This window comes from Microbacterium sp. ANT_H45B, assembly GCF_008369345.1.
Lineage (GTDB): Bacteria > Actinomycetota > Actinomycetes > Actinomycetales > Microbacteriaceae > Microbacterium.
This window is the reverse complement of the sequence record NZ_VOBK01000003.1, coordinates 1-885,521: the sequence shown is the minus strand read 5'-3', so window position 1 is coordinate 885,521 and position 885,521 is coordinate 1. Positions and strand designations below refer to the sequence as shown.

Below are 885,521 nucleotides of genomic sequence, written 5' to 3'. Positions count from 1 at the left end.
GCGTCGGCGGCCGCGTCGTCTGCAGCGAGTGCGGATGCGTCGGCGGCTGCGTCGGGAGATGCGTCGGGAACGTCGCAGTCTGCCGCTCAGGCCGATGCCTCGTCCTCGTCTTCTGCTGATTCCTCGGCTTCTGCTGATTCCTCGGCTTCTGCTGATTCCTCGGCTGATGCTGATGCGTCGGGCAATGTGAATGCGGCGGCGTCTGCGGCTGCGGATTCGAATGCGAATGCTGCGGCGGTTGCTGCGGCGAGAGCTGATGCGTCGGGGACGGCGTCGGCGGCTGCGGATGCGACTGCTGAGGCGGCTGCGGCTGCGGCGGCCGATGCGGATGCGTCGGCGGACGCGTCGGGAGATGCGTCCGGTGGGTCGCAGGGCGCGGCGCAGGCTGCGGGTAATGCAGATGCGTCGGGAACCTCGAACGCTGCTGGTTCGGCTGCAGCGAGTGCGGATGCGTCGGCGGCCGCGTCGTCTGCAGCGAGTGCGGATGCGTCGGCGGCTGCGTCGGGAGATGCGTCGGGAACGTCGCAGTCTGCCGCTCAGGCCGATGCCTCGTCCTCGTCTTCTGCTGATTCCTCGGTAAACGGAACAGCAACGGCACAGGGCGCCAACGCCTCCGCTAGCGCGGCGCCGGAATCCAGCGGCCCTCTTGCGACCACAGGAATGGACAGCCTGCCCTCGCTGCTCCTCGCAATGGGAGCGCTTGGGGCTGGGCTCCTCGGTTGGCTACTCATCGGCAGGAGTCGTCGTTTGACGGACGCAAACGCCGAATTGACTGACTAACCAGCACGCAGGGGGGAGGCGGCAGTGATCGCTTCCCCCCTGCGCTTCTCGTCGTCGAAAGGTCAGAGGTGAGCGTGGGGAGCGCGATGAAGAAACATAGTGGCCGTCAGACGCGGTCGCCCTGGGTGCGCGTTGTGACGGTAGCAGCCAGCATCCTGGCTGCCATCCATATCTGCGCAAGCTTCCTGTGGATCGCGCCGTACTCGGCGGGAGCACGAGCACTGTTTCCCGGGGGTCAGGAGGGGCTGAGTGCGTATATGCTGCCCCTCTTCGGGCAGTCATGGAGCGTCTTTGCACCAGCGCCGATCAACGGGGACTACGCGATAAGCGTTCGGGCCGTGGTTGAGGAAAGCGGGGCGGAGAGAACGACCGACTGGGTGGATGCCACAGCGATCGAGGTGCAGATGCTGACGGACAACCTCTTCCCACCTCGAGCAGCAATTCAGTCGGTCGAACTCGCATCAAGATTTGCTACGGCCTGGCAAGGTCTCTCGGCCGACCACAAGGTCATCCTCGAACTCGGATACTACGAAGGTGGAGACTGGCTCGAGCGGCTGAGGGAGAAGCTCGTGTCCTATGGCGGACAGGACGACGTCGAAGCCTACCTCGAGAAAGAGCAACAGGTCCGGCGGTATGCCACTCAAGTCGCAAACGCGGTATGGGGGAGTGACGTCGTGGCAGTCCAGTTTCAGGTGCAGCGTCAAAACGTTCCTGAGTTCGAAGATCGCGACGGGGTGTCCCGCAGTAAAACACGCCCTTCGCCATCGGTCTACGCCACCGGTTGGCGGGCGCCAGATGTAGCGGTCGATCAATCTGAGGATAACTTCTCGGAGGTATTTCTCCCGTTGTACCACCGCTGGATGTCCGACAATGAAAGTAAATCTCGTGAATGAGCCACCAGGCCGGAGAAACGCATCACCATCGAAAGCTAGCGATCTTCTCGTGTCGTTGCTGCAGTGGTGCTGGCATGGCAGCATTGATCTTCTGCGTAAATTGCTCGCCGGTGCGCAAGAATCTCTGGGGAAGCTAGAGAGTAAACTCACTGAACGCAAGCTGGCGCTGGTCGGAATATCGATCACCCGGATGCTGATAGGTGCTATAGCGTTGGGTTTGCTGGCTGCAAACTACTCAACGCGGCTTTACTCTTTTGGTCCTGGGTCAGCGTGGAATGGCGAAATCAATGCGCCCCAGAGCGAGCTGTCGAAGCTCCCGATCATTGACGCGTTTCGGCTTGCTTCCGGTGACGGTGCTCTCTATACCTTCCTGTATATGGTCGTTATGGTGCTCGCGGCGTTGCTGTTGCTCGGCTGGCGAACGCGGCCGGTTCTGATCGTCTTTGCAATCCTTTGGGTCAGTTTCATCGAGGCGAACGATCTCTTGGGCGATCAGGGCGACAACATGTATCGCATCATCCTTGTCCTGCTGATCTTCACCAATTGTTCATCGTGTTTTTCTCTTGACTCGAGACGGAGGGGGAGAAGGTCTGAACCCGAATCGACGAACTCGCGAAGTCTACTATCGACCCTGTTTCACAACTTGGCAATTATCGTGTTGGCCTGCCAGGTGTTCTTCGTGTACGTGGCTGGCGCTTTGTACAAAGCCGGCGGAGCGCCATGGCAAGATGGCACGGCAATATATGCACCCCTCGCAACTGAGAGATTCGGGACCTGGCCGTGGTTGAGCGAGTTGGTCACATCCGACAGCTCCGTCGTAGCAATTCTCACGTGGGCGTCACTACTGTTGCAGATGTCCTTCCCGTTCATGCTCCTGGCCGCACCGACACGCAGAATCGCCCTGGTTGGCATTTGGGGCTTCCATATTGGTATCGGCGTTTTGATGGGACTACCGTGGTTCTCGCTCACGATGATCGCGGTTGACTTCATCTTCGTTCGTGATGCATCATGGCGGAAGGTGGGAACCTGGTTGCGTAGCTCTCCTCGCCGGTTCGAAGTTCATCGGTCGCTCCGCTTACAGGCAGACGGCGTCAAACCTGACAGCGAGTCTGGCGTTCGTCAACAGAAGCGAGACGAATCGACTCTCGACGGCATTGGAGTTGTCAGTGCAAGAAATTAGCGGGCAACCGCTCGATGGGCCGACTCGTGTGATGATCATCGACGATCACCTGGTGGTTCGGTCAGGTGTCAGGATGCTACTTGAGTCTCTCGACTCGATTGCAGTGGTCGGAGAGGCCGCAGACAGTTCGGAAGCACAGGACATGATCGCGCGCTTGCGGGACTCGGATCTTGGACCCCAGGTCGTGCTGATGGACGTGCAGATGCGTGAGCGGGATGAGGGTTTTGACGCCACGGCGAAGCTGATGACTCGCTGGCCTGAGATCGGCATCTTGATATTTACCTCATTCGATACCGAAGAGTCAGTGGCTCGGGCTATCTCCGTGGGGGCGCGTGGTTACCTCTTGAAGGACTCATCTGCCGAGATGATCGAGCATGCGATTCGGGGGGTGCGTCTTGGGCAGGTTGCGTTCTCCTGGTCTGCGATGCAGCGTCTGAGCCAATCGGCACTTGAGAGCAGGGCGCCTCAAGTGACTCTGACGGCTCGGGAAGAAGAGATCGTGCAGCTGGTTGCGAGGGACCTCACCAATAGAGAGATCGCAACCATGCTGTTCGTGAGCGAGGCCACCGTGAAAACACACGTTGCGAATCTGCTCACCAAGCTCGCAGTTTCCACGCGGGGAGATGCGGTGATCGCGGCGCGTGAGTTCGGAATACTGGATTGATCACCTAGGCGTCGCGCACCATTCATAGGGCGGACGCGGTATCCCCATCGTGCGCCGTTGTCACCTCGCTGACATGAGGGCAGCGGCATCGACCGCCTGTATCAAGTCCTCTAGGCCGCGGATGTCCACTCGAGTCCCATTGACATACACGCTTGGCGTCGACCGCACACCGAGGCTTGTCGCCGCAGCAACATCTTCCTGGACCGCGGCGAGAGCTTCTGTACTGCTTGCCGCTGTCGCCCACTTGGCCGTGTCCAAACCCAGCGATTCAGCGAGGTCCTGGAAATACGACATGGCCTGAGCCTGGTCGAGTCGAGACCACTCGCTCTGCGTGGCAAACAGAGCTTCATACATGCTCGGAAATGCGCCTTGCGACGCCGCTGCCTCGATGGCGAGTGCCGCCGGCAAGGAGTTGGGATGCATCGCAAGCGGCAAGTGCCGGACTGCGACGTTGACTGTGCCCTGGCGGGATTCAGCTAGGGCGCTTATCGCTGGAGCGAGGCGACCGCACGGCGGGCACTGAAAGTCGACGAACTCGACCACAGTCACGAGCGCAGCATCATCTGCCGGCTGGAGGTAGTGCGGGGACAGACCCAAGACAGTCGACGCCGGTGTTGAGCTCTGGGCCGCAACACTGCCTGAATCTCCCGTCGATGGATCTTGAGAATGAGTACACCCTGTCAATAGAAAAGTAGCACCGGACGCAAAGACCGCGCTGGTGATGAAAGCACGACGGAGGCGCTCACGCACGAGCAGGGATGAAAGAAATGGCATACACAGAATCGTACGCGACGACGGCTACCGCGATCTGCGCAGCCGCTGTGGAGGTTAATCCTGGACGATGCTTGATGTCATCAGGATTATTTTCTGGCCGAGGGACGTCATCCGGAATTCGATCGGAGTGAAAGGACCTCACGCAGGCTCACCTGTGCCCAAGTGATTAGAGTAAGGTGACTGAAATATATTCAGTTGCACGCATGCGCCTGCGCCCGATGAATGGACGGAACTAGTTGACGCAATTGCAATCACATCACGCTTCGAAGGCATATAGTTCGAAATATCTGAGGCCAACTCTCGCGACGGTGGCGGTCCTGATGCTACTTTCGGCAATCGGCATCTTTCTTGCGTTGCGGCAGCATGATGGTCTTCCAGCTCAGGAGGTCACTATCGACGAGTTGGAAAAAGATCGATCCGCCTCCGGTCAAGCTCTGCGAGATCCCGCTGATTTTGCCGCTGTCGGTGCTCTAGATGCGCCGGTTGTCATCGTCGGATACACCGACTACCAGTGTGCTTACTGTGCCAGCTTTGATACTGAGACGCTCCCCGAGCTCATGGAGAAATATATCGATCAGGGGCTTGTTCGCTTCGAAGCTCGTGATTTCCCCGCCCTCGGGGAAGCATCCTTCAATGCTGCTGTCGCCTCCCGAGCGGCTGGCAATCAGAATATGTTCTGGGATTACAGGGCGGCATTATTTGACGCCACTCTAAAAAGAGAGTCGCTATCCCCGGAGAGACTCATGGCTATAGCCGTAGAGATAGGCGTGCCGGACATCGAACTCTTTGAGGCGGATCTGGAGGAGTGCCGGGAAAGTGTCAGCCAAGCCGCGGAGGAAGCGCGGACGCTCTCCTTGTCGGCGGTGCCCTATTACTTTATCAATCAGCGCCAGCTTCAGGGAGGGCAATCATCTGAAGTCTTTGTGCGGGTTGTCGAAGACGAACTGGCGACGCTGAGGGATCTCGATCGTTAGGCTTCCGACCATCAGCCCTTCGGAGGCCTCTTTCCGCGCATGTCACAATGTGCGTGGACAGAGGCCCCCGGGTCTCTGTATCTTCGTGTCAGTCTGCGAGGGTGTCGATCACGTGAAGTGCACTTCCGATACTCGTCAGGTAGGCGTCCTCATCGATGTTGGCGCGTGTGTCGCAGGCCTGGTGGTAGCACGCGGCGAAGAGGATGGCGCCGTCGTCGTCGACCTCCTGGTCCGCCCCCAACATGCCGATTCCGGAGTACGGAACAGTCCCGTCGGCCAAGAAGGGAAGAGTGTCAGAGTTTGCCAGCGTCATGATTTCGCTTCGCAACTCGAACCCGTCAAGATTCGCAGCGCGGTAGAAATCCCATAGAGTCTGCTCCACCCGGGTCGAATCGGAAGCCACATCCGCACCTGAGTACATCTCTGACAGAAGATCCCTGATCTCTTCGGGTTGCTCATCGATACTGGACAAGTCAGAGTCGATGATTCCGACGTACCCATCGATCGTCGCGGTCATGTCGTAGTTGACATAGGCCGTGATTTCCTCTTTCTCCTCTGCCGGCAGTTGTTCCACATACGCGCTCGAGCCAAGGATGCCGATCTCTTCGGCGTCCCAGAAGGCGAATCGCACAGTAGCAGAGCGCGCAGAGTCGCGCTGCGCCTCGATCAGCGCGGTTTCTACGAGAGTACCGACTCCGGAAGCGTTGTCGTTGAGTCCGGGACCCATCGTCACTGAGTCGAGGTGAGCCCCAAGAAGAACAACGTCGTCGCTTGTTCCGGGGATTTCTGCGAATAGGTTCTCGCCGGTGAATCCGTTCGACGAAACGAAAGGCTCGCGAGTCACCTTCAGCCCAGCATCCTTCAGTGTCTCTGCTACCAGGTCTCTGCTTGCCGCTGCGCCGTCCGTGCCTGCGGCTCGGTTGCCGTCGTGAGCGTCTGCAACGGCCTGAAGGTCATCGAGGAACGACAGGGCGCGTCGTTGATTGATCAACGACATGATGCTCTCGACGTCAGGCGACGATACCGCCTCGGAAGAAGGCGTCGTTGCCCCGGGCATCGGGGGCACCACCACTGAGGTGTCGATGGTGCACCCCACCAACATCACTCCGACGATGCTGGAAGCCATGAGCGCGGCTACGTGTCGGCGGCTGGCACGGCGGGAGAACGATCTGCTTATTTTAGGAACCATGAATTCAATCCTGACGCGCTGGAGTGCGCGCGATCCTCATCGAGGGGCGGATGTTCGAGTCAGGCTGGTTGAGATATTCAGGGACTGATGACTAGTTCATGTCGTCTGCGTCCACTGAACGTCGTCGTGTCAGCGCGTGTGCTGGGTGGCAGAATCCATTTTTGGGGCGTCCGGCAGCGAGATCACGTCATCCGGCTCTGCCCCGGGTCCCTCGACGATGTCTTGGGCGGTGCGGCGGGATGCTCCATGAGCGCATCGTTGATGACGTCGTCCTCATGAATGATGCGCACTCGCAGGCTGGCATAGTCGGGCGAGCCCTCGGTACCTCCGCCTCTGCAACGGTCGCCGGCCTGTGAGGGGTACTTGTCTTCTCGGCTATCGACGCCCGTGAGGGCATCGGGCATCGGCCGCCGATGAGGTCGGGGCTCTCCGTCAGACTGTCGTGCGGCGGTAGCCGCCCTCATGCGGTTCGACGGCTCCGGCCCGCACGAACTCGTCGATCCAGCCGCCCATCGGCCACTCGCCCCAGCGTTCGGCGAACAGCGCGCCGTTGCGGAGGATGTCGTCGAGATGGCGCCATGGCGGCGTGCCGGCCGGATGCCACTGGTGGTACGCATGGGCGCCGCCGACCCAGTGCAGCGGGATACCGAGCGATCGCGCCCGACGGCCGAGGTCCGTGTCCTCCGCGCCGTATCCCTGGTAGAGCTCGTCGAACCCGCCCAGACGTCGCCATGTCGACGGCGTGAGGGCGAACGACAGCGACCAGAAGAGGTCGTATTCCGCAGGGGCCGCCGTCTCGACGACTCCGTCGGCGGGGCTCGGGCGCACCGGATGCGGCCGCGTGGTCGAGGCGAGATCGTCGGGGGATGACGGTCGCTGGACGCTCTCGAGATACGTGACGGGTCCGCAGAGCAGTCCGTCGGGGTGGGTGCGCGAGGCCTCCACGTAGCGCTCGAGCATGCGGGGCCCCGGAAGGCAGTCCACGTCGAGGAAGACGAGCAGGTCGACGCCCTCCGCCAGCGCCCTCTCGGCGGCCGCATTGCGTGCGGCGCCGACGCGCATGCCGTCGGATCCCGGAGGCACGTGGACGTGCACGGCGCCGTCGAAGGCAGCCGGTTCGGAGAGATCGAGCCACGCCTCCACGCGCACGACCTCGAGCTCCGGCGGCGTCACCTCGCGCAGGAAGCGGCGCTGGCGATGCAGGTGCGCGAGACGGTTCTCGGATGCCGGGGTGATCACGCCGATCCGTGTGGTCATGACGCCGCCTCCTCGATCGCGGCGGCGGCCCGCGCGGCCGCACCCGTGACGCCCCATCCGCCCCAGTCGGGGGTCGATGCGGCGGCCCGCTCGACGAGCTCGACCACCTCGGCGGGCGAAGAATCGGCCCACCCCGTGCAGGCGTAGCCCTGCTCCTGCAGCACGCGGCCGGTGTGCTCCTGCTCCCCGAAGGGGCGGTCCTGGGCGAGCACGACCGCACGTGCGCCCGCCGCCGCGAGGTCGGCCACGCCGTTCTGACCTGCCGCGCTCACGACGACGGTCGCCCGGCACAGGAGCGGCCACACGTCATCGACGCGGTCGTCGTCGCCCGCCCCGGCCGTCTCGACGATCCAGCCGCGCGCGCTCAGCAGACGGATGGTCTCCGCGAGACGTGCGGGGTCGAGGGTGCGGCTGAGGAAGAGCACGCGGCGAGCATCGTCGTCGTGGCCCCCCGTGCGATCGCGGCCGTCGTATCGCGAGATCGCCCCGACACGGCGCACGTGCTCGTCGCGGTCGTCGAGCTCCCGCGCATCGATCGTGCCGTCCGCCCAGGGCGCCACGATCCGGTCAGCGACGTCGTAACCGAGCCGATGCGGAGAATCGGTGCGGTCGCCCGGCTGCGCGAAGACGACCGTGGGCACGCCGAGGAGGCGGACGAAGGCGGTGACCTCGACGCTGACGTCGACGACGAACGCCGACACCGGGGTGCGCGCGATCCACTCGGCGATGATCGCCAGGCGCTGCTGATGGCCGGGGTGGGCGATCGGCGCCCAGTGCAGCGCACCGCCCGCGGTGACATCTCCGAGCTCGTGCGCCTCGCGGCGCACCCCGTCGGACGCGGTCACCGGCCCGGAATCCGAGGGCAGCCGAACCCATGTCGTCCGCTCGTCGAGGGTGTCGGGGCGCGGCAGGCTCGAGAAGACCGTCACCTCGTCGTCGACGAGGTGCGGGCGGATGGCCTGCATCCGCGTCACATGTCCCCACCCGTGGTGATGCACGTACCAGCCGATCATGCGCCGACCGCCTCGACGACGTCGCCGGTCCGGATCGCCTCGCCGGTGTCGATCGGCTCGTCCGCACGGCCCACGCCCTGGGCGGCCATCGCGAGCACGCGTTCGATCTCGCGGTGCCGCCGAGCGACCGAGTGGCGGGCCGCGGCTCCGGCACGCACATGGTCACGGATCGTCGCGGACTGCGAGCCGTGCGCGAGCGCGGTGGCCGCCCGCGCCAGGGCGTCCACGTCGGCGGCGGGGACGACCGTGCATCCCGGGAGTCCCGCCAGAACCTCGCTCGCACCGCCCGAATCGAAGGCGACGACGGGAGTGCCCGTCATCAGGGCCTCGGCCATCACGAGCCCGAACGGCTCGGACCACACGGGCGTCACCAGGGCGACCGACGAGGCGCCGACCAGCTCGCAGAGCTCAGGCTGTCGCAGCGCGCCGAGATACTCGATGCCGTCACCGAGGCGGGGCTGCACCTCGCGCGCGAAGTACTCCGGGTCGCCGATGCGGCCCGCGATCCGCAGCCGTGCACCGGCGCGACGAGCGGCCTCGATAGCCAGATGCGGGGCCTTCTCGGGGACGATGCGTCCGAACCAGACCCAGCCGTCGCCGCCCGGGCCCCGACGCCAGTGGCTGCTGTCGACGCCGTTCGGGAACACGAAGGCATCGACGCCCTCTGCGGACCACGCGCGTGCCGTGTACTGGCTGACCGCCAGGAACCGGTGCGGTGCCGAGCCCGGCAGCGAGCGGGCGGCCTTCACCATCTCGGGGAGGGGCGGCGTGTGCAGGGTCGTCACGACCGGGACCCCCGAATCGCGGCTCCACAGGATGGGATCGCTGTGCAGGCTGTGATTGTCGACGACGTCGACGCGCCTGCGGGGATCGGCGAGCCGTCGTTGCACGCGCGCGAACGCGTCCGTCATCCGTCGGCGGTGTCCCACCGGGTTGTCGGAGTCGGAGACGTCGCCTGCGCGCTCCCAGCGCGGACTCGGCAGCAGGAAGTCGGCCGTGCTGCCCAGGAAGTCCGACCCCTCGGCCGCGCACAGCTCGACGTCGTGGCCTCGACGGCGCAGCCACCGCACCCGGTTCCAGACGACGGCCTCCAGCCCGCCCGCGTGCGGCTGGCGGAGCGGATGCCGCTCCGGCGCGACGACCAGTACGCGGAGACGCTGCACCGCGCTCATGCCGAGACCTCGGTCATCACGGTCGAGTAGAGGCGGGCGTGGGCGTCGCGCACGGCCTGCCGTTCCGCGAGGCGCTCCGAGCGCCGCCGCGCGAGCCGGCCGTCGTCCGGGAGCACGGCCGCTGTCGCGCGGGCGGACGTCACCGCGTCGACGAGCGTGCGAGGGTCGTCGAGATCGATGACGGAGAACTCCGACGGATGCTGCGACCGGATGTGCCCGACGTCGGTTCCCGCCACGGGGACCCCCAGGTCGTAGCAGAGCTCCACCCACCCCGAATGGGTGCCGTGCCGGTACGGGAGCACGAACAGGTCGAGGCCGCTCAGCCACTGCTCGACGTCCGCATCGCTGAGATACGGGGTCCGACGCACCTGCACCGCCGCGCTGTCCCGTGCGGCCGCCACCACGCGCGCGGCGGCATCGTCGTCGCGCACCCGCTCGTTCATCAGCACCTCGAACCGTGCGCGGAGCTCGAACCCGTCGAGCAGCTGCGCGGCGTCGACCATCGCCTGGACGGCACGCTCGGCGTCGATGTTCGGACGCAGATCGCGCAGGTGCATGCCGACGCGGATGCCGTCGTCGTGGCGACGTGCGGGCGGGGTGGTGCCCGCGGTGAGCGTCGGATGCGGCACGACCAGGCTCGAGCGCTGCCAGCGTCGATCGATCTCCGCCGCCGCCGTGTCGGTGAGCGTGACCAGGCGGTCGGCTGCGGAGACGATCACATCGAGCAGCTCGCGATACGGCGCCTGATCGACCAGCTGCGGGTTGTCGAGGTCGTGGACCGTGAAGATCACGGGGCGGCCGGCCAGACGGGCGGCGTCGAGGCCGGCGCGTACCTGGGCGGGGGAGAAGGACTCGAGTCCGAAGTGCACGTGCAGCACGTCGTAGTCGCGCGCATGCGCGGCGAGCCACTCCGGGGTCATCGCGACCGGCGGCCACCACTGCCCGTCGGGCGCTCCCGGCACCGGGGGGTCGGGAAGGACGCGGACGAGCTGCGGATCGGTGATCGCGTGGATGTAGGGGTGCGCGGCAGGGATGGAGGCGACGCGGATGGGGGTGGTGACTGTACCGATGGAAGTCTTCCTTGCAGGGCTGAGCGCTCTGAATGCACGAATCGAAGGGGGCGGAGGCGCCGGAATGCAACGGGGTGAGGCAGAAAAGGGGGGAGGTATACGTTCGAACAATGAACCCTCCTCCCCCCGACGTCACGACCATTGCGCCCTCCGGGTCGGCGGTGCTAGGGCGCCGGATGCACTACGGGGAGTTCTACGGCCTGCGCCCTCTGCCGGAGAGTTTCGGGGTGGTGCTCGGCAACTGCCAGGCGGAGTCGCTGCGACTCGTGATAGATGCTCTCGAGCGCCGCTACGTGCGGGTGCCGCCCGTGCACGAGATGACGGCAGAGGACGCCGCCCGCCTGCACGAGCTGGTCGCGTCCGCGCACACCGTCGTGACCCAGCCGGTGCGCGACGACTATCACGACCTGCCGCTCGGCACCCGACAGGTGGCTGCCGCGACCGCCGCGCGCGTGTTGACGGTGCCGCCGGTGCGCTTCGCAGGGCTGCACCCGTTCCAGGCCGCGATCCGCGTCCCCGGTGTCGAGGAGGAGCCGCCCCTCGTCGCCTATCACGACATCCGCACGCTCGCGGCGGTCGCCGGCATCCCTGTCGCTCGATCCCTGCCTCCGGCGTCCGTCCGGCAGATCGGCCGCGCGTCGGTCGACGTGCTGCGCACGCGCGAGCTCAGCACCGACGTGCGCGTCGCCGATCTGTACGACGCCGTGACCGCCGACCACGCACGCACCGTCAACCACCCCGGAAACGCGATCTGGCTGCCCCTCGGGGCCCGGGTGCTCGAGGCGCTGGGCGTCGACGGGGGACCGGTGGATCCGGGACGGCCCCTGCTCGACGCCGTGCGCGCGCCGCTCTCCCCCGAGGTGGTCGAGGCCTGGTCGCTGCCCGACGACCCGCGCGCGGAGTGGATCGTCGAGGGCGAGATGCTCGACGACGCGGAGGTGCGCGATGCCCACGAGGCCTGGTACGCCGCGCATCCCGCATTCGTCGCTGCCGCGGTCGACCGTCTGGCTCCGCTCGTCGCCGTCTGGCGCGAGGCGTGACCGGGGTGCCGCTGCTGCTCGTCCACCACGGAGATCACGGCGTCGCCGTGTACGCCAGGGAGCTCGCGTCGGCGATCCGCGAGCGGAGCGACGAAGTCCGTACGGTCGACCTGCCGGCGCTCACGAGCCTGGCCGAGGGGACCGCCGTGCATGCGCACTTCACCGATCGTCTCTGGGGAGACTCTCCCGAAGAGGCGGCGCGCACGTTCGGGGCCCTCGCCCGCAGGCTCCGGATCAGCGTCACGCTGCACGACCTGCCGCAGGAATCCGATGGTGAGCAGAACCTGCCCCGCAGACGCCGGGCCTACGCCCTCGTCGCGGCCGCCGCGACCGGCGTGACGGTGAACAGCGAGCACGAGCGCGCGCTGCTGCAGGAGGAGGGGGTGTGGACGGGCCCGGCCACCGCGATCCCGCTGCCCGTCGAGTTGCAGGCGGATGCTGTGGAGCAGCCGTCCGACGGGTCGATCGGGGTGCTCGGCTACTTCTACCCCGGCAAGGGGCACGATGAGGCCGCGCAGGCTGCCGCCACCGCCGGGATGACGAGGATGACGGTGCTCGGACGTGCCTCCGACGGGCACGCCGCCGACCTCGATGCGTTCGTCCGACGGGCGGCGGATCTGGGCGTCGAGGTCGAGGTGACCGGCTGGCTCGATGACCGGGAGATCGCCCGACGCGGTCGCGCGGTGGCGGTGCCCGTCATCGCGCACCGGCACATCTCCGCATCGGGCTCGCTCGCCTCCTGGATCGGGTGGGGCAGGCGCCCGGTCGCGGTGCGCAACCGCTACATCGACGAGATGGCGACACTGCGTCCGGGCACTCTCTCGCCCGTCGACGCGACCGATCTCGCGGAGGCCGTGCGCCGGGCCGTCGAGGGGCCCCGCATCACCTGGCACGGGCTCGAGCGGCTTCCGCTGTCGCGCGCGGATGTCGCGGACGCCTACCTGCGCGTCTGGGAGCGGGGGCAGCGGTGACACAGCCCTGGGTCGTCGGCAACCGGTGGGATGCCAGGGACGGCCACCGCCCCGACCCCCTCCCGCTCGTGTCGGTGATCGTGTCGCACTTCGACCAGCCCGCGGAACTCGCCAGAACCCTGCACGCGCTCGCCGCCCAGGACTACCCTCGCCATCTGCTCGAGGTCGTCGTGGCGGACGACGGGTCGCCCGGCGCCGTCGACGTGCCTGAGGGCGTGATCCTCGTCCGTCAGGAGGATCGGGGCTTCCGGCTCGCTGCGGTGCGCAACCTCGGAGTGCGAGCGAGCAGCGGCGAGGTGCTGTGCTTCGTCGACGCCGACACCGCTCCCGAGCCCGGGTACGTGCGCGCGCTCTCCCGGCTCCCCGCGCTGCTGCCCGAGGCCGTGACCGTGGGGCGCCGTCGCCACGCCGACTTCTCGGACCTGCCCGTCGACGTCCCCGTGGTCGAGGCGGCCCGGGGGCGCGAGCTGGCCGAGCCCGCGTGGCTTGCGGAGGAGTACGCGAGGAGCCGCGATCTGCTCGACGCCGACGACCGGTCGTACCGGTTCATGATCGGCGCCGTGATCGGCTGCTCGCGACGACTGTTCGACGAGGTCGGGGGCTTCGACGAGTCGTTCACCTCTTACGGGGGCGAGGACTGGGAGTGGGCGCACCGCATGTGGCGGGCCGGAGCGGTGTTCGCTCACGTGCCTGACGCGGTGGCGTGGCACGACGGACCGGAGTGGGCGGATCGCGACGGGTCGGGGATGGATCGGGCCAACGCCCAGACCCTGCGCCTGCAGGCGGCGATCCCGGTGCCGGGCTCGGCGCCGCGTGCGGTGTGGTCAGGCGCGGCCGACCTCGTCGTGCGCGTGCAGGGCGACCACTCCGCCGCCGCCCTGTTCATCGCGGCGGACTCGCTGTGGGGCGCCCTTCCGCGGGCCCGGCTCGTTCTCGACGCCGTGCCTGACGTGTTGCAGGGGGATCCGCGGGCCGTCGTCGCGAGCGCTGGCCCGAGCGCCGGGGTCGATGCTCGGGTCACCTGGCTGCTGGAGCGTCCGGTGGTCGTGCTCGATCCGGCGTGGATCGTCGACGTCGTGCGCCGCCTCGGCACGGGCGACGTGGGGGCGGTCGAGCTGATGGCCGACGACGGCTCGTCGCTGGGGGTGCTCACGTCGCGCCGTGCGGCGCGTCGCGCGGAGCGCTGGGGTGACTCGCGGGGATTCGAGACCGCCCGGATGCCGGCGGTCGGCGTGCACGCGCTGCGAGCCGATCCGCGGGTCGAGGCCTGGGTCGGCGGGTGGGGCGGCGTCGAGTCCTTCTGCTAGAGGCGGTCGACGCCCGTCACCGTCACGACCGCGGCACCCTGCTCGTCGGATTCGGCGAGATCGACGGTGGCCGAGATGCCCCAGTCGTGGTCCCCCGCCGGGTCGTCGAGGATCTGCCGGACGGTCCACTCCGTCCCGCCCTCCGTCAGCAGCAGCAACTGCGAGCTGCGAGCGTTCGCTCCGGTGAGGATCTCGTCGTGATCGGCGAAGTAGCCGTCGAGCGCGTCGGACCACGCGGCGGCACCGAAGGACGGATCGAGCTCGGCGAGAGCATCCACGTCCTCGCGCGCGGCGAGCTGCACCCGGCGGAACAGCTCGTTGCGCACCAGGGTGCGGAACGCGCGCACGTTCGTGGTGAGCCGCCTGGGAGCCGGCGGGACGATGGGCGCGTCATCGCCGTCCGGCCCCTGAGCGAGCGCGCCGTCCGGTCCCTGAGCGAGCGGAGCGAGACGAAGGGTCTCCCACTCGTCGAGCAGGCTCGAGTCGACCTGGCGGACGAGCTCCCCGAGCCACTCGATGAGGTCGCGCAGATCCTCGTCCTTGGCCTCTTCGGGGATCGTCTGCGACGCGGCGCGATAGGCGTCGGACAGGTAGCGCAGCACCACGCCCTCCGACCGGGCGATCTTGTAGAACGCGACATATTCCCCGAACGACATGGCTCTCTCGTACATGTCGCGCACGACGGATTTCGGATGCAGCTCGAAGTCGCGGATCCACGGCTGGGCCGCGCTGAACGTCTCGAACGCCGCGCTGAGCAGCTCGTCGAGCGGCTTCGGATACGTGATCTCCTCGAGCAGCTCCATGCGCTCGTCGTACTCGATGCCCTCGCGCTTCATGGCGGCGACGGCCTCGCCGCGTGCCTGGAACTCCTGCTGGCCGAGGATCGCGCGGGGGTCGTCGAGCGTCGACTCCACGATCGAGATCATGTCGAGGGCGTACGACCCGGTGCCGGTGCCCGTCGTCCCCTCCTGGGCCCCTGAGCCTCCCGAAGGGTCGAGCAGGTCGAACGCCGCGAGAGCGAACGGCGACAGCGGCTGGTTCAAGGCGAAGTTCGGCTGCAGGTCGACCGTGAGGCGGATCTCGCCGGCATCCGTCTGCTCGACGACACCCGACTCGATCAGGGTCCGGTAGATGCCGATCGCACGGATGGCCAGCTCGCGCTGACGCGCGCGGGGCTCGTGGTTGTCGTAGACGAGGGCCCGCACGTTGCCGAAGACGTCGCCACCGCGCCCGATCACGTTGAGCAGCATGGCGCTGGTGATCTGCATGTGCGAGGTCAGGGTCTCGGGCTCGGCGTCGATCAGCTTGCGGAACGACGGCTCTCCCCACGAGACGAAGCCGTCCGGCGCTTTCTTGCGCACGATCTTGCGCTTCTTCTTCGGGTCGTCGCCGGCCTTCTTGACGGCGGCGACGTTCTCGGACTCGTGCTCGGGTGCCTGCGCGACGACCGTGCCGGCGGTGTCGAAGCCCGCGCGTCCCGCCCGTCCGGCGATCTGGTGGAACTCCCGGGCGCTGAGCTGCCGCATCCGCGTGCCGTCGAACTTGGTCAGGGCCGTGAGCAGCACCGTGCGGATGGGCACGTTGATGCCGACCCCGAGCGTGTCGGTGCCGCAGATCACACGCAGCAGACCGCGCTGCGCGAGCTGCTCGACCAGGCGGCGATACTTCGGCAGCATGCCCGCATGGTGCACGCCGATGCCTGCACGGAGGAAGCGCGACAGGGTCTTGCCGAACGCCGTCGTGAAGCGGAACCCACCGATCAGTGCCGCGATCTCATCGCGCTGCTCCCGCGTGGCGACCTTGACGCTCGACAGCGCCTGGGCGCGCTCCATCGCCGCGGCCTGCGAGAAGTGCACGATGTAGATCGGCGCCTGTCCGGTGCCGAGCAGGTCGTCGATCGTCTCGTGGATCGGGGTCGTCTCGTAGAAGTAATGCAGGGGGACCGGACGCTCGACACCGGTGACCGATGCCGTCTCGCGGCCCGTCCTCCGGGTGAGATCGCTCGAGAGCTGCGACACATCGCCGAGCGTCGCCGACATCAGGATGAACTGCGCCTGCCCGAGTTCGAGCAGCGGCACCTGCCAGGCCCATCCGCGGTCGGGGTCGGCGTAGAAGTGGAACTCGTCCATGACGACCTGGTGCACCGCGGCATCCGTCCCGTGACGCAGTGCGAGGTTCGCGAGGATCTCGGCCGTGCAGCAGATGATCGGCGCGTCGGGATTGATCGACGAGTCCCCCGTGATCATGCCGACGTTCGAGGCGCCGAACACGTCGACGAGGGCGAAGAACTTCTCGCTGACCAGGGCCTTGATCGGTGCCGTGTAGTACGAGCGGCGTCCCTGCACGAGGGCGGCGTAGTGCGCGCCGACCGCCACGAGCGACTTTCCGGTGCCGGTGGGGGTGGAGAGGATCAGGTTGTGGCCCGAGACGATCTCGATGACGGCCTCGTCCTGCGCCGGGTAGAGGCTGATGCCGGTGGACTCCGCCCATTCGACGAACGCCGTGTAGACGGCATCCGCATCGGATCCGTCGGTCAGTGTGGTCGGGTCGAGGATCGCAGGCATGGTCTGTCGATCATCCCATCTCCGGCACGCGCGAACCTTGTTCCGTCTTCAGCACGGAACCGTCGGAGGCGGCCGAGATGACGGGGATTCGAGCGATCAGCGAGATCTCATGCGGAATCGCGAACGGCTCAGACCGAGGTCGCGGCGCGCAGCGCGATGCGGATCATGTCGCCGAAGGTCTGCTCCCGCTCCTGCGCGGTGGTCTGCTCGCCGGTGACGATGTGGTCGGAGACCGTGCAGATCGCGAGGGCCCGACGGCCGTGGAACGCCGCGAGGGTGTACAGGCCGGCCGCCTCCATCTCGACGCCCAGTGCGCCGTGCTGCACGAACGGCGCCGTCAGCTCCGGCCGGGTGCTGTAGAACTGGTCGCTCGAGAAGAGCAGTCCCACGTGCACGGCGGAGTCCGAGGGCTCGGCCTCGCTCGCCTCGACCGCCGCCCGCAGCAGGCCGAAGTCCGCGACGGGAGCGTAGTCGAGCCCGTGGAAGCGCACCCGGTTGATGCCGGAGTCCGTGCACGCGCCGTTCGCGATGACGATGTCGCGCACCTTCAGCTTCTCCGTCAGGGCGCCGCATGATCCGACCCGGACGATCGTCTGCACGTCGTACTCCTCGAACAGCTCGCTCGCGTAGATCGCCATCGACGGCTGGCCCATGCCCGAGCCCTGCACCGAGACGCGGTGTCCCTCCCAGGTGCCGGTGAACCCCAGCATCCCGCGGGTCTCGGAATAGAGCTCGGCGTCATCGAGGAAGGTCTCGGCGATCCACTTCGCGCGCAGCGGGTCACCGGGGAACAGGACGATGGGGGCGATCTGACCGGGCTGTGCGGCGATGTGCGTGCTCATGCACCCAGCGTACGAGGACCATCGATGAGGATGCTCAGCCTTCGCGTCGCCGGCATGCCTTCGTGTGAGCCTGTCGGTCTTGTCAAGGCCCGCGTCTCGGAGCGCCGCTCACCGTAGCCTCGCCCGATCAGCCCCACACCGACGAGAGGAACACGATGCACAGCGAGACCGACATCAGCACCGACCGCACCGACATCAGCAGCGAGCCGTCGCCCGGTGCGGAGGAGAACGACAACCTCGGCACCGAGGACAACAAGGGTGAGCCCGCGGCCGCCCCGTCCGGCCCTGCCTCGGACGACGACGGCGACATGCTCGCTGACGACCCCGACGCCGACTGACCCGGAAGTTCCCGTTCACGACTCAGCATGAATCCCGCAGCGGGCCCCGGAATGGCGCCGGAGCTGCCTGCGGTGCAGTTCTGTGCTGAGTTGTGAACGCGCTCCCGCGCGCCCGCGCTCACTCCTCTTCGACGAGCTCCCCGCGGATGCGACGCAGGTCTTCCATGAGGGAGCCGATGAGGATCCAGTGCATCGACGACGGAGGGCGGATCACCAGCGGCGCCGTGAGCGCGGGGATCGCCGAGGTCAGCGCCTCGGGCTCGGGGGAGACGTCGGCGATCTGCACCGCGAGCCGCACGTCGTGACCGGCCCGGCGCAACTGCTCGGCGATCGCCGCGACCGCGGGTTCCTGTCCGATCGAGTCGTCGTAGTGGTCGAAGTAGGCGCGGGTCATGCCGATCGTCTGGGTGACGATCGGTGAGAGTCGTTCGAGCAGCGTGCGCATCTCGACGAGCTCCTCGCGGTGGGTCGAGCGCCGCGGGTTCAGCGTCAGTGATTCCTCGCCGGCAGCGATCGAGGCCTCCGCGACGTCCTTCATCGGACGCAGCAATCGGGCCTCGAGCATGAGCTCCTGCAGCTTCGCCGGCGCCTGCGGCTCGGGCAGGGCGTCGGCGAGCCGGTCGAGGCTCGCGGCCAGCTCGCTGCCGAGCAGTCCGAGATCACGGCGGGCGGGCGCGACGAGCACGGGCGGCACGATCAGGGCGTTCACGACGATGCCGATGACGACCCCGATGAGGGTCTCCAGGATGCGGGCGATCGCATAGTCGGGGGTCGACCCCAGAGCCAGCACGAGCATCGCCGAGATCGCGACCTGGTTGCCGGTGCCCGGGGTCGCCCGCAGCGCCCAGGCCACGAGCATGGCCACGACGATGGCGAGCAGCACGATCCAACTGGGCGACCCGAGCAGCAGCCCCAGCGCGACGGCGATCAGCACCCCCACGATGACGCCGATGCTGCGCTCCAGCGCCTTCGACAGCGACTGGTTCACGCTCGGCTGCACGACCAGCAGGGCCGCGATCGCGGCGAACACCGGCAGCTGCCCCGGCACCACCCATCCCGCGAGCATCCACGCGGCGATCGTGGCCGCGGCGGACTTCACCACCTGCAACAGGGGCGAGCGCTTCGAGGCGCGGATCGCGGCATGGATGCGCATGCCGTCAACGCTACTCGGGAAGCGCCCCTTCGCCGTCGGTCTGTCAACCCCGTCGCGAAGACCCGGCCTCTCGCGCTGAATAGAAGGACACGAACGACGACTCAGCAGAGGAGCATCCCATGGTGCAGATCATCGAGACCATCGACGTCCACGTTCCGGTCGACATCGCGTACAACCAGTGGACCCAGTTCGAGAGCTTCCCGGAGTTCCTCGACGAGGTCGAGTCCATCACGCAGATCGACGACACTCACAACCACTGGGTCGTGAAGGTCGGCGGGGCGACGCGCGAGTTCGACGCGGAGATCACCGAGCAGCACCCCGACGAGCGTGTGGCGTGGAAGAGCGTGGGCGGCGACACCGAGCACGCGGGTGTCGTGACGTTCCACAAGCTCGAGGAGCTCACGACGCGGGTGACCGTGCAGATCGACTGGGAGCCCGAGGGGCTCCTCGAGAAGGTCGGCTCGCTGGTCGGCGCGGGCTCGCACGCGGTGAAGAAGGACCTGAAGAACTTCAAGGAGTTCATCGAGAAGCGCGGAGCCGAGACCGGCTCCTGGCGCGGCGACGTCGAGGCCTGAGCGACGAGACCCGAGGCCCGGGCGGAGATCTCGCATCTCCGCCCGGGCCTCGTGCTGTCCGGAGCGGGAGGTGATCTCGCGAAGATAGGGCATCCTCCCGATGCCGGACGGGTACCTCAGAGCGGAGTGTGGAGACATCCCGATAGAGGAGATGTCATGTACGAACACCCCTACCTCGCCTACGCCGTCACGGAGTCGCAGCAGGCCGAGATCCAGCAGGCCGCCGATCGCCGCCGCTTTCTCATCGAGCACGCCGACCAGATCGTCCCCCGGGCAGCCGGGCCGCTCCGTCGACTCGGACAGCGGATGCTGAGGATCGCCCGCTCCGCTCGCGCGACGTCGACCCGCCGCGTGAGCTCGGGCTCCCGCACCCCGGACGCCGTCGGTCACAACCCGATCGACCGTCCGTCGGTCGCCGGCTGCGAGCCGGCATCCGCGCGGTGAGCCGCGCCTTCTCATCGACGGGCAGCAGAACCGGGCACGAGGTCGGAGGGGAGTGGCACGATGAATCCGTGCCCCCTTCCGTTCCGAGCTCAGCGATGGTCGGCCGCGACGCCGAGCTGGCGGCGATGCGCGGGCATTTCGAGCGCGTCCTGGAGGGTGCTCCGACGGCGTTGCTCGTCGAGGGCGAGGCCGGCATCGGCAAGTCCCGACTGCTGCGCGAGTTCTCCGCAGCGGTGCACGGACGCGCCGATGTGCACGTCGGCTGGTGCCTCGACCTCGGAGCATCCCGCACGCCGTTCGGACCGGTCACCGGCATCCTCCGCTCGATCGTCGCGAGGATGGGCGCCGAGAGCGTGCGCGAGGGGCTCGGCGCCGGAGCGGAGGCACTGGGCATGCTCCTGCCGGAGCTCACTCCCGCCGAGCGCTCGCAGACGAGCCCCGATCGCCTGCGTGACGCGATCGCCTCGCTCATCGAGGCGGCGGCCGAGCGCGCACCGCAGGTCCTGGTCGTCGAAGATCTGCACTGGGCCGACGAATCCACGCTCGCACTCCTCTCGTTCCTGCTGCGGGCGCTCACCCGCGCGCGCATCCTCCTCGTCATCACCTGCCGCAGCGACGACGTCCGCCGCGGTGATGCGGTGAGTCGGTTCATCGGGGAGTCCACGCGTGCGCGGCTTCTCGAACGGATCGCGCTCGACCGGCTCCACCCGTCGGCTGTCAGGCAGCTCGCCGAGGGGATCATCGGGACGCCGCTGTCCGATGCCGCGCTCGATCGCATCCACCAGCGTGCCGAGGGGGTGCCGTTCTTCGTCGAGGAGATCGCCGGATGCTCCACCGGTCCGATTCCCGGAAGCCTGCGCGACCTGCTGCTCGCGCGGTTCGACCGACTCGGTGACGATGCGAAGCGGGTCGTGCAGGTCGCGTCGGGTGCCGAGCGGCCGCTCCCGCATCCGCTCGTGATGCGGCTCGCCGGGCTCCCTGAGGCCCGGTTCGACGATGCCATGCGCGAGGCCACGCGCAGCGGCATCCTCGTCGTGGTCGACGACGACTACCGCTTCCGCCACGCGCTGTTGCGCGAGGCCGTGCACGACGACCTTCTTCCTGGCGAGCGTGCGAGGTTGCACAGGTCGTACGCCGAGACGCTCGAGGAGCGCGGCCAGGGGGCCGAGGGGGCGGATGCCGCGGCACTCGCGTACCACTGGCAGCTCGCGCAGGACGATCGCCGAGCGCTCGCCGCCGTCGTCGTCGCGATGCTCGACGCCAAGTCGCGGTTCGCGTTCGCCAGCGCCGCGCGCTTCGGCGAGCTCGCCCTCGATCTCTGGGGCCGGGTGCCTGCCGCCGAGGATGTCATCGATCTCGACCGGTTCGAGCTGTTGCGCACCCTCGCCTCGGTGCTGCGCAACGCCGGTGATGGGGAGCGGGCGCTCGCGGTGGTCGACGCCGCGCTCGCCGAGGCCGATCCTGCTCTGATCGATGCGGGGATGCACGCGCGCCTCCTGCGCGACCGGGCCTACTATCTGATGAACCTCGGGCGCGCGGGGTCGATCGGGCTGCTGCAGCAGTCTCTCGGCATCCTCGACGGCGCGGTCGATGACGACCGCCTGCGTGCGTCGATCCTCAACCAGCTCGCGAGCCGTCTCATGATCACGGGGAGGCTCGAGGAGGCGATCGAGCTCGCCACGGAGGCGGGGGAGCGGGCGGTGCGCGCGGGATCCGACGACGAGGCGTCGATCGCCGCGAACGTGCGCGGAGGTGCGCGTGCCCACCTCGGCGACCTCGAGGCCGGGCACCGCGAGTACGCGCTGGCGCTTCGGCTCGCTCGCGGGACCAACGCGGAGATGCGCTATCGCGTCAACTACTCCGATCTGCTCGGCCTTCTGGGACGCTACCGTGATGCGGTGCACGTCGCCGAAGACGGGCTGGCTCCGGCACGGGCGTTCGGCGTGGAGCGCACGACCGGTGCGCTGATGACCCAGAACATGGCGGTGCCGCTGCTCGAACTCGGCGAGGTCGAGCGCGTCGAGGGCATGCTGGCTCGGGAGCTCGCCCAGCGGACGCTCCGGATCTCGCACATGTACTCCACGATGACACGCGTGCGGGTGCTGTCCTGGCGCGGTCGATACGACGACGCGGCCGACCTGCTGCGCGAGTGGCTGCCGTCGTTCGAGGAGACCGGTCGCGTGGAACGCCAGATCTGGTACGACGGTGTGATGATGCGCGTCGCGGTCGCCGAGGCCCGTGCCGACCATGCCGGTGCTCTCGCGGAGATCAGGGCCATGCTCGCCGACGAGGGTCCGGTCTTCCTCCACCAGCGCCGACTCATGCTCGAGGCCGCATGGCTGATCGCCGAGCGTCGGGCGGCCGGAGACGACGTGCGCGATGCCGCGGAGCAGGTGCGAGCAGCCTGGCTCGCGCAGTCGCCGCAGCTTCTCGGTGACCGATGGGGGATCATCCTCGAATCACTGCTCTCGCCGTCGATCCCGGCCCTGCATGAGGCGGTCGACCTCGCCGACGGCGACGACGTCCCGGTGACCTTCCGCATCACCACGCGGCTCGAGCTCGGTCGTCTGCTCGTGGACACGGGTGCGCGCGCCGAGGCCGCTGCGGTGATGGCGCAGGCGCGGAATGAGGCGGAGCGTCTCGGACACGTGCCCCTGGCGCGGGTCGTCGGGGAGTTCTCCGCGGCGGCCGGGCTCGCGACGGGGCTCGCGACGGCATCCGGGTCCGGGCGGTCCGATGACCCGCTCGATACGCTCACCGCCAGGGAGCTGCAGGTGCTGGAGCTCATCGCCGAGGGGCTCAGCAACCGCCAGATCGGCGACAGGCTCTTCATCAGCGCGAAGACCGTCAGCGTCCATGTGTCGGCCGTGCTGCGCAAACTCGAGGTCGGCACGCGCACCGAGGCTGCTGTCGTGCAACAGAAGCGGCGGTTAAGGGCGGATGGTCAGGGAGCCGTGATACGTTGAGCATGCGCGTATGTCGGACGTTCCGGCACGGCGCGGGTCGCGTAAGCGGCCGTTTTGAAAACAGAAAGTAGAAAACACATGGCCACTGGCACTGTGAAATGGTTCAACGCGGAAAAGGGCTTCGGCTTCATCGCTCCCGATGACGGCACGGACGACCTTTTCGCCCACTACTCGGCAATCACCGGCTCCGGTTTCAAGGAGCTCCGTGAGAACCAGAAGGTCGAATTCGACGCTGAGCGTGGCCCCAAGGGCATGCAGGCGGCGAACATCCGCGCTCTCTGAGCGCGCATAGGCTTCCTGAAACCGGTCGGATCCTCACGGATCCGGCCGGTTTTTCTATGCCCGGGGGGCTTTGGTGTGGGGCGGGGTCAGTTCGGCATCCGGATGCTGTGCGGGGTCAGTTCGGCATCCGATTTGCCGGTTCGGGGTGTGCAACTGGCCCCGCTCGGCAGCGCGGTGCGCAATTGACCCCGCTCGGCTCCGCTGGCCAGCGCGGCGCGGGGTCAGTTCGGCATCCGGATGCTGTGCGGGGTCAGTTCGGCATCCGACTCGCCCGTTCGGGGTGTGCAACTGGCCCCGCTCGTCCCCGCTCGACCGCGCGCCACGGAAAACCGCGGCGAGCGCCGCCCGGCGCGGAGGCGAAGGAGGAGTGCGACAGGAGAATACCGAGATGAGGGTCGCCTAACAATCTGTTAGATTAGGCGAGGCTTACCAAAGCCCGGCGCACTCGCGCCGCACACCCCCACGCCAACCCGAAGGGCATGCCTGTGCGCACCTCTCGTCTCCTCGCCGCCGGTGTCGCCGCGGCGCTCGCCATCGGCCTCACCGCCTGCGCGACCTCCTCGAACGACAACGCGTCGGACTCGGCCGGTGGAAACCCCGCCGACGACAGCGCCTTCCCCGTGACGATCGAGCACGTCTACGGCGAGACCACGATCGAGTCGAAGCCCGAGCGCGTCGCGACGGTGGCCTGGGCGAACCACGAGGTTCCGCTGGCCCTCGGCATCGTGCCGGTCGGCATGAGCAAGGCGACCTGGGGCGATGACGACGACAACGGCATCCTGCCCTGGGTCGAAGACAAGCTCGACGAGCTCGGCGCCGACGCACCCGTGCTGTTCGACGAGTCCGACGGCATCGACTACGAGGCCGTGGCCGACACGAACCCCGACGTCATCCTCGCGGCATACTCCGGACTGACGCAGGAGGAGTACGACACCCTCTCGAAGATCGCTCCGGTCGTCGCGTACCCCGAGGTCGCCTGGGGCACTCCGGTCGACGAGATGATCGAGATGAACTCGAAGGCTCTCGGACTCGAAGAGCAGGGCGAGGCCCTGATCGAGGAGCTGCACGCCGACGCCGCGAAGGCGCTCGACGAGAACTCCGCACTCAAGGACAAGAAGGTGCTGTTCGCCTACCTCGACCCGAGCGACCTCAGCCAGGTCGGCTACTACACCGCCGTCGACACACGCCCCGGCTACCTGCACGACGACCTCGGTCTGCCGCTGCCGACGCTCGTCGAGGACAACGAGGACAGCGACGAGTTCTCGCTCACGGTCAGCGCCGAGGAGGCCGACAAGTTCGACGACGTCGACGTGTTCGTCACGTACGGCGACGACTCGACGCTCGCGATGCTGCAGGGCGACCCGCTGCTGTCGAAGATCCCGGCCGTCGCCGCCGGCAACGTCGTCATCCTCCCGAACTCGACTCCGCTCGCCGCATCGGCGAACCCGTCGCCGCTGTCGATCCAGTGGGGTCTGTCGGACTACCTCGCCCTGCTGGCGTCGCCGTTCACGAAGTGACCTTCGGCGTCACCTTCGCGCACTGAATCCCCGTGACCGCTGTCACCCTCCCCACGCCGGGCACCGCAGACCTGCGGCGCCCGGCGTGGGCGCGCTCGCTCTGGCTGCTCGTCGGAGTGGGCGTCGTGCTCGTGCTCTGCGTCCTGTCGATCTGCTTCGGCGTGCGCGCGGTGAGCATCGACGACGTCTTCGCCGCGCTCGCAGGTCAGGATGACACGCTCGCCCAGGCCGCGATCATCAAGCGCCTCCCGCGCACGCTGCTCGCGATCCTCGTCGGCGCGGCCCTCGCGCTGTCGGGCGCGACCATGCAGGCGGTCACCCGCAACCCGATCGCCGACCCCGGCATCCTCGGCGTCTCGAACGGAGCGTCACTGGCCGTCGTGATCGGACTCGCCTTCCTCGGCCTCACCGACGCGTACAGCCAGATGGCATTGGCGATCCTCGGCGCGGCCCTCGCCGCCGTGTTCGTCTACACCGTCGGGTCGCTCGGCAGAGGCGGCGCCACCCCCCTCAAGCTCGCGCTCGCGGGGGCGGCGACCTCCGCCGCCTTCGCCTCTCTGATCAGCGCGGTCATGCTGCCCCGCGTCGATCTGCTGCAGTCGTTCCAGTCCTGGCAGATCGGCGGAGTCGGGGGCGCGGAATGGCCGCGCATCGCGATCACCGCACCCGTGCTCGCGCTCGGGGCGCTCATCTGCGTCCTCAGCGCACGCGGCATGAACTCCCTCGCGCTCGGCGACGACATGGCGAAGGGCCTCGGCGAGCACGTGTTCCGCACGCGGTTGATGTCGGCCGTCGGCGCGGTGATCCTCGCCGGAGCCGCCACCGCGATCGCCGGTCCGATCGGATTCGTCGGCCTCGTCATCCCGCACGTGTGCCGGATGCTGATCGGCACCGACCACCGCTGGCTGCTGCCGTTCTCGGCCGTCGCCGGAGCCGCGCTCCTGCTCGCGAGCGACGTCGTCGGCCGCGTGATCTCCCCGTCGTCGGAGGAGATCCAGGTCGGCATCATCACCGCGATCATCGGCGCCCCGTTCTTCATCTGGATCGTCCGTCGCCAGAAGGTGCGTGAACTGTGAGCACCATCGACCGCCCCGCCGCCCCGATGACCCCGGGCGCCGACGACGCCCGCGCCCAGGTCGACGCGATCATCGCCGGACGTCGATCGCGCCATCGTCGCCACTCCGTCGCCACGATCGTGCTCGGCGCTCTGCTGGTCGCGCTCTTCACCACCGCGCTGATGATCGGCAACACCTTCTATCCGCTCGATGCGGTGATCCGCGTCATCCTCGGCGACACCGTGCCCGGCGCATCGTTCACGGTCGGCGAGCTGCGGCTGCCCCGCGCGATTCTCGCCATCCTCGCCGGGTTCGCATTCGGCATCGCGGGTGTGTCGTTCCAGACACTGCTGCGCAATCCGCTCGCCTCCCCTGACATCATCGGCATCTCGAACGGCGCGGGTGCCGCGGCCGTCGTCGGCATCGTCGTGCTGTCGCTCGACGGGCCCCTCGTGTCGCTGTTCGCCCTCGCAGGCGCGGTCGTGACGGCGGGGGTCATCTACCTGCTGTCGATCAAGAACGGCTTCGCCGGCACCCGCCTGATCCTCATCGGGATCGGTGTCGCCGCGATGCTGCAGAGCGTGATCTCGTACGTCCTGTCGCGGGCGGCGAGCTGGGACATCCAGACGGCCATGCAGTGGCTCACCGGCAGCCTGAACAACGCCTCTTGGGAACGAGTGATGCCGCTGGCCCTCGCCTCGCTCGTGATCGTGCCGCTCATGCTGCTGCAGGGGCGCGCCCTCGGAGCGATGCAGCTGGGCGACGACTCGGCCTCCGGGCTCGGTGTGCGGGTCAACACCACGCGACTGCTGTACATCCTCGGGGCGGTCGCCCTGCTGGCCTTCGCCACCGCGGCGACCGGACCCATCGCGTTCGTCGCCTTCATGGCAGGACCCATCGCCGCCCGCATCACCGGGCCGGGGGCGAACCTGCTGGTCCCCAGTGCGTTCATCGGCGCGGTGCTGGTGCTGGGTGGCGACCTGCTGGGGCAGTTCGCGTTCGGCGACCGCTACCCGGTCGGCGTCGTCACCGGAGTGCTCGGCGCCCCGTATCTGATCTACCTGCTCATCCGCACCAACCGCTCGGGAGGTTCCCTGTGACCGAGGCGCACACCCTGACGGCGGAGTCCGTCACCCTCGCCTACGGCGACCGCACGATCATCGACGGGCTCGACCTCGCTATCGCTCCGGGCAAGATCACGACGATCGTCGGGGCGAATGGATGCGGCAAGTCGACGCTGCTGCGTGCGCTCGCCCGCCTGCTGTCGCCCACCGATGGGCAGATCGTGCTCGACGGCAGGTCCGTGCACGCGCGTCCGACCAAGGAGGTCGCACGCATCCTCGGGCTCCTGCCGCAGTCGCCGGTCGCCCCCGAGGGGATCGCCGTCGCCGACCTGGTCGGTCGCGGTCGGCACCCGCACCAGAAGATGCTCGCCCGCTGGAGCGCGCACGACTACGAGGTCGTGGCGGATGCTCTCGCCGCGACCGGCACGACGGATCTCGCCGACCGCAGTGTCGATGAGCTCTCGGGTGGTCAGCGCCAGCGCGTCTGGATCGCGATGGCGCTCGCGCAGGAGACCGACATCCTGCTCCTCGACGAACCGACCACGTTCCTCGATGTCGCACACCAGGTCGAGGTGCTCGACCTGCTCACCGATCTGAGCGTCTCGCGCGGCACCACGATCGTCATGGTGCTGCACGACCTCAACCTGGCCGCGCGCTATTCCGACGAGCTCGTCGCGATGAAGGAGGGCAGGGTGCACGCCACCGGTGCTCCGCAGGACGTCGTGACCGCCCAGCTCGTCGAAGAGGTCTTCGACCTCGCCAATCAGATCACCACGGATCCGGTCTCCGGAAAGCCGATGGTCACACCTATCGGGAGGCACCATGTCCGCTGAGACCACCACCGAACGCCCCACCTACGTGCTGGCGCGTGCCGAGGTGCGCGGCGTCGCCCGGGTCTCGCCGAACTTCGTGCGCGTGACCTTCGGGGGCGACGACCTGTTCGAGTTCGCCACGCCGGGAGACGTCTTCGACTCCCGGATCAAGCTGGTCTTCCCGCCGGCATCCGGCATCCTGCCCGATCTCGACCGCGATACCGACGACTGGTGGGGATCCTTCCTCGCCGTTCCCGAGGGCGAGCGCGGGTCCATGCGCACCTACTCGGTGCGTGACCTTCGCGTGACCGACGCGGGCACCGAGATCGATGTCGACTTCGTGCTGCATCTCGCTCCCGGGCTCACCGGACCCGCGTCGCTGTGGGCCAGCACGGCCGAGGTGGGCCAGGAACTGTTCCTCGTCGGGCCGCGTCGAGGTGTGGCCGCCGCAGCCCACGGCGGAGCCGAGTACGAGCCGGGCTCGGCCTCCTCGGTCGTGCTCGTGGGCGACGAGACCGCCGCTCCGGCGATCGCTCGCATCCTCGAGGACGCCCCGAGCGACCTGCGCGGCTGCGCGTTCATCGAGGTTCCGTCGCCCGCCGACGTCTTGCGCATCGACGCCCCCGTCGGTGTCGAGGTGCGCTGGCTGCCCCGCGACATCGGCGAACCCCACGGCGTGCGTCTGATCCCTGCCGTGCTCGGCTACCTCGGAGATGCGGATGCCGCCGACGAGATCGACGTGAAGGACATCGAGTCCGAAGACCTGCTCTGGGAGACGCCCGACTACTCGGGTCTCGGCGAAGACATCGCGGCGACGGATGCTCCCGCGGAGCGCTACTTCTGGATCGCCGGCGAGAGCGGCGTCGTGACGACGCTGCGCCGGCACCTGGTCAAGGACCTCGGCATCGACCGCGGGCAGGTGGCCTTCATGGGCTACTGGCGCCGCGGCGTCGCCATGCGCGGCTGAGGCCTTCTGCCCGGGTCGTGCTGTTCTCCGCCGGCTGCGGCGCTCACGGTGGACGTCGATCACGGCAGAGGTCAGACTGGGCGGATGGAGTACGCCGGAGTAGTGCCGATGGACGCCCCGACCCGAGGGGCGAGTCCGAAGCTCGCGTTCGAGATCTCGCCTTCCCCGTGTTCCAGCTGCGGCCGCAGCCGTCACTCACGCGCATATCGGGCGCGGGGTTCATGCAGAGCAGCGGGCCGACAGGCGTGACGGAGTCGTCGGTGTCTTTCAGCTACACGCTGTGGCGGCATCCGGAGGACCACTCCGACCCCCGCAATGAGATCGAGCTGGATGCCGCGACTCGACGCTCGCTCGAGGAGGAGCCGCCCTGGGGTCGCCCTGCCTGGCTGATCGAGCAGGCTCAGGTCTTCAAGTACCCGATGCTGTGGGAGGCGGTGCGCACCAGCTGGCAGGCATCGCCGGATCCCGAACGGCATTCGCTCGCGCAGCAGCTCGTCGACCACACCAGCCACGTGCTGCGCAATGGCTTCCGCGAGGAGCTTGGGCTCCCCGACGGGCCGAGCGACGGCGACGGCGGATGGGAGCCGAGGCTCTCAGCGGTGACCCGAGCATCCGTCGACGTGGACGGCAGCGAACGGGACGCTCTCCACATCGACACCGATCCGTTGGTCTACGCGGTCGGGTTCCGCGTCGAGGAGAACGTCGTCTGCACGACGGTCGTCTCTCGAGACAGTCTGCCTCTGATCGCCCTCGCCCTCACGACCTACGAGTGAGGCGGTCGTCGTCGCCGACTGTCACCGCGCGCCGGCGCTTCGCATGACGCGCTCGACGTGAGCGGCGACCCATTCCGCATCGAACGGTCGGCTGCGCAGCAGCCAGCGGTGGAAGATCGGTCCGACGAACAGTTCTGCCACATCCTCAGGGGCCCGCACTCTCGCCTGGCGCAGGCGGTCGGAGATCCCGCTCACCTGCGGCTCGAGCAGCAGGTCGCGATATTGCGCTGCGAGGCCGTCGTCCGACTGCAGCTCAGCGGTGACGGCTCTGAGCAGCCGTTCCTGCGTGGGGTCGACGAACTCGTCGATCATGCCGGTCGCGAGCGCCGCGAGGTCGAGGGCGAGATCGCCGGAGTTCGGCACGGTGACCCTGCCGTTCTCGTCGAGGCTGCGAGCCAGGAGCGCGTCGAACAGGATCTCGCCCGTCGAGGACCATGACCGGTAGAGCGTCTGTTTGCTGACTCCCGCTCGTGCGGCGATCCCCTCCATCGTGATCGCCGCCACCTGACGCTCGCCGGCCAGAGAGAGCGCAGCGGCGTGCACTTTGGTGCGGGTTCGTTCACGGGCCATGCGGACAACGATACTCGAGTAAACGAGACGGAGCGTCCAGTTCGCGCTACGATCTTCCCATGACTTCACCGCAGACATGGTTCATCACCGGCAGCAGTCGGGGCCTCGGGCGGGCGCTCACCACTGCCGCCCTCGACGCGGGTCACGCCGTCGTGGCGACGGTCAGGGGCGACCACGCGCTGCCCGACCACGAGCGGCTGACCGTGATGACTCTCGACGTGCGCGACCGCGATGCGGCGCACGAGACCGTTCAGCGCGCCACCGACCTGCTCGGAGGAATCGACGTGCTCGTCAACAACGCGGGTCACGGCATGATCGGAGCGCTCGAAGAGGCGTCGGAAGAGGACGCCCGGGCGATCGTCGACACGAATCTGCTCGGCCCCCTGTGGCTGAGCCAGGCCGTCATCCCGATCATGCGCCGCCAGGGTGGCGGACACATCGTGCAGATCTCGACGGTCGGAGCCGTCGGGACGATGCCGATGCTCGGCCTCTACAACTCCACCAAATGGGGCCTCGAGGCGTTCAGTGAGGCGATGGCGGCGGAGGTCGAGAGATTCGGCATCCGCGTCTCCCTGATCGAGCCGGGGGCGCTGGATACGGAGTGGGCCGGTGCGAGCATGCGATTCAGTGCGCCCCTGCGTGCGTACGACGAGCAGCGGATCGAGATGTTCGGCACCGCGGATGTTCCGTGGCCTGCAGGCGAGCCGAGCGGCGGCACGGCACCCGAGGATGCCGCGCGGGTGATCCTCGCCCGAGTCGCGGCACCAGACGACCCACGGCTTCGCGTGCTCATCGGCGACGATGCTCCCGCCCAGGTCGCCGCGGCGCTCGAGCTGCGGCAGAAGGACTACGCTCTCGACCCGCGCTTCCCGACCGCCTGACGCGCTGCTTCTCGCTCACCGTGCGCTTCGCATCCTGCGGTTACGCTCTCGGGGTGACCACAGACGACGAGACCGTCATCCACGTGACATCGGATGCCGCGTGGCTGCCCCGCCACGGCAGGGCCGAGGTGATTCGCCGCCGCACCCCTCCTCGCCCGATGAGCATCGTCCGGCTGCTTCTGCGACGGGACGACCGGGTCTTCTGCGTACCGAGATACGAAGACGGTCGTATCGATCTGCCGCATCGGATCGTCGGCGTGGGCGACCCGACCGGAGAGAGCGCGATCGTCGAACTCGCCGAGCAGGTGACCGGATCCCGGAAGTCGTTGACGTTCGCGGGCGCGGTGCGGAACGTCGTCGACTCGCCCCGGAGCGACTATCCCTGGCCGACGCCGCGCGCCCACTTCGGAGTGTGGATGTCGGAGGGTGATCCCGTCATCGAGGGATCCTGGGTCGCGGTCGGCGGTGGGTCCGTCCTGCGCGACCGGCACTGGTTCCCGCTGCTGGGCTGAGCGGAAGACGACGACAGGAGCAGAGCGCGGAGAGATCTACGCGCTCGCGCGCACCACGAGCTCGGTGTCGAGGATGACGGAGCGAGCGGGAGCTCCGGCGATGACCTCGAGCAGCACGGCGACCATCTGCGCGCTGATCTGATCCCAGGGCTGACGCATGGTGGTGATCGGCGGCTCGTGGGTGGCGGCGAGGCCCGAGTCGTCGAAGCCGGCGATCGCGATGTCCTCGGGCACGCGGCGTCCGGCGCGGCGGGCGGCGGCGATGGCGCCTGCGGCCATCCGGTCGGAGGCGGCGAACACGGCGTCGACGTCGTGGTCGACGTCGTGGTCGAGCATCCGGGTCATCGCGTTCAGACCCGACTCGTACGAGTAGTCGCCCCGCTCGACCAGCGCCTCGTCGTACAGGTCGCCGAGCTCCTCGCGGAACCCGACCAGTCGGTAGCGCCCTCCGGGGGTGTCGTCGGGGCCGGCGATCATGCCGATCCGGCGGTGTCCCTGCGACACGAGGTGCGCGGCCATCGCCCGAGCCGAGGCGATCTCGTCGACGGAGATCGTCGAGAGGTCGCGTTCGTGGCCGAGGGGGACGCCGCAGCAGACCGTGGGGATGCCGACCTCGATCAGCTGATCGAGCAGCGGGTCGGATTCGTGCGACGAGATCAGCATGACGCCGTCGACGTGTCCGGCGCTGAGGAACTGCGCGACGCTCGCGCGCTCGGCGGGCGTTCCGGCGACGAGCAGCACCAGGGTCATCGCCCGCTGGGCGAGGGCTTCGGCGGCGCCGCGCAGCAGCAGCGCGAAGGTCGGGTCGTCGAACAGCAGCTGCTGAGGTTCGGTGAGCAGGAAGGCGAGTGATCCGGCGCGACCGGTCGCCAGGCTGCGCGCGTGATGGTTGGCGGTGTACCCCGTGGCGAGGATCGCCTCTTCGACGGCCTGCCTGGCGTCGGGGGACACCCAGTGCCCGCCGTTGATCACGCGCGAGACCGTGCTGCGGGACACCCCCGCCTGCGCCGCGATCTGGCGGATCGTCGGCTTGCGCTTCGCGCTGACATCACTCATCGCCTGTGACTCTACCCACAGCATCCGCTGCGGCGGTAGTCCGGGCTGGGACCGGTCTCAGTTCGGTAACGGGTGTTGTGATCGAGACGAGACCTGGGGTAGAACTGAGACCGGTCCCAGTCACGTTCCTGTGACAGGCTGAGACCGGTCCCAGTCGAATGAGCGACAGCAGCACGGGACGCGCACCACGACCGCACCGACCCGATGGAGTGCCGATGACCTCCCCCCACGCCTGGCCCGCTCTGCGCGGAATCGCCTACGGCGGCGACTACAACCCCGAGCAGTGGTCGCCCGAGACCTGGCGCGAGGACGTCGTCCTGATGCGCGAGGCCGGAGTGAACCTGGTCAGCGTGGGCATCTTCTCGTGGGCGCTCATCGAGGTCGCCGAGGGGGAGTTCGACTTCGCCTGGCTCGACGAGCTGCTCGACCTGCTGCACGAGAACGGCATCGCCGTCGATCTCGGCACCCCGACCGCATCGCCGCCCGCCTGGTTCTTCGCGAACCACCCCGACGCGCGGGTCATCGATCGCGAGGGACGCACGATGGGCTTCGGATCCCGCGGCATGGCCTCGCACTCGGCGCCGGCCTACCGCGAGGCGATCGTGCGGATCGCGGATGCTCTCGCGTCCCGCTACGCGCAGCATCCGTCCGTCGTGCTCTGGCACGTGCACAACGAATACGGCGTCCCCGTGGGTGAGGACTACTCCCCGCACGGGGTCGCCGCCTTCCGTCTCTGGCTCCAGGAGAAGTACGCCACGCTCGAGGCGCTGAACAGCGCCTGGGGCACCGCCTTCTGGGGCCAGCACTACTCGGCATGGGAGCACGTCGGTGCCCCGGCCATCGCCCCGAGCGTCGTGAATCCGGCCCAGCGCCTCGACTTCGCCCGCTTCACCGACCACCAGCTGCGTGCGTGCTTCATCGCCGAGCGCGATGCGATCCGCGCGCACGCCGACCAGCCGGTGACCACGAACTTCATGGCGAACCAGAGCTGGACCACGGATCTGTGGGCGTGGGGCCGCGAGGTCGACATCGTCTCGGACGACCACTACCTGTGGGCGGCCGATGAGGACGCGCACATCGGGCTCGCGATCGCCGCCGACCTCAGCCGCTCGGTCGGCGGGGGCAAGCCGTGGATCCTGATGGAGCACTCCACCTCGGCCGTCAACTGGCAGCCGCGCAACATCGCGAAGCGCCGCGGTGAGATGGCCCGCAACTCGCTGACGCATCTGGGGCGCGGAGCCGACGGCATCCTCTTCTTCCAGTGGCGGGCCGGACGCTCGGGCGCCGAGAAGTTCCACTCCGCGATGCTGCCGCATGCCGGCACCGAGTCGCGGGTCTTCCGCGAGGTCGTCGACCTCGGTGCGGCGCTCGGCCGCCTCGACGAGGTGCAGGGCAGCGCGGTGAAGGCCGACGTCGCGATCCTCTGGGACTTCGAGTCGTTCTGGGCCCAGGATCTCGAATGGCGCCCCTCGGAGGATGTCACGCACGCCGCCCAGGTGCGCCGCTTCTACGAGCAGCTCTGGCGCGACGGCATCACCGTCGACTTCGCGCTGCCGGGGCAGGACCTCTCGGGCTACCGCCTGGTCGTCGCCCCCGCGCAGTACCTGCTCAGCACCGCGGATGCCGCGAACCTCACCGCGTACGTCGACGGCGGCGGCACGCTGCTCGTGTCGTTCTTCTCGGCGATCGTCGACGAGAACGACGCCGTGCACGAGGGCGGCTTCGTCGCTCCGCTGCGCGATGCGCTCGGCCTCACGGTCGAGGAGTTCCTGCCGCTGCGCGACGGGGAGAGCCACGGGCTCGACTGGGTCGACCACGAGGGCATCATCGCCGACGTCTGGCAGGAGGACATCGCGCTCGAAGGAGCCGAGGTCATCGCCAACTTCGCCGGCGGACCCGGTGAGGGCGAGCCGGCGATCACTCGCAACATCCACGGGTCGGGCACCGGCTGGTACGTCGCCACCCGACTGGACCCCGCGGGCATGCGCGCCCTCCTTCACGAGGTCTACGCCGATGCCGGCATCGCCCCGGCTGGCACGCCGGACGGCCTCGAAGTCATCACCCGGCACGGCGCCGATGCGGACTACCGCATCGCCGTCAACCACCGTGAGGACGCCGTCGAGCTCGACGCCTCCGGTGTCGAGCTGCTCACCGGCGCCGAGGTCTCGGGCGCCCTGACGATCGCAGCCGGCGGCGTCGCCGTCATCCGCACCTCCCACTGATCGCCCGACGTCTCGCTCCGCCCGCTCAGGGCGCGGGTCGGGACCACAACACAACCGCACACCGAAAAACCACCGGTCGCGATGACGCGAAGCGCATCGTCGGCCACAACAGATAGGAAAACGCATGCGCAAGCACATCGGAGTCGGCGCACTCGCTCTCGCCGCGGCCGTGGTCCTCGCGGGCTGCTCGGCCGGCGCACCCGACGGCGGCGACGACGCCGCGACCGGCGAAGGAGCCGAGCTCGTCATCTGGACGGATGCCGAGCGCGAAGCCGCGATCACCGCAGCCGCCGAAGCCTTCGAGGAGGAGACCGGAGCCAAGGTCACCCTCGTGCAGAAGAACTTCGAGGACCTCCGCAACGACTTCATCGCCCAGGTCCCCACCGGCGAAGGCCCCGACATCACCGTCGGCGCCCACGACTGGCTCGGCGCGCTGGTCGCGGCCGGAGTCGTCGACACGATCGACCTCGGCGACAAGTCCTCGGAGTTCGAGCAGGTCGCGCTCGACGCGATGACCTACGACGGCCAGCTGTACGCGATGCCGTACTCGCTCGAGACGATCGCCCTCGTGCAGAACGTCGACCTCGTCGGCGCGGACGCACCGGCCACCTGGGACGACCTGATCGCCAAGGGCCTGGCCGCGGGCACCGAGCGTCCTGTCGTCATCAACACCGCGGGCGAGACCGGTGACGGGTACACGATGTACGGGCTGCAGACCTCGTTCGGCGCTCCGGTCTTCGTGCAGGACGAGACCGGGTCGTACACGACCGAGGTCGGCATGGGCGGGGCGCCCGGCGAGGCCTTCGCGAGCTGGCTCGGCGCCAACGGCTCGAACGGCACCGGGTACATCTCGACCACGATCGACTACGACATCAACAACGAGCTGTTCGCCTCGGGCAAGGCTCCGTACACGATCCAGGGCCCGTGGGCGATCAGCGCCTTCGACGGGGTCAACGTCGCCGTGAACCCGATCCCCTCGGCCGGTGGCGAGGCCGCCGCGCCGTTCGTCGGCGTGCAGGGCTTCTACCTGTCGAGCAAGAGCAAGAACGCGCTCCTCGCGCAGGAGTTCCTGGTGAACTACCTCGGCACGGAAGACGCGCAGCGCGCGCTCTACGAGGCTGACCCGCGCATCCCCGCCTGGACCGCTCTCGCCGAGGAGGTCTCGTCCGACCCGATCACCGCCGGATTCGTCGCCTCCGCCCAGGGCGGCGTGCCGATGCCGTCGATCCCCGAGATGGGCTCGGTGTGGGATCTCTGGAACGCCGCCCAGGTGCAGATCATCAACGGCGCCGACCCCGCGTCGACGTGGAACACGATGGTCAGCGACCTCGAGACGACGCTCGCCGGTTGATTCTGCCGGGACCCTTCGTCTCGCTTCGCTCGCTCAGGAGTCGGTTCTGTTCACGGCCGTCTCCTGAGCGAGGAGCCGGTTCTGTTCACGGCCGTCTCCTGAGCGAGGAGCGCAGCGACGAGACGAAGGGCACCAGCGATCCGCAGACAGGATGCACACATGACGATCCAGGCCCCGCCCTCGCCGGCTTCCGCCCCCGCACCCACACCCGTGCTGAAGCCGTCGCGCGACTCCCACGCCCGCCGCTTCCGCGGCCTCGGCTGGGGGTTCCTCAGCAAGCTCGCCCTTATGGCGCTGGTCAACGCCTTCGGCATCATGACGGCGATCTCGGCATGGAGCGCCGAGTCGTGGATCGTCCTCGGCGTCGTCGTGCTGCTGGTCGTCATCGCCGACTGGGTGTACTTCACCCGCCGAGCGCTGCCGCTCAAGTACCTGATGCCCGGGCTGATCTTCCTGCTCGTCTTCCAGATCTTCATCTTCGGATACACGGCCTACATCGCGTTCACGAACTACGGCACCGGACATGTCGGCACCCAGGAGCAGGCGGTCGACGCCGCCCTGATCCAGGGCGAGCGCCGTGTCGAGGGATCCGCCGACTATCCGCTCTCGATCGTCGAGCGCGGCGGCGAGCTGGGCTTCGCGATCGTCGATGACGACGGCGACGTGCAGGTCGGATCCGCGACCGAACCGCTGTCCGACGTCTCCGGCGCCGATGTCGGTGCCACGGGTGCCCCGAGCACCGTGCCGGGCTGGACGGTCATCCCCCGCGCGACCGTCCTCACCGACCCCGCACTCGGTGCGAGCATCAAGGATCTGCGCGTCCCCGTCTCCGACGACCCGAACGACGGCTCGATCCGCACGCGCGAGGGATCCACCGGTTCGGTCTACGAGCCGACGCTGGTGTGGGATGCGGGACCGCAGACGATCACCGACACGCAGTCGGGCACGGTCTACACCGCCACGGATCTGGGCGCGTTCGTCGCCGAGGACGGCACGGCGCTGCCGACCGGCTGGTCGGTGAACGTCGGCTTCGCGAACTTCATCACCCTCTTCACCGACTCGGGGCTCGCGGGCACCCTGCTGAGCGTGACGGTGTGGACCTTCGCCTTCGCGATCCTGTCGGTGGTGCTCAGCTTCGCCGTCGGCCTCGGTCTCGCGATCGTCTACAACGACCCTCGGGTCAAGGGACGCCGGTTCCTGCGGGCGCTGTTCATCCTTCCGTACGCGTTCCCGGCGTTCATGGCCGCACTGCTCTTCCGCGGCATGTTCAACGCCGAGTTCGGTGTGATCAACGACCTGCTGTTCTTCGGCTCGCACATCAACTGGCTCGGCGACCCGTGGCTCACCCGCGGTGCGGTGATCTTCGTCAACGTGTGGCTCAGCTATCCGTACTGGTTCCTCGTGTGCACGGGTGCTCTGCAGTCGCTGCCGGGGGAGACGCTCGAGGCCGCCGAGATCGACGGCGCGAACAAGTTGCAGCGCTTCCGCGCGATCGTGCTGCCGCTGCTGCTCGTGTCGACGGCCCCGCTGCTGATCGCCTCGTTCGCGGTCGCGTTCAACAACTTCACCGTGATCTACACCTTCAACAACGGCGGACCGGCCATCGCCGGGGCGCCGTACGCACTGGGCTCGACCGACATCCTCGTCTCCGCCATCTACGACGTCTCGGGCGTCTCGGGGGGTGCGGCCGACTACGGCCTCGCGAGTGCGCTGTCGATCATCGCCTTCATCGTGGTCGGTCTCATCTCCGCACTGAGCTTCCGACAGACCCGCAAGCTCGAGGAGTACCAGTGATGAGTGAGACCAGAGTCATCGTGACCGGTTCGTCGAAGGATGCCGAGGCCGCCCGCGCCGGTGCCCGCCGGCGTCGGTGGTGGGGCGATGTCGGCTGGAAGTACATCCTCGCCGTCGTGGTGCTGTTCTTCGCGGCGTTCCCGCTCGTCTACGTGCTGTCGGCGTCGCTCAACCCGAACGGCAGCCTCGCGGCATCCAGCGCCCTGTTCAGCGCCTTCGATCCCGCGAACTACATCGCACTCGGTGAGAGCCGCTACTGGGTGTGGTTCGGCAACACCCTGCTGATCGGCGGGGTGACCGCCGTCGGGTCCGTGCTCATGGGGGCCTGCGGAGCGTATGCGTTCTCGCGCTTCCGGTTCACTGGGCGACGGGCGAGTCTCACCACGCTGCTGGTGCTGCAGATGTTCCCGCAGGCGCTCGCCTTCATCGCGATCTTCCTGATGCTGCAGACGATCGGCGATGTCGTTCCCGCCCTCGGCATCAACTCGAAGATCGCTCTGATCTGCGTCTACCTCGGCGGCGCGCTCGGCGCGAACACGTTCCTCATGTACGGCTTCTTCAACACGATCCCCGTCGAGATCGACGAGTCGGCGAAGATCGACGGTGCGAGCCACGCGCAGATCTTCTGGCGGCTCATCATGCCGCTGGTCGTGCCGATCCTCGCGGTCGTCGCGTTGCTGGCGTTCCTCGCGGCGTTCGGCGACTTCATCCTGTCGAAGATCATCCTCACCTCCGAGGACAACTGGACCCTCGCCGTCGGCATGTACCAGTGGGTGTCGAATCAGCTGACCTCGCGCTGGGGGCTGTTCGCCGCCGGTGTCGTCGTCGCCGCCGTTCCCGTGCTCGCGCTGTTCTTCTCGCTGCAGAAGTACATCGTGGGCGGGCTCACCCAGGGGTCCGTCAAGGGCTGACCCTCCCGATCTCGCTCGGCGCCGCGTTTCGTCTCGTCGCTGCGCTCCTCGCTCAACGGGCGAGGCGTGGTGTGTCGTCAGTGAGACGAAACGCGCCCCGCCTGTTGAGCGAGCGGAGCGAGACGAAACGCGGCGCGGATCCCAGAGTGGTGAACTCCGGCATCCGCACCGCGTTTCGTCTCGTCGCTGCGCTCCTCGCTCAACGGGCGGAGGGTCGCAGTGCCGCGCTCCTCGCTCAACGGGCGGAGGGTCGCAGTGCCGCGTCTCGTCGCTCAACGGGCGGAGGGTCGCAGTGCCGCGTCTCGTCGCTCGGCGAACGGAGGACTACTTGCTGAGGAAGTCCTTCAGCGCGGCGTTGACCTCGTCGGCGTGCGTCCAGAGCAGACCGTGCGGGGCGCCCTCCACCTCGACATAGGTGGCCTCGGGCACCGCCTGGTGGAAGCGGCGTGCCGTCGCGTCGATCGGCAGGATGTTGTCCTTGGTGCCGTGCAGGATCAGGGTGGGCTTGGCGGCGGCGGCGACGGCCTCGACGTCACCGCGGAAGTCCTCGATCCAACTCGGGACGACGGCATAGGCGGCGACGGGGGCGCTCGTGATCGCGACGTTCCAGCTGCCGGTGACGGCCTCCTGGCTGATGCGCGACCCGAGGTTCTCGTCGAGGTTGTAGAAGTCGTTGTAGAACTGCGTGAACCACGCGAACCGGTCGCCCTTGGCCGCGGCCGCGATGCCGTCGAAGACATCCTGCGGCACGCCCTCGGGGTTGTCGTCGCGCTGCACGAGGAAGGGCTCGAGCGAGGCGAGGAAGGCGAGCTTGGCGACGCGCTCGTGCCCGTACTTCGCGACGTACCGGGCGAGCTCGCCGGTGCCCATCGAGAAGCCGACGAGCACGACATCGCTCAGGTCGAGAGTCTCGAGCACGGTGTGGAGGTCGGCCGCGAAGGTGTCGTAGTCGTAGCCCTCGTTCACCTTCGACGACTGGCCGAACCCACGGCGGTCGTAGGTGATGACGCGGTAGCCCTGGGCCAGGAGCTCGCGGGTCTGGCGCTCCCAGCTGTGTCCGTCGAGCGGGTAACCGTGGATCAGGACGACGGGCTGGCCCGAACCCTGGTCTTCGTAGTAGAGCTCGATCGGGGTGCTGTTCTCGTTTCCGACGGTGATGTAACCCATGATCCTGATCCTTCCGGTTTCGACGAGAACGATCGTTCTCGGCTGATGTGTCCCACAGTAGAGAACGATCGTTCTCATGTCAAGTACACTGAGAGCATGACCGACGGAACAGTGCGTGAACAGATCCTTGCGGCGGCGGATGAGCTTTACTACCGCAAGGGATACGCGGCCGTGGGCATGGACGAGCTGCGCACGGCCGCCGGTGTGTCGCTGCGTCGCCTCTACGCGCTCTTCCCGTCGAAGACCGACATCGTCGCGGCGGTTCTCGCGCGCAAGCATGCGGAGTGGGAGGCGGGGCTGACCGGGGCGGTGGCGGATGCCGGTGCCGACCCCCGCGACCGCCTGCTGGCCGTCTACGGCTATCTCGAGGACTGGTTCTGCACCGACGACTTCCGGGGTTGTGCGTTCATCAACGCGTTCGGCGAGCTCGGCGGCACGAACCCCGAGGTCGCGGCCATCGTCCGTGACCACAAGGCATCGTTCCAGCGGTACATGGCGGGGCTCGTGGTGGATGCCGGAGCCCCGGCATCCCTCGCCGCCCAGCTGTCGATCCTCGCCGAGGGTGCGCAGAGCACCGCGGCGATCGCCGCCGATCCGCAGGTCGCCGTGCAGGCGCGCAACGCCGCCGAGGTGCTGATCGACGTCGCCGTCGCGGCCTGACCCGAGCGGCCTGACCTGGGTGCCTTGACCTGGGTGCCTTGACCTGGGTGCCCCGACCTGAGCGCCCCGGTGGGCGGAACTCTCGGCGTCGGGCGGACGGATGCTGCGCAAGGCTCCGCCCTACGGGGTGTTCTCCGCCCGACGCGTGGCGGGTGGCCGCAGGGGCAGGGATGCGTTTTTGCTAGCTTGGCTAGCGTTTCGGGCGAGCAGTGTCAAGGCTCGTGCGCATCGGCCCGCACGCGCGTAGGTTTCGACCATGGAATCCCGGATGCAGGACATCGCGCGTCAGTCGGTCATCATCGCCTCGGCCACCTTCATGCTGATAGCCGCGGCCGTCGGATCCGGTGCGTTCGGCGGCACCTCGGTCAGCGAGCTGCAGGATGGAGCTCTCTCGGCGCAGGGGTCGTACCTCGCCCCGGCCGGTCCCGCCTTCTCGATCTGGTCGCTGATCTACGTCGGTCTCATCGCTTACACGGTGTGGCAGGCGCTTCCCGCGCAGCGGGCGGATGAGCGTCAGCGTGCGGTCGGCGGATGGATCGCCGCGTCGATGATCCTGAACGGGCTCTGGCTCGTGACCGCGCAGTTCCTCTCGCTGCCCCTCACGGTGCTCGTGATCGCCCTGCTGGTCGCCACGCTCGCCAGGGTGATCGTGATCCTCGGACGCAGCCGCGCCCGCACCTGGCCCGAGCGCATCGTCGTCGACGGAGCCAACGGCCTGCACTTCGGATGGGTGACGATCGCGACCGTCGCCAACGCCAGCGCGTGGTTCACGCAGATCGCTCCTGCGGCCTGGGCCGATCAGGCGGACATCTGGGCCGTCGCCGTGCTCGCGGTCGTGCTCGTGATCGGCGTCACCGCGGCGATCGTCACCAAGCGCATCGCCCCTGCCCTTGCGACGGCGTGGGGTCTCGGCTGGCTCGCCGTCGGCCGCTTCACCGGAGAGCCCGAGAGCATGATCACCGGAATCGCGGCGATCATCGTCGCCGTCGCGCTCGTCGCCGCCGGTGCCGGGGGAGTCCTGCGGCGTCCTCGCGCCGACGTCGCGGTCTAGTCACTCCGCGGTTCCGACCACGACCCGTTCACGATTCAGCACAGACTCCAGAGGAGCACGGCCGCAACCCGCTGATTCCTGCCGCATGAAGGATCCATGCTGAGACGGGAACGCTCCACGGCCGAGACCGAGGTCAGAGCACCAGCCGGTAGCCCATGCCCGACTCGGTGAGCAGATGCACCGGGTTGCTCGGCGACGCCTCGAGCTTCTTGCGCAGCTGCGACATGTACAGGCGCAGGTAGCCGGAGTCCGAGACCTGCTCGCTGCCCCAGATCTCCTTCAGCAGGTCCTGTCGGGTGACGAGGGCGCCGGGATGCCGGGCGAGGTGCTCGAGCATCCGCCACTCGGTCGGCGTGAGGTGCACCCGGGCTCCGGCCCGCGTCACGGTCTTCGTCACGAGGTCGACGACGACGTCGCCGAACCCGACGGTCGACTCGCCGCCCACCGGAACAGCCCGTCGTGACAGGGCGCGCAGACGCGCCAGCAGCTCGTCGACCTGGAAGGGCTTGGTGACGAAGTCGTCGGCGCCGGCATCCAGGGCATCGACCTTGTCTGCGGATCCGGTGCGGCCCGACACCACGATGATGGGCACGTTCGTCCATCCGCGCAGCGCCTGGATCACCTCGATGCCGTCGAGTCTCGGCATCCCCAGGTCGAGCATGATGAGGTCGGGGTGCGTCTGCGCGGCGACCGCGACGGCCGCGGCGCCGTCGGACGCGACGACCACCTCGTACCCGTGCGCGGCGAGGGTGATGCGCAGGGCGCGCACCATCTGCGGATCGTCGTCGGCGATGAGGAGCTTCACTCCGTCTCCTCCTGCAGGGGATCGGGGTCTTCTGCCCGCGGCAGTGAGACGACCATGGTGAGTCCACCGCCGGGGGTGTCCTCGGGTGTCAGAGTACCGCCCATGCCCTCGGCGAATCCGCGCGACAGGGCGAGGCCGAGCCCGAGACCGGTGGTGTTGTCGGTGTCGCCCAGCCGCTGGAACGGTTGGAAGATGCGGTCGCGCTGTTCGGCGGGCACGCCTCGACCCCGGTCGATGATGCGGATCTCCACGCGCTCGGCGAGCGAGCTCGTCGACACGATCACGCGGCTGTCGGCGGGGGCGTGACGGTGCGCGTTCGCGATCACGTTCACGAGCACGCGCTGCAGCAGCACCGGGTCGGCCGACACCGGCGGCAGCTCGCCGTCGAGCACGAGCTCGACATCTGCGGGGCCGAGGCCGAGCTCGTCGACCGCGGCGAGCACGGGGCCGGCCACGTCGAGCGGCATGCTCGACACCGCGAGCACCCCGGCCTGCACGCGGCTGACATCGAGCAGATCGGTGACGAGCGACGACAGGGTGGCGAGACTCTCGTCGGCCGTCGCGAGCAGCTCGTCGCGATCGGATGCCGACAGGCCGTGCGCCCCGCGCAGCCCGCCGATCGCCGCGACGGCCGAGGCGAGCGGGCGGCGCAGATCGTGGCTGACCGCCGAGAGCAGGGCGCTTCGTACCTGGTCGGTCTCGGCGAGGGCGGCGACCTCGCGGGCGGTGGCGCGAAGATCCGTGTGCTCGATCGCGGCGGCGAGCTGCGCGACGATCGCGTCGAGCAGTCGCCGTGCGGGGGTGTCGAGCGGCTCCCCGTGCAGTTCGAGCAGCGCGGGGGCCGAGCCGCCCGAGCCGACGGGAACGGTCGTCGCGCGACCGTCGGGAACGGGTTCGCCGTCGCTCGCGAGCACCTCGCCGTCGGGGGCGAGCAGGCGGACGCCGCTGAGACCGAACGCCTCGCGGGTGCGACTGACCAGGGCGAGCACGGCGTTGTCTCCTCGGAGCACGTTGCCGGCGACCGCAGCGAGCAGCTCCGCCTCGGCGACGGCGCGCTGGGCGGTGCGGGCGCGCCGCGCCGCCTGATCGACGATGATGCTGACGAGGATCGCGATCACGACGTACAGGATGAGGGCGAGCACGTGCAGCGGATGCGCGATCGTGATGGTGAACAGCGGCGCGACGAACAGCAGATCGAGGGTGATGCCCGAGAGCACGGCTGCGAAGACCGCGGGGCGGATGCCGCCGATCAGCGCGACCACGACGACGAGCAGCTGGTAGGCGAGCACCTCGGAGGTGATCGATTCCGGGCTGCGGAACGTGAACATCAGCCACGACAACAGGGGACCGAACACGAGGGCCACCGCCAGCCCGAGCACCTGACGCCGCCAGCCGAGCGCACCGCCGGTGATGCGGGGCAGGGCGACGCGACCGCCCGCGGCGGCGTGCGTGACGATGTGCACGTCGATGTCGCCCGAGCGGCGGATGACCTCTGAGCCGATGCCCGGACCGGTGAGGGCGGCCGCGACACGTCCGCGGCGGCTGACGCCGATGACGAGCTGCGTGGCATCCGCTCCCTGAGCGAACGAGACGAGCGTGCCGGGGATGTCGTCGCCGACGATCTGGTGGAAGCTGCCGCCGAGCGACTCGACGAGGGCGCGCTGGGCGGAGAGGGCTCCCGGCGTCTGGTCGCGGAGTCCGTCCTGGGTGGCGACGTGCACGGCGAGCAGCTCTCCACCGGCCGACCGCGCGGCGATGCGGGCGCCGCGGCGCAGCAGCGTCTCGCCTTCGGTGCCTCCGGTGAGGGCGACGACCACCCGCTCGCGCGCCTGCCACGTGCCCTCGATCCCGTGATCGGCGCGGTAGCTGCGCAGGGCGCTGTCGACCTCGTCGGCGAGCCACAGCAGGGCGAGCTCACGGAGCGCGGTGAGGTTCCCGAGCCGGAAGTAGTTCGACAGGGCGGCGTCGATGCGTTCGGCGGGATAGACGAGACCGGCCGAGAGGCGGTCGCGCAGCGACTGGGGCGCGAGGTCGACGACCTCGATCTCGTCGGCCGCCCGCACCACGGCATCCGGGATCGTCTCCTGCTGCGCGATGCCGGTGATCTTCTCGACCACCGCGTTCAGCGATTCGATGTGCTGCACGTTCACGGTCGTGACGACGTCGATGCCGGCGTCGAGCAGCGCGTCGACGTCCTGCCACCGCTTCGAATGCGTGGATCCTGGGGTGTTGGTGTGTGCGAGCTCGTCGACGAGGGCGATCTCGGGGCGACGCGCGAGCACCGCCTCCAGATCCATCTCGCTGAGCGGCACCCCACGGTGCAGATCGGTGCGTCGAGGGACCTCGGGGATGCCGATCGTCTGCGCGGCCGTCGCGGCACGGTCGTGCGTCTCGACGATCGCGATCACCACGTCGCGCCCCTCGTCGATCAGCCGTCGGCCCTCGACGAGCATCTCGAAGGTCTTGCCGACACCGGGGGCGGCGCCGAGCAGCACGCGGAGTCGGCCGCGTCGCGGCATCCGCTCTGCCGTCATCAGCCCTCCTGCTCGTCGAGCGCGAGATTGAGTTCGGCGACGTTGATGTGCTCTTCGCCGAGGAATCCCAGATCCCGCCCTTGAATCCTAGACTCCACGAGGTCGCGCACCTTCTGCTCGTCGAGGCCGCGTTCGGCTGCGACCCGCGGCACCTGCAGCAGGGCGTAGGCGACGCTGATGTGCGGGTCGAGGCCCGAGCCGGATGCGGTCACGGCGTCGGCCGGCACATCGGCCTCCGCCACGCCGTCGCGCGCGGCGATGGCCGCCCTGCGCTCGCCGATCGATGCGACGAGGTCGGGGTTCTCGGGGCCGAGGTTGCTGCCGCTCGATCCGGCGCCGTCATAGCCGTCGCCGGCGGCGGAGGGGCGCGACTGGAAGTACTGCGGCAGGGCCTCGCCGTCGGCATCCGTGAAGGACTGACCGATCAGCGAACTGCCCTTTCCGTCGGCCAGTGGCGAGCCGTTGGCCTGGAACGGCAGCAGCAGCTGGCCGATGCCGGTGACGACGAGCGTGTAGCCGACGCCGAGCACGAGGGTGAGCACGAGCATCGTGCGGACGGCGACCCCGACGGTGCGTGCCGTGGTGCGGGAGGAGGACATGGTGGCCTTTCAGTGAGTGTGTGGGGCGGACGGGGTCCGCATTCTGAGCGAGGACCGGGACGCTGGGGGTGAAGGAGGTGGGCCCTTCGTCTCGCTTCGCTCGCTCAGGGACCGGGGTCGGCATCCTGAGCGACCCGGGAGGTCGGCATCCTGAGCGGGTTTCGCCAGTCCCGCACCCTGAGCGAGGAGCGAAGCGACGAGACGAAGGGCGTGGACACGGTCAGAAACCGGGGATGAGGGTGATGACGAGGTCGATCAGCTTGATGCCGAGGAACGGCGCGATCACCCCGCCGAGGCCGTAGACGAGCAGGTTGCGCTGCAGGATCTGCGACGCGCTCGCCGGCCGGTACTTCACGCCTCGGAGCGCCAGCGGGATGAGGAAGACGATCACGATCGCGTTGAAGATGATCGCGCTGGTCACCGCGGATGCCGGCGAATGCAGCTGCATGATGTTCAGCGCCGCGAGTCCGGGGAAGACGCCCATGAACATCGCCGGGATGATGGCGAAGTACTTGGCGATGTCGTTCGCGAGCGAGAACGTCGTGAGCGCCCCTCGGGTGATGAGCAGCTGCTTGCCGATGCGCACGATGTCGATGAGCTTGGTCGGGTCCGAGTCGAGGTCGACCATGTTGCCGGCCTCCTTCGCGGCCGACGTGCCGGTGTTCATCGCGACGCCGACGTCGGCCTGGGCGAGGGCGGGGGCATCGTTGGTGCCGTCGCCGGTCATGGCGACGAGCCGGCCGCCCTGCTGCTCGCGTTTGATCAGCTCGAGCTTCTGCTCGGGTGTGGCCTCGGCGAGAAAGTCGTCGACGCCCGCCTCCTTGGCGATCGCGGCGGCGGTCAGCGGGTTGTCGCCCGTGATCATGACCGTGCGGATTCCCATGCTGCGCAGTTCCTCGAACCGCTCGCGCAGGCCGTCCTTCACGATGTCCTTGAGGTGCACGACGCCGAGGACCTCGCCGGCGCCGGCCGCACGCTTCACGGCGACCACAAGCGGAGTTCCTCCGCTCGAGGCCACGCCGTCGACCAGGCCGGTCAGCTCGGCATCCGTGTCGAGTCCGAGCCAGGCGGTGATCGCCGAGCCTGCGCCCTTGCGGATCTGGGTGCCGTCGGCGAGGTCGAGACCCGACATGCGGGTCTGCGCGGTGAACGGCACGACGACGGCATCCGCCGGCTCTTCGACGTGGATGCCGCGGCTCCTCGCCAGCTCGACGATCGATGCCCCCTCGGGGGTCGGATCGGCGAGCGACGACAGGGCCGCGATGCGCAGCAGCTCGTCGGTCTCGACGCCACCGAGTCGCAGCACCTCGTGGGCGCGGCGGTTGCCGTAGGTGATGGTGCCGGTCTTGTCGAGAAGCAGGGTCGTCACGTCTCCCGCGGCCTCGACGGCGCGGCCCGACATCGCGAGCACGTTGCGCTGCACGAGACGGTCCATGCCGGCGATGCCGATGGCCGAGAGCAGGGCGCCGATCGTCGTCGGGATCAGGCAGACGAGCAGGGCGATCAGCACCGGGATGCTGACGGGCGACGCCGCGTACGAGGCGATCGGGTTGAGCGCGAGCACCACGACGACGAACACGATCGACAGGCTCGCGAGCAGGATGTTCAGCGCGATCTCGTTCGGCGTGCGCTGACGGCTGGCACCCTCGACGAGGGCGATCATGCGGTCGACGAACGTCTCGCCGGGCTTCGAGGTGATGCGCACGACGATGCGATCCGACAGCACGCGGGTGCCGCCGGTGACGGCGCTGCGGTCGCCACCGGATTCGCGGATGACGGGGGCGCTCTCTCCGGTGATGGCCGATTCATCGACGGTGGCGATGCCCGCGATGATGTCGCCGTCGCCCGGGATCAGGTCGCCGGCCGTGACGATCACGACGTCGTCACGCTGCAGCTCGGCCGACGAGACGTCCGCCGTCTCGGTGCGCTCGGCCGTCGCATCCGCTGCCGCGTCATACCGCACGACGCGTCGGGCCATGGTGCTCGTGCGGGTCTTGCGCAGGCTCGCCGCCTGGGCCTTGCCGCGGCCTTCGGCCACGGACTCGGCGACGTTGGCGAACAGTACGGTCAGCCACAGCCAGATCGCGATGCCCCAGGTGAAGGGTGCGGGCACGGGGGTTCCGCCCGAGTCGGCCGGGCCGCCGAGGAACGGCTCGGCGATCGCGAGCACGGTGGTGAACGCGGCGCCGACCCAGACGAGCAGCATCACGGGGTTGCGCACGAGAGAGGCGGGGTTGAGCTTGCGCAGCGCACCCGGCAGTGCCTGCGTCAGCTGTGCCCAGCCGAACGAGCGCGGCGGTTCTGCGGGGGCGGATGCCGCAGCATCCTGCTGTTCTGGGGGCGTGGTGATGAGTGTCATGTCAGACGAGTCCTTCAGCGAGGGGTCCCAGTGCGAGCACGGGGAAGTACGTGAGTGCGGTGATGATGACCGCGACGGCGGTGAGGAGGCCGACGAACTGCGGTCGGTGCGTGGGCAGCGTTCCGGTGTTCTCCGGCACGCGCTGCTGTGCGGCGAACGATCCGGCGAGAGCCAGCACGAGCACGATCGGGATGAATCGCCCGAGCAGCATCGCGACGCCCAGCGCGGTGTTGAACCACGGGGTGTTCGCGGTGAGCCCGGCGAAGGCGGAGCCGTTGTTGTTCGCCGCGGAGGTGAAGGCATAGAGCACCTCGCTCATGCCGTGCACGCCGGGGTTCAGGATGCTGGTCGCCTCGACGTCGGCGCGGATGCCGGGTATCGCGAAGCTCAGCGCGGTGCCGGCCAGCACGAGGGTGGGCGTCACGAGGATGTACAGGCTCGCGAGCTTGATCTCCTTCGGACCGATGCGCTTGCCGAGGTACTCGGGCGTGCGGCCGACCAGCAGTCCACCGACGAACACGGCGATGATCGCGAGCACGAGCATGCCGTAGAGGCCTGTGCCGACGCCGCCGGGGGCGACCTCGCCGAGCATCATGTTGAGCATCGGCATCATGCCGCCGAGTGCCGTGTACGAGTCGTGCATCGAGTTGACCGCGCCGGTCGAGGTCAGCGTGCTGGCGCTGCCGAACAGGGTCGAGCCGAGGATGCCGAAGCGCACCTCCTTGCCCTCCATCGCGGCACCCGCGAGTTCGGGCGCCGAACCGCGGCCGGCGAGCTCGAGGGCCGAGAGCGCGAAAGTCGAGACGAGGAAGATCGTTCCCATCACGGCGGCGATCGCATAGCCCTGACGGTGGTCGCCGATCATGCGGCCGAACGTCCGGGGGAGGGAGAACGGGATCACCAGGATCAGCAGGATCTGCAGCAGGTTGGTCCACCCGGTCGGGTTCTCGAACGGATGCGCGGAGTTGGCGTTGAAGAAGCCTCCGCCGTTCGTGCCGAGGAGCTTGATGGCCTCCTGCGACGCGACAGGTCCGCCGGGGATGGTCTGCGTGCCGCCCGAGACCGTCGTCACATCGGTGAAGCCGGCGAAGTTCTGCACGACACCGCCCGCGATCAGTGCGATCGCGGCGAGCAGTGCGATCGGCAGCAGGATCCGGCCGAGTCCGCGGATCAAGTCGACCCAGAAGTTGCCGATCGTCGTCGACCCACGGCGGGCGAATCCGCGGATGAGGGCGACGGCGACGGCGAGCCCCACCGCCGCCGACACGAAGTTCTGCACCGTGAGACCGGCGAGCTGCACCGTGTAGCCCATCGTCTGCTCGGGCGAGTACGACTGCCAGTTGGTGTTCGCGACGAAGGACGCCGCGGTGTTGAAAGCGAGGCCCTCGGGCACCGCCGGCAGTCCGAGCGACTGGGGCAGGAACGCCTGCAGCCGCTGCAGACCGTAGACGAGCAGCAGGCCGACCACTGAGAAGGCGAGCACACCGCGGGCGTAGGCCCGCCAGGTCTGCTCGGATTCCGGGTTCACGCCGATCAGGCGGTATACGCCCCGCTCGAGCTTCAGGTCGCGGGGCGTGCTGAAGACGCGGGCCATGTAGTCGCCGACCGGACGGTACAGCAGCACGAGCGCCACGATGAGGACCGCCGCCTGCAGGATGCCGAACCAGAGTTCGGCCCCTGTCGACATGCCGGCGCCCATCAGAACTTCTCCGGGGCGACGAGAGCCACCACGAGATAGACGACGGCGGCCACGGCGAGAGCGGCCGCGATGATCTCGAAGACGATCACAGGCGTTCCACCCCCGCAGCGATCGAGGAGACGAGGGCGAACAGCGCGAGAGTCAGCGCGATGTAGATGATGTCGAGCACGAGAGTCGATACAACTCCCGTGCAGGGGGACATCGTGCGATCCTCACGCTTCCCCTACGGCGGTGAGCGCGATGCATGCGGGATGCTCACGGCCTTCGCATCCCCGTTACGCGTTCGTGATGTGCTGTCTATCGCGCTCGAGGCTGAGTATCCGCTATCTCTTAGCTATGCGGCAAAGTGGCCGCGGTTCGATGGGGGAAGGAACTGCGGTGCGCCGACACGCTACTGCTGTGCTCGCTTGTGCTCTCGTGGTGGCTCTCGCCGTCATCACCCCAGAATCTGCCGCAGGAAGGGCCGGGCTCATGCCCGGCGCGCGAGTCGACCGGGCGGGTCAGTAACCATGACGGTCGGGTTCGCCGTGCGAGTCTTGTTCCGCAGAGGCCGTCGATACGATGACTTAGTTCTCTACCAAAGCGACGCGCAGATCTGGGAAGGCGTCGAAGCGCCCTCCGGGGGCGAGCTCCGACTTCTTTCGAACGAGCCCATATCGGCGCCTGAATGGGGACCGACCCTCGTTGTCGACCGAACTGTCCCGACGAATCTCGATGACCCCTCGGCCTGGATCGACGCGGCCACCTCCGGGTTGATTCCGGATTTCCGCACGACAGATTTCAGGCGCGAAGAGATGTCCGACTCGCAGTTCTGGGGGATTGTGTCAGAGTTGGGCGGCGTGATCGATGACGAGGGCGTCGAGCGCATCACCAACGCACTGAGTGATCTTCGGCACCCTGAGGTCGTCGCATTTCGAGATGCTCTTTGGGTGAAGCTTCACAACCTGGATCATCCGATGAATACGGTCCGGACAGAGGGCGCTGAGGGCGGAATCATCAATGCTGATGATTCTCTTTACTATCGTTGCGAAATCATCGCGCGAGGCGAGAAGTCGTATTGCTCCGCCCTTGAAACGCCGCGGCTCGCCAGCGACAGCGATGGGGCGAGGGGAGAAGAACTCCTCTGGGTCGCCGACAACGCCTCGCTGTACGAGCTGCCTCCCACCGACGTCGAAATAGAAACGGGCCGTAACCGAGAGTTCTGGCCGGAAGCCGAGCCCGCGGACCGCCCCTGGGAACGCCTGCCGAGCATCAGCGCCTTCTCGAATCGTGTCCTCGCGTCCCAGGAGGAGCGGGGTGCTGACCTCATCCTTCGGCGGCTCCACTTCACTTCCTTCGTGGCGTACGCGATCGACAGAGAAGGAAGGGTTCGCGAGTTGATGGGATGTGTGATGACCGCATCCTTCGACCTCGCGAGGAACGAGGTCACAGCTTCTTGGAGTCCCGATTGAACGACGGAGAAGTCCTCGATAAGCGCATCCGGATCTGGCAGAGTGGGGCCGCGCGACCGATGACCGGCGTTGCAATGACAGGCAGCAGTCGTCGAAGCTCACTGAAGATCGACGAGTTCATCGATCTCTATTACGACGGACACCGCAGATGGTGACTCCCGTTGTCGATGCGGCGGATGCGTTCACGAACGGGCGCTACCTTCGATTCCTCGAGCTGGTGCGTGACGACCGGGGTCGGTATGACCTGTCGACGGTAGAAGAACTCATTCCGCTGGCGGAGGTGCCTGTCCGGGAGCTAGACGGTAAGTCGCCCAGCTCGGCGCTCCTGATGCTCGGCAGGTACGTGTGGGATGTCGACGAGCGTCTCGCGATCGCCATGTTCTGCGAGGCGGCAGAGGCCGGAGCCGAGGGGGCGTCTGCCATCTTGGGGGAGAGTCTCACCTGGATGGGTGATCACGCTGAGGCGGTGGAGCGGTTGGTTCGAGCTCTCGAGCGTGGGGAGGGAAACCCCTCCCGCGTGCAGGGCCTCCTCGGGGAGAGCCTCTGGAAAGGCGGGGAAGAATCTGAAGTGGGCCGGATCGAAGCCCTGCTGAGAGCAGGAATGGAGAGTTCTTCTGAGTTCGGCATTCCCCTCGCGCGGCTGATGCTGCAGCAAGAGCGGGATGACGAGGCAGCGAGTCTATTGACGGACCTCGTCGATGCAGGCGTCTACGGTGCGGCATTGCTGCTGGGGAACGTTCTCTCCCACTCTCCAGGAACTCGGGCAGCAGCGCGGGCCGCGTACCTTGCCGGCATCGCATCGGGAGATGCGCACAGCGCACACAATCTTGCGGCGATGCTCCTCGAGCAGGGCGACGAAGATGGCGCCCGGCATTATCACCGGCGTGCGCAAGTGATGGGTGATCACTCCGCACTCGGGCCATCCTCAACTACTGATGGCGTGGCCTGATCTTGGATACCTGAGGTTGGGCGCAGGACGCGCAATCAGGTTCAACTTCTACGGGTGATAGGTCACGATGGATTCGAGTTGTGTTCCGTCCGGAATTTCGTACGCGATCATGGTCGGGTTCGCGATCGCTCTCGGCGTGCTCAGCCCCTGGCTGGTGCTGTTGGGGCGGGCCGTGTACCGAGACGGCCCTGCGCTCCAACGATGGATCTGGAATGCTGCGCCGCTGTGGGGGCCAGTAACGACCGGCGTCGTGTTGTTGCACGGCGTCGGAACGATGTTCGGGGAGTGGTCGGGTCTCTGCCTCCCACACCGGGAGTGGAATGCGACCGGCGTGGTGATCATCGGGATCGGGTTCGCTGTCGCGTTGATCGCGGCGGCGCAGATGGTCTTCGGGCGAGTCCGGGTGGGAGACAGGACCAGGAAGAACGAGAACAGCGGCGACACGAGCGAGAGCGGCGTCGAAACGAGCCCGCGACGATCACCCGCCGACGAAGTCGCCCCGCCCGCCCGCAGACGCAACATGCCCATCGAGCAGCGGCGCGTGATCGTCGCCTACGTCCTCACCTACGTCCCGGCCGCTATCGTCATCATCGTGGGTGTCGGGTTGCTGTGAACCGGCAACTCCCCGTGGCATCAGGAGGCGTTGAAGCCGTCGGAGTCAGTGGGCTCGATGTCGAGCAGGAAAGTCGATCGGAGCGATGAGGGACCGTTCATGCAGCTTGAATACGTGGTGCGAACCGATACGGACTTGCGCAGCGTCTCTTGGGCCACCGTCTCCGAGAGTGATCTCCGATACAACTGCTTTCTCGGTGATGTGATTCTCACCGACGGGATCGTCGATCTCAGCGCGAGGTGGGGGTGGATCAGTGTCTACGACTTTGCACTCTCCATGCAATGGGTCCTTGCGGATCTCGCACGCACGGGAGAAGCGGTGCTGACATTCACCGAATCCGATGCCACTATCCGTTTCACGCGAGCAGAGGAGCGCGTCGAGATATCGACGTCCTACGCCCCCGGCTTTGTGCGAGTGGCCATGAGTGACCTCGAGCACTCTTCGCGAGACTTAGCGACGCGGCTTTCGCGCGACGGTGAGCACCGGCATCCGGATCTGACGGGGAACCCTCACTGGCTTCGGCTACGACACGCCTGACGAATCGACGGTGAACGACGCGAGCCCACCGGATCTACACTCAGCGAGTGAGTGCAACGCGACACCGACTCGGCACGGGGACGATCATCGTCCTGGCGCTCATCGCGGTGGCGGCGGTATGCATCGTCTCCGGCATCCTTCCTCCCACGGATGCCGAGGCACTCGGCGCCCGCATCGCTCCGGTGCTCGGGTTCGTCATCGCGATCACGATCGTCGCCGAACTCGCACGGGACGCGGCGGTCTTCGATGTCGTCGCGCAGCGCCTCGCGCGCTGGGGGCATGGCCGGGTGATCCTGCTGTGGGTGTCGGTGGTGGTGCTCGCGGTCATCAGCACCGTGTTCCTCTCGCTCGACACCACGGCGGTGATCGTGACGCCGGTGGTCGTCGTGCTCGCGCAGAGCGTCGGCATCCCGCCCCTGCCCTTCGCGCTCGTCACGGTGTGGCTGGCGAACACGGCATCGCTGGCCCTGCCCGTCTCGAACCTCACCAACCTGCTGGCGGCGCGCGCGATCGGCGACGACCCTTTGTCGTTCCTCGCGCTGAGCTGGGCGCCGACGCTCGTCGGTGTGCTCGTGCCCGTGCTGATCCTCACCCTGCGCCACCGACGCACCCTGTTCGGCGCCTACTGGGTGCCCTCGGGCGGACAGCCCTCCGACCGCGTGCTGTTCTGGGGCGCTGCCGCGACGCTGCTGCTGCTCATGCCGCTGCTCGCCCTCACTCACGAGGTGTGGATCCCCGCCACGGTCGCCGCCGTCATCCTCGTCATCCTGTTCGGCGTTCGCCGCCGTCACGTGCTGCGCCTGTCGCTCGTGCCCTGGCAGGCGATCGGTCTCGCCACCGCGCTGTTCGTCGTGGTCGAGGCGGCGCACGCGAACGGCCTCCTCGACTTCCTGTCGGTGCTGGCCACGAGCGGCCATGCCCCCGGCGAGCTGCTGCGCCTTTCGGCGGCTGGCGCGCTCGCGGCGAACGGGGTCAACAACCTGCCCGCCTATCTGATCCTCGAGCCGACGGCGGGTGATCCGGTCGCTCTGATGGCATTGCTGATCGGAGTGAACCTCGGCCCGCTCATCACGCCATGGGCGTCGCTGGCCACCCTGCTGTGGCACCACAGGGTGGTGTCGCTCGGTGTCGAGATCCGTTGGGGGAGCCTCATGCTCTGGGGCGCGATCGTGGCCGTGCCGACCGTGCTGGTGGCGACGCTCGTGCTCGCGCTCGTCTCGGGCTGACAGGTCCCCTCCGCTGGCGTCGGGTCGGAGATCACGACGTGTTCAGGAACCCGTGACCGGCCACTCTTCCGCGAGGATGCCGTAGTTCATGCCGTCGAGCCACTCGCCCGACCGGTGCAGCGCGGTCTTGCGGCTGAACTCCTCGCGCCGCATGCCGAGGCGCTCCATCAGGCGCCACGACGGCTCGTTGTCGGCGAAGCACCCGGCGTGCACGCGGCGCAGCCCGAGGGGGCCGAAGCACACATCGATCACCGCGCGGATCGCCTCGGTCGCATAGCCTCGTCCGGTGTAGCCGGGATCGAGCACCCAGCCGAGCTCCGCCTCGACGCTCTTCACCCGGTCGGCGACCTCGAGCTGACCCCAGCCGTCGCCGATCCTGATCATGATGTCGCCGATCGGGGTCGCCTCACCGTTCACCGCGACCAGCTCGACGATGTACATCGCGGCGAGGCGCTCAGGGTCGAGGTAGCGCTCGCGGAAGGCCACGATCGTGTCGGGCGCGAGTCCGAGCCAGCGGTTCACGTCGGGGAGCTGCCGCCACTCCCACATCGCATCGATGTCGGATGCGGTCATCGGACGGATCTGCAGGCGCTCGGTGCGGACGGGCCAGACATCGGCGTGCGGCGTAGCGGTCATCGCTCCAGCCTATTGAGCGGCTGCGCGCCGTGCCTCAGTTCTCGGGCGGTCCCTCGGGGCGGTGCGCGCGGCGCCCGGCCACGACGACCGGACGTCCGGCGCGCTCCTGGCCCGGCAGCGGCCGCGAGCGTCGGCCGTAGATGAGCTCGGACGAGTCGAGCAGCCACGGCACGAGCGTCACCGACACCCCGTGCACCAGCATCAGGTGGTTGGCGAGACGGCGGGAGCGCCGGTTGTGCAGGAACGTCTCCCACCAGTGCCCCACGATGTACTGCGGCAGGTAGACGGTCACGACCGACGAGCCGTGCTTCTCGCGGTACTGCCGGATGAACTGTGCCACCGGCTGCGCGAACGACCGATACGGCGACTCGACGATGACGAGCGGGATCGGCACGAGGTGATCCGCCCAGTCCTTCTGCAGCTGGGCCGCATCGTCGGTCGCCACCGCCACGTGCACCGCGAGCGTCTTGCCGTGCTTGGCGGCGACGGCGTAGTCGATCGCCTTCACGACGGGCTTCTGCAGGCGGTTGACGAGCACGATCGCCAGGTCGCCCGTCGCCCCGAACTTGGTGGTGTCGTCAATCGCGATCTCGTGCTCCACGTCGCGGTAGTACCTCTTGACGCCCATCATCAGGAAGGCCAGCACCGGGATCGCGAGGAACACCAGATACGCGCCGTGCGTGAACTTCGTGATGGTCACGATCAGCAGCACGGCGACCGTCATCGCGGCACCCACCGAGTTGATGACGAGACCCACCTTGGCCGAACGGCGATCGGATGCCGATGCGCCGTCGATCCCGGCTCCCGGCGTGGTCTCGGCGGGGCCCCGCAGCACGCGCCGCCAGTGCCGCACCATGCCGATCTGCCCCAGTGAGAACGACACGAACACGCCGATGATGTACAGCTGGATCAGCGTGGTCAGTCGCGCCTGGAACACCACGAGCACGGCGATCGCGGCGATGCCGAGCACGATCATGCCGTTCGAGAACACGAGGCGGTCTCCGCGGGTGTTCAGCGACTTGGGGGCGTAGCCGTCGCGGGCAAGGACCGATCCGAGCAGCGGGAACCCGTTGAACGCGGTGTTGGCCGCGAGCAGCAGCACGCATGCGGTCGCGGCCTGCACGATGAAGAAGAGGATGCTGCCGCCGCCGAACGTCGCGGCCGCGATCTGCGCCATGAGGCTGGGCTGCGGGTTCGAGCAGTCGAAGCCGATCAGGTCGCAGGGGTTCTCGGCGTAGTGCACGCCGGTGATCAGGGCGAGAGCGGTGAGGCCGGCGAACAGGCAGGCGGCGATCGATCCCATCAGCACGAGGGTCGATTGCGCATTGCGGACCTTCGGCGTGCGGAACGCGGGAACGCCGTTCGAGACCGCTTCGACGCCGGTGAGGGCGGAGCATCCGCTCGAGAAGGCACGCAGGATCAGCAGGATCACCGCGGCCTGGCCGAGGTTCTCGGAGTGCACCGCGAACTCGGCGCTGGACGCGACCGGCGCGTCGCCGAGGAACGTGCGGATGAGTCCCGTGACGATCATGAATCCGACCGAGGCGATGAACACGTAGGTCGGGATCGCGAAGACGAGCGAGGCTTCGCGCACCCCGCGCAGGTTCACGATGATGATCAGGATCACGAAGCCGACCGCGAGTTCGACCCGCAGCGGGTCGAGACCGGGGACGGCCGAGATGATGTTGTCGACACCGGAGGCCACCGACACGGCGACCGTGAGGACGTAGTCGACGAGCAGAGCGGCCGCGACGATGACGCCGGGGATCTCGCCGAGGTTCTTCGACGCGACCTCGTAGTCGCCGCCGCCCGACGGGTACGCCTTGATCAGCTGGCGGTAGCTCAGCACCACCACGATCAGCAGCACCACGACCGCGGCGGCGACGAGCGGAGTGAATGACAGGAACGTCAGTCCGCCGATGAGCAGGATCATCACGAGTTCCTGCGGCGCGTAGGCGACCGAGCTCAGCGCGTCGGACGCGAAGATCGGCAGGGCCATCTTCTTCGGCAGCAACTGATCGTCGACCTGCTCGCTCGTGAGCGGGTCGCCGATGAGGATGCGCTTCACGCGAGGGGGAGCGTCGGTGTTGTCCCTGGTTTCATCTGACACGTCCGGCGACATTACGCCCACCAACACCTTCCTCACGCGTTCCTCACGGAATCCCTACGGTGTGTCGAGCGTCCCTCACGGAATCCTTACGGGCCGGAGTGCGGCGCTCGATCGATCAGTCCTCGTGCGGACGCGGCATGTACCACTCGGTGAACTCTGTCGCCCGGCCCTCGTCATCCAGGCGCACGATCCAGAGGTTGAGATAGTCGCGTTCTGCGGGGTACTTCGTCCGGCCCTCGATCACCACGAAACCGGCGTCCTCTCGGACGATCCACCACTCGAACGACCACGTGTCGGGGTCGTCGAGATCCTCGAGCCAGCCGGCGACGATGTCGGCTCGGCCCACACGGGGCTCGGAGTCGGGGTTCGTCAGGTACCTGGCGTCTTCGCTGAAGAGCGCCGCGATCTGCGCGGGGTCGTTCGACGTCCAGGCCCCGACGTACGCTGCGGTCCACTTCTCTCCTGCTGTCGTCATGCCGTCCGTTCTATCCCGGGGTTCCGACATCGTCAATGAGGATCCACGCGTTTTCTCATCGACGATCCACAGCCACTTCCGATCACCGGCGCGTAACGTCGGATCCATGACGTCCCTCCAGGTCACCGACGACGCCATCCAGCAGACTCGGGAGCTTCGCGATGAGTTCCAGCGCTTCCTGCGCGAATACGAGTTCGGGATGCGGGAGGTCGAGACGAAGATCTCGATCCTTCGTGACGAGTTCACCCACCACCACGCGTACAACCCGATCGAGCACGTCAAGAGCCGGTTGAAGACTCCCGACAGCATCGTCGAGAAGATCGCCCGCAAGGGCATCGCCGAACCCGACTTCGCACGCATTCGTGCCGAGATCACCGACATCGCCGGTGTGCGCGTGACCTGCAGCTTCGTCGCCGACGTCTATCGTCTGTTCGATCTGCTCACGGCCCAGGACGACGTGACGGTCGTCACGGTCAAGGACTACATCGCGACGCCGAAGAGCAACGGGTACAAGAGCCTGCACGCGATCATCGAGGTGCCGGTCTTCCTGTCGACGGGTGCTCTGTCGGTGCCTGTCGAGGTGCAGTTCCGCACCATCGCGATGGACTTCTGGGCCAGCCTCGAGCACAAGATCTACTACAAGTTCTCGAACCAGGTGCCCTCGCATCTCGTCGACAGCCTCACTGATGCGGCCGAGGCCGCGGCCGAGCTGGACAGCCGCATGGAGCGTCTGCACCGCGAGGCCCACGGAGTGCCGCAGCGTCAGCTCGCACCGCCGCCTCCGCCGCACGTCGTGCAGGTCTGACCCGCGTCTTTCGGGCGTTCCGGAGCGCAGTCACGCGCCGAGCCCGTTCACAATTCAGCAGGGGCTGCTCACAACTGTCTGTTTCCGTCGCCGTCTCGCGGGTTCCATCCGTTTCGTGCTGAGTTGTGAACCGTCGCCGGACGCACCGGTGTGGGCGCGGCGGTGTTGCGCGCGGCCGCACGAGCCTGGGAACATCGGCAGGTGGTGAAAACGCACGACGCATCCGACGTCGCAACCGAACGAGTCGTCGACGTCGACCGCACCGTCGAAGAGATCGCCGGCCTCGACCGCGGGCGCCAGCTCTGCGAGTGCGATCACGGTGACGACGAGGCGTATGCCGCGTGCGGACGCCGAGCGAAGTGGCGCGTCTCGATCGACTGCGTCTGCCCCGAGGATCACCCGCGGACCGTCGAGATCCTCTGCTCACGGTGCCTGCGCACCCTGCGCCAGGCCCAGGGACGCGATACGGTCACCGCTCGACCGCTCTGACACCATCCGTTCCCGGCTCGGCTCCGAACAACCGAGGACCACACCGTCCTCGGTGCGAAGGAGCAGACCATGGCACAGCGCAGCACCGCAGAACAGCGAACCACGCCCACCCGACGCCGCGGTAAGAGATTCCTCTTCTGGGCTGCCCTCTCGGGGGTCATCAGCGGACTGGTGTTCCTGGCCACGGCCGAACTCTTCGCGCTGATCTTCGCGCGCTCGGCCAGCCCGATCCTCGCGGTCGGCGGCTTCGTGATCGACATCGTCCCGCAGCCGTTCAAGGAGTTCGCGATCGCGACCTTCGGCGAGTACGACAAGATCGCGCTGCTGGTCGGACTCGGTCTCGCGGTGGTGATCGCGTCGGCGATCGCCGGCATCCTGCAGTTGCTGCGTCCCCCGCTCGGCGTGATCGCCCTGGTGGTCGCCGGCGCGCTCTCCACCGCGGCGATCGTGACCAGGGCCGGCGTCACCGCGCTCGCGTTCCTGCCTCCGGTGCTCGGCACGATCGCAGGGTCGATCATCATCGTCCTGCTCATCCGCCGCCTCACGGCGTGGAAGGCATCCGCCGTTCCCGCCGCGATGGTCGATCGCAAAGGCGAGAAGACCGAGGCCGACGAGGCGAAGCCCTCGAAGGCCCTCGGCCGTCGGCAGTTCTTCCTGCTCGCCGGGATCGCCGGCGTCTCGGCCGTCATCGTCGGCATCGCCTCGCGCACGGTCAGCATGACCGTCGGGTCAGTGGCGACGATCCGCGAGGCTCTCAAGCTGCCGGCTCCGAAGTCGAAGGTCACGGTGCCGAAGGGCGCGGAGCTCGACATCCCGGGACTCACGAAGCTGATCACGCCGAACAAGGACTTCTACCGCGTCGACACCGCCCTGACGGTGCCGACGATCGACCCCAGCACCTGGCGCCTCGTCATTGACGGAATGGTCGACAAGCGCGTCGAACTGAGCTTCCAGGACATCCTCGACATGGGTCTCGACGAGTACGCGATCACGATGACCTGCGTCTCGAACGAGGTCGGTGGCGGACTGGTCGGCAACGCGATGTGGCTGGGAGTGCCGCTGCGCGATGTTCTGAAGAAGGCCGGCGTGAAGTCCGGCGCCGACATGGTGCTCTCGAAGAGCGTCGACGGCTACACGGCGAGCACGCCGCTGTCGGCTCTCACCGACGACAACCTCGACGCGATCCTCGCAGTCGGCATGAACGGAGAGCCGCTGCCGCTCGAGCACGGCTTCCCGGTGCGGATGGTGGTACCGGGGCTCTACGGCTACGTCTCGGCGACCAAGTGGCTCACCGAGCTCAAGGTCACCACGTTCGAGAAGGACGAGGCCTACTGGACACCCCGCGGATACAGCGCCGAGGCGCCGATCAAGTTCGCCTCGCGCGTCGACACCCCGAAGGTCGGGCAGGCCGTCGATGCCGGGCGCATCCCGATCGCGGGCGTCGCGTGGGCGCAGACCGTGGGCATCGAGCGCGTCGAGGTGAAGATCGACGAGGGTGACTGGATGCCGGCGACGCTGTCGGCGCCGATCAACGAGAACACCTGGGTGCAGTGGTTCATGGAGTGGGATGCCACCCCCGGCACCCACTACGTGGCCGTGCGCGCGATCAACAAGAACGGCGACACGCAGATCGAGGAGCGGGCGCCGATCGCGCCGAACGGCTCATCGGGATGGCAGCGTTCTCTGGTCCGGGTGAACTGATGCCGGTGCGGCCGGTTCGGCCAGCCCCTATCGTGGAGCCATGACGTCGCTACCCGCGTGTGTGATCACCGTCTCGGACCGCTCGTTCTCCGGAGAGCGCGAGGACCGCGGCGGACCGATCGCCGTCGGGCTGCTCCGCGAGGCGGGCTGGCACTGTCCCGACGCCGAGGTCATCGCCGACGGCGAGACATCCGTGGCCGATGCGCTGCGGCGTGCGGTCGCCCGGGGGGTGCGCCTGATCGTGACCACCGGCGGAACCGGGGTCGGACCCCGCGACGAGACGCCCGAGGGCACCCGACGCGTGATCACGCGCGAGGTCCCCGGCATCGCCGAGGAGCTGCGACGCAGCGGCCTCGCCGACACCCCGCTGTCCGTGCTGTCCCGAGGGCTGGCCGGTGTCGTCGATCCGGCCGGGACGCTGGTCGTGAACCTCCCCGGATCCACGCGGGCCGTGGCATCCGGTGTACCCGTGGTGCTGACCGTCGCGAGACACGTCGTCGACCAGGTCGAGGGCGGTGACCACTCGTGAACGAGGTACGGATCGCCGCCATCTCCACCGAGCCGCTCGATGTCGAGACGCACCTGGCGGCGGTGGACGACCCCGCGCTCGGCGGAGTCACGACGTTCATCGGCCGGGTGCGCGACAACGACCCGGATGCGCAGACCCCGGTCGTGGGGCTCGAGTACAGCTCGCACCCCGACGCCGAGACGGCGCTGCAGACGATCGCGCAGAATGCCGCAGCGGATGCCGTCGGCGACGCGAGGGTCGTCGTCGCCGTGAGTCACCGCATCGGCCGGCTCGATGTGGGCGACGCGGCCGTCGTGATCGCCGTCGCCGCGGAGCACCGGGCCGAGGCGTTCGCCGTCTGCCGCGCGGTCATCGAGGACATCAAGACGTCGTTGCCGGTGTGGAAGCGTCAGGTCGAATCCGACGGCACCACGTCGTGGAAGGGCATCGGCGGCTGAGCCGGAGCCGTGCGCACGCCGTGTGGCGCGGCGCTGCGCGAGCTTCGCGCGACGATCAGCCGCCGGCGAAGGGCGGGAGCACGTCGATCAGCTGGGCGTCGTCGAGGGCGTGGTCATCGTCGCGACGCACGCCGTCGACCATGACCGCGCAGCGCGGCAGGATGTCGGCGAGATCCGGATGCTCGGCCATGACCGCCAGGCGGAGCTCTGCCAGCGAGCGCTCGCCGCGTTCCTCGGAGTCGACACCCGCGGCCTCGGCGGCGGCGGCGAAGTAGCGTACCCGGGTCGCGGTCATCGGGTCTCTCCCTCGCGCAGCCAGTCGCCGGTGCGCCCGCCCGACTTGGCGACGATGCGCACATCCTCGATGACCACCGAGCGGTCCATCCCCTTGATCATGTCGACGATCGCCAAGGCGCTCACCGACACGGCCGTGAGGGCCTCCATCTCGACGCCGGTGCGGTCGGCGGTGCCGACCGTCGCCTCGACGTGCACGCCGTCGTCGACGACGTCGAGTTCGACGCCGGCTCGGTGCACGCCGATCACGTGAGCGAGCGGCAGCAGCGTCGGGGTCGACTTCGCCGCCTGGATGCCGGCGATGCGGGCGACCGCGAGCACGTCGCCCTTCGGGGCGGTGCCGTCGCGCAGCGCCGCGATGACCTCGGGACTGCAGCGCACGAATCCTCGCGCGGTCGCGGTGCGGACGGTCGGCTGCTTGGCGGTCACATCGACCATGTGCGCGTGGCCGGACGAGTCGAGGTGCGTGAAGCTCATTCGACCAGCATGACATCGATCACGTCGCCCACGGCGACGGCCTCGACCTCGGCCGGCACGATCGCGAACGCGTGCGCCCTGGCGAGACCGCCGGCGAGGTGCGATCCCGAGCCGCCGGCGGTGGCAGGACGCACCGTGCGGGTCGAGAGGTCGACGACGGCGGGAAGGTACTGGCGGCGTCCGGGCGGGGTCGTCCACGCCGCATCCGCCGTGAGGGATGCGCGGGCGCGATGGATCTCGGTGCGCCCCTGCAGCGCGAGCAGAGCGGGTCGCACGAACACCTCGAAGGAGACGGCGACGCTGACCGGATTGCCGGGCAGCCCGAACACGAGCGTTCCGGAGTCGAGCGCCCCGAATGCCTGCGGTTTGCCCGGCTGCATCGCGACGCTCGCGAACTCGACGGCCCCCCGTCCGTCGAAGGCACCGCGCACCGGTTCGTAGGCCCCGGCGCTGACGCCGCCCGTGAAGACGATCACATCGGCGCCGCGTTCGACGGCGGTCGCGGTGACGGCGCGCACGGCGTCGGCGTCGTCGGCGACACGCGTCACGAGGACGACCTCGGAATCGGCATCCGCGACGAGCAGTTCGAGCAGGGGGCCGTTCGAGTCGGGGATGCGGCCACGCGCGGCATCCTCACCCGGTGACAGCAGTTCGCTGCCCGTCGAGACCACGGCCACGCGCGGTGCCCGCGTCACCGAGACGGTGTCGACGCCGGCGGCGACGGCGGCCGCGAGCTGGAACGCGCCGAGGCGCTCGCCCGCGAGCACGACGGCGTCCCCCGCGTGCAGGTCGGCGCCGCGACGGCGCACGAAGGCTCCCGGCGTCGCCGGTGCGCGCAGCACTCGCACCTCGCCGAGCGAGTCGGCGAGTCCTCCGGCGGTGTCCTCGAACGGCACGATCGCATCGGCGGCGCTCGGCGTCGGGGAGCCCGTCATGATCCGCGCCGCGTCACCGGCATCCAGAGGCGGATCGTCGGAGACCCCGGCGGGCAGATCGGCGACCACGCGCAGCACCACCGGGTGCTCGGCGGATGCCGCGGCGACGTCGGCTGCTCGCACCGCGAAGCCGTCCATCGCCGAGTTGTCGAAGAGCGGGATGTCGTGGGCCGCCGTCGCGGGTTCCGCGAGGGTGCGCCGTGCGGCCTCCCGCACGGCGCGGGTCTCGATCGGGAGGACGCGTACGGCATCGAGCACGAGGGCGAGCTGCTCCTCGACCGTCCGGCGGCTGCCGTTCGCGGCGCTCATGCGGCCACCGCCGAACGGATCGCGATCTCGTGCTGTCGCGCCGTGAGGGCGTCGATCACCGCGAGGCGACCGAGCAGCGGCTCCCCGGCGCCGGTGATGAGCTTCACGACCTCGCCCGCCAGCATCCCGCCCACCTGCACGCACAGCGCACCCAGGACCCCGACCTGTGCACAGCTCGGCGGCTCGCCCTCGGTGCCGAGGGGGAAGAGGTCGGTCAGGACCACCGGCGCCGCTGTCGGCGGATCCGACCAGAACACGGTCGCCTGTGCGTGCCACTCCTGCACGGCGCCCCAGACGAGGGGGACGCCGAGGGCTTCGGTCGCGGCGGCGACGTCGCGTCGGGTCGCGAAGGAGTCGCTCGTGTCGACCACGATGTCTGCCCCCGCGAACAGGCGCTCGGCGTTCTCGGCGTCGAGCCGCTCGGCTGCGGTGACGACCTCTGCCCCGGGCGACAGCGCGGTGATCGCGCGCGCCGCCGAGGTGGTCTTGGGTCTGCCGATGTCTTCGACGCGGTGGGCGAGCTGGCGCTGCAGATTCGTCAGTTCCACGATGTCGTCGTCGATCACCGTGATGCTGCCCACTCCTGCGGCGGCCAGTGCGAGGAGCACGGGCGAGCCGATGCCGCCCGCGCCGACGACGGTCACGTGGGCGGCTGCGAGGCGGCGCTGCCCCTCCTCTCCGATGCCGGCGAGCACCGCGTGCCGGGCGGTGCGGACCAGTTCGGCCGGGTCGAGAGCGGGCGCGGGGGCGACGAGCGGCTGCATGCCCCCAGGCTATGCCCGGGGCTCGCCGTTGCAGCGGACGCACGGGGATTCGCTGGGAGTTCGGAGGCGGCTGATGCTCGGCGAGCATCGCGCCTCCGCGGATGCGGTTGTTTACTGTCTGAGCATCCGCTTCTGCGGTACTGTTCACGCATGCAGAACTTTCGGATCGCGCGCGCGGCACAGCTGCTCGGCGTGAGCGACGACACGGTGCGGCGCTGGATCGATCAGGGTCTGCTGCCCACGACCGACGCCGTTCCGGCCGAGGTCCCCGGAGACGCGCTCGCCGCACGCGCCGTGGCGCTCGCCGAGGAGGCGCAGGAGTCGAACCATGCGCTCTCGAGCGCACGCAATCGCTTCGTCGGCATCGTGACCCGTGTGCAGATCGACGGGGTCATGGCACAGGTCGACCTGCAGTCCGGACCCCACCGCGTCGTCTCGCTCATGTCGGCCGAGGCCGCCCGCGAACTGCAGCTCGAGGTGGGCTCGCTCGCCACCGCATCCGTGAAGGCGACGAACGTCGTCGTCGAAGTGCCGAAGGGCTGACCCATGAACCGCCGTCTCCGCCGCATCGTCATGGTCGCCCTGACCGCCGCGGCTCTCACCCTCACGGGGTGCGCTGCCGGTGCGGAGTCGCCGACGCCGACCGCCACCGCCGACGCATCCGGGAGCACCGTGAGCGGCACGCTCACGGTCTACGCGGCGGCGTCGCTCTCGGGCGCGTTCGACGAGATCGGTGCGGCGTTCACCGAGGCGAACCCCGACGTGGACGTCAGCGGTGTGTACGACGGCTCCTCCACGCTGGTCACGCAGCTGCGCGAGGGCGCCCCGGCCGACGTGTTCGCGTCGGCCGACGAGGCCAACATGCAGAAGCTCGAGGATGCCGCGGTCGATCCGACGCTGTTCGCGTCCAACACGCTCGTGATCGCCGTGCCGACGGGCAACCCCGGCGGCGTCGAGACGCTCGCCGACCTGGCCGACGTCACCACCGTGCTGTGCGCCCCCGAGGTGCCGTGCGGGGCCGCGTCCGCCACGCTGCTCTCGAACGCCGGCGTCGCGGTCGAGGCGGCGAGCCTCGAGCAGAACGTCACCGCCGTGCTCACCAAGGTCGCGGCCGGCGAAGCGGACGCGGGCCTCGTGTACGCGACCGATGTGATCGACCGCGACGACGTCGAGGTGATCGTGCCCGACGGTGCAGGCGAGGTCGTCAACCACTATCCGATCGCCGCGCTGTCCGAGGCGCAGAACCCCGCGGCCGCCGAGGCGTTCGTCACCTTCGTGCTCTCCGACGAGGGTCAGCGCATCCTGGCGGACTTCGGGTTCGGCGCACCGTGAGCGCCGCCGGAGCGCGCGGATACGCGCCGCGTGCCCTGGCCATCCCCGCCCTGATCGGTCTCGCGTTCCTCATCCTCCCGCTCGCGGCCCTGGTCGCCCGTGTCGAGTGGTCGACGTTCATCGCCGACGTCACGTCGGAGTCCGCGCGCTCGGCGCTGCTGTTGTCGCTGGGCACCGGTCTCATCGCCACCCTGCTGTGCATCGCGATCGGCGTTCCCCTGGCGCTGACGATCGCTCGTTCGGGCCCGCGCCTCGCCGCGGTGCTGCGCGCGGCCGTCACGATCCCCCTCGTCCTGCCGCCCATGGTCGGCGGCATCGCCCTGCTCTACCTGTTCGGGCGGGCGGGGTGGCTCGGCGGGCTCGGACTGTCGTTCAGCACGACGGCCGTCATCCTCGCACAGACCTTCGTGGCGCTGCCGTTCCTGGTGCTCGCGGTCGAGGGGGCCGTTCGCACGTCGGGTGTCGACTACGAGCGCACCGCAGCCGCCCTCGGCGCCGGGCGCTGGACGATCCTGCGCCGCATCACCCTGCCGCTCGCCGCACCGGGGATCGTCGCCGGTGTGGTGCTGTGCTTCGCCAGGGCCATCGGCGAGTTCGGAGCGACCGCGCTGTTCGCGGGCAACCGCCCGGGTGTCACCCAGACGATGCCCCTGGCGATCTACACGGCCTTCAACGGCGCGGGAGTCACCCAGGGCGCGGCGGTCGCCCTCGCGCTGCTGCTGCTCGCCACCGCGATCCTCGTGCTGCTGCTCGTGCGCGGCTGGCGTCCGGGGGCCGCGCGATGAGCGCCGTGGAGGGCCTGCGCGCCCAGGTGGTCGTGCCTCGGGAGCACTTCACGGTCGATGTCTCGCTGCAGGTGCAGACGGGGGAGACGGTCGCGGTGATGGGGCCGAGCGGCGCGGGCAAGTCGACGCTGCTGCAGGCGCTCGCCGGGCTCGAGCCGCTGGGCGGCGGAGAGATCTCGGTCGAAGGTCGAGTCGTCGACCGCGTCGCGAAGCCACGGGTGCGCACCGAGCCGATGCGCCGCGGTGTCGTGCTGCTGGGGCAGAAGCCGCGGCTGTTCCCCCATCTGTCGGTGCGCGAGAACGTGGCGTTCGGGCCGCGTGCCGCGGGCGTCGAGGCTCGTGCGGCGCGAGCCGGTGCCGACGACTGGCTCGCGCGGGTCGGGCTCCCCGGCTCCGGAGGGCGGATGCCGCACGAGCTGTCCGGAGGGGAGCAGCAGCGCGTCGCCGTCGCTCGGGCGCTCGCCGCATCGCCTCGTGTCGTGCTGCTCGACGAGCCGCTCGTCGCCCTCGACCCCGAGACGGCCGGAGACATCAGGCGGATGCTGCGCGACCAGCTCGCCTCGACCACGACCGTCGCGGTCACGCACGATGCTGCGGATGCCGTCGCCCTCGCCGACCGGCTGCTCGTCGTCGAGGCGGGCCGCGTGACCCAGTCGGGGCCGGTGCGCGAGGTGCTCGCCGCCCCGGCATCCGGTTTCGTCGCCTCGATCGCCGGGGTCAACCGTCTGGTGGGCATCGCGAGCGGAGGATCGTGGCGCTGCCGTGAGGTGCTGCTGACCAGCACGGATCCGGCCTCGCGTGCACTCGCGGCGACCGACGGTTCAGCCCTCGCCGCGGTCTTCCGGCCGGGCGATGTGCGGGTCGCCGAGGCTGGCCCGGAGTCATGGCCGGCCGAGGTGACGCGCATCGAGCCCACGCTGGGCGGCGTGCGCGTGCACACGGATGCCGGTGCGGTCGACCTGTCGCTGGATGCTGCCGGAGGGCTGGCGGTCGGCGACCGGATTCGGTTGCGGGTCGACCCGGAGCTGGTGCGGTTCGTCTCCGTGCCCTGAGCTGCAGCCGCGCGTTGAAAGGCGCTCCGCACGACTGTCCGGTTCTTTCGTTTCGGAAGAGGGAAACCGAAGCCCGACGCACCTGCTGAGTCTCGTGCCCGAGCACCGACATCTCGGCCAGCAGCGCTACATACCGGCATACGTCGTCGGCTGGTTCTCCTCCATCGAAGGACGGTACTGGTGTATTCAGTGGCGCACGAGCCGATGAGGCCGGCTCGCGAGAATCCTGTCCCCCAGATGGCCTACAGACGATCTCGCGGTGGGCGTGGAGGATGAAGGCTCGTTGCCGTCAGTGTTTCATTCGGGCGTGGTCAATAAGACCAGAACTCGTCTCCGAACGGTAGCGGTGGGACCTTGGGAGGGTCTTGCACCAGCGTCGGTGCGAGGAAAGGAGATGGTGACGATGTCAGACATGTCGAGAGAGGCGACAGTGGGGGACACCATTGCAGTGCGCGGACTCGTCCGGCAGGACGAACCCAACTCGTGGTTGATTCCGGTGGTCTCGCTATCACCCGAGACCCGCCTTGCTATGGACGATGCCAGGATTCACCTGGAAGCATCTTCAGATCTCGGTCGCTTGGCCCACGGCCACGTCGAGGTGCGAGGAGTGTGGGTCCGCGAGGGAGCTGTCGCGGTCCGGGACATCATTCCGGTAGCTGAGGATGCCGCAGTCCTTACGCCGCCGCCGTCATTGGGTACGCAGGCTCTTCTGTCTTTGCCTTCCGCTGCTGGCAGCCGGGCCGGGATCGATCTCTCCCTCGCTCGGTCGGTCGCTGGGGAGCTGGTCGAGAAAGAAGCAGCATTGCATTTCGTCGTGGTGGACGACGCCGAGCATTTCGCAGTCGTTGTCGCGGCCACTGATGTCGATCGCGTTGATGCTGAGCTGGGGCCGCTTCTGGGCCCTTACCTCGTCGTTGTCCACTCGCAGAACACCCCGGCCATGCTCCGACGTGCGGACGAAATTCTCGCCGATGAGGACCGGGACAACAACCTCCTCCTGGCAGGAGAGGCGATGAGTCCGAATGGTGACTACCGCGTCGTCGGCATCGTCAAACACTGGACATCGGCGCTGAGTACGGCGCCTGCAAGCGCGCTCGAGGTGCGGGCGTGGATCCACCCATATGAATCAAAGGAGATCTCATGAACAAGAAGATGGCAGCGCTTGCGGTGCCAGCAGCCGCAATCCTGGGAATCGCTTTGCTGACAAGTCCCAGCTAGGCCGCAACCGGTGGCGTTACCTCCCCCTCCGAAGCGGTTATCGTCGCCGCCGTCGGAAACACGGACTACGTGTCATCCATCCAGCCGATGACCCCGTACCCGTGGGGATACTACGCGACGAAGGCGAAGTGCCAAGCGGCCGGCAAAGCACACATTGCCAACAACCCCGGTGCGTTCTACGGGTACTACTGCGTGATGGGAACGGGCGCGAATCGAGACAAGTGGCAGCTCTACATGGACGAGAAGGACTGCCTCGATCGAGTTGCACCCACTCTGACCCGCGAGCGTCTGGCCGCCGTGTGACGAAGCAGCAACGAGCGACGCGCCGGTGCACCATCGGCGCGTCGCTCGCGATCGTGCTGTGCGTCGCGTCGGCCGGGTGCAGTACTCCCGATCAGCAGATTCTCCCGGTGACGGTCAACGGCACAGAGTTCACGACGACGTGGAGGGATGTTGCCGATGGCACCGACCTTCTCGGGGTGGCGGTGTTGTTCAGTGAGGGAATCGGCGCGAGCGATGAGACCTTGAAAGAAGAACTCCACCGTTCCGGTCTGGCAACAGTCACGGTGAGCACGGACAACGCCGTTGATCCCGCCGACGTGCAAGGAGTGCTCACCGAAATCGAGAAGAACGCCGTCGCTCGGCCTGTGTGCGTCATCGGGGTAGGCGACGCGGGGACTCCGATCTGGAGCGCCCTATCCAACGCGGATGCCTCGATAATTGCAGCGGTTCTTGTCGCCGCATCACTCCCGAGCGCTGCGGTCGACTACGCGTCTTTCAACCAAATCTCCGTCCGCGGCATCTATGCCGAAAACAGTGACGCATACGACAACGATTTTCAGATCAACCATGAAAGCATGCAGGCGGTCAGCACTCCTCACGACTTTCTCATCTTCGGAGGGACAGCGGTGATCGATTCTTCGACCCCAGCTCTTCTGGCTTTCACGGTCCCACAGTGACCGCAGCAGTAGACGGCATCGCAGACTGGTGCGCGGCGAGGATCACCCTGGGTCGAGTCGAAACCGCTGAGCACTCGCACTGAAGGTCGGCGACCTGGCAATATGCCGGTCGTCGTGCCCGCACGGGCCGCGGTGTCGGCGGCGGGGGTAGTCTCGGAACATGTCGGGGAGAGGGAGACGGCGATGACGGCTGTGCCGGTCGTCATCGGGATGCGGGCGCCGAGCGCCGCGGTCCTCGACGACGTCGCGCCCGCGTCGCAGGGACTCATCGACACCCACGGGCGCGTGCACCGCGATCTGCGCATCTCGCTGACCGACCGCTGCTCGCTGCGCTGCACCTATTGCATGCCCGAGCAGGGCAACGAGTGGCTCGCGCGCACCAGCATCCTGTCGACCGACGAGATCGTCGAGGTGGCGCAGGTCGCCGCATCGCTCGGCATCCGCACGTTCCGCCTCACGGGCGGCGAGCCGCTGCTGCGCGCGGACATCATCGACGTCGTGCGCCGGGTCTCGCGCATCGAGGGGGATGAGGGCCCCGTCGAGGTCGCGATGACGACGAACGGCATCACGCTCGCGAAGAAGCTCCCCGATCTGATCGATGCGGGCCTCACGCGTCTGAACATCAGCATCGACACGGTCGACCGGCAGCGCTTCGCCGACCTCACCCGCCGGGATCGCATCGACGACGTGTTCGAGGGCATCGCAGCAGCGGCGGCGTCCGACCTCCGTCCGCTCAAGCTCAACACGGTCGCCATGCGCGGCGTGAACGACGACGAGCTGCCCGACCTGGTCGCCTTCGCGATGGAGGTCGGCGCGCAGCTGCGTTTCATCGAGCAGATGCCGCTCGACGCCGGGCACACGTGGGATCGCGCCTCGATGGTCACGCGTGAGGAGATCCTCGAGAAGCTCAGCGCGCGGTGGAGCCTCGAGCCGGTTCCCGGCCGTGGAGGCGCGCCCGCCGAGAAGTGGCGCATCGACGGCGGACCGCACGAGGTCGGCGTCATCGCCTCGGTCACGGCTCCGTTCTGCGGCGCCTGCGACCGACTGCGGCTCACCGCCGACGGTCAGCTGCGCAACTGCCTGTTCTCCAACGCCGAGTACGACCTCATCGATTCCCTCCGCGGGCCGGCTGCGTCCGATCCCGCCCAGCGCGCCGCGGCGATCGGAGCGATGCTGCGCTCGTGCGTGCACGGCAAGCTGCCGGGGCACGCGATCAACGATCCGTCGTTCCTGCAGCCGGCTCGCGGCATGAACGCCATCGGCGGCTGAGTCTCAGCCGAGGAACTCCCGCGCAGCCGATGACAGCGCGGTCACGCCGACCTCGATCGTCGGGTGGATCTCCGGCGCGAAGAACGGCGAGTGGTTGGTGGGGATGTCCTTGTCGAGCGTTCCCGCGGCCGCCGATGCCGCGAACTTCACGGGGTCGACGCCTCCCCAGAACCAGAACACCAGCGGTGCACCCGTGTCGCGGGCGAACCACGAGACGTCCTCGCTGCCCGTGAACATGCCGGGGTCGACGACGGCCGCCTCGCCGAGCGCGCGCTGCAGCGCGGCGGTCACGCGAGCGGTGGCCTCCGCGTCGTTGATCGTGGGCGGCAGCGTGTGATCGGTGCGGATCTCGGGCTCGCGCTCGGCTCCGGATGCCGCGGCCTCGGCCCGCACGATGCGCTCGACGCTCGCGAGCACCTTGTCGCGCATCTCGTCGTTCGGGTAGCGCAGGCTGAGTTCGAGCTTGGCCTCAGCGGGGATGATGTTGTTCTTGAGCCCGGCGTGGATCGAGCCGACCGTCACGACCGCGACGTCGCGCGGATCGACCTCGCGAGAGGCGACGGTCTGCAGTCGCATGACGGTCGCCGCGGCCATCACGATCGGATCGATCGTGGAGTGCGGTCGGGATCCGTGTCCGCCCCGGCCGTGCAGCGTCACGGTGAGGCCGTCGGATGCCGCCATCTGCGTACCGGGGCGCACGCCGATCGTGCCGGCGGGCAGCGGGGTGACGTGCTGACCGAGCACGATGTCGGGAGTGGGGGCGATGTCGAGGAGTCCGCCGTCGAGCATCGCGCGCGAGCCCGCTCCGTACTCCTCTGCCGGCTGGATCAGCACGACGAGGGTGCCCGCCCACTCGCCGCGTTCTGCGACGAGCTTCTCGACCGCCCCGATCATCGCGGTGACGTGCATGTCATGCCCGCACGCGTGCATCACGGGAACGGTGTTCCCGGCGGGGTCGATGCCGGTCGCGGTGCTGGCGTAGGCGAGGCCGGTCTCCTCGCCGACAGGCAGTGCGTCCATGTCGGCGCGCACCCAGACCACGGGGCCGTCGCCGTTGCGCAGGATGCCGACCACCCCGGTGACCCCGATGCCCTCGTGCACGTCGAGCCCGAGATCACGCAGGTGGCCGGCGGCGATGCCGGCGGTGCGCGTCTCCTGGAACGAGAGCTCGGGATGCTGGTGCAGGTCGGTGTAGAGCGCTTCGAGGTCGATCGTCATGGCCCCGAGCCTACTCGCGCACGTACGACTCCAGCGCGGGTCCGGGGTGCAGGACGCCGTTGACGATCGCCCTGATCGCGAACTCGCTCGCCTCGCCGAGGTCGACGACGTCGCGGTGCAGCAGCCACTGCAGCTGCAGGCCGTCCATCACCGCGAGGATGCTCGCCGCGCCGGTGGCGATCGTGTCGGGCTCGTCGACGCCCTCCTGCGCGCAGAGCAGTTGGAACGCCTCGGTCACCTCGCGGCGGAGCGTCGTGTAGCGCTCTTCGAAGTACTCGCGGCCGGGGTGGTTGTCGGTGACCGACTCCGACGAGAGCACGGTGTACGCCTGCACGATCCCGGGGCGAAGCTCATTGGAGATCGCGGTGCGAACGAGGTGCAGGAAGAGCTCGGGGCCTCTCGGGATGCGCTTCTCGGCGAGCTCGGCGACGTCGGCCTGATCTCGGTAGGCGAGCACCTCGAGCAGCAGGTTCTGCTTCGAGCCGAAGTGGTGCAGCACGCCCGCGTGGGTGATCCCCACCTGTTCGGCGACGTCGGCGAGGGTGCCGTTGGTCGACCCCTTGTTGCCGAAGATCTCGACGGCGGCTTTGAGGATCAGCTCGCGCTTCTCGCGCGTGGCCGGACGCACGTTCGCGGGTGCGGCGGAGCCCTTCGCCATGGTCACTCCTCTCCTGCACCGGTGCCTGATCTGGATCGTACTTGCCAACTCTACTTACCAACGAGTAACCTCGCACCAGTTTACTTTCTCGTCAGTAAGCTAATTCGTCGGATGCCCGTGCAGCCGACGGTCACACAGCACAATGACCCGTGCCCAAGGAGAAGCAATGAAGCTCAGAAAGTCCCTGATCGCTGTCGCGGCGATCTCCGCCCTGGGAGTCTCGGCCCTCGCCGGCTGCGCTGCCGGAGGAACGAACGACAGTGGTGGCGACGGCTCGGCCGCGCTGACCATCGCGAAGCCCGACGGGGCGATCACCACCGAGTCCAACAACCCGTATGTCGGCGACTCCTCCGCCTCGAAGTACGGCTACGGCAAGGTGATCTTCGAGACGCTCGGCCTCGTGAACCAGACCGGCGACCGCGAGGTCACCCCGTGGCTGGCCGAGAGCATCGAGTGGAACGACGACTTCACCGCTGTCACGGTCGTGCCGCGCAAGGACGTCACCTGGAGCGACGGCGAGCCCTTCACCGCCGATGACATCGTGTTCACGTACGAGCTCGTCTCCACGCCCGAACTCGACACCGCGGGCCTCAAGTTCGAGGGCGCGACCGTCGAGGGCGACGCCGTGACCCTCACCTTCGGGGAGTCGAAGTTCGTGAACCAGGCCCGCGTGCTGCACGTGCCGATCGTCCCTAAGCACATCTGGGAGAAGTTCGACGAGCCGGCGACCGATCCGGTGAAGGGTGACGACCTCGTCGGCACCGGTCCCTACGCGATGTCGAACTGGTCGACCGAGTCGGTCACCCTCGAAGCCCGCGACGACTACTGGGGCGGAGACCTGGCGGTCCCCGAGCTGCACTACGTCTCGTACGGCGACAACACCGCGCTGACCACGGCGCTCGCGCAGGGCGAGGCCGACTGGGCGCAGGCGTTCATCCCGCAGATCCAGGAGCAGTTCCTCGACGCCGACCCCGAGCACAACAAGTTCTTCGTCGCGCCGACGACCGGGTCGGCGACCCTGTTCATGAACCTCCAGCAGAAGCCGTTCGACGACGTCGTGTTCCGCCAGGCGCTCGCCTGGGTCATCGACCGCGACGCGTACGTCGACATCGCCCGCGAGGGCGCCAGCGAGCCGGTGTGGTCCGTGACCGGGCTCTCGTCGATCCTCGACGACGAGATCCAGCCGGAGTTCCAGGGCGAGGACTACTCCGTCGACGCCGAGAAGGCCCGCGGTCTGCTCGAAGACGCCGGATACACCTGGAAGGACGACGCACTGATCGACCCCGACGGCACTCCCGTCTCGTTCACGCTCTCGGTCCCCTCGGGGTGGAGCGACTGGAACACCGCGCAGGAGCTCATCGCCGAGGATGTGACCGAGGCGATCGGCGCCGAGGTCAAGATCGACATGCCCGACTGGGGCGGCTGGGCCGGACCCCGCGACGAAGGCACCTTCTCGGCCATCATCCACTGGCTCGAGGACAGCGGCACGGCCTACGGCCTCTACACGTCGACCATGGACCCGCGGTGGATCTCGCCCGAGGGCATCGCCGGATTCAACTTCGGACGCTTCGACGACCCGGTCGCGACCGAGGCGCTGAACGCCTACGCGAACGCCTCGTCCGACGACGTCCGCACGTCGTCGATCACGACGCTGGAGCAGATCTTCGTCGACCAGGTCCCGGCGATCCCGCTCGGTGCCCACCCGCTTCTGGGTGAGTACAACACGCGCAACTACGTGGGGTGGCCGTCGGAGGACGACCCGTACGCCTCGGGCGACCCGACGCAGCAGAACGTCGTGATGATCCTCACCAAGCTGAAGCCGGCCGAGTAGCCCTTCGTCTCGCTCCGCTCGCTCAGGGACCGGGACTGCGGTACCGGACCGGGAGCAGGACGACCGGCCAGTGGCCCTTCGTCTCGCTCCGCTCGCTCAGGGACCGGTGCTTAGGCTCCGGTTCCTGCGCGGGACCGGGACTGCCGCTCCGGTTCGGGACTGGGACGTCTGGCCAGTGGCCCTTCGTCTCGCTCCGCTCGCTCAGGGACCGGTGCTTAGGCTCCGGTTCCTGCGCGGGACCGCTCGTCGGTACCGGTTCCTGAGCGAGGAGCGGAGCGACGAGACGAAGGACCCAGACGAAGGAAGACCCCATGTCAGAACCACTCCTCAGCGTGCGCGGCCTCTCGGTCGTGTACGACGTCGATCCGCCCGTCGAGGCGGTGAAGAACGTGACCCTCGAACTGCGGCGGGGCGAGATCCTCGGTCTCGCCGGTGAGAGCGGATGCGGCAAGACCACCCTCGCCTACGGGGTGCAGCGTCTGCTCCGCGCGCCGGCCGTCATCTCCGGCGGCAGCGTCACCTTCCACGACGCCTCCGGCGTCGACGTCGACATCAACGCCCTCGACGTGGATGCCATGCAGCGCTTCCGCTGGGACAAAGTGTCGATGGTCTTCCAGGGCGCGATGAACGCGCTCAACCCGGTCGCGACGATCGGCTCGCAATTGGAGGACGTGTTCGAGATCCACCGACCGGACATGACCCGCAGGCAGCGTCGAGCGGAGGCCGAGGAGCTGCTCGAGATCGTCAAGGTGGGGCGTCAGCGCATCCGCTCCTTCCCGCATGAGCTCTCCGGCGGCATGCGCCAGCGCGTGATGATCGCGATGGCTCTGGCGCTCCGTCCGCAGCTCATGGTCATGGACGAGCCGACCACCGCACTCGACGTGCTGGTCCAGCGTGAGATCCTCAGCCAGATCTCGCAGCTGCGTCACGAGTTCGGCTTCTCGGTCATCTTCATCACGCACGACCTTCCGCTGCTGCTCGAGATCAGCGATCGCATCGCCATCATGCGCGAGGGCGAGATCGTCGAGTTGGCCTCGGCCGAGAAGATCTGGACCGATCCGCAGAATGACTACACGAAGACGCTGCTGTCGTCGTTCCCCCGTCTCACCGGCGCGCGAGGAGTGCTGACACGATGACGACCCTCGAGTTCACCCATGTCACCAAGACGTACAACGTCCGCGGCGCCGGGCGCCTGAAGGCGCTCGACGACGTCAGCTTCACCCTGACCTCGGGGCAGACGATCGGCCTCGTCGGCCAGTCCGGCAGCGGCAAGTCGACGATCGCGAAGATCCTCACGCAGCTCGAGACGCCCACCAGCGGCGAGGTCCGCCTCGACGGCAGTCCGATCCCGCGGCGCGGCCGAGGTCTGCGCCGTTACCGGCAGCAGCTGCGCATGGTGTTCCAGGACCCCTTCGCCTCGCTCAACCCGTACCACTCGATCCGCTACCACCTGGAGCGTCCGATCCGCCTCGACGACGTCGTGCCCAAGGATCAGACCGAGGCGGAGGTGCGCCGACTCCTGGCGCGGGTCAGGCTCGACGCGGATGCCGTGATCGACCGCCGTCCGCACGAGCTGTCGGGCGGACAGCGCCAGCGCGTGGCGATCGCCCGCGCGCTCGCCTCCCGCCCGTCGCTGCTCGTCGCCGACGAGCCGGTGTCGATGCTCGACGTGTCGATCCGCCTCGGGGTGCTGAACCTGCTCGCCGATCTGCAGCGCGAGGAGGGCCTCGGCGTGCTCTACATCACTCATGACCTCGCCACCGCGCGGCACTTCAGCGACAAGATCATGGTGCTCAACCAGGGTCGGGTCGTCGAGTACGGCGACGCCGACGACGTCATCCTCAACCCGCAGGACCCCTACACGCGAGAGCTGCGGGCGGCGTCGCCCGATCCCGACACGCACTTCGCGACCGCCGGACCGCACGGAGGTGCACAGTGACCACCGCATCGCCCGAGCTCGGGCAGTTCGAGCAACAGGACCGCGACGCTCTCGAGGTCGGCACGACCGCGACCACCGCCGAGAAAGGACGCGTACTCGTGCCCTGGCGGTTCTTCGCGGGGCGGGCGGGCTTCTACCTGTTCACGCTCTGGGCCGCCATCACGATCAACTTCTTCCTGCCGCGGTTCATGAAGGGCGATGCGGTCAGCTCCTACCTCGCCCGCAACCGCAACATCAGTCCCGAGGCGGCCGATTCGCTGCGCATCCTGCTCGGCATCGACACCGACAAGTCGATGTGGCAGCAGTACATCGACTACTGGGCGATGCTGTTCCGCGGCGACCTCGGCATCTCGACCCTGCACGGGCTGCGCCCCGTCGCCGAGGTGCTCAGCTCGGCCCTTCCCTGGACGCTCGGCCTGGTCGGACTCGCGACGATCATCTCGTTCGCGCTCGGCACCGTCGGCGGGGCGATCGTCGGCTGGAAGCGCGGCAGCAGGCTCGACGCGCTCATCCCGATCACGACGTTCTTCAACACGATCCCGTACTTCTGGCTGGGGCTGATCGCGATCGCGATCTTCTCGTCGACCCTCAAGTGGTTCCCCTCGTCGCACGCGTACGGCAAGGGGCAGTCGCCGGAGTGGAGCCTCGACTTCATCGGCCAGGTGATCGTGCACGGCACCCTGCCCGCCGTGACGATCATCATCGCGTCGCTCGGCGGCTGGATGCTGGGCATGCGCAACATGATGCTCACGGTGCTCGACGAGGACTACATCACCGTCGCCCAGGCCAAGGGCATGCCCAACCGTCGCGTGCTCTGGGCGTACGCCGCTCGCAACGCGGTGCTCCCTCAGGTGCAGAGCTTCGCGCTCTCGATCGGCTTCATCGTCGGCGGCACGATCGTGATGGAGATGGTGTTCAGCTACCCCGGTGTCGGCAAGCTCCTGCTCGACGCCACCAATGCGAAGGACTTCGCCCTGATGCAGGGGGTGTTCCTGGTGATCACGCTGTCGGTGCTGGTCGCCAACATCCTCGCCGACATCGTCTACGCATACCTCGACCCGCGCACGCGCCAGACGGAGGCCTGACATGAGCGTTCCCACCTCGACCGAGAACACCGCCCCAGACGGACGCATGATCCCGACGGGGATGCCGGAGACGGCGACGTTCCGCACGCCCGGTGACACGGCACCGCCGCGCAAGACCTTCTGGACGCAGCTGGTGCAGGCGTTCGCGATGTTCCGCAATCCGAAGTCGATCGCCGGGCTCATCATCCTCGGGGTCTTCGTGCTGGTCGCGATCTTCGCTCCGCTGCTCGCCCCCTACGGCCCCACGCAGAAGGACCGCACAGCACTGCGCCAGGCGCCCTCCTTCGACCACTGGCTCGGCACCACGCACATGGGTGAGGACGTGCTCAGCCAGCTCATCTTCGGCACGCGCGGCGTGGTGGTCGTCGGATTCCTCTCGGCGATCATCGCGACCGTCATCGCGATCACGATCGGCGTCATCGCCGGGTACGTGCGCGGATGGAAGAGCGAGTCCCTCTCGGCGCTCACGAACGTGTTCCTGGTGATCCCCGGCATTCCGCTGATCATCATCGTCGCCTCGCAGTTCGAGAACCCGCCGCTCATCGTGATCGCCGCGGTGCTGGGCCTCACCGGATGGGCCTGGGGCGCGCGCGTGCTGCGGGCGCAGACGATGTCGCTGCGCAACCGCGACTTCATCCAGGCGGCCCGCGCCAACGGCGAGCCGCTGCACCGCATCATCACCGTCGAGATGCTGCCGAACCTGATGGCACTGATCGCGTCGAGCTTCGTCGGCACGGTCACCGCGGCGATCCTCGGTCTCACCACCCTCGCCTTCATCGGCGTGATCCCCGTGAGCAATCTCAACTGGGGCACGATCCTGTTCTGGGCGCAGCAGAACGGCGCGTTCCCGCGCCTGTGGTGGTGGTACGTGCCGGCAGGTCTCTGCATCGCGATCATCGGCGTCGCACTGTCGCTGATCAACTTCGGCGTCGACGAGTACGTGAACCCGAGGCTGCGGTCGGCGGGTGAGCGTGCCCGCGCCATGAAGAAGAAGGGGCTCGACGTGAACGCCCCGGTGACGGCGGTGCGCGAGGTGCCGGTCGCGGGCGCCGACCCGGCGACCTCTCAGACGACCCAGATCCAGAACCCGAATACTCAGAAGTGATGACCTCTCAGACACTGACCGAATCCCTGCCCTACCTCGATCCCGAACTGCCGGTCGCCGCCCGCGTCGCCGACCTCCTCGACCGCATGACGGTCGAGGAGAAGGTCGGGCAGATGCTGCAGCTCGACGCGCGCGACGACCTCGACGACCACGTCCTCGGTCGCCACGTCGGCTCGATCCTGCACACCTCGCCCGAGCGCATCGTCCGGGCGAACGAGCTGACGTCGCAGACACGGCTGCGCATCCCGCTGCTGGTCGGGGAGGACTGCATCCACGGCCACTCGTTCTGGCCCGGGGCGACGATCTACCCCACTCAGCTCGGCATGGCGGCGACGTGGGATGCCGACCTCGTCGAGCAGGTCGCCAGGGCCACCGCGGTCGAGGTCGCGGCGACCGGCGTGCACTGGACGTTCTCTCCGGTGCTGTGCATCGCGCGAGACCTGCGCTGGGGGCGCATCGACGAGACCTTCGGCGAAGACCCCTTCCTGATCGGGGAGCTCGCCTCGGCCATGGTGCGCGGCTATCAGGGGCGGGGGCTGGAGGACCCGACCGCGATCCTCGCCACGGCCAAGCACTTCGCCGGGTACTCCGAGACCCAGGGCGGGCGCGACGCCAGTGAGGCCGACATCTCGCGACGCAAGCTGCGGTCGTGGTTCCTGCCTCCGTTCGAGCGGGTCGCCCGCGAGGGGTGCCGCACGTTCATGCTCGGCTACCAGACCACCGACGGCGTGCCGATCACGGTCAACGACTGGCTGCTCAGCGACGTGCTGCGCGGCGAATGGGGCTACACCGGCACGCTCATCACCGACTGGGACAACGTCGGGCGCATGGTGTGGGAGCAGCAGGTACAGCCCGACTACGTGCACGCGTCCGCCGCGGCGGTGCGCGCCGGCAACGACATGATCATGAACACGCCCGGTTTCTTCCAGGGAGCCCTCGACGCGGTGGCGAACGGGATGCTGGCCGAAGACGCGTTCGACGACGCCGTCGCCCGCATCCTGACCCTGAAGTTCGAGCTCGGCCTCTTCGAAGACCCCCGTCTGCCGCAGGACGGGCTGGATGCGGTCGTCGGCAGCGCCGCGCACGCCGCGCTCAACCTCGAGACGGCCCGCCGCTCGCTGGTGCTGCTCGAGAACGACGGAACGCTGCCGCTCGACGCCGCAGCGGCGCTGAAAGTGGCGGTGGTGGGGCCGCTCGCCGACGACGCGCAGACGCAGCTCGGCGACTGGGCCGGCGGATCGGGTCAGGCCGGCTGGCTCGACGGCCAGCCGCGCGAGATGATCACGACCGTGCTCGACGGAGTCGCGGGCGTCGACGGATGGGCCGTCAGCCACGCCCGTGGCGCCGACATCCTCACCCTCGAGGAGGATCCGCTCGGTGCGACCTTCCCCGACGGGCAGCCCCGGCCGCCTGTGGTCGTGCCGGCCGAGGCGAACGAGGCGCTGATCGCGGAGGCGGTGGCGGACGCCGAGGCATCCGACATCGTGGTCGCGGTCGTGGGCGACCGCATCGAGCTCGTCGGCGAGGGACGCTCCACCGCGACCCTCGAGCTGATCGGCGGGCAGAACGCGATGCTCGATGCGCTGATCGCCACCGGAACGCCGGTCGTCGTCGTGCTGCTCGCATCGAAGCCGCTCGTGCTCCCGGCATCCGTCTCGCGCGCTGCCGCCGTGATCTGGGCCGCGAATCCGGGCATGCAGGGCGGTCGCGCGCTCGCCGAGGTCATCACGGGCGCGGTCGAGCCGTCGGGGCGCCTGCCGATCTCGTTCGCGCGCCATGTCGGACAGCAGCCGACCTATTACAACCAGATCCGCGGACAGCACGGCGACCGCTACGCCGATCTCACCCAGTCCCCGGCCTGGGCGTTCGGCGAGGGGCTGTCGTACTCGACGGTCGACTATTCGCAGCTCGTGCTCGCGGCGGATGCTCTCGCGCTCGGCGATACCGTCGTGGCAGACGTGACGGTGACGAACACCGGCGCGCGTCCGGTGCGCGAGACCGTGCAGGTGTACGTGCGCGATGTCGTGACGAGCGTGAGCTGGACCGACAAGGAGCTCAAGACCTACCGGCAGGTCGATCTGGCGCCGGGGGAGAGTCGCGTCGTGCGGGTCGAGGTGCCCGTGGCCGACTGCTCGATCGTCGATGCCGCGGGAACGCGCCTCGTCGAGCCCGGAGAGTTCGCCCTCCTGGTCGGACCGAGCTCCCGCGACGACGTGCTGCTGAGCGCCGCGTTCTCGGTGGCCTGAGTGGTGACGGGGGCGCTCAGGCGTCCTCGTCGCCACTCAGGCGCCGGGGTCCTGCACCCTGGCTGCCGAGCGCGTCGTCGGGGTTGAGCAGCCCACACGCCTTCATCGACAGGCAGCCGCAGCCGATGCATCCGGTCAGCTCGCGCTCGAGCCGCTCGATGCCCTCACGGCGCTTCTCGAGCTCGCGCTTCCACCGGCGCGATGCGCGCTGCCAGTCCTCGTGACTGGGTGTCTGCGTGAGGGGGACGTCGGCGAATGCGTCCTGCACGTCGGAGAGAGGGATGCCGAGGCGTTTCGCGACCGTGATGAGTGACACCCGGCGCAGCATGTGGCGCGCGTAGCGGCGCTGATTGCCGGCCGTGCGCGTCGATGCGATGAGCCCGAGGCCCTCGTAGAAATGCAGGGCTGACGGCGCGACGCCCGTGCGTCTGCTCATCTCGCCGATCGTCAGCGGCTCGTCAGGGCCGTGGAGGGCACGATCGGAATCTGTCTCTGCGGTCATCTCGACCTCCTCGATTTGACCTCAAGCGTACTTGAGGTCTTACGGTTGCACATGTGACCGCGACAGGAAGTGACCGATGACATACGTGATCGCGCTACCCTGCGTCGATGTCAAGGATCGTGCATGCATCGACGAATGTCCGGTGGACTGCATCTATGAGGGCGAGCGCTCGCTGTACATCCACCCGGACGAATGCGTCGACTGCGGCGCGTGCGAGCCGGTCTGCCCGGTCGAGGCGATCTACTACGAGGATGACCTGCCCGACGAGTGGCGGGACTACTACAAGGCCAACGTCGAGTTCTTCGACGAGCTGGGATCCCCGGGCGGCGCCGCGAAGCTCGGCGTCATCGAGCGGGATCATCCGATCATCACAGTCCTTCCGCCCCAGGGCGCACCAGAATGAGCAGGAACCCGAATGAGCACTGACCAGCATCCCGCGGCCCCGGTCCCCTCCCCGGTCGGTGAGGGACTCAAGGCCGCCTTCCGTGCGCATCCGGCAGGGGTCGCGATCATCACCGCGATGACCCCTGCGGGCCCGGTCGGCCTCACGGCGTCGAGCGTCGCATCCGTCGCGGTCGACCCCGCCGCGATCGTGTTCTCGGTGACCAGGGCCACCGGCAGCGCGGGCGCGATCCTCAACGCGGAGTCGTTCGTCGTGCACCTCATCGATGACGAGCATTCGGCTCTGGCGCAGAGCTTCGCGGTGAGCGGGGCCGACCGCTTCACCCCCGAACAGGGGTGGAGCACCCTTCCGACCGGGGAGCCGTACCTCGCCGAGGCACGCGCCGCGATGCGCGGTCACACGATGTCGACGGTCGCGGTCGGCTCATCGACCGTCGTGGTCGCCGAGATCGACGAGGTGCTGCTCGGGCGGCCGGGTCGACCGCTCGTCTACCTCGACCGCCGATTCCACACGCTGCCGCACGACGAGAACTGAACGCACCCAGAACTGAAATCCGAACGAAAGGAACACGCATGACCACTCCGTACACCCTCCCCGAGCTGCCCTACGACTACTCGGCCCTCGCCCCGCACATCTCGGGCAAGATCATGGAGCTGCACCACTCCAAGCATCACCAGGCTTACGTGACCGGTGCCAACACGGCCCTCGAGCAGCTGGCCGGCGCGCGCGAGTCGGGAGACTTCGCCGCCGTGAACAAGCTCGAGAAGGACCTCGCGTTCAACCTCGGCGGACACATCAACCACTCGGTGTTCTGGGAGAACCTGTCGCCCGACGGCGGCGGCAACCCCGAGGGCGAGCTGGAGGCCGCGCTGACCGATGCCTTCGGATCGATCGACGCGTTCCGCGCGCACTTCACCGCGACCGCGCTCGGCGTGCAGGGCTCGGGCTGGGCGGTTCTCGCCTGGGACAGCGTCGGTGCTCGACCCGTCATCTTCCAGCTGTTCGACCAGCAGGGCAATGCACCGCTCGGCGTCACCCCGCTGCTGCAGCTCGACGTCTGGGAGCACGCGTACTACCTCGACTACCTCAACGTGCGCGCCGACTACGTCAAGGCGTTCTGGGAACTCGTCAACTGGTCCGACGTGCAGCGCCGCTTCCAGTCCGTGCAGGAGAAGACCGCAGGGCTCATCGTCGCCCGCTGACCTGCTCGCGGGAGATCCGGTCAGCCGTTCATTCGGCTGACGGAATCCCGCGGGGCTGGCGGATGCCGCGGCATCCGCCAGCCCCGCGGGAAATGTTCAGCCATCCGTTCCGGGTGCGCCGGTGCCGGGTGCGTCAGGCGAGCAGCTCGCCCGCGAGCGCCTCGATGCGGCGTCGAATGTCGTCGCGGATCGGTCGCACGGCGTCGATGCCCTGACCGGCCGGGTCGTCGAGCTCCCAGTCCTCATACCGTGTGCCGGGGAAGAACGGGCAGGCGTCGCCGCATCCCATCGTGATCACGACGTCGGATGCCTGCACCGCCTCGGTCGTCAGCACCTTGGGCGCCTCGGCGGTGATGTCGATGCCGAGCTCGCCCATCGCGGCGACGGCGACCGGATTGATCTGGTCGGCGGGCATGGATCCCGCTGAGCGCACCTCGATGCGGTCGCCGGCGATCTCGCGCAGGAACCCGGCGGCTATCTGCGAGCGCCCGGCGTTGTGCACGCACACGAAGAGGACGGAGGGCATGGCTGTGGTCGTCATGATGTCTCCAGGGTAAGCGAGCGGGCGGGGTCGAGGACGCGTGCAGATGCTGACGGCATCCAGCCGACCCCGGATAGGCTTGCGGTGTGGCCCTCCTCTCGATCGCCGGTTCGGCGCGCGCTCCGCATGAGCTGCGCTCGGCGACGCCGATGAAGGAATGGATGCGCGTCGTGATGCACCCGGGCACGAACGGCTGGACCAGTGTGTGGGGCACTCTCTCGCACGGCGAGATCGCGGGCTGCCCGCCGCCACGCGGCTAGACCACGCCTCATCCGGGGCGGTGGTCTCCTGCGCCATCCACCCCTTCTTCCGCGTGAGGTCTTCCCGTGTCCACTTCTCCCACCCGTCCCCGCCTCCGTCTGGCTCCGCACGAGCTGTGGCGGGGCATCCGCTCCAACGCCCGCAGCGACGTTCTCGGCGGATCGTTCCTGCTCGCCGCCACCGTCGCGGCCCTGATCCTCGCCAACACCCCGGCGGTGTCGTGGTACGAGTCCGTGCGCGACGTCACCTTCGGCATCCCCGAGCTGCACCTCGACCTCAGCGTCGGCGCCTGGGCGGCCGACGGTCTGCTGGCGATCTTCTTCTTCGTCGTGGGCCTCGAGCTGAAAGAGGAGTTCGTCACGGGGCGCCTGCGTGATCCTCGTCAGGCGGCGCTGCCGATCGCCGCGGCGGTCGGGGGTGTCATCGTACCCGCGGTCATCTTCGCGGTGATCAACGCCGGCAACGGTGCAGACGCTTTGCGCGGGTGGGCGATCCCGACCGCGACGGACATCGCCTTCGCCGTCGCGGTGATCGCCGTCGTCGGCAGGTTCCTTCCTCCCGCGCTCCGGGTCTTCCTGCTGACCCTCGCGATCATCGACGATCTGATCGCCATCACCATCATCGCGACGTTCTACACCGACACGATCAGCCTGCCCTGGCTCACCCTCGCGCTGCTGCCTCTCGCCGGTTTCGCGTTCCTCGTGCAGAAGGGCGTGCGCGCGTGGTGGATTCTGCTGCCGCTCGCCGTCGCGGTGTGGGTGTGCATCCATGCCGCAGGGATCCACGCCACCGTGGCCGGTGTCCTGCTCGGTTTCGTGGTCCCCGTCGTGCCCACGGAGCGTGCACGCGTGCAGGTGGGAGAGGACGCCGAGGGCGAGCCGCTGTACGACGGCCTCGCACCGCACTTCGCCGATCGGTGGGGTGTCGTCGCGACGCTGTTCGCGGTCCCGGTGTTCGCCTTCTTCGCCGCGGGTGTGACGATCGGCGGCCTCGACGGGCTGCGGTCGGCGCTGACCGATCCGATCGCGATCGGCATCATCGTCGGACTCGTGGCGGGAAAGCCGATCGGCATCCTCGTGACCACGTTCCTGTTGAGCCGCATTCCCGCCCTGCGCCTCGACGAGACGCTGCGGTGGCGGGATCTGACGGGCATGGCCTTCATCGCCGGAATCGGGTTCACCGTCTCGCTGCTGGTCGGCGAACTCGCGTACGGCGCCAGCTCGGTCGCCGACGAGCACGTCAAGATCGGCGTGCTTCTCGGGTCGCTGATCGCGGCGGTGATCGGTGGCAGCATCCTCGCGACGCGCAGTTCCCGTGCCCGTCGCCGGCAGCTCGACCCGGGCGGTCACGACCTCTGACCGGCTCGGCTCGGCTCACACGAGTCGCGCTGTCGTGCCTCGCACGTTCAACTCGAAGGGGAGCGCCGCGGGGATGCCGGCGGCCTCGCCCTCGGTGAGCTTGGCGAGCACGGCGTCCGCCGCCCGCTCGCCCTGGCCCAGGGGGAACTGGTCGACGGTCGTCAGGCGGAAGAACTCGCCGAGCTCGTGCCCGTCGATCCCGACCACCGAGAGGTCTTCGGGCACGGCGAAGCCCAGGTCGCGTGCCGCGAGGATCGCGCCGACCGCCATCTCGTCGGATGCGGCGAACACCGCGGTGGGGCGCGGACCCGGGCGACCGAGCAGCTGCTTCGCGGCGCGGTAGCCGCCCTCGACGGTGAAGTCGGCAGGTTCGAGGAAGGCCGGATTCAGCGGGATGCCGGCCTTCGCCAACGCCTTCTCGAAACCCAGTCGACGGTTCGTGGGGATGTGGAAGTCGAGGTCGAACTCGGGGTTCGCGCCGATGTGCGCGATGTCGCGGTGACCGAGAGCGATCAGGTGCTCGGTCGCGAGCTGTGCGACGGCCACATCGTCGACGGTCAGGGTGTCGAGCTGGGAGTTCGGACCGCCGATGACGATCACCGGCAGCCCCAGATCGAGCAGGTGCTGCGTCTCGTCGTCGTCGAGCTCGATCGACACGGCGATCACCGCATCCACCCGCTGGCGGCGCAGGAACGTGTCGAACACGTGCCGGCGCACATCCTCGTCGGCGGTGATGTTGTAGAGCGTGATGTCGTAGCCCTCGCGCATCAGCGCGGCCGAGACCCCCGAGAGCACGGTGCTGAAGAACCAGCGGTCGAGGAAGGGCACGATGACCCCGATGTTGCGCGTGCGCCCGGATGCCAGACTCGAGGCGCGCGACGAGACGACGTAGCCGAGCGCCGAGGCGGCCTCCTGCACGCGCAGGCGTGCCGACTCCGACACGTGCCCGCGACCGCTCAGGGCACGCGAGACCGTGGCGGTCGAGACACCGGCGAGCCGGGCGACCTCATCGATGCTCGTCATGGGGTTCCTCTCCGAGCCGTTCCTGTCGCCGCTCGCGCAGCCGGGCGATGCCGGGGCTGTGCGAAACGGCGACAGGGCGGGATGCCGCGTTACGCCGTGGTGTACCAGACGGCCGTGTCGACCGGCACGGATCCACCGTCGAACGGCTGGCTCTGCAGGAGCACGAAGGCGTCGGCCGGCAGCGGGATCGGCTCGGTGCCCAGGTTCGCGAGCACGTGCACGGTGCCGCGGCGGAAGGCCACAGCATCCGCTCCTGCGTCTTCCCAGACGAGGGATCCGCTGCCGAAGCCGTACTCGCGGCGTCCGGCGAGCAGGCGCTTGTAGAGCGCGAGCGTGGAGGCGGGGTCGACCTCTTCCACGTCGCGCGAGTACGTGGCCCAGTCGGCGGGCTGCGGCAGCCACGAGGCGCCGGTCTCGTTGAAGCCGAAGGCCGGGGCCTCCGCCTCCCACGGCAGCGGCACGCGGCATCCGTCGCGTCCGTACCGTTCGCCGTTCGTCCGGAACCAGGTCGGGTCCTGACGGAACGCGTCGGGGATCTCCATCGCCTCCGGCAGGCCCAACTCTTCGCCCTGGTAGAGGTATGCCGAGCCCGGCAGCGCGAGCATCACGGTCGTCGCCGCCCTGGCACGGGCGAGCCCGATGGCGGTGTCGGGCTTGTGCGGGGTGTTCGGACCGATGCCCTCGCCCTGCGGGTTGTCGTCGGTGAGCGCGAGGCGCGAGGCGTGACGCACCACGTCGTGGTTCGACAGCACCCAGGTGCTGGGGGCGCCGACCGCGCCGAAGGCGTCGAGCGACTCGCGGATGACGTCGCCGAGCGCCTTCGCGTCCCACTCCGTCATCAGGTACGGGAAGTTGAACGTCTGGTGCATCTCGTCGGGGCGCACCCACAGCGCGGTCTGCGTCAGCGTGGGCATCCACGCTTCGCCGCAGAGGGCGCGGTCGCCGTCGTACTCCGCGAGCACCCGGTGCCAGTCGCGGTAGATCTCGTGCACGCCGTCCTGGCCCCAGTAGGGGACGTCGGCTTCGCCGCCGCCCATCGAGTCGGCGTCGGCCGGCGGGGTGTAGTCGGGAAGGCCGTCGGCCTTGATCATGCCGTGGGCCACGTCGACGCGGAAGCCGTCGACGCCGCGGTCGAGCCAGAAGCGCAGGATCGAACGGAACTCCTCGCGCACCTCTTCGTTGTTCCAGTCGAAGTCGGGCTGCGTGGGGTCGAAGATGTGCAGGTACCACTGGCCGGGGGTGCCGTCGGCCTCGGTCACGCGCTCCCACATGCCGCCGCCGAACACGGACTCCCAGTTGTTCGGGGGGAGTTCGCCGTTCTCGCCCTTGCCGTCACGGAAGATGTAGCGCGCGCGCTCGGGGCTGCCCGGGGCCGCCCTCAGCGCCTCCTGGAACCATGCGTGCTGGGCCGACGAGTGGTTCGGGACCAGGTCGACGACGACACGGATGCCGCGGGTGTGCGCCTCGTTCAGCATCGTGTCGAAGTCGTCGAGCGTGCCGAACAGGGGGTCGACGTCGCGGTAGTCGGCGACGTCGTAGCCGGCGTCGCGCTGCGGGCTCGTCATGAACGGGCTCAGCCAGATCGCGTCGACGCCGAGCTCCTTCAGGGAGTCGAGTCGGCTGGTGATGCCGGGCAGGTCTCCGATGCCGTCGCCCGAGGCGTCGGCGAACGAACGGGGGTAGATCTGGTAGATGACCGCGCTGCGCCACCACTCGGAACCGGGGGCTGCGATCTGCTCAAGCTGTGCCATGTCCTCAGAGTAGTGCAAACGCTTACAGCTATGCCAGGACTGAGATCGAATCGATTCGGCACGGATGTCGGGAAGGGGTCTGGGCGCTCGGCATCCGTGCCCGGAGCCGTCTGCAGGACCCGGGCGCGGATGCAGAGATGAGTGACGGTTTTCGACCCTGCATCCGTGCCCCGATCCTGCACGCGGACCGTGCCGGAGGAGGTCGCGACGACATGGCTCGGAAAAGTGACGCGACACGCCGGTGAAACGAGAAACTGGCCTTTCGTCCACTTCCGTGCGTCTCGCTGATATGCGAGCATTTTCAGTGTGACCTCCTGGTCGCCTGCGGGGCCCGCACTCGGACCGCTGTTCCGACCGAGGGAGTCACGATGCACGGGTCGTTGCGCCGTCCGGCGAGACGTACGGTCTCGACGGTTCTCGTCGCCGCCGTCGTGCTGGCGGGTGCCGTGTCCGTGGGCATCGGCGCCTCCGCCGATGCGGACCCGTCGACCGACGCGGGAACACCCGACCCCACTCTCTCGGTCTCGCTCGCCTACGAGTTCCTCGACGCGCGCGTCGACCAGTTCTGCGACGGCGAGGGCCGCTGTCTTCCACGGAGCTACGAGGGCGGATTCTTCACCGACCTGCCGACCTGGGACTTCACCCCCTCGTTCGTCTACGACGACGCACTCGTGGTGATCGCATACACCGCTCGCGGCCTGCCCGACGACATCCGCCGCGCACAGGCGATCGGCGACGCGCTGCTGTTCGTGCAGGAGAACGACCCCATCGGCGACGGGCGCACCAGGGCCTCGTACGAGCCCCACGGCATCCGCCAGGGGCGGGTCGAGATCACCGGCCCCGGCTCCTTCACCGGCAACCAGGCGTGGGTGGGCATGGCCCTGACCCGACTGTTCCACGCGACCGGCGAGCAGAGGTATCTCGACGGGGCGCTGCGCACCGCGCAGTGGATCCAGACGAACACCGCCGACATGGTGCGCGCACCCTACGGGTACACCGGCGGCCAGCTCGAGGACGGCACCTCGCTCGAGTGGAAGTCCACCGAGCACAACAGCGACATCGCGGGATTCTTCACCCAGCTCGCGGAGCTCTCCGGCGATCAGATCTGGGCGGACCGTGCGGCGGTCGCGGCCGACTTCGTGGCGGCCATGCAGAGCGGCGACGGTCACGTCGACACCGGGACGCTGCTCGACGGGAGCACCGTGAACACGCGGCCTGTGCCACTCGACTCGCAGACGTGGACCTCGCTCGCGACCGGTGATGCCCGCTACGACGCGGCCGTGGACTGGGCGCTCGCGCACCTCGTCGCCACCGACGGTCAATACCAGGGCCCCTCGATCAGCGACAGCGACGTGTCGAAGGTGTGGTTCGAGGGCAGCGGGCATCTGGCGCTCGCCCTGAAGCTGCGCGGCGCAGACGGTGACGCCGCGCGGGCCGAGGCGCTGCTCGACAGCATCCGCCTCGGGCAGCGAGACGCCGAGAACGGCGACGGCAAGGGCATCGTCGCGACATCCACCGACGGCCTCGACTCGGGCTTCGGGGATCTCTACTACGCGAGCCTGCACACCGGAGCGACCGCCTGGTACCTGCTCGCCGCCGCCGGCGACAACCCGTTCGCGCTGTCCACGCCCTGACCCACGCGCGTCGCGGCGCACCTCACGGCATCTCCCGCGCCCGTCCTGATCGGTGCGGGGTCAGTTCCGCACCCGCGGGTCGCTGCGGGGTCGAAATCGCATCGCCCACGTGGTGCGGGGTCGAATTCGCATCGGATTCGGGTGATTCGGATGCGGGATTGACCCCGCGCGCGTACCCGGATGCCGAACTGACCCCGCCCGGGCGCGGATGCCGAACTGACCCCGCCTGAGTGCCCGGATGCCGAACTGGCGCCGCTCGGCGCGAGGGTTGGCATCGCCCGGTACCACGGTGTGGTGCGGGGCCGAAACCGCATCCGATTAGGGCGATTCGGGTGCGGAACTGACCCCGCGTGTGTGCCGGATGCGGAATCGAGCCCGCCTGAGTGCCCGGGTGCAGAATTGACCCCGTGCCCGGGCGCGTGGGCCGGCGTCTTTCCAGCACCCATAAGGTGCGGGGTCGAAATCGCATCGGATTAGGGCGATTCGGATGCCGAACTGACCCCGCGTGCGTGCCGGATGCGGAATCGACCCCGCCTGCGCAGGGCGCGGATGCCGAACTGGCGCCGCCTACGCAGGCCCGCGCGTGCGTCTGCGGCTCAGGCGGCGACGCGTGCGACCGCGGCGATGGCGCTCGCGAAGAAGTCGACGCCGTCGATGCCCGAGCGCATGGCCACCGAGGTGTCGGGGCCGAAGCCCGCCTCGGTCGCGTGTTCGGGGTGCGGCATGAGTCCGACGACGTTGCCCGCCTCGTTGGTGAGTCCGGCGATGTCGCGCAGCGAGCCGTTCGGGTTCACGCCCGCGTAGCGGAAGGCCACGAGTCCCTCTCCCTCGATGCGGTCGAGCGTCTCGTCGTCGGCGATGTATCCGCCGTCGGCGTTCTTGAGCGGGATGACGATCTCCTGGCCGGTGCGGAACCGGTTGGTCCAGGCCGTGTCGGAGTTCTCGACCGTGAGCTTCTGGTCGCGACGCACGAAGTGCTGGTGGTCGTTGCGGATCAGGCCGCCGGGCAGCAGGTGCGCCTCGACGAGCATCTGGAAGCCGTTGCAGATGCCGAGCACGGGCATTCCCTTGGCGGCGGCATCCTTCACCTCGGACATGATCGGCGACAGGGCGGCGATCGCACCGGCGCGCAGGTAGTCGCCGTAGCTGAATCCGCCGGGGAGGACGAGCGCGTCCACGCCCTCGAGGTCGTGCGAACCGTGCCACAGGGCGACGGGCTCGGCGCCCGCGATGCGGACCGCGCGCTGTGCGTCGCGATCGTCGAGCGAGCCCGGGAAGGTGACGACCCCGATGCGGACGGTCACTCGGTGACCTCGATGCCGACCACGTCCTCGATCACGGAGTTGGAGAGCACCTCGTCGGCGATGCGGCGGGCCTCGGCGAGCACCTCGTCGGTGACCTCGCCTTCGACGGTGAGCTCGAAGCGCTTGCCGATGCGGACATCGGAGAACCCCGTGATGCCCAGGCGGGCGAAGGCGCCGGAGACGGCCTTCCCCTGCGGGTCGAGCAGTTCGGGCTTGGGCATGACGTCGACGACGATGGTGGGCATGAACGGCTCCGGAAGTCGCGGGCGGACGGGCGCGACCAGTCTACCGGCTCGCGACTCGCCCGATTCCCTGGGGTCGGCCCTCAGGCGTGGAACACGGTGTGCAGATCGCCGATGGCGTCGCGCCCACCCAGTCCGTCGATCTCGAACAGCACCGAGATGCCGACCACATGGCTGCCCAGGCGTTCGACGAGCTGGCGTCCGGCCGCGAGGGTGCCTCCCGTGGCGAGGACGTCGTCGATGAGCAGCACGCGGGACCCGGCGGGCAGATCGTCGTGCATCTCGATCGTCGCGGTGCCGTACTCGAGGGCGTAGTCGACGGATGCCGCGGGGCGGGGCAGCTTGCCCGCCTTGCGGATCGGGATGAGTCCCACACCCGCTGCGATCGCCGCAGCCCCGGCGAGGATGAACCCCCGTGCCTCGATGCCGGCGACGACGTCGAACTGCCCGGCGAACGGGGCGATGATCGCCTCGGTCGTGGCCTGCAGCGCCTCGGCGTCGGCGAGCAGCGGCGTGATGTCGCGGAAGATGATCCCCGCCTCCGGGTAGTCCGGGATGCTGCGGATCAGCGATGCGGCGCGGACGAGAGCGGGGGAGAGTTCGGTGTCGGGCACTGGACAAGGGTACGCCGCGTTCACAACTCAGCAGAATCACGCCGGACTCGGGGACGACGGCGACGAGCGGGAGCTTACGGAGCATTCGTGCTGAGTCATGGACGCGACGAGCGGGGCTTGACTTTCGTGGGAGCGCTCCCATAGAGTCGCTCATCAAGCGTGGGAGCGCTCCCACGAATCGTGAGCGCCCCACCATCGCACCACCTGCACCCCCTGCACGACCCACCACAAAGGAGTGAACTGTGAACACACGTGCCCGCACCCGGATCCTGACGGCGGCAGCCGCAGCATCCGTCGCCGCCCTCGCACTCGCCGGCTGCGCCCCCGCTGACGGGAACGGAGGCGACGGTGCCGCGAGCGACGCGGATGTCACCCTGACCGTCACGACCTTCGGCACCTTCGGCTACGAGGACCTCTACGACGAATACGAGAAGGCGCACCCGAACGTCACGATCGAGGCGAACAACATCGACACCGGCGGAAACGCCCGCACCGACGCCTTCACCAAGATCGCCGCCGGATCCGGACTCAGCGACATCGTCGCGATCGAAGAGGGCTGGCTCGGCGCCATCATGGACGTCTCCGACACCTTCGTCGACCTGCGCGACTTCGGCATCGAGGACCGCAAGGCCGATTGGGTCGACTGGAAGTACGCGCAGGGCACGGATGCCGACGGTCGCGTGATCGGCTACGGCACCGACATCGGCCCGAGCGGCATCTGCTTCAACGGTTCCGCTCTCGAGGCGGCGGGACTCCCCAGCGACCGCGAGGGCGTCGCCGAACTGCTCGACGGCGATTGGGAGAACTTCTTCACGGTCGGCGCCGACTACACGGCCAAGACCGGGAAGGCCTGGTACGACCACTCCGGATTCGTCTGGAACGCCATGGTCAACCAGCTCGACGAGGGGTACTACACCGCTGACGGAAAGCTGAACGTCGAGGGCAACGACGAGCTCGAGGAGCGTTTCGCGCTGCTCGGTGCGGCCACCGAGGGCGGCCAGTCCGCTGCTCAGAAGGCCTGGGACTGGAACGGCGGAAAGTCGTTCGTCGACGGCACCTTCGCGGTGTTCGTGTGCCCCGGCTGGATGCTGGGCAACGTCAAGGGCTCCGTCGAGGCCGGTGGCGGCGACGCCGAGACCGGCTGGGACTTCGCCGACGTGTTCCCCGGAGGAGCCGCCAACTGGGGTGGCGCGTTCCTGTCGATCCCGGAGAGCTCGACGCACCAGGAGGCGGCTGCGGAGCTCGCCGACTGGCTGACGCAGCCCGAGCAGCAGGTGAAGCAGTCCGCGGCGGCGGGCAACTTCCCCTCGACGCTGAAGGCGCAGGAGACGCTCGCCGCGGAGGCGACGCCGAACCCGTTCTTCAACGACGCTCCGACCGGTGCGATCCTCGCCGAGCGTGCCAAGGGCGTGGTCGCGCAGTTCAAGGGCGCCGAGGACTCGGTCATCCAGGAGAACGTCTTCGGACCCGCTCTGAAGAGCCTCGACCTCGGTGAGGTCGACACGAAGGGCGCGTGGGACAAGGCGCTGGGGCTGCTGAACGACCTGGTCACCCAGTGATCCACGGGGCGTCTCGTGTCGTTCGGCGGTGCCGAGCGGGACGAGACGCCCCTCCATCCACACGCCCAGGGACCCAGGTTCCGGAAACCAGGAAACTCTCATGACCCTCACTGAAGAGCGCCGGTCGACGGCATCCGCTCCGCAGCAGAAGACGGATGCCGCGTCGAAGCGCCCCTGGCGTCACCGCGTCTCACGGTTCGATCAGCGCGCGTCCCCGTACTTCTACATCTCCCCGTTCTTCCTGCTCTTCGGGCTGGTCGGACTCTTCCCGCTGCTCTACACGATCTGGGTCGCCGTCCACGACTGGAACCTGCTCAAAGGGCAGGGCGACTTCGTCGGCGTGGGCAACTTCGCCAAGATCCTCGGCGACGGGATGTTCTGGAACTCGATCTTCAACACCCTGAGCATCTTCCTGCTCTCCGCGATCCCGCAGCTCACGGTCGCCCTGTTCATCGCCTACCTGCTGGACCGAGGTCTGCGCACGCCGACGTTCTGGCGCATGAGCGTCCTCATCCCCTTCGTGGTCACGCCCGTCGCGGTCGCGCTCATCTTCTCGAGCATCTTCAACGAGGCCGACGGGCTGGCCAACAACCTCCTGAACCTCGTCGGGATCGCCGACCAGCAGTGGAAGGAGGACACCGCGCTCTCGCACATCGCGATCGCGGTGATGGTGAACTTCCGATGGACCGGGTACAACGCGCTGATCCTGCTCGCCGCCATGCAGTCGGTGCCGCGTGAGCTCTACGAATCCGCCGCCATCGACGGCGCGGGATCCGCGCGACGCTTCTTCTCGATCACGATCCCGACGATCCGTCCGACCCTGATCTTCGTGATCATCACCTCGACGATCGGCGGTCTGCAGATCTTCGCCGAACCGAAACTGTTCGACGTCTCCACCGCAGGTGGCATCGGCGGCAGCGACAGGCAGTTCCAGACGACGGTCCTCTTCCTCTGGGAGCTGGCGTTCTTCCGCCTCGACCTGGGCAAGGCCTCCGCCGTCGCGATCCTCCTGTTCCTGCTCATCGTGGGATTCGGGCTGCTGAACTTCGCGATCTCCCGCAGCATCTCCACCGGAGACGACCGCCGCAACCGCGCCGCGCGCCGCCGCGTCCGCTCGACCGACAAGGAGGGGGCGCGATGACCGCCACCCAGGCACTCAGCGTGCCGGAGAAGATCCGCCGCCGCGCCGTCGCGGGAGGAACCGCCGGCATCGGCAGCCGCCCCGGCTTCCTCACCTACGGCCTCCTCGCCGCCTTCATCATCGGCAGCGTCTACCCGCTCTGGTGGTCGCTCGTCGTCGCGAGCGGCACGAACTCGACCCGCGGCGAGACCCTGCCGCTGATTCCCGGCGGCAACTTCCTCGCGAACGCCGCCAAGGTGTTCGACGCGATCCCGTTCTGGCTCGCGCTCGGCAACTCGTTCCTCATCTCGAGTGTGATCACGCTCTCGGTCGTGACGTTCTCGACCCTCGCGGGCTACGCATTCGCGAAACTGCGGTTCAAGGGACGCGACGGACTGATGATCTTCGTGATCGCGACCATGGCGATCCCGACACAGCTGGGCATCATCCCGCTGTTCATGCTGATGCGCGAGCTGGGCTGGACCGGGTCGATCGGTGCGGTCATCGTCCCCACGCTCGTCACCGCCTTCGGGGTGTTCTTCATGAGGCAGTATCTGGTCGACGTCATCCCCGACGAGCTGATCGAGGCCGCACGCATGGACGGGGCGAACCAGTTCCGCACGTTCCTCACGGTCGCGATCCCGGCCGCGCGTCCGGCCATGGCGATCCTCGGTCTCTTCACCTTCATGACCGCGTGGACCGACTACCTGTGGCCGCTGATCGTGCTGTCGCCCTCGAACCCGACGCTGCAGACGGCCCTCAGCCAGCTGCAGTCGGGGTACTACATCGACTACTCCATCGTGCTCGCCGGTGCGGTGCTCGCGACCCTTCCGCTCCTGGTGCTCTTCGTGGTCGCCGGACGGCAGCTGGTCAGTGGCATCATGGCGGGCGCGGTGAAAGGATGACCTCTGTGACCCGTGCCTTCCCCCAGAACTTCCTGTTCGGTGCCGCGACCGCGGCCTATCAGATCGAGGGGGCGGCGTTCGAGGACGGGCGCACCGCATCCATCTGGGACGCGTTCTGCCGTGTCCCCGGCGCGGTGATCGGCGGCGACGACGGCGATGTGGCGTGCGATCACTATCACCGGCATCCGCAGGACGTCGCGCTCATGAAGGACCTCGGGCTGCAGACCTATCGGTTCTCGACCTCGTGGTCTCGGGTGCGGCCCGACGGCGGAGCCGTGAACGCGAAGGGCGTCGACTTCTACGAGCGCCTCGTCGACGAGCTGCTCGCGAACGACATCCTGCCGTGGCTGACCCTGTACCACTGGGACATGCCGCAGGCGCTGCAGGACATCGGCGGCTGGACGAACCGCGACACGGTCTCGCGCTTCCTCGAGTACGCCGGAACCATGCACGACGCGCTGGGGGACCGGGTGAACGTGTGGACGACGCTCAACGAGCCGTGGTGCTCGTCGTTCCTCTCCTACACCGGCGGCGAGCATGCGCCGGGGCACACCAGCGTCGCCGAGGGGCTGCTCTCGGCCCACCACCTGCTGCTCGCCCACGGTGAGACCGTGCGCGAGCTGCGCGGTCGCGACGCGAGCCTGAACCTCGGGATCACCCTCAACCACACGGTCGCCGACCCGGCAGACCCGACGAACCCTGCCGACGTCGACGCCGCCCGGCGCGTCGACGGACAGTTCAATCGCTGGTTCCTCGATCCGATCTACCGCGGGGAGTACCCGGCGGACATCGTCGAGGACATCCGGATCGTGGACCCCGAGGCGGTGGCGCGGTTCCACGAGGCCGTGCGCGACGGCGACCTGGCCACGATCGCGCAGCGCATCGACACGCAGGGCGTCAACTACTATCACGGCGACCTTCTCGCAGGAGAGGCTCCTGAACGTGCCGCCGTCGAGAGCGTGCCCGACACCGGCCGCGCTGTGCGCAGCCCGTACCCGTCATTCGAGCGCATCCACGCCGTCGAGCGCGGTCTGCCACGCACGGCCCAGAACTGGGAGGTGCAGCCCGAGGGGCTCACCCGACTCCTGCAGCGGATCTGGAGCGAGTACGCGGAGCCTGCGGGTGTCGTGCTCTCCCTGACCGAGAACGGCGCCGCGTACGACGACGTCGCCGTGGTCGCCGACGGCGAGACCCGTGTGCACGACGACGACCGCACCGAGTTCCTGCGACTGCATCTCGCGGCGGTGCTCGACGCGGTCGATGCCGGAGTCGATGTGCGCGGCTACTTCTACTGGTCGCTGTTCGACAACTTCGAATGGGCCTGGGGATACGACAAGCGGTTCGGCATCGTGCGGGTCGACTACGACACCCAGGAGCGGAGCGTGAAGGACTCCGGGCGGGAGTACGCTCGCATCATCGCCGCTCGCGCTCTCTGACGCCGGTCGGCGGAGTTCGGGAGCATCCGGCGTCGCCGCCGGCAGAGGGGAGAGTCGTGTCGTCACGAGCGACCATCGAAGAGGTGGCATCGACCGCCGGGGTGTCCCGGTCGACCGTGTCGCGTGTCGTCAACGGGTCGACGGCGGTCAGCCCCGAGGCACTGCTCGCCGTGCAGCGGGCGATCGAGGAGCTCAGTTACGTGCCCAACCGCGCGGCGCGCTCCCTGGCGTCCAAGCAGACGCACGCGATCGCGCTGATCGTGCCGGAGGACACCACGCGCTTCTTCGGCGACCCGTTCTTCGCGGCGATCGTCGCGGGCATCACGGGCGCGCTGCGCGGCTCGGACTACCTGCTGAACCTCCTCATCGCGAGCGATGATCCGGGCGACAAGATGACCAGCTTCGTCCGCAACGGCGGCGTCGACGGCGCGCTCATCGTGTCGCATCACACGAGCGACGCGTTCATCGAGCGCGTCGCCGACGCCGTGCCCGTCGTCTGGGGCGGCCGTCCGGTGCGGCTGCGTGAGGGCGACTACGTGGTCGACGTCGACAACGTCGCCGGTGCGCGCGTCGCGACGAGGCACCTGGTCGACACCGGGCGCACCCGGATCGCGACGATCTCCGGTCCGATCACGATGGTCTCCTCCGCCGACCGCGTGCAGGGCTTCCGCAGTGCGCTGGCCGATGCCGGGCTCGTTCCGTTCGCTGAAGAGGCCGGCGACTACAGCGAGGCGAGCGGAGCGGATGCAGCGCGCCGCATCCTCGCCGTCGGGCGTCCCGACGCGATCTTCGTCGCCAGCGACCTCATGGCCCGCGGAGCGCTGACCGCGCTGCGGGCAGCCGGCATCCGCGTGCCCGAGGACGTCGCCCTCGTCGGCTTCGACGACTCCTCGGTCGCGGTGAGCACCGACCCGCCGCTGACGACCATGCGTCAGCCCATGTACGCGCAGGGCGAGGCGATGGCGGGCGTCCTGCTGTCCCGACTCGCCGGCAGCGATCCGGCGCACACGACGATCCTGCCGACCGAGCTGGTCGTCCGCGCCTCGTCCTGACGACCGACGCCCCGGCGCGCGCTCGGTCGGGCGCTGACACGGATGCGGACCCGACGCCCCTCCGGCAGGGTCCGCATCCGTGAGTCCGTGTCGTCAGCCGGTTCGCCGCGATGTCGAGAGGTCCTGGGCCGTGCGCCAGGGGAGCGCTGCCCACGGACCGCGCCGGCTGCTCAGAGCCGTCTTGAGATCGCGCCAGCCGTCGCCGAACTTCTCGATCGCAGTCTCGTCGACCGTGCCGTCGCTCCAGTGCATGATCCGTCCGGCGAGGTAGCTGAGGCCGAAGTCCGCCCACGATTCGAACGAGGGTCTGGCCTCCGTGCTGATGCGATGGATGATCTGCCGTGCCTCGGCGATGTCGGCGTAGCCGAGCGCGACACCCCAGGTCGTCATCGCGACGGCCTGCCCCAGCGCGTAGCCGTCGAGAGTGCGCACGAACAGATGCGGGGCGATCAGGTCCTCTCCCACCGATCTGCGCACCTCGCGCTCGATCAGCTCGAGACCCGCCACGAAGGGACGCGCATCGCTCACGTCTCCGCCTTCGTGGTCGATTCCGGCCAGCCATTCCTGTGTCCGTGGCGGACGCCCGAGGGTGGCCGCCCGCTGGTTGCGCGCCGACAGGTGGAGCATCCACGCGTGTCGGCGCCGCCGCTCGATGCTCAGGAAGTCGATCATGCTGAGCCAGTCCGTGCGGGAGCCGACGTCCCACTGCTCGACGATCATCTCGCGCTCGACCGCTCCGAGGCCCGGGGCGGTCGGGTCGTTCCATGGGCCGGACGGCAGGGTGCAGATCTGCAGCAGACCCATCGCGATCCCCTCGGCGTCGATGCCGGTGGTGGAGTAGCGGGGTGAGGCGTTCATGGTGATCGCTGGGGCGATCCGCAACGGGGGCATTACACTCCTCACTGTGCGAGTCTGGGGGGACTCATAGCCTGAATGTCTGTTCAAAGTGTAATATATAGCGTTCGAATAGCAACCCGAAAGCGATTCGAAAGCGATCCGACCCTGGGGAAGTGATTGCGACATGGCTCGGTCCGAGGAGCACAATCGCAGTGCGAGCGCGCGAGCGCGGGAGGCCATGCTGGCCGCCGCCATCGAGCTCTTCGCCGAACGAGGGGTGAACGGCGCGAGTGTCGCCGAGATCACCCAGAGGGCGGGTGTCGCCCAAGGACTGATGAACTACCATTTCGGCGGCAAGCAGCAACTGATCTCCGCCGTGATCGATCGGTGGTACGAGACGCTGTTCGCGTTGCCGCAGGCGGATGGGTCGGCGGATGTCCGGCTCGCGGGGATCATCGACGGGGCGCTCACCGCGACCGGCTACGCCATGCCCCTGCAGCGGACTGTGTTCGCCATGCAGCTCCAGCCCGACACGCACCGTCTGTTCGCAGAGTCGGAGGGCAGATTCGACGAACAGACCTGCACCTCGGAGGACATCGTGCGGCAGATCTTCCGTGATCGGGGCGCCGCGGACCCGCCTCTCGAGGAGATCATGCTGCGGACCACTCTCGAAGGAATCTTCCTCAAGTACGCCGTCTACGGCGACACGTTCCCGCTCGAGGACTCCCGTCGCTGGATGCATCGTCTCTACGGTCTGCCGGAACCGGAGGCACCCCTGCCGCTGCGGCTGGCCCCACGCAACCCCGATGCCCGCACTCGTGCGGCGCGGGCGTGACATGCGCATGACCGACCGCTGAGACGCGAAGATCCCGGATGCCGCGACGTGCGGCATCCGGGATCGTGGTCGCGTCGGTCAGGCGCGGGCTTCGCCGTCGGTCAGGCGGGGTCTCCGCCCAGCGGACCCACGGCCTCGAGCGGACGCGGGTCGTCGGCTCCTGTGCGCCGCGCTCGGGCGATCAGGTTGCCCACGTGGTAGATCAGCAGGGCGGCGACCGTGCCCAGCACGATCCCGCCGAACGAGAAGTCGCCGAGCTGCATCGAGAAGCCGGCGATGCCGATCACGAGCGAGACCGCGGCGGTGTACTGGTTGACCGGCCGCGAGAAGTCGACGCGGCTGTCGACCCAGATCTTGATGCCGATGATGCCGATCAGGCCGTAGAGCGCGGTGGTCGCGCCACCCAGGACGCCGGCGGGGATCGAGTTGAACACCTCGCCGACCTTGGGTGAGAACGCCAGCAGGATGGCGAAGAGGCCGGCGACCCAGTAGACGGCCGTCGAGTAGACGCGCGTCGCGGCCATGACACCGATGTTCTCACCGTAGGTCGTGGTGCCCGAGCCGCCGAAACCGCCGGCGATCGTGGTGGCGATGCCGTCGGCGATGAGCGCACGCCCGGTCTGCGTGTTCACGGTCGGGTCTTCGGTCATGCTCGCGACGCCGCGCACATGGCCGATGTTCTCCGCGACGAGCACGAGCACCACGGGCAGGAACATCGCGATCGTCGACCAGGTGCCGGGCTCGACGAAATCGGGGAACTGGAACTCGGGCAGGCCGATCCAGGGCGCATCCGCGATGAGCTCGTTCGGGGTCTTGCCTCCGCGCAGTGCGTTGGGGACGTCGAACGACCCGTTGACCGCCGCCCAGACGAAGCCGACCGCAACGCCGAGGAAGATCGAGATGCGGCCGAGGAACCCGCGGAAGAGCACGGCGAACACGATGATCGCGATGAGTGTGATCGTCGCCGTGACCGGGTCGAGCGCGAAGTTGCTCCACGCGGTGGGCGCGAGGTTGAAGCCGATCAGGGCGACGATCGCGCCGGCGACGACCGGCGGCATCAGCGCATCGACCCAGCGCAGTCCCGCGAACTGCACGACGAGACCCACGATGGTGAGCAGGATCCCGACGGCGACCACGCCCGCGAGTGCCGAGCCGAAGTTGCCCGACGCCGTCGCGGCGGTGATCGGGGCGATGAACGCGAACGACGAGCCCAGGTAGCTGGGAAGCCTGTTCTTCGTGATGAGGAGGAAGAGCAGGGTGCCGAGACCGCTGAACAGCAGCGTGGTCGAGACAGGGAAGCCGGTCAGCGTCGGCACGAGGAATGTCGCGCCGAACATCGCGACGACGTGCTGCGCGCCGATGGCGATGGTGGCGGGCCAGTTCAGACGTTCGGCGGGGGTGACGACGGCGCCGGCTTCGACGGTGCGGCCGTTGCCGTGGATCTTCCACAGGGGCATGCGGGCTCCTCAGGATCGGGGGGAGGGGAGTGCTGGAGCAACACTACCGATTCCTGTGTGTTCCCTGGGTGCCCGGGGCGCCCTCCGTCCCTGGGCGCCCTTCGTCTCGTCGCTGCGCTCCTCGCTCAGGGTCCGCGGTTTAGGCTGCCGGTCCCTGGGCGGGCGAGTCGCCCCCCGCTCCCTGAGCGGTCTACACCCCGGTCCCTGAGCGAGCGGAGCGAGACGAAGGGCGCCCTTCGTCTCGTCGCTGCGCTCCTCGCTCAGGGTCCACGGAGCGAGACGAAGGGTCAGGCCCCCAGTCGCTCGATGAGCTCGCGGTAGCGGGCGGCCGTGCGATCGACGATGTCGTCGGGAAGCACGGGCGGCTCTCCCTCTTTGTCCCAGTTGGCGGCGAGCCAGTCGCGGACGATCTGCTTGTCGAAGCTCGCCATGCGATCGGTCGGCGTCGAGCCGGTGCGCCACGCCTCGGCATCCCAGTATCGCGAGGAGTCGCTCGTGAGCACCTCGTCGGCCAGACGCAGGGAGCCGATGGCATCCGTGCCGAACTCGAACTTCGTGTCGGCGAGGACGAGCCCGCGCTCCTCGGCGATCGCGGCGGCGCGGGTGTAGAGCGACAGCGACACGTCGCGCAGTTCGGCCGCCCGCTCGGCGCCGACGAGCTCGACCGTCTGCGCGAAGGTGATGTTCTCGTCATGCTCGCCCATCGGCGCCTTGTAGGCCGGGGTGAACAGGGGTTCGGGAAGCCGGTCGCCGTTCTGCAGGCCTTCGGGCAGCGGGATGCCGCACACGGTGCCGCTCTCGGTGTACTCGGCCCACCCCGACCCCGTGAGGTAGCCGCGTACGACGCACTCGACGGGCAGCATCTCGAGCGACTGCGCGAGCATGGCACGGTCGGCGACGCTCGCGGGGATCTCGCCTTCGGCGAGGTGGTTCGGCACGTCCGCCAGCTGGTCGAACCACCAGCGGCTGAGTCGGGTGAGCAGTGCGCCCTTCTCGGGGATGCCGGGGGAGAGCACGAAGTCGAACGCGCTCACGCGATCCGACGCGACCACCAGGATGCGGGTGTCGGCGGCATCGTCCGAGGCGTACAGGTCGCGGACCTTGCCCGAGTAGATGTGGCGCCAGCCGGGGATGGTCTGCGCGTTGTTCTCCGAAGGTGTGCTCACCCGCCCATTATCGCGGAGCGCGAACGGATGCCGCGTCAAGCCCCGTCCGTGGCCGCGGGGTATGAGCGAAGCTCTCAGTGACACGACGGAGAGGGCGCACCATGGCGAAGGAACTGTCCACGGGTGATCGGGTGAGCTGGAACACCCCGCAGGGACGCACGCGCGGCACCGTGCAGCAGAAGAAGACGACGGACTTCGAGTTCGCGGGTCAGCATTTCGCGGCATCCGAAGACGAGCCGGCGTTCATCGTGAAATCCGAGAAGAGCGGAGACGAGGCGGCGCACAAGGGGTCGGCCCTGCGCAGGCTGAAGAGCTGAACCGCGTCCCGATGTCGGCGGTCGTGCCTACCGTGGGATCATGACCGACGACATCCTCACCGAGCGGTTGCGGCTGTCGCGCCCACACCCCTCCGACCTGCCCGAGGTGTTCGCGATCCAGAGCGATCCGCGGGTGTGGACGCACTACCCGAGCCTGCGTCACACCGATCCCGCGCAGAGCGTCGCGATGATGGAACGCTGGGAGCGCAGTTGGGAGGAGGCCGGTCTCGGATCGTGGGTCGCCCGTCTGCGCGACACCGGCGAGGTCGTCGGCAACGGCGGTTGCACCGTGCTCGGGGGAGAAGTGTGGAACATCGGCTACCGCATCGCCGGGGATCACCACGGCAAGGGGTACGCGACCGAGCTCGCGAGGGCCGGGGTCGAGCAGGCGCGCGCGCGGGATCCGCAGAGGCCCGTGATCGCGTATCTCGTCGAGCACAATCGCGCATCCGCGAATGTGGCCGTCAAACTCGGCCTCGAGCTCGTCCACCGAGCGCCGGACGTGGGGAATCCGGATCCCACGGTCATGAGACTCGTCTTCGCCGACCGTGAGCTCACCTCCGCACAGCTCGCGGCGGCGCTGCGGTGAGCCGCCTTGTGGGAGCGGCGCGCACGGGCGTATAGTCCACATGGACTAATCGGGATGGAGGATCGCCGTGAAGAGCCCCGTCGACACACTCACCTCGATGGGTGTCATGGTGCTCGCGCTGCTGCGCGAGGGCGACATGCACCCCTATGAGATGGTGCGTCTGATGCGCTCCCGTCGCGACGAGCGCCTGCTGAGCATCACCAACGGCACGCTCTATCACACGGTCGGCCGACTGCAGCGGGAGGGGCTGATCGACGAGGCCGGCATCGACCGCGACGGCAATCGCCCCGAGCGCACCACCTACACGCTCACGGACGCGGGGACGGATGTCCTGGTCGACTGGCTGCGGCGGGAGCTCTCCGTCATCGACCGGCCCGCCGAGTTCCGCATCGCGCTCGCCGAGGCGCACAACCTCGAGCGGGCGGACGTCATCGCAAGTCTTCGCTCCCGACGCGACGCCCTCGACGAGGGGCACGTGGCGCATCGCGACGGACTGGTCGACGCACGCGCCAAGGCCGTGCCCGAACAGGTGCTCGTCGAGTTCGACCGCCAGGAGGTGCTGCTCGGCGCCGAGCTGCGCTGGCTCGATTCTCTCCTCGAACGCCTCGAGTCCGAGGAGTTCGCCTGGGGCCCCAAAGCTTTCGAGAACACAGACCGCTACCTCGCTCAGCGAAAGGCTGCACAGCAATGACCGAATCCCGCCAGGCGACAGGGCCCGACACGGGCACCTTCGCCGCCGGACAGCGCCCTGCGAGCCCCTGGCCAGCCCTCTGGGCGCTCGTCATCGGCTTCTTCATGATCCTCGTCGACACGACGATCGTCTCGGTCGCGAACCCCGCGATCAAGGCCGCGCTCGATCCGACGACCAACAACCTCGACAACGTGGTGTGGGTCACCAGTGCCTACCTGCTCGCCTACGCGGTGCCGCTGCTGATCACCGGACGCCTCGGCGACCGCTTCGGGCCCAAGAACATCTACCTCATCGGCCTCGCGATCTTCACCCTCGCCTCGCTCTGGTGCGGACTGTCCGACTCGCTCGAGATGCTGATCGCGGCTCGCGCGGTTCAGGGTCTCGGCGCCGCATTCATGACGCCGCAGACCATGGCCGTGATCACGCGCACGTTCCCGCCCGAGCGCCGCGGCGCCGCCATGGGCCTGTGGGGTGCGACGGCCGGTGTCGCGACGCTCGTCGGGCCGCTCCTCGGAGGTCTCCTCGTCGACGGATTCGGCTGGGAGTGGATCTTCTTCGTCAACATCCCCGTCGGCGTCGTCGCGTTCGTGCTCGCGTGGCGCCTCGTGCCGAGGCTGCAGACCACCCCGCACCGCTTCGACGTCCTCGGCGTGATCCTCAGCGCCGTCGCGCTGTTCCTGATCGTCTTCGGGCTCCAGGAGGGCGAGAAGTTCGGCTGGGGCGTCATCTGGGGGCCGATCTCGGTGTGGGGCCTCATCATCGCCGGTCTCGTCGTGCTCGCGGTGTTCATCGTGCAGCAGGCGCGAACCCGCAGCGAGGCGCTCGTTCCGCTCGACCTCTTCCGCGACCGCAACTTCTCGGGCGCCAACGTAGCGATCGCCGCAGTCGGCTTCACGGTCACGAGCATGTCGCTGCCGATGATGTTCTTCCTGCAGACGGCACGAGAGCTCACGCCGACCGAAGCCGCACTGCTGCTGATCCCGATGGCTGTGCTGTCGGGAGTGCTCGCGCCGTTCGCCGGCAAGATGCTCGATCGCGTCGATCCGCGCATCATCCTCATCCCGGGCCTGCTCTGCGTGGGCGTCGCCCTGGTCTGGTACTCGGCTCTGATCAACATGGACACCCCGATCTGGATGTTCCTGCTGCCTTCTGCGCTGATGGGCCTCGGCAACGCGGGCATGTGGGGACCGCTCGCGACGACCGCGACGCGCAGGCTTCCTCGGCATCAGGCCGGTGCGGGTGCCGGCATCTACAACACCACTCGCACCATCGGATCGGTGATCGGCTCGGCATCCATCGCCGCGTTCATGCAGTCGCGTCTCGAGGCGAACCTTCCGGGTCTCTCCGACGCCCCGTCGGGCATCAGCGGTGGCGGGTCGTTGCCTCCTCAGGTCGCCGAGGGCTTCGCGGCCGGCATGTCGCAGGCGATCCTGCTGCCCGCCTGCGTGATGGTCGTCGCCCTCGTCGCGTCGCTGTTCCTCGGCCGCTACGACAAGGCGGATGCGGCGGCATCCGCTCCCGTGGAGGCCCCCGAGCCCGCGGCGTGACCCAGCCCTGACAGCGAGCCGGGTCTTCTGCACGATCGTGCGGAGGGCCCGGCTCTCCCCGGTTCACGGGAGGGCATCCACGGGGACACGCTCGACGAGGACCTCTTGACCGCGGGGCTCCTGCACCGAGGCTGACCGGTTTGCGACGATCATGCTCGCTGTGATGTCATCGGGCATGACGATCGAGCTCCTGAGACCCTCCGCAGCCCTGTTCGACTCCTGGGCTGCCGCTGTCTCCGAATTCGGTGACGGTCATGTCGACGGATCGGGTCTGCGGGCACCGGTCACGCCGGACCGGGCGACGCTGGACGCCCTGATCGAGAAGTCGACTCTCTGGGCCGACACCACAGCGCCGTTGCCCGACGACATCGTGCACAACGACCTGTACTGGATCGTCGATGACGGCGAGGTCGTCGGCTTCCTGTCGTTCCGTCACGAGCTCAACGACCACCTGCGGGAGGTGGGCGGTCACATCGGCTATTCCGTGCGGGAGTCCCGGCGACGTCAAGGCTACGCCTCGGCCGCGTTGCGCCTCGGCCTCGATCGGGCGCGCGAGATCGGACTCGAACGGGTCATGGTGACCTGCGATGACGACAACATCGGATCCTTCCGCACCATCGAGAGTGCGGGCGGGATGCTGCAAGACGTCCGCGTCGTGCCCGAGCACGGCGACACCCCGGTGCGCCGGTACTGGATCTCGCTCTAGCCGGCGGCCGTCCCGAGCACTCGCGGACGCGGCGACACGCCGTCCCCGGTTAGGGTTGATCGTCGACGACCATCCCGGTGGCAGTGTCCTGCCGCCCACCCGATCCGAGGAGCATCCGTCGTGATCCCACATCCCTCTCCTGCGTCCGCGCGTCTGCGCACGCTCGGACGAACCGTCGGAGCGATGGTGCTCACGGCGTTCATCGCCGCCGGTGCGCTGCTCGGCGGTGCGACCGCGGCATCCGCCGACACCACCGGTGAGACCTACGTCATCGGCACCGACACGACGTTCGCGCCGTTCGAGTTCACCGACGAGAACGGCGACCTCGTCGGCATCGACATGGATCTGCTCCGCGCGATCGCCGAGGATCAGGGCTTCGAGGTCGAGATCCGCCAGCTCGGATTCGACGCCGCTCTGCAGGCCCTGCAGTCGAACCAGGTCGACGGCGTCATGGCGGGCATGTCGATCACCGAAGAGCGACAGCAGACGTTCGATTTCAGTGATCCCTACTTCACCAGCGGCGTCCAGCTCGGTGTGCTCGAGGCCAGCGACATCCAGTCGCTCGACGATCTCGACGGCAAGGCCGTGGCGGTCAAGACCGGCACCCAGGGGCAGACCTTCGCCGAGGACAACCAGGACGAGTTCGGCTACCGGATCACCCCGTACTCCGACACGACCGACATGGTCGACGCCGTCAAGGCCGGCCAGGCGGTCGGCTACTTCGAGGACTTCCCCGTGCTCGCGTACGGCATCCAGCAGGGCTCCGGCTTCCGTCTGATCGGCGAACCCGAGCTCGGCGGGGAATACGGCTTCGCCGTCAACAAGGGCATGAACCCCGAGCTGATCGAGATGTTCAACGCCGGCCTCGCGAACCTCCAGGCGTCGGGCGAGTACGACGAGATCGTCGACACGTACCTGAGCGCCGGCGAGACGACCACGCAGCCGACCGACATCATCTCGGTCGCGGTCAAGTACTGGCCCGCACTGATGAGCGGTCTCGGGCTCACGATCCTCGCGACGCTCGTGGCCCTCGTCGCCGCATTCATCCTCGGCATCGTCTTCGGCTTCGGGCGCATCTCGAAGTTCCTGCCGTTCCGCTGGCTCGCCACCGCCTACGTGTTCGTGTTCCGAGGAACACCGATCCTCGTGCAGGCCTTCTTCGTGTTCTTCGCGATCCCGCAGCTGTTCCCCGGGCTCACGTTCGACCCGTTCGTCGCGGGGGCGATCACGCTGTCCCTGAACACCGGCGCCTACATGACCGAGATCATCCGCGGCGGCATCCAGGCCGTCGATCCCGGTCAGAACGAGGCATCGCGCTCGCTGGGTCTCGGCCACTGGAAGACCATGCAGAAGGTCGTGCTCCCGCAGGCCTTCCGCATCATGATCCCGTCGTTCGTGAACCAGGGCATCATCACGCTCAAGGACACGTCGTTGATCAGCGTCATCGGGCTCGCCGAGCTGACCTTCCAGTCGCGGCAGATCATCGCCTCGACCTACCTGTCGGCACAGGTGCTGACCATCGTCGCCATCATCTACTTCGTCGTGATCACGCTGCTGACGCTGCTCGCGAACCGCCTCGAGAGGAAGTTCAACGCATGAGCAAGATCGCCGTGCAGAAGCTGCACAAGTCCTTCGGTCAGAACGAGGTGCTCAAGGGCATCGACCTCACGGTGGAGGACGGCGAGGTCGTCGCCGTCATCGGGCCGTCGGGTTCGGGCAAGTCGACGCTGCTGCGCTGCCTCAACAAGCTCGAGGAGCCGACGTCGGGCAAGGTCGTCATCGACGGTGTCGACCTCACCGACAAGAGCGTCAAGCTCGACGAGGTGCGCCAGCGCATCGGCATGGTGTTCCAGCACTTCAACCTCTTCCCGCACATGACGGTGCTCGAGAACATCACCCTCGCCCCGATCGAGCTGGGCAAGTTCTCGAAGGCGAAGGCCCGCGAGCGGGGGATGGCGCTGCTCGAGAGGGTCGGCCTGACCGAGAAGGCGGATGCGAAGCCGGCATCCCTCTCCGGTGGCCAGAAGCAGCGCGTGGCGATCGCCCGGGCGCTCGCGATGGACCCCGAGATCATGCTCTTCGACGAGGCGACGAGCGCGCTCGACCCCGAGATGGTCGGCGAGGTGCTGCAGGTCATCCGCGACCTCGCCTCCGGCGGGATGACGATGGTGCTGGTGACCCACGAGATGGGCTTCGCGCGCGAGGTCTCCGGCCGCACCGTGTTCATGGACGACGGAGTCGTCGTCGAAGAGGCGACGCCCGCCGAGCTGTTCGGTGCTCCGAAGAACGAGCGGCTGAAGGACTTCCTCTCGAAGGTGCTCTGAGTCCTCACCTGTGACGAAGGCCCTCGCCCGGTTTCCCGGACGGGGGCCTTCGTCTGCTCCCGGGCAGCGGGCCCGGGCCCGGTCTACTCCGCGACGCGGGCGGCGATGTCGGTGCGGAAGTGCGACCCCTCTAGCGTGATCCGGCCGATGGCCTCGTACGCGCGCTTGCGGGCGGTGGGGAAGTCCGCCGCCACGGCGACGACGTTCAGCACGCGGCCACCGGTCGCGATGAGGGATCCGCCGGGGGCGTCAGGGCTCGCGGTCGCGGCGTGCACGAGACGAACCCCCTCGACGGCCGCGGCGTCGGTCAGGCCCTCGATCGGGCGACCTGTCTGCGGTGCGTCGGGGTAGCCCTCGCTCGCGAGCACGACGGTGATGGCGACGTCGTCGCTGAAGGCCGGATGCGGCTGGTCTTCGAGAGTGCCGGATGCTGCGGCGAACAACAGCTCCGACAGGGGGGTTGTCAGCCGTGGCAGCACGATCTGTGTCTCGGGGTCGCCGAACCGTGCGTTGAACTCGATCACGCGCACGCCGGCCGGGGTGAGGATGAGCCCCGCGTAGAGCAGGCCGATGAACGGGGTGCCCTCGCTGTCGAGCTGACGGATCACCGGCAGCGCGACATCGCGGGTGACCTCCTCGACGAATGCCTGCTCGCTGCCGAAGTCGTCGGCGAGCCAGGGGAGAGGCGAGTACGCGCCCATCCCGCCGGTGTTGGGGCCTTCATCGCCGTCGAGCGCCCGCTTGAAGTCCTGCGCGGGGCTGAGCGCGCGCACGGTGTCGCCGTCGCTCAGGAAGAACAGTGACACCTCGGGGCCGGAGAGGAACTCCTCGATCAGCACGGGGCCGGACGGCAGGTAGTTCTCGGCGTGGGCGAGCGCGTCGCCCCGATCGGATGTGACGACGACGCCCTTGCCCGCCGCGAGACCGTCGGCCTTCACCACGTAGGGGGCGCCGAGGTCGTCGAACGCGGCCTCGACCTCTGCGCTGGTGGTGGCGCGGACCGCGCGACCGGTGGGCACGCCCACGGCATCCATGATCCGCTTCGCGAACGACTTCGACCCCTCGAGCTGAGCCGCCGCCTTTCCGGGGCCGAACACCGGGACCCCGTGCGCGCGAAGCACGTCGGCGACGCCGGCGACCAGCGGGGCCTCGGGGCCGATGACGACGAGGTCGATGCCCTGCTCGTTGGCGAAGGTGGTCACCGCGGCGCCGTCGAGCACGTCGAGCGTGACGGGGATCGCGTCGTGCGCCATGCCCGCGTTGCCGGGGGCGACGAAGACCTCGTGCTCCGCCTTCTCTGCTCGCAGAGCGAGGATGATCGCGTGCTCACGGGCACCGGAACCGAGGACGAGAATCTTCACGCATCCAGACTACCGAGGCCCGCGCGCGGGTTTCGGCGGGATGCGAGCGCGTGCACGACTCCGCACAGAACCGTGCACGGGGCCTGGACCGGACACATTCGCGGCCGGTGAGCACATCGGTGCTGAATCGTGAACGTGAAAGAGGCGAGGACTCAGAGGTCGATCGGGCGCTCGAGCGACCGATCCCACTCCCGCGTCCACCCGGTCGCGTCGAACAGCGCGTCGAGCACCATCGCGGTGAACCCCCACACGATCGTCCCGTCGACGTCGAAGGCGGGGCCCTTCCAGGTGCGCCCCAGGCGGTGCAGCGTCGAGGTGAACCGGGTCGCGGGGTCGAGCAGCTGAGCCACCGGCACCCGGAACACGTCGACCGTCTCGGCATGATCCACCGCCGCGACGCGTGACGGTGAGCGCCACCACCCCAGCACCGGGGTCACCACATGATTGCTCGCCGCCAGCGGAAGCTCGGCCAGCGTCGCGAGCACGTCGACGCCCGAGGGATCCAGACCCGTCTCCTCCTCGGCCTCACGGAGGGCCGTGGCCACGGCATCCGCATCCTGCTCCTCACGTCGGCCGCCCGGGAAAGACACCTGCCCCGGATGCGACGACAGGGTGGCGGCGCGGCGCTGCAGCAGCACGTCGAGGTCGGCGGCGACGGTCAGCTCGTCGGTCTGCGCCGGGATGCTGTCGAGCCGGCCGAACAGCACCAGCACGGACGCCGCGTGGGCGGGGCCGACGATCGGCGGGAAGGGGCGAGACCAGGCATCCGCACTCCGGGCGGCGGCCAGCAGCTCGGCGCGTGCGCCGGGCAGGGCATCGGAGGTCTGGCTCATCGCCTCGAGCATATTCCCGTGTGCGCGAGGTGAGGCGGTCGGCGCGTCGACGATCCGGAGCGGGCCCTCCGTTCCGCACAGCGCGGCGTAGCCTGGGCACATGCCCCCGAGGAAGATCGACATCATCGACGGACGCGCGGCCCTCGACGCGGTGCGACGAGCGGATGCCGTGGGCGAGAAGCCGGCGCGCACGGCCCTGGCCACGGCGGTACGCTACCTGCTGCAGCTGCTCGACGAGAAGGCCCCGGGCAACAGCGTCGAGGTGCGCGTGCCCCCGTTCGGCGCGGTGCAGGTGATCCAGGGCCCGCGGCACACGCGAGGAACGCCCCCGAATGTCGTCGAGATGGATGCCGCGACCTGGATCGCTGTGTCCACGGGCACGGAGCACTGGGCGGATGCTGCGACATCCGGTCGTGTCAGTGCCTCCGGCACCCGCGCCGACCTCTCCGACGTCCTGCCGCTGCGCCCCTGAACGCGTGGTGCGATTCCGATCGCACCACAGGCCGCGCGCAAGGTCGGTGTGCGGCGCGACCTGCGCCGGGAGCGACGTGGCGACTCGTCAGACACCGCGACGAGCGACCACCAGAGGAACGCCCGTCGCGGGATGCGGGAACACGTCGACCGGCTGGCCGTAGACGGCCTCGATCCGCTCGGCCGTGAGGACGTCGGCGGCCGCACCCGTCGCGGCGACCCGGCCCTCCGACAGCAGCGTGACCCGATCGGCATGGGCGAGCGCGGCGTTGAGGTCGTGCAGCACGATCGCGACGGCGATGCCGGCATCCGCCTGGGTGCGGATCAGGCGCATCACGTCTTCGTGGTGCTTCAGGTCGAGCGCCGCCGTCGGCTCGTCGAGCAGCAGGATGCCGGTGCTCTGTGCGATGACGCGAGCCAGCGCCACGCGTGCGCGCTCGCCACCCGACAGCGAGGTCACCGCGCGCGACGACAGCGCCCGCACCTCGGTCGACGCCATCGCGTCGGCGACGATCTCGTCGTCGTCATCCGCAGCTCCCGTGCGCGCCCACGGTGCGCGGCCCATGCGCACGACCTGTTCGACGCTGAACGGGAACGACACCGCGTTCTCCTGCAGCAGCACCGCTCGGGCTCTCGCCATCTCCTGCGCGCGGATGCCGCCGATCGGCGCCCCGTCGAGTGCGACCTCGCCGGATGACGGGCTCACGTCGCCCGCGAGCACGCCGAACAGCGTCGACTTGCCCGCGCCGTTGGGGCCGACCAGCGCGTGGATCTCGCCCGCCCTGACCTCGATCGACGCGTCGTCGAGGATCGCGCGCTCGCCGCCGACGAGCACGGTGACGCCGGTCGCCTGGAGGCGGGTCGTCGCGTCGACGGCGCTCATGCCCATCCTCCTGACCGACGGCGCGTGCGCACGAGCAGCCACAGGAAGAACGGCCCGCCGACGAGTGAGGTGATCATGCCGATCGGCAGGTCGGCCAGCGGCACGGCGGTGCGTGCGACGAGGTCGGCGACCGCGATCAGCAGCGCTCCGCCGAGCGCCGAGGCGGTCATCAGCGGAAGGTGCGCGGGGCCGATGATCATGCGCATCAGGTGCGGCACGACGAGGCCCGCGAAGCCGATGATGCCGGCGAAGGCGACGGCGGCGCAGACCAGCACTGCGACCGTGACGATCACGACCATCCGCAGCAACTCGACGTTCACCCCGAGGTGACGGGCGGTGCGCTCGCCGAGGGCGAAGAGGTCGAGCTGCGGCGACACGATCAGTGCGACGACGATGCCGATGGCGACGAGCGGCGCGACCAGGGCGACGTTCGACCAGAGTGCGCCGTTGAGTGACCCGAGCTGCCAGAACACGATCTGCTCGCGCGTCGACGTCGTGCCGAGGAAGGTGAGGAAGGCCATGCCGGCGCCCGCGATCGCATTGATCGCGATGCCCGTCAGCAGCAACGTCACGACCTCGGTGCGACCACCCGATCGGCTGATGAAGTAGACCGCCAGCACGGCCGCGAGCCCGCCGAGGAACGCGAATGCCGGGGTGGTCCACATGCCGAAGGAGGCGAGTCCCAGCGTGATGCTCGCGGCGGCGCCGAGCGCGGCACCGGACGAGACGCCGACGACTCCGGCATCCGCGAGCGGGTTGCCGAAGATCGCCTGCATGAGCACGCCGGACACGGCGAGGGCCGCGCCGACGAGGAGTCCGAGCACGAGACGGGGGAGGCGCAGGTTGTAGATCACTCCGTAGTCGGTGGTCTCAGTCGGGGCCCACGCGGTGTCGATCCCGATGCCGCGAAGCAGCACTCCGATCAGGTCGGTCGGAGAGAGCGAGTACTGACCGCTCGTGATCGACACGATGCAGGTCACCACGAGAGCGGCGACGAGGCCGACGATGACGAGCGTGAAGCGCAGTCCGCGGTGCCTCGACGGCGTGCGGGTGACGACCTCGGCGCTCACTTCGCGGTCTCGGCGGTCGCGAGCCCTGGAGCATAGAGAGCGCGGGCGATCGCACCGATCACGTCGGCCGAACGGGGGCCGAAGCTGAGGATCTCACTGTCGGCCATGTCGATCACGCGACGGTGGGCGCCGGCGGGGGTCTCGGCGATCGCCGGGATGCGCTCGATCAGCCCGTCGATGCCGTCGACCGACTCGAGGCCGTCGGTCATCATGACGAGCACGTCGGGCTTCGCGGCGACGAGCGCCTCGGCGGTCATCGGCTTCATGCCCTCCCAGCCGATCTCGGCGGCGACGTCGACCCCGCCGACGGCGTCGATCAGCGAGTCGGCCCCGGAGTCCTCGCCGAAGATGTAGTAGATGTTCGCGTTGCCGCGCACGTAGAGGAACAGCATCCTCGCCCGGTCGTCGGCGTCGGACGGTACGACCTCGGCGATCTCGGCCAGCGCATCGTCGAGGTCGCCGTCGAGGCGCTCGATCAGCGCGGCCCCGCGCGAAGGCACGCCGAGCGCCGCGGCGATCTCGGTGACGAGCTCGTCGGTCGTATCGAGTCGCCGGTCGCTCGAGATGACGACGATCGTGATGCCGGCGTCGCGCAGCTGCTGACGGATCTCCTTGGGACCGATCGTGGTGTCGGTGAGGATGACGGTCGGCGCCAGCTCGAGGATCGCCTCGGCGTTCAGCGTGTGGCCGGTCTTGGTGACCACGGGGAGGTCTTCGGTGTCGGCGAACATGGTCGACGAGTCGCGGCCGACGACCTGATCGCCGAGGCCCAGGGCGAAGACGGTCGAGGCGATCGTGCCCGAGATGTCGATCGGCAGGATGCGGTCGACATCCGTGATCTCGACCTCCCGGCCCTCGCTGTCGGTGACCGTGACGGGGAGTCTAGGCGCGGTGTCGTCGGCGACCGGCTCGATCGCGTGGCTGGAGAGGCAGGCGGTGGATCCGCCGGTCGCGCTGCGTACGTCGGCGACGAGATCGAGGTCGGCGAGCGGAACGGATGCCTGGGGGCAGGTATCTGCAGTGTCGCTCTGGTGCGGTGCGGCGGAGGCTCCCGGGTCTGCGCACGCGGCAAGGCCCACGGCGAGAGTGGCAGCGAGGAGAAGGGCTGGGGCGCGTCGCATTAGGCAAGGCTAACCTAAAACTTGACTCTGCCTCGCGGCCGCCTCTATTCTCAGGAATCGAGCTTACTTAGCTGAGCCTAACCAACAATCACCCTCTCGCCCGACCGCACAGCGGCACCGCCGGCGCGCACCGATTTCGCGCGCCTCCGAGCCTGGAGAATCGTGAACGCCACAGCCACAGCATCCACGGGGAGCAGCCGCATACGCGTGCTGGTCGCCGCCTTCGTCTCCCTCCTTCTGATAGCGGCCGGTGCGGTGATCGTTCCCCCCGCTCATGCGGCCGGCGGATCCGTCGTCGCCTCGGTGACCTCCGCGAGCACCACGGGCATCACGGTGCAGGTCGACGCCTCCGGTCTTACCGATGTCGCGAGCGTGTATGCCGCGCTGATCGTGAAGGGCACCGAGAGCGGACTCTCCGGCCCCGGTGGGGGATACGCCGCCTTCGCGCAGCCGTTCCCCGCAGTGGCCGCCGGTGCGAGCTCGTTCTCGCTGACGGCACCGGCCGGCTCGCTCGACCGCACGAAGGTGTACGAGGTGCTCATCTGGCAGCAGCACTCGGTGCCGGACGCTCAGACCATCTATGCCCGGGGCGACGTCGCCATCTCGGGCGCGCAGTGGGATGCGGTCTTCGGCGTGGAGTCGACCGACCCGGGCACCGACCCCGGTACCGATCCGGGCACGGACCCCGGTACCGATCCGGGCACGGACCCGGGTACTGATCCAGGAACCGACCCGGGCACGAACCCCGGAACCGGCCCCGCTTCGCCAGCGATCGAAGTCTTCCTGGCTGACGGCACGACGCCGGCCGGCACGACGGCGCTGAAGGCGGGCGACAAGGTCATCGTGAAGGGGTCGGGTTACGATCCGACCGCGAACGTCGGGGGCCGCGGTGTTCCGATTCCGGCGAACCTCCCGCAGGGCACGTATGTCGTTTTCGGCAACTTCGCTTCGACCTGGCAGCCCTCCGCGGGCGCCGCGGGCGCAACGCGCTCCGTCGGGGCTCAGGCGTGGGCGCTGTCCGAGACAGTTCTGAACCAGGTTCCGGCGCAGTTCCAGGGCGCGATCCGCGCACAGTGGGTGAACATCACAGCCGACGGCACGTTCGAGGTGACGGTGACGCTGAAGGACACCCCGACGACCCCCGGCGCCTACGGCGTCTACACCTACGGCGCCGGTGGCGTCACCAACGCCGCTCAGGAGAAGAGCGTCGCCCTCAACTACTCGGGCGCACCCAAGGTCACTGTCGTTTCGGCGGTCGCGACAGGTGACCCCGGAATCACCACGACCGTGACCGGCTCCTCGTTCGGCTCGGCGACGGGCGTCTACGCGGCGGTCATCGAGAAGGGCACCGAGGCGAACGTGACTGCAAGCGGCGGGTTCGCCGCCATGCACTACGTTCGCGGCATCACGGGTGGTGCGTTCTCGGTCGATCTCACGGCGAAGGCGGCAGATCTCGATCGCACCAAGAGCTACGAGGTGATCGTCTGGACGCAGCACACGCTGCCGAACGCCCAGACGATCCTCGCTCGCGCGGCGGTCACGGTCAGTGACGCGGACTGGGATGCCATCGAGCCGACGGCTCCGGCCGAACCTGCGATCCAGGTGTTCCTCGCTGACGGCACGACTCCGGCCGGTGCCCACGCGCTGAAGGCGGGTGACAAGGTCGTCGTGAAGGGCTCGGGGTATGACCCGACCGCGAACGTCGGTGGCCGCGGCATGCCGATCCCCGCGAACCTTCCGCAGGGCACGTACGTCGTGTTCGGCAACTTCGCCTCGACCTGGCAGCCCTCGACGGGCGCGGCCGGCTCGACGCGTTCGGTCGGCTCGCAGGCGTGGGCGCTCGCAGAGAGCGTGTTGAATCAGGTTCCCGCGCAGTTCCAAGCCGCGATCCGCGCGCAGTGGGTCGACATCGCCGCCGACGGCACCTTCCAGGCGACCCTGACGCTGAAGGATGCTCCCGTGACACCGGGCTCCTATGGCGTGTATACCTATGGCGCCGGCGGCGTCACCAATGCGACGCAGGAGAAGAGCGTCGCCCTCAACTACGGCACCGCCTCGGCCTCGCTCACATCGACCGTGAAGTCCGCGACGGCGGCTGACGGTCTGACCGTCACTGCCGCCGGTTCGAGACTCGGTGACGTGACGGGTGCGTATGTCGCGCTGATCGAGAAGGGCGCCGAGGCGGATGTCACCGCCGGCGGCGGCTTCCTGGCGATGGAGTACGTGCGGAACATCACGGGTGGCGCGTTCACCGTCGACCTCAACGCGGCGGCCGAGAGCCTCGACCGGACGAAGACCTATGAGGTCATCGCGTGGCAGCAGCACACCCTCCCGACCGCGGACACGATCCACGCACGCTCGACGGTGAAGATCACGGATGCGCAGTGGACGGCCCTGCTGGGTGCTCCCGTTGAGCCGGATGCTCCGGCTCTCACGACCGCGGTGAAATCCGCGAGCGCGGCTGACGGTCTGACCGTCACTGCGTCAGCGAAGAATCTGGGCGACGTGACGGGTGCGTATGTCGCTCTGATCGAGAAGGGCACCGAAGCCGACGTCACGGCCGGTGGCGGCTTCCTCGCGATGGAGTACGTTCGCGGCATCACGGGTGGCGCGTTCACCGTCGACCTGACTGCGGCCGCTGATGCTCTCGATCGTTCGAAGACCTATGAGGTCATCGCGTGGCAGCAGCACACCCTCCCGACCGCGGACACGATCCATGCACGCTCGACGGTGAAGATCACCGGTGCGCAGTGGAACGCGCTGTTGGGCGCGCCGGATGCTCCGGCTCTCACGACCGCGGTGAAGTCCGCGACGGCGGCTGACGGTCTCACCGTCACTGCCACCGGTTCGAGACTCGGCGACGTGACGGGTGCGTATGTGGCTCTGATCGAGAAGGGCACGGAGGCGGATGTCACGGCTGGCGGCGGCTTCCTCGCGATGAAGTTCGTGAAGGGCATCCAGTGGGGCGCGTTCTCCGTCGACCTCAACGCGGCGGCCGAGAGCCTCGACCGGACGAAGACGTATGAGGTCATCGCGTGGCAGCAGCACACCCTCCCGACCGCGGACACGATCCACGCACGCTCCACCGTCGAGATCACGGATGCGCAGTGGAAGGCGCTGTTCGGCGAGAAGCCCGAGACCCCGCCGACGCCCCCGAACCCGACGACTCCGACGTCGCCAGCGGTCTCGGTGCCCGGCGGCTCGCTGCGGTGGGGCATCTCGACGTCCTTCACGGAGTATGTCGTCGGCGGTATCGCCAAGGGGTCGATCGACGTCTCCGGCGGGGCGACCCGTTCGAACGGCGTGTTCCAGTTCGGCCAGACGGTCGGGGGTGACTACAACGCGGCGACCGGTCTCGGCAGTGTGATCTATCGCGGCTCGGTGCGCTTCACCGGTCACAGCGGTGTCCTCGATGTCACGGTCTCGAACCCGCAGGTCACCGTCACCTCCGCAGGCGCGGCGACGCTGTCCGTGACGCATGGCGGCGCCCAGGTGCCCTTCGCGACGCTCGACCTGTCACGAGCCGCCATCACGACGGCGAACGGCGCGGTGAGCTACTCGGGCGTGCCCGCGTCGCTGACGGCCGAGGGGCGTGACCGCGTGCTTGCGGGCTTCTCGACCAATCTGGATCCCGTGTCGTTCACGATCGGCTCGGTAGCGGCGGCTCCGACCGGCACCACCGGCACGGTTGCGGCCGCCGTGGTGCAGCCGAAGGCCACGCTCCCCAGCACACCGCCGGCGACGACGGGCATCGAGATCACCGACGAGGATCTCGCGGCGTTGCAGTCAGGAAAGTCGGCGACGTTCTCGGCATCGGGATTCCAGCCGAACGAGACCGGCATCAAAGTCGTCGTGTACTCGACGCCCGTGCTGCTCGATACGATCTCGGCGGATGCGTCGGGTATCGCGACCTGGACAGGGTCACTGCCGGCCAGCCTCGAGGACGGTCCGCACACGCTGACCCTGCAGGGGTCGGTCGTTCGCGGGCTCGAGTTCACCCTGACGCGGCAGACTGCGGCGATCGGGGCGTGCACGGTCGACGGCGCCACTCTCGAATGGGGATACAAGGAATCGTTCCGCACCTACATCGAGGGCATCGCGGCCGGGGGCTGGACGTTGACCGACGTGGTCTACGAGTACCCCGACTTCGTGTGGTCGAACGGCGCGGGTTCGTTCGACGACGAGACCCTCGCGGGGCTCGTCGGGTTCGGCGGCAGCATCAACTTCACCGGTCATGAGGGCGCGCTGAACACGACTCTGGCCAACGCCCGCCTCGAGCTCGCTGGCGATACCGGCTATCTCGTGTTCGACGTGATCGGCACCACGCAGGACGGACAGAGCGTCGACCAGAAGGATGTCCGTCTCGCCGAGTTCGCGCTCGGAGACACGACCGTCGTCGACGGGATGCTGTCGCTCGACGAGATTCCCACCTCCCTCACCGAGGCAGGTGCCGCCGCCTTCGGCACCTACGCCGCCGGCGAGGAGCTCGACCCGGTGACGGCGCAGATCCCTGTCGCGGCCGAGTGCGGTGTCGTGGCTCCGGCAGAGGACGAGCCCGCCGAGTCCCAGGACGCGGCAGCCGCCGCATCCGTCACGGCTGCCGCGGACACCGACAGCGTCCCGGTGTGGCCGTGGATCGTCGGAGGCCTGGTGATCGTCGTGCTCGCCGTCGGCGGAGGCGTGCTGATCGGGCGCCGCACTGTGGCGAAGTCGACCGACGCCGAGGTCCCGACCGAGGTCTGATCCTCTGCAGGGCAGCACCGCCCTCCCCGCAGCGCACGCGGGGAGGGCGGTGCCCTGCGCAGGTGGGGAGCGACCCACAGGCAACGGTGGGACAATGGACTCATGTCCTCCCCCGATTCCCCCCAGACGGTCGAGGCGACCGTCCGCCGCGTGCCGCGTTTCGGCGTGTTCATGGGCATCGGCGTCGTGCTCGGGATCATCGCCGCCGGCATCCTCACGATGGTGGGCAGCTACGAGCCGTCCGACGCTGTCAACGTCGTCTACCCTCCGGGCCAGGTCTTCGGCTTCCTGCTGCTGTGGACGGTGCCGATCGGCTTCGCGCTCGGCAGCGTCGTGGCCCTCATCCTCGAGCGCACGGCGCGACGGCACGACCGGGTCGTGCACGTCGAGCACGAGACGATCATCGAGAGCGACTGACACCCGCCTCGCGGATCAGGCCAGCTCCGCGATGATCGGTCGGATCGCCGCGTCGAACGACACCACATCGCGTCGCAGGCCGTCGGTCACCGCGACCGTCAGGGCGCCGACCCACCAGATGCCCCGCTGCGAGAACGGCAGCACCTGGACGTTGAGCTCGAACGAGTGCGCCCGCCGACCGACGTCGCGCTCGAACTCGGCGATGGCGCTCGCGTAGGCGCGGTACGCGTCGCCGCCGATGGTGCCGCCCGTCGAGCGGTTCCCCATCGAGCTGCGGATCGAGGCGACGTACCTGTCGTGCGCCACGCGTGCGAAGTGCAGGGCAGAGTCGGCCTGCGGTGCGATCGCCGCGGTCAGCTCCTCGGCGCCGGTCGCGGGGAGGGCGACGAGCGTGTCGAACCCTTCGACGAGCTCGAGCGGCACCCCCGAGGGATGCGCTCTGGGCTCGACCGTCATGTCCCAGTACTCGCGCCACTGCTTCTCGAGCGTGGGTGTGACCTCGGCGGCGTCCGGCGCGCGCACCGGCAGGTCGCGCAGGCTCGGGAGGTCTTCGGGAACCCGGATGCCGAGCGACTGCCGCAGCGCGAGCGCGACGAGGACGGGAACGCTCGCGTCCTCGCGGATCAACCATTGCGGCTTGTCGGCCATGGCCCCATCGTAGGAGACGCTCACGTCATCACGGCAGTGTCGACCGAAGAGGGCTCGGGCATCCGCCTGCCGGCCGACGGGGAATGATGGAGAGGCGCAGGATCACATCCGGACGATGGCTCCTGGTGAGACCCGTCGCCTGCCGGGCGCTAGGCTGGAGGGGTGGCTGCCTCCCCCACCAATCCCTATTCCGAAGCCGGCGTCGACACCGCTGCAGGTGATCTCGCCGTCGAGCTGATGAAGTCGTCCGTGCGCGCGACGCACGGTCCTGAAGTGCTGGGCGGTGTGGGCGGCTTCGCCGGCCTGTTCGACGCCAGCGCGCTGCGCGACTTCCGCCGACCGCTGCTCGCCACCAGTACCGACGGCGTCGGCACCAAGGTCGCCATCGCGCAGGCCATCGACAAGCACGACACGATCGGCCAAGACCTGGTCGGCATGGTCGTCGACGACATCGTCGTGGTGGGAGCGAAGCCGCTCTTCATGACCGACTACATCGCCTGCGGCAAGGTCTTCCCGCAGCGCATCGCCGACATCGTGCGCGGTATCGCCGAGGCGTGCACCGCCACGGGCACCGCGCTCGTCGGCGGCGAGACCGCCGAGCACCCCGGGCTCCTCGGACCCCGCGACTACGACGTCGCGGGTGCGGCGACCGGTGTCGTCGAGGCCGACGGCATCCTCGGCGCCGATCGCGTGCAGGACGGAGACGTGGTCCTCGGGGTCGCGTCGAGCGGTCTGCACTCCAACGGCTACTCGCTCGTGCGTCACATCGTGACGAACGCGGGCATCGGCTACGGCGACAACGCCGCCGACTTCGGCATGACGTGGGGCGAGGCCCTGCTCGAGCCGACCCGTCTCTACACGCTTCCCCTGCTGCGTCTCATCGAGAAGCTCGGCCCTTCGACAGGCTCAGGAACTGGTGGCGTGCATGCGCTCACCCACGTCACCGGTGGCGGCATCGCGGCGAACCTCGCCCGTGTGCTCCCTCAGGGCAGCTGGGCCGAGGTCGACCGCAGCACGTGGTCGCCGAGCCCGATCTTCCGGGTGCTCAGCGACATCGCGGGTTCGACGCTGGAGTCGGCCGAGGGCACCTGGAATCTCGGCATCGGCTTCCTCGCGATCATCTCGGCGGATGCGAAGGATGCGGCGATCGCCGCCCTCGCGGCCGAGGGCATGCCCGCATGGCAGGTCGGCACGGTGGGCTTCGGAGCCCGCCCGTCCGGCGAGTTCGAACAGGGCGCCAAGGGCGTCGACGGCGGAGCGGTGCGCCTGATCGGCGCCTACGCGGACGGAGCGAAGTAAGAGTCCATGTGCGGCATCGTCGGAATGGTGGGCTCTGCCCCGGTCAATCAGGACATCTACGACGCACTCCTGCTGCTGCAGCACCGCGGCCAGGATGCGACGGGCATCGCCACCGCTGAGGCGAACGGCGTCATGCACAACGCCAAGGCGCAGGGCATGGTCCGCGAGGCGTTCCGCACCCGCGACATGCGCGCGCTGCTGGGCAACGTCGGACTCGGACACGTGCGCTACGCGACCAAGGGCACCGCGTCGAACGAGGAGGAGATGCAGCCGTTCTACGTGAACGCGCCGTACGGCATCATCCTCATCCACAACGGCAACCTCACCAACACCCGTGAGCTCACCGCCGACATGGCCCAGCGCGACCGTCGCCACCTCAACTCCTCCAGCGACACCGAGCTGCTGCTCAACGTGCTCGCCGGCGAACTGCAGAACACCACGTCGACGGTCGACCTCGACTCCGAGCGGATCTTCGAGGCGGTCGAGCGCACGCACGAGCGCATCGAGGGCGCCTACGCGGTGATCGCGGTGATCGCCGGGTACGGTCTGCTGGCGTTCCGCGATCCCTTCGGCATCCGTCCGCTGATCCTCGGCCGTCGTCCGTCGACGGTCGTCGGAGCGGAGGGGCGCGACGAGTGGGTCGTGGCCAGCGAGTCGCTCGTGCTCGAGAACGCCGACTACGAGGTCGTGCGCGAGATCGAGCCCGGCGAGGCGATCTTCATCACGAACGAGGGCGAGCTGCACAGCCGCCAGTGCGCGAAGGATGCCACGCTCGCACCGTGCGCGTTCGAGTACGTGTACCTCGCGCGTCCCGACTCGGTCATGAACGGCGTCTCGGTCTACGAGTCGCGTCTGCGCATGGGCGACAAGCTCGCCGACACCATCGCGAAGCACGTCCCCATGGACAAGATCGACGTGGTCATGCCGATCCCCGATTCCTCGCGTCCCGCGGCCATGGAGGTCGCGCGCAAGCTGGGCATCGAGTATCGCGAGGGCTTCTACAAGAACCGCTACGTGGGTCGCACCTTCATCATGCCGGGGCAGGCGGTGCGCAAGAAGAGCGTGCGGCAGAAGCTCAACGCCATGTCGACGGAGTTCCAGGGCAAGAACGTGCTGCTGATCGACGACTCGATCGTGCGCGGCACGACCTCGAGGGAGATCATCCAGATGGCCAGGGATGCCGGCGCCACGTCGGTGACGTTCGCCTCGGCGGCGCCCCCCGTGCGGTATCCGCACGTCTACGGCATCAACATGCCCTCGCGTCACGAGCTCATCGCGCACGGCCGCACCATCCCCGAGATCGCCGCCGAACTGGGCTGCGACCACCTGGTGTACCAGGAGGTCGAGGACCTCAAGGCCGCGATCACCGAGGGGTCGGTGCTCGACGATCTCGACATGAGCTGCTTCGACGGCCGGTATGTGACCGGCACCGTCTCCGACGAGTACCTCGCGTGGGTGGAGGGGTCGCAGACCTCGTGACCTCGGGTGCGCAGCCGCTGTGGCGTGGACGCGCGCTCGCCCTGATCGGCATCGTCCTGGTCGCGTTCTCGCTGCGATCGGCCGTCGCCTCGCTGTCGCCGGTGATCGACCATGTCGCCGAGGACTTCCCTGTCTCGTCGGTCGTCGTCGGCCTCATCGGGGCCGCTCCGCCGGTGTGCTTCGCCGTGTTCGGCCTGCTCACTCCGCTGTTCGAGCGGCGTTTCGGTCTCGAACGCGTCGCGGTCGTCGCGATCGCACTGATCGCGGCCGGTCTGCTGCTGCGCAGCCTCGCCGTCGACTCGACGTCGCTCCTCGCCGCCACCGCCGTGGTGTTCGCGGGCGTCGGCTCGGGGAACGTGCTGCTGCCGCCGCTGGTGAAGAAGTACTTCCCCGATCGCCTCGGGCTGATGATGACCGTGTACTCGACCACCATGGCCGTGTCGACGTTCGTCCCGCCGCTGGTCGCCGTTCCCCTCGCCGACACGGCGGGATGGCGCGTGTCTCTGGGGCTGTGGGGCGTGTTCGCCGCGATCGCCCTGGTGCCGTGGGTGACCATGCTGCTCGCGCACCGCACGACGGGCCCCGCGGCGAGCGTGCCGGCGTCGGGTTCGGCGTCGACGGATGCAGAGGCGGATGCCGACGCTGATGCCGCCTCGCTGGCGACCGGCCCGATCGGCACGTCGCCCGCCAACCCCCGGGTGTTCGGTCGACTGTGGCGCCTGCCCCTGGCCTGGTCGATCGCGCTGGTCTTCGGGGCCTCGTCGACCGTGGCCTACGTCTCGTTCTCGTGGCTGCCCACCATCATGATCGACGTGGGCGGGGTCTCGCCCTCGAACGCGGGGCTGCTGCTGTCGCTGTTCGGCCTGATGGGGCTGCCGTGCTCGCTGATCGTCCCCGTCCTCATCGTGCGCTTCCAGGCGACGCGACCGGTGTTCTTCTTCGCGATCACCTCGGGACTGATCGGCCTCGTCGGATTCCTCTTCTTCCCGACCGTCGGGCTCCCGCTCTGGGTCGTGCTGTTCGGCCTCGCGCCGGCACTGTTCCCGCTCGCGCTGGTGCTGCTGAGCATCCGTGCCCGCACGCCCGAGAGCGCCGTCGCGCTGAGCGGTTTCGTGCAGAGCATCGGGTATGCCGTCGCGGCCGTGTTCCCCCTGCTGATCGGCCTGCTGCACGACGTGACCGACAGTTGGGTGATCCCCCTGTGGGTCCTGGTCGGTGCGCTGATCGTCGTCATCCCCGCGGGCTGGGTCGCCGGTCGGCGACGGACGATCGAGGAGGACTGGGAGCGCCGATACGGACGGTGGTGACGCGCGCCTGACGGTGCTGCGGGGTCAGGCCGGCGCGGGAGTTCCCTGCGCGGTGGGCAGACGCACCTCGTCGCCGAGCCGGATCGTGCCGGACGAGACCGAGCCCTCTAGCGTCGCGGGAAGCAGCAGGCGTCCCAGCGTCGGGTCCTCCTGAGCGAGGGCGCCGGTGAGGGTCGTGAGCACCTTGGCGTCGCGGACGCCGGTGTCGGGGTTCGCATGTGTCGCGAGACACCGCACGATGGGTCCCTCCGTCTGCAGTGTCACCTCGCCGATGCGCACCTCGCCTGACCAGTAGAGCTCCTCCCAGGCGTCGACGCCGTCGATCACGATGTTCGATCGGAAGCGGCGATCGTCGACGTCGATCCCGAGTGCGCCGCCCAGTGCGAGAGTGCTCGCTCGTCCGTGCACCGAGACGAAGCCGCGAGCGCGGTCTTGGAAACGCGCCGTCTCACCGTCGCCGACGAGCACCAGCGGCAGACGACCCGGGCGCGAGAGCTTGCGGCCCTCGGGGCTGGCGAGGACGAACTCGGTGACGGCCTCGGCCAGCGCGGTGCGACCGTCGGCGTCGAGGCCGGCCTCGACCAGCAGGTCGCCGCCGTGTTCGATCCGCACCCGACCGGAGGCATCGTCGTATCGGGTGCGGAGCGCGGCCACCGAGGGGAAGTCCTGCAGTGAGAGACCCCGCGCCTTCGGCCAGTGGTCCAGACCGTCCTCGCGCCGTTCCGGTGTCGCAGCGTCCGCGAACCGGAAGGCGAGGACACGGTCGCCGGCGACCCTGCCGTCGGACTGCACGTGCAGCTCCTCGACGGACTCGGCGGTGAAGCCCTTGAGGGGATGGCGGTACAGGGCGACCACGTGGGGCATCAGGGCATCCTCTCGGAGGGGCGACGACACGGGGAACCGGTCGCCGGGTACGACGAAACCCCCGCAGGTCGTGCGGGGGAGAAGTCGAACAGAGGGGCGATCAGGCCTTCTCTAGTTCATCCTCGTCTTCGTCTGCGTACTCGTCGGCCCACTTGTCGACGTACGCGTCTTCCGAGTCACTCGGGTGCGCGAGCTCACGTTCGAGCGCCGAGTAGTTCACCGACGGACTGAATGACTTCAGTTCGCGAGCGATCTTGGTGTGTTTCGCCTTTTGACGGCCACGGCCCATGCGCGAGACCCCCTCACGAGTTAAGCTGCGGGCAACGAAAGCCCGAGTCATTCACGACACCGGCTGAAGGCCGGTAAGAGTAGCATTCAGAATAGCACGCGGGCGGACCGACCTGGCCCGTCGGCAGGCTGGTGAAGGGAGCGATCCTCATGACCGAGAGCAACGCCGAGCACGCCGATGAGGCGGCGCAGAACGCGACACTGCAGAAAGCGGTCATCGTCGGGATGCAACCGGGCCAGGCGCCCAGAGTCATCGAGGAGGCCGCGCGCTACGCCCGACTGTTGCGCGTGCCACTGGTCGTGACCCATGTCGACGTCACACGTTTCGTCACCTACGAGGATCCTGACGGATACGTGCATTCCGCCCCCATCGACGTCAACTTCGACGCCGGTACGGCCGAGTTCGAGGCGGTGCAGGCTCAGGCTGCCGCAGTGCTCGACGGATCGGGGCTCACCTGGACCGCGAGACAGCTCGTCGGAGATCCCGCCCTCGCCATCAAGCAGCTCGCCCACCGCCTCGACGCGCAGCTGATCGTCGTCGGCACGCGCAAGCGGGGCATCGGCGAGTCGATCAGGGAGTTCTTCACGGGTTCGGTGGCGGCGCGACTCGCGCATCGTCAGCATCGGTCCGTGCTGGTGGTCCCACTCGAGGAACCCGTGCCCGACACACAGCCGGAGATCTGGACGGAGTAGGACGCGCGTTTCGTCTCGTCGCTGCGCTCCTCGCTCAACGAGCGGAGTGGATCCGGTCGTTGAGCGAGCGGAGCGAGACGAAACGCGCAGTACGTCAGCGCCCCAGCGAGGCGAGTGCGGTGGTGATGCCGCGGGCGGCGGCATCCAAGCCGTCCTCGAGCTGCGTCACCACGGATGCCGGCAACGTGCCGCCCTTCGCGATGTGGGTGCGCAGGTCTGTACGCACCCGGGCGCGGAAGGCGTTGATGACGGCATCCGCTCGGTGCATCTCCTCGCGGGTGAGGGAGCGCTCGTCGTCACCCGCACTGCGGGGACGGGACGGCGATGCGGCGCGATCGTCCTTCGCCGCGGTGGCGAGGTCGGCACGGAGACTCTTCATGGCCTCCTTGACGCTCTGGCGCACCTCGTTGGCGATCAGCCGCACCGAATCGGTGAGCCCCGCTTCGATGCCGGCGAGGTCGCCTTCTCGTGAGGCGAGCTCGGCGCGTCCGGCGTCCGTGATCGCGTAGATGGTCGTGCGACCGTCAACGGTCTTGCTCACGAGACCCTCCTCCTCGAGCTTCGCCAGCCGGGGGTAGATCGTGCCGGCGCTGGGCGTGTACGTCCCACCGGTGCGGTCCGTCAGTGCCTGGATGATCCCGTACCCGTGCTGAGGTGCCTCGGCGAGCAACGAGAGGAGGTAGAGCCTCAGGTCGCCGTGCGAGAAGACCGCAGGACTCATGCTTCCCACTCCGCATCGTCGGTGATGGATGCCGGCGAGCGGCGGAGCACCGTCACGCCGCCGGAGACCGAGTTGGCGCGCAGGTCGACGAAGCGCCCGGCGAGCTCGCCGGTCGAGCCGGTGTAGTTGCTGGGGCCCGACGTGTTGCGCTCCACGCCGTCGATGAGGAGGCGCCCGCTCAGCGAGCGGATGACGTAGTTCGCAGCGAGCGACTCGTCGAGGCGCACCGTGGTGCCGCCCGACACGGAGTTCACAGTGATGGTGTTGACGTCTCCCGCGGCGTCGACCAGCGTCGAGCCGGACACGATGTCGACGGTCGCGCGACGGACGGTGCCGGTGACGGCGACGTCGCCCGAGACGCTGTTCGCGCTGATCGATCCGGTCAGCCCGCGCACCTGCACGTCGCCGGACACCGAGTTGACCGTGAGGTCGCCGATCAGGGTGTCGACGATGAGGTCGCCGGAGACGGTGTTCAACCGTGCGTCGTTGCGGATGCCCGACACCAGTGCGCCGGCGCTCACGACGCCCAGGTTCAGGGCGATCGAGCGGGGGACCGCGACGCTGACCTCGGCCTTGGGTCCTCCGGAGCCGAAGTTGCGGAACACCTCGAGGAAGTTGTCCCAGCCGAGCTGCGGGTGGTCGATCTCGACCTCGCCGTCGTTCGCCTCGATGCGCAGGTCCTTGGTGGTGACACCGTGCACCTCGATGCGGATGCCGGGTTCGTCGTGCGCGATCACATCGACCTGACCGCCGACCAGGCCGATCTTCAGTCGGGTGACGTTCTCGATGTCGATCACGCGTTCTTCGCCGGGGGCGACGAGCCACTTCTCGGTCATGTCTGCTTCTCCTGTGTTGAGCGATCACGATATATCGTGTTCGGTCAGCGTAACACGATATATCTCGAATCTGTCAACCCCTCATTCGGCCTGCGTCTGAATCCGCCGGCGTCGGGAGAGGATGACGGAGAGCACCGCTCTCCCGTCACCGAAGATCGGGACGAGGAAGACGGCGTGCGCCAGGTACCAGAGGTGCAGGTGCGACTGCGGGGCCAGCAGCAGGAGCGCTGCGCCCACGGCGACGCAGGTGCCGGGCCCGGCGAGCGCCGCGAGAACCGCATCGCGCCCGCTGATCCGGCCGTGCGCACTGACCGACAGCCGCCAGAGTGTGCGCTCGAGGGTGATCGCCGTGACCCCTTCTGCGCGCGAGAGCACGAACAGGTGCCCGAGCTCGTGCAGGCCGAAGGAACAGCAGAGTCCGAGGACGTACTGCACAGCGAGTGCGGCCACTGCATCCGCTATCCCCGTCTGCTCGGTGACGGCGGCGAGGGCGGCGGTCGCCGCGACCAGCGCGCCGAAGGCGAGGTGAAGAGGCCAAGCCGCGAGGAGAAGCCAGCGGCAGACGAGGCCCGCGCCGACTCGCTCGGCACGGGCCGACCACATCTCACCGACCCCCGGCGAGGAGGTATCTGCGCCGCTCGACGAGCGCATCGTGCACGGCGAACACGGCGAGGATGAACACCGTCACCACGACGATGCTGAGGATGATCGGCAGCGGGTCGTTCAGCCCTGCTCCCAACTGGGTGGGCCCGTCAGCGCTCGGATGCACCTCGACGAAGACCGCCCCGAAGAAGCCGAGCCGTCGGCCCTCCGTCGATCCTTCCGCGAACATCAACCAGATCGCGGTGGCGATCGCCGCCCCCGCGGTGACGACGAGCGCTCCGACCGCGCTCACGGCGGTCCTCAACAACCACTTCATGACGAGCGGTCCTTTCTGTTCTGTCCATCCCTGCGATGGAGAGTGCGGCGGAGAGGAGAGTGAGGAAGACCATCACCCCGACGGTGAACGGAGCCGGGAGCCCGAGGAGGTTCGTGCCGAGCATGATCGTCCCCACCACCAGCCCCGCGATGGCGACGCCGGCGATCACGGAGAACGGGTTGCCCTTCTCGGGAGGGAAGGCGATCCCGGCGAGGGTCAGGACGACGATGTTGGACGCCGCGAAGCCGATGACGGTGAGGATGGCGTCGGCGGGCGCTCCGGTGAGGGCCGAGAGAGCGCTCATCGGGACTGCGATCAGCGCGAGAGTCGCCAGCTGCGGGCCGAGGATCAGGAGATAGCGCATCGACGGGCCGTGCCGCCGTGGCCCGGTGGCACGCAGCGACTCGGTCGAGACGAAGGAGTAGACGGACTGCACCGAGACGGCGATGAGCAGGAGGGGCGGGAGGCGGACGTTCGCGAGGAAGAGGGCGTACGACCCCGCCAGCGCCAGGCCGATCACGGTGATGGTCTCGATCGCCCGGATGTGGGCCGAGAAGTAGACGCCGAATTCCGTCGACCCGAACAGACGGGGAACGACGGCGAAGCGCCGCGTCGGCTCGAACTGCCGAGGCGCCATCGCGATGACCGCGAGCATGAGCAGCGCGACGCAGGGGGCCCACACCGAGAGCGCGGCGATCAGTCCGTGCGCTGCGGCGATGTCGGCGAACACGAGCGAGGGGGCGAAGTAGTCGTCGCCCTGACCCACCGCCGCGAAGAGCACCGGCTCGGACTGCGCCGACACTCCGAGATAGACGACGGCCATGGCGGCCGCGAGCGCCACCGGCACGAGGAAGGCGCGGAGCCGGGCGAGACGGATGCGCAGGAGCAGCCGCTCGAGCGCCAGGTACGCGACGCTCGTGAGCAGATAGGCGACGACCGCCGGCAGGACCACACAGGTCAGGATGTCGTCGAGGATGCTGACGCCGCCGATCGAGAGTGCTCCGGAGACGACGGCGCCGAGCGCGAACGTGACGGCGATCGCGACGAGCAGTGTCTCGAAGAGCAGCACGCCGAGGCCGCGCGCCCGATTGGTCAGCGGGAAGGAGAAGGTGAGCTCGATCAGATCGCCGGCCTTGAGGAACAGCACCCGCACGACGGTGAACGCCGTGAGCACCCAGAGCGGTATCGAGACGCCCACGACACGCAGCAGGGGAGGGAGCTGCTCGGGCTCGACGATCAGCTGTCGCAGGGCGAGCACCCCGAACGCGCAGAAGCCCACGAACGCCGCCGCGACTGCGGCGACGAGCACCCAGCGGACGGCCGTGACGCGGAGCATGCCGCGGCGGAGGATGCGTCGGACGAGGAATGTCCAGAGGAATCCGGCCAGCTGCAGCGACGGCCTCATGGCGATTCCTGCGTGCGGGCGATCGCGATCGCCCGCCTGACCAGCGCGTCGACCGATCCGACGTCGTCGAGTACGCGTGCGGTGGGGAGGTCGAACGCGATCTCGCCCCGGCACAGCACGATCACGCGGTCGCAGACGTTCTCGAGGAGGCGGAAGTCGTGGCTGCACAGCAGCAGTCCCCGGTCGTCCGCGATGCGGGCGGCATCGATCTCGAACTCGAACAGCGCGTCGACGTCGACGCCGTTGAGCGTCTCGTCGATGATCGTGAGGGGTCTGCCCAGCGAGAGCGCCGAGACGAGCTGGATCTTCTTGCGCATCCCGTGCGAGTAGTCCTCGATGAGGTCGAACTGCCGCGCCCCCATCTGATAGCGATCGAGCAGGTCGTCGACGGCGGCGGCGTCGGGAGTCGTCCGGTAGAGACGATGCATCAGTTCGATGTACTCGCGGCCGGTCAGGAACTGCGGCAGGGTGTCGTTGCTCGCGATGTAGCAGAGCAGTTCGCGCGACGCACGGGTATGGTTCGGGCGGCCGTCGATGGTGATGCTGCCTCGCCGCACCTGCAACAGGTCTGCCACGAGGCGGATGAGCGTCGACTTGCCCGAGCCGTTCGGCCCGACCAGACCGACTCTCTCGCCCGGCGCGAGCGAGAACGAGATGTCGCGAAGGGCCGACGCCCGCGCCGAGTACCCGAAGGTGACGTCGGCCACCTCGAGCAGGGCCCGGGCATCGGGAAGCGGAGCGCCGTCGCCTCCGTGCATCGGCACCGATGCACGGAGGCGACGTGGGTCTAGACGCATTCGATCCACACGGAGACGCCGGTCTTGCCCCACTTCCAGTTGCCGCTGAATCTGCGACCACCGGCGGAGAAGAAGCACCACAGCGCCAGGGCCGCCAGGAACGCGACCCCGAAGACGAGGATCGCCGCCATCAGCACCAGCCACCACGCGTCCATCCGCAGGATCGCATCGTCGATCGCGTCCTGCGCACGCCGACGCATCATCGTCGGTTCGATTGCCGCCAGTAGGGACATGTACACCACCTCCATAAATTCGTTACAGCGAGAGGCTGTGCTGCCTCTAGAACGTAAACATAGTCATATGAGAGCAGAATGCTGACATACGTTGACGCTGGGTGCAACTCGGTTGACCTTGACGCTGCGTCAACTCCTAGCGTGGGGACATCGCATGACGGACCCACGAGAGGAGCAGTGATGGCAGGGAGGGAGTGGGCGATCCAGGAGGTCGCAAGACTCGCGGGCACCACGAGCCGGACGCTGCGCCACTACGACGCGATCGGGCTGCTGCCCCCGTCGCGTGTCGCCCGCAACGGGTATCGCCAGTACGACGAGGCCGCGCTGCTGCGTCTGCAGCGCATCCTGCTGCTGCGCGAACTCGGGCTCGGGCTGCCGCAGATCGCAGAGGTCCTCGACGCGTCGACCTCTCGTGGCGGCGAGCAGTCCGCACTCAGGACCCACCTGGCGCTGCTGCGCGAGGAGCAGGGCCGGCTGGCGCGACAGATCGCGTCGGTCGAGACCACCATCGAGACACTGAGAGGAGGTGAGGAACTCATGGCAGAGAACATGTTCGACGGGTTCGATCACACCCGGCACCGGGATGAGGTCGAGCGCCGGTGGGGCCGCGAGGCATACGCCGACAGCGACCGCTGGTGGCGGGGGATGACCGAGGGCGAGCGCGCCGACTGGCAGCAGCGCGTCTCCGACCTCGGCCGGGACTGGATCGCCGCCGCCGAGCGGGGCATCGATCCCGCATCCGACGAGGCCCAGGAGATCGCGCGACGTCATGCGGCATGGCTCACGAGCATCCCGGGCACGCCTGCGGCGGTGCCGGACGGCGACGTCAGGGGCTACGTGATCGGCCTCGGCGAGATGTACGTCGCCGATGCGCGCTTCGGCGCGAACTACGCGACGTCCGCCGGCGGCACGCAGGGAGCGGAGTTCGTGCGCGACGCGCTCCGCGTCTACGCGGAGAGCAGCCTGTGACCCGCAGGGATCCGCCCCGCCGTGGCAAGACCGAGATCGGATGCCGCGGCGGGGCGTAGGGTCGTGCCATGGCCCCCCGCCGCAGACGCACCGATGCCGCCCCGCTGTTCGCGGTGGCTGCGGGAGCCTATGCCGCGAACGTCGCGCTCGGGTCGGCCGTCGCCGCCAAGCTGATCGACACGAGTGGCTTCCGCTGGCTGCATCACGCGATCTACATCGCGACCTGTGTGGCCTCCGCCGCCGCGTTCTCGGCGCTCGTCTGGGGCCGACCGAGGCACGCCAGCCGCCGCGCGGCCCTCGTGCTCGCCCCCGCCGTGGCACCGCTCGCCGCCATCCCGTACCTGGGCACGCACAGCAGGCGGCATCCGCTCGTCGCGCTCGCCGCAGCGCCCTTCATCGTCGCGGGCCTGATCTGCTCGCGTCTCGTCACCGACCGGAAGTGAACGCATGGAACTGCTCGACGCCATCCGCCGCCGCAAGACCACGAACGGGCCGTTCCTCCCCGACCCGGTGTCGGAGGAGCATCAGCGCATACTGCTCGAGGCGGCGGGGCGGGCGCCCTCGCAGCTGAACAGCCAGCCGTGGCGCTTCGTGGTCATCGAGAACCGCGACACGATCGACAAGATCGCCCGCATCTCCGGCGAGAGCATGACCGAGGCGATGTCGAACGGCACGTTCTTCGAGCGGTACAAGCCGTACTTCCGCTTCAGCCAGGCCGAGATGGAGGAGAAGCGCAGCGGGATGCTGTTCGACAAGCTCCCCGCGGCGCTGCGGCCCTTCACGAGCCAGGTCTTCACCAAGCGCGGCCAGAAGCTGATGAACACGTTCGGCGTGCCCAAGACGCTGGGGGAGGAGAACCACAAGCTGGTCGGCGGATCCCCGTTGCTGCTCGGAGTGATGCTCGATCGCAGCGAGTACCGTCCGGGCCAGCTGTCGTCGTTCTACTCGGTGTTCAGCATGGGCGCGGCGATGGAGAACGTCTGGCTCACCACCGTCGAACTGGGCATGGGCATCCAGTTCATCTCGTTCCCGATGGAGGTGCCGGGGCGCTGGGACGAGATCAACGCGCTGCTGCGCGTGCCCGACGACCTGGAGCTCATGGCCGTCTACCGGCTCGGCTATCTGCCCCCGGAGCAGCGCCGGCCGGCGATCGACTGGTCGAGCCACCAGCGCAAGCTCGTCTCGCAGTACGTGTTCCGCGAGAACTGCGACGAGCCCCAGCAGGGGTGGGACTCGCCGCCTCCCGGGGCCGGCGCGCCGCCCCGGGACTGAGCGTCACCCGCCGCTCGTGCGCGGGAGCACCGTGAGGTCCTGAAGCGCGGGCCCCTCGATACGGGTGCCGTCGGGGGCGAAGCGCGAGGCGTGCAGCGGGCAGTCCCACGTGCATTCGGCGTCGTTCCACGCGAGCACGCCGCCGAGGTGCGGACACACGGCCGAGACCGCGCGGGTCACTCCGTCGACCGTCGAGATCGCGACGGGGCGCCCACTGCGTTGCGCGACGACGCCTTCTCCCTCGGCGGGCCTCGGCACGGGAACGGGACGGGACTCGGCGTCGATCCACCCGGTCGTCGCGGCCGCGGCGACCTTGGCCCCCTCGACCGCGCCGCGCGCGAGATCCGCGGGGACGGTGAGCCTCGTGCCGATCTTCACCATCCAGCCAGGACGATCGTGCCAGCTCGCCCCCAGGATCTCGGCGGTGAGTCGCAGGGCGGCGGCGGGGGCGTTCGACAGGCCCCACTTCGCGTATCCGGTCGCGAAGCGGATGCGGCCGAGCCCGCGCGGCATCGCGCCGACGAAGGGGATCTGGTTGTGCGACTCGTAGTCCTGGGCCGACCAGCGGTGGGTCTCCTCGGCCTCCGGGAAGCACGTGCGCGCCCACGACACGAGATCGTCGACGGCCGCCGCCTCGCCGTCGGAGCGTCCGACGGGGTGTCCGTTGCCGCCGACGACGAGTCGCGCGTCGCCGCCTGGTCCGTCCGCGGAGGACACCGGACGGATCGAGCGGGTCGAGCCGTCGACCGAGATGAAGGTGCTCTCGGGCACGTCGCCCGGCACGCGGAACGAGACGCAGTACGAGCGGAACGCGCGCATCTTGGCGAAGTACAGACCGCGGTCGAGGATCGGAGACCCGGTGGCGATCACGATGTGCTCGGCGAACAGGGGGCCGACCGGAGTCTCCACGCGCGGTTCGGGCAGAGCGTGGGTCGCGGTGACGCGGACGCCGGTGTGCAGGGTTCCGCCCGCGGCGAGGAACTCCGCAGCGAGGGCGTCGGTCACCAGGGCCGGATCGATCGTCACCTGCTCGTCGAGCGCCACCGCCCCCGCGAGGGGGAACGCGGTGGACGACAGCTCGGACCGCGAGAGCATCCGCGTCGGGAGTCCCGCCTCGCGCGCCGCCGCGTGCACCTGCCGCACCGCGTCGACTCCGCTCTCGTCCTGGGCATAGGAGTGATCGGTGCGCCGCTCGTACGAGACCCCGGCGTGATCGGCGAACGCGACCAGCCAGTCCATGCCCTCGCGGTTGCCGTCGACGTACGCCTGCACCAGCGAGGCCGGGTGGTGCGCGCGGATCTCGGCGAGGCGCTTGCCCTGCAGCAGGTTCAGCTTGCCGGTGTTGCCTCCCGTGGCGAGCTCGGCGACCTCTCCCGCCTCGATCACCGCGACATCGAGTCCGGCACGCGCGAGCATGACGGCGGTCGTCAGGCCGGTCAGGCCCGCACCGACGATGATGACATCGTGTCGCGCCCCCGGGTCGAACGGTGTGCCGGTGGGCGGGGTCCGGTCGAGCTTCCACAGTGGCTTCATGGCCCCAGTCTTCGTGCCGGGGCTCTCGATCCGCACCCGGTTGACAATCGCCGATCGCCTTGCCATGGCGAGGCTAGAGTTGCCGCGTGACCTCTCGCTCGCTGCTGCTCGTCTTCGCCGGCGGCAGCCTCGGCACGGCAGCACGGCTCGCCGTCGGACTCTGGATGCCGGATGCAGGCGGCGTGCCCGTCGCCACTCTCCTGGTCAATGTGCTCGGCGCGCTGCTCATCGGCATCCTCGCGGCACGGCTGCCGCAGACCACGGGTCTGCGGGTGTTCCTCGGCACGGGTGTGCTCGGCGGTTTCACCACGTACAGTGCGCTCATGACGAGCACGGATGCGCTCTGGGCGCACGCCCCGCTGCTCGCCGCCGCCTACGCCGGGGTCAGCCTCGTGCTCGGTCTCGCGGCGGCAGTGCTCGGGCTGCGGATCGGACGCCCTCGCTCGACCGTTCGCCGCGCAGGAGTCGACTCGTGAACCCCCTGTTGTTCGTCGCAGCGGCGCTCGCCGGGGGTGTGGGTGCCGTGCTGAGGTACCTCGTCGATCTCGGCGTCGCGACGGTCGCCGGTCGTCGCTTCCCCTGGGGCATCTTCGTCGTGAACCTCACCGGCTCGTTCGCGCTGGGCGTCGTGACTGCGGCGCTGCCCGATCAGGCGTTCCTCCTCGGCGCCGGTCTGCTCGGCGGCTACACGACCTTCAGCACCGCGATGCTCGACACGGTGGCGCTCTGGCGCGACGGCGAGCGCAGGGCATCCGCTTTCAACGCTGTCGGGATGCTGCTGCTCGGTCTGCTCGCGGCCGGTCTCGGGCTGGTGCTCGGCTCGCTGCTCTGACCTCGCTCTCCTGACACTGCCGCCGCGGGGTGGAGTCTGATGCTTGCGCCGTTCGCGCGCTCGGGCTAATGTCTTGCTAATCGTTTAACAGTTAATCGTTTAACACCCGATCCCGCTCGGCGCGATGCCCTGCACCCGTCAAAGGAGACACCGATGCCCCGCACCTTCCGCCGCACCCTCGCCGCGCTCGCCGCCTCTGCGGCAGCCGTCCTCGCGCTCAGCGCCTGTGGGTCATCGACCGGGGGAGAGAGCTCGTCCGGGGGAGACGTCACCCTCAGCTACGCCATCTGGGACGAGAACCAGAAGCCCGCGATGGAAGACATCGCCGCCGCCTTCCAGGAGGAGAACCCGAACGTCACGATCGACATCCAGGTGACGCCCTACAAGGAGTACTTCACCAAGCTGCAGACTGCGGCCACAGGTGGATCCGCCGCCGACGTCTTCTGGATGAACGGTCCGAACTTCCCGCTCTACGCCTCGAACGGCCAGCTCGCACCCCTCGACGACGCCGATATCGATGCCGCCGACTACCCGCAGGGCCTCATCGACCTCTACACGTTCGACGGGAAGCTGTACGGCGCCCCCAAGGACTTCGACACGGTCGCCCTCTGGTACAACAAGGAGCTCTTCGACGCCGCAGGCGTCGACTACCCGACCGCCGGCTGGACATGGGACGACTTCACCGCGGCGGCCGCTGCGCTCACCGACCCGGCCACCGGCCAGTTCGGTGTGGCCGCGAGCCAGTACGGCCAGGAGAACTACTACAACTCGATCGCGCAGGCCGGTGGCGAGGTCATCTCGGCCGACGGCACCGAGAGCGGCTACGGCTCGCCCGAGGCGCTCGCGGGCATCGAACTGTGGACCGACCTGATCGAGGCCGGGTCGTCTCCGACGGCGCAGCAGATGACCGACACCAACCCCGAGGATCTCTTCCTCTCGGGCAGGGTCGCGATGTTCCAGAACGGTTCATGGGCGGCCATCGCCTACGGAGACAACGACGACATCGCCGACAAGGTGAACGTGGCGCCGCTCCCGGAAGGGCCGGAAGGCAACCAGAGCGTGATCCACGGTGTGGGCAACGTCGCCAACGCGAAGAGCTCGCATCCTGCCGAGGCGCAGGCGTTCGCCGCCTTCGCGAGCGGTGAGAAGGCGGCGCAGATCCAGGCCGAGTCCGGCACGGTGATCCCCGCGTTCAACGGCACCCAGCAGGCATGGGTCGACGCCCAGCCGAAGTTCGACCTGCAGGTCTACATCGACGCCCTCGCCACCGCAGTGCCCTACCCGGTCTCGAAGAACACATCGGCGTGGACGAGCATCGAGAGTGAGGTGCTGTCGCAGGTCTGGTCGGGCGCCGTCGCCCCGGCAGCGGGTCTGAAGGACCTCGCCGAGCAGATGCAGGCAGCGCTCGATGCGGAGCAGGAGTAACCGGACGTGACCGTCATCGCGTCACCCGCGCACGCCCAGACGGACCGGATGCCGGCGGCGTCCAGCCCCGGTCGCCGCCGTCGCCGACGCAACCCGGGCGCATCCCCCTGGTGGGCTCTCGTCTTCCTCGGCCCCACGGCCCTCGGCATCGCCGTCTTCTACCTGTGGCCGACCGTGCGCACGCTCATCATCTCGTTCACGAAATCGGGCCCGTTCGGCGGCGCGGAATGGGTCGGGATCGAGAACTACGTCCGCCTGTTCCAGGACCCGGAGCTGATCGGGGCACTGCGCAACACCGCCGTCTACACGGTCATCGCCCTCATCGGCATCCCGCTGGCCGTCGGAATCGCCGCCCTCCTGAACACCGCAGGGCTCAGGGGGCGCAGCGCCTATCGGACGCTGTACTTCATCCCCGTCGTCACGATGCCCGCGGCGATCGCGCTGGTGTGGCGCATGATCTACAACGGCGACTACGGCGTGCTCAACGCCGCACTCGGCTCGGTCGGCATCGAGGGCCGGAGCTGGCTCACCGATCCGCACACAGCCCTCGTGGCCATCGCGGTCGTGGGCATCTGGGCGGGCCTCGGCACCAACATCGTCATCTTCCTCGCGGGCCTCCAGGGCATCCCCGACACGATCATGGAGGCGGCCGATCTCGACGGTGCGGGTCCGGTGCGCAAGTTCTTCTCCCTCACCATCCCCCTGCTGTCGCCGTCGATCTTCTTCGTCAGCGTCATCAGCGTGATCGGCGCCCTGCAGGTGTTCGACCTCATCTACATGATGCTCGGACGCAGCAATCCGACGATGCCCAACACCCGCACGGTCGTCTACCTCTTCTACGAAGCCGGGTTCCTCGACAACGACCGGGGCTACGCCGCCGCCGTCGCCTTCCTGCTGCTCGTGATCATCCTGGTGCTCACGGTCGTGCAGTTCCGTCTGCAGAAGAAGTGGGTGCACTATGAGTGAGGTCTCGCTCGACACGCGCGCCATCGTCGGCGCTCCGACCGGTCGCTCGGCCGCCGGTCCCGGAAAGCCCCGCAACAGGGCGCTCTGGATCGTCCACGTCGTACTCCTCCTCGGCGCGATCCTCATGGTCTTCCCGTTCCTCTGGCAGCTGCTGACCTCGTTCAAGACGCTGTCGGACTCGGTGCAGGTGCCGCCGAGCCTGCTGCCGCGAGAGTGGGTGTTCACGAACTTCGCCGAGGTCTTCGACTCGATGCCGTTCGCGCAGATGTTCGCCAACTCGGTGCTGCTGACGGTCGGCCGCACGGTCGGACAGGTGGTGCTGTGCACCATGGCCGGGTATGCGTTCGCCCGCATCCCGTTCCCCGGACGCAACGCGTTGTTCGTGGTGTTCCTGTCGGTGCTCATGGTGCCCTCGCAGCTGTACCTGCTGCCGCAGTACGAGATCATCCAGTCGCTCGGGTGGCTGAACACCCTGCAGGCGCTGATCGTGCCCGGGATCTTCAGTGCCTTCGGCACGTTCCTCATGCGTCAGTTCTTCATGTCGATGCCGGCGGAACTCGAGGAGGCGGCCCGCATCGACGGGGCGAATCCGTGGCAGACCTTCTGGCGGATCATGGTTCCGCTCGCGAAGCCTGGCATCATCGCTCTCGTGGTGTTCACTGTGCTGTGGTCCTGGAACGATCTGCTCTGGCCGTTGATCGTGACGACCGACCCCGCCAAGATGCCGCTGTCCGTCGGGCTCTCGCAGCTCGTCGGCATCCACGGCACCGACTACCCGGTGCTGATGGCGGGAGCGCTGCTCGCGACCCTGCCGATGCTGGTGACCTTCATGATCCTGCAGCGGCAGTTCATCCAGGGCATCGCCTTCAGCGGATCGAAGGGCTGACCGATGGCAGAGCGCAGGCAGCAGTCGACGACCTCACGGCGTCCGACGCTCCGGATGGTCGCAGAGCGCGCAGGCGTCTCGACGGCCACGGTGTCGTACGTGTTCTCCGGACGCTCGGGCGCGGCGTCGGGGGCGGGCGTCGCCGAGGCCACCGCGGCCAGGGTGCTCGCGGCGGCCGACGAGCTCAACTACCGGCCCAACATCGCGGCGCGGACGATCCGCACCGGGCGCAGCGGCATGGTGCAGCTCTCGCTGCACATGCTCAGCGACCCGTGGTCGCTCGCGGTGGCGGATGCCGTGAACGTCGAGGCGAACAGGCACGGCCTCACGACGCTGATCCTCGCCGACGGCGACTGGCATGCGGCTCTCGACCGGGTGGAGAGCGACGTCGCCTATCTCGACGGCGTGGGGATCGACGACGATGCCGAGCGCAAGCTCGCCGACCTCGTGCAGCGCGGACAGCGACTCGTCGTGTTCTCGGAGCACCTCGAACCCGCCGGATTCGACGTCGTGCGCTCGGACGCGATCCCCGGGTGCGAGCTCGCGATGGACCATCTGCTCGAACGGCACGTGCGGATCGGATGTCTGGCCGCCGAGGGGGCCGTGCGCCTCGCGCCCACGCAGGTCACCCGGTACACGCCGTACCTCGAGAAGATGGCGGATGCCGGCCTCGAGGTCGATCCCGAGTGGACGGTGACCTACACCGAGGGCCAGGCGAGCGCCTTCGCGCAGGCGGTGCGACTGCTCTCGCGCGACGACCGGCCGGATGCGATCTACGCGACGACCGACTTCGCGGCCATCGCGGCGATCAATGCGGCGCACATGCTCGGACTCCGCGTGCCGCACGACGTCGCGGTGATCGGCGTCGGCAACACCCCCGACGCGCAACTCATCGCCCCCACCCTGACAACGGTCGGCCCGACCGACTTCTACGACCGGCAGGCGCGCATCATCATCGACCGCGCTCTCGCGGCGGACGACTCCCCTGCGCGGCTGTACGAGTTCGCCTGGTCGCTGTTCCCCGGGGCGTCGACGGACCTCGACTCCTCCACCACTCACGTGCGCTGACGCAGGCGTCCGCGCACCCACGATTCGACTCTCAGAAGGACCACCGTGGATCTCACCATCGGAATCATCGGCTTCGGCGCGCGCGCCACCCTGCGCGAGGAGGTGCACCGCCCCGGTCAGGGGTCGCGCATCACCGCGATCTGCGACCCATCGGAGCGTGCTCGCGACGACGCGCGGCGGCTGCTCCCCGAGGCCCTCGTCACCGACTCGCTCGACGACCTGCTCGCCTCGGGAGTCGACGCCGTCATGGTGCTGACGCCCGACGACACGCACGCCGCCCTGAGCATCCGCGCCCTCGAAGCCGGTGTGGCGGTGTTCTGCGAGAAGCCCCTCGCCATCGACCTCGCCGACGCCGACGCCATGCTCGAGACGGCCCGCCGCACCGGCAGTCCGCTCTACATCGGGCACAACATGCGCCACATGCCGGTGATCACGCTCATGCGCGGCCTCATCCAGGACGGACGGATCGGTGCCGTCAAGGCCGTGTGGGTGCGCCACTTCGTCGGACACGGAGGCGACTACTACTTCAAGGACTGGCACGCCGACCGTCGCCGCACGACGGGGCTGCTCCTGCAGAAGGGGGCGCACGACATCGACATCATCCACTGGTTGGCCGGCGCGTACACCGAGCAGGTCGCGGCGATGGGCGAACTCAGCGTCTACGGCGGCATCGCCGACCGGCGCGATCGCACCGGAGAGCGGATGCCCGACTGGTTCAGCGTCGACAACTGGCCGCCCGCATCGCTCACGGGTCTGAACCCCGTGATCGACGTCGAGGACATCTCGATGGTGAACATGCGCCTGTCAGGGGGCATCCTCGCGTCGTACCAGCAGTGCCACTTCACCCCCGACTACTGGCGCAACTACACGGTGATCGGCACCGAGGGGCGCATCGAGAACTTCGGCGACACCGCCGGCAGCGAGGTCAGGCTGTGGAACCGTCGGCACCGAGGTGCGGCAGAGGCCGACGAGACGTTCGTCGTTCCCGAAGCGGAGGGTGCAGGGCACGACGGCGCCGATGCGCTCCTGGTCGCGGAGTTCCTGCGCTTCGTGCGTGACGGGGGAGTGACCGAGACGTCACCCGTGGCCGCTCGCGAGGCGGTGGCCGCCGGCATCCTCGCGACCGAGTCCCTGCGCGCAGACGGTTCGGCGATCGCGATCCCCGCACTGGAGCCCGACCTCGTCGCGTACTTCGAGCGCGGTCAGGTCGAGTAGCCGGACGCTGAGCGCCTGCACCGGGCGAATGCCCAGGTTCGCCGCGCAGAATGTACAAACGTACATGTACGTGCGTACAGGCATGACAGCGCAGGGGGATCCGGATGAGCGAGGGCACACGCCGCCGCCGCGACCCTGAGGCACGCCGTCTCGAGATCATCACGGCCGCCGCCGAGCTCATCATCGAGGTCGGCGTCGACGCTCTCACGCACCGCAAGGTCGCCGCCCGCGCCGGTGTGCCGCTGGGGTCGACCACCCAGTACTTCGCCACCCTCGACGACCTGCGCGAAGCGGCCATCGGCGCGCTCGCCGCCGAGGTCGAGGTGCGTATCGACGAGACCAGGCGAGCGGTGGCCGCAGAGGGTGTGAGCCCCGAGGGCATCGCGCGACTCGTGCACCGCAGCCTCGAGGACGCGAGGGCGGTGCAGGCCGACCGCGCGGTCGTGACCGCGGCCGTGCACGATCCCCGCGTCCGCGCCTTCGCCCGGCGCTGGTCCGAGGAGATCGTCGGCTTCATCTCGCCTGTCCACGGAACGGATCGCGCACGGGCCGCCGCCGCCTTCATCGACGGCGTACTGTGGCACTCACAGATCCACGACGAGCCGCTCGACGAAGAGCTCATCCGCGACGCCCTCGCCGGGATCCTCATTCCCTCTCCGGCGTCCCCCTCCGCATCCGCCGCCGCAGCATCCGCCTGATCCGATCGAGAGAGAATCCGCCTTGTCGAACCTCGCCGTCCTGAGTCTCAAGAACCGCGCACTGATCGCGCTCATCACGATCGTCGCCGCCGTGTTCGGCGGACTCGCTCTGACGAACCTCAAGCAGGAGCTCATCCCGTCGCTCGAACTCCCGAACCTCGTGGTGCAGACGACGTACCCCGGCGCCTCGCCCGAGGTCGTCGAGAACGACGTGTCGACCCCCATCGAATCGGCGATCCAGGGCGTGCCGGGGCTCGAGGCCACCACGGCGACGAGCACCACCAATGCGTCGATCGTGCAGGCCACCTTCGCGTACAGCACGAACCTCGCGACAGCCGAGCAGAAGATCCAGCAGGCGATCAACCGCATCTCGGGTCAGTTGCCCGACGACCTCAGCCCGCAGGTCCTGACGGTGTCGATCGACGACTTCCCGGTGATCCAGGTCGCGGTCACCGGCTTCGACGACGCCGAGAACGCCCAGGCCGAACTTCAGAACATCGCGATCCCCGACCTCGAGGACGTCGACGGGGTCAACGCCGCCCAGATCATCGGCGGCGTCGGACAGCGCATCACGATCACCCCCGATCTCGCGAAGCTCGCCGCCGCAGGACAGAGCACGCAGGCGATCAGCACGGCTCTGCAGCAGAACGGCACACTGTTCCCGGGTGGAGACATCACCGAGAACGGCCAGACGCTCACCGTGCAGACCGGCGCGAAGATCACCTCGGTGGAGGAGCTCGCAGCCCTTCCCCTGGTCGGCTCCGACCAGTCGATCGGCGATGTCGCCACCGTCGTGCAGGAGTCCGACCCGGTCTCCTCGATCTCTCGCGTCGACGGCAAGGACGCGCTCTCGATCTCGATCACCAAGCTGCCCGCCGCCAACACGGTCGACGTCTCGCAGGGCGTGATCGCCGCTCTGGACGAGATCGGCAAGACGTTCCCCGATGCCGACTTCACGATCATCTTCGATCAGGCGCCCTTCATCCAGCAATCGATCGAGACACTGGCCGTCGAAGGACTCCTCGGTCTCGTGTTCGCCGTGCTGGTCATCCTGGTGTTCCTCTTCTCGATCCGCTCGACCCTCGTGACGGCGATCTCGATCCCGACGAGCGTGCTCATCACGTTCATCGGACTGCAGGCGTTCGGGTACTCGCTGAACGTCCTCACGCTCGGCGCCCTCACGATCGCGATCGGTCGCGTCGTCGACGACTCGATCGTCGTGATCGAGAACATCAAACGCCACTACGTCGGCGACGCCGACAAGGGAGACGCGATCCGCCTCGCGGTGCGCGAGGTCGCGATGGCGGTCACTGCCTCCACCATCACCACGGTCGCGGTGTTCCTGCCGATCGTGTTCGTCGGCGACGTGGTCGGAGAGCTCTTCCGTCCGTTCGCGGTCACCGTGTCGATCGCGATGGTCGCCTCGCTGCTCGTCTCGCTGACGATCGTCCCGGTGCTCGCCTACTGGTTCCTCCGCCCGGGCAAACCGCTGCTCGACGAGAACGGCGTGCAGATCGACCCGGAGCACCAGGATGCTCCTCCGACCCGACTCCAGCGCGGCTACCGCCCGATCCTGGCGTGGACGCTCAAGCACTCCGGCATCACGGTGATCCTCGCCGTCATCGTGCTCGGTGCGACCGTCGCGGCGGCGCCGCTGATGAAGATCAACTTCCTCAGCGACTCCGGTCAGAACACGATGACCGTCACGCAGGACCTCGGACCCACGGCGAGCCTGGAGACCAAGTCCCAGGCGGCCATCGCCGTCGAGGACGCACTGCTGGACATCAAGGGCGTCACCCACGTGCAGGCATCGATCGGATCGAGCGGCTCGGCGCTGCGCGACGCCTTCTCGGGCGGCGCCGGCGTGACCTACTCGGTGCTCACCGACGGCGACGCCGACCAGGAGAAGCTGCGCGCGTCGGTGCAGAGCGCGATCGAGGACCTCACCGACGTCGGCGAGGTGTCGGTCGCGGCATCGGCCGGACTCGGCTCCAGCGACATCGAGATCACGGTCTCGGCATCCGGCTCCGACGACCTTCAGACCGCGACGACGGCCGTCATCGACGAGCTGAAGGACCGTGACGGCATCGGCCAGATCACCGACAACCTCGCCGCCGCTCTGCCGTACCTCGCCGTGGTCGTCGACCGCGACGCGGCCGCCCAGCGCGGTCTGTCCGAGGTCGCCGTCGGAGCGATCGTGTCGAACACGATGCGCCCCGAGCAGCTCGGCTCGATCGAGATCGACGACACCGCGCTGACCGTCTACCTGGCGTCGTCCGAGCCGCCCACCACGGCGCAGGCGCTGCGCGAGCTCGCGATCCCGACCGCCCTCGGCGTCGTGCAGCTGCAGGACATCGCCTCCGTCGAGGAGCGCAACGGGCCGACGTCGATCACCACTGAGCAGGGACGCCGCACCGCGACGATCACCGTGCCTCCGGCATCCGACAACCTCGCCACCGCCACCGCCTCGGTGACCGCGGCGCTCGCTGCGGTCGACCTGCCCGACGGTGCGTCGGCCGAGGTCGGCGGTGTCGCCTCGCAGCAGGCCGACTCGTTCTCGCAGCTGGGCCTGGCGATGCTGGCGGCGATCCTCATCGTCTACGTGGTGATGGTGGCGACGTTCAAGTCGCTGCGCCAGCCACTGCTGCTGCTGGTGTCGGTGCCGTTCGCGGCGACCGGAGCGATCCTGCTGCAGATCGTCACGGGCGTGCCGCTCGGCGTCGCCTCGCTGATCGGTGTCCTGATGCTCATCGGTATCGTGGTGACGAACGCGATCGTCCTCATCGACCTGGTGAACCAGTACCGGGAGAAGGGTCTGTCGACGATCGATGCCGTCAAGGCGGGTGGTGAGAAGCGTCTGCGGCCGATCCTGATGACGGCCCTCGCGACCATCTTCGCGCTCACCCCGATGGCGCTCGGCATCACCGGGCACGGCGGATTCATCTCGCAGCCGCTCGCGATCGTGGTGATCGGCGGACTCATCTCCTCGACCGTGCTGACGCTGATCGTGCTGCCGACCCTCTACAACCTCGTCGAGGGTGCGAAGGAGCGGCGTCGTGCCCGCAGGGCGGGATCGGGCGACGACGGCTCAGCGTCGGCCGACCACGAGCCGTCCGACGGCCCTGTACCTGCCGGCGATGTGGCACTGGCCGGTGCCGGTGCCGGTGCCGGTCTGCCGCATGCGCCGCAGCTGACGCGTCGGGAGCTTCGCGAGCGCGGCGAGTGATCGCCGCCCCGTCTGCGATTCAGCATGGCTGAGCCCGATGCCCGCCCGGAAGCGATTCCCGGGCGGGCATCGGCGTATCGGTGCTGAATCGTGCCCGCGGCGCCGGGGACTCAGTCGAGCGTGATGCCCCACTCGAGCGTCCAGGTCTCGCCGGGATCGAGGCGGCGGATGCCGGCGCCGCTGTTCAGCGCGTCCGCGGGGGCCGTCATCGGCTCGATCGCGACCGCCAGCGGCTGTCCGGGGTACTTGTCGGTCGTGAACACCTGCGCGAAGTCGAAGCCGGCCCCCTGCCAGACCGTGAGGCGGCGACCGTCCGGCGCGGTGAGCGAGTGCCGGACGAGTCCGTCGGGGTCGCGATCGAGATCGGCGAACCCGGTGTCGAGGCTCGTGTCGCCCAGGCGGATGCCGTCGCGCAGCGCCGCGTCGACCGGGCGCGATCCGGTGGGCAGCATCCGCTCGTCCGTATCGAATGCCGTCTGCGCCGGAACGCGCAGCACGAGATCCTGCGTGTCCACATCGCCGATCATGAAGAAGGGATGCGTGCCGAGGGCGACCGGTGCCGCAGTGGCCGACCGGTTCGTGAGGGCGTGCGTGACGTCGATGCCGTCGGCCCGCAGCACATAGGTCACGCTCGTCTCGACGAGGTACGGGTAACCGGTCTGCGGCACGATCGTCGCGGTCAGCGTCGCCGCTGATGCGGTCTCGGAGATGTCGTAGGAGGTGAAGCGCAGCAGTCCGTGGCTGGCGTTCCGGAACTTCGGCTCGGTGATCGCGAGCTGCCGCTCCGTGCCGCGGTCATCCCACCGTCCGTCGCGCACCCGGTTCGGCCAGGGGGCGAGCACGACCCCCGAACAGGAGGGTGTCGGAGCGTCGAGCGGATACGGGGGGATCAGATCGACCGCGCCGATGCGGAGGGCGCGGAGCGACGCGCCGACCTGAGCGATCTGGGCGCTGACGTCGCCGAGCTGGAGGTGCACCTGGATGCCGGTGGGGGAAGCGGAGTTCACCTCGCCATCGTATGGCTCGCCGCGAGCCGGACTTGGCACTCTTTCAGGCGTGCCCGCTACACTTGTGCGGTCGGCTTCGGACACCCGCGCATGGCGCGGACGTTTTTGTGTAAGAAGTGTGAGTCCAGGGGCCGATGGTGAGCGTCGATCGACGTAAATCAACCATCACATGAATGGCCCCGGCCGCTGACAGTCCGGAACCCCGAGCTCGATCACTTTGGATCAGGCACAGGGTGCTCGCGCGTGTGCGCAGCGCTGTTCTCGTGCGAGAACTCAGAAGGACGCATCCATGCCCAAGAACAAGAAGCCCCGCGGCGGACGCCCCGCCGCCAACTTCGAGCCGCGCTACGGCGCGAACAAGACCTCGTTCCACGACCGCCACACCGGCGGCCGTGACGCCGGGCGTCCCGAGCGCGGCGGACGAGCGGATGCCGGCGAGCGCCGCAGCGCTCCCGCCGCAGGCGGCTACGACCGTCGCCCCGGCAGCCGCAGCGTCGGACACCGCGGATACCGCGCGGCCGAGGCCGAGACCGGCGCTCCCAAGCAGCGCTGGAGCGCGCAGGAGCGTGCGGGTCGCGACGAGGCTCGCGGCATCCGCAACCGCGCCGAGTCCGGCCGTCGCGAGGCGCCGCATCACCGCGGCGACGAGCGCACCGAGCGTCCCCGCTTCAGCGACCGCGCCTCGACCGGTGCGCGTCGATTCGACGACCGCCCGACCCGCGCCGGCGGACGCGACGAGCGTCCTCGCTTCGACCGCGACGACCGCCCGCGTCGTGACGACCGTGGCGGCCAGCGCCCCACCGGTCCCGGCACCTACCGCGACGAGCGCGGCGGCCAGCGCGACGAGCGTCCGCGTCGCGACGACCGCGGTGCCGGCACGCAGCGCCAGGGCTTCCGCGACAACGACCACCGCGATGGCGGCCGTCCCGTTCGCGACGACCGTCGCGGCCAGCGTCCGACCGGTCCCGGAAGCTACCGTGACGAGCGCGGCAGCCGTGACGACCGCGGCGGTCAGCGCTTCGGTCGCGACGAGCGTCCGCGTCGTGACGACCGCGGTTCCGGTGCGCCGAGCCGCGGCGCGGAGCGCCCGGAGCGCTCCTACGATGCCGACCGTGCCCGTCGCGCCTTCGATCGCGACCGCACGCAGCGGTCGTTCGAGGGCGGTCGCGACGAGCGTTCGCGTCCGTCGACCGGTGGTGCGTACCGCACCGACCGTGTGCGCCCGCTGACCTCCGACACCCGCGGGCGTCCGAGCCGCAACGAGCGTCCGAGCCGCAACGACTGGAACGCGACCCCCGCCGCCGCGCCGAGCAAGAAGTTCGAGCAGGGCGATGACGTCGTGCACGAGCGCCTCGAGGCGAAGTCGGTTGCAGCCGTCGAGGTCGATGGTGTGACCTTCGGCGATCTCGGGCTCGGCTCCAACATCGTCGACACCCTCGTGGGCATGGGAGCGGCCACGCCGTTCCCGATCCAGGCGGCCAGCATCCCGGCCGTGCTCGCGGGCCGCGACGTGCTCGCCCGTGGCCGCACCGGCTCGGGCAAGACCATCGCCTTCGGTGCACCGCTGGTCGAGCGCGTCCTGCAGTCGCAGGCCGGCAAGCGTCGTGAGTTCGGACGGTCGCCGCGTGCGATCATCCTCGCGCCGACCCGCGAGCTCGCGCTGCAGATCGACCGTACGATCCAGCCGATCGCGCGCAGCGTGGGTCTGTTCACCACCCAGATCTACGGTGGCGTGCCCCAGGGACGTCAGGTGGGCGCGCTGAAGAAGGGCGTCGACATCGTCATCGGCACGCCCGGTCGCGTCGAGGACCTCATCAACCAGGGCAAGCTCGATCTCTCCGACTGCCGCATCGCGGTGCTCGACGAGGCCGACCACATGTGCGAGCTCGGATTCGTCGAGCCCGTGCAGCGCATCCTGCGGCACACCGCCGACGGCAGCCAGAAGCTGCTGTTCTCGGCCACGCTCGACCGCGAGGTCGCGGCGCTGGTCGACGAGTTCCTCGTCGATCCTGCCGTCTACGAGGTCGCCGGTGAAGACCAGGACTCGAGCACCATCGAGCACCGCGTGCTCGTCATCGAGCACCGCGACAAGGCCGACATCCTCACCTCGCTCGTCGACCGCGACGGCAAGACCCTCGTCTTCGCCCGTACCCGCGCGTACGCCGACATGCTCGCGGAGCAGTTCGACGATGCCGGCATCCCGGCCGTCTCGCTGCACGGCGACCTGAACCAGGCCAAGCGCACGCGCAACCTCGAGCGTCTGACCTCGGGCCGCGTGAATGTGCTCGTCGCGACGGACGTCGCCGCCCGCGGCATCCACGTCGACGACATCGACCTGGTCGTCCAGGCCGATGCTCCCGACGAGTACAAGACGTACCTGCACCGCTCCGGCCGTACCGGTCGCGCCGGTCGCTCGGGACGTGTGGTCACGCTGATCACGCGCCAGCGTCAGCGCCGGATGACGGAGCTGCTGGAGCGCGCCGAGATCGAGGCGCCGTTCGAGAACGCGCGCCTGAACGACGACCTGATCGAGGAGATCGCCGGTCGCGTGCCGACCGCGGCAGATCTCACGGCCTGATCCGCTCGAAGGCCCCGTCTCCGCATCTGCGGGGACGGGGCCTTCGTCATGCCGTGCGCCGTCTCTCCGGGAGGAGATCCACGCGTCGGGAGGAGGATTTCAGGCAGCGAGTCCTCCCGACAGGCAGTTCTCCTCCCGACGCGGTGCACGGCGCGGTACCGGCGCAGGGAGGAGGAGCCCGCGTCAGCCGAGTCGGTGCTCGTGGATCGCGGTGGTCAGCGTCGTGCCGTTGAGGTCGAGGTAGAGCACCTGCTCGGTGACGGTGAGGGTCATCGTGTTGCGACGCTCGAGGAGGGGCGCGGCCGAATCGACGAAGCCGGGGTCGAAGCTGAAGACGCGCAGGTCTTCGGAACGGTGGATGCGCTTGTCGGCCCACGGCGCCATGACCTTCGCCGGGTCGCGATGCGTGTACACGACCGTGCGCTCGGCGAGCCGGGAGCCGTAGTGCAGGCGTTCGGCATCCGGCGCTCCGACCTCGATCCATGCGGTGGTGCTGCCGGTGAGGTCGCGCACGAGCACGGCCGGCTCATCGGTCTGCGAGATGCCGCCGCCGAAGGCGATGCCCTCGGTGAATTCGAGTCCGTACGCCAGTACGCGCGTCAGCATGTAGGCGTCGGTCTCTGACGGATGCCGGGCGACACGCAGCGAGTAGTCGTCGTAGACGCCACGATCCATGTCGGCCAGCTGGACGTCGAACGTGTGCATCGTGGAGCCGGTAGCCATAACGACCGAGCCTACGCGCCCTGGACGCGCTCTCCGGACCTCACCCGATCGATCGACCGGCAGCGTCCTCGCGCGAGGGCGTCTGCGCCTTCCCTCGATCGCCGAGAAGCACGATCCCGATCAGGACGAAGGAGGCACCGAGGGCGGCCGCCCCCACCATCGCGAGCGTCGAGCCGCCGCCGAGCGGCAGCAGTGTGCCGTAGACGGTCGCGGCGAGACCGGCGAGGAACAGCAGGGCGACGTATCCGCGGAACATGCAGCCCAACCTAGCGGGATGCTCGGCGCACACGCCCGGAGGGCCCGGAGAGTCCGCCGGAACGCCGTGCGCCGGAACCTCGGATCATCGGCACGTCAGAACAGCATCGGCTGCGCGGGTGCGGCAGGCGCCGCGACGGCGGGTGCCGGGCGCCCGTGCGGGGCGGACGAGCGGATGCCGCGCACCGGATAGTCGTCTTCGTGCTCGGCGTCGAGACCGTGCATCCGGATCAGTGGACGTACCCTCTTGCCCAGCCATTGCCGATAGCCCTTCGGTGCCTCGGCGGAGACCCCCGGGTACAGTCCGCGATACGACGAGACGAGATCCGGGCGGTACTCGCCCAGCCACTGCATGAACCACGGCTTCACGCCCGCGCGAAGGTGCAGCGCGCCGTAGACGACGCGGCTCGCGCCCGCCTCCTTGATGCGGCGCAGTGCGGTGTCGAGCGCCTCCACCGAATCGGTCATGTGGGGCATGATCGGCATCAGGAAGACCGTGACCCGGAACCCTGCGTCGCGCAGAGCCCGCACCGTATCGATCCGCGCCTGCGTCGTCGGCGTACCCGGCTCGATGGCCTTCTGCAGCTCGTCGTCGTACATCGCGATCGACATCTGGATGTCGACGGGCACGCGCTGTGCGGCCGCGACCAGCAGAGGGATGTCGCGACGGATCAGCGTGCCCTTCGTGAGGATCGACATCGGTGTTCCCGACGTCGCCAGCGCGTCGATGATCCCCGGCATCAGTCGGTAGCGCCCCTCGGCCCGCTGATACGGGTCGGTGTTGGTGCCCAGGGCGACGGTCTCGTGTTGCCAGCTGCCCTTGCGCAGCTCCTTCTGCAGAATCTCGACCACGTTGGTCTTGACCACGATCTGCGAGTCGAAGTCGGCTCCGCCGTCGAGGTCGAGATACTCGTGCGTCCCTCGAGCGAAGCAGTAAACGCATGCATGGCTGCATCCCCGATACGGGTTGATCGTCCAGGCGAACGGCATCCGCGATGCGCCGGGGACGTGATTGAGCGCGGACTTCGACAGCACCTCGTGGAAGGTCATCCCTGCGAAGTCGGGCGTGGTCACGGTGCGCAGCACGCTCGAGCGGTCTTCGAGACCCGGGAGTGCCCCGGAGTCGACGTCGCCGACCTTCTGACCTTGCCACCTCATGCAGACAGTCGAACATAAGAACGACTATCACGTCAACCCGGCTGAGACATATGTTCGAGGCGAGTTAAGCGACAATGGAGGCATGCATCTTCTGCCGCAGCCTCAGCATGCGGCGACCCGGTCCCCGGTCCGAGGGCCTGCGCTTCCGGTCGGACTCGCGGTGACCGCCATCGGCATCCTGCTCTCAATCGCCTCGGCGCCGATCGCGACCTCCGCGTCGGACGATCCGGGGATGCCCGAGCCGAGCGTGGTGCAGGAGGTGCCGGCCGTGGAGGTCGGCGCGACCACCGCGGCCGACCCGTGCGCCGAGCCGAGCGTGCTCGAGGCGATCTCGGTCGCCGATGACGCGGCGATCATCGCCGGGTTCGGTGGCGGGGAGGGCTTCCGGGCGGCCGTGATCGCGGGCAACGCGCCGTGCATCGCGCTCGACGACCCTGCGCACGTGTGGGTCGTGGTCAACAAGGCTCGTCCGCTCGCCCCCCTCGATTTCGCGCCGTCGTCTCTCGCCGACATCCCGGTGCAGATGACGACGCGTTCCGGCCAGGCTCGTGCAGACGTCGCCGCGGCGGTGGGCGAGATGGCCGCGGACGCCGACTCCGAGGGAGCGGGGCGCATCGGAGCGAACAACGGCTACCGCTCGTACGACCTGCAGGTGGCGACCCACGCCGCCCATGTGCGCAGCGACGGGCAGGCCGGCGCCGATGCGTCCTCGGCTCGGGCGGGCCACAGCGAACATCAGACCGGGCTCGCGATCGACCTCGTGGCGTGCGACTCGTCGTGCGGTGCGATCGAGTCGTTCGGAGCGACCGCGCAGGGCGACTGGATAGCGGCGAACGCCTGGGAGTACGGCTTCATCGTGCGCTACGAGCAGGTCGGCTCGGGGATCACCGGATACAAGCCGGAGCCCTGGCACCTCCGCTACGTCGGTCGGGAGCTCGCCGCGGCCTACCACCAGGGCGGCTATCACACGCTCGAGGAGTTCTTCGGGCTTCCCGCAGCCCCCGATTACCTGCACTGATCGCCCGCGGATGCCGGTCTCGACGACTTCGTTGCGGCATCCGACAATCGCGATACCCAGTGTCACCGATTGTGGGATGCATTCTCACAACGTGCTGTCGTGGTGTCGGTGAACCGGCATAGACTCGCCGGAGCAAAGACGCACGAACGTTCAGGAGGACGCCATGGAACGCGACATCTACGAAGAGGATCACGAGGCATTCCGCGACCTCGTCAAGGACTTCGTCAAGCGCCACGTCACGCACGAGACGATCGAGAAGTGGGACGCCGACGGCGAGGTCGACCGCGCGACCATGCTGGCGGCCGGCGAGGCCGGCCTGATCGGGCTGTCCGTTCCCGAGGAGTTCGGCGGTGCGGGCATGCTGCAGGACTACCGCTTCCGCACGATCGTGATGGAAGAGGTCATCGCCGCCGGCGCGGGCTCGCTCGCGGGTGCTTTCGGCATCCAGGACGACCTCGCCGTGCCGTACCTGGTGCACATGGGCACGCAGGAGCAGAAGGCGAAGTGGCTGCCCCGCATGGCCACCGGCGAGGTGATCGGCGCGCTCGCGATGACCGAGCCCGGCGCCGGATCGGACCTGCGCGGCATCAAGACGACGGCGAAGAAGACCGACGGCGGGTACATCGTCAACGGTGCGAAGACCTTCATCTCGTCGGGTGCCACCGCCGATCTCGTCGTCACGTTCGTGAAGACCGGTGAGGGCAACCGTCCCGATGCGTTCAGCCTGGTGCTGCTCGAAGACGGGATGGAGGGGTTCGAGCACGGCAAGAAGCTCCACAAGATGGGCTTCCAGGGGCATGACACCGCCGAGCTCTCCTTCAGCGACGTCTTCGTCCCCGACGAGAACCTCATCGGGGGAGTCGAGGGAAAGGGCTTCGTGCAGCTGATGATGAACCTGCCGCTGGAGCGCCTGTCGATCGGTGTCGCCGGTGCCGCAGCCGCGCAGGCCGCACTCGACTGGACCGTCGCCTACACGAAGGACCGCGAAGCGTTCGGCGAGCGGATCATCGACTTCCAGAACACCCGTTTCAAGATCGCGGACATGGCGACGACGGTCGACGCGCTCTGGGCATACGTCGACCGTGCGCTGCTGGCCTATTCGCAGGGCAAGCTCTCGGCCGAAGAGGCCGCGAAGGTGAAGTTCTGGGCGACCGAGCGCGAGTGGGAGGTGCTCGACACCGGCGTGCAGCTCCACGGCGGCTACGGCTACATCACCGAGTACCCCATCGCGCGCGCCTTCCTCGACGCCCGCGTGCACCGCATCTACGGCGGCACGAACGAGATCATGCGCGAGATCGTCGGTCGTCAGATCGCCGGCAAGCGCTGACGCCGATCACGAGAGGGGCCCCGGATGCCGACATCCGGGGCCCCTCTTCGTCTGTCGGCCGTCGGACGGAGTGAGACGGACCTGTGCCACAGGGCGACCGGCCCGCCCAGGGCGGCCAGGGCGACCAGGGGCCGGACGGGGTCGGTCAGCGGGGTAGGCGACGGCCGACGCCCGCGCGGCGCAGCCGATCGGCGATCAGGATGCCGAGGGCGGTGGCCCCGAGGCAGCTCGCGAGCGTGATCGCGAAGAACGTGATCTGCAGGCCGAGATCGAACGTGCCCAGGTTGAACGACGTCCAGGCGAGGATCGGGTAGACGATGCCGACGATCGCCGCGCCGAGGTAGTGCAACCAGGTTCCCCAGTAGCGCCAGAGGACGAACAGGAACGGGAGTTCGGTGAACGCCGCCCACCAGAGGTTCGTGGCCACGCTGCTGAATCCGTATCCGGAGAACGGCACGATGACGAGTCCGGCGAGGAGCCCCACCAACAGGCCGACCAGCGGACGGCGCAGCAGTCGCAGGGCGATCACCGACGGCAGCAGCCACAGCCCGGCCAGCGCGACGCTGGCGAAGGGGACGCCGAGGAACAGCACGGTCGAGATCCAGTTCGCGGGTGCGAGCAGGACGCCGCCGGCCACACCGAGCGCCGCACAGGTGAGCAGAATGGCGGTCGGCAGACGGAAACGCGAGCGGCCGACGCCGCTGCGGGGTCGAGTCTGCACCGCGGAGGGCGATCCGGCGTGCGTTGCTGGCCCCGCATCGGGGGCGGGGTGCGTCTCTGGCCCCGCACCGGCGGTCGGCGACCCCGCACCGACCGACGCATCTGCGTAGGGGTTCGGGTGCGCGTCATCCACCCCGCTCATGCGCGGGGCTCCGCCGACGCGTCCCGCGTGGCCTTCGACGCGGGCGAGCCCGTGCTGATCTTCCAGTAGCCGCAGAAGCTCACGCTGTTCTTGTCGACCCCGCGTTCGCCGACGAGATGCTTGCGGGCTCCCGAGGCGAGAGACTGCTCGCCCGCGGCGTAGGCGTGGAACGGAACCTCGGGCAGCTCCAGATCGCTCAACCGGCCGAGGGCGAACGTGCCGGGTGCGAACTCGTGCGGACGCACCAGCCAGACGATGTCGACTCCCTGCGGATGCGGGAACGTGAGGGCATCCTCCTCGGAGGGAACCTCGATGAGGGCGGTACCCGTGGCATCGTCCGGCAGCGAGGCGCAGATCGAGGCGATGGCGGGGAGCGCCGTCTCGTCGCCCACCAGCACCACGCGCGCGGTTCCGCGCTGCGGGTTGAACGTGATCCCCTCGTCGAGGATCAGCACGGGCTCGCCGGGCTCGCAGGTCTCGGCCCACCGCGACGCGGGTCCGGCCGTGCCGTCCTCGGCCGATCCGTGCAGCACGAAGTCGACATCGATCTCGGCGCCTGCGCCCTCCGACGCGGGCCGATACGCGCGCACGCTGTAGTTGCGCATGACCGGGCGCTCGCCGCTGGGGATGCGCAGGAACCTGAGGTACCCGAGCAGGCTGTTCGCCTTGGCGGGCACACGATCGAGTCCGGCTTCGCCCCCGATCGGCAGGAACAGTCGGAACCACTGATCGAAGCCCATGGGCCGGAACCTCTCGATCTCGCCGCCGCCGAGAGTCACCCGCATCCAGTGCGGTGAGAGGCGTTCGGTGCGCAGCACCTCGAGGTGGAGGAGCTCGGACGAGTCGGGCTTGACCAGTTTGCTGAACGCCATGCGCGTACCTTTCAGGGAAGCTGCCAGGGGAAGAAGATCACGAGGATCGCAGCGGATGCGGCGAGGCAGCATCCGATGAAGACCGTGTCGCGCACGCGGAACGGCACGAGGTGGCGCTCGGTGCGCGAGGTGTGCGCGCCGAAGGCGCGGGAGTCCATGGCCAGCGCGACGCGTTCCGCGTGCCGGATCGCCCCCGCCAGCAGCGGCACGATGTACCCCCACCCCCGGGCCATGCGCGCGAACGGTCCGCTGCCGCCGTGATGTCCGCGCACGCGGTGCGCGGCGCGGATCACCGACAGCTCGTGCCCGAAGCGCGGAACGAAGCGGAACGCGGCGAGCGCCGTGTATCCGATCCGATACGGCACCCGCAGCTGCTGCACGCTCGCCCGCACGAGATCGGGGCCCGTGGTGGTGAGTCCTCCGATCAGCGCCAGCGCGATGATCGAGCCGAGGCGCAGGGCGGTGGCGGCGCCGATCGCGAGAGCGCCCTGGAACAGCGTCCAGTCGCCGATCCGAGCGACCGCGGGGGTGTGGGCGACGAGAGCAGGGTCCACCCACAGGGAGAAGCCGAGGGCGATCGCGACCATCCCGACCGGCAGGGCGAGGAAGAGCAGGGCCGCACTGCGTGCGGTGAGTCGCGCTCCGACGACGATCAGGATCAGCGAGAGCAGCAGAAAGGCCGCCGGTGTCGCGAGATCGCGCACGAAGATCAGCACCACCATCGCGGGCGCGACTCCGGCGACCTTCGCGAGCGGGTTCAGCGCGTGGAGGAAGCGGCGGGGCGAGGTCTCGGCCACCGCGGCATACGGGTCGAACGTCTGCACGCTCATGCCAGCGCCTGCCCTGCCGCGGCGAGCACGCGCTGGAGGGCCGGGAGGCGGAGCCCGGCGTCGACGAACGGCCGCTCGTCGCGGAAGAGATCCGTGGTGCGGCCGACGGCGTGTACGCGTCCGTCGGCGAGGATCACGGTGTGCGAGGCGTGCGCGGCGACGAGCGCGAGATCGTGCGTGACGATGAGGATCGTGGTGCCCTCGTCGCGCAGATCGTGCAGCAGCGCGAGGAGTTCGGTTGCGCGTGCGCGGTCCTGCCCGAAGGTCGGCTCGTCGAGGGCGAGCACCCGCGGGCGCGTGATGAGCGCGGTGCCGACCGACAGACGACGCTTCTCCCCTCCCGAGAGCAGGAAGGGGTGCACGTGCGCCTTGGCTTCGAGGCCGAACCGCTCGAGCATGGCGTCGACGCGCACGGTGACCTCGGCATCCGGGGTGCGCCGCAGCCGAAGGCCGTGCGCGAGCTCGTCGAAGACGGTGTGTGCGATGAACTGGTGCTCGGGGTTCTGGAAGACGAAGCCGATGCGGTTCGCGAGCTCCCGGGGCGACGCGGACCCCGGGTCCATCCCGTCGACCGAGACCTGCCGTCGCGGCGGAGGCACGACTCCGGCGAGCGCCTGCAGCAGCGTGGTCTTGCCCGCTCCGTTCGCCCCGACGATCGCGGTCAGAGTGCCGGGGGCGATGTCGAGGTCGAGGCCGTGCAGGATCTCGGTGCGGTGGCGGCGGACGGTCAATCCCCGGGCGCGGATGATCGGGGACGGCGACCCGCTGACGGCATCCGACTCGTCGATCGAGGGGGCGATCGGGCCCCACGCCCGTGCGGCCTGCAGGATCGAGGCACGGATGTCGGGTCGATCCACCGGCTGCGGTCCGGCATCCGTGCCGTGGTCCTGCAGGCGGACGGAGGGCCGGTCCGCCAGCGCCGACGCGAGCTCCGCGGGCGTGAGCGGAAGCTCTGCGAAGTGCGCGCCGGCGTCGCGCATCCGCAGCGCCGCCAGCGTGGCCGCGGGGAGCCACACCCCCATCGCGACGAGCTCGTCGGCGTGCCTGCGGATGACCTCGTCGGCTGGACCGTCGAACGCGACGCGGCCCGCGGCATCGAGCACGATCGTGCGGGTCACGAACCCCATCGCCGCGTCGAGGTTGTGCTCGACGAGCAGGATCGCCCTGTCTCCGGCGGCGATCACGTCGGTCAGCGCGGCGTACACGTCGTCGATGCCCTGGGGGTCGAGGTTGGCGGTCGGCTCGTCGAGCACGATCAGCGGGGATCCCATCGCCAGAGCGCAGGCGATCGCGAGGCGCTGGCGGCCACCGCCCGAGAGGCGGTCGGGGTTCTCGTCTCGGCGCTCCCAGAGGCCGACGCGTCGCAGGGCGTCCTCGGTCCGGCGGTGCACCTCGTCGAGGGGGAGCCGCAGGTTCTCGGGGCCGAACGCGACCTCGTCGTAGCCCGTGCCGGTGACGATCTGCGCATCCGGATCCTGGAACACCATCGCGACGCGCGTGCTCAGCGAGGCGGTGGGGGTGTCGGCGGTGTCGAGTCCGCCGGCCACGACCACCCCCGACATGGTCGCGGGGACGGCATGCGGGATGAGCCCGTTGAGGGCGAGCGTCAGTGTGGACTTGCCCGAGCCCGACGGGCCGAGCAGCAGCACGACCTCGCCGCGGTGGATGTCGAAGGAGACGTCTGCGGGGGAGGGGTGCGCGGCGTCCGCGTGCGTGAGGGAGAGGTCACGCACGCTCAGCAGGAGCGCAGAGGAGCGCACGGCATCACCCCGGTTCAGCGGATCGGTTCGGCATTAACTTAGCTGAGCCTAACCTGATTCGCGTCGCGGGTGAAGCGTCGGGAGCGGCGCGAGGACAGCGCCAGCACCCTGCGTCCGCACCTGTCGCCAGGGCATACCGCCCGCGCGGGCGGCTGGATGCAGGATCAGCGCCGGGAGACGCCCGCGCGGCTCAGTGCCGTGCCGATCGCGAGTCCGACGGCGGTCCACGCGATCGGTCCGAGCACCGAGATCACCAGGTAGGCGATCTGCGCCCAGAGCGGCATCACGGCGAGGTGCGCCGCGAAGAACACGACGACCGCGACGATCACACCGATCACACCGGCCGACAGGAAGAAGCGCCACGCGCCCCAGGAGCGGTAGCGCGTGAGCGCGGCGATGCCCTCCTGGATCGCGCCGAAGAGCAGGGCGGTGCCGATGAAGCGCAGTGTCCACGCCGGGTTGAACGCGCTCGAGATGAGAGCCGCGATCACGTGCGTGACGAGCGCGACGAACGGACGCCGCAGCACCTCCTGCGCGATGATCCCGGGCAGGACGTGCGACCCGAGCACCAGACCGTACAGGAACGCCGGCCCCGCGAGGACAGGGAGCGTGATCCAGCCGGCGACACCTCCGAGAATGCCCGTCGCGACGCCGATCGCGGCGCAGACGAGCAGCACGCGAGTCGTCAGGACGGGGGAGGATGCCACCCCTCCAGCCTACTTGCGGGTCGAGGGGGCAGCGGCGGCCGGGGCCGGGAAAAACCGCCGCCGCGGCATCCGTTCGTCGCGTCGTCCGTGCCGTTCGTCGCATGTCCTGCGTCTCGGGCGGGTAGAGCGCCCGGATGCTTCCTAGCGTGGGGGAACGCAAAGACGCGCACCCCGAGGAGACCCCCATGACTGCATCTTCGTCGCATCGCCGCGGCGGGACCGGCCGCGATCGCGCCGGACGCCACGGCGACACCGCGATCACCACCGATCCCTCCCTGCCCCCGGTCGCACTGACCGACGAGCACCACGAGAAGACCGCCCGCTGGACCTGGCCCAAGATCGTCCTCTGGTCGGCGATCGCCCTGCTCGGGGCGGTCGCCTGGACGATGCTCGCGATCGTGCGCGGCGAGACCGTGAACGCGATCTGGTTCGTGTTCGCCGCCGTCTGCACGTACCTGATCGGCTATCGGTTCTACTCCAAGGTGATCGAGAAGTACATCACCCGACCCGACGACCGGCGGGCGACCCCCGCCGAGGTCAAGCAGGACGGCAAGGACTACGTCCCCACCGACCGCCGCGTGCTGTACGGGCACCACTTCGCCGCGATCGCCGGTGCCGGCCCGCTCGTCGGCCCGGTGCTCGCCGCGCAGATGGGCTACCTCCCCGGCACCATCTGGATCATCGTCGGCGTCGTGCTCGCGGGTGCCGTGCAGGACTACACCGTGCTGTTCTTCTCGATGCGCCGCGGCGGCCGCACGATCGGTCAGATGGCGAGGCAGGAACTCGGCAGGATCGGCGGGACCGCCGCGATCGTCGCCTCGCTGCTGATCATGCTCATCATCGTCGCGATCCTCGCCCTCGTCGTCGTGAACGCGCTCGGCGAGAGCCCCTGGGGCGTGTTCTCGGTGGCGATGACCATCCCGATCGCGATCTTCATGGGCATCTACCTGCGCTACCTGCGACCGGGCAAGGTCACCGAGGTCTCCCTCATCGGCTTCGCGCTGCTGATGGCGGCCATCATCGGCGGCGGCTGGGTCGCCGGCACCGAGTGGGGTCAGGCGATCTTCCACCTCGACCGCACCACGATCGCGTGGGGCATCATCGTCTACGGCTTCATCGCCGCAGTGCTCCCCGTCTGGCTGCTGCTCGCCCCGCGCGACTACCTGTCGACCTTCATGAAGATCGGCGTCATCGTCATGCTCGCCGGCGCGATCGTGCTCGTGCGCCCCGAGATCACGGTGCCGGCGGTCAGCGTCTTCGGCGAGAATGGGATGGGGCCGGTGTTCGCCGGTCCGCTCTTCCCGTTCCTGTTCGTGACGATCGCCTGCGGCGCCCTGTCGGGCTTCCATGCGCTGATCGCATCGGGCACCACCCCGAAGCTCGTCGAGAAGGAGCGCCAGACGCGCTTCATCGGCTACGGCGGGATGCTGATGGAATCCTTCGTCGCGATCATGGCCCTCGTCGCCGCGATCTCGATCGACCAGGGCATCTACTTCGCGATGAACGCCCCGACGGCAGCGACCGGAGGCACGGTCGAGGGTGCCGTCGCCTTCGTGAACTCCCTCGGGCTCACGGGGGTGAACCTCACACCCGAGATGCTCACCGGCACCGCGCAGGCGGTCGGCGAGGAATCCATCGTCTCGCGCACCGGTGGCGCGCCGACCCTGGCGCTCGGTCTCGCCCACATCATGCAGCAGGCCCTCGGCGGCCAGGCGCTCATGGCGTTCTGGTACCACTTCGCGATCATGTTCGAGGCGCTGTTCATCCTCACCGCGGTGGATGCCGGCACCCGCGTCGCCCGCTTCATGCTGCAGGACTCGATCGGGGCCTGGTTCCCCAAGTTCCGTGACGTGTCCTGGCGCCCCGGGGTCTGGATCTGCACCGCGATCATGGTGGCCGGCTGGGGAGCGATCCTCATCCTCGGCGTCACCGACCCGCTCGGCGGCATCAACACGTTCTTCCCGCTGTTCGGCATCGCGAACCAGCTGCTCGCCGCGATCGCGCTCGCCGTGGTGATGGCCATCGTCGCCAAGCGCGGCAAGAGCTACATCAAGTGGCTGTGGATCATCGGGCTGCCGCTCGCGTTCACCGCCGTGGTGACGATCACCGCGTCGCTGTACAAGATCGCCTCCCCCGTGCCGGCCATCGGCTACTGGGCGAACCACTTCCGCTACGTCGCGGCGCGGGACAGCGGCGACACGTCGCTGGGCGCCCCCGAGGTGCTCGAGGCCGTCATCCGCAACACCGCCGTGCAGGGCACCCTGTCGATCATCTTCGTCACCCTGGCGATCATCGTGATGGTCGCCGCCGTGGTCGTGACGGTCAAGGCCATCCGCAACGGCGGCGGGGAGAACACCGAGGAGACCCCTGTCGCCTCGCGGCGGTTCGCCCCGGCCGGATTCCTCCCGAGCCCGGCCGAACGCGAGCTGGAGAAGGAATGGGAGCCGATCCTCGCCGACGAGCGCTCGACGTCGGGGCACTGAGATGACCGACATCGCGAACCGGACGGATGCCGCGACCACCCTCCTGCGGACGCTGCTCGGCGCCGCGGGGCGGGTGGGCCGCGGCATCCGCTGGTACATCACCACCCTGATGGGCGACAGCGCCTACGCCACCTATGTCGCCCATCAGCAGCGGCAGCATCCGGGCGAGGAGCCGATGACCGAGAGGCAGTTCTGGCGGCAGCGGATGGACGATCAGGATCGAAACCCGGGTGCACGCTGCTGCTGACCGTACGCCCTTCGTCTCGTCGCTTCGCTCCTCGCTCAGGGGGCGGAGGGCTTCGGTCGAGTCCGCCGCTCCCTGAGTGTGCGCCCTTCGTCTCGTCGCTTCGCTCCTCGCTCAGGGGGCGGAGGTGGCGAGGGCGCTCCTCGCGGAGGCGGGGGCGGCGAAGGCGGAGCCGGACACGCGGATCTAGGCTGAGGGCATGAACGACGTCGTCCTCGCCGCGATCCTCGGCGTGCTCGGCGGCATCGTGCTCTCGGTGCTCCTGCTGCTCGCGCGGCGGCTCGCCCGTGGGTCGGCCGACCTCGGCAGCGATGCCGAGCGTGCGGCACTGCAGGCTCTGCATCAGGCGAGCCTCGCCGCCCCGCATCTGCGCGCGGGGCTCGCCGGCCCCGATGTCGTCAAGGCCGCCAGACACCTGCGGGTGCTGCTCGGCAGCGCGGCCGTCGCGATCGTGGGCGACGACGACGCCCTGTCGATGGACGGGGCCTCCGAGGGGCTGGAACCGGCCGCCGTGCGCATCGCCCAGCAGGTGCGCGGCTCGGGCCGGCGACAGGTGTTCCGCTCACCGGACGGGCGGGCCGACGACCTCGAAGGCGTGGGCGCGCCGATCGTCGTCGACGGGCGGGTCATCGGCGTGGTCGTCGCCTTCGCGTCGCCGGTGGGCGCCGCTCTCGTGCGCGCGGCCCAGGAGGTCGCCGACTGGTGCGCGGCGCAGGTCGAGCTCGGCAGTCTCGACGCCTCGCGCACCCAGCTGGCCGAGGCCGAGCTGCGGTCGCTCCGCGCGCAGATCTCGCCGCACTTCATCTACAACGCGCTGACCGCGATCGCGTCGTTCATCCACACCGATCCGGTGCGCGCGCGCGACCTCGTGCTCGAGTTCGCCGACTTCACCCGGTACTCGTTCCGACGGCAGGGGGAGTTCACGACGCTCGCGGAGGAGCTCGGCAGCATCCACTCCTTCCTCGAACTCGAGCGCGCCCGGTTCGGCGAACGTCTGCGGGTCACCCTGCGGATCGCGCCGGAGACACTCGCGACCGTCATCCCGTTCCTCTCGGTGCAGCCGCTGGTCGAGAACGCCGTGCGTCACGGCATCGAACCGGGGGAGGGCGGCGGAGAGATCCGCATCGTCTCGCGTGATGACGGGACGCACACCGAGGTGACCGTCGAGGACGACGGCGTGGGCATGGACCCCGACGGACTGCTCGCCACGCTCACCGCGGCGGACGACGGGCTGCACGTGGGGCTGCGCAACGTCGACACCCGGCTGCGCCAGCTGTACGGGCCCGACGGCGGCCTCGTCGTCGAGACGAACACGGGCGCGGGTACCCTGGTGCGCATGCGGGTGCCGAAGTCGCAGCCGCAGCACGACCCGGACAACGACTGAGGCTTCGATGACGACCGAGATGCGCATGATCGACGTGCTCGTCGCCGACGACGAGAAGCCCGCCCTCGACGAGCTCGTGCATCTGCTGCGCCTCGATCCGCGCATCGGGGAGGTGCTCACGGCGACCTCGGGTGTCGACGCCCTTCGTCTGCTCTCGCAGCGCGTCGTGCGCATCGCATTCCTCGACATCCACATGCCGGGCCTGCGGGGGACCGAGCTGGCCCGCTCGCTGCTCACCCTCGCGACGGCGCCGGCGGTCGTGTTCGTCACGGCCGACGAGGCCCGCGCGGTCGAGGCCTTCGAGCTGCGCGCCGCCGACTACCTGCTCAAACCCGTGCGCATCGAGCGCCTGCGCCGCGCCATCGACCGCGTGATCGATCTGGGCGAGGTCGCCGCCCCCGCCGACGACGAGACACTGCCGGTGACGGTGGGATCAGCGGTGCGCTTCGTCCGGCGCAGCGAGGTGCGCTGGGTGCAGGCGCAGGGGGACTACTCGCGGCTGCACACCGCCGACGGCGGACATCTCGTGCGCATCCCGATCTCCGAGCTGGAGGCCCGATGGACGGATGCCGGCTTCCTGCGCATCCACCGCTCCACCCTCGTCCGTTCGGCGGCGGTGACCGAGGCGCGGCTGTCGGGGACGGATCCTGCGGTCGTGGTGGATGCCGCGGTGCTGCCCGTGAGCAGACGTCTGGTGCCCGCGGTGCGCGATGCCCTGTTGCGGGTGGAGGGCGCACCGTGACCGAGGCCCCGAAGCGCGTGCGGGTCACCGCTCACGACCCGACGCGGCGTGCGGCACCGTCGACGCGCGGCATCGCGCTGCCCGGTTCCCCTGTCGACGAGGCGGATGCGGTGTTCGTCCGCGCGCTGATGCGCAGCCAGCTGCGGCTCGCGCTCGGCACGGTCGCGGGCTTCGTGCTGGTGGTCGTCGCGCTGACCCTGGCCATCGCCCTGATCCCCGAGATCGATCGATTCGTCGTGTGGGGGCTGCCGCTGTCGTGGCTGCTGCAGGCGTATGCCTTCTATCCGCTCATCCTCGTCTTCGCAGTGCTCCACGTGCGCACGGCGGCCCGCAACGAGCGGCGCTTCCGTGCGCTGCGTGACCGCGAATGAACGCCGTGCTCGACCTGGTCGGCATCGCGCTCGTCGTGGTCGCGACCCTGCTGATCGGCGTGTACGGGTTGCGCATCTCCCGCACCACCGGAGACTTCTTCGTCGCCTCGCGCACCGTGCGGCCGGTGTGGAACGCCTCGGCGATCAGCGGCGAGTACCTCTCGGCCGGCACGTTCCTCGGACTCTCCGGGCTCGTGCTGCTCGACGGCGCACGGGGCTTCTGGTTCCCGATCGGCTATGCGGCCGGCTACCTGCTCGTCCTCGTGTTCGTCGCGGCGCCGCTGCGGCGCAGCGGCGCGTACACGATCCCCGACTTCATCGAGGCGCGACTCGAATCGACGGCGGCTCGCCGGGTGACCAGCATCGCGGTGCTCGTGATCGGCTGGCTGTACATCGTCCCGCAGCTGCACGGTGCGGGCATCACTTTGCTCGTCGTCGCGGGCGTGCCCGAATGGGTCGGCGCCGTGCTCGTCGCGGTGCTCGTCGCCGCAGCGGTCGCCGCCGGAGGCATGCGGGCGATCACGTACGTGCAGGCCTTCCAGTACTGGCTCAAGCTCACGGCGCTGCTCGTGCCCGTCGTGTGCATCGCGTTCGCACTGAGCGGCGGACCGCACGACTTCGACCCCGCGCTCGTGTTTCCCGCCGAGGCGGGGCCGTCGGGGTTCGACGCGTACCAGACGGCATCCCTGCTCATCGCGCTTCTGCTGGGGACGATGGGTCTGCCGCACGTGCTCGTGCGCTTCTACACGAGCCCGACCGGGGTCTCGGCCCGGCGGACCACCGTGATCGTGATCGGAATGGTGAGCGCGTTCTACGCGGTGTCGAGCACCATGGGGCTCCTCGCACGCATCGCCGCCCCCGATCTCGCGGTGCCCGGCGTCGCCGACACCGTCGTGCTGCTGCTCCCGTCGAGGGTGTTCCCCGGCTTCGCCGGCGAGCTCCTGACGGCGCTCATCGTCGCCGGTGCGTTCGCGGCCTTCCTCGCGACCTCCGCCGGCCTCGTGGTGTCGCTCGCCGGCGTCATCAGCCAGGACGTGTTCTCCGGGTCGGTGCGCTCCTTCCGCCTCTCGGCCGTGCTGTGCGCGCTGGTGCCGCTCGCGGTCGCTCTCCTCACCGCACCGGCCGGACTCGGTTCGAGCGTCGGCGTCGTCTTCGTGGTCGCGGCGTCGACGCTGTCGCCGGTCGTGCTGCTCGGGGTCTGGTGGCGCGGTCTCACGGCTCGAGGGGCGGTCGCCGGGATGCTGTCGGGCGGCGTCGCCGCGGGCCTGGCGCTGCTGGTCCACGGGCTGATCGGCGGTGTGGGCGCGGCCGCCCCGTACCTCGCCCAGCCGGCGGCGTGGACGATCCCGCTTGCGGCCGTCGTCACGGTCGTGGTGTCGCTGCTCGATCCGCGGGGGCCGTCTCCGCGCACCCAGAGATTCCTCACCCGGGTGCACTCGCCCGAGCGTCGTTGAGGCTCCTCGCGCGGTGCGGCGGCCCTGGCGCACGTCGCTGATCGACCATTGGCGAGTCCTCTGGCCGTTCGTCCAGTAATCGTCCCCGACCCTGGTGTGTGGCCGAAAGTCGGGCGTACGTTGAGCGGCGGTGCGGCAACACCTCCGTACCCTGATCACCGGGAGAAGCACATGGGTCGAACACCCCTCCGGATGGCAGCCGCCACCACCCTGGCCACGCTGTTCATCGCCTCGACGGCCACCGCAGGTTACGCAGGCACGGAGGAGGTGAACCCCACTCCCGTCGACGGCACACCGGGTCATTACATCGTCGTGCTGAAGTCCGACCCGCTCGCGAGCTACACCGGAGAGGTCGACGGCCTCCGGGCGACGAAGCCCGCCGAGGGGGAGCAGCTCGAGACGGAGTCCCAGGACTCCCAGCGCTACGTCGAGCACCTCGAGACGGAGCAGCGGACGGTGGCCGAGGAGGCCGGCGTCACCCCTGATATCAGCTACCAGGTCGTCCTCAACGGGTTCAGCGCCGAGCTCACGGGCGAGCAGGTCGACACGCTGCGCGCGTCGAAGGACGTGTACGACGTGTACCCCGACTTCATCCGCCACCCGGATGCCCAGACATCGACGGACTTTCTCGGTCTGGGTGACGACAAGAAGGGCCGCGGCGGGATCTGGCAGCAGACCGGCGGCGTCGAGAAGGCCGGCGAGGGCGTGGTCGTGGGCGTCATCGACACGGGCATCGCCCCCGAGCATCCGTCGTTCGCGGGCAAGAAGCTGAAGAAGCAGCCCAAGAAGGACAAGCGCCACAAGGGCGGCGAGCCCTACACCGACGGCACGTCCGTCTACTTCGACAAGTCCGACGGCGGCCAGTTCCGCGGCGAGATGGTCGAGGCGCAGGAGTGGGACAAGGGCGACTACTCGTCGAAGCTCATCGGCGCCCGGTACTTCTTCACCGGAGCGCAGGCGGCGGGCTTCGACTTCCAGTACGACTACCTCTCGCCGCGCGACGGCGACGGCCACGGTTCGCACACCGCGAGCACCGCGGCAGGAAACTTCGGCGTGAAGGCATCGATCGAGGACGTCGACTTCGGCAAGATCTCGGGTGTCGCCCCCGGCGCCAAGGTCGCCGCCTACAAGGCCTGCTACGTCGGACCCGATGAGACCGTCACCACCGACGACATCTGCGCCGGCAGCGACCTCATCGCCGCGATCGACCAGGCCGTCGCCGACGGCGTCGACGTGATCAACTACTCGATCGGCGGCGGGGCGGCATCCACCGTCCTCGCCCCCGAGGACATCGCATTCTTCAACGCGGCAGCCGCCGGCGTCTTCGTCGCGGCGAGCGCGGGCAACGACGGACCCGACCCGGTGACCGCCGACCACGCCTCGCCCTGGTACACCACGGTCGCGGCATCCACCATCCCGACGTGGGAGGGCACCGTGCAGTTCGACGGCTTCGCGCAGGCGGGTGCCTCGGTGAGCGTGCCGTTCGGCACGACCGTCACCGGACCCTCCGTCTACGCCGGGGACGCGCCCGCCGCAGGGCAGACGGCCGCCGACGCGGCGCTGTGCCTGCCGGGAAGCCTCGATGCGGCGAAGGTCACCGGTCACATCGTGGTCTGCGACCGCGGTGGCAATGCGCGGGCCGAGAAGTCCCAGGTCGTGAAGGATGCCGGCGGATCAGGTGTCGTCCTCGTGAACGTCCCCGGTGGCGCCGACTCGCTCGACAACGACTTCCACGCCGTGCCCACCGTGCACCTCGCCTCCGCGTACCGCGCCGCCGTGCTCGGCTACGTGCAGGGCGGCGTCGACCGTCCGATCTCCCTCGTGGGCAAGAACACGACAGGCGTGACGCCGCCGGTGCCGCAGATCGCCGGGTTCTCGAGCCGTGGGCCCATGCTCGCCGACGGCAGCGACATCATGAAGCCCGACATCGCGGCTCCGGGTGTGGCGATCCTCGCGGCGACGCAGAACGCGCCCGGAGAGACGCCGACCTTCGGCATCCTGTCGGGCACCTCTATGGCGTCTCCGCACATCGCCGGCCTCGCCGCGCTCTACCTGGGCGAGCGTCCGAACGCGAAGCCGGCCGAGATCAAGTCGGCCATGATGACCACCGCGTACGACACGGTGAACGCCGACGGATCGCCGAACACGGATCCGTTCCAGCAGGGTGCGGGTCAGGTCGACCCGAAGCGCTACTTCAACCCGGGGCTGCTGTACCTCAACGATGTGGCCGACTGGACCGCGTACCTCGAGGGCAAGGGCCTCGCCGACTTCCCCGGAGAGCCGATCGACGGCAGCGACCTCAACGTCGCGTCGTTCTCGATCGGGTCGCTGGCGAGCGCGCAGACCGTCACCCGCACGGTCACGGCGACCGAGAAGGGCACCTTCACGGCATCCGTCGACCTGCCGGGTGTGAACGCGACGGTGCAGCCGTCGACGCTGAAGTTCACCAAGCCGGGCCAGACCGCGACGTATACGGTGACGTTCGACAATGAGAGCGCGCCGGTCGAGCAGTGGGCGACCGGATCGCTCACGTGGACGAGCAAGAAGAACACGGTGCGCTCACCGATCGCGGTCTTCCCGGTCACGGCGGATGCTCCGGCCGAGGTGTCCGGCACCGGTGTCGACGGGTCGACGTCGGTCGAGATCACGCCGGGCGTCGACGGGGATCTCGCACTCGGACTGTCGGGTCTCACGCCGTTCACGCTGCTCGAAGACCCGGACGGCCGCGTGGTCGGGCACTCGGGCGACGAGGCGTCGGGAGACGCCGACAAGAACGTGTCGTGGATCGTCGACGTGCCCGAGGGAGCCGCGCTCTCGCGCTTCGATCTCGACTCGTCCGACGACACCGGAAGCGACCTCGACCTCACGGTCTACCGCGTGGTCGGCCCTGACGACCTGAGCTACTACGAGCGCTGGCAGTCGGCGACGGGCTCGGCAGACGAGCAGGTGACGCTGACCGCACCGACGGCCGGTACCTACCTGGTGGTCGCGAACGTGTACTCCACGTCGGCGTCGATGACGTGGGACATGACCTACGCCACCGTGCAGGCCGACGGCGAAGGCGCGTTCACGGCGAACCCGAACCCCGTCCCCGCTGTGCGCGGACAGGCGACGACCTACGAGCTGAGCTGGACCGGCCTGACCGCGGGCACCCGCTATCTCGGACTCGTGCAGTACGGCGACTCGGCGGTGCAGACCGTCGTCACGGTCGACACGCCGTAACAGTCAACACGCCGCTCAGGTCGTTGAGCGAGCAGCTGAGCAGCGAGACGAAACGCGGTGGGTATGCAGCATCGGCTCACCGCGTTTCGTCTCGGTCGACTCCGTCGTCCTCGCTCAACGACCGGGGGAAGGGAGGATCAGATCCGGCGGCCGCGCGGCATCAGTCGCACGTCGGGCAGGGGAGGAGCGGGGATGCGCACATCGTGACCCTCCACGGTCCCGAAGCGCGGGGATGCTGCTTCCCAGTCGGTGCGCGCGTCGACGATCTCCTCGTGCGTGCGGCCGGCGAAGTTCCACCACATGACGATCTCGTCGTCGAACGGCTCCCCGCCGATCAGGAACAGCAGCGCTCCCTGGGTGCTCGTGACCTCGACCTCGTCGCGGGAGTCGCCGAGGTAGAGCACATCGTTCGGCGTCATCCCGTGCGTCGCGACCTGCGCGTCGCCCTCGACGAGCATGATCGCGTGCTCCCAGTCCGTGCGCAGCGGCAGACGGACGCGGGTGCCCGCCGGCACCGCGATCTCGGCACCGACGATGGGCGTGTGCACGGTCGCCGGCGACACGACCTCGGCGAACTCCCCGAGCACGACGGTCGCCGTGGCATCCGGGCCCTCCTCGGCCGGAAGCGTCAGGGTGGGCAGGTCGGCGTGGCGTTCGAAGCCGCCGACGCCCTGCCGGGCGCCCTCAGGCAGCACGACCCAGAACTGCAGCGCATCGAGCGGGATCGGCTCCTCACCGATCGAGTACTCCGAGTGCGAGATCCCGTTGCCCGCGGTCATCAGGTTGAGCTGGCCTCGGCGCAGGTCGGCATCGCTGCCGAGCGAGTCACGATGCCGGATCTCGCCGATCAGCGGCCAGGTCACGGTCTGCAGTCCGATGTGCGGATGCGGCTCGACGCGCATCCGGGTGTCCGCCGGACCGAACCGATCGAGGAAGCACCAGGCTCCGATCGTGGGGAGGTTGCGGTGCGGCAGTACGCGCAGCACGCTCATGCCCCGCACGCCGCCGAGCGGGACCTCGCGCGGCTCGAGGACGATGCGCCGCTGTCCGATCATCACGCCTCCGCCGGGGCGGTGCCGGGACGCTTCGGCCAGCGGATCTCGGCGCCGGGGATCTCGTGGCTCTCGAGGTACCTGGCGATGTACGGGCACAGCGGCACGATCGCCTCGCCGGAGGCGGCGGCATCCGTCAGCGCCCTCTCCGCCAGGATGCCGGCGAGCCCCTGTCCCTGGAAGGCCGGGTCCAGTTCGGTGTGGGTGAAGCGGATCGCGCCGGGCCGGAGCTGGAACTCGGCGTAACCGGCGAGCGCGCCGTCGGTGCGGATCTCGTAGCGGGACTCGTCGTCGACGCGGGTGACGGTGATGTCGGTCATCGGAGGCTCCTTCGGGCGTGTGGATCCAACCTACGCCCGGCGGGACGCGGTCGGGGCGCCCCGGCGTCGGTGGGGATCGTTACGCTGGAGGGATGCCGCAGACTCCCCGAGACCCGTACGAGGATCTGCCCTACGCCGATGAGCCGTGGGACGCCGCGGGGTGGGAACCGTCCGAGCCGCCCGAGCCGATGGACTGGGAACCGCAGGGCGCCGGGTTCGAGCCTCCGCTCGACTGGGGGCCCGGTCCTGTGACGCCGGTGACCACGAATGCCGGGCGGTCGGCGACCCGCCGGGCGGTATCCTCCACGGCACCCGCCCCCGCGGCACGCCGTGCGGCGCCGAGCCGGTACCCGACCGCCGCCGAGGCGCTGCACACGGTCTTCGGCTACGACGAGTTCCGGGGCGACCAGGCGGCGATCGTCGAGCAGGTCATCGCCGGCGGCGACGCGGTCGTGCTCATGCCCACCGGCGGCGGCAAGAGCGTCACCTACCAGGTGCCCGCGCTGGTGCGAGAGGGCACGGGCCTCGTGATCAGCCCGCTGATCGCCCTCATGCACGACCAGGTCGACGCTCTACGCGCGAACGGCGTGAACGCCGCCTACCTCAACTCGACGCAGGCGATCGACGAGCGCCGCGAGGTCGAGCGCGCCTACGTCGCGGGCGAGATCGACCTCCTGTACGTCGCTCCCGAGCGGCTGTCGTCTCCGCAGACCACCGCTCTCCTGCAGCGCGGAACCCTCAGCGTCATCGCCATCGACGAGGCACACTGCGTGTCGCAGTGGGGCCACGACTTCCGCCCCGACTACCTCGCGCTCGGCGATCTCGGCGAACGGTTCCCCGGCGTGCCGCGCATGGCGCTCACCGCGACCGCCACCCGGGCCACGCACAAGGAGCTCACCGAGCGACTGCACCTCGACGAGGCGAAGCACTACGTCGCGAGCTTCGACCGACCCAACATCCAGTACCGGATCGTGCCGAAGGTCGATCCGCGCAAGCAGCTCGTCTCGTTCATCCGCGCGCAGCCCGAGGGGTCGGTCGGCATCGTCTACGCGCTCAGCCGCAAGTCGGTCGAGCAGACGGCCACCTACCTCGCCGCGCAGGGATTCGACGCACTGCCGTATCACGCGGGTCTGCCCGCCGAGGTGCGCGCGACCAATCAGTCGCGGTTCCTGCGCGAAGACGGCGTCGTGATGGTCGCCACGATCGCGTTCGGCATGGGCATCGACAAGCCGGACGTGCGGTTCGTCGCCCACATCGATCTGCCCAAGTCCGTCGAGGGCTACTACCAGGAGACGGGTCGCGCGGGTCGCGACGGAGAGCCCTCGATCGCGTGGATGGCGTACGGACTGGGCGACGTGGTGCAGCAGCGCCGCATGATCGATCAGAGCCCCGGCGACCGCACCTTCAAGATGCGCCTCGGCCAGCACCTCGACGCGATGCTCGCGCTCTGCGAGACGGTGGAATGCCGTCGGCAGAACCTGCTCGGATACTTCGGGCAGGAGTCGCAGCCGTGCGGCAACTGCGACACGTGTCTCGACGAGACCGAGACGTTCGACGGGCTGGTCCCTGCGCAGAAGCTCCTGTCGACGATCGTGCGGCTCAAGCGCGAACGCAATCAGTCCTTCGGCGCCGGGCACCTGATCGACATCCTCCGCGGGGCCTCGACCGAGCGCATCCGCCAGCAGGGGCACGAGAAGATCGCCACCTACGGCATCGGCGCCGACCTCACCGACCAGGACTGGCGCAGCGTGGTGCGTCAGCTGCTCGCACGCGGCATCATCGCGGCGCAGGGCGATTACGGCACGCTCGCCCCCGGCGAGCTCGCCCCGGGCGTGCTGAAGGGCGAGGTCGCGGTGCCGCTGCGCAAGGACACGATCGGGCGTCCGACGTCATCCCCGCGAGCCCGCAAGGCGAGTGCGGCGGATGCTCTCGATGCCGGCGACCGCGGTCTGTTCGAGGCGCTGCGCGCCTGGCGGGCCGAGACGGCTCGCGAAGAGGGGAAGCCGGCGTACATGGTCTTCGGCGACGCGACGCTGCGCGCGCTCGCCGAGCATCGCCCCGCCTCTCTCGCCGACCTCGACGGCATCACCGGCATCGGCGCGAAGAAGCGCGACGGCTACGGCGAAGGCGTGCTCGCGGTCATCGCCTCGGCCTGAGCGCGGCCGGCGCCGGCTCGGACTCCACTTTCCCGTGGGGCCCGACTCGTCTGCGCCTACGCTCGTGCGGAGGGGAGCAGATCGGCGAGATGCGCGCGAAGGTGGCTCGCGACATCCACGGCCTCACGGTCGTACAGCCACTGGTACTGCAGGCCGTCCCACATCGCGATCAGCCAGATGGCCTCGTGCTCGGGGTCGCGGTGCGCCGACAGGTCGCCGTCGCGCTGGGCGAGACGGAAGAGCTCGGCGAAGTAGTCGATGGCCCGCTCGAAGCGCTCGGCGAAGTAGTCATGGGCGGGGTGCGCCGACGGCACCGCCTCGCACGACAGCACCGCGTACACCTCGATGAGGCCGGGCTCGTCGAGTGCGCTCACGGTCGCCCCCTCGGGCAGGACCCGCAGCGCGTCGCTCGCTCTCTCGGGCGGTGCGCCGTCGGCGCCGTCCTGGATCGCACGGTCGCGTTCCGCGAGCACCGCCCTCAGCAGCAGCTCTTTGCTCGGGTAGTGGTGCAGCAGCGTGGACTTCGACACCCCGACCGCCTTCGCGATGTCGCTGAGGCTGGTGTCGCCGTACCCGCCGCGGGAGAACAGCCGCATGGCGTCGGCGACGATCTGCGTGCGGCGACGCCGTCCCGACGCGTAGCCGGGTGCACCGGCGGCGTCGCTGTCGACCAGCGGCACCTGCAACGAAGGCAGGGGCCCGGACGGCATCGTGGTCGGCGCCGGCTGATCGGGCTCGCGCCAGCCCGGGGGCAGGGCCCACAGCGACTCCCGTTCCTCGAGCATCCGCACGACGTCGACGCGCGCGGGCAGATACTGCGAGACGAGCTGCAGTCCGTCCCATCCGGCCATGTGCCGGGTGGTCTCCTCCGCCACTGCGCGGTCGGGGTCGATCGTCCCGTGCAGGGCGGCGTCGGACATCACCTCCGTGCTGAGCCCGCGCAGCCTCTCGTAGCGGTCTCGCATCCGCTCGTGTGCGGGATGCTCGGGGGCTGACGCTTCGCCGGTGAGTGCGGCGAAGAGCTCGAGGTAGCCGGGTGTGCCGGCGTTGCGACGCGCGACATCGGCGAAGATCAGTTCGCCGGACTCGGCGGCGGCGGCGAGGAGGTCGAAGGACCTCTCGTTGTCGGATTCGAAACCGGCCACGACCTCGGCCAGCAGGTCGTCCTTCGACGCGAAATGGCCGAGGAGTCCGGGGTGACTGACCGAGGCGGCCGCAGCGATGTCCCGCAGCGAGGTCGAGCGATACCCGTGGGCGACGAAGAGAGTGCGCGCCGCGTCGACGATCCGCTGCCGGGTCGCAGCCGTGCGCGCCTGGCGCGAGCCCGTCATGGCTTCCGTCGTCATCGCCGCCCCCTTCCCTCCATTCTCTCTCATTACCAATCGGTAGACGTTCACTTACCAAGCGGTCGATATTCGTGTATCGTCGTGCTCGAGCCGAGTCGCGGATGACCGGCGAACCCGTGCCCGAAAGGACCCCCCCGTGACAGAGCTGTCATCGGCCGCCACCGCGGCTGCCGCCGGAACAACCGGTGTGAAACTGCCCGGAACCACCCCGCGCAAGACGCCGCGCGGCTACACCCCCGGACTCGCCGCCGTGAACTTCGGCGTGTATCTGGCGCTCCTCACCCCCGTCATGGTGTCGATGGCCTTCAAGATCCAACGCCTCGACCCGGTGAACACCGAGGGCAGCCTCGGACTCGTGATGGGAGTCGGCGCCGCCTTCGCCCTCATCGCGAACCCGCTCGTCGGCCGACTGTCGGATCGCACCACCTCTCGGTGGGGCATGCGGCGACCGTGGATCCTCGGCGGAGCGATCGTGGGTCTCGGCGGCTTCGTGATCATCGGCGCCGCGACGTCGGTGCTCGTCGTCATGCTCGCGTGGTGCCTCGTGCAGGCATCCATGAACGCGGTCCTCGCCGCGGCGAACGCGACCCTGCCCGACCAGGTCCCCGTCTCCAGCCGCGGCAAGGTCTCGGGAATCGTCGGCATCACGACGCCCATCGGCATCCTCGCCGGCAGCTTCATCGTCAACTTCCTCCCCGGTGACTTCGAGCGGTTCGTCGTGCCCGCCGTCATCGCGCTGATCCTCGTCGTCGTCTTCGTACTCACGCTCAAGGACCGCCGCCTCACCGAGAAGCCCGCGACCCCCTTCACGATCGGCACGTTCTTCGGCTCCTTCGTCTTCAACCCCCGCAAGCACCCCGACTTCGGCTGGACCTGGCTGACCAAGTTCTTCGTGATGTTCGGCTACGCCGGCATCGCGACCTTCCTCCCGCTCTACCTGGTGACCAAGTTCGGCCTCGACGAGCAGGGCGCCGTGAGCACGATCCTGATCGCCAATCTCGCCTCGATGGCGGCGATGGCCGTCTCCGCGCCGCTCGGTGGCTTCCTCTCCGACAAGATCGGCAAGCGCCGGCCCTTCGTCGCGGTCGCCGGACTGATCATGGTCGTCGGCCTCGTGATCCTCGCCGTCGCCCCCACGATCGCCGTGGTGATCGTCGCGCAGGCCATCATTGGTCTGGGCGCAGGCTCGTTCCTGTCGGTCGACCTCGCTCTCGCGACCGAGGTGCTTCCCAACCCCGACGACGTGGCCAAGGACCTCGGCGTGCTCAACATCGCCAACGCCCTGCCCCAGTCGATCGCACCCGCGATCGCGCCGAGCATCATCGCGCTCGGGGCCGCCACCCCCCTCGGCGGATACACCACCTGGTACCTGTTCGGCGCGCTCGTCGCGCTGGCCGGCGCCGTGCTCGTGTACCGCATCAAGGGAGTCAAGTGACCATGGCCGCGGCCGATGCGATCACCGCTCGCCCCTGGCTCGACGCGAGTCTCCCGGTCGACGAGCGGGTGCAGCTCCTCCTCGAGGAGATGACGGTCGAGGAGAAGGCGGGCCTCTTCTTCCACACCATGATCGCCATCGGCGATCTCGACGAGACGAACCCCGTCTTCGCGACCCCGAGCGCACGCGAGTTCGTGCACGTCAAGAACATGACCCACTTCAACCTGCTGGGTGCGGCGCCGACCGGCCGGGAGATCGCCGCGTGGCAGAACGCCCTGCAGCGGCTCGCCGCGAGCACCCGGCTCGGGATCCCGGTGACGCTGTCGACGGATCCACGGCACTCGTTCAGCGAGAACCCCGGTGCCTCGATCCTCGCCGGTCCCTTCTCGCAGTGGCCGGAGACACTCGGGCTCGCGGCGACCAGAGACCCCGATCTGGTGCAGAGGTTCGCTGATATCGCTCGACAGGAATATACGACTGTCGGGCTCCGTGTCGCCCTGCACCCGCAGGTGGATCTCGCGACCGAGCCGCGCTGGGCGCGGCAGACCGCGACCTTCGGAGAGGATGCCGAGCTGGCCGGTATTCTCGGGGCGGCATATATCCGAGGCTTCCAGGGCGAGTCCTTCGGACCGGGATCCGTGTCGACCATGACGAAGCATTTCCCGGGTGGGGGACCGCAGAAGGACGGAGAGGATCCGCACTTCCCGTACGGCCGGGAGCAGGTCTATCCGGGTGGTCGGTTCGAGCTGCACCTGAAGCCGTTCGAGGACGCCCTCGCGGCCGGTACGCGGCAGATGATGCCCTACTACGGCATGCCCGTCGGCACCGAGTTCGAGGAGGTCGGATTCGGCTTCAACAGGTCGGTGATCACGGGACTGCTCCGCGAGCGGTTCGGCTTCGACGGACTGGTGTGCACCGACTGGGGGCTGATCAACGACGCGGAGATCTTCGGCCAGCCGTTCCCTGCCAGGGCGTGGGGGGTCGAGGACCTGACGCCGCGGGAGCGGATGCTCAAGGTGATCGACGCGGGCGTCGACCAGTTCGGTGGCGAGGACTGCCCTGAGCTGCTGCTCGAGCTCGTCGCCGACGGCTCGGTGACCGAGGAGCGGCTGGACGTCTCGGCCCGACGGATCCTCCGCGAGAAGTTCGAGCTCGGTCTCTTCGAGGACCCGTTCGTCGATGAGGATGCGGCCGACGAGGTCGTGGGGCGAGCCGAGTTCCGCGCGGCAGGGGAGGCCGCCCAGCGGGCGTCGGTGACAGTGCTCACGAACCGGGGCGCTCTGCCGTTCGCAGCCGGACTGCGTCTGTACGTCGAGGGCATCGAGGCCGACGTCGCGGCTGCCTACGGCGAGGTCGTGGCGAGTCCCGCGGAGGCGGATCTTGCGATCATCCGGCTGCAGGCCCCGTTCGAGCAGCGAGCGACCACGTTCGAGAACTTCTTCCACGCCGGCTCTCTCGAGTTCGCGGAGGAGGTCGTCGCCCACGTGGGCGAGATCGCCGCCGCCGTGCCGACCGTCGTGGACGTGCTCGCGGATCGTCCCCCGATCCTGCAGCCGATCGTCGACGCCGCGGCCGCGGTCACGGTGAACTGGGGGGCGTCCGGCGCCGCGCTTCTCGATGTCCTGACCGGGGTGGTGCCTGCGCGCGGTGCCTTGCCCTTCGACCTCCCGCGCTCGATGTCGGCGGTCGAGCGATCGCGACCCGATGTGCCGTTCGACACCGCCGATCCGCTCTTCCGATTCGGTCACGGTCTCACCCTCTGACGAGCGCTCCGCTCCGTCACCGGCACCGTCCGGCAACATGCGACGACCGCCCCGCAGGTTCCACCTGCGGGGCGGTTTTTCGTGCCGGCGGGGTCTCTCTCTCCCGTGGCGATTCGTCTTCGAGCGTCGCGCCTGAAGGGCAACCTGTGGAGCGGTTCTCGCAAGACGTGTATGAACGTCTCCCAATATGACGCTAGCCGAACATTCACTGGACGATTTCTGGACTTAACCCGAGACTTGCCGCAATACTGTCTGGACATGCGCTCGGTCGACACCTGTCGACGCCTGGGGAGGGCCTTGTGAAGCGGAACATCTGCATCACGGGAGAGGCGAATGGAAATTCTTGAGGGGAAGGCTCTGCGGCGACGCAGGGCCATCGGGGGAGGCATCGCCGGCGTGACCGTCGGCGCCGTGATCCTGGCGAGTGCACTGATACCCACAGCGGCGAATGCCGCTCCTGGCGACGAGTCCGCCTCGAGCTCACGATTCCTGAGCGGGAGCCTCCTGCTCGGGGGAGTGCCGCTCGACGACGTGGTCTCGCTCGGCGGTGTGGAGACGAGCAACAACGGCGTTCCGACGCCCGACACCGACACGGGCTCGCTCGATCTGACGGCGTTGAATGCTCTGAACCTCGAGATCCCGGGTGGCCTCAGCGTGCCGCTCAGCGGTTTCCTCCAGCTCGGCGCCGTGAACCAGTACTCGCAGTCGTCGGATGCGGGCGTCTCCCGCGCCGCGACCGGTGCCGTGAACGACAGCGGTGTCGTCGACACCACAGGCGGCGGCGCGTATCCCGCGAACGCCTCGCTGAACCTCCAGGGTCTGCTCGGCTCCACCGTCACCGCAGCGGTCGCCGACCTCGACATCTCGCTCGAGGCGATCAGCTCCGAGGTGTCCCTCGACGGCACCGGCGTCGTCGCACGCGACTACAACGTCGCCGGCGGAGACCTGCAGCTGACGCTGCCCGCGGTCGGCGGTCTGGCGACGACGCTCACCGGTCCCGGTGGTGTGGCCTCGACGGTCGACTCTGCCGTGGCGACCCTGGCCGGCCCTAACGGGCTGCTCGCCGGGGCGCTGGCAGGTCTGAACCCGGTGCTCGCGCCGATCCTCGGCGGCAGCGGTATCGACATCGCGATCACCACCGATGTCGCCGGCGCGCTCAACACCGTGCTCGACACTCCCGTCGGCGACGGCGTGATCACGGTCAATCTGCGCACGGGTGCCGTCGGGGCAGACCTCGACGCCCTGCTCGCCGACACGACCGGCCACGGCCTCAACGGGCTCGGAGTCAACGAGGAGGTGCTCTCGACCGCGGTGCTGAACAACCTCATCACCCGCGTGGGCAACGTCCTCGAGACGGTTCCCACGCTCGTCCAGACCGCGCTCACCTCGACGCTCAACGCCGCGACACTGAACGTGAACGTCGCCGCCTGCGTCGTCGGCACGGGCCCGACCTGCACGGTGCCCGTCGTCGACGTCGGCACCGGCCTGCAGGTCTCAGTGGTCAACCAGACGCTGGGCAGCGTCGTCGCGGGCACCGCGTCGGCGACCGTGGCGCTCAAGGTCGCAGGCGCGCAGGTCGCCGTCCCCGTCGGAACGCTCCTCGGTGCGCTGACCGGGCCGCTCAACACCACCCTGTTCGGACCGACCGGCGTGATCGCGACGGTGATCCCGACGGTGACCACCGCCGTGACCTCGATCGTCACGGCGCTCGACCCGGTGGTCGGGCTCCTGAACGGCGTGGTCTCACTGCGCGGCAACGTGCAGCCGGACAACGGTCCGATCTACAGCCAGGAGGCGTTCGTCCTCACCGTGGGTGATGTGCTCGGAACCGGCGGAGTCGGAACCATCGTCCTCGCACACGCGCAGGCGGGGCCCAACGCCCTCGCGGCAGTCGTCCCGACGGTCGACGCGGCGCCCACCGTGCAGGCGGGCACCGCCCTTCCCGTGACCGGCTCCGGCTGGCCCGCGAACACCGACGTGGCCGTGACGGTCACCGCCCCGGGCGGCGGCGCGGTCGCAGGTCCGGTCACGCTGACGACCGACGGAGCGGGGGGCTTCACAGGATCCGTCCCCATCCCCGTGGGGACGACCCCCGGTGCCGGCTTCACCGTCACCGCCACGGACGGCACGAGCACCGCTACCGACACGACCGAGGTCACCGCAGCGGCGGCGATCGACGCGGCACCCGCTGTGCAGGCAGGCACCGACCTTCTCGTCTCCGGAACGAACTGGCCCGCGAACACGCAGGTCTCGGTGCAGCTCACGGCCCCAGGCGGGGGCGCGAACATCGGCGGTCCCGAACCCGTCACCACCGACGGCTCCGGCTCGTTCACGCTCGACTACCCCGTACCCGCAGGAACTCCTGCGGCGGCCGGCTACACGGTCACGGCCACCGTCGGCACTCTGACGGCGACGGACACGACCGAGGTGACGGATGCTCCGGTCGCGGCGATCGATGCCGCGGCGACGGTGCAGGCCGGAACGAACCTCGCGGTCTCGGGAACGACCTGGCCCGCGAACACCCTGGTGTCGGTGCAGCTGACCGCTCCCGGTGGCGGCGCGAACGTCGGCGGTCCTGAGACGGCGACCACGAACGGCGCCGGCGAGTTCACACTGGACTACCCCGTGCCCGCTTCGGCGGTTCCCGGCACCGCGTACACGGTCACGGCGACCGCGGGTGCGGTCACGGCGATCGACACGACGGAGGTCACGGCCGCCGCGGCAGTGGACGCCGCGGACACCGTGCAGGCAGGAACCAGCCTTCCCCTCACAGGCACCGGCTGGCCGGCGAACACCGACGTCACGGTGCAGCTGACCGCACCGGGCGGCGGCAACGTCGGCGGCCCGGAGACGGTGACGACGGACGGAACCGGCGGCTTCACGCTGGACTACCCGGTCCCCGGTGGGGCAGTCCCCGGCACGGGATACACGGTCACGGCGACCGTGGGCACCCAGACGGCGACTGACACGACCGAGGTGACGGCCGCGGCTGCGGTCGACGCCGCCGACACGGTGCAGGCGGGCGCGAGCCTTCCGATCACCGGAACCGGCTGGCCGGCGAACACCGATGTGACGGTGCAGCTGACCGCCCCCGGCGGAGGCGCGAACGTCGGCGGTCCGCTGGTGGTGACCACCGACGGCTCGGGAGGCTTCACGGCGGACTATCCGGTTCCCGCGAACACCGCGCCCGCCACGGGCTACACCGTGACGGCCACCGTCGGCGGTCAGACCGCGACCGACACGACCGAGGTCACGGCCGCGGCGACGGTCGACGCGGCGGCGACCGTCGAGGCGGGAACGAACCTCGCGGTCTCCGGTACCAACTGGCCGGCGAACACCGATGTCACGGTGCAGCTGACCGCGCCGGGTGGCGCGCTGATCGGCACCCCGCAGGTGGTGACGACGGGTGGGCTCGGCGGCTTCGCGCTGCAGTACCCGGTTCCTGCCGGCACTCCCGCAGGCACGGGCTACACCGTGACGGCGAGCGTGGGTGCGCAGACGGCGACCGACACGACCGAGGTCACGGCGGCTCCTGTCGTCGTGGATGCGGCCGCATCGGTTCCCGCGGGCACGAACCTCGCCGTGACCGGTACGGGGTGGCCCGTGAACTCCTCGGTGTCGCTGCAGCTCACGGCACCGGGCGGTGGCGCGGACGTCGGTGGTCCGGTGATCGCGACGACCGACGGATTCGGGGCGTTCACGGTGAACTACCCCGTTCCCGCCGACACGGTTCCGGGCACGGGCTACACGATCACGGCCACGTCGGGTGCGTTCAGCGCCACGGACACCACCGAGGTGACCGCGGGTGACCCGGGCGACGTCAACACGAACGCGGCGGCCTCGGCATCCGCATCGGCTGACGCGACCGCAGACGGCGACCCGTCGGCGCAGGCGGCGGCAGAGGCTGCCGCTCTCGCCGATGCGACGTCGGATGCCTCCGCGGCGGCGACGATCGACGCGACGTCTGCGGCCCAGGCCGCGGCGACGACGGACGCCTCGACCACCGCATCCACCGACGTCACCTCCACGGCCAACGCTTCGGCGGCGGTCGCGGCGCAGGCGGCGGCTCAGGCGGATGCGTCGGACGACGTGAATGCGGATGCCTCCACGGCGGCGGATGCGAACTCGGCGGCGTCGTCGGAGTCGGCGGCGACGGCGGATTCGTCGACCAACGCCTCTTCCGAGGCCTCGGCCAACACCAACGCGGCGGCCTCGGCATCCGCATCGGCCGACGCGACCGCAGACGGCGACCCGTCGGCGCAGGCGGCGGCGGAGTCTGCGGCGTTCTCGGATGCGACAGCGGTCGCCTCTGCGGCGGCGGATGCCAGTGCGGAGTCGGCGGCAGAGGCCGCGGCACTCACGGCGGCCTCGACGGATGCGTCGACGACCTCCACCTCCACGGCCAACGCTTCGGCGGCGGTCGCGGCGCAGGCGGCGGCGCAGGCGGACGCGTCGGACGACGTGAACGCGGATGCCTCCACGGCGGCGGATGCGAACTCGGCGGCATCGTCGGAGTCGGCGGCGACGGCGGATTCGTCGACCAACGCCTCTTCCGAGGCCTCGGCCAACACCAACGCGGCGGCCTCGGCATCCGCGTCGGCGAACGCCGACGCCTCGACCGATGCGATCGCAGAGTCGGCGGCCCAGGCTGCGGCCTTCGCGGACGCCACGGCCGAGGGTTCGGCAGCGGCCGACCCGGCAGCGCAGGCCGCGGCGGAGTCGGCGGCGACGGCGACGGCGTCGACGGCTGCCACCGCGGACGCCACCTCCGAGGCGAACGCCGGTGCGGCGATCGCGGCGCAGGCGGCGGCGCTGGCGGATGCGTCGACGGACACCGCGGCTGAGGCCTCGGCGGCGTCGGACGCGAGCACGAGTGCGGCATCGAACGCGAGCGCGGCGGCGATCGCCGACGCGTCGACCGACGCCTCCTCGGATGCGGTCGCCTCGGCGGACGCCTCTGCGGCGGCCGACCCGTCTGCCGAGGTCAACACCAACGCCTCGGCATCCGCATCGGCATCGGCGCAGGCCGACGACGACAGCAACGCCTCGGTGGAGGCGGCGGCGGTCGCTGCGGCACTCGCCGACGCGACCAGCACCGCCTCGGCGGCGGCCGACGTGACGGCAGACGCCTCGGCGGCCGCCGCAGCGACGGACGATGCATCGACCGATGCCTCGACCACGGCCACCACGGATGCGAACGCCTCGTCGGCGGCCGCAGCCCAGGCGGCGGCGCAGACCGATGCGACCTCGACGAGCGCGGCGAACGCCTCGGCTTCGGCCGATGCCGACCCGAACGCGTCGGCGGCCGCAGCGGCCAACGCCTCGTCGTCCGCGACGGCCTCCGCCTCCGCGGCGGCCGATGCGTCCGCGACGGCCACGGCATCCGCTTCTGCGGACGCCACGGCAGCGGCGTCCGCCTCGGCGGATGCGGCAGCGGATCCGACCGGACGGATCGCCATCACGATCAAGGTCCCGGTGCTGGAGCGCGGAGCGCTGCAGACCGCGGTGGGCACCGGGTTCCAGCCCGGCGAGACCGTCACCGGTGTGATGACGTCCGACCCGATCGCACTGGGGACCCAGGTCGCCGATGCGCAGGGCACGGTCACCTTCACCTGGAAGGTCCCGTCCTCGACGGACCTCGGGACGCACGTCGTGACCCTGACCGGAGCGAGCTCCGGCAGCGTCTCGGCCGACTTCCGGGTCGTCGCCTCGGGCCTGGCCACCACGGGTGGCGAGATCCAGGGCGGATGGATCGCACTGGCGGCGCTGCTGCTGATGCTCGGCCTGGGGGCGACGCGCATCGCGCGCTCGCGCAGGCCGATGGTCCAGACGGAGTAGATCGCAGCGCGGAGCACGGAGAGGTCGGGGTCGTCGGAGCGACGACCCCGACCCTCGGTGACGAGAGAGATGTGGATGGCACGATGTCGGGTATCTCATCGATGGAACACGAGGCGGCGGATCGGATCGACCAGGTCGCCGCGCGACCGCGGCCGACCTGGTGGGTCAAGCTCATAGCCTTCGCGGCCTGTCTGCTGACACTGTGGCACGTGGGAGCGTCGTTCCTGTGGATCGCGCCGTACTCGGCGCTGCGGGAGATCCCGACGCAGCAGGTGCTGTCCGGGTACATGCTGCCGATGTTCGGTCAGTCGTGGAGCGTCTTCGCCCCCGAGCCGATCAACGGCGACTACCACTTCAACGTCCGAGCCGTCATCGAGAAGGACGGCGAGCAGGTCGAGACCGGCTGGGTGAGTGCGACCGACGTCGAGCTCTCGATGATCCGGTACAACCTCTTCCCGCCCCGCGCCGGCATCCAGTCGAGCGAGGTCGCCAGCGGTCAGATGAACGCCTTCAACAAGCTGAATGCCGATCAGAAGGCCGTCGTCGCGCTCGACTTCGCCGAGGGTGACGGGGAGGAGTGGATGGTCCGTTCCTTCGACGAGCTCGAGGGCGACAACCCGTCGACCGAGGCGTACATGGCCGAGGAACACCTCTCCACCGCCTACGCCACCCAGGTCGCCTACGCGATCTGGGGCGCGGATGCCGTGATCAAGGTGCAGTACCGGGTGAGCCGCCAGAACGTCGTCCCGTACGCGGATCGCAACGACCCGGGCGCCCAGCGACCGGATCCGACGTTCTCGACCACCGGGTGGCGACTCCCTATAGAAGAGGAAGGGCAAAGCCGCGAGAACTTCGCGAACACCTTCCGCAGCCAGTTCGAGAGGACCCAGCCGTGAGCGCACCGACCAGGACCGCGTCCTCCACGGCGAAGACGAAGAAGAAGGCGCCGGCGACGAAGGGGGCGGCATCGACGCGGGCCACGATCACCGCGCCCGCGACCGCGCCCGTCGCTCCCGCCCCCGCCCCGACGGCTCCCGAGCCGACGGCCCCGTCGCCGTCCGGCGCTCCGGACGGAACGCCGCCCCGGTCCTTCCTCACCCGCCTGCTGAGCTTCGCCTCGTCGATGATCGCCGGACTCTGGGCGATGGTGCTCTCGGCCATCGATCGCATCTCGGCCTTCATCGGCGACTGGCTCTTCTCCGGCAAGAAGGCCCTGTACGGGCTCGCCGTCACCCGCATCCTGTTCGGCGTCACCGCGCTCGGCCTGCTCGCCGCGAACTTCGGCACGCGTCTCTACACGTTCGGATCGGGATCGGCCTGGAACGGCGAGCTCGCCGACCCCGTGAGCGAGTTCCCGAAGATCTGGGTGTTCAGCGCGTTCCACGCGGCGATGGGCAACGACGTCCTCTATACCGCGCTGTATCTGCTGCTCGGCGTGCTCGCGGTGCTGTTCGTGCTGGGCTGGCGGTTCCGCATCGTGCTGCCGGTCTTCTTCTGCCTGTGGATCGGCTTCGTCGAGGCCAACGACATGGTCGGCGACCAGGGCGACAACATGTTCCGCATCGCGCTGCTGCTGCTGTTCTTCGCCGATCCCGCCGCGCGGTGGTCGCTGGATGCGAAGCGCCGGGCGAAGAGCGGCGAGTGGTTCAGGCCGAACAGTCAGCCGGCGCTGCTGGGCACGGTGTTCCACAACCTCGCCCTCGTCGCCCTCACCGCGCAGGTGTGCTTCGTGTACGCCTCGGGCGCGCTGTACAAGGCGGGCGGCGCTCCGTGGGAAGAGGGGTACGCGGTCTACAACCCGCTGCAGACCGCGCGGTTCGGCACCTGGCCGGTGCTCAGCGACCTCGTGACGTCCTGGGGACCGATGGTCGTCGCGGCGACCTGGGGGTCGATCATCCTGCAGGTGGCCTTCCCGCTCATGCTGCTGACCCGACCGACGCGTCTGATCGGGCTCGTCGGCATCCTCTCCTTCCACGTCGGCATCGGCGTGCTCATGGGGCTGCCGTGGTTCTCGCTGACGATGATCGCGATCGACTCGATCTTCATCCGCGACCGCACTTGGGCGCGCCTGAGCTCGGGCACCCGGCGGAGATGGGAGCAGACGAGGACCTCGCCTCCACCCGGAGCATCTGTGGGCTGACCACAATCGTGTCGGTCCACAGGATCGGTACGGCTTGGAGGATGGGTACAGGCGACTTCTTCGGATGTTGTCGCAGACCTACCATGGAGGCACCCCTACTTCCCTCTGAGAGGAACGCTCATGGTCGACGCCGCCGTCCGTCCGAAGACGACCCGCCCTCATTCCCGCACCAGCGACGCGAATCTGCGGATCGACGTCGCCCGTGTCACCGATCTGCTGATGGGCACCTGGGCGGACACCCGCCGCGAGGCGCGAGAGATGATCAAGGACTCGGCGTTCTGGCGCGACGACGCACTGGGCAAGGACGAGCACCGCGAGCGTGTGCTCGGTCAGCTGCACCTTCTGGTGGAGAAGAAGGCCGTGCACCGCGCGTTCCCCAAGGCGCTGGGCGGCGAGGAGAACAACGGCGGCAACATCGCGGGCTTCGAGGAGCTCGTCGTCGCCGACCCCAGCCTGCAGATCAAGTCGGGCGTGCAGTGGGGGCTCTTCGGTTCGGCCATCCTGCAGCTCGGCACGGCCGATCACCACGCGAAGTGGCTGCCCGGTGTCATGGATCTCTCGATCCCTGGCGCGTTCGCGATGACCGAGATCGGCCACGGATCCGATGTCGCCGCGGTGGGGACGACCGCGACGTACGACCCCGCGACCGAGGAGTTCGTGATCAACACCCCCTTCCGAGGTGCCACGAAGGAGTACCTCGGCAACGCGGCGCTGCACGGCATCGCCGCGACCGTGTTCGCGCAGCTGATCACGAACGGCGTCAACCACGGCGTGCACTGCTTCTACGTGCCGCTTCGCGGTGACGACGGCAACGACCTCCCCGGCATCGGGCGCGAGGACGACGGCCTCAAGGGCGGCCTCAACGGCATCGACAACGGACGCCTGAGCTTCGACCACATCCGCATCCCCCGCACGAACCTGCTGAACAAGTACGGTGACGTGGCTGCCGACGGCACGTACTCGAGCGCGATCGACAGTCCAGGTCGCCGCTTCTTCACGATGCTGGGCACGCTGGTGCAGGGACGGGTGTCGCTGGACGGTGCGGCCTGCTGGGCCTCTGCTCTCGGACTGGACATCGCGATCACCTACGCCACCCAGCGTCGTCAGTTCGACGGCGCCGACGGGCAGGAGGTCGTGCTGCTCGACTACGGCAAGCACCAGCGCCGCCTGTTCCCGCGTCTGGCGACGACCTACGCGCAGATCTTCGCGCACGACGAGTTCCTGCAGAAGTTCGACGGCGTGTTCTCGGGCCGCATCGACACCCCCGAGGACCGCGAGGATCTCGAGACGCTCGCCGCAGCCCTCAAGCCGCTGTCGACCTGGCATGCCCTCGACACGCTGCAGGAGGCGCGCGAGGCCTGCGGCGGTGCCGGCTTCATGTTCGAGAACCGCCTCGTCGGACTCCGCGCCGACCTCGACATCTACGTGACGTTCGAGGGTGACAACAACGTGCTCCTGCAGCTGGTCGGCAAGCGTCTGCTGACCGACTACGCCCGGCAGTTCACCGGCAAGGATGCCGCTGCCCTGGCCAAGTTCGCCGTCGGGATGACCGCGGGCAAGCTGTTCCACGGCGCCGGTCTCCGCCAGTTCGGGCAGTCGGTCGTCGACCTCGGGCAGGTCTCGCGGTCGGTCGAGAACGGGCTGCGCGAGGAGCAGCAGCATCAGCTGCTCGCTGAGCGCGTGCAGCAGATGGTGGCCGACATCGCCGGCCGGCTGCGCCCTGCGGGCAAGGACAAGGCGCTGGGTGAGCGGCTGTTCAACGAGAACCAGGCCGAGCTGATCGAGGCGGCGCGGGCCCACGGGGAGCTGCTGCAGTGGGAGGCGTTCACCGACGCCCTGCGGCGCATCGAGGATGCCGACACCAAGAAGGTGCTCACCTGGCTGCGCGATCTGTTCGGGCTGCAGCTCATCGAGAAGCACCTCGCCTGGCACCTCATCAACGGTCGGCTGTCGACGCAGCGTGCCGCCGCGGTCTCCCGCTACATCGACCGCCTGTGCACGCGCCTGCGTCCGCACGCTCTCGACCTCGTCGACGCGTTCGGCTACGAGCCGGAGCACGTGCGCGCACCGATCGCCTCGGGTGCCGAGCGCCGGCGCCAGGACGAGGCGCGTGAGTACTACGCCGCGCTCGCGGCATCCGGCGAGGCTCCGGTGCTGGAGAAGACGCTGAAGAAGAACGCCAGGCGCTGACCTCGGGCCAGGAGCGCGTTCACAATTCAGCAGGAACGGCCCCGCACCTCGTGTGCGGGGTCGTTCCTGCATCCGGGGCTGATGTTCGTGCGGAATCGCGCACGGGAGTCCCTCCGGAGCCGTAGCACCACGGTACCGATACCCACGTCGGGATCGACACAGGTTCGGCCCGTAAGGTCGACGGGTTCTACCCGAATCCACCCGAGGAGCCCATGATGACCCGTGTCCACGCTTACGCCGCACCCAGCGAAGCCGCACCGCTCGAGAAGACCGTCATCGAGAGGAGGGAGCTCGGTGCCCACGACATCCTGATCGACATCGCCTTCGCCGGCATCTGCCACTCCGACATCCATACGGTCCGCGGCGACTGGGGTCCGCAGAGCTATCCGCTCGCACCTGGTCACGAGATCGCGGGAACCGTCGCCGCTGTCGGCTCCGACGTGACCAGGCACTCCGTCGGCGACCGCGTCGGCGTGGGATGCCTCGTCAACTCCTGCGGCGAGTGCCGCAACTGCGAGCGCGGCGACGAGCAGTTCTGCTCCCGCGGCGCCGTCTTCACCTACGGCAGCACCGATCGTGACGGCTCGATCACGCAGGGCGGCTACTCGGAGCAGGTCGTCGTGACCGAGTCGTTCGCCGTCCGCATCCCCGACGCTCTCGCGCTCGATGTCGCCGCTCCGCTGCTCTGCGCGGGCATCACGACCTACTCCCCGCTTCGTCACTGGAACGTCGGACCCGGCTCGCGCGTCGCCGTCGTGGGTCTCGGCGGTCTCGGCCACATGGCCGTGCAGATCGCCCATGCCCTGGGCGCCGAGGTGACGGTGCTGTCGCAGACCCTGAACAAGAAGGATGACGGACTGCGCCTCGGCGCCGACCACTACTACGCGACGAGCGACCCCGAGACCTTCGCGTCGCTGGGCGGCTCGTTCGACGTGATCCTCAACACCGTGAGCGCGGTCGTCGACCTGCGCGCCTACCTCGGGCTGCTCGATGTGGGCGGCTCGATGGTCTGCGTGGGGGCGCCCGCCGAACCTCTGCCCGTGCAGGTGATGTCGCTGATCGGCGGTCGCCGTTCGCTCGCCGGCTCCAACATCGGCGGCATCCGCGAGACGCAGGAGATGCTCGACTTCTGTGCCGAGCACGGCATCGCCTCGGAGATCGAGGTCATCACCGCCGCGCAGATCAACGAGGCGTACGACCGCGTGCTCGCCTCCGACGTGCGCTACCGCTTCGTGATCGACGCCTCGACGTTCGCGGACTGACCGCAGCGCCTTCCCGTTGGCCCCCGCTCGGTGAGCGGGGGCCATCTCTGTGTGAGGCGGTGGGTCTGTGTAGCGGCCGGGCCTGTGTGGCGGGCCTGTGTGTGGCGACTGGGGGGTGTGTCGGCGGGTCTGCAGGCGGCGGCGATCTGTGTATGGCCGCCGGGCTTGTGTGCGGCGCCGGATCTGCGTATGGCCGGTGCGGCCTGGGTGCGAAGCCGGTAGCTTCCAGTTCGGTGTCGCGACCGTGCGCCGTTCTATGCGCGGCGGCCGGCCGAGCCTCCGGTTCGCTGTCGCGACCGTGCGCTGTTCCGAGAGATCGAAATACTGCTTCTGACCGGGGGTATTCGGTCGCCCTTCCGGGCTGCGGATGTCGGTGGCCCCGAGTTGACTGAGCTCATGACCAGCACCGCAGAGCTCCTGGACCGGGTCCTCGCCGACCTCGACACGGTGCTGTCTGACGACGGGCTGGCAGCGCTGAGCGATCCGCAGAGAGTCACGGTTCTGCAGGTAGCGGGAGCGGTGTTCCGTCGGGCGGAGGCGGTGGTCGTCGAGACGATCGCCTCGGGTGACCTGGGCGACCTTCCGCACGCGGCGGGGTGCCGTGGGATGAACGAACTGCTGCAGCGCACCCTGCGCATCGATGCGCGAGCAGCGGTCCGCGTCGACAGGGTCGTCGAACGAGTGCGCAGGCCGCTGAGTCTGGCGGGGGAGAGGATGCCCGCGCGCTGGCCGGAGCTGCGCTCGGCGCTGCTCGACGGTGCGATCGGAGTGACCGGCTTCCTCGCGGCGTCGGGGCCGATCGAGCACGTGTGGGATCGCCTCACGATCGATCAGCGCCTCGCGACGGACATCGCCCTGGCGGGTGCCGCGCGCGGATACGGTCTCGATTCCACCGATGATGACGACCTCCCTCCCGACCCCGCCGATGACGAGAGCCGGCGCTTCGACGACGGCTCCGACGCCACAGGTCCGGCGCCGACCGCGCAGGATCTGTCCTATCTGGCGCAGGATCTGGCGTCGATGTTCGATCCCGACGGTGAAGAGCCCAAGGACGACGAAGCGTGCCGACGGCGGGGCATCACGTTGGGTCGTCTGCACGACGGAATGCACGCGATCCGCGGCTACCTGACACCGGATGCCGGGGCACAGCTGCAGCTCATCCTCGATGCGATCCTCAATCCGAAAGTCGACGGCGCACCTCTGCCCGGCGTCCGCTTCACGGCCGACGAGAGCCCGGCGGGTGCGGGCGACGACGATCCCTTCAACTCCGACCCAAGGGCGGTGCTCGACGACCGCACCGCTGCACAGAAGCGGCACGATGCGCTCGCGGCCGCTCTCGGCATCGCGGCCCGGCACAGAGACATGCCCACTCTCGGTGGGGCTTCTCCGGTTCTGGTCGTCATGGTCGAGGCGAACGACCTCGCTGCGCACGCCGCTGTTGTCGCCGCCCATGCCGCCGGTGTCGCCCCTCATGCGCCGGATGTCGTCCCGGTCGGCACCAGCGGTCGTGCCGAGGGCGCCGGGAACGGTGGATGGGCAACGATTCCGGGATCCGGTGCGCACCTCCCCGTGTCCGTCGCGGCGCAGGCAGGGTGCCACGGCGCGATTCAGCGCGTCCTGATGGACGAGGGGCGGGTCGTCGCGATCACGACCACGGACCGGGTCTTCACCGTGCACCAACGGCGGGCGATCATCGCCCGCGACAAGGAGTGCCTGATTCCCGGATGTCATGTGCCCGCATCGTGGTGCGAGATCCATCACGTCACCGAGCATGCGAAAGGCGGTGCGACGCATACGGACAACGGTGTGCCGTTGTGCTGGTGGCATCACCGGTCCCTCGGCACCTCCGGGTGGGAGATCCGGATGCATGACGGCGTCCCGCAGGTGCGGGGGCCGGAATGGTGGGATCCCGACCAACGATGGCGCACCCCGAGACTCAGCGCGCAGGCAGCACTCCGCGTCCGGCGACGAGTCGGTAGATCGCAGCGGGACAGTGCGCCGGAACCGGACGGTGCTCTGGGACGGGTCAGTGCTTTGGAGCGGGTCAGTACTTTGGAGCGGGTCGGTGCGCCGGAGCGGGACGATGCGCCGGAGGATGCGGGCAGGCCAGAGCGTGCCCGCGACATGTCCGCCGTCGCCGATAGCGTGAGCGCATGACCTCCCTGATCACCGCACCCGATGGCCGCGCTCGCTGTGCCTGGGTGGGAGACGACCCCGAGTACGTCCGCTACCACGACGAAGAGTGGGGAACGCCGCTGCACGGCGACCGCCCGCTGTTCGAGAAGATGTCGCTCGAGGGGTTCCAGGCGGGCCTCTCGTGGATCACCATCCTGCGCAAGCGTCCTCGCTTCCGCCAGGTCTTCGCCGGCTTCGACGTCGATACGGTGGCGGAGTTCGACGACTCCGATGTCGAGCGGCTCATGGGCGATGCCGGCATCATCCGCAACCGGGCCAAGGTGCTGGCGACCATCGGCAATGCCCAGATCGTGCGCACCATGGCCGAAGGAGAACTCGACCGACTCATGTGGTCGTTCGCGCCGCACCCCTCGGGCGCCCGGCCGAAGACCCTGTCGGACGTTCCCCCCGTCACTCCCGAATCCACCGCCATGAGCAAGGAGCTGCGTCGCCGCGGCTTCCGCTTCGTCGGACCCACCACCATGTACGCCCTCATGCAGTCGAGCGGAATGGTCGACGACCATGTGGAGGGATGCTGGCGGGCATGACCGGGGCGTGACGCGCGGGCATGATCGGGGCGTGACGCGCGGTCATGATCAGCGCTCGGCGCATGCCGCTCGCGCGAAGGTCACAGAGGCGTGCGAACGGCCCCTCGACTATGATCCGATGGGGGGATGCGCGCACTCTGCTGACGCGGCACGGCGTTCTCTCGCTGTCTGTTCACTTCGGGAGGGAAGCGCATGGCCAAGCGCACCATGTCTGCGCCACCGGTGCTCTCCGGTTACAGCTACGTCCGGCCGCTGGGCTCGGGCGGTTTCGCCGACGTCTTCCTCTACGAACAGGATCTCCCTCGACGCGTCTCCGCCGTCAAGGTGCTTCTCGCCGACGCCGTGAACCCCGAGATCCTCCGCACCTTCAATGCGGAGGCGGACATCTCCGCCCGTCTCAGCGCGCACCCCGCGATCGTGACGATCTACCAGGCCTCGATCTCGTCCGACGGCCGTCCGTACATCGCCATGGAGTACTGCCCCGACAACATGAGCGCCCGCTACAAGCGGGGCCCGCTGCCGGTCGCCGACGTTCTCGACACCGGCGTGCGCATCGCCGGTGCGCTCGAGACCGTGCACCGTGCAGGACTCCTGCATCGCGACATCAAACCCTCCAACATCCTCGTCAGCTCGCTCGGCAGCCCTGTGCTCGCCGACTTCGGCATCGCCGCGGCCGTGCTCGACGAGGGCGAGTCCGACACCATCGCGATGTCTGTGCCGTGGAGCGCCCCCGAGGTGCTGCAGGAGAAGGTGTCGGGATCCGTGGCCAGCGAGATCTGGAGCCTCGCAGCCACCCTCTACACGCTGTTCGCCGGCCGTACACCGTTCGAGGTCGACGACCGGTCGCAGAACTCCCGCGACCGCCTGACCCGCCGCATCGTGAAGGCGCAGTACACGCCCGTCCCCGTCGCCGGGTTCCCCCGCGGAGTCGACGAGATCCTCTCCACCGCGATGCAGCGCGATCCCGAGCGCCGGTTCGCGTCGATGACCGAATTCGCCGAGCGTCTGCGCTGGGCGCAGTACGAGCTGCGCATCGCCCCCACCGCCTTCGAAGCGGCATCCGCCGACTGGGCGGCGGCCTCGCCCGTCGACTTCTCCGACGCCGCCTCCCGCGGCCCCGTCGTCACCACCGTCGACCCCGCCTCGCGCCGCGCCGCGCGTGCGGCCGCGAAGGGAACAGGTCCGCGTGAGGTCTACGCGCAGCCGGCCCCGAAGCGGGAGCGCTCGCCTCTCGTCTCAGGACTCATCGGCGCCGGAATCGGCATGGTCGCGCTCGGCGCGGTCGGGGTCACCGTCCTCATGATGACCGGAGTGATCTGATGGCGATCGGTGACCGCAGCAGAACCGCGACGCCGCCGCCCTCGCGTCGACGGCTGATCGCATCGATCGCCGGTGTCGCCGCCCTCGCGACCGTGGTGGCCGTGGCCGTCACCGCCCAGGGCTACGAATCGCAGGAGGTGCCGCGCCTCGAGTCGTCGGTCTGGGTGCTCCGGGATTCGGGCCAGTACGCGCGCGTCAACACCGAGCTCGCCGAGATCGACACCGTGCGCAACGTCGACGCGCCCGACGCCGTCTGGCAGAGCGGGGCGGAGGCGGTGCTCTACAGCCAGGGCTCCCGTCAGCGGTGGGATCTCGACGCCGCGGCACCTCAGAACCTTCTCGCCGACGCCGGCGAGGAGGGCACCGCGTCGGCCTCGGAGCCGACCCCCGCCGGCACCAGGGAGATCGTCTCGGCCGGCCCCTACGTCGCGTACCGCTCCGACACCGGGCAGGTCTCGGTCTCCACCCTCAGCGCAGGCGCGTCGACCGCACTCGTCGACCCCTTCGCCGAGGTCGAGGTCGAAGAGGGCGAGGACAGGCCCACCTACACCGCGGATGCGATCGGCCTGTCGCCGGACGGCATCCTCGCGCTGTACTCCGGTGACGAGGGCGCGGTGCGCCGCTTCGACATCGACGAGTACGCGTTCATCGGCGACGCGCAGGCGATCGACTCGGCGCCCGAGGCCGGAACCGACGTCACCATGACCGTCGTGGGCGACCGCTGGGCGCTGCTGCAACCGGGCGACGGACAGCTGTGGACGGGTGGCGGAGAGCCGCAGAGCCTTGACATCGCCGACGACGCCATCCTCCAGGCAGGCTCCGCCGACGCGGAGAACCTGCTCATCGCCGATTCCGACGGCCTGGTCTCGGTGCCGCTCGGAGGCGGCGAGGCGACACGCACGGTGGAGGCATCCGGCGTTCCCGCCGTTCCCACCTTCGCCGGCGGGCAGGCCTATGCGGCCTGGCTCGACACGGGCTCCGGAACCCTCTGGGCCGACGGCGACACCGTCGATCTCACCGTGCCGGACAAGGCTCTGGAGTCCGGGTCGATCCGCCCGGTGTTCCGCAGCAACGGCGATCGCGCGGTGCTCTCCGAGGTGGGGACAGGGCTGATCTGGACGGCTCCGGAAGGTCGCCTCATCCCGCTGGACCAGTGGGCGGTCGAGAAGGAGACCGAGCAGGAGGAGGGCACGGTCGTCGTCGAGGACATCGCCGAGCAGATGCCACCGGTCGCCGTCGACGACGCGTTCGGCGTGCGCAGCGGCCAGCAGGTCATCCTGCCCGTGCTCTACAACGACCACGACCCGAACCGCAAGGACGTGCTGTCGGTCGACGCGGCATCGCTCAGCGGCCTCTCGAATCCCGACTTCGGTGATGTGTCGCTCGTCGCGGACGGGCAGTCCCTCGTCGTCACCGTTCGCGCGGCGTCGGGGCAGGCCAGTTTCAGCTACGCGGTCACCGACGGATCCGCCGTGTCGGAACCCGCGACCGTGACGCTCACGGTCGTCGATCCCGCGTCGAACTCCGCTCCCGTCTGGTGCGGTGTCGAGGCGTGTCAGCAGGAATGGCCGACCCCGCAGCTGCTGCCGGGAGGCAGCACGATCGTCGCGGCGCTGTCGGGCTGGGTCGACCCCGAGGGCGACCCCTTCGTGCTCAGCGACGCCTACGAGACCGACGCGGCGGCGCCCGTCATGGTCGTGCCCATGGACGACGGCCGCGTCGCGATCCGCCACACCGACCCGAACGCCTCCGACGCCGTGATCTCCGTGACGGTCGTCGTCGAGGACGCTCAGGGCGCCACCGCCGAGAAGGTCCTCGACGTGCAGGTGACCGCCAACCCCGCACTCGTCGCGGCCCCCGTGGCGCTGAATGCGCTCGTGGGCGAGCCGCAGTCCATCGAGGTCGCGGATCACCTCTCCGGCGGATCCGGCTCCTACCGGCTGCTCGATGCCGTGCAGACGTCGGCCTCCGCCGACGGTCTCGAGGTGGCACCGAACACGGCAGCAGGCACGGTCGAGCTCACGGTCGCCCAGCCGGGTCAGTACGTCGTCACGTACACCGCGCAGGACGCGGTGACTCAGGCCGAGCGCTCCGCCGTGATCCGCGTCACCGCCGTCGACGGATCCACCGCCCTCGCGATGGCGCCCCTCACCGCCTTCGTCCGCGAGGGCCAGGACACCACGGTGGACGTGCTCCGCGGGGTGCAGAACAACACCGGCCGCGTGCTGCTGGTCTCCGGCGTCGAGAGCTCGACCTCCCTGCTCAACGTGGGGGTCGTGGGCAACGAGAGCATCCGCGTCAGCGGCACGACCGCCGACGGAGAGCCCGGCGTCATCGGCTCGGCATCCGTCACGATCGCCGACGGCGCGGGAGGCGCCGTGAAGGGCACGGTCACGGTGTTCCTCACCTCGCCGTCGACCGTCACCAGGCCCATCGTGTTCGCCGACGCCATCACGGTGCGCGCGGGGTCCCTCTCGCGCATCCCGGTCACGGCCAACGACGTCGCGCCGCGCGGCGAGCCCCTCCTCGTATTGCCGGAGGTGACCGGATCGGACCAGCCCGACGAGCTCGTCTTCGCCGACGGCAACGCGCTGCGCTACCTCGCCCCGAAGACCCCCGGCACGTATCGGCTCACCTACTCCGTCGCGCTCGAGCGCAACCCCTCGCTCTCCGACAACGGCACGGTGCTGGTGACCGTCGTCCCGTCGGGCACCAACCGCGCGCCGACGCCGATCACGCTCGAGGGTCGAGTGCTCAGCGGCCAGACGGTCTCGCTCAAGGTTCCGCCGACGGGGATGGATGCCGACGGCGACAGGGTCTCCCTCGCCGGTGTCGCGCAGCCGGGCTCGGGCAAGGGCACCGTGACCATCTCGCCCTCGGGCGACGCGATCGTGTACCGTGCCCCGGCGGGCGGAGTCGGCGACGGCCAGGTCAGCTTCGACTACACGGTCAGAGACACGCAGGGAGATCAGGGAACCGGCACCGTGCGGATCGGCGTCCTCGACGCCGCGATCGACGACACGGCCCCTGTCACGTTCAGCGACTACGTGCGCGTGCGCGTCGACTCGTCCACGCCGATCGTGCTCGATCCGCGTGCCAACGACATCGATCCCGCCCAGGGCGAACTCGAGCTCGTCGAGCTCATCCCGAATGCGCCGACGGCGCCGGGCAATCCCCTCTACGAGCGCCTCGACCGGCTGATCGACGATCAGACGTCACTGGACGACGGCCGCGTCGTGCTGCAGGCCGGAGACACCGCCGGCACGAACTCGTACATCTACACCGTGCAGTCCACACGCACCGGAAGCACCTCGCAGGGCCTCATCGTCGTCACCGTCACCGAAGACGACGTCGCCGACCAGCCGACGGTCACCGACACGGTGCTCACCGCCCGCGACAGGGCAGAGCTCTCCAGCGGCGGGATCGACGTCGTGACCGATCGGGTCCGGTGGACCTCGGGCGACGTCGGCGAGCTCACGCTCAGCCTCTGGGGCGACCAGCCGGGATTCTCCGTGTCCGGCGACCGGATCACGGGCCAGGCTCCCCCCGAAGGCGCCCTCGTCCCGTTCACGCTCAGCGGCACCGTCGGCGGGCGCGACATCGTGGGGCACGGCTTCCTGCACATCCCGGCCTTCGACGACCTCCGAGTGCAGACCCTCCCCGGTGCCGAGCCCGTCGTGGTCGACGAGGAGGCCACGGCGCAGTTCGACGTCGGCGACTATGTCGACCTCTCGAGCTCCGATCCCTTCGACGTCGGCACCGACCTGAGCGCGCAGCGGGCCTCGGCGATCTGCTCGGCGACCGGCAAGACCGGCACGTACCAGTCCGGCACCGGCGCACCCTGGTCCGACACCTGTCTCGTCCCGGTCCGGCTCAAGGGTCAGCAGAGCTGGTCGTACATCGAGGTGCCGATCAGCATCCGCCCCGCGGCGCCGCAGGTGAACCTCGCGCCCATCGCGCAGACCATCGCGCCCGGCGCCGCCGCGACGATCGACCTCTACTCGGGAATGGTCTCCTGGGAGGGCGGCCGCTCGGGCGATCCCTCGACGCTCCAGTACGGCATCGACTACTCGGGATCCGCGTTCACGGTCACCCGCGACGGCGCCACCCTGACAGTCGAGGCGCGAGCCGACGCGCAGCCCGGCACGCGCGAGGAGATCGCGGTGAGCGTGGCGGAGTACGGCGGCGCATCGTCGGCGATCCGTCTCGTCGTCGGCATCGCCCCGCCCGACGCCCCGCGGGGCGCGACCTTCACCCAGCAGTGCATCGTCACCACCCCCGGATGCTCGGTCGAGGCCGTCGGCATCGTCGGCGAGTACGACCCGTTCCAGGGCAAGGTGGGTGCCGGTCTCACCCTCACCTCGATCGGTGCCGGAGCGCGGTGCGACGTCGCCAGCGTCACCGTCGCCGGCAACTCCCTGGCCGTGAGCTGGCCCGGCGGCGGAAACGCCCCCGGCGGTCAGTGCATCATCCCGTTCGTCGTCAGCGACGCGCAGGGGCGCACCGGCACGGGCACCATGACGCTCGACCTGCAGGGCATCTCGCAGCCGCCCGCGAGCGTGACGACCGCGGCGTACACCCGCACCACCGTCACACTCGACGTGCCTCTCGGCGAGGCCGCGCGCGCGCATCCCGCAGTGACCGGCGTGACGATCCTCCGAGACGGAGCGCCCTCGAACGCGGCGTGCACGCCGAACGCCGGGTTCTACCGCTGCACGGTGAGCGGTCTCGTGAACGGCGAGCCGCACGCGTACACGGCGGTCGCGGTGAACGCTGTCGGCTCGTCGACCCCGACCTCGGCCCACACGACGTGGGCGTATGCGGCCCCGGAGATCTCCGGCGCGGCCGCCGCGCCCGTCTACCGAGCCGGTGTCACGACGACGTCGCAGGGCGTCGCCTCGCTGTCGATCACCGCCGGCGACGACGCGGCCTCGTTCCGCATCGAGGGCTCGGGGCAGGTCATCCCGCGATCCGGAGCCACCACGACGGTCGATGTCACGCTCCCCCCTGGTGCTCAGACCATCACGATCGTCCCGATCAGCCAGTTCCAGCCTCCGACAGGCGGCGGCAACGAGGGCGGGGCGTTCCAGGCGTCGGTGACCGTCGCCGGAGCGCCGATCATCGGCTCGGGCACGGCGGCGGCCGCATCCTCGAACTCGTCGATCGCGGTGAGCGGCCCGACGTCGGCGAACGGCAACGGCAGCGCGCGCCCGATCACCATGAAGTACCTCGCGTGGCGTTCGGGCACCGCGACGTGCACGGCGAACCCCGACGGCACGCTCTCCGCGAACGCGGAGCGTGTCTCGGACACGTCCACGCTCTCCGATCTCGAGGCGTACAGCACCTACAACGTCAAGGTGTGCGCGTCGAACGGCTACGGCGTCGCCGAGTCGTCGCCGACGTCGGTCTTCGTCTTCGAATCGATCGGGGGCCCGGGGGGAGATCTGACCTGGGCCGTCTCCAACACGTACACGCAGATCGGCAACCGGTACTCCTACGTGCTCGCCAAGTCCCCGACGGTCGAGGCGCAGCCCAACTTCGCCCCGCAGTTCCGGGTGTACGGCAGCTGGGAGGGCAGCTTCTCGCTGTCCCCCAATTCCGCGCCGTCCAATGCCAAGGCGCGGACGTGTCATCAGACCTTCACCTGGGCCTGCTCGCCGGAGGTGGCACTCACCCCCGCGTCAGGCAGCGCCCCGACGACGGTCTCCGTCGACTTCGCGCCGTGCGTACCCGCCCAGCCGCAGAACGCGGCGACGATCTCGACGGCGGCGAACGGTTCGGCGAACATCACCGCGAAGCCGATCCAGACCGACCCCCTCCAGCCCCGGCGCTACGAGGTCACGATCTCGTGGAAGGGCGCGTTCTCCATGCTGCAGCCCATCACGCGCACGATGGACGGCTGCCCGGTGCCCTGATGCGCGTGCGAAACCCCTGCCCGCCCCACGAAGAAGGACGACGATGACCCCGCCGGTTCGAACCCAGGGCCTCACGCCCAATACTGTTGCCGTATGCCCGCTTCTGCCGCCGCTCCCATGACCATCGCACCCGAACAGGCATCCTGGTTCGCTGAGACCTTCTCGATCCTCGCGGGGAACGTCGAGCAGGCGATCCTCGGCAAGCGCCATGTGGTCGAGCTCGTGCTCGCCGCCGCCGTCAGCGGCGGACACGTGCTGCTCGAGGACTTCCCCGGCACGGGCAAGACGGCGCTGGCGCGCGCGATCGGGCAGACCATCACCGGCACGAGCTCGCGCATCCAGTTCACCCCCGACCTGCTCCCCGGCGACGTCACGGGAATCACCGTGTACGACCAGAAGCAGGGCACGTTCGAGTTCCACGCGGGCCCCATCTTCGCGAACATCGTGCTCGCCGACGAGATCAACCGCGCGAGCCCGAAGACGCAGTCGGCTCTGCTCGAGGTCATGGAAGAGGGGACGGTCACGGTCGACGGCGTCTCGCGGCCCGTCGGCTCACCGTTCCTCGTCATGGCGACGCAGAACCCGATCGAGCAGGGTGGCACCTATCGGCTGCCCGAGGCTCAGCTCGACCGCTTCATGATCAAGTCGTCGATCGGCTACCCCGACGGCGCGGCCACCATGCGCATCCTGCAGGGGGCGGCAGCCCCGAAGCCCCCGCTGAACGGCATCGTCGGCACGGACACGATCCTCACCATGGCCGAGATGGCGCGCGGGGTGTACGTCAACCCGCTGATCTCCGACTACATCATGCGCATCGTCGACGCGACGCGCCGCGCCTCCGAAGTGCGACTGGGCGTCAGCGTGCGCGGAGCCCTCGCACTCTCGCGCCTCGTGACGGCGTGGGCGGCGAAGTCGGGACGGACCTTCGTGACACCCGACGACGTGCGCGACCTCGCCGTCGTCGCCTTCGCCCACCGCCTCGTGCTCGAGCCGGAGGCCGAGTTCGACGGAGTCACCGCCGTCGCGGTGATCGGCCAGATCCTCCTCGACGTCGAGCCTCCGCGCGAGAACGGCTCTGCGTGAGCTTCAACACCGAATCGCGCCTGACGCGCACCGCCGCGCGCACGAGCACATCCACCCGCACCTCGACGGTGACGCGTTTCGAACGCACGCACCGGGGGCCCGTGCGGGGAGCGGTGTTCGGCGCGCGTCGGATGCTGCGCGGAATCGCGCGCACGGCGAAGGGCACGCTGTCGTGGCTGAACGACACCGTGACCACCGCGGGTCTGCTCGTCGCCGTGGCCCTCGTGCTCGGGGTCGTCGGCGGTCTGCTGCTGGGCTGGGTCGAGGCGTGGGCCGTCGGGACCATCGCGATGGTGCTGCTGATCGCGTGCGTGCCCTTCATCCTGGGCGCCCACGACTACAGCATCCGCCTGGAGCTCGGACGCGACCGCGTCGTCGCCGGCTCCGACATCGGCGCGGTGCTCGACGTGCGCAACACCGGCACGAGACTCGCCCTCCCCGGCGTCGTCGACGTCCCCGTCGGCGAGGGCCTGGTCGAGGCGCACGTGCCGCTGCTGCGTCCGGACGGGCACCACACCGAGCAGCTGACGATCGCCGCGCATCGCCGCGGCATCATCGACGTGGGCCCGATGACGATCACTCGCGGCGACCCGATCGGCCTGCTGCGCCGCGAGCAGCGGTGGCCCGAGGTGCAGCGCATCCACGTGCACCCCGTCACCGTGCGCATCCCCAGCACGAGCGCCGGCCTGATCCGCGACCTCGACGGCACCCCCAGCACGAGACTGGTCGACGCCGACCTGTCGTTCCATGCCGTGCGCGAGTACGTCGTCGGCGATTCGCAGCGGCACGTGCACTGGAAATCCACCGCGAAGACCGGCACGCTCATGGTGCGCCAGTACGAGGAGTCGCGGCACGCCCGCATTGCGATCATCCTCGACCTCGCGGCCGACTCCTACGAGAGCGACGACGAGTTCGAGACCGCGGTGAGCGCCGCCGCATCCCTCGCGCTCCAGGGCGTCACCGAGGGGCGGGACGTGCTCTTCGTCGTCAGCGACGAGATCCCCGAGCACTCGCGCAACGAGGTGCTCGCGATCCGCACGCTGCCGACCCTCACCCCGAAGTCGATGCTCGACGCGACGTCGACCGTCGATGCCGCAGACAGCGTGATGCGCATCGAGGCGGTCACCGCCCTGACCGTGCAGTCCTACCCCGATCTGTCGATCGCGTTCCTCGTGACGGGATCCCGGATGCCGGTGGACCGACTCCGTCGCTCGGCGATCGCTCTCCCCGCCGCGGTCGAGGCCGTGGCCGTCCGCACCGAACTCGGCCAGGAGCCGACCATGCGCACGGCCCGCGAGCTGTCGGTGATGACGCTCGGAGCGCTGGGCGACCTGCCGCAGATGCTCGCCAGAGGAGCGCTGCGGTGAGCGCTGCGGTGAGCGCGCGGGACGCGCTCCGGCGTCTTCGCGAGCTCCTCTCCGCCCTCAACATCTGGGGTCTGGGCTACGTGCTGCTCGGCATCGGCCTCGCGACCGTCGCGGCCTGGCCGCTGTACGCCGCACCGCGCGCGCTGGTCGTCGGCATCGTGGGCGGCCTGCTCGGGATGCTCGTCGCCGTCGTCGCGCGCGTGCTCCGCTGGAATCTCCTGATGTCGGCGCTCGTCGCCGCCGGCGTCTATGTGGTCGCGGCCGCTCCGCTCGCCGTGCCCTCCTCCCTGACATCGTTCCCCGCCTTCTTCCTCGGTGTCCGCGACGCGGTGCTCGGCGTCGCGCTCGGATGGAAGCAGATCCTCACCCTGAATCCGCCGCTCGGCGAGTACCAGGCGGTCCTGGTGCCGCTGATGGTCGTCATGCTGTTCGGATCCTTCGCCGCCACCCTGCTCGTGCTCGAGGGCGGTCGACGCGCGGCATGGGCAGTGGCCGTCGTGTCGACCATGAGCGTGTTCGGCATCGCCTTCGGACTCATCGGAACCAGCTCGGCGATCACGCTCTGGGGCATCGCCCTGCCGGCTCCGCGTGAATGGCTGCTCGGCATCTCCGTCTTCCTCGCCGGACTGGTCTGGCTCATCGGTCGCGCGCGGCTGCGGCGCGCGCAGGCGCTGCGCATCGTCGCCGCGCAGAACGTCACTCGCAGTGCGGCGCCGGTGTGGCTCGGCATCCGTCGTCATCTGCTTTCCGGCGTCCTGCTGATCGTCGCGCTCGTCGCCGGCGTCGCCGTGGTCCCGGCCGCGGCCCAATGGTCCGATCGGACGGTCCTGCGCGACGACGTCGAGCCGATGGTGGTCGTGCAGCGGCAGATCAGCCCGCTCAGCACATATCGCTCCTGGTTCACGACGTCGATGCTCGACGAGCCCGTCGTCTCGATCTCGGGTGACACGGGCGATCTCGAGCGCATCCGCATCGCCACGCTCGATGCGTACGACGGGGAGGACTTCCACATCTCGCCCGACGATCGATTCAGTCGCCTGCCGCGCACGGCGGCCCCCGACGCAGGGCGGCTCTCGCTCGAGTTCACGGTCGGCGAGGCCTACCGCGGCATCTGGGTGCCGGCACCCGCAGGGCTCGCGCAGGCCCCGACCTTCGAGGGCGCGCGCGCCGAGAAGCTCGCCGACGGCTTCCACGTCGATGACGAGGGCGATACCGCGATCACCATCGCCGAGACGTCCGACGAGCGTGAGGGTCTCGAGCCGGGAGACCGCTACGGGGTGCTCGTGGATGCACCCGCCGAGACGCCCACACTGACCGATGTGCGCGGTGGCGATTCGCTTCTCGACAGCGAGGCGTATCCGGCGCTCGCCGAGTGGGCGACCATGCAGGAGCAGCCGCGCACCGGCGCCGGCTATCTCGAGGTCATCGACCGTCTCAGGGCCCGCGGCTACCTCTCGCACGCCCTGCTCGAGGACGACCAGGCCACGGGATGGATCTCGGCGCTCAAGAGCGCAGGGGGATACTCCTTCGCCCCGACCTACGCGGGGCACTCCGCCGCGCGGATCGAGGAGCTCTTCACATCGCTCGTCGACCAGGAACGTCGGGCCGGGGCGGATGCCGATCCCAAGATGCTGGTCGCTGCGGTCGGCGATGACGAGCAGTTCGCCGTCGCGGCGGCGCTGCTCGCCGAGCTCTGGGGCCTGGAGTCCCGGGTCGTTCTCGGAGCGCGTCTTCCCGCTGCCGAGGAGGTCCCCGGCATACCCGCCTGCGACAACGCCTGCACGGGCGCGAACATGACCGCGTGGGTGGAGGTGCGGTCGTCGGGCGGTGACTGGACGGCCGTCGACGTCACGCCTCAGTTCGCGATGCTGCCGAGCACGATCACCGAGGGCGAGCAGCTCCCCGAGCATCCGACCGTTCCCGAGCAGCTGCGCTCCGAGGCGCTCGATCCGCCCCAGGCGCAGAGCGATTCCCGCAACACCGATGCGCCGCCCGAGGAAGGCGGCTCCGACACCTTGGCGTCGCTGCTCGCCGTCGCGCGCGTCCTCGGGCTCAGCCTTCTCGCGCTGCTGCTCCTCGTGCTGCCGCTGCTGGTGGTGGTGGTCGCCAAGAACATCCGGCAGCGCACGCGCCGTCTCGCGGGCGATCCGGAATCGCGACTCGTGGGTGCGTGGGAGGAGCTCGTCGACGTGTACGCCGACGACGAGCGCCCGACGCCCTGGTTCGGAACCCGCGTGCAGGCGGCGGTCGCCGTCGATCGGGAGGCGGCCACGCGACTGGCAGAGCTCGTCGATCAGGGCGTGTTCGCCGCGCATCCGCCCACCGAGGCCGACGCGGAAGCCGCCTGGACGATCGTCGACGAGGAGCGCGCGGCGATCGCCGAGCGTCGAACCCGCTGGCAGAACGTGCGCTCGCACCTGCGTCTGCGCTCGTTCGTGGCCAGGGTGGCGCCCCGACGCGCGCGTGCATCCTCGGACCATCGGCTCGCAGTCGGTACGCTCGCAGTGGCCGGCGCAGGCGCAGGCAGGCAGGAGGAAGACGCATGAACGAGGTCGCAGACCGGGTGCACCTGGCGGTGGACGGTGCAGGGCCCGCTGTCCTGACGACGCTCGTGGCCGCGCTGGGCGTGGGCGCAGTCCTCGGCCTCGCGCTCTATGTCTGGTACGCGCTCGCGCTGTCGAAGCTCTTCACGCGCCTCGGAGTCGAGGGGTGGAAGGGCTGGGTCCCGATCCTCAACGAGGCGACGATCCTCACGCTCGGCGGCAAGCCCGCGTGGAACGTCGTGTTCTACTTCATCCCGATCGTGCAGATCTACGGCCTCATCGTGAAGATCCAGGCCGTCCACAGCATCAACGGTCGCTTCGGCCGAGGCGCCGGATCGACCGTGCTCGCTGTGCTGCTGCCGCCGGTGTGGGCGTCGATCCTGGCCTGGGGTGTTCCGCCGTATCCCGAGGGCGACAGGCTCGCCGCGCTGCAGCCCGGCCCCCGCCGTCAGGGGCCGCCGCAGGACGCGCCTCCGCACGATTCGTCGAGGGGTTACCTCGCCCCTCCGATCCTTCCGCCGGGGGGCGAGAGCGCGCACGGAGAGCCGGCATCGTTCGCCCCGGATGCTCCGGCGGCACCGGCTCCGCCCGCCTTCGTCTCGCCACCCCCGGCGACGCCGAACTTCGAGCGGCCGGCGCCCGCGTTCCCGCCGGCGGCACCGACGTTCGAGCGGCCGGCACCCGCGTTCCCGCCGGCGGCACCGACGTTCGCGCCGCCTGCACCGACCTTCGCTCCGGCGGCTCCCCCCTCCGCCGACGCGGCTGCACCGGCTGCACCGGAATCCCTGATCGTCGGGGTCCCCGGTGTCGAGCGTCCCGCACGCACCGAGTCGGCTCTGCCGTTCGTGCCTCCGTCGATCCCGTCGGCCACGGCACACGATGTCGACGGCGTCCGCCCGCCGACCGATGACGTCAGCGCGCCGGTAGAGGGGGCCTCGGACCCCGTTCTGGAGACGCTTCCCCAGCCACCCGCGCGAGCAGTCGGCGCGGCCGAGCAGTCGTCGGCATCGACCGGGCAGACCGAATCCTCCGACGACCCGCAGGTGAGCGTCGGTTCGCTTCCCGATCGGCTGGGAGCGGCTCCCGCGCCCGATGCCCGCGCGCCGCGATTCACCGCACCGGTACCCGTTCCGGTCGTCCTGCCGGTACCGGAGCCTCCGCGCGCGGCACCGCAGCCCGCCGAGGCGAGCCCGCACACCGATGCGGAGATCGACGTCGATCAGACCCTGTCCGGCGCTGCCCCGCTCTGGGCCGCTCCGGCCGCGGACACGATCGATCCGCCCACTCCCGTCGCGGACACGGTCGATCCTCCCGCTCCCGTCGCGGACACAGTCGATCCGCCCGTACCGGCCCCCGCGGTCGGCATCCGGCCCGCGCCGATGATGTCCGCGCCCCCGCTGACGCAGCCTTCGCCGCCGATCGATCTCGCCGCGCCGGCAGCCGACGCCGGTGAGGATGATGACGACGTCGAGGCGACCGTCGTCGTGTCGCGTCGACGCGGCGTGCGCCGGGTTCTCGTGCTCGACGACGGCCGCTCATTCGCCCTGTCGGCGACGAGCGTCGTGATCGGGCGCAATCCGACCGGCGAGCCGGGGGAGCAGCGCCTGGCGATCGCCGACAGCACACGCACCCTCTCGAAGACGCACGCGCGCCTCATCGTGCAGGCAGACGAGTGGCGCCTCACCGACCTGCACTCCACGAACGGAGTGGTGGTCGTCGCGGATGACGGCGCCGAGACGCTGCTCGACCCCGGTGAGAGCGTGATCGGCGCCGGACGGTTCGTCCTCGGCGAGGTCGGCATGCACGTCGAGGTGGGGACCGATTCGTGACCACCTCCGCTGTCGTCCTCAACGTCGCCGCCCTCACCGACATCGGCCTGACGCGGGCGATGAACGAGGACTCCGTGCTCGCGGCGTCGCCCGTGTTCCTGGTGGCCGACGGGATGGGCGGCCACGACGCGGGTGACAAGGCGAGTGCTGCGGTGGTCGCGGCGTTCGCGCCGCTGGTCGGCACCGAGGTGACCACCGCCGAGATCGGCGCGGCCCTCGCGCGTGCGAACGAGACCGTCGAGGCGATCGCCTCCCAGCACTCGCGCGGCGCGGGGAGCACCCTCGCCGCCGTGGCGCTGGTCGAGCACGACGGCACGCCGCACTGGCTCGTGTTCAACGTGGGCGACTCGCGCGTGTACCGGCTCTTCGCCAACGAGCTCGATCAGCTCACCGTCGACCACTCGCTGGGACAGGAGCTCGTCGACGCCGGGGAGATGCGCCGCGAAGACCTCGCCGGCTTCGCGCAGCGCAACGTCATCACCCGGGCCATCGGAGCCTCCGACAACATCGCCGACAGCTGGCTGGTCCCGGTGATCGACGGCGAACGGCTGCTGCTGTGCTCCGACGGGTTGAGCGGCGAGGTGGGCGACGAGAGCATCCGCGCGACCCTGACGATGGCGGGGCGCCCCGAGACGGCCGCCGCCGCGCTCGTGCGCCGGGCGAAGCAGTCCGGTGGACGCGACAACATCACCGTGATCGTCATCGACGTCGTCTCCGGCGGGCTGCGCGGGGGATCCCTCGACTCGACCGACAGTCGTCGATCGATGTCGATCCACACCGAGACGATGCTCGAAGGCACGACGGTTCCGGCGAGGGGGCGTCGCTGACATGGTCGATCACGAGGACCCGGTCGAGGAGACCGTGATGCTCACCCGCCGCGCGCGCCGATCGCGTCAGTCGGATGCCGCGCCGACCGATCCGCCGGTCATCGGGACCCCGGCTCAGGCGTCGGAGGCGCAGGCGGACGGGTACGCGGATGCCGCAGACGACGGGGTCGACGACCGCACGATCGCGGTGCCGCGCGAACCCGACGACGGGGTCGACGACCGCACGATCGCGGTGCAGCGCGAGCCCGCGCCGTCTGTGGAGGATCACACGGTCGTCGTCGCGAGACGACGCTCCGCGGGCGATCGTCCCGTTCTCCCCCCGGCGCAGGACGACCTGGAGGACCGCACGGTGGTCGTCGATCGGGCGGCGGATGCGGACGCGGCTGCCCCGACCCGCGAGCCCGTCGAGGATGCGGAGGACCACACGGTCGTGGTCGGCCGTACGGTGCGGCCGCCGGCACCCGATCCACCCACGGATGACGCCGAGGACCTCGACGCGACGATTCCCGCCGCACCCGCTCGACGGGTCGAGATGGAGCCGCTGCCCGCCATCTACAAACCGCGCCCTGCCCCTCTGCGCCCGTCGCGTCCACCGACGGTGGAGGGCGGGGTCGCCCCCACGCGGGTGGTCGACGACGGTGCGGCCTCGGTCTCGGTCTCGCGAGCGGCTCGACGCACCAGCGTCCGGGTGCTGGCCGCCGTCGCCGCAGCCTGCGCGGTGTCGGTGTGCGGCCTGGTCGCTCTGGCCTTCGTCGTCTTCACCTGACGCCGTCTTCCGCCGCCGGAGTCCGTGCCGTCGTCGTGGGCAGAAGTGCCCATCGGTGCTGACGCGGGCGCCGGTTAGACTCATGTGATGCGCTGCCCTGCCCGTCGATCGGGACGGACGGATGAGAGAGCGCGCGGGGGAGAGAGCCGGCATGAGGGTGCTGTCGTGGATGCGAGCGCGGCCGAAGATGCTGGCGTCCGCCGCCGTGCTGTCCGTCGGCGCGGTGGCGCTCACGACCATGGCCTTCGCCTACGAGGGCAACCCCACCACGCAGGTCGATCTCAATGACGGCGGCGTCTGGCTGACGAAGAGCTCGAACCTCCTCGTCGGGCACTTCAACCACGAGTCGACGCTGATCGACGGCGGCCTCCGCACGGCCAGCGACGACTACGACATCCTGCAGGACGAGAAGAACGTCCTCGTGGTCGACCGCAGCGCGGCGACGCTGACCGCGGTCGACCCCGCTCGCGTCGCTCTGGGCGACTCGACCGCGATCCCCGCATCCGCGAAGGTCGCGCTCGGCGACAAGACCACGGCGATCCTCGATCCCGCGTCGGGCAACCTGTGGGTCGTGGCGGTGAAGAGCCTCGCGGCCTTCAAGATCGAGGGTGCGACGCCCACGGTCGAGCTCGGCGACGACGCCGATGTCGCGGTCGCCGAGGACGGCACCGTGTTCGGCCTCGCCCCGTCGCGAGGCGAGGTCGTCACCATCCCCGTCGACAACGAGGGCCAGCCGCTCGACCCCTCGACGGAATCCGTCGGCGAGATCGACAGCACGGAGGCGCCCAGCATCACGGCCGTCGGCCGCACGCCGATCGTCCTCGACGCCGCCGCGGGCGTCGTCACGACCCCCGGAGGCTTCCGCACCCCCGTCTCCAACGCCGCCGACGCCGTGCTCCAGCAGCCCTCGGCTGCGAACGACGACGTCGTCTTCGCCACCCGGGCAGCGCTCGTGAGCGTGCCCCTCGACGGCGACGAGCCGGTCTCCGTCGACACCGGATCCGAGGGGGCACCGGCGACCCCCGTCTCGCTGCGCGGCTGCTTCTACGGCGCCTGGGCGGGGTCCGCGGCGTTCATCCGGGACTGCCCGGGAGACGCGAGCGATGTCAACGACACCATCGACGGCGCGGAGGACTCGACCGCTCTGACCTTCCGCGTCAATCGCGACGTCATCATCCTCAACGACCTCGTCGACGGCTCCGCGTGGCTCGCGGACGAGAGCCTGCAGCAGGTCGACAACTGGAACGACCTCACTCCGCCCGAGGGCGAGACCGAGAACGAGGAGGACACCACCCAGGAGACGGTGGAGACGACCCTCCCCGATCGCAAGGAGGAGAACACGCCGCCGGTCGCGGAGGACGACTCCTTCGGCGTGCGTCCCGGCGCCACCACGCTCCTGCCGGTGCTCGACAACGACAACGACACCGACGGCGACGTGCTCGTGGCCGAGCTGGTCGACGCGCAGCCGTCGATCGGCACCGTGCAGCCGATCCAGAACGGCGGTGCCCTGCAGATCGCCGTCGACGAGAACGCGTCCGGCGCGTCCTCCTTCACCTACGAGGCGAGCGACGGACGCGGGGGCACCGACACCGCGGTCGTGACGCTCCTGGTGCGCGACCCCGAGACGAACGGCGCACCGACGCCCAAGCGCAAGACCAGCCTCACGGTCGAGAGCGGCGGCACGATCTCGTACAACATCCTCCCCGACTGGATCGATCCCGACGGCGACGACATCTACCTGAAGTCCGTGATCGCCGCACCGGGCGACGAGGTCGACTTCAGCACCGACGGTCAGCTCACCTACAAGGCGACGGCGAGCCTGCAGGGGCAGAAGTCCGTCGACGTCACGGTCGCCGACGCGTTCGGCGAGATCGGCACGACCACACTCACGCTCGATGTGCGTCCGCCCGGCAGCACCGACCCCAAGACCAATGCGGATCACGTGGTCACGCGCGTCGGCGAGCAGGTCACGATCGCCCCGCTCGCGAACGACACCAGCTCCGGCCGTGAACCGCTGCGCCTCGGCAGGGTCGACGAGCAGGTGCCGGGGGCCTCGGTCGTCCCCGACTTCACGAACAAGACGTTCACGTTCTCGGCGGCGACGCCCGACACGTACTACGTGCAGTACCTCGCGACGGCCGGTCCGAAGAACGGCGAGGGACTGGTGCGCGTCGACGTGCTCGATGCCGCCGAGAGCGATCTGCCCCCGGTGGCGGTGCGCGATGTCGCGCTGCTCCGCTCCGGCGGCGACGTGCTCGTGGGGGTCCTCGCGAACGACTCGGATCCGGGCGGCGGAATCCTGGTCGTGCAGTCCGTCTCCCTCGAACCGGGCTCCGGGGTCTCCGTCTCGGTGATCAACCACGAGACGCTGCGCATCACGGATCAGGGTGCGCTCACCGAGCCGGTGCGGGCGACCTACACGATCTCCAACGGCACCAAGTCGGCACAGGGCGAGGTGGTGATCATCCCGATCCCCGCGCCCGAGGAGATCCTGCAACCGGCCGCCAGCCCCGACACCGCCTACGTGCGGGCGGGAGACGTGGTGACGATTCCGGTGCTCGACAACGACACCCACCCGAACGATGACGTGCTGCACGTCGCCCCCAAGCTCATCGAGCCCTTCGTCGACCCGGATGACGGTGAGGCGTTCGTCTCGCAGGACACGGTGCGCTTCAAGGCCGGGCCGGAGGCGAAGACGGTCTACCTCACCTACGAGGCCGTCGACGAGCACCAGCAGAAGTCCGCGGGCTTCGTCACCATCCAGATCATGCCGGCCGACCCGGAGACGAATGCGGCGCCGCGCCCGCAGGACATCGTCTCGCGAGCGCTCGCCGGCACGACCGTCAGCATCCCCGTGCCGCTCGACGGGATCGACTCCGACGGGGATTCGGTCGAGCTGCTCGACATCGCGTCCAACCCCACCAAGGGGCGGATCACCGAGACGGGAGCGAACTACTTCCGCTACGAGGCGTTCGAAGGCTCGGCAGGCGTCGACACGTTCAAGTACCGCGTGCGCGACCGCCTCGGAACCGAGGGAGAGGCCACGATCCGGGTCGGGATCGCACCCCCGGAGCAGGTCAACCAGGCGCCGTATGCGGTGAAGGATGCCGTCGTGGTGCGTCCGGGGCGTGAGATCGCCGTGCCGGTGCTCGACAACGACTCCGACCCCGAGGGCGAGGACATCATCCTCGTCAGCGAGAAGAACGACGGACTCGAAGTGCCCGACGTCGACGGCCTCTCCGCCCGCGTCTCGGGCGATCGCGTGCTCGTGGAGGCGCCGGACCGTGCGCTCGAGACCTCACTGCAGTACACGATCCGCGATTCGCGAGGTGCGACCGCATCCGCCGTGCTGGCCATCACCGTCGACGAGAACGTCCCGCTGCAGGCTCCCGTGGCGCGCGACGACAGGGTGCGCCCCGAAGATCTGAACGACGGCGAGCTCACGGCCGACATCGACATCCTCAAGAACGACGAGGACCCGGACGGCACGAGGGAGTCCCTCGAGGTCGTGCTCGGCGACGGCGCCGAGGCGGTCGAGGGCGGCAAGGTGCGGGTCACCGTCGGCGAGGAGCAGCAGCTCATCCGCTACACGCTCACCGACATCGACGGCCTCGAGGCCTCGGCGTTCATCTTCGTCCCCGCCGTCGCCGGCCTCCGTCCGGCGCTGAAGGACGGCACCAAGCCTGTCGAGGTCATGAGCGGTGAGACGATCTCGCTGCCGCTGTCGGACTACGTCATGGTCGCGGGCGGCGGCACCGCCCGCATCACCGAGCACGCGAAGGTCAGCGCGATCCATGCGGACGGCGCCGACCTCGTGACGGATGAGACGACCCTCGCCTACACCTCCGCACCCGGCTACTTCGGGGAGGACGCGCTGACCTTCGAAGTCACCGACGGCACGGCACCCGACGATCCCGAGGGGCGCAAGGCGACACTCACGATCCCGATCACCGTGCTGCCGCCCGACAACCAGCAGCCGACGTTCGTCACCGGCGAGGTACAGGTGGCACCGGGGGAGGACGCGAGCACACTCGACCTCGCGGCGCTCACCGCCGACCCCGACCCCGAGGACGAGCATACGTACACGCTCCTCGGCGGCACGGGCAACGGCGTGAGCGCGCGCACCGAGGGCAGCACGCTGTTCGTCGAGGCGTCGTCGAATGCGAAGAAGGGCACCGCGCTCACCCTGCAGCTGCGGGTGAGCGACGGCGAGACGGAACCCGTCGAGGGCACCGTCTCGGTGGTGGTCTCCGCCTCGACGCGGGCGATGCCGGTGGCCAACACCGACACGGTTCCGCAGGCCGATCAGGGCAAGCCTGTCACGGTGCCCGTGCTCGCGAACGACTTCAACCCGTTCCCGGAGACGCCGCTCAAGATCGTCTCCCAGGTGGTCGAGTCCGGCGGCGGAGACGTGGCTCTCGACGGCGACCGGCTCGTGGTCACCCCGGCGGCGGACTACGTCGGATCCCTGGTGGTGCGCTACCGCATCCAGGACGCCACGGAGGACGCGGATCGCGAGGTCAACGGTCAGGTCGTCGTGACGGTGCAGGGCGTGCCCGCGGCACCGGGGACGCCGACCGTCACGAGCGTGCAGGACCGCAAGGTCGTGATCTCGTACGGCGCTCCGTCGAACAACGGCGCCGAGATCACGAAGTACACGGTCACATCGGTGCAGGGCAGCGCGTACCGCAAGGAATGCCAGTCGACGACGTGCACCCTCGACGGGCTCACCAACAACGTCGAGTACACCTTCCAGGTCACGGCGACCAACCGCGTCGGCGAAGGCGAGAAGTCGGGGGCCTCGCAGGTCGCCCGTCCCGACGCCAGGCCCGACACACCGAACCCCCCGACGCTGAAGTTCGGCGACAAGTCGCTCGCCGTCGCCTGGACCACCCCGACGACCCCGGGGTCGCCGGTCGAGCGCTACACGCTCGAGATCTCGCCCGCCCCGCCGTCCGGCATCTCGCAGAAGGAGGTCACGGGCAACTCGATCGTCTGGGACGGTCTCGAGAACGGCTCGAACTACCAGGTGCGCGTCCAGGCCCACAACAAGGCGCCCGAGCCGTCGAGCTGGAGCACCTGGTCGGCATCCGAGATCCCGGCGGGCCCGCCGCTCGCGGCAGCGGCACCGAGCACCCAGGAGCTCGCGCCGGTCGGCAACCAGGCGCAGATGCAGGTGAACTGGGCGACCCCGAACAACAACGGCGACGCGATCGACAGCTACCAGCTTGAGGTGTACGAGGGTTCAACGCTCGTGCGCACGATCACCCCCGGTGCCGCCGCGACCAGTCAGGCCGTGACGGTGCCGACCTCGGAGACGGCGTACACGTACCGCATCCGCGCGCACAACAAGGCGGGCTGGGGCGAGTTCAGCGCGTCCTCCCCGCCGCGTCGCGGTGTCACCGCACCCGGCGCCCCGAGCGGTCTCACGGCGGCCCCCGGTGACGGCTTCATCGACATCGCGTACACGGCAGGCTCCCGCAACGGCGCCAGGGCCGACGAGATCTCGTACGAGTTCCGTCTCAACGGCGGCGGATGGCAGGGGCTCCCCGGAACCCGCATCTCGGGTCTCGCCAACGGCACGAACTACAGCATCGAGGTGCGCGCGGTCGCGTCGGTCGACGGGTCGACCTACGCGGGAGCGGTGTCGAACGCGGCGTCCGCGGTGCCGTTCGGTGTGCCGTCGGCGCCCCGCGCCACGGCCAGGAACCTCGGCACGCAGGTGGAGCTCACCTGGGACGCGACGCGCTCGCCCAACGGGCGCGACATCGCGGTCGTGCAGATCAGCGTCGACAGTGGCGGCTGGCAGAACGTCGGCATCTCGGGCTCGCGCACGATCGGCGACGGATACCAGCAGAACCACGACATCAAGGTGAGGGCGCAGGACACCGCCGGTCAGTGGTCACCCGAGGCATCCGATGCGGCGCGTACGAGCGATCCGCCCGCCGAGGTGCTGCGCACCGAGAAGGGCGCATCGGGCTCCTGGCCCGACTGCAATACCTCGTCGTGCGCGAAGGTGCGCCTCACGGTCGAGAACTTCCGCAGCCCCGGCAACTACTCGCTGCAGTGCGACGACGGCAACAAGTACGGCGGCAGCTCCAAGCTGTACGTCCCCGAGAACGGCAGCGTCGATCTCAACTGCTACTACGGATACCCGGGCAGCTCCATCCGTGTCTACATCAAGGAGCTCGACAGACACGCGAGCGCCTTGACCTGGTACTGACCCCGCTCCGCCCGCAGCACCCGCAGCCCTGCACCGACGAGACACAGGAAGCCCCATCGCATGACAATGACCTCCGAACAGGCCGCGTGGTTCCACGGCACCTTCACCCGCCTGGTCGACAACGTCGACCGGGCCGTGCAGGGCAAGCGCGAGATCGTCTCGCTCGTGCTGGCAGCGATGCTCGCCGAAGGGCACGTGCTGCTCGAAGACGCCCCGGGCACCGGCAAGACCAGCCTCGCCAAGGCACTGGCCGCCACCGTGCAGGGCACGAGCTCGCGCATCCAGTTCACGCCCGATCTGCTGCCGTCCGACGTGACCGGTGTGACGATCTACGACCAGCAGAACCACAAGTTCGAGTTCCATCGGGGTCCGATCTTCGCGTCGATCGTGCTCGCCGACGAGATCAACCGCGCCTCGCCGAAGACGCAGTCCGCGCTGCTCGAGGTGATGGAGGAGTCCCGTGTCACCGTCGACGGCGCCGCTCACGAGACCGGTCGACCGTTCCTCGTGATCGCGACGCAGAACCCGATCGAGCAGGCGGGCACGTACAAGCTGCCCGAGGCGCAGCTCGACCGGTTCCTCATCAAGTCGTCGATCGGCTACCCCGACCTGGCGGTGACCGAGAGCATCCTCGCCGGCGCCGCTCAGCGCAACCCGTCGGCGGCCCTCACCCCCGTCATCACCACCGGCGCCGTCGCGGACATGGCCGATCTGGCCTCGACCGTGCACGTCGAGCCCGCCGTGCTCCGCTACATCGCCGAGCTCGCCGAAGCGACGAGAACGGATCCGGCGACCCGACTCGGGGTCTCGGTGCGCGGCGCTCTCGCCATGGTGCGCATCGCCAAGGTGTGGGCGTCGTCGCAGGGACGTCACTACGTGCTGCCCGACGACGTCAAGACGCTCGCGCGCCCCGTGTGGCTGCACCGGCTGCTGCTCGACGCCGAGGCGGAGTTCTCGGGCACGAGCGGTGAGACGGTGATCGCCCGCGTGCTCGACCGCATCGCCGCACCGCAGGCCCGATAGGACAGCGGGAATGACCACCCAGGCTCCCGATCAGGTGCCCGCACCGCCCACGGCCGACGCGCGATGGCGTGACGTCGTGGCGGTCGTCGGCGCGCGCCTGCTCGCGCGCCTGCGGAGGGTCACCGACGCGATCCGTCCGCTCGCGTGGGTGCTCATGGCGCTGGCGGTCGGACTGTGGATCCTCGGACAGTCCGCCGGGTGGGCGGAGTTCACGATCGCCGCCGCCGTCATCGCCCTCACCGTCGCGCTGTGCGCGCTGTTCCTCATCGGTCGCACCGCCTACGACGTCGCGCTCGATCTCGCGCGCACGCGGGTGGTCGTGGGTGAGCGGGCGATCGGCGGCCTCACCCTCGCCAACAACGGGACCCGTGCGATCCTGCCCTCCCGCGTCGTGCTGCCGGTGGGCGCGGGTCGCGGCGAGTTCGGCATCCAGCGGCTCGCCCCGGGCGAGGAGGCCGAAGAGCTGTTCGCCATCCCCACGCAGCGCCGTGGCGTCGTGAAGGTCGGACCGGTGAGCGTGGTCCGCGGCGATCCCCTCGGCCTGTTCGAGCGCGCGCATCGCCGAGACGACCCCGTCGACCTGTACGTGCACCCCCGGACCATCGCGTTCGAAGGGCAGTCGCTCGGATTCCTGCGCGACCTCGAGGGGATGCCCGCGACCGACCTCTCGCGGGACGACGTCTCGTTCCACGCCCTCGTCGAGTATCAGCCGGGCGACGACCTGCGTCATGTGCACTGGCGCTCGACCGCGCGCACCGGCACGCTGATGATGCGGCAGTACGAGGAGACGCGGCGCTCGCACTTCGTCATCGCCCTCTCTCGGGCCGCGTCCGACTACGCCGACGACGAGGAGTTCGAGCTGGCGATCTCCGCCGCGGGCTCGATCGGTCTGCGGGCCATCCGCGATTCGCAGCGGGTGGAGGTGCGGGTCCAGGGCCGGGATCTCGCCGCAGGATCCGGCAAGCAGCTTCTCGACTCCCTCGCGGCGGTGACGCACTCCCGCCCCCGATACGGCGGCGTGGACGCGCTCTCGGCGGTCATCGCCCGAAACATGCCGCTCGCCAGCATCGTGGTGCTCGTCTGCGGATCGAAGGTGCGCGGAGAGGATCTGCGCTCGGCATGCGCGCGGCTGCCGTTCGGAGCGCGTGTTCTCGCCGTCGTCGCCGATCGTGCGGCGACCGCCCCCTCGCTGCGGCGCATCGGCGATGCCGACGTCGTCACCGTCGGCGCGCTCGAGCAGGTGCCGCTCGCCCTGCAGCGGGTGCTCGCATGAGCGCCTCCGTCGTGCTGCCGCTGCGGCGATGGATCCTCGACCTCGCGGCGACCGCCGTGCTCGGCGGCGTCGCGCTCGCCGGGATGTGGCCGACGTTCGCCGGCGGCAGCTACCTGCCCGCGGCGATCGGCGGCATCGTGCTCGGACTCGCGATCGCGGCCGTGTGCGCCTGGCGCGGCTGGGGCATGCTCATCACGGCCGGAGTCACGGTCGCGGTGTACTTCCTGCTCGGGGGTGCGCTCGCGCTGCCGCACACCGCACTGTTCGGGGTGATCCCGACGCTCGACACGTGGCAGCGCCTCGCACTGGGCACGGTGACGTCGTGGAAGCAGATGCTCACGACGGTCGCGCCGGTGTCCGCGTCGGACGGTCACCTGCTCGTGCCCTTCCTGGTCGGTCTTTTCGGAACCGTGCTCACGGCATCCCTCGCCCTGCGTCTGCGGAACGTGGCCTGGGCCCTGCTGCCCGCCGGGGTGATGCTGATGCTCGCGATCCTCCTCGGAACGCCGGAGCCGGCGTTCCCGCTCGCCCAGGGTCTCGTCTTCGCGGTGCTCGCGATCGCCTGGCTCGCCCTGCGTCAGCTCTGGGATCCGCACAACGCCGCCGTGTCGGTGAGTGAGATCAACCCCGCACGTGCGGCCCGCATGAGGATGCGTCGGCTGCTCGCCGGAGCGGCGGTGCTCGCGATTGCCGCTGGTGCCGGAGTCGCGACGAGTGCGTTCGCGCAGCCGGTGCAGCCCCGTCATGTGTTCCGTGACGTGGTGATCCCGCCGTTCGATGTGCGGGACTACCCGAGCCCGCTGCAGTCGTTCCGCAAGAACGTGCGCGACCAGTCCGCGGAGACGCTGTTCACGGTGCAGGGGCTGCCCAAGGGCGCGCGGATCCGCATCGGGGTCATGGATCAGTTCGACGGCATGGTCTACAACGTCACCGACGGCGGCCCCGATTCATCGAGCGCCTTCACTCCGCTGCGCTCGAACATGTCGCCGGATGCGAAGGGCCTGCCGGTGACGCTCAAGGTCGAGATCGGCGAGTACTCCGGTGTCTGGCTGCCGGATGCCGGTGCGGTGTCGGACATCGTGTTCACCGGTGATCGCGCGGATGAGCTGCGCCGGTCGGCGTTCTACAACCCCGCGACGGGAACCGCTGTGGTCACCGCGAAGCTCGCCTCGGGCGACACCTACACGGTCGACACGATCATGCCCGCGTCGGTCGAGGACCGGCAGCTCGCAGACGTCGACTTCGGCAAGGTGCCGCTGCCGACGCAGAGCAACGTGCCGGAGGAGCTCACCTCGCTCGCGGCCGAGACCGTGTCGGGGGCCGAGACGCCGATCGAGCAGGTGCGCGCTCTCGAGACGTTCCTGGCGGAGGGCGGATTCTTCAGCCACGGTCTCGAGGGCGAGGTGCTCTCCCGGGCCGGCCACACAGCCGAGCGCATCTCGACGCTCGTCGGCGGCGACCAGATGATCGGCGACGACGAGCAGTACGCGGTCGCGATGGCCCTGCTCGCCCGAGAGGTCGACATCCCCGCTCGCGTCGTCATGGGGTACTACCCCGACGAGGAGAGGGCGGGCGACGCCACGTTCGACGCCACCGGCGACGACGTGCACGCGTGGGTCGAGGTCAACTTCGCCGGCATCGGCTGGATGAGCTTCGACCCGACGCCGCCCGAGGACAAGGTCCCCAACGATCAGAACACCAAGCCGAAGGCCGATCCCAAGCCTCAGGTGCTGCAGCCACCGCCTCCTCCGCAGGAGCCGGTCGATCTGCCGCCGACCCTTCCGGACGACCGCAAGGGCGAGGAGGAGACCTTCGACGTTCTGGGCCTCATCGGGATCATCCTCGCCGTCGGTGGCATCGTGCTCGGGATTCTGCTGCTCGTCGCCGCGCCCTTCATCGTCGTCGGCGCCTGGAAGGCGGCCACGCGCCGAGCCCGCCGGAACGCCGCCGAACCCACGGATCGCATCAGCGGCGGCTGGGACGAGGTCACCGACCGCGCCGTCGACTACGGCGCGCGGCTCGACACGGGCGGCACGCGGATCGAAGAGGGGGCGACGCTCGCGGCGACGCTCGAGCTGCCGCGGGCGGCGCGCCTCGCCGAACGCGCGGACGCCGTGATCTTCGGCCCCGACGATCCCACCCCCGAAGACGTCGAGGCGTTCTGGGCCGAGGTCGACGTCATCGTCGGCGGACTCGGCGCGGACGCCGGGTTCTTCCGGCGGCTCCGGGCGCGGCTGAGCCTGCGCTCGCTGCTCGGCGGGACCGCCGTCGGCGCCCGCCTCGCGGAGTGGCGGGACGCCGCGATCGCGCGCCGCGGCAGCCGACCTGAGACGATCGGACGCCGCACTCGACAGCCGTCCACCTCCCCACTCGAGAGCGAGAGATCATGACCCAGCCCGCGATCGACAGCAGCGCGCCGGTCTCGAGGCGCGCCATCGCCTACCTGATCGACGCCCTCATCGCCGGAGCCATCGGCACGGTGGGCGTCGTGATCGCCGCCCTGATCACGTTCGCACCGAGGCCCGTCGAAGAGCTCCTCCTCGTGGCGCCCCTCGCCTACGGCACGGTGCTGCTGGTGCTGCTGGCGTGGTTCGTCGTCTACACGCTCATGCAGACGCGCGGCGGCTCGATCGGCATGCGCGCGCAGGGCGTGCGGCTCGCGTCCGCCGCCGACGGGACGCCGCTCGGCTTCGGCCGGGCACTGCTGCGCAATGTGGTGTTCGGGGCGGCGGCCGGCATCGTCGTCGGGTACTTCACACCGCTGTTCGACGGATCCGGTCGCTTCCAGGGATGGCACGACAAGGTGTCCAAGGCGGTCGTCCTCGACGCGCGCACGTCGGCTGTGCCGGCCGGTCGTGCGCAGGCGAGCGCCGGGGCCCCGCAGAGCACCGCCACGCCCGGCAGGGGCATCGGCGTGCCTGCGCAGCCGACGACCGTCGGCCCGCCCCCCGTGCCGCTTCTCCCTCCGGCTCCGCTGGCCGGCGGATACGCCGCGACGGTCTCCGCTCCTCCCGGATACCCGGCCTCGGCAGCGCCGGTTCCGGCCGCCGACCCCGCGTTCTCCGCTCCTCCTGCAGTGTCCGCTCCTCCCGCGGCGTCCGCTCCTCCCGCGGTGTCCGCTCCGCCCGCGGTGTCCTCGCCGCCCGCGGTGTCCTCGCCGCCCTTCATCGGTGATGCGCCGGCGCCGGCGCCGGCGCCGGCGCCGTCGACGCCGGGCGCCGCGTCGGCGTTCTCCGTGCCGTCCGGCGGCACTCCGTTCGCGGTGCCGTCGCTGCCGCCGAGGTCGTCCGCCCCCGAGCCGGCGCACCCCGATGCGTCCCCCTCCGGTCAGCCCGTCGCTCCCGCGTCCCCCTCCGGTCAGCCCGTCGCTCCCGCGCCCGGAGGCGACGCGCTGATCGCTTTCGTCCCCGGTGTCACGCCGGCGGCATCCGCGGCACCCGCGGCACCGGTGATCCCCGTCATCGACCCCGCGGGTTCCGTGCCCGGTGCGCCGGCGGCGCACGACTCCGTCGACTCGGGGCCGGTCGCCGTCGAGCTCTTCGAGGAGACGATCGTGCAGCCGCGATCGACGCCGGAGCAGCTCGAGGACGAGCTCGAGTCGACGCGCATCAGCATCCCGGGTCATCGTCTGCTGTTCACCTGGGACGACGGCACGCGCGTGACCGTCTCGCGCCGGACGCTCTTCGGGCGCAACCCCGCGCACGAGGACGGCACGGAGCGGGTGACCGTGCGTGACGAGACGCTGTCGCTCTCGAAGACCCATTTCGAGGCCGCGGCGGAGGTCTCCGGCGGCTGGGTGCTCGACCGGCACTCGACCAACGGCATGACCATCGTGCGCGATGGCGAGCGCATCGACTGCCCGCCCGGGCAGCGCGTGCCCGTGCGCCTGGGCGATGCGATCGAGATCGGCGACCGGATCCTCACGATCGGCGGGTACGTATGAGGTCCGCTCTGGTGGTCACGTCGGGATCCGCGACACACATCGGGCTGCGGCGTGCGCTCAACGAGGACTCCCTCCTCGCCGAGGCGCCCGTCTTCATCGTCGCCGACGGGATGGGCGGTCATGAGGCCGGAGAGCACGCCAGCGCCAGGGTCATCGAGGAGTTCTCCCCGTTCATCGGGCGCAGTTCGCTGACGCTCGGCGAGGTCCGCGGCGCGCTCGACCGCGCGAGGGCCGGGGTGGAGGATCTCTCGACGGGTGGCAACGGCAGAGCCGGTACGACACTGAGCGGCGTCATGGTGGCCTCCGTCGACGGTACGGGGTACTGGCTGGCGGTCAACATCGGCGACTCGCGCACCTATCGGCTCGCCGGCGGCGAGCTCGAGCAGATCAGTGTCGACCACTCCGTGGTGCAGGAGCTCGTCGAGTCGGGAGAGCTCACCCCCGCCGAAGCCGCGACCGACCGGCGGCGCAACATCATCACCCGCGCGATCGGGGGGAGCAGCACCGGGGATGCCGATTACTGGCTGTTCCCCGCCGAAGAGGGGGATCGCATCCTCGTGTGCTCCGACGGCATCACCTCCGAGCTCCCGGATCAGCGGATCGGCGAGATCCTCTCCCGCGTCTCGGACCCGCAGCTCGCCGCCGATGCCCTGATCGCCGAAGCCCTGCAGTCGGGCGGGCACGATAACATCACGGTCGTGATCGTCGACGCGGTCCGAGTCTCCTCCCGGCCGGGTGCGGGACTCGAGTCCGACGAGTTCGACATCGATGTCGACACGCTGCCACGCGCAGCAGGAGGGGTTCGCTGACATGCAGACGATCTACCGACCGGGGCAGTGGTACCTCATCGTGATTCCGGGTGCTCTCGTCGCACTGCCGCCCGACGTACACAACGACCTGGTCTCGCGGCTGTGGGAGCGCCTCCCCGTCGAGAAGACGCTCGCGAGCGTCATGGACGTGCTCACGACGGCCGCGGGCGGATCCTTCGTCGCCCTGCCGCCGTTCGCCGCAGCGGTCGTCGAGGGTTCGGCTGTGCGCATCGCTCTGCGCGGCGGAGTCGTGGCCCGCGTCAGCTCCGAGACCGGCGCGGCGTACGAGCTGTCCGGCGCCGAGGTGACGACCTGGAGCGAGCACTTCGTGGGCGATGCCACGCGCATCGAGATCACCGTGGAGGAGACGGATGCCGCGGCCGTGCTGCCGGTGCAGAGCGGCATCGTGCGCGCGGCCGCCGCGAGCGCCGAGCTCGAGGTCGACGACGCCGCGCCGATCGCCGCCGCGCTCGGGTCGACCCCCCGGATCGACCCGGTCGAGTCGGGTGCCTCCGCCGCGGCTCTCGCCGGAGGTGCGGCGCCTGCGCTGGCGCTCTTCGGCGGTCCGTCGTCGCCGAGTGTCGACGGAACCCCCGATCTCCCCGGCGCGGCGACATCTGCAGCAGTGGCGGAGCCGGCGAAGCCGGTGGCGGAAGAACAGACCGAGCCGGATGAGCCGACCGGACCGGAGGAGCCGGCCGTCGAGGAGCCGGCCGAGCCCCAGGCAGACGAGCCCGCCGCCGACGAGCCCGCCGCCGACGAGCCCGCCGCCGACGAGCCCGCCGACGAGTCTGCCGCCGACGAGTCTGCCGCCGACGAGTCTGCCGAGGGCGAGTCCTTCGATCTTCCCGAGGAGACCATCGTCTCGGCGCCTGCCGCACCTGTGGCCGCGGCAGGCGCCATTCCCCCGCCGCCCGCGATCCCCGATCTTCCGAGCGCACCCCTCCTGCCCCCGCCCCCGCTTCCCGACGACGCACGTGCCGACGAGACGATCGCGGGCGAGAACGGCCTCGACGAACACACCTGGGAGCCGCCGCAGCGCAGCTCCGCCCCGCAGAACGACCTCGACGAGATCGAGCAGCTCTTCGATGAGACTCTGCAGGGCGGATCGGACGGGCCCGAGGGCTCCGAGGTGCCGCCCGCCTCGACGGTGGCACCGGCACCCGCTCTGGGAGACCACGACGGCGCCACGATCACCTCGGCCGAGCTCGATGACCTCCGTCGACGCCAGTCCGCCTCCGACGACGTCGCCACGCAGGTCCTCGACGCGGTGCCCGCCGGTCACGGACGCATCCGGGTGTCCTCGGGTCAGGTCGTCGAGCTCGACCGTACCGTCATCATCGGACGCCGACCGCGATCGACCAGGGCGAGCGGACACGACCTGCCGCACCTCGTCGCGGTCGACAGCCCGCAGCAGGACATCTCGCGCAACCATCTGGAGATCCGACCCGACGCCGGCACGGTCGTCGTCATCGACCTGCGCACGACGAACGGCTCCACCCTCGTGCGGCCGGGAGCCGAGCCGATGCGCCTGCACCCGGGTGAGCAGACCCTCGTGCTGTCGGGCGATGTGGTCGACCTGGGAGACGGGGTGACGGTCCTCTTCGAGGACATCCCGTGAGCCGCCGGCCGTCTCCGCCGCCGCAGCTTCCCGGATTCCGCTACCTCGAGCACCTCGGAACCGGTGGCTTCGCCGACGTGTTCCTCTACGAACAGCAGATGCCCCGCCGCCGCGTGGCGGTGAAGGTCCTGCTGGCCGACCGCCTCGAGACCGGTGCAGCGCAGGAGTTCACCGACGAGGCGAACGTCATGGCGATGCTGTCGACCCATCCGGCGATCGTGACGATCTACCAGGCGGGGGTCGCCGTCGACGGCAGACCATACCTGGTCATGGAGTTCTGCCCCCGACCGAATCTGCAGGTGCGTGCCAGACGCGAGCAGTTCTCGGTCGCGGAGACGCTGCGGGTGGGCATCCAGGTCGCCGGCGCCGTCGAGACCGCGCACCGGGCCGGTGTTCTGCACCGCGACATCAAGCCCGCCAACATCCTCGTCACGGAATACAACCGGCCCGCTCTCACCGACTTCGGCATCGCGTCGACCACGGCCGCGGCCACCGAGTCGTCGGGGATGTCGATTCCCTGGTCGCCGCCCGAGTCGTTCGCCGACCCGCCGCAGAGCGGCCCGCGCACCGATGTCTGGGCGCTGGGCGCGACGCTCTTCACCCTGCTCGCCGGACGCTCGCCGTTCGAGCGCCCGGGCGAGCGGAACACCGGAGCCGATCTCATCGAACGGATCGAGCGGGCGGCCGTGCCGCAGCTCGGCAGACCGGATTCGCCGGAGAGCCTGCAGCGAGTGCTCGAGCGGGCGATGGCGAAGAATCCGGATGCCCGGTATCCCAGTGCCGTCGCGTTCGCCCGCGCACTCCAGAAGGTGCAGATCGAGCTCTCGCACTCGGTGACGACCATCGACATCGTCGACGAGCATCCGCTCGATGAGACGCCGGGCGACGACGGAGACGGACTCACGCGGGTCCGCGACGTGCACTCGATCAGCCCTGAGAGCCCGACCGCCACCCGCCCGTCGGCGACGACGCAGCGCAAGCATCCGGTGGGTGCCGTCGATGTGCCGAGGTTCGAGCGGCCGCCCGCGTCGGATGCGCTCGACGAGACCCAGCACCGCACGCCGGCGACGCCGGCCTCGTCGGCCTCGTCGGCCGCCCCTCCGAGCGTCGCGCCGCCTCCGCCGTCGTTCGACGATGACGTCACGGCCGTGCGCGGCCCGACCGTCGTCACCCCTGACGTGCCGTGGTCGTCTCAACCGCAGACCGCGCCGGCCGGCGCCCCGCCGTCGCTCGGCGCCCCGCATCCGGTCGCGCCGCAGTTCGCTCCTGCGGCGCCGTCGACGGCGGAGGACGCCTCGGCGGCACGCCGCTCCGGAATGCCCTGGTGGGGCTGGCTCCTCGGAGTCGTCGCCGCGGCGACGGTGGTGGGGGGCATCGTGCTCGTGAGCAGTCTCGCCGGCTCTCTCGTGCCGGCTCCCGAGCAGACCGCGCAGGCGCCGGAGCCGCAGGATCCGCTCGTCTCCGGCCCCGTGCCCGAGGCAGAGGATCTCACGGGGACGAACACCGCCGGAGTCGTCTCGTTCACCTGGACGAATCCCGACCCGCAGCCCGACGATGCGTACATCTGGTACGAGGTGACGCTGGACGGACCGCAGGAAGCGCATATCGTTGAACAGACCGACGTCACTCTGGAGGGGGATCGTTCGGGGCGCACCTGCATCGAGGTGCTCATCAAACGGGCTGACGGGCGATCTTCGCCCGAGCCGATCAGGGGGTGTGTGGGCTGATGGAGATCACTGTCGAATTCGCCGGAGAGTACTTCGAGTTGACACCGGGAGAGCCGTTCTACGTCGGCCGACAGGGTGATCTCGAACTCGACGACAATCTCTTCCTTCATCGTCACTTCCTCGAGATCGCCGACAAGGACGGCCTGTGGTGGCTGTCGAACGTCGGGTCCCGTCTGACCGCGACGGTGACGGACTCGTCGGGCGGGGTCAACGCCTGGCTCGCCCCCGGTGCCCGACTCCCGGTGGTGTTCGAGCAGACCACCGTCGTCTTCACCGCAGGACCGGTGACCTACGAGCTCACGATCCACTCCAAGGGCCCCACGTTCCACCTCGACCCCCGCGAGAATGCGGAGGACGGGCAATCGACGATCGGGCACGTGCCGCTCACCGCGCGACAGCGACTGCTGATCCTCGCGCTCGCCGAGCCGGCGCTGAAGCGCGACGGCACCGGGGCGAGCGAGATCCCCAGTTCGGCACAGGCCGCCGCGCGTCTAGGATGGACGAGCACGCAGTTCAACCGCAAACTCGACAACGTGTGCGACAAGTTCGACCGCATCGGCCTGCAGGGCATGCGGGGCGGGCAGGGCAAGCTCGCCATGAACCGCAAGGCGCGTCTGGTCGAGTACGCGGTCTCGAGCCGTCTGGTCACCCGCGACGACCTGGCGCAGCTCGATGCCCCGATCGACGACCTCGAGGACGACGAGGAGTCGTGAGCGGGTCGCGCCGCCTCCGCAAGCCGACCACACGCACGATAGTGTGAATCCGCGTGTCTGACGAAAGCAGGATCTGATGTCGCCCCAGTCGACGGCTGTCGCTTCCTCGCAGCTCGTGCGCCTCTCGGTGCAGTGGGAGTCCGAGCGGATCGACGTCGGTGTACCGGGCGGAGTCCCGGTCGCCGAGGTGCTCCCCTCGCTGACCCGCCGTCTGCGCATGCTCGACGGCGCATCGGCGTCCGCGGGGTTCCGTCTCGTCCACGCCGACGGCACGCCGCTGGAGGCCGACCGCACGCTGGCGGCCCAGGGGGTTCAGGACGGCGACTTCCTCGTGCTCGAGCAGGGCACGGCGGCCGCGCTCGCCAAACGCTACGACGACCTCGTCGAGGCCGTCGCGGATGCCGTCGAGACCAACGCGCCGTCGTGGTCGACGCAGAACTCGGTGACCACGGCCACCGTCGTCGCCTCCGTGCTGCTGCTGCTCGGCCTGGTGCCCGCCGTCTGGGCCTGGGTCGACTCCGGCACGATCGTCACCGCGGCCGGAGCGGGCGCCGCCGCGATCGTGCTTTTGATCTGCGCGCTCGTGATGGATCGCACCGCAGCCCCGCAGCAGGCGACCATGTCGCTCGCGCTCGTCTCGTCGGTCTACGCGGGCGCCGCCGGATACACCCTCCTTCCGGATGCCGACGGCTGGGGCCTCGCGCTCGTGATCGGCGGCGGCGCGATGCTGGCGTTCGGTGCCGTCGCACTGCTCGCGCTGAAGCGTCAGCGCGAGTACAGCCTCATCCCGGTCGCGGTGGGGGGCATGCTGCTCGTCATCGGCGCCGTCATCTCCTGGTTCGCCGCCCCGGTCGCCGCCACGCTCGCCGCGGCCATGGCGGTCGCCGGCATCGCGGGACTCGGCGCTCCGTGGGTGGCTCTCGCTTCCGTGCCGCTGCGCGTCGTGTCGGCGAGAGACGAGTCCGAGGTCTATGACGCCCCGTCGCACATCTCGCCGGAAGAGGTCGCGCGGCTGTACGCCCGCGCCCATCGCTACCAGGTCTCGCTGCGCATCTCGCTGTGCGTGATCGTGCTCGTCGCGACCGCCCCCGTCGTCGCCTCGGGCTTCTGGGGACTCCTGCTGTGCGCGGTGACCTTCATCGGGATGTTCCTCGGCACGCGTCAGGTCTATTCGCGCTTCGACATCGTCGCGGTCTCCTCCGGTGTGCTCGCCGGTGTCGCGCTCGGCGTGACCACGGCGATCCTCAGCCACCCCGATTGGATCGGCGGTCTGGTCATCGGGCTGGCCGCGATCGCCGTGTGCATCATCGTCGTCGTGCTGCTGAACCCGAAGACGCGCATCCGTCTCACCCGGTTCGCGGACTTCGCCGAATGGGGGACGATCGCGCTGCTGCTCCCGCTCGCCATCATCACCGGGGGCTGGTTCTGATCCATGGCATCCAAGTCAGAGCTGCTGCAGGCGCAGGCCTTCAACCGTCGCCGTCTTCAGCGCGCGTTCGTCAGCGGTGCGCCCGGCGGGCGTGAACTCGCCCCGGGCAAGCCGCTGCGCGGCGTCGTCGTCAGCGTCGCCCTCGGAATCCTGACCATCATCGTCTCGCTGCTGATTGGCACCTTCACCGGAAGTCTGCCGAAGGACTGGCAGAAGGGCGCGATCATCGTCGTGCAGGGTGAGGGATCCCGCTACGTGGCTCTCGACGGCACGCTCTACCCGGTGAAGAACCTCGCGAGCGCCCGACTGCTCGTGGGCTCGGCGAAGATCACCTCGGTGCCGGCCGACAAGCTCGACGGCATCAGCCGCGACCCCTCTCCGGTGGGCATCGACGGAGCACCCGACTACCTGCCCGCCCCCGACCGTCAGTACGAGGGGGCGTGGCTCAGCTGCGTCGCGAGCGACAGCCCGCTCGAGATCTCGACGCGGCTGCTCGACGACCCGGTCGGAGCAGCCGACCAGGCGGCCCTCGTGAAGGACGACGACGAGGACTACTGGTTCGTCGAGGGGGACAAGCGCTATGCCGTCAGCGACGATAACGTCGCGGTCGTGGCGAGCGTGTTCCTCGGGATCGACGATGTCGACTCCGTGCCGACGGTCTCGGCCCTGTGGCTGAATCTGGTCACGCCGGGGTCGCCGCTCGAGGTGAACCTCGGCGCGGAGCTCGGAGAGAACGCCGGCGCCGCCGGTCTCGTCGTGGGCCAGGCCGTGCAGACGCAGTCCGACGGCGACGTCGTCAACGAGTACATCGCCGACGGCGACGGTCGGCTGGTTCCGGCGACGCCGTTCGCCCGGCAGCTCCTCACCGCCTACGTGGGCATGGAGCCGGTCGTGATGACGGTCGCCGAGGCGACCGACCTCGTCGACGTGAACTCCGACGCGATCCCGGCCGACTGGCCGCGGACCGTCTCGTCGTCGTCGACGGACGGGGGAGAGACGGCCTGCCTGCAGATGACGCCGAGCGCCGACGGCCCCGTGGTGTCGGTGACGGCCACTCCCGATGACGCCGAGCTCGGAACGAGCGTGACCCCGGGTGCGGGTGCGGCGATCACGGCCCGCTCGAGCGGCGAGGGGGCCACCTACGGCTTCGTCGCCGAGTCCGGCGTCTACTTCCCCGTGGAGACGGCTGAGGACCTCGCTCTGCTCGGGTATTCGACCGAGAGCTCGCTCACCGTCCCCGCCGCCTGGACGCAGCTGCTCGAGCAGGGCCCCACCCTCAGCCGGACGATCGCGCAGAGGACGTCGGGGCAGGGCGGCTGATGGGTCTGCGCACCGTGCGGAGAGCAGCCGCGGCGCTCGGCGTGGCCGCGTTGCTGGGGTCGGGGGCCCTCGGTGCGCCGGGTGCGGCGATGGCATCGATGCCGACGGCCGCAGCATCGACCTCGACGCCGTCGATCGATGCGGGGGAGCAGTGCACCCCTGGCGACCGCGTCTTGGTCTCGGGAGCGAGCTACCTCGTCGACCGACTGGGTCTCGAAGCCGCATGGACGCTGAGCCGCGGGCGGGGCGTCACGGTCGCCGTCGTCGACTCCGGCGTCGAGGCGGGCAACGCGCACCTCTCGGGCGCCCTCGTGCCGGGCGCGAGCACGTTCGGCGACGGCACGGCCCCCGCCGATGACGATCTGTTCGGCCACGGCACCGCGATCGCCGGCCTCATCGCCGCGCGGCGGGTGGAGGGATCGGGGGTGGTCGGCATCGCGCCCGAGGCGCGGATCATGCCCGTCCGGGCGTTCGAGGCCGCGCCGGAGGACGGGCAGTCTTCCCGGGACATCGCCGGGCCGTCGGCGGCGTCCGTGACGGCCGGCATCCGCTGGGCCGCCGATCACGGTGCGCAGATCATCAACGTGTCGCTCTCCGACGACCAATCCGCCGATCTCTACGCGGGCGCCGTCTCCTACGCCCATGCGCGCGGGGCCCTGGTGATCGCGAGCGCGGGAAACCGCAACACCGCGAATGCGAACCGTCCCGATCCGGAGCACTTCTACCCGGGGGAGCTGACCGGAGCGCTCGCCGTCTCGGCGGTGCTGAAGGACGGCACGTGGGATCCGGACTCGTCGTACTCCGGAGCCCACGTCGACATCGCCGCCCCCGGGCAGTCGATGCCCTCGGCATACATCTCGGGCGGCGACTGCGTGTTCAACGGCGACTCCGCATCGTCGAGCTACGCGACGGCCGTGATCTCGGGTGCTGCGGCTCTCGTCGCCGCGCGTTACCCCGACGAGACCCCCGATCAGTGGGCGTTCCGTCTGCTGCAGTCGGCGATGCGCGTCGCGCCGACCGAGCCCACCGACACGGTCGGGTGGGGCGAGGTGCGCCCGGCCGAGGCGCTGGCCCTGGTCGACGACGGCACGCTGCCCGGCCCGCCGTCCCCGGCGCATCCGGCGGGGGAGCCGGAACCCGAGGTCACCAGGACGATCTCGATCGAGCCGGACGCCGATCCGCTCGACCCCGCCCGGGCGATCGTCGGATGGGCGCTCGGCGGGGCCGCGACGGTCTCGGCGATCATGCTTCTGCTGGCGCGAGGACGGGCCCGCAGCACCGCGATGTGAGCGCCGAGCGCGACGCTATGGGGACTTCTCCCCCTATGGTCGCGACGCCTCGCTTCGTAGTATGAGGTCAAGGTCAAAGGTCTACGGAAGAGGAGCGCATGGTCAGCATGGATATGGCGGATGCCAATCGCCTCATGGCGGAACTGCGCCAGACGGCGGGTGAACTGCAGCACGAGCTGCGCTCGCTCGCGTCGGCGTCGGAGCAGCTGGCCCCGGTCACCGTCAAGGATGACGCCGGCGCCGTCACACTCACACTCGCGGCGAACGGCGCGGTGCAGTCCCTCGCACTCGATGAGGACTGGCGCGACACCATCGGCGAGGAGGCGCTCGGACTCGTCATCAGCACGTGCTACCAGGACGCGATCGGACAGCGGGCGGGTCAGTGGATGAAGGCCTATTCCGAGACCGCCGATCAGGGTGAGGCAGCTCCGCTGCCGGAACCCGCCCCGGTGCAGCTCGGCGACCCGAGCGTGTCATGGGGTATCGATGCGCGGGAGCAGCTGCGCGACATGTACGCCGCGGCCGACGCGCAGCAGCAGGACTTTCTGGCCCATCGTGCGCAGCGCGCGCGTCAGGAGCGAGACGGCGTCAACGCCGCGAAGACGATCATGGTCACCCGCGAGGGAGACACCATCACCGCGGTCAAGGTCGACGAGCGCTGGGTGCGCAACACGAACGACGAGGTGATCGAGAAAGAGGTCGTGCGCGCGCTGAACAACGTCATGGCCATGTCGGCACGCGAACGTGAGAACAAGTACGAGGGGTTCCCCGCGATCGAGCAGCTCATGCAGCTCGCGCACAACCCCCAAGAACTGATGCGCCGCATGGGCGCCATCCGCTGAGTCAGGGAGAACGACAATGGGATTTCTGGATGCAGTGGGCGACGTCGTGGACGCCGTCAACCCGGTCGACGAGATCGTCGATTTCGCGGGCAACGTCGCCGACGGTGACGTCATCGGTGCCGTCGGCAACGTCATCGACGCCAGCACTCCGCTCGATGAGATGTTCAGCGCGGGGAACAACCTGTTCGGCGGCGGGAGCGGGGGAGGGGTCACCACGGGAGGCGGAATTCAGCAGCCGACGACGGCCGCTCCGCTCGACGACACCCCGGGCGAATCGATCCTGCCCGAGCCGCCCCCGCAGCCGAGCGCGTCGTCGTTCGGCGCCGAGGGCGAGGTCGACGTCGAGACGGAGTACCTGCGCAAGGACGCGAGCGCCTTCGAGTCCGCCGCGGGCTCGTACGGCAGCATCACCTCTGCAGCGCAGGGGCTGACCATCCCGGCATCCGCCTTCTCGTTCATCGGGGGCCAGGCGTCGGCGGCGTACAACACGTTCCAGGCGACCATGGCGCAGCTGCTGGGCACGGCACCCGCAGCTCTGACCGGTTTCGCCGACTCGCTGAGGCTCACCGCCACGGCGTACGACGACAACGAGGCGGAAGAGGCCGCGAACCATCAGCCCAATGACAGCACCGAGGTGCCGTCGACCAACGGCGGTTCGAGTGGCGGAGACGGTGCCAGCTCGGGCGGCGGAACGGGCGGGGGCTCAGGCGGCGGAACCGGCGGCGGCGGAAGCGTCGGCGGCGGTGGCGGCGAGAACCCGCAGATCGACGACCCGCGAGTCGACGGCGACACCGACGGTGAGACCGGCGACGACGAGGCCCGTGCCGAGGCGGATGCCAAGGCCGACAGGATCGACGGTCGTGCCGACGCGCTCGACCGGCAGGCCGATCAGGCCGATCAGCACGCCGAGAAGGCTCAGGAGCAGGTCGAGACGATCGACAAGCAGATCGACGCGCTCGAGGACCGGGCTGCGGAGCTCGACCGCAGCGCCACGGACGGCGAGCGTCGGGCGACCGAGCTCGATCTCAAGGCGACGCAGCAGGAGCAGGCCGGCGACTCGGCCGGAGCGCTGCAGAGTCGCTCCGAATCGGCCGGCATCCGCGCCGATGCGGCAGCCCAGCGGGCGGAGGCCGCGGAGATCCGCGAGCAGATCGAGACGCTCGAGGACACCCGCGACGAGGCCATGGAAGAGATGACCGATGCGCGCGAGGACGCTGCAGAGCTGCGCGACAAGGCAGCCGACCTGCGCGACCAGGCCGCGCAGCTTCGTGACGAAGCCGCGGGCACCGACTCCGCAGGCACCGGGTCGCAGGTCGACTCCGACGTGATCACCGACGGAGGCTCGGAGACGGGCGGAGACAGCTCGACGCCGACGACCGACGGCAGCGTCGACGGCACCGATGGCGCCGGAGTCACGGATGGTACCGATGGTGCAGGAGTCACAGATGGCACGGATGGTACCGATGGTGCCGGCGTCACGGATGGCGCCGGAGTCACGGATGGCACCGACGGCACGGACGGCGACGGCGTGACCGAGGGCACGGACGGTACCGAGGCCGTGGATGGCACCGAGACTTCCGTGGTCGACGGCATCGGCGGTGACGCGCCGACTCCCGTGATCGATGGCGACGGCGGTCCCTCGATCCTGAAGGAATTCGACGCGGATGGTGTCCGCGCCGAATCCCAGCCGCAACCGACACCGTCCTGGCAGACCCGGCTGAACAGCTGATCCCCGACCTCACGACTGGAAGAAGACGACATCATGGCTAGGTTCCCCTCTCCTCCGTCCCCGCCCCGCCCACGCCCTGACGCTCCCAGCGGCAACTCGTCGCCCGGTCCGTCCGGAAGCCACGGCCCCTCCGGAAGCCACGGCTCGTCCGGAAGCCACGGCGGTCGCGACAACGCCGGCGACGTCGAACGCTCGCGCTCGAAGTTCCAGGAGTTCGTCGACGGCGCGGACTCGGTCATCGGCATCATCAACGGCGTCCTCGAGCTCGCAAGCCACATTCCGTTCATCGGCGATCTGATCGACCGGATCAACCAGCTGATCCAGCGGATGTTCGAGAAGGTCAACGAGGCGATCCAGCGGACCACCGAGATCTTCGCCTATGTCGGCAGCCCCACCACGCTGCGTCAGACCGGTGTGAGCTGGGTTCAGAACGTGGGCACCCCGGCCACCGTCGCGACCTCGACGGTCGTCCTCTCGGCGCTCCCGAGCACGGGGCACTGGGAGGGTGCGGCGCACAATGCCTATGCGGCACGGGTGGAACTGCAGAACCCGGCGTCCGACAGCATCTACGCCAAGTGCACGATGATCGACGAGCAGCTGAACACGTTCGCCGACGCGATCGTCGACTTCTGGGTCGCCTTCTCGATCGCGGCCATCACCACGGCGATCGGCGTCGCCCTCGGCATCGCCGAGATCGTCTCGGTGTTCGGGGCGCCGGGCGGTGTCGCGACGATCATCGTCGAAGTGCTGGCGTTCATCGCCGATGTCATCGGCCTCGTGAACATCATCCTGACGGCCAACCAGGCTGCTGCCGACTTCATGACCCAGGTGACGGCCGAGCTCGGCGCCGTCAGCGCGTTCCCCGGTGGGGCGTGGCCCCGTCACACGGCAGCATGACCGTGGTGGACGCGGGAGGGTCGGGGGGCGCCGCGGTGGGCGGTGCACTGGTGCTGCAGTTCGGCGATCGACGCGAGGAGATCCCCGCGGGGAGCACCTTCGTCCTGGGCCGCAGTGCCGACCTGTCGTTCGATGAGAACCAGTACGTGCATCGGCGCTTTCTCGAGATCGAGCAGCGCGAGGGCATCTGGCGACTGACGAACGTCGGGTCGGGGCTCACGGCATCCGTGGCGTCGGCCGACGGGATGGCGCAGTCGTGGCTGGCGCCGGGAGCGTCGATGCCGCTGGTGTTCGCGACCACGGTCGTGATGTTCACCGCCGGATCCACGACCTACGAGTTCTCGTTGACCGCCGAGTCGCCGTTCTACGAGGTCTCGACGCTGTGGTCTCAGCCGTCGGGCGGTGCGGGCGTCGCTGATCTGCTCTCGCCGATGCAGCGCATCCTGCTGACGGCTCTCGCCGAGCCGATGCTGCGGCTGAACGTCCCAGGCGCGGCAGAGCTGCCCGATCTCGACCAGGTGGCGCATCGGCTGCGCTGGTCGTTCGAGAAGCTCGAACGTCGTGTGAGCAGTCTGTGCGACAAGTTCTCCCGACGTGGCATCCGAGGCCTGCAGCGCGACGCGGAGGGGCGACTGCCGGATTCGGCGCGTTCGCGTCTCGTCGAGCATGCGGTGGGCGCGCGCATCGTCACAGCCGACGACCTCGAGCTGCTCGACGCGTTCATCGCGCAGGACGCGCTGGTGGGCGTGGGATCCTGATCATCGCGTCGCGTCGCGTCGCGATCCGACACGGCGCGAACGGGCAGGGTGGCGTGCGTAGGATGGTTGCTCGCACGGCGGTCGCCGTGATGACGAGGAGGGTGCGCAGATGAGTATGCCGGCTGGATGGTACGACGACGGTTCTGGGCGTCAGAGATGGTGGGACGGCGAGAAGTGGAGCGAGCACGTCGCGCCCGAGCAGGGTGGCGGCACCTCCGCTGCTGATCAGCCTCCGACCGGGCCGTCCGCGCCGAGCGCGACCGGCTACGCGGCGGCCACGACGGGGCAGCCCTCATCGCCTGACCGGGTCGCGCCGGTGCTGGGATTCGTCGGTCTCGGGCTGGCCGTGCTCGGCACGGTCCTCGCCTGCATTCCGGTGACGTTCGTCGTCGGCGTGGTGGTGCTGATCGCGGCGTTCGTCGTGTCGCTGGTCGGGGTGTTCAAGAAGAACACGGCGAAGTGGCCGTCGATCGTGGGCATGGTCCTCTCGGTGATCGGCGGGGTGATCGGCACGGTCGTGACTCTGGTGATCGTCGCGGCCGCCCTCGTGGGACCGACGGGTCCGATGACTCCCACCGTCGCTCCTCCCACACCGAGCATCAGCGCGCAGCCGTCGTCGGAGCCTTCCCCCTCGTCACCGCCCGTCAGTGAGCGGCCTTCGGCAGAGCAGATCGCCGCCGAGGTGCAGAAGACGTTCCAGGGCGAGGGAATGACGAACTACGACGACATGCCGGACTTCTACCCGTGCATGGGAGAGCAGCTCTACGCATCGGATATGTCGGACGAGACGCTGTCCGCAGTGATCAGCGGAGGAGAACCGCTCGAGGCCGAGCGCGCCTCGGCGGAGAAGGCGATCACCGACGCGGTCCTCTTCTGCGACCCGAACGGCGAAGGCGCCTTCTAAACGGGCGCCCGGCAGGGGCGGGATCCGTGCCGTGCGCCGGAGCCATGGGGACATCTCCCCATGGCTCCGGCGTCGTTGTCGGGCTAATATCATCGTGCGCAGGATAGTCGGAGGGGGCGCCAACAATGTCCGTGAAAACAGTTCCATTCAAGATGGACCCGCAGACCGCCGAAGCACAGGCGAAGCTCGTCGAGAAGGCGATCGCGACGCTCGAGGAGTCGCGCGAGCTGCTGCAGAAGCTGGGCGAAAGCCAGAATGCCACGCTGTGGACCGACGACGGCAAGTCGATCGCACTCGCTGCCGCTCTGAGGTCGAAGTACGATGCGGCGCTCAAGTGGTACGAAGCGATCCGACTCGATCTCGATGAGGCGGCGAAGAACCTGCTGAAGGCGATCGAGGAGACCACCGAGCTCGACGAGACGTCGAAGCAGAACTTCCGGACGCTGCTCCACCGCGCCGAAGGTCCTTCGGGCCTGAGCAAGACGATCGCGGTCTGAGAGGAGAAGTCATGGGACAGCACATGGAACGCCTGGGGCGTCTGCAGGCGAACAGGTCCAGCTTCATCGGCAGCGCGGCTCGAATCGCGCAGACCGTGCAGCGCTCCGTCGCGACGCAGACCGCCGGGGCCGTATCGGCGGGCGTCCGGAGGGCGGCGCGGACGACAGGCTTCGAGGGAGACCTCGGAGAGCGGATCGAGAGCAAGCTCACGCAGATCCACGCGAGCCTGGCGGACTTCGTCGAGTACCAGAAGGCGCTGAACGTGGCGATCGACAAGGCGAACGACGCCCTCGACACCACGGCAGGCGGTATCGACGGAATCCCCGACGCGGGTCTGTCGCCGGCGCAGCAGAGCACCATCGACATGGCGACGCAGACCGACAGCCCTGTGCAGGTGCGGCCCGGAGTCACGATGACCCCCGCTCAGGCCCAGCAGTACTACCTCGATCAGGCCGCTGCCGCGCAGGAGGAGCAGGCGCGCAAGATGAACGAGGCTCTCGATACGCGCCTGCAGGAGATCATCGACGGCATGCCGACGAGCGAGTACGACGAGACGCCGCCGGCGGACGATCCCATGGATCACGACGGCCCCGGCGGCAACACCCCGGTGGGCTACCCCGGTGGCGGTTCGGGTGGGGGCTCGGGCGGCGGCGGAGACTACGAGGGCCCCGGCATCGTCGGCCCCGGCATCGACGACAACGGAGGGAACGACGGAGACGGAGACGGAGACGGTGACGGGGACGACGACTCGAAGATCGATCCTCCTCGCGTCATCGAGCCGCCGCGCGTGTACCCGCCGGTCGAGCCCCCGGTGTATCCCCCGCTGCCTCCCGACCGGACGTGGCCGGACCCTGACGGCACGGGGGGAGATGACACCCCGCGGGTCGACGGCGGCACCGACGGCGTGACCGGCGGCGGCGGCGGATCGGGCCTCACCGGTGGGGTCGGCGGCACGAGCGGTGGCGGTGGCGGTGGCGGCGGAACCTCCGGGTCGGTCGGCGGCGCAGGAGGCCTCGTCGGCGGTGGCGTCGTCGGCGGCGCGGCCGCGGGCCTCGCCGGACGTCTCGGCGCTGGCGGCGGGCTCATCGGCGGCGTCGGTGGAGTCGGCGGAGTCGGCGGAGTGGGTGGCGTCGGCGGTACCGGGACGGGTGCAGGCGCGAGCGGCGTCGTCGCCCAGTCGGGTGCCGCGAACGGCGGACGCGGTGGCATGGTCGGCGGAGCGGCCGCCGGCGGCGGAGCCGGGGGCGGCAGCGACAAGCGCAACCGCCGCCGCGGACAGGACCTCCTCGCCTTCGAGGTCGAACCGGATGACGACCAGATCGCTCCCGATCTCGGCGCCGCTGGCGCTGCCGGCCGCTCGGCGTCCGACGGACGCGAAGAGCTCGGCTGGTAACGAAGAACTCTCGACCGGGGCCTCACGTCCTACAGAGAAAGCCGCTCACCCTTTGGGGCGAGCGGCTTTTCTCGTATCAGCGCGTGAGCGGACCCGTCAGCGCGTGAGCGGACCCGTTGGTGCGTGAGCGGATCCATTGGTGCGTGAGCGGACCCGTCCACGCGAGCGCGAGCTGTCCGAACGGAAGTGGATGCCGTCGTCGTCAGACCGCGACGATCTGGATCAGGCAGTCGCCGACCTGCAGGGTCATGCCCGATGTCAGCCCGAATCGCTGGTGCGGAGTCATCGGCCCCGACCGGCCGTCGGCCGTGCGCAGCGACGAGCCGTTGCCCGAGCCGAGGTCCTCGAACCACGGCTGACCGTCGACCACCCCGAAGCGACCGTGGGTGCGCGACACCGAGCGGTCTCCATCGGGCACTGCGACGAGCACGGCCTCGGCATGCTCCCCTTCGGGCACACGCGGGGCGCGACCGATGTACCCCAGCCCGGTGATCGGCACGGTCGTGCCGTCGGTGAACTGCAGGGCGACGACCGCCTGCGGAGCCTCGGAGGGCACGGGGGATGCGGTCGGCTGCGCATCGGTCGGCGCAGGCGGAACAGCGGCGGCGGCGGCCGGAGTCGCGGGCGCCTGGGAGGCCGGAGCGCCTGCCTGCGTCAGGCGCGCGGCCGATCGCGTCGTGGGCCTCTCTGCAGGCGCCTGGGTCACGGGCGGTGCCGATTCCGCGGCCGGCACCGCATCCACGACGGCGGGGGAAGGAGATCCCAGGGGCGTCGATTCGACAGCCGGCGTCACGACAGCCGGCGTCACGACAGCGGGCGCCACGACCGCGGGTGTCGGCACCGCAGGCTCACTCGGCGTGGCCGGCCCCTCGGTCACGGGTGTCGCGGGTGTCGAGGGGAGTGCGGACGGTCGGGCGCCGCGTCCGGCCACTCGGCGATACGCGAGCTCCGCGTCGCCGCCGAGCACCAGCACGTCGCCCGGCACGAGGAAGTACGGGTTGTGCGCGCTCAGCTCGGTCTCGCTGCCGCCGAGGTGCCGCACCGCCGCACCGTTCGCCGAGCCCAGGTCCTGCACCCACAGCTTCCCGTCCTCCACGCCGAAGGCGGCGTGGGTGCGCGACAGCGAGCGGGTACCGTCGGGCACACGTACGAGGATCGCGTCGGGAATGGTCTCCGGGGCACGCGGCGCGCGACCGATGTAGCCGAGGCCGGTCGCCTCGATCACGGTGCCGTCCGAGAGCTCGAACACGGCCACGCTGCCGGCATCGACGGGGTCGGCGACCGGTGCCGCGACGACGGGCTGCGACGGCGACAACGGCGTCTGGCTGATGACCCCCGGCGCGGCCGTGATGACCCCTGCTGCCGAATCGGGCCCGGTGACCCTGGCCTCGAGATCCGGCGCGATGAACATGCCGTCCGTCGCGGCGCTGCGGGTCTTGCGCACATCGATGACGCGGGCGCGCCCCAGGCCGTCGAGAACCCCTGCAGCTGCGAGGCCCACGGGCAGCAGGACGGGGATCACGTGCGCGAGGCCCATCACCAGGTTGCGCAGGAACAGGCCGCGCGCACCGACGCTCGCATCCTTGTCGCGCTGCACGGTGCGCAGGCCGCAGATCAGGTTTCCGGGCGTCGCCCCGGTGTGGCCCTCCCACACCCAGCCGATGGCCCAGAGCTCGACCACGGTCACGGCGACGAGCACGAGCGATCCGGTGAGCACCCAGACGAGCGTCGCGATGACCGCGATGATTCCGATGTCGATCAGATAGGCGCCGGCGCGCTGACCCGCGGTGGCGCGCACACCCGGCGCAGCCGTGCGGACGGGCGACGCCGGTGGCCGCAGCCGCGAGGCGGGAGGGGCGATGGTCATGAGAAGACCTCCAGGATCTGCCCAGCGATGCCGGAGCCGTACAGCAGCGCCGCGGGGGCCAGGGCGAGGAACAGGCCCTCGACGATGTCACCGGTGCGGGACCAGCCGAGGGAACGCCAATCCCGAGCCAGCGGCACGGTCAGGGATGCGACGATGGCGCCGGCGATGATCACGACGGCGGCGACCAGCAGGGCGCTCAGCTGCAGGGCGATCACCAGGGCCGCCGCAGAGGTCACGGCGACGACGGTGCCTGTGACGAGCGCAGCCGCACGGGCGACCCCGTCGCGCAGCATCCGTGCGGTGAGCAGGAAGTAGCATCCGACGCCCAGCGCTCCGCCGAGGACGCACCACGTCTCGACCGAGGGCCCGGAGGTGTCGATCGACGTCGCCGTGACCACCACCGTGTAGATCGTCGACAGCAGGGCGAGTGCGCAGGCGATGACGATCCCGGCCTCGGATCTGCGGCGAGCGAGCTGGAACTGTCGACGTGCGGTGTCGGCGCCGACGGGGGAGGGCTCCCGCGGAGGCGTCTGCCGAAGACCCTGCGCGTCGCGGATGACGTAGGGCGTGTCGATGAGCTCGCTCGCGTCGACGTCGAGGGCGGCGGCCCGGATGAAGTGGAACACCGGCACGGCGCAGGCGACCTGCACGGCCGTGATCACCACGGCGGGGACACCGGCGAGGAACGCGGCGGCGTTCAGCACTGCGAGCACCGACCACATCACCGCGATCACCGCGGTGGTCGCCGCGGCCAGCCGTCCGCGCATCAGCGCCTGCGCGTGACGCACGCAGGCGATCGTCGCCCCCATCACGAAACCCGCGGCCATCATCGCGCCGGTGTCGTGGAACACCGAGAGGGCGACCGCGCCGGCGGCACCGCCGAGCACGGGCGCGACGAATGCGACGTAGACGGTGGAGTCTCGTACCGGCTGGGCCAGCAGCGTCAGCGCGCCGACGAGCAGCAGCACCGTCGCCACCGAGACGACGGTCGTGGTGGGCATGATCACCGCGCACGACACGAGCACGATGGTGATCGCGAGCAGCAGGGCGAGCAGCAGGGTGTTCCTGCGCGGTTGCCCCGCGGACGCCGCATCCTTCGCGGACGTGTCGGAGCCGTCGGCCGACGCCGTCGCAGTGCGGTCGAACAGCCAGATCACGCCGCCGTCGCCGGGGATCACCGACACTTCGCTGTCGAGGTCGATCGCCGCCCCGGAGGTGGTCGTGCCGACGTAGCGTCGCAGGTCGACACCGCCGACGGTGAGCAGTTCGGCGACCGTCGAATCGGCGGGGACGACCAGGTCATTGCGCCCGTTCGCATCAGCTACGGTGAGGCGTATCGTCTTCGCTGACATCCCCGCCTCTCGATGTTCCGACGCACAATGCCGGTTCCGCGCGGCATCCTGACACAATAGTAGGTGACTCGAGGAGGGCCAGTCGTGAGCATCACCAGCAACCGCCGCGCGCCGAAACCGCCGGCAGGCGGACAGCTCACGCTGCAGCAGGCACCTGAGCTGCCCAAGCCCGAAGGTGCATCGAACACCCTGATGATGGCGCTGCCGATGGTGGGAAGCCTCGGCTCGGTCGCGGTGCTCTCGCTCACCCAGGGCGGAGACGCGACCCGCACGTACATCATGGGCGGTCTGTTCCTCTTCATGGCCCTGTCGATGGTGGGCGGGCAGATGTGGCGGCAGAAGTCGCAGCACTCGACCAACGTCGAGAACACGCGACGCGAGTACCTCGCCTACCTCTCCGAGACGCGAGACGCGGTGCGCGAGGTCGCCTCGCGGCAGCGCCGGTACGAGGAGTGGATGCTGCCCGCACCCGACTCCCTGCCCTTCGTCGCCGAGGAGGGATCCCGGGTGTGGGAACGCCCCGCCGGTGACCCGCAGTTCCTGGTGACCCGTGTCGGCACGGCCACGCAGCCCCTCGCCATGACGCTCGACGAGGCCCCCATCCCGCCGCTCGCCCAGCTCGACCCGGTGAGCGCATCCGCGGCGCACCGCTTCGTGCTCACCCACGACCAGGTGCCTGACCTGCCCCTCGGACTCAACATCAGCACGTGTGCACGCATCGAGGTCGTCGGCGACATCGTGCGGGGCCGCGGGCTGGCTCGCGCCATGGTCTCGCATCTCACCACCTTCACCGCGCCCGAGGATCTGCAGGTCGCCGTCATCGCCTCGGCGGCGGACCTGCCGTACTGGGAATGGTCCAAGTGGCTGCCGCACGCACAGTCCGACAGCCGCAAGGACGCTGTCGGCGGTGCCCGCCGCATCGGCTCGTCGTGGGCCGAGGTCGAGCCTCTGATCGCCGACATCCGCTCGCGCGGTCCGGTCAGCGGTCGCGGCGGGGGCGCGATGCCTCACATCGTCGTCATCCTCGACGGCGTCGAACTGCCCCCGGGCAACCTCCTCGACGAAGAGGGCGGCGTCGACGGCGTCACGGTCATCGACATCGCTCGCGAGTGGGCGGAGCTCACCGACCCGCTCACCGTCCGCCTGATCCTCGACGGCGCCGACGGGGAGAAGCTCACGGTCGCCCGCCGCAGCATGGGCATGGTCCCCGCGACGCCCGACTTCCTCGGAATCAGCTCGGCCGAAGCGGTGGCGCGGCGCCTCACCGGTCTCGGCGAGAGCGCGCAGGACGAGGAGGCGGGTGGCGCTCGCACGATCAGCGCCGAGCTCACGGATCTGCTGAACCTGCCCGATGTGAGGGACTTCGACCCGGATGTGGCGTGGAAGCCCCGCTCCGCTCGCGACCGCCTGCGAGTCCCGATCGGGCTGACGAGCACCGGCCAGCCGATGATCCTCGACATCAAGGAATCCGCCCAGCAGGGTATGGGACCGCACGGCATGCTCATCGGCGCCACCGGCTCGGGAAAGTCCGAGGTGCTGCGCACGCTGGTGCTGTCGCTCGCGATGACGCACTCGTCCGAGGCGCTGAACTTCGTGCTGATCGACTTCAAGGGTGGCGCGACCTTCGCGGGCATGGCGGACATGCCGCACGTCTCGGCCGTCATCACCAACCTCGGTGACGACCTCACGCTGGTCGACCGCATGCAGGATGCGATCCAGGGTGAGATGACCCGGCGGCAGGAGCTGCTGCGCGATGCCGGCAACTTCGCCAACGTCACCGACTACGAGGCCGCCCGCAAGGGTGGTCGTACCGACCTCAAGCCGCTCCCCGCGCTGCTGATCGTCGCCGACGAGTTCTCCGAGCTGCTCGCCGCGAAGCCCGACTTCACCGAGCTGTTCGTCGCGATCGGCCGACTCGGTCGATCGCTGCAGGTGCACCTCCTGCTCTCGACCCAACGGCTGGAAGAGGGCAAGCTGCGCGGACTCGACTCCCACCTGTCGTACCGGATCGGTCTGAAGACGTTCTCCGGTGCCGACTCGCGCGCGGTCATCGGCGTCCCCGATGCGTTCACGCTCCCCGGCGGTGGCGGCCACGGCATCCTGAAGTCGGATGCCGAGACCCTCACGCAGTTCCGTGCCGCGTACGTGTCGGCCCCGCCCAAGACCCGCCGGCGCAAGCCGGGGGCGACGGCCGAGGCCGACGGTTCCGGGGCGGAGGTCCGGGCGATCGAGGCCAGGTCGTTCACGGCGGCACCCGTGCTCGAGCAGGAGAACTCCGAGGATCAGGCTCCCGCCCTCGACGTCGTGCGGGGCGAGGCGCCCGAGCAGCGGGTGACCTTCGACATCGCCGTCGCGCAGATGAAGGGGCGCAGCATGCCCGCCCACCAGGTGTGGCTGCCTCCGCTCGACGTGCCGGCGACGTTCGACGAGATGCTCGGCGATCTGGTCGAAGACCCGCAGCTCGGACTGATCTCGCCGCGGTGGCGGCAGGCCGGCCCTCTCACGATTCCGCTGGGCACCGTGGACCGACCGCTCGAGCAGCGTCGCGATCGGCTGACGCTGACGCTCACGGGTGCGGGCGGCCACCTCGCGATCGTCGGTGGCGCGCGCAGCGGCAAGAGCACCCTCGCCCGCAGCGTGCTCACCGGCATCGCACTGACGCACACTCCGCAGGAGGTGCAGTTCTACGTCATGGACTTCGGCGGCGGAACGTTCGTGCCGTTCGCCAAGATGGCGCACGTCGCCGGTGTCGCCGGCCGCAACCAGCCCGACGTCCTCCGACGTATGTTCCAGGAGGTCGTCGGCATCGTCAACGCGCGCGAGCGCTATTTCACGGCCAACTCGATCGATTCGATCGAGACCTATCGGCGTCTGCGCGCGCAGGGGCGGGCCGATGACGGCTACGGCGACGTGTTCCTCATCATCGACGGCTGGCCCACGATCCGCGCCGAGTTCGACGAGATGGAGTTCGAGATCCAGTCGCTCGCAGGGCGGGCGCTCACCTTCGGTGTGCACATCGTGGCGACGACCTCTCGGTGGATGGACTTCCGCACCGCGATCCGCGACACGTTCGGGTCGAAGCTCGAACTGCGCCTCGGCGACACCAGCGATTCGGAGATCGACCGCAAGGTCGCCGTCAACGTGCCGGTGAGCCGTCCCGGTCGCGGACTCGCGCCGTCGAAGCACCACATGCTCACCGCTCTGCCGCGTGTCGACGGGTCCGGCGATCCCGACACGCTCAGCGAGGGCGTCGAACACCTGATCGAGCGCGTGAACGCGGCGTGGAAGGGTCCCCGCGGCCCCAAGCTGCGTCTGCTGCCCGAGATGCTCGAGCTCTCGACGCTGCAGCAGCTGGCTGCCGGCACCCCGCTGCAGAACCAGGTGCTTCTGGGCGTCGACGAGGCGGCGCTCGCCCCCTCCGCGTTCGACGTGCGACGCAACCCGCACCTGTATCTGTTCGGCGACAGCCAGTCGGGCAAGTCGAGCTTCCTGCGCACGTTCGCGCACGAGGTGATGCGCACGACGACTCCTCAGTCGGCGCAGATCTTCGTCGTCGACTACCGGCGTGCGCTGCTGTCGGAGATCCCCGAGGAGTACCTCGCCGGGTACTACACGACCGCGCAGCAGGCGTCGGAGGAGCTGGGCGGTCTCGCCGAGTACCTGCGAGGGCGGATGCCGGGGCCCGACATCACGCCTCAGCAGCTGCGCGACCGCTCGTGGTGGACGGGCGCAGAGGTGTACGTCCTCGTCGACGACTACGACCTGGTCAACACGCAGTCCGGCAATCCGATCGCCGTGCTGCAGCCGCTTCTGGCGCAGGCGACGGACGTCGGACTGCACCTGATCATCGCCCGCCGCTCGGGTGGCGCATCACGGGCGACGTTCGAGCCGGTCATGCAGACGCTCCGCGACCTTGCGGCTCCCGGCATCCTGCTCTCGGGCAGCCCCGACGAGGGGCCGCTGATCGGCAACGTGAAGGCGACGCCGGCAGTGCCGGGGCGCGCCAGGGTGATCACCCGCGAACGCGGGCTGCAGACCATGCAGCTCGCCTTCGCCCCGTCGTCGCACCCGTAGCGAGCAGTCGGCACGCAGGGTGGGCAGAGCTACCCATGGGCATACGCGCACGAGCGCCGTATGGTGTTACTTGTCACCGAAACATCGGCGGCACGGCCCTCCGGGGCTGACTCACACAGGGCGGTTTCGCCCATACGACCAGGAGGTGACCGTGAGCGGAGAGATTTCTGCAGCGGATGGGGCCCTGCAGCGGGGCGCCGGGATCGTCAGCAGCTCGAAGCAGGACATCATCGGCGAGCTGAACTCGATTCAGTCTCAGCTGTCAAGCATCGGATCGTCGTGGCAGGGCGCGGGGGCCGCGGCGTTCACGCAGACCTTCCAGGCGTGGCAGGAGAAGTCCCGCCGCATCACGAACGCTCTGGACGAGTTCGAGCAGAACCTGCGCGACTCGCAGTCGGCCTACACGCAGACCGACGACACGTCTGCGCAGTCGCAGAACAAGTTCATGGGCCGTCTCGGCTGAGACCGGAGGGAAAAAGATCATGAGTGGTAACGGATACAAGATGCAGTTCGGCGCCGTCGACACGGCGGGTGCCGACCTCGTTCGCGGCGCGAACAACATCGACAACAAGCTCTCCCAGATGGAGGACGCGCTCAAGCCGCTCCAGGCGGACTGGACCGGTTCGGCCTCCGAGGCGTACATCCAGGCCAAGGCCAAGTGGAACGCGGCCCTGACCGAGATGAAGGCGCTCCTGAACGACATCGGACGTCAGGTCTCGCAGGACTCGCAGGACGGTCAGGCAAACGAGAACAGGAACATGAACCGCTGGTGATCATCACCCGGTGAGAGTTCGAGCCGGCTGTCGCCCCTCACGGGGTGACAGCCGGCTCTCTCTGTGTCTACGGGGCTGCGGGTCGGCGGCTGTGCCCGGGGTGATGTGCCGCGCGGCTCAGCGGGCGGCGTCGGCCAGGTGGCGGGCGTCGTGGCTCAGCACCTTGACGATGATGCCGTGGCTGCGCAGCTCCTTGGCGGCGCGCACTCCCTCTTCGGCGTCGCGTCCGAGGGCGTTGATGTTCGCCACGACGAGGACGTCGCCGGGCTTCAGCGTCGCGATGAGGCGCGAGAGCCGGTCGCTCCAGGACTCGAGGATGTCGGGGGCCGGGTGACGGAATCCCTCGATGGGAACCCCGAACCGGGTGAGGTCCTCACGCTGCTCGACGACCGAGGGCATGCCCTCTCGCGAGACGACGAGCCCGACCAGGCGCGACCCGTCCGGGCGCGCGACCCAGAAGTCGCGGTTCTGCTGCAGCTCGGTGAAGCACTTCGGGCACTCCGCGGCCGCGTGCGGCAGGTGCAGCGGACTCGTCAGGGCCTCGTCGACGGATGCCGTCGCCTTCATCGGATCGATCGTCTCGCTCATCGCGCACCTCCGGGATCCATTCTGCCCTGCCGGAGCCGTCCGTGGCGACCGTTCAGAGCATCCCGAGGGCTCGTACCGCCTCGCGCTCCTCGGCCAGCTCGGCGACGGAGGCGTCGATGCGCGATCGTGCCCAGTCACCGACGTCGAGGCCCTCGACGATGCGCCACTCTCCGTCGACCGCGCGCACCGGGAACGACGAGATCAGGCCCTCGGGCACGCCGTACTCGCCGTGCGACACGACGCCCGCCGAGGTCCAGTCGTCGGTGCCGTGCACCCAGTCGCGCACGTGCTCGATCGTCGCGTTCGCGGCCGACGCCACCGACGACGATCCGCGCACCGCGATGATCTCGGCCCCGCGCTTCGCGACTCGGGGGATGAAGGTCTTTTCGAGCCAGGAGGGGACGTCGCCGACGATGCGCTCGAGCGCCTCCGTCACCGGCCGGCCGGCGACGGTCGCGTACGACACGTCGGGGAACTGCGTCGCGGAGTGGTTGCCCCAGATCGGGACTCGGCGCACCGTGTCGACGGGCACGGCGAGGGTCTGCGCCAGCTGCGCCCTCGCGCGGTTCTCGTCGAGTCTGGTCAGGGCACTGAAGCGCTCGGCGGGGACGCCGTCGGCCGCGGCTGCGGCGATGAGCGCGTTCGTGTTGGCCGGGTTGCCCACGACCGTGACGCGCACGCCGTCGGCGGCGTGCGCGGCGATCGCGGCACCCTGCGGTCCGAAGATGCCGGCGTTCGCGGCGAGGAGGTCACCGCGCTCCATGCCGGGGCCGCGAGGGCGGGCGCCGACCAGCAGCGCCAGGTCGGCGCCGTCGAATCCCACGGCGGGGTCGTCGGTCACCTCGACGTGTTCCAGCAGGCCGAAGGCGCCGTCCTGCAGCTCGAGCGCCGCCCCCTCGGCCGCACCCAGCCCCTGAGGGATCTCCAGCAGTCGCAGCCGCACCTTCTCCTCCGGCCCGAGGAGGTCGCCGGCGGCGAGGCGGAACAGCAGCGCGTATCCGATCTGTCCGCCGGCACCGGTCAGTGTGATCGTGGTCGTCATGACCCGAGCCTACGTCCGGGCGAGGCGGTCCGGGCGGGGCGTCGTGCGGAGTACCCTCGTGGCATGACCTTCAACCCAGACGCCGACGTCTCCGGCAACACCGCTCGCCGACGGGGCCGCGGGGCCGTCGTGGCAGGGGCGGGCGGGGTCGGCCTGCTCGGCCTCATCGCCCTCATCGCCGGGCCTCTTCTGGGCATCGATCTGACCGGTCTGCTCGGTGGCACGGGCACCCCCGGCGGCGGCTCCGAGCCCGAGGGCGGCAGCGTGATCGAGAACTGCCTGACCGGTGAGGACGCGAACGAGGACGTCGACTGTCGGGTGGCGAGCGCGCAGCTCGCGCTCGACGGGTTCTGGGAGGATCGCGTCGACCAGTACAGTCCCCCGCAGCTCATCATCGTCGACGGCGCGACCTCGACCGCCTGCGGCACCGCGTCGAACGCGGTCGGGCCGTTCTACTGCCCGCCCGAAGAGACGGTCTACGTCGACCCGACGTTCTTCGACCTCATGCAGCAGCAGTTCGGAGCATCCGCGGGGGATCTCGCGCAGCTGTACATCGTGGGCCACGAGTGGGGCCACCACATCCAGTACATCACCGGCGTGATGGACCGGTACCCGAACAACGGCACGGGCCCGGACAGCAACGGCGTGCGCATCGAACTGCAGGCCGACTGCTACGCGGGTGCCTGGATCGGACGGATGACCGAGGAGAAGGACAAGAACGGCGTCCCCTACCTGCAGACTCCCACCGAGGCCGAGATCACCGATGCTCTGAATGCGGCGAACACCGTCGGTGACGACAACATCCAGCAGCAGTCGTCAGGATCGGTGAACCCTGAGAGCTTCACGCACGGCACCAGCGCGCAGAGGCAGGGGTGGTTCGCCAGCGGCTACAAGTACGGACTCGACGTGTGCGCCGATCCGCTGACCGTGTCCGGCGCAGAGCTCTAGGGCGACGGCGATGGACCTGGACGCACTGTATCCGCCGATCGAGCCGCACGAGACCGGCGAGTTGCTCGTCGGCGACGGGCATCGTCTGTACTGGGAGGTCAGCGGCAATCCCGAGGGTAAGCCCGTGGTGTTCCTGCACGGCGGGCCCGGGAGCGGCACCTCGCCCTGGCAGCGGCGGTTCTTCGACCCCGCCGTGTATCGGATCGTGCTGTTCGACCAGCGCGGCTGCGGCCGCAGCACCCCGCATGCGAGCGCGCCGGACGCCGATCTGCGCTTCGTCACGACCGCGCACCTGATCGCCGACATCGAGCTGCTGCGCAGGAATCTCGGGGTCGAGCAGTGGCAGGTGTTCGGCGGGTCGTGGGGGAGCGCCCTCGCCCTCGCCTACGCGCAGGCGCATCCGGATGCCGTCAGCGAACTCGTGCTGCGCGGCATCTTCACGCTGCGTCGCGAGGAACTGGAGTGGTTCTACGAGGGCGGCGCGGCGGCACTGTTCCCCGATCTGTGGGAGGAGTACATCGCCCCCATCCCGGTGCTGGAGCGCTCGCACCTGATCCGGGCGTATCACCGGCGGCTGTTCGATCCCGACCCCGCCGTGCACGAGCCCGCCGCCGTCGCGTGGTCGCGGTGGGAGGCGTCGACGGTGACCCTGCGTCCGAATGCGGCGCAGATCGAGGCGATGTCGGACCCGCGCACCGCGACGGCGTTCGCCCGCATCGAGAACCACTTCTTTGTGAATCGCGGCTGGTGGACGGAAGGGCAGCTGATCGCCGGCGTCGAGGGCATCCGACACATCCCCGCCGTCATCGTGCAGGGGCGTCACGACGTCTGCACGCCGATGATGACCGCCTGGGATCTGCACACGGCCTGGCCGGAGGCGGACTTCGTGGTCGTCGACGATGCCGGTCACTCGGCGGCCGAGCCCGGCATCCAGCGTGCGCTGCGGGCAGCGACCGATCGCTTCGCCGGCTGACGTCGACATCGGCCGGCTGATCCCGATCGTCAGGCGCGCAGCGCCGCCGTCAGGGTCTTCAGGAGTCCGAGGACGCCGCCGTCGGCACGGAAGCGGGTCAGTCCTTCGCTGACCGCCGCGCCGGTGCGGGACGACACGAACCACGGCGGCTTCGGCAGGATCGTGAAGCGTCCGCCGCCGTTGGCGAGGGGCAGTGATCGCGGGAACGGCCGGAACGGAGCGCGGACGACCGACCGCTCGACGTCGTCGAGCAGCAGTGCGTTGTGCACGACGCCGATCCCGCTGCCGACATCGTCGATCGTGCTTCCGGGGAACGCGCCCCAGGTGAGGGTCGGCGTGAGGAAGCCGAAGGCCGTCCAGCCGTTGACGGCGATCGAGCCGTAGCGCAGCGCCGCCACGGAGCGGTCGAACCCGGCGCCGAGCTTCTTCTCGGTCGCCGGGTCGATCAGGAGGTTCGCGCCGAGCGTGCCCTGCAGCTGCTCGTTAGCGTAGGCGACGGCGGTGTCGAGGAACTCCTGCCCGGTGCCGGGAACGGAGACGACGCCGAGGACGGGCGCGAAGTACTCGGTGCGCTGCAGCGCCGCCGCATCCTCGCCCTCCGCGATCTCGACCAGCAGCCGATCGCCGAGGACGAGAGCGTCGGGGTAGGCGTCGGTCGCGAGGTCCATCCGCGACGTCGCGCCCGGATACCAGGTCGGCCGCTCGGGGGCGTTCGCGTACGCCCGTCGGAGTGCCGTGCGGAAGTCGTCTGCCTGCGCCCAGTCGGACGACAGGATCACCACCTGGCCGGCGATGCAGTTGTGGCCGCTGTTCTGCAGGCGCATGGTGGCGACGTGCTCCGCCTGATAGGCGAGGTCGGCATCCGTCCACTCGCCCGGAACGATGATGATCGGCGACACTCCACCGAGCTCCGCCGTGATGGGCTTCTGCAGTCGGGGGGTGTTCGTGCGGCGGCGCTCGACCGCATCCGCCCCCGTCCCCCAGACGATCGCGTCGAAGGTCGCCGCCGACCCCGTGATGTGCACGTGCACCAGCTCGGGATGCCCGGTCAGGTAGGCGCCGACCGCCGGGCCGCCCCGCACGATGCGCAGCAGTCCGAGGCCGATCAGCGGGGCGAGTGCGCGCTTGTACACCGGCACGAGGGCGTCCTGTGTCGGGTTGACCTTCAGCAGGGCGACGCGGTTGTGGGCGAGCAGCTCGTACAGCACGTCGAGCACGGGGATGGAGGTGATGTTGCCCGCTCCGAGCACGAGCCCGACGCCCCCGGATTCCGACGGCGTGCGCTGCGCGAGTCCGGCCGTCGCCCTGGCGCGGCTCGGGGTGGTGCCGGGCTTCAGCCACACCTCGCCGGTGTAGCCCGAGAGCAGGATGCGGTCGATCCCGGTCAGGGGGAACGCGTGCACGCGGGTGCGTCCGCCGGGCGCACGGTCGATGCGCACGCTGTCGAGCGGATTCGTCCCGTGCGCCAGCCGGGAGAGCGTCTCGATGCAGGCGTCGAGGGCGCCCAGCACGCTGTACGGTCCGCTGAGCCACTCCTCGCCGCGCAGCGGATGGCGTCCGTCGAGCCCTTTCGAGGCGGCGGCGGTCCTGGCCCAGTCCTCGGCGGCGGTGGCCACACCGGTACGCACGCCGCGGAGCAGGGTGACGCGCTGCGCGAGGGTCAGCGCCGCCCAGGTGCGGCTGCCCGCCTGCAGCTCGCCGATCGCCTCATCGAGGCGGGCCCGCTCTCCGTCGTCCAGCTCCGGGCTCATCGATCCGGTGGGTGCGGTCGCGGAAGTCATCGGCGTCTCCTTCTGACGGGATCCCAGCTTAGGCCGCGCCCGCGAGTCACGCGTCGATGCCTCACGCCTCGATGTCGGAGCGGCGCAGCCGGTATCGACGCAGCGTCAGCAGGCTCGCGAGCATGAGCACCGCGGGCAGGATGCTGAAGCTGATCACGATGCCGACGACGGCGGCGTCGGGCTGCTGCGCGGTCGTGCCGGCGACGGTCGAGATGTACCCGGTGGCCGCGAGCGTCAGGGAGACCGTCGTCGCACCGAGGGCGAAGCCGATGGTCTCGCCCGCGGTCCACACGCCCGTGAAGGTGCCGGCCCGGCCCTTGCCGCTGCGCTGCTCGTCGTGCGAGATCACGTCCGGCAGCATCGCCATCGGCAGGGACTGGAGCCCCGCGTACGCGATGCCCGCGATCCCGATCGAGCCGTACATCCACCCGCCGGGGAGCCAGGCGGCGATCACGAGCGTCGCCGAGGCCGCCGTGAACAGGATGCTCGCGATGGCGAACGCCCGCTCCTTGCCGATCCGCCGGGAGACCGCGGTCCATGCGGGGGTCGCGACCAGGGCGGGGCCGACCAGCGACAGGAACACGAGGGTGACCGCATCCTCGCTGCGCAGCACCCAGGTGGCGACATACTGTGCGGCGGCGAGCATCGTCCCCGTCGCGAGAGCCTGCAGGAGGAACGTGCCCAGCAGCGCGCGGAAGGGCTGACTGCGCCGCAGCGTCTGCAGGCCGGCCGTGTAGGGGGCGCGGAACCCGGTGGCGGTGACGGCCGCCTCGGGCGGTGCTTCCGCGCCGGGCAGCGGGGCGGCATCCGCGGTGCGGGAGGCGATGAGCATCCCGACCCCGATCGCGACGCCCGCGACGACGCCCATCAGCAGGTACCCGGCGACCGGGTCCGCGCCGGCACGGCGCAGCTCGGGACCGCCTGCTCCGAAGAGCAGGATCGCGGCGGTGAGCACGACGACCCGCCAGCCCAGCAGGCGCGTGCGTTCGTCGTAGCCGCGGGTGAGCTCGGCGGGCAGCGCCACGTAGGGCACCTGGAAGAGGCTGAACGAGGTGGCGGTGGCGAGGAACGCCAGGAACACGCAGATCGCTCCGGCGGTGGGCCCCCAGGACGGCGGCACCGCGAAGGTCAGCGCGAAGAAGAGCGGAAGCGTGAGCGCCCCCACGACCATGAACCCGCGACGCGAGCCGGTGCGCGCGTACTGGCGGTCGGAGGCCGCACCGATCAGCGGATCGATCACGACGTCCCACACCTTCGCCGCCGTCACGATCAGGCCCGCGACGAGGGCCGCGACACCGAGGTTGTCGGTGAGGAAGTAGGTGAGGACCAGCCCGGGAAGGGTGGCGTAGCCGCCGGTGCCGAGCGAGCCCACCGCGTACAGCGCGATCGTGCGCGGGGAGAGACGGACGGATGCGCGTTCCGGCCGAGCCACGGAGCTCATCGCGCCAGTGTAGCGGTGGGGGACTCCCCGCCTGAGGGGGAGTCTCCGGTCAGATGAGGGAGAGCTCGCGCAGCTTCGCCTCGACGTCGGCGTTCGACGGCTCGACGTGGTGCGAGGTGTCCGGGTAGACCACGACGGGGATGTTGGTGCGCCCCGAGATCTCCTTGGCGACATCGGCGGCCGCCGGCTCCGCGACGAGGTCGATGTAGGTGTACTCGATGCCGAGCGAATCGAGCTGCTTCTTGGTGCGGATGCAGTCGCGGCACCAGTCGGCGCCGAAGAGGGTGATCGTGGATTCTGCGGAGGTCATGTCCTCCAGGGTACGTCCGCACGGCTGAGCGGGCGCCGAAACGGGCATCGGGCAGCGCGATCGCGCACCAGGCGTTGCGTACTAAGGGTAGCCTTACCTATGCTGGATTCATGACCACTGGCTGCGAACACCTCGAGGATCCGGACTGGGAGAACATCGACGGCGTGGTGCTGATCGCGGGCGACTCGACGGACGCCGCCATCGCCGCGATCACCGCACGGCTGCCGTGGGATGCGGAGGGCGTGGTCCTGATCGAGGCCGCGGCGCGCATCCAGTTCCGGCACATCGACGTGCCCGAGGGCATGTCGGTGCGCTGGCTCCTCCGGGGCGACGGCGCGCGACAGCACGCCAAGGGCGAACGACTGGCCAACGCCGTGCACTCATGGTGCGTCGAATGGACGTGCGCGGAGCCGCCGCTGCAGTGGACCGTCTGGCTCGGCGCGCACACACCGGCGCACGTCGCACGGATGGCGCGGAGCCTGCTCGGCGTCGCCAACTGAGAGCGACGCCGTCGCGTCCGCGCCCACATCGTCGGGGGAGCGGACGCGCCGGCGCCGGATCCGCGTGTCAGCGCGTCGCGAGGACGGGCGTGCCACCGACCGTGGCGCCCGCCGAGATCGCGTCGAGCGCGCGCCGCAGCGACGAGCTCGACGTGTGCGCCGTGTACGGGAAGTAGACGACCTCGACACCCACCTCGGCGAAGTCACGCTCGAGGCGCAGGCCCTTGTCCGTGCCGCGCCAGTCGTCTCCCTTGAAGAAGTGCGTGAACCGCACATCGTGCCAGGAGTCCATCTTCGACGGAGTGGTCTCGACGTACACGTCGTCGACGAACGAGATGTGGCGCACGATCTCCGCGCGCTCGGCGGTCGGGATGACGGGCTCGATGCCCTTCACCTGCCGCAGCATCTCATCGCTGACGACACCCGCGACGAGGACGTCGCAGTGCTGCTTGGCGTGACGAAGAAGGTTGAGATGCCCGACGTGAAACAGGTCGAAAGCACCCACGGCATAGCCGATGCGCGTCCCCATGATCTCCCCAGATCAGTAATTCCCCAGAGGCGGATCCCCATCCGCCAGCGACTCCCACAGCCGCACCGGAGCGAGTGTAGCAGGTGCCGGTTTCCTCCCGCACAGGAACCCGTGGAACGATGGATCCCGCAACGCGGGCTCTTCGGTCTGCACAGGGGGAAGGGAAAGGCTCGTGGCGACACCGGTCACGGTCATCGTGCCGACCTACAACGAGCGCGACAACGTCGCAGAACTCGTTGCGCGCACCGCGGTCGCGCTCGCCGCGTACGACGCGGAGATCCTCTTCGTCGACGACAGCGGCGACGACACCGCATCCGAGATCGCCAGGGTCGCGGCGGATGCTCCGCTGCCCGTGCGGGTCATCCACCGTGAGCACAACACCGGTGGTCTCGGTGGGGCGGTGCTGGTCGGGCTCGAGGCCGCGGCCGCCGACCTCTGCATCGTCATGGACGGCGACCTGCAGCATCCGCCCGAGCTCCTGCCCGCCCTGCTCGCCCGTCACGCGGACGGCGATGCCGACGTGGTCGCCGCGTCGCGGTACGTGGGCGGCGGTGACACCAGCGGTCTCGGCACGGCGGTGCGTTTCGGCGTGTCGCGGCTGGCGACCTGGCTGACCCGCGCGATGTTCCCCATCCGGCTCGCCCGCAGCACCGACCCGATGACGGGGTTCTTCCTCGTCGATCGGAGCCGACTCGACCTGGCGGCGCTCAAGCCGCAGGGCTTCAAGATCCTCCTCGAGATCCTCGCCCGCACGGATCTGCGCATCGCCGAGGTGCCGATGGAGTTCGGCGAGCGCAGACACGGCACGTCGAAGGCGAGTCTGCGTCAGGGGGGCACCTTCATCGCCCACCTCGCCCGACTGCGTTTCGGCAAGATGTCGCTGTTCGCCCTGATCGGTCTGATCGGCGCCGTCGCCAACCTGGGCATCATGTGGCTGCTGACCCTGACCGGAGTTCCCTACATCTGGGCGGCGATCATCGGCGCCGAGGTCACCATCATCGGCAACTTCCTGCTGCAGGAGCGCTTCGTCTTCGCCGACATGCGCACCGACGCCCGCGGCATCGGCGGTCGCTTCGCCGCCTCCTTCGCCTTCAACAACGCCGAGGCCGCTCTGCGCATCCCGGTGATGGCGCTGATGGTCGAGACCTGGCACATCTCCAGCGTGCTCGCCACAGGGCTGTCGCTCATCGTCGCGTTCGTCGCGAGGTTCCTGTTCCACTCCCTGGTCGTCTACGCGCCGCGCAGGACCCGCCCGTCGGATGCCGCCGCCGAGCCGAAGCCCGACACAGCGACGATCCGCATCATCCGCGCGATCGATTCCGAGGCGATGAAGCCGGGCGAGCTGTAGGACTCGCGCACCCCCGCTCGCGTGCGAGGATGTTCGGCGGGGAGGCGAGATGAAACGCAAGGCTCTGGGGGCCGTGATCGCGCAGGCCGCGCAGGCCGGCATCGGTCTGCTGCTGCAGATCCTCGTCGCGCGCCTGCTCGGCATCGAGGAGTACGGTCGCTTCGCGATCCTCTACGGAGTGGTCATCGTCGCGACCGCCGTCGTGACCGGTCTCGTCGGCGACTCGCTCGTCGTGCTCGAACGGTCGCAGCGGGCGATCCGCGCCGGGCTCGAGCTGATGCTGCTCATCACCTCGGTGCTGCTCGCGGTCGGGTCCTTCCTCATCGCCTGGCTCACCGGATTCTCCGACGTGCTCGAATCGGCTCTGTTCGCCCTGGCGCTCGCGGCGTTCGCGGTGGAGGAGATCGTGCGCCGCATGCTCATCGCGCACCTGTCGTTCGTGCGCACGGCGCTCACCGACCTGGCGGGCTTCGTCGTCGCGCTCGCCGTCATCCTCACCGTCCATGCCACGGGCACCCTGACGCTCGCCGCCTTCCTCGGCGGCATCGCGGCAGGTCAGGTCGCCGCCGCCTTCATCGGCTGGCGGCTCATGCCCCGCAGCGAACGTCACCTGGTGGGTCTGCGCGGAGCCGACCTCGCCGCCGTCTGGCGCTACGGCATGTGGCGCGGGCTGCAGCAGGTGCTGCGACCGAGCCTGTTCACGGTGCTGCGCCTGCTCGTGCTCGCCGGCGCGGGGCTCACCGCCGTCGGTCTGCTCGAAGCCGCGCGCACCTACACGTCGCCGCTGATCCTGGTGATCAGCGGACTGTCGTCGTTCCTCTTCGTGCGCTTCGCCGACCAGCACAAGGCGGGTGCGGGCGGCTCGGTGCGCGAGGCCGATCGCGTCGTGCTGTTCCTGCTGCTGGGCACCGTGCTGATGAGCGTCGTCGCCGTGGTGCTGATCCCCTGGGTGAGCCCGCTCCTGTTCGACGTCCAGGTCGATCCGCTCGCGGTCATCGCCTGGCTCGCGTACGGGATGTCGGTCGCGATCGTCACCCCCTACGGAGCGCTCGGCGCGGTGGGAGGGCGGCAGATCGCGGTCTTCGTGATCCGCCTCTCCGACACGATCCTCGCGATCGCCGCGGCCGTCGTGATGATCGCGCTCGGCGCCGAGGCATCGACCCTGCCCTTCGCCCTCGCCGTCGCATCGATGCTCGGCGGTCTCGGTCTGCGCGCGCTCGTGGTCTCGCGCGGCCGCCCCGAGCGCCCTGCCCCGTAACGGCCGCCCCGGCGGCCAGTGATAGGTTTATGCCCTGTCTTCGACTGAGGGGGTTGGCGATGGAAGATGTCCCTTACGGACGGATCCTGCGCGAGGGATGGGTGGTCATCGTCGTGCTCGCCGTGCTCGGTGCGGGCATGGGGTGGCTCGTTACCAAGCTGCTTCCCGAGACGTACGCCGCGACGTCGACCCTGCTGCTGCGGGTCGACTCGACCGAGGCCTCGCTCTTCGAACGCAACCAGTTCAGCCTCGCGCGCATCAAGTCGTACCCGCCGCTGGTCGACAGCCCCGAGGTCATCGACGCCGTGCGCGACGACCTCGACCTCGACGAGGACGAGTACCCGGATCGCGACATCCGGCGGATGCTGTCGGCCGAGAACACGGCCGACACCGTGCTCCTCGTCGTCCGCGCCGACGCCCCGACCGCCGCGCTGGCCACCGACATCGCCAACTCCGCCGCGACGCACCTCTCGGAGCTGATCGGCGAGACCGAGAACGACGAGGACGACGCGCGGTACACCGTGGCGCTCGATCAGGTGCTGCCCGCGGTCGCCCCGCTCGCTCCGATCTCTCCTCAGGTCACGGCCGTCACCGGCCTCGGCGCCATCGCGGGCCTCGCCCTCGGTGCGATCGTCGCGGTCTACCGCACCACCACCAACCGCAGGCTGCGCACGATCTCCGACGTGCGCCGCTACTCCGGTCTGCCCGTGATCGGCCAGATCCCGCGGCGCAGCCGCCTGCATCCGGACTCGAACTCGGCGGCGATCGTGGCGTACGAAGAGGCGGCGGGCAACCTCGTCGCCCTCGCCGGCGGCGGTGTGCGCACCCACATCGTGCTGCCCACCTCGGACGGCTCGATCGATGACGACGCAGTCGCCGGGATGCTCGAGGCGCAGCGCCTGATCGGCGCCACCGCCTGCGTCATCGACACCAGGGAGACTCACGTCACCGGGCGCGGCCGCACGCTCAACGAGGTGCTCGACGACGTCTCCACCGACGACGGGGAAGAGGGCGATGCCGTCTTCGTCGCCGCGGAGCCGCTCTCGCTCGAGACCCTCGCCGCCGAGATGCCCGTGGCTCTCGCCGTGCTGCACGACCGGTTCGACGTGGTGATCGTCATCTGCGAGCCCGGTGCATCCGCGCTCATCGAGCGTCTGGTCGGACCCGGCGCGGGAGTGATCCTCAACGTGCGCAACAACTCGACGTCGGCGACCGATCTCGTCTCGGTGACCACGCGTCTGCGCGTGATGGGCATCCACCCCGTCGGAGTGGTGATCGTGAATGCGGGAGCGAAGTCGCTCGGGTCCATCGCCGAGTCCTGGCGGATCTCCGACCGTGACCCGGCCATCGCGGGTGCGGGAGACTCGCATGTCCGCTCCGACTGACACCTCGCGAGCGCCGCGGCAGCAGTCCGCGCATCACCCGAGCACGGCGCGCATGGTCGCCGTCGGCGGGCTGTACGCGGTGCTCATCGTGAGCGTGATCCCGTGGCGGAGCGCGACCATCTACAGCGGCGGCATCGATACGGTGGTGATCGCGAAGGCGCTGCTGGCCATGATCGCGCTCGGTGCCACGGTGATGCTCGCCGCGAGGACGCGCGAACGCGTGTCCGTCGGCATCGCGCCCGCCGGGATCATCGCCGTCGCTCTGCTCGTCAGCGCGCTCGGCTCGACCCTCGCGGGCAACGACTCGTCGACCATCGTGCTGGTGGGCAGGATGTTCGTGGTGATGGCGACCATCCTGTTCCTGCTCACGACCGTGCCGTGGGTCACCAGCATCGTGTGCCTGCTCTCGGCCATGGCGGCCGTCGCCCTCGTCGCCGCCGTGACCGGGGTGCCGACGCTCGCCGCGAGCGGGAGGCTGGGTGGGGGCATTCCCGAGATCCATCCGAACGAGCTGGCGGGACTCGTGGGAGCGCCCCTCGTCGGGCTGGTCATCCTGATGCTCCGCGACGGGGTGCGCGCGTGGCGGCTGGTCGCCACCGTCGTGCTGGTGGGGATCGCGGTCGCCACCGGATCGCGCATCGGCCTGCTCGCGATCGCGATCGGCATCGTCGCGGCGGTGCTGGTCAACGGCATCCGCGATCGCAGTGTGCTCTACCTGCTCCTCGGCGCCCTGCCCCTCGGCTACGCCATCGGCTCGTTCACCGACGTCTTCGGCAGCCTGGCCACGCGAGCAGGCTCGAACGACACGTCGACGGCCCTGGATTCGCGCTTCGACGTGTGGCGGGTGGTGCTCGGCTGGGACTGGTCCGAGTGGCAGAAGTGGATCGGGATCGGGCTCTCGGCCAAGGAGATCCCGGTCGACATCAAATGGCGCGACACCCAGGTGCTCGACAGCAGCTGGGTCTCGCTGCTCGCGCAGACCGGCCTGATCGGCACCGCCCTGATCGCCGCGCTCGTCGTGTGGTGCGTCGCGAGCGCTCTGATCTCGGCGCGGCGTCGCTGGCTGCTCACTCCGCTGCTCACCCTGGTGATCGTCCGATCGATCACCGAGAGCGGCCTGGTCGACAGCGCGATGGCGTTCATCCTCTTCTTCACGGTGGCCTCGCTGCTCACCCATCGCTCCCGACATTCGGACGACCCGGACGGTCTGCGTCTCGATCGGGTCGAAGAGCCCCGCTCTCGGCAGACGGCTCTGACCTAGAATGACGGATGTCCGCGTCCTCGACGCAGGGCATCGGCGTGCGGAGGAGGAGACCTGTGGCGCAATCACGCACGGAATCGCAGCGGCGCATGGGCTGGCGCGGCTGGGCCCTGGTCGCGCTGATCGGCGTCCTCCTCGTCGGCGGGATCGTCTGGGGGGTGATCGCCAACGGCGGCTCAGGACAGGCCGGTCCCGGTGCCGGAGCGACCTCCGGGCCGGCCGCGACGCCGACGCCCCAGCCGACCGAGTTCGAGACGCCGACCCCGGGAGCCACCGACACGGTGGCCAAGCCGGATGACGCGGCGGAGGTGCCGCTCGACGAGCCCGCCCCCGCTGTGGAGGGAGTGGTGGCCGAGGTCGTCGCCATCGAGTCCGTCACCGCCGGAGGAGACATCCCTGGAGAACCCAGCGGTCCGGCCGTGCAGGTCACGCTGCGACTCGTGAACGGCTCGGATCAGGCGGTCGACACCGCCGGGGCGAACGTCACCATGACCTATGGCGGCGACGACCGGCTGCCCGCGTCGGGCATCACCGGCGAGGGCACCTCCATCTGGCCGCCGACGATCGCCGCGGGCGGCAGCGCCGACGCAGTATTCCAGTTTGCCGTTCCCTCTTCTCCCGAGGGGGACGTCCGTGTTATCGTCGATATATTGGCCTCTGCGCCAAACGTCGTCTTCGTCGGACCGCGACCTTAAGTCACCTCTTCCGAACGACGATTCACTGGGGAATTATCGTTCTGTGCCGAAGTAGGGGTCGCGCACGAACGGTCCATCATCTGGGGAGATGAACGATGGGCACTACAGCAATGTCTTGGGGACGCCGCGCACGTGGGGGTTTCGTCGCGATCGCGATGACGCTCGCCGTCGCATTCGGATCGCTGGTCGCGATCGCGCCGGCACAGGCGGACGTGAGTCCGCCGGCAGGCGAGGCGAAGACGGTCACCGCCGATTCGCTGCCGACCGTGCAGATCAACGGCATCGTCTGGGATCAGGCCGTCGTCGGCAACGTGGTCTACGCGGCAGGCAAGTTCACCAGCGCCCGCCCCGCAGGGGCCGCCGCCGGCACGAACGAGACGCCGCGGTCGAACCTCCTCGCCTACGACATCCGCACCGGTGTGCTGATCACGTCGTTCGCGCCCTCGATCAACGGGCAGGTGCGCCAGATCGAGGCGTCGCCCGACGGCACGCGCCTCTACATCGTCGGCGACTTCACGACCGTGAACAGCCAGACGCGCAACCGCGTCGCCGCGTTCGATCTTCCGAGCGGAACGCTCTCGACGTTCAACCCGAACTCCAACGGCGTCACGTCGGGCGTCGCCGCGACGAACGACACCGTGTACATCACCGGCACATTCGGACGCATCTCCGGCAACGACCGCTCGGGTGCGGCGGCCTTCACCCGCAGCGGATCGCTGCTGCCCTGGGCGCCGGTCCTCGAGCAGCGTCAGGGCAAGGTCGTCACGGTCTCTCCCGCGGGCGACAAGGTCGTGCTCGGCGGCAACTTCCAGACGGTCAACGGCAGCTCCAACCCCGGATACGGCCTGGCGATGGTGTCGGCATCCGACGCCACGCTGCTGCCCTTCGCGGCGAACAACGTCGTGCGCAACGCAGGACTCGACGCCGCCATCCTCTCGCTCAAGTCCAGCGGCGACGACATCTACGGCACCGGATACGTCTTCGGCAACGGCGGCAACCTCGAGGGGTCCTTCCGTGCCTCCTGGGCCAGCGGCGACCTCGTGTGGGTCAACGACTGCCACGGCGACACCTACGACGTCCAGCCCATGGGCGACACGGTCTACGCGGCCGGCCACTCGCACTACTGCGGCAGCCTCGAAGACGGCTTCCCGCAGAGTGACCCGTGGTCGTTCTACCGCGGCATCGCCGTGTCGAAGGACGTCGCGCGCACCACGCCGTACGGCCTGAACCTCGGATACCACGAGTTCGGCGGAAACCCCGCCCCCAAGCTGCTGCACTGGTTCCCCTCGTTCAACGCCGGCAACGTCAGCGGCGCATCGCAGGGACCGTGGTCGGTGAGCTCGAACAGCGAGTACCTCGTCTACGGCGGCGAGTTCACACGCGTCAACTTCACCGGACAGCAGGGCCTCGCCCGCTTCGCGGTGACCGAGAAGTCCACGAACGCCCAGGGCCCGACCCTGTGGAACACGGCATGGCCGGCCTCGGCGCTGGCGCTCACCGGCGGATCGATCCGCGTGAGCTGGCCCCTCAACTTCGACCGCGACAGCGAGTTCCTCAAGTACGAGGTGCTGCGCGACAACGTGGTCGTCAAGACCTTCGAGAACGTGCGGTCGAAGTCGGCCGACTGGGGACTGCCCCCGATGGCCTTCGTCGACACCACCGTCACGAACGGCACGAGCTACACCTACCGGGTCAGAGCCACGGACAACGAGGGACATTCGATCCTCGGTGGAACCGCGACCGTGACGGCCACGGGCTCCGCGGCTCCGAGCGCCTACCGCACCGCGGTCCTCGACGACGCGCCGCTGAACTACTGGCCGCTCGACGACTCCTCGGCCACGCTCTCGTACGACTGGGCCGGAGCCTCCGACCTCGCCGTGCGCAGCGGCGTGACCCGCGGCACCTCGGGCGCGATGCTGTCCGACACCCGACCGGCCTCGTCGTTCGACGGCTCGGGTGAGGGCTTCGCCTCGACCACCACGGCGATCGCCGGTCCGAACACCTTCGGCCTCGAGGCCTGGTTCAAGACCACGGCGACCGACGGCGGCAAGATCGTCGGCTTCGGCAGCAGCTCCACCGGCACGTCCGGCAGCTACGACCGTCACGTCTACATGGAACCGGGTGGACGGGTCACCTTCGGCGTGTACCCCGGATCGTCGCAGACGATCAGCTCGGCGGAGTCCTTCAACGACGGTCAGTGGCACTACATGTCCGCGGGCCTCAGCGACGGCGGCATGGTGCTGTACATCGACGGCGTCCGCGTGGCGCAGCGCACCGACGTCACGTCGGGACAGGCCTACAACGGATACTGGCGCGTCGGCGGCGACACCTCCTGGGCGGGTGCGGCCTTCTTCCCCGGTCAGATCGACGATGTCGCCGTCTACGGCGCTCCGTTGACCCGTGAGCAGGTCGCGTCGCACTACACGGCATCCGGTCGCGAGCTCGAGGGCGCGACCGCGCCCGCCGACGCGTACGGTGCAGCCGTCTACGGCTCCGACCCCGCACTGTACTGGCGACTCGGCGAGTCGACCGGCACCGTCGCGGCGGACGCCTCGGGCTACAACCAGAAGGGCAACTACGTCGGCGGCGTGAGCAAGGGTGCGCCGGGCGCACTCGCCGATGTCGCCAACACCTCGGCGTCGTTCGAGGGCGGCCAGGTCATCAGCCGGAACGCCTTCACCAACCCGCGGTCGTACTCGCTGGAGGCCTGGTTCAAGACGGGCACCACCACCGGCGGCAAGATCATCGGCTTCGGCAACAGCCCGGACGGCAACTCCTCGGGCTACGACCGTCACGTCTACATGACGCCGGACGGCAAGCTGATCTACGGTGTCTGGGTCGGGTTCGCCGAGACCCTGCAGACCTCCGCGTCGTACAACGACAACCAGTGGCATCAGGTCGTCGCCACACAGGGCGCGACCGGCATGCGGCTCTACGTCGACGGTGTGGAGCAGGGATCCAACGGTCAGACCGGCGCCCAGGACTACACCGGGTACTGGCACGTCGGCGGCGACGTCACCTGGGGCCCCGGCGACTGGGAGTTCGACGGATCGATCGACGAGGTCGCGGTCTACCTCTCGCCGCTCGCGGCGGGGACCGTCGCCCAGCACTACGCGCTGGGCACCACGGGCACACCCGCGAACGTCGTGCCGACGGCCAGCTTCACCTCGGCGGTGACGAAGCTCGGCCTGTCGGTCGATGCCTCGGCCTCGACCGACACCGACGGCACGATCGCCGGCTACAGCTGGAACTGGGGCGACGGATCGCCTGACGGCACGGGCGCCACGGCGACCCACACCTACGCGGTGGCCGGGTCGTACACGGTGACCCTGACCGTCACCGACGACAAGGGCGCGACGGACACCGAGTCCACGATCGTCCAGGCCGTGGCCAACCAGGCTCCCGTCTCGTCGTTCACCTCGGCGGTCAGCGACCTCAAGGTCGACGTCGACGCCGGCGCCTCTCAGGACTCCGACGGCACCGTCGCCGGGTACTCCTGGAACTGGGGCGACGCGAGCCCCGCAGGCTCCGGCACGGTGGCATCGCACACCTACGCCGCCGCCGGCACGTACACGGTCACCCTCACGGTGACCGATGACGAGGGAGCCACCTCGCAGACGACCGCGTCCGTCACCGTCACGGCACCCGTGGGAGCGACCACGTACGCCTCCGATTCGTTCAACCGCACGGCGGCGAGCGGACTGGGCACCGCCGACACCGGTGGTGCATGGACTCTGTCGAACACGGCATCCAACTACCTGGTCAGCGGCGCCTACGCCGCCTTCCAGCAGCCCGCCGGAGGAGCCCAGAGGTACGCGTACCTGACCGGCGTCTCGTCGACGGACACCGCGGTCGACGTCGATGTGGTCCTGCCGCAGCGGCCGACCGGCGGCAGCGCCTACTACACCGCCTCGGCCCGCAGGGTCGGCACGGAGGACTACAAGTCGCGGATCATCGTCTCGGCCACCGGCGGCGTGCAGCTGCAGCTGCAGCGCACGGGAACGGTGCTGACGAACGTGGCCACCGGCCTCACGGTGAACGCGGGCGATGCGCTGCACCTGCGCACCGAGGCCACCGGCACCTCGCCGACGACTGTACGGGCGAAGGTGTGGAAGGCCGGCACGACCGAGCCCACCACCTGGACCTCGACCACGACGGACTCCACCGCGGGACTGCAGTCGGCCGGACACGTCGGAATCGGCGTCTACCTGGGCGGCTCCGTGACCAACGTGCCATTCCAGACCAGGTTCGACAACTTCTGGGCAGGATCGACGGCGGGTGGCCCGACGCCCCCCGCGAACCAGGCACCGGTCGCGGCGTTCACCAGCGCGGTGAGCGGTCTGGCGGCCACGGTCGACGGCTCGACGTCGACCGACGCCGACGGCACGATCGCCTCGTACGCCTGGGAGTTCGGCGACGGCGGCACCGCGACGGGAGCGAAGCCGGCAGCGCACACGTACGCCGCCGCGGGCACCTACCAGGTGAAGCTGACCGTGACGGACGACAAGGGCGCGACGGCCACGGTGACCAACCCGGTCACGGTGACGGCTGCTCCGACCAACCAGAACCCGGTCGCCTCGTTCACCGCCACCCCGACCGCCCTCACGGTGGCGCTCGACGCCTCCGCATCCACGGATCCGGACGGCACGATCGCCTCGTACGCCTGGAACTTCGGTGACGGCGCGACGGGCACCGGGGTCACCGCCTCGCACCCGTACGCTGCGGCGGGCACCTACACGGTGACCCTCACCGTCACCGACAACGCCGGCGCGGTGAACGTCTCGACCAAGGCGGTCACGGTGGTGGCTGCGGCGGCCGCCGGGTTCGCCGCCGACGACTTCGGTCGTGCCAACGGCATGCTGGGGACGGCGCAGACAGGCGGCGTGTGGACGCAGACCAGCGGTGTCGCGAACGTGTCGATCGACAACGGCGCGGCGAAGTTCACGACGCAGGCCGCGGGGCAGACCCGCACCGCGACGCTGAACTCCGCCACCTCGACCAACACGGACATGACGTTCACGGTGAGTGCTCCGGCTCTGCCCACGGGCGCCCGCGTCTACGTCACGGCTCTCGCGAGGGTCGTCGGTTCGGACGACTACCGCGCCCGGTGGCTCATCGCCGCAGACGGATCGGTGCAGGCGCAGCTCGCCCGCGGCGGTACGGCGCTGGTGTCGCAGAACCTGACCGGGTTCACCTTCGTCCCCGGGACGGTATATAACGTGCGAGTGCAGGCATTCGGCACCGGGACGACGACGGTCCAGAGTAAGATCTGGGCGGCGGGATCGCCGGAACCGGCCACCTGGCAGGTCTCCACGACCGATTCCACCGCAGCGCTGCAGAGTGCAGGCTACGTCGGACTGTCGACCTACGCGGGATCCGGTTTCACCAGCGTCCCGTACACCGTCACCTTCGACAACTTCATCGCACGAGGAGTGACCCCCTGAGTTTCTCAGACGCCTACCGGAGCCTGGCCGCCGCACAGAAGGGCCGGGCCCGTGGGGCCCCCGCGTACTCGGTCTTCGTCAACCGTCCCGTGGGGCGTGTGATCGCGGCCGCGGCGTACACGGTCGGGCTCACGCCCAATCAGGTCTCGCTGATCAGCGCGGCGTTCACCTTCACCGGGATCGTCCTGCTGGCCACGGTCCCGCCGTCGATCGTCCTGGGCGTCGTGGTGTGGCTGCTGCTCGCGATCGGCTACGCCTGGGACAGCGCCGACGGACAGGTGGCTCGGCTGCGCGGCGGGGGCTCTCTCGCGGGGGAGTGGCTCGATCACGTGCTGGATTCCACGAAGCTCGTGGCTCTGCCGATCGCCGTGGCCATCGGCTGGTACCGGTTCTTCCCGTTGGCCTCCGATCTCTGGCTGCTGATTCCGCTGGGGTTCGCGGTGGTCTCGACCGTGACCTTCTTCGGGATGATCCTCAACGATCTGCTCCGCGGCAAGCGAGGTGTCCCTCAGGCGGCGGAGTCGGGTGGCTTCTCGCTCGTCAGGTCGCTGCTCGGACTGCCCACGGACTACGGCGTCCTCTGCGTCGCCTTCGTGTTCTGGGGATGGGCGCCGGGGTTCGTGGTGGTCTACAGCCTGCTCGCCCTCGCTGCGCTCCTGTATCTGGCGGCGGCGCTCGCGGTGTGGTTCCGCAAGATGTCCGCGCTCGGCTGACGGAGTCGGGCTCTTCTCTTCGCGGACCGTGTTGCTCTCAGTTGATGCACAGGTATCATTCAGGGCATATCTTTATAGTCCGCCGTATCATCCGCCACCGACGTCGGATGTCTGCGCTGCTACACCCGACCCTTGCAGTGAAGAGAAGCACATCGGAGCTCCCCCATGCGTTCACGTACCCTCCCGCTCGTCGCATCGCTGTCCGCACTCCTTCTGTCCGTCGCGACCGTGTCCCCCGTCGCGGCCGCTGAGCCTACCGACGTCGTCCTCCTGCAGGACGCCATGAGTCGCACGGTCGTCAAGGGCCTCGGCGCCGCGGCGACCGGCACCACGTACGAGGTGTCCAGCACGGCATCCTTCTCGGTCGACAATGGCAGGGCGAAGATCGGAGCGGTGGCGGCCGGCGCCACCGCCACGGCCCGCCCGGTCGGGATCACGGCCGCGGATTCCACGCAATCGACGGTCTTCACGCTGCCGCAGCTGCCCAAGTCGGGTGCCGGCGTCTATCTCAGTCTGCAGTCGCGTGTGACCACCGGCGGGTTCTATCAGACGCAGCTCCGCATCGATCCGAAGGGCGTCGTGCTGCTCGAGACGCAGCGCGTCAACGCGGGCGTGCAGACGACGCTCGGGCACACGACCGTGCCGGAGCTGCGCGTCAAGGCGGGCATGCCGTTCGTGCTCGAGACCCGGCTCTCGGGGTCGACGGCCGTCGCCGTCGATGCGCGCGTGAGTGCGGTCGGCGCGAAACCCACCACCTGGAAGCTCTCCGTCACGGATCGCTCTGCGAAGCGCCTCACCGCCAGCGGGCGGATGGGGGTTCGCGTCTACGTGTCGCGAAGCACGCCGACCCTCACGACGCTGTTCGACGATCTGCGGGTGACGACGAAGAAGGCGACGACGCCGACGCCTCCGACCAACCCCACCAACCCGACCAACCCGACACCGCCGAAGCCGCCGACCAACCCGACTCCGCCGACTCCGCCGACTCCGCCGACTCCGCCGACGACTCCCGCCGGCAACGCTCCGGCGTGGAACGTGACGGGCGCGCGAACCGGAGCGGGATCCGCGGCGGTGGGCACGACGACGTACCCCGTGCCCGCGGGCGCGCTGTTCGTGAGCCCGACCGGCAAGTCCACCGGCACCGGTACATCGGCGGCGCCGTTCGCGTCGGTGCAGGCGGCGGTCGACCGGGCCGCCTCCGGAGCGACGCTCGTCCTGCGGGCGGGCTCGTATGCCGAGTCGGTGGTGGTCCCCTCCGGCAAGAAGATCACGATCCAGTCGTACCCCGGTGAGGCCGTCTGGTTCGACGGCGCCACGACGCTGAAGAACTGGCAGTCCTCCGGTGGTCGCTGGTTCAGCGCCGACTGGAAGTACGACTTCGATTCGACGCCGACCTTCACTCGGGGCGAGTCCGACGGCACCGCCGCCGGGTGGAAGTGGCTGAACCCGGCGTACCCGATGGCCGCCCACCCCGAGCAGGTGTGGATCGACGGCGTCGCCCAGGCCGAGGTCGCGTCGCTCGCAGCCCTCAAGGCCGGCACGTTCTTCACCGATGTCGCAGCCGACCGACTGTACCTCGGCAGCGATCCGACCGGTCGCACGGTACGCACCTCCACCCTCACGAAGGCGCTGTCGTTGCGCGGCGAGGGTGCGGTCGTGCGCGGGATCGGCGTGCGCAACTACGCGACGTCGGTCTGGATGATGGGTGCGGTCACCGTGGAAGCGCCGCGGGCGACCCTCGAGAACGTCGTCATCTACGACACCGCGACGACCGGGCTCTTCGTGGGTGCCGCGAACGCGACGATCCGTGATGTCACGCTGGCGCGGAACGGCCTCATGGGTCTCGGAGCGAACTACGCCGACGCCCTCGTCATCGACGATCTGCTCTCCCTCGAGAACAATGCGGAGCACTTCAACACCGCACCCGTCTCGGGGGGCGTGAAGATCACGAAGTCGCGTGGCGTCACCGTCACCGATTCCGCCATGCTCCGCAACGACGGACCGGGACTCTGGCTCGACCAGTCGGTGTACGACGTGCGGATCGCGGGTTCCGACTTCGTGGAGAACAAGGGAGCGGGAGCGTTCCTCGAGCTCTCGAACAAGATCGACTTCGTGAACAACCTGGTGCTGCGCAACGTCGGCAACGGCGTCAAGATCAACAACACCGGCGCTGTGAACCTCTGGAACAACACGATCATCGGTGGCGATCGCGCGGTCAACATCGTGCAGGACAGCCGCAGCTCGACGGATGCGGCGGTGCCGGGTCACAACTCGCGACGTCCGTTCCCGGACGCGACGATGCCCTGGCTCATCCGCGACATCTCGATCGGCAACAACGTGATCGGCGAGAGCTCGGGCAACTGCACGGTGTGCATCGAGGACTACACCCACCGGTACACGCCCGCCGAGCTCAGGATCAGCTCGGACGGCAACGTGATCCAGCGCAACAGCGCCAGCGCACCGACCTGGTTCGTCGTGTGGTCGCGCGGCACCGCCAACGTGGACCCCTATGTGTTCACCACCTGGCAGAGCTACCGCTCCACGACCGGACAGGATGCGAACTCGACGGCCGTCGAGGGACGACCGGTCACCGACCCCTCCGGGCGACTGCTCGCGGGAGTGACGGCGGCGACCCGTGGTCTCCCGGGCATCGTCGCGAGCATCCTCGGCTCTTCGACGCCGACGATCGGGGCGCGGTTCCCCTGATCCACGCCCGCACGGGATGACGTGAGGGGCCGGGGTGCATATGCACCCCGGCCCCTCACGCGTCGTCCCGGACCGCGCCTACTGCGCGGGGCCGGCCCAGAAGTCGTCGTACGTGTACACCACGGGCACCGCCGTGGCGCTCGATGACAGGTAGCTGTTCACGCCCACGTACCCGGGGGCCTGGAGGGCGGCGGTGGCATCCGTCGTCGTGGCCGTCCATGCCGCGGGTTCCGTGGCGGACGTGCGCCAGATCTTCGCCTTCAGCGTGGTCGGGTTGGTCCCGGTCGCCTGGAACCTCACGCTCAGCTGGTCCGCGGCCGTGACGGAGAGTCCGCTGACCGTGGTCGTCGTGAGGATAGTCTCGGTGCCGCCGATGGTCTTCGTCAGCCACAGCGTCACGACGCCGTTGGAGGCGACACGCACCTTCGCTCGGTAGTCGTTCGCGCTGTCGATCTGACGTGCGATCGCCGAGAAGTAGAATCCTCCGCCGGTCGAGGGCTGGGAGAACGCGAGCGTGAACCGTTCCTCGGTGTTCGTCGACGCCGTCGAGCCCGCCAACGATGCGGTGTAGTTGTTCCCCGCCGAGAGCGAGACGGTCCCGCCGGTGCCGTTGACCGCGAACTTGCTCAGTGCCGTCGAGGTGTTCGGGAACGTCGTCCAGGCGCCACCGGTGGTCGTCGCCGTGCCCCACCCGTTGGTCCCGGTGCGGGTGAAGGCGTCCTGCGCCCACACCTGCGGAGCTGCGGTGACCGTGACCGTCTTCGTCGAGGTGGCCGTCGCGCCCCGGTCGTCCGTGACCGTCAACGTGACGGTGTAGGTGCCACCGGCCGTGTAGGTGCGGGTCGCCGTGGCGCCCGTACCCGTGCTGCCGTCGCCGAAGTCCCAGGCGTACGAGGCGATCGCCCCGTCGGGGTCGGCGGATCCGCCGGCGTTCACGCTCAGCGCGAGGTTGGTCGCCGCCGTCGTGAAGGCCGCGGTCGGCGCCTGGTTCGGAGCCACGGTGACGTCGTGCGTGAGCGTGGAGGTGCCGCCGCGGTTGTCCGTCACGGTGAGCGTCACGGTGTACGTGCCCGCTCCCGCGTACGTGTGAGCGGCCGTGACCCCCGTGCCGGTCGCCCCGTCGCCGAAGGTCCACGCGTACGACTGGATGGTGCCGTCGGGATCGGTGGAGGTGGTGGCGTCGGTGCTGATCGCGAGAAGGTCCGTCGAGGTCGTGAAGGCCGCCGTCGGATCCTGGTTCGGAGCCAGCGTGGTCGTGACCGCGCGGGTCGTGCTCGCGGTCGTCCCGTTGTCGTCGGTCACCGTCAGGGTCACCGTGAACTCGCCCGCAGTGGCATACGTGTGCGATGCGGTCGCCCCCGTGCCCGTGGCTCCGTCGCCGAAGTCCCAGGCGTAGCTCGCGATCGTCCCGTCGGCGTCGGCCGAGGCCGAGCCGTCGAAGGCGACGTCCAGGTGAGCCGCCGTCGCGCTGACGGCCGCTGTCGGCGCCTGGTTCGGCACCACTGTCACCGATCGCGACACCACGTTGACCAGCGACGTGCTGTCGGTGACCTTGAGAGTGACCGTGTAGGTACCGCCCGTGCTGTAGGTGTGCGAGGCCGTGGCGCCCGTCGCGAGCACGCCGTCGCCGAAGTTCCACGCATAGGTGAGGGGGCCGCCGTCGGCGTCCGTCGAGGTGCTCGCGTCGACGTCGAGCTTCAGCTTGTTCGCCGCGGAGGTGAAGGCTGCCACGGGTGCCCGACCGGGGACGGTGCGACCGCTTGCGGCGAAGTGATCGCGGATGCTCTGCTCGGAGAGCGCCGTGGGATACACGGCGACCTCGTCGAGCGTCGCGGCGATGTAGTTGCTGGACGTGCTGCCCCAGGTCTTGTCGCCCCCGATCCGCCAGTAGCCGCGGTAGTTCTCGGACGCAGCCATGGAGTTGCTGCCTACGAGCTGCGTGTCGAGCCAGAGCTTCATGCCGGAAGCGCCCTGCGTGGCGACCACGTGGTGCCACTGGCCGTCGTTGTACGCCGTCGGCGTGAGCAGCGTGGTCTGCGGCTGGCCGCTGCCGAACTGGATCTTGCCGTCGTTCTGCATGATGACGTGCCGATCGTACTGCGTGCTCAGACCGCTCGACGTGTTGCCGAAGCCGATCAGTGTGCCGCCCCTGGTCGTCGTCGTCTTGAACCACAGCTCGGCACTGTACGTCGTCGGAGCGTTCCAGCTCTCCTGGGCGACCACGAGAGCGTTCGATCCGTTGAAGGTCGTCGCGGTACCGGTGCCGATCGCCGACGTCTGGCCACGGGTCACCGTGCCGCCGAGATTGCCGGTCGAGCCGCCCGCCGCGGAGTCGGCGATCGTGCCCGCGGCGGTCTCGTTGAGACGCCAGTACACGTCGGGCTTGTCGGTCGACACCGCAGCGCCGTACGCATCGGTCGGCGCCGCGCTCCAGGCCGCGGAACGCCCGCTGGAGAGGTAGTGCGACCGGATGTCCACCGGGCTCAGCGCGGTCGGGTAGACCGCGACGTCGTCGATCGAACCTGCGAGACCGGCGTTGGTCGGCTTGTTGGCGAAGCCGTTCGTCTGGTCGGCGCCGATGCGCCAGAAGCCGTTGTAGATCTTCGGCGACGTGCGCGCCTGGTCACGGTCGACCCGCTTGCCGTCGACGAACAGCTGCATGCCCTGACTGTCGACCGTGCCGACGAGGTGGTGCCAGTTGCCGTCGTTGACCGCGGAGCGGCTGAGGACCGTGCGGTACGAACCGTCGTTGATCGCGAAGTTCGCGCGCCCCGACGTGTCGAGGTAGAGCACGCGGTCGGTGTTCCCCGATGTCGAGGTGCCCGTCGCGGAGTCGCCGAACCCGACGATGCGTCCGCCGCGGGTGTTGGTCGTCTTGACCCAGGCCTCGACGGTGACCGCCGCGGGCGCCGCACCGACATCCTGCGTGGTCATCTTCGGGGAGCTCCCGCCCGCGGAGGTGATCGCAGCGGTGCTCTCGTTCTGCAGGGCGCCGCCCGTTCCGAGGGTCAGCCCGCTGGCGGTGCCCGGTGCGTCGCCGACGTCGTCGGAGAGGCGAGTCCCGGTCGCCTCGTCGAGGCGCCAGTAGTGGTTGGCCCCGCTCGAGCGGACCGCAGCGCGGTAGGCCGAGGTGGGTGTGCCGGACACGGTCACGTAGGGCGACCAGGCGCTCCACTGCACGTTGCCGTCGGCATCCTTCGCCCTGACCTGGTAACGCACCTGCGCGCCCGGCGTCTGTCCGCTGTCGGTGATGCTGATGTTCGGGAGGTTCCAGAACCGACCGTCGGTGCGGGTGACCGTGGCGATCTTGACCGAGGGGCTGCGGAACACGTCGTACGTGATCGTCGCGTTGTCGCGATCCCACGCGCTGTTGAAGGGAACGCGCACGACGCCCGACTCGTTCGAGTACGGAGAGGGGGTGAGTCCGGCGTTGTAGACGGGCCCGACCGCGTGCGGGGAGACGTTCGCCTTGCCGAAGCGCACCAGACCCTGCTGGGCCACGTTGTTCACCTTCGGGAACTCGCCTCCGAGGACGACGTAGTTCGCGTTGCCGGTGACCGACCACGCGGCCTGACGGGAACTGGTGTACGTGCCGAACTCGAGGTCCGGGTACCAGTTCAGCTGCTCGGTGTAGGGCAGGCCCGTGAAGTCCCAGCCGTACGCGTCCTTCTGCGTGATCACGCCGGTGGGCGTCGTGCTCTCCGCGAGCGCCTTCTGCCAGCGCGACCGCGGGTTCGTGTCGCCGAATCCACCGACGACGCTGCAGTCGTGCTTGTGCGAGACCGAGTACAGCACCCCGCCCTGCGGGAAGCTCGCGTAGGTGTCGCCGAGGCAGTCGTTGAGCCAGGTGATCTGACCCGAGTACGGATCGGCGGCGAACGTGCCCTCGAACGACGCACCGGCGCCGAACGCGTAGCCGGTGCCGTACACCTGGGCGCCGTCGGTGGTGAGGCTCGAGATCGCACCGTTCAGGCCGGCGGACTTGATGCGGTCGGTGGCGGCCCAGGTGAGCGTCGCACCGGTCGCGGCATCGATCGAGGCCATGCCGTACGCGCTCGCGTCGTTGAGCGTGGTGAAGGATCCGCTGATGATCACGCGGGAAGAATCGGGGCTCGTGAGCATGTCCCACACGAAGCCGTCGCCGGCAGCGGAGGGCGCCCAGGCGGTGAGCGACTTCGTCGTCGAGTTCCATGCCGCCAGTTCGCTGCGCGGCTGACCGCCGCTGGAGCGGAAGTTCCCGCCCACGTAGACCGTGTCGCCGGCGAAGGCGAACCCGCGAACCTGTCCGTCGGCGCGCGGGGCCCAGTCGAGCATCGCGCCGGTGGCGACGTCGAACGAGGCGACGTGGGCCCGTGCCTGTCCGTCGACCGTGGTGAAGTCTCCACCGAAGTAGACGGTCTTGCCGTCGGGGGTCGCGCGGACCACGAGACCCTGTCCGTCGAACGAGTGGCTGAAGTTCGGCACCGGGTTGCCCGTGGTGATGTCGAACGCGAACACGTTGTTCGCATCGATCTCACCCGTGCCGCCGACCGGGACCCCCGGCGGGCGGGCCTTCGTGAAGCTGCCGGTGACGTAGACGGTGTTGCCGACGACGGCCTGGCTCCACACGACTCCGTTGATCTGCCAGGTGGGCAGCACGTCGGCCGTGACCGTCTCCGGCTGGCCGGGCGTATCGGCGCTCGCCGAGTCGGCGGGCAGAGCGACGAAGGCGATGGTGGCCAGAGCGGTCGCCGCCGTGGCGATCGTGGCGAGCACGCGGCGGAGACGGTTCGTCCCGCGGGTGGTGCGTGTCATGGAGGTTCCTCGTGTCGAGAGTCGTGCGGGACGGGCGGTGTCGGGAGTGCGGGCGGTGCGCATGTCAGTCCAGCCCTCCGCGGAAGACGGCGGAGGTGTGCTCGCCGTCGAAGTCGACGACGACGGTGACCTCGTCACGGGCATCGGCGGGTATGGCGAACGCATAGCTCGCGGTGGCGGTGTCGCCGGGGGCGAGGGCGCCGGCGAAGTCGACCGTGTCGGCCTCGGCGGCGTAGACGCGGACCGCGGCGGCGCCGCTCGCGTCGAGCACGGTGAGCACCGAGGTGCCCAGGTCGATCGGGTCGGTGGAGCCGTTCTCGATCGACAGCGTCAGACGCGCGTATTCGCGGCCGGGAAAGCTGCCGGGCCCCTGCGACGTCTCGGCAGCGAACGAGACGTCATCGATGCGGACGCTCACGTCGTCGCCGTATTCGACGGGCTCGTCGGTGTCTGCGGGGTCCGCCGTCACCGACGGCGCCTCCGACTGACCTGCGCGCTCGACCTTGACGACCGGCTGATCGGGATCGGTCGATCCCGCGTTCGGCGTCGGTGCGGTGCCCACGGTCGGAGAGGCGTCAGGCGACGCCGACGACGTCGCCGCCGGCTTCGTCGCTTCGGACGGATCCGTCGTCGCCTCGGCCGAACAGGCCACGAGACCCACGCACAGTGCCAGCGCCACGATGGGCGCGCATGCTCGAACAATCCCCACGATTGTCTTTCCCCAGTTTCCCCAGCGGGGAGCTGCGTCAGACCGAGACCGACCAGACCGCGTGACACCATACCCCTATGGCGCACTCCCCAATGAGGTGATCATAGCGTGTCGCTCTCGCGAGCGCTACGGGAATCTCTAGATCGCGACGTTCTCCTCGCGGCGGCGGGAGGCCGCGGCCGCGATCTCCCGCGAGTACCTCTCGGAGGAGAACGCCTCGGCGACCGTGACCACATCCGATGCGGCCTTCTCGCGGTACTCCTCCCACCCGTCGGAGATCCGGGCCACGGCGTCTGCGAGCGCTCCGGCATCGCTCGGCGGAACGAGGATGCTGCTGCGGGAGCGGCCGCTCGCCTCGGGAAGGCCGCCGACGTCGCTGACGATCGCCGGTCTTCCGGCGAGGGCCGCCTCCACCGCGGTGTTGCCGAAGGGCTCGTCGACCGTGGACGGGATGAGGACGATGTCGCTCTGCGCGATGTCATCCCATACCGACGCCTTGAACCCGAGGCTGTCGACCCGATCCCGCAGCCCGTGGCGTTCGATGAGCGCCTGCAGCTCGTCGGCGTATGCCTCGTTGCCGGGGAAGACCGCGCCGAGGAGCGACAGATGGGCATCGATGCCCCGGCGGGTGAGCTCACTCAGGGCCTCGACCGCGACGTGCGGTCCCTTGCGATGCGAGAGTCGACCGACGTAGAGCAGCCGGACCGGTCCGTCGAGGTGAGCGCGAGCGGGGACCACCGTCTCGGGGCCGCTGACGGCGTTGTAGATGATGTGCGTGCGCGCAGCCAGCCAGGGTGCGGCGTCCTCGAGCACGTCGAGGCTGAACCTGCTGTTGATCAGGACCCGGTTGGCGAAGACGAGCGGCACGTACAGCGCCCGACGCAGCGGCCCGGTGACCGAGGCCTCGCCCTCGTGCACATGGCAGATGGTGTAACGACCGCCGAGGCGGCTCAGCGCCAACCACAGGGGAGGGGTGATCGTGTTGACGATGACCGTCCCCGCACCGGACTCCCGCAGCACCCGAAGGCTCGGCAGGATCGACCGCACAGTCTCGCCGACGAGAGTCAGGAGTCCCCGCGGACTCAGCAGCCCTTTGCGGATGATCGGCGTCGGACACTCGACGACCTCGGCGCCCGCCGCCTCCAGCAGGGCGACGAGGGGACCGGGGCCGGGCACCGTGACCACGACGCGCCGACCGTGCTGGACGAGCCCGCGCACGGTCTCCACCGCCATCCGGTCCGAGCCGTAGAGGTCGGCGCCGGGGTTGGCGAGGAGTACCGTGCGCCTGTCGCGCGTCACGCCCGCGCGCCCGCCTGCGGCCAGAACTCCTCGACCAGGCTCACCGTGGAGGCGATGTTCGCGCGGCTGGAGGCGCCGAACACGATCGATTCGAGGTTCGGCAGCGAGGTCACCCATTCGATGGCCTCGCGCGGCGGGATCGCACCGCTCGCGTACACCGACATCGCGACCGCGCGGAACGGGCGCTTCTCCATCGCGTCACGGTAGGCGTCGACGCCGCCGGACATGCGGAATCCGAGCTTGTTGATGTTCGAGCACACGATCGGGTTCTCGACGCCGGCCTTGTCGAGGTCGTCGAGCAGGCGGGGCAGGTTCATCGTGATGAAACCGGGCTCCGCGTTGTAGCGCTTGCGCACGTGGTCGGCGAAGATCCGGAAGGCGTCGGTGAAGCCGAGTCCGGAGAGCAGGTCGACGACGACGTTCTGCAGCCAGATCACGGGTGTCGACAGGCCCTCGAACATCTTCATCTCGGCGTCGATCAGCAGCGTCGTGATGCCCTCGATGTCCTTGCGGGCGAGCGAGGAGGTGCCGCGGGCGATGCTGTCGAGCAGTCCCTCCTCGGGGAGGAACTTGCGGATGGCGCCGAGGAAGCCGTCCTCCGTCACCGCATTCGCGTATTTGTGCGCGTAGGGCATGCACGGGAAGAACGTCATGTCCGCGTAGCGCTCCGGCTGGGTGCGGACGTGGTCGGTGACCTCGGCGATCCGGTCGTGGGTCGTGCACATGAAGGTGTGCACGCCCTCGTCGTACGCCGCGTCGAGCACGCTCATGATCGCGTCGGTGTCCTGGAAGCGCATCTGCTGGGCGCGCGCCTTCTCTTCGGACATGTGGTTCACGCCGAAGAACTGGTTGTCTCCGAACAGCAGTCGGTCCATGGTGCGGGTGGATGTCGTCATGGTCATTTCCCTCCGCGCAGGGCGGTCAGTGCTGCCGCGATGCGCCCCTTCGGTGCCGCCTGGACGGCGAGATCGGATGCTGCCTCGGCGGTGAGCCGCGAGTCCTCGCGCACCGCGTCCTCGCTGATCATGGAGATCACCCGGTCGGTGACCGCCGCGGAGGCGAAGTCGTTGGTGCCGGCAGACGAGCCGGCCTGAGCGCGCTGCACGAAGGCGTCCAGCTGCGCGCTGTACTCCTCGCCGCGCAGGTAGAACCACGGGGCCTCGGTGAGGTCGGTGGTGTACCGGACGTTCCAGCCGGCCCGGTATCCCTCGGGGATCGTGGCGGTGTCGCGCAGGTAGACGTGGATCTCCTGGCGGTCGGCGTAGATGCGCCCGTTCGTGCCCCACAACGTGATCTTGGTCGTCATCTTGCGCTGCGACTCGTCGGACCAGTTCGAGATGATCTGCGCGGTGCCGTCGGCGTAGTGCAGTGTGCTCGCGACCGCGTCGTCGATCTGGGCCGAGAAGATGCTGGTGAGCTGGCTCCCGCTGACCGACTGCGGTGTCCCGAGGTACCAGGTGAGCAGGTTGAGGGGGTGCGCGGCATAGTCGTAGAGGCAGCCGCCGCCCGTCGCCCGCTCGCTGCGCCAGGTGCGCCCGGCCGGCTTGAGGACGACGGGGCCGTAGGCCTCGGCGAGTGCCGTGTTCACGGTTCCGATCGCGTCGAGGTCGAGCAGACGCTTGACCTCCATGAACGCCCCGACGAAGCGGTTGTGGTACCCGACCTGGGTGACCAGGCCCTTCTGCTCGGCGAGGGCGGAGAGCTCGATGCTGTCGGCGGGATCGATCACGAGCGGCTTCTCGCAGAACACGTGGATGCCGCGCTGCAGCGCGTTGCGGATCATCCCGGCGTGCAGGTGCGTCGGGGTCGCGATGATGACGGCCTGCGGGCGCGCCTCGTCGAGCATCTTGTCGAGATCCTTGTAGGTCTTCACCCCGGTGTACTTCGCCAGGATGTCGAGCAGGTATCCCGTCGCGTCGCACACCCCCACCAGATTCACGTCGGGGTGCGCCTTGATCATCGACAGATGAGACAACCCCATCTTCCCGAGTCCGACCACTGCGACATCGATCATGCGTGTACCCCTGTCTGCTGCTGTGCGTGTCCGTGCCGCGCGAGCGCGGTGCGGAGTGAATGCTCGTACTCCGAGCCGATCTTGGCCCAGGTGAATTCGGCGCGGAACCGAGCGCGGCTCGCGGCTCCCATGCGACGTCGTCTGTCCTCGTCGGAGAGCAGCTCGTCGAGCAGGGCGGCGAGATCGTCGGCTCCGCGGAAGTAGGCGTTGTCCTCGCCGGCGACCCAGGTGTTGTACGGGTTGTCGTGAGCGACCACGGCGTTCCCGGCGGCCATCGCCTCGACGAGCGAGGGATTCGTGCCGCCGACCGTGTGCCCGTGCAGGTACAGGGCGGAGTGGAAACGCAGCGACTGCAGGCGCTCGGCGTCGAAGATCGCCCCGGGGAACAGCACCTCGTCGGAGGCGGCTTCGCGCACGGCCACGTGGTACGGGTCGTCATCGCCGTACGGCCCTACGATCACCAGCGGCATGCCGCGTCGTGCGGAGGACCATGCCTGGACGATCTCGAGCACCGAGTTCTCGGGGATCGGCCTGCACACGACCATCCCGTACCGGTCGGGGGTCAGGCCCAGTTCCTCGACGGCGGCGGTCGGTGCATCGACGACCTCATGGGCGCCGTAGGTGATCGTCTGCACGCGGCGGCGGCCGAAGTGACGGCGCAGATAGGTCGCGATGACGGGATGGTCGGCGATCAGCACGTCGCCGACGAGGCCCGCGAGGCGCTCATTGGCGAGCAGGATGCCCTGCTTGAGGATCCCCCAGCGCTTTCGCGTCCACTCCATGCCGTCCATGTTGATGACGTTCGGGATGCGGCGGAGCCGCGGCACGATGTCGAACACGCCGGTGTTGTAGCCGAAGGTGAGCCAGACGTCGCCGTCGACGTGCTCGCGCATCGCGTGGCGGATCGAGGTGAGGTCGAAGGCGGACGTGCCCTTCCAGCCCTCCCGGGGCTCATGGATCAGCACCCGCTGCAGGCCGTTCCAGTCGTCGACGGTCGTCGGTCCCTCGCCGGGGATCTGACAGTAGACGATGACGTTCCAGCCCTCATCGCGCAGGTAGAGGCCGACGTTCTCGGCCGCGGTCTCGAATCCGCCGTAGGCGGCGGGCACGCCGTGGGTGCCCAGGATCCGCACGGTTGATGGCACGTTGATTTTCCCCTCATTGCGGATGCTCGCGCATCCATTCGCTGCGTCGCGGTCTCCTCCGCCTCCCCGGCGAATCGGACCCACAGCATTCTGTGACTAGTATGCCCCGCTGGGCTGCACCATGACCTTGGCCGTGCGCCACATGATCTGGAGGTCGTTCATGACCGACCAGTTCTCGACATAGCGCAGGTCGAGGCGGACGCTCTCATCCCACGACAGGTCGCTGCGGCCGGAGACCTGCCACAGTCCGGTGATGCCCGGCTTGATGTACAGGCGGCGGAAGACGGTGCCGTCGTACGAGGTGACCTCCGAAGGCAGCGGAGGCCGCGGGCCGACGACGCTCATGTCTCCGATGAGGACGTTCCAGAACTGCGGCAGCTCGTCGAGCGACAGCTTGCGCAGGATCCGGCCGACGCGGGTCACGCGAGGGTCGTCCTTCATCTTGAACAGCAGCCCGGCGCCCTGGTTCTGCTCCTTCAGTGCAGTGAGCTGCTGCTCGGCGTCGGTCTTCATCGAGCGGAACTTCATGATCCTGAACGTCCGGCCGTCGCGCCCCACGCGCTCCTGCGAGAAGAACAGGGGACCCGGCGAGTCGAGCTTCACGAGCACGGCGAGCACCGGGGTGATCAGCGCGATCGGGATCAGCGCGACAGCGGCGACGATGATGTCGAGCGCACGCTTGAGCACGTGCACGCCACCCTCGTACGTCGGGATCTTCACCTGGATGAGCGGCAGTCCGTCGACCTGACGCAGCGAGACACGCGGTCCCGCGACGTCGGTCAGACGGCTGGAGAGTACGAGCTCCGCAGCGGTGCCCTCGAGCTGCCAGCTCAGGTGCTTGACGAATTCGGGGTCCCCCTCGGGGCGGCTCGCCACGATGATGGTGTCCGCCCCGAGTTCCACCGCCGCCCCAGCGACGGTGTTCAGGTTGCCCACGCTCGGGTAGGTGCTCTCCCCGAGCGTCAACGTGCCGGCTTCGCGATCGAACAGCGTCGTCCCCACGACGTTGTACCCGTTCTCTCCACCCTTCTGGAGAGAGTTGATCACGTACTCGACATCGTCCGTCGCGCCGACGACCAGGGTCCTCGACGCGTACTCGCCGCGCAGACGGCGGTGCTGCAGCCAGCGACGCCAGCTCCACCGTCCGAACAGCAGTCCCAGCGTGCCCACCGGGAGGGCGACGAAGAACAGCGGCTGCAGTCCTTCCCACTCCAGGAGGACGCCGAGGATCGCGATGACGCCGAAGGCCAGGCCTGCCGCGTGAGCGACACGACGGTATTCGGTCGCACCGGATCCGAGGATCGTGCCCGCCCGAGTGCCCAGTGCGGACAGCGTGACGAACCACGCCAGCGACAGCAGCAGACCGTTGCGCAGGGCCTCTTCCCCCACGACGCCGGTCAGCAGCTGCACGGCCGCGGTGGCTCCCATGGCGACCAGGATGACGCTCGCATCCGTGATGCGCAGTCGCAGCCGGTACCGGCGCTCCCACTGTCGACGTCGCTCCAGCGTGGCCGACACGCGTGGCGTGACGACGGTCTGCATGACCGACTTCGTCGCCCGCGGTGCCGCGACCGGTGTGAAGACCGAACCCGTGCGAGTGATGCTCAGCGCATCCTCGACGGAGGTCATGCTCGTGCCTCGCGCGTCACGAATGTACGCAGAATTCCCCAGTGCGCCATGTCATCCCCAGATTTTCCCCAGACCACGGACCCCACGTCCATGGCATCGTCCGCATACCCGACCCCTCGGGTCCTGCTGCACTCGTGATCCCACATCACGGGTTGCCCTCACCGTCCCACACGGTGGTTCTGGCAGCAGGAACTGCAGACATCGTTCACTGTAGCGGAACCTTCCGTTCAACGGAAGGTAATTCCGGCGTGTGGACGAACCAAGATTCCGATAGTCATTCCGAGGGGTCGCGCGACGCCGATATTCTGACCGCGTGACCACCACCTCGGAGCCGCGATTCCGGCTGCAGCGCATGCTGCCCCGTGACCCCGCGCAGCCGCATCGCACCGCCAGCACGCTCGAGCTGTTCTTCGATCTCGTCTTCGTCGTCGCTGTCAGCATCGCCTCGGCCGAGCTGCACCACGCCCTCAGCCACGGCGACTTCGTGCACGGCATCACCTCGTACGCCATGGTCTTCTTCGCGGTGTGGTGGGCGTGGATGAACTTCACCTGGTTCGCCACGTCGTTCGACACCGACGACTGGCTCTATCGGGTCACGACGATCGTGCAGATGGGAGGTGTGCTCGTCTTCGCCGCGGGGATCCCTCCGGCGTTCGAGCGCGGCGACTTCACCCTGCCCGTGATCGGCTACATCGTGATGCGCATCGCGATGGTCGTGCAGTGGCTGCGTGCCTCTCGCGGCGCGGGCGAGCTCCGCGCGGCGACGATACGTTACGCGGTCGGCATCGCGGCGGTGCAGGTGCTCTGGGTGCTCTTCCTCCTGATCCCGTCGGGAACGCTCCAACTGATCGCCTTCGTGGCGTTCGCTCTGATCGAGGTCAGCGTGCCCGTGTTCGCCGAATACCGCAGGCAGACGCCATGGCACCCGCATCACATCACCGAGCGCTACGGGCTGTTCACGCTGATCGTGCTCGGCGAGAGCCTGCTGGCCTCGGCGAACGCCATCATCGACGCCGGCCACGAGCTGGAATCTCTCGTGCCCCTCATCTCCATCTCCGCGCTGACGCTGGTGGTCACGGCGTCGCTGTGGTGGATCTACTTCTGGGCGCCGCATCACCGCGCGATCACCAGCTTCGGCAGCTCGCTCCGGTACGGATACACGCACTACGTCGTGTTCGGTGCTGCTGCGGCGTTCTCCGCAGGGATCGAGGTCGAGCTCGACGTCCTCACCGGCGAGAGTCACCTGTCGGGGATCGCGGCATCCTTCACCGTGACGATCCCGATCGCCGTGTTCCTGATCGGCATCTGGATCGTCGCCATCCGCGCCAACGCCGACCGCCTGGTCAACACCGTGGTCCCGCTCGGGGCGCTGGTCGTGCTCCTCGATCCGATCCTGCCGATCCCGGTGGCCATCACCGCGCTGGTGCTCGTCGCGATCGTCGCGGTGCTCGTGCTGCGTCCACCCGTCGACAAGAGTCCATAGCTTTCACATAGAAGACGCATGGTCTCCTGATCGCCTCCTCCGTGACCCTGGGTACATCGACATCGACATCGACATCGACATCGACATCGACATCCCGAACCTCTCGAGAGGAGCACGATCATGGGCCGCATCCCTGAACCCGTCCAGACCCCTGAGGGCCCCACCTATGAAGGGCGCCTGCTCGACCGGGCGGATGAGGAGGTCGTCGATCAGGGCGCCGCCTTCGACATCCGCACCCTCGTGACCCGTCGCGGTGTGCTCGGCCTCGCCGGTCTCGGCATCGGAGCATTCGTCCTGGCCGCGTGCGCCCCCGCAGCGACCGGCACGTCGAGCGTCAGCAGCAGCGACCCCACGGCGAGCACCGACGGAGACACGCCGACCGGCGCCGCGACCGCGGCGGGGGAGATCCCCGACGAGACCGCCGGCCCCTACCCCGGTGACGGGTCCAACGGCCCGGACGTGCTCGAGGAGTCGGGCATCGTGCGCCAGGACATCACGACCTCGATCGACGGCTCGGCCACGGCCGACGGCATCCCGCTCACCTTCGAGTTCCAAGTGCTCGACCTGGCGAACGGGGGAGTGCCGTTCGCGGGCGTGGCCGTCTACGCCTGGCATTGCACCGCCCAGGGGGAGTACTCGATGTACTCCTCCGGCCTGGAGGACGTCACCTACCTGCGCGGTGTGCAGGTCGCGGACGCCGAGGGGAAGGTCTCCTTCACGTCGATCTTCCCCGGGTGCTACTCGGGCCGGTGGCCGCACATCCACTTCGAGGTCTATCCGGATGTCGATTCGATCAACGACTCGACCTCCGCGATCGCCACGTCGCAGCTGGCGCTGCCGGAAGACGCCTGCAGTGCCGTGTATGCGGATTCCCGCTATGACGGCTCCTCGCGGAACCTGTCGCAGACGAGCCTCGCCGGAGACAACGTCTTCGGCGACGACTCCGCCGCCCTCCAGCTGCCTACCATCACGGGGGACGCGACCCGCGGCTACGCGACGACCCTCGTGGTCGGCGTCGACACCACGACCACTCCGACCGCAGGCTCCGCCCCCTCCGGCGGCGACGGCGGGCCCGGTGGCGGCGGAGGTCCAGGAGGCGGCGGCACGCCGCCGACCGGTTGATCGCACTGCTCGCACGGGGTCGCGATCCTCATCGCCCGGCTCCCGAGGACTGCGCCGTCGCGGCCGGATGTCGACTCTGCTATGCTTGACGAGCTTCGTGTGTTCTGGCCGCCCTCTCGGCCACCGCGCAGCCACTGATCAGGGCCATCACGGACCACGCGCATCGATGCGCTCGGCATCCGCCCACGATCTCACATCTTGCGGGTCGCGACATCGCGCGCCCGCCGCACAGCAATGAGTACCAGCATGACCATGACCACCTTTCCGCCCTCCGATCCCTTGACCTGGAAGCAGGCCGACACCGACGTGCACGTCGCGACCCGCGCCGGTGAATTCGCCGGCTTCGTCGAGTTCGACGGCACCGCGTACCTCGCTCGCGACAACCGGGGCATAGACCTCGGCTCGTTCGCGTCGCTCGGCGATGCGCGTGATGCTCTCGAAGGACAGATCCCCGTCGAAGCCCGCCCGTGGAGCTTCACCGTGTCGCTTCCCCGCGCCCTGCGGCGCCGTCCGCGACGCGCCCGCGCCTGAGTCTGGAACGGGTGAACCTGACCGGTTCCCCCCCGGGTTCTGTGAATATTCCGGGGATGCCGACGTATTCCCCAAGCCGCATGCGGTGCGGGCTAGCCTGAGGTAAGCGTTGGGCGATCTGCCTTGGGCTTTCACAGCCCAAGGGCTCCAATCGACAGGAGAGCAACATCTCCATTTCGCAGGTCGAAAAGACCGCAGGCCAGCTCGGACCCGTGCGTCAGACGTACTCCGGCAACGCAGAGTTCCCCCCGATGGCACAGGCCTACAAGCAGGTGTCGCAGGTCGTCAAGGAGACCGGACTGCTGCGACGCGCAGGCTGGTTCTACATCTTCGTCGGGACCGCCCTCGCCATCGCCCTCGGCGGCGTGGTGACGGGTTTCATCCTCCTCGGTGACAGCTGGCTCCAGCTCCTGATGGCCGGCGCGCTCGGCATCATCCTCACGCAGGTCGCCTTCCTCGCTCACGAGGCGGCGCACCGGCAGATCCTCTCCTCGGGCCCGGCGAACTTCCGTCTCGCCCGCATCCTCGCCGCCGGAGTCGTCGGCATCAGCTACTCCTGGTGGGACTCGAAGCACACCAAGCACCACGGCAACCCGAACCAGGTGGGCAAGGACCCCGACATCGAGGTCGACACGGTCTCGTTCCTCGAGACCGATGCCGCGAAGTCCCGTGGTCTGGTCCGTCTGATCACCCGCAAGCAGGGGTGGCTGTTCTTCCCGCTGCTCACGCTCGAGGGGCTCAACCTCCACTACCTGGGCGTGAAGCACCTGGTCACGAGCAAGAAGGCCAAGGGCCGCTGGATCGAGCTCGGCCTCATCGCGCTCCGCTTCGCGATCGTGCTCGTCCCCGTGTTCCTGATGCTCCCGCTCGGCATGGCGTTCGCCTTCATGGGCGTGCAGCTCGCCGTCTTCGGCGTGTACATGGGCGCGTCGTTCGCGCCGAACCACAAGGGCATGCCGATCATCGACCCGAGCGCCCGCCTCGACTTCTTCTCGAAGCAGGTGCGCACCTCCCGCAACATCCGCGGCGGATGGTGGGCGACCTGGCTCATGGGCGGCCTGAACTACCAGGTCGAGCACCACCTCTTCCCCAACATGCCGCGCCCGCACCTGTCGAAGGCTCGCGAGATCGTGCGTGACTACTGCGTCGCGAACGACGTGCCGTACACGGAGACGAGCCTCGGCCGGTCCTACGCGATCGTCATCCAGTATTTGAACCGCGTCGGCCTCGCCGCCGGTGCTGACCCGTTCGACTGCCCCGCAGTCGCGCAGTTCGGTCGAGCCTGATCACCACGGCCGCACTGCGGTCGGATCGAAAGGCCCCATCCTCCGGGATGGGGCCTTTCGCGTATGCGGCGTCTAGAGCAGGCCGAGTTCCAGGGCGAGGGTCACGGCGCGCGTGCGATCCGAGACCTCGAGCTTCTCGAAGACGTGGAGCAGATGCGTCTTGACGGTCGCCTCGCCGATGAACAGTTCGCGGGCGATCTCGGGGTTGCTCCGGCCGGCCGCGACGAGGCGCAGCACCTCGCGCTCACGGGGGCTCAGCGGTGGCCTGCTCGGACGATCGCTGCGCATGCGCGACACGAGAGTCGTGGCGATGCGGGGTGCGAGGACGGTGTGCCCCTCGGCGACCGCACGGATGCCGGCGAGGATCTCCTCGTGCGGTGCGGCTTTGAGCAGGTAGCCGCCGGCACCCGCCTCGATCGCGCCGATGATGTCGTCGTCGCTCTCGTAGGTGGTCAGCACGAGCACACGCACGGTCGGCTGCTCGGCCGCGAGGCGCGCGGTGGCCTCGATGCCGGATCCGCCCGGCATGCGCAGATCCATGAGCACGACGTCGGGATGCAGTCGCGCGGAGAGCTCCACGGCCTCCGGGCCGCTCGCCGCCTGTCCGACCACCTCGAGGGAGGGATCGAGGTCGATGAGTCCGACGATCCCGGAGCGCACGATGGGATGGTCGTCGGCGACGATGACACGGATCATGCGGTCTCCTCGTTCGGATGCAGGGGGATGCGGACGGCGAGGCGGGTGCCCGTGGCGCCACCGCTGTCGTCGCGGGTGTCCTGCACGGTGAGCGTGCCGCCGACGAGGGCGACCCGGTCGCGCATGCCGGCGAGCCCGAATCCTCGGTCGTCGTCGATGGTCACCCCGCCCAGACCGCGGCCGTCGTCGCCGACGGTGAGCTCGGCGTCGTCTCCGACGGTCAGACTCACGCGCGCGGAAGCCGCCCCGGAGTGCTTGCGCACGTTGGCGAGGCCCTCCTGGGCGCAACGGAGCAGAACGACCTGGATCTCCCGCGCCAGCACGGCATCCGATACCGCGACGTCGACCCGCACCCCGGTCTCGCGAGTGAAGCGGTCGCCCAGACGCTGGAGGGCATCTCCCAGAGAATCGGCGGACGGGGCGGGGGAGGCCACCGCGACGAGCGTCCTCGCCTCCAGCAGCGCCTCGCGCGCCGCGCCCTCGATCAGCTCGAGCGCCGCGGGCGAGCCGTCGACACGGGCGCGCTCCGCGAGCATCACGATGCTCGTCAGGCTCTGCGCGATCGTGTCGTGCACATCGCGGGCGAGGCGCGCACGCTCCTCGAGCGCCCCGGCCTCCCGGCTGGCGGTCTCGAGACCCGCCTGTGCGGCGGTGAGCTCGGTCAGCAGGGTCTGCCGCTGCACGCCCCACTGCGCGATGCGGGTGATCCACAGGCCCAGCGCCAGGCTGAACGCGGCGGAGAGTGCGGTGGTCACGACGCCGGCGCTCACGGCATCCGCAGAGAAGTCGCCGGCGTACGCATAGGCGAGTGCGAGGACGATGCCGTTGCCGATGGTGACGAGCACGGCCTGCATGGTCGAGCGCGACGTCATCCAGATGAGCGGCAGCACGAGCGTCTGCAGCAGGAGCATGCTCGGCTCGATCGCGGTACCCGCGGCCAGCACGGCGACCAGCCCGATCTGCAGGAGCGCGGAGGCCAGAGGGGAGGGATCGTCGACCCCCTCGTGGATGCCGACGTAGGGTCGAGCGCCGAGCGCGTAGAGCAGGTAGACCGCGAGGGCGACGCCGATCAGCATCCAGCGGGATCCCGCGAAGCTCTCGCCGTCGGCGAAGATGAGCGCGACGACCGCGATGAGCAGCGCGGTGGCCGCGAGATCCCATCCGAGGCGCTCGCGGCGGATGGTGAGGCTCATGTCCTCCACTCTCCCACCCCTGCGAACGCGCGGATCCCCGGCGCCGTCGCGCGCGTCATCCGTTTCGTCGGATCCAGCGGAACGTCGCGCGGCTCAGGAACACCCCGACGACGAGCCACAGCGCGAGCGCGATCGCCACGAGCCCGAGCTCCCAGCTCCCGTTCGGCTCCGCCGCTCCGAAGGACTCCGGCAGGATCGCCGCGCGCATGCCCTGCGCGATCCATTTGAGCGGGAACACCGACGCCACGTTCTGCAGCCACTCCGGCAGCGTGGTGAAGGCGATGTACACGCCCGAGATGAACTGCAGGAGCAGCACGACCGGGATGACGACGGCCGATGCCGTCTTGCCGGATCGGGGGACGGACGAGAGGGCGATCCCGAGGAGCGCGCACGCGAGCAGGCCGAGCACGAAGACCCATGCGAAGCGCCCCCACGACTCGGCATCGGCGGGCAGCTGCACCCCGTAGAGCACCACCGCGACGGTCAGGAGCAGCGCGATCTGCAGGATCGCGGTCACGAAGACCTCGCCGATCTTGCCGATGAAGTACGTGGCGGGGGAGATCGGTGTGCTGCCGAGGCGCTTGAGCGTGCCATCGCTCTTCTCGACCGCGATCTCGATCGACAGCCCCTGCACGCCGGAGAGGAAGATACCGCCGGCGACCAGCCCGGGCAGGTAGTAGGTGGCCATGCTCACGTTGTCGGCGCCCTGGCCCACATCACCGGTGAAGATGGTGGCGAAGATCAGGTACATCACCGTGGGGAAGAGGAAGGTGAAGAACACCTGGTCGCCGGCGCGGAAGTACTGGCGCAGCTCGAAGCCGATGCGCCGGACGCCGAGCCGCACCGTGCGGGCGGCGGTGAATCCCGTGGGTGCGGTCACGGCGGTCACGGCGGTCATGCGGGCTCCTCTGCGGTGGCGGATGCGGACGTGACGGAAAGAGATGCGGATGCGGCATCGTGCCGGCGGATGAGATCGAGGTAGATGTCCTCGAGCGTCGGTCGGACGATCTCGAGCGCATCCGGCTCGCCGTGCGTGCGCTGAAGTTCGGCGACCAGAGCCCCGGGGGACGATGTGCGCTCTTCGCGGCGTGTGCCGGTCGAGTCGATCCAGCGGACCATCGGGGTGCGGGCGTCCTCGCCGCCGATCTCGTCGATGGCTCCGATCGCGGCGATGCGACCGCCCACGATGACGGCGGCGCGGTCGCCGAGCTGCGCCGCCTCGTCGAGATAGTGGGTGGTGAGCAGGATGCTGGTGCCCTCGGCCTTGAGCGTTCGGATGAGCCCCCAGAACTGCCGTCGCGCCTCGGGGTCGAATCCCGTCGTCGGCTCGTCGAGGAACAGCAGCTCGGGGTGCCCGATGATCCCCAGCGCCACGTCGAGACGTCGCTGCTGCCCGCCCGAGAGTCTGCTCGCGCGCGTGCGCTGCTTCTGCTCGAGCCCGACGGCCGCGATCACCTCGTCGACCTCGCGCGGAGCGGGGTAGTAGCCCGCGAACTCGGTGAGCAGCTCACGGACGGTGAAGGACCCCGCCTCGCCGGTGGACTGCAGGACGATGCCGAGGCGCGCCTTCCAGTCCAGCCCTCCCCGTTGCGGATCCACGCCGAGCACCCGCACGTCGCCGGAGGAGCGGTGCCGGTATCCCTCGAGGATCTCGATGGTCGTCGACTTGCCCGCGCCGTTGGGGCCGAGCAGCGCGAACGTCTCACCGCGGCTGATGTCGAAGCTGATGCCGTCGACGGCGGCATGGCCGCCGTACTCCTTGCGGAGGTCGCGGACCTCGATCACGCTGTCTGTCATGACTCCAGCGTGGCCGTCGGCGCCGCCGAGCGGTAGCCGTGGAGCGGCGGAGCCCGGCATCCACCGATCGGGGGATGCCGGGATCACGACGCGGGGCGCACGCGGATCATCCGCGTGCGCCCCGAAGGTGTCGGTGGAGCGGGCTCAGCGAGCCGTGTCGTCGGCCTCGACGACCTCGATCGTGATCTTCCCGTCGATGGTCTCGGCCTCGTCGTCGAGGTACTCGTCGTCGAGAGCCTCGTCCCCGCGGAACTCCGAGACGGGTGCGTCGTCGGCCTCGACATCGCCGTCGTCGATCAGCTCCGCATCGAGGGCGTCGTCGTCGGCCGCCAGAACCTCGCCGGCGCCGCTCGTCGCGGCTGTCGAGGACGCCGCGGTCTTGCCGGCCTCGTCGCTGAAGATGCCGTCGGGGCGGATCAGCTCGCGCACCTCGGCCATGAAGCTGGCGAGCTGCTGCTGCTGCCAGCGCAGCTGGCGGGCGTGGTCCTCGGCGTCGCGCAGCACCGACGAGGTGTGGCTCGTGACGGAGTCGACGATCTTCTGCGACTTCACCCTGGCGCGGTCGAGCGTGTCGCGTGCCCGCACCTGTGCGTCGGCTTCGATCGTCTGCGCCTGTGCGCGCATCAGACGCTCGTAGTCGTCGGCCTTGCCGGAGATGCGCTGCGCGTGCTCCAGCGATGCCGCGACCTGCTCGTTGGCGTCGGTGGTGATGCGCTCGGCGTGGGCGACGGCCTGGTTGTGCAGCACCAGGAACTCCTGCTGCGCGTCGTCCTGGCGGCGGGTGAGCGTCTCCTCGAACTCCAGCACGCGGGCGTTCATCTCCCGCACCTCGCGCTCGGCATCCGCGCGCAGCTGCGTGGTCTCGCGGGTGACGAGCGAGCGCAGCGCCGCAGCGCCCTTCTCCGCCTCGGTGCGGATCGCGGTGGCCTCCTGCGTCGCCTGGTGCACCTTCTCGGCCGCGTGCGCCGCCTCGCGCTCGATCGTCGCCTCGTGGGCGGTGTACTCGGTGTCGATCTTCAGGCGCACCTGATCCGCGTCGTGCTGCGCCTGCGCGATGATGCGCTCGACGTCGGCGTCGGCATCCGCGCGCTGAGTGGTCACCTCTTCGCGGGCTGCGGCCATGAGGCGATCCGCCTGCACGGCCGCGTTCTGGATGAGCACGTTGGCCTGCTCCTCCGCGACCCGCAGAATGGCTTCGAACTGCTCGCGCGAGGGGGCCTCCTGGCCGTCGGCACGCGGGGTGTCGACGAGCTCGTTGGTCAGCGTCGCGACCTGCTGCTCGGTCTCGGCGGCCTTGGCCTTCGCGGTGAGGAGCTCGGCCTCCAGATCCTCACGCGCGATCCGCTCCTGCTCGCGGAGCGACTCGACGTCGTCTTCGTGACGCGCCTCGGCGGCGGCGAGATCGGCCTTCGCCTGCTGCAGCTGGTTGCGCAGGGTGCTGAGAGCGGAGTCGACCTCGGCCTTGTCGTAGCCGCGGAACGATGCGGTGAACCCGGACTGCTCGCGGGGGTTCTCCTCGATCAGCTTGTCGAAGAAGTCGGGAGTCCGGTTGTTGTCGGGGGATTCACTCATTGATCAGCCTTTCCGGCGCAGGTCACAGGCACGGGATCTGTGATGAGAAGAGGTGCCGTCGCAGTCCGACTGCAGCACGGCGCAGAGCGCCGTCGGCAGTACCACAGCCTAGTTGCGACGGCTGTGAGATGCACAGGGCATCGAGTCCGGCGACTCACTCGCTTTCGTCGGACCGGACCCATGATCCGTCGTCTCCCCGCCGGTGGGGCAGTGGCGGTCCGGGATGCGCGTCGATGCCCCTGGCCTCCGCCGCCGATGCCGCACGGGTGCGCAGGTCGGCCCAGGCCTCCGCGGTGTTGGGCCGGCCCAGGTGCTCCCGGAACCCTTCGACCTGCATCCTCGTCCCCTCGGCATCGGCGTGGAGCCGGATGACCGCATCATCCGGCTCCACGAAGCGGATGCCGTAGCGGCCGCCGTCGAGCATCGCGAAGCGTCGCGGCTGCTGCACGACGAGGCCGTCGATGATCTCCCGCACCGTGGGCTCCGGTGCCTGCAGGACGACGGTCGTGGCGAGCTCGTCGAGGATCGGCGCGAGCTGCGCATCGGCGAGTCTGCGCTCGGCTCTCCGTCCGGCCGCGCCCGCGGAGCCCCGCACCCATCGCGGCAGCAGCGCCGCGAGCACGAGCAGTGCGACGATCACGGCGAAGAAGATGAGCGGGTTGTCCACGGGACAACCCTAGAGCGCCCGCCGATCGACCCTTGGAGGAATTTAGCTACAGTGCTATGTTCGCATCATGAGGATCATCCGCGATGTCCGCGCACAGCTTCGTCGTCGACTCCTGATCAGCTATCGCGTCGACCCGGCGGTGGCCGCAGCGCTGCTCCCGGACGGATTCCGTCCGCAGCTCGTCGACGGTTCCGCGGTCGCCGGGGTCTGCGTCCTGGGTCTCGAGGACATCCGTCCCCGCTGGGTCCGGCGTCGGATCGGCCTCCGGTCTGAGAACGCCGCCCATCGGATCGCCGTCGAGTGGGACGGGCCCGACGGAGTCGAGAGCGGGGTGTTCATCTTCGAGCGCCACAGCTCGGCGTGGCATCCCGTGCTGTTCGGCGGACGCCTGTTCCCCGGGGTGCATCGCAGGGCGCGATTCCGGATCGCGGAATCGCAGGATCGCTTCGCCCTCACGATGGCGGCGGGCGTGCACAGCCTCGACGCCGACGTCGAGGTGGGAGGGGAGTGGTCGAGCACGCTCTTCCCGTCGATCGAGGTCGCGTCCGCGTTCTATCGCTCCGGACGGGTGGGCTGGTCCCTGGCGAGAGACGGGCAGAGCGTCGAACCGGTCGCGCTCGCCGCCGACCGGTGGAGGGTCGAGGCGGCGCGACTGCACCGCCTCCGGTCGTCGTTCTTCGACGCCTTGCCCGAGGGGGCTGCCGTGTTCGACAGCGTCGTGGTGATGCGCGACCTCCCTCTGCTGCTGTCGGACACCCGTATCGCGCGCACCGACGAGGTCGGCGCAGGAGTCAGCCCAGCAGGAGCATGATGCCGATCAGCACCGGCAGGCAGCCCACCGTGGTGAGGAAGACGGTGTCGCGGGAGATCGTCTCGCCGATGTCGTACCGCTGCGAGTAGTTGAAGACGTTCTGCGCGGTCGGCAGCGCTGCGAGGATCACCACGATCAGCACCTCGGCCGAGGAGAGCCCGAAGACGAATTCCGCCACGACCCAGGCGATCAGCGGCATCGCGAGCAGCTTCAGCGCGGTCGCGAGGATGATGTCCCGTCGATGGCCCGGGGCGCCGAGCACGCGCTGACCGTGCAGCGAGATGCCGTAGCTGATGAGCAGGACGGGTACGGCGGCATCGGCGATCAGCTGCGCGGGCTGCATCACGATCGGCGGGACGGTGATGTCGAGCACCGAGACGAGCGTGCCGAGGATCGAGCCGATGATGATCGGGTTCGTCGCCGTGCGCACGAGGGTCTTGCGCAGCGAGACCCGGTCGCTCGTCACCGCATCGAGGATCGTCAGCGAGATCGGGGTGAACACCAGCAGCTGCATGAGCACGACCGGCGCGGGGTACGCGGCGCTGCCCAGCAGGTAGAGCGAGAGGGGGATGCCGATGTTGTTCGAGTTCACCTGGCCCGCAGACAGAGCGCCGATCAGCGTCTCGCCGACGGGACGCTTCCACCACAGCCGTGCGACCAGCGTGTAGATCGCGATGATCGTGACCGCGGCGATGGCGGACACCGGCAGCAGCGAGGAGAACAGCATCTTCGCGTCCGCGTGCGCGAGCACTGTGAAGAGCAGGAACGGCGACAGCACGAAGAAGATGAGCCGGCCCAGCACGTGCCGGGCGTGCGGGCCCAGGAGGTCGATGCGGCCGAGCACCCAGCCCAGCGCGATCGCGACCCCCACGACGGCGAATCCGGTGAGCGTCTCGATCATTCTCCGAGCGTAACCGTGGTGCGATCCGGTTGCCGCCACGACCGCTTCTCCCGCGCATAGCAGTCAGTGTCACCCCGCGTCAACGGACGGACGAAAATGAGTGTCCGCGAGCCGTCCGTCTTACGCTGGTACCACGACGAGCCGGCTCTGCCGCTCTGCGTCGGTCGAACCAGACGGTGCCCTCGATTTCTCTCGGTCTCGAGCGCCCATCGGGGGTGGGTGCGCATGCGGACCTTCTCATCGACTGCTCCGGTCCTCCCCGTTCGGGCGCGGGAGGACCGGAACCAATCTCTTCCGCGGCGACGATCTTCCGCAGCGGCGATCTTCCGCAGCGATCGGCTACTTGAGTCGGAGCATCTGCTGCACGGCGCGCACGCCGGCGTTCGCGCTGCGGGCCCGCATCGCCGATTCGAGCTCCTCGAGCGACTCCTTCGTGTTCACCCTGGGCTCGCCGAGGTAGAGGTCGCGGAAGACCAGGTACCAGAAATCGCTCAGCATCAGTCGATAGAGGTCATTGAGCGCGCGGTCGGTGAGGAACTCGAACAGCTCGACGTGCGTCTCGATCCAGCCCTTTCCGGACTCGACGGACTCGATCGCGTCGTGGATCAGCTCGCAGGCGATGACGAGGTCCTGCTCGGAGAGTGCCAGCGCGGCTTCGCGGATGATCTCGCCACCCTGCGATGCGGCGAACTCGCGCGTGATGCGCGAGCGCTCGTCGGTGATGTCGGTGACCATCGAATAGCGATTCGCGTGCACCTCCATGAGTCCCGCGCGCGCGAGGCGCTGGACGGCCTCGCGAACAGGGGTGCGCGTCACGCCGAGGTCCTCGGCGATCGCCTTGTCGCTCAGCTTCGCGCCCGGTGCATACGTGCCGTCGGCGATCGAGGTGGCGAGCCGACGGAAGAGCTCCTCGGCGCCGAGGTTGTGTTGCGCCCCAGGCACAACAGGTGATTCTGGTCCCATAGTGCAATTGTACGCGTCGAAGTCCTGGAAATCGCTGACGATTACCAAGGTTTCTGCACCACTCATCCCGCGCCGGCGGTGCGCTCCTCATCAGAGTTCGGGGTCCAGCCGAACCAGCCGTCGTCCGTGGGAATCACGCTCCAGTCGCCGCAGAGGAAGACCGTCTTCGCCTTGTAGGGGTCGGGCGCATCGTCCAGAACCCACGAGGGGGCGGAAGAGCGCTCGACCTCTGTGCACTCGTCGGACAGCGATGACGAGCTGGTGAGCAGGATGACGGCGTCCGGCGCCTTCTCGATGGTGGACGTGCGTTCGGTGATCGCGGTGGCATCGGCGGGCACCCAGCTCGCATCGAGTTCGGCGCCGTCGCGGAACGCCTCGACGTCGTCGAACGTCGACGTGGACTGCTTGTGGACGATGCTGTCGACGGCGGAGCATCCGGTCAGGGACAGCAGGCCCACGGCGATCAGAGCGGGGACGAAGAGGGTGGTCCGTGTGTTCATCTCCTCAGCATCGCCACCCGGCGACGGTCCGGCATCGGGCGGCGGAGGTATCGGCATCCGTCTGCAGGATGATCCGAGCCGGAGCGTTCGGGCGCAGGTACGCTGGGGGTATGAGCGATCCTGACCGGGCCACCTCTCGTCCCCTGTGGGCGAGCGTGGCCGACGGCTTCTACGTCGGCAGTCAGGACGGATCGTTCCTCGGATACGTCGACCGGCAGGACGATGGGGCATGGCGGGCGTTCGACGCGGCGTCGCGCGCGGTCGGCGACTTCTCCGACCACCACCGGGCCATGGCCGCGGTGACGGAGATCGGCGCGGTCTCGGTTCCCGCCGGCGAGGTCGAGACCCCGGGAGCGATCCGCTGATGGCCCCGCACAGTTCGCTCGTCTCGCTCGTCTACAGCAGCACCGCGACCCGCCCCTTCGACGACGACGAGCTGGCTGCCCTCCTCGCCGTGAGCCGCGTGAGGAACGCCGAGCGGAACATCACCGGGATGCTGCTCTACCGAGAGCGCGAGTTCATCCAGATCCTCGAAGGCGCGCGCGCCGACGTCGAGGCGCTCATGGCCGACATCGCAGGGGACCCGCGCCACAGTGACGTCCGCGTGCTCCTCGAAGAGCCGCTGCACGAGCGACGCTTCGATCAGTGGACCATGGGGTACCGACCGCTGGTCGCTGCCGAGCCGGAGATGCTCGCCGGCTACCGAGACTCCTTCGACGACCTCCGCATCGGCGACCACGACATGATCGGCCGGGCGCTGATGGAGCTCACCATGTGGTTCCGCGTCCGCGAGGCGGCGCCCGGGCGGTCGTCGGTGCGGACGCCGTAGGTCCGCTCCGACGTGCTGCACTCAGCCGCAGGACTCGTACGGCGGCTTCTCGAGGGTCGTCGCCGTGACTGCCCAGATGATGTCGCTGCCTGCCGTGTAAGTCAGGAATACGGAACCGGTGCCGGTTTCCGACTCGATCGCGAGGTACCGGCGATCGCCGACGCTCTCGATCTCCACCGCGTCGGGATATGCGGCCAGCGCCTCGTCCATCCGGGAACCGACACCGATTCCCTCGGCCGTCACCGGGCCGACGGCTGGCCCGCCTTCGAGCTCGGCGGGGGAGGCGGACACCTGCACGAGGTCGACCGCGGCGGGGTCCTTTTCGGGGATCTCGGGGCGCTGGAGGGTCAGCGTGTACCCGTCGGCCTCGGCGGAGGCCAACCATGGGCACGCTTCTGCCGGGGTCGCTCCCGCCATCGCCACCGCTTCGTCGTAGGAGGTTCCCAGTTCGACGTCTCCGATGCCCGACGGAGTGGCGCCCGCGGTCGGGGCGGAGGCGCTGGGTGATGCGCTCGGCGTGGGATCGGCGGGCGCCGTCACCGTCTGCGTGACCGTCGGGGCCGGCGAGACGGGGGCGGCGCACCCGGCCAGAAGTGCAGCTGTGGCGGCCATCCCGAACAGCGGCGTGAGGATGCGTGCACTGCGAGCCCGAGGTCGTATCGTGTCGATATCCATCCCTCGACGCTATCGGCGGGGCCGAGCGTCGTGCATCGATTCCCACGGGACTCCCAGACCGAGCCGATAGCAGATCTGCGGCGTCCCGCAAGGCGTTGTGGTCCGGGATCGAGGGTTCATAGTGTGGAGCGATGGATACTCGCCATCGCACTCGCGCCGTCGCCATCGTGCCCGCCGGGCTGGTCGCGCTCGCCTGCGTCATCACCGGCTGCACCTCGGGCGACGCTCCCGAGCCGATGGCGTCGGAATCGACATCCGCGCCGTCGCCGTCCGCGACGTCAGTGCCTCCCGCGGAGGCATTCGCCTACCCCGACAAGACCGATCCCGCTCAGGTCGGCATCGCCCTCAAGTACGAGGAGGGCAGCGATCCGTCGGGCGAGATCATCGCCGGGCCCGCTGTGCTCGTCGCGGATCGACAGTTCACCGTCGAGGGGCAGTGCGAGGGCGACCGCGTCGAGTTCGAAGTGGTGACCGCCGACGCCGAGAAGCGGGTGCTCGCCGAGGGAGGCTTCGCCTGTGATGACCCGCCGGCCGGCGAGTTCTCATACCGGTTGCCGTACGCCGGAGTGGTGCAGGTGAACCTCATGTCGGCCGATGACGTCGACCGGGCCTGGGTGCGCGTCGTGCAGCGCTGAGCCGCGATTCCCGGAGAGAAGAACTGCCGGAGAAAAGCGGAAACCCGGCCGGCGGCTTGACGGTGCTTGCTTCAACCGATGGCAACCGCTCTCCAACGGGATCCACGGCATGGCCGTCCGACAGATTTTACGGCTGGCGCTACACCGATCCTGTCCCGTCTGCATCCGATCTTCTTTGCGGGTTTGCGACGCGGATTCAGATCGCACCGTCACCACCACGGAAAACCCGAGAAAGCACCTCGATGCGCAGAATACCTCCCTTCCACTACAAAGTGCAGTATCGTTCCCATAGACGGGGCTGAGAACTATTCTGCACATGGAGGTCTGAGGATGCCGCAACTGCCCACCGGAGCTGCCTTCCCCGCGTTCGTCCGCGGCGCACGCCTGCGCGCGAACATGACGCAAGACGAGCTCGCCCAGAGCGTCCGTAAGAGCAGGCGCTGGGTGCACGACCTGGAGTCTGGCAAGGTGGACCCCTCGCTCGGGGCCGCGATAGATGTCGCCGCGGTCCTGGGATTCACCGTGTCGCTGGATCCCAGTAAGCGCTCGGACGTTCTCGACGAGATGTTCGAGCACCTCTGATGGCCGACGCTCTCGACCTGTGGCTCGACGGACGGTTCGCCGGCAAGCTCATGCGGGGTGAGACGGATCAGGTCGAGTTCCTCTACGACGAGGACTATCTCGACCTCCGAAGCCCCACCCCGCTGTCCGCGACCATGCCTACGACCCAGATCGGGCATGGTCCCGATGTGGTGATGCCCTGGCTGTCGAACCTGCTTCCGGATGCCGACGAAGTTCGCAGCCGGTGGGCAGCGAAGTTCGGGGAACACCGTACGGATCCGTTCACGCTCCTCGCGCACATGGGTGAGGATGCCCCAGGCTCCGTCCAAGTCGTGCCCGAGGAAGTGGTGCCGTCCGACGCCGGAGAGCTGTCTCCAATGTCCGAACGCGACATCGCACGGCGCGTGCGTGCCATCCTCGATGACCCTGACCAGTGGGTCGACGACACGGACGACGATGAGAGCCGGTTCTCGCTCGGCGGACAGCAGGGCAAGTTCGCGCTCGCACAGATCAACGGCGAGTGGTTCGAGCCGAACGGCCGTGCGCCCAGCACGCACATCGTGAAGCCGGGCATGGTGCTGAAGTCCGGGCATACGGACGATCATGTCCAGGCCGTGGAGTTCGTCACGATGCGCGCAGCGCGCGCCGTCGGCGTTCGTGCGGCGCAGGTGGACATTCTCGACTTCGCCGGCGTTTCCGCTTTCGTCACCACGCGCTTCGACCGCCGCACGACGAGAGGGGGAGATGTCGTGCGGATCCACCAGGAGGACTTCTGCCAGGCGCTCGGCATTCGCCCTGCGCTCAAGTACGAGGAAGATGGCGGCCCGACGATGGCTGACATGGCGAGCCTGGTCAATGACACCTCATCGCCGGCGTACCGGATCGAGGACCAGATCATCCTTAAGAAGCTGTTCGTCTACAACCTGCTCACCGCAGGCGTCGACGCACACGCCAAGAACCACAGCATGCTGCACCTGAGCGGGATCACGCGGCTCGCCCCTGCCTACGACCTCATCTCCGCACACGGGCTCTGGAGCGAGGATCGCGTGATGTTAAAGGCGAAGGCCGCGGTGAAATACGGCAAGGAGCGTTCATACAGGCAGATCCACGGGCGAAACCTCGCGCGGACGGCCGACGTGCTCGGTACGCCCCGGAGCGCCTTCGCGATCGTCGTAGAGGACATGGCCAACGAGCTTCCCGGCGCGTTCGACGCGGCCATCGCCGAAGTTCCCGAGAGCATGGTGACCGATCAGCTGCGCACCATACCTGATCGCATCGATCGGTTCGCCGCCGAGTTCGTCAAGCGATGGGATGGCGACGACCTCGGCATCGATGCTCTTCCCCGGTTCCAGGGCAGCTCGTCTGTCGCCCGTCCCGACACGGGACGGATCTGGGAGCCCGGTCACTGGCGCGGCGGCAGATGGGTCACGGGCAGGTATCGAACCCGATCCGCCCGCTGATAGCGTTCTTCGCGACCCCCGCCGCCTTCGAGGTCGCGGGGGTCTTCTTCCTGGTCGTGCTCGTCCTCCTAAACGAGAGGATTCAGAACTGATGTGAGAGCCTGTCGGGCCCGGGTGCTCGTCGAGGCCGTCGATACGATCGGCGCGGGGGACACCTTCATGGCCTCGTCGATCCGATCGGTCCTCGAACACGGAAGCCGAGGGCTGGGACAACGGGTGCTCGAGCGCGTCGGACACGATGCTGTGTGCGCTGCGGCGATCACCGTCTCGCGCGCCGGAGTCGATCTGCCATGGGAGTCGGAGCTTCGTCAGACGAACCAGTGATCAGTTCTCGGGGTGCAGGCCAGCGCTCCACCCGGTGGACCGGATCCACCCGGCGAAGTCGAGGGCGGCGGGCTCGAACGCACGCACCACCGAGAGGTCCGACGGGTGTTCTGCCATCTTCGCGAACTGTCGGAACATCGCCCGGTCGAGCTCGCTGGGAAGCATGCTCACCGGGACGGCCTCGTACCGTGCCGGCAGCCCGGCGTGCGCGCCGAACGCCGCGGCCATCTGAGGTCCCGTCAGCTCGTCGCCGACAAGCTCGACGGCTCCGCCGGGAGCCTCCGCGGCCCCCAGTAGGAGCGCGGCGGCCACCCGGCCGATGTCTCTGAGCGAGATCATCTTCACGGCGACGTCCTCCGGCAACGGCAGCCGCAGCACGATCTCTCCGTTCTCCAGGCTCGGCGACATCACTTCCATGAACGGGGTCGGTCGCATCATCGTGACTCTGAGGCCGGACTCGGTCAGGTGCTGCTCGATCGCGCGCTTCGAGTCGTGGTGCGGCACACCCGACTCCTGGTCCGCGCCGAAGACAGAGTTGAACACCACGTGCGGCACGCGAGCCGCGGCCGCCGCGTCGACGAGCGCGGTTCCGATCCGGATCTCGGCCTCCACCTCTTCGAGGGTGTTGGCCTCCGGGGTCATGAAGGAGAACGCCTCGACCTCCGTCAGTGCGCCGACCAACGACCCGGAGTCATCGGTCCGGATGACCGCCAACTCGATGCCACGGGCGGCCAGCGCGCGAGCGCGGTCGGACCGCGGATCGCGGACGAGCGCCCGCACGGGAGCCCCCTTGTCCAGCAGAGCGTCGACCACCGCCCCACCCTGGTGCCCGGTCGCGCCGAATACTGCGATCTTGCCGGTCGTCCGTGTGCTCATCGCTGCCACCCTTCACTAGTTCATGGCATGAATCAAACTAGTTCATGCCATGAACTAGGTCAAGGTGAAGGCTTGCGAACTCTACTGTGCGACGGTCGGATTCGAGGTCGATGGTGACAGGGGGGAGGTGTCCGCTATGGCGGTGGCCACTCGCGCGAAGTCGCGCTGGTCGTCGGCGTCCAGGTCTTTCGCGATCTCGGGGAGGCGCCGGGAGATCTCGGCGAACACGGCCTCGGCGAGAAGCTTCCCCGCAGGCGTCGTGCTGAGCATCACGACCCGTCCGTCCTGCTCTGAGCTCGCCCTGGTGACCAACTCGAGCCGCGAGGTGCGATCGACCAGCTGGCTCAGAGCGTTCTTGGTCATGCCCAACGACGCGGCGAGGTCGGCCATCTGCCGCGGCGCGTTCCTGACCGCGCAGATCAGAGTGGCCTGCGAGGGGGTCAGATCGAACTCGGCGCAGACCTGCGCGTACTTCCGTTGGATCACGACCGAGAGCCAGAAGAGCTTGTCGCCGTAATCCACGTTGGCCTCCCCGTTCATCGACGAACGATCAGCCTACTGGTCACGGCAGGCGGATCGCGGCGCACTCGAATCGCCCCGCGCAGATCGGCGAGCGGCCGGAGGTCAGCTCGTCGGGATCGCCTTCTCGTCGTGTTCGCCGCAGAACTCGCGCCACCTCGCCGCTCAGCGTCGAACACTCGAACACGGGCAACGCCCTATCCGCTTGACTGCCGGAGCTGGGTGGGCGGCCGAGTGCCGGGGTGGCGTGACCGATACCTACGAGAGGGTGAAGCGGCGAGCGCATGCGAGCTACGAATTCCTCCGCGAGGCGTGTGGCGGAGACGTCGGCTGTTGTGGCCTTTCGGCCCGCCGATGCCTATTGCTCACCCGCGAAGGCCTTCTCGGAGCGGTCGCTGTGCGCTCATTTCGGCTGGCTGGGAAGCCGATGACTCAGGTCGTTTCGGCTAGGTCGAGCTCCAGGGCGAGTTCCATGCACCGCCAGCGTGCGGGGGAGAAGTCGTAGGGCATCATTCGGACGGCCTCGGCGAGGGTCGTCGACCCGCGCGACGCACCGGTATCGGCGGCAGCGGGGTGCGCCTCGTCCCAGGTGTCGAGCCGGGCGTGGTCGGCCTGGGCCAGGCCGGCGCTCTCGATGACCGTGCGGAGGGCGGTCTCGAAGGCGTGTCGGTCGGCGGCCACCTCCGCGACGCGGGGGTCGTCGATCGCGACCGAGTCGTCGAGAGCTTCTTCGGCGGCGTTGATGCGGTCAGAGTCTTCTCGCAGGTCTGGGTGAGTGGCCAGGGCGATGAAACGCGATGCCTGAACGGACGCGACGGGGGCGCCGAAGATCCGCTCGGTCACGAGCAGGGTGTCCAGGTCGTCCTGCCGCAGGGCGTCCTCGGGTAGGTCTGCGAGGCGGTCGCTCACGACATCGGAGAGCACGCCCAATCGGCTGCCCTGCGCACGCATTCGCTGCACGGCGGTCCGCTGCTGCTCGATCTCGGCCTGCCGGGCGACGAGGGACTCCTCCAGCCGGTCCAGGATGCGCGCGACGTCGACGGCGCTGTCGTTGTCGCTGTGGGTAGCGTCGGGTGCGAACGTGAAAGCGTCGCGGATGTCATCGAGGGCGATGCCGGCGTCGGCCATGCGTCGTATCCACAGCAGTCGGGTCATCTCGTCGTAGCCGTAGCGGCGGCGGTCATCGCTCCCGCGCTCGGGCTCCGGAAGCAGACCGATCTGGTGGTAATGACGGATCGCCCGCGGAGTGGTGCCGACAAAGGTCGCGGCATCCCCGATCGCGACTCGGCGAGGGGGGATGAATGACGAGAACATGTGTGGAGCCTTTCCTCGGTGGACGGGATGCATCCACTGCACCACATGACGCTACGGAAGGTGCAACTCCGCGCTCAGCGCCTCGGGCCGATCCTCCCCGCCGCAAAAGAACGTTCCGTTGCGGTCAGCCGCTGCATGCTCGGTATCGACGACATCCGGTCGCCGTCGCTCCCTCGAGATCGTCGCACTGATCGATCGAGTACGCTCTGTACCAATCGGTAAAGAGCCGGTGGTGACATCGAGGAGCGACTCATGGACGCCCGTCCGCCCCTTCCCCCCTTCACGGCAGAGACCGCAGCACACAAAGCGAGAGCGGCCGAGGATGCCTGGAACACCCGAGATCCCGAGCGAGTCTCTCTGGCCTACACCGTCGATAGCGCCTGGCGGAACCGTGACCAGTTCGTGAGCGGACGCGCCGAGATTGTGACGCTGCTCACCGAGAAGTGGAGCCGGGAGCTGGACTACCGGCTCATCAAAGAAGTCTGGGCATACGAGGGCAACCGGATCGCTGTCCGCTTCATCTACGAGTCTCACAATGCAGCTGGGCAGTGGTTCCGCTCGTTCGGAAATGAGAACTGGGAGTTCGACGAGCACGGTCTGATGCGTCGCCGGCTTGCGGCGATCAACGACGTTCCGATCAACGAGACCGACCGGCTCCTCCATTGGCCCCTCGGCCCGCGACCGGCCGACCACCCGGGACTGACTGAGTTGGGCATATAGCGGCCGTGGCCAAGCCCTCGACGACGCGCGAGGCCGTGATCCCACTCTTGGCAGAAGCGTTCCGCGAGCACGGGTACGAGGGGGCGAGTATGGCCATTCTTCAGGACGCGTCCAGCCTCGGCCGCGGGAGCCTCTACCACTTCTTTCCCGGGGGTAAGGAAGAGATGGCCGCGGCGGTCCTCGCCGACATCCAGGCGTGGTTCGACGAGCGGATCTTCGCGCCGCTGCGCGCCACCAGCACCAGCAAGGAGGACGCGCGTCAGGGCATCCACACCATGTTCGATGAGGTGCGGGCCTACTTCCGCTCCGGTCGGCGGGTGTGCCTCCCCGGCGCATTCGCCGTCGGTCGAGAACGCGACCGGTTCGATCAGGCCGTGCGCGGCTATTTCACGGAATGGGTCGACGTGCTCACTGCCGCTCTGGATGCCACGGGAGCATCGGAGTCCCGCTCGCGCGCGCTTCAACTGATCGCTACTGTTCAGGGCGGCATCATCCTCGCCCGCGCCCTCAACGATCCGGACGCGTTCGACACCGCTGTCAACTCCGCGCGAGATCCGCGCGATCTCTGAACCCGCGTAGTTGTCGATCTCTGCGGTCGTGAGCTCGAAGGGCGCGTCGTCGAAGTCCGAGAGGGGACCTTGGCGCTGAAGGAGCATCGCCGACTGGGCGAGCGACACTTCGACGCCTGGGTGGCCTGATCCCGTCCTCCGCGTTCGATCGAAGGCGGACGCGAGCTCGCTGCATGCTCGAGCGCGGGGAGGCGAATGGCTTCGCGGGGACCTTTGTTCAGCTCTTGGCACGGCGCGCGTGCGTGCGCGCCTTCATCCTGTTGCCGCAGACCGCCATGGAGCACCACTTTGCGGTGCCCGGGCGGCTGTGATCGACGAGAAACTGGGTGCATTCGTCATTCGCGCATGCACGGAGGCGACCGGGGAACTCTGTGATGACGTTCGACCAGGCCAGCACGACCCCCGCCACAAGGCGGTCGTCTTCGGGAATGTGAAGTTCCCAGACCACGCCACTCGGGGTTATGCGCGGCGTCCGCACGGCATCGTCGAGGACGCCCGCGAGCTCGCCAACAGCTGTTCCATCATCTTCGCGGACGATGGTCTGTAACGCCCGTCGCACTCGTGTCAGGCGCGCTACCTCATCCGCGGACCCTTTTCCGCCCCAACTGCGCGCGAGCTCTCGCCCGGCTGCTCCTTCGAGACCGTCTGTTGGCACGCCCTCGATGACAGGCGCGCTATTGAGCAGGGCCAGCAGCAGCTCCTCGTCTCGAAGCATCTCTTCTCCATTCTCTCGCGACGCCTGGCGTCGTGAATCTATGTTAGCGTCTTGCTAACCAGTAAAACAATCTAAAGGGGTTAGCAATGGTCACTGTCCACCACCACACCGTCTCCGTCGACGGGCTCGACGTCTTCTACCGCGAAGCCGGCCCTGCTGACGCCCCCGTGCTCCTGCTCCTGCACGGATACCCGACCAGCTCCCACATGTTCCGGCACCTCATCCCGGCACTGGCCGACCGCTACCGCGTCATCGCTCCGGACCACATCGGGTTCGGACGCTCCTCTGCGCCCTCGGTGGGCGAGTTCGAGTACACCTTCGAGGCACTCGCACGAGTAACCGCCCGGTTCCTCTCCACCCTCGGGGTGACGCAGTACACGATCTATGTCCAGGATTACGGCGCCCCTATCGGCTGGCGCCTGGCCCTTGCCGACCCTGCTGCCGTCGTCGGGGTCATTTCTCAGAATGGCAACGCGTACGAAGAGGGCTTCGTGCCGAGCTTCTGGAACCCGATCTGGGCCGACGCAGCCGAACGGACCGCCGAGACGCGTGACGCGCTCCGTCCCGCCCTCGGGCGGGAAGCGGTCGAATGGCAGTACACCCACGGCGTGCCGGACCCGACGACCGTCGACCCGGACGCATGGGAGCACGACCTCGCGCTCCTCGCCCGACCCGGACAAGACGACGTGCAGCTGGCACTCTTCCGCGACTACGCCACCAACCGAGACCTCTACCCCGCGGTGCAGGCCTGGCTCCGCACCTCCCACGTGCCTGTTCTTGCGATCTGGGGGCGCAGCGACGAGATCTTCGACGCCGCCGGCGCCAGGGCGTTCACCCGCGACGCCCCCAACGCTCGCGTCGAGCTCATTGACGGCGGACACTTCCTGCTCGAATCTGATCTTGACCGCGTCGCTGCAACGATCAAGAGCTGGCTCGGGAACGAGTGACCACAGTGCGGGAGGCGCCTTGATCTATCAACTGTCGGGCCGCTGAGCGATCGTGACCTGGACCAGCTTCTCGTCGTGCTTTCCGCAGGACTCGCGGACCACGAGTTCGAACGATGCAGTTTCATGCACCGGGGTCTCCGTTCGCTTCGCCAGCAGTGTGAGCACGCGCTCTGCCATGTCGGCCACCGGCTGGCGCACGGTTGTCAGCGGGGGAAAGGTGTAGGCGGAGTGCTCGGTGCCGTCGAATCCGGTGACGGCGATGTCGTCGGGGATGGCCAGGCCGAGGCGGTGGCAGGCGAACATGACGCCGTGCGCCTGCTCGTCGGTCGAGCAGTAGAAGGCGCGGGGTCGAGACGGGCGAGCGAGGATGTCGAGCGCGACCTGAGCGGCGTGGGCCCGTGATATCTCGGTCTGGAGCTCGACCGTCTCCACGGGCTGCTCATGTGCCTGGACCGCCCGGAAGAAGCCCTCGCGGTGCTGACGGGAGCCTGCCGATTCGTGTGGACCGTTGAGGAGCGCGATGGAGCGGTACCCGTGCTCGAGAAGGTGTGCGGTCGCCGCCTGCGCTGCAGCGCGGTAGTCGATCGATATCGACGATGTCTGTTGTCCGGGATCGACGGGATGCAGGACAGCGATCGGGATACCTGCTTCGGTGAACGGGCGGAGATCTGGTGTATCGGAAAGGGACACCATGACCACCGAGTCGACCCGCCGCTCGACGAAGGCCGCCACGTGTGACTGCTCCCGTTCGAGGTTGAGCCCGGAGTCGCCGATCAGGAGAAGGTTGCCATGGGTGGCCGCTGCCTCCTCGAGCGCGCGGGCGAGCTCGCCGAAGAACCTGTTGGCGATGTCGGGCACGATCAGCCCGACCGAAAGGGTTCGACCGAAACTCAGCGCGCGAGCAAGCGCATTGGGGTGATAGTTGAGTTCGGTGGCGGCGAGCAGCACCTTCTCGCGGGTGGTCGGCGCCACGTTGCGGGGGCCGTTGTTGAACACATAGCTGACGACCGCCGTCGAGGTGCCCGCCCGATCCGCGACGTCCTTCGCAGTGACCACGTGTTCCCCCTCCACTAAGCGGTTAGATATCGAGAGGTCAGCGTAGCATCGCGCGCATGCTGACCTCTCTTGATTCGGATGCAATCAGCCGCTATAGTCCATCTAACCGCATCGTCTAACCGCATAGATTCATGCATGTTCGAAGGAGAAAAGCAGATGAAGCGACACATCGCCCTGATCGCCGGGCTGGGCGTTGCCGCCCTTGCGCTGTCGAGCTGCTCGGGCTCAAACGCCGGCTCGCAGGACTCCGAAGACGCGTCGGGTGTCGTCAGGTTCCTGGGACCCGAAGACCCCAAGACGTTCGCCCCGGTGATCGCCGCGTTCGAAGAGAGCCACCCGGATATCACGGTCGAGTATGCGCAGGTGCCCTTCGACCAGTACGCGAGCACACTCCAGCAGCGGCTTTCGGCCAAGGACGACACCATCGACGTGTTCGCCGTGGACCAGCCGAACCTTGCGCAGATGGCGGCGCAGGGCTTCCTGGAGGACCTGAGCGCCCTGAAAGACGACGCGAAGGAGGCGACGTCTGAGGCGCAGTACAACATCAACATCTACGACGACAAGATGTACGCGCTGTCGATCTGGAACTCGACGCAGATGATGTTCTACAACAAGGATCTTCTGGCCGCAGCGGGTATCGAAGGGCCCTCCGCCGATCCGGCGGAGAGGTGGACCTGGGAGCAGACGGTCGACGCCGCACGCGCAGCCCAGGAGGCCGGGGCCGAGTCCGGCCTTCTGCTGGAACAGGTCGAGGCGTACTACCAGCTGCAGCCCCTCATCGAATCCGCCGGGGGTGGCTCTGGCATCTCAGGACCGGAGATGCTCGACCTCGACGTCACCGACGACGGCTGGGAGAAGGCGCTGTCCTGGTACGCGGAGTCGTTCGAATCGGGTTTGTCGCCTCGCGGCGTCGGCGGATTCCAGACGAGTGCCGTCTTCACCGACCAGAAGGTCGCGTTCTTCGTGGGCGGTCCATGGGACGTCGGCGGATTCGCCGCCAACGCGACGTTCGACTGGGGCATCGCCCCGCACCCGTATTTCGAAGGCGGAGCAGAGGTGACTCCCACAGGCTCATGGTCGTGGGGCATCAACACCGCATCGAAGAACAAGACTGCTGCGCAGGAGTTCCTCGAGTTCGCCGCTCTCGACCCGACCGGAAGTCTCGCCACCACAGCGGCGACGACGATCATCCCCGCGAACTCCGAGGCGGCCGCGGAGTATCTGCCCACGCTCGAGGGCCTGGCAGGAGATCACGGCGTCGGTGTCGGGGACCTCATCTCCTTCGAGATCGACAACACCGCCGTCGCTCGCCCGGTATCGGTGGGGTACGTCCAGTTCGAGTCGCTCATCAACAAGGCCTTCGCGGACATCCGCAACGGTGCCGATGCAGCGGAGCGTCTCGAGCAGGCGCAGACGCAGATCGAGGATGCCTGGAGCCAGCTGCAATGAGCATCACGACAAGGGGTGCGGAAACTGTCGACGACAGTTCCCGCACCCACGGGGCGGGCGAGCGACGTCGGAGAAGGAGCGTGGCCGGGGTGGCCCTGCTCTTCCTCCTGCCCGCACTGGTCGCATTGTTGCTGCTGAGACTGGCGCCGGCCGGCGTCGCGCTCGTCGACAGCTTGTCCCGGACGACACTGCTGGGGGGAACCTCCTTCGTCGGGCTCGGGAACTACCTCGAACTCTTCGCCAACGCCGACTTCCAGAACTCCCTGGCCGTGACCCTTCTCTTCGCGGTCATCATCAACCCTCTTCAGATCGCGGCGGCGTTCCTCCTCGCCATCCTCTTCACCCGCCGAGCGGCCGGCTCGAAGTTCTGGCGCTCGATGGTGATCCTCCCCATCGCCGTGCCGCCCGCGGTCTCCGCCGTCGTCTGGAGTGTCATCTACCGCCCGGATGGACTCGCCAACGGGTTCCTCGCGGTCGTCGGCATACCCCCGCAGCCATTCCTCACCTCGCCATACCAAGCCCTGCTGTCGATCATGATCCTGCTGTCGTGGATCGGCGTCGGGTACTGGATGATGTTCCTCATCGCAGGCCTCAACGACATCCCTGCCTCGTACTACGAGGCGGCATCTCTCGACGGAGCCTCCTGGTGGCGGCAGACCTGGTCGATCACGCTCCCGCTGCTGCGCAGACCGCTCGCCTTCGTGCTCGTGGCCGACACCGTGTCGAACTTCCTCGTCTTCGCTCCGGTGCAGATCCTCACCAAGGGCGGACCGAACGGCTCCACCAACCTTCTGATGCACGATCTCTACACGCGGGCGTACACCTTCGGTGACATCAACAAAGCGCAGGCCGAGGTCGTCATCCTCGTGCTCATCACCGTCGTGATCGTCGCCGCGCAGTTCCGCCTGCTCAAGACGGAGGACCAGTCATGACCACGATGACCTCCACGCGACGGAGCTTCTCGCGCCAGACGATCCTGCTCATCTGGTCGACCCTCCTCGCAGTTACCGTCGGCATCGCGTTCCTCATCCCGCTGTGGTGGACGTTCGTCAATTCTCTCCGCCCCGGCTCGGAGACCTTCAGTTATCTGAATCCGCTGCAGTGGCAGACGTTCTTCACCACCACCCCCACGCTGGACAACTACGCCGCGCTGCTCGACAGCGATCTCGGCCGGGCGATCCTCAACTCGCTGTTCGTGAGTGTCGTGACCGTCATCGTCGGTCTCATCGTGTGCGCCACCGCGGCCTTCGGCCTCTCGGCGTTCCGGTTCCGGGGACAGGCGGCGCTCTTCTCGGTCGTCATCCTTTCCTTCCTCATCCCCTTCGACGCGATCGCGATACCCCTCGCCGCGATGTTCCGGGACTGGCAGCTGCAGAACACCTTCCTCGGCCTCATCCTCCCGGGTATCGGCAACGGGATGGCGATCTTCCTCTTGCGGACGTTCTTCCTCGCGATACCGGAGGAGCTCGTCGAGGCGGGACGTCTGGACGGCCTCGGCTGGTGGGGCATCTTCACCCGCATCTATCTGCCGCTGTCGCGCCCCGCACTCATCGGCGCGGGCCTGATGCTCTTCCTGTTCCAGTGGCAGGCCTACGTGTGGCCGCTCCTGATGGGCACCGACGAGGGCCACATCCTCGGCCCGGTCGCTCTCTCGAACATGCAAGGACAATTCCAAGTCGACTACGGCGTTCTGTTCGCCGCATCGATGGTCCTCGTCCTCATCCCGCTGGCGATCATCCTCGGTTTCCAGCGGTACTTCATCCAGTCGGTCAGCACGACCGGGCTGAAGTAGCCCCCGATCCATGAAAGGCACACACCAGATGTCTGCAGCCCACCGCGTCATCCTCGACACCGACATCGGAACGGATGTCGATGACCTGATGGCCCTGGCGCTGATCCTCGGCTCACCGAGTATCGACCTGATCGGCGTCACCACGGTCTACGGCGACACGACGCTGCGCGGTCGGATGACCAAGCGCATCGCCGAGATCGCGGGCGTCGATCTGCCGGTGCATGCGGGCGAGACCGCAACGCTCTCGGGTCGCGAGGTCTGGTGGGCGGGACACGAGGCGAAGCTCTACAACGACCTCGATCGCCACCGGCTCGACGGGACCGACGCGGTCGGCCAGCTCATCGACGCGGTCTGCGCTGTCCCGAAGACCGTTGATGTCATGGCCATCGGTCCGTTGACCAATATTGCTGCGGCGATCGAGAGGGACTCGCGGTTCGTCTCGTCCGTGCGACATCTGTGGGTGATGGGCGGTTCCTTCTCCGATGATGAGCCGGAGCACAACTTCCGCAGCGATGCCGCAGCGGCATCGATCGTCTTCGACTCCGGCATCCCCATGACGATCGCGGGACTGGAGGTCACTCGCCTCATCGAGATAGGCCGAGATGCGCTCGCCCGGATGAGTGCGTCCGGGCCGCTGGGGCGGACCATCGAGGCCGAGATCACCCAGTGGTGGGAGTTCTGGGGCACGGAATGGAACGTCCCTCATGATCCCGTGACAGTGCTGACCATGACGCACCCGGAACTCTTCGAGTTCTCGCCGGAGGGTCGGGTGGAGATCCTCCGAGGCGATGGCGATGAAGGCATCAGCAGGTTCCACGCGGGGGAGGGCCATACCCGAATCGTGACCGCACTCGATGCGGCTGCAGTCGCCGATGCGGTCGTGTCGGGCATCGCCGCAGCGTCGAGTCGGTCGCAAACGGGAGACCGCGTATGAGCGGGCAAGTGAAGCTTGCCGTCATCGGAGCGATCAATGTCGATCTCACCGCGCGGGTGGGCAGGGCGCCCGAACGGGGTGAGACGGTCGGAGACGGTCGTCTCACCCGAGAAGCGGGCGGCAAGGGAGCCAATCAGGCGGTCGCAGCCGCGCGTCTCGGCGCTTCTGTCCGCCTTCTGGGCGCCGTGGGAGACGACCCCGACGGTCAAGAGATGCGATCTGAGCTCAAGCGGGCAGGGGTCGACATCACCTCCGTGCAGAGCGTCACCGCGGCTACTGGCACGGCGCTGATCGTCGTCGACGCGAAAGGTGAGAACTCCATCGTGGTGTGTCCCGGCGCCAACGCGAGTATCGACGCCGGCGAGCTCCGTGTGCCTCCGGGGGAGTCCGTTCTCGCTCAGCTGGAGGTCAGCGATGATGTCGTCGTAGCGGCGGCGATGCAGGCGACAGGATTGTTCGCGCTGAACGCGTCACCCGTGCGTGCGATCCCGCCGATCATTCTTCGGAGGACGGATCTCTTCATCGTCAACGAGACCGAGTTCGCACAGCTGCCGGAACTGCATGATGCGCCGCTTCTCGCCGTCACCCTGGGCGCGGAAGGCGCTGTGCTGTTCGAGCATGGAACGGAGATCGCGCGCGCAGCGGGGCACGCCGTGGAGGTACGGAATTCTGTGGGAGCGGGCGATGCCTTTGCCGCAGCGCTCGTGATCGGCATCGCCCGCGGTGACTCATACTCCTCCGCGCTGCAGCGCGCTTGCGCAGTCGGAGCTGCTGCCGTCGCCGATGACCGGTCGCAGCCGGAACTCCAGGCGCTGGATTCTTATGCCGTGTGAGGCGACTGAACCACTTGCTCGGCCCGTCTTCATCGACTGTGACACGGGCATCGACGACGCTCTTGCGATCGCGTATCTCATCGCCGACCCACGAGTGGAGATCGTCGGCATCGGCACGGTCTCAGGAAACGTGTCAGCCGCGGGGGCTGCCGTCAATACGCTCCATCTCTTGGCGGACGCGGGTCGCCCGGACATCCCCGTCGCACTCGGGCACATGCATCCGCGCGTCGGGCAGTTCCAAGGAGGTGCGCCCCACGTGCACGGTCGCGACGGCATGGGCGACATCGACCGTCGTCTTCCACCGGGAGATCTGGAAAGCGGATCCGCGGTGGCGCTCTTGGAGCACCTCGTCGGCGAGCACCCGGGTCTGTCCGTGCTGGCCCTCGGGCCGCTGACCAATCTCGCCGACGTCGTCGAGTCGCGTCCGCACGTCGTAGACGCGATCAGCCGGGTAGTGGTGATGGGGGGTGCTTTCGAGCACCCCGGCAACGTCAGCCCCGTCGCGGAGGCGAACATCTCGAACGACCCGGAAGCCGCTGCGCTGGTGTTCTCAGCCGGCTGGCCGGTCACGATCGTACCGCTCGACGTGACGATGGGGCACGCACTGACTGCAGAGCATGTCACTGAGCTGGCGTCGATGCGGGGAGCCATCCCCGCGACGCTCGCTCAGATGCTCGAGACGTACCTGGACTTCTATGCCGGCGTGTACGGAACTCGCCAGTGTGCGTTGCACGACCCGCTGGCCGCGATGATCCTCTCGGGTGCGCTCTGCGTCACCGAGTCGGTGAACAGCGGTGTCGAAACGCTGCTCACCGGCGCAGACCGCGGCCGAACAGTGCTCCAGTCTGCGCCCCCCTCTGACGAACGAGAGATCGTGTTGAAGGTGGATCGAGAAGGCGCGGAGTGTCTGTTGTCAACGCTGAGCGCCCACTCCTGGCCGGAGGAGTGACCGCGTCAGGCTCAGGCGGCTGCAGCTCGCGGTGATCGGGATCGATGACGTCGAAGAGGGTCGCTTCACCCGCCCGTCGCTCAGCACAACCCGTCACTGCCTGCAGGCGCAGGAAGATGACGCGCCCTCGTTTCAGACCGGACCTCGCGAACTCGTCTGTCCGATCAGGTGTTGTTGAGGACGAGATCGTGGATGTCGCGGCTGCGCAGCACGTTCGCGGCATAGCGTTCGGCGAGCGGTCCCGTCACGGGTTCGCTGATGATCAGAGGGACGAGCTGTTCATAGCGGCCGCCGTGCGAGCGCAGGGCACTGTGGAGCTGCGTGAGATCGTGGGCGGACGCGGTGCGGCCGAGTGCGGTGTCCGCCGCGGCAGTGACGGCGAGGTCGCCGATGCGATCGAGAGGATGTTCGTAGATCGTCGCTGAGGCTTCGCGGTCCCAGACCTCCTCGATGCCAGGGATCGCGGCGAGGGCCTGGCGGGCGCGTTCGCGATCGGCGTCGTCGAGGTAGATCCAGGCGAAGGAACCGAGCGCTCCATGGTGCTTGGTGTACGGGTCGGTGATCGGGAGCACGATCTCATTTATGCGAATGCCCGCGTCGCGTAGCGCGTCTTCCAGGTAGATGACCCGCGCCTCTCCGTTGTCATCGTGCTTGCTGTTCATGCCATGATCGGCGGTGATCGCAACGAGGCATCCCGCATCGAGGTAGTCGCCGAGGAGCCGGTCGAACTCGATGAAGAAGTCGTCCGCGAGCTCCTCACCCGGCGCGGACGCGTGCTGAACGCGGTCGGTGAGGGAGACGTAGATCAGCTTCAGCTGAGGGGCGCGCTGCAGAGCTGCGAGGCCGATGCGCATCGCGTAGTGGCTTGCGCGCGGTTTGTAGACGCCGGGTGCGGCCTCGCCGACGAGCTCCTCTACGTCCTCGATGCCGTAGGCGGCGAGGCTGGCGCCGGCAGCGCGTTCCACGCTGACCGAGGGGACGCCTCCGTTTCCGAGCAGCAGGCGCAACTTGTCTTTGGTCGTCACCATCAGCGTGGGCACGCCGGCCGCCTCGAACGCCGCGTGGATGCTCGGGGATCGCAGGAATCGAGGGTCGTTGAGCAGTTCGAGCGTGCCGTCGGGGAGTCGGCAGTAGTTGCCGGGGATGCCGTGGATCGCCGGAGAGACGCCCGTGACGATCGAGATGTTGTTGGGGTTGGTGAGGCTGGGCATCTCGGAGGCGCCGAGGGCGTACGAGCCCCCGTACGCGAGCATCGCGGCCAGGCGAGGCATGATGTCCCGCCTGAGGGCGTCATCGAAGTAGCGCGGGTCTCCGCCGTCGACGGTGAAGACGACGGTCGTGCGCTCTGGGATCGTGTAGGTGCGGTCGTTGACGGTGACGGTGCTCATACGGAGCTGCCTTTCTTCAGGTGAGCGAGGAAGAGCTCCTCGATCAGGTGCGGTGTGCGGTTCGGACGGCGGATCAGAGAGATGGGGCGCGCCGGAACCGGGGTCGGGAGCTCTATCTCAGCGACGGCGCCGGCCCGCAGGTGGATCTCGACGACGGATCGGGAGAGGCAGGTGATCCCGAGCCCGTGCGACACGGCCGCGAGGATCGCGGAGGTGCCCGTGAGCGTGCTGTGCTGCGCGGCAGGGATCTGCCACTGCTCGGCGAGTCGAAGCTGGTGCTCGCGGGTGCCGGATCCGCGTTCGCGGAGCAGGAGACGAGTGCCGTGCAGTGTCGCCGGGTCGACCCTCTGGCCGGCCAGGAGATGGTCCGGCGCGATGATGACCGCCTGCTGCTCCATCGCGATCGGCTCGCAGACGAGGCGCGGATCATCGCTGACACCTGCGATGAGGGCGAACGGCAGAGCACCGTCGATGACCTGAGCGACGATGTGCTCGGTGCGGGCGACGACGACATCGACATCGACATCCGGGTAGCTCGTGAGGAAGCCCGCCAGCGCGCGGGGGAGGGCATGTTCGGTGGCTGTGGTGGTCGCTCCGGCACGCAACATGCCGCCGACGGGCGCGTCGCGGGCCCTGGCGACACCGTCGAGCACCTCGTCCGCGCTCGCCAGCAGGGCTCGGCCGTGATCGACGAGCGTGCGTCCTGCATCGGTGACCTGGAACCGTCGTGCATCGCGTTCGATGAGACGCGCCGCGACGTCTGTCTCGAGGTGGCTGACCGCCGCGGAGACGGATGACTGCGCTATTCCCAGCGCGCGTGCGGCGGCCGTGACGCCACCGAGATCGACGACGCGGATGAAGGTCTGCAGGCGCTGCAGGTTCAGGGTCACTGCGAGATCCTCTCGACCAGAACCGGTCCGCGCGCGGCGGGATCGTCGAGCTGATCGTCCGAGACCGGCATCTCCCGGCCGCTCATGATGGCGTTGGCCGCGGATGCGGAGATCTCTCCCTGCCAGCGAGCGATCACCAGACCGGCGACGGCGTTGCCCAGCGAGTTGACCACGGCGCGGCATTCCGACATGAAGCGGTCGATGCCGAGCACGAGCATGGTCCCGGCGACGGGGATGAGACCGGTCGATGCCACCGTCGCGTTCAGCATCACGAAGCCGCCGCCGGTCACACCTCCCGTGCCTTTCGACGAGAGCAGCATGATGGCCAGCAGGAGCAGCTGCTGTCCCAGATCGAGGTCGATGCCCAGTGCCTGGGCGATGAACACCGTCGTGAGCGACAGGTAGATCGAGGTGCCGTCGAGGTTGAAGGAGTAGCCGGCGCTCACGCTGACGCCCGCTGTGCCCTTGTCGACGCCGACGCGCTCGAGCTTGCGGATGATTCCCGGCAGGGCGACCTCCGATGAGGAGGCGCCGAGTGCGAGGAGCACCTCCTCGCGGAAGTAGCGCAGGGTGTGCAGCGGGTTCAGGCGGGTGAGGAGAAGGGCGCCGCCCAGGACGATCACGATGAAGAGTGCGGAGGTCGCGTAGAACGTGCCGATGAGCTTGAGCAGTCCGGTGATCACCGCCGCACCGTGGGCGCCGACCGTGTACGCCATCGCTCCGAACACGCCGATCGGTGCGAGATAGGTGACGAAGCGCACGATCGTGAACAGCACGGTGCTGAGTCGCTCGACACCCCGCGCGACGACCCTCGCCGGCTCTCCGACGACGGTGAGCGCGATACCGAACAGCACGGAGAAGACGAGGATCTGCAGAATCGAGCCGGTCGCGAAACTCTCGACGATGTTCGACGGGATAAGCGGGGTGAAGTAATCCGACCACCGCATTCCCTGCGCTGCGTCGATCCGCTCCGCGGCGTCCGCCGACACCTCGAGGGACGCGGGGTCCACCCGTAGGTCCGCACCGGGACGCACGACGTTGACAGCGACGAGCCCGAAGATCATGGCGATCGTCGTGACCACCTCGAAGTAGATCAGGGAGCGCATCGCCACCGCGCCGAGCTTTCGCAGATCACTGACGGCGGCGATGCCTGCGACGACCATGCAGAAGATGATCGGGCCGAGCAGCATCGTGATCAGCGCGATGAACGCTTCTCCGATCGGCTCGAGAGACGCCCCGAACTCCGGGGCGAGAAATCCGACGACGATGCCGGCGAGCATCCCGGCGACCACCCAGACATACAGATGCTGGAACCATCGGGACCGCTTCGGCGACACGGATTCACGAGACACGGCTACCCCCAGAAGGATTCGACCCGAGACGTTCGGGCGGTACCCAGGATCTGCGGACGCCGAGGCATGGAGGAGTACGCGGGACAGCTCGTCGATCAACGAAAGGTGAACGTGCTGCGAACCGCTGCTGTCTCCCATCGGCTGAGGCGATGATCCGCATGGTCGCCAGCGGCGATTCCGCGGGCGTCTCGCCTGTCCGACGTCGTCGACGAGGCTCGTGGATAGACTGCCTCGGCGGGGGCATGGGGGGAGGGAGCGCGGATGGACGGTGCGAGAGGCGAAGATCGGGTGATCCTCGTACACGGGTGGCCGGGGCTTGCGTCGGACCATGACGCGGTGAGAGGTGCGCTTCAGCCCGCGACGGTGATCGTGCCCGATCTCCGCGGATTCGGAGCGGCATTCGACGGCGACCTCCCGCTGGCGGAGGCCACGGCCGACGCGCACGCGCGTCGTCTTCTCGAGGTGCTCGAGGATGACGGTGCGGGTGGTCGCACCGTCATCGCCGGATACGACATCGGCAGCCGCATCGCTCAGGCGGCCCTCCGCCTCGACCCGTCGCGTTTCGACGGTGCCGTGCTCACTCCGGGGTATCCGGGTATCGGAGACCGAGCTGCGGCGCCGGCCCTCGCGCCGGTGTTCTGGTACCAGCACTTCCATCGCGAGCCGATCGCCGTCGAGCTGATCGACGGCAACCCCGACGCGGTGGCTCGGTATCTCGACCATCTCTGGAGCGCCTGGAGCGGCCCCGCTGCGCCGACGGCCCACCCGCACCGCGAGCACCTCATCGAGGCCTACTCGCGACCGGGAGCGTTCGCTGCGAGCATTCAGTGGTACCTCGCCAACCGTGGGTATGCAGGCGATCCTCCGCCGATCGAGACACCCACGCTCATGCTCTGGCCGACGGAGGACCCGCTGTTCCCGATCGAGTGGGCCGACCGGTTGAGCGACCACTTCACCGACATCGCCCTCCGACCCGTCGACGGGAGCGGGCACTTCGTGCCGCTCGAAGCGCCGTCGGCATTCGTCGACGCGATCCGCTCGCTCCTCGCCCGCTGACCCGACGTCGAGCGGACGGGCTCACGCTGCTCTGGTCGAGGTGCGGATGCGGTAGAGACTGCTCGTGGCTGCGATGAACAGGTCTGTGCCGTCGTCGCCGCCGAAGCAGAGGTTGGCGACGACCTCCGGCACGGCGATGAAGAGGAGCTCCGTGCCTTCTCTGTCGAACACATGCACACCGTCGCCGGCAGAGGACCACACCCGACCCTCCACATCGACGGCGATCCCGTCGGGCAGACCGACCTCGATCGAGGCGAAGTGCCGACCCCCGCTCGCTCGTGCTCCGTCGACGTCGTAGGCGCGGATCCAGTGCCCTGGCCCGTCACCGAGACCTGCGGCGGTGTCGGTGACGTACACCGTGCGTCCGTCGGGCGAGAACGCGATGCCGTTCGGGCGATCGATGTCATCGATCACTGCCGTGAGACCGTCCTGCGCCGACCAGCGGAAGACACGGCAGTCGCCGTACTCGCGGACGCCGGGATGCCCCTCGTGCGGTTGCACGATCCCGTAGTCGGGATCCGTGAACCAGTACGAGCCGTCGGGCGCGACGGCGACGTCATTGGGGGAGTTGAGGCGGTTTTCCCCCCACCGGGCGACGATCTCGGTGACCGTTCCGTCCGGAGCCTCCCGCTCCAGGCGTCGTCGCCCGTGCGAGCACTGCACGACACTGCCGTCACGGTCGAGTGCGCGCCCGTTGGTGAACTCCACCTCATCGCGGTGCACCTCGACCGATCCCGTCGAGGCATGCCAGCGCAGAATGCGGTTCCCGGGGATGTCGCTCCACCGCACCACGCGCTCGTCGGGGATCCAGAGCGGTCCCTCGCTCCAGGTCGCCCCCGAGCCCAGGAGCTCGATGGCCGCGCCGGGGCGGATCAGATCGGTGTCAGTCGTCATCGGTGTTCTCCTGGATCTCGGTGTAGGCGACTCGCACGGCGCCGGCGATGCGACCGGCGTCGGGGTAGTGGGGGAGAAGGGCATCGGTGATCTCTGCCACGGTGTCCTCGACCGTGCGGCCGGCCGCGAGCGCAGCGGAGGTGCGCCGATGCACGTCGCGGAAGTAGAGACGGTACCCTTCGATCAGTTCGCCGCCCCCGACGGGGCCGTGGCTGGGCACGATGATCCTGGCGGACATCTCCCCGAGCACGTCGAGGCTCCGCACCCAATGGCGCATGCTCGACCGGGAGCTCGCGAAGGCCGGCGGCGGCTTCATGGCGATGTCGCCGGAGAACAGCACCGCGTCTTCGACGACGTGGGCGACGGTGTCACCCGGCGTGTGGTTCGCACCCATCGACCTCAGCAGGACGCGAACTCCTCCGAGGTCCAGCTCCAGAGCATCGTCGAACACGATGTCGGCGTCGCGGAAGGCGGCACCCTCGAGCAGGTCGGCGTAGTCGCTCGATCGCCGACGGAAGTCGGCCGCGATGCGCAGGCCCTCCTCCGCGATCTCCGCGACCTGGCTGCGCGTCCGGATCATCACCGTCTCGGTGGGGAAGGCACCTGCTCCGAGGTCGTGCTCCGGATGGACATGCGTGGTCATGAGTCGTTGAGGACGGCCGGGCGCGACCGACATCACGGCGTCGAGCACGCGGCATCCGTTGCGTTCTCCGATTCCGGTGTCGATGACGAGGACGGCCCTGTCGCCGACGACGACCCCGACGTTCGGAACCCCCGGCACGCTCTCGTCGGGGATGACATGCACGTGCTCGGTCAACTGCACGAGGTTCTCCGGCCGCACGAGGGGAGCGGGCCAGCCCGACACCGTCATGAGGGCAGCACCGACGTCGATTCGCGGACGACGATCTCGCAGTCGTGCGCGATCTCGCCCCGGAGGTCGTTGCCCTCGAGGATGCTGAGCACCGCCTGCGCGGCGACCCGACCGAGCTCGTCGAGCCGCGGATCTATCGTCGTGAGCATCGGGCGCGAGGCGAGTGCCATGACGTCCCAGTTGTCGAAGCCGACCACCGACACGTCCTCCGGCACCCTGATCGATTCCTGTTGAAGCTGCTCCACGACGCCGCGCGCGATCTGATCGCTGCCGCAGAACACCGCGTCGAAGGGGGTGTCGGACCGCGCGAGGATGCTCGCGGCCTGGCGTCCCCACGCCTCGCTCCATTCGCCCCACATGACGGCGCCCTCGGTGTGTTCGATGCCCGCCTCCGTGAGCTGCGCCGTCATCCCCGCGTGACGCAGCCGCGCCGAGAGGTGCTTCTGTGGGCCCGAGACGTAGGCGATCCGCCGGCGACCGAGTGACAGCAGGTGTGTCACGGCGAGGCGTGCGCCCTGCTCGTCGTCGATGACGATGGAGAGATCCTCCGGCCGCTGTGAGGGGGACAGCACGTAGCAGACCGGCACACGCGTGGGGATGCCGATGGGTGCCCGTGCCTCCGCGCGTCGACCGGTGACGATGATCGCGTCGACACGGCGGGCGAGAAAGGTCTGCAGGTGATGGTTCTCGCGGATCGGATCTCCGCGCCCGTCGGCGAGCAGCACGGATATGCGTCCCGCGCTCAGCGCATCTTCGACGCCGAGCATCATCGGGATGGCGAAGCGCGTGAAGCTGTCCGTCGTCAGGAGGCCGATCGTGTACGACCGTGTGGCGCGGGGCTCCCGGCGGCGTGGTCGAGCCGAGTAGCCGAGGCGTTGCGCCACGTCGACGATCCGCGCTCGAGTGTCCTCGCGCATCCGGCCGCTTCCGCCCAGCGCCTTGGACACGGTGCTGATGGACACGCCTGCTTCGCGGGCGACATCCGAGATGGTGGGATGAGAAAGATCCGGCATCGTTGCCCTCCTTGCGCAAGAGTTTTCTCTCTATTCACAACAGAGTCAATCCTCATTTTTGGGAAAGTAGAGGAAAAAGCTTGGTGCTCAGGTCAGCGTGGCCCGAAACTGACATCACAGCCGGTCCATCTCAATGAGGAGTAAAAATGACTGCAGTACGAAGGGTTATCGTCGGCGGTGCCGGTCTGATGACTGCCGCCCTGATCCTGACCGCATGCGGCGGCGCATCGACGTCGGGGTCGGAGGATGTCGACGAGCTCACGATGTGGGCGCGGTCTTCCACCCAGGACTACACGCAGGCGCTGGTCGATGCGTACAACGAGACTCATGACACGCAGATCGCGCTCACCATCGTCGCGTCAGACAGCTTCCAGCAGAAGGTCGGTGCCGCAGCCGGTGCCGGGTCGCTCCCCGACATCCTCGCCTCCGACGTCGTCTACGCGCCGAACTATGCGAAGCAGTCCGTCTACATGGACATCACCGACCGGATCGCCTCGCTGCCCTTCGCGGACGACCTCGTCTCGGCGCACGTGGAAGCATCGACCTTCGACGGAAAGACCTATGCGGTGCCGCACAAGGTCGACTCCAGCTTCATCTTCTACAACAAGGATCTCTTCGCCGCCGCGGGTCTCGATCCCGAGAGCCCGCCCACGACCTACGACGAGATCTACGAGGCGGCGAAGGCCGTCACCGCTCTCGGTGGCGACACCTACGGCTTCTACTTCCCCGGCAACTGCGCAGGGTGCAACGCCTACACCTCGTTCGGCGTGGCTCGCGCCGCGGAGGAACTCCCCATCAGCACGGACGGGAAGACCGCCGACATCGACAGCGACGCTCTGACGGAGTGGTTCGGTCTGTACCAGAGGCTCTTCGCTGACGGGCTCGTCCCCTCCGGTGCGACGACGGGAGACACCACCACCCAGCAGGAACCCTTCCTGCAGGGCAAGGTCGCCATGTGGCCGAACGGCTCGTACTCGATCCCGACCGTGAACGAGACCGTCGACTTCGAATGGGGTTACATGCCGCTGGCGACCGCGGACGGCTCGGCCACCGGCACATTCGTCGGAGGTGACGTCATCGGAATCTCCAGCACGACGAAGAACGCGGATGCCGCCTGGGACTTCATCGAATGGACGCTCGAGGACGAAGCGCAGGTCGACATCGTCGCGAAGGACGGCAACCTCCCGGTCCGCGTCGACCTCTCCGACAACGAATACACCGCGGCCGATCCTCGTCTTACGGCGATCACCGAAGGCATGGAGAACGGCTACACGCCGTCGACGCTCCCCTACGGCGAGGCGATCAACTCCCCGAACGGACCGTGGTTGACCGCGATGCGCGGCGTCGTCTTCAACGACGACCCCGATGCTCTCGCCCAGGGACAGAAGGCCGTGCAGACACTGTTGGATGGAGCGAACTGACCGTGTCCGTCGTCACCACTGCTCCGGTCGGGTCGGCGCGCACGCGCCGGCCCGACCGGAGCCGCGGCAGCATCCGCCATCAGCTCGCCGGATGGGCGTTCATCGCACCCACCGCCGTCACCATCCTGATCCTCTTTCTCCTTCCCCTGGCGATCGTGCTGTTCATGTCGCTGAGCGACTGGCCGCTGCTGGGTTCTCCCACGGTGATCGGAATCGGGAACTACGTCGAGATCTTCAGCGACCCCGGGTACATCGGCGCCATCCTGTTCACGCTCGGTTACACCCTGCTCGCGACCGTGGCCATCTTCGTCCTGGCGCTTCTGCTGTCGGCGTTCCTGAACTCCTCGCGACGCGGGTCGAAGTTCTACCGCATCGCGATCTTCGCCCCCTACGTCGTCGGTCTGTCCACGGCGAGCCTGATGTGGGTGGTCAACTACAACGACCAGGTCGGCATCTACGCGCACGCACTGCGCTGGCTCGGCATCGTCGACGGCCCCGTCGGGTTCTTCGACACCCCTCTGAGCGCGACGCTCGCCGTCACGGTCATGATCGTGTGGAAGTTCGTCGGGTTCCAGGTCATCATCCTCCTCGTGGCGCTGCAGTCGATCCCGGCCAGCGTCAACGAGGCGGCGATGATGGACGGCGCCTCCTCATGGCAGCGCTTCTTCAGCATCACGCTGCCGTTCCTGCGTCCGACGCTGGCACTCCTGCTGGTCCTCTCCGTCACGGGATCGCTGCTGGCGTTCGACCAGTTCGTGGTCATGACCCAGGGAGGTCCGGACAACTCCACGGTCACGCTGGTGATGTCGATCTACAACACGGCCTTCACCTCGTTCGATCTCGGCAAGGCGGCCGCGCTGTCGATCATCATGCTCATCGCACTCGTGGTCATCAACGGCCTCCAGATGAAGTTCGTGAAGGGCTCTGACAAATGACTCTCCTCAACCGGACTCCGACCTCCACCACGGACACGCAGCTCCTGACGACCCTGAGTGGGCGCCGTCGATCGAGCACGCGGCACACCCTGCGGGGAATCCCGTACCACATCACGGGAATCGTGCTCGCGCTCGTGTTCCTGTTCCCCCTCGTGTGGTCGACGCTGAACTCGTTCAAGACCCCGGCCGAGGCGAGCTCCTCCCCTCCGACGCTGTGGCCTCAGCAGCTCAGCGGCGAGAACTACGAAGAGCTCATCGCGAACGGCGAAGGACTCGGGCAATACGTCGGCAACTCGCTGGTCGTCGCCGGCGTCTCGGTGCTGCTGACCATCGTGATCGCCACGCTGGGCGGCTACGGCTTCGCCCGCTTCCAGTTCCGCGGCAAGAACATCGTCTTCCTGGCGGTCATCGCCGTGCTCATGGTGCCGCATGCGACGCTCGTGCTTCCGCTGTACTTCATGTTCGCGAGAGCCGGAATGCAGGACAGCCTCGTCGCGGTCGGCCTCGTGCTCACCGTATTCCAATTGCCGTTCAGCATCTTCCTGATGCGCAACAGCTTCGAGGCCATCCCGGTCGAGCTCGAAGAAGCCGGCAGGGTCGACGGAGCGAGCTCGTTCGGAGTGTTCCTGCGCATCTCGTTGCCTCTGGTGCTGCCGGGGGTGGTGACGGTCGCGCTGTTCGCGTTCCTGGTGTCGTGGAACGAGTTCTTCATTCCGCTGCTCCTGCTCAACGACGGCTCGAATTTCACTCTGTCGGTGATGCTCGTCAACATCCGAAGCGGTGCCTACGGCTCGATCGACTGGGGCCTGCTGCAAGCGGGAACCACCGTCGCCATCCTGCCCTGCCTCGTCCTCTATCTCGTGCTTCAGCGCTTCTACATCGGTGGGCTCACCGAGGGCGCGCTGCGCGGCTGACCTTCGTCTCGATCCGGGAGAACATCCATGTCATCCATCCACTCCGCATTCTCACCCTTGCCGCTCGGCGCCGTGACGCCTTCGGGCTGGCTCCGCCGCCAGTTGCAGATCCAGGCCGACGGACTCTCCGGTTCCATCGAAGAGCTGTGGGACGACCTCGGCTCCGACTCCGGCTGGCTCGGTGGTGACGGCGAGAGCTGGGAGCGCGGGCCGTACTACCTCGACGGTCTGATCCCGCTCGCTCACGTCCTCGGCGACGAGGCGCTGATCGCCAAGGGGCGCAAGTGGATCGAATGGATGCTGCAGAGCCAGCAGCCCAGCGGCCAGTTCGGCCCCTCCAGCAACGACGACTGGTGGACCCGCATGGTCGCCGCCAAGGTGCTGCAGCAGCACGCTGAGGCGACGGGCGACGAGCGGGTGCTGCCGTTCCTCGAACGCTACTACGAGTTCCAGCTGCGCGAGCTTCCCGGCCGTCCGCTGAAGAGCTGGGCGCAGGCGCGCGCCATCGACAACGTGCTCGCTCTGGCCTGGGTGCACGAACGGAGTCCCCGCCCCGAGTGGATCGAACTCACCCGTCTCCTTCTCTCTCAGGGGCTGGACTGGGACGACGCGCTGGGCGACGGTCTCATCACGGGGCGCGCGATGGGCTTCGACCATCGGACCCACGGGCCGAATGTCGCGATGGCGCTGAAGAATCCGGTCGTGCGCGCGATGATGCTCGGCGAGGGCGAGCCGCACGCGGAGACCCTGCGCGCACTGGCGAACCTCGACCGCTGGCACGGCATGGTGCACGGCATGTTCTCCGGAGAGGAATGGCTCGCAGGCCGCGAGGCCGCCAGGGGTGTGGAGACCTGCCAGGTCGTCGAGTACATGTTCACCATGGAGATCGCAGCCCGCGTCACCGGAGAGGCCGCCTATTCGGATCTGCTGGAGGGGGCGGCGTACAACCTGCTCCCCGCGTCGTCCGACCCTCTGATGCGTGCGCATCAATACCATCAGCAGGCCAACCAGATCGAGGCGTCGACCGCGGACCGGAACTGGGCGTACAGCACCAACGGCGCCAACGTCTTCGGACTGGAGCCGCATTTCGGATGCTGCACGGCCAACTACCACCAGGGGTGGCCGAAGTTCGTCGCCGCGCTGTGGATGACGGCGGACGACGCCCTGTCGGTGACCGCGTACGGACCGAGCAGGGTCGAGGCCCCCGTCGGCGGTGGCGTGCTGACGATCGTCGAGGAGACGGACTACCCGTTCGACGAGACGATCGTGTTCCGCGTCGAGGCCTCCACGGCGGAGCGCGACGTCGCCCTGCGGCTGCGCATCCCCGAGTGGGCCTCTGATGCGACGTTGGCAGTGAACGAGACGAAGATCTCCGTCGACGCGGATCCTTCGGGGTACGTCCTCGTCTCCCGTCGGTGGAGCGCCGGCGATGAGGTCGCACTGACGCTGCCCATGCGGCCCCGCCGCGTCAAGCGGGAGCGTCAGGCCGTCGGCGTGCGCCTCGGACCCCTGGTCATGGTCGCGACCGGCGGGGAGAACTGGTACCCGGTTCCCGATGCGAAGGGGATGGGGGAGTGGGAGGTCTTCCCTCGACGCAGCTGGAACTTCGCGCTCTACCCGGACGCCACGGTGCCGTTGGAGCAGTGGTCAGTGCTGCGCTCCGACGTGCCGGACGTGCCGTTCGGGCGGGACGGCGTCCCGGTATCCATCCAGGCCGCGGGCGTTCGCGACCTGGCGGAGTGGCAGCGTGACGGCGCGAATGCCGGGAATCCGCCGGACAGCCCGGTCGCCGCGCGATGGATCAACCTCGTGCCGCTCGTTCCCTACGGCAGTGCGACGATCCGCATCACCGAGTTCCCCACCGTGGTGCCCGTGGTCGGGGCGAAGATGCCGGCGGAGTTCGGGCGATGACGAAGGCAATCGCCCTCACCGCGGGTGACCCCGCCGGCGTGGGTCCCGAGCTTCTCGTCAGGCTGCTCGTCGAGCTGCGCGTCGACCCCGCGGAGGACGTCGTCGTCATCTCTTCGCGCGAGGAGCTCGCCGCGGGGATCGCCGATTCCGGAATCGACACGGATGTGGACGCCTTGCTGGATCCGGCGCATGTGCGGCTGATCGAGATGGACCGCCCCTGGCCGCCGGCGCGCGGTGAGGTCGGCGCAGAGGCCGGGCGCTGGGCGCTCGAGGGGCTGCAGCGAGCTCTCGCGCTGCATGAGGCGGGCGAGGTCGCCGGACTCGTCTTCGGCCCGCTGAACAAGACGTCGCTGCATCTGGCCGGCATGACCGAGCCCGACGAGATGCGGTGGTTCGAGAACCGCCTCGGTGCCGCCGCAGCGGTCTCCGAAGTGAACGTGAGCACCACGTTCTGGACATCTCGCGTGACCTCGCACGTCGCACTGCGGGAGGTGGCAGACCTGGTGACCCCGCAATCGGTGCGCGAGTCCGCCCTGCTGCTGCATCGGCTGCTCGTCGCAGCCGGAGTCGCGTCGCCTCGCCTGGCCGTCTGCGCACTCAATCCGCATGCCGGTGAACATGGTCTGTTCGGTGACGAGGAGATCACCGCGATCGCTCCCGGCGTCGCGCTCGCCGCCGAGACGGGCATCGACGTCGTGGGGCCGTTCCCGTGCGACACCCTGTTCCGGAGAGGGTTCGACGGGACCTTCGACGGCATCGTGACGATGTATCACGACCAGGGGCAGATCGCTCTGAAGACGGCCGCGTTCGACGGGGGAGTCACGCTCGAAGCGGGGCTCGTCCTACCCATCTGCACTCCCGCGCATGGGACGGCGTTCGACATCGTCGGCACGGGCAGTGCCAGCCTGGACTCGACGCGCAACGCCTACCGACTGGCGCGAAAGCTCGTCGCCGGAGTGTGGTGACGATGAGGCAGTGTGTCGTCGTGCTCGACGACGACCCCACCGGCACACAGGCGGCGAGCGATGTCACCGTGCTCCTGAGCATCGACGCGGAGGCTCTGACGGAGGCTCTGCGCCAGGCGGACAGCGTCTACATCCAGACGAACAGCAGGGCGCTGAGCGAGGAGGACGCGGTGGTTCTCGCGCGCGAGATCCGCGCGCATGCCGACGACGCGGCGACGCGGCTCGGCGTCCGCATCCACATCGTCCTCCGCGGGGACTCCACGCTCCGAGGACACGTCGTGGCCGAGTCCAGGGAGATCGGCGGCGACGAGGCGGTGATGGTGTTCGCGCCGGCCTTCCCCGAAGGGGGCCGGGTCACCCGTGATGGGGTGCACTACCTCCGCGCCCGCGAGACGTTGGTCCCGGTCGGCGAGACGGAGTACGCCCGCGATCCGGTCTTCGGCTTCGGAACCAGCGACCTCGTCGCCTTCGTCCGCGAGCGTTCTCGGAGTGATGTGCACTGCGTGCGGGTGCCGCTCGACGTCGTGCGAGCGGGGGGCACGGAGCGGGCGATTCTCGACGCGCCCTCGGGCGCGGTGGTGCTGCCGGATGCCGAGACGGACACGGACATCGACGCGATCGCCGTGGGCGTCGCGGGCGTCTGGAACCGCAGGCCGGTGATCGTCCGTTCCGCGGCTCCGCTCGCCGCGCGTCTCGCGGGGGTCGTCAGCGTCGGCCGACTGGACCCGTCGACCCTCCACCGCTCTGGCTCGACGCTGGTGGTCTGCGGTTCGCACACCGATGGCGCGAGAGCGCAGGTGGCGCGGCTCGCCGAGCTCATCGGCGCCCCCTCCGTCATCGACGCGGTGCGTGCGGTGCGCGACCCGGACGTCGAAGGCGAGCGGGCGGCGGCCGAAGAAGCCGCACGGCGACGCCCGGGGGGCGTGCGATTCCTCGCCACCGGGAGAGATCGACGGCGGGACCACGGCGGTCTCGACCACGGCGCTGCCGTGATGCGGGCGCTCGTCACCGCCGCGCGGCGTCTCGCCGACGACGAGGTGACCACAGTCGTCACCAAGGGGGGCATCACCTCCGCGGAGGTGATCGGCCGCGGCCTCGGCGCTCGTGAGGCTCGCGTGCTCGGGCAGGTGCGCGCGGGAATCAGCGTCTGGCGCGTGTCCCGCTCCGGCCTCGATCCTGCCCACGCCTCGATCGACGGGACCCTCGACTGCGTCATCGTCCCCGGCAACATGGGCGACCCGGAGATCCTGGTGGATGCCGTCTGCTGGACCGATCGAGCGCGAGCCCGGACCGAGCGCCTCTCAGGCTGAGCGCAGCGTGTATCCGACCCCGTAGACGGTGATCAGACGAGCGGGGTTCTGCGGGTCGTCCTCGATCTTCGCGCGGAGGTTCTTCACGTGGGTGTCGATCGTGCGGCCGCCGATCCAGCGGTCGGTGCCGTGGAGTCGATCGAGCAGACGGGCGCGGCTGAGGACGATTCCCGGCTGCACGGCGAACTCTTCGAGGAGGTCGAACTCGGCGCGGGTGAGGTCGAGTGTCCGTTCTGCGATCGTGGCCTGCCGTCGCTCCGGATCGATCTCGAGATCGCCGACGGCGATCACCGTGGAGGTCGGCGTGGCGCGGCGAGCGCGTCGGAGAAGGGCGCGGACTCTGGCGACGAGTTCGCGCGGGCTGTAGGGCTTGGCGAGGTAGTCGTCGGCACCGAGCTCGAGTCCGAGCAGGAGATCGTTCTCGGTGGAGCGGGCAGTGAGCAGGAGGATCGGGATCTCGTATTGCTCCTCGCGCAGGGTGCGGCAGACCGTGAGCCCATCGGCGCCGGGGAGCATCACGTCGAGAACGAGCAGGTCGGGCGGGGAACGACGCACCGCGGCGAGAGCGTCGGCACCGTCGGCGAGCACCGTCACCTCGTGGCCCTCGCGTTCGAGGTAGCGGCGGACGAGCTCGGACTGCAGCGCATCGTCCTCGACGATCAGGACTCGGGTCACGGTTCGATCCTAAGCACCGGGCATGAGCGTGGTCGGCCTCCGGACCGTTCCTTCACAAGTCGCTCACATTCGGGGCGGAGTGTGGGTGACAGCCACTCACGACATCAGGAGGAACCGTGTTCCGAACCACCCGCAGATCCCTCATGGCCGCAGCAGGCGCGATCGCGCTTCTGGGGGTGCTCGCCGCCTGCTCCGCGTCCGCGGCGGAGCAGGGCGCCGACGGCGACCCGCAGGTCGCCACGCTGGAGACCGAGGCTCCGGCGCCGACGGAGAGCGTCGATCCGCTCTTCGCCGAATACGGCGAGCCCGTTCGGGAGCGTCTGGACATGACAGACGAGGAGTCATTGGCCGCATGGGCGCCCCGTGATCGCTGTGTCGCCGACCACTCCTCACCGCAGGGACCCTCGGAGGGGGGAAGCGGTGGTGGCAGCAGTGCCACCGGCGCGGCGACCGGGGACCCCGAGAAAGCCGCCGAGGCAGAGGCGATCTGCCTGCCTCTGGCACCGATGCCCCCGTGGGAGGTCGACGTCAAGAACCCCGATGCGCCGCGGTTCATGCAGCAGGTCGTGGACTGCCTGCGCGAACGCGGCGTCCGCGAGGTCGAGATCGGTGACGCCGGTCAGTTCGGCAGGATCGGCATCGATCTCGGCGGTGAGGGCAACGACTCCTCGTCGGTCTCGCTGGGGATGCAGTACATGGACGAATGCATGGCATCGGCATCCGACGAGGTCGCCCCATGACGCGGTCGCGGCGTCGCACCGTGATCGTCAGCGTCGTCGCGCTCTGCCTGGTGCTGGCCGCGGGGGGCGCGGGTGCTGTCCTGCTGCTCCAGCCCGCTGATGCCGCCCCCGTCGAGAAGACGGCCGCTCCGTCGACAGCCGTCATCGAGCGCGGCGTGCTCTCGCAGTCCGCCCGCCTCGACGGCACCGTGGGCTTCGGCACGGCGGCGCCGGTGTCGGTGAAGGCCGACGGCATCATCACCGAGCTGCCCGCTGTCGGTGCGCAGCTCGACCGCGGCTCCGTGGCACTGCGCGCGAACGAGCGTGCGGTGCCGGTGCTGATCGGCGATGTGCCGCTCTACCGTGCGGTCGACGGCTCCGGGCTGAAGGGTGCGGACATCAGCATGGTCGCGGCGAACCTCATGGAGCTCGGACACCTTCGTCGGAGCGACCCGGCGACCTTCACGACGGGACCGCAGTTCGCCGAGGCCGTGCGCGATTGGCAGGAGTCGCTCGATCTGGAGCGTACCGGCGCGCTCGGCCCCGCCGACGTGATCGTCCTGAGTGCGCCGAGCCGCATCGCCGCTGTGTCGGCACGACCCGGCGATCCCGCAGCAGGCCAGCCGTTCACGGTCACGGCCACGGCCAGGATCGTCGAGGCCTCGGTGCCTGCTCAGGATGCCGGAGCCGTCGGGGCGGGCGCGAGAGCGACCATCGAACTGCCCGACGGGCGTACCGTCGAGGGTTCCCTCGTCACGGTGACGACGACCGGTGAGGGTATCGATGCCAAGGTCCAGGCGGTGGTCTCGATCGATGATCAGGCGGCGGTCGACGGCATCGATGCCGCGGCGGTGACGGTCCGTGTCGTGACGAGGAGCGTGGAGGACGTGCTGTTCGTGCCGGTCGCCTCGCTCGTCGCCCTCGCAGAGGGCGGCTATGCGCTCCAGGACGAAGAGGGTGCACTCCACGGCGTCGAGATCGGTCTCATCGCCGATGACCTCGTCGAGGTGAACGGCGCGGGAATCGACGCCGGCATGACGGTGGTGACGGCGAAGTGACCACGCCTGCGCTCGAACTCGACCACGTCAGCCGCATCCACCCCGGCGGTGTCGCCGCCCTCGATGATGTCTCCCTGCAGATCGCTGCGGGGGAGCTCACCGCGATCGTCGGACGCTCCGGCGCCGGCAAGTCGACGTTGCTCAACGTCCTCGGCACGCTCGACCGACCGACCGAGGGCTCCGTTCGGATCGGAGGTGTCGACACCCGCGATCTCACGGATCGGCAGCTCTCGACTCTGCGCGGCAAGACGATCGGGTTCGTGTTCCAGGGCTTCCACCTGACCGACGGCGTCAGCGCCGAGCAGAACGTCGCGACCGCTTTGCTCTACAACGGAGTCCCTCGGCGTGAGCGCCGCGGGCTCGCGCGCGCGGCCCTGGAGCGCGTCGGACTCGGTCATCGCATCGGGCATGCGGCGCAGGATCTCTCCGGCGGTGAACGGCAGCGGGTCGCCATCGCCCGCGCGATCGTGACCGACCCGCTCGTCGTCCTCGCGGACGAACCGACCGGCGCTCTCGATACGGCGAACGGCGAACGCGTGCTCGCTCTTCTCGAGCAGCTGCACGACGAGGGCACCACGGTCGTGGTCATCACACACGATGTCGAGCTCGCCGCACGACTGCCGCGGCGCATCGAGCTGCGCGACGGACGGATCATCACGGACTCGGACACCCGTACCGATGCCGAGGAGGTGGCGCATGCGTGAGCGTCGTCCCCGACTCGACATCCGGGATCTGTTCGGGGTCGGCACCGTCGGGCTCCGCACCCGCCCTCTCCGCGCCGTGCTCTCGGCGATCGGAGTGGCCATCGGCATTGCCACGCTGGTGACCGTCACGGCGGTGCCCGCGTCGTCTCAGGCTGCTCTGGACGAACAGCTCACCGCGCTCGGCGCCGACCTGCTGCGCGCGGATCCCCGTGCGGGTGCCGACGGTGAACTCGTGCCGTTTCCGGCCGAGGCCGTCGGCATGCTGGAGCGCATCGGCACCGTCACCGGAGCCGCATCGGTCGGCAACACGCATTCCCCCGTGCGCAGCAACGAACTCCGCGGCTACCCCGAGAGCGGCCTCACCACGCTCGCGGTGGGCGGAGATCTCGCGAGCGTGGTGCGCGCAGAGGTGACCTCCGGTCGCTGGCTCGATGGCAGCGACCTGCCGACCGCGGTGCTCGGTATCGATGCCGCCGAACGACTCGGCCTGTCGCAGCTTCCGGACCGGCCGGTGACGATCGACCTCGGGGGTGTCGCGTTCACGGTCGTCGGGGTGCTGGCGGAGACCCCGCTCTCGGCCGACCTGCAGTCGGCGGTTCTCGTCGACGATGCGGCCGCGCGGCGCTGGCTGGGCTTCGACGGTGTGCCCACCGTCGCCTACGTCACCGGTCTCGAGTCTTCTATCAACGCGCTGCGTCCTGTGATCGCGGCCACACTTTCGCCGGGGGCGAGCGGACTCGTGCAGGTGGGTCAGCCCTCTGCCGTGCTCGCCGCGAAGGAGGCTGCCCGCTCCAGCTTCGACGGGCTGTTCCTCGCGCTCGCCGCCGTCGCGCTTGTGATCGGGGGGATCGGCATCGCCAACACGATGTTCGTCTCCGTGCTCGAGAGGCGCAGGGAGATCGGACTGCGCCGGGCTCTCGGTGCGCACCGTGGTCAGATCCAGGCGCAGTTCCTGGTGGAGGCGATCGTGCTCTGCGCGCTGGGCGGAGCCGGCGGAGTGATGCTCGGGCTGCTGGCGACGGCCGCCTGGAGCGGCGTCCAAGGGTGGCCGCTGGTCGTCCCGGTGGCGACGGTGCTGTCGGGCATGGCCGCAGCGCTCGGGACGGGCGCTGTCGCCGGCCTCGCTCCGTCGGTCCGCGCCGCCCGGCAGTCGCCGACCGCGGCGCTCGCGGCCACGTGAGCGAGCGAGGGCGGAGAAGCGAAGGACGGATGCGCGCTGCGGGAGGAGTCGATGAGAGCATTGCAGGCGAGATGGGTGAGACGACGAGACGCGCAGCCGGAGGCGGTCGACGTGTGCCACGGCTGCTCATCCGTTATCTGGCCGCGTGCCTGCTGCTCGTCCTCGCCTCGGTGGTCGGAACCGTCTGGCTGGCCCAGACCTCGGAATACCGATATGACCAGCAGGTGTCCGATCTGAATCTGGCCCGCGATCAGCAGGTGATCGACGCGCTCACCATCTGGGCCGGGAGCCACGCCGACTGGGACGACGTCGGTCCGATGCTCCTCCGGCTCAGCCAGGAGACGGGGCGTCGCATCGCGCTCGTCGACGGCGCGGGAAAGGTGATCGCCGACACGGCACCCGGTCTGCCTCGTCCGCAACCGGCGACGCGGCTGCTCGACCCGTTGCAGATCCTCGCGGATCCGCTGACGCTGGATTCGCGCCTGCACGAGGGCGTGAACGGTCCCTTCCTGCTCGATGACGCGCAGCGAGGGCAGCTCGCGCGCCAGGCGAGCGCTGTCGTCGAGTGCCTGGGGGATGCGGTCGTGGAGACGGCGGTCTGGGGGAGCGGCCGACCCGTGGTCGCCGGATTCGACGATGCTCCGGACTGCGGCCGAGCTGCGCTGAACAGTCCGCTGCCGACCGAGAGAGCCGCTCTCGACGACGTCCGCGACCGCATGAACGTCTGCCTGCTCGCCGCTGGAGAGCCACCCGTCACGGACGTCGAGCTCGATCTGTCTCCGTCGATCGTGCCGTCGTATCTGGCGCTGCGCAGCATCCGGGCCGCCGGTGACGTCGTCGACGACATCACCGTCGACTGCCTCATGCAGGCACGCAGTGCACAGGCAGCGGCGACGACGGCACCTGCCGTGCATCTGGTGATCACCGACGAGCGCGGCGACGAGCGGGGGCTGCTCGACGCAAGCCCGGGGTCGATCGCCCGCACCGCTGCGGTGGTCGCCGCGCTGTCGGCACTTCTCGCGGCGGCCGCGGCGCTGATCATCGTGCCCACTCTGCGCAGCGCTCGCCGCCTCGAGGTGGCCGTCGATCGCTTCAGCGCGGGCGATCGTGACGCGCGCACGGGCCTGCGGGCCCGCGACGACCTCGCCGATGTCGGTGCTGCCTTCGACCGGATGTCCGCGGAGATCGCGGGACACGAAGCATCACGACGGCGCCTGCTCGGCGACATCGCCCATGAGCTGCGCAGCCCTCTCACGAACATCCGCGGCTGGGTCGAGGCGGCGGACGACGGCCTCGGTCTCGATGACGCGGAGCTGCATCGGCTCGTGCTTGACGAGGCGGGGCGGATGGAACGGATCACCGGCGACCTGCAGCTTCTCGCACTCGCCGAGTCCGGCGACCTCCAGCTCGAGCGCACCACGTGTGACGCGGCGGGGATCGTGCGGGAGCTCTTCGATGCGCACCGAGCGCGCGCGGCCACCGCGGGGATCACGCTGACCGTCGACGCCCCGCCGGTGCTTCCGCTGCGGACCGACCCCGCCCGCTTGCGGCAGATCCTCGACAACCTGCTCGCCAACGCCCTCCGTCATACCCCGACGGGCGGACACGTCTCCCTCGAGGCGAGAGTGTCGGAGGGCCGAGTGCGTATCGCCGTCGTCGACGATGGCGAGGGCATCCCGTCCGCAGACCTTCCTCGGGTCTTCGATCGGCTCTGGCGGGGCGAGCCGTCCCGGGTCCGTGCCGGGGAGAGCACCGGCCTCGGCCTCTCGATCGCCCGCGGCCTCGCCGAGGCGCTGGGTGGCACGCTCGACGCGCAGAGCACGCTGGGCGAGGGGAGTCGGTTCGAGCTGTCGCTGCCTGCGCAGGCCTAGCGCGGCCGACGCTCGCGCGGCGGAACCTGTGCGTCGGTGCGAGTCGTGCCCTGCGGTGTCGGGTGAGGCTGTGCGATCAGCAGCCCGGTGATGGCGTCGAGGTCTCTGCTCGGTGTGTCGGCGAGAGGTGAGTCGGTCGAGACGAGCGCCACGATCGATTCGCGTGCCGTGCGACCGCGTGCCGTGAGCTCGATCACGCGCTGACGCTTGTCGGACGGCGATGTCCGTCGTTCGACCAGCCCCCGGGCCTCGAGCTGATGACACATGAACGTCACGTTCTGGGGAGTGCAGTGCGTCAGTCGGGCGACCGTGCGCATGGACGGAGCCGGTTCGTCGGGGTCGATCGCCCAGAGCACATGCGCGGTCGTCGCGGTGATCCCATACTCGCGCAGGGCGGGCGCGAGAGCCTCATCGGTGCGTGCGACGAGATCGTAGACGGCGAAGAGCGCCTCCGACAGCTGCTGTTCTCGCGAAGGGGCCATGCGCTCAGCGTATCGGTCTTCACTTCAAGGACTGTACTATCGGAGGGAATGCTTCAAGTATTGAATCAAAATGACGGAAAGAGAGGCTGCGCATGAACCTGTCGCGACTCGACGGACACACGATCCTCGTCACCGGTGCCAGCGGAGGCATCGGCTATTTCATCGCGGAAGGGCTCGCTCGCCGGGGCGCACGCCTCATCGTCGCCGCGCGCTCCGCGACCAGGGCGCGGGTCGCCATCGATCTGCTGCCCGAACCGAGCCGACATCGTCACCTGGAACTCGACCTGTCCGACCGGGAATCGGTCCGAACGGCCGGAGCGCTCATCGGCGAGGAGGGCACGCTCGACGGGCTGGTGATGAACGCGGGAGTCATCGCCGCGTCCCCCACCTCCACGACCGGCGCCTTCGGGGTCGAATCCACCGTCGACGTGAACGTCGTGGCGCACATGGAGTTTCTGCGCCTCGCGCTGCCCGCGCTCCAGCGTGCTGGCGCCGCGCGCATCGTCAGCACCGGCAGCATGCTCACGAGAGAGATCCCCTTCGACCTCGACAACTGGCGTGCGCAGACCTCGTACCGCCCCCGTGTCGCGTACGCCATGTCGAAGCATGCCGCCGAGATCCTGGGATTCGAGCTCGACCGGCGCCTCATCGCGTCGGGTTCGCGCATACGGTCCGTCGTCTCTCATCCGGGTGGGGCGATCGATGCGCTCACCCCCGACAGGCCGCCGCTGCATCAGCGGTCGACGGCCGTGCGTCTTCTGGCGCCTGTCATCGCGCCGCTCTTCTCGCGAATCGTTCAGGGCAAGGAGTCCGCCGCGCAGTCGGCCATCGCCGCCGTGGCGATGACGACGCCGGGCGTGCGTCCCTACATCGGCCCCCGACGTGTCGCGACGGGCACACCGCATCTCGCCACGCCCGTGCCCAGCAGCTCCGACGAGATGATCGGTGCCGCACTGTGGACCGAGATCGAGGGCATTCTCGGTGCCTCCGTCCTCCCGCGGGGCTGAGGCGCCCATGCGCGAGGATCCGGCGCGCGACGACTACGCGACGGGTCCGGTGTAGCGCATCCAGAAGTCGATCTGCTCCGGCTGCGGGCGCGGGGCGAGCCGGCTGCCGCGGTCGAACTCCATCACCTGGTCGGGGGCGTCGGTGAAGGGTGGCCAGGTGGGGAGCGCGCCGCCGTTCGGGTCGCCGGTCTTCACGAAGTTGAGCCAGTAGCTCGTCATCTGATCGCGCAGTGCGTAGTCATCGGCGCCGTAGCGTGCATCATCACCCGCCTCGAGGTTGTCGTAGGCATACAGCACTTCGGCGCCGTGGTAGGCGCCGAAGTGCTCGAGGCGTGGATCGGGCGGAACGTGAGAGAAGAAGTAGAGGAACGTCGGGGATGACGCGTGCTCGCTGTGCAACTGCGCCCACTGGTGCATTCCTGCCGTCATGACGCGGTCGGTGTCGGCCTGCGCCTTCACCTCCGGCGCATTCTCCTCCGTCGCCGGATACAGTCGCAGGAACTCCTCGGCATCCTCGCCGTACGTCTCGTGGGCTGTGCTCCGGAAATCCTCCAGTGACCCTCCGAGCGGCACCGCGAGTCCCAACGAGGCCTCATCGGCGTTGCTGCCGAGCAGATGCGGGACGTCCAGCTGCTCGCCCCGCTCATAGATCTCGACGGGCGAGCGCTCGAGCACGTGACCGTCGACGGACGGCCGCCAGTGTGCCGACAGATCGGCCGCCGCGCGCTGCAGCTCGTCGGCGGGCATCTCGCGCATCTCCGCGATGCTCATGTCGAGCTGTTCGGAGAGGCGCTCACCGGCCTGCTCGGCGACGGCACGCGTGTCGCCCTGGTCTCCGGTCTCTGCGTCGCCGGTCGTTCCCATGCACGCGCCGCTCTCGCCGATGATCCCGTCGACCAGCCCGGCGGCGAGGGGGGTCGCGCCCAGGATGCACACCGCCTCGCCGCCCGCCGACTCCCCGGCGATCGTCACACGGGTGTTGTCCCCGCCGAACGCTGCGGCGTTCTCGTCGATCCAGCGGAGTGCCGCCAGCTGATCGAGGGTGCCGAAGTTGCCCGAAGCCCCGTCGGGGGACTCGGCGGCGAGGTCGGGGTGAGAGAGGTAGCCGAAGACGCCAAGGCGGTAGTTGATGGTGACGACGATGGCATCGCCGTGCGCGGCGAGGTTCGCGCCGTCGTAGAGCGGCACGGCGCTGGATCCGCCCTTGAACCCCCCGCCGTGGATGTACACGAGGATCGGTCGCGGCTCCGTGCTGGGCCGGGTGCTCCGCCAGATGTTCAGTGTGAGCGCGTCCTCGCTCATGGGCGAGGTGCTGCGCAGTCCAGGACGCAGCGGGAAGGGGATGATCTTGGGGAGCGCCCGGGTGATGAAATCCGAGCCGTCCTGCATCGCGATGTCGGAGAAGTGGTCGGCCTCGAAGACCTCCTTGCGCGGGGCGGGGCGTTCCGGGGCCTGCCACCGCAGGTCGCCGATCGGCGGCTTCGCGTAGGGGATGCCGGCAAAGACTTCGACTGCTCTGCTGCCGTCGATGACGCCGGCGACAGGACCCTCCGTCGTGAGAACGGTCGCTGCCGACGGCACTCCGCCCTCGGAGGCCGGAAGGGGGCGGAGTACCGGCCCGGTGCTGATCGCGGCCGTCGCGGTGAGCGCTGCTCCGAGCATCCAGGCGGTGGCGCGCAGCCACCGGCGGCGCGTCAGGGGCACCATGAGCACGTTGGCCGTCAGGGCGACCGGCACGCCGGCGAGCAGCCACCCCCACCAGGGCGAGTCGTTCAGCCAGGCGAACAGGACCCCGATCGCGGCGAGCACGGCGATGGCGATCGACCGGCACACCACGGTGCGGGTGCTCACCCGCGCCGTCTGAGGCGTGGGTGGTGGTGCGTCCTCGGCGAACATGGGGCCTCCGATGGCGAGGGGATGGATGCTTCCAGCCTTGTCGCACATCCAGTATTAGTCAAATCTGACTAATATTGCTCGGAGAGCACCTTCTCCCGCCAAGCGCTGCGCCGCACCTTCCCCGCATCATCGCGGATGGCGCTGGCCGTCCAGGTGTACGTGCGAGGGATCTTGTACGGCGTCAGCCGCTCGCGCAGATGCGCGATGAGCTCCTCCGCGGTGAGCGGGGACGATGCCTGCACTATGGCATGAAGGCGGCTGCCGTACTCGTCGTCCGGGAGCCCGATCACGCAGCTCGACTGCACGCTCGGATGCTCTTCGAGCGCGGCTTCCACCTCGGCGGGGTAGACGTTGCTCCCGCCGACGATGATCATGTCCGAGGCCCGATCGGCGAGGTAGACGTATCCGTTGCGGATGCTGCCGAGGTCACCGACCGAGTCCCACCCGTCATCGTCGCGTCGCGCCTGGGCGCCGAGGTATCGGTAGGGGATGGGCTCCGTGGCGCCGCGCCGCATCCACAGCTCGCCGACGGTCCCCTCCGGGACCGCGGCGCCGGTGTCGTCGCGGACCTCGAGTTCGCCCACCACGACGCGGCCGACCGAGCCGGGGTGCGAGCGCCACGTGCCTCCGTCGGCGAGCGCGATCACCTGGTTCTCGGTCGTCGAGTAGAACTCGATCATCCGCTCGGGTCCGAGACGATCGGCCCAGAACTCCTTCAGGCGCTGCGGGCATGCCGAGGCGCCGACGGCGACGGCCTCCAGGCTCGACAGATCGGCGAGACCGCCCTCGGTCAGCAGCCGCTCCGTCCGGTGCAGCATGGTCGGCACGGCGATCGCCCAGGTCGCCCGTCGTTCGTCGATGACCCGCACGAACGACTCCGGTGTGAACCGGGGCAGGATCACCACCTCGCCCCCGGTGAGCAGAGTCAGGGTTCCGAAGAGTAGTCCCATGTTGTGCGACAGCGGTGTCGGGATGATGCTGATTCCCTGCGACCTCATCCGCACCAGGGGTGCGAACGGGGCGAGGCTCCCATAGCGTGCCGGCAGAGTCGAGACGATCAGCTTCGGCGCACCCGTGCTGCCGCCCGACAGCGGTGCCTTCCAGGATGCCGCGACGACACCCGGGCGACGGTCGCCGCCGCTCTCGCGGCCGCCTTGGAGAGGAAGGTCGATGCTCGGAACCCCGTCGACACGTCGCCCCACGACCAGCGCGGGCTTCGCCAGCTCGAGGACCCGTGCCAGCTCGGCATCGGGGCTGCGTGACGACACCGGCTGGGGCGTCGCACCGACCTTCCACGCCGCGACGACGGCTGTGAAGAAGGCCACCTCGTTCGGCAGCGCGATCGTCACGAGGGAGCCGGCGCGCACACCCTGTGCGGCGAAGGCGTCGGCGAGGGCGTCGCTGTCGGCGTCGAGCTGCGCGCGCGAGAGCGTGCGGTCGGGATCGGACACGGCCGGCCGGTCGGGGGCGTGCTCGGCCCAGCGTCGAAGCACCTCCACGAAGGGGGTCGTCGCGTCGAACTCCGGCTCATGGACGCTCATCGTCGCTCGCCCTCACGTTCGCGCCAGGCGGCGAGCTGCGCATCGCGCCGGCGGTCGACCACCTCGGAGCGCTCGGCACCGAAGACCATGGTCGGTCGGTCGGCATCCCATTCTCGCCAGCCCGGGTCGCCGGTCTTCGCGAAGCGCACCCACGCGGCGTGCACCTCGTCGGCCAGCCGCTGCGGAGCCTCGGTCCCGATGAAGTTCCTCCAGTCCGGAGAGTCGAGCGTGTCGAAGACGAACGGGAGCTCGACCGCGTGCGTGGCGCCGAGGCCGTCGAAGGGGCTGCCCCAGTCGAACTCGTAGAACCAGGTGCGTGCTCCGCGTCGGCGACGCCCGTCCGCGATCCTGTTCATCGGCAGACGAAGGATCTTGTCGATCGTCATGATGACCATCAGCTCGGCGCGAGTCGCCGTGGGGTAGGCGCGGCGGTAGGCCCGGACGACGCGGGGGCCCGCGGCGGCCTTCAGGCAGGCCAGGGCGAAGAGGATGCGCCCGACGGGGGTGTCGATGCGGAAGAAGGTGTGCTCCTCCGACGTCCATCCGGCGAGCACCCGCACCCCGTCGGCCGCCTCGGTCAGGGCGACGTCCATCGGGTCGTTCTCGACGAAGGGGCCGCCGATCGTGGCGTTCCAGCCGGCCTCCTTGATGCGACGGTCCGGGTGATCCTTGGTCTCGCGATCCGCCTCGATCATGCGCTCCACGGGCACGGCGGCGAACGCATCCCGCGTGGCGGGGATGCCCAGCACACGACTCAGGGCGCGCGTGGCTCCCGCCGACTCGCCGGGCTTCGCCGCAGCGGGCATCCCGCTCTGGACGATCACCTGGTGGAAGAGACTGCCGGCGTGAGCGCCGACCATCAGGTTGCTGACGATGACCGCGCCCGCGGACTCCCCGAAGATCGTCACCGACTCAGGGTCGCCGCCGAACGCGGCGATCTCGGCCTGCACCCAGCGCAGGGCCGCGACCACGTCGCTGTACCCTACATTGAGCGGAGCACCCTCGATCACCGAGAAGCCCTCGAAGGCGAGGCGGTAGTTGATGCTCACGAGCACCACACCGTCGCGGGCGAATGCCGTGCCGTCGTATCCGTCGAGTGCGTTGGAGCCGTGGCGGAGGGATCCGCCGTGGATCCACACCATCACAGGGCAGTCCACCGCGTCGGCGGGTGCCCAGACGTTGAGGTTCAGATACTCGTCGCCCAGTGCGACGACGTTCGGCAGGTACCGCGCCGACAACGCCGACAGCTCGTTCTGCGGAGCGGTGGGTCCCATTGTCGTCGCGTCGCGCACGTCGTCCCAGGGCTCGACCGGTGCCGCGTCACGGAACCGCAGTTCTCCGATCGGCGGCGCGGCGTACGGGATCCCGAGGTAGCTGTCGACACCTCCGATGCGCTGGCCCCGCAGGTCACCCGTGCTGATGCGGGCGGTGGTCGTCGTCGTCTCGCTCATGCGTCGGCCTTCCGGTGCTCGAGTGCCTGCAGTCGACTCGGACCGACGTGCGCCAGGGTCGGATCGCCGTTCTGCACGAGAATCCGACGTCGATCGCCGTCGCGCATATCGAACCAATTGTCGCTCAGCCGCGTCGTCGGCTCGGGGTGCGAGATGCGGATGCCATAGCTGTAGCCCTTCGAGACGATGTCGAGGTACGGGCCGTCAACGCTCCATGAGACGCTCGGCGGATCGATCTGCAGCGCACCGGGGTCGACGAAGTGCGTGCGGGCGATGGGGAATGCGTCGTCGGGACTGGACGCCCAGACGTAGTGCCGCTCGTCGGCGGCGGCGACGGTCGTCGACCACACGAGCACCGACGTGGCCGCCTCTGCCTCTCCGATGACCTGCTGACGGATGCGATCCGCCCCGTCGAACGTGCCGATCTCGACGTCGATGGGCACCCGCTGGTGATGACGGGTGTTGTTCACGAGCCAGACCTCCACACCGCCTTCGCCGTCTTCGGCGATGCTGACCGCCAGGGGGGCACTGGCCCGCGCCATCGCGTAGTACGCGGCCTTGGGTGTGCTGTCGACATCGAGGAGCGACCAGGTCATGCCCGGCCAGCAGTCGTTGAGCTGCCAGACCAGCGTGCCGGCGGTGCGGGGCTGCCGGCGCCGGAAGTGCTCGACCGCGAACAGCATCGCCTCGGCTTGAACCGTCTGGCTCGAATCGATGTACTGCTCGAGATCGTCGGGCAGACCGGTGGCGATCTCCATGATCTGCTCGATCTTGTCGCCGGGGCGATCGGTCAGGTGGGTGTCGAAGACGTCGTCGTGCAGCTGGGCTCCCGGCATCCATCGGTCGAAGGTCTCGCGGTTCGGAGCCGAGAGGATGCCGAACTCGGTGATGAACCGGCCCGTGTCGGCGGCGTAGCGACGCCAGTGACGCACGTCGCCGGGGCGGTCGCCACGGTCGGCGAGCTCGGTGAAGAACGGACCACCGTCGCGTCCGTGCCAGACCTCCCAGGCGTGGCGATCTCCGTCGAGGAAGCCGTTGAGTTCGTCGGTGCTCCCGCCCCACGGGCTCCCCGGCCAATAGGCGGTGACGTCGTCGAGTCCGTCGAGCGCTCTGGGGAGAACGGTGTGGAAGAGGTGGTGCCCCCACTCGCCCGCCGAGGTGCCGGAGTCGTGCTCGAAGATGGCCGCGAGGGCCTCTGTCTCGTTGTTGCCGCACCACAGCGCCAGGCATGCTCGGCTGCGCAGGCGTCGGATCTGGTGCCGTGCCTCGACCTCGACCTCCGCGGCGAAAGCGGGGTCGTCGCCCGGGTAGGCGACGCAGGCGAACATGAAGTCCTGCCAGACGAGGATGCCGAGCTCGTCGCACGCGTCGTAGAAGACGTCGTGCTCGTAGATTCCGCCTCCCCACACGCGCAGCATCGACATCCCGCCCTCGGCGGCGCGCTGCACCAGCTCGCGCCGCAGGGGCGCGTCGACGACACCGACCAGGGGACTCGGCGGCACCCAGTTCGCACCGCGGGCGAACACGGGCACGCCGTTCAGGATGAACTGGAAGAGTCGCCCTCCGTCGATCGGATCGATCGGACGCGACAGATCGATCGTACGGATGCCCACTCGAGAGGCATGCGTGTCGACGATGCCGTCGGCGCTGCGCAGGTCGACGCGCAGGTCATGCAGGGCGGGTCGGCCCAGGTCATGCGTCCACCACAGGTCGGGGTCGTCGACGACCAGCTCGACCGTGGCGCTCGCGTCGACGACGGCGACGGACTGCGCGTGCGCGGTGCCGCCGGGAGAGGTCAGGACCGCATCGACCGACAGCGGCGTCTCGCCGGCGGCCCCCAGGTTCTCGACCTCGACGCTCACGATCACGCGCGCCTGCGAGTGGTCGGACGCCAGGAACGAGGTGTGCGCGTGAGGCGCGGCGAGCCGGGGACGTGCGGCGCGCTCCACGATGACGTCGCCGGAGAGGCCGATCGAGGGCAGACGCGGACCGAAGTCCCACCCCCACGAAAAGGTCGCCTTGCGCAGACCCGCCGCCACCTTCGCGGCCCCCTTGTTCCCGTTCTCCTCCGCTTCGGGGCTGTGCGGCAGCGGGCGCGAGAAGCGGATGAGCATCACGTGCTCGCCACCCGTCTCGAGCGTCACGTCGAACTCGGCGGGACGGAACTGGTTGGCGTGATGGCCGATCGATCGCCCGTCGATGAAGAGCTCGGCGATCGTGTCCAGCCCGTCGGCTGTGATCCGGACGTCACCTGCCTCGGCGTCGAAGCGTGCGCGATACCACCAGTCGCGGTTCTCGATCCATCGGTGCTTCGAGAGGTTGTCATCCGCGAACGGGTCGGGCAGGCGCCCCGCCGCGATGAGCGTGGGGTGCACGCCGCCGGGGACGACCGCGGCGAGCCACTCCTGCGAGTCGCCGGTCGAGAGCGCCAGCGCATCGCCCAGGCCCTCGGCGGTGTCGCGCAGCTCCCACCCGCCGATCACCAGGGTCATCGTGTCACCGTCAGCTGTGCCCATCGCGGGTCTCCTTCTTTTCCGAGGTCAGGCAGCCGCATCACCAGCAGGCCGCCGATCACGCCGAGGACGGCGAGCAGCAGGTACAGCAGGGTGAAGCCGCCGATGGCGAGCAGGAGCGGCGCGATGAAGGGGATGGCCGAGGCGGGGATCGTTCCCGCCAGGCTCATCACGCCGAGGTCCTTGCCGATGGTCTCCGCGCGGGGAAGCATCCGCGAGCTGAGCGCGGTGTCGACGGACAGGAAGATGCCCGCGCCGACGGCGCTGATCGCGGTGGACAGGTAGACCGCGGGAAGTGCGTCGGCGAAGGCGAGCACCACGAGTCCTCCCGCGCCGAGGAAGCCGCCCGCCATCACAAAGGGCTTCTGCACCCGCATACGATCGGAGACGATGCCGGCGAGGAGGCAGGCCGTGCCTCCGACGCCGACGAAGATGATGGAGATGCCGAGCACGGTGGAGGCGAGTTCTTCCGTCGTGGTTCCGATGCGCTGCAGGAGGAAGACGCCGTTGTACGCACCGGCCGCTCCGACCGCACCGACGAAGAGCTTCACCATCCAGGCGTAGGCGAACGCCGGGTGGCGACGCGGGCTCACCCAGAACGAGGACAGCAGCTCGCGCACGCCGATCTTCGAGGGCTTCTCCAGCAACGGGCTCTCACGCAGCAGAGTGACGGCGATCAACGCGCCGATCACCGTGAGCGAGGCGAGCACGATCCATTGCGCGGCTCCGCTGAGCGGGGTGATGATGGCCAGACCGATCAGCGGACCGGTGGCGACGATCAGGCCGAGCGCACCCGAGATGGATCCGCGCTTCGCCGCGGGCACCTGATCGACCATCAGCGCACCGGTCACGGACATCTGGAAACCGATGAAGATCTCGACCAGGCACCAGAGGACGACGATCTGCCACACCTCGGTCGTCAACCAGATCGCCGACAGCGCGCTCGCCCCGGCCAATCCGCCGGCGAGGATCCACGTGCGCCTGCGCCCGAAATGCAGCTGCGTGCGGTCGCTGATGCGACCCGCGATCGGGTTGACAAAGAAGCCCGTCGCCGCACCGCATCCGGTGATCAGACCGAGCGCCAACGGCACACCGTCCTGACCGACCATCTCGACGAGCTTGAGTGTCAGCAGCACCGATACCGGCACTGCCAGCGCGACGATGCCGCCGAGGTACGACGCGATCATCGCCGCCATCACCCGCCCGAAGGGGGTGGTCACGGTCGGGGAGGGGGGAGCCGTGGGGCCGTCGACGTCGACGGCCGGCTGGGGGATATCCATGGGGTTCATCTCGATCCGATACGTTCAGCCGCGCCAGCCGCCGCCGCAGACGAGGGTCTCGCCTGTGACGTAGTCCGACTCCGGCAGACAGAACAGCAGCACGGCGCCGGCGGCGTCGACGGGTGTGCCGACTCGACCGAGGGGGATGCTCTCCCTGGCTCGGTCGAGCACGGTACGGTTCACGCCCACGCGGATGGCGGAGCCGGCGACGTCGATCTCGGCGTCGTCGTCTGCGGGGGCCGTGAGGCGGGTCGCGATGAGCCCGAATGCCACGGCGTTGACCGTGACGTTGTAGCGGCCCCATTCGCGGGCGAGTGTGTTCGTGAGTCCGCTGATCCCTGCTTTGGCCGAGCTGTAGGCGACCTGGCCGGGATTTCCCGACAGGGCGGAGACCGAGGACACGTTGACGACCTTGCGGCAGCGCGCGCTCCCCGTCTCGGCCTGTTCGGTCTTCGCCGCTGCGGCGAACACGGGCTGCGCGGCGCGCAGCAGACGGAACGGCGCGGTGAGGTGCAGCGCGAGCATCTCCTCCCATTGTTCGTCGCTGGTCTTCTGGATGACCGAGTCCCAGGTGTATCCGGCGTTGTTCACGATGATGTCGAGGCCGCCGAAGTGCGAGACCGCGGTGTCGACGATGCGACCGGGAGCGTCGGCGTCGGTGATCGACCCCACGCTCGTGACGGCGGAGCCGCCGGCGGCATGGATGGCGGCCGCGGTCTCGTCGGCCGGGCCGGCGTCGAGGTCGTTCACGATCACGCGCGCGCCCTCTCGAGCGAGGCCGAGAGCGATCTCACGGCCGATGCCGCGCCCCGCGCCGGTGACGATCGCGGTTCTGTCCTGCAGCTTCATCGGTGTGTCCCCTGTCGTTCGTAAAGTGTCACGACGGCGGCGCCGCCCAGGCCGATGTTGTGCTGGAGTCCGAGGCGTGCGCCCTCCACCTGCCGCGCGCCGGCTGTTCCGCGCAGCTGCCAGACCAGTTCCGCGCACTGCGCGAGTCCCGTCGCGCCGAGAGGGTGTCCCTTCGACAGCAGCCCGCCCGACGGGTTGGTCACGACGCGGCCTCCGTAGGTGTTGGCGCCGTCGTCGACGAACGCGGCACCCGTGCCTTCGGGCGTCAGGCCGAGGGCCTCGTAGCTGATCAGCTCGTTGGTCGCGAAGCAGTCGTGCAGTTCGACGACGGGGATGTCGGACGGATCCACACCGGACTCCTCGTAGACCTGCTGTGCCGCCCGTCGGGTCATGCCCGCACCGACCAGCTCGCGGCGATCCCCCGAGGAGAAGGTCTCGGCCGTATCGGTGGTCATGGCCTGAGCGCGGATCGTCACGGCGGTCGACAGCCCGTGTGCGGCGGCGAACTCCGGTGTGCACACGATGGCGGCCGCGGCCCCGCACGTCGGCGGGCAGCTCATCAGGCGCGTCAGGGGGTCGGATACCGCGGGGGATGCCAGCACCTCCTCGACCGTGAGAGGAGACCGGAACACGGCGTACGGATTGTTCGCGGCGTGGGATCGCGCCTTGACGGCGATCTTGGCGAACGTGGATGCGGACGTTCCGTAGCGCTCCATGTGCTCCAGACCCGCGCCGCCGAAGAGTCGGGCGACGACGCCGTCGGCTTCGGAGCCAGGGGGGAGCGCGTCGGTCAGCGCGGTCATCGGCGACGTGCGGTCCTGAAAGGTCTCGCGGAGGGCGCCCGGGGTCATCTGCTCGAAGCCGAGCGCGAGTGCGCAGTCGACCGCGCCGCTCTCGACGGCCTGCCGGGCCAGGAAGAGGGCGGTCGACCCGGTCGCGCAGTTGTTGTTCACGTTGACGATCGGGATCCCCGACAGGCCGACGCGATAGAGCGCCACCTGTCCGGCCGTCGAGTCGCCGTACACCCACCCGACGTACGCCTGCTGGATCGATGAGTAGTCGATGCCCGCGTCCGACAGTGCCAGGACGGTCGCCTCCGAACCCATCGTGTCGTACGACGCCCCCGCTGACGGCTTGGTGAACGGCACCATGCCCACTCCTGCGACGACGACCTGGTTGCGGTGGGTCACGTGAACTCCTCGTTGTGTTCCGACCTCCTCACTATGACCGCGTCGAGAGAATTAGTCAAGTCTGACTGTTTATCGTGGGTGCGTCGCTCGCGAAGCCCACGCTCATCGCCGTCAGGGCGTGAGCGTGGAGTTCGGGGAGGAGACGTGATCTGCAGCATCCTCGCTCGCGTCCTCCTCGCGGATGGGTCGCGGGTAGCTGCGGAATCCACGGGAGATCACACCGAGATAGATCACTCCCACTCCGAGCCACGCGAGGCCGAGAAGTTTGGCGTGGGTGTCGATGCCGATCCACAGCACGACGTTGATGGCGATGCCGGCGAGGGGCATCACCAGGAAGCGCAGCACATCTCCGCCCGATCGGCGGCGCTCCCGGATGAAGTAGTGGCCGATGACGGCGACGTTGACCATGATGAAGCCGGTGACCGCTCCGAAGCTGGTGAGCGAGGCGGCGCCGAAGAGATTGTCCGCGTAGAAGATGGCGGTCAGGGCGATGGCCGAGGTCAACAGGATGTTGTTCACCGGGGTGCCGAAGCGGGGGGACAAGCGTCCGAAGAATCGCTGCGGCAGGATCCGGTCGCGGCCCATCGTGTACAACAGGCGGGAGACTGCGGCGATGGCGGCCATGGCGGCCAGGATCGTGGCGGACTGATCGGTGACGAAGAAGGTCAGGCCCAAGGCGTCGCCGCCGAGCCGCTGCAGCAGCTCGAAGACTCCCACGTCGGGATCTGCCAGGTCGCGATACGCAGTGGGCCAGGCGAGCTGCAGGAAGTAGGAGATCAGGGCGAATGCGGCACCGGCGCCCAGGCAGACGATGAGCACGGCGCGGGGGACGTTCTTGCGGGGCTCTTCGGCCTCTTCGGCGAGGGTCGACACCGCGTCGAAGCCGAGGAAGGACACGGCGAGGATGGACGCCGCCCAGAGCAGTCCGCCGCCATCGACGCGGGCGACGTCGAGGATGGCCTGCGGCACCAGTAGGCCGCCTGCGCCGTCACGGTTCACCACGAAGGTGACGATCAGTCCGACAAGGAACACGCAGAACAGGATCTGCGCACTCACCACGATCACATTGAGGCGGCCGGAGATCCTCGCGCCGAGGATGTTGATGGTCGCGCCGAACGCGGCGGCGATCACGACCCACCCCCAGACGGGAACGAAGGGGACGTATTCGTTCATGTAGACGCCGAACAGCAGGTAGCAGATCATCGGCAGGAGCAGGTAGTCGAGCAGCATGATCCAGCCCGTGCCGAACCCGAACCAGGGGTTCACGGAGCGCTGCACGTAGGAATACGCCGATCCGGCGATCGGATACGCCTTCACCATCTGGGCATACGAGTAGGCGGTGAAGAACATCGCCGACATCGTGATCAGATAGGCGAGCGCCATCATCCCGCCGGTCGCGGTGGTGGCGATGCCGTAATAATTGAACACGACGGTCGGCGCGAGATAGGCCAACCCGAAAGCCACGAGGTGACGGAGCTTCAGCACGCGACGGAAGGAGCCCTCCACGGCGGGTGATTCCTGGGCGGTAGCGCTCATGAGACCTCCATCTTCGGGGCCTGCGATGGCCTCAAATAGTTTTACAACGCTGACAATATAACTTCGGGCAGACGCGATCAAGAGATCAGGGCGGAGACATCCCATGGGGCGGCGAGATCTGAGCGACGAACGCAGACCGCAGATCGTCGCGGCAGCCAAGCGCGCGATCACGAAGTACGGCGTCGACGGTGCCACCCAAGAAAGGATCGCCGAGGAGGCGGGGATGAGCCGGGCGCTCATCCGGCACTATCTGGGCAACCGTGACGCCGTGCTCGACGCGGTGTGGGACGAGACCGTCGGCGAGTATCTGGTGGCCGTCGACGAGACCACCAGCGTCACGGAGCCGCCGGCCGAGGTGGAGCGCGCCGTCGGCCGATTTCTCGAGAGCTCCTTCGTCTACCAGGAGGATGATGCGATCATCCTCGCGTTCCTCCACGAATCGAGGAAGAACGAACGCATTCGAGCCCGCACGCACGCCACCTATGCACGCGTCGAGGACAACGTTGCTCGCCTCATACGCGCCGCCTCGCCCACGATCGCAGACGCCGAGGTGGCGACGCGCGCGCACGCGCTGATGGCGTTGTCGATGGGGGCGCTGATGCTGGATCTGCTGAATCCGCGAGGGGCGCGTGCGGATCGACTGACCGGACTCGCCTCCTCCCTGTTTCCTCGCGCCACGGCGAGCGAGACGGCCACCGAGGGGTGAGCGGCCGACGCGTGGTCAGATCGCGCCGGCGACGACGTCTCCGCGGTACATCACGGTGACGGGACGGATGCGGGCGATCTTGTCGACATCCACCGCGAAGGGATCGTCGCTCAAGATCACGAGGTTCGCATCCTTCCCCGGCTCGAGCGATCCCACCCGATCGTCGATGCGCAACTGCCGCGCCGCGTCGATCGTGTATCCCCGGATGAGGCGCTCCATGGTCAGACGCGACCGGGCGCTGGGGCGGACGCTGCCGGGATAGTGCGCCGGGTCGAGGGGCACCTCCGGATCGATACGGGTGACCGCGACCTGCATCCCGAAGAACGGGTTGCCGCGATTCGATTCGTACTTCGTCACCACATCGCTCGAGAAGGTCAGTGTCGCCCCACTGTCGGCGATCGCGGTGAAGTCGTACATCCGGTTCCAGCGCTCATCGCCCAGATACGATCTGGCCTCTTCGCCGAAGTAGCCGCCGGACCAGTGGGGGGTCCAGTTGACGATGATCCCGAGCGCGGCGGGGCGCCCGACGTCGGCGGGATCGATGAGCTCGCAGTGGGCGAAGGTGACCTGGAGCCGCCAGGGCTCGCCCTCCGCGGCACTGCGCCCTCGTGCCGCCTCGACCGCGTCGCAGGCCTCGCGGAAGGCGCGGTCGCCGACCAGGTGGATGTGCAGATCGATCTGCTCACGGTTCATCATCAGCATGCACTCGGCGAGTTCATCCGAGTCCATCTGCATCTGTCCGAGGTCGGCTGACGCCGGGTCGTTCACGAACGGCTCGATGACCGCGCTGTTGCCGTTCTCGTTTGTCCCGTCCAGGAACAGCTTCAGAGTGCGGATGCGCACCCGCTCACTGCCGTGGTCGCGGTCATAGCGGCGGGCGGTCGCGATCGCGTCGGGCAGGTCGGCGAGCGTGCGGAACCGCGGAGCGCCCTCGTAGTCGAGCGGCAGTCGGTCCGAGCGATCGAGACGCGCAACGCTCGCGAGCGCCCCCTCGTCCTCGATGAGCGCCTCGAAGAGCCCGGTGACACCGTGGCGGGTCATGAAGTCGAAGAACTCGCCGATGCTGTCCTCGGTCACGACGGGAGGGCGCCACTGGAGGGTGTCGAACATCCGGTCGAGGAAGTGTGTGTAGGCCATCTCCAGGGCGAGGCCGGTGGGCTCGCCCTTCGCATCGCGGATGAACATCTCGAGTCCCGGCACCGGGTCGCGCGTCTCCGCGGTGACGCCGAGCAGTTCGAGCATCCGACTGTTCAACCAGTGCGCGTGCTCGCTGAAGTCCTGGAGGAGCACGGGGCGATCGGAGACCGCGGTGTCGAGGAGTTCCTTCGTCGGTGTGCGCTCGCCGAAGATCGTGCTCGGGTAGTACTCGAAGTAGAGGAACGGGACCTCCGCCGCCGGGTGTGCTAGGGCGTACTCCCGCACGAAATCAAGGATCTCATCGAGATCATCGGTCTTCGGCAGTGCGACGTGCCAGGCGCTGTGCGTGACCATGGCCGGATGGGTGTGGGCGTCGATGATCCCCGGGAGCACGGTCTTCCCCCCGAGGTCGTGCTCCGTGACGTCGCCATCCGGATGCCAGTCTTCGACGCGCCCGACGAACACGAGCTTTCTCTCGCGGATCACGAGGGTGTCGGCGAGCGGCGTCCTGTCGTCCGATGTCACGATCCTCGCGTTCGTCAGCACAGTGTCCATGTCCACCTCTCGGAAAAATTTTACAGAGTTGACAATCTATCGCGGCCGGGGGGTTCTCGCCATCCGTTCGGTCGAGCGTCTCGCGTTAAATAGTCAGGCTTGACTAATTCAAGGTGTTCCGTCACGCTGAGATCGAGCAGTCCCACGAGGCGGCCGAGCTGGTGCGGCGAACACCCCGAGCGCACATCACCCTCAAGACCCGCGCATCGTTGCGCACCCACGTGTCAAGGAGGACACAATGAAGAAGATCCGATCACTCGCCCTCGTCGGCGCGCTGGCATTGGTCTCCACCGGATGCTCGGCCACGGGAGGCGCGACCGGTGCCGATCAGCCCGCAGCCACGGGGCCCATCGATGTCTGGTTCTCGAACAACCCGCAGGAGCTGGCGTGGGGTGAGGCCATGGTCGAGGCCTGGAACACCGAGCATCCCGATGAGCAGGTCACTGCGCAGCCGCTTCCCGGCGGATCGACATCGGAGGAGGCCATCACCGCCGCCATCACGGGTGGGACAGCTCCCTGCCTCGTCTACAACATCTCGCCCGCGGCCGTGTCGGACTGGGTCAAGCAGGGCGGTCTCGTCGATCTCAGCTCCCTCGAGGGCGGTGACGACTACATCGAGAAGCGCAGCGGTGACGTGGAGTCGTACGCGATCGACGGGAGCTTCTACCAGCTGCCGTGGAAGTCGAACCCGATCGTCGTGATGTACAACAAGGCCCTGTTCGTCCAGGCCGGGATCGACCCGGAGGATCCGCAGATGCAGACGCACGAGGCGTTCCTCGACGGGGCGCGCACGCTCGTCGACTCCGGCGTGCGGAGCGCGATCTGGCCGAAGCCCACCAGCGAGTTCTACTGGGCGTGGGGCGATTTCTATCCGCTCTATCTGGCCGAGACCGACGGCACGATGCTCGTCGAAGACGGGAAATCGACGTTCGACTCGGATGCCGGGCGCGCGGTGGCCGAGTTCTGGGCGACCATGTACGACGAGAAGCTCGCGCCCAACGAGACCTCGACCGACAACCCGATGGTGGTCGGCACCACCGCGATGCAGATCGGCGGCCCCTGGGCGATCCCGACGTATGGGGATGCCGTGGATGTGGGCTTCATGCCGGTGCCGACGAGCGACGGACGCGAGGCACCCATCTCGTTCGCCGACTCCAAGGGCGTGTCGATGTTCACGGCCTGTGAGAACCAGGACACGGCGTGGGAGTTCCTCCAGTTCTCGACCAGCGAGGAGGGCGATGGGAGCCTGTTGGAGCTGAGCGGACAGATGCCGATGCGCACGGCGCTGATGGACACCTATCCCGAGTACTTCGACGCGCACCCCGAATCGGTGTACTTCGCCGAGCAGTCGGAGGCCACCCGCGGAGTGCCCAGCATCCCGAACTCGGTCGAGGTCTGGCAGACCTTCCGCGACGAGTACTCGTCGTCGGTGATCTTCGGCAAGGAGTCCGTCGACGACTTCCTCGCGAACGCTGCCGCCAAGATCGACGACCTCGTCGCCGAGTGATCACATGACCGACAACCGGCGGCTGCGCACTCGTTGGCTGGGTGCGCAGCCGATCGGCGGCCTCTTCGCGCTGCCCTACCTGATCTTCGTGATCGCGATCTTCGCCTTCCCTCTGGGGTTCGCGGTCTACATCGCCTTCCATGACTACTACTTCACTGCTCCCGGTGTGGAGGTCGATCGACCGTTCGTGGGCGTCGACAACTTCGTCACCGTGCTCACGGATCCGCGGGTTCTCGATGCGCTGAGGAACACGCTCGTGTTCCTCGTGATCAACGTGCCGTTGACCGTCGTGCTCTCGCTCGTGCTGGCCGCGGCTCTGAACAGCGGCATCCGCTGGGCCGGGGCCTACCGTGTGGCGTTCTACGTGCCGTACCTCACGGCGAGCGTGTCCCTCGTCGGCGTCTGGATGCTGCTGTTCTCGGGCAGCGGGCTGGTCAACACGATCCTCGGACCGCTCGCGCCCGACCCGTCGTGGCTCGTGAACAGCGGGCTCGCGATGCCGATGATCGCGCTCTACGTGACCTGGAAGCAGCTGGGGTTCTACATCCTGCTGTATCTCGCGGCACTGCAGAACGTGCCGAAAGAGCTGTACGAATCGGCCGAGACCGACGGTGCCGGCATCTTCACGCGGTTCCGCCACGTGACGGTCCCCGGCGTGCGCAACGCCACGACCCTCGTGTTGATCCTCGCGATCATCACCGGCGCGAACCTTTTCACCGAGCCCTACCTGCTCACCAACGGCGGCGGCCCCGACGGCGCCTCGACCACGCCGGCGCTGCTCATCTATCAGCTGGGCATCCAGCAGCAGAACCCCGACACCGCGTCAGCGATCGGCATGGTCCTCGTGATCCTCGTCGGTGTGCTGTCGCTGGCCGCACAGCGCGCGACGAAGGAGCGATGATGACCCGGATGAAGACAGCCCCCCGCGTTCTGAGCGCGATCCTGCTCACGGTCGCGGCCATCGGATTCGCCTTCCCGTTCTACTTCATGCTGGTCGGCGCGTTCCAGGAGAACCCGACGAACTCCCCGACGTCGCTGATCCCGCTGAGCGGGTGGACCCTCGACAACTTCCTCGCGATCGACTCCCGCATCGACCTGGTCGGCTCGCTCATCAACTCCGTCATCATCACGAGCACGGTCCTGCTGGGCACCGTGGTGTTCGGGCTGCTCACGGGCTATGCGATCGCCCGTCTCGACTTCCGCGGTCGAGGCGTGATCTGGGTGCTCATGCTGCTCGTGCAGATGGTGCCGTTCCAGCTGCTCATGATCCCGCTCTACATCCAGATCACCCGCAACTACGGCCTCGGCGATTCGTATCTCGGCATGGTGCTGCCGTTCATCATCAACACCACCGCGGTCTTCATCTTCGCCCAGTTCTTCCGGGCGCTGCCGGTGGAGATCTTCGAGGCGGCACGGATCGATGGAGCAGGGGAGCTCCGCCTGCTGTTCTCCATCGCCATCCCCCTGATCCGGCCGGCTCTGGTCACGGTCATTCTGGTGACCTTCATCGGGCCGTGGAACGAGTTCCTCTGGCCGTTCCTCATCACGAAGGATGTCTCGCTGCAGCCGCTCGCCGTATCGCTCGCGAACTACATCACCAATGCCACGCAGTCCAGCGCCAACCCGAACGGTGCGATCCTCGCCGGCGCCACGGCACTCGCGTTCCCCGTCGTCATCCTGTTCATCTTCTTCCAGCGCTTCTTCCGAGCCACCGACCTCGGCGCAGCTGTCAAAGGCTAGCCAGAAAGGCCACCATGTTCACCGGAGCCACCTTCCCCCTCGGACCGTTCACCCCTTACGAGGGCAATCCCATCCTCCGCCCGCGCGGCGACAGCTGGGAGTCGGGCAACCTCTACAACCCGGCGGCGATCGTCGACGGCGACGAGGTGGTGCTGCTGTACCGGGCCCACGCCGACGACATCGTCTCGCACATCGGGCTCGCACGATCGAGTGACGGCGTGAACTTCACCCGCGAGGACGCGCCGATCCTCTCGCCGTCCGAGGACTACGAACGGTATGGCTGCGAGGACCCGCGCATCGCCCTGATCGACGGCACCTACTACCTGACCTACACGGGGTGGAACCGTTACAGCGCGCAGCTGTGCCTCGCGACCTCGACCGACCTGCGCGACTGGACGCGCCACGGACCCCTCTTCGACGACTTCGACACCTTCAAGACGACATTCCCCCGGGACCGCAATTGGTCGAAGGCCGGTGTGATCGTGCCTCAGAAGATGCACGGGAAGTGGTGGATGTACTTCGGTGAGGGCGCGATCTACTGGGCGACCAGCGACGATCTCCTCCACTGGACGCCCGGAACCGCCGACACCGAGCCGATGTACTCCCCGACGCCCGGCGCGTGGGACGACACGCTCGTCGAGATCGGCACCTCACCGGTCGTCACCGACAACGGCCTGCTCGTGATGCTGACCAACGGTGCGACGGTCACCATGAACGACGACGGCATCTCCGGCGTCGACTATCGCTGCGGGCAGATCGCGATCGATCCGGATGAGCCGACGAAGGTCATCGCCAAGATGCAGGACCCGTGGCTGCGTCCGCAGAGCTTCGAGGACAGGAACGGTCTCGTCTCGAACGTGACCTTCGTGGAGGGACTCGTGAAGTTCGACGGCAAGTGGTTCGCCTACTACGGCCAGTCCGACACGACCCTGGCGGTCGCGATCCACGATCCGGCCGAGACGTGGGGCCGCGCGCTGCGGGAGCCCGAGCAGGCGGCATCGGAGAGGCCGACCACCTGAGGGACCTCGGCACGGTTAGGCTTTCTCGCATGTCGTCTCACACCCCAGCCATTCCGGTTCAAAAGCGGGCATGGGACACGCGCGAGCGGATCCTGACGGCTGCGGTGACCTGCCTGGCCGAGGAAGGCTACGTGGCGACCACCACCACTCGCATCCAGGAGATCGCCGGTGTCTCGCGCGGGAGTATGCTCCATCAGTTCCCGTCGCGGGACACTCTTCTCGTCGCCGCGGTGCAGTATCTCGCCGACCGTCGCGAGGGGGGGCTCGAACTCGACGACGAGGCCGTCCCCGTCGATGATCTCGACGGGGCGATCGACGTCATGTGGTCGACGTTCCACAAACCCCTTTTTCGGGCGGCGCTGCAACTATGGGTCAGCGCCGAGCACAACCCCGATCTCGCAGCGGCGCTGCGGCCCGCGGAGAAGGCGCTCGGTCAGCGCAACCGCGCGCGCATCGTCCGACTCTTCGGAGAGCGGAACGCGTCGCACGAGGGCTTCGCGGATCTCATCTCCCTCTTGCACAACGCGATGCGCGGAGTCGCTCTGACCTACGCGTTCGCCCCACGTGATCCCGCCACGGACCCCCATCTCCCGGCCTGGCGACGCATCGCGCGCTCGATGCTCAGCGACGACTGACCGCGACTGCGCGGCCGCGTGCTGTGACGACCATCACCGGAGGGGCAGGCAAGTCAGTCAACGAGGTCGGGGTGAACGACTGTCAGACCACCGGGAAAAAGCGGAAACCCCCGCCATGTAGAAGCTAGGCGAGGGTTCCTAAGGTGACTGTAATGATCACCCTGTGGCTCCGACGGGCGTCGATCCCGTGACCTCACGATTTTCAGTCGTGCGCTCTACCAACTGAGCTACAGAGCCGTGCGACCGGCGAACCTGCCGCACCTAGACGAAAGGCCCTTCTCGAAGAAAAGAGCCCATCGCTTAGAGCGACCCTGACGGGACTTGAACCCGCGACCTCCGCCGTGACAGGGCGGCACGCTAACCAACTGCGCTACAGGGCCATACTTGTTTTCAATTGTATCGGAAGGAGTGACCCCAACGGGATTCGAACCCGTGCTACCGCCGTGAAAGGGCGGCGTCCTAGGCCGCTAAACGATGGGGCCGAAGTCTGTCCCGGTGGACTTCCTTGCCGACGCTCAAGCATAAGGGAAGATTCGAGCAAAACGCGAATCGAGGGCGAGCCTGCTGTCCCCCGGGCGTGTTCGGGAGGAACATGGGGTCATCGCTGTGCCCGCTGATGTCACCCGCCACCTGTTGCGGATGTGACTGATGTTGTTAGTGTGGCATCTGTGAAACCGGCGGAAGGGGCCGTGTGAACGACAAGCACTCTCCGACGGATGCTGCTGCGGCGGCATCCGACGACTGCGGCTGCGCGCCCACGCCCGCGGAAAGTCGCGCGTTCTGGAAGGACGGCGCGGTCAGCCGCCGCGGTGCCCTGACTCTCGGCGCGCTCAGCGTCGTCGCGCTCAGCGCATTCGGCGTCACCTCCGGTGTGAACGCCGCCTATGCCGCGTCGTACCCCAGCTGGGACGACGTGCAGAACGCCATGAACAACCAGTCCTCGAAGGCCGCTGAGGTGACGCGCATCGAGGGGCTCATCCAGTCGCTCACGCAGCGGGTCGCCGATGCGCAGGCCAAGGCCATCCTCGCGGGCGAGGAGTACAACACCGCCCAGCTGGCGTACTTCGACTCGATCGCCGTCGCCGAGGAGCTGCAGTCGCAGGCAGACGCTCAGGCCGTCATCGCCGACGACGCCACCAAGAAGGCTGCACAGCTCGCCGCCCAGCTGTACCGCAACGGCGGCGACGACACGGCGCTCGAGCTCTTCTTCGCCGGGTCCGCCGACAACGCCGACGAGCTGCTCTCGCGCCTCGGCACGATGGACAAGGTCTACCAGTACAACCAGACGGTGCACGACAACGCGGTCGCCGCGCGCAACTCCGCGCAGTCGCTGACCGATCAGGCCAACGTCGCCCGCACCGAGCGCGACCGTCTGCAGAAGATCGCCGAGCAGAAGATGATCGAGGCGCAGGCCGCAGCGGATGCCGCGCAGGCCGCACTCGACGAGCAGTCGGCCAACCTCGCCACGATGCAGGCGCAGCTCGCCGCTCTGAAGGACGCCACGGCCACCACCGTGGCCGGCTACCAGGAGGGCGTGCGCGTCGCCGAGGAGGAGCGCAGACGCCGCGAGGCCGAAGAGGCCGCCAAGGCCGCAGCGGGCAACGACAACGGTGGCGGCGGCGGCGGCGGAGGCGGAGGCGGTACCGCCGGAACCGGCGGCTGGGTCCGCCCGCACGGTGGTCACCGCAGCGCCGGATACGGCCCGCGGCCCAAGCCCTGTGCGGCGTGCTCCGGCTGGCACTACGGCGTCGACCTCGCGAACGGCTGCGGGGCCGCGATCTACGCCGCGCAGTCCGGCACCGTCGACTACGCCGGCCCCCGAGGCAACTACGGCAACTACATCCGCATCCAGCACGGCGGGGGAGTCTCCTCGGGCTACGCGCACATCAGAGACGGCGGCTTCGCCGTGCGCAACGGCGCCTGGGTGAACTCCGGCCAGGTCATCGCCTACGCGGGCAACACCGGAGCATCCGTCGGCTGCCACCTGCACTTCGAGGTCTACCTCAACGGGGAGTACACGAACCCGATCTCGTTCCTCGCGGACCGCGGCATCTCGGTCTGAATCCCGCACCGATCACGCAGAAGACCCCCGGCCGCTGAGCGGAACCGGGGGTCTTCTGCGTGCTGCTCGGGTCAGTGACCCTGCTCGCCGAAACGGACGATCGCCTCGTCGAGGATGCGCTCGGCCTCAGCCTTGTCGCCCCACGCGTCGACCTTGACCCACTTGTTGGGCTCGAGGTCCTTGTAGTGCTCGAAGAAGTGCGCGATCTCCTTCTTCGTGTACTCGGCGATGTCGTCGATGTCCTGGATGTGGGCCCAGCGCGGGTCCTTCGACAGCACGGCGACCAGCTTGTCGTCGCCGCCGGCCTCGTCGCTCATCTTGAGAACCGCGACGGGGCGGACCTCGACGACGACGCCGGGGTAGATGGCGTGATCGAGCAGCACGAGCACGTCGAGCGGATCGCCGTCCTCGCCGAGCGTGTTGTCGAAGTAGCCGTAGTCGGCCGGGTACCCGAAGGTCGTGTAGAGCACGCGGTCGAGGTGAACTCGTCCGGTCTCGTGGTCGACCTCGTACTTCACGCGGCTGCCGCGCGGGATCTCGATGACGGCGTCGTGTGCGCCCATGCGTGTGCTCCTCAGAAAAGACGGTTGGATGCCGCGCACCAGCCTACCCGTGGAGGCCGCCGCCGTCCGGGCGGTCGTGCCCTGCCGTTCAGCCTCGACGCCGCGTGAGGCGGCCCAGCAGTCGGGAGAAGACTCCGCTGAGCAGCAGCACCAGGGTGCCGGCGTACCCGACCGTCGGCACGAAGACCGCGAGCGCCAGCGCGATCAGGAACAGGATGATCGCGGCGAGATCGCCGATGATCCCCGCGCGCAGGGTCTCGGGCGTCGTCGTGCCGAGCTCGGGATGACGCAGCAGGTAGACCCCACCCGCGAGCGTGGTCGCCTGCGTCGCGATCAGGGTGCCGATGTAGACCACGGGCTGCAGCAGGTCGGTGTCCATCTGCCCGATCATCGCCGTGGGCACCGGCAGCCAGACGATCGTCGCCATCCATGCCACGTTGATCCACAGAAGCGGAGTGGTGATCCACTCCACATCGCGGTACTGCCGGTGGTGTCCCATCCAGAACGTCGCGATCAGCACGAAGCTCAGGCCGAAGCTCAGGAGCTGGCCCGAATGATCGGAGAAGAAGTCCGCCGTGGTCAGCGTGTCGGACGCCGCCTCCGACACCGCCTCCATCAGGGGGAGGATCAGCAGCGTCATCGCGATCGCCACCACGGCGTCGACGAAGGCCTTGAAGCGCTCGGGAGGGAATCGGCCGTCGGTGCGGGATCGCGTTGCGTGTTCTGCCACGGCGTCAGGTTAGAGCGATCGGTGTCATCCGCGCGACCGCGGCACGGCGATCCGTCGTCGTGATCTACCGTGGAGCTGTGCCCTCGCTCTCACCCGCCATCGCCGAGATCCGCCTCGCCGTGCGCATCGCGCTCGCCGATCTGCACGAGGGATCGACCGTCGTCATCGCGCTGTCAGGCGGAGCGGACTCGCTCGCGCTCGCCGCGGCCGCCGCGTTCGAGGGATCCAGGCTCGGACTGCGGGTGCGCAGCGTCACGGTCGACCACGGGCTGCAGGATGCATCGGATGCCGTCGCCGCGCGCGCCGCGCGGACGGCGACCTCGCTCGGCCTCGACGCTCTCGTCGTCACCGTCGACGTCGGTGCGGAGGGCGGCCCTGAGGCCGCAGCGCGGGATGCGCGCTACCGGGTGCTGAGGGACGCCGCAGCGGACGCCGGTGCCGCGGCCGTTCTGCTCGGGCACACCCTCGACGATCAGGCGGAGACCGTGCTGCTCGGCCTCGCCCGGGGCTCCGGTGCCGCCAGCCTGCAGGGCATGGCCCCGGTGCGCGACGACGACGGCGGCCTGCGCTGGGTGCGCCCGCTGCTGCGGGTGAGGCGGGAGACGACGCGGGCGTTCTGCGCGGCATCCGACCTGGAGTTCTGGGACGACCCGCACAATCTCGAGGATCGCTTCGCTCGGGTGCGCGTGCGGGAGCGGGTGCTGCCGGTTCTGGAATCCGAACTCGGGCCGGGCATCGCCGAGGCTCTCGCCCGCACGGCGGAGCAGCTGCGCGAGGACGCGGAAGCCTTCGACGAGATGATCCACGAGACGATCGAGGACATCGTCGAGCACGCGGAGGCGGGGATCTCGGTCAGCGTCGCAGCGCTCGCCGCGAATCCCGCGGCGCTGCGCAACCGCATCATCCGCCTGGTGGTGGACAGCGAGTTCGGTGTGAGCCTGACCCGGCTGCAGACTCTGGAGGTCGCGCGCCTCGCGACGGACTGGACGGGTCAGGGACCCATCGACCTGCCCTCGTGCTCCGCCGCCCGAATCGGCGGACGCATCGTCTTCACCGCGCGCTGAGGACGCAGACCGCGCAGGGAGCGATCGCCCCGCGCTCGCGTCGATCGCCTTCGCGCCGATCTACTTCTTGCCGCCGAAGAGCCCGCCCAGCAGATCTCCGATGCCGCCGCCGCCCGACGATGCGCCGCCTCCGAGCAGGCCGCCGATGATGTCGCCGATGCCGCCCCCGCCCGACTGCGCCCCGGAGGTGCTCGACGGTGCGCTCTTGCTCTTCGTCGCGTTGGCGATGAGCCCCATCACGATGGGGGCGAGGATCGGGAGCAGCGCGCCGAAGTCGATGCCGGCGGTCTCCTTCGACTCGGTGAGCTTCTCCGTCACCTTCTTCTCGTCGGCGCCGAGGATGTGCGAGACGATCTTGCCGCCGTCGGTCTGATCGATGTCGTCGACCTTCGCCGCACCGCCTCTGCCCTCGTGGCGCTTGAGGGCGTTCTCGATCGCGGTCGAGCCCTCGGCGGTCGAGGCGTTCTTCGCCAGCCCGCCCAGCAGCACGGCACCGCCCTGCTCGACCGCGGACCTGGCGACGTCCGGCGAGACGCCGAGCTTCGCGGCGATGTCGTCGACCGGCACCTGCGTGAGGATGTCATCAAGAGCCATGGGTGATTCCTTCCCTCGGTGGACGGATGCCCGTTCCACCGCCAGGGTAGTGCGCGTGGCGCTCCGCCGGTATGCCGTTCGCGCGGGCCGCACCCGGTTGGGGGAGACCGCCTCCGACGACGTAACATCGATCCATGCGCGCCGCGGAAATCCAGGACGACCTTGCCCAGATCCTCGTCACCGAGGAGGAGATCATCGCGAAGCTCGATGAGCTCGCGATCCAGGTCGCGGCCGACTACGCCGGCAAGGAGATCATCCTGGTCGGCGTTCTCAAGGGCGCGGTCATGGTCATGGCCGACTTCGCTCGCGCACTGCCCTTCCACGCGCCCATGGACTGGATGGCCGTCTCGAGCTACGGCGCCAGCACCAAGTCGAGCGGTGTCGTGCAGATCCGGAAGGATCTCGACACCGATCTGAACGGCAAGCACGTGCTCATCGTCGAGGACATCATCGACTCCGGTCTCACGCTGAGCTGGCTGCTGGAGAACTTCGAGTCGCGCGGAGCGGAGTCGATCGAGGTGCTCGCGCTGCTGCGCAAGCCCGAGGCGGCGAAGGTCGTCATCGACTGCAAGTACGTCGGCTTCGACATCCCCACCGACTTCGTCGTGGGCTACGGACTCGACTACGACGAGCGCTACCGCAACCTGCGTGACGTCGCGGTGCTCGCGCCGCACGTCTACAGCTGAGCCGCGTCTCGTCCCGTCGCAGGCTCCTCGCCCGACGACCGGGTCTGAGCGCCGGTACGCCGTGGGTGAACGCACAGCGCCCACCTAGAGCGTGCGCGATACGCTGATCCGACCATGGATGTCAAGAAGCTCACTCGGAATCCGCTGATCTACGTCGCGCTGATCGGGCTGCTGCTGTTCGGCGGCTTCCTGCTGATCTCGAACCTCGGCGCCCCGAAGCAGATCACGACGCAGGAGGGGCTCACGCTCCTCTCCGGCAAGACCGTCACCGAGGTCGTGAACACCGACGGCGACCAGCGCGTCGACATGACCCTCTCCAAGCCGTTCAAGGGCTCCGAGAACGTGCAGTTCTACTACGTCGACGCCCGGGCCGACGAGGTCGTGACGGCGATCACCTCCGCCGATCCCAAGGACGGCTTCGACGACGCCGTCCCGCGTGCGACATGGTTCGACGGCATCCTCTCGCTCCTCCTCCCGCTCGTGCTGCTCGGCCTGCTGTTCTGGTGGCTGCTCTCGTCGATGCAGGGCGGTGGCAGCAAGGTCATGCAGTTCGGCAAGTCCAAGGCCAAGCTCGTGAACAAGGAGACCCCCACGGTCACCTTCGCCGACGTCGCCGGTGCCGACGAGGCGATCGAGGAACTCCACGAGATCAAGGAGTTCCTGCAGGACCCGGCCAAATTCCAGGCGATCGGCGCCCGCATCCCCAAGGGCGTGCTCCTGTACGGCCCTCCCGGAACCGGAAAGACGCTGCTCGCCCGCGCCGTGGCCGGTGAAGCCGGTGCGCCGTTCTACTCGATCTCCGGCTCGGACTTCGTCGAGATGTTCGTCGGTGTCGGTGCCTCCCGAGTGCGCGACCTGTTCAATCAGGCCAAGGAGAACGCCCCCGCGATCATCTTCATCGACGAGATCGACGCCGTCGGCCGCCACCGAGGCGCCGGCATGGGCGGCGGGAACGACGAGCGCGAGCAGACGCTCAACCAGATGCTCGTCGAGATGGACGGCTTCGACCCGAACGCGAACGTCATCGTGATCGCGGCGACCAACCGTCCCGACATCCTCGACCCCGCGCTGCTGCGTCCCGGCCGCTTCGACCGGCAGATCGGCGTCGACGCCCCCGACCTCAAGGGGAGGCAGAAGATCCTCGAGGTGCACGCCAAGGGCAAGCCGCTCGCGAAGAGCGTCGACCTCGAAGTCGTCGCCCGCAAGACTCCCGGCTTCACCGGTGCCGACCTCGCGAACGTCCTCAACGAGGCCGCCCTGCTGACGGCACGCTCGAACGCGCAGCTCGTCGACAACCGCGCTCTCGACGAGGCCATCGACCGGCTGATCGCCGGACCGCAGCGTCGCACCCGCGTCATGAAGGACCGCGAGAAGCTCATCACGGCGTACCACGAGGGCGGTCACGCGCTCGCCGCGGCGGCGATGAACTACACCGATCCCGTGACCAAGATCACGATCCTTCCCCGAGGCAAGGCCCTCGGATACACGATGGTGCTGCCGCTCGACGACAAGTACTCCGTCACCCGCAACGAACTGCAGGACCAGCTCACGTACGCCATGGGTGGGCGCGTGGCCGAGGAGATCATCTTCCACGACCCGACCACCGGTGCGTCCAACGACATCGAGAAGGCCACGTCGATCGCCCGCAAGATGGTCATCGAGTACGGCATGACGACGCAGGTCGGACCTGTGAAGCTCGGATCCGAGGGCGGCGACATGTTCGTGGCCCGCGACATGGGACGAGGCCGCGAGTACTCCGAGAAGGTCGCAGAGCGGGTCGACGCCGAGGTGCGCGCCCTGATCGAGCAGGCGCACGACGAGGCGTACAAGGTGATCAGCGCGAACCGCGACATCCTCGACCGCCTGGCCCTCGCCCTGCTCGAGGAGGAGACGCTCGACCACAACCAGATCGCCGAGATCTTCACCGAGGTGCGCAAGCTCCCCGAGCGGCCCCTGTGGCTGTCGAGCGAGTCGCGGCCGGTGTCGGACGTTCCTCCGATCGAGGTTCCGAAGAAGGTCGTGCCGGTCGCGGCGTCCGTCGAGGCGCCGGCCACGGCTCCGCGCACGCAGCCCGGATCTGCGGGAGCCGGTCAGGCTCGACCCGCGACGGCCTGATCCGTGGCTGTCGACCGCGCCCGGGTCGAGCGGCTCACCCGTGAGCTGCTCGAAGCGATCGGCGAGGATCCGGATCGTCCGGGGCTGAAGCAGACCCCGGCACGGATGGGCGAGCTGTACGCGGAGTTCTTCGCGGGCGTCGGGCAGGATGCCGCCGCCCCGCTCGCGCACACCATCAGCGTCGCACGCGGCCCGGCACCCGACACTCTGCCCTCGGGCGCCGTGCTGCTGCGCGACATCCGCTTCCGCTCGGTCTGCGAGCACCACCTGCTGCCGTTCGCGGGACGGGCGCACATCGCCTACCTCCCCGGTGAGCAGGTCGTCGGCCTCGGAGCGTTGGTGCGCGTGGTCGAGACCCTCGCCGCCCGACCGCAGGTGCAGGAGCGCCTCGGGGAGCAGATCGCCGACACGATCGCCGAGAACCTCGACACCCGCGGGGTGCTGGTCGTGCTCGACGCGAGCCACGGCTGCGTCACGATGCGCGGCGGGCGTCAGCCGGAGGCGTCGACCCTGACGATCGCCGCACGCGGCGAGTACACGGATGCGGTCGCTCGCGCCGAGCTCATCGCGCTGATCGGTGCATCGACCGGGTCGTCGCACGCATGACCGGCATCTGGGGCATCGTCAACATCACCCCCGACTCGTTCAGCGACGGCGGGCGCTACTTCGACGTGGACCGCGCCGTCGCACACGGCCTGCAGCTGCGCGCCGACGGAGCCACGGTGCTCGACATCGGCGGCGAGTCGACCAGGCCCGGCGCTCAGCGCGTCGGAGCCGAGGAGGAGCAGAGGCGTGTGCTGCCGGTGATCGAGCGGCTGGTCGCCGACGGCGCTCCGGTGAGCATCGACACCCTCGACGCCTCGACCGCCGCCGCGGCGGTGCGAGCGGGGGCGCGGATCGTCAACGACGTGTCGGGCGGTCTCGCAGATCCGGACATGCTCGCGGCGGTCGCCGAATCCGGCGCCGACTACGTGATCGGGCACTGGCGCGGTTTCTCCGACGACATGTACGCCAAGGCCGTCTACCGCCGCACCGCCCGCGAGGTCGCGGGGGAGCTGCAGGAGCGGATGGGCGCGACCGCCGCATCCGGCATCGCCCCGTCGCGGCTCATCCTCGACCCGGGCATCGGCTTCGCGAAGGCGGGTGCGCAGAACTGGGACGTGCTGCGCGGACTCGACGAGATCGTGGCGCTGGGCCCGCGCGTGCTCATCGGCACCTCGCGCAAGAGGTTCCTCGCGGAGACCCTGGGTGCAGACCCCGCCGGGGTCTCGGAGGCCCGCCGCGACCTCGCGACCGCGGTGACCAGTGCGCTCGCCGCCCGGGCCGGTGCGTGGGCCGTGCGCGTGCACGACGTGAGTGCCACACGGGACGCGCTCGCCGTCGTGCGCGCCTGGGAAGGATAGGACCATGGAGCCCCTCGATGAGATCGTCCTGACGGGACTCACCGTCTTCGGCAGGCACGGCGTCTACGACCACGAGCGCGAGAACGGTCAGGAGTTCACGATCGACCTGCGTCTGACGATGTCGCTGCGCGCGGCCGCGGCCTCCGATGACGTCGTCGACACGGTGCACTACGGCGAACTGGCCGAGAAGGTCGCCGCCGTCGTCGCCGGAGAGCCGGTGAACCTGATCGAGACGCTCGCCGAGCGCATCGCCGACGTCGCCCTCGCGGATTCCCGCGTGCAGTTCGTCACCGTCACGGTGCACAAGCCGCACGCTCCGATCGCCCTGACCTTCAGCGACGTCGCGGTCACCGTGCGCCGTGCGCGTTCGACCGAGAAGGACACACCATGAGCCGCAACCTGGCGAACCCGCCCAGCCTTCCCGGCTCCCGCCCCGGACGTGCAGAGGCCGTGGCCGTCGTCGCCTTCGGCGCGAACCTCGGTGACCGCGAGGCCACCATCCGGGCAGCGGCGGACCGCATCGCGCGACTGCCCCTGGTCAGCGGCGTGCGTCTGTCGCCGCTGTTCGAGACGGTGGCGCTCAGGCTGGACGGTCCGGATCCCGAGGCGCCCGGCTATGTCAACGCGGTCGCGCTGGTGACGACGCGTCTGGCTCCGAGCATCCTGCTCGGGATGCTGCACGCCGTCGAGGACGAGCACGGCCGAGAGCGGCACGAACGCTGGGGGGACCGCACGCTCGACCTCGACCTGATCGCCTACGGCGACGAGAGTGCGGACGACGAGCAACTGCAGCTGCCGCATCCGCGCGCCGCCGAGCGACTCTTCGTGCTCGAGCCCTGGCTCGCTCTCGACCCGGACGCCGAGCTGCCGGGCCGCGGCAGGGTCGCGGACCTCGTCACGAGCCTGCGCGCCGCGGAGCAGCGATGAAGCGCACCTCCGTCGGACTGCTCGTCGTCCTCGCGCTCCTCTCGGGTGCCGCGGGCTACGTGCTCGACCACATGCTCACGGCCATGGGCCGCACCACCTTCACTCCGTCGCTCCTGCTGCCCCTGCTGCTCCTGCTCATCGGTGCGGCATCGCTGGGCGTGGCGTGGCCAGTGCGCGTGAGCGTGCGCAGCGGCATCCGCATCGATCCGTTCCGCGCGACCCGCGCCGTCACCCTCGCCCGGGCGTCGAGCCTGCTCGGCGCGATCATGGCCGGGTTCGGGGTGGGGCTGCTGGTGTTCCTTCTGTCCCGGCCGATCGATCCCCCGGTAGGGTCGACTGTGGCGATGCTGGCGCTGATCGGAAGTGCGGTCGCGCTCGTCGTCGCCGCGCTCATCGCCGAACAGTTCTGCATACTTCCGAAGGATCCTGATGACTCAGAACCCAGAGATCGAGCCGGGGACCCCGGCCCCGCTGAACTCGGCGGAGGTCACTGACCTCGCAGCCCTCGATCAGGGGACCTATCCGTCGCTGCGCACCGCGCGCAACGACGCCCGCCTCGAGCTCGACGGCAGCTGGCACCAGATCTCGCCGCGCTACGTGGTGTCGCAGATCCTCCAGAACGTGATCTTCATCGCGTTCATCCTCGCGATCGCCGTGGTGCTCGCGCTCGTCCTGCATCAGACCTGGGTCTGGATCCCCGCGGGGGTCATTGTGGTGATCACGCTGATCACGCTGGTGATCCTGCCCCGTCAGGCGAAGGCGATCGGATACATGCTGCGCGCCGACGACATCGTCTTCCGCAAGGGCATCCTGTGGCAGCGCATGATCGCGGTGCCGTACGGACGCATGCAGCTCGTCGACATCACCCAGGGCCCGCTCGATCGCGCGTTCGGCGTCACCCAGCTCAAGATGGTGACCGCCGCGGCGACCACCGGGGTGCAGATCCCCGGGCTCACGCAGGCCGCCGCCGAAGCGCTGCGCGACACCCTCATCGAGGTCGCCGAGACCCGCCGGACGGGCCTGTGAGCGAGCAGCAGCCCCCCGCTCCTCCCGCACCTCCCGGCGCGGACACGGAGCGGCCGGGCGGGCGCACCACGCTCGCCGACGGCGAATGGCACCGGATGCATCCGCTCACCCCGCTGTTCAAGGGCGGGCTGGCGCTCATCATCGTCGCGGGCATCGCGTTCGCGAACCTGCGTGATCGGCTGATCGCCTGGTTCGTCGAACTCTTCACCCCGGGCGAGGAGCACTACGACTACTCCGGCGGAGACCCCGTCGACTGGGTGCTGTCGAACAACCTCGTCCTGGTCGTGCTGCTCGGCGTGCTCGTTCTGGTCGTGGTCCTCGTCGGCATCTTCTGGTTCGTGTGGCGGTTCCAGCAGTTCCGCATCACCGGCGACCACGTCGAGGTGCGCAAGGGCATCGTGTTCCGCTCGCATCGGCGCGCGCCTCTCGATCGCGTGCAGGGCGTCAACCTCACCCGGCCCTTCCCCGCACGCATCATCGGACTCGCCAAGCTCGAGGTCGTGGGGGCGGGGAACGACTCGAACGTCGAACTCGAGTACCTCGCGACAGGGCGCGCGGAGTCGGTGCGCACCGACATCCTGCGCCTGGCCTCCGGTGCCAGGGCGGCGCGCCAGGGCACCGCGGATGCCGCCGCCCGTGCCCGCGCCGGGGACGACGGGGTCGCGGGCGCACCCGCCTCCACCCGCTCCCAGCTCGTGGGCTCGATGAACGAGGGCGTCACCGGCCTCATCAGCGGCGTGGACCTCGCCGACGTCGCTCCCGAGAGCGTCGTGAAGATCCCCACGGGCCGCCTGATCGGATCGCAGCTGATCTCGAGCGTGCTCTGGTTCGTGTTCTTCGGCGTCATCTTCGGGGTGGCCGTCGGCGGCGTCGCGATCGGATCCCTGATCGACGGCGATCCGATCGGCGGATTCCTCGGGCTGGGGATCACGCTCGGTATCGCGATCCCCATGGTCGTCGCGATCGTGGGTATCACCTGGGCGCAGATCTCGAAGTCGCTGCGGTACTCGATCGCCCCCACTCCCGACGGCGTGCGGATCACCTACGGGCTGCTCACGACCGTCACCGAGACGCTGCCGCCCGGGCGCATCTTCGCCGTCGAGGTCACGCAGTCGCTGCTGTGGCGGCCGTTCGGCTGGTGGACCATCAGGATCAACCGCATGAGCGGCAAGAGCGCGGCGCAGCAGTCCTCGGGCTCGGCGCAGCAGTTCAACGTGGTGCTCCCCGTCGGCAAGCGGGCAGACGTGGAGCGCGTGCTCGCGCTCATCCTGCCGGAGGCGCCGGTCTCCGACATCCCGCTGGTCTGGGAGCACGGCATCCTCGGCCCGGTGGAGGGCGACCCCTATCGCACGATGCCGCGACGCGCCTGGTGGCGCCGCCCCCTGTCATGGAAGCGGCACGGCTTCGCGCTCACCGAGTTCGGGCTGCTGCTGCGCCGCGGCATCCTGTGGCGCAAGCTCGCGATCTTCCCGCTCGCCCGCCTCCAGGGGGTCTCGCTGTCGCAGGGCCCCGTCGATCGGGCGCAGCGGGTCTCCGGCGCGCAGGTGCACTCGGTGCAGGGACTCATCACCGGGTACCTGTCCGGACTCGAGCGGAGCGACGCCCTCTTCCTGCTCGACGGTGTGAGCTCGGCCGCGGTCGCCGCGGCGGCACGCGATCACACGCACCGGTGGGGTCAGTACGTGACGGACGCCGACGGTGCGCAGGTTCCGGGGTACCCCGGGCAGACCCCGGATGCGGCGGTCGATGCGCCTCCCGCTCCGCCGGTGGCTCCGCCTGCTCCGCCGGTGGCTCCGCCTGCTCCGACGGCGGGTCCGCCTGCTCCGCCGGCGGGTCCGCCTGCTCCGCCGGCGGGTCCGCCTGCTCCTCCGGTGGCACCGCCGGCTCCTCCTGCCGCGCCGCCTGCTCCGCCGGCTGGTCCGCCCGCTCCTCCGGTGGCTCCGCCTGCTCCTCCGGTGGCTCCGCCTGCTCCCGACCGTGACTGACCCGTCTCGACGCGATGGTCGGCTCGGGGTCGGGATCATCGGCGCCGGCCGCGTCGGTCCGGTGATCGGTGCGGCGCTGGCCGGAGCGGGCCATGCGATCACCGGCATCACGAGCGGCTCCGATGACGACCGTGCCTCCGCGGTTCTTCCGGACGTCCCGGTCCTCGACCCGCTCGAGGTCGTGCGCCGCAGCGAGCTGGTGGTGATCGCGGTTCCGCACGACCAGTTGCCCGACCTCATCGCCGGCATCGCCGAGGTCGGCGGGTGGCAGCTCGGGCAGCTCGTGCTGCACACCGACCCCGCCTACGGCGTGGGCGTGCTGCGTCCTGCCGCGCAGAGCGGCGCGATCCCGCTCGCCGTGCACCCCGCGATCACATTCACGGGCTCGACGATCGACCTGCGCCAGTTGCAGGCGAGCTATGCGGCGGTCACCGCCCCGCCGGGGGTGCTCCCGATCGCGCAGGCCCTGGCCGTGGAGATGGGGTGCGAACCGATCGTGATCGACGAGGCCGATCGTCCCGCCTACGCCGACGTGATCCAGACGGTGACGGAGTTCTCGCGCTCGATCATCGCTCAGGCCACGGGCCGTCTCGGCGAGATCGGGGTCGAGAACCCCGGCGGATACCTGTCTGCGCTGGTGCAGTCGACGGTCGAGCGAGCGCTTCGCGACGCGTCGAGTCCCGAACCGCTGCTCTGAGTCAGCGTCCGCCCGAGAAAAGTCAGCGTCCGCCCGAGAACCGTCAGCGTCCGCCCGAGAACCCGCCTCCGCCTCCGCCGCCCGAGAACCCGCCGCCGAAGGAGCCGCCGCTCGACGAGCTCCCCGTGGTCGGAGCGGAGTACGAGGCGGCAGCGTGGGAGGTCGCGGCGAAGCCGATGAGCTGAGCTCGCAGGAACGGCGCACTCGGGTCGCCGATCCAGGATGCGCCGCGCTGCTCGTAGGCGTACACGTGCTCGAGCACGGCGCCCCATTCGTCCTCCATGCCGAAGAGCATGGCGTAGGGGAGCAGCCGCTCGTAGACGACGATCACGTTCGCGCCGCCGTCCTGTCGCCGCTCGGCGCCCGAGTACGACTGCAGCATCTGCAGCCGATCGGCCTCCGCCACCCGGATGAACTCCTTGACGCCCATCAGATACTCGTACTGCCGTGCGCCCTCGGCCGTCAGCACGACGTGCTTCGAGAAGCCGTAGAAGCTCGACAGCAGCACAAGGAAGGTCGCGAACGCGATGGCGGTGAAGGCGGGCAGCGCCGTCACACGGCCCGCGATCACACCCCAGAGGCCGAGTCCGAAGCCCGCGAGCACGAGGGCGATCGCGCACCACTGCAGGATCACGGCCACGCGACTGCGCGCCTTGGTCGTGAGCCCGCGGGACACCGCTGCCTCGACGCCGCTCCTGGACAGCGTGGTCATCCGCGCAGCGAATGCCTCGCTGGATGTCGGAAGGTCGGCGACGCCGTCGTCGGCTCCGTCGAACAGCGCGTCGAGGGCCTCGGCGTCCAGAGGATCGGGGGCGCCGCCGTCCAGGCGACGCAGGCGCGGCTGCTCGGACTCTGCGCCTTCTTCGATCCGCAGCGCCCCGCGCACCGCGAGGTGGACGATCTCGGCCGGGATCGCATCCTTCGACCCGGGCACGATGGCGGCCGCCACCAGCGGGGGGAGCGAGTCGGGCACGTCGTACTGCGCGATGACGAGCCCGCTCGAGGTGCGGCGCGATCGCTTGAACGCGGACACCGCGAACCAGCTGCCCACCGAGAGCGCCGCCGCGCCGAGACCCGCGAGCGCGGGCACGGTGTCGGTGACCGGGTCGGGTTGACGCGCAGTCGGCTGCGCGGCGGTACCGGCGTCGAAGCCGATGGCGACCGTCACCCCTTCGCCGGCAGCGAGGTCGACCGCCTCGACGCTGTACTCGCCGGGCGTGGGCATCGCGAGGTCGCACTTCTCCGTCGATCCGGAGACGCCGATGTAGCAGCGCGAGGATCCCGTCAGATGCTCCGTCATCTGCGGATCGACGGTGATGTCGGCGCGGAACGCATCGATGCGCTGGGTGCTGTCGAGGGGCAGCAGGTCCCAGTAGAACTCGTCGACGCCGGAGTCGGCGGCGAGGACGACATCCCGCATCTCGTACTCGATGACGTAGGTGGTGAGGCCGCGGACGTAGTCGTCGTCTCCCGTGAGGACGTACAGCAGGCCGTCGTCCTCGTCGGTCTCGTAGGGCACCTCCGCCCCGTTCTCGTCAGTGACCGAGAGCACCCGCAGGTCGATTCCCGCGTTCTCGTAGGTCGTGAGCAGCCCGCGCACGATCCCCTTGTTCTGGTCGACGTCGGGAAAACGCGCGGTCAGCGATTCGGTGACGTGCATGCGCGCATGTCCGTCCTCATCGAGGCCGAGGTCGATCTGCGTGTCCCACGACGCGTACGAGAAGTCGTCGACGTCGGCCTCCGCTGCGGGCACAGGGGCGGAAGCGGATGCGGCCGCCGCAGGGAACAGCACTGCGGCCGCGGCGACGATCGTGGCGAGGACGGGCGCGAGTCTGTGGGCTGCCATGCTTCGAGGCTACCCAGACTTCGCCGCAGGAGCAGGGGCGCGACCTCGGTAAACTGGACCCGACTTTCCAAGGAGCCCCGAATGACTGACGCGTCTGCCGCGCCCGAGACGACCACGGTCGTCACCGAAGAAGACGTCCACGAGCAGAAGGCCGTGCGGCTCGCGAAGCGCGAGCGTCTGGTGGCGAACCGCACGGATGCCGGCGGAGGCGCCTTTCCGGTGAGCGTCCCCGTGACGCACCGGATCCCCGCGCTGCGCGCCGAGTACGGCGAGCTCGAGCCCGGTGCGGAGACCGGAGTGATCGCGGGCGTCGCCGGTCGTGTGGTCTTCAGCCGCAACACCGGAAAGCTGTGCTTCGCGACGCTGCAGGCCGGTGACGGCTCGCGCATCCAGGCGATGATCTCCCTGGCCAACGTCGGCGAGCAGTCGCTCGCGGACTGGAAGGAGTACGTCGATCTGGGCGACCACGTCTTCGTGCACGGTGAGGTCATCTCGAGCCGTCGCGGCGAACTGTCGATCATGGCCGACGACTGGGCGATCGCCGCGAAGGCGATCCTGCCCCTGCCGAACGCCTACTCCGAGCTCAGCGAAGAGGGACGGGTGCGCAGCCGCTACCTCGATCTGATCGTCCGCGAGCAGGCCCGCACGACCGTGCGCGCCCGCGCCGCCGTCAACGCGAGTCTGCGCGCGACCTTCGGCGACCACGACTACCTCGAGGTGGAGACGCCCATGCTGCAGGTGCAGCACGGCGGGGCATCCGCACGCCCGTTCGTGACGCACTCGAACGCGTTCGACACCGAGCTCTACCTGCGCATCGCACCGGAGCTCTACCTGAAGCGCGCCGTCGTCGGCGGCATCGAGCGGGTCTACGAGATCAACCGCAACTTCCGCAACGAGGGTGCCGACTCGACCCACAGCCCCGAGTTCGCGATGCTCGAGGCCTACCAGGCCTACGGCGACTACAACCAGATGGCCTCGCTCACCCAGGAGCTGGTGCAGAACGCGGCCGTCGCGGTCGCGGGGTCCACCACCGTCACGTGGGCAGACGGCACCGAGTACGACCTCGGCGGCGAGTGGGACCGCATCTCGATGTACGAGTCGCTGTCGACCGCCGCCGGACGCCCGTTCACTCCGGCCGACACCGTCGAGGATCTCGTCGCGTTCGCCGAGGCGAACGGTGTCGATCTGCCCGCGCAGGAGACCCACGGCAAGCTCATCGAAGAGCTGTGGGAGCACTTCGTGAAGGGCGATCTCGTACGCCCGACCTTCGTCATGGACTTCCCTCTGGACACCTCGCCGCTGGTGCGCGAGCACCGCTCGATCGACGGCGTGGTGGAGAAGTGGGACCTGTACATCCGTGGCTTCGAGCTCGCGACGGGGTACTCGGAGCTCGTCGACCCCGTCATCCAGCGCGAGCGCTTCGTCGAACAGGCGAAGTTGGCCGCGCGCGGTGACGTCGAGGCCATGCCCGTCGACGAGGAGTTCCTCCGCGCCCTCGAGCACGGCATGCCGCCGTCCGGGGGCATGGGCATGGGGATCGACCGTCTGCTGATGGCCATCACGGGTCTGGGCATCCGCGAGACGATCCTCTTCCCGCTCGTCAAGTAGCAGACGTCGCGCCACGGCGGAACGCCCACTCCGGCAGCACCGCGGCGGCGATCATCGTCTCGAGCAGGGCCGCCAGCCCGTATTCGGGATCGATCGCCCGGACGAGATCGAGGTAGTGCGCCGCGTGGCTGGCGCGACCCAGCGCCCACGACAGCCACGCGGCGGCCGTGAGAGGAGCGGGCCTCGACGCCCGCGGCGCCCGCGCCGCGGCGATGCGGACGAGGAAGAGCGCGCGTCTCAGACGCTCGGGGTCGGGCGTCGGCCCGCGGCCGAGGAACACGTCTCCGAGATCGTCGGGCACGCTGGATCGGGCGTCGGCGAAGGACAGCTGGGCCTCGAGGGTGCGCATGCCTCCGACCGCGTCCGTGGCCCACTGCACCAGGGCCACGTCGCGGAACAGCGGACGATCGAGGCACCACAGGAGTGCCGCGATCGCGAAGGGCGGAAGGTCGTCCGGCGCGGTGATCGCGGTCTCGAAGAACGCCGGGACATCGTCGAGCAGGAGGAGCGCCGCGATCGCCTGAGGGTTCTCCTGGCCGGTCGGCCCCTGCCCCCGAGTCCGCTCGAGCAGCGCGTCGATGTCGCGGAGTGCGCGTCCGACCCGTTCGGTCTCCGCGAGGTCCGTCGGGGGAAGCTCGGCGCCTGACCGCTGGTCGCCCGAGACGTCGCCCACTCCCGGCACCGCGGGGACCCGGGTATCGAGCACCCGCAGCTGCGGATCGTCGTCGAGGTAGCTCGACCACCCTCCCCGGGTCACGCAGAGGGCGTCGACGATGCGCAGGCCCGAGTCGTCGGCCCGCTGGAGAACGTCGTCGACGGCGATGGCGAAGGGCAGGACGAGCCCCTCGGGGGTGACGTGCACGTCGTCGTCGGTGTAGACGACGAGTGCCACGGCATCCGCAGCGCGCACCCGTGACACGAGCCCGATGGCGGCGTCGGCGTAGTCCTCGGTGCGCACGTCGTCGTGGGGGAGGTCGAGTCGCATCGCGCCGCTGGTGCGCGAACCGTGGAAGGGGAGCAGCACGAGGCTGTCGCGGGGAGTGAAGCCGGCGAGGGACGGCACCATCTGGAGGAATTCGGCGGAGCCTGATGCGCGAAGGAGTGTGGTCATCACGGGAGTCTCGTCGGCGCGTCGTGACCGTGGCGCGATTCCACAGGTCGCGCGGCCGGTTCCGCCTCAGGCGTCGAGTGTGGAGGAGTGATCGGTCGCGTACCATGGGGTCATGGAGAACTTCTGGCTCGCCGCCGCATGGTCGATCATCCCGACCATCGGAGTGAGCGTCGTGTTCTTCTTCGTGCTCAGGGGGATTCTGAGATTCGACCGCACCGAACGCCGTGTGCACGCGCGGATCGAGGCAGAAGAGCGAGCCGCGCGCGGCCTGCCTCCGCGCTCCTGAGGGCGTCCGGACCATCGGCTACTGTGTAGCCAGAGCACCGCTGGTGCCCACTGAGGCGTATGCCGTCGAGGTGCCGACCCGTCGGGAGGACGAGGCATGACGCCGGAAACCTTGGCATGGTGGATCGCCGCCTTCCTGCTGGCGCTCGACCTGGCGATCCGCATCACGGCGATCATCGTCATCCCGAGGAACCGCCGCCCCACCGCCGCGATGGCCTGGCTGCTCGCCGTCTTCTTCATCCCGTTCGTCGGCGTCTTCCTGTTCCTGCTGATCGGGAATCCGCGTCTGCCGCGCGTGCGCCGCCGCAAGCAGGACCAGATCAACGAGTACATCGCCGACACGAGCGAGCACCTGCACTTCGGAACCCTGCGCCCCGACGCCCCGAGCTGGTTCCCGCCGCTGGTCGAGATGAACCACCGCCTCGGCGCACTGCCCATCTCGGGAGACAACGGTGCGCACCTGATCTCGGACTACCAGGAGTCGCTCGATGCGATGGCCGACGAGATCCGCAAGGCCGAGGACTACGTGCACATCGAGTTCTACATCCTGCAGTCCGACGCGTCGACCGACAACTTCTTCCGAGCGATGGAGGAGGTCGCCGAACGCGGAGTGCATGTCCGCGTGCTGCTGGACCACTGGGCGAATCGCTGGAAACCGAAGTACCGGGCGACGATCTCGCGTCTGGACCGCATGGGTGCGCACTGGCACCTGATGCTCCCCGTGCAGCCGTTCAAGGGGCGCATGCAGCGGCCCGACCTGCGCAATCACCGCAAGCTGCTCGTCGTCGACGGCAAGGTCGCCTTCCTCGGATCGCAGAACGTCACCGACTCGACCTACAACCTCCCGAAGAACATCAAGCGCGGTCTGCACTGGGTCGACCTGATGGTCCGCATCGACGGTCCGGTCGTGCTGAGCGTCAACGCGATCTTCCTGAGCGACTGGTACAGCGAGACCGACGAGATCCTGCAGGAGATCGACATCGCGCATGCCGAGACGGGGTCGGGCGACCTCGACTGCCAGGTGGTGCCCTCCGGACCCGGCTTCGAGGTCGAGAACAATCTGCGCCTCTTCCTCGGGCTGCTGTACGCGGCCAAAGAGAAGATCATGATCGTCAGCCCGTACTTCGTGCCCGACGAGGCGCTGCTGTTGGCCGTGACCGCCGCGGTCGACCGCGGTGTGCAGGTCGAGCTCTTCGTCTCGGAGGAGGGCGACCAGGCGATGGTCTATCACGCCCAGCGCAGCTACTACGAGGTGCTGCTGAAAGCCGGGGTGCGCATCCGGATGTACCCCAAGCCCTACATCTTGCACACGAAGAGTCTGACCATCGACGACCAGGTCGCGGTCATCGGGTCGAGCAACATGGACATGCGCTCGTTCGGTCTGAACCTCGAGGTCTCGATGCTGGTGCGGGGCGAGGAGTTCGTCGCCGAGATGCGCGCGGTCGAGGACGGATACCGGTCGCTCAGCCGAGAGCTGACCCTCGACGAGTGGATGCAGCAGCCGCTGCGCTCGACCGTGCTCGACAACCTCGCCCGGCTCACCTCCGCGCTGCAGTAGCGAGATCAGGGTGCCTGCCCGAGATCGGGCGCCGAGGCTACCCTGGACGTATGGCCTTCTCCACGCGTCTCCTCGCCGCCGCCGTGTCCTCGTTCGCCGTCGCCGTGCTCCTCGCGGGGTGTGCGTCCGGACCCGTCGGCACGGCTCCGGAGTCCACCGGCGACCCGTCGAACGGTCCGGGGCAGAGCTCCGGCGACTCCGACGACCTGGAGGGGACGCTGCTCGATGACGGGCGCCTGTTCGCCGTCGTCACGAGGGGATCGTCGACGTGCGTGCCGCAGGTGGATCAGGTCGATGCAGACGGGCAGACCGTCTCGGTGACGCTGGTCGACCCGGCCGACGACGGCGACCGGGTCTGCACCGCCGACCTGGCTCCGCGCGCGAGTATCGGAGCTCTTCCCGAGGGCGTCGACCCGACGAAGGAGATCACCCTGCAGGTCGCCTACGGGGATCTTCGTGACGACGTCGATCTCGACGGGGACCCCTCGTTCAGCGGTACGCCGGGATCGTCGACCGAGTACCTGCCCAGCGCGGGATGGGTCGACGACGGAACGCTCGTCCTGCTCACCTGGGGATCGTCGAGCTGCGCTCCGGTCGTCGAGAGCGTCGAGGCGGCGGGGTCGACCGGCACGGCGACCTTCGTCACCGACGATCAGCAGGTCTGCACGATGGACATGGCTCCCCGGGCGACCCTGATCGAGCTCGGCGACGACGCGGTGGACGACGACGCCTTCACCCTCACGCTGGTCGGCGGCGGCCTCGACGGGACGGTCGACGTCCGCGGCTGACACGCTGACCCGCGGCCCCGGGTCCTGCGGTGTGCGTCAGAGGCCCGCGACGGGGTGGTCGGCGGGCAGCGCCAGCAGCAGCGCCCGAGGATCCACCCGGCACGTGATGCGTACGGCGGTGCCGAACTCGTCGCCGTCGAGTTCGATCGGGGTGGGGGCGGATGCCGCGGCCTCGGCCGCCACGCCGCGGAAGTAGTGCACGGAGGCGTCCCTGCCCCGGCGCTCGAGGACGCGTCGTCCGGCGCGCGAGCGTCGCAGCACCGAATTGTCCCACCAGATCTTGCGCCACACCCCGAGCCAGCCGAGCACGCCCGTCGGCTGGATCACGGCGACATCGAGCACGGCATCGGTGATCGATGCGTCGGGGATCAGCGCGATCCCGGCGGGCAGGGTGCCGCAGTTCGCGAACAGGATGCTGTGCACCTTGGTCGAGTGCAGGCGCCCGTCGTCGACCTGGAACACGGCGCGGAACGGCTCGGCCGTCACCAGCGAACGCGCCGCGCCGTCGACATAGGCGATCCATCCGACCGTCTTCTTCAGGTCGGGCCGGGTGTTGGCGATCATGTCGGCGTCCAGCCCGATCCCAGCCAGGACGACGAAGGCGTGCTCCTCGTGCGTGCCGTCCGCCCGCGTCAGACGCGCCCAGCCGATGTCGATGGCGTGGCGGAAGTCGCCGAGGGCGGCGCGGATCATCTCGTCGGGGTCGGACAGGGGGAGTCCGAGGTTGCGCGCGAGCAGGTTGCCCGTGCCGCTGGGCAGGATCGCCAGCGGCACCCCTGAGCCGGCGATGGCTTCGGAGACCGCACGCACGGTGCCGTCGCCCCCGGCGACGAGCACGACGTCGACGTCGCGCTCCAGCGCCTGCGAGGTCGCCTGCTGCCCCGCGTCGTCGACGGTCGTCGGATAGAAGGCCGGATGCTCCCATCCCGCCTCGCGGGACAGATCGCGCACCCGTGCGCGCAGATGCTTCTCGTCGACCTTGATCGGGTTGTAGACGAGTGCCGCCTGGCGTCGGCCGGTGGCGCTCGTGGTCATGGCGCTACTCTAGCCCCGGCATCCGCCCCGTCCCGCCGCGGGCCGAGGCCCGCCCGCACCATAGACTTGGTGGATGATCGACCTCGCACTCCTCCGCGACAACCCGGAGATCGTCCGCCGCTCTCAGGCCGCCCGTGGCAACGACCAGGGCACCGTCGACATCGCACTCGAGGCGGACCGATCGCGTCGTGCGGCCCTCGCCGCCTTCGAGGAGCTGCGAGCCGAGCAGAACGCGTTCGGCAAGCGGGTCGCGAAGGCGCCCAAGGACGAGAAGGCGGCCCTCGTCGCCCAGGTCAAGGACCTCGCCGAGCGCGTCAAGCACGCCCAGCAGGCCGCCAACGAGGCGTCGGAAGCGGCATCCGTCGCACTCGCCCGCATCGAGAACGTCGTGATCGACGGCGTGCCCGCCGGAGGCGAAGCCGACTTCGTGGAACTGCGGACGGTGGGGGAGCCCCCGGCCTTCGACTTCGAACCCCGCGACCACCTCGAGCTCGGGGAGATCCTCGGTGCGATCGACATGGAGCGCGGCGCGAAGGTGTCGGGTGCGCGCTTCTACTTCCTCCGCGGCATCGGCGCGCGCCTCGAGATCGCCCTGATGAACCTCGCGCTCGACAAGGCGCTGCAGAACGACTTCGTGCCGCTGATCACGCCCACGCTCGTGCGGCCCGAGATCATGCAGGGCACCGGGTTCCTCGGCGAGCACGCCGACGAGGTCTATCACCTCGACAAGGACGACGACCTCTACCTCGTCGGCACCAGCGAGGTCGCGCTCGCCGGGTACCACAAGGACGAGATCCTCGACCTCGGCAAGGGAGCGCTGCGCTACGCGGGCTGGTCGACGTGCTACCGGCGCGAGGCGGGGTCGCACGGCAAGGACACCCGCGGGATCATCCGCGTGCACCAGTTCAACAAGCTCGAGATGTTCGTCTACACGACCCCCGAGGAGGCGGAGGCGGAGCACCTGCGCCTCGTCGCCCTGCAGGAGGAGATGCTGACCTCGCTCGGCCTCGCCTACCGCGTCATCGACGTCGCCGCAGGAGACCTGGGGTCCAGCGCCGCGCGCAAGTACGACATCGAGGCGTGGGTGCCCACCCAGGGAGCGTTCCGCGAGCTGACCTCGACCTCCAACTGCACGACCTACCAGGCGCGTCGTCTCGACATCCGCCACCGCCCCGAGGCGGTCGAGGGCGTGCAGTCCAAGACGCAGCCCGTGGCGACCCTGAACGGCACGCTCGCGACCACGCGCTGGATCGTCGCGCTGCTCGAGACGCACCAGCAGGCCGACGGATCCGTGCGGGTGCCGGAGGTGCTGCGACCGTACCTCGGCGGCCTCGAGGTGCTGGAGCCTGAGGCGTGACCGCCCCCTGGCTGGTCGGGCTCGACGTCGACGGCACCATCCTGCTGCAGGACGAGTCGATGAGCCCCGGCGTGCCCGAGGCCGTCGCCCGCCTGCGTGACGCCGGTCACGAGGTGACCATCGCGACCGGGCGCAGCTGGATGGCGACACGGAGGTGGGTCGAGCAGCTCGGCCTCACCCCGGAGTTCGTCGTCTGCTCCAACGGAGCGGTCACCATGCGTCGGGTCGGCGACGACTGGGAACGCTGGCACATCGAGACCTTCGATCCGTCGCCCGTGCTCGCGCTGCTGCGGGACCGCCTGCCCGAAGCCCGGTACATGGTCGAGCTGGGCTCGGGACTGCGCCTGTACACCGCCCAGCTCGACGACTGGACGCTCGACGGCGGACGCCAGGTCGACTTCGAGGAGCTCGCCGCCGAGCCCGTCTCGCGCATCGTCGTGGTGTCTCCCGGGCATGACGAGGAGGACTTCCACCGCCTCGTCTCCGACGCCGGTCTGAACGAGGTCTCGTACGCGATCGGCTGGACGGCGTGGCTCGACATCGCACCCCAGGGGGTCGACAAGGGCACCGCGCTCGAGCGGGTTCGCATCGAACTCGGCATGGACCGCGAACGGGTGCTCGTCGCCGGAGACGGCCGCAACGACATCGGGATGTTCGGCTGGGCGCGAGGGATCGGCGGACGGGCGGTGGCCATGGGGCAGGCCCCCGACGAGGTCAAGGACGCCGCGGGGGAGGTCACCGACGACGTCGAGGACGGCGGGCTGGCGACCGCACTCGACACGCTTCCAGCGACCGCCCAGGTCAGCGCGGGAGAATAGGTTCGGCTAGACTCACGGCTTGTCGGCAGATTCGTCTGTCGGGAGGGTTGTCCGAGCGGCCGATGGAGCTGGTCTTGAAAACCAGTGGGCAGAGATGTCTCGTGGGTTCGAATCCCACACCCTCCGCTGTACTGGGCACGGTGTCCCCCGCACCGCACGCTGAACCGAAAGGCCCCGAGTGAGTCCTACCGCCCGACGCCGTCGCACGATCGCGCGCCACGGTCAGCTGCACACGCCAGGACCGCTCAACCAGCTCCTCAAGTTCATCGCGATCGGCCTCGCCGTGGTCCTGGTCAGCGGCTTCGGCGTCGCGGGCTACGTGGTCTACGACCTCTCCAGCACGGTCACGGCCAACGCGGTCGAGCTCGACACGAAGAGCGAGGTGCCGCCGGACATCGGCGAGTACAAGGAGGGCTTCAACCTTCTCCTGACCGGTGTCGACACCTGCGAGGAGGCGTACGCGGCCTACTTCGGCGATCGGTGCAGCGGGAAGGACTCCGGGGGCACTCTCAACGACGTGAACCTGCTCGTCCATGTCTCGCAGGAGCCCCGCCGCGTCACCGTCGTCAGCTTCCCGCGCGACCTGATGCTCGCGATCCCCGAGTGCGAGGATGTCGAGGGCAACGTCCACTCCGCGATGAGCAAGCAGCCGTTGAACGTGGCCTACACCGACGGCGGACTCAACTGCGTCGCGCAGACGATCACCAAGCTCACCGGCCAGGAGATCCAGTTCGCGGCCTCGGTGACCTTCGGCGGCGTGATCGAGATCACCAACGCGATCGGCGGCGTCGAGGTGTGCCTCGCCAACCCGATCAAGGACCGCCACACGGGCCTCGATCTGCCGGCCGGCACGCGGACCATCCAGGGTCTCGAGGCGCTGCAGTTCCTGCGCACGCGACACGGCGTCGGCGACGGCAGCGACCTCGGCCGGATCGGCAACCAGCAGCAGTACATGTCGAGCCTCGCGCGAAAGCTGATCAGCAGCGAGACGCTGGGCAACGTGCCGACGATGCTCAGGCTCGCAAACACGGGAATCCGCAACCTCACGACGAGCACGTCGCTCGCCGATCCGGTGAAGATCGTGCAGATCGCTCTCGCGGTGAAGTCGGTGCCGTTCGAGGACATCGTGTTCCTGCAGTACCCGACGAACACCGACTCGGAGAACCCGAACAAGGTCGTGGCGAACCAGTCCGCGGCGGCCGAGATGTGGGACGCGATCAACGCGAACGCCCAGCTGCAGGTGACGCACCAGAACACCGAGAACGACGGCGTCATCCTCACCGATCCCGAGACGGGGGCGCCGGTCGAGGGCGGCACCGAGACGCCCGATCCCTCGGCCACCTCCGAGAACGTCGTGGCGCTGCCGGATTCGATCAAGGGCAACTCGGCGGCCCAGCAGACCTGCTCGAACGGCAACGTGCGCTGACCGTCCCCGGTGGAGGTCTCGACCCGGTAGGGGTCAGGCGTCGGCAGGGGCCAGGCGTCGGGCCTGGGGTCAGGCGTCAGGCCTGGGCGGGTAGAGGACGTCCATCAGGCCCTCGATGATCCCGGGCATGTCGACGTCGGGGTCGATCATCCACTGCAGCTGAAGTCCGTCGGCGACCGCCTGGATCACCCGCGCCATCGACTCCGGATCGAGCGTCCGGTGACGCTCGGGGTCCTCCTCGAAGGCGCCGGCGATGCTCTCGCGGATCTTCGCGCTGCGCTCCAGGAAGTACCGATGCGCGGGATGCTCGGGGTCGGCGGCGTCGACGGCCAGTCGGGAGAAGAGCTCGACCACCCCGGGGACCTCGGCGTTGCGGCGGATGACGTCGATGAACGCGGACTTCGCCTGATCGGGGGGAAGGGATCCCGGATCCATCCCGTCGTGCTCGTCGCGTGTGCGGAGCACGGCGGTGAAGAGCTCCTCCTTGCTGCCGAAGTAGTGCAGGAGAGCGGCGGGGGTGACGCCGACGACCTCGGCGATCTGCTTGAGAGAGGCGTTCTGATACCCGCGGCGTCCGATGACGTCGAGAGCGCTCTCGAGGATCTCCTCGCGTCTGGCGACGCCCTTCGCGTATGAACCTCGTCGTGCCATCCTCCGAGACTAATCCTGAATGACGTTTGAAATCCAATACCTACTCGCATATAGTTTTCGCAAGACACTGCTGTCTCCTGCGAAAGGAACACCATGACCGAGCCCTCGGCCTCCGACCTCACGCTCGACGAGAAGGCCTCGCTCACCAGCGGCGCCGACTTCTGGACCACGAAGGCGATAGATCGGATCGGGCTCCCGTCGATCATGATGACCGACGGTCCCCACGGGCTGCGCAAGCAGGCGGGTGGCACCGATCACCTCGGCCTCTCCAGCAGCGTGCCGGCGACCTGCTTCCCTCCCGCCGTGGGGATCGGGTCGACCTTCGATCCGCAGATCATCGAGCGGGTCGGCGCGGCCATCGGCATCGAGGCGGCGATCGAGGACGTGGCGGTCGTGCTCGGCCCCGGCATCAACATCAAGCGCTCACCGCTGTGCGGTCGCAACTTCGAGTACTTCTCCGAGGACCCCCTCGTCTCCGGCATCCTCGGGGCCGCCTCGGTGCGCGGCGTGCAGTCGCAGGGCGTCGGCACCTCGCTCAAGCACTTCGCCGCCAACAACCAGGAGTTCGATCGCATGCGCGCGAGCTCCGACATCGATCCGCGTCCGCTGCACGAGATCTACCTCCGCGGGTTCGAGCGGGTCGTCACGGAGGCGCAGCCGTGGACGGTCATGTGCTCCTACAACCGGATCAACGGCGTGTACGCCTCGGAGGACCCGTGGCTGCTCACCCGCGTCCTGCGCGAGGACTGGGGCTTCGACGGTCTCGTCGTCTCCGACTGGGGCGCGGTCAACGATCGCGTCGCGGGCGTCGCCGCAGGGCTCGATCTCGAGATGCCGTCCTCCGGAGGTCGCACCGACGCGCAGCTCGTCGCGGCCGTCCGCGCAGGTGAGCTGTCGGAGAGCGTGCTCGACACCGCGGCGGATCGCGCGATCGACCTGGTGCGCAAGGCCGCGCAGCGACCCTCGGTCTCGGGACCGCTCGACGTCGAGGCGCACCACGAGCTCGCGCGAGAGGCCGCCGGGCGGTCGATCGTGCTGTTGAAGAACGACGACGACCTGCTGCCGCTCGACCCGAGCACGCGCATCGCCGTGATCGGCGCCTTCGCCACGGAGCCGCGGTTCCAGGGCGCCGGGTCGTCGCTGATCAACCCGACCAGGGTCGACAGGGCGCTCGACGAGCTGCGTGCCGTCGCGGGCGACACCGTGTCATATGCGGCGGGCTTCGGCGTCGAGGGCGGGGCGATCGCGGCATCCGGTCGCACCGCCGAGGACCTGCGCGATGAGGCGGTGGCCGCGGCCTCGGCCGCCGACGTCGCCGTCGTCTTCCTCGGACTCCCGGCCGCCGAGGAGTCCGAGGGCTTCGACCGCGAGCACATCCACCTTCCGGCCGCGCAGCTCGCGGTGCTGGATGCCGTGATCGAGGCGAACCCGGCGACCGTCGTCGTCCTCTCCAACGGCGGTGTGGTCGCGCTGCCGTTCGCCGACCGCGTTCCGGCGATCCTCGAGACCTGGCTGCTGGGACAGGCCGGTGGCGGCGCGGTCGCCGACGTGCTGTTCGGCACGGTGAGCCCGTCGGGCAAGCTCACCGAGACGGTGCCGGTGCGGCTCGAGGACAACCCGTCATTCGGCAACTTCCCCGGCGAGTTCGGCCATGTCCGCTACGGCGAGGGCGTGCTCGTCGGCTACCGCTGGTACGACGCGAAGGGGCTCGACGTCACCTTCCCGTTCGGCCACGGGCTCTCGTACACGACGTTCTCGTACGGCGACGCCGAGGTCTCGACGACGTCCGACGGCGACCTCGTGGTCACGGTCGACGTCACCAACACCGGATCCCGCGACGGGCGCGAGATCGTCCAGGTCTACGTCGCTCCCGTGGCGTCCGCCGTGCAGCGGGCTCCTCGCGAGCTCAAGGCGTTCTCGTCCGTCGCGATCGCGGCAGGGCAGACCGCGGCCGTCGAGCTCGTCGTCGCTCGTGCGGACCTGGCGTACTGGGACGTCCGCGTCGACCGCTGGATCGTGGAGCCGGGCACATATCGCATCGAGGTCGCCGCATCGAGCCGTGACATCCGTTCGTCCACGACCGTCGAGGTCGAGGGCGACGTCGTCGTGCTGCCGCTGACGATGGCTTCGTCGATCGGTGACGTCGTCGCGCACCCGGTGGCCGGGCCGATCGTGATGGGGGCGCTCGGAGGCCTGATGGGCGGGTTGAGCGGCGCGGACTCCTCGGCGGCATCGATGATGCCGAACGACGAGGCGATGGAGAAGATGATGGCGTCGTTCCCGATCGGACGCCTGATCGGGTTCCCCGGGGTCGATGTCACCTACGAGCAGATCGAGCAGCTGCTGGACGGGGCGAACGCGCAGGTCGCCTCGCAGGCCTGACCCTCGGCCCCGCGACAGGACGCCCCTCTCCATCCTCGGACGGAGAGGGGCGTCGTCACGCGGTCGGCGCGGAAGGCTGGGACGGGTCGAACGGCTCGAACGGCTCGAACGGCTCGGACGGCTGGGACGGGTCGGCGCCGAGCAGCGGCGCGAAGCGGAGGCCCAGGCCCGGGTGGGCGTTCTCGGTGAGATATCCGTCGGCGATGCGCACCGGCGAGGAGTCGACGAGGGCGCCGAGGGCGGCGAACCCGGCATCCTCGACATCTTCGACCCACAGCTCGGCTCCCGTGTCGGGCAGGGTCAGGGCGAGTTGTCCGGAGAGCTCGGGCAGCAGATGCGGATGCAGGGTCGCCCCGTGCGACGCCGCCAGCTCGGCGATGCGCAGGAACGGGGTGATGCCGCCGACGCGCACGATGTTGGGCTGCACGATCTGTGCCGCGCCGGCTCGGAGGAAGTCGTCGACGCGGTGCAGCGTGTGCAGGTTCTCGCCGACGGCGAGCGGCACGTCGATGCGCCGTGCGAGCTCGGTGTGACCGGCGAGGTCGTCGGCGCGCAGCGGTTCTTCGACCCAGGTGAGGTCGTGGCGCGACAGCGCCTCGATGGCGGTCGTCGCTGCGGTCAGATCCCATCGCTGGTTCGCATCGATCATCAGCGCACGGTCAGGACCGAGCACCTCGCGCACCGCGGCGACGCGCTCGAGGTCTTCGGCGAGGTCCGGTCTGCCGACCTTGATCTTGACGGCATCGAAGCCGGCATCGACCCATCGCTGCACCTGGGCGAGCAGTTCGTCGAGCGGATAGTGCAGGTTCACCCCGGAGCCGTAGGCGCGCACGCGTTCGCGGCGTCGGCCGATCAGTCCGGACACCGTGGTGCCTGCCGACCGCGCCTCGGCATCCCACAGCGCGAGATCGAGCCCTGCCAGCGCGATCGTCGTGACGCCTCCGCCGCCGGCCTCGTGCAGATGTTCCCACAGGTCTTGCCAGGCCTCGCCCGGAACCGCCGATCGACCGACGGACGCGGGGGCGATGTCGCGTTCGAGCAGCGCCTGCACGGCGGACGCCCCGATCTGGGGAGTCCACGCGAACCCCCACCCCTCCGCGCCGTCCGAGCGGACGACGTGGGTGGCGACGATGCCGACGGAGGTGACCTCCTCGCCCCACGGGCGCGTCAACGGCACTCGCTGCAGACGCGTCGTCAGACTCCGGATCGTGGTCACAGCAGCGCGCGTCCCGCCGCGAGGATCTCGGCGAGGCGCGCCTCCTGGGCAGGCGTCGGGTCGACGAGCGGTGCGCGCACCGACCCGACCGCGAGGCCGGAGAGCCGCAGCCCGGCCTTGATCAGGGAGACCCCGAAGCCGGGGGTCTCGTCGCGCAGCTCGACGAGAGGTCGATAGAAGCCGTCGAGCAGGGCGAGGCGCCGGGCCTCGTCTCCCTCGGCGTAGGCGCGGTGGTAGGCGTTCGCCACGTCGGGCGCCATGGCGAAGGCGGCTGACGAATAGAGGGGAACGCCGATACCGCGATACGCGCCCTGCGTGAGCTCGGCCGTGAGCAGCCCGTTGAAGAAGGCGAAGTCCGACCGGCCCTCCTCGGCGACGGCGCGGACGATCAGCTGCATCGTGCCGATGTCGCCGGTGCCGTCCTTGAAACCCACAACCTTCGGGTTCGCGACGAGTCGGCGCACTGTCTCGACCGAGTACTGCGCGCTCCCGCGGTGGTAGATGATCACGGGCAGGCTCGCTGCCTCGACGATCTGCTCGACGTAGGCGGTGAGTCCCGCCTGGGTGCCGCCGACGAGATAGGGCGGCAGCACGAGGAGTCCGTCGGCACCGGCATCCGCTGCCGCCGTCGCCACCTCGATCGCGTGGCCGAGCGGGCCACCGGCACCGGCGATCACCGGCACACGTCCGGCCACAGCGATGACCGCCGTGCGCGTGACTGCGGCCGCCTCGCTCGCCGACAGGGCGTGGAACTCGCCGGTGCCGCACGCGGGGAACACCCCGCCGGCTCCGGCCTCGACGCCGGTCGCGACGTGGGCGGCGAGCAGCTCGTGGTCGATCGTGCCGTCAGCGGTGAACGGGGTCACCGGGAAGAAGAGGATTCCATCGAAGTCCATGTCGCGCCTTTCAGGAGACGGATGCGGTGGCGGATGCGGTCGAGGAGGCGAGCTCGGTGCGCCAGCTGCGGGTCGGGTGCCAGCCGAGCAGGCGAGCGGCCTTGGCGGACGAGAAGGCGGGGGCGCTGCCGGTCAGGGCTGCGGCCGCGTGCGCGGTGCCGGGGTGGAACCGCGGCAGAAGCTCGCTCAGGGGGCGGCGGGCGAGCGCGTCGTCGGCGCCGACGAAGAAGACCTCGCCGTTCGGGATGTCGTCGAGGGCGGCGAGCAGCGTGTGGGCGAAGCCTGCCACGTCTCGGGCGTCGACGTAGTTGAACAGGGCGGGAGCCGACAGCGCCGGGTCGTTCAGTCGATCGAGCACGGTGTGGCCCTGCTGCGTCGGAGCGCCGGCCCACTCTTCCGGGGCGATCACGTAGCAGGGGCGGAACGAGGCGAAGCGCACGTCATCGCCGGTCTGACGCCGCAGCATGTCGACGGTCTGCTCGATCAGCAGCTTCGACAGGGCGTAGGCGTTCCAGGGCTCCGCGGGCGAAGCCTCATCGAGGGGAAGTCGCTCCGGCGTCCATCCGCGTGGAGCGCCGTAGCCGATCAGGGTCGGGCTGGACGCAGCGACCACCCGGTGGATGCCGGCGCGCACCGCTCCGCCGAGCACCGACTGCGCGAGGGCACCGTTGGTGCGCAGAATGACGTCTTCCGGGGCGCTGAACGGCACCGCGATCGCTGCCAGGTGGATGAGAGCGTCGGCCTTCGTCCCGGCGAGTGCCGATGCCGTGGCAACGGCATCCGTGAGATCGAGCGAGAACTGGGTGATCCCGGGGCGATCGAGGCCGTCCGTCGGCTGGCGGTCGATCGAGACGATCTCGTGCCCGGCATCGGCGAGGCCCGTCACGAGCGTGCGCCCGAGTCGGCCGGATCCGCCGGTGACGACGATCCTCATCGACGTGCCAGCAGGGCGATCCCCAGCTCGTCGACCTTCACCGGCAGCCCCGTCTCGAGTGAGCGGTTGCCGGCGATGCCGACGGCGATCGAGCGGATGCCGTCCGACCAGTCGGCCGGACGCGCGAGCGGGTCGTCGCCCGGCCCCGCGAAGACGTCCGACAGCAGCAGCTCGTCGCCGCCGCCGTGGCCGCCGTCGCTGCCGTGGATCGGCACCTCGTAGGCCTCTTCCCAGTGTCGCTGCACGAGCAGCCGTTCGCCCTCGGGGCGCACCGCTGTCGTGCCGTCGGCGCCGGCGAGGCTCGGGTCGATGTGCGGGTGCAGCCCTTCGCCGGCGAGCACGGCGCCGCGCTCGATCACCTCGAGCTCGGCGCGCCCGAGCGTGCCGTTGACGGCGACGCGGTACCCCTCCCAGGGGGAGTGGGCATTGAGCGAGTACGACATCGTCGCGCCCGACGCGTAGTCCACGACGAGGGCGAGATTGTCCTCGATCGTGATCCCCTCGCTGAAGACGTCGAGGTCGCGCCGATACCCGTCGTGCTCCTCCGCGTCGAGGTACAGGGCGGTCAGCGTCTCATCGGTGCGCAGGTCGAGCTCGAAGAGGTCCCCGTCGTCGTGGGTGCCGCGGGCCGGACGCGCGCCGAGCCCCCGTGCCGCCGCATTGTCGGCGCCGTAGAAGCGCAGCCCGCCCGATGCGAAGACGCGGGTGGGCTGCGAGCGGATCCACCAGTTGACGAGGTCGAAGTGGTGACTCGACTTGTGCACGAGCAGCCCGCCGGAGTTCTTCTTCTCGCGATGCCAGCGGCGGAAGTAGTCCGCGCCGTGATTGGTGTCGAGCATCCACGAGAAGTCCACCGACGTGACCTCCCCGATCGTGCCGTCCTGGATCACCTGGCGCAGCGCGCTGTTGCGCGGCGAGTATCGGTAGTTGAACGTGAGCACGACCTGGCGACCGGTGCGTGCGACCGCGTCCTCGATGCGGGCCGCGCTCGCCGCGTCGATCGTGAGCGGCTTCTCGACGACGACGTCGGCGCCGGCCTCGAGCGACCGGACGATCAGCTCGGCGTGCAGATCGTCGCGCGCGCAGATGATCACCCGGTCGACGTGCTCGTCGCGGATCACACTCTCGAGCTCCTCCGGAGCGGCGAGACGAGGGGCGGGTGCGCCCTCGTCGTTGATCCAGGCGGCGTGGTAGGCGGCGCGGACCGGATTCGGCTCGACGATCGCGACGAGCTCGGCGCGCTCGCTGTGCGCACCGAGGATCGCTCCGACGTACATCTGTGCGCGGACTCCGGCGCCGGCGAGTGCGTAGCGGGTCTTCGTCATGGTGATCCTCTTCGATCCAACGGCCAGGAAACGTTTTCTCGACGATATCACAGGGCGGATGTCCCGTCGGAGGATGCGGCGGTCAGAGAGCCGACGGCGGGGCCGTGCTGCCGCGCGCGATGAGCATCGGAGTCATCGTGTGCGTCGACCTCGGCGTGCCCCCGGTGAGCTGCGCGTGCATCGCGGCCCACGCGGCCGCGCCGATCTCCACGGCGGGAACCGCGGCGGTCGTGAGGGGCGGTGACGTGTAGGCGGCGAACGGGATGTCATCGAACCCGGTGATCGACAGCGCGCCGGGCACGTCGATCCGTCGCACGGTCAACGCCGAGAGCAGGCCCATCGCGACGAGGTCGTTGTACGCGATCACGGCCGTCGCCCCGCTCGCGAGAACCCGATCGGCGGCCGCGGTGCCGCTGTCGACGTCGACACCGGCGGCGATCTCCTCGACCTCCAGGCCCGCCGTTCTCGAGATCGCTGCGGCGATCGCCTCCTGTCGAGCGCGATGGGTCACGCTGCGGGTGGCGCCGGCGAGGTACACGAGGCGACGGTGACCGAGCGAGGTCAGGTGGTCGACGATGTCGCGCATGCCCACGCCGTAGTCCGCACCGACCGTCGGGGCCGCCTCCTGCGGTCCCCGGTTGATCACGACAGCGGGGGAGAGCGAGGGAAGCAGCCGTGCCAGGTCCTGTTCCGCCATGCGGGGGGCGCAGAGGATGACGCCGTCGGTGCGCAGCCGCGTGGTCCGCGCGAGGGCGTGCTCCTCGTCGAGGTCCTCGCGGGAGTCGGCTACGAGCACGTGGTACCCGTCGGCCGTCGCGGCGCGACTGAGCCCGCGCAGGATCGCCTGGAACGTCGGGTTCTCGAGGTCGGGGATCACGACGGCGACGGTCTGGGTGCGACCGAGCACCAGGCTGCGCGCCACCGGATTGGCGGTGTAGCCGAGTTCGGCGGCGGCGGCCTGGACGCGCTCCGCGAGAGCGGGGTCGACGGTCGGATTGCCGTTCATCGCCCGTGACACGGTCGACAGCGAGACCCCGGCGAGTCTCGCGACGTCGGCGATGCCGGCGCGTGATGATTCGCGTGCCATCGGCATCCCTTCGTTCCGCGTCGTTCCGCGATCGGTCGCGGCTGTCGTCATACTACGAGAAAACGTTCTACAGGGAGAGTCGCATGGTCGGAGCATCCGAAGACCGCATCGAGAAGCAGGATCGCGTCGCCCGCGTGCGGCGGGAGTTCGACGGGGCGCCGCTCGTGCTCACCTCCCACGAGTCCGTGTCGTGGTACCTCGAGGGTGTGCGCACGCACGTCTCGCTCGCGGGTCCGCCGGTCGTCGCTGTGCGTGCGGAGGAGAGCGGAGACGTGCTCTACATCGCCGACAACGAGGCCGACCGGATGATCGCCGAGGAGCTGCTGCCCGACGACGCCGCGCGGATCGTACGGGTGCCGTGGTGGATCTCGCCGGCGGTCGCCGCCGCCGATGGCGCCGGGGTGTCGGAGTTTCAGGTCGCGCCTCAGCTGCGTGCGGCGAGGGCTCGGATGCTGCCGGCAGAGCGGGCGAGATATCGGTCTCTCGGGACGGAGACGGCCGCGACGCTGACCGATGCGCTCGGTCGGGTCGGGCCCGAGCAGACCGAGCGCGCGGTCGCGGCCGTCGTCGCGGCCGAGCTCATCGCGCGGGGCATCGATCCGCTCGTCGTGCTCGTCTCGGGATCCGCGCGGGTGGGATATCGGCATCCGCTTCCGACCGCCGGCCTGCTCGGCGATCGCGCGATGATCGTGGTGTGCGGTCGCCGAGACGGGCTGATCGCGAACGCCACGCGATGGGTCGGCGCGTCCGTCGACGACGAGCCGATCCTCGGGGTCGAACGTGCGTTCCTCGATGCCTCTGTTCCCGGCGCTCGTCTCGATGGCGCCTTCGAGTCGGGAACCGCTGCGTACGCCCGTTTCGGTTTCGACGCCGACGAATGGCACCGCCATCATCAGGGAGGACCGACCGGTTACGCCGGACGCGACCCGCGTGCTACGGCATCCACGACCGATCTGCTGGTCGAGAATCAGGCGTTCGCGTGGAATCCGACCGCGCCGGGGGTCAAGGTCGAGGACACCATGCTGCGCACCGCGACGGGCTGGGAGGTGCTGACGGTCGACGAGCGCTGGCCGTCGGTCGACTACGAGGGGCTGCGGCGGCCGGTCGCGCGGGCGTACGGGGCCTGACCGGCAGGGACGGATGGCTGAAGAAAGGACGGATGGATGCCGAGATCGGGTGGTCTCGGCAGCCATCCGGGGAACGGTCAGCCATCCGGCCGGCGGGCACAGGCAGTGCGGATCAGCGCGGGTCGAAGCGCTCCGGTTCGTGCGTGGCGGCGACGAGGGCGCGCAGCTCCTCGAGAGAGGCAGGCGCCGCGCCGAGGGCACGCGCCTGTACGAGCACGTTGCCGAGGGCCGTCGCCTCGACCGGGCCGGCCAGCACGGGAAGACCTGTGCGATCGGCCGTCGCCTGGCAGAGCAGGCGGTTCAACGACCCGCCACCGACCAGATGGATGCTGTCGAGCTCGCGCCCTGACAGATCGGATGCCGTCTGCACGGCGTCCGCGAATGCCGTCGCGATCGACTCGACGATCGAGCGGGCGAACGCCGGGCGGGTCGACGGGGACGCAGAGCCGAGAAGCGCCGCGATGCGTGCGGGCATGTCTCCCGGTGCGCTGAGCGTGGGATCATTCGCGTCGAACAGCGGTACGTGGCCCGTGACCGCGGAGGCCTCGGCCAGCAGCTCGGGCAGGTCGATCGACGATCCGTCCTCCGCCTCCCAGGCGCGCACGGTCTCGCTCAGCAGCCAGAGCCCCGTCACGTTGTGCAGGAACCGGTAGCGGCCGTCGACACCGAGCTCGTGAGTGAAGTTCGCCTCGCGCGCGGCATCCGTCAGCACCGGGTCGGCCAGCTCGATGCCGACCAGACCCCAGGTGCCGCACGAGATGTACGCGGAGTGCGGCGTCGACAGGGGAGTGGCGACCACAGCGGATGCCGTGTCGTGCGAGCCGACCGCGATCACGGGCAGGTCTTTGCCGATGCGCTCAGCGAGGTCCGCACGGAGGATGCCGATCGTCTCGCCCGGATCGACGAGCGTCGGCAGGATGCTCGACGGGATGCCGAGGCGCTCGGCCAGCTCGCTGTCCCACTCGCCCGATTCGACGCCGAGCAGTCCGGTGGTCGACGCGTTCGTGCGTTCGGCGACAGCCGTTCCGGTGAGCAGGAACGCGATGAGGTCGGGGATCAGCAGGGTGGTGTCGGCGTCGGCGATGCGCGCGTCGACGCGGTACTGGTACAGCGTGTTGAACGGCAGGAACTGCAGTCCGTTCCGCTGGTACAGCTCGGCGAACGGCGCCTCGGCGTGCACCTCGGCGACCCCCCGCACGGTGCGGTCGTCGCGATAGTGGAAGGGCTCGGCGAGCAGCTCGCCGTCTTTCAGAAGGCCGTAGTCGACGGCCCAGGAGTCGATCCCGATGCTCTCGATGCCCGGCTCTCGGCGCACAGCCTCGGCGAGTCCTGAGACGACGTGCTCGTACAGAGCGCCGAAGTCCCAGTGCAGGCCGTCCTCGCGCTCGACGGGCCCGTTCGGGAACCGCGAGACGAGTTCCAGATCGAGCCGGCCGTCGCCGATCCGCCCGATCATGACGCGACCGCTGGTCGCCCCGAGGTCGACCGCGGCGACAGCGGTGACGGTCATCGGGTGCGCCCTTCGACGTGTCGCTGCGCTCCGGTTCCTGAGCGCCCTTCGTCTCGTCGCTGCGCTCCGGTTCCTGAGCGAGCGGAGCGAGACGAAGGGCGCTCAGGATCCGACGAAGGACGTCGCTGCGCTCCGGTTCCTGAGCGAGCGGAGCGAGACGAAGGGCGCTCACGATCCGACGAAGGACGTCGCTGCGCTCCGGTTCCTGAGCGCCCTTCGTCTCGTCGCTGCGCTCCTCGCTCAGGAACCGCGGAGCGAGACGAAGGGCGCTCAGGATCCGACGAAGGGCGCTCGCGCACCAGGGTGGCGATCGTCATCGCAGGAAGGCCGCGGCGACGCCGGAGTCGACCGGGATGTGCAGACCGGTGGTGCGGCTGAGCTCGGGGCCCGTCAGCACGTAGACGGCATCCGCCACGTTCTCGGGCACGACCTCGCGCTTGAGGATCGTGCGGTTGGCATAGAACTGACCGAGGTCCTCTTCGGCGACGCCGTAGGTGGCGGCGCGGTTGGCGCCCCAGCCGGAGGCGAAGATGCCCGAGCCGCGCACGACGCCGTCGGGGTTGATGCCGTTGACGCGGATGCCGTACTCGCCGAGCTCGACGGCCAGCAGCCGCACCTGGTGCGCCTGGTCGGCCTTGGTCGCCGAGTAGGCGATGTTGTTCGGACCCGCGAACACGGAGTTCTTCGACGAGATGTAGATGATGTCGCCGCCGAGCTTCTGATCGATCAGCACGCGCGCTGCGGCCTTCGACACCAGGAACGACCCCTTGGCCATGACGTCGTGCTGCAGGTCCCAGTCCTTCTCGGTGGTCTCGAGCAGCGGCTTCGACAGCGAGAGTCCGGCGTTGTTGACGACGAGGTCGACGCCGCCGAACGCGAGCACGGCGTCGTTCAGCGCGGTCTGGATCGCATCCGCATCCGCGACGTTCGCCGCGACGCCGATCGCGACGTCGGTGTTCCCGAGCTCTGCGGCGGCGGCCTGCGCCTTCTCGAGATCGAGGTCGGCGATGACGACGCAGGCGCCTTCGGCGGCGAGACGGGTGGCGATGGCCTTGCCGATGCCGCTGGCGGCACCGGTCACGAAGGCGATGCGGCCCTGGTGCGACTTCGGCTTCGGCATCCGCTGCAGCTTCGCCTCCTCCAGCGCCCAGTACTCGATGGCGAACTTCTCGGCGTCGGAGATGGGGGAGTACGTCGACAGTGCCTCGGCGCCGCGCATCACGTTGATCGCGTTGACGTAGAACTCTCCAGCGACACGGGCGGTCTGCTTGTTCGCACCGTACGAGAACATGCCGATGCCGGGCACGAGCACGATGAGCGGGTCGGCGCCGCGGATCGCGGGCGACTCGCTGGTGGCGTGGGCGTCGTAGTAGGCCTGGTAGTCGGCGCGGTACTCGGTGTGCAGCTCGTGCAGACGCACGATCTGCTCGTCGACCGATGCCGTGGCGGGCAGGTCGAGGATCAGCGGCTTGACCTTGGTGCGCAGGAAGTGGTCGGGGCAGCTGGTGCCGAGGGCTGCGAGCTCGGGAGCGCGGTCGGAGGCGAGGAAGTCGAGCACGACGTCGGAGTCGGTGAAGTGGCCGACCATCGGCTTGTCGGTCGACGCGATGCCGCGGATGGTGCCGGCGAGGGCCGCCGCGCGATCGCGGCGCTCGGCCTCGGGGAGCGCCGCGAATCCGGCACGGACGCCACCGAACGGATCGGCCGTGCCGTTCGCCTCGATGTAGGCGGCTGCGGTGTCGATGATCCACAGCGAGTTCGACTCGGCCTCTTCCGACGTGTCGCCCCACGCGGTGATGCCGTGCCCACCGAGGATCGTGCCGATCGCCTGCGGGTTCTGTGCTTTGATCGCGGCGATGTCGAGTCCGAGCTGGAAGCCGGGGCGGCGCCACGGCACCCAGACGACCCTGTCGCCGAAGATCTTCGCGGTCAGCGCTTCGCCGTCGGCGGCGGTCGCGATCGCGATGCCCGAGTCGGGGTGCAGGTGGTCGACGTGCGCGGCGTCGACGAGGCCGTGCATCGCGGTGTCGATCGACGGAGCGGCGCCGCCCTTGCCGTGCAGGCAGTAGTCGAACGCGGCGACCATCTCGTCCTCGCGGTCGAGGCCGGGGTAGACGTCGACGAGCGCGCGCATGCGGTCGAGGCGCAGCACGGCGAGCCCCTGCTCCGTCAGCGTCCCCAGGTCGCCGCCCGAGCCCTTGACCCACAGCAGCTCGACCGGCTGACCGGTGACAGGATCGGTCTCGGTGCCCTTCGCCGACGTGTTGCCGCCCGCGTAGTTGGTGTTCTTGGGGTCGGCGCCCAGACGGTTCGACCGCTCGATGAGGGCGGCGGCGGTGGGATTGGTCATGGCTGTTCCTTGTTCTCGGGAGAAGTGGCGAGGATGCGGGCGGCGAAGCGATCGATCGATGCGGTCGCACCCGGGTGTTCCGGACTGTTGAGGTGACCGTGGCGGGTGCCGGGCTCGGTCGAGATGTCGAGGTCGACGCCGGCGGACCGCAGCGAGGCGCCGAAGGCCTCGCCGGAGACGCGCAGCTCGTCGACCTCGTCGTTGATCATGATCGTGGCGGGAAAGCGCGAGAGCTGTGCGGAGGATGCCGTGCCGGGCACGGCGTAGATCTCTGCGCTCTCGACGGGGCCGCCGAGATAGTTCTCGTACATGACCCGCACCGGCTCGGGCCCGAACGTGTCGGCGTCGGGGTCGGCGTCGAGCGCCGCGCGCAGCGCGGCATCCGGGTGTCCCTGCACGGCGTGCAGGGTCGGATAGGCGAGCACGGCGAGCGCCGGAACGGGTCCCGCGCCGTGGCTCAGTCGCAGCGCGGCACCCGCGGCGAGGTTGCCGCCGGCGCTCGCTCCGCCGATCGACCAGGAGCCGCGGGCGAGATCGGAATCCACGGCCCACCGGAACGCGGCCTCGACCTCCTCGGAGGCGACGGGGTAGTGCACGCCGTCGCGCTCGGGGGCTCCGGATGCTGCGGCCCACGCCTGAGGGAACGGTGCGAGTGCGTAGTCGACCGAGACCACCACGATGCCGCGGTCGGCGAAGCTCCGCGCGACCCAGTCGGCCTCCGGCATGTCGATCTCGCCCGCGAGGAAACCGCCGCCGTGCACCCAGACGAGCCCAGGGCCCGCGGGGTTCTCCGGCTCGTACACACGCACGCGCAGCGGTCCGTGTGGTCCGTCGAGCACCTGGTCGCTCACAGCATCGTCCGTTCTGTCGGTGGGGCGTCGGGACGCGGGGATCGGCTCCCGCATCCCGACGGGTCTTGTGATGTCAGGGGGCGAGGGGTCAGGCGCCCCAGCCTGCCTGCACTCCGCCGACGCGCTCTGCGGCGATCTTCTGCTGGTAGCCCGAGTCGGCATAGGCCGCCATCGGGTCCGCGGCCAGACCGCGCGACTCGCGCCATTCGGCGAGGGCCGGGCGCACGTCGGTGTAGAAGGCGTCCATGAAGACGGCGTTCGCGGCGAGCACGTCGCCGGACCTCTGCGCCGCAGCCAGGGCGTCGCGGTCGACGAGCAGTGCGCGCGCCGTCATCTCCTGCACATTGAGCACCGAGCGGATCTGGCCGGGGATCTTGTCTTCGACGTTGTGGCACTGGTCGAGCATGAACGCCACGTCGGGGTTGTTCAGGCCGCCGCCGCGTACGACCTCGAACAGGATGCGGAACAGCTGGAACGGGTCGGCCGCCCCGACGATCAGGTCGTCGTCGGCGTAGAAGCGCGAGTTGAAGTCGAACGAGCCGAGCTTGCCGAGGCGCAGCAGCTGCATCACGATGAACTCGATGTTGGTGCCGGGGGCATGGTGGCCGGTGTCGAGGCAGACCGAGGCCTTGTCGCCGAGCGCGACGACCTGCGCGTAGGAGGTGCCCCAGTCCGGAACATCGGTGTGGTAGAACGCCGGCTCGAAGAACTTGTACTCGAGCACGAGGCGCTGCTCGTCGCCCAGGCGCGCGTAGATCGTCTGCAGCGACTCCTGCAGGCGATCCTGGCGGCCGCGCATGTCGGCCTGGCCCGGGTAGTTCGAGCCCTCGGCCAGCCAGATCTTCAGGTCGCGGCTGCCGGTGGCATCCATCACGTCGATGCAGGCGAGGTGGTGATCGATCGCCTTGCGGCGGATGGCCGCATCCTCGTGGGTCAGGGCGCCGAACTTGTAGTCGTCGTCCTGGAAGGTGTTCGAGTTGACGGTGCCGAGAGAGACGCCGAGGTCTTCCGCATAGGCCCGCAGATCGGAGAACGAGTCGACGAGATCCCACGGGATGTGCAGCGCGACCGAGGGAGCGAGCGCGGTGTACGTGTTGACCTGCGCGGCATCCGCGATCTTCTCCCAGGGGTCGCGGGGGGTGCCCGGCGTGCCGAACACCTTGAAGCGGGTGCCGGAGTTGCCGAACGCCCAGCTGGGGAGCTCGATGCCCTGCTTCTCGAGGGCGGCGAGGGTGTCGGACGAGAGGATGCTCATGAGGCGCTGCCTTCGATATCGGAGTCGGTGGGGGATGCGGGGGAGTCGCCGGCATCGGCGAGCTGGTCTTCGAGGTGGAACACCTCGGTGAGTGTGGCGGCCGCCTGGTCGGGACGACCGTCGAGCCCGATGAAGAAGCGGCCCATCTCGGCCTCCCATCGGGCGGCGACCGCGGAGTCGGCGAGGTAGGCCTGCGCCGCCTCGTCATCGTCGGTCTCGTAATAGCCGAGGAGCGTGCCGCCCTCCGCGAGGAACAGCGAATAGTTGCGGCGGCCGGCGGCGGCGATCTCAGCCAGCATCTCGGGCCACACGGGCGAGTGGCGGGCGAGGTATTCGTCGAGCAGCTCAGGGCGCACCTGCAGCTGGAACGCGACGCGGGTCATGGTCGTTCTCTCTTCATCGAGGTTTTGAATCGTTTCATGTGGCGTGGCCAAGATTAGCACGGACCGCCCGGCTGTCAAGTGACGGACGGATGGTGCGGGGGTCTGCGCGCGTCCGTCGCGACGATCAGAGGCCGGCGACCACCGCGTTGTCGAGCTCGTCGGCGTCGACGCCGGGCCGGACGGCCGCATTGGTGAGCAGTACCCAGGCGATGCCGGCGCCCGGGTGCACCCAGAATTCCGTGCCCGCCCATCCACCGTGTCCGTACACGTCGCGATCGATCAGTCCGGGGGCGCGAGAGCGCAGATTGAAGGTGAACCCCCAGTCCTGTCCGCGCTCGCGGGGGTACGGATCCAGGCGCGGGATGTCGCCGGTGAGCGGCCGCACCATCATCTCCAGCCCCGCGGGCGAGAGGATGCCGCCGCGGGAGCCTCGATGGATGCGCAGTAGCTCGGTTCCGAGGTGCAGCAGATCCTCGGCACGACCGAGCAGTCCGGCACCGGGCGCGCGGGTGGCGTGGAAGCGGTCGAGGTCGAGCCCGCCTGCGGCGGCGTCGGGTACTCCGATCGATCGCTCCGCATCGAGCGTGAGGCCGATCGCGCCGATCTCCGCCGCCCAGGCGAGCGTCCCGGCATCCCAGGGCGTTCCGGTCGCGTGCTCGACCAGTGCCGCGATGCCCTCGAAGGCCAGTGTCGAGTAGCGCGAGGCGGATCCCGCCGCGAAGTCCCGCCCTCGGGTGAGCAGCTCCTGGCGCAGAGGCAGCGCCGTGTCGAGTGGGGGCTCGGCGATGCCCGACGTGTGCGAGGCGAGATGCCACAGGCGCACGATGTCGTCGCGGGCGCCCCCGAATTCCGGCAGCGCATCGGTGAGCGGGGTGTTCGGCGTGAGCAGCCCGCGCTCGATGGCACGCGCCGCGGTGATGCCCGTGAGCGCCTTGGTGATCGAGAAGAGCGGGTAGACCGCATCGGTCGCCGCCCCGAAGCCCTCGAGGTCGACGATCCCGTCGGCGGTGGCCATGCCGAGCACGGCCGTGGGCAGGCGCTCGGCCTGCACGTGGCGGCGGGCCCAGGCGAATGCGGCGTCGAAGGTCATGAGTGCGCTCCCGCGGTTCTGGCCGTCGCACTTTCCCGGCGACGGTTCGGACTCTACGATAGGACCATGGCACAGAAAGCGCTTTCCCACCCGGCCGCGCTCATCGACGGGCGCCATCCGACCCGCTCCGTGCTGCGTCTCGTCGCCCGTCGTCCCTGGCGGCTGACGTTCGCGATCACCGCATTCGCGGTCAAGGAGATCCCCCTCTGGTCGCTGCCCGTCATCACCGCAGCGATCATCGACGTGGTGGCGAGCAAGGGCGACGTGACCGAGGTGCTGTGGTGGTTCGCCCTCGCCGCCGTGCTGCTGCTGCAGAACTACCCCAACCACATCATCTACACGCGGAACTTCATGACCGTGGTGCGAGACCTCGGGGCCGACCTCCGCAACGCCCTCACCGCGCGTCTGCAGAGCCTGTCGATCGGATACCACACGAGAGTCAGCTCCTCGATCGTGCAGACGAAGGTGGTGCGCGACGTCGAGAACGTCGAGCTCATGCTGCAGCAGGTCACCCATCCGCTGCTCTCGTCGACCATGGTCATGCTCGGCGCGCTCGGCATGACCGCGGTGACGGTGCCCCAGTTCCTCCCCGTCTACGCGCTCGCGGTGCCCATCGCCATCGGCATCCGCTACGGCATGCGCAACAGGTCGCAGCGGCGCAACGAGGTCTTCCGGCGCGAGATAGAGACGCTCTCCGCCCGCGTCGGCGAGATGGCCTCGCTGATCCCGGTGACCCGTGCTCACGGACTCGAGGAGACGGCGATCACGCGGGTCGCCGGGGGCGCAGACGGCGTGCGTCGTGCGGGGCTCGACCTCGACCTGCTCAACGGCCGCGTCGCCTCGATCTCCTGGGTCGCCATGCAGCTGCTCGGCGTCGCCTGCCTGATGCTCGCCGCCGTGTGCGCCCTGACGGGCTTCCTGCCCATCACGCCCGGCGAGGTCGTGATGCTCTCGAGCTACTTCACCCTGCTGACCGGCGGACTCACCCAGCTGCTCATGCTCATCCCGGTCGGCGCCCGGGGTCTCGAGTCCGTGCGCTCCATCGCCGAGGTGCTCCAGGAGCCGGATGTCGAGCAGAACTCCGGCAAGCAGGTCGTCTCGCGCGTCGAGGGGGAGATCGTGCTCGATGCCGCGGCGCATCGGTATGCGGATGCCGACGACGACGCGCTGGCCGCGATCGATCTGCGCATCGCGCCGGGCGAGACCGTCGCCTTCGTCGGATCGTCGGGATCGGGCAAGTCCACCCTGCTCAACCTGGTGCTCGGGTTCGTGCGCCCCACGAGCGGAAGGATCCTGCTCGACGGCCGCGACATGCAGGGGCTCGACCTGCGGACGGTGCGGCGATCGATCTCGGTGGTGCCGCAGGAATCGGTGCTGTTCGAGGGATCGATCTTCGACAACATCGCCTACGGCCTGCCTGACGTGACGCCCGATCGTGTCGAGCGCGCCCTGCGCGATGCGAACGCCTGGGAGTTCGTGAGCGCACAGCCGCACGGCTGGGACACGGTGGTCGGCGAGCGCGGTGCGCGACTGTCGGGCGGACAGCGGCAACGGCTGGCGATCGCGCGAGCGCTGGTGCGCGATCCGCGGATCCTGCTGCTCGACGAGGCCACCAGTGCTCTCGACCCCGAGTCCGAAGGGCTCGTCAAAGAGGCGCTCGAGCGGCTCATGCGCGGCCGCACGACCCTCGTGGTCGCACACCGGCTGTCGACCGTCCGGCAGGCCGACCGCATCGTCGTGCTCGAGCACGGACGCATCGTCGAACAGGGTTCCCACGACCAACTGCTCGCCGCCGACGGGCGATACGCTCGGCTGCACCTGGTGCAGAACGGCATGAGATGACAGGCACTCACCGTCCTGAGGAGGACAGATGACATCCGAGAAGACCCTGCGCGCCGTGCTGGTGGGCACCGGTTCCGTGGCGAACTCGCACGCCGAGGCGGTCGCCGCGTACCCGCATGCCGAGCTCGTCGCGGTCGCAGACCTGAGCCTCGCCAAGGCCAGTGAGTTCGCGGACCGGTACGGCATCGCGCGCGCCTACGCCGACCTCGACGAGATGCTGGCGGTCGAGCATCCCGACGTCGTGCTCATCTGCACGCCGCCCGCGCCGCATCGCGAGCAGGCGCTCGCCGCCTTCGCGGCCGGCGCGCACGTGATCGTCGAGAAACCGCCGGCTCCGTCGCTCGACGAGCTCGACGACATGCGCGCGGCCGCCGAGGCCGCAGGGCGGCAGCTCGCCGTCGTCTTCCAGCAGCGCACCGGAACCGCGGCCGCGCACGTGCGCGGCCTGCTGCAGGGCGGTGCGCTGGGGCGTCCGCTGGTCGCGGTGTGTCAGACGCTCTGGTTCCGCGGCCCCGAGTACTTCGCGGTGCCGTGGCGGGGCAGGTGGGAGACCGAGGGCGGGGGGACGACGCTCGGGCACGGCATCCACCAGATCGATCTGCTGGCGCACCTGCTGGGCGACTGGTCGTCGGTGCAGGGGCGTCTCTGGAGGCTCGATCGCGAGACCGAGACCGAAGACGTCTCGACCGCCACGATCGTGTTCGAGGCGGGTGTGGTGGCCCAGCTCATCACGAGCGCGGTGTCGCCGCGTGAGACGAGCTCGATCCGCATCGATACCCAGAAGGCGACAATCACGGTCGATCACGTGTACGGACACGGCCACGAGAACTGGCGGATCACCCCCGCGCCCGGGTTCGAGGACGAGTCGGCGGCATGGGAGTTCCCGGATGTCGAGGAGCGCAGCGCCCATGCGCCGCTGCTGCGTGACGTCTTCGATGCGCTGCGCGACGGAGCCCCGCTGCCCCCGACCGCCGACGCCCCGGCCCGCTCGCTCGAGATCGTGGCGGGCATCTACGCCTCGGCCGCCGCCGACGGAGCGGTCGTCACGCCGGAGCTGCTCGGCGCGCACCCGACGCATCGCGCCGGCTTCGCGAGCCCGGTGACCGACCTGCGCCGATGAGCGAGCTGTACCGCGACCCGGTCTACGACGGCGCCACGGATCCCCGCGTCGTCGTCGATGCATCCGGGCGATGGTGGATGTTCTACACCCAGCGGCGCGCGAGCCTGGAGGACGCGGGGCCGGGAGTCTCGTGGATCCACGGCAGCCGGATCGGGGTCGCCACCTCGGACGACGGACTCGGGTGGGAGTACGAGGGGACCCTCGAGCCGGCGGCATCCGACCTCGTGCTGGAGCCGGGACCGCCACCTGCCGAGGTGGACCGGACGCACTGGGCCCCCGAGGTGGTCTGGGACGGCGAGCGCTGGCGCATGTTCCTCACCGAGATCGACGGCATCCCCGACCGCTGGCCCGGGTTCGGGCGCACCATCGTCGAGTACACCTCCGCCGATCTGCGGCGATGGAGCAGGCGGGGGCCGCTCGCTCTGAGCAGCGACCGGGTGATCGACGCCGCGGTGGCGCGCACCCCGGACGGGGCATGGCGACTCTGGTACAAGGACGAGGCGGCGGACTCGGTGACCATGGTCGCGTCCTCGACCGACCTCGACGCATGGAGCCTCGACGGCGTCGCGATCGGCGGACGCCCGCATGAGGGGCCGACGGTGTTCGAGCTCGGCGGATCCTGGTGGATGATCGTCGACGAGTGGCGGGGGATGGGGGTGTACAGATCTGACGACGGCGTCGGCTGGACGCGCCAGGGGGATCCGGATGCGGTGATCCTCGCCTCCGCTCCCGGCAGCGCGCAGGGCAGCCACGGTGCGCACGTGCGCCACGGCGACGACCTGTGGTTCCACTTCTTCCGCACGGCGGCGGACGGGGCCGCGCACGGCGCGACGGGTGAACGACGGCGGTCCGCCGTGCACCGCGTGCGCCTCGACGTCGAGGCCGGGAACCTCGTCGTGAGAGGATCGGAGAGCGGCCGGTAATCGATGTAATCCCGCCTCGCGAATTCCCGGTTGCGAAACGTTTCAATCTGGATTAGCGTGCAGGTAAGCGTTTTCCCCGCTCGACGGAGAATGCACCCGCACCACATGGACACAGGCGTTCCGCGGCACTGCCGGACGAGGACGTTCACCAGAGAGGACAACGATGTTCAGCAAGAAGCGTCTGGCGGCCACAGCGGCCGTCGCCACCAGCGCAGCGCTGGTGCTGGCCGGCTGCGCCGGCGGCGGAGGCCCCGAAGCCGGTGCCACCTACGACCCCGACGAGAAGGTCACCCTCGACCTCGCGTTCTGGGGCAACGACGTGCGGGCCGACCTGTACAACCAGGCGATCGACGCGTTCAACGAGGAGTACCCGAACATCACGGTCAACGCGACCTTCCTCACCTTCCCGGAGTTCTGGGAGAAGCGTCAGACCGAGGCCGCCGGCGGCGGCCTCCCCGATGTCATGCAGTTCGACTACTCGTACCTGCGTCAGTACGCCGAGAACGGCCTGCTGCTCGACCTCGAGCCCTACCTCGGATCCGTCATCGACACCGAGCCGCTGTCGGAGAACATCCTCGGCATCGGCGTGGTCGACGACACGACCTACGGCATCACGACCTCGACCAACGCCTGGGCCGTCTTCACCAACCCTGTGCTCCTCGAGACCGCCGGCGTCGACGAGTTCGCCGGTGGCGACTGGGAGGACTACGACGACTGGATCACCGAGATCTCCGACGCCGGCGCCGGCCAGTACTGGGGCGGGTCGGACTGGACCGGCCGCATCCAGAACTTCGAGCTGCAGCTGCGCAGCGAGGGAAAGAACCTCTTCAACGAAGACGGCACGGCAGGGTTCGACGAGGACCGTCTGAAGGAGTTCTGGGAGTCCGGCTCCGACATCCGCGACGGTGCCGTGGTGCCGCAGCAGGTCGTCGAGGAGGTCCTCCCGCTCAGCGCCTTCGACACCGCGAAGAACGCCAGCGAGCTGACCTGGGACAACTTCGGCGCGGGGTACCTCGCCAACCTCGGCGAGAGCTACACCGAGCTCGGCATCGTCGCACCGCCCGTCACCGAGGAGGGGGCGAAGGACCTGTACCTGAAGCCCTCCATGCTGCACACGATCTCGGCCAAGACCGAGCACCCCGAGGCTGCGGCGACCCTCGTGAACTTCCTGGTGAACTCGCCGGAGGCAGGATCCATCTTCGGCACGAACCGCGGGCTTCCCGCCTCCGAGACCGCCCTCGAGGCCGCTGATCTCGACCCGATGAGCCAGGCCGTCAAGGACTACGAGGAGTCCATCGCCGACCGTCTCGGCGACGCTCCTCCCGTGCCGATCGTCGGCTACGGCACCCTCGAGGAGAAGTTCCGCGTGCTGGGCACCGAGCTGAACTTCGGCACCACGACGGTCGACGACGCGGTCACGCAGTTCTTCTCCGAGATGGACGTCGTCCTCAACCAGTGATTCCGTCGGTGGGCCGGGCGTCATCCGCCCGGCCCACCGCACCCCGCACACTTCGGAAGGAGCTGTCATGAGCACGACGGCGACGAGGACGATCGTCACGGGCAAGAAGTCCGGACGAGGGCAGGCGCTGCGCAGCGGCCGTCGCCCAGAGAACGAGCCCGCACGGCCCGGCCAGCGGTCGCGCCAGCGGCGCGAGACGGCGACCGGCTACGCGTTCCTCACCCCGTGGCTCATCGGATTCTTCGGCCTCACGGCCGTGCCGATGATCTACTCCCTGTACCTCTCCTTCACGAAGTACAACATCTTCCAGCCGCCCAAGTGGATCGGGCTGGACAACTACATCCGTCTCTTCACGAGCGACCCGAACTTCATCCAGTCGGCCCAGATCACCCTGGTCTACGTCTTCATCGGCACCCCGATCACCCTCGCCGCCGCACTCGGGGTCGCGATGCTCCTGAACTACCGCGACAAGGGCGCCGGCTTCTTCCGCTCCGCGTTCTACGCCCCCTCGCTGATCGGCGGCTCGGTCTCGGTCGCCATCGTCTGGCGCGCGATGTTCAACTCCGACGGTCCTGTCGACAGCGGTCTGCAGATCTTCGGGATCGACCTGGGCGGATGGATCGGCAATCCGGGACTCGTGCTCCCGATGATGATCCTGCTCGCCGTCTGGCAGTTCGGAGCCACGATGGTGATCTTCCTCGCCGGTCTCAAGCAGATCCCCAAGGAGCTGTACGAGGCCGCCGAGATGGACGGGGCGAACGCCTACCGGCGCTTCCGCGCGGTGACGATCCCGATGCTCTCTCCGGTGATGTTCTTCAACCTGCTGCTGGGCCTCATCGGCGCCTTCCAGGTGTTCGCCTCGGCGTACATCATCTCGAACGGCTCCGGCGGCCCCGCCGGCATGACGAACTTCATCACCGTCTACCTGTACAAGCGCGGCTTCTCCGACGGACAGATGGGGTACGCCGCCGCAATCGCCTGGGTTCTGCTGGTCGTCGTCGCGATCATCGCCCTCATCCTGTTCCGCACCCAGAGGTCGTGGGTGCACTACTCGGGAGACGACAAATGAGCACCTCCAATCAGGCCACCACCTCCGGCTCCGCGTCGACGCCGGCGTTCGCCGCGCAGCAGACGACGCCCGTCGGCCCGCCTGCCCCTCGCCGCCCCATCACGCGCAAGACCTGGCAGACGGTCATCTGGTTCGTCGGTCTGCTCCTGCTCACCGCTGTCGTGCTGTACCCGCTGCTGTGGCTGTTCCTGTCGACGTTCAAGCCGAACTCCGAGTTCGGCCAGAACCCCGGTCTGTTCCCGCAGGCGCCGACGATCGAGAACTACGGCAAGGTCATGGAGGGCATCGCGGGAGTGCCGATGTGGCGCTTCTTCCTCAACTCGCTGATCCTCGCGGTGTCCGCGGTTGTCGGCACCGTGCTCTCGTCGGCGCTCGCCGCCTACGCGTTCGCCCGCGTGCAGTTCAAGGGACTCGGCGTGCTGTTCGCGGCGATGATCGGCACACTGCTGCTGCCGTTCCACGTCGTGATCATCCCGCAGTACATCATCTTCAACCAGCTCGGATGGGTCGACACCTTCATCCCGCTGATCCTGCCGAAGTTCCTCGCCACGGAAGCGTTCTTCGTCTTCCTGCTCGTGCAGTTCATCCGCCAGATGCCGCGCGACATGGACGAGGCCGCGCGCATCGACGGTGCGGGACACCTGCGGATCTTCTGGTCGATCATCCTGCCGCTCATCAAGCCGGCGCTGATCACCTGCGCGATCTTCTCGTTCATCTGGGCGTGGAACGACTTCCTCGGGCCGCTCCTCTACCTGACGAGTCCCGAGAACTACCCGCTCCCGATCGCGCTGCGGCTCTACAACGACCAGACGTCGTCGTCGGACTACGGTGCGACGGTCACGGCCTCGTTCGTGGCGCTCGTCCCGGTGCTGCTGTTCTTCGTCGTCTTCCAGCGCTTCCTCGTCGACGGTGTCGCGACACAGGGTCTGAAGGGCTAGTCATGTCGGTCATCAGCGGAGAGCGGCGCGCACAGCGCGCCGCGACGCGCGAGGCGCGCTCCGGCGCAGGACCCACCGTCGCGGGTGTGGAACCGGGGGCCAACCCCGGTGCGACGGCGAAGTTCGGCCTGTTCGGCGAGGTGCTGACGATCGGCCTCATGATGACGATCGTCGCCCTCGGCGTCGTCACGCTGCCGATCGCGCTCGCCGCCGGCATCCGTCATCTGCGACGGTTCGTTGCGGCCGAGGACTCACGAAGCTCCCTGTTCTGGGACGACGTGCGTGCCGGCATCCTCCGATCTCTCGCGGTCGGCGTGCCGGCGGTGCTGATCGCGGCGGTGCTCACGGTCGACATCGTGCTCGCGGGGTCGGGTGCACTGCCCGGCGGAGAGGCCATTGCCGTCATCGGCTGGGCGGGTCTGCTCGTTCTCGCGGTCACCGTGCTTCTCGTGGCGGGCGAATGGTCTCCCTCGCGCGGCTGGGTCGCCGCGGTGCGCGCGGTGCCGGGTGTCGCCCGTGCAGATGTCGCGGGAGCCGCCTACATCGCCGCTGCCGCGATCTTCACCGGCGTCGTCACCTGGGCGCTCGCGCCTCTGTTCATCGCCGGAATCGGCTGCGCGGCGCTCGCTGTCGTCGCCGTGCCCGCGCGTCGCCGGCGTGGAGACAACCGCGCAGGATGAGAAGGTAGTCGTTGGCGCACGCGCAGACGGACGGAGGCACGCCATGGCGGTAGGGGTGAAAGACGTCGCGGCTGCGGCCGGCGTCTCGGTCGGCACCGTCTCGAACGTCCTGAACCAGCCGGAGCGCGTGTCGGCGAAGACCGTCGAGCGTGTGCAGCGCGTGATCCGCGAACTGGGCTTCGTGCGCAATGATGCCGCCAGGCAGCTGCGCGCCGGTCGCAGTCGCAGCATCGGACTCGTGGTGCCCGACATCGGCAACCCGTTCTTCGCCGAGGTGGTGCGCGGGGCCGAGGATCGTGCGGCGGATGCCGGCATGACCGTGCTGCTCGGCAACAGCGACGAGCGGGATGAGCGCCAGCTGGCGCATCTCGAGCTGTTCCAGGAGCAGCGGGTGAACGGCGTGCTGCTGACCCCTGCGTCGGACGACCTCTCCGCCGTGCATCGCTTCGCCGCGGGCGGGATGCCGGTCGTTCTCGTCGACCGCGAAGTGGAGGAGGGCGTGCTGCCGTCGGTCTCGGTCGACGACGTCGAGGGCGGCAGGGTGGCCGCCGAGCATCTGCTGGCTTCAGGGCGTCGCCGGTTGGCGTTCGTCGGCGGACCGCCGTCGGTGCAGCAGGTCGCCGATCGTCTGCGCGGGGTGCGCGCGGCGGTCGACACGCACCCGGACGTCACCCTCGAGGTCTTCGAGCAGTCCGCCCTCACCGTGCTGCAGGGCAGGGCCGCGGGCGAGATCATCGCCGCCCGCCCCGCCGGATCACGACCGGATGCCGTGTTCGCGGCGAACGACCTGCTTGCCGTCGGTCTGCTGCAGGCGTTCAGCTTCGGCTCCGCCATCCGCGTGCCGGAGGACATCGCGATGGTCGGCTACGACGACATCGACTTCGCCTCGGCCACCGTCGTGCCGCTGAGCTCGGTGCGGCAGCCGGCGAGACTGCTCGGCTGGACCGGCGTCGACCTGCTGCTGAAGGAGCTGGACGGCGTGGAGCACGACCGCCGCGTGCGATTCCAGCCCGAGCTCGTCGTGCGCGAGTCGAGTGCCGTCACCGACTGAGCACCGATTCGTCGCTGCCCCGTGAACCCGTTATGCTTGCAGGGTGCATCCGGTCTTCACGGAGCGGATGCCTGGAGACGTCGCATAGTCCGGCCGAGTGCACCACCCTGCTAAGGTGGAGTCCCCTCACGGGGACCAGGGGTTCAAATCCCCTCGTCTCCGCAGAAGGAATCCCCGCTCAGGCGGGGATTTTCTGTTTTCAGGCGCTGATTCCGCGGTCCTGCGCCGCGAGGGCATCCGCGAGGTACGCCGCCGTCGTGCTGTCGCTCGCCGAGGCGACGGAGCGAGCAGTGCCCTGTGCCACGACGGATCCTCCGAGGTCTCCGGCGCCGGGGCCCATGTCGATCACCCAGTCGGCCTGCGCGACGACACGCATGTCGTGCTCGACCATCACCACAGTGTTGCCGGCGTCGACGAGGTGCTGGAGGTGTACGAGCAACCGATCGGTGTCCGACGGATGCAGCCCGGAAGTGGGCTCGTCGAGCAGGTAGAGGGTGTCGCCGTGCTGGGCGCGTCGCAACTCGGACGCCAGCTTCACGCGCTGTGCCTCGCCGCCCGACAGCTCTGTCGCCGACTGCCCCAGCGGCAGGTATCCCAGTCCTACATCGAGCAAGGCATCGAGGTGTCGCGCGACATCGGCGTCATCATCGAAGAGCACGCGCGCGTCGTTCACGCTCAGGGCGAGGACATCGGCGATCGTGTGACCGTGGAGTTCGATCTCGAGGGTCTCCGGGTTGTAACGCGTGCCGCCGCACGTGCTGCACGGGGCATGGACGGTCGGGAGGAAGAGCAGCTCCACCTCGACCGTGCCCTCGCCCTTGCAGGTGGGGCATCGTCCGTTCGGCAGGTTGAATGAGAACCGGCTCGCGGCGTAGCGTCGCCGGCGTGCTTCGGGAGTCGCGGCGAACAGCGCGCGGACGCGGTCGAAGAGGCCTGTGTACGTCGCCACGTTCGATCGCGACGTGCGGCCGATCGGCTTCTGGCTGACCTGCACGACGCGCCGCACGCGGCTGGCAGGACCCGCCGCCCGCCCCGTCGTCTGGGCTGCCGGCGCGGAGAACAGCGGATCGGCGGTCGTGCTGCTCTTCTCGCCGTTCGACGCGTCGACCGTCGAGCCGTCGACCTCGCTCGACAGGCTCTTCTGCAGCAGATCGGGCAGAGCCTGGGTCACCAGGGAGGACTTGCCCGAGCCGGAGACGCCGGTGACGGCGGTGAGGCAGCCGAGGGGGATCGACACCGACACACTGCGGAGGTTGTTCCGCGAGACGTCGGTGAGCACGAGCTCGCCGTCGGGCTCGCGGGAGGCGGGCCTCGGCGCCGGCGGCTGCGCGGCGCGCAGGTCGTCGGCGAACAGATAGCGCCGGGTCTGGGAGCGCTCCACCTCGCGGAGACCGTCGATCGGGCCGGAATAGACGATCTCGCCACCGGTGGCCCCCGCACCGGGGCCGATGTCGACGATCCAGTCCGCATGCCGGATCACGTCGAGCGAGTGCTCGACGAAGAAGACCGTGTTGCCGGAGTCCCGGAGAGAGCGGAGGATGCGCACGAGCGCCTCGCCGTCGGCGGGGTGGAGGCCGGCAGAGGGCTCGTCGAGCACGAACATGACCCCGAACAGCTGGGAGAGCACCTGGGTGGCGAGCCGCATGCGCTGCAGCTCGCCGGAGGAGAGGGTGGGCGTCGATCGATCCAGCGAGAGGTAGCCCAGGCCGAGCTCGATGATGGGCGAGACCCGGTCGCGCAGCTCGTCGACCAGCCGCTGCGCCGCGAGCTGCTTCTCGGGTGCGAGTGCCCGGCCCTCGGCGCCGCCGGCATCCGACCCGCTGTCGGAGGGGGCGAGTGCCGTCTCGAGAAGCGCCGAGAGATCGGCGAGCGGCAGCGCGGCCATCTCGGTGATGTCGAGACCGGCGAACGTCACGGCGAGCGCCTCGGGCTTCAGTCGACGTCCCTCGCACAGCGGGCAGCGTACGCTGACCATGTAGCTCGCCGCCTTCTCGCGCATCTTCGCGCTCTTCGAGTGGGCGAACGTGTTGAGCACGTACTGCTTCACGCCGACGAACGTGCTCATGTACGACGGTTCGACCCCGGCGGCGACGGCCTTGCGCACCTGTGCAGGACCGCGGTCGGTGAACACCGGCACCTGAGGGGACTCCTCGGTGTACAGCACCCACCGACGCTGCTCCTCGGGCAGATCGCGCCAGGGGATGTCGATGTCATAGCCGAGGGAGATCAGGCTGTCGATGAGCTGCTTGCCGTGCCACGCTCGCGGCCAGGCGTCGAGGGCACGGTCGCGGATCGACAACGACTCGTCGGGGACCATGAGGTGCAGGGGCACGTCGTACACCTGCCCGATGCCGTGGCATCGCGGGCATGCGCCCTGGACGGTGTTCGCCGAGAAGTCCTCGGCGAACAGGGGCTCCGCGCCGGGCGGGTACGTGCCGACGCGCGAGAACAGCATGCGCACCACATTGCCGATCGAGGTGGCGCTGCCGACGGTCGATCGAGCGCTGCCGGCGGTGCGCTGCTGGGGGAGGGCGACCGCCGGGGGCAGCCCGCCGATGGCGTCGACGTCGGGGATGTCGACCTGGCTCATCAGGCGCCGCGCGTAGGGCGCCACGGACTCGAAGTAGCGTCGCTGGGCTTCGGCGTAGAGGGTGCCGAACGCGAGGGAGCTCTTCCCGGAGCCGGAGACGCCCGTGAAGGCGACGAGGGCGTCGCGGGGTATCGCGACGTCGACATCGCGAAGGTTGTGCACACGTGCTCCGGTCACGACGATCGCGTTCGACGTGCCGGAGAGCTTCGACGGTGGGGTCCCGCCCATCATGGACCTCTTCTCGTATCCCGCGCAGGGCGGGGGTGGATGCGACGATCGCCGACTCCGCGCCACGTTACCCCGACCGTCCGACTTCGTCGGCGTCCTTGACAGCGGGGAGCGGACCCCGCCCGCACCGGCGTCTCGAGGATTGCGGAGTATGGCACCCCGGTCTGCTCGGGTCTTTCGGGAAGCGCTATCCTGAAGCCCTTCCTCTCGCCTCGCCTAGGAGCATCCTCCATGCCCATCGCCGCTGATGACCCCCGCCTCACCTCCGTCTACGAGGCCGCATCCACCCGCTACACGGACGTGCCCTTCCAGCGCGCGGGCGCGAGCGGCGTGCAGCTCCCGAAGGTCTCGCTCGGCCTCTGGCAGAACTTCGGACGAGACCGCACCTTCGACAGCCAGCGGCAGATAGTGCTGCACGCGTTCGACCGGGGCGTCGTGCACATCGACCTCGCGAACAACTACGGCCCGCCGTACGGATCGGCCGAGTCGACGTTCGGATCGGTGCTCGCCAGCGGTCTCGCCCGTTACCGTGACGAGCTGTTCGTGACGACCAAGGCCGGCTACGACATGTGGCCGGGGCCCTTCGGCGACGGCGGATCGCGCAAGTACCTCGTGCGATCGCTCGAGCAGAGCCTGCAGCGCATGAACACCGACTACGTGGACGTGTTCTACTCGCATCGGCCCGATCCCGAGACTCCGCTCGAGGAGACGACGACGGCCCTCGCCGACATCGTCCGCAGCGGCAAGGCGCTGTACGTCGGCATCTCGAACTACCCGGCCGAGCTCGCCCGCCGCGCCTACGAACTGCTCGCCGAGCAGGGCGTGACGCTGCTGCTGCACCAGCCCCGCTACTCGCTGTTCGACCGCACGCCCGAGGCCGAACTGTTCCCGGCGCTGCGTGAGCTGAACGTCGGCAGCGCGGTCTTCTCTCCGCTCGCACAGGGCCTGCTGACGGCGAAGTACATCGACGGCGACGTGCCCGCCGACTCACGGGCGGCGAGCAGTCACTTCCTGAACGGGTCGGCGCTCACCGACGACTACCTCGAGCGCATCCGCGGGATCGACCGCATCGCGAAGGATGCGGGGCTCTCGATCCCACAGCTCGCCATCGCCTGGGTGCTTCGCGATCCGGTGGTCACCACGGCGATCATCGGCGCCTCCCGCACCGGACAGATCGACGATGCGGTCGCGGCAAGCCGCGTGGAGCTCTCCGCCGAGGTCGTCGCCGCACTCGAGGAGTTCGCGGCCGCGCCCGGCACCGCCGTCGTCTGACGGCACGCCCGCGGGGCGCGATCCCGCCCCCGCGGGCGGGTGCCTCGCTAGAGTCGATCGCATGAGTGCGACGAAGGTGTTGTTCATCGGCGGAACCGGGATCATCTCGTCGGCGGCGAGTGCGCTGGCCGCCTCACGCGGCATGGAGGTCACGCTGCTCAATCGGGGCACGTCGCGTCGCGACCCCGCGGAGGGCGTCGAGGTGCTCACGGCCGACATCGAGGATGCCGCGGCCGTCGACGCGGCGCTGGCCGGACGGGAGTTCGACGTCGTCGCCGACATGATCGCGTTCACCCCCGAGCAGGTGCAGCGTGACATCGACCGGTTCGAGGGGCGCACCGGTCAGTACGTGTTCATCAGCTCCGCGTCCGCCTACCAGAAGCCGGTGGCCCGCCTGCCGATCACGGAGTCCACACCGCTGCGCAACCCGCACTGGCAGTACTCACGCGACAAGATCGCCTGCGAGGATCTGCTCACGACCGCCTATCGGGACCGCGCCTTCCCCGTCACGGTGCTGCGCCCCTCGCACACGTACGACAAGTGGACGATCCCCGCGTTCGGCGGCTGGACCGCGATCGACCGCATCCGCCGTGGCGAGGAGATCATCGTGCACGGCGACGGGACATCGCTGTGGACCCTCACCCACGCGAGCGATTTCGCGGTCGGGTTCGCGGGACTGCTCGGCAACCCGCTCGCCTACGGGGACACCTTCCAGATCACGAGCGACTTCGTCTACACCTGGAACGAGATCTACGGGATCCTCGGGCGCGCGGCCGGTGCCGAGCCGCGGATCCGGTATGCCACCAGCGCGGCGATCGAAGCCGCGGCCCCCGAGCGCGCGGGGCAGCTCTCCGGCGACATGGCCCACTCGGTGGTCTTCGACAACACGAAGATCCGCCGCATCGTGCCCGACTTCGCCCCGGTCGTGGCGCTGCACACCGCGGCGCGCGAGATCATCGACTGGCATGACGCGCACCCTGAACTGCAGCGCGTAGACCCCGCCCTGAACGCGCTGTTCGACCGGCTCCTGGCCTGACGCCAGGCGTCTGACGTCTGGCCTGACGCCTGGCCTCCGGCTCAGGCGGCGGACATCACCGCGAGGACGTTGCCGGCCGGGTCGCGGAACCAGGCGATGTCGGGCCCGCGCCCCGGTCCGCCCCGCATGATGCCCTTCGGGTCGCTGTCGAACTCGGAATCGTCGTAGATCTTCGTCGCCACGCCACGTCCGTTGAGGTCGTCGACGGCGGCATCGATGTCGTCGACGGGGAAGTTCAGGATCGTGAAGCTCGCCGGAGTGTGGTCGGGCTTCGCGTAGACGAGGATCGATCCGCCGTCGGGAAGACGGATGTCGAGGAACCCCATCGCGTTGGTCTCGACCCGGAGTCCGAGGACGTCGCCGTAGAACGAGCGGGCGGCATCGATGTCGTCGACGCTGAACCCGCTGAATGCCCGTGTGGTCTGGAATGCGCTCATGCGTTCAGCATGCGCCGCCGCACCGCGCATGTCCAGGGTGTGCGGGTGCGCTCTCTACGCGGTGAATACGAGAATCTCATTACTTCCACGTGGAGGTTTCTGGTACTCTGGCCGCGGGCGATTCCTCCGTCCACTCGCACAATCAAGGAAGGTCAACGTGGCCCTGCCAGAAGCATCTGTTCAGCTGTACACACTCGCCGCGGAGTTCTCCGCCGACATGGGCGGCTCGCTCGACAAGCTCGCCGCCATCGGACTGCGCAACGTCGAGGCGTTCGACTTCGTGCGCCGTCCCGATGAGATCCGCGCGGCCCTCGACGCCTCCGGCCTCGTCTCGCCCACCGGCCACGCACCGCTGCTCTCGGACGAGCTGTGGACGCCGGACGGATCGATCCCGACCCCCGCGCCCGAGGTCGTCTTCGAGGCCGCGGCCAAGGTCGGCATCAAGACCGTGATCGACCCGTTCGTGGTTCCCGAACGCTGGTTCACGCTCGAGGGCGTCACCGACATCGCCGAGCGCCTGAACGCGCTGGTCGAGACCGCCGCGACCTTCGGCCTCGAGGTCGGGTACCACAACCACGCCCAGGAGTTCGTCGAGGAGTTCGACGGGCAGACGGCCTACGAGCGCTTCGTCGCGCTGACCGACGAGCGCGTCGTGCTCGAGCTCGACCTGTACTGGGCGCTCGTGGGCGAGCAGGACGTGACCGCGCTGGTCTCGCGCCTCGGCGACCGCCTCGTCGCCGCGCACGTCAAGGACGGCGTCGCGCCGGCCAGCAACCCGTTCGCACCCGGTGCCGCGGAGTTCGGCTCGGCGAGCCTCGACCAGCGTCACGCGGGCACGGGCGACGTGCCCCTCGCGGACTCGCTGCGCGCGGCATCCGACCTGAAGTACGCCATCATCGAATACGACAACGCCCCGGGTGACGTCTTCGCCGACATCGCCGCGAGCTACTCGTTCCTCATCGAGGGCGGGTTCGCACGATGAGCGCGGTCGGCATCGGCATCATCGGCCTCGGTGTCATCAGCGACACCTACCTCGAGAACCTGTCGTCGTTCCCCGACGTCGAGGTGCTCGTCGTCGGCGACCTGCTGGTCGACCGCGCCGAGGCGCAGGCGACGAAGTACGGGGTGCCGTCGTTCGGCACCGCCGACGACGTCCTCGCCCACCCCGGCGTCGATCTGGTCATCAACCTGACGATCCCCGCCGTGCACATCGAGGTCTCCCGCGCCGCGATCGCCGCAGGCAAGCACGTCTGGACGGAGAAGCCCCTCGGGCTCGACCGCGACGGCGCTGCCGAGCTGCTGCGCGAGGCCGACGCCGCGGGCCTGCGGATCGGCTCCGCCCCCGACACGCTGCTCGGCCCGGGCTTCCAGGCCGCTCGTCGTGCGATCGAGAGCGGAGTCATCGGCCGCCCGCTGTTCGCCCAGACCACGTTCCAGACCCAGGGACCCGATCTGTGGCACCCGAGTCCTGCCTTCCTCTTCGCGGAGGGTGCGGGGCCGCTGCTCGACATGGGGCCGTACTACTTCTCGGCCCTCGTGAGCCTGCTCGGCCCCGTCGACCGCATCGCGGCCGTCGGATCGAAGGCCCGCGAAGAGCGCGAGATCCACGCGGGTCCGAACGCGGGAACCACGTTCCCGGTCGAGGTGCCCTCGACGATCCAGATCGTGACGGCCTTCGAAGGCGGCGCGCAGGCGCAGAGCCTGCTGAGCTTCGACTCCGCTCTCGAGCGCCACGGCATCGTCGAGATCCACGGCACCGAGGGCACGATCGTGATCCCCGATCCGAACCAGTTCGCCGGTCGCATCGCATACGTCAAGCCGCTCGGTGTGATCCGCGACGGCATGTCATTCGAGCAGGAGTGGATCGAGATCGAGCATGACGACGTGCAGGTCGGACGCGGCATCGGCGCGCTCGACATGGCGCGCGCGATCGCCGAGGGGCGTCCGCACGTCGCTTCGGGTGAACTCGGCTTCCATGTGCTCGACATCCTGCTCTCGGCGCAGGAGTCGGCCGCAACAGGCCAGACGATCGTGGTCGAGAGCACGGTCACACCGGTTCCGCTGCTCCCCGAGGGCTTCGACCCGTTCGCGGCGACGCTCTAGTCGGCTCGTCCTCTGCACCGACCGCGCCCCCGTCGACACTGCGTCGACGGGGGCGCGGTCCGTCCGGCCCGCCCGGCCGCAGGATCGGGGGTGCGTCGCCGGCGGTGCTCGTCGCCGGGTGTGCCTATCGGCGCTGGTCGCCGGCGAGCAGGTTGTCGAGCATCTCGAGAGCGGCCTCATGGTCGACCGACGGGTCGAGGAGCCATTGCGTCTGCAGTCCGTCGGAGGCCGCGATGACGAGGGCCGCGACGAGCGCGGGGTCGAGGTCGTCGCGCAGCTGTCCGGTGGACTGCAGCAGACGCACCCGCTCGGTGAGCTCGACGCGGAGTCGACCGAATCGCTGGGTCGCGAACTCGTGGGCCGGGGAGCCCTCCTCCTCGAGTGCTGTGGCGACGAGCGTGGAGTACAGCTGGATCAGGCCGGGGATGCTGCGGTTCTCCTCGGCGGAGACGCGCATCATCAGCGCAGGGCTCACATCCGCCGGCGTCTCGGGGTGCTCGGAGTCGGAGCGGCGCTCGTGCTCGCGGTAGACGGCCACGAGCAGGTCTTCGAGAGAGCCGAAGTAGTGGGTGAGGGCGGCATGCGTCACGCCGACCTCCTGAGCGATCGCGCGCAGGCTGGTCTTCTTCGCCCCGCGTTTCGCGAACACCTCGATCGACTTGTCGAGGATCTCCTGACGCCGCGCGATGCCCTTCGCGTAGCTCCCTCGCGGTCCCGACGATCGGGGTGTCGGATCGGTCATCCTCCGATGATAGCGAGGGCGCGCCGAAAACCTCCGATTGGAGGTTATTCAGCGGCCGTACAGCTCAGGGGTGCACCTGATTGACGAGCTCGTCACCCGCCTGCAGTCGGGCGATGTTCTCATCGACCAGGTCCGCGGCGCCGACCGGGCGGTTGCCGGCGACGTGCGGGGTGAGCAGGAGGTTCGGTGCCTCCCACAGCGGATCGGATGCCGGCAGCGGCTCGGCCTTCGCGACGTCGATCGCCGCCGCCCGCAGCTGCCCCGACTCGAGGGCGGCGATGAGGGCGGTCTCGTCGACCGTCGCCCCGCGCCCGACGTTCACGAACACGGCACCGCGCTTCAGCGTCCCGAAGATCTCGGCATCGAACAGGTCGGCGGTGGCGTCGGTGGCGGGGAGGATCGACACCAGAACGTCGGTCTCGGCGAGGAGCGCCGCCGCGTCGGCATCCGCGTGCACCTCGAAGCCCGCTCGGCGTCCGGCCGTGCGGGCGATGCCCTCGACCTGGGCTCCGAGCGCTGCGAGCAGCGGGGCGAGGGTCGAGGCGATCGAGCCGAACCCCCAGATCGTGACGCGGGCGCCGTCGAGGGTGTGGTGTGCGCGCGTCGCTGACGCGGCCTGCTCCTGGTTGAACGCGTCATCCCAACGGTGCTCATGCTGCGCGTCGCGAAGACGGTCGATCCGGCGCACGGCGCTCAGGATCAGCGCGAGCGCGTGCTCGGCGACCGGGCCGTCGTGCAGAGAGCGCCCCGAGCAGATGCGCACCTCGGGGGCGAACCCGGCGTTCAGCACCGCATCGGCGCCGGAGGCGAGCGCCTGCACGAGACGCACCCGCGGCAGGGATCCGGCCGCGTTCTGCAGCCAGGAGGCGGAGTTGCCCCAGACGACGAGCATCTCGGCATCGCGATGCTCGTCGGGGATGTCGGCGGCCGTGTCGTAGACGACGGCGTCGACATCGGCCGTCAGCGGCAGTTCGATGGTGTTCGGGATCAGGATCTTCATGGGTGCCTCCGTGTTCGCGATCAGGACTGGGGGGATTCGGTCGACTCGCGCCAGACGACGGTGAGCAGGCGCTCCGGTTTCTGCGGCGGATCCTCCCCGCGCACCGCCGCGATGAGACGGTGCATCGAGTAGGCGCCGAGCCGCTCACGATCCTGCGCGACGCTCGTCAGCGACGGGACGAGGAACGCACTCTGCAGGTGGTCGTCCCACCCCGTCACGGCCACGTCGTCGGGCAGGCGCCAGCCGCGACGGACGGCTGCGCGGATGGCTCCGGTGGCGAGGAGGTCGTTCGCGGCGATCACGGCGAGCGGCGGCGCGTCGTCGGGCAGCGCGGCGATCGCCTCCGCGCCGGCCGCCGCGCTCCAGTCGTTCGCCACGATGCCGAGCGAGTGGAGGCCCAGGCGGGTGGTCGTCTCGACATACGTCTCCCGCCGAGCGCGCGCGGAGGGGAACTCCTCGGCGCCGGCGAGGTGCAGGAAGCGCCGATGGCCCTGCGCCGCCAGGTGCGTGATCATCTCGGTGATGGGACGCGCGTCGGTGAACTCCCCTGTCATGTGCATGGCCTCGTCGAACTCGCCCACCGGCAGCACGACGGGCCCGCCCTCGGCGGTGACGACGGCGGGCAGGGGAGTGAACGAGAGGATCCCCTCGTACTGGCCCGAGTCCACCACGTCGCTCAGCCGTTCGCCTCGGCCGGGCTCCTCGTCGGGCAGGCTGACGACCTCGACCACGTACCCCGCGTCGCGGGCCGCCGCGATGGCTCCCGAGAGCAGCGTCAGCGGGTTCATCGTCGCGATCGGCACCACCACGGCGAGGCGACCGGTGCGCTGGGTGCGCATCGACCGTGCGGCGAGATTCGGCCGGTAGTGCAGCTCGGCGGCGGCGCGCAGCACCCGGTCGCGTGTCGCCTCGGAGATGCCCGAGCGGCCGGTGAACACCATCGACACCGTCGACTGCGAGACCCCGGCGCGATGCGCGACGTCGTGGCTGGTCGGTCGCCGATCCATGCAGCCGTCCTTCCGGGGTTGACGTGTCCGGGGTGTCCCTCGATAGTATCTACTACGTCTTAGTAATACGTAGTAACAGCTCAACGAGGAGTCGCGTCATGCTCAGGATCGGCATCATCGGGACCGGCGGCATCGCCGACGCCCACATCGAGGCGTACCGCGCGTTCCCCGAGTCCTGCGAGATCGTGGCGCTGGCCGATGTCGTGCCGGGCAAGGCCCAGGACAAGGCCGTGGCCTTCGGCCTCACCGAGGTCGCGGCGTTCGACGACCCGCACGCGATGCTGGCGGACGCGCGGCTCGACATCGTGAGCATCGCGACCCCGCCCTCGACCCATGCCGCCCTCGCGGTCGCTGCCCTCGACGCGGGCATCCACGTGCTCGTCGAGAAGCCCATGGCACCCTCGCTCGAGGAGTGCGATGCGATGCTCGCCGCGCAGCAGCGCTCGGGCAGGATCCTGTCGGTCGTCGCGCAGAACCGCTTCCGCGATGATCTCGCAGCCCTCAAAGACGTCGTCGACTCGGGGATCCTCGGCTCGATCTCCCACGTCCGCGTCGACTCGGCCTGGTGGCGGGGGCTGCCCTACTACGACCTCTGGTGGCGCGGCACGTGGGAGAAGGAGGGTGGCGGATGCACGCTCAACCACGCCATCCACCACATCGACCTGCTGCTCTGGCTGCTGGGCAGCCCCACCGAGATCACCGCGATGCTCGCCAACGCGCAGCACGAGAACGCCGAGGTCGAGGACCTGTCCGTCGCGCTCTTCCGCTACGACCGCGGACTCGCGCAGCTGACCAGCTCGGTCGTGCATCACGGTCAGGAGCAGGCGATCGTGATCCAGGGTGCGCACGCGCGAGTCTCCCAGCCCTTCTCGGTGGTCGCCGAGCGATCCCGTCCGGACGGCTTCCCGGAACCGGGCGGTGATCCCGACGTCGTGGCCGGCATCGAGGCCCTCGTCGCCGCACGCACACCACTTGCCCACCTCGGTCACGAAGGACAGATCGGCGATCTGCTCGCCGCCGTCCGCGAGGGACGCGCCCCGGTCTCCACGGGCCAGGACGGGCGCAACGCGGTCGAGGTCGTGACGGCGATCTACAGGGCGGGCTTCGAGCGCGGGTTCGTGTCCCTGCCCATCGCGGCATCCGATCCGTACTACCGGGCGGGCCGCCTCGTCGCGAACGCGCCGCACTTCTTCGAGAAGAAGGCCTCGCTGATCGAGGCGGCATCGTGACCGCATCCTCGTTCCCCGGCGGCACGTCGCTGTCGCACCTGGACGTCTATGCAGATGCAGCGCCCGACGGCATCTGCGGCGGGAGCCCGCACATGCACCTCGTCTCGACCGAGGCCTACGTGGTGATCTCGGGGCAGGGCGCGCTGCAGACGATCGACGCGGACGGCTTCCGAGAGACCGCCCTGTCGGCGGGATCGGTCGTCTGGTTCACCCCGGGAACCATCCACCGTGCCGTGAACCGTGGCGACCTCCGAGTCGTCGTGCTGATGAGCAACGCAGGGCTGCCCGAGGCGGGGGATGCCGTGATGACCTTCCCCCCAGAGGTCCTGGCGGACCCCGAGGCGTACGCGGCGGCGGCGTCCCTCGGAGGCGAGAGCGGCAGAGCCGCGCGCGCGTCCGCACGTCGGGACCTCGCCGTGACCGGATTCGAGGCCCTGCGGGATGCGGTCGTCGCGGGCGATCATGCGGCTCTCGACGACTTCCATGCCGCCGCGGGTGCGTTGGTGCGCGATCGTGCCGAGGCGTGGAGCGACCTCGTGCGCGCACGTCCGCTCGCGCAGGCCGAGCAGTCGCTCGCGCTCGCCGCAGCCGTCGCATCCGGTTCGGTGGCGCACCTCGCCGATGCGCGGGTGCACCAGGCCGTACCCTCGGTGGGGGATCGCGGGTACGGCATGTGCGGTCGCCTGCGCACCTACGACGTGACAGATGACGACATGACCGACAGCGCCGCGACCGACGAGGAGAACGACCGATGACCCGCACGTACACCTTCGATCCGCTGCCCGAGCCGGTCGTCGGCCCCGGAGAGTTTGTCTTCGCGGCCGTCGGCCTGGCGCACGGGCACATCCACGGGATGGTCGAGCAGCTCATCGATGCCGGTGCGACCCTCGCGCTCGTCCACGACGACGACCCCGCGAAGGTCGCCGACTTCCTCGAACGGTTCCCGCAGGCGCGGGCCGCCGCGAGTGAGCAGGAGGTGCTCCGCGACCCCGAGGTGCAGCTCGTCGCGAGCGCGTCGATCGCGAACCAGCGGGCTCCGCTCGGCGTGCGCGTGCTGGATGCGGGCAAGGACTTCTTCGCCGACAAGCCCGCCATCACCACGATCGACGACCTCGCGGCCGCGCGCGACGCCGTGGCGCGCACCGGCCGCACCTTCGCGGTCTATTACGGCGAACGGGTGCACTCCGAGGCCGCGATTCTCGCCGGCCAGCTGATCGACCAGGGTGCGATCGGCACCGTGCTGCAGGTCGCGTCGTTCGGGCCGCACCGCATCGGCGCCGGGCGCCCGGACTGGTTCTACGACCCGGAGCAGTATGGCGGCATCATCTGCGACATCGGCAGCCACAACTTCGAGCAGATGCTCCACTACACCGGCGCGACCGACGGCGAGATCGTCAGCTCGACGGTGGCGAACTACGCGCACCCTGAGACTCCTGGGTTGCAGGACTTCGGAGACGCGCACGTCGTGCTCGACAACGGCACCACCGGGTACGTGCGTGTGGACTGGTTCACCCCGGCGGGGCTCGATGTCTTCGGCGATGGCCGCACCGTCCTTCTCGGCACCGATGGGTACATCGAGCTGCGCAAGTACACCGACATCACGACCGACAACGGCGGCGGGCAGGTGCTGCTGGTCAACCAGGACGGGCAGTTCCGGTTCGATGCGACGGGCAAGACCGGGTTCCCGTTCTTCGGGCAGCTCATCCGCGACTGCCTCGACCGCACCGAGCACGCGATGACGCAGGCGCACGCCTTCACCGCGGCAGAGCTGAGCATCATCGCGCAGCGGGATGCTCGGGTGCTCGCCGGCTGACGGCATCCATCTCGTGCGGCGGAGAACTGCGCCTCGGGAGGACGGATGCGGGGGATCTAACCTCTCGACGCAGAGTTCTCCGCCCGACGCGGAGTTCTCCTCCCGACGGGTTGGTGCCGCTCGCTCAGCCGACCAGCTGGGCCGCCTGTCGCGCCGCGCCCAGCGCCACGTACTCGCCGGGCTCGGGCACCTCGACCGTGAGGCCGAGGATGTCGGGAGCGATCCGGCGCACGGCCTCGGACTGCGCGCCTCCGCCGATGAGCAGGGCGCGCTCGAGGGGGATGCCGAGCTCTCGCAGGGCGTCGAGGCCCGCGCCGAGGCCGCGCAGCATGCCCTCCACCGCGGCACGCGCGAGATTGGCCCTCGTGGTCGACGCGAGCGTCATCCCCGACAGTGATGCCGTGGCGTCAGGCAGGTTCGGGGTGCGCTCACCCTCGAAATAGGGGAGGAGTGTCAGCCCGGCCGCGCCGGGATCGGCGTGCAGGGCGAGGTCGCTGAACTCACCGTGCGTGACGCCGAGCAGGGCCGCCGTGACATCCACGACGCGCGCCGCGTTCAGCGTCGCGACGAGAGGGAGGAAGTTCCCTGATGCGTCGGCGAAGCCGGCGACGGTGCCGGTGGGGTCGATGACGGGCGTCCGGCTGATCGCGCAGACGGTGCCGGAGGTGCCGATCGAGACGACGACATCTCCCGGCGCGGCGCCGAGTCCGAGCGCCGCCGCCGCGTTGTCGCCCGCTCCTGCGCCGACGCGGCGCCCGTCGGCGTCCGTCACCCACTCGTCGTGCGCGAGCACGCGCGGCAGCACCACGTCGTGTCCGAGCGCCGCCACGAGCAGCTCGCGATCGTACTCGCCGGTCAGGGGATTCCAATAGCCGGTGCCCGAGGCGTCCGAGCGGTCGGTGACGAGCTCGTCGAGCACCGGGTTGTGGGGGCCGAAGCCGCGCAGACGCCAGGTGAGCCAGTCGTGCGGCAGCGCGACGGCCGCGACGCGCGTCGCGTTCTCGGGCTCATGGTCGCGCAGCCAGCGCAGCTTGGTGATCGTGAACGACGCGACGGGCACCAGCCCCGTGCGCGCGGCCAGCACCGAGGCGCCGAACTCGGCGATGAGATCGGCCGCGGCGCCCGCCGAGCGGGTGTCGTTCCAGAGCAGCGCATCGCGGATCACGCGCCCTGACGCGTCGAGGGCGACCAGGCCGTGCTGCTGGCCGCCGATCGACCACGCCTCGACGTCGGAGAGCGGGCCCGCCTCCGAGATCGCGTCCTCGAGAGCACGCCACCAGGACTCGGGGTCGACGGACGTCCCCTCGGGGTGCGGCGCGCGACCGGTGCGGACGACCGTGCCGGTCGCGGTGTCGACAACGACCGCCTTGCAGGACTGGGTCGACGAGTCGACCCCGAGCACCAGCGGCATGACGATCAGCGGGCGCCGAGCAGGTGCTCGGTCGCGAGCTGCTGCAGGCGGACGAAGCCGAACCCCTTGCCGCCGAAGTACGCGCTCGCGTCGAGGTCCTCGTAGGCGGCGCGGTCCGCGAGCAGGTCGTCGTACGTCTCGCCCGGGGCGAGGGTGGGTGTCGCCAGCTCATCGACGCGCGCGGCGGCGAGCGCCTCCTGCACCTCGGGGTCGGCGCGGAACGCGGCGGCCCGCTCCTTGAGCAGCAGGTAGGTGCGCATGTTCGCGGCGGCCGAGTCCCACACGCCGGTCTCGTCCTCGGTGCGGCTGGGCTTGTAGTCGAAGTGGCGGGGGCCGTCGTAGGCGGGAACGCCTCCCGGGCCGCCGTTCTCGAGCAGGTCCACCAGCGAGAACGCGTTGTGCAGGTCGCCGTGACCGAACACCAGGTCCTGGTCGTACTTGATGCCCCGCTGGCCGTTGAGGTCGATGTGGAAGAGCTTGCCGTGGTACAGGGCCTGCGCGATCCCGGCGGTGAAGTTGAGGCCGGCCATCTGCTCGTGACCGACCTCGGGGTTCACGCCCACGAGCTCGGGTCGCTCGAGCGAGTCGATGAAGGCGATCGCATGCCCGAGAGTCGGCAGCAGGATGTCGCCTCGCGGCTCGTTCGGCTTCGGCTCGATCGCGAAGCGGATGTCGTATCCCTTGTCGGTGACGTAGTCGCCGAGCAGGTTGACGGCCTCGCGGTAGCGCTCGAGCGCCTTACGGATGTCCTTCGCGGAGTCGTACTCGGCGCCTTCGCGGCCGCCCCACATCACGAACGTCTTGGCGCCGAGCTCGGCGGCGAGGTCGAGGTTGCGCAGCACCTTGCGCAGTGCGAAGCGGCGCACGTCGCGATCGTTCGAGGTGAAGCCGCCGTCTTTGAAGACGGGGGCGCTGAAGAGGTTGGTCGTCACCATCGGGACGATCAGTCCGGTGTCGGCGAGCGCGCCCGTGAGGCGGTCGATCTGCGTCCGGCGCTCGGAGTCCGTCGATCCGAAGGCGAACAGGTCGTCGTCGTGGAAGGTGAGGCCGTAGGCGCCCAGCTCTGCGAGCTTCTCGACCGCGTGCACCACGTCGAGCGCGGGTCGGGTGGGGCCGCCGAACGGGTCGGCACCGTTGTAGCCCACGGTCCACAGGCCGAAGGAGAACTTGTCGTCACGGGTGGGAGTGGGCATGTCTGCTCCTGTGCAGGTCAGCGAATAAGTTGTGAATCACAACATATCTCATGTCGGTGCGGTCGTCCACCCCCTACAGTGAAGGGATGCCGTCACAGCCGAGCCCCGCGCCGGGCACGCGCGCCCACAATCTCTCCCGCATCCTGCGGGTCGTTCACGAGGACGGCGCCCGCTCGAGGGCAGCGCTCACCGAGCAGACCGGACTCAACCGTTCGACGATCGCCGACCTCGTGGGGGAGTTGGTGCGGAGGGGACTCGTCGACGAGCGGATCCCTGACGTCGCGGGTCGGGTGGGCCGCCCCTCGCCGGTCGTGAGCGCGTCGGCACGGGTCGTCGCGATCGCGGTGAACCCCGAGGTGGATGCCATCGAGATCGCCGCGGTCGGCCTCGACCGCAGCATCCTGGTGCGCGAGCGGCTGCCCAACCGTGACACGCCCACCCCCGAGGCCGTCGCCGAGACGATCGCCGGCCGTGTGACCGCCTGGCGCGACGGCCCCCTCGCCGACGTACGCATCGAGGCCGTCGGCGTCGCCGTCCCCGGTCTCGTGCGCACCTCGGACGGCGTCGTGCGCAACGCCCCTCACCTCGAGTGGGCCGACGTGCCGCTCGCTGATCTGGTGAGGGCTGCGACCGGGACGCCGACCTTCGTCGACAACGACGCCACGCTCGGTGCCATCGCCGAGCACCGTTACGGCGCGGGGCGGGGGATCGACGACATCGTCTACCTGAACGGCGGCGCGTCGGGCATCGGCGGCGGCCTGATCATCCAGGGCCGGGCGGTCGCGGGGGTGGGCGGATACGCCGGGGAGTTCGGACAGAACCGTCCGCGCATCTCCGCGGACGGCGACCGCCGCACGGGCGACGGCGTCCTCGAAGCGGAGGTGAGCAGGCGGCTGCTGCTCGACGCTGTCGGCCTCGACGCGGTCGGCCCGCACGCCGCCGACGACGAGACGCTCGACGCCGAGCTCTCCGCCTCGACCTCGGACGCGGTGTCCGAGGAGATCACGCGCCAGGCGCACGTGCTCGCGAGCGCACTGGCCAATGCCGTCAACGTGCTCAATCCGTCCCTCGTCGTCCTGGGAGGGTTCCTCGCGACTATCGCGGATCTGCGCTCCGAGCAGATCGCGGCAGACGTCGGTGCTCTCGCGATGTCCGAGAGTGTCGAGGGGCTCGAGATCCGTCCGGCAGACCTGGGCGTGGACCGGCTGCTGATCGGAGCCGCGGAACTCGCCTTCGCCGGTCTGCTGGCGGACCCGGGGGAGCGCAGCTGACGCGCCTCACGACCCGATCGCATCCGATCGCATCCGATCCGGATGATCGGGTGGTGCGAACGGGATCGGCGCACGATGGTGGGGAAAGGAGGGCCTCGTGATCGGAACGCTCAATGCGCTGGTCGCGCTCGTGGAGAGCGACCCGCAGACAGATCTCGACATCGCCCGGTTCGCTCGTACACACGGCACGACCGAGTACCACCTCCGCCGGATGTTCTCGGCGCTGGCCGGCATGCCGCTGTCGGAATACGTCCGTCGGCGTCGCATGACCCTCGCGGGTGCCGAGCTCGCCGCGGGCGCATCGAGCGTGCTCGAGGTCGCGGTGCGACACGGCTACGGCTCTGCTGAGGCGTTCGGTCGGGCGTTCCGCGCGGTGCACGGCATCGGTCCCGTCGACGCACGCCGAGACGGTGGTCCTCTCCGTACACAATCCACGCTCCGGTTCCGCCTGAGCGTCGAAGGGAGCACCCCGATGGACGTCACCATCACCACCCTGCCCGCGCTGGTCCTCGTGGGCCATGCCGTGCAAGTCCCGCTCATCCACGTGGGAGCCAATCCGCACATCCAGGCGCACATCGCGTCGATCGCACCCGAGGAGCACGTCAGACTCGCGCGGCTCAGCGACGCGGAGCCCTCCGGGATCCTCGCCGTCACGGGCGATACCGCCCCTGATGCGCCCGAGGGCACGGAGCTCACCTATCTGCATGGAGTCTCCGTGGACCCCACGGCAGCGGTGCCTGATGACCTCGACACCATCGGGGTGGAGCCGGGGTCGTGGGCGGTCTTCGCCGCTGCAGGGCCGTTTCCCGAGACCCTGCAGAACCTCTGGGCCGCGACCGCGAGCGACTGGTTCCCGTCGAACCCGTGGAGGCTGCGACCGGGGCCGTCGATCGTCCGATACCTCGAGTTCACCGGCACGTATGCATCGTGCGAACTCTGGCTGGCGGTCGAGCGGGCGTGATCGGGTCGGGCGGGTGATGCGATCGGGCCGCACATCGCCCGCCCGATGTCGGACGTCGGTGCGACACTGTCGCCGCGGCCGGAGGTCCCACCTGGAGCGAGAGGAACGGCGATGGCGATCGATCCGAAGAAGACGCTCGACGCCTACCGGGCGAAGCGGGGTGAGTTCCGCATTCTCGAGGTGCCGGCGATGCGGTATCTGATGATCGATGGCGCGGGCGATCCGAACACGGCACCGGCCTACTCCGATGCGCTCGCGGCGCTCTTCCCGCTGGCGTACACGCTCAAGTTCGAGAGCAGGAAGGCCCTCGGCGTCGACACCGTCGTGATGCCGCTCGAGGGGCTGTGGCACGCGCCCGACATGGCGTCGTTCACCTCGCGGCGCGACAAGTCGGCGTGGGTGTGGACGCTGATGGTCATGGTTCCCGACCATGTCACTACCGAGATGTTCACCGATGCCGTCGAGGCGGTCGAGCAGAAGGCGGCGAAGAAGAAGCAGTCGCACAACCCAACGCTGCGTTCGGTGCGCCTCGACACGCTCGACGAGGGACTCTGCGTGCAGACCCTGCATGTCGGCTCCTATGACGACGAGGCTCCGGTTCTCGCCGATCTGCACGAGCGGTTCATCCCCGACAGCGGCCTGCGCATGACCGGTCTGCATCACGAGATCTATCTCAGCGACGTCCGACGGGTCGAGCCGGCGAAGCTCCGCACCATCCTCCGGCAGCCGGTCGAGCGCGTGGGGTGACCCACCGGTCCGGCGCCGGGGCCGGAGAGCACCGATGCGCCTCTCCGACCTCAGCGTCAGCCTCGGACGTGGCCGCTGCTCTCCGTCTCAGGCGTGGCCCCAGAATGCGTCTTCCGCCTGCTGGTCCTCACTGATCAGCCACACCTCCGCGATCCGCCCGGCCGCCACGCGGAACACATCGACGCCGTGCTGATCGAGATCCGCATGTCCCTCGCGCGCGGCGCGGAAGCGCACCGTCGCCGACACGAGATCGCCGCTCTCGGTCGCCGAGTCGGTCTCAAGGACGAAGGTGCCACCGCTCAGCTCCATGAAGTGCCCGAGGTGCGCCATGATCGCCTCAGGGCCGACCTTGTCGCCGGAGACCTGGCTCTTGCCCGGCTGGTGCCACACGGCATCCGCGGCGAACGTCTCCGCCAGCGCCTGCATGTCTCCCGCGGCCATGGCCGCCCCGTACTGTCCCACGATGTCGATCGCCGACATGATGTCCTCCTCGTCGTCTCGGTATTCTGAGCATCCAGCGTCTCCATACGGGCGTGGTCACTTCAACGTCACCGGAGGGATGTCGAGCGGATGAGCCCCGAGTGGACCGTGTTCTCCTCGAGCTGCCCGTCGCGCGCGTCGTTGGCGCGGGTGGCCAACAAGTGGACCGCGATGATCGTCATCCTCCTGCACGAGGAGCCGCTGCGGTTCGGCGAGCTGCACCGCAAGGTCGAGGGGATCACGAAGAAGGTCCTGGTCGACACTCTTCGCGCACTCGACCGTGACGGCATGCTCGCGCACGCGGTGGACGACGACGGACACGCACGCTATCGGCTCACCCCGCTCGGGCGCACACTGCACGAACCGCTGCAGGCTCTGCGGATCTGGGCGGAATCGCATGTCGACGAGGTCCTCGACGCCCAGGATCGCTACGACGACGAGGCCGACCGCCGACTCCTCGGCGACGGCGATGGCGTGGGCGATGGCGCCGCCGCACGCCCCGCCGATGCCTCGTCACGCGGCGATATCCTGCAGGGATGACCTCCTCCCCGAAGGATGCCGCGCGCACGGCCCAGCATTCCGACGCCTTCCGCCGTGTGGCGCGGGCGGGTTTCGTCATGGTGGGTGTGGTGCACATCATCATCGGAGCCATAGCCATCTCGATCGCTTCGGGCGGTGGCGGGGACGCCGATCAGGACGGCGCGATGGAGCAGATCCGCTCGACTCCGATCGGCGGACTGCTGCTCGCCGTGGTCGCCGTCGCGCTGATCACGCTCGCGATCTGGCAGGTCGCGAGCGGCATGCTCGCCTCGGGCGCGGAACCCCGCAAGTGGGGCCAGCGGGTGAAGCTGATCGGAATCGCCGGCGCGTACCTGGTGATCGCCGGGCTCGCGTTGATCTTCGCTTTCGGCGGCACGGTCGAGTCCGAGAAGACGTCGCAGACCCTCAGCGCGGTGGTGCTCTCCGCCCCGGGAGGGGTGGTGCTGCTCATCATCCTGGGGCTCAGCGTCGCAGGTGTCGGAGTGGGGTTCGTCGTCATCGGGTTCACGCGCGGATTCAGGAAGACGATGGACGTGCCGACGGGACCTGCGCGGCCGGGCATCATCGCCCTCGGTGTCGCGGGCTACCTTGCGAAGGGCATCGCGATCGCGGTCACCGGTGTGCTGTTCGTGGTGGCGGCGTGGACGCAGGATCCCGAGAAGGCCGCTGGCCTCGATGCCGCGCTGCGCAGCCTCACCGATCTGCCGTTCGGGCGCCTGGTGCTGTGGGTCGTCGGTGCAGGTCTCGTGATCTACGGCATCTTCTCTATGGTCCGCGCCCGCTACGCGCGGATGTGAGCTCGCGCCTCAGACGCTCGCGGGCTTCTCGCTCCACACCAGCAGGAATGCGCCGAGAACGATCATGAGGCCCCCGCCGGTCGCGCTCATGGCCTCGATGCGTCGCGGCGAGCGGCCGAACCAGTCTCGTGCCGCACTCGCGAGCAGTACCCAGATCGCATCGCAGGCCACTCCGATCGCGACGACGATCGTCCCGAGCACCAGCAGTTGCAGAGGCACCGATCCCGAGTGAAGGTCGACGAACTGCGGCAGGATCGCGAGGAAGAACGCGATCGACTTGGGGTTCGTGGCACCGACGACGAAGCCCTCGCCGAGCAGTCGCAGACCTGAGCGAGTCGGCACCGCCCCCGTCATCGCCTTCGCCGCGTCGGTGCGATGTCTGATCGCCTGGATGCCCAAGAACACGAGGTACCCGGCGCCGAGGACCTTGACGATGGTGAACAGCACGATCGACTGCGCGACCACGGTGCCGACCCCGAGCGCCACGCCGATGACGAGCAGGATCGATCCGATGGCGGTGCCCACGATGCTCAGGAAGCCGCCGACCCGTCCCAGAGCCATGGCGCGGCCGATCGTGAAGAGCACGGTCGGACCGGGGATCACGACCATGACGAATGCCGCGACGACGAAGGTCACGAGCGTGGCGGCGCTGAACATGCTGCGAGCCTAGGGCAGTTGCGTGCCAGTCGCCGGCCGTGATCGTGACCCGTCTCGCCCCGCCGGATGAGAAGCTAGAAGGATGAGCACTTCCCGCGACGTCGACGCGATCAGCCCGCCGAGCGACGGTCCCCTCACGGATGAGGAGGTGCGACGCCTCCGCCAGGACTTCCCGATCCTGCAGACCGAGGTGCACGGGCATCCGCTCGCCTACCTCGACTCCGGGGCGACCTCGCAGCGCCCGTTCTCCGTGCTGGATGCCGAACGCGAATTCGCCTCGACCCTCAACGCGGCCGTGCACCGCGGCGCGCACACGCTGGCCGCCGAGGCGACGGAGGTCTTCGAGGATGCCAGAGCGACCGTGGCGCGCTTCATCGGCGCAGACGTCGGGGAGCTCGTCTGGACCTCGAATGCCACAGAGGCGCTGAACCTCATCGCGTACTCGCTCTCGAACGCCTCGCTCGGACGGGGAGGGGCAGCGGCGGAGCCGCTGCGCCTGCGCGAGGGCGATGAGATCGTGACCACGGAGATGGAGCACCACGCCAACCTCATCCCCTGGCAGGAGCTCGCCGCGCGCACCGGAGCGACCCTGCGCGTGATCCCGCTCGACGACCACGGGGCGCTGCGGCTCGATGTGGCCTCGGACATCATCTCCGCGCGTACCAGACTCGTCGCCGTCACTCACGTGTCGAACGTGCTGGGGGTGATCAATCCCGTGGCTCAGCTCGTCGCCCTCGCCCGGGAGGCCGGTGCGCTCGTGGTGCTCGACGCCTGCCAGTCCGCGCCGCACCTGCCGCTCGACGTGCACGCCCTCGACGTCGATTTCGCCGTGATCTCGGGTCACAAGATGCTGGGCCCGACCGGGATCGGTGCGCTCTACGGCCGCCGCGAGCTGCTCGAGATCATGCCCCCGTTCCTCACCGGCGGATCCATGATCACCACCGTCACCACCACCGAGGCCTCGTACCTGCCGCCGCCCCAGCGCTTCGAGGCCGGCACGCAGCGGGTGTCCCAGGTCGTGGCGCTCGCGGCCGCGGTCGACTACCTCACCGCGGTGGGGATGCCCCGGATCGCCGCGCACGAGGCGGCGCTCGGTGCACGCCTCTTCGACGGGCTCACCGCCATCGACGGGGTGCGGGTGCTCGGCGCCGGCATCGATCTGCCGCGGGTGGGCCTCGCGAGCTTCGACGTCGATGGCATCCACTCGCACGACGTCGGGCAGTTCCTCGACGACCTCGGCATCGCGGTGCGGGTCGGGCATCACTGCGCGCAGCCGTTGCACCGCCGTCTCGGCATCACCTCGTCGACCAGGGCGAGCACGTATCTGTACACCACCGACGCCGAGGTGGATGCCGTCGTCGACGGCGTCCGGGGCGCGATCGACTTCTTCCGGAGGGGCGCATGAGTGATCTGCAGGGCCTGTATCAGGAGCTCATCCTCGACCACTCGCGCACCCCGCACGGGTTCGGGCTCCGCGAGGAGATCGCGGCGCAGTCCCACCAGGTGAACCCGACCTGCGGCGACGAGGTCACCCTGCAGGTGCATCGGGCCGACGACGGCAGTATCGAGGCGCTGGCGTGGGAGGGGCACGGATGCGCCATCTCCCAGGCATCCGCGTCGCTGCTCGCCGAGCTCGCCGAGGGACTCACCGTGCCCGAGCTCGAGGTCCGCATCGCGGCATTCCGCCAGGCCATGCGCTCGCGCGGCAAGATCGAGCCGGACGAGGAGCTCCTCGGCGACGTGGCAGCCCTGGGCGGTGTCTCGCGGTACGTGGCACGGGTGAAGTGCGCGATGCTCGCCTGGGTCGCCGTCGAAGACGCGCTCCACCGGGCGTGAGCACGCACGGGCAGGATGGAGACATGCCTGTGCGCCTGACTCCGCTCGATGACGCCCGGTTCGACGACTGGCGTGCGGCCACGCGGGAGCGCCTGCTCGCCCTCCGCCTGGAGTCGGGGATGTTCGTCGGGGGCGACGCGATCGAGAGGGTCGATGCGTTTCTCGATGAGCTGCTGCCGCACGGGCTCGCCACCGAGACCTCTCTGATCCTCACGATCGACGAGGGCGCGCATCGTCGCGGGACGGTGTGGCTCGCCGCCAACAACGGTGTGCTGTTCGTCGTCGATCTCGCGTTCGACTCCGCACCGGATGCGGCGCTGCTCGACCAGGTGCTCGAGCGTCTGAGGGAGCTCGCACGGCGGCAGAGCGTCGACCGCATCAGCATGGCCGTCTACGTCTGCGACGCCGCGAGTCGTGCGTTCGTCGAGGGGCGCGGATTCGAGGTCGCCTCGATCCAGATGCTCCTCGAACCGCTGCCGTCGCGCGATGCGCCCTCGTCTCTGGTGCTGACGCCGATGACGGCAGCCCGCTTCGTCGATTTCGCGGCGAGCTCCGAGGCCGCCTTCGCCGAGGATCTCGCATCCTCCGGCCGTTATTCGGCGGAGGATGCGGCGGTGGAGTCGCACCGGCAGATGCAGCTCGAGTTGCCGGACGGCATCGATTCCGTCGGGCAGGAGCTCTTCATCGCCGAGGTCGACGGCGAGGAGGTCGGAGTCCTCTGGATCGGCATCCGCCGTCGGGGCGGGCGCCCGCACGCGTTCATCCTCGACATCGAGATCGCGAGCGACCGACGTCGCCGAGGGTACGGGCGCGACGTGATGATCGCGGCCGAGCGGGAGGCGGCGCGGTTCGGCGCCGACTCGATCGGACTCCACGTCTTCGGTTTCAACGAAGGGGCGGTCCGACTGTACGAGAGCCTGGGGTACCGCCGCGTCGAGCAGCGCTTCCTGCTCACGGTCTGAGCGACCGACGACACGGCGCGGGTGCGGAGACACGCGGTCGCCGCGGGAATAGTGCGCCCGCTGTGACGTTGGGCCGAGCATGACAACTCTCGGAATCATCGGAGCAGGACACATCGGCAGCCAGATCGCGCGCGTCGCCGTGGCGAACGGATACGACGTCGTGATCGCGAACTCCCGCGGACCGGAGACGCTCGCGGATCTCATCGCAGAGCTCGGGCCGAAGGCGAAGGCGGCGACCGCCGCGGAGGCCGCCGAGGCGGCGGAGGTGGCCGTCGTGACCGTGCCGCTCGGCGCGATCGATCAGCTGCCCGCCGAACAGCTCGCCGGCAAGATCGTGCTCGACACGAACAATTACTACTTCGAGCGCGACGGTCACATCGAGGCGCTCGACAAGGGCGAGACCACGACCTCCGAGATGCTGCAGCAGAAGCTGTCGACGTCGCGGATCGCGAAGGCGTTCAACCACATCTACTCGGCCGACATCACCACTGACGGAACCCCGGCCGGAACCGAGGGGCGCCGTGCCCTCGCCACCGCGGGCGACGACGCCGACGCCACGGACTTCGTCACGCGTTTCTACGACGAGGCGGGCTTCGACACCGTGAACATCGGCCCGCTGAGCGAGTCCTGGCGCGTCGAGCGCGACCGTCCGGCGTACGTCGTGAAGCAGACCGCCGCAGAGCTCGAGGCGAACCTCGCGAAGGCGAACCGCCTGCCCTGAGCGACGTGCTCCGAGAGGGGGCCGGATGCTGCGGCATCCGGCCCCCTCTCGCGTGCGTGCCCCGGCAGGGTGCCCCGGCCCGGGCGCCCTGCCGGCCCGGCGGCCTCGTGCGCGGGGCTCCGAACTTGTCGGGTCGGGGCGAGGAATGAGAGGATCCGCGTATGGCGGGGGCGGGGACTGCGGGCGAACTCGAGTCGGTGAGGGTGACGCGCATTCTTCGCGACGACATCATCCTCGGGCGCCGCGCGCCCGGATCGCGGCTCGTCGAGCGCGACATCGCCGCCGAACTCCACGTCTCGCGACTGCCTGTTCGCGAGGCGATCCGCACCCTGGTGAGCGAGGGCGTGGTGGTCTCGCGGCCGCGCAGCTGGGCAGTCGTGCGAGAGTTCACCCGCCGGGACATCCAGGACTTCGGCGAGGTCCGCGAAGCGATCGAGACTCTGATCTTCCTCTTCGCCGCCGAGCGTCATACGGAGGAGGGCCTCGGCCGACTCCGCGCGGCGCTCGACCGGGAGCTGTCGGCGGCCCAGGCGGGAGACACCGAGGCCGCCCGCATGGCTGCGGGCGTATTCCACGAGGTGGCGACGGAGCTGGCGGGCAACGAGATGCTCGATGAGCTGATCGGCGTGTTCGTGACCCGGCTGCGCTGGCTGTTCGGACAGCATGACGACCTGCTCGCGATGGCCGAGGAGCACCGGGTGATCTTCGAGGCGGTCGCCGCGCGCGACACCGACACGCTGCGCTGGTTGATCCCGCGGCATCTGGCGAGCGGGCAGGCCACCGCCGAGCGGCGGCTCGCCGGCGGGCCCTCCGGGATCTGAGATCCCTGCGGGAATACCCCTCGACGGGGTACTGTTGTCTCTGGAGGGATACCCCAGGGGGGTATTCGAAACCATCGAAGGGATGCAGAGATGACTACGACCTCATACGCCGTGACCGGGATGACCTGCGGCCACTGTGAGCGATCCGTCCGCAGCGAGGTCGCGAAGCTGTCGGGTGTGACCGCGATCGAGGTGAGCGCGGACTCGGGCAGACTCGTGATCACCGCCGACGCCCCGGTCGACGACGACGCCGTGCTGGCCGCCGTCGACGAGGCCGGGTACACCGCGGTCCGTGCCTGAGATGGCCACCTCGACGGAGCCCGTCTCCTACGACCTCGATATCGGGGGCATGACCTGCGCGTCGTGCGCCGCGCGCGTCGAGAAGCGACTGAACCGCCTCGACGGCGTGTCCGCGTCGGTGAACTATGCCACCGAGAAGGCGCACGTCGAGGCCCGTGCCGGAATCGTCGTCGACGACCTCATCTCCGAGGTCGTGCGCACGGGGTACACGGCGGCACTGCCGAGGGAGGTGCAGGCGGATGCGGTCGATCCGGCGTACCGACTGCTGCGCCTGCGGCTGATCGTCTCGATCGCGCTCGCGGTCCCGGTGATCGCGATGGCGATGGCCGAGCCCCTCCAGTTCGCCGGATGGCAGTGGGCGTCGCTGATCCTCGCCACTCCCGTCGTCACCTGGGCGGCCTGGCCGTTCCACCGTGCCGCCCTGCGGAACGCGGCGCACCGCACCGTCACGATGGACACGCTCATCTCGGTCGGCGTCACCGCCGCCTTCGCGTGGTCGCTGTACGCCCTCTTCTTCGGCACCGCGGGCATGTGGGGCATGACGCACCCGTTCCGCTTCATCGAGCGCGGCGACGGTCTGGGGAGCATCTACCTCGAAGTCGCCGCCGGCGTGACGATGTTCCTGCTGCTCGGGCGCTTTCTCGAGCAGCGGTCCAAGCGTCGGGCGGGCGCGGCACTGCGCGCGCTCGGCGAGCTCGGCGCCAAGGACGTCGCGGTCGTGCGCGGAGGTCGCGAAGAGCGGATGCCGCTCGCCGACCTCGCGGTGGGTGACGTGTTCATCGTGCGGCCCGGCGAGAAGATCGCGACCGACGGCGTCGTGCTCGAGGGGGCGTCCGCGGTGGATGCCTCGATGCTCACGGGCGAGTCCGTGCCGGTCGAGGTGCACCCGGGTGACGCCGTCACCGGTGCCACCGTGAACATCGGCGGTCGGCTGCGGGTCACGGCGACGCGCATCGGTGGCGACACCCAGCTCGCCCGCATCGCACGCCTCGTGGAGGAGGCGCAGTCGGGCAAGGCCGAGGCACAGCGGCTCGCTGACCGGCTGTCGGCGGTCTTCGTGCCGATCGTGTTCGCGATCTCGGCGGTGACCCTCGTCACCTGGCTGCTCGTCGGAGGCGGCACGGCGGCCGCGTTCACTGCGGCGGTGGCCGTGCTGATCATCGCCTGCCCGTGTGCGCTCGGCCTCGCCACCCCGATGGCCCTGCTCGTGGGGACGGGGCGGGGTGCTCAGCTCGGACTGCTCATCAAGGGACCGGAAGTTCTCGAGTCGACCCGTCGCGTCGACACCATCGTGCTCGACAAGACCGGCACGGTCACCACCGGACGCATGACGCTCCTCGAGGTCATCCCCGCGTCGGGAGAGGACGAGGCCGAGGTGCTGCGCCTCACGGCCGCGGTGGAGGAGGCGTCGGAGCACCCGATCGCGCAGGCGATCGTGCGCGGCGCGACCGAGCGATTCGGCGCTCTGCCGGCGGTCGAGTCCTTCCAGAACGTGCAGGGACGCGGCGTCACCGGTGTCGTCGATACGCGAGCAGTGGTCGCCGGACGGCCCTCTCTCCTCGCCGACTGGGGGCTGCAGCTCGACCCCTCCCTCGCCGCCGCGTTCGACGCCGCCGAGCAGAGCGCGCGGACGGCGGTCGCCGTGGCGTGGGACGGACGGGTGCGCGGCGTGCTGATCGTCGCGGATCAGGTCAGGCCGTCGAGCGCGGACGCGATCGCCGCGCTGCGACAGCTCGGACTGCGACCGGTGCTGCTCACGGGCGACAACGAGCGCACCGCGCGGCGCGTCGCCGCCGCGGTCGGCATCGACGAGGTGCGTGCCGGAGTGCTGCCCGAGCAGAAGGTGGCCGAGATCGTGGCCCTGCAGCAGCAGGGGCGCCGCGTGGCGATGGTGGGCGACGGCGTCAACGACGCCGCGGCGCTGGCGCAGTCCGACCTCGGGATCGCGATGGGCACCGGAACCGATGCGGCCATCGAGGCCTCGGACCTGACCCTCGTGCGGGCCGACCTGTGGGGCGCCGTGGACGCGATCCGGCTGGCGCGGCGCACTCTGGGGACCATTCGCGGCAACCTGTTCTGGGCGCTGGCCTACAACGTCGCGGCGATACCGCTCGCGGCCCTCGGACTGCTCAACCCGATGCTCGCAGGGGCGGCGATGGCGTTCTCCAGTGTGTTCGTGGTGCTGAACAGCCTGCGACTTCGCCGCTTCCGCGGGGCGGTGTCGCCCGCCGCGCGCTAGCTGGCCGCTCGAGCCGGAGATATATTGGCTCTACGGAATCGTTCCGGATGGTCATCTTCTCCTGGGGAGCGATATGAGGGGCGTCGCGGTGGTCGCCGGTGGTCTGCTGCTCATCGGGGGATGCGTGCTCGTCGTGGTCGCGGATCAGCAGCGGGTCGACGCACTCGACGAGGCGAAGGCCGCGGTGGTGCGTGCCGAGCAGTCGCTCGAGGCCACCCGTGACGGGAACTATCGATACGCCGAGCAGCTGACGGCGCTGCGCACCGCGCTCGCCGCGCAGGAGACGCTGCTGTCCGACACCACCGGGTTCCTCCCGTGAGGGGCACGCCGTGATCCGGCGCATCTTCTCGGTCACCATGGTCGCGACCCTGCTGCTGGCTGCGGGGGTCGTGAGTCGCGCCGTGGCGCTCGACGCCGACCGCGCCGCCGTGATCGACGAGCTGCGCACGCTCGTGCAGTCCGAGCAGTCGGCGCAGATGCGCACCGACCGCCTCACCGGACTGATCGAGATCACGGAGGGGGAGATCGCCGATCGTGCAGCCGTCCTCGATGTGCGGGCCGCGTTCGTGGCCGAGCTGGCGGGTCTGCAGACGGCGCTGACGTCGGCCGAGGGCAAGGTCGACACCGCGGCGCATCGGGCGGCGGTGCAGTCCGCTCAGCAGGCCGTGCTCGCCGAGCGCAAGGACCCCGCGGTGGTCGTCGCCGCGACGGCGACGGTGCATGCCCTGATCGACAAGGTCGGCCAGGACGTCTCGGTCTGGGAGGCCGCGCAGTACGCGGCGCCCGGGGGACCTGCCTGGTCGTCGAGCGGACCCGACGGCTACGCGCGGGTGCGCGCCGCCCTCGACACGGTGGGCGGAGGCGGGGTGGGGCTGTACGAGTCGGCCTCGTGCGCCGGGGGATCGGCCGCCGCCTGCGCGAACAGCAACGGGTACATCAAGTACCGCGCGGACATCGCCCAGTGGAGCACCGAGCGACTGAACTGGGCGATGGCGCACGAGCTCGCGCACATCTACCAGTTCCGCGTGTGGGGTGCGCTCACCGCCTCGGACACGTATCAGTCGATGTTCGGCGGCGACCCGGAGTTCCTCGCGAACTGCATGGCGGTGGTGCGCGGGTATCCGGGCTCCGTCGGCTGCGACGGCGATCAGCAGGCCTGGGCCTCCGGGATCTGGGTCGGCGCCGTGCGCTGAGCCCGTCAGCCGATCGGGGTGGTCGTGTCGACCGCGTCGCGCAGGGGGCGCCGCATCACTCGCCAGTAGGCGGCGGGAGCGAGCCGCACGAGGACGTCGACGAGGCGGGCCTCCCGGCCCACCATCGTGCGCGCACGACGGCGCACCGTCGCCCGGACGATCGCGGCCGCCGCGTCCGCGGGCTCGGTGTGGTACATCGCCGCCTGCGCCTCCGCCGCCCGTGCGGCCACGGCGGGGTCGATCGCCGCGGCGTAGCGACCGTGCAGGATGATGCCGGTGCGGACTCCCGCCGGGTACACCGCCCCCACCGTCACCGTCGTCCCCTCGAGCTCGTGCCGCAGCGCCTCGGAGAAACCCCGCACCGCGTACTTGCTCAGCGCATAGGGGATGCGTCCGGCGGGCGCGGCGAGCGCGTAGATGCTCGCGAGGTGGGTGATGTGCGCGGCGGGAGACGCGCGCAGCGCGGGCAGCAGTGCTTTGGTGATCGACACGGTGCCCCAGAGGTTGACGTCGGCGAGCCAGCGCATCTCCTCCATCGTGAGCTGGTCGAGCGTGCCGAGCATCGACGATCCCGCGCACGTGATCAGCGCGGAGATCCGGGGATGCGCGGCGGAGATGTCGGCGGCGGCGGCGAAGACGGCGTCGTCGTCGCGCAGGTCGACCACGTGAGCGGTGACGGTGGTCGGGGGGAGGGCCGCGACCACCGTCGCGAGCGCGTCGGCGTCGTGGTCGATCAGAGCGAGGTGCACGCCGTCGGCGGCGAGGATCCGCGCGATCTGCGCGCCCATCCCGTTCGCGGCTCCGGTGATGACCGTCGTGCTCCCGGCGAGGGCGAGACGCTTCACTGCACTCCTCCCGACGGGGATCGAGGGTGACGTTCGGCGCCGGACAGGAGGCGACGGCGTGATCCCGATCCATTCTGGCCGAGTGCGCGACGAAGCGATACGGGTATTCTCGATGGAGGAGGTCGGGGTGGGAAGAACTGCGGATGCCGTCGCCGAAGGCGTTGCGATCGCGACCGCCGCCGCGCGCCTCGCCGTGAAGAATCACATCCTCATCGGCACGATCGCCGAGAACGGGGTGTTCGACACCGACCGGTACGTCGCCGACGCGCGGGAGGCGCTGCGGGCGATGGCCGAGGAGTCGGAGGAGATCGAGCGCAACCTGACCCAGCTGCGCAAGCGCGCCAGGGGCCGTCACTCCGATCCGTCGGGCACCCACGACTACCGCGACCGCGATGTGCGCAACCTGCGCCGCCGGGCCAAGCAGTCGCACGGTGTCGCCGCGAAGCTGCGCGACGTGATGGAAGACGACGCGGCGCTGCGCGTGATCGTCGAGGAGGCCCGCGAGGGCGCCTGGGCCGATGTGCGCCACAACCTCGATCGGCGCCTGCGCGTCGAGGGGATGCGGCCCGATCAGGACCCCGACTACGACCGGATGCGCGAGGCCAGAATGCAGGCTCTGCGGCTGGTCGACCTGCAGGCGCTGTCGTCGCTGCAGCGCGCGAAGGCCAAGCGGAGGACGAAGCAGAAGGTCGGCGTGGACGAGGACTGACCCTCGTTTCGCTTTCGCGCCGCGTCTGTTGTAGGCTGTTCTACGGCCCGCTGAGCGGTCCAGGAGCGCCCGTAGCTCAATGGATAGAGCATCTGACTACGGATCAGAAGGTTAGGGGTTCGAGTCCCTTCGGGCGCACATCAGATGGCGAACAGCAATCGCTCTGGGTATTCAGGGCGGGTCGCAGCTCGCCGACAGTCACAAGGAAAAGGTCACCCCACGGGGTGGCCTTTTCCGCATTGTGGAGCCTTCTGCGGGTGTGCCCTGCCTCCGTGCGCGCGGTCGCCGCCTCCGGGAAGTGTCGGCCTGTGCGGCGCTCCAGTCGTGATCAGTGGCCCCTGGAGTGAGAATCATGGTCGGATTGGTCGCTCGTCCGAAAAGGTGCGGGAGTATTTAGTCTCGTTGCTCAATCCAGGAGGGCGCCCGCGGGAGATACTCGAACGGGACGTAGCGGGCTGACGGCGAGGAGCTGACATGACGGATGCCGTGGTCACCTGGCGAGATCGGGCTTTCCCCGACGGCGGCGTGCCACTGGCCGAAGTCGGTGCGCAGGGATGGAATCTTCTGAACGGTGACTTCCATCTCCCGGTGGTCGCACTGCGCGAAAACGCCATCGAGCGCAACCTCCGACTGATGCGCGACTATTGCGCACGCCATGACGTGCTCATCGCCCCGCACGCGAAGACGACGATGAGTCCTGCCCTTGTCGAACGGCAGCTCGCAGCCGGGGCGTGGGGTGTCACGGTCGCCAACGTGCAGCAGGCCAGAGTCTTCCTCATGGCCGGGGTGCAGCGCATCCTGATCGCCAATCCGGTCGTCGGTCCTGCGGACCTCAGGTATCTCGAAGCGTGTCGGCGTGCCGACCCCGACCTTCAGGTACTGATGCTGGTCGATTCGGTCGAGACGGTCTCCATGCTCGCCGATCGCGCGGTTGCTGCCGGCGGTGATCTTCGCCCTCAAGCTGTGATGATCGAGCTCGGCTATTCCGGCGGACGCGGAGGGGTACGGTCCACGGAGGAGGCCGTGCGTGTCGCGAGGGCCGTTCACGAGGCCGACGGGCTGCAGCTCGTCGGCCTCGAAGGATACGAAGGACTTGTGCCCGGAGCCGACCTCGACGAGCGCCGACGTCGCGTCGCGGAGTTCCTCGGATGGTCCGCGACCGTGCTCCACGATCTCTTGGACCGCGGGATGCTTCCCGCGCGCGGCGCCCTCGTCTCCTTCGGCGGCAGCTCGTACTTCGATCTCGTCGTCACGCAGTTTCGCGAAGCCTGGAGAGGACAGCGCATCGAGGTGGTGCTGCGCAGCGGGTGCTATCTGACTCATGACCACGGCCTCTACGCGCGCACATCGCCGTTCTCAGGGCAGGTTCCGGCGCCGCTGCCGGCGCTCGAGGTGTGGGCCGAGGTGCTGTCGCGGCCGGACCCGGGTCGCGCGATCCTCGGTGCCGGTCGCCGTGACGTCTCGACGGATGCGGATCTGCCGCTGCCTGTCGCGGTGCGCCGCGACGGCCATACACGGCCGGTCGCCGGGCTGCAGGTCACCGCGGTCAACGACCAGCATGCGATGGTCGCCGTGCCGGAGAATGTCTCCCTCGAGGTCGGGGACCTCGTCTGCCTCGGTGTCTCCCACCCCTGCACGACATTCGACAAGTGGCGACTCATTCCCGTCGTCGCAGACACATACGAGGTGACCGATGCCGTCCGCACGTACTTCTGAAGCTGGGCAGCTCGCCGAGGACTCACGCTTCGATCTCCCGGAGTTCCTCGCTGATCTCGAGCGTCTGGTGACGGTCGAGTCGCCGTCGGCCGACCACGACGCCGTTGCCCGCTCGGCCCTGGTCCTCGCGGATGTCATCCAGCGCCGGGCGGGTAGGCGCCCTGAGATCCTGCGGATCGACGGGGTGGACCACGTCGTGCTGCAGGGCCGCGACAGTCGGGTCCTGCTTCTCGGTCACCACGACACGGTCTGGCCGACCGGGAGTCTGGCGGAGTTGCCGTTCTCCGTAGAAGACGGTGTCATCCGGGGCCCCGGGTGCTTCGACATGCTCGTGGGCGTCGTGCAGATCGCGCACGCGCTCGCGATGCTTCGAGCGAGGCATGGCGATGCGGTGCTCGACCAGGTCACGGTGCTGGTGACCGGTGATGAGGAAGTCGGCTCCGTCACCTCACGTGAGCTGATCGAGTCGAGAGCGGTCGGGTGTCGCGCCGCTCTCGTGCTCGAGGCCGCTGGACCGGGCGGCGCGCTGAAGACCCAGCGCAAAGGAGTGTCGTTGTACGAGCTCGAGGTGCTCGGGAGGGCTGCGCACAGCGGTTTGGAGCCCGAACGGGGCATCAACGCCACGGTCGGCGTCTCTCACCTCGTGATCGCTCTGGCGGACCTGGCCGATCCCGGGGCGGGCACCACTGTCACGCCGACACTCCTGTCGTCCGGTACGACTGGCAACACAGTGCCCGACCGGGCCACCGTGGCCGTCGATGTCAGGGCGACGACTGTCGCTGAGCAGAAGCGGGTCGACGCGGCGATCCGTGCGCTGGGGCCCGGTGTCGAGGGGGCGACCCTCGTCGTGCACGGAGGGGTGAACCGCCCGCCCCTCGAGGCGGCAGCGTCCGCCGACCTCTTCGCGCGCGCGGCGAACCTGGCCGCAGATCTCGGCCACCCGCCGCTCAGAGGAATGGCAGTGGGAGGCGCGTCGGACGGCAATTTCACAGCGGGCGTGGGCGTGCCCACCCTCGACGGGCTCGGCGCTGTCGGCGGAGGCGCGCACGCACGCGACGAGCACGCCGAGATCCGCGAGATCCCAGCGCGCACAGAGCTGCTGGTGACCTTGGTGCACGACCTGATCAGCGACGGTTCGTGAGCATGTGCCTGGAGCGTTCGCTGCCCTGCGCCAGTTCGTAGAGAACGGTGATGAGCCCCAGCACATCCTCTGCGTTGTCGAGCGTCGCGGTGATGGTGCGGTCGGCGGCGCGAGTGCAGCCGGGGATGCAGGCACCGAGTTCGGCGGCCACGGGTGACGGCATGTCCACCTCGAGTGTGAGGGGGAGCGCCGTGACGGGGCGGCGGAGCGCGGCAGCGCCGGCGACCGCGCGAGCGGCTCCTGCACGTACGAGCTCGCGCGCGACGCTCGGCGCGACCGTGTCGGTGGCGGAGAACCCGTGCGCTTTCTTGACTGTCACGATCGTCGCACCGGCGAACGCGTCGGAGGCGATGGCTCCGATCACGTCGTCGCCCGTGACGAGTCCGATGGGCACGCCGAGAGAGGCTGCGTAGATGGCATTGACCTCGGCCTCGGAGACGCGGGCCCCGTTGATCCGCACCTCGCCGAAGTGGGCCGAGAAGGTGTGCGCCAGCACCCCTGGTGCGCCAGCCGGCGCGTGGTATCCCACGAACAGGGCGACATCGCAGTCATCCGTGAGGCCCTCCGCCATGCACTGGGCCTTCGGCGATCCGAAGACGAGGCGGGCGCGCGGGTCGAGAAGGTCGTGCAGCAAGTTGTCCATCGTGCCGTGGGAGTCGTTGACGAGCACGCTGCTCGCCCCACCCTCGAACGCTCCGGCGATCGCCGCGTTCGCCTCGTGCGTCATGAGCTCTTGAGCTCGTGCGTATCCGGTGCCGCCGCGGACGACCTGGTCGAGGGTCGCGACGCCGGCGACACCCTCCATATCGATTGAGATGTAGACCTTCACCGTTGACTCCTCGTTCTCGTGGGCGACTCTAGTCATTGTGGCCGCGGCGACAGCGTGAGCGATGGTGCGATCGACCAGTATCCAGGCGCTCCTACTGTACGCTGGCCCCATGTCGGCCGGGACGCTCACGACCAACCTGGGACAGCTCACCGAGCGCCTGGGTACAACTCTCCTCACGCTCGAAGCAGGGCGGGCTCAGGCCGCGCGCCGCGTGTCGACCGTCGTGCTGCACGACCCGCTGGATCCGCCGGAGCTCACTCAGGACGCAATCGTGCTGGCGGTGGCGGTAGCGAGCGACGACGACCTCAAGGCTCTCGTGCGCCAGGCAGGAGAGGCGCGCGCGGCAGCGCTGATCATCCGAGAGGCGCTCCCGGTGAGTCGCGAGGTCGCGGCGATCGCCGAGCAATGCCAGGTCTCGCTCTTCGGACTGGTGCGGGGGGCGTCGTGGGTCCAGGTCGCGACCCTCATCATCAGCGCCCTCAACCTCGGCCCGGCCGGAGCGGAGCAGACGGCCAACGACCCTGCCCGCGATCTCTTCACGCTCGCCGACGCCGTGTCGGCGTTGCTTGGAGCGCCGGTCACGATCGAAGACCGCTCCTCGCGGGTTGTGGCATTCTCGGCCAATCAGCTCGGCACGGATGAAGCACGCCGTCTCACCATCCTCGGTCTTCAGGTCCCGGAGGAGTACAGCAACCATCAGCGCATGCAGGGTGTCTTCCCCCTCATCTACGGGTCGGAGCGCCCCATCTTCCTCGCCAAGCCGGCACCCGACACGTTGCCGCGAGTCGCTATGCGCATCGCGGCAGGAGACGAAGTGCTGGGCTCTATCTGGGCGGTGACGCCTGAGCCCTTCGACGCCGAACGCGAGCTGCGCATGATCGAAGCCGCGCAGATCATGGGCTTGGCCATGTTGCGCGCACGGGTCAGCGCGGATGCCGCGGAGCGGGTGGCCGAATCTCTGGGGATGATGCTCCTCGACGGCGGTTCGTCGGCAGGTGAGGCCGCGCAACAGCTCGGGTTCGAGAGATCCGCCGCGTGCGTCCTCGTGCTGGGACCGCTCGAGGACGAGGATGAGATCCGCGCGATGTCCGACACACAGCGCGCCACAGCGGCACTCCGGATGCATCTGCGCTCAGTGCACCCTCGCGCGATCGCGATCCCGCTGGGCGGCCTCGTCTACGCGGTGGTGCCCCTGCGCAGCACCGACGAGCATGCGCTCGCGGCGGTCGAGCGCCTTGCGGCGGACTTCGTCGGGCGGCTCGATACCGCGACGGAGTTCTGCGCCGGTCTCGGAGACGCCGTCGCCGAGGTGAGCAGTCTGTCGCTCTCGCGGCGCAATGCCGAGGCGGCGTTGCGCGTGCTCCGCTCACGACCTCAGCGCGGCGGCCGAGTCGCGAGGTTCTCCGACGTTCAGATCGATGCCCTGATGTTCCGGGTCGGTGATCTTCTGGCCGCAGACGGCGTCACGCTCGACGGGCCGCTTCTCGCACTGCGGGAGTACGACATGTCTCACCGCACCGAGCTGGTGGCGACCCTCCGCGCCTGGCTCGAGCATTTCGGCGACGTGGTCACTGCTGCTCGTGACGTCCATATCCACAAGAACACGTTCCGTTATCGGCTCGAGCGCATCGAGACCATCACAGGGATGGATCTTCGCGATCCGGATACCCGTTTCGGCTTGCTGTTGCAGCTGCGGCTCGAGGCGCTCGTACCAGCGAACTGACCGCCGCCCATTCGGTGAAGGGCTTTCATTCGCACCTAGGTCGATCGTCTAACCAGATATCGGATTCATCAGTCGAATGCACGATGAGCGATTCTCGAGTGCGAGTGAAACTGTCAAAGACATCACTCCATTCAGATCAAGGGCGGTCCCCGAATCATGAGAATCCGAACTTATGCACTTCCGCTCCTTCTCGCTGTGGCACTCGGTATCACCGCCTGCAGCGGCCCGCCTTCGTCAGAGGAGGGTTTCGCGAAGAACGGCACCTTCGCGATGGCGATCAACTCGGATCCGGGTGACCTGAACCCGTTGACGACGAACATCGTCAACGCGCAGATCGTGGGCGCCTACTCCTACGACTCACTGTTGTTCGTCGATCCGGAGACGGTCGAGCCCGAAGCGTATCTGGCGCAGAGCTGGACCGAGAGCCCGACCGAGGTCACCTACACCCTGCGCGACGACATCACCTGTGCCGACGGCACGCCGTTCACCGCGGACACGGCTGCCGCGAATCTGAACTGGATCCTCGATCCGGCCAACGAATCGCCGCGACGGGAGTCCGTGGTGCCCGCCGACGCCACCATCACGGCCGAGGGCAACACCCTCACCGTGACGACCACGTCGCCGCGCCCGTTCATGCTCTACGACCTCGGCAGTCAGCAGATGGTGTGCGACGCAGGCCTCACGGACCCCACCAGCCTCTCCGCAGGGAGCAACGGCACCGGTCTCTTCCAGATCGATGACGTCGTCACCGGTGACTCGATCACGCTCACCCGTCGTGACGGCTACGAGTGGGGGCCCAAGGGAACGACGAGCGCGACCGAGGGAGTTCCTGAGACCGTGACGATCAAGATCGTCCCGAGTCCGTCGACGGCGGCCAACCTGCTGCGTTCGGGCGGGCTCAACGCCGCGGTCGTCAGCGGGAAGGACGAAGAACGATTGGGTGAGTTGACGTCCCTGTCGTCTCCGACGATCTCCGGCATGATCATCTACAACCACAACGCCGAGATGCCGACCGCCGACGCCGACGTGCGGAGAGGCCTCACACAGGCGATCGATCTCGACACGCTCACTGACATCCTCACCGAGGGAAAGGGCGAGCGTTCCACTTCTCTGCTCGGTGAAGAGCCCAGCCTGTGCAGCTACGACTCGATCGACGGAACCCTCCCGACATACGACCCCGCGGCGGCCGCCAAGGCGTTGAGCGGAGTGAAGGGTGCCGAGATCACGCTCATCTACGACAACAGCACGGCGTCCCGGAGCGCGGCCGCGGAGTACGTCGCCACGCAGTGGGAGGACGCCGGGGTCACGGTCACCCTCGACGGTGGCGACGAGAACTACGTCCTCGCCAACACCTTCGCCGCAGAGGACCCGACCAGATGGACGGCCAGCCTCGGCCTGATCCTGCAGTCGGGCACGCCGGCGATCTTCCCGCAGTACCTGAGTGGTCCGGTGCCCCCCGACGGCACGAACTTCGCCGGGATCGAGAACGAGGCCTACGTCGCGGCCGCCACCGCAGCCGCCGACCTGGCGGGCGAGGAGGCGTGCAAGACCTGGCGCGACGCCGAGGCCGCCCTGTTCGACGCCGCAGACCTCGTCCCGGTCTCGATGACGCCGTTCAAGATGTACTTCAACGGGGCAGAGTCGATCATCCGTCCGGTCGGCGGATACCTGCCCGGTGCGGCGATCCGCGTCCTTTCATGACCACCACGCTGCCCCGGACGGATGCCCTGGCAACCGTCCGGGGTCGACGGTCCCGCTCCTCCCGGGGCGGGGCCGTCGGGGCCTTCCTCCTGCGCCGGGTCATCCGCCTGTTCTGGTCGGTGGTCGCGCTCGTGACCGTCGTCTTCCTCATGGTGCGCATGATCCCCGGAGACCCGGTGCGCAATGCGCTCGGCACCAACGCGACCGCCGCCGTCGTCGAAGCCCGTCGTGAGAGCCTCGGGCTCAACGACCCGCTCTGGCAGCAGTACCTCTCCTTCTGGAAAGGACTGCTGACCGGGAATCTGGGCGACTCCTTCTCACTGAATCTCCCGGTCACCACGATCCTCGAGCAGCGGCTTCCGGCGACACTCGAGCTCGCGTTCCTGTCGCTCGCGACCGTGCTGGTGGTCTCGATCCCGCTGGGTATCGTGATCGCGGCAGTGACCCGCGGCGGACGCCGCCCTGGTGTCGACGTGGCCTACACGTCGGTCAGTGGACTGGTCGCCGTCATCCCGGAGTTCGTGATCGGCATCGCGCTGGTGTACCTGTTCGCGGTGCAGACGACACTGCTGCCCGTCGCCGGCCGCGACGGGGCGAACTCCTACGTGCTGCCCGTGCTCGCACTGTCGATCGGGCTCATCGCGGGTGTCTCCCGCATCGTACGCGTGGAAGCGCTCACGGTCTTCTCGCAGGACTACATCCGCACCGCGCGCGCCAAGCGCATGTCGCGGCGTCGCCTCTACCTCAATCACGCGCTGCCGAACCTCGTGACCCCCGCTCTCACCGTCGGCGGCCTCGTGCTCGGCTCGCTCGTCGCCGGCACTGTGCTCGTGGAGACGATCTTCTCGTGGCCGGGACTCGGCCTCACGATCGTGGACGCGGTGCGGAGCAAGGACTTCCCGCTCGCGCAGGGCATCGTGCTCGTCTACGGGCTGATCGTCCTCGTCGCGAACCTCCTCATCGACGTCGTCCTGGTGTGTCTCGACCCACGCTCGACCCTGAAGGACGCCTGACATGACGACTCTTCCTCCCCCGATCCCCGCATCCGCTGCGTCGTCGTCGTCCCGGCATGCGCTGGTGACGGTGCTGCGCTCGCCGTTGGGCATCGCCGCTTCCCTGCTGCTCGTGACGCTGATCCTGCTTGCGGCTCTCGGACCCGTCATCTGGGGTGAGACCGCGAAGATCGCCGACCTGACCCAGCTCTCGATGGCGCCCAGCGAAGCCCACCTTCTCGGAACCGATGCCGGAGGACGCGATGTGCTCGCGAGGCTGCTGAGCGCGACGCGCATCTCGGTCGTGACAGCCGTGCTCGCGACGGCGATCGGCGTGACGCTGGGCGTTCTCCTCGGCCTGCTCCCGACCGTCGCCCCGAACTGGGTGGCCCGCGTGGTCAACAGCATCCTCGGAGTCGCGCTGGCCTTTCCCTCGCTGCTGCTCGCGATCGTCGTGTCGATCGTCGTGGGGGTGGGCGTGGTCAGTGTGACCCTGGCGATCGGGCTCGCGATGGCACCCGCCTATGCCCGCTTGGCGCAGACGCTCGGTGCATCCGCGGCCGGACGGGACTACGTGGACGCTGCGCGCATTCTGGGGGTCTCCCGCTTCCGCATCCTGACCCGGCATGTGCTTCCCAACGTCCGCGATCCGCTGATCGTCAACGCGAGCATCGGGGCCGGCACGGCGCTCGTCGCCTCGACCGGGCTGTCGTTCCTGGGGCTGGGCGTGCAAGCACCGGATTACGACTGGGGACGGATGCTCAATGAGAGCCTCGACGGGATCTTCGTCAACGCGGCCCCCACTCTCGGGCTCTCAGCGGCGATCGTCTTCGCCGGTGTGACCTTCGCCCTCGTGGGTGAGACGCTCGCGCGCGCCTTCGGCCTGAACCGTTCGCCGAGACGGCAGCGTCGCCGTCGGGGGACGGCGACGAACGACGTCGCACCGTTGCACGTGGTCGACGATCCGGTGCTGCGGGTGCGTGATCTGAGGGTCCGCGTGCCGCGCGGCGACGGATGGGCTGATCCCGTGCGCGGCGTGAGTTTCGACGTCGGCCGTGGCGAGATCGTCGGTGTCGTCGGGGAGTCGGGCTCGGGCAAGTCCCTGACGTGCATGGCCGTCGCGGCCCTGCTCGAGGAGCCGATCGATGTCGTGGCGTCGACGGTCCAGTTCGAAGGGACGGAGCTGACAGCGGGCGGACGGGTGTCCAGCCGGATCGCCTCGGCGGGCGTGGCGCATCAGCTCGGTGCCCGCATGGCCTTCGTCTTTCAGGATCCGGCGACATCGCTCAACCCCGCCCTGCACGTGGGGACCCAGGTCGCAGAGGTCGGCGTGCTGCACGGCGGACTCGACCGGAGCTCGGCCCTTCGGCGCGCGATCGATCGGCTCGACGCGGTGCGCATCCCTGACGCGGTGGAGCGCGCACAGGCATACCCGCATGAGTTCTCCGGAGGCATGCGGCAGCGCGCCATGATCGCGATGGGGGTGATGGGAGAGCCCGCGCTGTTGATCGCCGATGAGCCCACGACCGCGCTCGACGTCACGGTGCAGCGCGAGGTCATGAGCCTGCTCGCCGAGGTCAACGAGGCTAAGGGCACGGCGCTGTTGTTCGTGTCGCACGACATCGCCCTGGTGTCGTCGTTCTGCACCCGGGTGCTCGTGATGTACCGGGGGGCGATCGTCGAGGATCTCGCGGCCGCCGATCTCGCCGCCGGTCGCGCCCGGCATCCGTACACCCGTGCCCTCGTCGAGGCCATCCCGCACCTCGAAGCGGAGCCCGGCGCCGCGTTCGCGACCATCGCCGAAGACGCGGAGTTCCCGACCGAGCCCGTGGGGAGTCGATCATGACAGAGCTGGTACTCGAGGACGTCCGCGTGCGGTACGGCAGCGGCTCGTCGGGCCGTGATGCCGTGCAGGGTGTCAGCCTGACGGTCGCCAGTGGACGCACCGTCGGGCTGGTCGGCGAGTCAGGATCCGGCAAGTCGACCATCGCACGCGCCATCGTGGGTCTTCACGAACCCCACGCGGGGCGCATCCTCGTCGACGGCGTGGACGTCGTCCGCGCCCGCGGCCGTGCCGCCGCGCTGCGCCGTGATGTGCAGATGATCTTCCAGGACGCGAGCTCGTCCCTCGACCCGCGGATGAACGTCGGCGCTTGCATCGCGGAGGCGCTGGAGGTGCGGCGACCCGACCTGAAGGACGGGAAGGCTCGTCGCGCGGAGGTGGCGCGGCTCCTGGAGGTCGTCGAGCTCGACCCGGCGCGGATCGGTGACCTGCCGTCGCAGCTCTCCGGTGGTCAGCGCCAGCGCGTCGCGATCGCCCGTGCGCTCGCCGCTGCGCCCCGGGTGCTGCTGGCCGACGAGATCACCTCGGCGCTCGACGTCTCGGTGCAGGGGACAGTGCTCAACCTGCTCCGCAAGGTGCAGCAGGAGTTCGATCTGACGGTGCTGTTCATCAGCCACAACCTCGCCGTCGTGCGCCAGCTCTGCGACGAGGTGGCGGTCATGAAGAACGGTCTCCTCGTCGAGAGCGGACCCACGACCCGTGTGATCGATGAGCCGGAGCATCCGTACACGCGCGAACTGGTGCGTGCGGTTCCTCGACTCGGTGTCCCGCTCGCCGACACGCCCTTTTCCCGGTCAGGAGATCCCCGATGACATCCCGCGCTGCTCGGCTCGACGATCTGCACCGCATCGTCGTCGCCACAGAGACCACGATCTCGCCGGACGGCGCCGATGTGGTGTTCACGCGGCGCGAGATCCGGGACGCGCGCACGGTGACGTCGCTGTGGAGCATCGACCGTGACGGCGCGACCAGGGCGCTGACCCGCGGGCCGGAGGATGACGCCCCGCAGTTCTCTGCGGCAGGTCTGCTGTTCCGGCGCGTCGTCAACGGGTCGCCGCAGTTGCATCTGCTCCCCGGGGCCGGCGAGCCCGTGCCGCTGACATCGCTGCCCTCCGGAGTGGGACGGCCCTTCGTGAGCCCGGCAGGGGACCGCGTCGCGTTCCTGGCACCTGTCGAGCGCGGGTCGGGTGATCCGACTGCACCGATCGTGATCGACACTCTCGATCACAAGATCGACGGTGTGGGGTGGGCCGGCAGCATCCGCCATCACCTCGTCGTGCTCGACCTCTCCGACGGCGGCATCCGTCAGATCACCGACGGCTCCTCCGATGTGGGAGAGCCGGCGTGGTCTCCCGACGGCACCAGGCTCGCCTATGCCGCAGCGACCTTCCCGCGTTCCGACGTCGAGCGCGAGCGTGTCGTGCACGTCGTCGATGTCGACGATCTCCTCACCCCCGCCCGCCGGGTCGGCGCCGCCACCGGCGTCACCGGCCCCCTCCTGTGGCTGCCGGACGGCGAGTCCATCGTCGCCGTCGGGCTTCGCCTCATGCGAATCGGCCACACCCGTCTGCTGCGTCTCCATCTGGACGGCCGGCCGGACGATGACCTGACTGCGGGGCTAGACCTCAACGTCATGCCGGGTGCCATCGGGTACCCGGGGGGTCGCCCCGCGCTCACGCACGACGGCACGAAGATCCTCTTCTGTGCGCGTGACCGCGGCTGGACCCACCTGTACGCGCTCGATCTCGCCGACGGCGCGATGCGTCCGGTCGTGGCGGCGGAACACCGCGTCGTCTCGGCGTTGTCGGTCGCCAGTGCAAGCCCCCATGCAGCGATCGTCGTCACGACTCAGGATTCCTTCGCCGAGGTCGCCCTCGTGAACCTGGAGACCGGTGAACATCGCGAGCTGACGACGCTGACCCGCGACGCCCTCCCGGATGTCGAGCTGTTGCACCCCGAACCGCGCGTCTTCACGATCAGCGACGGCACCCTCGTGCACGGGTGGATCCTGTCCGCGCCGGGAACGACCGGTGCAGCGCCCCTGCTGCTCGACATCCACGGTGGCCCGCACAACGCATGGAGCGGCGTGGCCGATGAGGTCCACCTCTCGCACCAGGTGCTGGCGGGTCGCGGCTGGCGCATTCTGACACTCAATCCTCGCGGCTCCGACGGCTACGGCGAGGACTTCATGACGGCGGTTCACGGCGCCTGGGCGCGCGCCGATCTTCCGGATTTCCTCGAACCCGTCGATGCGCTCGTCGCCGAGGGCATCGCGGATCCGGACCGTCTGGCGGTGGCGGGCTACAGCTACGGAGGGCTGCTGACGTGCGCGCTGACGGCGCACACCGATCGGTTCGCGGCGGCCGTTCCCGGAGGACTCCTCTGCGATTTCGCATCCGTGGCCGGTCAACGGCTCGAGCCGGAGGGCTTCTTCTCCGAGTCGACCTCGGGATTGGCGCCGACGGAGATCGTCCGTCTCGCCGAACTCTCGCCGATCGCCCGCGCGGAACGGGTGACGACGCCGACCCTGGTGCTCCACGGCGAACTCGATGAGACGTGCCCGAGTGCGCAGGCCAGGGAGTGGTACTCGGCCCTCCGGATCACGGGAGTGACGAGCCGGCTCGTCATCTACCCGGGCGGCGGGCACCTGTTCATCGTCACCGGCCCCGTCGCGCATCGGATCGACTACCAACGGCGCCTGATCGAGTGGATCGAGCGGTACACCGCCCCGCGGACCACAGAGGGGGATCCCGGTCGTTCCGCCATCGAGCCCGCCGCGCGCGATGCCGCCGAATGGCAGCATCGGCTCGACCTGCTGCGCCGCAGATACGGCGTGGTGGGGGCGCAGTTCGGCATCCTGCAGCTGGCCGGCGCGGGGACCGTCCTCGATCGGCTCACGGTCTCGTCCGGCGTGCTCGACGCCTCGACCGGGGTGCCTGTGACGGACGATGCGGTGTTCCAGATCGGATCGATCAGCAAGGTCTGGACGACGATGCTCATCCTGCAACTTGTCGAGGAGGGGAGGCTCGACCTCGACGCCTCGGTGCGGAGCATCCTCCCGGACTTCCGCCTCGCCGACGACCCGGAGCCCTCCATCACGGTCGGAGAGCTCCTGCATCACACCAGCGGCCTCGACGGCGACGTGTTCACCGACACTGGCCGGGGGGACGACTGCGTCGCCGCATACGTGGAGCTGATGGCGGAAACCGAGCGTCTGCACCCGCGCGGCGAGCGTTTCTCGTACTGCAACTCCGCCTTCGTCGTCGCGGGACGCATCATCGAGGTGCTGTGCGGGACGACCTGGGACGAGGTGCTCAAGACGCGCCTGATCGACCCGCTCGGCCTGCAGCACACGTTCACGCTGACCGATGACGCCCCGAGGTTCGCCACGGCGACGGGGCACACCGGGATCGGCGCCGCAGCGGCGCCGGTGCGCAAGTGGGGGATACCGCGCTCGATGGGACCGGCGGGGTTGATCTCGGCCAGCGTCGGCGACCTGCTGGTCTTCGCCGAGAGCGCGCTGCGAGAGGGACTGACCCCGGAGGGAACCCGCGTGCTGTCCGCAGAGAGCACTCGACTGATGACCACCGAGCACGTCGACCTTCGCGCCAGTGTCGGAGCCACCTCTGGATGGGGTCTGGGATGGTTCCTGCAGGATTGGCAGGGAAGTCGCGTGTACGGACACGACGGCGGCACGATCGGTCAGCGGGCGTATCTGCGGATCTTCCCCGAGAGGGGTCTCGTGGTGGCGCTGCTCACCTCGGGAGGACAGCCGGACGGGCTGTATCGCGAGCTGTTCGACGATGCGGCGCGGGCGTTCGACGGCGGCGGGATCCACCCCGTGCTGCTCGCCGACCGCGAGCGCAGCCCGGAGCCGATCACCGGCACCTGGGAGTCGGCAGGGTTCGTCGCCGAGATCGCCTCGCGGGATGGCGGCCTGCGCCTCGTGTTGCGGGAACGCAAGAGCTATGTGGACGCCGTCTCGCCCGACGTGGTGCAGGACGTCGAGCTGTACGCCTCGAACGTACCGGGGGTCTACGCGTACACCAGCGACGAGACGGCGGGATGGGAGCAGGTGCGGCCGGTGCCGGGCGGCCTCTACCTCGGCTACCGCTTCCTGCGAGAGACGGCCTCATGAGCGGTCGGATCGACGGGATGCGGCGCGACGCGGGAATCGGCGTGCCGGGGGCGGAGATGGAGCTGCGGATGCTGCACCTGCCGTCGGAGATGGTGGCGGCGACGGAGCTGGTGGCCGGTGTGTGGAACGTCGATGTCGAGCGCGCGCACGTCAACGCCGGACTGCTCACCGCGCTCGCGCACGCCGGCAACTACGTCGCAGGCGGGTATCGCGGGGACGAACTCATGGCAGTCTGCGTCGGGTTCTTCCATCCCCCCTTCGACCGCGCGCTCCACTCGCATCTCGCGGGGGTCCGGCTCGACGCGATCGGTCAGGGCTGGGGGCACGCGATCAAGAGCCATCAGCGTGAGTGGTGCCTCGGGCGCGGTGTCACGCGCGTGACGTGGACCTTCGACCCGCTCGTCGCCCGCAACGCCTACTTCAACCTGCACAAGCTCGGATGCAGGATCGACAGCTATCTGCTCGACTTCTACGGAGAGCTGGGCGACGGTGTGAACGGCGGGCAGCGCAGTGACCGGGCGCTCGTGGTGTGGGATCTCGAGCGGCCGGTCGGACCTCGCTCGTCGGTCGCGGCCGACGCCGAGATGCCGCCGGCGATCCTGTGGGAGGACGACGGGCAGCCGGTGCTCGACCTCGACCGTGCCCGCGGCCTGCAGTTCTGTCGAATCGACATCCCGAGCGACATCGAGAAGATGCGGCGGGTCGCCCCGGAGCTCGCCGTCCGCTGGCGGGTCGCTCTCGGGCATGCGCTCGGCGGGCTGCTCGCCGAGGGGTGGGACGTTTCCGATTTCGACCGCAGAGGTCACTACACACTCACGAGGAGTTCCTGAATGCACATCGATCGCGTCGAACTGATCACGGTGCGGATGCCGTTGGTCCATCCGTTCACCACCTCCTTCTCGACCCAGACCGAGCGGCGTCCGCTTCTGGTGCGCGTCACCGCGTCACGAGAGGGCCGCACCGTCACGGGCTGGGGCGAGTGCGTGGCTCTGTTCGACCCGTCCTATTCTCCGGAGTACCTCGACGGCGCCAGGGAGATGCTGCGACGCTTCCTGGTCCCCTCGCTGCTGGAATGGCAGGCGGCTGGACGCACGGTGAGCGCGGAGACCGTGGCGGCAGCGACGGCGCATGTCGTCGGCCACCGCATGGCCAAGGCGGCGCTGGAGATGGCGGTGCTCGATGCCGGCCTGCGCCTCGACGACCGCGGATTCGCCGACCTTCTCGGCGTCACGCGTGCGGTCGTGCCGTCGGGGGTCAGCGTCGGGATCGAGTCGTCGATCCCCGATCTGCTCGCCCAGGTCGGGGGCTTCCTCGACGAGGGCTACGCGCGCATCAAGCTCAAGATCCAGCCGGGCTGGGACATCGAGCCGGTCCGAGCTGTCCGTGAGAAGTTCGGCGATGTGCCGCTGCAGGTGGATGCCAACACGGCCTACCGGCTCTCGGACGCGCCGCTGTTGCGCCGACTCGATCCTTTCGACCTGCTCCTGATCGAGCAGCCCCTGGCCGAAGACGATCTGCGCCAGCATGCTCTGCTCGCTCAGCAGATCGCGACGCCGGTCTGTCTCGACGAGTCGATCGTCTCGGTCGACGCAGCTGCCGACGCGATCGCGATGGGAGCCGCGAGCGTCATCAACATCAAACCGGGCCGCGTGGGCGGATACCTCGCGGCCCGGCGCATCCATGATCTCGCCGAGGCGAACGGGATCGCCGTCTGGTGCGGTGGCATGCTCGAGACCGGAATCGGGCGCGCGGCCAACATCGCCCTCGCCGGCCTGCCCGGATTCACTCTGCCCGGGGACGTGTCGGGTTCGAATCGGTTCTATGCGCAGGACGTGACCGAGCCCGTGGTGATGAAGGATGGCGTCGTGGCGATACCGGAGGGACCGGGCTTCGGGGTGGAGCCTCTCGTCGACGTGCTGGGGGACGTCACGATCGACACCGTCGACATCGCGGCGCACCGGAGCTGATCGTGCGCGCCCGAGGATCTCACGCCGACGTCATCGTGGTCGGCGCGGGCTCTGCCGGGTCGGCTCTGGCGGCACGGCTCGCGCGTTCGGGGCGACGCGTGCTGCTGCTGGAGGCGGGGACGGACGCCAGGGCCTCCGAACTCCCGGAGTCCTGGCGCCTGCCGAACCCGATGGCGGCGATGGAGGAACCGGGGAGCGCATCGCTGCTCTGGGACGACCATCTCGCGTCGCGGACGGCGACCCAGGTGCCGTCGCTGTATTGGAGGGGCAAGGGCCTAGGGGGGAGCTCGGCCATCAACGGGCAGATCGCGATCCGCCCGCCGATGCAGGACTTCGACGACTGGGCCGCCGACGGCTGCACGGGGTGGGCGGCGGACGACGTGCTCCCGGTGCTGGCGGCTCTGGAGTCGGATCAGGAGTACGGTGAGCGGCCGTACCACGGTGCCGACGGTCCGATCCCCGTGCATCGCTACCCGGAAGAGGTGTGGGGGTCTGTCGATCGGGCACTGCGCGACGCCGCGCTGGCGGCGGGCCAGCCCTGGGCGCCGGACGTCAACGCACCAGGGGCGACGGGAGTCTCGCCCTATCCGGTCAACTCGATCGACGGGCGGCGGGTCTCGTGCAACGACGCGTACCTCGAGCCGTTGCGAGACGATCCGCTGCTCACGATCAGGGGCGGGGCGCTGGTGGACCGTGTCGTGTTCGAGGGGGAGCGCGCTGTGGGGGTGCGTCTCGCGAACGGAGAAGTGCTGAGCGCCGATCTCGTCGTCCTCTGCGCCGGCGCCACGGCGACGCCCTCGATCCTGATGCGCTCCGGGGTCGGGCCCGCCCGGCATCTGGTGGAGCAGCGGATCGCGGTGCGCGCCGATCTGCCCGTCGGTGAGGGCATGCAGGACCACCCCATGGTGCTGATCGGCATCCCGCTCACGCCGGAGGCCACGGCCGGGCCCTGGGACCGCCACACGAACTGCTGCATCCGCTATTCCAGCCGGATGACATCCGACCCGAACGACATGATGATGGTCGCCCTCAACCAGAACGCCCTCGCGATGGCGTCGGCCGACCCGCGTGCGGGCGCCGGAGCCGTCGGGGTCTTCGTCAACCGCGCTTACTCCCGCGGCACGCTGCGCCTGCAGGACCGGGATCCTCGGACGCAGCCCCTGTTGTCGTTCAACATGCTCGACGTGGCGCTCGATGTCGATCGGCTCGCGGCAGGGGCGCACCAGTTGGCTGAGCTGGTCGATCATGAGGCGTTCGCCGGCATCACCGCGTCGGATGTCTGGGAGGCCAACACGTCGATGCGCACGGCGCTCGACGGGCCGGAGGACGCGCTCCGGGCCTACCTGCGCGACGCGGCAGTGGACACCCAGCACGCGACGAGCACGTGCCGGATGGGTGATCCCGCCGCTGCGACCACCGTCGTCGATCCGGACGGCCGTGTTCTCGGCATCGACGGACTGCGTGTCGCGGATGCATCGATCTTCCCTTTCGTGCCCCGGGCCAACACCCACCTGGCGAGCGTCCTGGTCGGCGAGATGCTGGCCGCACGCCTGACCTGACCACCCCCTGCCGAGGAGCCACCATGGAGCATCAGCGCCACGTGATCGACGGTGTCGCCGTCGCGTCGACCGATCCGGAGACCCTCCCGGTCGTCTCCCCCTGGACCGAGGAGGTCATCGCCCGTATCCCCGTCGGCTCCACCGCAGACGTCGATGCGGCGGTCCGCTCCGCAGTGAGGGCACAGCGCGGCTGGTCGATGCGCACGCTCGACGAGCGTATCGATCTGCTCGCGAGAGTCGCCGACACGGTGGAGGGGCACCTCGCGGAGCTCGCACGGATCGAGAGCGAGGAGATGGGCAAACCCGTCCCCCTCGCGGAGGAGTTCATCGAAGGCGGGATCGCGGGGTGGCGCCAGGGTCTGGGCCTCGCACGCTCCTATCCCTTCACGGCCGATGTCACGGCGCCCGGCGAACCGGGGCGGACCGTGGTCGAGCGTCGCCCCGTGGGAGTGGTCGGGCTCATCATCCCGTGGAACTTCACCGTCGCCTCGATCCTCGGCAGCCTTCTCCCCCTCCTCGCCGCCGGCAACACCGTGGTGCTCAAACCCTCGGAGAAGTCACCGCTGTCGGCGGCACGGTTCGTTCAGCTGCTCGACCTGCCGCCCGGTGTCGTGAACCTGGTGCTCGGCGATGCCCGCGCCGGCAGGCCGCTCGCCGCCCATGAAGACGTGGCGCTGCTGCATTTCACCGGTTCGGTCGAGGTCGGCCGCGCGGTCGGCATCGCGGCCGCATCGCGTCTGAAGCGATCGGTGCTCGAACTCGGCGGCAATGATCCGGTGATCGTGGATGCGGGCGTGGACGTGGCTGCCACCGCGCAGGCCGTGGCGATGTCGTCGTTCGTCAACAGCGGGCAGATCTGCACGTCGTCAGAGCGCATCTACGTGCACTGCGACATCGCCGAGGAGTTCATCGCGGCGCTGGTCGCGGCGGCCGGTTCGTACGAACTCGCCGCCGATCGGGAGAGCGCCGGGCTCGGTCCTCTCGTCGACGCCCGACAGCGGGCCCACGTGCACGCACACGTCGAGGAGGCGGTGGAGCGCGGGGCGACGGTGCTGCGCGGCGGTGCGCTCCCGGACGGCCCAGGGTTCGGCTACCCCGCCACTGTTCTCACCGGAGTGACGGCGGAGATGCGGGTGATGCGCGAGGAGACTTTCGGCCCCATCGCGCCCGTCGTCGTCGTCGACTCCTTCGACGAGGCAGTCGATCTGGCGAACGGCACGGGCTTCGGGCTCGCCGCGACCGTCTACACGCACGACCCCGCCCACCAGCAGCGCGCGGGGGACATCCACGCCGCCGTGATCTGGATCAACGGATGGCAGCAGGGCGGTGTCAACGCCGTCGCCGAGCCGTGGGGACTCAGCGGTGTGGGAGCGGCCGGATCCGTCGCCGACCTCGACGCGGCGACGCGACCCGTCTCGCTGCTCCTGGCCGCGACCGCCTGATCGCCGCGCTCAGGCGGTCGCGGACGCGAGCAGCTCACGGACGCGCAGCGCAAGCGTGTCCGCGGGGTTGGTGTGCTCGATCGACTCGTTCGCGGTGGCGAGCACGACAACCGTCGTCTCGGTCTCCGGGTCGTGACCGGTGAAGGTCTGGAAACCGGGCAGCTGGCCGTTGTGGCCCCAGAATCCACCGAAGTCGGCGATGCCGAGTCCGTACGTCCAGTCCGTTCCGGCGATCGGCCGACCCGTCATGCGTATCCGCTGCGTCTGATCCGAGAGGAGGTCGCCGCGCACGAGCGCCTCGACCAAGACCACCAGGTCGTCGGCGGTGGAGAGCGCGTTGCCGGCCGTCCAGGCCCACGAGGGGTTGATGTCGGTCGCGTCGACGAGCGCCGTGTCATCGCGGAGGTAGCCGCGCACCCGGGGGTCGGGCAGTCCCGTCCCCGCAGGGGACCGCGGAGGCAGCGACGTGCCCTGCAGCCCCAGCGGCTCGAACACGAAACGGGCCGCGAGGTCCTCCACCAGGACACCGGTGGCGTGTTCGGCCAGCATTCCGAGCAGGATGTAGCCGGTGTTGCTGTATTCCCACGACGCGCCCGGCGTGAAGTGCTGCGGACCGCGCTGCGCGAACTCCACCAGCTCTCGTGGCCTCCAGACCCGCTCCGGTGCAGCGAGCAACGCGGTGAGGAACTCCTCGGTCGTGTACTCCGGCAGGCCCGCTGTCATCCCGAGCAGACGGCGCACGGTGACGCCGCTCGGCAGGTTCAGGTGCGGCAGGTGGGTCCGAGCCTCGTCGTCGAGACCGAGGTCGCCCGTCTCCGTCAGACGCAGGATCACGGTGGCGATGATCGTCTTGGTCACGCTGCCGATGCGCAGCACGGCATCGACGGCGAGCGGCTCCCCGGTGGCGACATCGCGGGTGCCCACCGCGGCCGACCAGCGTTCCCCCGCGGGCGTCCGCACGGCGAGCACGACGCCAGGGACATCGAGTCGCTTCCGCTCGGCGTCGACCTCGGCGAGGATCGCTGTGGCGGCGGACGAGAGGGGAGGCACGGGTGTCATGCTCCGATCTTGCCGCGAAGGCTCCGTTTCCGCATGGTGCGTGGGACCGACTGAGACGAGTGAATCTCGGTCGATCGGCTGATCTTCGCTCCGATCGTCCTCCATATCTTGGGAAAGGCCCGCCCACCGAGAAGGAGTGACCGCTATGTCCGAGGATGCCGCGACCGAGAAGCGATCGATCATCATGCCGCCCAACTCGATTCAGGCGGTGCCGCGGTATGCAGGAGCCTCGACATTCGCCCGGCTGCCCCGGATCGACGAGGTCGACCGCGCGGACGTCGCTGTGCTCGGCGTGCCCTTCGACTCCGGCACCAGCTACCGCCCGGGCGCGCGGTTCGGCCCGGAGGCGGTGCGGGCGGCCTCGAAGCTGCTGCGCCCGTTCCACATCGGTTTAGAGGTCGAGCCGTGGGTCACCATGCAGATCGCCGACGCGGGGGATGTGGGGGTCACGCCGTTCGATATCGCTGCGGCGATCGCCGGGATCGAGCGGGCCGCCCGGGCTCTCTCTGCGAGAGCGGACCGTATCGTCGCGATCGGCGGCGATCACACGATCGCGCTCCCGATGCTGCGCGCGGCCCACGCCCAGCACGGCCCGGTGGCGCTCGTGCACTTCGACGCCCACTTCGACACCTGGGACAACCTGTTCGGGGCCCCGATGGTGCACGGCACTCCCTTCCGTCGCGCGGTCGAAGAGGGGCTGCTCGATGTCGGCGGCTCCGCCCACGTCGGCATCCGCAGCACCACCCCCTCCGCGCAGGACTTCACCGACGACGAGGAACTCGGCTTCGCGACCTTCACCACGCTCGATGTCGCGCGCCGAGGGATCGACGACATCATCGACCGCGTCCGCACCCGCGTCGGCGATCGTCCGGTGTACGTCAGCATCGACATCGATGTCCTCGACCCGGCTCACGCTCCCGGCACGGGGACCCCTGAGCCCGGCGGACTCTCGACCAGAGAGCTGCAGCTCATCCTGTACGGGCTGGCCGACCTCCACGTGATCGGCGCCGATGTCGTCGAGGTCGCCCCCGCCTATGATCATGCGCAGATCACCGCGCTCGCCGCCGCCGGCGTCACCTTCGATCTCCTCGCCATGATGGCGCGGGCATCGAGGTGAGACGACAGCCGGACGTGGTCGCCGGGGGCGCAGCGCCGGTCGTCGAGCTGAGCGGTGACGGGCGCGCCAGGGGGCGCACGCACGGCGAAGAAGTACGGGGCCTCATCGCCACGTCGATGGAGCGCTGGCGTGACCGGATCGAACAGCTCACCGGACTCTCCGCCGACGAGCACGTGGCACGGTTCCTGGGCGCGTCTCGACTGATCGACACGGTGCGCACGAGCTCTCCCGACCTCTACGACGAGGTGCTCGGCATCGCGGAGGCAAGCGGTCAGCCGCTCGACGACATGTTCGCCTACAACTTCATGGACGAGGAATGGCGGTACTCGCGCATCGCCGCGATCGGCTGCAGCGTCGTCGGCATCGAGAGAGAGGATCTCGTCATCCTCGGCCAGAACATGGACCTCCCGGCGAGCATGGACGGTTCGCAGGTGCTCCTGCACATCCGCGAGGGCGACGAACCGGAACAGTTCATCGCGAGCGCTGCGGGGATGATCGGCGTCCTGGGGGTCAATCGCGAGGGTGTCGCATGTTGCGTGAACACACTGGCGCAACTTCCGAGCGCGCGGGAGGGGATGCCCGTCGCCTTCCTGATCCGCGAAGTGCTGCGCAGGCGCACGCGGGCGGATGCCGGCGCGTATCTGCGCTCGGTCCGCCACGCGTCGGGGCAGAACTACGCGATCGCCGATCGGCACGGCATCGACTCCTACGAGTGCTCTTCCGCCGGCATCGCCGCCCGCCCGATCGCCGCTCCCACCCTCGTGCACACCAACCATCCGCTATGGACATCGGGGGCGGACGAGCTCGCGGCCACACCTGACGAGCTCGAGCTCTCCGGCACGCGGTCGCGATACAACTACCTGAGCGTCGCAGTGCCGCAGATCGGAGATGCCGCGGAGCTCGAGACCGTGTTCGCCTCGCGCGACTCGGGCGTGTGCGTGACACCCCGTCCGCCGCGAATGAGCAAGACCTTCTGCGGCGCCGTGTTCGAGATCGACGGCAGCGAGACTCGTGCGCGGTTCGCTCTGGGGCAGCCAGGGGTCGTCGAGTGGATCAGTGCGCCGTGGACGGCTCCGGTGGGCGCGTGATCCGTGATCAGTGTGCGCCGGCGACGCGGGCGATCGTGACATGAGCGACGAGCAGAAGCAGCCGGACGTGCTGCGGACGATGTCCGCGACGATCAAGGTGCACGGGCATCCGACGCGGCGAGACATCCTGACGTTGTTCCGTCGGCGGGATCGTCTGCGGGCGGCCGACATTGCCGAGGTGCTGGGGGTCTCTGCCAGCACGGCCAGCTTCCATCTGCGGGTCCTCGCCGATGCGGGATTCATCGCGGAGGCCCCCGAGGACTCCCGCGATCGCCGTGAACGGGTGTGGGTGGCTCGCACTCTTGGTGAGGTCCACACGGTGTTCCGGCAGCGTTCGGTGCGATTGACAGCTGTGGAACTCGGCGTCCTCGTGGAGCGGATCGAGGGTCTGATCTCGGCGGCTGTCCACGCACACGACCGCGACGACCCTGACGGGCGCTCGTGGCAGATCGACCTGCTGGCCGCCGACGATCTGATCTGACGGCGCCGTATCGGGCGGGTGCAGAAGGTGCCCTCGGTTATCGGGCGCCCATGCGGAGCGCACCGTCCATGCGGATGGTCTCGCCGTTCAAGTAGTCGTGCTCGACGATCATCGTCACGAGCTGCGCATACTCGATCGGATCGCACAGCCGCTGCGGGAAGGGGACACTCGCGGCGAGATTGGCGCGGTACTCGTCGCTGACCGTCGCCAGCATCGGGGTGTCGACGATGCCGGGGGCGATCGTGCAGACGCGGATGCCGTGTGAGGCGAGGTCGCGCGCGGCGGGGAGAGCCATCCCGACGACGGCGCTCTTGGATGCCGCATACGCCACCTGTCCCACCTGGCCGTCGAAGGCCGCGATCGAGGCGGTGTTCACGATGACCCCGCGCTGCCCCTGTGCGTCGGGTGTCTGCTGGGCGATGACCTCGGCGGCTGTTGACATGACCAGGAAGGTGCCGAGCAGATTCACGCGGATGACGGTGTCGAAGAGTGCGGGATCGTGCACCCCTGAGTGCCCGAGGATGCGAGCGGAGGGAGCGATGCCGGCGCAGTTGACGACGGTGCGCAGGGGTGCCCCGGCGCCGGCCGCCTGCACGGCAGCGCGCACCTGATCGGCGTCGGTGACATCGGTGGCGACGAAGGTGACGCCGTCGACCGCGGGTGCCGCGGCGATCGGTGCCGGGAGGTCGAGGGCGAAGACCTCCGCCCCCCATGCGGCCAGGGCGCGGGCTGTCGCCGCCCCGAGCCCGGAGGCGCCCCCGGTGACGATGGCGGATGAGCCGTTCAGCTGCATGATGGTGGTCCTTTCGATGAATGCTCAGCGCGCCAGGCCGCGGCTGATGACGAGGCGCTGGATCTGGTTCGTCCCTTCGAAGATCTGCATGACCTTCGCTTCGCGCATGTACCGCTCGGTGGGGAAGTCCTTGGTGTAGCCCGCGCCGCCGAGTACCTGCACCGCATCGGTGGTGACCTTCATCGCGTTGTCGGTGCACACGAGCTTGGCGATCGATGCCTCGTGGGAGTACGGGCGGCCGGCATCCTTGAGGCGCGCAGCGGCGAGGTAGGTGGCCCGCGCCGAGGCCACCGCGGCGGCCATGTCGGCGAGCAGGAAGGCCAGCCCCTGGTGCTCGATGATCGACCGGCCGAAGGTCTCTCGCTCGCGGGCGTACTTCACCGCCACGTCGAGAGCCTCCTGAGCCAGACCGGTTGCCACGGCGGCGATGCCCAGTCTTCCCGCATCCAGTCCGGAGAGCGCGATGGGCAGCCCCTGTCCTTCCGCGCCGAGCCGACGCTCGACCGGGATGCGTACATCCTCGAACATCATCGTGGCGGTGGTGGAGCTCATGAGCCCCATCTTCCGTTCCGGGTTGTCGGCGGAGAGGCCGGGGGTGTCGGCGGGCACGAGGAAACAGGAGATGCCGCGGCTGCCCTCGCCGGTGCGCGCCATGACCTTGTAGAAGTCGGCCTTGCCGCCGTGGGTCGTCCACGCCTTGGCACCGTTGATCACGTATTCCTCGCCGTCGCGCACGGCGCGGGTGCGCATCGCCGCGGGGTCGGAGCCGGCGTGCGCCTCGGACAGGCAGTACGCGCCGAGCAGGTCGCCGGACAGCATCTGCGGAAGCCAGCGCTCCTTCTGCTCGGCGCTGCCCGAGGTGAAGAGGCCGAAGCAGGAGAGGATGTGGACGCTGACTCCGACACCGACGGACGCGGATGCGGATGCCACCTCCTCGAGCACCTGGAGGTACACCTCGTAGCTCTGTCCGCCGCCGTCGAACTCCTCCGGGTAGGGCAGGCTCAGCAGCCCCGCCCGGCCCAGAGTGCGGAACACGTCACGGGGGAAGGATGCCGTCGCGTCGAGCTCCGAGACGATGGGGCGCAGTTCCTTGCCCACGATCTCGCGCGTCAGCTCGATGAGATCGGCGGACTCCTCCGTGGGCATGATTCGGGTGACGGGCATGTCTGCTCCTGGAGGGATTGTCAGAGAACAGCGAGCTCGGGCTCGCGAAGGAACGCTGCGGTATCGGCCAGCAACTCCGACGCCTGCTGCCCGTCAAGCACCCGGTGGTCGAACGACAGCGACAGGGTCGTCACCCAGCGCGGCAGAACGGTCTCGGCATCGCCGCTTCCGACGACCCAGGGGCGGCGAGTGATGCTGCCTACGCCGAGGATGACGGTCTCGCCAGGATTGAGGATCGGCGTTCCCGCGTCGACGCCGAACACCCCGAAGTTGCTGATGGTCGCGGTGCCGTGGCTCATGTCGTCAGGCGCCGTCTTACCGGCGCGCGCCGTGGCGGCGAGCTCGGCGATGGCGACGCTGAGATCGCGCAGGCGGAGGCGCTGAGCGCTGCGGATGTTCGGAACCACGAGACCACGCGGTGTCGCAGCAGCAACGCCCAGGTTGATCTCCGACAGCTGCACGATCTCCTGCGTCGCCTCCTCCCATCGCGAGTTGGAGATCGGGGTGCGTTCGATGGCGCGGAGGAAAGCCCGGGCGATCAGGCTCAGGGGGCTGAGCTTGACGTCGGCGAACTCCTTCCGAGCGGCGAGGCGCGAGCGGAGTTCCATCGATCGGGTGATGTCGAAGGTCACGTACTCCGACACATGCGCAGCGGTGAACGCCGAGCGGACCATCGCCGCCGCGGTGTGCTTGCGTACTCCTCGGACCGGTATCCGGATCTCGGAGACGGACTCTGCTGTCGGTCCGGGCGTGCGGCGCGTCTCCGCCGCGGACAAGACGTCGTCCTGTGTGATGGTCGTCCCGTGTCCGGTCGGGGTGACCGAGGCGAGGTCGACGCCGAGATCCTTCGCCAACTTCCGTACGGGAGGGGTGCAGCGGATACCTGCGCCGACGGGCACGGAGGAGGGGTGCCCGGCTGCGGGCTCGATCTCAGTGAGCGAGGCCACAGCTCGATCGGTCGCGCCTCGCCGTCGCCGCGGGTGGGGTGCTCCCGGGCCGTAGCCGACCAGGAGCTTCGGTTCGTCCGCTCCAGTCTCATCTGCCGTGGTGGCTGTGTCCGCATCCGCATCCGGTCCACTGCCGATCGCGTCCGTCGAGATGCTGATGATGGCGGTGCCGACCTCCACCGTGTCGCCTTCGACGACATGCAACGCGACGACCTCGCCGGCGAACGGCGAGGGCAGCTCCACCAGAGACTTCGCAGTCTCGATCTCGACGATCACCTGATTGGTCGCGACGGTGTCTCCCGGCTGCACGGCCCAGGAGACGATCTCCGCCTCGGTGAGTCCTTCCCCGACATCGGGGAGCGCGAACTGTTGTATCTCTGCCATGTCTTCCTCGAGGTTCAGTAGGTGAAACTGCGATCGATGGCGTCGAGGATGCGGTCGGCGCCGGGGAGCCAGTCACGTTCGAGTCGGCTGGCCGGGTAGGGCGTGTCGTACCCGGTCACCCGGATTCCGGGAGAGGCCAGCGAGTAGAACAGCGCATCCTGCACGCGGGCAATGATCTCGGCACCGAGCCCGGCGGTCTGCGAGGCTTCGTGGGCGACGACGAGCCGACCCGTCCGCTCGACCGAGGCGAGGATCGTCGCATCATCGATCGGAGACAGACTGCGCAGGTCGATGACCTCGATCGAGCGGCCGTCACGCGCCGCCTCTGTTGCGACCGTGAGGGCCGTCGGCACGAGGGCGCCATAGGTGACGAGCGTCAGGTCGTCTCCGGGACGGACCACTTTGGCCGTGTCGAGGGGGAGGGGCGTCGCATCCTGATCGATGTCGCCTTTGAGCCAGTAGTTGTGCTTGGGCTCGAGGAACACCACCGGGTCCTCGCTCTGCACAGCCAGCCGGATGAGGTCATACGCCTCCTGGGCGGACGAAGGGCACACCACGCGCAGCCCTGCCGTGTGGGCGAAGTAGGCCTCGGGGGATTCCGAGTGGTGCTCGATCGCACCGATACCGCCGCCGAAGGGGATGCGGATGACGACGGGAAGAGACACCAGGCCCTCCGAGCGATGCCGGTACTTGGCAAGCTGGGTGATGATCTGGTTCATCGCGGGGAACACGAATCCGTCGAACTGGATCTCGCATACGGGACGGTAACCGGCCATCGCGAGACCGATCGCGCTACCCACGATGCCGGCCTCGCCCAGGGGAGAGTCGACGACTCGCAACTCGCCGAACTCCTGCTGCAGCCCGTCAGTGACCCGGAAGACGCCACCGAGACGTCCCACATCCTCACCGATGAGAATCACGTTCTCGTGTTCGATGAGCAGCGAGCGGAGTCCGTCGTTCAGTGCGCGGGCGATCGCTGTGCTCACGCTACTGTCGCCTCTCCGGTGGCGATGAACTCGAGATGAGCGGCGAGTTGCAGCTCCAGCTCGGCGGGCATGGTGGCGAGCGTGTGCAGAAATGGAACGGCCGGATCGGGCTCGGGGAGAGCGCGGCATCCGAACCGCAAGCGTTCGGCGAGCAGCTCCTCCTCCGCAGCCACCCCGGCGAAGAAGTCCGGGGCCACCCCGCTGTTCTCCAGATGCGTGCGCAGGCGGGCGATGGGATCCAGGGCGCTCCACTGCTCGGTCAGCGCGGCAGCGCGGTAACGGCCATCGTCGTCGGAGGTGGTATGTGGATTTCGCCGGTACGTGATCGCCTCGATCAGTGTGGGACCCTCTCCGGCCCTCGCCAGGTCGAGCGCATGGACGGTCGCCGCATGGCTGGCGACGACGTCATTGCCGTCGACGCGCACGCCGCGGAAACCGAATCCCTGGGCGCGCTGAGAGACCGAGACGCGGCTTTGCACGGAGTAGGGGGCGGAGATCGCCCACTGGTTGTTCTGGCAGAAGAACACGACCGGCAGGTTCTGCGCTGCGGCCCACACGAATGCCTCATTGGTCTCGCCCTCGCTGAGCGCCCCGTCGCCGAGGAACACGAGGACGGCGCGATCGCGATCCGGATCTCCGGTTCCGACATCGCCGTCTCGTACGATGCCCATCGCGTAGCCGACGGCGTGCAGAGTTTGGGCGCCGATGACCAGCGTGTAGAGGTTGAAGTTGTTCTCACGAGGGTTCCATCCACCCAGGGTGGTGCCCCTGAACAGGCCGAGCAACTGCACAGGATCGACACCGCGGCACCATGCGACGGCGTGTTCGCGATACGTGGGAAAGGCGATGTCGCGGGGTCGCAGTGCGCGCCCGGCGCCCACCTGCGCGCCTTCCTGGCCGAGCATCGACGGCCACAGCCCGAGCTCGCCCTGGCGCTGGAGAGCAATCGCCTCGGTGTCGACTCGGCGACTGAGCACCATGTCGCGGTACATCACGAAGAGATCGCCGCCGACGGTTGTCTCTCGGCGGAGCACACCGTCGGGGTCGAGGCACGTGAGGATCTCGTCGTCCAGGGCGACCTCGGGCGTCTCGGGGTGCAGCATCGTCACGTCGTAATCTCCTTCAAGCGGTCAACACGACTCCACAGGTGATCATGTTGTTGAGCTACAATGATCTCAACGCGACGAAAAGCGCAATTACTTCACTGACAATTGAGCGGTCTGTATAGTTACGGCCCGCCGACCACAACGGAGGTGGCGGCAATGATCAGCATCGACCGACTCGACTCGGAGATCATCGGACGGATGGCCAACCACGCCCGACCGGGAATCGCCGAGCTGGCTGGTGCCCTCGGGGTAGCGCGCAACACCGTGCAATCGCGCCTGCGCCGCTTGGAGGAATCGGGTGTGTTCGCCGGGCTGCATCCGATCATCGACCTGGAGTCGGCCGGCGTCGTGGTTCAGGCCTTCGTCGCACTCGAACTCGACCAGCGAAAGCTGCCCCGCGTGGTCGAGGAGCTCGCCGAGATCGCGCACGTGCTCGAGATCAACACCCAGGCGGGACGCGACGACCTGCTCGTGCGCGTCGCTGCCGTGACACACCGCGACCTTCAGGGTGCCGTGACTCGGATGATCGAGATAGACGGGGTGCGCAGCACTGTCACAACGATGATCGTGTCCACGCCGCTGCAGCTGAGGACTCAGCCGCTGCTGGCCCACCTGACTGCCCAGGCGGGCTTCGGTCGCTCCACACCCGCCCCGGAGTAGGGGCGGATCGAGATCGAACGACGGCCTGTGCCTGTGACACGGTGCACTCAGCAGGAGACCGTGTCACAGGCGCAAGCCGCCGGTGCTTTCTTCGCTCTTTCGACAACGCATATTCCGGTGTTCCGATTTATGTGCCTTTACTCCTGTTGGCCCATGGAATCGACCGAACAACGCGATGCGAGCCTAATAATCGGCCGGCTACGGGATCAATATGTTCATGCGCAACTGTGCTGAAGACGTAGTTCGGCTCGGAAGCTCAACTCGGAGCTGTGCAAAGCGGTCAGCATGAGCAGGACCAAGGACCGTATCGCGTCGCCCCTCCAGATGCTCTCCTGCGGGATGATCCCTTCCTGCATCGCGGAGGCGGTCACGCGTCCGGCGACGGAGCGAGACGGTAGAGCACCTGCGGGCGCCCCCGCTTGCCGTATCGGTGCGCCAGATCGATCACACCCGTCGCGACGAGGTGCTCGAGGTAGCGGCGAGCGGTCGCCCGGGAGAGCGCGCACGCGGTGGCGACCTCGGATGCCGACCGCGAGGTGACCGGGTCGAGAGCCGCCATCACGCGGGCCAGCGTGACGTCGGCGAGTCCCTTCGGCAGACCGCCCGTCGGGCCGGCCGAGAGTGCCGGTGGACGCTCCTCCGTCCGGTCGCTGACCCGGATGGTTCCGGTGGCGAGCAGCCGGTCGACCTCGCCCTGTGCGAGGGGTCGGTCCTGCTCCGAACCATCGCGGGCGCTGCGCCGTGCGGCGTACTCCTCCAGCCTCCGGCGCAGGACTTCCTGCGTGAAGGGTTTGATGAGATACCCGGCGACGTGCGCCGCGAGCGCCTGTCGCACCGTGACCTGGTCGCGCGACGAGCTGATCACGAGCACGTCGGGGCCCGCTGCATCGACGGCGCGAAGTCGGTGCAGCACTTCGACGCCGCTGATGTCGGGCAGGCGCATGTCGAGCAGCAGCAGGTCCACGTCGCCGGTCACCTGTGCGAGCGCTGCGGCGCCGGTGCCCGCCGTGCCCACGAGGTCGAAACCGGGAGTCTCGGCGATGAACCGGCCGTGCAGTGCGCGAGCGCCGGGGTCGTCGTCGACCACGAGCACACGGATCTCGCTCATCGCACCTCATCCATCTCGAAGTCGAAGCGCGCGCCCCCGAGGGGCGAGCGTCCGATCTCGATCACTCCGCCGCGCGCCATCACGGTGCGGCGCACGAGATCGAGTCCGATGCCGCGACCGCCGACCGTGCGCGCGGACTTCGACGAGTACCCGCGAGCGAAGACGCGATCGACGTCGGCGGGGTCGATGCCCGGCCCGTCGTCCTCGACCGAGCCGATCAGCGTGCGTCCGCGCTGCGTCACCGTGCAGCGAACGTTCCTCGCACCGGCTTCGCCCGCGTTGCGGCAGAGGTTCGCGACGACCAGCAGCACGCCCTCGTCGATCTCGATGTCGTCATCGACGTCGACCTCGAGGTGCGCTCCCAGCGCGGTGAGCTCCCTCCGCACGGCCTCGATCGCGACGCTCATGACCGGAGCCCGCGTGGTTCCCGGGCGCTCGGAGGTGAGCACCGGAACGATGCCGTCGATGTACGTCAGCGCCTCCTCCGCATCACCGTGCGAGACGAGGCCGTGGATCACGTGCAGGCGGGTGCTGAACTCGTGCGACTGCTCCTGCAGGGCGGCGGTGATGCGCCGCAGGTGCTCGTGTTCGGCCGCCTGCTCGTCGAGTCGGCGGAATCGTCGCTCGATCGCCGCCCCGACGGCCGAACTCGCGAGGGTGCCGACGACGAGGGCTCCGACGATCCACGGCAGGATGTCGCCGAGGGCCTCCTCGCGACGCGCGGAGAGGCTCGACTCCAACACGCCGACGGCCACCATGCCGATGATCCGGTCGCCGTCGCCGAAGACGGGCACCTTGGCGCGCAGCGATCGACCGGACGGACCGGTCTCGGTGCCGAGGAACTCCGCGCCCGCCAGCACCGACTCGTTCGTCGTCGACACGCGCACCCCGCGCTCGGACGGGAGCGGATGGGTGATCCGCACACCCTCGTCGTCGGTGATGACGACGTAGTACACCCCGGCGGCCTGCGCGACGATGTCGGCGAGGGGCTGCAGCTGCTCCGTCGCGTCGGCGAGGTCGCCCGCATCGGCGGGATCGTCATCGTCGCCGCTGTCGACCGTGGACTCCAGTGTGCGCTGCACCTCGGGGAGCACGGCGAGGCTCGCGGCGACCTCGCGCACACGATCCGCCGTGGATGCGCGGATGCTGCGTTCCTGCGCCGCGATCGCGACACCCGCGGTCACCCCGACAGCGGACAGCACGATGAGGCTGGGCAGCAGGAGCATGCCGAGGCGCACGGCGCGTGCGCCGACCCTGCGTCTCATCCCGGCCGCCTCTCCGTCGCTGGATCGCCGCGCTCCGCTCTTCTATGAGCATCTATGAGCATCTATGAGCACAAAGCCGAGCGCACACGACGTGCGCTCGGTCTCTTGCCATCCTAATAACCGTCTTGCGGCGACAACGGTGTCCGCACGAGGAGGCAATGATGACGACGAGTCCATCGGGTACGCGGGTTCTGCCGCGGGTCATAGGCGGCACCATCGCCGCAGCGGCGATCGGCATCGCCGCGTTCGGTTCCATCACATCCGCCGCCGCCGGGCAGGACATCCACGCATCGATGACGATCATCGCCCCCGCCGCAGCAGGCGGTGGCTGGGACGGCGTGGCGCGCGAGCTCCAGCAGGCGCAGAAGGCCAACGGGCTCGTGAACAACGTCCAGGTCGTCAACATGCCGGGCGCCGGCGGCACGATCGCTCTCGGCAACGTCTCGGTGCTCGAGGGCCAGCCGAACAACCTCCTGGTCGGAGGGACCGGTCTCATGGCGGCGACGATCCAGTTCGGCTCCGCGGCGACGCTCGACGATGTGACGCCCCTCGCGGTGATCGTCGAGGAGTACGACGTCATCGTGGTGCCGGCGGACTCGCCGCACGAGACGCTCGACGATCTCGTCGCCGCCTGGAAGGCGGATCCGAAGAGCGTGCCGTGGACGGGTGGCGGCTCGTTCGACCAGCTCGTGGTGACCGATCTCGCGATCAGCGCGGGCATCGCGCCGCTCGATACGACGTACATCTCGTCGGACGGCGGCGGGGAGGCCATCCAGGCTCTCCTCAACGGCACGGCCCAGGCGGCGGCAGGCGGCTACCCCGACAACATCGATCAGATCGAGTCGGGCCGTCTGCGCGTGCTGGCTCTCGTCGCGGAGGAGCCGGTCGACGGCATCGACATCCCGACGGCCGCCGAGCAGGGGTACGACGTCTCGCTCACGAACTGGCGCATGCTCGCCGCCCCCGCGGGGCTGGAGGACGATCAGATCGGCGACCTGCGCGAGCTCATCACGGACTCGATCGCGACGCCGGAGTGGCGCGACGCGATCGACCGCTACCGCTGGACGGAACGGGTGATCATGGGGGAGGAACTCGACGCCTTCCTCGCAGACGAGCACTCCCGCATCGAGGAGCTGTACGAGGAGATGGGGCTGTGATGTCATCGAGCAACCCGACAGCGGTGTCGGCGGTCGTCGGGCAGCGGCTCGCGTTCGGCGCCGGGCCCGGACGGGCGGCAGCGCTGCTGAAGAACCTGACGATGCCGGTCGTGCTCGTCGCGTTCGCGACCTATCTGCTCGTGGGCATCATCACGATGAAGGTCCCCGAGGGGTCCGCGTTCCCCGGCCCGCAGTTCTTCCCGATGCTGATCATGCTCGGGCTCTACCTGTTCGCCGCCCTCCTCGCCGTCGGCGCGGTGAGGGAGCATCGCACGGGCGACGGCGCCGCGCCGACGGCATCCGCGCCACCCGCATCGACGGCATCCGCGTCCACTCCCGAGGCGCCGGCCGAGCCGCGCACGGTCCGCGTCGACGTGAAGTCCCTCGCCTGGGTGGTGGGCTCGTTCCTCGTGTTCTCTCTCGTGCTGAACATCCTCGGCTGGATCATCGCCGCGGGGCTGCTGTTCTGGTGCATCGCGCGCGGCTTCGGCTCGACCCGCTGGCTGTTCGGTCTCGTGGTCGGTCTGACCGTGAGCTCGCTGTCCTACATCGCGTTCGACATGGCGCTCGGCATGTCGCTGCCCTCGGGCATTCTCGGCTGGGGGTTCTGACATGGATGTTCTGCAGCTTCTCGCGGAGGGGTTCGCCGGGGCACTGACCTGGCAGAACCTCGTCTGGGTGCTGATCGGATGCCTGCTCGGCACCGCGGTCGGCGTGATGCCCGGCCTCGGCTCGTCGATGGCGGTGGCGCTGCTGCTGCCCGTGACCTTCTCGCTCGAGCCGACCGCCGCGTTCATCATGTTCGCCGGCGTCTACTTCGGCGGCCTCTTCGGTGACTCCACCATGGGCATCCTCATGAACACCCCCGGGCAGGCGTCGGCGATCGCGTCGACGATCGAAGGCCACAAGATGGCCCGTAACGGGCGGGCGGCACAAGCCCTCGCGACCGCGGCGATCGGCGCGTTCATCGGCGGTTTCATCGGCTCCATCGTCGTGGTCTTCCTCGCTCCGGCGCTGGCCGACTTCTCGAGCCGTTTCGGACCCGCGGAGTTCTTCGCGCTCGCCGTGTTCGCCTTCGTCGCGACGTCGTCGGTGGTCACCGACAACGTCGTCAAGGGACTGACCTCTCTGTTCATCGGTCTCGGCATCGCCGTGATCGGCGTCGACGGCGTCTCGGGCGCGCCTCGCTTCACGATGGGATCGCCGAACCTCTTCGACGGCGTCTCGCTGGTCACGGTGACGGTGGCGATCCTCGCACTGGGCGAGGTGATCTATGTCGCCTGCCTCGAGCGGCACATGAAGGACAAGGCGATGATCAGGCCTTCGGGCCGGCCGTGGCTCACGCGCCGCGAGTTCAAGGAAGCGACTCCGGCGTGGCTCAGAGGGACGGCGATCGGTCTTCCGTTCGGCGTCGTTCCCGCCGGCGGTTCCGAGATCCCGACCTTCCTCGCCTACGGGCTCGAGAAGCGACTGGATGCGCGCCGGGCGCGACCGAAGTTCGGCACCGGGGCGATCCGCGGCCTTGCCGCCCCCGAGGCGGCCGGCAACTCGACCACGAGCATGGCCATGGGTGCTCTGCTCGCGCTCGGTCTGCCGATCTCGGCGACCGCCGCGATCATGCTCGCCGCCTTCCGTCAGTACGGGCTGCAGCCAGGGCCCCTGCTGTTCGAGCGCGCCCCCGAGCTCGTCTGGGCGCTCCTCGCGAGCTTCTTCATCGCGATGGTGGTGCTGCTGATCCTCAACCTCCCGTTCGCGATGCTCTGGGCCAAGCTACTGCTCATCCCGCGTCCATACCTCTACGCGGGGATCACCCTCTTCTGCGCACTCGGCATCTACGCGACGAGCGGTTCGGCGTTCGACCTGCTCATGCTGCTCGGCATCGGTCTGCTCGGCTTCCTGATGCGGGCTCTCGACTACCCGCTCGCCCCGCTGATCATCGGCATGGTCCTCGGGCCGCTCGCCGAGACCAGCCTCCGCGATGCCGCGATGAGCGCGAACGGCGACTTCTCGGTACTCGTCCAGGGGCCCATCTCGATCACGCTGTACGTGATTCTGGGCGTGGTCCTGCTGGTCGCGATCCGCGGGCGCATCGTGACGCGAGCACAGGCGAAGGCCGAGGCGAGGACCGAGGCGAAGGAGTCGGTCGAGGCATGACGTCGGGCGGACGCCTCGGCGCGCTCAGTCGAGCAGGCTGGTGATCGCGGGGTCTCGTCGCGCGTAGTCGGCGGCGGTGGTGAGGATCACATCGCGCATCGCGGCGACGGCGACCGCGGGGGTGACGTCCGCGCGGTGCGCGAGACTCACGGTGCGCCGCATCATCGGGTGTGTCAGGCGCACCGAGCGCAACGCCGGCTGGTCGAACAGCACCATCGCGGGCACGACGGCGACGCCTACTCCTCGTTCGACGAAGCGGAGCACGGCATCCATCTCCGCCCCCTCGAGGACGTGCTTCGGGGTGATGCCCGCAGAGCGGAAGGCCGCGTCGGTGGTCGCGCGCAGCTCGTAGGTCTCGTCGAGGGCGATCAGCGGAAGCGTGGCGAGGTGCTCGAGGCCGATCGCGGGGGTGATCGCGACGGGAGGCTGGGATGCCGCGGAGACCACGACCAACTCCTCGGTGAGCAGAGGCATGCGCGTCAGGCTGAATCCCGACGGGGGTGGGCCCGTCGACTCGGTGATCAGCGCGATGTCGACGGCGCCGACCGCGAGCTGATCGACGAGAAGCCGTGATCCGCTCTCATCCAGGTGCAGGTCGACACCGGGGTGGGCCGCATGGAACGCGCTGATGGCCTCGGCGACGAGGCTGATGCACAGGGTCGGGGGAGCGCCGAGGCGCACGCGTCCGCGTCGGAGCCCGGCGAGCTCGCCCATCTCGTCGCGGATGGCCTCCGCTTCGGCGAGCATCCGCTGAGCGCGGGGGAGCAGTGCCTCGCCGGCGGCGGTGAGCGCGATGTGGCCACGCGCGCGGTGGAACAGCTCCGCGCCGAGTTCGCGTTCGAGGGTCGAGATCTGCCTGCTCAGCGAGGGCTGGGCGAGGTGCAGGTACTCGGATGCACGCGTGAAGTGGCCGAGGCGGGCGACCTCGACGAACCCGCGGAGCTGCTCGAGGTTCATGCCTTCAGTCTATCGATACGAGCAGAACTATGCATTGGACGGCATGAGGATGTCCTAACTAGCGTTGTGCCCATGACCTCACGCGAACGGCAGATCTCCACCACGGTCCTCGTCATCGGCACGGGAGGCTCGGGGCTCCGGGCGGCGATCGAGATCGCCGAGCACGGCGTCGACGTGCTCGCGGTCGGCAAGCGTCCGCGGCAGGATGCGCACACCTCGCTCGCCGCCGGTGGCATCAACGCCGCTCTCGGAACCATGGACGAGGCCGACAGCTGGCAGCAGCACGCCGCCGACACCATCAAGGAGAGCTACCTGCTCGCCAACCCGCACACGGTCGAGATCGTGACGCAGGGGGCCGAACGAGGCATCCGTGATCTCGAGCGCTGGGGCATGGACTTCGCCCGCGAGGACGACGGCCGCATCTCGCAGCGGTTCTTCGGCGCCCACACCTTCCGCCGCACGGCCTTCGCCGGCGACTACACCGGCCTCGAGATCCAGCGCACCCTCGTGGCCAAGGCCGAGCAGCTCGAGGTCCCCATCCTCGACCACGTCTACATCACCCGCCTGCTCGTACGCGACAACGTCGTGTTCGGCGCCTACGGCTTCGATCAGTCCGACGGCACGCGCTACCTCATCCACGCGGATGCCGTGATCCTCGCCGCGGGCGGCCACAACCGCATCTGGCGTCGCACCTCGTCGCGACGCGATGAGAACACCGGCGACTCGTTCCGCCTGGCGGTCGAGGCAGGGGCGAGGTTGCGCGACCCCGAGCTCGTGCAGTTCCACCCCTCGGGCATCATCGAGCCCGAGAACGCGGCGGGCACTCTCATCTCCGAGGCGGCTCGAGGCGAGGGCGGCATCCTGCGCAATGCGCTCGGCGAGCGGTTCATGTCGAAGTACGACCCCGAGCGCATGGAGCTCTCGACCCGCGACAGGGTCGCGCTCGCCGCGTACACCGAGATCGCCGAGGGGCGCGGCACCGAGAACGGCGGCGTCTGGCTCGACGTCTCGCACCTGCCGCGCGAGACGATCATGACCCGGCTGCCCCGGGTCTACCAGACCATGATGGAGCTGCAGATGCTCGACATCACCACCGAGCCGATCGAGATCGCCCCCACGGCGCACTACTCGATGGGCGGCGTGTGGGTGCGGCCGGAGGATCATCAGACCGACGTCGACGGGCTCTACGCGATCGGCGAGGCGTCGAGCGGGCTGCACGGCGCCAACCGCCTCGGCGGCAACTCGCTCATCGAGCTGCTCGTCTACGGTCGCATCGTCGGGCAGGCGGCGATGGCCCATGCGGCCGGCCTCGACGCGCAGCGTCGGTCGCCGGAGGCCGTGGCCCGGGCTCGCGCTGAGATCGACGACCTGCTCGCCGCGGACGGCCGCGAGAACGTGCGGGCGCTGCAGCGCGCGATCCGCAACACGATGACCCAGCATGCGGGGGTCGTCCGCTCGGACGAGGGACTGCGTGCGGGTCTCGCCGACCTCGACATGATCGAGGGACGGATGGAGGACATCGGCATCCACCCCGACATCGCAGGCTTCCAGGATCTCGCGCACGCCTTCGACCTCAAGGCGTCGGCGCTCGCCGCCCGCGCCACGATCGAGGCGGCACTCGAGCGTCGCGAGACGCGCGGATGCCACAACCGCAGCGACTACCCCGACACCGACCCCACGCTGCAGGTCAACCTCGTCTGGTCGCCCACCGGCGGAGTCACGCACGAGCCGATCCCCGAGATCCCGGCGGAGATCGCCGAACTCATGCGGGAGGTCGACACCGAGGGCAAACTCGTCGAGTAGCCCGCATCCGAACTCGCTCCCGTCGCAGGGTGCATCGCGACGGGAGCGGCCGGGTGGCGGAGCGAGGTAGGAGTCGCTCAGTCGCCCTCGTCGGTCTCCGGACCGTCGATGACCCCGATCCCGACCGCTTCATGGTCGGGCTCGGGGTCGTTGCGCGTCGGCGCCTTCGGCTCCTCGCCGGGGTTCTTCTCGGTGCTCGGCTCTTCGAGCTCGGCGTCGTCGGGAACCTCCGCGGGGTCGGCGTCTTCGGGCGACTCCGCCTCGTCGGGAGTGTCGGCGGTGTCGGTGCTGTCGGCGGCTTCGGTGCTCTGGCCCGTCTCCACGAACTCGCCCGCTTCGCCCGACGACGGTGTCGGGGTCGGTGCCTGCGCCTCCGGGGCGAGGTTCGCGGCCGGGTCCTGGTCGGGTGTGCTGTTCGTCATGATCATCCCTTTCGCATCGAGTGCCCGATCAGCTTCACCTCTCGGTCGCGTCGGAGGAAGGGGCTTGACGCGCGATCAGAAGTGCATCTGCCTGAGGGTGCCGTACTTGATCAGGAGCTCCTCGATCGTGGAACCGTCGGCGTACTCGAATCGGACGGTCGTGCCGCCGCCGGCCAGCACGATGTCGGGGCCGTTCGAGAACAGCAGCGTCGACCACGGCGAGGTCCATACGGTCGCGCTCGCGGCATCCCGCGCGGTGACGCCCGCGGCATCCATCTCGATCGCGACGACCTTGTCCGACCCCTTCACAGGGAAGACGACCGGGAACTCGCTGCCCTCCCACTCGCGGAAGTACGCGGTCAACCCGATCTTCGCCTGGGGGAAGCCGGCCCGCAGGCTGCGGCCGACGCGCGACACGTGCACCTCGCGCTGCACCGGGCCGTTCTCATCGGTGACCGTGATCGTCAGACTGCCGCCGATCGGGTACGTCTGACGGAAGAGCTCCTCCTGACGACTGTCATCGGGGGCGAGGTCGCTGCTCTCGATGAACGGCTGCTCGCCGATCCACCCGGTGCGTACGGTCCAGGTGCGGCTGGTCGCGCGCTTCTTGCGCCTCGAGCTGAGCACCCCGAAGACGACGATCAGCAACAGGACCAGCGCGCCCGCGCCGAGGAACAGCAGGATTCCGGTGTCATCGCTCACGGGATCAGGGTAGCGGGGCAGATCAGGTTAATGACGGTGAACCGAATCGGCGAATGCAGCGTAGCCTGGAGGGGTGACAGCGTACGTCTCGGCCTTCGACCTCTTCTCCATCGGCGTGGGGCCGTCGAGCTCCCACACGGTGGGACCCATGCGAGCCGCGCTCGACTTCGCGCACCGGCTGCGCGCCGAGGGATCACTCGATCCTGTCGCCCGAGTCGGGTGCACGCTCTTCGGCTCGCTCGGCGCGACCGGGATCGGGCACGGAACCCCGGATGCCGTGGTCGCGGGCCTGCGCGGCCTCTCACCCGAGACCTGCGACCCCGCCGAGGTCCGCTCGGCGTGGACCGATTTTCCGGCGGGAGGGATGCTCGCGCTCGACGGCGACCATGAGGTGCCCTTCGCGAAGGACGACATCGTGTTCGCCCCGCGCACGAGACTCCCCGGGCATCCGAATGCGATGACGATGACGGCATGGTCGGCCGACGGCGCCGTCGTGGCGGAGGAGACGTACTACTCCGTCGGCGGCGGATTCATCCGCCGTGACGGCGAAGAGGCGAAGCTCGCTCCCGCGCCGCTGCCGTACTCCTATCCGGATGCCGCGTCGCTGCTCGCGCTCTGCGACGAGCACGGGTTGTCGATCGCCGAGGTCGCGCGTCTCAACGAGACCGCTGAGCGCAGCGAAGAGGACGTGGCCGCCGGGCTCGACGCGATCTGGGACGCGATGGCCGCCTGCGTCGATGCCGGTCTGCACTCCGACGGGGTGCTTCCCGGCATCCTCAAGGTCAAGCGGCGTGCGGGCGTGATCCGCGCCCAGCTCGAAGAGGCCGAGTCCGACGGGCACCGCGAGTTGCCGGGGGAGTGGCTCGGAGCGTTCGCGCTCGCCGTCAACGAGGAGAACGCGGCGGGCGGGCGCGTCGTCACGGCACCGACGAACGGTGCCGCCGGCATCCTTCCGGCCGTGGCGATGTACTGGTGGCGGTTCCTCGCCGATTCGGGGCTCGGGGCGGGCAACGCCGTCACCCCGTACGGAGAGCTGGTGGGCAGCGCACTGCTCGGCTTCGACGGCTCGCGTGCGATCGATGCCCCCGTTGTCGACGGCGCCGAGGGCGACGAGAGCGTCGCCGAAGCGAACCGTCGCCGCGGCATCCGTCGGTTCCTGCTCACCGCCACCGCGCTGGGGTCGCTGTTCAAGGCCAACGCGTCGATCTCGGGGGCCGAGGGCGGATGCCAGGCGGAGGTCGGGTCGGCCTGCGCGATGGCTGCGGGTGGTCTCACCGCCGTGATGGGCGGAACGAACAGGCAGATCGAGAACGCCGCGGAGATCGCCATGGAACACCATCTCGGACTCACCTGCGACCCGATCGGCGGGCTCGTGCAGATCCCGTGCATCGAGCGGAACGCGATCGCCGCGTCGACCGCCGTCACCGCTGCTCGCCTCGCGCTCCGGGGCGATGGCAGCCACTACGTCTCGCTGGATGCGGTGGTCGAGACCATGCGCCAGACGGGCATCGACATGTCGACGAAGTACAAGGAGACCAGCGAGGGCGGACTCGCGGTCAACGTCATCGAATGCTGAGACATCTCGCGCCGATCGGCGTCTGAACCTGCCGATGTCGGCGGTCGCGCGTAGCCTCGGGGCATGGAGTCGATCTGGATGCCGGGCAGTCGTCGTCGGCGTGAGCAGCCCGTCGTCTCCGTCCGCGCGAATGACGACGCGCCGGAACCTGGAGAGGTCTGGCCCACGAGCATCCCTGCGGTCGCCCAGGTGCTCCGCGAGGGGCTCGACCTCTCGCCAGGGGTGACTTTTCTCGTCGGCGAGAACGGCAGCGGAAAGTCCACCATCGTCGAGGGCGTCGCGATCGCCTACGGGTTGTCCCCCGAGGGCGGATCGCGCAACGCCACGCACAGCACCCGCCCGACCGAGTCGCCCCTGTCGGAGTGGCTGCGGATCCAGCGCGGCGTCGGTGCGAACCGCTGGGGCTTCTTCCTCCGTGCCGAGACGATGCACTCGTTCTACACATACCTCGAAGAGAACCCGTCGACGAGCGGTCCGGATGTACCCTTCCACGAGATGAGTCACGGCGAGTCCTTCCTCGCGGTGCTGCAGAGTCGTTTCGACGAACCCGGTTTCTACTGCCTCGACGAGCCCGAGGCCGCGCTCTCGTTCCAGTCGACGCTCGCGCTCATCGCGGTGCTGCAGAGGATCGTCGACGAGGGCGGGCAGGTGCTGTGCGCCACACACTCGCCGGTGCTCGCCGCGCTTCCCGGTGCGCGCATCCTCGAGGTCGGCGACTGGGGCATCCGGCCCGCGCAGTGGAGCGATCTCGAGCTGGTCGGCCACTGGCGCTCGTTCCTGCAGGACCCGCCCCGGTACCTGCGGCATCTGCTGGACTGAGGGCGCGGGAGAGGGCGTGGGCGGTACGGCGGCGACAGTCGCCGCTCAGCCGGCGGCGTGTTTCTTCGTGTGCCTGGTCGGGGCGGCGACCCAGGGATCCTCGGGCCACGGATGCTTGGGGTAGCGTCCGCGCATCTCCGCGCGCACCTGTGAGTACGGACCCGACCAGAACGAGGCGAGATCGTCGGTGACCGCGAGCGGGTGTCCGGCGGGGGAGAGCAGGTGGAACAGCACGGGGGTCCGTCCGTCTACCAGCCTCGGGGTCTGCGCCCAGCCGAAGCACTCCTGCAGCTTCACCGCCACCACGGGTCGTGCCGTCGGATCCCCGAGCTCCGGGTAGTCGATGCGGATGCGCGAGCCGCTGGGCACCTCGAGCCGCTCGGGGGCGAGGTCGTCGAGGCGGGATGCCTCGGGCCAGGGCAGCAGGCGGCGGAGCGCGGACGTCAGATCGAGCCGCGCGACCGCAGTCCCGGCGGCCAGCGCATCGAGCTCGGGTGCCATCCAGGTGTCGAGGGCGTCGAGCAGCCCGCCATCCGAGACATCGGGCCAGGGAAGGCCGAGCTCGCGGTGCAGCAGACCCAGCCGACGCCGCAGCGCATCGGCGCCACCGGTCCATGCGAACAGGCCGAGACCGTCTCGACGGAGCGCCCGACGCACGGCATCCCGGCCCTCCTCCGCCGACGCGCGCACCGGAGCGGAGGAGCGAAGGATCGCGCCGACGCGGCGTTCCCGTCGTGCCTGCACGCGCCCACCGGTGAACTCCGCCTCGACCCGGTCGGTCATCAGATGGCCGGCGGACTGCTCGAGCTGGCTCTCCGACAGCGCCGCCGCAGAGCGGATGACGGCGCCCGATCCCGCCGCGGCCCGACCCGCCGCGCGTGCCACATCGGCGACCGCGAGCCACTCCACCGCAGCGAGCGGGCCCTGCACCCCGGCACGGGTGCCCGATGCCAGCAGGAACGTCGCACCCTCGGCGGTGCGATCGACGCGCTGCGCGATCCGGTCGGGAAAGGCGAGGGCGATCACGAGGCCGACGCCGTCGAGGTCCGACCGGACTCCCGGTGCGGGATGGGCGAGGCGCTCGAGCCGATCCGCGTCGCTGCGCCAGCGCCGGGCATCCGGCGTGCGTCCCCCGCGCAGGGTGACGAGCGCCTGTGCGGCGTCGGCCTGGGCTACCCGCACATCACCACCCAGCAGCGCGACGACCTCGGCGGTCAGTCGGGCGCCGACGATCGGGCTGCCGTCACGCAGGGCGCGGGCGAGTCGCGGATCGGCAGGGATGCGCGCCAGCGCACGGCCGTCGGCAGTGGCGTGGCCCTGGTCGTCGATCGCTCCGAGTCCGCGCAGCGCGGTGAGCGCGTCGGCGAGTGAGGCAGCGGGCAGCGGCTCGATCATCCGCAGTCCCGCGCCACCGGGCGCACCCCAGCACGCGAGCAGCAGTGCGGCGTCGGCGAGGTCGGACACGGCGATCTCCGCGACCGGGCGGGCAGGCGCCGCCGCGTAGGTGCGCTCGTCGACGCAGCGGATGACCGTGCCGGGGCCCTGTCGCGTCGCACGGCCCGCCCGCTGCACGCAGGACGACCGTGATGCCGCGGTCGTGACGAGGCCCGTCATTCCCCGGGCGGCGTCGCGCTGCGGATGCCGAGACAGACAGCTGTCCACGACCAGGCGCACCCCCGGCACCGTGAGCGAGGATTCGGCGAGAGAGGTGGTGACGATGATGCGCGGCGCCTCACCCGCACGGCGGCCCCGGATGACGGCATCCTGTTCCGCCGCCGGGATGCGTCCGTGCAGTTCGCGGATGTCGGCCTCACCGCTCGCGTCACGGAGGCGCCGGGCGATCTCCGAGACCTCGCGCACACCCGGCGCGAACACCAGCACGTCCGCCGTCGGGTCGTCGCGGGTCAGCGCACGCGCGGCATCCGTCGTCGTGCGGGCGACGTGGTCGAGGAACTCCCGGGTGACCCCGCGCTCGTCGAGCCGTGGTGCGGGACTCGGCGCCCAGCGCTCGGTGAGCGCAAAGGCGGGGACCTCGTGGTCGACCACCGGGGCGGGCAGGGTGTCGGTGCCCAGAGCGTCCGAGATGCGCGCGGCATCGAGGGTCGCCGACATCGCGACGACCACGAGGTCGTCCCTCAGCTCGCGCACCTCGGAGAGCAGACCGATCAGCAGGTCCGTCTCGAGCGCGCGCTCGTGGACCTCGTCGAGGACCACCGCATCGACGCCGTCGAGGCCGGGGTCGTCGAGCATCCGCCGCAGCAGCACCCCCGCCGTGACGAACTCGATCCTGGTCCCGGGTCCTGCCGAGCGCTCGCCGCGCACCGTGAATCCCACCCGTGCGCCCAGCGGCGTGCCGTCGAGGTGGGCGAGTCGTCGGGCGGCGGCACGGGCAGCGACCCGTCGAGGCTGGGTGACGATCACCCGGCCGGGCGACCGCGACGCCAGCAGCGGCGGTACGAGAGTGGTCTTGCCCGTTCCGGGAGGAGCGCTCACCACCACCGCGGCGCGGGTGTCGAGTGTCGCCGAGAGCTCGTCGAGAGCGGCCGCGAACGAGAGCCCCGCGCCGATGGCGTCGAGGTCGAAGGCGGTCATGTTCCCAGTCTGCCCGGTCCGTTCCCCATCCGGGTGCAGGCAGAGGGGCGGTCGGGCGGCGGTCGAGTGGGCGTCGAGCGGGCCCGCACATGACGGATGCCGCGGCCGAATCGGCCGCGGCATCCGCTGTGCTGCTGGTTGCTGTGCTGCTGCTTACTCCGCTGCGGGAGCCGGCGGTGCCGGGGGCGGCGGGGTGGTCGGTGCCGAGCGTCGCGTCGGTGCAGAAGCCGCGGACGGTGCGGACGCTGCCGCGACTCCCTCGCCGATGCCGCGACCGACGGCCTGACCCTGGATGATCGACGCGAGGTCGAGTCCGGTCGCCGAGCTGACGCTGTCGAACACCGACTTCAGAGCCCGCGCGCTGTCGGCGCCGACGAGGTTCGATGCCCCGTCTTCGCTCGAGCCGCCGATGATCGACACGTTGCCGATCGCGGCGTAGCCCTTGGAGAACTCGGCCATGATCGACGGCAGCACGTCCAGCACGCGCTGCGACAGGAAGGCGTCCTGGTTGGACGCGATGGCCTTCGCCTCGGCCTCGACGGCTGCGGCTCGCGCCTCACCCTCGGCGCGGATCGCGTCGGCTTCGGCGTTGGCCCGCAGGCGACGTGCCTCGGACTCGGCCTCTGCCTGCGCGCGCAGCGCATCGGCCTCACCGGTCGCGCGAGCGATCGCGGCTGCGGCCTCACCGTCGGCCTTGGCCTTGTCGGCCTGCGCCTGCTGCTCGGCGATGCGGGTGCGCGCCTCGGCCTGCTTGACCTGCTCGATCGCGCCGGCCTCGGCCGCACGCTCACGCGTGTAGAGCTCGGCCTGTGCGCGGGTCTCGGCCTCGTACCGCTGCGCGTCGGCGACGCGCTTGACGTCGGCATCGAGCTGCGCCTGACGGTTCTCGGCCTGCTGCTGCAGAACGGCCTGCTGTGCCTGCTCGCGGGCGAGGTTCTCGGCCTGCTCGGCCTCGGCGCGCGCACGGCCGATGCCGGCGTTCGCGTTGGCGGTGTTCGTGTCGAGAGCGGTCTGCTCGACCAGGTTGGCTTCCTGGTTGGCGATGTTCTTCTGGTTGATCGCACGGTCGGCGTTGGTCTGCGAGATCTCCGCGGACTGGCGCTTCGCCTGGATCTCGGGGGCACCGAGGGACTGGATGTAGCCGACCTTGTCGGTGATCCCCTTGATCTGGAACGAGTCGAGGATCAGACCCTGCTCGGCGAGCTCCTGGGAGACGTCGGCGGCGATCTGGTCGGAGAACTTCTTGCGCTCGCGCATGAGCTCGACGACCGAGAGCGTGGCGACGATGCCACGCAGGGCACCCTCGAGCTGTTCGGTGGTGAACTGCTCGATGGCCTTGTCCTGCGAGGCGAATCGCTCGGCGGCCCGGCGGACGAGGATGGGGTCGGAGCCGATCTTCACGATCGCGACGCCGTCGACGTTGAGCGTGACGCTGTCGAGCGACTGCGCCTCGGCGTTGAGGGAGACCTGGCGCGAACGCAGCGAGATGATCTCGTGGCGCTGCGTGATCGGGTTGACGAGCGACTTGCCGTTCACGATGACGGTGACGGGCGATTCCGACATCTCGTCTCTGGTCGAGCCGTCCGCTCCGATGACAGCGCGTGCCACCTTCTGCTTGCGTCCCGAGATGACGAGGGCCTCGTCGGCTCGGGCGACCTTGATCCAGCTGCGTGCGAACAGCAGCAGGATCAGCAGGATGACGACAGCGGCGACGACGGCGATGCCGACGATGACGAGGATGCCGACTGCTCCGGCGATCTCCATGGATGACCTCCCTGGTTCCCCCCGAGGGGGCGGTCCGTGATGCCCGCGCGGTCGCGCGGGCGGTTACGGTCCACCCTGCCAGAAAACGGCTCCAGCCGTCGCCGGGAGTCGGGCCCCTTCGGTGTGGGAGGAGAACTCCTCGACGGGAGGACCCCTGTGCGTGATCTCGCCGCCCGACGGGGAGAAATCCGCCCGACGGGGAGAACCTTCCAGGGGAACCCCCCGACAGAGGTCAGCGGCCGCGGAGCTTCTCGGCGAGGTCGCGCAGGGCCTTCAGCTCGTCGTCGTCGAGCCGCGACATGCGGTCGGCGATGGAGCGGCCGTGCACGGTGGCGATCTGACGGAACGCCCGGACGCCGGCATCCGTCGCGCGGATCAGCGCACCGCGTCCGTCGTCGGGGTCGGGGCACTTCTCGACGAGTCCGCGCGAGACCATGCGGTCGACGAGACGCGAGACGCTGGGCTGACTGATCAGCATGTTCGAGGTGACGTCGCGCAGCCGGGCGGACTTGCGGGGCGAGCGCGTGACCGTGAGGAGCACGTCGTATTCGGCCTGTCCGAGGTCGGAGCGATCGAAGTCGGCGTTCATCTCGGTGAACAGCTCGTGCTGCGCGCGGAACAGGCTCTCCCACGCCTGGACGGCGAGCTTGCGATCGGTCATGGAGACCAGATTACTGGCAACAGTAAAGGGCCGGTCGGAGAGGCTCCCGACCGGCCCTTGTCCCTTGCACCAAGAGTGTCCTGCAATCACATGCGGTGTATGCCACAGCAAACATTCACCGTGCGATCACTCTATAACGGCGAGATAACGAATGCAACGGTTTGGTCACGGAAAGTTGGTTGCATCATGCTGCTTGTCTGTCCGATCTCACGAAAGGTGTCGGAGTCTCACGAAGAGTGTCGGAGCGTCTCGCGAAAGTGTCGGAATCTCACGAGGCGTGTCGGAAGCGCGGCGTGTCGACGAGGCCCGGTGAGCAGCAGACGTAGTCTGCCCGTGAGCAGATCCCCAGGCGGGAATCTTTGTCAGGGCTCAGAACATAGGCCAGTACCGCTCCCCAGGAGAGAGGCTGGCTGCCAAATAGGAAGCATCCGTCGACGTCGATTGGATCCCTATGGACCTGACTCAGCAGTGGCCTTCCCCGCCCGCTCCCGAAGTAGGCGTGACGCGGGCACGCGTCGAGTACCGTCTCGATGGCGTGCAACTTGAGCTTGACGCTATCGATTGCGATGACGTCCCTTTCGAACGAGGCGATCCTGTTCGGAGCTTCCCCAGTTGGCGACTCAAACGGCACTACGACGGATACCACTGGATGGGAGTTCTTGGTGCCTCAATCGGCTTCGAGTCGCTGACTGAGCGGGGCTGCCTCATCGAGTTGGACCGCACGCCCGGTGTTATCGCCGTCGCCAGCCAGCCGATGTGGATTCAGTGGGTCACTCCCGGCGGCCTGCGCGAGCACTACCCCGACTATTTCGTGCGTCTCGAAGACGGACAGGCCGTGCTGATGGATGTCAAGCCTGCGGCCCAGATCAAGGACGACGTCAGAAAACAGTTCGACATGACGGCGGTGTTTGCGGCCGAGCGAGGCTGGCGTTACGTCGTGTATGACGCCGAATCGAAGATTCGCGAGGCGAACCTTCGATTCCTTGCTCCGTTCCGAGACAGCGCGAGCACCGAGGAACTGCCGAAGCTGCCCGAAGACGGGTTGCCGCTCTCCGACGTCGCTGTGCTGCTCGGCATCGGATCCGAGGGGTACGCGCGTTGCTATGCGCACCTCTGGTCAGGGCTGCTCGAGGCGAATCTCGAACAGCCACTCAGCATCAGAACAATCGTTTGGGAGAGGAAGGCGTAATGCGTGTTGCGGTCGGAGGGTCACTCATGTGGCGTCAGCGCAAGTACACGGTTCTGTTCATCGAGAGAGATTCGGCCACGCTCCGAGACGACGAGGGTGTCGAAGTCGAAGTAGCCGTCGACGAGCTTGGAGGCAGCGCAACACCGGTGCCTTCCGACACATCCGGTCTTCTGCACCTGTCGCTGCAGGTGGCGGATATCGAGCCAGGTATGGATCCCTGGCTGCAGGCGTGCATCCGCATTGAGGCTGCACGCGATGAGGTTGGGGTCGGGAAGGCCGTCGAAACGGAGCGAGGGTGGCTGGAGAAGCGCCTGGGGAAGCCCGTTTCCACGCGCCGTGTGGAGCGGCGGCTCAAGGTGTTCCGAGAGCAGGGGACGATCACTGCCGGCAAGCGTGCACCACGGAAGAGCACGTGGGATCCGCGCCTCATCGAGGCCATCAACTTCGTCTTGGAGGGGAAGAGTCGCTCGTCGACTGTGAGCCAGACGACGGCGATTGAGCAGATCACGCGGCGAATTGAACGTCTCCACGGCGATTCGGTGAAGCTGCCGAGTCGATCAACGTTCTTCCGACTACTCGAAGCAGATGACCGAGGACAATTCACCTTTGGATCGGCCAAGACTCGCGAGTCGCTGGCGCTCCAACCCGCCGGCAAGTTCGGCACCCGCACCGCACTCCGCCCCGGCGAACTTGTCGAGATGGACTCCACGCGGATCGATGTCATGTTGCGGATCGACGAGAAAACAGTCGGGCGGCCCGAGCTGACGATTCTCCTTGACGTCGCGACGCGCTCGATCCTCGCCGCGATGCTGCGTCCCGAGGGGACGAAGAGCGTCGACTTGGTGGCGGTTCTTGCCCGTGCGCTGGTGCCGTACGGCCGGCGCATGGAGGGGGTCCGTGAGACTCGACAGCTGATTTCGACCGCATGGGCTGATGATCAGCTGATCGATCAGGAGCGATTCGAGCGGTTGCGTCTCGCGCAGCCCTACGTATTTCCGGACACGATCACGACGGACCGCGGACGCAACTACGTGTCGCGGCATTTCCGGGCAGCGTGTGAGACGTTGCAGATCTCGCTGATCACCTCGGCTCCGCACACACCGACCGACAAACCGCACGTGGAGCGAGCCTTCGGCGCGATCAACTCGATGCTGTTGCAGCACGTGAAGGGGTATGTGGGGCGAAGCGTCGAGCATCGAGGTCGTGACGCAGACACCGACTCTGCCGAACTCCTGACGATCGCTCAGGCGCAGGAGCTAATCGAGGACTGGATCGCAGTGGAGTGGCAGAATCGTTCACATGACGGCTTGCGAGACCCGCTGCATCCGCGGATCAAGTTGTCGCCGAATGAGATGTGTCGGGCGTTCCGTGCGTACGTGCCTGAGCTCCATGTCCCGCTGACGCGAGATGATTACATCGCGCTGCTGCCCGTCCAGTACCGAGTACTCAATCGCTACGGCGTGCGCATCGATCATCGCATCTACAACTCAGAGCGGCTCAAGGGCCTGTGGCGACGTAAGTCTGACGACAAGGCGAGAAACGGCCGATGGCCAATCCGCGTGGATCCGTACAACTTGCACGTCGTATGGTTTGAGCAGGACGGTGAATTCATCCCGCTGCGGTGGTCGAACCAAGTCCATGAGCTTCCGCTGCTCGGTGATGTGTGGCGGTACGCGCGCGCCGAACACGTCACCCGCGATGACGCCCTCGAAGCAGAGCGTCGCGAACTCGCGATAGCGATCAAAGCGTTCGCCGGGCGAGGGAATCCGGCGCTTCGGAATGGCAAGCCGACGCAAAGCGCTCGGATGCGCGCACGAGCGGCAGCGATTGCGGACGATCCGATGAACCTGACGAGCGTCAAGAGCATCGAGGGTGACGAGCCAGCCGCTATGGCGGGCGAGTTGTCCGGCGATGGCGCGCTGGTCGACGAGTGGCCGAACACGGGCGGCTTCCCGTTCATCGGCGACGCACTCGATGATGTGCGGCGGAGGGTCGACGAATGATCGACATCGCCACCAAAGAAGGCTGGCGTGAGCACGTTGACATCGCGTACGAGCGTCCCGCTCCGATCACCTCACAAGAACTTCGAGCTCTAAGCTTCGGCGACCGGGCGCTGTACAACCAGAGTCGTGCCCGGTACTCGCAAGCTGGTGCCTTCGTGCGCACGCCACAGTTTCAGGTCTTTCAGCATGCTGTGCGCGATCGTGTCATGCTCAATGCTTACCGACGGGTCGGCAAGCTGGGAGTGATCCTGTCGGGAGAGCCCGGTCAAGGAAAGACCACGTCGCTGGTCGAGGTCGGCCGAGCGCACGAACGTCGGCGGAGAGATACTGGTCATCCTTCGGCGGGGCCGGGAAAGATCCCAGTTGTGTACGTAGCGGTGCCGGCCCAGTGCTCCGCGAAAGCGCTGATGCATGAGTTCGCGCGATTCTTGGGACTTCCCGTTCTTGGTCGGATGACTTACGGGGACTTGCTGGATACCGTGTCAAATGCATTGCGCAGGTGCTCCACTGAGCTCGTCTTGGTAGACGACGTGCATCATCTCGACCTCAACTATCGGCAGAACATCGAGGCGTCGGACATGCTTAAGCAGTTGTCGGAGAGGTGCGGTGGCACGTTCGTTTACGCCGGGATCGCAGTCGAGGGTACTGGGCTCCTAGATGGTGAGCGTGGCGGTCAGATCGGAAAGCGATTCGAAGTGCACGTCGCCGTACCATTCGGCTTGATCACTACCGAAGAGAAAGCCTGCTGGGGTGATCTGCTCCTTGCGATGGAGAACTCGCTGTGCCTTGCAGACCACCGACCGGGAGCCATCCTTCCTGCGGCAGCAACATTGCATGCGCTGACGGGCGGTGAGATCGGGCTGCTCAAAGACCTCCTGCAGTTCGCGGCCCTCAGGGCGATGGAGGACGGAAGTGAGAAGCTCGACTTGAGGGGATTCGAGCGCGATGTCAGCCGTCGTCAGACAGCGGCCGTACTGCTCAAGACTGCGGCTACGCTGCACACCCAGAAGCCGCGTCGGTCGCGGACGGGTGCGGGCGCGAAGTGAACTCGCTTTCCGCGCTGCCGATCTCCGTTCGTCTCTACCCGGGCGAGACGGTGTCGAGCTACTGGGCCCGGTTGTGCGCCGCCAACGCGATCGGCCAGAAAGACCTCTGGCTTGCGCTGCGGCACAAAGATCGGCTGCTTCCCATCGGGGTGACGCCAAGAAGCGCGCTTGCGTACGTCGAAGCTCTCGGGGGCCTTCCCGAGGGCGCCCTGGCCCGCGACTCAGGCGGTCTCACATGCGCGCATGGCGGCGCAACGCGCCAAGTCGAGTGCCCGAGTTGTCGGATGATCCCAGCAGCGGTGATGCTGTGTGGGCGATGTGCTGCGGGTGACCAGATCATGGTGTCGCGGATGCACGGACCCATCTGCGTGCGCCATCGAAAGTGGCACGTCGGGGACCGCGAGATTGACGTTGTTTTGCGCCCCAAGCACCTCGCGGCGCAACGCTTGCTGAACGGCTCTCTCGCGCTTCGCGGCGTGCCATATCGATCGCCCGAGATTGATGCGGCCGCGGAGTTGTTGCAGTTGGGAGTTTCTGAACGGGATGGCGGCGCTGACGATCTTGATGACGAGATTCGACTCTTCCCGCAACACGTATCGTTGGCTGCTCTGCTGACGGACGTTCGCCTCGCGAACGTATTGATGCCGCACTCGTTTGGTGGGCATGCACTGGCGATGCTGTTCGACCGACTTGTCACCGCGCACGCCAAGGGGCGTCGTACTGCGGAACGAGTCCTTGAGAGGCTGAGGATTCAGGGGCGTGAACTCTGGATCGGAACGATGGCTGTTCCGGTGCAAGGCGGCTGCATGCTCACCGATTCCGCCAGGCATATTCTTCCGAGAGTCAAGGTGATTCGCGCGCATGCGCTCCACCATCGCGTCGAACTGGCCGAAAGATAACCGTGCGCACACTTCCCTGCCATGTGGAGCCCTTGCCGGGTGAGACGCCGGCGGGCTTCTTGGGTCGGCTCACTGGCGTCAACGGCCTCGACGCCGACGCACTCGTTCACCACTTGAGGCGGAAGCTGGGGGCGAAGTCGATGAGCGCGACAAGTCCGCGATTCATCTCGGCGATTGAGATGATCGGCGGACTCAGCCGCGGCCATTTCGATCAGCAGCGTATGCGGTTCCGTCTGTATCGGAGGTGTCATCACGCCGGTTGGGCTCTGCGGCGCTGCGCCACATGCAACATCGTCGACCGCGCGCGTGCGGCGTGCTCGACGTGTAGTCAGGGTTTCGCGACCGAAGTGTTCAGTAGAGGAGGAAGTTTCTGCGTTCGCCATCGTCGATGGCATTTCGCAGGCGAAGATGAGCTGGTGTTCCCCGCTGACGCGTGCCGCCGTGCTGAGCAGGCGCTTGCCGGGCGGCTGTGGAGTCGCGGAGTGACGATGCACACAGGTGAGTTCGCGCTGGCGATGCGTCTCATTCTGGCCAGTCGTCGCGAGAGCGCCCCGCAGGACGGTAACCCTCTCGTGCACGCCTACGCTGCGGTAGTTGAGCTTCTGGTGACGCTTACGCTTCCGGAAGTTGCGTTGGGCCTGGTGGCACTTGCCGAGAGCGACAGTAGACAGGTCGAGGGACTGATTGGGCTCACAGTAGGCGCCGGAAGAGGGGCTCGGACAGCGGAACTGGAAGCGGCCGCCACAGTCGTAGTGAAGTCCCATCGAGCCGCGATGTATGCCGCGACCCACATGCCCAGCTCGAGCGGAGCGACAGTCACCACGACTCCGTTCGAGAAGGGAATCGCCGAAGCGGCGTACCGTGAGCGAGCGGTGCTACTTCGCCACGTAACGCGTGCTGGTCATCGAATTGACTCCGCGGGATATCCCGTGCGTGGAGCGCCCGCATCGCGCGTTGTGTCCCGACGCATCGTTCCAGGCTGGGCGGATAGTGCCCCGCCGGACAAGTAGACCTAGTTCGGCCGATCAGCGGCTTCGAAGGTCGGGCACATCGGTCGGGACCAGATCAATCAGACCGACACCCAGCACTTGAGCAAGGGCCAACAGCGTGCGCAACGTCGGGTTGGCGGGGTGACCGGGCCGCGACTCGCCCTTCTCGTACTTCTGGTAGGTGTAGCGGGTCAGCCCGGCACGGTAGGCCACATCTTCTTGACTCAGATTCGCGCGGTCGCGAGCCGCGCGAAGGGAAGTCGCCAAGCGCTGGGCGAAGTCAGACCACTCTGCTTCGATGTCCTCGTTCCGCTGACGCACCTATCAAGCGTCAAGACTGTGGTGTCTGCGTATGGCCTAATCCGTATGGCATAATTCGGGAGGCCATACGAAACAATCATCGACTCTGTCGGATCGCTCCGCTCTTCTCTGCACGTGTGCTGCCGATCCCGACATCAGACGGTCGCGTTGTGGGAACGGCTCGCGTGTGCGACCGCGAAGGCGATGGCTGAGATGTACGAGGCGTACCCGATCTGGTGGCGGGGCGTCAGTGCTCCACCACCTGCAGAGTGGGCATACACTTTCGAGACGTTTACCGGTGAAGAGACCGCGGGCGAGTGGGCGCTGGCCGCTGCAGTCTTCATCGCGCAGACACGGCGACGCACAGGAGCCGGTCCGACGTTCGCTGAACTGTTCGCGCATCTGCTGCCTGATACCGGGGGGCTGCCGGCGCCGTTTCCCGACGGTCTGGAACCGATCGAACGACATCGGGCAATCGCCGGCTTCCGGGGCCACGTCACCATCGAATGGAGGCGGCGCGGGATGATCGGCTTCACCAAGGGCGTCATGCGGAGTCTCCGCGTCGGAAGAGAGTTCAGGGAGCACTCGCGTCAGCGGCAGCAGAAACTCGCCTCGAGAATCCAATTGAGTCCGGCCGACCTGTCCGAGATGTCACAGGTGTCTGGTATCGATGACAGCGTCGGGTCGATTGGAGGTCGAGACAGTCATGACTGAGGATGATCCTCCTGAGATCCAACCTATAGCCGATCGATTCGCGCCAAACTGGCCGCCGATCATCGAGGTGTCTTCGGGATGGTTCGCGCTACTCGTCGAACTCGACCAGATCCTCGCGTCGCTCGCACCCGACTACAACGTGCAGCAGATTAAGTCAAAGTTCGGATCGCTGAGCTTTCACGCTTCGCCATCCGAGGATCCCTACGACTACAACGAGGAGTTCCAGCAAGCGATCCGCGCAGTGGAGTGGCGAAGCATCGAGACGTGCGAGGAATGCGGGGCGCCCGCGAAGCAGTACGTCATCCGGATGTGGGTGATGACGCTGTGCGATCAGCACTTCCAGGAAGCAATTGACGTGGATCCTGACGTCCCTTGACTGTCGAGAGTGGCGTTGCAGAACGCCCTCGAAGCCCTTAACTGGCGTTCTCAGGGTGTCGCCGGTTGTGACAACCGGCGACACCCTGTCGGTGGCGCCGAGCGGCGCTGCTGGCCCCGTGACGCAGATTGAGCACGCCGTAAACGTCACCACCGGTCCGCTTCGCTGATACCACCCGGAGTCGAGCAGTGGGGTCGCGATTCACTTGAAATATTCACGCGCTGGATGCCACCTTCGGCGAGCTACCCTAGACCTAGGACTTTAGCCAGCTTAGGGAGACAAAATGAGCCGCAAACTAGGCAGTACAGTCGACTTGCTGGTGCCCGCCAACTTCATCCGGGCGATCCGTGAGTCGGGTTACGTCAGCCTCTCTACGGCGCTTGCGGAACTCATCGACAACTCGATCCAAGCGGACGCTGCCGTCATCGACATCACCATCGGCCGCAGCAGACCGGATGCACTCCCGTGGATCAGCGTCGAGGACGACGGTTATGGCATGTCGGAAGAGGAACTGATCTCCTGTCTGCGTTTCGGTGGATCATCTCGTTTCGATTCGCGTTCCTCATTCGGGCGGTTCGGGATGGGGCTACCTGCTGCGTCGCTGAGCCAGGCACGCCGAATAGAGGTGGCAACCTGGCAACCAGGCACTCCGGCGCGCGCGGTTCACCTAGATGTTGATGCCGTGGCCCAAGGCGACGAGGCGTCTTTGCTTGCGTGCGACGGGGTCAGAGGCGCCGCGCGCTCTGGCTGCCGCGTCACCTGGAATGAGTGCGATCGGATCGAATATCGACGTCTGGTGTGGCTGGAACGTTCGCTTCATCGAGACCTTGGCCAAATGTTCCGCAAGTTCCTTGATAGCGGCACGACCTTGCGGATCAACGGGCATCGGGTCGAGCCACTCGACCCGATGCTGCTCAAGACGAAGGTCAACGGCCGCTCGGCTCGTCTTGCGTTTGATCCGCTTCGGTACGAGATATCGACCGCGACGGGAGAGACCAGTTGCGTCACCGTTACCTTCGCAATGCTGCCCGTCACTGGTTGGCATCACCTCGACAACGCTATTAAGCGGCGGATCGGAGTTACCGGTCGCGGCGGGGTCTCAATTCTGCGTGCAGGGCGAGAGATCGCCAGCGGTTGGTACCTCATGGGAGGCAAACGGAAAGAGAACTACGACGACTGGTGGCGCTGTGAGATCGAATTCGATCCTGCTCTTGACGAGGACTTCGGGATCACGATCAACAAGCAGGGCGTTCGCCCCACCGCTGCCTTGCGAGAGGCGTTGGAGCCGGAGCTTGAATCCATCGCTCGTATTCTCAACGCCCGAGTTCGACAGGCTTTCGAGGAGGTAAAATTCGAAGCGGCCGTCCAGGGATCCTGCCGCATCGCTGGTGCTGCAGACGCCGACTTGCCGGTGATCCGTACCTCGGGACGCGCGGCTGGCGCCTTGAGCTACCGCCTGGGAGCAGGCCAACTATCGGGAGAGTTGATGTTTGAACTGACGCTGAAGCAGCGCTGCATCGACGTCACCTTGAACATCGACCACCCCGCTTTCGGTGCGCTCTATCGCCCGCTACAGGAACTGGGGGAAGCCGGTACTCCAGTGCGAACTGCTTTAGAACTCATGCTGCTGTCCTTCGCCCGCTCCGTTGCCTCGATGGGTGTCACCGAGCAGGAGCGCCGGGAACTGCTTCTGAGCTGGGGCGCGACATACGGACGAATGCTGGCCAAGTCATGACCCCGTCAGATGAGTCGACGTTCCTAAATATTTCGCTCCCAAGTGGCACACCGAGAGTTGAACGTGAGGGCTTCCTTCGCCTCTGCTCGGCGCTGACGAAGGCAACCCTCGATCCGGCTGACGCCATTGACCGGAACGTGTGGTTCGCCAAGGTTGGCCTAGGCGACCTCTACAACAAGCCAACCTTGGCTGCCGCCGCCAATGCCCTCATCGACCTGGTCGAACAAGGCTGGATACTGTCAACCGCCTATAAGCACGGACCGCTATTGGCGGCGCCGCCTTCCAACATAGATCCCGTGGTTGAGAAAGCCCGCGTCCGTCGCCAGGAGCACTTTCGCCGCGATCCTCAGCTCAGGAAACCTAGCGTCCGTCGCTTCGTCGAAGGTATGGAAAAGCCTCGTGAGTTCAAGGGCAAACTGGTCACCGTCTTCAACTTGATGCGCGACGGCCGTGAACTGGCCGACTCGCTGACGAGCGCACCTGATCCCAGCACCGTGATCCGTCCCTACATTCAGATCGTTGATGGCGGTAAATGCGATTGGACTGGCTATGGTCTGCACGACATCTGGCGGTACTTCAGGCACACTTGGTCGAACGCGTACTTCACGGTGCCGGGTCGTTCGATGCCGGTATTGATCCGCGATGCAGCCACGCCGCACCATGCCGTGATCGGCCTGGCGGCGATATCCAGCCCAGTAGTTCAGATCGCTGAGCGCGACCAGTGGATCGGCTGGGACACCGACACCTTCCTCGACGACGTCCGCCAAGCACCCTCCGAAAAGATCGCGAGTTGGATCGCTGGAAGAGTCGACACTCAACTCGAAGAGATCTATCTCGACGATCTGCTGGCCGAAGACGTGCTACAGCCAACCGACCTGCAGCATCCAAGAAGCGAGGCCATCGCCCTCCTCCGTGCCGACGCCGAGCGGCACCGCCAAAAGCACCATCGGACTCCGCTCAGTGAAGTTCGGCAAATGGAACAGGACCCTTGGGTCGAGCGGGCGACCTCACACCTGTTCCGCAGCAAACGAGCGGCAACGCTGGCCGACACGCTGGAAGCCTCCCTTACCCTCCAGCCGTTCTTCTCCCCGAAGCCGACCGCCCACGGCCTCCGCGATGCACTGAACGACACCAAGGCGAGAGCTCAGCTTCGCCGCTTGATTCGCCGGGCACGTGGAGAGCGCGTCGGCACCGTGATTGCCGACCTGACGGTCTGCGGAGCTGTTGCCCCTTATAACGCTCTGGCCGCAGGCAAGTTGGTCGGCGCCTTGGCGGTTTCACCCAAGATCATCGCGGCATATCGCGCAAAATACACCCGACCAAGCGAGATCGCTTCTTCGATGGCCGGCCGACCGATCGAACGCGAGTCGCGTCTGTCCTTCATCAGCACCACCTCGCTTTACGGCAGCGGCTCCAGCCAATACAACCGACTCCGCTGGCCGGCCGAGGTCGTGGGTGGATCGAACGGCGAACAGATCAGCTTCACTGAACTCGGTCGCTCCCGCTCCTTTGGGACGTCGCAGTTCACGGATGAGACGGTTGAGGCACTGGTTCGGCTGTCTCGGATCAAGGGTGCCGTCGTCAGGGTCAATAGCGTATTCGGCGAAGGCGTCAGCCCGCGTCTACGAAAGGTGCGGCTTGGATTGGCGGCCCTCGGGTGGCCGAGTAGCGAGTTGCTCAAGCACGGCCGGGAACGGATCGTCTACGGCGTCAAGCTGGTCGAGAACCTCCGCGACTACTCGCTCGGGATCGATCCCGACCCCGAATACCTGCTGAACCCGGAGCTAACGGACGAGACATCCGTTGGCGACTGGTGGTTCGAACGGTGGGGCAGGCGACGGGCAGAGCAGCCGGCAGTACTTGAGGCAATGCGTAGCCACCGGCTGATTCGCCCAGTGAGCCACGGGGCCAGGGTGCATCTACCGCCCGAGGACGCCGAGCCCTCTCCGAGCGAAGCAACGCTCTTTGATGCAGAGGGTTTACAAGCCAAATAGGTCCTGCGGGACACTCGCGCCTTCGCTTAGTTGTCGCACGATTCTGATACGAAGAAGGTCTCGGATGTCTGCGTCAGCACGGCGACGACGCCTTTGTCCTCGGGATCCTCGTCGCGCCGCAATCCGAGTAGTCGGAGGCGTTGCCCCGGCTCGAACGAGTGGTGAGCTGACGTCGTGCGCAGCAGGAGCGGGTTCTTGGTGCGCAGATCGAGCAACCACCAACTCTTAATGCCGTTGCGCTCAATGACAATGCCTTCGAAGTCAAACCAGCTACCGCGCTTCAACGTGGCGGGATCGGGGGTAGTTGGCCAGTAGGCGCTGCACAGGGGACGAACTGAGCAGAAGGTGCACTGCTCGCCGGGCTGCGCGGCAGGCTCATCGGACTGAACGAGTTCGTCAGCGGCGGCGACCCGCGAGGCGAATGCCTCGACTAGCAGCTGTAGCTGTGGCGTATCGGGAGCGTCGATCGTCACCTCGTGGTTTGGGTAGGCCGCGGTGAGCATCCCGAGCGGTGTTCGGCTGGTGTTGGAGACGGTGTCTTGATCCCACAGCACGGCGTAGAAACGCAGTTGGTCGAGGTGACTCTCGTTCTCGGCACCGGTCTTGTAGTCGGTGATGTCTACCTTTGCGTGCCCGACCGTAAGCAGGTCGACGCGCCCCCAAAGGCGAAGGTCATCTGCCTGCAGGGTTGCCTCAGGGTGCGAGCCCACGCTGCGCGTGTAGCGAGGGCCTCCGGAGCCGGAGCCGGAGCCGGAGCCGGAACGGGTCCTTGGGGCAAGCGCCATGCGGTGCAAATAGTGCTGTACCTCCTCGCGCACCTCCGGAATGCGCTGTTCGAGCTGATCTTGTAAACGCTGACGGCGTTCACCTACCAGGCGGGGGTTGCTTTCCAAACCCTTGAGCCGGTTCGCCAACGCCTTCTTGGCAACCGCGGAGTACCCACCCAGTTCCTTCAGCACGGCGGTTGCTTGCTGGCCGCTGGCCGACGTACAGCCCTGATTCGTGAGAGCACGCACAATCGTCTCCAGCGAGTCGTGCACTACGTCGCCAAACAAGGCAGCGACGCTAGGCACCTCCGGATATCCAGCGCGGTCCCAAATGTCGGAGTACTGGGCGCGGGCCAGCACATACCGACGCGGGCAAGTCTCGACCGCTTTGAGCGATGAGTAACTCCAGAGGTCCGGCGCGCCCGGCAGTACCGCCATCGAGCCGCGCACGCCGGGATCGAAGATCCGCGGCTCACTCACGATATGCGCCGGATCACGTCGCTCGTTGCGAACGGCAGGTTTCGACTGATGATTAGGTCGTCCACCAACTTGACCGGGAAACCGAACTCCTTGGCGTCGTGCAGTTCGGGGGTCGGTGCGACATCAAGCGTCAGTGGGCCGTGCACCCCGATAATCAGCTGCTTGTCGCCCTTGGTCACCAAGATCGGAGCGTGCACAGTCCCAATCCCTGGCACATCCACGGTGACGCCCCGCTCAAGGACGACGTCTTCAAGGTCCCTGCTTTCCAAGTCCGCAAAGAGCTTGTTCGCCGAGAGATCTAGACGCGCATGGTCCAGCGTCGGGACATCGCCGTCGAGGAGGTATCGAAGCAGGCTGGCGCCAACTTTTCGATCAAGCAAGCCGTGTTCGAAGCGGTTTCGGAAGCTCCGAAGGCACTGGTAGCAGGACTCGTCGCAGTGGGCCGGGCAGCGCTCCAGGCGGTCTAGCGCCGAGCGGAAGACTGCCTCCCCGAAGTCGAAAACTCGGCGAGTGAAGCCGGCGCCACCGGCCAGCGTGTCATACAAGTAGATCTCCGACTCCAGGCCGCGATGTCCGAGCTGCGTCAGCGCCGGGCGGTACTCCGCCTGCAGCTCAGTCGCCTCGACGCCTAGCATCTGCGTGGCGGCGATCGTCAGGGCTTCGGCGATTGTACGCAATGCGACGTCGGTTGCCAGGCGTCCGGGTAGGAGTCGCACCGGCTCGTCGACTCGGAAACGTAGTAGGAGGACGTCCGACTTGAAGTCGGTACCAAGTACTAAGCCTCGCGTCGGGATCGTACTCTGACACTCGCGTTCCCGATCCGGATAAGGCTTGAGGTGTTGCCCGGCCAACAAGCCGCTGGCTGCCGACATCGGTTCGATCAGCCCGCAATAGACGCAGTACCGATATCCCTCTGACTTCGGTCCGGTGTTCGTCACGAGAAGAGTGTGCCGGTCATACGACTGCGAGATACGGTTCCGCAACTGCGACCACTCGCCAGCCTGCTCCGGACCCTCCGCAACCAGCTTGGCGCGCGTGGCATAACTCTTGGCGGGCGCATCATCCGGACTGGTCCCCGGATCGGTGTAAGCCCTGTGAGCGAACCCGGGAGGGCGCATCCAGTTCATCGCCGGATTCATCTGCGAGCCGCAGGCATCGCATTCTCGCTCGTCACGGACCTCCGCCTCGTCGCCCGGTACGTGCATCGCGTAGCGACAGATCGGGCACTCGAAGTAGAGCCAGCGCTCATTCCAGGCCCGACTACGGTCGCGCTTCATGGGTGAATAGATCGCGCCAGACGTCCACTCGCGATTGTCGATCCATACGACCTTGCCGGGTGCGTACTGGCTGAGAGCGACGTTGAGTCCCTGGCTTGGTTCGTAACGGAACTCGGTGCGGAACGCCTCCGAACGCCCCTCATCAAAAACGTGGAAAGTGGCGACATCCGTCGGGAACGCATAGCGAGGCAGGACACCCTCGTACAGCAGGCGATCGAGCAGGTTCGTTTCTGCGCGTACCTCGGCAGGGAGTTCGGCGCCGTCCTCGGCCGGTCCATCGCCTTCGACCTCGGTCGCTTGCGGGGGCGTATCGCCGGACTCAGGAGTCGGGAGTTCACCATTGCTCTCCAAGCGGAGCGCCTTGTCCAGCGAAGCGAGCGTATCTGTGACAAGGCCGTCAAGGATCGGGTGTCGCAGTTGCCCGAGTTCGGCGGGCAGCCAACTGTCCACCTCGGCCCTTAGCGCCTCCTTGTTCTCGGCCATCCACGACGCGAGGTCCGTGCGGTTCAGCGGTGAGACGGTACCGACAAAGCCAGGTACCGTGCCGAGCACTTCGAACAGTTGAGGCTGGTCCTCGGGATCGATCTGGGGCAGACGGTCTTGGTGGTACCGCTGCAACAGGTAGGCCGAGACGTGTCGACGTGCAATCTCGTCGTTGTCCATGGTGAGCGCCGGGTCATCGACGTCCCCACGGATCATGGCGGCGGGTTCTCGGAAGTACTGATCGTCGTGCGTGTCGGCACTGCCGAAGGCGATGACCGTGGCGACGGCGTTGCCGCGGCGCCCGGCCCGGCCAGCTCGCTGCTGGTAGTTCGCCCGTGAGGGCGGCATGTTGCGCAGTGCGACACCAGAGAGGTTGCCGATGTCGATACCAACCTCCATCGTGGTCGTGCACGACAGGACATCGATTGCCGGTTGCTCGCGATCTGTTTGATTCGGCAAGGTCACATTGACGTCTTGGAACAGCAGCTCGTACTGTTCGGCGCGGGAGAATACTTCATCCGACTGTGCAGAGTTCAGTTGTGCGGTGTGCTCCCTGGCAATGATGCTCAATGGCATTACGTCGGATTCCAACGCCCGTACAGTGCTCGCCCGGTAGTAGCCCTTACGCGCCTGGAACACGTCGTCCTCGTTCGGGTCGAGAACGCGCACGTTGTCGGTCCGGCAGCTGACGCACCGCGCCACGCCCGGGAACGGTCGCTGCGTGTATCGACAGTGCTCGCAATAGCCCCACTCCCCAGTGATGTCGAGCGCGACGTTGCGGGCAAGCAGGCGGTACTTGCCGTCCTTTGACTCACAGAGCTCGCGGAGCAAGATGGGTAGCCAAGTGTCCGCAAATTGCTTGCGCCTTGGGGCATCAGGCAGCCACTTGGTGAGATTGCCGAACTTGCCGGTATGTGGGAGGACGCCACGCGAGACGTTCCACCACTCGCCCTCCTGCATCGCGCTGAACCAGATGCCCTTGGTCGTCCAGAAACCAAGCCACATCCGAACCAGCGCGAGCTTCTCGTCTTCGGTCACCGCGACGCCCGGGATGGGCGGGAGATCAGTGAGCAACTTCGTGGTCTTCACGCCGGTTTCCTTGACTGAGGCCAGGCCGAGCGTCGTCAACCCGTAGTAGCGGTCAGTCAGGGTCGCGTACATTGCCTTAAGCAGCGATAGCGGCGGCTCATCCTGCAGCATGATCAAGCCGATGAGCTGACTGAGGTCGTCGCTCGTGAACGCGCCTCCATCCACGGCGGCTGCGACGGCGCGCATAACGTCCATGGATTCGGCGCCGCGACGCTCTGGACGGAGCCGAACCTTCAGAATCGCTGCACCGACCATGGTCGCGAGGAACAGGTTCTGCAGACTTAGCTGGTTGCGGATGAGGTCCTTGGATGAGAGCTCAGCCCAGCCGCGGATGATCAGTGGCCGGATAACGTCGCGCATTGAGTAGGTCTGGAGGTTTGGTGCAAGACGAGCGGCGACCTGTCGTGAGTCGGAGAACGCCAGCACCTTGCGCCCGCGCAGCGGGGCGAAGTCCGAATACGCCTTGCTCGGCGGCTGGACCTCGATCTGTCGGGTTACCAACGCTTGGAAGGGCTGGTCGCCCTTAGTCTGGTGATCCTGCACCGAAGATCGACCGAACCCCGCATGACGACCGCAGACACCGCACGGACGGAACTCGCCGTTGGCCTCGACGGCTTCGGGCTCGTCATCCTCGTTCTCGGAGTGAATCGTCTGACCCGTTCGCTCGTGCGGGATGTAGACGATCCGGTGCCGATCGCCTAGGCGCTGGGCATCAAGGGCGCCGGTGACCAGATCGATATCTGCGCGCTGCACCGGCCCAGTCGGCTCCTCCAACAGGAGATCCAGCGGCTGCAGTTCCTGCACGGCCCCGGCGGCTGCCTGGAACGCGCCGCCCTGTTCGTGCCAGAGGAAGCTCGGTTCTGCCGCGTCGTCGGTGTACGCCCGGACATACGATGTCCCGCAGTGCCGGCAGGTGTAGTACTCGAAGACGCGGGCCCCGCACCCACAGGTGGCGCGCGGCTGCGAGTAGAGCTTGCCGATTGGGCCCCCGCGAAGCGGTTTCTCGAGTTCCGAGCACTCCGCATCGATGCAGGCCCATAGGCCGGGCAAACCACGGAAGAAGCCATGCACTCGGCATGGCAACAGGCCGGCCTCATCGGGCTTCTCGCGTGCGGCGCTGCCAAGCGCCACCAGAGTAGTCACCGCGGCGTCGGCAACCGACGAGGCGACACCGGGAAAGAGAGTCGGCCCGAGTTCGCTGACAGGCTGAGCCTTGTCCATTGTCTCGTTTACGAGTTGGTTCATCGGCCCGTAGTCACGCAGCGCGTCATACAGCATCGCCGCTGCGGGGCGGCCGTTGGTGATCACGCCGCGCGCCGTCAGAAAGTCGGTGACGACTGCGCTTTTCTCGTCGTCGGTGTTGGCATCGTAGAAGTCCCGTAGCGGAACGCTGCCGAGGAGCGTAGCGTCCGCGGCAGTCCCTACGCTCGCTGAGCCCCGGTACTTACGCTTGCCTTCGATGGTTCGGAAGTCCGCGATGTCCTTGCCGCTCAGTTGCGCGGCGAACTTGCGAGCGTACTCGGCGTCGCTGAAGCTCGCGCTCGTGGTGATGACCTGCAGTCGGTCCGGCGAGACGCCGAGACGGGTCCGGAGGCGGCGAAGTAGTAGCGCCACCTCCGCGCCAGCGGATCCTCGGTAGAGGTGCGCTTCGTCGACGATCAGCATGAATCGCTCGTCAGGATTGTCAGCCAACCACCGTCGGGTGTGGTCAAAGACCGGCCGTTCCAACGGACGCATCAGCATGTACTCCAACATCGAGTAGTTGGTGATGAGTACGTCCGGCGGCGCCGCGAGTACCTCGTGTCGCGTAAGCAGCTCCGGATCGTTTGGCAACGTGACGCCCCGTTGGAAGTTCCCGTTTGTGTCCTTCCACCGCATGTTCGGAGCACCCCACCAGTCGCGGATGTTCGGCTTCGCGGGCCACTTGCCGCGAGCGGCGAGCTTGCTCCGGAGTTCCTCGGCCTCGGCGTGGTACTGCGCACTGGGATTCTCCGCGCGGTCATGGATATCGACGTAGAAGTCCGCGATCGGCCTCAATCGCCGATCGTCCCGCTCTCGAGTGCGGATTCCCGGATAGAGTGTGCGGCTGGTGTAGCGCGCAAAGCGAGCCGGTCGGCCCGCCCAGGCGTCGAACTGCGCCGTAACGCGTGGGTCTCCCAACAGCAAGCGCAGACGTCCCAACTGGTCATTGACCAGGGCGTTCATGGGATAAAGGATCATCGCACGCACTGCGGGTGCCTCGAACGAATCAGCGTGATGCGCCGCCTCAGTCGCCAGCTTGGCCAGCATTGGCAGCAGGAACGATTCGGTCTTACCAGAACCCGTACCTGTCGTGATCGCCAAGCTTGATCCGTCGCGAGACGCGTACTCAAGCGCCTCCGCCTGGTGGGTGTATGGCGGGTCGAAGAGCAGTGGGTCCAGTTCGCCGATCTTCTGAGTCAGGCTGCCGAACAAGGTCTGCACTGCCGGATCCAGGTCGAGTTCGGAGAACTTGCGGTCGGTGCGGTAGCGCGGGGTGCTCTCAATGAAAGGCTCTCGATAGATGACCCCCTCGGTCTCCAGCAGTCGGCGTCGTTGCTCGATGACCAGCGGATGCCCCACGTGATACGTGGCCTCGATGTAGTCGCGTAGCGACGCTCGGATGTCATCGACAGTCTCGGCGATGGTCGGCGCTTCGGCATCCGTCATTTCGTCTCCTTTGGGACAGGCTCCATCCAGAGCAGGTCAGTGAGTAGCTGGATCAGATCGGGCATTGCGCCGGGAGGCACTCGGAAGGCAAACAGAGCGCCGCTTGTCCCGGCGAGGGGCATACCGATGAGTTGCAGGTAGCGCTCGGCGAAGCCCGGGATCGGCGAGAAGAACTTCACGACACTGGAACCGCTCGCGCCAGGCTCGATCGCGTAGCGCTGTGGGCCGCCCCGCCCTGCATCGATTGCCATTTGGAATCGCCAGGCCTCGTCCCGGGCCGGGACGACGGGGTCGTCCGCGGGGAACTGGAAGATCCGAGTGGCGACGCCATCCTCAAGCCGGACAGCACTCCATAGATCTGCACCATATGCTTGCGCCCGCCTGGCGATGAAGTCTCCCCGATCAGTTGCGTTTGGCTCGCGCCAGCGTCCTCGGTAGTACCGGACCGGTTTCGCTGGATCAAGGATCTGGAGGCCCTCGATCTCGCCGCCACGGCCAGCGACGTCGAGTCGTTCGGCGGTGCGGCGGATCACGTCGGCAGCCGTCTCCATGCGGGGGCTGGCAACCCACCGCTGACGATCAAGTCGTTGCAAGCCCGCGGCCTTAAATACTTCGATCGCCGTTGCGGGGGCCAGCTCAATCACGCGTGTGTGGCCCTCACGTATGATTTCTGCCGCCCACTTTGAGTCAAGAAGCCACGCCCCAAACGGCCGGACGCCGAGCAGCATGTAGGTGCCGGGCGCTCGCTCGAGGTACGAGGGAGGGCCGAGGTAGATGAGGCGTACCGACCTGCCATGTAGCTCTTGACGAAGTTCCAACAGGTCGCCGGATGCGATGAGAAGGTTGAGGAGATCTGCGATCTCGTCACGGCTGAGTTCGCCGTCGCTTACGGGTCCTACAGCATTGAGCGCGGCATCAATGAGCCGAGAAGGGCTGGTTGGGCACATGAACGAGGCAGCGCGACGGAGCGAAGCGGCGAGGCCCTCGGGGCTGCTCAGGCCGACGAGTTCAGGGTCCATGCCGAGGGTCTGCACGCTGAGAGCGGCGGCGGCGTCCGGCGTCAGACTTGCAAGTGTCATCAGAATCCTCGTTGCGCTTCATCCGGCTCGGCATAGGCGCGCGACCCGATTACCGCGTATCGGGCAGCTCGCAGCAGCACGGGCGAAAGCATGACTTGGTCGAGTAGGAAGTCGCGGTCGGTCTTTGACCAGTGCTGCGTGATGTATCCCAATCGACCCGCCATTGTCAGCAGGAAGCGCGGAGCAGACGGATTCTCGACACCTGCTTCCTGCAGGATCGGGGCCATGATCTCAGCGAAGCCAGGAAGGAGCCTCTCGGGTGCCGACCAGTCGTAGTGCTTCCGGCTGATCTGTTTCGCGAGCGCCACATGTGAAGGGGACACGCCAACGGTGTGCTCCATGTCCTCCAGATGATCGAGGACCCATTCAGAGTCAGCGGTCGCCAGGCTACGTTCGATCGAGGCCCAATGCGCACCGGTGACTAACATCGAGGTCGCGCGGGTAATCGTGTCGAGGGCGACTTGCTGCTGACTGACCGCAAAAGGATCGGCGGGAAGGTCAGCGCTCATCCAGAGCCAGTGGGCGTCGGCGAGTCGCATGATGCCTGCGGTCGACCGGTCGCCGTACGGTACGTGGGGACTCGCTGAACCCAAAGAGAAGACCTTGTTGGGCTGTGTTGGGGCCACGGCGGCTGCCGTCACGCCGTCGGCTGTGGCACGGAGCAATCCGCCGCGAGGTGGCAGAGCGATATCGGCGCCTTGCTCGTAGTGAATGGCAGCCAAGGGTTGCTCCACGTCAAAGAAGTCGACCTTCGTGCTCCCGGCGTCCGTCTGATCTTGTAGCCGTGCGGTGTAGTTGCCGTCGCGCTCCTTACAGAATCGCCAACGGAGCGGTTGGAACCCTCTCTCACAGCTGAGTGAAGCCATGCCGATGCCGTCACGGTGAACTGTGAGCACGCACCACTGGGCGTCGTCGTAGTGCGCATTGAACGCCCGCTCGCTTCGAACCCCGCGAGCGAGCGTCATCCACTCGCCCTCGTCTATGGGAAGTGTCACCGTGCGACGAACCGAGCTGAGTTCTGATCGGGCTTCGTCGAGCAGGGTGATGCCGAGTTCGGCGTTCGTCGATGGAGGGCCACTGACGGTGACTGTTGCGCGTTCATCCCAGAGTTCAGCCAACGTTGGTCGGGCGGGGGATGCCATCAGTCGGATTCCCTCCCCGGCCGTTGCATTCTCCGGACGAACCAGGGGATCACGAATCGTGACGTCAAGGTCGCCTTTGGTTAGTTCCTTGTTCTCGTCTCCGATGAGTGTCGCGGCTACGGTGTGCGAGCCGACGTCGAGGGCGCTTAGCGACAGAATGAGTTCGGTCTGCCCAGCCGGCCACGGGATGAAATGGGGCTCGCCATCAACCGTGACGAGGCAGCGCTGGGCGGCGACCTCGGTACGAATACCGAGGATCGCCGGTTCGCCAGCCAAGGACTCAACGGCGCCTTCCCCATCCCATGCGCTGGCGACTAGACCGACTGGGCGTAGGGCAACAGTTGCAAGGGATGACAGCCCGCACGCCAGGATCGCTTGCGCGTCCGCACCAGGGAGCGGGTCTGGCACGTCCAGATGCCAGGCGCTAGCACCTTCGACTGCGACAGTGGTGGGACTACACCAAGAGACTTCGGGTGGTTCCTGATCTCCAGCGCCAACCAGGATGTAGCGCGCTCCGGGCCTGAGGAAACGGCTCTTCACCTCAATGGCTGTCCCTGGCCCCTGGTTGCGGAACACCCACCACGGACCATTGGACATGACGACCTGGTCCGTGATCAGCGCGTTGACCGCGTCGCTGCCGCGCTCCAACTGCACGAAGGGCTTCGTCGGGTCAGGCCAGTTCTCGAATCGCACTTCCTGACCGTCGTATACAAGGCCGCCCGTCGGAACCGGGCGGCGCGCTCCGTTGACCCGTGCACGCTTGGTGCGGAGTTCGTCGTAGACGTGCGGCATCCGACCGCTGAGCGGTGTCATGTCCGATAGTTCGGCATAGGCATACCAGGAGCCATCCAATTGACGCAGGAAGAGTCTTGGATCGGTAGCTCGTGGCAGCCGGTCGGTGATGGATGGAGCGCGGTTTCCTGGTAGAGGGTGTCGAGAGAATCCCGAAGCGCGCACGTGGTTGGCGGCGCGTTGCGCATAGGTCAGCCACTGCCGCGCTTGGCGCTCATGCGAGAGTCCTGAGATGAGCCGGTCGAGCGCGGACTTCACGAGATAAGGTGACTCGCCGTCATCGCCGGACAGCAGGGCTGCAGCGACCTGCCCCACAAGTCGTGTGTTCTGGCAAAAGTTGCGGAAGCGATCGCTGTACCAGCCAGAGCGTGCTGCGAGTCGAGCGCCCAGTTCGTCTGGGTCGTTAAGGAGCGCCGCAGTGAGCCCCGTCCGGAACTCGTAGAGCAGCTTGGCCAATTGGCGCTGAAGGTATGTTGGCAGCACCGCATGGGTGATGGGCCAGGCGATGATTGTGAAGTGGTTTGCCCAGGCGCCTGTTGGTCGCGCTCCGCCGAATTGATCGTGAAACCGGACGAACCAGTCGCGGATTGTCGATCGTTCCTGGCTCGCCCAGCGAGGAGTTAGCGACGAGAATGTGGTCCAGTACTCGTCACCCTCATAGCCGTAGCCCATCTCGGCCGCGTAGACGACGAACGGCAACCAAGTCTTGTGATAGCGCGTGATGTGGTCGTTCTTGATCGCTTCTCGAACGCTGCCGTTGAGGAGCTCAAGGTTCTCGGGCGAGAGATCGTGCTCCAGCGCGAAGACCGGTGAGGCAGGGACGAGTCCAGACCGCAGGTGTTTGAGCGTGAGGAAGTGGTCGTCGAGCTTGTCGTGGAGAAAGGCCAAGACCTCGTTAGTGTCGCTCTGGGACATTTGGGAACTCCCCCCTCCCGTGGACCCGGGCAAACTTTGCCCTTGTGACCTAGAATGCCCTACTCCTCCGACAACGCGGAGTTAGACGACTCGATTCGTCCTCAGAGGATCGCCGCCGCTACGAGGCATCGAGAGTGAGGATTTGAGAGCGCAAGCCAGGTAAGTCCATCGACAGTGGCTCCCAGGCAGGGAGGTCGGTCCGTTTAGGGGCGGCATCTTCTTGGCAACTATGCGCGCCTGACACGATACGACGTTGCCGGAGCGGGCTGCATCCGCCCGGTAATGTCTTGTCTATGGCTCAGTCTTCTCTGCGGGATCGAGTTCCGCCGGCCCAAGAGAAGGTGGTCATCGCTCGAAGCGGAAATAAGTGTGGCTACCCCGGGTGCGGTCTCGACTTGACGATCGACCCGAAGACAGAAGGCGACCGCCCCAAAGCGATCGGCAAGGTCGCCCACATCGCTGCCGCCAGCCCAGGTGGCCCGCGCTACGATCCGCGGATGACTTCGGCGGAGCGAGGCTCTGCCGAGAATTTGATGTATCTTTGCGGACCGCACCATGACGCGGTCGATACCCAACTGGGGCACCACACACGGGAATTCCTCGTGGAAGCCAAACTGGCTCATGAGGCGGCAGTGGAGCGTGCGGTGCGGAGCGCCCTTGGCGACGTGACATATGAGGAACTCACCGTGGTGTGCACAGTCATCGCCAGTCAGCCGGCCCCGCCTCAGCGCCTTGGTGTGGAGCTTGCGCTTCCGTTGCAGGAGAAGATCGATCTGAACCGGCTCGGACCTACGTCGGTGCAGCGAATCACTGATGGTCTGTCACAGGCATCTCGGGTGGAGGCCTTCATCGGGTTCCAGAACTCAGTCAAACCCTCGTTCGGGCGTAGCCTGGTTGCACGGTTCAAGAGCGACTACTACGCGGCGCGGGCCGAGAACCTCGAGCCGGACGGTGTCTTCGACTACCTCGTGGAAACGGCTGTCGAGCATGCCGGACCCCGAGACACCCAACAGATACGCGCGGCGTCACTGGCCGTTATCGCGTACCTCTTCGAGATCTGCGAGATCTTCGAACGTGAGTGACTTCTTCCCCGACAAGTTCACGCCGATGGACCGCACGGTGGTCGGCGAGGCAGCCGCCTTGCTGGCGTTACTCGCAGACCGAAGTATGAGCGTCGGCCAACTTTACGTTGAGCGCGGTAAGTCGTCGGTAGCGTCGACTTACGACACCTTCGTCGCAGCCCTGACCCTCCTTTATGGGGCGGGCGCGCTCGAGTACCAGGACCAGATGGTGAGGGCAAGTTAGTGTTCATCCGCTTAAGTGTGAATCAGGATGATGTTACGCCCATCGACTTCCAGCCGGGCTTCAACGCGATCATCGCCGAGCGCGCACATGACTCGACCGATCAGGACAGCCGAAACGCGCGGGGCAAATCGACAATGCTCATGCTGATGAACTACGTTCTCGCTGGCAGTCTGCACAAAAGCCTGCGTCCGCTCGCCGATGACGGTTGGGAGGTGACGTTGACGCTGAGGATGTTCGGCGGCACCGTCGCGGCTACCCGGTCCCTGGCCAGCGGGCGGCGGCTAACGATCTTTGCTGATGGCTCGGCGCGCGAGATGATCACGCCATGGTTGACCGAAGGTGAGATCACACTCGATAGCTGGAAGGCTCTGCTCGGCCTTGCGCTGTTTCGCTTGGAGCCGGCTGCGGAGGACGAAACGGGGGGACTGTCAGTTCGCACTCTGCTGTCGTATGTGATCCGTACGGACACTCCGCGCGATCCATTCAAGGTCATTCCGCAGCAGGGTGCGACTAGCAGCCGCGAGCATGTCGCGTTCCTCCTCGGCCTTGACTGGCAGGTGATTCACGAGCTTGCCAACGTGAAGAAGGGCCTGGATCAACTAAAGGTCATCACGGCGGCCACCAAGGAGGGGCTCGTCGCATCGCTCCGCCCAGAGGAGGAGCTCGCACTCGATCGGGCGGCACTCAAGAACGAGGCCGACGAGTGGCGTGCACGTATCTCCGGATTCCGCATTCTTGAGGACCCCAACTCCCTTGTCGCACGTGCGGACCTTCTGACTGCGGAGATTAGCCGCCTCCGCGATGCAGCTGTCGTCGACCGACGTATGCACGATCTGTACGTGGCCTCGCTTGCGGAATCGACGGATGTCGACGAAGAGTCAGTATCCGTCGAGGATCTATTAAGTGCGGCCGGAGTGATCCTCGCAGACGGCTTCAAGCGCCAAGTCAGCGAGGTTCGGGACTTCCATGCGACACTGCTCGCGAACCGCCGCCAGTTCCTTAGTGTCGAGATTGAGAACCTCGATGCGCGTATCCAAAGACGCGCGGACGAACTCACCCGGCTCGACGAGCAGCGTGACGCGGCGCTACGTACCCTCGACGCGGGCGGCGCTCTCGACGAACTCAATGCGATGCGCGGCGAACTCAGCGACATTGAGGCGCGAATGGCCGCGCTGGATCTTCAGATCGAGCAGGCCCGCGAACTCGTGACCCGCCGCGAAGAACTCAAACTCGTGCAGTCCACCAAGAGGAGTGAAGCCACACGTGATCTGACGACGTCGCGCGAAAAGCTCGATCGGATTAGCGATCGCTTCAGCCAGAAGATGCGCCAGCTCTACGGCAAGGACGCCGCGCTCACGGTGTCCGTCGATGACGCCGGATATAAATTCACCATCAGCGCTTCCGGTTCAGGAAGCACAGGCGTCGATCGCATGATCCTGTTCTGCTTCGACCTTACGATGCTCGAAGAAGGGATCATCACCAATCACCACCCCGACTTCCTGGTGCACGACTCGTCCGTTTTCGACGGCGTTGATCCGCGTCAGCGGGCGGGAGCGCTCCACTTTGCACAGGCCATGGTGGAGTCCACCGGGGGACAGTACATCTGCACGATCAACAGCAACGACGTGCCGGACGAGGTTCTCGAACAGGAGTGGTTCAAGACCGGCATCGTGCGCACGATCCTCGACACCGAGACGGGTGGCTTGCTGGGGCGAGAGTTTTAGCGAGGCCGGTTGAGCGCGTGGCTGGTGCGTCAGTAGCAGCGGGAGCGCTCACTAGCTCGAAGGTTGTCGTAGCAATGAGTGATCAGGGGCGGGATTGCCCAAAGTTGGGAACAGAGTTCATGAGCCGCTGATTGACGTGCTCGGTGAGGATCCAACTGGCTGCCGCTGAGGGGGTGACGGCCTCGTGGACTCCGATGGCGGGCTGCCGCCCTGCGATGCGGTGGATGTCGGTAGTACCGTGCCCGAGACCCAGGACGACTTCAATGCCGCGTTTCGTGAGCACCTCGGCCGCGTCCAGGATGTGGTTGCAGTCGATCGGCAGCGGCGGTCGATCGTAACTGAATCCGCCGCGGAAGAGGAGGACGACATCGACATCGGGGTTGCTCGCGTGAGCGAGGCTCATTAGCGCCTCGGCCTGGACGGAACCGGGGCGACGACCCTGCTCAGAAACGGTGCGAGCGAACGAGCACTGCAATTGAACGCCTGCCCGCGCAAGCGTAATCTCCACGTCTGCCTCGGTCTGCCCTCCGGAGCGTGGGCCGATGGCCCGGACTTGGATCGGATCTCGCTCAAGGTTCACGTAGCCCCAGTCATCGGGGGAGTTCGCGCCAGCATCGATGCTTATTGATCCACCGGGGTAACGAGTGAAGTAGAGGGCTGCGACATACCTGTTAAACGCCCGTCGTTGCCCCCAGGAAGGGCGGGTCCAACTGGGGGCGGCGATAGGCGGGGTGGTGTCGTAGAGATATCGCTGGATCCAGTGATCCGTTTGCGCGGTCGTCCACCAGAACAAGTCGGGGCGGCCGTTGTCGTGATCGATGCCGAGGCGATAGCGCAGTCGGCGCCCGATGATGCGCAGTTGCCCGGGGCTGCGATGGTCAGGCACATCGCGTGGTGGAACGAAGGGATCTAGATGCCGGAACGGTACATCCGCAGGCCAGTCGTGCTGCACGCCGAGCCAGCCCTCGCCGTTGGAGAGTAGTCGCAGCCCGACCTGGACCGCGGAGGGCCAGCCTCCAATACTCTCGCTGAACTCATCGGAGACAAGTTCCTGGACGTTCTCCACTGCAGCGAGTTGCTTCTCGTCGTAAAACCCGAGTGTCACTTCGAGACCTTGGCCGTACCTCCTAGCGCGGGTGCCGGGCCCGACAGAACCAAAGCTGAGCACCTCAGCGGTTAGTAGGGCGCGCCCCGCGTTGCGCGCCGCGACGACCTTCTCGTCGTCACCGGGAGTGGCGACGAGCCTGTGTGCGGTTTCGACGACGCAGCTTGCGATGGAGTAGCTGGGTCCGCTTGTCACATTGCCTCCAGATTCTGTGACTATCGAATGAGCTTGTCAGAGAATTCTGTTCGCATTATCGGGTGTCCGGTAGCGATCACTTACAGTTGCCGTCAACGTGGGTGAGACAGATCGTCTCCCCCGCGAGAAGATAGTTCCTCGTGATTCCGCGGATCGCCGATCTCACGTTGCGCCAAGTTTCGTGAGATCGGACATTGTCCTGTCTCACCGGATCTGTAGAAATCTCATCTACCTGTAGAACGTCGCACGGGAGTTGTAGATTCGCACCCGAGTTGTAGATCGGCGGCGTGTTGCCGGTTCCGCGCCGAACGGCGGAGTAACTTGCCGGACAAGTCAGGACCCGCACCGCGGAACACCTCCACGGACACCGGGTCCGAACGGAGTCCGCAATGACGCTGACCACCAACTGGCTTCAGGCGATCGATGGAACGAACGCCCTGGCGGCCACAATTCGATACTCGCGGCAGCCGAAGCTCCTCGTCAACGACGCTCTTCTTTCTTACGTGCAGGCGAAACTGAAGACGAAGTGGTCGCCGCAACAAATTAGCCACCGGCTGATCAAGGACTTCCCGGCCACTCCGGAGATGCGCGTGAGCAGCGAGACGATCTAACAGGGAATCTACGTTCATGCTCGCGGCGAGCTCAAGCGCACCCTCGGGCAGCAACTGCGTCGCGGACGGGTTGCCCGGAAACCACACAGGCTTTCCGACACTCGCCGCCCGCGATTCGTTGACCCGATGAACTCCATCAGCAAACGACCACCCGTCGTGGACTCGCGCGACGTCCCGGGGTATTGGGAGGGTGACCTCATCATCGGCGCACTCGGCGGCTCCGCGATGGCAACGCTGGTCGAGCGCTCCACACGCTTCGTCATGCTCGGCCATCTCGGACGGGAACGCACAGCGGAAGCAGTTCGCGACTCCCTCATCACGACCGTCCGCAACCTTCCGACCTCCCTGCGAGGCACCCTGACCTGGGACCAACGAGCGGAGATGGCCGAGCACCGCGCGTTCAGCACCGCCACGAACTTTGACGTCTACTTCGCCGACGCAGGTTCACCCTGGCAGGCGGCAGCAACGAGAACACCAACGGCCTACTCCGCCAATACTTCCCGAAAGGCACCGACCTCGCCGCGCACAGCATCGACTACCTCCTCGCCGTCGCCCATGAACTCAACGGCCGGCCCCGCAAATCGTTCGACTGGGACACCCCCGCCGAACGAATGACTGTTTTACTGAAGACCTCATAATCACGAGTGTTGCGACGACTGCTGGAATCTAAGCAGTCCAATGCTCGGTGATATCGGTCAACCACAGCTGGTCCGGACTTGTCGCAGTGAAGTCGCGGAGCACGAGATCGTCATGCACCGGAGGCCCCGCTTTCCGGTTCAGGCCGCGCTTCTTCGAGAACACAGACCACAGTTTCTGTTCAGAGCACAGCCGCCACACGCGCCGCTCGGACGCTGCCAGCCCGGCCTCGGCTTCGATCACGTCAGAGATGAATCGATACCCGAACGTGTAGAGACCTCCGGCGAAGTACGCCCCGTGCGATCCGGATGGCGCTTCAGCCGTCCGAGGCTCGGCCAGCATCGCATCGTGGGGCAGGTCGACGGGGACCCGGGAACCGGCCGCTGCGGTCTGAACGGTCCAGCCGTGCGAGAAATGGAGCTTGCTCATTCGTGCGTGCTTGCCGTGTGGTGTGGAAGCGGACTCTGGAGGGGAGGCGGTGGACCGGTCAGGACGTGAGCTGTCAGGTCCACCGACGCTGTAGAGCGGCTCAGGGCTGGTGCCCGGTCAGCGCGTTCCCCGGATCCGGAGGATGACGAAACCTCCGGCAACGACCACTGCGGCGGCGAGGAAGAACAGGAGCGAGTAGTTCTTGTCTCCTCCTGCGGCGACGCCGATGCCGACGAAGAGTGGGGCGATGAGGGGCGCGATCGACTGCGGGATGGTTGCTGCGAACGAGATGATCCCCATGTACCGTCCCGCGTCCGTCTCGCGCTCGGGAAGGATGTCCAAGAGGAGAGCCTGGTCGACTGCGGAGAAGATGCCGATGCCGAGGGCGGTGAGTGCGCCTCCGATGTAGAGCATCTCGATGCCGGGGGCGAGACCCGTCACGACTGCGCCTCCGGCGTAGATCAGCGCAGAGACGAGGACGAAGATGCGCCGGCGACGGAACTTGTCGGAGAGGAAGCCGCCGCCCAGCGCGCCGAGCGTCGTAGCCACGAGGCCGATGAGCGAGAGGGGCACGAGCACGCCGGCGACCTCTTGCAGCGTGACGCCCAGCCGCTGAGCGAAGAAGTACGCGGTGAAGGTCGTGCTCAACGCGAGACCGAAATAGAAGAGGAAGCGCCCGAGCCAGTTCCAGGCATAGTCCTTGTGCTTGCGCGGGTTGAAGAAGAATTTGCTCGCGATGACAGCAAGACTGAGACGTCCGTTCAGGGCCATCTCGCGACTGTCCGCCTCCTTGATGAAGACCACGAAAGCCAGTGTCAGCACAACGCCGATGGCACCCGGGACCAGGAACAGCAGCAGGTTGTCGCCCGCGAAGGCACCCGCGATTCCCACACCCAGTGCCGGTGCGACCTGCGTCGCGAAGCCGCCGAGACCGGCGACCTTGCCACGCTGCTCCGGGGAGAGCCTGTCTGCGGTGCTCGTCTGGACTCCTGCGAGTGCGCCGGCGCCCCAGCCGATCTGGGTCAGGATCCACCCCAGCGCGAGGGCCGGAAGCGTCGTCGCGGTCGCCATGATGAACAGGGCGACGGTTCCGACGACGACTCCGCTCAGGATGAAGGGACGCCGGCGACCGAAACGAGACTTGGTCCGGTCGCTGAGCATGCCCAAGAGGGGTGTGGCGATCACCGACGCCAAGGCTCCGAGGCCGGTCACGTAGCCCAGCACCTCTTCCTGCCCTGGTGCGAGCTGGGAGACCTTGATGGCCAGCGAGATGGCGATCGGGGTGATGAAGGCGACGAAAATGCCGAACTGTGCGAGCACGACGAGCCAGATGTACTTCTTGCCGACGGGCTTCTGCGCGAGCAGGGGTGCTGTCTTCAGCGAGAATTCCTCCGCGATGGACGCCTGAGGAATGGGGTACGGCACGGGGGGCGTCTGGGACTCGGGTCCCTCGAAGCTGTTAGTCATGAGACTCCATTGTCGGTTTGGGTGCGCTAGCGCGCGCTACTGGAGGACAATACCTCGTAGAACTAGCGCGCGCAACTAGCCCTTCCACAGAGAGTTTCCGTGATGGACCTCTCGAGCATCAGGGCCCGATTCAGAGCGTCTGCTCGCCTCCTGGTGTCACCGGAGTGCGGTGCGCACCGCGGCGAAGCGGGTCAGGAGGATTCGCGCTCGACGAGGGACACCTGTTGCTCGGGTGCGGTGCTGGGTGCGGGTTGGCCTTTGGCGGCGGCGAGGGCCAGCTGTGCGAAATAGCGACCAAGGCCGGCGTCGTCGACGTGCACGGAGGTGAGCGCGGGCAGGAACATCTGTGCCAGCGGCGAGTCGTCGTGACCGACGACCGCGAGGTCGGACGGGACGGCGAGTCCGAGCCGGATCGCGGCTCCGACGACCAGCGCGGCGATGTCGTCGTTGTATGCCACGACTCCGGTGACCCCTGCTCGGTGCCATTGATCGACCTGCGCCATCACGCCTTCCGCTTCGATATCGATTCGCTCGAGGCTGAGCATCCCTCGTGCACGTGCCGTCGCCTCGGCGACTGCGAAGCGCGACGAGACGAGCTCGCCGAGGCGCGGATCGGGAGAGGCCGCGAAGGCGACTCGGCGGTGTCCCCGCGCGAGAAGGTGCTCGATCTGGAGTCGAGGCCCCTTGCTGAAGGAGAGCTCGACGCGTTCGGCGCCGTCCTCGGGGGCGGGGATCACGACGGGCACACCGGCCGCGCGGATCTCCTCGAACCGCTCGGGCGTGAAGGGCATCATCCCCATGACGACGTCGGGCTGCAGCGTTTCCCACAGCGGCCGCGCCTTGCCCCCGGCATGCGGGGTCATGGTCACCAGTGAGTAGCTGGCCTCGTCGAGAGCGATCGACGCCTCGTCGACGTGGCGGCGCATGCTGTACTCCATGGGCCAGTCGGGCAGCACCAGGAGGATGATCCGACTTCGGCCGCTCGCCAATGCTTGCGCCGCAAGGTGCGGGCGGTAGCCCAGGCGCCGAGCGGCTTCGAGGACCCGGGTTCTCGTCGCCTCGGAGATCGTCTGGCCAGGAGTGTCGTTGAGCACGAAGCCGACGGTCGCGCGCGAAACGCCTACGGCGCGCGCGATGTCCGCAGCGGTCACTCTCTTATCCGCCGTCACCATACCTGTCATGTCGCCTCGTCCCATTCGCGGACAAGCCTACGGCTTGTCCGCGCTAGCCGCTCCGACGGAGGCGACTGGCGGGACGCCCTCGAGGTTGCGCGTGCTAGCGAACCGAAGTAACCTCGTGTCACTAGCTCGCGCTAGCGCCGGTTTCTGTTGACAATGGAGTCCCACCTCATGCCCGTTCCCTGGTCTGCCGTCTTCATCACCCCTCTCTCCGCTACCGGGGACGCTGGCGAACCTGCGTCCTACATGCGGCGCGAGTTCGACGTCACCGAGCTTCCCGTGCGAGCGACGCTGCGAAGCACCGCAGTCGGCCTGATCGAGCCGCATCTGAACGGTGACGTCGTTGGCGACGAGGTCCTCGCGCCTGGCTGGACTTCGTACCGGCACCGCCTCGTGGTCAGCAGCCACGACGTCACCGAGCTCGTCGTCACCGGCGTCAACGCCGTCGGCGCTGTGCTGGGGGAGGGCTGGGCGCTGGGTCGGCTGGGGTGGGAGGAGAAGCGCCGTCACTACTCCGACCGGCCCGCCGCCTGGCTGCAGCTCGAGCTCGAGTATGCCGATGGCCGTACCGAGGTCGTCGGTAGCGGCTCGGACTTCCGTGCGTCGACCGGCGGTGTGCGCGCGAACAGCATCTACGACGGCGAGGAGTATGACGCCCGCCTCGAGCCGTCCGGCTGGGACAGCGCCGGCTTTGACGATTCGACATGGGGCGCCGTCGAGTCTTTCGACTGGCCTCTCGACTCGTTGGTCGAGCCGATCGCGCCTCCGATCCGGCGGATCGAGGAGCTGGCGCCAGTGGAGATCCTGATCACCCCCGCCGGCCGAACCGTGGTCGACTTCGGTCAGAACATCTCGGGCTGGGTGCGTCTCACCGTCGAGGGGCCGGCCGGTACCACCGTCACGCTGCGCCACTCCGAGGTGATGATCGGGGGCGAGGCCGACTTCGAGACGATTCGCACCGCTGCCGCCACCGACCGATACACGCTGCGCGGTGAGGGCGCGGAGACCTGGGAGCCGAGGTTCACGTTCCATGGGTTCCGCTACGTGGAGGTCGACGGCTGGCCCGGTGAGCTGGACGCGTCCGCTCTGCGCGCCATCGTCGTGCACTCCGACATGAATCGCACCGGCTGGCTCGAGACGTCCGAGCCATTGCTCAATCAACTGCACTCGAACACCGTGTGGTCGATGCGCGACAACTTCGTCGGCGTCCCCACCGACTGCCCGCAGCGGGACGAGCGCCTGGGCTGGACGGGCGACATCAACGCCTTCGCGCCGACCGCGGCATTCCTCTACGACGTGCGCGGGGTGCTCGGTTCCTGGCTTCGAGACCTCGCCGTCGAGCAGGCTGAGAAGGGGTTCGTCCCCTGGGTCGTACCCGATGTGCTCTCCACCCCCTCTTCACCGACCGCGCTCTGGAGCGACGTCGCCGTCAGCCTGCCGTGGGCGCTCTACCGCGAATACGGTGACGAGCAGATTCTCGCCGACGCCTATGACTCGATGACGGCGTTCATCCGGCAGGTCGCGGGCCTGCTCGACGAGAACGGGCTGTGGAGCACGGGCTTCCAGTACGGTGACTGGCTCGACCCGGACGCGCCGCTAGACAACCCTGCCGGCGGCAAGACCGACCGACACCTCGTCGCCGCCGCCTACCTCTGCCGCACGACGCGTGAGATGGCTGCAACTGCCTCCGTCCTCGGCCGCACTGCTGATGCCGAAGAGTTCCGTGCCCTCGCGGAGCGGGTGCATGGTGCGTTCCGTGCCGAGTTCGTCACGAGCACAGGACGTGTGGTGAATGAGACCGCGACCGCCTATGCCCTCGCCATCACCTTCGACCTCCTCGACGACGCGCAGAGAATGCACGCCGGGGATCGTCTCGCCGACATCGTCGCACTCGCCGGCTACCGGATCTCGACCGGGTTCGCCGGGACACCGCTCGTCACCGACGCTCTCTCCGCTACCGGCCACCTCGATGAGGCGTATCTCCTGTTGCTGGAGACGGGCTGTCCCTCATTCCTCTACCCGGTGACGATGGGTGCAACGACCATCTGGGAGCGCTGGGACTCCATCCGCCCCGACGGCACCATCAACCCCTCGGGGATGACATCGCTCAACCACTACGCGCTCGGCGCCGTCGTCGATTGGATGCACCGCACCATCGGCGGCCTCACTGCACTCGAGCCGGGCTACCGACGGATGCGCATCGCGCCCCTGCCGGGTGGAGGACTCACCTCGGCAAGCCTGCGTCACACCACCGTGCACGGCGAGGTCCGCGTCGCCTGGCGTCTCGAAGACGGCACCGTCACCGTCGACGTGAGCATTCCCGAGGGCACCAGCGCCGAGATCGTGCTCCCGCTGAGCGTCGGCGGCGACCGTGTCGAGGTCGCGGCGGGAGAACACCACTGGAGCTACGACGTGGATGAGGCCGCCGGACCCGGGTCGTTCGATCTCGATTCGACCCTGGGCGAGGTCGCCGGTGACGCCGCGGCGTGGCGGCGGTTCACCGAGGTCTTCACTCGCTACTTCCCGGGCGTTCCGCTCGACGGACGCGCTCCGGAGGCTGCAGGCATGTCCATCCGCACCCTGCTCGATTACCTTCCTGGCGCCTCGGATGAGCTCCGCGGCGACCTGACCACCTCTCTCACCTCGACCGGAGCCTCCGCATGACCCACGACATCAGCACCCTCACTCTCGAGCAAAAAGCATCGCTCCTCTCCGGCCAGGACTTCTGGATGACGAAGGCGATCGATGAGGCGGGCATCCCCGCGATCATGCTCACCGACGGTCCGCACGGTGTCCGAAAGCAGGACGGCGCCGCCGACCATCTCGGCATCAACGGCGCGCTCCCCTCGACCTGCTTCCCGCCCGCAGCCGCGGTCGGCTCGAGCTGGGACCCGGAGGTTGCAGCGCAACTCGGCGCGGCCGTCGGGCGCGAGGCGCTCGCGCTCGGGGTATCCGTCGTCCTGGGCCCGGGCGTCAACATCAAGCGCTCCCCACTCTGCGGCCGCAACTTCGAGTACTACTCCGAGGACCCCCTCCTTTCGGGAGTCCTCGGCGCCGCTCATGTCGCTGCGATGCAGGAGGTCGGGCCGGGCGCATCCGTCAAGCACTTCGCCGCGAACAACCAGGAGCACGAGCGGATGCGCATCAGTGCCGACGTCGACGAGCGGACACTTCGCGAGATCTACCTCCCTGCCTTCGAGCGGGTGGTGAAGGAGTCGGCCCCGGCGACCGTGATGGCGTCCTACAACAAGGTCAATGGCGTCTACGCGTCCCACAACCCCTGGCTGTTGACCGACGTCCTGCGCGGCGATTGGGGCTTCGAAGGCGCCGTCGTCTCGGACTGGGGCGCGGTCAGTGACCGCGTCGCGGGCGTCGCCGCAGGCATGGACCTCGAAATGCCGGGAAGCGGAGGCACGACGGACCAGCAGATCGTCGACGCCGTGCGCTCCGGCCGCCTCTCCGAGGACGCCGTCGACACCGCGGTGCGCCGCGTCCTCGCACTCACCGAGCTGTCGCGCGAGGCGACAGGGGAGTTCGACGTCGATGCCCACCACGCCCTCGCACGGACGCTCGCGGCCGACTCGGTCGTGCTGCTCAAGAACGACGACGACGCGCTGCCGATCCGTCCGACGGGTCGGATCGCGGTCATCGGCGCTTTCGCGCTCGAGCCCCGGTTCCAGGGCGGTGGCAGCTCACACCTCAATCCCACCCGCGTTGACGTGCCTCTCGATTCGATCCGGGAGCGAGCAGCCGAGCATGGCATCGCGGTCGAGCACGCCTCGGGCTTCGCGCTCGGTGAAGACCCGGAGACGGATGCTCGACGCGCCGAAGCGGTCGAGGTCGCCTCGCGCGCTGACGTGGCGATCGTATTCGCAGGGCTCAGCGACAGTGAGGAGTCGGAGGGCTTCGACCGGACCCATCTCGACCTGCCCCGGACGCAGATCGACCTCATCCGGGCGGTGGCCGCAACCTCGGCACGAACCGTCGTGGTGCTGTCCAACGGCGGCGTCGTCTCGCTCGAGGGCTGGCACGACGACGTCGACGCGGTCCTCGAGGGATGGCTCCTCGGACAGGCCGGCGGAGCGGCCATCGCCGACGTGCTCTTCGGCGTCGTGAACCCCTCCGGACACCTCGCCGAGACGATCCCGCTTAAGCTCCAGGACAACCCGAGCTGGAACAACTTCCCCGGCGAGCAGGGGCATGTGCGCTATGGCGAGGGGGTCATGGTCGGCTACCGTCACTACGAGACCGCGGGCGCCGCCGTGCGCTATCCGTTCGGGCATGGACTGAGCTACACGAGCTTCCGCACGACGAAGCTGGACGTGGCCTCGATGAGCGACGACTCTGTCCGCGTGTCGGTCACTGCCGAGAACACCGGATCGGTCGCAGGCAAGCATGTCGTCCAGGTCTACGTCGCCTCCCAGGCAGGACCCGTGCGCCGGCCCGCCCGCGAACTGCGGGCTTTCACGAAGGTCGCGCTCGAACCCGGTGAATCACGCACCGTCGAGTTCGAGCTCGACCGCCGCGCTTTCGCCTACTGGGACATCGAGCTCTCGACGTGGGTGGTTCCCGCCGGCGACTACGCGATCCAGATCGGCGAGAACGTCTCCGACATCGTCGCCGAGGAGTCGATCACACTCACTGGAGACACCATCGTGCGAGTGCTGACCTTGGACTCCACCGTCGGAGAGTGGTTCGCTCACCCCACGGTCGGGCCCGCGATCATGCAGGGGCTGGCTGGGGGGATGTCTGCGGAGCAGTCGGCTGAAGCAGAGGCGAACAGCGATGCGCTCCGGATGGTCGAATCGATGCCGATGCAGCAGTTCCTCGCTTTCATCGGCAACGCCATCCCGACGGAGACGCTCGAGCAGCTCATGGCTCTCAGCGCGGGTGAACCCGCAAACGCGTGACCAGACGGACGACTACCAGCGCACCCCTCGATTGAACGGAATCTTCATGCCTCGCCTCGAAAGCAAGTCCATCATCGTCACCGGTGCTGCCTCCGGCATCGGGCGCGGCACGGCGCTGCGTCTTCTCGACGAAGGTGCACGAGTCGCCGCCCTGGACCTGAGCGGCGACTCGCTCATCGCTCTCGCCGACAGCGTGCCCGCGGAGCAGCGGGATCGCCTGTTCACCCACCGCGTCGACATCTCCGATGAGAAGTCGGTGACGGCGGCCGTTGCCGCTGTTCTCGCCGAGTTCGGATCGCTCGACGCGCTGGTTAACGCAGCCGGCATCCTCTTCGGCGACCACACCCACGAGGTCACGCTGGATCGGTGGAACACGATCATCAACGTCAACCTCACCGGGACGTTCCTGGTCACCCGCGAAGCTCTGCCGAGCCTGACGGCGAAGCCGGGAGCCGTGATCATCAACTTCGCCTCGACGTCTGCGTTCTTCGCCCACCCCTACATGGCCGCATACTCCGCGTCCAAGGGTGCCATCGCAGCGTTCACCCACTCCATCGCGCTCGAGTACGCCAAACAGGGGCTGCGAGCAGTCAGCGTCGTGCCCGGAGGTATCACGAGCGGCATCACCAGCACCACCGCCCAGAACCTTCCGGCGGACACCGACTGGTCCCTGTTCACCAACCTCCAGGCCCGCCTCGGCGATGGCTCTCAGGGCACGCCGGAGAACGTCTCGGGAATCATCGCCACGTTGATCTCTGACGACGGGGCCTTCATCACTGGAACCGAAATTCGCATCGACGGTGGCGCCCACATGTGACCGGGAGCTGATCTCGGTTCCGCCGGGGTTCCAGTTCGACCGCGAGCAGACCGGTGGCGCCGCCGCGTATTGCAGTGCTGTGAAATGTCCGTAGTTCGTTAGTGCCAGCTGGGCGAGCTGTTCGATAGTGGGCTCGCATCCGTCGACGAGGACTTTCGGCGACGGAGTGACAGCATTGACCAAGACTACGGTGGCGTAGAGACTCGGTCACATGACTGGTGACCGACTGGCACGCCTCAGTCTTCGTTTCGACGCGATCTATTGCCTCGTCCTTGGCCTGGTTGTCGCGGGTACAGCTCCCCTCACCGCGAACGGAGTGGCGCTGTCTTCTCCGCTTCTCGTCGTCGTCGGAGGTGCGACCTTGTTCTGGGGTGCGTGCGTTTGGTGGGCGTCATGCCAGCGTCCGATCCGGACGAGCGCACGAGTGGTGATGGTTGCGAATATCGCCGCCAGCTGGGGGTTAGCAATGACGAGTCGCTTTGCCGTTAACCATCGCCGATTTCCGACAAGTTTCGTGAGACAACCGGCAGTTTCGGCGGCGCACCCCTCACCCGTCTTTCCGGAGATGCCCTGTCTCACCAACCGACAACTCTCGTGAGATCGGACAGTCGGACACGATCGTGCGGGTCACGAGATGCGCGACCGCCGCCTCGGCTGTTCTGTCCTAGTCACCGGTACGATCGCGGCAATGCCGAGTTCGCGAACGATGAGGTCGATCACGCGGTTCGGCTGAATGAGGAGGAACGCATGCCCGAGGCAACGTCGTGACGGGGGCGATATGACAGTGGGGGATGTATCCCGCCTCGCATCGGCCGGCGAACCCGCGGATCTGGGGTTGCACGTTGCGCTGGGTCTCGCCCTTGTCATCGCGATCGTCTCTCTCGCCGTCGTTCTCGTCCATGCCTGTGTCGCTGCCGTGCTGCGACCGCCGCGACCGCTCGCCGAGACGTCTGTCCTCGGACGGCACGTCGTCGGCCTCGCGCGGACAACCGTGGCGTTCCTCGGATTCTTCGGCGGGATTCTGCTCACGACGATCATCGCCACCGGAAGTGACTTCTATGCGACCCGGAGTGGAAGCGTCGAGCTGCTGAACCACCTGTGGTCGATGTTCGTCGGTCTCGTCGGTGTGGTGGCATATGGCTTCTGGCTGCGGGTGGCTCTGGACCTGGTGCGCTTGGGCACCCGACGGAGGCTTGCGGCAGTCGACTGGTGCTATCGACGGTGGCTGTCCCGCGCAGAGTTCCCCGTGCTCGGACGCGCACTCCGCGCGTTCTCGCGATGGGTCGTGCGGGGCCCCTGGTGGGGTCGATCTTGCTCACCTTCTATCTCGCGCCCGCGTTCCTGGTCGCAAGCGCTGTGGTGGTTGCACAGTCGGTCTTGCCCATGACCTCACGATGAGAGCAGGTGCGCCGGGGCGGAGTGATCGACGCGATGGACTCACACCAGGCGGGCGGCGCGCTCACGCGGCGAAGGCTGTCACCGAGATCGAGTCGGTATGTCAGACTCGCAGCGTGACGGCGGACGAGCAGACCGAGGACCCCACGATGCGTGGCGATCTCGGCAGCGACCTCGAAGGAATCGACGTGGATCTTCTCGCGCGACTCGAAGCGGCGCACGCTGACGCGCAGATGGTCGGATGGGACTTCTCGCGGCTGGATGGCGCGCTGACCTCCGACAGCCCCTGGTGGGACTTCGAGGCCGACTGTCTGCACGCGCTGCGCGACTCCCGCGTCGGAGCCGTGGATCTGGGGACCGGCGGCGGCGAGCGGCTGTCCGCGTTGCTGGACTCGCTGGCAGATGGGTCTTTTCGCCCGCCTCAGGTCATAGCGACCGAGGGATGGCCGCCCAATGTTCCCGAAGCACGAGCACGCCTCATGCCCCGTCGCGTGAGAGTGCTGCAGTACGACTCGGAGGCCGGCGATCCCCTCGACCTTCCCGACCGGAGTCAGGACGTGGTGATGTCCCGTCACGAGTCCTACGACCCGGCCGAGATCGCACGGGTGCTGGTCTCGGGCGGTAGGTTCCTGACGCAGCAGGTGGATGGCTTCGACGCCCCCGAGATCCATGAGTGGTTCGGGGGCGAGTACCTTCACTCCGACGTCACTGTGGACGCGCAGGCAGAGGCCCTTCGGGACGCAGGGATGCGGATCGACCAGGTCGACCACTGGGAAGGGACGATGCGGTTCAGGGATGCTGTCGCCCTCGTCACCTACATCGGCCTCGTGCCGTGGGACGCACCGGGGTTCGCCGTGCGATCGCATGCTCGGCGTCTCTCCGACCTGCAGGCTGCAGCTCCGATCACCGTCACTCAGCGCAGGTTCCGCATCTACGCGACGAAGCTGTAGCGGGCGTGCCGCACGCGTGACGGAGATCGGCAGCCCGCGAGCGATAGATTCCGTTGATGAGACTGACGACACCACCCGGTGGCGCGAGCTGGAACCACGCAGGAGCAAGGGACGGATTCGAGATCGCCTTCTTCCAGGCCCTGAGCACCGGGCATCGTGTGAGCGGACACACCACCGCGCACGAGTCCTCTGCGCTGTGGTCGGTCGGCTACGACGTGAGCGTGGACCGCTCGTGGACAACGGTGGCGGTGCAGGCGTCCAGCCTCACGAACACGGGGAGGAGTGAGGTGACGCTGGCGCGCGACGACGCGGGGCGGTGGACCGTGAACGGCGAGCCGCGACCTGAGCTCGATGGGTGTGTCGACGTGGATTTCGAGTCGTCCGCCGTGACGAACACGCTCCCGGTTCATCGTCTCGACTTCTTCGAGGGAGTCGGCGTCGACGTGCCGGCCGCCTTCGTCCGGGCCGAGGACCTGCGCGTCGAACGACTCGAACAGCGCTACACGTTGATCAACGCCGGCCCGGAGCAGATCCTGTTCCACTATGAGTCATCGACTTTCGAGTTCGCGTGCGATCTGCGGTACGACAGGTCGGGGCTCATCCTCGAGTATCCGGGGATCGCGATCCGAGAGGGCTGACCAGGCGCACCTCGCACCGCATGTCTGCACCGAACGGGTCAGAGGAACAGCGGAACCAGCGACACGATCAGACCGAACGCGCCGACGGCGGTGAAGACGATCCCGAGTGTCCGCACGACGCGACGGAAGTGCGGTGGTTCGCCGATCCGGGCCCTCGTCGGGTCGTTCGCGCTGACGACGCCGGTCGTCCAGCCCACGGTCGGCGGCTCACCGGATCGTAGCCGCCTCTCGCGGAAGTGCTCGCCGGCGAACCAGCGGGCGAGAACTTCGCCGTCGCGCTCGACGACGGCGATCTCGATCGGCAGCCACGGCCCTTCGACGATGCGGATGAGCATCGCCAGGATCAGCAGCGGCAGCCCTGTTCCCATACCGATCCACGACAGCACCTCGGCGACGAGCGCGAGAGTGTCGAGGGGGTGCATGACTTCATCGTAAAGGCGTCTTGCGGCATCCGATCTCGTCGCGTGGCGACATCGTCGTCACGATTCCCTCGTGCCCGAGCGGCCTCTCACCACACGGCGCGCACAGCGCCTCGATACGTGCTGTGCCGGAATACCGCATACGTATTCCGAGATGCGCGTAATGGGAGGCCCCTTTCCTGATCTCTTAGGAGGACCACGACTGGGAGTGGTCCGAGTAGATGCAGAAGATGATGACTGGGGAGTGTGATGTCGTGCGTGCACGCAGAACGATGAGCGGCGACGAGACGTCGGAGAGACGGATCGAGAACGGGGCGGGGGCCGTATCGCCGAGGCGACGCGTCGTCGCGATCGTGGTGGCGATGCTCATGGGCATCGCGGGTCTGCTCGGGGGCGCGCTGCCGGCGGCTGCCGCGCCGACGGTGACCTACCCGGGTGCGATCTCGAACGTGGTGCTCGAGGGGCAGAACGGGGGCGGCCCGCTCGAGCAGTGGCAGACCGTGAGGATCTCGGGGGACTGGAGCGTGCCGGAGGGGGCGCACGCCGGGGAGACCTTCGGGATGACCCTGCCCGCCGAGTTCAGCCGTCAGTCCGCGGGCACGTTCGACATCCTCGACCCGGAGACGAACGAGGTCATGGCGACGTGCGTCGTCGCGGCCGGCCAGGGGCCTGAGATGGTGTGTACCCTCACCGACGCGGTCGAGGGCAAGGAAGACGTCGGAGGCGCCTTCTGGATGCAGGCCAGAGCATCGCAGTCCACGACCAACGAGACGGTCGATTTCGACCTGGGCGACACGATCGAGATCGTCGACCTTCCCGGAGACGGCGGCATCGTGCCCGCCAACCCCACGGAGCAGGCGAAGCCCTACAAGTTCGGTGGCCAGACCACCACCGACGGGCGGCTGAAGTGGGTCGTCGGCGTGCCGAGCGGATACGTCACCGACGGATCCTTCACGATCGCCGACACCCTCGACGGCACCCACAGCGCGCATCACTACACGGGCGAGGTGCTGCTGCGGCAGCAGGCGGTGGAGAACGGACAGCTCGTGGGTGGTTGGACCGTTCTCGGTCCCGAGCGCTACCAGGCGGTGTTCGCCGACGACGGAGGCTCCTTCCGATTCACAGCATCCGGGCTCCCGGCCAGCGGCTTCGCCTACGAGCTGATCTACTACACGCAGGCCGACGGTCCGGTGGCGCCGGGCGACGTCTTCGGCAACAAGGCGGTCGTGAACACCTTCGAGACGTCCGCCACGCACACCGTCACCGAGACCGGCGGAGGGGGCGGAACGGGCGTCGATTTCACCCGGTTCTCGATCACGAAGCAGCTCACCGGCCCGCTGGCAGAGGCCGCGCGCTCGGCGACATACACCGTGCGGTACTCCGTGAAGGGCTCCGAGGCTCCCGCCACGACGATGACGGTGCCGGTCGGCGAATCCGTCGCCAGCACGAGGGCGCCCCTCGGGTCGACCTTCGTGATCGAGGAGGTCGACCTGCCGAGCATCGAGGGCATCACCTGGGGCTCCTGGACGATCACCGGTGAGGGCGTCGTCGACGTCGGCAACGGAACCTTCGAGGTCACGCCGTCGTCGAAAGCGGGGGTGGCGCTGACACTCACCAACACCGCGAATCCGGTGACGCCGCCGCCGTCCGTTCCGCCGACGACGCCCCCGCCGTCTGTGCCGCCGACTGTGCCCCCGACCCCGACGCCGCCTCCGGGCGTGCGGACTCCGCCTCCCGGCGGGCTGGCGCTGACCGGAGGCGAGATCGGGTTCGGGTTCCTGGCGCTCGCCGTCGCGTTGATCGCGGGTGGCGGCATCGCCGCCGGCGTCGCGGCCCGGCGCCGTGCGAGCGCCGAACAGCTCTGAGCAGACGAGACACAGACGACACGAGGCGGTCACCGAAGGGTGACCGCCTCGTGTCGTGTGCCGTGCGCAGTCCCACCCGGAGGCGGGCAGCCGACGGATCAGCGGATCGCGGAGACCGCGCCGCCGACGATGACGGCGACGATCGTCGTCCAACCGATGATCGCCACGGCCTGCCAGATGAGGATGCGTGCCTTGCCGATGCCGGAGGCGGCGAGCATCGTCGCGGTGAAGTGCGTCGGCAGCAGCAGCGGACCGAGCAGGCTGACGCCCGGCACGCCGTAGCGCTCGAACGCACGCTGGAACTTCTCGCGGCGGGCGCTGCCGCGGTCGGTGGCGCCGGCGGCGGAGGCGGTCTCCGAGACACCGCCTCCGACGCTGCCCGCGCCGCCTGCGGCGACCGCCTCCCGGCTCCGCGTGCGCTTCACGATCGCCGAGCGGGCACCGGAGCCGGCGATGACGAGGACCGCGACGCAGAGGAAGTTGCCCACGATCGCGGCGATCGCGGCGACCACCGGATGGATGCCGCCGATGATGCCGATCGACACCGCCCCCTCGCCCTCGATGAACGGGATCGCGCCGGCGAGCGCGATGATGAGCGGCTGGATGAGCTCGGGCACCTGGGCGACGAAGCCCTGGAACGTCTCGATGAGGTTCATGGATCTCTCCCGTTGGTCTGTGCGCCGGTCTCTCCGCCGCGATGAGTACAGTCCATCGCGCATCGTGCGTCGACGGCAGTGTCGAGTCGTCACCGCTTTCCGGGTGGTTCGCCTGCGGCATCCATGACATCTGTCACGCCCGTATCGTGGGGGCATGAGCCCCTCCTCCCGCCCGGTCGATCCGCTCGTCGATCCCCCTCCCGGTCAGCGGCAGCTCGCCCGCGGCATCACCGCGACCTGGTGGTACACGTTCTCGGCCGTGGTCCTCCTCGAGCTGTTCCTCGTGCTGGTGTGGGCGGTGCAAGCGCTGGCGGCACCCGGCCCCGGTGTCGGGTGGATCGTGGTGGGCGTCGGCGGACTCGTCTGGTGGCTGTCGACGATCGTGCTGCTGTGGGCCTACCGGCATCGGGTCGACGCCGAGCCCGGCATCGCGTGGACGCGCATCGCCCCGCCGCTGCTGATCGCGGTCGTCTACGGGGTGGTCGCCGGGGTGGTGGTCGACAGCTGGTTGCTCGCGCTGATGCCGGTCGCGCAATCGGTGGTGCTGCTCAACTGGCCCAAGGGCATCCGGCTCCGGGTCGTGGCGCTGATGACCGCCCTGCTCGTGGGCGCCGCGTTCGTCGACGGAGCGAGGGGAGCGGTCCAGCCGGGAGGGCCGGGGTGGATCGCCGCGTTCTACGCGATCCTCATCCCGGCGATGTCGGTGAGCTCGCTCTGGTGGTGGGACGTTCTCGTCACCCTCGACCGCGCGCGGGCCTCGGAGGCGCGTCTCGCCGCGACCCAGGAGCGCCTGCGCGTCGCCACCGACGTGCACGACCTGCAGGGTCACCACCTACAGGTGATCGCCCTGCAGCTCGAGCTCGCCGAGCGCTTGCTGCCCCTCGACCCTGATGCCGCCCTCGAGCAGTTGCGGGCCGCGCGGGTGAGTGTCGACGAGGCGCGCCAGGGCACGCGCGACCTCGCGACCCGGTTCCGTTCGGTGCCCCTCGGCGACGAGGTGGCGAATGCCCGCGATCTGCTCGCGGCCGCCGGTCTCCAGGTGCAGGCGGAGATCGCCCCGGATGCCGATGACGCGCCGTCCTCGGCTCTGGGGCCCGTCATCCGGGAGACCACGACGAATGTGCTGCGCCATGGAGCGGGCGGGCACGCGCGTCTCGCCCTGGGGCGCGCGCCCGAGGGCTGGCGGTACGAGGTGGCGAACGACGTCGGCGCGGATGCCGTGGTGCAGCCGATCGGCTCCGGGCTGGACGGCGTCAGGCGGCGCATCGCGGAGGCCGGTGGCACACTGGAGATCCGCGACGATGAGGGGGAGTTCGTCGTGGTCGTGACGGTGCCCGCAGCGAGGGCGGCATCCGACGAGAGGGCGATGCGATGATCCGGGTGCTGCTCGCCGATGACGAGGGGATGATCCGCTCCGCGCTCGCCGCGCTGCTGCGACTCGAGGGGGACATCGAGGTCGTCGCCGAGTGCGTCGACGGCGAGGAGGCCCTCGCCCGGGCGCTGGAGCTGAAGCCCGACGTGTGCCTGCTCGACCTCGAGATGCCCGGACTCGACGGAGTCGAGGTCGCCGAGAAGCTCGGCAGGGCGATCGCCACGCGGTGCGTGGTCGTCACCCGCCACGCGCGCCCCGGAGTGCTGCGGCGCGCCCTCGCCTCGGGCGTCTCGGGGTTCCTGCCGAAGTCGCGGGGCGCCGACCAGGTCGCCGACGTGATCCGCCGCGTCGCCGCGGGCGCGCGGTATGTCGACCCCGAGATCGCCGCCGACGCGCTCAGCGACGAGCGCTCGCCGCTGACCGATCGTGAGCTCGATGTGCTGCGCGCGGGGCGCCGCGGTGAGACCACGGGGCAGATCGCCCGGAGCCTCTCGCTCGCCCCCGGCACTGTGCGCAACCACATCTCCGCGGTGCTGGCGAAGCTCGGGGTCGGCACGCGGCAGCAGGCGGTGCTGATGGCCGAGGCGCGCGGCTGGATCTGAGTCGCGTCAGCGGTGCGCGCGGCCGTCGTGGTCGTGATCGCCGTCGTGGTCGTGGTCGTGATCGCCGTCGTGATCGTCCTCGAGGATCATGCCGACCGAGGTGGCGCACGCGTCCCCGCGCCAGGCCTCCAAGCCCTCCCGCACGGCGAAGACCGCGATCACGAGTCCTGCGACCGCATCCGCCCACCACCATCCGAACAGGCTGTTGAGGGCCAGCCCGACCAGCACCGCAGCCGACAGATAGGTGCAGATCAGTGTCTGCATCGAGTCGGCGACGGCGGTGGCCGAGCCGATCTCGCGGCCCGCCCGCCTCTCGGCGAGCGACACGATCGGCATGATCGCCACGCTCAGAGCGGTGAGCACGAGACCGACCGTGCTGTGCTCCGGTCGTTCCCCGCCGATCAGCGCCCACAGCGAGGTCGCCGTGACGTAGGCAGCGAGCGCGAAGAACGCGACCGCGATCACCCGCAGCGTGGGCTTCTCCCACCGTTCGGGGTCGCGCCGGGTGAACTGCCACGCGACGGCGGCGGCCGAGAGCACCTCGATGCTCGAGTCCAACCCGAAGCCGATCAGGGCGGCGGAGGAGGCGACGGAGCCTGCGGCGATCGCCACGACGGCTTCGATGAGGTTGTAGACGATGGTGAACGCGACGATGAGACGGATGCGGCGCTGCAGCCGTGCTCGTCGGTCGGGGCTGATCGCGAGGGTCGACATCAGCAGGTGCATCCGTCGGAGTCGCAGCAGTCGGGCTCGACGATCAGCATCACGCGCATCAGCTCGTCCAGCGCCGGGGCGAGGTGCGGGTCGGCGAGCTGATAGCGGCTGCGGCGTCCGTCGGGGATCCCCTCCACGAGACCGCATCCGCGCAGGCATGCCAGATGATTCGAGAGGAGCTGGCGGCTGACTCCGAGCTCGTCGGCGAGATCGGAGGGGTAGGCCGGAGTCTCGCGGAGCGCCAGGAGGATCGCCGCCCTCGTCGGATCAGAGAGGGCATGCCCGAGGCGAGCCACGGCGGCGGTGTGGGTGGGGGAGGCGGTCAGCGTCACACGCCAACTGTACACAAAATGCTGAACTCAGCGGATCGTGTATTCGCGTGCTCCTCAGCTGCTGAGGCGCGCCAGGCGGGCTTGCAGGCCTGTCAGCATCGCGTCAAGGCCTGCCTCGAACGACGCCAGGGCAGCGCCGTCTCCCTGCACCGCGCGCCGGCTCGCAGCGGTGACGCGGCTCAAGGTGGGCGCATCGTCGGGGCTGCGAAGCTCGAACATGTCGTCGGGGGCGACGGCGTCCAAGGAGGCGCCGAGAATGAAGTCCTCCAGCGCCACGAGTGCTGTCATCACGTCATCCTCCGGCCAGCCCGCGCTCAGGAAGGCGCCGACCACCCGCTCGTACATGTCTGTCGTTCGACCGGCGCCGTCCAGCGCTGTGGTCGCGAAGACCGCGATCGTCGCGGGGTGGCGCGCGAAGGCATCACGGTACGACCGCGCCCAGACCCGCAGCGCGTCGAAGAAGGGAGTCGAGTCGAAGATCTTGACGTCGATCCGATCGCTGACCAGCTCGCGGACGCGAGCGAGCACTTCCTCCTTGCCGGTGACATGGTTGTAGAGTGCCGACGCGCCGACGCCCAAGTGGCGCGCGAGCTGCGTCATCGTGAAATCGCCGTCATCATCGAGCATCTCGATGGCGGCCTCGGCGATGCCGTCGGCGGTGATGAGAGGCGTGACGGGGCGACCCGCGCGTCGGGCGGGGCGCGGGGGTACTCGTCTCTCGCGCGCAGCTTCGGGAGTCATGGAAGCTTCATCGTACTCTCCGCCCGCTCCCCGCGGTCGCTCGATGGGGAACGGATGTCGTCATCGAAAGTAAATGAATCTAATTCATTTTACATCCGACATCTACGGCGTGAGTGAGTCGGAAACATGCATGTAACGCGCCCGTAATCCACCAAAAAGTTCCTATTGTGCCCGCTCCTGATGGGGTCTACTATCGAGCTTCAACAAATGAATCTCGTTCATTTGTTGGATCTCGGAGGATGTCGATGACGACGTCACACCCCGCTCGGACCCCACCACACGCACCGCCGCTGACGCTCTTGCCCATCATGCCCGTCGAGTCACAACCTTTCTCGTCCAGCCCGACCGCCGACACCCCGCTGGCGCAGAGCGCGCCAGTTCTGACCGCAAGAAACCGCCCAAGAGGGCAGCAGGAGGTTCCCATGACTGTCACTGTGTTCCGTGACGGCGCCATCCGTGTCGACGGCTCATCGCCGGACGCCGATCAGCTCATCGTCATCGACGGTGTCATCGCCCCCTACGGCAGCGCTGTGCCCGACGATGCCGAGTACGTCGATCTCGAAGGCGGACTCCTGCTGCCCGCCTTCGGCGAGGGCCACGCTCATCCGCTGCTGGCCGGGCGCGAACGCGTGGGTCCGGAGCTGCGAGACGCCACGACCGTCGAGGCGGTCGTCGCCCGCGTGCAGGCGTGGGCCGCCGTGTCGGATGCGTCGTGGCTCGTCGGCGGCAGTTACGACGCCACGATCGTCGAGGGCGGGATGTTCGACGCCCGCTGGCTCGACGCGGTCGAACGGCCCGTCGTGCTCCACGCCTGGGACTACCACACCGCCTGGGTCAACAGCGCCGCACTCCGCGCTGCCGGGGTCGATGCGACGACCCCGGACCCGGAGCTGGGTCGCATCGCACGACGCGCCGACGGCTCGCCCCTGGGCACCCTCATAGAGCGCCCGGCGATCGACCTCGTGCTCGACCACGCGCCGCAGCCCACGATCGCCGCCGATGTCGACGCTCTGACGTGGGCGGGCGAGCACCTCGCGGCACACGGGGTGACCTGGGTGCAGGAGGCCTGGTGCGAGATCGAGGACGTCCCCGCCTGGCGCGCGGCCGCAGCCTCCGGCAGGCTCGTCGTCGACGCCGACATCGCTCTGCGCGCCGACCCGATCCGCTGGCCCGCGCAGCTCGACGAGCTGCGCCGCGTCGCCGGTGAGATCGACGGCACCCCGGGGCTGACGTGCCGCACGGTGAAATTCTTCGTCGACGGCATTCTCGAGAATCACACGGCGCATCTGATCGAGTGCTACCACGACGCCCGTACCCACGGCCTGCCCAACTGGTCGCCCGAGGGGCTCGTCGACGCCGTCGCGGCGTGCGACGCCGCCGGATTCGACGTACACCTGCACGCCATCGGCGACGCCGCCATGCGCGCCGCCCTCGACGCCGCGGAAGGCATCCACGAGAGCCTCCGCCGCGGCCGACGCCTCACGATCGCGCACGCGCAGGTCATCGACCCGGCAGACCTGCCGCGCCTGGCCGCCCTCGACGTGACGATCTGCTTCCAGCCCCAGTGGGCGCTCGAAGACGCCGTCATGACCGATCTCACGCTGCCCCGCCTCGGCCCGCAGCGGGAACTGCAGTACCGCATGCACTCCGCTCACAAAGCCGGTGCACGCCTCAGCTTCGGCAGTGACTGGCCCGTCGCCGCCCCCGACATGCTCGCTGGTATCCGTACCGCGATCACCCGTCAGGATGTGAGCGGCCACCCCTCCGGAGGGTGGCAGCCGCAGGAGCGACTCACCGTGGACGAAGCCATCGACGCCGCCACAAGCGGCGTCGCGTGGCAGGGCGGCGATCAGGACCGCCGCGGAGCTCTCCGCCCCGGGATGCCCGCCGACCTCGTCTGGCTCACCGACGACATCCGCTCGATCGAGCCCGCCGCCATCGCCGACGTCCGCGTCCGCGGCACGTGGCGACGCGGCATCCGCACCTTCACGGCGACGGCCCCCGTCGTCGCCGTACGCTGACCCGAACAGGATTGCCATGACCTCCACCGACACCTCGCTCAAGCGGGTGATGGGAGTTCCCTCCCTCGTCATCTTCGGCCTCGCCTATATGGTGCCCTTGGCCGTGTTCACCACCTACGGCCTGGTCGCCGTCACCACGAACGGCCACGTTCCGACCGCGTATCTCGTGACCCTCGTCGCGATGCTCTTCACCGCCTTCAGCTACGCCGCACTCGTACCCGCGTTCCCTCGCGCGGGCAGCGCCTACACCTACGCCCGCAAGGCGTTCGGCGGCCACGTCGGCTTCCTGACCGGCTGGGCGCTCATGCTCGACTACCTGCTGCTCCCGCTCATCAACTACGTGCTGATCGGCATCTACCTCAACGCGCAGCTGCCGGGCATACCGCCGTGGATCTTCGCGCTGGTCGCCATCCTCGTCATCACCGTGCTCAACGTGATCGGCATCAAGGTCGTGCGCAACGCGAACCTCGTTCTCGTCGGGATGCAGCTCATCTTCGCCGCGGTCTTCGTGGTCTGCGCGATCGGCTATGCGGTGCAGAACCCCACGGTCTCTCTGCTGCAGCCGCTCTACGACGCCGGACTCAGCTTCCAGGGTCTGCTGGCGGGCGGGGCGATCCTCGCGCTCTCGTTCCTCGGTTTCGACGCCATCTCGACGATGTCGGAGGAGGCGCGTGATCCGGGTCGCACGGTGCCGAGAGCGATCATCCTCACGACGATCCTCGGCGGGCTCATCTTCACGATCATCGCCTACGTGTCCACGCTCGTCATCCCCTCCGTCGCCGACATCGAGAACCCCGACGCGGCGGCGAACCAGATCATGGAGGTCGCTGCCGGGAAATGGCTGGAGATCTTCTTCCTCATCGCCTACATCGCAGGCTGCTTCGCCGCGGCACTCGCCTCGCAGGCCTCCGTCGCCCGCATCCTGTTCGCGATGGGTCGCGACGGCGTGCTGCCGCGCCGGCTGTTCGGGACGCTCAGCACGCGGTGGCAGACGCCGATCGGTGCCGCGGTGTTCGTCGGCGTCGTGTCGCTGGCAGCCCTCGTGGCCGATCTGAACACCGTCGCCTCGCTCATCAGCTTCGGCGCGCTCGCCGCCTTCTCGCTCGTGAATCTCGCCGTCATCAAGCACTTTCTCATCGACGAACGCCGCCGCGGCGGTGCGGCTGTGCTCCGCTTCGGTGTGCTGCCGGCTCTGGGGTTCCTGCTCACCGCGTGGCTCTGGCTCAGCCTCTCGGGCCTGGCGCTCGTCGTCGGGCTGATCTGGGTCGCCCTGGGAGTCGTCTGGCTCGCCGTCATCACCAGCGGCTTCCGGCGCCGGCCGCCGGAGGTCGAGTTCGACGAGACCGACACCGATGCCGACTCCGGCGTGCGCGTGATCGCCTGAGTCGCGAGGGAGAAGAAGGCTCGGCCCGATGCAGGGTCGAGCCTTCCTCTGTCCTCACTCACCGGGTGCTCTTCCCCGGGGACGTGAGCAGCGTGGCGGGAGGGGACAGCACGAGGACCTCCGTGGTCGATGTGGGCATCACACCCACTCGATCCAGGGAGGTCCTCGTGTCGTACGTCAGTCCCGCGGCTCGCCGGCGGGGGTCACTCGCCGTTGCGCAGGTCGCTGACGGTTCGACGTTCGAAAGCGATGTCGGCGAAGGAGGCTGTGCATCCGGCTCCGGTCGGGCTCTGCACTTCGAAACCCACCGACAGCTCGGTCGCTGCTCCCGGCAAGGTGAACGCGCGGACGAAACGCCATTCGCCCCTGTCGTGCGCGTGGAAAGCCAGAACGTTTCCTACCCGTGAGATGCGGAGCCGTGCCGTGGGAGCATTCACGAGGAACCCGTTGGCGTCATCCGACGTCCCTTTCGTGACGACCGACACGATCATCACCTCTCCTGCCGGAGAACGCTCGAAGCACAGCTTCGCCCAATTGGTGTCGTCGACCCACGCGAGCAGAACCCCCGCGTCGAACGTCGCTCGAAGATCGGGCGTCACCTCGGCGGAGAAGGTGAAGTCACCCTCCGGCGGAGTCCCGAGGAGGGTGTGGGCGTTCAGCAGAGTCTCCGCGGCGACACCGCTCTCTCCGCTGGGGTCGACGAAGAGGTCGGTCCCCGCGGGGGCGGCTCCGTCGATACCCGACGTCGTGACGGTCCAGACTGACCCCTCCGTGGGGACGAGATCGAACGGAAGAGGGGGAATGTTCATGAAAACAGCCTAACGAGAGTGGGATTCGGTCTTCGGGATGCGGCTAGCCCCTGGCGTCGAGCCGCGCCTGAACTGTGTGTCGGTCGGGGTCAGTATCCGGTGGTGAGGACGCGGTCGAGAGCGTCGACGAAGACGTCGACGGAGGCTTGCGAAATGACCAGCGGAGGCTTCACTTTGAGGACGTTCTGATGATCGCCGGTGGGTTGCATGATGACTCCCAACTCGAGGAGGCGGTCGCAGATCGCCGCGGTCTCGGCGGTGGCGGGCTCGAGCGTCTCGTGATCGCGGATGAACTCGACGCCCAGGTAGAGGCCGGAACCGTGCACGGTGCCGATGAGGTCGTGCGTCGCGCCGAGCTCCCCGAGGCGTCGCTTGAGGTGCCCGCCGACGACGCGCGCGTTCTCTTGCAGTCCCTCCTGCTCGATCACATCGAGCACGGCCGTGCCGATGGTGGCGGAGACGGGGGAGCCTCCGGTCGATGAGAAGAAGTACCCTCCGTTGCGGTAGCGGTCCGCGACCTCGCGGCGAGTGATGACGGCACCGAGGGGCTGCCCGCCGCCGATGGACTTGGCGACGGCGACGATGTCGGGCACCGCGTCCTGCTGCTGGAAGCCCCAGAACCACTCGCCCAGTCGGCCGTACCCGACCTGCACTTCGTCGGCGATCGCGAGGCCGCCGTGGCGGCGGATCGCGGCGTAGACCTCGGTGAGGTACCCGTCGGGCAGCGCCACCCCGCCGGCGTTGCCGAAGTACGTCTCGGTGATGAAGCCCGCGGCAGGATGACCGGATGCCGCGAGCGCGTCGATCACCGCGGCGGCTTCGGGCGCGTAGTTCACCGCATCCGCTCCCCGATGCTTTCCACGGTAGGAGTTCGCCGCATCCACGGTGTGCACCCAGTCGGGGCGCGTGGCGAGGGCGTTCGGGTTGTCGGCGATCGAGGTCGACACCGCATCGCTGGCGTAGGTCCACCCGTGGTAGGCCTCGCGCATCGCGACGATGTCGGGGCGACCGGTCGCGGCCATCGCGAGGCGGATCGCGAGGTCTGTCGCCTCGGACCCGGAGTTGACGAAGAACACGGTGTCGAACCCGTCAGGCAGGGTGGCCGCGATGCGGTCGGCGTAGTCGATGATCGCGCGGTAGTGGAAGCGCGAGTTGGTGTTCAGCAGGTGCATCTGCCGCGAGCCCGCCGCGACGACGTGCGGGTGGGCGTGGCCCACCGAGGCGACGTTGTTCACCATGTCGAGGTAGACCCGGCCGTGCACGTCGATCAGATGCTCGCGCCACCCGCGCTCGATCCGCGGTGGTACGGCGTAATAGTGCTCCTGAACCTCAGCGAGCACCTCATGACGACGCGCGAGCGAGTCATCGTCGGCCGCTGCCGGCGTGGGCACGCCGATCGCGGCGCCCGGGTCGCCTGCCACCTCACGCCAGGCGGCGGCGAGAGCGGGCGTGGCGCGCTCCGACGGCATCGTCCCGTCGACACCGCGTCGCAAAACCAGGCGGGTGCGCGCCGGCAGAACGGTGGATGCCAGGTCCCCGGAGGCGCCGGAGATCGTGACGATCTCCTCGCCGGCCGTCCACGTGAGCGTTCCCCCCGCCACGACCGCCTCGCCGTCGATGCGCGTCGGGGCGGCCAGCCACAGCAGAAGGTCTGTCGGGATCGTATCGGTCGTCGAGGGCAGCGGGTCGGTCTCGCCCGTGAGGCGCGCGGACCAGGCAGGTGCCGTGACCATATCGGCACCGGCATCGAGTGCGCGCTGCGCTGCGTGGTCGAGGGTCGTGGTGTCGAGCCAGGCGCCACCGTCGTTCAGGGGCGACTCGGTGGTGGTGTCGAGCGCGACGTGCCGGCCGGACGAGAGGATGCTCGGACCCGCCCAGGCACGTTCGGGCGCGCCGGGGCGGCCCAGGGCAGCGCGTGTCGCCGCGGTCAGCACGGGGATCGGCACCGATATCGCCTGCTCGAGGATCCGGAACTCGCGATCGAGCGCAACGGTGGCGTACTCGTTCTCCTCGTCGAGGCGCACCTGAGCGCGGCCGCTCAGCACCAGCACGGCGCCGCGCAGGACGACGAGGGGCCACAGCGCGATCAGCTCGTCGTCGGTGAGGTCGCGCAGGCGATCGAAGGCGCGGATCGCGGGGAAGGTGCTCTCTGGGGACGCGCCATCGTGATGCAGCACGGAGGAGACGGTGACGGCGATCTCGCCGACCCGCCACGACGCGCATGTGTCACCGAAGTCGATGACCGCGTCGGGCACGGTGGCGCCGGGAGCGCGCAGCACGTTGTCGTCGGTGACGTCGAAGTGCCCGGTCTGGATCGGCAGCGACGCCTTCACCGGGGCGAGGGCGGCGCGGGCGGTGTCCGCCGCGCGCTGCACGATGTCGCGCATCTCGGGATCCGGTTCGAGGGGCAGGAGCGTATCGATGACACGCTCGGCGTGACGCAGATCCCATTGGAGGACACGACTCGTTGCGGGGTGCGTGAAGTCCGCGAGAGCGGCACTCACCGCGCCCGAGAGTGCGCCGAGACCCTCCACCACGGCGGGTGAGAGATAGGACGACCCCATGAGCGTCCGACCGGACACGTTCTCGATGACGCGGGCGTGGATGGGCCCCTGGGACGACTTCCACCATGCGGACATCGCGCCGCGGGGTCCGTCGACGATGCGGGGAACACGCACATGCGGACTCCGCTGCGCGACCGTTGCCGCCGCGGCACCCTGCATGTCGATCTCCGCTTCGCTGAAGGCGGGGTTGCTCAGCTTGAGGACACCGAGGGGCGTCGTCGACCCCCGCTCGAAGACGCGGACGTTCTGATCCTGCTGGCTGCCGAGCGGTTGCACGTCCACCTCGATGCCGAACGTCTCCACGAACAGCCGCTGCACCTCTTCGTCGGAGAGCGTCGGAGTGGGGAGATCGACGTGTGCGAAGTAGTCGAAGAAGTCGGTCATGGTCTTTCCTTGGGTGGTGTGTGAAAAGGGGAGGAGGTCGGTCGCCGCACGCTGGTCATCCCATGCCACGCTCCTCGTCGATCGAATTGCCTCCGTCGACGATCAACAGCTGGCCCGTGATGTAGGAGGCTCCGTCTCCTGCGAGGAAGCAGACGGCAGACGCGACCTCCTCGGCCGTACCGGGGCGGGCCGCCGGGGTGGCCCGCCCCATGGAGAGCTCATGCTCGCTGGACGAGGAGGTCGAGATCCAGCCGGGTGCGACGGCGTTCACCGTGATCCCGGCTGCTGCGACGTCGATCGCGGTTCCGCGCGTCAGGCCGATCATTCCCGCCTTGGCGGCGTGATAGCCGACGTCTCCCCGGTAGGCCATCACCGGCCCGGAGAGAGAGGCGACATTCACGATGCGCCCATGACCGGCGTCCCGCATGTGCGGCACGACGGCGCGCGTCATCCGCAGGGCCGTGGTGAGGTTCCGATCCAGCGAGATGCGCCACTGTTCGATGGAGATGTCGTCGATGGCGGCGGGAGACTCGGCGCGCGAGACGGAAGTGAGTCCTGCGTTGTTGACGAGGACGGTCGGGACTCCGTGGCTCTCGCGCGCGGCAGTGAGAACGGCATCCACCCCGCGCTGTTCCGTGAGGTCGGCCACGACCCCGCTGGCGTCGATACCGGCTCGACGAAGGTCGGAGACCCGTTCGAGGATGCGGTCCGTCGTCGAGGTGACGACGATCTTCATGCCGGCCCGACCGAGCATCATCGCCACGGCGGCTCCGATTCCCTCGGCGCTGCCCGCTCCGGTGATGATCGCTGTGCGGCCTGGGGTATCCATGGGCCCCTCGCTTTCTGGACTTTCGGTGTGTCTGGAGGTCTGGCTGGGGAGTCGACGTGCGGACGGGGTGTGGCCTCGCCCGCACTTTCCCTGGCCGCTAGACCGCGTGGAGGAGCGCCTCCGCGGTCTCGAGCGAGCCGCGGCGACGGTGTGCGGCGTAGTCGCCCCGGGCGGTGCCGAGGCGTGACATCCACACCGTGGCATTGGTGAGCAGGCGAGCGGCCGCGAGCGGCAACACGACCGCAGCTTCGTCCGACGTGACGGCGACGGACTCAGACCATCCGGCCATCACCTCGTCCACGGCCGCCGCCGGATCACCCCAATGACGCGCGGCGTAGGCGCCGGCGATCACCGGTTCCGAGATGCGGATGCTGCGAGTCATGTCACCGAAATCGAGGATGCCGGTGATCGTCGTGTGCTCGGCTCCCGGCCCCACCAGGAGATTGGAGTCGTGAAGGTCGTGATGGACGACGGCGGTGGGGAGTCTGCTCAGCCGAGGCGCGACGCTCTCCGTCAGGAGGGCGAAGACGGTGGCGGCGGCGCGCTCGAGCCGTGCGACTTCTTGCGCGGCCCCCGGAAGCCGGCCCTGGTCCGCGAGGGTCCCGATGCGAGTGAGAGCACGCTCGATAATCGTTCTGGACTCGGTGATCTGCCACGGGTGCTCTCCGAGTTCGGGCGGCGGGCTCTCCAGCCGAAGGCGTCGATGAAGTCGTGCCGCGACATGGCCGATCTCTCGGAGCAACTCCCTCCGCATGGGCACGCGCTCCAGCGGTGTGCCCCCCAGCCAGTCTGACACCTGAACCAGCAGCGCCCTCGTCCCCGTCCCCGTCCCCGTCCCCGTCCCCGTCCCCGCCTCGACGGTGAGTTCTCCGGCGACGGAGCGTCGCGGCCGGGCGACCGGGAGTCCCGCTTCCGCAACTCTCTGCACGACCTCCTGGTGCCAACGAAGGGTTGTGCTCGAGGGCGTGTCCGCCCAGAAGGCCTTGACGGCGAATGCCGCGTCCCGGCGATCGGTCACCCGGAAGACGGCGGCGCTCTCGGCCCCGACGGCCTGAACGGCCGACGCGTGGATCTCGAACCGCGTCCGAAGGATCTCGACGATCTCGTCGTCGCCGACGGTCACGACGTCGACGTCGACAGCAGGCGCGCCTGCTGTCGCAGAATCGGCGTCGGTTGTGATGTTCATGCAAGTAGAGTATCCATATTGGTGACCAATAGTCGAGTTGGTGACCAAAGGAGGCGACATGGGTGCACCCGGTCAGATGCACATGGTGAACAGTTACGACCCTGCCTCGGACGCGGAGGTGGGCCGCAGAGCGTCCGCGTTGATCGAGCGTCGGCAGAGAGTGCTCGGCGCCCCTTACCGCCTCTTCTACCGACAGCCCGTCGAGGTGGCCAGTGGAGACGGTGCGCTCCTGTTCGACCCCGACGGCGTCGACTACCTCGACGCGTACAACAACGTGCCGGCCGTCGGACACGCCAATCCGCGAGTGCGGGCAGCGGTCGACGAGCAACTCGGAAGAGTCAACACGCACACCCGGTATCTCACCGATCAGCTCGTCGACTACAGCGAACGGCTGGTCTCGCTCTTTCCTGACTACCTGGAGCAGGTGGTGTACACGTGCACCGGCAGTGAGGCGGTGGATCTCGCGCTCCGAATCGCACGGCATGTCACCGGCGCGACCGGCGTCGTCATCACCTCGAACGCCTATCACGGGACGACGCAAGCGAGCGCCGCCATCTCGCCCAGCCTGGGGCCGAACAACGTGCTCCCTGAGCACGTGGTGACCGTTCCCGCGCCCGACCCCTTGCGAGACCCGTCGGATGACGGCGCGTCGGCTGCGCTCTTCGCGCAGCGCGTCGAAGACGCGATCACCCGCCTCGAGCGCAGGGGCGTGAGATTCTCGGCGCTCATCGTCGACTCCGTGCTCTCCAGCGACGGTCTTGTCACGCACCCGCAGGAAGTCCTGCGGCCTGCGGTCGAGGTCGCTCGCCGTCGCGGTGGTCTCTACATCGCCGATGAGGTTCAGCCGGGCTTCGGTCGGCTGGGATCCGCGTGGTGGGGCTTCCTCCGGCACTCCGTCGAGCCCGATCTCGTCGTCCTGGGGAAACCGATGGGCAATGGCCTGCCCATCTCCGCCGTGGTGGGCAGGCGCGAGCACATGGACGCTTTCGGGCGGGACGTCCGATATTTCAACACTTTCGGAGGGACCCCGGTCAGCATCGCCGCGGCGACCGCCGTCCTCGATGAGATCGAGGACCGCGAGCTTCTTCAGAACGCCGCGACCGTCGGAGACACCCTCATGAACGGACTGAGCGAGCTGGCGCGCCACGATCGGCGTCTCGGTCAGGTCCGCGGCGAGGGCCTCTTCCTCGCCGTCGAGTTCGTCCGGAGCCGCAGTCAGCCCGTCGCCGCCCCTGACCCCGGTCTGGCGAATCAGGTCGTCAACGGACTGCGCGCGAAGCGAGTGCTGGTCAGCGCGTCCGGTCGGCACGAGAACGTCCTCAAGATCCGACCTCCGCTGGTCTTCGAGTCGCGGCACGCAGACCGATTGCTCACGGCGCTCAGCGAGGTCCTGTCCGAGACCCCGGACGACGATCTCGTCACGACGACCCCGTAGGTACACTGACGACGACCACGACACCAGATCACGACGCATGCGGCCGCTCCCACCGGCCCGGAGGTAAGAAATGGTTGCACCCTCGCTGATCGCAGACCATCTGCGCGACGACATCCTCTCACTGCGGTTCGAGCAGGGGGAGCCCCTGCGAGAGATCTCGATCTCGGAGCGGTTCGGCGCATCCCGACGATCGGTCCGAGAGGCCCTTCTGATGCTCGCCCAGGAGGGCGTGGTCACTCACGAGAAGCACCGGGGAGCCCGCGTCCGGCAGTTCATGACGAACGACGTCATCGACCTCTATGCGGCACGCGCCGTCCTCGAGGGGACGGGCGCTCGCGCCTGCCTCGATGCGCCGGATCACGCCCTCGACGCGGTGATGGTCTCGCTGGCCGATCTACGGCGGGCGGCGGCAGAGGGGCAGAACTCATCGCGTCACGCGACAGCGGACGTGCAATTCCATGCCTCGGTCATCGCCCTCGCCGGCAGCCCTCTGCTCGACCGCTTCTTCGCCTCCATCCGCAGCCAGATGACCTTCGCCATCAGGCTCCTCCAGCGCCGGGAGGTCGTGGCCGGATGGCACCACGAAGACGCGCTCCGGGACCACGTCCTCATCGCCGAAGCTCTTCTCAGACGCGACCCCGAGACAGCTCTCGCTGCCGTCCTCGAGCACATAAGCGTGAATGAACAGGTTCTCCGCGGCATCGCCTCGGCGGGAGCGTGACGGATGATGCGCCGACGAGCGATCCGCGCCTCGAGCCGCCCGCAGGAATCCTTGAGAAAACCCGATACTTTTCCAGCCAGAGGAGCACACCAGTGAGTGACTACGCCGTCGTCGACCCCGCGACCGGAGAGACCCTTCGCGAGTACCCGACGATCACGGACGAGGAGCTGCAACAGGCCATCGCCGCCGCGTCCGCCGCCCACGAGGAGTGGTCGCGTCGCGCCCCCGTGGCGGATCGCGCGGCGCTCATCGCCCGCGTCGCCGCGCTCCACACGGAGCGCCGTGAGCAGCTGGCCGAGATCGTCGTCCGCGAGATGGGCAAGACCTTTGAGCAGGCGCTCGGCGAGGTCGACTTCGCCGCCGCGATCTACCAGTACTACGCGGACAACGGTGAGGCCTTCTCGGCCGACGAGCCGATCGAGCTGTCCGACGGCACCGGTTCCGCGTTCATCCGCCGCGCGTCCCTCGGCGTGCTGCTCGGCATCATGCCGTGGAACTTCCCCTACTACCAGGTGGCGCGGTTCGTCGGCCCGAACGTCGTCAACGGCAACACGATCCTCCTCAAGCACGCACCGCAGTGCCCCGAGTCGGCGCTGGCGATAGAGCAGATCTTCGACGACGCCGAAGCCGAGCTGGGTGCCCCCGACTCCGTGTACGTGAACATCTTCGCCACGAACGACCAGATCGCGACGGTCATCGCCGATCCGCGCGTGCAGGGCGTCTCGGTCACCGGTTCGGAGCGCGCCGGTTCCGCCGTCGCCGAGCTGGCCGGCAGGCATCTCAAGAAGGTCGTGCTCGAGCTCGGGGGGTCAGACCCGTTCATCCTGCTGTCGACCGACGACCTCGACGCCGCCGTTCAGGACGCTGTCAACGCCCGCCTCGACAACAACGGGCAGTCCTGCAACGCCGCCAAGCGGTTCATCATCATCGACGAGCTGTTCGACGAGTTCGCTGCGAAGTTCACCGAGGTCTTCACCTCGAACGCACCCGCAGACCCGATGGCGGAGAGCACGCAGCTCGGCCCGCTGTCGTCGGCTGCCGCGACCGAGCGACTCACCGAGCAGCTGGGTCGCGCGAAGGAGCAGGGCGCGACGATCCTGGCGTCGGGAGAGCCGGCGGGGAACTTCTTCCCGCCGGCCGTCCTCACCGACGTGACGCCGACGATGGATGCGTTCCACGAGGAGTTCTTCGGGCCCGTCGCGGCGCTCTATCGGGTCGCGTCCGAGGAGGAGGCCGTGCGCCTCGCGAACGACACACCGTTCGGACTCGGCTCCTACGTCTACACGACCGACCGAGAGCAGGCGCTGCGGGTCGCGGACGGGATCGATGCCGGCATGGTGTGGATCAACCTGGTCCTCGCCGACGCGGTCGAACTCCCTTTCGGCGGCGTGAAGCGCTCGGGCACCGGCCGCGAGATGGGTAGGCCCGCGATGGACGAGTTCGTCAACAAGAAGCTCATCCGCATCGCGTAGGCGCTGCGGCGTCGCCTCTGACGCGGAGCGATGCGGGGCACGCATCGAGTGATCGACGCTGCGCTCAGCACTCCGGACCCTAGTCGGCCGGCCCGACGATCACCGCCGACTCGGAGGGGAGCACGATGGTCCGGGAGGCGATGCGCACAGGCGTGGTCTCGAGCAGCACCCGGGCGTCGGGCGCCAGCTCGAACTCGATCTCGCCGGCGGTCAGGTTCACCAGCACCGACACGTCGCCGCGATCGAGGCGGTACGCGCGGGCATCGGGTGCGGCGTCCTCGTGCATCACGGTCACACGGGTGTGCGCGAGATCGGGGTCGGTGAGATCAGGCAGTTCCCGGCGCAGCGCGATCAGTCGTCGATGAAGATCGAGCATGCGCGCCTGGCGGGGGCGGCCGAGCTCGTCCCAGTCGAGGTGCGAGCGCTCGAAGGTCGCCGGATCCTGCGGGTCGGGCACCTGGGCGGGGTCCCAGCCCATGCGCGCGAACTCGGCGATGCGACCCTCCGCGGTGGCCTTGGCGAGCTCCGGCTCCTCGTGCGAGGTGAAGAACTGCCAGGGGGTGGTCGCCCCCCATTCCTCGCCCATGAACAGCATCGGTGTGCCCGGCGCGGTGAGCGTGAGCACGGCGGCGACCGCGAGGCGATCCGCCGACAGCGATGCCGAGAGCCGGTCGCCCGCCGCGCGGTTCCCGATCTGATCATGGTCCTGGGTGAAGGTGACCAGGCGCCAGGACGGAACCTCGGCCGGCAGCGGATGCCCGTGCGCGCGGCCGCGGAAGGAGGAGTGGGTTCCGTCGTGGAAGAAACCGCTCTGCGACACCTTCGCGACGGCATCCGAGGCGGCGAAGTCGGCGTAGTAGCCCTCGGTCTCCCCGGTGAGGGCGACGTGCACCGCATGGTGCCAATCGTCCGACCACTGCGCGGTCAGTCCGTATCCGCCCTCGTCCCTGGGCAGGATGAGGGTGGGGTCGTTGAGGTCGGACTCCGCGATGAGGGTGAGCGGTCGGCCGAGCTCGGCGGCGAGAGCATCGACGCGTTCCGCCATCTCCTGGAGGATGTGCGGGGTCTGCTCGTCGTGCAGCGCATGCACGGCATCGAGGCGCAGACCGTCGACGTGGAAGTCGCGCAGCCACATGAGCGCGTTCTCGAGGATGTACTCGCGCACGGTCGGCTCGCTCAGATTCAGCGAGTCCCCCCAGGACGTGTTGTGCTCGCCGTCGCGCAGGTACGGACCGAACTCGGGAAGGTAGTTGCCGCTCGGGCCGAGATGGTTGTAGACGACGTCCTGGATCACCGCGAGCCCGCGGGCGTGCGCGGCATCGACGAGTCGCTGGTACCCGGCGGGCCCGCCGTAGCCCTCGTGGACGGCGTACCACAGCACTCCGTCGTATCCCCAGTTCCATCGTCCGCTGAACGCATTCACCGGCAGCAGTTCGACATGGGTGACGCCCAGGGAGACGAGGTGGTCGAGTCGTCCGATCAGCGCGTCGAGGGTCCCCTCCGGCGTGAAGGTCCCCACATGCAGCTCGTAGACGATGCCCCCGGCGAGCTCGCGCCCTGCCCAGTCGTCGTCCGTCCACTCGAACCGGGACGCATCGTAGAGCGCCGACGGTCCGTGCACGCCTCGGGGCTGTCGACGCGACCGCGGGTCGGGGCGCAGCATCGAGCTCCCGTCGAGCAGGAATCCGTAGCGCTCGCCTTCGGCCATCGCGACGTCGGAGCTCCACCACCCGTCGGGCTGTCCGTCACGGCTGAGATCGTGCTCCGAGATGGTCACGCAGGCCGGGGTGAGTCGGCGAAGCCGCACGGACTCGGCGCGCGGCGCCCAGACGGAGATCATCGGTCCTCCACCAGCAGGGCGACGGGGTACGTGTCGAGAAGCTCGGACAGGCGCACGGGACCCGCGGCGATCCGCCGCCCCGTCAGCACGTCGGTCGCGGGGATCTCACGCCGCAGCAGCACGGTGTCGCCCCACCCGCCCCGGTCGGCGAGACCGACGGGAAGGCGGGTCGCGACGGCGAGGACGCCACCGCGATCGACGGCGACGGCGTGCGCGGACGCCTCACCCGCCACGGTGCCGGGGCGGTAGCCGTCGAAGAGCTCGGGGTGGTCGCGGCGCAGGCGCAGCGCGCGCGAGGTGACGAGCATCTTCGCGGCGCCCGAGTCGTCGATCGGAGGGAGTACGCCGCGTACGGCATCCGCATCCATCCGGCGCAGGAGGTCGGCGCGCGCGCCGAAGTCCACGGGCCGCCGATTGTCCGGATCGACGAGGGAGTGGTCCCACAGCTCGGTGCCCTGGTAGACATCGGGGACGCCGGGGGACGTGAGCTGCAGGAGCTTGGCGGAGAGGGAGTTCACGCGTCCGGCATCGACGATCTCGGCCACGAAGGCGTCGAGCACCTCGCGGGCGGAACCCTCGGTGGCCTCCGCGATCGCGATGACGCCCTTCTCGAAGTCCTCGTCGGGATGCTGCCAGGCGGTGGACTCGGCGGCCTCGCGGGCGGCTTTGAGCCCGTACTGGCTCATCCGCTCGGCGGTGATCGGCCAGGCGCCGACCGCCGCCTGCCAGAGCAGCGCGTCGAGGGGGCCGTGTCCGGTGGAGGCGATGCTGCGGAGCTCCGCGAGGACCTCGGCCCAGCGCCCCGGAACCTCGGCGAGCACCGAGAGCCGCGCCCGGACATCCTCCGACCGCTTGGTGTCGTGGGTCGACAGAGCCGTCAGCGAGTGCGGCCACGACGCGAGTCGCGCGCGCTGGGCGTCATGGAAGGCCTCGACCGTGATCGAGGCGATCGACGGATCGCCGCCGACCTCGGTGAGGGTGCCGAGGCGCGTATGGCGGTAGAAGGCGGTGTCCTCGACGCCCTTCGCCATCACGGCGCCGGTGACCTGCGGGAATCGCTCGGCGATCTCGAGGCCGGTGTCGACGAGCAGGGGAGCGAGCTCGGCGATCGCGGTCGCGAGGTCGGGCCGCCGGGCGGCCGCATCGTCCAGTGCGTGCTGCAGATGCTCGCCTCCCGCAGGCAGGTACGCGCGATACACGGGGAAGCTCGCGATGATCTCGGCGAGCGCCTCCTCGGCGTCCACGACGCCGAACGGCAGGGCGCGCACCAGACGTCGCACTTCGGACCGCAGCAGCTCGTCGGCGATCATCCGCTTCGTCGAGTGGATGAGATCCTGCCAGGATGCGGCGGGCGGGAGACCGGAGTCCTCCCGCAGGCGTGCGTCGAGCTCGTCGAGCGCGCGCACGCCGTCGCCGTCGATCAGCACGCGGTCGAACTCCACGAGGGCGTCGTATCCGGTGGTGCCGTCGGTGCGCCACCACGAGGGCAGCTCCTCGCCGGGCTCGAGGATCTTCTCGACGACCGTGTAGGCGGCGCCGGTCGCGTCCGCGAGGCGCTCCAGGTAGGTGCCGGGGTCGACGAGCCCGTCGGGGTGGTCCACCCGCAGGCCGTCCGCCAGGCCCTCGGTGATCCACCGCACGATCTCCCGATGGGATTCCTCGAAGACGTCGGGGATCTCGACGCGGATGCCGGCGAGCTCGGAGACCGCGAAGAAGCGGCGGTAGTCGAGGTCGGTGTTCTGGTCCTCCCAGAAGCGCAGTTCGTAGTTCTGGGCGTCGAGGAGGGTGGGGAGATCGTCCGCGAGGTCGGCGGTGCCGGGGGCCAGCGGAAGCTCGTGGTCGAAGTAGTGCAGCGTGCCGTCGGGGGCGTCGTCTGCGGGGGTGGTGTCGATCGTGATCTCACCGGCGGCGAGCACCTCGGCGGGCGACGAGCCGAGGATCGGCAGCCGCACCCGACCCGCCGACACCCGCCGGTCGACGTCGAAGGCGATCGCATGCCGCGACGAGGTGCCGAGGCGCAGCAGATCCCACCACCAGTGGTTCGCGCGCGGCAGAGCCACGCCGACGTGGTTCGGCACGATGTCGACGAGGATGCCGAGACCCGCCGCGCGCGCCGCAGCGGCGAATCGCGTCAGGCCCTCCGGCCCTCCGCGCTCCGGGTCGACACGGGAGTGATCGACGACGTCGTACCCGTGATCGGATCCGGGCACCGCTGCGAGCAGCGGCGACAGATACGCCCACGACGCGCCGAGGTCGGCGAGATATCCCGCCGCCTCCGCCGCATCGTCGAGGGTGAACCCCTGTCGGATCTGCAGCCGGTACGTCGAGAGAGGTCGTCGCGTCATCGAGGCAGCTCCGGGCTCGGTGCGGGCGCCGGGGCCTCCGCGCGTTCGGTCTGGATGCGCAATGACGCCTCCACGGAATCGTCGGTGGGCACCTCGGTCTGGTCGACCTCGCGCAGCACCAGCATCGAGTGGGCCTCGAGCGTCACCGGGGCACCGGCGTCGATCGCGGGTCCGCCTGCGCGATCGCCGGCGGTGTCGATGGCGACCTCCCAGGCACGACCGTGCCGGTCATCGGGGAGCACCGCGTCGATCGCATCCGCTCCGCTGTGGAAATAGACGAGGAAGTTCTGATCCGACACGGGGCGACCACGACGATCCTTCTCGCGGATGCCCTGTCCGTTCAGGAACATGCCGATCGCGAGCCCGAAGCCCGAATCCCAGTCCTCCGGCTCCATCCGACCGCCGTCGGGGCGCAGCCAGACGACGTCCGGCACGCGCTCGCCGTCCTCCGACCGCACAGGGCGTCCGTCGAAGAATCGGCTGCGCCGGAAGGTCGGGTGCGCACGACGCAGCCTCGCGACGGCGGCCGTGAACTCGACGAGGGGTCGATCCGCGGCCTCCCAGTCGATCCAGGTCAGTTCGTTGTCCTGCGCATAGCCGTTGTTGTTGCCGTGCTGCGTGCGTCCGAGTTCGTCGCCGTGGGCGATCATGGGCACGCCCTGCGACAGCAGCAGGGTGGCCAGGAAGTTGCGCTGCTGCCGGGCGCGCACCCGGTTGATGCTCTCGTCGTCGGTCGGTCCTTCCACGCCCTGGTTGCTCGAGCGGTTGTGCGACTCCCCGTCGTTGTTGTCCTCGCCGTTGGCCTCGTTGTGCTTCTCGTCGTACGAGACGAGGTCACGCAGCGTGAACCCGTCGTGCGCGGTGACGAAGTTGATCGACGCGACAGGGCGACGGCCCGAGTGCTCGTAGAGGTCGGCCGAGCCGGTCAGCCTCGACGCGAACTCGCCGAGGGCCTGCGGCTCCCCGCGCCAGAAGTCGCGCACGGTGTCGCGGTACTTGCCGTTCCACTCGGTCCACTGCGGGGGGAAGTTGCCGACCTGGTAGCCGCCGGGGCCGACGTCCCACGGCTCGGCGATGAGCTTCACCTGAGAGACGATCGGATCTTGCTGCACGAGCTCGAAGAACGCCGCGAGCCGGTCGACGTCGTAGAACTCCCGCGCGAGGGTCGACGCGAGGTCGAAGCGGAAGCCGTCGACGTGCATCTCGGTCACCCAGTACCGCAGCGAATCCATGATGAGCTGCAGCGCGTGCGGGTTGCCCGCGTTGAGGCTGTTCCCGGTGCCGGTGTAGTCGGTGTAGTAGCGACGGTCCTCTTCGAGCCGGTAGTAGGCCTCGTTGTCGATGCCTCTCATCGAGAGCATCGGGCCCATGTGGTTGCCTTCGGCGGTGTGGTTGTACACCACGTCGAGGATGACCTCGATGCCCGCCGCGTGCAGCGCGCGCACCATCGCTTTGAACTCCTGCACCTGCTGGCCGTGCTCGCCGCTGGAGGCGTAGTCGTTGTGCGGGGCGAAGAAGGCGAGCGTGTTGTAGCCCCAGTAGTTCGAGAGGCCCTTCTCCTGCAGCGTCGAGTCGTTCACGAACTGATGCACCGGCATGAGTTCGAGTGCGGTGACCCCGAGGTGCACCAGGTGCTCGATGACCGACGGGTGCGCGATCGCCGCGTAGGTGCCGCGCAGCTCCTCGGGGACGTCGGGATGCAGCTGGGTGAGCCCCTTGACGTGGGCCTCGTAGATCACGGTCTGCGCGTACGGCGTCTTCGGGAGGCGGTCGCCGGCCCACTCGAAGAAGGGGTTGATGACGACGCCCTTCGCCATCGTGGCGGCCGAGTCCTCGTCGTTGCGCGAATCGGGGTCGCCGAAGGTGTAGCCGAAGAGCGGCTGGCCCCAGTCGATCTGACCCGACACGGACTTGGCATACGGGTCGAGCAGCAGCTTGTTCGGGTTGAAGCGCTGACCCTGCGCGGGATCGTACGGGCCGTGCACGCGGTACCCGTAGAGCTGGCCCGGCTGCACGGACGGCAGGTAGCCGTGCCACACGAACGCGTCGACCTCGTCGAGCGGCACCCGCTCCTCGGTGCCCTCGTCGTCGAACAGGCACAGCTCGACCTTCTCGGCACCCTCGCTGAACAGGGCGAAGTTCGTGCCCTGACCATCGAAGGTCGCGCCGAGCGGGTAGGGGGATCCGGGCCAGACGTCGTGGCTCACTGCGCGTGCCGCATCGCGACTGCACGGTGCAGAACGGTCTGAAGAGCATCGTGGAAGTCGTGCACTTGCGCCACCTCGTCGGCTTTCGGGTAGGGGTGGCCGACGTAGCAGACGAAGACCGGATGGACGTGTTCGATGTAACCTATCGGGCCGTCGTGCATGACGACGTAACGATCGAGGTCGACGCGCTCGTAGAGGGGCTCGACCGGAGTCGTGGTTCCCTGTGAAGCCTGGTCCTGCGGGGACTCCCGGTCATGTGCGGCATGGGTCTTCGCAGTCATGATGGCTCCTGATTCTCTTGATGCTCTCACGATAGGAGCGGGGGCGAATCTGGGATATCCCATTGCCAGCGGAGCGATCACGCGCTATGTCTCGAGTCGTGCCCGCGCGCCCGTGGCCGACCCGTGAAATCAGGGCGGTCGTACCTGCGACAATGGAGTTCCCGCGCCGATCCCGAACCGAGGAGCTTCCGTGCAGTACATCTCCACCCGAGGCGGCATGCAGCCGCTGCCGTACTGCGAGACGCTGCTCGAAGGACTCGCCCCCGACGGCGGTCTCGCGGTGCCCGAGACGATGCCGACGGTCGACGGCGAGACCCTCGAGCGCTGGCGCGCACTGACCTATCCGCAGCTCGCGACCGAGGTGCTGGGTCTCTTCGCCACCGACATCCCCCGCGCCGACCTCGCGCGCATGACGGCGGCGGCCTACGAGCCGTTCCCCGAGGCGGTCGTGCCGCTGCGGGCGATCGACGACGACCTCACCCTGGTGGGGCTCTCGGAGGGGCCGACGCTGGCGTTCAAGGACATGGCGATGCAGTTCCTCGGCCAGGTCGTCGAGTACGCGCTCGAACGCAAGGGCTCGGTGCTGAACATCCTCGGCGCGACCTCGGGAGACACCGGATCTGCGGCCGAGCACGCCCTGCGCGGCAAGGATCGCATCTCGGTCTTCATGCTGTCGCCGAAGGGACGCATGAGCGCGTTCCAGCGTGCGCAGATGTTCTCGCTCGACGATGAGAACATCCACAACATCGTCGTCGACGGCGTGTTCGACGACTGCCAGAACCTCGTCAAGAAGCTCGCGGGCGACCTCGATTTCAAGCGCGCGCAGAACCTGGGCGCAGTCAACTCCATCAACCTCGCGCGCATCACCGCGCAGGTCGTCTACTATTTCTGGGCCTGGCTGAGGGCGACGGACGTCGGCGGATGGACCGAGGTCTCGTTCACGGTGCCGTCGGGCAACTTCGGCAACATCCTCTCCGGGTTCTTCGCGAAGCAGATGGGGCTGCCGATCCGTCGCCTCGTCCTCGCCGCGAACGAGAACAACGTGCTCGACGAGTTCTTCCGCACCGGGGTCTACCGTCCCCGCAGCGCCGCGCAGACCCTGGCGACCTCGAGCCCCTCGATGGACATCTCGAAGGCGTCGAACCTCGAGCGCTTCATCTTCGAGCTGGTGGGGCGAGACGCCTCGCGCGTGGTCAGCGCCTGGAAGGACCTCGACGACAAGGGGCACTTCGACTTCACCGCGGACCTCTCGCGGTTCATCGAGGAGTTCGGCATCGTGAGCGGCACCTCGACGCACGCCGACCGGCTCGCCACGATCGAAGCGGTCTACGACGCCTCGGGCGACATCATCGATCCGCACACCGCCGACGGCGTCAAGGTCGCGCGGGAGTACGTCGAGCCCGGAGTGCCGATGCTGGTGCTCGAGACCGCGAAGCCGCAGAAGTTCGCCGAGACGATCCGTGAGGCGATCGGTGTCGAGCTCGAGTACCCGTCGGAGCTGCGCGCGATGCTCGATGCCCCGCAGCGCACCACCGAGATGGCCGACGACGAGCACGAGCTGCGCGCGTTCATCGAGGCGAACGCGCTGCGCTGACCGGCGCTCAGGCCGGGAGGGCCTTCACCGCCGCGGTGAGGACCTGAGGCACGGTCGGCACGCCCTCGGCGCGGAACACCTCGGCGCCGGACGCATCGCGGATGATGACGGTCGGTGTGAAGCGGATGTCGAAGGCGTCGGCCGCATCCGGTTCGCGGGCGACGTCGATCTCGGTCACCGTCGCGTCCGGCAGGAATCGCACGGCATCCGCGAGAACCGCGCGCGTGCGGGAGCAGGCTCCGCAGAACGCGGATGTGACCAGCATCAGTTCCATCGGGCTCCTTCTCGATCCTCCCGGTGCAACCGATCGGCGCGGTGCGGTGTTCCCGGGTGTGGTGTTCCCGGGTGTGGTGTGCCCGCCTGCGGAGAGCCGCGGTCAGGGGGCTGCGGGGGCCGCTCGGGGATGCAGTACTCCCGAGGCCGCGCCGAGCGCGGCACCCACCAGGGTGTCGATGATCCGCTCCCCGGCGACCTGCATCGATCCGATCTCGCCGGTCGCCGCGCCGGTGAGCAGCAGCACCAGCGGAGTGATGAACACGAGCGCCAGGGCGTAGTTGCGCACCACCACGAGCTCGATCGTGAACTGGAGGGCGCCCAGCAGCAGCGCCAGCCAGAGACCTGACGGATGCAGCAGCGCGAGCAGTGCATACACGCCTGCTCCGACCACGGTGCCGAGCATCCGGTGCAGTCCTCGCTGCAGGGCGGCGCGACGAGCGGCCGCGACCCCGACCACGGCGACCGCGGAACCGACGATCCAGTAGGTCCGTGTCGGATCGATGAGCAGGCCCAGCAGCACGCCGAGGACCGCGACGATCGCCACGCGCAGCACGAGCATGCGTGTGTCGGCCGTGAACGCGGGGCCGGGTAAGAGCCGTCGCAGCGGGGTCGCGGGGACCGCCCGTGCGCGGGGGAGGAGCAGCGGCGCCATCGCGACCGCGTAGGAGAACGTGCAGCCTGCCGCGAGCGCCGCGATGTAGCCGGTCGGCGGGATCGGCGAACTGGCGATCACGTGGGCGGAGAGACCGAACACCAGCACGAAGAACAGCGGTCCGGGCGGGCCGAGGCGGAACCCGAACGAGAGAGCCGCGCCGACGATCGCGACGACGACCACGCCGATGCTCACCAGCCACGGGCTCGCGGAGGCCAGGACGCCGAGAAGGGCGCTGACGATGAGGCCGGCGGCCACGAACGGCAGGATCCGCGCCCGATCCCGCACCGGCGCGGCGCCCGCGAAGAGCACGGTGAAGGCCCCGGACGCCGCGATGTACCCGAGCGACGGCGCGCCGAGCACGGTCATGACGGCGATCGGGACGGCGATGCCGAGAGCGGCCTGCGTCGCCAGGTGCCAGCGCGGACCGCGCGTGGGGGCCAGAGCGAACAGACTCATCCCTCCATTGTCTCGCGCCTCGCTCGCCGCCCGTGACACGGAGGCCGGCGATACGATGGCCGACGTGACCGCACCCCGCCCCGGAATCGCCGAGCGCCTCGCGCAGATGATCCAGCTGCCGACCGTCTCGGCAGAACTCGAGCAGCGGGGAACCGGTCCGTTCGAGGACTTCGTGGCACTGATCGCCGAGCTCTACCCGCTCGTGCACGAGCGGCTCGCCGTCGAGAGGCACACCGAGTTCGGACTGCTCTTCCACTGGGCGGGCGGCGGCACCGCGCCCGGTGGCCCCGTGGTGCTCATGGCCCATTACGACGTCGTGCCGATCGACGAGAGCGACGAGTGGACGCACCCGCCGTTCGCCGGTGTGATCGCCGACGGTCTCGTGCACGGGCGGGGCGCACTCGACGACAAGGGACCGCTGCTCGTGGTGCTCGAAGCGGTCGAGAACCTCCTCGCCGAGGGCGTCGTGCCCGCTCGCGACGTCTATCTCTCGTTCGGCGGCAATGAGGAGACGTACGGAGATGCCGCCCGGGAGATCGCCCGCTCGTTCCGCGAGCGCGGCATCGTGCCCTGGCTCGTGGTCGACGAGGGCGGCGCCGTCGTCGACGCTCCGCTGCCGTTCGTCCCTGGGCGCGCCGCCATGATCGGGGTCGGGGAGAAGGGCCTGATGACCCTCACGCTCTCGGCGCGCGGCGACGGCGGGCATGCGTCGGCGCCTCCGACGCGCACGGCCGTCCGCCGGATCGCCCGAGCTCTCGAGCGTCTGGGGCCGTCGACGTTCCGTCCCCGCCCGTCGAGGGCCGTCGGTCGGATGCTGTCGCAGCTCGGGGCGCAGACCCCGGGGCCGGCAGGTCATCTGCTGAGACTGCTGGGATCCGCGCCGTGGCTCACCGGCCGCCTGTTCGCCGCTCTCGGCGGCGAGTCTGCGGCTCTCGTGCGCACGACGGTGGCACCGACCATGCAGTCCGGCGGCACGGCCGCGAACGTGCTCCCGTCGCAGGCATCGGCGACCCTCAACCTGCGGATCGCGCTCGGGGAGACGCCCCAGCAGGCCGTGCTGCGGGTCCGCAGGCGCATCCGCGATCCGCTCGTCACCGTGACGGTCGAGGAGGCGAGTGCTCCGTCGCCCGAGTCCGCGACCGACAACGCCCAGTTCGCGCTGCTGGCCGATGCGCTCGCGGTGTCGCATCCGGGGGTCGCAGCGGTGCCGTACGTGATGATGGCGGCGACGGATTCGAGGCATGTCCATCGCTTCGCGCCCGCCGTCTACCGCTTCGCACCGTTGGATATGTCGAACGCGCAGCGCGCGTCGATCCACGGGGTCGATGAATACGTCGAGATCGCAGCACTCGAGCGGGGGGAGCGGTTCCACCGCGCCCTCATCCTCGGGCTAGGGTGATCTCACCCCGCCGGGTGCTCGAGCGCCCGGTCATCCCTTTCCTCGAGGAGCCGCGATGACGCGCAGCCGCACTCTGGGCACTCTGGCCACGGTCGTCGGGTTCCTGGCGTTCGTGGAATTCACCAGCGGCGTCCTGCAGGGCTATTACACGCCTATGCTCACCGACATCGCTCGTCATCTCGGCATCCACGACGCCGACGTCAACTGGCTCGAAGGCACGCAGCTCATGCTGTCGGCGCTCGTCGTGCCCGCGTTCGCGAAGCTCGGCGACATGGTCGGCCACAAGCGGATGCTGCTGATATCCACCGCGCTGACCGCCGCGGCAGCCCTGGTGCTGCCCTTCACCGACTCCTTTCCCGTGTTCCTCATCGGCTGGACGCTGATGGGCTTCTACGTCGTGTGGCTGCCGCTCGAGATTGCGCTGATCTGGTCGCGCTCGCGGCGCATGGAGGGACGGTCGTCGATCACGGCGAAGGCGGCAGGACTTCTCGTCGCGGCGCTCGAGGGCGGTGCCATCATCGGAGCGCTGGTCGGCGGGGCTCTCATCGACGTGCTGCCGCTGACGGTCGTGCTCCTCATCCCGGCCGTGCTCATCGTCGTCTGCTTCTTCGTCATCCTGTTCGGGGTGAAGGAATCGCCCGACCCGACAGGCGGCGTCTTCGACACCGTCGGCGTCGTGCTCATCTCGATGGCGCTGATCTGCTTCACCGGTGGCCTCAGCCTGCTGCGCCTCGAGGGCGGACTCGTGAACCCGTGGTCGTGGGCGGTGGTGCTCCTCGGCATCCTGCTCGTGATCCCCTTCGTGCTCTGGGAGCTGCGCTGCGAGGATCCGCTCATCGACGTGCGCATGTTCCGCTCGCCCGCGCTCGGCCCGGTGTTCCTCACCGCCGGACTGTTCGGCGTGAGCGTGCTCGGAGCCCAGGCGCCGCTGTCGACATTCGCCCGCACCGACCCCGGCGAGTACGGCTACGGGTTGGGCACGACCGGGTTCGCGACCTCCCTGATCATCGGGCTGTATCTGATCGCGATGATCGTCGGCGCCCTGCTGTTCCCGGTGATCGCGCGGGTGCTCACCCCGCGGGTGACTCTCATGGGTGCGTCGCTGCTCGTGGGCATCGGCTTCCTCCTCTTCCTGCCGTTCCATGACTCGTATCTGCAGGTCGTCACGAACATGGCCGTCGTCGGACTCGGATCGGGTGCGCTCGTGGCGGCTCTTCCCGCGGCGGCCGCCTCGGCCGCGCCCGCCACCCAGACCGGCGTCGCGACGGGACTCACGAACTCGGTCAAGACCGTGGGCGGGGCGATCGCGTCGTGCGTCTTCGGCATCGCGCTGCTGAACGGCGTGAGCGGAGCGGTCGAGGGCACGGCCGGATCCTTCGCCGGCTACATCACGGTCTGGGTGGTCTGCGGTGTCACCGCACTCGTGGCGGCCGCGATCCTCGTGTTCGTCCCGAAGCAGGCGTTCACCGACCGGGCGGACGCCGAGGCGGTCGCCGCCCCGATCGTCTGACGTCAGTCGCGGTCGAGGCCGAAGGTGCGCTTCACGACGGCCTGCATGTCACGATCGAGCCCGTCGATGCGCGAGTTCACCGCGTCGAAGCGGGCGTTCATCTCGTTGCGGAGCCCGCCGACCTCCCCGCGGAGTCCGCCGATCTCGGCCCGGACGACGCGGATGAAGAGCGTCGAGACGACCGTCAGCATGCCGAGCATGAGCGCGGTGAAGCACCCGATCATCGTCCAGATCTGAGCGTCGTTCATGAGGTGCACCGTGTCATCCTCGCATCGTTCCAGACGGCGCGTCGGGATCGACGTCGCTGTATACCGTCATCCCATCTTGCGGGGAGAACTGTCGCGACAGCACAGCTGTGCAGGAGGAGCCGACGACGATCGTCCACCGGCTCCTCCTCCGTTCAGTCGCCTTTGACGTTGACGAGCTGGTGCAGCGTGTGCCGGATCGACACCAGACCCGCGGCATCCGCCATGACCCGATCGATCGGCTTGTACGCCTGCGGGATCTCGTCGATGAAGGCGCTGGTGTCGCGGAACTCGATGCCGGTCATCGCCTCGCGCAGCTGCTCGTGCGAGAACGTGCGGCGCGCCGCGGACCGCGAGAACTCTCGCCCGGCGCCGTGCGGCGAGGAGTTCAGCGACTGGGGGTCGCCGAGCCCTTCCACCACGTACGACGCGGTTCCCATCGATCCGGGGATCAGCCCGGGGCGCCCGGCATCCGCCTGGATCGCACCCTTCCTCGACACCCAGACCTGCGCGCTGTAGTGCTTCTCCGACTCGGTGAAGTTGTGGTGGCAGTTGATGCGCTCCTGCTCATCGACCGGCGTGCCGAGGAACTCGGACACCTGCCGTGCGACGCGGTCCATCATCTCCTCCCGGTTGAGCAGCGCGAAGTGCTGCGCCCACCGCAGCTCGCTGATGTACCGGGTGAATTCTGGTGTGCCCTCGACCAGGTATGCCAGATCGCGGTCGGGAAGGTCGATCCACCACTGCTTCGCGAGTCTCTGCGCGACGGCGATATGGTGTCCCGCGATCCTGTTGCCGACGCCGCGGGACCCCGAGTGCAGGAACAGCCAGACCCGGTCGAGCTCATCGACCGACACCTCGATGAAGTGGTTGCCGGAGCCGAGCGTTCCCAGCTGCAGGCGCCAGTTCTCGGCGTACGTCGCTGGGTCGAATCCGCTCTTCTCCGCGAGCGCCTCGAGCTCGGCGATGCGCGGAGCGGCGGTCGCGACCACCTTGTTGTTGTAGCGGCCGGCGGACAGCGGGATGGCGCGTTCGATCTGCTCGCGCAGCTCCGCGAGGGCACGCCCCTGTAGGTCGCTCCTCGTGAACTGGGTGCGGACGGCGATCATGCCGCAGCCGATGTCGACGCCGACGGCAGCGGGAATGATCGCGCCGAGCGTCGGGATCACCGAGCCGACCGTCGCTCCCTTGCCGAGGTGGGCATCGGGCATCAGTGCCAGGTGCGGGTGGATGAACGGCATGCGAGCGGTGGTGTGCGCCTGATCGAGTGTCTTCTCGTCGATCATCGACGCCCACGAGAGCAGCCGTGCGGAGAGCCTCTCCATGATTCCCTTCCTTGTGGATGGTCAGCCACAGGCTCGGGGATCTCGTGAGAAACAGAAATGCCCCGGACCTGACGGTGCGGGGCATGCGAACAGCGGATGCTGTCACACGGCGCGCGCCGGAGGGTACGACTCATAGCGGTCATTGCGCTTCGACTGAAGCGGCAAGACCGCGATGAAGGGGAACGTCCGCAGGGCGGTCATCCGTCGTCTCCTCGGCGTGATCGCGGCGCGCGATCGGCGCAGCGCTGTCACACTATGCCGCGACACGCCCGGGCGTCAAGCGGACCCGCGCGGCGGGTTGTGCATGAACTCGACCCTGATGCCGTCGGCATCCTCGACGAAAGAGGCGTAGTAGCGGTCCGTGTACCGCGGGTATTCCTTCGGATCGCGGACAGAGGACCACCCCGCCGCCAGGGCCACCTCGTGCAGCCTGTCGACCTCGTCGCGCGACGCGACCGCGAATGCCATGTGCTGCCAGCCGACGCGTCCGTGACGGTGCGGGCCCGAGCTCTCGTCCCACGCGTACAGGATGATCTCGGTCTCTTCGCCGTGATGCCACGAGAGGGAGTGGTCGTCCTCCCCGCCGCTCTCGTATCCGAGAGCCGTCAGCACGGGATGGAACTGCGCCCTCGCGCGTACGAGGTCGTCGACGGTGATGCCCAGGTGATCGAGAAGCGCCATGCGACCAGTCTTGCAGCAGGTTTCGGCGTCGCGCCAGGGGCGCGCAACCGGGCGCACCCGAGGGCGGTCAGAGCTCGATGCCGTGGTCCTCGTCGTTGACCCCGGCGTTGCGTCCGCGGCGGGACTCGTAGCCGATGAACCAGCCGAGCCAGATGATCGCCGCGAGCAGGACGCCGAGCCAGACGTTCTGGAAGATCAGACCGATCACGATCCCGAGGATCAGGAGTCCTGCGGTGACGAGCAGGCGGAGAGCAGTGCGGGACATGGCCTCAGCCTAGAGGTGATCGAGCCACGAGCCGATCAGTCGCGGCGCGGTACGTGCGGGGTCAGCGAGAGCGGTGGTCCTCGGGCGAGAGCCGCGGGCCACGGCGCGGCTCGCTGACGCCGCTCGCGAAGATCAGCCGGATCACCCGCTGCCGGTGACCGGACCACGGCGCGAGGAGCTCGAGCATCCCGTCGTCGTCGGTCCGGTGCCCGGTGAGTGCGTACCCGACCTCATGCGCCAGGTGGTAGTCGCCGACGCTCACCGCATCGGGGTCGCCGAGCGCTCGGAGGCGGGTCTCGGCGGAGGTCCACACCCCGACGCCGGGCAGGCTGGTGAGGATGCGGTCACGGTCGGCGCCGTCCTGCGCGGCCCGCAGGGCGCGGGAGATGCTCTCGGCCCGTTCGGCGACCCGGACGATCGTCTTCGACTGCGGCGGCTGCACGCCCGCCCGATGCCACTCCCACGAGGGGATGCGCCGCCACTGCTCCGCCGTCGGAGCGGCGAACATCGGTCGCGGGGTCGGGCCCGGTGCGCGCTCGCCGTACTTGGTGACGATCAGACGCCAGGCGCGGAACGCCTCGAGCCCGGTGACCTTCTGCTCGAGGATGGCGCACGCGAGAGCGTCGAACACCACGTCGGTGCGAGACAGACGGATGCCGGGGGAGCGGCGGGCGACCTCGGCGATGAACGGATGATGCGACGGATCGAAGCCCGACGGATCATCGTCGGCCCCGCACAGCCGCGGCACCGCATCGAGAGCGTGATCCGCGCCGCAGCCCCATGCGCTCGCCCTGATCTCGCCGCCCCGTGCTCGGAGCGCGACGGTCGCGGGGCCGGACGGGGTGCGCACCGCGCGCCAGATGACGGGGCCGTCGTGCACCATCGTCGGGTCGCCAGGGCCGCGTCGCAGCATCCCCACCGTCGCGCGCAGATCGAGCGGCGCGGAAGGTCGGTAGACGCTCTCTCGCGGATGCTCCCGAGAGGCTGCGCCGGCAGCTCCGGCATCCGCGGTCAGGGTCATGCCGCCCACCATACGTGGCGGGACTGACACTCGGATCAGAAGCGGTCGGGCGAGGGCGTTCCGTGGCCGTAGCGGATGACGACGTCGGCGTGACGGTCGAAGCGGTAGCCGATGCCGCGCACGGTGCGGACGATGTCCTCGTAGCGGCCGAGCTTGGCGCGCAGTCGCCGCACGTGCACGTCGATCGTGCGCTCCCCCGGGGTCTCGTCGTCCTGAGCCTGCCACAGGGCGGAGACGAGCTCGCTGCGCTCGATCGTGCGTCCCTCTCGGAGCACGAGGTACTGCAGCAGCTCGAACTCCTTGTAGGTGAACGCGGCGGACTCGCCGTCGATCAGCACGCGCTTGCGGGAGATGTCGACCACGACACCGCCCTCCTCGTCGGTGATGTCCTCTTCGGCCGCCGCCTTCGTGCGTGCGATCGCGCCGGGCTCGTGCAGCGCCAGACGGACGACGTCGAGGTCGCGGCCCCCCGATCCGTGTGGGGCGAGGGCGACGGTGGCGTGCGTCTCGGCCCCCGGCGCCAGTTCGGCGAGGGTGCGGCGCAGGGCATCGACGAGGAGCGGAAGGCTGACGCCTGCTTCGGCCGCCTTGATCTCGTCGAGACCGACGTAGAGGGCGAAGCCGCGGGGCGATCGGACGGCGGGAAGATCCGCGTCGAGCGGTGCGGCGACAGGAGCCTGCGGGGCGGGGCGTGCGGAGGTGGCGACGGGACGCTCGAGAAGTGCGATGTTCGACATGATGATGAAGTCCTCAGGACGTGAGCCGGAGAGAGGCTCTGATGCGTTGCATGAATGACCGGGCGAGCCGGGAAGCGAGCAAGGGTGGGTGCTCGGAGACCAGTCCTCGCAGATCGCGAGGAGTCAGGTCAGACGGAGTGGCTGTTCGTTCAGCGACACATTCGGCAACACATGCCAACGCGACCGGGCATCATCATCCCGGCAGTCCTGTTCGCCTCCTGGGCGGACGAAGGGCTTGCGTTGGTAGTCATGGGGGGATTATGACCGAAGAAGTCCGCGCGTGTCAAAACGGCCGTCGGTGCGGGCGGCGGGCTTAACGTGGGAGTGTGACCTCCTCCAGCCTCGCAGCCGGCTTCATGCTCACCGACGAGAAAGACGCCTCGCGATACTCGTTGACGCGAGACGGCCAGCTCGTCAGCGTCCTCGACTATCGCGACGACGGACACACGATCGCGCTGACACGGGCCTTCACGATCCCGACTTTCCGCGGACACGGCTACGCAGCGGTCGTCGTCGAGGGTGCGGTCGCCGACATCGAGCAGCGCGGGGACCGCAAGGTCGATGCCGTGTGCTGGTACGTCTCGGACTGGTTCGAGGCGCACCCCGAGCACGCCTCGCTCCTGCGGGTGCGCTGAGGCGTTCGTGCGACGCTCGCCGTGTGACGCTGTGTTACACGACGGCGCCCTGACAGGATGAAGGCATGAAACTCGCCGAGGCCCTCGCCGCCCGTGCCGATCTGCAGCGTCGTATCGAGCAGCTGCGTGCCCGCATCACCGCGAACGCCAGGTATCAGGAGGGCGAGGAGCCGGCGGAGGACGCGGTGGCCCTCCTCGCCGAGGCCGATGCCGCCCTCGTGCAGCTGCGGGATCTGATCCGCCGGATCAACGCGACCAACGCGGCGCTCGACCTCGGTGCGGACGGGACGATGACGGATGCGCTCGCCGCGCGCGACGTGCTCCGACTGCGGCACTCGCTGCTGGCCGACGCCGCCGCTGCGGCATCCGGGGCGAACGACCAGTTCCTCCGGCAGATGCGCTCGGAGCTGCGGCAGATCTCCGCGCTCCCCGTCGCCGAGCTGCGCTCGCGCGCGGACGCCGTCGCGCAGGAGCTGCGAGAACTCGACAATCGGATCCAGCAGGCGAACTGGCTGCATGAGCTGAAGGAGTAACGAGCGGAAGTCGGTAGTCACGACGAGGCGGGCACACCCCCAGCCGGAGGGGCAATTCCGGCACATGTCGGGCGGAGGGCAGCCCTGATTCGCATCGCGCAGCCCCGCACCCCGCACATGTGACCGCGCATCGCGCATGTCGCATCACCACGTGCCGATCATCGTGACGAGGGTGGGTCAGGGGACCTTCCGCTCGCAGTCGCCGAGTCTCACCTCGGGTATCATGGATCTTCTGCTCAGCCCCGTCGGCTGAGGTGGTCAGGCGCTCGCAGCGTGCTGGTCCGAGGCTCGAAACCTCCGGCATCGTCCCCGACACCGGAGGTTCTTCCATGTCATCGTCCTTGCGCGCCCGCCCCCAGACCAGATGGTGGGCGCTCGCCGTCATCTCCCTCACCCAGCTGATCGTCGTGCTCGACGGCACCATCGTCAGCATCGCCCTCCCGCGCGCCCAGGCCGCTCTCGGCCTCAGCGACGGCCAGCGGCAGTGGGTCGTCACCGCCTACGCCCTCGCGTTCGGCGCGCTGCTGCTGCTCGGCGGTCGCATCGCCGACTACCTCGGCCGCAAGCGCACGTTCATGATCGGCATGGTCGGGTTCGGCGCGGCATCCCTCTTCGGCGGGCTCGCGCAGCAGGGATGGGAGCTCATCCTCGCGCGTGGTCTGCAGGGCATCTTCGCGGCGCTCCTGGCCCCGGCGGCGCTCGCTCTGCTGACCGTCACCTTCCCGTCCGGGCGGGAGCGCAACACCGCGTTCGCGGTCTTCGGAACGGTCGCGGGAACCGGCGCAGCCATCGGACTGCTGCTCGGCGGATTCCTCACCGAGTTCACCGACTGGCGCTGGTGCCTGCTGGTCAACCTCTTCTTCGTCGCGGTCGGTCTCGTCGGCGGTGCGCTCTTCCTCACCGAGAGCCGTGCCGAGGGAGACAACCGCTACGACGTCTGGGGCGCGATCACCGTGACCCTGGGCCTCGGAGCCCTCGTCTACGGATTCAGCCTCGCGGAGATCGGTTGGGGTGATCCTCTGACGATCACGTTCCTCGCTCTCGGCGTCGTGCTGCTCGGCGTGTTCGTGTGGGTCGAGAGTCGGGTCGCGCAGCCGCTGCTTCCGCTGCGCGTGGTGGCGGATCGCGTGCGCGGCGGTGCGTTCCTGATCCAGGGGGTCGCCGGAGCGATCATGATCGGGTCGACGCTCTACCTGACCTTCCACCTCCAGTTCGTGCTCGGCATGGGCGCTCTGCCTGCAGGGGCCGCGACGCTTCCGCTACCGATCGCCACGATGATCATCGCCCCCATCGCCACGACGCTCCTCGCCGTGATCGGCCCGCGTCCGATGCTGATCGTGGGACCGCTGATCGCCGCGGCCGGTCTGTTCCTGCTCTCGGGAATCACCCCGGACGGCGCCTACCTCGTGCAGATCGCCCCGGCGCTCGTGCTCCTCGGAATCGGCATGGGGTTCGTGTTCATCCCGCTGCAGAACGTCGCGCTGACGGGAGTCGCGCCGCACGACGCGGGCGTGGCATCGGCCGTCACCAACTCCGCGATGCAGATCGGCGGGTCGATCGGCCTGTCGGTGTTCACCGCAGTGTACGCGGCATCCGTCGGCGGGCTCGCGCAGGCGGACCTGTCCGCCCGGCAGCTGACCGACGCGTACGGCTGGATCTTCATCGTCGCGTCGATCTTCATGGTCGCCGCCGCCGTGATCGCCGCCCTGATGATCCGCACCACGAAGGACGTGCCGGCGCCGGTGCGTCCGGGAACGTCCGTCGGCGCCCGCTGACGCGCTCGTGGCGCCCGTTCCCGACCGGATCCGAAGAGATCGACGGCCAGGAACGGGCGCTGCGGCACGCCTCGGACCGAATGTCGGTGGCACTTCGTAGCGTGTGAGTATGCGAATCCTGCACACCTCCGACTGGCACATCGGCCGCACCTTCCATGGCAACTCGACCATGGACGCGCTGGCCGAGGTGCTCGAGGCGCTCACCGAGCAGGTGCGGGAGAACGCGGTCGACGTGGTGATCGTCGCGGGCGACGTCTTCGACTCCGCGACCCCCGCGGGCGCCGCGTACACACTGCTCGGTGACACTCTGGTCGCGCTGCACGAGACGGGCGCACGGGTGATCGTCACGAGCGGCAACCACGACTCCGCCGCTCGCCTCGGATTCCAGGCACGCCTGCTGCGCGACGGGATCCACGTGCTCACCGATCCCCGCGCCATCGGCACCCCGGTGACGCTGACGGATGCGGACGGTACGGTGCAGTTCTACGGCATCCCGTACCTCGAACCCGCGATCGTCCGTCAGCACTGGAGCGGGGTCGAGCTGCGCACACAGGCGCAGACCCTCGCCCACGCGATGGATCTGGTCCGCGCGGGCATGGCCGAGCACCCCGGTCGGTCGGTCGCGATCGCCCACTGCTTCTCCGCCGGCGTCGACGCCACGATCGGCCTCGAGCGCGAGGTGAGGCAGGGCGGTCTCGACGTCGTGCCGCTCTCGGTGTTCGACGGCCCCGACTATGTGGCGCTCGGGCACATCCACGGACGCCAGCAGATCAGCGAGCGCGTGCGCTATTCGGGTGCGCCCCTGCATTACAGCTTCGGCGAGCAGAGCAAGCCGCGCGGGTCGTGGATGGTCGATCTCGACGCGGCAGGTCTGGCTTCGGTCACGTGGCTCGATCTGCCGGTGCCCCGCCGACTCGTGACGCTCACAGGCGCGCTCGACGAGATCCTCTCCGGCGAGAATGTGGCAGCGCACGCCGACGACTGGGTGTGCGCCGTCTACACCGACTCCCTCGCCCAGACCGAGCCCATGCGGCGTCTGCGCGAGCGCTACCCGCACTGCGCCATGGTGATGCACCAGCCTGCCGAGACCGATCGGGTGATCGAGCGTTCGTACGCCGACCGTCTGCGCGGTGCGGTCACCGACCCCGAGCGCATCGAGGCCTTCCTCGAGCACGTCCGCTCCGGACATGGGCCGACCGAGCGCGAGGGCGAGCTGATCCGAGAGGTGCTCGACGACCGCGTCCGTGCCGACGCGCTGATCTGATCCGGCGATGAACTCCCACCACGACGACGTCCGGACGGCGACGAGGACCCTCTGATGCAGCTGCACCGTCTCGAGGTCGAGGGATTCGGCCCCTTCCGTGCGCGTCAGCTGGTCGATTTCGACGTCTTCGCCGACGACGGCATCTTCCTGATCGCCGGACGTACCGGAGCCGGCAAGTCCAGCATCCTCGATGCCGTGTGCTTCGCGCTCTACGGCGGCGTCCCTCGGTACGAAGGCGGTGAGAAGAGGCTCAGGAGCGACCACTGCGAACCCGATGACGTGACTCAGGTCGTCGTCGAGTTCAGCACCTCGGCCGGCCGCTACCGGGTCACGAGGTCTCCGGAGTACGAGCGGCCCAAGAAGCGCGGGGGAGGGCTGACGGTCCAGCCCGCAGCCGTGCAGCTCGACGTGCTCGTCGGCGGGGAATGGATCGGCCTCGCGGCCAAAGAGCGCGAGGCCGCATACGAGCTCGATGAGATTCTTCAGTTGAGCCGGGAACAGTTCCTGCAGGTGATCCTGCTGGCCCAGAACCGGTTCTCGGAGTTCCTGCTCGCCGGCAGCAAGGATCGCCAGGCACTGCTTCGACGGCTGTTCGGCACCGAACGCTTCGAAGACGTGCAGGCGCGGTTCGACGAGAGGCGCAGAGAGGCGGAACGCGCGCTCGGTTCCCGCCTGGCGACGGTGGCCGCACGTCTCGACGAGGGCGAACGGATCGTGGTCGCCGCTGAACTCGGCGGCGAGCCCGCCGCTGAAATCGGCAGTGAACCCGCCGACGAACTCGGCGGTGAGCTCAGCGGTGAGCGCGTCGGCGGGATCGTCGACGGTGGGGGAGATCCCGCCGAGTCCGTCGCGGTGGCGGGAACCACACAGGAGCGCCTGGCTCGACTGCGTCAGGCGAAGGCCAGAGCCGACTACCGGGCCGAACGCCGCGTGGCTGAGCATGCCGAGGCCGAGAGGCTGTCGAGCGCTGCCGATGCCGCGCTCTCGGCTCTCCGCGACGACCAGCGCGCACAGGTCGAGCGCGATCGGGCACGGGCGGCGCTCGCGCGCCTCGACGCCGAAGAACCCCAGATCGCCCAGGCGCGCTCCGAGTGGGAGAACGCGAGAGCCGCCGAGATCCTGCGTGCGCCGATCAATGCGGCGGCGACGGCGGTGGCGGCGTCGGCACTCGCCCGAGATGCGGAATCGCGCGCGCGCACGGCCTGGGAGGCGTACGGTATCGATGCGCCGGACCTCGCGGAGTGGGCGGAGGAGCGCACCAGGCAGACCGGGTCCTGGGAGCGCGCATCGCAGTGGGAACTCTCGGCACCGGAGCTCGATGCCGAACTCGTGGCTGCGAGGGAGGACCTCGACGCCCTCCTCGCCCGCAGGGAGGAGAGCGAGGAGGAGCGGCGGGCCGTGCCCGCCCGACTCGAGGAACTCACGATCCAACGCGATGAGGCCAGGCGCCTCGCCGACCGTGCCGACGACTTCGCATCCGCGGAGCGTGCGGCGGCGGACCGTCATGCGGCGGCACTCGATGTGGTGCGTCTCGACGCCGAGCTCGTCGTCGCCGATCGCGCCCTCGCCGACGCCAGCGCCGTGCTGGCCACCGCGCAGTCGACGCTCGCGCAGCTGCGGCAGCGCCGTCTCGACGGGTTCGCCGGAGAGCTGGCGACCGCGCTGCACGAGGGCGAGGCATGCCCTGTCTGCGGTTCGCTCGAGCACCCGGCACCGGCCGAGCACGCCGACCCCGTCTCTGCCGAGGACATCGATCGGGCCGAGGCCGAACGCGACCGCCTGGCCGAGCGGGAACGCACCGCGAGCGATGTCGTGGCGTCTCTCCGTCTCGCGCACGCGGCGGCTCTCACGAAGGCCGACGGTCGTGACGTCGACACCGCCGCCTCCGAGCAGGCGCAGGCGGCGCACGCCCTCGCCCAGAGTCGATCGGCGGCGGAGCGCGTACGCCAGCTGGAGGAGCACCGTGACGCACTGACCGAGCGGATCCGTCGCCTCGATGAGGAACGCGAGGCCGACGAGGCGTCTCTCGCCTCTGCGCGCGAGACGCACGCTCTGCTGACCCAGCGGGTCGACGAGACGCGGGCGGCGATCGCGGAGGCCCGCGGGGGCTTCGCAACGGTGGCCGAGCGCCTGGCCGCGACGATCGCCGAGGTGGCGGCGGCGCATGCCCTGATCGAGGCCGCGGCCGAACGCACGCGCCGTGACGAGACGGCATCGACCGCGACCGCCGAACGGGATGCGGCGATCGAGGAGTCCGTGTTCGACGACGTGGCGTCGGTCGAGCGAGCGCTGCGCTCAGCGTCGGATCAGCAGGCGCTGGAGGCTCGGATCACCGCCCACTCCGTGCGGCGGGAGAAGGAGCGGGAGATCCTCTTCGACCTCGAGCTGCGCACGTTGCCTGAGGAGCCCATCGACCTTCAGTCCGCCGAGCAGGAGTCGCAGGCGGCACGGCGACGATGGACGACGGCCGTCGATGAGGCCAGCCGCGCGACCGCGATGGCCGAGCATCTCGGGGCAGCGATTGACGCGGCCGCGTCGGAGCACGCACGCACGGCCGACGATGCCGCGGAATACGAGGTTCTCCGCGATCTCGCCGACACCATCGCGGGACGCGGGGCGAACACGCGCAAGATGACGCTCGAGACCTTCGTCCTCGCCGCAGAGCTCGAAGAGATCGTCGACGCGGCCAATCGTCGCCTCGGCGACATGTCGACCGGACGCTATCAGCTCCGCCACTCCGACGCTCTCGCAGCGCGCGGGGCGGCTTCAGGTCTCGGGATCGTCGTCTTCGACGCCTTCACCGGGCAGACGAGGCCCGCGCAATCGCTCTCCGGAGGCGAGACCTTCCTGAGCTCCCTGGCTCTCGCTCTCGGCCTCGCCGAGGTCGTCACGGCGCGGGCGGGCGGCATCCGTCTCGACACCCTCTTCATCGACGAGGGGTTCGGCTCGCTCGACGGCGGCACCCTCGAGGTCGCCATGCGCACCCTCGACGAGCTCCGCCAGGGCGGACGCACGGTCGGGGTCATCAGCCATGTCGAGGCGATGCAGGAGCAGATCCCGGCGCAACTCCGGGTGCGCGCCACCTCGGAGGGGCCCAGCATCATCGAGTCGCGCTGACTCCAGCGTCATCGAGTCGCGCTGACTCCAGCGCCATCGAGTCGCGTTGATGTGCGCGCCACGGTGGCGGGCGCGTGCGCTCAGTGCATGTCGTCAGACGCCGTACTCGCGACGGATCACCTCGCGCAGCTGCACGCTGCACCGCGCGATGGCCTCGCGGAAGTCGACGAGAGCGCCGTCCTCCGCGCGATCGGAGATCGCACGGAAAGCCCGGATCGGCACGCCGAACTGCTGAGCGACCCAGATGTAGGCGTAGGTCTCCATATCGACCAGCCCCGCACCGGACGGGCGGATGACGGCGGTGATCCCGGCATCGCCGACGAAGCTGTCACCGGTTGCGATCAGCACGCCCTCCCGACCGGTCGACACCCGGGCGGGGAGCGATACGTGCTGGCCGGCGACGCCGTCGAGGTCGAACACATCGTGCTGCAGAGCGCTGCCGATCTCGTGCACGGTGGCCTCGAGGTCGGGGTCGATGCCGCCCGCGGTGCCGACCACCACCACCTCGGAGTACTCGGCGGCGTCGAGCGCGCGTGTGAGCGCGTAGACGGCCTGCATCTTGCCTTCTCCCGTCACGAGCCGTTCGAATCCCTCGAGGTCCTCCGGGAAGGCTGCGAGTTCGGAGGCCATGGCTGCGACGAGAAGTTTCACCCCGCCATCCTGCCAGGTGGATCGCGGGGCGCGAAGCCGTGCGCGTGCGCTCGGTTCATCCCGATGTAACACTGGAGGAGGATACTGACGTCGAGTAGACCGGAGGAACACGTGTCCCTGCAGAAGCAGATCTCTGAAGCACTCGGTGTCGTGGCCGAGATCGACCCCGAGGTCGAGGTGGAGCGCCGTGTGCAGTTCCTCGTCGACTACCTCGGTGCGACCGGCGCGAAGGGGTTCGTCCTCGGTATCTCCGGCGGCCAGGACTCCACCCTCGCCGGCCGGCTCGCCCAGATGGCGGTCGAACGCGTGCGAGCCGAGGGAGGCGAGGCGAAGTTCCTGGCCGTGCGGCTGCCGTACCGGGTGCAGAAGGATGCCGACGACGCCGTGGCCGCGCTCGAGTTCATCGCTCCGGACGCGTCTGTCGAAGTGAACATCCAGAACGGCGTCGACGGCGTCGAGGAGGACATCGAGTTCGCCGTCACCAGTGACATCAGCGACTTCAACCGCGGCAACATCAAGGCCCGGGTGCGCATGGTGACGCAGTATGCGCTCGCCGGCCACGACGGGCTCCTGGTGATCGGCACGGATCATGCCGCCGAGGCGGTCACCGGCTTCTACACGAAGTTCGGAGACGGTGCCGCCGACATCCTGCCCCTCTCCGGCCTGAGCAAGCGCCAGGGGCGCTCGCTGCTGCTGCGTCTCGGGGCCCCCGATCGCCTCGCCTTCAAGGTGCCGACCGCCGACCTCCTGGACGGTCAGCCCGGCCGCGCCGACGAGGACGAGCTGGGGCTCACCTACGAGCAGATCGACGATTTCCTCGAAGGGCGGCAGGTGGACCCCGACGTCGCAGGACGGATCGAGTCGCGCTACCTCGCCACCCAGCACAAGCGAAGCCTCCCGGTCACTCCTGACGACACCTGGTGGCGCTGACGCCGGCTCGGTCGTGATCCCGTGTCGGACGCCGCGGCTAGTGTCGAAGCATCCGAGGGAACGGGAGAATCGTGCGGATCGACACTCAGGCGCAGCGCGTCATCTGGAGCGCGAGCGACCTCAAGGCGGCCGCCGAATGCGAGTTCGCCTGGTGTCGGGCGATCGACGCCAAGCTGGGGCGGGTCCCCGCTGTCGTCGAGCCTGAGAACGCCACCCTCGCCCGGGCCGCCGAGCTCGGAGACGTGCACGAGCAGAACGTCCTGTCCCGGTACATCGACGACCTCGGCGATGATCGGGTGCACCGCATCGAGAAGGTGTCGTCGGTCGATGCCGAGGCGCTCGCGGCCGCCGTCGACGAGACGGTCCAGGCGCTCGCCTCCGACGCGGCGGTCGTCTTCCAGGCGGCGTTCGCGACTCCCGAATTCGTCGGATTCGCCGATTTCCTGAAGCGTGACGACGACGGCCGCTGGCGCGTGCAGGATTCCAAGCTCGCCCGCACCGCACGGGTCACAGCCCTCATGCAGCTGGCGGCATATGTCGACCAGCTCGACCGGCTCGGCGTTCCGCGATCCGACTCCGTCGACCTCATCCTCGGCGACGGCTCCCTCAGCACGCATGCCGTCGACGATCTGCTCCCGCTGTTCCAGGTGCGCCGCGCCCGCCTCCGAGCGCTGATAGCGGACAGACGGATCGACGATCCGTCTGCCGAGGCCGCCCTGGCGTGGGGCGATGATCGCGGCGACCTCGAGGTGGTGGCCTGCGGCCGGTGCGCCACCTGCGAGGAGCAGGTGATCGCGCACCGCGATCTGCTGATGGTCGCGCGTATGCGCCCCGTGCAGCGTGCGCGTCTGCGTGCCGGTGGGATCGAGACGATCGACGCGCTGGCGGAGGCCGCTGCGCCGCCCGACGGCATGAACGTCGACACGTTCGAGACGCTGCGGGCGCAGGCACGGCTGCAGATCCGGGCGGATGCCGAGGGTGTGCCGACCTACGACGTTCACTACGCCGCAGCGATCCACACACTGCCCGTGCCGAGTCACGGCGACATCTTCTTCGACTTCGAGGGCGACCCGCTCTACACGGAGCCCGCGCCCGACGGGCAGGGCCACTGGGGCATCGACTATCTGTTCGGATGGGTCGACAACGCGGATCAGTACACCGCGCTCTGGGCGCACGACTTCGCCGCCGAGCGGGAGGCGTTCGAGCGATTCCTGGATTTCGTGAAGGTCCGCCGCACCGCCCATCCGGGCATGCACATCTACCACTACGCGCCCTATGAGACCTCGCACCTGGTGGCGATGGCGGCGCGTCACGGTGTGCGCGAGGCGGAGATCGATCGGCTGCTGCGCGAGGGAGTGTTCGTCGACCTCTACCCGCTGGTGCTGCGCACCGTGCGGGTGGGGTCGAGGTCGTACTCGATCAAGAAGCTCGAGCCCCTGTACATGGGGGCGGACGTCCGCACCAGCGATGTCCAGAAGGGCGACGACTCGATCGTGCAGTACGTCGCCGCCCGTGAGCTCGCCGCCGCCGGGCAGCGTGCGGAGGCGGATGCGGTGTTCGCCGACCTGGCCGACTACAACCGGTACGACTGCGTGTCGACGAGGCGTCTGCGCAACTGGCTGATCGAGATCGCCAAGAAGGAGGGCGTGAACCCCGCCCCGCCCGACGAGGCCGACGAGGTCATCTACGAGCCGTCTCCGCGCTCGGTCGCTCTGCTCGCCGACGCCGAGCGCGCCATCGACGACGGCGGCGACGGACTCGTGCACCGGATCGCCGCCGCGGCGATCGACTACTTCCCCCGGGAGGCGAAGAGCTTCTGGGTGTCGCATTTCCAGCGGCTGCGCGAGCCCGTCACGATGTGGGACGGCACACGCGACGTGGTGCGCGTCGACAGGGGTGCGTCGCGCGTGGTGCGCGACTGGAGCGTGCCCGAGGGCCGACGGGTGATGTCGCGCGATGTCGAGATCAGGGGAGAGGTGTCGCCCGGCACGACGGTGGGTGCCGGTGCTCAGCCTTTCGCCCTCTACGCGGTGCCGGCTCCCTTCGACACGGAGGTGCCCTCGCGCGCGGTCCATGTGCCGCACACGGTCACCGTCGCCGAGGTGCTCGACGACGGCTTCCTGATCACCGAGACGGCCATCCAGGGACAGACCTGGAGTGAAGTGCCGCTCGCCCTCACCCCGGCCGCCCCGCCCCGGGTCGTGTCTCTGCAGGGGGCGATCGACGAGTGGGCCGACGCCGTGCACGCCGAGGCGCCGGCGTTCCCGCGCGATGCAGCGACCGACATCCTGCGTCGTGTCCCTCCTCGCACGATCTCGGGTGCGCCGCTGCCGACGGGCGACGGCGACACGATCGATGCGATCGTTCGCGGCATCCTCGACCTCGACCACAGCTACATCGCCGTGCAGGGGCCACCCGGGACCGGTAAGACCTACACCGGCTCGCAGGTGATCGCCCGTCTGGTCTCCGACCACGGTTTCCGGATCGGGGTGGTCGCGCAGTCGCACGCGATCATCGAGAACCTGCTCGACCGCGTGGTGGCAGACGGCGTTCCCGCGGCGCAGGTGGGCAAGGCCCCGAAGGATCCGTCGATCGACCCGTCGTACACCGCGATCCCCAAGAGCGGGATGGCGGCGTTCCTCGGCGAGCATGCGCACCACGGCGTCGTCGTCGGGGGGACGGCCTGGGACTTCAGCAACACCGCTCGCGTCGATCGAGGAGGACTCGACCTGCTGGTGGTCGACGAGGCCGGCCAGTTCTCGCTCGCCTCGACGATCGCCGTCGCCGCGAGCGCGCAACGCCTGCTGCTGCTCGGTGACCCGCAGCAGCTTCCCCAGGTCAGTCAGGGCGCGCATCCTGAGCCGGTCGACACCTCGGCACTCGGCTGGGTCATGGACGGCGATGCGGTCGTCCGGCCCGAGCAGGGCTACTTCCTGGCGCGCTCCTGGCGGATGCATCCTCTCCTCGCCGAACCGGTGTCCACGCTCGCCTACGCCGGGCAGCTCGCATCCGCTCCCGGCACCGAGCGGCGGGAACTCGAGGGCGTCGATCCCGGTCTGCATGTCGTCCCTCTGCGGCATCGGGGCAACGCCACCGAGTCGCCCGAAGAGGCGGCCCAGGTCGTCGCGCTCGTCTCCGACCTGGTGGGCCGTGCCTTCACCGACAACGACGCGACGGCGACGGTGCGTCCGCTCGCCCAGAACGACATCGTCGTGGTGGCGCCGTACAACGCACAGCGTCAGCTGGTGCATGACGCACTCGCCGAGGCAGGGTTCCCGGACGTGCCGGTCGGAACCGTCGACAACTTCCAGGGCAAGGAGGCGGTGGTCTCGATCACGACTCTCGCGGCGTCCAGCGGGCGGGACGCTCCCCGCGGCCCCGAGTTCCTGCTGCTGCAGAACCGGCTCAACGTCGCGATCTCGCGAGCGCAGGTCGCGGCCTATCTGATCCACTCGCCGGCGCTCCTCGACGACCTTCCCCGCACTCCCGAGGGAGTCGCGCGGATGAGCGCGTTCGCCCGCCTCGTCGGTGCCGCGAGCTGACAGGCGGTCACGACATGACAGGTGGTCACGACATGACAGGTGTTCACGACTGGACAGGTGGTCACAACATGACAGGTGGTCACGAGGCGCAACTCCTGCACACGACCGAGGAGATCCTGCGCGCATCGGCGCTGTGGGTGTGGCTCCCGCGCGGCAGCGAGCAGGAGAAGACGGACCTGCAGCTGGTGCGCTACCCCGAGCGGTTCGGCGGCGGCGTGCGCGGATCTCAGGTCGAGTCGGAGGCCGATGCCGGGGACGTCCTCGATCATGCCCTCACCCGTACCCGGGCATGGGGTGAGAACGAGCTCGTCTTCTGGACGAACGCGTCAGACCGGCCCGACCTCGAGTCCGAGTTGCGCCGGCGTGGAGCCGAGCACATCGACACGGTGGCGGTGTTCGCGTGTCCTGTCGACGGAGCTGCGGTGGACGTCCCCGCCGGCGTCACCGCCGAGGTCGTGCGGACGCTCGATCAGGTCCGCGAGGTCGATGCGATCAACGTGCCGGTGTGGCAGCAGCAGCCACTCGACGACGAGGGGCTGAGGGTCGAGTTCGAGGAGGTCACCTCGACGTTCGAGGCGGGAACGCACGTCCGCGTGCTCGCGCGCCTCGACGGGGAGGCCGTCAGCACCGGCGGGTGCACGATCGTCGAGGGGTTCGCTCGTCTGTGGGGCGCCGCCACGATCGAGCGGGCCCGAGGCAGAGGCGCCTACCGTGCGGTGCTCGCCGAACGGCTGCGGGTGAGCGCGTCTCTCGGGGCGAAGACGGCGCTCGTCAAGGGACGCACCGCGACATCGGCTCCGATACTCGCTCGTTCGGGTTTCCTTCGTCTCGGCGAGGAGCGCGGATACCGCCTGACGGTGTGATCAGAGCCGGTCCTCGTCGGAACATGCGCCGCACCGACGTCGCCGGCCGTCACCGTGTCGAGAGCCCGTGTCAGCCCACGCCCACCCCTGCGCCGACGCCGAGCTCCTGTCGGACGATCCGAGCCCCCGCCGACAATGCGCTGAGCTTGTCGAACGCGACGCCCCGCGGAAGGGGGGCCATACCGCAGTTGGAGCTGGGGATGAGCAGGTCGGCATCGACGAACTCGAGGGCGCGCCGGAGAGTGCCGGCCACCTCTTCCGGAGTCTCGATCTGCTCGCGCGCGACATCGATGGCTCCGAGCATGACCTTCTTGCCGCGGATGAGCTCGATGACATCGATCGGCACGTGGGAGTTGTGACTCTCCAGAGAGACGATGTCGATGGAGGACTGCTGCAGAAGGGGGAACGACTCCTCGTACTGTCGCCACTCCGCACCCAGCGTCGCCTTCCAGTCGTTGTTCGCCTTGATCCCGTATCCGTAGCAGATGTGCACCGCCGTCTCCGCACGCAGTCCCTCGGCAGCGCGCTCGAGTGCGGCGATGCCCCAGTCCTTGGTCTCATCGAAGAAGACGTTGAAGGCGGGCTCGTCGAACTGGATGATGTCCACGCCCGCGGCCTCCAGCTCCCTGGCCTCCTGGTTGAGGATGGTGGCGAACTCCCACGCCAGCTTCTCGCGGCTGCGATAGTGGTGGTCGGAGAGGGTGTCGATCATCGTCATCGGGCCGGGGAGCGCCCACTTGATCGGCCGATCGGTCTGCTGGCGCAGAAAGGCCGCGTCCGCGACGAACACCGGCTGGCGTCGGCTCACCGCGCCCACCACGGTCGGCACGCTCGCGTCGTACCGGTCGCGGATGCGGACCGTCTCGCGCTTCTCGAAGTCGACCCCGTCGAGGTGCTCGATGAAGGTGGTCACGAAGTGCTGCCGGGTCTGCTCACCGTCGCTGACGATGTCGATGCCGCGTCGCTGCTGCTCGTGCACCGCCGCGCGCAATGCATCCTGCCGGCCCTCCGCGAGCGCGTCACCCTGCAGCTCCCACGGCGACCAGAGCACCTCGGGCTTCGCCAGCCACGCCGGCTTGGGCAGACTGCCGACGATCGCGGTGGGCAGCAGCGTGTTCACGGCCGTTGATCCCGCGCCGCTCATCGGACCAGGGCGGGGTAGGAGGCGGCCCACTCGTCCAGCACCCGACGGTGCGGGGTGACGAAGTGCTCGTCGGCGTAGCGTCCCTGCGTCACCGCCAGTCGGCTCCGCTCCTCGCGGTCGTAGGTGATGTCCGTGCGCTGGAAGTCCTCGTGCTCGAGGCTCGGACGATAGACCTCCGCGGCGGGTGCGTCGGCGTGATAGATCTCGGGGCGGTAGATCTTCTGGAAGGTCTCCATGGTGCTGATCGTGCCGATGAGCTGCAGATCGGAGTAGTCGCTCAGCAGGTCGCCCCGGAAGTAGAAGGCGAGGGGGGCGACGCTGCCGCGCGGCATGAAGTACCGCACCTGCAGACCCATCTTGCCGAAGTACTCGTCGGTGAGCGAGAACGAATCCTGCACGTACTCGGCGCCGAGCACGGGATGCTCCTCGCCGGTGCGTCGGTACGTCCGGCTCGTCGACACGCTGATGCAGATGACCGGTGACTGCGGGAACCGCTCCCGATACGCGTCGGACTCGACGAAGTGCTGGAACAGCTTGCCGTGCAGCGCGCCGAAGTCATCGGGCGTCGTGAAGCCCCCTCCGCCCGCGTTGGCTGCGGGCAGGACGATGCTGAAGTCGTAGTCGCGGAGGTAGGAGGAGAAGTTGTTCCCCACGATGCCCTGGTGGCGCTCGCCCGTGAGCCGGTCGAGGATGTGCACGTCGAGCACCTCGAGGACGGGGAACTCCTCGTCCGCGCCGTCGGAGAAGCGCAGCTGCACCGAGATGATGTCGAGCTCGACCGTGTACCGGTCCCCGTCGGGGTTGTCCTCGTGCGCGAGGTCGTTGAATCGACGGTCGATCATCGCGAGCGCGTTGCGCAGGTTCTCCTGGCGGCGCTCGCCGCGCGCGAGGTTGGCGAAGTTCGTCGTGATCCGGGACGCATCCGACGGTGCATAGTCCTCGTCGAAACGCGTGGTGGTGATGCTGAACGTGATGTCGTTCGCCATGAGAAGCCAATCCGAAGGGGGTGAGGCCGGGGTCGGCCTCTCAGGAGCTGTGCTCTCATCGTGCAGCGGGAGCGCGGTCATCGGGTAATTCGGCTCCACTATGCGTTCCTATAGGATTGGGCTATGCCAAGGCGACCGAGCGGCATCACGCTGCAGCAGCTCCAGTACTTCATCGAGGTCGCTGCGGAGGGATCCATCACGGCCGCGGCCGATCTGCTCTATGTCGCCCAGCCCACCATGTCGGCGGCGATGAAGGACCTCGAGACCCGGGTGGGCCGGGCGCTCCTCTCGCGCTCGGCGCGCGGAGTGACGCTCACCGGCGACGGCGTGGAGTTCCTCGGTTACGCCCGCCAGGTCGTCGAGCAGGCGGAGCTGCTCGAGCAGCGATACCTGGGCCGACCGCCGTCGCGCAGGCTCCTCGGGGTGTCGACCCAGCACTACTCCTTCGCGGTCGACGCCTTCGTGCGGATGGTGAAGAGCACGAATGCGGCGGAGTACGAGTTCTCGCTCCGTGAGACCCGCACGTGGGACATCATCGAGGACGTGCGGACTCTACGCAGCGAACTCGGCATCCTGTTCCGCAACGACTTCAACCGCAACGTCATCGACAAGCTGCTGCGCGACTCGGGCCTGGCGTTCCATCCGCTCTTCCTCGCGGAGCCGCACATCTTCGTCTCGCGCCGCAACGCCCTCGCCGCGAGGGAGCGCGCGACCCTCGACGATCTCGTCGGACTGCCGCGACTCACCTTCGACCAGGGCGCGAACAACTCCTTCTACTTCGCCGAGGAGATCCTCTCGACCCTCTCGAGCGCGCAGGAGATCCGGGTGTCCGATCGTGCGACGATCTTCAACCTGATGATCGGCCTCGACGGCTACACGATCTCCACCGGCATCATCAGCGACGACCTCGACCCCGAGATCGTCGCCGTGCCGCTCGATGTCGACGAGCGGATCGAGATCGGGTGGGTCGGGCGCACGGCCATCCCCCTCACCGAGCAGGCGCAGCGTTACCTCGCCGAGGTGCGCGACGTCGTCGCGGGCTTCGGCGTCGCGCTGCTCGACCAGCCTGCGGGAACTCAGACCGTGCCGTAGAGGCGGTCTCCGGCATCGCCGAGCCCGGGCACGATGTACCCCTTCTCGTTGAGTCGCTCGTCGAGAGCGCCGAGCACCAGAGTGACGTCGCGGTCGCCGACGAGCGCCTCGATGGCCGCCACGCCCTCAGGGGTGCCGAGCAGGCAGATCGCGGTGACGTCCTTGGCGCCGCGGTCGAACAGGAACTGGATCGCCGCCGCGAGCGAGCCGCCGGTGGCGAGCATCGGGTCGATGGCGAAGCACTGGCGGTCGCTGAGGTCGTCGGGCAGACGCTCGGCGTAGGTGGTCGGCTCGAAGGTCTCCTCGTCGCGGACCATGCCGAGGAAGCCGACCTCGGCGGTCGGCAGCAGCTTGACGAGCCCCTCGAGCATCCCGAGTCCCGCACGCAGGATGGGGACCACGATCGGACGCGGCTCCGAGATCTTCACGCCCATCGTCGTCGTCACCGGTGTGGTGATCTCGATCGGGCTGACCTTGACGTTTCGCGTCGCCTCGTACGCCAGAAGGGTCACGAGCTCCTCCGTCAGCTGCCGGAAGACGGGAGACGGTGTGCGATGGTCGCGCAGGACCGAGAGCTTGTGGGTGACGAGAGGGTGGTCGGCGACGTGGACACGCATGGATACAGGCTAATGCGCCGGACGCCCGCGCACGACATCGGATGCCGTGGCCGCCGCCGCTCGCTGTCGTAGGCTCGACGCATGACCGCCGCCGACCTCACCGCGATGGGCCGTGCCCTCGCGCTCGCGGCGGACGCGGCGGACGCCGCGGAGATCCCGGTCGGCGCCGTCGTGCTCGATCCCTCGGGGCGGATCGTCGCGGAGGGGCGGAACACCCGCGAGGCGACCCACGATCCGACCGGGCACGCCGAGGTCGAGGCGCTGCGCGCGGCTGCGGCATCCGCGGGCACCTGGAACCTCGAGGGCCACACGCTTGTCGTGACCCTGGAGCCCTGTGTCATGTGCGCCGGTGCGATCCTGCAGTCGCGCATCGCGCGCGTGGTCTTCGGGGCCTGGGATGAGAAGGCCGGAGCCGCGGGGTCGATGTACGACGTGCTGCGCGATCGGCGTCTGCCGCACCGCGCCGAGGTGATCGGCGGGGTCGAGGCGGCGGCCGCCACGGCGCTGCTGCGCGACTTCTTCGAGCAACGGCGCTGACCGGCGGGCGCCGACCCTGCACAGGTTCACAGGCGCACAGGCGCCGTGGCGCCGGACTCAGTCGGAGGACTTGAGCACGAACACGTCGGTCGACGGCTCGGGATCGATCGCGGGGCGGTAGACGTCCGGCTCGATGTAGATCACCCTGGCGATCGGCACGGCCTCGCGGATGCGGGCTTCGATCGCGTCGATGTCGTCGGCGGCCTCGCGCAGCGGCTTGTCGGCGTTGAGAGCGATCTTCGCCGCCACCATGAGCTCATCCGGACCCAGGTAGAGGGTCTTCATGTGGATGATCTTCTCGATCTCGTCGCCGGCGTTGATGGCGTCGACGATGCGGTCGTGGTCGGCGGGGGTCGCGCCCTCGCCCACGAGCAGGCTCTTGGTCTCGATTCCGAGCACGATCGCGATGAGCACCAGCAGGATGCCGATCATCAGCGTCCCGAGGGCATCGAACACGGGGTTGCCGGTGATGATCGTGAGGCCGACGCCGAGCAGGGCGAAGCTGAGTCCGGTCAGCGCCCCGACGTCCTCCAGCAGCACGACCGGCAGCTCCGGCGCCTTCGCGCGCCGGACGAACGACACCCACGACTGGTCGCGGTCGCGCACGAGGTTGCTCTCCTTGACCGCGGTGCGCAGCGAGAACGACTCCAGTCCGATCGCGACCACGAGCACGACGATCGGCAGCCACCACCAGGTCTTGTCGAGCTCGTGCGGGTGGGTGAGCTTGTCGATGGCCTCGTAGATGGCGAACAGGCCGCCGACCGAGAACAGGATGATGGACACCACGAACGCGTAGACGTAGCGCTCGCGTCCGTAGCCGAAGGGGTGCGCTCTGTCGGCCTCGCGTCGGGCCTTGCGGCCGCCGAGCATGAGCAGCAGCTGATTGCCGGAGTCGGCGACCGAATGGATCGCCTCGGCGAGCATCGATGCCGAGCCGGAGAGCGCCCAGGCGAGGAACTTCGCCAGAGCGATGCCCAGATTCGCCAGGAACGCCGCGATGATCGCCTTGCCGCCACCCGATGCACTCATGCGACGAGTCTAGATCCGCTGGTCCGCGGACGCCGGAAGAGCCCGCCGTAGGATGACGACATGGCTGACTCCCTTCCCTCCCTCGCGTTCGTCGGTGCCGGTTCGATGGGAGGTGCGATCCTCCGCGGCGTGGTGGCCTCCGGCATTCCGGTGGACGGTGGCATCACCGCCACGAACCGCACGCCCGAGAAGGCGTCGGCGTTCGCCGATCTCGACGGCGTCAGGAGCATCGCGCTGTCGGAGACCGCCGACGGCAACGCCGAGGCGGTCGCCGACGCCCGGATCGTGCTGGTCGGCGTGAAGCCCGCCATGGTGCCCGATCTGCTGCGGGAGATCGCATCGCACCTGGCCGACGACGCGATCGTCGTGAGCCTCGCCGCCGGGGTCACCCTGCAGACTTTCGCCGACAACCTGGGCGCAGAGGTACGGGTGATCCGCTCGATGCCGAACACCCCCTCGACGGTCGGCAAGGGTGTCACCGGTCTGGCCGCGGGGGCGGCGGCGTCCGCCGACGATCTCGCCCTCGTGCACCGCCTCTTCGAGACCGTGGGCGCGGTCGTCGAGGTTCCCGAGTCGCAGATCGACGCGCTCTCGACCATCTCGGGCTCGGGGCCCGCCTACGTCTACCTGCTGATCGAGGAGCTCACGAAGGCCGCTGTCGGCATGGGGTTCAGCGAGGCCGACGCGCGCCTGATGGCCGAGCAGACGTTCATCGGGGCCACCGCGCTGCTCGATGCCTCGGGGGAGGAGCCGTCCGAGCTGCGTCGTCGGGTCACCAGCCCGAAGGGCACCACCGAGCGGGCGGTCGCCGTGCTGCAGAACGCGCACCTGGACCGTACGTTCGCCGCAGCGGCCGATGCGGCCCTCGCGCGCGCACGAGAGCTCGCCGTCGGAGCCTGACGTGCGGGTGCGGTTCTCGGGGGCGATCTGGTTCTGGCGCGGTCCTGCGCCCTTCCACTTCGTCACCGTGCCGCCGGAGGAGAGCGCGATGATCGGCGAGGTGGCGAGCGTCGTCACCTACGGGTGGGGCATGATCCCGGCATCGGTGACGATCGGGGGCACCACGGTGACGACCGCGCTCTGGCCGAAGGACGGCGGCTACATCGTGCCGATCAAGAAGCTGCTGCAGGACCGCGAGAGCGTCACGATCGATGACATCGTCGACCTGACGCTCGACATCGACGCCTGACCGGCGACGACCGACGCCGAGACGCCGGGGAGCGGCTCAGCGGTCGAGGGCCGCGAAGCGCTCGATGTCGCTGTTGGTGCCCGACACGATGATGAGGTCGTGGTTGGTCACGATGGTGTTCGCCTCGGCGTAGCGGAACGGCTTGCCCGGGCTCTTCACGCCGACCACGGTGACCTTGTACTTGGTGCGCACGCCGGACTCGTTCAGACCGACGCCGCGGATGAACTTCGGCGGGTACATCTTGGCCAGCACGAAGTCGTCGTCGAAGCGGATGAAGTCGAGCATCCGGCCGGAGACGAGGTGGGCGACACGTTCGCCGGCCTCGCGCTCGGGGTAGATGACGTGGTTCGCGCCCACGCGGGCCAGGATCTTCCCATGCGACTGCGAGACGGCCTTCGCCCAGATCTGCGGCACTTTGAGGTCGACGAGGTTGGCGGTGATCAGCACCGATGCCTCGATCGAGGATCCGACCGCGACGACCGCGACCTGGAAGTCCTGCGCGCCGATCTGGCGCAGGGCGTCGATGTTCTTGGCGTCGGCCTGCACCGTGTGGGTGACCCGGTCCGACCACTTCTGCACGAGTTCGAGGTTGTCGTCGATCGCGAGCACCTCGCGGTCGAGGCGGTCGAGCTCGCCCGCGCACGCGGCGCCGAACCGACCGAGACCGATGACGAGGACGGGAGCGTCCCCCCGGAGGACTTCAACCAACGATCGGCCTTTCCACGGGCAGTGAGTAGTACTGCGTTCGCGATGTCGCGGCGACGGCCGCGGCGAGAGTCACTGTACCAACGCGCCCCATGAAGATGGTGGTCGCGAGGACGTACGAGGCGGAATCGGGCAGCTCTGCCGTCAACCCGGTCGAGAGTCCCACGGTGCCGAAGGCCGAGATCACGTCGAAGAGCACATGGCTGATGTCGGCCTTGGTGATCTGGGAGATGATGATCGTCGACAGCGCCACGATCGTCGCGCCCCACGCCACGACGCTGAGCGCGACCCGCTGCACGTCGCTGGGGATGCGGCGGCCGAACGCCTCGACCGACTGGCGACCCTTCGCCTCCGACCAGACCGCGATGGCGAGCACGGCGAGCGTCGTCACCTTGATGCCGCCGGCGGTGGATGCCGAGCCGCCGCCGACGAACATCAGCATCGAGGCCGCGAGCAGCGACGAGCCGTTCAAGTCGTCCATCTCGATGACGTTGAAGCCGCCGGAGCGCGTCATCGCCGACAGGAAGAAGGCCTGGAAGGTCGTGTCGGCCGCGTCCATCGACCCGAAGGTCTTCGGGTTGGCGTATTCGAGCACGAGGAAGACGACGGCACCCAGCACGAACAGCAGCACGGTGGTGACGAGCGTGAGCTTGGTGTGCAGCGACCACTTCTTGACGTGCCACACGTGCTTGGCGAGCGTGTAGATCACGGGGAATCCGATGCTGCCGAGGAACACGCCGACCATGAGCAGGGAGAGCACGAGGTAGTCGTCGGCGAACACCGCGACGCCACCCGCGTTGGGGGCGAAGCCCGTGTTGGTGAACGCCATCGCGGCGAAGTACGGCGCCTCCCACAGAGCGGCGATCGGCTCGACGCCCGCCATGACGAGCGCCGGGTAGAGCAGGATCGCCAGGGCGCCTTCGATGATGAGGGCAGAGAGGGCGACGGTCGTGAGCAGCTGACCGACCTCTCCGAGTCGCACGGTCTGGCTCTCGTTCACGACGCCGCCGTGTGCGCGCATCGGATTCGTGTCGCCGGCGGCCATGAGCTTCGCGCGCAGACCGAGGCGCTTGGAGATCAGCATCCCCATCAGCGAGGCGAGCGTCAGCACGCCGAGCGCACCGATGTTCACCCCGATGAAGATCAGCACGTGGCCGAACGGAGACCAGTGGGTCGCCATGTCGACCGTCGCGAGTCCCGTGACGCAGATCGTCGACACGGCGGTGAACAGGGCGTCCGCCAGCGGGGTGACCGTGCGCGTCGCGGAGGCGATCGGCAGCGACAGCAGCACGGTGAAGACGAGGATGAGCATCGCGAAGATCACGATCGCGAAGCGCGAGGGCGACGACGTGATGATGTGCTTGCTCCACGATGCGGCGTTCTGGAGCCGCTGTCGAGGCGACGACGCCGAAACGATGCCCGACATCGCGTCCCCCTTCGTTCTCTCCGTGCGGTGCGTGGCAGCACGACGTCGTTCGCCGAGCCTTCGTCATGGTACTCCGTGCCGGGGACGACTACCCTGATCACATGACGGACATCTTCGACGTGATCGCAGACGGTACGAGGCGCGACATCCTCCAGCTTCTCCTGCGTCGCACGACCGAAGGGGATGCCGGCACCAGCGTCAGCCATATCGTCGCCGATCTGGGCATCAGCCAGCCCACGGTCTCGAAGCATCTGAAGGTGCTGCGCGAAGCCGAGCTGGTCAGCGTCCGCGAAGACGGCCAGCGCCGCTTCTACAGCCTCGCCGTCGAGCCCCTCGAGGCCGTCGACGACTGGCTGGTCCCCTTCCTCATGGACGCGTACGGGAACGACGCGCCCGACATCGAGTACCCCGGCCAGCCGCTGCCCGACGGGGCCGCGCACGCGGCCGAGGTGGTGGGCCGCGCGGTCGCGTCCGCCAAGCACGTGGTGGACTCGGCGCTCAAGCGCTTCGGCGGCTGACAGCGCTGCCGCGGACCTGCGGCGGAATGCACATCGCCCCCGACGAATCGGGGGGCTCTTCGTCAGGGGCGAGGCCGCGGGCCCCAGCCCGCGTCGACTCTGACGGTGCCATCGTGAGTCGTGATCAGAGGTTCCCAGACGAAACTGGGCGGATCCGCCATACATCCTATGTTTGGGCTGAGACGAGGACGGTCGCTGGCGATGGGTGGCCACCGCGGGCCTCATTGATCACACGGGCCACACGGGTTTACATGCGTCCCAGATAACCCATAGAGTGTGCACAAATCCAGAAAGGGGTACGTGGGATGCCCGAGGTTCCTGATGTCCGGTTCCTGACGGTGGCCGAGGTCGCCGAGCTCATGCGCGTGTCGAAGATGACCGTCTATCGGATGGTGCACGCGGGTGAGTTGCCAGCCATCCGCTTCGGTCGCAGCTTCCGCGTCCCCGAATCCGCTGTCGCCGATGCGCTGCAGCGGCCGATCGCCGACGTCGGTTGATCGGATCGAGGCCCTCCGCAGCACGTCTGTGCGTCGTCGATGGACGACGACGCATCGCGTACAGTGAAGGCGCCCCGGTTTGCTAGACTGATCCGAGGCATTTTTTCCGTGCCCGTACCCGGGTGTCCGTCACCGACGACACCCAGCCACTGACTTAGTGAGGTTTCCGTGGGTTCTGTCATCAAGAAGCGCCGCAAGCGCATGGCGAAGAAGAAGCACCGCAAGCTGCTTCGTAAGACTCGCCACCAGCGTCGCAACAAGAAGTAAGCGACCAGACACGAGCGCCTGTCTCCGGACGGGCGCTTTGTGTCTCTACCCCCGGTTTCCCCCTCGTCGCAGGAGCATGCCATGAAGTCGATCACCGTCACCGAGCTCGCAGAGCGCTCGAACACCCCGCTCATCGACGTGCGGGAGGTGCACGAATTCGCCGCGGGCCACGTTCCCGGCGCCGTCAACATCCCGATGTCGGAGATCGGCAACCGGCTCGAGGAGCTCCCCTCCGAGTCGTTCGACGTCATCTGCCAGGCCGGCGGCCGGTCGGCGCGTGTCGTCGAGGCGCTCGAGTCCCGCGGATACGACGCCACGAACGTCGAGGGCGGCACCGGCGAGTGGATCGCCCAGGGGCGCGACATCGAGATGCCCTCGGCGTGACCACGCTGACCCTGATCGGCAAGCCCGATTGCCATCTGTGCGACGTGGCCTCCGAGATCATCGATGCCGTCGTGGCCGAGCTTCCCGACGCCGCGGCTGAGCGCATCGAGGTCGTCGAGGCGTCGATCGCCGATGACCCGGCCCTCTACGAGCTGTGGTGGGAGAAGATCCCCGTCGTGCTGATCGACGGAGAGCTGCACGCGCACTGGCGTCTCTCCGCCGATCGCCTCAAGGAGTCCCTCGAAGCCGCGGTCAACGAGGACGCCCTGAAGAAGGAGTCCCGATGATCCGTCACATCGTCTCGTGGAAGCTCGCAGCCGAGGACGCCGACCTCCGCGCGGAGCAGGCCGCCGATGTCGCGCGCCGTCTGAACGCCCTCGACGGCGTGGTGCCGCAGCTGCGCGCGATCTCCACCGGGGCGAACGTCGCCTACCCCGACACCAACTGGGACGTCACGCTCGTCGCGGACTTCGACTCGATCGCGGCGCTCGAGGAGTACCAGGTGCACCCCGCGCACGAAGAGGTCGTCGCGTACGTGCGCTCGGTCGTCGCCGCACGGGCCGCCGTCGACATCGAGATCTGAGACGGCGCCCCGGGGGCGTCGTCGGCAGAGGCAGGCGGAGGCACCGTGGGGGAGCTCGCCTGGCAGGGCGTGACCGTGGCATGGACGACTCCGTCACGGCTCGAGGGATTCGATGCGACCGACGTCCTCGCGATGGGGCGCGGCCAGCACGAACGCCTGCTCCAGCTCGGTGGTGCGCAGCGCCAGGGGTTCCTCGCCGGTAGAGCGCTGATCCGCGACCTCCTCCGTCGCGGCGACGGGGAGCGTGTCGTGGCGCTCGACAGCACCTGCGAACGATGCGGTGGGCCGCACGGCAGGCCGCGCACCGCGGGATCCTCGCTGAGCGTGAGCCACGGCGATGATCTCGTCGCGGTGGCGGTGGGCCCGGCATCCGTGTCTCTGGGGGTCGACGTCGAACCCCTCGCCCACGCGAGCCGTCTCGCCGAGATCGCACCGCTCTTCCCTGCGGACGCTCCTGATCTCGCAGCCTGGACGCGCATCGAGGCGGCGGTGAAGGCCGATGGGCGCGGATTCGCGATCGACCCCGCCGAGGTGACTCTGCGCGTCCGATCGGATGGGTCGGCACCCGGGGTGTGGTCCGCCGTCCTTCCCCATCGCAGGGACCCGATCGACGTCGTCACGCTCGCCGGTCCGACCGGCCATGCGCTGAGCCTCGCCATCGGATCGCCTCGCTGACGGGAGCTCGCCCGGTTCAGGGGAGTGCGGGCAGTGCGCGCCCGTCGATCCACGAGCGGACCAGCTCGCGTGCCTGCCCGCCGGCGAGCTCGTCCACCAGCCCGAGGAAGTCGTCGCTCGTCACCGCGAGACCGGCGAACCGACTCGTCCACTCGCGGGTGAGGGCGAAGAACAGCTCGTCGCCGACCGTCAGGCGCAGAGCGTGCAGGGTGAGCGCACCCCGCTTGTAGACGCGGTCGTCGAACATGTCGTCCGCGCCCGGGTCGGAGAGCACGAGGTCGTGGGGGAGTGCCCGGAGCCGGGCGTGATGCTCCACGGCGTTCGCATGCGCCGTCGCACCGCCGCCCGCCTCCGACCACAGCCACTCCGAATAGCAGGCGTACCCCTCGTTGAGCCAGATGTCCTGCCAGCGGGCGACTCCCACGCTGTTGCCGAACCACTGGTGAGCGAGCTCGTGGGCGATCAGGCGCTCGCTGCCGCCCCTCCCGTCGATGTGGTTCGCGCCGAAGATCGCCATGCCCTGGGCTTCGAGAGGGATCTCGAGGGCATCGGGGGTGACGACCACCTTGTACGACTCGTACGGGTAGGGGCCGAAGGCACCGACGAACGCCGACATCATCGCCGGGAGATCCGCGAAGTCCGCTCGCACGCGCGCGGCCAGAGAGCGCGGATGGAACAGACGTCCCGGTGTGTCCCCAAGAGCGACCCTGTCGTCGTCGTATTGGCCGATCTGCACCGTCATCAGATAGGTGGCCGTCGGCACCGGCTGCTCGAACGTCCATCGGGTGCGACCGCGCTGCGTCGACCGGGTGGCGGCACCGCCGCTGATGACGGTGTACTCGGGGTCGGCTGTGAAGACGAGTCGGTACGTCGCCTTGTCGGAGGGGATGTCATTGCACGGGAACCAGGTCGGCGCACCGGTCGGCTGCGAGGCGACGATCACGCCGTCCTCGAGCTCCTCCCAGCCGAGCAGGCCCCATCGGGTGCGCCGCGGCCCCGGTGCTCCGGTGTAGTCGATCGACACGGTGATCTCCCGGCCGCTGGCACGCTCGGCGCCGAAGATCACCTTCAGCCGCCGATCGTCCTGACGGAAGGATGCGGCGCGGTCGCCGGTCACGCGCACCTTCGTGGCCTTGAGGCCGATCAGGTCGAAGGAGATGTGCGCGGCCGACTCCTGCATCCGCAGTCGGACGGTGGCCGTGCCGACCAGACGATTGGTCGTGACGCGGTAGTCGATCGCGAGGTCGTAGTGCAGCACCCCGTAGCGCCGATCGCCGCTGTGCGGGGTGTAGGGGTCGACGGTCATGCGTCGGTCGCCTGGTACGAGCGCACCTTGACCGCTCGCCACGGACCGATGGGATTGCCGCTCCACCGGCTGCCGACCGGCACGAACTCGCCCCGCATCACGAGCGAGGCGGGGCCGACCGTGGCATCCGCCCCGATCGTCGCCGCGGGCAGGATCACGCTGTGCGGACCCAGCGTCGCACCGTTCTCGAGGGTCACTGCGTCGATGCTCATCACTCGATCATGGAACAGATGCGTCTGAACCACACATCCGCGGTTGACCGTCGCGCCGTCGCCGAGCGTCACGAGGTCGGGTTCGGGCAGCCAGTAGCTGTCGGTCCACACGCCCCGCCCGATCTTCGCGCCGAGCGAGCGCAGCCAGATCGCCAGGGCCGGCGTGCCGGCGGCGGCGTTGGCGAACCAGGGGGCCGCGACCATCTCGGTGAACGTGTCAGACACCTCCGTGCGCCACACGAAGCTCGACCACAGCGGATGCTCTCCCGCACGGATCGGCCCGACGATGAGCCATTTGGCGATGGTCGTGACGAGAGCGGCGACGGCGCCGGCCGCCAGCATCACGACGCTCGAGAGGACGACGGCCCAGCCCAGGCCCCCGTTCTCGACGACAGCGGCCAGAGCCAGCATCACCGAGAGGCCGATCGCGCAGGTCACGAACACCGGGACGATGCGGCACGACTCCCACAGCGCACGGGCGAGGCGCAGACTCGCGCGCGGCCGATAGGTGCGCTCGAGGTCGGAGTCGTTGACCACCCGACGAAGGCGCGCCGCCGGCGAACCCAGCCAGGACGATCCGGCCTTGGCCTTGGGGGGAGCGACCGACAGCACGGCGACCAGGCCGTCGCGCGGCACGTTGTGGCCTCCTGCGGCCATGCCCGAGTTGCCCAGGAAGGCGCGCTTGCCGATCCGCGCTCTGCGCAACCGCATCCACCCGCCCCGCAGCTCGTAGGTCGCCACCATGGTGTCGTCGGCGAGAAACGCGCCGTCGGCGATCGTCGCGAGCGTCGGGATGAGGAGCACGGTCGACGCCTCGACGTCGCGACCGACGTCGGCGCCCAGTGCACGCAGCCAGATCGGGGTGACGATGCTGGAGTACAGCGGGAAGAGGAAGGTCCGGGCGGAATCGAGCAGGCGCTCGGTCGTCCATGCCTGCCAGGCGACTCTCGAGCGCACCGGGTATACGCCCTCGGCGAGCCCCAGACCGAGCACGCGCACGAAGAGCAGCACCAGGCCGGCGAACACGAGACCGGCCACCAGCACCGCGGGCACCAGCAGCGCGAGGATGCCGGGGACCGCCGCGAGCAGCGAGTCGGAGCCTCGGATGCCGAGCACCAGGATTCCGGCCCCGGCGGCCAGCGAGATGACGGGGAGGAGGCCGAGAAGCGCCGACGACGCGGCGTACGCCCACAGCCACCGGACCCGGGTCGGCGGACGGTCGGGGGCGAACGGCGACGAGGTGCCGCCGATCCGAGCCGCCGGGGAGCCCGCCCACCGCTGCTTCGCGCGCACGCGCCCGAACACCGCCGACCCCGGGGCGATCTCCGCGCCGCGACCGATCTTCGTGCCGGGTGCGAGGGTGCTGCGTGCGCCGATCGTCGCGTCGGCACCGATGCGGATGCCGCCGATGCGCACGGTGTCGCCGTCGATCCAATAGCCGGTGAGGTCGACCTCGGGTTCGATCGAGGCGCCGGGACCGATGTCGAGCATTCCCGTGATCGGGGGCACCGTGTGCAGGTCCACATCCCGGTGGATGCGGGCGCCGAGGGCTCGGGCGTAGTAGACGACCCAGGGAGCGCCGGCCAGCCCGACCGGATCCACCTGCTGGGCGATCTGCTCGGCGAGCCACAGTCGCAGGTGCACCCCGCCGCCGCGCGGGTAGTCGCCGGGGCGCAGTCCGGCGAGCAGCAGTCGGGCGGCGACCGCCGCGATCGTCATCTTGCCCAGCGGGGTCACGAACACGAGCAGCCCGACGATCACGGTCCACACGGGGACATCGGGCAGGAACTCGAATCCGGGCGAGAGTCGCAGGATCCAGCTCGCGGCGAGGAGGAAGAGCAGCCAGCGGATGCCGGTGAACACGAACAGCGGCAGACCGGCGATCGTCTGCACCCACTGCATCCGCCGCGGTGTGGGAACCGGCTGGCTGAAGACCCGCTGCTCGGCGTCGTCGTCGTCGGCATCCTCGTCGACGGCATCCGCCATCTGACGCAGCCGCGGCAGGTCGTAGACATCGGTCATCGTGAACTCAGGGGCGCGAGTGCGCAGGCGCGACACCAGCTGGGCGGCGGCGAGCGAGCCCCCGCCGAGCTGGAAGAAGTCGGCGTCCTCGTCGTCCGGGCGGATGCCGAGCACGGCGAACCACTGCTCGGCGAGCCACGCGGCCGTGCCGGACAGCGAGGAGTCTCCCGCGTCGCCGGACTCGAGCGGCCAGGGAAGTGCGGCACGGTCGACCTTGCCCGAGGTGCGCACGGGCAGATCGTCGACGGTGGCGAGCAGCGGGATCAGCGGGGCGGGCAGCAGCGCGGCGAGCTCGGAGCGGGCGGTCTGCCGGTCGAAGCCCTCGTCCGGGACCACGTAGCCCACGAGGAGAGGAAGGCCGGCATCGGTCTTCTGCACGACCACTGCGGCGGCGGACACCGAGGTGAGGGCCTGGAGTGCGGTCTCGACCTCGCCCAGCTCGATGCGGCGGCCGCCGATCTTGACCTGGTCGTCGGCGCGGCCGTGGAAGATCAGTCCCTCGGGCTCCACGCGGACCACGTCGCCGGAGCGGTAGGCCCGCTCCCACCCGAGCGTCGGCATGGGCGCGTACTTCTCGGCATCCTTGGCGGGATCGAGATAGCGCGCCAGCCCGACACCCCCGATGATGAGCTCGCCCGCCTCGCCGTCGGCGACCCGATGCCCCTCGGCGTCGACGACGGCCAGCGACCAGCCGTCGAGCGGCAGGCCGATGCGCACCGGTCCGATGCCGTCCATGAGAGACGCGCAGGCGACGACCGTGGCCTCGGTCGGCCCGTACGTGTTCCACACCTCGCGCCCTTCGGAGGCCAACCGCGCCACCAGCTCGGGAGGGCACGCCTCGCCGCCGAAGATCAGCAGCCGCACGTTCTCGATCGCGTCCTGCGGCCAGAGCGCCGCGAGGGTCGGCACCGTCGACACGACCGTGATGCCGTGGCCGAGCAGCCAGGGACCGAGGTCCTCGCCGGAGCGCACGAGCGCCCGGGGCGCCGGCACGAGGCAGGCGCCGTGCCCCCAGGCCAGCCACATCTCCTCGCACGACGCGTCGAACGCGACCGACAGCCCCGCCAGTACGCGGTCGCCCGGCCCGAGCGGTGCCTCCTGCAGGAAGAGGCGCGCCTCGGCGTCGACGAAGGCCGCGGCCGATCGATGAGAGACCGCCACACCCTTGGGCACCCCGGTCGAACCCGAGGTGAAGATGATCCAGGCGTCGTCCTCGGTGGTCGGCGGGGCGACGACCGGGATCGCGGAGGTGCTGGGGTGCGGAGACCCGCTGTCGAACAGCGCGGCGGATGCGACGCCCTCGGCAGGGCGATAGCCCGCATCGGTGATCGTGCCGGCGATGCCCGCCTCCCGGAACACGAGGTCCGCGCGCTCCTGCGGGTCATCGGCGTCGACCGGAACGTAGGCGGCGCCGGCCGCCATCGTGCCGAGGATCGCGATGTACAGCTCGCGGCGCCCCGACGTCATCCGGATGCCGACTCGGTCGCCCTGCCGCACCCCGTTCTCGTGGAGCATGGCCGCCGTGCGCCACACCCGCGCGAGCAGCTCGGCATAGCTGAGCGCGCCGTCGCCGTCTTCGACCGCGGAGGCATCGGGATACCGCGCCGTCGTGTCGCGCAGGACGTCGATCAGAGTGCGGGGGAGCGGTGCGTATGCGCCGCGATCGAGCGCCTCCTGCACGTCAGTGCGCAAGGAGATCGAGCAGCGCGGCCTTGGTCAGGCGCGAGTATCCGGTGCGGCCCTGAGCGCGCGCCAGCGCGCGGAGTTCGACGACTGTCCGCGCGCTCAGGTCGTGCGCGGCGGCGTTCTCGGTCGGCGTCTGCGGGGCCGGCGACACGGGGGCGGATGCGGCGGGTGCCGACTCCACGGGTGCCGACTCCACGGGTGCCTTCTTCTCGGGCGCCGCCTTCTTCGCGGGGGGCGTCGACTTCTCGGTCGTCGACTTCTTCGCGGGCGTCTTCTTGTCGGGAGCTTTCGTCTTCTCGCTCTTCTTCACGGGCGCCGCCTTCGCCTCGGCAGCGGCGTGCAGCTTCGCACTCGCCTTCTGCAGTCGCTCCGTCGCGGCGACGGCGGACTTCGCGACCTTCTTCGGCCGGTCGGCGACCTTCTTCTTCGAGACCTTGGAGGCGTCCTTCGCGTCCTCGACGAGAGGCTTGAGCTTCTTCGCCGACTTTCCCGGCAGGTTCTTGATCAGCTTCTTGGCGTCTTTCGCGGCACGTGCGGCGGCATCGATGGCCGCCTCGGCGTCGCGGCGGGCTGCGGTCTTCTTGGCCATGATCGGGTCTCCTCGGAATCCGGAGCACAGAGGCTCACGCGTTCGGCACAGAGGATACTCAGGCAAGGTGAACAATCGGTGCTGCAGGTACCGTGATCGGCGTCGCGATCCGAGCTGTAACACGGCCGTCATATTCGGTCACACTTGCAACACAAATGTGATCCGCAGAACACTGCCCGGGGCGGGCTCGGCAGGAGCGCGCGTGTTTAGATGTTCTCCTACCCGCCCGTGAGCAACACACCTCTCACTTTTCAGGAGCTGACATGCAGCGTCGCAACATCATCGCCGGGATCGCGCTCGCCGCGACCGCCACCCTCGCCCTTGCCGGTTGTGCGGGCGGCGCAGGAAGCGGCGGATCCGGTGAGCCGGCGGCGGGTGACGAGTACGACCTCGTCGAGGCCGGCACGCTCACGGTCTGCTCCGACATCCCGTACGCGCCCTTCGAGTTCGAGGGCGGCGACAACGGCACCGGGTACACGGGCTTCGACATCGACCTGCTCGACGCGATCGCGAAGGAGCTCGACCTCAAGCTGTCGGTGCAGGACGTCGGCTTCGACGCGCTGCAGTCCGGCACCACGCTCGCGGCCGGCACCTGCGATGTCGGGGCGTCGGCGATGACGATCACCGACGAGCGCAAGGCGAACATCGACTTCTCCGAGCCGTACTACGAGTCGCTGCAGTCGCTGCTCGTGCGCACCGACTCCGGCATCGAGTCGATCGACGACCTGTCGGGCAAGAACGTGGGCGTGCAGCAGGGCACGACCGGTGAGGCGTACGCGACCGAGAACGCCACGGGCGCGGAACTCGTGCAGTACCCCTCGGACGGAGAGCTGTGGCCGGCGATGCAGGCGGGTCAGATCGACGCCATCCTGCAGGACCAGCCGGTGAACCTCGAGCACGAGAAGGCCGACAACGCCTACAAGATCGTCGAGGAGTACGAGACGGGCGAGTCCTACGGCTTCGCGTTCGCGAAGGGCGAGAAGGACAAGCTGCGCGAGGCGATCGACGGAGCGCTGCAGGATCTGCGCGACAGCGGCGACTACAAGACCATCTACGACACCTACTTCACCGCAAAGTAACCGGCGAGCGACGTAGAGCAGGGAGACCTTGACAATGGCGTTGAGGCGCACCACGAAGAGCAAGCTGTACCGGTACACCGTCTATGCGGTGCTGATCGCGATCGTCGTCTGGGCGGCGGTCAGCACCGACTGGGCGAAGATCGGGCCGCTGTTCTTCAACCCCGAGATCGCGGCGAAGATGTTCCCCGGGATCATCACGACCGCACTCGTCAACACGCTGTGGTTCACCGCTGTCGCGTTCGTCGCCGGGCTCCTGCTGGGGGTCGTGCTCGCACTGCTGAAGCTGTCGAGCATCGGGCCGTTCCGATGGATCGCCACGGCCTGGATCGAGCTGTTCCGCGGGCTTCCCGCGATCCTCACGATCTTCGGTGTGGCCTTCATCCTGCCGATCGCACTGGGCATCTCGGGGCGTGACCTCGGCGGCCCGGTCGTGCTCGGTCTCGTCGGCCTCATCCTCGTGGCGTCGGCGTACATGGCCGAGACGATCCGCGCCGGCATCCAGGCGGTCCCGAAGGGGCAGACCGAGGCTGCGCGCTCGCTCGGCATGTCTCCCATGAAGACCACGTTCTGGATCATCGTGCCGCAGGGATTCCGCATCATCATCCCGCCGCTCACGAATGAGTTCGTGCTGCTGCTGAAGGACACGTCGCTGCTCTTCGTCGCGGGAACGTTCATCTGGTCGAAGGAGCTCACCAACTTCGCCCGTGACGCCGCGACGCAGAACACGAACGCGACGCCGCTGATCATGGCGGCGATCCTGTACCTGATCGTGACGATCCCCCTCACGCGCTTCAGCGCGTACCTGGAACGACGGATGGCGAAGCAGCGATGATCACCGATCTGATTGATGTCCACGCTCCGGCGATCGACCTGCAGGGGCTCGTCAAGAGCTTCGGCGACAACGAGGTGCTCAAAGGCATCGACCTCACCGTCACCGCGGGCGAGGTGGTCTGCATCATCGGCCCCTCCGGCTCCGGCAAGTCGACGCTGCTGCGCTCGGTGAACCTGCTCGAAGAGCCGACAGGCGGCAAGGTGCTGATCGAGGGGATCGATATCACCGACCCCGACGTCGACATCGACCGGGTGCGCACACGCATCGGCATGGTGTTCCAGAGCTTCAACCTGTTCCCGCACCTCGATGTGATGGGCAACCTCATGATCGCGCAGCAGCGCGTGAAGAAGCGGTCCAAGGCCGAGGCCGAGAAGATCGCGAAGGAGATGCTGGGGCGTGTCGGACTCGCCGAGAAGGCGGATGCGTTCCCCGGTCACCTGTCGGGCGGCCAGCAGCAGCGGGTCGCGATCGCCCGCGCGTTGTGCATGAACCCCGACATGATGCTGTTCGATGAGCCGACGTCGGCCCTCGATCCCGAGCTGGTCGGCGAAGTGCTGCAGGTCATGCGCTCGCTCGCCGACGAGGGGATGACGATGCTCGTCGTCACGCACGAGATGGGCTTCGCCCGCGAGGTGGGGTCGCGCCTGATCTTCATGGACGGTGGACACATCGTCGAAGAGGGTGACCCGCGTGAGGTGCTCGCCAGCCCGCAGCATCCGCGCACGCAGGACTTCCTGGCTCGCGTGCTCTGAGTTCGCGGTCGCACGACCGCTTCCTACGATGACCCCCTCCTGCCGGATGTGCAGGAGGGGGTCTTGTGTAGGGAGCGTCGGGTGGGGCGTCGCGCCTCGCCGATCCTGGAAGAGTCGACTCAGCCCCGCGGATGCACGGCGACCGGCTCGGGGGCGACCGCGATCCGTACACGGTCGCCGAACGCCGGATGGATGCCGGGTGCGTGCTGCAGCCGCACCAGCTCACCCGACTCGGTGCGCACGAGCGTGCGGCGCATGCTGCCGAGGAACGTGCTCTCCTGCACGAGCGCGTCGGTCGCGGCATCCGCTTCGGAGGCGAAGTGCACGTTCTCGGGCCGAAGGTACACATCGACGGGTCCGTCGGCCGGCGCCCGCAGGGGCAGCCGCTGTCCCCACACCACGACGTGATCGCCTTCGGCGACGCCGGAGACGACGCTCGAGAGACCGACGAACGCGGCCACTCCCGCTGTCGACGGTGACGTGTACAGCTGCTCGGGGGTGCCGATCTGCTCGATGGTGCCCGCGTTCATCACCGCGATCCGATCCGACACCGCCAGCGCCTCCTCCTGGTCGTGGGTGACGAAGACGGTGGTGATGCCGAGGCGCAGCTGGATCCGACGGATCTCGTCGCGCAGCTGCACGCGCACCTTCGCGTCGAGGGCGGACAGCGGCTCGTCGAGAAGCAGCACCTTGGGCTCCGTCACCAGCGCGCGGGCGAGCGCCACGCGCTGCTGCTGCCCGCCGGAGAGCTGGTGCGGGAAACGATCGGCGAAGTCGGCGAGTCCGACGAGGGCGAGGGCATCGAGCGCGCGCGCAGCGGCATCCGCTCTGCCGACACCGCGGCGGCGGAGCCCGAAGGCCGTGTTCTCGACCACTCGCAGATGCGGGAAGAGCGAGTACGACTGGAAGACCATGCCGATGTCGCGCTTGTTGGTGGGTACGCGGGACACGTCGCTGCCGCCGAGGAGGACAGCGCCGCCGTCGAGGCCCTCGAGCCCGGCCAGCACGCGCAGGAGCGTCGTCTTTCCGCACCCGGACGGGCCGAGCAGCGACACGAACTCGCCCGGCGCGATGTCGAGGTCGACGCCGTGCAGCACGGTGGTGCCGGAGTAGCTCTTCACGATGCCCTGCAGCTGCACGCGAGTGCCCTCGCCGGCCTCGGCGAGCAGCATGTTGTCGGCGGTCTCGGGAAGGGTCATGACTGGGCCTTTCGGGTGCCGCGAGCGACGCGGCCGATGAGGAGCAGGAGCAGGAAGACGAACAGCAGAGCCAGCAGCGTGAAGATCGCGGGAGCGTAGGGGTCCTGCTTCTGCACGACGACCATGGCGGTCTGGAACACCTGGCGGTTCAGCAGCGAGGCGATCGTGAACTCGCCGAGCACGACCGCGATCGAGATCAGCGAGGCAGCCAGCAGCCCCTGACGCAGATTCGGTGCGAGGACCTTCAGCACCACGGTCGGCCAGCTCGCGCCCAGGGAACGTGCGGCCTCGGCGAGCGTGCGCAGATCGGCGGCGTCTATCGACGCCTGGATCGAGCGATAGGCGAACGGGAGAACGGTGATGCCGTAGGCGAAGGCGAGCGTCCAGGTGCCGGTGCCGAGGGAGCGGCCGATCTGGAGGTAGATGGGCGCGAGCCCGACCACGAGCACGATCGCGGGGATCGAGATCGGCAGCAGCACCACGAACTCGAAGGCGGGGCGGAGCCTGCCGAAGCGCAGATTGACCAGGATCATGGTCGGCGCGAGCAGCAGGAGAACGATCGCCACCGTGACGAGGGCGAGGACGAGCGAGTTGCCCAGACCCATCCAGATCGGCCGGATCGCCGCGGATCTCGCCGGATCGAACACTGCAGCCCAGCGTTCGAGGCCGAGGCTGCCGTCGGTCTGGCGCAGCGTGTAGAGAAAGGTCGAGATCAGCGGGATCGCGAAGAAGGCTCCGACGAGGATGCCGATGATCCACCGGGTCACGGGGGAGGGAGCGAGGCGGTTCACGACTGCCACCTCGCTGCGCGGCGCTGGATGAGGGAGTAGAGGGCCATGACGACTCCGACGATGATGATCATGCCGAGCGCGAGAGCCCCGGCGAGGTTCTCTCGACCCAGCACGGTCTCACTCGTCAGCGCCGCACGGATCTGCAACGGCACGATCTGCGAACCCTGGCTGGCGAGGGCGGCGGCGGTCGCGTACGACGAGAACGCGTTGGCGAACAGCAGCAGCAGACTGGCCAGGAACGACGGGGCGAGCACCGGGACGCCGATGCGCAGCCAGAAGCTGGAGCGGGTGCCGCCCAGCGTGAGGTTCGCCTCTGCCCACTGCGGCTTGAGCGCGGCGAGGGCGGGCATGAACGTGATCACCATGAGCGGGATCTGGAAGTAGATGTACGGCAGGATCAGGCCGGGCAGCTCGTAGAGCCAGGTGCCGTTCGCGAAGATGTCGATGCCGAACGTGTCCTGCAGGAACAGCTTCAGCACGCCCTGGATGCCGATCGTGGCGATGAAGGCGAACGCGAGCATGACGCCGCCGAACTGGGCGAGCACACCCGCAACGGCATCCACCGTCGAGCGGACGACGCCCTCGGGGTTCATGCCGAGGAGGGCATAGCAGACGAGGGCCCCGACGATCGCGCCGACCACGGCGGTCAGCAGCGACAGCCCGGCGGAGTTCGCGAAAGTGGTGAGCACGACGGGATCGACCAGAGCCGAGACGTTGCTGAGGGTGAAGGCGCCGTCCTTCGTGAAGAACCCCGAGCCGATGGCCAGAACGGTCGGCACGGCGAGGAACAGCAGCACATACGCGGCGAAGGGCACGAGCCCCAACCAGGCAGCGGACGGCCCCGAGCGCTGGGCCCGCGCGGTCGACGCGGGCCCTGCGCTGTGAGCGGTGGGGGTGACGGGGGCGGATGCCGGGGCATCCGCCCCCGTCGTGGTGGCCGTGGTCACTGGACGGCCGCTGCCCACTTCTCGCCGAGCAGCGTGCCGGCGTTCGTCGACTGCTCCTCGGTCGGCACGACCGTCTCGCTCGGGACCTCGGGCAGGGCCGCGGCCAGGTCGGCGTCGATCGTTCCGGCGTCGGTCATGGCCTCCATGCGCGCGGGACGCGCGCCGCCCTTGAGCCACAGGTTCTGCACCTCGTCGCTGTAGAGGAACTCCTGCCACAGGCGTGCGGCTGCCGGGTTCGGGGCATCCTTGTTGATCGCCTGGTTGTAGTAGCCCGCGTATCCGGTGCCGTCGAGGACGACGACCTTCCAGTTCTTGTTGTCTGCCGCGTGCGCGGCGTTCAGGTAGTCCCAGTCGAAGACGACCGGCGTCTCGCCGCTCGCGACGGTCGCCGTGGTGACGTCGACTTTGAGCAGGTTGCCCGCCTTCTGCAGGTCGGCGAAGAAGTCGATGCCGGGCTGGAAGTCGTCGAGCGTGCCATCGGACTGCACGGTCGCGAGACCCACAGCCGCGAACGCAGCGCCTGCCTGCGTCGGGTCGCCGTTGATGGCGACCGCACCCTTGTAGGCGGCGTCCTTCAGGTCGTCGAGGGTCTTCGGGGCGTCGAACTTCGACGAGTCGTAGCCGATCGACATGTACCCGCCATAGTCGCCGACGAACAGGCCGGTCGGTTCCTTGAGCTCATCCGGGATCTCGTCCCACGTCTGCACCTGGTACGGCGCGAACACATCGGTGTTCTGCAGCGCGACCGTCAGGCCGAGGTCGAACACGTCGGGCGCGGTGTCCAGGCCCTCGTTCGTCTTCGCCGCCTGGATCTCCTCGGCGCTCGAGACGTCGGGCGAGGCCTCGTTGACGGTGATCTCCGGGTACTTCTCGGTGAAGAGATCGATGATCTCGCCGTAGTTCGCCCAGTCCCGCGGAAGCGCGATGACGTTGAGCTGGCCCTCGGCCTTCGCGGCGGCCTCGAGGTCGGCGAACGAGCCGAAGTCGTCGACCGAGGTCGCGGCGGCTGCGTCGACGGCATCGCCCTCGCCGGCTGCGGCGGGGGTCTCCGCCCCTGTGGCGCAGGCGGTGAGGCCGAGCGCAGCGGCGGTGAACAGGGCGATGCCCGCGCCGATGCGCGCGCGGCGGTGGAAGTTGGTCATTAGGATCCTCTCGGTGCCCGGCGTTGCGCGCCGGATTCGGGTTGCGAGAGGACACTATGAGCCGCGGGTTGCCGATCGGACCTGGGCCGGTGAACGGGAGGTGGCCGGGGTGTGGCGGGTGGGAGCGGGCCTCAGGCGCGGGGAACCCGGTACTTGAACCCGACGTGCGAGCCCACGTATCCCAGTCGCTCGTAGAACCGGTGCGCGTCGGTGCGGGCGGCGTCCGAGGTGAGCTGCACCATCGCCGAGCCCAGGGCCGGTGCCGCATCGTCGGAGACCCAGCGCATGACGGCGGAGCCGATGCCCGCCGAGCGCAGATCGCTGCGCACGCGCACGGCCTCGACGAGCAGACGTCTCGCACCGCGTCGCGCCATGCCGGGGATCGAGGTGAGCTGCAGGGTGCCGACGACGGCTCCGTCGAGCTCGACCACGAGCAGGTCGTTCGACGGATCGGCGAGGATCTCCTCGAGAGCCGATGCGTAGGCGGGGCGGTCCTCGACGGACGCGACGTCGCCGCGCGACGCGCTGATCGGGTCGTCCGAGAGCAGGGCGATCACGGCATCCGCGTCGTCGATGACGGCTCTGCGCAGGGTCGCGGCGCCCGCTCGGGAATCGATGGGGAAGGGCAGGGCGAGAGCGTCGAGCATGCTCTCAGTCTGACATCCTGGACCGATGGACATCGGCAGTGTGCTCGGGCTCGAGCAGCTCACCTGGGGCACGCTGATCCTCGTGATCGTCGCGGCATTCGCCGCGGGGTGGATCGACGCGGTCGTGGGTGGCGGCGGGTTGCTGCAGCTGCCCGCGCTGCTGCTGATCCCCGGCATGTCGCCGATCCAGGCGCTCGCCACCAACAAGCTCGCCTCCGTCTTCGGCACGGCCACCAGCAGCGTGACGTACTACCGACGTGCGAAGCCCGACATCCGAACCGCTCTGCCGATGGCGGTGATCGCCCTCGTCGGATCGTTCGGAGGAGCGGCCGTCGCCACCGTGCTGCCCGCTGCGGCCTTCAAGCCGATCATCGTCGTGGCGCTGCTCGCCGTCGCGCTGTTCACCGCCTTCCGGCCGCAGATGGGGGCCGCCACGATGTTGCGCTTCAGCGGCCACAGGCATCACATCATGGCCGGACTGTCGGGACTCGTGATCGGCTTCTACGACGGGCTCATCGGCCCCGGAACCGGGACATTCCTGGTGATCTCGCTCGTCGCGCTGCTCGGCTACGACTTCCTGCAGGCGAGCGCCAAGGCGAAGATCGTGAACCTCGCCACGAACGCCGGTGCCCTGCTGCTGTTCATCCCGCACGGTGCGGTGCTGTGGCTTCTCGGCGGCATCCTCGCCGTCGCGAACGTCGCGGGCAGCTACCTCGGATCCCGCATGGCGATCTCGAAGGGAGCGCGGTTCATCCGCATCGTCTTCCTCGCCGTCGTCGTCGTGCTGATCGCGAAGCTCGGCGTCGACGTGTGGAACGAGAACATCGCTCCCGCTCTCGCTGCCCTCCGTTGACGCCGCCGTGCCGCGGCACGGCGGCACAAACGAAGAGGCCCCCTCCCGTGTGAGCGGAAGAGGGCCCCATGGTGCGAGGGTCAGGCCTCGTCGTCCTCGGGCTCGTAGTCGACGCCGGCCTCGGCGCGCTGCTCGGGCGTGATCGGAGCCGGCGCGGCGGTCAGCGGGTCGAAGCCGTTGCCGGACTTCGGGAACGCGATAACGTCGCGGATCGACTCGGTCTTCGTCAGGTGCTGCAGCACGCGGTCCATGCCGAGCGCGATCCCGCCGTGCGGGGGAGCGCCGAACTTGAACGCGTCGAGCAGGAAGCCGAACTGCTCCTGCGCGACCTCGTCGCTGATGCCCATGACCTCGAACACGCGCTTCTGCACGTCTTCGCGGTGGATGCGGATCGATCCGCCGCCGAGCTCGGAGCCGTTGCAGACGATGTCGTACGCGTAGGCGAGAGCGGACCCGGGGTCGGTGTCGAACGTGTCCTGGAACTCCGGCTTGGGTCCGGTGAACGCGTGGTGCACGGCGGTCCAGGCTCCGGCGCCGACGGCGACGTCTCCGGATGCGACGGCATCGGCTGCCGGCTCGAACATCGGCGCGTCGACGACCCACGTGAAGGCGAACTCGTCGGGACTCAGCAGACCCAGTCGACGGCCGATCTCGACGCGGGCGGCGCCGAGGAGCGCACGGCTCTCCTTCGTCGATCCTGCCGCGAAGAACACGCAGTCACCGGCGGAGGCGCCGACGAACTCGGCGAGTCCGGCCTGCTCGGCCTCCGACAGGTTCTTCGCAGCGGGGCCGCCGAGAGAGCCGTCCTCGTTGAAGAGCACGTAGGCGAGGCCGCGGGCTCCGCGCTGCTTCGCCCAGTCCTGCCACGCGTCGAGCTGCTTGCGGGGCTGCGAGGCGCCGCCGGGCATGCGCACGGCACCCACGTACTCGGCCTGGAAGACGCGGAAGGGCGTCTCGGCGAAGTACTCGGTGGCCTCGATCAGCTCGAGTCCGAAGCGCAGGTCGGGCTTGTCGGAGCCGTACTTCGACATCGCCTCGGCGTAGGTCATGCGCGGCAGCGGGGTCTGCACCTCGACGCCGATCGTCTTCCACATCGCCTGGATGAGCGACTCCATCAGGGTGATGACGTCTTCCTGGTCGACGAAGCTCATCTCGATGTCGAGCTGCGTGAACTCCGGCTGGCGGTCGGCGCGGAAGTCCTCGTCGCGGTAGCAGCGGGCGATCTGGTAGTACTTCTCGACACCGCCGACCATGAGCAGCTGCTTGAACAGCTGCGGCGACTGCGGGAGCGCGTACCAGCTGCCCGGGTGCAGGCGCGCGGGCACGACGAAGTCGCGAGCGCCCTCGGGGGTCGAGCGGGTGAGGGTCGGCGTCTCGACCTCGGTGAAGTCCTCGCCGTGCAGCACATCGCGCACGGCCTTGTAGACGTTCGAGCGCAGACGCAGAGCAGATGCCGCGGCGGGGCGACGCAGGTCGAGGTAGCGGTACTTGAGGCGCGCCTCTTCACCCACCGTCTCGGTGTCCGCCACAGCCGTGGACACCTGGAACGGCAGGGGGGCCGACTCGTTCAGAACCTCGACGTCGGTCGCGATGAGCTCGATCTCGCCGGTCGGCAGGTTCGGGTTCGCGTTGCCGTCGGGGCGGCGCGACACCTCGCCGGTGACCTTGAGCACGAACTCGTTGCGCAGCGGGTGCGCGATCTCCTCGTCGCGGATGACGACCTGGGCGATGCCCGATGCATCCCGCAGATCGATGAACGCGACTCCTCCGTGATCACGACGGCGATCGACCCAACCCGAGAGGGTGACGGTCTGACCGATATGCTCGGCTCGCAGTGAGCCTGCCGAGTGGGTGCGAAGCACGGAGGATTCCTTCTGTTCTGGGAGATGATGAACCCGCCCAGTCTACGTGGGCGGGTGCGGGGGCTCGGGCGCGGGTGTCCCGCCTCCCCGTGCGGCGGCATATCGGTCAGTAGGATCGCCACGACGGAAAGGCACTCATGGACTCCAACGGAATCTCCGACCTGTACGCATCGATCTTCTCGGGAACCTCGGGGCTGATCGTCCTGGCCTTCTACATCCTGGTCGTGATCGGCCTCTGGAAGGTGTTCACGAAGGCCGGATACCCCGGCATCCTCGCGCTCATCCCCTTCGTGAACGTCATCTTCCTCGTGAAGATCGCCGGGATGTCGGGATGGCTCGCACTGCTCTACCTGATCCCGATCGTGGGATTCATCTTCGGCATCTTCGTCGCGATCCGGATGGGGGAGCGCTTCGGCAAGGGCGGGCTGTTCTCGTTCTTCCTCCTGTTCGTCTTCCCGTACATCGGATATCTGATCCTCGGCTTCGGCGAATCCCGCTACCGACAGGTCTGACATGGTGGCGTCGCGTCTGCACCTCGTCCGCCACGGAGAGGTGCACAACCCGAAGCGCGTCCTCTATGGGCGGCTGCCCGACTACCACCTGAGCACGGCCGGTCGGACGATGGCGCAGGCGGCAGCCGACCACGTCGCCGGCCTCGGCCGGGAGGTGACGACGCTCTACGCCTCCCCGCTGGAGCGGGCGCAGGAATCCGCCGAACCGTTCGCCGCACGATTCGATCTGGTCCCCGAGATCGACATCCGTCTGATCGAGCCCACGAACGTGTTCGAGGGCACGCAGATGAAGCGCTCGCTGATGAACCCGCTCAACTGGTGGCACCTGCGTCAGCCGTCGCTGCCGAGCTGGGGTGAGCCGTACACCTCGATCGCCGAGCGCATGCTGGGTCTGATGGCCGAGGCATGGAGGTCGGTCGACGGTGGAGATCTGGTGATGGTGTCGCACCAGGCGCCGATCTGGATCACACACCTCCGGGTGGCGGGTCTGCCGTTGCAGCACGACCCGCGCACCCGGCGCTGCGCGCTCTCGAGCGTCACCTCGTTCGAGCTCGTCGGCGATGTGTGGCGCGAGGTCGCCTACGCGGAGCCCGCCGCGACCGGCGGCGCGATCGACGTCGGGGCGGTCTGACTGCCCGTCTCACGCGCCGGTCGGCGTGGATACGGGTCAGTGCGCCATGAGGGACTGGATGACGCCGACCGCCGCGATCTGACCGGCGGCGGCCGCGAGCAGCACAGAGGCCATCGGCCCCGGCAGCGAGGCCCGGTGCGCGAGGTCTCCCGCGGCGAAGATCCCTGGCAGCGAGGTGCGACCGAAGTCGTCGATCTCGATCGACCCCGACGGCAGCATTCCCAGGGCGAGGTCATCGGCGAACGGCGCGCGCTGGCGGAGTGTTCCGGATGCCACGAAGACGCCTGCCACCGTCTGCGCGCCACCGGACTCCGTCGAGATGCGCACGCCGTCGCCGTGCGCGGCGACGGAGGCCACCGGCTCCGTGCTCGCCCTCGCGCCGAGTCGTTCGAGCAGCTGCGCCTCCTCTGCGGTGAAGCGCTCGTCGATCGGGTAGACCGTGATGTCCCCGACGATGCGACCGAGCAGTCCGATCAGGTGCTCGGCACGCGCGACGGGGCCGAGGATGCCGATCGGGCGGCCGGCGTGCTCGTGCCCGTCGCAGAACGGGCAGGCGAAGGCCTTCAGGCCCCACAGCTGCTGCAGGCCGGGGACGGCGGGGAGGTCGTCGGCGACTCCCGTCGCGAGGATGACGCGTCGGGCCTCGACGCTGTCGCCGTCGGTGAGGGCGATCGTGAAGTCCCCGTCGGCGCCGGTCACGTTCTGCGCCCCGACCTCGCGGATCTCGACATCCGCGTAGGCGGCCAGTTCCTTCCTGGCGGTGGCGCGGAAGTCCGCAGGAGCCGCGCCGTCGTTGGTGATCACGTTGTGCATGTGCTGCACGGTGCCGTTGCGGTACTCGCCCGAGTCCAGCAGCAGCGTCGACCGATGCATCCGTCCGAGTGTGAGTGCCGCCTGCAGGCCGGCGGGTCCTGCGCCGATGACGATCGCGTCGTACATGTGGGTCCTTCCGAAGGGCTCGCTTGCTTTCGAGCTCAGTCTGTGACTTCATGTCAACATGAAGTCAAGCGCGCAGAATCCCTGGTCTGTCGGCGAGGTCGCCGCGCGGTTCGATCTGCCGACCAACGTGCTCAGGCATTGGGAGTCGGTCGGCCTGCTGCGGCCCGCACGCGACGCCGCGGGCCGGCGGCGGTACGGGGAAGACGAGGTCGTGCAGGTCGCCGTGATCCAGCGCAGCAAGGCTGCGGGCATGACCCTCGATCAGATCGCGGTGCTGCTCGACGACAGCGCCCGGGGTCGGCACGAGGTGCTGCAGCGACACCTCGACGACCTGGACCGCCGGATGGAGGAGATGCGGCGCTCGCGGGAGATCACCGAGCATGCGATGAACTGCCGGGCGCACGACATCACGAGCTGTCCGCGCTTCCGCGCCGGCGTCGAGGACGTGCTGGCACGCTTCTGACAGGGGCGTGATCCCGACTCGCGCCGGGCCTGCACGAGCGCCCGGCCCATGCATAGGAACCCCTGCGTAAACTGGGAATCGTGCCACTCGCCTCGACGGTTCCTCCGATCCGCAGCGGCCGCCCCTCCCGCATCCGGCCCGTCCGCCGGTCGGTCGGTGTCGCGCTCGCCGCGGTGCTCGCCATCGGTCTGAGCGCATGCGCTCCCGATCCCGTGAACGACTCGTTCCTCAGCGGAGACAACCCCGGATACGTGGCCGCCGACGGCGCGATCGTCGAGATCCCCGTCGCGGAACGCGGTGAGCCCGTCACGGCGTTCGGCGGCGTGACGGAGGACGGCGAGGACTTCGACAGCGCCGAGCTGGCGGGCAAGGTCACTGTCGTGAACTTCTGGTACGCCGGCTGCGCCCCGTGCCGCGTCGAGGCCGAAGACCTCGAGAACGTGTGGCAGGAACAGGGCGGCGACGACGTCGCCTTCCTCGGCATCAACACCCGCGATCAGGCCGACACGGCCAAGGCGTTCTCCGCCGAGTTCGGCGTGACCTACCCGAGCCTGATCGATGTCGACACCGCCGAGGCGAAGCTCGCGTTCGCGGCATCCGTGCCGATCCAGGCGACGCCGACGACCCTCGTGCTCGACAAGCAGGGCAGGGTCGCCGCGCGCATCATCGGGCCCATCGACGGCACGTCGATCCTCTCGACGCTCGTCAAGGACGCGCTCGCGGAGGACTCGTGATCCTCCCGGGAGCGGCGTGAACCCCGAAGCGATCATCGGATCGGGAGCCCTGTGGCTCGCGATCCCCGTGGCGATGCTCGCGGGACTCCTGTCGTTCCTCTCGCCCTGCGTACTGCCGCTGGTGCCCGGATATCTGGGATTCCTCGGGGGAGCTGTGGCCCCCCGGCGTGCACCCGGCACGGCGAACGGTTCGCCGACCACGACCGTCGACGCCCCCGCGCGGGGACGCCTGGTCGTCGGCGTCCTGCTCTTCATCCTCGGTTTCAGCCTCGTCTTCGTCTCGTTGACGGCGCTCGGCGGCATCGCCAATGTGTTCCTCATCCAGTGGGGCGAGCTCATCACGCGCATCCTCGGCGGGGTCATCATCCTCATGGGGCTGGTGTTCCTCGGCCTCTTCGGCTTCGCCCAGCGCGAGGTGCGGTTCCACGTCGATTCGAAGGCGGGACTGATCGGCGCGCCGCTGCTCGGCGTCGCCCTCGGCGTCGGGTGGGCGCCCTGCATGGGTCCCACGCTGGCCGCGATCTTCGCGCTGAGCTTCAACGCGGGTGACCCGGTGCGCGCAGGCTCCCTGGGACTCGCCTACTCGCTCGGCCTCGGCATCCCGTTCCTGCTGGTCGCGCTCGGCTTCGGCTGGGCGACGAAGGCGATCGGATTCCTGCGCCGTCACATCCGCGTGGTCAACATGATCGGCGGCGCGCTGCTGATCGCCCTGGGACTGCTGATGGTCACGGGGCTCTGGACCGACATCATGTCGAGACTGACGGCGGTGATGAACAGTGTCATCCTCCCGCTCTGATCAGGACGACCGGAAGAAGACGCATCGGAAGGATGCCGTGAGCAGCACAACCGAGAGGTCGAGCGATCCGCTCCGGCCGTCCGACCATGTCGACGGCGAAGAGTCGATCACCCAGCCCCGCCTCGGCCTGGTGGGCTGGCTGCGCTGGGGATGGCGTCAGCTGACGTCGATGCGCACCGCGCTGATCCTGCTCCTCGTCCTGGCCATCGCCGCCATTCCCGGCTCGATCTTCCCGCAGCGGATGGCCGACCCCAACGGCGTCACCCAATGGGAGCGCGACAACCCCGATCTCTTCCCGATCCTCGACGGCCTGAAGCTGTTCGACGTCTACCTGTCGCCGTGGTTCTCGGCCATCTACCTGCTGCTGTTCGCCTCGCTCGTGGGCTGCGTGATCCCGCGCATCAGGCACCACGCCAAGGCGCTGCAGGCCCGGCCGCCGCGCACCCCCGCCCGCCTGCAGCGGCTCGCCGACTTCCGTGCGGTCGAGCGCACCTCGACGGATGCCGCGACCGATGCCTCCGCGTCGATCGACATCGCGCAGAAGCAGCTCAGAGCTCTCGGCTACCGGGTCGAGCGCTATGACGACAAGCGCTCGTCGTCGGTCTCGGCCGAGCGCGGATACTGGCGCGAGACCGGCAACCTGCTGTTCCACCTCGCCTTGGTCGGTGTGCTCATCACGGTCGGCGTCGGCGGCGGCTTCGCCTACACCGGCCAGCGCGTGCTGGTCGAGGGCGAGACATTCGCGAACACTCTGCTCGACTACGACTCGATGAACCGCGGTCGCTTCGTCGGCGACGGGGCGCTCGCGCCGTACTCGATGCGGCTCGACAGCTTCGACGTGACCTATCAGCCGTTCGGCGAGCCCGGATCCGGTCAGGCCGGCGATTTCTCGGCCAACGTCACGGTGCAGGAGAACGGCGAGGAGCGCACCGGCTCGGTCAAGGTCAACGAGCCGCTCGGCGTCGCGGACGACAACGTCTTCCTGCTCGGCAACGGCTACGCCCCGACGGTCACGGTGCGCAACCCCGAGGGCGATGTCGTCTTCACCAACAGCACGCCGTTCCTGCCGCAGGACAACAACATGACCTCTCTCGGAGTCCTCAAGATCCCGGACGGTCTCAGCGAGCAGGTCGGCCTGGTCGGCTTCTTCTACCCGACCACCGGGGTGCTCGACACCGGGGCGTTCTTCTCGGCCTTCCCCGAGCTCACGAACCCGACCCTCACGCTCGACGTCTACACCGGTGATCTCGGCATCAACGAGGGCATTCCGCGCTCGGTGTACGTGCTCGACACCACGGGGATGACGAAGGTCACCGGGCGCTCGACCGACCTCGAGTCGATCGAGCTGACGCCCGGCCAGACCGCGGATCTGCCGAACGGCATGGGAACCGTGACCTTCGAGGACGAGTCGCCCGCAGGGGCGACCGATGCCTCGCAGTCGGTCAAGCGGTTCGCGTCGCTGCAGATCCACCGCGACGCCTCGGGGCCGTGGGTGCTCGGCTTCGCGCTCCTCGCGCTCGGCGGCCTGATGCTCGCTCTCTTCATCCCGCGCCGCCGCGTCTGGGTCAAGGCGACCGCCGCCGACGGCGCGGTCTCGCTCGAGTACGCCGGACTCGCTCGCGGCGAGGACCCGACCCTCGCTCACGCGGTCGACGACCTCGTGGCAGGGCACGCCAGACTGCTCGACACAGCGGGCGTCACCGCCGCCGTCCCCGAGCCCGAGGAAGAGCCCGAGCCCGAGCCCGAGGAAGTGCCCGAGACCGCGCCCGCGAAAGAGCCCGGGATCGCGGAAGAGCCCGGCTCCGACGACCGGCTCGACGCCGACGCGCAGACAGACTCCGAGCGCGAGGCCGACGGCCCCGCATCCGACACGCCGAAAGTAGACTGACACCATGTTCGACCTCGAAGTGATCTCGCCGATCCTGCTCTGGACGTCGATCGCGATCTACGCGGCGGCCTTCGTGGCCTACGCCTTCGATCTCGCGCGTCGGTCCCAGCTGTCGGCCGATTCGGCGAACGTCCGCGAGTTCGAGCTCGTCGGCGCCGGGGCGCGCGGCTCGTCCGCGGCACGTGGCGCCAAGGGCACCGCGGCATCCGACTCCGCCCCGCAGCGCTTCGTGATGGCGCGCATCGGCACGTCGCTCACCGTCCTGGCGTTCATCTTCCAGCTCGCGGCGACGCTCACCCGTGGGTTCGCCGCCGGCCGTGTGCCGTGGGCCAACCTGTACGAGTTCGCGATGATGGGCACGCTGCTGATCGTCGCGGTGTTCCTCGCGGTGCTCGTGCGCGTCGACCTGCGCTTCCTCGGGACCTTCATCACGGGACTGGTCGTGGTGCTCCTCGGGCTCGCGGCGACGAACTTCTACGTCGACGTCTCGCCGCTGATGGATCCGCTCAAGAGCGTCTGGCTGGTGATCCACGTCTTCGTGGCGTCGCTGGGCACAGCGTTCTTCGCCCTCGCCTTCGCGCTCTCCGTGATCCAGCTCATGCAGTCACGCCGTGAGCGCCTCATCTCCGAGGGCGCGGAGAAGACCGGACCGGGATTCCTGCGCACCTTCCCCGGGTCGGAACGGCTCGAGAGCATGGCCTACCGGTTCACGATCATCGGCTTCATCCTCTGGACGTTCACGCTCATCGCCGGATCGATCTGGGCGTACTACGCGTGGAGCCGTTTCTGGGGCTTCGACGTCAAGGAGACCTGGACCTTCGTGATCTGGGTTCTCTACGCCGGATACATCCACGCCCGTGCGACGCGCGGATGGCGCGGCAACAGGTCGGCATGGCTGGCCATCGTCGGCTTCTCGGCCGTGCTGTTCAACTTCACGATCGTCAACGTCTTCTTCAAGGGCCTGCACGCCTACTCCGGCCTCAGCTGAACGTCCGGCCTCACTACTCCCTCAGCTGAACGACCGGATCCCGGTCATCGGAACGACCGCAGTCCGAACGGGATCACCTCGGCGTGCTCGACGCCGTCTTCGTACCAGACGAACTCCGCCTCCGAGATGGTCTCCGCCGGGCGCTTGCCGAGCGACCGACGGGACTTGTGCGACAGCTCGGACCAGGCGGCGCCCGAGAGCGTCTTCGCGTAGATCACGGAGAGGTGGAAGGTCCACTCCGCGGTGTCGCGCTCATCGAGGCGACGGAAGTCGGTGGCCTCGAGCGCCGTGCTGAGCTTCGCATAGGCCGACACCAGCGACGACGTGCGCGTCAGTCGCAGGATCACGGTCTGCCATGGCGACGGGAACACGTCGACGGCCTCGGCGATGACCTCGATCGGATGCAACGCCACGGCCCATTCACGGATCAGTGAGAGCACCTCCTCGCGTCGCTCGGGTTCGTGGAAGGCGCGGAGCGTGACGTGCTCGGTGTGAGGATGCGGCGCGTCCATACGGCCGAGTGCAGACCGCTGTTCCGCGCGGTAGGCGTCGGAGACGGCCCTCGTCGGGCGCAGCACGAGATACTGCTGCCCTTCCAGTGACGCGAGCTGGGAGGGCGAGGACATGAAGGGGCGGCGCATCTCCTGATCGTACGTGCGTCGAGCCCGGCCCGAATACGCGGACGCTCAGGCGGCGGCGAACGCGGCTCGGGCCGAGGTCGTGCGGCGCAGCGTCACCGCGAGCGTCGTCGCGACGAGCGACAGCACACCCCAGACGATCAGCGCCGCGAGGGCGCCTCCGCTGCCGGCGATGAGTCCGCTGAAGGCCGGCGCCGTGGGCAGCGCCGCGGCGAGACCGGACAGCCACCCCGGGACGGTCGACACGAGCCCCGTGGCGATCGCCAGCACGCCCACGAGAGCGCTCACCCAGCGACCGATTCCCCCGAACACGGCGACCAGTGCCTGGTTGACGGCGGCGAAGGCCACTCCGGCCAGCACGGCGGTGCCGGCGAATGTCCACCATGCGGCGGCGTCGTAGCCCGCGACGATCTGCACGATCAGCGAGACGAGCACACCCTGTGCCGCGCCGATCGCGGCGGCCGGGGCGAACGCGCGCAGGGCCAGCCCCGCCGACGACCGTCGAGAGGTCAGAGTGCGCGCCGTATGGGCGCGCATCACCAGGAACGAGGCGAGGCCGCCGAACCACAGCACCACCGCGGTGAGGAGGGGGATCGCGGTCGGACCGAAGATCGTCGACTCGTCGGCGCCCTTCGAGGCCACCGGGTCGGCGATCACCGAGGCGAGCGAGGTCGACTGCGCGTCGGTGAACGACGGCAGCGAGTCCGCGGCGGTCCGCAGTCCGCCCGCGAGATCTCCGGTCCCCGTCGCGAGGGTGTCGAGGCCCGTGGCGAGGTCGGTGGCACCGGTCGCGAGATCCGTGGCGCCGCTCGAGAGCTGTCCTGCGCCGCTCGACAGCGCGCGGGCACCGCCGGCCGACTGGTCGAGTCCCTGGTAGGCGAGCTGGTTCAGTCCGTCGGCGATCGTCGTCGCCCCGGCGCCGGCCTGGCTCAGCTGGCTGGCGACGGTAGCGGGGAGCGTCGAGAGCTGCTGCACACCGGCATCCGTCTGGGTGGCTCCCGACGAGAGCGCGACGAGCTGATCGCAGTAGGCCTGGGGGAAGCCGCTCGGCACGCACGTGTCGGCGAGCTGCTGCAGACCGCTCGCGACCTGCGCGGATCCCGCGGCGAGCTGCTGGGCGCCCGCGGCCTGATTCTGCAGTTCCGTCGCGCCGGCGGTCAGGCCCTGCCCGAGGTTCGCGGCGCCGGCGGCGGCCTCCCGCGTCTTCGACGAGAGGGTGTCGAGGCCGGACGCGAGAGAGGATGCCCCCGTGCCGAGCTCGGCGGCGCCGGATGCGAGCTGCGTGGCGCCGTCGGGGATAGCCGTGGCACCGGTGGCCGCGTCCCGTGCCCCGGTGGCGAGCTGGGCGGCACCGTCGGCGGCGTCGCCGATCTGGTCGCCGATGGTCGTGAAGCCGACCAGGATGTTCTCGGTGGTGGCCTCCGAGAGCAGGGTGCCCATGCTGGAGGCGGCGACGTTCGCGATCTGACTCGTGATGAGGTCGTCGGCCACGAGCCCGTCTTCCGGAGTGGTGACCGTGATGGTGGCCTGCTGCGCATCGGAGGCGGCCTCGCCACCGCCGTCGGAGATCGCCTGGCCGGACGAGGTGGCCGCCTTCGAGAAGTCCTTCGGGATCGTGATGACCGCCTGATACGAGCCGTCGGCGAGGCCGTCGGAGGCATCGTCCTTGTTCGAGATGACCCAGGTGAGGTTCGAGTCGAGGTCGTCCGACCCCTCCACCAGGCCTGAGGCGAGCTGCCTGCCGAGCGGTGTCAGCTGCCCGTCGATCTCGACGGGCTCATCGAGGTTGACGATCGCGGCGGTCATGGAGTCCAGGCGCTCGGTCGGATTCTGCAGCGCGGCGACCAGGATGCCGCCGACGGCTGCGGGCAGCAGCAGGATGCCGAGGATCGTCAGCCAGGTGATGGGCTTGCGCGAACGTGCGCGCTCGATGGGGAGGGTCATGCGGTCACCTCGGTCGATTCGGAGGAGTCGTCTGCGGCGGGGAGGGCAGAGGATGGGCGTCGGGGTGTGTCGATGTCGATCACGGCGACGGGTGTGCGCCCGGCATCCGCGAGCAGTCGCTCGGCGAGCTCCGGGGAGAGCGAGGTGAGCAGCAGCGCGGTCGAGGTGCGTGCGTCTCTCAGGCGTGCGGCGAGCTGGTCGTGCTCGGCGGAGGAGAGCCGGTCGACACCGTCGATCACGACCACGGACGGCCTCCCGCGCAGCGCCTCGGCGAGGTCGGCGGACAGATCGGTCGTGTCGGTGGTCAGGACGGCACCGACGTGGGCGCGCACCCACGCCGCGCGGCCGGGCAGCAGGTGGCCGGCGACGCGCAGCCGGCCGTCGTCCGCGGACAGGCGGCCCGCGATCGCGAGCGACAGGGCGCGCAGAGCGCCGGGGGACGACCCCGTGATCACCGCGGAGCCCCCGGGAGCGAGGCGCAGATGCACGCTCACGACGCCGGCGGCCTCGATCGTCAGATCGTCGGCGGCCACCACGGAGTCGTCTCCCGGCCACTCCGCGAGGTGGCGTTCGCGCTCGACCGCCTCGCCCTCGATGTCGACGCTCGGCAGGATCCTCTCGAGCCAGGCCGGGATCTCCCAGGCGCGCTCGCCCAGGATCGCCATCAGCGCGGGGATCAGCGTCATCCGCACGAGGAACGCGTCGATCGCGATGCCCGCGGCGAGCCCGAGTGCGATGGGCTTGAGTGAGGAGTCTCCTTCGGGCACGAAGGCCACGAACACGGCGAACATGATGAGCCCTGCGGCGGTCACGACCTTCGCCGAGCCCGTGAAGCCGCTGCGCACGGCGCGCAGTGCCGCGGCGCGGCGGGTCGCCCGGTCGGGGCTCCTGCCGGCGGGGTCGTGGACGTAGTCCTCCCGCATCCGCGAGACGAGGAAGACCTGGTAGTCCATCGCGAGACCGAACAGGACGCCCATGAGGATGATCGGCATGAAGCTGATGATCGGGCCGACCTTCGCCACATGCAGGGCATCGGCGAACCAGCCCCACTCGAACACCGCGCCGACGACGCCGAATCCGGCGACGATCGAGAGCAGATATCCCGCGGCGGCGGTGATCGGCACCCAGAGCGAGCGGAACACGATCGTGAGGAGGATCAGCGAGAGGCCGATCACGAAGATGCCGAACGGCAGGAGAGCGTTGCCGAGCTGGTCGGAGATGTCGATCCCGACGGCGGTGAAGCCGGTGACCTTGAGGTCTATGTCGTACTTCTCGAGCCACTCGTCGTGATGGGCGCGGAGCTCGCGCACGAGATCCGCGGTCGCGGGGTCGTCGGGCGCGGTCTCGGGGATGAGCTGCACGATCCCGGTGTCCGCGGTCTCATTGGGGGTCGAGAGCGCGACCTCCTTGACGCCGTCGATCTTCGCGACGTCGTCGCCGAGGTCCTGCATGAGGGTCAGCGGATCGGTCGAGGTGACGATGGTGCCCGTCAGGATGAGCGGGCCGTTGAACCCCGGGCCGAATTCCTGGGCCACGAGGTCGTAGCTCTGACGCGCTTCGGAGGCCTTCGGCAGCACGCCGGCGTTCGGCAGTGCGAGATTCAGGCTCAGCGCGGGGACCGCGACGATGCCGAGCCCGATGATCACCGCAAGCGAGACGAGGATCGGGCGCTTGGTGACCCCGGTGACCCAGCGGTCGCTGGCCTGGCGGCGCGGGGCGGGGGTGGACTCGCCCTTCTTCGCCTTCGGCGCTCGGCGGGGCCGACCGGCGACGCGGCCCTTCATGAATCCGAGCAGCGCCGGGGTGAGGGTCACGGCGATCGCGACGGCCACCGCGACGGCGGCCGACGCGGCGATGCCCATGGTCGTCAGGAACGGGATGCCGGCGAAGCCGAGCCCGATCAGCGCGATCAGCACGGTGACGCCGGCGAAGACCACGGCCGAGCCGGCTGTGCCGACGGCGCGCGCGGTCGACTCCTCGGGGTCGACGCCGTCGCGGACCTGATCCTGGTGCCTGGCCATGATGAACAGCGCGTAGTCGATGCCGACCGCGAGCCCCAGCATCAGGGCGAGCAGCGGGGTGGTCGACGAGACGGTGGCGAAGGCCGTGGCCGCGAAGATCCCCGCCATCGAGATGCCGACGCCGAGCACGGCGGTGAGCAGCGGGAGCCCTGCCACGACGAAGGAGCGGAACGTGACGATCAGCACGAGGAGGGCGATCAGCAGTCCGACGGCCTCGGTGAGGGTGACCCCGGGGATGGACGTGGCGAACAGCTCCCCGCCGAGCGAGGTCTGCGAGCCCGACGGAAGCTCGTCCGAGAGGTCCGCGACCACGGAGCGGAGGTCATCGCGGGTCTGGTCCGACACGTCGGTCGCCTGTCCGTCGAACTGCAGACGGATGATGCCGGCGGTCTCGTCGTCGTTGATCATGCCGCTGACGTTCTCGTCGTACGGCGACGTGGCCGACAGCACCGAGTCGTCGAGGTCGGCGAGCCGGTCGACCGCATTCTCGATGTCGCCCCGGTATGCGGCGTCGGTCACGTGATCGCCGTCGGCGGCGACCACGATGATCTGCGCGCTGGTGCCGCTGACGGCGGGAAAGGAGCGGTTGAGCTGCTCGAGGCCGGCCTGCGACTCGGTGCCGGGGATCGAGAAGGAGTTGTCCGTGCCCGCTCCGAGAACGAGCGCTCCGGCTCCGGCGATGCCGAGCGCGAGCAGCCAGGACAGGAGGACGCGCCACGGGTGGCGGTACGACCAGCGGCCGAGCGAGGACAGGAGAGTGGACACGGAGCTCCTCGGAAGATGCGGGTTTGGATACACGACTGTATCCAATACATACATGTATCGTAAAGTGATCGACGCTCCGCACCCTGTGTGCGGGGTGTGAAAATGAGAGGCAGGAGGATTCGATGACGACACCCGCCACCCGCAGTCGCGAGAACACACGCGTGCGACTTCTCGACGCCGCAGCCCAGCTCTTCGCCGAGGTCGGTCTCGACGGCGCCTCTGTCGAGGCGGTCTGCGATCGAGCAGGCTTCACCCGGGGCGCGTTCTATTCGAACTTCGACTCGAAGGACGAACTCTTCCTCATGCTCGCCGGGAGCGTCGCCGAGCAGCGCATCAACGCCGTGCGCGGACGCGTCGACGAGATCGCGGCCGACGGAGGGCTCTCGGAGGGGTGCGATCCGGTTGAGCTCGTGCAGCAGATCATGGATTCGGCCGAAGAGGACCGTCTCGACGTCATGCTGATGAGCGAGATCCGCATCCGTGCTCTGAGGGATGCGCAGTTCGGGGCCGCCTACCTCGCCCAGGAGCGTGAGATGGTCTCGAGCATCGCGACCATCATCACCGACATCGTGTCGGTGAGCTCACTCGAGCTGAAGGTCCCGGCCTACGACGCGGCGCGCATGCTCATGCTCATCTGGGAGGGCATGACCGTTCGCGGAGCGATGGCCGGGCAGGACTCCGACAGGCTCCGTCACTCGGGCAGCGAGGAGCTGGGCAGGCTGGTGCAGCTGCTGCTCGCGAAGTGACGCGACGGCGGGCAGGCAGGCGGATCGGGGTCGGTCAGCGGGCCTCGAGCACGGCGTAGCAGCGCGCGAGTCGATCGAGCCACCAGTCGCGACGGTCCGTCGATGCGGCCAGGCGGGTGAGGGCGTCGGCATCCGGCGTCACGCGGCCGGCCGGAATCGACCCGTCGACCGGGCGCAGATCGGCGACGTCGTCGAGGAACAGGGATGCCGTGCCCAGCCCGCAGTCGTAGTCCAGCGCCGGGATCGCGGCCGCCAGGGCCGCGCCCTGGGAGAGTCCGACCGCCGTGTCGAGCGCGCTCGAGACGACCACGGGAAGCCCTGCCGCCGTGATGATCTGCAGTGCGTGCGTGACGCCGCCGAGTGGCTGCGCCTTGATCACCAGCAGGTCGGCGGCCTTCTCCCGGGCGACGGCGAGCGGATCGGACGACTTGCGGATGCTCTCATCCGCCGCGACCGGGATGCCCATGTACTTCACGCGGGTGCGCAGCTCGGCGAGTTCGGGCACCGTGGCGCAGGGCTGCTCGACGTACTCGAGATCGAACTCGTTGAGGGCGTGCACGGCGTGCTCGGCCTCGTCGACGTTCCACAGCCCGTTCGCGTCGACGCGGATGCGGCCCTCCGGGCCCATGGCCTCGCGCACGGCCCGAACGCGGGCGATGTCGTCGGCGAGCGTCTGCCCCGGTTCTGCCACTTTGACCTTGGCGGTGCGGCACCCGGCGAAGCGCGCCAGGACCTCGGCGACGCGGGCGGCCTCGACCGCGGGGATCGTCGCGTTCACGCCGATCCGCTCCCGCAGCGGCGCGGGCTGCACGTTCCAGGCGAAGTCGATCGCGGCCGCGAGCCAGGTCGCCGCCTCCGCGTCCTCGTACTCGAGGAAGGGGGAGAACTCCGCCCACCCCTGCGGTCCCTCGATGAGCAGCGCCTCGCGGGTGTCGACGCCGCGGAACCGGGTGTGCAGGGGCAGTGCGACGATCCGGGCCGAGCTGAGCAGGTCTGCGAGCGGTGGGAGCATGTGCTCATTCTGCTCTGAGACGGTCGCGGCGGGGCATCCGCCGTGCCGAAGCGTCTGCGACCCCGGCGGGAATAGGCTGGACACCGTGACCAGCGCATTCGTCTCAGACCTGTTCGACCCGGACGAATGGGTGCTCGCGCCCGGAGCCGAGGACTACACCGACATCACCGCCCATGTGAGCACGGACGGAGGGGTCGCCCGGATCGCGTTCAACCGGCCCGAGGTGCGCAACGCCTTCCGTCCCCACACCGTCGACGAGCTGTACCGCGCGCTCGACGATGCGCGGCAGAACCCCCGCATCGGGGCGGTGCTGCTGACGGGCAACGGCCCGAGCCCGAAGGACGGCGGCTGGGCGTTCTGCTCGGGCGGCGACCAGCGGATCCGTGGTCGCGACGGCTACAAGTACTCCGATGACGAGACGACCGTGCATGATCCGGCACGTGCGGGCAGGCTGCACATCCTCGAGGTGCAGCGGCTGATCCGCTTCATGCCCAAGGTCGTCATCGCGGTCGTTCCCGGCTGGGCGGCCGGCGGCGGGCATTCGCTGCACGTCGTCTGCGACCTCACGATCGCCTCCGCCGAGCAGGCCCGGTTCAAGCAGACCGACGCCGATGTGGGCAGCTTCGACGCGGGCTACGGTTCGGCCTACATGGCTCGGCAGACGGGGCAGAAGTTCGCGCGCGAGGTGTTCTTCCTCGCCGAGGAGTACTCTGCGCAGCGCGCGTACGAGGCCGGCGCCGTGAACCGCGTCGTGCCGCATGCGGAGCTCGAGCGCGAGGCACTGAAGATGGCGCGCACCGTGCTCACCAAGTCGCCGACCGCGATCCGGATGCTGAAGTTCGCGTTCAACGCCGTCGACGACGGACTGGTGGGACAGCAGGTGTTCGCAGGCGAGGCCACGCGTCTGGCCTACGGCACCGACGAAGCCGTCGAGGGTCGGGACTCGTTCCTCGAGAAGAGGGATCCGGACTGGACCTCCTTCCCCTGGCACTACTGACCCCGACACGAGGGAGCGCACTCACATGGTCGCGTTGAGATCGACGGATGCCGAGGATCCCTCCGAACTCCTCGGCGATCTCGCGCGTGCGCTCGACGGGGGCCCCGCGCTCGGATTCGGCATGCTCGGCGACGCCCCGAGCTGGGTCTCCGAAGGGACGGCGGTCGTGATCGCCACGTCGGGATCGAGCGGCATCCCCAAGCGCGTCGCCCTGAGCGGTGAGGCGCTGCGCGCGAGCGCAGACGCCACGGCGGCACGGATCGGCGCGGGCCGCTGGCTGCTCGCCCTGCCGGCGGGCTATGTCGCAGGCCTTCAGGTCATCGTGCGTTCACTGGTCGCCGGCACGCGGCCGGTCGCGCTGAGCGGACGGTTCTCGCCCGCGTCCTTCGCCGAGTCGACGCTCTCGATGCTCCGGCCGACCTCGAGCGCACCGAGCTCCCTCCCCGAGCTCTACACGTCGCTCGTGCCCGCGCAGCTCTCGACCCTGCTCGACGCTGCGGACGACCGCCCCGTGCTCGCCGCGCTGCAGGCGTATCGCGCGATCCTCGTCGGCGGGCAGGCGCTGCCCGAACCGCTGCGCGAGCGCGCGGCCGATCTCGGCATCCGGCTCGTGCGCACGTACGGCTCCACAGAGACCAGCGGCGGATGCGTCTACGACGGGGTGCCGCTCGACACCGTCGGGGTGCGGACGGTCGACGGCGAGCTGCGCATCGCCGGCCCGATGCTCGCCGAGGGGTACCTCGGCGACGGCGAGCTCACGGCGAAGAACTTCTCGCGGGACGAGCACGGCATCCGCTGGTATCACACCGGTGATCTCGGGCTTCTCGACGACGGCGTGGTGCGGGTGCACGGACGGGCCGACAACGTGATCGTCTCCGGCGGACTCAACATCTCCCTCGACCGCGTCGAGCGGCTGGTGCGTCGCGTGCCCGGGCTCACCGGAGCGGTCGTGGTGGGCGTCGAGGACGAGCGCTGGGGTGAGGCCTCGGTGATCGTCGCCCCGCGTGGGGAGGCGCTGCGGCGCACGGAGCCCGAGCAGCTCGCGCACGCGCGCGACGTGGTCGCCGAGGAGCTCGGCAAGCACGCCAGGCCCGCGCGGCTGATCCTGGTCGACGAGCTCGACGTGCTCGCCTCGGGAAAGCCCGACCGAGAGGCGATCCGGCGCGCCGTCGCCGAGCTGGACTGACCGTCCGGGCGGGTTCGGGTCGGCTCCGTCGGGGGTCGATTCGGTGCGCTCCGGGAGCTGCTGCGAGACTGGGGCATGGCCACCTACACGCACGGACATCACGCCACCGTCCTCCGCTCGCACAGCACTCGCACGATCGCGAACTCGGCGGAGTATCTGCGGCCGCATCTCGGGGCCGGCATGCGACTTCTCGACGTCGGAGCAGGCCCGGGCAGCATCACGGTCGATTTCGCCGGTGTGGTCGGTCATGTGACGGCGACCGAGATCGATGAGGGCGCCCTCTCGCTGTCGCGCGCCCTCGCGATGAGCAGAGGGCTCACGAACCTCGACTTCTCCGTCGAGGACGTGCACTCCCTGAGCTTCGCCGACGACAGCTTCGACGTCGTGCACACGCACCAGGTGCTGCAGCACGTCGGCGACCCGGTGCAGGCGCTCCGGGAGATGCGTCGAGTCACGGTGGCGGGCGGAGTGGTCGCCGCGCGGGACGCCGACTACGCGGGCTTCCTCTGGTTCCCGATGCTTCCGGAGCTCGACCGCTGGCTCGACCTCTATCGGCGCGCGGCACGAGCGAACGGCGGCGAACCCGACGCGGGCCGCCGCCTGCTCGCCTGGGCGCGGGCCGCCGGATTCGACGATGTCACGGCGACCAGCTCCACGTGGACCTATGCGACGCCGGAGGACCGTGCCTGGTGGGGTGGCATGTGGGCAGACCGCATCCTCGAGTCCGCGCTCGCCCGGCAGCTCGTCGACAGCGAGATGGCGACAGGTGCCGACCTGCGGGCGATCAGCGAGGCGTGGACGCGCTGGGCCGACGACGGAGACGGCTGGTATCTCGTGCCGCACGGAGAGATCATCGCGCGCGCCTGACCCGTGGGATACATCTGCAGGCGGATGCGGGACGCCTCCGTGGCCGCGTAGCGTGGGGGAGTGATCCGCCCGCTCTCCCGCACGGCGCTCGTGCTCGACATCGTCGGGGCGGCGCTGCTCTTCGTCGTCCTCACCCCGTTCTCCGTCGCCTTCTACGGGCCGGGGACGGGCAGCGCGACCGCCAGCGGCGCCTCGGTCGTCGCGGTCGTCGTGGCCGGGCTCCTGATGTGCGGCGGTGTCGCGATCGGCCGGCTCGCCCCCGCTCTCGCCCTCGTCGCCGCCTGGGCGGGTGCGATCGTCCAGATGTCGGCGAGCCTCGGTCCGCTCCCTCTCGATCTCGGGATCCTGCTGGTGCTCTACGCGACGGCGGCCTGGGGCTCGCGTGCCGTGCTCTGGTGGGGGTTCGGCTCGGCGCTCTTCGGCGGCCTCGTCGCCGCCGTGTACATGGTGGCCGTCACGGGTGTCGGCTCCGGGTCCAGCGGCTGGGATCAGCTGACCTTCGGCACTCTGCTCCTCGTGCTCTCGATCCTCGCCCTCGGGTTCGCCTGGGTGTGCGGTCTGCTGTGGCGGGTGGTGCTGCGAGCCCGCCGCACCCGTTCCGCGCAGCTGCAGGCGGAATCCCTCGCGGCCGAGGAGCAAGAGCGCGTGCGCATCGCTCGCGACATGCACGACATCGTGGCGCATTCCCTCGCCGTGGTCATCGCCCAGGCCGACGGTGCGCGGTACGCCGCCGCGGCGAAGCCCGAGATGGCCACCGAGGCGCTGGGCACCATCGCCCAGACCGCGCGATCCGCGCTCAGCGACGTGCGCCTGCTGCTCACCCAGCTGCGCCATCGTCAGGGCGAAGGGCCGCAGCCGACGCTCGCCGACCTCGAGGCGCTGTTCGCCCAGGTGCGTCAGGCGGGCATCGAGCCGCGCATCACCGTCGACCCCACCCCGCCGGGCGAGCCGCCGGGGGCGATCCAGCTCGCCGTGTACCGCATTCTGCAGGAGGCGCTCACCAACGCCATCCGGCACGGCGACGGCGCCGTCGACGTGCACCTCGCATGGCTTCCCGATCGCGTCGACATCGACGTGCGCAACACGGTCGGTCGCGAGCTCTCGTCGAGCAGCGGAGGGCACGGAGTGATCGGCATGCGCGAACGTGCCCAGCTCGTCGGCGGTAGCCTTCAGGCGGAGCGCGAGGGCACCCGGTTCGTGGTGCGTGCCTCGCTCCCGATCGGAGAAATCGCATGATCAAGGTCGTCCTCGTCGATGATCAGGCGCTGTTCCGCGCCGGCATCCGCATGCTGCTCGCCTCGCAGCCCGACATCGATGTCGTCGGCGAGGCCGGAGACGGACGTGAGGGGCTCGAGGTGGTGTCCAGGACCCGTCCCGACGTCGTGCTGATGGACATCAGGATGCCGGTCATGGACGGTCTCACGGCGACGGCGGAGATCCTCTCGCGGCCCGAGCCGCCCCGGATCGTCATGCTCACCACGTTCGACCTCGACGAGGCGGCCGCCCGGGCGATCCGTCAAGGTGCCAGCGGCTTCCTGCTGAAGGATGCCGACCCCGAGTTCCTCCTCGCGGCGATCCGCACCGTGCACTCCGGGTCGAGCGTGATCGCCGCGTCGGCCACCCGGGAGCTGTTCGAGCACTTCTCCGAGGCGCCCAAGCCCGTGCCGCCGCAGTTCGCAGCGCTCACCGATCGCGAGCGGGAGATCTTCGCCCTCGCGGCGAGGGGCCTCTCGAACGCCGAGATCGCGGCCCGCGAGTACCTCAGCGAGGCGACGGTGAAGACGCACATCAGCCGGATCCTGGCCAAGCTGAGCCTGCGCGATCGCGTGCAGCTGGTGGTCTTCGCCTTCGAGCACGGACTCGCCTGAGTCCCGTTCCCGGGGCACCTCCGGGTGCATCCGGATCATCCTGCAGATGTACACGGATGCTCCGCCCGGGCGATGCGGGGTCGCGGCCCTGCTCCGTAGCGTCGATGACATGGAGATCACGACCACCGACCTCGGGCTCGCAGCCCGCGTCCAGCACCTCGAGAAGACCTACGGCTCCGGTGAGGGCACCGTCCGTGCGCTGGACGACGTCAGCGTCGGCATCCGCCGCGGGCAGTTCACCGCCATCATGGGGCCATCGGGATCCGGCAAGTCCACGCTCATGCACATCATGGCGGGGCTCGACACCCCGACCAGCGGACGCGCATGGATCGGCGACACCGAGATCACCGGACTCGCCGACCTCGACCTGACCATCCTGCGTCGGCGTCGCGTCGGCTTCATCTTCCAGGCGTTCAACCTCGTCCCCACCCTGACGGCTCTCGGCAACATCATGCTGCCGTTCGAGCTCGACGGCCGTCGCCCGAGTGCGATCGAGAAGGCCCGGATCGACGGGCTCATCGAGACCCTCGGGCTCGGCTCCCGGCTGCAGCACCGCCCGCACCAGCTGTCCGGCGGTCAGCAGCAGCGGGTGGCCATCGCACGGGCGCTCGCGACCGCCCCCGACCTGGTCTTCGCCGACGAGCCCACCGGCAACCTCGACTCGAAGACGGGGCGCGAGGTCCTGCAGCTGCTGGCGACCGCGAGCCGCGAGCACGGCCAGTCCATCGCGATGGTGACGCACGACGCGATCGCGGCCAGCCACGCGGACCGGGTGCTCTTCCTCGGCGACGGTCGCATCGTCGCCGACCATCCGCGCCAGAGCGCCGAGGAGATCTCCGCGTACATGCTGGCGGCGGAGGTGTCGGCATGAGCGCCGTGATGGAGTCGGCGACGAGGGCCGTCGTCCCGCAGACAGCGGCGACAGGACCCCGTCTGGCCTGGCTGCGGGATCGGGGCATGGGGGCGAGCGTGCTCGTCGCGGCGCTCTCGGCGGCATTCGGAGTGGTGCTCGTCGAGACGACGACGTACATCGGCGCGGTGCTGCAGGCCGATCCGTTCATCGGGGGGAGCGAGACCCTCGCGGTGGTCATCGGTCTGCTGTCGGTGCTGCTCACCGCTGTCGCGATGTATGTCGCGGCGATCGTGACCGCCAACACGTTCTCGACCATCATCGCGGGCCGCACCCGCCAGATCGCGCTGATGAGGCTCATCGGCGCGACCGCCCGGTCGCAGCGCTCGGAGGTCGGTCGACAGGGGCTCGTCGTCGGTCTCATCGGCGCCGTCCTGGGGCTCGCGGCGGGGCTCGGGATCGCCGCGGTCGGCGTGGGGATCGGAGGACAGCTGATCGAGAACGTGCCGGAGGGGTTCTCCCTCGGTCAGCCCGCCATCGCGCTGCCGGCGATCGGTGTCGCGCTCACCACCTGGGCCGCCGCGTGGGTGGGATCGCGGCGGGTTCTCGCGGTCACACCGCTGCAGGCGATCGGCGGCTCGGTGGAGCGCACCCATGAGGAGGTCTCGCGCCGCAGTCGTCACGTCGGCGCCTGGGTGCTGCTGATCGCCGGCTCGCTGCTGCTGGCGGGGGGAGTGGTGGCAGGACTGGTGAGTCCCGCCGGCGTGGTGATCGCCTTCGTCGGCGGTCTGCTGTCGTTCACGGGTCTCGCGCTCGGCGCCGTGCTGTTCATGCCGCCGGTGCTGCGACTCGTCGGTCGCATGTTCGGGTCGAGCGCCACCGCACGGCTCGCCGCCGAGAACGCGCTGCGTTACCCCGAGCGGTCGTCGCGCATGGCGATCGGCGTGGTCATGGGGGTCACTCTCGTCACGATGTTCGCCGTCGCGCTGGAGTCGGTCAAGCAGATGCTGATCACCCAGGTCGAGGGGGAGACGCCCCCGGAGTTCTTCGCGCCGTTCGACGCCTTCGCCGCCGTGATGATGGTGCTCGTCGCCGTCTCCGCGGTGATCGCCGCCGTCGGGCTGGTGAATCTGCTGACCATCGGGGTCGTGCAGCGTCGCCGAGAGCTGGGACTGCTGCGTTCCATCGGGCTCTCCAACTCTCAGGTGCGCCGCATGGTGCTGCTCGAGGCCACGCACATCACCGTCGCGGCGACGCTGACGGGGCTCGTGCTGGGAGTGGTCTACGGATGGATCGCCGCGCAGTCGCTGCTCGGCTCGACGCCGACCCTGCCGGACTTCACCCCCGCCGGGCTCGTCGCCCCGCACGTGCCGTGGATTCCCGTCGCCATCATCGTCGTCGCCACGGCGGTGCTGACCCTGGTCGCGGCTGCGACACCGACGCGGCTCGCCACGCGGGTCGCGCCGGTCGAGGCGCTCGCCGCCGACTGACCGCATCCGATGCCCCGGGTGACCCACGAGGTCATCCGGGGCATCGCCGCGCATGCCTCGCCCTAGGCTGGAGGGATGCCGTCTGCGTTCGATCAGTCCACGTATCAGGTGCGCCTCGACTGGGGCGTCGAGGGGCTCGAACGTCTCGCTCCGGCCGATGTCGTCGTGGTGGTCGATGTGCTGCGGTTCTCCTCGAGCGTGGCGGATGCCGTCGCATCCGGCACCACGGTGGCGCTCGACGATGCCGTGAACTGGTCTCGCAACGGAGCCGCGGTCGCCGCGCGCGCCCGTGACGATTCCCGCGCCGCACAGGCGGGCACCGGTGATGCTCCCGTCGTCCTGGTGGGGAGTCTGCGCAACGCCTCCGCCGTCGCCAGGGCCGTGGCCACCCTGCAGGAGCGCAGGCAGGCGCGCACCTCCGTCGCGGTGATCGCCGCGGGCGAGGCGGACTCCTCCGGCGTGCTCCGCTTCGCCGTCGAGGACCAGCTCGGAGCGGGCGCCGTGATCTCCGCGCTGACCGACCTGGGCATCGATCACACCGCACCGGATGCCGCGGTCGCCGCCGAGGGCTTCCGCGCCCTGTCGCGGGCGCTGCGACACCTCATCGGAGCGAGCGGTTCGGCTCGGGAGCTCGCCGATGGCGTCGCCGCGACCGATCGCATGCGGGCGGCGGGGGTCGTCCCGGCGTCGACCGCCGAGGCCGCGCAGGTCGACGCGCTCGACGTGGTGCCGATCCTGCGCGAGGGTGTCTTCGCCGCGTTCGAGTGAGGCGGGCGGGAGCGTCCTCGCCGGGATGGTCCCGTCGGCAACAGGCCGCACCGTCGACACCGGATCCGGCCGGCGCGACGTAGGGTCGTGGCATGAGGTACGTTCCCGCACTCATCCTCGATGCCGTCCTGGTGCTCGTGTTCGCCGTGATCGGCCGCGCCTCGCACGAGGAGGACCCCGGTGGGTTCCTGCTCACGGCCTGGCCCTTCCTCGTCGCGCTGCTGCTCGGCCACCTCGTCGCCGCGCTGCTGCCTGCGCGCCCGCGTCGCCCGTGGTCCCTGGCCTGGGGCGCGGTGGCATGGGCTGTGACCGTCGTCGGGGGGCTCCTTCTTCGCGTGGTCTCCGGGGACACCGCGCAGATCGCCTTCATCATCGTTGCGACCCTCGTGCTGGCCGTGTTCCTGCTCGGCTGGCGCGTGTTGGCGGCGTTCCTGCGTCGTCGTGCCGGTCGCACGGATGTCGCACCCACGGACGACACGATGGACGTCGACCCCGCGTCCGGTGCGGAGACCGCATCGGCGTCCCGCGCCGGGCGCGTCGCGGATGCGGCGGCGCCGTCCGACCCGAACGACGACGACCGCGCGCGCTGACGCGTGCGGGGTCACTTCCGCATCCGCGCTGGGGTGCGGGGTCGGTTGCGCACCTGCGCTCGGGTGCGGGGTCGATTGCGCATCCGAAATTGCCTGGTGCGGTGTGCTTTTGACCCCGGCCGGTTCGGGCGGCGGCGAGGATGCGGGCGCTGACGCATGCGGGGTCGATTGCGCATCCGGATGGGGTGCGGGGTCGATTCCGCACCTGCGCTCGGGTGCGGGGTCGATTGCGCATCCGAAATGGCCTGGTGCGGTGCGTTTTTGACCCCGGCCGGATCGGGCGGCGACGAGGGTGCGAGCTAACGTATGCGGGGTCACTTCCGCATCCGCGCTGGCGTGCGGGGTCACTTCCGCATCTGCGCTGGGGTGCGGGGTCGATTGCGCATCCGAAATGGCGTGGTGCGGTGTGTTTTTGACCCCGGCAGGATCGGGCGGCGACGAGAGTGCGAGCGGTGACACATGCGGGGTCACTTCCGCATCCGGATGGGGTGCGGGGTCACTTGCGCATCCGCTCCGGGGTGCGGGGTCACTTCCGCATCCGAAAAGGGATGGCGCCGTGCGTTTTTGACCCCGGCTGGCTCGGACCGTTACGCCGCTCGCCCGACGCCGCCCCCGCCCGACGCCGCCACCGGACGCCGCCCGCCGGCTCCCCGCGACCGCGCGGGGGGCGACGCGGCACGTGCCGACGCGCGCTCAGCGGGACATCTGAGCGGCGAGCCGGGTGTCGGCCGTGATCTCGCGGCGCGTCCACTCGAACACGTAGCGCGCGTCATACGACCGTGAGCATCGGGCGCAGGACGTCGCCCGCGTCGGACGGCGGTGCCGATAGGTGACGTGCCCGGAGGGGCAACGGCCGACCCACGGCGCCAGTTCCACAGCGGTCTCGCCGTGATGGGTGGTGCCACCGACGTATCCGAGGTCGCGGGCCACGCGCTTCCACGCAGGACCATGAGCCGCTTCGTGACCGGCGATGGCGTGCGCGACCTCGTGCAGAAGCACCTGATGGATCTCATCGTCGTCGAACCGCGCGGCCAGGTAACGCGACACCGTGATCCGCTTCTTCGTGTAGTCGCACTGCCCTGCTCGGCGCTTGGCGTGGTCGAAGTCGAACGACCAGCTCGTGTCGAGATGCAGCGTGATCAGTGCGTCGCCCCAGACGCGCACCCGGTCAAGTTCCGCCATGCGATCAGGCTAAGCCATGCCACCGACATGGGAGCGCAGCGGGCGTCAGCCTGCGACGAGCTGTGCGGTGCGACGCCGTTCGGCGGCTTCGATCGCGAGCAGCACGGTCTCGAGCTCCCGATCCTCCGCACCGGCCTCGCGGCGGAGGAAGAGCGACTGCTTGAAGCTCTCGCGCGCAGTCTCGAAGTCCCCGGCCTCATACGCGTTCTTGCCGTGGTGGTGGTAGGCGAAGGCCGCGATCGACAGCCACCGCTGCCCCTCGGCCTCGGCCGCGCAGGTGGAGAGCTCCTGCTCCGCGGCGGCGTGCGCCCCGCGGTACTGGAGGATGGTGGCGTGCAGCACGCGGGCGCGCAGGACGTCCTTGCGCGTGCCGGCCATGCGCGACTGGCGCACGGCCTCGTCGGCGAGCGGCAGAGCCTCGTCCAGGCGATCGAGGACCTTCAGCAGCCACACGCGCTCCAGCAGCGCCGGAAGGCTGCGCTGGCCCTCGATCTCGCTCAGTCGTGCCGAGCACTCACCGATGTCGACCAGCTCGCGAAGGCTCTCCGGGTCATAACCCTGGATGAAACTCATTGCTCTCCTTCCGCAGCGTCCTCACTCCAGTGTGCCTCGCGCGGGCGGTCTGGTCGGGTCGGCACGCCCACACCGGCGAGACACACCGGCGAGACCGCCCGGCGAGACGGCCGCGAGGAGATCGTCTCTGCCGCTGTGATCAGCGCAGGAACAGCGACGCGTCGGGCCGGGGCGAGGGCACGGCATCGGCGTCGGTCACCACGCGTGCGCCCTGCAGGAAGGCCCGCGCCTCCGCGCCCTGGGCGATCTTGGCCGGATGTGGTCCGGCGGCCAGCATCCGCGGCAGCCATTCCGTCGGCAGCGGTGCGGACGAGGCGGCCATGACGAGATTGCCGAAGTGGCGACCCTTCAGCACCTGGGTGTCGGCGAGCACGGCGATCTCGGGCAGCACCTCCGCGATGGTCGCGAGCTGGCGTCGAGCGAACGCGAGGCCGGGTCCGTCAGCGACGTTGACGAGCAGCACGCCTCCGGGGGAGAGGAGCGCCGAGAGCTCGCGATAGAACTCGATGCTGGTCAGGTGCGCGGGGGTCTGGGCGCCGGAGTACACGTCCGAGACCACGAGGTCGCAGCTCTCGACGAGGGCGGAGGGCAGCCGGGCGATGCCCTCGCGGGCGTCGCCGATCCGCAGCCGGATCGAGGCGCCGCGGGGGAGCGGCAGGTTCTCGCGCACGAGCGCGACGAGGGGTGCTTCGAGCTCGATGACCTGCTGCCGGGAACCCGGTCGCGTCGCCTCGATGTAGCGGGGGAGGGTGAGTGCACCGGCGCCGAGATGCACGGCGGTGAGGGGGCCGGCGGCGAGCTGGTCGATCACGGCGCCCATGCGCACGATGTACTCGAAGTGCAGGTGGGTGGGATCGTCGAGGTCGACGTGGGACTGCGGCGTCTCGTCGACGATGAGTTCGAACCCGGTCGTGAACTCCGAGGGCACGATCCGGGCGAGACCGCCGTGGTCGAGACGGGCCTGAGGATGCTCGGTGTCTCGTGCTCGCGTCCTGCCCATGAACCGAGACTACGCGCTCCCTCACTCCTCCTGCAGACAGACCCCGCGGGCGGCAGAGCCCGGTCTGCGAGGCGATGTTACGGCCGCATGACGTTTCTGGGAAGAACTTGCAGCGAATTAGTTAGTGGTGAATACTTTTTCCTACGTGGTAGGCACCCGATGCCGCCAGGACGTTTCAAAGAGGAGAACCCTGATGCACAAGCGCATTCTTCCGGTCGTGGCGCTCGGCGCTGTGGCCACCCTGGGCCTGGCGGCCTGTGCCGGTGGCGCAACCGGCGACGGTGGAGCCGTCGACGGAGAGGGCCAGGAGCTCACCGTCTGGATCATGAAGGGCACCAACCCCGACGCCAGCGCGTTCTACGACGAGGTGTCCTCGGCATTCGAGGAGGAGACCGGGGCGACCGTCAAGATCGAGGAGATCCAGTGGGCCGACGCCCACGACCGCTTCGTGACCTCGATCGCCGGCGGCACCACCCCGGACATCGCCGAGACCGGCACCACCTGGACCGCGGAGTTCGCGGACGCGGGTGCGCTCGAGCCGCTCGATGAGTACGTCGACGCCGAGAAGGGCCTGCGCGACGACCTCGTCGAGGGTCTGGCTGTGGCCGGCACCTACGATGACGAGCTCTACGGCATGCCCTGGTACGCCGGCGTGCGCTCGATCGTCTACCGCACCGACGTGTTCGAGGAACTCGGCCTCGAGGCTCCGAAGACGTGGGACGACATCGTCACCGCGGGCGAGGCCATCAAGGCCGCCAAGCCCGACATGCTGCCCTTCCCCGTCGCCGGGGACGCCGAGTTCCAGGTCTACCCGTGGGTCTGGGGTGCGGGCGGCGAGGTCGCCACCCTCGACGGTAAGAAGTGGACGAGCGAGCTCGACAGCGACCAGTCGCAGGCGGGCATCGAGTTCTACACGGGCCTCGCCACCGAGCACGGTTTCTCTTCGGCCGGCGCCACCACGTGGAAGGAGACCGACCTGCGCGACTCCTTCACCCAGGGCAACGTCGCCATGATGCTCTCGGGCTCGTGGACCCCCAAGGCTCTCATCGAGGCCAACCCCGAGCTCGACGGCAAGATCGGCGCGGCCGTGATCCCGGGCGAGGACGGCGGGATCGCTCCGTCGGTGCTCGGCGGCTCGCACCTGTCGGTGTTCAACACCACCAAGAACGCCGAGCTCTCGTGGCAGTTCGTCAAGCTGATGACCACGGGCGAGTTCGCCGAGAAGTGGGCCGATGAGACCGGCTACTTCCCCGGAGTCCAGTCGGCGATGGAAGAGGCCCTCGCCTCGACCGACCCGCTGGTCGCCCCGTTCGCCCAGCAGATGGTCGAGGGTGGAGCATCCGTGCCCGTCACCCCGAACTTCGGCGCCGTGCAGGCGAAGAAGACGACGAACTCGATGATCCAGGCCATCCTCAGCGGGCAGAAGGACGTCGCCACGGCGACGAAGGATGCCGCGGCCGAGATGACCGACCTGCTCAACAAGTAAGGCCGTACCCCTTCATGTCGATGGTGCACGCGCCGCTGCCGGCCACGGAGACGGAGCCCCGCTCCGCCTCCGTGGCCGGCGGGCGGCCCCGCCGGCGAGGTCTCTCGCTGATCACGGCCCGCCCGTGGCTCCTGCTCGCTCCCGGGCTCGTGATCCTCGCGGTGCTCATGCTCTGGCCGCTCATCCAGGTGGTCGTGTACTCCCTGCAGGACTACGGTCTCCGTGAGATCAACACGGGCGAGAGCAACTGGATCGGATTCCAGAACTACATCGAGGCGCTCACCGATCCGACCCTGTGGACGGTCGTCCTGCCGAACACCGTGGGCTTCGCCGCCGTGGCCGTGTTCGTCACGGTCGCCGTCGGCACTCTGGTCGCTCTGCTGCTGGCCCGGCTCGGCACAGCATGGCGCACCATCGTCTCCAGCTGCATCATGGTGGCCTGGGCGATGCCCGCCGTCACCGGAACCTATGTGTGGACGTTCATCTTCGATGCGGATCGCGGCATCTTCAACAGCGTGCTGCGCGACCTCGGGCTGATGGACGACCCGGTGAACTGGTTCACCAATCAGTGGTCGTTCTACGCGATCGTGCTGCTCAACGTGGTGCACCACGGGTTCCCGTTCGTCGCGATCACGGTGCTCGCCGGGCTCCTCGGCGTCTCGAAGGAGATGCTCGAAGCGGCCGCCCTCGACGGCGCCAACGCCTGGATGCGCTTCTGGAAGATCATCTTCCCGACCCTCAAGCCCGTGTTCTCGGTGGTCATCATCCTGTCGACCATCTGGGACTTCAAGGTGTTCGCGCAGGTGTACCTCATGCCGGGTGGCGGCGGGGGCAACCGCCAGGTCCTGAATCTCGGCGTCTGGTCATATGTCGAGTCGTTCGGTCAGAACCGCTACGGCTTCGGCGCCGCGCTCGCCGTGCTGCTCACCCTCGTGCTGATCGGCATCACCATCGTGTACATCCGATCCCTCATGAAGGAGGACGAGCTGTGAACCCCCGCGCCTCTCTCCGCTCCCGCATCGGCACCGGGATCGCGGTCGCGGCCGTCCTGATCTTCACGCTGTTCCCCGTCTACTGGATGGTCTCCAGCGCGTTCGACGCGAAGGCATCCAGTGGCGGGCAGTCCCTGCTGCCGCAGGAGTTCACCTTCGACAACTTCGCCTTCGTGCTGACGGAGGGCGGTTTCGGCACCTTCCTGCGCAACTCGGCGATCGTCGCGGTCGTCACCGTGCTCGTGAGCGCCCTCGTCTGCCTGCTCGCGGCCGTCGCTGTCGCACGGTTCCGCTTCAAGTTCCGCACCACGGTGCTCATGATGATCCTCGTCGTGCAGATGGTGCCGCTCGAGGCGCTCGTCATCCCGCTGTTCCTGCAGGTCAAGAGCCTCGGGCTGCTCAACAGCATCCTGGGGCTGATGGTCGTGTACGTCGCGCTCTCGCTCGCCTTCGGGATCTGGATGCTGCGCGGCTTCGTCGCCGCGGTCCCGGTCGAGCTGGAGGAGGCCGCGTACATCGACGGGGCGAGCTGGTGGCGGATGTTCCGCTCGATCCTGCTGCCGCTCGTGATGCCGGGCCTCGTCGCCACGAGCATCTTCAGCTTCATCACGGCATGGAACGAGTTCATCTTCGCCATGACGATCCTCGGTGCGCAGACCGACCAGTACACGGTCTCGATCGGTCTGAAGTCGTTCTTCGGCCTGTTCGCGAACGACTGGGGCAGCATCATGGCCGCGTCGACGATCATCACCCTGCCGGTCATGATCTTCTTCGTGATCGTCCAGCGCCGCCTCTCGGCGGGCATGGTCGCGGGTGCGGTGAAGGGATGAGCGACGACCTCACCCGTCTCGCGAACGGCGTGCTCTGGCCGGGCTTCCTCGGCACGGAGGCGCCGGAGTGGCTGCTCGCCGAGCTGCGCGACGGCCTCGCGGGGGTCGTGTACTTCGGCCAGAACATGGGGGAGGGGCTGGTGGAGCTCAGCGCGTCCATCCGCCGTGCGAACCCCGACGCGCTCATCGGGATCGACGAGGAGGGCGGCAACGTCACGCGCCTCGAGTCCGCGACGGGCTCGACGCTGCCCGGTGCCGCGCAGCTCGGGGTCGTCGACGACGTCGTCGCGACCAGGGCCGCGGCCGCGGAATTGGCGCGACGCGTCGCTGCCGTCGGTGCCGACGTCGTGCTCGGCCCGGTGGCCGACGTCAACACCGACCATCGGAACCCGGTGATCGGCGTGCGCTCGTTCGGTGACGACCCTGCACTCGTGTCGCGTCACGTGCGCGCCGCGGTCGAGGGGCTGCAGAGCGGCGGGGTGGCCGCGTGCATCAAGCATTTCCCCGGACACGGCGACACCCACCTCGACTCCCACCACGCCCTCCCGGAGATCACCCTCGACGTCGACGAGATCGAGCGGGTGCACCTCGAGCCCTTCCGCGCCGCGGTCGCCGACGGCGTCGACACCGTCATGACGGCGCACATCATCGTGCCGGCATGGGGTGACGAACCTGCGACTCTCAATGCCCGCGTGCTGGGCATGCTGCGCGGATGGGGCTTCGACGGGGTGATCATCTCGGATGCGCTCGACATGGCGGCGATCCGCGAGACCGTGGGCATCGGCGGCGGGGCCGCGAAGGCGCTGGCGGCCGGAGTCGATCTGCTGTGCATCGGCAACCCGACCAACCTCGGAGATGCGGCACGGACGGATCAGGATCACCGCGATCTCCTCGAGGCGCGTGACGGGATCGTCGCCGCGATGCGCGACGGCTCGCTGACCCGCGCCAGGGTGGAGGAGGCCGCGGCCCGCGTGCGGGCGCTCGCCGAGACCCTGCGAGCGCGGGCCGCCGAGGCGCAGGCGCCCCTCGGGTACGACGCGGCCGACGTCGTCGCGCGGGCGGTCACCGGCGCGACGGCGGATGCCGATGCGCTCGCTGTCGTCGACGCGCGGCGTCGCTCGTCGCTCGCGGTCGACAGCGCCTCCGCGCACGTGGTCGAGGTGCTCGCCGCCGACGGACATCGGGGCCGCGTCGATGTGGCTCGTGCCGGCGCGGAGGAGCAGGATGCCGCGCTCGATGCGGCCGTCGCCGCCCCGGGCCTCACCGTGATCCTGCTCGACCGCCCCGATGCCGACGCCGCGCAGCGGTCACTCGTCGATCGGGCGGCTGAGCGCGACCCCGCGGCCGTGGTGGTGAACGTCGGGCTGCCGGCACGACGCCCGCTCGCGCTCCCCGTCGTCGAGGTCGGTGCGGCGAGTCGGATCGGCGCACAGGAGGCCAGACGTCGGCTGACCGGCGACTCCACTTTCTCCCGCATTTCGTCATCCGACGACACCCGACGGGTTCTCTGAGGCAGGATGACACCGTGGACGCCGATGTTCTTGCGCTGGTGCGGAGATCCGTCCCGCGACTGAGTGCCGCTGAGGCCCGAGTCGCGGAGACGATCCTCGGCGACCCGACGCTCGTCGTCGATCTCGCGATCAACGATCTCGCCAGGCTCTGCAACACCTCGCTGTCGACCGTGGCGCGTTTCGCGCAGACCCTCGGTTTCACGGGATACCGGGAGCTGCGCGTCGCGGTGGCGCGCACCGTCACCCTCGCCCAGGCGCAGCGTGCACGGTTCGGACTCGACACCACCGCGATCGACCCCCACGACGAGCCGGCCGCCATCGCCGCCAAGCTCGCGGCGCAGGAGATCGACGCCATCGAGAAGACCGCCCTGGGGCTCGATGCCGACGCGCTCGACCGCGTCGCGCGGGCGGTCATCGATGCGCGGCACGTCGACCTCTTCGGGCAGGCGGCGTCGTCTCTCACCGCGCAGGACCTGCAGCAGAAGCTCGCCCGCATCGGATGCTCCGTCGCTCACTCCGCCGATCCGCATCTGGCGCTGACGACGGCTTCTCTGCGCACCCCCGGCGACGTGGTGATCGCGTTCTCGCACGGCGGTGAGACGCAGGAGGTCGTGCGCGCGGTCGAGGTGGCGAGGGACGCAGGGGCGCTCTCGGTGGCGATCACCGGCGTGCCGGATTCGACCCTCGCCCTCGCGGCGGACGTCGTGCTGCTGACCTACGCGCAGGAGTCGCCGTTCCGGATGGCCGCGATGTCGAGCCGTATCGCGCAGCTCGCGCTCGTCGACATCCTGTTCGTGCGGATCGTCCAGCACCGGGGCGAGCCGGTGGTGATCCCGCTGCAGCTGACGCACGACGCCGCCGCCTCGCGTCGCCGCCGCTGAGTCCGACGCCACGGCCCGGTCGTGCGGGACCGCTCGATTACGAGAATTTCCGTAACAGGAATGCAACCTGGAAGTGTTTTGCAGAGGTCGGTGCACTGGGTAGCGTCGATGCAACACCGGTTCCGAAGTCGACGACGCCTTCGGAACGCGCACAGCTGCGCTCGACAGGAAGGTCACACAATGCACCATGAAGTCATGCGTCGGCGAGGTCTCATCGCCGTCACCGGAGCAGCGCTCGCCGCGCTGGTCCTCTCGGGATGTGTCGCCAGCGAGCGCGGCGACGACGGGGCAGAGGGCTCGGGAGATGTGGACGGCACGTTCGTGTTCGCCGCATCGTCGGACCCGGCCAGCCTCGACCCGGCATTCGCGCAGGACGGCGAGAGCTTCCGCGTCTCGCGTCAGATCTTCGAGGGTCTGGTCGGCACCGAGCCCGGCACGGCCGACCCCGCCCCGCTGCTCGCCGAGTCGTGGGAATCATCGGATGACGGCATGAGCCACACCTTCGCCCTCAAGGAGGACGTCACCTTCCACGACGGCACCCCCTTCAACGCCGAGGCCGTCTGCGCGAACTTCGACCGCTGGTACAACTGGACCGGCCTCGCCGCCTCCGAGGCGTTCGGCTACTACTACAACAAGCTCTTCAAGGGCTACGCGTCCGACCCTGCGAACGCCGTGTACAAGTCCTGCACCCCCGACGGCGACTACTCCGTGACGATCGAGCTCAACAAGCCGTTCGCAGGCTTCGTCGCCTCGCTCTCGCTGCCCTCGTTCGGGATGCAGAGCCCGTCGGCCCTGCAGGAGTTCGGGGCCGACGACGTCAGCGGCTCCGCCGAGGCGCCCGTGCTGTCCGAGTACGCGATGGGTCACCCCGTCGGCACCGGTCCCTACCAGTTCGACGAATGGGCACCGGGCGAGCAGGTCTCGCTCAAGGCCTATGGCGACTACTGGGGCGACGCGGGTCAGATCGACGAGATCATCTTCCGCACGATCGACGACCCGACCGCGCGTCGTCAGGCTCTCGAGTCCGGCTCGATCGACGGCTACGACCTCGTCGGCCCCGCCGACACCCAGGCGCTCGAGGACGACGGCTTCACCATGGTGTCGCGTCCTCCCTTCACGATCCTCTACCTGGCGTTCAACCAGGCGATCCCCGAGCTGCAGGACCCCAAGGTCCGTGAGGCGCTCTCGTACGCTGTCGACAAGGACGCCCTGATCAGCCAGGTCCTGCCCGAGGGCACCGAGAAGGCGATCGAGTTCGTCCCCGACACCGTCAACGGCTACAACCCCGACGTCACGACATACGACTACGACCCCGAGAAGGCCAAGTCGCTGCTGGCCGAGGCCGGCTACGACGAGGCCAACCCGCTGAAGCTCACCTTCAACTACCCGGTCAACGTCTCGCGTCCGTACATGCCGGACCCCGAGCAGATCTTCACGGTCCTGTCGTCGCAGCTCTCCGAGGTCGGCGTCGAGACCACCCCGGTCTCGGAGGAGTGGGTCGAGTACCTCGACCGCACCACCGGCACGTCCGACCACGGCATCCACCTGCTCGGCTGGACCGGCGACTACAACGACACCGACAACTTCGTCGGCGTCTTCTTCGGCCAGCAGAGCTCGGAGTGGGGCTTCGACAACCCCGAGCTGTTCCAGAAGCTGAACGAGGCTCGTGGCGTCTCCAACCTCGAGGACCAGACGGCCCTCTACGAGGAGATCAACGAGATGGTCGCGCAGTTCATCCCCGGCGTTCCGCTCGCGCACCCGGCGCCGACCCTGGCGTTCGACCCGCGAGTCAAGAGCTACCCCGCCAGCCCGGTGAACGACGAGGTCTTCACGGACATCGTCCTCACCGAGTAGGTCCGACCCGACGCGAAAGCCCTTCGTCTCGTCGCTCCGCTCCTCGCTCAGGGGCCGGAAGACTTGCTCCTCGCTCTGGGGCCGGAACACGTGCTCCTCGCTCAGGGGCCGGCATTCCGGTCCCTGGGCGGGCCGGCATTCCGGTCCCTGAGCGGGGCCGGAACACCCGGTCGCTGAGCGGGTCGGCACCCCGGTCCCTGAGCGGGCCGGCATCCCGGTCGCTGAGCGGGTCGGAACTCCGGTCCCTGAGTGGCCCGGTGCTCCCGGTCCCTGAGCGAGCGGAGCGAGACGAAGGGTCCGCAACCGATCAACGGAGACCTCTTGCTGCGCACCATCGGCAGGCGACTGCTTTTCCTCATCCCCACCCTGATCGGGCTCAGCATCCTGCTGTTCGCCTGGGTCAGGGCCCTGCCCGGTGGCCCCGCGGTCGCGCTTCTCGGTGAGAAGGCGACCCCGGAGGCCGTCGCCAGGGTCAACGAGCTCTACGGATTCGACCGACCGATCCTCGAGCAGTACTTCATCTGGGTCGGCCGCCTCCTCCAGGGCGACTTCGGCACGTCGATCCAGACGAACCGGCCCGTGGTGGAGGAGTTCTTCCGCCGCTTCCCCGCGACGATCGAGCTGAGCGTGCTCGCCTTGATCTTCGCGGTCGGCGTCGGCATCCCGCTCGGATACTGGGCGGCGCGACGACACGGCAAGTTCACCGATCACGCATCGGTGGTCATGAGCCTGGTCGGCATCACCATCCCGGTCTTCTTCCTGGCCTTCATCCTGAAGTACGTCTTCGCGGTGCAGCTGGGCTGGCTGCCGTCGGACGGGCGGCAGAACCCGCGCATCGATGCGACGCATCCCACCGGGTTCTACGTATGGGACGGCATCATCACCGGCGAGTTCGACGCCGCGTGGGATGCGATCCTGCATCTCGTGCTCCCGGCGCTCGCACTCGGCACGATCCCGCTCGCGATCATCGTCCGCATCACGAGGGCCAGCGTGCTCGAGGTGCAGAACGCCGACTACGTGCGCACAGGTCGTGCGAAGGGCGTCGGCGCGTCCACGTTGCGCAGCCGCTTCATCCTGCGCAACGCCATGCTGCCGGTGATCACCACGATCGGCCTGCAGACCGGGCTGCTGATCTCGGGGGCGGTGCTCACCGAGACGGTGTTCGCGTTCCCCGGCATCGGCTCGTTCCTGGCGCGGGCGATCTTCACGCGCGACTTCCCCGTGCTGCAGGGCTTCATCATCTTCATCGCCATCGCGTACGCGCTGATCAACCTCGCCGTCGACGTGTCGTACAGCTTCATCGATCCGAGAGTGCGGGTGCAGTGATGTCCCGTCTCGTTCCCCGAAAAGAGGTGACGTCATGAGCGTCGCACTCCCACCCGCACAGGGCGGCGGTCTGATCGACACCGTCTCGATCGCCCAGTCCGATCTCAAAGAGGGGCCGGGCGGCTTCTGGCACGACGTCTTCCGTCGGCTGCGCCGCAACCCCACGGCCTGGATCGGCGCGGGCATCGTGCTCGCGTTCCTGCTCGTCGCGGCGCTCGCGCCGCTGCTCGCCCCGTATCCCGAGACCGCACTGCCCGGCGCGAAGTTCATCACTCCGACGAACATCCCTGGACCCGGCGAGATGCCCGAGTTCCCGCTCGGGCTCGACCGCTTCGGCGGCGACGTGCTCTCCAAGCTCATCTGGGGTGCGCAGGCCTCGCTGCTGGTCGGCGTGATATCCACCGCCCTCGGCCTCGTCGGCGGAATGGTGCTCGGGCTGCTGGCCGGCACCTTCGGCGGGTGGGTCGACACGCTCATCATGCGCGTCGTCGACATCATCCTGTCGGTGCCGAACCTGCTGCTCGCGGTCTCGATCGCGGCGATCCTCGGCCAGACGCCGTTCGCGGTGATGATCGCGATCGGTGCGTCGCAGGTGCCGATCTTCGCCCGGCTTCTGCGTGCGTCGATGCTGCAGCAGCGCTCCAGCGACTACGTGCTCTCTGCGCAGACGCTGGGTCTCGGGCGCGGCCAGATCACGATGTCGCACGTGCTGCCGAACGCGATCGGCCCCGTCATCGTGCAGGGCACGCTGACGCTCGCGACCGCGGTCATCGATGCCGCGGCGCTGTCGTTCCTCGGTCTCGGCGGCGGTCGCCCCGAGACGGCCGAGTGGGGGCGCATGCTCACGTATGCGCAGGCGGAGCTCGCGATCGCCCCGTGGCTGGCCTTCTTGCCCGGTATCTGCATCGCGGTGACCGCGCTGGGCTTCACCCTGTTCGGTGAGGCGCTGCGCGAGGCCATGGACCCGAGGACGAGAGCACGATGAACGCTGCGAAAGAGAACACGGTGCCCGACGCCCCCCTGCTGTCCGTCGAAGGACTGGCCGTCGACTTCGCCACGATGGACGGCGTCGTGCATGCCGTCGAGGGCGTCGACCTCGAGATCGCGCCGGGGCAGACCGTCGCGATCGTGGGGGAGTCGGGGTCGGGCAAGTCGACGACCGCGATGGCCATCATCGGGCTGCTCGCCGGGGGAGGTCGCGTCGCCTCCGGCAGCATCCGGCTCGACGGGCGCGACATCACCCACGCCCCCGAGAGCGCCCTGCGGTCGATCCGCGGGCGCGACATCGGCCTGGTGCCGCAGGACCCGATGTCGAACCTCAACCCGGTCGCCAAGATCGGCACCCAGGTGGCCGAGACCCTCCTCGCGCACGGACTGGCCACACGGCAGAACGTGCAGCAGAAGGTCGTCGAGGCTCTGACGGCCGCGGGGCTGCCGGATCCGGAGCGCCGCGCGAAGCAGTATCCGCACGAGTTCTCGGGGGGCATGCGCCAGCGGGCGCTGATCGCGATCGGACTCGCCTGCAAGCCGCGCCTGCTGATCGCCGACGAGCCCACGAGCGCGCTCGACGTGACGGTGCAGCAGACGATCCTCGATCAGATCGGCGCGATGACGCGGGAGCTCGGCACCGCCGTCCTCCTCATCACGCACGACCTGGGTCTCGCCGCCGAGCGTGCCGAGCGGGTGATCGTGATGCACCGCGGCAAGGTCGTGGAGCAGGGGCCGGCGAAGCAGATCCTCGAGGACCCGCAGCATCCGTACACGCAGTCGCTGGTGAAGGCGGCGCCGTCGGTCGCAGCGGCGCGGCTTCGACCCGAGGCGTTCCATGCCGAGGATCGTCCCTCTGCCTCGGACGAGACGACGGATGCCGGGCAGCCCCCCGCCGCCGTCGTCGCCGACAACATCGTCGAGATCGAGAACCTCACGAAGGTGTACCCGGTGCGCGGCCAGAAGGAGGACTTCGTCGCCGTCAACGACGTGTCGCTGGCGATCCCTCGTGGTGAGACCGTCGCGATCGTGGGGGAGTCCGGGTCGGGCAAGACCACGACCGCACGGATGCTGCTGAAGATCATCGAGCCGACGAGCGGTCTGATCCGCTACGAGGGCAAGGACGTCGCCTCGCTCAGCCGGGCGGAGACGAAGGCCTTCCGTCAGCGCGTGCAGCCGATCTTCCAGGATCCCTATTCGAGTCTGAACCCGATGTTCACGATCGAGCGGCTGATCTCCGAGCCTCTCGACTTCTATCGTCGGGGCAGCAGCGCGGATCGCCGCACGCGGGTGCGCAAGCTCCTCGACGACGTCGCACTCCCGCAGTCGATGCTGCGGCGGTATCCGTCAGAGCTGTCGGGCGGACAGCGGCAGCGCGTCGCGATCGCCAGGGCGCTGGCGCTGTCGCCCGAGCTGATCGTGTGCGACGAGCCGGTCTCGGCGCTGGACGTGCTCGTGCAGGACCAGATCCTGACGCTGCTCGGCGATCTGCAGACCGAGTACGGGCTCAGCTACCTGTTCATCTCGCACGACCTCGCGGTGGTGCGGCTGATCAGCGACTACGTGTGCGTGATGAAGGACGGATCGCTGGTCGAGGCGGCCTCGTCCGAGGAGATCTTCACCAACCCGCGTGATCCGTACACGCGGCGTCTGCTGGCCTCGATCCCCGGCAACGAGCTCAACATCTCGAGCGCGGCCGGGGCCTGATCGCTCGGGGCGGGAGGCCGTCGCAGCCGCTCACGCGACTGCGGTGGCACCGCCCGGGTGCAGCCCATCGGCGGACGGCGGCGTCACGGGAGTGCCGGCCGTCGCCGAGAGGGTCCGCTCGACGGCGCGGCGGCGGGCGATCCCCGAGATCCACGCGCGCACGTCGCCGCGGTGTGCGTCGAAGTCCGCGGCGTGCGACCACACGTGCAGGTAGCAGTCCTGCAGCACGTCCTCGGCCGCATCTCGACGGGGGATCACGCTGAGGATCAGCCCGAAGATCTGCGCGCAGGTGAGGTCGTACAGACGGGCGAAGGCGCTCTGGCTTCCTGCCGCGATGTCCGCCATCAGCCCGGACTCCACGCCCGACGCCTCTTCCGAGTCGCGGGGCGGGAGGGGGCGGAGAGTCATGGATCGATGCTGGCACGCGGCCGTCCGCAGCCGGGAGGTCTTGCGCGGGGGAGGCTCGCAGTGGTAGACCGGTCGCCTGGTACGGACGTGCACCCACACGAGCGCCAGGCGTCAATACCGCAGCATCCGAGATTGGTCAAGGACTGCACTTGCCATGTCGCCGTATCGTGCGTATAGTTGGTAGTTGCGCTCGCTTCTCCATGCCCTCATATGGTGGTCGGCATTTCGTTGAGCTTCTGAGCGCACACTCCACCTGACGACAAAGGAATCGAGAAGCCCTGCGGGGCTCACGGAGGTTATTCCCTTGGCTGCTGCTCCCAACGCATCCACATCCACCACCACTAAGAACGGACGCGGAGCTTCCCGTCTTTCGTTCGCCAAGATCTCCGACACGCTGACGGTCCCTGACCTTCTCGCTCTGCAGACCGAATCCTTCGGATGGCTCGTCGGCAACGACGCCTGGAAGGCTCGTGTCGCAGAGGCCAAGAAGGCCGGCCGCACCGACGTCAACGAGAACAGCGGTCTCGGCGAGATCTTCGAGGAGATCTCCCCGATCGAGGACCTCGGCGAGACGATGCAGCTGTCGTTCACGAACCCCTACCTCGAGCCGGAGAAGTACTCGATCGAGGAGTGCAAGGAGCGTGGCAAGACGTACGCCGCTCCGCTGTACGTCGAGGCCGAGTTCATGAACCACCTCACCGGTGAGATCAAGACCCAGACGGTCTTCATGGGCGACTTCCCGCTCCAGACCGACAAGGGCACGTTCATCATCAACGGGTCCGAGCGCGTCGTCGTGTCGCAGCTCGTGCGCTCGCCCGGTGTCTACTTCGACAAGACCCCCGACAAGACGTCCGACAAGGACATCGTCTCGGCGCGCGTGATCCCGAGCCGTGGTGCATGGCTCGAGTTCGAGATCGACAAGCGCGACCAGGTCGGCGTGCGCGTCGACCGCAAGCGCAAGCAGTCCGTCACCGTGTTCCTCAAGGCGCTGGGCATGACCAGCGAGGAGATCCTCACGGAGTTCGCCGGCTACACCTCGATCGAGGAGACGCTCGCGAAGGACACCATCGTCACGAAGGAAGATGCGCTCCGCGACATCTACCGCAAGCTGCGTCCGGGCGAGCAGGTCGCCGCCGAGGCCGCGCGTGCGCTCCTCGACAACTTCTACTTCAACCCGAAGCGCTACGACCTGGCGAAGGTGGGTCGCTACAAGATCAACCACAAGCTCGGTCTCGACCAGCCGCTGAACTCGTCGGTGCTGACCGTCGAAGACATCGTCGCGACGATCAAGTACCTCGTGCGTCTGCACGCGGGCACCGAAGAGACCTTCCCCGGCATCCGCTCGGGCAAGAAGGCCGACATCCGGATCGCCACCGACGACATCGACAACTTCGGCAACCGTCGCATCCGCGCGGTCGGCGAGCTGATCCAGAACCAGGTCCGCACCGGTCTGTCCCGCATGGAGCGCGTCGTCCGCGAGCGCATGACCACGCAGGACATCGAGGCGATCACGCCGCAGACCCTGATCAACGTGCGCCCCGTCGTCGCCGCGATCAAGGAGTTCTTCGGAACCTCGCAGCTGTCGCAGTTCATGGATCAGAACAACCCGCTCGCGGGTCTGACCAACAAGCGCCGCCTCTCGGCCCTCGGCCCCGGTGGTCTGAGCCGTGACCGTGCAGGCGTCGAGGTCCGTGACGTCCACCCGTCGCACTACGGCCGCATGTGCCCCATCGAGACGCCTGAAGGCCCGAACATCGGTCTGATCGGTGCTCTCGCGACGTTCGCGCGCATCAACTCGTTCGGTTTCATCGAGACCCCGTACCGCAAGGTCGAGGGTGGCGTCGTCACCGAGCACATCGACTACCTGACCGCCTCGGAAGAGGTCGACTTCAACATCGCGCAGGCCAACGCCCCGCTCGACAAGAACGGCCGCTTCCGCGAGAGCCACGTGCTCGCCCGCCCCAAGGGCGGAAGCGGTGAGGTCGACCTGTTCCTCCCGGAGGAGATCGGCTACATCGATGTCTCGCCGCGCCAGATGGTGTCGGTCGCGACCTCGCTCGTGCCCTTCCTCGAGCACGACGACGCGCAGCGCGCCCTCATGGGTGCCAACATGCAGCGTCAGGCCGTGCCGCTGCTGCGCAGCGACTCGCCGCTCGTCGGAACCGGTATGGAGGGCTACACCGCCATCGACGCCGGTGACGTGCTCACCGCCGAGAAGCCGGGTGTCGTCTCCGAGGTCTCCGCGGACCGCGTCACCGTCATGCTCGACGAGGGCGGCACGCAGGACTACCACCTGCGCAAGTTCGACCGCTCCAACCAGGGCACGTCGTACAACCAGAAGGTCGTCGTCAACGAGGGCGACCGCGTCGAGGTCGGAGAGGTCATCGCCGATGGTCCCGCCACCGAGAACGGCGAGCTGGCCCTCGGGAAGAACCTCCTCGTCGCGTTCATGACGTGGGAGGGCTACAACTTCGAGGACGCGATCATCCTCAGCCAGGACCTGGTGAAGGACGACACCCTCTCCTCGATCCACATCGAGGAGTACGAGGTCGACGCCCGCGACACGAAGCTGGGCAAGGAGGAGATCACCCGTGATCTCCCCAACGTCAGCCCCGAGCTGCTGAAGGACCTCGACGAGCGCGGCATCATCCGCATCGGTGCCGAGGTCCGCCCCGGCGACATCCTCGTCGGCAAGGTCACGCCGAAGGGCGAGACCGAGCTGTCGGCGGAAGAGCGTCTGCTCCGCGCGATCTTCAACGAGAAGAGCCGCGAGGTCCGTGACACCTCTCTGAAGGTGCCCCACGGTGAGCAGGGCACGATCATCGCCGTCAAGGAGTTCAACGCCGAGGACGGCGACGACGAGCTCGGCTCCGGCGTGAACCGCCGCGTCGTGGTCTACATCGCCCAGAAGCGCAAGATCACCGAGGGCGACAAGCTCGCCGGCCGTCACGGCAACAAGGGTGTCATCGCCAAGATCCTCCCGATCGAGGACATGCCGTTCCTCGCGGACGGAACCCCGGTCGACATCGTGCTGAACCCGCTCGGTATCCCCGGTCGAATGAACTTCGGCCAGGTTCTCGAGACGCACCTCGGCTGGATCGCCAAGCAGGGCTGGAAGGTCGAGGGAACCCCCGAGTGGGCCACCCGCCTCCCGAAGGATGCCTTCGAGGCAGCCCCCGGCACCAAGGTCGCCACCCCGGTGTTCGACGGTGCGAGCGAGGAGGAGATCGCCGGTCTTCTCGACGCGACCATCCCGACGCGCGACGGCATCCGTCTGATCGACTCCAGCGGAAAGGCCCAGATGTTCGACGGCCGCTCCGGTGAGCCGTTCCCGGCGCCGATCTCGGTGGGCTACATGTACATCCTGAAGCTGCACCACCTGGTCGACGACAAGATCCACGCGCGTTCGACCGGACCGTACTCGATGATCACCCAGCAGCCGCTCGGTGGTAAGGCGCAGTTCGGTGGACAGCGATTCGGTGAGATGGAGGTCTGGGCCCTCGAGGCCTATGGCGCCGCTTACGCTCTGCAGGAGCTCCTCACGATCAAATCCGACGACATCCTCGGCCGCGTCAAGGTGTACGAGGCGATCGTCAAGGGCGAGAACATCCAGGAGCCCGGCATCCCCGAGTCCTTCAAGGTGCTCATGAAGGAGATGCAGTCGCTCTGCCTGAACGTCGAGGTCCTCTCGGCCGACGGCACGCTCGTCAACCTGCGTGACACCGATGATGAGGCCTTCCGCGCTGCGGAGGAGCTCGGCATCAACATCTCCAGCCGCTTCGAGGCCGCCTCGATCGACGAGATCTAAGGCCCAGGTCGCCGTCCGGGCGTGACGCTCGGACGGCGGCCCGCCTCCCCGATTTCTTCAGAAGAATTCCTACACAGGAGAATTTGTGCTCGAGTCAAACACTTTCGATGAGCTTCGCATCGGCCTGGCCACCGCGGACCACATCCGCGCCTGGTCCTACGGCGAGGTCAAGAAGCCTGAAACCATCAACTACCGCACCCTGAAGCCGGAGAAGGACGGTCTCTTCGGAGAGCAGATCTTCGGCCCGTCCCGCGACTGGGAGTGCGCCTGCGGAAAGTACAAGCGCGTCCGCTTCAAGGGCATCGTCTGCGAGCGCTGCGGCGTCGAGGTCACCAAGTCCTCGGTGCGTCGTGAGCGCATGGGTCACATCGAGCTCGCCGCTCCCGTCACCCACATCTGGTACTTCAAGGGTGTCCCCTCGCGTCTCGGCTACCTGCTCGACATGGCGCCGAAGGACCTCGAGAAGGTCATCTACTTCGCCGCCTACATGGTCATCTCGGTCGACGAGGAAGCTCGCCACCGCGACCTGGGCACGCAGGAGAACAACATCCGTCTCGAGCTGAAGACGCTCGGAGACCGTCGCGACGCGAAGATCGCCGAGCGCCTGGCGCGCCTGGAGGAGGAGCTCGCTTCCCTCGAGGCCGAGGGTGCCAAGGCCGACGCGAAGAAGAAGGTCAAGGACGCCGGCGAGAAGGAGATGTCGCTCATCCGCAAGGGTGCCGACGAGGCGATCGCCAAGCTCGAGCGCGTGTGGGAGGACTTCCGCACGCTCGAGGTCGGAGCGCTCCGTCCCGAGGACGACGTCTTCCACGAGCTGCAGGACCGCTTCGGTCAGTACTTCGAGGCCTACATGGGCGCCGAGTCGATCCAGCGTCGCCTCGCGGCGTTCGACCTCGTCACCGAGGCTGAGAACCTGCGTCTGCAGATCTCCGAGGGCAAGGGCCAGCGCAAGATCCGCGCGATCAAGCGCCTGAAGGTCGTCAGCTCGTTCCTGGAGACCGGTATGAGCCCGGCCGCCATGGTGCTCGACGTCGTTCCGGTGATCCCGCCGGAGCTGCGCCCGATGGTGCAGCTCGACGGTGGCCGCTTCGCGACCTCCGACCTCAACGACCTCTACCGTCGTGTGATCAACCGCAACAACCGTCTCCGTCGCCTGATCGACCTCGGTGCCCCCGAGATCATCGTCAACAACGAGAAGCGGATGCTGCAGGAGGCCGTCGACGCACTGTTCGACAACGGTCGTCGTGGTCGCCCCGTCACCGGTACCGGCAACCGCGCCCTGAAGTCCCTCAGCGACATGCTGAAGGGTAAGCAGGGTCGTTTCCGCCAGAACCTGCTCGGCAAGCGCGTCGACTACTCGGGCCGTTCGGTCATCATCGTCGGACCGCAGCTCAAGCTGCACCAGTGCGGTCTGCCCAAGCAGATGGCTCTGGAGCTCTTCAAGCCGTTCGTCATCAAGCGTCTGATCGACCTCGGTCACTCGCAGAACATCAAGGCCGCGAAGCGCGCCGTCGAGCGCACCCGTCCCGAGGTCTGGGACGTGCTCGAGGAGATCATCCGCGAGCGTCCCGTGCTGCTGAACCGTGCGCCCACGCTGCACCGTCTCGGCATCCAGGCGTTCGAGCCCCAGCTCGTCGAGGGCAAGGCCATCCAGCTGCACCCGCTCGTCTGCGCGGCGTTCAACGCCGACTTCGACGGTGACCAGATGGCTGTCCACCTGCCGCTCTCGGTCGAGGCTCAGGCCGAGGCCCGCGTGCTGATGCTCGCGTCGAACAACATCCTGAAGCCGTCCGACGGACGTCCGGTCACCCTGCCTTCGCAGGACATGATCATCGGTCTGCACCACCTGACCACGGTCAAGGCGGGCGCAGCCGGTGAGGGCCGTGCATTCGGTTCGGTGGGCGAGGCGATCCTGGCCAAGGACGAGGGAACCCTCGACCTACAGGCCAAGGTCCGCATCCGCATCCCGGGTCTGACGTTCCTCGAGGGCGAAGCTCCCGAGGGCTACGAGCGTCACGGTCTCGTCGACGCCTCGCTGGGTCAGGCGATCTTCAACGACACGCTGCCGAAGGGCTACCCGTTCGTCCGCGAGCAGGCAGACAAGAACAAGCTGTCGCAGATCGTCAACAAGCTGGCCGAGGAGTACCCCAAGGTCGAGACCGCTGCGTCGCTGGACCGCATCAAGGACGCCGGTTTCTACTGGGCCACGCGCTCGGGTGTGACCGTCGCCCTCAGCGACATCCTCACGCCTCCGAACAAGGCCGAGATCGTCGCGGGCTACGAGAAGCAGGCCGCGAAGGTCCAGTCCCAGTACGAGAAGGGCCTCACGACCGACACCGAGCGTCGTCAGGAGCTCATCAAGATCTGGACCGAGGCGACCGACGAGGTCCAGGCCGCGATGCGGGCGAACTTCCCCGAGGACAACACCATCAACCGCATGGTGTCGTCGGGTGCTCGTGGTAACTGGCTGCAGATCCGCAACATCGCGGGTATGCGTGGTCTCGTGAACAACCCCAAGGGTGAGATCATCCCGCGTCCGATCATCTCCTCGTACCGCGAGGGTCTGTCGGTGGCGGAGTACTTCATCGCGACGCACGGTACCCGTAAGGGTCTGGCCGACACCGCTCTGCGTACCGCCGACTCGGGTTACCTGACCCGTCGTCTGGTGGATGTCTCGCAGGACGTCATCATCCGCGAAGAGGACTGCGGCACGTCGAAGGGCCTCGAGCTCCCGATCGCCGCTCCGAACTCGCAGGGCGAGCTGGTGCGCGATGCGAACGTCGAGAACTCGGTGTTCGCCCGCACGCTGGCCTCCGACGTGGTCGACAGCAAGGGCGAGATCCTCGCCTCTGCCGGAGACGACGTGGGCGACGTGCTCATCGACAAGCTGGTCGCTCTGGGCGTCGAGAGCATCAAGGTGCGCTCGGTCCTGACCTGCGACTCCGCCGTCGGTGTCTGCGCGCAGTGCTACGGACGTTCGCTGGCGACGGGTAAGACCGTCGACATCGGAGAGGCCGTCGGCATCATCGCGGCCCAGTCGATCGGTGAGCCCGGTACCCAGCTGACGATGCGTACCTTCCACACCGGTGGATCCGCCTCGGCAGACGACATCACGCAGGGTCTGCCCCGCGTGCAGGAGCTCTTCGAGGCACGTACCCCGAAAGCCGCATCGCCGATCGCCGAGGCCGATGGCCGCATCACGATCGACGAGACCGACAAGGCCAAGAAGGTCATCCTCACGCCCGACAACGGCGACGAGGAGGTCATCTACCCGGTGCTGAAGCGTGCGACGCTTCTTGTCGAAGACGGCCAGCACGTCACCGTCGGTCAGCCGCTGCTCGTCGGAACGCTCGACCCCAAGGAGGTCATGCGTGTCATGGGCGCCCGTGAGGTCCAGCGTTACCTCGTCGGTGGTGTCCAGGGCGTCTACCGCTCGCAGGGTGTGCCGATCCACGACAAGCACATCGAGGTCATCGTCCGTCAGATGCTCCGCAAGGTCACCGTCGTCGATCACGCCGACACGACCCTGCTCCCGGGTGAGATGGTCGACCTCAAGCGCTACCAGGCGATCAACCGCGAGGCCGTGGCAGAGGGCAAGCGCCCCGCGTCGGGCCGTCCGGAGCTGATGGGTATCACGAAGGCGTCGCTCGCGACGGAGTCGTGGCTGTCGGCAGCTTCCTTCCAGGAGACGACCCGCGTGCTCACGCAGGCCGCCATGGAGGGCAAGCGCGACCCGCTGGTCGGTCTCAAGGAGAACGTCATCATCGGAAAGCTCATCCCCGCGGGAACCGGTCTCTCGAAGTACCGCGACGTCACGGTCGAGGCGACGGAAGAAGCCAAGAGCGAGCGCTACCCGAACCGGATCTTCGCATCCGACGGTGCGTACGCCGACGGCGACTTCGGCTACGTCGACTTCGACGCGTTCTCGACGGACGACATCACGCCGGGTACGTACAACTGACGCACTGAGTGAGTGAGAAGGCCCCGGGCGATCTGCCCGGGGCCTTCTTCGTGTCCGGACAGGAGCAGTCGTGCCCGGACAGGAGCAGTCGTGCCCGGCCGGGATCAGTCGAAGAGATGCGCGATGATGCTCGAGGTGTAGCCGTCCGGCGCGAGGTTGGAGTACCGCGTGTCGATCAGGATGTCGTCGCGCCAGAACAGCGTGCGTCCGTCGGTGACCGGATACTGTGCGTTCGGCCAGGTCTTCTCGCACCGCGTGCCGTCGTCGGGCGTGAAGCAGCTGAAGCCCTCGTTCGTGACGAGGGCGTTGAGCATGTCGAGCGCAGGGCCGCGGTTCATGCCTGACACGGTGGTCACCAGGTTGGTGGTGTCGGCGCCGGGGTCACCCCAGATGCAGGTGAGGGTGCCGTCGTCTCCGACCCCCGAGGGGCCGAAGGCCGCGTCGTTGAGAGGGATGCCGTCGAGCTGCGCGAGGACGGCGTCCGAGAGGATGGCGCGGCAGTCGGTGGGAAGGGCGATCGGGGTGGAGGTCGGTGTCGGCGAGGCTGAGGGCGACGGGCTCGACATGCCCTCCGGGTCTGCGCTCGCGGATGCACCGGGGGAGGCGCTCGCGCCACCGGAATCGGACCCGCCGCCGGGGGCCCCGCAGCCGGCCAAGACAGCGGTGAGCAGGAGAGCCGCAGCGCCGGCGGCGAGTCGCGCGTTCATGCGCTCACCGTAGCGCGCGGTCGATGCCTCGCGGCGCAGGCGGACCGTGCCGACACGGAAGCTCGTGGCGCGGTAGTCTCGGCGGAATGAGTGATGAATCCTCCCGAGCATCCGGCGCCGTCGTGATCGGCGATGCGCTGATCGATGAGATCCGTGGCGACGGCGGCGTGCGAGAGCTGGTCGGCGGTGCTGCGCTGAACGTCGCGGTGGGGCTGCGTCGCCTCGGTGTTCCGACGACGCTCATCGCCATGGTCGGCGATGACGAGGCGGGTGCGCACATCCGCGAGTACCTCGACGACCACGGTGTGACGCTGATCTCGAGCACCGCGCCGAACGGCTCGTCCCGGGCGATCGTCGAACGCGGTGCAGACGGCGAACCCGTGTATGTCTTCAACGAGGCGGCGCAGCGGCGCAGCATCCGCTACTCGGAGCAGGCCGTGCAGGCGATCGCGGATGCCGGCCTCGTCGCCGTGAGCTGCTTCCCCTTCGACGTCCCGGCCGAGGTCGATGCTCTCGTCGACGCCGTGGGGGAGGCGCGCCTGGCGATCGACCCCAACCCGCGAGCGGGGATGCTGAGCGATCGTGAGGAGTTCGTGCGCGGGTTCGAGCGCGTGGCCGCGGGGGCATCGATCGTCAAGGTCGGGGCCGACGACGCGGCTCTTCTCTACGACGGCGATCTCGACGCCCTGCGTTCCCGTCTGCGCGCTCTCGGCGTGCGCGCGGTCCTCGCGACCGCAGGGTCCGACGGCGCGACGCTCGAGACGGACGGCGCGGTCGTCACCGCACCGATCTCCTCGCTGCCCGGCCCAGTCATCGACACCGTCGGGGCAGGCGATGCGACGCTGGCGGCGGTGGCCGCGGGCCTTGCCGACGGCACCCCCGTGGATGCCGAGGGATGGCGGCGGATCCTCGTGCGAGCCATGGATGTCGCAGCCGCCACGTGTCGAGCGGAGGGCGGTCTGCTGCGCACCCCGGAGTCCCTGGCCGATGCGGACCGGGGCGTCTTCGGCAGCTGACGGTCCGATTTCTCGCCCCCGCCTCCGACAGGTATGATTATCTATCGTGCCCCCGGTTGGCTGTCCAAGTCGGACGGGTGTGCAATGGCGAGTTACCCAAGCGGCCAAAGGGATCTGACTGTAAATCAGACTGCTCAGCATTCGGGGGTTCGAATCCCTCACTCGCCACCACGGATTGTTCTCGGTTCTAGAGCTCACATGTTCTCGGATCTGAACACCACTGAAGAAGAGCCGCTGGGTTTCCCGGCGGCTCTTCTTCGTTCTTGACTCGCTCAAGTTGCGGGGCCAGCTGGCTCAACTGCGCCTGGCGTCGAGGAACACGAGGCGCGGGATCGCTTTGGGGACGCGTGCCTGGCGAGGGCTGCGCCTGGCGAGGGCTGTGCCTCGCGTGGTGGTCGAGGGATGGTCCCCTCGGCTACCCCCTTTCGAGGGGCGGTCCGGTGCGTGACCCCCCTGACCACCTGTGGACAGCACGAGCTCTTTCCCTCCGGACTCGTCCTGCCCACAAGGTGGACTGCGGACCACCGACCAATCTGCGCCTTCGACTACAAAGACCGCCCATTCGCGAAGAACTACAACTGGACCTGGTACGCCTCGGTCAACCTCGGTGTGTACGCGGACTGCAACGACCTCTCCGACGACTGCAACCGAAGCTCCATGGCAATCGGGATCAAGGAGCCCCAGAAGATCCCGAGCTACCCCAACGGTCAGCAGGAAGTGCTGTTCTCAATCACAGCCGGCCGCGGCCTGGATAATACAGGAGGAGTCTCCGGCACTGTCCAGTCGATCAACAAGTCCTGGTGCAACGATGTCCCGCTGATGGCTCTCACGGATTGCATGGGAGTCGCTGCGGGAACGGACGGTGAGCGGATCACTCTGAACGCCTCACGGGGCTTCATCGCACCCAACAAATGCTGGCAGTCTGCGAACCGCGGGCAGGACGCACCCATCACCTACTGCTAGGAGACAGCGAATGGTTCAGTCCTCGTCATCACGCGCTACGGGATGGGGAATCCTCGCGTTGAGCGTGATCGGGATGGTGCTCGTGTGGATCGCATTCGCGGGGCAGTACGTCGACTCCCGTGAAATCGAGAGCCAATGCTCAACAGACGTCCCGGGTGGAGCAATCGTCACTGAAGACGCGACGGCCTACGCGTCTCAACGCACCTTCATCCCCGCGGGACGACTGTGCACGTACCCCACAGAAGACGGGGGCACCGTTTCTGTTCAGACCGGATGGCCGTCGACTATCGGAGCCTTCATCGGCTCAGCGCTCGGGGCCGTGGCACTTGCCCTGTCATGGGGGCTGTGGCGCAGAACAACCGCGATGCAGCAGGTTCTCATCCACGCCGTGGTTCTCGCGCTCGGACTCGGGTGGGTATCGATGGCCAACTTTGCAGCGCTCGGCTAGCTGAAATCCGCGACCTTGTAGCGGGTCCTCTTCCGTCGGTAACGGGGGAAGGGGACCCACTACACGCTGAATAGCCGGTCCGCGAGGAGAAACGTGCTCACCGAGATGCGAGACCGATGCCTTGTTCGGCGCGGCGGGTATCTCAGACGATGACACTTCGCCTTCGGGGATAGCGGCGTAGACATGGTCCTTCGCCTCGGGGGGATCCTCCGGCGTTGACAGCACGGTACTGACCGCCTACGTGATGGAGACGGCGGCAACAGGCATCGCAGCTATCGCTGCGCCGACCGCGACGGCGGTTCGTCGGTTGCCACTTTGCTCACTGTGTCCCCACGTCTCTTGACGGGGATGCACGACTCTGAGTTCGGATGTGTACCGCGCTACGGCTTTTCGCAAGTGCGAAACAGTGCACGCTTATCGATCGATCTGCAGCCACACAGTACCTTCATAGGTAACGTTGTGTTGGCTCTCAGTTTTCCTCTAGTGTTGTACCGCATGGGTACTCACCTGTGCGGTACACATTAGGGGGGACTTTTGTCTCAATCGAAGAGCATCAAATCTAGGAAGTCATTGCGACAGAAGATCGGTGCGGGAGTGGCAGCTGTCGCGCTTTCGGCTGGAATCATCGGTGGCACGGCGGCTCCTGCCAACGCCATCGACGGCGTGTACTACCTTCACTCCAGCTGGGTCGAAGCGGTAGCGGAGATGAACTCGTTCACGAACTATGGCACCTGGAGGGCGTACGCTCAACTGGGTGGCACGGTGAAATGGGGAGCTTCCTCTACCACCCACACTGCTGCTATCGTGCAGGGCTTCAACACCACACATCAAGCACGTCTGTACTTGAATGGTGGCATCTGGAAGTCCGCACAGTCATAGCGACACTCTCCACGAAGATCGCCCGCTAGCGAAGAGGACTTATGGGATTTGAGATGACGAAGAGGGTATTTGGGGTCTCGAGCCTTATCGTCCTTGCGCTTCTTGCGACGGGGTGCAGTGCCTCGGGCAGCGACGACACGGACTCAGGGAAGATCGCGAGTTCGATGTCGGTGCTGTTCGAGGAGGCGCTCGCTGGAGAAGTCAACGACTTCGAGCGTGCAGTGCTGGAACGCGGGGTGGAGGACGGGCGGATCGGCCAGTCTGACTACGCCGAAGCGACGACGATGTATGCGACGTGTATGTCAGGGGCCGGATACGCACTCGAGCGAACGGACCACCTGAATGGCCTCATCGAGTTCCAGCCGCCAGCGTTGACCGCTTCGCAGGAGATTGACGACTTGATGGCAATGGACTACGAATGCATGAGCACAACCGGCGGGAACGTCATCCGCCTGTACGAGCTGCAACAGGGCAACCCAAGCCTGCTTCGTGACACCGCGACGGTGGCTGCGGAGTGTCTCGCGGCGTCCGGAGTGGTGCCTCCCGATTTCGACAAAGAAGACTATCGGCAGGCATTCTCGTCTGATGGCAAGCTGTCCGAGCTGTCCTTTGACGTAACAGATCCCCGGGTCGGATCGTGCCTCTATGGGATCGGCGTCACTGTCGGAATCGACGAATGAGGTCGAGATGGCTTCCACGGTCCATCGCTTTCCTCGTTGGTCTGGGAATGGCAGTGGGCGCGCTCGCGACATACGTGATGCTGCCGGCGCCCACCTCCGACTTGTCGGCTCCGAGGCCCGTAACCACATTCCCGGTGACGTCAACATCCTTCGCTGACCCGAGGACGGTCGCGTTGCGACCGTCTTTCAGCGCGCAGGCCCAGCTCTCCCTCGGGAGGAGCGGTGTCATAACGGAGTCGTCTTGCACCCCCGGCGTCCCCTTCGGCAGCGGAACGACGGTGGCCAGAGTAGACAGCAACCCAGTGATTGCTCTCGCGACGTCAATCCCCTTCTACCGCGATCTCGTTCCGGGGACCGAAGGCGCCGATGTGAATGCGCTGCGAGCAGCCTTACGTGCACTGGGTTACACGATTGATGCGGAGGGTCCCTACCGTGGCGCGGTCATCGACTCGCTTGCGGACCTTCAGAAACGCAACGGCGTGAATCCCGCCGACGGAGCATTCCGGCTCGCGGACTTCGTGTGGATCCCGGCGAGCGGCGGTGCCCCTTCGGAATGCGAGGTGTCTGTGGGGGAGCAGTATTCCCAAGGTTCACCTTTCGCGGTGGTGCCTGGTTCATTGCGCTCCCTCCAACTCGTACCCTCGACCTCGGCGCCGGTGCCAGGACCTCGCGCTGCCCGTGTCGCAGGTGTTGATGTGGATCTTCCAGAGAGCGGCGTGATCTCCGATCCAGAGGCCGTCGCGCGGGTTGCATCGTCCCCGGAGTTTGCAGAGGCGCTCGATTCGGAGACAATCGCGGCATCGACAGAGTTGAAGGATGCGCGTCAGGCCGTAGCGGTTCCACCCGCTGCAATCTTCGGAATTCAAGACGCTGCAGCATGCGTGCAAGACGACAACGGCGAGGCCCGTGTTGTGTCGCTTCTTTCTTCGAGCCTCGGAAGAACGCTCGTAACCTTCCCAGAGGGTGTTGATGTGCCGCGTGCTGTGCGCCTCAGTGACGCAATCGACGTCACCACGTGTACGCCATGACCCCGAACATCGAATCGTCGCTCACGCTCGACGGTGTTGCGCACTCCTGGGACGGGTCGGAGTTTCTCTTTTCCGGTCTGACTCAAACCCTGCATCGAAGCGAGTCGTGGGCGCTCACGGGACCCTCCGGCTCCGGCAAGTCCACTCTCCTTTCGATACTCGCCGGCTGGGAGCGGCCGACTCTGGGAGAGATTCAGCGACGCGACTTGAGGCGTGTGCACTGGGTGTTCCAGAACCCCCACGGACAACCGCAGCGAACAGCACTGGATCATGTCACTTATCCGCTCTTGGCCCGTGGAAGCTCGCGTAGGCCTGCAGGCGCCGAGGCCCTTGAGATCCTTGACATGTTCCGTCTGGGCGGGCGGGCCGGGGCACTGTTCGGGGAACTGTCCGGAGGGGAGTCTCAACGACTCATGCTCGCGCGCGCGGTGGCGGCGAAGCCAGACCTTTTGCTCGTCGACGAACCGACGGCACAGCTGGATCGAGCGTCCGCGTCTGCTGTCAATGCGGTCCTGGGAAACCTTGCCGCAAGTGGCGCCCTCGTGGTCGTTGCCAGTCACGACCAGGACACAATCGCAGCCTGTGATTTCAGAATGGATCTCGCGTCGAGCGCCTCCATCACCTCGCCGGTGCCCGGATGAGGGCGTCAGCAATCGCGAGTGAGGCCTGGCGGAACTTCACCAGCGGCACAACGCGAGGAGGGCTCCTGGCGCTGTGCGCTGCGTTGCTGGCGACGCTGCTTCTGGCGGCTGACACCCTGTCCATAGCCCAAATCGAAGATCGAGCCCAGGCCTTCAGAGCGAGCTCTGGGTCGGTCCGAATCCTCGCTGCTGAGGGGGCAATCGACCCCGTGTCGTGCGAGAAGCTGGACGGCCTTCCCGGGATTGAGGCATCCGGATCTCTGCTCCGCGCAGATCCCTATCGTGTCGCCGCGCTGCCCGGAACCGAGATTCCGGCGTATGAGGTGAGCGCTGGGTTCGTTGACTTATTGGGCGTGCACCCCATGCCGGACTCGGGGTTCTATCTCGCAAGCACGTTGGCGAATCGTTGGGAGATCAAGGCTGGAGCCGTCCTCCAGACGGATCTGGGTGAGGCGCCGGTTCTCCAGGTGTTCAACCAGTCCGAGGAGGACGGTCGCGATCCTCGGCTGAACAACGCGTTGCTGACCATCGGCGCGCCCGAGCGAGCCTCCGAATGCTGGGTCGATATCTGGCCATACACGACGTCTCTCGACCACCTGCTTTTCAGCGCCCTAATATCTGATGAGGCCGGAGCGGAAAGCGCACAGATCGTCGCCGCTAACCCGACGGCGGGGGAGTCAGCTGATTTCCACGAGCAATTCTCGAACCGGATTACGATTCACTCCTATCCTGCGATAGTGGTCTTGTTCGGAATTCTCGGGTTCGCCGGGATGCTTCGTCGGCGCTTAGAGATCGCGAGCAACCTCCATTCCGGCGCCGGTCGCGGTGCCGTCACAGCGACGGCCGTGGTCGAGACGATCCTGTGGGCCACTGTCGGGGCCGTGTTGAGCGCAAGTATCTCGGTGTGGGTAGGACAGGCTGTCGGAGTTTCCGTGGGGGCGTCCACCTTTCTTGTGCTCGCCGTCGCAGTCGGGATCGCAGCACTGGGAGCATCGGTGCCACCCTTGTGGATCGGGGAGGAACGCCTGTTCCGCGACTTCAAGAATCGAACATGATGAGCGCTCCCGGCGCCGTGGATGTGCCGTGACTCGGGCGCAATGCGGCGCGCATCTCCCCAAAGCGCGATTCCTCCGCTCCGTCGGCCTTCCCCCGCTGCGTGATGAGATCGCACCCACCTCGAAGGACGCGGAGCACTCCGCTCAGCTCGTCAGCCGGCTCGTTCTGTCGGCATCGGAGCTGCGGGATTAGGAGTTCAGGCGATCCTGTCCCCGGTGGCCAGGTCGGTAGCGTGAGTGATCTCGCGTGATATCCGACCTCTACTGCTCGCGCGAGCGCTCGCGCGATGGAGGACTTCTGCGAGGGCCGCACTTGTCGACCCCGCGCGCGCTCTGGGGAATGCTCGGCTCAGCGAGCGCGGGTGGCCTTGCTTGCCGCGTATGCAGCGCGAACTTCGCTTGGCACTCGGCCGTATCCGCTGACTGCGATTCCTTGTGCGCGCGCCCATTCACGGATCTCGGCAAGCTCGCTCGTGGACTTGCGCCGCCGAGGTGCGGTGGGTGAGACGCTTTCGCTAGATGCTCGCGCGACCTCGACGAAGGGCGCGACTGCTGCTTCCAGCTTAGCGAGGTTGGCGGCGCTCAGATCGAGTTCGAACTGCCTGCCTTGAAGGGCGAACTGGACCGTCCCGCCTCCCTGTTCGCCATCGATGGGCTTCCCGTCCAGGTCATCGATGAGCTCAACGACAACTCTCTTCGACATGGTTTTCTCCCTGGGCGCGGCTCGAAATCTGCGTACTCAGGATATCTTTTTTTGAGAAGAATTGTGTCTTCGACGAGGTGAATTGAAAAGCAATGTGCGCGACTTGGTTTTGTGCACCATAAGTGCACGCTGTGAATAAATGGAGGATCGCGCCCCGAGCAACGAATCAGGTGACGCTCAGCGCGGAACGTCTCCACTCGGCAAAGGGACAAGAGTGCCCTCCCGTCGCGCCCGTCCGTGATGTGCCCGGATCAGTCTGTGATCCAGCCGGTTGGCACTCGTCCGCGTCTGTGTGTAAACAATGTGAGCGCCCGGATTAGGATGGGTACGGTGAGAGGGCCCCGTGAGTCGAGGAGGTTCGATGGCCACGCAGAGGATGCCGCGGCTGAAGCAGCAGCGCTCGATTGACACTCGCGAAGCGATCCTGTCTGGTGCAGCGAGAGTGTTCGCTCGCGTCACGTACGCCGAGTCGCGTTACAGGGATGTTGCGCTTGAGTCTGGAGCGAGCGAAGGTGCGTTGTACTTTCACTTCCGAAGCAAAGCCGACCTGGCAAGGGCCGTCCTGGCCGAGCAGCAAGAGAGAATGACCGCGGTCCTAGTGGAGACTGAGGCCGAGCCCGGAACGGGGCTGGACATCCTGCTCCGGCTCATGGTCAATCTCGGAAACCTCATTGCCCGCGACGAGATCGTGCAAGCAGGTATTCGGCTCGCCGGGCAGCCGTCGACCGAGGTCACCGCGGAAGTGAGTGAACCGTATGTGGAATGGGTGCGCATCGCTAGGGCGCTGATTGCTCGAGGAGTCGAAGACCAGTCCATCCGTAGCGACGCCGATGTCGCCGTGTACGCCGAGTTCTTCAATACGGTCTTCGTTGGTTCGCAAGTGCTATCGGGTCTAGAAGACCACTGGGCTTCTTTGCCTTCCAGGATCAAGCGACTTACCCCCGCACTTGAAGCGGTCCTTTCCGCGTGAGTGCCTAACTGGCGATGCCCACCGGAAGCACCGAGCTCCTCTCCCCGGACAACGACACGGGACGCGGAAAATTCTCTGCAGGTCCAGTCCGAGCTGAAGAGATTCATAAGTCGAGGCCGGCGAACGTGTGGATCCACCGCACGGTCGCTGAGACTGCTCACTCCCTGACCGCGCACTTCGATCTTCCCGACGCGAGCAGTAGTCCTCGCTTTGTCGACTTCGTTGAGGTGCAACGTCAGATTGGGATCCTCCAAGCTCATCGCCAGCTCGGCGTGCCGGAGCGTGATGTGTTCATCCTCGACAAAATCTCCCTGCGATTGGTCGCGCCAACCGCCCCGGGGGATGCGTCGAGTGCTCGCGGCATCATTCGTGCGCATCTTGTGGCCACAGGTGGGGGCGGCCGTTCGCGCTCTCTCACCCAATACTTCTCGCTAGAGGGGGCTACGGGGCTGATTGCGGTGGGTAAGGCTGCATCGTCTCTTCTGCCTCGCACGGTATATGAGCGAATCCGGCGGCAGTCTCCCACGTCAACGAACGGAATCTCATTGAGATCGAACTACACCTATTCCGAACCGATCCGTATCGACCCGGACGACCCCCTTGTCTCCGACCATCCATCAGATCACCTCACTGCTATCCAGACCATCGCGGACGTGGAGAGGGTCGCCCTTCGACAGACGCCCTCCACGAACGTCCGCTCGTTGAAGCTCACCTTCCAGCGCTACGCGGAGCTGGAACCGAGCCCCACCTTGCGACTCAAAGTGTCCGGCACCGGCAGGCTCGTTGCCGAGGTGACACAGCACGATATCCGTCGGATCAAGATCACCGGTTCGGTAGCGAGCTGAAAGGTAGTTCATGACGCACAAGCTCGCAGTAGTGACGGGAGCCTCCGGGGGCATCGGCGCAGCCATCGCCCGAGCTCTGAGCGCAGACGACTTCCACATCGTCGCGCAGTATCGGAGCAACGTGGAGGCAGCAACTTTGTTGCAGTCAACCATCCGAGCGTCGGGTGGCAGCTGCGACCTCGTGGAAGCTGACCTGTTGTCTATGGATGACATCCATAGGATGGTCGACGCGGTCAAGACGTGTGCCGCCGCTTCGAACCTTCGAGTCGAAGCGTTGGTCAACAACGCAGCGAGGATGCTAGGGCCCTCTTTCTTCGAGGCAACTCCGGAGAGCTTTGACGAGTTTGTCGCCGTCAACACAAGAGCGCCATTCTTCTTGGGCCAGTTACTGTCCCGAGAGATGGTGAGCGGCGGCAGCATCGTGAACATCTCGTCGGCAAGCGCTCATATCGCCAGTGCGGGGGACATCGTGTACGCCATGACAAAATCCGCGGTCGAGTCGATCACCCGCAACATGGCGGAGGCTCTCGCCCCACAAGGGATCCGGGTGAACGCGGTCATGCCAGGGTTCACCGATAACGGACACTCTGCCTTCGCTGACGACCGAGCGGTCGCGTACATGAGCTCTCTGTCCATGCTCGGAGGAGTGTCGAGGCCCGACGCAATCGCCGATGCCGTCAGCTTCCTCGCATCAAACAGAGCCTCGCGCACGACGGGCGCGGTACTCGACGTCACCGGCGGCATGACGCTCCACCCCCGACCGCATCGACACGGCTCAGTCCGAGACTTGTTATAAGAAGCTCGTCGGGTCACTGCCCCGCTCGGATCCGTCGTTCAGGTGAACGGTGAGTGCGGAGAACGACCGACGCTATCGCTAGCTGGCCGACAGTCGCGACCATTCAACTATGCGGTATCGGCCGCTTCAGTCCGAAGGAGAATGCGGTCCTCGCGGGGAACGACTGTTTAGCGGATATCTACACACGAGCCCCTGACCGCGATGGGCGAACATGTGGTGCACCACGTTCCCCACAAGGGAGACTCGACGGAGGAGGTATCCCGTGGTGTTTCATGAAACCCTCATCGGTCCGCGGTGGTTGGCGGTCGCAGGAGCATCGACGCTGGTGTTCCTGGCCGTCATCACCGCGATCTCGGCGCCGGTCGTGGTCGGCAACGTCGAGGAGATCGGCGGATGGATCATCGGGCTCCTCATCGCCGGGTTCATCCTGATCCTCGGGGCCGGACTCGTCGGCCTCGACAGGCGAACCAGGGTCTCGGTGAGTGCAACGCACATCGATGCGCATCTCTCACTGTTCCGTGTCATGCACATTCCCGTCACTGACGTTGACAAGGTCGAAGCCGCAGATGTGAGTCCTTCGCAGGCCGGTGGCCTGGGGTGGCGCATCGTCGGTTCGGACCGATTCGTCTTGTGGTCCTCTGGCTCCGCTGTGTGGCTGACGCTGACGAACGAGGGCTCGCGGGTTATCCGCAGCGACCGCTCTGAGGAACTCCGGGGCGCTATCCAAAGCGTCTCTCAGGCATCGCCCGCTTGACCGATGGATTGGATCTGATGCCGCCGCAACCGGGACGACGCGCGGGCAGCCGCGGGGACGCGTCAGTAACGCCATGCCCAGGCATCATGCTCGGCATCGCGCAGCACCTCGTCTAGGGCGTGTCTGACAATGAGCGAGCCGTAGCCGTGTCCATCTTCAGGGGGATGTTCGCGTGACCTGTGTGGTGCCGTTGGCCTGTGGATTCGATGCTTCGAGCTACAGATTTCGAGACAGATGTGTTCATCGCTGAGAGTGGCGACAGCAGATGGATGATCCGACGCGATCCCGGTGTGCATGGGGTTTTCGATAGCGCGGATCGCGAGCGAGGGTGCGATCTCGAACACCCGCAACGGCGAGATCAACGTCGCCGTAGGAGCGGTGTCCGACAAGTCGCTCACGATGATTCGAGCGAGCTCAACGTCGTCACCGCCCGCCCTGGCGACGGTCCATGGCTCATGGAGCTCCGGTAGCCTCCCGGAAGACCTCTCCCTGTCGTTGCGTGTCAACTCGGGTGGGGGCGACCACCCACTGAGCAATGCGTGTGTGTCCAGCAGGCTGACCGTCGCCTGCTGGACGCACACGAAGAAGGATCGACGTGGAAGTACAACGAAAAGGCCGATATGACCGAAACGCCTTCGCAAGCTGCCTTCTCGCGCTGGGGGCGGTGCTCACGAGCGGGTGGTGGCTATCAGGCACCCTTCTGGCGTGCGCGGCGATCGGGTTCGCCCTCGCGTCGAGGAAGGCGCTCAAAGCGGACGATTCGCTGCAGGGCGCTGGTTTCTCGCTTACCGGGTTCGTCGTAGCGGTCGGAGTGCTGCTGTTTGCGACAGTGGGCCCATCGCTGTTGTCGCTGTTCCTCTTCACCATTGCTCCGCCCCCGCAATGACCGTCCTTGCAGAGCAGTACATCTTCGAAGACCTCACCGAGGTGTGACACACCGGCTCTGCCACTCGGGGAAAGGCGCAGGAAGGCGTCTCGACACCCTTTCTCAACTCTGTCCAAATACCTCTGGACAGCCATGGAGCCCAGGCGCATACTCGTATTCACAGACATGGATCTAGCGAAGGAGCATCCCATGAGCGAGTCGACGGACCCCGCGGAACTGTTCGACTCCGCCTCCGGGCCCACCGGTGCATCGATCACCGACTGGACCGACCTCGGCCGGGAGATGTGGTCCTATCTCACGGGTCGCGGCGCGGCAGTCAACTACACGTTCGACGACATGACGGTCGAGGTGCCCCGCGACATCGGGCCGGATGCCCCGCGGGCGACCTGGAAGTTCAACGGAACTCTGCGAGTGACGACCAGCGACAGCGCCTCCGGCGACTCGGGCTCGGCCTGAGGGGCATCGATTCCGATGCTCCGTCTCGATATCGACCTCACCGTGGAGCAGTCCAGCCCTGACGGCGGTGATCCGGTGCGATTCACCGTCCGAGCCGCGGGCAGAGAGGTCGTCGTCGCCTTCGAGTCGACTCCCCGTTTCGCCGGGGTGAGCCGCCGCGATCTGACTCAGCTCGGCTCTCTGGCCGACGGGCTCGCGCGGCGCGGTCTGACCGTACGCGTCGAAGGGCCGCGGGGGACTCTCGTTCAGCTCGGCGACGTGAAGTCCGGACCCGTCGGGCGGGCGATCGCCGGGTCTTCGCACATCAAACTCGGACACCTCGCCACGTTGCTGTCCGAGGCGCAGCACCGCGAACGCGGAGATGTCTTCCGTCTGCCGTCACCTCCCTCGACGCTGTTCCCGCTCGTACCGACCGTGTCCCGGGGCGTTCGTCGACGGGTCACGACCACTCACTATCTCCCCGGGTCCGGCCGACCCCGACTGATCTTCGCGGTCGGCTCCGGCGACTGGAACCTCAGCAGGCCGCGAGAGTTCGACCTTCTTCCCGGAACCACCGTGATCGGGTCCGGGCCGGACGCCGATCTACGTCTGGAAGGGCTGGAAGCTCGTCACGCCGAGGTCCGGCACAACGATGACGACGAATACGTCCTCTACTCCTATGCGCCGACCGGCGGCGGCCGGCCGAATCTCCCGCACAGCAAGGATGACGCCAGGATCCTGCGGACCGGGTCTCGGATCGAGATCGGTACGTGGCGGATGGCGTACTACCGAGAGGAGTTCGCTGACCACGGGCGCCCGTTCGGAGGACGACAGGGCGGAGAGTACGCGTTCCAGAAGCAGCAGCCCGTGCGGCCCTACGGGTCCGGAGAGCTTGGTTGAGTCGGTCTGAGAGAGTCGTCCCGGTCGCGACACAGCACGACGACGACGCTGCTGGCGGTCATCGGGATGCTTGAGGTTCGGTCTGCACTGCGTGAGAGGGCGGCTACAGTCTGAAGCGAGTCATCCAGAAGAGAGGCATGCCGATGAGTGATCACGCGAGGCTCGCGCAGCTGGAGGCGGAGCACGGCGACCTCGTACTGCGCCGGTTCGATCGCCGGGACGCGTGGTATCTCGGGCGCGCGATCGCGGAGAGAGCTCTGACCGACGGCCTGCCCGTCGCCGTCGACGTGCGCACGTCATCCGGCATCCTCTTCCACGCCTCCCTGCCCGGTGCGACCGGCGACAACGACGTCTGGGCCGGGAAGAAGGCTGCGACCGCGTTGCGGTTCGAGGCCAGCACGGCGCTGCTCGAGGCGCGCATCGAGAACGGCGCGCGCGACATGCACGAGCCGGGGTGGCTGGATCCTGCGGCCTATGCGGTCGCGGGCGGCGCGGTTCCCCTTCGCGTCGACGGAGTGGGGGTGGTCGCTGTCGCCACGGTGTCTGGTCTTCCTTCTGCCGATGACCACGATCTGGTGGTGGCCGGCATCCGGGGCCTCGGGCTGCTCATCGGCTGACGCGCAGAAAGCCCCGGCACGCGGGAGGGCGTCCGGGGCTTTCGTGTCGTCTCTGAGACGGGACGAGTGCGCGTCAGTAGTCGGGATGCAGGCGCAGGCGCGACGCGATCTGCGCCGCCTGCTCGGCCGGCGTGAGCGCGATGTCGATCTCGATCGACCTCTCGTCGTCTCCGAGCGCTTCCAGCGTCGCGAACTGCGAATCGAGCAGGGTCGCGGGCATGAAATGCCCCTGGCGGCGCAGCATCCGCTCGAGGATCAGCTCACGGTCGCCGGCGAAGTGCACGAAGGTGACGTTGTCGCGCCGGAGGATGTCGCGATAGCTGCGCTTGAGAGCGGAGCAGGTCACGATGCCGGGCTCGCCGGCCGCGATGCGCTCGTCTATCCACTCGGCGATGCGATCGAGCCACGGCCACCGATCGTCGTCGTTGAGCGCGTGGCCGGCTGCCATCTTGGCGACGTTGGCCTCGGGGTGCAGGTCGTCGCCCTCTTCGAAGGCCCAGCCGAGGCGGCCGGCGAGCATCGCGGCGACCGTGGACTTGCCGGTGCTGGCGACGCCCATGAAGACGAGGACGGGTGCGTTGACGGTCATCATGGCGCGCTCAGACGAAGATGCTCAGGACGAGGACGCCGGCGAGGCCGGTGACCGAGATGAGGCACTCGAGCACCGTCCACGATTTGAGTGTCTGCGGGATGCTCAGGCCGAAGTACTCCTTGATCAGCCAGAAGCCCGCATCGTTGACGTGGGAGAGGAACACCGAGCCCGAGCCGATCGCGAGCACGAGCAGCGCGACCATCGGGGAGTCGAGCGTCTCGGTGAGCGGCTGCAGGATGCCGGCCGCCGTTATGGTGGCGACGGTCGCGGAGCCGGTGGCGATGCGGATGACCACGGCGACGAGCCACGCGAGCACGAGCACCGAGACCGAGGATCCCGAGACGAACTGGGCGATCACGTTGCCGATGCCCGTGTCGACGAGCACCTGCTTGAACCCGCCACCTGCGCCGACGATGAGAAGGATGCCGGCGATCGGGCCCAGCGACGAACCGACGATGTCGTTGATCTTCGCGCGGTCGAAGCCGGCTCCACGGCCGAGGATGAAGAAGCCGGCGAGCACCGCGATCAGCAGGGCGATGACGGGGGTGCCGAGGAAGTCGAGCGCGATCTTCCATGGTGCGTCGGACCCCGCGGCCGAGATGTCGGCGACGGCCTTCGCGAGCATGAGGAACACGGGCAGCAGGATGCTGAAAAGAGTCGCGCCGAACGACGGGCGGCGACGCTGCGTCTCGCCCTCGTCCTCTTCGGTGACGAAGAGCTCGGGCACGGGGACGTCGACCCAGCGTGCGGCGAAGCGGGCGAACAGCGGGCCGGAGATGATGACGGCCGGGATCGCCACGATCACGCCGAACGCGAGCGTCAGACCGAGGTTGGCGCCGAGCGCGTCGATGGCCGCGAGCGGGCCGGGGTGCGGGGGGACGAGCCCGTGCATGGCCGAGAGGCCCGCGAGCGTCGGGATGGCGATGCGCATGAGCGACTGGCCGGAGCGGCGGGCGACCAGGATGATCACCGGCACGAGCAGCACGAGGCCGACCTCGAAGAACATCGGCAGGCCGATCACCGCGCCGATGAGGCCCATGACCCAGGGGAGCGAGCGGGCGCTCGCACGGCTGACGAGCGTGTCGACGATGCGGTCCGCTCCGCCGGAGTCGGCGAGCAGCTTTCCGTAGATCGCTCCGAGTGCGATCAGGATGCCGACGCCGCCCATCGTCGTGCCGAAGCCCGCCGAGAAGCTGGTGACCGAGGCGGCGATGTCCATCCCGGCGATCGCGCCGGTGGCGAGCGCGCCGATGGTGAGCGAGAGGAACGGATGCAGCTTCACCCAGGTGATCAGGACGATGATGATCGCGATGCCGATGACGGCGGCCGTGATCAGCTGCCCTGCCGGGCGATCCAGGGTCGGGGTGTCGGTGGCCGCCGTCGCGAGCGCGTGGGCCACCGGTGTGATGAGTGCCATGAGCTTCCTTGATCCGGGCGTGGTCTACGTCCTTATGTCGTACATAATAAGCACGCATACCACGTAATGCGCAACATATCAGCCACGATGCATCCACACGACGCACGTGATGGGGTGTCCGGTGCATACTCGAGGTATGAGCGCCCCCGGCCCCGCCAGTCCCGTGCATGACGCACTCGTCTCGGAGCTCGGTCGCGCCATCGTCGATGGCCGACACCCGCCGGGCTCCCGCATGCTCACGGTGGAGCTGGCGCAGGAACGGGGAGTGTCGCGCTCGGCAGCACGGGAGGCCGTCCGCGTTCTCGAGTCCTTCGGGCTGGTCTGGGTGCGGCGGAAGTCCGGCGTCGAGGTGCGCCCCCGCGCTCAGTGGAACGTCTACGCCCCCGAGGTCATCGCGTGGCGCCTTGCGGGCCCCGGCCGCGATGAGCAGCTCCGGGAGCTGAGCCAGCTGCGTTCCGTGATCGAACCGCTCGCGGCCCGACTCGCCGCGGAGACGGCGAGCTCCGAGCAGAAGGTCGAGCTGGTCTCGCACGTCGTGGCGATGGCCCAGGAGGATCACGACGCCGACCACGAGCGCTATCTGTCGGCGGATGTCCGCTTTCACCGGCTCCTGCTCGAATCGTCCGGGAACAGCATGCTCGCAGCGCTCGGCGGAACCGTCGAGGCCGTGCTGCGGGGGAGGACCGCGCACGATCTGATGCCGCACGTGGCCAACCGGAACGCCGTGCAGTGGCATCGCGACGTCGCATTCGCCGTGGCGAGCGGAGATGCGGATGCCGCCGCTGCGGCCATGCTCGACATCGTCTCCGAGGCCGACGACGCCATGCAGCAGGCCGCGGGATAGCGGCGCGGAGCCCCGGCCGCGCGGAGTTCCTAGACTGGACGGATGCGAGCGCTCACCGAGACCGACGTCCGTGCCGCCTTCGTCAACGCCGATGACGACGAGCTGCGGGTCATGGAGATGCCTCTCGATTTCGTTCTGATCGACTGGGACTACCTCGACTTCTTCGCCTGGCGCGATCCGAGTGCCGGACGCCGCGGGTACCTGCTGACGCAGCACGACGGGGTGATCTCCGGCATCGTCCTGCGTGTGTCCGACCCCGCCAGGGCCCGCTCCGGCATGTGCGACATCTGCCACACGATGCAGCCCGGCAATCAGGTGTCGCTGTTCTCGGCGCGCCGAGCAGGCGAGGCGGGAGCGCGCGGCGACTCGATCGGCACCTACATCTGCGCCGACCTCTCCTGCCACGAGAACGTGCGCCTCGCGCATCCGCTGGCGCCCAGTGAGATCCGAGCGGCAGGACAGGTGGACTTCCGCCTGGACGGCACGCGACGACGTATGGAGGCCTTCGCCGAGCGCGTGCGGGAGCAGCGCTGATCACGATTACCCTGGGGGCATACGTCCTGCGCTCGAAGGAGAAGCCATGAACGACGCCATCCTGTTCTCGGTCGACGAAGGGATGGCTCGGCTCACCCTGAACCGTCCGTCCCGCTTGAACGCCTTCAACTCCGAGCTGGCCCACGCGTGGCGCGACGCCACCACGGAGGCCACCACACGGAGCGACGTCAAGGCGATCCTCATCGACGCGACCGGTCCCGCCTTCTGCGCGGGCGGCGATGTCATCGAGATGGCGACGAGCATGGGGGCCGGGGCGGAGATCACGGCTCTCGCCGAGGTGATCAACATCGGCATCCGCGCCCTCACCGAGTCCGCTGTGCCGGTCGTCGCTGCTGCACACGGCACGACGGCGGGTGGTGGCCTCGGCATCCTGCTCAGCAGCGACTACGCCGTCGTGGGCGCGCGATCGCGCCTCGGCAGCCTGTATGCGAACATCGGCCTCACCCCCGACCTCTCCGTCTCGGCCCAGCTGGCCCGGGCGGTGGGGCAGCGGCGTGCTCTGCAGCTCGTGCTCCAGGACCGCCTGCTGACGGCGGAGGAGGCGGTGGAGTGGGGGCTGGTCGCCGAGCTCGTCGAGGGTGACGATGCAGCGCAGGAGGCGGCGAAGGTGCGTGCGCGGGCCGAGGAGGTCGCACGATTCTGGCTTGCGGGCGCCGCCGACGCCTACGGGCAGGCGAAGCGTCTGGTGCGTTCGCAGCCCGAGCGCTCGTTCGTCGAGCAGCTGAGCGAGGAGGCGCGGTCCATCGGTGCCTCGATGGGCACCGCCGACGCGCAGGCCCGGATCACGGCCTTCGCCGCAGCCTCCACGCGCAGAGACACCTGACCTGCACCGTCGGCCCGTTCCGGGACTGCGTGCACGGATCGCGTCGCCGACTCCGGTACAGCGCCGACGCGTGCAAGGATGAACGCAACCCCGCTCTACGAGAGGAACGCGATGTCGCAACCGGAGATCGCCCAGCAGCCCCCGGCGCTGGTCGAGAAGAAGAACATGTCCCTCCTCATCCGTGGAGCGATCTGGATCGCCATCGGCGCACTGATCGCCGCAGCGCTCGTGTGCGTCGTGTGGGTGCTGATCGGAGACCAGGACGGTCTGATCGGACGTGCGTTCCTCACGATCCTCCTGCTCGCGGCGTTCGCCGGCATCGCGATCCTCGAAGCCGGACTCGCCCCGAACCGCCCGGACTGGCTCGCGCTGTCGAGCATGGTGACCTGGATCGTCGCGCTGCTCGTCGGCGCCGTCAAGATCTGGCTGCCCGAAGACGATCAGTACTTCACCGGCGCCGAGCGGTTCTTCCAGCTCCTGCTCGTGATCGGCATCCTGCAGCTCGCTCTGCTGCACGTGCGGCTTTTCACCCCTGCGGCGCAGCGCCACGTGACGACGTTCACGCGCATCATCTACATCGCGACGATCGTGTTCCTCGGCGGCCTGGTGGGTCTGCTGATCTTCTTCCTCACCTTCCCGCACACGTTCGACTACGGCGAGCTGTACTGGCGCATCGTCGTCGCACTGACGATCCTCGCCGCCGTGGGCACCACGCTCATCCCGCTCCTGAATGCACTGTTCGCACCGCGTCGGCCCGCGAGCGCTGCGATCGTCCACACGCAGGGCGGTGCTCCCGCGTGGCCGACCTACGCCGACGGGCGCACCCCGCTGCCCGTCCTCCCCGACGGCTCGCCCGACTGGAACGCTTATTACACCGGTCACCCGTCTGTCGCCTCCCCGCAGCACGCACAGCCGCAGCAGTCGTTGCCTGCGCCGCCCGCGCCGCAGGCGTTCCCGACCGTGCCCTTCCCGACCGCCCCGGACCCGTACGCCCAGGGGCCTGCGGCCCCGCCGGTCCCTCAGGCCCCTCAGGCCCCTCAGGCCTACCCGCCGGCCCCCGATGCCCCCTCGGCCTACCCGCCGGCACCGCCGCGTCCTCCGCAGTGAGCATCGAGACGGAGCTCGTCGCTCTGGCGGCGGACGTCGCCCGTGAAGCCGGCGACCTCGCTCGTCGGCGGCGGGCAGAGGGCGTGCATCTCGCGGCCACCAAATCGACGCTGGCCGACATCGTGACCGACGCCGACCGCGAGGTCGAGGCGCTCATCCGTGCACGACTGCAGGCAGCCCGCCCCGACGACGGATTCCTCGGTGAGGAGTCCGATGCCGACGAGGGCAGCAGCGGCATCACCTGGGTCGTCGACCCGATCGACGGCACGGTCAACTATGCCTACGGCATCCCCTCCTACGCGGTGAGCATCGCCGCGGTCCGCGGCGCGGCCGTCGTGGGGGAGTGGGAGGCGCTCGCCGCCGCGATCCATGCGCCGGCATCCGGTGAGATGTTCACGGCCGCGCGTGGCGGCGGAGCGTGGCTGGGCGAGCAGCGGCTCGCGGTCACGACCGAGACGCCGGCCGGCGCGCTGCTCGCCACCGGATTCGGCTACGACCCCACGACGCATGACGGCGACCTCGCCACGGTGCGACGCGTCATGACCATGGCCAGGGACCTGCGTCGCGCCGGCGCGGCGTCGCTCGATCTCGCGTTCGTGGCCGCCGGCCGCTTGGACGGATACTTCGAGCGGGGCCTCAAACCCTGGGATCATGCGGCCGGGGCGCTCCTCGTCGCCGAGGCCGGAGGGCATGTCTCGATCGACGGCGGCGGGTCCCCTCGACCGATGCTCGTCGCCGGCGGAATCGCAGTGCACGACCGCATCCGGGAACTCCTCGAGGACGAAAAGTGAACGATTCATGGCATTCTCAGGTGGACCAGGCTAGGGTTTATCCGATCGTTACTTTCATCGGCCCGAATCGATGACTGTCCAAAGCGCCCCCGAGCTTGACGTCTGACCGAGAGAATCTGCTTTGCCCTTCGAGAATTCCCAGGCTGCCTCTGTGCCCACACGGCGCTCCAGCCGCACCCGCACCACGGCCGTCGAGGCCCCCGCGGCCGGAGTACCGGATGTCGCATCCGAGGCTGCTCCCGTCGCTCCTCAGAACCCTTCGTCGCGTCGCGCTGCCCGCGAACGCCTGAACACCGCCGAGGTCATCGTCGCGGCGGCCGCCGTCGCCGCAGCGACAGCGGCGGCCGAGTCGGCGGAGATCGTCGAGATCCCCGACACCGACGATGTCCTCGAGCACGCGGTCGACGCCCCGGAAGCGCCGGTCCCGGCCGCCGAGGCCGAGGCGAGCGACGCCGACGGATCCGACGAGAGCGACCCGTCGCCGTCGTCGGAGCAAGAAGACGCCTTCGAGAGCGCGTCCCGCGCGTTCCGCTCCGTGGCCTCCGGCAGCATCCCGATGCCCGCCGCGGCAGCGGACCGGAACGACGATGAGGCCGAGCCCGCCGTGCACGTCGCACGCCGTCGCCCGCAGGCACGCAAGTTCCTGGCCGTCGGCGCCACCGTCGGCGTGATGAGCCTCGCCGGACTCCTCGCCGTCGGCATGACCCTCCCGGCCGAGGCCGTCGCCGCGGTGCAGGGATCCCCGACTCTCGCAGCGACCTCCCTCGTGGCCGCCTCCGGGGCGCAGAAGGCCGGCGCCGCCGATGACGAGATCCAGGCGTTCGTCACCTCGTCCGACGTGCAGAACGAGTCGCTCACGCGCTCCGACAGCTTCTCGACGGTGTCGCTGATCCAGGTGGCGTCCGAAGAGGGCATCAACTACTCCAACGAGGTCTTCACCAACGACCCTGAGGCGGCCATCCAGTGGCCGTTCAAGGTGGGCGTGGGCATGAGCTCGGGCTACGGAATGCGCTGGGGTCGTCTGCACGAGGGCATCGACTTCGTCCCCGGCGAGGGAGCCCCCATCCAGGCGGTTGCCGACGGTGTCGTCCGCATCGCCACCGAGCAGGGCGGCGCCTACGGTGTGACCGTCTACATCGACCATGTGATCGACGGACAGATCGTCACGAGCCACTACTCGCACATGCAGTACGGCTCGCTCCAGGTCAAGGCCGGCCAGACCGTGAAGGTCGGCGACATCGTCGGCCATACCGGAAATACCGGTCGTTCGTACGGTGCGCACCTGCATTTCGAGATCATCATCAACGGCAGCACCATCGACCCGCTGCCGTGGTTGCGCGAGAATGCGGGCCGGTACTCGTACTGACCCACCTCGATTTCATGAGGACGCCACTGTGATGGTATTCTCGTGTGGTTGCCCCGCGAGGGGCAGCACGCCCCGATAGCTCAGTGGCAGAGCACTTCCATGGTAAGGAAGGGGTCGTCAGTTCAATCCTGACTCGGGGCTCACGGTGTTCGTATCTGCGATGCGGATGCGGTGCGGCAGGGTAGCTCAGCTGGTCAGAGCGCACGACTCATAATCGTGAGGTCGCGGGTTCAAGCCCCGCTCCTGCTACATCAGACAAACCCCCGGTTCGCCGGGGGTTTTCGCGTATCCGGGGGACGAGCCGCCGTCGCGCCATCCTCGGATCGCCTCTGTCAAGGGGATGCCGCGGCGCCGCCGTCGCGGAGAGACTGGCACTTCCATTCCGCAGCAGCAGATCGGAGCGATCATGTCAGACCCGCAGGCAGCACCCGACGACAACGCAGGGATCGACGCGATCGGAGTCGACGCCGACTTCGTGACCACCGACCGTGATCCGGAGCCGGACTCCGTGACCCCCGGCGAGGAGCAGCGCGCGGACGGAGACGACGACGAGGTCGACGTCTCCGACCTCCCCTGAGCGCCGGGAGCCCATTCCCCTCGAGGTGCGGGCTCCTCCCGCCGGCAGCCCGTGTTCTCGGAACCGTCGGAGAGACGACCCGCACTTTTTTGTGACGAATCGTCCCCGGGATCCGTCCTAGTAGTGTCGCTGAACTGCGAACCGCCCCTCCGGCGGGAACACTGACTACGAAGGAGCGCATCATGGCGAACGTCACAAACGGAACCCAGGCCAAGGCACAGGCCGGCACCACGACGAACGAGGCCGCGTCCACGGGCGAGACCATCATCGAGAACAACGTCGTCGCGAAGATCGCCGGAATCGCGGCGCGCGAGGTCAACGGTGTGTACGCACTCGGCGGCGGAGCGGCACGTGCGGTCGGCGCCATCCGCGACGCTCTCAACTCCACCGACCTCACGCAGGGAGTCCGCGTCGAGGTCGGCGAGACCCAGGTCGCCGTGGACATCACCATCGTCGCCGAATACCCCGCAGCGCTGCACACCGTCGCTGACGACGTCCGGGCCGCGGTCGCGCGTGCGATGTCCGACTACGTCGGCAAGCAGGCCGTCGAGATCAACGTGACGATCAACGACGTGCACATCCCGTCGGACGACGAGGACGACGTCCCCGCCGAGCCCGACATGCGTGTGCTCTGAGTCGCAGGGCAGCGGACGGATGAGAGGGTTCGGACGCGGAGACCGCGCGATCGGGGGGACGGGGGTCCCATCCGATCGCGGGTCCGCTCCGAATCTCTCACAGGGGTCACACGAGGGGGTCACCAGATGGTCGGAGAACGATTTCGATCTGCGTTGGAAGAAGCGGACGACCGGCTCGTCGCCAGCCGGGCTATGGACGGCGACGTCGCCGCGTTCGCAGTGCTCGTGCGCAGGTACACCCCGATGATGCGCGCATACACACAACGGATGCTGAACGCCTCGGCAGATGTCGACGACATCGTGCAGGAAGCGTTCGTGACCGCCTGGCAGCGCTTCTCGGAACTCGACGATCCGTCCAAGGTCAAGAGCTGGCTGATGCGCATCGTGAGCCGCAAGGCCGTCGACCGCATCCGCGCGCTGCGTCCCACGGTCGACGTCGATGATGTCGAGCAGTCCGCTCCCGCGCAGACCTCGCCCGACCGCGTCGCCGAGGCGCGAGCCGGGGTCGCGGCGTTGGGCGCGGCCCTGCAGGAGCTTCCGGCCGCGCAGCGCGAATGCTGGGTGCTGCGCGAGATGGGCGGCTACTCCTACGACGAGATAGCGACCGAGCTCGACATCTCGGTGTCGACGGCACGTGGCCTCCTCGCTCGAGCTCGTAAATCCATGATCGTGCGAATGGAGGCATGGCGATGACCGACGAACACGAACGCGACACTCCCGAGGTCCACGACACTCCCGAGGCCCAGGACGTTCCAGACGTTCCCGAGGCCCAGGGCGCTCCCAACGTTCCCGAGGCCCCGGACGCTCCCGTGGTCCAGGACGCTCCCGTGGTTCCCGAGGTCCAGGGCACTCCTGACGTCGAGGTGCGCGAACTCGGCTTGGATCCGAGCGATCTCGACGGGCACACCCTCGAAGAGCTGACGGACTACCTCGAGGCCGGGCGAGAGCCCACTGACCCCTCCATCGAGGGATCCCCGGGGTGCCAGCTGGCTCTCGACGCTCTCGAGCAGCTCCGCGGACTCGGCGGCGAGCTCATCGCTGCCGACACCGCGGCGATGCCCGAGGTCGACGACAGCTGGGTGGACCGGATCCTCAGCGGCATCGCGCTCGACGCGCGTGCCGGACGCCGTATCCCGTTCGCCGATCCCGACCCTGCGTCCGACTTCGGGATCACCGAGGGCGCGGTCCGCGGCCTGATCAGATCGGCGGAGAACTCGGTCCCCGGCATCCTCGTCGGTCACTCCGAGCTGGAGGGCGACGTCACCACTCCCGGTGCGCGGATCCGGATCTCGATCGAGGTCAACGCGTTCTACGGCGAGTCGATCCCGCTGGCGGTCGAGCGGCTTCGCGAAGAGGTGGCAGAGCGGGTGCAGACCCACACGGATCTCACGGTGACCGCGATCGACGTCACGGTGCGTGACGTCCAGAGGGTGAGTCGTTCGACGGAGGACAGATCATGACGACGATGGTGCATGACGGGCTCGCCGAGCGGGTTCAGGCGGCCGTGCTGGGCACTCCCGGCGTGCGGAACGTCTACCGGGCGGGCTCGCTCGTCTCGAACCTGGTGGGCACCGGCGCTGCGGCGCTGGGTGTGACCGCAGCGAACGAGCCTCTCGTGGCAGTGATGGGCGGCGAGGGCGGCGTGCGCGTCGAATCCTCCCTCGGGATCGAGTACACGGCGAACGCGATCGAGACATTGCGTGCGGTCCGGGCGGCCGTGGCCGCTCTGCTCGCCGCCGACGGTCTCGCCGTCACGGCGATCGTGCTCACCGTCGCCTACGTGCATCCGCGCGAGTCCTCTCGTCTTCCGGAGACCGTCGCACTCGTGTGAACGCGACGAAGGCGCCGACCCCTCAGGGGCCGGCGCCTTCGTGCTGCGTGGCGGTCTCAGGCGATCGCGCGCAGGCCGTCCACCAGCGGCGTGGTCGGCCGACCGATGAGGCGGGAGAGGGTGCCGTCGGTGTCGCCAAGTGCGCCGGAGGCGATTCCCGCGTCGAGGGCGACGACGAATCCTGCCGTGCCCTCGTCGAGGCCGGCGGCCAGGAGGCCTTCGCGCTGCTCGTCGGGCGTCAGCGAGTGGTAGACGACCTCACGGCCGGAGATATCGGCGATGGCCGCGGCGAGATCGTCGTAGCTCCAGGCGACGTCGCCGCCGAGTTCGTACACCTGACCGAGGTGGCCGTCGTCGAGCAGCACCACGGCGGCGGCGTCGGCGAAGTCCTTGCGGCTGGCCGAGGCCACACGTCCGGACCCCGCGCCGGCGGCGAGCACGCCGGTCTCGGATGCGCGGGAGAGGTCCGCGGCGTAGTTCTCGGTGTACCAGTTGTTCCGCAGGATCACGGACGGCAGACCCGAGCCGGCGATGAGCTCCTCGGTGGCCTTGTGCTCGGGTGCGAGCACGAGGTCGCTCGTGGTGGCCTTGGGGGCGCTGGTGTACACGAACTTGGTGACACCCGCATCCGTCGCGGCGTCGATGACCGCCCGGTGCTGGGCAGTGCGCTGGCCGACCTCCGAGCCCGAGATCAGCAGCACCGAGTCGACGCCGTCGAGTGCGGCGGCGATCGTCGCAGGCTCCGCGTAGTCGAGGTGAGCGACCCGCACACCCAGGTCGGCGGCCTTCGCGACGTCGCGGGCGCCGGCGACGATCGACTGGGGGTCCGCTCCGCGCTCGAGCAGGCTGGCGATGACGAGGCGTCCGAGATTGCCGGTCGCGCCGGTGACGAGGATGGTCATGGGGTGTCCTTTCGTAGGTGACACGTGCATCAACCTCGGGGAGGCGACCGGGCATTCCAGATCGTGGGTACCCACTTTGATGTAAGGTACCTACGTGACGGTTAGTTATGCGCAGATCCGGGAATCCACGCCGCAGGTCTTCGAGCCCGGGTGCAGCACGCGGGTCGTCCTCGACCACGTGATGAGCAAATGGGGTGTGCTCGTGCTGTCGTCGCTGTCGGACGGCACCCAGCGCTGGGGCGAGCTGCGGCGCGAGGTGGGCGGGATCAGCGAGAAGATGCTCGCTTCGACTCTGCGCACGCTCGCCGACGACGGCCTCGTGCATCGTGAGTCGTTCCCGACGGTGCCTCCGCATGTCGAATACAGCCTGACGCCGCTCGGACGTGATCTCATGCAGCGGATGCTCCCTCTCGTCGAATGGGTGGCCGATCATGCCGACGCGATGACGGGGCGGGCATAGTTCCACCGATTTCGTCGCGGTAGCGGGATCACACCATCGGAAATCGTCGCGCGAAGAAAACGATTGACGCGATAAGCGTGGCGGCCGTATCTTCTGAGCATGTCAGCTACGACGCCGATCCATCTCGAACGCCCCGACGGCAAGGGGCTCGCCACCGGTTCGCTGGGCCTGTGGGGGTCCACCGTCATCGGTCTCGCGTCCACTGCGCCGGTGTACTCGCTGGTCGCGACGCTCGGATTCGTGGTGCTCGCCGTCGGAGCGCAGGCGCCGATCGCCTTCATCATCGCTTTCGTGCCGATGCTCCTCATCGCGTTCGCCTACCGCGAGCTCAACAACGCGGTGCCCGACTGCGGGACGACGTTCACCTGGGGGACGAAGGCCTTCGGTCCCTGGGTGGGCTGGATGGGCGGCTGGGGCGTCGCCGTCGCCGGCATGGTCGTGCTCGCGAACCTCGCCCAGATCGCGTCTGTGTACTTCTGGTCGCTGATCGGATTCGATCTCGAGAACAACGACTGGCGGATCATCCTCGTCGCGGTGCTCTTCATCGCCGCCATGACGTGGGTGAGCTGGCGCGGTGTCGAGATCGGCGAACGCATCCAGAACATCCTTCTCGGCATCCAGTACCTTGCTCTCGCGATCTTCGTCGTGGCCGCGCTGTGGCAGTTCTTCGGAGGCACGGCCCCCGATCCCACGCCGTTCGACCTCGAGTGGCTGAACCCGTTCGCCTTCACCGACTGGTCGGGTTTCACCGAGGCGATCCTGCTCGCGCTCTTCATCTACTGGGGCTGGGACACCTGTCTCGCCCTCAACGAGGAGACGAAGGACCCGAAGAAGATCCCGGGGCGTGCCGCACTGCTGACGACCGTCATCCTGTTGTTCACCTACGTGGGCGTCACGATCGCGGCGATGATGTACGCGGGACTCGGCGACACGGGGACGGGCCTGGGCAACGAGGCCAATGCCGACGACTTCTTCCTCGCGATCAAGGACGGCCTGCTCGGGCCGTTCGGCTGGATGCTGGTCGTCGCCGTGATCATCTCGGCGGTCTCCTCCACACAGACGACGATCCTCCCGACCGCACGCGGAACCCTCGCGATGGGGGTCTACCGCGCACTGCCCGCGAAATTCAAGGAGGTGCACCCCACCTTCAAGACGCCGTCGTTCTCGACCGTCGTCATGGGTGTCGTCGCCTCGGCCTACTACGTCGGGATGACCCTGATCAGCGACAACATCCTGCAGGACTCGATCCTGTCGCTGGGACTCGCGATCGCGTTCTACTACGCCATCACCGGTTTCGCCTGCGTCTGGTACTTCCGCAAGGACCTCACCTCGTCGGCGCGCGACTTCTTCTTCAAGGGCCTGTTCCCGCTGCTCGGAGGCCTCATGCTCACGGGCGCCTTCGTGCAGTCGGCCATCGACATGTGGGACGTCGACTACGGCTACACCGTCCTCTTCGGCATCGGCGGCACCTTCGTGATCGGCATCGGCTCGCTCGCCATCGGACTCGTGCTCATGTTCGCCTGGTATCTGTTCCCGCGGTCGAAGCGGTTCTTCCGTGGCGAGAGCCTCAACCGCGACACCCAGGTGATGGTGCCGGACGAGCCGGGCGATCTCATCCGCTCGATCGACGGCGGGATCTGACCGGTATCGGGCGGCGAACGGCTACGGCCTAGGCTTTATCCGTGCGCATCCGGCTCGACATCGCCTATGACGGCACCCACTTCCGCGGGTGGGCCAAGCAGCCGACCCTGCGCACCGTGCAGGGAACCCTCGAAGCGGCGCTCGCGCGCATCGTCGGCTCCGACGTGCAGTTCGTGGTCGCCGGCCGCACGGATGCCGGCGTGCACGCCCAGGGGCAGGTGGCGCACGTCGACCTCGACGAGGAGCAGTGGGCGCGCATCGAGTCGCGACAGGGCCGCACCCCGCAGGATCCGGCGGCCTCCATCGCCCGGCGCATGCGCGGTGTCCTCAGTGCCTACTCCGACGTGAGCGTGACGCGCAGCTCGATCGCTCCCGAGGGGTTCGATGCGCGCTTCTCCGCCGTGTGGCGGCGCTATCGCTACCGGCTCGCCGACGAAGCCGCGGCCTACGACCCGATCCGCCGCCATGACACGACGTCGCACCGCGGCATCCTCGACGAGAGCGCGATGGATGCCGCGGCGCGGACGCTGATCGGACTCCACGACTTCGCGGCGTACTGCAAGCCGCGCGAGGAGGCGACGACCATCCGCACCCTGCTCGACTACCGCTGGAGCAGGGATGCGCAGGGCGTGCTGGTCGCCGAGGTCAAAGCCGATGCCTTCTGTCACAGCATGGTCAGAGCGCTTGTCGGCGCATGCGCGGCGGTGGGCGAGGGCCGCCTCGATGTCGACGACCTCGTCGTGCTGCGCGACGCGCTCACCCGCACCAGCGAATTCAAGGTGCTGGCAGCGAGGGGCCTGACGCTCACCGAGGTCGGGTACCCCGCCGACGAGCTGCTCTCCACCAGGGCGGAGCAGACTCGCGCTCGCCGCGACCGGACGAGCGCATGAGACCCGCTGCGGCGGTCGTCGAGGTCTCGTCACCGGGATGGGCGTTCTGGCGGGCTGTGCTCGACACATGCATCGGCCTGATCGTCGGCACGCTCTACGCGTTCGTCGGCATCGTCGTGATCGGGATCGTGGGGGAGGAGGCGCTGTCTTCGCTCTACTGGCAGATCGACCTCGACCCGCTGTTCCGCGCGAGCATGGGCGTCTTCCTGCTCGTGGCCGCCGTGCTGGCGATCGTCGTCCCGTTCGTGATCGTCATCGAGCGCTTCGCGGCTCTCCGCGCCGTCGAGGCGGCGGCGCGACGGCATCCGGATGCCGTGCCGCAGCGCTCCCTGCGCCTCGAGCTCCGCGACGCGCCCGCTGGGCTGCTGCGGAGCACGGGCACGGCGCTGTTCTGGTCCTTCGTGGGCATCGGCGGCCTCTGTGCGCTCGCCGTGCTCTTCGCCGAAGATCTCCGCGAGGATGCGGTGATGTGGGTCGTGCTCCTCGTCTTCGTCGTGCTCGCGTCGGGTGCGGCGGCCGTGCGGCGGCTCGGCCGACGATGGGTCGAGCGCGACGCGGCGCGCATCGGCGAGCAACGGGGCCGGTGGAAGCGGCTCGTCCCCGCGGCAGTCGCGGCGGACGCCGACCGACGCGACGCCGCGATGCGGGCCGTCGTGCCCGGCTGGCTCTCGGCCCCGAGCGCGCGGGCGCTCGCTCGTGTCGCGAACGTCCTGCTCACTGCGACACTCATCTCGCTCGCGGCGTTCATGCTCTCGGTCTTCATGCGGCAGCAGTGCCGCACCTGCGATCCGGTCTACTGGGACGAGCCCATCGAGAACGGCATCGACGTGCTGAGTCTGGCGAGCGGTGCGGCCATCGCGGTGTGCGCCGCCCTCGGCATCCTGGCCTGGGCCGGAGGAGTCGTCCTGCAGTTCGCGCGGGAACGGGCGCTGACTCGGTGGGTCTCGGATGGTGCACCCCGTCGTGTCGACGTGAGTCTGGTCGAACCGCTGCTCTCGGGCGCTCGGGCGATGGTCCGCCTGCAACGGGGGCTGTCGGCCGTCGGAGCCGCCGGGCTCATGGTGGGCACGGGGGCGATCTGGGCGGAGTGGGAGGGCATGGACGCGCGGGCGGTGCTCCTCGTCTCGACGGCTCTGATCGTGCTCGCTCCGGTCATCGGAGATGCCGATGCCCGACGTGGCCGCCGAGAGCGACAGCTCGCGCGAGACGCGCTGTTCCCCGGCGACGTCGGCCCCCTCGGTGACGAGACGCCGGCGGTCGCGCGAGAGCGGCGACTGCGCAGGGAGCGGCGACTGCGCAGAGAGCGCAGGGAGCGCCGATGACACACGGCGCCGGGGAACGATGATGGAGCGGGTCGACGATCAGGGCGGCCGTTTCGCCGCTGCTCTCCGCGCGGCGATCTCGGAACGGGGCATCACTCTCGCGCGCCTGCGGAGCCAGCTGATCGACGACGGCAACCCGGTCTCGATGGCGACGCTGAGCTACTGGCGCTCCGGCGATCGGCAGCCCGAGGGGGCGCAGTCGCTGAGTGTCGTCGACGGCATCGAAGACCGCCTCGGTCTTCATCGCGGACATCTGGGCGGACTGCTGCGCGCGTCCGCGCGTCTGGGGCCCGTGGCGCCGCCGCGGCTGCCGTTCGACGAGGAGCGGGAACAGCGGGAGACGGAGGAGACCCTGAGGGAGCTGCACGCCGCGCCTCAGGATGCGCTCCGCGATCTCTCCACGCATGTCACGGTGTTCGTGGGCGCCTCCGGAGCTGTCGAGAAGATGATCATGCGGTGTCTCGTGCAGTCCACGAAGGGGACGATCTCCGAGGTGCCGCTGATCGACGTCGCTCCGAGGGAGACCGAGGTGATGTCGACGATCTCCGATGTCGTGGGTGGACGCGTCGACCGCGAATACCTGCACCCCGGGCGCCTGCTCTCCGGGGTGGTGATCGCGCTCGACGAGCCGATCGAGACCGGCGCGACCACCCTGTTCGAGTTCACCGAGACCTTCCCCGTCGGCTACCCGCCGCGGCAGTCGGCCTGGCACGGTACGTCGAGGCAATCGCGCGAGAGCCTGATCTGGGCGCGCTTCCACCCGGAGGCTGTGCCGAGCTGGTGCGAGGAGTACATCGAGACGGATGCCGAGTACGTGTCGTCGATCCGTTCGGTGCGCAGCGGGTCCGTCCATCTCGTGCGGCACGGGTTCGGGCCGGGGGTGCTCGGGATCCGCTGGGGTTACGACGAGTGACCGGGGGAGTCGACCTCCCCGCGAAGGATCGACCTGCCTCTCGGCAGCGTCGTGGTCGAGCCTTCAGCGGGATTCGACGCGTCCCAGCTGCTTCCAGGCGAAGAGCACGGTTCCTGCTGCGACGAGTGCGGCGACGAGGAAGAAGATGGTGACCGGCCACGCAGAACCGCCTGCGGCGAGGACGAGCCACGCGGCGAAGGCCGGGGTGGGACCGGCGATGAGGGCGGCGGTGGGTTCTCGTACGAGGACCACCGCGGAGAGCCGGTACTGAGGGTCGAACAGCGCCGTGAGGATCGCGCCCTGGGTGGCATAGAGGGTGGCGAGGCCGAGGGAGATGCCGAGGACCATCGTCAGGACGATGACGAGTTCGCTTCCTGTCGCGAGCAGAGGGAAGGCGAGGGAGCCGAAGATCGCGAAGACGCCGCACCCGAACAGCCATACTCGGCGGCGTCCGAGTCGGTCACCGAGGTGGCCGACCAGGGGCACGACCCCGATGGCGAGCGCGGAGGAGACGAGGTTGGCGACGAGCCCGAACGATGCCGGGTAGCCCAGGGTTCCCGTGAGATAGGACAACAGGTAGACCTGGGTCAGGGAGGAGAACGCCAAGTACGGCCCGTTGACACCGAAGCCGATGAGGATCTCGCGCCATTGGTGTCGGACGGCTTCGGCGAGGGGGAACCGCACGACGCGTCCTGTCGCCTTGACCGCGAGGAATTCCTCTGTCTCGTTGATGCCGGTGCGGATCCACATCCCGATGCCGAGGGTGACGATGCTCGCGAAGAACGGGACACGCCACCCCCAACTCAGGAGCGCATCCTGGGGGAGCAGGGAGATCAGGGCGAAGACGCCGGTGGCGATCACGATTCCGCCGAACACGCCCATCCCGGGGAGTGCGACGCGCACGCCGAGACGCGTGCGGTCTCCGGACTCGGCCATCATGACGAGTGAGCCGACATATTCCGCTCCGGCTCCCATGCCCTGCAGGATTCGGCACAGTGCGAGGAGCACCGGCGCCCACAGCCCGACCTGCGCATACGTGGGCAGCAGGCCTATCGCCAGGGTCGCGACCCCCATCAGCATCAGCGTCGTCACCAGCATGGGCTTGCGCCCGATGCGGTCGCCGAAATGACTGAACAGGATGCCCCCGATGGGGCGGCCCAGGTAGCCGATCGCGAAGGTCAGCAGCGAGCTGATGATCTGGGTCGCGGGGTCGGCGTCGGGGAAGAAGAGCGGGCCGAACACCAGGGCTGCCGCGAGTCCGAAGAGAGTGAAGTCGTAGTACTCGACCACACTTCCGATGATCCCGGCCCACGCGGTGCGGCGGATGTTCTTGTCGCGCCCGAGAGGGGCGTCCGTCGGGGCCGTCTGCGAAACGTTCATCAGCTACAACTCCTATGTTTCAGCTTCCGATGCGGTGATATGCCGCGAGAAATAAGGCTTAATGACCGCTCTCGCGGGTTGAGCCGAAGTCAAACATAGGATGTTTACGCATGCAAGATATCGCACGGAGGGCAGATGACCGGAAGACGGCATTCCTGCGAAGGGTCGATGATCTTCACCGGAATCCAAGACTGACGCACTAGCGTGAACAGCGATGAAGGTCATCTCCTACAACCTGCAGAAGCACAGAGCCGCGAGTGAACTCGTGGCTCTCGTCTCGGAGCACGATCCCGACATCCTGTGTCTGCAGGAATGCGACGTGGCCGACCTTCCGGAGTCCATCGGCGACCTGATCCTCGCCGACGCCACCCAGGCGAACAGGCTGGGTCTGGCGATGTTCTATCGGGCCAGCGAGTTCCACCTGCAGGGCATCCGGACGATCGAGCTGAAGAAGTCCCTGCACGACCGCATCGCCAAGCCCGCGCACGAGCGCGTGCTGGGGGCGAGGCTGCGTGACATCGACGCAGGTCGGGAGTTCATCGCCGCGTCCTTCCACGCCGCGCCGCTGACCGCGCTCAACTCGCTGCGCCGTCACCAGATCCGCGCGGCGCTGACCGAGCTCGCCACTCTCGGCGAGGGGCTTCCCCAGCTGATGGTCGGGGACTACAACTACCCGGTGTTCAAGGAGAACCTCGGCAAGACGGTGCGTGAGCACGGCTACGCGCTCACGATGAGCGACGATCACACGTACACGCGGTACCGCGTGTTCCGCGGCCACTACGACTTCGCGACCTCGGTCGGGTTCGAGATCCAGCGCGTGACGACATTGCCGCAGGGGCTGAGCGACCATCGCCCGATCCTCGTCACCACGCGGTTCGACTGATCACCGAGACGCGCTCGGTTTGGGAGATCGCCTCGCATGACGTAGGCTGTCTCTTTGGTACTCGACTGCCGAGTGCTAACGAACGTGAGCCCTCCACTGGCGTGTTCATCCCTGTAGGGAGGAACCACCCCGGAGTGGGATTCACGAACTTCTCCGTTCGAACAAGAAAGCAGCACTATCGTGACGCGCACTTACACTCCGAAGGCCGGCGAGGTCCAGCGTGACTGGGTCGTCATCGACGCCACTGACGTCGTTCTCGGCCGCCTGGCTTCGCACGCCGCTACGCTCCTGCGTGGCAAGCACAAGCCCACCTTCGCCAACCACATCGACTCGGGTGACTTCGTCATCATCGTGAACGCCGACAAGGTCGCGCTCACGGGTCAGAAGCTCCAGAAGAAGCTGGCCTACCGTCACTCGGGTTACCCGGGCGGCCTGAAGTCGGTCACCTACGCCGAGCTGATGGAGAAGAACCCGGTCCGTGCCGTGGAGAAGGCCATCCGCGGCATGCTCCCCAAGAACAGCATCGGCCGTCAGCAGCTGTCGAAGCTCAAGGTCTACGTCGGTGGCGAGCACCCGCACGCTGCGCAGCAGCCGAAGACGTACACCCTCGACCAGGTCGCCCAGTAAGCGCCGTAAAGACTTAAGGACATACTCGTGGCTGACATCCAGGACACCACCGAAACCCCCCAGAACTTCTCGACGTCGACTCCCGAGACCGACGCAGTCGAGGCGGCTCCCCGCCCCGTGCTCAGCGTCCCGGGTGCCGCTGTCGGCCGTCGCAAGCAGGCCATCGCCCGCGTGCGTCTCGTCCCCGGCTCGGGAACGATCACGGTCAACGGCCGCACGCTCGAGGACTACTTCCCGAACAAGCTGCACCAGCAGCTGATCAACGACCCGTTCACGATCCTCAACCTCGCCGGCGGATACGACGTCATCGCGCGCATCTCCGGTGGTGGCCCCTCGGGCCAGGCCGGCGCGCTGCGTCTCGGCATCGCCCGTTCGCTGAACGGCATCGACGAGGAGAACAACCGTCCGACCCTGAAGAAGGCCGGCTTCCTCTCGCGAGACGCGCGCGTCAAGGAGCGCAAGAAGGCTGGACTCAAGAAGGCCCGTAAGGCGCCTCAGTACTCGAAGCGTTAAGGTCCACCGCTCCGATGCCGATCTTTGGCACGGACGGCGTGCGAGGGCTTGCCAATGGCATCCTCACCGCCGACCTCGCGCTCACCCTGGCCCAGGCGACTGCCGTCGTCCTGGGCCAGGGCCGTACTGCGGAGGCTCGCAAGGCCGAAGGCAAGCGGCTCACGGCCGTCGTGGCCCGCGACCCCCGAGTCTCCGGTCACTTCCTGACGGCCGCCGTCGCGGCCGGTCTCGCCTCCTCCGGCGTGGATGTGCTCGAGGCCGGCGTCATCCCGACGCCCGCGCTCGCCTTCCTCGTCGCCGACCGTGATGCGGACTTCGGCGTGATGATCTCCGCCTCGCACAACGAGGCACCAGACAACGGGATCAAGATCTTCGCGCGCGGCGGAAGAAAGCTACCCGACCTCGTCGAGCAGCGCATCGAGGCCGCCATGGGCGGCGAGAAGCTGCGCCCGACCGGCGCAGGCGTCGGTCGCATCGATCGTTTCTCCGACGCCGAGGACCGCTACGTCGTGCATCTGCTCGGCTCGCTGCCGAACCGCCTGAACGGACTCAAGGTCGTTCTCGACTGCGCCAACGGCGCGGCATCGGGCGTCTCTCCGGAGACGTTCCGGGATGCCGGCGCCGACGTCACCGTCATCGGTGCGGATCCCGACGGATGGAACATCAACGACGGAGTCGGATCCACCCACCTCGACAACCTCGCCGAGGCCGTCGTGCGTCTCGGCGCTGACATCGGCATCGCCCACGACGGCGACGCCGACCGCTGCCTGGCCGTGGACGCCGAGGGCAAGCACATCGACGGCGACCAGATCATGGCGATCCTCGCGGTGTCGATGAAGGAACGCGGACATCTCACCGACGACACCCTCGTCGCGACGGTCATGAGCAACCTCGGGCTGCACATCGCCATGCGCGAGCACGGGATCACCGTGCGGCAGACCGCGGTCGGCGACCGCTACGTGCTCGAGGACATGAACGAGGGCGGCTACGCGCTCGGCGGCGAGCAGTCCGGACACGTCATCATGAGCGAGTACGCCACCACGGGTGACGGTCTGCTCACCGGGCTGCACCTGGTCGCCGAGATGGCCCGGCAGAAGAAGTCCATCGCCGAGCTCGCCGCCGTCATGACGGTGTACCCGCAGGTTCTCATCAACGTCCGCGGCGTCGACAAGGATGCCGTCGACTCCGACGAGGTCGTGCAGGCCGCGGTTCGCGACGTCGTCGCCGAACTCGGAGAGACGGGCCGCGTGCTGCTGCGCAAGTCCGGCACCGAGCCGCTCGTGCGCGTGATGGTCGAAGCGGCGGACGCCGACTCGGCGCACACCTACGCCGAGCGCCTGGTCGATGTGGTGCGGGAGCGTCTCTCGCTCTGACCCCAGGAGCCCCGTTCCGCGGGCTCTCCGAGCGCCGGTGTCGAGCGCCGGTGTCTGAAGCCCGTTCCGCGGGCGTGTGTCGTGACCCCGATTCGTGACCCCGATTCGTACGCGCCTTTCGTGCGCCTGTGCGCCTGTGTCGTGACCCCGATTCGCAGGGGTGCGACGCCCGGGTGAGGCACGGGGTGAAGTCCGGGGTGAAAAGCCCGGATTTCGCCGATCTGCCCTCCCCGCGACGGACAGTCTGGCGGAGGTCCCGGAAGACAGCAGTGCGTCGACGACCCGACGGCGCTCGACAACCGTCCCTCTGTTCTCTCCTGGACCTCACCCGCGCGCGCGAACGCCGCGGGCTCGTTTCCAGGGGAGAACACACGTGAGATTCCGTGCTGCGCAAGAGCACCATCACCCATCATCGGATCCGCAGGCCGCGCCGGACGCGCGCCGCTGGCGCGGGCGAGTGAGGAAGGCCGTCGGCCTCCTCTCGAGCGCTGCGGTCCTCGCATCCTCGCTCGTCGTCGTCGGGGCTGCCGTGACGGCGGCTCCGGCCGCCGCCGCTGATCCTTTCCTGTGCACGCCGGGAGCGGTCTTCGTGCAGAGCTCCACGCAGGTGCGGGAGTTCGACGTCGCCCTCGACGGTGGCGCGGAGGGTGAAGGCGGTTCGCTGAGCACCGAGAGCTTCGGCGCCGACCACTCCGACAACGGACTCGGCATCTCGGCCGGCGGACGCTACGCGTACACGGTCACGAACAGCTCGTTCGACAAGACGCTCGCCAAGCACGATCGCGTGACGAACGAGACGACCAGGACGACCTTCCGGCTCAACTCCGCAGTCCTGCGCGGAGCGGTGCATCCCGAGACGGGCGTCTACTACTTCGCGAGCAACACGACCAGCGGCGGCATCAACCTGTACGCCTGGGACGAGAGCGTCACCCCGCAGACCTACGTGCAGATCGGTCAGCTGCGGCCCACGACGGGCAGCGGCGCGTTCGGGGCCAACGGCGACATGGCGTTCAGCGCATCAGGACAGCTCGTGCTGGTCGCGGACAACACCATCTACTCGGCAGACATCCCGACAACCCTGACCCCGAGCACGGCGGTCATCGGCGCCAAGCAGGTGCACTTCATGGGCGACGGCGTGCAGGGCAACGGCATCGCCTTCGGCAACCTCGGCCACATCTTCGTGTCGGTCTCGGGCGGCGGCAACCGCATCATCGAGGTCGACCTTCCCCGCGGCGTGACGGTGAACAGCACCCCGCTCGGCGACTTCTCGCCCACGGACATGTCGAGCTGCACGTTCCCGAACACCCTGACGCTGAAGAAGGACCTGCCGGGCGGACGCTCCGCGGGAACCGACCAGTTCGGCCTGCGGGTCGACTCGCCGGACGGGTACCAGGTGCCGCGCACCGACGCCACCACCGCCGGTGCGGCGACGGGTCTGCAGCCCGACTACGCCGGACCGATCTTCACCAACCAGGGAGATTCGTTCGCGCTGTCGGAATCCGCGGCGGGCAGCGCCGAGCTCGACCGCTACGCGAGCTCGCTGAGCTGCGTGCAGCAGCACGCAGACGGGTCGACCTCCCCGGTCGCCCTCAGCGGGACGAACACGGTCGTCCAGCCCGAGGGAAGCCTCGGCACCGACGTCACCTGCGTCTTCGTCAATGACCTGCTCACCCCGGGTCTGGAGCTGCGCAAGACCTCCGATCCGGCTGATGGCACGGTGGCGACCGCGGGTCAGACGATCACCTACACCGTCGAGGCCGAGAACACCGGCAACACGGTCCTCGATCCGGTCGAGATCTCGGATGACCTGGCAGGCGTGCTGACGAACGCCACCTACCAGGACGATGTGGTCACCGCGGTCGACGGCACCGAGATCACGACGGGTGCGGCGACCGTCGACAGCGACCAGCTCTCCTGGATCGGCACCCTCGAGGCCGGTCAGACCGTCACGATCACCTACTCGGTGATCGTGAACGAGGGAGCGGAGGGCGCGAGCATCGAGAACAGCGTCACCGCATCGGGCACGCCTCCCGCGCCGTTCGATCCGATCGTCCCTCCCACGCAGACCACCCGCAACCCCGTCCCAGGCTTCACCGTGGAGAAGACGGCCGACCCCGCATCGGGATCGATCGTCGAGCCCGGTCAGGTCGTCGACTACACCGTCACGGGCACGAACACGGGCGCCACGGTGCTCGACCCGGTACAGCTCTCCGATGACCTGTCGGCCGTGCTCGCGCACGCCGACTACAACGACGACATCGTGACCCGCATCGACGACACCGTGCTCGATGAGGGCGCGGCATCTCTCGCCGACACCGACCTCACGTGGACGGGCTCGCTGCAGCCCGGCCAGGCCGTGACCATCACCTACTCCGTGACGGTCCACGACGACGCCGCGGGCGAGGTCCTGCGCAACACCGTCGCGGGTTCCGCGACGCCGACGACCCCGGACCCTGCGGACCCCGACGGTCCTCAGGTGCCCGGCGACACGATCACGCCGCCCGCCGTCGTCACGGAGCATCCGGTCGTCGGATCGGGCTTCACGATCAGCAAGACCGCGAACCCCGAGACGGGTTCCACGGTCGATCCCGGCGACACCATCGTCTACACCGTCACCGGGACGAACACCGGCGGCACCGTGCTGCGTCCGGTCGAGATCACGGACAACCTCGCGGGTGCTCTCGCCCACGCGGCCTACAACGGCGACCTCGCCGCCAGCCGGGGAACGGGCGAGATCGATGCCTCCACCTTGCGCTGGACCGGAACCCTCGAGCCCGGACAGAACGTCGTGATCACCTACTCGGTCACGGTGGACGCGGATGCCGGTGGCGAGACCATCGCGAACTCGGTGTCCGCCACGGCGACGCCGCAGATCCCCGAGAACCCGAGCGATCCCGACAGCCCTACCACGCCGCGGACCCCTCTGGTGCCGCCGACCGTCACCACCGAACACCCGGTCAACGAGCCCGGCTTCACGTTCGCGAAGTCGGTCGACCCGGCATCCGGTGCCGCGGTCGATCCCGGGCAGCTCCTGACGTACACCCTCGTCGGAGCGAACACCGGTGAGACGTCGCTCGATGTCGATGTCGTCGACGACCTCTCGAAGGTCCTCGCGCACAGCACCTACGGCGCCGACGCGACCGCGATGATCGACGGCAGGGCGGTGACGGCCCCTTCGGTGGTCGACGGCATGCTGACGTGGTCGGGGTCGCTCGCCGCCGGTGAGGTCCTCACCATCACGTACTCCGTGCGCGTCGCAGCGGATGCCGGGGGCGAGGTGCTGGAGAACTCCGCGACCGGCACGGCGACCCCGCCGGGTGGCGACACCCTCACTCCGCCGCCGGGCACCACGACCAACCCGGTCAACCTCCCCGGCTTCGCGCTCTCGAAGAGCGCGGATCCTGCGACGGGCACCTCGGTCGAGCCCGGCAGCGTCATCACCTACACGGTGACCGGCGTCAACACGGGGGAGACCCGGCTCGACGACGTCGCGATCGTCGACGATCTGTCCGATGTGCTCTCGCACGCCGCATACAACGACGACGCCACCGCGGTGATCGACGGAGTCGAGGCGGCTCGACCGACGGCGGACTCGGGTGAGCTCACCTGGACCGGCGCTCTCGAGATCGGCCAGACCGTCACGATCGTCTACTCGGTCACCGTCGACGGTGACGCCGGGGGAGAGCTGATCGAGAACATCGTGAGCGCAGAGGTCACACCGCCCGGCGGAGGGACCCCGATCGAGGTGCCGCCCGCCACGACGAGCAACCCGGTCGACGAGCCGGGGTTCGAGATCGTCAAGAGCGCGGACCCGGCATCCGGGACCCGCGTCGAACCGGGGAGCGTCATCACCTATACGGTGACCGGCATCAACACCGGCCAGACCGCGCTCGACCCCGTCACGGTGACGGACGACCTCTCCGGAGTGCTGGCGCACGCCGTGTACAACGACGACGTGTCAGCGACGGTCGGCGGCGAGCCGGCGACCGCGCCCTCGATCACCGATGAGCAGCTGACCTGGGTCGGCGACCTGGGCATCGGCGAGCGTGTCACGATCGTCTACTCCGTGACGGTGCGTGGCGATGCCGGCGGCGAGCTGCTGACGAACGTCGCCTCGGCAACCGCGGTCCCGCCGGGTGGCGTCGAGCTGACGCCTCCGCCGGCGGTGACGGAGCACCCGGTCGCACAGCCCGGCTTCTCGTTCGTGAAGACGTCGGACCCCGGATCGGGATCGGCGGTGGCGCCCGGTGACCTCGTCACCTACACGCTCACCGGGATCAACACCGGCGAGACGGGACTCGACGAGGTGGTCATCGCCGATGACCTGAGTGGAGTGCTGAACGCGGCACGGCTCACCGGAGGCATCACGGCGACGGTCGGCGACCACGAGGTCGCTGCCCCCACGGTCGAGGGCACGCAGCTTCGCTGGGTCGGCTCGCTCGCGGAGGGTGAGACCGTGACCATCACCTATGCGGTGACCGTCTCGCAGAGCGCGGACGGCCACACGCTGAGGAATGTGGCGCTGGCCACCGCGACGCCTCCCGGCGGAACGCCGATTCCGCCGGTGTCGAGCGAGACGGTGAACCCGGTTCTGCCCGCGCTCGCGATCACGGGTGGTGAGCTCGCGCCGTGGGTCGTCGTCCTGGGCCTGCTGCTGCTGCTCGCGGGAGGTCTGCTGCTGACGCGCAGGCGTATCGCTCGCGGCTGATCGCGGCTCACGAGGGCGTCATCTCCGAGAGGAGGTGGCGCCCTCGTTCGCGTTATCGGACGGGGCGGTATCCGGCGCGCCGGAGTCCCCGAGGTCGGAGCCATCCCGGTCGGAGTCACCCAGGTCGGAGTCACCCCGGGCGGAGCCGCCGCGAGCCGCCCGACGCAGAGCCGGGATCGCCGCCATGCTCAGCACCGCGACCGCCGCGCCGGTGAGATAGAGGAGCATGTAATCGTCGGAGGCGCCCGAGATCGGATCACCGGCGCCCACGTGCAGGAGCATCGCGGCGACCATGGGGCCGAAGATCTGGGGGATGGTCTCGGCGGCGTTGAGCACGCCGAGGTATGCGCCGCCTCGGCCCTGCGGGATCACGCGCATGGCCAGAGCCAGGTTGACCGCGAGATAGACGCCGACCGCGAGTCCTCCCAGAGTCGTCGCCGTCCAGAGCGCGACCGGGGCGTCCGCGAAGGCGCGGATCGTCGCGCCACCGGCGAGACCGAGCGCGCCAGCGACCAGGAACGGAAGGTACCGCCCGCGCCTCGACGCCCAGGCACCGCCCACGCTCGCACCGACGACGATGCCCGCGCCGCCGAGCAGCGTGGCGATCATGGCGACGGGAGTGGCGCCGACGGCGTCCCCCGTCATGCGGTCGATCACCATGTACAGCGTGAAGGCTGTCGTGAGGCCCAGTGCGGACTGCATGCCCAGCCGCTGCAGCCAGAGGGCGACGAAGGTCGGCGACAACGCCGCCCGTAGATCGACACGCGCGCGGTCGCCCGCGGCCGACTCACGGATCGTCAGAGCGGCCCCGACCACGGCGATTGCCAGGGCCGGCATGACCAGCGCGATGAGGTCGACCTGGCGCGGCAGCAGGGCGGTGAGCACGAGCGGCGGCAGAACGCCGAGGAACGCGGCCGCGGTGAAGATCCCCGAGGCGGACGCACGCCGATCCTCCGGCACGACGTCGGCCAGCAGTGCGGCAGCCGCCGCCAGAGTGGCGTTGAACGCCACCTGCACGCACACCCACGCCGCGATGATCGCCGCGAACGACTCCGCCGCCGACAGCGCGAGGATGCTGATGATGCCCGCGAGCGCTCCGGCCAGCATCCAGGGTCTGCGGCGCCCGAAACGGCCGCGGGTGCGATCGGAGAGGGCGCCGAAGACCGGGTTCGCGATCAGAGCGGACACACCGCCGATCGCCAGCACCAGGGCGAGAGCTCCGGCGCGCTGGTCGGCGCTGAACAGTGCATCGATCTTCAGCGGTATGCCGGCCATGACCGGTGTCGTGAGCGACCCCAGCCCCACCAGATTGACAGCGGCGAGGAGGAGGACGGTGCGTCTCTCCGGCCGGTTCGAGCGCTCGCGCGGCATGCCGTTCCCTTCATCATGACCCCTCAGCACTCTAGCTAGAGTGATCAGATGTCATCGGGGAGGTGGGAACAGCACGTGGCGCGCCCGCGCCTGCTCGCGGCACTGTCGGTCCCCTCGCGCGCGGTGGTGGCCGTGGGCCCCGTCGGCGCGGGAGCGTCGACCTTACTGAGGCAGTGGGCGCAGGGGCGCGCGGCGGAGTGGGGAGTCCCCGGCGACATTCCCGCCCCGACAGGAGAGGTGCTCCTGGTGGACGACGCCGACACTCTGTCGGACGACGACTGGACGAGAATCCAGGGGCTGCTCGCCGCCGACCCTCGGCTTCTGCTGCGCGCCGCGGTGCACGATCCGAGAGCGGTTCCGGCCGCCCTGCAGGCGGACTTCGTCAGGGAGCTCTGCTTCACCGCCGAGGAGACCCGTGCGTACCTGGCGCTGATCGGATCGCCGCTCGACGCCGCGGGCGTGCACCGGGTCACCGGAGGGCTGCCCGCGGCCGTGCGGGCGATCGGACAGCTCAAGAACCTGCGCGCCGAGCAGGTGAGCGCCGCGCTGCGAGACCTGCATCCCCACCCCCTCGACGCGCCCGACGCGCACCTCGCCGTTCCCGAGGTCCTCACCCGCGAGGTCGTCGCCGCGCTCGGCGGATCCTCCGGTGTCTTCGACCGCGCCGAAGCCGCAGGGCAGGGGGAGTGGGTGGGAGACCCCGGGCATCCGTTCTTCGTCCTCTCCGCCCCGGTGCGCGCGGCCACCGCGGCGGCACACCCGGTGCCCGATCCGCTGTCGGTGCACGCCCGCGCAGGGCGCATCCTGCTCGCACAGGGAGCGTGGTACGGGGCCCTGCTGGAGGGCGCGGCGGCCGGGTCGCTCGACCTCGTCGACGCGGCTCTGAAAGGCGGCGGGCTCACCCTCATCCGTGCGCACGGCGCGTCGATCTCGACCGCGCTGCGCGACATCCGCATCCTCGAACTCCGCACCTGGCCGGTGATCGCCATGGCTCAGGCGCTCATCTTCAACGCCCGTCGCGAGCACCGGCTGCGCGCGGTCGAGCTCATGGGCATGGCGCTGATCGGGGCCAGGCGGGCGCCGGCGGACGGCGCAGAGCGTGCGCTGCTGCGTGTGATCGAGGCGGTCGTCCGCCGTCTCCTCGGGGTGGGCGACGACGGCGTCGACGCGGCGCTGACTGCCGCGAGGATCCTCCGGGGCCTCTCGCCCGACGAGCTGCGCAGGATCGACGGCCTGGTCGAGGACCTGCACTCCCACAGCGCGATCACCCTGATGTACGGCGATCGGCTCGACGATGCGCTCGCGGAGTTCGAGCGCGCGTTCGCGACCGCGCGTCGACCCAGCGGACAGCTCGTCGCCATCGGCGGGGCCGCGATGGTGCACGTCTCCTCCGGCGATCTCGTCGCCGCGCAGACCTGGGTGGACATCGCCGCGGCCCGGTCGTGGCCCGAGGCACTGCTCAACGAGTACCAGGGCACCCCGCTTCGCATCGCCGAAGCGAAGATCGCCCTCGAGCGCGACGACCTCGACGGCGCCGAGGCCGCCCTCAACAGCGTCTGGCACATCATCGAGACGGTCGAGCACTGGCCCACGCTCGCGCACCTGCGCGCGCTCCTCGACATCCGCCTCGGCCGTGCCGAGGTCGGACTCGAGGAATTCCGAGCGCTCCGGCGCCGCAGAGGACGACGGAAGCCGCGGTCCCAGCGGCGACTGCTCGACCTCACCGACTCCGCGCTCGCCCTCGCAGCCGGCGACATGGCGTCGGCCCGCAGACTGATCGACCAGGGCGGCGATGCGGCGATGATCACTCTCGGGGTCGCCAGGGTCGAGATCTTCGACGGGCGCCACGAGCGTGCCCAGCGCAGGCTCGCGGGCATCGAGGTCGAGGCGCCCGAGGCGCGGGCGCACCTCGCGGCACTGGAGGCGCTGATCCTCCGACGATCGGGTCGGCCCGAGGAGGCCGCGACGGCCGCGCGCCGTGCCAGGGCGATCGCCGACGCCTACGGCCTCCGAACGCCGTTCCTCCTCGTCCCCGCCGAGGACAGGGCGCTGTTCGGGCCTGAGATGATCGATGTCGCGACGCCGCGCCTGAGCGCGCGACCCGTCGTCCCCCGCCTGACCGCGCGAGAGCGGGTGGTCCTCACCGAGCTCCGACGCACCGCCGGCGTGGCCGAGATCGCCGAGCGCCTGCACGTCTCGGAGAACACCGTGAAATCGCAGCGCAGGTCGCTGTACCGCAAACTCGGGGTGTCATCGCGCGATGAGGCCATCGCCGTCGCGATGGGGCAGGGGCTGTTCGAGTCCTGAGCTGACCGGGCGCCGGTGATCACCGAGTGATCAGGCGGGCGCGCCCCATGGGAGCGACTCGATGTACCGCAGCAGCACCCCTTCGCGCAGCGCCCACGGCGACACCTCGAGCTCGTCGACCTCGAGAGCCGTCATCGCGGTGTGCAGCGAGACGGCGGCGGCGACGATCTGGAATGTGCGGTCGGCGGTGATCCCCGGCAGCTCCTGACGCGCGGTCGCGGGGAGGCGCGCGAGTCGGGGGATCCACGATCCCAGCGACGCCCGGGGCAGCACCATGCGCTGGATGCCCGACCACCCCGGCACCGGGTATCCGGCGAGCTTGGCGAGCGAGCGGATCGCCTTCGACGAGCCGACCACGTGGTCCGGCCGGGGCAGGGCGGTGAACCGCGGGAGGACCTCGGCGAGAGTCGATGCCGCATGCTCCCGGAGGCGCTCGACGTCGTCTTCGCTGGGGGGATCGTGGGGCAGAAACTGCACCGTCATCCGCCCCGCGCCGAGGGCGACGGATGCCGCGGCATCCGGCACCTCGTCGTCGCCCGCGGCGATCTCCAGCGATCCGCCGCCGATGTCGAGGAGCAGCAGCTGGCCGGCCGACCACCCGAACCAGCGGCGGACCGCGAGGAAGGTGAGCGCGGCCTCCGTCTCACCGTCGAGGACCTGCAGCGGTTGGCCCAGCGCCCGCTCGATCCGGGCGATCACCTCGGTGCCGTTGCGTGCGTCGCGTACGGCGCTGGTCGCGGTCGCCAGCAGCTCGTCGACGTTCTCGGCCTCGGCGACCCGACGCGCCTGCGCGACCGCCGACTCGAGAGCAGCCACGCCCTCTTCCGAGATGGAGCCGTCCGGCGTGAGGTATCGCATCAGCCGCAGCACGGAGCGGTCGCTGGTCGTCGCGAGAGGCCGCCCTCCGGGCCGGACGTCGGCGGCGAGCATGTGGACGGTGTTGGAACCGATGTCGAGGACTCCGAGGCGCACGGGTAGAGACTACTGCCGCGCCGTTACGATGTATCCGTGACCACCGCCGATCCCACGCTGCCGCTGTCTCCGTACCGAGAGATCGGCCGTGAGGAATGGGCGCGGTTGGCCGCGGGGCTCGACCAGCCGCTGACCGAGACCGAGGTCGTGGAGTTGCGCGGCATCGGCGATCGACTCGATCTCGCCGAGGTGCGCGAGGTGTACCTGCCGCTGAGTCGCCTGCTCAGCCTCTACGCGACCTCGACCAAGCGGCTGGGGGCGGCGACGAGCTCGTTCCTGCAGGAGGACGACACCACCACGCCGTTCGTGGTGGGCGTGGCCGGCTCGGTCGCCGTGGGCAAGTCCACCATCGCCCGTCTGCTGCGCGAGCTGATGAGCCGCTGGCCGGGGACGCCGCGGGTCGAGCTGGTGACGACGGACGGCTTCCTCTACTCGAACGCGGAGCTCGCGCGCCGCGGCCTGATGGATCGCAAGGGGTTCCCCGAGTCCTACGACCGCCGAGCCCTCATCGACTTCCTCACCGAGGTCAAGAGCGGCGCCGCCGAGGTGCGCGCCCCGTTCTACTCGCACATGCGCTACGACATCGTGCCCGATGCCCGCGTGGTCGTGCGTCGTCCCGACGTGGTGATCGTCGAGGGGCTCAACGTGCTGCAGCCGCCTGCCGCGCCGAACGATGTCGCGGTGAGCGACCTCTTCGACTTCTCGATCTTCGTCGACGCCGACACCTCGCACATCGAGAAGTGGTACGTCGACCGCTTCCTCGCCCTGCGCCAGGGGGCCTTCTCGAACCCGTCGTCGTACTTCAACGTGTTCGCGCACCTCACGGACGACGAGGCGATCACCACGGCACTCGGATACTGGAACGAGATCAACATGCCGAACCTCGTCGAGAACGTGATGCCGACCAAGCACCGTGCGCGCCTGGTGCTCAACAAAGGCGTCGACCACAGCGTCGAGAGCGTGCTGCTGCGCAAGCTCTGAGCGGCGGCATCCGCGTCGGCGCGGAAACCACGGGTTCGTTCGGCACCTTCGCAAAATCCCGCGCTTATTCTTGACCCCATGTGTGGAATCGTCGGATACGTGGGCCCGCGGCCCAGCCAGGAGATCCTTCTCGCGGGCCTCGCCCGTCTCGAGTACCGGGGCTACGACTCCGCCGGCGTCGCCGTGATCGACCGCGACGGATCGCTCGGCATGCGCAAGAAGGCCGGCAAGCTCGCTATGCTGCGCGACTCCCTCGCCGACGCCCCGCTTCCCGACGGAAGCACCGGGATCGGACACACCCGCTGGGCGACGCACGGTGGCCCCACCGACGAGAACGCGCACCCGCACCTCGCGGACGATGACCGGCTCGCGGTCATCCACAACGGCATCATCGAGAACTTCGCGGTCCTGCGTGACGAGCTGCTCGCCGACGGCGTGCGCTTCCGCAGCGAGACCGACACCGAGGTCGCGGCCGCTCTCCTCGGCCGCGAGTACCGCTCCAACGGCGGCGACCTGCAGCTCGCCTTCCGCGGTGTCGTCAACCGTCTGGAAGGGGCGTTCACGCTCCTCGCGATGCACCAGGACCACCCCGGCCTCGTCGTCGGTGCCCGCCGCAACTCGCCGCTGGTGATCGGCCTGGGCGAGGGGGAGAACTTCCTCGGATCCGACGTCGCCGCCTTCATCGAGCACACCCGCAAGGCGCTCGCCATCGGTCAGGACCAGATCGTCTCGATCACCCCGGATGCCGTCACCGTGACCGACTTCGCCGGCACGCCCGTCGAGGCCGAGCCTTTCGACGTCTCGTGGGACGCCGCCGCCGCCGAGAAGGGCGGCTGGTCGAGCTTCATGGCCAAGGAGGTCTCCGAGCAGCCCGAGGCCGTCGCGAACACGATCCGCGGACGCATCCGCGGCGAGCAGGTCGTGATCCCGGAGCTCGAGGGCCTGGACGACCTGTTCCTGGGCATCAACCGCATCATCATCACCGCCTGCGGCACCGCGTCGTACTCGGCGCTCGTCGGCAAGTACGCGATCGAGCAGTGGGCGCGCGTCCCCGTCGACGTCGAGCTCGCCCACGAGTTCCGCTACCGCGACCCGGTGATCGGGGCCGACACCCTCGTCGTGTCGATCAGCCAGTCGGGCGAGACCATGGACACGCTGATGGCCGTGAAGTACGCGCGCGAGCGCGGTGCCCGCACTCTGTCGATCTGCAACACCCAGGGGGCGACGATCCCGCGCGAGTCGGATGCCGTGGTCTACACCCACGCCGGTCCCGAGGTCGCGGTCGCCTCCACGAAGGCGTTCTCGGCGCAGATCACCGCGCTGCTGCTGCTCGGTCTGCACATGGGCCGTGTGCGCGGCTCCGTCGACGATGCATCGGCGGACGTCGCCGAGCTGCTGGCGCTTCCTGAGAAGATCGCGAAGGTGCTCGAGAGTGAGCACGATCACGTCAGCCAGCTGGCGGGCTGGATGGCGGACACCCGCTCGGTCCTGTTCCTCGGCCGCCACGTGGGCTTCCCGATCGCACTCGAGGGCGCGCTCAAGCTCAAGGAGATCTCCTACATCCACGCCGAGGGCTTCGCCGCGGGCGAGCTCAAGCACGGCCCGATCGCCCTGATCGAGCCGGGGCAGCCGGTATTCGTCCTCGTGCCGTCGCCGCGGCACTCCGCTGTGGTGCACTCGAAGGTGGTCTCCAACATCCAGGAGATCCGTGCCCGCGGCGCTCGCGTGATCGTCGTCGCCGAAGAGGGCGACGCGGCGGTTCTGCCGTTCGCCGACGAGGTCATCCGCATCCCGCTCGCCGGCGCGATGTTCGAGCCGCTGCTCGCGGTCGTGCCGCTGCAGGTGTTCGCGATGGCGCTCGCGACGGCCAAGGGGCTCGACGTCGACCAGCCGCGCAACCTCGCCAAGTCCGTCACGGTCGAGTAGCCCGGCCGGCCCTCGTTCTCGGGCCCTCGTTCGCGGGCCCTCATCTGCAGGCGTCCCGGCCGTCTGGCTGACGGATCCCCGCACGGCTGAACCGGGGTGCGCTCGAGATCCGCCATGGGGGAATCCTCCCGCCATCCGGCTCACGAGCGCGACCGCGCGAGCGCGCCCAGGATCGCGGCGATCACGACGTCCCACCCGTGGATGATCATGGCGTAGTCGAAGCGCAGCGTCTCGAACCCCCGTCGGGATGCCGCGGCATCCCGACTCAGGTCACGATGGCGTTCGGAACGGCCGGCGTGATTGTCCTTGCCGTCGGCTTCGAGGATGACGCGTCTCTCCACGACGAAGTCCACTCGCCCGACCCCGTCGATCGACACCTGTGTCTCCACTCGGATGCCGAGCAGATGCAGCCGCAGACGGATGATGGACTCCAGCCCGCTGTCTGCGTCATGGCGTGCGATGTCGGCAAGCCACCGAGCGCGCACCGGAAGAGCCGCACGGATGCGGCGCCGCGCGTCTGCGCCGATCAGGCCCAGCGCCCATGCCGACTCGTACGCGGCGAAGAAGAGTGTGGGCATCCGCCGATCCTCGTTCATCCGTCGGCCCGTGGTCACGGAGAATGCCGTGATCTGGGGACAGCCTCTGCGCCCCTGCACCTGGGGAGGAGCTGTCGGACGGGTCGGATGGCTGAAAATTCCCCGCTCGGCGGTCGGACGCCCCCGACAGGGCCCGCCCACCGGGGGAACGTCAGCCATCCGTGCCGGGGACTGGCCGGGCGGGGACGGGCGTGGAAAGAGGACGGGGCGGAACGCGGCCGGGGACGGCAGGGCGAGACACGGGGGGAGAGGCGGATGCCGCGACTAGGCTGAACGGGTGATCATCGGGACCGGCATCGACCTCGTGGACATCCCGCGATTCGAGCGGACCCTCGAGCGCACGCCACGACTCCTGGAGCGTCTCTTCGCGCCGAGCGAGCGCGGTCTGCGGCTGCCGTCGCTCGCCGCCAGATACGCGGCGAAGGAGGCGCTGATCAAGACGCTCGGCGGCTCGGACGGCGTGCACTGGATCGAGATCGAGATCGCGTCGGAGTCGTCGGGTCGCCCGCACTTCGTTCTGACCGGGAGCACCGCCGACGTCGTCGCGGAGCGCGGGATCACCCGACTGCACCTGACCCTCACGCATGACGCGGGACTCGCCGCGGCATTCGTCGTCGCCGAAGGAGAGCCGCTGTGACCGTCCCGTTCCGCGAGGCACGCATCGAGCTGGATGCGATCACCGACAACGTCCGTCACCTCCGTCGCCTCACCGGCGTCCAGGTCATCGCCGTCGTCAAGGCGAATGCCTACGGTCACGGCGCGGCGGCTGCAGCCGTGGCCGCGCTCGCCGGAGGCGCCACGCGGCTCGGCGTCGCCGAGATCCCCGAGGCGCTCGATCTGCGTCGACAGGGCATCACCGCGCCGATCGTCGCGTGGCTGCATGCCCCGGGCGAGAGGTTCGATCAGGCGGCGGCACACGACATCGAGGTGGGCATCTCGTCGTTCGATCAGCTGGAGGCGGCCGGTGCCGTCGCCTCGGTCGACCGCCCGGTGGGTGTGCATCTCAAGTTCGAGACCGGGCTGTCGCGCAACGGCGTAGCTCCCGCGGACTGGGGGCGCGTGCTGGCCGAGGCGGCGCGGCTCGAGCGCATCGGACGGCTGCGGATCATCGGACTCTTCAGCCACCTCTCGAACACGTCCCCGCAGGACGATCGCGAGGCGCTGGCGAGGTTCGAGCAGGGTGTGGAGATGGCGGCGTCGTTCGGCATCCACCCCGAGATCCGCCACATCGCGGCCACCGCCGCGGCCATCGACCTGCCCGAGATGCGACTGGACGCGGTGCGGATCGGCGTCGGCATCTATGGTCTCTCGCCCTTCGAGGACCGCTCGTCGGCCGAGCTGGGTCTGCGTCCGGCGATGACGCTGCGCGGCGCTGTCGCGGCCGTGCGCCGCGTGCCGGCCGGAACCGGGGTGTCGTACGGGTACGACCATCGCGCCCCGCACGACACGACGCTGGTGCTGGTGCCTCTCGGCTATGCCGACGGCGTGCCGCGTCAGGCATCGGGGCGGCTGCCGGTCTCCATCGCCGGCCGGCGCCATCTCAACGTCGGACGCATAGCGATGGACCAGTTCGTCGTGGACGTCGGCGACACCCCCGTCTCGATCGGCGACGAGGTGGTGCTGTTCGGCGACCCGACCCTCGGTGTGCCGTCGGCGGCGGAGTGGGCCAACGCCGCCTCGACCATCAACTACGAGATCGTCACGCGCATCGGCGCCCGCGTGCCCCGGCGGTCGGCATGAGCGTGGATCCGACGTTCCTCGGACATCACGAGATCGACACGTCCGCCGCGATGGAGCAGCTCGGGGTGCGCATCGGCGAGGGGCTGACCGCGGGCGACCTGCTCATCCTCACCGGGCCGCTCGGCGCGGGAAAGACGACCTTCACGCGCGGGCTCGCGCGAGGACTGGGTGTGCGCGGCCCCGTGCAGAGTCCCACGTTCGTGATCGCCCGCACGCACCCCTCGATCGTCGGACGCGCCCCACTGGTGCACGTCGACGCCTATCGGCTGGGATCGGATGCCGAGCTCGACGACCTCGATCTCGACCTCGCCCGTTCGGTCGTGGTCGTGGAATGGGGGCGCGGGATGGCGGAGGAGCTCGCCGACACCTGGTGGGACATCGAACTCGAGCGCCCGGTCGGCGGAGACGAGCTCCTCGACCCGTCGGAGCTCGACGCGGATGCACCGCGACGGGTGACCATCACCCGCGAAGGACGCTCGACGACCGCGGGGTGAACCCCGACTACCCTGGAGAGGTGATCCTCGCCGTCGACACCTCTCTGGGCACCGCCGTCGCCCTCATCGACGATGACGGCGTCCGGCTCTCCGACGCCTCTGCAGCGGATCCCCTCGGGCATGCCGAGGTGATCGGCGAGATGCTCGTCCGTGCCCTCGACGAGGCCCCGGGCAACGAGAGGGCGGGCGACGGAGCCCCCCTGATCGGCCACGTGGTCGCGGGCATGGGGCCCGGCCCCTTCACCGGGCTCCGGATCGGCATCGCGGCGGCACGCGCATTCGCGATGGGTCGCGGCATCCCGGTCGTCCCGGTGCCGAGCCACGCCGCCGCCGCACTCACCGCGATCGAGCACGACGGGATCGTCGGGCCCTTCGCGATCGTCACCGATGCGCGACGACGCGAGGTCGCGATCACGGTCTTCGACGGCACGGATGCCGACGGACTCCCGATCGTGATCGCCGACACCGTCCTCGTGCCGCGCGCCGAGGCGGACGAGCACCTGGGGGCCACCCGACGCATCGATGTCGAGACGCTCTCCGCCGTCGATCTCGCGCGCGTGGGGGCGCGAGCCGTCGCCGCCGGTCGGGTTCTCGCCGGCGACGAACCGCTCTACCTTCGCCAGCCCGACGTCCGCGTCCCCGGAGCGCCGAAGAGGGTCGGGCGATGACCCTGCGTGCGGCGACACCCCACGACCTGGACGCGATCATGGCGGTCGAGCGACGCTCCTTCCCGACCGACGCGTGGAGTCCTCAGGCGATGGCCGACGAGCTCTCGAGCCCCCACGGGCGCTACCTGGTCGACGAGCACGAGGGCAGCGTCATCGGCTACGGGGGAGTGCGCGCGCTGCAGGGATCCCGCGACGCCGACATCCAGACCATCGCCTTCGACGAGGAGCACCGGGGTGCCGGGCGCGGACGCGTACTGCTGCGCGCACTCCTGACCGCGGCGGCGGAGCGGGGTGCGCGAGAGGTCTTCCTCGAGGTGCGCGCCGACAACCCCGGCGCCGAGGGGCTCTATCTCTCCGAGGGGTTCGAGGAGATCGGGCGACGCCCGCGCTATTACCAGCCCGACGACGTCGACGCGATCGTGATGCGGCTCGCGCTGCGTGACCCCCGCACGGGCGGCGGAGCCGAACCCCTTCAGGATGCCGCGAAGGAGGGCGCCGAATGACCGAGCCGCTGGTGCTGGGCATCGAGACGAGCTGCGACGAGACCGGGATCGGCATCGTCCGCGGACGCACTCTGCTGTCGAACACGATCGCCTCGAGCATGGACGAGCACGCCCGCTACGGGGGCGTCGTGCCCGAGGTCGCCGCGCGGGCGCATCTCGAGGCGCTGCAGCCGTCGATCGATGCCGCGCTCGCCGAGGCGGGCGTGCGACTCGACGAGCTCGACGCCGTCGCCGTGACCAGCGGACCCGGTCTGGCCGGCGCCCTGATGGTCGGGGTCGGCGCCGCCAAGGGCCTCGCGGTGTCCCTCGACACGCCGCTCTACGCCGTGAACCATCTCGTGGGGCACATCGCCGCCGACATCCTGACCCCCGATTCCGATCCTCTGGAGTACCCGACGATCGCGCTGCTGGTCTCCGGCGGGCACACGTCGCTGCTGCACGTGCGCGACCTCACCACCGATGTCGAGATGCTCGGTGAGACCATGGACGACGCTGCCGGCGAGGCGTTCGACAAGGTCGCCCGGCTGCTGTCGCTGCCCTACCCGGGTGGGCCGGAGATCGATCGCGCGGCGCGGGAGGGCGATCCGAACGCCATCCGCTTTCCGCGGGGCCTGTCCCGCGCGTCGGATCTGGCCGCCCACCGTTACGACTTCTCGTTCTCGGGTCTCAAGACGGCCGTCGCCCGCTGGGTGGAGCGCTGCGAGGCCGATGGCGTGCCCGTGCCGGTCGCCGATGTCGCGGCGAGCTTCCGCGAGGCCGTGGTCGACGTGCTCGTGACGAAGGCGCTCGCCGCCTGCGCCGACCTCGGGGTGCCTCGCCTGCTGCTGGGCGGAGGCGTCATCGCCAATCGCCGCCTGCGCGAGGTCGCGCTCTCCCGCGCTGCGGCGGCCGGGGTCACCGTCCGCATCCCCCCGCTGTCGCTGTGCACCGACAACGGGGCGATGATCGCCGCCCTCGCCGCCGAGCTGATCTCGTCGGGACGCCGCCCGTCGACGCTCGCCTTCGGTGCCGATTCGACGCTGCCCGTGACCGAGATCCAGGTCGCCGAGCGGAGCGCGGTGTCGTGATGAGCGATGCGACACGGGGCGCCGACGCCGCAGGCACCGATCCGGCGGCGGGCGGGATCGTGCCGCCGGCCAGGATCGACAGGCCCAGCGGCGAGGTGGAGCGCCCGACGGGCGCCGCTCGTCTGCCGGGCGCCCGACGCGACGGCTACACGCGGCTGCCCACCGGGCCGGTCGGTGTCGAGCCGGTGATCGTGACCGGTCCGATGCTCGACGAGGTCAGGCGCGACACGGACTGGCAGCCCTCGACCGAGACCGGGACGGTGGCGGCCGCCGTCGATGACACCCGGCTCGCTCCGTGGGCGCTGATGGCCGCGATCGTCGCACTGGCCAGCTCGTTCTTCGTCGGCTGGGGGCTTCCGATCGCGGTGATCGCGGTCGTCGCCGCGATCATGTCGCTGCGTCGTCCCGTCGAGAGTCGCGCGATCGCGCGCTGGGCGCTGGTGCTCGGGCTGTGCGCGACGGTCTACAGCCTGGGCTGGCTCGTCTGGGCGGGGATGCAGTTCGAGAGACTCGGATAGCGGATGCTCGGTGCCGAAGAAGCGGTCGAGCTCCGTGCGCTGCAGGAGCGCGCGTACGGCCGCGAGGGGGCGCTGGGTGCCGACGAGGTGGCGCGGCTGCGCCGACTCGAGGCGCTCCGCCGGGCGCCGTCCCCGTCGCACACGGAATCCGAGCAGCCGGCGGCTCAGGGCGCTGCGGCCCCCGATGCTCCGTCATCCGTCTTCGTCGATCCGGCGGGAGAGTCCGCCCCGGCACCCGCGCCGGACTCGCAGGACACCGGCGCGGAGGGCTCCGCGCCGTCGCCGCGCCGGACGCACCACGGGCGCAGCGCTCTTCTGCTGGCGGCGGTGTGCATCGTGCTCGGCGTGGGGGCGGGATGGCTGCTCTTCGCCGACCGGGGCGCCTCGTCGATGTCGCTGACGTCGACGCAGCAGGAATGGCAGAACGCGATCGTGGCCTCGGGGCGGTACGACCCCGGCTCGGTGCGCGCGTTGCGCCAGGAGCAGGACGTGGTCGTCTGGTACGCCACCAAGGGCGACGGTGCCCAGGTGTGCGTCGTGCTGGGCGACGCCGAGTCGACGGCTCCCGCCTGCACGACTCGCGAGCAGGCGCTGGCGCAGGGGGTGAGCGCCAGCCTCGTGACGGTGGTCGACGACTCGCAGACCTTGGATGTCGACGCGTACATGTACTTGACCGATGAGGGCGCACCTGCGATCGTCACCAGCAGCTACATATCGATGCCGCAGTCGTCGGCCCAGTTCGCGAATCCCGAGGAGGCGGCTGTCGCGGTCTCCCTCGCGGAGGATGTCGGCCTCGACCGGCGCTCGATCATGGTCGTCGGCTACGACGGCGAGACGCCGATCTGGGTCGGCGTCGACAAGGCGACCCAGCGCTACTGTCTCGTCGTCGACGGATCGAGTCCCTCGCCGCCGATGGTGTGCGACGACAGCCTGATGCTGGCGGATGCCGACAGATCGCTCGGACTCGTCGTCGACGACGGCGACGGGAGCACCCGCTACGAGTACCGGTTCGGCTACGGTCAGGGATACCTCACGGTGACGAGGGACGGGGAGGGCGACGATGCCGCATGAGAGTGACGGTGCCGAACTGCGAGCGCTGCAGGCCAGGGCCTACGGTCGCGGCGGCGGACTCACCGATGCGGATGCCGCCCGTCTGGCCGCCCTCGAATCGGCCCGCTTCGCGACGGCTCCCGCACGCGCCGGGGGCGCCGAGGATCGCGCGATCGCCGAGGATCCCGCGCCTGCCGGCGATCCCGCAACGGTCGACGATGCGGCTCCGGTCGACGATGCGGCTCCTGCCGACGATTCCGTGTCCGACGATTCCGCCACGCCTGTCGGCGATGCCGCAACCGCCGACATCGCGCGCGGGACGGGCACCACGCGCAGAAGGTGGACGTCGCTCGTCGCCGCCTCGGCCGCCCTTCTGCTGGTCGGGCTCGGCGTCGGGTGGGCGGTGTTCGCGGAGAAGGGGGACGGGCTCTCCCTCACCGCGGAAGAACAGGAACGGCGGACGGCGCTCCAGGAGGACGGCGGGTACGACCCGGGGACCCTCGGGGTGATCGGTCGGGACGACGAAGCGCTGGTCTGGCTCGCCACGAAGGACGACGGCGCGATGACGTGCCTCACGCTCGACGTCGCTGCGGAGTCCTCGACCCAGTGCTCGCGCACCGATGAGTTCGGGGACGGCAACGCGTTCAGCTTCGGGGCGATGGTCGAATCCCCCGGTGGTGACGGCGACGAGCCGAGGCAGCAGATCTATGCGACGGCGGTGCAGGCGACCACGGGGGAGTACGTGGCCGTCATCCAGCGCTGGGATGTGGGCAGCAACGACTGGATGTCGCAGTTCGAGGGGGCGGAGCGGGATCGCGCGGAGCAGCTCGCGGACGAAGGATTCGTCGAGTACTCCTACTCGATCGTCGGCTATTACGGAGACGAGCCCGTCTGGTACGGGCAGCGCATCACGGACGGCCTGACGGAGGACTGCCTGGTCGTCGATGTGCTCGAGGCGACCCAGTGCGCCGCGGCGGGCGAGAGCCAGGAGAGCGGCATCGGCATCAAGACCATGAGCTTCGACGAGGGGGCGGGCATGACCACCACCTCGAGTGTCGAGCTCTCGTTCACCCGCACCGGCACGCCCTACCTCGTGGTGAGCGGCGACGTGCCGGCATCCGCGACGGGCACGGATGCGGGGTGACCGCGCCCCGGCTATCCGGCCGCGGCAACCCGGTCGGCGAGGATCGCACGCCGCTGGTCGCCGACGCGGGTGAGGATCAGCGTGGCCGACGCGTCACCCGTGAGCGCGAGCTTCTTGCGGAAGGCGGCGGGATCGATGTCCATCCCGCGCTTCTTGATCTCGAGGGTGCCGATCCGGTGGGACTTGAGAACGGCACTGATGGCCTTCGGGTTGGCCGGCATCGTCTCACGCACCCGGAAGCTCTGCACGAACGGGCTGGTCAGCGCTGAGTCCGAGGTCAGGTACGCGATCCGCTCGTCGAGCATCCCCGCCTCGAGTGAGCGCGCGACGTCGCCGATCAGACGGGCGCGGATCACCGCCCCGTCGGGTTCGTGCAGGAACGCGCCGAGCTCGCGCACCGGCGCGTCCTCGGCGTCGGCATCGGCGGTCATCTCGTGCGAGCGCTCGCCGCGGATGACCAGTGCTGCGCGGCGCACCCCTTCGCGTGCGAGTGCTCCTGTCCACAGGACCAGCTCGACGACGCTGCCCTCCGCGCTCACCCACTGCGCCTCGGCGTCGGCGGGGAGGGCGTCACGGTCGTGCCCGGGGCCGAGCTTGATGCCGGAAGGGATGCGGGATGCCAGCTCGAACGCCCAGTCCAACGGGGGAGAGTAGTCGTCGGACGAGACGCGGCGGGTCTCGCTGTGTCCTGAGGTGCGACGGGCGGGGTCCATCCAGATCGCGGTGACGCCGTCCGTCTCCGTCGGCGCATGCTCCTGCGCGGTGCCGTGCGCGACCGTGGCGCTCTCGGCGAACGGTGCGAGGTTGTAAGCGGCGATGGCCGCGGTGACCTCGTCGGCGTCGACCGCCGACACGTCGAGCCCGGCGCCGGCGAAGGCGAGGGAGTCCCCGCCGATGCCGCAGCCGAGGTCGGCGACGCCGGTGATGCCGGCGCGGCGCATCCGCTGGGCATGGCGGGCGGCGACGCCGAGGCGGGTGGCCTGTTCGAGACCCGCGCGGGTGAACAGCATCCGCGCGGCGAAGTCGCCGAACTTCGTCTGCGCACGAGAACGCAGTGCGGCCTGTCCGACCACGGCCGACACGAGGTCGGGGGAGTGGCCGGCGGCGCGCAGCCGCGACACGGCCCTCGCGACGTCGGCGCCCTGTTCGATCGGGCCGAGAGCGTCCAGCAGCTCCAGGCCCTCGGGGGTCAGCAGTGCGCGCAGTTCGGACATCTCCACCCGGCAAGCTTAGGCGGCGGCGAGGTCGGCACGATTGGCACTCGCATTGCATGAGTGCCAGCCGACGCCCTACACTGGGTGTTAGCACTCTCGGGTTGAGAGTGCGAAAAAGTCTTCCTGTCAGCGTCAAGAAAGAAGAGGTAGACCGTGTCGGTTTCCATCAAGCCGCTCGAGGACCGCATCGTCATCAAGCAGGTCGAGGCCGAGCAGACCACCGCGAGTGGCCTGGTCATCCCCGACACCGCCAAGGAGAAGCCCCAGGAGGGCGAGGTCGTGGCCGTTGGCCCCGGCCGCATCGATGACAACGGCAACCGCGTTCCGCTCGACGTCGCCGTGGGCGACCGTGTCCTGTACAGCAAGTACGGCGGCACCGAGGTGAAGTTCGGCGCAGACGAGTTCCTCGTCCTGTCGGCACGCGACGTGCTCGCGGTCGTCGTCCGCTGAGACAACGTCTTCGAAAGGGCCCGGATGCATCTCGCATCCGGGCCCTTTCCGTATGCCCGCTGAGTGCGGCTCCCGCCAGATCCGGGCGCTTTCCTGCCATTCTCCGGCTGAGCACGAGGCCGTGGCGATGACCCGAGTGGCGCGGCACTAGGGTTGTCCGGTGACCCCCACGAGCACCGCGATCCGCGCCACGCAGACGGCCGGTGTCGCCTACGCGGGCGGCGCCTATCTGCTCTGGGGCGTGCTGCCTCTGTACTTCCTGCTGCTCGCGCCGACAGGACCGTGGGAGGTCGTGGCCTGGCGGGTGCTGCTGTCGCTCCTGTTCTGCGTGATTCTGCTCACGGTGACTCGGGGATGGCAGGCCTTCGGCGCGATCGTCCGCCAGCCCCGGCTGCTGGGATGGACGGCCCTGGCCGGCGTGCTGATCTACGTCAACTGGCAGGTCTTCGTGTTCGGCACGCTCAGCCACAACGTCGTCGAGACCAGCCTCGGCTACTTCATCAACCCGATCATGACGGTGCTGCTCGGGGTGTTCGTGCTCAAGGAGCGCATCCGACGCCTGCAGTGGGTGGCTGTCGGCATCGCCTCGGTCGCGGTGATCGTGATCGTGGTGCTGTACCGGTCGTTCCCCTGGATCGCTCTCTCGCTCACCGTCTCCTTCGGCGTCTACGGGCTCATCAAGAAGAAGATCGGCCCGGCCGTCGACGCGATCAGCGGACTGACCCTCGAGTCGTTCTGGTTGATCCCCATCGCCGTGGTCCAGCTGGTGCTCGTCGCCACCGGCCCCGGCCTCACGATGGGGGCCAACGGCACAGGGCACGCCGTGCTGCTCGCTCTCGCGGGTGTCGCCACCGCCGTGCCCCTGCTGCTGTTCGCCGCGGGGACCCGGCGGATCGACCTCACGGTCATCGGGATGATCCAGTTCGTGACCCCCGTGATGCAGTTCATCATCGGCGCCGCCGTGCTCGGCGAGCCCATGCCGATCGAACGGTGGGTGGGGTTCGTCCTCGTCTGGGTCGCGATCGCGGTCTTCCTCGTCGACCTGGTGCTCGCCGCCCGTCGAGGGCGTCGGAACGGGCGCCCGGAACCGGTCTGAACTCCGGAATCACGCGGCGCGGAACCCGGTGTCGGATCGTTAACGCACCGAAACATCGGCGACCCCTACGCGAAGCCTTTCAGTCCTAGTGTTAGAGCCACCCGACCGTGGTCACAATCCACGGCCAGTCACGCAAGGGAGCATCATGACCTCATTCACGCGCTCGCGCAGCGCCCGATTCCTCGCGGGAGTCGCGCTGCTCAGCGTCTCGGCGATCGTCGTCGCAGGCTGCAGCAGCACCCCCTCGGACGACTCGTCCGACGGCGGCAGCACTTCCACCGCCGATCTGACTCTCAAGCTGGGGTCGCTGCTTCCGCAGACCGGCTCGCTGGCGTTCCTGGGCCCGCCCATGGAGTCGGGCGTGGGCCTCGCCGTCAAGGAGGTCAACGACGCCAAGGCGGGTGTGACCATCGACCTCACCGCCGAGGACGAGGGCGACACCGACACCAAGGCCTACGAGACCTCGATCACCAAGCTCCAGGGCGCCGGCGTCTCGGCCATCGTGGGTGCCGCAGCTTCCGGTGTCTCCAAGCTGATCCTCGACGGAAACGTCAGCGCAGGCATCCTGCAGATCTCCGCCTCGAACACCTCGCCCGACTTCACCGCCTGGGACGACGACGGACTCTACTTCCGCACCGCCCCCAGCGACCTGCTGCAGGGTGAGGTGCTCGGCAACCTGATCGCCGAAGACGGCGCCAAGTCGCTCGGCATCATCTACCAGAACGACGCGTACGGCACCGGCCTCGACGCGGCGATCAAGGAGACGTTCGAGGGCACCGGTGGCGAGGTCGTCGCCGAGGCGTCGTTCAACGTCGGCGACGCGCAGTTCGACGCACAGGTCGAGACCATCAAGGCGCAGAACCCCGACGCGGTCGCGATCGTGTCGTTCGACCAGTTCAAGACCCTCGCACCGCTGCTGGTGAACGCCGGCATCTCCGCCGACAAGTTCTACCTCGTCGACGGAAACCTGTCGGACTACGGCGACGAGATCCCGGTCTCGCTCGAGGGCGCCCAGGGCACGAAGGCCGGCCCCGCGCTCGCCGACGACTTCACCGACCGTCTGCAGACGTACTGGACGGGTGAGGGCAACTCCGAGGTCAAGGACTTCACCTACGCGGCCGAGGCGTACGACGCCGTCGTGCTCGTGGCGCTGGCCTCGCTGGCAGCAGACTCCACCGAGGGCGCGGACATCGCAGCCAAGATGCAGGAGGTCTCGGGCGGTTCGGGCGACGGCGAGAAGTGCACCAGCTTCGCCGACTGCGCCAAGATCATCAACGACGGCGGAACGGCCGACTACGACGGCTACTCCGGTGATGTCACGTTCGACGAGGCGGGCGACCCCCAGGGTGCCTCGATCGGCATCTACAAGTACGGTGCCGACAACATGATCGAGCGCACCAACTGATCATCGGTCACCGCACCCGCTGATCGCACACACGAGGGCCCCGGATGCCGCATCCGGGGCCCTCGTCCTACCTGCGGCGTCGTGCATGCCCCGTGAGGATACGGAAGAGGGGCGGATGCCGCAGCATCCGCCCCTCTTCCGTTTCGGTCGCTCAGGCGGCGTCGGTGCCCAGCGTGCCCAGATACAGTCCGATCACCTTCGGGTCGTTGAGCAGGTCGCGCCCGCTGCCCTCGTAGGCGTCCTTGCCCTGGTCGAGCACGTAGCCGCGGTCGCAGATCTGCAGGCATCGCCTGGCGTTCTGCTCGACCATGATGGTCGTGACGCCGGCCTTGTTGATGTCGGAGACCCGGATGAACGCGTCGTCCTGACGCACCGGGCTGAGCCCGGCCGACGGCTCGTCGAGAAGGAGCACCGAGGGGTTCATCATCAGGGCGCGCGACATCGCGACCATCTGCCGTTCACCGCCCGACAGGGAGCCGGCGCGCTGCTTGAGGCGCTTCCCCAGCTCGGCGAAGATGCCGGTGACGAACTCGAGCCGCTCGGCATACGCCTTGGGGTTCTGATAGAGCCCCATCTGCAGGTTCTCCTCGATGGAGAGCGAGGGGAACACGTTGTTCGTCTGCGGGACGAATCCCACGCCGCGTCTGACGAGCTTGTCGGCCTTGAGGCCGACGATGCTGTCGCCGTTCAGGGTGATCTCGCCGTCGCGGACGTTCACGAGGCCGAAGATCGCCTTCAGCAGGGTCGACTTGCCGGCGCCGTTCGGACCGATGATGCCGATCAGCTCTCCCTTGCGGGCGACGAGATTCGCGCCGTTGAGGATGTTCACCCCCGGCAGGTACCCGGCGTGCACGTCCTTCAACTCGACGACGACGTGGTCGTCCTGAACGGATGTGTCAGCGCTCATGCGCGTCCCTCCTGGGTGTCGTCGGCGTCGAGCTCTGCCCCGGCCTCTGCTTCGATCTGCTCGCGCAGCTTCACGGCCGCGGTGTCGGCGAGCACGGGGATGCGTCCGGTCACCGCACCCAGGTCGACGTCCTGATGGGCTCCGAGGTACGCGTCCACGACGGCCGGATCCTCCATGACCTCCTCGGGCGGCCCCTCGGCCACCACGCGCCCCTCGGCCATCACGACCACCCAGTCGGCGATGTGACGCACCATATGCATGTCGTGCTCGACGAAGAGCACGGTCATGCCCTGGTCCTTGAGGTCGAGGATGTGATCGAGCAGCGACTGCGTCAACGCCGGGTTGACGCCGGCCATCGGCTCGTCGAGCATCACCAGCGTCGGGTCGCTCATCAGCGCCCTGGCCATCTCGAGGAGCTTGCGCTGGCCTCCCGAGAGCGCGGCGGCGAAGTCCTTCTCCTTGGCGTCGAGTTTGAACCGGGCGAGGAGCTCGCGCGCTTTCACCTCGATCTCCTGGTCCTGCTTTCGCCACAGGAACGGGAACAGGCTCGACCAGAATCCCTCGCCGCGCTGGTTCGGGGCTCCGAGCTTCATGTTTTCGAGCACGGTCAGCAGCGACAGCGACTTGGTCAGCTGGAACGTGCGCACCTGGCCCATCCGAGCCACCTTGAAGGAGGGGACGCCCGACAGGTTCGTGCCGTCGAACGACCACGATCCGCTGTTCGGCTTGTCGAACCCGCACAGCAGGTTGAAGAGGGTCGTCTTGCCCGCGCCGTTCGGTCCGATCAGTGCGGTGATGGCGCCGCGGGGGATCTCGACGTGATCCACGTCGACGGCGGTCAGGCCGCCGAAGCGACGCTGCACGGCATCGACGACGAGGATCGGGTCGACCTTGGCGACGCCGGGGGCCGCGGGGCCCTTCGTGAGTCCCGTGGTCTTGGGGCGGCGGATGCTCCCTGTCGAGGGCGCCGCCTGGGCGCTCTCGTCGGGGGTCAGTTCATTTGACAAAGGTCATCTCCCTCTTGTCTCCGAGGATGCCCTGAGGTCGGAAGATCACGAGCAGCATCAGGGCGATGCCGACGAAGATGAACACCAGCGTGGATGCCTGGCTGTCGGACATGGGCAGGAGGCCGGCCTTCGCCATGCTCGGGAGCAGGTTGGCGAGGAACGCGAACACCACCCAGAACAGGATCGCGCCGAGCGTGGGTCCGAAGACCGTCGCGGCGCCTCCGAGCAGCAGCACGGTCCAGAGGAAGAACGTGAGCGAGGTCGTGTAGCTGCCGGGCACGACGGCGGAGGGGAGGACGAACACGATCCCACCGGCTGCGCCGACGATGCCGCCGACCACGAGCGCCTGCATCTTGTACGCGAAGACGTTCTTGCCGAGCGACCGCACGGCATCCTCGTCTTCGCGGATGCCCTTGAGCACGCGACCCCAGGGGCTGCGCATCAGCGCCCAGACCACGAGGATCGACACCGCGAGCAGCACCACGCCGAACACGCGGTTCCAGAGGTCGTTGGCGGTGTAGGTCCAGGGCCCGAAGCCGTAGGTGCCCGGGGGGAAGGGGTTCGCGTCGCGGAACCCGCCGTTGTACTGCGCGAGTCCGTCGGCCGAGTTCGTGAACTCGTCGAACACCTGGGTCGTGAACAGCAGTCGCACGATCTCCCCGGCCGCGATCGTCGCGATGGCGAGGTAATCGGCGCGGAGCCGCAGGGTCGGGATGCCGAGGAGGATCGCGAACAGGGCGCCGCCGCAGAGGCCGATGAGCATGCCCACCCACCAGGGGAGCCCGAAGGAGAGGACGGAGATGGCGTAGCCGTAGCCGCCGACCGCCATGAACGCGGCCATGCCGAAGTTGAGCAGACCGGCGTAGCCGAAGTGCACCGCCAGACCGGTCGCCGCCAGCGCGTACGCGATGGTGACGGGGCTGAACAGGTAGACGGCCGTGTTGGAGAAGATGCTTCCGAAGTCCATCGTCAGCCCAACCTTTCCTTGCGTCCGAGCAGGCCCTGCGGCCTCACCAGGAGGATGACGATGAGAACGACGAGCGCGCTCGCGTACTTGAGGTCGGACGGGATCCACAGCGTGGAGACCTCGACCGCGATGCCCACGATGAGCGAGCCGACGAGGGCGCCGAACGCGGTGCCGAGCCCGCCGAGCGTGATGGCCGCGAAGATGAGCAGGAGCATCTGCATGCCCATGTCCCACTTCACGCCGGGGCGGAAGTACGCCCAGAGGATGCCGGAGATCGCGGCCAGGGTGCCGGCCAGGATCCACACGTAGCGGATGACGCGGTCGACGTCGATCCCCGACGCCGCCGCGAGCTGCGGGTTGTCGGAGATGGCTCTCGTCGCCTTGCCGATGCGGGTCCTGGTGAGGAACCACGCGACTCCGAGGATGACGACGATGCTGACCGCCATCGCGATCATGTCGATGTACGACAGCGAGATCGGGCCGAGGCGGATCGGCTCGGGGCTGGCGCCGGGCAGCTGCTGCGTGCCGCCGCCGATCATGTACTGGAACACGTAGCGCAGGGCGAGCGAGAGACCGATGCTGACGATCATGAGCTGGACGATGCCCAGGCCGCGCCGTCGCAGCGGCCGCCAGATGCCCGCGTCGAGTGCCCAGCCGAAGAGCCCTCCGCCGATCACCGCCGCGGCGATCCCGAGCCACAGCGGCAGATGCCAGAAGCTCGTGGTGACCAGGGCGACCAGGCCACCCCAGGTGACCATCTCGGCGTGGGCGAAGTTGGACAGGCGGGTCGTGCCGTAGATCAGCGCCGCGCCCATCGACGCGAGCGCCAGGAGGAGGCCGAAGTTCAGCCCGCCGACGAGTCGGGAGGCGAGCTGATCGATGAACGACACGGTGATCCGCTCGCCCTCGCCGAGGAAGAGGTTGGTGATCTTGGTGCCGGTGAGACCGAACTCGACCTCGAACGACGCCGTGGTCCCCGCGATCGGCTGCGCGCCCTCGGGGAGCTGCGCGGCGTCGACGATCACGCCCTCGGGCAGGGTCTCCTCGTCGACGGTGAGGGTGTACGTCTCCTTCTCGGGCACGTACAGGCGCCACTTGCCCTCGGCGTCCGTCTCGGTCTCACCCTCGAAGCCGTTGCCCTCGATGGTCATGACCACACCCTCGACCGGTGCGTCCTCGAAGGTGATGACGCCGGCGAAGTAGAAGTCGGTGATCTCCTGACCGTCGTCCGTCTCTTCGGCGGAGGCCGCGGACGGAGGCTGCAGCCAGAGGAAAGCGATGGCGAGGAGCGATGCCAGCAGGACGATGACCCACCGCACTCCGCTTCGATTCGCCGAGATCGTCGGACGCACAGAACCTCCACCCGGTACACAGGCCAGCGACGGAGTTGTGCATCGGCCTTGATGTACGACGGTATGAGCGTAATGTGTCGGCTCTGTTTCGACCAAGGCACGATCTGCTCACGCTGGGAACGATCCCATCACGAAGTTGCCCACGATGCTCGTCCCCGGACGCATCCGTTCCGTGCGGTGACGGCGGCGCGCGGGAATTTCCCCGGCCTCCCGACACTTAGAATTGGTACACCCTCGCCCGAGATCCCGCCCGCAGGAGGACAATCCATGGACCAGCACGACCCCTTCGGCTTCGTCGGACTCACGTATGACGACGTGCTGCTTCTTCCCGGGCACACCGATGTGATCCCCAGCGAGGCGGACACCTCCTCGCGGATCACGCGCCGCATCTCGGTCGCGACCCCGCTGCTCTCGAGCGCCATGGACACCGTCACCGAGTCGCGCATGGCCATCGCGATGGCACGCGAAGGCGGCATCGGCATCCTGCACCGCAATCTCTCGATCGCCGATCAGGCCGCTCACGTCGACCGCGTCAAGCGCAGCGAGTCGGGCATGATCACCGACCCGATCACGACGACCCCGGACGCGACCGTCGAAGAGGTCGACGCGCTCTGCGCCAAGTACCGCATCTCGGGGCTCCCGGTCGTCGACGCCGACGGACGCCTCGTGGGGATCATCACGAACCGCGACATGCGCTTCGTCTCGGGCTTCGAGCGTCAGACCACGTTCGTGAAGGACGTCATGACCTCCGAGGGACTCGTCACCGCACCGGTGGGCGTCGCCGCAGGCGAGGTCATCGCCCTCTTCGCACACCATCGAGTGGAGAAGCTGCCGCTCATCGATGAGGACGGCAAGCTCGCGGGTCTCATCACCATCAAGGACTTCGACAAGAGCGAGAAGTACCCGCTGGCCACGAAGGACGACCAGGGTCGTCTGCGCGTCGGTGCGGCGATCGGCTTCTTCGGCGATGCCTGGGAGCGGGCAGAGGCGCTGCGCGACGCCGGCGTCGACGTGCTCGTGGTCGACACCGCCAACGGTCAGTCCCAGGGCGTGATCGAACTGGTCAAGCGCATCAAGGCCGACGAGAGCTTCGCCCACATCGATGTGATCGGGGGCAACGTCGCGACCCGCGAGGGTGCTCAGGCGCTCGTCGATGCCGGCGTCGACGCCGTCAAGGTCGGCGTGGGCCCCGGCTCGATCTGCACGACTCGCGTCGTCGCCGGAGTCGGTGTGCCGCAGGTCACGGCCGTCTACGAGGCGTCTCTCGCCGCCCGCCCCGCCGGCGTGCCGGTGATCGCGGACGGCGGACTGCAGTACTCGGGCGACATCGCCAAGGCGCTCGTCGCCGGGGCTGACGCGGTCATGCTCGGCTCGCTGCTCGCCGGGACCGACGAGTCGCCGGGTGAGATCGTCTTCCAGTCGGGCAAGCAGTTCAAGCAGTACCGCGGCATGGGCTCGCTGGGTGCGATGCAGACCCGCGGCAAGCAGACCTCGTACTCCAAGGACCGCTACTTCCAGGCCGACGTGCCCAGCGACGACAAGCTCATCCCCGAGGGCATCGAGGGGCAGGTGCCGTACCGCGGTCCGGTGGCGGCCGTGGCATACCAGCTCGTCGGCGGTCTGCGTCAGTCGATGTTCTACGTGGGCGCTCGCACGATCGAGGAGCTCCAACAGCGCGGCAAGTTCGTGCGCATCACGGCGGCGGGGCTCAAGGAGTCCCACCCGCACGACGTGCAGATCGTCGTCGAGGCGCCGAACTACAAGCGCTGAGCGACACGACCAGGGGCCGGATGCGATCGCATCCGGCCCCTCGTCGTGGGTGCTCCGTGCGTCGGCCGAGGTCAGGGGCGCGCCGCGCCGATGCTGCGCGGGCGGCGGCGCTCGACGCGGTCAGCCGATGCCCCGCGAAGACCCCCGTATATGCGAGTATCTAGATACAACCGCTCGACTTCCCCTCGAGCCCCCGGCGCGAGGAGCGCAGGGGGTGGTGCCCCGGATCCCCAGTCCGGGTGGGGGACCTCCCCATTGAGAGCCGCATACATGCCTCAGGATGCCCCACGCGTCCTGGTCGTCGATGACGACCCCGACGTCGCCCTGCTCGTGAAGACCGTTCTCGAGAGACGAGCCGGATGCGAGGTCGTGCTCGCGCACGACGGACGCGCCGCCGTCGAGCGACTCTCGACGTTCACCCCCGACGTCGTCGTGACCGACATCGAGATGCCTGGCCTCGATGGACTCGAGCTGCTGGCGGAGCTCCGCCAAGCCGACCCGGGGCTCCCCGTGATCGTGATGACCGCCCATGTCTCCGTCGAGTACGCGGTCTCGGCGCTTCGCGCCCAGGCCGACGAGTTCCTCACCAAGCCGCTCGACAACACCCGTCTGGTCGAGGCCGTCACCCGGCTCGTCGCAGAGGGGCGCGCGCGCAAGGAGGCGAGTCGCCCGCGCGAGGTCGTGCTCGCGATCGGCGCGCACCCCGACGACGTCGAGATCGGCGTGGGTGGACTGCTCGCCGCCCACGCGCAGGCGGGCGACGAGATCACGATCCTCACGCTCTCCCGTGGCGCTCGCGGCGGCGACGCCGAGAGCCGACAGCACGAGTCGCTCGCCTCCGCCGAGATGCTCGGGGCGAGGCTGTTCGTCAAGGACCTCGTCGACACGGAGATCTCCGGCGGCGGCGCCACCGTGCGGCTGATCGAGGAGGTCGTCGCGGAGGTCCAGCCGACCGTCGTCTACACGCACTCCTCGAACGATCGCCACCAGGACCACCGCGCCGTGAGCGAGGCGACCATCGCGGCCACTCGCCGTGTCGGGACGGTCGCGTGCTACCAGAGCCCGTCCGCCACCATCGACTTCCGCCCGACCCGCTTCGTGCGCATCGATCAGTACCTCGGGCACAAGCTGCGTCTGCTGGAGTGCTTCGGCTCGCAGACGGCGACCCGCGACTACCTCGAGCCGGAGTTCGTCACCGCGACGGCGCGCTACTGGTCGCGCTTCGGCGGGGGAGTGGCGATCGAGCCGCTGGAAGTCATCCGAGAGACCGCCGAGTTCATCGGCGCCCACGAACTCACACGGCTGGAGAACTGATGACCGCACGCGTACTCGTCACCGGAGCAGGCGGACCCGCCGGTGTCGCGGTGATCCGCTCACTGCTTCGGCGCTCCGACCTCGAGGTCTTCGCCGCCGACATGGACGGCTGGGCGAGCGGCATCTACCTCGTGCCCGCGTCGCACCGGCGACTCGTCCCCCCGGGCCGTGACGAGGACTTCGTGCCCGCGATCACGCGGATGGTCGCGGAAGACCGCCTCGATCTGGTGATCTCCACGGTGGACGTCGAGCTGATCGCCCTCGCCGGGCGCCGCGACGAACTCGCTCCCGCCGTGCTCGCCGCTCCTTCGCAGGACACGCTCTCCGTCGCCCTCGACAAGATGCTCCTCGCCGAGCGGTGCGAGCCGACCGGGCTCACCCCTCGCACGGTCCTCGCCGGACCCGATGCGCAGACCGTGGACTGGGAGTTCCCGGTGTTCGCCAAGCCGCGCCAGGGTGCGGGCAGCCGAGGGATCCGGCTGGTTCCCGACCGTGCCGCCCTCGACGAGCTCCCGACCGATGAGGGACTCATCGTGCAGGACTTCCTCCCCGGCGAGGAGTACTCGGTCGATGTGATCGCCGACGCCTCCGGCTCGGTCGTCGCAGCGGTGCCGCGCACCCGTGCCAGGGTGGACTCCGGTGTCGCGATCGCCGGACGCACGGTGCACGACGCCGAGCTCGAGGATGCCGCCGCCGAGATCGCTCGGGCGATCGGTCTCGTGGGGGTCGCCAACGTGCAGCTCCGACGCGACCGCACAGGGCGGGCCGTGCTGCTCGAGGTCAACCCGCGATTCCCCGGCGCGCTCCCGCTCACCATCGCGGCGGGCGTCGACATCCCCTCGCTGGTCGCCGACCTGTTCCTGGGGCGTGACCTCCCCGCGACGGTCGCCTTCCGCGAGCTCGCCTCCGTGCGGTACCTGGAGGACATCATCGTCGAGGTCGGCGACATCCTCGTCTCCGATCACGCGGGGCACCAGGAGGAGCTGTGACCCACGCCCTGCTGCGCGGCGACCACCACGTCCACTCGACGTTCTCCGACGACGCCGTGTCGTCCCTGGCCGAGAACGTCGCGGCGGCCGCGGCGGCGGGACTCGAGACCGTCCGGCTCGTCGATCATGTGCGCCGTTCGACGACGTGGGTGCCCGAGTACCTCACGGCCGTGCACGCGCTGCAGGTGCCGGACGGGCTGACGGTGCTCACCGGCGTCGAGGCGAAGATCCTCGACGCGGCGGGCGAGCTCGACATCCCGGAGCTGCCGAAGGGAATCGATCGCATCCTGATCGCCGACCATCAGTTCCCCGGGATCGACGGGCCCCTCGGCCCGTCGGCGGTGCGGGAGCGCATCGCCGAGGGCTGGTCGTCCGACGACATCCTCGACCAGTTCGTCTCCGCGCTCATCGCCGCGATGCGCCGCCATCCGGGCAACCAGCTCGCGCACTGCTTCTCGCTGCTGCCCAAGATCGGTCTGTCCGAAGACGATCTGGGGGCTGAGCGCGTCCGCGCCTGGGCGACGGCGGCCGCCGAGACCGACACGATGGTCGAGGTCAACGAGAAGTGGGTGTGTCCCGGGGCGACGGTGCTCGACGCGCTGCGCGACGCCGGAGCGGTCATCGTGGCGTCGACCGACAGTCATGTCGCCGCCGACGTCGGTCGCTATCCGCGTCTCACCGCACTCCTCGACGGCGGGGACGCACCCTGATGCCGGTTCTGAACGGCGTCGAGACGGCCGTCGTGGTCGTCCTGCTCCTGTGCGTGCTGGTGGGCACGCTCCCGGTGATCAACACCGGGCTGCAGTTCCTCGTGCTGCCTCTGCACGCGTTCCGCAACCACTACGGCAAGGCCGCGCCCTACCACCCCACGATCGCCGTTCTGATCCCCGCCTGGAACGAAGGCCTCGTGCTCGGACAGGCGATCGATCGGCTGACGCAGCTGGAGTACCCGGCCGACCGGCTGCGCATCTTCGTCATCGACGACGCCTCGACCGATGACACCCCCACCGTCGTCGCAGCCAAGGCGGCGGTATACCCGGGGCGCGTCGTACATCTGCGACGCGAGCAGGGTGGCCAGGGCAAGGCGCACACGCTGAACCACGGCCTCGACATCGTGCTCGCCGACGACTGGGCCGAGGCCGTGCTCATCATGGATGCCGACGTGATCTTCGCCAGGGACTCGCTGCGCAAGATGAGCCGGCATCTGGCCGACCCGAAGGTCGGCGCCGTCACCGCGTACATCGCGGAGGGCAGCCGGGACCGCAACTACCTCACCCGCTTCATCGCGATCGAGTACGTGATCGGCCAGCTCTCGGCGCGTCGCACGCAGAACGTCGGAGGCGCCATCGCGTGCCTCGCCGGCGGAGCGCAGCTGCATTCGCGAGCGAACCTGGAAGCCATCGGCGGACGGATCCCGACCGGGACTCTCGCCGAAGACACGATGACCACCTTCGAAGGGCAGCTGGCCGGGCGCCGTATGGTCTTCGAGCCGCACGCGGTGGTGCTGGCGGAGGAGCCGCGCACCATCGACAGCCTCTGGAAGCAGCGGCTGCGCTGGGCCCGTGGCAATGTGCAGCTGACCTCGATCTACCGGCATCTGTGGTTCCGTCCGAGCACGGAGCACAACCTGGGCAGCTTCGCGTTCGGACTCGCGTGGTTCACGATCCTGCTCCTGCCGGCGTTCATGATCCTCGCTGCATCCGCTCTGCTCGTGCTGCTGCTCCTGCACAGCGACATCGCGGAGTTCGTGTTCCGGTTCATGTGGATCGCCGCCGCCTGCATCTATCTCTTCTCGATGCTCTACGCGGTGCAGCTCGACGGCCGTATCGGTCGTCAGTCCTGGCGCGAAGCCCTCATGTTCCCGGGTCTCGGGGCTCTGCTCCTGATGGCGATCGCCCTGTTTCCGTGGCTGTTCGAGGCGGGGTTGAGCGATCTCGGGCTCGCGCTCACCGACGAGACGCGGTGGGCCTGGGCCGTCGTGTTCTACCTCTGGGGTCCCATCTCGATGCTCGGGATCTGGCTCGCGCGCGCGGTCGAGCCTCTGCCCGGCGGTCGGTTCTTCGCGGGGCTGCTGCTCTACGTCTGCGGGTACGGCTCGCTGCTGTGCGCCATCACCGTCGACTCGTACATCAAGGAGTGGCGTCACGCCGACGCCGCATGGATCAAGACCGAGAAGATCGGACGGGTCGACTCATGACCGAGGCACTGTCACAGAGTTCCGAGGAGGAGGAGATCAGGGCGGACGCCCGTCGTGAGAGACGGCTGATCTCCCAGGCTCTCCTCTCGATCGGCGTCGTCGTCGTGATCGTCGTCGTGCGAGAGCTGCTGCTCCGATGAGCGAGCGGCCGCTGGCCCTCGTCGTCGAGGACAGCGCAGACCAGATGGATCTGCTGCAGAGGTATCTGGACCGCGAGGGATTCGACGTGCTCGCCGCGGTCGACGCCGAATCCGCGATCGCCGCCTTCGCGGACATCTCACCACTCGTGGCCGTGATCGATCTGCTGCTGCCCGGCATCACGGGCACCGAATGCGCACGCCGCGTGCGGGCGCGCTTCCCCGACTGCTATCTGATCGTGAGCTCGGTGCTCGACGAGGCCGACTACCCCGATGCGGACGCCGCGCTGCCCAAGCCGATCATCGGTGCAGATCTCCGTCGACTGCTCGCAGAGGTGCATCGATGAGGACCACCGCTCTCGTCCAGGCATCGGTGGAGCGCGGCTGGCGGCGATACTTCGACGACCCGACGCCGCTGATGAAGCAGGCGCCGACCGCGGTGGCGGTGGCCGTCGCCGCGGTTCTCGTCGCGAGCCTGCCGGGCTTCATCGTGACGTACCTCGATGCGGTGATCGTCGGGGTCTCGCTCGTCGCCGTCATGACCGTCATGGCCGCGGTGCTGAGCGCGCGCGGTGTGTACGACGGCTGGGTGGTGCTGCTCATCCCGGTGATCGACCTGCTCGGGATCGGTGCGTTGCGCGCCGGCACCGGAGGGGCCACCTCGATGCTGGGCTCGCTGGTGCTGCTCCCGGTGATCTGGATCGCCGCCGCACCGGGGTTCCGCCAGGTCTTCATCGTCGCGGGTTTCACCTCGATCGCCCTGCTGATGCCCTACCTCGTCGATCCGCCCCACGACCCGGTCGAGTGGCTGCGCGGCATCATCGGGCCGCTCGTCTTCGCCACCGTCGGCGCCATCGTCAACGAGATGTCGCGGTTGCAGCGGCTGCGCACTTCGCAGGCGGAGGCGCTGGTCGCCGAGCGCACCGCGGCCCTCGTCGCGAATCAGGCGATGCTCGAGAAGCTGAGTGCCAGCGAGCAGCAGTACCGAGCTCTCTCGGAGACCTTCACGAGCGTCTGGAACTCCATCACCGGACAGGCCGTGATCGTCACCGACAGCGAGGGCACGATCTCGGCGTGGAACCCCGGCGCCGTGCGCCTGCTGGGGATGTCCGAGCACGAGGCGCTCGACGAGGTCCGCGTCGAGCGGTTCTTCCCGTCGTCGGTGCTCAGGCAGTTCGCCCCCGCGGGCACCGAGCGCGCCGCCGATCAGATGCATCCGGGGCTGCGGGCGCTCTTCGACGAGGCCGACGCCGGGCTGACGGTCGACACCCGCGTCGACGTCTCGACCGCGGGAGGCTCGCCCGTGCCCGCACGGGTGACGGTGACGTCGCACCAGGACTCGCACGGTTCCCAGCACGGGTATCTGCTCGTCATCACCGACGAGACACGGGCCGTCGAGGTCGCGCGCATGAAGGATCAGTTCGTCGGGATGATCTCGCACGAGCTGCGGACGCCGCTGAGCGCGATCATCGGCTTCCTCGATCTTCTGCAGAACGATCCGGCGCAGCCGCTGACGACGGATCAGCAGGAGTTCGTCGACATCATCGAACGCAACGCGCAGCGGCTGCTGAATCTCGTCGGCGATCTGCTCTTCACCGCCCAGGTGGATTCGGGGCGCTTCCCGCTCGAGCGTCGGGACACGGACGTCGTCGACCTCGTTCGCGTGGCGGTGGCCTCGTCGGGGCCGCATGCGCACCGCGAAGGGATCGAGATCACCGCCGAGGTGCCTGACGCTCCCGTGTGGATCTCGGTCGACTCGGGACGGATCGGTCAGGCGGTCGACAACCTGCTCTCCAACGCGATCAAGTTCACCGGAGACGGCGGGCGCGTCACCGCGTCCGTGCGAGAGATCGACGGCCACGTCGAGCTCTCCGTCCGCGACACCGGCGTCGGCATCCCCGAAGATGAGCAGGGCATGCTGTTCACGCGTTTCTTCCGTGCCTCGACCGCGACCCGCAACGCGGTGCCCGGTGTGGGGCTCGGGCTCACGATCACCCGCGCCATCGTGCTCGCTCACGGCGGATCGATGGAGGTCACCAGCCGCGAGGGCGTCGGCACGGAGTTCCGGATGTTGCTTCCCACGACTCCGCGCACCGAGGTGGTTCAGGTGGTCGACTACCGGGAGTGATCGTCGTCGTCGCCCGATCCTGATAGCCTGGTCGGCTCGCCAGGCGGGCGGAAGGACGGCCACGCACGGTGGGATACATAGATGTGACGGGGGTCTCGCTGAGCCTCCCCGACGGCAGGCCTCTGCTGGACGAGGTGACGTTCCGCGTCGGCTCGGGGTCGACGAGCGCACTGATCGGTCCGAACGGCGCGGGCAAGACGACGCTGCTGCGGATCATCCGCGGCGACGTGGCACCGGACGAGGGCGTCGTCACGATCGACGGCGGTCTCGGTGTGATGGACCAGTTCGTCGGGCACGGTGAGCCCGGCCAGACCGTGCACGAGCTGCTGGTGAGGGTCGCGCCGCGTCGTATCCGCCAGGCGGCCGAGGCGCTGGAGGAGGCGGAGAACGCGCTGATCGCGCGCGACGAGCACGACACGCAGATGGCGTACGCCGCGGCGATCGCGGAGTACGCGGACGCCGGAGGATACGAGCACGAGACCGTCTGGGACCAGTGCACGGTCGCGGCTCTCGGGGTGTCGTTCGATCGTGCACGCCATCGCGAGCTCACCACGCTGTCGGGCGGGGAGCAGAAGCGCCTGGCGCTGGAGGCGCTGCTGCGCGGTCCCGACGGCGTGCTGCTGCTCGACGAGCCGGACAACTATCTCGACGTGCCGACCAAACGGTGGCTCGAGGAACAGCTGCGCCAGACGCCCAAGACGGTGCTGCTGGTGTCGCACGATCGAGAACTGCTCGCCCGCGGGGTCGATCGGCTGGTGACGCTCGAGCCGGGCGGTGCCGGGGCCACCGCATGGGTGCACGGCGGCGGCTTCGCGACCTATCACCGGGCGCGCGCCGACCGGATGGACCGGCTCGACGAGCTGCGCCGTCGCTGGGACGAGCAGCACGAGAAGCTGCGCATCCTGGTGGCCACGCTCAAGGTGAAGGCGTCGGCGAACGACGGCTTCGCGTCGAGGTATCAGGCGGCCCAGACGCGTCTGCGGCGGTTCGAGGATGCCGGCCCTCCCGAGGAGAGGCCGCCGACGCAGGACTTCGACATGCGATTGCGCGGTGCGCGCACGGGCAAGCGCGCGGTCGTCGCGCAGCGGCTCGAGCTCACGGACCTGATGCGGCCGTTCGACGCCGAGATCTGGTACGGCGATCGTGTCGCCGTGCTGGGCTCGAACGGGTCGGGCAAGTCCCATTTCCTCCGCCTGCTCGCCCGTGGCGGCACCGATCCCGACCCCGCGCGAGGCCACGTCACCTCGACGGGCGAGCAGCTCGACGTCGTCCGTCACACCGGCAGTGTGACGCTGGGGGCGCGGGTCGTGCCCGGGCTGTTCGCGCAGACGCACGCGCATCCGGAGTTCGTCGGCCGCACCCTGCTCGAGATCCTGCATCGGGGCGACGAGCGGCGCGCGGGGATGCCCCGCGACGCCGCCAGCTCGGCGCTGGACCGCTACGGCCTCGTGCGTCAGGCGCAGCAGGGATTCGAGTCCCTGTCCGGCGGGCAGCAGGCGCGGTTCCAGGTGCTGCTGCTCGAGCTCTCGGGCGCCACGCTGCTGCTGCTCGACGAGCCCACCGACAACCTCGACATCGAGTCGGCCGAGGCGCTCGAGGATGCGCTGACGCGGTTCGACGGCACCGTGCTCGCGGTCACGCACGATCGCTGGTTCGCGCGGTCCTTCGACCGGTTCCTCGTCTTCGGCTCCGACGGGGAGGTGTACGAGGCCGACGCCCCCGTGTGGGAGGAGGGAAGGGTCGTGCGCAGCCGCTGAGCGCGCTCGAGGGCGTGGCCTCGTCGGCGGTGCGCCGCGCGCGTCAGCGCAGGCGGAAGGGTTCGGCCGCCTGCGCCGACGGATCTGCGACCAGGCCCGCCAGGACGGCGCCGATGGCGGGGGCGAACTTGAAGCCGTGGCCCGAGAACCCCGCCCCCACGACGATGCGCCCTCGCCGATCGAGCACGAAGGCGCTGTCATCGGTCGAGGTGTAGGTGCAGCTGATCGGCACGGCGGATGCCGGGTCGAGGCCGGGCATCCACTCGCCGACGTAGTCGGCCAGCGACTCGGCGTGGGTCGTCACATGCGGTCGTCCGTCGGGATCCACGATGTCGCCCACCCGGTGGAACCCCACCTTCACACCTTCGCCGGGGGTCGGCATCCCGTAGACGGTCCCGGGATAGCGGCCGGGGTCGAGGTAGTGGTTGAGTGAGGGCCAGTCCGCGCGACCGACGGGGAGGAAGTGCGCCGGAGTCTCCTCGGTCACCCGGAGTCGGGGGAGCGGGAAGTCGGGGAGGATCCGCCGCGTCCATGCGCCGGCCGTCACCACGACGGCGTCGGCGCGGATCGTGCCGGTGTCGAGTACGAGGTCGACGCCGGCGTCCGTCTCCTGCACGCGGGTCACCGGTGCGCCCCATCGCACCTCGCCCCCTCCCGCCACGATACGACGCTCGAGCTCGAGGAGCGTGGCGCTCGCCCGCGCGACACCCGCGTCCTGCGAGAACAGCACGGGGCCGTCGAACCGCATGCCCGACCAGCGGGAGGCGGCATCTCGCGCGGAGAGGAGGCGGGCGTGGATGCCGCGCTCGTCCAGCCGCCGCGCGATCCGGTCGAGGTCCACCGCGCCGTGCGTGACCAGCCCGTGCAGACGCAGCAGCGGCGCACCGTCGACGTCGCCGAGGGCATCCCATCCGGCTTTCGCGCGCACGAGCAGATCGAGGTAGTGCTCCTCGTCGTAGGCGTTGTTGAAGTTGCGGGTCGCGCCGTGCGAGGCGCCCTGGTGATGCCCTCGCGTGAATCGCTCGAACACGACGGGGGAGAGACCGCGGCGGGTGAGCTCCCAGGCCGTCGCGAGCCCCATCACGCCGCCGCCGATCACCGCGACCTCCACCGCATCCGACATACTGCCTCCCGTGCTCGTATCCAGTCTTCCAGCCGCGGGCAGTGTCGCGCGCGCCCGGTAGGCTTACGGGGTGACCATGGAGATCGAGCTGGGCCGAGGCAAGCGTGCGCGTCGCGCGTACACGTTCGACGACATCGCGGTGGTGCCCTCGCGGCGCACCCGCAACCCGGAGGATGTGTCGACGGCCTGGACCATCGATGCGTTCGGCTTCGGGATCCCGGTGCTCGGCGCCCCGATGGACTCGGTCGTCAGCCCGCAGACCGCGATCATGCTCGGGCAGCTCGGCGGACTCGGCGTGCTCGACCTCGAGGGCCTGTGGACGCGGTACGACGATCCCGAGCCGCTGCTGGCCGAGATCGCCGGCCTCGACGAGGGCAAGGCGACGGCGCGCATGCAGGAGCTGTACGCCGAGCCGATCAAGCCGACCCTCATCACGCAGCGCCTCGCCGAGATCCGTGAGGCCGGCGTCACGGTCGCCGGCTCCCTCACCCCCCAGCGCACGCAGGAGTTCTACGACACCGTCGCGGCGGCCGGCGTCGACCTGTTCGTGATCCGCGGCACCACGGTGTCCGCCGAGCACGTGTCGAGCGTCGACGAGCCGCTCAACCTGAAGAAGTTCATCTACGACCTCGACGTCCCCGTCATCGTCGGCGGCGCGGCCACCTACACCGCCGCCCTGCATCTGATGCGCACGGGCGCCGCCGGCGTGCTCGTCGGCTTCGGCGGGGGAGCGGCGTCCACCACGCGGGCGACCCTCGGCATCCACGCGCCCATGGCGACAGCCGTGTCCGACGTCGCGGCCGCGCGGCGCGACTACCTCGACGAGTCCGGCGGACGCTACGTGCACGTCATCGCCGACGGGGGCGTGGGCACGTCGGGCGACATCGTCAAGGCGCTCGCGATGGGCGCGGATGCCGTGATGCTCGGCGTCGCCCTCGCCCGGGCCACGGATGCGCCTGGTCGCGGCTTCCACTGGGGTCCCGAGGCGCACCACCCGAAGCTCCCGCGCGGGCGTCGCGTCGAGGTCGGCGGCATCGGCACGCTCGAGGAGATCCTCTACGGTCCCGCGCCCGTCGCCGACGGCACCGCGAACCTGATCGGCGCGCTGCGCAAGTCGATGGCCACCACCGGATACTCCGACCTCAAGGAGTTCCAGCGGGTCGAGGTCGTCCTCGCGCCCTACGAGGCCTGAGGGTTCTGCACGACACCGTGAGTGCTCCCGTTCTGTTCCCGCCGACCCTCCGCGAGGTCATGCTCCGCGGACGCTGGATCGGGATGCTGGTGCTGTGCCTGGTCGTCGCCGGCGTGTTCGCGTGGCTCGGACAGTGGCAGCTCGAGCGCGCGATCGAGACGGATCCGCCCCCGGCGGGTGTGACCGAGCAGCTGCGTCCGCTGACCGACGTGGTCGAACCCGGCGTCTATCTTCCCGAGCCCCTGGTCGGTCAGCAGGTCGAGACGTCCGGAACCTGGATCGCCGACGACTTCCTCGTCGTGTCGAGCCGCTTCAACGACGGCGTCGAGGGGTACTGGGTGACCGGACAGCTCCGGGTCGCGGAGCGCACGTCGATCGCCGTCGCGATCGGTTGGACCGCTGACCGTGACGTCGCGGATGCGGCGATCGACGAGCTGAACTCCGGCTCGTCGTCGGCGACGATCACCGGGCGTCTCATCTCCGATGAGGGCACGACGCTGCCGCCGAAGGACGATCCGCAGCGCATGGACCGGATGTCGCCCGCCGCGCTGCTCAGCCACTGGCACGACACGGATCAGCTCGATGTGTACCGGCCGTATCTCGCCTCGGTGACGGCCCCGGCCGGCCTCGCCGACATCGCCTCCCCGGCGCCCGAGGAGATGTCGCCGGTGAACTGGCTCAACGTCTTCTACGCGGTGGAGTGGGCGATCTTCGCCGGCTTCGCCTTCTACCTCTGGTACCGGCTGGCGAAGGACGCCTGGGAGCGCGAGGTCGAGGAGTTCGACGACGCGGCCGCGGGCGAGACGGCCTGACCGACCGCGCGTCTGCGCGACCCGTGGTGCGCATCCGAGCGCGGATGCGTCCGGTATTCCACCTTCGTCGGGGGTGCGCTCCGACGTTCGGTGAGGGCTTGGTTACCAATCGGGAAACTCCGTTGAGGTTGTCCGAGGGCGTCCGTAGGCTCGCTCACATGTGCGTGAGCTGAGTGCGCGCAGCCGCGGTTTCACGAGAGCCGCCGCCGGACGATACCCGAGGAGACAACACAGATGATGTCCGCTCCCGACGCCGTGAACCACGAGGTTCCCGGGTCTGATCGCAGAAGTCGGGGGCGTCTCGGCGTCCTCGCCGCCACCTGCGTCGCCGCTCTGGGCGCCAGCGCCCTGATCGCCGCGCCCGCCTCCGCCGATGTCGCAGGCACAGGGGTGGTCATCAACGAGGCGTACCTCTCCGGCGGCAGCGCCGGTGCCGCGTTCACGAACAAGTTCGTCGAGCTCTACAACCCCACGGCCGCTCCGGTGACCCTCGACGGCCTCTCGCTGCAGTACCGCTCCGCGACGGGCACGGGCGCCTCCAACGGCGTCGCGCCGTTGACCGGCGTCATCCCGGCAGGCGGACACTACCTCGTGCAGGCGGGCAGCAACGGCGCGAACGGCGCGGCCCTTCCCTCCGCCGACGCGGTGAGCACGCTCAACCCGAGCGGCACGAACGGCACTCTGGCCCTCGTCGAGGGCACCGCCGCCGTCACCCTGACCCCGGGCTCGGTCACGGGCGTCGACGGCGTCATCGACGTTCTCGGCTACGGCACCTCGAACACCTTCGAGAAGACCGCGGCGACACCCCCCACCGGCAACACCGACGTCAAGTCGCTGAACCGCACCGACGGCGCGGACACCGACGACAACCGCGCGGACTTCGCCCTCTCTGCGACCATCACGCCGCAGAACTCCGGCGGCACGGATCCCGGTACCGACCCGGGCACCGACCCCGGCACCGATCCGACCGCCGTGTCGATCGCCGAGGTGCAGGGCACGACCGACGTCTCGCCGCTGAACGGCCAGACCGTCACGGTGCAGGGCATCGTGACGGCCGACCACCGCACCGGCGGGTACAAGGGCATCGTCATCCAGACCCAGGGCTCGGGCGGCGCGACCGATGCGACCCCCGGCGCCTCCGACGGCGTCTTCGTCTTCCTGAACGCGCTGGCGCCCACGCTCGAGATCGGCGACCTCGTGTCGGTCACCGGAGGAGTCAGCGAGTACTTCGGACAGACTCAGATCAACCCGACCGCGCTCTCCGGCATCTCGGTCGTGCAGGCCGGAGTGGGCGTCCCCGAGGTGACCCCGCTGCCCGACACCGTGGTGGGCGCCGACCGAGAGCAGTACGAGAACATGCTCGTGGCTCCCGAGGGCACCTACCGCGTCGCCTCCAGTCACCAGCTCTACAACTTCGGGGCGCTGTGGCTCAACGCCGGTGCCGATCTGAACGTCAAGAGCACAGAGCTCGCCCGTCCGGGCGACGAGGCGGCGGCGATCGCTGCGGCGAATCGCGCCAATCGCATCCTCCTCGACGACGGATGGTCGATCCAGGTCACCAACAACGGCCACCCGAACGACCAGCCGTACTTCACCAAGGACCTCGTGGTCCGCAACGGCGACACCGTCGACTTCAGCGACCGCGGCTACGTGCTGCAGTACGGCTTCGACGACTGGCGGCTGCAGCCGGTGGTGCCGATCGACAGCACCTCGCCTGCCGACCTGAAGGCCGGATTCACCGCGACCAACCCGCGCAGCGACGCGGCCCCGTCGGTCGGCGGCGACGTGCAGGTGGCGTCGTTCAACGTCTTCAACTACTTCACGACGCTGAAGAGCACGAACTCGAACGCCAGAGGCGCGGCGAACGCGGCGCAGTTCGAGATCCAGAAGTCGAAGATCGTCGCCGCCATCAACGGCCTCGACGCCGAGATCGTGTCGCTGATGGAGATCGAGAACTCGATCAAGCTCGGCGGATCTCTCGATGACGCCCTGGCCGATCTGGTCGACGGTCTCAACGACGCACTCGGCGACGACGTCTGGGACTACGTGCGCACCCCCGCTGAGCTGAACGACGCGGCGACGACCGACTTCATCACCAGCGCCATCATCTACAAGAAGGATGCGGTCGACACGGTCGGTGACAGCCTGACGGTCAGGGATGAGAACGTCTGGGGCAACGCCCGTGAGCCGATCGCGCAGGCGTTCGACGTCGACGGACGCGTCGTCACCGTGGTGGCGAACCACTTCAAGTCGAAGTCGGCGCCCGAGGGCGGCGGCGCGGAGCCGGCCGATGGTCAGGGCTTCTTCAACGCCGACCGTGTGAAGCAGGCGAACTCGCTCAAGGGCTTCACCGAGGAGATCGAGCAGACCACCGGCAGTGCCGACATCCTGCTGATCGGCGACTTCAACGCCTACGCCAAGGAAGACCCGATCGACGTCTTCACCTCCGCGGGGTGGAGCGATGTCGCGCGCGAGAAGGCACCGGATCAGCACACGTACTCGTTCGACGGCGAGCTCGGCTCGCTCGACCACGTGCTGGCCTCGCCCTCGCTCTCGGCATCGATCACCGGTGCGGGAGTGTGGAGCATCAACTCTCCGGAGTGGAGCGATCGCGGCTACGCGTTCGGCGCCACCGAGGCGGGCACGCCGTTCCGTTCCAGCGATCACGACCCGATCATCGTGGGCGTCTCGTCTGCAGTGCCGCCGGTCAGCATCGACGTCGTGACGATCAACGACTTCCACGGCCGCATCGAGGCCGACGGCGCCGCAGCGGGTGCCGCGGTGGTCGCCGGAGCCGTCAAGCAGTTCCGCGAGGCGAACCCGAACACGATCTTCGCCGGTGCCGGCGACCTGATCGGCGCATCGACGTTCACGTCCTTCATCAACGACGACAACCCGACCATCGACGCGCTCAACGCGGCAGGTCTCGACGTCAGCGCGGCGGGCAACCACGAGTTCGATCAGGGCTGGGAGGACCTGCGCGACCGTGTGCAGGACCGCGCGGACTGGGAGTACATCTCGTCGAACGTCTTCCTGACCGAGACGGGCGAGCCCGCGCTCGCACCGGCCTGGGTCAAGGAGCTCGACGGCGTGCGGGTGGGCTTCGTCGGAGCCGTCACCGAGGATCTGGATTCGCTCGTGTCGCCCGAGGGCATCGCGGGGCTCGAGGTGCGCAGCATCGTCGACTCCGTGAACGCCGTGGCCGACGACCTGCGTGACGGCGACGACTCCAACGGCGAGGCGGATGTCGTCATCCTGCTCGTGCACGAGGGCGCCGAGAGCACCGAGCTGTCGGCGATCACCCCGACCTCGCCGCTCGGCGAGATCGTGTACGGGGTCGACGACGACGTGGACGCGATCGTCTCGGCGCACACCCACCTCGCGTACAACCACGTCATCGACGGTCGACCCGTCGTGTCGGCGGGGCAGTACGGCGAGAACCTCGGCCTGATGAACCTCCAGGTCGATCCGAAGACGAAGGAGCTCCTCTCGATCACCAACGAGATCAAGCCGCTCACCTCGGCTGGCCAGCCTCTGTACCCGGCTGTTCCGGAGGTGGCCGACATCGTCGCGAAGGCGAAGGCCGAGGCCGACGTCCTCGGAGCGGTGAAGGTCGGAGACATCACGTCCGACTTCAACCGCGCTCGCCAGGCGAACGGCTCCGAGAACCGCGGTGGCGAGTCCACCATCGGGAACTTCGTCGCCGACGTGCAGAAGTGGTCGACCGGGGCCGACATCGCGCTGATGAACCCGGGCGGGATCCGCGCGAACCTCACGTACGCGTCGTCGAACGCGAACGACCCGGCGGGCAACGTCACCTACCGAGAGGCGGCGACGGTGCAGCCGTTCGCCAACACGCTGGTCACGCTGACGCTCACCGGAGCACAGCTGAAGGGCGTGCTCGAGGAGCAGTGGCAGCCGGCGGGATCGGCTCGCCCGTTCCTCAAGCTCGGCGTGTCCGAGGGGCTGGTCTACACGTACGACCCCGCGGCCGCGCAGGGTTCGCGCGTCACGTCGATCACGCTCGACGGCACCGCGATCGATCCGGCGGCGAACTACACGGTGGCCGCCAACTCGTTCCTCGCCGCGGGTGGCGACAACTTCGGCACCTTCAAGGCCGGAACGGGCAAGCGCGACACCGGCAAGATCGACCTGCAGTCGATGGTCGACTGGTTCGACGCGAACAAGACCGCGACCCCCGATCTCGCGCAGCGAGCCGTGGGCGTCTCGGTCAGCGCTCCGGATGCCGACGGCTACCGGGCCGGCGACCAGGTGACCGTCGCGCTCTCGTCGCTGGCCTTCAGCGCGGGGGAGCAGGCGCCGGGAGAGGTGGCGCTGTCGCTCGGCGGGGCGCAGCTCGCCGCGGGAGCCGTCGATCCGACGATCGTCGACACCACCGACGAGGTGGGGCGCGCATCGCTGACCTTCACGGTCCCCTCGGGCATTTACGGGGCGCAGCAGCTCACGGTCTCCGTGGCGGGCACGGGCACGACCGTGCAGGTGCCGTTCACGATCGCTGGCGAGGAGGAGCCCGAGCAGTTCGCGGGCACCATCGAGCTCGGGTCCTCGAAGGTGGCTGCGGGCAAGAAGCTGCAGATCCGCGGAGAGGGCTACGAGGCGGGCGAGACCGTGACGGTCGACCTCCGTTCCACGAAGGGGCAGGAGGTCGAGGTCGGCACGGTGAAGGTCCGGGCCGACGGCACGTTCTCGACCACGGTGACGGTTCCCAAGGGAGCGAAGCCGGGCCCGTACACGGTCGCGGTGGCTCAGGCCGACGGCGATGAGGCGACGGCGACCGTCACCGTGACCCGCGCCGGCGGTATCGGCGGGATCATCGGCGGCATCCTCGACTGGCTGTGGGATCTGCTCCACGGGTGGTTCTGACGCTGAACGCGCAGTGATGCACGCGAAGGCCGCCGGGAGCGATCCCGGCGGCCTTCGTCGTGCGCGGCGGCTCAGCCGCTGATGACCTCGACCTCCGCCTGCACGAGTGCGGCGGCGAAGTCGGACGTCGGTGCGGTGTCCGTCACGAGGTAGTCGACGCGATCGAGCGTCGTCACCTGCGCGAAGAGCCGGCGACCGAACTTCGACGAGTCGGCGAGGATGGCCGTGCGCTCCGCCCGCTGGATCATCTCGGCCATCATGTTCGCGTCGCCCATGTTCGACGTCGAGAACCCGGCCTCATCGATCGCGCCCACGGCGATGAGTGCGAGATCGCACCGGATGTCGACCTCGGGCCCTCCCGGCGTCATGGTGAACGTCACCGGTCCCGTCGTGGCCTGGGTGATCGCCCGCACGGCCCCGCCGAACACGTAGAGGTCGCGGAACGCGGAGGGAGGGATCTCCGCGGGGATGCGGAGATTGTTCGTGGCGATCGTGAGGTCGCGATGCGTGCGCAGCGCGCGGGCGAGGGCGAGCGTCGTCGTGCCGGCATTGATCATCACCACCGCGCCGTCGTCGATCAGGCCGGCGGCGAGGCGCGCGATCTTCTCCTTCTCCTCGGTCTGCATCCGCAGCCGCACGTCGAGCGCGCGGTCCTTGAGCTGCCCCTCCGCGCTCATCGCGCCGCCGTGGGTGCGGATCACGACGCCTTCGCGGTCGAGCTGATCGAGGTCGCGTCTGATGGTGTCGATCGAGACGTTGAAGTGCTCGGCGAGGCCTCCGACAGTGACTTCGCCCACCTGCTCGACATAGGCGGCGAGATCGGCCTTGCGGCCGGCGGGGAGTCGGCGCTTCGGCGTCGATGCGGTTGCGTCCATGCACACATCTGTAGCACATCGCCGCAACGAACGCCGCAGATGAACGCAGAAAGCTGCAATCCGCGGGGTCGAGAAACAGGGCACATCCACCCGCGAAACGGGGCTACAGTCGGGGAAATCTGTAGTTACAACTTGGATATCCGCAGGAAAAGTCTTGACTATCCTGCAAATGTCGGCATAACATGGCTCAAAACCGCACGAACAAGCATCGAAGCGCGTGTGCGGCACGATCTCGAAGAGGAGAAGTGATGATCACAGTGGGGCGAGGGCGACGCATTCTGAAGCTCGCCGGCGCAGCGACGGCAGCCGTGACGGTTCTGGCCGTGGCAGGGTGCGCCGCGGGCGACAGCGGAACGGGCGCCGGCGACGGCGACGTGACGATCGAGTTCGCGCAGTGGTGGGAGCCCGAGCTCCCCGACGGCGAGTTCCAGGGGCTCATCGACGAATTCGAAGATGCGAACCCGGGTATCACCGTGAAGCTCGTGAGCGGCCCGTACGCGTCGACCAAGGAGCAGCTGTTCGCCGGTGCCGCCTCGGGCACGATGCCCGACGTCGTCGGACTCGACGGCGCCTGGGTGAACGACTTCGCCTCGCAGGGGGTGATCGCCGACCTCAGTGCGCTGATGAAGGAGAACGACTACGACGACAGCGAGCTGGCGAGCCAGATCCAGGTCGACGGCAGCACCTACATGATCCCGGTCGTCAACTTCGTCTACCCGATGTTCACGAACGACACGCTGCTCGCCGAGGCCGGCGTCTCCGCGCCGCCCACCACCCGCACGGAGTTCGCGGATGCCGCGGCGAAGGTCTCCGCTCTGGGCGACGACGCCTCCGGCTGGGTGCTCCCGCTGTCGCTCGAGGCGCCCAACGGCGTGCAGAACGACGTCATGTCGTGGGTGTGGGCCTCCGGTGGCTCGATGCTCAAGGACGGGCAGCCCGACCTGACGAACGCCGACGTGACCTCGGCCGTCGACTTCATCGGCGACATGTGGGATGCGGGATCGATCGCGTCGGGATCCTTCACGATGAAGGAGCAGGACAAGGTCGAGGAGTTCACCAACGGCCGCGTCGGCATGATGATCGACTCGCTCGCGCACATCAACCTGATCCGCGAGACCAACCCGGATCTGAAGTTCTCGATCTCCGCCCTCCCGGCGGAGGACGGCTACGACGGCGAGCGGGGCATCCCCTACGCATCCTGGGGCATCGGCGTCGCCGAGAACTCCGAGCACAAGGACGCCGCGTTCAAGCTCGTGTCGTTCCTGATGAGCGAGAAGACCAACTCCGAGCTCTCGACGATGGCGAAGGCGTTCCCCGGCAACTCGAAGTCCGTGCCGGACTTCGTGAACGACGACGAGCTGTTCAAGACGGCGTTCGACATCTACCAGGCGGGCTACCCCGCCAACGAGTTCACCGGACTCCCGGTCGCCGAAGACCTGATGCGTCAGCTCGGGGAGCAGCTGCAGTCGGCCTTCGACGGCCAGCAGTCGATCGACGACGCGCTCGACAAGGCGCAGGAGTCCTGGAAAGCGGAGTTCTGAGCTCCCGCTTCCCGTCTGAACGGGGTGCCGCATCGTCCCTGATGCGATGCGGCACCCGACCAATCAAGGAGCCACGCGTCCCATGAGTCTGAGAACGTCCGACGACACCGAGGTGATCGTCACCGGGGTCCCGCTGTCGCGCCGCCGGCGCCAGCTGCGCAAGACCACCGAGTCGTACGCCTTCCTCTCGCCCACGATCATCCTGCTGTTCGTGCTGATGATCGTTCCGATCATCATGGTGATCGGGTACTCCTTCCAGGACAACGTGATCCTGAACAAGTCGCCCGAGTTCGTCGGAATCGCCAACTACGTCGAGATCCTGTCCGACCCGCGCTTCTGGAAGGCGACGGGCAACACCATCCTCTTCACGGTGACGAGCGTGGTCGCGCACCTCGTCCTCGGGCTCACCTTCGCGATGATGCTGAACAGCCCGCTTCTCGGCCGCTTCTCGCGGTCGTTCTTCCGGGCCCTGTACATCCTGCCGTGGCTGTTCACGGTCGCCGTGATCGCGGTGCTGTGGAGGATGCTGCTCGCCCCCAACGGCGTGGTCAACTTCCTCCTCAACACCGACATCGAGTGGCTCGCCTCGCCGCAGCTCGCGCTGGGCACCATCATCTTCATCAACATCTGGGCCGGATACCCGTTCTTCATGGTGAGCCTCCTCGCCGGTCTCCAGGGCATCCCGAACGAGCTCAACGAGGCGGCGACGGTCGACGGCGCCGGCGCCGTGCAGCGGTTCTGGAACGTCACCATCCCACAGCTGCGCCCCATCATCGTGAGCCTCGTGCTGCTCGATCTGATCTGGACTTCTCAGCAGTTCGCCCTCATCTGGATGACGACCGGTGGCGGCCCCATCGACGTCACCGAGGTGCTCAGCACCTTCACCTACAAGCTCGCCTTCGCCAAGTACGACTTCTCGCTCGCCGCCACGTCGGCCGTGCTCGTCCTGCTCATGTCGATGGTCCTCGCCGTCTTCTACGTCCGTCACCAGAAAGCGAGGGACTGATCGTGGCTCTCACCATCGTTGCCCAGCGCCGCGTCGCGAAGACCGGCGTGACGATCGGACTGATCCTCGGAGCGGTCTTCGCCGCCGGCCCCGTGCTGTGGATGCTGTCGAGTTCGTTCAAATCGAACACGCAGATCTTCGAGCTGCCGCCGCGACTGATCACCGACACGTTCTCGTTCGATGCCTACGTCGCCATCTTCACCAACCCCGAGACGATGCGGTTCTTCCTGAACAGCTACATCGTCGCCGGCGCGGTCACCATCCTCACCCTCCTCGTCGCGATCCAGGCGGCGTACGCGTTCAGCCGGTTCGATTTCCGCGGCAAGCGCATCCTGAACGTGGTGATCGTGAGCGTGCAGGCCGTACCGCCCATCACACTGCTCATCCCGTACTTCGGGCTCATGGTGGCCCTCGGGCTCTACAACTCCTACCTCGGGCTGATCCTCACGTACATGGTGTTCACGCTGCCCTACGCGATCATCATGATGACCGGGTACTTCAACACGCTGCCCAAGGAGCTCGACGAAGCCGTGCGCGTCGACGGCGCGGGGTCGATGACCGCGCTGTGGCGCATCCTGGTGCCGATCTCGATCCCCGGCATCGTCTCGGTCGGCATCTACACGTTCATGATCGCGTGGAACGAGTACCTGTTCGCGCTGACGCTGACGCGCACCATCGACATGCGCACGGTGCCCATCGGCATCCAGCTGCTCATGGGCCAGCACTCGTACGAGTGGAACCAGATCATGGCCATGAGCGTGCTCGGGTCGATCCCGGTGCTTCTGCTCTTCCTCTTCTTCCAGCGCTACTTCATCGGCGGCCTCACGGCCGGCTCCGTGAAGAGCTGATCCGTCCGACCTCGACTTCACCCCCACGAAACAGGAGAAACACGTGCTCTACACCGGCAAATCCATCCTCGACGTCGCCAACGAACACAACTTCGCGATCCCCGCGTTCAACATCAGCGACTGGGCGATGTTCACCGGCATCATCGACATCAGCGAGGAGTTGGATGCCCCCGTCATCATCGCCATCCACCCCGACGAGGTGTCTCACGTCACGACGGATCTGATCGCCGCCATGCACTCGCGCGCGCACCGGGCGAGCGTCCCCGTGGCGATCCACTGGGACCACGGCGGCACGTACGAGCAGATGATCACCGCCATCAAGTCCGGCTTCACCTCGGTCATGATCGACGCCTCTCTGCTGCCGTTCGAGGAGAACGTCGCGCTGACGCGCAAGGTCGTCGAGGCGGCCCACGCCGTGGGCATCCAGGTGGAGGGCGAGCTCGGCACCATCGGCGCGAACGACAGCTACGGCGAGTCGGGAGCGGCCGAGATCATCTACACCAACCCGGACGACGCGGTGCGCTTCGTGCAGGAGACGGGCGTCGACAGCCTGGCGATCGCGATCGGCACCTCGCACGGGCTGTACCCGAGCGACAAGAACCCCGAGCTGCGCCATGACCTCCTCGAGCAGATCAAGGCGGCCGTCGGAATCCCCCTCGTGCTGCACGGCGGGTCGTCGAACCCCGATGCGGAGCTCGCGCGCGCGGTCGAGCTGGGAGTGAACAAGATCAACATCTCCAGCGACATCAAGGTCTCGTACCACAACCGCATGCGCGAGATCCTCGGCACCGACGAGCGCCTGCGCGAGCCGAACGCGATCCAGCCCGAGCCGATCGCGGCCATGAAGGCGACCGCGGCTGAGAAGATCAGACTGTTCGGCGCAGACGGCAAGGCCGAGCTGTACTGACCAGGGCCACGAGGAGGACGATCGTCGGATGATCGGTGAAGCGGGCGTGGCAGCACGCGACAGGCAGCTCGTGCTCGGGCTCGGCGGAACGGTCGACTTCGAGCTCCGGTGGGATTCCGCCGTGGTCGAGCGACTCGCACGCGAGCTGCGCGTGCGCCGGCACGAGTTGACGCCCTCGGCGCCGATCACCGACGAGCGCTCCCTTCTGGTGACCATCCTCGCGTTCGTCGCGGCGGGCACGGGCGCGGAGCGGTTCGTCGCCTCGTCCGAGATCCTGGAGCGGTTCGCGGGGCACTTCGCGTACGACGTGACCCTCGGCGGCACGGGGGTGCGGGCGGGGCTGGTGCTCGACAGCCTCGGCATCCCCAGCGTCCAGCATCTGGTGAGCGTCGACGACAACGTGCGACGGCTGCTGCCCCCGGCCATCACCGTCCTGTCCTCCGCCACGCGCGACACGCTCGACCCCCACCTGATCGTGCAGTATCCGGTGGGGGCGACCGTGCGCCTCGTCGACGGCGACATCGTCTCACCCGCGGCCAATCGGCTGATCTTCGCGAACGATCCACCGAACCGCGAGATGGTGATCGCCGAGGGGCTGCCGGATGCGCTCGCCACGGCATCCGCCTTCCTGATCTCCGGGTTCAACACGATGCAGGACCATTCCCTGCTCGAAGAACGCCTCGACGACATCGCTCGCGCGCTGCCTCGCCTCCCCGCGGACGCGCTGGTCTACTACGAGGATGCGGGCTTCTACACGCGCGCGTTCGCCGAGACAGTGCGCAGGCGGCTGCTGCCGAGCATCCACGTGTACGGGATGAACGAGGACGAGCTGCAGGAATACGTCGGGCATCCGGTGAACCTGCTCGATGCGGCCGACGTGACGCGCGCGCTGGAGGAGGTGCAGCGGATCATCCCGGTGCCGGCTCTCGTCGTGCACACCCGGTACTGGGCGATCGCCGTCGGCCCGCAGTCCGCACGTCATCGCGAGGCGCTCGAGAGCGCCGTCCGCGTCGCCGCCACGCGCTATCGCGTCGGCGACGGCTTCACGCCGGAGGAGGCAGAGGCGACGGCTTCGATGCCGCGGCACTCCGGCGGTTCGCAGCTGGTCGCAGAGGTCGAGAGGAGCATCACGGATGCCGTCGGCGTGCCCGCCTTCTCGCTCGATGTCGCGCATCCCACGACGATCGGCCTCGGCGACAGCTTCGTCGGGGGATTTCTCGCCGTGCACGCCGAGAACGGACGATGACCGTGAATCCGATTCTGCTGCCCACCAACCGCCCGCCCGAGCGCTTCTACCGGGGCGGCGCGCGGCTCGACGCGTTCCGCCGCGAGCACGGAGCCGCGGACCGGGTCCCGGAGGACTGGGTGGGATCGACCACCACCATCCGCGGAGAGGAGACGCTCGGGCTCACGACGCTCCCGGACGGACGTGTGCTGCGCGACGCCGTCGAGGCCGATCCGATCGCGTGGCTGGGTGCCGCGCACGTCGAGAGATGGGGCGCCGACACCCGGCTGCTGGTGAAGATCCTCGACGCGGGTCAGCGCCTGCCGGTGCACGCGCACCCTCATGACGACTTCGCGGCGAGCCACCTGGGTCGCGCGCACGGCAAGGCCGAGGCGTGGTACATCCTCGAGGGCGGCACCGTGCACGTCGGAGTGCGTGACGACGTCGACCTCGCCCGCCTCTCCACGCTGGTGACAGCGCAGGACGTCGGTGCGCTCCTCGGTCTGCTGCACGCGATCGACGTGGCGCCGGGCGATGTCGTCTGGGTGCCTCCTGGCGAGCTCCACGCGATCGGCGCCGGAGTGCTGCTCCTCGAACTCCAGCAGCCCGAGGACCTGTCGATCCTGCTCGAGTGGGACGGCTTCGCGATCGACGGACCGGCTCTCGGCCATCTCGGGCTGGGCTTCGATCTCGCCCTCACGGCGGTGAACACCCGGGCACGCAGTCTGGAGGACATGCGCGATCTCGTGCGGTCCGCGCCGGCGAGCGGGTCCGTGTTCCCGGCGGATGCGGATCCGTACTTCCGACTCCATCGGATGCGGGTCGATCGGGCCGCCACGGTGGAGCAGGGGTTCTCGATCGTGGTCGTCACGGAGGGGGCACTCGAGATCGGTGTCGCGGGGTCGGCGGGGGAGCGGCTCCGCTCCGGGAGCACCCTCCTCGTCCCCTGGAGTGCGGGTCCCCTCGACGTCGCCGGCGTCGGCGAGCTGCTGATCGGCCGGCCCCCGGCCACGTAGCTGCGACTCGTTCGTCCGCAATTCCACGCCGACTAGACTGAGGGCATGCCCGAACCGAAAGTCGCCAGCTTTCCGGCGATCCGCGGTGCGCTGAAGTTCTACCAGATCGCGTCGATCATCACCGGAGTCATGCTGCTCCTGCTGCTGACCGAGATGGTGCTGAAGTACACGCCGATCCACCTCGAACTCTTCCTCGGGGGCTCCGGAGGACCGCTCTGGTTCGCGGGCGTCCTCGCGGGCCCGGACTGCCAGTGGTGGTCGCTGTTCGCACCGATGACCAATTCCTGCGAGATGACCTCGCTGGGTGACGGGTTCAACCTGTCGCTGTTCATCCTCGTCGCGCACGGCTGGTTCTACGTCGTGTACCTCTTCGCGTGCTTCCGCATGTGGAGCCTGATGCGCTGGCCGTTCCCCCGCTTCATCCTCCTCGCCCTCGGTGGTGTGATCCCGCTGCTCTCCTTCTTCATGGAGAACGTGGTCGCCCGCGAGGTCAAGACCTATCTCGCCACTCGAGAGGCCGCACAGGCCCCCGCCCCGGAAGGTGTCCGTTGACCGAACAGTCAGAGACCCAGCAGCGCCCCGCACTCGTCGTCGATTTCGGCGCGCAGTACGCGCAGCTGATCGCCCGCCGAGTGCGTGAAGCCGGCGTCTACAGCGAGATCGTGCCGCACACGGCCACTGCCGAGGAGATCGCGGCGAAGAACCCGGTCGCGATCATCCTCTCCGGCGGGCCGTCGTCGGTGTACGAGGAGGGCGCTCCCCGCCTCGACCCCGCGGTGTTCGAGCTCGGGGTCCCGACGCTCGGCATCTGCTACGGCTTCCAGTACATGGCGCAGACGCTCGGCGGCGAGGTCGCGAACACGGGCCTGCGCGAGTACGGCGCCACCGACGCGGTCATCACGGGCGACGGCGGCACCCTGCTCGGCGGGCAGCCTGCAGAGCAGAACGTGTGGATGAGTCACGGCGACCAGGTCGCCAAGGCCCCCGAGGGCTTCGAGGTCCTCGCGACCACTGAGGCGACCAAGGTCGCCGCCTTCGCGGATCCGGAACGCGGCTTCTACGGCGTGCAGTGGCACCCCGAGGTGAAGCACTCCGATCACGGCCAGCAGGTCATCGAGAACTTCCTGCACCGCGGTGCGGGGCTCGCATCCGACTGGAATCCCGACAACGTGATCGCGGAGCAGGTCGCACGCATCCGCGAGCAGGTGGGTGACGCCCGCGTCATCTCCGCGCTCTCCGGTGGCGTCGACTCCGCCGTCTCGACCGCGCTCGTGCACAAGGCCATCGGCGATCAGCTCACGGCGGTGTTCGTCGACCACGGTCTGCTGCGCAAGGGCGAGCGCGAGCAGGTCGAGCAGGACTACGTCGAATCGACCGGCGTCCGCCTCATCACGGTCGACGCGGCAGAGACCTTCCTGGGTCACCTCGCCGGAGTCACCGACCCCGAGGAGAAGCGCAAGATCATCGGTCGTGAGTTCATCCGGGCGTTCGAGAAGGTGCAGCTCGACCTCGTCGCCGAGGCCAAGGCCGCAGGCGGCGCACCGGTCAAGTTCCTCGTGCAGGGAACGCTCTACCCCGATGTCGTCGAGTCCGGCGGCGGAGCGGGTACCGCCAACATCAAGTCGCACCATAACGTGGGCGGACTGCCCGACGACCTCGACTTCGAGCTGATCGAGCCGCTGCGGGCGCTCTTCAAGGATGAGGTCCGTGCGATCGGCCGCGAGCTCGGCATCCCCGAGGCGATCGTCGGACGCCAGCCGTTCCCCGGGCCCGGTCTCGGTATTCGGATCATCGGCGAGGTCACGCAGGATCGGCTCGAGATCCTTCGCGAAGCCGATGCGATCGCACGGGAGGAGCTCACCAAGGCGGGGCTCGACCAGGACATCTGGCAGTGCCCGGTGGTGCTGCTCGCCGACGTGCGCTCCGTGGGCGTGCAGGGCGACGGACGCACGTACGGCCACCCCATCGTGCTGCGCCCGGTCTCGAGCGAGGACGCGATGACCGCCGACTGGACGCGTCTGCCGTACGACGTGCTGTCGAAGATCTCGAACCGCATCACCAACGGCGTCCGTGACGTCAACCGCGTGGTGCTCGATGTCACGTCGAAGCCGCCGGGAACCATCGAGTGGGAGTGACGAAGGAGCTCCCACTCGCGTGAGCACTCCGTGCATTCGACCGCGCCGGCGGGCGAGTGGGAGTGATCTCCCGCGGATGATGCCGAGCGGGCACGGACCATCACGGTCCGTGCCCGTTCGCGTCTCATCCGGCAGGATGAGCGTATGACCACGGCGCGGACGAAGATCACGGTTATCGGTGCAGGGAGCGTAGGGGTGAGCGTGGCGTATGCGGCGCTGATCAGGGGGAGTGCGGCCGAGGTCGCGCTCTACGACATCGCGACCGACAAGGTGGATGCCGAGGTGCTCGACCTCGCGCACGGCACCCAGTTCACCTCTGCCTCGGTCAGCGGCGGTTCCGATCTCTCGGTCGTCGACGGCAGCGACGTGATCGTGGTGACCGCCGGGGCGAAGCAGCAGCCGGGGCAGACCCGCATGGAGCTCTCCGGCATCAATGCGCGGCTGCTCGAGACGCTCATGCCGCAGCTCGTCGAGCGTGCGCCCCAGGCGGTGTTCCTCGTCGTGACGAATCCGGCCGATGTCATGACGGTGGTCGCCCAGCGCGTCTCCGGGCTGCCTCCCCACCGGGTGTTCGGATCCGGCACCGTCCTCGACACCTCCCGACTGCGCTGGCGTCTCGCGCACCGGGCGAACGTGAGCACGGCGAGTGTCCACGCCGACATCGTGGGCGAGCACGGCGACACCGAGTTCCCGCTGTGGTCCAACGCGACGATCGGATCCGTGCCTATCCTCGACTGGCCCGCCGACAAGCCGTTCACGGTCGAGGAGCTCGACCGGATCGCGATCGAGGTGCGTGACGCGGCCTACGCCGTGATTCGCGGCAAGGGCGCCACCAACCTCGCGATCGGCGTCAGCTGCGCCCGGATCGCCGAAGCGGTCCTGCGGGACGAGCGGGCCGTCCTCCCGGTCGCGACCGTGCTCGACGGCCAGTACGGCATCGACGGCGTCGCGCTGTCCGTGCCGTCTGTGGTGGGCGCGGCGGGTGCGGTGCCGCTGGGGGAGACGCCCATGAGTGCGCACGAGAGGGCTCAGCTGCACGCATCCGCCGCGGCGATCCGCGCGGCGATCGACGAGCTCGGATGAACCGGTCGCAGAGAATCTCGGATTTCTTCGGCGACGATGTCGATCTGGGGTGTTCCCGTTCGACGTCCTGAATGAGAGGGTCGAGAGACGGCCCCATCCACCGAGGAGAACATCATGAAGTACATGCTGATCATGCGCGCGACCGACGACGCGGTCGAGGCGTACGAGGAGACGCCCTTCGAGGAGGTCATCGCGGCCATGGGCGCGTACAACGAGTCGATGATCAAGGCCGGTGTGCTGCTCGCCGGCGAAGGGCTCAGCGACGCCTCCGAGGGCTTCGTCGTCGACTTCAGCGCCGAGAAGCCGCTCATCACCGATGGCCCCTACGGCGAGACCAAGGAGCTGTTCAACGGCTTCTGGATCATCGAGGTCGCATCCCGTGAGGTGGCCGCCGAGTGGGCGAGTCGCGCTCCGCTGGGAGCAGGGTCGTTCCTCGAGGTGCGACGGGTGACCGACGAATCCGACTTCCCGGCCGACAACGAGTGGATCGAGAAGGAGAAGGGCTGGCGCGCGGACGAAGAGGCGCGCCGCGCTCAGGAGTGAGATGACAGAGGCTCACGACAGCGATCCGGCCCGCCCCGCCCCCGACGAGGGCGCGCGGCGGGCCGTCGCGGCCGTGTGGCGCATCGAGTCGGCGAAGATCGTCGCCACCCTCACACGCATGGTCGGCGACTTCGGCCTCGCCGAGGATCTCGCTCAGGAGGCGCTGCTGGACGCGTTGCGCCAGTGGCCCGTCGAGGGGGTGCCGCGCAACGGAGCCGCGTGGCTGACGGCGGTGGCCAGACGCAAGGCGGTCGACGGGTGGCGTCGGCGCGAACGGCTGGACGAGCGGATGGCGGTGCTCGCCCACGACCTGGAGCGCGAGCAGCATGCGGCGACCGATGCCCCGCCGTGGGACCCGGATGCCGTCGACGACGACGTGCTCCGGCTGATCTTCATCTCCTGCCATCCCGTGCTCTCCCGCGAGGCCCAGGTCGCCCTGACCCTGCGTGTCGTGGGCGGCCTGTCGAGCGAGGAGATCGCTCGGGCCTTCCTGGTCCCGACGGCGACCGTGCATCAGCGCATCGTGCGCGCGAAGAAGACCCTCGCTGCCGCGCACGTGCCGTTCGAGATGCCCCCTCGCGAGCAGCATGCGGAGCGGCTGGGTGCGGTCCTCGGCGTGCTCTACCTGGTCTTCAACGAGGGGCACTCGGCCAGCAGCGGACCCGACTGGATGCGCCCCGAGCTGAGTGCCGAGGCGATCAGACTCACGAGAGTGCTCGCGGCGCTGATGCCGCGAGAGCGGGATCCGCTCAGCCTGCTCGCCCTGATGGAGCTCACGGCTGCACGCTTCGCCGCGAGGGTCGACGCGAACGGGGATCCCGTGCTGCTCGCCGATCAGGATCGGCGGCGTTGGGATCGCGGCCGGATCGCGCGCGGGCGCGATGCGCTGGCACGGGCAGACGCGCGGGGCGCCGGGCGCGGTGCCTACGGGCTGCAGGCCGCGATCGCGGAATGCCACGCGGTGGCGGCCTCGGTGCAGGAGACCGACTGGGACCGCATCGTCGTGCTCTACGAGGCTCTCGGCCGCATCGCGCCGTCGCCCGTGGTCGAGCTCAACCGGGCGGCGGCGGTGGCGATGGCTGTCGGTCCGGCATCCGCACTGCAGATCGTCGACGCGCTCGCGGCCTCGGGCGCGCTGGCCGGGTATCACCTGCTTCCCGCGACCCGTGCCGAGCTGCTGCTGCGGCTCGGACGTCGGGAGGAGGCGCGGGGCGAGTTCGCCGTGGCGGCGGCGCTGGCCGGGAACGAGCGCGAGCGCGCGCTGCTCGCCGCCAAGGCCGTGGAGAGCTGACGACGCACCGCGCACACGAAGAACCGCCCTCGCCCACAGCAGTGCTGTCGACGAGGGCGGTTCTGTTCACCGCGCGAGGCGCGATGTGGTCAGCTGCGGGCCTTGTTGCCGCGGCCGACGATCAGGCCGTAGATGAGCAGCACGATGATCGAGCCGCCGATGGCGAGGAGCCAGCTGCTGATCTCGAAGAAGCTGTCGACGCCCACGCCGAAGATGGCGGAACCGATCCATCCACCGAGGAGAGCTCCGACGACACCGAGCAGAAGAGTGACGAGCCAGCCGCCACCCTGCTTACCGGGGAGGATGAGCTTTGCGATGGCGCCTGCGATCAGGCCGAGAAGAAGAAATCCGAGAAAACCCATGGTCTGCTCCTTGCTTACTGTGTAAAACCCCTGGGGTGCCGGGGGTTCGTGTGACCACTATTCCGCAGCTGAGTATTTCCCGCATCCCCTTGCGCGGAGGGGGCCTCGTATGGCAAGAGGCCCGCCTCCCCTTTTCGGGGAGACGGGCCTCTCGACGATGCTCGCGTCAGTTGTTTCCGCGCACGATCGCGATGATGCGCAGGATCTCGACGTACAGCCACACGACGGTGACCATGATGCCGAAGGCCCCGAGCCAGCCGTACTTGCGGGGAGCGCCGTTGCGCACGCCCTGCTGGATCTGGTCGAAGTCGAGCACCAGGGAGTAGGCGGCCATGATGACGACGAGGACGCCGATGATGACGCCGAGCGGGATGCCCAGGATCTCGACCTTGCTGAGAAGACCGAAGGCCGCGCCCTCGCCGAGGACGCCGGTCCAGGTGAGCACGAGGTTGAGCAGCGAGAAGACCAGGTAGCCGACCATGGCGATCATGAAGATCTTCGTGGCCTTCTTCGACGCGCGGATCTTGCCGCTGGCGAAGAGCGCCAGCGTGACGCCGACGACCGAGACCGTCGCCAGAGTCGCCTGGAAGACGATGCCGGGGTACAGGACCTCGAAGAACGCCGAGATGCCACCGATGAAGAGACCCTCGAAGGCGGCGTACGCGAAGATCAGCGCGGGGCGCACCTTCTTGCGCGAGGTGAACGAGATGACCATCGCGAGGACGAATCCGACGAGGGCGCCGACGATCCACGGCAGCATGTTGGGCTGGAACTGGTCGTACGGGTTCTGCACCGGGGCGGAGAGACCGCCGAGGGTCCAGACCCAGCCGATGGCCGCGGTGACCAGCAGGATGCCGAAGAGGCCCGCGGTCTTCCAGACCGTGTCCTCGACGGACATGCGGTCGGTCTCGATCGCGCCGGCCGGGGGAGCGGCGTACATGCCCTCCAGCTGGGCGTTCGCGGCGGCATCCATCGTGCCGTGCTGGAACGAGGCGGTCTGCGCACCCTGAGCGCCCTGCGGCGCACCCGGGTAGGTCGCGACGTTGCGCGGATCCTGCTGCTGGAACGCCGGATTGTTGAAGGCGAAGTTGCTCATGGTGGGCCTCACTCCAAAGGGGTTGTAGGTCGCTTTCCTCCACGATACCCGCCCGGGCGGGTCGTGAGGGTGTCCTACGCTGAGAGCGTGCCCAGCAAATCGCCCCTCGTGATCGGGCATCGCGGTGCGCCCGGCTACCGTCCGGAACACACCCGATCCTCGTACGAGCTCGCTCTCGCGATGGGGGTGGACGCCGTGGAGCCCGACGTCATCGCGACGAAGGACGGTGTGCTCGTCGTCCGGCACGAGAACGAGATCTCGGGGACGACCGATGTCGCCGCCCACCCCGAGTTCGCCGATCGACGCACCACGAAGCGCGTGGACGGACACTCGCTGACGGGCTGGTTCACCGAGGACTTCACCTGGGACGAGCTCGCGACGCTCCGCAGCCGCGAGCGGCTGCCCGAGCTGAGGGCATCCAGCGCGGGCTTCGACGGCGCGGAGCCGATCCTCCGTCTCGTCGACGTGCTCGACCTGGTGCGTGAGGGGGCGCGCGAGCACGGCCGCGACATCGGCGTCGTGCTCGAGGTGAAGCACGCCACCCACTTCACCGGCATCGGCCTCGATCTCGCTCCGCTGATCGAACGCGATCTGCGCGCCGCCGGCTGGGCCGACGGCGGGCTCCCGCTGATCATCGAGAGCTTCGAGCAGACGGTGCTGGGGCAGCTGAGGGCGCGCGGCATCGTGGCGTCCTACATCTACCTGGTCGAGGCGGCCGGACGCCCGTACGACCTGGTCTCCGCGCTCGGCGCGCACGCCCCCGACTATCCGTCCGCGGTCACCCCGCGCGGTCTCGACGAACTCGTCGGCACGGTCGACGGCGTCAGCGTCGACAAGCGGATGCTGCTCGCTGCGGGCAGCAGCATCGTCGCCGATGCCCATGCCCGCGGACTCGAGGTCTTCACCTGGACATGCCGGCCCGAGAACTCCTTCCTCGCGAAGAGGTTCCGGGGGCGGGGTGGCCCCGCCGCGTTCGGCGACTACGAGGCCGAGTGGGGCGTCATCGCCGGCACCGGAGTCGACGGCGTCTTCGTCGATCACCCCGATCTGGGCGTCGCGTTCTTCCGCGGGTGAACATCGCGTTCCTCCGGCGGGACTGAGCGAGCTTCAGAGCGGGCCGAGAACGTCGGGCACGGCGCGATCCAGGTGCAGTGCGCGCAGCGGTGCCAGGATCTCGCGCTCCTCGAACCGGAAATGCGACTCCATGATCGCGCCCACGCCGTCGAGGTGCCGTTCGATCGTCTCGGTGCTCTCGCCGCCGTCGACCGCGGCGCGCAGCGCACCGAGCAGATGGGTGAGCATCGAGTGATCCTGCATGAGCGCGTCGATCACCTCACCGAGTTCGGGGTGCTCCTCCCGCAGGGCGGGGAACAGGGCGCGGTCCTCGCTCCGATGATGTCCATCGAGCGCGGAGCAGAATCCGATGCAGAAGAGGGCGAGATCCGACGCGGCGTGCGGGGCGTCGGCATCCTGGTCGAGCGCTGACCGCGTCGCCTCCAGGGCGGCGCGCAAGCGCGTGTGCGCCCGGCGGAGCTCGTCGTCCCAGGCGATCAGGCGGTCGGCATCCATCCCGGTCAGTCTAGGGCGGTCATGCCGAACGGTCAGAGGGTGCGGTCGAACGCGCCCTTGCGGGACACGATCTCCTTGCCGAGCGGCATCAGCGAGACCGGCACCATCTTGAAATCGGCGATACCCAGCGGGATGCCGATGATCGTGATGCACAGCGCGAGCCCGGAGACGATATGACCGATCGCCAGCCACCAGCCGGCGAGGATGACCCAGAGCACGTTGCCGAGGAACGAGCCGACACCCGAGGTCGGCTTGCTGACGATCTCGCGTCCGAACGGCCAGATGGCATAGCGCGCGATACGGAACGACGCGATCGCCCACGGGATCGTCACGATCGGGATGCACAGCAGGATCCCCGCGAGCATGTAGCCGAGGAAGAGGGCGAGGCCGGCGAAGATCAGCCAGATGATGTTGAGGATCGTGCGCACGTCTCGATTGTCGCATCGGGAGGCTGAGCAACCGCCTCATCACCGCAGGGTCGACAGGGCGAACGGCCACCGGCCGTTCACCATCCGTGCACCGGCGGGTCGCGCGGCCGCCATGCGGGGTCGGTGATGTGGGTTCATCCCCGTCTGATCCCCACAGGAGACCCATGTCCCGCCTGCATACCGCGGCTGCGGTCACGACGGTCTGCGCCCTCAGCGCAGCCGCTCTGCTCGCCGTGCCCGTCGCCGCCACCGGAGCCGAATCCGGCATCCGCATCAACGAAGTCGAATCCAGTGGAGGCACGCCCGGCGACTGGATCGAGTTCGTCAATTCTTCCGACTCCCTCGTCGATCTCAGCGGCTATCTCGTCAAGGACGACGGTGACGACGAGTCGTACACGTTCCCGGAGGGGACGACGGTCGCCCCCGGCGGCTACCTGGTGCTCGACGAGGTGAACGACGGTGCGGGCGAGTTCACCTTCGGTCTCGGCAAGGACGACCGGGTGCGGCTCTTCGACGCGAGCACCGTGCTCGTCGATGAGACCGGGTGGACCGGACATGCCGCCCTCACCTGGGGTCTGCGCGACGCGGACGGCACGGCGGAATGGGCGGAGACGGCCGAACCGAGCAAGGGTGCGGCGAACGTGTTCGCATCGGACGATCCGGTCGGCGGCTCGATCGTCATCAACGAAGTCGATTCGCAGCCGGCGGACTGGATCGAGTTCTACAACGCGGGCGATGCTCCCCTCGACATCTCCGGGTACGAGATCCGCGACAACTCCGACGACCACCGCTGGCAGTTCCGGCCGGGCACCGAGATCGCGGCTGGTGAGTTCCTCGTCGTCGATGAGGCCTCCATCGGTCTCGTAGACGGCGTCGAGACCGCGTTCCGTGATCCGATCGGCATCGGCAGCGCCGACCGCATCCGTCTCTTCGACGCCACCCAGATCCTGGTCGACGACACGCTCCCGTGGTCGGGCCACGCCGCCATCGACGGTGACGTCGCCGCTGCGACGCTCGCACGCTGTCCCGACGGTGAGGGGGCCTTCGTGCTCGCCCACTCGACTCCGGGGGCTCCGAACTCGTGCGTGATGCCCGACGTCGTCATCAACGAGATCGAGTCCAACGGAGATGCGACCGACTGGGTCGAGGTCGTCAACACCGGCAGCACCCCGGTGGATCTCTCCGGCTGGACCGTGATGGACGGCGATCCGGTCGGCCATGCGGGGGAGGCGACTCCGCTGCCGGCTGACACGATCATCGAGCCCGGCGCCTACTTCGTGTTCGACCAGCCGACGGACTTCGTGTTCGGTCTGGGCAACGGCGACACCGTCACTCTGCGCGACGCGAGCCTCGGCGTCGTCGACGAGCACGTGTACGTCGAACATGCCGCAGGCGTGCTCGCCCGCTGCGCCGACGGCAGTGGAGACTTCGTCGACATCGCCGTCTCGACCAAGGGTGCGCGCAACGCCTGTGGCAACCCCGTGCGCATCAACGAGGTCGAGTCCGACGGCGGATCTCCCGACGACTGGGTCGAGCTCGTCAACCCGACCGCATCCACTCTCGATGTGTCGGGGATCGTCGTGAAGGACGACGACGACACCCACTCCTACGTGATCCCGGCAGGGACGACGATCTCGGCCGGTGCGTATCTCGTGATCGAGCGCGCCGCACTCGGTTTCGGACTGGGCGACCCAGACGCGGTGCGTGTCTTCGACGGTGACCTGCTCGTCGATTCGACGACGTGGGGTGCGGGGCACGCGACCACCACGTGGGGGCGCTGCCCCGACATCACCGGAGCGTTCGCCGCGACCGCGGAGAGCACGAAGGGCGTCGCGAACGTCTGCGCCGGAGAGATCGCGGTCTCGACCTGGCCCGGGTCGGCCGAGGTGCGCGTGCTCGACACCGCGCCGACGTTCCTCGAGGACAGTTCGGGCCTGGACGTGCAGGAGACGACGGACGGCGCGTTCCTCTGGGCCGTCGACAACGGCGACGGACGCATCTGGAAGCTGGAGGCCCACGCCGACGGCTCGTTCTCGCAGCTCGCGGGCTGGGAATCCGGCAAGCGGGTGCGGTTCCAGAAGGATGCCGCCGACCCGGACGCCGCGGGTCCTGACACAGAGGGCATCACGGTCGACGGCGACGGATACGTCTACGTCGCCTCCGAGCGCGACAACAGCACCAAGGGAGCGAACGAGAACACCGTGCTCAAGGTGGACCCGGAGGCCTCCTCGGGCGATCTCGTCGCCCAGCAGGAGTGGGACCTCACAGCTCTGCTGCCCGCCGTCGGTGCGAACCTCGGCATGGAGGCCGTGCAGTGGGTTCCGGACACCGCCCTGCAGGGCACGCTCTTCGACATCAACACGGGCGCGGCCTATGACTCGACCGACTACGCCGGTCACGGTGATGGCCTGTTCTTCGTCGCCGTCGAGGACAACGGTCATGTGTATGCCTTCGCGCTCGCTGCCGACGGCACCGCGACGCTGGTCTCAGAGATCGCACCCGGGCTCGCCGGCGTCATGGCGCTCGACTACGACAGCGTGCTCGACGTGCTGTGGGCGGTGTGCGACGACGGCTGCCACGGTCAGTCGGCGCAGATCACGTTGAACGGCACCGCACAGCCCGGTGTGGCGCACTTCGCGCGCCCAGCCGGCATGCCCGACATCAACAACGAGGGCTTCGCGACCGCGCCCGCCTCGCTGTCGGTCGACGGACAGCGCCCCGTGTGGTGGTTCGCCGACGGCTTCGCCTCGGAGGCGCTGCGGGTGGGGACCCTGCCCGGCGCGACGAGCGAGAACCCCGGGGAGAACCCCGGGGAGAACCCCGGGGAGAACCCCGGCGAAGACCCCGGCGGGAACCCCGGCGGCCAGACGCCACCTCTGCCCGACACCGCTGTCACCGACGAGAACCGCGACAGCGGCGCGCTCGCGGTCACCGGAGCCGAGCTGCCGGTGGCGGCGGTGCTCCTGGCGCTGACGCTGGTGGTCGCCGGCATGATCGCGGTCGGTCGTCGACGCCGCACCGGCTGAGCCACGGATCGAGGACGGAGGGTGTGCGGAGTCGCTCCGCGCACCCTCCGTCGTCGTGCGGTCGGTGCCGTCGTGTCGGTGGCTCAGCCTAGACTCAGAGGGCCATGACCGAAGCCCCACTCATCGTCCCCGGATCCGTCGGCCCACGCTCCACAGGGGCGCAGGGGCAAGACGATCTGCTCGCCGGCCTCAACCCTCAGCAGCTCGAGGCTGTGACCTATCGCGGCCCCGCTCTGCTCATCGTGGCGGGTGCGGGTTCGGGCAAGACCAGCGTGCTCACGCGCCGCATCGCGTCGCTCCTGAGGTCGCGAGAGGCCTGGCCGAGCCAGATCCTGGCGATCACCTTCACCAACAAGGCCGCCGGCGAGATGCGCGAGCGCGTCGAGGGGATCGTCGGCGAGGCGGCGAAGGGCATGTGGATCTCGACGTTCCATTCCGCGTGCGTCCGCATCCTGCGCCGCGAGGCCCAGCAGTTCGGCTTCACGAAGTCGTTCACCATCTACGACTCCGGTGATTCGCGCGCGCTCATCAAGCGACTCGTCAAAGAGCACGAGGCCGATGCCTACGGGCTCACCCCTGGAGCGGTCCAGTCCCGGATCTCGAAGCTCAAGAACGAGCTGTCCGACGCCGACGCCTACGCGCGCCAGGCGAACATGTCCGATCCCGCCGAGCGCATCTTCGTCGAGCTCTTCGCCGACTACCAGCGCCAGCTGCAGAAGGCCAACGCCTTCGACTTCGACGATCTGATCGGGCAGACGGTGTACCTGTTCCGCGCCTTCCCGCAGGTCGCCGACACCTACCGCCGTCGATTCCGTCACGTCCTCGTCGACGAGTACCAGGACACCAATCACGCGCAGTACGCGCTGATCCACGAGCTGACGCGACCCGTGACGGGCGAGTCGTCCGACCCGTATGCCTCGAACGGCATGATGATCTTCGAGCCCGACACCGCCCCGGAGCTCGAGGGCGCATCCCTCACCGTGGTCGGTGACTCCGACCAGTCGATCTACGCGTTCCGCGGAGCCGACATCCGCAACATCAGCGAGTTCGAGCGCGACTTCCCCGGCGCGCGCGTCGTGCTGCTCGAGCAGAACTACCGCTCGACGCAGAACATCCTCTCGGCGGCGAATGCCGTGATCGGCAACAACTTCGACCGCAAGGACAAGAAGCTCTGGAGCGACAAGGGCGACGGTGACGCGATCATCGGCTTCACCGGATACTCGCAGCACGACGAGGCGCAGTTCGTCGCCGACGAGGTCGAGTCGCTGCGGCGTTCCGGTATGCCCTACTCGGAGATGGCCGTCTTCTACCGCACCAACTCGCAGTCGCGTGCGCTCGAGGAGATCTTCATCCGCTCCGCGGTGCCGTACAAGATCATGGGCGGCACGAAGTTCTACGAGCGCGCCGAGATCAAAGACGCTCTCGCCTATCTCGTCGCGGTGGCGAATCCCGCCGACGAGATGGCTGTGCGGCGCATCCTGAACAAACCGCGTCGCGGCATCGGCGACGTCTCCGAGTCCGCGATCGCGCGCTTCGCCGATGCGCACGAGATCACCTTCCGTCAGGCTCTGTCGGTGCCGGACCAGCTGGGTTTCGGTCCGAAGATCCAGGCGGGGATCGCCCAGCTCGACGCCGTGCTCGCCGAGGCGACCGAGATCATGCTGCCCGCGTCGGGCGAGCTCCCGCCGCCGACCTCGGTGGCCGACGGGCTGAGCGTCTTGCTGTCGAAGAGCGGGTACCTCGACGCGCTCCGCGCCAGTCGCGACCCGCAGGACGAGGCGCGGGTCGAGAACCTCGACGAGTTCGTAGCGGTGGCCCGGGACTTCGCGCGCAACAACCCCGAGGGCACCATCGTCGACTTCCTCACCGAGGTCGCTCTGGTGTCCGACGCCGATGATCTCGACGACGAGTCGGGCTCCGTCTCGCTGATGACGATGCACACCGCGAAGGGGCTCGAGTACGACGCCGTCTTCGTCACCGGAGTCGAAGAAGACCTGATCCCGCACCGCATCTCGGCCGGTGAACCGGGTGGGCCTCAGGAGGAGCGCCGCCTCTTCTACGTGGGCATCACCCGCGCGCGCAAGCGCCTGCACCTGTCGCTGGCGATGACGAGGGCGCAGTTCGGCGAGGTCACGGTCGCTATGCCGAGTCGGTTCCTGCAGGAGATCCCGGCGGGGCTCATCGACTGGCGCCAGTCGCCGGGCGACGTGAACTCGCGCGGAGGAACGCAGTCTCGCGCGCTGAATGCGCGCCGAGCAGGTGGCTTCGGCGGCTCCGGATCCGGGTCGGGCGACCGCTTCGCGGTCAAGCAGCTCCCCGGACGCGACGCGCTGAAGCCGCTGTCGACGGCCATGGACAAGTTCCCGAACCGTGTCACGGCGAAGATGCGCGACAACGGAGATCTCGAGCTCACCGCCGGCGATCGCATCCGCCACTCCGACTTCGGCGAGGGGCGCGTCGACGCCGTGACCGGCGAAGGGGCCAAGCGCATCGCGCACGTGCGCTTCGACTCCGCCGGTCAGAAGAAGCTCCTCATCAAGGTCGCACCGATCGAGAAGATCTGAGGCGACCTGCGGTTAGGCTGGCTGATATGGCCCTGTTCTCACGCCGCAAGAAGTCCGCAGACGACGTCGTCGCCGACCAGAGCGAGACCCAGCCCGACACCGAGGGTGCCGAGGTCGCGCCCGACGCGGACGCCGCCTCCGTCACGGACGCCGCCTCCGCACCGGATGCCGCCCCCGAGCAGGCCGAGGTCGCACCGACCATCGGCATCTCGGTGCAGGCGTTCCGCGGGGTGGGCGCGCAGGCGGGGCCCGAGGTAGCTCTGCCCGACCCCGACGCCACCGCCGCGGCGCCGTCCGCGACCGCAGGCACTGCGGCGCCGTCGGCTCCTGCGGCAGCACCCGAGCCCGTTCGCCGACTGCCGCTGGCCCCCGCGCTGCCCCCGGAGCAGACCGAGACGGTCGCAGGCATGAAGGACAACGTCCTGCTTCGAGAGTCGCTCAAGGAGATCGAGCAGGGCGCGACGAACGAGCAGCTCCTCGGAGTGCTCCGCCAGGCACTGCAGGGGCACCTCTACATCCGCGTGAACGGCGACGCGCGCGCCCAGATCAGCGAGGGCAAGCCGCTCGCGGTCGCCGTCGTGCGCGATGGCGAGCGTCAGTTCATGCTCGGCTTCAGCTCGGCCGCCGCCGTGCGCGACTCGGTGCAGCTCGAGAAGGACCCGGCGGCGACCTCGGCTGTCGCCCAGCCGGTGACCTCGGTGCTGCAGCAGGTCGTCTCGGGCGACTTCGCCGGTCTGATCGTCGACAACGCGTCAACGCCGCACCGGGTGGTGTTCCCCACCGAGCTGCTGCAGAAGGCTCTCGAGCAGGCCGATGTCGACATGACGGTCAAGTCGCTCATCGCCGCTCCCCGCCAGCAGGACTCGGAGGCGAAGGTGGGCGAGGCGCTCGCCAAGACCCGCATGTGGGTGGCCGTGAACGAAGGCGGCACCGGCGGGCAGGTCGGGATCGCCGAGGCGCAGACGCCCGACGGACGACGGTTCCTGCAGCTCTTCTCGCACCCTCTGGAGGTGCTCGCGCTGGGCCGAGGCGATCGACCGCTCCCGTTCGAGCCTTCGCAGCTCGCCTCGCTGCTCTCGAATCACCTCGACATGGCCGGCGTCATCATCGACCCCGCGGGTCCGAGCATCGTCGTCGAGCGCGACGCGCTCACCTCGGTGCTGATCATGTCGGTCGACGTGGGGGAGTGACCCACTTCCGCACGTCGCAGCCGCGCTCTAGGGTCGGAGCATGGCCTCAGAACGCATCCCCCTGACCGTCTCGGATCCGGATGCCGAGCGCGAGGTCGTGCTGTCCAGCCCGAATCGGGTGATCTGGCCCGACGCGGGGATCACTAAGGCCGAGCTCGCCGAGTACCTGCAGATCGTCAGCGGGCCGTTCCTCGAGGCGAACGGCAACCGGCCCGTCTCGCTCGAGCGGTTCCGTGACGGGATCGGCAGCGACGGCTTCTTCTCGAAGAACCCGCCCCAGGGCACGCCCGAGTACGTCGATGCGGTGACCGTGACGTACAACAGCGGCCGACGGCATCCGCAGATCGTGCTGAACCGGCCGAGCGCGATCGTCTGGGCCGCGCAGATGAACACGATCGTCTTCCATCCGTGGGCCTCGCTCGCCACCGATCCCGACAACCCCGTCGAGCTGAGGATCGACCTCGACCCGCAGCCCGGCACCGACTTCTCCGATGCGATCGTGGCCGCGCACGCCCTGCGCGAGGTGCTGGGCGAGGCAGGACTCGTGGCGTTCGTGAAGACGAGCGGCAACCGCGGTCTGCACGTGTTCGCCCCCATCGAGCCGTCGCACGAGTTCCTCGAGGTCAGGCACGCCGTCATCGCCGCCGGTCGGGAGCTGGAGCGTCGCATGCCCGACCGGGTCACCATGAACTGGTGGAAGGAAGAGCGCGGCGAGCGGATCTTCATCGACTTCAACCAGGCCAATCGCGACCGCACGATGGCCGGGGCGTACAGCCCGCGGGCGCTGCCGGGGGCCACCGTGTCGATGCCGGTGCATTGGGACGAGCTCGACGGTCTCGACCCCGCGCGGTTCACCGTGCGCAGCGTCCCGTCGCGGCTCGAGGAGGTCGGCGACGCCTGGGCGCGGATGCAGCAGAAGCCGGGCCGCATCGACACGCTGCTCGGCTGGTGGCAGCGCGACACCGAGGCCGGGCTGGGGGAGCTGTCGTTCCCGCCGGAGTTCCCCAAGATGCCCGGGGAGCCACCGCGCGTGCAGCCCAGCAAGAAGGTCGCCGCGCACTGGGACGAGAACGGCGACGCCGTCGAGGAGTGAGCGTCAGCCGAGGACGTCGGCGAGGTCGTAGCCGGCGACGGTGTCGAGCTGGTCGTAGGTGCACGAGCGCGCGTCGCGGTCGGGTCGCCAGCGGGCGAACTGCACGGTGTGCCGGAAGCGGGATCCCTCGAGCTGGTCGTAGCGCACCTCGAGCACGCGCTCGGGCCGCAGTCGCACGAACGAGACGTCCTTCGAGCCGCTGAACCGCGAGCGTTCGCCCTCGTCCGTCACCGCAGCACCCACGTCGTCGCGTTCGACGAGCGGGGCGAGCTCGTCGACGAGCTCCCTGCGGCGCGCGTCGCTCCAGGCGGCGACGCCGCCCACCTGCCGCAGCGTTCCGTCGGAGTCGAAGAGGCCGACGAGCAGCGAGCCGACGCCGGATCCCGACTTGTGGATGCGGTAGCCGAGGGCGACGACGTCGGCGGTGCGCGCATGCTTGACCTTGATCAGAGTCCGCTTGCCCGCGGCGTAGGGCTGGTCCAGGGGCTTGGCCACCACACCGTCGAGGCCCGCGCCCTCGAACTCCTGCAGCCAGCGCGCGGCGGTGTCGCGGTCGCGTGTCGTCCGCGTGATGTGCAGGGGATGCGCGACCTCGGACATCAGGGCCTCCAGCCGGGCGCGACGCTCCTCGAACGGCGTGGTGAGCAGGTCCTCGTCGCCCACGGCGAGCAGATCGAAGGCGATGAACATGGCCGGGGTCCGGGTCGCCAGTGTCGCCACCCGCGACGCCGCCGGGTGGATGCGCTGGCTCAGAGCCTCCCAGTCGAGGCGCTGCTCACCGAGCGGTCCCGTGGCGACGACGATCTCACCGTCGAGCAGACACGGCTGCGGCAGGACCCGCGGAACCGCCTCGACGAGCTCGGGGAAGTACCGGGTGAGCGGCTTCGCTCCGCGGGAGCCGATCTCGACGCTGTCTCCGTCCCAGGCGAGCAGGCCGCGGAACCCGTCCCATTTCGGCTCGAACAGCAGACCGCCGGCGGACGTCGCGGGGTCGGGCACCGTCGGCGCCGCCTTCGCCAGCATCGGGGAGGGGATCACGTAGCGCATGGGTCCATCCTGGCGAACGACGTGCCGCGGCAGAAGGGCCTCGGCTCAGCCGAACAGGTCGTCGAGCGTCACGCGCGTGCCGGCGTCTCGCAGCGCGGTGTGTGCGGCGTGCCAGCCGGCCATGCCGTTGACGCCCGGGCCCGGCGGGGTGGAGGCCGAAGCGAGGTAGACGCCCCGCATCGGGGTGCGCCAGGGGGCGGTGCTGAGGATGGGACGCCGGATCGCCTGCGGGATCGTGAACGCGCCGCCGAGGATGTCGCCGCCGATCTCCGACGGGTTGATCGCCTCCCGCGAGGAGGCGGGCACCGAGTGGTGCGCGAGGATCAGGTCGCGGAAGCCGGGCGCGAACCTCTCCATCTGTCGTGTGATGAGTTCGGTGGCGTCGAGATCGGAGCCGTGCGGCACATGGATGTACGCCCACAGCACGGCCTTCCCCTCGGGTGCGCGGGTGGGATCGAAGATCGAGGGCTGCACGGTGAGGGCGTAGGGGCGTTCGCTGACGCGCCCGCGGGCGACCTCGTTCTCGCTCCGCCACACCTCGGCCCTGGTACCGCCGATGTGGACGGTCGGTGCGAGCGCGACCTCGGGGTGGGCCCAGGGGATCGGGCCGTCGAGGGCGAAGTCCACTTTCGCGGCGCCCGGTCCGTAGCGGAAGCCGCGGATCGAGCGCGCGTAGCGGGCGGGGACGTCGGGGTGGGTGAGGGCGAGCCGGGGCGAGGTGTTCAGCATCAGCAGGTCGCCGCGCGACGGGTCGCCCCAGTCGAGTGCATCCAGATCCGTGATGTGGTGCCCGGACTCGACGGACCCGCCGTGCGCCTCGAGATCGGCGACGAGAGCATCCGCGATCTGCTGCGACCCGCCGCGCGGGTACACCCAGCCGCCGGCATGGGCCTCGGCGGCGAGCAGCAGGCCCGCTGCCGCACCGGCGAGAGTGGGGAGCGGTGTCGGAGGATGCGCCAGGACGCCGGCGATCAGCGCGGCGGCCTCATCCGTGCGGAACGTGCGCGCGGCCAGCGCGGTGCCCTGGTCGAGCATCCGCAGTGCGAAGCGCAGAGCGGTCAGCGGGTGACGGGGGATCCGCAGCATCTGATTCCCGGTGAAGTCCGCGACGCCCTCGACGTGCGTGCTGAGCGGTCGCAGGAGGGCCAGCCACGCGCGCTCGTCGACGCCGAGCCCAGACGCTGTGCGCTCGATGTCGCGCCATGCGATGCCCGCCCTGCCGCCGTCGAGAGGATGCGCGTACGAGACGTCCGGATGGATCCACTCGATGCGGTCGGACAGACCGAAGGCCTGGAAGAACGGGGAGGCGACGGCGGAGGGGTGCACCGCCGCGCACACGTCGTGTCGGAAGCCGGGAAGCGTCGATTCGAGGGTGCGGAGACCACCGCCGATCGTGTCGGAGGCCTCGTGGACCCGGACCTCGTATCCCGCGCGGGCGAGGGTCACGGCCGCCGCGAGGCCGTTCGGTCCGGAGCCGATGATCGTCGCGCGTGCCATACCGCCAGTCTTCCACGTCCGGACGTGAGATCCTTGGAGAGATGAATGAAGTCCAGGGGCCTACCCCCACCGGAAACTCCCGCCCATACCGCACCCTCGCCGAAGCGCTCCGCGCACACCGGATCGCAGTGGAGAACCACGAGTTCATCACCGCCATCGCCGACGCCGTCGGCATCTCGTCGTACATCGACCGAGGGCGCTACATCGAGGCGGTCCGCCGAGGTGAGGGCGCCAGCCTGCACATCGGCAAGACCTACACCAACGGCTTCACCGAGGACGAGGTCGTCGTCATCGGTTCGACGCCGCTGCGTCTGCGGGCGAGCGAGGGACGTGCGCCCTACTTCTACGTGACGCACCCGAGCGAGTTCCGTCCGATCGCTCCCGTCAAAGCCAAGCGGTCGACGACTCCTCGTGTCGCGGCGGCCTCGAGCACCCCGCGCACCCCGAAGCCGGCCGAGCGCGACTACGGGGTGTGCGACGTCTGCTTCATGGTGAAGACGCCCGCCGGCGGGTGCGGCTGCGACTGACCCCGGCGCTCACCGCTCCCCGAAGGACACCCCGGTGAGCTCTTCGGAGATGTTCCAGACGCGCGCGGCCGTCGCATCGTCGCGCAGTCGCGAGTAGAGCTTCTGCGCGGCGGGCGCGCCGCCGAGGTGGGCGATGCCCGAGGGCCCGAAGAACTCCCCTCCTCGCACGTCGACGGAGGTCGCGGCGAGGACCGCAGGCAGCGCGGCGCTCTCGGCGGTCCCGAACAGGATCCCGCGCCGCGACAGCGCATCGATGACCCGTCGTGCGGTGGTCTGCGTGGCGCGCCCGAGCTCGGGCTGCGCCGCCAGGAGGTTGGTGGGCGCGACGCCGGGGTGCGACAGCACGCTGGTGATGCCCCATCCGTCCCGGCGACTGCGGCGATCCAGTTCGAGTCCGAACAGGCCGACGGCGATCTTCGACTGGCTGTATGCGCGCATGCTGTCGTACGAGCGCTCCCACTGCAGGTCGTCGTCGTTGAGGGATCCCCGCTCGGCCGCGATGCTGATCTGCGAGACGACGCGGGCCGACCCCGCCCTGAGCAGGGGGAGCAGCCTGCCGACGAGCGCGAAGTGCCCGAGGTGATTCGCCCCGAACTGCAGCTCGAACCCGTCGGCGGTGGTTCGCCGGGTCGGCGGGGTCATCACTCCGGCGTTGTTCACGAGGATGTTGATCGGGGTTCCTTCCCCGGTCAGCGTCTGCGCCAGTGCGGCCACTGAGTCGAGCGATGCGAGATCGAGGTCTCGCAGCGACAGCGACCCCTGCGGCGCCGAGCTTCGGATCCTCTCGATCGCACGCTCGCCCTTCTCGCGGTCGCGGACAGGCATGATCACCTCGGCACCCGCGGCGGCGAGCCGGGCGGCGATGCCGAGTCCGATTCCGTCGCTCGCTCCGGTGATGACGGCCCTGGTGCCGTGGAGGGCGGGAATGGTCAGGTCGGGGGTTCTGCGTGGCATGGTCTCTCCTGTTCGCCGATGCATCGATGCTCCTCCGCTCCGACGATGTGAACCAGGGATCGTCGATCCGTGGATCGCCGAGATGTCGGCTGGTAGAACTGACAGGAGGAGGGGGAGGCGCGCATGACCGTGGACAGACAGGGGCTCGCGGAGTTCCTCCGAGGGCGGCGCGAGGCGCTGCAGCCCGAGGACGTCGGACTGCCGCGGGGGGAGCGGCGCCGCACCAGCGGGCTCCGCCGCGAGGAGGCCGCAGCGCTCAGCCACATGTCCACCGACTACTACGCGCGTCTGGAGCAGGAGCGGGGGCCGCAGCCCTCCGAGCAGATGATCGCGGCGATCGCGCAGGGGCTGCACCTCTCGCTCGCCGAACGCGAGCACCTGTTCGCCCTCGCCGGTCACACGCCGCCGGCCAGAGGCACCGAGAGCGACCATGTGAGCCCGGGGATGCTGCGCATCTTCGACCGTCTGCACGACACCCCCGCCGAGGTCGTCACGGAGCTGGGCGAGACGCTGCGGCAGACGCCGCTCGGAGTCGCGCTGGTCGGCGATCTCTCGCGCTTGCGCGGTCCGGAGCGCAGCATCGGCTACCGGTGGTTCACGGATCCGCGCTTCCGCCTGCTCTATGACGAGGAGGATCGGCCCTTCCTCTCCCGCCTGTGGGTGTCGGGTCTGCGCGAGATCGCGGCCCTGCGGGGACCCGCCTCACGCGCCGCGCGCTACGTCGCGCTGCTGCAGGAGCGCAGCGAGGAGTTCCGCATCCTGTGGGAGGCGCACGAGGTCGGACTGCGCCCCCGAGCGGTGAAGCGCTTCCTGCATCCGGAGCTCGGGCCGATCGAACTCGCGTGCCAGACGCTCGTCGACCCGGTGCAGTCTCATTCGCTGCTCGTGTACACCGCCGCACCGGGAAGCGAGAGCGCCGAGAAGCTGCGGCTCCTCGGGGTCATCGGGGCCGAGCGGTTCGGAGCCGAGCGGCTCTCGGCCGCCGAGCCGCTCGCGCCGCCCCCGGAGGGCTGAGGACCGGGCGGTGCCCCTCCGCTCAGGCGAAGGCGCTCATCCCGGTGATGTCGCGGCCGAGAAGCAGTGCCTGCACGCTCTCGGTGCCCTCGTACGTGTGGATGGCCTCGATGTCCGCCATGTGCTGCATCACGCCGTTCTCGAGCAGGATGCCGTTGCCGCCGAGGAGGTCGCGGGCGATCGACGCCACCCGACGGGCGGCGCGGGTGTTGTGGAACTTCGCCAGTGAGGCCTGCGTGGGGCGCAGTTCCCCTGCGGTCTCGAGGTCGGCGAGGCGGCGGCAGTACAGCTGCATCGCGGTGAGGTCTTCGAGCATGTGGGTCAGCCGCTCCTGCACCATCTGGAACTTCGCGAGAGGCTTGCCGAACTGGATGCGCTCCTTCGAGTAGGCGAGGGCGGCTTCGTAGCACGCGGTCGCATGACCGAGCGCCGACCACGCGACGCCCGAGCGGGTGGCGTAGAGCACGATCGATGCGTCCTTGAAGCTCGTCGTCCCCGGCAGCACGGCGTCCAGCGGCACGCGCACGTCGTCCAGCACGATGTGCGCCTGGTGGATGGCGCGCAGCGAGGCCTTGCCGCGGATCGGGGTCCCCGTGTACCCAGGGGTGTCCTGTTCGACCAGGAAGCACCGGACGGCTCCGTGCTCCGCGGCGGTCTCGTCGTCGACGCGGGCCCAGACGAAGGTGATGCCGCCGGATGCGCCGTTGCCGATCCACTTCTTGGTGCCGCGGATGACCCACTCCTCGCCGTCGCGCCGCGCCACCGTCTCGAGCGAGACGGAGTCCGATCCGTGGTCCGGTTCGGTGAGGGCGAAGGATCCGAACACCGAGCTGTCGGCGAGGGCCGTGAGCCATCTCTGCTGCTGCGCGTCCGAGCCGAAGAGCGCGAGGGTGCGCAGCGCGAGCCCGCCCTGCACGGCGAGCACGGTGCCGAGGGACCCGTCCCCGCGGGAGATCTCCATGTTCACGAGGCCTGCGGCGAGAGGGGAGAGCCGGGTGAGCGACGCGTGCTCGATGCCGTCGACGACGAGGTCCATCTCGCCCATGCGGCGGGCGGCCTCCAGCGGATACTCGGCGCGATCCCAGGCATCGGCCATCTGCGGGCCGACCTCGTCGATGTAGGCCTTCGCGCGATCCCAGGCGGATCTGTCGGCCTCGGGGATGTCGGCGAAGACGGCGTAGTAGTCGCTGTCCTGGCGTCCGGTGATGTCGTACGACGAGACGCTCTCGCCGGGGAAGGGAGATGCTGCGGTGCTCATGGAGACTCCTTCGTGGCACCAAGTATCGTACTCCCCGATACTGGGTTCCACGACTCCCGATATGCGGGTGCCCCGCGTCTGTGAGGGGGCGCGCGTCAGTCGAGCTGCGTGCGCAGCCGGCGGGTGACCTCGGCCACCGGCATCGAGCGCGGGAACACCGCGACGACGAGATCGTCCGCCGCCGCCGCCGCAGAGTCGGCGGGCACGCCGTACCGTCGCCTGACGTCGGCGAGCGCGGTCTGCAGGGTCGACACCGGCACCTTCTTCTTGCCGCGGAGCAGCTGACGCAGCACGTGGTTGTGCACGGCGGTGACGAGCGCCGAGAAGCCCACGGCATCGAGCGGATCGATGCCGGGGAGCGCACTGCGCAGGTAGTCGTCGAACAGTCGCTCGTAGCGGAACACGGTGATGATCTCCCGCTCGCGCAGCACCGGGACCTGGCGCACGATCTGATACCGGCGCCTCGCCATCTCGGGATCGTGCGCGAAGTGCGCGAAGACCGACTCGGATGCCGCGCACACCGCGCCCCACGGATCCTCGTGTCCCTCGGCGAGGAACTCCCGGAGCTTGTCGAGCAGGGCCTCGTGATCCGCGAACACCACGTCCTCCTTGCCGCCGAACTGGCGGAAGAACGTCGATCGGGAGACGCCTGCGGCCTTCGCGATCTGCTCGACCGAGGTCTGGTCGAAGCCCTGTGTCGCGAACAGCTCGAGCGCTGCGGCCACGACGCCGGTGCGCGGTTCTGCGGATTCGTGCATGGGATGAGCCTAGACCTCGACCCCAGCCCGCGCCGTCGCCGCCGTGGAGGGGAGGACGCCGGGAGCGCTCAGGTGCAGGTAGTAGGCTGTGGGACTGGTCGATGTCTCGACATCGAGAGAATTACCAGACAGCAGCCCAGTGAAGGAACCACAGTGGATCTGTACGAGTACCAGGCACGAGACGTTTTCGAGAAGTACGGAGTGCCGGTTCTCGCCGGCATCGTCGCGGACACACCGGAAGAGGTGAGGGCGGCCGCCGAGAAGATCGGTGGAGTGGTCGTCGTCAAGGCTCAGGTGAAGACCGGCGGCCGTGGAAAGGCGGGCGGCGTCAAGGTCGCCAAGACCCCCGATGAGGCCTACGAGGCGGCGAAGGCCATCCTCGGCCTCGACATCAAGGGCCACGTCGTCAAGCGCGTCATGGTCGCGCAGGGCGCACGCATCGCGGAGGAGTTCTACTTCTCCGTGCTGCTCGATCGCGCCAACCGCTCCTACCTGAGCCTGTGCTCGGTCGAGGGCGGCATGGAGATCGAGGAGCTCGCCGTCGAGCGTCCCGAGGCCCTCGCACGCGTCGAGGTCAACCCGCTCACGGGCATCGACAAGGAGAAGGCCGTCGAGATCGCCCGTGCGGCGAACTTCCCGGAGGACCTCGTCGAGAAGGTCTCCGACGTGTTCGTGAAGCTCTTCGACGTCTACAAGGGCGAGGACGCGACGCTCGTCGAGGTCAACCCGCTGGTGCGCACCGAAGAGGGCGACATCATCGCGCTCGACGGCAAGGTCACCCTCGACGACAACGCCTCCGAGATCCGTCACCCCGAGCACGAGGCGCTCGAGGACAAGGACGCCGCCGACCCGCTCGAGGCCAAGGCCAAGGCCTCCGGCCTCAACTACGTGAAGCTCGACGGCGAGGTCGGCATCATCGGCAACGGCGCGGGACTCGTCATGTCGACGCTCGACGTGGTCGCCTACGCCGGTGAGAACCACAACGGCGTGAAGCCCGCCAACTTCCTCGACATCGGCGGCGGAGCCTCGGCCGAGGTCATGGCCGCGGGCCTCGACGTCATCCTCGGCGACCCGCAGGTCAAGAGCGTGTTCGTCAACGTCTTCGGCGGGATCACGGCGTGCGACGCCGTGGCGAACGGCATCAAGGGCGCACTCGAGACGCTGGGCGCCACGGCATCCAAGCCGCTCGTCGTGCGTCTCGACGGCAACCGCGTCGACGAGGGTCGCGCGATCCTGGCCGAGTACGCGCACCCGCTCGTCACCCTGGCCGCCACGATGGACGAGGGCGCCGACAAGGCCGCCGAGCTCGCCAACGCCTGACCCTTCGACAGGCTCAGAGACCGGATTAAAGGAACAGAAAATGTCGATCTACCTCAACAAGGACTCCAAGGTCATCGTCCAGGGCATCACCGGCGGCGAGGGCACCAAGCACACGGCACTCATGCTGAAGGCCGGAACCCAGGTGGTGGGTGGTGTCAACGCCCGCAAGGCCGGCACGACCGTCTCGCACACCGACAAGGACGGCAACGCCGTCGAGCTGCCCGTCTTCGCCTCCGTCGCCGAGGCCATGAAGGAGACCGGCGCCGACGTGTCGATCGCCTTCGTGCCCGGCGCCTTCACCAAGGACGCGATGATCGAGGCCATCGACGCCGAGATCCCGCTGCTCGTCGTCATCACCGAGGGCGTGCCCGTCGGCGACTCGGCCGAGGCCTGGGCGTACGCGCAGAGCAAGGGCAACACGACCCGCATCATCGGGCCGAACTGCCCCGGCATCATCACGCCCGGCGAGGCGCTCGTCGGCATCACGCCGGCGAACATCACCGGCAAGGGCCCGATCGGACTCGTGTCGAAGTCGGGCACCCTGACGTACCAGATGATGTTCGAGCTGCGCGACCTGGGCTTCTCGACCGCCATCGGCATCGGCGGCGACCCGGTCATCGGCACCACGCACATCGACGCGCTCGCCGCGTTCGAGGCCGACCCCGAGACCAAGGCGATCGTGATGATCGGCGAGATCGGTGGAGACGCCGAGGAGCGTGCGGCCGACTACATCAAGGCGCACGTCACCAAGCCCGTCGTCGGCTACGTCGCGGGCTTCACCGCCCCCGAGGGCAAGACCATGGGTCACGCCGGCGCGATCGTCTCCGGTTCCGCCGGTACCGCGCAGGCCAAGAAGGAGGCCCTCGAGGCCGCAGGCGTCAAGGTCGGCAAGACGCCGTCCGAGACCGCCGACCTGATGCGCGCGATCGTCGAAGCGCTCTGATCTGAGCTACGCTTGACATGAAGGCCCCGGACTCCACTCCGGGGCCTTCTTGCATGCCCGGGGTGCGCCGCGCACGTGGCGCGGGCTGCGTCCCGGGGCCGTGAGCCGACGGCATCCTCCGCTCACGGACTCTCCACTCACGGACTCTCCACTCCCGGGGCCAACACTCCGGGGGCCGACACGCCAGATGCCGGACGTCTGCGGCGGTTCGGTCCGAGATCTGGCGTGTCGGCCCCCGGTTGTTGGGGGGTTGGTGGGGTTGGGGTGTTGGGGTGTTGGGGGACTTGGGGTGTTAGGGGTCGGGGGCGGGGTGGTGGACGGGGATTCCTGTCGGTCGCAGAGACGACGAAGGGGCGGATGCCGCACGCATCCGCCCCTTCGCCGTCTGTCGTCGCTCAGGCGACGCCGAACAGCGCCTCGATCGGCCCGCGGGCGAAGAAGATGACGAAGCCGACGCCGACGACCCAGAGCAGCGGGTGGATCGTCTTGGCGCGGCCGGAGAAGGCGTTCACGACGATCCAGCTGACGAAGCCCGCGCCGATGCCGTTGGCGATCGAGTAGGTCATCGGCATCACGGTCGCGGTGAGGAACACCGGGAGCAGCACGCGGAAGTCGCTGAGGTCGATGTTCTTGATCTGCGACAGCATGAGCGCGCCGACGAGGACCAGAGCCGCGGCGGCGACCGCTCCGGGCACGAGGGAGGTCAGAGGCGTGAAGAACATCGCGATCAGGAACATCGCACCGGTGACCACCGTGGCGAGACCGGTGCGCGCGCCCTCGCCGATCCCGGCACCGGACTCGACGAAGACCGTCGCAGACGACGACGAGGTGCCACCACCGGCGATCGCTCCGAGCCCCTCGACGACCAGGGCGGACTTGATGCGGGGGAAGTCGCCCTTCTCGTCCGCCAGGTCGGCCTCCTTTGCGAGACCCGTCATGGTGCCCATGGCGTCGAAGAAGTTGGAGAAGAGCAGGGTGAAGACGAACATCACCAGGGCGACGCCGCTGACCTTGGCGAGGTCGAAGCCGAAGTCGACCTGTCCGACGAGGCTGAGGTCGGGCAGTCCGACGATGGCTCCGGTGAGGCCGAAGTTGAGGCCGAACGGCCAGATGGCGTTGACGATCGCGCCGAGCACGGTGCCGCCGACGAGGGCGATGAGGATCGCTCCCTTCACGCGCAGCGCCATGAGCACGCCGCCGAGCAGCAGGGTGATCACGAACAGCAGGGTCGGCAGCGAGGCCACGGAGCCGCCGATGCCGAGATCGACCGGGGGAGAGGGGTTGTTGGTCGCGGTCACGAAGCCGGCGTTCACGAAGCCGATGAAGGCGATGAACAGGCCGATTCCGACCGTGATCGCCAGCTTGAGCTGCACGGGGACGGCGTCGAAGATCATCTTGCGCAGTCCGGTGGCGGCGAGCAGCACGATGATGACACCGTTGATCATGACCAGCGCCATCGCCTCGGGCCAGGTCACCGTGCCGACGACCGAGAAGGCGAGGAACGCGTTGATGCCCAGCCCCGCGGCGAACGCGAAGGGCAGACGTGTGACGAGACCGAACAGGATGGTCATGACGCCGGCGGTGAGCGCGGTGGATGCGGCGACGGCGGTGCCGGCGAGCGTGTTGCCGTCGACGTCGGGGGTGTTGAGGATCAGCGGGTTGAGGATCACGATGTAGGCCATCGTGACGAAGGTCACCAGGCCGCCTCGGATCTCGGTGCCGATCGTCGATCCGCGTCTGCTGATCTCGAAGAAGCGGTCGAGCGCGTTGGTGGGCTCGGCCTGGGTCGTGGCGGGGGACGGGGCAGTAGTCATCGGGGGAACCTCCGCAGGAGACGATATCGTGTCGCCGGCACCGCGCGCGCCCCCGGGCGAGCGAGGGGATCTCGTCGTAGTCTCGATTCGATATGCAACGCCTCCTCGTCGCGCTCCTCGCCGCCTTCGATGCCGCCATCGCCGCAGCGGTCGGCCTCGTGGTCCTGCTGGCGCCGCTCACCCTCCTGTGGACGCTGTCCTTCGGCATGACCGCGGATTGGGGGGCTCTGTGGCCCCTCACCGGAACGCTGTGGCAGTTCGGGCACGGGGTGCCGCTGGATCTCACGGTGGCAGACGACGTGCTGCGCGCGACGGGCATCGCCCCGCAGGCCGCGAGCTTCGCCCTGTCGGTGACGCCGCTGGCCTTCCTGCTGTTCACGCTGCTGTTCGCCGCGCGTTCGGGGGCGCGCGCGGCGAAGGCCGGAGCCTGGGCGCTGGGTGCGGTGTCCGGCACGGCGGCCTTCGGTCTCATCGCCACCGCCGTGGCGTTCACCGCGCAGATCTCCGCCGCCCGCACCGACCTCGCGCTCTCGATCGTGCTGCCGACCGCCGTCTACCTCGTGGGCGCCGTGTGCGGCAGTGTGCGCATCGCCTGGGAGGACGGCGACGGCGGTCTGCTCGACCGCCTGCACGACGTCGTCGACTCCTGGGGCGACTGGGGACCGGTCGTCGGTGCCTCTGTGCGCGGCACGGCCTTCGCCGTCCTCGGCATGATCGCCGTCTCGGGTGTCGCCGTCGCCGTCATGACCCTGGCACGCGGCAGCGAGGTGGTCGCGCTGTTCCAGGCCGCTCGCGTCGACGCGCTGGGGGCCACGGTGCTCACTCTCGGTCACCTCGCCTATCTGCCCACCATCCTGGTCTGGACGGCGTCCTGGATCGCCGGGCCGGGTTTCGCGGTGGGCGTGGGGACGGCCGTGTCGCCGGCCGGCACGCAGCTCGGCGTCGTCCCCGGCATCCCGATCCTGGGCCTGCTTCCCGAGAACACCTCGATCTGGATGCTCATCGTCGTGATCCTGCCGATCGGCGCGGGCGCTCTCGCCGGGTGGGCGGTGCGTTCCCGGCTCGTGTGGGAGGGCACGCCGCTGACGACAGGACCGCGGGCCGCGATCGCGGTCGGCATCGGCGCGCTCACCGCGGCCGTCGGGGCTGTCGCCGCGGTGCTCGCGAGCGGCTCGATGGGACCCGGACGTCTGGCCGAGGCCGGTCCCGCCGCGGTGCCCTTCGCTCTGGCACTCGGCGGCGAGGTGCTGCTGGGCGCAGCCATCCTCCTGCTCTCGCCGCGGAATCGCGACGAGCTGGCCGAAGAGCGCACCGACCGCTGGGTGGCCGAGATGACCGCCGCGGACCTCAGCTTCGGCGGCCGCGCCGATCCGCCGATCTCAGACACGGTCCCGACCGGTCCCTCCTCCTACGACACCGCGCCCCTGGACGATCTCGGCGGCTTCCGGCCCCCGACGCGGGAGCCCGCCGACCCGCGCGACTGACATACGCGTCGGCGGGTGCGCGGCGCTTCGGTAGACTGGGCGCGTGCTCACGGTCGCCGTTCTCATCTCGGGCACCGGCTCGAACCTTCGCGCCCTCCTCGAGGCCGCTCGTCACCCCGATTTCCCTGCGCGGGTGGTGGTCGTCGGTGCCGACCGCGAGGCCGACGGACTGGTGCATGCGGAGGAGTTCGGCATCCCCAGCTTCACCGTCCCCTGGCACGAGCACGAGTCCCGCGAGGCGTGGGGCGAGGAGCTCGGACGTCAGCTGGCCGTCTGGAACGCCGACCTCGTCGTGCTCAGCGGCCTCATGCGTCTGCTGCCCGCAGGGCTCGTCGCCGATCTCGCGCCGCGTCTGATCAACACGCATCCCGCGTATCTCCCGGAGTTCCCGGGCGCGCACGGAGTGCGGGACGCCCTCGCCGCCGGTGTCACCGAGACCGGCGCCAGCGTGATCGTCGTCGACGACGGCATCGACACCGGACCGATCCTCGCTCAGGAGCGGGTGCCGGTCCTCGACGACGACACCGAGCACACCCTCCACGAGCGCATCAAGCCCGTCGAACGCCGACTCCTCATCGACGTGGTGCGTCGCATCGCCACCGGTGAGCTGTCGCTGACCGCCGCATCCTGAACCGATCCACGCACGCCCCCCTCGCACGAAGGAGCCCATCATGGCCGGCCCCCGCCACGACCACTCGCTGTATCGCGATCGCGACACCGTCCCCGTCCGCCGCGCCCTCGTCTCGGTGAGCGACAAGACCGACCTGCTCGTGCTCGCGAAGGCGCTCGCCGCCGCGGGCGTGCAGATCGTCTCGACCGGGTCGACGGCATCGACCATCCGCGAGGCCGGCTTCGAGGTCACCGACGTGGCCGCGGTCACGGGTGTCGCCGAGATGCTCGACGGCCGCGTCAAGACGCTGCACCCGAAGATCCACGGCGGCCTGCTCGCCGACCTGCGCCTCGAGGACCACGAGCATCAGCTCGCCGACCTCGACATCGAGCCCTTCGAGCTCGTCGTGGTGAACCTCTACCCCTTCGTCGAGACGGTCGCCTCGGGTGCCGAGGGCGACGACGTGGTCGAGCAGATCGACATCGGCGGACCGGCGATGGTGCGCGCGGCGGCGAAGAACCACGCGAACGTCGCGATCGTCGTGTCGCCGCAGTCGTACTCCGGCATCATCTCGGCCATCGAGAACGGGGGCACCACGCTGACGCAGCGACGCGAGCTCGCCGCACGCGCCTTCGCGCACACGGCCGCCTACGACACGGCCGTCGCCGCATGGTTCGCCGAGGGCACGCTGGGCGAGGGCGAGGACCTGCCCACGCACCTCACCATCCAGGCCGAGCGCCTGGCCACGCTGCGCTACGGCGAGAACGCGCACCAGCGCGGCGCGATCTACACGCGCGTCGGCGGACATGGCATCGCGCAGGCCCGCCAGCTGCAGGGCAAGGAGATGTCGTACAACAACTACGTCGATGCGGATGCCGCGCTGCGCGCCGCGTACGACATGGTCAAGCCCGCCGTGGCCATCATCAAGCACGCCAATCCGTGCGGCATCGCCACGACCGCTCCGAACGCGCTGGACCCGATCGCCAGCGCGCATCTGCGCGCCCACGAGTGCGACCCCGTGTCGGCCTACGGCGGCGTGATCGCCGCCAACGGCACCGTCACGCTGAAGATGGCCGAGAACCTCAAGGACATCTTCACCGAGGTCATCGTCGCGCCCTCGTTCGAGCCGGCAGCCCTCGAGGTCTTCAAGGCGAAGAAGAACCTCCGTCTGCTGCAGCTGCCGGAGGACTGGCAGCAGGAGCGCATGGACGTGCGCCTGGTCTCGGGAGGCCTGCTACTGCAGGACGCGGATCGCTTCCCCGACGACATCGTCTCGGTGGCGAAGAACTGGGAGCTCGTCTCGGGTGAGCGCCCCAGCGACGAGGAGATGGAGAACCTCATCTTCGCCTGGAAGGCGTGCCGCGCCGTCAAGTCCAACGCGATCGTGCTGGCGAAGGACAACGCCACGGTCGGCGTCGGCATGGGCCAGGTCAACCGCGTCGACTCGTGCCGCCTCGCGGTCGAGCGTGCGGGCGACCGCGCCGTCGGCTCGGTCGCGTCCTCCGACGCCTTCTTCCCGTTCGCGGACGGCGCCCAGGTGCTCATCGACGCGGGGGTCACGGCGATCGTGCAGCCCGGCGGATCGGTGCGCGATGAAGAGGTCGTGGATGCCGCGCGCAAGGCCGGCGTGACGATGTTCTTCACCGGGGAGCGTCACTTCTTCCACTGAGCCGCGCGGCCGTCGACGACGGCCGGCGCTCAGAACACCACGATGGCGGACATCGCCACTGTCGATGCCGCCATCGCGGTGTGATGCAGGCGGTGGCGCCAGGACCTTTCCGAGCGCAGCGCGATCACCGAGAGCAGAGTCGTTCCCAGTCCGAGAGCGATGCCGAGCGCCTGCGGCATCCCTGCGCCTCCGCCGTGCGCGTGGGCATGTGCGGAAGCCATGACCGCGCCGGCCGCGTCGGTCGCAGGGATCGTCGCCATCAGGAGGATCAGCGCCGCAGTCGTGACGAGACCCAGAGCGAGGTGTGCCGACAGCATCCCGCCTGCCGCCGGGCTTCGATCTCCGAGCGCCGCCGGTACCCGACAGCGGATCGCGAGAGCGATCGCGGCGGGCAGCATGACGGCGAACCAGACGACGGGCGGGAGCAGCGCGACCGTCATGGAATCGCCCATGCCGACCAGCATGAGCACGGCGGCGGCGATCTCGGGAGTGCCGACTCCACGCCGCATACCGATCAACGACCCCGCTCCGATCGCCGCCAGTGCCAGAGCGGCGAGGTGCAGGACGTCGGTCATCGGGCGGATACGGGACGCACGTCGCTCAGGATCCCCACACGACGCCACTCGGCGTCGACGACGTCGGCCGGCGACGCGGCGGCGAAGGACAGAGCCCCCGTCGCGACGTCGAGGGCGACCGTGAGCTTGGTCTCCCAGCGCAGGTGCTCCGGCTGTTCGGGCCTCGCTCGCACCGAGATCGGCGCGTCGGGGATGGCTCCGAACGCGAGGGCCCGGTCACGATCATTCACGATCCGCGCAAGATCCGCGGCATCCGTCAGACACCGGTATCGAGGGACGCTCGTGGTCTCGTACGGAGAGTACTCGCCCGCGGCGAGCGCCTCGTCGAGGAAGTGGTTCGTGTGGGCCAGCGTGCGCCCGCGAGGCGCGGGCAGCACCGCGATCCCCGCGGGGGAGACCTCGACGGCAGCGGCCTCGGGCGTCCGGCCGTCGAAGGCCGCGATCGTCAGCACGCTGGACGCGGCGAGGGGGACGCTCCGGGCGATCTCGACCGCCTCGGCGACCGTCGACGCGCGGTCGAGGATCATGCGGGCGAGCACGTGCACCGGCACCCCCGCCTGCGTCCCGTCGGATCGGTGGTGGAGGATGTTGAAGTGCAGCCCCAGGCCGCGGTCGTTCACGCCGATCTTCGCCGGTTGCCCGAACTCGCAGAAGGTCACGACACCGGTTCCGGACGCCGACCGCAGACGCCGCACGACGGTCTCGTTCGAAAGAGTCTCGTGCCAGTCCCAGGTCTGCAGCGTGCGGGGTGCGCTCGCCTCGTCGGGCACGTACACGACCGTCGAGCACTCCATCGACGGCGTCATGCGCGCCAGGATCTCGGTGCGAGCGGTCAGCAGGTGCACGTCGGTCAGCGACAGACCGCTGCCGTCGGCGATCCCGACGAACTCGTCGGCGATCTCGGGGGCGTGGGCCTCGGTCATCGTCCGGCATTCATCGGCGATCGCTCGGGCGCGCTCGGCCGGAACACCGGATTGGGCGAAGAGCCTCAGGTACGAGTCGCGGGCCGCAGCGAGCTGAGGCGACCAGTGGGCACCGAACCGGCGTCCTTCCTCCCGCGGCTCGCCCGCGTCCGCAGACCACTCGTGGACGATCACCGGTCCCCTCCGATGCGCTCGACGAGCTCGGCGACGTCCCCGTGGGGGCAGCCGCGTGCGCGGGATGCGGCGGCGACGCGCTCGCGCACCTCGAGGGGTTTGTCCTGGCTGACCTTGAAGACCGCGCGCTGCTCGATGATCTCGAACCGGAACGACACGATCCCCCCGACGATGCGCTCGAACGTGGGCAGCGAGCTCTGCATGTCCCACGCCGTCGGCTCGAGGCTCTCGAGCTCCTCGACGGTGCGTGTGACGACGTGCATGCCGTCGCTCTCACCCTCGAGAACCGTCGCCCTGGCCGTCAGGTGCACGGCCGCATAGTCCCAGGTGGGCACGTTGGGATCGTCGGCGTAGGTGGTAGGCGAGACGTAGTCATGGGGGCCGGAGAACACCAGCAGCACCGAGTCGCCGTCGGTGATCTGCTGCCACTGCGGGTTCTTCCGCGCGATGTGGCCGAGCATCTCGCCCCCGACGAAACCGCCGTCCGGCGCCAGCCGCTCGATGATCACCGGAGTGTGCGTGACCGTGGGGGCGCCGGCCGCGCCGCCGCCGTTCGTCACGACGAGTGCGAACGGGTGCCGGCGGACCAGCTCGGTGACCTCGTGCTGGGACGGGGCGAGGTACTTCTCGAACTCGTACACGGTCAGCCCGCTGCGCAGAGGATCGCGTCCCACGCCGTCTCGCCCGCGAGGGTGGCGACGGCGGTGGAGTTCAGCGAGAGCCGGCCCCGGGACGTGCTCGGGTTCTCGGGCAGCGCGACCTCGTCGGTCGTCAGCGCGAAGAGAGTGTCGCCGTCGAGCGGGGTGTGGAAGGGCTGGATGCCGCGGTGCATCGAGCTGTGCACCTGCAGGCCGAACTGCCTGAGCTCGGTGTCGGTGAGCTGCACGTTCGTGACGACGGCCGTGATCGTGGTGTTGCCCGACATCGAGTCGACGAGTCGGGACTCGCCGATCGCCTCTTCATAGTCCAGGGCCGGGTGGCGGCGCTCGCCGGTGTTCGCGTCGTAGTTGCCGCGGACGATCCTCCCGGAGCGATCGAGGATCACCCCGTACGGGTTGAGCACCGTCACGACGAGCACTTTCACATCGCCCACCTGACGGAACGCGACACCTTGGCCGGTGAACTCCACCCGCGCGGGATCGACCTTTCCGGACGACGCCGAGGCGCCGCCACCGACGCGGCCGACCTCGACGACGCCCTGACGTGCGGCGTGCAGGGCGGCCTTGCCGAGCGCGGTGTCGGGGAAGACGGAGTTCTCGCGCACCGAGTAGTCGTAGATGATGGCACCCGACACGAGCTGCAGCTGGTCGAAACCGGAGCGGTGCTCGGCGCGCTCGAACAGCGCCTCCGACACACCGGCGACGGCGGAGAGGCCGTACACCGAGCCCCCGGCGAGGCAGATGGCGTGGTTGTATCCGTACAGGCCGCTGGCGCCCACGGCACCTCCGCGGCGGTCGGAGAACGTCCGGGCGCCGGCCGGGATCGACAGCACCGTCGCTCCGGTCGGACCTTCGGCGTACTCGGCCGTTCCGAGGAGCACGCCGGGGAAGTCGTACTCGACCTGCCCGCGATCGGTGCCGTGCACGGGGGAGAGGGCGTAGTCGTCGTTGGATCGGCGCGGTCCTGCGGCGACGACGGGGGCGAGACGGTGGGTGTCGGTCACGATGAGAGCTCCTGGAACAGTTGACGCGAATAGGGATGGCTGGGCAGGTCGTAGAAGACCTCGGTCGGGGCGTGCTCGACGATCTCGCCGCTGCGCATCACCGCCACGTGATGGGAGATGTAGCGCACGGCTGCCAGGTCGTGCGAGATGAACAGGGCGGCGAAGCCGTGCTCCGCCTGCAGGTCCTGGATGAGGTTGAGGATCTGCGCCTGCACCGAGACGTCGAGCGCGCTGACGGCCTCGTCGAACACGATGAAGGCCGGATGGGTGACGAGCGCACGCGCGACGCTCACTCTCTGCAGCTGTCCGCCCGAGAGCTGATGGGGCCGACGGGCGGCGAACGAGGCCGGAAGGCCGACGCTCTCGAGCATCGCCAGCGCGCGCTCCTCCGCCGCCGGCGTGCGACGCTCGTGCACGAGCACGGGTTCGAGCACCGACGACAACACGGTCGAGCGGGGGTCGAGCGCCCATCGCGGATGCTGCAGGACCGCCTGCATCCGTCCGGCGCGGGATCGCAGGCTCCTGGCGAGAGGGGCTCCCTGGAACCTCACGGTCCCGGAGTCGGGGTGCTGCAGTCCGAGGACCACGGCCCCCGTCGTCGTCTTGCCCGAGCCCGATTCGCCGACGAGGCCGAGCGTCTCACCGGGCGCCACCGAGAACGAGACGCCGGACATCGCCCTGACCTCCCGCCTGCTCGCGCCGAAGCCCGACGTGAAGGCGACGCTGACGTCGTCGAGTTCGACGGTGGGGGTCACCGAGGACGCGGTCATGCCGGCACCTCCTCTTCGGGGATGAGCCCTGCCCGCCGATCCGCCAGCACGAGATCCGCGGCGCGGATGCAGAGGCTGTGCCGCGGTGGCACCGGCTCCGGCCGAACGATCTCGCACGCATCGATCCGGTGAGCGCAGCGGGCGGCGAACGCGCATCCCTCCGCCTCGCCGTGCAGCACCGGAGGGGAACCGGGGATGCTGGAGAGCCGTTTTCCCCGCTTCGCACGCGAGGGGTCGGTCGCCGCGAGAGCTCGGGCGTACGGGTGCACCGGGGTGCCGAGCACGGCGGAGGCCGGACCGCGTTCGACGACCCTGCCGGCGTACATCACGGCGACCTCGTCGCACCAGCGTGCGACCGCCGGCAGATCGTGGCTGAGCCAGAGGATGGTCGTGCCCTGCTCCTTCGCCTGCGCGAACAGCAGCCGGATGACCTCTTCGCGCACCTGGCTGTCGAGTGCAGCGGTCGGCTCGTCGGCGATCAGCAGCCGGGGTCGGCGGCACATCGCCATCGCGATGGCCACGCGCTGCGCCATCCCGCCGGAGATCTGATGGGGGAAGAGACGGATGACGCGCGCAGGATCGGCGATCTGCATGCCCTCCAGCAGCTGCATCTGGCGGCGGGGAGAGCCGTCGTCTCCGACGGCGCGGAGCACGAGCTTCAGCTGGGCGCCGATGCGCATCGTCGGGTCGAGCGAGCCGATGGGATCCTGCGCGATATAGGCGAGCGTGTGTCGGCGGTACTCGCGCAGCGCGTCGTCGTCGAGACCGAGCACGTCGGTCTCGTCGACCTCGAGCCGGCCGCTGACGATCCTCGCGGAACGCGGCTGCAGGCGGCCGATGACGGCGGCGAGCGTCGACTTGCCGGACCCGGACTCACCCACGATCGCGACGGAGCTGCCGTCGGCGACGTCGAGGTCGACCCCGTCGAGGGCCCTGACCGTGGTGGCGCCCGTGAAGTCCAGGGCCAGATCGCTGATGCGTACGGCGGTCATCGGAGGGACCTCGTCTCTCGCGGTTCGAATCGGTCACGGAGCCCGTCGCCGATGATGTTGATGCACAGGATCGAGACCACCAGCACGGCGCCGGGGACGATCACGAGCGGGGGAGCCTGGGTCATGTACAGCATCCCCTGTTGGATCAGCAGACCGAGGGAGGCCTCAGGGGCCTGCACGCCGAAGCCGAGGAAGCTCAGCCCTCCCTCGACGAGGATCGCGACGGAGAGCGCGTAGCTCGCCTGCACGGCGATCGTGCCCGCGATGTTCGGCAGCAGTCGGCGGACGAAGATCACCGGAGTCCGGACTCCGCTGATGCGCGCAGACACGATGAAGTCGCGTTCGGACACCGCCCGGGTCGCGATGCGCACCACGCGGGTCATCAGGGGGATCGTGATGACGACGATGCTGATGATGGCCGCCGGTCGACCGGGCCCGAGCAGGGCGGAGACGAGGATGGCGAGCACGAGAGCGGGGAACGCGTAGAGCACGTCGGCGACGCGCATCACCGCCTCGTTGACAGCACCGCCGTAGTAGCCGGCGAGCATGCCGAGCGCCGTGCTGACCACCGCCGAGCAGACGACCGCGACGATGGACACGACGAGGGTCGTCGCCGTGCCTTGGAAGAGTCGGGGGAGGAGCGAGCGTCCGAGGTTGTCGGTGCCGAACGGCGCGAGCGCCGACGGGCCCTCCAGCCGGCCGCCGACCGTCGCGGTGGTCGACCCGGCGAGGCCGGTGAGCTCGGCGATCACGGTGAGCACGACGACGACGCCGAGCACGACGATCGCGGTGCGCAGCACGGCGTCGCTGCGGCGCCAGGCGCCGCGCGTCGCGTCGCCCGCCGCACGGACGCGGTGTGTGGCTGTGGGGGCGATGGTCATCGGCGGCTCCCTCCGGTCAGGCGCAGACGGGGGTCCAGCGCGTTGGCGATGAGGTCGACGAGCAGGCTCGCGACGATGAACACGATGGCGGCGAGCAGCACTGCGCTCTGGACGATCGCGTAGTCACGCCGCCCGAGTGCCGTCTGCAGGTACGAGCCCATGCCGGGGATGTTGAACACGAACTCGACGATCACGGTACCGCCGAGGAGGACGGCGACGAGGGCGCCGACGATGGTGAGGATCGGGGCCGCGGCGTTGCGCAGCACATGGTGACGGATGATGAACCAGGGGGTCTCGCCTCGGGCTACGGCGGCCTGCACATGCGGTTCGACGAGGACGTTCATGACGGCATCCCTCGTGTTCCTGGCGACCACCGCCACACAGCCGACGGCCAGGACCGTGACCGGCAGGACGAGCGCCCCGAAGAAGCGCGCGGGGTCGACGTCGAACGGGGCGAACCTGCCGACCGAGACGCCGAGCCCCAGTGTCGAGACGGCGAAGACCACGACACCCGCGAGGAGGAACTCCGGGATGCTGATGCCGAGAGCGCTGACGATGCGACCGACGGCTCCGGCCGAGCCCTCCGATCGCAGGGCCGCGACGAAGCCGAGCGGGATGCCGACGAGCAGGGTGACGACGATCGTCAGCAGCGCGATCGTCGCGGTGACGGGCAGACGGGCCGCGAACTCGTCGGTGACCGACACGTTCGAGACGAACGAGTATCCGAGATCGCCGGTGAGAACGCCGAACAGCCAGTGGAAGTACTGCGCGACCACCGGGTCGTCGAGTCCGGACTCGGCCACCGCCTGGGCCCGCTGCGCGTCGGTGGCGAGCGGACCCAGGACGAGGTCGATGTAGTCGCCCGGCATGAGACGGACGGACGCGAAGATCAACACCGAGACGATGACGAGCGTCACCAGTGCGGCGCCGATGCGCCGGAGCGACCACAGAGTGACGGCCATGTCAGCTGGCGCGGAACTGGGTGATGTAGCGCAGGAAGTCGCCGTAGCCCTCGTCGCTGCCGAGCGTCGGTGACAGCGATTCGGTGTTCCATCCGATCGTGGACGGACGCAGCACCAGCGGCACCATCTCGCTCTGCTCGTCGGCGACGGCGCAGAGGTTCTCGAACACGGCGGCCCGGTCGGCTCCCGGCTCGGTCGAGTAGCCGTCGGCGATGAGTCCGTCGAGCTCGTCGGAGCCCTTCATGAAGACCGCCGAGAAGCCGGCGACCTCGGGATTCCACCACGTCGTGACCATCGCCGGGTCCGCGTAGCCGGCGAACCAGCTCAGCGCGAGATCGAAGGTCGCCGGGCTGCCGTAGACCTGATCGGAGTACGTGGCGTAATCGACCTGCTGGATGTCGACGGTCACGCCGATCTCGGCGAGGTTCTGCTGCATGACCTGCGCGATCTGGGCGAGCACGGGCTCGTCGGTGTACACGACGAGGTCGAGCTCGAGGCCTCCGATCCCGTCGATCACGGCCTTCGCCGCGGCGACGTCGTGAGCGGCAGAGGGGAGGTCCTCGGCGACGCACGAGTCGGGGAGCCCGGCCGGGGTGACCCCTGTCGCGGCGGTCGAGCCGCCGAACGCGAGCTCGTTGATCGCGTCGCGGTCGATCGCGCTGTTGATGGCGAAGCGCACGTCTGCATCCTGCAGCGCCTCGTCGCCCGTGAGCGAGTTGATCATCAGGTAGTGGAAGTCGGTGTTCCTCTGCCCGACGACGCTGACGTCCTGCGCGTTCGCGAGGAGCTCCGCCGAGTCGATGGAGTTGAGCACGGCGAAGTCCGCCGACCCGTCTCTCAGCGCGGCGGCCCTCGTCGCCTCATCGCCGACGATGTCGATCGTCAGCGTCGAGAAGCCCAGTGCGTCGGCATCGGGGTGGTGCTCGTTCGGCTCGAACGTCCACTCCTCGTCCTGTCGGTGCGCGGTCGCGACGAGAGGACCGGTGCCGACCATCTCGGTGGTGATGTCGATCTCGCCCGCCTCGATCTCAGCCATCGGCAGGATGGCGGCGGGGGTGTTCGCCAGGGCGGCGAGGAACGGGGCGTACGGCTCCGACAGGGTGACCGTCACCTCGAGGTCTCCGGTCGCCTGGACGGATGCGATCGGCCCGAGCTGACCCGTCCACGTCGTCGGAGTGTCGAGCAGACGTTGCAGGCTGCCGACGACATCGGCGGCCGTCATGGCGCGTCCGTTCGAGAACACCGCGTCATCGGCGAGCGTGAAGACGTACTCGGTGTCGCTCGGCGTCTCCCACGAGGTGGCGAGCGACGGTGCGACGTCGAGGTTCTCGTCGATCGTGGTGAGGGTCTCGTACGAGAGCCCCTCCAGCATCCATGAGCGTGCGGTGGCCGCTCCCTGCGGATCGAGGCCGCTGGCCTCTGCGGTGTCGTAGTCGACCTGGACGACGAGGTCGCCGCCGCCGTCGAACGCGTCGTCGGCGACGGCGAGGAAGCCGGGCGCCACCTCATCCTGGGTCGGCTCGGTGTCCGGTGAGGCGCCGGCGGCGCATCCGGTGAGTGTGAGGACGGCGATGGCGGACATCGCCAGCCCCGTGCGAGCTGCTGTGTGCATGTCGGTGTTTCCCTTCGGGATGCCGGACGACGGCGGATCAGCCGTGGTGCGACGACGGGCGGACAGAGAGGTGATGCAGATGGTGCTCGGGGTTCGCAGAGCCGGTGTCCTCGTGAGCGCAGGCGCATGCGGTGGGGGAGGCCGGGACGTCCAGGGTCGGGTTCCGGTCGAAGAAGTCGTGGGGTTTGAGGGTGAACCCGCACGTGTCGACCGGCATGATCGGCCAGTCCTCGGTGCGGGGGAAATGCGTGAGACCGAATGTGTGCCAGAGCACCAGGTCGGCGCCGTCGATCGATGCGTCGTCGGCGACGAAGGCGGGAAGGCCCTGCTCGGGTGCGCTCTGATTGACGACGTCGCCGGCGGGGTAGCGCTCGTCAGGGTCGTAGGCGGTGACCCACAGGTCGGATGTCGCGAAGCGCGCACGCGACGCGATCACCGACTCGGGCCGGGCGAGCAGCACGGGCTTGCCCTCCGGCGTCAGGACGTAGGAGGTCGGTCGGCCCAGGCGGTTCTTCGCGGTCGCGCTGCTCACGCGCCAGGTGCGGCCGACCGTCGCGTTGGCGCGACGGCGTCCTTCCTGCTCGCTGCGCAAGCGGGTCGCGGTGAATCCGATGGCGCTGCCGTGCGTGTTGTCGTCGTCGATCGGCAGGGCTCCGACATCGATCTCGTCGATCACGGCCGGGCCGTCGTCGACCGCCATGTCGAGACGGGCGCAGAACAGATGCTGGTGGTACGGGGCAGCGAGTCCGGGTGCCAGTTCGCTCGCGAATCGGCTGGTGCGCTCGTCGTAGGCGGCGGTGAAGACGAGCCCGGTGGCCTTGGCCTCGAACTCGATCTTGCCGTCGAGGTAGAGGTACCAGTAGAAGCCGTAGTCGTAGTTGCCGACGGTGACGAAGAACGAGATCACCAGTCGGCGCTGCCGCCGCACGTCGCTCGAGCCGGTGAACTGCTCGGTGTGCTTCCAGAGCACACCCGCATCCTCCTCGTGGATGCAGACGGCGTTGGGCAGGACCTTGACGTTCCCTCGTGCATCGGCGATGGGCACGTCGAGGTAGGTGATGTCGCCGACGCAGTCGCAACCGAGCTCGAGCGCGTTCACCAGTCGTCCGAGCTGATACTCGCCGGTGTCGAAGTAGTTCTGCCAGAAGCGCACAGGGCCGGGGTCTCCGTAGGGCACGAGCATCTCGGCGATCGAGGCGCGGTGCACGATGGGCCGCACTCGCCCGTCGTCCTCGAATCCGATGCCGTGCAGGATGAGACCTTCACGCATGTCGTAGCCGACGCGCAGCGACCACTTCTCCCAGGAGATGACGTCGCCGTCGAACGAGAAGCTCGGACCCTCCGGCTGCGTGATGACGATCGGCTTCTGCGTCGTGCGCTCGGGACCGAAGGTGCCGGGCACGTGATAGTCCGCGGTCTCCTGAGGGATCGGCATCACGCCGACATCGATGACATCGGCGACGGTTCGGGACGCGAGGTCGACGTACGCGACGAGGCCGTCGATCGGGTGCGCCCACGGCATGGTCTGCGGAGTGGGCTGGTGGTGCCCGAGCACGCGTGCGAGCCGGCGTCCGCTCTCGCCCTCGATCGGGTATCGGCCCGCCGACAGGCCCGCGAGCGCCACCGTGCTCGGGTCGTCGATCCCTCGGGCGGAGAGCGCGGTGGCCCAGCGGTCGTCGGCGCCGAGGAGTTCGCGGATGATCGCGTGCTCCTCCTGCAGCAGCGGCACCTGGCCGTCGAGGTCGGGGTCGATGTCGACGTCCTTCGCGAGAGTGCCGGCGGCGAGATCCACGCAGAGCGCCCTGGCGCGTCCGCTGTCGACATCGAGGAGCTGCACCCTGGCGCGGCGAGGGACGGCTCGGCCGGCGGTGACCGCGGCACGGTCGGGTTCGTCGAGGCCGAGGTAGGCGATGCGGTGCTCGTCGTCGAGGGCGCCGTGGGCGCGCAGGATCTCGGCGACACGCTGCAGCTCGTCAGCCGAGAGCGTCGCGTACGGCGCACCGGACTCATCGCCGAGTCGGCGCGAGCGCTGGACGTGGTCGGACGAGGAACAGCTGCAGTTCATGAGGTCTCCATCGGAAGTCGGTGCCGGAACGTCTGCGTGCCGGAACGTTCCGGCAAAAGTATGCGAAAAGCGTGTTACGGCGCAAGACCCGATGTGTTTCGAGTGGATTACGGGTTGCTCCGTGTGGTTAGACTCGGCCGCATGCAAGAGCCACGACGCGCCAGATTGATCGATGTCGCTCGGCGCGCGGGGGTCGGGAAGACCACGGCGTCCGACGCGCTCAGCGGCGGCGGTCGCGTGTCTCCGGCCACGCGGGAAGCCGTGCTGGCCGCGGCCGCCGAGCTGGGATACTCGGTCAACACCGCGGCGCGACACCTGCGCGGCGGTGCGATCGGCACCATCGGGATCGTGCTCCCCGAAGTCGTGTCCCGGTCGTCGTACTACATGGCCTTCACCTTCGGAATCGTCACGAGCGCGGCTGCGCACGACATCGACGTGACCATCGTGAGTCCGTCGGCCTCCTCCGGCCGTTCCCGGCCCATCCGGGCGGACGGGTTGATCATCGGCGACCCCGTCTCGGGTGACCCGGGATTGCCGTCGCTCATGGCGTCCGGCATCCCGATCGTCACGCAGGAGCATCTGCCCGACGACGTCGAGGGCGTGCCCGACGGCGTCATCTGGTCGTCGCACGAAGCGGCGATGCTCCGACTCCTCGACGAGATCGACACCACCGGGGCGCAGCATCCCGCGCTGCTGGTCGCCCCGGAGGCGACGGACTGGTCGCGCCAGCTGGTCTCCGGCTATCGGAGCGGGTGCGCGGCGCGCGGCCTCGAGCCGGTCATCGCACCGATCTCGTTCGAGGCGCCGTGGCACGCGGTTCGCGAGTCGACCGAACGGCTGCTGCAGACGAATCCCGACACCGACGTGATCATCTGCGGGCCGGACTCCAGCGCGATCGAGGTCGTCGCCGTCCTCGGACGCCTGGGGCGCACGATCGGCGAGGACATCACGGTCGTCTCGTGCGTGGACCATCCGTCGCTGCCCTTCCTGACTCCATCGATCACCTCGATCGATCTGCGCCCCCGTGACTCGGGGGTCGCCTGCGCCGAGCTGCTCATCGATCTGCTCGACGGCCGGGCGGCGTCGGGCACCGATGTCGAGTTCCCGATCGCGGTCGTCGCGAGGGAGTCCACCTCGCAGGCGCTGCGGGTGCACCGGTGAGCGCGCCCCTCGAGGGGATCGTCGTCGCAGACTTCTCTCGCGTGCTCGCGGGTCCGCTGGCGACCATGACCCTCGCCGATCTCGGTGCCAGGGTCATCAAGGTCGAGAGACCGGGCACGGGTGACGACACCAGGGCGTGGGGTCCGCCCTACGCCGAATCCGGGATCACGACCTACTTCGAATCCGCCAACCGCGGCAAGGAGTCCGTGACTCTCGACCTCACCGATCCGGGCGACGTGGCACGCGCGCGCGAGCTGATCGCGAGGAGCGACGTGGTGATCGAGAACTTCCGGCCGGGGCTCTTCGCGACACTCGGATTCGACGGGGACGCGCTCATCGCGCAGCACCCGGGTCTCGTCTACGTCTCGGTCAGCGGCTTCGGCCTCGGGGCCGGCGCCGCGCTTCCCGGATACGACTTCGTCGCCCAGGCGGTCGGCGGCCTCATGCACATCACCGGCGAGACCGACGGCGAGGAGATGAAGGCCGGTGTCGCCCTCGTCGATGTGCTGACGGGCAAGGATGCGGTGATCGGCATCCTCGCGGCGCTGCGCAGACGGGAGCTCACCGGGCGTGGTTCGAGGATCGACGTCAACCTGCTGTCGAGCCTGCAGGCGGCCCTGGTCAACCAGATGTCGGCGCACCTGGGAGCCGGTGCCGAACCCGAGAGGCTGGGGAACCGGCATCCGTCGATCGCTCCCTACGAATCGCTGCGATGCGCGGACGCGCCGATCGCGGTCGCCTGCGGCAACGACGCGCAGTTCGCACGGATGGCCACCGAACTCGGATGCCCGCAGCTCGCCGCCGATCCGCGGTTCCTTCGGAACTCCGAGCGCGTCGCGCATCGCGAGGAGCTCGTCGCCGAGCTCGAGTCGTCGCTGTCCGCAGACACGGCTGCGGCGTGGGCCGCGAGGCTGAATCGCGTCGGCGTCGCGGCCGGTGTCGTCAATACGATCGGCGACGGGATCGCGCTCGCCGAGGAGCTCGGGCTCGACCCCGTGTGGGACGCCGTCGGCACCGACGGGCGTCGGTCTACGCAGATCCGCTCACCGCTCACCTGGTCTCCGGCGATCCCGGTGAGCGCATCCGCCCCCCCGCGCCTCGGCGAGCATGACGAGTCCGTCCGGGCATGGCTGGATGCCGATCGCTAGAGCCCGCGATCGCGGAGCGCGAGCCACAGCTCGGCGGCGACATCGGGGTCATCGAGCGAGACGTCGAGCATCTTCTCCGCGGCGGTGATCCGCGGCCGGATGGTGTTCCGATGCACGCCGAGATCCCGTGCCGTCCGCTCGGCCTGATGGCGATTGCGCAGGTAGGCGATGACCGTGCGCCGCAGTTCCGGCTCCGTGCGCGCGAGCAGGTCGGCCCAGCGTCGTGACCGGGAGTCCGGATCGATGCGAGCCTCTGCGCCGGGATCCGCGCGGTGGAGGGCCATGACCCGGGCGGCTGCGGCTGAGACGTCCTCCAGGGCGACCGGCCCGCTGAAGACTCCGGAATCGGGCGTGGTGCCCGCGTCCGCATCCGCGGAGATCAGGGTGAGGTGCACTCCGTGATGGGCGCTCCCGGCACCGAATCCTCCCTCGACGGTCGAGGCGACGCCGGCCAGGACCCGGAAGAGCATCGGCATCTCCATGCCGGCGGCGGTCGCGAGTGCGCGCGCGGCTGCGGGCTGGCCGCGAAGCGCGAGTTCAGCCACCCACGCCTCGGGCGCCGGGCCTCCGCGCTCCCGCGCGCTCAGCAGTCGCAGCAGGGCCGTGGCGGTGAGGGCGAGCTGGCGGTCCGCGCCGCCGAAAGGTCTGCCCGCTCCGAGCGCGAGCGCCCCGCGGGTGCGTTCGCCGTCGGTCACCGCGTGCGCGACGACCGTCGACCCGTGCGACACGAACGACGCGGCCTCGACTCCCGAGCGCAGAAGGGACCTCTCCACGTCGGCGCGGACGGAAGGCAGCATGCTCTCGAGAGACGGCGGATGCAGGATCCCTGCCGAGCCGCCGCGACCTATCGGCAGCCATGCGACCCATCCGCCGATCGCCTGTGCCATCACCCGGACGACGGCCGTGATCGGATCCGCTCCGGCTGCGGCCTGCACGAGCCGGGTGTGGGCGTGCGCGGTACGCATCGCCTCCTCCTGGCCCCCACGACCCGCGAGTGACCAGAATGCTCGGGAGACGTCGAGGAACGGGACGCCGTCGGGCACCTCGAAGATCGGCACACCGGTCGTGCGGCATCGCTCCACCAGCGCGGACGGAGCATGCTCCCACCCCTCGCCGAGACCGATCCCGATCGCGCCGATGCCCTGCTCGGCGAGGCGGTCGACGTAGACGTCCGCAGAGCCGGCGTGCAACGGGATGCCGGTGGTGAGCAGCAGTTCGCCACCGTCGAGGTAGCGGCCGGGGTCATCGAGCTCGGAGACATGCACTCCGGTGATGCCGCGCGCGGCGTCGAACGGTGCGAGAGGGCGCAGCGAGGCGCCCGATGCGAGAGCGAGTTCTCCGAGCGAGACCATGTCGCCATTGTGCAGTATGCCTGATTCACTCGGCAAGACAGGGCGATGTGTCAGACGCGATGCCAACCCGTCGCCCTAGCGTCGACCTCATGACCACCGCTCCGCATCTGCTCACCGAGATCCCCGGCCCGCGATCGCGCGAGCTCCACGCTCAGCGCACCGCCGCCGTCGCGTCCGGGTTCGGAATCGCCCTCCCCGTCTTCATCGCCCGCGCGGGCACCTCCACTCTCGAGGACGTCGACGGCAACACGCTCATCGATCTCGCCTCCGGTATCGCCGTGACCAGCGTCGGAGCGGCGAACCCCCATGTGCGTGAGAACGTCGCCGCCCAGCTCGACCTCTTCACCCACACGTGCTTCATGGTGACCGAGTACGAAGGGTTCGTGCGCGTGGCCGAATGGCTCAATGCCCACGTGCCCGGCGACTTCGACAAGCGCACCGCCCTGTTCAGCACAGGAGCGGAAGCCGTCGAGAACGCGGTGAAGATCGCGCGGGCGCACACCGGCCGACCCGGGGTGCTCGTGATCGACGAGGCGTACCACGGCCGATCCCTGCTGACGATGGCGATGACCGCCAAGGAGCACCCCTACAAGACCGCGTTCGGCCCGTTCCCGCATGACGTCGTGCGGGGACCGAACGCCAACCCGCTGCGCGGTGAGGGTGCCGATGCCGCGCTCGCGGAGATCGAGCGGATCGTCGTCGAGCACGGCCCCGAGCACTTCGCGGCGCTCGTCGTCGAGCCCATCCAGGGCGAGGGGGGATTCATCGTCCCCGCCGAAGGGTTCCTCCCGGGGCTCCGCCGCATCGCGGACGCCCACGGCATCGTGCTCGTCATCGACGAGATCCAGAGCGGCCTGGGCCGCACGGGGCGCCTGTTCGCGAGCGAGCACGAGGGAGTCGCCGGCGACATCACGCTCACGGCCAAGGCCCTCGGCGGCGGGCTGCCGCTGAGTGCGGTCACGGGCCGTGCCGAGATCATGGACGCCGCCCACCCGGGCGGCCTCGGGGGCACGTACGCGGGCAATCCTCTCGCCTGCGCCGCGGCGCTCGCCGTGTTCGACGTGCTCGAAGATCCCCAGCTGCTGCCGGGGGTCGAGCGCATCGAGAAGACGATCCGTGCCCATCTCGAGCCACTGCTCGCCGACTTCCCGGTCATCGCCGAGGTGCGAGGGCGAGGAGCCATGATGGCGATCGAGTTCGCCGACCCGGACACGCTCACGCCGCGCGCCGACCTCGCTCAGCGGGTCGCCGCCGCCTGTCACGCGGCGGGCGTGCTCACCCTGACCTGCGGCACGCACGGCAACGTCATCCGCCTGCTTCCGCCGCTCGTGATCGAGCAGGACGTGCTCGACACCGGGCTCGAGATCCTCAGCCGTTCCATCCGTGTGATCGCCGCCGAGGAGGCCGCAGCATGACCGCCGTTCCCGACCTGCTCGACTTCGACGAGATGCTCAGCGACGACGAGAGGGCGACGCGCGATCGTGTGCGGGCGTTCGTCGACGCCCGCATCCGCCCCCACATCGCCGACTGGTACGACCGCGCGGTCTTCCCGACCGAGCTCGTGCCCGAGATGGCCGAGCTCGGACTGCTCGGCATGCATCTCTCGGGATACGGATGCGCCGGTCGCAGCGCCGTCGAGTACGGTCTCGCCGCGATGGAGCTCGAAGCGGGAGACTCGGGTCTGCGCACCTTCGTGTCGGTGCAGGGGTCGCTCGCGATGAGCGCGATCCACAAGCACGGCAGCGAGGAGCAGAAGCAGGAGTGGCTGCCGCGCATGGCGCGTGGCGAGGTCATCGGCTGCTTCGGACTCACCGAGCCCAACTCCGGGTCCGATCCGTCGAGCATGACCACGTTCGCGCGTCGCGACGGCGACGGGTGGGTGATCAACGGAGCGAAGCGGTGGATCGGCCTCGCCTCGATCGCGCAGGTCGCGATCATCTGGGCGCAGACGGATGACGGCGTTCGCGGCTTCCTCGTGCCCACCGACTCCGACGGGTTCGTCGCGACGCCGATCGCGCCGAAGCTCTCGATGCGCGCATCGATCCAGTGCGACATCACGCTCACCGACGTGCGCCTGCCGGCGAACGCACAGCTGCCGGATGCTCGCGGCCTCCGCGCGCCGTTCTCCTGCCTGAACGAGGCGCGCTACGGCATCGGCTGGGGCGTCATCGGCGCCGCGCGCGACAGCTACGCCGCGGCGCTGTCGTACTCCCGCACCCGCATCCAGTTCAGCCAGCCGATCGCCGCGTTCCAGCTGACGCAGCAGAAGCTCGTCGACATGGCCGTCGAGATCGAGAAGGCCCAGTTGCTCGCTCTGCGTCTGGGCAGGTTGAAGGATGCGGGACGGCTCGCGCCGCATCAGATCTCGGTCGCCAAGCTCAGCAACACCAGGGCGGCCATCGCGATCGCCCGCGAGGCGCGGACCGTCCTCGGCGGCAACGGGGTGTCCGGCGACTACTCGCCGCTGCGTCACGCCGCGAACCTCGAATCCGTGCGCACGTACGAGGGCACCGACGAGGTGCACACGCTCGTGCTGGGCGCGCACATCACCGGATTCTCCGCGTTCCGCGGCACTGTCACCGAAGGAGCATCATGACCGTCATCGCCCTGCGCCACTTCATCGACGGGACCTGGGTCGACGGCGGGGGAGAGCCCCTCGTCGACGTGAATCCGAGCCGCCCGAGCGACGTCGTCGCCGAAGGCCCCGGTGCGTCGGACACGGATGTCGATCGCGCCTATGCGGCGGCCCGCGCGGCGTTCGACGGCTGGCGTCGTACACCGGCACGCGCACGCGCCGGCATACTTCTCCGCGCGGCGGACATCATCGAGGCGCATCGTGACGAATGGGGGAGGGAGCTGGCGCGCGAAGAGGGCAAGACCCTCGTCGAGGCCATAGCCGAGACCGGCCATGCCGCGAACATCCTCCGCTTCCACGCTCAGGAGGTGGAGCGTCAGAGCGGCGGTGTCTTCGAGTCTCCGAGCCCGGGCGAGCGCATCCTCGTGATCCGACGACCGGTGGGGGTCGTCGGGGCGATCACGCCCTTCAACTTCCCGATCTCGATTCCTGCCTGGAAGCTCGCCCCGGCCCTGGTCTGGGGCAACACGGTGGTCTGGAAGCCCGCGACCTTCGTGCCCGTGCTCGCGATGCGATTCGCGGAGGCGCTCGAGCAGGCCGGTCTGCCGCGGGGAGTGCTGAACCTCGTGAACGGCACGGCCGCCGTGGGGGAGGCGATCGTCTCGCATCCGGATGTCGACGCGGTGACCTTCACCGGATCCACGAAGGTGGGCCGGATCATCGCCGCGCAGCTGGCGGCGCGCGGGATCCCGTTCCAGGGTGAGCTCGGCGGCAAGAACGCGTCGCTCGTCCTCGCCGATGCCGACCTCGACGTCGCCGTCGAGCAGGTGGCCGTCGGCGCGTTCCGTGCCGCGGGGCAGAAGTGCACGGCGACGTCTCGGGTGATCGTGCACGACGCGGTCGCCGACGAGTTCCTGCGCCGACTCGCGGCCCGCACCGAGCGGATGGTGGTGGGCGATGCCCAGGATCAGGCGGTCGAGGTCGGACCCGTCGTCGACGGCGCCGCGCGAGACCGCGTCGCGGCCGCCATCGCGCGCGCTCGGACGACCGCGACAGCCGTGGTCGCCCCCGAACCGTATGGGCCCGGCGACCTCGATGACGGCTACTTCATCGCGCCGTCGGTGTTCGAGCTCGACGAGGACGACCCGGGCGAGCTGTGGACGCAGGAGCTGTTCGGCCCCGTGATCGGCGTGCGCCGGGTCTCGAGCACCGCGGAGGGGATCGCGCTCGTCAACGACAGCGAGTACGGCCTCTCGACCGCGGTCTTCACGACCGGTCTCGCGGACGCGCTGAGCGCGATCGAGGAGATCAGGGTCGGAGTCGTGCACATCAACTCGGCGTCGGCCGGCGCAGATCTGCACGTGCCGTTCGGCGGCAGCGGTGCGAGTGCGCTCGGCCCGAAGGAGCAGGGGGCCGCAGCCCGGGAGTTCTTCACCGAGACGGCCACGGTGTATCTGAAGGGCTGATCCCGGCGGGAGCGGATGCCTCCACTGCCGTGTCCGATTTCCGCCAGCCGGTGTCGGTTGCGGGTGGCAGAGTGGAGGCATGAGCCTGCCCGTGACCGACTTCGACGAGCGATACCGTGCGATCAGTGCGCGCGACACCCGCTTCGACGGGCAGTTCGTGACCGCGGTGCGCTCGACCCGCATCTACTGCCGTCCCAGCTGTCCGGCGCGCACGCCCAACCCCGAGAACGTCACCTTCTATCCGACCAGCGCCGCGGCCCACGAGGCCGGATTCCGCGCCTGCAAGCGCTGCCTCCCCGAGGCCGCTCCCGGGTCGCCCGCGTGGGATCTGCGCGGCGACGTGGCGGCGCGGGCGATGCGGCTGATCTCTGCCGGTGTCGTCGAACGCGAGGGGGTCGCCGGCCTCGCCGCGCGCCTGGGGTACTCGACACGGCACCTCGCTCGGCTGCTCTCGACCGAGCTCGGTGCAGGTCCTCTCGCCCTCGCCAGAGCGCATCGGGCGCACATGGCGCGGATGCTCCTCGTCGGCACCGACATGCCGATCTCCGAGGTGGCGTTCTCGGCCGGTTTCGCCAGCATCCGGCAGTGCAACGACACGATCCGCGAGGTGTTCGCGCTCACCCCCGGCGAGCTCAGGGCGCGACGGCGCGTGCCGGGAGCGGTCGTGCCGGGCGAGATCGATCTCGTGCTTCCGTATCGCGGCCCGCTCGACGCAGGCGGCATCTTCGACTGGATGGGGGCCCGAGCCGTGGCGGGGGTCGAGGTGGCCACCTCCAGCTCGTTCTCCCGGCACCTGCGGATGGCCGGGGGACCCGCCTGGTTCGAGGTGAGCCTCGACGGCGCCGAGCGCCTGCATCTGCGAGCCCGGGTCGCGCAGCTCGGCGACCTGGCGCCCCTGGTGTCCACGGTGCGGCGGATCTTCGACCTCGACGCCGATCCGTCGGCCGTCGATCAGGCCCTCGGCACACATCCGGAGCTCGCGCCGCTGGTCGCGCGCACGCCCGGCATCCGCGTGCCGGGATCCGCAGATCCGCACGAGATGCTGATCCGGGCGATGATCGGTCAGCAGATCACCGTCGTCGCCGCGCGCACCGCGCTCACGGCGCTCACCGAGGCCCTGGGGGAGCGCACCGAGCAGGGACTCCTGTTCCCGACCATGTCGGCGATCGCCGAGCACGGCGCCGAGGTGCTGCGAGGGCCGGGTGCCCGCATCCGGGCGATCGTGGGGGCGGCGGCCGCGCTCGCCGACGGATCCCTCACGCTCACCGTCGGAGACGACGGCGCCCAGCAGCGTGCGGCGCTTCTCGCCATGCCGGGGATCGGCCCGTGGACCGCCGACTACGTGCGGATGCGTGTTCTCGGAGACCCCGACATCCTGCTTCCCGGCGACGTGGCGCTGCGCGCCGGTGCGGCGGCCTCGGGCCTGCCGGGAGATCCGATCCCGCTGGTCGCCTGGGCCGAGCGTGCGGCTCCGTGGCGCAGCTATCTCAGTGCTCACCTCTGGCGCGCGGCGCCGGTGCGTCCGCGACGCACATCTCAGAGATCCGTTCCGAAGGAGACATCATGACCGCCCTCATCCAGACCCTGGACACCCCCGACGGGTCGTTCACCATCCTCGCCGACGAGCGCCAGCGGGTGCTGGCGTCGGGGTGGACCGCCGATCAGGGCGCGATCATCGGGCGTCTCTCGCCGTCCGCGCAGCCGTCGACCGTCGCCGAGGGCGAGACCGATGCCGCGGCCGCCGTCCTGGCTTTCTACGCGGGTGACCTGTCGGCGGTCGACACGGTCGCGGTCCACCAGACCGGCACCGCGCTGCAGCTGGCCGGATGGGCGGCGCTGCGCGCGATCGCACCGGGGGAGCCGTTGACCTACACGTCGTTCGCCGCCCGTATCGGCAACCCCCGGGCGGTCCGTGCCGCGGCCTCGATCTGCGCCAGGAACGCGCCCGCGCTGTTCGTGCCGTGCCACCGCGTGCTGCGCTCGGACGGCACCATGGGCGGGTTCGCGTGGGGCACGGGCGTCAAGTCGAGCCTGCTCGAGCGGGAGGCCGGCCGGAGCTGACGCGGCGATTCTCAGGGAATCGGGAATCTCTCTTGCGGTCAGCTGGTTCACAGGAATAGGCTGGTGGGCTGTCGCACCGACCGGACGACATAGCCGAGCCCCTGAGGAGGACACCATGACATCGATCTCCGCTGCGCAGATCGCCGCTCTCGGCTCGACCCCGGTGCGCCCGCTCCGCTAGAGCCGTTCTCCCCCGCACGACGTCACCGGATGCCGGACTCCGAGAGTCCTTTCGCGCGTCCGTCCCCTTCAGCAACCGCTTCCCCATACGAAACTCGTCTGAGAGACATGTCTTCCTCGCCTTCATCGCAGAACGCCTCGCCGTCCTCCACCCTCTCCACTCCCGCCGCTCTGTGGCGCCTCAAGCCGTTCGTCAAGCCGGTCATCTGGCGACTCGCCGGCGGCGCCGCGAGCGCGCTCGTCGCCGCGATCATCGCCCTGATGATCCCGATCGTGCTCGAGCAGATCATCCGTGGACCGGTGCAGGCGGGTGCGCTGGAGGGCATCGCCTGGGGTGCGCTCGCCGTCTTCGCCCTCGCTCTCGGTGAGGCTCTGATGGTGTGGCTGCGCCGCCAGTTCGTGCTCAACCCCGCCACGCAGGTCGAGTACAAGATGCGCACCGAGCTCTACTCGCGTCTGCAGACGCTTCCGGTGTCGTTCCACGACCGCTGGCAGTCGGGCCAGCTGCTGAGCCGCATGATGCAGGACATCGGCCTCATCCGCCGGTGGCTCGCCTTCGGCCTCGTGCTGCTGGTGGTCAACCTGCTCACGATCGTGATCGGCTCGGTGCTGCTGTTCCGCTGGCACTGGCTGCTGGGCGTCATCTTCATCGTGACCGCGATCCCCCTGTGGATCCGCGGGTACCTGTTCGAGAAGCGCTACGGCGCGCTCACGCGTCGCAGCCAGGACCAGGCCGGAGACCTCGCGACCAGCGTCGAGGAGAGCGTGCACGGCATCCGCGTGCTCAAGGCGTTCGGCCGGGGGAAGCACGCGCTCAGCCGCTTCAGCCGACAGGCCGAGACCCTGCGCGAGACCGAGATGAGCAAGGCCGGCGCGATCGCATCGATCTGGTTCTGGCTCGACCTGATGCCGCAGATCGCGTTCGGACTCAGCCTGATGTCGGGCATCTGGCTGATCTCGCAGGGCGAGATCGATCAGGCGCAGCTGTTCGCGTTCTTCGCGATGGCCGTCGTGCTGCGGTGGCCCATCGAGTCGATCGGCTTCCTGTTCTCGTTCATGCTCGACGCACGCACCGCGACCGATCGCGTGTTCGACATCTACTCGGAGACGAACTCGATCGCCGACCCCGAGAAGCCGGTGCACATCGCCGAGCCGCGCGGCGAGCTCGCGTTCGAGGGGGCGCGCTTCCGCTACCAGGACGCCGCCGCCGACGAGCGCGATCTGCTCGACGGCATCGACCTCGTGCTGCGTCCGGGCGAGACCATGGCCCTGGTCGGTCTCACCGGCAGCGGCAAGACCACGCTGACCACGCGTCTGTACGACGTCACCGGTGGCCGCGTCACGCTCGACGGCGTCGACGTGCGCGACCTGCCGCTGGCCGAGCTGCGCCAGCACATCGCGATGGCCTTCGAAGACGCCACGCTGTTCTCGGCGACCGTGCGCGAGAACGTGCTGCTCGGTAGGGCCGACCTCGATGTGCACAGCGACGAGGGCGAGCGCGTGCTGCGCGAAGCGCTCGACGTCGCGCAGGCGGCCTTCGTCGACACGCTGCCGGAGGGTGTGGAGACGGTGATCGGCGAGGAGGGGCTCAGCCTCTCCGGCGGTCAGCGTCAGCGTCTCGCGCTGGCGCGCGCCGTCGCGGCCGCACCCAAGGTGCTCGTGCTCGACGATCCTCTGTCGGCGCTCGACGTCGACACCGAGGCGCTCGTCGAGGAGGCGCTGCGGCACGTGCTCGCCGACACCACGGCGATGATCGTGGCCCACCGTCCCTCGACCGTGGCGCTCGCCGACCGCGTGGCGCTGCTCGAGGCGGGGCGGGTGACCGCGGTGGGCACGCACTCCGAGCTGCTCAGGACGAGCAGCCACTACCGCCACGTCATCTCCAGCCTCGAGGCGGAGGAGGCGGCGCGCACCGGGGCGATCCCGATCATCCGCGACGCCGAGGCCGAGATCGACGCGACGGTCGCCGAGGGCATCCGTGCGGAGTCCGCCGACGATGCTTCGTCAGGCTCAGCAACCGCAGTCGTAGAGGACAAGGAGGTGCAGCGATGAGCTCCACCATCACCGGAACGCAGGACGAGGACCGCTCCCGCTACACCAAGGAGGAGAGCAGGGCGATCCGTCGCCGATCGCTGCACCTGCTGGGCTCGCTCGTCCGGCCGCTGAAGCCGCGGATCATCCTCGCCGCGGTCGTGCTCGTCATCTCGACGGCACTGCAGGTGGCGGGACCGATCCTCATCAGCATCGGTCTCGACCGTGCCCTGCCGGCCGTCCTCGAGCGCGCGGACTGGATGCCGACCTTCATGATCGGCGGCATCTACCTGCTTGCGGGCGCCGTGGCCGCGGCGATGATCGCCTGGTACGTGATCATCGCGGCCAAGCTCACCCAGGCGGTGCTGCTCGACCTGCGCAAGCGGATCTTCCTGCACACCCAGCGCCTCAGCCTGGAGTTCCACGAGTCATACACGTCCGGCCGCATCATCTCCCGGCAGACGAGCGATCTGGATTCGATCAAGGAACTGCTCGACGGCGGCCTCAACGAGCTCGTCTCGGGCGTGCTCTTCGGTCTGTTCACCTTCATCGCCCTGTGCGTGTGGGACTGGCAGTCCGGGCTCATCCTGGCGATCGGCGGCATCCCGCTGTTCTTCCTGATGCGCTGGTTCTACTCGCGCTCGCAGCTGGTCTACCGCGAATCGCGCGTCATCAGCGCGAAGGTCATCGTGCAGTTCGTCGAGACCATGACGGGGATCCGCGCGGTCAAGGCGTTCCGCAAGGAGCCGCGCAACGACGTCGTCTTCCAGAAGATCGCCGGCGAGTACCGCGACGTCAACCGGCGTTCGATGCTGCTGTTCGGCACCTTCGAGCCCGGCCTGATGGGAGTGGCCGCGCTCGTGCTCGGCATCGTCGTGCTCTGGGGCGGCATCCGCGTCTCGGAGGGCGCTCTCACGGTCGGCGTGCTGCTGTCCGCCGTGCTGTACGTGCGCAACTTCTTCGCGCCCATGCAGGAGATCGCGATGTTCCTCAACTCGTACCAGTCGGCCACGGCGGCGCTCGAGAAGGTCTCGGGCGTGCTGGAGGAGGTTCCGACGGTCCCGGACCCCGAGAAGCCGGTCGATCTATGGGAGTCCCGCGGGCACGTCCGGTTCGACGAGGTCACCTTCGGGTACAACGGCGAGAAGACGATCCTGCCGAACTTCTCGCTCGACATCGCCGCGGGCCAGACGATCGCGCTGGTCGGCACGACCGGCGCGGGGAAGTCGACCCTCGCGAAGCTGATCTCCCGGTTCTACGACCCGTCCGCCGGATCGGTGACGCTCGACGGCGTCGACCTGCGAGACCTGCATCCGAAGGACCTCCGCCGCGCCATCGTCATGGTGACGCAGGAGGCGTACCTGTTCAGCGGCACGGTCGCCGACAACATCGCGCTCGGCAAGCCGGACGCCTCGCTCGAGGAGATCCGGGCCGCGGCGCGTGCGGTCGGCGCGGACGGGTTCATCTCGTCGCTGCCAGACGGCTACGGCACGGACGTGAACAAGCGCGGCGGTCGCGTGTCGGCGGGTCAGCGTCAGCTGATCTCGTTCGCGCGCGCCTTCCTCGCCGACCCCGCGGTGCTCATCCTCGACGAGGCGACCGCATCGCTCGACATCCCGTCGGAGCGGCTGATCCAGGACGCCCTGCAGACCCTGCTGAAGGACCGCACCGCGATCATCATCGCGCACCGGCTGTCGACCGTCGCGATCGCCGACCGTGTGCTCGTGATGGAGCACGGCAGGATCATCGAGGACGACACGCCCGCGTCGCTGATCAGCGGCACCGGCAAGTTCGCGCAGCTGCACGCGGCGTGGCAGCAGACCCTGGTCTAGGTCGGGCAGGGTTCTCGGCGGATGGCGATCTCCCCTCGGGGGTCGCCATCCGCGCTTTTCCCCCGCAGCTGTCGAGGCCTGGGTAGCATCGAAGCATGGACCCTCTGCTGCTCGCCGTCGAGTGGTGGTGGCTCGCGCCCGTCGCGGCCGGAGGGGTGGCGGCCGGAGCGGTGGGCATGGGGCGACGACGTACAGCGGGCGGACGCCGCCTCGAGTTCGATGCCGCGCGCCATGATCTGCGGGCCGCCCGGCAGAAGGCGGTGCAGAGCCGGATGGCGGTCAAGCTCGCCAGGGCAGACGTCACCCGCATCTCGGCCGAGCGCAGCGCGCGTCGCGCGACGGCGGAGCAGGTCGCCGGAGCGAAGCGGATGCTGCGCATCAAGGAGAGCGACGCCAAGGCCGCAGCCGCAGATGTGCGGGCGAAGCAGGTGCGGCTGTCCGCCGCGCGCGCGGCCATCCCGGCACCGCGGGCGCCGCGTCCCCTCGAACGGCTGCAGGGCGAGCATGACGCGGTCGTCCTGCGATGGATGCAGTACGAGACCGACCCTGGACTGCAGATCGCCTATCCCGCGATGACCGACGTCAAGCAGCCCGCGACGGCCGAGTACCTGCGCGCCGCGGGACGCGCGGTCGACGCGCGACGCGCGGCCGACGGCAAGGCGGGACCCGCCGAGTTCGCCGCCTATCGCGACGCGGTCGCCGACCTGGAGCGCGCCTTCGAAGCCGCCGAGCACGCAGCGAGGGTGCGCGCCGGCGAAGAGACCGCATCACCGGCCTCCGCCTGGCAGGAGACCGCGCAGGACATGCTGAACCGCTCGACGGAGGCGATCGATCGCGCGGCCGGTGCGGCGGCATCCGCGCTCGCCGCCTGGAACGAACGCCGTCGCCCCGACAAGCGCTGACGCCGTCGCCCCCACACGCGCTGACGCCGCCGCCCCGTTCGGGTCACCCGGTCACCCGGTCACCTCTGCGAGGTCCACCGGGTATGTCACCTCGACGCTGTCGGGCGAGGTGACCGTGACGGACGCCGTGCCGGTCCCGCCGGGAAACACCCGCATCCGCAGTCCCTCGTGGTAGTCGTAGTCCGGCCGGTCGACGCGCGCACCCCAGGGGAGCACGGTGCCGGGGCGCACGTACAGCGGCAGCGAGTCGAAGCCGTGGACCTCGCGGCGCCAGCCGCCGCCCTGCACGGTCTCGCCGGTCAGCAATGACGTCCAGGCGCCGTCCGGCAGGTAGAACTCGACCGAGCCGTCTGCGGAGAAGACCGGTGCGACGAGCAGGCTCGAGCCGAGCATGTACTGCCGGTCCAGGTAGCCGACCGCCGGATCCTCGGGGAACTCCAGCTGCATCGGACGCATCACGGGCAGGCCGGTCCGCGAGGCGTCGATGCCCTGCTGATACAGGTAGGGCATGAGTTGCATCTTGAGGTGCGTGAAGCGCCGGGTGACGTCGACGGCCTCCTCGTCGAACGCCCACGGCACCCGGTAGGAGCTGGAGCCGTGGAATCGCGAGTGCGAGCCGAGCAGGCCGAAAGCGGTCCATCTCTTGAAGACGCCGGCATCCGGCGTGCCCTCGAATCCGCCGATGTCGTGGCTCCAGTACGCGAACCCGCTCAGTGCCAGCGACAGGCCGCCCCGCAGGGTCTCGGCCATCGAGGCATACGTCGAGGTGGAATCGCCGCCCCAGTGCACCGGCATGCTCTGACCCCCCGCCGTGGCGGACCGGGCGAACAGCACGGCGTCGCCCGATCCGCGGGCATCGACGAGCACATCGTGCACCGCGCGGTTGTAGAGGTCGGTGTAGAGGTTGTGCATGCGTGACGGATCCGCGCCGTCGGCCCAGACCACCTCGGTGGGGATGCGCTCGCCGAAGTCGGTCTTGAAGCAGTCCACCCCCTGGTCGATCAGCCGGCGCAGATGCGCCTGATACCAGGCGGTGGCGGAGGGGTTCGTGAAGTCGACGAGACCCATGCCCGCCTGCCACAGATCCCACTGCCACACGGAGCCGTCCGGGCGGCGGACCAGGAATCCCTGATCCGCCGCCTCGCGGAACAGCGGTGAGCGCTGGGCGATGTACGGATTGATCCACACGCACACCCGGAGGTCCTTGGCGTGCAGTCGCGACAGCATTCCCTCGGGGTCGGGGAACACCCTGGTGTCCCAGACGAAGTCGGTCCAGTTGAACTCGCGCATCCAGAAGCAGTCGAAGTGGAACACCGACACCGGCAGGTCGCGCGCGGACATCTCATCGATGAACGCGCTGACGGTCTGCTCGTCGTAGTCGGTGGTGAAGCTCGTCGAGAGCCACAGACCGTACGACCAGGCGGGCACCACGGGAGGTCTGCCGGTCAGCGCCGTGTACCTCGCGATCACGTCCTTCGGGGTGGGGCCCGCGATCACGAAGTACTCGAGCACCTCGCCGGGGACCGAGAACTGCACCCGCTCGACCGACTCCGAGCCGATCTCGTACGAGACGTGGCCGGAGTCGTTCACCAGCACCCCGTATCCGCGGTTCGACAGGTGGAACGGGATGCTCTTGTAGGCCTGCTCGCTGGAGGTCCCGCCGTCGGCGTTCCAGACGTCGATCGACTGGCCGTTCTTGACCAGCGGCCCGAACCGCTCGCCGAGGCCGTAGACGAGCTCGCCGACCCCCAGGTCGAGCTGCTCGTGCACGAACACGGAGTCTCGGGGTGCGGACCCGCCCTGGCGTGCGTTGTCGACGATGCCGGGATCGACCTGGGCGTCGTGCGCGAGCCGGATGTATCCCTGCGACTTGTGGCCACTGCCGGTGACCCGACGGCCCTCGACCTCGAACGAGAGATCCCAGGGGGCGCCGGCCGAGATCCGGGCGATGAGGGCGCCGGCATCGAGCACGCCGCCCTCGGCGGTGATGTCGCGCGTCGCGTGCCCCGACCCGGCGCCAGGGAGCCGAAAGCCCTCGTGTCGCAGGCCGCCCTCGTGGTGAGCGATCCGCACCCGGATCACACCCTCGGCCGGAGAGGAGAGCGTGGTCGTCAGCACCGGGCGGTTGAGCGTGTCGCCACGGCCGGCGATCACCCTGGTCGGGGCGGTGATGACGAGGCCGGCGCCGTCCGGCGTGTCCTCCGTCTCGGCGATGTCGTAGGCCTGCTGGGCGTAGAGCGCCGTGACACCCGGTCGCAGCTGCCAGAACCCGTCGGTGAACTTCATTACTTGACTGCTCCTGCCGTGATGCCGCGCGTGAGGGTGCGCTGGAAGATGAGGAAGAAGATGAGCGTGGGGATGATGCCCAGCAGCGCCGAGGCGCTCGTGGTGGTCACGTCCATCAGCCGGTCGCCCTGCAGCACGCTGATCGCGACCGGGACCGTCTGGTTCGCATTCGAGGCGAGGAAGGTCAGCGGGATGAGGAACTCGTTCCACGTCCAGATGAAGAAGAAGATGAGCAGCACCGACAGGGTCGGCCGGCTGATCGGGAAGACCACGCGCCAGAGGATCTGCCAGCGGCTGGCGCCGTCGAGCGACGCGGCCTCGAGGATCTCCTTCGGGAACGTGCCGTAGACGGACGAGAGCAGATACGTGCCGAACGCCGCCTGGATGACGGTGAAGACGATGATCACCGCCCACACGTTGTCGTACAGCCCGACCGATTTGAACATGAAGTAGAGCGGGTAGAGCAGCGCCTCCTGCGGCAGGAGGTTGGCCATCAGGAACAGCAGCACGATCCAGCTGCGGCCGCGGATGCGGCCGATGCCGATCGCGAACGCGTTCAGCATCGAGATCACCACCGCGAGCACCGAGACGACGCCGGCGATGAGGATCGAGTTCCACACCTTCTCGGGAAAGTTCACCCGCTCCCAGAACTTGATGATGCCGCCGAAGTCGAGGGCCTCGGGGAGGGCGAGCGGACCGGAGGTCGCGTAGTCGACGGGCGACTTGAACGAGTTGACGAGCACGAGGTAGAACGGCGCGATGACCAGCACCGCTCCCACGACGACGAGGGCGAGCAGCAGCCAGTCGACCGGACGCTTCTTCGTCATGCCCCCGCGGGGGCGGGCCTTGCCCGGCGTCCCGGTGACGATGGCAGTGGTGGCGTGCATCACAGACCCGCCCTTTCCTTGCGCTCGAGGGAGTTCTGCACGCGGATGAAGATGATCGACACGATGACCACGACGATGGTGAGAACGGTGGCGATGGTCGCTCCGTAGCCCACGTTCCGCTTGGTGAAGAACTCCTGGTACGCGTAGTACGCGGGCACGAGGGTCGCACCCGCGGGTCCGCCTCTCGTGATGATGTAGACCGGACCGAAGACCTTCAGTGCGGCGATCGTGCAGGTCAGGGTGACCACGAAGATCTCCGGGCGGATGATGCTGGCGGTGATCGAGGTGAAGCGCTGCAGCCAGTTGGCGCCGTCGAGCTCCGCCGCCTCGTACAGTTCGGGGTCGACGCGCTGCAGGGCGGCCATGAAGACCACGACGGGGTAGCCGAGCTGCACCCACACCATCACGACCATCAGCACGATCAGGGCGGAGGGCATCTGACCGAGCCAATCGTAGGCCGGGAGGCCGAGCGCCCCCAGGATCTGGTTGAGCGCGCCGTCACCGCCCGGTCGCACGATCCAGCCGATCACGATGCCCGCGACGGCGATCGGCAGGATCTGCGGGAGGTAGTACGTGGCGCGCAGGAAGCTGCCGACCCTGCCGCCGAACTTGCGGCCGACGACGTCGAACAGCAGCGCGGCGACGATCAGGCCCACGATCGTCGGGACCACGACCATCGCGATGATCATCCACACCGAGTTCGTGAAAGAGGTCCAGAAGTCGCCGTCGGTGAGGATCTTCTGCCAGTTCTCGAGCCCGATGAACTCCGGGGTGCGCACTCCCTTCCACTTCGTGAAGGTCAGGTAGAGGTTCCAGACCAGCGGGACGATGACGACGACGAGCAGCAGAGCGAAGCCGGGGAGCAGGTAGATCCAGTAGGCCCCGGTCCCTCCGCGGCGCTGCGGGATCGACGGCTCCTCGGGCGGCAGCTTCGTGCGGCCCTCGCGACGGGTGGCGAGTGACATGTTCATCTCCAGGAGGGTGCGGGGGCGACGCCACGCGGACGCCGCCCCCACGAGCGGATCAACGGAATTCCGAGGTGCCTTCGTCGTACTGCTCACCGAGCTTCGTGTTCGTGGTCTCGGCATCCTGTGCTCCGGTGATCAGACCCTGCAGTTCCTGCACGATCACGTCATAGAAGCCGGGGGCGGGCCAGTCCGGGTAGAAGGACAGCCCGTCCGCATCCAGCACGCCGTTGAACGTCTCGATCAGGGCCGCGCTCTTCTCGTCGGTGATGTCGGCGGGCTCGGCCGCGACCGGGAGGCCGCCGTTGTTGCCGATGATCGCCTGGATCTCGGGGCGCATCGTGATGTCGATGAACTCGTAGGCGAGCTCCTTGTTCGATGCGTTCTCGGGAACGACCCACAGGTTGCCGGAGGATCCGAGCGACAGGTCGGCGCCGGGGAAGGCGGTCATCGTCCAGTCGAAGCCGGTCGCCTCCGAGACGAAGCGTCCGAACCACCAGGACCCGGACACGAAGATCGGCGAGGTGCCGTTGATGAACGAGACACCCGCGTCCTCGGCTTTGACCGACGAGACGTCGGAGGCGATGTAGCCCTTGTCCATGTACTCCTGCAGGGTCTCCGTCGCCGCGGTGACCTCGGGGCCCTGCCAGTCGACGGGCTCCTTGTACAGCTGGTAGTCGTCGACGAAGCCGCGATCGCCCGCGTTCAACGCGAGCTGGTACCAGAGCTGGCCGAGGGGGTATTCGGCACCCGCCTCGGCGAGCGGCGTGACGCCCTGTGCGACGAACGCGTCGAGGACGTCGACGAACTCGTCGTAGGTGGTGGGGATCTCGAGGCCGGCGGCGGCGAAGGCGTCCTCGTTGTAGTAGACGCCGACGAACTCGCCGTAGTTCGGGATGCCGAACCAGGTGTCGCCGCCCATGACGCCGTCGTCGGAGTACTTCGCGGTGGTCTGCAGCGAGGGGGCGAGCTTGTCGTCCCAGCCGTACTCGTCCACGGCGTCGGAGATGTCCGCGATCAGGCCGGTGGAGGCCAGGAACCCGGCGGTCGCGTTGCCCTTGTTGAACTCCATCAGATCGGGGGCGGCGTCGGTGTCGAGCACCTGGCTGGCCGTCTTCTGGATCTGCTCGAACGACTTCTCCTCGAACTCGACCGTGGCTCCGGTCTCCTCCTCGAAGATCGCGATCGCCTCGGCCCACGCCTTGCCCATCGCGCTGTCCGCACCCTCGTAGTGCCAGAGCGTGAGGGTCTGTCCGTCACCGCCCTCGTCGCCGGATCCCGCCGTGCAGCCGCTCAGTGCGATGCCGGTCGCGGTGAGTGCGGCGAGAGCCGCCAACGTCTTCGTCCTGCGGGTGTTGCGTGCCATCGTCGGCACTCCTTTCTCGGTGGCCCCGGAGGGCCGGACACTTCATCGGGTCGGGTGTTCAGTTGTGGGTGATCGGCTCGAGATCGCATCGTCGAAGCGTTTCGACAAAATCGACGCGACCGCGATTCTCCGGGGGGGTCACTCCCGGGCGGGAGCGATCGATCCGGCGGAGAGGTATTCGGGAGGGATGAGGTGGATGCGCGCGGGGGCGTGCGGATCTTCGAGGCGCTGCACGGCGAGATCGATCGCGAGCTCGCACGACTGCTGCGGCACCAGGGGGATCGTGTCCACGGGCACGGGGAGCGTCGCGGTGTCGAAGGACGCCGCGGCAGAGATCACCGACACGTCCGTGCCGACGGTCAGCCCGCGCTCGGTCATGACGGCGAGCAGCGCCTCGTGCACGTCGCCGACCGCGTGCACCACGAAAGCGCGGATCCCGCGGTCGAGGGCGGCCTCGACCGCCGTGCGCACGGCCGACGCATCCGTCGTCGTGACACCGGTGGTCGCCCACTCGAGGGCGACGCCCCGCCGCGTCGCCTGGGCCTGCACCCCGCGGAGCAGTCGGCGCGGGAAGTTCGACTTCACGTACGAGACCTCGGTCTGACCGAGCAGCACGGCGGCGGTATGGCCGGCATCCGCGAGGCGGTCGATCGCGAGGTGCCCTGCGGCCTCGAAGTCGAGGTCGACGCAGGTCAGCCCGTCCGCGTCGTCCGGGATGCCGATGAAGACGGTGGGGGAGCGCAGCGAGCGGGCGATGTCGGCCCGTGCGTCGTCGGGCGCGACGTCGAGCACGAGGATGGCATCGACCAGGTTGCTGGCGGCGACCCTGTTCATCCCCTCGGACGCCTGCTCGTCGGTCAGGAGGAGGATGTCGTAGCCCCGTCGGCGGGCGGCGACCGTGGTCGCCAGCACGAACGCCATGTGGGTGGGCGCGTGTGTGTCGGCACGCAGCGGCTCGGTGAGCGCGAAGATGTGGGTCCGGCGTCCCGCCAGCATCCTGGCGCCGGCATCCGGCTCGTAGCCGAGGGTCCGCACCGTGTCCTCGATGCGACGGCGGGTCTTCTCGGAGACGGGCCGCTTGCCGCTGAGGGCGTAGGAGACGGTGCTGATGGACACCCCGGCGGCCTCGGCCACGTCGTGGATCGTCGTCATCGGGACTCCGTCATCATCGTCAGGTCACATCGTCGAAGCGCTTCGCCAGCGGCCTCGGGATCGATGATGACACGCACCTCGCCGGCGCGCAAGGCTTTTGTGGGCAATCGCAACAAATACCTGTGCCGCCGAGGGCGGGAGGGCACGACGGACCGAGGGGCGGATGGCCGACCCTCGAGGGGGAGGGGACCCGAGACCCCGCCGCCCGCCTACGAGGCGATGCGGATCTGGGCGATGACCTCGGAGTACTCGGTCTCACCGACCGGGGTGAACCCGACACGGAGGAAGAATGCCTCGGGGCCGTCTTCGCCGGCTTCATAGATGACGTTGACGTGATCGAATCCGCGCGTCCTGGCCTCGTCGAGCAGGCTCTCGACGGCGAAGCGGCCGACGCCCTTGCCCTGGCCCTCGGCATCGACGTTGATGCGCCACAGCACGGAGCGGAAGTGCTCCTCGGGCGCCTCGGCATCGAAGTTGGCGCTGACGAACCCGACGACGTGATCGTCTTCGAGGACGACTCGCTGCCAGGAGGTCTGCGGATCGATGACGGTCGCAGCGATGCCGTAGGACACCGGAGCGAGGAACTGCTCCTGCCCGGGCTTGAGCGACAGGTTGTTCACGGCGACGATCGTCGCGGCGGAGAGTTCGACCATGCGCAGTTCGGACATAGTCACAGGCTAACGCCTCGGGCGACATCGTGCCCGCAAACCCCGGGTTTTGGTCACGGCCCTGGGTGCGAGCCCCCGCGCGAGGCGGTGAGGGCGGCCCCGCGCCCACGCCGGATGGGCCGCTCAGGTATCTTGGTATCGAGACAAATATGCCCTCGCGAACGGAGAACCTCCTGGTGACCGACGACGCCATCATCTACACGTACACGGACGAGGCACCGGCACTCGCCACCGCCTCCTTCCTGCCGATCATCAAGGCCTACACGGGACAGGCCGACATCGAGGTCGAGACCCGCGACATCTCGCTCGGCGGCCGCATCCTCGCCGCCTTCCCGCAGAAGCTCGCTCCCGAGCAGCAGGTCGGCGACGCGCTGGCCGAGCTCGGGGGGCTCGCCACCCTCCCCGAGGCGAACATCATCAAGCTGCCGAACATCTCGGCCTCGATCCCGCAGCTCAAGGCGGCGATCGCCGAGCTCCAGTCGCAGGGATACGACATCCCCTCGTTCCCGGACGAGCCCACCTCCCTCGAGGAGAAGGATGTGCGGGCGCGCTACGACCGGATCAAGGGATCGGCCGTCAACCCGGTGCTGCGCGAAGGCAACAGCGACCGCCGGGCGCCGCTCGCGGTGAAGAACTACGCCAAGAAGCACCCGCACCGCAACAAGGCGTTCGCACAGGGGTCGAAGACCCGTGTGGCGACGCTCGGTCACGACGACTTCAAGCACAACGAGCGCTCGTGGGTGGCGGCGAAGGACGACGTCCTGAGCTTCCGCCACACCGCCGCGGACGGCACCGTCACGATCCTCAAGGAGGGGCTGAAGGTCCTGCCGCGCGAGATCATCGACGCCACGTTCCTCTCCGCCGCCAACCTCGACGCCTTCCTCGCCGAGACGCTCGAGACGGCGAAGAACGACGACATCCTCTACTCGGTGCACCTCAAGGCGACGATGATGAAGGTCAGCGACCCGATCATCTTCGGCCACGTGGTGCGCGCGTTCTTCCACGATGTCTTCGCACAGCACGGCGACGCGCTCGCCGCCGCAGGGCTCACCGCGAACGACGGACTCGGCTCGATCCTCGCGGGTCTGGGCGGCGTCGCCGGCGGTGACGAGATCGCCGCGGCGTTCGACCGCGCGATCGCCGAGGGGCCCCGCCTGTCGTACACGAACTCGGACAAGGGCATCACGAACCTGCACGTCCCCAGCGACGTGATCGTGGACGCCTCGATGCCCGCCCTGGTGCGCAACGGCGGCAAGCTGTGGGGCGCGGACGGCGGCGAGGCCGACACGCTCGCGGTCATCCCCGATTCCTCCTATGCAGGCGTCTACCAGGCCGTGATCGACGATGTGATCGCGAACGGCCCGCTCGACCCCGCCACGATCGGCACCGTGCCGAACGTGGGCCTGATGGCGCAGGCGGCCGAGGAGTACGGCAGCCACGACAAGACCTTCGAGATCGAGACCGCCGGCACCGTCCAGGTGGTCGACAGCGAGGGCACCGTGCTGATCGAGCACGAGGTCGAGCCCGGCGACATCTGGCGTGCCACGCAGACCAAGCACATCCCGGTCATGGACTGGGTGAAGCTGGCCGTGACCCGGGCGCGTGCGACCGGCGACCCCGCGGTGTTCTGGCTCGACGCGAACCGCTCGCACGACGCGCAGATCATCGCGAAGGTGCACCAGGGACTCGCGACGCTCGACACCAAGGGGCTGACCATCACGATCCTGGCTCCGGAGGAGGCGACCCGCTACACGCTCGCCCGCATGCGTCACGGTCTCGACACCATCTCGGTGACCGGCAACGTGCTGCGCGACTACCTCACGGACCTGTTCCCGATCCTCGAGGTCGGCACCAGCGCCAAGATGCTCTCCATCGTGCCGCTGCTCGCCGGTGGCGGCCTGTTCGAGACCGGTGCCGGTGGCTCCGCTCCGAAGCATGTGCAGCAGCTCGTCGAGCAGAACTACCTCCGCTGGGACTCGCTGGGCGAGTTCTTCGCGCTGGCCGCCTCGCTCGAGCACTTCGCCGACCGCACCGGCAACGAGAAGGCTCGCGTGCTCGCGCAGACCCTCGATGCCGCGACGGGCACGTTCCTCGAAGAGGACCGCTCACCCGGGCGTGCGCTGGGCACGATCGACAACCGCGGCAGCCACTTCTACCTGGGGCTGTACTGGGCGCAGGAGCTGGCGGCGCAGACGACGGATGCCGAGCTCGCCGCCGCATTCGCGCCGATCGCCGCCACCCTCGCCGAGAACGAGGAGACGATCGTCTCCGAGCTCAACGCGGTGCAGGGCACGGCCGTGGAGATCGGTGGCTACTACCGTCCGGACGACGCGCTCGTCCAGGCCGTGATGCGCCCGTCCGCGACGCTGAACGGGATCGTCGACGCGCTGAACTGACCGACGACACGGAAGAGGGGGCCGGATGCGCGAGCATCCGGCCCCCTTCGCCTTTCCTTTCTCGGGCCGCGCGCGGAACCGAGGAGGCGGCGACGATCAGTTGTGGACCGACACCTCGAGGCCGACAGGCGACCACTCGTAGACGAACTTGGCGACATCGATCGGCATGTTCACGCAGCCGTGGCTGCGGGGAGAGCCGAAGGCGTTGTGCCAGTAGGTGCCGTGGAAGCCCTCGTCGCCGTTGAAGTACGTGACCCACGGCACGTTCGGCGTCTCGGTGATCGATCCGTCGGGCTCGCGGCTCTTCATCGTCTGCATGCGCACGTGCGCGTAGACCGTGAAGTTGCCGGTGTCGGTGGGCGTGGCGGCCTTGCCGGACGAGATCGCCCAGGAGCGGACGACCGCTCCGTTCTCGATGAGCGTCGCGGTCTGGGATCCGAGGTCGACGTCGATCTTGCGTACGAGGTTGACCGACTCGAACGGCGTCTCGGTGACGGCGAGCGGGATGACGCCGTCGGCGGCCTCGAGCTTGTCGGCGACCTCGGACGCGAGGTTCGAGGTGTCGCCCAGCGCGCGGCCGTTGACGCCCGCGGTCTCGGTGCGGAGCACCTCGCCCGACGAGTTCACGATGTTGGTCGCGTTGACGGGCGCGCGGTCGACGGCGCCGGCGAGGGAATCGATCGTGGTCTGGATGACCGCCTCGTCGGCGACCACACGGAGGGATCCGTCGTCGTCGACGACCGAGAACCAGCTCGCGGCGGTGGCGGGGTCGACGGGGACCGTGCGCTCTTCGCCGACGTAGAAGCCGATCGTGCCGAGCATCCCGTTCAACGAGGTCATCAGCGTCGTCGCGTCGTCATCGGTGACGGCGGCCGCCGCCTCGACGGGCGCGCCGGAGAACTCGAGGCTCTTGCCGCCGTCGGCGACGGTGTCGACGATGGCCGCGGTGAGACCGTCGATGTCGACGGCCGTTCCGGAGACCGACGGGGTGACCGTGTAGGCGGCGGTGGCCGCGTCGAAGACCACGCCGGCATCGGTCGGATCCTCGTAGCTGGCGGGGACGGCCGAGCGCAACGCGGAGTCCGCGGTCGAGGGGTCGAGGGTGATCTCGCCGGCGATGGGGTCGCCCATCCACGCCCCGAGATTCCAGAGCGGATGCTCCGCGAACGCCTTGTCGGCGAGTGCTCCGGCATCGATCGAGGCGCCGAGGTCGGCCCCGGTGAGCACGACGTCGTCACCTGCTCCGGTGAGCGTGACCTCGGTCTCGGCGACGTGGGCATCGATCGCGTCAGCGGCGGCGCCGGGCGTGAGCCAGCCGACGGAGATGCCGGCGACGGTGGTGCCCGGGGCGATGAGGATCATCGACGCGGCGCCCGCGGCGAGAACGACCGCTCCTGCGCCCAGCCCGATCCACAGACCGAGACGCTTCTTCTTGGGCGCGGGCTCGATGGGGGCCCAGGCGACCTCGGGGTCACCGCTCTGCGGCGGAAGGGCGGCGGTGGGCGCGTCGGACTCCTGTGCGACGACGGCATCCGTCGCCTCGTTCAGCTTCTCGGTCTTCGCATCCTGAGCTGAGATCAGATCGGTCACGAACATCACCCCCCGGTTTTCTCGTGTGTGTCCTCACTGATATGCTACGCGATCGCAGGTAACGAGGAGGCAACGGTCCGCGGGGCCGGCCGGGACTCTCTCAGTCGGAGACGACCGCGAGTCCGTCGATCTCGACGAGCATCTCCTCGCGGGGGAGTCCGGTGAACACCGTCGTGCGCGCGGGCAGGACGTCGCCGGTGGTGTGGGCGCTGACGAACGCGCCGTACGCCTCGTTCATCGTCGGGAAGTCCTCGCGCGCGGTGAGGTACACGCGCAGCATCACGACGTCGTCGAAGGTCGCTCCCGATGCCTCGACGATCGCCTTGACGTTCTCGAGGGTGCGAGTGGTCTGTGCGGCCACGTCGCCGGGGAACAGGTAGTCGCCGGTCTGCGGGTCGACGGGACCCTGTCCCGAGACCTGCACGATCGGCCCCTTCCGCACGCCCTGCGAGAACGTGTGGGCGGGAGCGGGGGCGGCGTCGGTCGAGATACGGATCTTCGCGGTCATACCTCCACCCTAGTAGCCTTGTTAGATGCCTCTACAAATTCCGGATCCTGTTCTCGGCACGTGGGCGAAGGGCTTCTCCGCGCGAACCGCGGGCCTCCGTCTCTCCGAGATCGCGGCTGCGGATCTGCATCTCTCCGATCTGACCACTCCGATCCTGACGGTGCACGAGGCCGCGCTCGCGCACAACGAGATGACGGTGTTCGGCTGGGCGGCCGAGCAGGGGGTGCTGCTGGCGCCGCACGGGAAGACCACGATGGCGCCGGCTCTCTGGCAGCGTCTGCTCGATGCGGGCGCGTGGGGGATCTCGGTCGCGACGGCGTGGCAGGCCGAGGTCGCGATCGCGGCCGGAGTGCGCACCGTGCTCATCGCGAACGCCGTGACCGATGGCGCGGCGGCCCGCCACCTCGGCGAGCTGCTCGCCGAGGACCCCGGCCTGCGCATCCTGTGCTGGGCCGACTCGCCGACGACCGTGGGCATCCTGGCCGAGGCTCTCTCCGACGCCGCCCGGCCCCTCGACGTGCTCGTCGAACTCGGCGGTGCGGGTGGGCGCACAGGCGCGCGCAGCCTCGCCGACGGCGAACGCATCGCCGAGGCGATCCTCGACGCTCCGGGCCTGCGCCTGGCCGGGGTGGCCGGATACGAGGGGCCGTTCGGACCCGATCGCAGCGCGGCGTCGGTCGAAGCGGTCGACGCGTACCTCGAGACCCTCGTGACCCTGCACCGGCGTCTCGCGTACTCGGAGGACGTGCGTCCGGTGCTGAGCGCCGGTGGCAGCGCCTTCCCCGATCGGGCCGCCGCGATCCTCGCACCGCATCGTGCCGATGCCGACATCGTGCTGAGGTCGGGGGCGTTCCAGATCCACGACGACGGCTTCTACTCGCGGATGTCGCCGTTCGGGCCGCTCACCTCGACCGCTCCGCTGCGGTCGGCGATGCACGCCTGGTCGCGCGTCGTCTCGCAGCCGGAGCCGGGCCTCGCGCTCCTCGATGCGGGGCGTCGCGATGTGCCGTTCGATCTCGGTCTGCCGATCCCGCAGTCCATCGGCGGCGAGATCACGGCCCTCAATGATCAGCACGCCTTCCTCCGTCTCGCGGAGACCGCGTCGGCGGCCCCCGGTGACGTCGTGCGTCTCGGACTGTCGCACCCGTGCACCGCCTTCGACAAGTGGCGCGTCGTGGCGGTCATCGACGACCCCGATGCCGACGACCCGCGCGTCGTCGGGGCGGTGGCGACGTGCTTCTGAGCAGCGAGAAGCTGGTCAGGGTGTACCGGGCGGCGACGGTCGTCGACGGCACCGGGGACGACCGGTTCGTCGCCGACGTGGCCGTCGAGGGATCCCGCATCGTCGCCGTCATCGGAGCAGGCGACCGCCGGCGGCTGCAGCTGCCGGACGACGCCGTCGAGGTCGAGGCCGCGGGTCTCGTGCTCGCTCCCGGATTCATCGACATGCACGCGCACAGCGAGCTCGCGGTGCTGCAGGGGGCGACCCACGACGCGAAGATCCTGCAGGGAGTCACCACCGAGGTGCTCGGCCAGGACGGGTTGGGCTACGCGCCGCTCGATGACGCGACGGCGGCGGTCATCCCCGCGCAGATCGCCGGATGGAACGGGATGCCGGACGAGGCGCCGTGGCGCTCGATGGAGGACCTCCTCACGGCGATCGACCGTGCAGCCGTCGCGAACGCGGCCGTGCTCGTGCCGCAGGGCAACCTGCGGATGATGGTCGTCGGCCACGAGAATCGGCCGGCCACCGACGCCGAGATCGACGAGATGTCCACGATCCTGGGGGCGGCGATGGACGCCGGCGCCTTCGGGATGTCGAGCGGCCTGACCTACACCCCCGGCATGTACGCCGACACCGCGGAACTCGAGGCACTCTGTCGGGTGGTCGCCGAGCGCGGCGGATACTGGGCGCCCCACACCCGCAGCTACGGGGGAGCGGCCCTCGACGCCTACCGGGAGGTGCTCGACATCGGCCGCCGCACCGGATGCCCGATCCACCTGACGCACGCGACGATGAACTTCGCACCGAACAGGGGGCGCGCGGCGGAACTGCTCGCCCTGGTCGACGCGGCATCCGGCGACGGCGTCGACGTCACCCTCGACACGTACCCCTACCTCCCGGGGGCCACGACCCTGGCGGCGCTCCTTCCCAGCAGACTCGCCGAGAGCGGCGACCTGCTCGGCACCATCGCCGCGCTCGACGGCGCAGGCCGCGAGGCCGTGCGCATCGAGCTGGAGGACGTCGGCTCCGACGGCTTCCACGGCGAACGGGCCGACTGGGACGCGATCCAGATATCCGGTGTCTCGGATCCGCACCTGACCGGCCTCGTCGGCCGCTCCATCGCCGAGATCGCGGCCTCGTCGGGAAGGCCCGCCATCGACGTCGTGCTCGACACGATCCTCGCCGACCGCGGCGCCACGGGAATCCTGATGCACGTGGGCGACGAGGAGAACGTCCGGACGATCATGCGCCATCCGCGCCACTGCGGCGGCTCCGACGGGATCCTCGTCGGAGCGAGGCCGCACCCGCGTGGCCGGGGGACGTTCGCGCGCTACCTCGGGCACTACGTCCGCGAGCTCGGCGTGCTCACCCTCGAGGAGGCGGTGCGGCATCTGGCCGGCACCCCGGCCGCACGGCTGGGCCTCGACCGCGGCGACGCTCCCCGCGGGGCGGTACGCGAGGGGGCCACCGCGGACCTGGTGCTGTTCGACCCCGCCGCCATCGGCGCCGGCGCGACGTTCGACGCGCCTCTCGAGCCGCCCGTCGGGATCGTCGAGGTGCTGGTCGCGGGCGTTCCCGTCGTGCTCCGGAGGGCCGTGACGGGTGCGACTCCCGGCCGTGCACTGCGCCGCACGCCGCCGCCGCATCGCGCCACGGTACCGGAGGTGCTCGTGTCGGTGGATCCCGCCTCCCCGCCGTTCGAGTGGACGGCTCGCACCCCCGTGCTCGCGCCGCAGGACCTCGCGGCGAGCGCGTCGCGGCTCGGGTCGCCGGAGAGTCGGAGCGATCGTTCCGGCGCCGACCCCGCGTCCGCATCGGGAGCGGACCTCGCGATCGTCCTGAGCATCGACGAATCGCTCGCCGCCGAGCCCTTCGCGCACGGGCGGATCGGTGTGGAGGCCTTCCGGATCGCGGTGTCGGCGACGACGATCGACGTGCGAGGCGCGAGCCCGCAAGGAGTGTTCCGCGGGGTGACCACCCTGCTCCAGCTGCGCGAGCCGGGGGTGGAGCGCGCACGCATCCCCGCCGGCATCTGGCAGGGCGCTCCCGCCCATGCCTGGAGGGGAGCGATGCTCGACGTCGCCAGGCACTTCCGTCCCCCCGAGGACGTGCGGCGCCTCATCGACCTGCTCGCCGACCACCACCTCTCGGTCCTGCACCTGCATCTGACCGACGACCAGGGCTGGCGCTTCGAGGTGCCGGGCTACCCCCGGCTGACTCAGGTGGGGGCGCGCCGTGACGGGACGCAGCGGGGCCACGGTCCACTGGCCACGGTCGAGGCGGGGGTGCACGAGGGGCACTACACGGATGCGGAGTTGCGCGGCCTCGTCGCCTACGCCGCCGAGCGCTTCGTGACGATCGTGCCCGAGGTCGAGCTGCCGGGTCACGTTCAGGCGGCGCTCGCCGCGTACCCGCAGCTCGGCAACACCGACGCCGCCGAGGTCGCGACCGGGCCCTGGCAGCGGTTCGGGGTGAATCCGCGCACCCTCGCGCCGACCGACGAGGCACTCGCCTTCGGGCGAGCGGCGATCGATGCGCTGTGCGATCTCTTCGACTCGCCCTGGATCGGAATCGGTGGCGACGAGGTCCCGGTGACCGAGTGGGCGGCGAGTGCGGCCGCGGCGGAGCGGATGCGCGAGCTCGGGCTCGGGACGGTGCGGGAGGTGCAGCCGTGGTTCACCTCGCACGTCGTCGAGCACGTGCGACATCGCGGGCGCACCGCGCTGGCCTGGGACGAGGTGCTCGAGGGTGATGTGCCCGAGGACGTGACGATCCTGGCCTGGCGCGGTCCCGTCGCCCTGCGCGAGGCGGTGCGCCGCGGACTGCCGGTCATCGCGTGTCCGGATCTGCAGATGTACCTCGACTACCCGCAGTCGGAGTCGCCCGAGGAGCCGATCCGGGTCGGACCGCCGCTGCCGATCGAGCAGACGTACGCGGTCCGCATCGACGAGGGAGCGATCGGCGGGCAGGCCAACGTCTGGACCGAGCATCTGCCGACGAGCGACCGGCTCGATTTCGCGATGTTCCCGCGCCTCAGCGCGATCGCCGAGCGACTGTGGGACGGGGGTGAGCCCCCGCCCTTCGAGGACTTCGCACGCCGCCTGCCGGTGCACCTGAGGCGGCTCGCGCATGCGGGGGTGGGGTATCGTCCTCTCGACGGTCCGGCGCCGTCGCAGCGGCGTCCGGGCGTGCCGGGCAAACCGCTCACACGACAGGCGCGGGAGGAGATCGTCGAGGCGCTCGTGGCCCGGTTGTCGGAGTCGTCCGCGGGGTCCGGGACATCACTCTCGGCATAATGTAACGTTTCCGTAACCCTGCCTGTGCTATTCGGGGCAGGACTTGCACAATTTTTGTTCGTAAGGTCTACTAACAAACATGTCCGTATCGGATGCCACGCCTCCATCGACGTCACCAGACTACGTCGGTGCAAGCCTCCACGCCTTCGGCCCTGGGCGCCATCTGCGCTCGCGGGCGAAGGTGCTCCCGGAGCACGCGCGGGGGCACAACCGCGCGCTGGTGCTGCAGACCCTGTACCACTCCGGTGCGATGAGCCGCGCCGACCTCTCGCGCGAGACCGGGCTGACCAGGGTCACCATCTCCGACCTGGTCGCCGAATTCATCGCCGACGGCATCGTGATCGAGATGGGCGTCCGAGAGACGGTCGGTCCCGGCAAGCCGCCGATCCTCATCGACATCGACCGGGTCGGGCATCAGATCATCGGAATCGATCTGTCAGGTCCCCAGGCGTTCGTCGGCGCACTGCTGAGTCTCGACGGCGACATCCTGGAACGGCGCGAGGTGCCGAGGCCGGAGAGCGCCGACGGCGAGGCCGCCTACGCCGCGACGCTCCAGCTCGCCAGGGCACTCGCCGAGACCGCCACCCACCCCATCCTCGGTGTCGGCATCGGCACCCCCGGCGTGGTGCGACCGGACGGTGTGGTGCTCAGCTCGCCCAACCTGGGCTGGACCGATCTTCCGCTCGAGGGCAAGCTCGGCATCGATCTCGGCCTGCCCGTGCTCGTGCGCAACGACGCCAATGCGGCCGTGCTCGCCGAGTACACGTTCGGTGAGGCGAAGGCCGACTTCATGCTGATCAAGATCGGTCGAGGCGTCGGCGCCGGCGTGATCACCGGCAGCCAGCCGCTCCTGGGCAGCCGCTTCGCGGCGGGCGAGATCGGCCACGTCGTGGTCGGCACCGACGGGGGTCCCCGGTGCGCGTGCGGCAAGGACGGATGCCTCGAGGCCTGGCTCAGCGAGACCAGGCTGCGTCCGGCGATCGCTGCCGAACCGCAGTCGCGGGACGAGATCCTGCGCGACGCGGGAACCCGCATGGGCATCGCGATCGCTCCGATCGTCGCCGTGCTGGACCTCTCGGAGGTCGTGCTCTCGGGCCCTGAAGACCTCCTCGACGGCGTGCTGATCGATGCCGCGGTCGAGACACTGCACGCGCGCACGCTCGAGGGCGTCTTCGAGGACGCGCTCATCCGCCGCACGGCGCAGGACGACATCGTGCTCCGCGGCGCGGCCGTCATGGTGCTCTCCAGCCAGCTGGGCGTCTCGTGAGCGGCGCAGGAGACACGACTGCGCGCCGGAGCGCCATCCGATGACGGAGGCGATCGCCGTCGACCTCGAGGGTCGGCGTCTTCGAGTGGGCCTGGATGTCGGCGGGACGAAGATCGACGCGGTCGCGGTGGCGCCCGACGGCGACGTCCGCGCACGCCTCCGACGGCCGACCGGATGGGGCGCGGAGGCCGTGGTCGAGAACATCGCGGCCGCCGTGACCGCGCTCGCCGCCGAGACCGGCATCGACGCCGCTGCGGTCTCGTCGGTGGGCATCGGCATCCCCGGTCTCGTCGACGTCGCCACCGGACGAGTACTGCACGCCGTGAACCTCGGCGTGGAGTCGCTCGACCTCGCAGACCGCGTCGCCGACCGCCTGCGGGTGCCGGTGCGCGTCGAGAACGACGTGAAGGCCGCGGCATTGGGCGCTGCCGCGCTGCGGCAGATCGACGGGTCCATGGCCTTCCTGAACCTCGGCACCGGTGTCGCGGCAGGCATCGTCGTCGACGGTGTGATCTGGCGCGGCTCGCGGGGGACCGCCGGCGAGGTCGGTCACCTGTCCGTCGACCCGAACGGACGGCTCTGCAGCTGCGGCCAGCGCGGATGCATCGAGACGCTGTGCGGCGGCGGAGCCCTGGCGCGCGCCTGGGCGGTGCCCGGTGCGCTGCCCGTGCTCGACATCCTGGACGCGGCGGAACGCGGCGACGTCAGAGCGCGTGCGCTGCGCGCGGATCTGTTCAACGGCGCTGCCGCAGCCGTGCGGGCGCTGGTGCTCTCGGCCGATGTGGAGCGGGTGATCATCGGGGGCGGGCTCACCGCACTCGGCGACCGACTCCTGTCGGGTGTCCGCACCGCGCTGCAGGCCGGAGCGGAGACGTCGTCGTTCATGCGCTCCCTGCACCTGGACGACAGGATCGAACTGCTCCCCGCGGGGTCTCCCGCGGCGGCCTTCGGCGCGGCGCTCGTCGGCGCCTCCACCCCCCTCAAGGAGATCGTGACCCATGGCTGAAGTCGTCATCGTCGAGAACCCCGAGGCTGCCGGCGCGCTGGTCGCCGCCGAGATCGTCGACCTCATCGACGCGCGTCCCGATGCCGTGCTCGGACTCGCGACGGGGTCGACCCCGCTGCCGGTCTATCGGGCGCTGCGCTCCAGGCTCGCCGGCCGTGACGTCTCCCGGGTGCGTGGCTTCGCCCTCGACGAGTACGTCGGGCTCGACCCCGCGCATCCCGAGAGCTACCGGTCGGTGATCACCCGCGACGTCGTGGAGCCCCTCGGGCTCGATCCGCGTCGCATCCACGTGCCCGACGGCGCGCAGGCGACCATCCGGCACGCGGGGGCGGACTACGAGGCGGCCATCGATGCCGCGGGCGGTGTCGACCTGCAGATCCTCGGGATCGGCACCGACGGACACATCGGCTTCAACGAACCCGGTTCGTCGTTCGCGTCACGGACCCGCGTGAAGACGCTGACCGCGCAGACGCGCGAGGACAACGCCCGCTTCTTCGACTCGATCGACGACGTGCCCATGCACTGCATCACGCAGGGGCTCGGCACGATCCTCCGTGCGCGACACCTGGTGCTCCTCGCCTTCGGCGAAGGCAAGGCGCAGGCGGTGGCGGATGCCGTCGAGGGACCGCTCTCGGCCATCCTCCCCGGGTCGGCGATCCAGCTGCATCCGCACGCCACCGTCGTGGTGGACGAGGCCGCGGCCTCGCGTCTCACGCTCTCGGACTACTACCGTTACACCTTCGCGAACAAGCCGAGCTGGCAGGGCATCTGACCCGTCGAGGGCTCAGCGCCCGGCAGCCGGCCACGCGAGCGGCAGCAGGTGCTCGGTGCTCAAGGGCGCGAGCGGCAGGGACTCGGCGTCGGCCGGGGTGATCCAGCGGAGCTCGGCGAGCTCGGCCTGCACGACGACGTCGGTGATCGGCGCGGTCACGGCGAAGGCATCCGCGATCACCCGGTGACCCGGCTCGTTGGCCGCCTCGGACACGAAGGTGCCGAGGGGGGAGAGGTCGGCCTCGACGAGCTCGATCCCGAGCTCCTCGTGCAGCTCGCGGATCAGGGTCTGCGCGGCGGTCTCGCCGTGCTCCGGCTTGCCGCCCGGCTGCATGAAGCGAGTGGTGCCGTTCTTGCGGACGACGAGCACCCGTCCGGCGTCGTCGACGATCACCGCCGCACTGACCCTGATGTCAGGCACGAGGGGTGAACACCTTGCCGGGGTTGAGGATGCCGAGGGGGTCGAACACCTGCGTGATGCGACGCTGCAGCTCCCACTGGTCGTCACCGAGCTCGTCGGCGAGCCATCGACTCTTCAGCGTTCCGATGCCGTGCTCGCCGGTGAGGGTGCCGCCGAGTGCGATGGCCGCACGGAACAGCTCGTCGGCCGCAGCCCACACCTCCGCCGGGGGCTCGGCGCCCTCGAAGATGAAGTTCGGGTGCAGGTTGCCGTCTCCCGCGTGGGCCACGGTCGGGATCGACATGCCGTACTTCTGCTCGATGCGCGCGATCTCGTCGAACATCGCCGGCATCGCGCTGCGGGGCACGGAGACGTCCTCGATGAGGGTCGTGCCGAGGGCGGACATCGCGGGATGCATGGCACGTCGTATCGCCAGCAGCTTCTCGCCCTCTTCGCGGTCTTGTGAGACCAGGGTCACGCCGTCGTGAGACTCGAGGATCGCGGCGATCGTCGTCGCCTCGACCACGGATGCGGGTCCGTCGGTCTGAATCGTCAGCTGGGCGCTGCCCGCGGCCGGCAGGGGCAGATCGAGCAGCGCGGCGACCGCGGCGAGGCTCCCGGCATCCATCAGCTCCATGATCGCCGGCTGGATGCCGGAGGCGGTGACGGCGGCCGAGGCCGCGGCGGCGGAGCGCACGTCGGGGAAGGTCGCCGTGACCGTGCACGTGGTGCCTTCGACCAGGCGACGGAGCTTCAGCGTCGCTCCGACGACGACACCGAGCGTGCCCTCGGAGCCGATCACGAGAGAGGTCAGGTCGAGACCGGTGACCCCCTTCACGCTCCGGTGCCCGAGGTGCAGCAGACGGCCGTCGGCGAGCACGAGGTCGAGCGCGAGCACGGCGTCGCGCACGACACCGTACTTGGCGCAGAGCAGGCCGCCCGCACCGGTCGCGATGTTGCCGCCGACGGTCGAGATCGCGCGGCTCGCGGGATCGGGCGCCCACCACAGTCCGTGCTTGGCGAGGACGTCGTTGAGGTCGGCGTTGAGGATGCCCGGTTCGACCACCGCGAGCAGGTCGTCCGCCCGGATCTCACGGATCGCGGTCATCCGGCGGGTGGAGAGCACGATCTCGCCGTCGCCGCCGTTGGCTGCACCGGCGAGTCCGGTGCCTGCGCCGCGCACGACGACAGGGGTGCGCGTCGCGGTCGCGATGCGCAGGACGGTCTGCACGTGCGCGACGGTCTCGGCGTGGACGACCGCGAGCGGTGTGCCGGGTGCGGCATGGCCCGAATGGTCCGCGCGCGCCTGATCGAGGACGTCGGGATCCGTGTCGACGAGGATGCCGAGCTCGGCGGTGAGCTGATCGACGACGTTCATGCGATGCGGCGCCGGCCGCTCACGAGCCCCGCACCGATGGCGACGACCGCGAACGCGATGCCGACCACCGGCTGGTCCATCAGCCACCAGGCGATGGTCACGCCGACGTAGATGAGCAGTTCCACGGCGGCGCGGAGGAACGGGTGCAGGCGCAGAAGGGGGCGCGGAGACAGGAACAGCGCCCACACCAGCAGGACGACGAGCGGGGCGCCGATGCCGAGGATGACGTTCCACGGCAGCGGCCACGTGGCGAAGCCCCACAGTGCGAGGGTGCCGACGGAGACGACCAGGACGATCGAGCGAACGATGTCGAGAGGGGCGATGTTCGGGCGGTCGACGCCGGGCACGGAGGCCGAATCCTGAGGCATGACCCCAGTCTATTCGCCGCCGACGAGCCTCAGAGTGCGGGGACGACGACCCCGTCCGCAGCGTCGTCGGCGGTGTCGGGGGTCGGCTCGGTGACGGGGCCCGGGGTGGTCGTATCCTCCGGGGTGGCGTCGGTCGGCGCGGGCTCTTCGGTGACGGGTTCTTCGGTGACGGGTTCTTCGGTCACGGGTTCTTCGGTGACCGGTTCTTCGGTGACCGGTTCTTCGGTGACCGGTTCTTCGGTGACCGGTTCTTCGGTGACGGGTTCCTCGGTGACCGGCTGCTCGGTCTCCGGGTCGGTCGCGAACAGGCACACGAGGGTGAACAGCGGGTTCTCGCGGAAGTCGACACCCTGGTAGAGGTCGGAGGCCTCGTAGAGGTCCCACAGCGTCGTGCTGAGCGCCGGGCCCGTCTCCGTCCCGGTGGTGTAGAAGAAGTCGACGGTCGCGTTGGTGCAGAGCTGCGACAGCGTCGGACGAAGGTCGATGACGCCGTAGCCGAGATCGGCCTCGCCGGCCTCGAGCACGGTGGACCCGCTGCCTCCGGTGCTTCCGTTCAGGAGTGCATCGACGGTGGCACCCGGCGCACCGGTGAGCGATACGGAGTAGTGCGTGACCGTTCCCACGAGCGAGATTCCCACATCGGAGACCTCGGGACCACCGGCCGGCAGCTGCGGCTCGGTCGGGTTCTCCGGTTCGGTCGGGTTCTCCGGTTCGGTCGGGTTTTCCGGTTCGGTCGGGTTTTCCGGGTTGGTCGGGTTCTCCGGTTCGGTCGGGTTCTCCGGGTTGGTCGGGTTCTCCGGGTTGGTCGGGTTCTCCGGGTTGGTCGGATTCTCCGGGTTGGTCGGATTCTCCGGGTTCTCCGGGGTCGTCGGGGGCTCCGGGTCGGTCGGGTCTTCGGGGCCGGTCGGGTCCTCGGGATCCGTGGGGGGCTGCGGATCCGTGGGCGGATCGGGATCGAGCGTCGGGGGAGTGACCACCGGCGGCTCGGGCGTCGAGGGTGCGGCGGGTGTCTCAGGAGTGGTCGCCTCACCGGGATCGGGCGTCACCGGCGCTTCGACCGGCGGTGTCTCGGGCGCTTCCTCTTCTTCGACGAGCAGCGTGCGATCCTCGGCCATGGCGTCGTCGGGGCCGACATCGGCGCTGATGGACGAGTCGCCGTCGCCCGCGTAGGGCAGGGACGCTGTGGGATTCGCTCCGGCGAGGCCGGGGATGATGGTCGCGGCGACGACGACGCCCGCGACCACCAGGGCCGCTGAGGCGGCTCCGACCAGGGCACCCACTCCGCTGAGCAGTCCTCCGCTGGTCGCTGTGCCCGCAGATCCGCCGGACGCTCCCGCTCCCGACGCTCCCGCGTGCCCTGCGCCTCCCGCAGTGCCGGCGCCCGCTCCGGCGGCGGCCGCGCCACCCGCGGCGACGACGACGGCGCCTTCGGTCACCGTCGACGGCATGGCCGCCAGCGCGACGATGGGGGTGCCTGCACCCTGGAGCGAGGCGAGGTAGCCGGCTGATCCCGCGATGCCGAGCACGAGCGGCAGGAGGACGAGCGCGAGGCGCTTCGACACATCCTTCGCCTCGGCGGCGACGATCATGCAGCGGGCGCACTCGTCGAGGTGCAGCTCGAGGCGCTTGCGATCGCGAGTGCTCAGATTGCCCCGGGAATAGGCGCCCAGGTGCTCGATAGTCCACTGGCAGTCGGAGCCGGCCGCGGCGCTGCGCAGGTGCGCCTGGATCCAGGCCTCGCGGAGTCCTTCACGGGCACGGAATGCGAGCTGGGAGACGGCGCCGGCCTTCATGCCCAGCAGGGCCGCGGTCTCCTGCGGCTTCATCTGCTCGATCTCCGTGTACCAGAGCACCTCCTGCCAGCGGGAGGGGAGGCTGCGGAAGGCCTGAGCGGTCAGGCTGCGGTCGAGGGCCTCGTTGGCCGCCTGGTCTGTGCTGTCGGGATCGGCCACCGCATCGAGCTCGTCGATCGCGTGATCGCGGCGCGCGCGCCCCCAGGCGGCGGCGGTGTTGCGGATGCTGGTGAAGAGATAGGCGCGGAAGGAGCCGTTCGGTCCGCCGCCTCTGATGATGGCCTGGTAGATGCGGGTGTAGGACTCCTGCACGAGGTCGTCGGGATCGATCGACGAGGTGATCGACCGCGCGACGGACATGCCCGAGGGATAGTGGCGTCGCCACAGCTCGGCGAACGCCTCTGCATCGCCCGACCGCGTGCGCAGCACGAGATCCGCGTCAGCGATCCCCTCGTCGTGCGAAGTGTTGTCCTGATCCATGTCATCCATCTGTCGTGGAGCACGTGAAGTCGTCCCCACATGAAGAGACGCGTGAACCCCGTTTTCATCACGCGCCTTCTCCATTCTCTCGCCAAACCCCCGGGCATGTCACCCCACATCCGAAAAAAGATCCGCTGGCGTGCTCCTTGACAAAAGCCCAGGTGATGACGGATAAGTCCGAACTGCGCGTGATTCGCGTGAAAAAAAACTGAGAACTCGCGTAATGAATCGCGGTGGTCGTCGTCTCATCACAGAGAGAAGCCAAGGAGCTCCACCGGGGGGCGGAGCTCAGGCATCGATGCAGGGGGATATGCATCGATATGGCGGGCCGGACACCTCGGGGGAGGAGTTCCCGGCCCGCCGACTCGCGAAGAGGGGACATGACGGGGCCGCCGATCTGGGGAAAGGCGGCCCCGCACCCTTCCGGCCGCGTACCGGTTCAGCTTCGGTCGCCGACCCACACGCGCACGACACGAAGCTGCGCGTCCAGCAGAACGGCATCAGCCGTGAAGCCGGCGTCGAGGCTGCCGAGGTCGTGGCCGCATCCGATCGCCCGTGCCGGCGTCTCGGTGAGCGCCTGCACGGCATCGGACAGTCCGACCCCCGCGGCGATCGCTCGGCGCAGCGCGACGTCCTGCGTGAGGGTCGAGCCGGCGATCGATCCCGTGTCGTCCGCGCGCGCGATCCCGTCCCGCACCGTGACGCTCACCGCACCGAGGTCGTAGTGCCCGTCGGCGCTCCCGGCCGCGGCCATCGCATCGGTGATCAGCGCCACGCGGCCGGGCGCGGAATCGAACACCAGCTTGATCACGTGCGGGTCGAGGTGCACGCCGTCGGCGATCGCCTCGAGCACCACCCGGTGATCGGCGGCGGCGGCCAGCACCGGCCCGGGGGCGCGGTGATGGATGCCGGGCATCGCGTTGAAGGCGTGGGTCAGGATCGACGCGCCGGCGTCGAAGGCGGCGATCGCCATCGCGGCATCCGCGCTCGTGTGTCCGACCGCGGCGGCCGCGCCCGCCTCCACGATCGAGCGGATCGCGTCGAGGCCGCCGGGGCGCTCGGGGGCGATCGTCACCTGGCGGATCGTCCCTCGCCCGGCCTCCAGCAGTCGGGCCACATCGGCGGCGCGGGGCTCGCGCAGCAGGGTGGGCTCGTGAGCACCATTGTGCGCCGGGTCGAGGAACGGCCCCTCGAGGTGGGAGCCGAGGATGTCGGCATCCGTCGTCATGAGGTCGGCGATGTCCTGGACCCGCCGTGCGAGTGCGTCGAGGGGGGCCGTCACCAGGGAGATCACGGCGCGCGTCGTGCCGTGGGCGCGGTGCAGGGCCCGAGCGGTGCGGATCGCATCGATGCCGTCGTCGAAGGACGCGCCTGCGCCGCCGTGCCCGTGGATGTCGATGAACCCCGGTGTGAGCACTGCGCCCTCTCCGGCGGATGCCACGGCGTCGACGACCTCGTCTGCCGCGGTCCAGGAATCGCCGACCCCTCGCCCCGAGACCTTGCCGTCGTCGAACCGCACCCACGCGTCGGCCAGCACGGACCCGCCGTCGACGAGCCGCGCGGAGTGGATGACGAGCGACCCCGTCGTCGGGCGCTCGGCGGTCATCGCTCGGTCCAGGGGATCTCGGGTGCAGGGTGGAAGTCGATGCCCTGAGCATTCCACACCGGCGCCAGTGCGCCCAGGCGTGCGCGGAACGACTCCCACTCCCGGCCCGAACCGCTGTGCGGCGACCACGCGACCTCGGCCAGGGCGGCGGCGCGCGGGAAGACGAGCTGCTCCACGTCGTGCCAGGTGCGCGTGGTCTCGCTCCACAGTGGTGCCTCGATGCCGAGGATCGAGGCGTCAGGCACATCTAGCACCGACGTCGGCTCCCACTCGTAGGCCGAACGGACGTCGATGGTGCCCGCCCAGGTGAGTCCGAGGGGGAAGTCGGTCGTGTACTTCATGTCGAGATAGGCGGCGTCGGCGGCTGACATGATCAGCGCGCCCCCGCGCTCCACGAAGTGCGTCGCCTCGGCCGCATGCGACCCCTCCGGGGTCGTCTTGCCCCAGTACTGCCCGACCGTGCCCCGGGCGATGCCGGGCGCGGCGCCCACCTCGTGCCAGGCCACCGGCGTCTTCCCCTCCTCGAAGACGATCGCGGTCGCCCGTTCGACGAACAGATCGAAGTCCGCCTGCGGGGTCCCGAGCGATTCGTCTCCGCCGATGTGGATGTACGGACCGGGTGTCATCTCGGCGAGCTCTCGCACGACGTCGCGCACGAACTCGTAGGTGCGCTCCTCGTGGATGCGGACGCTGGAGTGCCCGACGCCCCACCCGAGGTAGGGCTCGCCGGCGACCGGGAGGTCTTGCCCCAGGCGCTTCGCATCGGCGATCAGTGCGTCGTTCATGACCGGGTCCTCGACGAACTCGGGGTAGGCGACGCCGACGGCGTGCGTGTGCCCGGGCAGATCGATCTCCGGGATCACGATCATGTGCCGTGCTGCCGCGTAGGCGACGATCTCGCGATAGTCGTCCTTGGTGAAGAAGCCGCCCGCGTCGCCGAGGGCCGCGGTCGTGGAGGCGAGCTCGGTGAGTCGCGGCCAGGACTCGATCTCGATGCGCCACGCCTGATCGTCGGTGAGGTGGAGGTGCAGGTGATTGAACTTCAGCGCGCTGACGCTGTCGATCAGTCGCTTCACCTCGGCGACTCCGAAGAAGTGGCGCGCGACGTCGAGCATGACCCCGCGGCGGACGAAGCGCGGCTCGTCGGCGATCTCGGCGCGCAGGAGCGCCCAGCCGTGCGCGTCCTCGCGCAGCAGCTGCAGCAGAGTCTGGACCCCGTAGAAGAGTCCGGCCTCATCGGCGCCGACGATCTCGACCCCCTCCGCGATCGAGAGCGTGTAGCCCTCGGCCCCCGCGACCGACGCGTCGACACGCAGCGCGATCTCGCCGGTCGAGTCGCCGGTCGAGTCGGCGGAGTGGACGAGACGGATGCCGCTGCGGCTCTCGACCGCATCGATCAGCTGTGCGACGGCGGGGGAGCCCCCGGTCACGCGCACGTCGGGGGAGACAGGCAGGCGCCCGGCTCCGATCGTGACCGATGCGGGCAGCGGCACCAGCGGCAGGTAATCAGGAAGGACCATGAACAAAACCTACCCTGCTCGGGGTCGTGGGCGCAGGGAAATCCGCTATGCTCGTACTCGTCGCGACTGGCGTCTGGGTGGACTACCACCGGGGAGCGACTGACCACGGAATTCGACCGCGCGCCTGGGCCGATAGGAACACCCTTCGAATCCGTCGTCAGAGGAGCACGTCATCATGACCGACCGTTACTTCAACGCACCGCTGTCCGAGGTGGACCCCGAGATCGCACAGGTCCTCGACCGCGAACTCGCCCGCCAGCAGACGTTCCTCGAGATGATCGCATCCGAGAACTTCGTGCCCGTCTCGGTCCTGCAGTCGCAGGGCTCCGTCCTGACCAACAAGTACGCCGAGGGCTACCCCGGGCGCCGCTACTACGGCGGCTGCGAAGAGGTCGACGTCGCCGAGGAACTCGCGATCCAGCGGGCCAAGGACCTGTTCGGCGCCGAGTTCGCGAACGTCCAGCCGCATTCGGGCGCATCGGCCAACGCCGCCGTGCTGCACGCGATCGCCCGCCCCGGTGACACCCTCCTCGGCCTCGCCCTCGACCAGGGCGGCCACCTGACGCACGGCATGAAGATCAACTTCTCGGGCCGCCTCTACGACATCGTCGCCTATGGCGTCGACCCCGAGACCTCGGTCATCGACATGGACGAGGTGCGGCGCCTCGCGATCGAGTACAAGCCCAAGGTCATCATCGCCGGGTGGTCCGCGTACCCCCGCACCCTCGACTTCGCGGCCTTCCGCGCGATCGCCGACGAGGTCGGCGCGCTGCTCTGGGTCGACATGGCGCACTTCGCCGGACTCGTCGCCGCGGGCCTGCACCCGAACCCGGTGCCGCACGCGCACGTCGTCTCGTCGACCGTGCATAAGACGATCGGCGGCCCTCGCTCGGGCTTCATCCTGACGAACGACGCCGACATCGCGAAGAAGATCAACACGGCCGTGTTCCCGGGGCAGCAGGGCGGGCCACTCATGCACGTGATCGCCGCCAAGGCGACCGCGTTCAAGCTCGCGGGCACCCCCGAGTTCGCCGAGCGCCAGAAACGCACCCTGCGCGGCGCCTCGATCCTCGCCGATCGTCTCTCGCAGCAGGACGTGAAGGATGCCGGCATCGGCGTGCGCTCCGGCGGCACCGACGTGCACCTCGTGCTCGTCGACCTGCGCGACGCCCAGGTCGACGGCAAGCAGGCCGAAGACCTGCTGCACGACATCCACATCACCGTCAACCGCAACGCGGTGCCCAACGACCCGCGTCCGCCGATGGTGACGTCGGGTCTGCGCATCGGGACTCCGGCGCTCGCGACCCGCGGCTTCGGAGATGCGGAGTTCACCGAGGTGGCCGACGTGATCGCCCTCGCGCTGCTGCCCGGCGCCGATGTCGAGGCACTCCGTGCGCGCGTCGACGCGCTCGCCGCCGCCTTCCCGCTCTACCCGGACCTGCAGCAGTGACCGCCCAGGTCCTCGACGGCAAGGCGGCAGCAGCCGCCATCAAGGTCGAGCTGACCGAGCGTGTCGCCGCTCTGAAGGCGAAGGGCATCGTGCCCGGCATCGCGACCGTGCTGGTGGGTGCCGACCCGGCGTCGCAGCTCTACGTCGGGATGAAGCATCGCCAGTCCGAGGCGATCGGGATGAACTCGATCCAGCGCGAGCTGCCGGCCGATGCCACGCAGGCCGACGTCGAGGCGCTGATCGACGAGCTCAACGCCGACCAGGACTGCCACGGCTACATCGTGCAGCTGCCTCTTCCCGCGCACATCGACACCGATGCGATCCTCGAGCGCATCGACCCGGCGAAGGACGCGGATGGGCTGCATCCGACCAACCTCGGCCGCCTCGTGCTCAACGTCAACAAGCCCATCCATACGCCGCTGCCCTGCACGCCGCGCGGTGTGATCGAGCTGCTGCTGCGCAACGGCTACGACTTCACGGGCAAGCACGTGGTCGTCGTCGGGCGAGGTGTCACGATCGGCCGCTCCATCGGACTGCTGCTCACCCGCCGCGACCTGAACGCCACGGTCACGCTCACGCACACCGGCACGGTCGACATGCCGCGGTACCTGCGCGAGGCCGACGTCATCGTGGCCGCAGCGGGCGTCAAGCATCTGATCCGCGCCGAAGACGTGAAGCCCGGTGCGGCCGTGCTCGACGTCGGGGTCACGCGCGAGAGTGATCCGGAGACGGGCAAGAGCCTGGTCTTCGGAGACGTGCACCCCGATGTCGCCGAGGTCGCGGGCTGGATCTCGCCGAACCCGGGCGGTGTCGGCCCGATGACGGTCGCTCTGCTCATGACCAACGTGGTGGAGGCGGCTGAGCGCCTGGTCTGAGTCCTCGGGGACGGTCGGCGGGTCGGGGGCCCGGCGCGGTGAGGGTCAGCGCGCCGGGAAGGCGCGCTCGACCGCGTCGACCACGCGGTCGTAGACGGCATCCCAGTCGACGGCCACCGGAGCGACGCTCGCGAGCTCCAGGCTCACGGCGCCGTGCACCTGCGCCCACACGGTGAGGGCGGCGGGCATCACCTCGGGCTCGTCGACCCGCTCGGCGAGCGTGCGCACGAGCGGCATCATCGCCGCGCCCGTGGTGGCCTCGTCGGGGCGGCAGTCCTCGCTCGTGACCGCTCCGCCGAACATGAGCCGGTACAGCGCGGGGTTCGCGGTGGCCCAGGCTCGATAGGCGAGGCCGAGCGCGCGAAGGCCGTCGGGTTCGGTGGACGCCTGTGACTGCCCGAACGACGCGAAGCCGTGATCGATCACGGCGACGAGCAGCTCCGCCCTGCCGCCGAACAGCGCGTACACGGCGGATGTGGAGGTGCCGGCGCCCTGGGCGATCTCGCGCAGGCTGATCCCCTCCACTCCGCGCTCGTCGACCATCCGCGCCGTGGCGTCGAGGAGTCGGCGACGCAGGGCGTCGTCGTACAGTGCGGGTCTTGCCATGCGGCCCAGCATACCGTAACGTCGTTTCATAACGCGGTTACGGAATCGCATGAGGAGTGGAAATGACCCAGCAGGTGTTCCCCGGGCGCTACACCGCGGCCCCCGACAGGGCGGACGTGACGGTCTTCCTGATCGGGATGCGCGCCAACCGATGGTGGGATCTCCGCCGCGTGTGGTGGACGGCCAGCAAGATGCCGCCGATGCTGCAGCACCTCGCCACCCATCCCGACTCGGGGATGCTCGGTGTGCACAGCTGGTTCGGCAGGACGACGATCCTGCTGTCGTACTGGGAGAGCCCCGAGCACCTGCAGCGCTTCGCCGCCGACCGCGACGCCCCGCACCTGCAGCCGTGGCGCGACTTCATGCGCACGCTGCAGGGCACCGGCAGCGTCGGAGTCTGGCATGAGACGTACCAGGTGCCCGCTGCGGATCTCGAGACCGTGTACGTCGACATGCCGCTGTTCGGTCTGGCGGCGGCGACCGCTCATGCGCCGGTGGGCGCCGGCACGAAGACGGCCCGCCAGCGCCTGGGGCGGTGACGGGCCGACTCGCGGCGTGACGCGCGCGATCAGCTCTGCGGGTGCAGGCTGCTCTCGATGTTCGTGATGCGGGCCTGTTCGTCGAAGTGGAAGGTGGCCGATCCGGTCTCGTCGGCGACGGTCGCCCCCGAGAACGCCTCGTCGGCCCACGTGAGGTTCCAGCCGGCGAGGCGCGCGGCATCCCACACCGCGGTGCGGGCATCCATGAGCGCGGTGCCGGAGAGGATGCGGGGGAGCGCGATCGCCGCGACGGACACCGTGAGCGGGGGGATCGGCGCGTCGAGCAGGAACACGGCCGACGTGCCGCCGCCGACCGGGGCGGAGTAGTAGGGCGCGCGGCCGGTGAGTTCGACGGCGACGCCGCCGACGGTGTGCGCGGCCGCGGTGATCCACTCGGAGTCGCCGCTGGCATCGTCGGGGAACGGCAGCTCGCTCTGGCTGAGCTCGGCGATGCCGTGGGCGGTGCCGTAGTCCCTCAACTGGCCGGCGATGCCGTCGGGGTCGCCCTGCGGGTGGGCCCACGCCCAGAGCAGCGAGCGGGGTCCGGGAGCGATGGTGGCGATGAGGTGGGCGCGGGTCGTCAGCCGGCGCGACGGGTCATCGTTCGAGGTGAACGTCAGCGTGCCGGCGGCCATGTCGGCATCCCAGCGGTTCTCGCCCAGGTCCTCGAGCGCGGTGACCAGCGAATCCTGGCGGAGGGCGGTGAACAGTGCGGCACGGTCTGCGAGCGGCTGGAGCGCGGCGAAGGTCATGCCTCCAGTCTCACCCGGATTGCTATGAATACGCCAGAATCAGATGGCGCCGGCCGCTTCGACGCGCCATCTGGAGAGGTCACCGCGACAGGCCGCTGACCGCGACGCTCGTCGACTCTCCGACGGCCCAGACGAACTCGGGAGTCCGACCGTTCACAGCGTGGTCGCCGAGCTGGCGCGCCTTGAAGATCCAGGGGTTGTGGGACGCGACCGTGCGGGCGTTGCGCCAGTGCCGATCCAGCGCGGTCCCCGACCGCACGGCTGAGGCGCCGAGCGTGTCGAACAGTCGGGATGCGGCCCGCGGGACCAGGTCGGTGAGCACGATCTGCGCCTGCGACGAGCGGAGCTCAGCGGCGACCACGGCATCCTCGGTGGCGGGCGTCCCGAGCACGTCCGCCGCGTGCTGAACGGCACGGGCGACATCGAGCACGAGGGCACGAGCCGTCGCGTTCGTCGCCGACAGCTCTCCGACGATCTGCAGCACCTGCGGGTCGTCGGCGACGCGATTCGCGCTCCCGTGACTGTAGGTGCGGGTGCGCGCACGCACCTGAACGACCGTGTCGCGTTCGATCGCGGCGGCGATGCCCGCGAGCACCGAGAGCAGGGTGAGCTGATACACGGCCGTCTGATACGGGTAGCGCGACGTGAACGGCTCGACATCCTCGGCGTCGACGGATGCATCGGTGAACACGGCGGTGCCGGTGCCGGTCAGCGGCTGGCCGAAGCCGTCCCAGTCGTCCGAGATCTCCACTCCGTCCTGGTGCCTCCGGATGAGGGCTGTGACGGTCTCGCCGTCGAGATCGACGGTCGCGTCGATCCACTCGGCGAAGATGCTGCCCGTCGTGTAGAACTTGCGCCCGTCCACCCTCCACGTGCCGTCCGGTCGCCGGCTCACCCGCGTCGCGTTCGTGCCGACCGTCGCCGAACCGTTCTCCGACCACGCGTTGCCGATCAGCTCGTCGTCGGCGATGCGGTCGAGCCACCGTGAGCGCCGCTCGCTCGAGGTGGCAGCCAGGACATGCTCGACATACGCGATGTGGCCCCGGAAGATCTGGGGGAGGTTGGAATCGGCCGCGGCGAGCTCGATGAGCACCTCGGCGAACGACGGCCAGTCGAGGCCGAAGCCGCCGTGCTCGGTCGGCAGCCGCAGCCGGCCGAACCCCGCCTCTCGGAGCGCCGCCACCTCGGCGAAGGGCAGCTCGCGGTGCTTCTCGCGTGCGATCGTTCCCGCCGCGATCTTCGCGAACACCGGGCGCAACCGCTCTCGAGCGGCGGCGAGCCGCTGCGTCTGCTCGCCCATCAGGTGTACAGGGAGATCGGCTGGAGCTCGCCGTTCAGCGTCCAGGCGCCGACCTCGAGCTTCTTGTAGTCGATGGGATCGTGCAGCGAATGCGTGCGGATGTTCCTCCAGAAGAGATCCAGGCCCACGTCGGCACGCGCGGAGCTCGAACCGGTGATCTCGAAGATCCGGTTCGCGACCTCGATGCCGACCTCGGTCGACACCACCTTGACCTTGGCTATCTCGATCGCCAGCTCTCCGCGGCTCTCGGCCGTCACCGCAGCGCCATCATCGACGACCTCGTCGAAGAGGCGTCCGGCCCGGTCGGTCAGGGCCTCCACCGCGGCGATGCGTGAGGCGAACTCGCCGACCACGCGCTGTACGAACGGGTCGTCCCGGTAGGAATCGGCCTGGCTGAGGAACCAGGCGCGGGGGCGCGCACGCACCAGATCCAGTCCCCGCGCGAGAGCCCCTTCGGCGACCCCGAGGTAGATGTTGCCGAAGGCGAGCTGGATGCCGGGCGTGATCAGCGTGGAGAACGGCTCGTCGCCGAGCTCGCCGAGCACATCGGCGGCCGAGACGCGGACATCGTCGAAGCGGACGGACCCGCTCGCCGACAGGCGCTGACCGAGCGCATCCCAATCGCCGAGGTAGCGGATGCCCTCGCGGTCGCGGTCGAGCACGACGAACAGCACCTGGCCGTCGCGCTCGCCACCGCGGACGAGCGCCGCCGCCAGCACCACGTCTCCGGCCGACGCTCCGGTCGAGAAGCGCTTGAGGCCGTTCAGGCGATAGCCGTCGCCCTCGGCGGTCAGCTCGAGGTCGGGATCGGTCGGGTTGACGGAGTCACCCCAGATCCATCGCCCCTCGGTGGTCTTCCGATGCCATCGCTCCTGAACAGCCGGGTCGGCCGCGAAGCCGATGTTGCCCGAGTTGATGTAGTGGTAGGCCAGAACCTGGGCGACCGATGCGTCGGCACGCGACAGGATGCGGATGACCAGGAAGGCCGTCTCCCAGTGCGCGCCGCCTCCACCGAACTCGGCGGGCTGCAGCAGTGTCACCAGACCCGCATCGCGCAGCAGGTCGAGCTCGACCGTCGGATCCAGATTCGCGCGGTCGCGCTGCAGGGCGTCGCGCGCCAGCTCGTCGGCGACGCGCTCCGCGACGGCGCGCCAGCGGGCACGCTCCGCGGCATCCGCCGTCCCTGTCCAGCGGCTGCGCTTCGTGGTCTCTGCGATGACGCTCATCGGGCGCCCTCCTTCTCGGTGAGTTGCTCAGGGGTGGCGGTCTCGGGATCCACCAGCGGTCCGCCGAGCGTGCCGTCGAGGGCCGACGCACCACCGACGTAGGCGCCGCGATAGGCGTGCGCAGGGTGCCACTCGGGCACGACGGGGGAGCCGTCGCCCGAGAGTCGCCCGCGCAGCGTGCCTTCGGGGTAGTCGTCCCAGGTGCGTCCGCGGCGGCGCAGCTCGGGGACGAGATGCTCGACGATGTCCTCGAACGATCCGGGGGTCACCACGTAGGCGATGTTGAAACCGTCGACGCCGCCGACATCGACCCAGCGCTCCAGCTCGTCGGCGACCGTCTGCGGGCCGCCGACGATCACGGGGCCGATGCCGCCGATGCCGACGTAGTGCGCGATGTCCCGGGGCGTCCACTGACGGTCCGGGTCGGCCTTGGTGAACACCGAGAGAGCGGAGCGCCCGGCATCCGTGTCGACGTACTCCAGCGGCACGTCGGGCTCGTACTGCGAGAGATCGAGTCCTGTCCACCCCGCATAGAGGGCCAATGCGCCCTCGACCGAGACGTAGCCGCGGTAGTCCTCGAGCTTCGCCCGGGCCTCGTCGTCGGTCGCCGCGACGACGACCGTGACCAGTGTGAGGATCTTGACCGAGTCGCGCGGGCGACCGAGAGCCTCGGCGCGGTCGCGGATATCATCCGTCACAGGACGCGTCGCCTCCGGGCGCAGACCGTTGATGAAGATCGCCTCGCCGTGCTTGGCGGCGAACTCGCGGCCGCGGGGCGATGCGCCCGCCTGGAACATCACCGGCGTGCGCTGCGGGCTGGGCTCGGCGAGGTGGATGCCGGGGACGCGATAGTGGCGGCCCTCGTGCCCGATCGGGTGCACCCGCGCCGCATCCGCGAAGACGCCGGCCTCACGGTCGCGCAGCACGGCGTCGTCCTCCCACGATCCTTCCCACAGCTTGTAGGTCACGTCGAGGAACTCCTCGGCGATCTCGTAGCGATCGTCGTGGGCGATCAGCGCGTCGAGGCCGAGGTTGCGGGCCGCGGAGTCGAGGTAGCTGGTGACGACGTTCCATCCGACGCGTCCGCGCGTGAAGTGGTCGAGAGTCGAGAATCGGCGGGCGAGCGCGTAGGGCTGCTCATAGGTCGTGGCGACGGTCACACCGAATCCGAGATGCTCGGTCGCGTGCGCCATCGCCGAGATCTGCACGACGGGGTCGCCGAGGGGGACCTGCGTCGCATCGCCGAGCGCTGTGGCCGCCGAGCCGCGGTAGACGTCGTACGTGCCGAGCACGTCGGCGATGAAGATCGCATCGAACTTCCCCCGCTCCAGGGTCTTCGCCAGATCCACCCAGTAGTCGAGGTCGTGATACCGATCGGCCTGGTTGTCGGGGTGCCGCCAGAGGCCGGGGGCCTGGTGCGTCACGCACGTCATGTCGAAGGCGTTCAGGATGATGCGGCGTGACACGGTGCTCCTCAGCTGGTCGGGGACTCCGTGACCATAGCCACTCGGGCCATGCCTCGACCCGGCAGATGACACTTCGGGTCGCTCCACGTCGAAGTGTTACGCCCGCGATGCATCGGTCACCGCCCGACACCTAGCGTGAGCGCCGATCGCCTCTCCGACCCGACGCCTGAGGAGCCCCCATGTCCTTCATCCCGAGCCGCGCCGGACGCCGCCTCCTTCTCGGTGCCGCCGCCCTGACGACCGCGACGTTCGTCATCGCCGGCTGCGCCGCGCAGGCTCCCGAGTCCGTTGGTGGGGGCGCAGACGGTGACTTCTCCGGTCAGACCCTGAACGCACTGCTCATCACCTCGCACGAGAGCGCAGGCAACTGGCTCAAGGAGCACTTCGAGAAGGAGACCGGGGCCGAGGTGAACCTCACGATCGTGCCCTACGACGAGATCGGCTCGACCCTCGCGCTCGACCAGCAGTCGGGAGCGAACACGTTCGACGTGGCGGCCCCCTGGTACGTCTCGATCGGCGACCTCGCCGAGGGCGGCTCCATCCAGGATCTCACCGACTGGATCGCCGACACCCCCTCGCTCGAGGAGGACGACTTCATCCCCTCGATCAACGATCCCTACACGCTGGTCGGCGACCGCCGCTACGGCCTGCCCTTCGACGGCGACACCCACGTGCTCTTCTACAACAAGGAGATCCTCGAGCGGAACGGCATCACCGAACCGCCCGCGACCTGGGACGAGTACCTGGCCGATGTGAAGACCATCACCGAGAACGAGGGCGACGAGGGCGTCTACGGCTCGGCCATCTTCGGCCAGAAGTCTCCGCTGATCCTCGGGGCCGCTTACGCGAACCGCCTGGCGGGCTTCGGCGGCGAGTTCGTCGACGAGGACGGCACGCCCACGATCAACTCCCCGGAGGCCGTGGCCGCCGCGGAGGCGCTGGTGGATGCTGTGCCGTACGCCTTCCCGACAGCCGCCGAGACCGACTTCGGCGTCGGCAACGGCGCCTGGTACGACGGCAAGGTCGGCTTCATCGAGAACTGGACCGACCTCGGCGTGGGGTCGGAGACGAACCCCGACTCGAAGGTCGCGGGCAAGTGGGGCGTGACGACGCTGCCGGTCGGCGGCGACAACACCGAGGCGCGGGCGTCGCTGGTGGCGGGGTTCACCTGGGTCATCGCCGCGAACACCCAGAAGACCGACCTCGCCAAGGCCTTCATCGAGTACGCCGCATCGAGCGAGGTCAACTCCGAGCTGATCGTCGCCGACCCGCAGACCGGGATCGACCCGAACCGCGAGTCGTCGCTCGAGAGCGAGGCCTACGGAGAGACCTACCCCGACCTGCAGCGGGTCAACCGCACGACGCTGAGCGGATCGCTCGCCTGGCCCACGGGGGAGAACGCCTCGCAGGCCGCGCAGATCCTCACCGACGAGCTGGCCAAGCTCATCGCCGGTGACGGCGGCTCCGCGCAGGAGACCCTCGACCGCGTCCAGGCCGAGTGGGAAGAGATCCTTGGCTGACGCTTCCGCGATCCGCGTGCGCACCGCCCGCGCGTCCGGCCGAGTGCCGCGACGGGCGGGCGGTCCGGCGCGGTCCCGCACCGCACGACTGCTGACCGCGCCGACGATCCTGTCGATCGTCGTGCTCGGCGCGTATCCGCTCGTCTTCATCGTCGCCGCGGCCTTCACCGATTCGACACTCGGGCGACCGTTCCAGGAGTGGGTGGGCACCGCGAACCTCGAGACGGTCCTCGCGGATGCCGACGTCGTCGCGTCGTTCGCGCGGACCGTCGCCTATGCCGTCGTGGTTGCCGTCGTCAGCGTGGTGCTGGGCGTCGCGATCGCCGTCGCGCTGGAGCGCGCGACCCGCGCAGGCGCCGTCGTGCGCACACTGCTGCTGCTCCCGCTGATCACCCCGCCGGTCGTCGTCGGCACGCTGTGGAAGCTCGTGTTCAACCCCGGGGGCGGGCTGCTCGCGACCGTGCTTCCGGGTCTCTCGTTCGCGCCGCTGTCGACCACGGCATGGGCGCTCCCCGCGATCGGTCTCGCCGATGTCTGGCAATGGACACCATTGATCGTGATCCTCGTGTACGCCGCGCTCCTCACGCAGGACGCCTCGGTGCGGGAGGCCGCGTCCCTCGACGGCGCCCATGGAATCGGGCTGTTCCGCCACATCACCTGGCCGGCGATCGCGGGAACGGTGGTCGCCGCGCTCTTCATCCGGCTCGTCATCGCGTTGAAGGTCTTCGACCTCGTCTTCGTGATGACATCGGGCGGCCCCGGCCAGGCCTCGACCGTGACCACGTACCTCATCCAGCAGGTCGCTCTCAAGGAGTTCGACATCGGCCGGGCGTCCGCGATCACCCTCGTGTTCGCGGTCATCGTCACGGCGGTGACCCTGGTGGTGGCGGTCTTCGCACGAAAGGTACGACATGACTGAGCGGCGCACCCGGCTCAGGCCCGTCGCGAGCAGCGTGCTCTTCGCGGCGCTCGCCGTCACCCTCGTCCCGCTCGCGTATCTGTTCTCGGTGTCACTGATGGGGCGTGACGAGACCGTGTCGGGAATCCTGTGGAGCGCTGCGCCGCACTGGGAGAACTGGGGCGACGTGCTGGTCACCGACATCCCTCGGTCGATCCTGAACTCCCTGGTGGCCGCGATCGGCGGGGCCGTGATCTCGCTGGTCATCGCCGTCCCCGGCGCCTGGGCGATCGTCCGGCACAGGGCGGGCGGACGCACGTTGGCAGCGACCCTGATGAGCCCCTGGCTTCTTCCGCCGATCGTCGCCGTGGTCCCACTGCTCACCCTTCTGCGCGCGATCGGCCTCAACAACACGCTCGTCGGGCTCACACTCGTGTACGCCCTCGTCAACGTCCCGGTGGCGGTCTGGCTGCTGGAGGGATTCATCCGACGCCTGCCCGGCGAGATCGAGGAGGCGGCGCGCATCGACGGTGCGGGAACGCTGCGGATGCTCTGGTCGGTCGTCGTGCCGCTGCTGCTGCCGAGTCTCGTCGCGATCGGGATCATCGTCGCGATCCTCAACTACAACGAGTTCCTCCTCGCCACCTTCCTCACGCAGAGCGTGGACGCGCAGACGTTCCCCGTCGCCCTGTCGCTGTTCTACGGCGACCGCACGCCGCACTTCGGCAAGATCGCCGCCGCGTCGTTCATCGGCGTGATCCCTGTCTTCGCGGCCGCGGTCTTCTTCCAGCGCTGGCTCGTGGGCGGATTGACGGCAGGCGCCGTGCGCTGAAAGCCGTCGGCCTTCCGCACGGCGGGGCGCGGGTCAGTAGCTGGCGCGGGTCGCGTCGTCGGACGCCGGGATGAAGCGCGCGGCCAGAGATTCGGAGGCGCGAGCCAGCAGCGCCACATCGGCACCGACGGCTACGAAGTCCGCACCCGCGGCGATGTAGGCGTCGGCGGCGGCCGGGTCGAAGGCGTTCACGCCGACCGGGGTGCCCGTGCCCGCCACCGCGGCGAAGACGCGATGCACCGCGGCCACGACGTCGGGATGCGTCTGCTGTCCGAGCAGGCCCATCGACGCCGAGAGGTCGGAGGGGCCGACGAACACCGCATCCACTCCTTCGACGCCGGCGATCTCCGCCGCCGCGGCGACACCCGCCGCCGTCTCGATCTGCACCGTCAGGGAGGTGTGCGTCGCCGAGTCGCGCAGGTAGTCGTCGACGCGGTTCCAGCGGGCGCTCCGAGCCAGGGCGCTGCCCACCCCGCGCACACCCTGCGGCGGATACCGAGTCGCGGCGACGGCGGCCCTGGCCTCCTCGACCGACGACACCATCGGCACGATGATGTTCTGCGCGCCGAGATCGAGCACCTGCTTGATGGCGACCGTGTCGTTCGACGGCACCCGCACCACGGGCGCGATCGGATACGCCGCGACCACCTGCAGCTGCACGAGCGTGGATTCGAGGGAGTTGGCGGAGTGCTCCATGTCGATGAGCAGCCAGTCGAGTCCGGATCCGGCCGCGACCTCGGTCACGAGCGGGCTGCCGGAGCACGCCCACATGCCGATCAGGGAGCGGTCGGCGGCGGCGAGCCGCTCGCGGAAGGACGGGCTCAGATGAAGCGGCATTCGATCGTTCCCATCGGTCCGTAGTCGCACAGCACCTGATCGCCGCGCGACACCCACATCGGGCGTGTGAACGATCCTGCCAGGATGATCTCCCCGGCCTCCAGTCGCGCGCCGTGCTGGTGGAACTTGTTCGCGAGCCAGGCGACCCCGGTGGCGGGGTGTCCGAGCACGCCGGCGGCCACTCCGGTCTCCTCGATCTCGCCGTTGCGGGAGAGCACGCCGGGCACCCAGCGCAGGTCGATCTCGTCGGGACGCCGGCGCTCGCTGCCGAGCACCATCGCGCCGTACGCGGCGTTGTCGCTGATGGTGTCGACGATGGTGCGCCCCTCGAGCTCGATGTGCGAGTTGAGCACCTCGAGCGCGGGCACCGCGTAGTCGATCGCCGCGAGCGCATCGTCGAGCGTGCAGTCCGGGCCCTCGAGAGGGCGCGCGAGCACGAACGCGAGCTCGACCTCGATGCGCACGTTCGAGAAGTGCGCGGTCGGGATCTCGGCGCCCGACTCGTAGACGGTGTCGTCGAACATCACCCCGTAGTCCGGCTCGGTGATGCCCGTCGCCTGCTGCATCGCCTTGGACGTGAGCCCGATCTTCCGGCCGACGAGGCGGCGTCCCGCGGCGATCTGCGCGTCTCTCCAGACCCCCTGGATCGCGTAGGAGTCCTCGACGGTCGCATCGGGGTGGCGCGCGGTGATCCGCGGGATGACCGAGTGCGTGCGGTCTGCCTCGGCCAGTTCCGCGGCGATGGTCTCGATCGTGTCTGCTGACAGCATCCGTTCCTCCTCAGGTCGGTGTGGGCCCCGTCGCTGCGCTCCGGTCCCTGAGCGAGCGGAGCGAGACGAAGGGCGCTCGGGAACCGCGAAGCGAAAAGCGCTCTAGAGCTGGTTCCCGAGCTTCTTCTCGCCCTCTTCGGGGCGTGTGTACGAGAAGCCGTCGGCACCGATCGTGACGGCCATCTCCGAGCTGTCGGTGCGGGCGACGACCGGCTGCGGCGCGCCGTCGAGGTCGAGCACGAGCGAGCCGTCGGTGTACCAGGAGGGCACGACGGGATTGCCCCACCAGTCGCGCCGCTGATTGTCGTGCACGTCCCAGGTGATGACGGGGTTGTCGGGATCGCCCGTGTAGTAGTCCTGCGTGTAGACCTCGACACGGTGGCCGTCGGGATCGCGCAGGTACAGGTAGAACGCGTTGCTCACGCCGTGTCGACCCGGTCCGCGCTCGATCGCGTCGGAGCGGCGGAGCGCGCCCAGCTTGTCGCAGATGGCCAGGATGTTGTGCTTCTCGTGGGTGGCGAAGCACACGTGGTGCATGCGGGGGCCGTCGCCGCCGGTCATCGCCGTGTCGTGCACGGTGGGCTTGCGCCGCATCCACGCGGCGTACACGGTGCCCTCCTCGTCCTGGATGTCCTCCGTGACGCGGAAGCCGAGGTCCTGCATGAACTTGACGGCCCGTGGCACGTCCGGAGTGATCTGGTTGAAGTGGTCGAGACGCACCAGCTCGCCGGGGATGTGCAGATCGTAGCGCCACGACATCCGCTCGACGTGGTCGGACTGGTGGAAGAACTCGATCGGGAAGCCGAGCGGGTCGACCACGCGCACCGAGTCGCCGACGCCCTTGACGAACCCGTTCGGCTCGCGACGCACGTCGCAGCCGAGCTCGGTGTAGAACGCGACGGCGAGATCGAGGTCCGAGGCCGAGCGCACCCGGTAGGAGAACGCGGCGACGGCGGCGACCGGGCCCTTGCGCAGCACGAGGTTGTGGTGGATGAACTCCTCGGTGGAACGCAGGTAGATCGCCTCGTCGTCCTCCTCGGTGACGTAGAGCCCGAGCACGTCGACGTAGAACACCCGCGATGCCGCGAGGTCGGTCACGACGAGCTCCATGTAGGCGCAGCGAAGCACATCGGGCGGAGTGCTCTCGGGCGTCGCGATCGGATCGTCCGTGCGGATCGGCGCCTCCTGGCTCACGTAGTAGCCGGCGGAGGTCAGGGTCATGTTCTCGCGGTCGGTCATGTCAGCGTCCTTGCCGAGTCTCTCTGGGTCAGTTCTTGCCGAAGGTCGGGTTGTGCGCACCGCCGAGCGTGATGTGCACGCTCTGCTGGTCGGTGTAGAAATCGATCGAGCGGTAGCCGCCCTCGTGTCCGAGGCCCGACGCCTTGACGCCGCCGAACGGGGTGCGCAGGTCGCGCACGTTGTTGCTGTTCAGCCACACCATCCCCGCCTCGACCGACTGCGCGAAGGTGTGGGCGCGCGTCAGGTCGTTCGTCCAGATGTAGGCGGCGAGCCCGTACTTCGTGTCGTTCGCGAGCGACAGCGCCTCCTCGTCGGAGTCGAACGGGGTGATCGCGACGACCGGGCCGAAGATCTCCTCCTGGAAGATGCGCGCATCGGGTGCGACGTCGGCGAACACGGTCGGCGCGACGAAGTTGCCCGTATCGAACCCCTCCGGGCGTCCACCGCCGGCGACCAGGCGCCCCTCGCTCTTGCCGATCTCGACGTAGCTCATCACCTTGTCGTAGTGCTCGGGGTGCACGAGGGCGCCGACCTCGGTCGCCGGGTCGTGCGGATAGCCGACCTTCACGCGCTTCGCCTGGGCGGCGTACCGCTCGACGAACTCCTCATAGATCGAGCGCTCGACGAGGATGCGCGAACCGGCCGTGCAGCGCTCGCCGTTGAGGGAGAACACGCCGAAGATGGTCGCGTCGACGGCGGCCTCGAGGTCGGCGTCGGCGAAGACCACGGCCGGCGACTTGCCGCCGAGCTCCATCGAGAGCCCCTTGAGGAACGGTGCGGCGTTGCCGAAGATCAGCTGCCCGGTCGAGCTCTCGCCCGTGAACGAGATCAGCGGCACGTCCGGGTGCTTCACGAGGGCGTCTCCGGCGTCCTCGCCCAGTCCGTTCACGAGGTTGAACACGCCCTGCGGCAATCCTGCCTCCTCGAAGATGCCCGCCCACAGCGAGGCCGACAGCGGCGTGAACTCGGCGGGCTTCAGCACCACGGTGTTGCCGGTGGCGAGGGCGGGACCGAGCTTCCACGACTCCAGCATGAAGGGCGTGTTCCACGGCGTGATGAGGCCTGCGACGCCGATCGGCTTGCGGTTGACGTAGTTCATCTGGCGACCGGGGACCTTGAAGGCGTCGTCCGACTGCGCGACGATGAGGTCGGCGAAGAAGCGGAAGTTCTCGGCGGCGCGGCGGGCCTGGCCCAGAGCCTGCGTGATCGGCAGGCCGGAGTCGTAGGACTCGAGCTCGGCGAGACGGGCGTCGCGGGACTCCACGATGTCGGCGATCCGGTGCAGTACGCGCGAGCGCTCGCGGGGGAGCAGGCGAGGCCAGGGCCCCTCGTCGAAGGCGCGCTTCGCGGCGGCGACGGCGCGCTCGATGTCGGCCTTCTTGCCCGCGGCGGCCGTCGTGTACGTCTTGTTCGTCACTGGGTCGAGCACATCGAACGTGTCGCCGTCGACGGAGTCGACGAACTCGCCGTCGATGTAGTGCTGGATGTGGTCGGGAAGATCGGCGGGGATGCGCGAATCGGTCATGAGTCTTCTCCAGTCGTGCGGGATGAGCGGGTGTGCAGGGCGTCGAGGAAGGCGTCTCTCGTGCGCAGACGATGGTTGCGGGCGGCGAGCTCGATCTCGAGCGGGTCGGCGCCCGCACGGATCAGCTCGAGGATCTGGGTGTGCTCCTCGACCGAGTGCCGCGCGCGGCCGGGCACGTAGGCGAACGTGGAGTCGCGGATGCCGGAGAGTCGGGCCCATCCGCGATGCACCAGGTCGAGCAGGTGCGGGTTCGGGCACGGCTCGAACAGCACCGAGTGGAACCGGCGGTTCAGCTCGGTGAACGCGTGCGCGTCGAGGTGGTCGAGCATCTGGATCATCCGCTCGTTGACCTCGGCGGCCGCGTCGAGCGCCGCCCGGTCCAGCAGAGGAGCCGACAGCGCCGTGGCCGCGCCTTCGACGAGCCCGAGCGTCTCCATGGTGTGCGCGTACTCGCTCTCGTCGACGAGCGTCACACGCGCGCCGACGTTGCGCTCGAACGTCACGAGCCCCTCCGCCTCGAGGCGGCGGATGGCCTCGCGCACCGGGACGACGCTCATGCCCAGCTCCTCGGCGAGCGAGCCGAGCACGAGCCGATAGCCGGGACCGAACACGTGCCCGGAGATGCGCGAGCGGATCCAGGAGTACGCCTGCTCGGACTTGCTCGCCCCGCTGACGATCGTCATCGGCGCGGGTCGGAGTCGGCGGAGGAGGCGGAGGCCGAGCCGGTCGCCGCCTCGTACTTCTCACGCCAGGCGGCGTTGAGGGGGAACAGTCCGTCGACCGGATGACCTGCGGCGACCTGCTCGGCGATCCACGCGTCCTCGACCTCCTGGGCGAGGGCGGCGTCGGCGATCTCGTCGGCGAGGCCGGGCGGGATCACGATCACGCCGTCGCCGTCTCCCACGATGATGTCGCCCGGCTGCACGGTCGCGCCGCCGCAGGAGACCGTCACGTCGACGTCCCACGGCACGTGCCGGCGGCCGAGGACCGAGGGGTGCGCGCCCTGCGAGAACACGGGCAGTCCGATCTCGGCCACGGCGTCGAAGTCGCGCACACCGCCGTCGGTCACCACTCCCGCCGCCCCGCGGGACCGCGCCCGCAGCGCGAGGATGTCGCCGAGAGTTCCGGTGGTCGCATCGCCGCGAGCCTCGATGACGATGACCTCGCCCTCGTCGACGGCGTCGAAGGCGCGCTTCTGCGCGTTGTACCCGCCACCGTGGCTGGCGAACAGGTCTTCACGGAAGGGAACGAAGCGCAGCGTCTTCGCCGTGCCGACGATCTTGCTGCCGGGGATGTTCGCACCGACGCCGTCGATGAAGCAGGAGTGGTGGCCGCGCTTGCGCAGCTGGGCGGAGAGCCCGGCCGTCGGCGCCTCGAGCAGTTTCGCGCGCAGCCCGGGGGAGAGCCCTTCGTCATGCGGGCTGCTCGTGGCGGGAAGCCCCGCGGCCTCGGCGGAGCCCCAGGCCTCGGTGCGCTGCAGATCGTCGACGGCCGGCAGGGAGCCGATCCCGCCGTCGAAGGGCGTCTCGCCCTGCGTCACGGTGGTCACGAGGCGGCCGGATGAGGGCGAGCCCACGGCATCCGGAGCATCCACCTCGATCTCGACGACGTCTCCGGGGACGATCACCGACGAGCCGGCGGGCGTGCCGGTGAGGATCACGTCGCCGGGCTCCAGCGTGAAGTGCTGGGAGAGATCGGCGACGAGCTGAGCGAGCGGGAAGATCAGGCCGGCGGTGGTGTCGTCCTGGCGCAGCTCTCCGTTGACCCAGGCGCGCACGCGGAGGGCGCCGGGGTCGACCGTGCGCGCGTCGATGAGCTCCGGCCCCAGGGGCGTGTAGCCGTCGCCGCCCTTGGAGCGGACGTTCGAGCCCTTGTCGTTCGCGCGCAGGTCGTACAGTCCGAGATCGTTCGATGCGGTGACCCAGCCCACGTGCGCCCACGCCTCGTCGAGGGAGACCCGACGCGCCGGCGTTCCGATCACGAGCGCGATCTCGCCCTCGAAGGCGAGCAGCTCGGTGTCGGCGGGGCGCTCGACCGTTCCGCCGGAGACGCCGACGGAGCTGGCGGGCTTGAAGAAGTAGGAGGGGGCTGCGGGCCGGCGGCCCCGCTGATCGGCCCGAGAGGCGTAGCTCAGGTGGATCGCGATGATCTTGCCGGGGCGGGTGATGGATGCCGTCACGGGGCGCCTCCTCGCGCTGTGGATCGACGCCTTGTGCGTCGTATTCGAAATCATATATTATCTCCTCATCCCTCGGCAAGCACTCGATCCCCTCGACGGCGAGCCGTGACAACGCGGTCACAGAAAAAGGAGACACCCCCATGAGCGGGCAGTCACAGGATGGGTTCACCCCCACCGGAACCATCGCGACCACGGCCGATCGGCGCCGTGTCGTGTTCGCCACCGTCGTCGGGACCACGGTCGAGTGGTACGACTTCTTCATCTATGCCACGGCGGTGGGCCTGGTGTTCGGACAGCTGTTCTTCGAGCCGCTCGGCGCGAACAGTGCGCTGGTCGCCTTCGCGACAGTCGGCGTCAGCTTCCTCTTCCGCCCGCTGGGGGCATTCCTCGCCGGACACTACGGCGACAAGCTCGGGCGCAAGACCGTGCTCATGTGGACGCTGATCCTGATGGGCGCCGCCACGGCGCTCATCGGCATACTGCCCACCTCCGAGACGATCGGCATCACGGCGCCGATCCTGCTGGTGCTGCTGCGCATCATCCAGGGGATCTCGGCCGGCGGCGAATGGGGCGGAGCGGTGCTGATGGCCGTCGAGCACGCCCCGAAGGCCAAGCGCGGGATCTTCGGCGCCTCGCCCCAGATCGGCGTGCCGCTCGGGCTGCTGCTCGCCTCGGGCGTCATGGCACTCATGACCGCGATCGCGCCGGGCGACCAGTTCCTGCAGTGGGGATGGCGTGTGCCGTTCCTGCTCAGCGTCGTGCTGATCCTCGTGGGCTACTACGTGCGCCGCAAGGTCGAGGAGAGCCCGGTCTTCATGGAGCTCGCCGAGCGCAAGGAGAAGGCGAGCATGCCGATCGTGCAGCTGTTCCGCAAGCACCTGCTGCTCGTGATCATCGCCGCCTTCGTGTTCGCCGGCAACAACGCCGTCGGCTACATGACCACCGGCGGGTACATCCAGGGCTACGCCACGAACCCCGAGGGGCCGATCGGGCTGGAGCGCGGACCGGTGCTGTGGGCCGTCGCCGGGTCCGCGGTGACCTGGCTCCTGACCACACTGCTCGCGGGCTGGCTCTCCGACCGCATCGGACGGCGGACCACGTACATCCTCGGCTGGGTGATGCAGCTCGTCGGCGTGTTCACCCTGTTCCCGCTCGTGAACACGGGCGAGGTCGGCCTGCTCTTCGCCGGGCTCGCGATCCTCACGATCGGTCTCGGCTTCACCTACGGACCGCAGGCGGCGCTCTACGCGGAGCTCTTCCCCGCCAGCATCCGCTTCTCCGGCGTCTCGATCTCGTACGCGATCGGCGCGATCGCCGGAGGGGCGTTCGCGCCGACCATCGCGACGGCGATCGTGCAGGCCACCGGCTCGACCCAGGCCGTCACCTGGTACCTCGCAGGAATGACGGGACTCGGGCTCGTGGCCACGCTGCTGCTGCGCGACCGGTCGGGGATCCCGCTCGGACCCGACCACGAGGAGGAGCAGTCGGTGAGCCCCGTGCGGGGTCTCGCCAGGGCCTGACAGCGGTCTCGCACCGTGCCGTGAGTGCACGCCCGCCGTCGCGGGTGTGCACTCACGCGTGCGGCGCTCAGCCCTCGAGGGCGCTGCGGATCGCGGATGCCGAGCGCGCGAGCCTCGCCGCGATCTCGGCGTCGTCGTGATCGGTCGCGACATGCACCACCGCGATCGCGGCGGGGCGCTGTCCGCGCAGCGCGAGCGGCACCGCGACCGCCTGCACGGTGGGGATGACCTCGTCGTGGCTCGTCGCGTAGCCGCGCTCCCTGGCGTCGTCGACCTCGGCGCGCAGCGCTCCGCCCGCAGCATCCGGCCAGTCTGCGGCGGGGAGCTGCGCGAGGATGGCCTTGCCCGGTGCGCCCACGATGACCGCATGCCGTGCTCCCGGTCTCTGGGCGACGCTCGCGATCGCATGTCGAGGTTCGACGCTGGCCAGGGTGATGCAGTCGTCGCCGTCGAGCACCGCGAGGAAGCAGGTCATGCCCAGCTCGTTCGCGATCGCGGTGAGCTCGGGCAGGGCCTCGGCCTGGAGGTCGTGCGCGACCCCGGCCGCGAGCGCAGCCATCCGGGGGCCGAGGGTGACGGAGCCAGAGCCGTCGCGCCCGACGAGTCGGTGGTCCTCCAGCGTGCGCAGCAGCCGGTAGGCGATCGAGCGGTGCACTCCCAGCGCGACGGCGATCTCGTCGATCGTGAGCGGCGCTCTGGCGTCGGCGAGCACCTCGAGGATGCGGATGCCGCGGCTGAGGGTCTGCGAGGCGGGGGTGCCGTCGGGCATGCGTGCGCTCCCTCGTATGGTTGTGCGTTCCTTGCGCTTCGGGGCGGGCGTCCCTAAGCTGTGTTCAATAGTAGAACTATGTATTCGAATATAGAACACGGCGCACGAGAGTGCAACACCCGACAGTGACGTCCGGAAGGAATCGACGACGATGCAGTTCCACCACCACGGCTATGTCTCCGGAGACCCGAGGGTGAAGGATGCCGCGGGCACCGGCGACGCCCGCCCGGCCGATCTCCCCGACGAGATCGATGTGCTCATCGTCGGCTCGGGACCCGCCGGGATGCTGCTCGCCGCGCAGATGTCGCAGTACCCCGACGTGACCACCCGCATCATCGAGAAGCGCGACGGACGGCTCGTGCTGGGGCAGGCCGACGGCATCCAGCCGCGCAGCGTCGAGACGTTCCAGGCGTTCGGCTTCGCCGAGCGCATCATCGCCGAGGCGTACAACATCGGCTGGATGAACTTCTGGGGCCCCGACCCCGAGAACCCCGGCGAGATCGTCCGCACGTCGCGCACGGCCGACTACGCCTACGACATCTGCGAATTCCCGCATCTGATCGTGAATCAGGCACGCGTGCTCGACTACTTCGCCGAGGCCGCAGCGCACGGGCCGGGACGCATCGCTCCCGACTACGGCGTCGAGTTCGCGGGGCTGACGATCCACGACGAGGGCGCGTATCCGGTCGAGGTCGCCGTGCGATACGTCACGGGCGAGCGCGCGGGCGAGGAGCGCACTCTGCGCGCGAAGTACGTGGTGGGGTGCGACGGTGCGCGCAGCGGCGTGCGTCAGGCGATCGGCCGCACGCACGTGGGCGCCAGCGCGGCGCACGCGTGGGGGGTCATGGATGTGCTCGTGAACACCGACTTCCCCGACTGGCGCACCAAATGCGCCATCAACTCCGAGGCGGGGAACATCCTGCACATCCCGCGCGAGGGCGGCTACCTCAGCCGGATGTACATCGATCTCGGGGAGGTCGCCGACGATGACGACCACCGCGTGCGGCAGACGCCGGTCGAGGAGATCATCCGCCGGGCGAACGCGATCCTCAGCCCGTACACGCTGGATGTGAAGGAGGTCGCCTGGCACAGCGTCTACGAGGTCGGCCACCGCGTGACCGACGGTTTCGACGACGTCGCCGACGGCTCGGACCGGACGCCTCGTGTCTTCCTCACCGGCGATGCCTGCCACACCCACAGCGCCAAGGCCGGGCAGGGGATGAACGTCTCGATGCAGGACGGCTTCAACCTCGGCTGGAAGCTCGGGTCGGTCCTCTCGGGACGCGCCCCCGAGGCGCTGCTGTCGACGTACGGGGCCGAGCGTCGACCGGTCGCGCAGCAGCTGATCGACTTCGACCGCGAGTGGTCGACGCTGATGGCCCGCAAGCCCTCGGAGATCACCGACCCCGGCGATCTGGCGACCTACTACCTCGCCACGGCGGAGTTCCCCTCGGGTTTCATGACGCAGTACACCTCGTCGATGATCACCGGCACAGACGCGCACCAGGCGCTCGCGGCGGGCTTCCCGCTCGGCAAGCGCTTCAAGTCCGCCGAGGTCGTGCGCGTGGGCGACGGGAACGTCGTGCACCTCGGGCATCACGCCAGGGCCGACGGGCGGTGGCGCGTGTACGCGTTCGGCGGACGGGAGGCGTCGACGCTCGCGGCGTGGGCCGCGGAGGCGGCCCCGGTGTTCGCGCGCTTCACTCCCGAGGGTGCCGACGAGGATGCGGTGTTCGACGTCAAGGCAATCTACCAGCAGCCATACGAACAGGTCGAGGTCACGTCCGCCCCCGCGCTCTTCCAGCCTCAGACCGGCCCGCTCGGGCTCACCGACTGGGAGAAGGTCTACGCGGCAGGACCCTCGAAGTGGACGGAGACCGACATCTTCGCGGCGCGTGAGCTGTCGCGGGACGGCGTGGTCGTGGTGGTGCGGCCGGACCAGTACGTCGCGGCGATCCTGCCGCTCGACGGGGTCGACGAGCTGGCCGCCTTCTTCGACGGGGCGCTGGTGACGGTCCGGTGAGGACATCCGGCATGACACGTGTCATGCCGAGGAGATGACACCGCCCTCCGGCCGGATCCTCGTCGCCCGACGAGGCTGGAGACATGAACAACTCCTCCGTGCAGAGCTCGGCGACGCGGGTCACCGCGCGACCGGCCTCCGCTGCCCTGACCGATGAGGCTTCCCTGACCGATGATCCTGTCGTGCTCGAACTGCGGGCCGTCGAGCGGCACTTCGGCACCGGCGACCGTCGCGTGCAGGCCGTCGACCGGGTGGACCTCTCCGTCCGGCGCGGCGAGGTCGTCGCCCTGCTGGGGCCGAACGGCGCAGGCAAGACGACGACGCTCGACATGCTGCTCGGACTCACCGAGCCCAGCAGCGGCACCGTGCGAGTCCTCGGTGTCACACCCGAGCGGGCGACGTCGACGGGCGCGATCGGCGCGGTGCTGCAGACCGGCGGGCTGCTCGGAGACCTGACCGTCGGGGAGACGGTGCGCCTCATCGCGTCGCTGTACGGTACCGATGCTCTCGGTCGAGTGGATGACGTCATGGCGCGAGCCGACCTCGTCCGCCTCGCACGCCGTCGGGTGTCGAAGTGCTCCGGCGGTGAGCAGCAGCGGGTGAAGTTCGCGCTCGCGATGGTGTCGGACCCCGACATCCTCGTGCTCGACGAGCCGACCGCGGGAATGGACGTCACCGCCCGCCGGCACTTCTGGGACGCGATGCGCGCTGATGCTGACGCGGGGCGGACCATCATCTTCGCCACCCACTACCTGGAGGAGGCGGAGCAGTTCGCCCGCCGGACCGTCGTGATGCATCGCGGCACGGTCGTCGCGGACGCGCCGACGGCGCTCCTGCGCGCCAGCCTGGGCGAGCGCACCGTCTCGGCGACGGTGGACGCGGCATCCGAGGATCTCGTCGCGATGCTCCGCGCGACCGACGGCGTCATCGATCTGAGGATCGACGGCGATCGGCTCAGCCTGCGGGCCACCGATTCGGATGCCGCCGCCCGGATGCTGCTCGATGCCGGCGCTCACGATCTCGAGATCGCCGCGCCCACGCTCGAAACCGCCTTCACCGCTCTGACGGAGGACTGACATGCACGTCTCACCCACCATGCTGCGCATCGAAGGCGTCCGCCAGTTGCGCAACCCCTACACGCTCGCGTTCACGCTGGCCATGCCGGTCGCGATGTACCTGCTGTTCGGCGCCGGCATGGGCTACGGCACGCAGTCGGCCGGCAATGGGAACGTCTCCTTCTACGTGATGACCTCGATGGCGGCATACGGCACAGCCGTCGCGATGAGTTCGCTGACCTCGCTCGCGGCCACCGAGGCGAAGCAGGGGTGGGGGCGTCAGCTCGCGATGACACCGCTGACCACGCTCGGCTACGCGCTGACCAAACTGCTCACCTCCGTCGCCTTCGCGGCTCTGGCGCTGGTGGCGGTGTGCACGGCGGGCGCGATGACCGGAGCCCGCGTCGACGACGTCTGGCGCTGGGGTGCGACGGCGGCGATCGTCCTCGGGCTCGGCCTGATGTACGGGATGTACGGGCTCGGCGTCGGGCTGTTCTTCAGCTCGGATTCGGCGGCGGCGCTCGCCTCGATCACCATGACGTTCTTCGCGTTCTTCGGCAACGTGTTCATGCCGCTCGACGGGGTCATGCTCGACATCGCACGATTCACGCCGCTCTACGGCTTCGTGGCGCTCGCCCGATGGCCCCTCACCGACGGGCAGCTCACGACCGGGCAGACCGATCAGCTGTGGATGCTGTTCCTCAACGTCGCCGTCTGGCTCGCGCTCTTCGCGCTGCTGGTGATGCTGGGCATGAAGCGCTCGCGCGCACGGCAGTAGCCGCTGGCGACGACAGTAGGTTGGACGGATGACACGACGATCGACGCGAGAGACCTCGGACGGATCCGGGGTCTCCCGCGACGCGGCCCTCGACGCGGCGGGATTCGCCGCCGCGGGTGTGCCGCCGGCGGCGTGGGCGGCACCCGGTGCCCGGCGGGCGCACGCCACCGGCAAGGATCCGTGGGCGCGGTTCGGCTGGCTGATGGCCGTGATCTGGCTCGTCTTCCTCGTGTATCCGGTGATCGCGCTGGTGCGATCCGAGGCGCAGCTCCCGTGGGTCGTGGTCGGGTGGGTCGCGCTCGTGGCTTTCGTCGTGCTGTACGTCACGGGCTTCCTGCACGGGATGCGCGGCGGCGGAGGGCTGGGCCGCACGCCCTCGAGGCGGCAGTGGCTCACCTTCGTCGCCCTCATCGTGTGCGTCCTGGTCTCGGTGCCGGCGGAGGGCGGATCCGCGCTCAGCTTCCTGCCGTTCATCATGTCCTTCGCCTCGTACGGACTGACGCGGGTCTGGCACTGGATCACCACCGTCGCGGCGGTCGCGCTCACGGCCGTCTGCGTGTTCCTGCTGCCGGGGGGAATGACGTACCTGTCGGTGCTGGCGATCGTCGCGCTGCTCGGTGTGGTGAACACCGTGTCCTCGTGGCTCATCCTGCGTTCCGCCGAGGCGGAGCGGCTCGGTCTGGAGCTGGCGACCAGCGAGGGTCGCGAGGCGCTCGCTCGCGATGTGCACGACCTGATCGGACATTCGCTGACGGTGGTCGGCCTCAAGGCGCAGCTGGTCCGTCGACTCATGGATTCCGACCCTGAGCGTGCGAAGGCCGAGCTCGCCGACATCGAGCGGCTCACGGCGGAGGCGATCGCCGGGGTGCGGTCGACCGTGTCGGGTGCCAGGACGACGACGCTCGTCGAGCAGCTGGCCTCCTCGCGCGACTCGTTCCGTGCGGCGGACATCGAGCTGCAGGTCGAGGGGGAGCCCGACGCGCTGTCGCCGGTGCAGGCGCTCACCGCGAGCTGGATCCTGCGGGAGGCCACGACCAACACCCTCCGGCACTCGCGTGCGCGCACGGTGCGAGTGCAGCTGTCGCCGGGTCGGATGGTGCTCGAAGACGACGGAGTGGGCATCGGCGCGAGGGCGGGTGGCGGCGCGGACGAGGGAAACGGCGTGCGCGGTATGCGCGACCGGGCGGCAGCGGCCGGTGCGGCCCTCGCGGTCGGTGCCGCCGATGCCGCGGGCGGCACGGGGACCCGCGTGGAGCTGACGTGGTGAGCGCCCCGGATGCCGTCGGGGGGATCCGTCTCCTGATCGCCGACGACCAGGCGCTCGTGCGGGGTGCGCTCGGGGCTCTCCTCGACCTCGAGTCCGACCTCACCGTCGTCGGGATGGCGTCCGATGGGGCCGAAGCGGTGCAGCGTGCGGGGGAGCTGCGGCCGGACGTGTGTCTGATGGACATCCAGATGCCGGGCATGGACGGCATCGAGGCGACGCGTCGGATCCGTGAGACGAGTCCGGCGACGCGGGTGCTCGTCGTGACGACATTCGCGCGCCCCGGGTACCTGCGCGCAGCACTGGACGCGGGCGCGAGCGGGTTCATCGTCAAGGACACCCCTGCCGAGCAGCTCGCCGAGGCCGTCCGCCGGGTGCGATCGGGACTTCGGGTGCTGGATCCCGTGCTCGCCGCCGACAGCCTGTTCGACGGTGCGAATCCGTTGAGCGACCGGGAACGGCAGGTTCTGCGGCTCGCGGCGGACGGGCGCTCGGCCGCGGCGATCGCCGCCGAGGTGTTCCTCTCGGCGGGAACCGTGCGCAATCATCTCTCCTCGGCGATCGGGAAGACCGGCGCGGCGAATCGGGCGCAGGCGGTGCGGATCGCCCTCGACAAGGGGTGGATCTGAGGGGCGTCGCCGCACGTCCGTCTGCAGGCGTGACTCGGCCTGGCGGGATGTCGGTGGTGCGGCGTACCGTGAACGCGGATGGGTCGACGGTGCCCACCAGGAGGAGTGCGCGATGGACTGGAAGATCGAACTCATCTTCGTGCCGGTGACGGATGTCGACAGGGCGAAGGACTTCTACGTGAAGATCGGCTTCACCGCCGACCACGACCAGACGCCTGTCGAGGGTCTGCGCTTCGTGCAGATGACGCCGCCGGGCTCCGCGTGCTCGATCGCATTCGGCACGGGTCTCGGGATCGCACTCGAGCCGGGCCAGCAGAACACGATCCAGGTCGTGGTGCCGGATGCCGACGAGGCGCTCGCGCATCTGCGCGGTGTCGGCGTCGAGGCGAGCGGTGTCGACGACCTGGACTGGGGCCGGTTCGTGACGTTCGACGACCCCGACGGCAACACCTGGACGCTGCAGGAGCTGCCGGACTACAGCGGCTGACGTCGCGGGACGTGCACAGGGTCGGCTCGCGTCAGGCTCCGCACTCCATCGACTGGTCGGTGAGGATCCACTCGGTGCCACGGCGTTCCATCACCACGGTGCCGCAGTCGCCGGAGGCGAGGTAGGTCACGAAGAGCGTGGCGTCGGTGGCGGTCTCGGCCTGCACGGCGATGTCGACCTCGGCGCTCTGTCCGAGGGATCGGTAGAGGTCGGCGGTGGCGGTGATCATCTGTTCGCAGCTCGAGATCCCTGTCATCCCGTGGGACTCGAGCTCGGCGATCATGCGGGTCACGAGGTCGGGGGTGAGGCGCGCACAGGCGGTGTCGACGTCGGGAAGGCGGGACGCATCCAGCCACTCGCGGAATCCGTCGGACGCGCTCTGCGATTCGGACGCCGGTGGCTCGGCGGCCTGCGTGGCGACCGGCTCCGAGGCGGAGGGCGAAGTCGCCGTGGCGGTCGCGGCGACCTCCGCAGGATCGGCGCCCGCCGTGCACGAGGTCAACGTCATGGTCACGGTCATCAGGAAGATCGCGGCTGCCGCCGCCGTCTTCCTCGTGCTGTTCCGCCCGGTCATCCGTCGATTCTGGCAGATCGACGACCTCGGTGTCCCGCCCCGCGCCCCGCCTGCGGCCCCGCAGCGGAGTCAGCTCGCGTCGAGGTCGAGCAGGAACTCCGTCGCGCCGTCGGGGAACAGCGGTCGCCTGCCGTCGCGCACCTCCGCGATCGGCACCCATCGCACCGGACTGCCCTCATCGAGCACGTGCAGCTCGGCGTCGAGGGGGACCGCGTCGAGCTCGATCGAGCGCACCGCGTAGATATGGGCGATCTCGTGACCCGGGACACCCTCGTACGTGAAGATGTTGTCGCGCACGCCGAGCAGCTCCACGGCCTGCAGGGCGACGTCGAGTTCCTCACGGAACTCACGATGCAGCGCCTCCTCGGCCCGCTCGCCGAATTCGATCCCGCCGCCGATCGCTCGCAGGAAGTCGAGTCCGCGGGACCGATCCGTGCCGGACAACGCAAGGACATGACCCTGCTTCACGGGCAGGCCGACGGCGATGTTGCGGATGGCGGGCATCCCGGAAGACTAGCGCAGCAGGAGGCCCGGACCGCCGGCGATCACGAGTTCACGCGGATGATCTCCTGCTGGTACGGCGCGATCACGTCGCCGGAGATCCGCAGATCCAGAAGCAGGAATCGTCGCGTGGCGGCATCCTCCTGCGCCCAGGCGCCGAGCCGGTCGAGATCCGCGAGGGTCTTCACGACGACGCCCTCCGCCCCGACGGCGGCGCCGAACGCCGCGAAGTCGACCTCGGGGATCCGCATCGGCCCCTCCGCGAGCCCCTTCAGGCCGTAGAGGTTGACCTCGGCGCCGTATGCCGCGTCATTCCAGATCACGGCGATGCCGCGTCCGGCGGCCGCGCGGACCGCGGATTCGAGGTCGGCGATGGCCATCAGCCCGCCTCCGTCGCCCGAGGTCAGCACGATCGTCGACTCCCTGCGGGCGAGCGCGGCGCCGACCATGCTCGGCCATCCCTGACCGATCGACTGGAAGGCGGTGCCGACCATCATCATCCGGTCGGGGGCCTCCACGGGCCAGTACATGTTCGCCCAGCCGATGAAGTGTCCGCCGTCCGAGACGACGACGCGATCGCGGGGCAGGAGCTCGGCGATGCGTCGTGCGGCCGATCGAGGGTCGAGTCGTCCGTCGGCGGCGAGGTCGTCGCCCTTCTCATAGGTCCGTGCGGCGGCGACGTCGACGGACTCGCGCCACGGCAGCCCGGGCGCAGCGGTGGAGGACGCGGAGCCGACCCTGGCGACGAGCGCCTCGGCGGCGACGCGGGCGTCCGCGCGCACGAAGCCGCCGATGTGCGCATGCGTCGCGGCCGGCGCGATGTCGATCTGGAAGACACGGGTGCCCGGGGCGAAGAGTTCGCCGAATCGCATCGTGAACTGGTTCAGGGCGGCGCCGAAGACCACGGCGACGTCGGCGGTGCGGATCAGCTCCATCGCCCCGTCCGCCCCGAATCCGCCCGTCACGCCGAGATCGAACCGCCCGTCGGGGAACACGCCGCGGCCGAGAGCGGATGACGCGGTGAGTGCACCGGTGAGGGCGGCGAGCTCGCCGAGGGCGTCGCCCGCGCCGGCCAGCCAGGCGCCGCGTCCGGCGAGCAGGAACGGACGCTCCGCCTGCGACAGCGCGGCGGCGATCTCGTCGAGCATCCCCTCGGCGAACTCGCCCTTCGGGGCGAGCGGCGTCAGCAGACGCGGCGCGGGAACCTCGGGCACGCTGCCGGCATCGAGCGTGGCCACGTCGTAGGGGATCGCCAGCACGACCGGCAGGCGATAGGTGAGAGCATGCTCGATCGCGATGACCGTGGTGGCCGCGGCATCCGCATGACCGACGGTATAGGTGCGGGCGCCGACGGCCGAGGCGAGCGCGATCTGATCGACGTCCCAGGGGCGCGGTCCCGAGGTCGGCTCGTCTCCGACGACGAGCACGAGCGGCACGCGGGCCTGCACGGCCTCCGCGAGTGCGGTCAGGGTGTTCGTGAACCCGGCGCCGTACGTCGACGTGCCTGCGGCGATGCGACCGGACGCGCGGAAGTGGGCGTCGGCGGCGACGACAGCACCCTGCTCGTGTCGTACCGCGGTGAAGACGGCGTCCGTCTGCGTCTCGATCGCGTCGAGGAAGTAGGCGTTGCCGTTGCCCATGACGCCGAAGACGGCGTCGATGTGCTGGGCGAGGGTGAGGGCGACGTGCGCGGAGACACTGGGCATGGGTGGGCCTTTCGAGACAGGGACGGAGGTCGTGCGCATTCCGTATGTGTCTCGCCTCCGCATCATCGCGGAGTGCTTCGTGCCTCTTTTTCAGGCACCGGCGGCACAGAGCGCCGGACGGATAGATCCTACCGCGCGGCCCGCCGCCGGTCGTCGCGGCGCCGTCTCCTGCGCGTAACACCGCCGAAACGGCGACAGGGAAACATGCGGTCATGGCTGTTCGACGGATACACGACGCGCCGATCGCCCCGGCGGCCGGGGGCCTCGCCCTGGGACGAGATGTTCGCGGCGGAGGCCCGGCCGGACGGCGCGGACGTGCGGGCGCCGTATCAGGACATGTATCCCGCCCTCGCCGGTATGGACGATGCGGAGCTGCGGGCGCGCACGGATGCCCTCGCCAGCTCGTATCTCGCGCAGGGCGTCACCTTCGACTTCGCGGGGGAGGAGCGTCCGTTCCCTCTCGACGTCGTGCCGCGGGTGATCGCCGCGGATGACTGGCGCTACGTCGAGTCCGGGGTGACGCAGCGGGTGCGGGCGCTGGAGGCGTTCCTCGCCGATGTGTACGGCCCGCAGCTCGCGGTGCAGGACGGAGTCATCCCGGCATCGCTGATCAGCTCCTCGTCGCACTTCCACCGTCAGGCGGCGGGGATCGTCGGTGCCAACGGCGTGCGCATCCATGTCGCCGGGATCGACGTGATCCGCGATGAGGCCGGCTCGTGGCGTGTGCTCGAGGACAACGTGCGCGTCCCCAGCGGAGTGAGCTACGTGCTCGCCAATCGCCGGGTGATGGCGCAGACCCTGCCCGAACTGTTCACGAGCCTGCGGGTGCGACCGGTCGTCGACTATCCCGGCCGCCTGCTCCAGGCGCTGCGGGCGGCCGCGCCGATCGGCGTCGACGACCCGACGGTCGTGGTGCTGACGCCCGGCGTGCACAACTCGGCGTACTACGAGCACACGCTGCTGGCTCGCATGATGGGCATCGAGCTCGTCGAGGGCCGCGACCTGTTCTGCTCGGGCGGCCGCGTGTGGATGCACACGACCGCGGGTCCCACCCGTGTCGACGTCATCTACCGCAGGGTCGACGACGAGTTCCTGGATCCGCAGCAGTTCCGCCCGGACTCGGTGCTCGGAGCGCCGGGACTGATGCTCGCCGCACGGCTCGGCAACGTGACCCTCGCCAACGCGGTGGGCAACGGCGTCGCCGACGACAAGCTCGTGTACACCTACGTGCCCGACATGATCCGGTACTACCTGGGGGAGGAACCCGTGCTGCCGAACGTCGACACCTGGCGTCTCGAAGAGCCGGATGCGCTCGAGGAGGTGCTCGACAGGCTCGACGAGCTCGTGGTGAAACCGGTCGACGGGTCGGGCGGCAAGGGGCTGGTCGTCGGTCCCGACGCGTCGCGGGAGACGCTGGAGGAGCTGAAGAAGACGCTGCTGGCGGATCCGCGTGGCTGGATCGCGCAGCCGGTGGTGCAGCTGTCGACCATCCCCACCCTGGTCGAGGACGGCTTCCGGCCGCGGCACGTCGACCTGCGCCCGTTCGCGGTCAACGACGGACAGGACATCTGGGTGCTCCCGGGCGGTCTCACCCGCGTCGCGCTTCCCGAAGGGCAGCTGGTGGTGAACTCCAGTCAGGGCGGAGGATCCAAGGACACGTGGGTGCTCGATCCGTCTCTCTTCACCGGACAGACGGCGACCGTGCCGGGGGAGCCCGACCCCGCGGCCGCGGAGGTGTCGCTCGCGACCGGCGCGATCCCGATCCTCGCGTCGTCGCGCGAGGAGGCGAGCCCTCCCTTCCTCTCATCGCCGCAGGACGAGGACCTCGAGCTGCGCCACCACCAGCAACAGCAGCAGCAACAGCAGCAGGGAGGCGCGGGATGCTGAGCCGCATCGCCGAGGCGCTGTTCTGGATCGGCCGCTACGTGGAGCGCGCCGACGGCACGGCACGCATTCTCGATGTACATCTGCAGCTGCTCCTCGAGGACCCGTGGGTGGAGGAGGACACCGCGTGCCGAGCGCTCCTCTCGGTGATGGGCACGACCGCGGACCCCGAGGCGGTGCTGAGCCGCGACGACGTGGTGCGGCTGCTCGCCCTCGACCGCGAGCACTCCGCATCGATCGCCCATTCGATCGCCTCCGCGCGGGAGAACGCGAGGCGCGCGAGGGAGATCATCTCGACCGACCTGTGGGAGACGCTCAACGAGTCGAACGCGCGGATGCCGCGGCGGATCGCCTCGGACAAGACGCATCCGTTCTTCCGCTGGGTGCGTGACCGTTCGGCGCTCGCCTTCGGGGTCGTGGACTCGTCGATGAGCCGTGACGAGGCGTGGCACTTCTTCGTGCTCGGTCGCTCGATCGAGCGCGCGGACATGACGGCGCGCCTGCTCGCGACGCGGTCGCTGACCGAGGCCGGCGGTCCGAGCTGGACGACATTGCTGCGCAGCTGCGGGGCGTACGAGGCGCACCTGCGCAGCCACAGGGCGGTGCCGACCGGGGCATCGGCGGTCGAGTTCCTCCTCGTCGATCGTCTGTTCCCGCGGTCGGTGCTCTCCAGCATCCTGCAGGCCGAGGAATGCATGCGCGGTATCGACCCCGCCGGCGCCTTCGGCGCCCCTGATCGCGCGCATCGCGTGCTCGGACGCCTGCGATCAGAGCTGGAGTACCGGCCGATCGGCGATACGGTGCACCGGCTGTCGGAGAGCATGGAGGAGGTCCAGGTGGGCATGTCTGTGGCGAGCGACGCGATCAGGGAGCGGTACTTCCCCTCGATCGCGATGCCGGTGTGGATCGGAGAGGCACTGTGAGCCGACTGAGGGTCGTGCACCGCACCGGATTCCGCTACGGACAGCCGGCGACGGCGTCGTACAACGAGGCGAGGATGCTGCCGCATTCGCGTGACGGCCAGTTCGTGCTGCAGGCCACTCTCGACATCTCGCCCACCGCGACCCAGCACTCGTACGTGGACTACTGGGACACCAGGGTCTCGACGTTCGAGGTGCTGACCCCGCACCAGATGCTCTCGGTCACGGCGACGAGCGTGGTGGATGTGCGGCCCGCTCTCCCTGCCGCGCCCGGTATCGACTGGGAAGAGCTCGCGCTGCGGATCCCGCAGTCCCTGGGCCTGGCGGAATGCGTGATGCAGACGCCGGCGACCGCTCCCGATGACGAGATGCACGAGTTGGCCCTGCGCATCGAGGCCGAGGGCGGCGGTGTCGACGAGACCGCGCTCGAGATCTGCCGCACGGTCGGCGAGGCGATGGAGTACCGCAGCGGCGTGACAGGGGTGAGCTCGACCGCACGCGATGCGTGGCCCGCGCGCTCGGGCGTCTGCCAGGACATCGCGCATGTCGCCCTGGGAGTGCTGCGTGCTGCCGGCATCCCGGCGCGTTACGTGTCGGGCTACCTGCACCCCGACCCGACGGCCGCGATCGGAGAACCGGTCACGGGGGAGTCCCACGCCTGGGTGGAGTGGTACTCGGGCGAGTGGCGCGGGTACGACCCCACGAATCTCGTCGAGGTCGGCGACTCGCACGTCTACGTCGGTCACGGCCGCGATTACGCGGACGTCGCTCCGCTGCGTGGTGTGTACGCGGGATCCAGCGGGTCCGAGCTGTTCGTGTCGGTCGAGGTCACCAGGCTCGGGTGAACGCGGGCACCGGGCGGGTGGGGAAGAATGAGACGATGACGGATGCTTCGATCGAGCGCGAGACGCTCACCTGGGACGGCTTCGGATCGGCGACGCGAGACCTCGCGCGACGCATCCTCGACAGCGGCTTCGTGCCCGAGGTGGTCGTCGCCATCGCGCGCGGCGGGCTGCTCCCCGCCGGTGCGATCGCGTACGGTCTCGGTGCGAAGAACTGCGGAGCGATCAACGTCGAGTTCTACACCGGCATCGGCACCGTGCTCGATGCCCCCGAGGTGCTGCCGCCCGAACTCGACATGGCGTATCTCGACGGTCGCCGAGTGCTGCTCGTCGACGATGTCGCCGACTCGGGGCGCACACTCGCCCTGGCCGTGCAGCTGCTGACCGACAAGGGGGCGGATGTCCGCTCGGTGACGATCTACACGAAGCCGTCGACGATCATCCAGCCCGACTACGCCTGGAAGGACACCGACCTGTGGATCGACTTCCCGTGGTCGTTCCAGGGCACGGTGCGCGAAGAGGACCTCGGACTCGCGCCCTCCGCCTGACGGCGCTCCTCCTGACGGTGCTCCGCCTGACGGTGCTCCGCCTGAGGGTGCTCCGCCTGACGGAGCGATCCTGCGGGCGACCGCGGCCGTCTCAGCCGCGAACCAGCGCGCGCAGCGTCTGGATCGTGTCGGCCTCTGCCGCGGTCTTGTCTGGCCGGTAGCCCTTGACCCTCGCGAAGCGCAGCGCGACGCCGCCGGGGTAGCGCGGGGAGCGCTGCACACCGTCGATCGCGATCTCGACGACGAACTCGGGTCGCAGGAACACCGTGCTCTGCGTCCGCCTCGTCTCGAGCGGCGGGAACTGCTCGGTCTGCCACCGCAGCAGCTCGTCGGTCAGCCCCTTGAACGTCTTGCCCACCATCACGAATCCGCCGGGTTCTCCGAACTCGCCCGTCGGATCGAGGGCACCCAGATGCAGGTTCGACAGCCACCCGTTCCGGCGCCCCGAGCCCCACTCGGCCCCCAGCACGACGAGCTCATAGGTCAGCACCGGTTTGACCTTGACCCAGGATGCGCCGCGACGGCCCGCGGCGTACGGGGCATCGACGCCTTTGATCACGACGCCTTCATGCCCGGCGGCCAGGGCCTCGCGGGAGAGCTGCTCCGCGGCGTCGGGATCGTCGGTGACGATGCCGGGCATGCGCCACTCGCCGACGACCCGTGCGAGCTCGTGCAGCCGCGTCGACAGCGGCTCGTCGATGAGGTCGCGTCCGTCGACGTGCAGGATGTCGAAGAACCAGGGCCGCAGCACGAGGTCGCGCGCGACGTCGGCCCCGAACCGCGACATCGTCTCCTGGAACGGCCGGGGACCGCCGTCTTCGTCGAGCGACAGGGTCTCTCCGTCGAGGATCAGGTCGTGAGCGGGCAGAGCGCGCACGATCTCGACGATCTCGGGCACGCGGTGGGTGATGTCGGCGAGGCTGCGGGTGTAGACGCCGACCTCGTCGCCGTGCCGGTGCACCTGGATGCGCGCACCGTCGAGCTTGTATTCGACGGATGCCGTGCCCGTGACCGCGAGCGCCGCCGTCGGCGTCGCGGCGGTCGATGCGAGCATGGGCAGCACGGGGCGGCCGACCTCGAGACCGACGGCGTCGAGGTCGGCCGCCGTGCCGGTGAGTGCGAGCCGCGCGGTGGCGCCGAGGTCGCCCGACAGCATCGCGGCACGACGCACGGATGCGGCAGGTCGCTCCGAGGCCTTGGCGATCGCGTCGAGCAGCACTCCGCCGAGCGCGCCGGTGCGCAGTTCGCCCCGCATCGACCGGCTCAGGAAGTCCCACTCGGGAGCCGTCGCTCGTGCGGCGAGAGCTGTCAGTGCGGCGCTCCTGGCCGCGGTCGACCCTGAACCGGACGTGTGGGCCAGAGTGTCGAGAGCGTCGTCGACGTCGGTGATCGTCAGCGTCGCATCCGCGGCATGCGTGACGTCGAGAGCGGACAGGCCCCGCCATCCGACTCCCAGACGCCCCTGGCGGGGTGCGGCGAGCAGGAGTCCGGTGAGTGCCGGCAGTTCGTCGGCGTCGGCCTGGGCGAGCAGCTGCGACAGCGCGTCGATCTTCGCGAGTCGGGACGAGGTCGCGGCGACGGCTTCGGCGGTGGAGATGAGCTCCGAGAGCATCATGGATGCAGTCTCGCACCGGCATCCGACATCGCCGACGCCCTTGCCGTCGCGGGCACGCAGGCGCTAGGCGACCGGGGTCCCGCCCGCGCCTCAGCGGCCCCGGAACACCGGAGTGCGCTTCTCCTGGAACGCGGCGAACCCCTCGCGGTAGTCCTCCGTGTCGCAGAGCGCGGCCTGCGCCGTGTTCTCGGCATCCATCGACACCCACAGGCCCAGCCGCTCATCGCGGATCCGCGCGACGAGCTGCTTGCTGGCGAGGAACGCGGCCGTGGCTCCTCGTGCGGCCGTCGTCGCGGCGAGGACGGTGGCGTCGACGACCTCGTCGTCGGGCACCACCCGCGAGAAGAGTCCGGCGCTCACCGCTTCCGTCCCGTTCATCAGCCGCCCCGTGTAGATGAGGTCGAGCGTCCGGTGCGCCCCCAGCCGTTCGACGAAGAGGGCGTGCCCTCCCGAGTCCACCGTGGCGCCCAGGGCGGCGAAGGGCGAGCCGATCTTCGCCGACTCCGCGACGTAGACGACGTCCGTGGCTATCAGGAGCCCGAGTCCGACGCCGAGGCATGCGCCGTGCGCGACCGCGAAGGTCGGCGCGGGAAAGCGCGACATCCGCTGGAGCAGGGGTGTGACCAGCCCGCCGAGGTAGCCGATCACGTCGTCGTCGCGTGGGTCGACGGCAGAGATGTCCCGGCCGGCGCAGAATGCCCGGCCTTCGCCGCGCAGGACGAGAGCGCGCACTCCCGCGGCCTCCGCCTCGTCGTACGCGTGCCCGAGGTCGCGGATCGCCTGCTCGTCGAGCGCGTTCAGCTTCGCGGGAGCGTTCAGCACGATGGTCGCCGTGTCGTCGGCGATGGTGAGATCGATCATCGGATGCTCCTCAGACGTCGTAGTCGACGACGATGCGGTCGCTCGTCGGGTGCGACTGGCAGGTCAGCACGTAACCGCGCTCGATCTCGTCCGGCTCGAGCGCGTAGTTCTCGGTCATCGTCACGCTGCCCTCGACGACCCGCGCGCGGCAGGTGCCGCAAACACCTCCCGCGCAGGCGAAGGGGGCGTCGGGGCGCACGCGCAGCGCCGCGTTCAGCACGGACTCGTGGGCGTCGACCGGGCTCTGCACGGTCGACGAGACGCCGTCGAGGGTCACCTCGATGCGGATCGTGCGCTCTCCCGCCCGCACCTCGACCGGTCGTGCCGCACGCACCGGCTCGTCGCCCGTCGTGAAGAGCTCGAAACGGATGTGCTCGCGTGGCACGCCCACCTCGGCGAGCACCTCGCGGCACAGGTCGACGAGCGAGAGCGGGCCGCAGAGGAACCACTCGTCGACATCGGTCGGGTCGATCAGCATCCGCAGGATCGTGTGCAGCTTCTCCTCGTCGATGCGTCCGGACAGCACCGGCGCGGTGCGCTGCTCGCGCGAGAGCACATGGTGCAGCGTCAGCCGTGTCGGGTACCGGTCCTTCAGATCGGCAAGGTCTTCGAGGAACATCACGTCGAGCGTCGAGCGATTCGTGTACAACAGCGTGAAGCGCGAGGTCTCCGAGCGGGTCAGCACGGTGTGCGCGAGTGCCATCAGCGGCGTGATGCCCGAGCCCGCGGCGATGCCGACGACATGGCGGTGATCGAGGTCGTCGAGGCCCGAGGTGAAGGTGCCCTGCGGGCTCATCACGTCGATCTCGAACCCGGGATGCAACCCCGTCTGCGCCCAGGTGGAGAACAGCCCGCCCTCGTCGCGCTTCACGGCGACGCTGAGGCGGGTCGGCACGCCCGCGGCGATCTGCTCCGCCGTGCGGTGCTCGGGGGCGCGGCACAGCGAGTACGACCTGCGCACCTCGGTGCCCTCGAGGGTGGTGCGCAGGGCCACGTACTGGCCGGGCAGGTGGTCGTACTCGTCGGCGAGCTCGGCGGGAACGGCGAAGGTCACCTCGACCGCGTCGTCGGTGAGCGGCCGCACCTCCTCGACGGACAGCGTGTGGAAACGGGCCCGTTTCCTGGTCGCCGCCGTGGCGGGACGCGGGACGGATGCGGGGGCCACCGCACCGGACGGAGCGAACAGCGACATCAGTGCACCTTGAAGTGGTCGAAGGGCTCGAGACAGGCGCGGCATTCGAACAGCGCCTTGCACGAGGTGGATCCGAAACGCGACACCTCGCGGGTGTCCAGCGACCCGCAGCGCGGGCATCGCACGCTGATCGCCAGCCGGATCGGGCCGGAGGAGATCGCCGCCCGTCCGCTCGGGGGAGCGATGCCGTACTGAGACAGCTTCTGCTTGCCGGCATCCGACATCCAGTCCGTCGTCCAGGCGGGGGAGAGGACGAGGCGCACCTCGACGTTCTCGTAGCCGGCCGCGGTCAGGGCGAGGATGACGTCGTCGCGGATCGTGTCCATCGCCGGGCATCCGCTGTAGGTCGGGGTGATGTCGACCACGACGGTGTCGTCCTGCACGGTGACCGCCCGCAGCACGCCGAGGTCCTCGATCGTGAGCACCGGCACCTCGGGATCGGCCACGGCCGCGGCGATCCGCCAGGCAGCGGCAGGGGACTCGGTCCGCAGAGCCCGCCCCGGCCCCTGCGCCCGCCCCGGCCCCTGAGCCCGCTCCGCCCCCTGAGCCCGCTCCGGCCCCTGAGCCTGACGAAGGGTCACCACGATGCCCCCGGATGCCGTCGTGCGAGCACCTGCATCTCGGCGAGGAGATGTCCGAGCGGTGTCGCGTGGTGGCCGCGCCGTCCACCGGCCGATGATGCCGCGACGGCGGGTGTCGTCAGCTCCGCGTCGGCGAAGACCGTGTCGACGACCGCGTCGAAACCGGGACGGAGCGTCGAGGGCCGCGCCGCGGCGTCGCCGAGGCGCTCGATCAGGGGTTCGTCGCGGAAGAGCTCATCGACGTACGGCCAGACATCGCCGAGCGCCCGGACGATCCGCCGCCTCGACTCGTCGGTGCCCCCGGCCAGGCGCAGCACCCACTGCACGGAGTGGTCGCGGTGGTAGTCGACCTCTTTGAGCGACTTCTCGGCGATCGCCGCGAACGTCCGATCGGTGCTCGCGCGCAGAGCCGCGTAGAGCTCGAACATGTAGGTCGACACCACGAACTGGCGCGCGATCGTCTGCGCGAAGTCGCCGTTGGGCTGCTCGACGATCCAGGCGCTGCGGAACTCCGGCTCGTCACGGAAGTAGGCGAGATCGTCTTCGGAGCGTCCGTCGTAGGTGCCGGCGAAGTGCAGGAAGGAGCGCGCGTGGCCCAGCAGGTCGAGGGCGATGTTGCCGAGGGCGACGTCTTCCTCCAGCTCGGGGGCGCGGGCGATCCACTCGCCGAGCTGCTGGGAGAGGATCAGGGCGTCATCGCCGAGCCACAGCGCGTACTCGGCGATGTCGGCAGATGCGGCGGCGGAGCCGGTTCCGGTGATCTCGTCGCTCAGTCGCAGCTCGTCGACCGAGACGTCGCCGTGCAGGTCGGCATCGTCGAGGGGACCCTGAGCCTGTCGAAGCGTCACAGGTGCGGCACCCCTTCGGAGGCCGTGTAGTACACGGCGTGCCGATAGTTCTTGCCTGCGGGGCTCTCGAAGTAGGCGCCCTTGGCATCGGGGTCGCTGGTCGTGATCGCCTCGGCGGGAACGGCCCAGATCGACACGCCCTCGCCACGGCGCGTGTAGAGGTCGCGGGCGTTGCGGATCGCCAGGTCGGCATCCGGGGCATGCAGCGATCCGACGTGCACGTGGCTCAGACCGCGGTTCGCGCGCACGAAGACCTCCCAGAGGGGCCAGGGCTCGCGCTCGTCGGCTCCGGGGGTCGCCATCACGCCACGACCCCGACCGGCCCCTGAGCCCGACGGAGGGACTGCTTGCGGGCGTACTCGGCGGCGGCCTCGCGCACCCACGCGCCGTCTTCGTGCGCCGTGCGACGACGCTCCAGACGCTCGGCGTTGCAGGGCCCATTGCCGCGGAGCACCTCGAAGAACTCGTCCCAGTCGATCTCGCCGATCACGTACTGTCCGGTCTCCTCGTCGAGCCGCAGATCGGGATCGGGAAGGGTGACGCCGAGGATCTCCGCCTGCGGCACGAGCATCCCGACGAAGCGCTGGCGCAGCTCGTCGTTGGTGAAGCGCTTGATCTTCCACTTCATGGACTGCGCGGAGTTGGGGGACTGGTCGTCCGGCGGCCCGAACATCGCCAGACTCGGCCAGTACCAGCGGTTCACGGCATCCTGTGCCATCTGCTTCTGCTCGTCGGTGCCCTGCATGAGCGAGAGCAGGATCTCGAATCCCTGCCGCTGGTGGAACGACTCCTCCTTGCAGACGCGCACCATCGCGCGGCCGTACGGGCCGTACGAGGCACGGCACAGCGGCACCTGGTTCACGATCGCCGCGCCGTCGACGAGCCATCCGATCGCGCCCATGTCGGCCCAGGTCGGGGTGGGGTAGTTGAAGATCGACGAGTACTTGGCCCTGCCGCTGATGAGCTGGTCCATCATCTCGTCGCGGGTGATGCCGAGGGTCTGGGCGGCGGAGTAGAGGTAGAGCCCGTGCCCTGCCTCGTCCTGCACCTTGGCCATGAGGATCGCCTTGCGCTTGAGGCTCGGGGCGCGGGTGATCCAGTTGCCCTCGGGCTGCATGCCGATGATCTCGGAGTGCGCGTGCTGCGAGATCTGCCTGATCAGCGTCTTGCGATACGCCTCGGGCATCCAGTCGCGCGGCTCGATGCGCTGTTCGTTCGCGATGAGCTCGTCGAACAGGCGCTCCTCGTCGGAGATCTGGTCATCGGCGGACTCTCCCGTGATGAGGGAGAGATCTGCGGGGCTTGTCATCATCGACTCCTCGGTATCCGACCTGCTTTACTGACCGGTCGTTAGGTAATTCTGACACGAGGGTCGTCGGCGCGCAAGGCGGGGCGCTCAGCGCGAGCGCGAGACGAGGTCGAGAAGTGCGCGGCCGTAGGCCTCGGACGGATCCGGATGCTCGAATCGCAGGGTCGAGCCCGCGATCTCGACCTCGACGACGAAGGCGTCGGAGAGGCGCGTCAGCGAGCGGAACGTGCCGCGCAGGAGCTCGCGCAGCTGATCCTCCCGCGGAAGCCAGACGGCGTCCGCCAGCGTGACCGCATCGAGCGCCCACTCCGTCGTGCCGTTGAACGCGAGGTCGGTTCCGCTGGGCGTCTGGCGGGCCTCGATCGTCATCCCGCTGACCGTGAACACGTCGGCCTCGGCCTCGAGCTCCACCTCGTCCGCGAGGTCGAGCTGAAAGCGATCGCCCTCCGCGGGGTGCCACACGAGGCCGGCGTCGCGCAGGGATACGGCCAGTTCTCGGGTGATCATCTCTCCACGCTAGACGACGTGGTCGGGCCCGGGCGCGGATCGGGCTGTGGAGGGAGGGGGCCGGGTGTCGGACGCATCGGGCAGAGTGGAGGCATGACCTCCCCCACTCCCGTCGACACCCGCGACGCCGCGCTCGGCGCGCTGCGCGAGCTCGTCGGCCGCCCTGACGCGGACTTCCACGATGGTCAGTACGAGGCGATCGAGGCGCTCGTCGAGGGCCGGCGTCGGGCTCTCGTGGTGCAGCGCACGGGGTGGGGCAAGTCCGCCGTCTACTTCGTCGCGACCCTGCTGCTGCGACGACAGGGGGCGGGGCCGACCGTGCTCGTCTCGCCGCTGCTCGCTCTGATGCGCGATCAGATCGCCGCCGCCGAGCGGGCCGGTGTGCGCGCCGTGGCGATCAACTCGACCAACGCGCACGAGTGGTCCGAGGTGATGCAGCAGCTCGACCGCGACGAGGTCGACGTGCTGCTGGTGTCTCCGGAGCGACTCAACAACCCCGCGTTCCGTGAGCAGCAGCTGCCCGCTCTCGTGCGACGGATCGGCATGCTGGTGGTCGACGAGGCGCACTGCATCAGCGATTGGGGACATGACTTCCGCCCCGACTATCGGCGGCTGCGTGATCTGATCGAGCAGATGCCCGTCGCGGTGCCCGTTCTCGCGACGACCGCCACGGCCAACAGCCGGGTCGTCGCCGATGTCGCCGAGCAGCTCGGCACGGGCGCCGCGGAGGAATCCGGTGATGGCCCCGAAGTGCTGACGATCAGAGGCCCGCTGGCCCGCACCTCGCTGCGGCTCGGGGTGCTGCGCCTGCGTGATTCGGCGAGCCGCCTCGCCTGGCTGCTGAGCCACATCGACGACCTGCCCGGCTCGGGCATCATCTACACGCTGACGGTCGCCGCGGCCGTCGACACCGCGCGGCTGCTGCGCGAGCACGGGCACGAGGTGCGCGCCTACACGGGCCAGACCGACACCGACGAGCGCGCGGAGTCCGAGGGGCTGCTGAAGCGCAACGAGGTCAAGGCTCTCGTCGCGACGAGCGCTCTCGGCATGGGGTTCGACAAGCCCGATCTCGGCTTCGTGCTGCACCTCGGCGCACCGTCGTCACCGGTCGCGTACTACCAGCAGGTCGGTCGTGCGGGGCGCGCGAGCGAGAGCGCCGACGTCCTGCTGCTGCCCGGCGTCGAAGACCGCGACATCTGGCACTACTTCGCGACGGCGTCGATGCCCGACCGCGAGCGGGCCGAGCGCGTGATCGGCGCGCTGGGCGATCAGCCGATCTCGACGCCGGCGCTCGAAGCGATGGTCGACATCCGGCGCACGCCGCTCGAGCTGCTGCTCAAGGTGCTCGACGTCGACGGAGCCGTGCGACGAGTGCAGGGCGGGTGGATCGCGACCGGGGAGCCGTGGGTCTACGACGCCGAGCGTTATGAGCGCATCGCGGCCGAACGCCGTGCCGAGCAGCAGCACATGATCGACTACGAGCAGACCGACGGATGTCGGATGGAGTTCCTCCAGAGATCCCTCGATGACGACACCGCCGCGCCGTGCGGTCGGTGCGACAACTGCGCGGGGGTATGGTTCCCGAGCGAGATCGGCGAGTCCGCGACCACGCAGGCGGCGCACTCGCTCGACCGGGTCGGTGTGCCGGTCGAACCGCGTCGTGCCTGGCCGACCGGGGCCGATCGGCTCGACGTCCCCGTCAAGGGACGCATCCCCGCCGGCGAGCAGGCGGGGGAGGGTCGTGCCCTCGCACGTCTGACCGACCTCGGCTGGGGCGGCACTCTGCGCGAGCTCTTCGCCGCGGGAACCCCTGATGCTCCCGTCACCCCGCAGGTTCTCGGCGGCTGCGTGCGGGTCCTCACCGAGTGGGGGTGGGCGCAGCGCCCCGTCGCAGTCGTCGCGATGCCCTCACGGTCGCATCCGCTGCTCGTGGACTCGCTCGCCCGCGGGATCGCCGAGATCGGCCGACTTTCCTACCTCGGCGCGCTCGATCCGGTGAACGGCGGGCCGACCGGTCAGCCCGGCGGCAACAGCGTCTTCCGTCTCGCCGGTCTGTGGGACCGGTTCAGCGCACAGGGTCTCGACATCCCCGACGGCCCCGTCCTCCTCGTCGACGACCTGGCCGACAGCCGGTGGACCCTGACCATCGCCGCCCGCACGCTGCGTCAGGCCGGTGCCACGGAGGTGCTCCCGTTCGTGCTCGCGCTCCGCGGCTGATCACCTCTACGCGATATCGCGTAGAGGCGATTCTCCCTCAGCGCAGGTCGTACACGCGCTTGTACTTGCCCTCGCTCCGAGGGAGCGTGCCCGGCTCCTCGACCTCGACGTCGACGCTGGTGCCGATGTGCATCTTGATCCGGTGGGTGAGCACCGCCGCGGCGGCCCCGCACTCCTCGGCGCTCAACGACGGGTGTCGTTCGATGCGCACGGTCATCGTGTCGAGCTGACCGGCACGATGCAGCTCGAGCACGAAGTGCGGCGTCAGGGTCTCGATGCCCATCACGAGTTCCTCGATCTGCGTGGGGAAGAGGTTCACGCCGCGCAGGATGATCATGTCGTCGTTGCGCCCGGTGATCTTCTCCATGCGCCGGAGCGCCGGGTAGGTCGTGCCCGGGAGAAGCCGTGTGAGATCCCGCGTCCGGTATCGGATGACGGGGAACGCCTCCTTGGTGAGCGAGGTGAAGACCAGCTCGCCGAGTTCGCCGTCCGCCAGCAGCCCGCCGGTGTCGCCGTCGATGATCTCGGGCAGGAAGTGGTCCTCCCAGATGTGCGGGCCGTCTTTGGTGAGCACGCTCTCGCTCGCGACGCCGGGTCCCATCACCTCGCTGAGACCGTAGATGTCGACCGCATCGATGTGCAGTCGACGCTCGATCTCGCGACGCATCTCGTTCGTCCAGGGCTCGGCGCCCAGCACCGCCACCCGCAGCGACGTCGTGGTCGGGTCGATCCCGGCCGCCTCCATCGCATCCGCGATCGTGAGCAGGTAGCTGGGGGTGCACAGGATGGCATCCGGTTCGAAATCCCGGATCAACTGCACCTGTCGTGCGGTCTGCCCTCCCGACACGGGGATCGCCGTGGCGCCGAGCCGTTCGATGCCGGCGTGCGCCCCGAGTCCTCCGGTGAAGAGCCCGTATCCGTAGGCGTTGTGCACCTTCATCCCCGCCCGGATCCCCGCCGCGTGCAGCGACCTCGCGACCAGGTCGCCCCAGCGGTCGAGGTCGCCCTCGGTGTAGCCGACCACGGTCGGACGCCCCGTCGTGCCGGACGACGCGTGGATGCGCCGGACATCGGGCAGGGGAACGGCGAACATCCCGAACGGGTAGCTCTCGCGCAGATCGGCCTTGGTGGTGAAGGGCAGTTTCTGCACGTCGTCGAGCGTGCGGATGTCGTCGGGGTGCACGCCGTGCTCGGCGAACTTGCGGCGATACGTCGGCACGTTCTCCCACGCGTGGTGCACGGTCCACTGCAGACGCTCCAGCTGCAGACGGGCGAGCTGATCGGGCGAATGCAGTTCGGGTTCGGTTCCGATGTCGGCACGGGTAGCGGTCATCGTCGACTCCTTCGTCGTGAACAGGGGGGTGAACGCGGGGGTGCTCAGGCGGGATGCGAGCGGTTCGTCGTCAGTGAGCGGCCCCGCACCTCGGCGACCACGTCTCCGGAGTCATCGGTGACGGTGACGTCATAGAGCCCGTTGCGGCCGCTCACGACCCGGCGCACGGCGTGGGCGGTCAGCCGCTGCCCTGCGGTCGTCGACTTCAGGAAGGCGATGTCGGCGCCACCGGCGACGGTGACCCGCTCATCCTCGTTGCAGGCGATCGCGAAGGCGGTGTCGGCGAGAGTGAACACCAGGCCGCCGTGCGTGATCGCGAAGCCGTTGAGCATGTCGTCGCGCACCGTCATCGACACGACGGCCTCTCCCGGCACGTCGAGCTCGATGACCATGCCGAGCATGGCCGAGGCGGCGTCGCGCTGCATCATGGGCCTCATGCTGCCGCGACCTCGGTGGCATCGTCCTTGGTGACGAGGGTCAGCACGTCGTAGGTCGCGACGAGCTCGTCGCTCTGGTTGCGGATCACGGCGTCCCAGCGCACCTCGCCGTACCCGTCGGTCTCGCGGGGAGTGATCTGCTTGGCGGTGAGCTCGACGCGGATCGTGTCGCCGGGGGAGACGGGCGTGATGAACCGCAGGTTCTCGAGCCCGTAGTTGGCGAGCACGGGGCCGGGCTCCGGGTCGACGAACAGCCCGGCCGCCCAAGAGACGAGCAGGTAGCCGTGGGCGACCCGACCGGGGAAGAACGGGTTGGCGGCGGCGGCCGCCTCATCCATGTGCGCGTAGAACGTGTCGCCGGTGAAGTGCGCGAAGGTCTCGATGTCGGCGAGCGTCACCTCGCGCGACGCGGATACGATCTGATCGCCGATGCGGAGCTCTGCGAGCGACTTGCGGAACGGATGCCGGCCGTCGCTGTGCGAGGCGGCCCCGGCGTGCCACACGCCGGTCAGCGCGGTGAGCATGTCGGGTGAGCCCTGCACGGCGGTGCGCTGCATGTGGTGGAGCACCGCGCGGATGCCGCCGAGCTCCTCGCTGCCGCCGGCCCGGCCGGGTCCTCCGTGCACGAGGGTGGGGAGCGGGGAGCCGTGACCGGTCGACGATCGCGCGTCGTCACGGTCGAGCAGCAGCATCCGGCCGTTGAAAGGCGCGATGCGCGCGGCCAGCTCCACAGCCTGCACCGGGTCGTGGGTCGCGATGCTCGTGACGAGGGAGCCTCCGCCCCTCGCGACGAGCGCCGCGGCGTCGGCGGTGGTGTCGTAGGTGATCAGTGAGGAGACCGGACCGAACGCCTCGATCGAGTGCGCGGCCTCGGATCCCGAGTCGTCGAAACGCAGCAGCACCGGCGAGACGAACGCGCCATGGGGGGAGGGGCCCGTGCTGCCGTCGGCGAGGCGCACATCCGGGACATCGGTGGTGCCGACGACGATCCGCCCGCCGCCCGTCTGCAGTCTCTGCACCTGGCGAAGCACCTCGTCGCGCTGCGCGGTCGAGGCGAGAGGGCCCATCGTGACGCCCTCGGCGCGCGGGTCGCCGAGCACGGTCTTCTCGGAGATGCGCGCCCGCACGGCGGCGATCACGGCGTCCGCCGAGCCCGCGGGCACGATCGCGCGGCGGATCGCCGTGCACTTCTGGCCGGCCTTGGTCGTCATCTCCGTGACGAGCTGGCGCACGTAGGCGTCGAACTCGGGCGTCCCCTCGACGGCGTCGGTGCCCAGCACCGACGCGTTTATCGAGTCGGTCTCGGCGGTGAAGCGCACTCCTCCGACCTGCACGGCGGGGTGGGCCTTGAGGCTCTCCGCCGTCGACGCGCTGCCGGTGAAGCCGACGATATCGCCGAGTCGCAGGTTCTCGAACAGCTCGGGAACGCTTCCGCTGACGAGCTGGAGAGACCCTTCGGGCAGCAGTCCGGACTCGACGAGGATGCGCACCATCGCCTCCGCCAGGTATCCCGTCGGGGTGGCGGGCTTCACCAGCGTGGGCATTCCGGCGAGGAACGCCGGAGCGAACTTCTCGAGCGATCCCCACACGGGGAAGTTGAACGCGTTGATCTGCACCGCGACGCCGGGCAGCGTCGTGTAGACGTGACGACCGAGGAAGGATCCGTCCTTCGAGAGCGGCTCGACCGGACCGTCGACGTGCACGCGGCTGTTGGGCAGCTCGCGCCGTCCCTTTCCGGAGTAAGAGAACAGCACGCCGATTCCGCCGTCGATGTCGACCCACGAGTCGTTCTTCGTGGCGCCCGTGCGGGACGACAGCGCATACAGCTCGTCCTTGCGCTCGGTGAGCGCGAGCGCGAACTGCTTCAGCAGCACCGCACGCTGGTGGAAGGTGAGAGCGCCGAGGCTCCTCTGCCCCACCGAACGCGCGTGCTCCAGCGCCCCGGCGAGGTCGAGGCCGTGGGTGGAGACGTGCGCGACGACGTCGCCGGTGGACGCATCTCGCACCTCGGTGGAACGCTCGGGGGACGACGGCGTCCACCACTCGCCCTGGACATAGCTCGGCAGATACTCGGTCATCTCTCCTCGTTCCATGCGTAGAACCCTTCGCCGCTCTTGCGGCCGAGCTTTCCCTCGGCGACCAGGCGCCGCAGGAGGTCCGGCGGAGCGAAGCGCGCGCCGAGCGTGCGCTCCAGCTCCTCGGCGATCCCCAGGCGCACATCGAGGCCGACCACGTCGGTCGTGCGCAGGGGGCCCATCGGATGCCGGTATCCGAGCGTCATCGCCGCGTCGATGTCGGCAGCCGAGGCGACGCCCTCCTCGAGCATCCTGATCGCCTCGAGGCCGAGCATCACGCCCAGTCGGGACGAGGCGAAGCCCGGCGAGTCGCTCACGACGATCGGCGTCTTGCCGAGAGCGCTCACCCATCCGGTCGCGCTGTCGACGATCGCCGTCTCGGTCCGGCCGCCGCGTACGATCTCGACGAGCGCCGACGCCGGCACGGGGTTGAAGAAGTGCAGACCGAGGAAGCGCTCGGGGCGCAGCCGATCCGCAGCCAGGTCGTCGATCGAGATCGACGACGTGTTGCTCGCCAGCGTCGCGTGAGCCGGCATCGCCACTTCGGCGCGACCGAGGGCGTCGTCCTTGAGGGCACGGTCCTCCGGCACCGCCTCGATCACGAGGTCGACCGCGGCGAACGCCGCGATGTCGGTACCGGTCGTGAGCCGGTCGGCGAGCTCTGCCGCATCCAGAGAGGAGTCGCGTTCGACGGATCTGCGGATGCTGTCGCCGATGCGCGTCAGGGCGGCGTCAGCGCTGGCCGCGTCCCGCTCGACCACGCTCACGTGCGAACCCGCGAGCAGGAACGCATGCGCGATGCCGGCGCCCATGCGCCCGCCGCCCAGCACGCCGACGTGTGCCGGTGCGACGTGGGCGCGCTTCGTCTCGCTCCGCTCGCTCAGCGGGCGGGTGGGGTCGGTGCGCTCGCTCGGCGGGCGGGTGGTCTCGCTCATCGGCTCTTCCTCTCGAGGAATGCGGTCATCCGGCGGTGCTTCTCCGGCGAGTCGAACAGCTCGGCCTGCAGCTCGAGTTCGATCGCGGGGTGCTGCGCTCGAGGGGTGCGCAGGGCCCGCTTCGTGTACTGGGTCGCCAGTGGATCGTTCGCCGCGATGCGATCGACGATCCCGTGAGCGGTGGCGAGCAGCTCGTCGGCCGGATGCACCGACGAGACCAGGCCCCAGCGCAGCGCCTCTTCGGCGTCGAGCGCTCGACCCGTGAGCAGCAGTTCGCCGGCTCGCGCCTCGCCGACGATCTCGGGCAGGCGCCACGTGGCGCCTGCCGCCGCGATGATCCCGAGTCCGGTCTCGGGGTTGCCGATGCGGAGGGACGGCGTGGCGATGCGGATGTCCGCGGCGTAGGCGAGCTCGGCCCCGCCGCCGAGGGCGTAGCCGTCGATCGCGGCGACCACGGGCATCGGCAGCTCATGGATGCGGATGAACACGGTCGCGTTGATGCCGCGCCTGGCGTCGTCGGCGGTGCGGTCGCGCAGCTGTGCGATGTCGGCGCCGGCGGCGAAGACACCGCCCGATCCCGCGAGGATCAGCGTGCGCGGAGCATCCTCGAGCATCGCGCACAGCCCGTGCAGCGCGTCGACCGTCGCCTGGTCGATGGCGTTGCGCTTCTCGGGGCGGTCCAGCGTCGCGACGATCCGGTCCTCCTGCTCCTCGATGTGCAGGGTCACGTCAGGCGCTCGACGATCATGGCGGTGCCCTGCCCGACGCCCACGCACATCGTGGCGAGTCCGTAGCGTGCGTTCTCGCGCTCGAGCCGTCCGAGAAGCGTCACGATCAGTCGCGAGCCGCTGGATCCCAGCGGATGGCCGAGCGCGATGGCGCCACCGTCGGCGTTGACGATCGCCGGGTCGAGTCCCAGGCGGCGGATGCAGGCGAGGGACTGCGAGGCGAAGGCCTCGTTCAGCTCGACGGCGCCGAGGTCGCCGATCTGCAGACCCGCCTTGGCGAGCGCCTTCTGGGTGGCGGGCACCGGGCCCAGACCCATGATCTCGGGAGCGAGCGCGGCCGTCGCGGATGCCACGATGCGCGCACGCGGGCGCAGTCCGTGCCGTTCGACGGCCTCGGCGCTCGCCACGACGATCGCGGACGATCCGTCGTTCAGCGAACTGGAGTTCCCGGCGGTGACGACCTCTCCGCCGGCGACGACCGCACGCAGCCCCGCGAGTGCGTCGAGGGTGGTGTCCCGTCGAGGACCCTCGTCGGTCTCGACGAGCCCCCGGTTCGTCTCGACTCCCACGATCTCGGCGGCGAAGCGCCCGGCGTCGATCGCGGCGATCGCCCGCTCGTGGCTCTGCAGAGCGAAAGCGTCGGCATCCGCCCGACTGATCGCATCGACGCGCGCGACCTCCTCCGCCGTCTCCGGCATCGAGAACGTCGCCTTGTCGCGCGCGCTCAGCCGGGGGTTCGTGAAGCGCCAGCCGATCGACGTGTCGAACGCGGCACCGGGCCGTGCCCATGCCCGGTCGGGCTTCGCCTGCACCCAGGGCGCACGGGTCATGGATTCGACGCCGCCCGCGATGACGAGGTCGGCGTCTCCTGCGCGCACGGCGTTCGCGGCGAGGGCGATGGCCGACATCCCCGAGGCGCAGAGGCGGTTGACGGTCAGGCCGGGGATCGAGTCGGGGAGGCCCGCGAGCAGCACGGCCATGCGCGCCACGTTGCGGTTGTCCTCGCCCGCCTGGTTCGCAGCGCCGAGGATCACCTCGTCGATCTCCTCGACGGGAAGGCCGGACCGGCGGGCGGTCTCACCCACCACCAGGGCTGCGAGGTCGTCGGGGCGCACGGACGCGAGTGCCCCTCCGTAGCGCCCGACGGGGGTGCGGACGCCATCGACGAGATAGGCCTCGGACATCATCATCCTCTCGATCACCGACGCTGGCGATAATTTCAGACCGATCGGTCAGGAATACGATCTCAGATCGGGAGGCGAATGGCAACTCCGCAGGAATGACAGACTTGGCGCATGTCGCAGCCCCGATCCGATGCACCGGCCCCCCGACGCGGCCGGCCCGGCTACGACCGTGAGCAGGTGCTCGCGGTCGCGGTCAAGGTGTTCAACGAGCAGGGCTACGACGCGACCAGCGTCGCCGACCTCAGTGCCACTCTGGGATTGACGAAGTCCGCGCTCTATCACCACTTCGACTCCAAGTCGGCGATCCTCGAGCTCGCCCTGAACGACGCGCTCGACGCTCTCGAGGCCGTCGTGGACGACGCGACCGCCCGGCATCCGCTCGCCTCCGACCGTCTGCGATCGATCATCCGCGGGGCCGTGCGCGTGCTCACCGAGAAGCTCCCCTCGGTGACGCTGCTGCTGCGGGTGCGCGGCAACGGCGACGTCGAGACGGCCGCGCTGGTGCGCCGCCGCGCGTTCGACCAGCGGGTCACCGCGATCGTCTCCGAGGCTCAGGCCGAGGGGCTCATCCGCGATGACGTGGATGCCGCGGTCGCGACGAGGCTGATCTTCGGCATGATCAACTCCGTGGTCGAGTGGTACCGGCCCGGTGGCTCCGTGGATCCCGACGAGCTGGGTGAGGACATCCTCCGGGTGAGCCTCGACGGACTGCAGTCGCGCTGAGAAGGGCGCGCGACCGGGCGTGAACGACCGGGCGCGTCGATCCCCACTCGCGAGAACTGTTGCGGGCGGTGTCGGGCAGGAGCATATTCGACAGTGACGAATGCCTTTCCGATATCGCGAAAGTTCGCCGCCGCAGAGATCAAGGGAGATCGAACGATGAAGAAGCTCATCAACAACCCCGCCGATGTGCTGGCCGAATCGCTGCGGGGCGTCGCCCTCGCGCATCCGGAGCTGTCGGTCGACCACGAGACCCAGGTGATCACGCGCGCGACGCCCAAGGCGCAGGGCAAGGTGGCGGTGGTGTCGGGAGGCGGATCCGGACATGAGCCCCTGCACGGCGGCTACGTCGGCGTCGGGATGCTCGATGCGGCCGTGGCCGGCGAGGTCTTCACCTCGCCCACCCCCGACCGCGTGCAGGCCGCGACCAAAGCGGTCGATCGGGGCGCCGGAGTGCTGCACATCGTGAAGAACTACACCGGAGACGTGCTGAACTTCGAGATGGCAGCGGAGCTCGCAGCGATGGAGGGGATCGAGGTCGCCACCGTGATCGTCGACGATGACGTCGCCGTGCAGGACTCCCTCTACACGGCAGGACGCCGCGGGGTGGGGCTCACCGTACTGCTCGAGAAGCTCGTCGGCGCGGCGGCCGAAGAGGGGCAGGATCTCGCCTCGGTGCTCGAGCTCGCGCAGCGGATCGTCGGGCAGGGGCGCTCGATGGGCATGGCGCTTACGAGCTGCACCGTGCCCGCGGCGGGCAAGCCCACGTTCGATCTTCCGGACGACCAGATGGAGATCGGCATCGGCATCCACGGCGAGCCGGGCCGACACCGGGAGCCCCTGGCTCCGGCGTCCGAGATCGCCCGCCAGCTCGTCGAGCCGATCCTGGCGGATCTCGACGCGGCCGGACCCGCGATCGTGATGCTCAACGGCATGGGCGGATCGCCCCTGATCGAGCTGTACCTGATGTACGGCGAGGTCGTGCCGCTGCTCGAGAAGGCCGGCGTGCAGATCGCCAGAAATCTGGTCGGGAACTACATCACCTCGCTCGACATGGCCGGGTGCTCGCTCACCGTGCTCACAGCCGATGACGAGCTGCTGCGACTGTGGGACGCGCCCGTGAACACCCCCGGCCTGCGGTGGGGCGCCTGATGGCGGCGCTCGGTCCGGCGGAGCTGTCGGCATGGGTACACGGGTTCCGCGACGTGATCGTCGAGAAGAGGGAGTGGCTCACCGAGCTCGACTCCGCGATCGGTGACACCGACCACGGCGCGAACATGTCGAGAGGTATGGATGCGGTGGTCGCGAAGCTGGATGCGGGCGTGCCCGACACGGTCGACGAGCTGCTCAAGACGGTCGGCATGACCCTGGTGAGCTCGGTCGGCGGCGCGAGCGGCCCGCTGTACGGGACCCTGTTCCTGCGCATGGGAGTGGCCGCGGGGCCCGTGACCGCACTCGACGGTCCCGCTCTGGCCGCGTCGCTGCGAGCCGGGCTCGACGGGATCGTCGCCCGCGGCAAGGCCGAGGCGGGCGACAAGACGATGATCGACGCCATGGCTCCGGCGGTCGATGCCTTCGAGGCGGAGATCGCCGGCGGCGCGGATCTCGGTGCGGCCACGGCGGCGGCGGCGCGGGCCGCGGCATCCGGTCGCGACGCCACCGAGCCCCTCGTCGCCCGCAAGGGGCGTGCGAGCTACCTGGGCGAGCGCAGCGCCGGTCACCTCGACCCCGGTGCCGCGTCGACCACGCTGCTGTTCGAGGCGCTCGCGCGGGCCACCGCGGAGACCGCCTCACCCGTAGCGGAATCGTCCTGATGATCGGCATCGTCGCCGTCTCCCACAGTGCTCGACTCGGGGAGGCGGCGCTCGAGCTCGCCCTGCAGATGGTGCAGGGTGGGGGAGTGCGCGTGCGGGTCGCCGCCGGCGCAGGAGCGGATGCCGACGGCACGCCCATCCTCGGGACGGATGCGGTCGCGGTGGCCGCGGCGATCGACGAACTCGCAGCCGACTGCGACGGCGTGCTCGTGTTGATGGACCTGGGCTCCGCGGTGCTCAGCGCGGAGCTCGCACTCGAGCTCCGGCTGAGCGACGTGCCGGTGCGCCTGGCGCCGGCCCCGTTCGTGGAGGGGTTGCTCGCCGCCGTCGTGTCTGCGGCGGCCGGCGGCTCGCTCGATCTGGTCGCCGCAGAGGCCTCCGCGGCATTGGGCGCGAAGACAGGGCAGCTCGGAGTCCCGGAGGCTGACTCGATGCCAGGAGAAGCCGTCTCGACCGGGCGGCATCCCGACGCGGTGACGCGCGTGGTGGTCGTGCGCAATCCTCTCGGCATCCACGCTCGTCCCGCCGCCCTGATCGCCGAGGCGTCGGTCGGGGCGGATGTGCGGCTTCGCCGGCTGCCCGACGGGCCCGATGCGTCGGCGGCGAGTCTGTCTCGCATGCTCATCCTCGGCGCCGCGCAGGGCGACGAGGTCGAGCTCTCGGCGAGCGGGGTCGGGTCCGAGGCTGTGCTCGAGCGCGTGGCGGCCCTGTTCGATGACGGGTTCGGGGAGGGGACCGCCAGTCCGCCGGCCCCGGCGGGTCAGGCGGCCCCGAACGCCGCCGAGCGCGCATCCGAGGTGGCCCCGGTGCTCGCCGGCACCGTGCTGCGCGGTCGAGGGGTCAGCGGCGGTCGAGTCGCCGCGCCGGTGGTTCTCCTCGGACCACCGGTCGGCGAGCCCGATCCCGACGTCGTCGTCGCTGCCGCCGATCGGGAGCGCGAGGTGTCGGCGATCGAGTGGGCGTCCGTGGCGGTCGCGGATCAGCTGCGCGGACGCACTGCACGGGCGACCGGACAGGCGCGCGCGATCCTCGACGCGTCGCGTCTTCTCGCCTCCGACCCGGAACTGGTCGGTGACGCGTCGCTGCGGGTCCGCACGAAGGGGCTCTCTGCGGCGCGTGCCGTGTGGGAGACCGCGGTCGCGCACGAGCAGGGGCTGACCGCCCTCGGGGGGCGGATGGCCGAGCGCGCCGCCGACATCCGCGACATCCGGGATCGCCTCATCGCCGAGATCCTCGGGATCGATGTGCCCGGAGTCCCCGATCGCGACGAGCCGTTCGCCCTGATCGCGCCCGATCTCGCGCCCGCCGATGCGGCGGCGCTCGACGGCGGCAACTGCGTCGCTCTCGTGACCGAGAGAGGCGGGCCCACCTCGCACACCGCGATCATCGCCCGCTCGCTCGGGATCCCCGCCGTGGTCGGGGTCGCCGGGGCGACGGGCATCGTGCCCGGTGTCACCGCGCTCGTCGACGGCGATCGCGGGACCGTCGAGATCGCCCCCGACGCGGAGACGGTCGCGGCGGCGGAGGCGGCGGCCGTCGCGGTGCCGTTCCGCGGCGAAGGCCTGCTGGCCGACGGGCGACGCATCGCCCTGCTCGCCAACGTCGGCGGCGCGGCGGATGCGGTCACCGCCGTGGCATCCGGAGCCGAGGGCGTCGGGCTCTTCCGCACCGAGTTCTGCTTCCTCGACCGGGTCGACGCGCCGTCGATCGACGAGCAGGTCGCCGCCTATCGCGGCGTGTTCGCGGCCTTCCGCGGTCGCCGGGTCGTCGTGCGCACGCTCGATGCGGGCAGCGACAAGCCGCTGCCCTTCGCGAACGCGGATGCCGAGGACAATCCCGCGCTGGGGATCCGCGGCCTGCGGATCTCTCGTCGCTCGCCCGCACTGCTCGACGATCAGCTGCATGCGTTGGCGAGGGCGGCCGAGGCGGAGTCCGCCATCGTCGAGGTGATGGCGCCGATGGTGGCGACGGTCGACGAGGCCCGCGCCTTCGCCGAGAGTGCCCGCGCCGCAGGGCTCATGACGGTCGGCATCATGGTCGAGACTCCGTCGGCGGCGCTGCTCGCCTCCGAGATGCTCGAGGTCGTCGACTTCGTCAGCATCGGCACCAACGACCTCGCCCAGTACGCGTTGGCCGCCGACCGGCTGCTGGCCGAGCTCGGCGAGCTCAACGATCCGTGGCAGCCCGCCGTGCTCCGGCTGATCGGCGCGGTCGGCGAGGCCGGTCGCCGGTGGGATCTCCCGGTCGGGGTGTGCGGCGAGGCCGCCGCGGACCCCGCTCTCGCGCCGGTGCTCGTGGGCCTCGGCGTCACCTCGCTGTCGATGACGCCGCGGGCGCTCGGTCGCGTCGCCGCCGCGCTCGCCGCTGTCACCGAGGCCCAGTGCGTGGCCGCAGCGAAGGCCGTGCTGACGGCGGCGACCGCGGCGGACACCCGCGCGGCGGCCTCCGAGGCCCTCGCCACGGGAACGGCCGCGGGAATCGCCGCGGGAACGGCCGAGGGAACGGCCGAGGGAACGGCCGAGGGAACGGCCGACGGGCCGGTCGTGTGAACGACCGGCCCGTCGGGTCGGGGGAGAGGTGCGTCGCTCAGGCGTGCAGGTCGACGCCCTTGGGCTCCTTCACCAGCGACACCGCGACGAGCGAGATCACCGCCGCGACCGCGATGTAGACGCCGATCGTCCAGGCCGCCTGGAACTGGTTCATCAGCGACTCCGCGATCATCGGCGCGAACGCGCCGCCGAGGATGGCACCGAGCGCGTATCCGATCGAGACTCCCGAGTACCGCACGTTGGCGGGGAACATCTCGGCGTAGAGCGCTGCCTGCGGACCGTAGGAGAGACCGAGCGCGAACGTCATGACGAACAGCGCGACGAAGTACCAGAGGATGTTCGCCGTGTCGATCAGGAACCACATCGGCACCGCCCAGAGGGCGAGCGCGATGTACCCGATCTGGAAGGTGCGAACGCGCCCGAGCCGGTCGGAGAGATGACCGCCCCAGAGCGTGAAGATGAGCCATCCGAAGGACGCGAGCGTCGTGGCCAGCAGTACGGGAGGGCGCTCCATTCCGAGAGCGGTGACCGCGTAGGTCGCGAAGAAGGCGATCAGCAGGTATCCCGCGGCGTTGTTGCCGATGAAGATGAGTGCGGTGAGTACGACCTGCTTGGTGTTCTTGCGGAACAGGCGGCCGAGCGGCGCGGAGGCTTCCTGACGGCGGCGACGGAGATCCTCGAAGACGGGGCTCTCGTCGACGGCACGCCGGATCACGTAGCCGACGGCGATCAGCACGATCGACATCAGGAACGGGATGCGCCAGCCCCATTCGAGGAACGCCTCGGGCGACATCGAGCTGGTCAGCACCCAGAGCGTCGCCGTCGCGAGGATCATGCCGATCGGCACGCCGATCTGCGGGAAGGCGCCGAAGAGCCCTCGGCGGTTCTTCGGCGCGTGCTCGACGGCCATCAGGGCGGCTCCACCCCATTCGCCTCCGGCCGAGAATCCCTGCAGGATGCGCAGCACGATGAGGAGGATGGGGGCGGCGACGCCGATCGCGGCATAGGTCGGGAGCAGGCCGATGAGGGACGTGGACAGTCCCATCATCACCAGGGTGAACACCAGCATCTTCTTGCGCCCCAGCTTGTCGCCGAGGTGGCCCGCGACGATGGCGCCGAGCGGTCGGAAGAGGAAGGAGATGCCGATGGTGGCGAAGGACAGCACCTGCGCGAACCCCTTGTTCTCCTCGGCGATCGGCGCGAGGAACAACGGGGCGAGGACGAGGCCGGCGGCCTGCGCGTAGATGAAGAAGTCGTACCACTCGATCGAGGTGCCGACGAGGGTGCTGGCGAGGACCCGCCGTTCCTCGCCGGGCATCCGGGTGGTCGAACTGCGTGCGGAGACTGCTGACGTCATGCGAACTCCATCGTTCTGCAATAGGGGGAAGGCGACGCGGCGTCGCCACGATCAACTTACCGAATGATCGGTCAGTAAAGCGACCGTAGCGCATGAGAGCGCGCGACCTCGAAATATACGGCGCTCGGCATGCGATTCCTCTCATTCTGATATCGACATGGATGCGACTCTCGTCGGCGGATCGGTGCGTCCGTATGCTCGCCGCAGGGGGACGTCGGATCTCGACGTGACGAGCGAGCGGGAGGGTATGTCATGCGTGTGGTGAATCGTCGACGAGTGCAGGTCGTTCTCGGGGTCGTCGGAGTCGGAGCGCTTCTCGCGTTGACCGCCTGCGCACCGGCGGAGGAGTCCTCGCCGCCGTCGTCGCCGACGCCCGAGGCCACATCTCCGGAGCCGTACTCGGGGCCGGTGTCCTTCGTCGGCGACGAGCTCACGTGGCTTCTGCCCTCCTCTGACGACATCGTCGCCCTGATCCCGTCCGCGGCTGACGTCAGCGCTCCGTCCGACGTGCTGGAGCAGATCTCGGACGGCGGTGGACCGGAGTTCGTCCCCGCGATCTGCGGCGTGCTGTACATGGAGCAGACGCTCGGTTCTCTGGCGACCCGGACGATGTCCTGGTCGATGCCGAGCGACACCGAGTTCTCCTCCAACAGAGTGGTCGCGCTGCAGTTCGCCGACGCGGCGCACGCGGCCACGCGTATGGATCAGCTCGAGCGCGCAGCAGCCGAGTGCGGAGAATTCGACTATGACGGCCGCAACACCTTCGAGTCGGTCGTCGCGGAGGAGCAGGAAGGCGTCCGCGCGCTGGCGGGGGCGCTCAACGCGGATCCGTCCTCCGGCGGCTGGAGGGTGTTCCACGGGTTCGCCGCACTCGGCAACACGCTCGTGCACCTGCAGACATCCCTGCCCGAGTCCGCACCGATCGACCCCGCTGCCGCGGCGGAGCTGCTGCAGGCGGCCGCGATCGATGCCGAGTCCGAGCTCGTCGAGACGCTGACGGCGACACCTCCGGCGACGTCGACCGAGCCGGTGGGCGATGCCGCCGGACCCTGGGGCGAGTGGTCGATCACCGGATCGGGCGTCGGCCCGATCCGCCTCGGCGACACGTCTGACGCGGCTGCCGCGGCGGTGCCCGGTGCGACGGTGACGCCGCCCGCATACGACGGCGGACCGTCGATCTTCACGAGCCCCGACGGCGTCTCGTCGCTGTCGGTGACGGTCGCGGAGAGCGGGACGATCTCCGAGATCACCGCCGGCGCGGTGTCGGACGAAGAGGATGCGGGGGTCGATGGCGCGGCGTCGCCGCACGCGCTCGAGGTGCGGATCGGTGATCCGCTCTCCTCGGCCGTCTCCGCGTTCCCGTCCGGAACCCGGGTGCACGTCGTCTCGTCGGGCCAGTGGGCCTACTTCGTCGCAGACAGGGAGGGACGTCTCCTCATCTTCCACACCACGCGGGACGACGCCGACGCCCCGGACGCCCGGATCATCGGCATCACGACGGCCGATGCGACGCAGCGCGGTGACCTCACCGTGGAGTAGAGCGGCTCACACCCTGGCGAACGCGCGCAGCGGATGCTCGATGAGCTCGGTGACGCGGCGCAGGAAACCGGCGGCATATCCGCCGTCGCACACCCGGTGGTCGAACACCAGAGATAGCTGGGCGATGCGTCGAGGGACGATCTGCCCCTCGACCACCCAGGCTCTCTCGATGATGCGGCCGATCCCGAGGATGGCGACGTCGGGATGGTTGATGATCGCAGCGGATCCGTCGACGCCGAGTCCGCCGTAGTTGTTCAGCGTGAACGTCGAGCCGCGCAGCCGCTCGGGAGGCATGGATCCCGCGCGTGCCGTCGCGGACAGTTCCCGCAGCGCGCCGTCGAGCTGCTCGATGCTGAGCTCGTGCGCGCGAGGGATGACCGGGACCATGAGCCCGCGTGCGGTGTCGGCGGCCACGCCGAGATTGACTCCGTCGAAGGAGATCAGCTCCGAGCCGTCGTCGCTCAGACGCGACGCGAGCACCGGGTGATCCTCGAGTGCGAGCAGCACGAAGCGTGCGATCAGCGCGGTGACCGAGGGGGCCGTGCCTCCCTCGGGTGCCATCTGCGAGCGGAGCGTCCACAGGTCGGTCGCATCGACGTCGACCCAGACGGTGGCCTCGGGGATCTCGGAGCGGCTGCGAGCGAGTTTCGCGCTGACGGCCTTGCGCAACGCGGACATGCGCTCGCGTGAGGCGACGGACAGGCCGTCGATGACATCCGTGCGGCGATCGAACCCGGGACCGTCGTCCACGGGGGAGTCGTGAGGCGACGCGGCCGCGCCGTCGACCGCCACGTTCACCGCCGCCGCGAGGACGTCGGCGCGGGTGACGGCGCCGTCGTGTCCGGTCGGAGCGATCGCGTGCACGTCGAGACCGAGGTCACGGGCGAGGCGTCGGACGAGAGGGGAGCGGACCGCCACGGGGCGCCGCGCCCGGGCATCCGACCCGCTCCGCACGCTCTCGGACGCCGTGGATGTCTCGGTCGCCGTGGATGTCTCGGTCGCCGTGGATGTGGCCGGCGCCGGAGCGGGCGTTCCCGCGGATGTCGGGGTCTGCCGCGCCGCAGCTTGCACCCGGGGTCGCCTCCGGCCCGACACGCTCCGCTCCGCGGTGCCGTAGCCGATCAGCACGTTGCCCGAGCCTGCGCGCTCCTCTTCGCGGTACGCATCGTGCTCGACCGCAGCAGACGCACCGCCGCTCGAGTCCGCCGCGCCGTCGGCGACCTCGAGCACCGGCGCGCCCACGTCGATCGTCTCGCCGGGCTCTCCGTGCAGCGCCGTCACGACACCCGCGAAGGGCGAGGGGAGCTCGACGACGCTCTTGGCCGTCTCGACCTCGGCGATCGCCTGATCCGTGGCGACGGTGTCGCCGACCGCGACGAGCCACTGCACGAGTCCCGCCTCGGTCAGTCCCTCACCGAGGTCGGGCAGACGGAAGACGCGGGTGGTCAGCGCGGTCATGCCTCGTCCTCCCAGTGCAGAGAGTCGATCGCGTCGAGGATGCGGTCGACGTCGGGCAGGTACCAGTGCTCGAGCTTCGGCGGGGCGAAGGGCGTGTCGAATCCGGTGACCCGGCGCACGGGCGCTTCGAGGTACTCGAAGCAGCGTTCGAAGACGCGCGCCTGGATCTCCGACGCCACGCTCGCGTAGCCGGGTGCCTCGGCGATCACGACCGCGCGTCCCGTCGCCCGCACGGCGGCGGTCACGGTGTCATCGTCGAACGGCGACAGCGAGCGGATGTCGACGACCTGCACGCTGCGGCCCTCGGAGGCCGCGACCTCGGCCGCCTCGAGCGCCAGCGGCACGGCGGCGCCGTAGGCGAGGAGGGTGACGTCGGTGCCGTCGCGTGCGATGCGCGCGGTGCCGATCTCGGCCGTGACGGAGGTGTCGACGTCGCCCTTGGTCCAATACAGCTTCTTCGGCTCGAGGAAGATCACCGGATCGGGCGAGGCGATCGCCGCGCGCAGCATCGAGTAGGCGTCCTGCGGCGTGGACGGGCTGACGACGGTGAGGCCCGGGGTGTGCGCGTAATACGCCTCGGAGGAATCGCAGTGATGCTCGACTCCGCCGATGCCGCCGCCGAAGGGGATGCGGATCACCAGCGGCATCCGTACGCCTCCGCGCGTGCGGTTGCCGAGCTTCGCCACGTGGCTGACGATCTGCTCGAACGCGGGTAGCGCGAAGGCGTCGAACTGCAGTTCCACGACCGGTCGCATGCCGTTCATGGCCATGCCGACCGCGGTGCCCACGATGCCGGATTCGGCGAGGGGGGTGTCGAAGCACCGGTCCTCGCCGAAGCGCGCGGTGAGGCCGTCGGTGATGCGGAAGACCCCGCCGAGGGCGCCGACGTCCTCGCCGAAGACCACGACCTCGGGGTCGGCCTGGATGGCGTCGGCCAGGGCGAGGTTGAGAGCCGCGGCCATGCTCATGGTCGACACGTCCGACGAGCGCTCGTCGACGCGGATGTCCTCGTGGGCGATGGTCATCGCGAACCTCCGATGGGGGTGGCCTGCGCGGTCGGTGCGGCATCCGCCGTCCGCGTCCGTTCGATCTCGCCGCGGAGCATCTGCCACTGCTCCTCGAGCTGCGGGGAACGCGTCTCGGTCACGAAGCGGAAGAGGTCCTCCGGGTCGAGGTCGGAATCCGCGTTGAGGGCCTCTCGCATCGCCGCCGCGATGCGCTCGGCACCGGCCGCGTACTCGGCCTCGAGCTCGGCGGTGAGCGCGCCGACCCCGGTGAGGTGCGTCCGCAGACGCGTCAGCGGGTCACGAGCCGCCCAGGCCCGTACCTCGTCGCGCTCGCGGTATCGCGTGTCGTCGTCGGCATTGGTGTGCGCCTGCATCCGATAGGTGTGGGCCTCGACCAGCGTCGGGCCGCCCCCGGAGCGGGCCCGGTCGACGGCCTCGCCGAGTACGGCGAGCACCGCGGCGACGTCGTTGCCGTCGACGCGCCGCCCCGGCATCCCGTAGCCGATCGCCTTGTGCGCGAGGGACGGGGCCGCGGTCTGGCGGCTGAGCGGCACGGAGATCGCGAACTCGTTGTTCTGCACGAAGAAGACGACGGGCACGTGGAAGACCGCGGCGAAGTTCATCGCCTCGTGGAAGTCGCCTTCACTGGTCGCGCCGTCACCGCACAGGGCGATGACGACGGTGTGCTCTCCACGCTGCTTCGCGGCGTACGCGAAGCCCACGGCGTGCAGCAGCTGCGTCGCCAGGGGAGTGGCCTGAGGCGCGACACGGTGAGCGCGCACGTCGTAGCCCGAGTGCCAGTCGCCCTTGAGCAGCACCATCGCCTCGGCGGGCGCCACACCCCGCGCGATCACCGCGACGGAGTCCCGGTAGGTCGGGAACAGCCAGTCCTCGGTGCTGATGGCGAGCGCGGCGCCGATCTGACAGGCCTCCTGGCCGTGCGAGGACGGATACACCGCGAGGCGCCCCTGTCGCACGAGAGCGCCGGCCTGATCGTTGATGCGGCGTCCGTCGACGAGTCCCCGGTAGGCGGCGAGGAGCATCTCGGTGCCGGGCATCGCATACGTCTCATCCGCGACGGTCGAGCCGTCGGCATCGATCAGCTGCACCGCCGTGTCTCGCGGAAGCATCTCTGCATGTTCCATCCGTTCGCCCTCCTTGCCGAACTCGGTGTCGCCAGCTTGCCTCGCTGTGCGACACTCGTCCACGAGTTCGACGCGATCATGGACGATTGCGTTGTGGATCCGGCTTTCCGTGACAAACTGGCAGAAATCCGGGACTGGACGAAGGGGTGCCATGATCACGCTGGACGAGACCGACGAGGCGATCCTCGGCGAGCTGAGGCGCGACGCCCGTGCCTCGATGACGGCCATCGCCGAGGCCGTGCACATCTCCCGAGCCGGCGCCCACGCCCGCATCAGGCGCCTCACCGACGCGGGAATCATCACCGGCTACTCCGTGCGCACCGACCCTGTGCTCCTCGGGCACCATGCGAGCGCTTACGTCACGCTGGCGATCGAGCAGGCCACCTGGCAGGAGGTGAGCGCTCGATTGCGCACGATCCCCGAGATCGAGCACATGGCGCTGGTCGGCGGGGACTTCGACGTGATCCTGCTCGTGCGTGCGCGCGACGCCCGCGACCTCCGCCGCATCGTGCTGGAGGACATCCAGGCGATCCCGTCGATCCGCTCGACGCGCACGACACTCATCTTCGAGGACTTCACCCTGATCTGACCGCCTGCGGCCGCATCCCTTCGCGGTCGGACATCTGCGGCGCGCTCCTCGACAAGTGCGCCGCCACGAGCCATTCGACAATGGGACGAGCGCGCCGGATCCTCGGTGCGCGACCCGCTCGAAGGAGAGTCCGATGTCCGAATCCGCCGCATCCGCAGCCGCCGCGCTGCTCGACCGCATCCAGGCTCCGGAGGGCGGTGGGCGAGAGATCCCGGATGCCGCGACGCGGGACGTCATCGGTCGCGCACCCGTGCACTCGGTGCGCGACCTGGACGACGCGATCGCCAGGGCGAAGGCGGCTCAGCCGGGGTGGGAGGCCCTCGGCCACGACGAGCGCAGCGCGGTGCTCGTCGCCGCGGCGGACGCGATCGACGCCCACGCGGAGGCCCTCGCGTATCTGCTCTCCCGCGAGCAGGGAAAGCCGCTGAACGGCCCGAACGCCCGTTTCGAGCTGGGCGCCTGCTCGGCCTGGCTGCGCACGAACGCGGCGACCGTGCTCGACCCGCAGGTGCTCGTCGACGACGAGACACTTCACGCCGAGCTCGTCTACAAGGCGGTCGGCGTCGTGGGGGCGATCGGGCCGTGGAACTGGCCGCTGATGATCACGATCTGGCAGATCGGGCCGTCGCTGCGCATGGGCAACACCGTGGTCGCGAAGCCCAGCGAGTACACGCCGCTGAGCGTGCTCGCGCTGCTGGCGGTGATGAACGACGTGCTTCCGGCCGACGTACTCATCGGCGTCTCGGGCGATCGCGAGGTCGGCGCCCGGCTGGCGTCACACCCCGACATCGACAAGATCATGTTCACCGGATCGACCGCCACCGGTCGTCGGATCATCGAGAGCTCGGCCGGGAACCTCGCCCGCCTGACCCTCGAACTCGGCGGCAACGATGCGGGGATCGTGCTGCCGGGGACGGACGTGGCGGCCATCGCCGAGGACCTCTTCTGGGGTGCCTTCATCAACACGGGCCAGACGTGTGCGGCGCTGAAGCGCCTCTACGTGCACGACTCGGTCTACGACGAGGTGGTGGACGCTCTCGCCGGCATCGCCGCCTCCGTGCCGATCGGCAACGGGCTCGATGAGAACAACGTGCTGGGGCCCCTGCAGAACCGGGCGCAGTTCGACATCGTCTCGCGACTGGTCGAGGAGGCGAAGAGCCGCGGTGCGCGCGTCGTGACCGGCGGCGAAGCGGCTCCCGAGCTCGGTGAGCTGTTCTACCGCCCGACGATCATCGCCGACATCGACAACGACGCCGCCCTCGTGCAGGAGGAGCAGTTCGGCCCCGCGCTGCCGGTGATCCGGTACAGCGACGTCGATGAGGCCTTCGCACTCGCCAACGCGGTCGAGGTCGGTCTCGGCGCGTCCGTGTGGTCGAGCGACCCGGACGCCGCGCGTGAGGCGGCGACCCGCATGCAGTCCGGCACCGTCTGGATCAACTCGCACGGGGGCCTGCATCCGATGGTGCCCTTCGGCGGAGTGAAGAGCTCGGGCTACGGCCTGGAGTTCGGAGTCGAGGGCCTCAAGTCGGTCGCCGTGTCTCAGGTCGTGTCGGGTCCTGGGCGGAAGGCTCAGGCATGAAGACCGCGATCGTCGTCGGCGCGGGCACTTCGGGCGCCATCGTCGCGCGGCGGCTCGCCGACGCCGGTGTCGAGGTGACGCTGATCGAGGCCGGCGGCTACGACTCGAACCCCGCCATCCACGATCCGTCGCGGGCGGGGGAGCTGTGGCACTCCGCCGACGACTGGGATTTCTTCACCGTTCCGCAGGAGCACGCCGACGGCCGACGGCTGCATCTGCCCCGAGGTAAGGTCACCGGCGGATCGCATGCGCTGAACGCGATGATCTGGGTGCGCGGAGCCGCATCCGACTACGACTCCTGGGAGCGCGCGGGCGCGACGGGGTGGGGCTGGAACGTCGTCGAACCCGTGTACGACGCGATCGAGAACGACCTGCTGCCGGTGACCGACGACTACGCGCTGTCTCCGATCCAGGCATCGATCATCGACGCCGCCGTCGAGGAGGGGCTGCCGCGCAATCCGAACTACAACGGGGGCACGCTCGACGGCGTCTCGCAGCAGCAGGTCACGATCCGAGACGGGCGACGTGTGAACACGTGGATGACGTATGCGCAGCCGATCGCCGATCGGCTCACCATCGTCACCGGCCGCGAGGTGCACTCGGTGATCGTCGACGGCGGTCGCGCGGTCGGGGTGCGCCTCGACTCGGCATCCGACGCCGGGCCGGATTCCGGATCGGATTCCGAGAACCTCTTCGCAGACGAGATCGTGCTGTCGGCCGGCGCGATCGGCTCGCCGGTCATCCTGCTGCGCTCGGGCATCGGCCCCGCCGACGAGCTGACGGCTCTCGGCATCCCGGTCGTGGTCGATTCGCCCTCGGTGGGAAAGAACCTGCACGACCATCTGCTGTCGCCGGTGATCTTCACGACCCGGCGTCCGGTGGGTCCGCCGCGCACCGGGATCTCGGTCACGCAGTCGCATCTCTTCTGGCGCAGCCGCGACGACCTCGAACAGCCCGACACGCAGCCGATCCATTTCTCGGTGCCGATGTGGGGAGACCTCGACCCGCGGGGCGATGACGGGTTCACCCTCATGGCGGGTCTCGTCACCCCGTACAGCCGGGGCGCGCTCACTCTCTCCGGCCCCGACGTGACCGACCCGCCCCTGATCGATCTCGCCGCGCTCGAAGACGACCGCGACGTCGCGGCGCTCGCCGCATCCGTGCGTCAGTGCCGCCGCATCGGCGCGCAGCCCGCTCTCGCGGAGCACTGGGGCGCGACCGAGGCCTATCCGGGCCCCGATGTGTCCGACTCCGAGGTCGAGGACTGGGTGCGTCGCACCGCGATCACCTATCACCACCAGGTCGGCACCTGCAGGATGGGCGCGGATGCCGAGGCGGTGGTCGATCCGACGCTGCGGGTGCGCGGGATCGAGGGGCTGAGCGTGATCGACGCCTCGGTGATGCCGACGGTGCCGACCGGCAACACGAATGCCCCCGCGGCGATGATCGGCGAGCGGGGAGCGGCGTTCCTCCTCGGCGGCTGACGCCGGGGCGGCTGCTCGTCGCCACGCGGCCGTCTGAGATGTGCGGAGGTGGTGGTGCTCTAGACGGTGCGGACCATGCAGATCAGCTGGTCCCGGTCTTCCCATGAGGAGGTCTCGACGAACCCGGACTTGCGGTACAGGGCGATCGCGTCTGCGCGCCACTCCCAGACCGAGAGCTGAATCGCCTCCGCATCGACGCGGACCGCATGGAGATGCGCTTCGTCGAGGAGGGAGGTGGCGATGTGCCGTCCGCGGTGGCTCGGATCCGTCCACAGCCGCTTGATCTCGAGTCGCTGAGGGGACCGAGCCGTGATCACCAGGCAGCCGGCAGCGTGCCCCTCGTGGCGCGCGATCAGGACGTCGTCCTCACCGAATGCCGTCTGCGGGTCCTTCAGCTCGACACGGTACTTCTCGGGGAGCGCATCGGCGGACGCGACAGGGGCGCCCTTCTCCGCCTCCGTCTGCAGGTGGTAGTCCGTCAGCAGCGCCACGAAATCTGCACGGTCCCGAGCATTCGCGGTGTTCCACCGCGTCACGATGACACTGCGTCGGTCGGGCATGCCACCCATCGTCCCACGAGGGGACGTCGGGGTGCCGGAGGTCGTCAGCTCCCCGTGTACACCTCGCGCCCCTCGAACCAGGTCGAGACCACCGCGGTGTGCACGATCTCGTCGGCGGGGCCGGCGATCGCGTCACGGTCGAGCACGACGAAATCCGCCGACTTCCCCGGCGTCAGGGACCCCGTCTCGGCGCCGAGACCCATCGCGGTCGCGGCGTTGAGGGTGAAGACCTCCAGCGCCTCCTCCGCCGTGATCGCCTGCTCGGGCCAGAGCACTCCCGGTGCGCGTCCGAGCGGGTCCGCGCGAGTTACGAGCCCCTGCAGACCCTCGAGGGTGTTCGGCGACTCGCTGACCGGCCAATCGGATCCGCCGGCGACGAGAGCTCCGGCGTCGAGCAGGGCGCGGTTGGGCTGCGAGTGCTCGGCGCGCTCGCCGAGCACCTCGGCCAGCGCCTGCGGGATCACGCCGGGGAACCAGATGAACGGTGAGATGTCGGCCGACACCTCGAGCGCGTGCAGGCGAGGGATGTCGTCGACCGCGAGGAACTGGCCGTGGGCGATCTGGATCGGAGTCGTGAAGCCGTCGGCGCGGATCCTGTCGGCGACGTCGAGCACGAGCCGAGCCGAGCCGTCGCCGGTGCAGTGCACCTTGGCGCCGAGTCCTCGCTCGGCCACCGAACGCAGCCACGTGTGCAGCTCGTCGAAGGTCATCGTCGTCTCGCCGTGGAAGTGTGCGCCGTGCACCGCATCCGCCACGTACGGCTCGAGGAACGACGCGGTGCGCGCCGGCGGGACCCCGTCGAGGAAGATCTTCACGAAGTCGGGACGGTGGTGGGGAGTGCGGAACTCCTCGCCGCGGGCGATCAGCGGCTCGCCGATCGGATCGACGCCGAAGATCTCGTCGTTGACCAGCAGGGACGACACGACCCACGCGTGCAGCTCCTGCGCGCGGTCGAGCGCGGAGAGGGCTCCGAGGATGTCGGTCGACACCCCGGCATCCTGGAACGTCGTGATGCCGAACGAGTTCAGGATCTCGACTCCGCGTCGGGAGGCGGCGACATGCTGCTCGGGGGTCAGGCCTCCGCTGCGGTCGTAGGCTTCCTGCACCGGGATGCCGGCCCCCTCCCGCAGCACTCCGGTCGGTGTCCCGTCGTCGGGATCGAGCACGGTGACCCCCGCGGAGGGGATGCTGGCGGCCGTGATCCCCGCCAGCTCGAGCGCGCGCGTGTTCGCCCACCGGTTGTGACGTGAGTCCTCGACGATGACGACGGGGCGTCCGCCCGCCGCCTCGTCGAGTCGCTGCCGGCTCGCGGTGGTCGCGAGGGTGGACAGCAGTGTCGTGGCGACGACGCCGCCGATGATCCAGGCGTCCGGCGGCAGGCTCGAGGCCTTGTCCCGCACGCGATCGAGGATCTCGTCGAGGGTCAGCGACGGCGGCAGCGAGAGCTCGAAGAGCTCGGTGCGACCGGCCATCGCGTGATGGTTGTGCACGTCGACGAAGCCGGGGTACACCGCGGCATCCCCGACGTCCAGCATCCGCGTCCGCGCCCCGCGATGTGCATCGATCTCGGCCCTGGTGCCGACGGCCAGGATCCGTCCGTCGCGCACCGCAAACGATTCGACGACCGGATGCCGACGATCCGCCGTGCGGATCACGGATCCCGTGACGATCAGGTCGGCAGCGGCCGCCACCATGTCAGAGGGCCCCGAAGTCCGCGGGCTCGAGACCGGCCGCGTGATGGGTCGTGGAGAGCAGACGGCCGTGAGCGCCGAAGGTGAAGTGCGTGGGCACCTCGCCCGACTCGTCGAGGCCGAAGAGCACGCCGTGGGAGCGGATCGCGGTGACGTCACGATGGTCGGCGATCGTCACGGATGCACACGGGATGACCTTCTCGCGCCACGCGAAGACGTAGATGCCGGGGCGCACCTCCCACACGCTGTTCTCGTCGGTGTCGGCGAGCCCGCGCTCGGGGCCGGCGAGGCACTGCCACGAGTACCAGCGCTCCGAGAGGTAGACGTGCTCGTACGCGTGCTCCTCGCTGTACACCCACTCGACCCTGCGGCCGATCAGCGTCGTGGTGGGGGCGGGCTCGACGCCGGTCACGGTGGCCCCCTCGATCACGGAGGGGGCGAAGACGTGCTGTACACGGGTGCGGCCCTGCTCCGGCGCAGGCAGGATCACCGAGATGATCGCGAGCGTGCGGCCGTGGCGGAGGTCGACCACCAGGGAGATCGCCTCGTTCGGCAGATAGTTGTGATGGAACTGCACGAAGTAGAGGTCCTCGTCGACTTCGAAGGCCTCGTAGTCGTCGGTGTCGGTGGCGGCCTGAGTGGTGTCGTCTGCACCCGGGCGGTAGTCCCAGGTCACCGTGGTGTCGGCGAACCGGTGCGAGATCCGAGTTCCACGAGCATCGACCACGGTGATCTCTCGGCCGCTGAGGGCCGTGGAGTGGGGTGCCTTGTTGGCGTCGAAGCCGGGGGCGAGGCCCTCGAGGGGCAGCCAGGTGGAGGTGTCTGCGGGGTTCAGAGTGGTCATGTCGCTCCTTGGCGGTGGTGTGGGAGGTGTGGGAGGTGTGGGAGGGCTGGGCGGGTCAGCGGTCGCTGAAGCGCTCGAGGTCCGAGGCGAGTCCCTCGTAGACGGCCGGCTTCGATCGCTTCAGATAGGCGCCGTAGACGATGCCGCCGATCAGCGCGAGGACGAGGAGCAGCGGCATGAGGCGGATCGCGAGCTCGTCGGATCCGGCGACGATGTTGAAGTTCACGATCGCGAGCACCGAGATCGCGGCGATTCCGAGGAACCCGATCCCGGGAGCGATGAACGTGCTCCACCAGCGGGGGTCGCCCTTGCGTCGGAAGTACACGACGATCGAGATCGCCGCGAGCCCCTGCAGGATCAGCACGCTCAGTGTTCCGAAGCCCAGCATCGCCGGCACCAGGGTGAGGATCGGGTCTGCTCCGGCGATGGCGAAGATGATCGCGACGAGCGCGGCGAACGAGGCCTGCACGATGCCGGCCAGCTGCGGAGCGCCGTTGGCGCGCGTGCGGGCGAGGGCGCGTGGCAGGATCCGCGAGCGTCCGAGGGAGTAGAGGTAGCGCGTGGCGGAGTTGTGGAACGCGAGCATGGCGGCGAACAGACTGACCAGCAGCAGGACCATCATCACGGTGGTGAGCGGGCCGCCGAGGTACTGCTGCGACAGCATGAAGATCAGGTCGCCGGTGGGCAGGTGCTCCAGCGCGGTGGCCTGTGCCTGCGCGACGCCGGTCGCGCTGACCACGGCCCACGTGGTGACCCCCAGGATCACGCCGATCGCGATGATCGACGTGTACGTCGCCCGCGGGATCGTACGCAGGGGCTGCTTCGCCTCCTCGCTGAACAGCGCCGTCGCCTCGAAACCGAGGAAGCCCGTGGCTGCCAGCAGCAGACCGATCGGCAACGAGCCCGAGAACACGGCCTCAGGGCTGAAGGCCGCGAGGTCGTATCCCGTCTGCACGAGCACCGACACATCGAACACGACCAGCATCAGCACCTCGAGCACCAGACAGACACCCAGGATCTTCGAGCTGAAGTCCACGCCGACCCTCGCCAGCACGAAGCACACGACGATCGACAGCAGGCCCCAGACCAGCCAGTTCACGTCGAGTCCCGTGAGGTCGCGGATGATGTTCTGCATGAAGAAGCCGCTGGTGCCGATCGTGCCGACGACGAAGAAGTTGTAGCCGAGCGTCGCGATGAGACCGGCGATCAGCCCACCCGTGCGCCCGAGCCCCTTCACGACGAAGGCGTAGAACCCTCCGGCATTGACGAGCTGCTTCGACATCTGCGCATAGCCCACGGCGAACAGCAGCAGGATCACGGCCACGAGGAAGAACGACATCGGCGTGCCGCCGCCGTTGCCGAGCGCGATCGCGAGGGAGGCGACCACCACGATGCCGGTCAGCGGAGCGACGGCAGCCAGGACGAGGAAGACGATCCCGGCGACGCCCAGAGCGCCGGGTCGGAGAGAGGTGTGGTGCTGCTGCGTCGTGGACGCAGATGTCGGGTCTGCCACGTCGGCTCCTTTGTTCGGTGACGCCCGTGCGGGCGGCCTCGACGACGACAGGCGTCGCCGATAGTGCGATTCTGCTCGCGTGATCCTCGCGGCGGTTGACGCTGAGCGAAGGACGATGGTGCCAGCGCGCACAGCGCGCGTCGTCGCATTCTCGGAGCGTCGGACCGAGAGCAGGATGACGGGTGAAGGCACCGTCGTCCTCACAGCGCCACCGGCGCGGCGGCGGAGCCACGGAGAGACCATGGATCTGCGGCTGGACGGCACGACGGCTCTGATCACGGGAGCGGCGAGCGGCATCGGGCGCGCGACCGCGCTGGCGCTCGCCGCAGAGGGCGTGCGCGTCGCGCTGCTCGATCGCGACGGCGCAGCGCTCGCCGAGGTGGCAGGCGGATGCGCCGACGCCGTCGTGCTCGTCGCAGATGTCACGGATGAGATCCAGGTGGCGGCGGCGGTCGACAAGGCGGTGGATGCGCTCGGCGCACTCGACGCGGTCGTGTGCTGCGCGGGCGTCTCCGGCCCCATGGGCTCGCCGATCGACGAGATCTCGCTGGCCGAATGGAACGCCGTGTTCGCGGTCAACGTCACGGGAGCGTTCCTCGTGGTGTCATCGGCGCTTCCGGCGTTGCGGGCCGCCGGCGCCGCATCCGTCGTGCTGATCGCGAGCGATTCGGCCTTCGTCGCCTCCGAGGGCATGGTGCCGTATTGCGCATCGAAGGCGGCGCTCGTGCAGTTCGGTCGGGCGTTGTCGGTCGACCTGGCGGACGACGGCATCCGGGTGAACATGGTCGCGCCATCGATCGTGGACACGCCGATGAGTCGAGGCGACCTGGGAGACGAGGCGTTCGCTGCTCCGTCCTTTCCGGTGCAGACGGCCGACGAGGTGGCCTCGCACGCGGTCTACCTCGTGTCGCCGCGCAGCCGCGCGATCAACGGCACGACGATCGTGAGCGACTTCGGGTACTCAGCCAGGTCGGGCTTTCCGGCCTGACCTGCATCGACCGGATGAGCGCGTCGCAACGGGATGCGAGTCGCGCGAGAACGCAGAAGAGGAATCGCGCGGGAGCGCGGAGAACAGGAGCAGAAATGGGACCTGCAGTCGGATCCGCCGTCGCTGGGCGGGTAGTGGTCATCACAGGAGGCGGAACCGGTATCGGTGCGGCGATCGCCGAGCGGTACGCGGCCGAGGGGGCGCATGTCGTCGTCGTGGGGCGCCGCGTCGAACCCCTGCGTGCGGTGGAGGCGGCGGTGGGAGCGCATCCGATCGTCGCGGATGCCGCCGACACGGCCTCGGCTCGAGCCGCCGTCGCCGAGGTGCTCGCCACCTTCGGGCGTCTCGACGTCCTCGTCGCCAACGCGGGAGGACACGGATTCTCGCCCGTGGCGGACACCGATGACGACAGTTGGGAGGCCGCCATCCGCGCCAACCTCACGACCGCGTTCATCATGGCGAGAGAGGCGCTGCCGGCGCTGATCGAGGCGAAGGGGCAGATCGTCATCGTCTCGTCGCTGGCAGGGTTGTTCGCGGGGCCGTCGGTCGCCGGCTACACGGTGGGGAAGCACGCGCTCATCGGTCTGACCCGAACCCTGGCGCGTGACTACGGACGCCAGGGGGTGCGGGTGAACGCGATCTGCCCCGGCTGGGTGCAGACGCCGATGGCCGACGACGAGATGGACGAGTTCGCGACCCATTCCGGTCTCGGGTCACGCGAAGAGGCGTACGCCGCGGTGACGGCCGACGTGCCGCTGCGTCGACCCGCGCGGCCAGCGGAGATCGCGTCGGTGGTGCGCTTTCTCGGATCGGGGGAGTCGTCGTACGTCACGGGGGCGGTGATCGTGGCCGACGGCGGGTCTCATGTCGTGGACGTGCCGACGATCGCCTTCGATCATGCGGGTATGTAGGGGTTGCGGGTCTGTAGGGGGTGCGGGTCTGTGAGGGGCACGGGTCTGTAGGGGGTGCGGGTCTGTAGGGGGTGCGGGTCTTTAGGGGGTTCTCGGGTTCGGGCCTTGCCGCGAGCGTTCCGTCAGCTGTTCTGGGCTTTCGGGTCTCTTCTCCCGTGATCCTCACGTGTCGTGTCTCGGGTCTCTTCTCTCATGCTCCTCACGTGTCGTGTCTCGGGTCTCTTCTCCCGTGCTCCTCACGTGTCGTGTGTCGTGTGTCGTGTGTCTTGTGTCTTGTCTCCCTTCTTCTCCGTTCTCGGGCTGTGCCGTTCTGGCCATCTCCTCCGCTGCTCACGCGGCGGTCCAGCGCTCTCGACGTGTCATTCCGGGAGATTGGAATACGCCTCTGGTCTGGGGTATTTGTGGGTGGTTCGGGGTCTCGAATGTCGGTGGTTGCGGGTTGACTTGCGGGTATGGACAGCACGACGGAGCTTTTGGATCGGGTCATCGCCGACCTTGACATGGTGTTGTCTGAGGGTGTGCTGGCGGGGTTGGGTGATGCGGATCGGATCCGGGTGTTGTTGGGGGCGGGGGCGGTGTTCCGGCGGGCGGAGGCGGTGATCGTCGAGGCTGTCGCGAGCGATGACGGGGGTGAGTTCGCGCATGCGGTGGGGTGTCGGGGTGTGAATGAGGTGGTGC

At 68.9% G+C, this 885,521-nt stretch carries 769 protein-coding genes, 9 tRNA genes, 2 pseudogenes and 1 riboswitch; of the genes and pseudogenes, 478 read left to right on the top strand and 302 right to left on the bottom strand.

Going from position 1 to position 885,521, the window contains the following annotated elements:
• The first annotated feature begins 914 nt into the window (after positions 1 to 914).
• From FQ142_RS16200 to FQ142_RS16190, 3 genes are read left to right on the top strand one after another with little or no spacing between them, the layout of a single operon-like run.
• Positions 915 to 1,673: a DUF5819 family protein gene (locus FQ142_RS16200; RefSeq protein ID WP_262492176.1), complete on the top strand. Its 759-nt coding sequence runs from the start codon at positions 915 to 917 to the stop codon at positions 1,671 to 1,673.
• Between the two features lie 49 nt (positions 1,674 to 1,722).
• On the top strand, positions 1,723 to 2,853 hold the full coding sequence (locus FQ142_RS16195; RefSeq protein WP_262492175.1) for an HTTM domain-containing protein: 1,131 nt from the start codon (positions 1,723 to 1,725) through the stop codon (positions 2,851 to 2,853).
• A 31-nt stretch (positions 2,854 to 2,884) separates the two neighbouring features.
• The gene (locus FQ142_RS16190; protein ID WP_188042446.1) at positions 2,885 to 3,517 is read left to right on the top strand and encodes a response regulator transcription factor; all 633 of its coding nucleotides are present in this window, start codon (positions 2,885 to 2,887) and stop codon (positions 3,515 to 3,517) included.
• A 60-nt stretch (positions 3,518 to 3,577) separates the two neighbouring features.
• Here FQ142_RS16190 and FQ142_RS16185 read toward each other — a convergent pair whose 3' ends face one another.
• Entirely contained in the window at positions 3,578 to 4,066 is a 489-nt protein-coding gene (locus tag FQ142_RS16185; RefSeq protein WP_188042445.1) for a DsbA family protein, read from the bottom strand.
• 533 nt (positions 4,067 to 4,599) lie between these two features.
• Between FQ142_RS16185 and FQ142_RS16180 the strand changes: the two genes are divergently transcribed.
• On the top strand, positions 4,600 to 5,265 hold the full coding sequence (locus FQ142_RS16180) for a DsbA family protein (protein WP_149424119.1): 666 nt from the start codon (positions 4,600 to 4,602) through the stop codon (positions 5,263 to 5,265).
• Positions 5,266 to 5,353: 88 nt separating this feature from the next.
• On the opposite strand, the gene FQ142_RS16175 is transcribed toward FQ142_RS16180, so the two are convergent.
• The 5 genes from FQ142_RS16175 to FQ142_RS16155 form a co-directional block, all read right to left on the bottom strand.
• The gene (locus FQ142_RS16175; RefSeq protein ID WP_188042444.1) at positions 5,354 to 6,391 is read right to left on the bottom strand and encodes a M28 family peptidase; all 1,038 of its coding nucleotides are present in this window, start codon (positions 6,389 to 6,391) and stop codon (positions 5,354 to 5,356) included.
• 495 nt (positions 6,392 to 6,886) lie between these two features.
• Complete coding sequence (locus FQ142_RS16170; RefSeq protein WP_149424117.1) at positions 6,887 to 7,711, bottom strand: galactosyltransferase-related protein; 825 nt, start codon at positions 7,709 to 7,711, stop codon at positions 6,887 to 6,889.
• A complete protein-coding gene (locus FQ142_RS16165) occupies positions 7,708 to 8,724 on the bottom strand; it encodes a hypothetical protein (RefSeq protein WP_149424116.1) in 1,017 nt (338 codons plus the stop codon). Before FQ142_RS16165 ends, FQ142_RS16170 begins: the two co-directional genes overlap by 4 nt.
• Complete coding sequence (locus tag FQ142_RS16160) at positions 8,721 to 9,896, bottom strand: glycosyltransferase (RefSeq protein WP_056413734.1); 1,176 nt, start codon at positions 9,894 to 9,896, stop codon at positions 8,721 to 8,723. Before FQ142_RS16160 ends, FQ142_RS16165 begins: the two co-directional genes overlap by 4 nt.
• A complete protein-coding gene (locus FQ142_RS16155) occupies positions 9,893 to 11,077 on the bottom strand; it encodes a glycosyltransferase (protein ID WP_149424115.1) in 1,185 nt (394 codons plus the stop codon). The genes FQ142_RS16160 and FQ142_RS16155 overlap by 4 nt, the downstream gene beginning before the upstream one ends.
• Between FQ142_RS16155 and FQ142_RS16150 the strand changes: the two genes are divergently transcribed.
• From FQ142_RS16150 to FQ142_RS16145, 3 genes are read left to right on the top strand one after another with little or no spacing between them, the layout of a single operon-like run.
• Positions 11,077 to 12,006 carry a WcbI family polysaccharide biosynthesis putative acetyltransferase gene (locus tag FQ142_RS16150; protein WP_149424114.1) on the top strand — a complete coding sequence of 310 codons (930 nt, stop codon included), beginning with the start codon at positions 11,077 to 11,079 and terminating at the stop codon, positions 12,004 to 12,006. The two genes, FQ142_RS16155 and FQ142_RS16150, sit on opposite strands and share 1 nt — an antisense overlap.
• Positions 12,003 to 12,977 carry a hypothetical protein gene (locus tag FQ142_RS17550; RefSeq protein WP_188042442.1) on the top strand — a complete coding sequence of 325 codons (975 nt, stop codon included), beginning with the start codon at positions 12,003 to 12,005 and terminating at the stop codon, positions 12,975 to 12,977. Before FQ142_RS16150 ends, FQ142_RS17550 begins: the two co-directional genes overlap by 4 nt.
• Positions 12,974 to 14,284: a glycosyltransferase gene (locus FQ142_RS16145; protein WP_188042441.1), complete on the top strand. Its 1,311-nt coding sequence runs from the start codon at positions 12,974 to 12,976 to the stop codon at positions 14,282 to 14,284. The genes FQ142_RS17550 and FQ142_RS16145 overlap by 4 nt, the downstream gene beginning before the upstream one ends.
• On the opposite strand, the gene FQ142_RS16140 is transcribed toward FQ142_RS16145, so the two are convergent.
• Both FQ142_RS16140 and deoD read right to left on the bottom strand, forming a co-directional pair.
• The gene (locus FQ142_RS16140; protein ID WP_149424112.1) at positions 14,281 to 16,848 is read right to left on the bottom strand and encodes a DEAD/DEAH box helicase; all 2,568 of its coding nucleotides are present in this window, start codon (positions 16,846 to 16,848) and stop codon (positions 14,281 to 14,283) included. The two genes, FQ142_RS16145 and FQ142_RS16140, sit on opposite strands and share 4 nt — an antisense overlap.
• A gap of 128 nt (positions 16,849 to 16,976) precedes the next feature.
• Entirely contained in the window at positions 16,977 to 17,690 is a 714-nt protein-coding gene (deoD, locus tag FQ142_RS16135; RefSeq protein ID WP_149424111.1) for a purine-nucleoside phosphorylase, read from the bottom strand.
• Positions 17,691 to 17,845: 155 nt separating this feature from the next.
• Here deoD and FQ142_RS16130 point away from each other — a divergent pair, with 155 nt between their 5' ends.
• Positions 17,846 to 18,028, top strand: a complete 183-nt coding sequence (locus tag FQ142_RS16130; protein WP_149424110.1) for a hypothetical protein — start codon at positions 17,846 to 17,848, stop codon at positions 18,026 to 18,028.
• A 118-nt stretch (positions 18,029 to 18,146) separates the two neighbouring features.
• On the opposite strand, the gene FQ142_RS16125 is transcribed toward FQ142_RS16130, so the two are convergent.
• The gene (locus FQ142_RS16125) at positions 18,147 to 19,181 is read right to left on the bottom strand and encodes an FUSC family protein (protein WP_056413708.1); all 1,035 of its coding nucleotides are present in this window, start codon (positions 19,179 to 19,181) and stop codon (positions 18,147 to 18,149) included.
• A gap of 119 nt (positions 19,182 to 19,300) precedes the next feature.
• On the opposite strand from FQ142_RS16125, the gene FQ142_RS16120 reads away from it, so the two are divergent.
• From FQ142_RS16120 to FQ142_RS16075, 10 genes are all read left to right on the top strand, one after another.
• Positions 19,301 to 19,756 carry an SRPBCC family protein gene (locus FQ142_RS16120; protein ID WP_149424109.1) on the top strand — a complete coding sequence of 152 codons (456 nt, stop codon included), beginning with the start codon at positions 19,301 to 19,303 and terminating at the stop codon, positions 19,754 to 19,756.
• 156 nt (positions 19,757 to 19,912) lie between these two features.
• Positions 19,913 to 20,200, top strand: a complete 288-nt coding sequence (locus tag FQ142_RS16115) for a hypothetical protein (protein WP_149424108.1) — start codon at positions 19,913 to 19,915, stop codon at positions 20,198 to 20,200.
• A gap of 68 nt (positions 20,201 to 20,268) precedes the next feature.
• A complete protein-coding gene (locus FQ142_RS16110; RefSeq protein ID WP_149424107.1) occupies positions 20,269 to 23,166 on the top strand; it encodes a helix-turn-helix transcriptional regulator in 2,898 nt (965 codons plus the stop codon).
• A gap of 78 nt (positions 23,167 to 23,244) precedes the next feature.
• On the top strand, positions 23,245 to 23,448 hold the full coding sequence (locus FQ142_RS16105) for a cold-shock protein (RefSeq protein WP_042538190.1): 204 nt from the start codon (positions 23,245 to 23,247) through the stop codon (positions 23,446 to 23,448).
• 485 nt (positions 23,449 to 23,933) lie between these two features.
• The gene (locus tag FQ142_RS16100; RefSeq protein ID WP_149424106.1) at positions 23,934 to 24,965 is read left to right on the top strand and encodes an iron-siderophore ABC transporter substrate-binding protein; all 1,032 of its coding nucleotides are present in this window, start codon (positions 23,934 to 23,936) and stop codon (positions 24,963 to 24,965) included.
• Between the two features lie 26 nt (positions 24,966 to 24,991).
• Complete coding sequence (locus FQ142_RS16095; RefSeq protein ID WP_410477446.1) at positions 24,992 to 26,041, top strand: FecCD family ABC transporter permease; 1,050 nt, start codon at positions 24,992 to 24,994, stop codon at positions 26,039 to 26,041.
• 26 nt (positions 26,042 to 26,067) lie between these two features.
• Positions 26,068 to 27,120, top strand: a complete 1,053-nt coding sequence (locus tag FQ142_RS16090) for a FecCD family ABC transporter permease (RefSeq protein ID WP_149424176.1) — start codon at positions 26,068 to 26,070, stop codon at positions 27,118 to 27,120.
• On the top strand, positions 27,117 to 27,917 hold the full coding sequence (locus tag FQ142_RS16085; protein WP_149424104.1) for an ABC transporter ATP-binding protein: 801 nt from the start codon (positions 27,117 to 27,119) through the stop codon (positions 27,915 to 27,917). Before FQ142_RS16090 ends, FQ142_RS16085 begins: the two co-directional genes overlap by 4 nt.
• Positions 27,907 to 28,863 (top strand): siderophore-interacting protein, encoded by a 957-nt coding sequence (locus tag FQ142_RS16080; protein ID WP_149424103.1) that lies wholly within the window; start codon positions 27,907 to 27,909, stop codon positions 28,861 to 28,863. Before FQ142_RS16085 ends, FQ142_RS16080 begins: the two co-directional genes overlap by 11 nt.
• A 260-nt stretch (positions 28,864 to 29,123) precedes the next feature.
• Positions 29,124 to 29,636 carry a hypothetical protein gene (locus FQ142_RS16075; RefSeq protein ID WP_262492174.1) on the top strand — a complete coding sequence of 171 codons (513 nt, stop codon included), beginning with the start codon at positions 29,124 to 29,126 and terminating at the stop codon, positions 29,634 to 29,636.
• Between the two features lie 21 nt (positions 29,637 to 29,657).
• On the opposite strand, the gene FQ142_RS16070 is transcribed toward FQ142_RS16075, so the two are convergent.
• A complete protein-coding gene (locus FQ142_RS16070; RefSeq protein ID WP_149424102.1) occupies positions 29,658 to 30,206 on the bottom strand; it encodes a TetR/AcrR family transcriptional regulator in 549 nt (182 codons plus the stop codon).
• A gap of 59 nt (positions 30,207 to 30,265) precedes the next feature.
• Between FQ142_RS16070 and FQ142_RS16065 the strand changes: the two genes are divergently transcribed.
• Both FQ142_RS16065 and FQ142_RS16060 read left to right on the top strand, forming a co-directional pair.
• Entirely contained in the window at positions 30,266 to 31,087 is an 822-nt protein-coding gene (locus tag FQ142_RS16065) for an SDR family NAD(P)-dependent oxidoreductase (RefSeq protein WP_149424101.1), read from the top strand.
• A 53-nt stretch (positions 31,088 to 31,140) separates the two neighbouring features.
• Positions 31,141 to 31,599 carry an NUDIX hydrolase gene (locus FQ142_RS16060; RefSeq protein WP_149424100.1) on the top strand — a complete coding sequence of 153 codons (459 nt, stop codon included), beginning with the start codon at positions 31,141 to 31,143 and terminating at the stop codon, positions 31,597 to 31,599.
• 36 nt (positions 31,600 to 31,635) lie between these two features.
• Here the strand turns inward: FQ142_RS16060 and FQ142_RS16055 are convergent, their stop codons facing one another.
• Complete coding sequence (locus tag FQ142_RS16055) at positions 31,636 to 32,655, bottom strand: LacI family DNA-binding transcriptional regulator (protein ID WP_149424099.1); 1,020 nt, start codon at positions 32,653 to 32,655, stop codon at positions 31,636 to 31,638.
• 215 nt (positions 32,656 to 32,870) lie between these two features.
• Between FQ142_RS16055 and FQ142_RS16050 the strand changes: the two genes are divergently transcribed.
• The 4 genes from FQ142_RS16050 (at position 32,871) to FQ142_RS16035 (ending at position 38,933) form a co-directional block, all read left to right on the top strand.
• Entirely contained in the window at positions 32,871 to 34,877 is a 2,007-nt protein-coding gene (locus tag FQ142_RS16050; protein ID WP_149424098.1) for a beta-galactosidase, read from the top strand.
• A 124-nt stretch (positions 34,878 to 35,001) separates the two neighbouring features.
• Entirely contained in the window at positions 35,002 to 36,228 is a 1,227-nt protein-coding gene (locus tag FQ142_RS16045; protein WP_149424097.1) for an extracellular solute-binding protein, read from the top strand.
• 159 nt (positions 36,229 to 36,387) lie between these two features.
• Entirely contained in the window at positions 36,388 to 38,022 is a 1,635-nt protein-coding gene (locus tag FQ142_RS16040; protein WP_149424096.1) for an ABC transporter permease subunit, read from the top strand.
• Positions 38,022 to 38,933: a sugar ABC transporter permease gene (locus FQ142_RS16035; RefSeq protein WP_149424095.1), complete on the top strand. Its 912-nt coding sequence runs from the start codon at positions 38,022 to 38,024 to the stop codon at positions 38,931 to 38,933. The genes FQ142_RS16040 and FQ142_RS16035 overlap by 1 nt, the downstream gene beginning before the upstream one ends.
• 324 nt (positions 38,934 to 39,257) lie before the next feature.
• On the opposite strand, the gene FQ142_RS16030 is transcribed toward FQ142_RS16035, so the two are convergent.
• On the bottom strand, positions 39,258 to 40,100 hold the full coding sequence (locus FQ142_RS16030) for an alpha/beta fold hydrolase (protein WP_149424094.1): 843 nt from the start codon (positions 40,098 to 40,100) through the stop codon (positions 39,258 to 39,260).
• A gap of 96 nt (positions 40,101 to 40,196) precedes the next feature.
• Here FQ142_RS16030 and FQ142_RS16025 point away from each other — a divergent pair, with 96 nt between their 5' ends.
• The gene (locus tag FQ142_RS16025) at positions 40,197 to 40,760 is read left to right on the top strand and encodes a TetR/AcrR family transcriptional regulator (RefSeq protein WP_149424093.1); all 564 of its coding nucleotides are present in this window, start codon (positions 40,197 to 40,199) and stop codon (positions 40,758 to 40,760) included.
• 256 nt (positions 40,761 to 41,016) lie between these two features.
• Entirely contained in the window at positions 41,017 to 41,811 is a 795-nt protein-coding gene (locus tag FQ142_RS16020) for a tryptophan-rich sensory protein (RefSeq protein ID WP_149424092.1), read from the top strand.
• A 133-nt stretch (positions 41,812 to 41,944) separates the two neighbouring features.
• Here the strand turns inward: FQ142_RS16020 and FQ142_RS16015 are convergent, their stop codons facing one another.
• The 6 genes from FQ142_RS16015 to FQ142_RS15990 all read right to left on the bottom strand — a co-directional run bounded on the left by FQ142_RS16015 (position 41,945) and on the right by FQ142_RS15990 (position 49,896).
• Entirely contained in the window at positions 41,945 to 42,616 is a 672-nt protein-coding gene (locus FQ142_RS16015) for a response regulator (protein ID WP_056413674.1), read from the bottom strand.
• Complete coding sequence (locus tag FQ142_RS16010) at positions 42,613 to 45,135, bottom strand: ATP-binding protein (protein WP_149424175.1); 2,523 nt, start codon at positions 45,133 to 45,135, stop codon at positions 42,613 to 42,615. Before FQ142_RS16010 ends, FQ142_RS16015 begins: the two co-directional genes overlap by 4 nt.
• A 14-nt stretch (positions 45,136 to 45,149) precedes the next feature.
• Positions 45,150 to 45,749 carry a potassium-transporting ATPase subunit KdpC gene (kdpC, locus tag FQ142_RS16005; RefSeq protein WP_149424091.1) on the bottom strand — a complete coding sequence of 200 codons (600 nt, stop codon included), beginning with the start codon at positions 45,747 to 45,749 and terminating at the stop codon, positions 45,150 to 45,152.
• A 220-nt stretch (positions 45,750 to 45,969) separates the two neighbouring features.
• The gene (gene kdpB / locus FQ142_RS16000) at positions 45,970 to 48,108 is read right to left on the bottom strand and encodes a potassium-transporting ATPase subunit KdpB (protein WP_149424090.1); all 2,139 of its coding nucleotides are present in this window, start codon (positions 48,106 to 48,108) and stop codon (positions 45,970 to 45,972) included.
• A 1-nt stretch (position 48,109) separates the two neighbouring features.
• Positions 48,110 to 49,807 (bottom strand): potassium-transporting ATPase subunit KdpA, encoded by a 1,698-nt coding sequence (kdpA, locus tag FQ142_RS15995; protein ID WP_262492173.1) that lies wholly within the window; start codon positions 49,805 to 49,807, stop codon positions 48,110 to 48,112.
• The gene (locus FQ142_RS15990; RefSeq protein WP_056276367.1) at positions 49,807 to 49,896 is read right to left on the bottom strand and encodes a potassium-transporting ATPase subunit F; all 90 of its coding nucleotides are present in this window, start codon (positions 49,894 to 49,896) and stop codon (positions 49,807 to 49,809) included. The genes kdpA and FQ142_RS15990 overlap by 1 nt, the downstream gene beginning before the upstream one ends.
• A 420-nt stretch (positions 49,897 to 50,316) precedes the next feature.
• Between FQ142_RS15990 and FQ142_RS15985 the strand changes: the two genes are divergently transcribed.
• The 5 genes from FQ142_RS15985 to FQ142_RS15965 all read left to right on the top strand — a co-directional run bounded on the left by FQ142_RS15985 (position 50,317) and on the right by FQ142_RS15965 (position 54,583).
• On the top strand, positions 50,317 to 51,258 hold the full coding sequence (locus tag FQ142_RS15985; protein WP_188042440.1) for a DUF4240 domain-containing protein: 942 nt from the start codon (positions 50,317 to 50,319) through the stop codon (positions 51,256 to 51,258).
• Between the two features lie 148 nt (positions 51,259 to 51,406).
• On the top strand, positions 51,407 to 52,207 hold the full coding sequence (locus tag FQ142_RS15980; protein WP_149424088.1) for a tetratricopeptide repeat protein: 801 nt from the start codon (positions 51,407 to 51,409) through the stop codon (positions 52,205 to 52,207).
• A gap of 109 nt (positions 52,208 to 52,316) precedes the next feature.
• Positions 52,317 to 52,820: a hypothetical protein gene (locus FQ142_RS15975; protein ID WP_149424087.1), complete on the top strand. Its 504-nt coding sequence runs from the start codon at positions 52,317 to 52,319 to the stop codon at positions 52,818 to 52,820.
• A gap of 99 nt (positions 52,821 to 52,919) precedes the next feature.
• The gene (locus FQ142_RS15970) at positions 52,920 to 53,357 is read left to right on the top strand and encodes a hypothetical protein (protein WP_149424086.1); all 438 of its coding nucleotides are present in this window, start codon (positions 52,920 to 52,922) and stop codon (positions 53,355 to 53,357) included.
• Positions 53,358 to 53,404: 47 nt separating this feature from the next.
• Entirely contained in the window at positions 53,405 to 54,583 is a 1,179-nt protein-coding gene (locus FQ142_RS15965) for an SLC13 family permease (protein ID WP_149424085.1), read from the top strand.
• Positions 54,584 to 54,625: 42 nt separating this feature from the next.
• Here the strand turns inward: FQ142_RS15965 and FQ142_RS15960 are convergent, their stop codons facing one another.
• From FQ142_RS15960 to FQ142_RS15950, 3 genes are all read right to left on the bottom strand, one after another.
• The gene (locus FQ142_RS15960; RefSeq protein ID WP_149424084.1) at positions 54,626 to 55,219 is read right to left on the bottom strand and encodes a GNAT family N-acetyltransferase; all 594 of its coding nucleotides are present in this window, start codon (positions 55,217 to 55,219) and stop codon (positions 54,626 to 54,628) included.
• Between the two features lie 34 nt (positions 55,220 to 55,253).
• Entirely contained in the window at positions 55,254 to 57,341 is a 2,088-nt protein-coding gene (locus FQ142_RS15955; protein ID WP_149424173.1) for an APC family permease, read from the bottom strand.
• Positions 57,342 to 57,444: 103 nt separating this feature from the next.
• Positions 57,445 to 57,804 (bottom strand): nuclear transport factor 2 family protein, encoded by a 360-nt coding sequence (locus FQ142_RS15950; protein ID WP_149424083.1) that lies wholly within the window; start codon positions 57,802 to 57,804, stop codon positions 57,445 to 57,447.
• 106 nt (positions 57,805 to 57,910) lie between these two features.
• On the opposite strand from FQ142_RS15950, the gene FQ142_RS15945 reads away from it, so the two are divergent.
• From FQ142_RS15945 to FQ142_RS15925, 5 genes are all read left to right on the top strand, one after another.
• A complete protein-coding gene (locus FQ142_RS15945; protein WP_056413646.1) occupies positions 57,911 to 58,609 on the top strand; it encodes a GTP pyrophosphokinase family protein in 699 nt (232 codons plus the stop codon).
• 201 nt (positions 58,610 to 58,810) lie between these two features.
• Positions 58,811 to 59,098, top strand: coding sequence for a hypothetical protein (locus FQ142_RS15940; protein WP_149424082.1), 288 nt, complete (start codon positions 58,811 to 58,813; stop codon positions 59,096 to 59,098).
• Between the two features lie 69 nt (positions 59,099 to 59,167).
• On the top strand, positions 59,168 to 60,799 hold the full coding sequence (locus FQ142_RS15935) for a molybdopterin-dependent oxidoreductase (RefSeq protein ID WP_149424081.1): 1,632 nt from the start codon (positions 59,168 to 59,170) through the stop codon (positions 60,797 to 60,799).
• A 40-nt stretch (positions 60,800 to 60,839) separates the two neighbouring features.
• Positions 60,840 to 61,328: a molybdenum cofactor biosynthesis protein B gene (locus FQ142_RS15930; RefSeq protein ID WP_056413637.1), complete on the top strand. Its 489-nt coding sequence runs from the start codon at positions 60,840 to 60,842 to the stop codon at positions 61,326 to 61,328.
• The gene (locus FQ142_RS15925) at positions 61,325 to 61,765 is read left to right on the top strand and encodes a molybdenum cofactor biosynthesis protein MoaE (protein WP_056413634.1); all 441 of its coding nucleotides are present in this window, start codon (positions 61,325 to 61,327) and stop codon (positions 61,763 to 61,765) included. The genes FQ142_RS15930 and FQ142_RS15925 overlap by 4 nt, the downstream gene beginning before the upstream one ends.
• A gap of 55 nt (positions 61,766 to 61,820) precedes the next feature.
• On the opposite strand, the gene FQ142_RS15920 is transcribed toward FQ142_RS15925, so the two are convergent.
• The 4 genes from FQ142_RS15920 to FQ142_RS15905 are packed head-to-tail and all read right to left on the bottom strand — an operon-like array spanning position 61,821 to position 64,544.
• Entirely contained in the window at positions 61,821 to 62,060 is a 240-nt protein-coding gene (locus tag FQ142_RS15920) for a MoaD/ThiS family protein (RefSeq protein WP_149424080.1), read from the bottom strand.
• A complete protein-coding gene (gene moaC / locus FQ142_RS15915; protein WP_149424079.1) occupies positions 62,057 to 62,536 on the bottom strand; it encodes a cyclic pyranopterin monophosphate synthase MoaC in 480 nt (159 codons plus the stop codon). The genes FQ142_RS15920 and moaC overlap by 4 nt, the downstream gene beginning before the upstream one ends.
• Entirely contained in the window at positions 62,533 to 63,780 is a 1,248-nt protein-coding gene (glp, locus tag FQ142_RS15910) for a gephyrin-like molybdotransferase Glp (RefSeq protein ID WP_149424078.1), read from the bottom strand. Before glp ends, moaC begins: the two co-directional genes overlap by 4 nt.
• A complete protein-coding gene (locus FQ142_RS15905) occupies positions 63,777 to 64,544 on the bottom strand; it encodes a HesA/MoeB/ThiF family protein (protein ID WP_149424077.1) in 768 nt (255 codons plus the stop codon). Before FQ142_RS15905 ends, glp begins: the two co-directional genes overlap by 4 nt.
• Positions 64,545 to 64,694: 150 nt before the next feature.
• On the opposite strand from FQ142_RS15905, the gene FQ142_RS15900 reads away from it, so the two are divergent.
• The 8 genes from FQ142_RS15900 (at position 64,695) to moaA (ending at position 71,159) form a co-directional block, all read left to right on the top strand.
• Complete coding sequence (locus tag FQ142_RS15900) at positions 64,695 to 65,087, top strand: molybdopterin-binding protein (RefSeq protein ID WP_149424076.1); 393 nt, start codon at positions 64,695 to 64,697, stop codon at positions 65,085 to 65,087.
• Between the two features lie 3 nt (positions 65,088 to 65,090).
• The gene (gene modA / locus FQ142_RS15895) at positions 65,091 to 65,876 is read left to right on the top strand and encodes a molybdate ABC transporter substrate-binding protein (protein WP_149424075.1); all 786 of its coding nucleotides are present in this window, start codon (positions 65,091 to 65,093) and stop codon (positions 65,874 to 65,876) included.
• Positions 65,873 to 66,661, top strand: a complete 789-nt coding sequence (locus FQ142_RS15890) for an ABC transporter permease (protein ID WP_149424074.1) — start codon at positions 65,873 to 65,875, stop codon at positions 66,659 to 66,661. The genes modA and FQ142_RS15890 overlap by 4 nt, the downstream gene beginning before the upstream one ends.
• Positions 66,658 to 67,713 (top strand): sulfate/molybdate ABC transporter ATP-binding protein, encoded by a 1,056-nt coding sequence (locus tag FQ142_RS15885; RefSeq protein ID WP_188042439.1) that lies wholly within the window; start codon positions 66,658 to 66,660, stop codon positions 67,711 to 67,713. Before FQ142_RS15890 ends, FQ142_RS15885 begins: the two co-directional genes overlap by 4 nt.
• Before the next feature lie 394 nt (positions 67,714 to 68,107).
• Positions 68,108 to 68,857, top strand: coding sequence for a hypothetical protein (locus tag FQ142_RS15880; protein WP_149424073.1), 750 nt, complete (start codon positions 68,108 to 68,110; stop codon positions 68,855 to 68,857).
• Between the two features lie 143 nt (positions 68,858 to 69,000).
• A complete protein-coding gene (locus FQ142_RS15875) occupies positions 69,001 to 69,234 on the top strand; it encodes a hypothetical protein (protein WP_149424072.1) in 234 nt (77 codons plus the stop codon).
• Positions 69,231 to 69,890 carry a hypothetical protein gene (locus tag FQ142_RS15870; protein WP_149424071.1) on the top strand — a complete coding sequence of 220 codons (660 nt, stop codon included), beginning with the start codon at positions 69,231 to 69,233 and terminating at the stop codon, positions 69,888 to 69,890. The genes FQ142_RS15875 and FQ142_RS15870 overlap by 4 nt, the downstream gene beginning before the upstream one ends.
• Before the next feature lie 183 nt (positions 69,891 to 70,073).
• Complete coding sequence (gene moaA / locus FQ142_RS15865; RefSeq protein ID WP_149424070.1) at positions 70,074 to 71,159, top strand: GTP 3',8-cyclase MoaA; 1,086 nt, start codon at positions 70,074 to 70,076, stop codon at positions 71,157 to 71,159.
• A 3-nt stretch (positions 71,160 to 71,162) separates the two neighbouring features.
• Here the strand turns inward: moaA and FQ142_RS15860 are convergent, their stop codons facing one another.
• Complete coding sequence (locus FQ142_RS15860; protein ID WP_149424069.1) at positions 71,163 to 72,377, bottom strand: amidohydrolase; 1,215 nt, start codon at positions 72,375 to 72,377, stop codon at positions 71,163 to 71,165.
• Positions 72,378 to 72,387: 10 nt separating this feature from the next.
• Entirely contained in the window at positions 72,388 to 73,035 is a 648-nt protein-coding gene (locus FQ142_RS15855; protein WP_149424068.1) for a TetR/AcrR family transcriptional regulator, read from the bottom strand.
• 166 nt (positions 73,036 to 73,201) lie between these two features.
• Here FQ142_RS15855 and FQ142_RS15850 point away from each other — a divergent pair, with 166 nt between their 5' ends.
• From FQ142_RS15850 to FQ142_RS15825, 6 genes are all read left to right on the top strand, one after another.
• Positions 73,202 to 74,866, top strand: coding sequence for an ABC transporter substrate-binding protein (locus FQ142_RS15850; protein WP_149424067.1), 1,665 nt, complete (start codon positions 73,202 to 73,204; stop codon positions 74,864 to 74,866).
• Between the two features lie 311 nt (positions 74,867 to 75,177).
• A complete protein-coding gene (locus FQ142_RS15845; RefSeq protein ID WP_149424066.1) occupies positions 75,178 to 76,002 on the top strand; it encodes an ABC transporter ATP-binding protein in 825 nt (274 codons plus the stop codon).
• Positions 75,999 to 76,805, top strand: a complete 807-nt coding sequence (locus FQ142_RS15840; RefSeq protein ID WP_149424065.1) for an ABC transporter ATP-binding protein — start codon at positions 75,999 to 76,001, stop codon at positions 76,803 to 76,805. Before FQ142_RS15845 ends, FQ142_RS15840 begins: the two co-directional genes overlap by 4 nt.
• The gene (locus FQ142_RS15835; RefSeq protein ID WP_149424064.1) at positions 76,802 to 77,890 is read left to right on the top strand and encodes an ABC transporter permease; all 1,089 of its coding nucleotides are present in this window, start codon (positions 76,802 to 76,804) and stop codon (positions 77,888 to 77,890) included. The genes FQ142_RS15840 and FQ142_RS15835 overlap by 4 nt, the downstream gene beginning before the upstream one ends.
• A 1-nt stretch (position 77,891) precedes the next feature.
• Positions 77,892 to 78,995 carry an ABC transporter permease gene (locus FQ142_RS15830; protein ID WP_188042438.1) on the top strand — a complete coding sequence of 368 codons (1,104 nt, stop codon included), beginning with the start codon at positions 77,892 to 77,894 and terminating at the stop codon, positions 78,993 to 78,995.
• The gene (locus tag FQ142_RS15825) at positions 78,995 to 81,241 is read left to right on the top strand and encodes a glycoside hydrolase family 3 N-terminal domain-containing protein (protein WP_149424063.1); all 2,247 of its coding nucleotides are present in this window, start codon (positions 78,995 to 78,997) and stop codon (positions 81,239 to 81,241) included. Before FQ142_RS15830 ends, FQ142_RS15825 begins: the two co-directional genes overlap by 1 nt.
• A gap of 16 nt (positions 81,242 to 81,257) precedes the next feature.
• On the opposite strand, the gene soxR is transcribed toward FQ142_RS15825, so the two are convergent.
• Complete coding sequence (soxR, locus tag FQ142_RS15820; RefSeq protein ID WP_149424062.1) at positions 81,258 to 81,743, bottom strand: redox-sensitive transcriptional activator SoxR; 486 nt, start codon at positions 81,741 to 81,743, stop codon at positions 81,258 to 81,260.
• Positions 81,744 to 81,819: 76 nt separating this feature from the next.
• On the opposite strand from soxR, the gene fdxA reads away from it, so the two are divergent.
• The 3 genes from fdxA to FQ142_RS15805 are packed head-to-tail and all read left to right on the top strand — an operon-like array spanning position 81,820 to position 83,348.
• The gene (gene fdxA / locus FQ142_RS15815) at positions 81,820 to 82,146 is read left to right on the top strand and encodes a ferredoxin (protein WP_149424061.1); all 327 of its coding nucleotides are present in this window, start codon (positions 81,820 to 81,822) and stop codon (positions 82,144 to 82,146) included.
• A 12-nt stretch (positions 82,147 to 82,158) separates the two neighbouring features.
• Positions 82,159 to 82,680, top strand: coding sequence for a flavin reductase family protein (locus tag FQ142_RS15810; protein WP_149424060.1), 522 nt, complete (start codon positions 82,159 to 82,161; stop codon positions 82,678 to 82,680).
• A 38-nt stretch (positions 82,681 to 82,718) separates the two neighbouring features.
• Positions 82,719 to 83,348 carry a superoxide dismutase gene (locus FQ142_RS15805; RefSeq protein WP_149424059.1) on the top strand — a complete coding sequence of 210 codons (630 nt, stop codon included), beginning with the start codon at positions 82,719 to 82,721 and terminating at the stop codon, positions 83,346 to 83,348.
• Positions 83,349 to 83,481: 133 nt separating this feature from the next.
• On the opposite strand, the gene FQ142_RS15800 is transcribed toward FQ142_RS15805, so the two are convergent.
• Complete coding sequence (locus tag FQ142_RS15800) at positions 83,482 to 83,889, bottom strand: arsenate reductase ArsC (RefSeq protein ID WP_149424058.1); 408 nt, start codon at positions 83,887 to 83,889, stop codon at positions 83,482 to 83,484.
• 86 nt (positions 83,890 to 83,975) lie between these two features.
• Here FQ142_RS15800 and FQ142_RS17545 point away from each other — a divergent pair, with 86 nt between their 5' ends.
• Positions 83,976 to 84,149 carry a hypothetical protein gene (locus tag FQ142_RS17545; protein WP_188042437.1) on the top strand — a complete coding sequence of 58 codons (174 nt, stop codon included), beginning with the start codon at positions 83,976 to 83,978 and terminating at the stop codon, positions 84,147 to 84,149.
• A gap of 66 nt (positions 84,150 to 84,215) precedes the next feature.
• Positions 84,216 to 85,508 (top strand): Na+/H+ antiporter NhaA, encoded by a 1,293-nt coding sequence (nhaA, locus tag FQ142_RS15795; protein WP_262492172.1) that lies wholly within the window; start codon positions 84,216 to 84,218, stop codon positions 85,506 to 85,508.
• Positions 85,509 to 85,523: 15 nt separating this feature from the next.
• Here nhaA and FQ142_RS15790 read toward each other — a convergent pair whose 3' ends face one another.
• A complete protein-coding gene (locus FQ142_RS15790) occupies positions 85,524 to 86,531 on the bottom strand; it encodes a LacI family DNA-binding transcriptional regulator (RefSeq protein ID WP_056413560.1) in 1,008 nt (335 codons plus the stop codon).
• Positions 86,532 to 86,620: 89 nt separating this feature from the next.
• Positions 86,621 to 88,282: a glycoside hydrolase family 13 protein gene (locus tag FQ142_RS15785; protein WP_149424057.1), complete on the bottom strand. Its 1,662-nt coding sequence runs from the start codon at positions 88,280 to 88,282 to the stop codon at positions 86,621 to 86,623.
• 368 nt (positions 88,283 to 88,650) lie between these two features.
• Here FQ142_RS15785 and FQ142_RS15780 point away from each other — a divergent pair, with 368 nt between their 5' ends.
• Positions 88,651 to 89,916, top strand: coding sequence for a hypothetical protein (locus FQ142_RS15780; protein ID WP_149424056.1), 1,266 nt, complete (start codon positions 88,651 to 88,653; stop codon positions 89,914 to 89,916).
• Between the two features lie 596 nt (positions 89,917 to 90,512).
• On the opposite strand, the gene purQ is transcribed toward FQ142_RS15780, so the two are convergent.
• The 3 genes from purQ to FQ142_RS15765 all read right to left on the bottom strand — a co-directional run bounded on the left by purQ (position 90,513) and on the right by FQ142_RS15765 (position 92,076).
• Positions 90,513 to 91,220 (bottom strand): phosphoribosylformylglycinamidine synthase subunit PurQ, encoded by a 708-nt coding sequence (purQ, locus tag FQ142_RS15775; RefSeq protein WP_149424055.1) that lies wholly within the window; start codon positions 91,218 to 91,220, stop codon positions 90,513 to 90,515.
• Complete coding sequence (gene purS / locus FQ142_RS15770; protein ID WP_149424054.1) at positions 91,217 to 91,465, bottom strand: phosphoribosylformylglycinamidine synthase subunit PurS; 249 nt, start codon at positions 91,463 to 91,465, stop codon at positions 91,217 to 91,219. Before purS ends, purQ begins: the two co-directional genes overlap by 4 nt.
• 80 nt (positions 91,466 to 91,545) lie before the next feature.
• Positions 91,546 to 92,076, bottom strand: a complete 531-nt coding sequence (locus tag FQ142_RS15765) for an adenine phosphoribosyltransferase (protein ID WP_045254383.1) — start codon at positions 92,074 to 92,076, stop codon at positions 91,546 to 91,548.
• Positions 92,077 to 92,318: 242 nt separating this feature from the next.
• Between FQ142_RS15765 and FQ142_RS15760 the strand changes: the two genes are divergently transcribed.
• The 5 genes from FQ142_RS15760 to FQ142_RS15740 all read left to right on the top strand — a co-directional run bounded on the left by FQ142_RS15760 (position 92,319) and on the right by FQ142_RS15740 (position 98,148).
• The gene (locus FQ142_RS15760) at positions 92,319 to 93,635 is read left to right on the top strand and encodes an ABC transporter substrate-binding protein (protein WP_149424053.1); all 1,317 of its coding nucleotides are present in this window, start codon (positions 92,319 to 92,321) and stop codon (positions 93,633 to 93,635) included.
• A gap of 100 nt (positions 93,636 to 93,735) precedes the next feature.
• Positions 93,736 to 94,776, top strand: a complete 1,041-nt coding sequence (locus FQ142_RS15755) for a carbohydrate ABC transporter permease (RefSeq protein WP_149424052.1) — start codon at positions 93,736 to 93,738, stop codon at positions 94,774 to 94,776.
• Complete coding sequence (locus FQ142_RS15750; RefSeq protein WP_149424051.1) at positions 94,773 to 95,660, top strand: carbohydrate ABC transporter permease; 888 nt, start codon at positions 94,773 to 94,775, stop codon at positions 95,658 to 95,660. Before FQ142_RS15755 ends, FQ142_RS15750 begins: the two co-directional genes overlap by 4 nt.
• Positions 95,657 to 97,096, top strand: coding sequence for a GH1 family beta-glucosidase (locus FQ142_RS15745; RefSeq protein ID WP_149424050.1), 1,440 nt, complete (start codon positions 95,657 to 95,659; stop codon positions 97,094 to 97,096). The genes FQ142_RS15750 and FQ142_RS15745 overlap by 4 nt, the downstream gene beginning before the upstream one ends.
• A 56-nt stretch (positions 97,097 to 97,152) precedes the next feature.
• Complete coding sequence (locus FQ142_RS15740; RefSeq protein ID WP_149424049.1) at positions 97,153 to 98,148, top strand: LacI family DNA-binding transcriptional regulator; 996 nt, start codon at positions 97,153 to 97,155, stop codon at positions 98,146 to 98,148.
• Between the two features lie 93 nt (positions 98,149 to 98,241).
• Here the strand turns inward: FQ142_RS15740 and FQ142_RS15735 are convergent, their stop codons facing one another.
• Positions 98,242 to 99,006: a DUF1266 domain-containing protein gene (locus FQ142_RS15735; protein ID WP_188042436.1), complete on the bottom strand. Its 765-nt coding sequence runs from the start codon at positions 99,004 to 99,006 to the stop codon at positions 98,242 to 98,244.
• Between the two features lie 163 nt (positions 99,007 to 99,169).
• Between FQ142_RS15735 and FQ142_RS15730 the strand changes: the two genes are divergently transcribed.
• On the top strand, positions 99,170 to 99,820 hold the full coding sequence (locus FQ142_RS15730; protein WP_149424047.1) for a TetR/AcrR family transcriptional regulator: 651 nt from the start codon (positions 99,170 to 99,172) through the stop codon (positions 99,818 to 99,820).
• A 101-nt stretch (positions 99,821 to 99,921) separates the two neighbouring features.
• Here FQ142_RS15730 and FQ142_RS15725 read toward each other — a convergent pair whose 3' ends face one another.
• Together FQ142_RS15725 and FQ142_RS15720 are read right to left on the bottom strand one after the other, a co-directional pair.
• The gene (locus FQ142_RS15725) at positions 99,922 to 101,277 is read right to left on the bottom strand and encodes a uracil-xanthine permease family protein (protein ID WP_149424046.1); all 1,356 of its coding nucleotides are present in this window, start codon (positions 101,275 to 101,277) and stop codon (positions 99,922 to 99,924) included.
• A 287-nt stretch (positions 101,278 to 101,564) separates the two neighbouring features.
• Positions 101,565 to 102,443 (bottom strand): phosphoribosylaminoimidazolesuccinocarboxamide synthase, encoded by an 879-nt coding sequence (locus tag FQ142_RS15720; RefSeq protein WP_149424045.1) that lies wholly within the window; start codon positions 102,441 to 102,443, stop codon positions 101,565 to 101,567.
• A 101-nt stretch (positions 102,444 to 102,544) separates the two neighbouring features.
• Here FQ142_RS15720 and FQ142_RS15715 point away from each other — a divergent pair, with 101 nt between their 5' ends.
• The 7 genes from FQ142_RS15715 (at position 102,545) to FQ142_RS15685 (ending at position 108,617) form a co-directional block, all read left to right on the top strand.
• Positions 102,545 to 102,760 carry a DUF2945 domain-containing protein gene (locus FQ142_RS15715; protein ID WP_149424044.1) on the top strand — a complete coding sequence of 72 codons (216 nt, stop codon included), beginning with the start codon at positions 102,545 to 102,547 and terminating at the stop codon, positions 102,758 to 102,760.
• A gap of 40 nt (positions 102,761 to 102,800) precedes the next feature.
• Positions 102,801 to 103,349, top strand: a complete 549-nt coding sequence (locus FQ142_RS15710; RefSeq protein WP_149424043.1) for a GNAT family N-acetyltransferase — start codon at positions 102,801 to 102,803, stop codon at positions 103,347 to 103,349.
• A 67-nt stretch (positions 103,350 to 103,416) separates the two neighbouring features.
• Complete coding sequence (locus tag FQ142_RS15705; protein ID WP_149424042.1) at positions 103,417 to 104,040, top strand: PadR family transcriptional regulator; 624 nt, start codon at positions 103,417 to 103,419, stop codon at positions 104,038 to 104,040.
• Entirely contained in the window at positions 104,037 to 105,587 is a 1,551-nt protein-coding gene (locus tag FQ142_RS15700; RefSeq protein WP_149424041.1) for a DHA2 family efflux MFS transporter permease subunit, read from the top strand. Before FQ142_RS15705 ends, FQ142_RS15700 begins: the two co-directional genes overlap by 4 nt.
• A 163-nt stretch (positions 105,588 to 105,750) precedes the next feature.
• Positions 105,751 to 106,293: a GNAT family N-acetyltransferase gene (locus tag FQ142_RS15695; protein WP_262492171.1), complete on the top strand. Its 543-nt coding sequence runs from the start codon at positions 105,751 to 105,753 to the stop codon at positions 106,291 to 106,293.
• 120 nt (positions 106,294 to 106,413) lie between these two features.
• Positions 106,414 to 107,892, top strand: coding sequence for an amino acid ABC transporter substrate-binding protein/permease (locus FQ142_RS15690; protein WP_149424040.1), 1,479 nt, complete (start codon positions 106,414 to 106,416; stop codon positions 107,890 to 107,892).
• Positions 107,889 to 108,617, top strand: a complete 729-nt coding sequence (locus FQ142_RS15685) for an amino acid ABC transporter ATP-binding protein (RefSeq protein WP_149424039.1) — start codon at positions 107,889 to 107,891, stop codon at positions 108,615 to 108,617. The genes FQ142_RS15690 and FQ142_RS15685 overlap by 4 nt, the downstream gene beginning before the upstream one ends.
• An 83-nt stretch (positions 108,618 to 108,700) precedes the next feature.
• Here the strand turns inward: FQ142_RS15685 and purD are convergent, their stop codons facing one another.
• Positions 108,701 to 109,978, bottom strand: coding sequence for a phosphoribosylamine--glycine ligase (gene purD / locus FQ142_RS15680; RefSeq protein ID WP_149424038.1), 1,278 nt, complete (start codon positions 109,976 to 109,978; stop codon positions 108,701 to 108,703).
• A 152-nt stretch (positions 109,979 to 110,130) separates the two neighbouring features.
• Positions 110,131 to 110,811: an NUDIX hydrolase gene (locus FQ142_RS15675; RefSeq protein ID WP_149424037.1), complete on the bottom strand. Its 681-nt coding sequence runs from the start codon at positions 110,809 to 110,811 to the stop codon at positions 110,131 to 110,133.
• A gap of 100 nt (positions 110,812 to 110,911) precedes the next feature.
• Here FQ142_RS15675 and FQ142_RS15670 point away from each other — a divergent pair, with 100 nt between their 5' ends.
• Entirely contained in the window at positions 110,912 to 111,283 is a 372-nt protein-coding gene (locus tag FQ142_RS15670; protein WP_149424036.1) for a sterol carrier family protein, read from the top strand.
• An 87-nt stretch (positions 111,284 to 111,370) separates the two neighbouring features.
• On the opposite strand, the gene FQ142_RS15665 is transcribed toward FQ142_RS15670, so the two are convergent.
• Genes FQ142_RS15665 through FQ142_RS15655 form a run of 3 tightly spaced genes read right to left on the bottom strand, consistent with a single transcriptional unit; the run spans position 111,371 to position 114,356 of the window.
• On the bottom strand, positions 111,371 to 112,165 hold the full coding sequence (locus tag FQ142_RS15665; protein WP_149424035.1) for a heme ABC transporter ATP-binding protein: 795 nt from the start codon (positions 112,163 to 112,165) through the stop codon (positions 111,371 to 111,373).
• Positions 112,162 to 113,235: a FecCD family ABC transporter permease gene (locus tag FQ142_RS15660; protein ID WP_149424034.1), complete on the bottom strand. Its 1,074-nt coding sequence runs from the start codon at positions 113,233 to 113,235 to the stop codon at positions 112,162 to 112,164. Before FQ142_RS15660 ends, FQ142_RS15665 begins: the two co-directional genes overlap by 4 nt.
• Positions 113,232 to 114,356, bottom strand: coding sequence for a hemin ABC transporter substrate-binding protein (locus FQ142_RS15655; protein ID WP_149424033.1), 1,125 nt, complete (start codon positions 114,354 to 114,356; stop codon positions 113,232 to 113,234). Before FQ142_RS15655 ends, FQ142_RS15660 begins: the two co-directional genes overlap by 4 nt.
• A gap of 162 nt (positions 114,357 to 114,518) precedes the next feature.
• Here FQ142_RS15655 and FQ142_RS15650 point away from each other — a divergent pair, with 162 nt between their 5' ends.
• Positions 114,519 to 119,099 (top strand): HtaA domain-containing protein, encoded by a 4,581-nt coding sequence (locus tag FQ142_RS15650; protein ID WP_149424032.1) that lies wholly within the window; start codon positions 114,519 to 114,521, stop codon positions 119,097 to 119,099.
• Between the two features lie 102 nt (positions 119,100 to 119,201).
• Entirely contained in the window at positions 119,202 to 119,516 is a 315-nt protein-coding gene (locus FQ142_RS15645; protein WP_056413504.1) for a hypothetical protein, read from the top strand.
• Between the two features lie 15 nt (positions 119,517 to 119,531).
• Here FQ142_RS15645 and FQ142_RS15640 read toward each other — a convergent pair whose 3' ends face one another.
• On the bottom strand, positions 119,532 to 120,164 hold the full coding sequence (locus FQ142_RS15640) for a zinc-binding alcohol dehydrogenase (RefSeq protein WP_149424031.1): 633 nt from the start codon (positions 120,162 to 120,164) through the stop codon (positions 119,532 to 119,534).
• Between the two features lie 162 nt (positions 120,165 to 120,326).
• On the opposite strand from FQ142_RS15640, the gene purM reads away from it, so the two are divergent.
• From purM to FQ142_RS15625, 3 genes are read left to right on the top strand one after another with little or no spacing between them, the layout of a single operon-like run.
• Entirely contained in the window at positions 120,327 to 121,463 is a 1,137-nt protein-coding gene (gene purM / locus FQ142_RS15635) for a phosphoribosylformylglycinamidine cyclo-ligase (protein WP_149424030.1), read from the top strand.
• A 6-nt stretch (positions 121,464 to 121,469) separates the two neighbouring features.
• Entirely contained in the window at positions 121,470 to 122,942 is a 1,473-nt protein-coding gene (gene purF, locus FQ142_RS15630; protein WP_056413495.1) for an amidophosphoribosyltransferase, read from the top strand.
• Positions 122,915 to 124,249: an MFS transporter gene (locus FQ142_RS15625; RefSeq protein ID WP_262492170.1), complete on the top strand. Its 1,335-nt coding sequence runs from the start codon at positions 122,915 to 122,917 to the stop codon at positions 124,247 to 124,249. The genes purF and FQ142_RS15625 overlap by 28 nt, the downstream gene beginning before the upstream one ends.
• 24 nt (positions 124,250 to 124,273) lie before the next feature.
• Here FQ142_RS15625 and FQ142_RS15620 read toward each other — a convergent pair whose 3' ends face one another.
• Both FQ142_RS15620 and FQ142_RS15615 read right to left on the bottom strand, forming a co-directional pair.
• Positions 124,274 to 125,113 carry an MOSC domain-containing protein gene (locus FQ142_RS15620; RefSeq protein ID WP_149424029.1) on the bottom strand — a complete coding sequence of 280 codons (840 nt, stop codon included), beginning with the start codon at positions 125,111 to 125,113 and terminating at the stop codon, positions 124,274 to 124,276.
• Positions 125,114 to 125,213: 100 nt separating this feature from the next.
• Positions 125,214 to 125,402, bottom strand: a complete 189-nt coding sequence (locus FQ142_RS15615; protein WP_045254362.1) for a DUF3073 domain-containing protein — start codon at positions 125,400 to 125,402, stop codon at positions 125,214 to 125,216.
• A 149-nt stretch (positions 125,403 to 125,551) separates the two neighbouring features.
• On the opposite strand from FQ142_RS15615, the gene FQ142_RS15610 reads away from it, so the two are divergent.
• On the top strand, positions 125,552 to 126,094 hold the full coding sequence (locus tag FQ142_RS15610) for a universal stress protein (protein ID WP_056418976.1): 543 nt from the start codon (positions 125,552 to 125,554) through the stop codon (positions 126,092 to 126,094).
• Positions 126,095 to 126,188: 94 nt separating this feature from the next.
• Here FQ142_RS15610 and FQ142_RS15605 read toward each other — a convergent pair whose 3' ends face one another.
• From FQ142_RS15605 to FQ142_RS15580, 7 genes are all read right to left on the bottom strand, one after another.
• Positions 126,189 to 126,815 carry a PadR family transcriptional regulator gene (locus tag FQ142_RS15605; RefSeq protein ID WP_149424028.1) on the bottom strand — a complete coding sequence of 209 codons (627 nt, stop codon included), beginning with the start codon at positions 126,813 to 126,815 and terminating at the stop codon, positions 126,189 to 126,191.
• The gene (locus FQ142_RS15600) at positions 126,812 to 127,651 is read right to left on the bottom strand and encodes a DUF4097 family beta strand repeat-containing protein (protein WP_056413485.1); all 840 of its coding nucleotides are present in this window, start codon (positions 127,649 to 127,651) and stop codon (positions 126,812 to 126,814) included. The genes FQ142_RS15605 and FQ142_RS15600 overlap by 4 nt, the downstream gene beginning before the upstream one ends.
• A gap of 81 nt (positions 127,652 to 127,732) precedes the next feature.
• Positions 127,733 to 128,254, bottom strand: coding sequence for a hypothetical protein (locus tag FQ142_RS15595; protein ID WP_149424027.1), 522 nt, complete (start codon positions 128,252 to 128,254; stop codon positions 127,733 to 127,735).
• 1 nt (position 128,255) lies between these two features.
• Positions 128,256 to 128,420 (bottom strand): hypothetical protein, encoded by a 165-nt coding sequence (locus FQ142_RS17540; protein ID WP_157550753.1) that lies wholly within the window; start codon positions 128,418 to 128,420, stop codon positions 128,256 to 128,258.
• Positions 128,404 to 129,975: a hypothetical protein gene (locus tag FQ142_RS15590; RefSeq protein ID WP_149424026.1), complete on the bottom strand. Its 1,572-nt coding sequence runs from the start codon at positions 129,973 to 129,975 to the stop codon at positions 128,404 to 128,406. The genes FQ142_RS17540 and FQ142_RS15590 overlap by 17 nt, the downstream gene beginning before the upstream one ends.
• A complete protein-coding gene (locus tag FQ142_RS15585; protein ID WP_262492181.1) occupies positions 129,972 to 130,733 on the bottom strand; it encodes an ATP-binding cassette domain-containing protein in 762 nt (253 codons plus the stop codon). Before FQ142_RS15585 ends, FQ142_RS15590 begins: the two co-directional genes overlap by 4 nt.
• 29 nt (positions 130,734 to 130,762) lie before the next feature.
• The gene (locus tag FQ142_RS15580; protein WP_149424024.1) at positions 130,763 to 131,005 is read right to left on the bottom strand and encodes a hypothetical protein; all 243 of its coding nucleotides are present in this window, start codon (positions 131,003 to 131,005) and stop codon (positions 130,763 to 130,765) included.
• A 180-nt stretch (positions 131,006 to 131,185) separates the two neighbouring features.
• Between FQ142_RS15580 and FQ142_RS15575 the strand changes: the two genes are divergently transcribed.
• From FQ142_RS15575 to FQ142_RS15565, 3 genes are all read left to right on the top strand, one after another.
• A complete protein-coding gene (locus FQ142_RS15575; RefSeq protein ID WP_149424023.1) occupies positions 131,186 to 131,974 on the top strand; it encodes a MerR family transcriptional regulator in 789 nt (262 codons plus the stop codon).
• A gap of 68 nt (positions 131,975 to 132,042) precedes the next feature.
• Complete coding sequence (locus tag FQ142_RS15570) at positions 132,043 to 132,417, top strand: hypothetical protein (RefSeq protein ID WP_149424022.1); 375 nt, start codon at positions 132,043 to 132,045, stop codon at positions 132,415 to 132,417.
• Positions 132,418 to 132,421: 4 nt separating this feature from the next.
• A complete protein-coding gene (locus FQ142_RS15565) occupies positions 132,422 to 133,246 on the top strand; it encodes a nitroreductase family protein (RefSeq protein ID WP_045252746.1) in 825 nt (274 codons plus the stop codon).
• A gap of 3 nt (positions 133,247 to 133,249) precedes the next feature.
• On the opposite strand, the gene FQ142_RS15560 is transcribed toward FQ142_RS15565, so the two are convergent.
• Positions 133,250 to 134,779, bottom strand: a complete 1,530-nt coding sequence (locus tag FQ142_RS15560; protein ID WP_149424021.1) for an FAD-dependent oxidoreductase — start codon at positions 134,777 to 134,779, stop codon at positions 133,250 to 133,252.
• 86 nt (positions 134,780 to 134,865) lie between these two features.
• Here FQ142_RS15560 and FQ142_RS15555 point away from each other — a divergent pair, with 86 nt between their 5' ends.
• The 9 genes from FQ142_RS15555 (at position 134,866) to FQ142_RS15515 (ending at position 145,095) form a co-directional block, all read left to right on the top strand.
• Complete coding sequence (locus FQ142_RS15555) at positions 134,866 to 135,255, top strand: fluoride efflux transporter FluC (protein WP_149424020.1); 390 nt, start codon at positions 134,866 to 134,868, stop codon at positions 135,253 to 135,255.
• Positions 135,252 to 135,611: a fluoride efflux transporter FluC gene (locus FQ142_RS15550; RefSeq protein ID WP_149424019.1), complete on the top strand. Its 360-nt coding sequence runs from the start codon at positions 135,252 to 135,254 to the stop codon at positions 135,609 to 135,611. The genes FQ142_RS15555 and FQ142_RS15550 overlap by 4 nt, the downstream gene beginning before the upstream one ends.
• Positions 135,612 to 135,764: 153 nt before the next feature.
• Positions 135,765 to 137,036, top strand: a complete 1,272-nt coding sequence (locus FQ142_RS15545) for an ABC transporter substrate-binding protein (protein ID WP_149424018.1) — start codon at positions 135,765 to 135,767, stop codon at positions 137,034 to 137,036.
• 6 nt (positions 137,037 to 137,042) lie between these two features.
• Positions 137,043 to 138,002 carry a carbohydrate ABC transporter permease gene (locus FQ142_RS15540; protein ID WP_149424017.1) on the top strand — a complete coding sequence of 320 codons (960 nt, stop codon included), beginning with the start codon at positions 137,043 to 137,045 and terminating at the stop codon, positions 138,000 to 138,002.
• A complete protein-coding gene (locus tag FQ142_RS15535) occupies positions 137,995 to 138,888 on the top strand; it encodes a carbohydrate ABC transporter permease (RefSeq protein ID WP_188042434.1) in 894 nt (297 codons plus the stop codon). Before FQ142_RS15540 ends, FQ142_RS15535 begins: the two co-directional genes overlap by 8 nt.
• Positions 138,889 to 138,891: 3 nt before the next feature.
• Positions 138,892 to 139,956, top strand: a complete 1,065-nt coding sequence (locus tag FQ142_RS15530) for a LacI family DNA-binding transcriptional regulator (RefSeq protein ID WP_149424016.1) — start codon at positions 138,892 to 138,894, stop codon at positions 139,954 to 139,956.
• Between the two features lie 45 nt (positions 139,957 to 140,001).
• Positions 140,002 to 141,171: a Gfo/Idh/MocA family protein gene (locus FQ142_RS15525; RefSeq protein WP_149424015.1), complete on the top strand. Its 1,170-nt coding sequence runs from the start codon at positions 140,002 to 140,004 to the stop codon at positions 141,169 to 141,171.
• 104 nt (positions 141,172 to 141,275) lie between these two features.
• The gene (locus tag FQ142_RS15520) at positions 141,276 to 141,869 is read left to right on the top strand and encodes a TetR/AcrR family transcriptional regulator (RefSeq protein WP_056413458.1); all 594 of its coding nucleotides are present in this window, start codon (positions 141,276 to 141,278) and stop codon (positions 141,867 to 141,869) included.
• A 22-nt stretch (positions 141,870 to 141,891) separates the two neighbouring features.
• The gene (locus FQ142_RS15515; protein ID WP_149424014.1) at positions 141,892 to 145,095 is read left to right on the top strand and encodes an efflux RND transporter permease subunit; all 3,204 of its coding nucleotides are present in this window, start codon (positions 141,892 to 141,894) and stop codon (positions 145,093 to 145,095) included.
• A 110-nt stretch (positions 145,096 to 145,205) separates the two neighbouring features.
• Here FQ142_RS15515 and FQ142_RS15510 read toward each other — a convergent pair whose 3' ends face one another.
• On the bottom strand, positions 145,206 to 146,102 hold the full coding sequence (locus FQ142_RS15510; RefSeq protein ID WP_149424013.1) for an aldose 1-epimerase family protein: 897 nt from the start codon (positions 146,100 to 146,102) through the stop codon (positions 145,206 to 145,208).
• Between the two features lie 289 nt (positions 146,103 to 146,391).
• Between FQ142_RS15510 and FQ142_RS15505 the strand changes: the two genes are divergently transcribed.
• Positions 146,392 to 148,680, top strand: a complete 2,289-nt coding sequence (locus FQ142_RS15505; protein ID WP_149424012.1) for a DEAD/DEAH box helicase — start codon at positions 146,392 to 146,394, stop codon at positions 148,678 to 148,680.
• A gap of 183 nt (positions 148,681 to 148,863) precedes the next feature.
• Here the strand turns inward: FQ142_RS15505 and FQ142_RS15500 are convergent, their stop codons facing one another.
• From FQ142_RS15500 to FQ142_RS15490, 3 genes are all read right to left on the bottom strand, one after another.
• The gene (locus FQ142_RS15500; RefSeq protein ID WP_149424011.1) at positions 148,864 to 149,403 is read right to left on the bottom strand and encodes a YaeQ family protein; all 540 of its coding nucleotides are present in this window, start codon (positions 149,401 to 149,403) and stop codon (positions 148,864 to 148,866) included.
• Positions 149,404 to 149,443: 40 nt separating this feature from the next.
• The gene (locus FQ142_RS15495; RefSeq protein ID WP_149424010.1) at positions 149,444 to 149,659 is read right to left on the bottom strand and encodes a hypothetical protein; all 216 of its coding nucleotides are present in this window, start codon (positions 149,657 to 149,659) and stop codon (positions 149,444 to 149,446) included.
• 95 nt (positions 149,660 to 149,754) lie between these two features.
• Positions 149,755 to 150,816 (bottom strand): Rv2578c family radical SAM protein, encoded by a 1,062-nt coding sequence (locus FQ142_RS15490; protein WP_149424009.1) that lies wholly within the window; start codon positions 150,814 to 150,816, stop codon positions 149,755 to 149,757.
• Positions 150,817 to 150,898: 82 nt separating this feature from the next.
• Here FQ142_RS15490 and FQ142_RS15485 point away from each other — a divergent pair, with 82 nt between their 5' ends.
• Both FQ142_RS15485 and FQ142_RS15480 read left to right on the top strand, forming a co-directional pair.
• Positions 150,899 to 151,834, top strand: a complete 936-nt coding sequence (locus tag FQ142_RS15485; protein WP_149424008.1) for a M15 family metallopeptidase — start codon at positions 150,899 to 150,901, stop codon at positions 151,832 to 151,834.
• Positions 151,835 to 151,997: 163 nt separating this feature from the next.
• Entirely contained in the window at positions 151,998 to 153,161 is a 1,164-nt protein-coding gene (locus tag FQ142_RS15480) for an acyl-CoA dehydrogenase family protein (RefSeq protein ID WP_149424007.1), read from the top strand.
• A 145-nt stretch (positions 153,162 to 153,306) separates the two neighbouring features.
• On the opposite strand, the gene FQ142_RS15475 is transcribed toward FQ142_RS15480, so the two are convergent.
• The 5 genes from FQ142_RS15475 to FQ142_RS15455 form a co-directional block, all read right to left on the bottom strand.
• Positions 153,307 to 154,023, bottom strand: a complete 717-nt coding sequence (locus FQ142_RS15475; RefSeq protein WP_149424006.1) for an ECF transporter S component — start codon at positions 154,021 to 154,023, stop codon at positions 153,307 to 153,309.
• Positions 154,020 to 154,895 (bottom strand): siderophore-interacting protein, encoded by an 876-nt coding sequence (locus FQ142_RS15470; protein ID WP_149424005.1) that lies wholly within the window; start codon positions 154,893 to 154,895, stop codon positions 154,020 to 154,022. Before FQ142_RS15470 ends, FQ142_RS15475 begins: the two co-directional genes overlap by 4 nt.
• Positions 154,896 to 154,906: 11 nt before the next feature.
• Complete coding sequence (locus FQ142_RS15465) at positions 154,907 to 155,725, bottom strand: energy-coupling factor transporter transmembrane component T (RefSeq protein ID WP_149424004.1); 819 nt, start codon at positions 155,723 to 155,725, stop codon at positions 154,907 to 154,909.
• Positions 155,722 to 157,485 (bottom strand): ABC transporter ATP-binding protein, encoded by a 1,764-nt coding sequence (locus FQ142_RS15460; RefSeq protein WP_149424003.1) that lies wholly within the window; start codon positions 157,483 to 157,485, stop codon positions 155,722 to 155,724. Before FQ142_RS15460 ends, FQ142_RS15465 begins: the two co-directional genes overlap by 4 nt.
• 164 nt (positions 157,486 to 157,649) lie before the next feature.
• Entirely contained in the window at positions 157,650 to 158,192 is a 543-nt protein-coding gene (locus FQ142_RS15455; protein WP_149424002.1) for an ECF transporter S component, read from the bottom strand.
• A gap of 185 nt (positions 158,193 to 158,377) precedes the next feature.
• On the opposite strand from FQ142_RS15455, the gene FQ142_RS15450 reads away from it, so the two are divergent.
• From FQ142_RS15450 to FQ142_RS15420, 7 genes are all read left to right on the top strand, one after another.
• Positions 158,378 to 160,675, top strand: coding sequence for a carbon starvation CstA family protein (locus tag FQ142_RS15450; protein ID WP_253385372.1), 2,298 nt, complete (start codon positions 158,378 to 158,380; stop codon positions 160,673 to 160,675).
• 1 nt (position 160,676) lies between these two features.
• Complete coding sequence (locus FQ142_RS15445) at positions 160,677 to 160,922, top strand: YbdD/YjiX family protein (protein ID WP_149424001.1); 246 nt, start codon at positions 160,677 to 160,679, stop codon at positions 160,920 to 160,922.
• A 196-nt stretch (positions 160,923 to 161,118) separates the two neighbouring features.
• The gene (locus FQ142_RS15440; RefSeq protein WP_149424000.1) at positions 161,119 to 162,303 is read left to right on the top strand and encodes a sensor histidine kinase; all 1,185 of its coding nucleotides are present in this window, start codon (positions 161,119 to 161,121) and stop codon (positions 162,301 to 162,303) included.
• Between the two features lie 25 nt (positions 162,304 to 162,328).
• A complete protein-coding gene (locus tag FQ142_RS15435; protein ID WP_149424165.1) occupies positions 162,329 to 163,045 on the top strand; it encodes a LytR/AlgR family response regulator transcription factor in 717 nt (238 codons plus the stop codon).
• The gene (locus FQ142_RS15430; protein ID WP_149423999.1) at positions 163,042 to 163,416 is read left to right on the top strand and encodes a heavy metal transporter; all 375 of its coding nucleotides are present in this window, start codon (positions 163,042 to 163,044) and stop codon (positions 163,414 to 163,416) included. Before FQ142_RS15435 ends, FQ142_RS15430 begins: the two co-directional genes overlap by 4 nt.
• Positions 163,413 to 164,870: a cation acetate symporter gene (locus tag FQ142_RS15425; RefSeq protein ID WP_056413405.1), complete on the top strand. Its 1,458-nt coding sequence runs from the start codon at positions 163,413 to 163,415 to the stop codon at positions 164,868 to 164,870. The genes FQ142_RS15430 and FQ142_RS15425 overlap by 4 nt, the downstream gene beginning before the upstream one ends.
• A 192-nt stretch (positions 164,871 to 165,062) precedes the next feature.
• Complete coding sequence (locus tag FQ142_RS15420; protein WP_188042433.1) at positions 165,063 to 168,092, top strand: S8 family serine peptidase; 3,030 nt, start codon at positions 165,063 to 165,065, stop codon at positions 168,090 to 168,092.
• Positions 168,093 to 168,229: 137 nt separating this feature from the next.
• Here FQ142_RS15420 and FQ142_RS15415 read toward each other — a convergent pair whose 3' ends face one another.
• Both FQ142_RS15415 and FQ142_RS15410 read right to left on the bottom strand, forming a co-directional pair.
• Complete coding sequence (locus FQ142_RS15415; RefSeq protein WP_149423997.1) at positions 168,230 to 169,147, bottom strand: pirin family protein; 918 nt, start codon at positions 169,145 to 169,147, stop codon at positions 168,230 to 168,232.
• A complete protein-coding gene (locus FQ142_RS15410; RefSeq protein ID WP_045254946.1) occupies positions 169,147 to 169,464 on the bottom strand; it encodes a GNAT family N-acetyltransferase in 318 nt (105 codons plus the stop codon). Before FQ142_RS15410 ends, FQ142_RS15415 begins: the two co-directional genes overlap by 1 nt.
• 92 nt (positions 169,465 to 169,556) lie before the next feature.
• On the opposite strand from FQ142_RS15410, the gene recQ reads away from it, so the two are divergent.
• The gene (recQ, locus tag FQ142_RS15405) at positions 169,557 to 171,620 is read left to right on the top strand and encodes a DNA helicase RecQ (protein WP_149423996.1); all 2,064 of its coding nucleotides are present in this window, start codon (positions 169,557 to 169,559) and stop codon (positions 171,618 to 171,620) included.
• Positions 171,621 to 171,676: 56 nt separating this feature from the next.
• Here the strand turns inward: recQ and FQ142_RS15400 are convergent, their stop codons facing one another.
• A complete protein-coding gene (locus tag FQ142_RS15400; RefSeq protein ID WP_262492169.1) occupies positions 171,677 to 172,966 on the bottom strand; it encodes a TetR/AcrR family transcriptional regulator in 1,290 nt (429 codons plus the stop codon).
• A 136-nt stretch (positions 172,967 to 173,102) separates the two neighbouring features.
• On the opposite strand from FQ142_RS15400, the gene FQ142_RS15395 reads away from it, so the two are divergent.
• The 36 genes from FQ142_RS15395 (at position 173,103) to FQ142_RS15220 (ending at position 234,358) form a co-directional block, all read left to right on the top strand.
• Entirely contained in the window at positions 173,103 to 174,401 is a 1,299-nt protein-coding gene (locus FQ142_RS15395; protein ID WP_149423994.1) for an MFS transporter, read from the top strand.
• 2 nt (positions 174,402 to 174,403) lie between these two features.
• Entirely contained in the window at positions 174,404 to 176,164 is a 1,761-nt protein-coding gene (locus FQ142_RS15390; protein WP_188042452.1) for a glycoside hydrolase family 3 protein, read from the top strand.
• 333 nt (positions 176,165 to 176,497) lie between these two features.
• Entirely contained in the window at positions 176,498 to 182,002 is a 5,505-nt protein-coding gene (locus FQ142_RS15385) for a choice-of-anchor G family protein (RefSeq protein ID WP_149423992.1), read from the top strand.
• An 83-nt stretch (positions 182,003 to 182,085) separates the two neighbouring features.
• The gene (locus tag FQ142_RS15380) at positions 182,086 to 182,898 is read left to right on the top strand and encodes a DUF5819 family protein (RefSeq protein ID WP_149423991.1); all 813 of its coding nucleotides are present in this window, start codon (positions 182,086 to 182,088) and stop codon (positions 182,896 to 182,898) included.
• On the top strand, positions 182,895 to 184,142 hold the full coding sequence (locus FQ142_RS15375) for an HTTM domain-containing protein (RefSeq protein ID WP_149423990.1): 1,248 nt from the start codon (positions 182,895 to 182,897) through the stop codon (positions 184,140 to 184,142). The genes FQ142_RS15380 and FQ142_RS15375 overlap by 4 nt, the downstream gene beginning before the upstream one ends.
• A gap of 120 nt (positions 184,143 to 184,262) precedes the next feature.
• Positions 184,263 to 186,332, top strand: coding sequence for an acyl-CoA dehydrogenase (locus FQ142_RS15370; protein WP_149423989.1), 2,070 nt, complete (start codon positions 184,263 to 184,265; stop codon positions 186,330 to 186,332).
• A gap of 215 nt (positions 186,333 to 186,547) precedes the next feature.
• On the top strand, positions 186,548 to 187,594 hold the full coding sequence (locus tag FQ142_RS15365; protein ID WP_045255011.1) for an NAD(P)-dependent alcohol dehydrogenase: 1,047 nt from the start codon (positions 186,548 to 186,550) through the stop codon (positions 187,592 to 187,594).
• A 396-nt stretch (positions 187,595 to 187,990) separates the two neighbouring features.
• On the top strand, positions 187,991 to 189,751 hold the full coding sequence (locus tag FQ142_RS15360; RefSeq protein ID WP_149423988.1) for an HNH endonuclease signature motif containing protein: 1,761 nt from the start codon (positions 187,991 to 187,993) through the stop codon (positions 189,749 to 189,751).
• Positions 189,748 to 190,317, top strand: a complete 570-nt coding sequence (locus tag FQ142_RS15355; protein ID WP_149423987.1) for a DNA-3-methyladenine glycosylase I — start codon at positions 189,748 to 189,750, stop codon at positions 190,315 to 190,317. Before FQ142_RS15360 ends, FQ142_RS15355 begins: the two co-directional genes overlap by 4 nt.
• A 192-nt stretch (positions 190,318 to 190,509) precedes the next feature.
• On the top strand, positions 190,510 to 191,637 hold the full coding sequence (locus FQ142_RS15350) for a serine/threonine-protein kinase (RefSeq protein WP_149423986.1): 1,128 nt from the start codon (positions 190,510 to 190,512) through the stop codon (positions 191,635 to 191,637).
• A complete protein-coding gene (locus tag FQ142_RS15345; RefSeq protein ID WP_149423985.1) occupies positions 191,637 to 197,552 on the top strand; it encodes an Ig-like domain-containing protein in 5,916 nt (1,971 codons plus the stop codon). The genes FQ142_RS15350 and FQ142_RS15345 overlap by 1 nt, the downstream gene beginning before the upstream one ends.
• A gap of 117 nt (positions 197,553 to 197,669) precedes the next feature.
• On the top strand, positions 197,670 to 198,635 hold the full coding sequence (locus FQ142_RS15340) for an AAA family ATPase (RefSeq protein ID WP_056413353.1): 966 nt from the start codon (positions 197,670 to 197,672) through the stop codon (positions 198,633 to 198,635).
• On the top strand, positions 198,632 to 200,002 hold the full coding sequence (locus tag FQ142_RS15335; RefSeq protein ID WP_149423984.1) for a DUF58 domain-containing protein: 1,371 nt from the start codon (positions 198,632 to 198,634) through the stop codon (positions 200,000 to 200,002). Before FQ142_RS15340 ends, FQ142_RS15335 begins: the two co-directional genes overlap by 4 nt.
• On the top strand, positions 199,999 to 202,548 hold the full coding sequence (locus FQ142_RS15330; RefSeq protein ID WP_149423983.1) for a transglutaminase domain-containing protein: 2,550 nt from the start codon (positions 199,999 to 200,001) through the stop codon (positions 202,546 to 202,548). Before FQ142_RS15335 ends, FQ142_RS15330 begins: the two co-directional genes overlap by 4 nt.
• Positions 202,545 to 204,374 (top strand): DUF5684 domain-containing protein, encoded by a 1,830-nt coding sequence (locus FQ142_RS15325; RefSeq protein ID WP_149423982.1) that lies wholly within the window; start codon positions 202,545 to 202,547, stop codon positions 204,372 to 204,374. The genes FQ142_RS15330 and FQ142_RS15325 overlap by 4 nt, the downstream gene beginning before the upstream one ends.
• Positions 204,371 to 205,201: a PP2C family protein-serine/threonine phosphatase gene (locus FQ142_RS15320; protein ID WP_056413341.1), complete on the top strand. Its 831-nt coding sequence runs from the start codon at positions 204,371 to 204,373 to the stop codon at positions 205,199 to 205,201. The genes FQ142_RS15325 and FQ142_RS15320 overlap by 4 nt, the downstream gene beginning before the upstream one ends.
• A gap of 1 nt (position 205,202) precedes the next feature.
• Complete coding sequence (locus tag FQ142_RS15315) at positions 205,203 to 205,967, top strand: hypothetical protein (protein WP_149423981.1); 765 nt, start codon at positions 205,203 to 205,205, stop codon at positions 205,965 to 205,967.
• 151 nt (positions 205,968 to 206,118) lie between these two features.
• Positions 206,119 to 212,190 (top strand): Ig-like domain-containing protein, encoded by a 6,072-nt coding sequence (locus tag FQ142_RS15310; protein ID WP_149423980.1) that lies wholly within the window; start codon positions 206,119 to 206,121, stop codon positions 212,188 to 212,190.
• A 60-nt stretch (positions 212,191 to 212,250) separates the two neighbouring features.
• Entirely contained in the window at positions 212,251 to 213,213 is a 963-nt protein-coding gene (locus FQ142_RS15305) for an AAA family ATPase (protein ID WP_149423979.1), read from the top strand.
• Positions 213,214 to 213,223: 10 nt separating this feature from the next.
• Complete coding sequence (locus FQ142_RS15300; RefSeq protein ID WP_149423978.1) at positions 213,224 to 214,486, top strand: DUF58 domain-containing protein; 1,263 nt, start codon at positions 213,224 to 213,226, stop codon at positions 214,484 to 214,486.
• The gene (locus FQ142_RS15295) at positions 214,483 to 216,876 is read left to right on the top strand and encodes a transglutaminase domain-containing protein (protein ID WP_149423977.1); all 2,394 of its coding nucleotides are present in this window, start codon (positions 214,483 to 214,485) and stop codon (positions 216,874 to 216,876) included. Before FQ142_RS15300 ends, FQ142_RS15295 begins: the two co-directional genes overlap by 4 nt.
• On the top strand, positions 216,873 to 218,429 hold the full coding sequence (locus FQ142_RS15290; RefSeq protein WP_149423976.1) for an RDD family protein: 1,557 nt from the start codon (positions 216,873 to 216,875) through the stop codon (positions 218,427 to 218,429). The genes FQ142_RS15295 and FQ142_RS15290 overlap by 4 nt, the downstream gene beginning before the upstream one ends.
• Positions 218,426 to 219,238: a PP2C family protein-serine/threonine phosphatase gene (locus tag FQ142_RS15285; RefSeq protein ID WP_149423975.1), complete on the top strand. Its 813-nt coding sequence runs from the start codon at positions 218,426 to 218,428 to the stop codon at positions 219,236 to 219,238. The genes FQ142_RS15290 and FQ142_RS15285 overlap by 4 nt, the downstream gene beginning before the upstream one ends.
• A 1-nt stretch (position 219,239) precedes the next feature.
• Entirely contained in the window at positions 219,240 to 220,859 is a 1,620-nt protein-coding gene (locus tag FQ142_RS17535; RefSeq protein WP_262492168.1) for an FHA domain-containing protein, read from the top strand.
• The gene (locus FQ142_RS15275; RefSeq protein WP_149423974.1) at positions 220,856 to 222,586 is read left to right on the top strand and encodes a serine/threonine-protein kinase; all 1,731 of its coding nucleotides are present in this window, start codon (positions 220,856 to 220,858) and stop codon (positions 222,584 to 222,586) included. Before FQ142_RS17535 ends, FQ142_RS15275 begins: the two co-directional genes overlap by 4 nt.
• Positions 222,583 to 223,299 (top strand): hypothetical protein, encoded by a 717-nt coding sequence (locus FQ142_RS15270; protein ID WP_045255008.1) that lies wholly within the window; start codon positions 222,583 to 222,585, stop codon positions 223,297 to 223,299. Before FQ142_RS15275 ends, FQ142_RS15270 begins: the two co-directional genes overlap by 4 nt.
• Positions 223,300 to 223,375: 76 nt before the next feature.
• Complete coding sequence (eccD, locus tag FQ142_RS15265) at positions 223,376 to 224,728, top strand: type VII secretion integral membrane protein EccD (protein WP_149423973.1); 1,353 nt, start codon at positions 223,376 to 223,378, stop codon at positions 224,726 to 224,728.
• Between the two features lie 3 nt (positions 224,729 to 224,731).
• A complete protein-coding gene (gene eccB / locus FQ142_RS15260; RefSeq protein WP_149423972.1) occupies positions 224,732 to 226,048 on the top strand; it encodes a type VII secretion protein EccB in 1,317 nt (438 codons plus the stop codon).
• The gene (locus FQ142_RS15255; protein ID WP_149423971.1) at positions 226,048 to 227,337 is read left to right on the top strand and encodes a S8 family serine peptidase; all 1,290 of its coding nucleotides are present in this window, start codon (positions 226,048 to 226,050) and stop codon (positions 227,335 to 227,337) included. The genes eccB and FQ142_RS15255 overlap by 1 nt, the downstream gene beginning before the upstream one ends.
• A 98-nt stretch (positions 227,338 to 227,435) precedes the next feature.
• Complete coding sequence (locus FQ142_RS15250) at positions 227,436 to 228,179, top strand: hypothetical protein (protein WP_149423970.1); 744 nt, start codon at positions 227,436 to 227,438, stop codon at positions 228,177 to 228,179.
• A gap of 16 nt (positions 228,180 to 228,195) precedes the next feature.
• Complete coding sequence (locus tag FQ142_RS15245) at positions 228,196 to 229,908, top strand: type VII secretion target (protein WP_149423969.1); 1,713 nt, start codon at positions 228,196 to 228,198, stop codon at positions 229,906 to 229,908.
• Between the two features lie 33 nt (positions 229,909 to 229,941).
• Positions 229,942 to 230,805, top strand: a complete 864-nt coding sequence (locus tag FQ142_RS15240) for a hypothetical protein (protein ID WP_056413297.1) — start codon at positions 229,942 to 229,944, stop codon at positions 230,803 to 230,805.
• Positions 230,802 to 231,563, top strand: a complete 762-nt coding sequence (locus FQ142_RS15235) for a hypothetical protein (RefSeq protein ID WP_149423968.1) — start codon at positions 230,802 to 230,804, stop codon at positions 231,561 to 231,563. Before FQ142_RS15240 ends, FQ142_RS15235 begins: the two co-directional genes overlap by 4 nt.
• 109 nt (positions 231,564 to 231,672) lie before the next feature.
• On the top strand, positions 231,673 to 232,467 hold the full coding sequence (locus tag FQ142_RS15230) for a DUF2510 domain-containing protein (protein ID WP_149423967.1): 795 nt from the start codon (positions 231,673 to 231,675) through the stop codon (positions 232,465 to 232,467).
• 131 nt (positions 232,468 to 232,598) lie between these two features.
• Positions 232,599 to 232,964: a hypothetical protein gene (locus FQ142_RS15225; RefSeq protein WP_149423966.1), complete on the top strand. Its 366-nt coding sequence runs from the start codon at positions 232,599 to 232,601 to the stop codon at positions 232,962 to 232,964.
• Between the two features lie 11 nt (positions 232,965 to 232,975).
• A complete protein-coding gene (locus tag FQ142_RS15220; protein WP_149423965.1) occupies positions 232,976 to 234,358 on the top strand; it encodes a hypothetical protein in 1,383 nt (460 codons plus the stop codon).
• 202 nt (positions 234,359 to 234,560) lie between these two features.
• Here the strand turns inward: FQ142_RS15220 and FQ142_RS15215 are convergent, their stop codons facing one another.
• On the bottom strand, positions 234,561 to 236,225 hold the full coding sequence (locus tag FQ142_RS15215) for an FHA domain-containing protein (RefSeq protein ID WP_149423964.1): 1,665 nt from the start codon (positions 236,223 to 236,225) through the stop codon (positions 234,561 to 234,563).
• Positions 236,222 to 237,577, bottom strand: a complete 1,356-nt coding sequence (locus tag FQ142_RS15210; protein ID WP_149423963.1) for a hypothetical protein — start codon at positions 237,575 to 237,577, stop codon at positions 236,222 to 236,224. Before FQ142_RS15210 ends, FQ142_RS15215 begins: the two co-directional genes overlap by 4 nt.
• A gap of 84 nt (positions 237,578 to 237,661) precedes the next feature.
• On the opposite strand from FQ142_RS15210, the gene eccCa reads away from it, so the two are divergent.
• From eccCa to FQ142_RS15195, 3 genes are all read left to right on the top strand, one after another.
• The gene (gene eccCa, locus FQ142_RS15205) at positions 237,662 to 241,651 is read left to right on the top strand and encodes a type VII secretion protein EccCa (RefSeq protein WP_149423962.1); all 3,990 of its coding nucleotides are present in this window, start codon (positions 237,662 to 237,664) and stop codon (positions 241,649 to 241,651) included.
• 151 nt (positions 241,652 to 241,802) lie between these two features.
• On the top strand, positions 241,803 to 242,114 hold the full coding sequence (locus FQ142_RS15200; protein WP_045254915.1) for a WXG100 family type VII secretion target: 312 nt from the start codon (positions 241,803 to 241,805) through the stop codon (positions 242,112 to 242,114).
• A gap of 19 nt (positions 242,115 to 242,133) precedes the next feature.
• The gene (locus FQ142_RS15195) at positions 242,134 to 242,424 is read left to right on the top strand and encodes a WXG100 family type VII secretion target (RefSeq protein ID WP_045254914.1); all 291 of its coding nucleotides are present in this window, start codon (positions 242,134 to 242,136) and stop codon (positions 242,422 to 242,424) included.
• A 117-nt stretch (positions 242,425 to 242,541) separates the two neighbouring features.
• On the opposite strand, the gene FQ142_RS15190 is transcribed toward FQ142_RS15195, so the two are convergent.
• Positions 242,542 to 243,012 (bottom strand): recombinase family protein, encoded by a 471-nt coding sequence (locus tag FQ142_RS15190; RefSeq protein WP_149423961.1) that lies wholly within the window; start codon positions 243,010 to 243,012, stop codon positions 242,542 to 242,544.
• A gap of 52 nt (positions 243,013 to 243,064) precedes the next feature.
• Positions 243,065 to 244,054, bottom strand: coding sequence for a malate dehydrogenase (locus FQ142_RS15185; RefSeq protein ID WP_149423960.1), 990 nt, complete (start codon positions 244,052 to 244,054; stop codon positions 243,065 to 243,067).
• Between the two features lie 63 nt (positions 244,055 to 244,117).
• On the opposite strand from FQ142_RS15185, the gene FQ142_RS15180 reads away from it, so the two are divergent.
• Together FQ142_RS15180 and pip are read left to right on the top strand one after the other, a co-directional pair.
• Positions 244,118 to 245,002 carry a neutral zinc metallopeptidase gene (locus tag FQ142_RS15180; RefSeq protein ID WP_149423959.1) on the top strand — a complete coding sequence of 295 codons (885 nt, stop codon included), beginning with the start codon at positions 244,118 to 244,120 and terminating at the stop codon, positions 245,000 to 245,002.
• A gap of 10 nt (positions 245,003 to 245,012) precedes the next feature.
• Positions 245,013 to 245,975 carry a prolyl aminopeptidase gene (pip, locus tag FQ142_RS15175; protein ID WP_188042432.1) on the top strand — a complete coding sequence of 321 codons (963 nt, stop codon included), beginning with the start codon at positions 245,013 to 245,015 and terminating at the stop codon, positions 245,973 to 245,975.
• A gap of 29 nt (positions 245,976 to 246,004) precedes the next feature.
• Here the strand turns inward: pip and FQ142_RS15170 are convergent, their stop codons facing one another.
• The 3 genes from FQ142_RS15170 to FQ142_RS15160 form a co-directional block, all read right to left on the bottom strand.
• Positions 246,005 to 247,756 carry an aldehyde dehydrogenase family protein gene (locus tag FQ142_RS15170; protein WP_149423958.1) on the bottom strand — a complete coding sequence of 584 codons (1,752 nt, stop codon included), beginning with the start codon at positions 247,754 to 247,756 and terminating at the stop codon, positions 246,005 to 246,007.
• 61 nt (positions 247,757 to 247,817) lie between these two features.
• Positions 247,818 to 249,197 carry an MFS transporter gene (locus FQ142_RS15165; RefSeq protein WP_188042431.1) on the bottom strand — a complete coding sequence of 460 codons (1,380 nt, stop codon included), beginning with the start codon at positions 249,195 to 249,197 and terminating at the stop codon, positions 247,818 to 247,820.
• Positions 249,198 to 249,246: 49 nt separating this feature from the next.
• Positions 249,247 to 249,507: a glutaredoxin family protein gene (locus FQ142_RS15160; RefSeq protein ID WP_149423957.1), complete on the bottom strand. Its 261-nt coding sequence runs from the start codon at positions 249,505 to 249,507 to the stop codon at positions 249,247 to 249,249.
• Between the two features lie 110 nt (positions 249,508 to 249,617).
• Between FQ142_RS15160 and FQ142_RS15155 the strand changes: the two genes are divergently transcribed.
• Entirely contained in the window at positions 249,618 to 250,007 is a 390-nt protein-coding gene (locus FQ142_RS15155; RefSeq protein ID WP_149423956.1) for an SIP domain-containing protein, read from the top strand.
• A gap of 67 nt (positions 250,008 to 250,074) precedes the next feature.
• Here FQ142_RS15155 and FQ142_RS15150 read toward each other — a convergent pair whose 3' ends face one another.
• The gene (locus FQ142_RS15150) at positions 250,075 to 250,536 is read right to left on the bottom strand and encodes an adenylyltransferase/cytidyltransferase family protein (protein WP_149423955.1); all 462 of its coding nucleotides are present in this window, start codon (positions 250,534 to 250,536) and stop codon (positions 250,075 to 250,077) included.
• Positions 250,537 to 250,708: 172 nt separating this feature from the next.
• On the opposite strand from FQ142_RS15150, the gene FQ142_RS15145 reads away from it, so the two are divergent.
• The 8 genes from FQ142_RS15145 to FQ142_RS17525 all read left to right on the top strand — a co-directional run bounded on the left by FQ142_RS15145 (position 250,709) and on the right by FQ142_RS17525 (position 265,346).
• A complete protein-coding gene (locus FQ142_RS15145) occupies positions 250,709 to 251,884 on the top strand; it encodes a glycosyltransferase (protein ID WP_149423954.1) in 1,176 nt (391 codons plus the stop codon).
• A gap of 49 nt (positions 251,885 to 251,933) precedes the next feature.
• Complete coding sequence (locus tag FQ142_RS15140; protein ID WP_149423953.1) at positions 251,934 to 253,142, top strand: lipopolysaccharide biosynthesis protein; 1,209 nt, start codon at positions 251,934 to 251,936, stop codon at positions 253,140 to 253,142.
• Positions 253,143 to 253,201: 59 nt separating this feature from the next.
• A complete protein-coding gene (locus FQ142_RS15135; protein ID WP_188042430.1) occupies positions 253,202 to 254,527 on the top strand; it encodes a hypothetical protein in 1,326 nt (441 codons plus the stop codon).
• Positions 254,511 to 255,788, top strand: a complete 1,278-nt coding sequence (locus tag FQ142_RS15130; RefSeq protein WP_056413240.1) for an O-antigen ligase family protein — start codon at positions 254,511 to 254,513, stop codon at positions 255,786 to 255,788. Before FQ142_RS15135 ends, FQ142_RS15130 begins: the two co-directional genes overlap by 17 nt.
• Positions 255,789 to 255,844: 56 nt before the next feature.
• Entirely contained in the window at positions 255,845 to 256,483 is a 639-nt protein-coding gene (locus tag FQ142_RS15125) for a hypothetical protein (RefSeq protein WP_149423951.1), read from the top strand.
• A gap of 95 nt (positions 256,484 to 256,578) precedes the next feature.
• Positions 256,579 to 261,927, top strand: a complete 5,349-nt coding sequence (locus tag FQ142_RS17720) for a PKD domain-containing protein (RefSeq protein WP_188042429.1) — start codon at positions 256,579 to 256,581, stop codon at positions 261,925 to 261,927.
• 98 nt (positions 261,928 to 262,025) lie between these two features.
• On the top strand, positions 262,026 to 262,640 hold the full coding sequence (locus FQ142_RS15100) for a CDP-alcohol phosphatidyltransferase family protein (RefSeq protein ID WP_316502322.1): 615 nt from the start codon (positions 262,026 to 262,028) through the stop codon (positions 262,638 to 262,640).
• A 165-nt stretch (positions 262,641 to 262,805) separates the two neighbouring features.
• Positions 262,806 to 265,346 (top strand): right-handed parallel beta-helix repeat-containing protein, encoded by a 2,541-nt coding sequence (locus FQ142_RS17525; RefSeq protein WP_188042428.1) that lies wholly within the window; start codon positions 262,806 to 262,808, stop codon positions 265,344 to 265,346.
• A 78-nt stretch (positions 265,347 to 265,424) separates the two neighbouring features.
• Here FQ142_RS17525 and FQ142_RS15080 read toward each other — a convergent pair whose 3' ends face one another.
• The 7 genes from FQ142_RS15080 to FQ142_RS15050 all read right to left on the bottom strand — a co-directional run bounded on the left by FQ142_RS15080 (position 265,425) and on the right by FQ142_RS15050 (position 276,936).
• Entirely contained in the window at positions 265,425 to 270,140 is a 4,716-nt protein-coding gene (locus FQ142_RS15080; protein WP_188042427.1) for a LamG domain-containing protein, read from the bottom strand.
• A gap of 64 nt (positions 270,141 to 270,204) precedes the next feature.
• On the bottom strand, positions 270,205 to 270,819 hold the full coding sequence (locus tag FQ142_RS15075) for a DUF4352 domain-containing protein (protein ID WP_188042426.1): 615 nt from the start codon (positions 270,817 to 270,819) through the stop codon (positions 270,205 to 270,207).
• A gap of 168 nt (positions 270,820 to 270,987) precedes the next feature.
• Positions 270,988 to 272,148 (bottom strand): glycosyltransferase family 4 protein, encoded by a 1,161-nt coding sequence (locus tag FQ142_RS15070; protein WP_188042425.1) that lies wholly within the window; start codon positions 272,146 to 272,148, stop codon positions 270,988 to 270,990.
• Positions 272,145 to 273,044 (bottom strand): hypothetical protein, encoded by a 900-nt coding sequence (locus FQ142_RS15065; protein ID WP_253385422.1) that lies wholly within the window; start codon positions 273,042 to 273,044, stop codon positions 272,145 to 272,147. The genes FQ142_RS15070 and FQ142_RS15065 overlap by 4 nt, the downstream gene beginning before the upstream one ends.
• A gap of 2 nt (positions 273,045 to 273,046) precedes the next feature.
• Positions 273,047 to 274,162 carry a Gfo/Idh/MocA family protein gene (locus FQ142_RS15060; RefSeq protein ID WP_149423942.1) on the bottom strand — a complete coding sequence of 372 codons (1,116 nt, stop codon included), beginning with the start codon at positions 274,160 to 274,162 and terminating at the stop codon, positions 273,047 to 273,049.
• Positions 274,159 to 275,307, bottom strand: coding sequence for a DUF1972 domain-containing protein (locus tag FQ142_RS15055; RefSeq protein WP_149423941.1), 1,149 nt, complete (start codon positions 275,305 to 275,307; stop codon positions 274,159 to 274,161). The genes FQ142_RS15060 and FQ142_RS15055 overlap by 4 nt, the downstream gene beginning before the upstream one ends.
• A 96-nt stretch (positions 275,308 to 275,403) precedes the next feature.
• Complete coding sequence (locus tag FQ142_RS15050; RefSeq protein WP_149423940.1) at positions 275,404 to 276,936, bottom strand: sugar transferase; 1,533 nt, start codon at positions 276,934 to 276,936, stop codon at positions 275,404 to 275,406.
• A gap of 352 nt (positions 276,937 to 277,288) precedes the next feature.
• Here FQ142_RS15050 and FQ142_RS15045 point away from each other — a divergent pair, with 352 nt between their 5' ends.
• The 4 genes from FQ142_RS15045 (at position 277,289) to FQ142_RS15030 (ending at position 281,358) form a co-directional block, all read left to right on the top strand.
• Complete coding sequence (locus FQ142_RS15045) at positions 277,289 to 278,419, top strand: low temperature requirement protein A (RefSeq protein ID WP_149424160.1); 1,131 nt, start codon at positions 277,289 to 277,291, stop codon at positions 278,417 to 278,419.
• A 120-nt stretch (positions 278,420 to 278,539) separates the two neighbouring features.
• Complete coding sequence (locus FQ142_RS15040) at positions 278,540 to 279,541, top strand: intradiol ring-cleavage dioxygenase (protein ID WP_149423939.1); 1,002 nt, start codon at positions 278,540 to 278,542, stop codon at positions 279,539 to 279,541.
• Positions 279,542 to 279,787: 246 nt separating this feature from the next.
• Positions 279,788 to 280,072, top strand: a complete 285-nt coding sequence (locus FQ142_RS15035; RefSeq protein ID WP_149423938.1) for a hypothetical protein — start codon at positions 279,788 to 279,790, stop codon at positions 280,070 to 280,072.
• A gap of 167 nt (positions 280,073 to 280,239) precedes the next feature.
• Positions 280,240 to 281,358 (top strand): fatty acid desaturase family protein, encoded by a 1,119-nt coding sequence (locus FQ142_RS15030; RefSeq protein ID WP_316502323.1) that lies wholly within the window; start codon positions 280,240 to 280,242, stop codon positions 281,356 to 281,358.
• 72 nt (positions 281,359 to 281,430) lie between these two features.
• On the opposite strand, the gene FQ142_RS15025 is transcribed toward FQ142_RS15030, so the two are convergent.
• The 6 genes from FQ142_RS15025 to FQ142_RS15000 form a co-directional block, all read right to left on the bottom strand.
• Positions 281,431 to 282,054, bottom strand: coding sequence for a response regulator (locus FQ142_RS15025; RefSeq protein ID WP_056413200.1), 624 nt, complete (start codon positions 282,052 to 282,054; stop codon positions 281,431 to 281,433).
• Entirely contained in the window at positions 282,051 to 283,247 is a 1,197-nt protein-coding gene (locus tag FQ142_RS15020) for a sensor histidine kinase (RefSeq protein ID WP_149423936.1), read from the bottom strand. The genes FQ142_RS15025 and FQ142_RS15020 overlap by 4 nt, the downstream gene beginning before the upstream one ends.
• Before the next feature lie 55 nt (positions 283,248 to 283,302).
• On the bottom strand, positions 283,303 to 284,145 hold the full coding sequence (locus FQ142_RS15015; protein WP_149423935.1) for an ABC transporter permease: 843 nt from the start codon (positions 284,143 to 284,145) through the stop codon (positions 283,303 to 283,305).
• Positions 284,142 to 285,044: an ABC transporter ATP-binding protein gene (locus tag FQ142_RS15010; RefSeq protein WP_149423934.1), complete on the bottom strand. Its 903-nt coding sequence runs from the start codon at positions 285,042 to 285,044 to the stop codon at positions 284,142 to 284,144. The genes FQ142_RS15015 and FQ142_RS15010 overlap by 4 nt, the downstream gene beginning before the upstream one ends.
• Positions 285,045 to 285,188: 144 nt before the next feature.
• Complete coding sequence (locus FQ142_RS15005; protein ID WP_149423933.1) at positions 285,189 to 286,616, bottom strand: cell division initiation protein; 1,428 nt, start codon at positions 286,614 to 286,616, stop codon at positions 285,189 to 285,191.
• A gap of 154 nt (positions 286,617 to 286,770) precedes the next feature.
• Positions 286,771 to 287,283: a hypothetical protein gene (locus FQ142_RS15000; protein WP_149423932.1), complete on the bottom strand. Its 513-nt coding sequence runs from the start codon at positions 287,281 to 287,283 to the stop codon at positions 286,771 to 286,773.
• Positions 287,284 to 287,350: 67 nt separating this feature from the next.
• On the opposite strand from FQ142_RS15000, the gene FQ142_RS14995 reads away from it, so the two are divergent.
• Positions 287,351 to 288,094 carry a DUF2071 domain-containing protein gene (locus FQ142_RS14995; protein WP_149423931.1) on the top strand — a complete coding sequence of 248 codons (744 nt, stop codon included), beginning with the start codon at positions 287,351 to 287,353 and terminating at the stop codon, positions 288,092 to 288,094.
• On the opposite strand, the gene FQ142_RS14990 is transcribed toward FQ142_RS14995, so the two are convergent.
• The 3 genes from FQ142_RS14990 to FQ142_RS14980 form a co-directional block, all read right to left on the bottom strand.
• Entirely contained in the window at positions 288,075 to 288,995 is a 921-nt protein-coding gene (locus FQ142_RS14990; RefSeq protein ID WP_149423930.1) for an AEC family transporter, read from the bottom strand. The genes FQ142_RS14995 and FQ142_RS14990 overlap by 20 nt on opposite strands.
• A gap of 339 nt (positions 288,996 to 289,334) precedes the next feature.
• A complete protein-coding gene (locus FQ142_RS14985; RefSeq protein ID WP_188042424.1) occupies positions 289,335 to 289,937 on the bottom strand; it encodes a GntR family transcriptional regulator in 603 nt (200 codons plus the stop codon).
• An 83-nt stretch (positions 289,938 to 290,020) separates the two neighbouring features.
• Positions 290,021 to 290,458 carry a hypothetical protein gene (locus FQ142_RS14980; protein ID WP_149423928.1) on the bottom strand — a complete coding sequence of 146 codons (438 nt, stop codon included), beginning with the start codon at positions 290,456 to 290,458 and terminating at the stop codon, positions 290,021 to 290,023.
• 110 nt (positions 290,459 to 290,568) lie between these two features.
• On the opposite strand from FQ142_RS14980, the gene FQ142_RS14975 reads away from it, so the two are divergent.
• Positions 290,569 to 290,823 (top strand): hypothetical protein, encoded by a 255-nt coding sequence (locus FQ142_RS14975; protein WP_149423927.1) that lies wholly within the window; start codon positions 290,569 to 290,571, stop codon positions 290,821 to 290,823.
• Positions 290,823 to 291,287, top strand: a complete 465-nt coding sequence (locus tag FQ142_RS14970; RefSeq protein WP_149423926.1) for a BLUF domain-containing protein — start codon at positions 290,823 to 290,825, stop codon at positions 291,285 to 291,287. Before FQ142_RS14975 ends, FQ142_RS14970 begins: the two co-directional genes overlap by 1 nt.
• A gap of 21 nt (positions 291,288 to 291,308) precedes the next feature.
• On the opposite strand, the gene FQ142_RS14965 is transcribed toward FQ142_RS14970, so the two are convergent.
• A complete protein-coding gene (locus tag FQ142_RS14965) occupies positions 291,309 to 291,962 on the bottom strand; it encodes a hypothetical protein (protein WP_149423925.1) in 654 nt (217 codons plus the stop codon).
• Between the two features lie 131 nt (positions 291,963 to 292,093).
• Between FQ142_RS14965 and FQ142_RS14960 the strand changes: the two genes are divergently transcribed.
• From FQ142_RS14960 to FQ142_RS14945, 4 genes are all read left to right on the top strand, one after another.
• On the top strand, positions 292,094 to 292,597 hold the full coding sequence (locus FQ142_RS14960) for a hypothetical protein (protein ID WP_149423924.1): 504 nt from the start codon (positions 292,094 to 292,096) through the stop codon (positions 292,595 to 292,597).
• Between the two features lie 330 nt (positions 292,598 to 292,927).
• Positions 292,928 to 293,179: a helix-turn-helix transcriptional regulator gene (locus tag FQ142_RS14955; RefSeq protein ID WP_149423923.1), complete on the top strand. Its 252-nt coding sequence runs from the start codon at positions 292,928 to 292,930 to the stop codon at positions 293,177 to 293,179.
• Entirely contained in the window at positions 293,179 to 294,618 is a 1,440-nt protein-coding gene (locus tag FQ142_RS14950) for a HipA domain-containing protein (protein WP_149423922.1), read from the top strand. The genes FQ142_RS14955 and FQ142_RS14950 overlap by 1 nt, the downstream gene beginning before the upstream one ends.
• Before the next feature lie 93 nt (positions 294,619 to 294,711).
• Positions 294,712 to 294,942: a PfkB family carbohydrate kinase gene (locus tag FQ142_RS14945; protein ID WP_316502321.1), complete on the top strand. Its 231-nt coding sequence runs from the start codon at positions 294,712 to 294,714 to the stop codon at positions 294,940 to 294,942.
• Here FQ142_RS14945 and FQ142_RS14940 read toward each other — a convergent pair whose 3' ends face one another.
• The 3 genes from FQ142_RS14940 to FQ142_RS14930 form a co-directional block, all read right to left on the bottom strand.
• Positions 294,943 to 295,818: an NmrA/HSCARG family protein gene (locus FQ142_RS14940; RefSeq protein ID WP_149423921.1), complete on the bottom strand. Its 876-nt coding sequence runs from the start codon at positions 295,816 to 295,818 to the stop codon at positions 294,943 to 294,945.
• An 81-nt stretch (positions 295,819 to 295,899) separates the two neighbouring features.
• Positions 295,900 to 296,358 (bottom strand): MarR family winged helix-turn-helix transcriptional regulator, encoded by a 459-nt coding sequence (locus FQ142_RS14935; RefSeq protein WP_223145298.1) that lies wholly within the window; start codon positions 296,356 to 296,358, stop codon positions 295,900 to 295,902.
• A 411-nt stretch (positions 296,359 to 296,769) separates the two neighbouring features.
• Positions 296,770 to 297,651: a MerR family DNA-binding transcriptional regulator gene (locus FQ142_RS14930; RefSeq protein ID WP_149423920.1), complete on the bottom strand. Its 882-nt coding sequence runs from the start codon at positions 297,649 to 297,651 to the stop codon at positions 296,770 to 296,772.
• A gap of 252 nt (positions 297,652 to 297,903) precedes the next feature.
• Here FQ142_RS14930 and FQ142_RS14925 point away from each other — a divergent pair, with 252 nt between their 5' ends.
• Both FQ142_RS14925 and FQ142_RS14920 read left to right on the top strand, forming a co-directional pair.
• Positions 297,904 to 298,371, top strand: coding sequence for a DUF1348 family protein (locus FQ142_RS14925; RefSeq protein ID WP_149423919.1), 468 nt, complete (start codon positions 297,904 to 297,906; stop codon positions 298,369 to 298,371).
• Between the two features lie 5 nt (positions 298,372 to 298,376).
• Complete coding sequence (locus FQ142_RS14920) at positions 298,377 to 298,940, top strand: TetR/AcrR family transcriptional regulator (protein WP_316502320.1); 564 nt, start codon at positions 298,377 to 298,379, stop codon at positions 298,938 to 298,940.
• A gap of 217 nt (positions 298,941 to 299,157) precedes the next feature.
• Here the strand turns inward: FQ142_RS14920 and FQ142_RS14915 are convergent, their stop codons facing one another.
• Complete coding sequence (locus tag FQ142_RS14915; protein ID WP_149423917.1) at positions 299,158 to 299,655, bottom strand: CGNR zinc finger domain-containing protein; 498 nt, start codon at positions 299,653 to 299,655, stop codon at positions 299,158 to 299,160.
• A gap of 86 nt (positions 299,656 to 299,741) precedes the next feature.
• Between FQ142_RS14915 and FQ142_RS14910 the strand changes: the two genes are divergently transcribed.
• Positions 299,742 to 300,602, top strand: a complete 861-nt coding sequence (locus FQ142_RS14910; protein WP_149423916.1) for an alpha/beta fold hydrolase — start codon at positions 299,742 to 299,744, stop codon at positions 300,600 to 300,602.
• Between the two features lie 27 nt (positions 300,603 to 300,629).
• Here the strand turns inward: FQ142_RS14910 and FQ142_RS14905 are convergent, their stop codons facing one another.
• Positions 300,630 to 301,658 (bottom strand): LacI family DNA-binding transcriptional regulator, encoded by a 1,029-nt coding sequence (locus FQ142_RS14905; RefSeq protein WP_056412787.1) that lies wholly within the window; start codon positions 301,656 to 301,658, stop codon positions 300,630 to 300,632.
• 156 nt (positions 301,659 to 301,814) lie between these two features.
• Between FQ142_RS14905 and FQ142_RS14900 the strand changes: the two genes are divergently transcribed.
• From FQ142_RS14900 to FQ142_RS14875, 6 genes are all read left to right on the top strand, one after another.
• On the top strand, positions 301,815 to 303,107 hold the full coding sequence (locus tag FQ142_RS14900) for an ABC transporter substrate-binding protein (protein WP_056412785.1): 1,293 nt from the start codon (positions 301,815 to 301,817) through the stop codon (positions 303,105 to 303,107).
• Positions 303,108 to 303,187: 80 nt separating this feature from the next.
• Positions 303,188 to 304,039 carry a carbohydrate ABC transporter permease gene (locus FQ142_RS14895; RefSeq protein WP_223145297.1) on the top strand — a complete coding sequence of 284 codons (852 nt, stop codon included), beginning with the start codon at positions 303,188 to 303,190 and terminating at the stop codon, positions 304,037 to 304,039.
• Positions 304,036 to 304,899, top strand: a complete 864-nt coding sequence (locus FQ142_RS14890; RefSeq protein ID WP_056412779.1) for a carbohydrate ABC transporter permease — start codon at positions 304,036 to 304,038, stop codon at positions 304,897 to 304,899. Before FQ142_RS14895 ends, FQ142_RS14890 begins: the two co-directional genes overlap by 4 nt.
• A 28-nt stretch (positions 304,900 to 304,927) precedes the next feature.
• The gene (locus FQ142_RS14885) at positions 304,928 to 305,833 is read left to right on the top strand and encodes a nucleoside hydrolase (protein ID WP_056412776.1); all 906 of its coding nucleotides are present in this window, start codon (positions 304,928 to 304,930) and stop codon (positions 305,831 to 305,833) included.
• Positions 305,834 to 305,841: 8 nt separating this feature from the next.
• Positions 305,842 to 306,666 (top strand): ribokinase, encoded by an 825-nt coding sequence (locus tag FQ142_RS14880; RefSeq protein WP_316502319.1) that lies wholly within the window; start codon positions 305,842 to 305,844, stop codon positions 306,664 to 306,666.
• The gene (locus FQ142_RS14875) at positions 306,617 to 307,615 is read left to right on the top strand and encodes a nucleoside hydrolase (RefSeq protein ID WP_235563998.1); all 999 of its coding nucleotides are present in this window, start codon (positions 306,617 to 306,619) and stop codon (positions 307,613 to 307,615) included. The genes FQ142_RS14880 and FQ142_RS14875 overlap by 50 nt, the downstream gene beginning before the upstream one ends.
• Positions 307,616 to 307,779: 164 nt before the next feature.
• Here the strand turns inward: FQ142_RS14875 and FQ142_RS14870 are convergent, their stop codons facing one another.
• From FQ142_RS14870 to FQ142_RS14860, 3 genes are read right to left on the bottom strand one after another with little or no spacing between them, the layout of a single operon-like run.
• A complete protein-coding gene (locus FQ142_RS14870) occupies positions 307,780 to 309,003 on the bottom strand; it encodes an alkaline phosphatase family protein (RefSeq protein ID WP_149423913.1) in 1,224 nt (407 codons plus the stop codon).
• Positions 309,000 to 309,893, bottom strand: coding sequence for a LysR family transcriptional regulator (locus FQ142_RS14865; RefSeq protein ID WP_188042423.1), 894 nt, complete (start codon positions 309,891 to 309,893; stop codon positions 309,000 to 309,002). Before FQ142_RS14865 ends, FQ142_RS14870 begins: the two co-directional genes overlap by 4 nt.
• Positions 309,890 to 311,230 carry a cation:dicarboxylate symporter family transporter gene (locus FQ142_RS14860; protein ID WP_056412761.1) on the bottom strand — a complete coding sequence of 447 codons (1,341 nt, stop codon included), beginning with the start codon at positions 311,228 to 311,230 and terminating at the stop codon, positions 309,890 to 309,892. Before FQ142_RS14860 ends, FQ142_RS14865 begins: the two co-directional genes overlap by 4 nt.
• Before the next feature lie 276 nt (positions 311,231 to 311,506).
• Here FQ142_RS14860 and FQ142_RS14855 point away from each other — a divergent pair, with 276 nt between their 5' ends.
• Positions 311,507 to 312,301, top strand: coding sequence for an alpha/beta fold hydrolase (locus FQ142_RS14855; protein WP_149423911.1), 795 nt, complete (start codon positions 311,507 to 311,509; stop codon positions 312,299 to 312,301).
• Positions 312,302 to 312,322: 21 nt separating this feature from the next.
• Here FQ142_RS14855 and FQ142_RS14850 read toward each other — a convergent pair whose 3' ends face one another.
• From FQ142_RS14850 to FQ142_RS14840, 3 genes are read right to left on the bottom strand one after another with little or no spacing between them, the layout of a single operon-like run.
• Positions 312,323 to 313,195, bottom strand: coding sequence for an SMP-30/gluconolactonase/LRE family protein (locus FQ142_RS14850; protein WP_149423910.1), 873 nt, complete (start codon positions 313,193 to 313,195; stop codon positions 312,323 to 312,325).
• The gene (locus tag FQ142_RS14845) at positions 313,185 to 314,066 is read right to left on the bottom strand and encodes an MBL fold metallo-hydrolase (protein WP_056412751.1); all 882 of its coding nucleotides are present in this window, start codon (positions 314,064 to 314,066) and stop codon (positions 313,185 to 313,187) included. The genes FQ142_RS14850 and FQ142_RS14845 overlap by 11 nt, the downstream gene beginning before the upstream one ends.
• Positions 314,063 to 315,079, bottom strand: coding sequence for a LacI family DNA-binding transcriptional regulator (locus FQ142_RS14840; protein WP_056412748.1), 1,017 nt, complete (start codon positions 315,077 to 315,079; stop codon positions 314,063 to 314,065). Before FQ142_RS14840 ends, FQ142_RS14845 begins: the two co-directional genes overlap by 4 nt.
• Before the next feature lie 146 nt (positions 315,080 to 315,225).
• Between FQ142_RS14840 and FQ142_RS14835 the strand changes: the two genes are divergently transcribed.
• The 6 genes from FQ142_RS14835 to FQ142_RS14810 are packed head-to-tail and all read left to right on the top strand — an operon-like array spanning position 315,226 to position 322,535.
• Complete coding sequence (locus FQ142_RS14835) at positions 315,226 to 316,500, top strand: ABC transporter substrate-binding protein (RefSeq protein WP_149423909.1); 1,275 nt, start codon at positions 315,226 to 315,228, stop codon at positions 316,498 to 316,500.
• A 2-nt stretch (positions 316,501 to 316,502) separates the two neighbouring features.
• Positions 316,503 to 317,435 carry a carbohydrate ABC transporter permease gene (locus FQ142_RS14830; protein ID WP_162247474.1) on the top strand — a complete coding sequence of 311 codons (933 nt, stop codon included), beginning with the start codon at positions 316,503 to 316,505 and terminating at the stop codon, positions 317,433 to 317,435.
• Positions 317,432 to 318,349 carry a carbohydrate ABC transporter permease gene (locus FQ142_RS14825; RefSeq protein ID WP_082539178.1) on the top strand — a complete coding sequence of 306 codons (918 nt, stop codon included), beginning with the start codon at positions 317,432 to 317,434 and terminating at the stop codon, positions 318,347 to 318,349. Before FQ142_RS14830 ends, FQ142_RS14825 begins: the two co-directional genes overlap by 4 nt.
• A gap of 27 nt (positions 318,350 to 318,376) precedes the next feature.
• The gene (locus FQ142_RS14820) at positions 318,377 to 320,260 is read left to right on the top strand and encodes a beta-L-arabinofuranosidase domain-containing protein (RefSeq protein WP_056412744.1); all 1,884 of its coding nucleotides are present in this window, start codon (positions 318,377 to 318,379) and stop codon (positions 320,258 to 320,260) included.
• Entirely contained in the window at positions 320,257 to 321,225 is a 969-nt protein-coding gene (locus FQ142_RS14815) for a PdxA family protein (RefSeq protein ID WP_149423908.1), read from the top strand. The genes FQ142_RS14820 and FQ142_RS14815 overlap by 4 nt, the downstream gene beginning before the upstream one ends.
• A gap of 2 nt (positions 321,226 to 321,227) precedes the next feature.
• Positions 321,228 to 322,535, top strand: a complete 1,308-nt coding sequence (locus FQ142_RS14810; RefSeq protein ID WP_149423907.1) for a four-carbon acid sugar kinase family protein — start codon at positions 321,228 to 321,230, stop codon at positions 322,533 to 322,535.
• On the opposite strand, the gene FQ142_RS14805 is transcribed toward FQ142_RS14810, so the two are convergent.
• Positions 322,527 to 323,210, bottom strand: a complete 684-nt coding sequence (locus FQ142_RS14805) for a response regulator transcription factor (RefSeq protein WP_223145296.1) — start codon at positions 323,208 to 323,210, stop codon at positions 322,527 to 322,529. The two genes, FQ142_RS14810 and FQ142_RS14805, sit on opposite strands and share 9 nt — an antisense overlap.
• 116 nt (positions 323,211 to 323,326) lie before the next feature.
• Between FQ142_RS14805 and FQ142_RS14800 the strand changes: the two genes are divergently transcribed.
• The 5 genes from FQ142_RS14800 to FQ142_RS14780 all read left to right on the top strand — a co-directional run bounded on the left by FQ142_RS14800 (position 323,327) and on the right by FQ142_RS14780 (position 328,742).
• Positions 323,327 to 323,950, top strand: a complete 624-nt coding sequence (locus FQ142_RS14800) for a hypothetical protein (protein WP_149423906.1) — start codon at positions 323,327 to 323,329, stop codon at positions 323,948 to 323,950.
• Positions 323,947 to 324,987, top strand: coding sequence for a peptidoglycan-binding protein (locus tag FQ142_RS14795; RefSeq protein WP_188042422.1), 1,041 nt, complete (start codon positions 323,947 to 323,949; stop codon positions 324,985 to 324,987). Before FQ142_RS14800 ends, FQ142_RS14795 begins: the two co-directional genes overlap by 4 nt.
• Positions 324,984 to 325,691, top strand: a complete 708-nt coding sequence (locus FQ142_RS14790; protein ID WP_149423904.1) for an ABC transporter ATP-binding protein — start codon at positions 324,984 to 324,986, stop codon at positions 325,689 to 325,691. Before FQ142_RS14795 ends, FQ142_RS14790 begins: the two co-directional genes overlap by 4 nt.
• Entirely contained in the window at positions 325,684 to 326,871 is a 1,188-nt protein-coding gene (locus FQ142_RS14785; RefSeq protein WP_149423903.1) for an ABC transporter permease, read from the top strand. Before FQ142_RS14790 ends, FQ142_RS14785 begins: the two co-directional genes overlap by 8 nt.
• Positions 326,872 to 326,984: 113 nt before the next feature.
• Positions 326,985 to 328,742 carry a sensor histidine kinase gene (locus FQ142_RS14780; protein ID WP_188042421.1) on the top strand — a complete coding sequence of 586 codons (1,758 nt, stop codon included), beginning with the start codon at positions 326,985 to 326,987 and terminating at the stop codon, positions 328,740 to 328,742.
• On the opposite strand, the gene FQ142_RS14775 is transcribed toward FQ142_RS14780, so the two are convergent.
• Positions 328,739 to 329,224: a MarR family winged helix-turn-helix transcriptional regulator gene (locus tag FQ142_RS14775; RefSeq protein ID WP_149423901.1), complete on the bottom strand. Its 486-nt coding sequence runs from the start codon at positions 329,222 to 329,224 to the stop codon at positions 328,739 to 328,741. The two genes, FQ142_RS14780 and FQ142_RS14775, sit on opposite strands and share 4 nt — an antisense overlap.
• Before the next feature lie 92 nt (positions 329,225 to 329,316).
• Between FQ142_RS14775 and FQ142_RS14770 the strand changes: the two genes are divergently transcribed.
• On the top strand, positions 329,317 to 330,231 hold the full coding sequence (locus tag FQ142_RS14770) for an SDR family NAD(P)-dependent oxidoreductase (protein WP_149423900.1): 915 nt from the start codon (positions 329,317 to 329,319) through the stop codon (positions 330,229 to 330,231).
• 33 nt (positions 330,232 to 330,264) lie between these two features.
• Here the strand turns inward: FQ142_RS14770 and FQ142_RS14765 are convergent, their stop codons facing one another.
• The 8 genes from FQ142_RS14765 to FQ142_RS14730 all read right to left on the bottom strand — a co-directional run bounded on the left by FQ142_RS14765 (position 330,265) and on the right by FQ142_RS14730 (position 342,487).
• Positions 330,265 to 332,082, bottom strand: a complete 1,818-nt coding sequence (locus tag FQ142_RS14765; RefSeq protein ID WP_188042420.1) for a carboxylesterase family protein — start codon at positions 332,080 to 332,082, stop codon at positions 330,265 to 330,267.
• Positions 332,083 to 332,195: 113 nt separating this feature from the next.
• Positions 332,196 to 333,668 (bottom strand): AMP-binding protein, encoded by a 1,473-nt coding sequence (locus FQ142_RS14760; RefSeq protein ID WP_149423898.1) that lies wholly within the window; start codon positions 333,666 to 333,668, stop codon positions 332,196 to 332,198.
• Positions 333,665 to 335,119: a carboxylesterase/lipase family protein gene (locus FQ142_RS14755; RefSeq protein ID WP_149423897.1), complete on the bottom strand. Its 1,455-nt coding sequence runs from the start codon at positions 335,117 to 335,119 to the stop codon at positions 333,665 to 333,667. Before FQ142_RS14755 ends, FQ142_RS14760 begins: the two co-directional genes overlap by 4 nt.
• The gene (locus FQ142_RS14750) at positions 335,116 to 337,635 is read right to left on the bottom strand and encodes a glycoside hydrolase family 2 protein (RefSeq protein ID WP_149423896.1); all 2,520 of its coding nucleotides are present in this window, start codon (positions 337,633 to 337,635) and stop codon (positions 335,116 to 335,118) included. Before FQ142_RS14750 ends, FQ142_RS14755 begins: the two co-directional genes overlap by 4 nt.
• Entirely contained in the window at positions 337,608 to 338,912 is a 1,305-nt protein-coding gene (locus FQ142_RS14745) for an MFS transporter (RefSeq protein WP_188042419.1), read from the bottom strand. Before FQ142_RS14745 ends, FQ142_RS14750 begins: the two co-directional genes overlap by 28 nt.
• A gap of 24 nt (positions 338,913 to 338,936) precedes the next feature.
• Positions 338,937 to 339,761 (bottom strand): SDR family NAD(P)-dependent oxidoreductase, encoded by an 825-nt coding sequence (locus tag FQ142_RS14740; protein ID WP_149423894.1) that lies wholly within the window; start codon positions 339,759 to 339,761, stop codon positions 338,937 to 338,939.
• On the bottom strand, positions 339,758 to 340,951 hold the full coding sequence (locus FQ142_RS14735; protein ID WP_149423893.1) for a lipid-transfer protein: 1,194 nt from the start codon (positions 340,949 to 340,951) through the stop codon (positions 339,758 to 339,760). The genes FQ142_RS14740 and FQ142_RS14735 overlap by 4 nt, the downstream gene beginning before the upstream one ends.
• Positions 340,952 to 341,062: 111 nt before the next feature.
• A complete protein-coding gene (locus tag FQ142_RS14730) occupies positions 341,063 to 342,487 on the bottom strand; it encodes an APC family permease (RefSeq protein ID WP_188042418.1) in 1,425 nt (474 codons plus the stop codon).
• A 103-nt stretch (positions 342,488 to 342,590) separates the two neighbouring features.
• Between FQ142_RS14730 and FQ142_RS14725 the strand changes: the two genes are divergently transcribed.
• Positions 342,591 to 343,193 (top strand): TetR/AcrR family transcriptional regulator, encoded by a 603-nt coding sequence (locus FQ142_RS14725; protein ID WP_149423891.1) that lies wholly within the window; start codon positions 342,591 to 342,593, stop codon positions 343,191 to 343,193.
• Positions 343,194 to 343,208: 15 nt separating this feature from the next.
• On the opposite strand, the gene FQ142_RS14720 is transcribed toward FQ142_RS14725, so the two are convergent.
• Positions 343,209 to 344,885 carry an amidohydrolase gene (locus FQ142_RS14720; protein ID WP_149423890.1) on the bottom strand — a complete coding sequence of 559 codons (1,677 nt, stop codon included), beginning with the start codon at positions 344,883 to 344,885 and terminating at the stop codon, positions 343,209 to 343,211.
• Positions 344,886 to 345,123: 238 nt separating this feature from the next.
• Here FQ142_RS14720 and FQ142_RS14715 point away from each other — a divergent pair, with 238 nt between their 5' ends.
• From FQ142_RS14715 to FQ142_RS14695, 5 genes are read left to right on the top strand one after another with little or no spacing between them, the layout of a single operon-like run.
• Positions 345,124 to 346,392, top strand: coding sequence for an extracellular solute-binding protein (locus FQ142_RS14715; protein WP_149423889.1), 1,269 nt, complete (start codon positions 345,124 to 345,126; stop codon positions 346,390 to 346,392).
• A gap of 4 nt (positions 346,393 to 346,396) precedes the next feature.
• Positions 346,397 to 347,293: a carbohydrate ABC transporter permease gene (locus tag FQ142_RS14710; RefSeq protein WP_149423888.1), complete on the top strand. Its 897-nt coding sequence runs from the start codon at positions 346,397 to 346,399 to the stop codon at positions 347,291 to 347,293.
• An 8-nt stretch (positions 347,294 to 347,301) separates the two neighbouring features.
• Entirely contained in the window at positions 347,302 to 348,132 is an 831-nt protein-coding gene (locus FQ142_RS14705; protein WP_262492167.1) for a carbohydrate ABC transporter permease, read from the top strand.
• A 14-nt stretch (positions 348,133 to 348,146) separates the two neighbouring features.
• Entirely contained in the window at positions 348,147 to 349,151 is a 1,005-nt protein-coding gene (locus tag FQ142_RS14700) for a glycoside hydrolase family 130 protein (protein WP_149423886.1), read from the top strand.
• A gap of 29 nt (positions 349,152 to 349,180) precedes the next feature.
• Positions 349,181 to 349,786 carry a TetR/AcrR family transcriptional regulator gene (locus FQ142_RS14695; protein WP_149423885.1) on the top strand — a complete coding sequence of 202 codons (606 nt, stop codon included), beginning with the start codon at positions 349,181 to 349,183 and terminating at the stop codon, positions 349,784 to 349,786.
• 164 nt (positions 349,787 to 349,950) lie between these two features.
• Here the strand turns inward: FQ142_RS14695 and FQ142_RS14690 are convergent.
• From FQ142_RS14690 to FQ142_RS14680, 3 genes are all read right to left on the bottom strand, one after another.
• A tRNA-Phe gene (locus FQ142_RS14690) sits at positions 349,951 to 350,023 on the bottom strand.
• Positions 350,024 to 350,092: 69 nt separating this feature from the next.
• Positions 350,093 to 350,166: transfer RNA gene (locus FQ142_RS14685), tRNA-Asp, on the bottom strand.
• Positions 350,167 to 350,195: 29 nt separating this feature from the next.
• Positions 350,196 to 350,268: transfer RNA gene (locus FQ142_RS14680), tRNA-Glu, on the bottom strand.
• Positions 350,269 to 350,477: 209 nt separating this feature from the next.
• Here FQ142_RS14680 and FQ142_RS14675 point away from each other — a divergent pair.
• Positions 350,478 to 351,848: a M23 family metallopeptidase gene (locus FQ142_RS14675; RefSeq protein WP_149423884.1), complete on the top strand. Its 1,371-nt coding sequence runs from the start codon at positions 350,478 to 350,480 to the stop codon at positions 351,846 to 351,848.
• Between the two features lie 71 nt (positions 351,849 to 351,919).
• Here FQ142_RS14675 and FQ142_RS14670 read toward each other — a convergent pair whose 3' ends face one another.
• Together FQ142_RS14670 and FQ142_RS14665 are read right to left on the bottom strand one after the other, a co-directional pair.
• Entirely contained in the window at positions 351,920 to 352,411 is a 492-nt protein-coding gene (locus FQ142_RS14670) for an inorganic diphosphatase (RefSeq protein WP_045254862.1), read from the bottom strand.
• 88 nt (positions 352,412 to 352,499) lie between these two features.
• Entirely contained in the window at positions 352,500 to 353,141 is a 642-nt protein-coding gene (locus FQ142_RS14665; protein ID WP_149423883.1) for a TMEM175 family protein, read from the bottom strand.
• Between the two features lie 77 nt (positions 353,142 to 353,218).
• Between FQ142_RS14665 and tilS the strand changes: the two genes are divergently transcribed.
• Positions 353,219 to 354,205 (top strand): tRNA lysidine(34) synthetase TilS, encoded by a 987-nt coding sequence (gene tilS / locus FQ142_RS14660; RefSeq protein ID WP_149423882.1) that lies wholly within the window; start codon positions 353,219 to 353,221, stop codon positions 354,203 to 354,205.
• Between the two features lie 60 nt (positions 354,206 to 354,265).
• Here tilS and FQ142_RS14655 read toward each other — a convergent pair whose 3' ends face one another.
• Positions 354,266 to 354,799: a DUF937 domain-containing protein gene (locus FQ142_RS14655; RefSeq protein ID WP_056413062.1), complete on the bottom strand. Its 534-nt coding sequence runs from the start codon at positions 354,797 to 354,799 to the stop codon at positions 354,266 to 354,268.
• A 134-nt stretch (positions 354,800 to 354,933) separates the two neighbouring features.
• Between FQ142_RS14655 and hpt the strand changes: the two genes are divergently transcribed.
• From hpt to FQ142_RS14605, 10 genes are all read left to right on the top strand, one after another.
• On the top strand, positions 354,934 to 355,485 hold the full coding sequence (gene hpt, locus FQ142_RS14650; protein ID WP_045254858.1) for a hypoxanthine phosphoribosyltransferase: 552 nt from the start codon (positions 354,934 to 354,936) through the stop codon (positions 355,483 to 355,485).
• 114 nt (positions 355,486 to 355,599) lie between these two features.
• A complete protein-coding gene (ftsH, locus tag FQ142_RS14645; protein ID WP_056413059.1) occupies positions 355,600 to 357,600 on the top strand; it encodes an ATP-dependent zinc metalloprotease FtsH in 2,001 nt (666 codons plus the stop codon).
• Between the two features lie 3 nt (positions 357,601 to 357,603).
• Entirely contained in the window at positions 357,604 to 358,206 is a 603-nt protein-coding gene (gene folE, locus FQ142_RS14640) for a GTP cyclohydrolase I (protein ID WP_149423881.1), read from the top strand.
• On the top strand, positions 358,203 to 359,003 hold the full coding sequence (gene folP / locus FQ142_RS14635) for a dihydropteroate synthase (RefSeq protein ID WP_149423880.1): 801 nt from the start codon (positions 358,203 to 358,205) through the stop codon (positions 359,001 to 359,003). The genes folE and folP overlap by 4 nt, the downstream gene beginning before the upstream one ends.
• A gap of 4 nt (positions 359,004 to 359,007) precedes the next feature.
• Positions 359,008 to 359,394 (top strand): dihydroneopterin aldolase, encoded by a 387-nt coding sequence (gene folB, locus FQ142_RS14630; protein ID WP_149423879.1) that lies wholly within the window; start codon positions 359,008 to 359,010, stop codon positions 359,392 to 359,394.
• Entirely contained in the window at positions 359,391 to 359,930 is a 540-nt protein-coding gene (gene folK, locus FQ142_RS14625) for a 2-amino-4-hydroxy-6-hydroxymethyldihydropteridine diphosphokinase (protein ID WP_149423878.1), read from the top strand. Before folB ends, folK begins: the two co-directional genes overlap by 4 nt.
• On the top strand, positions 359,927 to 360,424 hold the full coding sequence (locus tag FQ142_RS14620) for a DUF3180 domain-containing protein (RefSeq protein ID WP_056413044.1): 498 nt from the start codon (positions 359,927 to 359,929) through the stop codon (positions 360,422 to 360,424). The genes folK and FQ142_RS14620 overlap by 4 nt, the downstream gene beginning before the upstream one ends.
• Positions 360,360 to 360,956, top strand: a complete 597-nt coding sequence (locus FQ142_RS14615; protein WP_149423877.1) for a PH domain-containing protein — start codon at positions 360,360 to 360,362, stop codon at positions 360,954 to 360,956. Before FQ142_RS14620 ends, FQ142_RS14615 begins: the two co-directional genes overlap by 65 nt.
• On the top strand, positions 360,953 to 362,941 hold the full coding sequence (locus FQ142_RS14610; RefSeq protein WP_262492166.1) for a PH domain-containing protein: 1,989 nt from the start codon (positions 360,953 to 360,955) through the stop codon (positions 362,939 to 362,941). The genes FQ142_RS14615 and FQ142_RS14610 overlap by 4 nt, the downstream gene beginning before the upstream one ends.
• Positions 362,934 to 363,638: a DUF2520 domain-containing protein gene (locus FQ142_RS14605; RefSeq protein ID WP_056413036.1), complete on the top strand. Its 705-nt coding sequence runs from the start codon at positions 362,934 to 362,936 to the stop codon at positions 363,636 to 363,638. The genes FQ142_RS14610 and FQ142_RS14605 overlap by 8 nt, the downstream gene beginning before the upstream one ends.
• A gap of 43 nt (positions 363,639 to 363,681) precedes the next feature.
• On the opposite strand, the gene FQ142_RS14600 is transcribed toward FQ142_RS14605, so the two are convergent.
• Positions 363,682 to 365,484 (bottom strand): DUF2207 domain-containing protein, encoded by a 1,803-nt coding sequence (locus tag FQ142_RS14600; protein WP_149423876.1) that lies wholly within the window; start codon positions 365,482 to 365,484, stop codon positions 363,682 to 363,684.
• 81 nt (positions 365,485 to 365,565) lie between these two features.
• Here FQ142_RS14600 and lysS point away from each other — a divergent pair, with 81 nt between their 5' ends.
• Complete coding sequence (gene lysS, locus FQ142_RS14595; protein ID WP_149423875.1) at positions 365,566 to 367,092, top strand: lysine--tRNA ligase; 1,527 nt, start codon at positions 365,566 to 365,568, stop codon at positions 367,090 to 367,092.
• Here the strand turns inward: lysS and FQ142_RS14590 are convergent.
• Entirely contained in the window at positions 367,085 to 368,203 is a 1,119-nt protein-coding gene (locus FQ142_RS14590; RefSeq protein ID WP_149423874.1) for a DUF4192 family protein, read from the bottom strand. The two genes, lysS and FQ142_RS14590, sit on opposite strands and share 8 nt — an antisense overlap.
• A gap of 112 nt (positions 368,204 to 368,315) precedes the next feature.
• Between FQ142_RS14590 and FQ142_RS17520 the strand changes: the two genes are divergently transcribed.
• From FQ142_RS17520 to FQ142_RS14580, 3 genes are all read left to right on the top strand, one after another.
• The gene (locus FQ142_RS17520) at positions 368,316 to 368,489 is read left to right on the top strand and encodes a hypothetical protein (RefSeq protein ID WP_188042417.1); all 174 of its coding nucleotides are present in this window, start codon (positions 368,316 to 368,318) and stop codon (positions 368,487 to 368,489) included.
• A 96-nt stretch (positions 368,490 to 368,585) separates the two neighbouring features.
• A complete protein-coding gene (cls, locus tag FQ142_RS14585; protein ID WP_056413025.1) occupies positions 368,586 to 370,046 on the top strand; it encodes a cardiolipin synthase in 1,461 nt (486 codons plus the stop codon).
• A 50-nt stretch (positions 370,047 to 370,096) separates the two neighbouring features.
• The gene (locus FQ142_RS14580) at positions 370,097 to 370,834 is read left to right on the top strand and encodes a hypothetical protein (RefSeq protein WP_149423873.1); all 738 of its coding nucleotides are present in this window, start codon (positions 370,097 to 370,099) and stop codon (positions 370,832 to 370,834) included.
• Positions 370,835 to 370,870: 36 nt separating this feature from the next.
• On the opposite strand, the gene FQ142_RS14575 is transcribed toward FQ142_RS14580, so the two are convergent.
• The gene (locus FQ142_RS14575) at positions 370,871 to 371,869 is read right to left on the bottom strand and encodes a diacylglycerol/lipid kinase family protein (RefSeq protein ID WP_149423872.1); all 999 of its coding nucleotides are present in this window, start codon (positions 371,867 to 371,869) and stop codon (positions 370,871 to 370,873) included.
• A gap of 73 nt (positions 371,870 to 371,942) precedes the next feature.
• On the opposite strand from FQ142_RS14575, the gene serS reads away from it, so the two are divergent.
• The 4 genes from serS to FQ142_RS14555 all read left to right on the top strand — a co-directional run bounded on the left by serS (position 371,943) and on the right by FQ142_RS14555 (position 375,470).
• Positions 371,943 to 373,226, top strand: a complete 1,284-nt coding sequence (gene serS, locus FQ142_RS14570) for a serine--tRNA ligase (protein WP_056413014.1) — start codon at positions 371,943 to 371,945, stop codon at positions 373,224 to 373,226.
• Positions 373,223 to 374,044 (top strand): HAD family hydrolase, encoded by an 822-nt coding sequence (locus tag FQ142_RS14565; RefSeq protein ID WP_149423871.1) that lies wholly within the window; start codon positions 373,223 to 373,225, stop codon positions 374,042 to 374,044. Before serS ends, FQ142_RS14565 begins: the two co-directional genes overlap by 4 nt.
• Positions 374,045 to 374,085: 41 nt before the next feature.
• Positions 374,086 to 374,170: transfer RNA gene (locus tag FQ142_RS14560), tRNA-Ser, on the top strand.
• 52 nt (positions 374,171 to 374,222) lie between these two features.
• Positions 374,223 to 375,470, top strand: a complete 1,248-nt coding sequence (locus tag FQ142_RS14555; RefSeq protein ID WP_188042416.1) for an LCP family protein — start codon at positions 374,223 to 374,225, stop codon at positions 375,468 to 375,470.
• A 69-nt stretch (positions 375,471 to 375,539) separates the two neighbouring features.
• Here FQ142_RS14555 and FQ142_RS14550 read toward each other — a convergent pair whose 3' ends face one another.
• Positions 375,540 to 376,121: a TetR/AcrR family transcriptional regulator gene (locus FQ142_RS14550; protein ID WP_149423870.1), complete on the bottom strand. Its 582-nt coding sequence runs from the start codon at positions 376,119 to 376,121 to the stop codon at positions 375,540 to 375,542.
• 93 nt (positions 376,122 to 376,214) lie between these two features.
• Here FQ142_RS14550 and FQ142_RS14545 point away from each other — a divergent pair, with 93 nt between their 5' ends.
• Entirely contained in the window at positions 376,215 to 378,503 is a 2,289-nt protein-coding gene (locus tag FQ142_RS14545; RefSeq protein ID WP_149423869.1) for a glycoside hydrolase family 3 C-terminal domain-containing protein, read from the top strand.
• Positions 378,504 to 378,558: 55 nt separating this feature from the next.
• Here the strand turns inward: FQ142_RS14545 and FQ142_RS14540 are convergent, their stop codons facing one another.
• From FQ142_RS14540 to FQ142_RS14520, 5 genes are all read right to left on the bottom strand, one after another.
• Positions 378,559 to 379,719, bottom strand: coding sequence for a mandelate racemase/muconate lactonizing enzyme family protein (locus FQ142_RS14540; protein WP_262492165.1), 1,161 nt, complete (start codon positions 379,717 to 379,719; stop codon positions 378,559 to 378,561).
• Positions 379,716 to 380,615, bottom strand: a complete 900-nt coding sequence (locus FQ142_RS14535) for a 5-dehydro-4-deoxyglucarate dehydratase (RefSeq protein ID WP_149423868.1) — start codon at positions 380,613 to 380,615, stop codon at positions 379,716 to 379,718. Before FQ142_RS14535 ends, FQ142_RS14540 begins: the two co-directional genes overlap by 4 nt.
• A 10-nt stretch (positions 380,616 to 380,625) precedes the next feature.
• Positions 380,626 to 381,549: an NAD-dependent epimerase/dehydratase family protein gene (locus tag FQ142_RS14530; RefSeq protein ID WP_149423867.1), complete on the bottom strand. Its 924-nt coding sequence runs from the start codon at positions 381,547 to 381,549 to the stop codon at positions 380,626 to 380,628.
• Positions 381,546 to 382,874 (bottom strand): Gfo/Idh/MocA family protein, encoded by a 1,329-nt coding sequence (locus FQ142_RS14525; protein WP_149423866.1) that lies wholly within the window; start codon positions 382,872 to 382,874, stop codon positions 381,546 to 381,548. The genes FQ142_RS14530 and FQ142_RS14525 overlap by 4 nt, the downstream gene beginning before the upstream one ends.
• An 82-nt stretch (positions 382,875 to 382,956) precedes the next feature.
• The gene (locus FQ142_RS14520; RefSeq protein WP_149423865.1) at positions 382,957 to 383,961 is read right to left on the bottom strand and encodes a LacI family DNA-binding transcriptional regulator; all 1,005 of its coding nucleotides are present in this window, start codon (positions 383,959 to 383,961) and stop codon (positions 382,957 to 382,959) included.
• Between the two features lie 83 nt (positions 383,962 to 384,044).
• On the opposite strand from FQ142_RS14520, the gene FQ142_RS14515 reads away from it, so the two are divergent.
• A complete protein-coding gene (locus FQ142_RS14515; protein ID WP_262492164.1) occupies positions 384,045 to 385,088 on the top strand; it encodes a M24 family metallopeptidase in 1,044 nt (347 codons plus the stop codon).
• A 112-nt stretch (positions 385,089 to 385,200) separates the two neighbouring features.
• Here the strand turns inward: FQ142_RS14515 and FQ142_RS14510 are convergent, their stop codons facing one another.
• From FQ142_RS14510 to FQ142_RS14485, 6 genes are all read right to left on the bottom strand, one after another.
• Entirely contained in the window at positions 385,201 to 386,598 is a 1,398-nt protein-coding gene (locus FQ142_RS14510) for a rhamnulokinase (protein WP_149423864.1), read from the bottom strand.
• Positions 386,599 to 386,911: 313 nt separating this feature from the next.
• Positions 386,912 to 388,948 (bottom strand): bifunctional aldolase/short-chain dehydrogenase, encoded by a 2,037-nt coding sequence (locus tag FQ142_RS14505; protein WP_149423863.1) that lies wholly within the window; start codon positions 388,946 to 388,948, stop codon positions 386,912 to 386,914.
• Positions 388,945 to 389,799 (bottom strand): alpha/beta hydrolase, encoded by an 855-nt coding sequence (locus tag FQ142_RS14500; protein ID WP_262492163.1) that lies wholly within the window; start codon positions 389,797 to 389,799, stop codon positions 388,945 to 388,947. Before FQ142_RS14500 ends, FQ142_RS14505 begins: the two co-directional genes overlap by 4 nt.
• 88 nt (positions 389,800 to 389,887) lie before the next feature.
• Positions 389,888 to 391,054, bottom strand: coding sequence for an L-rhamnose isomerase (gene rhaI, locus FQ142_RS14495; protein ID WP_149423861.1), 1,167 nt, complete (start codon positions 391,052 to 391,054; stop codon positions 389,888 to 389,890).
• Entirely contained in the window at positions 391,051 to 391,437 is a 387-nt protein-coding gene (locus FQ142_RS14490; RefSeq protein WP_149423860.1) for an L-rhamnose mutarotase, read from the bottom strand. Before FQ142_RS14490 ends, rhaI begins: the two co-directional genes overlap by 4 nt.
• A gap of 124 nt (positions 391,438 to 391,561) precedes the next feature.
• Positions 391,562 to 392,527 carry a serine hydrolase domain-containing protein gene (locus FQ142_RS14485; RefSeq protein WP_149423859.1) on the bottom strand — a complete coding sequence of 322 codons (966 nt, stop codon included), beginning with the start codon at positions 392,525 to 392,527 and terminating at the stop codon, positions 391,562 to 391,564.
• 66 nt (positions 392,528 to 392,593) lie between these two features.
• Between FQ142_RS14485 and FQ142_RS14480 the strand changes: the two genes are divergently transcribed.
• The 9 genes from FQ142_RS14480 (at position 392,594) to FQ142_RS14440 (ending at position 401,771) form a co-directional block, all read left to right on the top strand.
• Positions 392,594 to 394,369 (top strand): ABC transporter ATP-binding protein, encoded by a 1,776-nt coding sequence (locus FQ142_RS14480; RefSeq protein WP_149423858.1) that lies wholly within the window; start codon positions 392,594 to 392,596, stop codon positions 394,367 to 394,369.
• 28 nt (positions 394,370 to 394,397) lie between these two features.
• Complete coding sequence (locus tag FQ142_RS14475) at positions 394,398 to 395,489, top strand: Gfo/Idh/MocA family protein (protein WP_149423857.1); 1,092 nt, start codon at positions 394,398 to 394,400, stop codon at positions 395,487 to 395,489.
• On the top strand, positions 395,486 to 396,412 hold the full coding sequence (locus FQ142_RS14470) for a hypothetical protein (RefSeq protein ID WP_253385470.1): 927 nt from the start codon (positions 395,486 to 395,488) through the stop codon (positions 396,410 to 396,412). Before FQ142_RS14475 ends, FQ142_RS14470 begins: the two co-directional genes overlap by 4 nt.
• Before the next feature lie 163 nt (positions 396,413 to 396,575).
• Positions 396,576 to 397,871 carry an ABC transporter substrate-binding protein gene (locus tag FQ142_RS14465; protein WP_149423856.1) on the top strand — a complete coding sequence of 432 codons (1,296 nt, stop codon included), beginning with the start codon at positions 396,576 to 396,578 and terminating at the stop codon, positions 397,869 to 397,871.
• Between the two features lie 67 nt (positions 397,872 to 397,938).
• Entirely contained in the window at positions 397,939 to 398,940 is a 1,002-nt protein-coding gene (locus tag FQ142_RS14460; RefSeq protein WP_045254825.1) for a carbohydrate ABC transporter permease, read from the top strand.
• Complete coding sequence (locus FQ142_RS14455; RefSeq protein WP_056412949.1) at positions 398,937 to 399,878, top strand: carbohydrate ABC transporter permease; 942 nt, start codon at positions 398,937 to 398,939, stop codon at positions 399,876 to 399,878. The genes FQ142_RS14460 and FQ142_RS14455 overlap by 4 nt, the downstream gene beginning before the upstream one ends.
• Positions 399,879 to 399,880: 2 nt before the next feature.
• Complete coding sequence (locus tag FQ142_RS14450; RefSeq protein ID WP_149423855.1) at positions 399,881 to 400,558, top strand: hypothetical protein; 678 nt, start codon at positions 399,881 to 399,883, stop codon at positions 400,556 to 400,558.
• Positions 400,559 to 400,601: 43 nt separating this feature from the next.
• The gene (locus FQ142_RS14445; protein ID WP_188042415.1) at positions 400,602 to 401,609 is read left to right on the top strand and encodes a LacI family DNA-binding transcriptional regulator; all 1,008 of its coding nucleotides are present in this window, start codon (positions 400,602 to 400,604) and stop codon (positions 401,607 to 401,609) included.
• A 73-nt stretch (positions 401,610 to 401,682) separates the two neighbouring features.
• Positions 401,683 to 401,771 (top strand) — tRNA-Ser (locus FQ142_RS14440).
• A gap of 37 nt (positions 401,772 to 401,808) precedes the next feature.
• Here the strand turns inward: FQ142_RS14440 and FQ142_RS14435 are convergent.
• Positions 401,809 to 404,430, bottom strand: coding sequence for an excinuclease ABC subunit UvrA (locus FQ142_RS14435; RefSeq protein WP_188042414.1), 2,622 nt, complete (start codon positions 404,428 to 404,430; stop codon positions 401,809 to 401,811).
• 228 nt (positions 404,431 to 404,658) lie between these two features.
• Between FQ142_RS14435 and FQ142_RS14430 the strand changes: the two genes are divergently transcribed.
• Both FQ142_RS14430 and FQ142_RS14425 read left to right on the top strand, forming a co-directional pair.
• A complete protein-coding gene (locus tag FQ142_RS14430; protein ID WP_149423854.1) occupies positions 404,659 to 405,699 on the top strand; it encodes an aldo/keto reductase in 1,041 nt (346 codons plus the stop codon).
• Between the two features lie 61 nt (positions 405,700 to 405,760).
• A complete protein-coding gene (locus FQ142_RS14425; protein ID WP_149423853.1) occupies positions 405,761 to 406,735 on the top strand; it encodes an NAD-dependent epimerase/dehydratase family protein in 975 nt (324 codons plus the stop codon).
• Between the two features lie 41 nt (positions 406,736 to 406,776).
• Here FQ142_RS14425 and FQ142_RS14420 read toward each other — a convergent pair whose 3' ends face one another.
• Positions 406,777 to 407,172, bottom strand: coding sequence for a VOC family protein (locus tag FQ142_RS14420; protein ID WP_149423852.1), 396 nt, complete (start codon positions 407,170 to 407,172; stop codon positions 406,777 to 406,779).
• 157 nt (positions 407,173 to 407,329) lie between these two features.
• Between FQ142_RS14420 and FQ142_RS14415 the strand changes: the two genes are divergently transcribed.
• Both FQ142_RS14415 and FQ142_RS14410 read left to right on the top strand, forming a co-directional pair.
• A complete protein-coding gene (locus tag FQ142_RS14415; protein WP_056412932.1) occupies positions 407,330 to 408,154 on the top strand; it encodes a sugar phosphate isomerase/epimerase family protein in 825 nt (274 codons plus the stop codon).
• Positions 408,151 to 409,275, top strand: coding sequence for a Gfo/Idh/MocA family protein (locus FQ142_RS14410; RefSeq protein ID WP_149423851.1), 1,125 nt, complete (start codon positions 408,151 to 408,153; stop codon positions 409,273 to 409,275). Before FQ142_RS14415 ends, FQ142_RS14410 begins: the two co-directional genes overlap by 4 nt.
• A 124-nt stretch (positions 409,276 to 409,399) precedes the next feature.
• Here FQ142_RS14410 and FQ142_RS14405 read toward each other — a convergent pair whose 3' ends face one another.
• From FQ142_RS14405 to FQ142_RS14395, 3 genes are all read right to left on the bottom strand, one after another.
• Complete coding sequence (locus FQ142_RS14405) at positions 409,400 to 410,017, bottom strand: TetR/AcrR family transcriptional regulator (RefSeq protein ID WP_149423850.1); 618 nt, start codon at positions 410,015 to 410,017, stop codon at positions 409,400 to 409,402.
• A 64-nt stretch (positions 410,018 to 410,081) separates the two neighbouring features.
• Complete coding sequence (locus tag FQ142_RS14400; protein WP_149423849.1) at positions 410,082 to 411,017, bottom strand: NAD(P)-dependent oxidoreductase; 936 nt, start codon at positions 411,015 to 411,017, stop codon at positions 410,082 to 410,084.
• 20 nt (positions 411,018 to 411,037) lie between these two features.
• Positions 411,038 to 412,024 carry a LacI family DNA-binding transcriptional regulator gene (locus FQ142_RS14395; RefSeq protein WP_149423848.1) on the bottom strand — a complete coding sequence of 329 codons (987 nt, stop codon included), beginning with the start codon at positions 412,022 to 412,024 and terminating at the stop codon, positions 411,038 to 411,040.
• Positions 412,025 to 412,122: 98 nt separating this feature from the next.
• Here FQ142_RS14395 and FQ142_RS14390 point away from each other — a divergent pair, with 98 nt between their 5' ends.
• The 3 genes from FQ142_RS14390 to FQ142_RS14380 are packed head-to-tail and all read left to right on the top strand — an operon-like array spanning position 412,123 to position 415,066.
• Complete coding sequence (locus FQ142_RS14390) at positions 412,123 to 413,253, top strand: Gfo/Idh/MocA family protein (RefSeq protein ID WP_149423847.1); 1,131 nt, start codon at positions 412,123 to 412,125, stop codon at positions 413,251 to 413,253.
• Positions 413,250 to 414,008, top strand: coding sequence for a cupin domain-containing protein (locus tag FQ142_RS14385; RefSeq protein WP_149423846.1), 759 nt, complete (start codon positions 413,250 to 413,252; stop codon positions 414,006 to 414,008). Before FQ142_RS14390 ends, FQ142_RS14385 begins: the two co-directional genes overlap by 4 nt.
• A complete protein-coding gene (locus FQ142_RS14380) occupies positions 414,005 to 415,066 on the top strand; it encodes a Gfo/Idh/MocA family protein (protein ID WP_149423845.1) in 1,062 nt (353 codons plus the stop codon). The genes FQ142_RS14385 and FQ142_RS14380 overlap by 4 nt, the downstream gene beginning before the upstream one ends.
• Before the next feature lie 124 nt (positions 415,067 to 415,190).
• Here the strand turns inward: FQ142_RS14380 and xylB are convergent, their stop codons facing one another.
• The gene (gene xylB, locus FQ142_RS14375; protein ID WP_149423844.1) at positions 415,191 to 416,477 is read right to left on the bottom strand and encodes a xylulokinase; all 1,287 of its coding nucleotides are present in this window, start codon (positions 416,475 to 416,477) and stop codon (positions 415,191 to 415,193) included.
• 5 nt (positions 416,478 to 416,482) lie between these two features.
• A complete protein-coding gene (xylA, locus tag FQ142_RS14370) occupies positions 416,483 to 417,670 on the bottom strand; it encodes a xylose isomerase (protein WP_149423843.1) in 1,188 nt (395 codons plus the stop codon).
• A gap of 86 nt (positions 417,671 to 417,756) precedes the next feature.
• On the opposite strand from xylA, the gene FQ142_RS14365 reads away from it, so the two are divergent.
• The 3 genes from FQ142_RS14365 (at position 417,757) to FQ142_RS14355 (ending at position 420,649) form a co-directional block, all read left to right on the top strand.
• Positions 417,757 to 418,941, top strand: a complete 1,185-nt coding sequence (locus tag FQ142_RS14365; protein ID WP_149423842.1) for an ROK family transcriptional regulator — start codon at positions 417,757 to 417,759, stop codon at positions 418,939 to 418,941.
• Between the two features lie 97 nt (positions 418,942 to 419,038).
• Positions 419,039 to 419,902 carry an AraC family transcriptional regulator gene (locus tag FQ142_RS14360; RefSeq protein WP_149423841.1) on the top strand — a complete coding sequence of 288 codons (864 nt, stop codon included), beginning with the start codon at positions 419,039 to 419,041 and terminating at the stop codon, positions 419,900 to 419,902.
• A 111-nt stretch (positions 419,903 to 420,013) separates the two neighbouring features.
• Positions 420,014 to 420,649 (top strand): GyrI-like domain-containing protein, encoded by a 636-nt coding sequence (locus FQ142_RS14355; protein WP_188042413.1) that lies wholly within the window; start codon positions 420,014 to 420,016, stop codon positions 420,647 to 420,649.
• 87 nt (positions 420,650 to 420,736) lie between these two features.
• On the opposite strand, the gene FQ142_RS14350 is transcribed toward FQ142_RS14355, so the two are convergent.
• Positions 420,737 to 421,129 carry a nuclear transport factor 2 family protein gene (locus tag FQ142_RS14350; RefSeq protein ID WP_056412891.1) on the bottom strand — a complete coding sequence of 131 codons (393 nt, stop codon included), beginning with the start codon at positions 421,127 to 421,129 and terminating at the stop codon, positions 420,737 to 420,739.
• A 90-nt stretch (positions 421,130 to 421,219) separates the two neighbouring features.
• Here FQ142_RS14350 and FQ142_RS14345 point away from each other — a divergent pair, with 90 nt between their 5' ends.
• Both FQ142_RS14345 and FQ142_RS14340 read left to right on the top strand, forming a co-directional pair.
• Positions 421,220 to 421,669 (top strand): winged helix-turn-helix transcriptional regulator, encoded by a 450-nt coding sequence (locus tag FQ142_RS14345; protein ID WP_149423839.1) that lies wholly within the window; start codon positions 421,220 to 421,222, stop codon positions 421,667 to 421,669.
• On the top strand, positions 421,666 to 422,466 hold the full coding sequence (locus FQ142_RS14340; RefSeq protein ID WP_149423838.1) for a DUF1206 domain-containing protein: 801 nt from the start codon (positions 421,666 to 421,668) through the stop codon (positions 422,464 to 422,466). Before FQ142_RS14345 ends, FQ142_RS14340 begins: the two co-directional genes overlap by 4 nt.
• A 9-nt stretch (positions 422,467 to 422,475) precedes the next feature.
• Here the strand turns inward: FQ142_RS14340 and FQ142_RS14335 are convergent, their stop codons facing one another.
• Positions 422,476 to 423,123: a LysE family translocator gene (locus tag FQ142_RS14335; RefSeq protein WP_149423837.1), complete on the bottom strand. Its 648-nt coding sequence runs from the start codon at positions 423,121 to 423,123 to the stop codon at positions 422,476 to 422,478.
• An 82-nt stretch (positions 423,124 to 423,205) separates the two neighbouring features.
• Here FQ142_RS14335 and FQ142_RS14330 point away from each other — a divergent pair, with 82 nt between their 5' ends.
• From FQ142_RS14330 to FQ142_RS14290, 9 genes are all read left to right on the top strand, one after another.
• Positions 423,206 to 424,528, top strand: coding sequence for a SufS family cysteine desulfurase (locus FQ142_RS14330; RefSeq protein ID WP_149423836.1), 1,323 nt, complete (start codon positions 423,206 to 423,208; stop codon positions 424,526 to 424,528).
• Positions 424,525 to 424,959: a Fe-S cluster assembly sulfur transfer protein SufU gene (gene sufU, locus FQ142_RS14325; RefSeq protein WP_149423835.1), complete on the top strand. Its 435-nt coding sequence runs from the start codon at positions 424,525 to 424,527 to the stop codon at positions 424,957 to 424,959. The genes FQ142_RS14330 and sufU overlap by 4 nt, the downstream gene beginning before the upstream one ends.
• 23 nt (positions 424,960 to 424,982) lie before the next feature.
• Complete coding sequence (locus FQ142_RS14320; protein ID WP_149423834.1) at positions 424,983 to 425,921, top strand: GNAT family N-acetyltransferase; 939 nt, start codon at positions 424,983 to 424,985, stop codon at positions 425,919 to 425,921.
• A gap of 79 nt (positions 425,922 to 426,000) precedes the next feature.
• Positions 426,001 to 426,642 carry an NADPH-dependent F420 reductase gene (locus FQ142_RS14315; protein WP_149423833.1) on the top strand — a complete coding sequence of 214 codons (642 nt, stop codon included), beginning with the start codon at positions 426,001 to 426,003 and terminating at the stop codon, positions 426,640 to 426,642.
• Between the two features lie 203 nt (positions 426,643 to 426,845).
• The gene (locus FQ142_RS14310) at positions 426,846 to 427,463 is read left to right on the top strand and encodes a GntR family transcriptional regulator (protein WP_262492162.1); all 618 of its coding nucleotides are present in this window, start codon (positions 426,846 to 426,848) and stop codon (positions 427,461 to 427,463) included.
• A 90-nt stretch (positions 427,464 to 427,553) separates the two neighbouring features.
• Positions 427,554 to 427,763, top strand: a complete 210-nt coding sequence (locus FQ142_RS14305) for a heavy-metal-associated domain-containing protein (protein ID WP_149423831.1) — start codon at positions 427,554 to 427,556, stop codon at positions 427,761 to 427,763.
• 1 nt (position 427,764) lies between these two features.
• Positions 427,765 to 430,002, top strand: coding sequence for a heavy metal translocating P-type ATPase (locus tag FQ142_RS14300; RefSeq protein ID WP_149424149.1), 2,238 nt, complete (start codon positions 427,765 to 427,767; stop codon positions 430,000 to 430,002).
• 73 nt (positions 430,003 to 430,075) lie between these two features.
• Complete coding sequence (locus tag FQ142_RS14295; RefSeq protein WP_149423830.1) at positions 430,076 to 430,321, top strand: hypothetical protein; 246 nt, start codon at positions 430,076 to 430,078, stop codon at positions 430,319 to 430,321.
• Between the two features lie 10 nt (positions 430,322 to 430,331).
• Positions 430,332 to 431,195 (top strand): hypothetical protein, encoded by an 864-nt coding sequence (locus tag FQ142_RS14290; RefSeq protein ID WP_235564000.1) that lies wholly within the window; start codon positions 430,332 to 430,334, stop codon positions 431,193 to 431,195.
• Between the two features lie 5 nt (positions 431,196 to 431,200).
• On the opposite strand, the gene FQ142_RS14285 is transcribed toward FQ142_RS14290, so the two are convergent.
• On the bottom strand, positions 431,201 to 432,040 hold the full coding sequence (locus tag FQ142_RS14285) for an SDR family NAD(P)-dependent oxidoreductase (protein ID WP_149423829.1): 840 nt from the start codon (positions 432,038 to 432,040) through the stop codon (positions 431,201 to 431,203).
• 127 nt (positions 432,041 to 432,167) lie between these two features.
• Between FQ142_RS14285 and FQ142_RS14280 the strand changes: the two genes are divergently transcribed.
• The 4 genes from FQ142_RS14280 to FQ142_RS14265 all read left to right on the top strand — a co-directional run bounded on the left by FQ142_RS14280 (position 432,168) and on the right by FQ142_RS14265 (position 435,606).
• Positions 432,168 to 432,749, top strand: a complete 582-nt coding sequence (locus FQ142_RS14280) for an asparagine synthase (protein ID WP_188042412.1) — start codon at positions 432,168 to 432,170, stop codon at positions 432,747 to 432,749.
• 65 nt (positions 432,750 to 432,814) lie between these two features.
• Positions 432,815 to 432,887, top strand: a tRNA-Arg gene (locus FQ142_RS14275).
• Between the two features lie 336 nt (positions 432,888 to 433,223).
• Complete coding sequence (locus FQ142_RS14270; RefSeq protein WP_149423828.1) at positions 433,224 to 434,465, top strand: alanine racemase; 1,242 nt, start codon at positions 433,224 to 433,226, stop codon at positions 434,463 to 434,465.
• On the top strand, positions 434,443 to 435,606 hold the full coding sequence (locus FQ142_RS14265) for a M20 family metallopeptidase (protein WP_149423827.1): 1,164 nt from the start codon (positions 434,443 to 434,445) through the stop codon (positions 435,604 to 435,606). Before FQ142_RS14270 ends, FQ142_RS14265 begins: the two co-directional genes overlap by 23 nt.
• On the opposite strand, the gene FQ142_RS14260 is transcribed toward FQ142_RS14265, so the two are convergent.
• On the bottom strand, positions 435,590 to 436,435 hold the full coding sequence (locus FQ142_RS14260) for a M55 family metallopeptidase (protein WP_149423826.1): 846 nt from the start codon (positions 436,433 to 436,435) through the stop codon (positions 435,590 to 435,592). The two genes, FQ142_RS14265 and FQ142_RS14260, sit on opposite strands and share 17 nt — an antisense overlap.
• A gap of 109 nt (positions 436,436 to 436,544) precedes the next feature.
• Here FQ142_RS14260 and FQ142_RS14255 point away from each other — a divergent pair, with 109 nt between their 5' ends.
• The 10 genes from FQ142_RS14255 (at position 436,545) to FQ142_RS14210 (ending at position 451,800) form a co-directional block, all read left to right on the top strand.
• Positions 436,545 to 438,158, top strand: a complete 1,614-nt coding sequence (locus FQ142_RS14255) for a helix-turn-helix domain-containing protein (protein WP_188042411.1) — start codon at positions 436,545 to 436,547, stop codon at positions 438,156 to 438,158.
• A gap of 195 nt (positions 438,159 to 438,353) precedes the next feature.
• Entirely contained in the window at positions 438,354 to 439,859 is a 1,506-nt protein-coding gene (locus FQ142_RS14250; RefSeq protein ID WP_188042410.1) for an ABC transporter substrate-binding protein, read from the top strand.
• On the top strand, positions 439,856 to 440,872 hold the full coding sequence (locus tag FQ142_RS14245; protein ID WP_149423823.1) for an ABC transporter permease: 1,017 nt from the start codon (positions 439,856 to 439,858) through the stop codon (positions 440,870 to 440,872). The genes FQ142_RS14250 and FQ142_RS14245 overlap by 4 nt, the downstream gene beginning before the upstream one ends.
• 1 nt (position 440,873) lies before the next feature.
• Positions 440,874 to 442,697: a dipeptide/oligopeptide/nickel ABC transporter permease/ATP-binding protein gene (locus FQ142_RS14240; RefSeq protein ID WP_149423822.1), complete on the top strand. Its 1,824-nt coding sequence runs from the start codon at positions 440,874 to 440,876 to the stop codon at positions 442,695 to 442,697.
• Positions 442,694 to 443,506 (top strand): ABC transporter ATP-binding protein, encoded by an 813-nt coding sequence (locus tag FQ142_RS14235; protein ID WP_149423821.1) that lies wholly within the window; start codon positions 442,694 to 442,696, stop codon positions 443,504 to 443,506. Before FQ142_RS14240 ends, FQ142_RS14235 begins: the two co-directional genes overlap by 4 nt.
• Entirely contained in the window at positions 443,503 to 446,832 is a 3,330-nt protein-coding gene (locus FQ142_RS14230) for a serine hydrolase (protein ID WP_149423820.1), read from the top strand. The genes FQ142_RS14235 and FQ142_RS14230 overlap by 4 nt, the downstream gene beginning before the upstream one ends.
• A complete protein-coding gene (locus FQ142_RS14225; RefSeq protein ID WP_149423819.1) occupies positions 446,829 to 447,662 on the top strand; it encodes a GNAT family N-acetyltransferase in 834 nt (277 codons plus the stop codon). The genes FQ142_RS14230 and FQ142_RS14225 overlap by 4 nt, the downstream gene beginning before the upstream one ends.
• The gene (gene menC, locus FQ142_RS14220; protein WP_149423818.1) at positions 447,663 to 448,799 is read left to right on the top strand and encodes an o-succinylbenzoate synthase; all 1,137 of its coding nucleotides are present in this window, start codon (positions 447,663 to 447,665) and stop codon (positions 448,797 to 448,799) included.
• Between the two features lie 2 nt (positions 448,800 to 448,801).
• Positions 448,802 to 450,358 (top strand): GMC family oxidoreductase, encoded by a 1,557-nt coding sequence (locus tag FQ142_RS14215; protein WP_149423817.1) that lies wholly within the window; start codon positions 448,802 to 448,804, stop codon positions 450,356 to 450,358.
• Between the two features lie 23 nt (positions 450,359 to 450,381).
• Positions 450,382 to 451,800, top strand: coding sequence for an aldehyde dehydrogenase family protein (locus FQ142_RS14210; RefSeq protein ID WP_149423816.1), 1,419 nt, complete (start codon positions 450,382 to 450,384; stop codon positions 451,798 to 451,800).
• A 9-nt stretch (positions 451,801 to 451,809) separates the two neighbouring features.
• On the opposite strand, the gene FQ142_RS14205 is transcribed toward FQ142_RS14210, so the two are convergent.
• A complete protein-coding gene (locus tag FQ142_RS14205) occupies positions 451,810 to 452,859 on the bottom strand; it encodes a serine hydrolase domain-containing protein (protein WP_188042409.1) in 1,050 nt (349 codons plus the stop codon).
• 145 nt (positions 452,860 to 453,004) lie between these two features.
• Between FQ142_RS14205 and speB the strand changes: the two genes are divergently transcribed.
• Genes speB through FQ142_RS14190 form a run of 3 tightly spaced genes read left to right on the top strand, consistent with a single transcriptional unit; the run spans position 453,005 to position 455,545 of the window.
• The gene (gene speB, locus FQ142_RS14200) at positions 453,005 to 453,976 is read left to right on the top strand and encodes an agmatinase (protein ID WP_410477445.1); all 972 of its coding nucleotides are present in this window, start codon (positions 453,005 to 453,007) and stop codon (positions 453,974 to 453,976) included.
• Complete coding sequence (locus tag FQ142_RS14195; RefSeq protein WP_149423814.1) at positions 453,973 to 455,064, top strand: C45 family autoproteolytic acyltransferase/hydolase; 1,092 nt, start codon at positions 453,973 to 453,975, stop codon at positions 455,062 to 455,064. The genes speB and FQ142_RS14195 overlap by 4 nt, the downstream gene beginning before the upstream one ends.
• Before the next feature lie 40 nt (positions 455,065 to 455,104).
• Complete coding sequence (locus FQ142_RS14190) at positions 455,105 to 455,545, top strand: ArsR/SmtB family transcription factor (RefSeq protein WP_149423813.1); 441 nt, start codon at positions 455,105 to 455,107, stop codon at positions 455,543 to 455,545.
• Positions 455,546 to 455,582: 37 nt separating this feature from the next.
• Here the strand turns inward: FQ142_RS14190 and FQ142_RS14185 are convergent, their stop codons facing one another.
• The 5 genes from FQ142_RS14185 to FQ142_RS14165 are packed head-to-tail and all read right to left on the bottom strand — an operon-like array spanning position 455,583 to position 460,922.
• A complete protein-coding gene (locus tag FQ142_RS14185; protein ID WP_149423812.1) occupies positions 455,583 to 456,338 on the bottom strand; it encodes an SDR family NAD(P)-dependent oxidoreductase in 756 nt (251 codons plus the stop codon).
• Positions 456,339 to 456,362: 24 nt separating this feature from the next.
• Entirely contained in the window at positions 456,363 to 457,502 is a 1,140-nt protein-coding gene (locus FQ142_RS14180; RefSeq protein WP_149423811.1) for an acyl-CoA dehydrogenase family protein, read from the bottom strand.
• A gap of 20 nt (positions 457,503 to 457,522) precedes the next feature.
• On the bottom strand, positions 457,523 to 458,833 hold the full coding sequence (locus FQ142_RS14175; protein ID WP_149423810.1) for a dihydrolipoamide acetyltransferase family protein: 1,311 nt from the start codon (positions 458,831 to 458,833) through the stop codon (positions 457,523 to 457,525).
• 14 nt (positions 458,834 to 458,847) lie between these two features.
• Positions 458,848 to 459,819: an alpha-ketoacid dehydrogenase subunit beta gene (locus tag FQ142_RS14170; RefSeq protein ID WP_149423809.1), complete on the bottom strand. Its 972-nt coding sequence runs from the start codon at positions 459,817 to 459,819 to the stop codon at positions 458,848 to 458,850.
• On the bottom strand, positions 459,816 to 460,922 hold the full coding sequence (locus tag FQ142_RS14165) for a thiamine pyrophosphate-dependent enzyme (protein ID WP_149424146.1): 1,107 nt from the start codon (positions 460,920 to 460,922) through the stop codon (positions 459,816 to 459,818). Before FQ142_RS14165 ends, FQ142_RS14170 begins: the two co-directional genes overlap by 4 nt.
• A 159-nt stretch (positions 460,923 to 461,081) precedes the next feature.
• Between FQ142_RS14165 and FQ142_RS14160 the strand changes: the two genes are divergently transcribed.
• Positions 461,082 to 461,585 carry an Lrp/AsnC family transcriptional regulator gene (locus FQ142_RS14160; RefSeq protein ID WP_149423808.1) on the top strand — a complete coding sequence of 168 codons (504 nt, stop codon included), beginning with the start codon at positions 461,082 to 461,084 and terminating at the stop codon, positions 461,583 to 461,585.
• Between the two features lie 367 nt (positions 461,586 to 461,952).
• Here the strand turns inward: FQ142_RS14160 and FQ142_RS14155 are convergent, their stop codons facing one another.
• Both FQ142_RS14155 and FQ142_RS14150 read right to left on the bottom strand, forming a co-directional pair.
• On the bottom strand, positions 461,953 to 462,693 hold the full coding sequence (locus FQ142_RS14155; protein WP_149423807.1) for a response regulator: 741 nt from the start codon (positions 462,691 to 462,693) through the stop codon (positions 461,953 to 461,955).
• Entirely contained in the window at positions 462,690 to 463,958 is a 1,269-nt protein-coding gene (locus FQ142_RS14150) for an ATP-binding protein (protein WP_188042408.1), read from the bottom strand. Before FQ142_RS14150 ends, FQ142_RS14155 begins: the two co-directional genes overlap by 4 nt.
• Positions 463,959 to 464,116: 158 nt before the next feature.
• On the opposite strand from FQ142_RS14150, the gene FQ142_RS14145 reads away from it, so the two are divergent.
• The 3 genes from FQ142_RS14145 to FQ142_RS14135 are packed head-to-tail and all read left to right on the top strand — an operon-like array spanning position 464,117 to position 467,269.
• Positions 464,117 to 465,115, top strand: coding sequence for a tripartite tricarboxylate transporter substrate binding protein (locus tag FQ142_RS14145; RefSeq protein ID WP_149423806.1), 999 nt, complete (start codon positions 464,117 to 464,119; stop codon positions 465,113 to 465,115).
• Positions 465,115 to 465,726, top strand: coding sequence for a tripartite tricarboxylate transporter TctB family protein (locus tag FQ142_RS14140; protein ID WP_262492160.1), 612 nt, complete (start codon positions 465,115 to 465,117; stop codon positions 465,724 to 465,726). Before FQ142_RS14145 ends, FQ142_RS14140 begins: the two co-directional genes overlap by 1 nt.
• A 1-nt stretch (position 465,727) precedes the next feature.
• Positions 465,728 to 467,269, top strand: a complete 1,542-nt coding sequence (locus FQ142_RS14135) for a tripartite tricarboxylate transporter permease (protein ID WP_056412846.1) — start codon at positions 465,728 to 465,730, stop codon at positions 467,267 to 467,269.
• 24 nt (positions 467,270 to 467,293) lie between these two features.
• Here the strand turns inward: FQ142_RS14135 and FQ142_RS14130 are convergent, their stop codons facing one another.
• Positions 467,294 to 468,226 carry a LysR family transcriptional regulator gene (locus FQ142_RS14130; RefSeq protein ID WP_056412844.1) on the bottom strand — a complete coding sequence of 311 codons (933 nt, stop codon included), beginning with the start codon at positions 468,224 to 468,226 and terminating at the stop codon, positions 467,294 to 467,296.
• 72 nt (positions 468,227 to 468,298) lie between these two features.
• Between FQ142_RS14130 and FQ142_RS14125 the strand changes: the two genes are divergently transcribed.
• Positions 468,299 to 470,029, top strand: coding sequence for an L-aspartate oxidase (locus FQ142_RS14125; protein WP_188042407.1), 1,731 nt, complete (start codon positions 468,299 to 468,301; stop codon positions 470,027 to 470,029).
• A gap of 77 nt (positions 470,030 to 470,106) precedes the next feature.
• On the opposite strand, the gene FQ142_RS14120 is transcribed toward FQ142_RS14125, so the two are convergent.
• Both FQ142_RS14120 and FQ142_RS14115 read right to left on the bottom strand, forming a co-directional pair.
• Positions 470,107 to 470,451: a hypothetical protein gene (locus tag FQ142_RS14120; RefSeq protein ID WP_149423803.1), complete on the bottom strand. Its 345-nt coding sequence runs from the start codon at positions 470,449 to 470,451 to the stop codon at positions 470,107 to 470,109.
• Between the two features lie 75 nt (positions 470,452 to 470,526).
• Positions 470,527 to 471,153: a hypothetical protein gene (locus tag FQ142_RS14115; protein ID WP_149423802.1), complete on the bottom strand. Its 627-nt coding sequence runs from the start codon at positions 471,151 to 471,153 to the stop codon at positions 470,527 to 470,529.
• Between the two features lie 73 nt (positions 471,154 to 471,226).
• Here FQ142_RS14115 and FQ142_RS14110 point away from each other — a divergent pair, with 73 nt between their 5' ends.
• Together FQ142_RS14110 and FQ142_RS14105 are read left to right on the top strand one after the other, a co-directional pair.
• The gene (locus tag FQ142_RS14110; protein ID WP_149423801.1) at positions 471,227 to 472,729 is read left to right on the top strand and encodes an L-serine ammonia-lyase, iron-sulfur-dependent, subunit alpha; all 1,503 of its coding nucleotides are present in this window, start codon (positions 471,227 to 471,229) and stop codon (positions 472,727 to 472,729) included.
• Positions 472,730 to 472,792: 63 nt separating this feature from the next.
• Positions 472,793 to 473,548: an AAA family ATPase gene (locus FQ142_RS14105; protein WP_082539189.1), complete on the top strand. Its 756-nt coding sequence runs from the start codon at positions 472,793 to 472,795 to the stop codon at positions 473,546 to 473,548.
• Positions 473,549 to 473,593: 45 nt separating this feature from the next.
• Here the strand turns inward: FQ142_RS14105 and hrpB are convergent, their stop codons facing one another.
• The 3 genes from hrpB to FQ142_RS14090 form a co-directional block, all read right to left on the bottom strand.
• A complete protein-coding gene (gene hrpB / locus FQ142_RS14100) occupies positions 473,594 to 476,140 on the bottom strand; it encodes an ATP-dependent helicase HrpB (RefSeq protein ID WP_149423800.1) in 2,547 nt (848 codons plus the stop codon).
• Between the two features lie 153 nt (positions 476,141 to 476,293).
• Entirely contained in the window at positions 476,294 to 477,904 is a 1,611-nt protein-coding gene (locus tag FQ142_RS14095) for an SPFH domain-containing protein (RefSeq protein ID WP_045254789.1), read from the bottom strand.
• 232 nt (positions 477,905 to 478,136) lie between these two features.
• A complete protein-coding gene (locus FQ142_RS14090) occupies positions 478,137 to 478,565 on the bottom strand; it encodes a MarR family winged helix-turn-helix transcriptional regulator (RefSeq protein ID WP_149423799.1) in 429 nt (142 codons plus the stop codon).
• 451 nt (positions 478,566 to 479,016) lie between these two features.
• On the opposite strand from FQ142_RS14090, the gene FQ142_RS14085 reads away from it, so the two are divergent.
• From FQ142_RS14085 to FQ142_RS14070, 4 genes are read left to right on the top strand one after another with little or no spacing between them, the layout of a single operon-like run.
• Entirely contained in the window at positions 479,017 to 479,754 is a 738-nt protein-coding gene (locus tag FQ142_RS14085; RefSeq protein ID WP_149423798.1) for a TnsA-like heteromeric transposase endonuclease subunit, read from the top strand.
• A gap of 26 nt (positions 479,755 to 479,780) precedes the next feature.
• Positions 479,781 to 481,757, top strand: coding sequence for a Mu transposase C-terminal domain-containing protein (locus FQ142_RS14080; RefSeq protein ID WP_188042406.1), 1,977 nt, complete (start codon positions 479,781 to 479,783; stop codon positions 481,755 to 481,757).
• Positions 481,754 to 482,803 (top strand): ATP-binding protein, encoded by a 1,050-nt coding sequence (locus tag FQ142_RS14075; RefSeq protein WP_149423796.1) that lies wholly within the window; start codon positions 481,754 to 481,756, stop codon positions 482,801 to 482,803. The genes FQ142_RS14080 and FQ142_RS14075 overlap by 4 nt, the downstream gene beginning before the upstream one ends.
• The gene (locus FQ142_RS14070; RefSeq protein WP_149423795.1) at positions 482,800 to 483,702 is read left to right on the top strand and encodes a hypothetical protein; all 903 of its coding nucleotides are present in this window, start codon (positions 482,800 to 482,802) and stop codon (positions 483,700 to 483,702) included. The genes FQ142_RS14075 and FQ142_RS14070 overlap by 4 nt, the downstream gene beginning before the upstream one ends.
• A 1,025-nt stretch (positions 483,703 to 484,727) precedes the next feature.
• Here FQ142_RS14070 and FQ142_RS14065 read toward each other — a convergent pair.
• Positions 484,728 to 485,012, bottom strand: a complete 285-nt coding sequence (locus FQ142_RS14065; protein ID WP_223145295.1) for a helix-turn-helix transcriptional regulator — start codon at positions 485,010 to 485,012, stop codon at positions 484,728 to 484,730.
• A 183-nt stretch (positions 485,013 to 485,195) separates the two neighbouring features.
• On the opposite strand from FQ142_RS14065, the gene FQ142_RS14060 reads away from it, so the two are divergent.
• From FQ142_RS14060 to FQ142_RS14045, 4 genes are all read left to right on the top strand, one after another.
• Positions 485,196 to 485,705: a hypothetical protein gene (locus FQ142_RS14060; RefSeq protein ID WP_149423794.1), complete on the top strand. Its 510-nt coding sequence runs from the start codon at positions 485,196 to 485,198 to the stop codon at positions 485,703 to 485,705.
• Positions 485,698 to 486,081 (top strand): hypothetical protein, encoded by a 384-nt coding sequence (locus tag FQ142_RS14055; protein WP_149423793.1) that lies wholly within the window; start codon positions 485,698 to 485,700, stop codon positions 486,079 to 486,081. The genes FQ142_RS14060 and FQ142_RS14055 overlap by 8 nt, the downstream gene beginning before the upstream one ends.
• A 283-nt stretch (positions 486,082 to 486,364) precedes the next feature.
• Positions 486,365 to 487,816 (top strand): ATP-binding protein, encoded by a 1,452-nt coding sequence (locus FQ142_RS14050; protein ID WP_149423792.1) that lies wholly within the window; start codon positions 486,365 to 486,367, stop codon positions 487,814 to 487,816.
• The gene (locus FQ142_RS14045) at positions 487,813 to 489,810 is read left to right on the top strand and encodes a Druantia anti-phage system protein DruA (protein ID WP_149423791.1); all 1,998 of its coding nucleotides are present in this window, start codon (positions 487,813 to 487,815) and stop codon (positions 489,808 to 489,810) included. The genes FQ142_RS14050 and FQ142_RS14045 overlap by 4 nt, the downstream gene beginning before the upstream one ends.
• Before the next feature lie 26 nt (positions 489,811 to 489,836).
• On the opposite strand, the gene FQ142_RS14040 is transcribed toward FQ142_RS14045, so the two are convergent.
• Genes FQ142_RS14040 through FQ142_RS14025 form a run of 4 tightly spaced genes read right to left on the bottom strand, consistent with a single transcriptional unit; the run spans position 489,837 to position 500,522 of the window.
• Complete coding sequence (locus tag FQ142_RS14040; RefSeq protein ID WP_149423790.1) at positions 489,837 to 491,057, bottom strand: PD-(D/E)XK nuclease family protein; 1,221 nt, start codon at positions 491,055 to 491,057, stop codon at positions 489,837 to 489,839.
• Positions 491,054 to 496,594 carry a DEAD/DEAH box helicase gene (locus FQ142_RS14035; RefSeq protein ID WP_149423789.1) on the bottom strand — a complete coding sequence of 1,847 codons (5,541 nt, stop codon included), beginning with the start codon at positions 496,592 to 496,594 and terminating at the stop codon, positions 491,054 to 491,056. Before FQ142_RS14035 ends, FQ142_RS14040 begins: the two co-directional genes overlap by 4 nt.
• Positions 496,591 to 497,673, bottom strand: coding sequence for a hypothetical protein (locus FQ142_RS14030; protein ID WP_149423788.1), 1,083 nt, complete (start codon positions 497,671 to 497,673; stop codon positions 496,591 to 496,593). The genes FQ142_RS14035 and FQ142_RS14030 overlap by 4 nt, the downstream gene beginning before the upstream one ends.
• Positions 497,673 to 500,522, bottom strand: coding sequence for a hypothetical protein (locus FQ142_RS14025; RefSeq protein WP_149423787.1), 2,850 nt, complete (start codon positions 500,520 to 500,522; stop codon positions 497,673 to 497,675). Before FQ142_RS14025 ends, FQ142_RS14030 begins: the two co-directional genes overlap by 1 nt.
• A 395-nt stretch (positions 500,523 to 500,917) precedes the next feature.
• Between FQ142_RS14025 and FQ142_RS14020 the strand changes: the two genes are divergently transcribed.
• From FQ142_RS14020 to FQ142_RS14010, 3 genes are read left to right on the top strand one after another with little or no spacing between them, the layout of a single operon-like run.
• Complete coding sequence (locus tag FQ142_RS14020) at positions 500,918 to 501,604, top strand: ABC-three component system protein (RefSeq protein ID WP_149423786.1); 687 nt, start codon at positions 500,918 to 500,920, stop codon at positions 501,602 to 501,604.
• Positions 501,597 to 501,827, top strand: coding sequence for an ABC-three component system middle component 6 (locus FQ142_RS14015; protein ID WP_149423785.1), 231 nt, complete (start codon positions 501,597 to 501,599; stop codon positions 501,825 to 501,827). The genes FQ142_RS14020 and FQ142_RS14015 overlap by 8 nt, the downstream gene beginning before the upstream one ends.
• Positions 501,827 to 503,551, top strand: a complete 1,725-nt coding sequence (locus FQ142_RS14010) for a DUF2326 domain-containing protein (protein WP_149423784.1) — start codon at positions 501,827 to 501,829, stop codon at positions 503,549 to 503,551. Before FQ142_RS14015 ends, FQ142_RS14010 begins: the two co-directional genes overlap by 1 nt.
• An 82-nt stretch (positions 503,552 to 503,633) precedes the next feature.
• Here the strand turns inward: FQ142_RS14010 and FQ142_RS14005 are convergent, their stop codons facing one another.
• Positions 503,634 to 504,851, bottom strand: coding sequence for a hypothetical protein (locus FQ142_RS14005; protein WP_149423783.1), 1,218 nt, complete (start codon positions 504,849 to 504,851; stop codon positions 503,634 to 503,636).
• Positions 504,852 to 505,309: 458 nt separating this feature from the next.
• Between FQ142_RS14005 and FQ142_RS14000 the strand changes: the two are divergent.
• Positions 505,310 to 506,100, top strand: a pseudogene (locus FQ142_RS14000) (IS30 family transposase); the annotation flags it as partial.
• A gap of 34 nt (positions 506,101 to 506,134) precedes the next feature.
• On the opposite strand, the pseudogene FQ142_RS13995 reads toward FQ142_RS14000, so the two are convergent.
• From FQ142_RS13995 to FQ142_RS13985, 3 genes and pseudogenes are all read right to left on the bottom strand, one after another.
• Positions 506,135 to 506,365, bottom strand: a pseudogene (locus FQ142_RS13995) (IS3 family transposase); the annotation flags it as partial.
• Between the two features lie 279 nt (positions 506,366 to 506,644).
• Complete coding sequence (locus tag FQ142_RS13990; protein WP_149423782.1) at positions 506,645 to 507,994, bottom strand: MFS transporter; 1,350 nt, start codon at positions 507,992 to 507,994, stop codon at positions 506,645 to 506,647.
• Between the two features lie 191 nt (positions 507,995 to 508,185).
• Positions 508,186 to 509,145: a LacI family DNA-binding transcriptional regulator gene (locus FQ142_RS13985; RefSeq protein WP_149423781.1), complete on the bottom strand. Its 960-nt coding sequence runs from the start codon at positions 509,143 to 509,145 to the stop codon at positions 508,186 to 508,188.
• 273 nt (positions 509,146 to 509,418) lie between these two features.
• On the opposite strand from FQ142_RS13985, the gene FQ142_RS13980 reads away from it, so the two are divergent.
• The 6 genes from FQ142_RS13980 to FQ142_RS13955 all read left to right on the top strand — a co-directional run bounded on the left by FQ142_RS13980 (position 509,419) and on the right by FQ142_RS13955 (position 517,882).
• Positions 509,419 to 511,836, top strand: coding sequence for a glycoside hydrolase family 78 protein (locus FQ142_RS13980; RefSeq protein ID WP_262492159.1), 2,418 nt, complete (start codon positions 509,419 to 509,421; stop codon positions 511,834 to 511,836).
• Positions 511,833 to 514,082 (top strand): glycoside hydrolase family 3 C-terminal domain-containing protein, encoded by a 2,250-nt coding sequence (locus FQ142_RS13975; protein ID WP_149423779.1) that lies wholly within the window; start codon positions 511,833 to 511,835, stop codon positions 514,080 to 514,082. The genes FQ142_RS13980 and FQ142_RS13975 overlap by 4 nt, the downstream gene beginning before the upstream one ends.
• A gap of 46 nt (positions 514,083 to 514,128) precedes the next feature.
• Positions 514,129 to 514,899 (top strand): SDR family NAD(P)-dependent oxidoreductase, encoded by a 771-nt coding sequence (locus FQ142_RS13970; protein WP_149423778.1) that lies wholly within the window; start codon positions 514,129 to 514,131, stop codon positions 514,897 to 514,899.
• An 835-nt stretch (positions 514,900 to 515,734) separates the two neighbouring features.
• Positions 515,735 to 516,286: a hypothetical protein gene (locus FQ142_RS13965; RefSeq protein WP_149423777.1), complete on the top strand. Its 552-nt coding sequence runs from the start codon at positions 515,735 to 515,737 to the stop codon at positions 516,284 to 516,286.
• 124 nt (positions 516,287 to 516,410) lie between these two features.
• The gene (locus FQ142_RS13960) at positions 516,411 to 517,244 is read left to right on the top strand and encodes a class I SAM-dependent methyltransferase (protein ID WP_262492158.1); all 834 of its coding nucleotides are present in this window, start codon (positions 516,411 to 516,413) and stop codon (positions 517,242 to 517,244) included.
• 56 nt (positions 517,245 to 517,300) lie between these two features.
• Positions 517,301 to 517,882: a putative glycolipid-binding domain-containing protein gene (locus FQ142_RS13955; RefSeq protein ID WP_149423776.1), complete on the top strand. Its 582-nt coding sequence runs from the start codon at positions 517,301 to 517,303 to the stop codon at positions 517,880 to 517,882.
• A 38-nt stretch (positions 517,883 to 517,920) separates the two neighbouring features.
• On the opposite strand, the gene FQ142_RS13950 is transcribed toward FQ142_RS13955, so the two are convergent.
• Positions 517,921 to 518,304, bottom strand: coding sequence for a hypothetical protein (locus FQ142_RS13950; protein WP_149423775.1), 384 nt, complete (start codon positions 518,302 to 518,304; stop codon positions 517,921 to 517,923).
• Between the two features lie 251 nt (positions 518,305 to 518,555).
• Between FQ142_RS13950 and FQ142_RS13945 the strand changes: the two genes are divergently transcribed.
• Positions 518,556 to 520,166: an Ig-like domain-containing protein gene (locus FQ142_RS13945; protein ID WP_149423774.1), complete on the top strand. Its 1,611-nt coding sequence runs from the start codon at positions 518,556 to 518,558 to the stop codon at positions 520,164 to 520,166.
• A 98-nt stretch (positions 520,167 to 520,264) separates the two neighbouring features.
• Here the strand turns inward: FQ142_RS13945 and FQ142_RS13940 are convergent, their stop codons facing one another.
• Positions 520,265 to 520,822, bottom strand: coding sequence for a small multidrug efflux protein (locus FQ142_RS13940; RefSeq protein ID WP_149423773.1), 558 nt, complete (start codon positions 520,820 to 520,822; stop codon positions 520,265 to 520,267).
• Positions 520,823 to 520,976: 154 nt separating this feature from the next.
• Here FQ142_RS13940 and FQ142_RS13935 point away from each other — a divergent pair, with 154 nt between their 5' ends.
• On the top strand, positions 520,977 to 522,197 hold the full coding sequence (locus tag FQ142_RS13935) for a sensor histidine kinase (RefSeq protein WP_149423772.1): 1,221 nt from the start codon (positions 520,977 to 520,979) through the stop codon (positions 522,195 to 522,197).
• Positions 522,194 to 522,796, top strand: coding sequence for a response regulator transcription factor (locus FQ142_RS13930; RefSeq protein ID WP_056412617.1), 603 nt, complete (start codon positions 522,194 to 522,196; stop codon positions 522,794 to 522,796). The genes FQ142_RS13935 and FQ142_RS13930 overlap by 4 nt, the downstream gene beginning before the upstream one ends.
• Before the next feature lie 6 nt (positions 522,797 to 522,802).
• On the opposite strand, the gene FQ142_RS13925 is transcribed toward FQ142_RS13930, so the two are convergent.
• The 3 genes from FQ142_RS13925 to FQ142_RS13915 are packed head-to-tail and all read right to left on the bottom strand — an operon-like array spanning position 522,803 to position 524,469.
• Positions 522,803 to 523,522, bottom strand: a complete 720-nt coding sequence (locus FQ142_RS13925) for a cation transporter (protein WP_410477444.1) — start codon at positions 523,520 to 523,522, stop codon at positions 522,803 to 522,805.
• The gene (locus FQ142_RS13920; RefSeq protein ID WP_149423771.1) at positions 523,510 to 523,842 is read right to left on the bottom strand and encodes an ArsR/SmtB family transcription factor; all 333 of its coding nucleotides are present in this window, start codon (positions 523,840 to 523,842) and stop codon (positions 523,510 to 523,512) included. The genes FQ142_RS13925 and FQ142_RS13920 overlap by 13 nt, the downstream gene beginning before the upstream one ends.
• Positions 523,843 to 523,896: 54 nt before the next feature.
• Positions 523,897 to 524,469 (bottom strand): TetR/AcrR family transcriptional regulator, encoded by a 573-nt coding sequence (locus FQ142_RS13915; protein ID WP_262492157.1) that lies wholly within the window; start codon positions 524,467 to 524,469, stop codon positions 523,897 to 523,899.
• 536 nt (positions 524,470 to 525,005) lie between these two features.
• On the opposite strand from FQ142_RS13915, the gene FQ142_RS13910 reads away from it, so the two are divergent.
• Both FQ142_RS13910 and FQ142_RS13905 read left to right on the top strand, forming a co-directional pair.
• Complete coding sequence (locus tag FQ142_RS13910) at positions 525,006 to 526,604, top strand: amidohydrolase (protein WP_149423769.1); 1,599 nt, start codon at positions 525,006 to 525,008, stop codon at positions 526,602 to 526,604.
• 16 nt (positions 526,605 to 526,620) lie between these two features.
• On the top strand, positions 526,621 to 527,988 hold the full coding sequence (locus FQ142_RS13905; RefSeq protein ID WP_149423768.1) for an APC family permease: 1,368 nt from the start codon (positions 526,621 to 526,623) through the stop codon (positions 527,986 to 527,988).
• 203 nt (positions 527,989 to 528,191) lie between these two features.
• Here the strand turns inward: FQ142_RS13905 and FQ142_RS13900 are convergent, their stop codons facing one another.
• From FQ142_RS13900 to FQ142_RS13885, 4 genes are all read right to left on the bottom strand, one after another.
• Positions 528,192 to 528,797, bottom strand: coding sequence for a DUF1349 domain-containing protein (locus tag FQ142_RS13900; RefSeq protein ID WP_149423767.1), 606 nt, complete (start codon positions 528,795 to 528,797; stop codon positions 528,192 to 528,194).
• Between the two features lie 89 nt (positions 528,798 to 528,886).
• A complete protein-coding gene (locus FQ142_RS13895) occupies positions 528,887 to 531,745 on the bottom strand; it encodes an aminotransferase (protein WP_149423766.1) in 2,859 nt (952 codons plus the stop codon).
• 55 nt (positions 531,746 to 531,800) lie between these two features.
• Positions 531,801 to 532,574: an SDR family NAD(P)-dependent oxidoreductase gene (locus FQ142_RS13890; RefSeq protein ID WP_149423765.1), complete on the bottom strand. Its 774-nt coding sequence runs from the start codon at positions 532,572 to 532,574 to the stop codon at positions 531,801 to 531,803.
• Positions 532,575 to 532,671: 97 nt separating this feature from the next.
• Positions 532,672 to 533,760, bottom strand: a complete 1,089-nt coding sequence (locus FQ142_RS13885; protein WP_188042405.1) for a phosphotransferase — start codon at positions 533,758 to 533,760, stop codon at positions 532,672 to 532,674.
• A gap of 58 nt (positions 533,761 to 533,818) precedes the next feature.
• Between FQ142_RS13885 and FQ142_RS13880 the strand changes: the two genes are divergently transcribed.
• The 3 genes from FQ142_RS13880 to FQ142_RS13870 all read left to right on the top strand — a co-directional run bounded on the left by FQ142_RS13880 (position 533,819) and on the right by FQ142_RS13870 (position 537,388).
• The gene (locus tag FQ142_RS13880; protein WP_262492156.1) at positions 533,819 to 535,195 is read left to right on the top strand and encodes an aspartate aminotransferase family protein; all 1,377 of its coding nucleotides are present in this window, start codon (positions 533,819 to 533,821) and stop codon (positions 535,193 to 535,195) included.
• 70 nt (positions 535,196 to 535,265) lie between these two features.
• The gene (locus tag FQ142_RS13875) at positions 535,266 to 535,916 is read left to right on the top strand and encodes a GntR family transcriptional regulator (protein WP_149423763.1); all 651 of its coding nucleotides are present in this window, start codon (positions 535,266 to 535,268) and stop codon (positions 535,914 to 535,916) included.
• Positions 535,917 to 536,008: 92 nt separating this feature from the next.
• Positions 536,009 to 537,388: an NAD-dependent succinate-semialdehyde dehydrogenase gene (locus tag FQ142_RS13870; RefSeq protein WP_149423762.1), complete on the top strand. Its 1,380-nt coding sequence runs from the start codon at positions 536,009 to 536,011 to the stop codon at positions 537,386 to 537,388.
• Positions 537,389 to 537,467: 79 nt separating this feature from the next.
• Here FQ142_RS13870 and treZ read toward each other — a convergent pair whose 3' ends face one another.
• The 4 genes from treZ to FQ142_RS13850 are packed head-to-tail and all read right to left on the bottom strand — an operon-like array spanning position 537,468 to position 544,061.
• Positions 537,468 to 539,228: a malto-oligosyltrehalose trehalohydrolase gene (treZ, locus tag FQ142_RS13865; protein WP_149423761.1), complete on the bottom strand. Its 1,761-nt coding sequence runs from the start codon at positions 539,226 to 539,228 to the stop codon at positions 537,468 to 537,470.
• A complete protein-coding gene (gene treY / locus FQ142_RS13860; RefSeq protein ID WP_149423760.1) occupies positions 539,225 to 541,573 on the bottom strand; it encodes a malto-oligosyltrehalose synthase in 2,349 nt (782 codons plus the stop codon). Before treY ends, treZ begins: the two co-directional genes overlap by 4 nt.
• Positions 541,570 to 543,780, bottom strand: coding sequence for a glycogen debranching protein GlgX (gene glgX, locus FQ142_RS13855; RefSeq protein WP_149423759.1), 2,211 nt, complete (start codon positions 543,778 to 543,780; stop codon positions 541,570 to 541,572). Before glgX ends, treY begins: the two co-directional genes overlap by 4 nt.
• Positions 543,777 to 544,061 (bottom strand): hypothetical protein, encoded by a 285-nt coding sequence (locus FQ142_RS13850; RefSeq protein ID WP_149423758.1) that lies wholly within the window; start codon positions 544,059 to 544,061, stop codon positions 543,777 to 543,779. Before FQ142_RS13850 ends, glgX begins: the two co-directional genes overlap by 4 nt.
• A 190-nt stretch (positions 544,062 to 544,251) precedes the next feature.
• On the opposite strand from FQ142_RS13850, the gene thrC reads away from it, so the two are divergent.
• Positions 544,252 to 545,655, top strand: coding sequence for a threonine synthase (gene thrC, locus FQ142_RS13845; RefSeq protein WP_149423757.1), 1,404 nt, complete (start codon positions 544,252 to 544,254; stop codon positions 545,653 to 545,655).
• 7 nt (positions 545,656 to 545,662) lie between these two features.
• On the opposite strand, the gene FQ142_RS13840 is transcribed toward thrC, so the two are convergent.
• A complete protein-coding gene (locus FQ142_RS13840) occupies positions 545,663 to 545,929 on the bottom strand; it encodes a thioredoxin domain-containing protein (protein WP_149423756.1) in 267 nt (88 codons plus the stop codon).
• A gap of 102 nt (positions 545,930 to 546,031) precedes the next feature.
• Complete coding sequence (locus FQ142_RS13835; RefSeq protein WP_149423755.1) at positions 546,032 to 547,042, bottom strand: FUSC family protein; 1,011 nt, start codon at positions 547,040 to 547,042, stop codon at positions 546,032 to 546,034.
• 55 nt (positions 547,043 to 547,097) lie between these two features.
• Here FQ142_RS13835 and FQ142_RS13830 point away from each other — a divergent pair, with 55 nt between their 5' ends.
• Both FQ142_RS13830 and FQ142_RS13825 read left to right on the top strand, forming a co-directional pair.
• Complete coding sequence (locus FQ142_RS13830) at positions 547,098 to 548,441, top strand: M20/M25/M40 family metallo-hydrolase (protein WP_149423754.1); 1,344 nt, start codon at positions 547,098 to 547,100, stop codon at positions 548,439 to 548,441.
• A gap of 55 nt (positions 548,442 to 548,496) precedes the next feature.
• The gene (locus tag FQ142_RS13825) at positions 548,497 to 549,951 is read left to right on the top strand and encodes an MFS transporter (RefSeq protein WP_149423753.1); all 1,455 of its coding nucleotides are present in this window, start codon (positions 548,497 to 548,499) and stop codon (positions 549,949 to 549,951) included.
• A 2-nt stretch (positions 549,952 to 549,953) separates the two neighbouring features.
• Here FQ142_RS13825 and FQ142_RS13820 read toward each other — a convergent pair whose 3' ends face one another.
• The 6 genes from FQ142_RS13820 to FQ142_RS13795 form a co-directional block, all read right to left on the bottom strand.
• Positions 549,954 to 550,199, bottom strand: a complete 246-nt coding sequence (locus FQ142_RS13820; RefSeq protein ID WP_253385538.1) for a hypothetical protein — start codon at positions 550,197 to 550,199, stop codon at positions 549,954 to 549,956.
• A 152-nt stretch (positions 550,200 to 550,351) separates the two neighbouring features.
• Positions 550,352 to 551,521 carry an RtcB family protein gene (locus FQ142_RS13815; RefSeq protein ID WP_149423751.1) on the bottom strand — a complete coding sequence of 390 codons (1,170 nt, stop codon included), beginning with the start codon at positions 551,519 to 551,521 and terminating at the stop codon, positions 550,352 to 550,354.
• Positions 551,522 to 551,797: 276 nt separating this feature from the next.
• Positions 551,798 to 552,202, bottom strand: a complete 405-nt coding sequence (locus FQ142_RS13810; protein ID WP_149423750.1) for a VOC family protein — start codon at positions 552,200 to 552,202, stop codon at positions 551,798 to 551,800.
• A gap of 67 nt (positions 552,203 to 552,269) precedes the next feature.
• On the bottom strand, positions 552,270 to 552,467 hold the full coding sequence (locus tag FQ142_RS13805; RefSeq protein ID WP_149423749.1) for a hypothetical protein: 198 nt from the start codon (positions 552,465 to 552,467) through the stop codon (positions 552,270 to 552,272).
• A 61-nt stretch (positions 552,468 to 552,528) separates the two neighbouring features.
• Positions 552,529 to 553,488 carry a DNA-3-methyladenine glycosylase family protein gene (locus tag FQ142_RS13800; RefSeq protein WP_149423748.1) on the bottom strand — a complete coding sequence of 320 codons (960 nt, stop codon included), beginning with the start codon at positions 553,486 to 553,488 and terminating at the stop codon, positions 552,529 to 552,531.
• A 35-nt stretch (positions 553,489 to 553,523) separates the two neighbouring features.
• Positions 553,524 to 554,225, bottom strand: a complete 702-nt coding sequence (locus tag FQ142_RS13795; RefSeq protein ID WP_056412574.1) for a winged helix-turn-helix domain-containing protein — start codon at positions 554,223 to 554,225, stop codon at positions 553,524 to 553,526.
• 356 nt (positions 554,226 to 554,581) lie between these two features.
• Between FQ142_RS13795 and FQ142_RS13790 the strand changes: the two genes are divergently transcribed.
• The 5 genes from FQ142_RS13790 to FQ142_RS13770 all read left to right on the top strand — a co-directional run bounded on the left by FQ142_RS13790 (position 554,582) and on the right by FQ142_RS13770 (position 561,549).
• Positions 554,582 to 554,860: a GNAT family N-acetyltransferase gene (locus FQ142_RS13790; RefSeq protein ID WP_082539412.1), complete on the top strand. Its 279-nt coding sequence runs from the start codon at positions 554,582 to 554,584 to the stop codon at positions 554,858 to 554,860.
• 65 nt (positions 554,861 to 554,925) lie between these two features.
• On the top strand, positions 554,926 to 555,393 hold the full coding sequence (locus tag FQ142_RS13785) for a DIP1984 family protein (protein ID WP_149423747.1): 468 nt from the start codon (positions 554,926 to 554,928) through the stop codon (positions 555,391 to 555,393).
• 329 nt (positions 555,394 to 555,722) lie between these two features.
• The gene (locus FQ142_RS13780; RefSeq protein ID WP_149423746.1) at positions 555,723 to 557,168 is read left to right on the top strand and encodes an MFS transporter; all 1,446 of its coding nucleotides are present in this window, start codon (positions 555,723 to 555,725) and stop codon (positions 557,166 to 557,168) included.
• A 109-nt stretch (positions 557,169 to 557,277) separates the two neighbouring features.
• Positions 557,278 to 558,432 carry an exonuclease SbcCD subunit D gene (locus FQ142_RS13775; protein WP_149423745.1) on the top strand — a complete coding sequence of 385 codons (1,155 nt, stop codon included), beginning with the start codon at positions 557,278 to 557,280 and terminating at the stop codon, positions 558,430 to 558,432.
• Positions 558,433 to 558,486: 54 nt separating this feature from the next.
• Entirely contained in the window at positions 558,487 to 561,549 is a 3,063-nt protein-coding gene (locus FQ142_RS13770; RefSeq protein ID WP_149423744.1) for an AAA family ATPase, read from the top strand.
• A 93-nt stretch (positions 561,550 to 561,642) separates the two neighbouring features.
• Here the strand turns inward: FQ142_RS13770 and FQ142_RS13765 are convergent, their stop codons facing one another.
• A complete protein-coding gene (locus FQ142_RS13765; protein WP_149423743.1) occupies positions 561,643 to 562,200 on the bottom strand; it encodes a nucleoside phosphorylase in 558 nt (185 codons plus the stop codon).
• 111 nt (positions 562,201 to 562,311) lie between these two features.
• On the opposite strand from FQ142_RS13765, the gene nadE reads away from it, so the two are divergent.
• The 3 genes from nadE (at position 562,312) to FQ142_RS13750 (ending at position 567,535) form a co-directional block, all read left to right on the top strand.
• Positions 562,312 to 563,130 (top strand): ammonia-dependent NAD(+) synthetase, encoded by an 819-nt coding sequence (gene nadE / locus FQ142_RS13760; protein ID WP_149423742.1) that lies wholly within the window; start codon positions 562,312 to 562,314, stop codon positions 563,128 to 563,130.
• 71 nt (positions 563,131 to 563,201) lie between these two features.
• A complete protein-coding gene (locus tag FQ142_RS13755; RefSeq protein ID WP_149423741.1) occupies positions 563,202 to 566,672 on the top strand; it encodes a TM0106 family RecB-like putative nuclease in 3,471 nt (1,156 codons plus the stop codon).
• A gap of 68 nt (positions 566,673 to 566,740) precedes the next feature.
• Positions 566,741 to 567,535 carry a hypothetical protein gene (locus FQ142_RS13750; protein ID WP_149423740.1) on the top strand — a complete coding sequence of 265 codons (795 nt, stop codon included), beginning with the start codon at positions 566,741 to 566,743 and terminating at the stop codon, positions 567,533 to 567,535.
• Positions 567,536 to 567,605: 70 nt separating this feature from the next.
• Here the strand turns inward: FQ142_RS13750 and FQ142_RS13745 are convergent, their stop codons facing one another.
• Both FQ142_RS13745 and FQ142_RS13740 read right to left on the bottom strand, forming a co-directional pair.
• Positions 567,606 to 568,655: a methionine synthase gene (locus tag FQ142_RS13745; protein ID WP_149423739.1), complete on the bottom strand. Its 1,050-nt coding sequence runs from the start codon at positions 568,653 to 568,655 to the stop codon at positions 567,606 to 567,608.
• A 20-nt stretch (positions 568,656 to 568,675) separates the two neighbouring features.
• On the bottom strand, positions 568,676 to 569,665 hold the full coding sequence (locus tag FQ142_RS13740; RefSeq protein WP_149423738.1) for a putative oxygenase MesX: 990 nt from the start codon (positions 569,663 to 569,665) through the stop codon (positions 568,676 to 568,678).
• Positions 569,666 to 569,788: 123 nt separating this feature from the next.
• Between FQ142_RS13740 and FQ142_RS13735 the strand changes: the two genes are divergently transcribed.
• Positions 569,789 to 570,757, top strand: coding sequence for a LysR family transcriptional regulator (locus tag FQ142_RS13735; RefSeq protein WP_056412544.1), 969 nt, complete (start codon positions 569,789 to 569,791; stop codon positions 570,755 to 570,757).
• Here the strand turns inward: FQ142_RS13735 and upp are convergent.
• On the bottom strand, positions 570,742 to 571,374 hold the full coding sequence (upp, locus tag FQ142_RS13730; protein ID WP_045254751.1) for a uracil phosphoribosyltransferase: 633 nt from the start codon (positions 571,372 to 571,374) through the stop codon (positions 570,742 to 570,744). The genes FQ142_RS13735 and upp overlap by 16 nt on opposite strands.
• A gap of 81 nt (positions 571,375 to 571,455) precedes the next feature.
• Between upp and tadA the strand changes: the two genes are divergently transcribed.
• On the top strand, positions 571,456 to 571,911 hold the full coding sequence (gene tadA, locus FQ142_RS13725) for a tRNA adenosine(34) deaminase TadA (RefSeq protein WP_056412541.1): 456 nt from the start codon (positions 571,456 to 571,458) through the stop codon (positions 571,909 to 571,911).
• A 57-nt stretch (positions 571,912 to 571,968) separates the two neighbouring features.
• Here tadA and FQ142_RS13720 read toward each other — a convergent pair whose 3' ends face one another.
• The gene (locus FQ142_RS13720) at positions 571,969 to 572,940 is read right to left on the bottom strand and encodes a cation diffusion facilitator family transporter (protein WP_149423737.1); all 972 of its coding nucleotides are present in this window, start codon (positions 572,938 to 572,940) and stop codon (positions 571,969 to 571,971) included.
• A 60-nt stretch (positions 572,941 to 573,000) separates the two neighbouring features.
• Between FQ142_RS13720 and proC the strand changes: the two genes are divergently transcribed.
• Positions 573,001 to 573,840: a pyrroline-5-carboxylate reductase gene (proC, locus tag FQ142_RS13715; RefSeq protein ID WP_149423736.1), complete on the top strand. Its 840-nt coding sequence runs from the start codon at positions 573,001 to 573,003 to the stop codon at positions 573,838 to 573,840.
• Between the two features lies 1 nt (position 573,841).
• Positions 573,842 to 574,129: a DUF1905 domain-containing protein gene (locus FQ142_RS13710; protein ID WP_149423735.1), complete on the top strand. Its 288-nt coding sequence runs from the start codon at positions 573,842 to 573,844 to the stop codon at positions 574,127 to 574,129.
• Between the two features lie 36 nt (positions 574,130 to 574,165).
• Here FQ142_RS13710 and FQ142_RS13705 read toward each other — a convergent pair whose 3' ends face one another.
• Together FQ142_RS13705 and FQ142_RS13700 are read right to left on the bottom strand one after the other, a co-directional pair.
• The gene (locus FQ142_RS13705; RefSeq protein ID WP_045254746.1) at positions 574,166 to 574,837 is read right to left on the bottom strand and encodes a potassium channel family protein; all 672 of its coding nucleotides are present in this window, start codon (positions 574,835 to 574,837) and stop codon (positions 574,166 to 574,168) included.
• Positions 574,830 to 576,260 (bottom strand): TrkH family potassium uptake protein, encoded by a 1,431-nt coding sequence (locus FQ142_RS13700; protein ID WP_045254745.1) that lies wholly within the window; start codon positions 576,258 to 576,260, stop codon positions 574,830 to 574,832. Before FQ142_RS13700 ends, FQ142_RS13705 begins: the two co-directional genes overlap by 8 nt.
• Positions 576,261 to 576,361: 101 nt before the next feature.
• Here FQ142_RS13700 and FQ142_RS13695 point away from each other — a divergent pair, with 101 nt between their 5' ends.
• The 7 genes from FQ142_RS13695 (at position 576,362) to FQ142_RS13665 (ending at position 579,184) form a co-directional block, all read left to right on the top strand.
• A complete protein-coding gene (locus tag FQ142_RS13695) occupies positions 576,362 to 576,778 on the top strand; it encodes an ArsR/SmtB family transcription factor (RefSeq protein ID WP_056412530.1) in 417 nt (138 codons plus the stop codon).
• Between the two features lie 305 nt (positions 576,779 to 577,083).
• Complete coding sequence (locus FQ142_RS13690) at positions 577,084 to 577,275, top strand: helix-turn-helix domain-containing protein (RefSeq protein WP_042538977.1); 192 nt, start codon at positions 577,084 to 577,086, stop codon at positions 577,273 to 577,275.
• Between the two features lie 168 nt (positions 577,276 to 577,443).
• Positions 577,444 to 577,542, top strand: a complete 99-nt coding sequence (locus tag FQ142_RS13685) for a 30S ribosomal protein bS22 (RefSeq protein ID WP_003792170.1) — start codon at positions 577,444 to 577,446, stop codon at positions 577,540 to 577,542.
• Between the two features lie 81 nt (positions 577,543 to 577,623).
• The gene (locus tag FQ142_RS13680; protein ID WP_056412525.1) at positions 577,624 to 577,926 is read left to right on the top strand and encodes a rhodanese-like domain-containing protein; all 303 of its coding nucleotides are present in this window, start codon (positions 577,624 to 577,626) and stop codon (positions 577,924 to 577,926) included.
• Positions 577,923 to 578,213: a glutaredoxin family protein gene (locus FQ142_RS13675; RefSeq protein WP_149423734.1), complete on the top strand. Its 291-nt coding sequence runs from the start codon at positions 577,923 to 577,925 to the stop codon at positions 578,211 to 578,213. The genes FQ142_RS13680 and FQ142_RS13675 overlap by 4 nt, the downstream gene beginning before the upstream one ends.
• Positions 578,210 to 578,509 carry a Dabb family protein gene (locus tag FQ142_RS13670; protein WP_149423733.1) on the top strand — a complete coding sequence of 100 codons (300 nt, stop codon included), beginning with the start codon at positions 578,210 to 578,212 and terminating at the stop codon, positions 578,507 to 578,509. The genes FQ142_RS13675 and FQ142_RS13670 overlap by 4 nt, the downstream gene beginning before the upstream one ends.
• 45 nt (positions 578,510 to 578,554) lie before the next feature.
• Entirely contained in the window at positions 578,555 to 579,184 is a 630-nt protein-coding gene (locus FQ142_RS13665; RefSeq protein WP_149423732.1) for a 4'-phosphopantetheinyl transferase family protein, read from the top strand.
• Positions 579,185 to 579,200: 16 nt separating this feature from the next.
• On the opposite strand, the gene FQ142_RS13660 is transcribed toward FQ142_RS13665, so the two are convergent.
• Genes FQ142_RS13660 through FQ142_RS13650 form a run of 3 tightly spaced genes read right to left on the bottom strand, consistent with a single transcriptional unit; the run spans position 579,201 to position 584,999 of the window.
• The gene (locus FQ142_RS13660) at positions 579,201 to 580,490 is read right to left on the bottom strand and encodes a M1 family metallopeptidase (RefSeq protein ID WP_149423731.1); all 1,290 of its coding nucleotides are present in this window, start codon (positions 580,488 to 580,490) and stop codon (positions 579,201 to 579,203) included.
• On the bottom strand, positions 580,487 to 584,416 hold the full coding sequence (locus FQ142_RS13655; protein ID WP_262492155.1) for a Pls/PosA family non-ribosomal peptide synthetase: 3,930 nt from the start codon (positions 584,414 to 584,416) through the stop codon (positions 580,487 to 580,489). Before FQ142_RS13655 ends, FQ142_RS13660 begins: the two co-directional genes overlap by 4 nt.
• Positions 584,406 to 584,999, bottom strand: coding sequence for a hypothetical protein (locus tag FQ142_RS13650; protein ID WP_149423730.1), 594 nt, complete (start codon positions 584,997 to 584,999; stop codon positions 584,406 to 584,408). Before FQ142_RS13650 ends, FQ142_RS13655 begins: the two co-directional genes overlap by 11 nt.
• A gap of 263 nt (positions 585,000 to 585,262) precedes the next feature.
• Here FQ142_RS13650 and FQ142_RS13645 point away from each other — a divergent pair, with 263 nt between their 5' ends.
• The 3 genes from FQ142_RS13645 to FQ142_RS13635 are packed head-to-tail and all read left to right on the top strand — an operon-like array spanning position 585,263 to position 587,662.
• The gene (locus tag FQ142_RS13645; protein ID WP_149423729.1) at positions 585,263 to 586,078 is read left to right on the top strand and encodes a transporter substrate-binding domain-containing protein; all 816 of its coding nucleotides are present in this window, start codon (positions 585,263 to 585,265) and stop codon (positions 586,076 to 586,078) included.
• 34 nt (positions 586,079 to 586,112) lie between these two features.
• Complete coding sequence (locus FQ142_RS13640) at positions 586,113 to 586,910, top strand: amino acid ABC transporter permease (protein ID WP_045254737.1); 798 nt, start codon at positions 586,113 to 586,115, stop codon at positions 586,908 to 586,910.
• Positions 586,907 to 587,662: an amino acid ABC transporter ATP-binding protein gene (locus FQ142_RS13635; RefSeq protein WP_149423728.1), complete on the top strand. Its 756-nt coding sequence runs from the start codon at positions 586,907 to 586,909 to the stop codon at positions 587,660 to 587,662. The genes FQ142_RS13640 and FQ142_RS13635 overlap by 4 nt, the downstream gene beginning before the upstream one ends.
• Positions 587,663 to 587,781: 119 nt before the next feature.
• Here FQ142_RS13635 and FQ142_RS13630 read toward each other — a convergent pair whose 3' ends face one another.
• The 5 genes from FQ142_RS13630 to FQ142_RS13610 all read right to left on the bottom strand — a co-directional run bounded on the left by FQ142_RS13630 (position 587,782) and on the right by FQ142_RS13610 (position 592,388).
• A complete protein-coding gene (locus tag FQ142_RS13630; RefSeq protein ID WP_149423727.1) occupies positions 587,782 to 588,861 on the bottom strand; it encodes an ABC transporter ATP-binding protein in 1,080 nt (359 codons plus the stop codon).
• A complete protein-coding gene (locus FQ142_RS13625) occupies positions 588,858 to 589,652 on the bottom strand; it encodes an ABC transporter permease (RefSeq protein WP_056412492.1) in 795 nt (264 codons plus the stop codon). The genes FQ142_RS13630 and FQ142_RS13625 overlap by 4 nt, the downstream gene beginning before the upstream one ends.
• Entirely contained in the window at positions 589,649 to 590,599 is a 951-nt protein-coding gene (locus tag FQ142_RS13620) for an ABC transporter permease (RefSeq protein ID WP_149423726.1), read from the bottom strand. The genes FQ142_RS13625 and FQ142_RS13620 overlap by 4 nt, the downstream gene beginning before the upstream one ends.
• The gene (locus FQ142_RS13615; RefSeq protein WP_149423725.1) at positions 590,596 to 591,741 is read right to left on the bottom strand and encodes an ABC transporter substrate-binding protein; all 1,146 of its coding nucleotides are present in this window, start codon (positions 591,739 to 591,741) and stop codon (positions 590,596 to 590,598) included. The genes FQ142_RS13620 and FQ142_RS13615 overlap by 4 nt, the downstream gene beginning before the upstream one ends.
• Before the next feature lie 131 nt (positions 591,742 to 591,872).
• Entirely contained in the window at positions 591,873 to 592,388 is a 516-nt protein-coding gene (locus tag FQ142_RS13610) for a GNAT family N-acetyltransferase (RefSeq protein WP_149423724.1), read from the bottom strand.
• A 25-nt stretch (positions 592,389 to 592,413) separates the two neighbouring features.
• On the opposite strand from FQ142_RS13610, the gene FQ142_RS13605 reads away from it, so the two are divergent.
• Positions 592,414 to 593,241: a sulfite exporter TauE/SafE family protein gene (locus tag FQ142_RS13605; protein WP_056412485.1), complete on the top strand. Its 828-nt coding sequence runs from the start codon at positions 592,414 to 592,416 to the stop codon at positions 593,239 to 593,241.
• A gap of 80 nt (positions 593,242 to 593,321) precedes the next feature.
• Here FQ142_RS13605 and aspS read toward each other — a convergent pair whose 3' ends face one another.
• Complete coding sequence (gene aspS / locus FQ142_RS13600) at positions 593,322 to 595,103, bottom strand: aspartate--tRNA ligase (protein WP_149423723.1); 1,782 nt, start codon at positions 595,101 to 595,103, stop codon at positions 593,322 to 593,324.
• A 137-nt stretch (positions 595,104 to 595,240) separates the two neighbouring features.
• Here aspS and FQ142_RS13595 point away from each other — a divergent pair, with 137 nt between their 5' ends.
• Both FQ142_RS13595 and FQ142_RS13590 read left to right on the top strand, forming a co-directional pair.
• On the top strand, positions 595,241 to 595,615 hold the full coding sequence (locus tag FQ142_RS13595; protein ID WP_056412479.1) for a DUF5684 domain-containing protein: 375 nt from the start codon (positions 595,241 to 595,243) through the stop codon (positions 595,613 to 595,615).
• Between the two features lies 1 nt (position 595,616).
• Positions 595,617 to 596,246 (top strand): histidine phosphatase family protein, encoded by a 630-nt coding sequence (locus FQ142_RS13590; RefSeq protein WP_056412476.1) that lies wholly within the window; start codon positions 595,617 to 595,619, stop codon positions 596,244 to 596,246.
• 36 nt (positions 596,247 to 596,282) lie between these two features.
• Here the strand turns inward: FQ142_RS13590 and FQ142_RS13585 are convergent, their stop codons facing one another.
• Positions 596,283 to 597,185: an NAD(P)/FAD-dependent oxidoreductase gene (locus FQ142_RS13585; RefSeq protein ID WP_149423722.1), complete on the bottom strand. Its 903-nt coding sequence runs from the start codon at positions 597,183 to 597,185 to the stop codon at positions 596,283 to 596,285.
• 58 nt (positions 597,186 to 597,243) lie between these two features.
• Here FQ142_RS13585 and FQ142_RS13580 point away from each other — a divergent pair, with 58 nt between their 5' ends.
• The 5 genes from FQ142_RS13580 to ccsB all read left to right on the top strand — a co-directional run bounded on the left by FQ142_RS13580 (position 597,244) and on the right by ccsB (position 602,054).
• Positions 597,244 to 597,648: a MerR family transcriptional regulator gene (locus tag FQ142_RS13580; protein ID WP_056412469.1), complete on the top strand. Its 405-nt coding sequence runs from the start codon at positions 597,244 to 597,246 to the stop codon at positions 597,646 to 597,648.
• A gap of 80 nt (positions 597,649 to 597,728) precedes the next feature.
• The gene (locus FQ142_RS13575) at positions 597,729 to 598,382 is read left to right on the top strand and encodes a TlpA family protein disulfide reductase (RefSeq protein ID WP_149423721.1); all 654 of its coding nucleotides are present in this window, start codon (positions 597,729 to 597,731) and stop codon (positions 598,380 to 598,382) included.
• A 16-nt stretch (positions 598,383 to 598,398) separates the two neighbouring features.
• Entirely contained in the window at positions 598,399 to 599,178 is a 780-nt protein-coding gene (locus tag FQ142_RS13570) for a cytochrome c biogenesis CcdA family protein (RefSeq protein ID WP_149423720.1), read from the top strand.
• Between the two features lie 37 nt (positions 599,179 to 599,215).
• A complete protein-coding gene (locus FQ142_RS13565; RefSeq protein WP_149423719.1) occupies positions 599,216 to 601,066 on the top strand; it encodes a cytochrome c biogenesis protein ResB in 1,851 nt (616 codons plus the stop codon).
• A gap of 4 nt (positions 601,067 to 601,070) precedes the next feature.
• On the top strand, positions 601,071 to 602,054 hold the full coding sequence (gene ccsB / locus FQ142_RS13560) for a c-type cytochrome biogenesis protein CcsB (protein WP_056412463.1): 984 nt from the start codon (positions 601,071 to 601,073) through the stop codon (positions 602,052 to 602,054).
• A gap of 44 nt (positions 602,055 to 602,098) precedes the next feature.
• Here ccsB and FQ142_RS13555 read toward each other — a convergent pair whose 3' ends face one another.
• The 3 genes from FQ142_RS13555 to FQ142_RS13545 are packed head-to-tail and all read right to left on the bottom strand — an operon-like array spanning position 602,099 to position 607,422.
• Positions 602,099 to 602,695 (bottom strand): 2'-5' RNA ligase family protein, encoded by a 597-nt coding sequence (locus tag FQ142_RS13555; protein WP_262492154.1) that lies wholly within the window; start codon positions 602,693 to 602,695, stop codon positions 602,099 to 602,101.
• 45 nt (positions 602,696 to 602,740) lie between these two features.
• Positions 602,741 to 604,636, bottom strand: a complete 1,896-nt coding sequence (locus FQ142_RS13550) for a YhgE/Pip family protein (RefSeq protein ID WP_149423718.1) — start codon at positions 604,634 to 604,636, stop codon at positions 602,741 to 602,743.
• Complete coding sequence (locus FQ142_RS13545) at positions 604,633 to 607,422, bottom strand: MMPL family transporter (RefSeq protein ID WP_149423717.1); 2,790 nt, start codon at positions 607,420 to 607,422, stop codon at positions 604,633 to 604,635. Before FQ142_RS13545 ends, FQ142_RS13550 begins: the two co-directional genes overlap by 4 nt.
• A gap of 122 nt (positions 607,423 to 607,544) precedes the next feature.
• Here FQ142_RS13545 and FQ142_RS13540 point away from each other — a divergent pair, with 122 nt between their 5' ends.
• Complete coding sequence (locus tag FQ142_RS13540; RefSeq protein WP_056412455.1) at positions 607,545 to 608,168, top strand: TetR/AcrR family transcriptional regulator; 624 nt, start codon at positions 607,545 to 607,547, stop codon at positions 608,166 to 608,168.
• Positions 608,169 to 608,202: 34 nt separating this feature from the next.
• Here FQ142_RS13540 and FQ142_RS13535 read toward each other — a convergent pair whose 3' ends face one another.
• On the bottom strand, positions 608,203 to 609,180 hold the full coding sequence (locus FQ142_RS13535; protein ID WP_056412452.1) for an o-succinylbenzoate synthase: 978 nt from the start codon (positions 609,178 to 609,180) through the stop codon (positions 608,203 to 608,205).
• An 85-nt stretch (positions 609,181 to 609,265) separates the two neighbouring features.
• On the opposite strand from FQ142_RS13535, the gene FQ142_RS13530 reads away from it, so the two are divergent.
• From FQ142_RS13530 to FQ142_RS13490, 9 genes are all read left to right on the top strand, one after another.
• Positions 609,266 to 610,177: a 1,4-dihydroxy-2-naphthoyl-CoA synthase gene (locus tag FQ142_RS13530; protein WP_149423716.1), complete on the top strand. Its 912-nt coding sequence runs from the start codon at positions 609,266 to 609,268 to the stop codon at positions 610,175 to 610,177.
• A gap of 25 nt (positions 610,178 to 610,202) precedes the next feature.
• A complete protein-coding gene (locus tag FQ142_RS13525) occupies positions 610,203 to 611,363 on the top strand; it encodes an AMP-binding protein (protein WP_149423715.1) in 1,161 nt (386 codons plus the stop codon).
• A gap of 75 nt (positions 611,364 to 611,438) precedes the next feature.
• Complete coding sequence (locus FQ142_RS13520; RefSeq protein ID WP_149423714.1) at positions 611,439 to 612,230, top strand: class I SAM-dependent methyltransferase; 792 nt, start codon at positions 611,439 to 611,441, stop codon at positions 612,228 to 612,230.
• 60 nt (positions 612,231 to 612,290) lie between these two features.
• The gene (locus FQ142_RS13515; protein ID WP_149423713.1) at positions 612,291 to 613,466 is read left to right on the top strand and encodes a histidine kinase; all 1,176 of its coding nucleotides are present in this window, start codon (positions 612,291 to 612,293) and stop codon (positions 613,464 to 613,466) included.
• The gene (locus FQ142_RS13510; RefSeq protein WP_056412437.1) at positions 613,463 to 614,098 is read left to right on the top strand and encodes a response regulator; all 636 of its coding nucleotides are present in this window, start codon (positions 613,463 to 613,465) and stop codon (positions 614,096 to 614,098) included. Before FQ142_RS13515 ends, FQ142_RS13510 begins: the two co-directional genes overlap by 4 nt.
• A gap of 109 nt (positions 614,099 to 614,207) precedes the next feature.
• On the top strand, positions 614,208 to 614,969 hold the full coding sequence (locus tag FQ142_RS13505) for an ABC transporter ATP-binding protein (protein WP_056412434.1): 762 nt from the start codon (positions 614,208 to 614,210) through the stop codon (positions 614,967 to 614,969).
• Entirely contained in the window at positions 614,966 to 616,438 is a 1,473-nt protein-coding gene (locus FQ142_RS13500; protein ID WP_149423712.1) for an ABC transporter permease, read from the top strand. Before FQ142_RS13505 ends, FQ142_RS13500 begins: the two co-directional genes overlap by 4 nt.
• A 75-nt stretch (positions 616,439 to 616,513) precedes the next feature.
• Positions 616,514 to 617,206, top strand: a complete 693-nt coding sequence (locus FQ142_RS13495; RefSeq protein ID WP_149423711.1) for a 2-phosphosulfolactate phosphatase — start codon at positions 616,514 to 616,516, stop codon at positions 617,204 to 617,206.
• A 92-nt stretch (positions 617,207 to 617,298) separates the two neighbouring features.
• A complete protein-coding gene (locus FQ142_RS13490; RefSeq protein WP_149423710.1) occupies positions 617,299 to 617,796 on the top strand; it encodes a DUF3054 domain-containing protein in 498 nt (165 codons plus the stop codon).
• A gap of 693 nt (positions 617,797 to 618,489) precedes the next feature.
• Here the strand turns inward: FQ142_RS13490 and FQ142_RS13485 are convergent.
• The 3 genes from FQ142_RS13485 to FQ142_RS13475 all read right to left on the bottom strand — a co-directional run bounded on the left by FQ142_RS13485 (position 618,490) and on the right by FQ142_RS13475 (position 620,551).
• The gene (locus tag FQ142_RS13485) at positions 618,490 to 618,978 is read right to left on the bottom strand and encodes a SprT-like domain-containing protein (protein ID WP_056412423.1); all 489 of its coding nucleotides are present in this window, start codon (positions 618,976 to 618,978) and stop codon (positions 618,490 to 618,492) included.
• 45 nt (positions 618,979 to 619,023) lie between these two features.
• Positions 619,024 to 619,551: a hypothetical protein gene (locus tag FQ142_RS13480; RefSeq protein ID WP_045254706.1), complete on the bottom strand. Its 528-nt coding sequence runs from the start codon at positions 619,549 to 619,551 to the stop codon at positions 619,024 to 619,026.
• A gap of 139 nt (positions 619,552 to 619,690) precedes the next feature.
• Complete coding sequence (locus tag FQ142_RS13475) at positions 619,691 to 620,551, bottom strand: spermidine synthase (RefSeq protein ID WP_149423709.1); 861 nt, start codon at positions 620,549 to 620,551, stop codon at positions 619,691 to 619,693.
• Between the two features lie 193 nt (positions 620,552 to 620,744).
• Between FQ142_RS13475 and FQ142_RS13470 the strand changes: the two genes are divergently transcribed.
• The 9 genes from FQ142_RS13470 (at position 620,745) to FQ142_RS13425 (ending at position 632,125) form a co-directional block, all read left to right on the top strand.
• Positions 620,745 to 622,037 carry a sugar ABC transporter substrate-binding protein gene (locus tag FQ142_RS13470; protein WP_149423708.1) on the top strand — a complete coding sequence of 431 codons (1,293 nt, stop codon included), beginning with the start codon at positions 620,745 to 620,747 and terminating at the stop codon, positions 622,035 to 622,037.
• A 14-nt stretch (positions 622,038 to 622,051) separates the two neighbouring features.
• Complete coding sequence (locus FQ142_RS13465; RefSeq protein ID WP_149423707.1) at positions 622,052 to 623,029, top strand: carbohydrate ABC transporter permease; 978 nt, start codon at positions 622,052 to 622,054, stop codon at positions 623,027 to 623,029.
• Positions 623,026 to 623,859: a carbohydrate ABC transporter permease gene (locus tag FQ142_RS13460; protein ID WP_149423706.1), complete on the top strand. Its 834-nt coding sequence runs from the start codon at positions 623,026 to 623,028 to the stop codon at positions 623,857 to 623,859. Before FQ142_RS13465 ends, FQ142_RS13460 begins: the two co-directional genes overlap by 4 nt.
• Positions 623,856 to 625,370 carry a glycoside hydrolase family 3 protein gene (locus FQ142_RS13455; RefSeq protein ID WP_149423705.1) on the top strand — a complete coding sequence of 505 codons (1,515 nt, stop codon included), beginning with the start codon at positions 623,856 to 623,858 and terminating at the stop codon, positions 625,368 to 625,370. Before FQ142_RS13460 ends, FQ142_RS13455 begins: the two co-directional genes overlap by 4 nt.
• A gap of 14 nt (positions 625,371 to 625,384) precedes the next feature.
• Positions 625,385 to 626,251: a MurR/RpiR family transcriptional regulator gene (locus FQ142_RS13450; protein WP_149423704.1), complete on the top strand. Its 867-nt coding sequence runs from the start codon at positions 625,385 to 625,387 to the stop codon at positions 626,249 to 626,251.
• 180 nt (positions 626,252 to 626,431) lie between these two features.
• Positions 626,432 to 628,105 carry an ABC transporter substrate-binding protein gene (locus FQ142_RS13445; RefSeq protein ID WP_149423703.1) on the top strand — a complete coding sequence of 558 codons (1,674 nt, stop codon included), beginning with the start codon at positions 626,432 to 626,434 and terminating at the stop codon, positions 628,103 to 628,105.
• A gap of 321 nt (positions 628,106 to 628,426) precedes the next feature.
• Positions 628,427 to 629,431 carry an ABC transporter permease gene (locus tag FQ142_RS13435; protein WP_056412394.1) on the top strand — a complete coding sequence of 335 codons (1,005 nt, stop codon included), beginning with the start codon at positions 628,427 to 628,429 and terminating at the stop codon, positions 629,429 to 629,431.
• 34 nt (positions 629,432 to 629,465) lie between these two features.
• A complete protein-coding gene (locus FQ142_RS13430) occupies positions 629,466 to 630,416 on the top strand; it encodes an ABC transporter permease (RefSeq protein WP_045254698.1) in 951 nt (316 codons plus the stop codon).
• Positions 630,413 to 632,125, top strand: coding sequence for an ABC transporter ATP-binding protein (locus FQ142_RS13425; protein ID WP_149423701.1), 1,713 nt, complete (start codon positions 630,413 to 630,415; stop codon positions 632,123 to 632,125). Before FQ142_RS13430 ends, FQ142_RS13425 begins: the two co-directional genes overlap by 4 nt.
• 30 nt (positions 632,126 to 632,155) lie before the next feature.
• On the opposite strand, the gene FQ142_RS13420 is transcribed toward FQ142_RS13425, so the two are convergent.
• Complete coding sequence (locus FQ142_RS13420; RefSeq protein ID WP_149423700.1) at positions 632,156 to 632,533, bottom strand: sigma factor; 378 nt, start codon at positions 632,531 to 632,533, stop codon at positions 632,156 to 632,158.
• 304 nt (positions 632,534 to 632,837) lie between these two features.
• Between FQ142_RS13420 and rpoB the strand changes: the two genes are divergently transcribed.
• Together rpoB and rpoC are read left to right on the top strand one after the other, a co-directional pair.
• Positions 632,838 to 636,341 carry a DNA-directed RNA polymerase subunit beta gene (gene rpoB / locus FQ142_RS13415; RefSeq protein ID WP_056412383.1) on the top strand — a complete coding sequence of 1,168 codons (3,504 nt, stop codon included), beginning with the start codon at positions 632,838 to 632,840 and terminating at the stop codon, positions 636,339 to 636,341.
• An 85-nt stretch (positions 636,342 to 636,426) separates the two neighbouring features.
• Positions 636,427 to 640,302 (top strand): DNA-directed RNA polymerase subunit beta', encoded by a 3,876-nt coding sequence (gene rpoC, locus FQ142_RS13410; RefSeq protein ID WP_056412380.1) that lies wholly within the window; start codon positions 636,427 to 636,429, stop codon positions 640,300 to 640,302.
• Positions 640,303 to 640,406: 104 nt separating this feature from the next.
• Here the strand turns inward: rpoC and FQ142_RS13405 are convergent, their stop codons facing one another.
• Positions 640,407 to 641,009 carry a hypothetical protein gene (locus FQ142_RS13405; protein WP_149423699.1) on the bottom strand — a complete coding sequence of 201 codons (603 nt, stop codon included), beginning with the start codon at positions 641,007 to 641,009 and terminating at the stop codon, positions 640,407 to 640,409.
• A gap of 86 nt (positions 641,010 to 641,095) precedes the next feature.
• Here FQ142_RS13405 and FQ142_RS13400 point away from each other — a divergent pair, with 86 nt between their 5' ends.
• From FQ142_RS13400 to FQ142_RS13365, 8 genes are all read left to right on the top strand, one after another.
• Positions 641,096 to 642,025 (top strand): PfkB family carbohydrate kinase, encoded by a 930-nt coding sequence (locus FQ142_RS13400; protein ID WP_149423698.1) that lies wholly within the window; start codon positions 641,096 to 641,098, stop codon positions 642,023 to 642,025.
• An 86-nt stretch (positions 642,026 to 642,111) separates the two neighbouring features.
• Positions 642,112 to 642,196 (top strand) — tRNA-Tyr (locus tag FQ142_RS13395).
• Positions 642,197 to 642,469: 273 nt separating this feature from the next.
• Positions 642,470 to 642,988 (top strand): hypothetical protein, encoded by a 519-nt coding sequence (locus tag FQ142_RS13390; RefSeq protein ID WP_149423697.1) that lies wholly within the window; start codon positions 642,470 to 642,472, stop codon positions 642,986 to 642,988.
• A 10-nt stretch (positions 642,989 to 642,998) separates the two neighbouring features.
• Entirely contained in the window at positions 642,999 to 643,436 is a 438-nt protein-coding gene (locus FQ142_RS13385) for a hypothetical protein (RefSeq protein WP_149423696.1), read from the top strand.
• Between the two features lie 932 nt (positions 643,437 to 644,368).
• Entirely contained in the window at positions 644,369 to 644,995 is a 627-nt protein-coding gene (locus FQ142_RS13380; RefSeq protein WP_149423695.1) for a hypothetical protein, read from the top strand.
• Positions 644,996 to 645,297: 302 nt separating this feature from the next.
• Entirely contained in the window at positions 645,298 to 646,023 is a 726-nt protein-coding gene (locus tag FQ142_RS13375) for a peptidoglycan-binding protein (RefSeq protein ID WP_188042404.1), read from the top strand.
• A complete protein-coding gene (locus FQ142_RS13370) occupies positions 646,020 to 646,664 on the top strand; it encodes an ABC transporter ATP-binding protein (RefSeq protein WP_149423693.1) in 645 nt (214 codons plus the stop codon). Before FQ142_RS13375 ends, FQ142_RS13370 begins: the two co-directional genes overlap by 4 nt.
• Positions 646,661 to 647,719, top strand: coding sequence for a hypothetical protein (locus FQ142_RS13365; RefSeq protein WP_149423692.1), 1,059 nt, complete (start codon positions 646,661 to 646,663; stop codon positions 647,717 to 647,719). The genes FQ142_RS13370 and FQ142_RS13365 overlap by 4 nt, the downstream gene beginning before the upstream one ends.
• A gap of 349 nt (positions 647,720 to 648,068) precedes the next feature.
• Here FQ142_RS13365 and FQ142_RS13360 read toward each other — a convergent pair whose 3' ends face one another.
• The gene (locus tag FQ142_RS13360) at positions 648,069 to 648,422 is read right to left on the bottom strand and encodes a histone-like nucleoid-structuring protein Lsr2 (RefSeq protein WP_149423691.1); all 354 of its coding nucleotides are present in this window, start codon (positions 648,420 to 648,422) and stop codon (positions 648,069 to 648,071) included.
• A gap of 361 nt (positions 648,423 to 648,783) precedes the next feature.
• Between FQ142_RS13360 and FQ142_RS13355 the strand changes: the two genes are divergently transcribed.
• The 4 genes from FQ142_RS13355 to FQ142_RS13340 all read left to right on the top strand — a co-directional run bounded on the left by FQ142_RS13355 (position 648,784) and on the right by FQ142_RS13340 (position 651,787).
• Positions 648,784 to 649,392: a TetR/AcrR family transcriptional regulator gene (locus FQ142_RS13355; RefSeq protein ID WP_149423690.1), complete on the top strand. Its 609-nt coding sequence runs from the start codon at positions 648,784 to 648,786 to the stop codon at positions 649,390 to 649,392.
• A 125-nt stretch (positions 649,393 to 649,517) separates the two neighbouring features.
• Positions 649,518 to 650,237, top strand: a complete 720-nt coding sequence (locus tag FQ142_RS13350) for a hypothetical protein (RefSeq protein ID WP_188042403.1) — start codon at positions 649,518 to 649,520, stop codon at positions 650,235 to 650,237.
• 10 nt (positions 650,238 to 650,247) lie between these two features.
• Positions 650,248 to 651,033 carry an SDR family NAD(P)-dependent oxidoreductase gene (locus tag FQ142_RS13345; RefSeq protein WP_149423688.1) on the top strand — a complete coding sequence of 262 codons (786 nt, stop codon included), beginning with the start codon at positions 650,248 to 650,250 and terminating at the stop codon, positions 651,031 to 651,033.
• A gap of 262 nt (positions 651,034 to 651,295) precedes the next feature.
• A complete protein-coding gene (locus tag FQ142_RS13340) occupies positions 651,296 to 651,787 on the top strand; it encodes a hypothetical protein (protein ID WP_149423687.1) in 492 nt (163 codons plus the stop codon).
• Between the two features lie 62 nt (positions 651,788 to 651,849).
• Here the strand turns inward: FQ142_RS13340 and FQ142_RS13335 are convergent, their stop codons facing one another.
• A complete protein-coding gene (locus FQ142_RS13335; RefSeq protein ID WP_149423686.1) occupies positions 651,850 to 652,185 on the bottom strand; it encodes a hypothetical protein in 336 nt (111 codons plus the stop codon).
• A gap of 197 nt (positions 652,186 to 652,382) precedes the next feature.
• Between FQ142_RS13335 and FQ142_RS13330 the strand changes: the two genes are divergently transcribed.
• The 4 genes from FQ142_RS13330 to FQ142_RS13315 all read left to right on the top strand — a co-directional run bounded on the left by FQ142_RS13330 (position 652,383) and on the right by FQ142_RS13315 (position 654,625).
• On the top strand, positions 652,383 to 652,673 hold the full coding sequence (locus FQ142_RS13330) for a hypothetical protein (protein ID WP_149423685.1): 291 nt from the start codon (positions 652,383 to 652,385) through the stop codon (positions 652,671 to 652,673).
• Positions 652,674 to 652,862: 189 nt separating this feature from the next.
• A complete protein-coding gene (locus FQ142_RS13325) occupies positions 652,863 to 653,129 on the top strand; it encodes a hypothetical protein (RefSeq protein ID WP_056412336.1) in 267 nt (88 codons plus the stop codon).
• A gap of 15 nt (positions 653,130 to 653,144) precedes the next feature.
• Positions 653,145 to 654,008 (top strand): FHA domain-containing protein, encoded by an 864-nt coding sequence (locus FQ142_RS13320; protein WP_149423684.1) that lies wholly within the window; start codon positions 653,145 to 653,147, stop codon positions 654,006 to 654,008.
• A gap of 143 nt (positions 654,009 to 654,151) precedes the next feature.
• Entirely contained in the window at positions 654,152 to 654,625 is a 474-nt protein-coding gene (locus FQ142_RS13315; RefSeq protein WP_149423683.1) for a heme-binding protein, read from the top strand.
• 73 nt (positions 654,626 to 654,698) lie between these two features.
• On the opposite strand, the gene FQ142_RS13310 is transcribed toward FQ142_RS13315, so the two are convergent.
• Complete coding sequence (locus FQ142_RS13310; protein ID WP_056418811.1) at positions 654,699 to 655,214, bottom strand: gluconokinase; 516 nt, start codon at positions 655,212 to 655,214, stop codon at positions 654,699 to 654,701.
• A 10-nt stretch (positions 655,215 to 655,224) separates the two neighbouring features.
• The gene (locus tag FQ142_RS13305) at positions 655,225 to 656,634 is read right to left on the bottom strand and encodes a GntP family permease (protein WP_149423682.1); all 1,410 of its coding nucleotides are present in this window, start codon (positions 656,632 to 656,634) and stop codon (positions 655,225 to 655,227) included.
• A 136-nt stretch (positions 656,635 to 656,770) separates the two neighbouring features.
• On the opposite strand from FQ142_RS13305, the gene FQ142_RS13300 reads away from it, so the two are divergent.
• The 13 genes from FQ142_RS13300 (at position 656,771) to FQ142_RS13245 (ending at position 665,163) form a co-directional block, all read left to right on the top strand.
• The gene (locus tag FQ142_RS13300; protein WP_149423681.1) at positions 656,771 to 657,478 is read left to right on the top strand and encodes a FadR/GntR family transcriptional regulator; all 708 of its coding nucleotides are present in this window, start codon (positions 656,771 to 656,773) and stop codon (positions 657,476 to 657,478) included.
• A 42-nt stretch (positions 657,479 to 657,520) separates the two neighbouring features.
• Positions 657,521 to 658,012 carry an FBP domain-containing protein gene (locus FQ142_RS13295; RefSeq protein ID WP_149423680.1) on the top strand — a complete coding sequence of 164 codons (492 nt, stop codon included), beginning with the start codon at positions 657,521 to 657,523 and terminating at the stop codon, positions 658,010 to 658,012.
• A 46-nt stretch (positions 658,013 to 658,058) separates the two neighbouring features.
• A complete protein-coding gene (locus FQ142_RS13290; protein ID WP_149423679.1) occupies positions 658,059 to 658,856 on the top strand; it encodes an enoyl-CoA hydratase/isomerase family protein in 798 nt (265 codons plus the stop codon).
• A 111-nt stretch (positions 658,857 to 658,967) separates the two neighbouring features.
• The gene (locus FQ142_RS13285) at positions 658,968 to 659,963 is read left to right on the top strand and encodes a hypothetical protein (RefSeq protein ID WP_149423678.1); all 996 of its coding nucleotides are present in this window, start codon (positions 658,968 to 658,970) and stop codon (positions 659,961 to 659,963) included.
• Complete coding sequence (locus FQ142_RS13280) at positions 659,960 to 660,754, top strand: inositol monophosphatase family protein (RefSeq protein WP_149423677.1); 795 nt, start codon at positions 659,960 to 659,962, stop codon at positions 660,752 to 660,754. Before FQ142_RS13285 ends, FQ142_RS13280 begins: the two co-directional genes overlap by 4 nt.
• A gap of 151 nt (positions 660,755 to 660,905) precedes the next feature.
• Positions 660,906 to 662,120, top strand: a complete 1,215-nt coding sequence (locus FQ142_RS13275) for a M23 family metallopeptidase (protein ID WP_262492153.1) — start codon at positions 660,906 to 660,908, stop codon at positions 662,118 to 662,120.
• A 69-nt stretch (positions 662,121 to 662,189) separates the two neighbouring features.
• Positions 662,190 to 662,261, top strand: a tRNA-Thr gene (locus FQ142_RS13270).
• A gap of 34 nt (positions 662,262 to 662,295) precedes the next feature.
• Positions 662,296 to 662,369 (top strand) — tRNA-Met (locus tag FQ142_RS13265).
• Positions 662,370 to 662,526: 157 nt separating this feature from the next.
• Positions 662,527 to 662,697, top strand: a complete 171-nt coding sequence (locus tag FQ142_RS17515) for a hypothetical protein (RefSeq protein WP_188042402.1) — start codon at positions 662,527 to 662,529, stop codon at positions 662,695 to 662,697.
• Between the two features lie 182 nt (positions 662,698 to 662,879).
• Complete coding sequence (locus FQ142_RS13260) at positions 662,880 to 663,332, top strand: Asp23/Gls24 family envelope stress response protein (protein WP_149423675.1); 453 nt, start codon at positions 662,880 to 662,882, stop codon at positions 663,330 to 663,332.
• 126 nt (positions 663,333 to 663,458) lie between these two features.
• Positions 663,459 to 664,025, top strand: a complete 567-nt coding sequence (locus FQ142_RS13255) for an RNA polymerase sigma factor (protein WP_056412310.1) — start codon at positions 663,459 to 663,461, stop codon at positions 664,023 to 664,025.
• Entirely contained in the window at positions 664,022 to 664,792 is a 771-nt protein-coding gene (locus tag FQ142_RS13250) for an Asp23/Gls24 family envelope stress response protein (protein ID WP_149423674.1), read from the top strand. The genes FQ142_RS13255 and FQ142_RS13250 overlap by 4 nt, the downstream gene beginning before the upstream one ends.
• Positions 664,789 to 665,163: a hypothetical protein gene (locus tag FQ142_RS13245; protein ID WP_149423673.1), complete on the top strand. Its 375-nt coding sequence runs from the start codon at positions 664,789 to 664,791 to the stop codon at positions 665,161 to 665,163. Before FQ142_RS13250 ends, FQ142_RS13245 begins: the two co-directional genes overlap by 4 nt.
• 56 nt (positions 665,164 to 665,219) lie before the next feature.
• On the opposite strand, the gene FQ142_RS13240 is transcribed toward FQ142_RS13245, so the two are convergent.
• Complete coding sequence (locus FQ142_RS13240; RefSeq protein ID WP_149423672.1) at positions 665,220 to 666,065, bottom strand: SDR family oxidoreductase; 846 nt, start codon at positions 666,063 to 666,065, stop codon at positions 665,220 to 665,222.
• Positions 666,066 to 666,159: 94 nt separating this feature from the next.
• Here FQ142_RS13240 and FQ142_RS13235 point away from each other — a divergent pair, with 94 nt between their 5' ends.
• The 5 genes from FQ142_RS13235 (at position 666,160) to FQ142_RS13215 (ending at position 671,291) form a co-directional block, all read left to right on the top strand.
• Positions 666,160 to 666,525: a winged helix-turn-helix transcriptional regulator gene (locus tag FQ142_RS13235; protein ID WP_045253415.1), complete on the top strand. Its 366-nt coding sequence runs from the start codon at positions 666,160 to 666,162 to the stop codon at positions 666,523 to 666,525.
• A gap of 99 nt (positions 666,526 to 666,624) precedes the next feature.
• Complete coding sequence (locus FQ142_RS13230) at positions 666,625 to 668,166, top strand: APC family permease (RefSeq protein WP_056412301.1); 1,542 nt, start codon at positions 666,625 to 666,627, stop codon at positions 668,164 to 668,166.
• 41 nt (positions 668,167 to 668,207) lie between these two features.
• Complete coding sequence (gene truA, locus FQ142_RS13225; RefSeq protein ID WP_149423671.1) at positions 668,208 to 669,056, top strand: tRNA pseudouridine(38-40) synthase TruA; 849 nt, start codon at positions 668,208 to 668,210, stop codon at positions 669,054 to 669,056.
• A complete protein-coding gene (locus FQ142_RS13220) occupies positions 669,053 to 670,378 on the top strand; it encodes a hypothetical protein (RefSeq protein ID WP_149423670.1) in 1,326 nt (441 codons plus the stop codon). The genes truA and FQ142_RS13220 overlap by 4 nt, the downstream gene beginning before the upstream one ends.
• 22 nt (positions 670,379 to 670,400) lie before the next feature.
• The gene (locus FQ142_RS13215) at positions 670,401 to 671,291 is read left to right on the top strand and encodes a hypothetical protein (protein ID WP_149423669.1); all 891 of its coding nucleotides are present in this window, start codon (positions 670,401 to 670,403) and stop codon (positions 671,289 to 671,291) included.
• A gap of 63 nt (positions 671,292 to 671,354) precedes the next feature.
• Here FQ142_RS13215 and FQ142_RS13210 read toward each other — a convergent pair whose 3' ends face one another.
• The gene (locus FQ142_RS13210) at positions 671,355 to 672,671 is read right to left on the bottom strand and encodes an MFS transporter (RefSeq protein ID WP_149423668.1); all 1,317 of its coding nucleotides are present in this window, start codon (positions 672,669 to 672,671) and stop codon (positions 671,355 to 671,357) included.
• 214 nt (positions 672,672 to 672,885) lie between these two features.
• On the opposite strand from FQ142_RS13210, the gene FQ142_RS13205 reads away from it, so the two are divergent.
• The 5 genes from FQ142_RS13205 to FQ142_RS13185 all read left to right on the top strand — a co-directional run bounded on the left by FQ142_RS13205 (position 672,886) and on the right by FQ142_RS13185 (position 680,775).
• On the top strand, positions 672,886 to 673,554 hold the full coding sequence (locus FQ142_RS13205; protein WP_056412288.1) for an endonuclease/exonuclease/phosphatase family protein: 669 nt from the start codon (positions 672,886 to 672,888) through the stop codon (positions 673,552 to 673,554).
• Between the two features lie 180 nt (positions 673,555 to 673,734).
• On the top strand, positions 673,735 to 674,181 hold the full coding sequence (gene rplM / locus FQ142_RS13200) for a 50S ribosomal protein L13 (RefSeq protein WP_045253410.1): 447 nt from the start codon (positions 673,735 to 673,737) through the stop codon (positions 674,179 to 674,181).
• Between the two features lie 27 nt (positions 674,182 to 674,208).
• The gene (gene rpsI / locus FQ142_RS13195) at positions 674,209 to 674,694 is read left to right on the top strand and encodes a 30S ribosomal protein S9 (protein WP_056412286.1); all 486 of its coding nucleotides are present in this window, start codon (positions 674,209 to 674,211) and stop codon (positions 674,692 to 674,694) included.
• A gap of 14 nt (positions 674,695 to 674,708) precedes the next feature.
• A complete protein-coding gene (gene glmM, locus FQ142_RS13190; protein WP_056412284.1) occupies positions 674,709 to 676,067 on the top strand; it encodes a phosphoglucosamine mutase in 1,359 nt (452 codons plus the stop codon).
• A 457-nt stretch (positions 676,068 to 676,524) separates the two neighbouring features.
• Positions 676,525 to 680,775 (top strand): isopeptide-forming domain-containing fimbrial protein, encoded by a 4,251-nt coding sequence (locus FQ142_RS13185; protein ID WP_262492152.1) that lies wholly within the window; start codon positions 676,525 to 676,527, stop codon positions 680,773 to 680,775.
• A gap of 18 nt (positions 680,776 to 680,793) precedes the next feature.
• Here the strand turns inward: FQ142_RS13185 and FQ142_RS13180 are convergent, their stop codons facing one another.
• Positions 680,794 to 682,146 carry an MFS transporter gene (locus tag FQ142_RS13180; RefSeq protein WP_149423666.1) on the bottom strand — a complete coding sequence of 451 codons (1,353 nt, stop codon included), beginning with the start codon at positions 682,144 to 682,146 and terminating at the stop codon, positions 680,794 to 680,796.
• A 48-nt stretch (positions 682,147 to 682,194) separates the two neighbouring features.
• On the opposite strand from FQ142_RS13180, the gene FQ142_RS17685 reads away from it, so the two are divergent.
• Positions 682,195 to 684,453 carry a helix-turn-helix transcriptional regulator gene (locus FQ142_RS17685; RefSeq protein ID WP_149423665.1) on the top strand — a complete coding sequence of 753 codons (2,259 nt, stop codon included), beginning with the start codon at positions 682,195 to 682,197 and terminating at the stop codon, positions 684,451 to 684,453.
• Positions 684,454 to 684,483: 30 nt separating this feature from the next.
• On the opposite strand, the gene FQ142_RS13170 is transcribed toward FQ142_RS17685, so the two are convergent.
• Positions 684,484 to 685,425 (bottom strand): Ppx/GppA phosphatase family protein, encoded by a 942-nt coding sequence (locus FQ142_RS13170; RefSeq protein WP_149423664.1) that lies wholly within the window; start codon positions 685,423 to 685,425, stop codon positions 684,484 to 684,486.
• 36 nt (positions 685,426 to 685,461) lie between these two features.
• Here FQ142_RS13170 and coaA point away from each other — a divergent pair, with 36 nt between their 5' ends.
• The gene (coaA, locus tag FQ142_RS13165; protein ID WP_149423663.1) at positions 685,462 to 686,406 is read left to right on the top strand and encodes a type I pantothenate kinase; all 945 of its coding nucleotides are present in this window, start codon (positions 685,462 to 685,464) and stop codon (positions 686,404 to 686,406) included.
• Positions 686,407 to 686,484: 78 nt separating this feature from the next.
• Positions 686,485 to 688,332 carry a glutamine--fructose-6-phosphate transaminase (isomerizing) gene (gene glmS / locus FQ142_RS13160; RefSeq protein ID WP_056412265.1) on the top strand — a complete coding sequence of 616 codons (1,848 nt, stop codon included), beginning with the start codon at positions 686,485 to 686,487 and terminating at the stop codon, positions 688,330 to 688,332.
• Positions 688,333 to 688,472: 140 nt separating this feature from the next.
• On the opposite strand, the gene FQ142_RS13155 is transcribed toward glmS, so the two are convergent.
• Positions 688,473 to 688,910 carry an endonuclease domain-containing protein gene (locus FQ142_RS13155; protein WP_262492151.1) on the bottom strand — a complete coding sequence of 146 codons (438 nt, stop codon included), beginning with the start codon at positions 688,908 to 688,910 and terminating at the stop codon, positions 688,473 to 688,475.
• Positions 688,911 to 689,205: 295 nt separating this feature from the next.
• On the opposite strand from FQ142_RS13155, the gene FQ142_RS13150 reads away from it, so the two are divergent.
• The 9 genes from FQ142_RS13150 to FQ142_RS13110 are packed head-to-tail and all read left to right on the top strand — an operon-like array spanning position 689,206 to position 696,112.
• Complete coding sequence (locus FQ142_RS13150; protein WP_056412260.1) at positions 689,206 to 689,565, top strand: holo-ACP synthase; 360 nt, start codon at positions 689,206 to 689,208, stop codon at positions 689,563 to 689,565.
• Positions 689,562 to 690,668 (top strand): alanine racemase, encoded by a 1,107-nt coding sequence (gene alr, locus FQ142_RS13145; RefSeq protein ID WP_149423661.1) that lies wholly within the window; start codon positions 689,562 to 689,564, stop codon positions 690,666 to 690,668. The genes FQ142_RS13150 and alr overlap by 4 nt, the downstream gene beginning before the upstream one ends.
• The gene (gene tsaE, locus FQ142_RS13140) at positions 690,665 to 691,162 is read left to right on the top strand and encodes a tRNA (adenosine(37)-N6)-threonylcarbamoyltransferase complex ATPase subunit type 1 TsaE (RefSeq protein WP_149423660.1); all 498 of its coding nucleotides are present in this window, start codon (positions 690,665 to 690,667) and stop codon (positions 691,160 to 691,162) included. Before alr ends, tsaE begins: the two co-directional genes overlap by 4 nt.
• 20 nt (positions 691,163 to 691,182) lie before the next feature.
• On the top strand, positions 691,183 to 691,830 hold the full coding sequence (gene tsaB, locus FQ142_RS13135; RefSeq protein WP_149423659.1) for a tRNA (adenosine(37)-N6)-threonylcarbamoyltransferase complex dimerization subunit type 1 TsaB: 648 nt from the start codon (positions 691,183 to 691,185) through the stop codon (positions 691,828 to 691,830).
• On the top strand, positions 691,827 to 692,333 hold the full coding sequence (gene rimI / locus FQ142_RS13130; protein ID WP_149423658.1) for a ribosomal protein S18-alanine N-acetyltransferase: 507 nt from the start codon (positions 691,827 to 691,829) through the stop codon (positions 692,331 to 692,333). The genes tsaB and rimI overlap by 4 nt, the downstream gene beginning before the upstream one ends.
• Entirely contained in the window at positions 692,330 to 693,400 is a 1,071-nt protein-coding gene (tsaD, locus tag FQ142_RS13125; protein ID WP_149423657.1) for a tRNA (adenosine(37)-N6)-threonylcarbamoyltransferase complex transferase subunit TsaD, read from the top strand. The genes rimI and tsaD overlap by 4 nt, the downstream gene beginning before the upstream one ends.
• Complete coding sequence (locus FQ142_RS13120) at positions 693,400 to 693,918, top strand: hypothetical protein (RefSeq protein ID WP_262492150.1); 519 nt, start codon at positions 693,400 to 693,402, stop codon at positions 693,916 to 693,918. The genes tsaD and FQ142_RS13120 overlap by 1 nt, the downstream gene beginning before the upstream one ends.
• Before the next feature lie 3 nt (positions 693,919 to 693,921).
• Complete coding sequence (locus FQ142_RS13115) at positions 693,922 to 694,989, top strand: hypothetical protein (RefSeq protein ID WP_149423656.1); 1,068 nt, start codon at positions 693,922 to 693,924, stop codon at positions 694,987 to 694,989.
• Positions 694,979 to 696,112: a hypothetical protein gene (locus tag FQ142_RS13110; protein ID WP_149423655.1), complete on the top strand. Its 1,134-nt coding sequence runs from the start codon at positions 694,979 to 694,981 to the stop codon at positions 696,110 to 696,112. The genes FQ142_RS13115 and FQ142_RS13110 overlap by 11 nt, the downstream gene beginning before the upstream one ends.
• A gap of 11 nt (positions 696,113 to 696,123) precedes the next feature.
• Here the strand turns inward: FQ142_RS13110 and FQ142_RS13105 are convergent, their stop codons facing one another.
• On the bottom strand, positions 696,124 to 697,332 hold the full coding sequence (locus tag FQ142_RS13105; RefSeq protein ID WP_149423654.1) for a class I SAM-dependent methyltransferase: 1,209 nt from the start codon (positions 697,330 to 697,332) through the stop codon (positions 696,124 to 696,126).
• A gap of 147 nt (positions 697,333 to 697,479) precedes the next feature.
• On the opposite strand from FQ142_RS13105, the gene groES reads away from it, so the two are divergent.
• The 3 genes from groES to FQ142_RS13090 all read left to right on the top strand — a co-directional run bounded on the left by groES (position 697,480) and on the right by FQ142_RS13090 (position 700,277).
• A complete protein-coding gene (gene groES / locus FQ142_RS13100) occupies positions 697,480 to 697,776 on the top strand; it encodes a co-chaperone GroES (protein ID WP_017203655.1) in 297 nt (98 codons plus the stop codon).
• Positions 697,777 to 697,936: 160 nt separating this feature from the next.
• A complete protein-coding gene (rarD, locus tag FQ142_RS13095; RefSeq protein ID WP_056412236.1) occupies positions 697,937 to 698,872 on the top strand; it encodes an EamA family transporter RarD in 936 nt (311 codons plus the stop codon).
• Between the two features lie 145 nt (positions 698,873 to 699,017).
• Entirely contained in the window at positions 699,018 to 700,277 is a 1,260-nt protein-coding gene (locus FQ142_RS13090; RefSeq protein WP_149423653.1) for an ABC transporter substrate-binding protein, read from the top strand.
• A gap of 151 nt (positions 700,278 to 700,428) precedes the next feature.
• Here the strand turns inward: FQ142_RS13090 and FQ142_RS13085 are convergent, their stop codons facing one another.
• From FQ142_RS13085 to FQ142_RS13070, 4 genes are read right to left on the bottom strand one after another with little or no spacing between them, the layout of a single operon-like run.
• Complete coding sequence (locus FQ142_RS13085) at positions 700,429 to 701,184, bottom strand: ABC transporter ATP-binding protein (protein WP_149423652.1); 756 nt, start codon at positions 701,182 to 701,184, stop codon at positions 700,429 to 700,431.
• Positions 701,181 to 702,134 (bottom strand): ABC transporter ATP-binding protein, encoded by a 954-nt coding sequence (locus FQ142_RS13080; RefSeq protein ID WP_149424137.1) that lies wholly within the window; start codon positions 702,132 to 702,134, stop codon positions 701,181 to 701,183. The genes FQ142_RS13085 and FQ142_RS13080 overlap by 4 nt, the downstream gene beginning before the upstream one ends.
• A gap of 46 nt (positions 702,135 to 702,180) precedes the next feature.
• A complete protein-coding gene (locus FQ142_RS13075) occupies positions 702,181 to 703,158 on the bottom strand; it encodes a branched-chain amino acid ABC transporter permease (RefSeq protein ID WP_045253389.1) in 978 nt (325 codons plus the stop codon).
• A gap of 2 nt (positions 703,159 to 703,160) precedes the next feature.
• Complete coding sequence (locus FQ142_RS13070) at positions 703,161 to 704,477, bottom strand: ABC transporter permease subunit (protein WP_253385641.1); 1,317 nt, start codon at positions 704,475 to 704,477, stop codon at positions 703,161 to 703,163.
• Positions 704,478 to 704,777: 300 nt separating this feature from the next.
• On the opposite strand from FQ142_RS13070, the gene guaB reads away from it, so the two are divergent.
• The 9 genes from guaB to FQ142_RS13030 all read left to right on the top strand — a co-directional run bounded on the left by guaB (position 704,778) and on the right by FQ142_RS13030 (position 714,802).
• Positions 704,778 to 706,280: an IMP dehydrogenase gene (gene guaB, locus FQ142_RS13065; RefSeq protein ID WP_149423650.1), complete on the top strand. Its 1,503-nt coding sequence runs from the start codon at positions 704,778 to 704,780 to the stop codon at positions 706,278 to 706,280.
• A gap of 270 nt (positions 706,281 to 706,550) precedes the next feature.
• Positions 706,551 to 707,594, top strand: coding sequence for a response regulator (locus FQ142_RS13060; RefSeq protein WP_149423649.1), 1,044 nt, complete (start codon positions 706,551 to 706,553; stop codon positions 707,592 to 707,594).
• Positions 707,594 to 708,583 (top strand): ATP-grasp domain-containing protein, encoded by a 990-nt coding sequence (locus tag FQ142_RS13055; RefSeq protein ID WP_149423648.1) that lies wholly within the window; start codon positions 707,594 to 707,596, stop codon positions 708,581 to 708,583. Before FQ142_RS13060 ends, FQ142_RS13055 begins: the two co-directional genes overlap by 1 nt.
• On the top strand, positions 708,580 to 709,293 hold the full coding sequence (locus FQ142_RS13050) for a PHP domain-containing protein (RefSeq protein ID WP_149423647.1): 714 nt from the start codon (positions 708,580 to 708,582) through the stop codon (positions 709,291 to 709,293). The genes FQ142_RS13055 and FQ142_RS13050 overlap by 4 nt, the downstream gene beginning before the upstream one ends.
• Positions 709,293 to 710,780 carry a glycosyltransferase family 2 protein gene (locus FQ142_RS13045; RefSeq protein ID WP_149423646.1) on the top strand — a complete coding sequence of 496 codons (1,488 nt, stop codon included), beginning with the start codon at positions 709,293 to 709,295 and terminating at the stop codon, positions 710,778 to 710,780. The genes FQ142_RS13050 and FQ142_RS13045 overlap by 1 nt, the downstream gene beginning before the upstream one ends.
• Complete coding sequence (locus tag FQ142_RS17510; protein ID WP_188042401.1) at positions 710,777 to 710,920, top strand: hypothetical protein; 144 nt, start codon at positions 710,777 to 710,779, stop codon at positions 710,918 to 710,920. Before FQ142_RS13045 ends, FQ142_RS17510 begins: the two co-directional genes overlap by 4 nt.
• Entirely contained in the window at positions 710,917 to 711,264 is a 348-nt protein-coding gene (locus FQ142_RS13040) for a response regulator (RefSeq protein WP_149423645.1), read from the top strand. The genes FQ142_RS17510 and FQ142_RS13040 overlap by 4 nt, the downstream gene beginning before the upstream one ends.
• A complete protein-coding gene (locus tag FQ142_RS13035; RefSeq protein ID WP_149423644.1) occupies positions 711,261 to 713,045 on the top strand; it encodes a sensor histidine kinase in 1,785 nt (594 codons plus the stop codon). The genes FQ142_RS13040 and FQ142_RS13035 overlap by 4 nt, the downstream gene beginning before the upstream one ends.
• Before the next feature lie 68 nt (positions 713,046 to 713,113).
• Positions 713,114 to 714,802, top strand: a complete 1,689-nt coding sequence (locus FQ142_RS13030; RefSeq protein WP_149423643.1) for an ABC-F family ATP-binding cassette domain-containing protein — start codon at positions 713,114 to 713,116, stop codon at positions 714,800 to 714,802.
• Between the two features lie 43 nt (positions 714,803 to 714,845).
• Here FQ142_RS13030 and FQ142_RS13025 read toward each other — a convergent pair whose 3' ends face one another.
• Entirely contained in the window at positions 714,846 to 715,925 is a 1,080-nt protein-coding gene (locus FQ142_RS13025; protein WP_149423642.1) for an FAD-dependent oxidoreductase, read from the bottom strand.
• Between the two features lie 76 nt (positions 715,926 to 716,001).
• Here FQ142_RS13025 and FQ142_RS13020 point away from each other — a divergent pair, with 76 nt between their 5' ends.
• From FQ142_RS13020 to FQ142_RS13010, 3 genes are all read left to right on the top strand, one after another.
• Positions 716,002 to 717,117, top strand: coding sequence for a GuaB3 family IMP dehydrogenase-related protein (locus FQ142_RS13020; protein ID WP_056412196.1), 1,116 nt, complete (start codon positions 716,002 to 716,004; stop codon positions 717,115 to 717,117).
• Between the two features lie 59 nt (positions 717,118 to 717,176).
• Positions 717,177 to 717,929 carry an SURF1 family protein gene (locus FQ142_RS13015; RefSeq protein ID WP_149424136.1) on the top strand — a complete coding sequence of 251 codons (753 nt, stop codon included), beginning with the start codon at positions 717,177 to 717,179 and terminating at the stop codon, positions 717,927 to 717,929.
• Between the two features lie 234 nt (positions 717,930 to 718,163).
• Positions 718,164 to 722,813 (top strand): ExeM/NucH family extracellular endonuclease, encoded by a 4,650-nt coding sequence (locus FQ142_RS13010; RefSeq protein ID WP_149423641.1) that lies wholly within the window; start codon positions 718,164 to 718,166, stop codon positions 722,811 to 722,813.
• A gap of 71 nt (positions 722,814 to 722,884) precedes the next feature.
• On the opposite strand, the gene FQ142_RS13005 is transcribed toward FQ142_RS13010, so the two are convergent.
• Positions 722,885 to 723,688, bottom strand: coding sequence for a DeoR/GlpR family DNA-binding transcription regulator (locus tag FQ142_RS13005; protein ID WP_149423640.1), 804 nt, complete (start codon positions 723,686 to 723,688; stop codon positions 722,885 to 722,887).
• A gap of 248 nt (positions 723,689 to 723,936) precedes the next feature.
• Here FQ142_RS13005 and FQ142_RS13000 point away from each other — a divergent pair, with 248 nt between their 5' ends.
• The 11 genes from FQ142_RS13000 (at position 723,937) to FQ142_RS12950 (ending at position 735,283) form a co-directional block, all read left to right on the top strand.
• Positions 723,937 to 725,229, top strand: coding sequence for an ABC transporter substrate-binding protein (locus FQ142_RS13000; RefSeq protein WP_149423639.1), 1,293 nt, complete (start codon positions 723,937 to 723,939; stop codon positions 725,227 to 725,229).
• An 82-nt stretch (positions 725,230 to 725,311) separates the two neighbouring features.
• Positions 725,312 to 726,235 carry a carbohydrate ABC transporter permease gene (locus FQ142_RS12995; RefSeq protein ID WP_056412182.1) on the top strand — a complete coding sequence of 308 codons (924 nt, stop codon included), beginning with the start codon at positions 725,312 to 725,314 and terminating at the stop codon, positions 726,233 to 726,235.
• A 2-nt stretch (positions 726,236 to 726,237) separates the two neighbouring features.
• Positions 726,238 to 727,083 (top strand): carbohydrate ABC transporter permease, encoded by an 846-nt coding sequence (locus FQ142_RS12990; protein WP_056412180.1) that lies wholly within the window; start codon positions 726,238 to 726,240, stop codon positions 727,081 to 727,083.
• A gap of 43 nt (positions 727,084 to 727,126) precedes the next feature.
• The gene (locus FQ142_RS12985; protein ID WP_056412177.1) at positions 727,127 to 727,990 is read left to right on the top strand and encodes a ketose-bisphosphate aldolase; all 864 of its coding nucleotides are present in this window, start codon (positions 727,127 to 727,129) and stop codon (positions 727,988 to 727,990) included.
• Between the two features lie 28 nt (positions 727,991 to 728,018).
• Positions 728,019 to 729,236 carry an ADP-dependent glucokinase/phosphofructokinase gene (locus FQ142_RS12980; RefSeq protein ID WP_149423638.1) on the top strand — a complete coding sequence of 406 codons (1,218 nt, stop codon included), beginning with the start codon at positions 728,019 to 728,021 and terminating at the stop codon, positions 729,234 to 729,236.
• Positions 729,233 to 730,231: a class I mannose-6-phosphate isomerase gene (locus FQ142_RS12975; protein ID WP_149423637.1), complete on the top strand. Its 999-nt coding sequence runs from the start codon at positions 729,233 to 729,235 to the stop codon at positions 730,229 to 730,231. Before FQ142_RS12980 ends, FQ142_RS12975 begins: the two co-directional genes overlap by 4 nt.
• A 45-nt stretch (positions 730,232 to 730,276) precedes the next feature.
• Positions 730,277 to 730,783, top strand: coding sequence for a DUF3817 domain-containing protein (locus tag FQ142_RS12970; protein WP_056412167.1), 507 nt, complete (start codon positions 730,277 to 730,279; stop codon positions 730,781 to 730,783).
• Positions 730,780 to 732,366 carry a glutamine-hydrolyzing GMP synthase gene (guaA, locus tag FQ142_RS12965; RefSeq protein WP_056412163.1) on the top strand — a complete coding sequence of 529 codons (1,587 nt, stop codon included), beginning with the start codon at positions 730,780 to 730,782 and terminating at the stop codon, positions 732,364 to 732,366. The genes FQ142_RS12970 and guaA overlap by 4 nt, the downstream gene beginning before the upstream one ends.
• Before the next feature lie 144 nt (positions 732,367 to 732,510).
• The gene (locus tag FQ142_RS12960; protein ID WP_149423636.1) at positions 732,511 to 733,449 is read left to right on the top strand and encodes an L-lactate dehydrogenase; all 939 of its coding nucleotides are present in this window, start codon (positions 732,511 to 732,513) and stop codon (positions 733,447 to 733,449) included.
• Positions 733,450 to 733,563: 114 nt separating this feature from the next.
• The gene (locus FQ142_RS12955) at positions 733,564 to 733,992 is read left to right on the top strand and encodes a YciI family protein (protein ID WP_149423635.1); all 429 of its coding nucleotides are present in this window, start codon (positions 733,564 to 733,566) and stop codon (positions 733,990 to 733,992) included.
• A 1-nt stretch (position 733,993) separates the two neighbouring features.
• Positions 733,994 to 735,283, top strand: coding sequence for an RNA polymerase sigma factor (locus FQ142_RS12950; protein WP_149423634.1), 1,290 nt, complete (start codon positions 733,994 to 733,996; stop codon positions 735,281 to 735,283).
• Between the two features lie 89 nt (positions 735,284 to 735,372).
• Here FQ142_RS12950 and FQ142_RS12945 read toward each other — a convergent pair whose 3' ends face one another.
• Positions 735,373 to 735,645, bottom strand: a complete 273-nt coding sequence (locus tag FQ142_RS12945; RefSeq protein ID WP_045253363.1) for a GlsB/YeaQ/YmgE family stress response membrane protein — start codon at positions 735,643 to 735,645, stop codon at positions 735,373 to 735,375.
• A gap of 166 nt (positions 735,646 to 735,811) precedes the next feature.
• Positions 735,812 to 736,741: a Bax inhibitor-1/YccA family protein gene (locus FQ142_RS12940; protein WP_056412147.1), complete on the bottom strand. Its 930-nt coding sequence runs from the start codon at positions 736,739 to 736,741 to the stop codon at positions 735,812 to 735,814.
• A gap of 87 nt (positions 736,742 to 736,828) precedes the next feature.
• Here FQ142_RS12940 and FQ142_RS12935 point away from each other — a divergent pair, with 87 nt between their 5' ends.
• Positions 736,829 to 737,815, top strand: a complete 987-nt coding sequence (locus FQ142_RS12935) for a glycerophosphodiester phosphodiesterase family protein (RefSeq protein WP_149423633.1) — start codon at positions 736,829 to 736,831, stop codon at positions 737,813 to 737,815.
• 33 nt (positions 737,816 to 737,848) lie between these two features.
• Here the strand turns inward: FQ142_RS12935 and FQ142_RS12930 are convergent, their stop codons facing one another.
• Together FQ142_RS12930 and FQ142_RS12925 are read right to left on the bottom strand one after the other, a co-directional pair.
• On the bottom strand, positions 737,849 to 738,310 hold the full coding sequence (locus tag FQ142_RS12930; protein WP_149423632.1) for a hemerythrin domain-containing protein: 462 nt from the start codon (positions 738,308 to 738,310) through the stop codon (positions 737,849 to 737,851).
• 32 nt (positions 738,311 to 738,342) lie between these two features.
• Complete coding sequence (locus FQ142_RS12925; RefSeq protein ID WP_056412144.1) at positions 738,343 to 738,738, bottom strand: YccF domain-containing protein; 396 nt, start codon at positions 738,736 to 738,738, stop codon at positions 738,343 to 738,345.
• Positions 738,739 to 738,902: 164 nt separating this feature from the next.
• On the opposite strand from FQ142_RS12925, the gene FQ142_RS12920 reads away from it, so the two are divergent.
• The 4 genes from FQ142_RS12920 (at position 738,903) to ligD (ending at position 746,611) form a co-directional block, all read left to right on the top strand.
• A complete protein-coding gene (locus FQ142_RS12920) occupies positions 738,903 to 741,764 on the top strand; it encodes a lamin tail domain-containing protein (protein ID WP_149423631.1) in 2,862 nt (953 codons plus the stop codon).
• Positions 741,765 to 741,868: 104 nt separating this feature from the next.
• The gene (locus FQ142_RS12915) at positions 741,869 to 744,328 is read left to right on the top strand and encodes an ATP-dependent helicase (protein ID WP_056412138.1); all 2,460 of its coding nucleotides are present in this window, start codon (positions 741,869 to 741,871) and stop codon (positions 744,326 to 744,328) included.
• A 26-nt stretch (positions 744,329 to 744,354) separates the two neighbouring features.
• Positions 744,355 to 745,518 carry an SseB family protein gene (locus FQ142_RS12910; RefSeq protein WP_149423630.1) on the top strand — a complete coding sequence of 388 codons (1,164 nt, stop codon included), beginning with the start codon at positions 744,355 to 744,357 and terminating at the stop codon, positions 745,516 to 745,518.
• Positions 745,519 to 745,558: 40 nt separating this feature from the next.
• The gene (ligD, locus tag FQ142_RS12905; RefSeq protein WP_149423629.1) at positions 745,559 to 746,611 is read left to right on the top strand and encodes a non-homologous end-joining DNA ligase; all 1,053 of its coding nucleotides are present in this window, start codon (positions 745,559 to 745,561) and stop codon (positions 746,609 to 746,611) included.
• A 3-nt stretch (positions 746,612 to 746,614) separates the two neighbouring features.
• Here ligD and FQ142_RS12900 read toward each other — a convergent pair whose 3' ends face one another.
• Positions 746,615 to 747,658: an ATP-dependent DNA ligase gene (locus tag FQ142_RS12900; protein ID WP_149423628.1), complete on the bottom strand. Its 1,044-nt coding sequence runs from the start codon at positions 747,656 to 747,658 to the stop codon at positions 746,615 to 746,617.
• A gap of 45 nt (positions 747,659 to 747,703) precedes the next feature.
• Positions 747,704 to 749,155: a phytoene desaturase family protein gene (locus tag FQ142_RS12895; RefSeq protein WP_149423627.1), complete on the bottom strand. Its 1,452-nt coding sequence runs from the start codon at positions 749,153 to 749,155 to the stop codon at positions 747,704 to 747,706.
• Positions 749,156 to 749,196: 41 nt separating this feature from the next.
• Here FQ142_RS12895 and FQ142_RS12890 point away from each other — a divergent pair, with 41 nt between their 5' ends.
• The gene (locus FQ142_RS12890; protein ID WP_149423626.1) at positions 749,197 to 749,682 is read left to right on the top strand and encodes a hypothetical protein; all 486 of its coding nucleotides are present in this window, start codon (positions 749,197 to 749,199) and stop codon (positions 749,680 to 749,682) included.
• A 9-nt stretch (positions 749,683 to 749,691) separates the two neighbouring features.
• Here the strand turns inward: FQ142_RS12890 and FQ142_RS12885 are convergent, their stop codons facing one another.
• Complete coding sequence (locus FQ142_RS12885; protein ID WP_149423625.1) at positions 749,692 to 750,636, bottom strand: SDR family oxidoreductase; 945 nt, start codon at positions 750,634 to 750,636, stop codon at positions 749,692 to 749,694.
• Positions 750,637 to 750,759: 123 nt separating this feature from the next.
• Between FQ142_RS12885 and FQ142_RS12880 the strand changes: the two genes are divergently transcribed.
• Complete coding sequence (locus FQ142_RS12880; RefSeq protein WP_149423624.1) at positions 750,760 to 751,650, top strand: helix-turn-helix transcriptional regulator; 891 nt, start codon at positions 750,760 to 750,762, stop codon at positions 751,648 to 751,650.
• 22 nt (positions 751,651 to 751,672) lie between these two features.
• Here the strand turns inward: FQ142_RS12880 and FQ142_RS12875 are convergent, their stop codons facing one another.
• The gene (locus FQ142_RS12875; RefSeq protein WP_149423623.1) at positions 751,673 to 752,908 is read right to left on the bottom strand and encodes an acyl-CoA dehydrogenase family protein; all 1,236 of its coding nucleotides are present in this window, start codon (positions 752,906 to 752,908) and stop codon (positions 751,673 to 751,675) included.
• Between the two features lie 95 nt (positions 752,909 to 753,003).
• Positions 753,004 to 753,666, bottom strand: a complete 663-nt coding sequence (locus FQ142_RS12870) for a TetR/AcrR family transcriptional regulator (RefSeq protein ID WP_056412114.1) — start codon at positions 753,664 to 753,666, stop codon at positions 753,004 to 753,006.
• A gap of 153 nt (positions 753,667 to 753,819) precedes the next feature.
• Between FQ142_RS12870 and sucC the strand changes: the two genes are divergently transcribed.
• Positions 753,820 to 754,986 (top strand): ADP-forming succinate--CoA ligase subunit beta, encoded by a 1,167-nt coding sequence (gene sucC, locus FQ142_RS12865; RefSeq protein WP_045252498.1) that lies wholly within the window; start codon positions 753,820 to 753,822, stop codon positions 754,984 to 754,986.
• 40 nt (positions 754,987 to 755,026) lie between these two features.
• The gene (gene sucD, locus FQ142_RS12860; protein WP_045252499.1) at positions 755,027 to 755,929 is read left to right on the top strand and encodes a succinate--CoA ligase subunit alpha; all 903 of its coding nucleotides are present in this window, start codon (positions 755,027 to 755,029) and stop codon (positions 755,927 to 755,929) included.
• Positions 755,930 to 756,324: 395 nt separating this feature from the next.
• Here the strand turns inward: sucD and FQ142_RS12855 are convergent, their stop codons facing one another.
• A complete protein-coding gene (locus tag FQ142_RS12855; protein ID WP_056412109.1) occupies positions 756,325 to 757,743 on the bottom strand; it encodes an NCS2 family permease in 1,419 nt (472 codons plus the stop codon).
• Between the two features lie 92 nt (positions 757,744 to 757,835).
• On the opposite strand from FQ142_RS12855, the gene FQ142_RS12850 reads away from it, so the two are divergent.
• Genes FQ142_RS12850 through purH form a run of 3 tightly spaced genes read left to right on the top strand, consistent with a single transcriptional unit; the run spans position 757,836 to position 761,506 of the window.
• The gene (locus FQ142_RS12850; RefSeq protein WP_149423622.1) at positions 757,836 to 759,227 is read left to right on the top strand and encodes a DUF6350 family protein; all 1,392 of its coding nucleotides are present in this window, start codon (positions 757,836 to 757,838) and stop codon (positions 759,225 to 759,227) included.
• Between the two features lie 43 nt (positions 759,228 to 759,270).
• Positions 759,271 to 759,858, top strand: coding sequence for a phosphoribosylglycinamide formyltransferase (gene purN, locus FQ142_RS12845; protein WP_149423621.1), 588 nt, complete (start codon positions 759,271 to 759,273; stop codon positions 759,856 to 759,858).
• 40 nt (positions 759,859 to 759,898) lie between these two features.
• Entirely contained in the window at positions 759,899 to 761,506 is a 1,608-nt protein-coding gene (purH, locus tag FQ142_RS12840; protein ID WP_045253165.1) for a bifunctional phosphoribosylaminoimidazolecarboxamide formyltransferase/IMP cyclohydrolase, read from the top strand.
• 29 nt (positions 761,507 to 761,535) lie between these two features.
• Here the strand turns inward: purH and FQ142_RS12835 are convergent, their stop codons facing one another.
• From FQ142_RS12835 to FQ142_RS12790, 10 genes are read right to left on the bottom strand one after another with little or no spacing between them, the layout of a single operon-like run.
• A complete protein-coding gene (locus FQ142_RS12835) occupies positions 761,536 to 762,081 on the bottom strand; it encodes a hypothetical protein (RefSeq protein ID WP_149423620.1) in 546 nt (181 codons plus the stop codon).
• On the bottom strand, positions 762,078 to 763,178 hold the full coding sequence (locus tag FQ142_RS12830; RefSeq protein ID WP_149423619.1) for a C45 family autoproteolytic acyltransferase/hydolase: 1,101 nt from the start codon (positions 763,176 to 763,178) through the stop codon (positions 762,078 to 762,080). The genes FQ142_RS12835 and FQ142_RS12830 overlap by 4 nt, the downstream gene beginning before the upstream one ends.
• Positions 763,175 to 763,852, bottom strand: coding sequence for an FMN-binding negative transcriptional regulator (locus FQ142_RS12825; protein ID WP_149423618.1), 678 nt, complete (start codon positions 763,850 to 763,852; stop codon positions 763,175 to 763,177). The genes FQ142_RS12830 and FQ142_RS12825 overlap by 4 nt, the downstream gene beginning before the upstream one ends.
• The gene (locus tag FQ142_RS12820; RefSeq protein WP_262492149.1) at positions 763,822 to 764,841 is read right to left on the bottom strand and encodes a P1 family peptidase; all 1,020 of its coding nucleotides are present in this window, start codon (positions 764,839 to 764,841) and stop codon (positions 763,822 to 763,824) included. The genes FQ142_RS12825 and FQ142_RS12820 overlap by 31 nt, the downstream gene beginning before the upstream one ends.
• On the bottom strand, positions 764,838 to 765,611 hold the full coding sequence (locus FQ142_RS12815) for an ATP-binding cassette domain-containing protein (protein ID WP_149423617.1): 774 nt from the start codon (positions 765,609 to 765,611) through the stop codon (positions 764,838 to 764,840). Before FQ142_RS12815 ends, FQ142_RS12820 begins: the two co-directional genes overlap by 4 nt.
• On the bottom strand, positions 765,608 to 766,603 hold the full coding sequence (locus FQ142_RS12810; RefSeq protein WP_149423616.1) for an ABC transporter ATP-binding protein: 996 nt from the start codon (positions 766,601 to 766,603) through the stop codon (positions 765,608 to 765,610). Before FQ142_RS12810 ends, FQ142_RS12815 begins: the two co-directional genes overlap by 4 nt.
• Complete coding sequence (locus FQ142_RS12805; RefSeq protein WP_149423615.1) at positions 766,600 to 767,484, bottom strand: ABC transporter permease; 885 nt, start codon at positions 767,482 to 767,484, stop codon at positions 766,600 to 766,602. Before FQ142_RS12805 ends, FQ142_RS12810 begins: the two co-directional genes overlap by 4 nt.
• Positions 767,481 to 768,446, bottom strand: a complete 966-nt coding sequence (locus FQ142_RS12800) for an ABC transporter permease (RefSeq protein WP_149423614.1) — start codon at positions 768,444 to 768,446, stop codon at positions 767,481 to 767,483. Before FQ142_RS12800 ends, FQ142_RS12805 begins: the two co-directional genes overlap by 4 nt.
• 1 nt (position 768,447) lies before the next feature.
• Entirely contained in the window at positions 768,448 to 770,058 is a 1,611-nt protein-coding gene (locus tag FQ142_RS12795; protein WP_149423613.1) for an ABC transporter substrate-binding protein, read from the bottom strand.
• Positions 770,059 to 770,095: 37 nt separating this feature from the next.
• On the bottom strand, positions 770,096 to 772,123 hold the full coding sequence (locus tag FQ142_RS12790; protein ID WP_149423612.1) for a primary-amine oxidase: 2,028 nt from the start codon (positions 772,121 to 772,123) through the stop codon (positions 770,096 to 770,098).
• Positions 772,124 to 772,264: 141 nt separating this feature from the next.
• Between FQ142_RS12790 and FQ142_RS12785 the strand changes: the two genes are divergently transcribed.
• A complete protein-coding gene (locus FQ142_RS12785; RefSeq protein WP_188042400.1) occupies positions 772,265 to 773,284 on the top strand; it encodes a LacI family DNA-binding transcriptional regulator in 1,020 nt (339 codons plus the stop codon).
• The gene (locus FQ142_RS12780) at positions 773,281 to 774,432 is read left to right on the top strand and encodes a CaiB/BaiF CoA transferase family protein (protein ID WP_149423610.1); all 1,152 of its coding nucleotides are present in this window, start codon (positions 773,281 to 773,283) and stop codon (positions 774,430 to 774,432) included. Before FQ142_RS12785 ends, FQ142_RS12780 begins: the two co-directional genes overlap by 4 nt.
• On the opposite strand, the gene FQ142_RS12775 is transcribed toward FQ142_RS12780, so the two are convergent.
• Positions 774,429 to 775,784 (bottom strand): PucR family transcriptional regulator, encoded by a 1,356-nt coding sequence (locus FQ142_RS12775; protein ID WP_149423609.1) that lies wholly within the window; start codon positions 775,782 to 775,784, stop codon positions 774,429 to 774,431. The genes FQ142_RS12780 and FQ142_RS12775 overlap by 4 nt on opposite strands.
• A gap of 89 nt (positions 775,785 to 775,873) precedes the next feature.
• Between FQ142_RS12775 and gabT the strand changes: the two genes are divergently transcribed.
• The 8 genes from gabT to FQ142_RS12735 all read left to right on the top strand — a co-directional run bounded on the left by gabT (position 775,874) and on the right by FQ142_RS12735 (position 786,831).
• Positions 775,874 to 777,199 carry a 4-aminobutyrate--2-oxoglutarate transaminase gene (gene gabT / locus FQ142_RS12770; protein ID WP_262492148.1) on the top strand — a complete coding sequence of 442 codons (1,326 nt, stop codon included), beginning with the start codon at positions 775,874 to 775,876 and terminating at the stop codon, positions 777,197 to 777,199.
• Positions 777,196 to 778,380 (top strand): acyl-CoA dehydrogenase family protein, encoded by a 1,185-nt coding sequence (locus tag FQ142_RS12765; RefSeq protein ID WP_149423607.1) that lies wholly within the window; start codon positions 777,196 to 777,198, stop codon positions 778,378 to 778,380. The genes gabT and FQ142_RS12765 overlap by 4 nt, the downstream gene beginning before the upstream one ends.
• Positions 778,377 to 779,825 carry an aldehyde dehydrogenase family protein gene (locus FQ142_RS12760; RefSeq protein ID WP_149423606.1) on the top strand — a complete coding sequence of 483 codons (1,449 nt, stop codon included), beginning with the start codon at positions 778,377 to 778,379 and terminating at the stop codon, positions 779,823 to 779,825. Before FQ142_RS12765 ends, FQ142_RS12760 begins: the two co-directional genes overlap by 4 nt.
• A gap of 79 nt (positions 779,826 to 779,904) precedes the next feature.
• Entirely contained in the window at positions 779,905 to 781,392 is a 1,488-nt protein-coding gene (locus tag FQ142_RS12755) for a DNA-3-methyladenine glycosylase 2 family protein (RefSeq protein WP_149423605.1), read from the top strand.
• Positions 781,389 to 781,886, top strand: coding sequence for a methylated-DNA--[protein]-cysteine S-methyltransferase (locus FQ142_RS12750; protein ID WP_056412098.1), 498 nt, complete (start codon positions 781,389 to 781,391; stop codon positions 781,884 to 781,886). The genes FQ142_RS12755 and FQ142_RS12750 overlap by 4 nt, the downstream gene beginning before the upstream one ends.
• 288 nt (positions 781,887 to 782,174) lie before the next feature.
• Positions 782,175 to 784,118 carry an ABC transporter ATP-binding protein gene (locus tag FQ142_RS12745; protein WP_149423604.1) on the top strand — a complete coding sequence of 648 codons (1,944 nt, stop codon included), beginning with the start codon at positions 782,175 to 782,177 and terminating at the stop codon, positions 784,116 to 784,118.
• Positions 784,115 to 785,929: an ABC transporter ATP-binding protein gene (locus FQ142_RS12740; RefSeq protein ID WP_056412091.1), complete on the top strand. Its 1,815-nt coding sequence runs from the start codon at positions 784,115 to 784,117 to the stop codon at positions 785,927 to 785,929. The genes FQ142_RS12745 and FQ142_RS12740 overlap by 4 nt, the downstream gene beginning before the upstream one ends.
• Positions 785,930 to 786,024: 95 nt before the next feature.
• A complete protein-coding gene (locus tag FQ142_RS12735) occupies positions 786,025 to 786,831 on the top strand; it encodes a hypothetical protein (protein WP_149423603.1) in 807 nt (268 codons plus the stop codon).
• Between the two features lie 51 nt (positions 786,832 to 786,882).
• Here the strand turns inward: FQ142_RS12735 and yicI are convergent, their stop codons facing one another.
• The 6 genes from yicI to FQ142_RS12705 all read right to left on the bottom strand — a co-directional run bounded on the left by yicI (position 786,883) and on the right by FQ142_RS12705 (position 794,155).
• On the bottom strand, positions 786,883 to 789,117 hold the full coding sequence (yicI, locus tag FQ142_RS12730; protein ID WP_149423602.1) for an alpha-xylosidase: 2,235 nt from the start codon (positions 789,115 to 789,117) through the stop codon (positions 786,883 to 786,885).
• Complete coding sequence (locus FQ142_RS12725) at positions 789,117 to 790,004, bottom strand: carbohydrate ABC transporter permease (protein WP_200946545.1); 888 nt, start codon at positions 790,002 to 790,004, stop codon at positions 789,117 to 789,119. Before FQ142_RS12725 ends, yicI begins: the two co-directional genes overlap by 1 nt.
• A complete protein-coding gene (locus tag FQ142_RS12720; protein ID WP_056418779.1) occupies positions 790,004 to 790,969 on the bottom strand; it encodes a carbohydrate ABC transporter permease in 966 nt (321 codons plus the stop codon). Before FQ142_RS12720 ends, FQ142_RS12725 begins: the two co-directional genes overlap by 1 nt.
• 58 nt (positions 790,970 to 791,027) lie before the next feature.
• Positions 791,028 to 792,335: an ABC transporter substrate-binding protein gene (locus FQ142_RS12715; RefSeq protein ID WP_149423601.1), complete on the bottom strand. Its 1,308-nt coding sequence runs from the start codon at positions 792,333 to 792,335 to the stop codon at positions 791,028 to 791,030.
• Between the two features lie 138 nt (positions 792,336 to 792,473).
• Entirely contained in the window at positions 792,474 to 793,487 is a 1,014-nt protein-coding gene (locus FQ142_RS12710) for a LacI family DNA-binding transcriptional regulator (RefSeq protein ID WP_149423600.1), read from the bottom strand.
• Between the two features lie 209 nt (positions 793,488 to 793,696).
• Positions 793,697 to 794,155, bottom strand: a complete 459-nt coding sequence (locus FQ142_RS12705; protein WP_056412076.1) for a GNAT family N-acetyltransferase — start codon at positions 794,153 to 794,155, stop codon at positions 793,697 to 793,699.
• Between the two features lie 176 nt (positions 794,156 to 794,331).
• Here FQ142_RS12705 and FQ142_RS12700 point away from each other — a divergent pair, with 176 nt between their 5' ends.
• Positions 794,332 to 796,551: an NADP-dependent isocitrate dehydrogenase gene (locus FQ142_RS12700; protein WP_056418776.1), complete on the top strand. Its 2,220-nt coding sequence runs from the start codon at positions 794,332 to 794,334 to the stop codon at positions 796,549 to 796,551.
• A 96-nt stretch (positions 796,552 to 796,647) separates the two neighbouring features.
• Here the strand turns inward: FQ142_RS12700 and FQ142_RS12695 are convergent, their stop codons facing one another.
• Together FQ142_RS12695 and FQ142_RS12690 are read right to left on the bottom strand one after the other, a co-directional pair.
• Positions 796,648 to 798,147 carry a L,D-transpeptidase family protein gene (locus FQ142_RS12695; protein WP_149424134.1) on the bottom strand — a complete coding sequence of 500 codons (1,500 nt, stop codon included), beginning with the start codon at positions 798,145 to 798,147 and terminating at the stop codon, positions 796,648 to 796,650.
• Between the two features lie 94 nt (positions 798,148 to 798,241).
• Positions 798,242 to 798,649: a RidA family protein gene (locus FQ142_RS12690; protein ID WP_149423599.1), complete on the bottom strand. Its 408-nt coding sequence runs from the start codon at positions 798,647 to 798,649 to the stop codon at positions 798,242 to 798,244.
• Positions 798,650 to 798,674: 25 nt separating this feature from the next.
• Between FQ142_RS12690 and FQ142_RS12685 the strand changes: the two genes are divergently transcribed.
• From FQ142_RS12685 to FQ142_RS12665, 5 genes are all read left to right on the top strand, one after another.
• A complete protein-coding gene (locus FQ142_RS12685; protein WP_262492146.1) occupies positions 798,675 to 799,892 on the top strand; it encodes an alanine racemase in 1,218 nt (405 codons plus the stop codon).
• On the top strand, positions 799,883 to 803,170 hold the full coding sequence (locus tag FQ142_RS12680; protein ID WP_149423598.1) for a family 20 glycosylhydrolase: 3,288 nt from the start codon (positions 799,883 to 799,885) through the stop codon (positions 803,168 to 803,170). The genes FQ142_RS12685 and FQ142_RS12680 overlap by 10 nt, the downstream gene beginning before the upstream one ends.
• Positions 803,171 to 803,249: 79 nt before the next feature.
• Entirely contained in the window at positions 803,250 to 804,437 is a 1,188-nt protein-coding gene (locus tag FQ142_RS12675) for an ROK family transcriptional regulator (protein WP_056412062.1), read from the top strand.
• 40 nt (positions 804,438 to 804,477) lie between these two features.
• On the top strand, positions 804,478 to 805,443 hold the full coding sequence (locus FQ142_RS12670; protein ID WP_149423597.1) for an ROK family protein: 966 nt from the start codon (positions 804,478 to 804,480) through the stop codon (positions 805,441 to 805,443).
• Entirely contained in the window at positions 805,436 to 806,215 is a 780-nt protein-coding gene (locus tag FQ142_RS12665) for a glucosamine-6-phosphate deaminase (RefSeq protein WP_149423596.1), read from the top strand. The genes FQ142_RS12670 and FQ142_RS12665 overlap by 8 nt, the downstream gene beginning before the upstream one ends.
• A gap of 12 nt (positions 806,216 to 806,227) precedes the next feature.
• Here the strand turns inward: FQ142_RS12665 and FQ142_RS12660 are convergent, their stop codons facing one another.
• From FQ142_RS12660 to FQ142_RS12625, 6 genes are all read right to left on the bottom strand, one after another.
• Positions 806,228 to 806,635 carry an NUDIX hydrolase gene (locus FQ142_RS12660; RefSeq protein WP_149423595.1) on the bottom strand — a complete coding sequence of 136 codons (408 nt, stop codon included), beginning with the start codon at positions 806,633 to 806,635 and terminating at the stop codon, positions 806,228 to 806,230.
• Positions 806,628 to 807,992: an FAD-binding oxidoreductase gene (locus tag FQ142_RS12655; RefSeq protein WP_149423594.1), complete on the bottom strand. Its 1,365-nt coding sequence runs from the start codon at positions 807,990 to 807,992 to the stop codon at positions 806,628 to 806,630. The genes FQ142_RS12660 and FQ142_RS12655 overlap by 8 nt, the downstream gene beginning before the upstream one ends.
• On the bottom strand, positions 807,989 to 808,360 hold the full coding sequence (locus FQ142_RS12650; RefSeq protein ID WP_056412044.1) for a YrdB family protein: 372 nt from the start codon (positions 808,358 to 808,360) through the stop codon (positions 807,989 to 807,991). Before FQ142_RS12650 ends, FQ142_RS12655 begins: the two co-directional genes overlap by 4 nt.
• 29 nt (positions 808,361 to 808,389) lie before the next feature.
• Complete coding sequence (locus FQ142_RS17505; protein WP_188042399.1) at positions 808,390 to 810,633, bottom strand: sigma-70 family RNA polymerase sigma factor; 2,244 nt, start codon at positions 810,631 to 810,633, stop codon at positions 808,390 to 808,392.
• Between the two features lie 439 nt (positions 810,634 to 811,072).
• A complete protein-coding gene (gene nagA / locus FQ142_RS12630; RefSeq protein WP_149423593.1) occupies positions 811,073 to 812,239 on the bottom strand; it encodes an N-acetylglucosamine-6-phosphate deacetylase in 1,167 nt (388 codons plus the stop codon).
• On the bottom strand, positions 812,236 to 813,759 hold the full coding sequence (locus FQ142_RS12625) for a beta-N-acetylhexosaminidase (RefSeq protein WP_149423592.1): 1,524 nt from the start codon (positions 813,757 to 813,759) through the stop codon (positions 812,236 to 812,238). Before FQ142_RS12625 ends, nagA begins: the two co-directional genes overlap by 4 nt.
• Before the next feature lie 52 nt (positions 813,760 to 813,811).
• A riboswitch (ZMP/ZTP riboswitch) is annotated at positions 813,812 to 813,896 on the top strand.
• 38 nt (positions 813,897 to 813,934) lie between these two features.
• Between FQ142_RS12625 and glyA the strand changes: the two genes are divergently transcribed.
• Together glyA and FQ142_RS12615 are read left to right on the top strand one after the other, a co-directional pair.
• Entirely contained in the window at positions 813,935 to 815,209 is a 1,275-nt protein-coding gene (gene glyA / locus FQ142_RS12620; RefSeq protein ID WP_149423591.1) for a serine hydroxymethyltransferase, read from the top strand.
• Positions 815,206 to 816,084: a bifunctional methylenetetrahydrofolate dehydrogenase/methenyltetrahydrofolate cyclohydrolase gene (locus FQ142_RS12615; protein ID WP_149423590.1), complete on the top strand. Its 879-nt coding sequence runs from the start codon at positions 815,206 to 815,208 to the stop codon at positions 816,082 to 816,084. Before glyA ends, FQ142_RS12615 begins: the two co-directional genes overlap by 4 nt.
• 45 nt (positions 816,085 to 816,129) lie before the next feature.
• Here the strand turns inward: FQ142_RS12615 and FQ142_RS12610 are convergent, their stop codons facing one another.
• Positions 816,130 to 816,690 (bottom strand): TetR/AcrR family transcriptional regulator, encoded by a 561-nt coding sequence (locus FQ142_RS12610; RefSeq protein WP_262492145.1) that lies wholly within the window; start codon positions 816,688 to 816,690, stop codon positions 816,130 to 816,132.
• Between the two features lie 62 nt (positions 816,691 to 816,752).
• Between FQ142_RS12610 and FQ142_RS12605 the strand changes: the two genes are divergently transcribed.
• The gene (locus tag FQ142_RS12605) at positions 816,753 to 817,229 is read left to right on the top strand and encodes a DUF4188 domain-containing protein (protein WP_045253141.1); all 477 of its coding nucleotides are present in this window, start codon (positions 816,753 to 816,755) and stop codon (positions 817,227 to 817,229) included.
• Positions 817,230 to 817,258: 29 nt separating this feature from the next.
• Here FQ142_RS12605 and FQ142_RS12600 read toward each other — a convergent pair whose 3' ends face one another.
• From FQ142_RS12600 to FQ142_RS12585, 4 genes are all read right to left on the bottom strand, one after another.
• A complete protein-coding gene (locus FQ142_RS12600) occupies positions 817,259 to 817,981 on the bottom strand; it encodes a DUF6882 domain-containing protein (RefSeq protein ID WP_149423589.1) in 723 nt (240 codons plus the stop codon).
• A gap of 79 nt (positions 817,982 to 818,060) precedes the next feature.
• A complete protein-coding gene (locus FQ142_RS12595; RefSeq protein ID WP_149423588.1) occupies positions 818,061 to 819,281 on the bottom strand; it encodes an acyl-CoA dehydrogenase family protein in 1,221 nt (406 codons plus the stop codon).
• Positions 819,281 to 820,507: an acyl-CoA dehydrogenase family protein gene (locus FQ142_RS12590; protein ID WP_149423587.1), complete on the bottom strand. Its 1,227-nt coding sequence runs from the start codon at positions 820,505 to 820,507 to the stop codon at positions 819,281 to 819,283. The genes FQ142_RS12595 and FQ142_RS12590 overlap by 1 nt, the downstream gene beginning before the upstream one ends.
• Positions 820,504 to 821,973, bottom strand: coding sequence for an LLM class flavin-dependent oxidoreductase (locus FQ142_RS12585; protein ID WP_149423586.1), 1,470 nt, complete (start codon positions 821,971 to 821,973; stop codon positions 820,504 to 820,506). Before FQ142_RS12585 ends, FQ142_RS12590 begins: the two co-directional genes overlap by 4 nt.
• A gap of 179 nt (positions 821,974 to 822,152) precedes the next feature.
• Between FQ142_RS12585 and FQ142_RS12580 the strand changes: the two genes are divergently transcribed.
• The 3 genes from FQ142_RS12580 to FQ142_RS12570 are packed head-to-tail and all read left to right on the top strand — an operon-like array spanning position 822,153 to position 825,223.
• Entirely contained in the window at positions 822,153 to 823,493 is a 1,341-nt protein-coding gene (locus FQ142_RS12580) for an ABC transporter substrate-binding protein (RefSeq protein ID WP_149423585.1), read from the top strand.
• Complete coding sequence (locus FQ142_RS12575) at positions 823,486 to 824,412, top strand: carbohydrate ABC transporter permease (RefSeq protein ID WP_262492144.1); 927 nt, start codon at positions 823,486 to 823,488, stop codon at positions 824,410 to 824,412. The genes FQ142_RS12580 and FQ142_RS12575 overlap by 8 nt, the downstream gene beginning before the upstream one ends.
• Entirely contained in the window at positions 824,405 to 825,223 is an 819-nt protein-coding gene (locus FQ142_RS12570; protein ID WP_149423584.1) for a carbohydrate ABC transporter permease, read from the top strand. The genes FQ142_RS12575 and FQ142_RS12570 overlap by 8 nt, the downstream gene beginning before the upstream one ends.
• A 33-nt stretch (positions 825,224 to 825,256) precedes the next feature.
• On the opposite strand, the gene FQ142_RS12565 is transcribed toward FQ142_RS12570, so the two are convergent.
• From FQ142_RS12565 to FQ142_RS12540, 6 genes are all read right to left on the bottom strand, one after another.
• A complete protein-coding gene (locus tag FQ142_RS12565; protein ID WP_149423583.1) occupies positions 825,257 to 826,060 on the bottom strand; it encodes an HpcH/HpaI aldolase family protein in 804 nt (267 codons plus the stop codon).
• Positions 826,045 to 826,830, bottom strand: a complete 786-nt coding sequence (locus tag FQ142_RS12560) for a 2-keto-4-pentenoate hydratase (RefSeq protein ID WP_149423582.1) — start codon at positions 826,828 to 826,830, stop codon at positions 826,045 to 826,047. Before FQ142_RS12560 ends, FQ142_RS12565 begins: the two co-directional genes overlap by 16 nt.
• A gap of 102 nt (positions 826,831 to 826,932) precedes the next feature.
• Positions 826,933 to 828,069: a 3,4-dihydroxyphenylacetate 2,3-dioxygenase gene (hpaD, locus tag FQ142_RS12555; RefSeq protein ID WP_149423581.1), complete on the bottom strand. Its 1,137-nt coding sequence runs from the start codon at positions 828,067 to 828,069 to the stop codon at positions 826,933 to 826,935.
• Positions 828,070 to 828,097: 28 nt separating this feature from the next.
• Positions 828,098 to 829,594: a 5-carboxymethyl-2-hydroxymuconate semialdehyde dehydrogenase gene (gene hpaE, locus FQ142_RS12550; protein WP_149423580.1), complete on the bottom strand. Its 1,497-nt coding sequence runs from the start codon at positions 829,592 to 829,594 to the stop codon at positions 828,098 to 828,100.
• The gene (locus tag FQ142_RS12545) at positions 829,591 to 830,277 is read right to left on the bottom strand and encodes a GntR family transcriptional regulator (RefSeq protein WP_149423579.1); all 687 of its coding nucleotides are present in this window, start codon (positions 830,275 to 830,277) and stop codon (positions 829,591 to 829,593) included. Before FQ142_RS12545 ends, hpaE begins: the two co-directional genes overlap by 4 nt.
• A complete protein-coding gene (locus tag FQ142_RS12540; RefSeq protein WP_149423578.1) occupies positions 830,274 to 831,773 on the bottom strand; it encodes a fumarylacetoacetate hydrolase family protein in 1,500 nt (499 codons plus the stop codon). The genes FQ142_RS12545 and FQ142_RS12540 overlap by 4 nt, the downstream gene beginning before the upstream one ends.
• Positions 831,774 to 831,913: 140 nt before the next feature.
• Between FQ142_RS12540 and FQ142_RS12535 the strand changes: the two genes are divergently transcribed.
• On the top strand, positions 831,914 to 833,293 hold the full coding sequence (locus tag FQ142_RS12535) for an MFS transporter (protein ID WP_149423577.1): 1,380 nt from the start codon (positions 831,914 to 831,916) through the stop codon (positions 833,291 to 833,293).
• Between the two features lie 67 nt (positions 833,294 to 833,360).
• Here the strand turns inward: FQ142_RS12535 and FQ142_RS12530 are convergent, their stop codons facing one another.
• Positions 833,361 to 834,062: an IclR family transcriptional regulator gene (locus tag FQ142_RS12530; protein ID WP_149423576.1), complete on the bottom strand. Its 702-nt coding sequence runs from the start codon at positions 834,060 to 834,062 to the stop codon at positions 833,361 to 833,363.
• A gap of 151 nt (positions 834,063 to 834,213) precedes the next feature.
• Here FQ142_RS12530 and FQ142_RS12525 point away from each other — a divergent pair, with 151 nt between their 5' ends.
• The 6 genes from FQ142_RS12525 (at position 834,214) to FQ142_RS12500 (ending at position 840,298) form a co-directional block, all read left to right on the top strand.
• Entirely contained in the window at positions 834,214 to 836,085 is a 1,872-nt protein-coding gene (locus tag FQ142_RS12525) for an FAD-dependent monooxygenase (RefSeq protein ID WP_149423575.1), read from the top strand.
• Between the two features lie 83 nt (positions 836,086 to 836,168).
• On the top strand, positions 836,169 to 837,161 hold the full coding sequence (locus tag FQ142_RS12520) for an ABC transporter ATP-binding protein (RefSeq protein ID WP_149423574.1): 993 nt from the start codon (positions 836,169 to 836,171) through the stop codon (positions 837,159 to 837,161).
• Position 837,162: 1 nt separating this feature from the next.
• Entirely contained in the window at positions 837,163 to 837,918 is a 756-nt protein-coding gene (locus tag FQ142_RS12515; protein WP_149423573.1) for an ABC transporter permease, read from the top strand.
• A 28-nt stretch (positions 837,919 to 837,946) separates the two neighbouring features.
• Positions 837,947 to 839,185, top strand: a complete 1,239-nt coding sequence (locus tag FQ142_RS12510) for a histidine kinase (protein ID WP_149423572.1) — start codon at positions 837,947 to 837,949, stop codon at positions 839,183 to 839,185.
• The gene (locus tag FQ142_RS12505) at positions 839,179 to 839,811 is read left to right on the top strand and encodes a response regulator transcription factor (protein WP_188042398.1); all 633 of its coding nucleotides are present in this window, start codon (positions 839,179 to 839,181) and stop codon (positions 839,809 to 839,811) included. Before FQ142_RS12510 ends, FQ142_RS12505 begins: the two co-directional genes overlap by 7 nt.
• Before the next feature lie 112 nt (positions 839,812 to 839,923).
• Positions 839,924 to 840,298, top strand: a complete 375-nt coding sequence (locus tag FQ142_RS12500) for a VOC family protein (protein WP_056411984.1) — start codon at positions 839,924 to 839,926, stop codon at positions 840,296 to 840,298.
• Between the two features lie 31 nt (positions 840,299 to 840,329).
• On the opposite strand, the gene FQ142_RS12495 is transcribed toward FQ142_RS12500, so the two are convergent.
• The 3 genes from FQ142_RS12495 to FQ142_RS12485 form a co-directional block, all read right to left on the bottom strand.
• Positions 840,330 to 840,872: a hypothetical protein gene (locus FQ142_RS12495; RefSeq protein ID WP_056411982.1), complete on the bottom strand. Its 543-nt coding sequence runs from the start codon at positions 840,870 to 840,872 to the stop codon at positions 840,330 to 840,332.
• A 69-nt stretch (positions 840,873 to 840,941) separates the two neighbouring features.
• Positions 840,942 to 841,376: an NUDIX hydrolase gene (locus FQ142_RS12490; protein ID WP_149423571.1), complete on the bottom strand. Its 435-nt coding sequence runs from the start codon at positions 841,374 to 841,376 to the stop codon at positions 840,942 to 840,944.
• A gap of 41 nt (positions 841,377 to 841,417) precedes the next feature.
• Complete coding sequence (locus FQ142_RS12485) at positions 841,418 to 843,079, bottom strand: thiamine pyrophosphate-binding protein (RefSeq protein ID WP_149423570.1); 1,662 nt, start codon at positions 843,077 to 843,079, stop codon at positions 841,418 to 841,420.
• 204 nt (positions 843,080 to 843,283) lie between these two features.
• On the opposite strand from FQ142_RS12485, the gene FQ142_RS12480 reads away from it, so the two are divergent.
• Genes FQ142_RS12480 through FQ142_RS12465 form a run of 4 tightly spaced genes read left to right on the top strand, consistent with a single transcriptional unit; the run spans position 843,284 to position 847,273 of the window.
• Positions 843,284 to 844,966, top strand: coding sequence for a circularly permuted type 2 ATP-grasp protein (locus tag FQ142_RS12480; protein WP_149423569.1), 1,683 nt, complete (start codon positions 843,284 to 843,286; stop codon positions 844,964 to 844,966).
• On the top strand, positions 844,960 to 845,886 hold the full coding sequence (locus tag FQ142_RS12475) for an alpha-E domain-containing protein (RefSeq protein ID WP_056411971.1): 927 nt from the start codon (positions 844,960 to 844,962) through the stop codon (positions 845,884 to 845,886). Before FQ142_RS12480 ends, FQ142_RS12475 begins: the two co-directional genes overlap by 7 nt.
• The gene (locus tag FQ142_RS12470; protein ID WP_149423568.1) at positions 845,883 to 846,728 is read left to right on the top strand and encodes a transglutaminase N-terminal domain-containing protein; all 846 of its coding nucleotides are present in this window, start codon (positions 845,883 to 845,885) and stop codon (positions 846,726 to 846,728) included. Before FQ142_RS12475 ends, FQ142_RS12470 begins: the two co-directional genes overlap by 4 nt.
• Before the next feature lie 35 nt (positions 846,729 to 846,763).
• Complete coding sequence (locus FQ142_RS12465) at positions 846,764 to 847,273, top strand: phosphoribosyltransferase (RefSeq protein ID WP_149423567.1); 510 nt, start codon at positions 846,764 to 846,766, stop codon at positions 847,271 to 847,273.
• Between the two features lie 91 nt (positions 847,274 to 847,364).
• On the opposite strand, the gene FQ142_RS12460 is transcribed toward FQ142_RS12465, so the two are convergent.
• From FQ142_RS12460 to FQ142_RS12425, 8 genes are all read right to left on the bottom strand, one after another.
• Positions 847,365 to 848,888 carry an ATP-dependent DNA ligase gene (locus tag FQ142_RS12460; RefSeq protein WP_149423566.1) on the bottom strand — a complete coding sequence of 508 codons (1,524 nt, stop codon included), beginning with the start codon at positions 848,886 to 848,888 and terminating at the stop codon, positions 847,365 to 847,367.
• Between the two features lie 90 nt (positions 848,889 to 848,978).
• Complete coding sequence (locus FQ142_RS12455; RefSeq protein WP_149423565.1) at positions 848,979 to 849,749, bottom strand: enoyl-CoA hydratase/isomerase family protein; 771 nt, start codon at positions 849,747 to 849,749, stop codon at positions 848,979 to 848,981.
• 10 nt (positions 849,750 to 849,759) lie between these two features.
• Positions 849,760 to 850,941: a 1,2-phenylacetyl-CoA epoxidase subunit PaaE gene (gene paaE / locus FQ142_RS12450; protein ID WP_149423564.1), complete on the bottom strand. Its 1,182-nt coding sequence runs from the start codon at positions 850,939 to 850,941 to the stop codon at positions 849,760 to 849,762.
• Complete coding sequence (gene paaD, locus FQ142_RS12445) at positions 850,941 to 851,432, bottom strand: 1,2-phenylacetyl-CoA epoxidase subunit PaaD (protein ID WP_149424128.1); 492 nt, start codon at positions 851,430 to 851,432, stop codon at positions 850,941 to 850,943. The genes paaE and paaD overlap by 1 nt, the downstream gene beginning before the upstream one ends.
• Before the next feature lie 86 nt (positions 851,433 to 851,518).
• Positions 851,519 to 852,370: a 1,2-phenylacetyl-CoA epoxidase subunit PaaC gene (gene paaC, locus FQ142_RS12440; RefSeq protein WP_149423563.1), complete on the bottom strand. Its 852-nt coding sequence runs from the start codon at positions 852,368 to 852,370 to the stop codon at positions 851,519 to 851,521.
• The gene (gene paaB / locus FQ142_RS12435) at positions 852,367 to 852,672 is read right to left on the bottom strand and encodes a 1,2-phenylacetyl-CoA epoxidase subunit PaaB (RefSeq protein ID WP_045253118.1); all 306 of its coding nucleotides are present in this window, start codon (positions 852,670 to 852,672) and stop codon (positions 852,367 to 852,369) included. The genes paaC and paaB overlap by 4 nt, the downstream gene beginning before the upstream one ends.
• Positions 852,672 to 853,679, bottom strand: a complete 1,008-nt coding sequence (gene paaA / locus FQ142_RS12430) for a 1,2-phenylacetyl-CoA epoxidase subunit PaaA (RefSeq protein ID WP_188042397.1) — start codon at positions 853,677 to 853,679, stop codon at positions 852,672 to 852,674. The genes paaB and paaA overlap by 1 nt, the downstream gene beginning before the upstream one ends.
• Before the next feature lie 87 nt (positions 853,680 to 853,766).
• A complete protein-coding gene (locus FQ142_RS12425) occupies positions 853,767 to 854,186 on the bottom strand; it encodes a pilus assembly protein CpaE (RefSeq protein WP_149423562.1) in 420 nt (139 codons plus the stop codon).
• A 93-nt stretch (positions 854,187 to 854,279) separates the two neighbouring features.
• Between FQ142_RS12425 and FQ142_RS12420 the strand changes: the two genes are divergently transcribed.
• On the top strand, positions 854,280 to 856,403 hold the full coding sequence (locus tag FQ142_RS12420) for a RecQ family ATP-dependent DNA helicase (RefSeq protein WP_149423561.1): 2,124 nt from the start codon (positions 854,280 to 854,282) through the stop codon (positions 856,401 to 856,403).
• Between the two features lie 37 nt (positions 856,404 to 856,440).
• On the opposite strand, the gene paaK is transcribed toward FQ142_RS12420, so the two are convergent.
• Genes paaK through FQ142_RS12390 form a run of 6 tightly spaced genes read right to left on the bottom strand, consistent with a single transcriptional unit; the run spans position 856,441 to position 863,095 of the window.
• Positions 856,441 to 857,736 carry a phenylacetate--CoA ligase PaaK gene (gene paaK, locus FQ142_RS12415; RefSeq protein WP_149423560.1) on the bottom strand — a complete coding sequence of 432 codons (1,296 nt, stop codon included), beginning with the start codon at positions 857,734 to 857,736 and terminating at the stop codon, positions 856,441 to 856,443.
• Between the two features lie 44 nt (positions 857,737 to 857,780).
• Positions 857,781 to 858,164: a hydroxyphenylacetyl-CoA thioesterase PaaI gene (gene paaI / locus FQ142_RS12410; protein WP_149423559.1), complete on the bottom strand. Its 384-nt coding sequence runs from the start codon at positions 858,162 to 858,164 to the stop codon at positions 857,781 to 857,783.
• A gap of 5 nt (positions 858,165 to 858,169) precedes the next feature.
• Positions 858,170 to 860,266 carry a phenylacetic acid degradation bifunctional protein PaaZ gene (paaZ, locus tag FQ142_RS12405; RefSeq protein WP_410477443.1) on the bottom strand — a complete coding sequence of 699 codons (2,097 nt, stop codon included), beginning with the start codon at positions 860,264 to 860,266 and terminating at the stop codon, positions 858,170 to 858,172.
• Positions 860,248 to 861,183 carry a 3-hydroxyacyl-CoA dehydrogenase family protein gene (locus FQ142_RS12400; protein WP_149423558.1) on the bottom strand — a complete coding sequence of 312 codons (936 nt, stop codon included), beginning with the start codon at positions 861,181 to 861,183 and terminating at the stop codon, positions 860,248 to 860,250. The genes paaZ and FQ142_RS12400 overlap by 19 nt, the downstream gene beginning before the upstream one ends.
• Positions 861,180 to 861,911, bottom strand: a complete 732-nt coding sequence (locus tag FQ142_RS12395) for an enoyl-CoA hydratase/isomerase family protein (RefSeq protein ID WP_149423557.1) — start codon at positions 861,909 to 861,911, stop codon at positions 861,180 to 861,182. The genes FQ142_RS12400 and FQ142_RS12395 overlap by 4 nt, the downstream gene beginning before the upstream one ends.
• Entirely contained in the window at positions 861,908 to 863,095 is a 1,188-nt protein-coding gene (locus FQ142_RS12390; RefSeq protein ID WP_149423556.1) for a thiolase family protein, read from the bottom strand. Before FQ142_RS12390 ends, FQ142_RS12395 begins: the two co-directional genes overlap by 4 nt.
• Positions 863,096 to 863,206: 111 nt before the next feature.
• On the opposite strand from FQ142_RS12390, the gene FQ142_RS12385 reads away from it, so the two are divergent.
• The 4 genes from FQ142_RS12385 (at position 863,207) to ptsP (ending at position 868,178) form a co-directional block, all read left to right on the top strand.
• Positions 863,207 to 863,818 carry a TetR/AcrR family transcriptional regulator gene (locus FQ142_RS12385; RefSeq protein WP_149423555.1) on the top strand — a complete coding sequence of 204 codons (612 nt, stop codon included), beginning with the start codon at positions 863,207 to 863,209 and terminating at the stop codon, positions 863,816 to 863,818.
• A gap of 156 nt (positions 863,819 to 863,974) precedes the next feature.
• Positions 863,975 to 864,967, top strand: coding sequence for a dihydroxyacetone kinase subunit DhaK (gene dhaK, locus FQ142_RS12380; RefSeq protein ID WP_149423554.1), 993 nt, complete (start codon positions 863,975 to 863,977; stop codon positions 864,965 to 864,967).
• Positions 864,967 to 865,629 carry a dihydroxyacetone kinase subunit DhaL gene (gene dhaL, locus FQ142_RS12375; protein ID WP_149423553.1) on the top strand — a complete coding sequence of 221 codons (663 nt, stop codon included), beginning with the start codon at positions 864,967 to 864,969 and terminating at the stop codon, positions 865,627 to 865,629. Before dhaK ends, dhaL begins: the two co-directional genes overlap by 1 nt.
• Positions 865,629 to 868,178 (top strand): phosphoenolpyruvate--protein phosphotransferase, encoded by a 2,550-nt coding sequence (gene ptsP, locus FQ142_RS12370; protein WP_149423552.1) that lies wholly within the window; start codon positions 865,629 to 865,631, stop codon positions 868,176 to 868,178. Before dhaL ends, ptsP begins: the two co-directional genes overlap by 1 nt.
• Before the next feature lie 37 nt (positions 868,179 to 868,215).
• On the opposite strand, the gene FQ142_RS12365 is transcribed toward ptsP, so the two are convergent.
• Positions 868,216 to 869,535 (bottom strand): MFS transporter, encoded by a 1,320-nt coding sequence (locus tag FQ142_RS12365; RefSeq protein ID WP_149423551.1) that lies wholly within the window; start codon positions 869,533 to 869,535, stop codon positions 868,216 to 868,218.
• 252 nt (positions 869,536 to 869,787) lie between these two features.
• Here FQ142_RS12365 and FQ142_RS12360 point away from each other — a divergent pair, with 252 nt between their 5' ends.
• Positions 869,788 to 871,074, top strand: a complete 1,287-nt coding sequence (locus FQ142_RS12360; RefSeq protein ID WP_149423550.1) for a hypothetical protein — start codon at positions 869,788 to 869,790, stop codon at positions 871,072 to 871,074.
• Positions 871,075 to 871,080: 6 nt separating this feature from the next.
• Here the strand turns inward: FQ142_RS12360 and FQ142_RS12355 are convergent, their stop codons facing one another.
• Genes FQ142_RS12355 through pdhA form a run of 3 tightly spaced genes read right to left on the bottom strand, consistent with a single transcriptional unit; the run spans position 871,081 to position 874,684 of the window.
• The gene (locus FQ142_RS12355) at positions 871,081 to 872,532 is read right to left on the bottom strand and encodes a dihydrolipoamide acetyltransferase family protein (protein ID WP_149423549.1); all 1,452 of its coding nucleotides are present in this window, start codon (positions 872,530 to 872,532) and stop codon (positions 871,081 to 871,083) included.
• Positions 872,529 to 873,557, bottom strand: a complete 1,029-nt coding sequence (locus tag FQ142_RS12350; protein WP_149423548.1) for an alpha-ketoacid dehydrogenase subunit beta — start codon at positions 873,555 to 873,557, stop codon at positions 872,529 to 872,531. Before FQ142_RS12350 ends, FQ142_RS12355 begins: the two co-directional genes overlap by 4 nt.
• Positions 873,554 to 874,684 (bottom strand): pyruvate dehydrogenase (acetyl-transferring) E1 component subunit alpha, encoded by a 1,131-nt coding sequence (pdhA, locus tag FQ142_RS12345; RefSeq protein WP_056411913.1) that lies wholly within the window; start codon positions 874,682 to 874,684, stop codon positions 873,554 to 873,556. The genes FQ142_RS12350 and pdhA overlap by 4 nt, the downstream gene beginning before the upstream one ends.
• Before the next feature lie 151 nt (positions 874,685 to 874,835).
• Between pdhA and FQ142_RS12340 the strand changes: the two genes are divergently transcribed.
• The 3 genes from FQ142_RS12340 to FQ142_RS12330 all read left to right on the top strand — a co-directional run bounded on the left by FQ142_RS12340 (position 874,836) and on the right by FQ142_RS12330 (position 878,336).
• Positions 874,836 to 875,273, top strand: a complete 438-nt coding sequence (locus FQ142_RS12340; protein ID WP_188042396.1) for an Lrp/AsnC family transcriptional regulator — start codon at positions 874,836 to 874,838, stop codon at positions 875,271 to 875,273.
• Positions 875,274 to 875,406: 133 nt separating this feature from the next.
• Positions 875,407 to 876,852: an aldehyde dehydrogenase family protein gene (locus FQ142_RS12335; RefSeq protein WP_262492143.1), complete on the top strand. Its 1,446-nt coding sequence runs from the start codon at positions 875,407 to 875,409 to the stop codon at positions 876,850 to 876,852.
• Complete coding sequence (locus tag FQ142_RS12330; protein WP_149423547.1) at positions 876,849 to 878,336, top strand: GMC family oxidoreductase; 1,488 nt, start codon at positions 876,849 to 876,851, stop codon at positions 878,334 to 878,336. Before FQ142_RS12335 ends, FQ142_RS12330 begins: the two co-directional genes overlap by 4 nt.
• A gap of 59 nt (positions 878,337 to 878,395) precedes the next feature.
• Here the strand turns inward: FQ142_RS12330 and FQ142_RS12325 are convergent, their stop codons facing one another.
• From FQ142_RS12325 to FQ142_RS12310, 4 genes are read right to left on the bottom strand one after another with little or no spacing between them, the layout of a single operon-like run.
• Positions 878,396 to 878,896 carry a GNAT family N-acetyltransferase gene (locus FQ142_RS12325; protein ID WP_149423546.1) on the bottom strand — a complete coding sequence of 167 codons (501 nt, stop codon included), beginning with the start codon at positions 878,894 to 878,896 and terminating at the stop codon, positions 878,396 to 878,398.
• Between the two features lie 44 nt (positions 878,897 to 878,940).
• A complete protein-coding gene (locus tag FQ142_RS12320; RefSeq protein ID WP_188042395.1) occupies positions 878,941 to 880,590 on the bottom strand; it encodes an amidohydrolase in 1,650 nt (549 codons plus the stop codon).
• Between the two features lies 1 nt (position 880,591).
• A complete protein-coding gene (locus FQ142_RS12315; RefSeq protein WP_149423545.1) occupies positions 880,592 to 881,431 on the bottom strand; it encodes a molybdenum cofactor biosynthesis F family protein in 840 nt (279 codons plus the stop codon).
• Positions 881,432 to 881,486: 55 nt separating this feature from the next.
• Positions 881,487 to 882,944: an APC family permease gene (locus FQ142_RS12310; RefSeq protein WP_056411899.1), complete on the bottom strand. Its 1,458-nt coding sequence runs from the start codon at positions 882,942 to 882,944 to the stop codon at positions 881,487 to 881,489.
• Between the two features lie 241 nt (positions 882,945 to 883,185).
• Between FQ142_RS12310 and FQ142_RS12305 the strand changes: the two genes are divergently transcribed.
• The 3 genes from FQ142_RS12305 to FQ142_RS12295 all read left to right on the top strand — a co-directional run.
• Positions 883,186 to 883,932, top strand: coding sequence for an SDR family NAD(P)-dependent oxidoreductase (locus FQ142_RS12305; protein ID WP_149423544.1), 747 nt, complete (start codon positions 883,186 to 883,188; stop codon positions 883,930 to 883,932).
• A gap of 95 nt (positions 883,933 to 884,027) precedes the next feature.
• Entirely contained in the window at positions 884,028 to 884,843 is an 816-nt protein-coding gene (locus tag FQ142_RS12300; protein WP_149423543.1) for an SDR family NAD(P)-dependent oxidoreductase, read from the top strand.
• A gap of 452 nt (positions 884,844 to 885,295) precedes the next feature.
• Positions 885,296 to 885,521, top strand: a 226-nt coding sequence (locus tag FQ142_RS12295) for a hypothetical protein (protein ID WP_149423542.1), incomplete at its 3' end; no start/stop codon positions are given.

Excerpts from the sequence above, each read along its gene's own strand:
- guaB (WP_149423650.1), top strand. The coding sequence starts at position 704,778 with ATGGACCAGCACGACCCCTTCGGCTTCGTCGGACTCACGTATGACGAC.
- FQ142_RS12745 (WP_149423604.1), top strand. The coding sequence starts at position 782,175 with ATGTCTTCCTCGCCTTCATCGCAGAACGCCTCGCCGTCCTCCACCCTC.
- kdpC (WP_149424091.1), bottom strand. The coding sequence starts at position 45,749 with ATGTCCTCCTCCCGCACCACGGCACGCACCGTCGGGGTCGCCGTCCGC.
- FQ142_RS13735 (WP_056412544.1), top strand. The coding sequence starts at position 569,789 with ATGCCAAGGCGACCGAGCGGCATCACGCTGCAGCAGCTCCAGTACTTC.
- FQ142_RS13850 (WP_149423758.1), bottom strand. The coding sequence starts at position 544,061 with ATGACTGCGAAGACCCATGCCGCACATGACCGGGAGTCCCCGCAGGAC.
- FQ142_RS14145 (WP_149423806.1), top strand. The coding sequence starts at position 464,117 with ATGATGACGACGAGTCCATCGGGTACGCGGGTTCTGCCGCGGGTCATA.
- FQ142_RS12955 (WP_149423635.1), top strand. The coding sequence starts at position 733,564 with ATGAAGTACATGCTGATCATGCGCGCGACCGACGACGCGGTCGAGGCG.
- FQ142_RS13910 (WP_149423769.1), top strand. The coding sequence starts at position 525,006 with ATGACTGTCACTGTGTTCCGTGACGGCGCCATCCGTGTCGACGGCTCA.
- FQ142_RS14965 (WP_149423925.1), bottom strand. The coding sequence starts at position 291,962 with ATGGATATCGACACGATACGACCTCGGGCTCGCAGTGCACGCATCCTC.
- FQ142_RS13475 (WP_149423709.1), bottom strand. The coding sequence starts at position 620,551 with ATGGGCAGGACGCGAGCACGAGACACCGAGCATCCTCAGGCCCGTCTC.
- FQ142_RS13840 (WP_149423756.1), bottom strand. The coding sequence starts at position 545,929 with ATGGAACTGATGCTGGTCACATCCGCGTTCTGCGGAGCCTGCTCCCGC.
- FQ142_RS14450 (WP_149423855.1), top strand. The coding sequence starts at position 399,881 with ATGTCGGTCATCAGCGGAGAGCGGCGCGCACAGCGCGCCGCGACGCGC.
- FQ142_RS12330 (WP_149423547.1), top strand. The coding sequence starts at position 876,849 with ATGAAGACCGCGATCGTCGTCGGCGCGGGCACTTCGGGCGCCATCGTC.
- FQ142_RS14045 (WP_149423791.1), top strand. The coding sequence starts at position 487,813 with ATGACCCCGTCAGATGAGTCGACGTTCCTAAATATTTCGCTCCCAAGT.
- ccsB (WP_056412463.1), top strand. The coding sequence starts at position 601,071 with ATGTTCGACCTCGAAGTGATCTCGCCGATCCTGCTCTGGACGTCGATC.
- FQ142_RS16035 (WP_149424095.1), top strand. The coding sequence starts at position 38,022 with ATGAGTGAGACCAGAGTCATCGTGACCGGTTCGTCGAAGGATGCCGAG.
- FQ142_RS15170 (WP_149423958.1), bottom strand. The coding sequence starts at position 247,756 with ATGACTTCCGCGACCGCACCCACCGGATCGATGAGCCCGGAGCTGGAC.
- FQ142_RS15970 (WP_149424086.1), top strand. The coding sequence starts at position 52,920 with ATGCAGCTTGAATACGTGGTGCGAACCGATACGGACTTGCGCAGCGTC.
- eccD (WP_149423973.1), top strand. The coding sequence starts at position 223,376 with ATGTCGCCCCAGTCGACGGCTGTCGCTTCCTCGCAGCTCGTGCGCCTC.
- FQ142_RS12610 (WP_262492145.1), bottom strand. The coding sequence starts at position 816,690 with ATGGCAAGACCCGCACTGTACGACGACGCCCTGCGTCGCCGACTCCTC.
- FQ142_RS12710 (WP_149423600.1), bottom strand. The coding sequence starts at position 793,487 with ATGACGACGATCCACGACGTGGCCGAGGCCGCCGGGGTGTCCATCAGC.
- FQ142_RS12670 (WP_149423597.1), top strand. The coding sequence starts at position 804,478 with ATGACGGAGGCGATCGCCGTCGACCTCGAGGGTCGGCGTCTTCGAGTG.
- FQ142_RS14345 (WP_149423839.1), top strand. The coding sequence starts at position 421,220 with ATGAGCCCCGAGTGGACCGTGTTCTCCTCGAGCTGCCCGTCGCGCGCG.
- FQ142_RS13500 (WP_149423712.1), top strand. The coding sequence starts at position 614,966 with ATGAGCGCCGTGATGGAGTCGGCGACGAGGGCCGTCGTCCCGCAGACA.
- FQ142_RS14515 (WP_262492164.1), top strand. The coding sequence starts at position 384,045 with ATGGTCGGAGCATCCGAAGACCGCATCGAGAAGCAGGATCGCGTCGCC.
- FQ142_RS12360 (WP_149423550.1), top strand. The coding sequence starts at position 869,788 with ATGCGTGTGGTGAATCGTCGACGAGTGCAGGTCGTTCTCGGGGTCGTC.
- FQ142_RS12560 (WP_149423582.1), bottom strand. The coding sequence starts at position 826,830 with ATGCTGTCAGCAGACACGATCGAGACCATCGCCGCGGAACTGGCCGAG.
- FQ142_RS13775 (WP_149423745.1), top strand. The coding sequence starts at position 557,278 with ATGCGAATCCTGCACACCTCCGACTGGCACATCGGCCGCACCTTCCAT.
- modA (WP_149424075.1), top strand. The coding sequence starts at position 65,091 with ATGAACCGCCGTCTCCGCCGCATCGTCATGGTCGCCCTGACCGCCGCG.
- FQ142_RS16190 (WP_188042446.1), top strand. The coding sequence starts at position 2,885 with ATGATCATCGACGATCACCTGGTGGTTCGGTCAGGTGTCAGGATGCTA.
- FQ142_RS15210 (WP_149423963.1), bottom strand. The coding sequence starts at position 237,577 with ATGTCAGCGAAGACGATACGCCTCACCGTAGCTGATGCGAACGGGCGC.
- purS (WP_149424054.1), bottom strand. The coding sequence starts at position 91,465 with ATGCCCACCATCGTCGTCGACGTCATGCCCAAGCCCGAACTGCTCGAC.
- FQ142_RS14265 (WP_149423827.1), top strand. The coding sequence starts at position 434,443 with ATGCCGTCCGCACGTACTTCTGAAGCTGGGCAGCTCGCCGAGGACTCA.
- FQ142_RS15040 (WP_149423939.1), top strand. The coding sequence starts at position 278,540 with ATGGGCCGCATCCCTGAACCCGTCCAGACCCCTGAGGGCCCCACCTAT.
- FQ142_RS13005 (WP_149423640.1), bottom strand. The coding sequence starts at position 723,688 with ATGGACGCAACCGCATCGACGCCGAAGCGCCGACTCCCCGCCGGCCGC.
- FQ142_RS15905 (WP_149424077.1), bottom strand. The coding sequence starts at position 64,544 with ATGCAGCCGCTCGTCGCCCCCGCGCCCGCTCTCGACCCGGCCGAACTG.
- FQ142_RS14315 (WP_149423833.1), top strand. The coding sequence starts at position 426,001 with ATGACAACTCTCGGAATCATCGGAGCAGGACACATCGGCAGCCAGATC.
- paaZ (WP_410477443.1), bottom strand. The coding sequence starts at position 860,266 with ATGGAACGAGGAGAGATGACCGAGTATCTGCCGAGCTATGTCCAGGGC.
- FQ142_RS12675 (WP_056412062.1), top strand. The coding sequence starts at position 803,250 with ATGTCCGTATCGGATGCCACGCCTCCATCGACGTCACCAGACTACGTC.
- FQ142_RS14055 (WP_149423793.1), top strand. The coding sequence starts at position 485,698 with ATGACTGAGGATGATCCTCCTGAGATCCAACCTATAGCCGATCGATTC.
- FQ142_RS16025 (WP_149424093.1), top strand. The coding sequence starts at position 40,197 with ATGACCGACGGAACAGTGCGTGAACAGATCCTTGCGGCGGCGGATGAG.
- FQ142_RS13795 (WP_056412574.1), bottom strand. The coding sequence starts at position 554,225 with ATGTCGAACATCGCACTTCTCGAGCGTCCCGTCGCCACCTCCGCACGC.
- FQ142_RS15840 (WP_149424065.1), top strand. The coding sequence starts at position 75,999 with ATGACGACCCTCGAGTTCACCCATGTCACCAAGACGTACAACGTCCGC.
- FQ142_RS15185 (WP_149423960.1), bottom strand. The coding sequence starts at position 244,054 with ATGACGACCACGATCACACTGACCGGTGCCGGCGGACAGATCGGATAC.
- moaA (WP_149424070.1), top strand. The coding sequence starts at position 70,074 with ATGACGGCTGTGCCGGTCGTCATCGGGATGCGGGCGCCGAGCGCCGCG.
- paaB (WP_045253118.1), bottom strand. The coding sequence starts at position 852,672 with ATGGCGACCCCCGGAGCCGACGAGCGCGAGCCCTGGCCCCTCTGGGAG.
- FQ142_RS15340 (WP_056413353.1), top strand. The coding sequence starts at position 197,670 with ATGACCATCGCACCCGAACAGGCATCCTGGTTCGCTGAGACCTTCTCG.
- FQ142_RS15790 (WP_056413560.1), bottom strand. The coding sequence starts at position 86,531 with ATGACGAGCATCGATGAGGTCGCCCGGCTCGCCGGTGTCTCGACCGCC.
- FQ142_RS14085 (WP_149423798.1), top strand. The coding sequence starts at position 479,017 with ATGGACCTGACTCAGCAGTGGCCTTCCCCGCCCGCTCCCGAAGTAGGC.
- FQ142_RS12695 (WP_149424134.1), bottom strand. The coding sequence starts at position 798,147 with ATGTTCGTGACCGATCTGATCTCAGCTCAGGATGCGAAGACCGAGAAG.
- FQ142_RS15580 (WP_149424024.1), bottom strand. The coding sequence starts at position 131,005 with ATGTCCCTACTGGCGGCAATCGAACCGACGATGATGCGTCGGCGTGCG.
- FQ142_RS14600 (WP_149423876.1), bottom strand. The coding sequence starts at position 365,484 with ATGGCAGCCCACAGACTCGCGCCCGTCCTCGCCACGATCGTCGCCGCG.
- FQ142_RS14230 (WP_149423820.1), top strand. The coding sequence starts at position 443,503 with ATGACATCCCGCGCTGCTCGGCTCGACGATCTGCACCGCATCGTCGTC.
- FQ142_RS14820 (WP_056412744.1), top strand. The coding sequence starts at position 318,377 with ATGTCATCCATCCACTCCGCATTCTCACCCTTGCCGCTCGGCGCCGTG.
- FQ142_RS12800 (WP_149423614.1), bottom strand. The coding sequence starts at position 768,446 with ATGGCCGTCACTCTGTGGTCGCTCCGGCGCATCGGCGCCGCACTGGTG.
- FQ142_RS14030 (WP_149423788.1), bottom strand. The coding sequence starts at position 497,673 with ATGACACTTGCAAGTCTGACGCCGGACGCCGCCGCCGCTCTCAGCGTG.
- FQ142_RS14825 (WP_082539178.1), top strand. The coding sequence starts at position 317,432 with ATGACTCTCCTCAACCGGACTCCGACCTCCACCACGGACACGCAGCTC.
- speB (WP_410477445.1), top strand. The coding sequence starts at position 453,005 with ATGTCCGAGGATGCCGCGACCGAGAAGCGATCGATCATCATGCCGCCC.
- FQ142_RS12885 (WP_149423625.1), bottom strand. The coding sequence starts at position 750,636 with ATGCCACGCAGAACCCCCGACCTGACCATTCCCGCCCTCCACGGCACC.
- FQ142_RS15755 (WP_149424052.1), top strand. The coding sequence starts at position 93,736 with ATGACCCTCACTGAAGAGCGCCGGTCGACGGCATCCGCTCCGCAGCAG.
- FQ142_RS12325 (WP_149423546.1), bottom strand. The coding sequence starts at position 878,896 with ATGCCCGACCGACGCAGTGTCATCGTGACGCGGTGGAACACCGCGAAT.
- FQ142_RS13785 (WP_149423747.1), top strand. The coding sequence starts at position 554,926 with ATGAAACTCGCCGAGGCCCTCGCCGCCCGTGCCGATCTGCAGCGTCGT.
- FQ142_RS13055 (WP_149423648.1), top strand. The coding sequence starts at position 707,594 with ATGACCGCACGCGTACTCGTCACCGGAGCAGGCGGACCCGCCGGTGTC.
- FQ142_RS15435 (WP_149424165.1), top strand. The coding sequence starts at position 162,329 with ATGATCGACGTGCTCGTCGCCGACGACGAGAAGCCCGCCCTCGACGAG.
- FQ142_RS15500 (WP_149424011.1), bottom strand. The coding sequence starts at position 149,403 with ATGGCTACCGGCTCCACGATGCACACGTTCGACGTCCAGCTGGCCGAC.
- FQ142_RS15385 (WP_149423992.1), top strand. The coding sequence starts at position 176,498 with ATGGAAATTCTTGAGGGGAAGGCTCTGCGGCGACGCAGGGCCATCGGG.
- FQ142_RS15015 (WP_149423935.1), bottom strand. The coding sequence starts at position 284,145 with ATGACCGCCGTGACCGCCGTGACCGCACCCACGGGATTCACCGCCGCC.
- FQ142_RS15495 (WP_149424010.1), bottom strand. The coding sequence starts at position 149,659 with ATGTTCCGCGGATACGTCGCCCTGCTGTTCCTCGCCGGTCTCGCCGCG.
- FQ142_RS15620 (WP_149424029.1), bottom strand. The coding sequence starts at position 125,113 with ATGCCCCACGTGGTCGCCCTGTACCGCCATCCCCTCAAGGGCTTCACC.
- FQ142_RS15355 (WP_149423987.1), top strand. The coding sequence starts at position 189,748 with ATGACCTCCCTGATCACCGCACCCGATGGCCGCGCTCGCTGTGCCTGG.
- FQ142_RS15130 (WP_056413240.1), top strand. The coding sequence starts at position 254,511 with ATGTCCGCTCCGACTGACACCTCGCGAGCGCCGCGGCAGCAGTCCGCG.
- FQ142_RS16070 (WP_149424102.1), bottom strand. The coding sequence starts at position 30,206 with ATGGCCCGTGAACGAACCCGCACCAAAGTGCACGCCGCTGCGCTCTCT.
- FQ142_RS13290 (WP_149423679.1), top strand. The coding sequence starts at position 658,059 with ATGAACGACGCCATCCTGTTCTCGGTCGACGAAGGGATGGCTCGGCTC.
- FQ142_RS15860 (WP_149424069.1), bottom strand. The coding sequence starts at position 72,377 with ATGACGATCGACCTCGAAGCGCTCTACACCGACCTGCACCAGCATCCC.
- FQ142_RS14700 (WP_149423886.1), top strand. The coding sequence starts at position 348,147 with ATGTTCACCGGAGCCACCTTCCCCCTCGGACCGTTCACCCCTTACGAG.
- FQ142_RS12305 (WP_149423544.1), top strand. The coding sequence starts at position 883,186 with ATGGATCTGCGGCTGGACGGCACGACGGCTCTGATCACGGGAGCGGCG.
- FQ142_RS13250 (WP_149423674.1), top strand. The coding sequence starts at position 664,022 with ATGACCGACGAACACGAACGCGACACTCCCGAGGTCCACGACACTCCC.
- FQ142_RS15975 (WP_149424087.1), top strand. The coding sequence starts at position 52,317 with ATGGTCGGGTTCGCGATCGCTCTCGGCGTGCTCAGCCCCTGGCTGGTG.
- FQ142_RS15140 (WP_149423953.1), top strand. The coding sequence starts at position 251,934 with ATGAAACGCAAGGCTCTGGGGGCCGTGATCGCGCAGGCCGCGCAGGCC.
- paaK (WP_149423560.1), bottom strand. The coding sequence starts at position 857,736 with ATGACCGCTACCCGTGCCGACATCGGAACCGAACCCGAACTGCATTCG.
- pip (WP_188042432.1), top strand. The coding sequence starts at position 245,013 with ATGGACCTGGACGCACTGTATCCGCCGATCGAGCCGCACGAGACCGGC.
- FQ142_RS13345 (WP_149423688.1), top strand. The coding sequence starts at position 650,248 with ATGACGCACAAGCTCGCAGTAGTGACGGGAGCCTCCGGGGGCATCGGC.
- FQ142_RS14095 (WP_045254789.1), bottom strand. The coding sequence starts at position 477,904 with ATGGAGATCGCCGGAGCAGTCGGCATCCTCGTCATCGTCGGCATCGCC.
- FQ142_RS15725 (WP_149424046.1), bottom strand. The coding sequence starts at position 101,277 with ATGCCCCTGTGGAAGATCCACGGCAACGGCCGCACCGTCGAAGCCGGC.
- FQ142_RS14875 (WP_235563998.1), top strand. The coding sequence starts at position 306,617 with ATGACCGGTCGCAGCCGGAACTCCAGGCGCTGGATTCTTATGCCGTGT.
- FQ142_RS15470 (WP_149424005.1), bottom strand. The coding sequence starts at position 154,895 with ATGGCGTTCAGCAAACTGGTCAAGCCCGACTCGTCCGAGCTCCTCCAC.
- FQ142_RS12920 (WP_149423631.1), top strand. The coding sequence starts at position 738,903 with ATGTCCCGCCTGCATACCGCGGCTGCGGTCACGACGGTCTGCGCCCTC.
- FQ142_RS15380 (WP_149423991.1), top strand. The coding sequence starts at position 182,086 with ATGTCGGGTATCTCATCGATGGAACACGAGGCGGCGGATCGGATCGAC.
- FQ142_RS14460 (WP_045254825.1), top strand. The coding sequence starts at position 397,939 with ATGAGCACGACGGCGACGAGGACGATCGTCACGGGCAAGAAGTCCGGA.
- FQ142_RS15190 (WP_149423961.1), bottom strand. The coding sequence starts at position 243,012 with ATGAGCGAGACGATCGATCCGATGAAGGCGACGGCATCCGTCGACGAG.
- FQ142_RS14890 (WP_056412779.1), top strand. The coding sequence starts at position 304,036 with ATGACCACGATGACCTCCACGCGACGGAGCTTCTCGCGCCAGACGATC.
- FQ142_RS14490 (WP_149423860.1), bottom strand. The coding sequence starts at position 391,437 with ATGACCCGCGTCGCGTTCCAGCTGCAGGTGCGCCCTGAGCTGCTCGAC.
- FQ142_RS15425 (WP_056413405.1), top strand. The coding sequence starts at position 163,413 with ATGAACGCCGTGCTCGACCTGGTCGGCATCGCGCTCGTCGTGGTCGCG.
- FQ142_RS12875 (WP_149423623.1), bottom strand. The coding sequence starts at position 752,908 with ATGAGCACCGCAGCATCTCCCTTCCCCGGCGAGAGCGTCTCGTCGTAC.
- FQ142_RS14760 (WP_149423898.1), bottom strand. The coding sequence starts at position 333,668 with ATGAGCGTCCATGAGCCGGAGTTCGACGCGACGACCCCCTTCGTGGAG.
- FQ142_RS14740 (WP_149423894.1), bottom strand. The coding sequence starts at position 339,761 with ATGAAGCTGCAGGACAGAACCGCGATCGTCACCGGCGCGGGGCGCGGC.
- FQ142_RS13980 (WP_262492159.1), top strand. The coding sequence starts at position 509,419 with ATGCGGCGCGAGTTCGACGTCACCGAGCTTCCCGTGCGAGCGACGCTG.
- FQ142_RS16045 (WP_149424097.1), top strand. The coding sequence starts at position 35,002 with ATGCGCAAGCACATCGGAGTCGGCGCACTCGCTCTCGCCGCGGCCGTG.
- FQ142_RS15215 (WP_149423964.1), bottom strand. The coding sequence starts at position 236,225 with ATGACCATCGCCCCTCCCGCCTCGCGGCTGCGGCCACCGGCGTCGCCC.
- FQ142_RS13750 (WP_149423740.1), top strand. The coding sequence starts at position 566,741 with ATGACAGGTGGTCACGAGGCGCAACTCCTGCACACGACCGAGGAGATC.
- FQ142_RS13935 (WP_149423772.1), top strand. The coding sequence starts at position 520,977 with ATGAGCCCCTCCTCCCGCCCGGTCGATCCGCTCGTCGATCCCCCTCCC.
- FQ142_RS15615 (WP_045254362.1), bottom strand. The coding sequence starts at position 125,402 with ATGGGCCGTGGCCGTCAAAAGGCGAAACACACCAAGATCGCTCGCGAA.
- deoD (WP_149424111.1), bottom strand. The coding sequence starts at position 17,690 with ATGAGCACGCACATCGCCGCACAGCCCGGTCAGATCGCCCCCATCGTC.
- FQ142_RS12685 (WP_262492146.1), top strand. The coding sequence starts at position 798,675 with ATGCCTCTACAAATTCCGGATCCTGTTCTCGGCACGTGGGCGAAGGGC.
- dhaL (WP_149423553.1), top strand. The coding sequence starts at position 864,967 with ATGGCGGCGCTCGGTCCGGCGGAGCTGTCGGCATGGGTACACGGGTTC.
- FQ142_RS14420 (WP_149423852.1), bottom strand. The coding sequence starts at position 407,172 with ATGAGCGCATTCCAGACCACACGGGCATTCAGCGGGTTCAGCGTCGAC.
- FQ142_RS13610 (WP_149423724.1), bottom strand. The coding sequence starts at position 592,388 with ATGCTCGACGCTCTCGCCCTGCCCTTCCCCATCGATTCCCGAGCGGGC.
- FQ142_RS12400 (WP_149423558.1), bottom strand. The coding sequence starts at position 861,183 with ATGAGCGAGACCACCCGCCCGCCGAGCGAGCGCACCGACCCCACCCGC.
- FQ142_RS15230 (WP_149423967.1), top strand. The coding sequence starts at position 231,673 with ATGAGTATGCCGGCTGGATGGTACGACGACGGTTCTGGGCGTCAGAGA.
- FQ142_RS12705 (WP_056412076.1), bottom strand. The coding sequence starts at position 794,155 with ATGTCCGAACTGCGCATGGTCGAACTCTCCGCCGCGACGATCGTCGCC.
- FQ142_RS12570 (WP_149423584.1), top strand. The coding sequence starts at position 824,405 with ATGACTGAGCGGCGCACCCGGCTCAGGCCCGTCGCGAGCAGCGTGCTC.
- FQ142_RS14720 (WP_149423890.1), bottom strand. The coding sequence starts at position 344,885 with ATGGACACTGTGCTGACGAACGCGAGGATCGTGACATCGGACGACAGG.
- FQ142_RS15590 (WP_149424026.1), bottom strand. The coding sequence starts at position 129,975 with ATGAGGCCGTCGCTGCAGCTGGCCGGATTCCTCTGGACATTCCTCGTC.
- FQ142_RS16065 (WP_149424101.1), top strand. The coding sequence starts at position 30,266 with ATGACTTCACCGCAGACATGGTTCATCACCGGCAGCAGTCGGGGCCTC.
- FQ142_RS12580 (WP_149423585.1), top strand. The coding sequence starts at position 822,153 with ATGTCCTTCATCCCGAGCCGCGCCGGACGCCGCCTCCTTCTCGGTGCC.
- FQ142_RS14935 (WP_223145298.1), bottom strand. The coding sequence starts at position 296,358 with ATGAACGGGGAGGCCAACGTGGATTACGGCGACAAGCTCTTCTGGCTC.
- FQ142_RS13825 (WP_149423753.1), top strand. The coding sequence starts at position 548,497 with ATGACGCGCAGCCGCACTCTGGGCACTCTGGCCACGGTCGTCGGGTTC.
- FQ142_RS12625 (WP_149423592.1), bottom strand. The coding sequence starts at position 813,759 with ATGGTCCTTCCTGATTACCTGCCGCTGGTGCCGCTGCCCGCATCGGTC.
- FQ142_RS13325 (WP_056412336.1), top strand. The coding sequence starts at position 652,863 with ATGAGCGAGTCGACGGACCCCGCGGAACTGTTCGACTCCGCCTCCGGG.
- FQ142_RS15445 (WP_149424001.1), top strand. The coding sequence starts at position 160,677 with ATGACCGACATCGCGAACCGGACGGATGCCGCGACCACCCTCCTGCGG.
- FQ142_RS13215 (WP_149423669.1), top strand. The coding sequence starts at position 670,401 with ATGGAGCGGGTCGACGATCAGGGCGGCCGTTTCGCCGCTGCTCTCCGC.
- FQ142_RS12425 (WP_149423562.1), bottom strand. The coding sequence starts at position 854,186 with ATGATCACCCGAGAACTGGCCGTATCCCTGCGCGACGCCGGCCTCGTG.
- FQ142_RS15920 (WP_149424080.1), bottom strand. The coding sequence starts at position 62,060 with ATGACCGCGACCCGGGTACGCTACTTCGCCGCCGCCGCCGAGGCCGCG.
- glmS (WP_056412265.1), top strand. The coding sequence starts at position 686,485 with ATGTGTGGAATCGTCGGATACGTGGGCCCGCGGCCCAGCCAGGAGATC.
- FQ142_RS15060 (WP_149423942.1), bottom strand. The coding sequence starts at position 274,162 with ATGATCGATGTCGCAGTGGTCGGACTCGGGAAGATGGGGTTGTCTCAT.
- menC (WP_149423818.1), top strand. The coding sequence starts at position 447,663 with ATGCACATCGATCGCGTCGAACTGATCACGGTGCGGATGCCGTTGGTC.
- FQ142_RS13210 (WP_149423668.1), bottom strand. The coding sequence starts at position 672,671 with ATGAACGTTTCGCAGACGGCCCCGACGGACGCCCCTCTCGGGCGCGAC.
- FQ142_RS15945 (WP_056413646.1), top strand. The coding sequence starts at position 57,911 with ATGACGTCCCTCCAGGTCACCGACGACGCCATCCAGCAGACTCGGGAG.
- gabT (WP_262492148.1), top strand. The coding sequence starts at position 775,874 with ATGACCACCGCTCCGCATCTGCTCACCGAGATCCCCGGCCCGCGATCG.
- ftsH (WP_056413059.1), top strand. The coding sequence starts at position 355,600 with ATGGATGTCAAGAAGCTCACTCGGAATCCGCTGATCTACGTCGCGCTG.
- FQ142_RS12790 (WP_149423612.1), bottom strand. The coding sequence starts at position 772,123 with ATGAACTGCAGCTGTTCCTCGTCCGACCACGTCCAGCGCTCGCGCCGA.
- folP (WP_149423880.1), top strand. The coding sequence starts at position 358,203 with ATGACCGGCATCTGGGGCATCGTCAACATCACCCCCGACTCGTTCAGC.
- FQ142_RS17510 (WP_188042401.1), top strand. The coding sequence starts at position 710,777 with ATGACCGAGGCACTGTCACAGAGTTCCGAGGAGGAGGAGATCAGGGCG.
- FQ142_RS14810 (WP_149423907.1), top strand. The coding sequence starts at position 321,228 with ATGAGGCAGTGTGTCGTCGTGCTCGACGACGACCCCACCGGCACACAG.
- FQ142_RS12980 (WP_149423638.1), top strand. The coding sequence starts at position 728,019 with ATGATCGGTGAAGCGGGCGTGGCAGCACGCGACAGGCAGCTCGTGCTC.
- FQ142_RS15700 (WP_149424041.1), top strand. The coding sequence starts at position 104,037 with ATGACCGAATCCCGCCAGGCGACAGGGCCCGACACGGGCACCTTCGCC.
- FQ142_RS14300 (WP_149424149.1), top strand. The coding sequence starts at position 427,765 with ATGGCCACCTCGACGGAGCCCGTCTCCTACGACCTCGATATCGGGGGC.
- FQ142_RS13420 (WP_149423700.1), bottom strand. The coding sequence starts at position 632,533 with ATGACTCTCCGCCCCCTCCCGCCCCGCGACTCGGAAGAGGCGTCGGGC.
- FQ142_RS15325 (WP_149423982.1), top strand. The coding sequence starts at position 202,545 with ATGAACGAGGTCGCAGACCGGGTGCACCTGGCGGTGGACGGTGCAGGG.
- FQ142_RS13360 (WP_149423691.1), bottom strand. The coding sequence starts at position 648,422 with ATGTCGAAGAGAGTTGTCGTTGAGCTCATCGATGACCTGGACGGGAAG.
- FQ142_RS13815 (WP_149423751.1), bottom strand. The coding sequence starts at position 551,521 with ATGGAGAGGCTCTCCGCACGGCTGCTCTCGTGGGCGTCGATGATCGAC.
- FQ142_RS12900 (WP_149423628.1), bottom strand. The coding sequence starts at position 747,658 with ATGCGCTACGTGATCCCCTCCCCGATGCTGGCGAAGGCGGCGCCGACG.
- ligD (WP_149423629.1), top strand. The coding sequence starts at position 745,559 with ATGGCCTCAGAACGCATCCCCCTGACCGTCTCGGATCCGGATGCCGAG.
- FQ142_RS14620 (WP_056413044.1), top strand. The coding sequence starts at position 359,927 with ATGAAGCGCACCTCCGTCGGACTGCTCGTCGTCCTCGCGCTCCTCTCG.
- FQ142_RS15575 (WP_149424023.1), top strand. The coding sequence starts at position 131,186 with ATGGCAGGGAGGGAGTGGGCGATCCAGGAGGTCGCAAGACTCGCGGGC.
- FQ142_RS13630 (WP_149423727.1), bottom strand. The coding sequence starts at position 588,861 with ATGACCCTTCCCGAGACCGCCGACAACATGCTGCTCGCCGAGGCCGGC.
- FQ142_RS14435 (WP_188042414.1), bottom strand. The coding sequence starts at position 404,430 with ATGATGGGCGGGACCCCACCGTCGAAGCTCTCCGGCACGTCGAACGCG.
- FQ142_RS14725 (WP_149423891.1), top strand. The coding sequence starts at position 342,591 with ATGGGGCGGCGAGATCTGAGCGACGAACGCAGACCGCAGATCGTCGCG.
- FQ142_RS14970 (WP_149423926.1), top strand. The coding sequence starts at position 290,823 with ATGGCCCCGCACAGTTCGCTCGTCTCGCTCGTCTACAGCAGCACCGCG.
- FQ142_RS16010 (WP_149424175.1), bottom strand. The coding sequence starts at position 45,135 with ATGCCGCGACGCGGCCGACTCCGCGTGCTGCTCGGCGCCGCCCCCGGT.
- FQ142_RS13320 (WP_149423684.1), top strand. The coding sequence starts at position 653,145 with ATGCTCCGTCTCGATATCGACCTCACCGTGGAGCAGTCCAGCCCTGAC.
- FQ142_RS15960 (WP_149424084.1), bottom strand. The coding sequence starts at position 55,219 with ATGACCGCTACGCCGCACGCCGATGTCTGGCCCGTCCGCACCGAGCGC.
- FQ142_RS15135 (WP_188042430.1), top strand. The coding sequence starts at position 253,202 with ATGGAAGATGTCCCTTACGGACGGATCCTGCGCGAGGGATGGGTGGTC.
- FQ142_RS14155 (WP_149423807.1), bottom strand. The coding sequence starts at position 462,693 with ATGAGCGAGATCCGTGTGCTCGTGGTCGACGACGACCCCGGCGCTCGC.
- FQ142_RS17520 (WP_188042417.1), top strand. The coding sequence starts at position 368,316 with ATGGAGAACTTCTGGCTCGCCGCCGCATGGTCGATCATCCCGACCATC.
- FQ142_RS15490 (WP_149424009.1), bottom strand. The coding sequence starts at position 150,816 with ATGAGGTGGCAAGGTCAGAAGGTCGGCGACGTCGACTCCGGGGCACTC.
- FQ142_RS15530 (WP_149424016.1), top strand. The coding sequence starts at position 138,892 with ATGGCAGAGCGCAGGCAGCAGTCGACGACCTCACGGCGTCCGACGCTC.
- FQ142_RS13905 (WP_149423768.1), top strand. The coding sequence starts at position 526,621 with ATGACCTCCACCGACACCTCGCTCAAGCGGGTGATGGGAGTTCCCTCC.
- FQ142_RS15845 (WP_149424066.1), top strand. The coding sequence starts at position 75,178 with ATGTCAGAACCACTCCTCAGCGTGCGCGGCCTCTCGGTCGTGTACGAC.
- FQ142_RS12880 (WP_149423624.1), top strand. The coding sequence starts at position 750,760 with ATGACCGTGGACAGACAGGGGCTCGCGGAGTTCCTCCGAGGGCGGCGC.
- FQ142_RS12720 (WP_056418779.1), bottom strand. The coding sequence starts at position 790,969 with ATGTCACTCGCCACCCGTCGCGAGGGCCGCACGAAGCTGCCGCCCGAG.
- FQ142_RS15605 (WP_149424028.1), bottom strand. The coding sequence starts at position 126,815 with ATGAGTCCTGCGGTCTTCTCGCACGGCGACCTGAGGCTCTACCTCCTC.
- FQ142_RS13110 (WP_149423655.1), top strand. The coding sequence starts at position 694,979 with ATGCCGCATGAGAGTGACGGTGCCGAACTGCGAGCGCTGCAGGCCAGG.
- FQ142_RS13540 (WP_056412455.1), top strand. The coding sequence starts at position 607,545 with ATGACGACACCCGCCACCCGCAGTCGCGAGAACACACGCGTGCGACTT.
- lysS (WP_149423875.1), top strand. The coding sequence starts at position 365,566 with ATGACTGACGCGTCTGCCGCGCCCGAGACGACCACGGTCGTCACCGAA.
- FQ142_RS14900 (WP_056412785.1), top strand. The coding sequence starts at position 301,815 with ATGAAGCGACACATCGCCCTGATCGCCGGGCTGGGCGTTGCCGCCCTT.
- FQ142_RS12355 (WP_149423549.1), bottom strand. The coding sequence starts at position 872,532 with ATGACCGCGCTGACCACCCGCGTCTTCCGTCTGCCCGACCTCGGTGAG.
- FQ142_RS15195 (WP_045254914.1), top strand. The coding sequence starts at position 242,134 with ATGAGTGGTAACGGATACAAGATGCAGTTCGGCGCCGTCGACACGGCG.
- FQ142_RS12655 (WP_149423594.1), bottom strand. The coding sequence starts at position 807,992 with ATGAACGTCGTCGATCAGCTCACCGCCGAGCTCGGCATCCTCGTCGAC.
- FQ142_RS14060 (WP_149423794.1), top strand. The coding sequence starts at position 485,196 with ATGGCTGAGATGTACGAGGCGTACCCGATCTGGTGGCGGGGCGTCAGT.
- FQ142_RS13640 (WP_045254737.1), top strand. The coding sequence starts at position 586,113 with ATGGCGTTGAGGCGCACCACGAAGAGCAAGCTGTACCGGTACACCGTC.
- FQ142_RS13045 (WP_149423646.1), top strand. The coding sequence starts at position 709,293 with ATGCCGGTTCTGAACGGCGTCGAGACGGCCGTCGTGGTCGTCCTGCTC.
- FQ142_RS14915 (WP_149423917.1), bottom strand. The coding sequence starts at position 299,655 with ATGCTTCGAGACGAGGAGCTGCTGCTGGCCCTGCTCAATAGCGCGCCT.
- FQ142_RS14320 (WP_149423834.1), top strand. The coding sequence starts at position 424,983 with ATGCCTGTGCGCCTGACTCCGCTCGATGACGCCCGGTTCGACGACTGG.
- FQ142_RS15850 (WP_149424067.1), top strand. The coding sequence starts at position 73,202 with ATGAAGCTCAGAAAGTCCCTGATCGCTGTCGCGGCGATCTCCGCCCTG.
- FQ142_RS13485 (WP_056412423.1), bottom strand. The coding sequence starts at position 618,978 with ATGGCGGAACTTGACCGGGTGCGCGTCTGGGGCGACGCACTGATCACG.
- FQ142_RS15640 (WP_149424031.1), bottom strand. The coding sequence starts at position 120,164 with ATGGCCGACAAGCCGCAATGGTTGATCCGCGAGGACGCGAGCGTTCCC.
- FQ142_RS12490 (WP_149423571.1), bottom strand. The coding sequence starts at position 841,376 with ATGCCCGCCATCCGCAACATCGCCGTCGGCCTGCCCGTGAAGCAGGGT.
- FQ142_RS13805 (WP_149423749.1), bottom strand. The coding sequence starts at position 552,467 with ATGTCCCGCACTGCTCTCCGCCTGCTCGTCACCGCAGGACTCCTGATC.
- FQ142_RS15730 (WP_149424047.1), top strand. The coding sequence starts at position 99,170 with ATGGCTCGGTCCGAGGAGCACAATCGCAGTGCGAGCGCGCGAGCGCGG.
- FQ142_RS15485 (WP_149424008.1), top strand. The coding sequence starts at position 150,899 with ATGCATCTTCTGCCGCAGCCTCAGCATGCGGCGACCCGGTCCCCGGTC.
- FQ142_RS16150 (WP_149424114.1), top strand. The coding sequence starts at position 11,077 with ATGAACCCTCCTCCCCCCGACGTCACGACCATTGCGCCCTCCGGGTCG.
- glmM (WP_056412284.1), top strand. The coding sequence starts at position 674,709 with ATGCCGATCTTTGGCACGGACGGCGTGCGAGGGCTTGCCAATGGCATC.
- FQ142_RS14245 (WP_149423823.1), top strand. The coding sequence starts at position 439,856 with ATGACCACCACGCTGCCCCGGACGGATGCCCTGGCAACCGTCCGGGGT.
- FQ142_RS13535 (WP_056412452.1), bottom strand. The coding sequence starts at position 609,180 with ATGCTCCCACCGCTCGCAGACCTGCTCAGCTCGGCCCGGATCGTCGCA.
- FQ142_RS17525 (WP_188042428.1), top strand. The coding sequence starts at position 262,806 with ATGCGTTCACGTACCCTCCCGCTCGTCGCATCGCTGTCCGCACTCCTT.
- FQ142_RS14835 (WP_149423909.1), top strand. The coding sequence starts at position 315,226 with ATGACTGCAGTACGAAGGGTTATCGTCGGCGGTGCCGGTCTGATGACT.
- FQ142_RS14305 (WP_149423831.1), top strand. The coding sequence starts at position 427,554 with ATGACTACGACCTCATACGCCGTGACCGGGATGACCTGCGGCCACTGT.
- FQ142_RS14530 (WP_149423867.1), bottom strand. The coding sequence starts at position 381,549 with ATGAGGATCGTCGTCACCGGCGGATCCGGCCGACTCGGGCGCACGCTC.
- FQ142_RS13900 (WP_149423767.1), bottom strand. The coding sequence starts at position 528,797 with ATGAACATTCCCCCTCTTCCGTTCGATCTCGTCCCCACGGAGGGGTCA.
- FQ142_RS12465 (WP_149423567.1), top strand. The coding sequence starts at position 846,764 with ATGACGGATGCTTCGATCGAGCGCGAGACGCTCACCTGGGACGGCTTC.
- FQ142_RS13915 (WP_262492157.1), bottom strand. The coding sequence starts at position 524,469 with ATGCTCGATGATGACGGCGATTTCACGATGACGCAGCTCGCGCGCCAC.
- FQ142_RS12975 (WP_149423637.1), top strand. The coding sequence starts at position 729,233 with ATGACCGTGAATCCGATTCTGCTGCCCACCAACCGCCCGCCCGAGCGC.
- FQ142_RS15390 (WP_188042452.1), top strand. The coding sequence starts at position 174,404 with ATGGCCGCGGCCGATGCGATCACCGCTCGCCCCTGGCTCGACGCGAGT.
- FQ142_RS12805 (WP_149423615.1), bottom strand. The coding sequence starts at position 767,484 with ATGACCATCGCCCCCACAGCCACACACCGCGTCCGTGCGGCGGGCGAC.
- FQ142_RS15365 (WP_045255011.1), top strand. The coding sequence starts at position 186,548 with ATGACCCGTGTCCACGCTTACGCCGCACCCAGCGAAGCCGCACCGCTC.
- FQ142_RS15150 (WP_149423955.1), bottom strand. The coding sequence starts at position 250,536 with ATGGGGACGCGCATCGGCTATGCCGTGGGTGCTTTCGACCTGTTTCAC.
- FQ142_RS14775 (WP_149423901.1), bottom strand. The coding sequence starts at position 329,224 with ATGGCCCCTTCGCGAGAACAGCAGCTGTCGGAGGCGCTCTTCGCCGTC.
- glyA (WP_149423591.1), top strand. The coding sequence starts at position 813,935 with ATGACCGACCGTTACTTCAACGCACCGCTGTCCGAGGTGGACCCCGAG.
- moaC (WP_149424079.1), bottom strand. The coding sequence starts at position 62,536 with ATGAGCTTCACGCACCTCGACTCGTCCGGCCACGCGCACATGGTCGAT.
- FQ142_RS12970 (WP_056412167.1), top strand. The coding sequence starts at position 730,277 with ATGCCCGAACCGAAAGTCGCCAGCTTTCCGGCGATCCGCGGTGCGCTG.
- FQ142_RS12545 (WP_149423579.1), bottom strand. The coding sequence starts at position 830,277 with ATGACGATCGTCAGCGGGGCGAGCAAGTCCGAGCAGGCGTACTCCTGG.
- serS (WP_056413014.1), top strand. The coding sequence starts at position 371,943 with ATGATCGACCTCGCACTCCTCCGCGACAACCCGGAGATCGTCCGCCGC.
- FQ142_RS14235 (WP_149423821.1), top strand. The coding sequence starts at position 442,694 with ATGACAGAGCTGGTACTCGAGGACGTCCGCGTGCGGTACGGCAGCGGC.
- FQ142_RS14505 (WP_149423863.1), bottom strand. The coding sequence starts at position 388,948 with ATGACCAATCCCACCGCCGCCGCCCTCATCGAGCGGTCGAACCGTCTG.
- FQ142_RS13740 (WP_149423738.1), bottom strand. The coding sequence starts at position 569,665 with ATGGCGAACGACATCACGTTCAGCATCACCACCACGCGTTTCGACGAG.
- FQ142_RS15290 (WP_149423976.1), top strand. The coding sequence starts at position 216,873 with ATGACCCAGCCCGCGATCGACAGCAGCGCGCCGGTCTCGAGGCGCGCC.
- FQ142_RS15010 (WP_149423934.1), bottom strand. The coding sequence starts at position 285,044 with ATGACAGACAGCGTGATCGAGGTCCGCGACCTCCGCAAGGAGTACGGC.
- FQ142_RS13680 (WP_056412525.1), top strand. The coding sequence starts at position 577,624 with ATGAAGTCGATCACCGTCACCGAGCTCGCAGAGCGCTCGAACACCCCG.
- FQ142_RS14390 (WP_149423847.1), top strand. The coding sequence starts at position 412,123 with ATGCTCAGGATCGGCATCATCGGGACCGGCGGCATCGCCGACGCCCAC.
- yicI (WP_149423602.1), bottom strand. The coding sequence starts at position 789,117 with ATGAAGTTCACCGACGGGTTCTGGCAGCTGCGACCGGGTGTCACGGCG.
- FQ142_RS14485 (WP_149423859.1), bottom strand. The coding sequence starts at position 392,527 with ATGACCTTCGACGCCGCATTCGCCTGGGCCCGCCGCCACGTGCAGGCC.
- FQ142_RS13115 (WP_149423656.1), top strand. The coding sequence starts at position 693,922 with ATGCTCGGTGCCGAAGAAGCGGTCGAGCTCCGTGCGCTGCAGGAGCGC.
- FQ142_RS14140 (WP_262492160.1), top strand. The coding sequence starts at position 465,115 with ATGTCATCGAGCAACCCGACAGCGGTGTCGGCGGTCGTCGGGCAGCGG.
- FQ142_RS12605 (WP_045253141.1), top strand. The coding sequence starts at position 816,753 with ATGACCCAGCAGGTGTTCCCCGGGCGCTACACCGCGGCCCCCGACAGG.
- FQ142_RS15180 (WP_149423959.1), top strand. The coding sequence starts at position 244,118 with ATGACCTTCAACCCAGACGCCGACGTCTCCGGCAACACCGCTCGCCGA.
- FQ142_RS15535 (WP_188042434.1), top strand. The coding sequence starts at position 137,995 with ATGAGTGAGGTCTCGCTCGACACGCGCGCCATCGTCGGCGCTCCGACC.
- FQ142_RS14430 (WP_149423854.1), top strand. The coding sequence starts at position 404,659 with ATGCCCATCGCCGCTGATGACCCCCGCCTCACCTCCGTCTACGAGGCC.
- FQ142_RS12650 (WP_056412044.1), bottom strand. The coding sequence starts at position 808,360 with ATGCCTCAGGATTCGGCCTCCGTGCCCGGCGTCGACCGCCCGAACATC.
- FQ142_RS12750 (WP_056412098.1), top strand. The coding sequence starts at position 781,389 with ATGACCGCCCTCATCCAGACCCTGGACACCCCCGACGGGTCGTTCACC.
- hpaD (WP_149423581.1), bottom strand. The coding sequence starts at position 828,069 with ATGACCGACCGCGAGAACATGACCCTGACCTCCGCCGGCTACTACGTG.
- FQ142_RS14615 (WP_149423877.1), top strand. The coding sequence starts at position 360,360 with ATGACTCAGAACCCAGAGATCGAGCCGGGGACCCCGGCCCCGCTGAAC.
- FQ142_RS13780 (WP_149423746.1), top strand. The coding sequence starts at position 555,723 with ATGTCATCGTCCTTGCGCGCCCGCCCCCAGACCAGATGGTGGGCGCTC.
- FQ142_RS13245 (WP_149423673.1), top strand. The coding sequence starts at position 664,789 with ATGACGACGATGGTGCATGACGGGCTCGCCGAGCGGGTTCAGGCGGCC.
- FQ142_RS15285 (WP_149423975.1), top strand. The coding sequence starts at position 218,426 with ATGAGGTCCGCTCTGGTGGTCACGTCGGGATCCGCGACACACATCGGG.
- FQ142_RS15410 (WP_045254946.1), bottom strand. The coding sequence starts at position 169,464 with ATGACCGACATCACCGTCACCCGCGTCGACGACGAGTCCCGCTACGAG.
- FQ142_RS13310 (WP_056418811.1), bottom strand. The coding sequence starts at position 655,214 with ATGACCGTCAACGCACCCGTCCTCGTCTTCATGGGCGTCGCCAGCACC.
- FQ142_RS12870 (WP_056412114.1), bottom strand. The coding sequence starts at position 753,666 with ATGCACGAATCCGCAGAACCGCGCACCGGCGTCGTGGCCGCAGCGCTC.
- purH (WP_045253165.1), top strand. The coding sequence starts at position 759,899 with ATGGCCGGCCCCCGCCACGACCACTCGCTGTATCGCGATCGCGACACC.
- FQ142_RS14425 (WP_149423853.1), top strand. The coding sequence starts at position 405,761 with ATGAGTGCGACGAAGGTGTTGTTCATCGGCGGAACCGGGATCATCTCG.
- tsaD (WP_149423657.1), top strand. The coding sequence starts at position 692,330 with ATGACCGAGCCGCTGGTGCTGGGCATCGAGACGAGCTGCGACGAGACC.
- FQ142_RS15050 (WP_149423940.1), bottom strand. The coding sequence starts at position 276,936 with ATGACCTCCGTCGAGGATGCGCTGAGCATCACTCGCACGGGTTCGGTC.
- FQ142_RS14270 (WP_149423828.1), top strand. The coding sequence starts at position 433,224 with ATGACGGATGCCGTGGTCACCTGGCGAGATCGGGCTTTCCCCGACGGC.
- FQ142_RS13455 (WP_149423705.1), top strand. The coding sequence starts at position 623,856 with ATGAGCGACGACCTCACCCGTCTCGCGAACGGCGTGCTCTGGCCGGGC.
- FQ142_RS17505 (WP_188042399.1), bottom strand. The coding sequence starts at position 810,633 with ATGGATCAGGACAACACTTCGCACGACGAGGGGATCGCTGACGCGGAT.
- FQ142_RS14525 (WP_149423866.1), bottom strand. The coding sequence starts at position 382,874 with ATGACGAAGACCCGCTACGCACTCGCCGGCGCCGGAGTCCGCGCACAG.
- FQ142_RS14470 (WP_253385470.1), top strand. The coding sequence starts at position 395,486 with ATGAGCGAGCTGTACCGCGACCCGGTCTACGACGGCGCCACGGATCCC.
- FQ142_RS14400 (WP_149423849.1), bottom strand. The coding sequence starts at position 411,017 with ATGAAGATCCTGATCCCGAACACCATCGAACTGCCGCTGACGGCCGAT.
- FQ142_RS12785 (WP_188042400.1), top strand. The coding sequence starts at position 772,265 with ATGCAAGAGCCACGACGCGCCAGATTGATCGATGTCGCTCGGCGCGCG.
- FQ142_RS15360 (WP_149423988.1), top strand. The coding sequence starts at position 187,991 with ATGACCAGCACCGCAGAGCTCCTGGACCGGGTCCTCGCCGACCTCGAC.
- FQ142_RS13445 (WP_149423703.1), top strand. The coding sequence starts at position 626,432 with ATGCACCATGAAGTCATGCGTCGGCGAGGTCTCATCGCCGTCACCGGA.
- FQ142_RS15695 (WP_262492171.1), top strand. The coding sequence starts at position 105,751 with ATGTCATCGGGCATGACGATCGAGCTCCTGAGACCCTCCGCAGCCCTG.
- FQ142_RS12525 (WP_149423575.1), top strand. The coding sequence starts at position 834,214 with ATGCAGTTCCACCACCACGGCTATGTCTCCGGAGACCCGAGGGTGAAG.
- FQ142_RS13700 (WP_045254745.1), bottom strand. The coding sequence starts at position 576,260 with ATGTCGGGCATCGTTTCGGCGTCGTCGCCTCGACAGCGGCTCCAGAAC.
- FQ142_RS15670 (WP_149424036.1), top strand. The coding sequence starts at position 110,912 with ATGCCCCCGAGGAAGATCGACATCATCGACGGACGCGCGGCCCTCGAC.
- FQ142_RS14350 (WP_056412891.1), bottom strand. The coding sequence starts at position 421,129 with ATGTCGGCGATCGACATCGTGGGACAGTACGGGGCGGCCATGGCCGCG.
- FQ142_RS14120 (WP_149423803.1), bottom strand. The coding sequence starts at position 470,451 with ATGACGAACAGCACACCCGACCAGGACCCGGCCGCGAACCTCGCCCCG.
- FQ142_RS12775 (WP_149423609.1), bottom strand. The coding sequence starts at position 775,784 with ATGGTCTCGCTCGGAGAACTCGCTCTCGCATCGGGCGCCTCGCTGCGC.
- FQ142_RS12810 (WP_149423616.1), bottom strand. The coding sequence starts at position 766,603 with ATGACCGCCGTACGCATCAGCGATCTGGCCCTGGACTTCACGGGCGCC.
- FQ142_RS12500 (WP_056411984.1), top strand. The coding sequence starts at position 839,924 with ATGGACTGGAAGATCGAACTCATCTTCGTGCCGGTGACGGATGTCGAC.
- FQ142_RS15750 (WP_149424051.1), top strand. The coding sequence starts at position 94,773 with ATGACCGCCACCCAGGCACTCAGCGTGCCGGAGAAGATCCGCCGCCGC.
- FQ142_RS13510 (WP_056412437.1), top strand. The coding sequence starts at position 613,463 with ATGATCAAGGTCGTCCTCGTCGATGATCAGGCGCTGTTCCGCGCCGGC.
- FQ142_RS15080 (WP_188042427.1), bottom strand. The coding sequence starts at position 270,140 with ATGACACGCACCACCCGCGGGACGAACCGTCTCCGCCGCGTGCTCGCC.
- proC (WP_149423736.1), top strand. The coding sequence starts at position 573,001 with ATGGCTGACTCCCTTCCCTCCCTCGCGTTCGTCGGTGCCGGTTCGATG.
- FQ142_RS12715 (WP_149423601.1), bottom strand. The coding sequence starts at position 792,335 with ATGGCACGCAACACCCGCAGGACGAAGACGTTGGCGGCTCTCGCCGCA.
- FQ142_RS14190 (WP_149423813.1), top strand. The coding sequence starts at position 455,105 with ATGAGCGACGAGCAGAAGCAGCCGGACGTGCTGCGGACGATGTCCGCG.
- FQ142_RS14465 (WP_149423856.1), top strand. The coding sequence starts at position 396,576 with ATGTTCAGCAAGAAGCGTCTGGCGGCCACAGCGGCCGTCGCCACCAGC.
- FQ142_RS15160 (WP_149423957.1), bottom strand. The coding sequence starts at position 249,507 with ATGACCTCCGCAGAATCCACGATCACCCTCTTCGGCGCCGACTGGTGC.
- FQ142_RS13380 (WP_149423695.1), top strand. The coding sequence starts at position 644,369 with ATGACGAAGAGGGTATTTGGGGTCTCGAGCCTTATCGTCCTTGCGCTT.
- recQ (WP_149423996.1), top strand. The coding sequence starts at position 169,557 with ATGCCGCAGACTCCCCGAGACCCGTACGAGGATCTGCCCTACGCCGAT.
- FQ142_RS13505 (WP_056412434.1), top strand. The coding sequence starts at position 614,208 with ATGGAGATCACGACCACCGACCTCGGGCTCGCAGCCCGCGTCCAGCAC.
- FQ142_RS14365 (WP_149423842.1), top strand. The coding sequence starts at position 417,757 with ATGCCGTCACAGCCGAGCCCCGCGCCGGGCACGCGCGCCCACAATCTC.
- purF (WP_056413495.1), top strand. The coding sequence starts at position 121,470 with ATGTGCGGCATCGTCGGAATGGTGGGCTCTGCCCCGGTCAATCAGGAC.
- FQ142_RS14135 (WP_056412846.1), top strand. The coding sequence starts at position 465,728 with ATGGATGTTCTGCAGCTTCTCGCGGAGGGGTTCGCCGGGGCACTGACC.
- FQ142_RS15250 (WP_149423970.1), top strand. The coding sequence starts at position 227,436 with ATGGTCAGCATGGATATGGCGGATGCCAATCGCCTCATGGCGGAACTG.
- FQ142_RS14535 (WP_149423868.1), bottom strand. The coding sequence starts at position 380,615 with ATGGACTTCGATGGAATCCTCTTCTTCCCGGTGACCCCGTTCACCGCT.
- FQ142_RS14975 (WP_149423927.1), top strand. The coding sequence starts at position 290,569 with ATGAGCGATCCTGACCGGGCCACCTCTCGTCCCCTGTGGGCGAGCGTG.
- FQ142_RS12760 (WP_149423606.1), top strand. The coding sequence starts at position 778,377 with ATGACCGTCATCGCCCTGCGCCACTTCATCGACGGGACCTGGGTCGAC.
- FQ142_RS14885 (WP_056412776.1), top strand. The coding sequence starts at position 304,928 with ATGTCTGCAGCCCACCGCGTCATCCTCGACACCGACATCGGAACGGAT.
- FQ142_RS13950 (WP_149423775.1), bottom strand. The coding sequence starts at position 518,304 with ATGCACCCCCTCGACACTCTCGCGCTCGTCGCCGAGGTGCTGTCGTGG.
- FQ142_RS12340 (WP_188042396.1), top strand. The coding sequence starts at position 874,836 with ATGATCACGCTGGACGAGACCGACGAGGCGATCCTCGGCGAGCTGAGG.
- FQ142_RS13220 (WP_149423670.1), top strand. The coding sequence starts at position 669,053 with ATGAGACCCGCTGCGGCGGTCGTCGAGGTCTCGTCACCGGGATGGGCG.
- FQ142_RS14575 (WP_149423872.1), bottom strand. The coding sequence starts at position 371,869 with ATGACCACGAGCGCCACCGGCCGACGCCAGGCGGCACTCGTCTACAAC.
- FQ142_RS14445 (WP_188042415.1), top strand. The coding sequence starts at position 400,602 with ATGGCGGTAGGGGTGAAAGACGTCGCGGCTGCGGCCGGCGTCTCGGTC.
- FQ142_RS15240 (WP_056413297.1), top strand. The coding sequence starts at position 229,942 with ATGGCTAGGTTCCCCTCTCCTCCGTCCCCGCCCCGCCCACGCCCTGAC.
- FQ142_RS16020 (WP_149424092.1), top strand. The coding sequence starts at position 41,017 with ATGGAATCCCGGATGCAGGACATCGCGCGTCAGTCGGTCATCATCGCC.
- FQ142_RS14035 (WP_149423789.1), bottom strand. The coding sequence starts at position 496,594 with ATGACGGATGCCGAAGCGCCGACCATCGCCGAGACTGTCGATGACATC.
- FQ142_RS13240 (WP_149423672.1), bottom strand. The coding sequence starts at position 666,065 with ATGACCATCCTCGTCACCGGCGCGACCGGCAATCTCGGACGCCTCGTC.
- FQ142_RS14995 (WP_149423931.1), top strand. The coding sequence starts at position 287,351 with ATGAGGATCATCCGCGATGTCCGCGCACAGCTTCGTCGTCGACTCCTG.
- FQ142_RS12565 (WP_149423583.1), bottom strand. The coding sequence starts at position 826,060 with ATGCCGCTTCATCTGAGCCCGTCCTTCCGCGAGCGGCTCGCCGCCGCC.
- FQ142_RS13650 (WP_149423730.1), bottom strand. The coding sequence starts at position 584,999 with ATGGCCAAGAAGACCGCAGCCCGCCGCGACGCCGAGGCGGCCATCGAT.
- FQ142_RS14580 (WP_149423873.1), top strand. The coding sequence starts at position 370,097 with ATGGCCTTCTCCACGCGTCTCCTCGCCGCCGCCGTGTCCTCGTTCGCC.
- FQ142_RS15885 (WP_188042439.1), top strand. The coding sequence starts at position 66,658 with ATGAGCGCCGTGGAGGGCCTGCGCGCCCAGGTGGTCGTGCCTCGGGAG.
- treZ (WP_149423761.1), bottom strand. The coding sequence starts at position 539,228 with ATGATCTCCGTCTGGGCGCCGCGCGCCGAGTCCGTGCGGCTTCGCCGA.
- FQ142_RS14340 (WP_149423838.1), top strand. The coding sequence starts at position 421,666 with ATGACCTCCTCCCCGAAGGATGCCGCGCGCACGGCCCAGCATTCCGAC.
- FQ142_RS14710 (WP_149423888.1), top strand. The coding sequence starts at position 346,397 with ATGACCGACAACCGGCGGCTGCGCACTCGTTGGCTGGGTGCGCAGCCG.
- FQ142_RS12960 (WP_149423636.1), top strand. The coding sequence starts at position 732,511 with ATGACCACGGCGCGGACGAAGATCACGGTTATCGGTGCAGGGAGCGTA.
- FQ142_RS15955 (WP_149424173.1), bottom strand. The coding sequence starts at position 57,341 with ATGTCGCCGGACGTGTCAGATGAAACCAGGGACAACACCGACGCTCCC.
- FQ142_RS16130 (WP_149424110.1), top strand. The coding sequence starts at position 17,846 with ATGCACAGCGAGACCGACATCAGCACCGACCGCACCGACATCAGCAGC.
- FQ142_RS14520 (WP_149423865.1), bottom strand. The coding sequence starts at position 383,961 with ATGGCACGCGAATCATCACGCGCCGGCATCGCCGACGTCGCGAGACTC.
- FQ142_RS14025 (WP_149423787.1), bottom strand. The coding sequence starts at position 500,522 with ATGTCCCAGAGCGACACTAACGAGGTCTTGGCCTTTCTCCACGACAAG.
- FQ142_RS13090 (WP_149423653.1), top strand. The coding sequence starts at position 699,018 with ATGACCTCATTCACGCGCTCGCGCAGCGCCCGATTCCTCGCGGGAGTC.
- FQ142_RS13015 (WP_149424136.1), top strand. The coding sequence starts at position 717,177 with ATGCTCCGCGGACGCTGGATCGGGATGCTGGTGCTGTGCCTGGTCGTC.
- FQ142_RS15035 (WP_149423938.1), top strand. The coding sequence starts at position 279,788 with ATGACCATGACCACCTTTCCGCCCTCCGATCCCTTGACCTGGAAGCAG.
- FQ142_RS13585 (WP_149423722.1), bottom strand. The coding sequence starts at position 597,185 with ATGTACGACGCGATCGTCATCGGCGCAGGACCCGCCGGCCTGCAGGCG.
- sucD (WP_045252499.1), top strand. The coding sequence starts at position 755,027 with ATGTCGATCTACCTCAACAAGGACTCCAAGGTCATCGTCCAGGGCATC.
- FQ142_RS13590 (WP_056412476.1), top strand. The coding sequence starts at position 595,617 with ATGGTGGCGTCGCGTCTGCACCTCGTCCGCCACGGAGAGGTGCACAAC.
- FQ142_RS17720 (WP_188042429.1), top strand. The coding sequence starts at position 256,579 with ATGGGCACTACAGCAATGTCTTGGGGACGCCGCGCACGTGGGGGTTTC.
- FQ142_RS15935 (WP_149424081.1), top strand. The coding sequence starts at position 59,168 with ATGGCACAGCGCAGCACCGCAGAACAGCGAACCACGCCCACCCGACGC.
- FQ142_RS14475 (WP_149423857.1), top strand. The coding sequence starts at position 394,398 with ATGACATCCGAGAAGACCCTGCGCGCCGTGCTGGTGGGCACCGGTTCC.
- FQ142_RS12480 (WP_149423569.1), top strand. The coding sequence starts at position 843,284 with ATGCGGTCATGGCTGTTCGACGGATACACGACGCGCCGATCGCCCCGG.
- FQ142_RS12530 (WP_149423576.1), bottom strand. The coding sequence starts at position 834,062 with ATGCCCGACGGCACCCCCGCCTCGCAGACCCTCAGCCGCGGCATCCGC.
- FQ142_RS13425 (WP_149423701.1), top strand. The coding sequence starts at position 630,413 with ATGAACGCTGCGAAAGAGAACACGGTGCCCGACGCCCCCCTGCTGTCC.
- xylB (WP_149423844.1), bottom strand. The coding sequence starts at position 416,477 with ATGCCGCTGGTGCTCGGGGTCGACTCGTCGACCCAGTCCTGCAAGGCG.
- FQ142_RS16160 (WP_056413734.1), bottom strand. The coding sequence starts at position 9,896 with ATGAGCGCGGTGCAGCGTCTCCGCGTACTGGTCGTCGCGCCGGAGCGG.
- rhaI (WP_149423861.1), bottom strand. The coding sequence starts at position 391,054 with ATGAGCATCCTCTCGTCCGACACCCTCGCCGCCCTCGAGAAGCAGGGC.
- FQ142_RS12390 (WP_149423556.1), bottom strand. The coding sequence starts at position 863,095 with ATGTCCGAGGCCTATCTCGTCGATGGCGTCCGCACCCCCGTCGGGCGC.
- FQ142_RS13975 (WP_149423779.1), top strand. The coding sequence starts at position 511,833 with ATGACCCACGACATCAGCACCCTCACTCTCGAGCAAAAAGCATCGCTC.
- FQ142_RS14990 (WP_149423930.1), bottom strand. The coding sequence starts at position 288,995 with ATGATCGAGACGCTCACCGGATTCGCCGTCGTGGGGGTCGCGATCGCG.
- FQ142_RS15735 (WP_188042436.1), bottom strand. The coding sequence starts at position 99,006 with ATGAACGCCTCACCCCGCTACTCCACCACCGGCATCGACGCCGAGGGG.
- FQ142_RS13295 (WP_149423680.1), top strand. The coding sequence starts at position 657,521 with ATGCGAGCGCTCACCGAGACCGACGTCCGTGCCGCCTTCGTCAACGCC.
- FQ142_RS14090 (WP_149423799.1), bottom strand. The coding sequence starts at position 478,565 with ATGACCGATCGCAAGCTCGCCGTCCAGGCGTGGGAGAGCCTGTTCCGC.
- FQ142_RS13470 (WP_149423708.1), top strand. The coding sequence starts at position 620,745 with ATGCACAAGCGCATTCTTCCGGTCGTGGCGCTCGGCGCTGTGGCCACC.
- FQ142_RS12315 (WP_149423545.1), bottom strand. The coding sequence starts at position 881,431 with ATGACCACTCTGAACCCCGCAGACACCTCCACCTGGCTGCCCCTCGAG.
- upp (WP_045254751.1), bottom strand. The coding sequence starts at position 571,374 with ATGCGTGTCCACGTCGCCGACCACCCTCTCGTCACCCACAAGCTCTCG.
- FQ142_RS14745 (WP_188042419.1), bottom strand. The coding sequence starts at position 338,912 with ATGGATATCCCCCAGCCGGCCGTCGACGTCGACGGCCCCACGGCTCCC.
- FQ142_RS13830 (WP_149423754.1), top strand. The coding sequence starts at position 547,098 with ATGGCCGACGTGACCGCACCCCGCCCCGGAATCGCCGAGCGCCTCGCG.
- FQ142_RS12365 (WP_149423551.1), bottom strand. The coding sequence starts at position 869,535 with ATGACGTCAGCAGTCTCCGCACGCAGTTCGACCACCCGGATGCCCGGC.
- FQ142_RS12890 (WP_149423626.1), top strand. The coding sequence starts at position 749,197 with ATGAATGAAGTCCAGGGGCCTACCCCCACCGGAAACTCCCGCCCATAC.
- FQ142_RS15370 (WP_149423989.1), top strand. The coding sequence starts at position 184,263 with ATGGTCGACGCCGCCGTCCGTCCGAAGACGACCCGCCCTCATTCCCGC.
- FQ142_RS16055 (WP_149424099.1), bottom strand. The coding sequence starts at position 32,655 with ATGAGTGATGTCAGCGCGAAGCGCAAGCCGACGATCCGCCAGATCGCG.
- FQ142_RS15825 (WP_149424063.1), top strand. The coding sequence starts at position 78,995 with ATGACCTCTCAGACACTGACCGAATCCCTGCCCTACCTCGATCCCGAA.
- FQ142_RS12320 (WP_188042395.1), bottom strand. The coding sequence starts at position 880,590 with ATGGTGGCGGCCGCTGCCGACCTGATCGTCACGGGATCCGTGATCCGC.
- FQ142_RS13315 (WP_149423683.1), top strand. The coding sequence starts at position 654,152 with ATGAGTGATCACGCGAGGCTCGCGCAGCTGGAGGCGGAGCACGGCGAC.
- eccB (WP_149423972.1), top strand. The coding sequence starts at position 224,732 with ATGGCATCCAAGTCAGAGCTGCTGCAGGCGCAGGCCTTCAACCGTCGC.
- rimI (WP_149423658.1), top strand. The coding sequence starts at position 691,827 with ATGACCCTGCGTGCGGCGACACCCCACGACCTGGACGCGATCATGGCG.
- FQ142_RS14255 (WP_188042411.1), top strand. The coding sequence starts at position 436,545 with ATGTCGGCCGGGACGCTCACGACCAACCTGGGACAGCTCACCGAGCGC.
- FQ142_RS15805 (WP_149424059.1), top strand. The coding sequence starts at position 82,719 with ATGACCACTCCGTACACCCTCCCCGAGCTGCCCTACGACTACTCGGCC.
- FQ142_RS14795 (WP_188042422.1), top strand. The coding sequence starts at position 323,947 with ATGACGCGGTCGCGGCGTCGCACCGTGATCGTCAGCGTCGTCGCGCTC.
- FQ142_RS13520 (WP_149423714.1), top strand. The coding sequence starts at position 611,439 with ATGGCCACCTACACGCACGGACATCACGCCACCGTCCTCCGCTCGCAC.
- FQ142_RS15025 (WP_056413200.1), bottom strand. The coding sequence starts at position 282,054 with ATGATCCGTGTCATCGTCGCCGACGACCATCCCATCGTGCGCTCCGGG.
- FQ142_RS14125 (WP_188042407.1), top strand. The coding sequence starts at position 468,299 with ATGACCTCACGCGAACGGCAGATCTCCACCACGGTCCTCGTCATCGGC.
- FQ142_RS12850 (WP_149423622.1), top strand. The coding sequence starts at position 757,836 with ATGCAACGCCTCCTCGTCGCGCTCCTCGCCGCCTTCGATGCCGCCATC.
- nagA (WP_149423593.1), bottom strand. The coding sequence starts at position 812,239 with ATGACCGCCGAGCGCCCGACGACGGGGTCGCTCGTCATCCACTCCGCG.
- FQ142_RS13040 (WP_149423645.1), top strand. The coding sequence starts at position 710,917 with ATGAGCGAGCGGCCGCTGGCCCTCGTCGTCGAGGACAGCGCAGACCAG.
- FQ142_RS13925 (WP_410477444.1), bottom strand. The coding sequence starts at position 523,522 with ATGCACCTGCTGATGTCGACCCTCGCGATCAGCCCCGACCGACGAGCA.
- FQ142_RS15505 (WP_149424012.1), top strand. The coding sequence starts at position 146,392 with ATGCCCAAGAACAAGAAGCCCCGCGGCGGACGCCCCGCCGCCAACTTC.
- FQ142_RS13010 (WP_149423641.1), top strand. The coding sequence starts at position 718,164 with ATGATGTCCGCTCCCGACGCCGTGAACCACGAGGTTCCCGGGTCTGAT.
- FQ142_RS14850 (WP_149423910.1), bottom strand. The coding sequence starts at position 313,195 with ATGACGACTGACACCGATCTGATCCGCCCCGGCGCGGCCATCGAGCTC.
- FQ142_RS14180 (WP_149423811.1), bottom strand. The coding sequence starts at position 457,502 with ATGCCCGTCACCCGAATCATGCCCACGGAGGAGTCCGCCGATCTCATC.
- FQ142_RS12455 (WP_149423565.1), bottom strand. The coding sequence starts at position 849,749 with ATGATCGATCTCACCATCGCCGACGACACGGCGACCATCGTGCTGAAC.
- FQ142_RS13820 (WP_253385538.1), bottom strand. The coding sequence starts at position 550,199 with ATGAACGACGCTCAGATCTGGACGATGATCGGGTGCTTCACCGCGCTC.
- FQ142_RS14355 (WP_188042413.1), top strand. The coding sequence starts at position 420,014 with ATGGCGATCGATCCGAAGAAGACGCTCGACGCCTACCGGGCGAAGCGG.
- FQ142_RS14480 (WP_149423858.1), top strand. The coding sequence starts at position 392,594 with ATGGCACAGAAAGCGCTTTCCCACCCGGCCGCGCTCATCGACGGGCGC.
- FQ142_RS15255 (WP_149423971.1), top strand. The coding sequence starts at position 226,048 with ATGGGTCTGCGCACCGTGCGGAGAGCAGCCGCGGCGCTCGGCGTGGCC.
- FQ142_RS15400 (WP_262492169.1), bottom strand. The coding sequence starts at position 172,966 with ATGACGACGGAAGCCATGACGGGCTCGCGCCAGGCGCGCACGGCTGCG.
- FQ142_RS12765 (WP_149423607.1), top strand. The coding sequence starts at position 777,196 with ATGACCGCCGTTCCCGACCTGCTCGACTTCGACGAGATGCTCAGCGAC.
- FQ142_RS13645 (WP_149423729.1), top strand. The coding sequence starts at position 585,263 with ATGCAGCGTCGCAACATCATCGCCGGGATCGCGCTCGCCGCGACCGCC.
- FQ142_RS14210 (WP_149423816.1), top strand. The coding sequence starts at position 450,382 with ATGGAGCATCAGCGCCACGTGATCGACGGTGTCGCCGTCGCGTCGACC.
- FQ142_RS15985 (WP_188042440.1), top strand. The coding sequence starts at position 50,317 with ATGACGGTCGGGTTCGCCGTGCGAGTCTTGTTCCGCAGAGGCCGTCGA.
- FQ142_RS14405 (WP_149423850.1), bottom strand. The coding sequence starts at position 410,017 with ATGACCGATCCGACACCCCGATCGTCGGGACCGCGAGGGAGCTACGCG.
- FQ142_RS14950 (WP_149423922.1), top strand. The coding sequence starts at position 293,179 with ATGGCCGACGCTCTCGACCTGTGGCTCGACGGACGGTTCGCCGGCAAG.
- FQ142_RS15465 (WP_149424004.1), bottom strand. The coding sequence starts at position 155,725 with ATGAGCGTGCAGACGTTCGACCCGTATGCCGCGGTGGCCGAGACCTCG.
- paaI (WP_149423559.1), bottom strand. The coding sequence starts at position 858,164 with ATGATGCAGCGCGACGCCGCCTCGGCCATGCTCGGCATGGTCATCGAG.
- FQ142_RS14930 (WP_149423920.1), bottom strand. The coding sequence starts at position 297,651 with ATGTTCTCGTCATTCATCCCCCCTCGCCGAGTCGCGATCGGGGATGCC.
- FQ142_RS16170 (WP_149424117.1), bottom strand. The coding sequence starts at position 7,711 with ATGACCACACGGATCGGCGTGATCACCCCGGCATCCGAGAACCGTCTC.
- FQ142_RS14130 (WP_056412844.1), bottom strand. The coding sequence starts at position 468,226 with ATGAACCTCGAGCAGCTCCGCGGGTTCGTCGAGGTCGCCCGCCTCGGC.
- FQ142_RS13720 (WP_149423737.1), bottom strand. The coding sequence starts at position 572,940 with ATGAGTGCATCGGGTGGCGGCAAGGCGATCATCGCGGCGTTCCTGGCG.
- FQ142_RS12595 (WP_149423588.1), bottom strand. The coding sequence starts at position 819,281 with ATGGGCGAGCAGACGCAGCGGCTCGCCGCCGCTCGAGAGCGGTTGCGC.
- FQ142_RS15780 (WP_149424056.1), top strand. The coding sequence starts at position 88,651 with ATGCACGGGTCGTTGCGCCGTCCGGCGAGACGTACGGTCTCGACGGTT.
- FQ142_RS12515 (WP_149423573.1), top strand. The coding sequence starts at position 837,163 with ATGCACGTCTCACCCACCATGCTGCGCATCGAAGGCGTCCGCCAGTTG.
- FQ142_RS14080 (WP_188042406.1), top strand. The coding sequence starts at position 479,781 with ATGTGGCGTCAGCGCAAGTACACGGTTCTGTTCATCGAGAGAGATTCG.
- FQ142_RS14240 (WP_149423822.1), top strand. The coding sequence starts at position 440,874 with ATGACGACTCTTCCTCCCCCGATCCCCGCATCCGCTGCGTCGTCGTCG.
- FQ142_RS15065 (WP_253385422.1), bottom strand. The coding sequence starts at position 273,044 with ATGACGACATCCACCCGCACCATGGACCGACTGCTGTTCGGAGACAAC.
- FQ142_RS12300 (WP_149423543.1), top strand. The coding sequence starts at position 884,028 with ATGGGACCTGCAGTCGGATCCGCCGTCGCTGGGCGGGTAGTGGTCATC.
- FQ142_RS15570 (WP_149424022.1), top strand. The coding sequence starts at position 132,043 with ATGGCCCCCCGCCGCAGACGCACCGATGCCGCCCCGCTGTTCGCGGTG.
- xylA (WP_149423843.1), bottom strand. The coding sequence starts at position 417,670 with ATGCCCACTCCCACCCGTGACGACAAGTTCTCCTTCGGCCTGTGGACC.
- FQ142_RS14410 (WP_149423851.1), top strand. The coding sequence starts at position 408,151 with ATGAGCGCGGTCGGCATCGGCATCATCGGCCTCGGTGTCATCAGCGAC.
- FQ142_RS15315 (WP_149423981.1), top strand. The coding sequence starts at position 205,203 with ATGGTCGATCACGAGGACCCGGTCGAGGAGACCGTGATGCTCACCCGC.
- FQ142_RS13615 (WP_149423725.1), bottom strand. The coding sequence starts at position 591,741 with ATGACCAACTTCCACCGCCGCGCGCGCATCGGCGCGGGCATCGCCCTG.
- FQ142_RS13120 (WP_262492150.1), top strand. The coding sequence starts at position 693,400 with ATGAGCGATGCGACACGGGGCGCCGACGCCGCAGGCACCGATCCGGCG.
- FQ142_RS14980 (WP_149423928.1), bottom strand. The coding sequence starts at position 290,458 with ATGAACACACGGACCACCCTCTTCGTCCCCGCTCTGATCGCCGTGGGC.
- FQ142_RS14150 (WP_188042408.1), bottom strand. The coding sequence starts at position 463,958 with ATGAGACGCAGGGTCGGCGCACGCGCCGTGCGCCTCGGCATGCTCCTG.
- FQ142_RS16120 (WP_149424109.1), top strand. The coding sequence starts at position 19,301 with ATGGTGCAGATCATCGAGACCATCGACGTCCACGTTCCGGTCGACATC.
- FQ142_RS14330 (WP_149423836.1), top strand. The coding sequence starts at position 423,206 with ATGAGCACTTCCCGCGACGTCGACGCGATCAGCCCGCCGAGCGACGGT.
- FQ142_RS12495 (WP_056411982.1), bottom strand. The coding sequence starts at position 840,872 with ATGACCGGGCGGAACAGCACGAGGAAGACGGCGGCGGCAGCCGCGATC.
- FQ142_RS15610 (WP_056418976.1), top strand. The coding sequence starts at position 125,552 with ATGACCGAGAGCAACGCCGAGCACGCCGATGAGGCGGCGCAGAACGCG.
- FQ142_RS13885 (WP_188042405.1), bottom strand. The coding sequence starts at position 533,760 with ATGAACATCACAACCGACGCCGATTCTGCGACAGCAGGCGCGCCTGCT.
- FQ142_RS12590 (WP_149423587.1), bottom strand. The coding sequence starts at position 820,507 with ATGAGCGTCATCGCAGAGACCACGAAGCGCAGCCGCTGGACAGGGACG.
- FQ142_RS12535 (WP_149423577.1), top strand. The coding sequence starts at position 831,914 with ATGAGCGGGCAGTCACAGGATGGGTTCACCCCCACCGGAACCATCGCG.
- FQ142_RS14075 (WP_149423796.1), top strand. The coding sequence starts at position 481,754 with ATGATCGACATCGCCACCAAAGAAGGCTGGCGTGAGCACGTTGACATC.
- tadA (WP_056412541.1), top strand. The coding sequence starts at position 571,456 with ATGACCGCCGCCGACCTCACCGCGATGGGCCGTGCCCTCGCGCTCGCG.
- FQ142_RS15715 (WP_149424044.1), top strand. The coding sequence starts at position 102,545 with ATGGCGAAGGAACTGTCCACGGGTGATCGGGTGAGCTGGAACACCCCG.
- FQ142_RS12385 (WP_149423555.1), top strand. The coding sequence starts at position 863,207 with ATGTCGCAGCCCCGATCCGATGCACCGGCCCCCCGACGCGGCCGGCCC.
- FQ142_RS13770 (WP_149423744.1), top strand. The coding sequence starts at position 558,487 with ATGCAGCTGCACCGTCTCGAGGTCGAGGGATTCGGCCCCTTCCGTGCG.
- FQ142_RS14395 (WP_149423848.1), bottom strand. The coding sequence starts at position 412,024 with ATGGATCGGCGACCGACCAGCCACGACGTCGCGCATCGCGCCGGGGTC.
- FQ142_RS13305 (WP_149423682.1), bottom strand. The coding sequence starts at position 656,634 with ATGGCACTCATCACACCGGTGGCCCACGCGCTCGCGACGGCGGCCACC.
- FQ142_RS13875 (WP_149423763.1), top strand. The coding sequence starts at position 535,266 with ATGGTTGCACCCTCGCTGATCGCAGACCATCTGCGCGACGACATCCTC.
- FQ142_RS12815 (WP_149423617.1), bottom strand. The coding sequence starts at position 765,611 with ATGACCGCGTCCTCGGTGACCCCCACCGTCGAACTCGACGACGTCAGC.
- FQ142_RS12475 (WP_056411971.1), top strand. The coding sequence starts at position 844,960 with ATGCTGAGCCGCATCGCCGAGGCGCTGTTCTGGATCGGCCGCTACGTG.
- FQ142_RS12510 (WP_149423572.1), top strand. The coding sequence starts at position 837,947 with ATGACACGACGATCGACGCGAGAGACCTCGGACGGATCCGGGGTCTCC.
- FQ142_RS14815 (WP_149423908.1), top strand. The coding sequence starts at position 320,257 with ATGACGAAGGCAATCGCCCTCACCGCGGGTGACCCCGCCGGCGTGGGT.
- FQ142_RS13490 (WP_149423710.1), top strand. The coding sequence starts at position 617,299 with ATGAGGTACGTTCCCGCACTCATCCTCGATGCCGTCCTGGTGCTCGTG.
- FQ142_RS17515 (WP_188042402.1), top strand. The coding sequence starts at position 662,527 with ATGTCAGACCCGCAGGCAGCACCCGACGACAACGCAGGGATCGACGCG.
- FQ142_RS15545 (WP_149424018.1), top strand. The coding sequence starts at position 135,765 with ATGCCCCGCACCTTCCGCCGCACCCTCGCCGCGCTCGCCGCCTCTGCG.
- FQ142_RS12600 (WP_149423589.1), bottom strand. The coding sequence starts at position 817,981 with ATGACCTTCGCCGCGCTCCAGCCGCTCGCAGACCGTGCCGCACTGTTC.
- FQ142_RS14655 (WP_056413062.1), bottom strand. The coding sequence starts at position 354,799 with ATGGCTCTTGATGACATCCTCACGCAGGTGCCGGTCGACGACATCGCC.
- FQ142_RS13025 (WP_149423642.1), bottom strand. The coding sequence starts at position 715,925 with ATGTCGGATGCGGTGGAGGTCGCGGTGATCGGCGGCGGCGTGATGGGG.
- FQ142_RS12520 (WP_149423574.1), top strand. The coding sequence starts at position 836,169 with ATGAACAACTCCTCCGTGCAGAGCTCGGCGACGCGGGTCACCGCGCGA.
- ptsP (WP_149423552.1), top strand. The coding sequence starts at position 865,629 with ATGATCGGCATCGTCGCCGTCTCCCACAGTGCTCGACTCGGGGAGGCG.
- FQ142_RS14205 (WP_188042409.1), bottom strand. The coding sequence starts at position 452,859 with ATGACACCCGTGCCTCCCCTCTCGTCCGCCGCCACAGCGATCCTCGCC.
- FQ142_RS13430 (WP_045254698.1), top strand. The coding sequence starts at position 629,466 with ATGAGCGTCGCACTCCCACCCGCACAGGGCGGCGGTCTGATCGACACC.
- FQ142_RS13405 (WP_149423699.1), bottom strand. The coding sequence starts at position 641,009 with ATGAACGCGCGACTCGCCGCCGGCGCTGCGGCTCTCCTGCTCACCGCT.
- FQ142_RS15020 (WP_149423936.1), bottom strand. The coding sequence starts at position 283,247 with ATGAGCCTCACCATCCGCCGCGAGCGCCTCGGATGGGATCTCGCGGCC.
- FQ142_RS15045 (WP_149424160.1), top strand. The coding sequence starts at position 277,289 with ATGCTGCCCCGTGACCCCGCGCAGCCGCATCGCACCGCCAGCACGCTC.
- FQ142_RS14910 (WP_149423916.1), top strand. The coding sequence starts at position 299,742 with ATGGTCACTGTCCACCACCACACCGTCTCCGTCGACGGGCTCGACGTC.
- FQ142_RS12665 (WP_149423596.1), top strand. The coding sequence starts at position 805,436 with ATGGCTGAAGTCGTCATCGTCGAGAACCCCGAGGCTGCCGGCGCGCTG.
- FQ142_RS12795 (WP_149423613.1), bottom strand. The coding sequence starts at position 770,058 with ATGCACACAGCAGCTCGCACGGGGCTGGCGATGTCCGCCATCGCCGTC.
- folK (WP_149423878.1), top strand. The coding sequence starts at position 359,391 with ATGAGCCGCAACCTGGCGAACCCGCCCAGCCTTCCCGGCTCCCGCCCC.
- FQ142_RS16090 (WP_149424176.1), top strand. The coding sequence starts at position 26,068 with ATGACCCCGGGCGCCGACGACGCCCGCGCCCAGGTCGACGCGATCATC.
- FQ142_RS15345 (WP_149423985.1), top strand. The coding sequence starts at position 191,637 with ATGGCGATCGGTGACCGCAGCAGAACCGCGACGCCGCCGCCCTCGCGT.
- FQ142_RS15565 (WP_045252746.1), top strand. The coding sequence starts at position 132,422 with ATGGAACTGCTCGACGCCATCCGCCGCCGCAAGACCACGAACGGGCCG.
- FQ142_RS15950 (WP_149424083.1), bottom strand. The coding sequence starts at position 57,804 with ATGACGACAGCAGGAGAGAAGTGGACCGCAGCGTACGTCGGGGCCTGG.
- FQ142_RS16080 (WP_149424103.1), top strand. The coding sequence starts at position 27,907 with ATGTCCGCTGAGACCACCACCGAACGCCCCACCTACGTGCTGGCGCGT.
- FQ142_RS12725 (WP_200946545.1), bottom strand. The coding sequence starts at position 790,004 with ATGCACGCCACCACTGCCATCGTCACCGGGACGCCGGGCAAGGCCCGC.
- FQ142_RS15645 (WP_056413504.1), top strand. The coding sequence starts at position 119,202 with ATGTCCTCCCCCGATTCCCCCCAGACGGTCGAGGCGACCGTCCGCCGC.
- FQ142_RS15300 (WP_149423978.1), top strand. The coding sequence starts at position 213,224 with ATGACCACCCAGGCTCCCGATCAGGTGCCCGCACCGCCCACGGCCGAC.
- FQ142_RS15440 (WP_149424000.1), top strand. The coding sequence starts at position 161,119 with ATGAACGACGTCGTCCTCGCCGCGATCCTCGGCGTGCTCGGCGGCATC.
- FQ142_RS12460 (WP_149423566.1), bottom strand. The coding sequence starts at position 848,888 with ATGATGCTCTCGGAGCTCATCTCCACCGCCGAAGCCGTCGCCGCGACC.
- fdxA (WP_149424061.1), top strand. The coding sequence starts at position 81,820 with ATGACATACGTGATCGCGCTACCCTGCGTCGATGTCAAGGATCGTGCA.
- FQ142_RS14455 (WP_056412949.1), top strand. The coding sequence starts at position 398,937 with ATGAGCACCTCCAATCAGGCCACCACCTCCGGCTCCGCGTCGACGCCG.
- dhaK (WP_149423554.1), top strand. The coding sequence starts at position 863,975 with ATGAAGAAGCTCATCAACAACCCCGCCGATGTGCTGGCCGAATCGCTG.
- sufU (WP_149423835.1), top strand. The coding sequence starts at position 424,525 with ATGAGTGATCTGCAGGGCCTGTATCAGGAGCTCATCCTCGACCACTCG.
- FQ142_RS17685 (WP_149423665.1), top strand. The coding sequence starts at position 682,195 with ATGTCATCGGGGAGGTGGGAACAGCACGTGGCGCGCCCGCGCCTGCTC.
- FQ142_RS13020 (WP_056412196.1), top strand. The coding sequence starts at position 716,002 with ATGGAGATCGAGCTGGGCCGAGGCAAGCGTGCGCGTCGCGCGTACACG.
- FQ142_RS14695 (WP_149423885.1), top strand. The coding sequence starts at position 349,181 with ATGTCGTCTCACACCCCAGCCATTCCGGTTCAAAAGCGGGCATGGGAC.
- cls (WP_056413025.1), top strand. The coding sequence starts at position 368,586 with ATGACGCCGGAAACCTTGGCATGGTGGATCGCCGCCTTCCTGCTGGCG.
- FQ142_RS13370 (WP_149423693.1), top strand. The coding sequence starts at position 646,020 with ATGACCCCGAACATCGAATCGTCGCTCACGCTCGACGGTGTTGCGCAC.
- FQ142_RS15220 (WP_149423965.1), top strand. The coding sequence starts at position 232,976 with ATGGGACAGCACATGGAACGCCTGGGGCGTCTGCAGGCGAACAGGTCC.
- FQ142_RS12740 (WP_056412091.1), top strand. The coding sequence starts at position 784,115 with ATGAGCTCCACCATCACCGGAACGCAGGACGAGGACCGCTCCCGCTAC.
- FQ142_RS14855 (WP_149423911.1), top strand. The coding sequence starts at position 311,507 with ATGGACGGTGCGAGAGGCGAAGATCGGGTGATCCTCGTACACGGGTGG.
- FQ142_RS13810 (WP_149423750.1), bottom strand. The coding sequence starts at position 552,202 with ATGGCGCTTCTCGATCACCTGGGCATCACCGTCGACGACCTCGTACGC.
- FQ142_RS15520 (WP_056413458.1), top strand. The coding sequence starts at position 141,276 with ATGAGCGAGGGCACACGCCGCCGCCGCGACCCTGAGGCACGCCGTCTC.
- FQ142_RS12995 (WP_056412182.1), top strand. The coding sequence starts at position 725,312 with ATGAGTCTGAGAACGTCCGACGACACCGAGGTGATCGTCACCGGGGTC.
- FQ142_RS12690 (WP_149423599.1), bottom strand. The coding sequence starts at position 798,649 with ATGACCGCGAAGATCCGTATCTCGACCGACGCCGCCCCCGCTCCCGCC.
- FQ142_RS13085 (WP_149423652.1), bottom strand. The coding sequence starts at position 701,184 with ATGAGCGCTGACACATCCGTTCAGGACGACCACGTCGTCGTCGAGTTG.
- treY (WP_149423760.1), bottom strand. The coding sequence starts at position 541,573 with ATGACGCGACGACCTCTCTCGACGTACCGGCTGCAGATCCGACAGGGG.
- FQ142_RS13180 (WP_149423666.1), bottom strand. The coding sequence starts at position 682,146 with ATGCCGCGCGAGCGCTCGAACCGGCCGGAGAGACGCACCGTCCTCCTC.
- FQ142_RS16125 (WP_056413708.1), bottom strand. The coding sequence starts at position 19,181 with ATGCGCATCCATGCCGCGATCCGCGCCTCGAAGCGCTCGCCCCTGTTG.
- hpt (WP_045254858.1), top strand. The coding sequence starts at position 354,934 with ATGCGCGCCGCGGAAATCCAGGACGACCTTGCCCAGATCCTCGTCACC.
- FQ142_RS15245 (WP_149423969.1), top strand. The coding sequence starts at position 228,196 with ATGGGATTTCTGGATGCAGTGGGCGACGTCGTGGACGCCGTCAACCCG.
- FQ142_RS15900 (WP_149424076.1), top strand. The coding sequence starts at position 64,695 with ATGCAGAACTTTCGGATCGCGCGCGCGGCACAGCTGCTCGGCGTGAGC.
- FQ142_RS13075 (WP_045253389.1), bottom strand. The coding sequence starts at position 703,158 with ATGGACTTCGGAAGCATCTTCTCCAACACGGCCGTCTACCTGTTCAGC.
- FQ142_RS15800 (WP_149424058.1), bottom strand. The coding sequence starts at position 83,889 with ATGACGACCACAGCCATGCCCTCCGTCCTCTTCGTGTGCGTGCACAAC.
- FQ142_RS14705 (WP_262492167.1), top strand. The coding sequence starts at position 347,302 with ATGAAGACAGCCCCCCGCGTTCTGAGCGCGATCCTGCTCACGGTCGCG.
- FQ142_RS13365 (WP_149423692.1), top strand. The coding sequence starts at position 646,661 with ATGAGGGCGTCAGCAATCGCGAGTGAGGCCTGGCGGAACTTCACCAGC.
- FQ142_RS13930 (WP_056412617.1), top strand. The coding sequence starts at position 522,194 with ATGATCCGGGTGCTGCTCGCCGATGACGAGGGGATGATCCGCTCCGCG.
- FQ142_RS13670 (WP_149423733.1), top strand. The coding sequence starts at position 578,210 with ATGATCCGTCACATCGTCTCGTGGAAGCTCGCAGCCGAGGACGCCGAC.
- FQ142_RS14730 (WP_188042418.1), bottom strand. The coding sequence starts at position 342,487 with ATGAGCGCTACCGCCCAGGAATCACCCGCCGTGGAGGGCTCCTTCCGT.
- FQ142_RS14785 (WP_149423903.1), top strand. The coding sequence starts at position 325,684 with ATGCGTGAGCGTCGTCCCCGACTCGACATCCGGGATCTGTTCGGGGTC.
- FQ142_RS12855 (WP_056412109.1), bottom strand. The coding sequence starts at position 757,743 with ATGACTACTGCCCCGTCCCCCGCCACGACCCAGGCCGAGCCCACCAAC.
- FQ142_RS15665 (WP_149424035.1), bottom strand. The coding sequence starts at position 112,165 with ATGAGCGCCGTCGACGCGACGACCCGCCTCCAGGCGACCGGCGTCACC.
- FQ142_RS15600 (WP_056413485.1), bottom strand. The coding sequence starts at position 127,651 with ATGACCGAGAAGTGGCTCGTCGCCCCCGGCGAAGAACGCGTGATCGAC.
- FQ142_RS14870 (WP_149423913.1), bottom strand. The coding sequence starts at position 309,003 with ATGAGCACCGTCACCGTCAACGACCGCACCTACACGATCCCAGAGCGC.
- FQ142_RS15155 (WP_149423956.1), top strand. The coding sequence starts at position 249,618 with ATGACCACTGGCTGCGAACACCTCGAGGATCCGGACTGGGAGAACATC.
- FQ142_RS15745 (WP_149424050.1), top strand. The coding sequence starts at position 95,657 with ATGACCTCTGTGACCCGTGCCTTCCCCCAGAACTTCCTGTTCGGTGCC.
- FQ142_RS13990 (WP_149423782.1), bottom strand. The coding sequence starts at position 507,994 with ATGACTAACAGCTTCGAGGGACCCGAGTCCCAGACGCCCCCCGTGCCG.
- FQ142_RS14845 (WP_056412751.1), bottom strand. The coding sequence starts at position 314,066 with ATGACGGTGTCGGGCTGGCCCGCTCCCCTCGTGCGGCCGGAGAACCTC.
- FQ142_RS12940 (WP_056412147.1), bottom strand. The coding sequence starts at position 736,741 with ATGAGCAACTTCGCCTTCAACAATCCGGCGTTCCAGCAGCAGGATCCG.
- FQ142_RS15710 (WP_149424043.1), top strand. The coding sequence starts at position 102,801 with ATGACCGACGACATCCTCACCGAGCGGTTGCGGCTGTCGCGCCCACAC.
- folB (WP_149423879.1), top strand. The coding sequence starts at position 359,008 with ATGGAGCCCCTCGATGAGATCGTCCTGACGGGACTCACCGTCTTCGGC.
- FQ142_RS12915 (WP_056412138.1), top strand. The coding sequence starts at position 741,869 with ATGACCGAAGCCCCACTCATCGTCCCCGGATCCGTCGGCCCACGCTCC.
- FQ142_RS14770 (WP_149423900.1), top strand. The coding sequence starts at position 329,317 with ATGAACCTGTCGCGACTCGACGGACACACGATCCTCGTCACCGGTGCC.
- FQ142_RS13285 (WP_149423678.1), top strand. The coding sequence starts at position 658,968 with ATGTCGCAACCGGAGATCGCCCAGCAGCCCCCGGCGCTGGTCGAGAAG.
- FQ142_RS12895 (WP_149423627.1), bottom strand. The coding sequence starts at position 749,155 with ATGGCACGCGCGACGATCATCGGCTCCGGACCGAACGGCCTCGCGGCG.
- FQ142_RS13060 (WP_149423649.1), top strand. The coding sequence starts at position 706,551 with ATGCCTCAGGATGCCCCACGCGTCCTGGTCGTCGATGACGACCCCGAC.
- FQ142_RS14750 (WP_149423896.1), bottom strand. The coding sequence starts at position 337,635 with ATGGGCACAGCTGACGGTGACACGATGACCCTGGTGATCGGCGGGTGG.
- FQ142_RS14550 (WP_149423870.1), bottom strand. The coding sequence starts at position 376,121 with ATGGCACGACGAGGTTCATACGCGAAGGGCGTCGCCAGACGCGAGGAG.
- glp (WP_149424078.1), bottom strand. The coding sequence starts at position 63,780 with ATGAGCGCCGCGAACGGCAGCCGCCGGACGGTCGAGGAGCAGCTCGCC.
- FQ142_RS13695 (WP_056412530.1), top strand. The coding sequence starts at position 576,362 with ATGACGGACATCTTCGACGTGATCGCAGACGGTACGAGGCGCGACATC.
- FQ142_RS13800 (WP_149423748.1), bottom strand. The coding sequence starts at position 553,488 with ATGACCCTGACCGCGGATGCCGGAGCTGCCGGCGCAGCCTCTCGGGAG.
- FQ142_RS15560 (WP_149424021.1), bottom strand. The coding sequence starts at position 134,779 with ATGAAGCCACTGTGGAAGCTCGACCGGACCCCGCCCACCGGCACACCG.
- FQ142_RS14295 (WP_149423830.1), top strand. The coding sequence starts at position 430,076 with ATGAGGGGCGTCGCGGTGGTCGCCGGTGGTCTGCTGCTCATCGGGGGA.
- paaA (WP_188042397.1), bottom strand. The coding sequence starts at position 853,679 with ATGACAAGCCCCGCAGATCTCTCCCTCATCACGGGAGAGTCCGCCGAT.
- FQ142_RS14225 (WP_149423819.1), top strand. The coding sequence starts at position 446,829 with ATGAGCGGTCGGATCGACGGGATGCGGCGCGACGCGGGAATCGGCGTG.
- FQ142_RS13660 (WP_149423731.1), bottom strand. The coding sequence starts at position 580,490 with ATGACCGTCGACCCCTACACCCCGCACAGCGGCGATCGGCGCTACGGG.
- pdhA (WP_056411913.1), bottom strand. The coding sequence starts at position 874,684 with ATGGAACATGCAGAGATGCTTCCGCGAGACACGGCGGTGCAGCTGATC.
- FQ142_RS15165 (WP_188042431.1), bottom strand. The coding sequence starts at position 249,197 with ATGAGCTCCGTGGCTCGGCCGGAACGCGCATCCGTCCGTCTCTCCCCG.
- FQ142_RS15880 (WP_149424073.1), top strand. The coding sequence starts at position 68,108 with ATGGTGACGATGTCAGACATGTCGAGAGAGGCGACAGTGGGGGACACC.
- FQ142_RS14940 (WP_149423921.1), bottom strand. The coding sequence starts at position 295,818 with ATGAGCACACGGACGACCGGCAAGATCGCAGTATTCGGCGCGACCGGG.
- FQ142_RS14185 (WP_149423812.1), bottom strand. The coding sequence starts at position 456,338 with ATGCAGCTGAACGGCTCATCCGCCATCGTCACCGGGGGCGCCTCCGGG.
- FQ142_RS14840 (WP_056412748.1), bottom strand. The coding sequence starts at position 315,079 with ATGCCGGATCTTTCTCATCCCACCATCTCGGATGTCGCCCGCGAAGCA.
- FQ142_RS13385 (WP_149423696.1), top strand. The coding sequence starts at position 642,999 with ATGGTTCAGTCCTCGTCATCACGCGCTACGGGATGGGGAATCCTCGCG.
- FQ142_RS14955 (WP_149423923.1), top strand. The coding sequence starts at position 292,928 with ATGCCGCAACTGCCCACCGGAGCTGCCTTCCCCGCGTTCGTCCGCGGC.
- FQ142_RS13400 (WP_149423698.1), top strand. The coding sequence starts at position 641,096 with ATGAGTGATGAATCCTCCCGAGCATCCGGCGCCGTCGTGATCGGCGAT.
- FQ142_RS15595 (WP_149424027.1), bottom strand. The coding sequence starts at position 128,254 with ATGTGGTCGGCCCGTGCCGAGCGAGTCGGCGCGGGCCTCGTCTGCCGC.
- tsaE (WP_149423660.1), top strand. The coding sequence starts at position 690,665 with ATGAGCGTGGATCCGACGTTCCTCGGACATCACGAGATCGACACGTCC.
- FQ142_RS13555 (WP_262492154.1), bottom strand. The coding sequence starts at position 602,695 with ATGCGCCGCCCCTTCATGTCCTCGCCCTCCCAGCTCGCGTCACTGGAA.
- FQ142_RS16175 (WP_188042444.1), bottom strand. The coding sequence starts at position 6,391 with ATGGCTTCCAGCATCGTCGGAGTGATGTTGGTGGGGTGCACCATCGAC.
- FQ142_RS15310 (WP_149423980.1), top strand. The coding sequence starts at position 206,119 with ATGAGGGTGCTGTCGTGGATGCGAGCGCGGCCGAAGATGCTGGCGTCC.
- hrpB (WP_149423800.1), bottom strand. The coding sequence starts at position 476,140 with ATGACCGCCTTCGACCTCGACGCCATCGGCGCGGGGCTCTCGTTCGCG.
- FQ142_RS12950 (WP_149423634.1), top strand. The coding sequence starts at position 733,994 with ATGACAGAGGCTCACGACAGCGATCCGGCCCGCCCCGCCCCCGACGAG.
- FQ142_RS14590 (WP_149423874.1), bottom strand. The coding sequence starts at position 368,203 with ATGACCACACTCCTTCGCGCATCAGGCTCCGCCGAATTCCTCCAGATG.
- FQ142_RS15350 (WP_149423986.1), top strand. The coding sequence starts at position 190,510 with ATGGCCAAGCGCACCATGTCTGCGCCACCGGTGCTCTCCGGTTACAGC.
- FQ142_RS14925 (WP_149423919.1), top strand. The coding sequence starts at position 297,904 with ATGGACGCCCGTCCGCCCCTTCCCCCCTTCACGGCAGAGACCGCAGCA.
- FQ142_RS15235 (WP_149423968.1), top strand. The coding sequence starts at position 230,802 with ATGACCGTGGTGGACGCGGGAGGGTCGGGGGGCGCCGCGGTGGGCGGT.
- FQ142_RS13595 (WP_056412479.1), top strand. The coding sequence starts at position 595,241 with ATGGACTCCAACGGAATCTCCGACCTGTACGCATCGATCTTCTCGGGA.
- FQ142_RS13155 (WP_262492151.1), bottom strand. The coding sequence starts at position 688,910 with ATGCCCACACTCTTCTTCGCCGCGTACGAGTCGGCATGGGCGCTGGGC.
- FQ142_RS13955 (WP_149423776.1), top strand. The coding sequence starts at position 517,301 with ATGAGACTGACGACACCACCCGGTGGCGCGAGCTGGAACCACGCAGGA.
- FQ142_RS12755 (WP_149423605.1), top strand. The coding sequence starts at position 779,905 with ATGAGCCTGCCCGTGACCGACTTCGACGAGCGATACCGTGCGATCAGT.
- FQ142_RS15420 (WP_188042433.1), top strand. The coding sequence starts at position 165,063 with ATGGCAGCCGCCACCACCCTGGCCACGCTGTTCATCGCCTCGACGGCC.
- FQ142_RS15450 (WP_253385372.1), top strand. The coding sequence starts at position 158,378 with ATGACTGCATCTTCGTCGCATCGCCGCGGCGGGACCGGCCGCGATCGC.
- FQ142_RS15980 (WP_149424088.1), top strand. The coding sequence starts at position 51,407 with ATGGTGACTCCCGTTGTCGATGCGGCGGATGCGTTCACGAACGGGCGC.
- FQ142_RS13835 (WP_149423755.1), bottom strand. The coding sequence starts at position 547,042 with ATGAGTCTGTTCGCTCTGGCCCCCACGCGCGGTCCGCGCTGGCACCTG.
- FQ142_RS16115 (WP_149424108.1), top strand. The coding sequence starts at position 19,913 with ATGTACGAACACCCCTACCTCGCCTACGCCGTCACGGAGTCGCAGCAG.
- FQ142_RS12335 (WP_262492143.1), top strand. The coding sequence starts at position 875,407 with ATGTCCGAATCCGCCGCATCCGCAGCCGCCGCGCTGCTCGACCGCATC.
- FQ142_RS15810 (WP_149424060.1), top strand. The coding sequence starts at position 82,159 with ATGAGCACTGACCAGCATCCCGCGGCCCCGGTCCCCTCCCCGGTCGGT.
- FQ142_RS12485 (WP_149423570.1), bottom strand. The coding sequence starts at position 843,079 with ATGCCCAGTGTCTCCGCGCACGTCGCCCTCACCCTCGCCCAGCACATC.
- FQ142_RS15785 (WP_149424057.1), bottom strand. The coding sequence starts at position 88,282 with ATGGCACAGCTTGAGCAGATCGCAGCCCCCGGTTCCGAGTGGTGGCGC.
- FQ142_RS15675 (WP_149424037.1), bottom strand. The coding sequence starts at position 110,811 with ATGAGCCAGACCTCCGATGCCCTGCCCGGCGCACGCGCCGAGCTGCTG.
- FQ142_RS15005 (WP_149423933.1), bottom strand. The coding sequence starts at position 286,616 with ATGAGTGAATCCCCCGACAACAACCGGACTCCCGACTTCTTCGACAAG.
- FQ142_RS14175 (WP_149423810.1), bottom strand. The coding sequence starts at position 458,833 with ATGGCAGAGATACAACAGTTCGCGCTCCCCGATGTCGGGGAAGGACTC.
- FQ142_RS14545 (WP_149423869.1), top strand. The coding sequence starts at position 376,215 with ATGACCGAGCCCTCGGCCTCCGACCTCACGCTCGACGAGAAGGCCTCG.
- hpaE (WP_149423580.1), bottom strand. The coding sequence starts at position 829,594 with ATGACCGATTCGCGCATCCCCGCCGATCTTCCCGACCACATCCAGCAC.
- FQ142_RS13255 (WP_056412310.1), top strand. The coding sequence starts at position 663,459 with ATGGTCGGAGAACGATTTCGATCTGCGTTGGAAGAAGCGGACGACCGG.
- FQ142_RS13690 (WP_042538977.1), top strand. The coding sequence starts at position 577,084 with ATGCCCGAGGTTCCTGATGTCCGGTTCCTGACGGTGGCCGAGGTCGCC.
- FQ142_RS13355 (WP_149423690.1), top strand. The coding sequence starts at position 648,784 with ATGGCCACGCAGAGGATGCCGCGGCTGAAGCAGCAGCGCTCGATTGAC.
- FQ142_RS15830 (WP_188042438.1), top strand. The coding sequence starts at position 77,892 with ATGAGCGTTCCCACCTCGACCGAGAACACCGCCCCAGACGGACGCATG.
- FQ142_RS12735 (WP_149423603.1), top strand. The coding sequence starts at position 786,025 with ATGGACCCTCTGCTGCTCGCCGTCGAGTGGTGGTGGCTCGCGCCCGTC.
- FQ142_RS14380 (WP_149423845.1), top strand. The coding sequence starts at position 414,005 with ATGACCCGCACGTACACCTTCGATCCGCTGCCCGAGCCGGTCGTCGGC.
- FQ142_RS14670 (WP_045254862.1), bottom strand. The coding sequence starts at position 352,411 with ATGGGCGCACACGACGCCGTCATCGAGATCCCGCGCGGCAGCCGCGTG.
- FQ142_RS16040 (WP_149424096.1), top strand. The coding sequence starts at position 36,388 with ATGACGATCCAGGCCCCGCCCTCGCCGGCTTCCGCCCCCGCACCCACA.
- FQ142_RS13260 (WP_149423675.1), top strand. The coding sequence starts at position 662,880 with ATGGCGAACGTCACAAACGGAACCCAGGCCAAGGCACAGGCCGGCACC.
- FQ142_RS14165 (WP_149424146.1), bottom strand. The coding sequence starts at position 460,922 with ATGCTGCACCCCGAGACGCCCGAGGTCGCCCTGGACGACGAGATCCTC.
- FQ142_RS14105 (WP_082539189.1), top strand. The coding sequence starts at position 472,793 with ATGGAGTCGATCTGGATGCCGGGCAGTCGTCGTCGGCGTGAGCAGCCC.
- FQ142_RS15480 (WP_149424007.1), top strand. The coding sequence starts at position 151,998 with ATGGAACGCGACATCTACGAAGAGGATCACGAGGCATTCCGCGACCTC.
- FQ142_RS14715 (WP_149423889.1), top strand. The coding sequence starts at position 345,124 with ATGAAGAAGATCCGATCACTCGCCCTCGTCGGCGCGCTGGCATTGGTC.
- FQ142_RS14960 (WP_149423924.1), top strand. The coding sequence starts at position 292,094 with ATGGATACTCGCCATCGCACTCGCGCCGTCGCCATCGTGCCCGCCGGG.
- FQ142_RS13000 (WP_149423639.1), top strand. The coding sequence starts at position 723,937 with ATGATCACAGTGGGGCGAGGGCGACGCATTCTGAAGCTCGCCGGCGCA.
- FQ142_RS13605 (WP_056412485.1), top strand. The coding sequence starts at position 592,414 with ATGGACATCGGCAGTGTGCTCGGGCTCGAGCAGCTCACCTGGGGCACG.
- FQ142_RS13790 (WP_082539412.1), top strand. The coding sequence starts at position 554,582 with ATGCTCACCGACGAGAAAGACGCCTCGCGATACTCGTTGACGCGAGAC.
- FQ142_RS14335 (WP_149423837.1), bottom strand. The coding sequence starts at position 423,123 with ATGTTCAGCGCCGCCACGCTCGTGACCTTCGTCGTCGCGGCATTCGTC.
- FQ142_RS15685 (WP_149424039.1), top strand. The coding sequence starts at position 107,889 with ATGAGCAAGATCGCCGTGCAGAAGCTGCACAAGTCCTTCGGTCAGAAC.
- FQ142_RS13635 (WP_149423728.1), top strand. The coding sequence starts at position 586,907 with ATGATCACCGATCTGATTGATGTCCACGCTCCGGCGATCGACCTGCAG.
- FQ142_RS12945 (WP_045253363.1), bottom strand. The coding sequence starts at position 735,645 with ATGGGTTTTCTCGGATTTCTTCTTCTCGGCCTGATCGCAGGCGCCATC.
- FQ142_RS13205 (WP_056412288.1), top strand. The coding sequence starts at position 672,886 with ATGAAGGTCATCTCCTACAACCTGCAGAAGCACAGAGCCGCGAGTGAA.
- FQ142_RS15930 (WP_056413637.1), top strand. The coding sequence starts at position 60,840 with ATGACGTCGCTACCCGCGTGTGTGATCACCGTCTCGGACCGCTCGTTC.
- FQ142_RS14160 (WP_149423808.1), top strand. The coding sequence starts at position 461,082 with ATGATCAGCATCGACCGACTCGACTCGGAGATCATCGGACGGATGGCC.
- paaE (WP_149423564.1), bottom strand. The coding sequence starts at position 850,941 with ATGTCGCTGTTCGCTCCGTCCGGTGCGGTGGCCCCCGCATCCGTCCCG.
- FQ142_RS15855 (WP_149424068.1), bottom strand. The coding sequence starts at position 73,035 with ATGGCGAAGGGCTCCGCCGCACCCGCGAACGTGCGTCCGGCCACGCGC.
- FQ142_RS13940 (WP_149423773.1), bottom strand. The coding sequence starts at position 520,822 with ATGAACCTCATCGAGACGTTCCAGGGCTTCGTCGCCCAGGTGCCCGAG.
- FQ142_RS15585 (WP_262492181.1), bottom strand. The coding sequence starts at position 130,733 with ATGCACGGAGGCGACGGCGCTCCGCTTCCCGATGCCCGGGCCCTGCTC.
- FQ142_RS12350 (WP_149423548.1), bottom strand. The coding sequence starts at position 873,557 with ATGACCATCGCCCACGAGGACATCCGCGTCGACGAGCGCTCGTCGGAC.
- FQ142_RS13895 (WP_149423766.1), bottom strand. The coding sequence starts at position 531,745 with ATGACCGACTTCTTCGACTACTTCGCACACGTCGATCTCCCCACTCCG.
- FQ142_RS15295 (WP_149423977.1), top strand. The coding sequence starts at position 214,483 with ATGAGCGCCTCCGTCGTGCTGCCGCTGCGGCGATGGATCCTCGACCTC.
- FQ142_RS16030 (WP_149424094.1), bottom strand. The coding sequence starts at position 40,100 with ATGGGTTACATCACCGTCGGAAACGAGAACAGCACCCCGATCGAGCTC.
- FQ142_RS13035 (WP_149423644.1), top strand. The coding sequence starts at position 711,261 with ATGAGGACCACCGCTCTCGTCCAGGCATCGGTGGAGCGCGGCTGGCGG.
- FQ142_RS15305 (WP_149423979.1), top strand. The coding sequence starts at position 212,251 with ATGACAATGACCTCCGAACAGGCCGCGTGGTTCCACGGCACCTTCACC.
- FQ142_RS15475 (WP_149424006.1), bottom strand. The coding sequence starts at position 154,023 with ATGAGCGGGGTGGATGACGCGCACCCGAACCCCTACGCAGATGCGTCG.
- FQ142_RS16165 (WP_149424116.1), bottom strand. The coding sequence starts at position 8,724 with ATGATCGGCTGGTACGTGCATCACCACGGGTGGGGACATGTGACGCGG.
- FQ142_RS14755 (WP_149423897.1), bottom strand. The coding sequence starts at position 335,119 with ATGAGCGAGACGACGACGACCACCGCCCGCATCAGCACGGGTGACCTG.
- FQ142_RS12910 (WP_149423630.1), top strand. The coding sequence starts at position 744,355 with ATGGCCCTGTTCTCACGCCGCAAGAAGTCCGCAGACGACGTCGTCGCC.
- FQ142_RS13300 (WP_149423681.1), top strand. The coding sequence starts at position 656,771 with ATGAGCGCCCCCGGCCCCGCCAGTCCCGTGCATGACGCACTCGTCTCG.
- FQ142_RS13525 (WP_149423715.1), top strand. The coding sequence starts at position 610,203 with ATGGTCGCGTTGAGATCGACGGATGCCGAGGATCCCTCCGAACTCCTC.
- FQ142_RS16140 (WP_149424112.1), bottom strand. The coding sequence starts at position 16,848 with ATGCCTGCGATCCTCGACCCGACCACACTGACCGACGGATCCGATGCG.
- FQ142_RS13480 (WP_045254706.1), bottom strand. The coding sequence starts at position 619,551 with ATGAGTTTCATCCAGGGTTATGACCCGGAGAGCCTTCGCGAGCTGGTC.
- FQ142_RS14050 (WP_149423792.1), top strand. The coding sequence starts at position 486,365 with ATGAGCCGCAAACTAGGCAGTACAGTCGACTTGCTGGTGCCCGCCAAC.
- FQ142_RS14510 (WP_149423864.1), bottom strand. The coding sequence starts at position 386,598 with ATGACCGTCACCGCTGTCGCCGCGGTCGACCTCGGGGCGACCAGCGGT.
- FQ142_RS12835 (WP_149423620.1), bottom strand. The coding sequence starts at position 762,081 with ATGACCGACGTCCTGCACCTCGCCGCTCTGGCACTGGCGGCGATCGGA.
- FQ142_RS13230 (WP_056412301.1), top strand. The coding sequence starts at position 666,625 with ATGTCAGCTACGACGCCGATCCATCTCGAACGCCCCGACGGCAAGGGG.
- FQ142_RS15415 (WP_149423997.1), bottom strand. The coding sequence starts at position 169,147 with ATGATCGGACAGCGGCGCATCGTCCTCGAGCCGCGCGAGGTCCCGCTC.
- FQ142_RS15655 (WP_149424033.1), bottom strand. The coding sequence starts at position 114,356 with ATGCGACGCGCCCCAGCCCTTCTCCTCGCTGCCACTCTCGCCGTGGGC.
- FQ142_RS12420 (WP_149423561.1), top strand. The coding sequence starts at position 854,280 with ATGACCTCCCCCACTCCCGTCGACACCCGCGACGCCGCGCTCGGCGCG.
- FQ142_RS13970 (WP_149423778.1), top strand. The coding sequence starts at position 514,129 with ATGCCTCGCCTCGAAAGCAAGTCCATCATCGTCACCGGTGCTGCCTCC.
- FQ142_RS13550 (WP_149423718.1), bottom strand. The coding sequence starts at position 604,636 with ATGACCCTCCCCATCGAGCGCGCACGTTCGCGCAAGCCCATCACCTGG.
- FQ142_RS13580 (WP_056412469.1), top strand. The coding sequence starts at position 597,244 with ATGAAGTCAAGCGCGCAGAATCCCTGGTCTGTCGGCGAGGTCGCCGCG.
- FQ142_RS13890 (WP_149423765.1), bottom strand. The coding sequence starts at position 532,574 with ATGGATACCCCAGGCCGCACAGCGATCATCACCGGAGCGGGCAGCGCC.
- FQ142_RS17535 (WP_262492168.1), top strand. The coding sequence starts at position 219,240 with ATGCAGACGATCTACCGACCGGGGCAGTGGTACCTCATCGTGATTCCG.
- FQ142_RS13495 (WP_149423711.1), top strand. The coding sequence starts at position 616,514 with ATGCCGTCTGCGTTCGATCAGTCCACGTATCAGGTGCGCCTCGACTGG.
- FQ142_RS16105 (WP_042538190.1), top strand. The coding sequence starts at position 23,245 with ATGGCCACTGGCACTGTGAAATGGTTCAACGCGGAAAAGGGCTTCGGC.
- soxR (WP_149424062.1), bottom strand. The coding sequence starts at position 81,743 with ATGACCGCAGAGACAGATTCCGATCGTGCCCTCCACGGCCCTGACGAG.
- kdpB (WP_149424090.1), bottom strand. The coding sequence starts at position 48,108 with ATGACACTCATCACCACGCCCCCAGAACAGCAGGATGCTGCGGCATCC.
- kdpA (WP_262492173.1), bottom strand. The coding sequence starts at position 49,807 with ATGGGCGCCGGCATGTCGACAGGGGCCGAACTCTGGTTCGGCATCCTG.
- FQ142_RS13465 (WP_149423707.1), top strand. The coding sequence starts at position 622,052 with ATGTCGATGGTGCACGCGCCGCTGCCGGCCACGGAGACGGAGCCCCGC.
- FQ142_RS12930 (WP_149423632.1), bottom strand. The coding sequence starts at position 738,310 with ATGGATGCCGACCGCCTGATCGCCTGGGACGACGAGCTCCGCCGGGCG.
- FQ142_RS13880 (WP_262492156.1), top strand. The coding sequence starts at position 533,819 with ATGGGTGCACCCGGTCAGATGCACATGGTGAACAGTTACGACCCTGCC.
- FQ142_RS16050 (WP_149424098.1), top strand. The coding sequence starts at position 32,871 with ATGACCTCCCCCCACGCCTGGCCCGCTCTGCGCGGAATCGCCTACGGC.